Source organism: Pseudomonas sp. S3_B08, from assembly GCF_054667725.1.
The window spans coordinates 3012163-3934908 of sequence record NZ_CP162750.1; the positions used below are offsets into that span (position 1 = coordinate 3012163).

The window sequence follows — 922746 nt, forward strand, 5'->3', positions numbered from 1 at the left end:
GAGTTTCCTCCGGGGGTGGACTCGGTTCATGAGTTCAGCCTGGTAGGTACAATAACTCCGCTTTTGTTCCTCGCACTATTGCCCTTCATTATCTGGGACAAATTTTCCGTAAGACTCACCGTCGTCACAGGCTTCATGCTTGCCCTCATGAGCTTCTACATGATCATTGGCTTTCCGGTCTGGCTCTCCAAGATATCGTTGCTTTATTTGGTACCTGGCCGAAGGTTGTTGCTCGGCTTTTCTGTCTTGGTCGTGCTGTATGGCTCCGTAATGATCTCCTACCACTGGAGCCAGATCCGGGTTTCAGCCATCGTCGTCGCATCGCTGTTATTTTCCTTGATATCGTTTGCTCTGGGGCAAAGAGCCGATATTGCACACGAATTTCATCTGGTTGAATGGTATTGGCTGGCCCCGTCCGTCTTCTCGGTGGCAGGGCTGCTAATCTGGTGGGTCACCAAGGACAAGATCAAAGCAAAGAATTATTTTGTCTCTACTGTTTTGATTGGAATGGTGGCTATTCACTGTGTGATCTATGCGTCATTTAACCCAATCATGAGAGCAAAGGACATTCTGACCCCGGTTGACTCACAGTTGACGCGAGATGTACGCGCCCTTGTATCGCAAAATGATGGCCAAGGACTCTCGGTGGTCGGAAACTTCGGGCACCTCCTCCGAGGTGAGGGGCTGGCGGTCTATAACGCTATCCACTTGGTAAACGTCGATAGACATATCTATTCGAGTTTGTTCGGCATATCCGACGAGAACTCGGATAAGCTTTTCAACCAGTTCCGGGGCATTTCCTTCGATAACGTCACAGCACTCAACACCTCGGGAGCAACAGTCGTATTTCCCGCCACTACCGGAGGTAAACCCTTTGCTCATGACGTTATCAATGGCAAGAAACGCCAAGACTCTCTGATCGGCCAGGTACAAGAGAAACTGGTGAGTCAGGAAAATGGCAATTACGTATTTATGTGGAATTCGCGACTTTCCCAACCAACTTCAGTGAGTGCTCGCCTGGTGCTGACAGCATCGTGCACCATCAACAGCTCATGGCTTACCCGCTACCCTCTGCCCGTCGGAGGAGAGCCGTTGGAAGACGTAGCATTGAGAGGTTTGTCCGGCAAGGTTGAGATACTGTCCAAGAGCGCCGAGAGCGCGGAGCGCTGCCTTAAAGAAATGTCTGTTTCGATAGAAGGCTGATAAGGCGTGCCGGTTTTTGAATGAAACGAACAAAACCCGGTACATCCGTCATTACAGCATTTGGTTCATGTTGATCATGACCGCGAAGACCGATATCAGGTAATAATCTTCTTCGCCAGATCAAGCGCCAGTGCCTTTGCATGCTGGCGCAACTCTGGTACCGCCGTCGCCTCCCAAAAATCCGACTTGAGCATCGGACCGATGTAGTGCAGCCACTCGACTGCCTGCCCGCTTGCACTCATAGTTGAGAGACGCTCGCTCACCTTTATCCCCAAACCCAGAGAATCAAGGCTTATCAGGCCATCATGCGTTAGCTGAGTGATCAGCTTGTCGTCGACACACCGTAGATCTGTATTTGGACCTGTGCAGTTAATAACGCGGGCTACTGTAATTTTTCTGATTCGAGTCGTTCCACGCAATTCAACATCGATAACCAGACCTTCAGGATGCTCATCTACTTTACGTATGCGGCCGGCAATTGAGCGGATTTGCCCCGCCTCGAGAGCATCTGAAAAATACTGGTAAGCGGCCGGCGCGACTCGATGACGATGAACATCCCAGAAAGACTGAACATGTCGTAAAAAGCGCTGCCGCTCGACGCAAGACAAACGCTTCCACAAGTCGGGCGTGACGGGACGTATGGCTGCGAGCAAGTCACGCCAGTCCAAGTCTCGCGCTTGAGCAAGTTTGACCTCTCGACGGATCAAGCGTACGTATTCACGCACCGATGGCGCGGACTTCAATAGTGCTTCAGTGAGGATTGGCGGGATGTCGCGCATTGAGCGCGACTGACGATGCGGCAAGGGGCGAAGCCCACGTCGCGAGACCATATGGATGGGACCGCGGTGCCCCTGATGCAATAAGCCTATGGCAACATCCAGAGCTGTCAGCCCGGCTCCTACCAGCAAGACTGGCTTGTCTGGATCAGATGATTGCTCTTTTGAACCAGACCATGGGTCTGACTGATATCGATTTTTCCCCAAGGTAGGACTGAAGCCCGGGGGATCCAAGGGAGAAAAATTCCCGAAAGCCAGCACCACCTGATCAGCTCTGATCCGCATGCCGTTGCTCAATTCAAGAACGGCTCCTGCTCCGTCAGCACGAAGGCTGTCCACCTCAGAAATTACCCGCTTGAATATGACGTCTGCAGGAGCCTGCCGCTCTGCCTGATCGAGGATGGATACCAGATAATCGCCGTAGATTTTTCGAGGGGCAAATGTGGAAGCATTGAAGGAGGGATGCCGTTCCCGGCAATAATCCAGAAAATGATCATGCTCATCGGCATAAGCACTCATGTTGCCGGCAGGCACATTGAGCAAATGCAAGGAACTGTTGGTTCCGTAAGCAAGGCCTCTTGCCATTGCTCCCGATCGGTTGATCAATACGACTCGTACACCGGGGGGGCTATGACGTAGAAACTGCGCAGCAGTGACCGCGCCGCTGAAGCCCGCCCCAATGATCACGAGCGTTTTCATGCGGCAAACCTGTTATCCAGATAGGCGAGTAGCCGCTCAATAGATACCGCCAACGCCTCATCAACGGTGTTGATAGCAATGTCTGCTTGGGTGGGGGCTTCATATACGGAATCGATACCGGTGAAGTTTTTGATCTCTCCCGCCCGAGCCTTGCCATATAGACCCTTAGGGTCACGCCGCTCACATTCTTCCAGCGACGTATTGATGAATACCTCCACAAACTCCGAGCTTCCAATCACCTCACGTGCCAGGGCACGATCACGGTGGAAAGGCGAAATGAAAGCCGTGATCACGATCAGGCCTGCATCCACGAGCAATTTCGAAACTTCCGCCACGCGACGAATGTTCTCCACGCGGTCAACGTCCGTGAATCCTAGATCCTTGCACAACCCCATTCGCAAGTTATCTCCATCCAGTAGAAACGTGTGTTTGCCCTTCGCTACGAGCGCTTGTTCCAACGCGTTCGCAATCGTCGACTTGCCTGCCCCGCTTAATCCCGTAAGCCATATCACTGCTGGCTTTTGTCCTTTGACCTGCGCTCTCGACTGTGGGCTGACAGCCGTTGCGTGAAATACCAGATCGTTAATCATTTCGATAACCCTAATAAATCAGATGACTAATGCCTGCCGCACAATACGTCAGGCGTTTTAAGTCAAACCTTCGCCAGCAATCGATCACGCATCGCTTTGATCCGATCTTCGCAGACTCGATAAGCCTCATTACTCAATAAGTCAACGCGCTGCTGTTCATCGGTGATCGCCAATGTGTGCGAGTCACAGCCAACTCTGTGGATATAATCACCAATAAATCCGCAGGTACGCAACGATGCCCAATCCGTATCTTTCGCGGTAAATAACTGCATAGTCAGATAATAGTCTTCCATGTACTTCATGTCGTCGTAGAACTGGACTGCATCAAGATTGCATTTGTCCAGATCAAGCAGAAAACTGTGCAGCGGCGCATGGTTATGCTGGACGAAATCGATGTATGAGTCGCCATAGTCATAGATCTTTTCACGCTTGAGAACACAGTTGGTCGCGGCGTCCACCATCGTGGAATAAACGCGTCCAAAGGTCGCATTTTTGCCGCTGGCCTTCAACTGCTGCAACAGCACGCCATAGGCATCGGGGAACAACAAATCGTCGTAGTCCAGAAACGCCGCATAGCCGCTGGCAGCAGCTTTCAGCGCATCGTTAAGCATGAGCGAACGCAGGTCCGGAGTTTCTGCTGTGGAAGTATAACGTCGGATGACTGGCTCACAGTCCATACTCCATGGCAGCATGGCAAGTTCGCCTTCCAGCAACTCAGTTTCGTCGTCGCTCATATCCTGGATGGCCAGGAGCGGCTTGACCCGGCATCCTGTCTGAGCGATGAGAGAAAGAAGCGCATTGATCAGCGAAGTACGATCGGCTCGACGATGGTAACGCATGATTGTCGTCACAATATCCGGTGCATCATCTGGCTCGCCAACTTCAGCCAGCATGCGGAAGCATGACGATTCGCAACAAACCTTTTTGCCGATACGGGGGCCGGTAGGTACCAGCTCCATGCAACCGCGCTGGTCATCCGATATCGAAAAATTGGCGACCTTGTCGCTTTGCAGATAGGAAGGATCGTTGCGCAGGTTTGCCGATATTGCGAAGCCCGAGTGTCGCATAGCCATTTTCAAAAGCGACCCGACGGTTGCGACCGGGAACAGGCAGACATCATTGAACACAAGGTTGAAATCGGCATTCACCGTGCCTTTACCTGAGCATTTGACGCCTCTCGCCTGCAAGGCTCGAAGTAACTCGGCATCATCGACAGTGATCGAGCAGCCTTGCGCCAACATCGAGTGGGTAAGGCAGGCCAAAAACTTGCGACGCGGTTCAGGCTCGACTTTCAGCCGCCCGACGACATCTGGCGTAAGCATTATGTTGAGCGTGAGGTCAGCACCAGGTTCAAAATGGCTGGTAGCCGAAAACTGCTGACCGGAAAGCGCCCGCCCAATCGAGTTTAGATAGCCGTAACCAAAACGAGTGTCGGGCTCCAGATGAGCGCCTTCAGCCCACTCGTTCCAGGCATTCACTACCACATAGCGACGATCTTCCGGCAAGTTATGCTCGGAATACTCGATCAGGTACTCCATCCAACTCTGAAACTTTGCCGTAGTGAAATTATTTAGGACATATGCCCTGGTGCCGTAGCGAGCGGTGTTGTCCCAGGTTGGCACGAGGGATCGGAACAGTGTGAACTCCTTGCCCAGATCCTGCCCCATGTAGTGGTCGGCCACTTCATCGTAGTTCAGGACACTACCTTCCAATGGCCAGTAAGGACGGAGCTGGTTGCGAGTGTCTTGCACCGCATCCGCTGTCCAGTCGTGCAGTACCCGCTCCACTGCCGCATCCATCCCGTGGTGCTGGGGATGCGTCGCGCCGCGCGTCAAAGTCGCCACCATGTAAGGAGCTTTGAGACCAGCACTTTCGCACTCTTCGCGCCAGACCTCCAGATACTCCTCAATGTGCTCGATCGAAGATGGACGATACACATGCAACATTGGGCGACCGTCTACTTTGATGTAGCGCTCGTCCTTGAAAAACGGGATCAAATATCGAATGAATCCGCGAGCGTCTTCTTTCGAATACACCTGACCGAGCAAAATTTCCTGCTCATTGCCATCCCAGCGGCGAGTCCAGTTTTCATTTGCCCAGCAGAAGGCGAACGGCATGTTGATCTGTGGATTGTCCACCAGCATCTGCGCCGGCTTTTCCAGAATCATACGCCCGGTGAACCAATAGTGATAGAAAATCAGGCCATGCACACCTGACTTCTGCATCATCTCAGCCTGTTGAGCCAGCTGTGCAGGTCCCTCCAAATGGTAATAACCGATGTCGTCATGTGGGACATGCTGCTGATAGTGTCCGTAGAACAGCGGATTGGCCGAGCGAACCTTGTACCACTCGGTAAAGCCAATACCATGCCACTCATCGTTTTCACGTGTCGGATGAAACTGTGGCAGGTAGTAGGCTAGCACCTTGACGGTGTCATGCTTGATACTGGACGAATAATCAACTTGGGGCTCGCAATAATCCCGCGCCTCGAAAGAGATCTGCGGGGCTTCCAGTTGATAGTTGCGACCTTCGGTGTCAGTTGAGTCAACCAGAACCAGACGCTCCAAAGTTCGACTCAACATGTCCCGCCCTGCAAGAGCGGTGTCATTCTCGAAATGCTTATACTGCAACGGGAGTTGCAGCAAATCGCTGATCACGCCGCTGCGGGCCCAGAACGGTCCGACCCTCGGCAATTGCGCAATCGGCAGCACTACCCCGTCCGCGGTACTGCATTTATCCTTGATTTTGGCAAGGACATTGCCAGTGTCTGTCCAGCCGGTTTGATCGAAGGCAGATTCACGTCGGTTGTCGACGGGATAGACCACTTTTGCGTCGCCGCCTAGCAGATGCAGTATCTGGCCCACGTTGGCTGGCGATCCACAGATCAACTCCAGACGCTCGATCACACCCAAACCATCCAGGGTTCCGGTGACATTGGCGTCGTCATGCAAGTGAGCTACAACGTCATATTCCTTGAGACGATTGCCGAACTGGACAATGAGAGCTGCGACCGCCCCAGCATGCGCTGGCACGCCCTCGACGGTCAGCTCGCGCATTAGCGGCAAGACGGCGCGCAAGCGTTTTTCGTTGAACTTCGACTCGCTCACGCCGCTGCATGATACGTACAAATCAAATTCAACGGGAATGTTGCCGAGGTAGCCCAGCCAACTATCAGACACTTGTTCGCCAACAATATGAAGGTGAACGGCGACCATTTCGGACACTGCTTTGGGCGTCTCTGGAAGATAGGGATCAAGATAATAGGGCACGACTTTGAGCACTTCATACTCAGTCAGTATGCCATCAGTAAGCGGTTCACGGACGCGGCTCAGCTCAAATCGCTTCTGATTGCGCTTGAGCTTGCGCACAGCAATTGCCAGTGCGTGGCGCAATCCACCTCGTCGCGCCTCACGCACAAAGCGCCCAAGCAATTCCGGCTGTTGCGAAACCAGATTCAATAGCTGCACGGCAACGCGATAGCGGCTTACCTTACGGGAAAGGCGGTAGTTACGACCTTGGACGTCGAACATAGACCGTCCTTCATAATACCCGTAGCGCAAGTAATGAATCAGCGGGTTGATACGTCGTAGCCTGACATCTGGATAATGTTCCAGGTATGCCTTGGTGGAGAATCCCGCCGAAGGATCACGCCCCTCTCGCCAACCCTGCTCCAGATAATGCTGCAGCGGATTAACGCCCGCTGCCCGCACGTCCGGATAGGTCGTGAGATAGTAACGAGCGTCGAACAGCTCGCTCTCCGCAGGGTTATCACCTCGATAAAGCAATCCCAAGTGTTCGCCGATACGCGAAATCAGTGACTTGAGTAGAAACCGGCCGGAGGAATACCGATGCAGGTCCTCCTCAAGCCGTTGAACCGAGCCCTCCGATTCCGAGAGAGTCGATTTAAAGGAGTCGTATTGGGTCTCCAGCCAATGACGATACTCGCTCAGTTTTAAATAATCTTCCTGTAACCGAGCATGGCTTGTCTCCAGCTTTCCGTAATCAGCTGTAAGAGCGTTGTGATCGGCCAGAAGCGTTTCCAGGTTTTTGTCTTTCTGGCTCAGTCGCGCGCTCAGATCAGTGCTGTTTTCATCAAAACGACGCATGAGGCGATAAGCTGGCAAACGCTCGACCATTGCTAGGTAGAGTTTGTTTACTGTTGCAACAACAGTCTGGTCATCCGCACGCTCATCGCGCGAGAGGTGCAACAACAGCGAACTGAGGGTCAGAACATCGACGGGAACGCACGGATCCTTGCGGAGCTCATCCAGTGTAAAGCTGTTGTGCTGTAACGAATGCTGAAGAAACTGTTGATGATATTCCTGAAACTCTTGCCCTACGGGATCAAATGGCAGTTCCAGCGATGTGGAGATACGGCGCAACTGCCGCTCGGGCTCCTCAAGCATCAGTTCGTAGTTTACGAAAATCCGTGAAGCACCCTGGCTATACTTCAAGCTGAACAGCATGTGCTCCAGCCAAAGAAAGTAGCCTTTCTCGACTTCAAACCCGTTGCGCTTGACCAACGAATGAGCAACATTCTTTGGATTACGGAAGGCGATAACGTAGCTGACGCTCAAACCCAATTCGACAAAGATTTCCTGCCAGAATGGCAAGAGCCTTGCCATGCGCGGATCTTTCACACCAAAACATTTGATATCCGCGATCTTTCCACGCAAATGCTCAGTGGCACGAACTTTATGGGTTTGCGTGATCGGCGATTCCAGCTCTTCCGCGCTGATGGGCATCAGACTATCCCAAGCGTGGCCCAAAGCGGCCAGTAGCTCTTCGTTGTACGCAGTAATAGTCGCGTCTTCAAAGAAGCCTTTTTCATTATTACCCGACTCGGCAGGCAGCAGGTCATCGCCCAAGTCGACACCAAGGACTTTTAAACCACGCGTAATGGCACTCGTACCGCTTCGGTGCATGCCCAGAACGACGACTATTTGTTTATGATCCATAAGATTAATTATGCTCAACACTTGAAATGGTAAAAGCTGGAATACATTTGAAATCCACCGTCCCCGTCGCCGTGCTCGCAGTTTCCGGCAGAACACGGAACAGGCACGCGTCGATAAGACGATGCAGGTAGGTTTCGCCCTCTCCAATGACACCAACCACTCCCGAGTTAAGGAAATAGGTGCCTGGGTTAAGGTTGCACTCAAACTTGAATTCGACGTCGACCTGCGCATCGGCAGCGACGTAAGTTAAAGAGTCCTGCGCAGTGGCGGCACTCGCCGCGCCACCGATTTCAATGCCGGCCAGCGTTTTGATCATCATGCCAAAGCGCACAGCTACGGCGCCTGTCGCGAACGTTACGCGGTAGGTGTAGCGGTAGCTGTCGCCGCGCTTGAGACAATTGACCTGCTTGCCGGCGGCATTGAGGATGCGCGGATCGCTGATCAGAACCCCATGGGACTCGTAGGACATCACGCTTTTGGAGACAATATGAGGATCGAAGTATTCTTCGAGCCCGTTGTCCATAGCCTGAGAAGCTTCGACTGCAACAGCCGAGCGCTGCGCCTCTCGCTCCAGTTCAAGTCGCTCCAGCGAACCTGATTTGATCGATTCGCGAATTTCCAGAACCTTGTCAGCTGGTGCGTACAACAACTTCTGATATTGGCCGACAATGACCTTCGGAACTCCCTCAGCAAGCTTTTCGCCCTTATCGAGAAGAATAGCGCGAGTACACAGCTCTATGACCGCGCTACCAGAGTGGGACACGAACAGAATCGTGGCACCACTGGCCTTGATTGCCTCGATGCGCGCAAAGCACTTACGCTGAAACAGTTCATCACCGACGGACAAAGCCTCGTCGACAATCAGTATCTGCGGATCCACATTAATGGCCACTGCAAACGCCAGGCGCACCATCATGCCACTGGAGTAGGTCTTGACCGGCTGTTCGATGAATTCGCCAATTTCCGCAAACGCCTCGATTTCAGCAAACCTGGCGTCGGTTTCCTCTCGTGTCAGTCCCATCACCGCCGCATTCATATAGACGTTCTCGCGGCCGCTGAACTCCGGGTTGAACCCGGAGCCCAGCTCCAGCAAGGCTGCGACTCGACCATGGGTCAGAATGTCGCCATGCGTCTGATTGAGCGTGCCGCAGATCATCTGCAGCAGCGTTGACTTACCGCTACCGTTACGGCCCAGAATACCAACGGTTTCGCCTCTTTCGATGGTGAAGGACACATCCTGCAGAGCCCAGAATTCACGGAAATATTGTTTACGTCCACGAGCGAACATCTGCAGAAGCCTGTCTCTCGGCTTATCGTAGATATGAAAGCATTTGCTCAGGTTGTTAACGGCGATCGCTGTGTTAGAGGACATCGGCAAATCCTTTACGCGTTTTCTGGAACCACGCAAATCCCAGCCAGAAGACTAGAGCTGCCGCGATGTAGTAGAAACCAAGATGAACGAAGCTGGGTAGCTCACCACGGAAGAGCAGCGCTCGCGCATCTTCGATAGCAGGTGTCAGAGGATTCAGAAACAGCAGGTGTCGATACTGCTCCGGCAGTGCGGTGATCGGATAGAAGATTGGCGAAAGGAACATCAGGACTGAGGTGCAGACGCCGATGATCTGGCTGACGTCCCGTAGATATACGCCTATTGATGCAAGGAACCACACCAATCCGACGACGAAGATCATCAACGGCGCCAAGAACAACGGCAGGAGAAGAACCGTGTAATGCAGCGTGCCAAAGAAAATCAGATAGGCAACCAACCACACAATCAGGCTCACAAGAAAGTGAAACATCGCCGCGCCTAAAGTAACCCAAGGCAGAATTTCCAGCGGGAATACCACCTTCTTCACATAGTTGACGTTCCCGACTATCAGCGCTGGCCCTCGATTGATGCACTCGGCAAACAGGTTGAACACAATCAGACCAGCGAACAGCATTAACGCAAACTCGGTTTTCGAACTGCTGTCGACACTCCATCTCGCTTTGAACACGACACTGAACACAAACGTGTAGATGACCAGCATTACGATCGGATTGAACAACGACCACAACATACCCATGATCGAGCCGCGATACCGTCCAACGATCTCGCGCTGCACCAATGCCCGTATCAGCCCCTTATTGCGCCAGAAACTGCCCAGCATCTCCTTCGGTGACGTAGAAAAATTCAGCATTGCGTTAAAACCTCAAAAAGACTGAGGGAGGTCAGCTTGCTCAGCAAACTCTCTCGATCCATGACTACGTGAATTACCACAAGATTATTCCTGATAGGAGCCAGAGCAAGGTGTGTGTCAAATGCCATTGAAAAGCGTCGCCAGTACCAGTCCCAAGTTGCCCCATAGGGATTGCCGGTAAACCCCGGATCGTCGTAACCAGATGAATCGGGCCATTCCGCGTGAGCGACGCGCCCGCTGAAAAAGATCAAGCTTCATCCTGCTTTCTTCATTGAGCTGCAATCGGATCGTTTCCAGCGCCAACATATTCTTGTGGTTCCAGCCTCGGAAACGGCCACGGAACAACATGCGTAAACGTCCCATCTGTGCAATCAGGCCTGACGTCGAACCGATCAGGTTCGCATCATGCTGTCGGTAAAGAACAGTCGGAGAAGAATCATAAAAAACCTGTCCCCCCGCCCCGGTGACGAGAAGATAGGCCCACCAGTCGTGGGAGACGATATCCAGGCTTGATCCCGCGCACTGAAACAATTGCCGGGCGACATCGTTGAACACCATCGTATTGCCACCGCCGACGCTCTGCACGAGCGCATTGGCAAATCCCACCGGGCGCTTGAACAACGGTGAAAAACCGATGCGGCCGCCGTGCTCGTCGATCAACTCGGTTCTGCCGCAATACAATGAAGGTGTATCGGGCGCTACTTCCATCAATCGCTGCAGAGCCACCTCCAGCTTGTTTTCCTTCCAGATGTCGTCTTGATCTGCCCAAGCGAAGAAGTCAGCGTCGATTGACTCGTCGCAAGTAACGGCCAGGAAGTTGGCAGCGTACCCACGACCGGGCCCTTTGCGCAGCATTATCCGGTCGTGCCCCCAGCGCTCACCGAATTCATGCAGCAACGCCATCGTGGAGTCCGTCGAACCATCGTCCGATACCACTACAAACCAATGAGGATAAGTTTGTCGCGCAATTGATTCCAGTTGTTGAACCAGAAAACGCTCGCCATTGAAAGTACAGACAAGAACTGCAACACACCCCATATGCGCCGCGTTTTTTTGCCCACATTCATCCAGGTAGCGGCGATCCAAACCATGGTACTGGTCAACCGGGGATAGAGGGGTTACCACCGAGCACTCCGTTGCTGAAATGATAAAACTCCGACTGTATGTGCTCGTTCGTTACGTCCACACAAGGACTCGGCAGAACGAGGCGAGAAAAATCCGCGATTATAACGACGAAGGTTTGACATTTGATAGCCCAGTGACATTGTCGCTTTCATCCCTTGATGCAGCTTGCAGACAGGGGAAACTGCATGCCTTGATCGCCCTCCCGGATTCCATCCAGGCGCCACTGCGCAAGGGCCGTAGGGTACCAAGCCACGCCCTGGCAACAAAGGGTGGCAGTTTGCCAACGTCCGCCCGCTACTGCGAGCCAAGGTTTCAATCGCGACGCGTCGAAGCATGGTGCCCTGCCGTCTTTCGCAATGCCTGTTCGACAGTGATCACCGGGCGCCAGCCGAGCAGGTCACGAGTTTTGTCAATATCCACCTGTAACGATCCGCACAAACGCTGGGCCAGGTCCGCGCGCCCGATCAGCGCAGCACTCGCATTCAATATCCACGAGGGCACAGGCAGCAGCCGCGGCTTCACGCAGAGCGCGACAGCCATGCGCCGGAGCAAATGCGAGGTGGAAAGGTCTTCGCCATCGCTCACCAGAAACACTTGCCCGGCCGCAGCAGGATGACTAATACAAACCTTTATCAAGTGTACGATGTTGCAGATCGCCACTAGACTGCGGCGATTGTTTGTCGCCCCGAAGGGAAGCGGTATCCCGCGCTCAAGCCACCGCATCATCTTGGCGAAGTTAGCTTTGACGCCGGGACCATAAATCAGTGGTGGTCGAATGATGACGATTTCCATACCGGTGTCCTGGCCGATTTTTCCGAGCGCCTGCTCAGCCTCGAATTTGGATATTCCATAAGGATCGACCGGTGCGGGTGAATCGTCCGCGCAAAAGGCTGCTCCCGGCCAAGTCAGCTCACCATTGACCTTGATCGAGCTGATAAAAATGAATCGTTTGACGCCTGACTCTGCCGCATGGCGGGCGAGGCGCTCTGTGCCCTGAACGTTTATCTTTCGAAATGCTTCCAACGGGTCTGCAGACACATCATCCATGACGTGCACTCGCGCTGCACAATGAACAACCACTTCGACCCCTTCCACAACAGGCAAAGCAGATGGTCCGGCCAAATCGAGTGCGACCACAGGACAAAGTCCACCGAGTCTGGATTCACCACGGATGGCCGCGATAGGCGTAAATTGCTTATCCATGAGTAAACGCAGCACAACGGCTTCACCAAGAAATCCGGAGGCACCGGTCACTAACACGCGAGGATTGCTCATCTGGATTTCTGTCCGATTGCCGCTGTAGCCCAGCACACACAAAAGAAAAAAAGCTTGTCCCGCAACCGGCGTCGACATTGCCACGCGCTTAGCGAAAGCCTAAGCAACTGCCAACGTGCCAACGAAAACCAGCTCCTGACAAACGGATCATTCGCGACTCCGACCAAACGAGCAATTATCTTGACCTGGGAAAACCACCACCCGTCATGGATACTCTTATAGCGGGCAATCAACGAATTGACTCCAGTATTTGCGCCCACTTGGTTTCGCTCATGCTGGCGGTACCCCATTGAAGGCTGATCATCAATGAACCATTTGAATCCCCGGCTCCGGGCAAACGCATAGAAGTACCAATCGTGAAGAGTGACACATTGCAACTCTTCCCAATCAGTGAGCATGGCGGCTTTAAGCACACTCGCCAGTCGTTGACTCAACACATATGTACAACCAGGCCCCGCTGCTTCGAACAGGAAATCCCAAGCAGTCTGGGGCTGAGCCTTATCCAGTAAATGCGTTCGACCATCTGGCCAAAATGCAATGACGTTGCTCGAATAGGCGTCGACTTGTCGGGTACGAATTGTCTGAATTGCTCGCGCAAGCTTGTTTGGGTACCAGACATCGTCCTGATCAGAGAATGCGATGAAGTCGAAATCTTCGATGGTCGCATCACGTATCAATCTGAAGAAATTTCGCGAAGCTCCACCGAAAGGCCCGTCCGCCGCCAATACCATGACACCGGCGTGCCGAGCCGCATAGGCATGGCACCACGACTCGGTTTCATCGACTGAGCAGTCAATACTGATAAAAACGGTTAAGTCGATACCAACCTGATCGAGAATTGAATCCAGCTGTTCTTCGATCCATTGCATTCCATTGAATGCCGCCAGCAGAACTGCAACCTTTGGATTGTTTACTGGCATAGATCTCCTGCCGACACCGGTTGAATACCTAACTCAAAACTATTCGTCTTTTCGAATCAGTGAGAAGGAGAGTCCAGCAATTTCTGCAGGTATTGCCCGTAGCCGGTCTTCTTCAGAGCTTCAGCCTGCTCACCCAACTGAGCAGCAGTGATCCAATCATTGTGATAGGCGATCTCTTCAAGACAGGCGACTTTTAGCCCCTGACGCTGTTCAATGGTATGGACAAAGTGACTGGCCTCAAGCAGTGAGTCATGAGTACCGGTATCCAGCCAGGCAAATCCACGCCCGAGCATTTCGACATTGAGCGTCTGCTGCTCGAGGTAAGCGCGGTTCACGTCGGTAATTTCCAGTTCGCCACGCTCTGATGGCTTGATCTTCTTGGCGATCTCGACCACTTGATTGTCGTAGAAATACAAGCCTGTTACTGCGTAACTGGATTTCGGCTTCAGCGGTTTTTCCTCGATACTCAGGGCTTTGCCCGCACTATCAAACTCCACAACACCAAAACGCTCCGGGTCGGAAACATGGTATCCGAAGACTGTTGCTCCCTGCAGGCGAGTGCTGGCCGCTCGCAGATTATCGGAAAAGTGCTGACCATAGAATATGTTATCTCCCAGGATCAGGCAGACCGGATCTGTACCAATGAATTCTTCGCCAATGACAAAAGCCTGCGCCAGACCGTCAGGACTTGGCTGAACTGCGTAGGTCAACTGGATGCCGTAACGACTGCCATCACCGAGCAACTTACGGAAATTCGGTAAATCTTCCGGAGTGGAAATAATCAATATCTCACGCATTCCCGCGAGCATCAGCACTGACAACGGATAAAAAATCATCGGCTTGTCGTAGATCGGCAGCATCTGCTTGGAGACGCCCAACGTCAGCGGGTGCAGTCGGGTTCCCGAACCACCGGCGAGGATGATGCCTTTACGATTTATCGTGGTCATTTGTTCAGAACTTCCCTAAGCATTCGGGTCACACCACTTTGCCAATCCGGCAAGTGTAGAGAAAAATGGTCGCGCAGCTTCTGAGTATTCAAACGTGAGTTCAGAGGGCGGCGTGCAGGTGTCGGATATGCAGTCGTTTCGATAGGACTGACCGTTTTCACAGCCAACTCCTCACCTTGGGCTTTTGCAAAGTCGATTACAAGACTGGCATATCCATGCCAGGACACTTCGCCAGCAGCGGCCAAGTGGTAGAGACCGGCCAACTCTGGACGCTTTATAACTTGCTGGATAGCCAGTGCCGTAACGTCAGCAATCAGATCAGCCCCGGTCGGCGCTCCGATCTGATCTGCAATCACGCTCAACGTTTCGCGATCTTTGGCCAAGCGCAGCATGGTCTTCGCGAAGTTATTGCCGCGAGCGCCGTATACCCAACTGGTGCGGAAGATCAGATGGTTGCAACCCGATGCGATAATTGCCTGCTCACCGGTGAGCTTACTGGCGCCGTAATGGTTCACCGGCGCAACAGGGTCTGTCTCCTGCCATGGCATGACGCCTTGACCACTGAAAACATAATCCGTTGAGTAGTGAACCAGCCACGCGCCCAGCGATGCGGCTTCTTCCGCCATCACGCCACTCGCAAGGCCATTCACGCAATCCGCCAACTCGGTTTCCGACTCAGCTTTGTCGACCGCCGTATAAGCAGCAGCATTAACAATAACGTCAGGCTTTATCTGACGAATCGTTGCACGCAAGCATTCAAGATTCGACAGATCACCGCTGAGGCCATCAACAAGGTGACGATCAAGAGCGACCAGTTCACCTAGCGGAGCCAGGGAACGTTGCAGCTCCCAGCCCACCTGACCGTTCTTTCCTAGGAGTAGGATCTTCATGCTTTATTCGAGCGATCCGCATAGTTCTGATCAATCCACTGCTGGTAGCTGCCGCTCTTCACATGCTCAACCCACTCGGTGTTAGTCAGATACCACTCGACAGTCTTGCGAATGCCAGTCTCGAAAGTCTCTTCCGGTGTCCAGCCCAGTTCACGCTGAATCTTGCTCGCGTCGATTGCATAACGCACATCATGGCCTGGACGATCCTGAACATAAGTGATCAGGCTGGCATGCGGACGGTGGGCCGAATCAGGACGCAATTCATCCAGCAACGCACACAGGGTATGCACTACTTCGATGTTTTGTTTTTCGTTATGACCACCGATGTTATAAGTCTCGCCGATGACGCCTTCAGTGACGACTTTATAAAGCGCGCGCGCGTGATCTTCGACATACAGCCAGTCACGAACCTGGTTGCCTTTGCCGTACACCGGCAGCGGTTTGCCTTCCAGCGCGTTGAGGATGATCAGCGGGATCAGCTTCTCAGGGAAGTGGCACGGGCCGTAGTTGTTCGAGCAGTTGGTGACCAGTGTCGGCAGGCCGTAAGTGCGGGCCCAGGCACGGACCAGGTGGTCGGAGCTGGCCTTGCTGGCCGAATAAGGCGAGCTTGGCTGGTAAGGTGTGGTTTCGGTGAAGAGGTCTTCCGGACCTTCGAGGTCTCCGTAAACTTCGTCAGTCGAGATGTGGTGGAAGCGGAAATTGGCTTTGCGCGTGTCATCCAGAGCAGCCCAGTAATGGCGCGCAGCTTCTAGGAGTGTGTAAGTGCCAATAATGTTGGTCTGGATGAACTCGGACGGGCCGGAGATCGAGCGGTCAACGTGGGATTCTGCGGCCAGGTGCATGATTGCATCAGGTTGGTGATCACGCAGGACGCGGTCGATCTGGTCACGATCGCAGATATCGACGCGCTCGAAGGCGTAACGCGAATTCTGGCTGACCTCTGCCAGCGACTCCAGATTGCCGGCGTAAGTCAACTTATCGACGTTGACGACCGCATCGGCAGTGTTGGAGATGATGTAACGGATGACTGCCGAGCCAATGAAGCCGGCGCCGCCGGTAACTAGAATTTTCACGCGAAGCGATACCCTTGAGCTGCGGACAGCGCTGCCAGAGAGCGCGGTCTAATCCATGAATGCAGAGCCACTATCAGTTGGCATCCGTCAGAGTCAGTCTGAATCGACATGCATGAAGGCACGATCGAACAAGGGACGCATTTTACAGCTTAATGATGGTTTTACTAATGGATAAAGACAGGCTGAGGCGCAATTTCGACAGATGCCGTGCGCCTGTCGTTTTCACACCACTCGCTTGCGTGCAGCTCTGGACGAGCGCCCCAGAAACCAGCCCAACACAGGACCAATCAACATACCAATCAGCAACGCCAACACTGCAACAACCGACACCGGCAACTGCGGGCCGGTAAAACCCAGAAACAAAAGCGAAACCGATTGCTGGTTTTCCAGCACAAACGCCAGCACAACCAGAACCATCAGCAGAAGAAAAACGCCAAGCAGTATGCGTTTCAGGTTACGCATTCACGCCCCCTTGAATTTGAATAGCGAAGATCAAGCGCCCTCCTCCTCTTCCTCGTTCACGCGATCACGCAATTCCTTGCCCGGCTTGAAATGCGGCACGAATTTACCGTCCAGACTTACCGACTGGCCGGTTTTCGGGTTGCGGCCGACGCGCGGTGCGCGATAGTGCAGGGAGAAGCTGCCAAATCCACGGATCTCGATACGATCACCGGTGGCGAGGCACTGAGACATTTGTTCAAGCATGGTCTTGATGGCCAGCTCCACATCCTTGGATGAGAGTAGCCCTTGATGGGTGACAATTCGTTCGATCAACTCCGACTTCGTCATATTTTTCCCTTCTTTTTCAAGCAGCTAGATCAGCGCTTGAAAGGTTTTAGCATGCCCGGAAGATTTTGAACAGCCCAGGGATTGACATATCTTTCCCGGGGTCAAAACGCCCATTTTCAGGGCACTCCAGTGGCGAGTCGGATCGCTACTCACCTAACGACACATCACCAGCATGGTCCGGGTTACAAAGCCTGCGGGATTGAAGCCAAACGGGTATTCATCTTCATCTTTCGCATCATCAGAGCGGGTGATGACCTTGTAGCCCTTACCTTTGCACTCCTTCGCTGCACGCTTCTGGCACTTTTCCCAACCGGACCCCAACCCGGAGCAATCGACCTCGATACCACTGACGCCGCGCACCGCATGGGTTTTCGCGCTGGTGGTGCAACCTGCCAGCGCCAAGACCACCGCAACAACAAATAACTTGTTCATCCACTTCCTTATGCCAGGCAAGCCTGACGACTAATACTCAAGATCAAGCTTAGTCGCCAATAGGCGATTGATCCGATTAAAGAAACAGACCCGCAGACGTCGGCATTGGTTTCATGCACGGACGTACAAAGACCAAATCGCAGACACAAAAAAGGGCGACCGAAGTCGCCCTTTTTAATGATCAAGCAGAACTCAGTTCTGTTTGGCCATTGCTTGACGCAGCAGTGCCGCCATAGTGGTGTCAGCTGCTTCGCCTTCCGGAGCTGCTTTCAGGCTCTGGATGGCTTCTTTCTCTTCAGCGTCGTCTTTCGACTTGATCGAGAGCTGGATTACGCGGCTCTTGCGATCAACGCTGATGATCTTGGCTTCAACTTCCTGGCCTTCTTTCAGAACGTTGCGCGCGTCTTCAACGCGGTCACGGCTGATTTCGGAGGCTTTCAGGGTAGCTTCGATGTCGTCGGCCAGAACGATGATGGCGCCTTTGGCGTCAACTTCTTTCACGGTACCGGTCACGATAGCGCCCTTGTCGTTAACCGAGACGTACTCGGAGAACGGATCGCTTTCCAGTTGCTTGATGCCCAGGGAGATGCGCTCGCGCTCTGGGTCAACCGACAGGATGACGGTGTCCAGCTCGTCGCCCTTCTTGAAACGACGTACGGCTTCTTCGCCCACTTCGTTCCAGGAGATGTCGGACAGGTGAACCAGACCGTCGATGCCGCCGTCCAGACCAATGAAGATACCGAAATCGGTGATCGACTTGATGGTGCCGGAGATCTTGTCGCCCTTGTTGAACTGGCCAGAGAAGTCTTCCCATGGGTTCGACTTGCACTGCTTGATGCCCAGGGAGATACGACGACGCTCTTCGTCGATGTCCAGAACCATGACTTCCACTTCGTCGCCGACTTGTACGACTTTCGAAGGGTGGATGTTCTTGTTGGTCCAGTCCATTTCCGAAACGTGTACCAGACCTTCAACGCCTTCTTCCAGCTCAGCGAAGCAGCCGTAGTCGGTCAGGTTGGTAACACGAGCGGTAACGCGAGTGCCTTCTGGGTAACGGGCTTTGATAGCAACCCATGGATCTTCGCCCAGTTGCTTCAGGCCCAGGGAAACACGGTTGCGTTCGCGATCGTATTTCAGAACCTTGACGTCGATTTCGTCACCAACGTTGACGATCTCGGAAGGATGCTTGATGCGCTTCCAGGCCATGTCGGTGATGTGCAGCAGGCCGTCCACGCCACCCAGATCGACGAATGCGCCGTAATCGGTGAGGTTTTTGACGATACCTTTGACTTGCTGGCCTTCCTGCAGGGATTCCAGCAGAGCTTCACGCTCGGCGGAGTTCTCGGCTTCGAGGACGCTGCGACGGGAAACGACAACGTTGTTGCGCTTCTGGTCCAGCTTGATGACCTTGAATTCCAGCTCTTTGCCTTCCAGGTGCGTGGTGTCGCGCACTGGACGGACGTCAACCAGGGAACCTGGCAGGAACGCACGGATGCCGTTAACGTCGACAGTGAAGCCGCCTTTAACCTTACCGTTGATAACGCCCTTGACCACTTCCTCGGCTGCGAAGGCTGCTTCCAGAACGATCCAGCATTCAGCGCGCTTGGCTTTTTCACGGGACAGCTTGGTTTCGCCAAAGCCGTCTTCAACCGAATCCAGAGCAACGTGAACTTCATCACCAACGTTGATGTTCAGTTCGCCAGCATCGTTGTAGAACTGCTCAAGCGGGATGAGTGCTTCAGACTTCAGACCAGCGTGAACGGTTACCCAGCGAGCCTGGTAATCGATATCAACGATAACACCGGTGATGATGGAGCCTGCCTGAAGGTTCAGGGTTTTCAGGCTTTCTTCAAAGAGTTCCGCAAAGCTTTCGCTCATTTTAATTCCTGTAGATGAGGGCGAAGTAAACGCCCATCTCCACACCCCAGACGGTGTGGGTTAGTTTCATTTAAAAGAAGCACCGCAGGACTATGACTGGTCCCCTGCGGCCTTCTTGGTCACCCGGCGATATCGCGAATGGCGATCTCGCTCATGATGCGTTCAAGCACCTGATCGATGGAAAGCTCCGTTGAATCCAGCTGAATCGCGTCGGCCGCCGGCTTGAGCGGGGCTACTGCGCGCTGGGTGTCACGCTCATCGCGTGCACGGATCTCATCTAGCAGACTCGACAGACTAACACCCTCGACTTTGCCCTTCAACTGCAAATATCGACGGCGCGCCCGCTCCTCGGCACTGGCGGTGAGGAAAATCTTCAGCGGTGCACCCGGAAATACCACCGTGCCCATGTCGCGACCGTCCGCCACCAGACCCGGCGCTTCCTGAAACGCACGCTGGCGCTGCAGCAGCGCCTCGCGTACGGCGGGCAGCGCAGCCACTTGCGAGGCCCCGGAACCGACGCTTTCGGTGCGAATGACATCGCTGACTTCGTCGCCTTCGAGAATGATCCGCTGCAGCTGACCTTCGGTCGCGGCGATGAACTGCACATCCAGATGAGCGGCCAATGTCTTCAGCAGCTCTTCATTGGTCAGGTCGACGCCATGGTTATGCGCAGCAAACGCGAGCAAGCGATAAAGCGCACCGGAATCCAGCAGGTTCCAGCCCAGACGCTTGGCCAGAATCCCGGCGACCGTGCCTTTGCCGGAGCCGCTTGGCCCATCGATGGTGATGACCGGTGCAATGTTTTTCACGACTGAGCCTCTTGTGCCACACGAATGCCGACTTGCCCGCACAGAGCGAGGAAGTTGGGGAACGAGGTCGCGACGTTGGCGCAATCATGGATGCGGATCGGTGCGGTAGCGCGCAACGAGGCAACGCTGAAGGCCATGGCGATACGGTGGTCGCCGTGACCGTGCACTTCACCGCCGCCGATCTGGCCGCCGTCGATGATGATGCCGTCCGGGGTCGGTTCGCACTTGACGCCCAGCGCCAGCAAGCCGTCCGCCATGACCTGAATCCGGTCGGATTCCTTGACTCGCAGCTCTTCGGCGCCGGTCAGCACGGTCCGCCCTTCGGCGCATGCAGCAGCGATGAACAGGACCGGGAATTCGTCGATGGCCAGCGGCACCAGTTCCTCCGGAATCTCGATACCTTTGAGTTTAGCTGCCCGCACGCGCAAGTCAGCCACTGGCTCGCCGCCCACTTCACGCTGGTTTTCCAGAGTGATATCGGCACCCATCAGACGCAGGATATCGATCACACCAGTACGGGTCGGGTTGATGCCGACGTGCTCGAGCACCAGCTCGGAGCCCTCGGCGATCGAGGCCGCGACGAGGAAGAACGCCGACGAAGAGATATCGCCCGGCACTTCGATGTGAGTCGCGGTGAGCTTGCCGCCGGACTCGACCGAAGCCGTGGCGCCGTCGACGCTGACCGGGTAGCCGAAGCCACGCAGCATGCGTTCGGTGTGATCGCGGGTCGGTGCTGGCTCGGTCACCGTGGTCTTGCCTTCAGCATAGAGACCGGCAAGCAGCAGGCAGGATTTCACCTGGGCACTCGCCATCGGCATGGTGTAGGTCAGGCCCTTGAGCTTATGGCCACCGCGAATGGTCATCGGTGGACGACCTTCGGCAGCGGTTTCGATCACGGCGCCCATTTCTCGCAAAGGATTAGCCACGCGATTCATCGGACGCTTGGACAGCGAAGCGTCGCCGGTCAAGGTGCTGTCGAAGTTCTGCGCCGCCAGCAGGCCAGAGAGCAGACGCATCGAGGTGCCAGAGTTGCCCAGATAGATCGGGCCCGGCGCAGGTTTCAGGCCGTGCAGGCCGACACCGTGGATGGTAACGCGGCCGTGGTGCGGGCCTTCGATGACCACGCCCATGTCGCGGAATGCCTGCAAGGTCGCCAGGGCGTCTTCGCCCTCAAGGAAGCCTTCGACTTCGGTGACGCCTTCGGCCAGCGAGCCGAGCATGATCGAACGGTGGGAAATCGATTTGTCACCCGGTACGCGAATCCGACCGGACAGGCGGCCACCAGGTTGAGCCAGGAAGATCAGATCGTTGGAATTCATAGCGTCCACATAGGCCCTGCGGGCCAGGATTTTACTGAAATGCTCGCGGGCAACCCGGGCGCGCGTGAAAACGCCCAACAATTGGTGCCCATCCCCTGCATCGACCGCGTCGCGCAAGGCGTCGAGGTCGCTGCGAAATGTATCGAGTGTGCGCAGGACAGCCTCGCGGTTGGCGAGGAAGATGTCGTGCCACATCACCGGGTCGCTTCCGGCGATTCTTGTGAAATCGCGAAAACCACCGGCAGCGTAACGGAAGATCTCCAGATTTTCATTGCGCTTGGCCAACGAATCGACCAGACCGAAGGCCAGCAGGTGCGGCAGATGGCTGGTCGCGGCCAGCACTTCGTCGTGACGCTCGACCTGCATGTGCTCGACATCGGCGCCCAGTTCGCGCCAGAGCCGATCAACCAGCGCCAGTGCGGCAGGATCGGTCTGCTCGAGCGGCGTCAGGATCACCTTGTGCCGACGGAACAGCTCGGCATTCGAAGCTTCCACCCCGCTCTGCTCGGAACCGGCAATAGGGTGCCCCGGGACGAAACGCGCAGGCATGCCGCCGAACGCTTCGGTCGCCGCGCGCACCACGTTGCCTTTGGCACTGCCGACATCCGTAAGAATCGCCTGCCCCAGATCCATGACAGCCAGACGCGCGAGCAGTTTTTCCATGGCCAGAATCGGCACCGCCAGCTGAATCACATCGGCACCGACGCAAGCCGCCGCCAAGTCGTCTTCGCAGCGATCGACCACACCCAATTCGACCGCGAGCTTGCGCGATTGCGGGTCGAGATCAACACCAACCACCTCACGGCACAGGCCGCTTTCACGCAAACCCTTGGCAAACGAACCACCGATCAACCCAAGACCGACCACCACAAGGCGACCGATCATAGGTGCAGCAGGTTGCAGCGCAGTGACATCACCCACGAGCCAGAACCTTGCGCAGCGCCTCGAGGAAACGGCTGTTTTCGGCCGGCAGACCGATGGTCACCCGCAGGTGGTTCGGCATGCCGTAATTGGCCACCGGACGCACGATCACGCCTTCGCGCAGCAAGCCCTGGAAAATCGGCGCCGCGACCTGGCCGAGATCGACACAGATGAAGTTGCCTTTGGACTCGATCCAGCTCAGTCCCAGCTCACGGAAACCCGCCTGCAACTGCTGCATGCCGGCTTCGTTGAGCTGACGGCTTTGCGCCAGATATTCATCATCTTTCAATGCCGCACAGGCCGCCGCCAAGGCGAGGCTGTTGACATTGAACGGCTGGCGAACGCGGTTCAGCACGTCTGCCACCACAGGCGTCGACAAGCCATAACCGACGCGCAGCGCGGCCAGACCATAGGCCTTGGAGAAGGTGCGCGACACCAGCAGGTTCGGGTACGCCGCGAGGAAGTCGAGACCGTCCGGCAAATCGCTGCCTTCGGCGTACTCGATGTAAGCCTCGTCGAGGACTACCAGCACATGCTCGGGAACGTCCTGCAGGAATTCGTCCAGCGCTTCGGCGCCGAACCAGGTACCGGTCGGGTTGTTCGGGTTGGCGATGAACACCACGCGGGTGTTGGCATCGATGGCCGCAAGCATCGCCGGCAGGTCATGACCCCAGTCTTTGGCTGGAACGACTTTGGCCTGCGCACCGACAGCTTGGGTAGCGATCGGATACACCGCGAAGGCGTGCTCACTGAACACCGCATTCAGGCCCGGCGCCAGATAGGCACGCGCAACCAGCTCAAGAATGTCGTTGGAGCCATTGCCCAGCGTGACCTGATTCAGCTCGACGCGGCACTGTTCGGCGAGCAGCGACTTCAGGGCGAAACCATTACCGTCCGGGTAGCGGGTCAGCTCGGCCAGCTCTTCGCGGATCGCCGCCAATGCCTTCGGGCTGGCGCCCAATGGGTTTTCGTTGCTCGCCAGTTTGACGATTTTTGCCGGATCCAGATCCAGCTCGCGCGCCAGTTCGTCCACAGGCTTGCCCGGAACGTACGGCGAAAGTTGTTGCACGCCCGGCTGTGCCAGAGCGAGGAAGTTGCCACTCATTTGCTACCGCCCCTTAGAGAACTGCTTTCGGGTAGGAACCCAGCACTTTGAGTGCTACTGCTTCCTGACTGATCTTTTCCAGCACACCTTTGATCAACGGATCACGGTGGTGGCCGACAAAGTCGATGAAGAACACGTAGGTCCATTTGCCGCTGCGCGACGGACGGGTTTCGATGCGGGTCAGGTCGATGCCATTGTCGTGGAACGGCACCAGCAGCTCATGGAGCGCGCCGGGCTTGTTGCTCATCGACACAATGATCGAGGTCTTGTCGTCGCCGGTCGGCGGCACTTCCTGGTTACCGATCATCAGGAAGCGGGTCGAGTTGTCCGGGCGATCTTCGATCTTCTCGGCCAGACGCGTCAGGCCATACAGCCCTGCCGCCATGTCGCCAGCGATCGCTGCCGAATTCCACTCACCCTTGACCCGTTTGGCCGCTTCGGCGTTGCTCGACACCGCGACGCGTTCGACATTCGGGTAATGCGCGTCCAGCCACTTGCGGCACTGAGCCAGCGACTGCGCGTGGGAGTAGATGCGGCTGATACTGTCGGTCTTGGTATTTTCGCCGACCAGCAGATGATGGTGGATGCGCAACTCGACTTCGCCACAGATCACCATGTCGTGCTCGAGGAAGCTGTCCAGCGTGTGATTGACCGCGCCTTCGGTGGAGTTTTCCACCGGCACCACGCCGAAATTCACCGCACCGGCGGCGACTTCACGGAACACTTCGTCGATCGCCGCCATCGGCTTGCTGATCACCGCGTGGCCGAAGTGTTTCATCGCTGCCGCTTGGGTGAAAGTGCCCTCAGGACCGAGGTAAGCCACTTTCAGTGGCTGCTCCAGCGCCAGGCACGACGACATGATTTCGCGGAACAACCGCGCCATCTCTTCGTTGCCCAGTGGCCCCTGGTTGCGCTCCATCACGCGCTTGAGCACCTGAGCTTCGCGCTCGGGACGATAGAACACCGGCACTTCGCCTTCGGCCAGCGAGGCCATCTTCACGCGGGCGACTTCCTGGGCGCAACGCGCACGCTCACTGATCAGCTCGAGGACTTTGGTGTCCAGAGCGTCGATGCGAACGCGCAGTGCCTTGAGTTCTTGCTCGGACATCAGCCGTGTTCCTTCTCGAATTCCGCCATGTACGCCACCAGCGCGTTGACCGCGGTGATGTCGACGGCGTTGTAGATGGAGGCGCGCATGCCGCCCACCGAGCGGTGGCCCTTGAGATTGAGCAGGCCGCGCTCGTCGGCACCGGCGAGGAACGGCTTGTCCAGACGATCATCAGCCAGACGGAACGGTACGTTCATCCACGAGCGATCCGACTTGTTGATCGGGTTGCTGTAGAGGCCACTGGCGTCGATGAAGTCGTACAGGGTGCGCTGCTTGACGTCGTTGAGCCCGGCGATCGCTTCGACGCCGCCCTGCTCTTTCAGCCATTGGAACACCAGACCGGACAGGTACCAGGCCAGCGTCGGCGGGGTGTTGTACATCGAGCCGTTATCGGCCGCGACCTTGTAGTTGAGCATGGTCGGGCACAGCGAGCGGGCCTTGCCGAGCAAGTCTTCGCGGATGATGTTGACGACGATGCCGCTCGGGCCGATGTTCTTCTGCGCGCCGGCGTAGATCATGCCGAAACGCGAAATATCGACCGGGCGCGAGAGGATGTCGGAAGACATGTCGGCAACCAGTGGCACGTCACCGGTTTGCGGGATCCACTGGAATTCCAGACCACCGATGGTTTCGTTCGGCGCGTAGTGAACGTACGCGGCATCTTTCGACAGATTCCACTCGTTCTGGCCGGGGATGGCGAAATAGTCGTAAGGCTTGGCAGTGGCAGCAATGTTGACGTGGCCATAGCGCGAGGCTTCTTCGATGGCTTTCTGCGACCAGATACCGGTGTCGATGTAGTCGGCCGAGCCGCCTTCAGGCAACAGGTTCAGCGGGATCTGCGCAAACTGCTGACTGGCGCCGCCCTGCAGAAACAGCACTTTGTAGTTCGACGGGATATTCAGCAGGTCACGCAGATCCTGCTCGGCCTGGGTGGCAATGGACACGAACTCATCGCTGCGATGGCTCATTTCCATGACCGACAGACCCTTGCCGTGCCAATCAAGGAGTTCACCCTGGGCGCGCTGCAGGACAGCTTCAGGCAGCGCCGCCGGACCGGCGCAGAAGTTATAGGCTCGCTTGCTCACATCCAATCTCGCTCTGATTTGGTGGTATCACGCAATAAATCACACTACCGATCAACATGGCCCTGTGGGAGCGAGCCTGCTCGCGAATGCATCACCGCGGTGCTTCAGAGGTACCGCAGCGCCTGCTTTCGCGAGCAGGCTCGCTCCCACAGGGGATCTCCATGATGTCGAAAATTCATACCGGACAAATAACAAGGGGGCGAATTCTCATCCGCCCCCTCGTTTGTCCGCTTATTCCTGCGGTTCTTCGTCAGCTGCGGCGTCGAGTTGCTGGTCTTCACCCGCTTCGTCGATTCCGACGCTGCCTGCGATTTCCTCGCCCTCTTCACCTTCGAGCTCTTCGCCTTCGATTTCCGAAGGTTCCTGAACCCGCTCCAGCCCGACCAGGGTTTCATCCTTGGCCAGCTTGATCAGCGTCACGCCCTGAGTATTACGGCCCAGGCTCGACACTTCGCCGACACGGGTACGTACCAGGGTGCCCTGATCGGAGATCAGCATGATTTCTTCGCCGTCGAGCACCTGTACCGCGCCGACCAGACGGCCGTTACGCTCGTTGCTGACCATGGCGATCACGCCCTGACCGCCACGCTTGTACTCAGGGAACTCGGTGATCGCGGTGCGCTTGCCATAACCACGCTCGGAAGCGGTGAGGATCTGGCTGCCTTCTTCCGGGATCAGCATGGAAATCAGCTTCTGCCCTTCCGGCAGACGCATGCCGCGTACGCCGCGAGCGGTACGGCCCATGGCACGCACGTCGGACTCTTTGAAACGGGTGACCTTGCCGCCGTCGGAGAACAGCATCACTTCGCGCTCGCCATCGGTGATGGCCGCAGAGATCAGCACGTCGCCTTCGTCCAGCTCCAGCGCGATCAGACCGACGCTGCGCTGACGGCTGAAGGATTCCAGCGGGGTCTTCTTCACGGTGCCGTTGGCGGTGGCCATGAAGATGTAGTGACCTTCGGTGTATTCCTCGACCGGCAGCATGGTGGTGATGTATTCACCGTCATCCAGCGGCAACAGGTTGACCAGCGGACGACCACGGGCCGCGCGGGATGCTTCCGGAATCTCGTAGGTCTTGAGCCAGTACACCTTGCCCTTGCTGGAGAACAGCAGCAGCGTGGTGTGGCTGTTGGCGACCAGCAGGTGAGCGATGTAGTCCTCGTCCTTGACGCCGGTAGCCGATTTGCCTTTGCCGCCACGACGCTGAGCCTGATACGCAGCCAGCGGCTGGGTCTTGGCGTAGCCACCGTGGGAAATGGTCACGACGCGCTCTTCTTCCGGGATCATGTCACCCAGGGTCAGGTCGAGACGGGCATCGAGAATTTCGGTGCGGCGCACATCGCCGTATTCGGCGCGGATCACTTCCAGTTCTTCGCGGATCACTTCCATCAGGCGCACAGCGCTGTTGAGGATGCGGATCAGCTCGCCGATCTGGTTGAGGATCTCCTGGTACTCGGCCAGCAGCTTCTCGTGCTCCAGACCGGTCAGACGGTGCAGGCGCAGTTCGAGGATCGCTTGCGCCTGTTCTGGCGAGAGGAAGTACTTGCCTTCGCGCAGGCCGTATTGCGGATCAAGGTTTTCCGGACGGCACGAATCGGCACCGGCGCGTTCAACCATCGCCACCACGGCGGAAGATTCCCAAGGCGTGCTGATCAGCGCTTCCTTGGCTTCCGACGGCGTTGGCGAAGCCTTGATCAGGGCGATCACCGGGTCGATGTTCGACAGGGCAACGGCCTGGCCTTCGAGAATGTGCCCACGCTCGCGCGCCTTGCGCAGTTCGAACACGGTACGACGGGTGACCACTTCGCGACGGTGACGGACGAAGGCTTCCAGCAGATCCTTGAGGTTGAGGATGCGCGGGCGGCCGTCGATCAGCGCGACGATGTTGATGCCGAATACCGATTGCAGCTGGGTCTGGGCGTAGAGGTTGTTGAGGATCACCTCAGGCACTTCGCCGCGACGCAGTTCGATCACGACACGCATACCGTCCTTGTCGGACTCGTCGCGCAGCTCGGTGATGCCCTCGAGCTTCTTCTCTTTGACCAGCTCGGCGATCTTCTCGATCAGACGCGCCTTGTTCAGCTGGTAAGGCAGCTCGGTGATGACGATCTGCTGACGGCCACCGACCTTGTCGATGTCTTCGATGATCGAGCGGGCACGCATGTAAATGCGCCCGCGACCGGTGCGGTAGGCTTCGATGATGCCGGCACGACCGTTGATGATCGCGGCCGTCGGGAAGTCCGGACCGGGAATGTATTGCATCAGCTCATCGACGGTCAGCTCGGGATTGTCGATGAGGGCCAGGCAACCGTCGATGACTTCACCGAGGTTGTGCGGCGGAATGTTGGTCGCCATGCCCACGGCGATACCGCTGGAACCGTTGACCAGCAGGTTCGGTACGCGGGTCGGCATGACCGCCGGGATCAGTTCGGTGCCGTCGTAGTTCGGCACCCAGTCTACGGTTTCCTTGTGCAGGTCAGCCAGCAGCTCGTGCGCCAGCTTGGTCATGCGCACTTCGGTGTATCGCATGGCCGCAGCGTTGTCGCCGTCGACCGACCCGAAGTTGCCCTGGCCGTCGACCAGCAGGTAGCGCAGGGAGAAAGGCTGGGCCATACGAACGATGGTGTCGTATACGGCAGTGTCACCGTGCGGGTGATACTTACCGATCACGTCGCCGACGACACGGGCAGATTTCTTGTACGGCTTGTTGTAGTCGTTGCCCAGCTCGCTCATCGCGAACAGTACGCGACGGTGCACGGGCTTGAGGCCATCGCGCGCATCCGGCAGTGCACGGCCGACGATCACGCTCATTGCGTAGTCGAGGTAGGACTGTTTCAGCTCGTCTTCGATATTGACCGGGAGGATTTCTTTGGCCAGTTCGCCCATGAGAAGCCTGATTCCTTTTTCTGGTGAAACTTCGTCATATCCATGTGGGAGCAACGAAGCTCGTCGGGGCCGGCCGAGTGCCATGCGCCGACTTACGACAAATCAACATTGGATCGCGGATTTGCGCAGTAAAGACAGCTCCGTGGAGCCGCCTCGGAAAACGCCGGATGTTATCACAAAGGCCGCCACGCACCTATCCCCCAGATGCGCATGGAGCATAGTTAGTTGACCGATGACAGGCTTGAGGGGGACGAGAGAGGCTCAGAGCTTGGTTGAATGTGAAATCGGGGTCTGAATTAGCGATGTTTATTGACATTACCGACCTCTTCGCGAGCAGGCTCGCTCCCACACAGGTCAGTGGCGTTCACAAAACCTGCTCGCGAATGGCTCAACACAACACCAAAGCCTGTCAATGCAGGCGCTTGCGACACATCAGCAGGGCCATTTTCGCGGTGTCCGGGCGTTCGACGATGCCTTTCTCTGTGACGATCGCATCGATCAGATCCGCCGGGGTGACATCAAACACCGGGTTGAACGCTTCAACATCGGCACCGACGCGTTTACCGCCAACTTCGAGCAGTTCGGCGCCATCACGCTCTTCGATCGGGATGTCATCGCCGCTGGCGAGGTTCATGTCGATGGTCGAACTCGGCGCCACCACCATGAAGCGCACGCCGTGGTGCATGGCGTTGACCGCCAGTTGATAGGTGCCGATCTTGTTCGCCACGTCGCCATTGGCGGTGATGCGGTCAGCGCCGACGATCACCCAGGTCACGCCTTTGGTTTTCATGATGTGCGCGGCGGCGGAGTCGGCGTTCAGGGTCACTGGGATGCCTTCGTTGGCCAGTTCCCACGCGGTCAGGCGCGAGCCTTGCAGCCACGGCCGGGTTTCGTCGGCGTAAACGCGCTCGACCATGCCTTCTATATAAGCAGCGCGGATCACCCCCAGCGCAGTACCGAACCCGCCGGTGGCCAGCGCGCCGGTGTTGCAGTGGGTCAGGATGGCTTGAGCGTTGCCCTGATGCTTGCGAATCAGATCGACGCCAAGCTGCGCCATGGTCAGGTTGGCCTCGCGGTCGCTTTCATGAATGGCGATAGCTTCGGCTTCCAGCGCCGCCAGCGGATCGGCGTTGCTTTTCAGGCGATCCAGGCGATCGTGCATGCGGCCCAGCGCCCAGAACAGATTGACCGCGGTCGGACGCGAATCTGCCAACAGCGCGAAATCCTCTTCCAGTGCCGTGTACCAGTCGCCGCCCTCGGCAATCCGCGCCCGCGCCGCGAGGACGATGCCATAAGCCGCACTGATGCCGATGGCCGGTGCGCCACGCACGACCATCGAGCGAATCGCTTCGGCCACGCCGGCGGCGCTGGTGTAGGCGATCCAGTTTTCCTCGAACGGCAAAATACGCTGATCCAGCAGGTGCAGCGCGCCATCACGCCAATCGATGGCCTTCACTTTCTCCGCAGCCAACAGTCGATCGCGCATCCCACACCCCGCACTCATGAACAAAAGCCGCCGATTATAGCGATCCCCCCGCGAAGACGCTCGGGTATACTTCGCCATCCTTTACAAAAGCACTGGAACCGACCCTCGATGCCGAAACCTGCCATTGCGCTCGACCTGTTATTGCTGCCGACCTGGCTGGTCCCCGTCGAACCCGCAGGCGTGGTGCTCAAGGAGCACGGCCTGGGCATCCGTGACGGTTGCATCGTGTTTATCGGCCCGCGCGCCGAAGCGTTGAAGTGTAACGCGACAGAAATCCGTGAACTGCCGGATGTTCTGTTGGCGCCGGGACTGATCAATGCCCACGGCCACGCGGCGATGACACTGTTCCGTGGCCTGGCTGACGATCTGCCGCTGATGACCTGGCTGGAAAACCACATCTGGCCGGCCGAAGGCAAATGGGTCGATGAGGATTTCGTCCGCGACGGCACCGATCTGGCCATCGCCGAGCAGATCAAGGGCGGCATCACCTGCTTCTCTGACATGTATTTCTTCCCGAAAGTCGCCAGCGAGCGCGTACACAACAGCGGTATCCGCGCGCAGATCGCCATTCCGATCCTCGATTTCCCGATCCCCGGCGCCAGCAGTGCCGACGAAGCCATTCGTCAGGGCGTCGAATTGTTCGGGGATCTCAAGCATCACGAACGCATCAAGATTACTTTCGGCCCTCACGCACCCTACACCGTCGGTGATGAGAACCTGGAGAAAATCAGGGTGATCGCCGAGGAGCTTGACGCCTCGATCCACATGCATGTGCATGAAACCGCGTTCGAAGTCCAGCAGGCCGTCGAGCAGACCGGCGAACGGCCACTGACGCGCCTGGGCCGCCTTGGCCTGCTCGGCCCGCGCTTCCAGGCGGTGCACATGACCCAGATCAGCGATGAAGACCTCGCGCTGCTGGTAGAAAGCAACAGCAGCGTGATCCACTGCCCGGAATCCAACCTCAAACTGGCCAGCGGCTTCTGCCCGGTCGAGCGTTTGTGGCAGGCTGGGGTGAACGTCGCCGTCGGCACCGATGGCGCGGCGAGCAACAATGATCTGGATCTGCTCGGCGAAACCCGCACCGCCGCCCTGCTGGCCAAAGCCGTCGCCGGCTCTGCCACCGCGCTGGACGCCCATCGCGCCTTGCGCATGGCCACCCTCAATGGCGCCCGTGCGCTGGGGATCGAGGCGCAGGTCGGATCGCTGGAGATCGGCAAAGCCGCAGACATCGTCGCTTTCGACCTGTCCGGTCTGGCGCAGCAACCGGTGTATGACCCGGTGTCGCAGCTGATTTATGCCACCGGGCGTGATTGCGTGAAACACCTGTGGGTTGCCGGCAAGCAACTGCTCGACGACCGGCGCCTGACCCGCATGGACGAACAACAGCTGGGCGAGACCGCCCGCCACTGGGGCCAGCGCATCAGCGGCCACACCGAATCGTAAACACCGCGGCGCAATATCCGCGGCTACAGCCTTTTTCAAGTTTTAGAGGATTTAACATGAGCAACGTCGACCACGCCGAAATCGCCAAATTCGAGGCCCTTGCCCATCGCTGGTGGGACCGTGAAAGCGAATTCAAGCCGCTGCACGACATCAACCCGCTGCGGGTCAACTGGATCGACGAACGAGTCAATCTGGCCGGCAAGAAAGTCCTCGACGTCGGTTGCGGCGGCGGCATCCTCAGCGAAGCCATGGCTCAGCGCGGCGCCACCGTGATGGGCATCGACATGGGCGAAGCGCCGCTGGCGGTTGCACAACTGCATCAGCTGGAATCCGGGGTCAGCGTCGAATACCGGCAGATCACCGCCGAAGCCCTTGCCGAGGAAATGCCCGAGCAGTTTGACGTGGTCACCTGCCTGGAAATGCTCGAGCACGTGCCGGATCCATCGTCGGTGATCCGCGCCTGTTTCCGTATGGTCAAGCCGGGCGGCCAGGTGTTCTTCTCGACCATCAACCGCAACCCGAAGGCGTATCTGTTCGCGATCATCGGCGCCGAATACATCATGAAGCTGCTGCCGCGCGGCACCCACGACTTCAAGAAATTCATCCGCCCCTCCGAGCTCGGCGCGTGGAGCCGCATGGCTGGCCTGACCGTCAAGGACATCATCGGCCTGACCTACAACCCGCTGACCAAGCACTACAAGCTGGCCAACGACGTTGACGTCAACTACATGATCCAGACCCTGCGCGAGGAATAAGCCGATGGCCATCAGAGCGGTACTTTTCGACATGGACGGCACCCTGCTCGACACCGCGCCGGACTTCATCGCCATCTGCCAGGCGATGCGCGCCGATCGCGGTCTGCCGCCGATCAACGACAAGCATATCCGCGACGAGATTTCCGGCGGCGCCAAGGCCATGGTCGCGGTGACGTTCTCGATGGATCCGGAATCGCCGGGCTTTGAGGAGCTGCGTCTGGAGTTTCTCGAGCGCTATCTGGTCGGCTGCGCAGTGCACAGCAAGCTGTTCGACGGCATGGGCGAACTGCTCGCTGACATCGAAAAGGCCAACCTGATCTGGGGCGTGGTCACCAACAAACCGTTGCGTTTCGCCGAGCCGATCATGCAGCGTCTGGGGCTGGCCGAGCGTTCGGCGCTGCTGATCTGCCCGGATCATGTGAAGAACAGCAAGCCGGATCCGGAGCCGCTGATCCTCGCCTGCAAGATGCTTGATCTGGATCCGTCGACCGTGCTGTTTATCGGCGATGATCTGCGCGATATCGAATCGGGTCGCGATGCCGGGACCAAGACCGCTGCGGTGACTTACGGCTATATCCACCCGGACGACAACCCACGGCACTGGGGCGCGGACGTTGTGGTAGATCACCCGCTGGAGTTGCGCAAGGTGCTCGACAGCGCGCTGTGCAGCTGCTGACCTGACTGTTGCAAATTCCCTGTGTGGCGAGGGGATTTATCCCCGCCGGGCTGCGAAGCGGCCCCCGCTTTTATCCAGACGATGTGACACACAGGTTTTGCGACGGCTTCGCCGCCGAACGGGGATAAATCCCCTCGCCACTGGGTGAAGCAGGTCTTCATGAAATGGACTATGAGGTTTTTATGTTTGATTACACCGCTCGCCCTGAATTGCTCAAGGATCGGGTCATTCTGGTCACCGGTGCCGGGCGTGGCATCGGCGCGGCTGCGGCGAAGACCTATGCCGCACACGGCGCCACTGTGCTGCTGCTGGGCAAGACCGAAGCCAATCTGACCGAGGTCTACGACGAAATCGAGGCTGCCGGTCATCCGCAACCAGCGGTGATCCCGTTCAACCTCGAGACCGCCCTGCCCCATCAGTACGATGAGCTGGCGGCGATGATCGAAACCGAGTTCGGCCATCTCGACGGCCTGCTGCACAACGCTTCGATCATCGGCCCGCGCACGCCGATCGAGCAACTGTCCGGCGAAAACTTCATGCGTGTCATGCAGGTCAACGTCAACGCGATGTTCATGTTGACCAGCACCCTGCTGCCGTTGCTCAAGCTGTCCCAGGATGCTTCGGTGGTGTTCACCTCCAGCAGCGTCGGGCGCAAGGGTCGCGCATACTGGGGCGCCTACGGTGTGTCGAAATTTGCCACCGAGGGCCTGATGCAAACCCTGGCCGATGAAGTGGAAGGCGTTGCGCCGGTACGCTCCAACAGCATCAACCCGGGCGGCACGCGCACCAGCATGCGCGCGCAGGCGTATCCGGGGGAAAATCCGCTGAACAACCCGACACCGGAAGAGATCATGCCGGTCTATCTGTACCTGATGGGCCCCGACAGCGCAGGCGTTAATGGCCAGGCGTTCAACGCCCAATAACGCCATACGTCGCATTTGTTGCCGCGGCAGAATGCTGTCGCGGCAAGCCATTGCCGCTGATAACCGTCACAAAGCCGCCAATAACCCAGCGCGGCCGCTTGGCATTCGCCAGCAAGTCATTGATTCGAAAAGCTTTAAATAAAATCGAACCGAATGGCACGCCTTTCGCTCTAAATTCCCTCAAAACATGCCGTGTGATGGCCATGGGGCAAACGCCGATTTCGATAGCTGACTGATCGTCTTGCGGCAGACTAAACTTACGCCAAATGTCCTACGGGACTGATGGATCAGTACGACGCGCAGCCCATAGCCGCTCTCACCCAGCCTGTAAGACAGACTTACTGCTTAGGGGCTCACGCCATATGAAATCTCCTTCCCAGACCCATGCAATTGACTTTGACAGTGCCAAATTGCAGCGCCTGGGCTTCGGTCAACTACCGGCGCTGATCGAGCGCCCGACCAGCCTGGCGCAACTGCGTCAGCAAATGAGCCTGCAACTGCAAACCAGCCTTGAGCCACAGCGCATCCTTGGCCTGTTCTTTCGCGAAATTCAACGCCTGGTGCCGCTGGACGCGCTGAGCTATGTGCATCAGGCCAGTGACTTGCGCCTGGAGTTCGGCACACGCGGCCACCACTCGGTCAGCTACATCCTGAGCCACGAAGGCGAGCACATGGGCGAACTGGTCTTCCGCCGCAATCAGCGTTTCAACGACAAGGAACAGGGCGACCTCGAGTCGCTGCTGTCCTGCCTGCTGTACCCGATGCGCAACGCCCTGCTCTATCGCGCCGCGACCCAGAGCGCCTTGCGCGACCCGTTGACCGGTGCTGGCAACCGGGTAGCCATGGAGCAGACCTTGCAGCGCGAGATCGACATGTCGCGCCGCCATGCGCAACCGCTGTCGGTGCTGATGCTCGATATCGACCACTTCAAACGGGTCAATGATGACCACGGGCATGGCGCCGGTGATGACGTGCTCAGAGCCATTGCCGCGTCGATCAAGGCGCAACTGCGCAACGTCGACATGGTGTTCCGTTATGGCGGCGAAGAGTTTCTGATCCTGCTGTCCAACACCGGTCGCGAAGCGGCGGCGATGGTCGGCGAGCGTTTGCGCCAGGCGACGCAGTCAGAGGAATATTTTGCCGATGGCCAGTTGATCGAGATCACCGTGAGCCTGGGATGCTCGACGTTGTTGCCGGGCGAGTCGGCAGACAGCTTGCTGCGCCGGGCCGACAGTGCGTTATATGTCGCAAAGCGCGAGGGGCGGAACCGGCTGGCGATGGCCGGCTAAAAATCATTGTGGGAGCGAGCCTGCTCGCGAAGAGGGAGTGTCAGACAACGATTCGTTGCATGACCCACCGCTTTCGCGAGCAGGCTCGCTCCCACAGTTCGATCAGCTTTCGGTTACGGTCCGACGCTCGCGGTTGACCAGCAAGCGCTCCGAAGTCTCCAACTGCATGCACCGCTCCAGAAACAGGTACATGTAGTCATAACTCTTGCAGATTGCCTGCCGCAATTCCGCCTGCAAAGCCTTGCTCGGGTTCATGCCGGCCAGGGTGCAGATGATTTCCAGCGCTTCCCACGGATGGGCATCGTCGTACTGGGCATGCATCTTCAACCACTTCATCGCGCGCTTGCGATCTTCTTCCGGAAACGCCGCGGCGTAGACCCCGGTCGAGCAGACCACCGCTGACCACTCCCCGGTCGCCCCCTCGATCGCATAATTGGTCGCGGCAATCGCCACGATCAGCGAATCCGCCGAGCTGGTGTGCCAGCACCAGTGACTCAGAGCATGCAGCTCCGGCGGCACTTGCTGGGCCTGGAGATCTTCGAGACTGACGCCATGGGCGCGACTCCAGTGCATCCAGTAGTCGGCGTGATTGAGTTCGACGCGGATGTTGCGCATCAGCCAGCGCCGCGCCATGTCTTCGCCGGGATGGCGGGCAAAGCGGGTCTTGGTGAGGTTCTGCGCCATGTACAAGGCAAACTGCTCGACCACCGGCCAGCCGCCGATGAGGTACTGGCGCATGGTTTTCGCGCTGAGTCTGTTGTCGCGCATGCGCTGATAAAGTTCATGTTCGACAACCCGGCGCTTGCTCTCGCTGCAATCCTTGATGAGCTGTTGCGCCCAGGCAGGATAACTTGCAGCTTCCATGAGGGGTCCGGTTCGGTTGAATGTGTCGATCACTGTTCGGCTCCTTTTGAGTTGTGATGGCAAGGATCGGCGAGAGACTTCAACGGAACGTGCCAGGCGCTTTGAACAACAACGGCTGCGGTCTGGCAGGACGACTTTGCAAACTGTCACAGGTAAACAACTGCGGACGCTCGATGACATACCCCTGAGCGTAATCCACACCTATTTCAAGCAACGCCTGTTCGATCTGGTTAGTTTCAACAAACTCGGCAATTGTCTGCTTACCCATAACATGACCGATGTGATTGATCACTTCGACCATTGCCCGATTAATCGGGTCGTCCAGCATATCCTTTACGAAACTCCCGTCGATCTTCAGGAAGTCTACAGGCAAATGTTTCAAGTAAGCGAATGAAGACATTCCGGCACAAAAGTCATCCAGAGAAAAGTGACAACCTAAGCCTTTGAGTTCATTGATAAAACGAATTGCACTGCCAAGATTTGCAATTGCACTGGTTTCGGTAATTTCAAAACAAATCATTTCAGGCGGTATAGCGTAGTTAACAAACTGTTCCCGCAGGAAGTGCAAAAACGCGTCATCTCCTATAGTAATGCCTGACAGATTAATCGCACACATTGCCAAAGGAAGTTCATGTTCCTGTTCAATACACTGGGCAATAACCTTGAAAACGTTTTGAACTACCCAGCGATCTAACTGGGTCATCAAACCATAACGCTCCGCCGCCGGAATAAAGCTGTCAGGCAAAATCATTCGTCCGGATTCATCATGCAGGCGCAGGAGAATTTCGATGTGTCCGGCCTGGCCGGGTTGCGGCTTGAGCGGCGCGATCTGCTGGGCATAAAGGCAAAAGCGGTTTTCTTCCAGCGCCATGTGCAGCCGTTGCACCCAAGCCATTTCACCGAAGCGCATGGACAGTTCGGAGTCGTCCGCATGATAGACCTGCACGCGGTTGCGGCCCTTTTCCTTGGCCATGTAGCAAGCCATGTCCGCCGCACGCAGGGAGGCTTCCAGGGTGGTCGGATTCTGTGCGACATGCACCAGGCCAATACTGACGGTGGTCAGGAACGGCCGTCCTTTCCAGACAAAATGCAGATTCTGCACGGTCTGACGCAGGCTTTCGGCAATCTTCTCCGCGATGTCCGGCGGGCAGTTCTCGAGCAAAATCCCGAATTCGTCGCCGCCCAGTCGCGCCAGGGTATCGCCCTCGCGCAGGTCTGATTGCAGCAGCGTGCAGATGTGCCGCAGCAATTCATCGCCCGCCGCGTGCCCGCAGGTGTCGTTGACCAGTTTGAACTGGTCCAGATCGAGGAACATCAGTGCATGCCGGCCGGGCTGGCGTGTCAGGTTGTGCAAGGCCTGTTCGAGGCGATATTCGAATTCGCGGCGGTTGGCCAGCCCGGTCAGCGCATCGTGGGTCGCCTGCCAGGACAGGTTGGCGATGTATTGCCGCTCCTGAGTCATGTCGTGCAGCACCAGCACTGTGCCGCTGACGTTGCCGGCATTGCGGATCGGCGCTCCGACCAGGGTCACCGACAGGGTGCTGCCGTCCAGCCGCTGGATCAGCTTGGAATGTTCGCTGCCGCCGCTGAGCTGGCCACTGAGAATGTGCTCGATCAACGTCAGCCCTTCGGTCTGGGCGTTATCGTCGAGCAGGTTGAACAGCGCCGACAACGGCAGCCCCGCCGCCTGCTCGGCCTTCCAGTGCGTCATGGCCTCGGCGGCGGGGTTCATGTAATCGATCGCGCCGTTGACGTCGGTGGTGATCACGCCATCGCCAATCGATTGCAAGGTGATGTGCGCGCGATCCTTTTCCAGTTGCAGCGCCTGGGCAAATTCATGCCGTTGCCTGAGCAGTTTGTGCGTGCGCCACAGCGCCAGCGCGATCAGACCCAGCGCGGTGGCCAGGTTGGTGAACAACAGCAGGCGCATGATCACCCGCGAGCCTTCGCCCAAGGCATCGCTGAAGGCCCTGGCCGCTGGGGTGACTGCATCGTTGATGGCGAAGATCTGTAACTTCCAGCGCTGCACATCGCCCGGGCTGGCCTGGTTCTGCGCAATGCCCTGGTGCATCTCCTGCGCGACTTCGTGCAATCGGTCGAGATAGGCATCGCCAATCGTCCAGCGATCGATCGCGGTTTCCAGATAACTGTAGTGGCGAAAATTGAGGTACAGCCAGATGACGCTGGAGACATCGTCCGGATGATTACCGCCCTTGAGAATGCCTTCGCGCGCCGCTTGCAGATCAGGCGGCTGACGATCCAGTGCCAGGCGCAATTGGTGCCCGCCCTGGGGCACGGCGATCGCCGTCAGGTATTTGCGGTAGATCGCCTCGTCGCGGCTGTCGGCGTAGAGGTTGAGGTAATAGATGGCGTCTTTCTGGCCCTTGGACCACAGGCTTTCGCCAGCTACGTAGCCTCGCACGGCCGAAAGCACGTAAAGGCTCACGCCCCCCAGTAATGCCTGGAACACCACGACAGCAATAAAGGGCCAGACGATACCCAACAACCGTGGTGTTCCCAGAGTCTGCTTTTGCTTCATGAGATTCCTTGCATGAGCACTGCCCGCTCGCCTTCCGGGCGAATTCGCTATGACGAGACTAGGTGGGGTTCTCGTTCAAGGCAAGGCGCGGCGTTACACCGCGCGCAGAACCTCTGACAGGTCGGCGAGGGTTTCGATCAGTGCTGTTGCAAGTTGCCGTAGAGCTTGGCGTACAGACCGCCGTCGGCGATCAGTTGGCGATGGTCGCCGTCCTCGGCGATCTGCCCGCCGTCGAACACCAGCACGCGGTCCGCCTGTTTCACCGCCGACAGGCGATGGGCAATGATCAGCGTGGTGCGGCCATGGAGAAACTTCGACATCGCCTGGTGCAGGTTGTACTCGGTGGCGGCATCGAGGGCCGAGGTGGCTTCGTCGAGAATCACCACTTTCGGCTCGGCGAGGATCATCCGTGCGATCGCCAGACGCTGGCGCTGACCGCCGGACAAACGCACGCCGGAGCGACCAACGATGCTGTCGAGGCCAGCGGGCAGCGCGCGGATGGTCGCGGCCATCTGCGCGATTTCCAGCGCCTGCCAGCAGGCTTCGTCGCTGCGCATGCGGCCCATGGTCAGGTTGGCGCGCACACTGTCGTTGAACAGCGCCGGATGCTGCAGCACCACCGCGACGTTCTCGCGCACCGTCTCCAGACCGATCTCCTGTTGGGTCGATCCGCCGAAGCGAATGGTCCCGGCCGCTGGCGTGTACAGACCCAGCAGCAACTGCACCAAGGTACTTTTGCCGCCGCCGCTCGCCCCGACAATCGCGACTTTTTCGCCGGGCAGGATCGACAGGTTCATCTGATCCAGCACCAGCTCGTCGCCATAACCGAAACTCAGGCCTTGCACCTCGATGCCGACGGTGTCGCGCCCCTTGAACGGATCGACGCCGCCGGGATACTGCGGCTCGTCGGCGCGCGCCAGCAATTCATTGATCCGCGTCAGCGCACCGCCCGCTGCGTAGTAGGCGTATTGCAGATTGAGCAGCTGTTCAACCGGGCCGATCATGAACCACAAGTAGCTGAACACCGCGAGCATCTGCCCGATCGACAGGTCGGAAAACAGCACGGTGAGCATCGCCGCCGCGCGGAAGATGTCGATGCCGAACTGGAACAGCAAACCACTGGCGCGGTTCGAGGCGTCGGTTTTCCACTGCGAGTTGACTGCGTAGTTGCGCACTTCCTGCGCGCGCACACCGAGGCGTCCGAGGAAATAGCCCTGACGATTGCCGGCGCGCACTTCCTGAATCGCATCGAGAGTTTCGCTCAGCGCCTGAGTGAAGCGCGAGGTGCTGTCGTTCTCGAGTTTTTTCAGGTGTTTGACGCGTTTGCCGAGCTGCACCGTGGCGTAGATCACCAACGGGTTGAACAGCAGAATCAGCAGCGCCAGCTTCCAGTGCATCCACATCAGAATGCTGGCGGTGCCGACCAGGGTCAGCATCGCGACGAGGAAGCGGCTGAGGGTTTCGCCGACGAATTTGTCGAGGGTATCCAGATCGGTGACCAAATGCGTGGTTACCGTGCCGCTGCCGAGGCTTTCGTATTCGCCGAGGGAAATGCGCTTGAGCCGCTCGATCAGGCGTACGCGAATGCGGTAGACGATGTCCTTGGCCAGGCGCGCAAACAGCCGCGACTGCAACACGCCAAAACACAGGGCGCTGCAACGCAAGGTCAGGGTCACTACCAACATCAGGCCGATATAACCCGCCGCCTGCTGCCACATGCTTGGCAGAAAATGATTCATGACTTTCAGTGCGGCATCGCCGTGGCCGAGCAGCACTTCGTCGACCAGCAACGGCAGCAGCAACGGGATCGGCACGCTGCACAGCGTCGCCAGCACGGCCACGCCGTTGGCGATCCACAGGGATTTCTTGTGATGCAGTGCCAGACGCCGGACTTCAGCCCAGCTCAGCCGGTCGACACGCTCTACGGCTGGCGTGTCATCGGCGCGGTCAGACACAGGCCGCGCGCTCCAGCCAGCGGCCGAGCAACGGCGACAGCTCGCTGAGCGGTTGATAACCGTTGGTCAGCAGCGCCAGTTGCCCGTTGCGCTCGGCCAGCAGGGTCGGAAAACCGGCGATGCCCAAGTCCTGCACCCAGGTGAAATCGGCTTGGGTCGCCTTGTGCTGATCGGCATGATCGAACAACGCCGCGAATTCGATACGCGGCACACCGGCCTGCTCCGCCAACTCGACCAGCACGCTGGCCTGGGTGACATCGCGACCCTCGGCGTAAAACGCCTGCTGGATCAGCCCGACCAATGTCCACGCGCAATCCGGCGCCAGACTGCGCGCGGTGACAATGGCGCGACAGGCAGGCTCGGTGTCGTAGACAAAACCGTCAGGCAACGCGCCGTCGAACTTGAACGGCTGGCCGGTGGCCTCGGTGACCGCTTGCCAGTGCTCAAGGATGTAGCGCCGCGTGGTCGGCTCCAGCGCCGAACCGCTGCCGGTGCGCAACCCGCCGACCACCAGATGCAGCTCGACTCCGGCTGCCTGCGCCTGCTCGACCAGTGCCTTGGCCACCGGAGCAAACCCCCAGCACCATGAACACATCGGATCCATCACATAGAGCAGGCGCGCAGACATGATTAAGCCTCGGAAGATGCTTGCTTATAGTTGTAGCCGATCGGGTGCGGCTGATTGCGTGCCTTGGCCAGTTCGATCTGCTTTTGCCGATCGATGGCGCTGCGCCGGGTCTTCTCGCTGAGCTTGTCCCAGCAATGCGGGCAACTGATGCCGGCGACGTAGTGCTCGGAGGCGCGATCTTCAACGCTGACCGGCGTGCGGCAGGCATGACATTGATCGTAGTCGCCTTCCGTCAGGTCGTGACGCACGGTGACGCGGTTGTCGAAGACGAAGCAGTCGCCGCGCCATTTGGTTTCTTCCTGCGGCACCTCTTCGAGGTACTTCAGGATGCCGCCCTTGAGGTGGTAAACCTCTTCGAAACCCTCGCCGAGCATGTAGCTCGAGGCTTTCTCGCAGCGAATGCCGCCGGTGCAGAACATCGCGACCTTCTTGTGCACGGCCGGGTCGAAGTGTTCTTTGATGTAGTCGGGAAACTCGCGAAAACTGGTGGTTTTCGGATCGATGGCGCCTTCGAAGGTACCGATCGACACTTCGTAATCGTTGCGCGTGTCGATCAGCAGCACTTCCGGGTCGCTGATCAGCGCGTTCCAGTCTTGCGGCTCGACGTAGGTACCGACCTTCTTGTTAGGGTCGACGCCTTCGACGCCGAGGGTGACGATCTCTTTCTTCAGCTTGACCTTGGTGCGATAGAACGGCTGCTCGTCGCAGTACGATTCCTTGTGGTCAATGTCGACCATGCGTGGATCGTTCTTGAGCCAGGCGAGCAGACCGTCAATGCCTTCGCGGCTGCCGGAAACCGTGCCGTTGATGCCTTCTTCGGCGATCAGCAGAGTGCCTTTGATGCCGTTGTCGACCATCGCTTGCAGCAGTGGCTCGCGCAGGTCAACGTAATCTTCGAGGGTGACGAACTTGTACAGTGCCGCCACGACAATCGGTTGTGTCATGGGTATTTCTCCAGGTGGCTACCCTCGCAAAGGGTGAACCGGATTCAATAAAAAACGCGCCGACTAAGCGGCGCGTTGCGGATTCTAGCAAAAAACATCACCGCCTGCGGCTGTGCCCTGTAGGAGCTGCCGAAGGCTGCGATCTTTTGATCTTAATGTTTGCTACCGCCGGCACAGGTCGGCGACGCCGGAGCGCCGTCGATCTCTGCCCATTCCTGCGGGGTGTAGGTGTGCAGCGCCAACGCATGGAACTCGCCCATCAGCTCGCCGAGCGTGCCGTAGACTTTCTGGTGGCGCTTGACCCGGTTCAGGCCTTCGAACTGCGCGCTGACCACCACCGCCTTGTAGTGGGTCTGTGACCCGCGACTGTGCATGTGGCTTTCATCCAGCACTTGCAGGTGCTCAGGCTGTAACAGAGCCAGCGTCGATTCGATGCGTTGTTGCATGGTCATCACGAACTCCGCTTACTTCTTCTTGGCTGGCGCCGCGGCCGGGGTCAGCTCTTTGGTCATGTCGTCGAGCAGCTTGTTGACCACTGGCACCGCGCTTTCCAGTTTGCCCTGGGTCATCTGCGCCGACTGCTGGGTCAGCTGCGGCATTTTTTCCAGGACTTTCTTGCCCAGTGGCGACTGGTAGAAGGCAACCAGATCCTTGAGCTCGGATTCGCTGAAGTTGCTGGTGTAGAGCTTGACCATGTCCGGCTTGAGCTTGTTCCAGCCGATGGCCTGGTCCAGCGCGGCGTTGGCCTTGGCCTGGTAGGTTTCGAGCACGGCTTTCTTCGACTCAGGGGCTTTGGTCTGTTCAAAGCGCTGGGCGAACATTTGCTGCACTTGCATGTACACCGGGGTACCCAGCTTGTCAGCGTGAGCCAGCGTCAGGAAAGCTTCGGCACTGGCGTTGTGGCTGGCGGTATCGGCAAGCACCTGGCCGCTGGCGCAAACCAGTGCAACCGCGGTACAGATGGCGCGAAGACGAGTCATCGAGTTTCCTTTAAGCAAAGCGAGGTCGAACCCCAAGGGCGACCATTCTGCGCCTAACAATCGCTATGGCTCAACCCCCGGCCCTTGCCGCGCTTGATTGGCGGGGTTTTGCGGTCAACAATCGAGCCGATGGAACCACCCAGGCCGATGCCGGCCTAAATTGCGCCAACAGACCAACAGGAGTGTGCACGATGAGCCGTATCGAAACCGACAGCCTGGGCCAGATCGAGGTCCCGGACGACGCTTACTGGGGTGCTCAGACGCAACGCTCGCTGATCAACTTCGCCATCGGTCAGGAACGCATGCCGCTACCGGTGCTGCACGCCCTGGCGCTGATCAAGAAAGCCGCCGCACGGGTCAACGACCGCAACGGCGACCTGCCCGCCGACATCGCTCGCCTGATCGAACAGGCCGCCGATGAAGTGCTCGCCGGCGAGCATGACGAGCAGTTCCCGCTGGTGGTCTGGCAGACCGGCAGCGGCACTCAGAGCAACATGAACGTCAACGAAGTGATCGCCGGTCGCGCCAACGAACTGGCCGGCAACCCGCGCGGCGGCAAGTCGCCGGTGCATCCGAACGATCACGTCAATCGCTCGCAAAGTTCCAACGACTGCTTCCCCACCGCCATGAGCATCGCCACCGCCAAAGCGGTGCAGGAACAACTGCTGCCGGCGATCGCCGAGCTGTCCGGCGGCCTTGCCGAACTGGCGGCGCGGCACATGAAACTGGTGAAGACCGGGCGCACGCACATGATGGACGCGACGCCGATCACCTTCGGTCAGGAACTGTCCGGCTTCATCGCGCAACTGGATTATGCCGAGCGCGCCATCCGCGCCGCGCTGCCGGCGGTCTGCGAACTGGCGCAGGGCGGCACTGCGGTCGGCACCGGGCTGAATTCGCCGCACGGCTTCGGCGAGGCGATTGCCGCCGAGCTGGCCGCGCTGTCCGGCTTGCCGTTCGTCACCGCGCCGAACAAGTTCGCCGCGCTGGCCGGTCATGAACCGCTGGTAACGCTTTCAGGTGCGCTGAAAACCCTCGCTGTGGCCTTGATGAAGATCGCCAACGACCTGCGTCTGCTGGGCTCAGGTCCTCGCGCAGGTTTTGCCGAAGTGAAGCTGCCGGCCAACGAACCGGGCAGTTCGATCATGCCCGGCAAGGTCAACCCGACCCAGTGCGAAGCGCTGTCGATGCTCGCCTGCCAGGTGCTCGGCAATGACGTGGCGATCGGTTTTGCCGCCAGTCAGGGGCACTTGCAGCTGAACGTGTTCAAACCGGTGATCATTCACAATCTGCTGCAATCGATCCGTCTGCTCGGCGACGGTTGCAGCAACTTCCAGCAGCACTGCATCGCCGGGCTCGAGCCGGATGCGGAGGTCATGGCCGGGCATCTGGAACGTGGGCTGATGCTGGTGACTGCGCTGAACCCGCACATCGGTTATGACAAGTCGGCGGAGATCGCCAAGAAGGCTTACAGCGAAGGGCTGACTTTGCGTGAGGCTGCGTTGCAGCTGGGTTATCTCACTGATGAAGAGTTCGATGCCTGGGTGCGCCCGGAGAACATGATCGAGGCTGGCGCCAAGGGCTGAGTCATGTAGCGCCTGAAAGTCCGTCTTCGCGAGCAGGCTCGCTCCCACAGGAAAATTGCATTGCAAAGTGGGAGCGAGCCTGCTCGCGAATTCAGGCGCCGCCGATCGTCAGCCAGGCACAACCCTGGCCCGCCGCGCCCTGAGCCCGGCAATCAACGATGGCCCCAACGCCACCAGCGCCGAACCCAGCACCACCAGCACCGCCCCGCCATAGCCCAGCGCATTGATCTGCTCGGCATGCACATAGTCCGGCCAGATCCGCGCCGCAATCGCCACCGCAACAAACGTCACCAACGGCGTGATCGCCAGCGTCGCACTGACCCGCGAGGCTTCCCAGTGCGCCAGCGCTTCGGCGAATGCGCCGTAGGCGATCAAGGTGTTCATGCAGCACGCCAGCAACAGCCAGCCCTGCAACGGGCTCAAGTTGAGCGCTTCAAGTGGATGTACCCACGGCGTCAGCAAGAGCCCGCAGAACAGGTAGATCACCATCATCACCTGCAACGAATTCCACACAGTCAGCAATTGCTTCTGGCCCAGCGCGTAGAAGGTCCAGACCGTCGACGCCAGCAGCACCAACAGCACGCCGGCGGTGTAATCAGAGAGCGAAGTCAGCAGCTCGGCCAGGCGCTGATTGAAGAACAGGCCAAAGCCGATCAACAGCACCAGCAAGCCGAGGCCCTGGCCGATGCTGAAGCGCTCCTTGAACACGAACAGGCTGGCGATCAGCAGCATGATCGGACCCATTTGCACCACCAGTTGCGCGGTGCCGGGGCTGAGCAGGTTGAGGCCCATCAGGTACAGCACGTAATTGCCGACCAGCCCCAGTACCGCCATCAGCACCAGCCAGCCGCCCTTCGGCCCGAGCACCTTGCGACTTGGCAGGCGCTTGACCGAAGCCAGATAAATGAACAGGCAGCCGCCGGAAACCATCAGACGAAACCAGGTCACCGTGACCGGGTCCATCACCTGCAATACCTGTTTGAGCTTGATCGGCAGGATGCCCCACAGAAACGCGGTCAGCAGCGCCAGGAACAATCCGTACACCCAGCGCCCCGATGAAATGTGCATGCGAACCCCAAAAGCCTGCTGACAAGAGCCTGCATTCTAGGCGCCCTGTCCCGTGCAACACAGGGACAGTTGCCGCCAGGCCGCGAATGAAACTGTGCAGGTCGCAGCAGTAAACCGGCGCGCCGCCGTTGATCGGCCGGGCAGGCGCGCCAAGTGCTTCAGGCATAAGCTGATTGCAGACTTTTCAACGCATTGATCAGGGAGACCGACATGTACGCCATGCGCGCCGAGGACAGCGCCCCCGCCACCCGTTTTCGCAGCGACCGCGTGTGCCGGGTCAATGGCGAGCTGTATTTCAGCACCCGGGAAAATACCCTTGAGGGGCCGTTTGACGGTCAGGTGATCGAGCGGGAGATTCAGGCTTATATAGCGCGGATGCAGCGGCGGGATTCCAGCCGCTGAACCGTGGCGCTGCCTTCGCGAGCAGGCTCGCTCCCACAGGGGAATGCGATCACCTGTGGGAGCGAGCCTGCTCGCGAAGGGGCCTGAACGGGCAACCAATCCTTTAGCGCACCGCCTCAAACAACCCACTCGCCCCCATCCCGCCACCCACGCACATGGTGACGATGCCGTAGCGCAGATTGCGCCGCTGCAATTCCCGGATCAGATGCCCTACCTGGCGCGAGCCGGTCATGCCGAACGGGTGGCCGATGGAAATCGAGCCGCCATTGACGTTGTATTTGTCGTTGTCGATCTCCAGCCGGTCGCGGCTGTACAGGCACTGCGAAGCAAACGCCTCGTTCAATTCCCACAGGTCGATATCCGCTACCTGCAAGCCCTTCGCCTTGAGCAGTTTCGGCACCGAGAACACCGGGCCGATGCCCATTTCGTCCGGCTCGCAACCGGCGACGGTAAAGCCACGGAAAAACGCCTTCGGCTTGAGCCCCAGCTCCAGCGCTTTGTCCAGACTCATCACCAGTGTCATCGAGGCACCGTCGGACAGCTGCGAGGAATTGCCCGCCGTCACCGAACCGTCGTCGGCGAACACCGGTTTCAGTCCGGCAAGGCTTTCGTAGGTGGTGTCCGGGCGGTTGCAGTCGTCGCGCTCGACGACGCCGTCGACAATCTGCACTTCGCCGCTGTTCTTGTCCTCGACCCGATATTTCACCGCCATCGGCACAATTTCATCGTCGAACAGACCGGCAGCCTGGGCCTGAGCGGTACGGATCTGGCTTTGCAGAGCATAGCGATCCTGTGCCTCGCGACTGACATCGTAACGGCGCGCCACCACTTCGGCGGTCTGGCCCATGGTGTAGTAGATGCCGGGGGTCTGTTGCTTAAGCAGCGGATTGATCAGGTGATCGGTGTTGACGCTCTTCAGGGTCAGGCTGATCGACTCGACGCCGCCGGCGACGATGATGTCGCTGCAACCGGAGGCGATCTGGTTGGCGGCAATCGCGATCGCCTGCAAACCCGACGAGCAGAAACGGTTGAGGGTCATGCCGGCAGTGCCGGTGCCCAGGCGCGACAGTACCGCGACGTTGCGGCCGATGTTGTAGCCCTGCGCGCCCTCGTTGGAGCCGGCGCCGACGATGCAGTCCTCGACGCTGGCCGGGTCGATATCGTTGCGGGTCAGCAGCGCATTGACGCAGTGGGCCGCCATGTCATCGGGGCGGGTCTGGTTGAACTTGCCGCGAAAGGATTTGGCCAGGCCGGTCCGCACGCTGTCGACGATCACCACTTCACGCATGGCATACCTCATTGTTGTTGTCGGTTGAAAGTGGACTTGAGCATAAGTCCACCTTCTTGCCGACCGCGAGGATCATTCACCCGGCGTATGCGCGGCCATCGCTTCAGTCCTTGTGCTTCTTGGCCTTCTTGTCGGATTTCTCGAACGCGTCTTCCAGCGCGCGGTTGATCGTGCGCAACACTTTCACCCGTGCCCAGCGTTTATCGTTGGCTTCGACCAGCGTCCATGGCGCGATCTCGGTGCTGGTGCGATCGACCATGTCGCCGACCGCCCGGCGATAGTCGTCCCATTTTTCCCGATTGCGCCAGTCGTCCTCGGTGATCTTGAAACGCTTGAAGGAAATCTCCTCGCGCTCCTGAAAGCGCTCCATCTGCGTGTCCTTGTCGATCGCCAGCCAGAACTTGACCACGATGACGCCCGCATCGGCCAGTTGCTCTTCGAAGTCATTGATTTCGCCGTAGGCGCGCAGCCAGTCGGCCGGGGTGCAGAAGCCCTCGATCCGCTCGACCAGCACCCGTCCGTACCAGGAGCGGTCGAACACGGTGAATTTGCCCCGCGCCGGGAGGTGTCGCCAGAACCGCCACAGATACGGTTGTGCGCGCTCTTCCTCGGTCGGTGCGGCAATCGGGACGATGCTGTACTGACGCGGATCGAGCGCCGCTGCCACGCGGCGAATCGCCCCGCCCTTGCCCGCCGCGTCGTTACCCTCGAACACCGCGATCAGCGCATGGCGACGCATGCGTTTGTCGCGCATCAGCCCGGACAGGCGCGCCTGCTCGGTGATCAGTTGCTCTTCATAGTCTTTCTTGTCCAGACGCTGCGTCAGGTCGAGGCTGTCGAGCAGGTTCAACTGATCGACCGGCGTACCCAGCGGCGCGGCACTGACTTCGTGAGGATTGACGTCGGCACGCTTGAGCGCGTTTTGCAGGCCTTCGAGGAGAATCTTGCCCACCGCCAGGCTGCGGTAATTGGCATCGGCACCTTCGATGACATGCCACGGCGCGTAATCGCGGCTGGTGCGGCGCAACACCCGCTCGCCATATTTGACGAATTTGTCGTAAGTCTGTGATTGCTGCCAGTCCAGCGGACTGATGCGCCAACTGTGCAACGGGTCGTCGGCCAGCGATTTGAGCCGCGCTTTCATCTGCTTCTTGGACAGGTGAAACCAGAACTTGAAGATCAACGCGCCTTCATCGCAGAGCATCTTTTCCAGACGCTCAGCGCCGGCGATGGCCTGGTCCAGACGCGGATCCTTGAACAGCCCATGCACCCGGCCCTGGAGCATCTGGCTGTACCAGTTGCCGAAGAACACGCCCATCCGCCCCTTGGCCGGCAGCATCCGCCAGTAGCGCCAGGCCGGTGGCCGCGCCAGTTCTTCATCGGTTTGCTGGTCGAAGGTGCGCACTTCGATCAGGCGCGGATCCATCCATTCATTGAGCAGCTTGACCGTCTCGCCCTTGCCCGCCCCTTCGATGCCGTTGATCAGGATGATCACCGGAAAGCGCTTCTGCTGCTGCAACTCGAACTGCGCTTCCAGCAAGGCTTCACGCAGCGCAGGGACGGCCGCCTCGTAAGTGTCTTTGTCGATGGCGTGACCGATTTCAGCGGATTCAAACATGGGACGGCTCCTTCCAGGGTTCAGCAAGACTAGCGGATTGGGCACGGGCGCAGGGCAGAAATTCCCACGAACTCAGGACGGGATGAGAACTTTGTGGTGAGGGGATTTATCCCCGACCGGCTGCGCAGCAGTCGTAAATCCCGGAAGCACGGTTTAACTCGGGAAAACGGGGTGGTTGGTTCTGGGACTGCTTCGCAGTCCAGCGGGGATAAATCCCCTCGCCACAGGGTTCTTTTCACCGCGAGTCTTGTGCTGGATCGGTAGTATCGGCGCGATCGGCTAGAATGGCCGCCTTGTGTTTGCCGAGCCTGCCATGAAAGCCGAAATGCCCCACGCCCAACTCGACTGGGACGACCAGGGACGCCCACGTTCGCGGGTGTTCGATGACGTGTATTTTTCCGACCAGTCGGGGCTGGAGGAAACCCGTTACGTGTTTCTCGAACAGAACCGTCTGGCCGAGCGTTTCGCTGCGCTGCCGGCGGATGGACGTCTGGTGATTGGCGAAACCGGTTTCGGCACCGGGTTGAATTTTCTCTGCGCCTGGCAGTTGTTCGAACAGCACGCTGTTGCCGGCGCGCGCTTGCATTTTGTCAGCGTAGAGAAGTACCCGCTGGCGCCTGCGGATCTGCGCCGAGCCTTGGCACTGTGGCCAGAACTCATGCCGTTGGCGGATCAGTTGCTCAGGCATTACGTGGCGATTCATCAAGGCTTTCAACGCATCACTCTGGCCAACGGCCGCGTGACGCTGACCTTGCTGATCGGCGATGCGCTGGAGCAACTGCCGCAACTCGATGCACAGATCGACGCGTGGTTTCTCGACGGTTTCGCCCCGGCGAAAAATCCGGACATGTGGACTGCTGAACTGTTCGTCGAACTGGCGCGGCTGGCTGCGCCGGGCTCGACCATCAGCACTTTCACCAGCACCGGTTGGGTCCGCCGTCTGCTCAATGCTGCCGGGTTCAAGATGAAGCGCACGCCAGGCATCGGCCACAAATGGGAAATCCTGCGTGGCGAGTTTCTCGGCTGGCCCGCCGAGGTGGCGGCGCCGCTACCGGCGAAACCCTGGTTCGCCCGCCCTGCTCCGTTGTGTGGTGAACGCCGGGCGATCGTGATCGGCGCCGGCCTGGCTGGCTGCGCGACAGCGTCGAGCCTGGCGGCGCGCGGCTGGCAAGTGAGTCTGCTGGAGCGTCACGCGGCCGTCGCGCAAGAAGCCTCGGGCAACCCGCAAGGCGTGCTCTATCTCAAGCTGTCTGCCCATGGCACTGCGTTGTCGCAGTTGATCGTCAGCGGCTTCGGTTACACCCGGCGCCTGCTGGAAAGCCTGCAACGCGGCAGCGACTGGAATGACTGCGGCGTGCTGCAACTGGCGTTCAATGCCAAGGAAGCCGAGCGCCACGCGCAACTGGCGGCGGCGTTTCCTGAAGATCTTTTGCAGTGGCTGGAGCAACCTGAAGCCCAGGCCCGCGCCGGTGTCGGCGTGGCCCACGGCGGTTTGTTCTACCCCGAAGGCGGCTGGGTGCATCCGCCGGCGTTGTGTCAGGCCCAGGCAACCCACACCAACATTGAGTTGCTCAGCCATCACGAAGCTTTGGAACTGCGCAAAGTCGCAGACCTGTGGCAAGCCTTCGACGGCGAACGTTTGCTCGCCAGTGCGCCGGTGGTGATCCTGGCCGGTGCCGCCGAAATCAAACGTTTTGCCCAGAGTGCCGACCTACCGCTCAAGCGCATTCGCGGCCAAATCACGCGTCTGGCCGAGACTGCAGAAAGTCATGCGCTGGCTACGGTGGTGTGCGCCGAGGGCTACGTCGCCCCGGCGCGCCTGGGCGAGCACACGCTGGGTGCCAGTTTCGACTTCAACAATGACGATCTGACACCCACGACTGCCGAGCACCAAGGCAATCTGGCGATGCTCGAAGAAATTTCCAGCGACCTGCTGACACGCCTCAACATCAGCGAGCAGCCACTTGCGAACCTTGAGGGCCGGGCAGCTTTCCGCTGCACCAGCCCCGATTACCTGCCGATTGTCGGCCCGCTCGCTGATCTGCAAACCTTCAATCAGACCTACGCAGCGTTGAGCAAAGACGCCCGGCAAGTGCCGGACCTCGCCTGCCCGTGGCTCGATGGTCTGTACGTCAACAGCGGCCACGGTTCTCGCGGGCTGATCACCGCGCCGCTGTCCGGCGAGCTGCTTGCCGCGTGGCTGGACAACGAGCCGCTGCCATTGCCACGCAGTGTGGCCGAAGCCTGCCATCCCAATCGTTTCGCCTTACGGCAGTTGATTCGCGGCAAGTGAATTTCACGTATCGGGCATTTCGCAGATGCCCAGATCCATCAGCCGTATCGCGTCTTCGGTCAGGCTCTTGAACAGCACGTCTTCAGCCTGGTCCTTTTCAAGCTTGAGTGCCTGGTTCTGACTCAAATAATCGCCAGAGGGCAGCGTGTCCTTCTTGTCGAACAGTGCGCTCATTTGCGGGTCGTACAGGTCATCGATCAGCGCAAACTTGCGGACAAATATGCGTCGCAGATAGTCACGCCAGAACGTTCGCCCCTGCATGTATTCCAGCCATTGCGGGGAGAGTTCAGCGGTGAAGACGCGATTTTTTGCGACCTCAAGATCAGCGGCCGTCACGCCACTCTGGGCACTGAACAGCATATCTTTCGGTTGACCGCGCAGTCCCAGCGCATCGGTGAGACCGATGCGGTAAGCGAGGTTCATTTCCAGCGCATCGACCTTTGGCGCCCGGAGCGAATGCTCCCGGGCGATTTCTTCCAGCCTGTCCAGCCTGAACAGGCTGCGGCCCAGTTCCAACAACGCCTTGGCAGTACCCCTGCTCCCGCTTGCAGCCCTGCTCACCCGCTCGACTTCCACTGCGACTTCAAGGCGACTGAAAACCAGCGCCGCGTTATCGGTGCAGTGCAGCGGATCGGCCGCGATGTCGAGCAGTTGACGGCCCAGCGGCTCGTCAGCTTCCGCCGCCTTCAGTACCGCCCAGACGCGTCGCTGCATGTCAGCGCTGCCCTGTTTGCCGTCTGCGGTATCGCCCAGTTGCGCCAGCAAAGTGAACAAGCCATCGGCCGTCCGCTCGCTGCGCAATGCCGCCCAGATGCGCGACTGCTCTGCCCACTCTTCGCCACTGACCTTCGTCAACCAGAGCGAGCGCGCCGTTTGCTCGTTCAGCCGTGCGATGTCATCGGCGACATAGTCCATCCCAACGCCGAAATTATCGCGATAGTTCTCCAGATGCGTTTTGGCCGTTTCCGAAAAGGGGTTCAGCCCAAGCTTGAGTGCGCCGGTGAAACGTCGTGATTTCTCGAATAACCACTCGGGCAGCTCCGTGATGCTGTTGGCGGTCAGATCCATCAGTTCAATGTGCGCAGAATGGTCGAGGCCTTCTGGCAGTTCGGTGATGCCGGTATCGTTCAGCGACAAGCGACGCAGTTGCGACATTCGGCTGAAATCAGGGGTGGCACCCAACGGATTCTTGTCCAGATTCAGGTAGCGTAAAGTGCTCAGCCTGTTCAGCTTCGCCAGGGTCTGCTCGGTGAGCTTGAGCTGATTGTTTGCCAGGCTCAGCCGTTGCAGACGCGGCATGTGCGACAACATTTCAGGTAGCCGGGTGATCGCGTTGCTGCCCAGTTCCAGCGAGTCGAGCTGTTTGAAGGACTTGAGGAAGTACGCCACATCATCCCCCAGCGCCATGTTCCGCATCGACAATTGCTCGACATGGTCGAAGCTCACCGACGACGGTAACGTCGGCACCTTACCGATGCGCATGCCGTCAAGGTCAAGGGTACAGAGGTTTTTTCCCTCTTCGTTGGTGGCCCAATGAAAGCGTCGAAACGCTTCTTCGATCAGCTCGGCGGCCATTTTCCGACTGTGCCGCGCTTCAGCCAGATCGCCCCCCATGGCTTGCAGCGCGGCGGCATCTTCACTCCAGACAAACAGCGCGTCACGCAGGGTTTGCAGATCCTGACGCAGGGCTTTGATGCGGGTCGCACGGCTCAACGGATCATCACCCAGTTCGTTGAGCAATTGATTGAGCTGCGGCTCGCTCAGACGCGGATAAAGCCTGCGCGCTTTGCGCAGCAGTATGCGTGAATGAGCTGTCGCGGGGACCTGATCACCTTGCACACAGGCCGGCTCGACGGGAAGTGATTCCGTACTGCCGCCGCGCAATGCCCGCGCAGTGACCTCGCGTTCGTCGAGGGCAACGTTGAGCAGCTTTTTGCGTAACTGTTGCGTACTGAGCTGTCCGGCATCGGCAAACCCGAGTGCGGTCCGCTGACGTGGCGGCAATGCCTTGAGGATGGCCATGTACAAAGCGTCGGGGCCGGATGCCACCTTGCCCAAGGATTTTTTGTCGCCGCCAAACGCCTCATAGCCCTGCGTGGACTTCACCAGATAGCCGGTATTTTCCGAGGTCGCCGACCCATCGCCGATGTCTTCGAGTATCGGTCCGGTCAAGGCCTTGTCGCGGACTTGCAGACGCAGCTGCGCGTTCCAGCCGCTCAGGCGCGGCAGTAATTTCATGGCCAGCCTGTCGGTGTCGGCATTGGCCAGCCACGACCAGTGCAACCCGCTCAAAGCCCGGTCAAGCCGGACCTCGGCAGTGCCGGCCCGAGCCCGCTGTCCCAACCGCAAGGGCGCGCTCCCGGTCGAGCGCAAGTGCAGGCGCTCGACAGTCGAAGCGCGGTCGATCAGCCTTTGACCATGGCGCGCCGGAATGTCGGCGAAGACCTGGCGTAATTTGCCCAGATCCTGCGCGCCACTGTGGTCATAGCGCTTGTACATCCGCTCGAACGCCGCGCGGTAATCGGATTTGAGCGCAGCACCCAGTTTTCTTGCCAGCCCGGTGGCTTGCGTGCTTTTCGCGACTTTGCCGCCGAGCAAGGCCTCGACTTCATGCTCGTAGAGGCCATCGATGACGGTTTGCAGCAAGCGCCCGAGTGCCAACTGGCCTTGGGTGACCGGCACTCCCAGGGTTTCGTCGAGCGTGCTGTTTGCAGGATAAGTGGTTTCGACGTCTCCTTCATGACCGATGACCTCAAGGTATCGGTCAGTCGGCCAGCCCGGCAGTTGCGTCAAGGCGTGCATCTGTTCTTCAAGAGGTTGCTCGGAGTGGATCTCGCCGTTTTCCAGTTCCGTGGTCAACTCACGCAGCTGGCGCTCGATGCGCACGCGCTCGACGGTATCGCGCAGGCGTACCGGCAGGCTCAGATTGTCGTTGAAGGTCTCCAGCAAGGTCTGCTGCGAGGTGTTGCTCAGCCGGCGAAGGATGTCCAGGTCGCTGTCGGCAAATTCGCTCAACTGCGGATCGATGCGCTTGAGCGTGTAGGCGCTGCTGCCCCATTCTTCGGGCTGTTCAGCGGGGAACCGCCAGCCGCCCTCGACGTGGCGGATCAATTCCGGAGCATAGGCTTGTGCGCGTGCGGGGTGTTCCAGGCGCCAGTGCTGAGTGTCGATATCAAAGTTGCCCGCCAACAGGCGGTGCTCGAAGCGGGCGATGGTCTTGTTGCCGATCTGGTAGAACTCCTTTGAACCGGCACCGATGGTGAATCCGGCCGGCAAAGCATGCTCGTACGGGCTCAAATCGGACTTCCACAGGCGTGGCTTGCCGGCCCGATCGAGTATCGCGGTGAACTGCGCGAAGAACTCCGGATGCGCGCGCAGCAGCTTTTTGCCCACAGTTCCCAGCACCTTCTGACCGCCGGCGAAAACGCCCATCAATGCGATGTTCTCTACCACACTGAGCAGATGTGACAGTGCTTCCTGATGATCACCGCGACGCCAGTCCGCGACGCCGTCATACACCTCACCGAGCAATTGCCCGACCGCGACGCCCATCATCAATTGCCCCAGGACCGGCACGAACAGCCCCGCCACCGATGCCACAGTCACCCCGCGCTGAACGAAATCCAACAGGCGTTTCTGTCGGATCTCTTCATCGATATCAGCGGTTGGCACCGCCAGTTTGCGCGCGTCGATCTGCAACTTGCCGACATGGCTTTGCACCATGAAATCAAAAAGCGGCACATTGATCGGCCATTGTTCGACGACGCCCAGATCGGGTTTCTCAGCCAACGCCTTGAAGAAGTCCGCCTTGTCATCTTCATCGAGGCTGCCGGCGAAATACCCCTGATATTCCGTGCTCTTGAGTTGTTGCGCGAGGTAGCGCTTGAACGCATTGAAACTCGGGTACTCATACACGGCGCGCTCGGGCTCGCCGGGCATATACACCATGCATCCGTCCTCAGGGTGTTGTTCCACGGAGCGTTTGGAAAATACCACCACGCCCCAAACGCAGCTGTCGAGGATTCTGATGCCCTGCATGATCATCGGGTCTTTGCCGTAGCGCAGGTGCTGCGCCGAAGCGACGCCTTCGGCCAGCATCAGATCCTGCAGCATGCGCAAACCAGCTGCGGTGATATCGCCCTTGAGCTCCGCAAGATGAGCGTCCAGCTCCAGCAGCGATTGCTTCAATGCGGCGATATTGCGGGTCATGGCACTGGTCGCCACGACTTTGCCGCACTCCTCACGCAGACCGAACACTTGCTGCAGATGCTCCTGGTATTTCTTGCCCAGATCCAGCTTGCGGCACATCGCTGCAAACGCTGCCGGCGTCAGATCCTTCACGCCAGCGGGCACACTCTTGACGCGCACCAGGCTGCCGGCGGGGAAACCGTCGGCCTGCTCCTCGTCTGCGGTGAAGTTTTGCATGGCTGCCTGCAACAGGCTTTGCGTCGCGTGTCTGACCAAGCCGACATCGGCCTGAACCGTCGCCTTCACATCGCAGCCACAATCGACGCCGGGCAGGCTGAGCAGATCCTCGCTCACGTCATAGATCGCTGGCCATTTCTCGCTCAGCGCCGCGTTGAGTTCGCTGATGCAGAAGCTGTGCAAGGGTTTGAGCCGGGTCAGATCCTTGTCGACTTTGACTTGCAGGGTGTGCAGTTCACGATTGATTTCGTCCAGCTTGTTCAGCGTGGCCGCAGAAGCCGTGAGCAGATGCGCCGGCAGGCTTTTTTTCAGGCTTTCAGCGGTATCGAGATCACCAGTCGCGTCGTACAAGGTGCTCAGGACCGAGGCCTGAATCTGTGGATTCGTCTTGTCTTGGGTGGGCATGGCAATAGTCCTTTATTGCGATTTGAAGCCTTGACCCTAGCGCTGCCGGGCAGCCGATAACAGTTCAAAATGCTGGACAAAATCCACGCAGATCAAACGCTTTTTTGTATGGAAAAAACAGCCCTGCACCACCCCACCCGGGACGTCCGTGCACGTGTGGGCTTATGCAAAAAAAGCGTAACGGCGCAGGGGTACATCCCGAGACTCGATCCGCACCGATAGCGTTACGGCCGGAGCCAGCGTGGCCGCCTTATAACTTATCGATCTAAAACTCCACCTACCGAGACAGGTCAGTTTCTGAGTACCCGCACTTTTCGCGCGGTACGGCTTGACCTTCCCCAACGGAAAAACCGGTAAGGACTTTATGTGCGGATTAGCTGGCGAGTTACGTTTTGATCAACAACCTGCAGACCTTGCAGCGATCGAGAGAATCACCCATCACCTGGCCCCTCGCGGCCCTGACGCGTGGGGCTTCCATGCCCAAGGGCCGATTGCCCTGGGCCATCGACGCCTGAAAATCATGGACCTGTCGGACGGCTCGGCGCAGCCGATGATCGACAGCCAGTTGGGTCTGTCCCTGGCGTTCAACGGTGCGATCTACAACTTCCCGGAATTGCGCGCAGAGCTTGAAGCGCTGGGTTATGCCTTCTATTCCGGCGGCGACACCGAAGTGCTGCTCAAGGGTTATCACGCCTGGGGCGAGGCGCTGCTGCCGAAGCTCAATGGCATGTTTGCTTTCGCTATCTGGGAGCGCGATGCCCAGCGCCTGTTCATCGCTCGTGACCGTCTCGGCGTAAAGCCGTTGTACCTGTCGCGCACTGGCCAACGCTTGCGTTTTGCCTCAGCACTGCCGGCGCTGCTCAAGGGCGGCGACATCAACCCGATCCTCGATCCGGTGGCGCTCAATCACTATCTGAATTTCCACGCGGTCGTACCCGCGCCGCGCACCTTGCTGGCCGGTATCGAAAAACTGCCGCCCGCCACCTGGATGCGCGTTGAAGCCGATGGCCGCACCGAGCAGAAAACCTGGTGGACCCTGCCCTACGGCCCGAATGAAGACGAGAAAAACCTCAATCTGGAAGACTGGGTCGATCGCGTCCTCGACAGCACCCGCGAAGCGGTGGCGATTCGTCAGCGTGCGGCGGTGGATGTCGGTGTGTTGCTGTCCGGCGGTGTCGACTCGAGCATGCTAGTCGGCCTGTTGCGCGAAGTCGGTGTAGAGAATCTGTCGACCTTCTCCATCGGTTTCCAGGATGCCGGCGGCGAGCGCGGCGATGAGTTCCAGTACTCGGACCTGATCGCCAAGCACTACGGCACGCGCCACCATCAGTTGCGCATCGACGAGAAAGAAATCATCGAGCAACTGCCCGCCGCGTTCCGGGCGATGAGCGAGCCGATGGTCAGCCATGACTGCATCGCTTTCTATCTGTTGTCCCGGGAAGTGGCCAAGCACTGCAAAGTGGTGCAGAGCGGCCAAGGCGCAGACGAACTGTTTGCCGGTTACCACTGGTATCCGCAGGTCGACGGCGCGGCGGACCCATACGCGGCCTACCGCGATGCGTTCTTCGATCGCAGCTACGACGACTACGCAGCGACTGTGCAGCCGAAATGGCTGGTCGACCACGATGCGGCCGGTGATTTCGTCAAACAGCACTTTGCCCAGCCCGGCGCCGATGCTGCCGTGGACAAGGCGCTGCGCCTGGACAGCACGGTGATGCTGGTCGATGACCCGGTCAAACGCGTCGATAACATGACCATGGCCTGGGGCCTGGAAGCGCGCACGCCGTTCCTCGACTATCGACTGGTCGAGCTATCGGCTCGTGTACCAGGTCAATTCAAGCTGCCCGATGGCGGCAAGCAAGTGCTGAAAGAAGCAGCGCGTCGGGTCATTCCAAGCGAAGTGATCGATCGCAAGAAAGGCTATTTCCCGGTGCCGGGTCTCAAGCACTTGCAGGGCGACACGCTCAACTGGGTGCGCGAACTGCTGCTGGATCCAAGCCAGGATCGCGGCCTGTTCAACCCGACCATGCTCGACAAGCTTTTGACTGATCCGCAAGGCCAACTGACCCCGTTGCGCGGTTCGAAACTGTGGCAACTGGCGGCCCTGAACCTGTGGCTCAGTGAACAAGGAATCTGATTGATGAAACCCCATGCCACGTCCATCAACCAGCGCCTGTTGCGTGGTCAGGCCCCCTCGTATGAACGTTTGCAGGCGCGCCTGGCCGAAGACGGCAGCGAGCCTGCCACCGCCCCGATTGCCGTGCATTGCGGCTGGGGCCGGCTGCTGATCGGTCACACCTTTCCCGACCCGGCGTCACTGGCGCAGGAGCTGCTCAACGAGCAGCCCGGCGAACGCGATATCGCCCTGTATGTTGCCGCACCGCAGCAGATTCTCGGCCTCGAGCCGACGCAGCTGTTTCTCGATCCATCCGACACCTTGCGTTTGTGGTTCAGCGATTACCGGCAGGCCACGCGGGTGTTTCGCGGCTTCCGCATTCGTCGTGCGCAAAGCGAAACCGACTGGCAGGGCATCAACCGTTTGTACCAGGCGCGCGGCATGTTGCCGATCGATCAGGAGCTGCTCACCCCACATCATCAGGGCGGCCCGGTGTACTGGCTGGCGGAAGACGAGGACAGCGGCGCGGTGATCGGCAGTGTCATGGGTCTCAATCATGAAAAAGCCTTCAACGACCCGGAACACGGCAGCAGCCTGTGGTGCCTGGCGGTCGACCCGCATTGCTCGCGCCCGGGTGTCGGCGAAGTGCTGGTGCGACATCTGGTCGAGCATTTCATGAGTCGTGGTCTGGCTTATCTGGATCTGTCGGTGCTGCACGACAACCGTCAGGCGAAAAACCTTTACGCCAAACTGGGTTTCCGCAACCTGCCGACGTTCGCCATCAAGCGCAAGAACGGCATCAACCAGCCGCTGTTTCTCGGCCCGGGCCCGGAGGCGAATTTTAATCCTTACGCGCGGATCATCGTCGAAGAAGCGCATCGGCGCGGTATCGACGTGCAAGTGGATGACGCCGACGCCGGGCTGTTCACCCTCAGCCACGGCGGCCGTCGCGTGCGTTGCCGCGAGTCGCTGAGCGACCTGACCAGTGCGATCAGCATGACCTTGTGCCAGGACAAAAGCCTGACCCACAAGGTGCTGAAAGGCGCAGGTCTGAAACTGCCCGCGCAGCAACTGGCGGGCAACGCCGACGACAACCTGGCCTTCCTCGATGAGCACCAACGGGTGGTGGTCAAACCTCTCGATGGCGAACAGGGCCACGGCGTCGCGGTGGATCTGCGCACCATCGAAGAAGTGCAGAAAGCCATCGAAACCGCCAAGCAGTTCGACAGTCGCGTGCTGCTGGAAAGTTTCCACGAAGGCCTTGATCTGCGCATCGTGGTGATCGGTTTTGAAGTGGTAGCGGCGGCGATTCGCCGTCCGGCGGAAGTGGTTGGTGATGGTCAGCATTCGATCGGTGCGCTGATCGAAGCGCAGAGCCGCCGCCGGCAAGCCGCCACCAGTGGCGAAAGCAAGATTCCGCTGGACCACGAAACCCAACGCACGCTGCACGCTGCCGGCTATGACTACAGCAGCATCCTGCCGGCCGGCGAGCATCTGTTCGTGCGGCGCACGGCCAATCTGCACACTGGCGGTACCCTGGAAGACGTGACCGACATTCTTCATCCGACCCTGGTCGACGCGGCAGTGCGCGCGGCGCGGGCGCTGGACATTCCGATGGTCGGGCTCGATCTGATGGTGCCGGCGGCGGATCAGCCCGAGTACGTGTTCATCGAAGCCAACGAACGAGCCGGCCTGGCCAACCATGAACCGCAGCCGACGGCGGAACGCTTTGTCGATCTGTTGTTTCCGCATAGTCAGCCGGCTGTCTCTTGATTACCCGGCGGCTGCACTGACGCCATCGCTGGCAAGCCAGCTCCCACAGTTCCCGAGGTATACACAACACTGTGGGAGCTGGCTTGCCAGCGATGAGGACCGATCAGGCGCCACAAATCTTTCTCTCATCGAAACCATCGGTGTGCTCAACCCATCAGGAGTTTCCATGACCATGACCACACAAATCCCTGAACCGGATCTGGCTTACCTGCAGAAAGTCCTGCTGGAAATGCTCGCCATTCCCAGCCCTACCGGTTTCACCGACACCATCGTGCGCTATGTCGCCGAGCGTCTCGAAGAACTGGGCATTCCGTTTGAAATGACCCGGCGCGGGACCATCCGCGCGACGTTGAAGGGCAAAAAGAGCAGCCCTGACCGCGCGGTGTCTGCGCACCTGGACACCATCGGCGCTGCTGTGCGTGCGGTGAAAGACAACGGTCGCCTGACCCTCGCCCCGGTCGGCTGCTGGTCGAGCCGCTTTGCCGAGGGTAGCCGGGTCAGCCTGTTTACCGACACCGGGGTGATTCGCGGCAGCGTGTTGCCGCTGATGGCGTCCGGGCACGCCTTCAACACCCAGGTCGATGAAATGCCGATCAGTTGGGACCATGTCGAGCTGCGTCTGGACGCCTACTGCACGACCAAGGCCGATTGCGAGTCGCTGGGCATTCATGTCGGCGACGTGGTGGCCTTCGACCCGCTGCCCGAGTTCACCGAAAGCGGTCATATCAGCGCCCGCCACCTCGACGACAAGGCCGGCGTTGCCGCACTGCTCGCCGCGCTCAAGGCGATTGTCGACAGTGGCCAGGAACTGAACATCGATTGCCATCCACTGTTCACCATCACCGAGGAAACCGGCAGCGGTGCAGCGGCGGCATTGCCGTGGGACGTCAGCGAATTTGTCGGCATCGACATCGCACCCGTCGCCCCCGGCCAACACTCCAGCGAACACGCGGTGAGCGTGGCGATGCAGGACTCCGGCGGGCCGTATGACTATCACCTGTCGCGGCATCTGTTGCGTCTGGCCGATGAACACGAATTGCCGGTGCGCCGTGACATGTTCCGCTATTACTTCAGCGATGCGCACTCGGCGGTCACCGCCGGCCACGACATTCGTACTGCCCTGCTCGCTTTCGGCTGCGATGCCACCCACGGCTACGAGCGTACGCACATCGACAGCCTGGCGGCGCTCAGCCGACTGCTTGGCGCGTACATTCTGAGTCCGCCGGTCTTTGCCAGCGATGCGGCGCCGGCCAATGCCTCACTGGATCGCTTCAGCCATCAGATCGAGCATGACACGCAGATGGAAAGCGAAACCCGGGTGCCGCCGGTGGACAGTCTGGTGGGGCAGCGTTCTGACAGTTGAGCCTTCGGTGAATAGATAACCGCTTTCGCGAGCAGGCTCGCTCCCACAGGGATCGCATTTCAAAGGTGGGAGCGAGCCTGCTCGCGAATGGGTCGGCAAGACCGATACAGAACTGGCAGACAAAACCCAATCCCCGTAGCATCCCGACATTGATTTGACCGAGGTGCCCATGCTCATTCCCCACGACGCGCTTGAAGTCGACACCCTCACCCGCCTGATCGAGGATTTCGTCACCCGCGACGGTACCGACAACGGCGATGACACCCCGCTGGAAACCCGCGTCCTGCGCGTGCGTCAGGCACTGACCAAAGGCCAGGCATTGATCGTGTTCGATCCGGAAAGCGAACAGTGCCAGCTGATGCTCAAGCACGACGTACCCAAGCATCTGTTCGACTGAAGCCGTCAGCCAGCCTTCGCCGCAGCCTCCTTGCGCTTGATCCGGTCATAGACCTCGGCGCGGTGTACATGGACCTTTTTCGGCGCCTCGACGCCGAAGCGCACGCTGGAGCCGTTGACCGACAGAACACGCAGGGTGATGTCGTCTCCGATTGAAATCAACTCACCGACCACACGGCTGAGTACAAGCATGGGATTCATCCTTCAGGACTGGCAAACCCTGAAGATGCGCGGCTTACAGCGTCTTCACAATCCACGACGAGCAAATCAGTCTTGCCCTACAGGCGCCCACGCCCACGGCTGTCAGACACTTCGCACAAAAGCCTCAGGCAGCGGAAAAGCGCGGCCCGAACAGAATGATGCTGGCACCGACCACGCACAGGGCCATGCCAATCCAGTCCGAGCCCAGCGGACGCACCCGCTCGACCACCGCCAGCCAGCCAATCGAAGCAACGATGTAGATCCCGCCATACGCGGCATAGGCGCGCCCGGCGTAGGCCGCTTCAACACGGGTCAGCAATAGCGCGAACAGGGTCAGGCTGAGCAACGCGGGAATCACCCACAACGCACTCTTGCCCTGACGCAGCCACATGTAGAAGGCAAAACAGCCGGCGATTTCAAACAGCGCCGCAAGGAAGAACCACAAGTAATTGAGCATGGAGGCGTCTCGACAGGGTGACCGTGGCGGCCACCCTAACGACGCGGCGGGAATCGAACAAGATCAAGCGTTGTTTTGTTTGGCCTTGGCGCGCATTTTCTCGGCCATGGAAGTCATTTCGTTGTAGAGCAGTTGCGGATTCTTCTGTTTGAGCGCCCAGGCCATGCGCCCTTGTTCGTGGGGCAGAATCAAGAATTCGCCGGCGGCGACTTGCTGATAGATGTAGTCAGCGATGTCGGCTGCGCTGATCGGCGAACTTTCCAGCAACTTGCCGACCTGGGCTTTCATGGCCGGGGTCGGGCCACGGAAAGAATCGAGCAAGTTGGTCTGGAAGAACGACGGGCAAACCACATGCACCGCCACTTCCTGCTGCGCCAGTTCGATCAGCAGACTCTCCGACAACGCCACTACGCCGGCCTTGGCCACGTTGTAGTTACTCATTGCCGGGCCTTGCATCAACGCGGCCATGGAGGCGATGTTGATGATCTTGCCCTTGCTCTCTTCCAGCAGCGGCAGGAACGCCTTGCAGCCTTTGACCACGCCCATCAGGTTGATCGCGATCTGCCAGTCCCAGTCTTCCAGCGACAATTCGCTGAAAAACCCGCCCGAGGCGACGCCGGCATTGTTGACGATGATGTCGATGCCGCCGAGCTTCTCTTCGCAGGCCTGGGCGAAGGCCGTGAGCTGACTGTAATCGCGCACGTCACAGCGCTGGATGAAGCCGTCACCGCCCGCCTCGCGCACCAGCTTCAGGGTTTCCTGCAGGCCGGGCTCACTGACATCGGACAAGGCCAGCCGCCAGCCTTCACGGGCCCAGCGCAGCGCGATTTCGCGACCCAGGCCTGAGCCTGCACCAGTGATCATCATGCGATTTTGCATAGCGGACAGCCTTGTTGTTCCGGGAGAGATGCGCCGAGTGTAGCGAAGGAACTTCGTTCGCCCACGCTCCATCCAGTTGCTGAATGGAGGATCAAAAGATTCCAGCCGTCATTGTTTTCCGGTTGGTCTCATGCAGGAGCTGACGAGTGCAACGAGGCTGCGATCTTTTTGCTGGAAAGGAAATAACCGAGCAATCCAAATACATTAAAAAAACATTGAATTTTTTTTCATCGGCGCAAGTCGGAACATGTAAGCCGGCTGGAATTTAGTTGCTCTCCAGCTGCCCACTGAGCATCAAGACTCTTCCAGACTCTGAACAAGGAAATCACCCATGGGCACAATTCTAATCATCATCCTGATCCTGTTGCTGATCGGTGGTCTGCCGGTCTTCCCGCACTCAAGAAGTTGGGGTTATGGCCCGTCGGGCATTATCGGCGTGGTGTTGGTCGTGCTGCTGGTGCTGTTGTTACTCGGCAAGATATGACGATTTGAAGCGGTAAAAAAAGAGGCCCTTGTTCAGGGCCTCTTTTTTATTGCGTGGACTTTAAGAAGTGATCAGTCCGGCTTGCCATGAATAACACCGGCGGTGTTATCGAGCAGGCTCTTGGTCGCGGTTTGCAGGAACGCCTCAAGTTTGAGTTTGAGTTCGGCAGTGCGCGGCGCGTCCGGCACTACTTCGGCGTGCGGGTTGGCGCCGAGCTGGTATTGCCAGATTTTCGGGCCCATGTCCTTGTCACGCGGCAGCACCAGAATCTGGTCGGCGGTGACGATGGCGGTGGTCTGTTCGCTGCCCGATGGCTTGATCACACCGAAACCGGTATCGCCCTGCGGCAGGTTGAGCAGGTCACGGCCCCAGCACTGGTGACGCACTTCGCCACCGAGACGGCCCATGATGGTCGGCACGATGTCGATCTGCGTGCCCACGGTGTGGTCGCGGGTACCGAACTTCTGCTGAATGCCCGGGGCAATCATCAGCATCGGCACGTTGAAGCGGCCCAGGTCCATTTCAGTGATCTGGCGCTCGTTGCCGAAGCCATGGTCGCCGACGATGACGAACAGGGTTTCGTTGAAGTACTTCTCTTTGCGCGCCTTCTCGAAGAACTGGCCGAGCGCCCAATCGGAGTAGCGCATGGCGGTCAGGTGTTCGTTGAGGCTGCCACGGTCAGTCACGCGCTCGACCGGCAATGGCGTCGGCAAGGCGTACGGCGTGTGGTTGGACAGGGTTTGCAGCAGCGCGTAGAACGGCTTGCCGTTTTCCCGCGCCTTCAGTTCTTGCAGGCCACGATCGAACATGTCCTGGTCGGACACGCCCCAGGTCGGATCGGAGAACACCGGGTTGACGAAGTCATTGCGGCCAACGAAGTTGGTCATGCCCTGGTTGCTGAAGAAGCCCGACTGGTTATCCCAGGCGAAGTCGCCGTTGTAGACGTAGACGTCGTCATAGTCGCGGGCGCTGAGCAACTGCGGCAGACCGGACAGTTTGTGGCTGCCTTCCGGGGTCTGCATCAGGTATTCGAAACCTGGCAGGTTGGGGAAGCAGGCCATTGTCGCGAACATGCCCTGGTGGGTGTGGGTGCCGTTGGAGAAGAAACGGTCGAACAGCAGACCTTCCTTCGACAGCTGGTCCAGGTACGGGGTGATATTGCCCGGCGCGCCCAAAGCACCGACCGAGTGACCGGCCATGCTTTCCATCAGGATCACCACGACGTTCTTGATCGGCAGGGTCTTGTCGGCCGGCGGCATGTAGTCGCGGCGAACAGCGGCGATGTCGGCATCGACCAGTTTGTCGTCCGGCATCAACAGCATGTCGCGCACCACTTGCTGCGCCTGTTCCTGCGGCAGGGTGGCTTTCCAGATGTTGTCGCGGTCTTCGCCCATGCGCGCCTTGGCTGCGGCGACCAGCGACAGCGTGCCGTTGAGGCCGAGCTGGTTGGCGAAGTTGGAATCGGTGGTGTAGACGTCACCCCAGCGCATCGGCGGGCCTTGACGCAGGGTGCCGCGAGCGGCGACCACGCAGATCAGCAGGCAGACCACGAATACCGCCAGGCGGGTGTACCACGGCGCAACCTGACGGGAGCTGACGCTGCCGCCGCTGAACGGTCCGCGCGGGCGGGTGGCGCGGTCGGCACCTTTGAACGCCAGGGTCAGAATGACCGTGCCGATTACCCACGCCAGCACGTAGCGCACCACCGGGAAACCGTACCAGAGCATGCTCATTACGGTTTTCGGGTCTTCCTTCACGTACTGGAACACCAGACCATTGAGGCGCTGGTGAAACTCGCGGTAGAAGTCCATTTCCATCAGGCCGAGGAACAGCGCGATGCTCGAGGCGACGGTCAGCCACAGACGGAAGAAACCGCGCGCGGCCATGGCCCGGGCACTGAACAGCGCCAGCACCAGCGGAATGCACAGGTAGACCACCAGGCGCAGGTCGAAACGCAGACCGTTGACGAACGCTTCAAGGAAGGTCGCGGCCGGGGTGTCGAGGATCATCTCGCGGTTGTAGACCAGCAGCGCGAGGCGCAGCGCGGAAAACATCACCATCATGACCAGCGCGCACAGCAGCGTGTAGGCCAGATGCGATTTGACGGTCGGTTGCAGCAGACGAGCAGAAGATCGCTGCTGACTCAGGGCGTCCGGGTTTGCCATGTCGTTTTAGGACCCATTGGAAGTTGAAGTTGCAAAAATACAGCGGCGCCATGCCCTCTATTGGTCAATCCAGACCCCGGGGCGTGCGCGGTGCGCAAATGTTGCACGATCGTTCACACCATTGCCATTGATTACTGCCCAGCCCTTCGAGACTTTCATTCGAAGGCTGGCAACGCAATGGCAGTCAACAAGTGCGGGCGAATTGTCTTGGAGACTTTGTGAAAATTTCGTGCAACGCATATCTGGAAATACAATTTAGAGACGAAACAAAACGCCCCGAAGCGATCGGGGCGTTTTGCTTACAGCCAATTGATTATTTCTCGGCGCGTTCTTTCAGCGCTTTCAGGGTATTGAATGGCGCATCCACCACAAACTTGTTGGCGACCATGGCCGGCACGCTACCGCCCGGCTCGGTGTGCACCTGGTAAGTCACTTCAACCTGATCGCCTTTAGGCACGAACTTCCAGAAGCCTTTGACTTGCTGGACCCGCACGAAGCCTTTTTCTTCCGGCAGATAGGTCGGCACGCCCTCAAGATTACGGGTCAGGCTGCCATCGGCGCCCTCAACAGTGGTGATTTTCAACACCGAATCACGCGGGGTCACCGGCCACGGCGTATTGAATTGCGAATAGGTCCAGCTCAGATCGCCTTCGTGCTTGAGCAGTTTCTGGCTCTTGCATTCGTGAATCCACGCGCAGGCGCCGGAGACGTCTTCCTGCAAGGCGCGCAGTTTGGCAACGGTTGTTTTCATCAGCGCAACGCCTTGGTAGGACTTGTAATCCGAACCGGGTATTTCGCTCAGGGAAACCTTGATGCCGTCTTCGTTCTTGGCAACTTTCCAGTCTTCCGCGTGGACGACCGAGGTGGCAAGTACGGCAGTCAGACCACACAACACAGCGATACGGTGCAGCGAACCCATAGTTTTATTCCTTATTGTTGAAGTTCCGTTGGTGAACACATCACGCCGCCGTCATCTGCTCCCACCAGCCGATCAATCTGATCGCTTCTTCTGAACTGCTGCCGCAAACCTCGACATCCGCAGCGAAACCCGAGCACACAGCCGGACGTTCCGGACGGCCGAAAATGCTGCACAGGTTATCGACCGACAGTTGCACGCAACGTTCGCCGGCGGGTTTGCCATCGGGCATGCCGGGGATCGGCGAACTGATGGAGGGGGCAATGCAGCAAGCGCCACAGCCTTCACGGCATTTCATGACGAATAGATCCTCGCGACGGGCGATGTGTAAAGAGACGGGGAACAGAGTAACCGCTAAAACAGCTGTTTCAAATTGCTGCAAGCGGCTTTTCAACGATAAGTAAAAGTGACCGGGCAGTCTCCGACGAAGCGTCTGCTCTGCGCGTCGCAGAGGCCTGCATCTATTGCTTGAATTCGAAATCCAGCGCCGCGCCTTCCACATCGCGTCGCGCTTCGTTGCGCAATTGCAACTCCATTTCATTGCTGAGCAAGCGGCCGTTGAGCTGGAAGCCGTTATCTTTTTCGCCAAACATCTGCGGCAGGATCGCCTCGCGTTTGGGCAGTTCTACGGTGCCCTGTGGCTTCAGGTCTTCAACCATATCCTTGGGCAGGCTGAGATCGAGTTTTGCCGGCGGCAATTTGGTCTTGGCCACTTCGCTCGCGGATTTCGACTTCGAGGCAACCGGGCGGCGCTTCTTCACCGTGGCGTTTGTTTTGGCCTGGGCTTTTTTTGCCGGAGCCACGGTTTTGACGGCTTTCTTCGTCGTACTGGTCGCTGCCGGTTTTTCCTGGGCTGCGGCCGCCATGACACCCGGTGCCTGACCGATCATCAACAAACCCAGCAATACCCACGCGGCAGGAACAATGGCTTTCATGGACCCAACGAACTAACGGCAGAGGGCCACATGCTCGCTTGTTGTGCGTCACATGACAAGCCTCAGCGCCCTCCCCGTTCAGAATCCGCCAGCCATTTCCTGACACAGTTGGGTGGCCAACAGACCCAACGTCATCAGCGCGCGCTCCGCCTCGCGGTTCCACGGAATGCCGCAATTGAGCCGGATACAGTGGTTGAACTGCTCGGTGTTGCTGAAGATCAGCCCCGGCGCGATGCTGATGCCTTGTTGCAGTGCGCGGACATGTAATTCCTGGGTGTTGACCCGCCCCGGCAAGCTCACCCAAAGGATGAAACCGCCCGTTGGCCGGGACATCTGCGTGCCTTCAGGGAAATGCTGTTGAACCGCCAGCTGGAACGCGCTGAGGTTTTTCCGGTACTCCTGGCGGATGTAGCGTAAATGCCGGTCATAACCGCCGTTTTCCAGATACGCGGCAATCGCCATCTGCGTGACGCTGCACGCCGAATGGGTGCTGAAGGTTTGCAGGCGCTGGATTTCCTGTTGGTATTTGCCGGCGATCATCCAGCCGATACGCACACCTGGCGACAAGGTTTTGGAGAAGCTCGAGCAGTAGATCACCCGATCCAGCCTGTCGTAAGCCTTCAGCGCCTTGGTACGGCCCTGCTCGAACATCAGTTCGCCGTAGATATCGTCTTCGACAATCTGAATGTCGAAATCCGAGGCCAGACGCAACAACTGTTTCTGCCGCTCTTCCGGCATGGTTCCGCCGAGGGGATTGCTCAGGCGCGTGGTCAGCACCAGCGCCTTGATCGACCACTGGTTGGCGGCCAGTTGCAAGGCTTCCAGGCTCATGCCGGTGGCGGGGTCGCTGGGGATTTCGATGACCTTCAGGCCAAGCAGATCGGCCAGTTGCAGCAGGCCGTAATAGGTCGGTGATTCGGCAGCGATCAGATCCCCCGGCCGGGTCAGCACACGCAATGACATCTGCAAGGCGTCGACACAGCCGTGGGTAATCACCACTTCCGACGGATCGACCACCACGCCGGCGTCACGCATGCGGATCGCGACTTGCCGACGCAGCGGTTCGAAGCCGGGGCTGAACATGTAGCTGAACGCCCGTGGACTGTGAAACCGGGTGACCTTGGCCAGTTGCTGATGCAGCGCGCGCACCGGTAAATAATCGACACTCGGCACCGCAGCGCCCAGCGGAAACACGCCTTCGCGGCGGGATTCGACCAATACCTGCTGAATGATGCTGCTGCGCGTCACCAGCCCCGGCCGTTCGACCCGGGCAATATCCGGCGTCGGCGCGGTCAGCGCTGGGGTCTGGTGTACGTAGTAACCCGACTGCGGTCGGGCGCGGATCAGGCCCTGATCTTCAAGGTTGGCGTAAGCCTGCAACACCGTCGCATGGCTGACGTTGAGCTGCGAACTCATCTTGCGCACCGAAGGCACGCGCTCCCCCGGTTGATAGACACCACGGCGGATGTCTTCGGCCAGTTGCTGAGCAATACGTTGGTAGAGCAAGAGATTGGTCATGACGCAGCACTCGATTTCACGGGCGTTTTATTCTTGTGTGAAACAATACCGGAACAGTTTAGAAGTGTACTGGGACAGTTGCCAGATTACTCGACCGTACAGTGGGGTGTCTGCCCCATCTGTACGGTTTTGCGCAGCAATCGACAGACATAAAAAAGCCCGGCACTGCATGACAGTCCGGGCTTTCCAGAGACGCAGCCCTCAGCGGGCGGCGCCGAGCTGGCCTTTTTCGTCGGAGAACACGATTTCCACCCGGCGGTTCTGCGCCCTGCCGCGCTCGGAGGCGTTGGCGTCAACCGGGAACTGGTCGCCATAACCTTCGACCTGAATGCGTTTTTCATCGATGCCCAGATCGACCAGCACGTCAGCTACCGACTGCGCACGATCGCGGGACAGTTTGAGGTTTTCCTGTTTGCCACCGGTGCTGTCGGTGTAGCCCTCGATGCGCACCACGCGCTTGGGGTTGAGTTGCAGGAACTGGACGATCTTCAGCACGACACGGTTGGCCGAGTTTTTCAGTTCCGCCTGGCCGGTGTCGAACAACACGTCGCCGAGGGTCATGACCAGCCCCCGGTCGGTCTGTGTGGTGGCCAGCGCCTCGATCTGTTCCTCCAGCCACTTGCCCTGCTGCTGCACACTGAGCAGCTTCGACTCGCGCAGAGCCAGTTGCAGACGCTGACGCTCAAGCTCGAGCTTGGCTGCGCGTTCCTCGTTGAGCGCCTGGTTGGTGTGCTCGCGGGCGATTTCGCTGTAGCGCTGGCTCAAGTAGGCGTAATGCACCACGTCGGCACCGCTGCCCCAATAGGTCGACAGCCGATCGGCACGGGCCAGGGATTCGCCGGCGCGGATCACGTCTTTCGGCGCAATGCGCAGGACGTTGGAATCTTCCTTGACCTTCTGGAAATCAGCGCCGGCCTGTTGCAGCGCCGCCTCGCTGTGCTGACCAGCGCAGCCGTACAGGCTGGCGCAACCGGCGAGGAGCAGAATGCCGAGAGCATTGGACTTGAGGCTCATTGTGCTTCCCCCAGTTGCAGCTGCTTGCGCAGGCGGGCAATGCGGGTATTGAGCACATTCAGCTGTTCTTCACTTTTTTTCGTCAGCACCTTGGCCTCGGCCAGACGTGCATCCAGTTCCGCCTGCTCGGCACGCATGCGCGCGTTGCGATAGGACTCGTCGGCCATGCTGCCTTTGGCGCGGTTGTACTTGGTTTCGGCCAGTTGCATTTCCGGCACTTCGTCAGCGGTGGCGCCGACTGCCTTGGCCTGCACGATGGCTTGTTCGGTCAAACGCATTTGTTCACTGGGTGCCGGATCGGATGCGCACCCGGCCAGGGCCAGAACGGCTACAGCCGCGAAAAGAGGTCGAATACTCACTAAAAATCCCTACTGTTTTGGGGCACTGACAGGTTGTGGCGGCTGTTGCTGTTGCGCCTTCCAGCGCTCGATGTTGCGTTGCAGCGCGGCTTCCGTCAGTCCGGACGCGGGCAATTCTGTCATCTTTTTGGCGAGCTGTCCGCGCAACCACGGATCGTTGCAGGCCGAGTTATGCGAAACCGCGAGGAACAGACCCGGCCGGTCGATGGGTTGTTCGAACGCCAACAGATCGCTGGTCATGCCCAATGTCTGCGCGGCGGCCAGGCCTGAGTAACGTCCGGCGAGGACATATTCCACCTCGCCCAACAGCAGTTTCTGTAATGCCTCGGTAAGGTTTGCTGTGCGGGTCAGGGTCAGATTCTGTTCGGCGAAAGTGCCGAATGCCTGGGTCATCCGCGACTTTTCCGACACCGCCCCGGCATGGCCTTTAAGGTCGCTGGCCTCGGCATAGGTCAGCGTCGAGCCTTTGCGCGTCCACACCAGGTAGTCGTTTTCCAGCAGTGGCGGATGAATGAAGTCGAAGTTTTCCAGCTCATTCACGGTCAACGGCGCGTCGGCCAGCATGTCCATGCGCCCGCTGCGCACTTCATCGAGGGCCTGCGAGCGTTTGCCGGCGTAGAGCAGGTCAACTTTGATGCCCAGATCCTTGGCCACTTGCTGCAACAGATCGGCACTGGCGCCGATCAGGCGCTTGGGGTTTTGCGGGTCCTGCCACAGATAGGGCGGCGCATCCGGGCTGCCGGTGACAACCAGGCGCTCGCACTTGCCAGCGGCCGTGGCCAGACCTGGCAACAGCACCCATCCCAACAACCATCCGCAGCGCAGATCCATGGCAAAACGCTCCCCAGTCAAATCCAAGACAAAAAAAAAGCCCGACCAACAGGCCGGGCTCTTTATAAGTGAAGACGCCGGATTAGACCAGCTTCTCCAGCTCAGGTACTGCTTCGAACAGATCCGCCACGAGGCCGTAATCGGCCACCTGGAAGATCGGCGCTTCTTCGTCCTTGTTGATCGCAACGATCACTTTGGAGTCTTTCATACCGGCCAAGTGCTGGATCGCGCCGGAGATACCGACGGCGATGTACAGCTGTGGCGCAACGATCTTGCCGGTCTGACCGACCTGCATGTCGTTCGGTACGAAACCTGCGTCGACCGCAGCGCGCGAAGCGCCAACAGCAGCGCCAAGCTTGTCGGCCAGCGCGTACAGGTGTTTGAAGTTGTCACCGTTCTGCATGCCGCGGCCGCCAGAGACGACGATCTTGGCAGCGGTCAGCTCAGGACGATCGGACTTGGCCAGCTCTTCGCTGACGAAGCTCGAAGTACCGGCGTCGTGCGCAGCGCCAACAGCTTCAACGGCAGCCGAACCACCTTCAGCAGCAACCGGATCGAAACCGGTGGCACGCACGGTGATCACTTTGATCGCGGCGGTCGATTGCACGGTGGCGATGGCGTTACCGGCGTAGATCGGACGCTTGAAAGTGTCAGCACTTTCTACCGAGATGATCTCGGAGATCTGGTCAACGTCCAGCGCAGCAGCAACGCGCGGCAGGATGTTTTTGCCGTTGGAGGTCGCGGCAGCCAGGATGTGGCTGTAGCCAGCGCCCAGCTCTGCAACCAGCGGTGCAACGTTTTCCGGCAGCTGATGCGCGTAAGCGGCGTTGTCAGCATTCAGGACTTTGCTCACGCCAGCGATTTTCGCTGCGGCTTCGGCCACCGGGCCTGCGCCCTGACCTGCTACCAGAACGTGGATGTCGCCGCCGATTTTTGCCGCAGCAGCCACGGTGTTCAGTGTGGCCGGGGCCAGCACTTTGTTGTCGTGTTCAGCAATAACCAAGATAGTCATTTAGATTACCTTCGCTTCGTTCTTGAGTTTTTCAACCAGTTCAGCCACCGACTTGACCTTGATGCCCGCGCTGCGTGCAGCCGGCGCTTCGACTTTCAGTGTCTTGTTGGTGGAGGCGGTGGAAACGCCCAAAGCGTCCGGAGTCAGCACTTCGAGAGGCTTCTTCTTGGCTTTCATGATGTTTGGCAGGGACGCATAGCGCGGCTCGTTCAAACGCAGGTCGGTGGTGACGATGGCCGGCAGTTTCAGCGAAACGGTCTGCGCGCCGCCGTCGATTTCGCGAGTCACGGCAACGCTGTCGCCGGAGACTTCGACTTTCGAAGCGAAGGTGCCCTGACCGTAGCCGCTCAGTGCCGCGAGCATCTGGCCGGTCTGGTTGTTGTCGCTGTCGATCGCCTGTTTGCCAAGGATCACCAGCTGAGGCTGCTCCTTGTCGACAACGGCCTTGAGCAGCTTGGCCACGGCCAGCGAGGTCAGGTCTTCAGCGGATTCGACGAGGATGGCGCGGTCGGCACCCAGAGCCAGTGCGGTACGCAGCTGCTCCTGAGCGGTGGTCGGGCCGATCGAGACGACGACGATTTCAGTCGCAACGCCCTTCTCTTTCAGGCGTACGGCTTCTTCCACGGCGATTTCGCAGAACGGGTTCATCGACATCTTGACGTTGGCGAGGTCGACGCCGGAATTGTCCGCCTTGACGCGGACCTTGACGTTGTAATCCACAACGCGTTTGACAGCTACAAGAACCTTCATGGATTCCTCGTTACTCTCCGGTGAAAAGAAAGTCGCCTAGGCGAACCTGGCGGATGATGCTCATCGGGCGACAAGGGCACCTCTAAAAACGCCGGCTTGAATGTGAGGTGATTCACTCCGCGAAGAGCGGTGACCGTTCGTCAGGGGTGACTGTCGGGTCATTCATTCTCACGCTGTGTAAACTGCGCGCCGGACTTGCGCTGCGCATCACCGTCTACTGCCTGTGCCCTGTCTTTAGAGGTGCTCTTGAAACCGCCAGTCTGCCTACGGCGAGCGCAAAACCGCCCGTATCTTGACCGGAACGCCCATTCTGGTCAATACGCCAAAATGCCCTGTCATAAGCCGCGCTTCTTTGATTTATCAGGGCTGGAGGCGATTCAAACAAACGTTTGTATTGGACGCTAGGAGTGGTGTAGATATAATGCGCCGCCTAGAGAGAAAGGTGGATTCGCCAATATTCCCTTTGACGTTAACGTAAAGGCAATACGGATGCGAGATCAAACCTCCATATTAGAAAAAAAACTGTTGAGCCTTGAGTAGGAGATAGCCTGTGGAACGCGAATACATGGAATTCGACGTCGTCATCGTCGGTGCCGGCCCCGCTGGTCTGTCCGCCGCCTGCCGCTTGAAGCAGAAGGCCGCTGACGCCGGTAAGGAAATCAGCGTCTGCGTGGTCGAAAAAGGCTCCGAAGTCGGCGCACACATCCTCTCCGGTGCGGTGTTCGAACCCCGCGCCCTGAACGAACTGTTCCCGGACTGGAAAGAACTCGGCGCACCGCTGAACACGCCAGTCACGCGCGATGACATTTTCGTACTGAAAAACGCCGACAGCGCGCAGAAGATTCCCGACTTCTTTGTGCCCAAGACCATGCACAACGAAGGCAACTACATTATCTCCCTGGGCAACCTGTGCCGCTGGCTGGCTCAGCAGGCCGAGAATCTGGGTGTGGAAATCTACCCGGGCTTCGCCGCTCAGGAAGCGCTGATCGATGAAAACGGCGTAGTGCGCGGGATCATCACCGGTGATCTGGGCGTCGACCGTGAAGGCAACCCGAAAGAAGGCCTGTACACCCCTGGCATGGAACTGCGTGGCAAATACACGCTGTTCGCCGAAGGCTGCCGTGGCCACATCGGCAAGCAACTGATCAAGCGCTACAACCTCGACAGCGATGCCGACGTGCAGCATTACGGCATTGGTCTGAAAGAGATCTGGGAAATCGACCCGGCCAAGCATCAGCCGGGCCTCGTGGTGCACACCGCCGGTTGGCCGCTGGACATCATGGGCACCGAGAACACCGGCGGCTCGTTCCTCTATCACCTGGAAAACAATCAGGTGGTGGTCGGTCTGATCGTCGACCTGTCCTACAGCAACACTTACCTGTCGCCGTTCGATGAGTTCCAGCGCCTCAAGCATCACCCGGTGCTCAAGCAATATCTGGAAGGCGGCAAGCGCGTCAGCTACGGCGCCCGCGCCATCGCCAAGGGCGGCCTGAACTCGCTGCCGAAAATGGTCTTCAAGGGCGGCGCGCTGATCGGTTGCGACCTCGGCACCCTGAACTTCGCCAAGATCAAAGGCAGCCACACCGCGATGAAGTCCGGCATGCTCGCGGCGGAATCGGTGGCCGATGCGTTGTTCGCCGAGCAGGATTGCACCGTCGAACTGACCACTTACGTCGACGCATTCAAGAACAGCTGGCTGCATGAAGAACTGTTCGCCAGCCGTAACTTCGGCCCGGCGATCCACAAGTACGGCGCGATCATCGGCGGTGGTTTCAACTGGCTGGACCAGAACATCTTCGGCGGCAAACTGCCGTTCACCCTGCGCGACACCAAGCCGGATTACGCCTGCCTCAAGCTCGCGGCCGACTGCAAGAAGATCGACTATCCGAAACCCGACGGCAAACTGAGTTTCGACAAACTCAGCTCGGTGTTCATCTCCGGTACCAACCACGAAGAAGAGCAGCCATGCCACTTGAAGCTGACTGATCCGAGCATCCCGATCAGCAAAAACCTGCCGTTGTACGACGAACCGGCGCAGCGTTACTGCCCGGCCGGCGTATACGAAGTGATCACCAAGGAAGACGGCGAGAAGCGCTTCCAGATCAACGCCCAGAACTGCGTGCACTGCAAGACCTGTGACATCAAGGACCCTGCGCAGAACATCACATGGGTGGCACCGGAAGGTGCCGGCGGCCCGACTTACCCGAACATGTAAGTCGAAACGCTGAACAACAAGGCTCCCGAAATGGGGGCCTTTTTGTTGCCCAAAATTCCCCTGACACCACAAAACAACTGTGGGAGCGAGCCTGCTTGCGAAAGCGGTGTGTCATATGAAGATGATGTCGACTGATCCAGCGCCTTCGCGAGCAGGCTCGCTCCCACAGGGAATATCGGCGGATCAGGCAGCGCGCTCATCCCCCGGGCTGCGTTCGAAGTAACGCTTGTACTCGCGACTGAACTGCGACGTGCTCTGATACCCCACCCGATGCGCCACCTGCGCGACACCCAGCCCCTCCGCCACCAGCAGCGTCTGCGCCTTCAACAAGCGCAAACGCTTGAGATACTGCACTGGCGACAACAGTGTGCTGCGTTTGAAATGCTCATGAAACGTCGACACGCTCATGTTCGCGCAACCAGCCAGTGTCTCGACATTGAGCGGCTCGGTGTAATGCGCATGCAGATGGCTGATCGACGCCGCCACCCGGGCGAATTGCCCTTGTTGCTCGACCAACGCACGCAATACATCCGCCTGCGGCCCGCGCAACGCAACGAACAACAACTCGCGGACCCGCGCCGGGCCGAGAATCTGGCATTCCAGCGGATCGTGCAGACAGCTGAGCAGCCGTTCGACACAACCGCGCATGCCATCGTCAAGCACCACCGAGGTCATCGACTCCGGCGTCTGCGCCGGAATATGCCGACCCGGCGCCAGCCCCATGGCCAGCACCAATTCGCCGAGCAGGACGCGATCAATCGCCACCGACACACCGAGCAATGGCGCATCGGGCAAGGCAAAAGTTTCACATTCGAACGGCACCGGCAGCGCCTGGATCAGGTAATGCCCGGCGCCATATTCCATGGTCCGTGGGCCGAGGAACGCCAGTTTGCTGCCCTGGGCGATGATCATCAGGCTCGGCTCGTAAATGTGCGGGCCACGGGCGACGTCGCAACTGGCGCGCAGGATCTGCACACCGGGCAGGCCGGTCTGGCTGTAGCCATCGCGCAGCGCCAGCGGTTCGATCAGCGAAACCAGCCGGGCATTGGCATCAAGATGACGGGTCAACTGCATCGAATAGGTCTTCGTAAAATTCACGGAAAAGTGGATGAAAACATCATCGCAGATCCGCTGACCAATGCGATCGCCGAAACCCGCATGCCGGAGGATTAGGCATGAGACCCGGAGAAATCGTCATGGCCGCACCCGCGTCTGACGGCCAGAATTCACCGCCTCACTTGTCACTGTTTTTGCGAGGTCACCCATGTACACCGCCATCGGCTATGCCGCCCAATCGGCCACCACTCCCCTCGCCCCGATGAAATTCGAACGCCGCAGCCCGCGCGCCGACGACGTGGCGATCGAAATTCTCTACTGCGGCGTCTGCCATTCCGACATCCATCAGGCACGCAACGAATGGGGCATCGCCGTTTATCCGCTGATGCCTGGCCATGAGATCGTCGGAAAAGTCACCGCAGTCGGTGCGAATGTCACCCGTCACAAGGTAGGCGATCTGGTTGGCGTAGGCTGCATGGTCGACTCCTGCCGCAGCTGCGAAGCCTGTCAGGCGAACCTCGAGCAATATTGCCTCGAAGGCCCGACCATGACCTACGCCACCCCGGATCGGGTCGATGGCAGCAACACCATGGGCGGTTATTCGGACAGCATCGTGGTCAGCGAACACTTCGTTGTGCGCATCCCCGAGAAACTCGCACTGGCCAGCGCCGCACCGATTCTCTGCGCCGGCATCACCACCTACTCGCCGCTCAAGCACTACGGCGTCAAGGCCGGTGACAAGGTCGGCATTCTCGGCATGGGTGGCCTCGGCCACATGGGCATCAAGTTCGCCAAGGCCATGGGCGCGGAAGTCACGCTGTTCACCCGCTCGGCGAGCAAGGCTGAAGAAGGTCGCCGTCAGGGCGCCGATCACGTCATCGTCTCCACCGATGCCGAGCAGATGAAGGCCGCTGCCGGCTACTTCGACTTCCTGCTCGATACCATTCCGGTGCAACACGATTTGAACCCGTACCTCGATACCTTGCGTTTCGATGGTGTGCACATTCTGGTCGGCCTGATCGAGCCGGTGAACCCGCCCGTCCACGCCGGCAAACTGGTGATGAGCCGTCGCGTACTGGCCGGCTCCTTGATCGGTGGTATCGCCGAAACCCAGGAAGTGCTGGATTTCTGCGCCGAGCACAACATCACCTGCGACATCGAAATGCTCGACATCCGCAATATCAATGAAGCCTATGCGCGGATGATTGCCGGTGATGTGAAGTACCGCTTCGTCATCGACATGGCGACGCTGAAGGCCTAAACCTTAGGGCTATACCTTCAAACCAAGCTCCGCCGACAGCCGGGTTGTGACCCCTTTGAGCAGGGGGATCAACTCGGCCATTTTTTCCAGCGGCATGTACGGCACGGTGCTGGCGATACTGATCGCGGCGACTATGCCCTTGCTCGCATCACGAATCGGCGCCGCCACACAGCGGATCGACGGTTCGTTGTCTTCCAGATCGAACGCGTAGCCACCGGCAACGTATTCGGCCATGCGCTGCTCAAGCTGTTCCCACGACTGCTGTGGATGCTGCGGCCAGAACTGACTTTTGCCACCCGCCGGCAGGCTGATGTCGTACAGCCGCCGCCAATCCTGCGGCGAATCGTCGAGCATCAAGGCCTTGCCAATCCCGGTGCGTACCAGCGGCATGCGATGGCCAACCCGCGAGCGCATTTCCGGGCCGTTTCGCCCGGGGTTCTTCAATAGATACAGCACTTCGTCGCCTTCGCGGATTCCGAGGTGCACGGTATCGCCGGTCAGCGCCGAGAGCTCGTCCAGATACGGCCCGGCCAGGGTCACCAGTGGCAACTCTTCGCGGGCCTGGAAGCCCAGTTCGATCAGTTTCGGCCCGAGCAGATAACCGATTTGCGGCACCACGCGCAGATAACGCTCGTCGACCAGACAGCTGGCCAGACGGTGGGTGGTGCTGCGCGTGGTACCGATCAGCCGGGCGATCTCCTTGAGATCACGCGCGCCACTGGCCACCGCCTGCACCACACCGAGGCCGCGCAGCAGCGTCTGGGTGCCGGTGGGCGCGGCGTCCTTGGTTTTTTCCGGGGCGTCTTCCTGCATATCCAGCCTTTTTACCGTTGAGCGAAGGAACGGGCGGCATTATGGTCGCCCGACGCAGAGCACTACAACTCGATACGCTCGACCTTGCCCACCAGCAGCACGTAGGACAAGGCACCGACCAGCGCGAGCACGGCGATGTAGGTGATCGCCGGCGCGAACGAATCGCCGCTGGCAAGGAAGCCGATCACGATCGGCGTAGCGATCGCCGAAAGATTGCCGATGAAGTTGAACACGCCACCGGTCAGACCGAGCAACCGCGCCGGTGCCAGTGTTGACACCAGCGACCAGGTGATCGACGCCAGCCCGTTGCCGAAAAATGCCAGGGCGAGGAAGGCAATCACCAGCGGCGTCGACTCGACAAAGTTGGCACCGATGATTGAAGTCGAAATCAGCAGCCCGCCAATGATCGGCAACTTGCGCGCGAAGCCCACGGTGTAGCCACGACGGATCAGGAAGTCGGAAAAGAATCCCGAGCACAGAACACCGACGAACGCAGCGAGAAACGGCAGCGATGCAAGCAGGCCAGACTTGATGAAGTCCATGCCGCGATATTTCACCAGATAGGTCGGAAACCAGGTGAGGAAAAACCACAGCGTCGAGTTCAGACAGAACTGGCCGAGGTAGATACCCCACAACTTGCGTTTGCTGAGGACGATGCCGAGATCGGTCCAGCTGAATTTGGCTTTTACCTTGGCCGCCTCGGCCTGAATATCCACCAGCCCGCCGCCTTCGCGGATCAGGTCGATTTCCGCCTGATTGGTGCCTTTGAAATCGCGCGGCTCGCGATACACCGCGTACCAGATCAGCGCCCAGAGAATGCCCACCGCGCCGGTGGCGACGAACACCATGTGCCAGCCGAATTCATGTTGCAGCCACGCCAGCACCGGGGTCAGGAAAGCCAGACCGACAAACTGTCCGGAAGTGTAGAAACCGATCGCCGTGGCGCGCTCGCGCTCGGGAAACCAGGTCGTAACCACGCGACTGTTGATCGGATAGGCCGGCGCTTCCAGCGCACCGACGGCCATGCGCAGCACGAACAGGGCGATGAAGCTGCTGACGAAACCGAGCATCACCGTGGCCAGCGACCACAGCAGCAGCGCGACACTGTAAAGGATGCGCGGCGGCACGCGATCGACCAGCCAGCCGCCGGGGATCTGCATGGCAGCGTAAGTCCAGCCGAAGGCGGAGAAGATCAGACCGACGTGAACCGGATCGATGCCCAGCTCACTGGTCAGCGCCGGCGCGGCAATCGACAGGTTGCTGCGGTCGAGGTAGTTGATGACCACGGTGATGAACAGCAACACCATGATGAAAAACCGCTTGCGGCTAGGCGTGACTAAAGACGCCTGCCCGGAGAGGGTATGCGTTTGCATGAGGAGAGCCTCTTTTTATGTTTGTTGAGGTCATGACGCAGATCTCCTCTCCCTGGAGATCAAACTGTGGGAGCGAGCCTGCTCGCGAAAGCGTCGGGTCAGTCACATGGATGGCGGATGTGACATTGCATTCGCGAGCAGGCTCGCTCCCACAGGGATCAGTGCTGAATCAGGAGATCACCACTCGGCAAAGCTGCCATCGGCATGACGCCAGATCGGGTTGCGCCAGCGATGGCCGACGGCGGCGCGTTCGATCACGTATTCCTCGTTGATCTCGATGCCCAGCCCCGGGCCGTTCGGAATCTTCACGAAACCCTGGTCGTAGTCGAACACGCGCGGATCCTTCACATAGTCGAGCAAGTCGTTGCTCTCGTTGTAATGGATGCCCAGGCTCTGCTCTTGGATAAACGCGTTGTAACAAGCCGCGTCGAGTTGCAAACAGGCAGCCAGCGCGATCGGTCCCAGCGGGCAATGGAGCGCCAGCGCGACGTCGTAGGCTTCGGCCATGTTGGCGATCTTGCGGGTTTCGGTGATGCCGCCAGCGTGGGAGGCATCCGGCTGGATAATGTCGACGTAGCCTTCGCTCAACACCCGTTTAAAGTCCCAGCGCGAGAACAGCCGCTCGCCGAGGGCAATCGGCGTGCTGGTCAGCGGCGCCAGTTCTTTCAATGCTTCGTAGTTTTCGCTGAGCACCGGTTCTTCGATGAACATCAGTTTGTACGGGTCGAGCTCCTTCATCAGCACCTTGGCCATCGGCTTGTGCACGCGGCCGTGGAAGTCGACGCCGATACCGACGTTCGGCCCGACCGCATCACGCACGGCGGCAACGTTGGCCAGGGCGAGGTCGACTTTCTCGAAAGTGTCGAGGAACTGCAGTTCTTCGGTGCCGTTCATTTTCACCGCAGTGAAACCACGGCTCACTGCTTCTTTCGCCGCACGCGCGGTGTCGGCCGGACGGTCGCCGCCGATCCACGAATACACACGAATCTTGTCGCGCACCTGGCCACCGAGCAGATCGCTGACCGACACGCCGAGGGCCTTGCCCTTGATGTCCCACAGCGCTTGGTCGATACCGGCCAGCGCGCTCATGTGAATCGCGCCGCCACGGTAGAAGCCACCGCGATAGAGCACGGTCCAGATGTCTTCGATATTGCGTGGGTCTTTGCCGATCAGGTAGTCGGACAATTCTTCCACCGCAGCAGCTACGGTATGCGCGCGCCCTTCGACCACAGGCTCGCCCCAACCGGTCACGCCCTCGTCGGTTTCGACCTTGAGGAAGCACCAGCGCGGCGGAACGATGAAGGTCGTGAGTTTGGTGATTTTCATCTCTGCTCTCTTTTGTAAATGCAGCTTTTATTAGATGCAGCGCACACAGCGCCAAAATTCTTAACGCAGGGCTTTCCAGGCAGTCACGTAGGCCTTGGCATTGACCGCCACCTGCTCGGGCGTCATGCCCGGTTTGAACAGACCGGAACCGAGGCCGAAACCTTTCACACCGGCATCGATAAAGGCCTGCATGTTGTCCGGTGTGATCCCGCCGACCGGCGCCAGCACCGTGCCGGCTGGCAACACCGCCAGCCAGGCCTTGACGACCGCCGGGTTCATTTGTTCGGCCGGAAACAGCTTGAGAATGTCCGCGCCCTCAGCCAGTGCGGCGAAGGCTTCGGTCGGCGTGGCCACACCCGGCGACAGGAACAGCCCCGCCGCTTTCGCCGCGCGCAATACCTTGGCATCGCTGTGCGGCATGACGATCACTTGTCCGCCAGCAGCTTTGACCTGCTCGACCTGCTCGGGGGTGAGCACCGTGCCAGCACCGATCAGGCAATCGTCGGGCAGCGCATCACGCAGGATGCGGATACTTTCGTATGGCGATGGGGAATTGAGCGGTACTTCGATGACGCGAAATCCGGCGGAATACAGGACTTCTCCGACAGCCGCCGCTTCCTGCGGTTGCAGGCCACGCAGAATCGCGATCAGACCGTTTTGTGCTAGTGCTTGCTTGAGCATGTCAGGCCTCCAGTCAGGGTTAACGGGATGAGGAATCGATCAGTCCGGCGGCACGCGCCAGTTGCCACAGGCCACGCTCGGTCGCCTGCTCGGCCAGCGTTACCCGAGCAAAGCCGCAGGCATCGAGCGCGCGTTGATAGCGTGCGCACAGAAGCGCATTGCCGATGAGCACGATCGCTGGAAGATTCGCTTGATTGCGCCGGCGCCGCTGCACATTGGCGAGCGCGGCCAGCTCATGGCCGATCATCAGGCCGGACAGATAGTCCGCCTGAGCAGTCGGGCTCAATTCACCGGTCAGGCCGAGGGTGCGGGCGCTGAACAAGGTCGACAGCACACCGAGCTCGGCATCTGTCGACAGCGCGATTTGCACGCCGCGATCGAACGCCTGCGCATCGAAGGTCGCGCTCGGTTGTTGGGTACGGCCGAGAATGCTGTGCTCGCTGAGCACGGCAAACACTTCGCCGGTCATGAACGTGTCGAAATGGGTGATGCGGCCATCGACCACCTCCACCCACTTCGAGTGGCTGCCGGGCAGGCCGATCAGCAGATCATTACCCGCCTCGACCGGCAGACTTTGCAGCACGCCGAGGACTTGGGTTTCTTCGCCGCGCATTACATTCGGCAGACGCGAACGCTGGATCACGCCCGGGACGATATGCACCGGCGTACCGCGCAGACTGACAACGGTTTGTAGGGAATTTCCGAGATGGGCGACGTCCGCCGGCGTCTCGCAGTAAGGCGCTTCGCGCCAGCCCTGCGCACTGCCGACCATGCCGCAAGCGATCACCGGCAGATCCGGCTGCGCATCGAGCCAGTCACCGCAGGCCTCGTCGAAGGCCAGTTCAAAACCATCGGCGCATTCACGGCCGTGGATGATTCGCGGGGTCTTGGGCAACTGCATGATCCCGGACGACAGCGCACGCTGCTCCAGCACCACACCGTCGGCCGCGAGTTTGTAAGCACGTAATGAGGTCGTCCCCCAATCGAGCGCGATCAATTGCGCCTGCATCGCTTCACCTGTTTTGTTTTTGGCAGTGAGTGCGACGGACTATAAACCCGGGCGGGCTAAAATCTCAATATATAAATATCAATCCCATATTTTGGGATATAAACAAAAAAAGATCACAGCCTTCGGCAACTCCTACAGAGGTGAACAGGAGCTGCCGACGGCTGCGATCTTTCAGGCGTCAATTTCCTTCAGCAAACTCTCGCAACACCTTGCCATCCATGCGATACCGCACCCATTCCTCCTGCGGTTGTGCGCCGAGAGATTTGTAGAATTCGATGGCTGGGGTGTTCCATTCCAGCACGCTCCATTCGAAGCGGCCGCAGTCGTTGGCGCAGGCGATTTTCGCCAGGTGGCGCAGCAGGGTTTTGCCGGCGCCGCCACCACGTTGTTCGGGGGTGATGTAGAGGTCTTCGAGGTACAGGCAATTGCTGCCCAGCCACGTTGAATAACTGAAGAAGAACACCGCGAAGCCGATCGGCAAGCCGTCGCGCAGGCAGATCAGGCCGTGGGCGGTGGCGCCTTCGCCGAACAGGCTGCGTTCGATGTCAGCGACGCTGGCGATGACTTCGTGACGGGCCTTCTCGAAATCTGCCAGTTCGGTGATGAAGGTGAGGATTTGCGGCGCATCGCTGGGAGTCGCCGGGCGGATTTCGATCGTCATGAACGGGCCTTGTCTGCAAATTAAAGCGCCATACTAAGGCGCGCAGCGGCGCTCGTCACATGGCAAACATACTGACCTGCCCGATCGGGCGAACGCCGTTGCCCCTGTGGGAGCGAGCCTGCTCGCGAATGCGTCCTTCCAGTCAGCCTCGAGTCAACTGACAGAATGCCTTCGCGAGCAGGCTCGCTCCCACAGTTGATAGCGCACGTTCTGAAAGGATGCTTATGACCGTTAACTGTTTTGCACCGATGGAAACACTAAAGATCGGCATCGTCTGAACAGCAGACACGCGACCCCGGAGAAGACCGTTCGTCGATCATCAGGCACCAATCCTTCATCAGGGCTGACCAACCCAGTGTAAGGATTCCAATCACTGGAGAAGCCCTATGATCTCGTCAAGGTTGACCGCTTTAGTCTTCAGCGCCCTGCTTTGCCCTGCGGTATTCGCCGCCTCGTCCACGGCAGCGGGCACTGGCCCTACCGATCCGACCCCGCCACGCGCGCCCGCCATCAACAGTGCTCCCGGTATGAATACCGATGGTTCCGGCGTGCCGCTGATCAATCAGCCACCCGCCACCGGCACCGATCCGCGCACACAAGGCAGCGATCCGGGCCGTCAGGGTGGCATGAACACGCCTGACTCTCCTGCCACTCCGCCTGACAATGCCGGCCCCGGTGTCGGCTCGAAAACCACCACCGGTGGCTCCGGTTCCGAAGGTGCCGGTCAGTAGTTCGCCGACGCGAGCGCCCTATTCACTCCCATGAAGAGGTAACCATGAACGTCGACAAAGACCTGGAAAAAGAAGTTCTCACCCGCCTGCTGCACGCGCATCCCAACGGCTTGGGCAAGGAGGTGCTGGACAATTACCGGGGCGAGAAAGTCGTGGCCAGCGCCCTCGCCGCCCTGCAGGATCGCGGGCTGATTCACCATGGTCATGTGACCTGCAGCGAAGCCGGTGAGCACTCGCTGAACCTGCCGATCAAGCTCAGTTCAGCCGGGGTTGAAGCGGCGAAGAAACTCGATAGCTGACGCTGGTTGGGGCTGCGGATCTTCGACTTCGAACGGGTAATTCGTCTCGAGTGATTCGCAGCCTTCGGCGTAACGCAGCACATCCTGACGCAAGGAGAAATCCCATGCCTCGTGGAAGCAAAGACAAATACACCAGCGAACAGAAGCGCAAAGCCGAGCACATCGAAGACAGCTACGAGAAAAAGGGCGTGTCGAAAGATGAAGCTGAGGCGCGTGCCCGGGCGACGGTGAACAAGCACTCCGGCGGTGGCGAGAAGTCCGGCGGCTCAGGGCGCAAGAAGCCTGCAAGTGCCAAGTCGAAAGAGCGCAAAGAGTCATCCCGCCGCGCGGTGGCTAGCCGCAAGGGCCATTCACGCGATAGCGAGACTTCGAAGGATACGCAGACTGTCGATAGCTTGATGAAGGAAGCCCGAGCGAAGAATATTCCGGGACGCTCTTCGATGCGCAAGCAGGAGTTGATTGAGGCGTTGCGCAAGGCAGGTTAAGTCTGATGGCCTCATCGCTGGCAAGCCAGCTCCCACAGATTTTTCGGGTAGTTGCACTATTACACTTACACACGAAGACCCTGTGGGAGCTGGCTTGCCAGCGATTGCGGTGCATCAGTCGCCGCAGGATTCGCGGATAAACGCATCCACCTCACCCGCCCCCGGCGATGTAGCCGGCCCCCAGCGAGTCACCGCCAGTGCCGCTGCCGCATTGGCCCGCCGCGCCGCTTCCGGTGCATCCAACCCCTGCGCCAATCCAGCAACAAACACCCCGGCATGCGCATCACCGGCGCCATTGCTGTCCACCGCTTTGACAACAAACCCCGGCACTTGTCGACGCTCGCCCCGCTGCTGAATCCAGCAACCCTGCGGCCCGTCGCGCACCACCATCAGCACATTTTCCGGCAGGAGCTTCGCGAGCCGATCCATTGCCGCGCCAATTTCATCAGCCACGGTAAATCGCAGCGCCTCAACACTGTTGCTGGTCCACACATTGATGCGCGGTAGCAACGCCTGCATCATCGGCGCGTCAGGTGACTCCACCAACGGCCCCGGGTCGAACACCACATTGACCGACGCCGGCAGCGCCAGCGTCCAGTCGAGCAACGCCTGCGCCTTGCCCTCGTGCAGCAGACTGTAACCGCTGAGATAAACGTAATCGCCGGGCTCAGCAGCCACATTGTTCAAATCGTCTTCGGTCACCTCACCTTCAGCGCCGATATAGGAAATGAAACTGCGTTCAGCCGACGCATCGGTCAGCGCCACACACAGACCGGTGTCGCGCTCGGCCGGTTCGCGGATGCCGATGCAGATACCTTCCGCCTGCATCGCGTGGCGCGCCAGGTCACCAAACCGCCCCGTGCCATGGCGACCGAGGTAAACCACCGGCAGACCGTTACGCACCGCAGCGGCCATTACGTTGAAACCGCCGCCCGCTTCGAAACCGGCCGACTGCGCCAGCACATCACCGCCAATCTGCGGCAGCTTATCCACGGCCATGACCAGGTCGATGATGACCTGGCCGGTGTGCAACATCTTAGGCATGAGCATTCTCGGGTTGCGCGGCGCGGCGATCTTTCGCACCGCCAAGTATCAGGTAAATGCCACCGGCGACGACGAAGGTCACGATCCAGCCGAGGCCGTTGTGGCCCAGCCAGGAGTCGGACAGAAAGCCCTTGAACCAGACGTTCTCGGCAGTGGTGCCGATGGTGGTGAAGCTGAAACCAAGGACGATGGCGATCGCCCAGGCGCCAAACGCGCGCCACTCGATGCCGCCGCGATACCAGTAGGCGCTGCTCGGGCTGACATCGAGCAGGTCTTTGGGGCTGTAGTAGTGACGGTGAATCAGATCGACGACGAAAATCCCCACCCATGCGGTGATCGGCACTGCCAGCAGGGAAATGAAGGTAATGAACGGGCCGTAGAAACTGTCGGCGATCAGCATGAAGTAGATCGAGCCGGCGAAGATCGCGACGATGTCGACCACTACCGCGTAGACGCGTTTGACCTTGAGGCCCAGGGTCAGCGTGGTCAGGCCGGCGGAATATACCGACAGGTTGTTCGACAGCAGCAGGCCGCCGAACGCGGTGATCAAGTACGGCACGGCCATCCAGGTCGGCAACATGTCCCGGATCGCCACGATCGGGTCAGTCGCCGACGCCAGGTCATTGTTGCCCACCGACAACAAGCCGCCGAGGGTGATCAGCAGCACCAGCGGGATCCCTGCGCCGAACGCCGCCGACGCCACCAGGCGCACTGCCTTGACGCTGCGATGCTGATAGCGCGACATGTCAGCGCCAGCGTTGGCCCAGCCGATGCCGGTGCCGGCGGCCATGGTGCCGATGCCGATGATCATTGCGCTCAGCGGTGCTGGCGTGGCGTTGAACACCGCACTCCAGTCGATCGTCGCGCAGAGGAAACCACCGACGAGAATGTTCAGCGCACCGAACACATAGGTCGCCCACTTCTGGATCACCAGCAAAGTCGCGTGGCCGAGGCCGGACACCGACAAGGTCAGCAGGACGAAGATGGCGATAAAGATCAGCGTCAGTATCGGCGCACTTTTCGCCTCGACCGGCGAGCCGAACAGGATCGAGCACAGCGACAGCAGGACGAAGGCTGCGGTGGTGGTGTTGACGGTTTCCCAACCCAGACGCGACATCAGCGAAACCAGCGTCGGGCCGATGTTGCCGCGTACGCCGAAGATTGCCCGGGACAGCGTCAGGCTCGGCGCGCGGCCACGGCGCCCGGCAATCGAGATGATCCCGACCACGGCAAACGAACCGGCGGCACCGAGGATGGCGACGATGATCGCCTGCCAGATCGCCAGCCCGCGAAACGCCACCAGCGTAGCGCCCAGCGGCAGGCCGAGGATGGAAATATTGGCCGCAAACCAGACCCAGAACAGCTGCAACGGATGACCGTTGCACTCGGCTTCCGGCACCGGCTCGATGCCCCGGGTTTCCAATTGCCCGACGCTCTGCCCGGCGGTTGATGAACTCATGAAGATGCTCCTGTTTGCCTTTTTTGTGGTTGTGGCAATGATGCAAAACGACAAGACAACCGGCCTTCCGAGGCCTGTCTGTGCGATCCATTGCTGTGTGAATTCTTTAGAAATGCGCCGCCCCTTTCGCGAGCAGGCTCGCTCCCACAAGGAAATGCATTCCAATTGTGGGAGCGAGCCTGCTCGCGAAGAGGCCAGCCAGTCAACGCAAGGCCAACAGCCCCTGCACCAACGGTTCCAGCTCAAGTTGATTAACGACTTTCACCGTCTCGATCATCGGCTCCGGCCAGCACTCAAGCCCCGGGCAGGCCCCGAGCATGGCGCCGAGAATCGCCGCGATGGTATCCGTGTCGCCGCCGAGACTGGCGGCCATGCACAACGCCTCGAATGCCGTCATCTCGCCGATGGCCACTTGCTGGGCCAGTGCGAATGAGACCACCACCGACTCCTGCGACGCCACCGATGTACCGATCACGTCGTAGAGCAGATCGGCGAGCAGTGCTTTGTCACTGTCGACGCTGATACTGCGCGCCCAACTGATGCGCGAGGCCATGCGCCCGCCAGCGACCCAATGCCCGTGGGCTTCGGCTTGCTGGGCAATCTGCTGGCCAAGATTCAGCGCCTCGCCCAGATCGACGCCATTGATGCCAGCGGAAACCACCGCCGCCACCGCCGCCGCACTGGAAATCCCCAGCGTGGTGTTATGCGTCACCTGGCAAGCCTGCACGACCGCCGCAATGAAGCGCTGCGGATCGGCCACGTTCGCGGCAATGCCCACCGGGGTGATGCGCATCGCCGCGCCATTGGTGGTGCCGTAGCGCCCGGCTTCTTCCGGGGAATGCCCGGCGAGGATCATTTCAATGGCGCGTTTGGTCGAGGGGCCGAGCAAGTCCTGCGAGCCTTTGGCCTGCATCTCGGTTTCCCATTCGATCAAGCGCTGGGCGAGGACCTCCGGCTCGATACGGCCGTGACCTTCGACCAATAATTCGCCGACCAGGATCGCCTGCTCGGTGTCATCGGTGATCGAGCCTTTGGGCATGTTCGCGGCGATCGGTTGCAAGGGACCTGCGTCCTGCAAATCAGTGATCTGGCCGAAGCGCGCCTTGATCGTTTCACGATCGAGCGACTGTGTCGGCATGCCCAGCGCGTCACCCAGGGCCAGACCATAGAAAGCGCCAAGCGCACGGTTGAGCGCGGTCATTTCGATTCTCCGAATTGCAGGTGCAGACGAAAGTGCACCGGGTCGAGCAGGCTTTCGACCTGTTCCATGAAACGGTTCTGCCGGTCGTAGGTGGTGCGCAGGGCTTTGAGAAACACCGTGCCGACCGGGCGACCGAGCAACTCGGCGTCTTCGGCATTCAGCGGCTCGGCGCCGATCCACTGATCGCCGCGCTCGCCGATATAGCCGTAGGCGGCCAGGGTGATGGTCAGGGAATTGTCGATCAGGCCGACGCGGGGCAGGCTTTCCAGGCCGCCGTTGGCCGGCATCAAGGATCGTTCGAGAGACACCAGCGTACCGTCGGTGGCGCGCCGGCGACGGTCGAGGGTGATGAATTGATCGGTGCCGAAACGCACCAGCAGATCCGGGCGAGTCACGGCTTCGAGGCGCAACACTTCGGTATTGATCAGCGCCCCGCTGTCGGCCAACGCCTGCGCCCAGCCGCTGCGCTGATCCAGCGCGACACCGTCGAAAGTGACGATGGAACCGACACCGCTTTGGGTGGCGATGTAATTACGCCGCTTCAGTTCGGCCAGCGCCTCACGCAAGGTGCCACGGCTGACCTGGAATTCTTGAGCCAACTGATGTTCGCCAGGCAACAGAAAGCCGTCCTCCATGAGGCCGCTTTCGATGCGTCGGACGAGCTCGTCGACCACCCTTTGTTTCTTGTCGAATCGTACCTGTCTAATCATGTACAAATTGATAACCGAAACGGGACGTGGCGGGCAACAAAAATTTGAGGGAGGTGACCGGTGGAGAGAGCAAAATCAAGAGCCCCTCACCCTAGCCCTCTCCCGGAGGGAGAGGGAACTGATTGGGGAGTGCTCAGGAAATGCGCCGAACTGATGTTGCTTTAGCGAATCCACAATCGACCCGATATTTCAGGTCGATGTAGAACGCAAGACACCTCGGTCGGCCCCCACTCCCTTTGGGAGAGGGAACTGATTGGGGAGTGCTCAGGAAATGCGCCGAAATGATGTTGCTTTAGAGAATCCACAATCGACCCGATATTTCAGGTCGATGTAGAACGCAAGACACCTCGGTCGGCCCCCACTCCCTTTGGGAGAGGGAACTGATTGGGGAGTGCTCAGGAAATGCGCCGAAATGATGTTGCTTTAGCGAATCCACAATCGACCCGATCTTTCAGGTCGATGTACAACGCAAGACACCTCGGTCGGCCCCCTCTCCCTTTGGGAGAGGGAACTGATTGGGGAGTGCTCAGGAAATGCGCCGAAATGATGTTGCTTTAGCGAATCCACAATCGACCCGATATTTCAGGTCGATCTAGAACGCAAGACACCTCGGTCGGCCCCCTCTCCCTTTGGGAGAGGGCTGGGGTGAGGGGTAGCTTTTGACGTTACCGTTGTTTCAAGCGGTCAATGACCACGGCCAGCAACAGAATCGAACCCCGAATCACATACTGATAAAACGTGTCGATGTTCTTCAGGTTCATCGCATTCTCGATGATCGCCAGAATCAACACCCCGGCAATCACATGACGAATCATGCCGATGCCGCCACTCAACGAAACTCCGCCCAGCACGCAAGCCGAGATCACTGTCAGTTCAAAACCCTGACCAATCATTGGCTGCCCGGAAGTCATCCGCGAGGCCAGAATCACACCCGCCAGCGCGCCGATCACACCGTGCACGGCGAAGATGATGATCTTGGTGCGGTCGACGTTGACGCCCGCCAGCAGCGCCGCTTCCTGGTTGCCACCGATGGCCATGGTGTTGCGCCCATAGGTGGTGTAGTTCAGCAGCCAGCCGAAAAACAGGAAGCAGACAATAGTGATCAGGATCGGCACCGGCACACCGAACAGCTGGCCATTGCCGAAAACAAAGAACGATTCCTGCGAAACGCCGACTGCCTTGCCGTTGGCAAAGATATAGGCCAGGCCGCGCACAATCTGCATGGTCGCCAGCGTTGTAATCAAGGCATTGACGCGCAACTTGGCGATCACGATGCCGTTGATCAGCCCGACGATCAGGCCCATCGCCAACGCCGCGCTGACCCCGAGAAATACACTGTTGGTGTCACGCATTACCACTGCCGCGACCACGCCGGCACAGGCGATCACTGAGCCGACCGAGAGGTCGAAGTGTCCGGATGCCAGGCAATAAAGCATGGTGCACGCGGCGATGCCGGTGGTGGAAATCGCCAGGCCCAGGCCACGCATGTTCAGCGGCGAGAGGAAGTTGTCGATCAGCAGTGTGCAGGCGACAAAGATGCCGATCGCCGCCAGCAGCATGACCCAGTCATCGAGGAAGCGCCGCATGTCCAGCGGTTTGCGCTCGGTCGGCAGAGTTTCGTTTTGCGTAGTCATCATAGTCACCTCTCAGTTCGCCACGCCGTCAGCGCGGTGGCGTGGCAAAGCCAGTTGCAGCAGGTTGGATTCATTGGCCTGGTCGCGGCTGACTTCGCCGCGCAGGGCGCCTTCGCAGAGCACCAGGATGCGGTCGGAAATGCCCATCACTTCCATCAGATCGCTGGACACCACGATCACCGAAATACCGTCGGCGGCGAGGTTATGAATGATCTGGTAGATCTCGGCCTTGGCGCCGATGTCGATGCCACGGGTCGGTTCGTCGAGCAGCAGGACTTTCATCGGCATCGACAGCCAGCGGCCGAGAATGGCTTTCTGCTGGTTGCCGCCGGAAAGGAACTTGATCTGCTGGCCGGCGTGCGGGGTTTTCACTTTCAGGGCCTTGATCTGCTTGTCAGCATTGCCCTTTTCCCACAGGCCGCGGATCAGGCAGCCGAGCCCGGAATGCGCACCGCGGGCACTGATGTTGATGTTCTCGGCGACGCTGGCCAGGGGGATGATGCCTTCCTTCTTGCGATCTTCCGGGCAGAGCAAAATGCCGGCGGCAATCGCATCACGCGGCGAGCGCAATTTCAGCTCATGGCCGCGCAGTTCGAGACGGCCAGCGGTGTTGCGCTCCAGGCCGCTGAGCAGGCGAAACAGCTCGGTGCGCCCTGCCCCGACCAGCCCGAACAAGCCAAGGATTTCGCCCTTGTGCGCTTCGAAACTGATCGGCTCGCGCAAGCCCGGACCGAGCAAGCCGTCGACCTTCAGCGCCACGGCACCGCGCGGGCGATGGCGGTAATCGTAGATATCCTGAATGTCGCGACCGACCATGCAGGTCACCAGTTGATCGTGGGTCAACTGGCTCATGTCGTCGAATGTACGAACGTAGCGGCCGTCCTTGAACACGGTGACGGCGTCGCAGATACGGAAGACTTCTTCCATGCGATGGGACACGTAGAGCACCACTTTGCCTTCGTCGCGCAGACGACCGATGATCGCCATCAAGCGGTCGATCTCGCGCGCCGAGAGGCTGCTGGTCGGTTCGTCGAACGCGATGACGTGAGCGCCGCGCGACAGCGCTTTGGCGATTTCCACCAACTGCCGCTGACCCAGCGACAAGCGTCCGACCTTGGTTTGCGGATCGATTTCGTCGGCCAAGCCTTTCAGGCAATTCAAGGCTTTCTGACGCAGCTCACTGCGATTGATCAGGCCGAAACTGGCCGGCAGATGGCCGAGAAACAGGTTTTCGGCCACGGTCATTTCCGGGACCAGATGCAGTTCCTGGTGAATCACCGCGACGCCGCTGCCGATGCTGTCAGCGGTGGACTTGAACGCCATCGCCTGCTCGCCGATCTGCAGCTCGCCGCTGCTCGGAATGTAAGCACCACCGAGAATCTTCAGCAGGGTCGATTTGCCCGCGCCGTTCTCGCCCATCAGGGCATGAACCTGGCCGGGGTGGGCGACGAAGCTGATGCCGTCGAGCGCTTTCACGCCGGGAAAGGTCTTGCCGATCCCGTTGAAGCGCAGGCTGCCGCTGGCGCCGTGTTGTTCTTGTGTCTGTACTTGCGCGTGCATAAAGCCACCTCTTCACACCGAAAAACGGCCCGGCTGCCCGGGCCGTCGCTGCCTCAGTTCCACAAGCCGATTTTTTCCAGCTCTTGCTTGAAGTTTTCGCGGGTGATCAGGGTGACGTCATCCATGGCGGTGTACTTCGGCGGCTCTTTGCCGGCGGTGATCCACTCGTACATCATCTCGGCGGTCTTGTAGCCTTCGATGTGCGGACTTGGCAGCATCGACCCGAAGAAGCCGCTGTTAGGCTTTTTCAACTCGCCGATGGCGTCGGTGCCGTTGATGCCGATGCCGATCACGTTGCTCGCGGCAAAACCGGCCGCTTCGGTGGCGCGCACGCCGCCGAGCACGGTGTTGTCGTTCATGCCGCCGATGATCAGGTTTTTCGCCGCGCTCGGCAGTTTCACCAGCGCCGAGTTGGTGGCGTCCATGCTGCCCGGTACGTCGAGGGTTTTCAGTGCGGCGAAGAGGATGTGATCCTCGGGCATGCCGGCCTTCTTCAGGGCATCGACCGAACCGTCGGTGCGCTTCTTGCCGGTGTCGAGTTCGTTATAGGTGTTGACCACCGCGTAGGTGTCTTTCCAGTCCCAGTTACGCTTTTTCGCTTCGGCAGCCATGGCGGCGCCCTGCTTTTGACCCACTTCAAACGCGGCCATGCCCAGGTACGGCACGTCTTCCATGAACTTGCCGTTGGCGTCGACAAAACGGTCGTCGACGGCAATCACTTTCAAGTCGTTGATCTTGGCTTTGGCCATGATGGCAGGGCCGAGGGACACGTCCGGCGGGCAGATCACGAAGCCCTTGGCGCCGTTGGCGGCCAGGCTGTCGATGGCCGAAAGGGTCTTCTCGCCATCCGGTACCGCGATCTTGATCAGTTCAAAGCCTTTGTCCTTGGCGGCTTTTTCGGCAAAAGCCCATTCGGTCTGGAACCACGGTTCTTCGGCCTGCTTGACCAGAAAACCGATCTTCACCGCGTCGGCGGCGAGCAGCGCACTGCTCAGGCTGAACGCAGTGACCGCCAGGGCAGTGCTGCACAGGGTACGAATCCCGAAACGACGTTTCATCAGATGACTCCTTGTTATTTTTTTTGAGCAAGGTTTGAAAAGCGTTGAAGCGTGTTCTCAGTGAAGCTGGTTGAAAATAGTCATATCGTATGATGATTGGATTTCAAGCGTAGTTCAGCGCTGGAAATCCGTTTTATTCAGTCGTGGTACATCACCGAGCGGCCACCATCGATGGTGATGCACGAAGCATTGATAAACGGTGCCTCATCGCTGGCCAGAAACACCGCCGTCATCGCCACTTCGATCGGCTGGCCGATGCGCTTGGGCGGGTGCAGGTCAAAGGCGCGCTGCCGCTCGGCGTGCGGATCGGCAAAGCCATTCCAGTAATCGACGTTCAGCTGCGTTTCGATGTAGCCCGGTGCGATGGCGTTGACGCGAATGCCTTTGGCCGCGTATTCGATGCCGAGTGCACGGGTCAGGCCGAGCAAGCCGTGCTTGGCCACCGGGTACGGGAAGCAGCCGGGAATGATGTGGCTGGAATGGGTCGAGGCGATGTTGATGATGCTGCCCACGCCCTGCTCGAGCATCTGCGGCAGCACGGCTTTGCAACCATACCAGGCGCCATCCAGATCAATGGCGAAGCAGCGGTGCCAGTCCTCTTCGGTCATCTGCAAAGGATCGCGGAACACATTGACCCCGGCACAGTTGACCAACACATCGATGCGGCCATGCAATTCCACGGCGCGTCGGGCCAGGGCGTGCAAATCCTGCTGATTCGACACGTCGACCTTGAGCGCCTGCACGTCATGGCCCTGATCGCGCCAGAGAGCGGCGACCTGCTCGACCTTGTCAGCCTGGATGTCGCTGATGAGTAATCTGGCTTGCTGCGCGGCGAAGGCGGCGACGATGGCTTCGCCGATGCCCTGAGCGGCCCCGGTCAGCAGCACGACCTTGTTTTTCAGGCGCTCGCCTTTCGGCGGGGCCGACACTTGCGGCAATGTCAGCGCTTCAGCCATGGCTCAGGCCTCCTGCACGCAGGCGCAAAAAAACCGGCCATCGGTCGATGTCCGGTTCTGACGGCTGGGGAAAACAGACAGGCAAGCGTCGTCAACGGCATTGAGCCGTGACGAAAGGCGGATCCCGCTGGCGCGGGCAACAAGAATTCGCTGCATCACTTCACCTGTTTTGTTCTTTTTAAGTGTGAGTGCGTGTTACTGCTGGAGCCGACTATAAACCCGACCGCCAAATAATCTCAATATATAATTTTGCATCCCATATTTTGGGATCTAGCCAGCAAAACGCGTACAGAGTTTTCCTGCAACGTCGACGCGCATGCTCAGCACCGCGCCATCCAATGGATGATTCAGTGGACTCTTGGCGCTGGTGATGAATAAGGTTTGCAAGTCTTCGCCACCGAACACACAACTGGTCGGGCGACTGACCGGCAGATCGATTTTGCGATCCACCTGCCCGTCCGGCGTCAGGCGCAGCAGGCAACTGCCGTCCCAGCGTGCATTCCACACGTAGCCTTCGGCGTCCATCGCCGAGCCATCGGGACCACCGTGTTGATCGGACGAGTAGAACACCTGCGGAGCATCGAGACTGCCGTCGGTGCGGATGAAATATCGATTGAGCGTGCTGTCGAGACTTTCACCAAACAGCAGCGTGGTGCCGTCGTCACTCCACAGCAGGGTGTTGGGGATGCCCAGGCCGAGCAGCAGCGGTGTGACGCGTTGATCGGGATCGATACGGAACAGGCCGCCGGAACGGCGCGCCAGCGGCAGATCCTCGCCGTGCTCGCCGATGTTGTTCTGCATGGTGCCCAACCACAACCGGCCCAAGGCATCGCAACGGGCTTCGTTGGGGCGGTTGCCCGGTTGCGGGTCGGCGACGCAGAACAGCGTCAAGCGTGGCTCGAGGCCGGGCGAATCGAGATCGAGGCGGTAGACACCACTGCTCAATGTCACCAGCGCATCGCCGCTGGCGCAGGGAATGAAGGCGGAGATGTGCTCGGGCATCTGCCAGATCTGCACGTTCTGGCCGATCAGGCGCAACGCTTGTCTACCGGCGATATCCACCCAGTACAACGCCTGGGTCGGCGCATCCCAGAACGGGCCTTCGCCGAGTTGCGCGCGGTGTTGGGTCAGGGCGGTGCAGGTCATCTGGAATCCTTCATGTTCTTGTTGTTTCCAATGTGGGAGCGAGCCTGCTCGCGAAAGCGGCGTGTCAGTCAATGATGATGCATCTGACCTGACGCATTCGCGAGCAGGCTCGCTCCCACAGGGAATTTTCGGTCTTAGCTGGCTTTGCGGTCCGCCATGACTTTCGGGTAAAAGCGTTTTATCGCCAGATCGGCATTGTCGATCAAGGTCATGCACGCCCACACGCCACGGGTCGAATCGCGCGCGGCGATGGCATCGGCCATGTCTTTATGGATCGGCAAGGTGCGGCGCAGTTCATCGGGGTCGGCGGCGGAGACTTCGAACGACACCGCCAGCAACGCGCCGAGGGCCGGGACCATTTGTTCGATGAACTGATTATGGCTGGCGGCCAGGATGCATTCGTGGAAAGCCTGGTCGGCACGGTTGTAATCAACGCCGCTGTCGACTGCACGTTCCAGCGCATTGAAAGTCAGTTGTACCGCTTCGATCTGCTCCGGTGTCGCCCGCTCACAGGCCCAGCGCACCGCCATCGGCTCAATGGTGCGGCGCAAATCCAGCAGGTCATCGACGAAGTTTTCCGGCAACCCATTGCGCGATAGCCAACCGACCACCTGCGGATCGAACAGATTCCAGCGCCGTACTGGCAACACCCGCGTGCCGACTTTCGGACCGACTTCGAGCATGCCTTTGGCGACGAGGGTTTTGATTGCTTCGCGGATCACCGTGCGGCTGACGCCAAGCTGCTCGCCCAGATCCGCCTCGACCTTGATGGTCTGCCCCGGCTTGACCTGACCGGCCGCAATCCAGCTGCCCAGCCAGTCAACGGTTGACGCATGAAAGCTGCTGGACATGTACACCTCAAGGCGAATCGCGATGGGTGCCTACGCTAATCATCATACGAATAACAGTCAACCGGATTTTTTTTAGCTTGCACAAACCATTGTGGGAGCGAGCCTGCTCGCGAAAGCGTCGTGTCAGTCAACATTGCTGGCGACTGATACACCGCGTTCGCGAGCAGGCTCGCTCCCACATTTTGATGTTGTGTCAGGGTTCCAGGCCGATGCGAAAGAACTCGCCGCCGCTCCACACGCCCAACCAGCGCTGGCCATCAATCTCGCGGCTCACCGCCAGTTCCACCAACTGGTAAAACACATTGCGGTGAATCAGCGCTTCAAGGTTGCTGCGCACATGCACATAGGGCGCAGGCTCCTGGGTCTCAGGATCGATCTCGACACGCAGCGGATGCTCAGTCCCCGCTTCGGTGGTTTCCTCGACGTTGGTGGTAAAGCGCAAAACCTGCGCCTCGCCCTCGCCTTGCACGTCAACGGCAACCGCCACGAACGGCGCGTCATCGACCTTGATCCCGACCTTCTCGACCGGGGTGATCAGGAAATAATCATCGCCGTCGCGGCGGATGATGGTGGAGAACAGTTTGACCATCGGCTTGCGCCCGATCGGCGTACCCAGGTAGTACCAGGTGCCGTCACGGGCAATGCGCATGTCGATGTCGCCGCAGAAATCCGGGTTCCACAAATGCACCGGTGGCAGGCCTTTGGTCTTGGGGATCTGCCCCAGCAGGTCATTGGCTGTTTGCGGGTCACTCATGGCGTACTCCTTGATTACTGGTCGCCGATCCCCAGCAGGCTGCGTGCGTATTGCGCCAGCGGCGGACCGATGAGGTCTTCGGGTTTGGAATCATGGAACGTCAGTAAACCGCCACGACTCTTGATCCGTGCAGTATCAATCAAATACTGGGTGCTGGTCTCGATCAACATGATCTGAATCACGCCGCCATCGATACCGAGGCGATCCACGGCTTCCTGGTCCAGCCACTCGTCGGAGTTGCCGATGCGGTCATCAGCCTTGGCGAAACGTGTGTAGAGCAGGTAATGCGCCCCGGCATCACGGGCTTCGCCCATGGCTTGGTCGAGGCCTTCCGGCGCACGGGCGCGGCGGACCATCGGGAAGTATTCGACAAAGCCCTTGAAGGCTTCTTCGGCGACCACGTTCGGCCGTGGATAGGAACCACCCGGTGGCGCGAACGCGCCCTGGGCGATAAAGATGAACGAGTCCGGCTGAATGCGGAGATTGTTCACCCGGCGGCTGTCGCTATGGTCCAGAAGCCCCGCATCGCTCATGTGATAGCGAGTGCCTTCGGCCATATCGCTGACATTCATGCAGCCGCCAAGCGCCAAAACGGCCAGCAGCAAAACCAGGCTACGCATCCTATTCCTCCAGAAGCCGGTGTCGGAAAACCGGCGAATGGCCGTTGAATGCAGCTTTTGCGCCAGCTCGACAAATTCAGTGATAGAGGCATTCGCGAGCAGGCTCGCTCCCACAATTGAAATGCATTCCAAATGTGGGGCGAGCCTGCTCGCGAAAGCCGTTGTTCAACCGCCAATAATCTTCATGACAGTAGCGCCGCCAGAGAACGCCACCTCCTGTTTGTCACCCAACGCCTTGACCAGCAAACGTTGCAGCGCCGGCAACGCCTGGTGGCGCGGCTTGTCGAGCAGATCGCCGACATAGTGGCGGTTGCTCGACGATAAACAGCCATGCAGCCAACCGGTCGATGACAGGCGCAAGCGCGAACAAGTGCGGCAGAACGGCACACTTTCGTTGGCGATCACCCCGAAAGTGCCGCGACCGGGAATCGCATAGCGCACAGCCGTGGCGTCCACCGGTGCGTCGGTCTGGGCGTATTCATAACGTTCGCCGATCAGGCCGAGCAACTGCTCAAGGCTGACGAACTGCTGCAGGAAGGCATTGGAATCCTTGGCCAGATGGCCCATGCGCATCAGCTCGATGAAACGCAGTTCGAAGCCGCGCTCCAGACAGTAGTCGAGCAGCGGCATGACCTGATCGAGGTTCTGCCCGCGCAACGGCACCATGTTGACCTTGATCTTCATCCCGGCGGCGGCAGCCTGATCCATGCCATCGAGCACGCTGGCCAGATCGCCGCCACGAGCGATGCTGCGAAACGCAGCGGCATCAAGAGTATCGAGGGAAACGTTGATTCGACGCAGACCGGCATCGACCAGCAGCGGCAGTTTTTTCGCGAGGAGTTGACCATTGGTGGTCAGGCTGATGTCGTCGAGGCCCATCTGGCCGACGGCAGTCATGAACGATTCGAGTTTGGGGCTGACCAGTGGCTCGCCGCCAGTGATGCGCAGGCGCTCGATGCCGGCCGCTTCGATCAGGTATTCGACGCCGCGCGCCATGGCTTCGGCCGACAGTTCATCCTGCGCAGCGACCAACCGCTTGCCGTTGGGCACGCAGTAGGTACAGGCGTAATTGCAGGCAGAGGTCAGGCTGATGCGCAGATTGCGAAAACGCCTGCCTTGACGGTCAACGATCATGAAACACTCCGGCGAAAGAAAATCGAGCGAGCAAAACTTGACTGAGAAATCAGGTTTTAGCAAGCCCTATGCCTGAGTATATTCCTGTGCTATTGCGCCATGTTGCTAAAACACGGCGCAATCAGCCCGCTGAATGACTTATGTGCTCGGCGTTTCCGGGTCGCGCTTGCGCTTGTTGCCCATGCGCACGCCGATGTCCATCAGGAACTGGAAGAAGCCTTCCTGATCTTCCAGCACGTTGCTCCAGAACGGCGAGTGATACAGCGCCACCGCGCCGTGCACCAACGCCCAGGATGCGCAGTAGTGGAAGTACGGCGGCACGTCTTCGAGCTTGCCTTCGCTGATGCGACCCTTGATCAGCAGGGTCAGGCGTTCGAAGTTCGAGGCACGGATCTTGTGCAGTTCCTCGACCATCTCCGGCACCTGATTGCCCTTGACCACTTTCTCTTCGAGGCGGTCGAACAGGCGATAGCGCTGCGGGTCGCGCATGCGGAATTCGAAGTAGGCGCGGGACAGCGCTTCCTTGTCCTTGTCGACATCCGCCGAATGCAGCAGCTCGTTCAGATCGCGCTCGTAGTCGAGCATCAGGCGCAAGTAGATCTCGGCCTTGGATTTGAAGTGCTTGTAGATCGTGCCTTTGCCGATACCCACGGCATCAGCAATCATCTCGACGGTGACACTGTCTTCACCCTGGTCGAGGAACAGCTTGAGCGCGGTATCGAGAATTTCCTGCTCGCGGCGACGAAATTCACGGACCTTACGAGGTTCTTTATGCATAAGAAAAAGGTCTGAAGGGTCAAAATTCGAAGCCGCGTATTATGCCTAACTTGCGCAAAAAAGCACGGTTCATCGACCAAATCTGTGTTTCTTGTTCATTTCAAGAACGAATCGGGTGCAATGAGAACTCAACTGAAGCAAACGTATTCCAAATTTGTTTAAAAACCCCGACCCGCTCACTGGACTGCACGCCAGACTGATCAATACTTGAACTGTCGGGCGACATCTCCCCCAAGTGTCGTGCCGGTAAAGGTACCAACGGACCGCGTGCCTTTGTTTTACTCCTAATGGTCTTAACCCGGATTCACCCCCCAGAACCCGGGTTTTTTTTGCCTGCGATTTGGCCTGCCGTCATACGGCAGATTTAACACTCGCCAGCGGGAACAAGCGCTTGAAGTTTTCCGTGGTCTGCTCGGCAAAGCGCTCGTAGTTCTCACCACGCAGCATCGCCAGAAACTCCGCCACTTCGCGCACGTACTGCGGCAGGTTCGGCTTGCCGCGATACGGAATCGGCGCCAGATACGGCGAATCGGTTTCCACCAGCAGGCGATCGGCCGGCACTTTGCTCGCCACGTCACGCAAGGCGTCGGCATTGCGGAACGTGACGATGCCCGAGAGGGAAATGTAATAGCCCATGTCCAGCGCCGCTTTGGCCATGTCCCAGTCTTCGGTGAAGCAATGCAACACGCCAGCCTGGGGCAGCGCCGCTTCGCGCAGCAGTTCGAGGGTGTCGGCACGGGCGCCGCGAGTATGGATGATCACCGGTTTGCCGGTCTGCTGCGCCGCTTGCAGGTGCAGGCGAAACGACTCCTGCTGCAACTCGGCAGCTTCCGGCTCGTAGTGATAGTCGAGACCGGTTTCGCCGATCGCCACCACTTTCGGGTGATCGAGTTCGTGCAGCAGCCAGTCCAGCGCCGGTGCCGCGCCCGGCTGCACATCCAGCGGATGCACGCCGACCGAGCAATCGACGTCGTCATAACGCTCGGCGAGGGCTTTGACGTCGGCGGCGTTGTCGGCGCTGACGCCGATGCACAGAAAATGTCCGACCCCACGCTCGCGGGCCGCAACGAGTGCGGCATCCAGCGAGCCGTCATGGGCGGCGAGGTCGAGACGGTCAAGGTGACAATGGGAATCTACGAGCATAAAAAGGACTGCAACTTACATCGTATGAGTGGGACGGTCGGATTTCAGCGCTCCGGCCAGATGAGTTTCGATGCGACTGCGCGCGGTGTCGTCGCCGTCGTTGAACTGCACGCCGACACCGGCGGCGCGATTGCCTTGTGCGCCTTTGGGGGTGATCCAGGCGACTTTGCCGGCGACCGGAATTTTTTCCGCTTCATCCATCAGGTGCAACAGCATGAACACCTCGTCGCCCAACCGGTAGCTTTTGTTGGTCGGGATGAACAGTCCGCCATTCTTGATGAACGGCATGTAGGCGGCGTAGAGCACCGACTTGTCCTTGATGGTCAGGGACAAGATGCCGTTACGCGGCCCCGGGCTGACAGGTTCAATCATGTTCACCTCCACTGCTGATCTTCAGAGTCTAGGTACACATTCTTATCTTTGACCAGGCAATCCCACCCATTGCACCAACAATGCTTCCAGCAACAGGGCCGGATTGAGGTTGGCCTTGCTCAGCACTTTCTGTCGCTGGGCGAGAATCCAGTCTTGAATATCCAGCACTTTACCCTGCGGGCTTTTCTGGGCCAGGTACTGCACGACCTTGCGCATATCGGCCAGGCCGAGGCCGGCTTCGTCCTGAGTCAGTTGATAGCGCAAGATCAGGCTCGACCAGTCGCAGAACCAGTCGAACAGACGCAGCATCGGAATGCTTTTCCACTCTTCCGCCAGTTGCGTCGGCGATTGTTGTCCCTTGAGCAGCTTCTTCACGCCTTCGACCACTTGTGCACGTTGTTCACGCACACCTTGCGATTGCAGGCTGACCGCCATCAGCGGCGACCCGGCGGCGAGGGTCAGCAGTTCGACGCGCTCTTCCTCCGCGCAATCCGGCAGCGCCTGGGCCAGCCATTGCAGGCTCATCGCCTCGCCCGGCAGCGGGCAGGCCTGCTGCACGCAACGGCTCTTGATGGTTGGCAACAAACGGCTCGGCTGATGGCTGACCAATAGCAGCACGGTATCGCCGGACGGCTCTTCAAGGCTTTTGAGCAAGGCGTTGGCAGCGTTGATGTTCATCGACTCGACCGGCTCGATCAACACCACTTTGCGCCCGCCGAGCTGCGCGGTCTGCACGATGAAACTGACCAGATCACGAACCTGATCGACCTTGATCGCCTTGTCCGCCTCTTCCGGCTCCAGGATGTAATTGTCCGGATGACTGCCGGCCTTGAGCAGCAAGCAGGATTTGCACTCGCCGCACGCCTCAGGCGTAGGGCGCTGACACAGCAGGCTGGCCATCAAGCGCTCGGCCAGCGCACGCTTGCCGATCCCGGCCGGACCGTGGAGCAGGTACGCGTGAGCATGCTGACTGCGGCCGGCCAGTTGCTGCCAGAGGCTGTCCTGCCATGGATAGGCCTCAGCCACGGGCCAGCTCCAGCAAATTCGGTAGCAAGGTGTCCAGCGATTGCTGGACCTTGGCCAATGGCTGACCGGCATCGATGCGCACGTAGCGCGACGGGTCGGCTTCGGCGCGTTTCAGGAACGCATTGCGCACGTTCTCGAAAAACGCCCGGCCTTCGAGTTCGAAACGATCCAGTCGACCACGGGCACTGGCGCGGGCCAAACCGATTTCAACGGGCAGGTCGAAAATCAAGGTCAGATCGGGCCGCAAGTCGCCCTGCACGAAAGTTTCCAGGGTGGCGATGCGCTCGAGTGACAAACCACGACCGCCGCCCTGATAGGCGTATGTTGAATCGGTGAAACGATCACACAGCACCACAGCGCCACGGGCCAGCGCCGGGCGAATCACCTCTGCCAGATGCTGGGCGCGCGCGGCGAACACCAGCAACAGCTCGGCGTCCGGGTGCATCACTTCGTCGGCCGGGGTCAGCAGGACATCACGAATCCGTTCGGCCAGCGGTGTACCGCCGGGCTCACGGGTGAGCAGTACTTCGATACCGGCGGCGCGCAGGCGCTCGGCGAGGTATTCGCGGTTGGTGCTCTTGCCCGCGCCTTCCGGGCCTTCCAGGGTAATAAACAAGCCAGTCACAGGCAGTCCTTCATCAAAGTCATTGCGCGTTCTGCGGTGCAGCGGCGTCCGGTTCCGGGGCTGGCGCAGGTTCTTGCGACGGCACTTGCGGCAGCGCCTCGGGCGCGGTGTTCGGCGAGGCCGCCGGAATCGCCTCATCGGTGGCCGGCGCGGTTACTGGTGCCGGGCTGGAACGGTAATCGGCACGGCGCTTGAGCTGGTATTCGCGCACCGCGTTGTTGTGCGCATCCAGATCATCGGAGAACACATGGCTGCCATCGCCACGGGCGACGAAATACAGGCTGCTGCCCTCCACCGGGTTGAGCGCAGCATGAATCGCTTCGCGTCCGACCATCGCAATCGGCGTCGGTGGCAAACCGGGAATCACATAGGTGTTATAGGGTGTCGGTTCTTTCAGATGCGCGCGGGTCAGCTTGCCGGTGTAGCGATCGCCGAGGCCATAGATCACCGTCGGATCCGTCTGCAACTGCATGCCCAACGCCATGCGCCGCACAAACACCCCGGCAATCTGCCCACGCTCCTGCGGAACACCGGTCTCTTTCTCGACCAGCGAGGCCATGATCAGCGCTTGATAAGGTTCGCTGTAAGGCACATCGGCAGAACGCTGCGCCCACTCTTTGGCGAGCACTTCATCGAGACGATCAAAGGCCTTTTTCAGCAGCTCGGCATCGGACATGCCGCGCACGAAACGATAGGTGTCCGGGAAGAACCGGCCTTCAGGGAACAACCCTTTGTGGCCGATCTTCGCCATCACATCGCTGTCGCTCAGGCCGGTGAGGGTCTGCTCGAGCTTGTCGTCCTTGGCCAGGGCGGCGCGCACTTGATGGAAAGTCCAGCCTTCGACCAGGGTCAGGCTGTACTGAACCACGTCGCCGCGCTTCCACGAATCGATCAGACCGTTGACGGTCATGCCCGGCTGCATACGGTACTCGCCGCTGTGAATCGGTGTGCCGGCAAGATTGAAGCGCCAATAGACGCGCAGCCAGAACGCGTCCTTGATGACGCCATCGGTTTCGAGTTCAAGGAAGGTACGGGTCGGTGTAGAGCCTTTCGGCACATCCAGCAGTTGTTCCTGCGGAATGTTCAGGGGCTGTTCCAGCGCCGAATGAATTTTCCAGGCGCTGGCGCCCAACAGCAGCCCTGCCAGAACCAGTCCGGTTTCCAGCAGCAGCAAAAGTTTACGTCTCACGAATCAAGCATCCAGTAGCGCGCGGGCAATGGTTTGCAGTTTACGGGTGAGCGGGCCAACCGGCCAGCTCAGTGCAGCACAGGCGCGTACCGGCCAGACGCCATAAACGCTGTTGCAGACAAACACTTCATCAGCCCATTGCAGCTGTTCGAGGCTGATATCGGCGATTTGCGTGGGGATGGCCAGCGACTCGGCCTGAAACAATATTTCCGCGCGCATCACACCTGCGACGCCGCAGCGCTTCAAGTCGGGCGTGATCAAGCCACCGTCGCGCACCAGGAAAATATTGCTGTACACACCTTCGACGACGCGCCCGGCCTGATCGAGCATCAAGCCTTCGGCATGCTCGCTGTCCTGCCATTCGGCGCGGGCGAGTACCTGCTCCAGTCGATTCAGATGTTTGAGCCCGGCCAACAACGGCTGCGTAGATAAACGCGTGTTGCAGGGAAACAGGCGGATGCCGTGCTCGGCATGGGTAGCGGGATAAGCCGCCGGCGGATTGCCTTGCAGAATACGTCGGCCCTGCGCCGCAGGATCGGGCGCATAACCGCGCAAGCCGTCGCCACGCGTGAGGATGAGCTTGAGCACGCCCTCGCCCATCGCTGCTGCATAGCTGAGCAGTTCATGGCGAACCAGCTCGAGATCGGTCGCAATGGCCAGACGCGCACAGCCATCGGCCAGGCGCGCCAGGTGCCGATCCAGCAGGACCGGCTGACCGCTGCGCACGGCAATGGTCTCGAACAGACCATCGCCGTAAGCCAGGCCGCGATCTTTCAGCGACAGCGCGTCAGCCGGTTGACCGTCGACCCAGCTGTCCATCAACTGGCGAACCGGCGAAACGCCAGAGTGCCGTTGGTGCCGCCAAAACCGAAGGAGTTGGACAGCACGACATCGATGTCCATGTTACGCGCGGTGTGCGCAACGAAATCGAGATCGCAGCCTTCGTCCGGTTCATCAAGGTTGATGGTCGGCGGTGCCACCTGGCTGTTGATCGCCAGCACGCTGAAAATCGCTTCGACCGCGCCCGCCGCACCCAACAGGTGGCCAGTCATCGACTTGGTCGAGCTGACGGCCAGCTTGTAGGCGTGATCGCCGAACACAGACTTGATCGCATTGGCTTCGGCAAGGTCGCCGGCCGGGGTCGAGGTGCCGTGGGCGTTGATGTACTGCACTTGATCGACGTTGATTTTCGCATCACGCAGGGCATTGGTGATGCAGCGCGCGGCACCGGCGCCATCGGCGGGTGGCGAGGTCATGTGGAACGCATCGCCACTGGTGCCGAAACCGATCAGCTCGGCGTAGATCGTGGCGCCACGGGCCTTGGCGTGCTCCAGCTCTTCGAGAACCAGAGCGCCAGCACCATCGGACAGAACGAAGCCGTCGCGGCCCTTGTCCCACGGACGGCTGGCGCGGGTTGGCTCGTCGTTGCGGGTCGACAGCGCACGGGATGCGCCGAAGCCGCCCATGCCCAGACCGCAGGCAGCCATTTCCGCACCGCCGGCAATCATCACGTCGGCTTCGTCGTACATGATGTTGCGCGCGGCCATGCCAATGCAGTGCGTACCGGTGGTGCACGCGGTGGCGATGGCGTAGTTGGGTCCCTGTGCGCCCAGATGGATCGACAGGAAGCCGGAAATCATATTGATGATCGAGCCAGGCACAAAGAACGGCGAGATCCGTCGCGGACCGGTCTCGTGCAGGGTGCGGCTGGTTTCTTCGATGTTGGTCAGACCGCCGATACCCGAACCCATGGCCACGCCAATGCGTTCACGGTTGGCATCGGTGACTTCCAGACCGGCGTTGCGCACGGCTTGAAAGCCTGCGGCGAGGCCGTACTGAATGAACAGGTCGAGCTTGCGCGCTTCCTTGACCGACAGGTATTCCTCGACATTGAAGCCCTTGACCGAACCGCCGAAGCGGGTCGAATAGGCAGAAAGGTCGGTGTGTTCGATCAGACCAATGCCACTGCGGCCAGCCAGAATGCCCTGCCAACTGCTCGGCACATCCGTGCCCAGTGGCGACAACATACCCATACCGGTGACTACGACGCGTCTACGCGACACAGCACTCTCCTTTTTCAAATGACGACTTTGCATCAGGCCTAAAGAAAAAACCGCACGCCATGATGGCAGTGCGGTTTTTCCATGACAGCAAGCAACGATTACAAACTATTACGCCTGGTGGCTGGTAACGTAGTCGATTGCAGCTTGTACAGTAGTGATCTTTTCAGCTTCTTCGTCAGGGATTTCGGTCTCGAATTCCTCTTCCAGAGCCATCACCAGCTCAACGGTGTCAAGGGAGTCGGCACCCAGGTCTTCTACGAAGGAAGCGGTGTTGACCACTTCTTCTTCTTTAACACCCAGTTGCTCGGCAACGATTTTCTTGACGCGCTCTTCGATGGTGCTCATACCTTGTTTTCACTCCTAATGGACAAATTCAGGCAGCTGGCCAGTGGGTAAGTGTATAGAAAGCCTTTTCAGTTTTTCAACTGAAAGCTTCACTCCTCAAACCCTGCGGCCCTCTGCCTATAAATAGATTGCAGCTTTATAACGGATTTTAGACAGCTCGTATGACATTTTTTTGAAGCAATCCGTCACATTTTACTTACATGTACATCCCACCGTTCACCGGGATTGTAGCCCCGGTAACGTATGCCGCACCGTCGGATGCAAGAAAAGCGACCACGGACGCGATCTCTTGAGCTTGCCCCAGACGACCCAGCGGAATCTGCGTCTGCAAGGCTTCACGCTGTGCTTCAGGCAGCTCGCGGGTCATATCGGTGTCGATGAACCCTGGGGTTACCGAGTTGACCGTAATCGAACGCGAACCGACTTCACGCGCCATCGCCCGGCTGAAACCTTCCAGACCGGCCTTGGCGGCTGCATAGTTTACTTGGCCGGCGTTGCCCATGGCACCCACTACCGAGCCAATACTGATAATTCGACCCCAGCGCGCCTTGGTCATGCCACGCAAAACGCCCTTGGACAGGCGATACAGACTGTTCAAGTTGGTATCGATCACGTCGTACCACTCGTCGTCTTTCATGCGCATCATCAGGTTATCGCGGGTGATACCGGCATTATTGACCAGAATCGCCACCGGCGCACCGAACTGCTCCTGAATGCCTGCCAGCACGGCGCTGACCGATTCGTCGCTGGTGACATTGAGTTCGAAACCGGCGCCCTGAATACCGTTTTCCTTCAGGGTCGCGGCAATGCGCTCGGCGCCCGACGCGGAGGTCGCGGTGCCGACAACGATGGCGCCCTGACGACCCAGTTCCAGCGCGATGGCCTGGCCGATGCCGCGGCTTGCACCGGTAACCAGTGCAACTTTACCTTGCAGACTCATGCAAGTTTCTCCTGATTCAGGCCTGCGCTGCGCGAGCGGCAGCGAAGGCGTCTGGGATATTGAGATTGGAAGTCGAAACGCCTTCGGCGCAACGTTTGTTCAGGCCAGCGAGGACTTTGCCCGGGCCGCATTCAACCAGATTGGTCGCGCCCTTGGCGGCCAAAGTCTGCACCGATTCAACCCAGCGCACTGGCTTGTAGAGCTGTTCGAGCAGATCGCGCTTGAGGGTTTCCAGATCGGCTGGCACTTGTGCGCTGACGTTCTGCACCACCGGGATCTGCGGCGCCTGCCAGTCGATGGCGGCGATGGATTCGGCGAAACGCTCGGCAGCCGGACGCATCAGCTCGCAGTGCGACGGCACGCTCACCGGCAATGGCATGGCGCGCTTGGCACCACGGGCCTTGCAACCCTCGATGGCGCGCTCGACGGCCGCCTTGGCACCGGCGATCACCACTTGGCCCGGCGAGTTGAAATTCACTGCGCTGACGACTTCGCCTTGCGCCGCTTCGGCGCAGGCAGCCAGCACGTCGGCATCTTCCAGGCCGAGGATCGCAGCCATGCCGCCCTGCCCGGCCGGCACCGCTTCCTGCATCAACTGGCCACGGCGCTCGACGAGCTTGACCGCGTCAGCCAGGGTCAGGCTGCCGGCAGCAACCAGCGCGCTGTATTCACCCAGGCTATGGCCGGCGACGAACGCCGGACGCGCGCCGCCTTCGGCCAGCCACAGACGCCACAGGGCGATCGAAGCGGTCAGAATGGCTGGTTGGGTTTTGTCGGTTTGATTGAGCAGCTCTTCCGGGCCCTGCTGGGTCAGTGCCCACAGGTCGTAGCCCAGCGCAGCAGAGGCTTCTTGAAAGGTTTCGAGGATCAGCGGATGTTGCGCGCCCAGCTCGGCCAGCATGCCGAGGGACTGCGAACCCTGTCCTGGAAAGACGAATGCGAGGGAAGCAGACATGTAACAAGCCCCTAATGATCTTGTCGTCGGAAAATAACGCCCCGTTGGGGACGCCAGAAACTGACAGTTTGGATGGCCCTTTGAACCGGGCGGTCACATTTAAGCATTGTCCGACGAAAACGCCTAAGACAACAGTTCCTCCAGACGACCGTAGAGACGCTCGGGCAAGTTCTCTTGAATCTCGATCAGCGCCCGTTGAATCGCACTCTGAAAGCCCTGAACCCCCGCCGATCCGTGGCTTTTCACGACGATGCCCTGCAAGCCGAGAAAGCTTGCGCCATTATGTCGCGCCGGGGCCAGGTCGGCCTGCAGACGCTTCATCAACGGCAGCGCGAGAACGCCGACAGCGCGCGAAGCGAAGTTTTTCTTGAACAAAGCCTCGATCCGCGCAGCAATCATCGTCGCCAGACCTTCGCTGGACTTGAGCAGGATGTTGCCGACGAAGCCGTCACACACCACCACATCGGCCTCACCGCGATACAAGCCGTCGCCTTCGATAAAACCGATGTAGTTGATCCCGCGCGCAGCCTGCAACAGCGTGGCGGCCAGTTTGACCTGCTGATTACCCTTGATGTCTTCGGTGCCGATATTCAGCAGTGCCACACGCGGACGGGCGATACCCAGGGTCTGTGCAGCGACCGAGCCCATCACCGCAAACTGCAACAGGTGCTCGGCACTGCAATCGACGTTGGCACCCAGATCGAGCAGCTGGCAATAACCGGTCTGCGTCGGAATCGCCGCGACCATGGCCGGACGATCAATGCCGGGCAATGTCTTCAGCACGAATCGTGACAAGGCCATCAACGCACCGGTATTGCCGGCGCTGACACAGGCCTGCACCTTGCCATCGCGCAGCAGTTCAAGGGCTACACGCATCGACGAATCCGGCTTGCCACGCAGGGCTTGGGCGGGTTTTTCGTCCATGGTGATGACTTCGCTCGCCGCGACAATCGTCAGGCGCGCGCGATCGGCAGCCGACTGGCCGTGGATCAGTTCTTCAAGAAGGGAGGGTTGACCGACGAGGGTCAGGTGCAGCGAGGGTGTAGCAGACAGGCAAGCGAGACTGGCCTGAACAATGCTGCGGGGACCGAAGTCCCCGCCCATTGCGTCAATCGCGATGACTTGAGCAGACAAGTGATTACTCGTCAGCGCCCTTGTCGATCACTTTACGGCCACGGTAAACGCCTTCTGGCGATACGTGGTGACGCAGGTGAACTTCACCAGTGGTTTTTTCTACAGACAGGGTGCTAGCCTCGAGAGCGTCGTGCGAACGGCGCATGTCACGGGCAGAGCGGGATTTTTTGTTCTGCTGAACAGCCATAATTGATTAACTCCTAAACGTTTGGGTCACGCTTTAACTGCGCCAATACACTGAACGGGTTGGACCGCGTTACCTCGTCCTCGCTCGGTTCGGGCTCATCTGCTCCCGCCGGCTGCTGGCATTCTTCCGGATGATGAGCAGGCACAATGGGCAAGGCGAGCAGAAGCTCCTCCTCGATCAGTGACTGCAGATCCAATGGATCTTCGCCCAGTTCCAGCACGTCATAACCTTTCGGCAACGACTGGGTATTCGCACCCTCCTTCACCACCGCGTAACTGCATTCGCTGTGGATCGGCAGGGTGACCAGCTCAAGACAACGCTGGCAAACCATTTTGACTTCGGTGTCGATAAAGCTGTGGATGACCACAGACTTACGTTCATCTCGTTCAAAAACGAATTTGGCCTGCACCGTACCGACATCGTCGGAAAGCGGGTCGCAGAGTCTCTTCAAATCGGCCAGCAGCAGTTCACCTTGAAGGGTGGTGCCACGGTCAGCCAATTTGCGCGGGTCAACGTGAGGTGGAATCGGGTCATTCAACATAGGCGCAGCATTATAGGGATGCACCCAACCATGTCAAAGGAAATTGTGCCCTGTCCGTCACTTGCGCGCCTCCGCTAGAATCCGCACCTGCCTCAGGAGACGTCCATGCTGCCTTTATTACTCGCTTCAAGCTCGACTTATCGCCGTGAATTGCTCGCCCGCCTGCACCTGCCGTTCGTCTGCAGCTCGCCGGACATCGACGAAAGCCACCGCCCGGGCGAATCCGCGATCGATCTGGTCAAACGCCTCGCTGAGGAAAAAGCCCGCGCCCTGGCGGACAGCCACCCTGCTCATCTGATCATTGGCTCGGATCAGGTTGCCGTCCTCGGCGAAGAGATCATCGGCAAGCCGCACACCTTCGAGAAGGCTCGCGAGCAATTGATGGCGGCCAGCGGCGCGAGCGTGACCTTCCTGACCGGCCTGGCGCTGCTCAACAGCCAGACCGGGCAATGCCAGGTCGACTGCGTGCCGTTTACCGTGCACATGCGCCAGCTGGATCAGGCAAGCATCGAGCGCTATCTGCGCATCGAGCAGCCGTACGACTGCGCCGGCAGCTTCAAGGCCGAGGGACTCGGCGTAAGCCTGTTTCAATCGACCGAAGGCCCGGATGCCACCAGCCTGATTGGCCTGCCGCTGATTCGCCTTATCGATATGTTGTTGGTCGAGGGTGTGCAAATCCCTTAAAAGCAAAAGATCGCAGCCTTCGGCAGCTCCTACACCGATTGTGCAAGAGCTGCCGTTGACCTGCGATCTTCTGACCTTGAAACGATTTACCGCAACGAAGGCCCGTGAAAACCCATCCACATCGCCAACTGCTCGGCCACGCTGGCGCCGAGCTTTTTCGAAAAGCGATCGAACGGCGATTCCTGCACGGTGAAGTCCACCAGCTCCTTCTCGCCAATCACATCACGCGCCACCGAACTGGCATTGCCCAAGCCATCGATCAGGCCTAGCGGCAGCGCCTGCTCACCCGACCAGACCAGCCCGGAAAACAGCTCCGGATGCTCTTTGTCCTTCAGACGATCGCCACGGCCCTGCTTGACGCTGTTGATGAACTGCTTGTGCGTGGTGTCCAGCACGCTTTGCCAGAATGCGGTTTCTTCAGGCTTTTGCGGCTGGAACGGATCCAGGAATGCCTTGTGCTCGCCCGAGGTATAGGTGCGGCGCTCAACCCCGAGTTTTTCCATGGTGCCAACGAAACCGTAACCCGCCGCCGTCACGCCGATCGAGCCGACCAGACTGGCCTTGTCGGCATAGATCTGATCCGCCGCGCTGGCGATGTAATAGGCGCCCGAAGCACCAAGATCGGAAATCACTGCGTAGAGCTTGATCTCCGGATGCAACCCACGCAGACGCTTGATCTCGTCATAGACATAGCCAGACTGCACCGGACTGCCACCCGGGCTATTGATGCGCAGGACCACGCCCTTGACCTTCTTGTCTTCGAACGCCGCACGCAGGCTGCCAACGATATTGTCGGCGCTGGCCGGCTCCTTGTCGGCGATTACGCCGTCGATCTCGATCAACGCCGTGTAGTTCGGGCCGCGGGTGGCGGTTTTTTCCATGTCCATCAGCGGCGTGAACAGCAGCAGCGCAACAAACAGATAAACAAACGTCAGCAGCTTGAAGAAAATCCCCCAGCGCCGCGAACGGCGTTGTTCCTGCACGCCGGCCAGCAAAGTCTTTTCCAACAGCTTCCAGCTTTTCGCGTCACCGTCGTCGGCACTTGCCTTGGCCGGTGCTTTCCATTCGTCGGTCATGCCATCTACCCCAGCAAAAACGTATTAAGCCCGCTGACCCAGCCAGGCGTGCAATTCAGAAAAACGGTCGATCGACAGGCGTGGCTCGAACTGCTGCAGGGACTCGATCGATTGCGCGCCATAACTGACCGCCACCGAATCCATCCCCGCGTTGCGTGCCATCAGCAGATCGAACGACGAATCACCGACCATCAACGCCTGCTGCGGGCGTACGCCGCAGTGGCTGACAATCTGCTCAAGCATCAGAGGGTGTGGCTTGCTGGCAGTTTCATCGGCAGCACGGGTGATATCGAAATAATCTTCCCAGCCATTGGCCTTGAGCACCCGATCCAGTCCGCGACGGTTCTTGCCCGTCGCTACCGCCAGGTGATAACCCTGCTCGCGAAACGATGCCATCGACTCGACCACGCCCTCGAACAGCGGCGACGGCACGGCTTCGGCAGCGATGTAGTGATCGGCGTAATATTCGCGAAACGCGAGCATTTCTGCGTCGCTGATTTCGGGGTACAGCGTGCGAATCGCCTCCGGCAAGCCGAGACCGATGATGCCTTTGACAGCGAAGTCATCGCGCAGCTCGAAACCGGAACGCCCGGACGCCGAGTGCATGGCCTCGACGATCCGATGGATGGAATCGGCGAGGGTGCCGTCCCAGTCGAAAATCAGCAGCTTGTAATCAGATGGGCGCACTCAATCGCTCCACGGTCTTGGCCCACATTTCATCGACGGGCGCTTGCAGATTCAGCTTGCCGCCGTCGGGCAGCGGCACCGTCAGCATGTAAGCGTGCAGGAACAGACGCTTACCGCCCAAATCGCGGATTTCCTTGGTGAAATCCTCGTCGCCATACTTACTGTCACCGGCAATGCAATGGCCAGCATGCAAGGTGTGCACGCGAATCTGGTGGGTACGACCGGTAACCGGTTTAGCTTCGACCATGGTGGCAAAATCACCGAAGCGGCGCAGCACCTTGAACAGCGTCAGGGCTTCTTTGCCCTCGTCATTGACTTCGACCATGCGCTCGCCGGAACGCAGATTGCTCTTGAGCAGCGGAGCGCGAACCTGCTTGATCGAGGTTGCCCAGTTGCCACGGACCAGCGCCATGTAGCGCTTGTCGACGCCATCGCCGCGCAACTGCTCGTGCAGGTGGCGCAACATGCTGCGCTTCTTGGCGATCATCAGCAGGCCGGAGGTGTCACGGTCAAGACGGTGAACCAGCTCCAGTTCCTTGGCGTCGGGACGCAACTGACGAAAGGCTTCGATCACGCCGAAATTCAGCCCGCTGCCGCCATGAACCGCAATGCCGGCGGGCTTGTTGATCACGATCAGGGCCTTGTCTTCGAAGACAATCGAGGCTTCCAGGCGCTGCAACAGCCCCTGGGCCAGCGGTACCGGTTCGTCGCGCTCAGGCACGCGAACCGGCGGCACGCGCACGATATCGCCGGCCTGCAGCTTGTATTCGGGCTTGATCCGACCTTTGTTCACGCGCACTTCGCCTTTGCGCAAAATGCGGTAAATCAAGGTCTTGGGCACGCCTTTGAGCCGGGCGAGGAGAAAGTTGTCGATTCGTTGGCCGGCATACTCCGGCGAGACTTCAAGCAGTTGAACGCCTGGAGTCGAAGGGGCAGTAGTTGTCATGCCGCGGATGATAACAATTTTTATGGAATTGAAGCACTTAATCATTGCTGCTATAGTCGCGAACGCCGCCAAAAGCGGCCTGGACAGCGGAACCACGGTCAAAGACCGGCCCTGACCAACGCAATTCACCAGGGCGCGAGGCCGTCCTACGGGGCTTTCGCTACGTAACGGTGGAGTTTGCGGTTGTAACGAGCGCAGGTGACATGAGGCCTGAATTACACCGCCGGGCAGAGTTCTGACTCGCCAGGCAGGCGACATTCGAGGCCAGTTCACAAAGTGCAGTCGACTGCGAATGACCCCGAGCGATTGCTTCGGAAACATCGCCTGAATTAGCCATGATGCGTGACCTCCCCTTTCGGAGCTCACGGTAAATGCCAACCCGCTGCGGATTCTGCGCGCGGCAGCACCCGAATTATCAGGGATACGTGTAGGGTGGAGATGCACAACCGCCGGACTGTGTAGCAACAAGCTTTGATCAAGACGCTTCATCTCGTCCACAGCCGCTGGTTGATTCCTCCTCCTGACTGAGTGCTTAAGTAGCCACAGCAAGCAGGACGCGTACGTCGCGGTATCGGCCCAATTGGCCGCACATCGCTGGACACGGGAATGGCCAACCACTCCCGACGCACCTGACACCGACCGTGAGAAGTCGTGTGTGCCGAACGCCGTTTCCGGCAGCCCGGAAACCGACGGTACTACATGAAAAGAATGCTGATTAACGCAACTCAACCCGAAGAGTTGCGTGTTGCACTGGTAGATGGCCAACGCCTCTACGACCTGGACATCGAATCCGGTGCACGCGAGCAGAAAAAGGCCAACATCTATAAAGGCCGTATCACTCGCATCGAACCAAGCCTTGAGGCTGCCTTTGTCGATTTCGGCTCCGAGCGCCACGGCTTCCTGCCCCTCAAAGAAATCTCCCGCGAATACTTCAAGAAAGCCCCAGAAGGCCGCGTCAACATCAAGGACGTCCTGAGCGAAGGCCAGGAAGTCATCGTTCAGGTCGAGAAAGAAGAACGTGGGAACAAGGGCGCCGCCCTGACCACCTTCATCAGCCTGGCCGGTCGTTACCTCGTACTGATGCCGAACAACCCGCGTGCCGGCGGCATCTCCCGTCGCATCGAAGGCGAAGAACGCAACGAACTGCGTGAAGCGCTGAACGGTCTGGTTGCTCCGGCCGACATGGGTCTGATCGTGCGCACTGCCGGCCTGGGCCGCAGCAGCGAAGAAATGCAGTGGGACCTTGATTACCTGCTGCAACTGTGGACCGCCATCAAAGAAGCCTCGCTGGATCGCTCCGCGCCATTCCTGATCTACCAGGAAAGCAACGTGATCATCCGCGCCATCCGCGATTACCTGCGCCAGGACATCGGCGAAGTGCTGATCGACAGCGTTGAAGCCCAGGACGAAGCCCTGACCTTCATCCGCCAGGTGATGCCGCAGTACGCCAGCAAGATCAAGCTGTACGAAGACAGCGTGCCACTGTTCAACCGTTTCCAGATCGAAAGCCAGATCGAGACCGCGTTCCAGCGCGTCGTCGAACTGCCTTCCGGCGGCTCCATCGTCATCGATCCGACCGAAGCCCTGGTGTCCATCGACATCAACTCGGCGCGCGCCACCAAAGGCAGCGACATCGAAGAAACCGCGCTGCAGACCAACCTTGAAGCCGCCGAAGAAATCGCCCGTCAGTTGCGCCTGCGCGACATCGGCGGCCTGATCGTCATCGACTTCATCGACATGACCCCGGCGAAGAACCAGCGCGCCGTGGAAGAGAAAGTCCGCGAATGCCTGGAAGCTGACCGCGCCCGTGTGCAGATCGGCCGCATCTCGCGTTTCGGTCTGCTGGAAATGTCCCGTCAGCGCCTGCGTCCATCGCTGGGCGAAAGCAGCGGCATCGTCTGCCCGCGTTGCAACGGCACCGGCATCATCCGTGACGTTGAATCGCTGTCGCTGGCCATCTTGCGCCTGATCGAAGAAGAAGCCCTGAAAGACCGCACCGCCGAAGTTCGCGCGCAAGTGCCGATCCCGGTCGCTGCGTTCCTGCTCAACGAAAAACGCAACTCGATCACCAAGATCGAACTGCGCACCCGTGCCCGTATCGTCATTCTGCCGAACGATCACCTCGAGACGCCGCACTTCGAAGTTCAGCGCCTGCGTGACGACAGCCCGGAAGCCGCGACCAACCAGTCCAGCTACGAAATCGCTGCCGCCGCTGCCGAAGTCGAAGAAGTCCAGCCAGCCGCTGCGACCCGCACTCTGGTTCGCCAGGAAGCTGCGGTGAAAACTGCGCCGGCCCGTGCCAACGCACCGGTGCCGACTGAAGTTGCACCTGCCGCACCAGCTCCAGCACCAGTTGCCGCGCCTGAGCCAAGCCTGTTCAAGGGTCTGGTGAAGTCGCTGGTCAGCCTGTTCGCCACCAAGGAAGAGCCAGCCGCACCGGTCGCTGTCGCGAAACCGGCTGCCACCGAGCGTCCTGCCCGCAACGAAGAGCGTCGCAACGGTCGTCAGCAGAGCCGCAACCGCAACGGTCGCCGCGATGAAGAACGCAAGCCGCGCGAAGAACGTGCTCCACGTGAAGAGCGCGCACCACGCGAGCCGCGCGAAGAGCGCCAGCCACGCGAAGCCCGCGAGCCGCGTGAAACCCGCAGCGAAGCGCCGGTAGCCCGCGAAGAGCGCGCACCACGTGCCCCGCGTGAAGAACGTGCACCGCGTGCACCGCGTGAAGATCGCAAGCCGCGTGGCGAGCGTGAAGAACGCGTGCGTGAACTGCGCGAGCCGCTGGACGCCGCGCCAGCCGCAGCCGCAGCTGTTGCTGCCGTGACCGCTGAAGAGCGTCCGGCCCGTCAGCCACGCGAAGAACGCGCCCCGCGTCCGCCGCGTGAAGAGCGTCAACCGCGTGCCGAGCAGGCCGCTGCTGCCGTTGCTGAAGAAGAAGTGAACAGCAACAACGAAGAGCAACTGCCGGAAGACGGTCAGGACAACGCCGAAGGCGATCGTCCACGTCGTCGCTCCCGTGGCCAGCGTCGTCGCAGCAACCGTCGCGAGCGTCAACGTGATGCCAACGGCAACGTGATCGAAGGTTCGGAAGAATCCGAGTCCGCTGAAAACGCTGGCGAGCCAAGCACTGCCGATCTGGCCGCTGGCCTGGCCGTCACCGCCGCCGTAGCCAGCAGCACCATCAGCGCTCCGGCAGAAGCCGAAGCTCACGAGCAGGCTGAACGCGCCACTGCCGCCACACTGGAAACCGCTCCAGTCGAAGCGCCGGTTGTCGAAGCCACCACTCCAGTGGAAGTGACTGCTGCACCGGAAATCGAAGTCGCCCCGGTCCGCGAAGCTCAGCCTCAGGTTGAAGCGCCTGCCGAACCGGAAGCTGTCGTTGAAGCGCCAGTTGCTGAATCCGAACCAGCGACCGAAACCGTCAGCGAAAACGTGACCAGAACCGTGCGTGAAGTTCGCGAAGAGCAGACTGCGTTCAACTGGGTTGCCGAGCCAGCTGTGACCGAAGCTCCAGCGCCAGTCACTGAAGCCGAAGTACCGCAGGCCATGGTTTCCGAACCAGTAGTTGTAGCGGCCGAACCGGCTCCAGAGCCAGTGGTTGAAGCACCAGCTGTCGAAGCACCAGTTGCAAAAGCTCAGGCTGAAGAAGCACCAGCCGCAGTCGAAGCGCCAGCCCCGGTGGTTGAAGCTCCGGCTCCGGTCAGCGCCCTGACGCCAAACGGCCGTGCGCCAAACGACCCGCGTGAAGTGCGTCGTCGCAAGCGTGAAGCCGAGCGTCTGCAGAAGGAAGCCGAACTGGCTGCCGCTGCAGCGCCAGTGGCTGCCGAACCAGCCGCTGCGGCTGAAGTGGTCGAGGCAGCCCCTGCCCCGGTCGCGGAAGAAGCATCGGTTGAAGCGGTGATCGCTGAAGCACCACGCTCCGTTCAGGACGCGGTTGAACAGCGCGAAGAAGCCCAGGAAAAAGAGCACGAGCCTAAACCACTCGTGTAATTCCTGAAGCCATTAAAAAGCCCCGCCCGGTGAAAGCCTGGCGGGGCTTTTTATTGCCTGAAATACCAGCATCATCCACAACCTTTGTGGGAGCGAGCCTGCTCGCGAAAGCGCTAGGTCAGACAATATTCATGTAGCTGAACCAGCGCATTCGCGAGCAGGCTCGCTCCCACAAGGAATTTCAACACGGCTCAGGGCCGAGGAAATACCAGAGATTCAGGCACATCGATATCCCACAACACCCCCGGATCTTCCACCGCTACTTCCACCACCCTACCCTGCGCAAACAACGGCCGTGCGCCACGATCGCCGGTCAGCGCCTGCAATTGCGCGCCAAACGAACGACCAAACCCCACCGGATGGCCAAACTCGCCACCCCGCACCGGCACACTCACAGCGTCATCAGCCATCGCCGCGACCACTCGCTCAATACTCGATGGCAAGATAAACGGCATATCACCCAGCACAATCAACCAGCCATCGGCGTCAGGGCAAGCGGCAACACCTGCGGCAATGCTGTCGCCCATGCCGGTCGACTCGATTGACACCACGTCGCAGCCATATGCCTGGGCCATGCGCATCGCCTGGGGTCGCGCTTCGGTGGTGACAAGTACGCGCTTGTCGAGACTGGCCGGCAGGTTCACCAGCACCTGCTCGATGACCGAACGCGCCGCGCCGTCACGCCCGGTGCAATCAGCAAGCAACTTGTCTTTGTCGGGACCGGCGATCTGGCGAAAACGCTTGCCCTCGCCTGCTGCCAGCACGACCACTGCGATGGAATGGCTCATGCACCCTCCAGCGGTTTTTTCTGCTTCAACTCCACACCGTTCTTGATCGCAACAATTTCCGCCAACAAGGACAAAGCGATCTCTGCCGGCGAATGACTACCGATGTGCAGGCCGATCGGCCCGTGCAAGCGATCAATCGATGCTTGCGACAAGCCTAGCTGAGCGAGGTTTTCCCGGCGCTTCTGGCTGTTGACCCGCGAACCGAGCGCGCCGACGTAGAACGCCGGCGAATCGAGCGCGGTGAGCAAAGCCATGTCATCCAGACGTGGATCGTGAGTCAAGGCGACAATCGCCGTGCGCTCGTCGGTCTGGATGTTCAACACCGCCTCGTCCGGCATGCCGGGGACGAAACGGCCATGCTGCTCTTCCCAGCCGTAGACGAACTCGGTGCGCGGATCGCAGATCAGCACTTCGAAATCCAGCAGCCGCGCCATGTCGGCGACGTAGCGCGACAGCTGCCCGGCACCGATCAGCAACAAGCGCCAGCGCGGGCCGTAAATCGCTCGCAGAGTCTTGCCGTCGAACACCAGCGAATCGGACTTGCTCGCCGGAGCCAGCCGCACCTCGCCGGTTTCGATGTTCAGTTCTCGGGCGACGATTTCATGGTTTTCGCAACGCTGCAGCAGCTCGGCGACCCACGCCGGGTCACCGACGCGCTCTTCGGTCAGGCGCAGGGTGCCGCCGCAAGGCAGGCCGAAACGCGCGGCCTCTTCGCGGGTCACGCCGTAGGTAATCATCTGCACTGGCGGACCATCGGTGGCAATGCGGCCGTCGTGCAGCCGCGCGATCAGATCATCTTCGACACAGCCGCCTGACACCGAACCGATCACCACGCCGTCCTCGCGCAAGGCGAGCATGGCGCCGGGCGAGCGCGGCGCGGTGCCCCAGGTCTGCACCACGCTGAACAGCACCACCCGTTGCCCGGCGCGGCGCCACTCGAGGACGCTGCGCAGGACGTTGAGATCGACGCTGTCCATTTACGCCTCCGCCTTCTGCCAGCCTTGTAACTGATAACGCACCGGCAGATTGCGGATACGCTTGCCGGTGGCGGCGAAGATCGCGTTGCACAGCGCCGGAGCAATCGGCGGCACGCCCGGCTCACCAACGCCGCCCAACGGCACGTCACCCGGCGGCGTGACCAGATGCACCGCGACTTCCTTGGGCGCCAGCGACATGCGCGCGACCTCGTACATATGGAAGTTGTTCTGCTGGACCTTGCCGTCCTTGAAGCTGATCTCACCGAGCACAGCGTTGCCCAGGCCCATGACGCACGCGCCTTCGAACTGCGAACGGATGCGCTCAGGGTTGATCTGCGGCCCGCAGTCCACGGCGATGTCGGCCTTGTGCACGATCAGCGAACCGTCGTCCTTGACCTCGACTTCGATCACTGCCGCGACATAGGTGACGAAGCTGTAATGCACCGCCAGACCGAGGCCGCGACCCTTGGGCAGTTTGCGCCCCCAACCGGCTGCCTTGGCGGCGGTTTCCAGCACGGTGCGCATGCGCCCGGTGTCGATCGGGTAACGCTCGGGCGATTCGCCGTAGTTCCACTCTTCGCTCAAGGTGCGAGGATCGATCTGCCGGTCCGGGCCGAGCAATTTGATCTGGTACTTGAGCGGATCTTCCCCGGCCTTGTGCGCCAGTTCGTCGACGAAACTCTGAATCGCGAAGCCGTGGGGAATGTTCGACACCGAGCGATACCAGCCAACCCGCGTGTGTACCTTGGCTTCGGGGTTTTCCAGGCGCACGTTAGGAATCGCGTAGGCCATGTTGGTAAAGCCCATGCCCAGCTCGAACGCCGCCTCATGGTTCATGTCCGGCGCAAACAACGCGGTGATGCTCGGCGCCACGGTGCGATGCAGCCAGCCGGACGGCATGCCGTTCTTGTCGATGCCCGCCTTCAGATATTCCGCCGACACGGTGTGGAAATACGAGTTGTGGATGTCGTCTTCGCGCGTCCACTGCACCCGTACAGCCTTGCCCGGAAATTCCTTGGCGAGAATCGCCGCTTCGACGACGAAGTCCGGTTTCGACTTGCGACCGAAACCACCGCCCAGCAATGTCACGTTGACGGTGACCTTTTCGAACGGCACGCCAAGACGCTCGGCGATGCGCTCACGGGTGACCTGCGGTGCCTGACTCGGCGCCCAAGCCTCGCAGACGCCGTCCTTGTAACGGGCGATAGCAACCATCGGTTCCATCGGCGCCTGCGCCAGGTGCGGCAGGTAATACGACGCTTCGAGAGTGCTGGCAGCGCCGCTCAAGGCCTTGTCGATATCACCGGTGTTGCGCACCACTTTGCCGGCCTTCAGCGACGCGGCTTCAAGCTCTTTGCGATAGGCAATCGAGTCATAACTGGCATTCGGGCCGTCATCCCACTCGATCTTCAGCGCCTCGCGGCCCTTGATCGCCGCCCAGGTATTGCTGGCCACAACCGCGACGCCGCCTAGTGGCTGGAACTCCGACGGCAATGGCCGTCCTTCGATCTGCATGACTTTTAGCACGCCAGGGACTTTCAGTGCGGCGCTGTCATCGAGGCTTTTGACCTTGCCTCCATAAACCGCCGGGCGAGCGATGGTGGCGTAGAGCATGCCATCGAAATGCACATCGGCGCCGTACACTGCGCGGCCATTGACGATATCGGCACCGTCGATGGCCTTGGTGCCTTCCTTACCGATGTAGCGAAATTCCGACGGCTGCTTGAGTCGCAGGCTGTCACGCGCCGGCACAGCCAGCGCACTGGCGGCAGCGGCGAGTTCGCCGTAGCCCAGTTCGCGGCCGGACGGTTTGTGAATGACCTTGTGCAGTTGCGCATGGCATTCGCCAACCGGCACTTTCCACTGCGCAGCAGCGGCCTGTTCGAGCATGGTCCGCGCGGCGGCGCCGCAACGACGCATCGGCTCGTACCAGTGACGCATGCTGCGCGAACCATCGGTGTCCTGGTTGCCGAAGCGCACTTCGTCGCCCGGCGCCTGCTGCACTTTGACCTGCGCCCAATCGGCCTCGAGTTCATCGGCCACTACCATGCTCAGGCTGGTGCGCACGCCCTGGCCCATTTCCGAACGGTTGCAAACCACGGTGACGCTGCCATCGGCAGCAATGCTCACGTAAACCTTGGGATCGTCGATCCAGCCATTGGGCATGCCATCGGCGCCAAACTTCTTCGCAGCGTCATCGGCCAGCGCATCCTGCCAGCCCCAGCTCGCGGCGAGGACCAGCGCGCTGGTGGCGCCGACGCCTTTGAGAAAGCCACGGCGGCTGAGGTTACTCAGGGCGAAATCATTCGGGACGCGGCTCATGCCTTCACCCCCTTCAGTTGGGTGGAGGCCTGGCGGATCGCGGTTTTGATCCGGTTGTAAGTACCGCAGCGGCAGATGTTGCCCACCATGGCTTCTTCGATCTGCTCGTCGCTCGGGTTCGGATTGGTTTTCAGCAGAGCGGTGGCCGACATGATCTGCCCGCCCTGGCAATAACCACATTGGGCCACGGCACTGTCGAGCCAGGCTTGCTGCACGACCTTGCCTACCGGGTCGGCGTGGAGATTATCGATGGTGGTGACGTTCTGACCAATTACCGAGCCGATCGGCGTGATGCAACTGCGTGCCGGCAAGCCGTCGATATGGATGGTGCAGGCGCCGCACAGGCCCATGCCGCAACCAAATTTTGTGCCGTTGTAACCGGCGACATCACGAATTGCCCACAACAGCGGCATGTCTTCGGTGACATCGAGGGAGTGGTCTTGACCGTTGAGTTTCAGGGTAATCATGGGCACGCCCGCATATTTTTAGTGGTTATGGGGTCGAGCAATCTGCCGCCGGAAAATCAGCGGTGGGTTCGCGCAGATCGACTCAGGCTAATCAGGCTCTCTTGCGCCGACGGGAACGTCTGCACCGGGCCTTTGGGTGGAGCAAATGGTAGGTATCGTTAGGTCGCTAAGTTAACCCAGCATTAACAAAAAAGCCCTGCACTTTTTTCATCAGTGCAGGGCTTTGGATGGCGTCAGGCAAGCGTAGCCTCAATACCGATTGGGCTCCATTTCCAGTTCGACATGGAAGCGCTCGGCGATGTCTTTCTGGATACGTTGCGCCAGGTCGAGCAGTTGCAGGCCGGTGGCCGTGCCGTAGTTGACCAGCACCAGCGCCTGCAACTTGTGCACGCCGGCATCGCCATCGCGAAAACCCTTCCAGCCGGCGCGTTCGATCAGCCAGCCAGCGGCCAGTTTCATCTGCCCGTCCGCTTGCGGGTAAGCCACCAGATCCGGGTGCTGCGTTTTGATCTGCGTGACCACAGCGGCGGGCACCAGCGGGTTTTTGAAGAAGCTGCCGGCGTTGCCGAGCACCGCCGGGTCCGGCAGTTTTTCGCTGCGGATGCTACAGATGGCGCGGCTGACATCGGTGGGCGTCGGCTGCTCGATACCCTGCTCGCTCAGGCGCTGGCGCACCGGACCGTATTCCAGATGCAGGTGCGCGGCGCGATCAAGCGTGAAGCGTACCCGCAGGATCAGCCAACGTCCCGGCTGCTGCTTGAACAGGCTGTCGCGGTAGCCGAAGTTGCAGTCTTCCAGACTGAAATCACGCAGTTCGCCGCTCTCGCGGTCCAGCGCGGTCAGGCCGGCAAACACGTCCTTGATCTCGACACCATAGGCACCGATATTCTGCATCGGCGCGGCGCCAACGGTGCCAGGAATCAGGCTGAGGTTTTCCAGCCCGGCCAAACCCTGGGCCAGCGTGTGCTGCACGAATGGATGCCACGGTTCGCCCGCTTCCGCCTCGACCACCACGCGATTGCCATCATCGCTGAGCAGGCGGATGCCGCGCGTGACCATGCGCAGCACCAACGCCGGAATATCCGCCGTCAGCAGCAAGTTGCTGCCGCCGCCGATCACCAGCAACGGCACGTCATGGGACGCGGCATAGGCCAGCGCTTCGCGGACATCGCCATCACTGTGGGCTTCGGCAAACAGCTGCGCGCGCACATCAACGCCGAAAGTGTTGAAGGCTTTCAGCGACACTTGCGCTTGGACCTGCAAACTCATAACCGCCCCTTCACTTCGATCAGCAACTGGTCGCAGGCCGCTTCGATCAGATCCAGCACCTGCTCGAAACCCTGATCACCGTCGTAATACGGGTCCGGCACTTCATCGACCAGCCCGGCATAACGACGCAGGAACAGATCCAGCTCGGCCCTGCCGGTGGACGGCTGCAAAGCCTTGAGGTTGCGCAGATTGCTGTTGTCCATGGCGAGAATCAGGTCGTAGCTGGCGAAATCGGCCCGGCTGACCTGCTGCGCGCGTTGCGTCGACAGGTCATAACCGCGCAGTTTCGCCGCCGCCTGGCTGCGCTTGTCCGGCGGGTTGCCGACGTGCCAGTCACCGGTGCCGGCGGAGGCCACTTCGACCACATCCGCCAGCCCGGCTTCACGCAACTTGTGGCGCAACACGCCTTCGGCGGTGGGCGAACGGCATATGTTGCCCAGGCACACAAACAGAACGCGCATCAGGCCCCCCAGCAGGCGACGAACCCGCTCAAGGTCTTCGACGGTGTCGACACCGGTCGGCGGCGCGATCAGCGCGTCGGCAACATGAATGCGCACGCCGTGCCACAGGGCACGCAGTTGCTCGAGGGATTCGGTATTTTCCAGCCAGCACGGCCCCCAGCTCACGAAGTCGTGGAGGAACCCGGCGCGATAGGCATAAATACCGATGTGGCGGCGATAGGGCACGCCTTCCGGCAGTTGCTCGCGGCTCTTGGCAAATGCATCGCGAGCCCAAGGCAAGGTGGCGCGACTGAAAGTCAGCGCGAGGCCGTTGATGTCGCTGGCGACCTTGACCACGTTGGGGTTGAACAGGGTTTCCACGTCTTCGATCGGCTCAGCCAGCGTGGCCATGCGCGCTTCGGTGTGAGCGGCCAGGTTAGCGGCGACCTGATCAATCACGCTTGGCGGAATCAGCGGCTCATCGCCCTGGACGTTGACCACGATCGCATCAGGCGCAAGACCGAGTTTCGCTGCGACCTCGGCCAGACGATCGGTGCCGGAATTGTGATCTTCACGGGTCAGCACCACTTCGGCGCCGAAGCTTCTGCAGGCCTCGACGATGCGCGCATCGTCAGTCGCGACAACCACACGGCTGGCGCTGCTTTTGCTCGCCTGTTCCCAGACATGCTGGATCATCGGCTTGCCGGCAATATCCAGCAACGGCTTGCCCGGCAGACGGGTCGAGGCGAACCGCGACGGGATGACAACGGTGAAGGCTGTGGTCATTTATCCAGGCGCTCGTCGGTGGTCAGGGTGCGCGCTTCGCTTTCCAGCATCACCGGGATGCCGTCGCGGATCGGGTACGCCAGACCAGCGCCCTTGCTGATCAGCTCGGTCTTGTCGGCACTGAGCTTGAGCGGGCCTTTGCACACGGGGCAAGCGAGGATGTCGAGCAATTTGGTGTCCATGAACATTCCCAGAAATAAAAGAGTTAAGGCAGCAGACGATCCGGCAACAGGCGCATCAGCTGAGTGTCGAACCAGGCCACGAAGGCTGGCGACGGCACGGCATCGACCGCCAGATACCACCAGTCGGCAGCAGCAAAGGCACGGCACTTCACCGCGTCCTTTTCGGTCATCACCAACGGCAATGACGGGGTGAAATTCAAAGCCTGCACGCTGTACTCGGCGTGGTCGGCAAATGCATGCGGGACTGGCCGCCAGTCTAGCGCTTCGAGGGTATTGAAGAAACGTTGCGGGTTGCCGATCCCGGCCACCGCATGCAGCGCTTGCCCCGGCGGGAAATGCTCCAGTGACTGACGTTCGCCGCTGCGCAGATTGACCAGGGCCGTGGGTTGCAGGCGGAAGGCGAAACCATCGTCGCGATCATCAAGGGCACCGTTGAACAGCACGCCATCGACACTTTGCAGGCGCTCGACCGGCTCACGCAACGGCCCGGCCGGCAGACAGCGCTGATTGCCCAGTCCGCGCGCGGCATCGATCAGCACCAGTTCCAGATCCCGCGCGAGGCGATAATGCTGCATGCCGTCGTCAGACAGAATCAGGTCCAGCGGCTCACTGGCAATCAAGGCTTTGACGGCGGCGCTGCGATCAGGGTCGATCATCAGCGGCACACCAGTGCGCTGGACGATCAGCAGCGGCTCGTCACCGGCAACCTCGGCGCTGTGCTCGGCCTCGACCCGCCACGGCAGGTGCGGCGGTTTGGCGCCGTAACCGCGGCTGACCACGCCGACGCGCAGTCCACGGCGTCGGCAATGTTCGATCAGCCAGAGAATCATCGGCGTCTTGCCGGTGCCACCGACGGTGATATTGCCGACCACGATCAGCGGCACGGGCGATTGGTAGATCTCTCCGTCACCGTCGAGAAAGCGCTGACGCTTGTTGATCACCACGCGGCGATACAGCATTTCCAGCGGCCGCAGCAGCGTCAGGGCCGGGTGCCCCTGATACCACGCGGCGAGCAGGCGATCGGACAGGCTCATCAGGATTTCGGCGCCGCCTCGACCGTGGTCATGCGCAGATGGCTGAAACCGAGCTTGCCGGCCGCGTCCATGGCAGTGATCACCGATTGATGCTGGGCCTTGCCATCGGCACTGATCGACAACGGCATGTTGGTGTCGCCGTTGGATTCTTTCTGCATGGCTTCCATCAGCGTCGGCAGATCATTTTTCGGCAGAATCTTGTTGTTCACCGAGAACACGCCTTCGGCACTGATCGCGACGTCCAGCTGTTTGACCTGCTGATCTTCGGCGGGCGAACCGCTGACCGCTTCCGGCAGATTCACGCGCAGCTGGGTTTCCCGAGTGAAAGTGGTAGTGACCACGAAAAACAGCAGCAGGATAAACACCACGTCGATCAGCGACGCGAGGTTGATGTCCACGGTTTCCCGGGGCTTTCGACGGAATTTCACGCTTTGCCCTCGGCCAGATCGACATCACGGTCGCCCTGCACCACTTCCACCAGTTTGATCGCTTCCTGCTCCATACCGACCACCAGCTCGTCGATACGACGTTGCAGGAAGCGGTGGAAGAACACCGCCGGAATACCGACCATCAGGCCCGCTGCGGTCGTGATCAGCGCTTTGGAAATACCGCCGGCCAGTACCGAAGCATTGGTGGTCATGCCGGAACCGGTGAAGGCACTGAAAATGTCGATCATGCCCAGCACGGTGCCGAGCAGGCCGAGCAATGGCGCCATGGCCGCGATGGTGCCGAGGGCGTTGATGTAGCGTTCGAGTTCATGAATGACCCGCGCAGCAGCCTCTTCGATGCACTCTTTCATGATCTCGCGACCATGCTTGGAATTGGCCAGGCCTGCGGCGAGGATTTCCCCCAGCGGCGAGTTGGCGCGCAACTCCTTGAGTTTTTCCTTGTTGAGCTGCTTGTCCTTGATCCAGACCCAGACCTGACCCAGCAGATGCTCGGGGGTGACGCGACTGGCGCGTAGTGTCCACAGGCGCTCGGCGACGATCGCCATGGCCGCGATGGAACTCAGAATGATCGGCAACATCATCCAGCCGCCGGATTTGACCAATTCCCACACAGTGACAGTCCCCTCGAAAAAGTGCGCCACTTTACCATACCGATCCGCGATTAAGACCCGCCGCCCCGACGACCGTGAGGTGGCACCCATGCTGGCACCGATCAACGGCCCGGGACCGGCGGATCGCGCCAGAAACGCCGCTGTTGCCGCATCGTCCACGGCGGCTTGAAGCTGCCCAGTTGCAAATGAATGGCACCTTGTTCGGCGCTGTCGTAGATGCGCAGACCTTGCTTGCGGTAGCGCGCCAGCACGGTGGGATGCGGATGACCGAAGGAGTTGCCGTGGCCACGGGAGATCAGCACTGATTCCGGCTGCAAGGCTTTCAACAGCGCCATCGACGATGAACTGCGACTGCCGTGATGTGGCGATTGCAGCCACTGCGTCGGCACGGCCAGTGGGCTGTCGAGCAGAACGCGCTCGGCGTGAATGTCGATGTCGCCGGTGAGCAGCAGGCGTTCACCGTTGGCTTCGATCTGCAATACACAGGAGCGCTGGTTGCTGTCATCGGCCGCCGACCATTGCCAGAGCTGGAACTGCACGCCATCCCACTGCCACTGTTCGCCACTTGCGCAGGCTTCGGCGTTCAGCTCCGGCGGCAGGTTTGGCGGATCGCCGCTGACCACGCGGTGCACGTTCAATCCACGCATGACCGCCCGGGCGCCGCCAGCGTGATCGGCGTCAGCGTGGCTGAGCAGCATTAAGTCGAGCGCTTGCACATTGAGTTTACGTAACGCTGGCAATACCACTCGCTCGCCGAGATCGAACTCGCCGAAACGCGGGCCGGCGTCATAGAGCAATGCGTGATGTCGCGTGCGCACAAAAATCGCCAAGCCTTGGCCGACGTCGATTTGCCAGACATCGGCTCGCCCTTCCTCTATTCGCTCTTGAGGCGGCAGTGCCAAGAGCAACAGCAGCGGCCAGCCCATCGGACGCATTGGCACGCCACGGGGCAACAGCAATAAAATGGCGCCAAGGCTGCCCAGGACCAAAGCCCACCATGGAATGGCGGCCGGTATCCACGCCGGCCATTGCCCGGCAATCAGCGCCAGCCCGATAAACAGCCAGTCGATCAAACCACCGGCCAGCCACAACAGTCCTTCGCCAACATAAGGCACGGGCAGCAATAGCGTGCCGAGCAATGCCGGCGGCAGCACCACGAGGCTGACCCACGGAACGGCCAGCAGATTGGCTACAGGCCCGCTGACGCTGATGGGCAAGCTCAACGCCAGCAACACCGGACACAAGCCGATCGCGATCAGCCACTGCGCGCGGGTCCAGGTCTGCCACCAGCGCCAAGCCCCAAGCCGCCCGCCGAAAGTGAAGATCAACACTGCCACCGCCGCGAAAGACAGCCAGAAGCCGGGACGCAAACTGGCCAGTGGATCGAACAACAGCACGCCATTGAACGCCAGCAATAACGGCCACCACGCGCCGAGATGGCGAAAACGCAGCCGCCACAGCAGCACCAGCGTCACCATCACGCAGGCGCGCTGCACCGGCACATCGAACCCGGCGAGCAAGCCGTAACCCAACGCCGCCGCGAATGCCAGGCCACACGCCCACGGCAACCATGGCCAGCGCACCGGCCAGATTCCGAAACGCGCCAGCCCGGCAACCAGCAGATACATCACTGCGGCGAGCAAACCGATGTGCTGGCCGGAGATCACCAGCAGATGCACGGTGCCGGTGTCTTGCAGAATCTGCCAGTCCTCGCGACTCAGCCCCGAACCGTCGCCAAGCACCAGCGCCGCCAGCGCGCCCTCGCGTCCTTGCGTATCGGCCGCCAGCAGGCGCTGGCGAACGCCGTCGCGCCATGCATACCGGGCCTCAGCCAGGCGCTGGCCATCCTTGATCGTGCCGGTTGCGCCGATCCGTTGCGCGAGCAGCCAGGCCTCGTAATCGAAGGCGTGCGGGTTGAGCAGGCCACCCGGGTGCTTCAATTTCACCGCCAGTCGCCAGCGTTCGCCGCTGTTGACCGGCGGCCCGGCGTACCAGGCCAGGCGCAGCAGCGATGGCAGTTTTTCGTGGCGTGAGCGCGCATCAGCCAGCTCGAAACGCACCACGCCATCGCTGTGCTGCGGTAAGCCGACCACGCGCCCTTCAAGCCAACGGGTTTCGCCGTCCAGGCTCGGTGGCAAGCGGTCATTTAGCGCCCACTGCGCGCCAACGCAGGCCCAGGTAAAGCCAAACAGCAAAAATGCCAGTGGAAAGCTGCGAAACGGCAGCAACATCAGCGCCACCATTGGCAGCACCAGCAACCAACCGACCGGCGGCAAGGCCGGCAAAAAAACCGGGGCCAGCAGACCGACTGCCAGCGCCATCATCCCTGTGCGCATATGCCCGTCCTTGAGAGTCCCCCCACTAGGCATAGCCGGTCTGCGGCACCACCGTCGTCAACAATTGTCACAAAGTCTGAATGGGCGGTTCGTAGAATCCAGACATACTTGCCGCCTTAACCGACCGAGAAGCCCTATGCCCCGGCGCTTATTCAAACGTTACATGCCCGACCCGACGAGCATCAGGGAACACAAATCCTTACGCTTTCTCGGCACGTTGCTGCATGACCCTAACCTCTGGCATCTCAACCGCCACTCGGTCGCCCGGGCGATGGCGGTCGGCCTGTTTGCGGCATTCCTGCCGATCCCGGCACAGATGCTGGTAGCGGCGGCATTGGCGGTGATGGTGCGCGGCAATATGCCAATCGCGGTGAGCCTGGTCTGGCTGACCAATCCGATCACCATGCCGGCGGTGTTTTTCTGCACCTACCAGGCCGGGGCGTTCCTGATGGATGTGCCGGCGCGGCATCTGCCGGACGAGTTGACCTGGGAATGGATCAGCGGTGAGCTGTCGACATTGTGGCAGCCGTTTTTATTGGGCTCGGTGGTTGTTGGCCTGGTGCTGGGCGTCCTCGCCTATTTTCTGGTGATGCTGTACTGGCGCTGGTGGGTGGCGCGGCAATGGCGGCGGCGCAAGCAAAGTCGGCAGAAATGAAAGCAAAACGGCCTCCGCGATGGGAGGCCGTTTTTTGTTGTGTCTGGGCTGGCCCCTTCGCGAGCAGGCTCGCTCCCACAGAGAACATCATTCCAATGTGGGAGCGAGCCTGCTCGCGAAGAAAGCGACGCGGTCGGGATCAGGTACGCATCCCGCGCCCGCTCACCAACAACCGCGCACAGCCGAGATACAGCACCACGGTCGCCACCAGCATGAAGGTGATGGCGATGCCTATACGGATATCCGAGACACCAAGGATGCCGTAGCGGAAGGCGTTGACCATGTGCAGCACCGGGTTGGCCAGCGACACGGTCTGCCAGAACGGTGGCAGCAAAGTGATCGAGTAGAACACGCCGCCCAGGTAAGTCAGCGGGGTCAGCACAAAGGTCGGGATGATCGAAATATCATCGAAGTTGCGCGCAAACACCGCGTTGATAAAGCCCAGCAGCGAAAAGATCGTCGCGGTCAGTACCACCACAAGGATGGTCACGCCGAGGTGATGCACCTGCAGATGGGTGAAGAACAGCGACAGGATCGTCACGATCAGACCCACCGCCAGACCGCGCAATACCCCACCAATGGTGAAGCCGATCAGGATCGTGTGCGGTGACACCGGCGAGACCATCAGCTCTTCGATCGAGCGCTGGAACTTGCTGCCGAAAAAGCTCGAGACCACGTTGCCGTAGGAGTTGGTGATCACTGACATCATGATCAGACCCGGCACGATGTACTCCATGTAGGTGAAGCCACCCATGTCGCCGATCTGTCGGCCGATCAGGTTGCCGAAAATCACGAAGTACAGAACCATGGTGATCGCCGGCGGCAGCAACGTCTGCGGCCAGATCCGCATGAAGCGTTTGACCTCGCGGTAGACGATGGTTTGCAGGGCGACGAGGTTGGGACCGAACTCGGAACTCATACCGCCACCTTCGACAGATTTTTCTCCACCAGGGACACGAACAACTCCTCAAGGCGATTGGTTTTGTTGCGCAGGCTCAGCACTTCGATGTTCTGCTGCGCCAACTGGGTGAACAGCGCCGTGATGCCCATGGATTTGTCGACCTGCACTTCCAGGGTGTGGCCGTCGAGCAATCGGGCCGGGTAGCCGAGCAATTGCGGCGCAACGTGCAAGTCGTGTTTCAGGTCGAGCAAAAAGGTTTCCACGTGCAACTGGCCCAGCAACTGTTTCATGCTGGTGTTTTCGACGATGGTGCCGTGGTCGATGATGCCGATGTTGCGGCACAGCTGCTCGGCCTCTTCCAGATAATGCGTGGTCAGGATGATGGTGATGCCTTTCTGGTTCAGCTCGGTGAGGAAGGTCCACATCGAACGGCGCAGCTCGATGTCGACGCCCGCAGTCGGTTCATCAAGAATAAGCAGACGCGGTTCGTGCACCAGTGCACGAGCGATCATCAAACGACGTTTCATGCCGCCGGACAGCGAACGCGACGGCACATCGCGCTTGTCCCACAGGCCCAGCTGGGTCAGGTACTGCTCGGCGCGTTCCTTGGCGACTTTCGCCGGAATGCCGTAGTAACCGGCCTGGGTCACGACGATGTCGAAGGTCTTTTCGAACTGGTTGAAGTTGAATTCCTGCGGCACCACGCCGATCGAGCGCTTGAGCGCCGCCGGGTTCTTGTCCAGGTCATGGCCGAAAATATTCACGGTGCCGCTGGTCTTGTTGACCAGGGTCGAGAGGATGCCGATGGTTGTGGATTTGCCGGCGCCGTTGGGGCCGAGCAAGGCGAAAAAGTCACCTTCGGCGACGTCCAGATCGATACCACTCAAGGCCTGGAACCCGTTGCCGTAGGTTTTGGTTAGCTGCCGGATGGACAGAGCGGAACTCATATCGGATTTACGCACCAAGAAGGAAGGAAAGAAGTAAATAAGGGCGGACGGCGAGGGAAACAACCGCGGCGCAAGTTCGCAATGGTGCTTGCCGCCGCCGCACAAGTACAGTCAAGTGTGTCGATAGTAATTATCAAGTCAACGCGGTCATGACCGCTTTCTGATAGGCCACACGCTGCTTCAAACGTTCATACCAGGCTTGCAGATGCGGTTGCGGGGCGCGCTCGATGGGCATTTCGAACCAGGCATAGATGAAACTGCCCAACGGGATGTCGCCCATGCCGATGTCATTGCCGGAGAGATAAGGCTGGCTGATCAAGGCGTGGTCGGCCATGTTCAGCAGTTCATCGCATTCCTTGATCGCGGCGTTGATCGCCTTCCAGTCCTGCTTCTCGGCAGGCGTGCGCAGCACACCCCAGAACACCGTGCGAAACGGCCCGGCGAAACTCGACGTGGTCCAGTCCATCCATTTGTCCGCCGTGGCGCGGGCTTGCGCATCCGCCGGGTACCAAGCGCTGTCTGGGGCGTGCTTGGCCAGCAGGTAGCGAACGATGGCGTTGGATTCCCAAAGCACGAAACCGTCATCCTCGATCACGGGCACCCGGCCATTGGGGTTCATCGCGCGGTACTCGGGCGTATCGACCACACCGAACGCGCCGCCGGCATCGATGGCCTCGTAAGCCAAGCCCAACTCTTCGGCAGCCCACAAGGGCTTTCTGACGTTCGATGAATTTTTCCGTCCCCAGATCTTCAGCATGACCGCCTCTTTGCAAGTGAGTGGACGGCCAGCATACGCCGGATCAGGTGCGACTCAAATCAGTCTGCATGTCGCCCAACAGCACCGGCAGTTGCTCACTGAACAGATGCGGATAGCACTTTTGCAGGTGCTCGAAGAAGAACGTTTCCGGCACATCGGTGAACTGGCCGTGATCGAGCAGATATTCCATCAACTGCGCGCCATCACGGTTGAACGGGTGGAAAACGCTGTCGTTGACCCCGTCGAATTCCAGCGCTGCGACGTTGAACAGCTCGCACAGTTGCTGGTTGAACGCCGGCGTCGCCTTGACCCAGCGGCCGTCGAGAAACAGCTCGGTGTAGCCATGCATGGCGAACACGTCGCTTTTCAGCAACTCGAGCAGACGCGGCGTCGACAAATGATTGCGCACATCGGCCAGACCGATGCGCGCCGGGATCCCGCAATGCCGGGCACAACCGGCGAGCAGCGTAGCTTTCGGCACGCAATAACTCTCCCCCGCCGCCAGTGCGTAACTGCCACACAAAGTTTGCGGATCACGACTGAAGGTGTAGGGGTTGTAGCGCACCGCCTCGCGCACGGCGTAATACAGACTGATCGCCTGCTCACGCGGATCGTTACTGGCGCCGCGATGCTGCTCGGCGAACTCCACCACCGCCGGGTGGTCACTATCGATGAAGCGGCCGGGGCTCAGATACTCGTGCATGACGGCAATCTCCTGGGTAAGCCACGAGTCTAGCGACAGCCTGAGCACAGAGATAACGACGTTTCGGCCAAACCTGAAAGCAAAGCTGCGCAGCAACGAACGATTTCCCACACGTGTTGCCCACCGAACCTACGAAAACCATCCGGGGTTTCCCACGATTTCAATCACCATGCTCTGACCACCCTTATTTGCAGATGCCGTCTAAGCTGTGGAGGGTCGATTTGCCTTGGTTCACGGAGGACTGAATATGCTGTTGTTGTGGATACTGGTTTTGATCGTCGGCGTGGCGTATCTCGCCCATCGACGCATCGCCCCGCTGCCCGCGTTGGGCATCGTTGCGGCCTATCTCGTCGCCATGGGGATTTTCAGTCACGCGCCGGGCTGGCTGCTGTTTGTCTTCTGGGTCCTGTTGGCGGTGGTCGCCGCGCCATTGTTGCTGCCTGACCTGCGCCGCAAGCACTTCACCGCGCCGCTGTTCAACTGGTTCCAGAAAACCCTGCCGCCCATGTCGCAGACCGAACGCGACGCGATCGATGCTGGCACCGTATGGTGGGACGGCGAGCTGTTCAGCGGCCGTCCGGACTGGGACAAACTGCTGTCCTATCCAAAAGTGCAACTGAGCGAAGAAGAACAAGCCTTCATCGACGGCCCGACCGAAGAACTCTGCGCAATGGTCAGCGACTGGCAGATCGGCCAGTCCATGGACCTGCCGCCCGAGGCCTGGACGCACATCAAGGAACATGGCTTTTTCGCCCTGATCATTCCCAAGGAATACGGCGGCAAAGGCTTCTCGGCCTACGCTCACTCACAAGTGGCAATGAAACTGGCGACGCGCAGCGGTGACCTCGCCTCTACCGTGATGGTCCCGAACTCCCTCGGCCCGGCCGAATTGCTGCTGCATTACGGCACCGACGAACAACGTAATCACTACCTGCCGCGCCTGGCCCGTGGCGACGATATTCCGTGCTTCGCCCTCACCGGCCCGCTGGCCGGTTCCGATGCCGGCGCGATGCCCGACACCGGGATCATCTGCAAAGGCCAGTGGGAAGGACAGGAAGTCATCGGCCTGCGCCTGAACTGGGAAAAGCGCTACATCACCCTCGGCCCGGTCGCGACCCTGCTTGGCCTGGCATTCAAGGCTTATGACCCGGATCACCTGCTCGGTGAAGAAGAGGACCTCGGCATCAGTCTGGCGCTGATCCCGACCGATACCGCAGGTGTGGAAATCGGTCGTCGGCACCTGCCGCTGGGCGCCGCGTTCATGAACGGCCCGAACTCCGGCAAGGACGTGTTCATTCCGCTGGACTACCTCATCGGTGGTGAGGAAATGCTCGGCAAAGGCTGGATGATGCTGATGAACTGCCTGTCCGTCGGGCGTTCGATCTCGCTGCCAGCCGTGGGCACCGGCGCGGCCAAGTTCACCAGTCTGGTCACTGGTCAGTACGCGCAGATTCGCGAGCAATTCAATGTGCCGCTGTCCGCTTTCGAAGGTATCCAGGAAGCCATGGCGCGCATCGGCGGTAACGCGTGGATGATGGACGCCGCCCGCATGCTCACCGCCAACGCGGTGGACCTGGGTGAAAAACCCTCGGTGCTGTCGGCGATCCTCAAATACCACCTCACCGAACGCGGCCGCGAATGCATCAGCCACGCCATGGATGTGCATGGTGGTAAAGCGATCATCATGGGGCCGAACAACTACCTGGGCCGCAGCTGGAACGGCGCGCCGATCTTCATCACCGTCGAAGGCGCGAACATCCTGTCGCGCAACCTGATGATCTTCGGTCAGGGCGCGATCCGTTGCCATCCGTTCGTACTCAAGGAAATGGCCCTGGCCGGTCGCGAGGACAAGGATCAGGCACTCAAGGAATTCGACGGTCTGTTGCTCAAGCACATCGGTTTCGCCGTCAGCAATGCCGCCAGCACACTGGTGCTGAACCTCGGCCTTGGTCACTTTGAACATGCGCCGGGCGACAGGATCAGCCAAGGCTACTTCCGCGCGCTGAACCGTCAGGCCGCCGCATTCGCGATGCTCGCCGACTTCAGCATGATGCTCCCGGGCGGCGAACTGAAACGCCGCGAACGCCTGTCGGCGCGCCTCGGCGACGTGCTGAGCAACCTGTATCTGGCCTCTGCGGCGCTCAAGCGTTATCACGACCTGGATTCGCCGGCGTACATGGAACCGCTGTTCCGCTGGGCCATGGAAGAAAGCCTCGGCCAGTCGGAGCGTGCGCTGGATGAACTGCTGAGCAACTTCCCGAACAAAGTCTTCGGCTGCCTGCTGCGGGTCATCGTCTTCCCGTTCGGGCGCCGTCACAAAGGCCCATCGGACAAACTCGGCGCCGAAGTCGCTGCGGTCATCGGTCGCGCCAAAGGCGATCCGGCCCTCGAAGAATTGCTCGCCGGCTGCTACCGCCCGCAATCGGCGGACGATGCCGTGGGCGCGCTGCAACACGCCAGCGACCTGCTCAATGCCGCGCAACCGCTCCACAAGAAACTGCACACCGCACTGAAGAGCGGCCAGGTCAAACCGGCAGCCGGCGAACACGCCATCGATGCCGCGCTGGAAGCCGGCGTGCTGCAAGCCGTCGAAGCGCAAAGCCTGCGCGACGCCGAAGCGGCCCGCCGCAAGGTGATCGACGTCGACGATTTCGCCAAAGAAGAACTGACCCAGGCAGAGGGCAAAGTCCGCTGAACCCGGTTTATGTGAAAAAACGGCGCGAGGGCTTTATACTCCCGCGCCCGTTTTGCTCTTGAGGACTTATCTCGTGTCCAACGTCGTTGCCGATCATCTCGTGTTGCTCGACCACCTGCGCAGTATCCTGGTCGCCGTAGGTGAGGCCGAACAAGTGCCCGAAGAAAGCCATGCCCTGTTCCTCGAGCGCTTCGACGAACTGCTGGCCTCCCTGCCTATCGACCCTATCGAAAGCCAATACCTGGGCCAGGACATCCTCACCCAAGTCATCACCCGCTACCCGCAAATCGCCCACCTGATCCCACGCGACCTGCTGTGGTTCTTCGCCGGCGACTGCCTGCACTACCTCTCCGACGAAGAAATCGACCTCTACCAGGCCCTCGAAGAACGCCGCTACGAAGCCGAACAGAACGACGAACCGTTCGACTGGAACCAGGAAAAACAACTGCTGGCCATGTCGGCGCAGGACAGCAAGCACTGATATTCGAACACTACTGAAAAGGCCCGCATGGAGATTCCATGCGGGCTTTTTTTTCAAGATCAAAAGCCCCCTCACCCTAGCCCTCTCCCGGAGGGAGAGGGGACTGACCGCTTTGTTTGGACGAGGTCCCCAGTCTGAATTACCGAGTCGAATGAGATTTCGAAAAGCCAAAAAATCGGCTCCCTCTCCCTGGGGAGAGGGCTGGGGTGAGGGAAAAATTCACCACAAAAACAGCCAGACACCACCCGCCCCTCACCACTCAAAACAATGAGCGCAAGCTCGAGTACCGCTCTTGATCTTGATCCACAAGCGACCTCGGAAGGCTGAGCGGAGGGATTGATCCGGGCGTGGGAGCGCAGCGACCGTACGACGCAGTCGTACACAGCGAGTGTAGGTGCAGCGAAGCAAACCGTAGCCGCTGCGCCCGGATCGATCCCGCAGCGAAGGAACCCGAGCCTGCGAGGGCCGAACGTAGGAGCTAGCGTTTTTTGCTTACTTTTTTAGGCGCTTGTAAAAAAGTAAGTCGCCGTAAGGGCGAAACCCTAAGCAGCCGTTACCGCAGAAACGGATATTCACCCAAACCACCAGAGCATGGTCGGCCCAAAGGCCGCCAAGCCCCCCCAAAAAAAAACCTCAAAGCAACCCCTCACCCTCCGGCAGCTCATACGCCACAGCCAAATTGCCCCCGCCCACCGACTTCCCGGGCCTACCCAACGTCGGCTCCTTCTGCAAACACTCCACCAGATAATCAATAAACACCCGCAACTTCGGCGGCAGATAACGCGTCGGCGAATGCAGCAACCACAACCCACCATGATAAGAGGCAAGAAACGTCCAGTCCGGCAACACCTGCACAATCAACTTCTGCTCCAACGCATAACGCGCCGTGAAATACGGCAGACTGCCAATCCCGATGTGCTGCAACACCGCCCCCAAGCGCACACCCGTGTGATTGGCGGCATAGCGCCCACGCACGCCGACCGTCACCGCCTTGCTGCCCTTCTTGAATTTCCAGCGCGCATCGCTCGGTGTTTCGCCAAGATAAATACAACTGTGATTGAGCAAATCATGAGGATGCGTCGGCGTGCCATGTTCGGCCAGGTATTGCGGCGTGGCGCAAAGCAAATGATCGATGGTCAGCAACTGCCGCCCGACCAGACCGGCCGGTGGACGATCAGTGATGCGAATCGCCAGATCGACATGATCATCGATCAGATCGACCTGACGATCTTCCAGCAACAACTCCACATCAACCTTGGGATAGCGGCGCAGAAACTCCGGCATGTGCGGATGAATCACAAAACGCCCCACCGCCTTCGGCACGCTGACCCGCACCAAGCCTTCAGCTTCGTGGGTGAACTGACCGCTTATTTCCATCACCGACCTGGCCGCGCTGACCATTTCCTGGCAACGCTTGAACACCTCCTCACCACCATCGCTCAAGCGCAGTTTGCGCGTGGTGCGTTGCAGCAAGCGCGTGGCCAACGCCTTTTCCAATCGGGAAATACTGCGACTGACCGCCGAGGGTGAGGAACCCATCTGCCGCGCCGCTTCGGAGAAGCTGCCGGTCTCGACAACCTTGACGAAAATCGCCATTTCACCCAGCAGCGGCAGCGGAAGATTGATGCTCACGACGCACAAGTCCTTTGATGTTCGAATGGATTATCACGTTATTGCACGATTCATATAATAAAAACAGAACTTCGATCAGGGCATGGAATATGACGCTTCGCCTGTTTTTTCACAGTGACGACCTCAAGGCGAATGTCGAAGTCCTCGACTGCACACCCCACGAGAACGAATTCGCCGTAGTGCTGCGCGCCACCCTGTTTCACCCCCAGGGCGGCGGTCAGCCTTGCGATACCGGCTGGATCGGTGAAAGCCGGGTGTCGCGCGTGGTGCAGGAACCGGAGCGCATTGTGCATTTCGTCGACCGCCCGCTGCCGCTGGGCATGACCGTCATCCGTATCGATGAAGAGCGCCGCCGCTTCAATACGCGCATGCACTCGGCCGGGCACCTGATCGGTCATTTCATTCAGGCCATGGGCTGGATGCCGATCAAGGCGCACCACTGGCCGGACGAAGGCCGGGTGCAATTCAAGCCGGGCGATAGCGCTGAAGAAATCGATGCGCCAACCGTGCAAACCGGTATCGAGCAGTGGATCGAACATGATCTGCCGCGCCTGACCTCGCTGCGCGAAGGCGCGCGGGAAATCAGTTTCGGTGAGCTGCCAGCCTATGGCTGCGGTGGCACCCACGTACGCAGCCTGAAGGATCTAGGCACAGTCACGATCGCGTCCCTTTCGCAGAAGAAGGGCACGCTATCCGTCCACTACAGCGTGGATTGAGCATTTCGGACATTGCCATCGCGCAGCGTCCGACGCCGGGGAACCGCACTCGCCGGTTCCGTTGACTATCGATAGATGGACCTAAAAAAAATGATGCTAGACGTCGAGCGTCTCGATGAGACGTGCATAAAAAAACTGGCCAACGAAGAAGTCCTCGCCATCCGCGTCAAACGCTTTCTGCCCGAGCCGCTGGCGATCGAAATTGGCGACAAGATCCTCGCCCCGGGCTTTGAAGGCTACATCAACGCACCGAGCATCGGCCGCATCGGCATGGCCTTTTACGAGGCGGAAAACCAGCCGCTGCTGATCGAGGATTACTTCGAACGCGCCACCCGCAACATCGACGAACTGCGCCAGCGCTGCGCGCCCTACTCTTCGCCGATCGACACGTTGCGCTGCATGCTCGACGAATCCTGGCCCGCCGGCGCGCATCTGGAAAATCTCTACGGGCGCAAGATGTATGTCGGTTTGTCGCGGGTGGTCAAACCGGGCGTGTGCTTTCTTGCTCATCACGACATCTTCGCCAAGGACGCCCCGGACAGTTTTCAGGCGCGCAGTCTCGAGGCGCAATTTGCCTGCAACGTCTACCTGAACATGCCCGCCGAGGGTGGCGCCTTGCAGATGTGGAATGACCACATCACCCCGGATCAATTCGACGAAATGCGCGGCGACAGTTACGGCATCGAGCCGTCACTGCTGGGGCCGCCCGCCCTCGAAGTACGACCGCAGCCCGGCGATTTCATCATGTTCAATTCGCGGCGAATGCACTCGGTCACTCCGGGCGTCGCGGATCCGCGTTTGAGCCTGTCGTTCTTTGTTGGCTATCGCGGCAATGCCTCCCCTCTGACTTTCTGGAGCTGACATGCTTTCCAATTACCTGGGCGAGTTTCTCGCATTGGCCACCATCCACTTTCTCGCCGTGGTAGCACCCGGCCCGGACTTCGCCGTGACCATCCGTCAAAGCGTGCGCTTCGGCCGGCTCGTCGGTATCTGCACTGCGCTGGGCATCGGCGCGGGGATTTCCGTGCATGTGCTGTATACCCTGCTCGGCGTCGGCGCCCTGATGCACACCACGCCGTGGCTGCTGACTGTGGCCAAAGTGGTCGGTGGGGCTTACATCCTCTATCTGGGCGTCAGCCTGATCCGCAGCAAACCGAAGAGCAGCGTCGAAGGTGAAAAAAACGCCGATGAGCCGCTGGTTGAACAGTCACTGTTCAAGGCATTCAGCACCGGTTTTCTGACCAATGCGACCAACCCCAAGGCCACGCTGTTTTTCCTGGCGATCTTCACCACGATCATCAGCGCCAGCACACCGCTGCAGATCCAGGCGTTCTACGGATTGTGGATGTGCTTCGTCAACGCGCTGTGGTTTGTGATCGTCGCGCTGTTTTTCTCCAGCAATAAAGTGCGCCTGCTGTTCATGCGCCTTGGACACTGGTTCGAGCGCAGCATGGGCGTCATCCTGATTCTATTTGCCGGACGCCTGATGCTGTCGATGTAACCCACACAAAAAAGTCCCGGCATCAGCTGCCGGGACTTTTTCATTTGTGCGCCTCTTTTGCATTTCTGTGCGACAGATCAAGTTTGTGACTCCCTCTTCACCTGCTCATGGTGGTAGGTTGCAAAATGTTTCTGCCGCAAGCGTCAGACATATTTTCCCAATCTCTAGCAAAGGAATGCCTGTTACATGGTCTTTTCCCTGAAAAAACTGGCCGCTGCCACTCTGGTCATGGCCAGCCTCGCCACGTTTACCAGCGCCGCACAAGCCAACATCACTGCCGAGCAAAGTGCAGCGATTCTGAAATCCTTTGACGGCAAGAACCTGACGGACTTCCGTAGCTTTCTTGGCAGCCTGGCGAAAAGCGACCTGGCCAAGACGGATAATCTCACCCCGTCCATCAGCGCCTTCCTCGACAACAAGACCCTGAACGCCGAACAGCGGAATGAAATTCACCGTCTGCTAGGCATTTATACCCGCGTGAAATATGGCAAGGCCGCGCTGGAAACCCTGCGCCAACTCGTCGAGATCCCGACCTTCCGCAAGGACGGCGTGGAGCAACACGACAACCCGGAATTCATCAAGATTGCCGGCGAGATCCAGAAACTCGCCGAATCCTTCGGTTTGAAATTCCGCAACATCGATAACCGTGTCTACGAAATCTCTCTGGATGGCAAAGGCGACGAAGTCGTTGGCATTCATGCCCACGCCGATGTGGTGCCGGTGACGCCGGAAAACTGGGTGCTGAAAGATGGCACCAAACTCGACCCGTTCAAAGTCACGCTGATTGGCGATCGCATGTACGGTCGTGGCACAGAGGATGACAAGAATGCGATCGTCGTGGCGCTGTACGCCATGAAAGTGATCAAGGACGAGAAACTGCCACTGGCGCGTAACTTCAAGCTGCTGGTCGACACCACCGAAGAAACCAGCGGCGATGCCATTCCCTATTACTTCGAACGCAACCCGACGCCGAACTACAACATGGCGCTGGACGGCGGTTATCCGGTAGTGATCGCCGAAAAAGGTTACGGCACCGTCATGGCCAACTTTGCCAAACGCAAAGGCGAAGGCAACGGCGCGGAAATCATTTCGATGACCGGCGGCAAGGCGACCAACCAGATCCCATCGGCTTCGGTGGTCACGCTGGTAACCGACAAGCCTGCCGAGCTCGCCGCCAGTCTGCAAAAAGCCGGCGACGCCTACGCCAAAGCCAACGGCGGCGACTTCGAAGTCGCGGCAAAGGTTGATGGCAAAGACGTCAAACTGACCGTGACGGGGGTTTCTGCGCACTCCTCCGAACCAGAGTCCGGCGTCAACCCGGTCGCGCGGATGCTGAGCTTCATCAACAGCCTGGACGGCAAAGTCGCGCTAAAGCACAACCAGTTCACCGATGCCGCACGTTATGCCGATGACAACTGGGGCCTGGATTATCTGGGCAAAAAACTTGGCGTGGGCTTCTCCGATTCGTTCATGGGACCACTGACCACCTCGCTGACCTATGTCGGCGAGGACGACAAAGCCTTCAAACTGGCGGTGAACCTGCGGGTGCCGAAGGGTAAATCCCCGGAAAAGCTCAAGGCTGAGATCGCTGAGAAACTGGACGCCTGGAGCAAGAAGACTCATGTCGCTGTAGCGTTCGACTATTCCGTGGCCAAACCGATGTATCGCAACCCCGAAGGTGAATGGGTCAAGGCGCTGCTTGCCGTAGCCAGCGAAAACCTCGGCATGAAATCGGAATTCGGTACTTCCGCTGGCGCGACGTCGGTTCACGAGTTGCCGAACGGCGTGCAATTCGGCCTGGCGCGACCTGAAGCCAAATACACCGGCCACACCGATGGCGAGTTCAAGACCGTCGATCAGTTCCTGCTGGATCTGCAGATCGTCACGGAAATGATGGGGCGTGTCGGGCAATTGCCGAAGCTGTAAAGCCCTGCCTGAGCCCAGTCACCGATGACCGGGCTCAAAATGAAAAAGGACCTGTGAAAGGTCCTTTTTTATTGCCGCCACAAAACGCGCACAAACAAAAACGCCGATCATCACTGATCGGCGTTTTTGTGAAATTGGAGCGGGAAACGAGACTCGAACTCGCGACCCCGACCTTGGCAAGGTCGTGCTCTACCAACTGAGCTATTCCCGCAAATGGCGTCCCCTAGGGGACTCGAACCCCTGTTACCGCCGTGAAAGGGCGGTGTCCTAGGCCACTAGACGAAGGGGACACGCTACCCGGAACACATGGTGTGTGTTTCGGTGTCCAGATCCGCATCCGAAGATTTGGTTCTGGTTTCACTCAGCACCGCCCGAAAGCACTGCTGTTTAAAATTGGAGCGGGAAACGAGACTCGAACTCGCGACCCCGACCTTGGCAAGGTCGTGCTCTACCAACTGAGCTATTCCCGCATTGGCGTCCCCTAGGGGACTCGAACCCCTGTTACCGCCGTGAAAGGGCGGTGTCCTAGGCCACTAGACGAAGGGGACACACTACAACATTCACTCCCTGCCGCGTTTCGCTGTGTGCTTTACGCTGCAAGTGGCGCGCATTCTATGGATGGATTGAGGGGTCGTCAACCCCCTGATATAAATTTATTTAAATCAATGACTTCGACCTGGATTACGGGCCGCGTAGGGCTTTTCCGTCGTCCGAAACCTGACGCCTATATTCCGCCACCCGCCAAGACGTTATAGTCCACCGCACAGTGATGGCAATCTGCACATCAAGCGCCAGCATTCATCTATACCGCTGGCGGCCGATACAGATTGCAGCAGCCGATCAAACCCGTCGAGCGGCGCTAGGCGCCTAAATGCCCAGCCACTACACTCGCATGCGAACCCTATAAAGAGGTCTTACCGGTGACACCACTCATGATCACCCTGCTAGTCGTAGCCGGGATCGCAATTCTGATCGCCATTGGCTACATGAACCATGTGGTGGAAAACAACAAACTGGAGAAGGCCCGCACCAAAGTCGAACTCAACGACCGCCTGCGCCGCTGCGGCGAACTGACCGAAACCTTCCCCGGCCAGTTCATGACCCCGGCGCTCAAGCTGCTGCTGACCCGCCTGGAACTCAACGTCTGCCAGCGCCTGCTCAATCTGGAAAAGACCAGCGCAACCACCAAGGCCCGCATTACCGAACTGAGCGCCCTCGTTGCCCAAGGCGAATCGATCCCGGTGAACAACCCGCCCGCGCCGATCCTCACCGAAGCCAAAGCCAAAGACGTGCGCTTCCTCCTCGAAGCCCTGCACGGCCAGATCACCCGCGCCGCCCACGACGGCTTCCTGCCACCGAACGAAGCCAAACAATGGATCCGCGAAGTGCGCCACATCCTCGTGCTGCTGCACATCGAATTCTTCAACAACCTCGGCCAACAGTCCCTGCAACAAAACCAACCCGGCCAGGCCCGCCTCGCCTTCGAACGCGGCGTGCAATATCTGCGCAAACAGCAGGACCCGCAGATGTACGCGGAGCAACTGCAATACCTGGAAAAACTCCTCGCCCGAGCGAACGCCCAGGTCATGGACAAGATTGCCCCGGTGGAAGGTGAAGAAAACCAACTGACCGCCGGTTTGAAGGATGTCGAAGCCGATGCGGACTGGAAGAAAAAAGTGATTTACGACTGAGGCGGGAATGCTGGAAGAGAAGCCACCGTTATTGGTGGCTTTTTTGTGGGCGACTTGAAAGAGAATGTGAATTGAAGGCCGCTTTCGCGAGCAGGCTCGCTCCCACATTGGGAAGCAGTGTTCTCAGGTAAAAATCGGTCGGGTGTCAGGCCGCCGTCGCTGGCAAGCCAGCTCCCACAGAACAGCAAAAGCAAGACTGGGCCATCCCCACGCGGCGAAGCCGAGAGCCTGGCCGGCCCGAGGGCCGCCAAGGCTCAAAGCCGAAAATGCCCAACCATCGAGCGCAACTCGCCACCCAACTGCGCCAGCTCAACACTCGAAGCCGCATTCCCGCGCATGGCCACGGAAGAGTGATCCGCACTCGCACGAATCTGCGTAACACTGCGATTGATCTCCTCCGCCACCGAACTCTGCTCCTCCGCCGCCGCCGCGATCTGCTGATTCATCTGCTGAATCAACGACACCGCCGCGGCAATACTCCCCAGCGCACTCTCGGTCTGCAACGCATCACTGACCGCCAGCTTCACCAGTTCGCCACTGCTGCGAATCTGCTGCACCGACGACTGCGCCGCCGCGCGCAGGGCACTGACCAAGCGTTCGATCTCCTCGGTCGATTGCTGCGTACGCCGTGCCAGCGCACGCACTTCATCGGCCACCACCGCAAACCCCCTGCCCTGCTCGCCGGCGCGCGCGGCTTCGATTGCCGCGTTCAGCGCCAACAGATTGGTCTGCTCGGCCACGCTCTTGATCACCTCCAGCACCGTGCCGATATTCTGAATTTCGGCACTGAGGCTCTCGATGCTGGAACTGGCCGAGGTCGCTGAATCCGCCAACTGCTCGATCCGCACCATGCTTTGACGCACCACCTGCTGGCCGCTCTCGACCTTGTCATCCGCCGTCTGCGCCGCCAGCGCCGCCTCTTCGGCATTGCGCGCGACGTCATGTACCGTGGCGGTCATCTGGTTCATGGCGGTGGCGACCTGCTCGGTTTCCTCCTTCTGGCTGTTGACCTCCAGATTGGTCTGCTCGGTCACTGCCGACAGCGATTGCGCGGAACCGGCCAAGCGCTCGATACCGGCCTGCAAGCCGCTGACAATCGTGCCGAGGCCGGCAGCCATCTGCTGCATCGCCAACATCAGCTGACCCATTTCATCGCGGCGCGTCACCTCGACCTTCGCCGTCAGATCACCCGCAGCAATCTGCTGCGCCACGCGAATCACACTGCGCAGCGGCGCAACGATCAGGCGCGTGATCACCCACGCGGCAAGTAATCCGACCAACAAGGCCAGCGCCGAAGAGCCAATGATCAACACCGTGTTCTTTTTCAGCTCCGCCTGCATCGAAGCGTCTTCGGCGACGTAGGCCTGATTGACCCGGTCCACCACCTGCGCCGCGCGCTGATGCAGTTGCTCGTACACAGTTTTTTCTTGCGCCAGCAAACCGGTGTATTCAGCCAGTTTCTCGTTGAATCCGGCGATATGCCCCGACACTTCGTTGAGCACAGTCAGATAGCCCTCGTCCTTGACCGTGGTTTTCAGCGCCTCGGCCTGCTCCTGCGCTTGCGCGGCCTGCTCGATGTTGCCCTGGCCGGCATTGTCGGTATCGCCCTTGCGGCTTTGATCCAGCCGCACGCGCGCCTCGTTCATCGCTTGCAGCATCAGTCGCGAGACCTGACTGACCTGATTCGCCTGTTCGATGAACTGGGCGCCGTCCTTGCCCTCGGTGTCTTTCAACGTATAGGCGCCATCATCGGCCAGCCCGCTCTGCAACACGTCGAGGTTATTGGCCACGCTGGACACCGACCAACTGGCCATCTCCAGCGCGAGGTCCTTGGCCTGGCTCAGCGAGACGAATTCATCGAAGGCCTTGCGATACGCGCCCAGCGCTTGCTCGACATCGCTCATCACCGGCACATTGGCCGGGGAATGTGCCTTGAGCTCGCCGGCTAGAACAACCAGCCCATCGACGCCTTCGCGCAAGGCATCGGCGGTTTTCGGATTGCCGCGCAGGGCGTATTCCTGCTCGAGCAGGCGCACCTTGAGCAGGCCGCTGTTGAGCGCGGACATCTGCTTCAAGCCGTCGAAACGCAGACTGATGGTTTGCAGCGACCAGACGCCGATCGCCGCCACCAACGCAGTCAGCAACAAGACGAGCACAAATCCGATACCCAGTTTTTTCGCCATACCGAGGTTGGCAAAACGTCCTTGCACGGCCGAAATCATTGCGCGTAGTCCCCTGCCAAAGTCTGTTGCCGAAGATTCGCAACGGGCTCGAACCAGCACAAGACTCTGGCGTCGGAATAATGGCAAAAAGCTACGCCCGCGTCGTTTTCAGAATGCTGGAGGTCGATCCGCGCAGGTATTGCGAAAAAACTGCCGCGCCCGTGGGTCGCAGGCACAGGCCACATTGATGCGCTGCCAGTCACCGCACTCACCGCTGGGACTGAAGGCGTCCGCTGCTGACAACTCCAGCCCGCATTGCTGGGCCTGCCTGCGCACCGACGTCTGGTCGCGCAAGCGTGCCCGCGCCCAGATAAACAGCCCGCCAACCGGCTTGCCGAACACTTCCCACTCGGCGTCTTCCAGTGCCTGCAAGGCCGCCGCGCGATCGGCATTCAAGCGCTGACGCTGGCGCTGCACCAGTTTGCGATAGGCGCCGGTCGCCATCAGTCTGGCCAATACCGCCTCGGCCAGCCTCGAACAGCCCAGGCCGCTGATCATCTTGACCTCCGCCAGGCGCTTCAGCAGCTCGCTGTCCGCCAGGACAAAGCCGATCCGCAACGAACTGCTCAGTGTCTTGGAAAAGCTGCCGACATAAATGACCCGGCCGCCATGGTCCAGCGCCGCCAACCGCGTACCGTTGCCGGTGTGCAGATCAGCGTAGACGTCATCTTCGATCACGCGCAGGTCGTAGGTCTTGCTCAACTGCACGATACGCTGGGCCACCGCAGGCGTCAGGCAACTGCCGGTGGGATTGTGGTGATGACTGCCGATGAACAGGGCGCCGGGACGAAACTGACGCAGCACCGACTCGAGCATGTCGATGTCCGGCCCGCTCGGCGTACGACGAACTTCGAGCATCTGTACGCCGTGCAGACGCAACAGGTCAAACAACGGTGCATAACCGGGCGTTTCCACCACCACGCAATCGCCAGCCTTGAACAGGGTGCGCACGATCAGGTCAAGCGCATGACTGGCACCGCTGGTGCTCATAAGCCGGGTATTGCAGGCGTCGATATTCAGCAGTTTCAGACGCTTGGCAATTTGCTCGCGCAACGCTGGCAACCCCAGTGGCGAGCTGTAATTGAACAGGCTGGCCATGTCGGTGCGTGCCACCTCGCGCAGCGCGTAGCTGAGGTCGTCGGGCTCACGCCAGCTCGGCGGCAAGCCTCCTTGCCCCAAAATCAAGCGACTCGTTGCGGCGTCCACCTCATCACGCCATGCGGGGCGGCCCTCGCACGCTGCCCATTCCGAGTCCGCTTCGCGCAATGCCGGCGAGGCCGCGACGATGAATCCCGCGCCCTGGCGCGTGGTCAATACGCCTTGCGAGACCAGGCGCTCGCAGGCTTCGACAACGCACGACTGGCTGAGCAGATTCCCCCGGGCGATTTGCCGTACGGAGGGTAACCGGGTGGCCGGCGGGATGCCGCTTTGCACAATCCAGTCAGTCATTCCGTCGACGATCTGCTGCACGACCGGCACCATTGCCTGTCGGTCAATTCTCAGTTCCATGAGCTCGCAAACTCCTGTCAGTTTTGCTGGCAGCAGTAAATCACAGCCGCACCGCCGAGGCTGTGCGACAACACCGCCAAATGCGCCAGTTCTAACGGTTTGATACACATTGTTTAACGGTATTCACAGGGACCGACCGCGAGGTACAAAAAAACCCGCACGCAGGCGGGTTCTTTGTATTTCGGCAACTTTCAGAACGCTGTTACACCGCCATCCACCGCCAATGAGTGCCCAGTGGTGAACGCTGCGCCATCGCTGCACAGATACAGCACCGCGCTGGCGATTTCCTCGACCTTGCCAATGCGTCCGACCGGGTGCATGGCATTGGCGAATTCGCCCTTCTTCGGGTCAGCTTCGTAGGCGCGGCGGAACATGTCTGTGTCGATTACCGCCGGGCACACTGCGTTGACGCGGATTTTCTTCTTCGCGTATTCGATCGCCGCCGACTTGGTCAGGCCGATCACCGCATGTTTCGACGCCGCGTAGATGCTCATCTTCGGCGCGGCACCCAGCCCGGCCACCGACGCCGTGTTGACGATCGCGCCACCGCCCTGCGCCAACAGCAGCGGCAACTGATACTTCATGCACAGCCAGACGCCTTTGACGTTGACACCCATGATCGCGTCGAATTCGTCCAGCGAACCGTCGGCGAGTTTGCCTTTCTCGATTTCGATGCCGGCGTTGTTGAAGGCATAGTCGAGACGACCGTAGGTATTGATCACCTCATCCATCAGATTTTTCACATCGCTTTCCACCGTCACGTCGCAGCGCACGAAGGACGCTTCGCCACCGGCTGTACGAATCAGCGCCACCGTGCCTTCGCCGCCGGCCGCGTCCAGGTCAGCCACCACCACTTTCAGGCCCTCGGCGGCAAACGCCAGGGCTGTCGCGCGGCCGATGCCGTGGGCGGCCCCCGTGATTACAACCACCTGACCGGAAAACGTCATGCTCATGGGTATGTCCTCGAACGCAAAAACTGGAAGATGTTGGCGTCGCAGCATAGCCAAGGGCAGCGAAAGCGCGTCAGCACTATGCAATCGCTGTTTACAGGCCCATGCGCCGCAGTGATAAAACCCGCCCCGTAACCATCACTGCACTGGATCGACTCGCATTCGCCGTATCAGCCAACCTTGCGACATCGGCGTTGAAGAGCTATCAACAAGGCTTCATTCCATTCGAGTGCCTGTCATGACCAACCAGACCAATCGCCAGTTCCTGCTCGCCAAACGCCCGGTGGGCGCCGCGACCCGCGAGACTTTCACTTATCAGGAAGTTCCGGTCGGCGAGCCACAGGCGGGACAGATCCTGGTGAAAAACGAATACCTGTCCCTCGACCCGGCCATGCGTGGCTGGATGAACGAAGGCAAGTCCTACATCCCGCCGGTCGGTCTCGGTGAGGTCATGCGCGCACTGGGCGTGGGAAAAGTCATCGCCTCGAACAATCCCGGCTTTGCCGTCGGCGATTACGTCAACGGCGCTCTGGGTGTGCAGGATTATTTCCTCGGCGAGCCGCGCGGTTTCTACAAGGTCCACCCGAAACTCGCGCCATTGCCACGCTATCTGTCGGCGCTGGGCATGACCGGCATGACCGCCTACTTCGCCCTGCTCGATGTCGGCGCCCCGAAAGCCGGTGACACCGTGGTGCTGTCCGGCGCGGCCGGTGCGGTGGGCAGCGTGGCCGGGCAGATCGCCAAAATCAAAGGCTGCCGCGTCGTCGGCATCGCCGGCGGGGCCGACAAGTGCAAATTCCTCATCGACGAATTGGGTTTTGACGGCGCCATCGATTACAAGGCCGAAGACGTCGTGGCCGGTCTGAAGCGCGAATGCCCGAAAGGCGTGGACGTGTACTTCGATAACGTCGGTGGCGACATTCTCGACGCGGTGCTGAGCCGCTTGAACATGAAGGCGCGCGTGGTGATCTGCGGCGCCATCAGCCAGTACAACAATAAAGAAGCGGTCAAAGGCCCGGCCAATTACCTGTCACTGCTGGTCAATCGCGCGCGCATGGAAGGCTTTGTGGTGATGGACTACGCCGCGCAGTTCGCCAGCGCCGCCCAGGAGATGGCCGGCTGGATGGCCAACGGGCAGCTCAAGAGCAAGGAAGATGTGGTTGATGGGCTGGAGACGTTCCCCGAGACGCTGATGAAACTGTTCAACGGCGAGAACTTTGGCAAGTTGGTTCTGAAGGTTTAAGGCCAGCCTGAAACCAATGTGGGAGCGAGCCTGCTCGCGAAGCGGTGGATCAGTCGATAATGATGCCGACTGACACTCCCTCTTCGCGAGCAGGCTCGCTCCCACAGTCGGATCTTCAATAAGCTTTAGGAAATTTCGGCTACGACTGCGGCCAACGCCTGCGCCGGATCTGCCGCCTGGCTGATCGGACGGCCGATTACCAGGTAATCGGAACCGGCATCCAGCGCCTGACGCGGGGTCAGAATGCGCCGTTGATCATCCTGCGCGCTGCCCGCCGGGCGAATCCCCGGGGTCACCAGTTGCAGCGACGGGTGCGCGGCTTTCAGCGCCGACGCTTCCAGCGCCGAACACACCAGACCGTCCATCCCGGCCTTCTCGGCCAGTGCCGCCAGACGCAGCACTTGTTCCTGCGGCTCGATATTCAGACCGATACCGGCCAGATCCTCGCGCTCCATGCTGGTCAGCACGGTCACACCAATCAACAACGGTTGCGGACCACTGCGCTTGTCCAGCTCTTCACGGCAGGCGGCCATCATGCGCAGACCGCCCGAGCAGTGCACGTTGACCATCCACACACCCATCTCGGCAGCGGCTTTCACGGCCATCGCAGTGGTGTTGGGGATGTCGTGGAATTTGAGATCCAGAAACACTTCAAAACCCTTGTCACGCAGGGTGCCGACGATTTCCGCCGCGCAACTGGTGAACAGTTCCTTGCCCACTTTGACCCGGCACAGTTTCGGGTCCAACTGGTCGGCCAGCTTCAGTGCGGCGTCACGGGTGGGGAAATCCAGGGCGACGATGATAGGAGTCTGGCAGACGGACATGGATGGGCTCTCAGGCTGGTCGAAAACGGCGCGCATTGTAGCGGAACCGGCGGCGGCGCGGCACCCGATGATCGGTAAATCGTCGCGCTGGCGGTTATCAGCTTAGCCGGCGCGGCTATTGTGTCGACTCCGATACACAACCGACACGCCCGCAACACGCACCCGGGTTAGCCTCGCCCGGCGCAATACGTCCTTACAACAGCACTTCCCGCCCCCCGGCCGGACGCCTATGCTGAAACCACCCCTGGCAGTGAACAGCCCCATGCACAACACCCCGACAACCGTGACGGATGAAAGCAAAGACGACAAGCGCTGGAGCATCCGCGCGCTGATCGTCGACGATGACGTGCCGATCCGCGAGCTGATGATCGATTACCTCGCCCGTTTCAACATTCACGCCAGCGGCGTCACCGACGGCGCGGCGATGCGCCAGGCGCTGCAGGGCGAACATTTCGACGTCATCGTCCTCGACCTGATGCTGCCCGGCGAAGACGGCCTGTCGCTGTGTCGCTGGCTGCGCGCCGAATCGGACATCCCGATCCTGATGCTCACCGCCCGCTGCGAACCCACCGACCGCATCATCGGCCTGGAACTGGGCGCCGACGATTACATGGCCAAACCGTTCGAACCACGCGAACTGGTCGCCCGCATCCAGACCATCCTGCGCCGCGTGCGCGACGACCGCACTGACCAGCGCGCCAACATTCGCTTCGACAACTGGCGCCTCAACAGCGTCCTGCGCCAAGTGGTCGCCGACAACGGCCTGGTAGTGCCCTTGTCCAATGCCGAATTCCGCCTGCTCTGGGTCTTCATCGAACGCCCGCGCCGCGTGCTCAGCCGCGAACAACTGCTTGACGCCGCTCGCGGTCGCTCGATCGAAGCCTTCGACCGCAGCATCGACCTGCTGGTCTCGCGCCTGCGGCAAAAACTCGGCGACGACCCGAAAGCCCCGCAACTGATCAAGACCGTGCGCGGCGAGGGTTACCTGTTCGACGCGCGGGACATCGGCTGATGAAGGCGCGCTTCGACACCCTGTTCGGTCGCCTGTTCGGGGTGCTGTTCGCGGCAATTGTCCTGGCGCACCTGCTGGCCTTCGCCTGGTTCAGGCTCTACGGCCCTCCTCCGCCCCCACCACCGCCCGAGTTCTCAGCGAACATCGACGGCCAACCGCCCATGCGCGACGCCGCTTATCCACCGAGGCAAGCGCGCCCATGGTTCGGTGGCCCGGTGGTGCCGCTGACCTTTCAATTCATCACGCTGATGATCGCCGCCTGGTACGGTGCCAAGCTGCTCACCCGGCCGATCCAGCGCCTGAGCGACGCCGCCGAGCGCCTGAGCGAAGACCTCGACAGCGCCCCCCTCGACGAATCCGGCCCGCGCGAAGCCCGGCAAGCGGCGCACACCTTCAACCTCATGCAACGGCGCATCCGCGAACAGGTCCAGCAACGCGCGCGCATGCTCGGCGCCGTCTCCCACGACCTGCGCACACCACTGTCACGCCTGAAACTGCGTCTGGAAAACATCAGCGACGACAAACTGCAAAGCCAGATGCGCCAGGACCTGGACGACATGATCGGCATGCTCGACGCCACCCTCACCTATCTGCACGAACAACGCACCAGCGAAGCCTTGCAGTTGCTGGACGTGCAGGCGCTGGTCGAATCGCTGTGCGAGAACGCCCAGGACCAGGGCGCCGATGTACAGGCCAGCGGCCACTGCGCGCCTTTGCCAGTGCAACCGATGGCGCTGCGTTCGTGCATCAACAACCTGCTGGACAACGCCCTGCGCTACGCCGGACAGGCACGGATTGAACTGCTGGAACAGCGCGAAGAACTGCTGATTCGGGTAATTGATCACGGACCGGGTATTGCTGAAGAACAGCGGGAAGCCGTGTTTGAACCGTTCTACCGACTGGAAGGATCGCGCAACCGCAACTCCGGCGGCGTAGGGCTAGGCATGACCATCGCCCGCGAAGCCGCGCAGCGATTGGGAGGGCAATTGAATCTGGAGGAAACACCGGGGGGTGGGCTGACCGCCATTGTCCGCTTGCCACGGGGCTGAGGCTCAGCCGACTTGAAGAGGGAGCGAGGCTGCTCGCGAAAGCGTCTGATGATTCAATACATCTGTTGAATGTACCGGCCTCTTCGCGAGCAGGCTCGCTCCCACAATGAAACTGATTGTATTCGGCAGATATTGGCTGGATGTGAGGGCGCTATCGCTGGCAAGCCAGCTCCCACAGGGATCGAGTGATTTCAGAGAGAGATGGGTCGGCTGTCAGGCCGCCTTCGCGAGCAGGCTCGCTCCCACAATGAAACTGAGTGCATTAGGTAGATATTGGCTGGATGTGAGGGCGCTATCGCTGGCAAGCCAGCTCCCACAGGGATCGAGTGGTTTCAGAGAGATATGGGTGGCTGCCAGGCCGCCTTCGCGAGCAGGCTCGCTCCCACAATGAAACTGAGTGTATTCGGCAGATATTGGCTGGATGTGAGGGCGCTATCGCTGGCAAGCCAGCTCCCACAGGGATCGAGTGATTTCAGAGAGAGATGGGGCGGCTGTCAGGCCGCCTTCGCGAGCAAGCTCGCTCCCACAATGAAACTGATTGTATTCGGTAGATATTGGCTGGATGTGAGGGCGCTATCGCTGGCAAGCCAGCTCCCAGAGGGATCGAGTGATTTCAGAGAGAGATGGGTCGGCTGTCAGGCCGCCTTCGCGAGCAGGCTCGCTCCCACAAAATCAAAATCAAAAGCAAAGCAGCGCAGCTGCCCGCGGCGAAGCCGCCCCACTCAACAATGAGCGCAAGCTCGAGTACTCTTGATCTTGATCCACCGGCGACGTCGGAAGGCTGAGCGGAGGGATTGATCCGGGCGTGGGAGCGCAGCGACCGTCTGGCGCAGCCAGACACAGCGGAAGGAGGTGCAGCGAAGCAAACCGGAGCCGCTGCGCCCGGATCGATCCCGCAGCGAAGGAACCCGAGCCTGCGAGGGCCGAACGCAGGAGCAAGCCTTTTGGGTTACCTTTTTGGCGTTTGAAAAAGGTGACCCGCCGTAAGGGCGGAACCCTAAGTCGCCGTTACCGCAGAAATGGATATTCACCCAAAACCCCAAGAGCCCGGTCGGCCCAAAGGCCGCCAAGCCCCCCTAGACCCGAGCCTGACTCTTACTCCAATCCGTCAAAAGACTATAAGCCACCGCCAACAACGTAGGCCCAATAAACAACCCGATAAAGCCAAACGCAATCAACCCGCCAAACACCCCGAGCAACACAATCACCAACGGCAGATTACCGCCACGGCTGATCAGATACGGCTTGAGCACGTTGTCCACGCCACTGATGATGAACGTCCCCCAGATCCCGAGAAACACCGCCATCCCGTACTCGCCCTTCCACGCCAACCAAGCCGTGGCCGGCACCCACACCAGCGGTGGCCCCATCGGAATCAGACTCAGCAGAAACGTGACGATCCCCAGCACCAGCGCCCCGGGAACCCCGGCAATGAAAAAGCCAATCAACGCCAGCACTGCCTGCGCCGCCGCTGTACCAATCACACCGTTGACCACCCGCTGCACCGTACCGGCGACAAGTTCGATGTAATAGCCAGCACGATCACCAATCAAGCGCTGCAGCAGACTGTGCACAAACGCCGCCAGTCGCGGCCCGTCACGGTAGAAAAAGAACACGAACACCAGACTCAGCGTCAGCTCGAGAATCCCCCCGCCGATCTGCGCGCTGCGTGCCAGCAACCAGTTGCCGACCTGCCCCAGATACGGCTTGATCGAGACCATCAACGCCGCGCCCTGTTGATCGATGCTGTCCCACATCGACACCAGCCGCTCACCAATCAAAGGCACGCTGCCAAGCCAGGTCGGTGCTTCCGGCAAACCGTCGACCTGCACATCCTTGATGAATGCCGTGGCATCGCGCACATGATCGGCGAGGTTGAAACCCAGCCACACCAGTGGCGCCGCCACCAGCAACATCCAGCCCAGTGTCAGGATCAACGCGGCCAGCGATTCGCGGCCATTGAGCCAGCGCGTGAGCAAACGCATCAGCGGCCAACTGGCAAACGCCAGCACCGCGCCCCAGAACAGCGCCGACCAGAACGGCGCCATCACCCAAAGGCTGGCACCAAACAACACCAGCAGCAGAATCTGCACCAGCAGGCGATCGTTATTGAGCATGGGAAGTCCCGGCAAAGTCAGTCAGCGAAAGAGTAGGCGAACACTGTGTGCGTGCTCGCCCGGCACAGCTTATCGCAACAAGTCGATGCGCAGGCCCGAGCCTTCGAGATTGCCGGCTTCCAGACGTGCCGCCCGTACGCCCTGATTGATCAGCGCCTGGCGCCAGGCTTCGGCCTTGGGCCCGGAAACCGTGACCCGCAAGGTCGTGTCGAGATTCAGACCACGGGAAATCAGGCGCAGCCAGGTGGCATCCGGTTCATCGACCAGTTTCGGAAAATCCAGCTCGCCGGTGCTTTTCAACTGACGCAGCAGGGTCGCCGAGGTCGGCAGCAATTCGCCCAACGGCGCCGCAGCCTCGAATTGCTCGACATGCAGATAGGCTTTGCGATTGCCGCGAGTGATGCTGTAAAGCGCCACCAGCGTGTTGTCCTTTGGCGCCGCCAGCCTCAACAACAGATAAGCCTGTTGCTCGTCAGAGCCATACAGCTTGGCGTTGCCGAAGACCTCGTTGGCCCACAGGCTGCTTTCGCCGCAATCGCGGGCCTGGCACCAGAACAGCAATTCGGCATCCTGCTGTTGCAGGGCTTCGCGGGCGGCAGTAAAGGCTTCGGTGGCGGAATGTTCCGGCGGCAACTCGTAGGTCACCGAGGTAGTCTGGCCGCGGGCGGTGACCTGACCGTCGAACCGCAACTGGCCGCTGATCTTGCGGATCGAGCCCAGCGGGTAGATGCGCTCCAGCTCGGCCGCCGGGCGATAGTCGACGATCTGCGCGTCGGCCAGACGCGGCACGATTTGCAGATCCTGGCTGCCCGGCACATCGGCAGCGAAGGACAAGGAGCTGAAGCAGCACAGCGCGAAGAGACTGAGTGACCGCATAGTCAGCCTCACCGGACGGTCATGGCTGGGCGGGTCGGGGTCGCAGCGGTATAGAAATCCATCGAGTTTGTCTCCCATTTCAACCCGCCCAGCCTCGACAGTTGCCCGCTGCAAGTCAAGGCATGGCGAAGAAGCGATTGAAACAGTCTGCTACAAGACCTGCGCCAGCCTCGTCATTCAGGTGCAAATGATGCCCGCCCGGCAACTCTTCGTGGCTGAAGGGTAGACGCTCCAGCAACTCAGGATGCCTGGCCAGCATGCCATCCGCCGCGACCACCAGACGCGCCGGGCAACTGACGCGCGAGGCAAACGCCATCGCCTGTTCTTCAGTAAGGCGCAGCGGCGATGGCAGAGTCAGGCGATTGTCGGTGCGCCAGGTGTAACCGCCGGGCACCGGCATCAACCCGCGCTGGGCCAACAGTTCAGCGGCTTCGCGACTGACCGCCACCAGGCCTTTCATCCGCGCCTCGATGGCACGCTCGAGGGTGGTGTAGACCGGTTTGCGCTTTTCCCGCAGATCAAGTTGCGCCTGCAGGGCCATGCCCATGCGTTCGGCAGCGTTTTCGCCCTTGTCTGTCGGAGGAATCACGCCGTCGATCAGCGCGAGATGGCTGATGCGCTCGGGCAGCGAACCGGCCAGCACCATCGAGACAATCGCGCCCATCGAATGCCCGAGCAGGCCGAAACGCTTCCAGCCCAGCTGCTCGGCGACTTGCAGTACATCATGGGCGTAGTCCCACAGCGCATAACCGGCGCCGCTTGGTCGATGAGCGGAATGACCGTGGCCGGCCATGTCCAGCGCGACGATGCGCAAGCCATCAAGCTTGGGCGCCAGCCGGGCGAAGCTATTGGCGTTGTCGAGCCAGCCGTGCAACGCGATCACCGGCAGGCCGTCCTCGGGGCCGAACATATGCGCGGCCAATTCGATGTGCGGCAGGTTCAGGCGCACTTCTTCGCAGGTCGGGCTCATGCGCAATCCTTGTTCTGCCGCTGCTGCCAGCGCATGAACAGATTCTTGAGCAGCCGCGCCGTGTCCTGCGGGCGCTCCAGCGGGAACATGTGCCCGCCAGGCATGCTCAGCGCCTCGCCCTGGGGCAGGCGCGAGACGAAACGTGTGTGATGGCGCATGACCACCCGGCTCTTGTGCCCGCGCACGATGGCCAGCGGCACCTGCAACTGGCGGGTGCGCCCGGGACTGGTGTGCGGCACGCCGCGATAAATGCTGATTTCGGTGGCCGGGTCAAAACGCAGACGCAGCTTGTCGTCGACCTGATGCAAACCGTGTTGCAGGTAGGCATCGAAGCATTCCGGATCGAAGCCGCGAAACAGGGTTTTGCCGGAAAAGTAAATGCGTGCACTGTCGAGATCGGCGAATTCTTCACGCCGCCCGAGGGTGCGCCCGGCGGGTGTCAGCCGGTCGATGAAACCAAAGCGCTTGGCCGCGCGAATCACCCACTGATCAGTGCGGGTCAGTACTGGCGAGTCGAGCATGACCACGCCGCGATACAGCTCGGGACAACGCAACGCCGCATGCAGGTGCAGCAGACCGCCAAAGGAATGGCCGACGCCCCACACCGGCTGCTCTTGCTGCTCCAGGTGATGGATCAGTTCATCGACCAGGTTGTACCAGTTGTCGTCCGCCGGAAAACGCGGGTCATGGGCGTGCTGCTCCAGATGCACGACCCGATACTCCGGCGCCAGCGCCGCGAACAACTTGCCATAGGTCCCCGAGGGGAAACCGTTGGCGTGGGCGAAAAAGATCGGTTGCGACATGCGGGCAAATCCATGAGCGGGAAACGTGGCGTTGATTGTCCGCAAGAGCCGCGTCGACAGCAATGACCGTAACGGCCACGAATAGTGGCGATGACGTTTTATCCATACAGACGTTGAACCGGTCGTCGCAATCTACGCTCACCTGTAATTTCTGACAGTTGACCGCTGGCCGCTCTTGTCCGATAAACGAATCAGGTCCAGCACTCGGGATGCGTCATGCACACTCATACGCCGACACTCGCCGTGATGGATTCACGAGGACTGAACGTTGCTACGGTGTCCTATTGTCGTGAAGTGCCCGGTGGGCCGATCGACCTCCGTATCTATCGCCAACGCTACAACGCTTCAGGTCAATTGACTGAAGCCTGCGATCCACGCCTGGGTGCGCTGCATCAGCGCGAACCCGACGCCCGCCCCAACCTGACCGTGATTTCCAGCCTCACAGGGGTATCCCTTTCCAGCGACAGCGTCGATGGCGCGCTTCGCCTGATATTGCCGGGCGCAGCAGGACAACGCCTCATCGCCTGGGACGGGCTGATGACGCAGACGTTGACCGACTATGATTTGCTGCTGCGCCCGGTCAGTATCGTCGAACACGTACAGGGCATGAGCGCCAGAAACAGTGGCTTTTTCAGTTACGGCGACAGCTCGTCGTCGTGCGCAGCGCGTAACCAATGCGGCCGAATTGTTCGCCATGACGATAGTGCCGGCAGCGAATTTTTTCCTGAATATTCCCTCACGGGCGAACAGCTCAGGTGTGTGCGGCATTTCCTCAGCGACCTCGACGAACCAGACTGGCCGCAAGCCTTGGCAGACAGAGACCTGCTCCACGAACACGGGAGCGGTGCAGCAACCCACATCGGCTATAACGCACTGAATGAAACCATCAGCCAGCAAGACGCCACGGGCAATCAGAAGCAGCTTCATTTTGACGTAGGCGGACAACTCAACCAGATCAGTCTCAAAGTCGCGCAGGATTCGCAGCCCAGACTGTTATTGCACGATATCCAGTACAACGCGGGCAATCAGGTTTTACGTCAGGCAGCCGCTAACGGCGTTATCAGCCAGAATCTCTACGATCCACAGAGCGGCCGGCTCCTGAAGATCATTGCCGAAAAGGACGGGTGCCCCGCCCTGCAACATCTGGTCTATTGCTACGATCCGGTCGGCAACATCCTCAGTGTCGAGGACATGGCGCAGCCCACGCGCTTTTTTCGCAACCAGACCGTCAATCCTGTTTCCTCGTTTATCTATGACAGCCTCTACCAATTGATCGGTGCCACGGGTTGGCAACGAAGCGGCACGGTCAATGGCCCCCAGGAGCCGGTCTTCAGCTCTCCACCAGATTCGGCGCAGCTCGAAAACTACCGCCAGACCTACACCTATGATGCAGCCGGCAACCTCATCGCCCTGGTTCACAGCGCCGCAAGCAAGAACTGGACGCAGCGCACGGCGATTTCCAGATACAGCAATCGCGGCCTGGAACAGACTGTCAGCGGCACGCTGCCCGACGAGCTGGAGATTTCCGCCGGGTTCGATAGCAACGGCAACCGGAAAATGCTCCAGCCCGGCCAGCCTTTGCGGTGGAGTGCTGGCGGACGATTGCTCCAGGTCGATCAGGTAATGCGCAAGGACGCTACAAACGACTGCGAACGCTATGTGTATGACGGTGCGGGCCAGCGCCAGCGCAAAATACGCCTCATCCAATCGCCAGCACTCGTGCAACTGCATGAAACGCGCTATCTGCCAGGACTGGAAATACGCCATCGGGCCGATGAAACCTTGCACGTCATTTCCGTACAGGCAGGACGCTGTGCTGTTGAAATCCTGCACTGGGACACGAAGGACAAGGTTGCTGATCAATATCGCTACCAGTTCAGCAACCATCTTGGCTCGAACATGCTGGTCCTCGACGATCAGGCCAACATCATTTGCGAGGAGAACTATTTTCCCTACGGCGGCACCTCGTGGTGGGCAGGCCCGGATCAGGTACAGGCCCGCTACAAGACCCGTCGCTACGCAGGCCAGGAGCTCGATGCCACCGGCCTTTACTATTATGGCCAACGCTTCTATGCGCCTTGGTTGATGCGCTGGATCAGCCCCGATCCGGTGGGTATCACCGATGGTCTGAACCGCTATTTGATGGTGCGCGGCAATCCCGTCAGGTTTGTCGACCGCCAAGGGCTGACAGGATGGGATACCGCCGGGGCAGCGGGCGCGACGGCCACGCGCGAGTTTGTCAGCTCAGCTGTCGCCACTGCCGCACAAGCAGCTTTCGTCGGTTTCCTGCCTTCGGCCAACGTAGCGGTCGGCATCGGAGGTGCGTTGGCGGGTGCCGTAACCGGCGGCATCAGTGGCTATGCCGGTGCCAACTGGGCGCAGAGCTCCATGCATATCAGTTCGCCGGCCGATTGGGGACCTCTGGCTGCGAAAATCGGCGGTGCCGTAATAGGTGCAGCCTTGGGCGCCGCGCCTTCCCTGCTCGGCATGCTCGATCCACGGGGCAATCCCGCAGCGGCGGGCCAGATTGGCAGCGCCTTCGGTACGCTGTTTCGTGAGATATCGGCGCAGTATCTCGCCAATGCCGGTCCGAGCAACCCAGCTGTGGGCCGTGTCGATCCGCTCACGGGAGCGGCCAGCGTGGTTGGGGCAGGATTGGCAGCAGGCGCCACCGGATTCGGTGGCTCAGTGCTGTTTGGCACCGACGCAACCGGTAATGTGTTGCAGTCGGTTCTTTCCGTCTCGGCAGTCACGGCTGCCAGTGCTGCCGCTGCCTCAGCGGTAAGAGGAGCGCGGGGAACACCAGCCAGGCCTTCGAGCGACAGTGAACCGAGCTTCAACCAGGAGAACGCGGTGGTCGGCTACAGCAGCCGTCATTTCTTTTTATCTCTGGGGCAGATCGCCAATCTCGCCGTTTCACAGATCCCTGGCTACGACGCGCTGGACGTACATACCAGAACGGCAGTTAGCCGTGCAGTCGTCAGCGCAGTCGGGGACATACGCTCGACTTTTGTCACGATCGCCAAGCCCGGCCTGAGCGCAGAACTGGGCACAACCTTCTGGGATCTTGAAAAAAACGAGGTCGGCGCCGGCATCGTTCGCGAAAGCCCGCCGGCCGATGTCGACCAATACTACGTGGTTAGCGAGACCAGTCCGGGCCAGCGAAAATACTCCCGAGCACAACTCAACTTTTAAGTGAGGTGATGCCACCGTCCGACCGCTACCATCAACGCAGCGGCGGCTATTCCCCCAGCGGCACCACCGCCATGGTCAGGCGCGACACGCAACTGGCCTTGCCTTCGTCGCTGGTCAAACGGATGTCCCAGACATGCGTGGTGCGGCCGATATGGATCGGCGTGGCCACCGCCGTCACCCTTCCGCTACGCAAGCCGCGCAAGTGGTTGGCGTTGATCTCCAGGCCGACGCAATAGAACTTGCTGGCATCGATGCACAGATAACTGGCCATCGAGCCGACGGTTTCCGCCAGCACCACCGATGCGCCGCCATGCAGCAGACCGTAAGGCTGGTGGGTGCGATGGTCGATGACCATGCTCGCGGTCAGCGACTGTTCGTCGAAGGCTTCGAAGCGAATATCCAGCACTTCGCCAATGGTGTTTTTCTGGATCGCATTCAGCTGTTCGATGTCGGGAGTAGTACGCCACAAGCTCATCGCAGACTTCCTTTGTTGTTGTAGTCGACGCTTAATCCTGCCACAGCACCGCCTCGCTGCGCGCGCTCCATTCTTCGAAACGCGCGCCGTAGCGGTCTTCGATGACGTTGCGTTTGATTTTCAGGGTCGGCGTGAGGAAGCCGTTGTCCACCGCCCAACTGTCCTTGACCACTACCAGTCGGTGCAGGCGTTCGTGCTTGTCGAGGGCGGCGTTGACCTCCTCCAGCAATTTTTCCAGGCTGGCGTGCAGGCTGGCACGAGGCTCTTGCTGATTGACCGTCGACAGCACGCACAACCCCAGCGGTGCACTCAGGCCATCGCCGACCACGCACACTTGTTCGATGCGTGAATGCACGGCCAGACGGTTTTCGATCGGCGCCGGCGCGACGTATTTGCCCTTGCTGGTCTTGAAGATTTCCTTGAGCCGGCCGGTCAGGCGCAGACGCCCTTCGCTGTCCTGCTCGCCCTTGTCGCCGGTGCGCAGAAAGCCGTCGGCAGTCAGCGTCTCGGCGGTTTTCTGCGGTTCCTTGAAATAGCCGAGCATGTTGGCCTGACTGCGCACCTGCACTTCGCCGGACTCATCGATGCGCACCTCGACTTCCGGGCACGGCTGGCCGATCCAGCCCTGTTTGTATCGCCCCGGCAGACAGATATGCGAATAGCCGCAGCCCTCGGTCATGCCGTACACCTCCAGCACATCGAGGCCGAGTTTCTGATACCAGGCGAGCAAGGTCTGCGGTACCGGCGCGGCACCGGACAACGCCACGCGCAAGGCATCCAGGCCGAGCCCGGCCAGCACTTTGTGGCCGACCCGCTTGCCAATGAAGGGCAGCCCGAGAAGGAAATCCAGACGCTGCGCCGGGATCTTGCTGTACACACCCATCTGGAATTTGGTCCAGATACGCGGCACGCCAAACATTGCCGTCGGCCGCGCGCGCTGCAGATCGGTGATGAAAGTCTCGAGGCTTTCGGCGAAGAACACTGTCTGTCCGGTATAGATCGAGGCCAATTCGACAAACATGCGCTCGGCAACGTGGCACAGCGGCAGATATGACAGCAGCCGATCGTTCTCGTTGAGCCCGAACAGCTGCGTGCCACGACTGGTGGCGAAACCGAGATTGGCGAAACTGTGCATCACGCCTTTGGGCAGGCCGGTGGTGCCGGAGGTGTAAATGATCGTCGCCAATTGCTCGGCGGCGGGACGTGGATCGTCCTGGATTGGCGAACAGCTCTGCAGATCCGCCCAGCTGTAATCGAACTCGCCCGGCGGATGCAGTGGCAGGCTGATGGTCGGTAAACCCGTCGGCACGCCTTGCGCCATGCCTGCCCAGTCATCGAGCTTACCGATGAACGCCAGCGCACTTTCCGAATGAGTCAGCACCTGCGCAACGGATTCAGCGGTGAGATTGGGGTACAGCGGCACCGACACATGCCCGGCCATCCAGATCGCCAGATCGGCGATGATCCAGTGCGCGCAATTTTTTGAGATCAGGGCGATATGGCTGCCGGACGGCAGCTCCCGGGCCCGCAACCAGTGCGCGGCGCAGCGGGCCTGATGGCCGACATCGGCCCACGTCAGCGTCTCGACCTGACCGCCGCCGATGGGCTGCACAAGAAAGCGCTGGCGCGGGTGCCGGGCTTCCCGTTCGTAGAACACGTCCAGCGGCAAACGGAAGGCGGCAGACATGCGACTCGCTCCTGTTTTTTTGGTCTGGAGCAAGCGTAGTCAACCAAGCAAGTGCTTGGTTGGAATTTTCAAACAAATAATTTCATGGGTTGGCAGAAATCAATGTGGGAGCGAGCCTGCTCGCGAATGCAGTATGTCAGCCCCAAAAAGGGTGAATGACACGCCGCCTTCGCGAGCAGGCTCGCTCCCACAGGGATATGGCGTTAAGGGTGCTTGAGGCTGTTGAGCTTCATCGAGCCGATCAGCAGTTCACTGTGCTCAAGCTCCGCCAGCCCCGCCGTACTGACCCGCTCCGGCGGATGCCCGGCGCCGTGCTGCAGATAGCTGAGCAGATTACCCACCAACGGGTTGTGGCTGACCAGCAGCACATTGCTCACCGCGACCAATTGCTCGGCGACCTTGTCCGGATCGCTTTCCGGCGTCAGCCATTCGACCGTGCGAATCTCCGGCTCGAAACCCAATGCGTCGCGCACGATCTGCGCGGTTTGCTGCGCGCGCAGATAAGGGCTGGCGTAAATCGCCGTCAGCGGCTGGCCCATGAGATGCGCGGCGCTGCTCAGGACTTCTTTACGACCATGCTCGGTCAACTCGCGCTCGGAATCGATCTTCGAGTGAGGCACCGCCTCACCATGACGCAATACCCACAGTTTCATAGTTTGGGCTCCTCATCGCGCACCGGATGCGCGGCCGGGGCGACGGTGTGCGGCGCTTCACCTTCCGGGGTGCGCGGCGCCGGCCAGTCGGCGAACGGCCAGGGCTTCTGGTCACTGTGAAACGTGCCGAAGCGGCCGATCTGCGCGAGGAACTGGCTGAGGCTGTCGCCGAAATTCATCAGGCTGGCGCTCGGTGCGCCGTAGATCAGGCGGTAGATCAGTTGCACCAATACCACCGCGCCGAGGATGAACTGCGCGACTTGCCAGACCAGCAGATAAACAATCATCCACAACACCCGCAGGAGGATGGATTCGTACTGGGTTTCGCTTTTCGGATCGTTCATGGCTTGCTTCCTGTCCGTGTAACAGCTGAATCAGTTGAAACCGCTGGTGGAAATAAAGTCGACGTCGGTTTTCGGCTCGGCACGCATCAGTAGACCGATCACCTGCTCCAGCGTGCGTCCTTCGAACAGGATCGCGTGCAGCCCGGCGACCAGCGGCATGTACACGCCGACTTCCTGGGACTTGGCCTTGAGCACCTTGAGGGTGTTGACCCCTTCGGCGACCTCGCCGAGACGCGACACCGCTTCGTCAAGGCTCAAGCCCTGACCGAGGGCGAAGCCGACCTGGTAGTTGCGGCTCTTGGGCGATGAACAGGTGACGATCAGATCGCCAACCCCGGCCAGACCAAGGAAGGTCATCGGGTTGGCGCCCTGATTCACGGCGAAGCGGGTCATCTCCGCCAAGGCGCGAGTGATCAGCATGCTCTTGGTGTTCTCGCCCATCTCCAGCGCCACCGCCATGCCGGCGATGATCGCGTAAACGTTTTTCAACGCACCGCCCAGCTCGACACCGAAACGGTCGGCGCTGGCGTAAACGCGGAAGGTGCGCCCGTGCAGGGCGGCTTGCACCGCTTTGCACAGTTCTTCGTCTTCGCTGGCGACCACCGTGGCGGTCAGCGCGTGCTCGGCGATTTCCCGCGCCAGGTTCGGCCCGGACAACACGCCGATCCGCGCCTGCGGGGCGATCTCTTCGAGAATCTGGCTCATCAGCTTGAAGGTCTGCGCTTCGATGCCTTTGGTAAGGCTGACCAGCATCTTGCCGCTCAAGCGCTCGGCGTGGGCGGCGAGTACCGTGCGCAAGGCGCTGGATGGCAGCGCGACAAAGCACAGATCGCAGGCATCGAGAGTGGCCTGCAGGTCGGTGACAGCGGTCACCCCCGGGAGAATCTTGATGCCTTTGAGGTAACGCGGGTTTTCGCGGTTGACCCGGATGGCCTCGGCCTGCTCGGGGTCACGCATCCACTGAAGGACTTGATGGCCGTTCTCGGCCAGCAGATTGGCCACGGCGGTACCAAAACTTCCGCCTCCCAGGACCGCAATCGGGCGCTGTTCAGTCATATGCAATCCGTTAATCCATACCAGTGGCGATGCCGGGCATTATACGGGGCGACCCGGTGGCGGCCAGCCCCAGCAACAATTACCGACATTTGTAGGAAGAAGACCAATAAAACCTAGGAAAATGCCTGCAACGTCACTGGAAAAGTCGCAGCCCTCGGTTAACATGCGCGCCAATTCTTCTCTCTGCAGGCTGTGTCGTGTTTTCTGGCCCTCCTTCCCCGCGCTCGCCCCTGTTACTCGCGCTGATGTTCAGCCCGCTGGTGCTGGCGGACGATCTGTTCGTCGACAGCCAGACGCTGCCGCCGGTGCTTACGGCCACGCGCCTGAAGCAGACCCCGGCCGAAGTACCGGGGAGCATGACCGTTCTCGACAGCGAATTGATCAGCGCCAGCGGCGCCCGCGACATCAGCGAATTGCTGCGACTGGTACCGGGGATGATGGTTGGCAGCATCAACGGCAATCAGCCGGCGGTGAATTACCACGGCACCAACGCCAGCGAAGCACGGCGCATGCAGGTGTTGATCGATGGCCGTTCGGTGTATCGCGCCGGGCTGGCGACGGTGGACTGGAGCGATATTCCGGTCGCGATGGAAGATATCGAGCGGATCGAGGTGTTTCGCGGTCCGAACACTGTCAGCTACGGCGCCAACGCATTGATGGCGGTGATCAACATCATCACTCGCCACCCGGCCGACAGCCACGGCACGCGCCTGAAGATCACCCGTGGCCAGCGTGGCATCAACGACTTTTATGCCAGCCAGGGCACCGGTTGGGATGGCGGCGATCTGCGCTTGTCGCTGTCCGGCCAGGAAGACGACGGTTTCGACAGCGACCGCAACGGCGCCGATTATCGCGACAGTCGGCGCTTGAACCGTCTGAGCTTGGCGGTCAGCCATGATCTCAATGAAGATCAAAGCCTCGACTGGCAGCTCAACGCCAAAGACGGCAGCAATCAGCGGCCTTATACCTACCGCCCGGTGTTCTCTGGGATTACCGACGCCGGGAACAATTCCGACGTGGTGGCCAAGGATTACGCCGGTTCGGTGCGCTGGAACCTCGACATCAATCCCGAACACAGCCTCTATGTGCAAGGTTCGGCGCAGCACTGGGATCGCCAGCAGGTCTGGCGCGCCTGCGATGCCGAAGTGTCGTTCAGCCCTGAACTGACGCAGCTGTGGCAGCTCAACCCGAATTACACCGAACGGCTGGCGCGCAACATCACCCGGTTCACCGGCCCCGGCGCTGCGCCCGGCACGCCGCAGGAAATGGCGCTGGCCAATCAAGTGCTTGAGCAATGGCGCAACGGCGCCAGCCAGACCTTGTGCGGCGATATCGACCAGAGCGCCCGCGAGTCGCGTTACGACCTCGAACTGCAGGACACCCTCAGCCTGGCAGACAGCCTGCGTCTGGTCAGCGGCCTGAATTACCGCTACGACCGCGCCGACTCCGAAACCTACTTCAACGGCACCCTCGACGACACCACCTGGCGCGCCTTCGGCCAACTGGAATGGCGCGCTACCGAGCACTGGCTGGTGCAGGGCGGTGCGATGTTCGAAGACACGCAACTGATCGGCAGTTCGCTGACCCCGCGCTTCGCGGTCAACTACCTGATCAACCCGCGTCACGGCCTGCGCGCGGTGTACTCGGAGGCGATCCGTTCGCCGGACATGTTCGAAAACAACGTCAACTGGAGCTATCAGGTCAGCAACCTGCGACCCTCGGCCTATGGCCAGTCGTCGGCGCGTTATTTCGTCAAGACCCGCGGCCCCGGCGATCTCGATCAGGAACACATGCGCTCGCGGGAATTGGGCTACAACGGCTACTTCGCCGAGCTCGGACTGGCCGTCGACGTGAAGCTGTTCTACGACGAAATCACTGGGATGATCAGTGAGCCGCTGCGCAACAATCAGTACATCGCCAGCAATGCCAACAGCTCGCGCTTTCGCGGCACCGAAACGCAACTCGACTGGCGCCTCAATAGCGCCGACCGTTTGCGTTTGACCTACGCCTTCGTCGACGCCGAGGCGAGCAATCCGCTGGATCAGCAGTTGACCTCGCGCAACAGCGGTTCCGCCGGTTGGCTGCGCAACTGGGGGCATGGCTGGAACAGCGCCCTCTTCTATTACGGTGACAACGCGCTCAACGGCTATCGCTTCGAACGCGTCGACACGCGCATCGCCAAACGCATCGCCATTGGCAAAGCTCAGCTGCAATTGGCCGGCGTGCTGCAACAGCGCCTCGATCATCAGCCGAATACCTTCGTCGACAATAATTACGATGAACGCCGGGTAATGTATTTCAGTGCCGAGCTGGAGTTCTAGGATGCGCAACGGCCCGTCACGGAAGACGCCAACCCTTGGCCACTGGCTGGCGGGGCTCTGCCTGTTCTTGACCGCGTGGCTGCACGGGGTCGCGGTGCAAGCGGCGGATATTTTGTTGACCGGCGCCGAGGAAAGCCCCGGCGTGCAGGCTTTCGTACAAGCACTGAGTGAACTGCGCCCGACCGACAATGTGCGGTTCCAGCCGCTGGCCAGTTTGCCGGCACCGGGCAAATTACCGGCCAGTCTGCGCTTGATTCTGCTCGACCTGCCCAGCCTCGACTGGCGTCTGCAAGACTCACAAGGCCCATCGACGCTGGTGTTGCGCATCAGCCGCTTGCAGGCGCGCCAGCGTTTCGCCGATGCCCAACCGGCGCGCCTGAGTCTGCTCTGGAGCGACCCGCCGCTGAGCCGGCAATTGCAACTGATCCGGCGAATCTTGCCGCAGGCCCGGCGGGTCGGCGTGCTGTTCGATGAACACGGCGAGTTCCTGCTCGACGAGTTGCGCGTGGCTGCGCGGCCATTGAACCTGGAGATTGTCAGTCAGCGCTGGGACAACATTCACGACAGCCGTCCGCTGCAAGCGGTGTTGAAAAGCAGCGACGTCTTGCTCGGCCTCGACGATCCCGACCTGTACAACTCGCAGACGGCGAAAAACCTCCTGCTCAGCAGCTACTCGCGTCAGGTTGCGCTGATCGGCCCCAACATTGCATTCGTTCGCGCTGGCAGCCTCGCCAGTACCTACAGCGACCAGAGCGACTGGCTGGCGATTCTCGACCATCTGCTTGATCAGCCCACCAGCGCATGGCCGCGAACGCTTTACCCCGCTCGTTTCAAAGTCTCAAGTAATGCGCAGGTGGCTCGTTCCTTAGGCATCGAACCGTTGAATGAAGCATCTGTCGCCAGTGCCTTGGCCGAAGGAGAGCGCCGCCCATGAATTTCCGCCGCCGTTGGGACATCAACACCCGCACGCAGCTGATCAGCCTCGGCCCGGCGCTGCTGCTGACGTTGCTGTTGATCAGTTTCTTTACCTTCGTGCGCATTCAGGATTTGCGTCAGGAGCTGAACCACACTGGCCAGTTGATTGCCAACCAACTGGCGCCTGCCACGGAATACGGGGTGATCTCCGGCAACAACGAAGTGCTGGAAAGCCTGCTCAAGGCGACACTCGCCACGCCCAACGTGCGCTTTCTCGAAGTGCAGGACAGCGCCAATCGGATCCTGGTGTACGTCGAACAACCGGCCGATAGCCACAGCCGCCCGCACCAGGTCGAAGTGTTCCAGGCACCAGTGCGTTTGCAACGAATCGCCTTGCACAACGATTTCTTCCAGGACGGCAAAGTCAGCAACAGCGCCGCCGGCGAGGATTATCTCGGGCGAGTGATCGTCGGGCTGTCCAATGACGCTTTCAGTCAGCGCCAGCAGGAGATCCTGTTCAAAGCCGGGGTTCTCGCGCTGTTCGCTCTGCTCTTCACCTTCGTCGTCGCCCGTCGTCTGGCCGGCAGTCTGTCGCAGCCGATCCGCGACATAGGCGATGCGGTCAAGGCGATTCAGGAAGGCGACTACAAAACCCCGCTGCCGATTGTCGACGACACCGAACTGGGCGCACTGTCGCAGCACATCAACAACCTTGCTCAGGCGCTGGAGCAGGCCAGTCGCGAACAGCAGCAAGCGATGGCGCAACTGATCCAGACCCGCGAAGAAGCGGAGAAGGCCAACAACGCCAAATCCGACTTTCTGGCGATGATGAGCCATGAACTGCGCACGCCCATGAACGGCGTGCTGGGCATGTTGCAGTTGCTTGAAACCACCGAGATGACCGAGGAGCAGGTCGAATACGCCGCGCTTGCTTCGGAGTCGACCGAGCACTTGCTCAAGGTCATCAATGACATTCTCGACTTCTCGCGAATCGAGCGTTCGGAGCTGGAGCTGGAGCACATCCCGTTCAATCTCGCCGAGCTGATCGGCGCCTGCGCGCAATCGTTCCAGCACAGCGCGGTGCAGCGAGGCCTGGCACTGAATCTGCGCATTCCCGACGACATGCGCGGCTTGCAGGTGCAGGGCGATCCGACGCGGATCCGGCAGATTCTGGTCAACCTGGTTGGCAATGCCTTGAAGTTCACCGAGCAGGGCCGGGTCAGCATCGAGGCGCAATGGCAGTCGCTGGACCATGAACTGCTGTGGTTCACCTGCTCGGTGCGTGACAGCGGCATCGGCATTTCTTCGGAAAGTCTGGAGCTGATGTTCAATGCCTTCCAGCAGGCCGACAGTTCGATCTCCCGTCGTTACGGTGGCACCGGTCTTGGTCTGCCGATCGCACGGACTCTGGCCGAACGCATGGGCGGTACGTTGCGCGCGCAGAGTGAGGAAGGACGCGGTTCGGTATTCACTCTGGAAATTCCATTGGCGCTATATAAGCAGGCAATGCCAGCGCTGGCCGCGCCGCGAGCGCCGAACGGTAGTGGTCAGGGTGAAGGACGCCATGTGTTGCTGGTCGAAGACAACCCGGTCAACCAGACCGTGATCGAAGCGATGCTGCGCAGTCTGGGTTTTGCCGTCAGTGTGGCGACCGATGGCGCGCAGGCGGTGCGCAGTGCCGAGGGCAGCGAGTTCGAAGTGATTTTGATGGACTGCCGGCTGCCGATCATCGACGGCTACGAGGCCACACGGCAGATCCGCGACCTGCCCGGACGCCGCGATGTGCCGATCATCGCGCTGACCGCCAACGCCTTGCAGGGCGATCGCGAAACCTGTCTGGCAGCGGGGATGAACGATTACCTGGCCAAGCCGTTCAAACGCAATGACCTGCAGCAGATTTTGCAGCGCTGGGTGTCGTAGTGTGGGCCTTTCGACCATCTGCGACTGGCGTGAAAAGCGAAAGTGCGGCAGTCTTAGGCACCCGAACGAGCCCCAAAAGGGGCTTGATTAAAAATTTCAGTGCACAAGTGTACATTCATGTCCTTGGTGCTGTGACTTTCACCACAACGCAATAGTCTATGAGTAGGCTGCCGGTTCGAGGCATGAATGCCTTGAACGGTCGGGAAGATCTGCCCCACCTGCCGCATGGGATTATTGAGGAGCTCGCATGACCAAACAAAACGCCTTTACTCGGGAAGACCTGCTGCGCTGCAGTCGCGGTGAGCTGTTCGGCCCAGGTAACGCGCAACTGCCCGCCCCGAACATGCTGATGGTGGATCGCATCACCCATATCAGCGAAGAAGGCGGCAAGTACGGCAAAGGTGAATTGGTCGCCGAGCTGGATATCAACCCTGACCTGTGGTTCTTCGCCTGCCATTTCGAAGGCGATCCGGTAATGCCGGGCTGCCTAGGTCTGGATGCCATGTGGCAACTGGTCGGCTTCTTCCTGGGGTGGCAAGGCCTGCCGGGCCGCGGCCGTGCGCTGGGTTCGGGCGAGGTGAAATTCTTCGGTCAGGTGCTGCCGACCGCCAAGAAAGTCACTTACAACATTCATATCAAACGCGTCCTCAAGGGCAAGCTGAACATGGCCATCGCCGATGGTTCGGTCAGTGTCGACGGACGCGAAATCTACACCGCCGAAGGCCTGCGCGTCGGCGTGTTCACCTCCACTGACAACTTCTAAGGGTTATTCGCATGCGCCGCGTCGTTATCACTGGTCTGGGCATCGTTTCGTGCCTGGGCAATGACAAAGAGACCGTCTCCGCTAACCTGCGTGCAAGCCGCCCTGGCATCCGGTTCAACCCGGAATATGCTGAAATGGGTCTGCGTAGCCAGGTTTCCGGCTCCATCGACCTCAACCTTGAAGAGCTGATCGATCGCAAGATCTATCGCTTCGTCGGTCATGCAGCGGCTTACGCCTATCTGGCCATGAAAGACGCCATCACTGACTCCGGCCTGACCGAAGAGCAGGTGTCCAACCCGCGCACCGGCCTGATCGCTGGTTCCGGTGGTGCTTCCACGCTGAACCAGATGGAAGCGCTGGACATCCTCCGCGAGAAAGGCGTGAAGCGCGTTGGCCCATACCGTGTAACGCGGACCATGAGCAGCACCGTTTCCGCTTGCCTGGCCACGCCATTCAAGATCAAGGGCCTGAACTACTCCATCGCTTCTGCCTGCGCCACCAGTGCTCACTGCATCGGTACCGCCATGGAACAGATCCAGATGGGCAAGCAGGACATCGTCTTCGCCGGTGGCGGTGAAGAAGAGCACTGGAGCCAGTCGTTCCTGTTCGACGCGATGGGCGCCCTGTCCAGCAAGCGTAACGACACCCCGGAACAAGCTTCCCGCGCCTACGACAAGGACCGCGACGGTTTCGTCATCGCTGGCGGCGGCGGCATGGTTGTCGTCGAAGAGCTGGAACACGCTCTGGCCCGTGGCGCGAAGATCTACGCCGAGATCGTTGGCTACGGCGCAACGTCCGACGGCTACGACATGGTTGCCCCAAGCGGCGAAGGCGCGATCCGCTGCATGCAGCAGGCGCTGTCCACCGTCGACACCCCGATCGACTACCTGAACACCCACGGCACTTCGACTCCGGTCGGCGACGTCGCGGAAATGAAAGGTGTGCGTGAAGTGTTCGGCGACAAGGCTCCAGCGATCAGCTCGACCAAGAGCCTGTCCGGTCACTCCCTGGGCGCCGCCGGCGTGCACGAAGCGATCTACTGCATGCTGATGATGGAAGGCAACTTCATTGCCGGCTCCGCCAACATCGACGAGCTCGACCCGGAAGTGGCCGATCTGCCGGTGCTGACCAAGACCCGCGAGAACGCCACCATCAACACCGTGATGAGCAACAGCTTCGGCTTTGGCGGCACCAACGCCACGCTGGTGCTGAAGCGCTGGGAAGGCAAGTAATTCCCCGCTGCTGAGCCACACCTGAAAACGCCCCGACTGGTTCGGGGCGTTTTTTTTGCCTGAAAATTAGCTAGGACACCGCTGATCTCTGTGGGAGCTGGCTTGCCAGCGATAGCGGAGTGTCAGGCAACGGAGATGTTTGCTGTGCCGACGTCATCGCTGGCAAGCCAGCTCCCACAGGGTTTCAGGGTGTTCTGGAGATGAAACTTCTGTCATGAAACTTACTACCCTGCGACCGAATGTCGCGGTTTACGCGGCCTGCAGCTTTGTTGCGAAATTCGCAACAACACCTTGCGCCAATTGGCGGTTTACTTAGCTGGCTACCAAATCCTATAACAGAGTCCTGCACATGCCTTGGTGCAGTAACTTGAGATCTGGAGCTAGCAGATGACTGTAAAAGTAACTGAACGCGACGATTCACACATGTCCCACGAAGGCCTGGCCGCCGGCATCCGTATCTGGGATGTGCATCAACAAGACTTGCTGGTCGGCATGTTCCACAACGAGATCGATGCGCATAACTACAAGGCCGAGTTGGAAGTGCAGGAACAGCAAAGAGAACTGAAGTCCGCCTGAAACAACACAGCATTTGAAAACGACAAACCCCGCCATGAGCGGGGTTCGTCGTTGTTACAGCCGTGGATTTACCACATCAGATCGTCAGGGATCTGGTACGCCGCGTACGGATCGTCCTCAGCGTTGACCTCTTCGGTCTGCACGTTGAGCTGGACAATGCGCTGCGGGTCGCGCTCCTGGATCTTCAGCGCCGCTTCACGGGGAATCACTTCATAGCCGCCATTGTGGTGCACGATCGCCAGCGAACCGCTGCTGAGCTTGTTGCGCATAAGCGTGTTGACCGAGATGCGCTTGACCTTCTTGTCGTCGACGAAGTTGTAGTAGTCCTCGGTGGTCAGCTTGGGCAGACGCGAGACTTCGATCAACTGCTTGACCTGCGCAGCGCGGGCCTTGGCCTCGGCCTTCTCCTGCTGCTGACGGTTAAGCTCCTGGTCGCGCTTGACCTTCTCGGCCATGGCTTCCTGGGCGGCGCGCTGCTGCGAATCGTCCAGCTCGGCCTGGCCTTTGTGAGCCAGGCGCTGTTGCTTCTGCTTGTCTTTGCTGACCTGCTTGGCCTGCTTTTGGTTGACCAGGCCTGCTTTGAGCAACTGGTCGCGAAGGGAAAGGCTCATCAATGCTTACTCACTTGGGCAACGGCTCAGCCGCAGCTGGGCTCATTCTTTTCCTGGCGTTTGGCTTCGCCCCACAGGGCGTCCAACTCTTCGAGGGTGCAATCTTCCATGGGACGGTGGGTGTCGCGCAATGCCTGTTCGATAAAACGGAAACGTCTTTCAAACTTGCCGTTGGCGCCGCGCAAGGCGGTTTCCGGATCGACCTTCAGATGCCGGGCCAGATTGACCACGGAAAACAGCAGATCGCCGATCTCGTCGGCCACCGCCACCGGATCGTTTTCGGACATGGCTTCGAGCACTTCATCGAGCTCTTCGCGAACCTTGTCGAGCACCGGCAAAGCGTCCGGCCAGTCAAAACCGACCTGCCCGGCGCGCTTCTGCAACTTGGCTGAGCGCGACAGTGCCGGCAAGGTGGCCGGCACGTCGTCGAGCAAGGACAACTGCTCGGGCGCGGAGGCTTTCTCGGCACGCTCTTCGGCCTTGATCTCTTCCCAGCGCTGCTTGACCTGCTCTTCGCTCAAGCGCGGCACGTCGAGCGGCGCGTACAGGTCGCCCGTCGGGAACACATGCGGATGACGGCGGATCAGTTTACGCGTGATGCTGTCGATCACCCCGGCAAATTCGAACCGCCCTTCTTCCTTGGCCAACTGGCTGTAATACACCACCTGAAACAACAGATCGCCCAGCTCGCCTTGCAAATGGTCGAGATCGCCACGCTCGATGGCATCGGCCACTTCATAGGCTTCTTCGAGGGTGTGCGGGACGATGGTCGCGTAGGTTTGCTTGATGTCCCACGGACAACCGAACTGCGGATCGCGCAGACGGGACATCAGGTGGAGCAGGTCTTCAAGGCTGTACATCATTTTTCTGTCTCACCACAAAACCATTGTGGGAGCGAGCCTGCTCGCGAAAGCGCTGTGTCTGCAACAAAGATGTCGACTGACACGCCCTCTTCGCGAGCAGGCTCGCTCCCACAGGGAACAATCAATTGCATCACGGGGTACGGTTACGCCGCGTTTCGATGATGTTCGGCAATTGCGAAATCCGCCCCAGCAGCCGCCCGAGTGCATCCAGACCTGGGATCTCGATGGTCAGCGACATCAGCGCGGTGTTGTCTTCCTTGTTCGAGCGGGTGTTGACCGCCAGCACGTTGATGCGCTCGTTGAGCAGCACCTGCGAGACGTCACGCAGCAGCCCGGAACGGTCGTAGGCGCGAATGATGATGTCCACCGGATAGGTGAGCACCGGCACCGGGCCCCAGCTGACCTGGATGATCCGCTCCGGCTCGCGCCCGCCCAGTTGCAGCACCGAGGCGCAGTCCTGGCGGTGAATGCTCACGCCCCGGCCCTGGGTGATGTAACCGACAATCGCATCGCCCGGCAGTGGCTGGCAGCAACCGGCCATTTGCGTCATCAGGTTGCCGACGCCCTGGATCTGGATATCGCCGCGCTTGCCCGGCTTGTAACCGGTCGCCTTGCGCGGGATCAGCTCCAGTTGCTCGTTGCCGCGCTCCGGTTCGACCAATTGCTGCGCAAGGTTGACCAGATGCGCCTGACGCAGGTCGCCGGCACCGAGGGCGGCGAACATGTCTTCGGCGGTTTTCATGTTGGCCTTTTCGGCCAGCTTGTCGAAATCCACCGCCGGCAGGCCGAGGCGATTGAGTTCGCGCTCGATCAGGGTTTTACCGGCCGCAACGTTCTGATCGCGAGCCTGCAGCTTGAACCAGTGAACGATCTTCGCCCGCGCGCGCGAGGTGGTGACGTAACCGAGGTTCGGGTTCAGCCAGTCGCGGCTCGGCGTGCCGTGCTTGCTGGTGATGATCTCGACCTGCTCGCCGGTCTGCAGGCTGTAGTTCAACGGCACGATACGCCCGTTGATCTTCGCGCCCCGGCAGTTGTGGCCGATTTCGGTGTGCACCCGATAGGCGAAATCCAGCGGCGTCGCGCCTTTCGGCAAGTCGATGGCGTGTCCGTCGGGAGTGAAGATGTAAACGCGATCAGGCTCGATGTCGACGCGCAACTGTTCGGCCAGACCGCCGATATCACCCAGCTCTTCATGCCATTCGAGCACCTGACGCAGCCAGGAAATTTTCTCTTCGTAATGGTTCGAGCCGGATTTGACGTCGGTGCCCTTGTAGCGCCAGTGCGCGCAGACGCCAAGTTCGGCTTCTTCGTGCATGGAGTGGGTGCGGATCTGTACCTCGAGGACCTTGCCCTCCGGGCCGATCACCGCCGTGTGCAGCGAGCGGTAGCCGTTCTCTTTCGGGTTGGCGATGTAGTCGTCGAATTCTTTCGGGATGTGGCGCCACAGGGTGTGGACGATACCGAGCGCGGTGTAGCAGTCGCGCATTTCCGGCACCAGCACGCGCACGGCGCGAACGTCATAGATCTGGCTGAATTCCAGACCCTTGCGCTGCATTTTGCGCCAGATCGAGTAGATGTGTTTCGCCCGGCCGCTGATGTCGGCATCGACACCGGTGGCCTGCAGTTCGTCCTTGAGCTGGGTCATCACGTCGCTGATGAAGCGCTCGCGGTCCAGCCGCCGCTCGTGGAGCAACTTGGCGATCTGCTTGTATTGATCGGGTTCCAGATAACGGAAGGACAAGTCCTCCAGTTCCCATTTGATGTGACCGATGCCGAGGCGATGGGCCAGCGGCGCATAGATGTCGAAGACTTCGCGAGCGACGCGGTTGCGCTTTTCATCGTCGGCGGTTTTCACCGCACGGATGGCGCAGGTGCGTTCGGCCAGTTTGATCAGCGCAACGCGCACGTCATCGACCATCGCCACGAGCATCTTGCGCAGGTTCTCGACCTGCCCTTGGGTGCCCATGACCATCGATTGCCGTGGGCTGAGACTGGCGCTGATGGCCGCCATGCGCTGCACGCCGTCGATCAGCTTGGCCACCACCGGACCGAAGCGCTGGCCGATGGCCGCCAGCTCGATCTGGCCTTCGCGCACGCCGCGATACAAAACGGCGGCGACCAGCGAATCCTGGTCGAGCTTGAGGTCGGCGAGGATCTCGGCGATCTCAAGGCCAGTGCTGAAACTGCCGGAGCCTTCGGCCCACAGATTCTTCTTCGCATTGGACTGCTGTTCGGCCTCGCGAGCGAACTCGCAGGCTTCTTTCAAGGCCTCGCGATCCAGTGCCAGATCGACACTGACCGCGTGATCGAGCCAGGCCTCGAGATTGATACTGCCGTCGGTGTTGATCGGCTGGTGTGCTCTCACCTGTACCATGCTGCTTTACCTTCCCTACGACGCAGATTCAATGCGTCAAATCGCTGATCCTCAGTGTCCGTTCGCGCTCGCGGGGCTCAGGCGAGCGCTGCGCGGACAGATCAGACGGATTCAGACGAGCCGTCCTGGCTCGCTTCAAATAACGCCATGGCCTCGACATGTGCCGTCTGAGGAAACATATCGAGAATCCCGGCACGTTTTAACCGGTAGCCCTGCTTGATCAATTCCTGCGTGTCGCGCGCCAGCGTGGCCGGATTGCACGACACATATACCAACCGTTTGGCACCCAGGGTCGCGAGCTTGCGCACCACCTCGAAAGCACCGTCACGCGGTGGGTCCAAGAGTACCGCAGAAAAGCCATTTCCGATCCATTGGGCATCGCTCAAAGGCTGGGATAAATCGGCTTGAAAAAACTTTGTGTTATGCAAATTGTTACTGATGGCATTCGCAGCGGCACGCTCGACCATGGTCTGCACACCCTCCACCGCCACCACTTCACGGACGCTTTTGGCCAGCGGTAGCGCAAAATTTCCCAGACCGCAAAACAGGTCGAGCACGCGTTCTTCAGCCGTCGGTTTAAGCCAGTCCAGCGCCTGAGCGATCATCGCTTCGTTGACCCCGGCGTTGACCTGAACGAAGTCGCCCGGCCGATAAGCCAGCTCGAGATCCCACTGTTCCAGGCGATAGCCGAGGCTCTGACCGGCTTCGACCGGTTGCGGTTCACCTTCGCCATGCAGCCACAACTGCGCTTCATGGAACTGGCAGAAATCCTTGAGAATGGTCAGATCCGCTTCGGACAACGGCGCCATGTGCCGCAGCAATAGCGCCAGAGATGAGCCGCTGAACAACTCGACATGGCCCAGCGCCTGCGGTTTGCTCAAGCGCCGCAGCATCTCTGGCAAGCGGGTCATGATCGGTTGCAAGGGCTGTACCAGCACCGGGCATTCGCTGATCGCGACGATGTCCTGACTGCCGGCAGCGCGGAAACCCACTTCGAGTTTTTTTGCCTTCATGTCCCAGCGCACGGCGATGCGCGCGCGCCGACGGTAACCGAATTCCGGGCCGCTCAGCGGCGCCGCCCACTCTTCAGGTTCGACACCGGCCACCCGCGACAATTGCTCGGCGAGCATGCGCTGTTTCAGGGCGAGCTGTTCGTCGTGGGGCAAGTGCTGAACGCTGCAACCGCCACAGCGGCCGAAGTGTGGGCATGCTGCCGGGCGCCGCACTTCGCTGGCCGTGAACACGCGCTCGGTACGCGCCTCGACCACTTTGCCGTGGGCGCCGAGCACCCGTGCTTCGACCTCTTCACCGGCAAGGGCGCCGAGGACGAACCAGGTTTTGCCTTCGAAAAACGCGATACCGCGACCGTCATTGGCCAGGCGCTCGATACTCAAGCGCTGCTTTTTACCGGTCGGGATCTGTGGCGCCTTGCTCCCGCCGGTGGGCTGGAAGCGCAGGCCTCGTTCGTGCTTGGCCATCAGTTCGGCGCGTCGAAAATGCCGGTCGACAGATAACGGTCGCCACGGTCGCAGATGATCGCAACGATCACCGCGTTTTCAACTTCTCTGGACAGGCGCAGCATCGCTGCCACCGCACCGCCCGAGGACACGCCGCAGAAGATGCCTTCTTCGCGGGCCAGACGCCGGGTAACGTCTTCGGCTTCGCTTTGCGCCATATCGACGATGCGATCGACGCGGTCAGCCTGGTAAATCTTCGGCAGGTATTCCTGCGGCCAGCGGCGGATGCCGGGAATGGCCGAGCCTTCCATCGGTTGCAGGCCGACGATCTGTACGCTGTCGCTCTGTTCTTTGAGGTAGCGCGACACGCCCATGATGGTCCCGGTGGTGCCCATCGAACTGACGAAATGGGTGATGCTGCCCTGGGTCTGACGCCAGATTTCCGGACCGGTGGTGGTGTAGTGCGCTTCCGGGTTGTCGCCATTGGCGAACTGGTCGAGCACCTTGCCACGGCCTTCGGCTTCCATACGCTGGGCCAGATCGCGGGCGCCTTCCATGCCCTCTTCCTGAGTCACCAGAATCAGCTCGGCACCGTAAGCGGTCATCGCCGCTTTACGCTCGGCGCTGGAGTTGTCCGGCATAATCAGGATCATCTTGTAACCCTTGATCGCAGCGGCCATCGCCAGCGCGATGCCGGTGTTGCCGGAGGTCGCCTCGATCAGCGTATCGCCGGGATTGATCTGCCCGCGCAACTCGGCGCGAGTGATCATCGACAACGCCGGGCGGTCCTTGACCGAACCCGCCGGGTTGTTCCCTTCGAGCTTGAGCAAAAGGGTGTTGCTGGTGGCGCCGGGCAGGCGCTGCAAACGCACCAGCGGCGTGTTGCCGACGCAATCGGCGATGGTTGGGTACTGCAGGGTCATGGCGTATTCGCAATCCAGACGTGCGGGGGCGCCTATCATACCGGCAAACCCGCGCAGGCCATATCACGCAAAGTGCGGTGCTTATGGTTTATGGGAATAAGCAAATAAAAGTCGCGCCAGTGGTGCGACTTTTATTTGAGTAACACTCAGTTCTTGTGGTGATGCTTGAATTCGCGAGCAGGCTCGCTCCCACAGGGGATGAATTTTGCTTATGCGATCTGCGGTGAATGCACAGCCATTGTGGGAGCGAGCCTGCTCGCGAAGGCGTCCGCATGGGCGACGCCATCATCCGCCAACAAGCGCAAATTCAACCGCAGCCCCGCCCCGGTGTTTTCCGCCCAGAGCAACCCGCCCTGGCGCTGCACCGCATTACGCGCAATGCTCAAACCCAAGCCAAAGCCACCATCCCCGGGTCTCGATCCGTCCAATCGAATGAACGGCGAAAAGATCCGCTGCAGATCTTCGTCAGCCACGCCGCCGCCCTCATCCTCAAGCCACAAATGCCAATACTCGCCATCGCGCCGTGCATCGAGCCGCACGATGCCGCCCTCGGGCGAGTGACGAATGGCGTTGCGCAGGATGTTTTCCAGCGCTTGCGCGAGGGTATTGAGGTTGCCGCGCACCCAGCACGATGCTTCGACCGAGCATTGCAATTGCAGGCTCGGCCAGCCGCTTTCATAACAGGCGTTGTCGGTGAGCATTTCCCACAGTGCCTGAATCTGGATCGCTTCATTTGGTAACGGCGAGCGGTCGGTGTCGAGCCAGGCCAGTTGCAGGGTGTCTTCGACCAGCCGCTGCATGCCGTCGACCTCGCGGCCGATGCGCTCGCGAAGCTGCGGCAGACCTTGTTCGCTTTCGCTGGCCACACGCAGACGGCTCAGCGGCGTGCGCAGTTCGTGGGACAAGTCGCGCAATAACTGCTGCTGCAAGGCGACGGTGGTTTGCAGGCGCTCGGACATGGAATCGAAGGCCCGCGCCAGTTCACCGAGTTCATCCGGGCGCTGGGTGATGCCGCTCGACAGGCGCACATTCAACTGGTCGGCGCGCCAGGCGTTGGCCTGTTCGCGCAGGTTGTTAAGCGGCACCACCAGCAGGCGATACAGGCCGACACAGAGCAACAGGGTGAACAGCCCGGGAATCACGCCGTTGGTGATCACCCGCCAGAACACCCGGTACTTGCCCGGAACAAAGCGCTCGGGCAACTCGATGACCAGAATGCCGGCGGCCGGATCCTGCGGGAACGGCACCCGCAGCCAAGGTCGGCCCTTCTTGTGGATCGGCCAGTCGAGGCCGCGCAGGAAGGTCAGGTGCTGCACCTCCGCGGCGTTCAACGGCTGATTGCTCAGCGACTGCAAATCAGCGCCGATCACCCCGACCCAACTGGCCTCGCGCAATTCCATGCTCTGCAACCAGTCATCGACGCCATTGCGCCCGCCGCGCTGCCACGCCTGTTCGGCTTGCGCGGCATAACGGCTGAGGGTGCTGCGGGCGTCACTGGAGAGGAACTGATTGCGCTCCTCCATGTAGCGGCCCCACGACCAGCTCAGCCAGATCATCAGCAGACAGAACGCCACCAGCAGGCACGCCAGTTTCCAGAACAGCGAATGCCGCCCCGGCAGTTCAGACAGTTTCATCGGCGCCGCTCAAGACATAGCCCTTGCCCCACACCGTGCGCACTTCGCGCTCGGTGTAACCGATGGCTTTGAGTTTGCGGCGGATCTGGCTGATGTGCATGTCGAGGCTGCGGTCGTGCGCCGCAAAGCCGCGTTGCAGGACATGCTGATAAAGGAAGGCTTTGCTCAGCACCTCCTCGTTGTTGCGGTGCAGGGTTTCCAGCAGACGGAATTCGCTGCGGGTCAACCCGGCCGCTTGCTCGCCGAAGAACACGTCGCAGTGTTCGTCATCGAAACGCAGGGTGCCGCTGACCACCGCAGCGGTAACCGCAGGCGGGCGCCGATCCAATGCCACCCGGCGCAGGATCGCTTCGATGCGCACATGCAGCTCGGCCATGCTGAACGGCTTGGGCAGATAGTCATCGGCACCGAGGCGGAAACCGCTGATGCGGTCGGCCTCGGCACCCAGCGCCGACATCAGCAGCACCGGCGTCGAATGGCTCTGCCGCAATTGCGTCAACAACTGCAGACCATCGAGCCCCGGCAGCAGAATATCCATCAGCACCACGTCGAAAGGCTGACGCTGGGCGATGTTCAGACCTTCCTGGCCGTTCTGGCACCAGGTCACCTGAAAACCGCTGCGGCCCAGATGCTCGTGCACATACGCGCCGAGGACCGGGTCGTCTTCAATGGAAAGGATGCGTGGCTGGCCAACGGATACAGGAGTCATGAGTATCTGCAAGTAATTCTCAGTTGGCGGATTATTCAAGATTGTCCGACAGCGGGCAACACAAGCTTGGCCTGTCGGACGAACGAGTGCGTCGGCGGCGCTGCATTTTCCGCAAGATTGCCCGCCTGCAAATCGCTACACTGCGCCCATGTCGCGTGCCGGATGCACGCATGTGTCAACAGATCAGCGGGATGCGGGAGATAGGCGTGCTCAAGAAACTGGGAATCAAAGGTCGCGTGCTGTTGCTGACCTTGTTGCCGACCAGCCTGATGGCGCTGGTGCTGGGTGGCTATTTCACCTGGACGCAGCAGACCGACCTGCACAGCCAATTGATGCAGCGCGGCGAAATGATCGCCGAGCAACTGGCGCCGCTGGTGGCGCCGGCGATGGGTCACGGCGACGCCGATCTGCTCGAACGCATCGCCACCCAGTCCCTTGAACAACCCGACGTGCGCGCGGTGACCTTCCTCGCGGCGGACCGCTCGCCACTGGCCCACGCCGGCCCGACCATGCTCAATCAGGCCCCGAGCGGCGACAGCGCGCTGTTGCAACGACGCAGCGGCAATGACGCGACGCGCTACCTGATGCCGGTGTTCGGCAAGCACCGCAACCTCGCCGGTGAAATCATTCCCGAAGAATCCGAACGCCTGCTCGGCTGGGTCGAGCTGGAGCTGTCGCACAACGGCATGTTGCTGCGCGGCTATCGCAGCCTGTTCGCCAGCCTGCTGCTGATCGCCGCCGGACTTGCCGGCGCCGCCCTCCTCGCGTTGCGCATGGGCCGCACCATCAACCGTCCGCTGAGCCAGATCAAACAAGCAGTTGCGCAGCTCAAGGACGGTCATCTGGAAACCCGCTTGCCGCCCCTCGGCAGCCAGGAGCTGGACGAACTGGCCTCGGGCATCAACCGCATGGCCGGCACCCTGCAGAATGCTCGCGAAGAATTGCAGCACAGCGTCGATCAGGCCACCGAAGACGTGCGGCAGAATCTGGAAACCATCGAGATCCAGAACATCGAACTGGACTTGGCACGCAAAGAAGCGCTGGAAGCCAGCCGGATCAAATCCGAATTCCTCGCCAACATGAGCCACGAGATCCGCACGCCGCTCAACGGCATTCTCGGTTTCACTCACCTGTTGCAGAAAAGCGAACTGACCCCGCGCCAGCTCGACTATCTGGGCACCATCGAAAAGTCTGCCGACAGCCTGTTGGGAATCATCAACGAGATTCTCGACTTCTCGAAGATCGAGGCCGGCAAACTGGTGCTCGATCACATTCCGTTCAACCTGCGCGACCTGCTGCAAGACACCCTGACCATTCTCGCCCCGGCCGCGCACGCCAAGCAGCTCGAGCTGGTCAGCCTGGTCTATCGCGATACGCCGCTGTCGCTGGTCGGCGATCCGCTGCGCCTGAAGCAGATTCTCACCAACCTGGTGAGCAATGCGATCAAGTTCACCCGCGAAGGCACCATCGTCGCCCGGGCGATGCTCGAAGACGAACACGAAGACAGCGTGCAACTGCGCATCAGCATTCAGGACACCGGCATCGGCCTGTCGAATCAGGATGTCCGCGCGCTGTTCCAGGCTTTCAGTCAGGCCGACAATTCGCTGTCGCGCCAACCCGGCGGCACCGGGCTGGGGCTGGTGATTTCCAAGCGCCTGATCGAGCAGATGGGCGGCGAGATCGGCGTCGACAGCACGCCGGGCGAAGGTTCGGAATTCTGGATCAGCCTGAGCCTGCCCAAGACTCGCGACGACGCCGAAGACCTGCCCGCCGCGCCATTACTCGGACGCCGCGTGGCGGTGCTGGAAAATCACGAACTGGCGCGTCAGGCCTTGCAACATCAGCTGGAAGACTGCGGACTGCAAGTTACGCCGTTCAATACTTTGGAGAGCCTGAGCAATGGCGTTACCGGCGCGCATCAGACCGATCAGGCGATCGATCTGGCGGTGATCGGCATCACCAGCAACGACATGCTCCCGGAACGCTTGAACCAGCACATCTGGGACCTTGAACATCTGGGCTGCAAAGTGCTGGTGCTGTGCCCGACCACCGAACAGACGCTGTTTCATCTGTCGGTGCCCAACCCGCACAGCCAGCTGCAAGCCAAACCGGCGTGTACGCGCAAGCTGCGCCGGGCGTTGTCCGATCTGGTCAATCCGCGCCAGACCCGCAGCGAACCGGGCGAGCCGCTGTCCAGCCGTGCGCCGCGCGTGCTGTGTGTCGACGACAACCCGGCCAATCTGTTGCTGGTGCAAACCCTGCTCGAAGACATGGGCGCCCGCGTACTCGCAGTGGAAAGCGGTTACGCGGCCGTCAAAGCGGTGCAAACCGAATCTTTCGATCTGGTGCTGATGGACGTGCAGATGCCGGGCATGGACGGTCGCCAGACCACCGAAACCATTCGCCAGTGGGAAAGCGAGCGGCATTGCACGCCGCTGCCGATCGTCGCCCTCACCGCCCACGCCATGGCCAACGAAAAACGCGCGCTGCTGCAAAGCGGCATGGACGACTACCTGACCAAACCGATCAGCGAGAGGCAACTGGCGCAGGTGGTGTTGAAGTGGACCGGGCTGGCCCTGCGCAATCAGGCGCCGGAGCGCAACGGCGACAGCGCGGCGAGTCAGCAGGAACTGCCGGTGCTCGATCACGAAGAAGGCTTGCGCCTGGCGGCGGGCAAAGCGGATCTGGCGGCAGACATGCTCGCCATGCTGCTGGCCTCGCTGGAAGCCGACCGCGAAGCGATTCGCGCCGCGCGTGACAGCCACGACCAGAATGCCCTGCTTGAACGCGTGCACCGCTTGCACGGCGCGACCCGTTATTGCGGCGTGCCGCAACTGCGCGCCGCCTGCCAGCGCAGCGAAACCCTGCTCAAGCAGGACGATCCGAAAGCCGCCGCCGCGCTGGATGAACTGGAGCGCTCGATCAATCGACTCGCAGCGCAGGCGCGCATCAGCGCCTGATCCACGGCAAGGCGCTGCACGCGCAAAGCGCTACAGTTGTCGCGGGCCATTGCGGCCCGCGTCGATGTTCCAGGAGGATTCATGCGCACAATCTTTTTCAGCAGTCAGACCTACGATCGCGACAGCTTTCTCGGCGCCGACTGCCCGGCCGGGCTCGAATTGCATTTTCAAGCGGCGCGACTGAGCCTCGATACGGCGGCGTTGGCCGAGCAGCACGAGGTGGTCTGCGCGTTCATCAATGACGACCTCAGCGCCCCGGTGCTCGAACGCCTCGCTGCTGGCGGTACGCGGCTGATTGCCCTGCGTTCGGCCGGTTACAACCATGTCGACCTGCCGGCGGCGAAACGCCTCGGCCTGGCCGTGGTTCGTGTGCCGGCCTACTCGCCGCATGCCGTGGCCGAACATGCGGTGGCGCTGATCCTCGCCCTCAATCGTCGCTTGCACCGTGCCTACAACCGCACCCGCGAAGGCGATTTCAGCCTGCATGGCCTGACTGGTTTCGATCTGGTCGGCAAAACTGTCGGCATCGTCGGCACTGGGCAGATTGGTGCAACGTTCGCGAAAATCATGCACGGCTTCGGCTGTGAATTGCTGGCCTACGATCCGTATCCCAATCCCGAGGTGCTGGCCTTGGGCGCACGTTATCTGAGCCTGCCGGAATTGCTCGCGCAATCACGGATCATCAGCCTGCATTGCCCGCTCAACGAACAGAGCAAGCATCTGATCAATCGCGATTCACTGGCGCACATGCAGGCGGGGGCGATGCTGATCAACACCGGGCGTGGCGGGCTGGTGGACACGCCGGCGCTGATCGACGCGCTCAAGGACGGTCAACTCGGGTATCTGGGGCTGGATGTTTACGAGGAAGAGGCGCAGCTGTTTTTCGAGGATCGCTCCGACCTGCCGTTGCAGGACGATGTGTTGGCGCGTCTGCTGACGTTTCCCAACGTGATCATCACCGCGCATCAGGCGTTTCTGACCCGCGAAGCACTGGGCGCGATTGCCGCGACCACCCTGCACAACATCGCGACCTGGGCGGCAGGTGCGCCGCAGAACCAGGTCGAGGGTTGAACCGTTTTACTTGGACAGCGAAGACGCCAGGATCAGCAAGCCCAGCCAGCCGAACCCGAGCAGGCGCTGCTTGCTCGAATGGCCGTTGCGCAGCAGGAACCAGACGAAAAACGCCGGTAGCAGAAACACCATGATTTTCAGCCAGCCCTCCACCGGGCGGCTGCCATCGGCGTTGAGCGGTTGCTGCTCCTCGCGGGCCTGTTCTGCGGCCTGCTGACGACGGCGACGCCCTGCTGCTGCCGGCATCACTTTGGGTAAAGGCTCGGACACTGGCGGCACAACCGCCTCGGGCACTGCGTTGTTGCGTGGCAGGCTGCCGAAGGAAATCGTCGCGGCTTGCACCGGTGCCGCCGTCGATTGCGTCTGCATGGCGGCATGTTCGGCCATCGGCGCGCCGCAGTGAATGCACACCAGCGCTTCGGAACTGATGCTCCGCTTGCATTCATAACATTCGATCAGCGCCATGTTCCGTTCCTTCAGATTCGGGGGCTGGCAGTTTGCCATGACTGTCGCCGCATTTGAACCGGATCGAAGGTCGCACGCGTGCATCATTCTGCAATCGAGCCCGTGCTAGCATGTCGCGCATATTTGGAGGACCCATGGTCGAACACGATTTCCGCTACACCCTGATGAACCCGCAACACACCCTCACCGAATGCCGCGCCCTCGTTCCGGGCCGCTATCAGGTGACCGGTAACGGTGGCTCGATCCGTATCGGCGATGCCCTGTTGGTCACCCTCAAAGGCAGCAAGGATTTGTCCATGCGCCTGACCGTCGACACGGTCCGCCACTTGATCAATCCGCCAGGCCAATGGACCGCAATGACCACAGGCCCGGTGTTCGGCGAACTGGCCATTCACACCTGGCAGGTCAACTGCGACAGCTGCGCGAAAGAGCTGAGTTTCGAATTCGCCGTGGATGCCAAACTCGGCAAAACCGCCGAGAAACCCGCCGCCACTGCGCGCATCGCCGAGCTCGGCTGGAAAACCGCTGGCGACAAGCACCTGTGCCCGAAATGCCAGGAGCCTGCATGATGAAACGCCTCGCCCTGACCGCACTGATCGGTGTCGGCCTGGCTGGTTGCGCCGCAGAGCCGGTACAACTGCAGCACAACCGCAGCTACATTCTGGAATGGATCGGCGAGCGGCCACTGATGGATTACAGCCATTTGACCGTGACCCTCGGCGATGACGGCCGCGCCTACGGCAACGGCGGCTGTAATCATTGGTTCGCGCCGTACACGCAGGACGGCGACAAGCTGAGCTTCGGCAAGATCGGCAAGACCCGCAAGCTCTGCGCCCCGGCGCTGATGGAGCAGGAACAACGGTTCTTGCAGGCGCTGGAAAAAGTCGAGCGCTGGGACATTTCGCCCATCGAGCAGATACGCTTCTGGCCGGCTCAAGGCAAACCGTTGCGCTGGTGGCTCGAAGAGGGTTGATCCGCCCTGAATCGCCAAGGCCCTCACCCTAACCCTCTCCCAGAGGGAGAGGGGACTGATTGGGGGATATTGAAGAGTTATGTCGAAGTGGTAATTCTTCGCCGAATCCATAATCGACTGGATTCTGTCTGACGGGACCATAATCAACTCGGTATCTCAGGTCGATGTACGACGAAAGACACCTCGGTCGGCCCCCTCTCCCCCCGGGAGAGGGCTGGGGTGAGGGGCTTCTGGCGGTTTACTTCGTAGCCTGCAACGCCTCCAGCTTCGCCATCACCCCCGCCGCCGTCTGCTCACCCAGCAACTGCTCACGCACCTTGCCCTTGTCATCAATGATGAACGTCACCGGCAGCGCCTCACTGCGCGGCAGGTCGAACAGCTCGGCCGGATCCTGCGCCAGCACGGTGAACTTGATGCCGAGTTTTTCGCTTGCCTCTTTCAGCTCCGCGCCCTGCACGTTGTCGAAATTGACCCCGAACACCCCGACATTCTTGCTTTTGAGCTGTTCAGCCAAATGATTCAGCTCGGGAATTTCCGTGCGGCATGGGCCACACCATTCGGCCCAGTAATTGAGCACCACCCACTGCTTGTCCAGACGTTCGGACGCTACCTTCTGGCCGTTCTGGTCGATGCCGTAATCATTACCGCAGCCCCCCAGCATCAACGCCCCGAGAATCGTCAATGCCGCTGCCAATCGCCGTGTCATGTCGTGTTCCTTGTGAAAATTCGAAAGCGCCTGCGACCCATCGCCTCTGACGGTTCTGGATTGCGCGCCGCACAGTTAGAATAGCCGCCACTTTACGCCAGAAGCGACCCGCCATGACCGATCTGACGCTTTATCACAATCCGCGCTGCTCGAAATCCCGCGGCGCGCTGGAACTGCTCGAAGCCCGCGGCTTGCATCCGAATGTCGTGCGCTACCTGGAAACGCCGCTCAGCGCCGCGCAGATCAAGGCCCTGCTCGGCAAGCTCGGGATCAGCGCGCGACAGCTGCTGCGCAGCGGTGAAGAGGAATACAAAACCCTGAATCTGTCGGATGCCAGTCTCAGCGAGCAGCAGCTGATCGACGCCATCGCCACGCACCCGAAACTCATGGAGCGGCCGATTCTCGAAGTCGGCGACAAGGCCGTCATCGGTCGCCCACCGGAAAACGTGCTGGAGTTGTTGCCATGAGCACGCCGTACATTCTGGTTCTCTATTACAGCCGCAACGGTTCGACCAACGAGATGGCCCGGCAAATCGCCCGTGGCGTCGAGCAGGCTGGAATGGAAGCGCGTCTGCGTACGGTGCCGGCGATTTCCACCGAGTGCGAAGCAGTGGCGGCGGAGATTCCCGCTGAAGGCGCGCTCTACGCCAGCCTCGATGATCTGAAGAACTGCGCCGGCCTCGCCTTGGGCAGTCCGACGCGTTTCGGCAACATGGCCGCGCCGCTCAAGTACTTCCTCGACGGCACCAGCAACCTCTGGCTGACTGGCGCGCTGGTCGGCAAACCGGCCGGCGTGTTTACCTCCACCGCCAGCCTGCACGGCGGTCAGGAAACCACGCTGCTGTCGATGATGTTGCCGCTGTTGCATCACGGCATGTTGATCACCGGCCTGCCCTACAGCGAATCGGCCCTGCTCGAAACCGAAGGTGGCGGCACGCCTTACGGGGCCAGCCATCATGCCGGTGCCGACGGCAAGAACGGTCTTGATCAGCATGAAGTGGCGCTGTGTCGCGCACTTGGTCTGCGCCTGGCGAAAACCGCACAGAAGCTGGTGGGCTGATGGCGAAGAAGCCGAAAGTCCTGCCCTCGATAGAGTGGCTAGAGCCACGGGTGAAGGCGATGCGCGTGCTCAGCCTGCTGAGCTTTTTCGCCCTCGCCGGTCTGCTCGCTGTTTATTACCTGCTGTTCGCCGATCTGCATGGCGCGCGGCCTTGGGTGATTCTGCTGGTCGAACTGATCCCGTGGCTGGTCCTCGCCCCGTCGATGATCATGGGCAGCGCCCGTGGCCATTCGTGGATGTGTTTTGTGGTGAACCTGTACTTCATCAAAGGCGCTCTGGCGGCGTACGACCCCAACCGGCAGCTGTTCGGCCTGCTGGAAATGGCCGCGAGCCTGGCGGTGTTCTGCTCGGCGCTGCTGTATGTGCGCTGGCGCTATCAGTTGAATCGCAAATTGGCTGGCGAAGGCGAGATCAGCGTCGCCTGACCAACCGCTTTCGCGAGCAGGCTCGCTCCCACAGGGAATGCATTCCAGAGGTGGGAGCGAGCCTGCTCGCGAATGCAGCGACGCGGTTTTAATGGTTGACGGTATAGGCGAGCATCATCGAAATCTGGCTCATCGGCCGTCCGCCACTCTGCTCATGCCACTGGTTGAACGCGTTCTGCACCGTCGCCAGATCGCGCTGGCTGGTCGGCACTTTGTCGACGATCTTCTGCGCATTAAGCGCCGCGACCACGTCGTAGCTCGGCACGAACGTGTCCTTGCCGACCATGCGCAAAAAGCGTGGCGCCGACAGCCCGCCAAGTTGGTGGCCGTGCTTTTTCAGGTACGTCCACAGGCCGACGATATCGGTCACTGGCCAGTCGGCGATCAGCGCGCCGAAGCTGCCCTTGTCCTTTTCCACATCGAGAATGAACTGCGCATTGCGCGGCACACTTTTCAGCTTGCCCAGATGGCGGATGATCCGCGCATCCTGCATCAGCCGCTCAAGGTGCTCGGCGCTCATCAGCACAACTTTTTCCGGATCAAACTTGAAGAACACTTCTTCGAACGCCGGCCACTTGGCGTCGACCAGGCTGTGCTTGAGCCCGGCGCGAAAAACCCGCAAGGCCATGGTCGAGAGATAGCGGTCATCGCGGATCTTGCGCAGTTGTGCGGGGGTCTTGGGAACGGGCAGATGGGCTTCCAGTTCAGCCGCCGAACCGAAGCGGTTCAGACAGTATTCGTGCAGCCACTTGTAATCGCGCATGCCCTCTCCTATTGAATGAAGCGAAGAAACCAATGTGGGAGCGAGCCTGCTCGCGAAGAGGGAGTCTCAGTCAACCAATCAGTTGAATGACACACCGCTTTCGCGAGCAGGCTCGCTCCCACATTTGAAGGTGTTTACAGATTGACGACGTTAACGAAGCGCGAAGCTGCAGTCTCGTCGATCTTCAGGCTGGTGAAGTCGAACAGGTTGCGGTCGGCCAGTTGCGACGGCACCACGTTCTGCAGGCTGCGGAAAATCGATTCGGTACGGCCCGGGGTCTTGCGATCCCAGTCCTGGAGCATTTCCTTGACCACCTGGCGCTGCAGGTTTTCCTGCGAGCCGCAGAGGTTGCACGGGATGATCGGGAATTGCTTCAAGTCCGAGTAGGCCTGAATGTCCTTCTCGTTGCAGTAAGCCAGCGGGCGAATCACCACGTTGCGGCCATCGTCGGCGCGCAGCTTCGGCGGCATCGCTTTGAGGGTGCCGTTGAAGAACATGTTGAGGAAGAACGTTTCGACGATGTCGTCGCGGTGATGACCGAGGGCCATTTTCGTCGCGCCGATTTCGTCAGCGAAGGTGTACAGGGTGCCGCGACGCAGGCGCGAGCACAGCGAGCAGGTGGTCTTGCCTTCCGGCACCAGTTCCTTGACCACCGAGTAAGTGTCCTTCTCGACGATGTGATACTCGATGCCCAGTTCTTTCAGGTAGGCCGGCAGCACGTGCTCGGGAAAGCCCGGCTGTTTCTGGTCCATGTTCACCGCGACGATGTCGAACTTGATCGGTGCAACCTTCTGCAGGTGCATCAGCACGTCGAGCATGGTGTAGCTGTCCTTGCCCCCGGACAGGCAGACCATGACCTTGTCGCCGTCTTCGATCATGTTGAAATCGGCGACCGCTTCGCCGGCCAGGCGGCGCAGGCGCTTTTGCAGTTTGTTCTGGTTGACCGTAAGAGTGCCCATGACGCGAAATCCGTGAGGTGTGACGAAAGGCCGGCATTTTACGCAAAAACCCTGGTAGCGCGAAGCATCTGTGGCGAGGGGATTTATCCCCGCTGGGTTGCGAAGCAGCCCCAAAACCTGGGAACTCGTAATGCCTGACACTGCGCGCTGAATGGGCTGGCGACTGCTGCGCAGCCGAACGGGGATAAATCCCCTCGCCACAAAAAGTGTTTCAACCCCAAAAATGCCTTCCCGCGCAAGACCCCGAGGCGATTATCCATCCCGTTTACAGCGCGATTTGCTCTAAGCCCGGCATACCGGTGCGCTGGACTCCTTTCTATACTGCGACATAAGGTCGCACACATCTGAAGACCTGTATTTGCTCGGCCATCTTGGCCCGTAGGCGCTCCGTTGGGGGGCGATGGCAATGACAAGAGGAGTGAATGGCATGATCCATCACGTAGTGGGACTGTTTACCCACCCCGATCAGGAATGGAAGGAGATCCGTGGCGACCAAGAGGAAAGCATCAGCCACATGTACCTGACGCACACGCTGATTCTAGCGGCGATCCCCGCTGTTTCGGCGTTCATCGGCACGACCCAGGTCGGCTGGGTGATCGGCAACCGCGCGCCGGTGATGCTCACGTTCGAAAGCGCCTTGTGGATGACCATCATGTCGTACCTGGCGATGCTCGGCGGGGTCGCGGTGATGGGCGCCTTCGTGCACTGGATGGCGCGCACCTATGACGCCAATCCAAGCCTGGCCCGTTGCGTGGCATTCGCCACTTACACGGCGACACCGTTGTTCGTCGGCGGTCTGGCGGCGCTGTATCCGCACATGTGGCTGGGGATGATCGTCGGTACGGCGGCCATCTGCTACACGGTCTATCTTTTGTATGTCGGCTTGCCGACGTTCATGAACATCCCTTCGGATGAAGGCTTTCTGTTTTCCAGCTCGGTGCTCGCGGTTGGGCTGGTGGTGCTGGTGGCGATCATGGCGTTCACCGTGATTGTCTGGGGCCTGGGTGTCGGCCCGGTCTATACCAACTGACCTGTTTCCTCCCTGAGAAAAACAACATCTGCCAATACAGGCCGCCGCAAGGCGGCCTTCTCGTTGGGGCGACGACCATTCGGCAGGTCGACGATTCGCAAGTCGCCGGGGTTACGGCATACTCGGCGTCTCTGGAGATCCATCAAGCATGCCCGAGCAACTCAATACCCGCGTCGAAGATTGTTACCAACTCGCTGAATCCTTTTTCAAACGTTCCTTCAAACGCCCCGTGGTCAGCCTCAAGCTGCGCGGGCAGAAAGCCGGTGTCGCGCATCTGCACGAGAACCTGCTGCGCTTCAACCCGCAGCTGTACCGGGAAAACACCGAACACTTCCTCAAGCAGACCGTGGCCCACGAAGTCGCCCACCTGATCGCTCATCAACTGTTCGGCGACCGCATCCAGCCCCATGGCGAGGAGTGGCAACTGATCATGCGCGGCGTCTACGAACTGCCGCCGGATCGCTGCCACACCTATGAAATCAAGCGGCGCAGCGTGACCCGCTATATCTACAAATGCCCGTGCCCCGACAGTGATTTCCCGTTTACCGCCCAGCGTCATGGCCTGGTGCGGCAAGGGCGGCGGTATTTATGCCGGCGTTGCCGCAGTACGCTGGTGTTCAGTGGTGAAATGCGGGTGGAATGACAGTTTTGTAGAGTATCGGCGGGCCCCTTCGCGAGCAGGCTCGCTCCCACAGGGGAATGCATTTCAATGTGGGAGCGAGCCTGCTCGCGAAGGCGGCGGCATGAGCGCTACAGAATCACCCTGGCCGAACGCAACTCGGTGATCCGCTCAGCACTCAACCCTAACTCCCCCAACACCTCATCCGTATGCTGCCCCAACCCCGCACCAACATGCCTTGGCGCCGGCAACGCCTCGGAGAATTTCAACGGACAGGCCATCTGCGCCTGCGTCGTGCCATCGCCGCGCGGCACCTGGGTCACCAGCTCCCGCGCCTGTAACTGCGGATGGCGCAACGCCTCGCCCAGACTCAGTACCGGCTCGACACAGGCATCGACCCCGGCGAACAATTCACACAGTTCTGCAAAATCGTGCCGCTCGAATTCGATGCGCAACGCCTCTTTCAAGGCTTGTTGTTGCTCGGGCCTGGGCGATAACCCTTGCGCCGCCAGCTCCGGCCGGCCCAGTGCCGTGCACAATTGCTGCATGAACGCTGGCTCCAGACTGCCCACCGACATCCAGCGCCCATCCCGGGTGCGGTAATAGTCATAGAAACTGCCGCCGTTGAGCATCTGATCTTCGCGGCCCGGTTCCGCGCCGCAGGCCAGATAGCCAGCGCCGGCCATGGCGTTCAGGCTGAACGCGCAGTCGGTCATGCTCACATCCAGATGGGTGCCCTGCCCGGTTTGCTGACGGGCAATCACCGCTGCCAGCAAGCCGATCACGCCGTGTAGCGAGCCGCCCGCCACGTCTGCCACCTGCATGCCCAGCGGCAACGGCCCGCTGTCGGCGCGACCGGTGTAGCTAGCCAGCCCGGCCAGCGCCAGATAGTTGATGTCATGCCCGGCGCGCTCCTTGTACGGCCCGGTCTGGCCGTAACCGCTGATCGACACATAAATCAGCTTTGGATTGATCGCTTTCAACGCTTCATAACCTAGGCCCAGGCGCTCCATCACCCCGGGGCGAAACTGCTCGAGGACGATGTCGTACTCGCCCAGCAGTTGCTTGATGATCTGCAGCGCTTCGGGCTGTTTCAGGTCCAGCGCCAGACTGCGCTTGTTGCGGTTCAGATAAGCGTGGCTGGCCGAGACCCCGCCATCATGCGGCGGCAGCACCCGCAGCAGATCCATACGCGTCGGCGATTCGATGCGCAGCACCTCGGCGCCCATGTCCGCCAGCAGCAACGAGGCGAATGGCCCCGGCAGCAAGGTCGAGAAATCGAGAATCTTCAGTGAGGCCAGCGGTGCAGACATGGGCGAACTCCTTGGGCGATGTACTCAGCCTAGGCAGCCATCGCCGATGCGGCAATCACCGCAAATGTCAGCAGGTGTGACCGTTGCGCTCAAATTCCGGGCAAGAAAAAACCCGCCGGAGCGGGTTTTTCTGTGCAAGCGATGCTTACTTCACATTGCTCGGGGTTGGGCCTTCAGCCACACCCAGGTCGTCTTCTTCACGCTCATCGGAGATACCGCGACCGCCGGAAGCCAGCTCGGTCTGCAGTTGATCGGTGTCCAGCTCCTTGACCCACTTGGCCACGACGATGGTCGCTACAGCGTTACCGACCAGATTGGTCAGCGCGCGGGCTTCAGACATGAAACGGTCGATACCGAGGATCAGCGCCAGACCGGCAACCGGCAGGTGACCTACGGCCGACAGCGTCGCGGCCAGAACGATGAAGCCCGAACCGGTCACACCTGCCGCGCCTTTGGAGGACAGCAGCAGCACCAGCAGCAGAGTGATCTGGTGGGTGATGTCCATGTGCGTATCAGTCGCCTGAGCGATGAACACGGCGGCCATGGTCAGGTAGATCGAAGTACCGTCGAGGTTGAACGAGTAACCGGTCGGGATCACCAGACCCACGACGGATTTCTTCGCGCCCAGACGCTCCATCTTGATCAGCATGCGTGGCAGTGCCGATTCCGACGAGGACGTACCCAGTACGATCAACAGCTCTTCACGGATGTAACGCACCAGTTTGAACACGCTGAAACCGTGAGCACGGCAGATCGCACCCAGCACCAGCACGACGAACAGGACGCAGGTGATGTAGAAGCAGATCATCAACTGGCCCAGTTGCACCAGCGAGCCGACACCGTAGGCACCGATGGTGAACGCCATGGCACCGAACGCACCCAGTGGCGCCAGTTTCATGATCATGTTGATGATGTTGAACATCACGTGGGCGAAGCGATCGATCATGTCCAGCAGCGGACGGCCGTACGAGCCGAGGCGATGCAGGGCGTAGCCGAAGATCACCGAGAACATCAGCACTTGCAGGATGTCACCGGTGGCGAACGCGCCGACGATGGTGTTCGGGATCACATTGAGGAGGAAACCGACAATGCTCTGGTCTTTACTGGCCGTCACGTAGGTGGCGATTTTCGAGGCGTCCAGGGTGGTGACGTCGATGTGCATGCCGGCGCCCGGTTGCACAACGTTGACCACGATCAGACCGATCAGCAGGGCAATGGTCGAAACGATTTCGAAGTACAGCAGCGCGTAGCCGCCGGTCTTGCCTACCGATTTCATGTTCTGCATGCCGGCGATGCCGCTGACAACAGTACAGAAGATGATCGGGGCGATGACCATTTTGATCAGCTTGATGAAGCCGTCACCCAGTGGCTTGAGGGCCACACCGGTCTGCGGATAGAAGTGACCAAGCAGGATGCCGATGGCGATGGCAACGATCACCTGGAAATACAGGGATTTGTACAGTGGCTGACGAGTCGTCATTGCAGGTTTCCTCAAGCGTCCAGCGGCAACATCCATCTGTCGAGCGCCGAACCTTAATTGCGAACCCTCCTGCACTGGAGGGATTTGTTGTTGGAACGGCATTTTTCCCGGTCGGAGAATGCACGCTTCTGTGGCTTGTATCGCAAACGTCGTGCCAGATTGGTGCGAATGGCAGCAAGCCTTTTGATATCAGGGCCTGCGGGAGTTCCCTGTCACCAATCAGCGACTTGAGGCATGGCGGATTTCCGCCAACTGAGCGTTCAGCGTCCTGCAATTTGGCGGAAATCCGCCTTGTGGCGTTGCCGGCCCGCCATTACGATCGGTGCCTGAACAAGGATTGCCGCTTATGCGCGAACGCACCATCGCCAGCCATTTCGCCCGTGCCGCCCTTGGCGGTGCGCGCCGGCGCGGCCTGGATTATTCAGGCCTGTTACAGCAACTGGGGATCAGCCCGGAGTTGCTCGACGAGCCCCGCGCGCGGATTGCCCCTGAGCAGTTCACCCGGCTGATTCAAGGGCTGTGGCTGGCGCTGGACGACGAATACCTGGGTTTCGGTAACGCCCCGAGCAAGCCCGGCAGCTTCGCCATGATGTGCCACGCCTCGATTCACTGCCGCAACCTGGAGAAGGCTCTGCAACGTGGCTTGTTGTTTTACAGCCTGTTCCCCGACGCCCCACGCCTGACCCTGCGTCGCGAAGACGAATGGGTGCGTTTGAGCCTGGACGACGCGCAGTGGTGGGACCCGGATCATTTTCTCAGCGAGAGTCTGTTGGTGATCTGGCACCGCCTCGGCAGTTGGCTGATCGGCCAGCGCATTCGCCTCGAGCAGGCAACCTTCAGCTATTCGCGCCCCGAGCACGGCAGCGAATACGACCTGCTGTTCCCCTGCCCGCTGACCTTTGATGCCGAGCAGAGCAGTCTGCTGTTTCACAGTCGCTATCTGGCCATGCCGCTGTTGCAGGACGAACGCACGCTCAAGCATTTTCTCGAACGCTCCCCCGCCGACCTGCTCTCGCGCCCGGACGACGGCGACAGCCTGAGCAGCCGCCTGCGCCGCTTGCTCAGTCGCGACGCTGCGAGTTGGCCGGATCTGGAAGCCGTCGCCGCGCATCTGCATATCAGCCCGCAAACCTTGCGCCGGCATTTGCGCGAGGAAGGCACCAGTTTTCAGGAACTCAAGGATCAGCTGCGGCGGGATATCGCCATCTATCATCTGGGCCGGGCGGAGCTGTCGTTGCAACAGATTGCCGAGCAGCTCGGGTTCTCTGAGCCTTCGGCGTTTCATCGGGCGTTCAAGAAATGGACGGGGCTGACACCGGGGGCTTATCGGGCGCAGGAGCAATGAGGCGCTAAATCAAAAGCCCCTCACCCTAACCCTCTCCCGGAGGGAGAGGGGACTGATTGGGGGATGCTTGAGAAATACGCCGACCTGCAAGCTCTCTATTGAATCCATATTCGCTGCAAATCGCTCAGGTCGATAATTTTCCAAAGACACTTCGGTCAGTCCCCTCTACCTCTGGGAGAGGGTTAGGGTGAGGGCAGCTCGCAATCACACCGCAGGAAAATCAATCCTGAACGCCGCCCCGCCCATCGGTGAATCACCCAAGGCCAAACGGGCGTTGTAGCTTTCGATGATGTCCTTGACCACCGCCAGCCCGATGCCCTGCCCCGGATGCTGGGCATCCAGGCGTTCGCCGCGTTCGAGAATCCGCGCGCGCTGATCGAGTGGCACACCCGGCCCATCGTCCTCGACGCACAATTCGATCCCGGCCAAGGACTCGCGCACGCTGACCCGCACTTCGCCGAGGCACAGGCGATAGGCGTTTTCCAGCAGGTTGCCGAGCATTTCCAGCAAGGCGCCCTGCTCGATCGGCACGTAGCAGTGCTCCGGCAGATCAAAGGTGACGCGTACGTGTTTGTCGCGGTAGACCTTGTCCAGCGTGTCGCAAAGGCTTTTGAGCACCGGTTGCAGGCGCACCTGATGGCGCACCAGGCCGCTTTTGCGCAGGCTGGCCCGTTGCAGTTGGTAGCTGATCTGCTGGCTCATGCGTTCGATCTGACTTTGCAGAACCCAGGCCTGGTCGCGGTCTTCGGGGCGCTGGGCCATGTCTTCGCTGACGCCTTGCAGCACCGCCAACGGGGTTTTCAGGCTGTGGGCGAGGTCGTCGAGGGAGTCGCGGTAGCGGCTGCGTTGCTGGCGTTCGCTGAGCAGCAAGCGGTTGAGCGAGCCGGTCAGGCGCAGCAGTTCACGCGGGTGTTTTTCCGTCAGGCTTTCGCGGGTGCCGCCTTCGATTTCGTCGAGTTCCTGGCTCAAACGGCGCAAGGCCTTGAGGCCCCAGGTCAGGCCGATCCATAGCAGCGCCAGCAATACCAGCAACGCCGCACCGAAGCCCAGATAGAGATTTTCGCGCAGGCCTTCGAGGGTGGTTTCGTATTCACGCACCGGTTGCAGAGCGACGATGCTGAATGCCGCGCTTTTGCCGCCGAGCAATTTGACTTCGACGTCGTAGACGAAGAACTCCTGACCGCTGGCTTCACGAATCCGCGCGAACTCATTGCCGAGACCGTCGTAGCGCGGTTTGTAGTTGATCTGCTCTTCCTGGGTGGCTTTCGAGCGCCACACCAGTTTGCCGTCGCGGTCGTAGATATAGCCGAGCAAACGGAAGTCGGTGAGGTTGAAGCGTTCGTCCGGCAATTGCGACGGCATCACCAGCCGACCGTTTTCCACCCGGGCGGCGGAGATCAATGTGGTGACATCGGAGGCCAGACGTTGCTCGATCGAGTCCTGCAAGGCAAGGCTGAAGGCACCCTGCATCGCCGGCAGCAAGGCAAGCATGAACAACACCGCCAACGTGGTGGCGGCGAGCATCAAGCGTACGCGAAGGGAACGGATCAAGTGCAGCGCTCATTGAACAGGTAGCCGAGGCCGCGCACGGTGTCGATCGGCTTGAACCCGGCCGGGCCTTCGAGCTTGCGGCGCAGACGGCCGACCAGCACTTCGATGACATTCGGATCGCGCTCGTCATCGTCCGGATAGAGCTGCTCCATCAAGCGATCCTTGGGCACCACCTGCTGATGGTGGCGCATGAGGTATTCGAGGATGCGGTATTCGTAAGCGGTCAGCGCCAGCGGTTGTTCATCGAGGCTGGCCTGTTTGCGATTGAGGTCGAGCAGCAACGGCCCGGCGACGATGGTCGACTGGGTGAAGCCGCTGGAGCGCCGCAGCAATGCGTTCAGGCGCGCATCGAGTTCTTCGAACTGGAACGGCTTGACCACGTAATCGTCGGCACCGGCGGCGAGCCCTTCGACCTTGTCCTGCCAGTTGCCGCGCGCGGTGAGGATCAGGATCGGGAAGGTCTTGCCGCCCGAGCGCAACTGGCGGATCAGGTCGAGGCCGCCCATGCCCGGCAGGCCGAGATCAATCACCGCCAGATCGAAGTTGTACTGGCCGGTCTGGTACAGCGCCTCCTCGGCATTGGCCACGGACTCGACCACATGACCGCTCTCCGTCAGACGGGTTTGCAGGTGATGACGCAACAGCGCCTCGTCTTCGACGACCAACAGTTTCATGCCTTTCTCCCTATCACTTGAACTCTCCAGGCAACTACCTGTGGGAGCGAGCCTGCTCGCGAATACGGTGGATCAGCCAAGCAAGTGTCGGCCGATACACCCCTTTCGCGAGCAGGCTCGCTCCCACACTTCAAACTGCGACAACCGCTTAGAAATAGTAGTTGGCCGACAGGTAGGTCTGCGCGCTGCTGGTCAAGTCCAGCGAGCCCTGTTTGCTGCCGCCGCTTTCTTTCATTTCGGTGCTGGCGTTGCTGCGAAGGTAACGGTAACCGAGTTCCACCGAGGTGTTCTGCGAAACTTGCTGCAACACACCGACCTGGCCACCGATGGCGTAACCGATGTCGCTGTCACGGCTGAAGCCGGGCGAATCCTGCGTCAGTTTGGTCAGACCGGCCGTGGCGCCACCGAACAATTTGGTGCTGCCGCCTACTGGATAGAACAGGTCATAGCTGCCGAGCAGATTTTCCTGGCGCAGTTTAACGCCATTGTGCGAGCCGGAAACGTTGTCATAGGTGGCGTAGTAGCGGCCCTGGCTGTTTTGCTGACCGAGGCGCATGCCGTAGGTGTTGTTGCCGTCGATGGCCCCGGTGACGTTGGGGTTGCCGAGGTTGTTGTTGAGCGCGTGGGACTTGTCGATCTTGTCGCTGGTCTGGCCGAATGTCAGGCCGGCGAAGTTGCTGGTGTCGTCGGCATTCGCCGCGATGCTGGAGCCTAACAGGGTAAAAGCCAGCAGCAATTTGTTTAAACGAGTCATGGGTATTTCCTCTTTCACAGTGCTGTTTGGGTATGGCGCAAGGTTACTGAGCCGCCCCTGTACGGCCCCTGAACCGTCTCTGAACCTGACCTGAACCAGATCGACTAGGCTGTTCTGACCACTTTCAATAAGGACACCCGACCATGCGCCTGTTCCTCGCCCTCACTTTGCTGGCAGTCAGCAGCCTTACCCAGGCTGCGATCAAGACTGAAGAAATCCCCTACCAAAGCGCCGACGGCAGCCAACTGATCGGCTACTACGCCTATGACGACGCGATCAAAGGCCCACGCCCCGGCGTTGTCGTGGTCCACGAATGGTGGGGGCTGAACGATTACGCCAAGCGCCGCGCGCGGGATCTCGCCGAACTCGGCTACAGCGCGCTGGCCATCGACATGTATGGCGAAGGCAAGAACACCGAGCACCCGAAAGACGCCATGGCCTTCATGCAGGCAGCGACCAAGGACGCCGATGCCGCCAGTAAACGCTTCGCCGCCGGGCTCGATCTGTTGAAGAAGCAAAAGCAGACCGACCCGAACAAAATCGCCGCCATCGGCTATTGCTTCGGTGGCGCCGTGGTGCTCAATGCCGCGCGTCAGGGTGTGCCGCTGGCCGGTGTGGTGAGTTTCCACGGAGCGCTGGCGACCAAGACCCCGGCGACTCCGGGCAGCGTCAAGGCGAAAATCCTCGTCGAGCATGGGGCGCTGGACAGCATGGTCACTCAGGACAATGTCACCGCGTTCAAGGCAGAAATGGACAAGGCCGGGGCGGACTACAAGTTCGTCAGTCTGGATGGCGCCAAGCATGGTTTCAGCAATCCGGATGCCGATCGTTTGAGCCATGGCGAGCATGGCGGGCCGGACATTGGTTACAACAAGGCGGCGGATGAGAAGTCGTGGGCGGATATGCAGGCGTTCTTCAAGAAGATTTTCGGTTGAGTCAGTAACGCCGAGGCGCGGCTTTCGCGAGCAGGCTCGCTCCCACACTGGATATCTGTCGCGCAGAAGATCCCCTGTGGGAGCGAGCCTGCTCGCGAAGGCTTCACCGCCGATCTCGACCTCGCCCCGACTAACCGGCAAAATGCCCGCCATGCATACCACCCCCGCCCTGCCCGCCTGCTGCACTGCGCTCGACAGCCACTGGCCGTTGCCGACGGTCCTGGCCGATACCGTGCTGCTCAGTACTCACTTCGACCCGGCCCGACTGCTTGGCGATGACTTCCAGCGCAGCGCTGTGCTGGCGCCGCCGGGCATTCAGCGCTCGGTGGCCAAGCGTCAGGCCGAGTTTCTCGCTGGACGCATCTGCGCCCGGGCCGCGCTGCAACAACTCGAAGGTCTGTATATCGTCCCGCCGATCGGCGAAGACCGCGCCCCGGTGTGGCCGGCGCACATTTGCGGTTCGATCACCCACAGCACTGGCCGTGCGGCGGCGATTGTCGCCAACAAACAGCACTGGCGCGGCTTGGGCATGGATCTGGAAAACCTGTTGAGCCACGAGCGCGCCGAACGTCTGGCCGGGGAAATTCTCACCCCGGCGGAAATGCAGCGCATGGCGGCAGGCTCGCAGGAGCAACTGGCGCTGCGGGTGACCCTGACGTTTTCGGTGAAAGAGAGTTTGTTCAAGGCGCTGTACCCGATCGTGCAGCAGCGCTTTTATTTCGAGCATGCCGAAGTGCTGGAATGGACTGAGGCGGGACAGGTCAGGCTGCGGTTGTTGACGGATCTGTCCAGCGAATGGCGCAACGGATCGGAGCTGGAGGCGCAGTTCGGAGTGCAGGATGGGCAGTTGTTGAGCCTGGTCAGTATTCAAGCCTGAGGATTTGCATTGTCTGTTATGGCGCCTTCGCGAGCAGGCTCGCTCCCACAGGGGATTGCATTTCAAATGTGGGAGCGAGCCTGCTCGCGAAGGCGGTATACCGAATCTCAGCGGCGCTCCTGATTCCTCGGCCAACTCAGACTGAAACACGCCCCACCCAGGCTCTTGCTCTTGCCAATGATCGCGCGGCCGTCGTGCCAGTGAATGATCCGCCGCACAATCGACAACCCCAGACCATGCCCGCCCGACGCCCGCGTGCGGCTATCGTCGAGGCGCAGAAACGGCGTGAAGATCCGCTCCCACGCCACCTCCGGCACGCCCGGCCCGTCGTCCTCGACGTCGATCCGGCAGCGCAACTGGCCGACCTGATAACTCACCGTCACCTGCGAATGCGCATGGCGCATCGCGTTGCCCACCAGATTCTGCAGCGCTCGGTGCAGATAACGCGGTTCGGCCTCGACCCAGGCGCCGTCATTGTCGGCAGATGAAAGACACAAACCGCGCTGCACCGTGACCTCGGCGCGCAGCGGCGCCAATTCTGCGATTACCTGATTGACCAGCGCATCCAGATCGATGCGCTGGAAGGTCAGCGCCGGCGAACCCTGCTCCAACCGCGCATAGGTGAGCATTTCATCGACCAGTTTATCGAGGTCTTCTATGTCGTGATCCATGCCTTCGCGGTATTTCTCCAGTGCCTGCGGGGTGGTAGCCGTGCCGATCATTTCCAGCCCGAAACGCAGCCGTGCCACTGGGGTACGCAGTTCATGAGACACCGCGCGCACCAGTTCACGCTGGATCGCCAGCAACTGTTGCAAGTGCTCAGCCATGCCATTGAACGCCGACGCAAGCCGCCCGACAGAGTCAGCGCCGCGCGCCGGCACACGGGTTTCCAGGCTGCCCTTGGCAATGCGCGTGGCCGCTGCTTCGAGACCGCGCAAACGCCGCTCAAGCTGACGCACCAGCAGATAAACGATGAGACCGATCAGCGTCAGACCGAGCGCGGCAATCAATACCAGCCATTCCGGCGGGTAAGGATTCATCTGATACAGCGGGCCGATTTCCAGCACCCACGGCGTGCCGACCATGCCGGCAAACACGCGGATCGAATCGCCGCCCTTGCCCAGCGCCATCACCGTGTCGCCCTCGGCCACGCGACGACTCTGGTCTTCGTCCATGTCGGCGTCATTTACCGTGACCAGACGCAGATCGAAGCCGAAGCCCTTTTCCTGCTTTATCTGCGCCAGACGCTTGGGCTGTTCGCCGACCGGTACCCGCACCAGCTCATCGGCCAGCAAATAGATGGTCGCCCGGGCCAGTTGCTCGCTGATCTGCTGCACCTCTCCTACCAATACAAGCTGCTCTTTTTCGCTGATCAGCCGATAGACCTTGGCCGCATGTGGCCCGGTCTGCTCGACCAGCGCCTGACCGCGCAACACACGGGTGCGCTGGGCCAGATCGAGGTCGGTTTCAGAGAACTTCTTCAGCGTCAGCGGAATACCGAGCAGCCGCTCCCACACCAGCAACGCGCGATGGCGTTCGGTCTGGTTCATCGGCTGCAGGTTGTCGGCCATCAGCGAGAAGGTGCCGTGGGCCAGGCGTTCGCGATATTGCTCGCTGCGCACCTGATTGAGCAGGTTCAGCGCCAGCACGCCGAGCACCGCCACCAGAATCAGCGCGGCGCACATGCCGCCGTAGATGCGCAGGAAGATCGAATTCACAGCGCCAGGTCTGCGCAGGCCTCAGGGACGAACAGGTAGCCTTTGCTGCGAATGGTCTTGATCAGGCGCGGATGATCGGGGTCGTCGCCGATTTTCGGGCGGATGCGCGAGATGCGCACGTCGATCGAGCGATCCTGGCCGTCGTAGCCGATGCCGCGCAGGGCAGTGAAGATTTCTTCGCGCGAAAGAATCCGCCCGGCGTTGGAGACCAGCAGCCAGAGCAGGTCGAACTCGGCGCTGGTCAACTCGATGCCGTTGTCGCTCAGCCAGGCTTCGCGCAACGCGTTGTCGACCACCAGCGGACCGAATTGCAGGCGACGGGATTTTTCCGCGACCGGCTCGGGTGTGTCACTGCGTCGCAGCAACGCCTGGATGCGCGCCAGCAACAAGCGCGGGCGCACCGGTTTGCACACGTAATCGTCGGCACCGAGGTCAAGGCCGTGGATCTGATCGGCGTCGTCGGTGCGCGCGGTGAGCATCAGGATCGGCCCGTCGTACTGGCTGCGCACCTTGCGGCAGATGCTCAGGCCATCTTCGCCGGGCAGCATCAGATCGAGGATCACCAGATCCGGCTGCTCCTTGATGATCCGCGCCGCCGCCAGCGCACCGTTGCCTTCGATCTCGACGCGCAGGCCATTGGCTTGCAGGTAATCGCGGGTGAGCTCGGCCAGTCGCTGGTCATCCTCGACGATCAATACCTGCCAGGTTTGTTGCTCCACCGGTGACCTCTGCTTGCTGTTTTTATTAAAAGAAGAAAGACAATCGCCTGACACGGACAAAACCTGTGGGAGCGAGCCTGCTCGCGAAAGCGTCTGTTGCTTCAACCTGAATGCTCAGTGGTCAACCGATTCGCGAGCAGGCTCGCTCCCACAATCCTGCGTGTATCTCCCGATCATCTGTCATGTTTCAGGAGGATAAAAATGCTCATGCGCCCAGCGATTGTATAAACGCCGATCACCCGGAAAACAAGTCGGTAAATGCGTTCGGACAAGGCGGAATTCTGTGATAGGGTTCGCGCCCTTAAAAAACCGCTGAAGCGTTTTTCCAGGCAAAAAAACAGTGACAAACGGTCTGGCTCAGCAGGTTCGCGGCCTACACGCGTTTTCCCTGTTTCTTACACAAATTACGCACAGGCTTATCCACAGGTAGTACGTTGCAATCCCCCCCTGAAACGCATTATCTTGTAGCACGGCGAAAACGGAGACCCTACATATAGGGTTTTCACCTAAAACGCCCAACCACATTTCAGACCTGAAACTCAAGTGCTTTATGGCCGGTTTCCGGTAGAACAAGCGAGTTTTTTCAAGCCCAAACCGCACTGGCGGATGGCACCGTTTTATTTGGTCCGAAACGGACAAAACGGTATGGGTGTTGCAGTCATGACTGCCACCCGCGAAGGAATCCGGTGGCGAGCTTCGGCTCGTAACCAAAACTTCGGCAAGGATGCGGCGTTGCAGCCTTTTTCCTACTGTTCCGAAGTTTGTAATGCCGACGCCCGTCGGTTGCAGTGCTTCGGTACAGAACGGTGAGCACCATGACGGTGCCAAACAAACATAGAGAATGTGGAGACCACCCCCCATGCAAACCGACACAACTCGCGAGAACCCGCAGGGCACCTTGCCGCAGGCCGCCGATTCGACTTCGGATCTGGCAGCCACCGCGCCTGGCCAGCTGCGCGTGATCAAGCGTAATGGCACTGTCGTTCCTTACACCGATGACAAGATCACCGTCGCTATCACCAAAGCGTTCCTCGCAGTTGAGGGCGGCACCGCTGCCGCTTCGTCGCGAATCCACGACACCGTTGCGCGCCTGACCGAACAGGTCACTGCGACCTTCAAGCGTCGCATGCCATCGGGCGGCACCATCCACATCGAAGAAATCCAGGACCAGGTCGAACTGGCCCTGATGCGTGCCGGCGAGCAGAAAGTCGCTCGCGACTACGTGATCTACCGTGACGGCCGTTCGAAAGAACGCGCTGCCCACGCCCCGGCCGAAGCTGCGGTCAACGCTCACCCGTCGATCCGCATCACCCGCGCCGACGGCAGCCTCGCGCCACTGGACATGGGCCGCCTGAACACCATCGTTACCGAAGCCTGCGAAGGCCTGGAAGAAGTCGACGGCGACCTGATCCAGCGCGAAACCCTGAAGAACCTGTACGACGGCGTGGCCCTGACCGACGTCAACACCGCCCTGGTGATGACCGCCCGTACTCTGGTCGAGCGCGAGCCGAACTACTCGTTCGTCACCGCCCGCCTGCTGATGGACACCCTGCGTGCCGAAGGCCTGAACTTCCTCGAAGTCGCCGAAAGCGCCACCCATCACGAAATGGCCGACCTGTACGCCAAGGCACTGCCGGCCTACATCGCCAAAGGTATCGAGTTCGAACTGCTGAACCCTGTGCTGGCTACCTTCGACCTGGAAAAACTGGGCAAGGCGATCAACCACGAGCGCGATCAGCAATTCACCTACCTGGGCCTGCAGACCCTGTACGACCGCTACTTCATCCACAAGGATGGCGTGCGTTTCGAACTGCCGCAGATCTTCTTCATGCGCGTGGCCATGGGCCTTGCGATCGAAGAGAAGCAGAAAGAAGACCGTGCGATCGAGTTCTACAACCTGCTGTCCTCGTTCGACTACATGGCTTCGACCCCGACCCTGTTCAACGCCGGTACCCTGCGTCCACAGCTGTCGAGCTGCTACCTGACCACCGTGCCGGATGACCTGTCGGGCATCTATCACGCGATCCACGACAACGCCATGCTGTCGAAATTTGCCGGCGGTCTGGGCAACGACTGGACGCCGGTGCGTGCGCTGGGTTCGTACATCAAGGGCACCAACGGCAAGTCGCAAGGCGTTGTGCCGTTCCTCAAAGTGGTGAACGACACCGCTGTGGCCGTGAACCAGGGTGGCAAGCGCAAAGGCGCGGTGTGTGCCTACCTGGAAACCTGGCACATGGACATCGAAGAGTTCATCGAGCTGCGCAAGAACACCGGTGACGATCGTCGTCGTACCCACGACATGAACACCGCCAACTGGATCCCTGACCTGTTCATGAAGCGTGTCTTCGATGACGGCAAGTGGACCCTGTTCTCGCCATCCGAAGTACCGGACCTGCACGACCTGACCGGTAAAGCGTTCGAAGAGCGCTACGAGTACTACGAAGCGCTGACCGAGTACCCGGGCAAGGTCAAGCTGTTCAAGACCATCCAGGCCAAAGACCTGTGGCGCAAGATGCTGTCCATGCTGTTCGAAACCGGCCACCCATGGCTGACTTTCAAGGACCCGTGCAACCTGCGCAGCCCGCAGCAGCATGTCGGCGTGGTCCACAGCTCGAACCTGTGCACCGAGATCACCTTGAACACCAACAAGGACGAAATCGCCGTTTGCAACCTGGGCTCGATCAACCTGCCGAACCACATCGTCGACGGCAAGCTCGATACCGCCAAGCTGCAACGCACCGTGAACACCGCCGTGCGCATGCTCGATAACGTGATCGACATCAACTACTACTCGGTGCCGCAAGCGAAGAACTCCAACTTCCGCCACCGCCCGGTCGGTCTGGGCATCATGGGCTTCCAGGACGCTCTGTACCTGCAGCACATCGCCTACGGCTCCGACGCGGCCGTCGAGTTCGCCGACAAGTCGATGGAAGCGGTCAGCTACTACGCGATCCAGGCTTCCTGCGACCTGGCCGACGAGCGCGGCGCCTACGAGACGTTCAACGGTTCGCTGTGGTCCAAGGGCATCCTGCCGCTGGATTCGCAACAGATCCTGATCGAACAGCGCGGCGAGAAGTACATCGATGTCGACCTGAAGGAAACCCTTGACTGGGCACCGGTTCGCGCCCGTGTACAGAAAGGCATCCGTAACTCGAACATCATGGCCATCGCACCGACCGCGACCATCGCCAACATCACTGGCGTTTCGCAGTCGATCGAACCGACCTACCAGAACCTGTACGTGAAATCGAACCTGTCGGGCGAATTCACCGTGATCAACCCGTACCTGGTTCGCGACCTGAAGGCTCGCGGTCTGTGGGACTCGGTGATGATCAACGACCTGAAGTACTACGACGGTTCGGTGCAGCAGATCGAGCGCATTCCGCAAGAACTCAAAGAGCTCTATGCGACCGCGTTCGAAGTGGACACCAAGTGGATCGTTGACGCCGCCAGCCGTCGTCAGAAGTGGATCGACCAAGCCCAGTCGCTGAACCTGTACATCGCCGGCGCATCGGGCAAGAAGCTTGACGTGACCTACCGCATGGCCTGGTACCGTGGTCTGAAAACCACTTACTACCTCCGTGCCCTGGCCGCGACCAGCACCGAGAAGTCGACCATCAACACCGGCAAGCTGAACGCTGTTTCCAGCGGCGGCAACCACGGCGACGATTCGGTCCTGGCCGCTCCGGCAGGTCCGGCGCCAGTGCCAAAGGCTTGCGCGATCGACGAGCCGGATTGCGAAGCTTGCCAATAAGCTGAGCTGAGATCAGGCGTTGCGAGACGCCTGGGATCTCGAGACAAAAGAAAACCCCCGACAGACTTCTGGTTTGTCGGGGGTTTTGTTTTTTGGCGGCCTTGGCGGCCTCTGGGCCGACCAGGCTCTTGGGGTTTTGGGTGAATATCCGTTGCTGCGGTAACGGCTTCTTATGGTTTCGCTCTTACAGCGAGTCACCTTTTTCAGACGCCAAAAAGGTAACCCAAAAGGCTTTGCCCCGGCGTACGGCCCGCTCGCTGGGGCTCGGGGTACCTTCGTTACGGGACCGATCCGGGCGCAGCGGCTCCGGTTGGCTTCGCTGCACCTACACTCGCTGTGTACGACTGCGTCGTACGGTCGCTGCGCTCCCACCCCCGGATCGATCCCGTAACGAAGCCTGCCGAAGGGGCAAAAGATCAAAAGCCGGATCAAAAGCCAGAGCAAAAGCAAAAGCAAAAGCAAAAGCAAAAGCAAAAGCCAGATCAAAAGATCGCAGCCTTCGGCAGCTCCTACAGTTGGATTGGGTACCACTTCAAGAACAGGTCGGCTGACATGCCGCCTTCGCGAGCAAGCTCGCTCCCACAAAAAGGCAAAAGCAGCGCAGCTGCCCGCGGCGAAGCCGCCCCACTCAACAATGAGCGCAAGCTCGAGTGCTCTTGATCTTGATCCACCGGCGACGTCGGAAGGCTGAGCGGAGGGATTGATCCGGGCGTGGGAGCGCAGCGACCGTCTGGCGCAGCCAGACACAGCGGAAGGAGGTGCAGCGAAGCAAACCGGAGCCGCTGCGACCGGATCGATCCCGCAGCGAAGGAACCCGAGCCTGCGAGGGCCGAACGCAGGAGCTAGCGTTTTTTGCTTACTTTTTTAGGCGCTTGTAAAAAAGTAAGTCGCCGTCAGGCGAAACCGCCAGCAGCCGCTACCGAAGCAACGGATATTCACCCAAAACCCAACAGCCTGGTCGGCCCAAAGGCCGCCACGACCAAAAAAAAAGCCCCTCAAAACCGAGGGGCCCAAAAAACCAGTCAGAAACCCGAATCAGGTCATCTGAATAATGGTCTGCATAATCGTGCTCTGCGTCGAAATAGTCTTGGCGTTCGCCTGATAGTTGCTCTGACCCTTGATCAGATCAACCAGCTCATTGGTCAGGTTAACGTTCGACTCTTCCAGCGAGTTGGACACCACCTCACCCAACGTACCGGTCTTCGGCGCGTCGTAGCCCGGAATACCCGAAGCGAACGTCTCTTTCCAGCTAGTGCCACCGACAGCCTGCAAGCCCTGTTCGTTGGTGAAGCTGGCCAGTGCAACCTGACCAATCGCCTTGCTCTGGTTGTTGCTGAAGTTGGCGAACAGCGTACCGGTGCCGTCGATGGTCAGGTTAGTGATCTGGCCAGTGGCGTAACCATCCTGAGTCGGGATCGTACGCGAGGTATCAGCGTTGTACTGAGTGGTGTTGGCCATCGAGATGGTCACGCCATTCGGGTTCGCTGCCGCGCCGTTAGGCGTAAACACGCCATTGGTCACAGTGCCCGGCACCCAGCCGGTCATCTTCAGATCGCTGCTGATGATCGGGTTGGCTGGATCCGCCGGGTTAGGCGTGCTCACCTGAACCAGCTTGCCGGAGCTGTCGAACGACAATGTCGAGGCAACCGGCGCAGTGGTCACAGGGTTGCTGCCGGTAGCGTCCGGGTTACGGCCATCGACCAGGGTGTAAACCTTCCAGGTGTTCCCGCCAGTCTTGACCATGTACTGGTCCATGACGTGGGCGTTGCCCTGGGTGTCATAGATCGGTGTGCTGAAGGACTTGGTGTAAGTCTCAGGCTTCGACGGATCAAACTTGACGGCGCTGGCGCCGGTATCAACGATCACTGGCGAAGACGAATTGAGGTTGATGCTCGAGGTCACCGCAGAAGACGACTTCGGCGCCAGGTTCGAAGTGTCGATCTTCAGATCGGTCAACACGCCGTTGATGATCTTGCCGTTGGCATCCACACCGTAACCCTGCAGACGCGAGGTGTAGTCGGTGTTGGTGATGTAACCGGCGTTGTCGACCTTGAACGTACCGGCACGGGTGTACGAGATCGAGCCGTTGTTGCTCATGGTGAAGAAACCGGAACCGTTGATGCCCATGTCCAGCACGTTGCCAGTGTTGTTGATGTCACCCTGGGTGAACTGCTGGGAAACGTTGGCCAGGCGCACGCCGTTGCCGATCACTTTGCTGCCGCTGCCCAGACGAGTCGACGAATAGACGTCTTCGAATTCTGCGCGCGAGGATTTGAAACCGGCGGTGGCGACGTTGGCGATGTTGTTGCCGGTGACGTCGAGTTGTTTGTTGGCGGCATAGAGACCGCTAAGGCCGATGTTAAAAGACATGTTCCACTCCTTCGTGCCGGGTTAGTCGGCTCTATATACCAATGGTTTGTACTTTGGACAGGGCAACGGTGCCCTTGCCGGCCAGGTTGAGCATCAGCTCGCCACCGGTCTGGCTGATCGTCACGCTGTTGACGGTCGCTGGCAGGTAAGTCGCCAGGTCGGTCGCGGTGCCGTTGATCGGTGCGTTGGCCTTGAACGTGTAAGTGCCGACCGGAACCACGGTGCCGGCGGTGTCCTTGCCGTCCCAAGTGAAGCTGGCATCGCCGGCAGCGCGGCTGCCCAGGTCGATGGTGCGCACGGTCTTGCCGTCCTTGTCGGTGATGGTCACGGTGCCGCCAGCAATCGACGAAGGCACGGTGACCGAACCGGTCAGGCCTTTGCTCGGGTCATCGAGCTGGGCGGTGTTGGTCTGCACGATCACGTTGCGACCGACCAGCGACGACGCTTGCAGCGCCTGCGACGAGTTGTAGTTGCCGGCAAGGCCGCTGACGGTGGAGTTCAGCGTGGTGATGCCTTCAAGGCTGCTGAACTGCGCCAACTGCGCGACGAAAGCGCTGTTGTCCTGCGGGTCGAGCGGGTTCTGGTTTTTCAGCTGGGTGACCAGCAATTGCAGGAAAGCATCCTTGCCCAGCGCCTGGCCGCCGGTGGCACTGTTGGTCGCCGAAGCGATGCCGCCCGACGTCGTGCTGCTGGCCTTCTTCGACGAGTTGGCCAGGATGTCGTTCATGCTCAGGCTGCTGGTGGTATCCGTAACGCTCATGGCAGTCGCCCCTTATTACTGACCGAGGGTCAGTACCTTCTGCATCATGGTTTTGGCGGTGTTCATCATTTCCGCGTTGGTCTGGAACGAGCGGCTCGCGGAAATCATGTCAGCCATTTCTTCCACCACGTTGACGTTCGGGTAGTAGACGTAGCCCTTGGCGTCGGCAGCCGGATGGTTCGGCTCGTAGCGCGCTTCGAGGTTGCTCTGGTCTTCGACAACGCCGAGTACCTGCACGCCCTGCCCGGCCGCGTCCTGGTTCTGGAACAGCGAATTGCTGCCGCCGGCCTGGCCGCCCTGGAACATGGTGGCGAACACCGGATGACGGGCGCGGTAGGTCTGGTCGATGCTCGACGAAACGGTTTCGGCGTTGGCGATGTTCGAAGCCACGGTGTTCAGACGCGTGGTCTGCGCGCTCATGCCGCTGCCGGCAATGTTGAAAACGCTGGACAGGGACATGGATTATTCTCCGCGCAGGGCTGACACCAGCCCTTTGAATTTGCTGTTGAGCAAGGTGAAGCTGGCCTGGAAGCCGACGGCGTTTTCCGCGTAGTTCGACTGTTCCAGTTGAGCGTCAACGGTGTTCTGGTCGATCGAAGGCTGCATCGGCGTGCGATACATCAGCGACTCGTCGCCGTTGCCCAGCCCTTCAGCCTCGATGTGCCGGCTGTTGGTCATGTTCAGGGCAAAGTGGCCGCCGGTCTTGGTCTTCTCGGTCTGTGCTTCGAGCACTTTGGAGAAATCCAGATCCCGCGCTTTGTAGTTCGGGGTGTCGGCGTTGGCGATGTTGTTGGCCAGCACTTCGGCACGCTGGGCGCGGAAGCCCAATGCCTTTTCGTGAATGCCCAGCGCTTTGTCGAAGCTGATGCTCATGTCGGGAACCTTCAGGTGACCGGTTTTTCGTACTTGAGCTTTAGCAAGCGCCGTGCCAAATGAACAAAGCCCCGTATTCCGGGGCTTTGCACCGAACAGGCTAAGCGGCAATGCCAGAAAAGCGGCAACCGGTTACCGCCGGATGCCGCTTTTCTGCCGCTTGCCGTCCTTGCCAGGTCAGCGCAGATCCCTGTGGGAGCGAGCCTGCTCGCGAAGGCGGCGTGTCAGGCGCCAACTGTCTTATGGACAGACCGCTTTCGCGAGCAGGCTCGCTCCCACAGGGGGTTCGTGGTGTTCGTGGAAATAATTCGGGCATAAAAAAACGGCAGGCCTTTGCGGGCCTCCCGTTTTTTGTATCAGCGCAAACCGCTTATTTCGCCTTGTAAATAATCCCCGGGCTGCACTGAACCATCTGGTAATGATCCGGCAATCCGTTCAACGCTTCCGAAGCGCCAAGGAACAGGTACCCACCCGGCTTCAACGTGCTGTGAATGCGCAACAGGATGTCCTTCTTCACTTCGGCAGAGAAGTAGATCAGCACGTTGCGGCAGAACACGATGTCGAACTTGCCCAGCGCCGCATAGCTGTCGAGCAGGTTGAACGAGCGGAATTCCACCCGGCTCTTGATCGGCGCCTTGACCACCCAGCGCCCCGGCCCTTTCGGGTCGAAGTAGCGTTGCAGGCGTTCCGGCGACAGACCGCGACCGATCGCCAGGCTGTCGTACTCGCCGGTCTTGCAGTTGTTGAGCATCAGGCCCGACAGATCGGTGGCAACGATCTGCACACCCATCTTCAACTGACCCAGGTTGCTGCGCTCGAACTCGTCGATCGACATCGACAGCGAGTACGGTTCCTGTCCCGACGAGCAGGCCGCCGACCAGATCCGCAGACGCTGGTTGGGGCTGGCCTTGATCGCTTCCGGCAGTACCTTGTTCTTCAAGACTTCAAACGGATAGGTGTCGCGAAACCACAGGGTTTCGTTGGTCGTCATGGCATCGACCACCTGCTCGCGCAAACCGCTGCGCGGCTGGGTCTGGATGCGCTGTACCAGCTCACCCAGGGACTTGATGCCTTGCTGCTCCATCAGTTTGTTGAGACGGCTCGAGACCAGATACTGCTTGTTTTCACCGAGCAGAATGCCACAGGCTTTTTCCAGGAAGACCCGGAACTGTTCGAAATCCAAATTACCCGTAGACAATGATGCCGCCTCTTAAATCGTGTTGACCGCCAGGGGCAGAAGGCCCCTAGCTGATATCTGCTGCTTTGATCCGGTCGACTACCCGGGATGCGAGGTCATCAGGACGGAATTTGGCCAGAAAGTCATCAGCACCGACTTTCTTCACCATCGCCTGATTGAATACCCCCGACAACGAAGTATGCAGGATGATATGGAGCTTTTGCATGCGTGCGTCGCCGCGGATTTCCGCCGTCAGGGTGTACCCGTCCATCTCCGGCATCTCGATGTCGGAAATCATCATCAGGAACTCTTCTTCCGGCTTCTTGCCCTCGTCGACCAGCTTGCGCAGGTAATCCAGCGCCTGCTTGCCGTCGTTCAGCGCCACCACTTCGACACCGATGGTCTGCAGGCAACGCGTGACCTGCTTGCGCGCCACCGACGAGTCATCGACCGTCAGCACCCGCAGCGACAACGCCTTGGTCTGCGTCTCGACATCGACCACGCCCACCGAAATCGCTTCCGGCGTCGGCGCCACCTCGGCCAGCACCTTCTCGACGTCGATGATTTCGACCAACTGATTGTCGACCCGCGTCACAGCGGTCAGGTAGTGATCGCGACCGGTGCCCTTGGGTGGCGGATGGATCTCTTCCCAGTTCATGTTGACGATGCGCTCCACCGAGCGGACCAGGAAACCCTGGGTCTTGGTGTTGTACTCCGTGATGATCACGAACGGACTGTTCTTGTCTTTCAACGCACCGGAGCCCGTTGCCATTGCCAGATCCAGGATCGGAATGGTCGCTCCCCGTATATTCGCTACCCCGCACACGACAGGACTGGATTTGGGCATCAACGTCAGGGACGGGCATTGCAACACTTCCCGTACCTTGAACACGTTGATCCCATAGAGCTGCGGCCCGTCGAGACGGAACAACAGCAGCTCGAGGCGATTCTGCCCTACCAGTTGCGTGCGCTGGTTCACCGAATCCATTACACCAGCCATGCCCAGACTCCTACATCAACGCCAAGTGTTGTTGCGACGCACATTCATTGCTAAACGGCACGGCGCTTGCTTTTTAACTCGTATGAACGCTCAAACGACATTTTCCCGACGCCTGACATCCTCCCTTCGCAAAGGGCTTTGCGCGGTGTCCGCCGTTTGCTGCTTGCTTGCTGGCAGTCCTGCCCATGCAGATGCGGTTACCTTGCCTGATATGCTTATCGGCGTGACTCAGGGCTTTCTTGAATTCACCGTAGAAGACTATTTGGCTTCCAGTCAAACCGAAGGCCGCTACGAAATCGAAGTCAACCAGCTCGACCCGCGCATGCGCATGCCCATGTGCGACAAGGAATTGACAGCGACTCTGGAGAGCCCGGCACGCCCGCTGGGCCGCGTCACGGTGAAGGTTCGCTGCGAAGGCAGTTCGCCCTGGACGGTGTTCGTACCCGCTCAAGTCCGCCTGTTTCGCGAGATCGTGACGACCACTCGTCCGCTGAAACGCGCCGGCATTATCGAGCCGCAGGATGTGACCTTGCGCGAGCGCGACGTCAGCACGATCAACCAGGGTTTCCTGACCTCCGTCGACGAAGCGATCGGGCAGAAACTTACCCGACCAACGGTCGCCGATCAGGTCATAACTCTGGTGCATCTGGAACAGGCCGAAGTGGTCCGCAAGGGTGACCAGGTGGTGATCACTGCGCGCAGCGGCACCCTTGCCGTACGCATGCCGGGGGAAGCGCTCTCCAATGGCGGAATGAAAGAACAGATTCGAGTAAAAAACCTTAATTCTCAAAGAGTTATCAAGGCGCAGGTGATTGCGCCGGGACTGGTCGAAGTGGCCATGTAAAAGCCTCGTGGAGAAAACTGGCGCCGATCCCGTCGCTTCCCTAAACTGTGCCGCAGCAGGTCTCGCAACGGCGCATGCAAGCTTATGGTTGATTGGGCCTAAAGTTTTTCAGGGGATAGCCGAAAACATGGCAAGCGTCCAAATTCCCAGAGGTTTTTTATCATGGTTATCGATTTCAACCGATTGAACAGTTCCTCGTCACTAACCGGCAGCACACGTACCAGCAACGCCAAGGAAAGCGCTGAAAACAGCCCCTCCGCGCCGCTGAATACCCAGGCCGAACAGGCCAATGTCGCCAAAAGCGGGGAGTCGGTACACCTCAGCAATGAGGCTCAACAGTTGCAGAAGGTCACTGACAAGCTGCGCGATCAGCCTGCTGTCGACAAAGCCCGTGTGGCCGAGTTGAAAGCCGCGATTGCCGATGGCAGCTATAAAGTCGACAGCAACCGTGTAGCCAGCAAACTGCTCAACTTCGAAGCCCAGCGCTAGGCTTTTGCCGGCGCCAGGCTTTTGGACGCTTAAACCCCAAGGCCAGCCATGCACGACACTAACTTATTGCAACTGATCAACGACGACTTTGCTCCAGCGCAACAATTGCTGGAGTTATTGCAAACCGAATCCCTCGCTTTGCATGGTCGTGACATGCCGTTGCTGGAAGAAATTCTGGCGACCAAGCAAGCGTTGATCATTCTGCTCGAGCAGCATGGCCGCAAGCGCAGCGAAATCCTCGCCAGCCTCAACCTGCCGACCGATCGCACAGGTCTTGAGCAACTGGCCAGCCAGTCGAGCATTGGCGACCAGTTGCTGACCCAGGGCGATGCCCTGACCGCGCTGATCGCCCAGTGCCAGGCTGCCAACGTCAAGAATGGCCAGTCGATCCAGATCCAGCAGGCGACCACGGCCAATCAGCTGAAGATCCTCACCGGCGGTGAGCCGCCAGCGCTGTACGACGCCAGCGGGACCTTTGCCAAACCGGTCAAGCCGCGAACGCTCAGCCAGGCATGAGCCATTCGCTGACCCTGTACTATCCACCTGCGCAACATGCTGGCAAAATACTGGCCAGTCGTAGTCTTATTTTGTCTGGAGATTGAAGAACCGTGTCCAACACCCTAAGCGCGGATGATGCTCCGCAGCCTCCGAAGGTGCTCACCACGCCACTGGAAATCTCCAGCAACCTGCGCCAGCTGCAAGACAGCCACGATCCGCTGATCATCACCTTCCATGAACGCAGCCAGCGCTTTCAGAGTTACCTGATCAAGGTCGACCGCGAAACCGCAACGATCGCGCTGGACGAAATGATCCCACGCGATGGCGAACGCTTCCTCCAGGCTGGCGAGCCGTTCAAGGTCGAAGGCTTTCATGACGGCGTGCGCATCGCCTGGGAATGCAACGGCACGCTGAACATCGAAGAATCCGACGGTGACCGTTTCTACACCGGCGACCTGCCGAGCGAAGTGGTCTACCACCAGCGCCGCAACGCCTTCCGCGCTGCGTTGAAACTCACCGACCTGGTCAGCGTTGAACTGGGCGGCGAAAAGCTCAAGGTTCCTCTGCACGGCAAGCTGCTGGACATCTCCGCCACCGGCTGCAAATTCCGCTTCGAAGGCGACATCACTGATCGCCTGCAACTGGGCCAGGTCTACGATCGCCTGATCGCCCCGCCGCTGTTCGGCAATCAGCCAACATCGGTCGAGCTGCGCTACCTGCACTTCGAAGAAAAACTCAACATCACCTTCGCCGGTCTGCGCTTCCACAACATCAGTGGCCAGGCTGCGCGCAACGTCGAGCGTTTCGTTTACCAGTTGCAGCGTGAAGCACGGCGTTTCGACAAAGACGATCTCTGAGTCGCAGCAACAAATAAAAAGGGCAGTCCTGTGCGGGACTGCCCTTTTTTATGCGCCGGTGTTTACGTACGACTCAAGGCCGGCCACCGCTGATATCCGGCGCAGGCTTGTCGTCATCGCCACTGTCCTGTTCGGTTTCAACGACTGCTTCCGGCTGCGCTTCGGGCTCAGGCTCAGGCTCAGGATTGACCGGCGCCGGGTCCTGCACCATCTGCTCCTGCACCACCTGCTCATCGACACGCGGGTCAAGCGCCGCCACCAGCGGCGAACTCGACATGCTGTCCGGCATTGCCACGTGATGCAGCGGTGCGTCGTCGACCTGATGCAGGTTGGTCACTGCTTTCGGACGAATCCGCCAGACCAGCACCAGCGCGAAGAAACTGAAGAACGCATACAGGCTCTGACTGCCGAGAAACTTCATCAGCACACCCGCGAGCAGCGGCCCGATGCTCGCGCCGACGCCATAGGTCACCAGCAACATCGCGGTCAGCGACACCCGGCGATCGCCTTCGACGTGGTCGTTGGAAAACGCCACCGCCAGCGGATACAGGCAGAACTGCACCAGCGAACAGAAGAAGCCGACGACGAACAACACCTCCAGCGGCACCTGCGGCATGATCGCCAACGGCAACGCCGCCACCGCCAGAAACCCGGCAAAGCAGCGAATCAGCAATGCGCGGTCATAACGGTCGGACAACCAGCCCAACGGCCACTGCACCAGCAGACCGGCAAAAATGCAGCTACCCATGAACAGACCGACCTGCTCGGTCGTCAGCCCTTGTTGCGAGGCGTACAGCGGCGCCAGACCGTAGAACGAACCGATGATCAAACCGGCGCCGAGCACCGTGCTCAGCGATTGCGGCACACGTTTGATAAAGAAGCGCGGCTCCATCGGCGCGGGGTGCAGAGGCGCCGGGTGAATCCGTCGAGTCAGCGTCACGGGCACCAGGCACAGGGCAAAGCACAGCGCCACCAGCATCAGCAGTTCCAGCCCGAGGCCGGGATGCATGACCAGAATCAGCTGGCCCAGCACCAGGCCCAGATAAGAGGCGATCATGTAACCGCTGAACACCAGGCCACGCTGATTGGCATCGGCCTGCTCGTTGAGCCAGCTCTCGATGACCATGTACTGACACATCATGCCCAGACCGACGATCGTCCGCAGCACCAGCCACGCCGGCAGCCAGTCCACCAGACCATGACCGAGCACCGCCGCGCCGACGATCCCCGCACACGCCGAGTAGGCACGGATATGCCCGACCCGGGCGATCAGGCGATGGCCGATCTTGCCGCCCAGCACCAGACCGAAATAGTTGGCCGCCATCAGCGCACCGACCCACAGCCCGTCGACATTGTCGGCGGCCAGACGCAAAGCCAGATAAGTAGAAAGAAGGCCTGAGCCGATCAACATCATCAGCGAGGCGAAATACAGCGCTCGAAAGGATTTCCAGATTTGGCGCATCGGCGTTCCGAGCGGCTCCTTGCAGTAAATACCGGGCGGTCAGAACGACAGCCCGGCAGCAGCGATACGTCAGGCCTGGGCGGCCAGCACACGGCGCTCCCAGGGAGTGATTTCATCAAAGAAGCTGGTCAACTCCATGGTCTTCGAAGCGATGTAGCCTTCGATGAACTCCGACCCGAACAGTTCCCTCGCCAACTGGCTACGTTTCAGACGCTCAAGCGCGGCGTGCAAGGTACACGGCAAGGCCAGATTATCCGGCACGGCGAACTCCCCCTGGATTGCCGCGCTCGGCTCCAGCTCCTGTTCGATGCCGTGCAAACCCGCGGCCAGACTGGCGGCGATCGCCAGATACGGATTGGCGTCGGCGCCCGGCAAGCGGTTTTCGACCCGACGTGCGGCCGGCGAGCTGGCGGGAATACGCAAGCCGGCGGCGCGATTGTCATGGGACCAACAGGCATTGTTCGGCGACGCGTACGGATGACACAGGCGCTGATAGGAATTCACGTTGGGCGCAAACAGTGCGGTGAAATCGGCGAGGCCTGCCTGTTGCCCGCCGATGAAGTGGCGGAACATCGACGTCGGCTCGCCGTTCGAGTCAGTGAAGACATTCTTGCCGCTGCCGATCTCAACGATGCTCTGGTGAATATGCATCGAACTGCCCGGCGTGTGCGCCAGCGGTTTGGCCATGCACACCACGCTCAGGCCATGCTTGAGCGCGACCTCCTTGAGCAGATGCTTGAACAGGAACGTCTGATCGGCCAGCAGCAGCGGATCGCCGTGCAGCAGATTGATCTCGAACTGGCTGACGCCCATTTCATGCATGAAGGTGTCGCGCGGCAGGCCGAGGGCCGCCATGCATTTATACACTTCGCTGAAGAACGGCCGCAGGCCGTTGTTGGAACTGACGCTGAAGGCCGACTGGCCATCCTCGCGGCGGCCGTCGAGGCCCACCGGCGGACGGAACGGCTGAGTCGGATCGGTATTGGGTGCGAAGACAAAAAATTCCAGTTCGGTCGCCACCACCGGCGCCAGACCGTGCGCGGCGTAACGGGCGATGACCGCTTTGAGCTGGCCACGGGTCGAGAGACTGGAGCTCTCCCCGCTCAGTTCGTCGGCGTCGCAAATCGCCATGGCGCGCGGCTCGTCGCTCCAGGGCAAACGATGAATCTGCGCAGGATCGGCGACCAGCGCCAGATCGCCGTCATCGCTGCCGTAGAACCGCGCCGGCGGATAGCCGCCCATGATGCATTGCAGCAGCACACCCCGCGCCAACTGCAAACGCCGCCCTTCGAGGAAACCCTCGGCGGTCATCACCTTGCCCCGTGGCACACCGTTCAGATCCGGGGTGACACATTCAATCTCATCAATGCCGGTCAATCGCTGCGCGAGTGAACCCTGGCCATCGGTTGTCATGACGCAATCCTTGTTGTTGTGCGAGCCGCGAACGGCGACCCGGACAAAATAGGCTGCGGCTGTTCGGAATATCAAGCAGCGCCCACAAAAATCCCGATCTTGTGCAGGAGCCGTAGGAGCTGACGAGTGCAACGAGGCTGCGATCTTTTGATCTTGCTTTTTAAAATCAAAAGATCGCAGCCTTCGGCAGCTCCAACACCAGACCTCAGGGCAAGTAGAGGCTGAACACTCCTCCGCCCAACGGCCCGCCATTGCTGATTTCGGTGCGCCCTTCCACGCCGTTGCGCTGATGCAGCGCGGCGATGCGATTGGCGAAATACAGACCGAGGCCAGTGCTGCCGCTGCTGTGATTGATGCCCTGCACATAATCGGCCTGACGCTCGAGCATCTCTGCTGGATAGCCGTCGCCGTCGTCGTTGATGCTCAACACCAGTTGCCCGGCTTCGTCGCTGACAGTAATCAGCAACGACTCGCGGGCGTAGCGAATCGCATTGTTGATGCAGTTGCCGAGCACCGAGGCGATCAGCTCGCGATCAAAGAAACCCAGCGGGCTCAACGGGTCGACTTCATAAGTGGCGATGATGCCGCGACTGGCAAACACTTCCTGATGCGCGGCCAGTTGCGCCTCGATGAAATCGTCGAGTTCGTGATAGGCCGGCTGTAGCGGCAACTGGTTGACGCCGAGTTTGTACAGCCCCAGCAACTGCACGAGCATGCCGTTGAGGTGGGCGAACTCGAAGTCGATCACGCCCTGCTCCGAGCCGTCGCGCAGCTCTTTGGGCAGACGCGCGAGCCATTGGCTGTGCGCCTGCATCAGCATGGCCAGGGAGTTCTTCATGTCGTGGACGGTGGAGGCAATCACCGTGGAAAAATCCAGCGCCGGATCAATTGGGTTCATTCGCCAAACGCCTTGCTTTTCAGCTTCTGATAACGCGCAAACCGCGCGTCGGTGTCGGGCATCAGGCCCACCAGTTTCAGGCAGGCCCGACATTCTTCCAGCTCCGCCGACGGCACACTGGTGTCGGTGCCGTGCAGCAGCGACTGGGCCAGGTTCAGCGCAATACTGATGTTTTTCGGTTGCAGCTTGAGCGCCTTGCGGAACACTTCGCGGGCCTCGACCAGATTGCCGGTCTTGTACACCCGCACGCCCTGACGGTTGAGATCGGCCGCAGCGTTGCTCGAACTGAGAATCGTCGGATCGTCGGTGAGCTTGGCAATGTCTTTCATCACCGCCGGGTCATCACCGTAGATCTCCGCGCAGCTCTTGAGCATCGAAGTGCCCGCCTCGGCCTGACCGAGCATCTGCAACTGCTTGGCCACCAGCAACGCCGCCTCGGGACTCATGAATTGCTCCATGCCATCGAGGCGCATCAGCGCCTGTTCGGTGAGCTTGTCGGCGGTTTCGGCGTCGTTGAGCAACAGGCTGGTGGCTTTCATCAAACGCGCGCGAATCTGCAGACCGGGGTCGCTCGGGTTTTCTTTGGCCACAGCGCTGAGGGTGGTGTTGATCTCCAGTCGCGTACGCGTGTCGAGCCCGCGATCGCTACCCTTGCTGATCAGCGCGTGCGCCAGGCCGAGATTGCTTTCCGGGTCCTTGAAACGCGACTGCGCGCCCTGCGCCACGGCCTGACGATAAGCGCGCGAGGCGGTTTCGAAATCTTCGTTGGCCATCGCCAGTTTGCCGAGCAAAGCTTGACGGCGCACCGCCAATGGCGACAGTCGAATCGCTTCTTCGAGCACCCGCTGCGCGCCTTTGCTGTCGCCTTCGGCCACCAGCACATCAGCCATGCCGTCATACAGCGCCGGCATCATCGGGAACACTTTCAAGGCCTTTTCATAGACCTCTTTGGCCTGCGAGACCTGCCCGCGTTTGAACAGCAACTTGCCCAATCCAGCGAAGGCCCACGGCAACGGCCGGTCGGCAATGATGCCGTCGTAAAGCCGCTCCAGCGCTTCGTTCTGGTTCATGTCACGCAGGGCGTCGGCGCGGTAGCGCAGGCACAGCGGCGAATAGCGGATGTCCTGCTTGCACAAGGCAATACAGGCATTGAGCACCTCGACCGGCTTACCGCGATCAAGGGCCTGCAGAATCGGTTTGAGCAACGTCTTGCGTTGCTCCAGACGCTCAAGGCGCTGGGCCAGCCCGGAACGGTTGAACGGCTTGGTCAGGTACGCATCCGGCTCGTGCTCCAGCGCGCTGAGCACCATCGCCTGACTGGTCTCGGCGGTGACCATGACGAAAACGGCTTCGTGACTGATGAGCTTTTCCGACATCAGGTCTTCGAGTACCTGCTGGCCGTTCTTCTTGCCGTCGCCGAGGTGGAAGTCCTGAAGAATGAAATCGTAGGACTTCTGCGAGCACATCTTCAGCGCCTGCTCGCCAGTGTCGGCAGTATCGACATCCTTGACGCCGAGCTCACGCAACATCGAACGCACGGAACTGCGGAAATCGGAAAAATCATCGACGATCAGAAAGCTTTTTTGGTGATACGACGACATCGAAGATTTCCAGGCAATTGAAGAAAACGAACCGAGGCGATTTCAGGCGCGCAGATGATAGCTGGAGGCCATGCGCCATCAAGCGATTTCGCACGAGCCTGAACTCACCGTTCGGGTTATCGGCCAAAAGTGCCGGGGCCTGAGGGTGGAGCTTCAAGAATGTTGCCTGGAGTATTACTCTGCGCGCCTGCTCAAGGATTTGCATAAGGACTGAATCGTGTACATCAAGGGACGCTACATCCTGTCAGCGTGTTTGCTTGTCTTTGTCCAGCAAGCGACAGCGGCAGCGATGGATTGCAAAAAAGCGGCGAACGACGTGGAAAACACGATTTGCGCGAATAAATCGCTGTATGAGCTAGACGCGCAGATGGGCACGCTGTATCGCCAACTGATGACAACTGCCACAGCGACGCAACCTGAGCTCAAGCGCACCCAGCGCGCCTGGCTGAAAACCCGCAATGCCTGCGCAGTCGATGTCGCTTGCCTGGATGGCAGCTACCGCCAGCGCCTGCAAGCATTGCAGGCACAGTGGACGCAAGCCGCAATGTGGCAGCCGGACGCCGTGGATCTTCAGGCGATGAACGATCTGCAGGAAAGCATTCGTGCCGAGAGCAAAAACCACCCGGAATTAGCCCTGGAACATGCCTTGGCCGCACGGGCTTTCGAGTCTTCGCAGACATCGTTCGCGGGCGATCCAGTCGACAGCTACGGCGAGCAAACCAACTTCCCCAAGTCGCGTCCCAAAGGCGTGAGCGAGGACGAATGGAAAGCATTGAACGCCTCAAGCATCGACGGCGCCGCCGAGACCGGACGGTCTTCCTACGCACTGCTGGATCTGGACAATGATGGCCAGCGCGACCTTATCGTCGACACATACGCAGGCGGCACCGGCTTGTTCACCTACGTGGAAACCTGGCGCCGCACGGGCGAGCGGTTCGTCAAAAGATCGGTCGAGCCGGAAAGCTCGCTGTTCTACACCAACGACCGTGGCGCCAATCAGGCAATCAGCTGGATCAAGCTTCACGACAGAATCTATGCCGCCTACCGAAACGGCGCCTACGGTGTCGACAACCTGTATCTGCTCAATCCGCTGAAGGTCAACCGTCAGGTGCCGACGGTGTCCGTGCGTTACAGTTACGCCCTGCAGGTGCCCACGACTCAACATAAAGAGGATGGCACCAGCACCTACGAGCTTGACGCGGAACTGCACGGGGCACTCGAACACGCCATCACCCAGGCAATGAAAGTCGCATCGGAATCAACCGCTAACGCGCCCCTTTGCCCTATTCCTCCCACGGGTGCCGGAGACGACGATTACTACAGCTACGGTCCAGGGCACTACACCATCGAAAAGATCGCTGATTTGCCGGTAATGATCGGCGGCGAATGCTACATCGGAGCGCTGATTGACTGGTTCGGCAGTTACAGCGAAAAGACGGGGTTATTCGCTCAACTGGCCGTGCGCAAGCCGGGCGTCGAGGCGAGCGGGACTACTTACGAAGTCCACGGCCGTCGGCATGTCACCGACGTCAGCAGCACTCTCGGCAAAGTCGAACTGAACGGCGACTGATCGTCAGTCAGCACCGGCGCAAATGCCCCGATGCAACGGCAGAGGTGGGACCCCGGAGTTTGTAACAGTGCAAAACGCCTGTTCGTCGACCAAACCAAAAAGCCCCGTCGCAATGGATAAATGCGACGGGGCTTTTCGTTTTCAAGAAGTGGTGTCCCAGGCGGGGTTCGAACCTGCAACCTTCCCCTTAGGAGGGGGATGCTCTATCCAATTGAGCTACTGAGACACTGATTGAAGCGCGCTGTACGCGGGGCGATAGACGGCGTGCATGTTAACGGCCGGCCCCTGTTTTGTCATGTCGTCCGTAGGGCTTTTTAAGTGTAGGCAGGCGCCGTGCAAGATTGTGGGAACTTTTACCGGGCAATTTGCACTACGCGAAAAAGCGGTCATTGCAGTTTGCAATCAGTGCCGCCCGAAAAACCTTACCAAACCCTTGTTTTTAAAGGACTTATCAGCCGTTACACTGTTGGCACGGCGACTGCTATGGCTGTTCTATCAAAAAGAACAATTTGGAGCGTCGTGCCATGAACAGCACCCTCTTGCTTGCAAACGCAGCGGCATTGGCCTTCTTGCTCGGATCGCATTTTTTTCCCAAGGCGGACATCGAGCAGCCAGTGGCGCAGCGCATGCCGCATTACTTGCAGGTGCAGAAAGCGCCGCAGTGGGCGGTGCTGAGTGATCGCAGCGATGCCTCTACGCAAATGGTCAGCGAGCCTGAGCTAGCCTCGGCGCCGACCACCGAACGTCTGGTTTTTTGAAATATCTTCAGGAGTACAACATGTCCAAATCAGCGACGGGATTTCTGATCCTCGCTTTACTGAGTGGCGTTACCCATCTGGCGCTGTTCGAGGAGACGGAAGTCACCTTGCCTCTGGTTGGCTGTGGCGTGTTTGCGGTGCTGTTTGTGCTGGCGCTGATTGCAGGGCGCAAGATCAAGTTTGATCCGGTTCTGCGTTGAGCTGGATCAGCTCAAGTAATGCAGAGACAGCTTCAGCAAGATCAACAGAATTTTCGATCTGATGAACGGGGCTGTCGCTGGATCTGCGGTCTTTGAACAGTGCGTTGCGCGCGAGTCTTGCGTCGATTTGCTCAGGGGTTTCCCGGCCACGCTTGAGCAGGCGCTTACGCAGGACCTCATCGTTGACTGTCAGCAGAACCGGCACCAGCGTTGGATATTTCTCCATTGCTTGACGCAGGTTCGCTCTCGACCCGTTAACCAATACGTGCCGGCCCGCTTGCAACCATTCATCCATTTCCCTTGGAATGCCGTAAGAGAGGCCGTTGGCTTGCCAGGCTAAGGAAAAAGCGCCAGCGTGCTGTCGCCGGTCGAACTCTTCAGGCGTCACGCCGATTGCATCTTCGCCGACTGACTCCGCCGATCGGGTAATCACCCGGCGCATCACTTCACAGTTCAACTCACGCAGTGGCTCACGCGCTGCTTCGATCAGGCTGTCCTTGCCCGAACCGGACGGCCCCATCAGGTAAAAAAGCTTGCCATCCATCCCGAAAACGCCCTCCGACGGGTCCTGCCTCTAGTAAATCGGCAAATTGCCACTATCCTGTACACATAGGGATCAAGAATAGCGAGCCGCATAGCATGCACGTTCTAAGGTCTTCGGACATCAACAGATGTGCATGCGAAAGCGGGCAGCGATACGGAAGGATGGAAAGTTTTCCAACCAGTCCGCATTTCTGACAACTGGTGCTGGCATTACGCCTTTACCCGGCTCAATATTTGTCACAGAATTGACGCCAATGATCTGGCAATTTTGAGGCATGATGCCGGCCTCTTAACAATTCAGGTTGAACCAATTGGTCCGGATGCTTGTCCTACCACACATCCTGCGGCCAATCCCGAGAACCGCTCCCCTGAACTAACCGGTTAAATATATGCGCCCATTGAAACAGGCAATTTATTCCAGCCGTACGGCTGACAAGTTTGTCGTACGTCTGCCAGACGGAATGCGTGAACGCATTGCCGAGGTGGCTCGCAATCATCATCGCAGCATGAACTCCGAAATCATTGCGCGCCTTGAGCAGAGTCTTATTCAGGAAGGCGCACTGGGCGAAGAGCTGAGCATGCGCCTGGACAGCCCGGAGCTGTCGCTGCACGAGCGCGAGCTGTTGCAGCGCTTCCGTCAGCTGTCGCACCGTCAGCAGAACGCCCTGGTGTCGCTGATCGCCCACGACGCTGAAATGGCCGCAGACGCGTCCTGAGTTATACCGAACATATTGAAGCCAGCATGATTGCTGGCTTTTTTTTGCCCGCGATATGACAGATGGCCGCTTGGCAATGGAGTGTGGCGAGGGGATTTATCCCCACTGGCCTTCATGGCAGCCCCAAAAACAATGGGACTGCTGCGCAGTCCAGCGGGGATAAATCCCCTCGCCACCGTTACTTGTACTTGCGCCCGTATTTGTTTGGCAGGCACAAAAAAGCCCGTCGATTTGACGGGCTTTTCATTGCACAAGGTCAGAGCAGGAAGATTGTCGCCAACCCGAGGAAGATGAAGAAGCCACCGCTGTCGGTCATTGCGGTGATCATCACACTGGCACCCATCGCCGGATCGCGGCCCATCTTCGCCAGCGTCATCGGAATCAACACCCCCATCAACGCCGCCAGCAACAGGTTGAGTGTCATCGCCGCCGTCATTACCACGCCGAGTGACCAACTGCCGTAGAGCATGTACGCGACCACACCGATCACCCCGCCCCAGACCAGACCATTGATCAAACCGACCGCCAGCTCTTTGCGCATCAAGCGCGAAGTGTTGCCGGTGCTGACCTGATCCAGCGCCATGGCGCGCACGATCATGGTGATGGTCTGGTTACCGGAGTTGCCACCGATACCCGCCACGATCGGCATGAGCGCCGCCAGTGCCACCAATTTCTCGATCGAACCTTCGAACAGACCGATCACCCGCGATGCCACAAATGCAGTGATCAGGTTCACCGCCAGCCACGCCCAACGGTTACGCAGGGATTTCCACACGGAGGCGAAGATATCTTCCTCTTCGCGCAGACCGGCCATGTTGAGGACTTCGCTTTCGCTTTCCTCACGGATCAGGTCGACCATTTCATCGATGGTCAGACGCCCGATCAGCTTGCCGTTCTTGTCGACCACCGGCGCGGAGATCAAGTCGTAACGCTCGAACGCCTGAGCAGCGTCGTAGGCATCTTCGTCCGGATGGAAGCTCACCGGATCGCTGGCCATCACTTCCGCGACCTGCTTCTCCGGATCGTTGACCAGCAGACGCTTGATCGGCAGCACGCCCTTGAGCACGCCGTCGTAATCAACCACGAACAGTTTATCGGTATGACCGGGAAGCTCTTTGAGGCGACGCAGATAGCGCAGAACCACTTCAAGGCTGACGTCCTCACGGATCGTCACCATCTCGAAGTCCATCAGCGCACCGACCTGATCCTCGTCATAGGACAGCGCCGAGCGCACGCGTTCGCGCTGCTGGTTATCCAGACTCTCCATCAGCTCATGGACAACGTCTCGCGGCAGCTCGGAGGCGAGGTCAGCGAGTTCGTCGGCGTCCATGTCCTTGGCGGCAGCCAGGAGCTCGTGATCGTCCATGTCGGCGATCAGCGTTTCACGGACGGAATCGGAAACTTCAAGAAGAATGTCGCCGTCGCGGTCGGCCTTGACCAGTTGCCAGAGCGTCAGACGATCGTCCAGCGGCAAGGCTTCGAGAATGTAGGCGACGTCGGCGGAGTGCAGATCATCGAGCTTGCGTTGCAGCTCGACGAGGTTTTGCCGGTGAACCAGGTTTTCCACGCGGTCGTGGTGCGGACCTTCCTGGCGATGAGTCAGGTCTTCAACGACACGCTGGCGCTGCAGCAACTCGACGACCTGAGCCAGGCGGTCCTGCAGGCTTTCCTGTGTTTTCTTTACTTCGATTTCGGACATAGGCGAACTCCACTCCCAGCAGCGGGGCACGCCGGAAGGATCAATCAGTCAATTCATGATTGGTGAAACGGTTTACTGAACAACTACTGGGTAAGTCCATGGAGGTTTTCCATAAGCCCCGGCGGGGCTGACGGGCGCAATGATACACGCCTGACGGTTTAAAACGTTGAAAAAATCACGGCTGAAACAAGCGCTTGCGAAACAAACCTGAGCGCCTGCCTGACCCGTGCAAATGCGACGACTCATCTTGAAAAGAAAACACACCGGCAATGCAAAAAGCAGCGACTACCCTTGAGCTTAGATCGTCATGGAGGACATCGAATGCCAGCAAAACCAGCGCTTCTTCTACTGACCGCCCTGCTCCACTTCACGCCTGCCAACGCCACCACACTTCATCGTTGCCAGGCTGCTGACGGCAGCGTCACGTTTACGTCGATGAGCTGCGCAACTGGCGAGCAACTCTCAATTCAGGAGGTCCACCCGTATTCACCCGGCTGGGTCGCAATCATGCCGGAGTTCAATCACGAAGCTGTGACCGGCATGAAAGACAGCGGACGCGAACCGGGCATCGTCGGCGGCACTGAACATAAATGTGGAAACCTGATCGACAACAGACAGCGGCGCGAAGCGATCATCAATCGGCGAGTGATTGCCGGCATGAGTCAGCGGGACGTCGAAAGCGCACTGGGCAAGCCCGACAAGATCAACACCCGCACATCGACCACGAGCTATCGTTACGACCTCAAGCGAGGCCGCAGTGCTCAAATTGATTTTGATGAAAGAGGCTGTGTGAAGGGAAAAGCCAAATCCCGGACAGCAAAAAGCCCGCGTTAAACGCGGGCTTCTTGGTATATGGTGCACTCGACAGGATTCGAACCTGTGACCGCTCGGTTCGTAGCCGAGTACTCTATCCAGCTGAGCTACGAGTGCATTTTGTGTTTTTAAACCAGACCACAACTGGCTGAAGCCGAGTTACTCACCTTACAGCAAATAACTCTTAAATGGTGCACTCGACAGGATTCGAACCTGTGACCGCTCGGTTCGTAGCCGAGTACTCTATCCAGCTGAGCTACGAGTGCATTTGTTGTCGCGCATTATAGGCCGTCTAATCTCTATGTCAAACACTTTTTCTAGTAATTTCAACAACTTACAGAAGAAGCCAGATTACGACGTACTAAGCAAATAATGGCGGAGAACGGGGGATTCGAACCCCCGACACCCTTTTGAGGTGTACTCCCTTAGCAGGGGAGCGCCTTCGGCCACTCGGCCAGCTCTCCGCAACACGGGGCGTATATTAACCAGCTTCTTCCCCGTTTGCAAACATAAAAATCGATAAAAATTAATGGCTTGGTTCTTCGTCCTTCTCTTTCTTTATACGCAGGTAAATTTCCTCACGGTGCACCGCAACCTCTTTCGGAGCGTTGACGCCGATACGCACTTGGTTTCCTTTGACGCCGAGCACGGTCACGGTGATTTCGCCGTCACCGATAATCAGGCTTTCCGCGCACCGACGAGTCAGAATCAGCATACCTTTCTCCTTACGCCATTCATTTCAGGGACAACAGTCTGCAAAAAAAAGGCACCCGACCTACAACCGCAGCGATCGTAGCCCTACATGCCTGAGTATTGACTAGCGCGAGCAAAAGAACAGTTCCGGGGCTCGCGCCATTCAAAAATAAAGGGCGCGGTCAGACCGCGCCCTTCACAGAAGCGGATTACTCGCCCTGACGGGCCGGAGCATCCAGTTCGAAAGCCGTGTGCAGCGCGCGCACGGCCAGTTCCAGGTACTTCTCTTCGATCACCACAGAAACCTTGATTTCCGAAGTCGAGATCATCTGGATATTGATGCTTTCTTTCGCCAGGGATTCGAACATGCGGCTGGCCACGCCTGCGTGGGAACGCATGCCAACGCCGACGATCGAGACCTTGGCGATCTTGGTGTCGCCAACTACTTCACGGGCACCGATTTCGCGAGCGGTGTTTTCCAGCACGGTCTGTGCAGCCTGGTAGTCGTTGCGGTGCACGGTGAAGGTGAAGTCGGTGGTGTTATCGTGCGCGACGTTCTGCACGATCATGTCGACTTCGATGTTCGCGGCACTGATCGGGCCGAGAATCTTGAACGCCACGCCCGGGGTGTCTGGCACGCCACGGATGGTCAGCTTGGCTTCATCGCGGTTGAAAGCGATGCCGGAAATGATCGGCTGTTCCATGGTTTCCTCTTCATCAATAGTAATGAGGGTGCCCGGACCCTCCTTGAAGCTGTGCAATACGCGCAGCGGAACGTTGTACTTGCCGGCGAATTCCACCGCACGGATCTGCAGGACCTTGGAACCGAGGCTGGCCATTTCCAGCATCTCTTCGAAGGTGATCTTGTCCAGACGCTGAGCGACCGGCACCACACGCGGGTCGGTGGTGTAGACACCGTCGACGTCGGTGTAGATCTGGCATTCATCCGCTTTCAAGGCCGCAGCCAGTGCCACGCCGGTGGTATCGGAACCGCCGCGACCGAGGGTGGTGATGTTGCCGTGCTCGTCGACACCCTGGAAACCGGCGACAACCACCACGCGACCAGCCTTCAGATCACCGCGAATCTTCTGGTCATCAATCTGCAAGATACGCGCTTTATTGTGCGCACTGTCAGTCAGGATCCGCACCTGATTACCGGTGTACGACACCGCCGGCACACCGCGCTTGATCAGCGCCATGGCCAACAGGGCAATCGTCACCTGCTCACCGGTGGAGACGATCACGTCCAGCTCGCGCGGAACCGGTTGTGCCTCGCCACTGATTTGCTTGGCCAGATCGATCAGACGGTTGGTTTCGCCGCTCATTGCAGACAGCACAACCACCAGGTCATCGCCGGCATCGCGGAATTTCTTAACCTTGTCGGCGACCTGCTCGATTCTCTCGACAGTGCCGACCGAGGTGCCTCCAAATTTCTGTACGATCAAAGCCATTTCAAAGCCGCCTCTGCCCATGAAGGGCGCCCAATAATCTTTCGAACAGTCGCCAGGCCCGCCACTAGACTGCGGGCCTGGCGAGCCGTCTTATAAAGCCTGCTCGACGAATGGAACGGTCAGCGCCAGTGCGCCATCCAGCGCAGCGGCATCGACACCACCGCCCTGCGCCATGTCCGGACGACCACCGCCCTTCCCGCCCACTGCCGCAGCAGCCTGTTTCATCAAATCACCGGCTTTGAGTTGGCCAGTCAGGTCCTTGGTTACGCCTGCAACCAGTACGACCTTTTCCTCATGGACACCGCCGAGCAGGATCACTGCGCGGCCGAGTTTGTTTTTCAGCTGATCGACCAGCGCCAGCAGCGCCTTGCCATCCTGACCGTCCAGACGGGCAGCCAGCACCTTCACATCCTTGACGTCCACCGCCGAGGCCGACAGATCGTCGCCCGCCGCGCTGGCTGCCTTGGCCTGCAACTGCTCGAGTTGTTTCTCCAGCAGACGGTTGCGCTCCAGTACCGCCGAGAGCTTGTCGATCAGGTTGTCGCGGCTGCCCTTGACCAGGCTGGCCGCTTCCTTGAGTTGTTCTTCTGCCGCGTTCAAGTAGGCCAGCGCCGCAGCACCGGTGACTGCCTCGATACGACGCACGCCCGATGCCACACCGCCTTCGCTGATGATTTTCAGCAGGCCGATGTCGCCGGTACGGTTGGCGTGGATACCGCCGCACAGCTCGACCGAGAAGTCGCCCATGCTCAGCACGCGCACGCTGTCGCCGTACTTCTCGCCGAACAGCGCCATGGCGCCTTTGTTCTTCGCGGTTTCGATGTCGGTTTCTTCGGTTTCAACGGCGGAGTTCTTGCGAATCTCGGCGTTGACGATGTCTTCCAGCTGCTTGATCTGCTCTGGTTTGATTGCTTCAAAGTGGCTGAAGTCGAAACGCAGACGCTGACTGTCGACCAGCGAACCTTTCTGCTGTACGTGCTCACCGAGCACCTGACGCAGCGCGGCGTGGAGCAAGTGGGTGGCCGAGTGGTTCAGCGCGGTGGCGTGACGCACTTCGGCGTCGACGTGGGTTTCCACCGGCGCGCCGATGGTCAGGCTGCCCGAGGCCAGCACACCGTGGTGCAGGAATGCGCCGCCGGTCTTGGTGGTATCGCGCACGTCAAACCGGCTGTCGCCGGCCTGAATGAAACCGCAGTCGCCGATCTGGCCACCGGATTCGGCGTAGAACGGCGTCTGGTTGAGCACGATCACGCCTTCCTGACCTTCGCTCAGCACGTCGACCGACTGACCATCCTTATAGATGGCAACGATTTTCGCCGAGCCGCGGGTGGCGGCATAGCCGGTGAACTCAGTGGCCACGTCGACCTTGACCAGGGTGTTGTAGTCCAGACCGAACGAGCTGGCCGAACGCGCGCGAACACGCTGCGCTTCCATCTCGCGCTCGAAGCCGGCTTCGTCAACGGTCAAGCCGCGTTCGCGGGCGATGTCGGCGGTCAGGTCCATCGGGAAGCCGTAGGTGTCGTAGAGTTTGAACACCACGTCGCCCGGCACCACGGTGCCTTTGAGTTCGGCCAGATCCTGCTCGAGGATTTTCAGGCCGTGCTCCAGTGTCTTGGAGAACTGCTCTTCTTCAGCCTTGAGGACGCGCTCGATGTTGCTTTGCTGCTTCTTCAGTTCCGGGAAGGCTTCGCCCATTTCGGCGACCAGCGCCGCGACGATCTTGTAGAAAAAGCTGCCGGTGGCGCCGAGCTTGTTGCCGTGACGGCAGGCGCGACGGATGATCCGGCGCAGCACGTAACCGCGACCTTCGTTGGACGGCAGCACGCCGTCGGCGATCAGGAAACCGCAGGAACGGATGTGGTCGGAAACGACTTTGAGCGACGACTGATCGCCGTTTTCGCAGCCGATCGCTTCAGCCGAAGCCTTGAGCAGGTTCTTGAACAGGTCGATGTCGTAGTTGGAGTTGACGTGCTGCATCACCGCACTGATCCGCTCCAGGCCCATGCCGGTGTCCACCGACGGCGCTGGCAACGGATGCAACACGCCATCGGCGGTGCGGTTGAACTGCATGAATACGTTGTTCCAGATTTCGATGTAACGGTCGCCATCTTCTTCCGGCGAGCCCGGCGGGCCGCCCCAGATGTGCTCGCCGTGATCGTAGAAAATCTCGGTGCACGGGCCGCACGGGCCGGTATCGCCCATGGTCCAGAAGTTGTCGGAAGCGTACGGCGCGCCTTTGTTGTCGCCGATGCGGATCATGCGCTCGGCCGGCACACCGATTTTCTGTGTCCAGATGTCATACGCTTCGTCGTCGGTGGCGTAGACAGTGACCCAGAGCTTTTCCTTCGGCAGCTTCAGCACGCCAGTGAGGAAGGTCCAGGCGAAGGTGATCGCGTCGTGCTTGAAGTAGTCGCCGAAGCTGAAGTTGCCGAGCATTTCGAAGAACGTGTGGTGACGCGCGGTATAACCGACGTTTTCCAGGTCACTGTTCTTGCCGCCGGCGCGCACGCATTTCTGGCTGCTGGTGGCACGGGTGTACGCACGTTTTTCCTGGCCCAGGAAGCAGTCCTTGAACTGGTTCATCCCCGCGTTGGTGAACAGCAGGGTTGGGTCGTTGCCCGGAATCAAAGAGCTGGAGGCTACACGGGTGTGGCCTTGCTCTTCGAAGAAGCGAAGGAAGGCTTCACGGATTTCTGCGCTTTTCATTAGGTTCTTCCACGGAGGCTGCGGCCAAAGGCCTGTTCGAAACGTCATGAGACGAAGCGACGGCAAAGGGCCGCATTATATCGGCCCTGCGCGCGGGGTACAGCGTGTTTATACGATAGAAACGGTCAATTGGACGGCTGACGCTGTCACTTGCGTGAAAACTCGACGAATGTCGCGATCACTTGCTCGATTTGCGCGCGGCTGACGTCCATGTGCGTGACCATGCGCAAGCGCGCAGCGGCGCTGAGCCTGATCCCGCGTTCGCCGGCAAAGTCCTTGAGTGCTGCGGCCTTGTCGCCCATTTGCACATAAACCATGTTGGTTTGCACGGGTTCGACGACGAAACCGGCCTCACGCAGACCCTCGGCGAGCAACTGCGCGTTGGCATGGTCATCCGCCAGCCGTTCGACGTGATGATCCAGTGCGTACAAGCCAGCCGCCGCGAGCAACCCGGCCTGACGCATGCCGCCACCGACCATTTTGCGCAAACGCCGAGCCTTGCCGATCAACTCGGCCGAACCGCACAACACCGAACCCACCGGCGCGCCAAGACCTTTGGACAGGCACACCGATACCGAATCAAAGTACTGAGTGATTTCCCGCGCATCAACCCCGAGCTTGACCACCGCGTTGTACAGCCGCGCGCCGTCGAGGTGCAATTGCAGGCCATGCTCCTGCGTAAAGCGTCGGGCGCGCGCCAGATATTCCAGCGGCAGCACCTTGCCCTGCATGGTGTTTTCCAGCGCCAGCAAACGCGTGCGGGCGAAATGGAAATCGTCCGGTTTGATCGCGGCGGCAACCTGATCCAGATCCAGCGAACCGTCGGCCTGCACCTCCAGCGGCTGCGGCTGAATCGAGCCGAGCACCGCCGCCCCGCCGCCTTCGTACTTGTAGGTGTGCGCCTGCTGACCGACGATGTATTCGTCGCCACGCTCGCAGTGCGCCATCAGGCCGAGCAGGTTGCTCATGGTCCCGGTCGGCACGAATAGCGCGGCGGCAAAGCCCAGACGCTTGGCCAGTTCGGCCTCGAGGCGATTGACCGTCGGATCTTCGCCGTACACATCGTCGCCGGTGTCCGCTGCGGTCATCGCGTCGAGCATGGCGGGAGTCGGTTGGGTGACGGTGTCGCTGCGAAGATCGATAACGCTCATGAACCTGGCCTCTGGTCAGATGGGAAATCCCTTTGTGAAGTGGGATTACTGCGGTCATCGCACAGATTAATCAACCCTAGAACGAGGAAAAATCCCATTCTTCCTCGAGAAGACAAAGCCCATGTGGCAGCGAGCCTGCTCGCGAAAGCGGAGTAACAGTCAGCATCTTCGTTGAATGTGAAGCCGCTTTCGCGAGCGGGCTCGCTCCCGCAGTGTCATGTGCATGGCCGGGAAATATGTGTTACAAACTTGCCGCCGCCCGCCTATGGGCGGCGAAACGTTCTCAGGGCGGGGTGCAATTCCCCACCGGCGGTAATTGCGCGCAATGCGCATAGCCCGCGAGCGCTTGGCGCTGCACACGACTTGAGTCGGGTGCGTCGGCAAGGTCAGCAGACCCGGTGTGATTCCGGGGCCGACGGTCATAGTCCGGATGAAGAGAGAACGGGATCGACGCCAAAGGGCCGTCCGCGTGCACTTGTGCCTGCGCTCGCACCCTTGCATCCCTTTCGATTCATAACGCCCTGTTTTTCACACAAACAGGAGTCAGAACATGCAACCCACCGCTATCGACAGCAAAAGCAAACACCCACAGGGCGAGCGCGTCGCGTTCATCCAGGCCTGCTGGCACAAGGAAATCGTCGACCAGAGCCGTAAAGGCTTCGTCGCTGAAATGCTGGTGCAGGGTTATCAGGAATCGGACATCGACTTTTTTGAAGTCGGCGGCGCCTTTGAAATGCCGCTGCACGCCAAGCTGCTGGCCAAGTCAGGCCGTTACGCTGGTATTGTCGCCGCCGCTTTGGTGGTGGACGGCGGCATTTATCGCCACGAGTTCGTCGCGCAATCGGTGGTCAGCGGCCTGATGCAGGTGCAGTTGGAAACCGAAGTGCCGGTGTTCTCGGTGTCGCTCACCCCGCACCACTTCCATTCGGGCGAAGAGCATCAAAAGTTCTTCTTCGAGCACTTTGTGCACAAGGGTCAGGAAGCAGCGCGGACTTGCGCCGATACGTTGCAGAAGATTCGCGCGTTGCGTCGCACGGAGCCGCGCGCGGTAGCCGTGTAACGTCGAGTGAGTTTTTGACCTCACTCAAATCAAATGTGGGAGCGAGCCTGCTCGCGAAGAGGGACTGCCAGCCGACGACAAGTTGACTGGTAGACCGCTTTCGCGAGCAGGCTCGCTCCCACATTGGTTTTGTGCCGATTCAGATGTCGCTATCAGGCGAGGTTTTCGTCGGTGGTCGGGACGATGAGGATGCCGGCGCGCAGGCCGTTCTTGACCTTGGGGTTGGGGAAGATGATTCGTGCGCCCTGCTCTTCGATCACCCAGCGGGTATTGGCCAGATCCTCGGCCAGCACATAACCCGGCTCCAGCTCGGAAAAGTTTTCGATGTCCGCCGGCAGGTTCAGGCGGAACGCATCGCTGTGCTTGATGATTTCCCGCGCCACGCTGAACAGCTGCAAACCATCCAGCCCTTCTTCTGTCTCCGGCTCAGCGCCTTCGATGATCTGCTTCAGGCGGGTTTCCAGCAGTGAAACGTTAACGCCGTCGTTCTGCCCGAACGGCCGCGCCTTGCCCAGTTCCAGAGTGAAAGCCTCGGCGTCGAGTTTGTCGTAGGTGTACGAACTGAACACGATGGATGGTTTGTTCTGCAACAGCACTGCTTCCATGCCGGCGGCGCGCAGGCGCGCCAGTTCGCGACGGGAATGCTGGCGCCCTTCCTTCCACGGGTACAAGGCGAACTGTTCGATCTTCGACCCACGAATCGCCGTGTGCAGGTCGTAGTGCAGACGCTCGCGCTCGGGCTTGCTGAAGAAACTCGCCGCCAGCCGTTCCAGCTCACAGGCGCGCAACGCTTCCGAGCCGCTGCTTTGTTCGTGGCGACCGTTGAACAGTCGATTGACGTCCTGCTCGACGAAACGCTCACCCTTGCGGATGGCTTCCGGGTTGCCAAACAGGAACAGAATGCGTGCGCGCGGCTTCAGATCGCCGCGTGCGATGTCGTGCAGCAGCCGATCGAGCAACTCGATCGGTGCCGTTTCGTTGCCATGGATGCCTGCCGACAGCAGCAGGTCCAGGCCATTGTCGCGCGCTTCCGGGGGACGCACTTCCAGCGCCCCTTCGCTCAACCAGCGCATGCGCACGCCTTCGACAGTCAGTTGAGTCTTCTCCGCCGGTTCGCGGCCGGCGAGGGTCAGTTCAAGCAGTTTGCCGAGGGCGAGCATAGAGCGGTTTCCTTAGTGGTCGTGGTTGCAATCCGGGCCGTGTACGTGATCCTCGTCAGCGCCGAGGTCAGCCGGTTCCATTTCCAGTTGCAGACTTACCAGATTAGTCGCCAATGGGCGCAGCAGCAGGTTGGCGTACTCTTCGTCACCTTCCTCGACGTCCACGCCGATCAGCAGCTGGCCACGGCCGTCCTGCTGGATCCACAGCTCTTTGCCTTGCCACATGACCGCAACGCGGGTGCACGAGGTTTGCAATTGCGTGCCGTCGGTGTCTTCAAGGATCAGCTGCAGGGAATCGCTCATGTTTTTACTCTCTTGGGGTGACACGCCGCGCGCCGCGTTCAGGCAGCGCGCTGGCGATCAATTGATCTGGAAGGGATAAACCGCGCCCAGTTTAAGGATTTGCGTCAGTTCATCCAGTGCCGTCCGGCATTCAAGCAGCAACTGCGGGTCCGCCAGGTCGGTTTCGCTCAGGCGGTCGCGGTAGTGCTTTTCAACCCATGCGGTCAACGAACCGTACAACGGGGCCGTCATGATAACCCCTGGGTTGACCGCCGCCAGTTCGGTTTCATTCAGCGCCACACGCAGACGCAGGCACGCCGGGCCACCGCCGTTCTGCATGCTCTGCTTGAGATCGAAGACTTTAACTTCGCGGATCAGCCCACCGGAGCTGGTCAGGCTTTGCAGGTAAGCCCAGACACGTTCGTTGGCTTGGCATTCCTGCGGCACGATCAACAGCATCGAGCCGTCAGGACGCGAGAGCAATTGGCTGTTGAACAGGTAGGAACGCACCGCGTCATCCACGGTGACCGCCGAACGCGGCACGCAAACGGACTGGAAGTTACCGCCGACCTTGGCCAGTTTGCCTTGCAGTTCGGCGAGCATCTTGTCGGTCTCGAGGAACGCGTCCTCGTGATAGAACAGCACTTCACCATTGCCCACGGCGATCACGTCGTTGTGGAACACGCCCTGATCGATGACGTTGGGGTTCTGCTGCGCGTAGACCACGCCTTCGTCACGCAGACCGTGCAGACGCGCGACGGCTTGCGAGGCTTCGAGGGTCTGCCGTGCAGGGTATTTCTGCGGCGCCGGGAAGCGGTTGTCGAACGCACTGCGGCCGAACACGAAGAACTCGACGCCCGCCTCGCCGTACTCACGGCAGAAACGCGTGTGGTTGGCCGCGCCTTCGTCGCCAAACTGCGCCACTGCCGGCAAAGCGGCGTGATGGGCGAAGTGCTGTTGATTGGCGAACATCGCGCCGAGCACGCGGCTGGTGGTCGGGTGTTCGATGCTGCGGTGATATTTGCAATTGAGGTTGGCAGCGGTGAAGTGCACGCGGCCGTCAGCGGTGTCGGCACTCGGGCTGACCGTGGCAGCGTTGGCCACCCACATGCTCGACGCCGAGCAACTGGCGACCAGCAGCGGCATCGCTTCTTTGGCGGCGCGCTCGATCACCTGCGCGTCAGTGCCGCTGAAGCCCAGACGGCGCAGCGCCGCCACATCAGGACGTTCCTGCGGAGCCAGCACGCCTTGCTGAAAGCCCATGTCCATCAACGCTTTCATTTTTGCCAGACCTTGCAGCGCCGCTTCCTTCGGGTTCGAGGATTGCTGACTATTGCTCTGCGAGGCGACGTTGCCGTAGGACAGACCACCGTAGTTATGGGTCGGCCCCACTAGACCGTCAAAATTGACTTCATAGGATTTCATCAGCGAGGCTCCACGAGAATCTGTTGTTATAGGCTTCAGTAACTATTCTTTGCGACCGCAGTGCGGCCTTCGCGAGCAGGCTCGCTCCCACAGGATTTAGGTTGGACACAAAATGTGTGAACACCACTGAACCTGTGGGAGCGAGCCTGCTCGCGAATGGGCGCTACGCCATTTTCACGCCAGGCGTCAGAGCCGATGGCAACACCAGGCTCGGGGTTTCCAGCGACGCCACCGGGTATGCGCAGTAGTCCGCTGCGTAATAGGCGCTGGCGCGGTGGTTGCCCGAGGCGCCGACGCCGCCGAATGGCGCGCTGCTCGCGGCGCCGGTCAGCTGTTTGTTCCAGTTGACGATGCCGGCGCGGCTTTCCAGCCAGAACTGCTGGTAACGCGCTTCGGAATCGGAGAGCAAACCGGCGGCCAGTCCATAAGCGGTGTTGTTGGCTTCACTGATCGCCGCGCCGAAATCGGCATAGCGGATCACTTGCAGCAGCGGCCCGAACAGTTCTTCGTCCGGACGCTCGGCCACGGCCGTCACATCGACAATGCCCGGAGTCAGCAAGGCCGATTGCGCTTGCGGCTGGGTCATTTCCAGCAGCGCCACCGCGCCGTTGGCCAGCAGTTGTTCCTGCGCATCCATCAGCGCTTTCGCCGCGCCGAGGGAAATCACCGAGCCCATGAACGGTGCCGGTTGCTGATCGAAGGCACCGACTTCAATGGTCGAACTGACTTCAACCAGACGCTTGAGCAGGCTGTCGCCCCACGCGCCTTGCGGCACCAGCAGACGGCGGGCGCAAGTGCAGCGCTGGCCGGCGGAAATGAATGCCGACTGAATGATCGTGTACACCGCCGCGTCCAGATCAGCGACCTGATCGACCACCAGCGGGTTGTTGCCGCCCATCTCCAGCGCAAGGATCTTGTCCGGACGCCCGGCGAATTGCTGGTGCAGATGATTGCCGGTGCGGCTCGAACCAGTGAAGAACAGACCGTCGATACCCGGATTCGCCGCCAGAGCGATGCCGGTTTCCCGCGCGCCCTGCAGCAGGTTCAACACGCCTGCCGGCAGGCCGGCTTCGATCCAGCACTTGACCGTCAACTCGGCGACTTTCGGCGTCAGTTCGCTGGGCTTGAACAGCACGCTGTTACCGGCCAGCAGCGCCGGGACGATATGACCGTTAGGCAGGTGACCCGGGAAGTTGTAAGGACCAAACACCGCAACCACGCCGTGGGGCTTGTGGCGCAACACGGCGGTGGCGTCGCCCAATGGGCCGCTCTTTTCCCCGGTCCGCTCGCGGTAGCTCTGCACCGAAATCGCGATTTTGTTGACCATGCTGGTGACTTCGGTCGCAGCTTCCCATAGCGGTTTGCCGGTTTCTTCGCCGATGGTGCGAGCCAGTTCGTCAGCGTGGTTTTTCAACGCAGCAGCAAAAGCTTCGAGGACGCTGATGCGCTCCTCGAGGGTGCGACGTGCCCACTGAGGAAATGCCTGGCGAGCAGCCTGAACCGCCGATTCGACCTGCGCGACAGTGGCGCCCTCGCCCGCCCACAGCACTTGCTGGGTCACCGGGTTCAAAGATTGAAAGGCCTCGCCCTGACCGGCCAGCCACTCACCTGCGATGTATAGCGAATTCATTATTTCGACTCCCGTGCAGCGGACAACGCCACGGCGCGAACCTGATCGCCGGCGCTGAGTTGAAGACGTTTCGCGGTTTGCGGATCGACCACCAGGGTGCCCGCAGCCAGTCGCGCTGGTGCAGCCGTGATGCGGCAATCCTCGCGCTTGCGGTTGTGGATGATGAACGGCGTGGCGTCATCGCCCGGCGTGCCTACGGCCAGCACCAGTGCTTCGCTGTCACGCACCGCGCGGATCTTGCTGGTTTCGCATTCGATGGCCGGGCCGGCGTCGAAGATGTCGACGTAACCCTGGTAGCTGAAGCCTTCGCTCTTGAGCATGGCCAGCGCCGGCTCGGTGTCCGGGTGCACCTGGCCGATGACGTTGCGCGCGTCCGGCGAAAGGAAGCAGGTGTACAGCGGGAATTTCGGCATCAGTTCGGCGATGAACGCCTTGTTGCCGACGCCGGTCAGGTAATCGGCCTGGCTGAATTCCATCTTGAAGAAGTGCCGACCGAGGCTTTCCCAGAACGGCGAGCGCCCGGCGTCATCGGACACGCCACGCATTTCGGCGATGATCTTGTTGCCGAACAGCTCCGGGAACTCAGCGATGAACAGCATGCGCGCCTTGGACAGCATCCGGCCGTTGAGGCCGTTGCGGTAATCAGCGTGCAGGAACAGCGAGCACAGCTCGGAATTGCCGGTCAGGTCGTTGGCCAGAAACAGCGTCGGGATTTCGCGGTAGATATTCAGCTCTTGCGAAGCGCTGACCGTCAGACCGACGCGGAAGTTGTACCAGGGCTCACGCAGGCCGACCGCGCCGGCGATGGCGGAAATCCCCACCACGCGGCCGTCATCGTCTTCGAGCACGAACAGATAGTCCGCATCGCCACGCCCGGCTTCGCCGCGAAAGGTCTTCTCGGCCCAGCCGACCCGGTGGGTCAGGCGCTCTTCGTTGGCCGGCAATGTGGTCAGGCCGGTGCCGGTGCTGCGGGCCAGGTCGATCAGCGCGGATAAATCGCTGCTGCGTACGGGACGAACAATCATGCTATCTCCTCAAACGGGCCGCTCGCGCCACCCGTGAAACTCGCTAAGGCGTTAAACCGCCACCAGGCGCACGCTGGCACCTTCACCGACGCCCAGGGCTTCGGCCGCTTCCATATCCAGCGTCACCGGTTTGCCCGGCGCGTAATCCAGCTCGAGCAACACCGCGCGGTAATCCTGCAACTGCGCATTGGCCACCAGGTACTGACGCCCGGCACCTTTGACCGGCTCGCCGATCTTCACCGGCACCACGCGGCTCTGGGCGATCGAACGAATCCCGGAAACCCGCGCATGCAGGGTCGGGCCGCCGTCGAAGATGTCGATGTAGTGATCAGTCTCGAAGCCTTCGCGCATCAGGATGTCGAAGGTGATCTGCGCACGCGGGTGCACCTGGCCCATCGCCTCTTGGGCGGAGTCCGGCAGCAGCGGCACATAGATCGGGTAATGCGGCATCAGCTCGGCGAGGAAGGTGCGGCTTTTCAGCCCGCACAGGCGCTCGGCCTCGGCGTAGTTGAGGTCGAAGAAGTTACGTCCGATCGCATCCCAGAACGGCGAGTCGCCATTCTCGTCGCTGTAACCGACGATCTCGGTCACCACCGAATCGGCAAAACGCTCTGGATGGCTGGCGACGAACAGCAGACGGCCACGGGAATTGAGCTCGGCCCACGGCGATCCGACCAGCTCGCGCTGCACATAGAAACTGGTCAGCAGGCTGTTGCCGGTCAGGTCGTGGCACTGCGAGAGCACGTGGATCTTGTTGTGGATCTTCAGCTCGCGGGAGGCGTGGACGAAAGTCTCGTTGCGGAAGCTGTAGAACGGCTCCGAATAACCGGCGGAAGCGACAATGGCCGAGCAGCCGACCAGTTTGCCGGTGCTCGAGTCTTCGAGGACAAAGAAGTAACTCTCTTCACCGTTGAAGCTCACTTCGGCGGCGAACGAAGCTTCGCTCGCGGCGATCTTGTCGCTCAGACGTTCCACGTCATCCGGCAAGGAAGTGACACCAATCGGGCTGTCCGCAGCCAGACGCTGTACCTCGCCCAGATCAGCCATTTGCGCGGGGCGCATCACCAGCATGGTGTCACTCCTTTCTCTTCAATATTCACAGAAAAAACCGGGCCCACATAAAGATCGATGCAGGAATGGGACTTGTGGCGAGGGGATTTATCCCCGCTGGGGGGCGAAGCACCCCCAAAAATCTGGGGCCGCTGCGCAGCCCATCGGGGATAAATCCCCTCACCACAGGTTCAATCCAACAGGTGGATGTGCCCGGTATCAAAAATTGGTTCGGCGCCGGAAAAACTCCAGGCGCCGAAAGGTCCATCAGGCTTGCGTCAACTTCGCCGCAGCACGTTCGAAGCGGTCGAGACCGGCGTCGATATCGGCATCTTCCACCACCAGGCTCGGGGCGAAACGGATCACGTCCGGGCCAGCCTGGAGAATCATCAGGCCTTCCTGTTCGGCGGCGTTGAAGATGTCCTTGGCCTTGCCTTTCCACGCTTCGCTCAGCACGCAACCGATCAGCAGACCGAGACCACGCACCTGAGTGAACAGGCCGTATTTCTCGCCGATCTGTTGCAGGCGGGTCTTGAACTTGTCGTGCTTGGCGTTCACGCCATTCAGCACCTCAGGGGTGTTGACCACGTCGATCACCGCTTCGGCGACGGCGCAGGCCAGCGGGTTGCCGCCGTAAGTGGTGCCGTGGGTGCCGACGACCAGATGTTTGGCCAGCGCTTCGGTGGTCATCATTGCCGCGATCGGGAAACCACCGCCCAGGCTCTTGGCGCTGGTGAGGATGTCCGGGGTCACGCCGTAATGCTGGTAGGCAAACAGCTTGCCGCTGCGGCCCATGCCGGTCTGCACTTCGTCGAACACCAGCAGCGCGTTGTTCGCGTCGCACAGTTCGCGGGCACCTTGCAGGTAAGCCAGCTCGGCCGGCAGTACGCCGCCCTCGCCCTGGATCGGTTCCAGCACGACCGCGCAGGTCTTCTCGGACACCGCGGCTTTCAGCGCGGCCAGATCGTTGTAGGGAACGTGGGTGATACCGGTGATTTTCGGGCCGAAACCGTCGGAGTACTTCGACTGGCCACCGACGTTGACGGTGAACAGGGTACGGCCGTGGAAGCTGTTCAGCGCGGCGATGATTTCGTATTTCTCGGTGCCGAAACGGTCGAATGCGACGCGACGGGCCAGCTTGAACGCGGCCTCGTTGGCTTCGGCGCCGGAGTTGCAGAAAAACACGCGCTCGGCAAACGTGGCGTCGATCAGCTTGTGCGCCAGACGCAGGGCCGGTTCGTTGGTGAACACGTTGGACACGTGCCACAGCTTGTTCGCCTGTTCGGTCAACGCGCCGACCAGCGCCGGATGCGCATGGCCCAAAACGTTGACGGCAATCCCGCCGGCGAAGTCGATCAGCTCGCGGCCGGCCTGATCCCAGACCCGGGAACCGGCGCCACGCACCGGAATGAAAGCGGCAGGCGCGTAGTTGGGAACCATAACCTGGTCGAAATCGGCGCGTTGTACCGCAGCGTGCTCAACGGACATCGGAGTCTCCTGAAGAGGAACACCCGCCTGGAACTGGCGAGCGATGAGGGGATTGTAAGGACAGTTGGGTGCCCGGCCTTGTCGCCAAGCGACAACTTCTTATAGCGCAAACCCCGGATTTTCCCGGGTTTACGGCAATGCGACATATAGCGTCGCAAAGGCGCAGTTTACCGGGCGCGGCCGATTTGCGGCAGGCCGCGCAGGATACCAAGTCAGCCCCCACGGCAGAGACATAAATATCTACCGCACGGTGGTCGCTTGCCGCTGATTTGCTGAGGGTTCTTCCCAACGCCAAGGAATGGCCATGCATTTGTCTGAAGCACCCCCATCGGCAACCCCGGACGCCGTACATGACGCGCAACATGCGGACGAGCATTACCAACCACTGAAAAACGCGATTCCGGCCTGGCTGGGCGACACCTCAGCCACGCGGCGCGAAGCGCTGAAGAACAGCGTCCCGCAACAGCCGGCCGCGCTCCAAGTCGCGCCAGCCGAACAGCATGCGTTGATGAAAAGTCTTGGGGCGGCGCATATCACCGCGCAGAGCCGGGTCGACAAGAGCCTTGAGCACTTGCAGGACGCTGCGGCCTTCGCCGAGCCCCTGCTCAAGGCCGAGCTGAAAAGCTGCTTCGATCTGGAACTGGATGTCAGAAACACCTACGTGCGCCTGTACATTCCTGCCACCACCCCATGGTTTCCGATCCGCACCGGCGCCCGCGCCTGGTCCGTGTCACTGCTTGAGGCGGCACTGCATAACTTCGAAGAAAGGGAAACCGAAGACGACGCCTTCGAAGCCGAGTCGACATTCACTAGCGCACCTTCGGCTACAGGACAGTTTGAAACCCTGCCCGAGATCAAGGCGAAACTGAGCATTCCCGCATTCACAAAACTGTGCCGTCGACTGGATATCGGCGCGAAATACAAAGCCAGTCTGGAAGACAATCTGGGCTACTCCGATCCGATGGTCGCGTCGGTCTTGCGCGGCAAGATCGACGCCAGCCAGAAGGCCGCGATGAAATCGGCCCTGCAATGGGCGCGGATGAACCGCGACGTGTCGGAAAACGCGGTACGCCTGATCGAAGCCATGCTCGACGGTGTGAAAGGCCTGCATGTGCACGGCGCCCCGCTGCTGTGTCATGACATGACGATGCTTTGCGCACCGCTCACCGGCATCGTGGTATTCGCCCCGGACCTGTACATGACACGCAATGCAGCGCGCGTCGTCGCCTACGTTCCGGATGACCCCGAACATCCGTTCAAGGAGTACGCCTCGCCATTGGAAATGGTCGTGGAACTGACGCGCCGGTTGCGCTCCAGGGACTATCAGCAGTTCTTCAGCCGCTTCGTCAATCACGACCAGCGCGGCTTCTTCTTCAGCACCCTCAACAGCCGGCTGAGTGAAATCCGCTGGCACCCGCACGAACCCGGCGACCCTCGGCCGGCGTGGCGCGAAGCCGCAGTGGAGCGGCCCGATCTGCAGACTGCGCTGACGCCGTTTTACGACGATGTGTGGCAACACCTGTACCAGGCAAAACTGAACAAGATTTTCAATGACGCCCGAACCATTGCCGTACCGACTGCCCTGGTTGATCAAAGGGCGCGCTGGGCGTTCTGGGATTCGCTGGTCAACATCCTCTCTTCCATCGCCCAGACCGCCGCAATGATCGTCGCGCCGTTCGTGCCGGTGCTCGGTGAAGCGATGATGGCGTACATGGCCTATCAGATGCTCGATGAAGTATTCGAAGGCATTGTCGAGTGGGCGCAGGGGCGCACGACCGAGGCGGTCGAACACCTGATGGGAACCGTGGAATCGATGATCCAGTTGGGCATGTTCGCCGTCGGCGGTGCAATTGGCGCGGCCGAGTTTCGCAAGGTATTGCCCAAGGAAATCGTGGCGTTCATCGACCGCTTCAAACCGGTACAACTGGCCAATGGTGACACCCGCTACTGGCAACCGGATCTGGAACGCTACAAACATCCGCAGCGCCCGAGTGCCGATTCGCAACCCGATGCCCTGGGTCTGCATACCCATGAAGACAAGCGCCTGCTGCCCCTGGAGGACGCGCACTTTGCGGTCACGGAAAGTCAGGTGCCGGGGCAGTACCGCATCGAACATCCGAGTCGCCCCGACGCATACCAACCGGTGCTGCGCCACAATGGCGAAGGTGCCTGGCACACTGAACTCGAGCAACCGCTGGAATGGGATGGCGCAACCGCGCTGCGCCGTATCGGCCCTGCGGTCGAGAGCTTGTCCGCGAGCGAGCGCGAAACCGTGCTGCAGATCAGCGGAACCAGCGAAGACGCGTTGCGCAAAATGCATGTCGAGCAGGAAAGCGTTCCGCCTCTGCTGGCCGACAGCATCCAGCGCTTCAAGATTGATCAGCAGTTGCAACGCTTCATCGACCAGCTCGACAGCGCTGACGCTGAAGTTTTCTTGCGCGCCGACCCGGCCATGCAACTGGAGGTGCTCAGCGAATACGGCCGCTGGCCAGGCGACCAGTGCCTGCGTCTGCTCGATCGCCAAGGCGAGCAACTGTGGCAATCGTCTGCCGACACAAGCCTGCCGGTAATCGAACTACGCCACGACACGCTGGCCGGTGGCGACGTGCTCAAAACCCTGCTCCAAGCCCTCGACGAGACGCAGATCAAAACCTTGCTGGACGAGCCCTTCGCGGGACCGACGCCGTCCATCGAGGTCCGCAGCCACAACCTGCGCAAACAAGTGGCCGACCTCGCCAGACGCAACACCAGCGCGCTGTTCGAGTCGCACTATCAAGCCCTCCAGCACCTCGACGACCCGCTGGCTGCACGACTCAAGATTCACCCTCCGCAATTGCCGGCCAGCATTACCCGCGAACTGCTCGATACCGCGACCGGCAGCGAACTGTTGCAGATCAGCGAAGGACGATTGCCCCCGCGCCAGCAGGCACTCATGCAGATGGCCAGTGACGAGGTGCGCCTTACCCGCGCGTATGAAGGCCTTGAGCTGGCCTCGGTGAGCAATCACGACTCTGATTCTCTGGCGCTGCACAGCCTCAAATTGTTGCCGGGCTGGAGCGGCGATGTACGCATCGAAATCCGTGACGGGCGCTACGAGGGCCGGTTACTGGACACGATCGGCCGTGACGATGCGCCCGAATACAAGGTGCTGGTTCGCCGCGACGATGGCCAATACCAACCTTATGACGATCGTGGGCAGCAGCTGCATTCGTTCGCTGATTTCTATTCCAGCCTGTTGTACGCATTGCCCGACAGCGAGCGCCAGAGCCTGGACATGCGGATCGGCCAGGGTCAGGCGCTGAAGGCGGCCATTCGTGAACGCACGCTCGAGCGCAACGAGTGGCGTCAGGTGATTGCCGATACGCCGTCCCGAGCGCCGGCTGTCGACACCCTGCGCCTGCTCGGTACCGACGGTTACGCCCATGCTCCGCGTCCGCCACGCCCCGCTTACCAGCCGCACACCCTCGAAGAAGACATCCGGGTGCTCTATCCACGCATGTCGAACCATGAAGTGCGCTTCCTCGCCGAAAGCATGCGAAGCAGTCCCGCAGGCCCGCGCGCCGAAATGCTTCGTTTGCAAAATGACTACCTGCAATTGCAGAACGAACTGCATGTCTGGGCCAACAATCCGCCCGCCGTGCATCCGGAAACCGGCACGGCGCTCACCTCGCTGGAGAAGCGCGCCGAAATCCAGAATCGCAGGCTGCTACGGGAACAATTGCTCAAAGCCTGGAGACGGGAGCACGTCACGGGTATCAATCACCGGGGCTTTGCCGCCGGATACGCCTTGCGCCTTACACCTGCGGTGATGGGCGACTTGCCCGTGTTGTCAGCAGACTTCAGCCATATCACCTCGCTCGCCATTGATGGCAGCCCGATGACCACCTCCGTCGACAGCTTTCTGCAGTCCTTCAGCCAGTTGCAGAATATCGATGCGCGCAACCTCAATCTATCGAGCCTGCCGCAAGCACTGACTTCGATGCGCTCGCTGCGCGAATTGCGCTTACGTAATTGTCGGATCAGTCTGACGACGGTCACAGAGTCAGTGCTCGCGGCCATGCCGCAGCTCACCCTGCTCGATCTGCAAGGCAATGCGCTGGGCCTGCCTCCGGACCTGCACACACTGCCTTCATTGCGCTACGTGAACCTGTCGGATACCGGCATTCACACGGTGCCCGACGATCTGCTGGATCATCCGCGCCTGATTTCGGCGCAATTCGATCGCAACCGCATCACGCGGATACCGGACAGTTTTTTCAACCTGGCAAGCTCCCTCAGCGATGGTTATACCTTCGCCGATAACCCGTTGACGGCGGCTTCTCGCGAGCGGGTAAAAGTGTTCTACGAGCACACCGGAAGGCACTTCGGCGTCCGGCCCGTGCAGGAGGATCTGCAACGCACCATCGCCTTGTTTCCATCCCTCGACACGGAAGGCGCAACACAGGTGTTGTACCGATTGCCCGGGCCATTGGCGGAGTGCGGCGCACAGTTGTCCCGCTGGGAAAACGAACTCGGCGTGCTGAATCTCGAACTCAGTCAATGGATCAACCAGGCCACCGTGACCGCCTCTGAGTCGGGGGAACGTCTTCCCCTCGAGGCACAGGCCCGCGAACTGGAGGCCCGGCGATCCTTTGCGCAACAGATCGAGCAATTCTGGCGCAGCCCGCCACTGTACCCGCGCCTTGAAGAACTCAGGGCAACGGCGACGTTCAGTGGGGATATGCCGATACTCAGCGCCGGTCTCGAGCGCGCGACGCGGCTGAACCTCACCGGCACCGCCAATAGTACCGCTGCCCTGCGCTTCGTGGAGTGCTTCCCCAACCTTGCCAAGCTGAAAATGAACGGTTTCGAACTGGGACCGCTTGCGCTGGGCGAAGCAAAACTGCCTCAACTGAGCGATCTGGAGCTGAAAAATTGTGGCGTGGTCATGACCCCGGAAAACCAGGCTGCGCTGCTGTCACTTGGCAGCCTCGACTCGCTGGACCTCAGCGACAATCCGTTGGGTACGTTCCCCAACCTGAATTTGTTGCCCGAATTGATCTATCTCGATCTGTCCAACTGCGGGCTGACCGTCGTGCCTGAAGGACTGGCCAGCCATCCGGGGTTGCGAACCGCAGTGCTCGCAGGCAACCGCATCACGCACCTGCCCGAGGCGCTGTTCGACCTCCCCGCCGAGCGCAGTGACGGCATTGACCTTGCCGACAACCCGCTATCGGCCGCCACCCGCGACCAGATCAAAAACTACTACCGCCTCCATCGCAACGACTTCGACGTACTGGCGGCCGAGCCGGACGTGAGCCTCGCCCGGCAGTTGTTTCCCGGTTTGAACAAGCAAGAGGCCAGCGAGATGATTTACGACTTGCCCGGCGACCTGGCCGACGGTCGCCAACAGCTGCTTCGCTGGCAAGCAGAACAGCAACAGATGCGCGATGACCTGACCCGCTGGGCCTTGGCAACGCCGTCTGCGCACCCGGTTACCGGTCAGGCCTTGAGCGCAAGCGAGCGTTTGGCGCAACGATCCGCACGCTCGGACTTCAAGCAATTGATAAAGGATTTCTGGGGCGAAAGATCGATGGGTACCGGCAGGCGCACGACTTCTTTCGCGGCAGACCTCAAGTTCCTCGGCGAAATGCCGCGCCTGACGGTCAACTTCGATCACGTTACCAGCCTCAAGCTGGCGGGCAACGTGACGATCGCGGGACTGGAGCCGTTCGCTGCCTTGTTCCCGAATCTTCAGATGCTGGAACTGAAAGCTTTCACACTCTATGACATCCCTTCATTCGTCAGCCGTCTGCACTATCTCAAAGAGCTCAAACTCAATGACTGCGCGCTGACGCTTACCCCTGCCGGGCAGCAGGTACTTGGCGCGCTGCCCGAGTTGCGGTTGCTCGATCTGAGCCATAACCCACTGACAAACGCGCCAGACCTGACAATCCTGCCCAAGGTGACGAACTTCTCGCTCGGCCATAGCGAACTGACGAGCGTGCCGAAGGGCATCGCCGAGCATCCGCTGCTGCGAGAGCTCCATCTCAATAACAACCAGATAACCGTGCTGCCCGACGCTGTTTTCAGTTTGCATCCCGAGCGGGCCGACAGCGTCTATCTGAACGACAATCCTCTGTCCATGAATGCCCGCGAGCGCGTAAAGCGCTACTACGCCGCACAAGGGCGCAACTTCCGGATCAAGCCGGCATCGGCTGACATTGCCATGGCGCAGAGACTGTTCCCGCGACTGGGCGAAAACGCTGCGATCAACATGATTTATCGCCTGCCCGGGACATTACAGACCGGCACGGCGCAACTGATCAGATGGGAGGCGGAAATCGCCCGCATGACCAGTGATCTCAACACATGGAGCGCGCGCTTGCCGGTCAACAACCCTTCGACAGAGCTGCCCTGGACTGCGCCGGAAAGATTTGCAGAACTCGCCGCCAGACAAAGATTCAGCAGCGACCTTGAGAAACTCTGGCGCGGCCGGCAAAACGAAAACTCAGCCCTGCGGTTCAATACTTTCGAAGCCGATGCGACATTCACCGGCGAATTGCCGGAACTGACCGCTGACTTCAGCCACATCACGCATCTCAACCTTCAGGGCAATCCGGGGCTGAACATTCCAGATGGGTTTTTCCGAAGCTTCAGCGGCCTGCGCGGACTGGAACTGCAGGATTTCGCCTTGGGCCGGATACCCCAATCGTTGCCAAGCCTGCCGTTGCTTGAGAGGTTGATGCTGAGCAAGTGCCAGATCACTCTGGATCCTGCCGGACAAGCGATCCTGTCCACGATGACCCGATTGAAATCTCTGGACTTGTATAGCAACCCTCTGCAGGTGACGCCCGATCTATCGACCCTGCAGAACCTGACGTTCATCGACCTGATCAACACCGGCATCGATAGTGTTCCCGCCGGGCTGGAACAGCTGCCGCACCTGGAAGTCGCGTTGCTGAGCGACAACAACATCAGCGAATTGCCGGCGCAACTGACGCAGTATTCCGATCGCGGCATTGAACTGGGCGGCAACCCGTTGTCGGTTGCTTCCAGAGAACGGATCAAGGCCGCATTCCAGGCCAAGGCTGACAACTTCGGTGTCTGGGTCCAACAGCAAGACATCGATCTGGCGCAAAGCCTTTATCCATCGCTGTTCGGCTTCGATGCCAACGATCTGGTCTACAAGCTTGCGGGCACGCTGGCCGATGGACGTGTTGAGCTGATGCGCCGCAAAACCGAACTCACCAGCCTGCTCGAACGCCTGGATAGCTGGGCCAACGAGACTCCCAACGATACTGACACGCAGATGCCGCTTGCGACCGAAGCGGCAGCCAGGGAAAGACTCAACCGCCAGCACTTCAGGCAAAACCTCGAAGACGACCTGCGCCGTGCGCCCTCGTTCCTGACAGGGCCAAGGGTCAGCTGCGAGTTGTCGTTTACCGGTGAGCTGCCGCCGCTGACTGCGCGTTTCGACCACATCGAACAATTGAAACTGACCACCACAGCGTCCGCTGCGCCTCGGATCGTTCGTCTGCTGGAGCTGTTCCCGAAGCTCAAAGGCATCGACATCCGCAATTATCCGCTGGGCGAGATTCCCGCCCCGATTTTCGCCATGGAAAGGCTGCGCAGCCTGTATCTGCCGGGCTGTGAAATCACGCTGACTGCGCAGACCGCAGAAGCATTCGCAACGCTGAGAAACCTGAGTTCGGTGGACCTGAGCGACAATCCGCTCAACATCGCTCCGGATCTGAGTCATTTCCCGCAGATGACCGATGTGCGTCTGGGCAACTGTGCCTTGAGCAAGGTGCCTGACGGCCTGTTCGAACTGCCTCGATTGATGTACGCCGACTTGTCCGGAAACGCGATCACCGAGTTGCCGGGCGAGTTTCCTTTACAGCCCGGCGACGTGCTGACCGAATACGACTTCAGCGACAACCCGCTGACTGCCGAAAGTTTGCAGCGCCTGCAGCGGTATGAGGCGGCGTATCAATTGCGCCTGCTGGAGCAGCAGTCGAGCAACGACACCGCGTATCAGACGATTGAGGATTTCCATGATTTCTCCGGCGGCATGGAAATCGATTGAGGGTCGATCCGCGCTCAGCCACGCTCCGGCGGCACTGACGACAATTCGAACGGGCTGCTGCTGCGCCGCTGGTTGCGATCTTCGCGCGGCGTGGCACCGAAGAAATTGCGATAGGCGCTGGAGAAATGCGGCCCCGAGGAGAAGCCGCACGAGAGGCCGATCTGGATGATCGACTTGCTGGTCTGCATCAACATCTGCCGGGCCTTGTTCAGGCGCAATTCCAGGTAGTACTGGCTCGGCACGCGGTTGAGGTATTGCTTGAAGATCCGTTCCAGCTGCCGACGGGATACGCACACGTGCTGGGCGATTTCGTCGGTGGTCAGCGGCTCTTCGATGTTGGCTTCCATCAGCAACACCGCTTGGGTGAGCTTCGGATGACTGGAGCCGAGGCGATTCTGCAACGGGATGCGCTGACGCTCACCGCCCTCGCGGATGCGCTCGACCACGAGTTCTTCCGACACCGCACCGGCCAGTTCCGCGCCGTGATCGCGGGCCAGCACCGCCAGCAGCAGGTCGAGCACCGACATGCCACCGCAGGCGGTCAGACGATCGCGATCCCAGTCGAACAGATGACTGGTGGCGATGACTTTCGGGAAGCGCTCAGCGAAATCGTCCTGCCAGCGCCAGTGCACGGCGGCGCGATAACCGTCGAGCAAACCGAGCTGCGCCAGCGGATAGACACCGGCCGACAGACCACCGATCACGCAACCGGCACGCACCAGTTGCTTGAGCGCACTGCTCAGCGCCGGCGCCAGGGTGGTCGGCGGCTCGTCGGCGAGCAGGAACAGTTTCTGGAAATTCTCGAGCTTGCCGGCCCAGGGTTCGCCGGGCAATTGCCAGGCCCCTTCGGTCTGCGGCTCGGCCTGCAAGAACGACAGTTCGTAAACCACGTCCGGGTGCACCCGCTGCGCAACACGCAAGGCCTCCTCCGCCAGCGCCAGCGTCAACGCTTTAGTGCTGGGCCAAATCAGGAAACCAATTCGATGGGCAGTCATGGGCGGGCAATCCGAAACGAACAACGGTGATGAAGGCATGGGCCAATGCTAGCCCGGAAATGAACACAAATCCTGAAACCGGTGAAGATCAGAATGTGGGAGCGAGCCTGCTCGCGAAGGCGGTGTACCAGTCAACATAATTGCTGGCTGTTGTACCGCTTTCGCGAGCAGGCTCGCTCCCACAGGGATCTGAGCCAGCCAGAAGATCGCGAAGCATGACCTAATCTGGTGCACAACGGCAGCCCTGATTTATTTCAGGCTGCCCGACAGGAACTGCTGCAAGCGCTCCGACTGCGGGTTGACCAGCACTTCGCGCGGGTTGCCGCTTTCTTCGACGACGCCTTTGTGCAGGAACACCAGCTGGTTCGACACTTCACGGGCGAAGCCCATTTCGTGGGTTACCACGACCATGGTGCGGCCTTCCTGCGCCAGCGCCTGCATGACTTTCAATACGTCGCCCACCAGCTCTGGGTCGAGGGCCGAAGTCGGTTCGTCGAACAGCATCACTTCCGGTTCCATCGCCAGCGCACGGGCGATCGCCACGCGCTGCTGTTCGCCGCCGGACATGTGCCCCGGGAACGCGTCTTTGCGATGGGCCACGCCAACCTTGTTCAGGTAGTACTCGGCTTTTTCGCGCGCTTCGTACTTGGGTACGCCGAGCACGTGCACCGGTGCCTCCATGATGTTTTCAATCGCGGTCATGTGCGACCACAGATTGAAATGCTGGAACACCATCGACAGGCGCGAACGCATGCGTTGCAGCTGTTTTGGATCAGCGGCTTTCAGCGCGCCATCCTTGTTCGCCACCAGTTTCAGCTCTTCGTTGTTGAGCAGGATCTTGCCGGCGTGCGGCTGCTCGAGCAGGTTGATGCAACGCAGGAAAGTACTTTTGCCGGAGCCACTGGAGCCGATGATGCTGATCACATCGCCGGCGGCGGCTTTCAGGGACACGCCCTTGAGCACTTCGTGACTGCCATAGCGTTTATGCAGGTCTTGGACTTCAAGTTTGTACATGCGGTCGGTTCTCACAAAAACAGTCAGTCAGTCGTTGAGCAAGCGCCCGTGACGCAGCGCTTCGCGCCCCGCCACCTTGGCCAGCCAGAAACCGGGTTGGGCATAGCGCAGCCGTTCAATGGCAAACAGCACCCCGGACGTACCAGCACATACCGTGCTGACCCGATCGGACACAGGGTCGATCACTTGAAAAATCTCATCGCCCGCCTCGACCCATTCGCCAGGCCTGCGGGAAAAACTCACCACACCGGGGTGCGGTGCGAACAACAATTCGGTGCCTTCGAACGGCATGCCTTCGCACGGTTCGAAGGCCGGGTCCGGCCACTCGCCGGTGATCAGACCTTGCTCGGCAAGGAACGCCAGAATGCCTTCAGCATAAGCCTCGGCTTCGACGCGGCCGGTGTCGGCCTGCCCGCCCAGCTCGATCGTCGTCGCCAGACACGCCAGCGGAATCTGCGCCTCGGGGAACTGCCGCGACAGGCGCAGCCATGGCAACGAGCAGGCTTCATCGAAGGAGCTGCCGCCGGAATCTTCCGCGAGCAAACCTACCTTGACGTTCAGGTGTGCCGACAGCGAACGCCACTGCGGCCAGTGCTGCGGCAGCGCATACATGTGCAGCGCGGCTTCGGCATCGCAGTGCAGATCCAGCACCACATCGGCGGTGCAGGCGTGGCTGAGCAGCACACGTTGCATGCCTTGCAACTGGCTGCTTGCTTCAGGCAATCCGGCCAGGTGGTCGGCCATTGCCTGACGGATCAGGCGCACGTTGGCATGGGGATCATCACCGAGTTTTTCGCCCAGCGCCGCCGCGACCGGCGCGCTGAGCTCGACGAAATCACGATTGAAATTCTTGCCGCTGCCCGCCTCGAAACGGCCCTGGAAATTGCCTTGCAGCAATTGCCCGAGGCCGATCGGATTGGCCACCGGCACCAGCTCGATCACGCCGTTGAGCAAGCCTTGGGCTTCGAGTTCGCCGAGGCGCTTTTTCAGCTCCCAGGCGGTGCGCATGCCCGGCAGTTCATCGGCGTGCAGGCTGGCTTGAATGTAGGCCTTGCGCTCGCCCTCACCGAACCGGAAAACCGAAACCTTGCGCTCGCTGCCCAGGTGGCTCCACGGCAATACGTGGTCGATGCGTTGCATATCAGTGCTTCCGTGGCGCGAGGTAGCTCAACCAGCGACGCTCGGCCAGTTTGAACAGCTTGACCAGAATGAAGGTCAGGCACAGGTAGAACACGCCGGCAGTGATGTACGCCTCGAACGGCAGGTAGAACTGCGCATTGACGGTACGTGCCGCGCCAGTAATGTCGATCAGGGTCACGATCGACGCCAGACTGGTGGTCTGCAGCATCATGATCACTTCGTTGCTGTACTGCGGCAGCGCGCGGCGCAGGGCCGACGGCAGCAGGATGCGCTTATACAGTTTGAAGCGCGACATGCCCATGGCCTTGGCCGCTTCGATCTCACCGTTCGGCGTGGCCTTGAGGCTGCCGGCGATGATTTCCGCGGTGTAGGCGCTGGTGTTGACCGCAAAAGCCAGACAGGCACAGAACGTTGCGCTGGACAGCCACGGCCACAGGAAGCTTTCGCGCACCGCTTCGAACTGGGCCAGACCGTAGTAGATCAGGAACAGCTGCACCAGCATCGGCGTGCCGCGAATCACGTAGGTGTACAGCCACGCGGCGCCATTGACGAACGGGTTTTTCGAGACGCGCATCAGCCCCAGCGGCAACGCCGCGAGCAAGCCGAAGAACAGCGACAGCGCGAGCAGTTTGAGGGTGGTCAGCAGGCCGCTGAAGTACAGCGGCAGTGCCTCCCAGATGACGTTGTAGTCGAAGATCATAGATCAGCCGCCCTTACGCCTACCGAGTAGCGCTTCTCAAGGTGACGCAATGCCAGCAACGAAACACTGGTGATTACCAGGTACATCGCCGCCACTGCGAGGAAGAAGGTGAAAGGCTCACGCGTGGCATCCGCCGCCTGCTTGGCCTTGAACATCATGTCTTGCAGACCGACCACGGAAATCAGCGCGGTGGCCTTGGTCAGTACCAGCCAGTTGTTGGTGAAGCCGGGAATCGCCAGACGAATCATCTGCGGCACCATCACCCGGAAGAACACCTGAAAACTGCTCATGCCGTACGCCATGCCCGCTTCGGCCTGGCCCTTGGGGATCGCCATGAACGCACCACGGAAGGTTTCCGAGAGGTACGCACCGAAGATGAAACCGAGGGTGCCGATACCGGCGGCCAGCGGGTTCAGATCGATGTAGTCGTCATAGCCGAGCATCGGCGCAACGCGGTTGAGCAAGTCCTGACCGCCGTAGAAGATCAGCAGGATCAGCACCAGGTCGGGAATGCCGCGGATCACCGTCGAATACAGGTCGCCCAGCCACGCCAGCCAGCGCACCGGCGACAGGCGCAACGCGACACCGATCAGCCCGAGAACGATGGCCAGAGCCATGGACGACAAGGCGAGCTGAAGCGTCAGCCATGCGCCATCGAGGATGACAGCCCCGTAGCCTTTCAACATGATTCAGGTCCTCGAAAGTTGGGATGAAAAAATGGCGCAAACCGCAGAGATTCTGTTGCTTGCGCCATTTCGGACTTGTCGCAGAGACGTGTTACTTGCCGTAGATATCGAAGGCGAAGTACTTGTCCTGGATTGCCTTGTATTTGCCGTTTTCGCGGATGGCCGCGATGGCAGTGTTGATCTTGTCTTTCAGGGCGTCGCCCTTGCGCACCGCGATACCTACGCCGTCGCCGAAGTATTTGACGTCGGTGAAGGCCGGGCCAACGAACGCGAAGCCTTTGCCGGCGTCGGTTTTCAGGAAGCCGTCATCGAGCAGGGTAGCGTCAGCCACGGTACCGTCGAGGCGACCGGCAGCCACGTCGAGGTAGATTTCGTTCTGCGAGCCGTACGGCTTGATCTCGGCGCCCAATGGAGCGAGAACTTCGCGGGCGAAACGCTCGTGGATCGAGCCACGCTGTACGCCGATGTTCTTGCCTTTCAGCTCAGCCAGACCTTCGCTGACCTGAGTACCGGCCTTCATGACCAGACGCGCCGGGGTGTTGTAGTACTTGTTGGTGAAGTCGACCGACTTCTTGCGATCTTCGGTGATCGACATCGACGACAGGATCGCGTCGATCTTGCGCACTTTGAGAGCCGGGATCAGGCCGTCGAACTCTTGCTCGACCCACACGCACTTGACCTTCATTTCTTCGCACAGCGCGTTGCCGATGTCGTAGTCGAAACCGACGATGCTGCCGTCCGGTGCTTTCGAAGCGAATGGAGGGTAAGCCGCTTCGATGCCGATCTTCAGCGGTTTTTCGTCAGCGAAGGCATTCATCGACAGCACGGACAGTGCCAGGGCGCCAAGCAGCACAAGTTTCTTCATCTTGGGACTCCATCGGTAAAGGGCAAAAACGGCAGAGTGAGCGACAGCCCAATATGCGAATGGGTGAATCGGAAATCGGTTGCGCATCGACGGAAATTTCCCATTGGAACCGCAGGCGATTTCAACGTCAGCCACGATGAGCGAGTGATCGGCATTCTAACGACAGGCCCGAAGCCGATATTTCTTCAATGCGACAACTAATTACAGATGCACCGAGAAAGCGGTTTGAGCTCATTGACAGCCCTGCAATTTCATGCAAGAGCAAAAGACAGTGAACCGATACATATTGCAAGTTGCGGGCCTATTATTCGTAAACCCTTCTAATCCGGCAAGCGCAGCGTTATGTCTTATTTTTCAGCAGGGCTTTGGAGGCTCTAAAACGGCGCACCGCGTTTCCCTTCGCCCCGGTTTGGCGCGGGCGGTTACACATTGGGTTGTGGCGGGTAACAGCGGGAAAGGTCTGACGGTGCAGATCGATAATTATTGGTTGGGGTGTTGCGGTTTCCTACAGCTGACTACTGCGGTGTCTGACAGATCGCCTTCGCGAGCAGGCTCGCTCCCACATTTGAAATGCGCCCATTCCTTGTGGGAGCGAGCCTGCTCGCGAAGAGGCCAGCCCGATCGACACAAATCCACCAGACACAAAAAAGCCCCATCCGGCATCACCGGACAGGGCTCCTATGCTTCTAACGCTTAAGCAACATTCATGGTCTTGTGCGTATCAATCAAATGCTGCACCACACCCGGATCCGCCAGGGTCGAGATATCGCCCAGCCCGTCATATTCCGCCGTGGCGATCTTGCGCAGGATGCGGCGCATGATCTTGCCCGAACGGGTCTTCGGCAGCCCCGGCGCCCACTGGATCACGTCCGGCGAAGCAATCGGGCCGATCTCCTTGCGCACCCAATTCTTGAGCTCCAGACGCAACTGCTCGGTCGGCTCCTCGCCGTTCTTCAAGGTCACATAGACATAGATGCCCTGCCCCTTGATGTCATGCGGCACACCCACCACCGCAGCTTCGGCCACCTTCGGATGCGCGACCATCGCGCTTTCGATCTCGGCGGTGCCCATGCGGTGGCCGGAGACGTTGAGCACGTCGTCCACGCGCCCGGTGATCCAGTAGTAACCGTCGGCATCGCGACGCGCGCCGTCACCGGTGAAGTACATGCCACGGAAGGTCTTGAAGTAGGTATCGACGAAACGATCATGATCGCCGTACAGCGTACGCGCCTGGCCTGGCCACGAATCGAGAATCACCAGATTGCCTTCAGCCTCGCCCTCAATGATGTTGCCGAGGTTGTCGACCAGCGCCGGCACCACACCAAAGAACGGACGCGCCGCCGAACCCGGCTTGAGCGCGTGAGCCCCCGGCAGCGGGCTCATCATGTTGCCGCCGGTTTCGGTCTGCCACCAGGTATCGACGATCGGGCAACGCGACTTGCCGACATTCTTGTAGTACCAGTCCCAGGCTTCAGGGTTGATCGGCTCGCCCACCGACCCAAGCAGACGCAGGCTGCTGCCATCGGCGCCTTCCACGGCAGCCTGACCCGAGGCCATCATCGCGCGGATCGCGGTCGGCGCGGTGTAGAGGATGTTGACCTTGTGCTTGTCGATGATCTTCGCCACCCGGGTGATGTCCGGGTAGTTCGGCACACCTTCGAACAGCACGGTGGTCGCGCCATTGGCCAGCGGGCCGTAGACGATGTAACTGTGGCCGGTGACCCAGCCGACGTCGGCGGTGCACCAGTAGATTTCGCCCGGACGGTAGTCGAACACGCGCTCGTGGGTCATTGCCGCATACAGCAGATAACCGCCGGTGGTGTGCTGCACGCCCTTCGGCTTGCCGGTAGAGCCGGAGGTATAAAGGATGAACAGCGCCTCTTCAGCGCCCATCTCTTTCGGCGCGCAAACGGTGCCCGCGACCTTCATCAGGTCTTCGTACCAGATGTCGCGATGCTGGTTCCACTTGATGTCGCCACCGGTGCGCTTGCACACGATGACCTTCTGGATGCTGCTGGTTTCCGGGTTGGTCAGCGCGTCGTCGACGTTGGCCTTGAGGGAAATCTTCTTGCCGGCGCGAATACCCTCGTCAGCGGTGATCACCACTTTCGATTTGCAGTCAATGATGCGACCGGCCAGGGCTTCCGGCGAGAAACCGCCGAACACCACCGAGTGAATCGCACCGATCCGGGTGCAGGCCAGCATGGCGACCACGGCTTCGGGAATCATCGGCATGTAAATGGTCACCACATCGCCACGGTGCACGTCCTGACCACGCAGGGCGTTGGCCAGTTTGCACACTTGCTCATGCAGTTCGCGGTAGGTGATGTTTCGGCTCTCGGAAGGATCGTCGCCTTCCCAGATGATCGCGACTTGATCGCCGCGCTCGGCCAGATGGCGGTCGAGGCAGTTGTAGGAAACGTTCAGGGTGCCGTCGGCAAACCACTTGATGTCGACATGGTGATCGTCGAACGACGTCTGCTTCACCGTGGTGAAAGGCTTGATCCAGTCCAGACGCTTGGCTTGCTCGCGCCAGAAGCCGTCAGGGTTGACGACCGACTGCTGGTACATGGCTTTGTAGGTCGCCTCGTCAGTCAGCGTGTTAGCCAGAACCTCGGGACGAACGGGATACAGAGAAGCCGCACTCATCTTTCCTACCTCGGTGTAATAGTTGTTTTTGTATGACCCTGTTGTAGCCGGGTGGGGCCCATAGAACCATTCGACGATGGTAGTAACAAGCCTCCCCCTGCACGCGCCCCCCCTGTAGGAGCTGCCGAAGGCTGCGATCTTTTGATCTGTTTTCAAGATCAAAGTCAAAAGATCGCAGCCTTCGGCAGCTCCTACAGGGAATGGGGTGTTTGGGGGATTGTTACCAAATATGCCAAAAGTGTTTATCAAAACCCGCTCTGTTTACCCCGCCCCCACCGCCCTAAAATTCACCTCGCCAACAAGGCAACCGCGATTAACAACGTTACAGCCCCCACGAAAGGCCGTTAATCCAGCGCTCCAAGTAACGCATCAACTACTCAAGCTCCACACGCAACCCTAAAAAGGTTGCGTGACCCCACTCGACCTCAAAAAGGTGAATTAGAAATGAAAGCTTTATTGGTTCTGGCCCTCAGCAGTCTGTGCGCAACCGCCATGGCAGACGAGGTCCCGACTGATGTCGCACAGCAACAACCGGTAATCGAGGAATACACTTACTCCACACATCTGGACATCGCCAAAGTTGTATCGATGAGCGAAGTGCCAAATGTCTGCGAAGTAGTACCGGCAAAAATGGAATACGACGACTCCAAAGGCCAACGCCACATCCTGCGCTACAGCATCATGGGCAACGGCTGCACGAACTGAATCAGACTGCACCGAATCGGATCGCTCAACGCCACATTGAGGGTCGATTCCAGCCCGGCTTCGGTCGGGCTCAGTTGTGTCTGGAGCCGCGAAAAAGGCTTGCAAAACACTAGATATAGTGAAAAACCCACTTTTCTGGCTATTTTTTAAACAAAAAACCACCTGCCAAAAAATTAACGAAAAAAAATCTGCTCGGGCCGATTCCGCGCAAAGCCCTGTAATCCCTCGGTCGGACCGAAATCCACCCCCTCCTCGGCCGCGCCATGAGCCGATTCGCCGCACCACGCCGGTAAAAATTTCCCTATAATGCCGCCCCATACGGGTCAGCAATATTCCCTTACAGGGAGCAAAAGCCATTCTGAAGCCCCGCAACAGTGCCCGACGCTGATTGCGCCCATCAGAGGCTCTCGGAACCCGTCAAAATTTCTGTTTATTTGCCTGCGTGCAGCGCTGCAAAAAACGACATCCAACGCGGCTTGTTTGGCCGTGTGAAAAACCAACCCATCAGGTTTCACACGGGCACAAGCCCTCACGCAGGAGACGACACGTCATGCTGAGCTGGGACGAATTCGATAAAGAAGACAGTGAAGTCGCAACCGTGAAAGGCGCCAACGCCGGCCACGCAAGCGAAGCCAACATGGACCGCCTCGACAACGCTGGCGGCGCCGCAGCGCTGGAAGCCCGCGCCGTCACCGCCGACGACTCGGCCGCCGTGGCCCGCGCCAAGGCTGCACTGAACTCCCTCGACGTCGCCGAAGGCCTCGCCGAACTCGAAGGCGCCTCCGCTCGTGTCGCCGTTGACGAAAAGCGCATGATCAACTGCCGCGCCGACCTCAACCAACTCGTGCCATTCAAGTACGACTGGGCCTGGCAGAAGTATCTGGACGGTTGCGCAAACCACTGGATGCCGCAAGAAGTCAACATGACCGCCGACATCGCCCTCTGGAAAAACCCGGAAGGCCTGACCGACGACGAGCGCCGCATCGTCATGCGCAACCTCGGCTTCTTCTCCACCGCCGACTCCCTGGTTGCCAACAACCTGGTCCTGGCCGTGTACCGCCTGATCACCAACCCGGAATGCCGCCAGTACATCCTGCGCCAGGCTTTCGAAGAAGCGATCCACACCCACGCCTACCAGTACTGCATCGAATCGCTGGCCATGGATGAAGGCGAAATCTTCAACATGTACCACGAGATCCCATCGGTCGCGAAGAAAGCAGCCTGGGGCCTGAAGTACACCCGCTCGATCTCCGATCCGAAGTTCGAAACCGGCACCCCGGAAACCGACAAAGAGTTGCTGCGCAACCTGATCGCCTACTACTGCGTTCTGGAAGGCATCTTCTTCTACTGCGGCTTCACCCAAATCCTCTCCATGGGCCGCCGCAACAAAATGACCGGCGTCGCCGAGCAGTTCCAATACATCCTGCGCGACGAATCCATGCACCTGAACTTCGGCATCGACGTGATCAACCAGATCAAAATCGAAAACCCGCATTTGTGGGATGCTGAGATGAAAGAAGAAGCGACCCAGATGATTCTGCAGGGCACGCAGCTGGAGATCGAATACGCACGGGATACCATGCCTCGTGGGGTGTTGGGTATGAATGCGGCGATGATGGAGGATTATCTGAAATTCATCGCTAACCGTCGGTTGTCGCAGATTGGTTTGAAGGAAGAGTATCCGGGGACGACTAACCCGTTCCCTTGGATGAGCGAGATCATGGACTTGAAGAAAGAGAAGAATTTCTTTGAGACGCGGGTTATTGAGTATCAGACTGGTGGGGCGTTGAGCTGGGATTGATTTAATTTCAATCCCATCAAGCATTTAAGAACGGGCTGCCAGCGATGGGAGCCCTTTTTTTTGCGAAGAATTCTCACAAGCAAAACCAGGATTAAAGCAAAAAACGAACGAATTACTGCCCCCATCCTTGCGCAAATTCTTTAACCCTAGCAAGTCGACATCTGCCCATTTACATAGGCACGTTCCTACTCGCCAGAATCCGAGCCTAGACGCATTAATGGCCATGGGCTATCTTGAGCTGAACGGACGAGTGTTAAGGCACGATAGACCGGCACCTCGTCAGAAAAATATCAGCCGAAGCTTGGTCTTTACATGGAGTTTATCTAAATGGCACTCAGATCTAACCTTGTGAATTTAGACGCCCTGATAAAACGAGAAGACTTCGCTGCCTCTGATGCAGAATCCTCTTCGTTCGAAAACGTTTCTACTATTTCCCTAAGGGATTTTACAAGTGGTGGATTAATCGGACCAAGTTTACGTAAACCAGACTTCCAAAGGGAGACAAACCATTGGTCTCCAGAGCAAGTTGTTTCTTTACTTGAATGCTTCGTAAATGGTGACTTAATTCCATCGGTAATTTTATGGCAGTCACCAACTTACCTATTTGTTATTGATGGCGGGCATCGGCTTAGTGTTTTAAAAGCGTGGATTGATGACGATTACGGTGACGGCCCTACCTCTCAACCTTTTTTTGGTTATCAAATTTCCGCGGAACAGAAAAAAAACGCCACAAAAGTACGTTCATTGGTAAATAAAAAAATAGGAAGCTGGCAGCATTTCACCGCTAAAATTCAAGATGAAAATTTAGATCCAAACGAGCGTAAAAAAATCAGTGCACTCATTACCAGGGGACTTCCCATCCAATGGGTAAAAGGTGATGCAGACAAAGCAGAGAGTTCTTTCTTTAAAATAAATACAAAAGGCACTCCCCTTGATAGCATCGAAGAGCTACTACTAAAGAGCAGAAAAAAACCTATTTCAATCGCCTCTCGAGCAATAATTAGAGCAGGCAAGGGGCACAGATATTGGTCCTCTTTTGAGAAAATAAATGCTGAAAAAATTGAAGAGCTTTCAGGTAGACTTCACTCAATTCTTTTTGACCCAGAAATCAAAAGTCCTATAAAGACTTTGGACCTTCCTCTTGGAGGTCCAAAGGGCGTTAGAACCGCACTGCAAACTTTAATCGATATAGCACTAATCGCCACAAGAAACCAACAAGGAACGCCTAAAAACGTCTTCGATACTGATGATGACGAAGATGGCCTATCCACTATTTCAGTACTAACGAAAACATACCGCTTAGCCGAGAGAATTACAGGCAATGAGAACGGTAGTTTAGGCCTACATCCAGCCGTATATTTTTACGGACCAACAGGCCGACATTCCGGCCCAATGTTCATGGGCACTATGACTCTTGTGGGAAGAAAACTATCAAACAACGACAAAGTTTTTTTTAACAAATTCACCCAAGCACGCTCAAAACTTGAAAAAATACTCGTAAATCATAAAGACTTGATAGCCACTATTATTCAAAAACATATCAGCCCCAAGCGGGTAGACAAATACGCAGACTTCTTAGACGATCTCATCAACCATCTAAACACGAGTGATGACCTCAACGAATTAGAAATAATTAGGATATCCGGCCTTGATGGAAAGATTTTTGTTGGCACTGGATCCGACCCTACAAAAAACTTCAGCGATGACGCAAAGAGTGAAGCCTTTATAACAACAGCCCTTCGATCATCAATTAAATGCCCGATTTGTGAAGGGTATCTTGATACAGATAAATCCGTATCTTACGACCATATAATTAGAGCCCGTGACGGGGGGGCTGGTCGCTCTGAAAACTGCAACCTAACGCATCCATACTGCAACCAATCTATTAAAAGCTAACAAAATAACAAGCACAGCAACAATAAAATACGGCACAGGCCATTGAAAAGCCAAGCATAAAATATCTAGTACTTTTACACACATGCTTTAGGGTCAAGCGCATCACATGCAAAATAAATATGTAGTTCAACAGATCAACGTTGACGACGCACAGTACACACCACTGGGTTATTTTCCTGAAGAGATTGACCTCGCAAACTTGACATCCAACGAGTCACTTTTAACTAGAGAAAAACACCAACTACTGGAGGGCTTGGTTATTGAATATGTCGCAGAACAGTTTATATCCAGCCCTTTTCTAAAAGATTCAATAGTTTTACTAGATGTTGTCACACTGATAGTAAGGGGTATACCCGACGACCACAGCAACGCGCTCGGACAATACTGCAATTTTATATGGAAAAGAGATAACTCTGATATTGAGGACTTCATATCCATCCTAAAAAACCTTTCCCAAGGCTGTGCCAGCACTACATTTCTCTGCAAAGAAGAGAACATGAAGTTTCACACACAAAAACCCGGAAGTTCCAAATGGCTCCCACTACAACGATATTTATGTAAAAAAAGAAAAATAACCAACGATAAAGAAATCAAATTTCCGCAAGTAAACGCAGAATCAAAAGACAACGAGCGACAATTATCATCAATATTGGGCCGCCTTCTCCCCGCATACAACAAAAGAATCATAAGAGATGTAATACTTCCACGAGTATTTAAAAACCATATAATTCAACCCTTCTTCCGATCGGGCTGGGATTTAGATAGAATTTTTCGGTACAAAGGAAAACTTTGGGAATTCGAGCTAAAACACAAGTACCCAATTGACAACTATGAGTTCTTCGAGAAAATAAACAACACGAACAATCGCTACTGCTTATCTTTCGGCATAAACGAGGGACAGGCAAACATTATTAAACTTTTGGCCGACCAAGGCCTCAATACACTACATCTTATTTTGGTCAAACCTCGTTGGACCGACCAAGAAGACCCTGGCTACTTATTCGTAGACGAAGATGCAAGAAAAAATACTTTGGTGATTGGCGCAGTATTAACCCCTGACAAAATAAACGCCATAATGAAAGGCGACTTAAAAAAAGCGCCATCAAAAACCTCATTTAGCGGGGCTAGCAAAGCCAACTACTACCGAATACCCAGAAACTTTTTTCATGTTATTGGCCGTTATGCAGACGGCAAAGACAATCTCACCCCAAACATAATAAGGCTATTGGATGGTAATTTAAACTCGCCCCTCACTACAGATACCTTGCTAGAAAATCGCCTCAGCTAGATACCTTAGACATGGATGTCACCTTTAAAACCCTCTAGCAGCCCAAATGATCTACAATAAAAACTTGACTTTCAAACTTTAGCTTTTGGCGGTTTTTCTGGCCACTGCTGAAAAAATTTATCTAAATTGTTAACTCTCTCCAGCACTCCCCCTAGCTCAGCTACCTGATGTTTTAAGCCACACTCCCAAATAACGAGAACTCTCCATCCCTTCGATATTAATTCTGAAACCTGTCTTTGGTCTCTGAAAACATTCCCATTTAGCTTCTCCTCCCAAAAATCTGGACGATTATTGGGAGATGTTGCATATACACAATTACTATGCCGATGCCAAAAACATCCATGAACAAATATCACAAGCCTGTACTTCGACATGACCAAATCAGGTTTACCTGGGAGGTCTTTACGATGAAGTCTATATCTATATCCACAAGCATGCAGGTAACGTCGAATGGCCATTTCAGGCTTAGTATTCTTTCCGAGAATCCCAGCCATCATTCGCGATCTCGTTGTGCTATCTACGACATCTACCATTCGCCCCCCTATCAAAAATTTCCTTTGCGCTCGCTATCAAGCAGGAAAGATCCAAGCACATCAATAAATGGATTTAGTTTCCTCGATGAAATCATTCAAAGTCATAAGAGCACTACGCATCGCCTCCGGGTACTTTGCATGTAGCGGTTTAGGTACCACTAACCTCACGTTCGCGGCATTCATCTCTTCAAATTGATGGGGAGAAACGCCCTCCTGAAGTGTAAACAGATGAACTCCGACCACTCTATCAGCCTCATTAATAACCTGACGCCATCGATCCTTACACGTTGTTTTCACCGCCAACATACGCAAGCTGTCAACCGGAAACGCTGGGTTGTGATAGTCAGCGCATGAGGGGAAGATAAAATCGGGTCGCTTATTACCTTCAGTTTTGCACTGGGTACTGAAAGCCTTAAGCCCGAACTGACGAAAAAGGTGTTCAAGATGTATCTCTAGCGACCTACCAGACCTTGACTTTCGGCGATTACTCACCGAGTTTGCAACCTGCATGAATTCGTCAACAGAACCGAATCCATTCTGAACTCGATGCAGTACGTGTAACTCTTCAATTTGACGGAATAGTTTGTACTCGTTTTCACGTCTTTCTAGAATAAGTTCATCAGGTGTTATCTTATTAAAACGAAAGACTGACGCCAGGTAGGCAATGATTTCTTCACCGCTAGGAAACCTATCCTCCCATCGTGGGGGGATTACAACATTGCTAGGCTCTTTATCTGAACTAGCAGCGAAACCAGCAAATACTCTATCCCCTCTTTCAAAAAGCGAACTTCCAGGAATCACCTCACCTATCTTATTCTCGACAAACTCCTCTTCATCTATTCCTTTGCAAATCCAGATATCCAGGAACTCGGAATCCTGATCCAAATGTGGCACATGGAATGCGAAGATCGCTAATGCTCCCGTATTTTCGGGATCTTGGGCGGGGCTGTTTTTAACGTCAGTATTCCATCGCGTTAAACGATGTTCGTTGCGAGATCCTGCCCCGTCGAAATGGTAATTATTGTAGTAAATGCCTCTCAGAGTTTGTTCCGGAAAACCATGTGACGAGACCTGTGCCCTCAGACTGCAATCAGGATTCTTGAAACAAGTGCTCGAAATGGAGGGTAGCGCTGTCGCTACAACAGCTTTGGGAACATAAATACCTACCCCGTTGCCCCCCGTTAGACCTGTGTCGTTGGCTGAAAGCCGCTTGATGAATATCCACCATTCATCTTGATTTTTGTCTTCAATCCATTGGGAAAAGCTTGTCATGGGTAAGGCCGCTGAACAATTGAGGAGACGAAAGGAAAGTATCTCCGACAGATTCGCAGAATTACCTTTCTAAGAGAAGCCTCAAGCGGAGGGATAATGTGATGTCGCAAAGCCCTGCAGCTGGTGCCAGGTCTTTGCGTATCAATCATCGAGAGCGAAGGCGGTGCGACTGATTACTCAGGAAGAGCAAACTCCAACTGCGGGCGTTCCTTGTCAGCAGTTTTTTCCTTCGCCGCCAAAATGCGGTCCTTCATCAAACGAGCCACCGCCTCAAAAACAGGAACCGCCACGGAATTACCAAACTGTCGATACGCTTGGGTATCGGATACAGGAATCACAAACTTGCTTTCTCCCGGCTTGTCAAAACCCATCAGACGCGAGCACTCGTGGGGTGTCAGTCGACGAGGGCGATGGAGTTGATTCAATTCACTGTTGAAGTCCAAGGTATCGACAAAGCCGCGGTCAACCAGGATTTCCGAACCATCCTTGTGATATCTCGCCGAGAGTGTACGAGCAACATCGTTTGGACGAGTCAGGCCAAAGCCAAAACCATTGCCTTTCTCACGATGCTTCTCCGCATACCGATAGAGGTAATCCCAAAGCTTCGGTGTAAGGATGTATTTTTCGTCCACTTCCTTATCAAGCAAGTCACCAAAGCTAGGTCGCTGCTTCGGTATGAGTTTACTGATGTCGCTCAGTGTGAATCCTTGGTGAACATTCAAGTCGCGTCGGAAGCCGACCAGCACGATTCGCTCACGATGCTGCGGCACAAAGTGTCTGGCATCAATGACCTTGGGGTCTGAGCCTTTTGGCGCGTTGACATCTGCAACCTCGTAGCCCAGTTCATCCAACGCTTCGCAGATGATCCGGAACGTATTGCCCTTGTCATGGCTTTTCAGGTTTTTCACATTTTCGAGCAAGAATGCGGCCGGGCGTTTCGCGGCAATTATCCGCGCCACGTCGAAAAACAGAGTGCCTTGGGTCTCGCACTCGAAACCGTGCTTACGCCCCAAGGAATTCTTCTTGGAAACACCTGCAAGCGAAAACGGCTGGCATGGAAAGCCTGCCAACAGAACATCGTGATCCGGAATTTCACGATCAATATTCTTGTAGGCTTCCTCGTCACTGATTTCGGGCTTGTCTGAAAGCGTGACCGAGCGGATATCGAGATTGAAGCGATGACGAGCAGGATCGCAGTAGTGGTTCGCCTTGTACGTTTTAACGGCGTACTTATTCCATTCGGATGTGAACAAGCACTCGCCACCGATGGCTTCAAACCCTTTCCTGATACCGCCAATGCCGGCAAAGAGATCGATAAAGGTAAATGAAGGTCTGTGGTTCAAGCGCTTGGGCAGCAGATCCTTCAGACGAGTGAACTCAATGTGAGAGAGCTTCGGCGAGGCCTTTCCCTTGATCCATCGATTGATGGTTTCACGGCACCAATGACTCGGGCTTACGTCGTTGAGAATTTCGGCCAGTTGCCCTTGGTCGTAGATCTCCAAGAGCTTGTGCAGCAGCGCTAGGTCAGTCACGGGATGAGTATCAGGCTCGTACGAACCCGAGGTTGTTTCGCTCAAGGATTCAAAAGACGGTGTTTCAAAAAGATTCATGAGCCCGATATTCCTCTGGGTCAAAGCTGTGACGAATGGTCGCCATTCTATCCCGCAAAACTTCAAAGTAAATGAAATTTCCTGGATTCCGTGAGACGAGTCGTGGCGACACGGACATGGGTATTGGGGGATTCAATGGCGATCAAATACTGGATATATACACAGCATAATTTACTCTGCGTCTTTGTCCAGGTTCCCTTTCGCATCAGGAACGGTAGGAAAAGTCGCTGGTTGACGACCATCCTTGAAGCCCCTACCCTCAGCTCCGAGCCTAAGAAACTCTACAAACCAGAGCGGTCTTCCGCACCCGATAGTCATGCGGCTTTTTTTCGTCTGCGGTTTCTCTACGCCTGCGAAAAATCCCGTTATGTCGGGAGTGGGCGAATACAAGACCCGAAAGGGGAATATGTCCGGCCCGTCTCTGGTGGGTTTCTTAGCTCCCGACACCCTAACGAATGCCCTAAGAAAGCAGCCAGAGGTAAATGGAAATGCCTGACTATCCAACCTTCATGATGAAGGTGAATCGCTGTACCAGCCGTTCGAATCACGTGCCTCTAGGTCAGGAGGCATGCCATGTCTGAACCACTTCTTCCTACTCGTTTCATCCGCAACAAAACCCACCTGCACGCCCTTCTGGTTGAGAATCAAGCATGGTTCTGTGTCCATGAGCTGGGCCGATTAATGGGCAAACATCTTGATGAGCGCCAATTGCGCAAACTCGACGCGGATCAGCGGCAGATGATGCGCGTAGAGACCTATGGCGAAGCTGAGGACCACATGATGGTGAGTGAGTCCGGCGTGTATGCCCTGTTGATATATCACTACTGTCCTGAGTATCGGCAGCTTCGTGAGTGGCTGACGCATCAGGTTGTGCCTACGCTGCGTGACGCTCGTCCGGCGCGAGCTGTAGAGCGGCCAACGCTGAGTGTTTTGAGCTGGCCGCAGATGTCGCTGAGTACTTTGCACTGGCAGGATGAGCCGTGGATTCGATTGCGGGATATGCCTTGTTTGCTCGCAGATAATTCGCTCAATCGCCATGAGTCCTGGTGGCGCAAGGCTTCGCGATTGTTGCGTGGAGGCTGATGGTTTCAGAAATCCGCTGTTTGAGTTTTCCAGCAGCGGATTTTTTGTGGCCAATAATCCTTGGGGCAGCTTCGCTGCCCAACGGGGATAAATCCCCTCACCACAATTGAAATGTGTTGCTGCCGGCCGGGAGTCGGGATTGGGTATTGAGTCGATGCCGAGAATCGCCAGCAGGCTACCTCCCACAAATCCCGCATCATCCTGAAAACAATCAGTGCAACCTACCCCGCCTCCCGCTATTAATACCCCTCCCCCACTCAAGGATCCGAGCCCCACCATGAAATTCGATCTCGCCTACTGCCTCAGCCTCGACGACAAGTTGTCGATCTATGACGTTCGCGATCTCAATTTCGATGAGACTGTGGCGTTTGACTCGGCGAAGGAACACTTCCTGTGCCCCAACGATGCCTGTCGCCCGGCGTTCGAGGCTTCCAACGAGTTGGGTACGTTCAACGCGAAGAATGTGAATTACGTGCGCACGCCGCACTTCAAGAATCTGCCCACGACGCAGCATGTGGCGGGTTGTCCGTATGTGAGTTTGAAGGCGTCGGCGTCTGGCGTTGAGACGGCGGATGGCGAGGTGGATGACGGGCGTGAGGAGCATTTCCCGTCGGAGTTATTGCTGACCCGGCGTGAGTATGTGCGCAAGCCTGTCGCGCCCGCGGGAGTGGCGGATGTGTTGCGCGATGATCCGGTTCGGGCGGCGGCGGACAGTGGTAAAGAGTCGGCGGGTCGTGAGTCGGCGCCGGACAAGACCAGTGTGTTTGCGCATCCGGTGGAGTGTTTTGTTTCCAACTTCGCCGACAAGGATTTGCTCAAGCGCATGCCGTTGAAGATTGGTGAGCATACGGCGCCGTATAGTTCGTTCTTCAAGAAGATCGAGTATCTGACGGACAACAAGGGGCTGATCTACTGGGGGCGGATCAAGAAGATCGAGGACTTCCACGGTGCCAGTTTTCGTATCGATTTCGAGGACAAGGTCTGGTTCAAGAAACCCGAAGACAGCAAGAAGAAGCCGTATCCGGTCAGCGTTTATCTGAACAAGAAGCTGATCGACAACTACCGCAAGCGCAAGGCGTTTCTGGAAGAGATCAAGCACGCTGTGGATAGCGACAAGGCGTTGTTCTGTTTCTTCTATGGGGTGACGCCGGAGTTGAAGCAGGTGCCCGGCAAGAAGAACCCCGAAAAACCTTTCGAGGTCTTCAATGCCAATATCGAGAACCTGGATCACTTCATTATTCGTGAAGCGCCGGGGTTGGAATGACGCTCAGTTGATGCGTGCCCCTTCTTCAAACGCTCGAATCTCCCGCTCCGCCTCCCTGCGTCGCTCAACTGCAGCCTGAACGCCCAGATCTTCCACTCCGCAATACTGGCGCAGCCAATGAGCGAGCATTTCTTCATCAGGGCGAAAGTAATCTTCTCGGTCCTTGGTGTTTCGAATTTGCGAGTTCATCCGCGCATCGAAACCGATAGCTGCACGTTCGCCTTGGGGCAAACAGCCCCACTCTGCCGCGCAATCCTCGAAAAACCAGGCGACTTGTTCGATGTGCTTTTGTGCGCTGCGATGGCCACGGCGATAAAAACGATACTCGCGACTCAGCTCGAGACGATCGGTCATTGTCCCCGCATCAACCCATTGCATGAGGTCATGATTGATTGCATCGCGGATCAGACCTTCGCGCCAACGCTCGTTAAACCACGCTACAAACCCTTCGGCGTCGGCCTTTTTGGCATCAGCCAGGATCACGCAATAGCGGGTTTTGATGTGCAGGACCAACAACACATGTTTGCGCTGCACAGTGATCGCATGAACCAACCACTGTTCGTCCGCGCCGTTCAGCTCATCATCCTCAATAACTGATGACGGCGGTTTGGTGTCCACCGGCGTGATCGTTTGGCCTTTATGAACACGGCTGAAAAACTTGCTGGCGGCTTCGGTGCAATTGAAGATCAACATCCTGGTTCTCTGCTGAAGACTGGAGGGCAACGCTCTGCCGCCGATTCTGATTTCTTTCGCCTGCGCCAATCAACGATTCATTTGAGCGAAATGCTCAGCAGCACCACGATCAGCAAACCAATATAGATCCAGGCATGCACCCGATCCGGTATCAGCCCAATCCATCGCGAAGCCAATCTGATCCCCAGCAACGAGCCAACCGTCAGCAGCGCAAACGCCAGCACATCGACATACCCGATATACCAAACGCCCAAATCAGACTCAGTGAAACCGGCCTGCGCCATGTACGTCAAAGTCCCCGCCAACGCCACCGGGACGCTGAGCGGATTGGCCATGGAGGTCGCTTGCGACATGCTCAGCCCGCAGCGGCGCAGCAGCGGCACGGTCATGACGCTTCCTCCTACACCTAGGAAGGTCGCGATGGCGCCGATGCCTGCGCCGCCGGCGGATGTTTCCGTCGTGGTCAGTCGCCGTGGGATTGTCGTCTGGGACTGGGTGAGAAATCCGCGACGCAGCAGGCAATCGACGATGGTCACGCCCAGGTAGGCGATGAAGGCGTAGCGAATCACTTGGCCGCTGACCCACATCGCAGCGATGGCGCCGACGACCGCGCCCACGCCGATAAACCCGCCCAATGGCCAGAGGTAGTCCCGGAGCAGATTGCCGGCGCGTTGGTGTTTGCGTGTGGCGATCAAGGCGTTGACGATCATCACGCAGGTCGAGGTGGCCACGGCGATGTGCATGGCCGACTGGGCAATGGGGTCGTCAGCTGCGTGGCTGGCGGTGAGCATGCGATAGAGCAGCGGCACGATGACGAAGCCGCCGCCGAAACCGAAAAGCACGGCGCTGATGCCGGCGAGGCAACCGAACAATGTAAGCAGGAGGTAGAACATGGTGGGCGTCCAGGATCGGGGGAGCCCAGGACATTAGAGCGTGATGCACTGGCCGGCTTCAGTAGTTGGGCCAATAATGTTCGCGTTTACGCCAATCACTGGAACACGCCTGATGCGCAATATTTCGATCAATCAGCTTGATGACACGCCTCGCCCGGTCGTGGCCATCGGTACCGATTATTCCCACGGCCACCTACTCCCGTTTCATACGCATCGCCGTGGGCAATTGCTTTACGGCACCACCGGCGTGATGCAAGTCAGCACTCGGAACGGTAATTGGGTGGTGCCGCCGCAACGCGCGGTGTGGATTCCGCCGGGCGTGGCCCATGAGGTATTGATGCTCGGGGTAAGCACGCGCAGTGTGTATATCGAGCCGGGAAACGTGGAATTGGGGCCGGACTGCCAAGTGCTCAACGTGTCGCCGCTGCTGCGGCATTTGTTGATGGACGCGGTGGACGTGCCACTGATGTACGACCAGGGCGGACGCGACGGTGTGCTGATCAACTTGCTGTTGCATGAACTGACACGCAGCGCGCCCCTTGCCCTACACATCCCCATGCCAGCCGAAGGAAAGCTCCTCAGTCTGTGTCAGACCTTTCTGAACATGCCCAATACCCATCAATCGCCGCAGGATTGGGCCGACCAGTTACACATAAGCTTGCGTACCTTTAACAGATTGTTTCGGCAGCAGACCGGGCTCAGCTTTCGTCAGTGGCGCCAGCAGGCGTGCGTCGTGCAGGCGTTGGCACGGTTGGCGGCGGGGGAAGCGGTGACGCGGATTGCCCTGGACTTCGGCTACGAGAGCCCGGCGGCGTTTTCGACGATGTTTCGGCGAGTGCTGGGACAGGCACCGTCCGTCTGGTTGGAGCCGAAGAACTAGGCAAACTCGAAAAATGCATTTGATCCCGGCCGAAAACAACTGTACAAAAACACAGTACATTTTCAATCAGCACTTTTGAGCCCGGAGCACACCATGGCCTCTCTTGCGATGAACCACGTCCTCGAACGCATTGCCCTTTTCCAGTTCACCCCGACCCACTGCGTCCAGGCCCGCGCCATGCTGGGCTGGAGCGTTGAACAACTGTCGCGCGAGGCCGAGGTGGCGGTGGCAGATATCCAGCGGTTCGAAGCGCAGCAGGACGTGGCGGACGCCGCGAGACTGGCACTGGCTTATCGGTTTGAAGCGCAGGGGTTGGTGTTCTTTCCGGGGTTCGCACCGGGGCGCAGTGTCAGGGCGCAGGGTATGGCAGGGGAATCGGTGGGGCGTGGGGATTTTGCGATGGCTGATTAAGCTGGCGAGGGGGACGCCCCTCACCAACTGAACGGATTCATGCGTTCTGTACCACCGCATCACTCTCCTCTTCAACCGCCATCCACCACGCACTCCCCCGTTGTGGATGCGCAATGTTGAACGCCTCCCCCATTCGCGGTGTGGTAATCGCGATACTGCGTTCCCATGCAAGCGCAAGGATGCGGTCGAAGGGTTCGTGCCAGGCGTGCATGGCCAGGTCGAAGGTGCCGTTGTGGATCGGGAAGAGCCAGCGGCCCTTGAGGTCGATGTGGGCTTGCAGGGTTTCTTCCGGCTGCATGTGCACGTGCGGCCATTCGACGTTGTAGGCGCCGGTTTCCATCAGGGTCAGGTCGAACGGGCCGTATTGTTCGCCGATGCGTTTGAAGCCATCGAAGTAACCGCTGTCGCCGCTGAAGAAGATTCGTGTGTCGGCGTCGATCATCACCCAGGACGCCCACAGCGTGCTGTTACCGTCGAACAGGCCACGGCCGGAGAAGTGCTGCGATGGGGTTGCGATGAAGCGGACACCGGCGATTTCGGTGCCCTGCCACCAGTCGTACTGGCGCACCTTGCTGGCGTCGATGCCCCATTTGATCAGGGTGTCGCCCACGCCCAGCGGAGTCAGGAAGTAAGTGGTTTTGGCGGCGAGTTTGAGTACCGCTTCGTAGTCGAGATGGTCGTAATGGTTGTGCGAGAGGATCACCGCTTCGATCGGTGGCAGTTCGTCGATGCTGATCGGTGGCTGATGAAAACGTTTCGGACCCGCCCATTGCACCGGCGAGGCGCGCTCGGCGAAGACCGGGTCGGTGATCCAGAATTTGTCGCGCATCTTAAGCAACAGCGTCGAGTGCCCCAAGCGGTAAACGCTGTGATTGGGCGCTGCGAGCAGATCTTCACGGGTCAGCGGCTGCACAGGAATGGCGGCGCTCGGACGGGTGTCGCGCGGTTTGTGGAAAATCATGTTCCACATGATCCGCAGCATTTTGCGTAGCCCTTCGCGCTGTACCGGCGCATGATTGCGAAACAGCCCTTGATCCTGGCGCGAGGCTTCAGGCGTGGGAGTGTTATCCGGGAGAGAGACTGGATTGGCCATGACTGAACGACTCCGAAAAACCGTGTGCTGCACGGTATTCCATGGGAAATGAAAATGGCCAAGCTGCACGCAAGGGCCAAACGCTCTGGTTTGTAAGGTGCGAGGATTAACGCAACATTACACTGAGCGGTGTAGTTTCTAGGTTGCATCAAAGCCGACGCCAAGTAAACTGCCGAGTGTAATTTCATTCCTCTCTGCCGAAGCCCGCTCATGACCGCTCCACAACGCCTCACTGACCGCAAACGCGAAGCCATCATCCAGGCGGCCATCTCCGAATTCCGTGCCCACGGTTTCGAAATCACCAGCATGGACAAGATCGCCGCTACGGCCGGCGTGTCGAAGCGTACGGTGTACAACCACTTCCCCAGCAAGGAAGAGCTGTTCGCCGAGATCCTGAATCAGTTGTGGGCGCGGATCATTGCCGAGCCATCGGTGAGCTACAACCGCGAGCAACCACTGCATGAGCAGCTGCGCCTGATGCTGCGAGAAAAAGTGCAGATGATGGCTGACGAGAATTTTCTCACCCTCGCCCGGGTAGCGATTGCCGCAACCATTCATTCCCCTGAACGTGCGCAGAATATGATCGAGCGCATGGGCGAGCGCGAGGAAGGCCTGACCGTCTGGATACGCGCGGCGCAAGCCGACGGACGGCTCAAACCGGTGGATCCGGAATTTGCCGCGCATCAAGTACAAGGTTTGCTCAAGGCATTCGCGTTCTGGCCGCAGATCTCGCTGGGTCGCGCGGCCCTTGATCCAGACGCGCAGAATGCAGTTGCCGAGTCGGCGCTGGAGATGTTCCTGGCACTGTATCAGCGGTGAATCACCGGCTCGTCGAGCCGTGTACAACTAATTTCGTAAAAAGTTATACAACCTCGCGAAAAATTCCCTTCTTGTACAACTTTATTAAGTTTTGTATAAGTAGCCATCTGCCAGTAACGGAACGTTGGCATTGAGCAGTCACCACCGAATGCCGCCTGTGCATTTCGGTTTGCCGGCGCAGGAATAGGGACTGAATCCTTTTGATTTTCCCCACTTCCCGAGTATCGCAAGCATGTTTTTCAATCGCCAGAAAGCCGCCCTCGCTGAACTGCAACACACCGTTTTTGACCAGGCCGCGATGCTCGAAGCGATCAACCGTTCGATGGCGGTGATCGAGTTCGATCTTGATGGCGTGGTGTTGCGTGCCAATGACAATTTCCTCAAGACCATGGGTTACACGGCTGCCCAAGCGATTGGTCAGCCGCACCGGCATTTCTGCACACCTGAGTTCGGGCGCAGTGCCCAATACACCGAGTTGTGGTCGCGCCTGAAAAACGGTCAGTTCCAGTCCGGCACTTTTGAACGGGTCGACAGCAAAGGCCAGCCGATCTGGCTGGAGGCCAGTTACAACCCGATCAAGGATGCGTCGGGACGGGTGATCAAAGTGGTCAAGTACGCGATGGATGTCACCGCCAAGGTGCAGCAGGAGAACGAGGCCAACGCCAAGCTGCAGGCGATCGATCGCGCGATGGCGGTGATCGAGTTCGATCTCGACGGCAATATTCTTACCGCCAACCAGAATTTTCTCACGCGCATGGGTTACAGCCTCGCAGAGCTCAAGGGCCAGCATCACCGCCTGTTCTGCACGCCGGCGCTGGTCAACAGCGGCGCCTATCAGGATTTCTGGCGCCGCCTGAATCAGGGCGAGTTCTTCCACGGGCAGTTCGAGCGCGTGGATAAGCGCGGTCAGATCGTCTGGCTGGAGGCCAATTACAACCCGGTGTACGACGCTTCGGGGCGCTTGTACAAAGTCGTGAAGTTCGCGTCTGACGTCACCGCCCGTGTCGAGCAGCACGAGCAGGACGCGCGCAGTGCCAGCACCGCTTACCACATCTCGGTAGCAACGCGAAAAGTCGCCGAGCAAGGCACGCAAGTGATTCAGCAGGCTGCCAGCGAAATGCGCGAAATCGCCGAGGACATCAGCCAATCTTCGACGTTGATTGCACAACTGGGCGACCGTTCCGAGCAGATCACCGCCATCGTCAACACCATCCGCGCGATCGCCGATCAGACTAATCTGCTCGCCCTCAACGCGGCCATCGAGGCGGCACGCGCCGGTGAACAGGGTCGCGGGTTTGCCGTGGTCGCCGATGAAGTGCGGCAACTGGCAGCGCGCACCAGCGGCTCTACTGCCGAGATCTCGAACATGATCAGTCTGATCCAGAGTGAAACGCGGCAAGCGATCAAAAGCATGCAAGGCACCCGCGACCGCGCCGCAGAAGGTGTGGAATTGGCCAATCAGGCCGGCACGGTGATTCTGCAGATTCGCGACGGCGCCAGTGAGGCGGTGGATGCGGTGAGCATGTTTGCCAATGAGCGGGTGCCGAATTGAGGTTTGTGCAGGGTCGATAGAACGAGTCGCGACCTTCGTGGGCAGCCCGCGAAGGTCGGCAGCCACAACGCAGAGCTATAGTGACGACACGTCCCAAGCCCCGCCGAGTGCCCCATGAATAACGAAAAACCCGAAGTATCCAACGCCCCGATCGATCACCTGCGCTTTCACCGCCCCCACGCCCACCTGAATACGACCTTCGGCAACGATGCCTTCGCCCTGCGCGCCGAAGCCTTTGCGCGGTTCTTCGGCACGCCGCTGTTCCTTGGCGCGCAAACCTTGATCGTTGCGGTATGGATCGGCCTCAACGTATGGGGCGTGACTCAATTCGACGTCTACCCGTTCATCCTGCTGAACCTGGCCTTCAGCCTGCAGGCGGCCTACGCCGCGCCATTGATCCTGCTTGCACAAACCCGTCAGGCCGCGCGCGACAAAGCGCAGGCCGACGCCGATGCGCAGCACCGCGAAGCTCTGGCATTGGCCAATACCGAACGTCAGGCAGAGGCGGCGAAGAATTCCGCGCAATTGCTGGCATTGCTGGAACAAAACACCCGCCTTACCGAAATGACGAAAACCCTCACCGAGCGCATCGAAGGACTGACCAGCGAGTTGCACGCTCACGTGTGCCAGAACTAAGGTCGCCTTCGCGAGCAGGCTCGCTCCCACATTGGATCTGTGGCGTTCACGAAATCCCTGTGGGAGCGAGCCTGCTCGCGAAGAGGCCCGCAACCACACAGCAAAACTTCAACCGCGCACCAGACTCCGCACCGCAACAATCTCCGGCACTTCAACCTTGCTCATGTAAACCCGTAAGGGTTCGGTGATGTTGATGCGGTCGTCGATGTGTTGATCGAGCAGCAACTGAATCAACTCGCGCTTGAGCGTCATGGTGGTTTCCGACGCCCTCGCCCAGACGAATTCACTGGCCGGGATGATGCCGTCGTCGGCCACGTCCATGCCGAACGAATCTTCGCTGAAGCGCACGATGTATTGGCCGGTCTTGCGATTGAGGCCGACGAAGCCTTTGAGATCGTCGGCGGCCTGGCAGATGAGTTGGGAGGTGATGCGCATGGTAAACCTCACGAAAGATGATGATGGTTTACACGCAGGGCAACGCAGCGGTGCGCCCTCTGCCGGGGCGTCTGCCGTGGGCAAGCGTACTGCAAACAGCGCCACAAAAGTGCAGGAAATTTCCGTTTTGCTCGCTTTATGTCGGTCTGGCGATAGCCCTGCGGCGCGTCAATTGTTAAAAGGTACGTCTCGAAAAAAACCTGCGAAAGGAACTCGACCATGCCTGCCACTTTTACCCGAAGCGCTCTGGTGCTGAGTCTGTTGTTCGGCCTCGGTCAGGCGCATGCCGCCAGCCATCCCGAGCCCAAGGCAATCGCTGCCGCCCATGGCATTCCGCATCCTGCGGTGATCGCCCACCGTGGCGCGTCGTTCGATGCCCCGGAATCCACCGCTGCGGCCTACAAACTGGCCCGTGACCTCGGCGCCGATTACCTGGAAATGGATTTGCAGCGCAGCAAGGACGGCGTGCTCTTCGCCCTGCACGACGACAACCTGCAACGCACCACCGACGTCGCCAGCAAATTCCCCGAGCGCAAGGACAGCCCGGCCACCGCGTTCACCATGGCCGAACTGAAAACCCTCGATGCCGGCAGCTGGTTCAACACCAAATACCCTGACCGCGCACGCCCGTCCTACGCCGGGCTGAAAATTCTTACCCTCGATGAAATCATCGACATCGCCCGCGCCAACCCGCAGCACAAGCCGGGCCTGTACATCGAAACCAAAGAGCCGCAGCTGTTTCCCGGCATCGAACATGACCTGAAGGAAAAACTGCAGGATCGCGGCTGGCTGAGCCCGGCCGGTTCGAAACTGGCGAAAAGTGCGCTGGGCGTCGGTCAGGGCAAAGGCAAGGTGATCCTGCAGACCTTCGATAAGAACAGCCTGCAATTGCTGGAAAAGGAAATGCCGCAAGTGCCGAAGATCCTGCTGTTGTGGGTCGGCGAAGGCAGCATCGAGCCTAAATCTGCGGTGACGTTTGCCGCCTCCGGCGAGAAAGACAAAAACGTTTTCTACGGCAAGCAGGAGCCAAAATCCGAAGCGGAATTCAAGCAATGGGTCGATTACGCCAAGGCCCAGGGCGCGATCGGCACCGGCCCTTCCGCGAAGCTGACCCATGGTGGTGACCAGAGTTACTCCGACCTGGTGCAGCCATGGATGAATCAGTACACCCACGATCAGGGCATGCTGGTGCATGTTTATACGGTCGACGAGGCGGTGGACTACGAGAAAGTCATGGCGGCGGGTGTCGACGGCATCTTTACCAACCGCGCCAGTGAACTGTTGAAGTTTTATAAGCGTCCGGCGGCTGGCAGCATTGACGATGTTTTGAAGAAGAACGGTTTCTGATTTGTAATCGAGTCGCCTGCTTCGCGATCAGGCTCGTTCGCGCAAAGAGCAGTTTTATCGCGGAGCAGAGATTTAAGGGTGAATTAAGTTGCGCTGGTTAATCTGAACCCACTTACACAGATCAACCACTTCAACGCACTGCCAAGGAATGAACCGATGAAAACTTTGACTGCCCTGTTTACCGCCGCTGCCCTGACCCTCACCGCTGGCCTGGCTCAGGCTGATGTTCGCATCGACCAGATCCCGCAACTGGTCAAGGACGGCAAGATCAAGTCGCTGGAATCGATGAACGCCGAAGCACTGAAACTGCACCCGGGCGCAACGATTACCGACACCGACCTGGATAACCACTTCAATGGTTATGAGTATGAAGTTGAACTTAAAACTGCTGACGGCAAAGAGTTCGACGTGGACTTTGATGCCACCACCGGTAAAGTGCTGAGCGACAAGCAAGATACTTGATAGACCGCTGTTAAAGAGCCGCACGATTTAGGATCGTGCGGTTTTTTTATGATTTGCGTTTGGCTTTGTTGATGAGTTGTCAGTGAAAACTTTACCCCCTCACCCCAGCCCTCTCCCCCAAGGGGGCGAGGGGGAAAGGGAGCAGATCGGGCAAATTTCGGAGCCTGAGTACGCCTCAAAATTAAAAAGCCATCACAAACGACTACCAGCCTGAGTACGCCTCGGCATTTCAGGTCGGCGAATCTCGAACAATCAACACGGTCAGTCCCCTCTCCCTCTGGGAGAAGGTTAGGGTGAGGGGCTGACAAACCGCCAGCCAAAATCAGGCACTGAGCCGCGCCGTCACCTCATTCAACTGCCCCGACAACCCATGCAAATTCTGACTGGCACTTTCGGTGCGCTGCACGTTGTCCAGGTTGGTGCTGGCAATCGCGGTGATTTCAGTCAGGTTGCGCGAGATATCCTCGGCCACTGAAGTCTGCTCTTCTGCCGCTGTGGCGATCTGACGGTTCATGTCGCGAATCGCCTCCACCGCCAAGGTGATGCGCTCCAGCATCGCGCCGGCCTGGGTGACTTGCTCGACACTTTCATCACTGCGCGCCTGACCGCTCTCGATAGCCTGCGCGGCATCGACAGCGCCGGTCTGCACGTTCTGAATGATCTGGTTGATCTCGATGATCGACTCCGCCGTGCGCTGAGCGAGGTTGCGCACCTCATCGGCGACGACGGCAAAACCACGCCCGGCCTCACCCGCCCGCGCCGCTTCGATGGCCGCGTTGAGCGCCAGCAGATTGGTCTGTTCGGCGATGCCACGAATCACTTCCAGCACCTTGCCGATACGACCGCTGTCGGCTTCCAGTCGACGGATCACCGTGGCGGTGTTGGCGATTTCGCCGCGCATCTGCGTGATCGAGTGAATGGTGGTTTGCATGACCTTTTCACCCTGCTGCGCCGACTGATCGGCATCGTCCGCGGCACGCGCGGCATCGGCGGCGTGACGGGCGACTTCCTGCGCCGTGGCGGACATTTCATTCATCGCCGTGGCCACTTGATCCGTGCGGTTGAATTGCTCGCTGGTGCCGCCGGCCATGGTCGTGGCAATGGCGTTCAACTCGCCGCTGGCGCTGTCCAGATCACCGGCGCTGCGTTGCAAGCGAGTGAAGGTGTCCGCCAGAAAATCGCGCAGAGTGTTAGCTGCGGCGGCGAGGTTGCCCAGCTCATCGCGACGCTCGCTGACAACACGTTCAGCCAACTGGCCACGACTCAAGCGGGTGACGTAATCGATGAGGTTGCGGATCGGCTCGATCAGGTTGCGGCTGACCAGCCACAGGCTCAGCAGACCGATCAACAAGCCTGACGCGAGCATCACCAACAGCCCCAGCCACACGGTGCGGTCAGCGCTGGCGCTGATCAATGCCGACTGCGCGGTGCCCTGCTCGCGCAGTTCGGCAACCAGTGCGCTCATCTGCTCGCTGGTGGCGCGATCAACGCCTTTGACAGCTGCGTCGCCGGCGCTCGGATCACCGCCGGCAGCCACGTAGGCATCGCGGCCTTTCTGGTAGGCAGTACCCAACTGGCGATGCTCGTCGCGCAAGCGCTCGATACGTGATTTGAGACTCGCCTCAACGCCTTTTTGGCCGGCCAGTTCGCCGAGAATGTTCTGCACGTCGCGCTGACGCTCTTCGAACTGGCTCCAGTATTTCGCCAGATCCGCCGGTTGCTTGCCGCGCAGCAAGACGTTTTTCCACTCTTGCACCTGCACTTTGAATTGCAGGTTGGCTTCATCGATCAGTTGCGAGGTGTGCAGCGGGCCGGCGATCAGCTGGCTGTAGCTCTGCACGCCGTTGGAGAGGAAATGAAAGCAGGCCAGCGCGATCAACAGCATCGCCAACAGACTGCCGCTCAACAGGGCGAGAATTTGCGCTCTCAGGGATTTTTGCAGCATTGCAAGGTACTCGAAGCAGGGATGAGGCACGCCCGAGCGGACGTGAAAAATGGCCGGACTTCCCTGTCGACGTACCATGGCCATAGGCCAATGGCGCGCAACCTAACTCACCTGAGATCGGCGCGCCAGAGCCATCCTTGAGAAACTTCCGACAGCCGGTAACGCTTTGATTTGCCGTCATTTTGCTGTCACAAAACGGTCATGTGAGCTTGCGATGATGCCGCTCCGGTGAACCTGAAAATCCTGCCCCAGACACCCTCCTCGCAGCGAGCCGCCATGAACCACAGCCTCGATATCAGCCATCGCGACCCGGACCTGTTTGGCTTGCTCTACGGCTTTCGTTTTCTGCCCGGGGAGCGCGGTCGCGAGATCGATTCGGCGACGGCTTTGCGCTGTTTGCAGGACGACAGCGACAGTGGCGAATTCCTCTGGCTGCACCTGAACCTGGCCCATGCCGCGTGCGAGCGCTGGATGAAAAGTCATCTGCAATTGCCCGAGGAATTTTTCGAGGCGTTGCACGAAGGTTCGCGTTCGACACGCATCGAGCATGTCGATTCGGCGCTGCTGGCGGTGGTCAACGATGTGGTGTTCAACCTCAGCAGCATGGTCTCCTCCGACGTGTCGACGCTGTGGGTCTGCGTGCGCAGCAAACTGATCGTCAGCGCGCGCCTGCAACCGCTGCATTCGGTAGATAAATTGCGCTCGTCGGTAAAGGCCGGCGAGTGCTTTCGCTCGCCCTCGGAATTGCTCGTGCATCTGCTGCGCGATCAAGGTGAGGTGCTGACGCAGATCGTGCGCAAGACCAGCCTGAGTGTCGATCAGGTCGAAGACGAATTGTTGTCTTCACGCCTGTCGACCAACCGCGCCGAACTTGGCGCCAACCGTCGCGTGCTGGTGCGACTGCAACGGCTGCTGGCGTTGGAACCGGGGTCGTTGCTGCGCCTGCTCAACCGTCCGCCGCCATGGTTGCAGAAGGAGGACGTCAAGGAGTTGCGCAAATCCACCGAGGAGTTTGCGCTGATCATCAACGACCTCACCGCCCTCGGCGAGCGGATCAAATTGCTGCAGGAAGAGATCGCCGCCAACCTCAACGAACAAAGCAATCGCACGCTGTTCACCCTGACGGTGGTGACGGTGCTGGCCTTGCCGATCAACATCATTGCCGGTTTTTTTGGGATGAATGTCGGCGGTGTGCCGCTGTCCCAGGACCCGCACGGATTTTGGGTGCTGGTCGCGTTGGTGGCGACGTTCACCGTGATTGCCGGGCGTTGGGCGTTTCGCAAGCGCGGGGATTATTGAGCGCAAATCCCACACACAACACAGCCCTCCCTGTGGGAGCGAGCCTGCTCGCGAAGTCGGTGTGTCAGATAAATCAATGTTGAATGACATGGCGCTTTCGCGAGCAGGCTCGCTCCCACAGGTTTCTTCTTCAGCCTTCGGATCAGCGGCGGGCTTGAACGCCCAAACACTGACCTGAAGCAGCCTCTCTGTAACATTCTGCAACGATCATGGGCGACGTTCCTTCCCTCGCTCAGGATTGTCCGCCATGGCTACGCCCTCATTGACCGCCAGACCTGCATCCGCCGCCAGCGGCAGGCCGGCGCTCGACAAAAAGCCCGGTCCGTTCACCTATGTAATCTTCTTCGCCGTACTGGCCATGGGCATGCTGTTTACCGCCTACAGCCTGATGCACGACATGCAAGAACTCGGCACGGTGGTCACCACCTGGACGCCGTTTCTGCTGCTCGGCGTGGCGTTGTTGATCGCGCTGGGTTTCGAGTTCGTCAACGGTTTCCACGACACCGCCAATGCCGTCGCGACGGTGATCTACACCCATTCGTTGCCGCCGAATGTCGCGGTGGTCTGGTCGGGCTTCTTCAATTTCCTCGGCGTGCTGCTGTCCAGCGGTGCGGTGGCGTTCGGCATCATCGCGCTGTTGCCGGTGGAGCTGATTCTGCAGGTCGGTTCGTCTGCCGGCTTCTCGATGATTTTCGCTCTGCTGATCGCGGCGATCCTGTGGAACCTCGGCACCTGGTGGCTGGGCTTGCCGGCGTCGTCTTCGCACACGTTGATCGGTTCGATCATCGGCGTCGGCGTGGCCAATGCCTTGATGCACGGCCGCGATGGCACCAGCGGTGTCGACTGGGCGCAGGCAACCAAGATTGGTTATGCGCTGCTGCTGTCGCCGCTGGTGGGCTTCGGTTGTGCGGCGCTGTTGCTGTTGGCGTTGCGCGCGTTCGTCAAGAATCGTGCGCTGTACAAGGCGCCCGAAGGCAACGCCCCGCCGCCGTGGTGGATTCGCGGTTTGCTCATCGCCACCTGCACCGGTGTGTCATTCGCTCACGGCTCCAACGACGGCCAGAAAGGCATGGGCCTGATCATGCTGATTCTGGTCGGCACCTTGCCGATGGCCTACGCATTGAACCGCACCATGCCGGAAGAACAATCGCTGCAATTCGCCGCCGTGGCGCAAGTCACCCAGCAAGCGCTGGTGAAAAACGCCCCAATGCCGGCACCTGCCGATCCGCGTCCGGTTCTTTCGGATTACGTACGCAGCAAGGAACCGACGCCGCAACTGATCCCCGCCCTCGCCGCCCTGACCGGGCACATCGGTGAGGAAGTCAGAGGCTACGGCTCGCTGGCAAAAGTCCCGGCCGAAGCCATGGGCAACGTGCGCAACGACATGTACCTGGCCAGCGAAAGCATCCGCCTGATGGACAAGAACAAGGTCGGCCACTTCGATGCCGACACCAGCAGCAAACTGCAGCTGTTCAAACAGCAGATCGACAACGCCACGCGGTTCATTCCGTTATGGGTGAAAATCGCCGTGGCCATCGCTTTGGGACTCGGCACCATGGTCGGCTGGAAGCGCATTGTCGTGACCGTCGGCGAGAAGATCGGCAAGACTCACCTGACGTACGCCCAGGGTGCCTCGGCGGAAACCGTGGCGATGCTGACCATCGGCGCGGCGGACATGTTCGGTTTGCCGGTGTCGACGACCCACGTGTTGTCATCGGGCGTGGCCGGGACCATGGTTGCCAATGGCGCCGGATTGCAGATGCGCACGATCCGCAATCTGCTGATGGCCTGGGTGCTGACCCTGCCAGCGGCAATTTTGCTTTCGGGTAGCCTCTACTGGTTGTTCACCCAAATCTTCTGACCCTACGCAAATCTCTGTGGGAGCGAGCCTGCTCGCGAAAGCGCTGGGTCAGACAACTCTGCGCCAACTGACACGCCCTCTTCGCGAGCAGGCTCGCTCCCACAGTTCGATCGAAGGTGATCCGTCAGAGCGTTGAACGAACGACATCGCCGAGCCAATCCATAAACACCCGCACCCGCAGCGGCAGATGCCGTTGCCGCGCATGCAACAACGAAATCGCCATCGGCGGTGCGGTGTGTTGCGGCAGTACGGTCACCAGTTCGCCATTTTCCAGATGCGGCTGCATGCCGGTACGTGGCACCTGGGTCAGCCCGAAGCCGCCCAGGCACGCCGCTTCATAGGCATCGGTGCTGTTGACCGTGACACTGCCGGCCATCGCCACGCGCCGCACTTCGCCACCCTCCTCATAGACAAACCCTTCCGAACGCGAGCCCAGTACGCCGACGTAATGCACCAGTCGATGCCGCGCCAGATCCTCGATGGTCTGCGGCACGCCGTAACGTTGCAGATAAGCGGGACTGGCGCAGTTGACCATCGGGAAGTCGCCAAGATGCCGGGCGACCACCGACTGATCCGGCTGCGCGCCGATGCGTAACACGCAGTCGAAACCCTCGCTCAGCAGATCGACACGGCGGTCGGTGCTGCTGATTTCCATCTGCAGATTCGGGTGGCGATCCATGAATTCCGGCAGGCGCGGCATGATCAAGCGCCGCGCGAGGATGTTCGGCATATCGACGCGGATGCACCCGGTCAGCGAAGCCTCGTCCTGACGAAACAGCCCCTCGATTTCATCCATGTGCGAGAGCAGACCCTTGCTGCGCTCATACAACACCATGCCGTCCTGGGTGGCCTGCACTTTGCGCGTGGTTCGCTGCAACAGCCGCGTGCCGAGCAAGGCTTCGAGCGCCTGCACCTGTTCGGACACCGTGGAGCGCGGCAGGCCGAGGCTTTCACCGGCGAGAGTGAAACTCGACAGTTCGCTGACCCGGACGAAGGTGCGCAGCAGTTCCAGTTTGTTCATGACAAACCCCGGTGATTGTTCGGCTGAGCCGATCAGTGATTCCGCTTTTGCCGTGTTTATCACCTCAGGGCGGATAAATAAACTTCTTCCATCCACACTCAACGCAATCGAGGAAGTCCGCATGAATCGCAAAATCGCACTGATCACCGGCGCCAGCCGTGGCCTGGGCCGCAGCGCCGCCCTGCACCTCGCCGCGCAAGGCATCGACATCATTGGCACCTACAACAGCCGCGCCGACGAGGCCCAGGCGCTGGTCACTGAATTGCAGGCGCTCGGCGCGAAAGCGGCGATGCTGCAACTGGACGTCGGCCACAGCGAAAACTTCGCTGCGTTTGCCGAGCAGGTTGAACAAGCACTGGAACAGACTTTTCAGCGCCAGCGCTTTGATTTCCTGATCAACAATGCCGGGGTCGGCGTGCATGCGCTGTTCAGCGAAACCACCCCGGAGCAGTTCGATCTGCTGATGAACGTGCAGTTGAAAGGACCGTTCTTCCTGACTCAGCAACTGCTACCGCTGATCAACGACGGTGGGCGCATCGTCAATATCTCCAGCGGCCTGACCCGCTTCAGCCTGCCGGGGTACGGCGCCTATGCGGCGATGAAAGGTGCGATGGAAGTGCTGACGCGATATCAGGCGAAAGAGCTTGGGGCGCGGCAGATTGGCGTGAATATCCTGGCGCCGGGTGCGATTGAAACCGACTTCGGCGGTGGCACGGTGCGCGATAACAGCGCGGTCAACGCGATGGTTGCCAGCAACACTGCGCTGGGTCGTGTGGGGCTGCCGGATGATATTGGCGGTGCGCTGGCGCTGCTGCTGTCGGAGGGCGGACAGTGGATCAACGGTCAGCGGGTCGAGGCGTCTGGCGGCATGTTTCTCTGACTTTGTGCCCGATGACTCACCTTTGTGGTGAGGGAATTTATCCCCTCACCACAGGTTTACCTCAGCTTTCACATGCGCGGCGGGTCATGAAGCGCTCGCGCAGGACGTCATAACCCCAGTGGTAGACGTAGGTGTACGGCAGGAAGAACAGCAGCACGCCAATGTCGAGCAACAACGCCTGCCACAGGCTGACCGACAGCCACCAGGCTATCAGCGGCACGCCCATCACGATCAGTCCACCTTCGAACAACAGCGCATGCACTACACGGACCCAGGCGTTGTGCGCCAGATTCATCCGCGCCAGAGCACGGTCGAAAAAACGGTTGAACACCACGTTCCACGCCAGTGCCAATATCGCAATCAGCACGGTGACCGCGCCCATGTCGAGCAGCGGTTTTTGCATGATCCAAGCGAGCAGCGGTGTGCAGATGAGGATGGCAAGAAACTCGAAACCAACAGCCTGGAAAACACGTTCGGTGAGCGACTTGTGGGCGGTCATGGCCTGACTCCTTGTTTGACGATGGTTGCCATGATCCAACTGAATACCGATACTTCAAAACCAATAACCATCGATCAAGGCGATAGTTCATGGCTTCGCAGGAAGTGCTGTTGGCATTCGTCCAGGCAGCGACGCAAGGCTCGTTCTCAGCGGCGGCGCGCAAGTTGGGCCGCAGTCAGTCGACCATCAGCGCGGCAGTCGCCAGTCTGGAGATCGATCTGGATCTGCAGCTGTTTGACCGCAGCAGCCGCAAGCCCACGCTCACCCCCGCCGGCCACGTCATGCTGCAAAAAGCCGAGGCGATTCTGGCCGCCACCAGTCGTCTGGAAATGAGCGCGCGGCAATTAGCGCAGGGCATCGAGCCGAAGCTGACCGTGGCGATTTCCGACACTTATCAGTCGTATCGTTTCGAGGCGGCACTGGTGGGTTTCGAGCAGCGTTATCCGGAGCTTGAGCTGGAGTGCCTGATTGCCGAATGCGAAGACCTGATCGAACTGGTCCAGCGTGGCCGGGCGCATCTGGCCTTCGCGGAAATGCAGGACAGCTACCCGCCGGACCTTGTGACCTCGACGGTGGCCGAGCGCACGGAGATTGCCTTGTTCGTCAGCCGCGAGCATGCGTTGGCGAAGCTTGAGCATGTCGATCAGCAGATTCTCGAGCAACATCGCGAGCTGCGCCTGGCGACCATCGTCAATCCGTATGACAGTCGTGGCAAAGGCCGGGTGTGGTCGGCGCCGAGTTATCTGATGCTGCTGGAAATGGCGGAAAAAGGCTTTGGCTGGGCACCGTTGCCGAGGTGGCTGGTACAGCGCTATGCCAATGACTTGCTGATAGAGCTCGACGTGCGCGGCTGGCCGAAACCGGTGTTTGTCGACGCCTTGTGGTCGCGCTTGTATCCGCCGGGGCCGGCGGGGAGCTGGTTGCTCAGCAAGATGCTCGAATAAGCGGTGCTGCCATTCGCGAGCAGGCTCGCTCCCACACTTGAAATGCGCTCACCTGTGGGAGCGAGCCTGCTCGCGAAAGGGCCAGCCGCACCGACGCAGCTTCCAGATCAACCCAGGTCCCTCAGTCGCCCCTCGATAAACCGCCGCTCCGGCTCCTGCCGCGTCAGCTCCAGCGCCCGCTGATACGCCGCCCGCGCCTGCTCCACTCGGCCCAATTGCCGGCAAAACTCCGCCCGCGCCGAATGCGCCAAGTGGTAATCCTGCAACTCCCCACGCGCCAAAATCCCTTCAACCAACAACAACCCGGCCAACGCCCCATCCCGCTTGGCCACCGCCACCGCGCGGTTCAGCTCGATCACCGGCGACGGCACCGCGCGCAGCAACACGTCGTACAGACCGACAATCTGCTGCCAGTCCGTTTGCGCCGCTGACGGCGCTTCCGCATGCACCGCTGCAATCGCCGCTTGCAGACAATATGGCCCGAAACGCCGCGTGCTCAGCGCGCTTTCGACCAGCGCGCAGCCTTCGGCCATCAACCCGGCATCCCACAGCGAGCGATCCTGATCGTCGAGCAATACCAGTTCACCGCTCGGCGAGGTTCGTGCCGGCCGGCGTGATTCATGCAGCAGCATCAGCGCCAGCAGACCCATGACTTCCGGCTCAGGCAGCAACTCCATCAACAAGCGCCCGAGGCGAATCGCTTCGCGCGTCAGGTCCTCGCGGGTCAGCTCAGTGCCGACCGATGCCGAATAACCCTCGTTGAACACCAGATAAATCACCCGCAACACGCTGTCGAGGCGCTCGGGCAATTCGTTCAGCGTGGGTACTTGATAAGGGATTTTCGCGTCGCGGATCTTGGCTTTGGCGCGGACGATACGCTGGGCAATCGCCGCCGGCGCCGAGAGAAAAGCACGGGCGATTTCCTCGGTGGTGAGGTCGCAGACTTCGCGCAAGGTCAGCGGCACCTGCGCATCCGCCGCCAGTGCCGGGTGGCAGCAGGTGAAGATCAGCCGCAAGCGATCGTCTTCCACGTCTTCGCCACTCCAGTCAGCCTGTTCCAGCTCATCGAGTTGTGCCAGCAGCAACGGTTGCGACGCCTTGAACCGGGCGCGCCGGCGCAGCACATCGATGGCTTTGAAACGTCCGGTCGAGACCAGCCAGGTGCGCGGGTTGTCCGGCACGCCGTCGCGCTGCCAGCGCTCGACCGCGACGAAGAACGCCTCGTGCAAGGCTTCTTCGGCGAGGTCGAAATCACCGAGCAGGCGGATCAGCGTGGCCAGAATCCGCCGCGAATCCTCGCGGTAGACCTGCTCCACCCGCGCCCTGACGTCAGACATTCAACTGCCGCACCGGACGCACTTCAACGCTGCCGACCCGCGCTGCCGGAATATTGCCGGCGACCTGAATCGCTTCGTTGAGATCCTTGGCATCGATCAGGTAGAAACCGGCCAATTGCTCCTTGGTTTCAGCGAAAGGCCCATCAGTGATCGACAACTTGCCGTTACGCATCCGTACCGTGGTGGCGGTCTCTACCGACTCCAGCGCTTCGGCGGCGATCATCCGCCCGCTACCCTGAATCGACTCGGCGTAGGCCCAGCATTCGGCGTCCTCCGGGCTGTCGGGCGAGGTGTGCAGCAGGCGTTCATCGCTGTAGACCAGGCATAGGTATTTCATGGCGATCTCCTGATTCGAACGGATCAACTATGGCTGAAGATCAGGGGGTTACATCGAACAGCGTCGCGCCGCTCATCGGATCGAACGGTGCCGACCAGTGTTCGTGGGCAATCTTCCACGCCCCGCCGATTTGCCGGTAACAGGCGGTGACACGCATCCAGCAACTCTGGGTTTCGCCTTTGTCATTGGTGCCGCCGCAGTTGGCTACCCAATGGGCGAAAGCGATGTTGTCGGCACTTTCGATGGCGATTTCGTGGAACTCGAAGATGTGCGGGCCGGGGCACATTTCCATGCACTCGACCCAGTGCGCGCGGTACGCCGCTTTGCCTTTGAATTGCAGGGCCTTGATCGCATCGAACGAGACGATGTCGTCGGCGTACAGGGCCATGACTTTCTCGACGTCCTTGGCCATTACCGCTTCGCGATAGGTGTTGATCAGAGTCTGGATCTCGCTTTGTGCGCTCATGGTGTTCTCCGTGGTTTTTGTTGTGAAGACACCCTTAGTCGTTTGCCCAATGCGCGGATCGACAGGGCAAACAAAAAAATTTCGCCGACGACAATCTCGCTAGAATCCGAGGCTCACTCTTTGTAGGAAAAAGGAAATTCCCGTGTCAGCCCAACTCGTGCCTTACGACAGCCTCAGCCCTTTACAGCGTCAGCAAGTCGAGGCCATTGAAATCCACCCCGAGCAGATCAAATTCTCCGGCGACATCCACGGTGCCTTGCACACCCTGCTGTCGAAACCCGGCCCCGGCGTAAAGGGTTTTGCCCTGCTGGCGGACGACGTACCGGTAGCGTTTCTGCTGCTCAAGCGCCCGCCGGTGTTGCCCGACTGGGCCGACGAACACAGCGCCACGTTGCATGCCTTGCAGGTCGATCGCCGTGCACAGGGCATGGGTTATGGCAAGGCCTGCCTGCAAGCGCTGCCCGCTGTCGCCCGTGAAGCGTGGCCGGAAATCAAAGGACTGGAATTGTCGGTGGACGCTGATAACGAGGCGGCGATTGCGCTGTACGCCAAGCATGGCTATGTCGACAGCGGCGAAGCGTACAAGGGCCGGATCGGTTACGAGCGGCGGATGGGGCTGTTCTTCTGAGTATCCCCTGATCGTTCCCACGCTCCGCGTGGGAACGCCTCTTTGTGACGCTCTGCGTCACGCTTTTGGGACGCGGAGCGTCCCCGGCTGCATTACCACGCGGAGCGTGGGAACGATCAGGCAGTTTCGATAGGTGTTGGCTTCAGAGGGTCAGGATCATCTCGTGCCACGCCATGCCGCCGTGGTCGGACTCCGACGGTTTGATGTAAGCAAAGCCAAACCCGGCGTACAACGCAATGTGTTGCTCTTTGCACATCAGATGAATTGTCGCTTTGTCCATCCCACGCATGCGCTCGATGAATTCGCCGAGCAGGCGCTTGGCCAGGCCCTGCCCTTGGTAATCCGGGTGCACCACCACCGACATGATCACCACGTTCGGCCCTTTCGGGTCGTGGCCGATCAGCTCCTTGAAGGCCTCGTCGGACATCTGCACGTCGAACGCCGCGCCGGAATTGATGAAACCGGCGACCACGCCGTCCACCTCGGCGACGATGAAGCCGTCCGGCCAGGTGGCGATGCGCGTGGCGATCTTTTCGCGGGTAGCAGCTTCGTCGCCTTCATAGGCGTCGGTTTCGATGGCGTAGCAGCGGTCAAGGTCGGCGGCGCTGACGTTGCGGATCACGGTGTTCATGGCAACTCGGGAATCTGTGGAAACAAGGCCCGCCAGCATAAAGCAGAACCACCGGGGCGGACATGCTCCGCCTCGATTGTTACACCGCTCAAGCCTTGATCGGCAGCCAGATTTCCAGGGTGCCGGTATTGAGCTTCGGATTGAAATCCTCGCTATAGCGCTCGAATTCCGGGGCATCCGCCGCTTCGTAAGCGGACTGCGGCAGCCAAGTGTTCCAGATGTACTGGAAGGTGTCAGGGAGTTGCGCCAGTGACCCCTTGTGCTCGAACACCGCATATTTCTGCGGCTGGATTTCAACCCAGCGGTACTTTTCCGGCAGGTCGTCGAGCTTATCGATCTGCACTCCGGCGATGTATTCGAAACCGCCCTCGCCGTCCGCGTTGCAGCAAACGCCGTAGGTCACTTCATTGACTTGCGCCGGGATTTTTCCCAAGTGCGGAATCAGTTTTTCCCACAACGCTGGAATGTTTTCGGTGGTTTGCTGAGTGAATCGCCCACCGAAACCGGCAATCAACAGAAATTGCCCGTGTTCGAAGCGCGGCCCAGCCAATTCGACGCGTGGTTGTTCATCCATGACGCGACTCCTCAGAACGCAAAAGTGGGTTCGGCTGGGAGTATAGAAAGCCCGATCCGTTTCGCACGTTTACAGCGCATGCAACTGCTCGACGGCGCCCGAGCCGACAAACTCGTTGTACCCGGAAACGATCACGTAGACCGCGAAATAGCAGAAGATCGCCGCCGATGCCAGATAGGAGTAGCGCAGCAGCTTGTCGCCCAGCAGTTTGCCGCCGTGGCTTGCCGCGAAGCACAGACCGGCCGACCACAGCAGCCCGGCGCAGAGAAAGCCGCCCAAAAACAGCGCCGAACTCAACGGACCACCGCCACCGGATCGCGCAATCAATGTGCCGCCGACCGCAGCAAACCAGAGAATCGCACTCGGCGACGACATCGCGAGGAAGATGCCGCGAAAGAATTCCTTGCGATGGGAGTTCTGCCCCACTTCCGCCGTTTCCGCCAGCAACGCTTCGTGGTGGATCGCCGAATAAATCATCTTCGCCGCGAAGTAGATCAGCAGCGCCGAACCGCCAATCCACAGGACCCAGCGCACGGTTTCGTATTGCAGCAAAACGGTCATGCCGGCCAAGGCCAGCACCGCGTAAATCAGGTCGCCGACGCAGGTGCCCAGGCCCAGAGCGAAGCCCTGAAAGTAGCCGCGCTGCATGGCCAGGGTGATCATCGCGATGTTGGCTACGCCGATATCCAGGCACAGCGAAAGGCTCAGCAAGAAGCCGCTGGTGAATTCCATTGACCGATTTTCCTTGAAAAAAATGTTTACAACCGCGCTGGACAGTATGCCATCACTGCCCTTATCTTCCGCCACAGGTCACCGCAGTGACCAGCGTCGCTCGGACGGTTCCGGGCGCTTACGTTATCCGAGGCAACAATGGCCGAACAAGGTTCGCCGCGCCGCTTTGCGCGCATAGATCGACTCCCCCCTTACGTGTTCAACATCACCGCCGAGCTGAAGATGGCCGCTCGCCGCCGTGGTGAAGACATCATCGACCTGAGCATGGGCAATCCCGACGGCGCCACGCCGCCGCACATTGTCGAAAAACTGGTGCAGGTCGCCCAACGTGAAGACACCCACGGTTACTCGACGTCCAAGGGCATTCCGCGCCTGCGCCGGGCGATTTCCAACTGGTACAAGCAGCGCTACGAAGTCGATATCGACCCGGAAAGCGAAGCCATTGTCACCATCGGTTCCAAGGAAGGCCTGGCGCATTTGATGCTGGCGACCCTGGACCAGGGCGACACCGTGCTGGTGCCGAACCCGAGCTATCCGATCCACATTTACGGCGCAGTGATTGCCGGCGCTCAGGTGCGTTCGGTGCCGCTGGTGCCGGGCGTGGATTTCTTCGATGAACTGGAACGGGCCATTCGCGGCTCGATCCCCAAGCCGAAAATGATGATCCTCGGTTTCCCGTCCAATCCGACCGCGCAGTGCGTGGAGCTGGATTTCTTCGAACGGGTGATCGCGCTCGCCAAGCAGTACGACGTTTTGGTCATCCACGACCTGGCTTACGCCGACATTGTCTACGACGGCTGGAAAGCCCCGTCGATCATGCAGGTGCCAGGGGCCAAGGACATTGCGGTGGAGTTTTTCACCCTGTCCAAGAGCTACAACATGGCCGGCTGGCGCATCGGGTTCATGGTCGGCAACCCGGAACTGGTCAGCGCCCTGGCGCGGATCAAGAGCTACCACGACTACGGCACCTTCACCCCGCTGCAAGTGGCGGCGATTGCCGCGCTGGAAGGCGATCAACAGTGCGTGCGCGACATCGCCGAGCAGTATCGTCAGCGGCGCAACGTGCTGGTCAAAGGCCTGCATGAGCTGGGCTGGATGGTCGAGAATCCGAAAGCGTCGATGTATGTCTGGGCGAAGATTCCCGAGGCGTATGCGCATCTGGGTTCGCTGGAGTTCGCCAAGAAACTGCTGGCCGAGGCCAAGGTCTGCGTTTCGCCGGGCGTGGGTTTTGGCGAGTACGGCGATGATCACGTGCGCTTCGCCCTGATCGAAAATCAGGACCGCATTCGTCAGGCCGTGCGCGGGATTCGCGGGATGTTCCGCGCGGATGGCTTCAATCCGAAATCTCCTGCCTGACACCTGCCCCCTGTGGGAGCGAGCCTGCTCGCGAAAGCGGTGGGTCAGTCAGCATATTGGCTGGCTGACCTGGCCCCTTCGCGAGCAGGCTCGCTCCCACATTGGTTTTGGGTGAACCACGAAATCCACCCACAAAAAAACCGCATCACTGCGGTTTTTTTGTGCCTGCAAACTGCCGCTTAAACGAACAGCGACAACAGCAGGATAAAGCCCAGGCCCACTACCGACAGAATGGTTTCCATCGCGGTCCAGGTCTTGAAGGTTTCGGCCACAGTCATGTTGAAGTACTGCTTGACCAGCCAGAAACCTGCGTCGTTGACGTGGGACAGAATCAGCGAACCGGCGCCGGTGGCCAGCACCAGCAGCTCACGGTTGACGCCCGGAATCATGCCGACAACCGGCACCACAATGCCGGCGCCAGTGATGGTCGCCACAGTCGCCGAACCGGTTGCAATACGGATTACCGCCGCTACCAGCCAGGCCAGCAGGATCGGCGAGATCTGCGCGCTGACCGCCATGTGGCCGATCACGTCACCCACGCCACTGGTCACCAGCATCTGCTTGAAGCCACCGCCCGCACCAATGATCAGAATGATCGCGGCGGTTGGCGCCAGGCTTGCGTCGAGCCATTTGAGCATCTGGTTGGAACCGATGCCCTGCTTGTAGCCGAAGGTGTACAGCGACAGCAGCAGCGCCAGCAGCAATGCGGAGATCGGGTGGCCGATCATGTCCATCCAGATGCGGAAGAAGTTGCCGTCCGGCAGTGCCACGTCAGCGAAGGTTTTCAGCAGCATCAGGAACACCGGCAACAGCACGGTGACCAGGGTGATGCTGAAGCTCGGCAGGTTGGCCGAATCGTTTTCGCGGGCCAGTTGATCGACCAGCTCCTGATTCGGGTGGCCAGGAATGTGCTTGGCGATGAATGTACCGAAGATCGGACCGGCAATGATGGCGGTCGGCAGCGCGACGATCAGACCGTAGAGAATGGTCTTGCCGATGTCAGCGCCGAACACGCCGATGGCCAGCAGCGGGCCTGGGTGCGGCGGTACCAGACCGTGCACCGCAGAGAGGCCGGCGAGCAGCGGGATACCGATCTTGATGATCGACACACCGGTACGACGGGCAACGATGAACACCAGCGGAATCAGCAGCACGAAGCCGATTTCGAAGAACAGCGGGATACCCACCAGGAACGCAGCGAACATCATCGCCCACTGCACCTTGTCCTTGCCGAAGGCGCGAATCAGGGTCTGGGCGATCTGATCGGCGCCGCCGGATTCGGCCATCATTTTGCCGAGCATGGTGCCCAGGGCGAGGATGATGCCGACGAAACCGAGCACGCCACCGAAGCCGTCCTGGAACGCCTTGATGATGGTGTTGATCGGCATGCCGGAAGTCAGGCCGAGGAAGGCGGCGGCGATGGTCAGGGCGATAAAAGGGTGAATCTTGAATTTGGTGATCAGGATAATCAGGCCGATTACCGTGACCACTGCATCGAGCAGCAGGAACGTCTCGTGGGACATGCCAAACATGGGGGGTGTCTCCTGGATTGTTGTTGTTATTAAAGCGGGTTGAACAGAAGTCGGGAGGACAGCGCTGTCTTTTTCAACATGCTCATATCGCCTGTTTCAGGCCGTTGGCCTGCCACCAGACGTGAGCCTGCAGGGCCAGCTCTTCAACGCTGTGAATCGAGGCATTGAGCGGCAGAGTCAGCGGCTCGCCCTTGGGCGATTCGAGGGTGGCGAACTGGCTTTCGATCAACGTCGCCGGCATGAAGTGGCCCGGGCGGTGCGATACGCGCTCGGCGGCGACTTCCGGAGTCAATTCAAGAAACACGAAACCCAGGCCAGGCAGGGCACTGCGCAGACGTTCGCGGTAACTGTGTTTAAGGGCCGAGCAGGTCAACACCGGGCGCTGGCCTTGGGCATCGACGCGACGCAGTTCATCGCACAGGCTGTCGAGCCAGCCGGCGCGGTCTTCGTCGTTCAGGGGGATCCCCGCGCTCATCTTTTCGATGTTCGCGGCCGGATGGAAAGTATCGCCTTCAATGGCAGTGGCGCCGCTCAAATGGCACAGGGCCTGGCTGACGCACGTCTTGCCGCAACCGGCAACGCCCATGATGACCAGGGCGGTGATGGGATGACTCATATAACACCTCAGCGCGCAGACAGCGCTACCTTTGCTAGCTATGACTCTAGTGCACAGGCAGAAGTTGCCGACGCCTTCTTGTCGTTTTTTTGGGTTGCAGCAGGTTTGTTCCCGACGCCAAAGAGCACAGATCAGGCAGGACCGCGCTCACGCATTTGCAGCTGCATCAGGACAGCGCTACCTTAGTGCCTTGATTTTTGTTTGGCAAGCCGCCCGATGACCTCCCCCAAGAACGATAAAAATACCCGCACCACCGGCCGTCCGACCCTCAACGAAGTAGCCCGCCTGGCCGGCGTCAGCCCGATCACTGCCTCGCGCGCCTTGCGCGGGGTAAGCACGGTGGCCACCGAACTGGTGGAAAAAGTGCAGAAAGCTGCGCTTGAACTCAATTATGTAGTCAACCCCGCCGCCCGCGCACTGGCCTCGGCGCAGAGCCATTCGGTGGTGGTGCTGGTGCCGTCACTGTCCAACCTGCTGTTCATCGACACGCTGGAAGCCATTCATCGGGTGCTGACGCCCAAAGGCTTCGAAGTGCTGATCGGCAACTTCCACTATTCGCGCGATGAAGAAGAAAACCTGCTGCGCAATTACATGGCTTATCAGCCGCGCGGGTTTCTGCTGACCGGTTTTGATCGCACGGAAAGTTCGCGGCGGATGATCGAGGCCAGCAACATTCCCTGCGTGTACATGATGGAGCTGGACAGTGCTGCCGGAGTCAATTGCGTAGGCTTATCGCAGTTGAGCGCGGGTGAAACTGCCGCCGAACATCTCCTGTCCCGTGGGCGTAAACGTCTGGCGTACATCGGCGCGCAGCTGGACCAGCGCACCCTGCTGCGCGGTGAGGGTTTCCGCAAGGCGTTGCAGAAGGCAGGCCGTTACGACCCGGATCTGGAAGTGCTGACGCCACGTGCTTCGTCGGTGGGCTTGGGCGGCGAGCTGTTCCTGCAATTGCTGGCGGCGCATCCGGATGTTGATGCGATTTTCTTCGGCAACGACGACTTGGCCCAGGGTGCGCTCCTGGAAGCGTTGCGTAACGGCATCAAGATTCCCGAGCAAGTGGCGATTCTGGGTTTCAACGACTTGCCGATGTCCGAGCACATGGTCCCGCGCCTGAGCAGCATCAACACGCCGCGCGAGGCGATCGGCCGGCGCGCGGCGGAGCAGATGCTCACGTTAATGGCGGGCAACAAAGTGGCGCGCCCGATGGAGGATATGGGGTTTGAGCTGAAGGTGCGCGAGAGTACCTGACCCTTCACAAATGCTGAGTTGAAACACAACCCTTGTGGGAGCGAGCCTGCTCGCGAAAGCGGTGGGTCAGTCAGTATTGATACAGCTGACACGACGCCTTCGCGAGCAGGCTCGCTCCCACAGGGGATATCTACCAAATTCAATGGCTGAGCAGGTCGACCAACGCCTGCGCGCCCTTCTGCAAGGGCTGGCTCTTGAGCCACACCGCATGCACCGGCAGCACCAGGCCATTTTCGATGTTGCGAAAATTCAGCCGCTTCAAGCGTCCCGCGTCCAGCCACGGCTGCACCACCGACAGCGGAAAATTCCCCCAGCCCAATCCCGCTTCAACCATTTCCATCGCCGTCTCGAGATTGTCCGTACGCCAGTAGGATTCAGCCACCAATGGCCGCGTCTCGCTGATCGGCAAGTCGCGGCTGGCGACGATGATCTGCCGCACCTGCACCAGATCTTCGAGAAACACATCCCGCCCTTGCAACAACGGGCTGTCCGCCGCCAGCGTCGCGATCATGCGTTCGCTGCCGACGAACTGAAACCGCTCCAGCGCATTGACACTTAACCCGGCAAACGCCAGACACACGCTGACCCGGCCAGTGTGCAACATCGCCAGCACATCATCCTGTGGCGCAGTCAGCACTTCGATATCGAGCAACGGATGCCGCTCGGCAATCACCTTGATCGCTGCCAGCAAGCGGTGTCGATCCATGTCCGCAACCACGCCAATCGACAACCTGCTTTCCAGCCCCAGCGACAGCTCCACCGCGTGCACCTGCAGCTGCTTGAGCTGCTCGGCGATCAGTCGCGCGTGGGGCACCAACGACTGCGCCATCGCCGTCGGTTGCGGCTCACGATGACTGCGGTCGAACAGCGGGTAACCGAGTTCCGCTTCAAGATTGGCGATGCCCATGCTTACTGCCGACGGCACCTTGCCCAACTGCCGCGCGGCGGCGGAAAACGAGCCGCGCTCGATCACCGCGAGAAATAATTCGATGCTGTCGCTGCTGAAATTCAAATGCCTCACCTATCAATAAAACTGAAAGCTACCGACTTTTTCTGTCAGGTCTATTGAAGCTATCTTTGCTCGCCTTCGCCAGCCCCGCTGGCCAACATTCGGCAAGAAAGAGGCAAATCTGCATGCAAGGCGTGAAACGCAAACTGGTCTACGTGTCGCTCTACGAAGTGATCGGCATGACCTTCTCGGCCCTCGGTCTGGCGTTGCTCTCGGGCACATCTCCTGGCAGCACCGGGCCGCTGGCGGTGATCATCACCAGCATCGCCGTGACCTGGAATTTCATCTACACCTCGTTGTTCGAGCGCTGGGAAAGTCGCCAGATCTCGCGCACCCGTACGGTCAAACGGCGCATCGCCCACGCGGTCGGCTTTCAACTGACGCTGATCGTGTTTCTGATTCCGTTGATCGCGTGGTGGATGAACATCAGTCTGGTGCAGGCGTTCCTGCTGGATCTGGCACTGATCATTTTCATCCCGTGCTACACCTTCGTGTTCAACTGGCTGTTTGACCGGATCTTCGGCCTGCCGAATTCGGCGCTGCCGGATTCTGCCGCTGCGGCATAAATCGCTAATTCGTAAGCAGATATTGCGAGAAATCAGCGGTTTGACCGGGTAAACCGCTGATATTCACAATCCATCAATTCCGATAGCAGGCTAAGCTTTTCCATCAATAAAAAATGGATCAGCTTATGACTGCTCACGCTTCCGCCGCCGCGCACAGTGACGGCATCGACCCGGTACGCGCCGCCGAGATTTCCGCCCGCATCGACCGTCTGCCCGCCGTCGCCACCATCTGGCGTCTGGTGGCGCTGCTGTCGATCGGTGGATTTTTCGAACTCTACGATCTGTTCCAGACCGCCTACATCAGTCCCGGGCTGATTCGCGACGGCCTGTTCGCCACTGGCAGTCAGGGGGTGTTCGGCTTCTCCGATCAGGCGGCGTTCGCCTCGGCGACGTTCCTCGGCCTGTTCCTCGGCGCCAGTCTGCTCAGTCCGTTGGCGGATCGCTTCGGTCGCCGGGCAATCTTCACCTTCGCGCTGATCTGGTACACGGTGGCGACAGTCCTGATGGGGATTCAGACCTCAGCGCTGGGCATCATCGGCATGCGTTTTCTGGTCGGCATCGGCTTGGGTATCGAATTGGTGACGATCGATGCCTACCTCTCGGAACTGGTCCCTAAACGCATGCGCAGCTCGGCGTTCGCCTTTGCGTTTTTCGTGCAGTTCCTCTCGGTGCCGGCGGTGGCCTTGATGTCGTGGTGGCTGGTGCCGCAAGCGCCGTTCGGGGTGTCCGGCTGGCGTTGGGTGGTGCTGGCCAGCGCGGTGTTTGCGCTGTTTATCTGGTGGCTGCGCAAGCGTTTGCCGGAATCGCCGCGCTGGCTGGCGCAACACGGTCGGTTCGATGAGGCCAATCGGATCCTCCACCATCTCGAAGCGCGCTGCGCCAAGGATTACGGCAAAGCGCTGGATGCGCCGGAACCGGTGCCGGTCGATGTCGAAGGCAAGGGCCGTTTCGCCGATATCTGGCAGCCGCCCTACCGCCGCCGCGCGTTGATGCTGATCGTTTTTCATATCTTTCAGGCGATCGGTTTCTTCGGTTTCGGCAACTGGTTGCCGGCGCTGCTTTCCGGCCAGGGCGTGAGCGTCACCCACAGTCTGATGTATGCGTTCATCATCACCCTCGCCTACCCGCTCGGGCCGTTGCTGTTTGTGAAGTTCGCCAACCGTTTCGAGAACAAATGGCAAATCGTCGGCTCGGCGCTCGGCGCGATGACCTTCGGCACCCTGTTCGCCCTGCAGACCAGCGCCTTCGGGCTGATTTTCTGCGGTGTGATGATCACCTTCTGCAACGCCTGGCTGAGCTTCAGTTATCACTCCTATCAAAGCGAGCTGTTCCCGACCAACATCCGCGCCCGCGCGGTCGGGTTCTGCTATTCGTTCAGTCGCTTGTCGACGGTGTTCAGCAGTCTGCTGATCGGCATGTTCCTGGATAACTTCGGCACGCCGGGGGTACTGGCGTTCATCGTCAGCAGCATGCTGATCGTGATGCTGACCATCGGCTGGTTCGGCCCGCGTACGCGTAATCTGGCACTGGAAAATATTGCCCATCGTTGACGGCCAACACAGGACTCACCTGTGGGAGCGAGCCTGCTCGCGAAGGCGTCGTGTCAGTGGCTATAGGCTTGACTGACACAACGCTTTCGCGAGCAGGCTCGCTCCCACATTGGTTATTGGTGATGTTGAAACAGCTCAGTTCAATTGCAGGGTTTCATTGAACTGGCTGATCGCATCCACCACATGCCGCGAGCCTTGCTGGATTTCCAGGATCACCTCGCCCGCTTCGTTGGCCAGTTCCACGCCCAGCCCGGTGCGGCTCAGACTCGACTGCATGCTCGACACTGCGCTCAGCGACAGGTCGTGGTTCTTGCGCACCACGTCGACAATTTCCAGAGTGGCCTGACTGGTCCGCGCGGCGAGGCTGCGCACCTCATCGGCGACGACGGCAAAACCGCGTCCATGCTCACCGGCACGCGCGGCTTCGATCGCGGCGTTGAGCGCCAGCAAATTGGTCTGATCGGCAATGCCGCGAATGGTCTGGACGATGGTGCCGATGATGTCCGACTGTTTGCTGACCGCATCGATGCTCACCGCCGCTTCATTCAGATCGCGGGAAATGTCCTGAATGATCTGCACGGTCTGCTGCACCACCTGTGAGCCTTTCTGCGCGCAGGCGTCGTTTTGCACCGAGGTACTGTGGGCCGATTCCGCAGCGTTCTGCAGAGTGGTCATTTGCCGAGTGATGTCGCTGGCGAACTTGACCACTTTGTACAAGCGGCCCTTGGCGTCGAACAGCGGGTTATACGAAGCCTCCAGATAAACCATCTGCCCGGACTTGTTCTTGCGCTCGAAACGGTGCGAGTGATATTCGCCGCGATTGAGCGAAGCCCAGAACGCCTTGTACTGCGCGGATTCGGCTTCGGCGCGGTGACAGAACAGGCTGTGGTGCTGGCCGACAATTTCAGGGTGCGCGTACTGCATGGTCTGCAAAAAGTTGTCGTTGGCGCGGATGACATTGCCTTCGGGGGTGAACTCGATCACCGCCATGGAACGGCCGATCGCCGCCAGCATGGCTTCTTCTTCATGCTCTTTGTTGATGCGTGCGGTGATGTCCGCCGCAACCTTGATCACACTTCTGACCTGTTTGTCGGGACCGAATACCGGCATGTAACTGGCTTCAAGCCAGATCTCCCGGCCACTCTTGTTCAGACGCAGGAAAGTGCCGCTGAGCGGTTCACCACGGGCCAGGTCGCGCCACAACTTCGCGTAGTCCTCGCTGCGATAAAAGCTTTCTTCGCAGAAGATCCGATGGTGTTTGCCGCGCACTTCTTCGGCGCTGTAGCCCATGGTCTTGCAGAAGTTCTCGTTGGCGTCGAGAACGATGCCGTCCGGAGTGAACTCGATCATCGCCATCGAGCGGCTGATCGCTTCGATTTTCGCGTTGGCCTCAGTCAGCGCACAACTGAAACGCTCGATTTCCCGCAGGTCAGCCTTGTGATGTAGGTTGAACATGGTTGTATCACCTTCCGCGCGTTCTTTTGATTTGATGAAAGTTCAGGTCTTTCAAGATCCACCACTACGTTCCACAGAACAGGCACACGCCTTCCTCCACGGGAGGAAGTTGTCAGGTAATAAATGATGATCAATCGGAGGGTCCCTGCAGCGACGCTCTGATCAAGACATCCTTTTCTTGATAGCCCGCACTCGGGCCAGCCCTAACGTGAAGAACTTCCATGTTGGTGACGCTCCTTGTTGGTTCAGTGTCGGTGCCTTTATTTGCGCACTCTGGCAGCATGAATCACGGACCAACCTGTGCCGTCGCCTGTTGGCATGACGGTCGACATGGTTAGTTACCTGCAAGCATAGCCAGCCGAACGCCGGGCGCAAGGCCACTAGTCGGCCAGTATCTGGCATTTTTTGCACAAGAAACGGTTCAGCGCGGGAAACAGTGTGGTGAAAACGGACGTTTTCGCCAGCGAGGCGGGAGCCCGTGAACCGGGCTTCCGCATGGTTTGATCAATGGCCGAAAATATCGACCTTCTTGGCTTTCTTCTCTGCGCGTTTTTCAATCGCGGTCTTGGCCGGCTTCTTCTTCGCGGCTTTCTTTGAATCCATACCTTTGGACATGATCGGTACTCCACTCACAGGGGTGTGAGTTCAGGTATACACCTATCCCGGAGCGTGCGTTCTTTTATAATCGGCGCTTTTCCCAGCGACAGCCCGAACCATGTCCGATATCCACTACAGCCAGCTCGACGAATCGTTGTGGCCGCTGATGAACAAGTTCTACCGCAGCCACCAGTCGTCGATGAAAGCCGTGCGCGAGGCGCAGCTGTGGGTGGCAAGGCGCGGCGAGATCGTTGCGGCGCTGTGTCTGCGGCCGGTATCCGGTGGGCACTGGCTGACGGGGTTGTTTGTCGATCCGCAGTGTCGGGAACAAGGTGTCGCTGCGCAGTTGATTGCAGCGGCGGTTGCCCAGGTGGACGAGCCGGTGTGGCTGTTTTGCCATCCGGATTTGCGCGGGTTTTATGAGCGAAGCGGGTTCAGCTTCGATCCGCCGCTGCCGCAGGCGATGGCCGAGCGGTTGAGCCGGTATGCGCGGAGCAAGCCGATGATTGCGATGAGGCTCAATCCCGCAGATTTACGCTGAAACCCTGTGGGAGCGAGCCTGCTCGCGAATGCGGTGTGTCAGCGCCGAATTTGGTTCTGATACTCCGCGTTCGCGAGCAGGCTCGCTCCCACAGGGGTTGATGGTGTTCTGACAATCAGTCGTCAGCGTTGGGATCAAGATCCGGAAACAGCACTTCGGTAAAGCCGAACTTGCTGTAATCGGTAATCCGCGACGGATACAGCCGGCCGATCAGGTGATCGCATTCATGCTGCACCACCCGTGCATGAAACCCCGAGGCCACTCGCACGATCGGCTCGCCCTTGGGATCAAAGCCTTCGTAGCGAATCTGCTGATAACGCTCCACCGCGCCGCGCAGGCCGGGCACCGACAGACAACCTTCGAAGCCCTCTTCCATCAACGGATTCAACGGCGTGATCAGCGGGTTGATCAGGATCGTCTGCGGCACTGCTTCAGCATCCGGGTAACGCTCGCTGTGTTCGAAGCCGAAGATCACCAGTTGCAGGTCGACGCCAATCTGCGGCGCCGCGAGGCCAACGCCGCCGACGCTTTCCATGGTCTGGAACATGTCATCGATCAGTTGCCAGAGCTCGGCGCTGTTGAACATTTCCGGTGGTACCGGCGCGGCGATGCGCAGCAGGCGCTCGTCACCCATTTTCAGAATTTCACGAATCATGTTCGGGCTTCATCAGTGTCCGGCTTGAGCGAATGATCGCGGCCCAGGCCCGAGACGTGTTGTTTGGGGGATTCGTCAGGCTCGCCAGGGGCTTTTTCGCCCTTTTCCTTGCCTTCGGCGGACATGTGCTCGATCACTGCATTCATCTCCGCGCCGAGCAACAGGACTGCGGAGGAAATGTAGAAATACAGCAAGAGCACGATGATCGCCCCGATGCTGCCATACATCGCGTTGTAGTTGGCGAAGGTTTTCACGTAGAAGGCAAAACCCAGCGAGGCGAGGATCCACACCACCACAGCCAGCACCGAACCTGGGGTGATAAAACGGAATTCCTGTTTGACGTCGGGCATCACGTAATAGATCAGCGCCACCGCGACCATCATCAGAATCACGATCACCGGCCAGCGGGCGATCGTCCACACCGTGACGATGAAGTATTCCAGTCCCACTTGTGCGGCAATCCAGCCCATCACCTGCGGCCCGAGCACCATCAGCGCAGCGGCGATCAGCAGCATGCCGGCGATGCCGACGGTGTAGACGATCGACAACGGGAAGCGCTTCCAGATCGGCCGGCCTTCGACCACGTCGTAGGCGGCATTCATTGCGCTCATCATCAGGCGCACGCCGGCGGACGCGGTGTACAGCGCAATAACGATACCGATGGACAGCAGGCCACCCTTGGATTGCTGCAACTGGTCGATCACCGGGTTGACCTGCTCCAGTGCCTGCGGTGGCAGCACCAGTTCAGATTGCAGACGCAGCCAGGAAAAGAAGTCTGGCAGGTGCAGGAAACCGATCAGGGCAATCAGGAAAAGAATGAACGGAAACAGCGAGAACAGCATCTGGTAGGCCAGCGCCGAGGCGTAGGTCGACATTTCGTCATCGACGAACTCAGTGACCGTGCGCACCATCACCCGGTGCAGGGGCAGACCTTTCATGTCCGGAAATATCATTCGCGTCTCCTTGCGCCGCAAAAGGTTGAAGTCGTGGCGACTCAGGGGCCGTTTTTTACCTCAAGGTAGCCTACTTGGCGATCCTTCGGCGGATGACCGCAGGGTTCTGATACAAAAACGGCCATCCTTGGATGGCCGCTCGTGTGATTCGTTCAAGGCTCGCTTACGCCTTGTCGACGCCTTTTTTCACAGCGTCCTTGGCGTTGCCAACCGCTTGCTGGGCTTCGCCTTTTTTCTCTTGAACCTTGCCTTCGGCGCGCAGCTTGTCGTTGTCAGTGACCTTGCCGACGCCTTGCTTGACGTTACCGACGGCTTCGTTGGCCATGCCTTTTACTTTATCGCCTGTGCTACTCATGGTGTTTCTCCGTGATGCATATAGGGAAGAAAAGTCATTACGTAACGATTGACCGGTGCGCTTTGCGCCGAGTTTCATTTATTTTGCCGGCATTTCGTCGTGGCGCGCAGGTTGCGCTTTATGTTTGCCGGCGTTGCCCCGAGAATGCTCAGCCTACGGGCGTCGCGCCCGGCACACCGATTCGCAGGAATGTCATGAAGCTCAATAAAACCCAGGCCATCGCCCGTCGCAACCAGGAACTGGGCGGCGCCGTGCTCGGCACCAACAACTGCCACTTCGCCGAACTGAACCGCAACCGCAATATCTGGTGGTTCGACCTGCCGGTGTCGCGTCTGCCCATCGGTCAGTACGAGTGGATTCACTTGCTGCTGCACACCCCGGCCACCGATGAGTTGCTGCACCTGAAAGTGCCGACGGTGTTCCTGCGCGAAAAGCTCGAAGGCCTGGTGATTCGCAATGAAGGCAAACGCAAGGCGGCGCTGAGCCTGGAATTGAGTGCGGACAAGGATTCGTACCTGCAGGACATGCGTCCGGCGGGGACCAACGTGAATTTTGCGCCGTTTCGTCAGTAGGATTTGTGGCGTCAGCCCTTCCCCTCACCCTAGCCCTCTCCCAGAGGGAGAGGGGACCGACCGGGTTGTTCTTACGGAATACGCCGACCTGAAATATCGAGCCGAACTCAGGTTCTGAAAAGCTTGAAGATCGGCTCCCTTCCCCCTCGCCCCCTTGGGGGAGAGGGTTGGGGTGAGGGGGTAGAATTTACCAGACGCTGCAAATCACCAATCTTTCCCAACAAAAAGCCCCGCATCTGCGGGGCTTTTTATTTACGCGGCAGACTTGGCCTTGATCTTCTTCAGTTCTTCATCCCGCAATTCGCGGCGCAGGATCTTGCCGACGTTGGTGGTCGGCAGCGCATCGCGGAATTCCACCGAGCGCGGCACTTTGTAGCCGGTAACGTTGGCGCGCATGTGGTCCATGACCTGCTCTTTGGTCAGGGTCACGCCCGGTTTGGCGACGATGAAAATCTTGATCGCCTCACCCGATTTCTCGTCCGGCACACCGATCGCCGCGCACTGCAACACGCCCGGCAAAGTCGCCAGCACGTCTTCCAGTTCGTTCGGATAGACGTTGAAGCCAGACACCAGAATCATGTCTTTCTTGCGATCGACGATGCGCATGTAGCCGTCCGGCTGGATCAGCGCGATGTCACCGGTTTTCAGCCAGCCGTCGCTGTCGAGCATTTCATCGGTGGCTTCCTGACGCTGCCAGTAGCCCTTCATCACTTGCGGGCCTTTGACGCACAGCTCGCCGATCTCGCCCAGCGGCTGTTCGACACCGGCATCGTCGATGACTTTGCACAGGGTCGACGGCACCGGAATGCCGATGGTGCCGATCTGGATGTGCTGGATCGGGTTGACCGTGGCCACCGGGCTGGTTTCGGTCATGCCGTAGCCTTCGCAGATGGCGCAACCGGTCACGGCTTTCCAGCGCTCGGCCGCCGCCAGTTGCAGGGCCATGCCGCCGGACAGGGTAACTTTCAGCGCGGAGAAATCCAGTTTGCGGAAACCTTCGTTGTTGCACAGCGCCACGAACAGCGTGTTCAGACCGACGAAACCGCTGAACTTCCACTTCGACAGTTCCTTGACCATCGCCGGCAGGTCGCGCGGGTTGCTGATCAGGATGTTGTGGTTGCCGATCAGCATCATCGCCATGCAATGAAAGGTGAACGCATAGATGTGATACAGCGGCAGCGGCGTGATCAGGATCTCGCAGCCTTCGTTGAGGTTGGAGCCCATCAGCGCCTTGCATTGCAGCATGTTGGCGACCAGGTTGCGGTGCGTGAGCATCGCGCCCTTGGCCACGCCGGTGGTGCCGCCGGTGTATTGCAGCACTGCGACATCGCCGCTGTCCGGATTGGCTTCGGCCACTGGCTGGCCGTGGCCTTTGCTCAGGACGTCGTTGAACTTGATGGCTTTGGGCAAGTGATAGGCCGGGACCATTTTCTTCACGTACTTGATGACGCTGTTGATCAGCAGGCGCTTGATCGGCGGCAGCAAGTCGGCGACTTCGGTGACGATGACGTGCTTGACGCCGGTCTTCGGCACCACGGCTTCGGCCAGGTGCGCCATGTTCGCCAGGCACACCAGGGCTTTGGCGCCGGAGTCGTTGAATTGGTGTTCCATTTCCCGCGCGGTGTACAGCGGGTTGGTGTTGACCACGATCAGCCCGGCGCGAATGGCACCGAAGACCGCGACCGGGTACTGCAGGACGTTGGGCAGTTGCACGGCGATTCGATCACCGGGCTGCAAGTCGGTATGCTGTTGCAGATACGCGGCAAAGGCACCGGACAGCTCGTACAGCTCACCGTAGGTGATTGTCTTGCCGAGGTTGCTGAAAGCCGGTTTGTTGGCGAAGCGTTGGCAGGATTGCTTCAACACTGCCTGAATGTTCGGATACTCGTCTGGATTGATCTCGGCTGCGATTCCAGCCGGGTACTTATCCTTCCAAAAGTCTTCGATCATGGAAGCCCACTCCTCAGCAACGCGAATTCTTCACCGCATTTGATGCGATTATTATTGGTGTGTGTTTTGTATTGGTGAATCCGGCGTTTTACAGGCCGAGAAGTCACAAAGCGCGCCGAGAGTAGCAGCTTTGCCAAGGGTCGACCAGAGCCAAAAGAGGCCCCTACAGTCATATTGATGACTCAAGACTTGCCAGCGGTCATTTTAGAGCAAAAATCCTATTACCCTGTGAAAGCCCGTAGTCATGGGGTTTAAAAGCAAAAGATCGCAGCCTTCGGCAGCTCCTGCATTTGGAATGCGTTTCCTGTAGGAGCTGCCGAAGGCTGCGATCTTTTCGCTCGTAACCTTTATGCGATATCCCGCAACTCGCGCCGCAGAATTTTCCCTACAGGCGTCATCGGCAACGACTCACGCAGCACGATGTGCTTCGGCACCTTGTAGGCCGTGAAATTCTCTTTGCAGTACGCCTTCAGCTCTTCCAGGCTGACCCCGGTTTCCCGCGCCACCACAAACAGCTTCACCGCCTCCCCCGAACGTTCGTCCGGCACGCCGATCACCGCGCAGTTGGCGACTTTCGGGTGAGCCATGACCACGTCTTCGATTTCGTTGGGGTACACGTTGAAGCCGGAGACAATGATCATGTCCTTCTTGCGATCGACGATGCGCACGAAACCGTCCGGGTCGATCACGGCGATATCGCCGGACTTGAACCAGCCCTCGGCATCCAGCACTTCGGCGGTGGCTTCGGGTTTGTTCCAGTAGCCCTTCATGATCTGCGGGCCTTTGATGCACAGCTCGCCGCGTTCGCCCAGTGGCTGTTCGACGCCGTCATCGTTGATGATTTTCACCAGCGTGCCCGGCACCGGCAGGCCGACAGTGCCCAGGCGCGACTGATTGCCGTAGGGGTTGGTGCAGGCCACCGGCGAGGTTTCGGTCAGGCCGTAGCCTTCGGTGATACGGCAACCGGTCATCTGCTCCCAGCGCTCGGCGGTGGCCTTGACCAGCGCGGTGCCGCCGGAGTTGGTCAGCTTCAGGCTGGAGAAATCCAGGGTCTTGAAGTCAGGGTGATCCATCAGCGCGACGAACAAGGTGTTCAAACCCAGCAGCGCCGAGAAGCGCCAGTTCTTCAGTTCCTTGATGAAGCCGGCGATGTCGCGCGGATTGGAGATCAACACGTTGTGGTTGCCCGAGACCATCATGCACATGCAATTCGCAGTGAAGGCATAGATGTGGTACAGCGGCAGCGGCGCAATCATCACCTCCTGGCCTTCGCGCAACAGCGGCTGACCGTCCGGGCCGAGCTGAGCCAGACAGGCGCGCACCTGCTGCATGTTCGCCACCAGATTGCCGTGGGTGAGCATCGCGCCCTTGGCCAGGCCGGTAGTGCCGCCGGTGTATTGCAGCACGGCGATGTCATCGAGGCCGACGTTCAGCGGCTTGATGCCCAGACCACGCCCCATGCGCAGCGCGCTTTTGAACGAGGTCGCTTGCGGCAGCGAATACTCGGGAACCAGTTTCTTCACTTTGCTGACCACGGTGTTGACCAGCCAGCCTTTGGCGGTGGGCATCAGGTCGCCCATCTTCGCTTCGATCAAATATTGGATGTCGGTGTCGGGCAGCACTTCCTGGACTTTCTGTCCGAACAGATTCAGGTAGACCAGCGCGCGTGCGCCGGAATCCTTGAACTGGTGGCGCATCTCGCGCGGCGTATACAACGGGTTGGTGTTGACCACGATCAGCCCGGCGCGCAGCGCGCCGAACACGGCAATCGGATAATGCAGGACGTTGGGCATCTGCACCGCAATGCGATCCCCCGGCACCAGATCGGTATGGGCCTGCAGGTAACCGGCGAACGCCGCACTCTGGCGTTCGAGTTCGGCGTAGGTCAGGGTGATGCCCATGCTGCTGAACGCCGGGCGGTCAGCGAACTTCTTGCAGGAACGCTCAAACACTTCGATGACCGACTTGAACTCGCCCATGTCGATGTCCAGCGGTACGCCGGCCGGGCGTTTGTCATTCCAGAAATCAGGTTGCATTGTTCTTGTCCTCTTTACCTGAGCCGATCCGGGAGCCGCTTTCTGTCGTTTCTGCTTCGTCCATGGAAGGCGAAAAGCACAAAGCGGAGCTTCACGGACACTAGCAGCTATGGCCATTGAGGCAAATATGACGCAGGCCCTCATTGATCCCGTGAATCTTCCAGCCGTGGCGTGAGCTGATCAGACGCGCTATACACTGTGGCGATGCTGAGCAAAGGAATCGCCATGACCCACGACACCTTCTGGCTGGACGCGAGTGACCGCAGCCGCCTGTACGTCAACCGCTGGCTACCGGCCACGCCATTGAAAGCGGTGATTCTGCTGGCCCATGGTATGGCCGAACACAGCGCTCGCTACGCGCGGCTCGCCGACACGTTTTGCGACAAAGACTATGGCGTGTACGCCCCGGATCTGCGCGGCCATGGTCGCACCGCCGACAACGGCACCCTTGGCCATTTCGCCGATGACGACGGCTGGTGCAAGGTCGTTGGCGATCTGGCCAGCCTCAACCAGCACATCGGCCAGCAACATCCCGGCGTGCCGATCATCCTGCTCGGCCACAGCATGGGCAGCTACATCGCCCAAGGCTATTTGTTGCACCACAGCGCCAGTCTGCACGGGGCGATTCTCAGCGGCTCGAATTTCCAGCCGGTGGCCCTCTATCGCATCGCGCGGCAAATAGCCCGGCTGGAAAAACTGCGCCAGGGCGGCAAGGGCCGCAGTGTGTTGATCGAGTGGCTGTCGTTCGGCTCGTTCAACAATAAATTCAAACCGGTGCGCACCCGTTTCGACTGGCTGAGCCGCGATCCGGCCGAGGTCGACAAATACGCCGCCGACCCGTTATGCGGCTTTCGCTGCACCAATCAGCTGTGGGTCGACCTGCTCGGCGGCTTGCAGCAAATCAGCAAAGCGTCCAATCTCGCGCAGATCGATCCGGGCCTGCCGCTGCTGGTGATTGGTGGCGAATGTGATCCGGTGAGCGAGGGCAAGCGTCTGACAGATCTGGCCAATGCCTTGCGCAGGGCCGGCAGCCAGCATCTGCAACTGAAGATCTACCCGCAGGCCCGGCACGAATTGTTCAATGAAAGCAATCGCGACGAAGTGACCACCGATGTGCTCGCCTGGATCGACCAAGCCCTGAGCCACCGGCGCCCGCAGCGCAGCGAATAATTTTTTGTGGATTGACTGAAATCCGTCACAGGAATCGAAACCGATGACCCAGGTTACCAACATCCCTTACGAAGCCCTCGAAGTCGGCCAGACCGCCAGCTACAGCAAGACTGTCGAAGAGCGCGACATTCAGCTGTTCGCCGCGATGTCAGGCGACCACAACCCGGTGCATCTGGACGCCGAGTTTGCCGCCGCCAGCATGTTCAAGGAACGCATCGCCCACGGCATGTTCAGCGGTGCGCTGATCAGTGCAGCGGTGGCCTGTGAATTGCCTGGGCCGGGCACCATTTATATCGGTCAGCAGATGAGCTTTCAGAAGCCGGTGAAGATCGGTGACACGCTGACAGTGCGTCTGGAAATTCTCGAGAAGCTGCCGAAGTTTCGTGTGCGCATTGCCACTCGCGTGTTCAATCAGCGTGATGAATTGGTAGTGGATGGTGAAGCGGAGATTCTGGCGCCGCGCAAGCAGCAGACGGTGACGTTGCCGACATTGCCGGCGATCAGTATCGGTTGATCGAAAAGATCGCAGCCTGCGGCAGCTCCTACTTTGGAATTCATTCCCCTGTAGGAGCTGCCGCAGGCTGCGATCTTTGCTTTCCAGACGCGCACAAAAAAACGCCAGACAAGCTGGCGTTTTTTTCAGCCGACTAACTCTTACGAGCTCGCACGAGCCTGGTTGCGCAGGGCTTTCACCTGGTCGTGGTTGCGTTGTACGCCATGATATTGGCGTTCAACCAGATCACGAATACCTACCAGGTTGTGCTTGGTGATTTTCTCCAAGGCTTCTTTGTAGGCCTTCAGTGCGTGGTCTTCACCGCGCTCTGCTTCGTTCAGCACAGCCTCTTCGTCTTTACCGGTGAACATGGATTTGACGTCGACCCAGCGACGGTGCAGATCACCGGCAACGCTGGTCGAGGTTTCCGGATCGCCGCCCAGCGAACGTACCTGAGCCTGCAGCTCGGCTGCCGCGGTGGCGCAATCAGCGGAGCGCTGCACGAACAGGGTTTTCAGTTCTGGGTGCTTGATGTCTTCAGCGCAAGTCTTGAACCCTTCCTGACCGTCCTTGCAGGTTTCAATCAGGTCGTTGAGTACAGAAATGGCTTCTTTTTTCATGTCGGTCATTTTTCAATTCCTTGCGATGGGTTGAAGATGCAAGGGATATTGCAGTGTGCGTGCCAGCTTTTTGATCGGATAAAAATCCTTTATTTTCAACAAATTACGAAAGATTGAACCATCTGTATGCTGGTTTTTTGCATGATCTGTCATTTGGCCTGCATGCAGAATGCCTGTATTTTCCAGGCTGTGATGTGAACCGATGAAGCGTGCTGATGAATCCGGAAAAACTCGAACTGCTGATTACCCGCGAAATGCCCTTCGGCAAGTACAAAGGCCGAATCATTGCCGACCTGCCCGGCCCCTATCTGAACTGGTTTGCCCGTGAAGGCTTTCCCCACGGTGAACTCGGTGGCCTGCTGGCGCTGATGCAGGAGATCGACCATAACGGCCTGTCCGACCTGCTCGAGCCGCTGCGCGCAAAACACGGCAAACCCGCCCCGCGCCACTGACGCGCCCTTCCCTCTTGAGCCTTGCCGACCATGCCTGACAACACCCGCCGCGCCCGTGACGAAGCCTTCTGGCAAACCTTTGCCGATCGATACGATGTGCAGCCCGGTCCGGTCAATCTGGAAAACGGTTACTTCGGGCGCATGTCGCGCACAGTGATCGAGGAGTACCAGCGCAATATCGAGCTGATCAACGCCAGCAACTCGATTTATGCACGCCAGCGCTTTGAACAGCACGACAACCTTGAGATCCGCGCGCAACTGGCCGAACTGATTGGCGTGCGCGCGCAAAGCGTGGCGCTGACGCGCAATGCCACCGAAGGCCTGCAATCGCTGATCCGCAATTACAATCGCCTGCAACCGGGCGATCAGGTGCTGATCTGCGACCTTGAGTACGACACGGTCAAAGGCGCCATGCGCTGGCTGGCGCAACAGCGTGGCGTTGAGGTCATCGAGATTACCCACCACCATCCCGCCAGTTTCGACAGCCTGCTGGAAAGCTACCGGGAAGCTTTCACCCGCCACCCGAAGCTCAAACTGATGGCGCTGACCCATGTCACCCATCGCACCGGTCTGGTCATGCCCGTGCAAGCCATCGCCGCGCTGGCCAAAGAGCATGGCGTCGACATCATCCTCGACGGTGCCCACGCCCTCGGCCAGATTGAATTCGACCTGCAAGCGTTGGGCATCGCTTTCGCCGGTTACAACCTGCACAAATGGATCGGCGCACCGCTGACCCTTGGCTTCATCTATATCGCCCCGCAGCGTCTGGCTGATATCGATCCGGACATGGGCGAGATGCATTACCCGATTACCGATATCCGCGCGCGCACCTCGTACAGCACGCCGAACATCCCGGCGCTGATGACTTTGCCGCTGGTGTTCGAAGAGCACGACGCCCTCGGCGGCGCCGCAGCCAAAAGCCCTCGCCTGAGTTACCTGCGCAACCTGTGGGTCAGCGCCGTGCGACACCTGCCGGGCATCGAAGTGCTGACGCCTGACGACCCGCAACTGTATTGCGGGATCACCGCGCTGCGCTTCACCCGGCATACCGATCAGCAGGCCATGGCCGAGCGTCTGCTCAGCGAATTCAACCTGTTCACCGTGGTGCGCACCGGCGCCGCATGCGGGCCTTGTATCCGCATCACCCCGGGGTTGACCACTACGGCCGGCGAAATGGAGCAGCTGGTTCGGGCGCTGGACCAACTGCGCTAGAACGGCGCTCCGGAATTTTTTTCGTAGCCTTCCAGGCCAAGCTGCGACGACACGGCGAAGGTGTCGATGCCGAGGGTCTGGCAGGCGAAGGCGCCGTCTTCAAGATCGGCGCCGGCGATCGGCTGCAATACCAACCGCAAGGCGTCCTCGGCGGCACCTTCACAGCCGCAGCGGCCTGGGAGGTGCAAGGTGCCGGCCCAGGCCTCGTGGTGAGCTTGCGCTCCTGCTTCGTCGCCGGGAATGAATACGTTCAGCCTCAGGCAAACAGCGCCGTGCGCAGGTCGATCCGGATAGACACTGGTGAAGCGGACGATGCCATGGCTGTCAGTCGATTGACTGCCGCCCAGGCTGGTGTCGCCATCGACACGCTGTTGAATGCGCACCAGCGCGCCGATGACCGGCTCGCTGGTCATCGCATCGACCAGCGACAGACGCAGGATCAGCGGCAGGCCTTGGACACCCTGGGTGATATTGCGCACTCGGGAATCGGCTGCTGGGCGGCCGAGGGAAGTTTGCTGCGGTTGATAACGGAATTGTGGTGTAAGGGTCAGAGACTGACGGTCGTCCATGAGGCGTTCTCTCTTCCATAAGATGGACGCAGATTAACCCCGTGAAAAAGCCAGCGTGCACTAACTATGTATCGCGGCATGTACCGGCAGTTTTTTCAGCGCAAAAAAAGGTGCGCCGACCAAGCGCACCATAAAGCCGTAAAGCACACAACGAAGTGTCGGGTAACGATCAGTCCAGCAGCGCCAAGGCTTCGGCAGTGCATTCCTGAATGCGGGACCAGTCGCCGTTCTTGATCCACTCCGGATCAAGCATCCAGCTACCGCCCACGCACATGACGTTTTTCAGCGCCATGTAGCTCTTGATATTGGCCGGGCCGACGCCGCCAGTCGGGCAGAATTTCACTTCGCCGAACGGGCCGCCGAGGGCCTTGATTGCCGCCACGCCACCGCTGACTTCCGCCGGGAACAGCTTGAAGCGGCGATAGCCCAGACCGTAGCCTTCCATGATCCCCGAGGCGTTGCTGATGCCCGGCAACAGCGGAATCGGGCTGTCGACGCTGGCTTCGAGCAGGTCGCGGGTGATGCCCGGGGTGACGATGAACTGCGAGCCTGCCGCTTCCGCCGCTGCGAGCATGTTGCGGTCGAGCACGGTGCCGGCACCGGTCATCAGTTCCGGGCGCTGTTCGCGCAGGATCTGAATGGCCTTGAGGCCGAACTGCGAACGCAGGGTCACTTCCAGCGCAGTCAGGCCACCGGCGGCGAGGGCGTCGGCCAGCGGCAGCACGTCCTGTTCGCGAGCGATGGTGATCACCGGCAGGATCCGCGCCTTGGCGCAGAGACTGTCGATCAGGGCAACTTTGTCCGCCATGGAAACGGTCGGGGATGGGGTTGTCATAGCGGCTGTTCCTTGGCTCATGGGCACCAGTAAATCTCTAACGTAGGTTGCAGAAACGCGCGCACCGGCATGGCCGCAACGTCATCGGATGCCAGCGCGGCATTCAGGGTGGTCAGTTTCGATTGACCGGAAATCGACAGAATCTTGTGCCGGGCCGAGGCCAGCAGCGCGCGGCTCATGGTCAGGCGCTGACGCGGCACGCTTGGCGCCAGCATCGGCCAGCAACGGCGCGTGCCATCGGCTTGCAGGGCTTCGGCGAGGTTCGGGCTGTCGGGGAACAGCGATGCGGTGTGGCCGTCATCGCCCATGCCCAGCACCAGCACGTCGATCGGCGGCAGTTCGCCGAGCAGACGATCGGCCTGTTCAGCAGCCTGCTCGACGTTGGCCGCCGCGCTGTAGAGGCTGAGGAACTGCGCCTTGGCTGCCGGGCCTTTAAGCAGATACTGCTTGAGCAGACCGGCATTGCTGTCGGCATGTTCCACCGGTACCCAGCGTTCGTCGGCCAGGGTCACAACGACCTTCGACCAGTCCAGCTCCTGCTTGGCCAGGTGCTGGAAAAACGCTACCGGGCTGCGCCCGCCGGACACCACCAGCACCGCGTTGCCGCGCGCGGCAATGGCGTCGCTCAGTTGATTGGCAACGTTCAGCGCCAGGCCTTCAGCCAGCAGCACCGGGCTGTTGAATTCGCGGGCAGTCACACCCGTCGGCAGTTGCACATCAGATATCGCCATACCACGACCTCCCGTCCCGCGTGATCAAAGCAATGGAGCTCATCGGCCCCCACGACCCGGCCGCATAAGGCTTGGGCGCGTCGCCGGATTTCTTCCACCCGGCAATCAGCTGGTCACACCACTTCCACGCGGCTTCGATTTCATCTTTACGGACAAACAGGTTCTGATTGCCGTTCATCACTTCCAGCAACAACCGCTCGTAGGCATCGGGGATCCGCGCGCTACGCCAGGTGTCGGAGAAATTCAGTTGCAGCGGCCCGCTGCGCAGTTGCATGCCCTTGTCCAGGCCCTGCTCTTTGGTCATCACGCGCAAGGAAATGCCTTCGTCCGGTTGCAGGCGGATGATCAGTTTGTTGCTGATCTGCAGGCGTTGCTCCGGGGCGAAGATGTAGTGCGACGGTTCCTTGAAGTGGATGACGATCTGCGACAGCTTCTGCGGCATGCGCTTGCCGGTACGCAGGTAGAACGGCACGCCGGCCCAGCGCCAGTTGCGGATGTCGGCACGCAGGGCGACGAAGGTTTCGGTGTCGCTCTGGGTATTGGAATTCGGTTCTTCGAGGTAACCCGGAACGGATTTGCCTTCGCTGTGGCCGGCGATGTACTGGCCGCGCACCACTTGTGTGGTCAGGCCTTCCGGACTGATCGGCGCCAGCGCCTTGAGCACTTTTACCTTTTCGTCACGGATGCTGTCGGCGGACAGGTCGGCCGGCGGGTCCATGGCAATCAGGCAGAGCAGCTGCAACAGGTGATTCTGGATCATGTCGCGCAGCTGGCCGGCCTTGTCGAAATAGCCCCAGCGGCCTTCGATGCCGACCTTCTCGGCCACGGTGATTTCCACGTGGGAGATGTAATTCTGGTTCCACTGGGTTTCGAACAGGCTGTTGGCGAAACGCAGGGCGATCAGGTTCTGAACGGTCTCTTTGCCCAGATAGTGGTCGATGCGGTAGGTGCGGTCTTCCGGGAAGAACTGCGCTACTGCGTCGTTGACCTTGCGCGAGGACTCCAGGTCAGAGCCGATCGGTTTTTCCAGCACTACACGGGTATTTTCGGCCAGACCGACTTTCTCGAGGTTCTCGCAGATAGCGCCGTACACCGCCGCCGGGGTGGCGAAGTAGGCAATCATGCGCTGGCTGCTGCCGGCCAGTTCCGCCAGCGCCACGTAATCCTCAGCCTTGAGGAAGTCGACGTGCAGATAGGTCAGGCGCGCGAGGAAACGCTCGGCCACGGTTTCGTTCAGCTCTTTGCCGACATAACGGCGCAATTCGGCGGCGATGAACGCCATGTGCTGCTGCTCGCTGCCGGGCTCACGGGCCAGCGCGATGATGCGCGTATCCTCGTGCAGCAGGTCGGCACCGTCAAGGTGATACAGGGCAGGAAACAGCTTGCGCAGGGCCAGATCGCCAAGCGCGCCGAACAAGGCAAAGGTGCACGGTTCAACCGTAATGGAAGGCATGATGTTTGTTCTTTTATCAAGTTAAGCTACAAATACCTTTTTTCAAGGCATCACTCAAGGGAAAATGTAGTAATAACCACAACATTTTCGCAGAATACTCAATCCGAGTGGTGGTCGCCCGGACGCATCAGTAGGATAGGCCACCGTCACGGGCCATATCAAAGGCCCAATTTGCATAGCCCGACGCAACTCTGCGTCGGTGAATCAGGAATTCCATATGGACCGCGTGCGAAATTTACTGGAACAGATCCAGAGTCGCCTTGAAGAGCTGAACAAGGCCGAACGTAAGGTCGCCGAGGTGATCCTGCTCAATCCGCAGCAGGCCACCCGCTTCAGCATCGCCGCCCTCGCCCAGGCCGCCTCGGTGAGCGAACCGACGGTCAACCGTTTCTGCCGCTCGTTCGGTGTCAGCGGCTATCCCGAACTCAAGCTGCAATTGGCCCAGAGCCTGGCCAGTGGCGCGGCGTATGTCAGCCGTGCGGTCGAGGCCGATGACAATCCCGAGGCGTACACGCAGAAGATCTTCGGCAGCGCCATCGCTTCCCTGGACAGTGCTTGCCAGGCGCTCGACCCGAACCTGATTAGCCGCGCCGTCGACCTGTTGATCCAGGCCCGGCAGATCCACTTCTTCGGCCTCGGCGCTTCGGCCCCGGTGGCGCTGGATGCGCAGCACAAGTTCTTCCGCTTCAACCTCGCTGTCACTGCCCACGCCGATGTGCTGATGCAGCGGATGATTGCCTCGGTGGCGCACACCGGCGAGCTGTTCGTGATCATTTCCTACACCGGGCGTACCCGCGAACTGGTGGAAGTGGCGCGAATCGCCCGGGAGAACGGTGCTTCGGTTTTGGGCCTGACAGCGGAGAATTCACCACTGGCCAAAGCCAGTACCCTGAGCCTGAACATTCCACTGCCGGAAGACACCGACATTTATATGCCGATGACCTCGCGGATCATTCAGTTGACCGTGCTGGATGTGCTGGCAACGGGAATGACCTTGCGCCGTGGCGTGGATTTCCAGCCGCATCTGCGCAAGATCAAAGAGAGTTTGAATGCCAGCCGGTATCCGGTTGGGGATGAATTCAACTAAAGATCAAAAGCCCCCTCACCCCAGCCCTCTCCCGGAGGGGAGAGGGAGCCGACCGAGGTGTCTTGCGCAGTACATTGACCTGAAATATCCAGTCGATTATGGATTCAGAACTGCACTTTCACGTCGGCGTAATTCTTGAGCATCCCCCATTCGGTCCCCTCTCCCTCTGGGAGAGGGCTAGGGTGAGGGTATCGGTGTACTTGACGCACTAAGCCGCCGCCCACGCCTGCAAACTCAAATGCGCCTTCTCCCCCGGCGCCAGGTGCAGACTGTCCGTGCCGCCCGCCGCTGCTTCCACGCAGACGAATTCGGAAATCTCGTCCCAACTCACCCCCAGCAACGGCCGCGCGCCGGGATGCCAGACGACGGTGTCGCCGCTGTCACCGGTATCGATGCACAACTCGCGCTGCCAGGCGTGATCCTTGAGCTGCAATTCGCCGTCATGCTGGAACACCCGCTGACAGCCGCCATCGACCCGCAACTCGCCTTCCTGCTGGCAAACCCGACGATTCAACTGGTCATAACCCTGAGCGCCTTCGAGCCCAGACAGCGCTATCTCACCAACATCGCCTATACGCCAGTAAGCGTGCAAAGCCTGGCTCAACTGGCACGGCATGTCGTCCTGATGCTCGGTGCTCAGCCGTAATTCCATGCGTTCGCCCAGGTGCGCGTGCAGGTCGACCTGCCAATCGCACAACTGCAATTGCCAGTGCAGGCGCACGCCGTCTTCGGCGCTGCTGCTGTCGAGCAGTTTCCAGTCGAGCAGTCGCGCCCAACCATGGGACGGCCAGGCGTTTTCGCTCGGATGACGGCCATACCACGGCCAGCACACCGGCACGCCACCGCGAATCGCGCCGACATGCGGCCACTTCGCCGCGCACCACAACCACGGCTTCTGCCCACGCGGCTGAAAGTGCAGCAACTGCGCACCCTGCCGACTGAACACAGCCTGACACAGCGGATGATCGATCACCAACACGTCGCGCATCTGATAGCGCTCCCAGGCGAACACCGGTCGCTCGCGCAGGGATTTGAAGAAGCGTTGCAGCGGATGCTCATGCATTGGCTACGGTCCTGAAAATCATGGGGGTACAATTACCTTTGTGACCCTTGAATACTGTGGCGAGGGGATTTATCCCCGTTCGACTGCGAAGCAGTCGCAAACCTGGAAAACGGCCTCTCGCTGATACACCTCAGTGGATGGTTTTGGGGCCGCTTCGCAGCCCAGCGGGGCGGTGCGACGTTTCGCTAAATCCCCTCGCCACAAAAAGCTCTCCAGCCACAAAAAATCATCAAGCAACACATCTGACCTGTGTCACAAAAAAAAGCGGACAGCCTGGGCTGTCCGCAAAATGCGCACATAGAGAGGAGCTTATCGCAGACGCGTTAGAACGTTGACTGAATTTTCAGGCCAGCGACCAAAGCGTTATCGACTTCATCCACACCGCCCGGATGGGTGATGTATTGCAGGTTGGGACGCACGGTCAGCCAGTTGGTGACGTGGATGCCGTAGTTGAGCTCGTAGTTGTACTCGGTCTCACGAATCGGCGAGAACGCGGCGTTGTCGTAATCGGACACACCGTTGGAAGCGTTCAGCAGTTCAGCGTTGCGCTTGACGTCCTTGTTGACGTGGATACGCGCCGCGCCGATACCGATGTCATCTTTCGGACGCGCGTCGAAAGGGCCTTTGTAGACAAACATCACCGACTGGTAGTTGTCGATGAAGTTGGTGTCCTTGTCGTGGAAGGTCGCGTTGGCGGCGATGTTCAGACCGCGAGTCGCATCACCGTTGTGGCTGGTGAGTTGCTGTTGCGCAACGAACCAGTAACCGCTTTTGCTGTTGTGCGACTTGTAGTCATCACCGGTGGTTGCCGCATCAAGACCGTTGACGTCTTCGCGAACGTCGTCGGCATCGGCCGTGCTCTTGTAGTAACCGACGCGGTATTCGCCCGGCAGGCTGTTGACCTTCGGCGACCAGACCAATTCAACCGGCAGCACCGTACCCTTGGTACCGCTGCCGCTGAGCTTGAAGCCGTTGCCGTGTTCCAGTTGCGACGGGTTCTGGTTGTACGCACCGATTTGCGCGTAGAGCTCGTCGTTGATGTTGTACTTCACACGGATCGCGGCCTGGCTGACGGGCCAGTTGTACCAGATGTTGGTCGCCCAGTTACCCACTTGCGAACCGCAGAACGCCAGGTTCTGGAAGTCGCACGGGAAGGTGTTGAAGTCTTCGCCTTCGCCGAAGTAACCGGCCTTGACGTCGAGCTTGTTGTCGAAGAACTGGTGCTGAATCCACAGTTGGGTCAGACGCACCATGTGGCCACGGCCGTAGACTTCCTGCGAGGAGCTGAGGGTGCCGGCACGCGGATCGCCAACGCGGTCGTTGGAGATGTTGTAACCGTTACGATTGGTCAGCTGGATCTTCGCCTGGGTGTTGTCCCAGCCCCACAGCTTCTGCAGGTCGAGGGCCACGCCCAGACCGAACTGGTCGGCATAACGCGCAGTCTTGTCGTCGTTGTAGCCACCGTTCAGGTTGGCGCCCATCTCGCCAACGTAGTCGGCCTTGATGTCGATACCCTGCTCGATCAGCTTGGTGCGCTCGCCGCCCCAGTCGCCGGTCATCCACTTGGAGTCGGAGCTGAACGCATCCGCCGCCATTGCATTACCGGCCAGCACCAGTGCAGCTGCCGCTGAAACCTGGCAGATCAACCGGGCATTGACGTGTTTCTTTTTCATCCCTACATCCTCGTCTTTATTGTTATTAACTGTTTTTATCTAACGCGGTTTACATAAAGTGCAGTGCTCGACAGGCCGGGCACTGCTTGCCCCCTGTGGGAGCGAGCCTGCTCGCGAATGCGGTGTATCAGGCGACATCAATGCTGGATGTCAGACCGCTTTCGCGAGCAGGCTCGCTCCCACATTTTGTACTTCAGCGGCCTTTGAACTGCGCCACATTCGCCGACCGGGTCTCTGTCTGCACCTGGCCCGCAACGCCCAGACGCTCGCCGGTATTGGCGTCGAACAACAACACTTTCGATGGATCGAACTGCAGCGTCAGGCTTTCGCCCACCTGCGGTGCCACGTCCGGCGCCAGTCGGCAGCAGACCTTGGTGTCATTCAGATTGACGAACACCAACGTGTCCGGACCGGTCGGTTCGGTGACCTGCACTTCGGCGCGGATGCTCGGCAGACCATTGCCCTCGCCATTCGCCAAAACAATCTGCTCCGGGCGCAGGCCGAGGATTACTTCGCGATCTTCGAGGCCGGCGTCCTGCATGCTCATCGGCAATTCGCAGCGCGCCTGGCCGCTGTCGAGCAGCGCCAGCAGGCGCCCGTCCTTGCGCTGCAAACGCAGGGGGATGAAGTTCATCGGCGGCGAACCGATGAAGCTTGCGACGAACAGGTTGGCCGGGTCGTTGTAGATGTCTTTCGGCGTACCGAACTGCTGAATGATGCCGTCCTTCATCACCGCGACCTTGTCGCCCAGGGTCATCGCTTCGATCTGGTCGTGGGTCACGTAGACCGTGGTGGTTTTCAGACGCTGGTGCATCAGTTTCATTTCGGTACGCATCTCGACGCGCAGCTTGGCGTCGAGGTTCGACAGCGGTTCGTCGAACAGGTAGATCTTCGGCCGCCGCGCCAGTGCACGGCCCATCGCCACGCGCTGTTGCTGGCCACCGGAGAGCTGGCCCGGTTTGCGATTGAGCAGGTGTTCGATCTGCAACAGCTTGGCCACGCGGGCGACTTCTTCGTCGATCGCCGCCTGCGGCATCTTGCGGATCTTCAGGCCGAACTCGATGTTCTCGCGCACGCTCATGGTCGGGTACAGCGCGTAGGACTGAAACACCATGGCGATGTCGCGATCCTTGGGGCTCATGCCGCTGACGTCCTGATCACCGATCATGATCGCGCCGCCGGTGATGGTTTCCAGACCGGCGATGCAGTTCATCAAGGTCGATTTGCCGCAGCCCGACGGGCCGACGAGGATCAGGAATTCACCGTCCTTGATCGACAGTTCGATGTTCTTCAGGGTGTCCGGCAGGCCGGCCCCGTAGGTCTTGTTTACGTTGCGAAGTTCAAGCGTAGCCATGATTACCCCTTGACCGCGCCGGCCGTCAGCCCGCGCACGAAATACTTGCCTGCGACCACATAGACCAGCAGGGTCGGCAGGCCGGCGATCATCGCCGCTGCCATATCCACGTTGTATTCCTTGGCGCCGGTGCTGGTGTTGACCAGGTTATTGAGCGCCACGGTGATCGGTTGCGAATCACCGCTGGAGAACACCACACCGAACAGGAAGTCGTTCCAGATCTGGGTGAACTGCCAGATCAGGCAGACCATGATGATCGGCGTCGACATCGGCAGAATGATGCGGCGGAAAATCGTGAAGAAACCCGCGCCATCCAGACGCGCAGCCTTGACCAGCGCATCGGGAATGCTCACGTAGTAGTTGCGGAAGAACAGTGTGGTGAACGCCAGACCGTAGACCACGTGCACGAACACCAGGCCGGTGGTGGTGCTCGCCAGGCCCATCTTGCCGAGGGTGAACGAGGCCGGCAGCAGCACAGTCTGGAACGGCAGGAAGCAGCCGAACAGCAGCAGACCGAAGAACAACTGCGAACCACGGAAGCGCCACATCGACAGCACGTAACCGTTCAACGCACCGATGGCGGTGGAGATGATGACGGCCGGTACGGTGATCTTGATCGAGTTCCAGAAGTAGCCGTCAACCGTGGCCCAGGCCTTGACCCAGCCAATGCCGCTGACCACGGTCGGCCAGCTCAGCAGGTTGCCGGTGCTGATGTCTTCCGGGGTCTTGAAGCTGGTCAGCAACATCACCACCAGCGGCACCAGATACAGAAACACCGCAAGGATCAGCACCGCGTAGATTGCGATGCGGCTCAAGCTGATAGCGGGTTTGGCAGCAAGACTAGTCATTACGCTTGGTCCTCAGCTCGGAGTACAGGTAAGGCACGATGATCGCGAGGATCGCACCGAGCATCAGAATCGCACTGGCCGAGCCCATGCCCATCTGGCCGCGACTGAAGGTGAAGGAATACATGAACATCGCTGGCAGGTCGGAGGAATAACCCGGACCACCGGCGGTCATTGCCGCAACCAGGTCGAAGCTCTTGATCGCGATGTGCGCGAGGATCATCACCGCACTGAAGAACACCGGCCGCAGGCTTGGCAGTACGACTTTCCAGTAGATGCGCGGCATGCTCGCGCCGTCGATCTGCGCGGCACGGATGATCGATTGATCGACGCCACGCAGGCCGGCGAGGAACATCGCCATGATGAAGCCCGAGGCTTGCCACACAGCGGCGATCACCAGGCAGTAGACCACGCGATCGGGGTCGATCAGCCAGTCCAGACGGAAGCCTTCCCAGCCCCAGTCACGCAACAATTTGTCCAGGCCCATGCCCGGGTTGAGCAGCCATTTCCATGCGGTACCGGTGACGATCATCGAGAGCGCCATCGGGTACAGGTAAATGGTGCGGATAAAGCCTTCGCGACGGATGCGCTGATCGAGGAACACCGCCAGCAACACACCGATCACCAAGGTGATACCAATGAACATGCCGCCGAACACGGCGAGGTTCTTGCTCGCCACCCACCAACGATCGTTGTCGAACAACCGCGCGTATTGCGCCAGACCGGCCCACTTGTAGTTGGGCAGGAAGGTCGAGGTGGTGAACGACAGAATGAACGTCCACAGGATGTAGCCATAGAAGCCCACCAGCACGATGAACATGCTCGGCGCCAGCACCAGTTTCGGTAGCCAGCGCTGCAATGCATCGAACGGCGAGGCCTTGCTGAACACAGCAACAGAACTCATGGGGAAATCCACAATAAGGGTTTACGAAAGCATTCCCTTGCAGGAGTGAGCCCTGTGGCGAGGGGATTTATCCCCGATCGACTGCGCAGCAGTCGCGAAATCATTACATGCGGTATTTCAGACACTGCACCGCTGCAACTTTCCGGGGTCGCTTCGCAACCCATCGGGGATGAATCCCCTCACCACAAAGGCTCACTCCTACAGGGGCCAAGCATTACTTGGCCGACTGAACCGCCGCGCCGAGTTTCTTCGCCGCATCGGCCGGGTCGGCTTTCGGGTCGTTGATGTAGTTGGTCACGACATCAAAGAACGCGCCCTGCACCGCCAGCGTGGTCGCCATGTTGTGCGCCATGCTTGGTTGCAGGCCGCCGGACTTGGCGTCCGCCAGGAAGTCCTTGGCAGCGGTCTGTGCGCAGGAGTCGAAGCCGAGCTTGTCCATGTTGTTCAACATGTCGTTGCGCACCGGGATCGAGCCTTTGTTGATGCTGAAGACTTTCTGGAAGTTCTCACCCAGCACGACTTTGGCGATGTCCTGCTGACCGGCCGCAGTGCCTGCATCCTTCTGCTTGAACACGGCCAGCGAGTCGATGTTGTAGGTGAACGCCTTGTCGGTGCCCGGGAACGCTACGCACTCGTAGTCCTTGCCGGCGACTTTCTTGGCGGCGGTCCATTCGGACTTGGCCCAGTCACCCATGATCTGCATGCCGGCCTTGCCGTTGATGACCTTGGCCGCTTCGAGGTTCCAGTCCTGGCCTTTGCCGTCCGCGTCCATGTAGGTCGCGACTTTCTTCAGCTCAGTGAGCGCCTTGACCATTTCCGGGCCGGTCAGCGCTTTGTTGTCGAGATCAACCAGGGCTTTCTTGTAGCCATCCACGCCCATGACCGAGAGCACCACGGCTTCGAACACGGTGCTGTCCTGCCAAGGCTGACCGCCGTGGGCGAGCGGAATGAAGCCCGCCGCTTTCAGCTTGTCGCCGGCCGCGTAGAACTCTTCGAGGGTGGTTGGATTCTTGGTGATGCCGGCTTTCTTGAAGACTTCCGGGTTGATCCACAGCCAGTTCACGCGGTGAATGTTCACCGGCACGGCCACGTAATCACCGTCGTACTTCACGGTATCGGAGACTTTCTTGTCGAGCAGGCTGTCCCACTTTTCCGACTTGGCGACGTCTTTCAAAACGTCGGTGTCGAGCAGGCCGGTCGACGCCCATTCCTGGATGTCCGGGCCTTTGATCTGCGCTACGCCTGGCGGGTTGCCGGCAACGGCACGGCTTTTCAGCACGGTCATGGCAGTCGCGCCGCCACCACCGGCAACAGCGCCGTCCTTCCAGGTGAAACCGTCTTTTTCGACTTGGGCCTTGAGCACATCGACAGCGGCTTTTTCGCCACCGGAAGTCCACCAGTGCACGACTTCGACCGAACCTTTGGAATCGGCGGCGGAGACACTGAGCGGCAGGATTGCGAGCGGGAACAGGGAGGCGACAGAAATGACAGTAGCGAGGCGAGAAATCGCATTCATTCGAGATGTACCTTTCTTGTTGTTATGCATTGCAAGTCTGGTGCTTGCGCTGCACGGAGTTTAAACAGAGCGTTTCGCTTCGCAGGTAACGAAGGGACGCGTAAATGTCACGACATGGTTACACAGGCACAGGCCAGGACAACTGCGCCAAAGCCGTGGCCATGCTTGGCGCCAGCGGCAATCGCGGAATAAGCACAGCCTGCCAGGCGTGATACAGATCGGGCTTGCCCGGCCAGATATCGGCACTCGGGACATTCTGCGGATTGAGTTCGTGGTACCAGCTGCCGTTGCAGCGGTCGATGAAATTCGTCTCACAGAATTCCCAGAACAGTCGGTACCAGGCTTCGTATTGCGCGTCGCCGGTGCGTTTGAGCAAGGCGCTGGCGGCGGCGCTGGCTTCGGCGTGCGTCCAGTGCAGGCGATGGCGAACGACGGCCTGGTTATCCCAGTCGAGGGTGTAGACGATGCCCGGCGCGCCATCGACATTCCAGCCGTGGCGGCAATTGTTTTCGAAGAGTTTTTGCGCATCGACGGCCAGCCAGCCCGGCGTCAGCATGCCGGCCTGCACCCGCGCGGCTTCAAGGTGCAGGAGCAAGCGCGCCCATTCGAAACCGTGGCCCGGCGTGGTGCCGTAAGGACGGAAACCGTCAGCCGGATTGTCGCGGTTGTATTCGCGCAGCGGTTGCCAGTCGCGATCGAAGTGTTCGATGACCATGTAATCGTTGGCTGCAGCGTGGCCATGGATCACCCGCTCGACGATGCGCTGGGCGCGCACCAGCCAGCGCGGATCTTCGGTGACATCGGCCAGCGCGAGGAATGCTTCGGTCGCGTGCATGTTGCTGTTGGCGCCGCGATAGGCTTCTTCTTCGCTCCAGTCGCGGTTGAAGAATTCGCGCATGGCGCCCTCTTCTTCGCTCCAGAAATAAGTGTCGATGATGTCGATTGCGTCATCGAGCAAAGCTTGGGCGCCGGGCCGTTGCGCGACCGCGGCGGAGCTGGCGGCGAGTGCGACAAAGGCGTGCAGATAGGCGTTCTTGCCGGTGTTGTCGTCACGATGCTGGGCAACCGCAAACCAGCCGCCATGCAGCGCATCACGCAGCGGCCCGCGCAACGCGGCGATACCGTGGTCGACCAGCTCGGCAAACCCCGGCAGGCCCTGAATGTGCGCCATGGCGAAGCTGTGGGTCATGCGCGCGGTGTTCATGGTTTCGGCTTGTGCGTGCGCAGGCAAATGGCCGCGTTCGTCGAGGTTGCCGAAGCCTTCGGGCAGTCGTGATGCCTTGGCGAAATCCAGCAGACGCAGGCCTTCGGCGGCTAGCCATTGCTGGTGGGCAGGGGCGTTCAGCCAACTGCTGAAGTCTGGGTGAAAGGTGTCCATGGCGTGACCCTTTTTTGTTGTTAGGACTGCGGGCAGTCTAAACAACGGGCCGGGGCGGGCTTGTAACGAAGGGGGCGGGGTTTGTCACTGGCTCGTGACAAAAGAGAAGAGCAAAAGCACCCTCACCCCAACCCTCTCCCGGAGGGAGAGGGGGCCGACCGAGGTGTCTTGCGTCCTCCGTCGACCTGAAAAATATTGGCGATTATGGATTCACCACCGCATTTACAGGTCAGCGCACCTCAGCAGCATCCCCCAATCGGTCCCCTCTCCCTCTGGGAGAGGGCTAGGGTGAGGGGCTTTTCGGGGCTAATCCACAGACCGAGGCAACTGCAACGTCACCCGCAACCCACCCTCACGCAGGTTCTGCAACGTCACCTCGCCGCCATGGCTATGGGCGATGTTGCGCGCAATGCCCAGTCCCAATCCGTAGCCCTGCTGCTGCCCCGCCAGGCGAAAGTGCGGCTCGAACACTTGCTCCAGCCGCTGCTGCGGCACACCCGGCCCTTCATCGTCGACGTGCAAAACGAACGCGCTGTCATCGTCATCGATGTGCAGATGCGCGTTCTGCCCGTACTTCAAGGCGTTGTCGATCAGGTTGCCGATGCAGCGCTTGAGCGCCAGCGGTTTGCCCGGGTATGCCGACAGCGCGCGGCCGTGCTGAGTGACGCGGCCATTGCCGTTCGGCGCCAGATACGGCTCGACCAGGCAATCGAGGACATGATTGAGATCCACCGGCTCGATGTTCTCGTGGATGTCGGTGTCCTTGACACATTGCAGCGCGCCTTTGACCAGCAACTCCAGCTCATCCAGATCGCGGCCGAACTTGGCTTGCAGCTGTTCGTCCTCGAGCAGTTCGACGCGCAAGCGCAGGCGGGTGATCGGCGTGCGCAGGTCGTGGGAAATCGCGCTGAACAACTGGCTGCGTTCGGTCAGGTAACGGCTGATGCGTTCGCGCATGGTGTTGAACGCGCGGCCAACTTCGACCACTTCACTGCCACCGCCCTCCGCCACTGGCTCGACGTCCGCGCCCAGCGACAGATCCCGCGCTGCCCGCGCCAGACGCTTGAGCGGCCGGCTCTGCCAGTGCACCAGCAGGCCGATGAACAACAACAGAAAGCCGCTGGTGAGGACGATAAACCACACCTGCTGCGCCGGCAGGCCTTGTTCTTCGAGACTGGTATACGGCTCGGGCAGCAACGAGGCGATGTACAGCCATTCGCCCGGGGCCATTTGAATCTGCGTGACCAGCACCGGCGGATTCACCGGTTCAAGCGTCAACGCGTAGTGCGCCCAGGAGCGCGGCAATTCATCAAGTTTCAGCCCTGCGTTGAAAATCCGCAGGTCTTCGGGGCTGACGAAGGTCACCGAAATATCCGTGTCATGGCCCAGAGACTGGCGCAGCACTTCGTCCACCGCTTGCATCACCGCAGCCTTGCGCGGCGTCACCGGCAGCACGTCCATGCCCAGCGGCTTATCGTTCAGCGTCACGACAAACCGGGTGCCGCCCATGCTGCGCAATTGATCGAGCACCAGCGGTCGATAGGCCACTGGCAGGGAACGGAAATAGCTGACGCTGGCGGTCATCGAATGCGCCAGGCTGCGGGCACTGGTGACCAGGCCTTCGAGCTGGGTGGCGCGCAGTTGCGACACCCAGATCACGCTCGACAGCGTCTGCGCGAACAGCACCGCCAGCAGAGTCAGCAGCAGCATCCGCCCGAGCAGCGAGCGCGGCACCGGTATGCGACTGGCGAATTTGCGCAGCGACTCAGTGAGCATTGCCGGCAACCACATTGGCTGCCAACTGATAGCCGCTGCCGCGCACGGTGCGGATCAACCGTGGCGGTTTTTCGGTGTCGCGCAAGCGTTGGCGCAAACGGCTGACGGCCATGTCGACAATGCGATCGAGCGGCATCAGATCGCGGCCACGGGTGGCGTTGCCGATGGTGTCGCGGTCGAGGATTTGCTGCGGATGATCGAGGAACAGTTTCAGCAGAGCGAAATCGGCGCCGGAAAGGATCACTTCCTCGCCGTCAGTGTGGAACAGCCGATGGCTGACCGTGTCCAGGCGCCATTCGTCGAAGACCAGCACTTCGCTGCCGCTACGTTCGTGGGCGAACTGTGCGCGGCGCAGCAGGGCCTTGATCCGCGCTTGCAGTTCGCGCGGGCTGAACGGTTTGCCAAGGTAGTCGTCGGCGCCGAGTTCCAGACCGATCACCCGGTCGGCTTCGTCGGAACTGGCAGTCAGCATGATGATTGGCACCTGTGCCTGACGCGGGTGCTGGCGTACCCAACGGCACAGGCTGAAGCCGTCTTCGTCGGGCAGCATGACATCGAGGATCACCAGATCGCTCGGCGCCTCGTTGAGCGCCTGACGAAAACCGGCACCATCGGCGGTGGCCCGCACCTGGAACCCGGCGCGGGTCAGGTAGGTTTCCAGCAACTCGCGTATTTCCTGGTCGTCATCGACCAACAATATCGACTTGTTGACTGAGCTCACTTCGAAGGCATCCTTGTTGTTGGAGTTGGGGCGGATTATGCCTTAAGCATCAAACTAACAAACACTACAGAAACCCTTGTGGGAGCGAGCCTGCTCGCGAATCGGTTTTAACATTCAACAGATCTGTTGACTGACACACCGCTTTCGCGAGCAGGCTCGCTCCCACAATTGGATTGCATTTCAGGTCGGGATTGATTGGTCCAGGGCCACGCCGGCGCCGACCAGGCCGGAGTACGGCGCCGTCACCAGCCACACCGGGATGCCTTTGAAGTAGTCGCTCATGCAGCCTTTGTCGGCGAAGCAGCGGGCGAAGCCGCTGGCGAGGAAGAAATCGGCGAAGCGGGGAATCACCCCGCCAACGATAAACACCCCGCCGCGCGCGCCAGTGGTAAGCACGTTGTTGCCGGCGACGCGGCCGAGCCAGCAGCAGAACTGCTCGAGCACTTCCAAAGCGATCGGGTCACCGGCAAGGCCAGCGGCGGTGATCGCTTCCGGCGTTTCAAGCGTAGGCTCATGACCATCCACCGCGCAGATCGCCCGGTACAGTCGAGGCAGGCCGCCGCCGCTCAACGCGGTTTCCGCGCTGACATGGCCGATCTCGTTGTAGATGTGTTGCCACAGTTGCGTTTCGCGCGGGCTGCTCAGCGGCAGGTCGACGTGGCCGCCCTCGCCCGGCAACGCGGCAAAACGCCCTTCGCCGAGATCGAGCAAGGTGCCGACACCCAGGCCAGTGCCCGGGCCGATCACGACTGCCGGGCGCAAAGGCTCCGGCGTGCCTTCGCAAACCACGCGGAATTCGCCCGGCTGCAAGCGGGTCATGCCCAGCGCCATCGCCGAGAAGTCGTTGGTCAGCAACAACTGCTCGACCTGCAAGGTCTTGCAGAACGCGCTGCGACTGAGCCGCCAGTGATTGTTGGTGAATTTGAATTCATCGCCGCTCACCGGACCTGCCACCGACAGGCACACTGAGCCGATCGAACCCGGCGCCAGGCCGAGCCCGCTCAGGTACAGAGCGATTGCCTCTTCCGGGCTGGCAAAGTCGGCCGTGGCCAGCACCTGAACCGATTGCAGTTGCTGGTTTTGCCACAACGCGAACCGCGCGTTGGTGCCTCCGATGTCACCGACCAAAGCCAGTTTCAATTAAGCGTCTCCAGGGCAGAAGTGAAGGCGCTGGCGCCCTGCTCCGCCGAGCTGAAGGCCATGCGCATGAAGCCAAACAGCTCGCGGCCGCTGCCAATGTTGTTGCCCAACAGGCCCTTGGCAGGTTCGCGCGCTGCAAATTCGGCGGCGTCGACCTTCAGTTCCAAGGTGCCTTTGACGCCATCGACGCGGATGATATCGCCCTCTTGCACGCGCGCCAAAGCGCCACCGACATAAGCTTCCGGGCTGACGTGAATCGCTGCGGGGATTTTCCCCGACGCGCCGGACATGCGCCCGTCAGTCACCAGCGCGACTTTGAAGCCGCGATCCTGCAGTACGCCGAGGAACGGCGTCATCTTGTGCAGCTCCGGCATGCCGTTGGAGCGCGGCCCTTGGAAGCGCATCACGGCGACAAAATCCTTCTCCAGCAGACCGGCCTTGAATGCGTCCGCCAGATCCTGTTGATCCTGGAAGACCATCGCCGGTGCTTCGACGATCTGGTTCTCCAGCGCAACGGCGGAAACCTTCATCACGCCGCGACCGAGATTGCCTTCCATCACCCGCAAGCCGCCCTCTTGCGAGAACGCACGGGATACCGGACGCAGAATGTTTTCGTCGAGGCTGTCGGTCGGGCCTTCACGCCAGACCAGCTCACCGTTATCGAGGAACGGCTCTTTGGTGTACTGGCTCAGGCCATGGCCGAGCACGGTGTTGACGTCTTCATGCAGCAGGCCTGCGCCGAGCAGTTCGCGGATCAGGAACGACATGCCGCCCGCTGCCTGGAAGTGGTTGATGTCGGCTTTGCCGTTCGGGTAGACGTGGCTCAGGGTCGGGACGACTTCGGAAAGGTCGGCCATGTCCTGCCAGGTCAGTTGAATGCCAGCGGCCATGGCGATGGCCGGCATGTGCAGAGTGTGGTTGGTCGAGCCGCCGGTGGCGTGCAGGGCAACGATGGAGTTGACCAGCGCCTTTTCGTCGACGATTTCGCCGATCGGCATGAAGTTGCCGTTCTGCTTGGTCAGGCGCGTGACCTGATGCGCGGCTTCGCGGGTGAGCGCGTCGCGCAGCGGCGTGTTCGGGTTGACGAAAGAGGCGCCCGGCAAGTGCAGGCCCATGACTTCCATCAGCAACTGGTTGGTGTTGGCGGTGCCGTAGAAGGTGCAGGTGCCCGGGCTGTGGTAGGACTTCATCTCCGATTCCAGCAGCTCTTCGCGGGTCGCCTTGCCTTCGGCGTACTTCTGGCGGACGTCGGCTTTTTCCTTGTTGGAAATCCCCGACACCATCGGCCCGCCCGGTACGAAAATGGTCGGCAGATGACCGAAACGCAGCGAACCCATCATCAGGCCCGGAACGATCTTGTCGCAGATGCCGAGCATCAGCGCGCCGTCAAACATGTTGTGCGACAGCGCCACGGCGGTGGACATCGCGATCACTTCGCGGCTCGGCAGGCTCAGTTCCATGCCCGGCTCGCCTTGGGTCACACCGTCGCACATTGCCGGAGTGCCGCCGGCGAACTGACCGACCGAGCCGATTTCGCGCAGGGCGTTCTTGATCTGTTGCGGGAAAACTTCGTACGGCTGGTGCGCCGAGAGCATGTCGTTATACGAAGACACAATGGCGATGTTCGCCGAGTTCATCATCCGCAGGCTGTGCTTGTCTTCAGTGCCGCAACCGGCCACGCCGTGGGCGAAGTTGGCGCATTGCAGCTTGCCGCGCATCGGGCCGTCGGTGGCGGCGCCGCGAATCAATGCAAGGTAAGCCTGACGCGTGGCGCGGCTGCGGGCGATAAGCCGTTCGGTGACCTCAAGAACGCGGGGATGCATGTGTAGAACTCCAGGCTAACGGATGTGGCGACCTGATTGTCTATGCTGATCAAACGCCGTTGTTGTTGGAATGACAGACGGCTTTTTTGACCATTCGGACCAGTTGATTCAGGTCACTCGTTGTAGATAAAACAAAATATTGCCACTAAAAAGGCTTGTTTTCTATTTTTATGCGAATAATCTTGTAATTCCAACAACAAAACGACGGCGGCGCTGTTCCATGACTCTTCGAATCGCAATCAATGGTTTTGGCCGCATCGGCCGTAATGTCCTGCGCGCACTGTATACCCAAGGCTATCGTCAAGACCTGCAGATCGTCGCGATCAACGATCTGGGTGACAGTTCGATCAATGCCCATCTGCTCAAATACGACACCGTCCACGGCACTTTCGACGCCGAAGTGGCGCACGATAACGAAAGCCTGACGGTCAATGGCGACCGCATCGCGGTCAGCGCCATTCGCAACCCGGCCGACCTGCCGTGGGCCGCAGAAAAAATCGACGTAGTGTTCGAATGCACCGGTCTGTTCACCGACCGTGCCAAAGCCGCCGCGCATATCAGCGCCGGCGCCCGCAAGGTGATCATTTCTGCCCCGGCCAAAGGCGCCGACGCCACCGTCGTTTATGGCGTCAACCACGACATTCTGCGTCAGTCGCACCAGATCATTTCCAACGCTTCGTGCACCACCAACTGCCTCGCGCCAGTGGCGCAGGTGCTGCATCGCGAGCTGGGGATCGAAAGCGGCCTGATGACCACCATCCACGCCTACACCAACGACCAGAACCTCACCGACGTCTATCACAGCGACCCGTACCGCGCCCGCTCGGCCACACAGAACATGATCCCGAGCAAGACCGGCGCAGCCGAAGCGGTAGGCCTGGTGCTGCCGGAACTGGCGGGCAAACTGACCGGCATGGCTGTGCGCGTACCGGTGATCAACGTGTCGCTGGTCGACCTCACCGTGCAACTGAAGAAAGAAGCCAGTGCCGACGAAGTCAACGCCCTGCTGAAAGCGGCGAGCCAGCATTCGAAGATTCTCGGTTACAACACCTTGCCGCTGGTTTCCAGCGACTTCAACCACAACCCGCTGTCGTCGATCTTCGACGCCAACCACACCAAGGTCAGCGGCAAGTTGCTGAAAGTGCTGGCCTGGTACGACAACGAATGGGGCTTCTCCAACCGCATGCTGGATAACTGCCTGGCGTTGTGTAACGCCGAATAATCCCGGCCGGTCCCCAATCCCTGTGGGAGCGAGCCTGCTCGCGAAAGCTGTCTGTCAGTCGATATGGAATTGACTGACACGACGCCTTCGCGAGCAGGCTCGCTCCCACAGGAGATCCGATTTCAATTCGAAATCAGCACTTGACCACCTAGCTAGATGATAAGCATTATCATTCGCTCGAAATGGATCAGGTCCTCCCGTGAGTCAATCGCGCTTCAACCACGTCTTCCTCGCCCAGCGCACTTCCCTGCTGCGCACGCTGGAACGAATGGTCAACAATCACAGCACCGCTGAAGACCTGTTGCAGGAGACCTACCTGCGCGTCACCCGAGCGTTGAGCGAACGGGCCATCGACCACCTTGAACCCTTTGTCTTCCAGACAGCGCGTAATCTGGCGCTGGACCATTTGCGTGCGCGCAAGATCCATGCGCGAACCATGGTCGATGACGTACCTCAGGACGTGGTGCAGAGCATCGCCGCGCCCGCCAGCAGCGCCGAAGACGCCGCCCATGCCGAACAACTGCTGGAGCGTTTGAACGTGAGCCTCAGCCAACTCAGCCCGCGCCAGCAACAGATCTTCATCCTCAGCCGCCTGCACGGGCACAGCTATCAGGAAATCGCTGATGAACTTAATGTTTCGCTGAGCACCGTGCAGAAAGAACTGAAACTGATCATGTCGATCTGCATTGGCGTCGCCGAACGACATAACGGCAGCGGCAAGCTTTGAGCTGCAAGCTACAAGTAAAAACAAAAAGCGGTAACGCATCCGGCTTGCAGCTTGCAGCTTGAAGCTGGAAACTGCTTCGCCAGAAGCCCTGAGGAACCACCGTGACGGACACCCACCGCTCGCCTTCGCCCGATTCGGCGCGGGACGCTGCAGCTGCAATGGACCAGGCGCTGGACTGGCTCATCGTGCTCGGCAGCCCGGATGAGGAACAGACCCGGCAATTTCATGCCTGGCTGGCGGCTGATCCGTTGAATGCCGAGGCGTTCGCCAAGGCCCAGGCCATCTGGGACGGCCCGCAAGTCGCATTGTGCGCCGAGGCTCTGGCGACAAAACCGGTAAAAATCACATTTCTCAAACGCTTGCGCCCGCACTGGAAACCGCTGGCCACCGCTGCGGTGCTGATCCTTGGGCTGTTCAGTTTCAGTAACTTGCCGATGCGCATTCAAGCGGATCACCTGACCGTGGTCGGCGAGCGTCAGCGTCTGCAACTGGAGGACGGCTCGAAGGTTCTGCTCAATACCAATTCGGCGTTTTCCAGCACCATCAACGATCAACAGCGCGTGGCCCGACTGTTTCAGGGCGAGGCGTTTTTCGAGATCGCCAGCGGGCGCAATCAGCCGCTGGAGATCGACGCAGGTCCGGTAACGGCCAGCGTCCACGACACCGCATTCGCCGTGCGCTACCTCGACGGGGTCGCGCAAGTGAATGTGCAACGTGGCGATGTCGATCTGCGCGCCACCCACAACGATGCCCGGGTGCGCCTGCGTGCCGGGGAAAGCATTCGCATCGGCCCCAACGGTTTTGATCGTCCGGCCAAGCTCGACGCCAATGCCGATCTGGCCTGGGTTGAAGGCCGCCTGGTGTTCGAGAACTGCCCGCTGAATCAAGTGCTGGCCGAGCTGCGCCGCTACTACCCGGGCTGGATCATCAACAACAACGAGCAACTGGCCGACGTCGCCGTCACCGGCAATTACCGTCTCGACCAGCCGCTCGACGTGGTCCGCTCCCTCGCTCACATCACCTCGGCACGCCTGCAGGAATTCCCTGCACTGGTGATCCTGAACTGAATGAGAATTATTTTTACTCGATAGCCAACGGCAGTACGTCTCGTTATAGCCAATGCAATTGATTCGCATCTAACCATGCCGATCAGCACCTATAAAGATTCGTGCGACACGGAGCGCTATCGATGTCCTCACGCCTTACCCGCCAGACTTCCTCCCCTTCCCGCGTGCTGTCGCTGCTGACTGCGGCCATCCTCATGGCTGGCACCGCACCGCTGCTCGCCGCCGCCGCCGAGCAACCGACACGCAACATGGGCGATTACGCCTTCGCCATCGGCCAGCAACCGCTGGTTTCGGCACTGAATGCCTTTACCGCCGTGACCGGTTGGCAGGTCGGCTTGCCGGCCGAGTTGGGGCAGAACGTCTCGTCGCCGGGCGTGCGCGGTTCGCTGCCGCCGGAGAAAGCCCTCGAGCGCTTGTTGGTGGGGACCAACCTGATCTTTCGCAAACTGAGCAACAACAATGTCGTGCTGGAAAAACGCAGCGGCAGCGGCACGCTCAATCTCGATCAGGTGACCATCAGCGCCACTCGCCAGGAACAGTCGGTCAACAGCGTGCCTTCGACGGTCAGCGTGCATGATCGCCAAGCGCTTGACCGCAACAACGTCAACACCATCAAGGATCTGGTGCGCTACGAGCCGGGCGTTTCCGTTGGCGGTGCCGGCCAGCGTGGCGGCATCAGCGGCTACAACATTCGCGGTATCGACGGCGACCGCATCCTGACTCAAGTCGATGGCGTGGAAATCCCCAACGGCTTCTTCAACGGCCCCTACGCCAAGAGCCAGCGCAACTACGTCGCCCCGGAAATCGTCAAGCGTGTGGAAATTCTGCGCGGCCCGGCCTCGGTGCTGTACGGCAGCAACGCCATCGGCGGCGCGGTCAGTTACTACACGCTGGACGCCGACGACATCATCAAACCGGGCAAGGACGTCGGCGCGCGCCTGAAAAGCGGTTACAGCTCCGCTGATGACAGCTGGCTGAAATCCGCCACCGTCGCTGGCCGCAGTGGTGAGTTCGACGGTCTGCTGCATTACAGCCAACGCGACGGTCATGAAACCGAATCCTTTGGCAGCCACAACGGCACCGGTCTGGAACGCACCGCCGCCAACCCGGAAGACGTGCGCGCAACCAACGTTCTGGCCAAGCTCGGCTGGAACTACAACGACGATTCGCGCCTGGGCCTGACCTACGAAAAGTACAAGGATGATCGCGACACCGATCAGAAAAGCGCCTACGGCGGCCCGTATGCCAATGGTGCGCCGACCATCCCGAGCAGCATCCTGCCCGGCGGCATGTACCAGTGGCGCACCGGCAACGACACCATCACCCGCGAGCGTTTCGGCATCGAACACGCGTTCGCCCTCGACAGCCTGCTGGCCGATAACGCCAAGTGGAGCCTCAATCACCAGATCGCCAAGACCGACCAGAGCACCGAAGAGTTGTACTACCCGATCACCCGTAAAGTGCAGCGTACCCGCGACACGATCTACGAAGAAAAACAGTGGGTGTTCGACGCGCAACTGGACAAGGCTTTCGCCATCGGTGACACCGATCACCTGCTGACTTACGGCACCACGATCAAACAGCAGAAAGTCACCGGCTCACGCAGCGGCGACGGCACCTGTGTAGCCGTCGGTCGCGGCTGCACGGCGATTGGCGCGACGAGTCCGGCGGACGTACTGGCCAAGGCCTCTGATTTCCCCGATCCGACCATCAACACCTACAGCCTGTTTGCTCAGGATCAGATCAGCTGGAACGACTGGACCTTCCTGCCGGGCCTGCGCTACGACTACACCCAGCTCAAGCCGCACATCACCGAGGAATTCCTCAACACCGTGAATGCCGACGGCCAGGGCACGGTCAGCGACAAGAACAAGACCTGGCACAAAGTCTCGCCGAAATTCGGCCTGACCTACGCGTTGACGGAAAACTACACCTGGTACGGCCAGTACGCCGAAGGCTTCCGCACGCCCACGGCAAAATCGCTGTACGGGCGTTTCGAGAACAACACGACCGGCTACACCGTAGCGCCCAACTCCGACCTCGAGCCGGAAAAGAGCAAAGGCTTCGAAACCGGCCTGCGCGGGAATTTCGAGCAGGGTTCGTTCGACGTCGCAGTGTTCTATAACAAGTACCGCGACTTCATCAACGAGGACGCGGTCAAGCCGGGCGACGATCAGTTGACCTTCCAGAGCAACAACATCAAGCGCGCCACCATCAAGGGCGCGGAAGTCAAAGGTCGCTTGAACCTGGATGCGCTGGGCGCGCCGCAAGGCCTGTATACCCAAGGCTCGATCGCCTACGCCTACGGTCGCAACAACGACAGCGGCGAGCCGATCAACAGCGTCAATCCGCTCACCGGCGTGTTCGGCCTCGGTTACGACCAGGACACCTATGGCGGTTTGCTGAGCTGGACCGTGGTGAAGAAAAAGGACCGCGTCGACGACAACAATTTCAAGTCGCCGGACGGCGTCAGCAGTCAGTTCAAGACCCCGGGCTTCGGCATTCTCGATCTGGCCGGCTATTACAAGGTGACCGACGACGTCACCGTCAGCGGCGGCGTCTACAACCTGACCGACAAGAAATACTGGCTATGGGATGACGTGCGCGGTTACGACAGCGTCGGCGAAGCCTCGGTGACGCAACCGGCCAACCTCGATCGGCTGACCCAACCGGGACGCAACTTCGCGATCAACCTGATCTGGGACATCTGATTCCGCCGGCCCTCACTGCGCGTGTTCTCGCCGCGCAGTGAGGTTTTTTTACTGTCCGGCGCCCGCCCGTACGTCTTGTTATCAAGCGCCTCATCTATCAAGGACACCCCATGACTACCCCGGAAAAAGCCCTGCGTTCGCAACGCCTGAACCAGATCACCCATGAGCCGCACAGCAAACTCGATGCGCTGGTCAAAGCCCACGCACCATTCGAAACCCGCGCCAGCTTCGCCCGTTTCGTCGTCGCGCAATACCTGTTCCAGGCGGAACTGGTGGAGCTGTACAACGATGCCGAACTGACTGGTATCGTCCCCGATCTGCCGGCCCGTTGCCGTGCCGAAGCGGCCAAGGCTGATCTTGCCGACCTCGACACCGAAGTCCCGGTGCCGGTGGCCGGCGCGCTGAAAAACCCGAGCAAGGCGCGGGCGCTGGGCTGGATCTTTGTTTCCGAGGGTTCCAAGCTCGGCGCGGCGTTTTTGATCAAGCGTGCGGTGGCACTGGAACTGAGCGAAACCTTTGGCGCCCGGCATTTGGCTGAACCGCAAGGTGGCCGCGCCGAGGGCTGGAAAAGCTTTGTGCGCACCCTCGATGCGTTGCCGTTCACGGCAGAGGAAGAGGCGGAAGTTGAGCAAGGTGCGCTGGATGCATTCAACCGCTTCACCGTGCTGCTGGAACGGGCTTATGCCATAGAAGCCGAAGTGGCCTGAAGCAACTCTTATCACTTGTGGGAGCGAGCCTGCTCGCGAAGACGGCAGCACATTCAACATCAATGTGCCTGATCAACCGCTTTCGCGAGCAGGCTCGCTCCCACAGAGCTCACCACAAATCTGTAAGATCCCCGTTCCGCTTCAGAAGCCGCCGCTGAGCCCATGCCCGCACCCGCCCCATCAAAACTCGCCCGTCTGCTGTTCGGCCTGCTGGCCTATGTCAGCCTCGGCATTGGCCTTGTCGCCATCGTCGTGCCCGGTCTGCCGACCACCGAGTTCATCCTCCTTGCCGCGTGGGCCGCGACCCGCAGTTCGCCGCGCCTGAGTGCCTGGCTGGAAAATCACCGCCTGTTCGGGCCGATCCTCAGTAACTGGCGCAACGGCAGGATCATCGCGCGCAAGGCCAAAGTCAGTGCCACCGTCAGCATGCTGCTGTGTGCGACGTTGATGCTGGTGATGCTCGATCACGGCTGGCCGATCTATCTGGCGATTGCCGGCATGGGCCTGGGCAACCTGTGGATCTGGTCGCGCCCGGAGACGCCCGTCGCGGTAGTGAAACATCCCTGCAATTAAAGCCTTTTCAGCACTTTCCCCTGCGCAAACGTTTAGCAGCGACCGTCCGTCGGCAAGCGCCTCATGCCGTTTCGCTTAACGCCGATGAGGATTGAATGGCGCTGAATGGATTTGGCAAACCGGGCTTCAGGCCCAGCCACCTGTTTATTCCATTCGCGAGATCGCCCCATGTTCGACTCTCTGTCCATTCGCCTGAAAATCGTCCTGCTCTCCGGCCTTTGCCTGCTCGGAGTGGTGGTGCTGATTGTCAGCATGAACATCTACCAGACCAACCAGAACGACGCGCTGGTCAGTCAATCCAGCAACCAGTTACTGACCGCCAGCGTGCAGAACCTGCTGCAGGCCAAGGCCGCCGAGCAAGCGGTGCGGGTGCAGAAAACATTTGGTGAAAGCCTGCTCGTGGTCACCGCCCTCGCCGACCAGATCAAGGATCTGCGGACGATGGCGGCCAAGCGTTCGCTCGAAGCCGGCGCTGTTCGTGAAGAGTTGAACCAGAGCCTGAAAACCGCTTTCGAGCGCAACGATAAAGTCCTCGGCATCTGGCTGGCCTTCGAACCCAACGGCCTCGACGGCAAGGACAGCGAATTCGCCAACGATGCCGCGCGGCAGTCCAACGAAGCCGGGCGCTTCGCCTCGTACTGGAGCCGTGCCGCCGGCGCCGCGCTGAATACGATCATGGTCGAGGACGACCTGACCAAGACCACCCTCAGCGTCAGCGGCACGCCGTACAACAGTTGGTACACCTGCCCTCGCGATAACAAACGCACCTGCCTGCTCGACCCGTATGCCGACACGGTCGGTGGCAAGGAAATGCTCATGACGACCATTTCCGTACCGCTGCTGGTGGATGGCAAAGCGATCGGTGTGGTCGGTGTCGACATCGCGCTCGACGCCCTGCAAGCCGCCGCCGTCGACTCGCAGCGCAGCCTGTTCAACAACGCCGGGCATATGCTGATCGTCTCCGGCAGCGGTGTGCTGGCGGCCGACAGTGCTGACGCGACGCGGGTCGGCAAAAAAATCGGCGACACCCTCGGCGCCGATGGCAAGGATGTATTGCAACTGGTCGGCAGCGGTACGGCGAAAATCCTCGAACAGGGCGACCTGATTCGCGCGGTTTACCCGGTCGACCCGATCGGCAATTCGCGGGCCTGGGGCGTGGTCATCGACCTGCCCGAGCACGTGCTGCTGGCCGACTCGGTGAAACTGCAAGCGGTGCTGGATGACGCGCAACAAACCGGCGTCATCACTGCCCTGCTGGTGGCGGGCGTGGCCGGTCTGGTCGGCCTCCTGCTGATCTGGCTCACCGCCTCCGGCGTCACCCGTCCGATCAACAGCGTTGCTGAGATGCTGAAGAACATCGCCAGCGGCGAAGGCGATCTGACCCAGCGCCTGAACTACAGCAAGAAAGATGAACTGGGCGAACTGGTGAACTGGTTCAACCGCTTCCTCGACAAGCTTCAGCCGACCATCGCGCAGATCAAACAGAGCATCACCGAAGCACGTGGCACGGCCGATCAGTCGTCGGAAATTGCCCGCCAGACCAGCGAAGGCATGCAGGTGCAGTTCCGCGAAATCGATCAGGTCGCCACCGCCTCCAACGAAATGAGCGCCACTGCCCACGACGTCGCCAACAGTGCCTCGAACGCGGCAAACGCCGCCAAGGGTGCCGATCAGTCGGCGAAGGACGGTATGGCGATCATCGAGCGCAGCACCCGCGACATCAATCAACTGGCCGATGAGGTCAGCAAAGCAGTTACCGAGGTCGAAGCGCTGGCGGTCAACAGCGAGCAGATCGGTTCGGTGCTGGAAGTAATCCGCAGCATCGCCGAACAGACCAACCTGCTGGCCCTCAACGCCGCCATCGAAGCCGCCCGCGCCGGCGAAAGCGGTCGCGGTTTTGCCGTGGTCGCCGACGAGGTGCGCAACCTCGCCAAACGCACGCAGGATTCGGTGGAAGAAATCCGCATCGTCATCGAGCGCATCCAGACCGGCACCCGTGGCGTGGTCGCGACCATGCATTCGAGCCAGACCCAGGCGCACAACAACGCCGGGCAGATTCGTCAGGCCGTTGATGCGCTGGGCAAGATCAGCGACGCGGTGACGGTGATCAGCGACATGAACCTGCAGATCGCCAGTGCCGCCGAAGAGCAAAGCGCCGTGGCCGAAGAGGTCAACCGCAACGTCTCGGCGATTCGCACCGTGACCGAAACCCTGACCGAACAGGCCACCGAGTCGGCAGCGATCAGCAGCCAGCTCAACAGCCTGGCTAGCCAGCAGATGAAATTGATGGATCAGTTCCGCGTGTAACAATCCAGCATAAATCCCTGTGGGAGCGAGCCTGCTCGCGAAGCGGTCGTCATATCCAACATCCGTGTTGACTGACACGACGCCTTCGCGAGCAGGCTCGCTCCCACTGGGGAAACGGGTTCACATCCTGGTTTCATCTAAACCGCGATTCTTTTGCACTATCATCGCCCTCTCGTTCCGGAGGGCCTTCGATGACTGATCTGCTCACGTCCATCCAAACCGCACTCGGCCTGCCCCACACGCCGATCCCCTTCAACGGTGACGGCGCGTTGCCCTCGGCGTTCGCAGTCACTGAACTGGCCTGCGCCAGCATCGCCGCTGCCGGCCAAGCGCTCAGCGAATTGCTTCACCAGCAAACCGGGCACTTGCCTGCGGTTGCAGTCGACCGGCGCCTGGCCTCGTTCTGGTTCTCCACCTCGCTTCGCCCGATCGGCTGGCAGGTGCCGCCGTTATGGGACGCGATCGCCGGCGACTATGCGACCCGGGACGGCTGGATCCGTCTGCACACCAACGCTCCGCATCACCGCGCCGCCGCTGAACGCGTGCTCGGTGCCTGCGCCGACCACGCCGCAATGGCGGCGAAAGTCGCACAGTGGGCGAGCGCGGATCTTGAGCAGGCGGTGGTCGACGCCAAGGGCTGCGCCGCCGAGATGCGCAGTTGGGCGCAGTGGCAGCAGCATCCGCAGGGGCTGGCGGTGAATGCTGAAGCGCTGGTGCAATTCATCGAGCAGACGGACGAGAAACGCACCGCCTGGCAAGGCTCGATCGCACGACCGCTGGCCGGGATCAAGGTGCTCGACCTGACCCGCGTGCTCGCCGGTCCCAGCGCCAGCCGCTTTCTCGCCGGGCTCGGCGCAAACGTGCTGCGCATCGATCCACCGAGCTGGAACGAACCCGGCGTCGTTCCGGAAATGACTGTCGGCAAGCGCTGTGCGCGGCTGGATCTGCAAGTGCCAGCGGATCGCGCAGTGTTCGAAGGTTTATTGCAAGACGCCGACATCTTGCTCCACGGCTATCGCGCCGATGCGCTGAAACATCTGGGGTTTGGTATTGAACGCCGAAGGCAACTGGCACCGGGGCTGATCGACGTCTGCCTCAATGCCTACGGCTGGAGCGGCCCCTGGCAGAACCGCCGGGGCTTCGACAGCCTGGTGCAGATGAGCAGCGGCATCGCCGAGGCCGGACAGCATTGGAAGCACAGTGATAAACCGACGCCGCTGCCGGTGCAGGCGCTGGATCATGCGACCGGGTATCTGCTGGCGGCGAGTGCGATCAGATTGCTGACTGAACGACTGGCCAACGGTCGCGGGGGCTCGGCGCGGTTGTCGCTGGCGCGTACGGCGAAGCTGTTGCTTGAGCATGGGCCGGGGATGCTTGACCCGCTGCGGGCTGAAGACGCACTGGATCAGGATTCGGCGATTGAACACACCGCGTGGGGGCCGGCGCGGAGGTTGCGCGTGCCGCTGCAGATCAGCGGGACGGCGATGCGGTGGAATTGGCCGGCGACGGAGTTGGGCTCGCATCCTCCGTGTTGGCCATGAGAAGCCCCTCACCCTAGCCCTCTCCCAGAGGGAGAGGGGACTGATTGGGGGATATTGGAGAGTTACGCCGACGTGCAAGATTTTCGTCGAATCCATAATCGACTCGATCGCTCAGGTCGATGTATAGCGCCAGACACCTCGGTCGGTCCCCTCTCCCAGAGGGAGAGGGGACTGATTGGGGGATATTGGAGAGTTACGCCGACGTGAAAGATTTTCGTCGAATCCATAATCGACTCGATCGCTCAGGTCGATGTATAGCGCCAGACACCTCGGTCGGTCCCCTCTCCCAGAGGGAGAGGGGACTGATTGGGGGATATTGGAGAGTTACGCCGACGTGAAAGATTTTCGTCGAATCCATAATCAACTCGATCGCTCAGGTCGATGTATAGCGCCAGACACCTCGGTCGGTCCCCTCTCCCTCTGGGAGAGGGCTAGGGTGAGGGGCTGCTTTTCAGATCACAACGACAACACCCCGCTATACAACCCATACGCCGCCAGCCCCGCCCCGATCACCACGCAAGCAAAAATCCCCTTTTCCACCGTAGTGAAAACCGGTTGCCCCTGTTCACGCTTGGCCTTGGCAAACAGGATCACCCCCGGCGCATACAGCAGCGCCGACAGCAGCAGATACTTCACCCCACCGGCATACAACAACCACACCGCGTAAACCAGTGCGATGCCGCCAATCAGCAGATCCTTGGTACGTTCCGCCGAGGCGTGTTCGTAGGTTTCGCCGCGCCCGCTGAGCAGCACCGCGTAGGCCGCCGACCACAAATACGGCACCAGAATCATCGACGAGGCCAGGTAAATCAGACTGGTGTAAGTGCCCGCCGAGAACAATGTGATCAGCAGGAAAATCTGGATCATCACATTGGTCAGCCACAGCGCGTTGACCGGCACGTGGTTCTTGTTTTCCTTCTTCAGGAACGCCGGCATGGTTTTGTCTTTGGCCGTGGCGAAGAGGATTTCCGCGCACAGCAAGGCCCATGACAACAACGCGCCCAACAGCGAAATCGCCAGCCCGACGCTGATCAGCAACGCACCCCACGGCCCGACGATGTGCTCGAGCACCGCTGCCAGCGAAGGGTTCTGCAGATTGGCCAGTTCCGGCTGGCTCATGATCCCCAGCGACAGCACGTTGACCAGCACCAGCAGCGCCAGCACGCCGATAAAACCGATCACCGTGGCACGGCCGACGTCGCTGCGTTTTTCTGCGCGAGCCGAATAGACGCTGGCGCCTTCGATGCCGATGAACACGAACACGGTGACCAGCATCATGTTGCGCACCTGGTCCATCACCCCGCCGAAGTTCGGGTTGCTGCGGCCCCAGATGTCGCGGGTGAAGATGTCAGCCTTGAATGCCACGGCAGCGATGACGATGAACATGATCAGCGGCACGACCTTGGCCACGGTGGTCAACTGGTTGATCAGCGCCGCCTCCTTGATCCCGCGCATCACCAGAAAATGCACCGCCCACAACAGCACCGAAGCGCAGCCGATGGCGATCGGCGTGTTGCCCTGGCCGAATACCGGAAAGAAATAACCGAGGGTGCTGAACAGCAACACAAAATAGCCGACGTTGCCCAGCCAGGCGCTGATCCAGTAACCCCACGCCGACGAAAAACCCATGTAATCGCCGAACCCGGCCTTGGCGTAGGCGTAGACGCCCGAGTCCAGCTCCGGCTTGCGATTGGCCAGGGTCTGAAAGACGAAGGCCAGCGTCAGCATGCCGATTGCGGTGATGCCCCAGCCGATCAGGATCGCCCCGGCATCGGCGCGCGCCGCCATGTTTTGCGGCAACGAGAAAATCCCCCCGCCGATCATCGACCCCACCACCAGCGCGATCAACGCACCAAGGCGCAGCTTTTGCGTCGGTTGCGACATGCAGATCTCCTTGAAAGAGCCGTTGTTGTTTATTTGTAACAACTGCCGACTAAAAGCCTAAGGGTAGATGACGTTTATCAGGTAATGGCCAATTTCGCACCGTTATATATAGCCGACCACGATAACGCTTAGCACGTTAAGTCAGTTTTGTGCGCCAATCTTGATTATTCAATTCTGTACTGAAAACAGATGACGGACATTTGCCAAACGCGGAAAAGCAACTAGCGTCATAGTTCGAAAGCATTAATTGCTATTCCCAATTGCGTAAGCGAAACGGCTCTGGGACGGGCCTTCCAGAGCACAGTGTTATGCCCGCAACGGGTAGATAAGTCATTCATTAACAATGGAATGTGGCCATGCACTGATCCAAGTCAGCTATTCGAACAGACAACGGTACTAGGCTGTGAGCTCTCCTTTCCTGCAATGGAGTCATGCAAATGTCTGAAGCGCCCGGAAAACTAAGACTCGGTGCACTGGTTGCACTGGTAGTCGGTTCAATGATTGGCGGCGGGATATTTTCGTTGCCACAAAACATGGCCGCCAGCGCCGACGTCGGTGCAGTGCTGATCGGCTGGGCCATCACCGCCGTCGGCATGCTCACCCTCGCATTTGTTTTTCAGACCCTCGCCAATCGCAAGCCTGACCTGGACGGCGGTGTCTACGCCTACGCCAAGGCCGGATTCGGCGACTACATGGGTTTCTCCTCGGCCTGGGGCTACTGGATCAGCGCCTGGCTGGGCAACGTCGGTTACTTCGTTCTGCTGTTCAGCACCCTCGGCTATTTCTTTCCGATCTTCGGCGAAGGCAATACCCCGGCGGCGGTGATCGGCGCGTCCTTGCTGCTGTGGGGCGTGCATTTTCTGGTGTTGCGCGGGATCAAGGAAGCGGCGTTCATCAACCTGGTGACCACCGTCGCCAAGGTCGTGCCGCTGCTGCTGTTCGTGTTGATCGCAGTCTTCGCGTTCAGACTGGACATCTTCACCGCCGACATCTGGGGCGTGAAAAACCCCGATCTGGGCAGTGTGATGAACCAGGTGCGCAACATGATGCTGGTCACCGTCTGGGTGTTCATCGGTATCGAAGGCGCGAGCATCTTCTCCGCCCGCGCCGAGAAGCGCTCGGATGTCGGCAAGGCCACCGTGATCGGCTTCATCACCGTGCTGCTGTTTCTGGTGCTGGTGAACGTGCTGTCGCTGGGCATCATGACCCAGCCGGAACTGGCGAAACTGCAGAACCCGTCGATGGCCGCCGTGCTTGAGCATGTGGTCGGTCACTGGGGGGCGGTGCTGATCAGCGTCGGCCTGATCATCTCGCTGCTCGGCGCCCTGCTGTCGTGGGTGCTGCTGTGTGCGGAGATCATGTTCGCCGCCGCCAAAGACCACACCATGCCGGAGTTTCTGCGCAAGGAAAACGCCAACCATGTGCCGGTCAACGCCCTGTGGCTGACCAACGCGATGGTGCAGGTGTTCCTGATCATCACCCTGTTCTCGGCCAGCACTTACCTGTCGCTGATCTACCTCGCCACCTCGATGATTCTGGTGCCGTACCTGTGGTCAGCGGCCTATGCCCTGCTGCTGGCGGTGCGCGGCGAGAGCTACGAAGGCTTCGCCGCCGAGCGGCGCAAGGATCTGATCATCGGCGGTATCGCCCTGATCTACGCGGTGTGGTTGTTGTATGCCGGCGGGGTCAAGTACCTGCTGCTGTCGGCCCTGCTCTACGCGCCCGGCGCGATCCTGTTCGCCAAGGCCAAACTGGAACTCAAACAACCGGTTTTCACCAACGTCGAGAAGCTGATTTTCGCCGCAGTGGTCGTGGGCGCCGTGGTGGCGGCCTATGGTCTCTACGATGGCTTCCTGACGCTGTAACCCCTGATTGAATTGTCATCTGGAGGAACACAGAAATGACCACGGAAAAAGTGAAGTACGGCGTCCACTCCGAAGCCGGGAAACTGCGTAAAGTCATGGTTTGCTCCCCAGGTCTGGCCCATCAGCGGCTGACCCCGAACAACTGCGATGAACTGCTGTTCGATGACGTGCTGTGGGTGGCGCAGGCCAAGCGCGATCATTTCGACTTCGTCACCAAGATGCGCGAGCGCGGCATCGACGTGGTGGAAATGCATAACCTGCTGACCGACATCGTTGCCATCCCCGAAGCGCTGGACTGGATTCTTGAGCGCAAAGTCACTGCCGACTCGGTGGGCCTGGGCCTGATCAGCGAAGTGAAATCCTGGCTGAAAAGCCTCGAGCCACGCCACATCGCCGAATTCCTGATTGGCGGCGTGTCGGCCGATGATCTGCCGGACAGCTTCGGTGGCAAGACCATCCAGATGTTCCGCGACTTCCTCGGCCACTCCAGCTTCATCCTGCCGCCGCTGCCCAACACCCAGTTCACCCGCGATACCACCTGCTGGATCTACGGTGGCGTGACGCTGAACCCGATGTACTGGCCGGCGCGCCGTCAGGAAACCCTGCTGACCACCGCCATCTACAAATTCCATCCGCAATTCACCAACGCCGAATTCGAGATCTGGTACGGCGACCCGGACAAGGACCACGGCAACTCCACCCTTGAGGGCGGCGACGTCATGCCGATCGGCAACGGCGTGGTGCTGATCGGCATGGGCGAGCGCTCATCGCGGCAGGCCATCGGCCAACTGGCGCTGAACCTGTTCAACAACAAAGCGGTGGAAAAAGTCATCGTCGCCGGCCTGCCGAAATCCCGCGCGGCAATGCACCTGGACACCGTGTTCAGCTTCTGCGACCGCGATCTGGTGACGATCTTCCCGGAAGTGGTCAACCAGATCGTCGCCTTCACCCTGCGTCCTGACGAAAGCAAACAGGGCGGCATCGACATCCGCCGCGAAGAAGGCAGCTTCCTCGACACCGTCGCTGCAGCGCTCAATCTGCCGAAACTGCGCGTGGTGGAAACCGGCGGCAACAGCTTCGCCGCCGAACGCGAGCAATGGGACGACGGCAACAACGTGGTGGCAATGGAACCAGGCGTGGTCATCGGCTACGACCGCAACACCTACACCAACACTCTGCTGCGCAAGGCTGGCGTGGAGGTCATCACCATCAGCGCCGGCGAGCTCGGCCGAGGCCGTGGCGGCGGCCACTGCATGACCTGCCCGATCGTGCGTGACCCAATCGACTACTAAACCTCTGAGCCCTGGCCGGCACTTACCCAGTGTGGCCAGGGGGATAACCGACACCGAAGGAGATCCATCATGGCTTTTAACATTCACAACCGTAACCTGCTCAGCCTGGAACACCACACCCCACGTGAGCTGCGTTACCTGCTCGACCTGTCCCGTGATCTGAAACGCGCGAAATACACCGGCACCGAGCAACAACACCTGAAGGGCAATAACATCGCCCTGATCTTCGAGAAAACTTCGACCCGCACCCGTTGCGCCTTCGAAGTGGCGGCCTATGACCAGGGCGCCAACGTCACTTACATCGACCCGAACTCCTCGCAGATCGGCCACAAGGAAAGCATGAAGGACACCGCCCGCGTGCTCGGGCGCATGTACGACGCCATCGAGTACCGTGGCTTCAAACAGGAAATCGTCGAAGAGCTGGCCAAGTTCGCCGGCGTGCCGGTGTTCAACGGCCTGACCGATGAATATCACCCGACCCAGATGATCGCCGACGTGCTGACCATGCGTGAGCACGCCGACAAGCCGATCCATGAAATCAGCTACGCCTACCTGGGCGACGCGCGCAACAACATGGGTAACTCGCTGCTGCTGATCGGCGCCAAACTGGGCATGGACGTGCGCATCTGCGCGCCGAAAGCGCTGTGGCCGTTGGACGATCTGGTCGCGCGCTGCAAAAAATACGGCGAGGAAAGTGGCGCACGCATCACCCTCACCGAAGATCCGAAAGAAGCGGTCAAGGGCGTGGACTTCATTCACACCGATGTCTGGGTATCGATGGGTGAACCGGTGGAAGCCTGGGCCGAGCGCATTCAGCAACTGCTGCCGTATCAGGTCAACGCCGAGCTGATGAAGGCCACCGGCAACCCGCGTACCAAGTTCATGCACTGCCTGCCGGCGTTCCACAACAGCGACACCAAGGTCGGCAAACAGATCGCCGAACAATATCCGCACCTGAAAAACGGTATTGAAGTGACCGACGACGTGTTCGAGTCGCCGGCCTGCATTGCCTTCGAGCAAGCGGAAAACCGCATGCACACGATCAAGGCGATTCTGGTCTCGACCCTGGCTGATCTCTGACGCCACAGCGCTCCCACTGAAGGAACCGGAAACCCAATGTGGGAGCGAGCCTGCTCGCGAAAGCGGTGGGTCATTCAACAGCGATGTCGACTGATCTGACGCGTTCGCGAGCAGGCTCGCTCCCACAGGGATATCGGTTCCAGCAGGGAGATCGAATCGTTTGTCATTCCTCTGCTTAGAAGGATTGCACCATGCGTATCGTCGTAGCTCTGGGCGGTAACGCCCTGCTCCGCCGTGGTGAGCCGATGACCGCTGACAACCAGCGCGCCAACATCCGCATCGCCACCGAGCAAATCGCCAAGATCCATCCCGGCAACCAACTGGTCATCGCCCACGGCAATGGCCCGCAAGTCGGCCTGCTGTCGCTGCAAGCGGCGGCCTACACCTCTGTCACCCCATACCCGCTGGACGTGCTCGGTGCCGAAACCGAAGGCATGATCGGCTACATCATCGAACAGGAACTGGGCAACCTGCTCGACTTCGAAGTGCCGTTCGCCACCCTGCTCACCCAGGTCGAAGTCGACGCCAACGACCCGGCCTTCAAGAAGCCGAGCAAGCCGATCGGCCCGGTCTACGAGAAAGCCGAAGCGGAAAAACTCGCCGCCGAGAAAGGCTGGGCAATTGCCCCGGATGGCGACAAATTCCGCCGCGTCGTAGCCAGCCCACGGCCGAAGCGCATCTTCGAAATCCGTCCGATCAAGTGGCTGCTGGACAAGGGCAGCATCGTCATTTGCGCTGGTGGCGGCGGCATTCCGACCATGTATGACGAAAACCGTAACCTCAAGGGTATCGAGGCGGTGATCGACAAGGACCTGTGCTCGTCGTTGCTCGCCGAGCAACTGGAAGCCGATCTGCTGGTGATCGCCACTGACGTCAACGCAGCGTTCATCGATTACGGCAAGCCGACGCAGAAAGCCATCGCCGAAGCCCACCCGGACGAACTCGAACGCCTTGGTTTCGCCGCCGGTTCCATGGGACCGAAGGTGCAGGCAGCCTGCGAATTCGCGCGCCATACTGGCAAGGTCGCGGTGATCGGTTCGCTGGCCGATATCGAAGCCATCGTCCAGGGCACCGCCGGTACGCGGGTCAGCACGGCGAAGCCGGGGATCAGCTACCGATAACAATAAACGCCGGGGCAGGCTCAAGACCTGCTCCGCTTCCATGCCTTGAAAGGAGTAGCTCAATGGCCCAGTTCGAACCCGGTCATCTGCACATCGAGCGGCACGCGTTGACCGACGATGACGTCAATTACAACGTGCATCTGGACTATGAAGTGTTCACCGATCCGCAGAAAGGCAAGGGGATTCAGTTCACCCTGCACGGCAGCATGCAGGGCAAGGACATGAAGGAGGCGTTTTTCCTGCCCAAGGAAGAGGCCTACAACTTCGCCCGCGACGTGACCCGGATCGCCGAGAAGTACGGCATACCCAAGACCCACAGCCAGATCGGCTCGGTGCACAAGCATTACGATCTGATGTTTGAAGACATTCGGCAGAAGTTGAATATGCAGTCGGGGGATCCGGTGAACCTCGAGCATTTCGAATAAAAATCAAAAGCCCCTCACCCTAGCCCTCTCCCGGAGGGGAGAGGGAACCGATTGGGGGATGCTGCAGCATTGCGTCGACCTGATCCTGCATCACTGAATCCATAATCGCCCGGTACTTTCAGGTCGATGCATAACCCCAGACACCTCGGTCGGCTCCCTCTCCCTCCGGGAGAGGGCTGGGGTGAGGGGGCTTTTGATTTAAGGCATACTTGCCTCCCTCCGCTCTGCAGATCACTGAACCGCCCCCATGCGTATTCACGTCAGCTTCATCGACCGCGTCGGCATCACCCAGGAAGTCCTGGCTATCCTCGGTGGGCGCAATCTCAATCTGGATGCGGTGGAGATGATTCCGCCGAACGTCTACATCGACGCGCCGACCCTCAGCCCGCAAGTGCTCGAAGAACTGAAAGATGCGCTGTTTCGCGTGCTCGGCGTGGAAGCGGTGACCGTGGTCGATATCCTGCCCGGCCAGCGTCGGCATCTGCAGCTAGATGCCCTGCTCGCGGCGATGACTGACCCGGTGCTGGCCCTCGACAGCGCCGGCAAGGTGCTGCTGGCCAACCCGGCGCTGATTGCCCTGTACGGTCGCGAACCGGCCGGCGAAAGCGTCTCGGCGCTGTTCAACGATCCCGGTCTGCTCGACACCCTGCTGGAAAACGGCTTTCGCCTGCCGCTGCGCGAAATCACCGTCAATGGCCAGACCCTGCTGCTCGATGCCACGCCGATCACCGACGCCGGCGCCCTGCTGACCCTGTATCAACCGAACCGCATTGGCGAACAGCTCTCGGCGTTGCACCACGATCACGCCGAAGGCTTCGACGCGCTGCTCGGCGAATCCCCGGCGATCCGCACACTCAAGGCCCGCGCGCAACGCGTCGCCGCCCTTGATGCACCGTTGTTGATTCAAGGCGAAACCGGCACCGGTAAAGAATTGGTGGCCCGCGCCTGTCACGCGATCAGTGCACGGCACAGCGCTCCGTTTCTCGCCCTCAACTGCGCGGCGCTGCCGGAAAACCTCGCCGAAAGCGAACTGTTCGGCTACGCCCCCGGCGCCTTCACCGGTGCGGCGCGTGGCGGTAAACCGGGGCTGATGGAACTGGCCAACCAGGGCACGGTGTTCCTCGATGAGATCGGCGAGATGTCGCCGTACTTGCAGGCCAAACTCCTGCGTTTTCTCAACGACGGCAGCTTCCGCCGCGTCGGTGGTGATCGTGAAGTGAAGGTCAACGTGCGCATCCTCAGCGCGACCCACCGCGATCTGGAAAAAATGGTCAGTGAAGGGCTGTTCCGCGAAGACTTGTTCTATCGCCTCAATGTGCTAAACGTCGAAGTGCCGCCGCTGCGTGAACGCGGTCAGGACATCCTGCTGCTGGCGCGCTACTTCATGCAGCAGGCCTGTGCGCAGATCCAGCGCCCGGTCTGCCGCCTGGCGCCCGGCACTTATCCGGCGCTGCTCGGCAATCGCTGGCCAGGCAACGTGCGGCAACTGCAGAACGTGATTTTCCGCGCGGCAGCGATTTGCGAGAGCAGCCTGGTCGATATCGGCGACCTCGACATCGCCGGCACCTCCGTCGCGCGCCAGACCGACACTGAGGTGGAAAGTCTCGAACAAGCGGTCGAATCGTTCGAACGAGCGCTGCTGGAAAAGCTTTACGTCAGCTATCCCTCGACCCGGCAACTGGCGAGCCGCTTGCAAACCTCGCACACCGCCATCGCCCATCGCCTGCGCAAATACGGCATTCCCAATAAACCCTGACTCACCGCGCATCCCTATTGCAGGAAATTCCCCATGTGGGAGCGAGCCTGCTCGCGAAAGCGGTCTATCAGCGAAATAGCTGGCGCCTGACACACCGTCTTCGCGAGCAGGCTCGCTCCCACAGGATTTATGGCGGATTCGAAATCCGTTCAAAAACGACCTCCACCTGTACCGAAAGCGCTACAGCGGAACGATATCGCTACAGTCGCCTGTGACCAGCGCTGCGCAACGCTTTGATCCGATTAAGCTTTTCTCCCCGCCCCACGCTGTAGCGATTTCGCTACAGGCGCAACCTGCCGACACCCACCTAAAAAATCCAAGCCATTGATTTATAAGGATAAATCAACCTTGGCCGCATTCTTGCTACCTGCCTCCTCATCTATTAAGGGCTTCCCCGCCCCAAGCTTTCCACCGCGTCCACCAGACGAGTCTGGCCCCTGAGGAGTTTCCATGAGCGAGTTGCGTTTTACTGAAGATCACGAATGGCTGCGCACCGAAGCCGACGGCAGTGTCACTGTCGGCATCACCGCATTCGCGCAGAACGCCTTGGGCGACGTGGTGTTCGTGCAACTGCCTGAGCTACAGGCTTACGAAAAAGGCGCTGAAGCCGCCACCGTGGAATCGGTGAAAGCCGCCAGCGGCGTGTACATGCCGCTCGATGGCGACGTGCTGGAAGTCAACCCGGCGCTGCAAGACGCTCCTGAGCTGGTCAACGAAGATCCGCTGGGCGAAGGCTGGTTCTTCCGCTTTCAGCCAAGCGACGCCGCCGCTGTCGGCAAACTGCTCGATCAGGACGCTTACGACCGCCTGATCAAAGCCCAAGCCGAAGCCTGAGGAATTACGCCATGACCGCCATCAATCTCGGCACCGCCAACGAATTCATCGCCCGTCACATCGGCCCGCGCGCCGGTGACGAGCAAGCCATGCTCAACAGCCTCGGCTTCGATTCCCTCGAAGCGCTGAGCGCCAGCGTCATCCCGGAAAGCATCAAGGGCACCAGCGTGCTGGGCATGGACGACGGCCTCAGCGAGGCCGACGCCCTGGCGATGATCAAATCCATCGCTGGCAAGAATCAGCTGTTCAAGACCTACATCGGCCAGGGCTACTACAACTGCCACACGCCGTCGCCGATCCTGCGCAACCTGCTGGAAAATCCGGCCTGGTACACCGCTTACACCCCATACCAGCCAGAAATTTCCCAGGGCCGTCTCGAAGCGCTGCTGAACTTCCAGACCATGATCAGCGACCTCACCGGCCTGCCGATCGCCAACGCCTCGCTGCTCGACGAAGCCACCGCCGCTGCCGAAGCCATGACCTTCTGCAAACGCCTGAGCAAGAACAAGGGCAGCCACCAGTTCTTCGCCTCGATCCACAGCCATCCACAGACCCTCGACGTGCTGCGCACCCGTGCCGAGCCGCTCGGCATTGACGTGGTCGTGGGCGATGAGCGCGAACTGACTGACGTCACGCCGTTCTTCGGCGCGCTGCTGCAATACCCGGCGAGCAACGGTGATGTGTTCGACTACCGCGAGCTGACCGAGCGCTTCCACGCCGCCAACGCTTTGGTGGCGGTGGCCGCTGACCTGCTCGCCCTGACCCTGCTCACCGCACCGGGAGAATTCGGTGCCGACGTTGCCATCGGTTCGGCGCAACGCTTCGGCGTGCCGCTGGGCTTCGGAGGCCCGCACGCCGCTTACTTCTCCACCAAAGATGCGTTCAAGCGCGACATGCCCGGCCGTCTGGTCGGTGTTTCGGTTGACCGTTTCGGCAAGCCGGCCCTGCGTCTGGCGATGCAGACCCGCGAGCAACACATCCGCCGCGAAAAGGCCACCTCGAACATCTGCACCGCTCAAGTGCTGCTGGCCAACATCGCCAGCATGTACGCCGTCTATCACGGCCCGAAAGGCCTGACGCAGATCGCCAACCGCGTGCATCACCTGACCGCGATTCTGGCCAAGGGCCTGACCGCGCTGGGCGCTCAAGTCGAGCAGGCAAACTTCTTCGACACCCTGACCGTTGCCACCGGCGCGCACACCGCCGCGCTGCACGACAAGGCGCATGCTGAGCAGATCAATTTGCGCGTGATCGACGCCGAACGTCTGGGCCTGTCGGTCGACGAAACCACCACTCAGGCTGATATCGAAACCCTGTGGGGCCTGTTCGCCGACGGCAAGACCCTGCCGGACTTCGCTGCGCTGGCCGCCTCGGTGCAGAGCACCATCCCTGCTGCGCTGGTGCGCCAGTCGCCGATCCTCAGCCACCCGGTGTTCAACCGTTACCACTCGGAAACCGAGCTGATGCGCTACCTGCGCAAACTGGCGGACAAGGACCTGGCACTGGATCGCACCATGATTCCACTGGGCTCGTGCACCATGAAACTCAACGCCGCCAGTGAAATGATCCCGGTGACCTGGGCCGAATTCGGTGCGCTGCACCCGTTCGCCCCGGCCGCACAAAGCGCCGGTTACCAGCAACTGACCGATGAGCTGGAAGCGATGCTCTGCGCCGCCACCGGTTACGACTCGATCTCGCTGCAACCGAACGCCGGTTCGCAAGGTGAATACGCAGGTCTCCTGGCGATCCGCGCCTACCACCAGAGCCGTGGCGACGAGCGCCGCGACATCTGCCTGATCCCGTCGTCGGCCCACGGCACCAACCCGGCCACCGCGCAAATGGCTGGTATGCGCGTGGTCGTCACCGCGTGCGATACCCGTGGCAACGTCGACATCGAAGACCTGCGCGCCAAAGCCATCGAGCACCGCGAACATCTCGCCGCGCTGATGATCACCTACCCGTCGACCCATGGCGTGTTCGAAGAAGGCATCCGCGAAATCTGCGCGATCATTCACGACAACGGCGGCCAGGTGTATATCGACGGCGCCAACATGAACGCCATGGTCGGCCTCTGCGCACCGGGCAAGTTCGGCGGCGACGTTTCGCACCTGAACCTGCACAAAACCTTCTGCATCCCGCACGGCGGTGGCGGCCCGGGCGTTGGCCCGATCGGCGTCAAGTCGCACCTGACCCCGTTCCTGCCGGGCCACGGCCAGATGGAACGCAAGGAAGGCGCGGTCTGCGCGGCACCGTTCGGCAGCGCAAGTATTTTGCCGATTACCTGGATGTACATCCGCATGATGGGTGGTGCCGGTCTGAAGCGCGCTTCGCAACTGGCGATCCTCAATGCCAACTACATTTCCCGCCGCCTCGAAGAGCATTACCCAGTGCTGTACACCGGCAGCAACGGCCTGGTGGCGCACGAGTGCATCCTCGATCTGCGTCCACTCAAAGACAGCAGCGGCATCAGCGTCGATGACGTCGCCAAGCGCCTGATCGACTTCGGCTTCCATGCGCCGACCATGTCGTTCCCGGTCGCCGGCACATTGATGATCGAGCCGACCGAAAGCGAATCCAAGGAAGAACTGGACCGCTTCTGCGACGCCATGATCCGCATCCGCGAGGAAATCCGCGCAGTGGAAAACGGCACGCTGGACAAGGAAGACAACCCGCTGAAAAACGCCCCGCACACCGCAGCGGAACTGGTCGGCGAATGGACCCACCCGTACAGCCGTGAGCAAGCGGTGTACCCGGTCGCGTCGCTGATCGAAGGCAAATACTGGCCGCCGGTCGGCCGTGTCGACAATGTCTTCGGCGATCGCAACCTGGTCTGCGCCTGCCCGTCGATCGAAAGCTACGCTTAATGGAATGAGGGGCTGAATATCGGCCCCGATTTCAGCAATACCCTAGATCCCCCTGTGGGAGCGAGCCTGCTCGCGAAGGCGCCATTTCAGTCAACGTAAATGGTGGCTGATCCGACGCTTTCGCGAGCAGGCTCGCTCCCACAAGGGATCTGCACCGATCTCAAAAACTGCGCCAATCCCTATAACAAGAAACCGGAGAACCACTCATGTCGTTAAGCGTGTTCGACCTGTTCAAGATTGGCATCGGTCCTTCCAGTTCTCACACCGTCGGCCCGATGCGCGCGGCTGCGCGCTTTGCCGAGGGCTTACGCCGTGAAAACCTGCTGACCAGCACCGCCAGCGTGCGTGTCGAGCTGTACGGTTCGCTCGGTGCTACCGGCAAAGGTCACGGCAGCGATAAAGCCGTGCTGCTCGGCCTTGAAGGCGAGCACCCGGACACAGTCGACACCGAAACCGTCGCCGCGCGCCTGCAGGAAATTCGCGGCAACGGCCGCTTGAACCTGCTCGGCGAACACTGCATTGCGTTCAACGAGAAAGAACATCTGGCGATGATCCGCAAGCCGTTGGCCTATCACCCCAACGGCATGATCTTTCGCGCCTTCGATGCGGCGGGGATTCAGATTCGCAGTCGCGAGTACTACTCGGTTGGCGGTGGTTTTGTCGTCGATGAAGATGCGGCCGGTGCCGATCGCATCGTCGAAGACGCCACGCCACTGACCTTCCCTTTCAAAAGCGCCAAGGACTTGCTCGTTCATTGCGCTACGTACGGGCTGTCGATCAGCCAGGTGATGCTGACCAATGAAAGCGCCTGGCGCCCGGAAGCCGAAACCCGTGCCGGCCTGCTGAAAATCTGGCAGGTGATGCAGGACTGCGTCGCTGCTGGCTGTCGTAACGAAGGTATCTTGCCGGGCGGTTTGAAGGTCAAACGCCGGGCGGCGGCGCTGCATCGGCAATTGTGCAAGAACCCGGAATCGGCCCTGCGCGATCCGTTGTCGGTGCTCGACTGGGTCAATCTTTATGCACTGGCGGTCAACGAAGAAAACGCCAATGGCGGACGCGTGGTCACTGCGCCCACCAATGGCGCGGCGGGGATCATTCCGGCGGTGCTGCATTACTACATGCGTTTTATCCCCGGGGCGAATGACGACGGTGTCGTGCGTTTTCTGCTGACCGCTGCCGCAATCGGCATTCTTTACAAGGAAAACGCTTCGATCTCCGGCGCCGAAGTCGGTTGTCAGGGTGAAGTCGGTGTGGCCTGTTCAATGGCGGCCGGCGCTCTGTGCGAAGTGCTCGGCGGCAGCGTGCAGCAAGTCGAGAACGCCGCGGAAATCGGCATGGAACACAACCTCGGTTTGACCTGCGACCCGATCGGCGGCCTGGTACAAGTCCCGTGCATCGAGCGCAATGCGATGGGTTCGGTGAAAGCCATCAATGCCGTGCGCATGGCCATGCGTGGCGACGGCCAGCATTTCGTCTCCCTCGACAAAGTCATCCGCACCATGCGCCAGACCGGCGCCGACATGAAAAGCAAATACAAGGAAACCGCCCGCGGCGGCCTGGCGGTCAACATTATCGAATGCTGATTACGAACTCAGCCAAACGTAACTAGCTCCCTCTCCCTCCGGGAGAGGGCTGGGGTGAGGGGCTCTTGATCTTGCCTCTCACCCGCAACCCAAATTCAAAGGAGCCACGCATGTCCACCGAACAACTCTCGAAAACCCCGCTGCACGCACTGCACCTCGAACTCGGCGCGCGCATGGTGCCGTTCGCCGGCTACGACATGCCCGTGCAATATCCGCTCGGGGTGATGAAAGAACACCAGCACACCCGCGAACAGGCGGGGCTGTTCGACGTCTCGCACATGGGCCAGATTCGTCTGACCGGTGCCAATGCGGCCAAAGCCCTGGAAACCCTGGTGCCGGTGGACATCATCGACCTGCCGGTGGGCATGCAGCGTTATGCGATGTTCACCAACGAAAGCGGCGGCATCCTCGACGACCTGATGGTTGCCAATCTGGGCAATGACGAGTTGTTCCTGGTGGTCAACGCCGCGTGCAAGGATCAGGATCTCGCGCATCTGCAAAAACACATCGGCGATCAGTGCACCATTACGGCGCTGTTCGAAGAGCGCGCCCTGCTCGCCCTGCAAGGTCCGGCAGCCGTCACGGTGCTGGCGCGTCTTGCGCCGGACGTGACGAAGATGACCTTCATGCAGTTCAACCGTGTGTCGTTGCTGGGCGTGGACTGCTTTGTCAGCCGTTCGGGCTACACCGGTGAAGACGGTTTCGAAATCTCTGTACCGGCCGCTGAAGCGGAGAAACTCGCCCGCGCCCTGCTCGCCGAACCAGAGGTTCAGGCCATCGGTCTTGGCGCCCGCGACTCGCTGCGTCTGGAAGCCGGCCTGTGCCTGTACGGCCATGACATGAACACCGAAACCACGCCGATCGAAGCCAGCCTGCTTTGGGCGATCTCCAAGCCCCGCCGCGCCGATGGCGCGCGGGCCGGCGGTTTCCCGGGCGCCGAGCAGATATTCGCGCAGCAACAGAACGGCGTCGCACGCAAACGCGTCGGCCTGCTGCCACAGGAGCGTACCCCGGTGCGTGAAGGCGCAGAGATCGTCAACGAGGCCGGCGAGATCATCGGCAGCGTCTGCAGCGGCGGCTTTGGTCCGACCTTGGGCGGGCCATTGGCGATGGGTTACCTCGACAGCGCCTACGTCACGCTCGATACGCCCGTATGGGCCATCGTCCGTGGGAAAAAGGTGCAAATGCTTGTAAGCAAAATGCCATTTGTTCCACAACGCTACTATCGCGGTTGATCGACTGTTTCTATAAGTAACGCGATTGCGTTATGCGTGCACTAATGTGTAACGCAATCGCCATAAAACAGTGCGTTTTTTATCATCTGTTTCGAATATGAACGTTGCTTATAACGACTGCAAAAAACTGAACCAGACAATCGTCCAAGACTGCACTAGTGAACTGACTAATTGCCGCGAAGAGCAGTAAAACCGGGGCCTTCGCAGGGCTTGTTTTTTCTCCCGTAGTTGGCGTAGAGTTTGTCCACTGTGTTTGCATGGGTCAGCTTGGAATCGTGACCTGGGCAGTAGCCTACAAGTTAGCTACATCCCGCTCGACGTCTTCTTACTCCTTGCAACCAGCTCCAGTACTCTTTCATGTGAAAGGGGCTGTCATCAATTTATGCGTCAAAGGAAATAAGAAATGTCCACACGTCAGAGCGGTACCGTCAAGTGGTTTAACGACGAGAAAGGTTTTGGTTTTATCACTCCAGAAAGCGGTCCGGATCTGTTCGTACATTTCCGCGCCATTCAGGGCAACGGCTTCAAGAGCCTGAAAGAAGGCCAGAAGGTGACTTTCGTTGCCGTGCAAGGCCAGAAAGGCATGCAGGCTGACGAAGTACAAGCAGAAGCCTGATCTTCTGATACGAAAAAGCCCCTGATATTGATATCAGGGGCTTTTTTGTGCGCGCTAATCCGTAAAATGGCGCTTCCATTCGCGTCCCGAGGCTGCCATGTCGAAACACCTGCTCACGCCGCAAGGGGACTTTCCTCCCGTTGCTCTCGGTCGTCGTCTGGCGGCGATGTTCTACGACTTCCTGCTGTGCACCGCCCTGCTGATCGTCACCGGATTCATCTATAAGTTGATCCAGGCGGCGATCATTGGCGAAGAGCGTCTGCGAGTGATGACCGACGCCGGCCAGCTGGATGGTGATCCGCTCTACTCCACGGTGCTGCTGTTGGTATTGTTCGGCTTCTTCGCCAAGTTCTGGACCCACGGCGGGCAGACACTGGGCATGCAGGTGTGGGGGATCCGCGTGCAGAACGCCAACGGCACAGCGATCAGCCTGTGGCAGGCGCTGCTGCGCTTTATGGTGTCGATCGCGTCGTGGTTGTGTATCGGGCTGGGGTTCTTCTGGTCGCTGTTCGACAAGCAGAAACGCACCTGGCACGACATCTATTCGGATACGCGTGTGGTGCGGATCCCGAAGAAGAGCAAATAACCGCCTGACACCGAATACCATTGTGGGAGCGAGCCTGCTCGCGAAGGGGTCGCATCAGTCGATTTTGATGGTGACTGACACACCGCTATCGCGAGCAGGCTCGCTCCCACAGGTTTGTGTAATGCCTTTGAAGCTTAAGCGTTACCGGCCAGCTTCATCCGCGCTGCCTGGGTGAAGTCGAGCATGCGCTTCAACGGGCGGATCGCCTGGGGAATCAGCGCCGGATCGACAAAGATCTCGTTGGTGCCTTCTTTCAGGCTCTTGAGCGTGCGCTCAAGTGTGTTCATGGCCATCCACGGGCAATGCGCGCAACTGCGGCAAGCCGCGCCGTTACCGGCGGTAGGCGCTTCGATAAAGACCTTGTCCGGGCACAGCTGCTGCATCTTGTAGAAGATGCCACGGTCGGTGGCGACGATCAGGGTCTTGTTCGGCAGGCTTTGCGCGGCAGCGATCAACTGGCTGGTGGAACCGACGGCGTCCGCCAGCTCGATCACCGAAGTCGGCGACTCGGGATGCACCAGAATCGCTGCGTCCGGGTACAGCGCCTTCATGTCTTCGAGCTGCTTGGACTTGAACTCTTCGTGAACGATGCAGGCACCATCCCAAAGCAGCATGTCGGCGCCGGTCTTGCGCTGAATGTAAGTGCCAAGGTGCTTGTCCGGGCCCCAGATGATCGTCTCGCCGTTGTCCATCAGGCTTTCGACGATTTCCAGTGCGCAGCTCGAAGTCACCACCCAGTCAGCCCGAGCCTTCACGGCGGCGGAAGTATTGGCATACACCACCACGGTGCGCTCTGGATGCTGATCACAAAACTCCGAGAACTCATCGACCGGGCAACCCAGGTCCAGCGAGCACGTCGCCTCCAGGGTCGGCATCAGCACTCGCTTTTCCGGGTTGAGAATTTTTGCCGTCTCGCCCATGAACTTCACGCCGGCGACCACCACGGTCTTGGCCGGATGGGCATTGCCGAAGCGTGCCATTTCCAGGGAGTCGGAAACACAGCCGCCGGTTTCTTCGGCCAGGGCCTGAATCACCGGATCGCAATAAAAGTGGGCCACGAGCACCGCGTCCTGAGCCTTGAGCTCGGCGGCGATGGCGGAACGGTAATAAGCCTCCTCTTCTGCCGTCAGCGGTTTGGGCTGTTTGGCGTCGAGGTGGGCTTGAACCAGAAGGCGTTCGGAAATCTGCGTCATGTTCGCAAGACCTGCAGGCGCATTCGCGCGAAAGTCGAGTATACACCCGGCTCCGGACCGCTAGAGGGTACCGCCGGGAGAGTGAGTATCATCAGGCACGGGACAGCGTTGAAGCTGCGCAAGGCTACAGAATATCCCGTTGATACAAAAGATGATTCTGACCTGTGTCAGGCCGCCCGCGCTGAAACGTCGAACGCCCGAATTGCAGGCAAAAAAAAACCCGGAAATCCTCACTTTCGTGGGCCTTCCGGATTTTCTAAACCGCCAAATATGGTGGGTCGTGTGGGATTCGAACCTACGACCAATTGGTTAAAAGCCAACTGCTCTACCAACTGAGCTAACGACCCGCTGTGTGGTGGCGCGTATAATACTGATTTTTAAGGACTATTCAACACCTTTTTTGAAAAAGATCAAAAATAAGGAGTTGGATCGCTCACACCCGCCGCCGCGAAGCCTTCAGCACGCAGGCGGCAGCTGTCGCATTTGCCGCAGGCGCGGCCGTCATCGTCTGCCTGATAGCAGGAAACCGTCAGGCCATAATCCACGCCCAGCTTCACGCCAGCCTGGACGATCTGCGCCTTGCTCAGGTTTTGCAGTGGCGCCTGAATGCGGAAGCCATTGCCTTCCACGCCCGCTTTGGTGGCCAGGTTGGCCATGCGCTCGAACGACTCGATGAACTCGGGACGGCAATCCGGGTAGCCGGAATAATCCACTGCATTGACGCCGATGAAGATGTCGCGCGCGCCGAGCACTTCGGCCCAACCCAATGCCAACGACAGAAACACCGTGTTGCGCGCCGGCACGTAAGTCACCGGAATGCCTTCGCCCAGCTCTTCCGGAATATCGATGCTGGTGTCAGTCAGCGCCGAGCCGCCCATGCCATTGAGGTTCAATCCGATGACCTTGTGCTCGACCACTCCCAGATCGCGAGCAACGCGGGCGGCGGCATGCAATTCAGCATGGGAGCGCTGGCCGTAATCGAAGCTCATGGTGTAGCAGGCGTAGCCTTCGGCGCGTGCCATCGCCACCACGGTGGCCGAGTCGAGGCCGCCCGAAAGCAGGATAACGGCACGTTTTTCGGTAGTGTTCGGTTGTTCAATCATCTCAGCGCCCCGGCTCATCATTCCATAGATATTTATGCAACTGCAGTTGCAGCCGCACTGGCAGGTTATCTGCCACCACCCAATCCGCCAGATCCCTGGCATTGAGGTCATGATGACTTGGGGAGAAAAGCACTTCACCCGCACGTCTATCAAGCCCGTACTGGATCAGTTTCGATACCGCCCAGTCATAGTCTTCCCGCGAGCAGATGACAAATTTCACCTGATCGTTGCGGGTCAGCAGTTCGATGTTCTCGTAACGGTTGCGATGGGCTTCTTTCGAGCCCGGCGTTTTCAGGTCGACGACGCGACTGACACGCGGATCGACGGCGGACACGTCGAGGGCGCCGCTGGTTTCCAGCGACACCTCGTAACCGGCATCACACAACCGTTCAAGCAAAGGAATGGCGTTCGGCTGAGCCAACGGCTCACCGCCGGTGACACAGACGTAGCGCGGACGATATCCGGCCACTTGCTCAAGGATGTCGTCGAGGGTGCGGACGGTGCCGCCGCTGAACGCATAAGCGCTGTCGCAGTATTGGCAACGCAACGGGCAACCGGTCAGGCGCACGAAAACCGTGGGCAGCCCGGCAGTCCGAGTTTCCCCCTGCAACGAGTAGAAAACTTCGGTGATTCTCAATGTGTCTTGCATAGTCGCCACGGGCGTAACAGCTAAACAGGCTGTCCGCCTCCGTCAGGCACTTCAGGCAATCCCGCCAACGCGTAGACCACAAGAAGCGTGTTTCAGAAAAAGGGCGTGAATTCTAACGAAAAAACCCGCGACAAGCGCGGGTTTCTTCAAAACACGGATGAACAGGCTTACATGCGCTGCAAATCACGCTGGGCCAGCTGCGCGGCGGAAGTGCCCGGATATTGGGACACAACCTGCTGCAGAATGCCTTTGACCTTGTCGGTATGACCGAGGCGGCGCTCTACGTCAGCCAGCTTGTACAGCGAATCCGGCACTTTGTTGTGCTTGGGATACAGCTGCGAAACCTTGGCAAAGGCCTGACCTGCACCTTGCAGATCACCCTTGGCCAGGTTCACTTCGCCCAACCAGTATTGAGCGTTGCCCGCGTACTGGCTGTTGGGGTATTTGCGCAGGAAAGCGGCGAAGGCTTGGCTGGCCTTGTCGAAATCCTTGGCTTTGATCAGGTCGAAAGCGGCATCGTAATACAGCTTTTCCTTGGCCGGATCAGCCGGTTCGCTACCCGCAGCAGGGGCCTGGGCTGCCGCAGCAGCACCCGCGCCTGCGGCAGCACCGGCAGCAGCACTTGCATCGCCACCGGCAGAAGAATTCTCGGGAGTCGCGGCTGGTGCAACGCCGGATCCTATGCGCCGATCAAGATCCTGGTATCGCTCCAGGGATTCCTGCTTCATGCGCGAAACCTGATTCTGCAGTTCTTCGATCACGCCCTGTTGGCGCGAGATCTGGTCCTGCATCTGTTGCAATTGGTTGAACAGCATGCCTTGTGCCGAGGCAGGGGCCGAAGCCGCTCCCCCGGCATAGGCGCCGTTCGTACCGTAACCCGCAGGCGGATAACTGCTCCCGCTATTGTTATAACCGGAGTTGTCATCGACCACAGGAACCGCAGCCCACGCCGCAAGCGGCGCGAGGCTGAGAGCCAGAACAGTTACAGCACGACGGCACGTTCGCATATCGAATTACTTACGCAGTTCGACGCGACGGTTCTGGGCCCAGGACTGCTCGTCGTTGCCGGTAGCAACTGGACGCTCTTCGCCGTAGGAAACCAGTTCCAGCTGAGCTGGGGAAACACCTTGCAGTACCAGGTAGCGCTGAACGGCTTTCGCACGACGCTCGCCCAGTGCCATGTTGTACTCACGAGTACCACGTTCGTCGGTGTTGCCTTCCAGAACAACGCGAGCGCCGTTTGCTTTCAGGTCTTTGGCGTGAACGTCCAGAGCGCGCATGGCTTCTGGCTTCAGGTCCGAGCTGTCGTATTCGAAGTAGAAGGTGGTGATTGCGCGCAGAGCAGCTTCTTCGCTCAGGGAACCGTCAACGGCACCGGTGTTTGCGCCGTAACCAGCGTTTGGATCAACAGCGCCTTCACCGGCGTTGTCGCCGCCTTTGGACGAGCAACCTACAGCTACAGCCATGGCCAGAGCCAGCGCAGCAAATTTACCAAACTTCAGCATTTCCATCGTGAAACTCCTAATGAACCCCAGTGTGTTAAGTAAAACGTGTAGCGCCCGCTCACTTCAGGTAAGGGGACCAGGACGGTTCTCTGACTTCGCCTTGAGCGGTAGGAAGCGGGAGCCTCACGCGTCCATTAATGGACACGAGCATCAAGACTCCCCGGCCCTGTTGGCGGGTGGCGTAGATTACCATGGTGCCGTTGGGCGCAACAGTAGGTGACTCGTCCAGAGTGCTATCAGTGAGGATCTTTACACTACCCCGCTGCAGATCCTGAGCTGCCACCTTGAAATTGGTGAAGCCATCCTGACGATGAATCATCACCAAAGTCTTTTCATCAGCCGAAAGTTTCGGGTTGGCGTTGTAGTTGCCCACGAACGTCACACGCTCGGCACCACCGCCACCGACGCTGGTTTTATAGATTTGCGGCTTGCCGCCACGGTCCGAGGTGAAGTAGATGGTCGAGCCATCCTTGCCCCAGAACGGTTCGGTATTGATGCCCTGACCGTTGGTTACGCGGCTGATCTGACGCGAACCGAGGTTCATCACGTAGATATCCGGGTTACCGTCTTTCGAAAGCACGAACGCCAGGCGATTGCCATCCGGCGACCAGGCTGGCGCGCCGTTGAGGCCTTCGAAGTTGGTGATCTGCTCACGGCGACCGGTGTCGATGTTCTGCATGAAGATACGCGGACGCTTCTGCTCGAACGACACGTAGGCGATACGCTTGCCGTCCGGTGCAAAACGCGGCGACAGGATCGGCTCGCGCGATTGCAGCAGAGTCACTGCGCGGGCGCCGTCATAGTCGGAGCGCTGCAGGGTGTAGCGCGTGTTCTTCTCGGAGAAACGCTCGGCCGTCACGTACAGCAGGCGCGTCGAGAAGGCACCTTCAATGCCGGTCAGCTTCTGGAACGACTGATCGGAGATGAAGTGCGCCATGTCACGGATCTGGTCGGTCGTACCGGAAACACTGCCGTCCGCCACTTTCTGCTCGGTGGCGACATTGAACAGCGCCCACTGCACCTGCAGGCGACCGCCCGCTGGAGCGATGCTGCCGACCATCATGTACTGAGCACCCACCGCCTTCCAGTCACGGAAGATGATTTCGCTCGGCTGGCTTGGCTGGCTGATCATGTTGGCTTTCGGAATAGGCGAGTAATAGCCCGAGTTGCGCAAATCGTTGCCAATGATTTCAGCCATGTCATCAGGCAGCACGGCGCCGCCCTGCATGCCGAACGGTACGACGGCGATCGGGGTGGCCCGATCGCTGCCGCTGGTGACCAGAATGTTCTTTTCATCTGCCGTCGCGATCCCTGCCATGCAGCAGATCACGACCAGCATTCCTCGAAGAAGGTTTCTCACAAGGCTAGATCCTCAGGTGTGAATGTCATCTTGAATGAACGATACGGAGCGAAATCGCTCGGCTTCATTCCCTGCATTTCTGTCAAACGTCCAATATTCTTCACTGCCGCGACTGCCGAAGCATCGAACGGACCGTCACCACTGGACTTGGCGACGCTGACCGAAGTCACCGTGCCGTCCGGCAACATGCCGATTTGCAGCACGACCGTCATGCCTTTGCGCGCCGAAGGAGGACGAGCCCAGCCTTCCGCTGCACGAGCGCGAATCAGGTCATCGAAACTGCCGGCAACTTCGTCACCCTGCTCATCTGCCAGGGCCTGCTGACGCTGCGGCGTGTCGGAAAGCAGATCTGCCAGGGCCTGGGCCTTTTTGTCTTCGGCGGATTTGCGTGCCGCTTCCTGCGCTTTCTTCTTCGCAGCATCGGCAGCAGCTTTCTTCTTCGCGTCTTCGGCGACTTTCTTCTTCGCCTCTTCAGCTTCAGCTTTCTTCTTGGCGTCTTCGGCGGCTTTCTTCTTCGCGTCTTCGACGATCTTCTTCTTGGCTTCTTCGGCAGCGGCCTTCTTCGCCTCTTCCTCAGCAGCCTTTTTCGCTTCGTCTTCGGCCTTCTTCTTGGCTATATCAGCCAATTGTTTCTCTTCGGCCTTTTTCGCTTCGGCTTTCTTCGCGTCGTCGGCTTTCTTGGCTTCATCAGCCTTTTTCGCCTCGTCGGCTTTTTTCGCCTCGTCGGCCTTCTTGGCTTCCTCGGCCTTTTGAGCCGCTTCCTCTTTCTTTTGTTCCGCCGCCTTCACCGCTTCCTGCTCGATCTTTTTCTGCTCCATCTGTTCGACTTCGGTCTGGCGCGCGGCGGATTTCTTCGCCTCACCCGCAATCTTCTGATTGGTCTGGGTGGTCGCCTGACTTTTCGATTTCAGCTGGTACAGAGTCGCCTGGACGATCGGCTTGGCCGGCGGCAGTTCGGGCGTGAAGGCAAAACTGACGAACAGCATGCCGAACACCAGCACGTGCAGGACGATTGCCAGAACACTAGGCCAGAAGTAGCTTTCCGAGGCGGACGGCTCTCGCTGTTGCTGCATCAGGGGGCCTCGGTAATCAGACCAACGTTACCGACCCCGGCTTTCTGCAACCCGCCCATGGCACCCATGACGGCGCCGTAGTCGACAGTTTTGTCACCACGAATGAACACCTGGGTGCGTTTGCCGCCCTCGGTGCCGGCGCGGATGATCTTGGTCACCGCGTCCGTCATCTGTGGCAGGGTCATGGCCCTGTCCTGTTGCTTCTCGGTGTCGACTTCGCTGCCAAGGTTCCAGTAGTAGGTCTTGTCAGCCTTGATCGAAATGGTCAGGACCTGAGTGTTGTTGTCCTGCGGCAAGGCTTCGCTGGAAACCTTGGGCAGATCAACTTTCACGCCCTGATTGAGCATCGGCGCGGTCACCATGAAGATGACCAGCAGCACCAACATCACGTCGATGTAGGGCACCACGTTCATCTCGGCGACCGGCTTGCGCTTTTTGCGAGCTCGAGCGATTAAAGCCATCGGGAAATACCTGCTTATTCTTCGCTGGTGTGCACTTTGCGGTGCAGGATCGCCTGGAATTCATCGGCGAAGGTGTAGTAGCGGCCCAGCAAGGTTTCGCTGCGCGCAGCAAAACGGTTGTAAGCGATGACCGCCGGGATCGCAGCGAACAGGCCGATCGCGGTGGCGATGAGGGCTTCGGCGATACCCGGGGCAACGGTGGCGAGCGTCGCTTGCTGGGCGCTGGCCAGACCACGGAAGGAGTTCATGATCCCCCACACGGTGCCGAACAGACCGATGTACGGGCTGACCGAACCGACGGTGGCGAGGAACGGCAGGCTCTGCTCGAGTTTCTCTTCTTCGCGCGAGATGGCCACGCGCATGGCACGGGCGACACCTTCCATCACGGCTTCAGGATCGACACCTGGCTGCTGACGCAGACGGGAGAATTCCTTGAAGCCGGCACGGAAGATCTGCTCCACGCCCGAATCCGGATCAGGGTTGCTGCCGGCCTGACGGTACAGTTTGGACAGGTCGATACCCGACCAGAAGCGCTCTTCGAAGCTCTCCAGGGCACGTCGACCGGCACGCAGCAAATTGCTGCGCTGAAAGATCATGATCCATGAGGTCACCGATGCGGCCACCAGGGTCAACATTACCAACTGCACCACGATGCTGGCATTGCTGACCAGGCTCCACATGGAGGAATGGTCGACGACGTTAGCTTCCACGCTTTATCTCCTGCTTTGAGTGTGTACCCGGGCCGACCGCGTCGGCGAAGGCCGCACGCAGGTCTTCGGGAAGGGCCCGGGGTTTCAAACTGTCGGTGCGCACGCAGGCCACCAAAAACTGCCCTTCGCAGAGCAGCACATTATCCGTGGCCCGCCTGACCTGCTGTTTGAAGCGCAGGCTGGCACGGTTCAATTCGATTACATCAGCGCTTACCAGCAGTTCGTCATCCAGTCGCGCCGGCGCGTGGTAGCGCGCTTCGCTGGAATGCACGACGAACAACAGGTCCTCTCCGGCAAGCACAGATTGGGCAAAACCCAGTTCCCGTAGCCGCTCGGTTCGAGCCCGTTCCATAAACTTGAGGTAATTAACGTAATACACGATGCCGCCCGCATCGGTGTCCTCGTAATAAACGCGACAACGATGTGCGAACGGCTCAAGCCCGTTTTGCGCGCGCATACTCTAGTGCTTACTCCTCAGGTTGCCAATCCGGCCAGACAACTGTTTTTCGTGGTTTCAAAGCTTTAACGCAAAAGTACCGTCGTCTGACAGTACAAACCCTGAATAAATCACCAGCAAATGTGTATCAATCGTCGACGGCGTCGAGAAACTCGTCTCCCAAGGGCATCTCGCCCATGCGTGACGGAACATTCAAACCGAAATGCAGATAGGCATGCCGCGTCACTACCCTGCCCCGTGGCGTGCGCATGATGTAGCCCTGCTGGATCAGATACGGTTCGAGCACGTCTTCAATGGTGTGGCGTTCTTCACTGATCGCCGCCGCCAGACTGTCGATACCAACCGGACCGCCGTCGAACTTCTCGATCATGGTCAACAGCAGGCGCCGGTCCTGGTGATCGAAACCGTGTTCGTCGACGTCCAGCAGGTTCAGCGCCAGATCCGCCACCGCTTTGGTGATGTGTCCCTTGGCGCGTACTTCAGCGAAATCGCGCACCCGCCGCAGCAGACGGTTGGCAATTCGCGGCGTGCCACGGGCGCGACGGGCGATCTCGAACGAACCTTCCGGGTCCAGCGGCAGGCCGAGAATCGCCGCCGAACGACTGACGATCGTTGCCAGATCCGCCGTGCTGTAGAACTCCAGGCGCTGGACGATACCGAAGCGATCACGCAACGGATTGGTCAGCATGCCGGCGCGGGTGGTGGCGCCGACCAGAGTGAACGGCGGCAGATCGAGTTTGATCGAACGCGCCGCCGGCCCCTCGCCGATCATGATGTCGAGCTGGAAATCTTCCATCGCCGGGTACAGCACTTCTTCAACGATCGGCGACAGACGATGAATTTCGTCGATGAACAACACATCGTGCGGCTCAAGATTGGTCAGCAACGCGGCCAGATCACCCGGGCGTTCCAGCACTGGCCCGGAGGTGCTCTTGATCGACACGCCCATTTCCTGGGCAATGATGTTCGCCAGCGTGGTCTTGCCCAGCCCCGGCGGGCCGAAGATCAGGGTGTGATCGAGGGACTCGCTGCGGCCACGGGCAGCCTGGATAAACAGCTCCATCTGCTCGCGCACGGTCGGCTGGCCAATGTAGTCGGCCAGGCTGACCGGGCGGATGGCCCGATCCTGGACTTCTTCGCGCTCGCGCGGGCTGTGCGCGGCGGCGATCAGACGATCAGCTTCAATCACTTAAATCATTCCCTTCAGAGCGCGGCGGATCAGGTCTTCGCTGCTCAGGTTCTTGTCTTTGATCGCGGAAATCGCCTTGCTCGCTTCCTGCGGCTTGTAGCCCAGCGAGATCAACGCGCTGACCGCATCGGTCTCGGCACTGTTGACCGGCGCCGGGCCGTCCGGCTGATTCGGCACCAGCGCGAACATCGCCGGCGAAGTTTCCCAGGCCTTGAAGCGATCTTTCAATTCCACCAGCAAACGCTCGGCGGTTTTCTTGCCAACCCCCGGCACCTTGGTCAGCGCCGAAGTGTCCTGAGACTGCACGCAGCGCACCAGCTCGTCGACTTCCAGGCTCGACATCAACGCCAGCGCCAGTTTCGGTCCGACGCCATTGAGACGGATCAGCTCGCGAAAGAAGTCTCGCTCACGCTTGCCGGCAAAACCATAGAGCAATTGCGCATCTTCGCGTACGACCAAATGGGTGTGCAGGGTCAGCGGTTCGCCGACCGACGGCAGACGATAAAGGGTGGTCATGGGCACTTCCACCTCATAGCCAAGGCCGTTCACATCGAGAATCAGGTGCGGCGGCTGTTTCTCAGCCAGGGTGCCGCGCAAGCGTCCAATCACGTTTTGAATCCTTGAGCGCTGGCCAGCCGTGGGCTGGCGACGATTGAAGGTGGCTTGCGCGCCAACAACACAGGCACCGCGAAGTCACTTTCGAGAAAATTGATGCTGATGCTATCAGAGACGCAGGCGCCCGCCACGACTGCGTGCGGTTCCCAGACCGTGCGGCAGCAGGCTTGAGCGCGTGTGCGCATGGCAAATGGCAATCGCGAGAGCGTCGGAGGCGTCGATCTGCGGCTTGCTGGTCAACTTGAGCATGTGCATGACCATCATCTGCACCTGCTCCTTATTGGCCGCACCGGTGCCGACCACCGCCTGTTTGACTTGCGTGGCGGTGTACTCGGCGATTTCCAGACACTCTTCGGCGCCGGCGACAATCGCAGCCCCGCGCGCCTGCCCGAGCTTCAGCGCCGAGTCGGCGTTTTTCGCCATGAACACCTTTTCGATGCCCATGGTCACCGGGCCGTAGGTCTTGATGATTTCGCGCACGCCGCGATAGACGATCTGCAGACGCTCATGCAGCTCGCCGGAACCGGTGCGAATGCAGCCCGAGGCCACATAGATGCAGCCACCCCGCCCGGTATCGCGAACGATCCCGTAACCGGTGATGCGCGAACCGGGGTCGATACCAAGGATTAAAGTCATAACGCCTGCAGATTCATAAAACGATTTACCTGACAGCCAATAGCAAATGTGGGAGCGAGCCTGCTCGCGAAGGCGGTATGTCAGCAGATACAGGTGCTGAATGACACACCGCTTTCGCGAGCAGGCTCGCTCCCACAAGGAAGACTAGTCGCTTATCAGCCAAGCTGAGCGGCGACGTCTTCCGGGATGTCCGCGTTGGAGTAGACGTTCTGCACGTCATCCAGGTCCTCAAGCATATCGATCAGCTTGAGCACCTTCTCCGCACCTTCCAGATCCAGCTCGGCGCTGGTGGTCGGCTGCATGACGATTTCCGCGTCGTCGCCCTTGAACCCGGCCGCTTCCAGCGCGTTGCGCACCGCATAGAAACCGGTGAACGAGGTGAACACGTCGATCGAACCGTCTTCGTGGGTGACCACGTCATCGGCATCGGCTTCCAGTGCCGCTTCGGTCAGTGCGTCTTCATCGACGCCCGGAGCGAAGCTGATCTGGCCCTTGCGCTCGAACAGATACGCCACCGAACCATCGGTGCCGAGGTTGCCGCCACACTTGCTGAACGCGTGACGCACAGCCGCCGCAGTGCGGTTGCGATTGTCGGTCATGCACTCGACCATCACCGCCACACCGCCCGGGCCGTAACCTTCGTAGGTCAGTTCTTCAACGTTGTCCGCTTCAGTGGCGCCGGCACCGCGCGCAACGGCACGGTCGATGATGTCGCGGCTCATGTTGGCGCTCAACGCCTTGTCCAGAGCCAGACGCAGACGCGGGTTGGAACCCGGATCACCGCCACCCTGACGGGCCGCAACGGTCAGTTCACGGATCCACTTGGTGAAGATCTTGCCCCTCTTGGCATCCTGACGTTCTTTGCGGTGCTTGATGTTTGCCCACTTGGAATGACCTGCCATAACTTGCTCCGAATGCTCTTTGAAACCTTGCCCGCCCCGCCGAGGCAGCGGCCGGCAATTGAAAAATTCGACCTGAGAAAGAAAAAAGGCGCATCCGAAGATGCGCCTTCAGGCCCGTCTTACTCAGCCTTTGGCGTTTCGCGCAGGCGAATGTGCAGCTCGCGCAATGCCTTGGCATCCACTACGCCCGGAGCCTGCGTCATCACGTCGGCAGCACTCTGGGTTTTCGGGAAGGCGATCACTTCACGGATCGACTGGGCGCCGGTCATCAGCATCACCAGACGGTCCAGACCGAAGGCCAGACCACCGTGCGGCGGTGCGCCGTACTTCAGCGCGTCGAGCAGGAAGCCGAACTTCTCTTCCTGTTCCGCTTCGTTGATGCCCAGCAGGCGGAATACCGCTTGCTGCATTTCCTTGCGATGGATACGGATCGAACCGCCGCCCAGCTCGGTGCCGTTCAAGACCATGTCGTACGCACGGGACAGTGCGCCGGCCGGGTTGGCTTCGAGCTCCTGCGGGGTGCACTTCGGTGCAGTGAACGGGTGGTGCAGCGCCGAGAAGCTGCCGTCGTCGTTCTCTTCGAACATCGGGAAGTCGACGACCCACATTGGCGCCCACTCGCAGGTCAGCAGCTTCAGGTCGTGACCGAGTTTGATACGCAGCGCGCCCAGGGCTTCGCTGACGATCTTGGCCTTGTCGGCACCGAAGAACACGATATCGCCATCGACTGCGCCAACGCGATCGAGGATCACGTTGAGCTTGTCTTCCGGGATGTTCTTCACGATCGGCGATTGCAGACCTTCAACACCGGCGGCACGCTCGTTGACCTTGATGTACGCCAGGCCCTTGGCACCGTAGATGCCGACGAACTTGGTGTAGTCGTCGATCTGCTTGCGCGGCATGCTCGCCCCGCCTGGAACACGCAGTGCGGCGATGCGGCACTTCGGATCGTTGGCCGGGCCGCTGAACACCTTGAAGTCGACTTCTTTCAACTGGTCGGCAACGTCAACCAGTTCCAGCGGAATACGCAGGTCCGGCTTGTCCGAACCGTAGCGGCGCATGGCTTCTTCGAAGGTCATGTGCGGGAATTCGCCGAACTCCAGGTTCAGCACTTCCTTGAACAGGTTGCGGATCATCTGCTCGGTCAGGCCCATGATCTCTTTTTCATCGAGGAAGCTGGTCTCGATGTCGATCTGGGTGAATTCCGGCTGACGGTCGGCACGCAGGTCTTCGTCACGGAAGCACTTGGCGATCTGGTAGTAACGGTCGAAGCCGGCGACCATCAGCAGTTGCTTGAACAGCTGCGGCGATTGCGGCAGGGCGAAGAACGAACCGGCGTGGGTACGGCTCGGCACCAGATAGTCACGCGCACCTTCCGGAGTGGCCCGGGTCAGGATCGGCGTTTCGACGTCGAGGAAGCCGTTCTCGTCGAGGAAGCGACGGATGCTGGTGGTCATGCGCGAACGCAGGCGCAGCTTCTCGGCCATTTCCGGACGACGCAGGTCGAGGAAGCGATAGCGCAGGCGGATTTCTTCGCCGACGTCGGAGAACTCGTTGAGCGGGAACGGCGGGGTTTCCGACTCGTTCAGCACTTCCAGTTCATAACCCAGCACTTCGATCATGCCCGAGGCCATGTTGGCGTTGGTCGCGCCGGCCGGACGCAGACGCACCTTGCCGGTGATCTTCACGACGTATTCGCTGCGCACGCGGTCGGCGGCGGCGAAGCTCTCGGCGCGATCCGGATCGAACACCACCTGAGCCAGACCATCACGATCACGGATATCGAGGAAAATCACCCCGCCGTGGTCGCGGCGACGGTGAACCCATCCGCAAAGGGTAATTTCCTGGCCTTCCAGGCTTTCGTTCAGTTGGCCGCAATAGTGGCTGCGCATCATGGTGTGGTTCGCTTCTCGTAATTCGAAATTCGGTGGAGATCCCGCCGCCATCAAGCAAGGCGGAAACTCACGCGTGTCGTTCGTTCAGGGTCGGAACCCTAGTCAGCTTTGTCGCCACCGGCCAGATTCTTCTTGGCTCCGGTCTTGAAGTCGGTCTCGTACCAACCGTTGCCGCTGAGGCGAAAACCCGGCATGGACAGCTGCTTCTTCAGTTCGGGCGCCTGGCAGGCAGGGCAATCGACCAACGGTGCGTCGCTGATCTTCTGAATGGCTTCCAACTGATGACCACAGGAAGCACATTGGTAATCGTACATTGGCATGGAGGTGTCTCGGCGATCAGATTGCTGCCGCGCGCAGGGCTTTGCGGCGAAAGCGCGGGATTATATCGATTAAATGCGGGCTGTGCAGCCGTAACGCTGCACAGCCCGCAACCTCGTTGCAACCGCCGTTTCAGCGCGAAACTGCGGGTGCGAGATCTTTGATCCCGTTCATGACGCAAACCACCCGCACCAGCGCACTGAAATTTTTCACTCCGCCGTAACGCAGATGCACCTCACGATCAACGTGGGATAGCAGTGTGCTGATCGAGCAATGATTGTCCTCGGCCATGCCGCCGAGAATATTCCAGTAGACCTGCTCGAGGCGCAGGCAGGTCGCAAAACCGTTGAGGCGAATTGATCGCGACAGCGGCCGGATCAGATTCATGTCGAACTCGCTGACAAACGGATCGACCTTTATTACGTGCCGCGAAGCCGACATCCTGTCGCTTCGCCTGTCTCCTTCTACCATAGCGTTGACACTCCTTTGCCATGACTGCTGATTTATAAGGCAACATCCTGCTCCTTCATAAAAACCCAGTGACAAAGTTAGCGCCATACGACTTGTTGACCAGCCTCGTAGGATAAGCCAACGACAACGGTAAGAGTCTGGAGAGCATGCGGACGACCTCACGCCGTCCGCAGCGCCTGGATCATTCCTCGAGCAGTGCGCGCAGCATCCACGCAGTTTTCTCGTGCACTTGCATGCGCTGGGTCAGCAGGTCAGCGGTGGGCTCGTCGCTGACCTTGTCCAGCAGCGGGAAGATACCGCGCGCGGTACGAGTCACCGCTTCCTGGCCTTCGACCAGTTGCTTGATCATGTCTTTGGCACTTGGCACGCCGACCTCTTCTTTAATAGAAGAAAGACGGGCATAGGTCGCGTAGGCACCCGGCGCCGGGAAACCCAGTGCGCGAATGCGCTCGGCGATCAAATCGACGGCCAGCGACAGCTCGTTGTATTGCTCTTCGAACATCAGGTGCAACGTGCGAAACATCGGGCCGGTGACGTTCCAGTGGAAGCTATGGGTTTTCAGATACAGCACGTAGGTGTCCGACAGCAGTCGCGACAGCCCTTCGACGATGGATTTGCGGTCTTCTTCACTGATACCGATATCAATTGCCATGCTTGCCCCCTAACAGTGATTGAATTCATCCAGCAGGTTCGGTCCCACTGTAGCAAGGCAAGAGCCGGCTCGCAGCTATGAATCCGTGGTCAGACTGCGACAAATCGACCGTTTCTCTGCCGCTGGCCGGGCTGATTTGAGTAGCCGCAGGCTTTGCTGTTAAATAGGCAGTGTGTCGCCATGCCCTATTTTCCGGGGTGTTGCGCATAGGCTGATGCCGTGTACGTGTCCACCGCCTCTTATTTTGTCCTGAAGCGAACCGTGCGCCTTCAGCTCTTCCTTGTGAGCCGTCATAACGTGAGCCAATCAAAATGTTGAAAATCGTCCACCTGCTAATGGGCGCAGCAGCCTTGCTGCTGTCGTTCATACCCAGCCTGAAAGCCGAAGCCGTTCCTTACCTGCAACAGCCCGATGCACTTTACCTGGCCTTTTTCGGCCTGCTGAACCTGGTCATCGCTCCAGTGATTCCTTACTGGAACAAAGGCCCGCGCCAGCATCTGCAAAATCTGGTCAGCGCCCTTCTGGTACTGACTGTCGTCCTGCAAACTTTGACCCTGATCGCGCCGATGCCGGTCATCGCTGGCCAGCCGGCGGTGTTGTTCAGCCTGGTGATCGCCCTGGTTGCCGTGCTGCTGCATCTGGCCGTGAGCTTCTACAAATCGTCACCGGCCGCTGCGCCGACTACCTATGACATGAGCAATCGCGATACCGGCACCGTGAAGTGGTTCAACACTTCCAAGGGTTTCGGGTTTATCTCCCGGGATTCCGGCGATGATATTTTCGTGCACTTTCGCGCCATCCGTGGCGAAGGCCATCGGGTTCTGGTCGAAGGCCAGCGCGTCGAGTTCTCGGTGATGAACCGCGACAAAGGCCTGCAAGCCGAGGACGTGATCGCCGCCCTGCCGCGTCGCTGATCCAAAGTAAAAAACCGCGAACAGCCTGACTGTTCGCGGTTTTTTTATGCCTGCCGAATGGCTCAATAATGCGGCGGCGGTGCATCTTCCTCAAAAGCACCGAACTGCCCGACCATTTCTTCGTGACGCTTGATCAGCGCTTCCATCTGCAATTGCAGGCGCTCGATGACTTTCTGCTGGGCCACCAGCACATCGTTCAAAGCCTGAATGGTGTCATCCTGAAAGGCCAGACGGCTTTCCAGATCGGTTACGCGTCCCTCAAGGCTCATGACTCAGCCCTCCAAAAAAGTGAATTCATCGGTCAGCACCAGACGCAAGCGTTCGCGAATGGCCGCTACCTGTTCTGCGTTGTACGGCCTGGCCGGATGCTTGCCCCAGACCGGCGCCGGCCATGCCGCATCGTCACGCTTACGCACGATCACATGCATATGTAACTGGCTGACAACGTTACCCAGGGTTGCCACGTTCAGCTTGTCCGCGTCGAACGAATCCTTGAGCAACTCGGCGAGGGTGGTGGTTTCCTGCCACAGTTGCTGCTGATCGGCGACATCCAACTGAAACAACTCGCTTATATCCTCGCGACGAGGTACCAGGATGAACCAAGGGTAATTGCTGTCGTTGGACAGCAACAGCCGGCACAACGGAAAGTCGCCGATGACCAGGGCGTCCTGTTGAAGTCGTGAATCCAAAGCAAACACTGTGAGCACTCCCGCTGATCCTCTAACTCAGCTTAGCGGCGGCCCATTCGAAGCAGCGCGCCAAGCGACAGAACGGCAGCATACCTGCGAATGCAGCGAGCTTCACGCCGCTGCCAGCAGTAAATCGTCAGGCGCTCCGACATGAAACATTTATCCCGGCCGCGCACCAACACAGGCCCCGACATGAGCCTTGACGTGAAGAGCTGCACGAAAATCCTTGATCTGCCGTACCTCAGGTCAGTCGCCGCCAGATTGCCCAAGGCTGGATTCATGATTTTTTTGCACCAAAACTGCACAACACGTCTACGCTCAGTGGGTCGGGCATCCGCCAAATACTCAATGCGGGGTGAACCGGTAACGTTTTTGGTTGTCCTGCGCGGCTTTGGTGCGTTGCAACACCATTGGGGGATCGTCGTCAAGCCCGTAACAAAACAGCCCCGAGACCCCGTTTTCACAAGGTTTTCACATCTGCGAGCGGCCCATAGAAAAATAACCGCAGCGTTTTCGCGGTTTGTGCACGCTTGTTGCATTAGTAACCGTATGGACTATAAGCGCACCACTGGAAGTGGTCGCTTGAAGCCAATAAAAACAGTGGCAGGGTTGCCCGATGGAGATTCAAGTGTTTTGCCAGGGACTCTTTTTTAGCGATGCAAAAAAGGCCCGGAAACAGCGATAAAGTTGTCAGTCCGGCTGCATCGGTACTGTGAATTTGCGACATCCAGCGCTCCTTTTGCGACAACGCCGTAAAGAAGCTGAAAGGTTGATTTCGCAAGTATCGCCAACAATGTCGGCGTGATATAAGTTTGCGCCGACACAAAAAGAAAGAGCCGCCCAGATAATAAAACAGGTGGGACGGCAGTACTCTTCTAAAAACCAAAGGAGCAAATCACGATGCGCGTGATGAAGTGGAGCATGATCGCCCTGGCTGTTGCAGCAGGCACCTCGCAGTTCGCAATGGCGTCTTCTCAAGATGAATCGAAAGGTTTTGTTGAAGACAGCAGCTTCAGCGTCAAGACTCGCATGCTGTATATGAACCGTGATTTCAAGAACGAAAACCTGAAAAGCAGCCCGTCGGGTGAGCGCCAGGGCTATCGTGAAGAAACCGGTATTGGCATGCATGCCATTTACGAGTCCGGCTTCACCCAAGGCACCATCGGTGTAGGTGTAGACGCTTTCGGTCTTGGCTCCATCAAGCTGGACACTGGACGCGGCCGCACTGGCAACGGTCTGTTCGCTCCCGATAGCGACGGCAGAGCTGAAGACACTCAGTCGAAAAGCGGTGGAGCAGTCAAGTTCCGTCTTTCCGACACTGTCCTGAAATACGGTAACCAGTTTGTCGCCAGCCCGGTTTTTTCCACCGACGACAGCCGCTTGCTGCCTGAGACCGCTACCGGCACCATGCTCGTATCCAAAGAGATCCCGGGCCTGGAACTGAGCGCAGGTCGCTTTACCGCGCTGAGCGCGCAAAGCCAGATGGGTCGTGACTCCATCGTTGAAGGTGGCCTGAAATCCGCTGACATCGCCGGTGCTACCTATCAGTTCACCGACAGTTTTGTCGCCGGTGTTGCAGCATCCGACGTGGAAGACCACTTCAAGAAGCAATACGTCAATCTGAACTACACCCTGCCGATCAACGACGAACAGTCGCTGAACTTCGATTTCAACGGGTACAAGAGCAAGAGCCAGGGTCAAGACCTGTCCGGCGACATCGACAACCGCATCTGGTCCCTTAGCGCTGCTTACAGCATCGGCGCGCACAAATTCACCCTCGCCCACCAGCGCTCCAGCGGTGACACCGGTTACGTGTACGGCGTGGACGGCGGCGGCACGATCTTCCTCGCCAACTCCGTGCAGTACTCTGACTTCAACGGTGCAGACGAGCGTTCGTGGCAGGGCCGTTATGACCTGAACATGGCTACCTTCGGCGTACCTGGTCTGAGCTTCATGACCCGTTACATCAAAGGTGACAACATCAGCACCGGCGCTGAAGAGGGCAAAGAGCACGAACTGGACTTCGAATCCAAATACGTTATGCAAAACGGTCCAGCGAAAGACTTGTCTTTCCGCCTGCGTAGCGCCTGGTATCGCTCCAACACTTCTTATAACGGTGGTGATAACAACGACCTGCGTTTGATCGTTGAATATCCACTGAGCATCCTGTAATAAGGTTGCGAAGCTGACGTACTGTAGAGCTTTGCTCTAACAAAACCGCCCTCCTGAATCAGGAGGGCGGTTTTTTTATGGATGAATAACTGATCAAACAGAAAAAACATTAGCCAGCTACTTATTAGCCAGCATAGTTTTATCGCGCCGATAAAAAACCCGAGAGTGCACACACTGCTCGGGTTTTATATTAGTTGCTGACTGCCAAACCAACTTCAAAGACGCTTACTGCGTGGCAGATTCCTGCACTACGCGTATAACCCGCTGTGGAAACGGAATATCAATCCCGGCAGCCTTCAAACGATCTCGCGCCTGTTCATTGAACATGAACATCACATCCCAATAGTCCGCAGTTTTAACCCATACGCGCAGGGAAACAGTGATCGAACTGTCGCCCAATGTCGAAATCACTGCCTGTGGCTCCGGGTCCTGCATGACGCGGGGATCCTTGGCCAGATCCAGCAATACCTGACGGGCCTTCTGCAGATCCGCTTCGTAATCCACGCCCACATCGAACACGACTTTGCGGGTTGGCTGGCGGTTGGTGTTGGTGATGATGCCGTTCGACAGGTTGCCGTTGGGCAGGATGATGGTCTTGTTGTCGCCGGTACGCAGCACGGTGTGGAAAATCTGGATGCTGTCGACGGTACCCGCTACACCTTGGGCTTCGATCCAGTCACCGATACGGAACGGGCGGAACAACAGAATCAGCACGCCGCCAGCGAAGTTCGCCAGGCTGCCCTGCAAGGCCAAGCCAATCGCCAGACCCGCAGCACCGATAGCCGCGACGAACGAGGTGGTTTCGACGCCGATCATCGACGCGACGCTGACAATCAGCAGCACCTTGAGAATGATGTTGGCCAGGCTGCTGATAAAGCCTTGCAGCGCCAGATCGGCATTGCGCAGAGCCAGCAGACCGCCGAGTTTCTGCGTGACCTTGTTGATCAGCCACCAGCCGATGGCCAGGGTAATCACTGCCAGCAACACGCGGCTGCCGTACTCCATGATCATCGGGATCCACGCCTGGGACGCCTTGACCAGGTGGTCCACTTCCGCATTCAAATCCATGTTCTATCTCCTGATTTCCGGCTTCCCGGGGTGTATTCAAAACAACTGTGGGAGCGAGCCTGCTCGCGAAAGCGCTGTGTCATTCAGCAATAAATTGACTGACACATTGCATTCGCGAGCAGGCTCGCTCCCACACAGTCACAAAACAAGCTTAGTCGCGGAAGTTGTTGAACTGCAGCGGCATGCCGAATTCCTTGGCACGCAGGGCCGCGATCGCTTCCTGCAAGTCGTCGCGCTTCTTGCCGGTCACACGCACCTGCTCGCCCTGAATGGCGGCCTGGACCTTGAGCTTGGCTTCCTTGATGTGGCCGACGATTTTCTTTGCCAGCTCTTTGTCGATGCCTTCCTTGAGGATGGCGTCCTGCTTCATCAGTTTGCCCGAAGCGTAAGCATCCTTGACCTCAAGGCACTGCACGTCGATCTTGCGCTTGGTCAGCGCCAGCTTGAGGATTTCGATCATCGCTTCGAGCTGGAAAGCGGCTTCGGCGGTAAGGCTTACGGTCAGGTCCTTTTCCTTGAACTCGAAGCTGCCCTTGCCTTTCAGGTCATAACGACGATCGAGTTCCTTCACGGCGTTCTCGACCGCGTTGGTGAGTTCGTGTTTGTCCAGTTCGGATACCACGTCGAACGACGGCATGTAATCTCTCCAATAAAAAGGCGCGCTCGATGTGGATGGAGCGCGCTTGGCTTGCGGTTAAAATCGGGCTCATTATAACGGGTCTTTTCCTACCGATACGGCGAGCCGCACATGCCTGCAAGCAATCGAGCAAAAAACTGATGTCGACCACCTGGCACGTACTCGGCGCCGGCAGCCTCGGCACACTCTGGGCGACACGTCTGGCCCGGGCCGGCTTGCCTGTGCAACTGATCCTGCGCGATGCCGCGCGTTTGCACAGCTACGAGGCAGTGGGTGGCTTGACCCTGGTAGAAAACGGACAAGCTCACACCTATGCAGTTCCCGGCGAAACCCCGGACAGCCCCGAGCCAATTCGCCGTTTACTGGTCGCGTGCAAGGCCTATGACGCCGAAAAGGCCGTCGCCCGCCTCGCTTCACGCCTCGCGCCAGACGCCGAACTGATCCTCCTGCAAAACGGCCTTGGCAGTCAGGACGCCGTCGCCGCGCGGGTGCCACAGGCGCGCTGCATCAGTGCCTCCAGCACCGAGGGCGCGTTTCGTGATGGCGATTGGCGCGTGGTGTTTGCCGGTCACGGTTTCAACTGGCTGGGCGATGGCGCAAATCCGCTGGCGCCGGTCTGGCTGGACGAGCTGCAAGCGGCGAACATTCCCAATGAATGGAGCGCTGACATCCTCACCCGCCTGTGGCGCAAACTGGCGCTGAACTGCGCGATCAACCCGCTGACCGTGCTCCACGATTGCCGCAACGGCGGGCTGAGCGAGCATCACTGCGAAGTTGCCACACTCTGCGCCGAATTGACCGAACTGCTCGAACGCGGCGGCCAGCCGGCTGCGGCGGAAAACCTGCAAGCGGAAGTCGAACGAGTGATCCACGCCACCGCCGCCAATTACTCTTCGATGTATCAGGACGTCGCCAACCAGCGCCGCACCGAGATCAGCTATCTGTTGGGCCACGCCTGCAAAGTCGCCGAGCGCCATCAGTTGTATCTGCCGCATCTGCACCAGTTGCAGCAACGTTTGGTGGCGCATCTGCACAAGCGTGGATTGCCCAGCGACTGAGCAGCCGCTAGGCTGACGACTTGTTCCCCTGCTGCGATAAACCTGATGCCATTGCGCCAGCGCCTTGAAAACCTGCCGGTCGGCCAGAAACTGCTGGCGGCCCTGCTGGTGTTGTTGACCACGGTTCTGCTGGTCGCCAACCTGACCTTTATCAGCGCCGCCTATTACATTTCCCAGGAAAGCATGGCGCCACAGGCCTTGCAGACCATCGGCCGGCTGATCGCCAACCCGAGTCTGGTCAGCGATGCGCTGGAGTCGCCGCGCAGCGCCGAGCGCCTGCTCAAGGAACTCGACAGTTATTCACCGCTGCGCGCCGCCGCCCTGTACGACGGCAAGGGTGAACGCCTGGCGCAAGTGCAGCGCGGCGAGAAACTCAGCCTCCCCGAGCGCTACCGCCATGTCGAAGCCTGGCAACTCACCGAGTTTCGCAGCAATCAACTGATCACCCTGCCCCGCCCCGGCGCCGCACCTGGGCATCTGTTGCTGGTGGCCAGCAGCGAACTGCCGATGGCGTTCTACACCGGCACCCTGACCGCCAGCCTCGGCATCCTGATCTTCAGCGTCTTGCTGTGGCTGGTGATTGCCCGGCAGATCAAACGTCTGATTACCCGGCCGATTCATCAGCTTGAGGAATTGTCCCGGCAGGTCACCCGCGAAGAGAACTACGCCCTGCGCGCCGCACGCGGCAACCATGACGAAATCGGCAGTCTGGCCGAGGCGTTCAACACCATGCTCTCGCGCATCGAAGCCCGCGAGCAGCAGCTCAAGCGTGCCCGCGACGACTCGCAGGCCGCTTACGATCAGGCGCAGGGCCTGGCCGAGGAAACCCGCCACACCAACCGCAAGCTGGAGCTGGAAGTCCAGGTGCGCAGCAAGATCGAAAAGAAACTCACCGGCTTCCAGAATTACCTCAACAGCATCATCGACTCGATGCCCTCGGCGCTGATCGCCCTCGACGAGCAGCTTTACGTTACCCAGTGGAACCAGGAGGCCAGCGCGCTCTCCGGCACGCGCCTGGACGAGGCTTTGAACCAGCCGATCTTCCTCGCCTTCGAACCGCTCAAGCCGTTTTTGCCGCAGCTCAAGGCCACTGTCGAACAGCACACCGTGGCAAAAGTCGACCGGGTGACCTGGTTCAAGGACGATGAACCCAAGCATTATGCGCTAACGTTTTATCCGCTGATGGGCGGTGCCGGGCGCGGCGTGGTGATCCGTATCGATGACATCACTCAGCGTCTGTCGCTGGAAGAAATGATGGTGCAGTCGGAGAAGATGCTCTCGGTCGGTGGCCTCGCGGCCGGCATGGCCCACGAAATCAACAACCCGCTCGGCGCGATCCTGCACAACGTGCAGAACATTCGCCGGCGTCTGTCGGCGGATCTGCCGAAGAACATCGAAACTGCCGAACAACTGGGCATCGAACTGGACACGGTGAACCGCTACCTGCAAGGCCGCGAAGTCCCGCAACTGCTCGACGGCATTCAACAGGCCGGCGCCCGCGCGGCGAAAATCGTCACGCACATGCTCAGCTTCAGCCGCCGCAGCACCCGGCAAATGGCGCCGTGCGATCTGCCGGCGCTGATCGATCAAGCCGTGGAAATCGCCGGTAACGACTTCGATCTGGCCATCGGTTTCGACTTCAAGGGCCAGGCGATCATCCGCCAGTTCGACCCGGCCCTGGGTCCAGTGCCGGGCACCGCCAACGAACTGGAACAGGTGCTGCTCAATCTGTTGAAAAATGCCGCGCAGGCGATTCATCAGCGCGAAGACGACAGCGAGCCGGGCCGGATCATTTTGCGTACCAGACTCAATCCGCCGTGGGCCGAGATTCAGGTCGAGGACAACGGCATCGGCATGAGCGAGAACGTGCGCAAGCGCACTTTCGAGCCGTTCTTTACCACCAAGGAAATCGGCCAGGGCACCGGCCTTGGACTGTCGGTGTCGTACTTCATCATCACCAACAATCACAAAGGCCAGATGGAAGTGCAGTCGGCGCCCGGCCAAGGCACCTGTTTCACGCTGCGTCTGCCGCTGGTGCAGCCTGCGCCGTTGACCACCGAAACCAATTCACTACCGAGGTAACCCATGGGCTTTCGCTTGTCGAAGATCTACACCCGTACCGGCGACAAAGGCGAAACCGGCCTCGGTGACGGCCGTCGCGTCCCCAAGGATCACCCGCGCATCGAGGCGATCGGCGAGGTCGATACGCTGAACAGTCAGGTCGGCGTGTTGCTCGCCGGTTTGCTCGCCGAGCGCGAATTGCATCCGGCGCTGAATGAAATCATCGAAGTGTTGGCGCCTTGTCAGCATCGCCTGTTCGACCTCGGTGGCGAACTGGCGATGCCTGAATACCAGGCGTTGAACGAGGCCGAAATCGAGCGGCTGGAAGCGGCCATCGATGTGTGGAATGAAGAGCTGGGGCCGCTGGAAAACTTCATCTTGCCGGGTGGTTCGATGTTGATTGCGCAGGCACATGTCTGCCGCAGTCTGGCGCGCAGTGCCGAGCGGCGCTGTCAGCATTTGAATGCGCTGGAGCCGTTGGCCGGGGTTGGCCTGGCGTATATCAATCGGCTGTCGGATTTGCTGTTTGTTGTGGCGCGGTTGATTGCGCGGCGGCAGGGGGTGGCGGAGATTTTGTGGCAGCCGGCGGCGAAACCTGAAGGAAAGTAGCGCCTGTCAGGGCGCCTTCGCGAGCAGGCTCGCTCCCACATTTGACTGCATTCTGACTGGAGAAATGCAATCCACTGTGGGAGCGAGCCTGCTCGCGAAGAGGTCGGTAGCCCTTACACTGGATCAGGCCAGAACGCCCGAATCCCCGCGACACCCTGAGCCCCAGTACCCCAAGCCTTCTCGCGCTCCGCCGGCCCTACTCCACCGAGCAGAAACACCGGTTTACTGAAACCGTCAATCAACGCCTGTGCCTGCTCCCACCCCAACGGCTGCGCATCCGGGTGCGTCAACGTCGGCTGCACCGGCGACAGAGTGACGAAATCAACGCCCATCTGCTCGGCCAGCGCCAGTTCTTCGGCGTCATGGCAGGACGCCGCGAGCCAGCGCTCAGCCGGCAACGGACGTCCTGCCGCTGCGTATTTACGCAGTTGGGCAGCGGTGATGTGCCATCCGGCAGACGGGAAATCACCGAGCCATTCGAACGGCCCTTTGATCATCAACTGCGCCTTGCCGGCGCACAGGCCCACCGCATCCACCGCCAGATCCCGGTATTTCGGGTCGTAGCCGTTGGGTGCGCGCAGCTGGATCAGTTTGATGCCTCCGGCAATCGCTTTCTGGATGCCGCGCAACAAGGCCGGGCCTTCCAGATCCTCGGGAGTGATCAAGTATTCGGCAGGCAAGCGCGCCGCCGCGACGATCGGCTGATTGGCCGCCGGAAACTCATAGTCAATCAATTCCCTGGCAGTGACCCAGGCCAGTGGCTGGCCTTCCGCACCGTGGGGTTCGCCACTGAACGCCGAGACTTCCCAGACATCCAGCAACACCTGTTTGTCCGGGTAATCGTGGCGAACCTTGATCAGCGGCCGCGCAGCATCAACGATGATGCCCAGCTCTTCGTGCAGCTCGCGAGCCAGTGCCGACTCGACCGATTCGTCAGCCTCGACCTTGCCACCGGGAAATTCCCACAAGCCGCCCTGGTGTTGAGTGTCGGCACGGCGGGCGATCAGAATTTTGCCGGCGCCGTCACGAATGACGGCAGCGGCGACGTGGACGCGTTTCACGGGTTCAATTCCTCCAGTCCAGCCTTTTGCCACGCTTTGAAGGCGGGCCATTGGTAGACGGTTTCAACATAGGCTTCGTCGACCGCCGGCAGCTTCACCTGATAGGTGCGCAAGCGCACGGCGATCGGCGCGAAAAAGGCATCGGCAAGGCTGACACGACCGAACAGGTACGGCCCCTCTTCCGTCGCTGCCGCGCGGCATTCGGCCCACAGCGCGAGCATGCGTTCGATATCGACCTTCACTTCTGGCGGCACCGGGTTGAGCGGTGCGTCCTGGCTCAGGTTGAACGGCATGTGGTTACGCATGGCGAAGAAGCCGCTGTGCATTTGTGCGCAGGCCGAGCGGGCCTGGGCGCGGGCGAAGGTATCGCTCGGCCAGAGTTGCTCGGACGGAAACTGTTCGGCGAGGTACTCAGCAATGGCCAGCGAATCGGCGATGGTGCCACGGGTGGTTTGCAGCAGCGGCACCTTGCCGGTCGGCGAGTGCTTGAGCAGGCGCTCGCGGGTGTCGGGTTTGCCGAGCTTGATCAGCTCTTCGCTGTAGGGTGCGCCGGTCAGGTCCAGCGCCAGTGCCGCACGCAGGGACCAGGAGGAAAGCAGTTTGTCGCCGATGATCAGGTGCAGGGACATGGTGTGGCGCCTTTTCGTCAGGGAAACAATCCAGAATGTCTGGCGTCTGGTCGTCCGTCATCGCGGGCAAGCCCGCTCCCACAGGTTTTGGTGGTGTACACGGCATTTGTGAACGACCGCAATCACTGTGGGAGCGGGCTTGCCCGCGAAGAGGCCGGCAGCCCACTCCCACACCTTGAATCAAGTACGGTATTCAGCGTTGATCTTCACGTACTCATGCGACAGGTCGGTGGTCCAGATGGTTTCGCTGCAATCGCCGCGACCCAGTTCGATGCGGATGGTGATTTCTTCCTGCTGCATCACTGCCGAGCCCTGGGCTTCAGTGTAGGTCGCGGCGCGGGCGCCACGGCTGGCGATGCACACGTCGCCGAGGAACACGTCGATCTTGCTCACGTCCAGATCCGGCACGCCGGCACGACCCACGGCAGCGAGGATACGGCCCCAGTTCGGGTCAGAGGCGAACAGCGCGGTCTTGATCAGCGGCGAGTGGGCCACGGTGTAACCGACGTCCAGGCATTCCTGATGATTGCCGCCGCCATTCACTTCAACGGTAACGAATTTGGTCGCGCCTTCGCCGTCACGCACGATGGCCTGGGCGACGTCCATGCACACTTCGAACACCGCTTGTTTCAGCTTGGCGAACGGCTCGCCTTCAGCGCGAGTGATCTCGGGCAGCGCGGCCTTGCCTGTAGCGATCAGCATGCAGCAGTCGTTGGTCGAGGTGTCGCCGTCGATGGTGATGCGGTTGAACGACTTGTTGGCGCCGTCGAGCATCAGGTTGTGCAGCACCTCGCGGGAGACTTTGGCGTCGGTGGCGATGTAACCCAGCATGGTCGCCATGTTCGGGCGAATCATGCCGGCGCCTTTGCTGATGCCGGTGACAGTGATGGTCACGCCGTCATGCTCGAACTGGCGGCTGGCGCCCTTGGGCAGGGTGTCGGTGGTCATGATCCCGGTGGCCGCGGCTTCCCAGTTGTTCTCCGACAGATCATCCAGCGCGGCTTGCAGTGCGCCTTCGATCTTCTCGACCGGCAGCGGCTCGCCGATCACGCCAGTGGAGTACGGCAGAATCTGGCTGGCATCGACGCCGGTCAGCTCAGCCAATTTAGCGGTGGTGCGCTCGGCAGCCGCCAAGCCAGGCTCGCCGGTACCGGCGTTGGCATTGCCGGTATTGGTCAGCAAGTAACGCACAGCATTGTGCACGCGCTTTTTCGCCAGGATCACCGGCGCGGCGCAGAACGCGTTCAGGGTGAACACGCCAGCCACGGTCGAACCTTCAGCACAGCGCATCACTACCACATCCTTGCGCCCCGGGCGCTTGATGCCGGCCGAGGCGATACCGAGTTCAAAACCGGCAACCGGGTGCAACGTTGGCAAAGGACCAAGACCAACAGCCATGAATGCGCTCCTTACTCAATGATGTCAGCACCGCCACGGGAAAGGACGGTGGGATAAATGGCAAAACGCCGCGACGGCAGGAGCCGGTCGCGGCGCGGGGTGTTCAGCGATTGAAACGGGTTTTACTGGATCTGCCCGTGGCAATGCTTGTATTTCTTGCCCGAACCGCAGTAGCACAGTTCGTTGCGGCCCAGCTTCTGCTCGTTGCGCACCGGGGCAGCGGCGGTGGCCAGTGCCACATCGACCTCCTCACCCAGCGCTTCCGGCTGATCCAGGCCAGGCGCTTCGGCGTGCTCGAACTGCATGCGCGCCGCCAGTGCTTCGGCTTCCTGACGCAGGCGTTGCTCTTCGGCTTCCGGATCTTCGCGACGCACCTGAACATGCGAGAGCACGCGGATCGAGTCGCGCTTGATCGAATCGAGGAGCTCGGAGAACAGTGTGAAGGATTCGCGCTTGTATTCCTGCTTCGGGTTCTTCTGCGCATAGCCACGCAAGTGAATGCCGTGACGCAGGTGATCCATGGTCGACAGATGATCTTTCCACAGGTCGTCGAGTACGCGCAGGACGATCTGCTTCTCGAACGAGCGCAGCGCCTCGGCACCGGCCTGGTCTTCTTTCTCGTTGTACGCCGCCATCAGCTCGGTCATGAGCTTCTCGCGCAGGGTTTCTTCGTACAGGTGATCGTCTTCGTCGAGCCATTGCTGGATCGGCAGTTTCACGCCGAAATCGCTTTCGATCGACGCTTCCAGACCGGCCACGTCCCACTGCTCTGGCAGCGATTGCGGCGGAATGTGCGCGCTGACGGTAGCGTTGAGCACGTCCTGACGGAAGTCGGCGATGGTCTCACCGATGTTGTCAGCGGCCAGCAACGTGTTACGCATGTGATAGATCACTTTACGCTGTTCGTTGTTGACGTCGTCGAACTCGAGCAGTTGCTTACGGATGTCGAAGTTGCGGCCTTCAACCTTGCGCTGCGCCTTCTCGATCGCGTTGGTCACCATACGGTGCTCGATCGCTTCGCCCGGCTGCATGCCCAGGGCTTTCATGAAGTTCTTCACCCGGTCGGAGGCGAAGATGCGCATCAGGCTGTCTTCCAGCGACAGGTAGAAGCGGCTCGAACCGGCATCGCCCTGACGGCCGGCACGGCCACGCAGCTGGTTGTCGATACGGCGCGATTCGTGACGCTCGGAAGCAATTACCTGCAAGCCGCCGGACTCCAGCACTTGCTGGTGACGCTTCTGCCAGTCGGCCTTGATCTGCGCGATCTGCTCAGGAGTCGGGTTCTCCAGCGAAGCGACTTCCACTTCCCAGTTGCCGCCCAACAGGATGTCGGTACCACGACCGGCCATGTTGGTGGCGATGGTCAGCGCACCCGGACGACCGGCCTGAGCGATGATTTCAGCTTCTTTTTCGTGGAACTTGGCGTTCAGAACCTTGTGTTCGATGCCTTCTTTGACGAGCAATTCGGACATGTGCTCGGACGTCTCGATGGTCGCGGTACCCACCAGCACCGGACGACCGGCGGCCATGCTTTCCTTGATGTCCGCGACGATCGCCGCGTATTTCTCTTCGGCGGTGAGGAACACCAGGTCGTTGTAGTCTTTACGCGCCAACGGCTTGTTCGGCGGGATGACCATGACTTCCAGACCATAGATCTGGTGAAATTCGAACGCTTCGGTATCGGCGGTACCGGTCATGCCGGACAGCTTGGTGTACAGACGGAAGTAGTTCTGGAAGGTGGTCGAGGCCAGGGTCTGGCTCTCGGCCTGAATGTTCAGGCCTTCCTTGGCTTCGATGGCCTGGTGCAGGCCTTCGGACAGACGACGACCCGGCATGGTACGACCGGTGTGTTCGTCGACCAGTACGACCTGACCGTCCTGCACGATGTATTCAATGTTGCGATTGAACAGCTTGTGCGCACGCAGACCGGCGTAGACGTGGGTCAGCAGGCCAAGGTTGTGCGCCGAGTACAGGCTTTCGCCTTCGGCCAGCAGGCCGACGCGGGTGAGCATTTCTTCGATGAACTGGTGACCGGCTTCGTTGAGTTCGACCTGACGGGTCTTTTCGTCAACGGTGTAGTGGCCGGCCTTGGTGACCTGGCCTTCGACTTCCTCGACGTGCAGTTCCAGCTGCGGGATCAGTTTGTTGATCTCCATGTACAGCTTGGAGCTGTCCTCGGCCTGACCGGAAATGATCAGCGGAGTACGCGCTTCGTCGATGAGGATGGAGTCGACTTCGTCGATCACGGCAAAGTTGAGTTCGCGCTGGAATTTTTCATCCATGCTGAACGCCATGTTGTCGCGCAGGTAGTCGAAACCGAATTCGTTGTTGGTGCCGTAGGTGATGTCGGCAGCGTAGGCGGCACGCTTTTCTTCCGGCGGCTGGAACGGCGTCACGACGCCGACAGTCAGGCCGAGGAATTCATACAGCGGACGCATCCAGTTGGCGTCACGGCGGGCCAGGTAGTCGTTCACGGTCACAACGTGCACGCCCTTGCCGGACAGTGCGTTGAGGTAAACACCCAGGGTGGCCACGAGGGTCTTGCCCTCACCGGTGCGCATTTCGGCAATCTTGCCTTCGTGCAGAGTCATGCCGCCGACGAGTTGCACGTCGAAGTGGCGCATGCCCATCACACGCTTGCCGGCCTCGCGGGCTACGGCGAAGGCTTCAGGCAACAGCTTGTCGAGGGTTTCCCCTTTGGCGATACGGGCCTTGAACTCGGCGGTCTTGGCGCGCAATTGATCGTCCGAAAGGGCCACCATTTGCTCTTCGAAGGCATTGACGAGCTGCACCGTCTTGAGCATGCGTTTGACTTCACGCTCGTTCTTGCTTCCAAAAAGTTTCTTTAACAAAGGCGCAAACATATCGGCAGGATCTTCCACACTAAAGGGATGGAGGGCGGCCCCGTGAGTCGCCCGTGCAGCCCTCATGGCCGCATGCGAACGAGCATTCTACCCGGAAACGGTGGTGAGGAAAGTGGCGATGTTCCACGATGCTGGCACTGCGCTTTGACGGGGCTCACTTAAAATAGGGGCGTTTTGCTCAACTTCAACCCGTCGGGGGAAAGAAGTCAGGCGTTGATTTAATGAGCAAATCAGGGACAAAAGCAATGGCCCAGAGGTTCCGCAGCTTTCTGCTACCATGGCGCCTCTGTGACTTTCAGGTGTTCGATCATGGCGTTTCGCCCTCTTACGGCCAGAGCACCCGCCGTTCTGCTACGCGAAGCCAAACCGCTCAAAGCCATCCTCGGCCATGCCCAGCGCCTGGAGCATTTGCAGCGCCTGCTCGAAAGCCAGTTGCAGCCGGCCGCCCGCGAGCATTGCCGGGTGGCCAAATGGCGCGAAGGCGAGCTGTCGCTGGTGGTCACTGACGGTCACTGGGCGACGCGCCTGCGCTATCAGCAGAAACGCCTGCAACGGCAACTGCAACTGTTCGAAGAGTTCGCCAACCTGACGCGGATCAAATTCAGCGTGCGCCCGCCGATCGTGCAGCATCGGGCAGTTGGGCACTCGATGGATCTGTCCAGCAGTGCGGCAGAGACGATTCAGTCGACGGCCGACGGGATCAGCGATCCGGGATTGCGCGCGGCGCTGGAGCGGCTGGCGGCGCATGCCAAGGGGAAAGCCTGAAGCAAAATCAAAAGATCGCAGCCTTCGGCAGCTCCTACAGAATGAATGCATTTCAACTGTAGGAGCTGCCGAAGGCTGCGATCTTTGCTTTTAGCGGCGCTTGCTGCCGCCGAGCAGCGACCCCATCAACCCGCGCACCAACTGCTTGCCAAGGTTATTGGCCGCCTGGCGCATCGCCGATTTCAGCGCCTGCCCTGCCGCCGTGCCGAGGAATTCGCCAGCGCGGTCAGCCAGGCTCGGCTCTTCGGCCGCAGCTTTGCCCGCTGGTGTTTCAGCCTCGGGCGCCAGTCCTTTGCGTCCCATCAGGATTTCATAGGCCGATTCGCGATCGATCGGCTTGTCATAACGGCCCTTGAACGGCGAGCCGGCGATCAGCACGGTGCGCTCGGTTTCAGTCAGCGGGCCGATCCGCGATTGCGGCGGTGCCACCAGCACGCGCTGGACCATTTCCGGCGGGCCCTTCTCGGTCAGCGTGCCGACCAGCGCCTCACCAATACCTAACTCAGTCAGCACCGACAGACTGTCGAACGCCGGATTCGGCCGAAAGCCATCCGCAACCGCACGCAGGGATTTCTGCTCTTTGGCGGTGAACGCACGCAGGCCGTGTTGAATGCGCAAGCCCAACTGCGCCAGCACGTCATCCGGCAAGTCCGCTGGCGACTGGGTGACGAAATACACGCCAACGCCTTTGGAACGAATCAAGCGCACCACTTGCTCAAGCCGTTCCTGCAGAGCTTTGGGCGTGTCGCCGAACAGTAAGTGCGCCTCGTCGAAAAACAGCGCCAGCAGCGGTTTGTCGGCGTCGCCGCGCTCGGGCAGTTGCTCGAACAACTCGGCCAGCAGCCACAGCAGGAACGTTGCGTAAACCTTCGGCGCCTCGTGCACCAGCCGACTGGCATCGAGCAGATGGATACGTCCACGGCCATCGGCGCCCGGTTGCAGAATGTCTTCGAGTTGCAGCGCCGGCTCGCCGAACAGGGCTTCGGCGCCCTGCTGTTCCAGCGTCGCCAACCGGCGCAGCAGCGCCTGGCTGGAACCGGTGGTCATCAGCGCGGCGTCTTCGCCGAGCAACTGTGGATTGTCCTTGAGGTGATTGAGCAGCGCTTTCAGATCCTTGAGATCCAGCAGCAACAGCCCTTCGCGATCCGCCACCTTGAAGGCCGCGTACAGCGCCGACTGCTGACTGTCGGTCAGCTCGAGCAGGCTGCCGATCAGTAGCGGACCCATTTCGCTCAGCGTGGTGCGCAGCGGATGTCCGGATTCACCGTGGATGTCCCACAGCGTGACGGGATAAGCCTGCGGCGTGTGACCAAGCCAGGGCATGCCGGCGATGCGCTCGGCCACCTTGCCCTGCGGGTTGCCGGCAGCACCGAGGCCGCACAGGTCGCCCTTGATGTCGGCAGCGAACACTGCCACACCGGCGTCGCTGAACGCTTCGGCCAGGCGCTGCAACGTCACGGTTTTACCGGTGCCGGTGGCGCCGGCGATCAGGCCGTGGCGGTTGGCCAGGCGCATGGCCTGAGCGATGGGTTGCGCGGCCGGATCAGCGCCGATAACGAGTTGCGAGGAGTCAGGCATTTTCTCACCCAATGGTTAATCTTTGATGACACATGGCCGATACATAAATTGGACAGACCCGCCAGAAAACCGGGTCGGACATTTCCCTAAGGAGAGCCGGAAATATCAATTTTTCAACCTTGCCCATAGTGCGCGTCTCTATCAAAGCACGCCCAGGACATTAAGACCTTAGCGGAACCCCAAGCCATGAACAAAAACCTGCGCTTCAGCCATAAGATTTTGCTTGCCGCCGCTCTCATCGTCATTGCCGCTTTTGCCTCGTTCACGTTGTACAACGACTGGCTGCAGCGCAATGCGATCCGCGATGATCTGAACAACTACCTCAATGAAATGGGCGAGGTCACCGCCGGCAACATCCAGACCTGGCTCAGCGGGCGCATTCTGCTGATCGAGAACGCCGCGCAGAACATCGCCATCAACCCGGAACCTGCCACGGTCGCCAGCCTGCTGGAACAGAAAAGCCTGACCTCGACGTTCATGGCCACCTACCTGGGCGATGCCACTGGCCACTTCACCATCCGCCCGGACGTGAAGATGCCGGACGGTTTCGATCCGCGCGTGCGCCCTTGGTATAAAGGTGCCGAAAGCAGCAGCACGTCGACCCTGACCGAACCCTACATCGATGCGGCCACCGGCCAGTTGATCATTTCCATCGCCACCGCGTCGAAAAAGGCCGGGCAGAGCGTCGGCGTGGTCGGCGGCGACCTCAGCCTGCAATCGCTGATCGACACCCTCGCCGCGCGGGATTTCGACGGCATGGGCTATGCGTTTCTGATCAGCGCTGACGGCAAGATCCTCGTCCACCCGGACAAGGCCCTGGTAATGAAGTCGCTCAAAGAAGCCTACCCACAAGACACGCCGCGCATCAGCAGCGATTTCAGCGAAGTGAGCGTCGACGGCAAAACCCGCATCGTCACCTTCGCCCCGATCAAGGGCCTGCCGTCGGTGAACTGGTACATCGGTCTGTCGATCGATAAAGACCAGGCCTACGCGATGCTCAGCGAATTCCGCACCTCAGCGGTAATCGCAACCATCATTGCCGTGGTAATCATCATTGCCCTGCTCGGCATGCTCATCCGCCTGCTGATCCAGCCGCTGCACGTGATGACCCGCGCCATGGAAGACATCGCCGACGGCGAAGGCGACCTGACCAAACGCCTGAACATCGTCAATAACGATGAATTCGGCATCCTCGGCACCGCATTCAACCGCTTCGTCGAGCGTATTCACGGTTCGATCCGCGAAGTGTCCTCGGCCACCGGCCAGGTCAACGAGGTCGCCCTGCGCGTGGTCGCTGCGTCGAACTCGTCGATGTACAACTCCGACCAGCAAGCTTCGCGCACCAGCAGTGTTGCCGCCGCGATCAATCAGCTCGGCGCCGCCGCCCAGGAAATCGCCCGCAACGCCGCGCAAGCGTCGAATCAGGCCAGCGACGCCCGGGGTCTGGCCGAAGATGGCCAGCAAGTGGTGGAGCGCAGCATCAAAGCGATGAACCAGCTGTCGAGCATGCTCAGCGCGTCGAGCACCAACATCGAGTCGCTGAACAGCAAGACCGTCAACATCGGCCAGATTCTCGAAGTGATCACCAGCATTTCCCAGCAGACCAACCTGTTGGCGCTGAACGCGGCGATCGAAGCGGCACGCGCCGGTGAGGCCGGTCGTGGTTTTGCCGTGGTGGCCGACGAAGTGCGCAACCTCGCGCACCGCACTCAGGAATCGGCCCAACAGGTGCAGACCATGATCGAGGAGCTGCAAGTCGGCGCCCGTGAGTCGGTGAGCACCATGAGCGATAGCCAGCGTCACAGCCAGGACAGCGTCGAGATCGCCAACCTCGCCGGCGAACGCCTGAACAGCGTGACCCTGCGCATTGGCGAGATTGACGGGATGAACCAGTCGGTGGCGACAGCGACCGAAGAACAAACCGCTGTGGTCGAGTCGATCAATGTCGATATCACCGAGATCAACACGCTGAACCAGGAAGGCGTGGAGAACCTGCAAGCGACGTTGCGCGCTTGTTCGGATCTGGAGCAGCAGGCTTCGCGTCTCAAACAGTTGGTTGGCAGCTTCAGGATTTAAGCTGCGACGACTGGCCGCTTCGCGAGCAGGCTCGCTCCCACAGGGAAAATGCACTCCATTGTGGGAGCGAGCCTGCTCGCGAATATCTACGTTTCAACAAAACCCGAGTGACACCCCACCGCGCAATCCCGACCGAACATCTATTCTGGATAACGGTCAATCAAGGGAGAACAACACAGCGGAGGGTTGCTCACCGTGCATATCGCCGACATCACCATGTTCTACGCCCCGGCCAGCGGAGGCGTGCGGACTTATCTGGATGCCAAACACCGTCGCCTTGGCGAGCGCAACGCCATTCGCCACAGCCTGCTGATCCCCGGCGCGAGACTGGGTGAACATGACGGCATTTATACGGTTCCAGCGCCCGCCCTGCCCTTTGGCAAAGGCTATCGCTTCCCGCTGCGGCTGGCGCCATGGCGAAACGTCCTGCAGGATCTGCAGCCGGATCTGATCGAAGTCGGCGATCCCTACCTCACCGCATGGGCAGCGCTGGATGCGCGGCGGCAGCTGGACGTTCCGGTGATCGGCTTTTATCACTCGGATCTGCCGCTGCTGGCGGGCAATCGCATGGGCCATTGGGTCACACCGAATGTCGAGGCCTATGTCACCCGTCTCTATGGCAATTTTGATCGCGTCCTTGCCCCAAGCCAGGTCATGGCCGACAAGCTCATCGGGCTCGGGGTGCGCAATGTTCATGTGCAACCGCTGGGCGTGGATCTGCACACTTTCCATCCCGACGCCCGCGACCCTGGCCTGCGGGCTGAGCTGGGCATTGCCGAAGACACGCGCCTGCTGATCTTTGCCGGGCGCGGTTCCAAGGAGAAAAACCTGCCGGTGCTGCTCAAGTGCATGCAACGCCTCGGTCCGCGCTATCACTTGTTGTTGGTCGGCTCGTCGATGCCTGCGGCGGTGCCGGACAACGTCAGCGTCATCGACGAATTCTGCCCGGCGCCAAAAGTCGCGCGGCTGATGGCCAGCGCCGATGCGCTGCTGCATGCCGGCGACCAGGAAACCTTCGGCCTGGTCATCCTTGAGGCCATGGCCTGCGGCATTCCCGTGGTGGCGGTGGCGGCCGGGGCGTTTGAAGAGATCGTCAACGATTCCTGCGGCCTGCTCTGTGCACCGAATAATCCGCAGGCCATGGCCAATGCTGTGCGCGAGCTGTTCAGTCGCGGCTGCGCCCGCCTCGGTCAACAGGCGCGCCAGCACGTCGAACGGCATTATGCCTGGGACACCGTGGTTGACAGCCTGCTCAGCCACTATCACGCCGTGCTCGGCCATACGCTGCCACGGGTGGCCAATGGTTGAACACATGAAAGCCGTATGTCTGGTGTTGCATGATGTGGCGCCCTCGACGTGGGCGGATTACCAGCCCTTCGTCGAGGCTGTCGATGCCTTGGGTGATGTGCCGATGACGTGGCTGGTAGTGCCGGACTTCCATCGCCACGATGCCCTTGACGCGAATCCTGCGTTTCGCCGAGTGCTCGATGCCCGTGTCGCCCGAGGCGATGAACTGGCGCTGCACGGCTACTACCACGACGATCAGGAACCCATGCCAAACACCCCGCGCGACTGGTTCATGCGCCGGGTCTACACCCATGAAGGCGAGTTTTACCGCCTGTCCCGCGAAGCTGCCCTTGCCCGCCTGCACGCAGGTCTGGACATGTTTCAGCGCTACGACTGGCCGGTGCAGGGTTTCGTCGCCCCGGCCTGGCTGATGAGCGACGGCACCCGTCAGGCCTTGCGCGAATTACCGCTCAGCTACACCAGCGATCCGCAGCATCTTTATCGCTTGCCCGACTTCAGCGCCATAGATGCACCGGGGCTGGTGTGGAGTGCGCGCAGTGCCTGGCGGCGCGGCGTGTCGAAAATCGTCAGCGACCAGCGTGAACAGCGCTGGCGCGAGGCATCGGTGATTCGTCTGGGGCTGCATCCGGTGGACATGCGTCACCGCTTTTCTCGCGATTACTGGTTGCACACGCTGCAACGCCTGCTGGCGGAGGGACGCGTGCCGCTGACCAAGATCGACTGGCTGGCCCGACAGCGCGGTCAGCTGGAACGCGCAGCATGAAGCGCAGCCTGTTGTTGCTGATCGGCCTGCTGGCGGCGGTACTGATTCCGGTACTGCTCGGCGGCGGCGAGACCTGGTCGCGCCTGCGCAGTTTTCCGCTGAACTGGCTGTTGATCATGTTCGGCATGATTCTGCTCTGCTGGGGGATCAATACGCTGCGCTTGCGTTTGTTGCTCGGCGACCAGCGAGAAAAAGTCGCGCCCTTGAAAAGCCTCGGCGTGGTGATGGCGGCCGAGTTCGCGTACTGCGCCACGCCCGGCGGTAGTGGCGGACCGCTGACGATCATGGCATTGCTCGCCCGGTGCGGCGTGCGTCCGGCGCGGGGCAGCGCGGTGTTTGCCATGGATCAGCTCAGCGATCTGCTGTTCTTTCTCTGCGCACTCAGCGGGATTCTGATCTATGCGCTGTTCCAGCACCTGAGCGATCGCCTCGAGTGGCTGCTGACCGTCAGCGCCGTTTCGTTGTTTGGGGGGTTGTTCAGTTGCGTGTTGATCGCGCGTTATCACCGAGCGTTGATTCGCCTGAGCGGGCGGCTGTTGGCAGGAATGAACGTGACGGCACGCACTCGTCGACGCTGGGCGCGCAAGTTGCTGCACTTTCTCGCAGCGTTTACCGATACCTTGAAGTTGCCCTGGCAGACGCTGGTTCAGGTGTTCGCCCTGACCTGCGTGCACTGGCTGCTGCGCTACAGCGTGCTGTATCTGGCCCTGCGCGGGCTCGGCGCGGATTTGCAGTGGGCGTGGAGCTTTCTGGTGCAGATGCTCTCGCTGGGCGCCGGCCAGTTCAGTCTGTTACCCGGCGGTGCCGGTGCGGCAGAGCTGACCTCGGCTGCGCTGCTCGCGCCGATGGTGGGCAAATCCACCGCAGCGGCGGCGATCCTGATCTGGCGCGTGGTGACGTATTACTTCTATCTGCTGGTTGGCGGCCCGGTGTTCGTGTTGATGCTGGGCAAGCCGTTGCTGAAGAAGTTGATGAACGTCAGGCAGGCTTCTTAGGTTCGTCCTGCTCTTGCTGGAGCTGCTCCCAAAGCTCGGCGGCACCGGGGAATTCGGTGCCGTCGTCCGGGCTCATGTCATCCGGGTCGTAACGACTCAGGCAACCCTCGCCGAGAGTGGCGGGCGCTTTGGAAGTGGCTTTGTCCAGTGGATCGCTCATGACTTTTCCTCGGGCTCAAATGACAAGGGCCTGAGCGATTCAACGCCCAGGCCCTTGGTTTTTCAAGCGTGGCGTGCTCGATCAGAACACAACTGTCTTGTTGCCGTGCACCAGCACGCGGTCTTCCAGGTGATAACGCAGACCACGGGCCAGCACCATCTTCTCGACGTCACGGCCGAAACGCACCATGTCTTCGATGCTGTCGCTGTGGCTGACACGCACCACGTCCTGCTCGATGATCGGGCCGGCGTCCAGCTCTTCAGTGACATAGTGGCAGGTTGCGCCGATCAGCTTGACGCCGCGCAGGGACGCCTGGTGATACGGCTTGGCGCCGACGAACGATGGCAGGAAGCTGTGGTGAATGTTGATGACTTTGTGCGCGTATTCGCGGCACATGTCCGGCGGCAGGATCTGCATGTAGCGCGCCAGCACCACCACTTCGGCGTCGTGCTGTTTGACCAGCCGCGACACTTCGTCGAATGCCGGCTGCTTGTCCTGCGGATTGACCGGCACGTGGTAGTAAGGGATGCCGTGCCACTCGACCATGCTGCGCAGGTCGTCATGGTTGGAGATCACGCAGGCGATTTCGCAATCCAGTTCATCGCTGTGCCAGCGGTGCAGCAGGTCGGCCAGACAGTGGGATTCGCGGCTGGCCATCAGCACCACGCGTTTTTTCTGCTCGGTGTCGGTGATGCGCCAGTCCATCGAGAACTCTTCGGCGATCGGCGCGAACTTCTCGCGCAACTCTTCAATACCGAACGGCAGCGAATCGGCACGGATTTCGTGACGCATGAAGAACCAGCCCACTTGATTGTCAGAGTGGTGGCTCGCTTCGGTGATCCAGCCATTATGAGAGGCCAGAAAATTACTGACTTTGGCAACGATGCCAACGCGGTCCGGGCAAGAGATCACCAGCCGAAAAGTGCGCATGAGGGGGAAACTCCAGAACTTCACAAAGGCCGCCATTCTAGCGACTGCGCAGGAAAACTGCAGTACGCATACGCGCCGGGTGGGACAAAGCATGGTCAAACGGCTTTCTGGCGCAGGTCTTCCGTCAAGACAGTGACGCTTTAGCGGGGCTTTTGTCAGACAACTGTAAATATCTGTGCTGACTGCATCACATTATTTAACGGAACATTCAAAGCGCGGCTAATTCCTGTAACTCATTTAAATAAAAAGCCGATCTAAATGTTTACTTGATGAAACAGCCTGACTATTATTGCGGCACTGTCCCCTGTCATTCAGCATTCTACAAAAGGTAGTACTCATGTCCTTGATCAACGAATATCGCGCCACCGAAGAAGCCATCAAAGAGCTGCAAGCCCGTCTGAAGAACCTGTCCGAAGACGACAAACTGCAAGCCGAACTGGAATTCGAAGGCAAACTGCGCACGCTGATGGGTGAATACTCCAAGTCCCTGCGTGACATCATCGCGCTGCTGGATCCAGAAGCCAAATCCAAGGCTCCACGCGGCGGCGCAGTGAAAACTACCGGCACCAAGCGTGCACGCAAAGTTAAGCAATACAAAAACCCGCACAACGGTGAAGTCATCGAAACCAAAGGTGGCAACCACAAGACTCTGAAAGAGTGGAAAGCCAAGTGGGGCGGCGACGTGGTTGAAGGCTGGGCGACCCTGCTGGGCTAAGCCGCAACGCCTTCGCAGAGCGATCCGCGAATAAAAGAACGCCAGCTAGCGCTGGCGTTTTTTTATGCCCGTAATTTATTGTCCGGGCATGTTCGATTTCACAGATTCAAACGTTTGCGTAATGCCTGGACATAATTCTGCCAGTCATTGAGCACCTCTCGCTGCATCGGTGACGCACTAAGCGACCATTGCTCTGCCGCCTCGATAAATGACTGCACGGTATTCGGCGCACCGGCCTCAGGTTGCGTCAGGCGTTGCTGACAAAATAATTTCCAGCGCTCTTGCTCGGCCACATCCAGGGTGTCCGGAAAGTTGCGTGCTCGATATCGAAAAAGTAATTCAGGCAAACGTTCATCATCGAAAGGCCACTGCTCTTGCGCCAACTGCGCAGGATCCGCCGTTCGAACTTGTTCGCATAAACGACGATCACGATCACCGATAAATCCATCGTACAACTGCTGCTCGGGATCTTCGCTGGGAACGAAGTCTTCGCTGGCATAAATCGCCGCGACTTTATCTTTCCAGACTTGTTGTGCGTCAGTTAGTCGCACTGCCCGCTCATGATAAAGCGCCATGTCCAGCCCAAGGCGCTGCTGGTCTTGTGCGCGCAATACCGCCAGCGGCGCTACAACCGGGCAGCGATTGATATGAATCAGTTTGAGCGGCACCGGCAACTCACCTTCGGTCAACTCATCGCGACGGGTATAAAGACGCTGACGCAAGGCTTGCGCATCGAGGTCCAGCAACCCCTGCGGATCAAGATGCAGATCACAGACGATCAAGGCGTTGCGATTCTTCGGGTGCCAGGCCAGCGGCAACACCACGCCGACATAACTGCGCGCCGCCGAGAAACGCCCGGACACATGCACCAGTGGCTGCAACAGGCGGATCTGATCCATCACCTTCTGTTTGCTGCGCAACTGGAACAGCCACTCGTAGAGCTTGGGTTGTTTCTCGCGAATCAGCCGCGCCAACGCGATGGTGGCGCGCACATCCGACAGCGCCTCGTGGGCATGGCCGTGATCGATATTGTTAGCCGCTGTGAGGCGTTCGAGCTTGAGGGTCACGCGGCCTTCATCATCGGTCGGCCAGACCAGACCATCGGGGCGCAATGCGTAAGCGGCGCGCACCACATCAATCAGATCCCAGCGACTGTTGCCACCCTGCCATTCACGGGCATAGGGGTCGAAGAAATTGCGATACAGGCTGTAGCGGGTCATTTCGTCGTCGAAACGCAAGGTGTTGTAACCGGCGCCACAGGTTCCCGGGGCAGCCAGTTGCGCATGCACGCGGGTCATGAAATCGGCTTCGCTCAGGCCTTTTTCAGCGAGCTGGCCGGGGGTGATGCCGGTGATCGCGCACGCCGCCGGGTGCGGCAGGATGTCCTCGCTGGGTTGGCAATAGAGGTTGACCGGCTCGTCGATCTCGTTGAGCGCATGGTCGGTGCGAATCCCGGCCACCTGCAGCGGTCGGTCGTTGCGCGGATTGATGCCAGTGGTTTCGTAGTCGTACCAGAAGATTGAAGTCACGGGCGAATCCTGAACAGAAGATCGGCGAAGTCTAGGCGTTTCAGGGTTGCCACGGCCAGCCTGGTCGCCCTCGAACAGCAATTTCTCCAGATTCCTACAACTGGAATGCATTGCCCTTGTGGGAGCGAGCCTGCTCGCGAAGGCTTTCCGTCAGTTGCACATAGGCTGACTGATCCACCACATTCGCGAGCAGGCTCGCTCCCACACCCGAGAGGCTGCTAGCATCAGGCGCACTTGCCCCCCGAACAGGCGAACATCAGGTAGCCCATGCTCGAGCCCACAGCACCGCGAAGGAAAGCACCGCTGGATACGCGGCATCAGGTCGAAACGCCGGAAGGCATCGACCTGCCACTGCGCCCCGCTGGGCTGATGGTGCGCGCCGTGGCGTTTGCCATTGATCTGGGCATTCGCGGCTTGATCCTCGGTGTGCTGTTTGTCGCACTGGCGTTTCTCGGCAAGCTCGGCATGGGCCTCGGTTCCTTGCTGCTGTTTGCCATCAGCTGGTGGTACATGGTGCTGTTCGAGGTGCTGCGTCAGGGCCGTTCGCCGGGCAAGCAATGGCTGGGTTTGCGCGTGGTGCACGATGACGGCACGCCGATCGGCTGGTCGGCCTCGCTATTGCGCAACCTGCTGCGCTTTGTCGATCTACTGCCCTTCGGCTATTTCCTCGGTGCGCTCAGTTGCCTGCAACACCCAACCTTCAAACGCCTCGGCGACATTGCCGCCGGCACCTTGGTGGTTTACAGCGAACGCCCGCTGAGCCGCCCGCAACTGCCTGACGCTGAACCTCGCCGCTGCCCCGTTCCACTGACCTTGAGTGAACAACGCGCGGTACTCGGTTTCGCCGAGCGTCAGGCCGAGCTCTCTCCCGCACGGATCAACGAGCTGGCGGCATTGCTGGCGCAGCCGCTGCACATCTCTGCGCCCAAAGCCGTGTCTGAACTCAACGGCATCGCGCGCGGCCTGTTGGGGCCGACCCCATGAAGCAGAGCCTGTTCGAAAGTCGCCACAAGGCCGAATGGGAGCGCTTCGCCGTGGCGCTCGAACGCCTCGAACAAGGCAAGGAGACGCCGCAAGTCAGCGATTTCCCCAAGGCCTATCGGCGTCTCTGCCAACATCTGGCTCTGGCCCAGGCGCGCGGCTACAGCAGTTTTCTGATCGATTCATTGCAACAACAAGTGCTGCGCGGCCATCAACAGCTCTATCGGCATCGCAGTCGGCTCGGGGCGCAAATCATCAGCTTTATCCTCGCCGACTTCCCGCGACTGGTGCGCGAACAATGGCGCTTCGTTGCGGCCGCCAGCCTGTTGTTTTTCGGCAGCCTGATCGGTTTTGGCGTGCTGGTTTATCTGTTCCCGGAACTGATCTACAACCTGATCCCGGCCGAACAGGTGCGCGAGATGCAAGGCATGTACGACCCCGTTGCCGGCCACCTCGGCCGCTCGGCGGAACGGGCGGCCAGCGAAGACTGGGTAATGTTCGGCTATTACGTCATGCACAACACGGGCATCGCCTTTCAGACGTTCGCCAGCGGTTTGCTGATGGGCGTGGGCAGCGGTTTTTTCCTGCTTTACAACGGCATGATCATCGGCGCGGTGGCCGGGCATCTCAGCGAGATCGGTTTCAGCCAGACCTTCTGGTCGTTCGTGATCGGTCACGGTGCGTTCGAACTGAGCGCCATTGCCCTCGCCGGCGCGGCGGGCCTCAAGCTGGGCTGGGCGCTGATCGCCACCGGACGTCTGACATGGGGCGAGGCGCTGCGTCTGGCCGCACGCAAAAGCGTGTTGCTGGTGTGTGGGGCGATGTTGTTCCTGTTGATCGCAGCATTCATCGAGGCTTATTGGTCGTCGAAAACCAGTGTCACGCCGCTGACCAAATACGCAGTCGGCGCCGCGCTATGGTTGGCCGTCGCGGTTTATCTGTCGTTGGCCGGAAGGATTCGTCATGCGCCTGAGTGACGCCAGCGTAGTAATCCGCCCGCGCACCACCTGGGAAGCCATGGACCTGGGCGTGTTGATGAGCCAGCAGCATCGCCGGTTGTTGATGACCAGTTGGGCGATCGTCACCCTGCCGCTGTTCGCCCTGCTCAGCCTGTTGCTGTGGGATTGGCCATCACTGGCGGTGTTCATTTTCTGGTGGCTGAAACCGGCCTACGAACGCCTGCCGCTGTACATCCTCTCCAAAGCGCTGTTCGGTGAAACGCCAACCCTCAGACAAGCCTTGCGCGAGTGGCCGCGCCTGCTCAAGCCGCAACTGCTGGCCAGTCTGACCTGGCGACGGCTGAGTCTGAGTCGCAGCTTTGTGCTGCCGGTGACGCAACTCGAAGGCCTGAATGGCGAGGCCAGACAACAACGTCTGCAGGTGCTGCTGCAACGCAACGGTGGCGCCGCGCAATGGCTGACGATTATCGGCGTGCATCTGGAAACCGCACTGTGGATCGGCTTGATGCTGCTGTTCTACATGCTCTTGCCGCAGCAGATCGAAACCGACTGGGACTGGCAGTCGCTGCTGCTCGCCGCCGATCAGGACTGGCGCTGGCTGGAGCACCTGACCAACGTTTTTTATGCGCTGATCCTGGTGGCCTGGGGACCGGTGTATGTCGCCTGCGGCTTCAGCCTGTACCTGAACCGTCGCACGCAACTGGAAGCCTGGGACATCGAGCTGGTTTTCCGCCGTTTGCGCCAGCGTTTGAACAGCAGCGTGCTCGGTGTGTTGCTGGCGGCGTGTCTGCTGCTGCCGAACCTGCAACCGGTATGGGCCAGCGATGCGCCGGATGCTCCACGGTTGCTCAATCAGCCGCTGACCAGTCAGGCCTCGCGCGACAGCATCCAGTCGCTGCTCGAACAACCGCCGTTCAAGAACAAGGAAAGCGTCACCCGCTATCGCTTCGGAGACGACCCGGCAAGCCCGGCCAAGGACGCGCAACCGGGTGAGGCTCCGCAGTGGCTGGAAACCCTTCTCGGTTGGCTCGACGGTCGACACCTTGATGCCTTGGCGAACGTGATTGAAGTGCTGTTGTGGGGCGCGCTGATTGCCGCGCTGGGCTGGCTGGTCTGGCGTTATCGCGAATTTCTCCGGGCCTTCGTCAGTCGTCGCCCGAACCTGCCCTCGCGCAGCAAACCACCGGCGCCGCCACACGTCTTCGGGCTGGATCTGAACCGTGAAACCCTTCCCGATGACATCGCCGCCAGTGCCGAACAATTGTGGCTGAGCGAACCTCGCGCCGCGCTGGGCCTGCTCTATCGCGGCCTGCTCAGCCATCTGCTGCATGATTTCAACCTGACGCTCAAAGCCGCCGACACCGAGAGCCAGATCCTCAACCGCATCGAGCAATTGCAACGCCCGGACCTGCTCGCCTACAGCCGCAACCTCACTGTTCACTGGCAGAACATGGCCTACGGGCACCGACTTCCAGCCGCGCACCTGCAAGCAGAGCTGTGTAACGGCTGGCGTGAATTGTTCAGCAAAGGGTCCGGGCATTGAACCGGCGCATTGGCGGGTCGTTGGCTGCGCTGGCGTTTTTGCTGCTTGGCGGCTTGAGTCTGTTCCTCTACCTCAAAGCCCGCCCTTATCAGGAAGTCATCGATCACGGCCCCTCGCCTGCCGCGCAAGCCAATCCTTATCTGGCGGCGGAAATGTTCCTGCGCGAGCGCGGCCTCGCGGTCAGTCACGCCGAGACCCTGGCGGTACTGCCGCAGATCGATCCGCACAGCCACACCTTGTTGTTGTTCGGCGAGCGCGCCCGGATGACACCGCGTGAAGTCGATCAGGTGTTGAACTGGACTCGCGCCGGAGGACGTCTGGTGTTCGTCGCCGAATCGTTGTGGGATGCGCAAACCGGGCAAAGCAATGATCTGCTGCTCGACAAGGTGCAACTGCACCAATCGCTGAGCAAGGACTTGAAAGATCCTCCCGAGGACGGGGAAAAGGACCGCTTCCCGAAACTGACCAAACTGTATCTGGAAGATGAAGACGCGCCGGCCTACGCCGGTTTCGACACCGACTTCCACCTCGACGACCCGAACAATGTCGCGCAAGCCTGGGCCAACAGCGCCAAAGCCACGCACATGATGCAACGGGTGTACGGCCTCGGCACGATCACCGTGGTCACCGATGCCGAGCTGTGGAAAACCCCGGCTATCGGCAAATACGACAACGCCTGGCTGCTCTGGTATCTGAGCGCCGACACCGACGTCACGCTGGTTTACAACACGGCGCACGATGGTCTGTGGACGTTGCTCTGGCGCTACTTTGCGCAGGCCATTGTCGCCCTGCTCGCCTTGATCGGCCTGTGGTTGTGGCAGGCCGGCGTGCGTCACGGCCCGGTGCAAATGCCGGCGCCAGCGGGTCGCCGCCAACTGCTGGAGCATCTGCGTGCGAGCGCCGATTTCCTCCTGCGCCACAACGGCCAGCAGGCGCTGCTGCAAGCCTTGCAACAAGACATCCTGCGCCGCGCCCGCCGCCGCCATCCCGGTTTCGATCAATTGAATGTGGCCGAGCAATGGCTGGCGTTATCGCGCCTGACCCGGCAACCCACCCGCGCCATCAGCCAGGCCCTGAGCCCACGACCGAAGCAGCGTTTGTCCAGCGCCGAATTCAGCCGTCAGGTCGCTCATCTGCAAACTTTGAGGAACGCGTTATGACTGAACAGATCGAGCCCGGCAGCGCGACGCACGCCGCCCAGCAGCGCCAGCGTGCCAGCCAGTTGGCGCAAGCGGTGCGCAACGAATTGAACAAGGCGCTGATTGGCCAGGATGCGGTGGTCGACGCTGTCCTGACCGCGCTGATTGCCGGCGGCCACGTGCTGCTTGAAGGCGTGCCCGGCCTGGGCAAAACCTTGCTGGTGCGGGCACTGGCGCGATGCTTCGGCGGCGAGTTCGCGCGCATCCAGTTCACCCCTGATCTGATGCCCAGCGACGTCACCGGTCACGCCGTGTATGACTTGCAGACCGAGCAGTTCAAGCTGCGCAAAGGCCCGCTGTTCACCAACCTGCTGCTGGCCGACGAGATCAACCGCGCCCCGGCGAAAACCCAGGCGGCGTTGCTCGAAGCCATGCAGGAGCGCCAGGTGACACTCGAAGGTCGCGCCCTGCCCATCGCGCAACCGTTCATGGTGCTGGCGACGCAGAATCCGATCGAACAGGAAGGCACCTATCCACTGCCGGAAGCCGAGCTTGACCGCTTCATGCTCAAGGTGCGTATGGATTACCCCGACGCCGATCAGGAGCTGAACATGGTCCGTCAGGTCTGTCGTTCGACCCGCGCCGACATGCTCGATGTGCAACCGCTGCGCACGGTCTTGCAAGCCAAGGATGTTCAAGCCTTGCAGCGCATCGCCAGTGATTTGCCGCTGGACGATCAGGTCCTCGATTACGCCGTGCGCCTGGCGCGCAGCACGCGCACCTGGCCGGGGCTGACCCTCGGCGCCGGGCCACGCGCCTCGATTGCATTGGTTCGCTGTGCCCGTGCCCGGGCGTTGTTGCGCGGCGGCGAGTTTGTAATCCCGGATGACATCAAAGGCTGCGCGCTGGCGGTGTTGCGTCATCGCGTGCGCATCGCGCCGGAGCTGGATATCGAAGGCCTGCAGGTCGATCAGGTGCTCACGCAATTGCTCGATCAAGTGCCGGCGCCGCGCCTGTGAAACCGTCTCGGCTGCTGCTGATCTGGCTGGCCCTGCTGGTGGTTATCAGTATCGTGCTCGGCGCGTTGCAGGCGTTGCAGATCGACCTCCCGTCCAGCCTGATTTCGATCAACTGGGGTTTGCTCCTGGCGCTGCTGGCCTTGGCGGTGATCGACGCTGTGCGCCTCAGACGCCTGCCCTCGCCGCGCATCAAGCGACAGATGCCCGGCAGCCTGGCATTGGGGCGCTGGGCGGAGGTGAAGCTGGAGGTGGCCCATGAATTTGCCGAGCCACTGGCCATTGGACTCTTCGACCACGTTCCCGACGGTCTGGCGTTTGACCATCTGCCGATGCTTGTCGAGCTTCAACCCGGCCATGTCAGCCAGATCAGCTACCGTCTGCGCCCTCTCGAACGCGGGCATTTCAGCTTCGAACAGTGCGAAGTCAACCTGCCCAGCCCTTTGGGATTATGGTCCGGCAAACGCCTGCTCAGCGTCCGCGACGAAACCCGCGTCTTCCCGGACTTCGCCCGGCTTTACGGCGGCGAGTTGCGCGCCGTCGACAACTGGCTCAGCCAGCTCGGCGTGCGCCAGCGACAACGGCGCGGTCAGGGTCAGGAATTCCATCAGTTGCGCGAATTTCGCGAGGGCGACAGCCTGCGCCAGATCGACTGGAAAGCCACCGCCCGCCAGCGCACACCGATTGCCCGCGAGTACGAAGACGAAAGAGATCAGCAGATCATTTTCATGCTCGACTGCGGCCGGCAGATGCGCAGCCAGGACGGTGAGCTGTCGCACTTCGATCACGCGCTCAATGCCTGCCTGTTACTCAGTTATGTGGCGTTGCGCCAAGGGGATGCGGTGGGCATGAGTACCTTTGCCGGTGATAAGCCGCGCCATGTCGCGCCGGTCAAAGGCAGCGGCCAACTGAATGTCCTGCTCAACGCTGTTTATGACCTTGGGAGCACTCAGCGCTCCGCCGATTATCAGGCTGCCGCCAACCAGCTATTGGCCCGCCAAAAGCGCCGGGCGCTGGTAGTGCTGGTAACCAATTTGCGCGATGAAGACGAGCAACTGCTGGCCGCAGTCAAACGCCTGAGCGCACAACATCGGGTGCTGGTGGCGAGCCTGCGTGAACAGGCGTTGGATACATTGCGCCAGACCACGGTGCAAACGTTGCCCGAGGCACTCGCCTACTGCGGCACCATCGATTTTCTCAATGCCCGCTCGCAACTCCATGAGCGGCTGACTGCCCATGGCGTTGCAGTGATGGATGTTCGGCCCGCCGAGCTGGGGGCCGGACTGGTGACAAGTTACATGAGCTGGAAAAAGACCGCTGCGATCTGACAGATTCGATCAGTTGGTGACTGCAACATACACAGCGCCGCTGTCCGAAGTGCCGTCGCTGTTTTCTACTTTGACGACCAGCGAAATCTGCTCCGTAAGGTTCATCGGCCGCCAGTGAGCCTGGTATCGCCCGCGGTGATCGGTAAACGACTCAGTGAACGGTGCTCCATTAGTGGAAACAAGGATTTTCCGTCTGGGCATGGGCTCTCGCCCCTCCTTGGCCACAATCAGCGCGGTCATGGAGACGTAGGTCTGCAAGGGAACCGGATTAGGCGACGCAACAACGGATTCCACCGCTGCTGGACACTCAGTGACGGTCAACCAGAGCGTTTTTACCACCCAGCCAGCCAAACCACCCTTTACCGACGCCCGCAATGCAGCCTCGCCTGCTCCTCCCAAGACAATGCGCGCCGTTGCCTTGCCTTCGGCATCCGTCAGGGTTGTCGGCAGCGAGGTGCGGTCGTACTCCCACATCACTTCGACATTGGCCAAGGGTTGCGCGGTACTGGCTGAAACGACCAGGACTTGCGCGGTCATCTGTTGCCCTGGATACCCGTTCGGATCAGCGCTGACCAGTTCCTTGATGTCCCGGGGCTCGTGCAGCAAAAACGGTAAAGAAATCGACTCCGAATACAGCGCATCGCCCACCGTAGCGGTCAGTTGCGCCGCACCCGGTGTTGTCGGCACAAACCGTATCCGCGCTTCACCGTAGAAGTTGGTAGTGGTGGTCACCTCACCAAGGTCCGGACTGCACCAGACAACCTTCATCCCCACCATCGGTCTGCCACTGATGCCCGACACAATGGTGATCTGCTCAGATACAGCCTCGCCCCAAAACAGCGTCTGACTGCTGCGTGAACGATCCGCAATTTTTACCACCTGCGCGCCTTGCCCCAGCGACATTGCAATAACCGGAGAAAGCCTGGCCAACCGCGCCGAGGAAAAGCGCAGGCCGAAACGCCCGTCCTTGAGGTCGCCCGCGTTGAACCGATAGGTCATTCCAGCGCTCGAGAAAAGCCTGGGGTCACCCAGACGTGGCTCCTCGAAGCGCATGCCCAATTCCGTCGGCCCGGTGCCGGTCATGCCCAGCGTCAGGTGCTGGTCAAACAACGCGCTGCCCGCCGGGGCACTCACGCGCAATTGGTGCTGCCCCTTGCGCCGAGGGAACTCAGCGCTTTGACCCAGTGGCTGAAACGGTTGGGAGTCGAAACTGTATTCAAATCCGGCCCAGGGATCCCCTTCCAGGGCTAGAACCTTCATGGTTCGGCGCTCTTCAAAACGGTCATAAGGGCTGATAACCGCCGCTGTCACCACATGTTCACCTGCAGTGGCTGGCGCAAAGGGAAAACCACTCCAGCCGTCGGCAGCCGTCCTGTGCTCTTCGGTGCTGCCGTCGCCTGTCCATTGAACAGGCACTTGATCCAGAGCGAGGTCGGGACGATAAGGGGAGCGTACCTTCAGCCACATCCACGCAGGATCCTGCCCAATGACCGGATCCACCGCAGATGCACGGGCGTCTTCGATAGTGATTTTATTGTGGCCCAAGGTCATCGTATTGATGTCGCTGAAACCATGGGTATCGATAACGAACCGAAGTGCGAAGACACCGGGTTTGGTACTTTTTGAACAGTCCAGCGTCCAGATAAACCCGCTGTCATCCACAAAATTTTCGCTTCCGCGGGGTGGACTCAATTCGATTCCGAGCTCTGCCGCCGGGCTTCCATTCCATACCAGATCCATGGCAATACCCACTAAAGGGCTTAGCGCATTGGTGCGGAAGATATAGCGATGTACAGCGCCGATACACGGAAAGAGTGGCTGGCCCCTGAGATCGGTCATCTGATCCAGGACCACGGTCATTTCTTCATGGAGGTCAGGTGATAACAGTCGGCAAGAAAAATCCTTGTTCGTGAGAGTGTCGGTGCGCAAACTCACCTCGAAAATACTGCTGGTACTTTCGATACGATCAGAGCTGAACAACCAACTCAAATCTTCCCCTTCGCGCAATATTCTTGGTACGTCAAGGTCGCTCACCGCCAGACCGTTCTCTGGATTTTCGTTCCGCCATCCGAGCGTAATTGCCTCGCCAATCAACGGGCTGCCCGCTAATGCCCGGACCGTCAGGATATGCCTCTGGCCGCGCTTGCATGCGATTCCGTCATGGGCAATCGGAACGGCATCAAACGTGATGCTGACCTTGTCCTTCCATTCGTCTCGTGCAAACGCCGTGACCGAAAATGAGTGTTCATCTGCCGGCCCGCCTTCGTAGGCACTCACACTGGCGGTAATCGTCTCGTTGCTCAAAGCCGTCAACGGTCGGTAATACAGGCTGGCCCAGCCCCCACTGCCGGTACGAGACTCGACAATGCCCTCGGGGGTTTGCCAGTCGACGATCGCATCAATCACTGGCTCACCGGCACCTTTGTCAGTGACATGCACCACCTGCACCCGCATCAACGTCTTTTCGGAGTCCTCGACAACCGGTGAAATATTCGGGCCGCGCGTGTCAGCGATCCTGACCTTGTTGCGCGCCAGCGACATGGGTTTACGCGGCGATGGCAGTAACAGCTTCGAGCAGACCAATGACAGTTCGAAGCGACCGTCCAGCCAGTCCTCGCAGGCCAGCGTCCAGAGACTATCGTCCCCATCGAAAGCGACCGGTTGCTGGAGTGGCGGGTTGACCGTGACCTTCAGCTCTTCATGCCCGACGCCGCTCCAGTGCAGCGATAGATCAGTCGCCAGCAAAGGGCTGTCGGCGGGCAAGCGCACAATGAAGGGGTAATCAGTGCCGCGATTGGGATAACCGGTCGCGCTCCACTGGGTTACCTGCCCTTCGACAACGCAACGCAAGTCCATCCAGGGATCGGTCGCCAGCACCGTGACCGAAAACTCGAGAGTCACCTCGCCACTTGGGTAATAAGGACTGTCGACCGAAGCTGTGAGAATGAAATCGCCTGCTTGCTCAGGAACGAAATCGAAGTAGACCAAGCCTTGTTCATCGGTAGTGCCGGTGCCCAGCACACCTTGCCCGGCAGTCGTCCACCTGACTTCCCGGCCATCAATCGCCTGGCCGGTGTAGTACGAGAGAACCTGCACACCCAAACGGACGCTTTGCGCACAATCCAGGACAGGGTAATAAGCCGCGCTCTGTACTTCGCGAAGCGCTAATCGGTGATGCCCCAACGATACGTCAATCGTGTAAGGCTCGGCGTTGTACTGGTTCACCAGACTTATCGTGAAGTCATGAGCCTTTTCCTCCCCCATATCCGGGCAATCGAGCGACCACTGCGACAATAGCGGTTGATAGGCGCCCCAGTCGGGGGTCGCCTTGACTGACTCCATCGGGTTGCCGTGAATGATCAATGCGATATTCGTATCCAGCCAGGCGCTGCCGTCTGCCGGAATAAAAGACAGGCCGTGGGGAATGAACAGAGAGTCGTCCGGGTCATCGCCAAGGGAAGCGCCTAGGCAAAGGTATAACGTCTGGCCTGGTGGCAGATCTTCGCTATCCAGTCGCACCGTCTGCAGTTGCAGCGGTTCAAGCTTCAGTTGCAGGTCGATTCGAGTGATGCAGATTGCCGAACGATTGTCGCCCGTGTTGTCAGGGACACCGCTGACCTCGAAGCTCAATGCGTCATCGCTGACGAATTCCAATTGATCCAGCGACCGTTGATACGCGCGCGGCTTGAATTCAAGCGGCTGTCCCGCCAGCCGTCGGGCGTTTTCGAGCTCCGGATTCCGACCTTCTGGCGCCGTGAGCTCGATGCTCATCAACACTTCACCGCGCTTGCGGATGTGCAACCAGCCCGATTCGCCCGACCATGAAACGCCGGGCCGCAGTTCACATAAAAACGTCAGTTCGTAACCGGCTTGTGCACCGGGGGTTTTGGGAGCTTTGACTTCCTGTGTGGCCGAAGCCCCGACACCGACCTCCATGAAATTGACTAACTCGCCATCATAAAACTCGCTCGCCAGGCCAACCCTACCGCTGGTACGCCACTCTTTGAGCCGATCATTGAAGTCACCATTGAGCAGCAGGCTTTCATTTTTTTGCACGACGGGCTCATTCATGATCGCTGGCTCCGTTACGTTGGCGCGCCAGGTAGGTGTTTTCAGCCTCGGTCACCAGGTCTGTGACCTTTTGGACGTACGTCGGCTCGCCGGCCTTGATGGAGTACCGCACGCGAAGAATGATATTGGTCAAGGATTTGAGCATTGCAGCTTGCGGCTGATTAAGGGGGCGAGGAAAACTCAGCCGCCAATGGGAAACGGCACCCGTGTATTCAAACGGGTTGAGCAATCCTTCGTCGGGTTTCTGGTGGGTCTGGCCATTATCGCCAAGCCCGACCGACAAAACGATCTGCTGACCGCTGCGCAGGTTGAACAGCAGATCGCCAGGTGCGATTGCGGTGGGCTTATGCAAATACTGCACAGACTGTGTGGTCGGTCGGGTCGCGGTCACGCTACTGATCTGCAGCAACGTTGCCCGCACATCCTCGTAGGGACCGGCCAGCACAGGCAGATCGACTTCCACCGAACTGATCTGCCGGCAGAAATGGCCAGGATGATCACGGTCGAACAACAACTGGGTCAGTCTGAACTCCAACACACCTGTTGCCATCAATTGCGCGTGTGCATCTGCCCAGCTGGTTATGCCCTCTTGAGGCTCGATTCTGTCGTCGAACAACTGCCGCAAGGAAATGGTTTTGATCAGTTCCGGCCGCCGCTCGTAGCTTTGCAAGCGCCTGCGCTCCTGGTCCAGCAGGTACATATGCAGTTGTTCACCCGAGCCCAGACCATAACGGTGATCGAGCCAGGCCTGAGGCAAAGGGACGGGGGCATCATAATCCCCGGTTTCGGCAGCCAGTGAAGCCTGAGCACTAAGGCACAGGCTGACGACTGCGTCGTACGCCTGATAGTGCAGAGCCTTGAGCTGGCCAAGCATCCAGCCGAACAGCTCGGCATTGCTCGCGCGTTTTTTAAGGAAGTTGTACATGGTCAACGCTTGGCTGTTGGCCCTGAGCGTCTGTTCAAGGCTGGATCTCGCCGCGTTGATCGCATGGCTTTGCGCTTCGATCTGCGCATCGATTGCGCCCACCTCCGCCAGCGCCTGATCGCGTTGCAGCGCCCACTCACTGCGGCGACGGCGATAACCTTCAGTGGTGGCCTGTCGGTCGGCGTCGATTTGCAGCAATGACGAAGAAACCTCCAGGCCGAAAGCCACCGCATCGAAAGTGTGTTCGGGTTTGAAGCCACCGTTGGAAGTACCATAGATTTTTGGCAACGCCGCGATGACGCCCCCTGCCACCCTGACAACTTTGGCCTGCAGTGCTGATGTCTTCGACTGCTGCAGACTGGCCATGACCTGATATTCGATCGGCGAAACGTTTTCGCTGTAACGCATTGCATAGGCGTCGGCCCGGTCCTGCGCCATTGCCCGACTCTGCTTCAACGCTGTGACATTCGCCTCCAATTGAGCGATGGATTGTTCCTGCACCGTTTCGGCATAGCGACCCAGCTCGAGCAAATGGTTCTGCTGCGATTCTTCCTGCTCGGCACGGTCGCGTTGCTCAAGCAGACGCAGCACCAGACTGCCGAAATCCCGCAGGCTCTGTACCCCGCGCAACGCGACTTCGAACGTGACCCGCCAGCGATACGCATTGACCACCAGCCGCCCCCCCATCGGTCTGGGCCCGGCCGCGCTACCAGCGGCCAGATCGCGGAGCAATTGCCCGGGATCCGTCATCGGGCTGAACAGCAACACGTCCAGCGGTTTGCCATCGATCGTGAGATTGTTGCGCAGGTTATCAAGGCGTTGCTGCGGCTTTGCAAACAGGTCGAGCAGCGATTGGTTGATCGGAACTTCAAAAGGTCCGCAGGCCAACAAACCCAGGATCGGCGGGGTATCGGAAGCGATCGGGTAATCCGCCAGGTTGAAATCCAGCGTTTTTTCAAGCGCTTCAAGCAGGGGGCGCGATTCGCACTTGTCCAAGAGTTTTTCAACGGTGTCGGTCTGCCAACGAGTCGCTGTGTCGGCGGTGGGCGCCTTGCCCATCAGAAACCCGGCCTGGACATAGCAAAGCTTGGCGGCCACCAGACTGTCACGGGTCAATTGTCGGTAATACCAATCGCCCCACGCTATCAGGTTTTCTACGTAGTCGGTGAACATCAGGATCTGAAAATGTGCGGGTGCGGCATAGCCAATGGCATCCGGATCGAGGGGATTCTGGATTTCCCACCCTGGATTGCCCGGTGCTGTTGCGATATCCAGAGGCCGGCAACGCCAATACGCCGGTTTCGGGTTCGCGATCGGAACCGGGGGATTGGCCGGATCTGCGGTGGCCTGTGGATCGAATGCGTAATGCAGCCAGCTCTGCGCTTCCTGAAAGCGTTCTTCGTCGCGCAACCGGGTGGCAATCAAATGCGGCAGGTGAAAAAACAGCTCCCAGAAGTTCAGACCATTGGCACCGTCGAAGGCACCATTGGGTGGTTCAACGAACTCTGCGCCGATCGGCGACGGCTCGCGAATGAACTGGTTGGACCAGTCCAGCACGGCGTCCACGGAAATATTCGAGCATCTCACCAGTTCCGAGCCAAACAAGGAATTGAGCCGAATGAATTTCAACGCCAGTCCAGCTTGATTGAATGAAAGAAACTGTGCCCCGTCGGTACTGTTCTTGTGCAGAGCTGGCGGGACGAAATCCATGAGATCGACAATCGTCAGGTCGAACTCTTTCTGTCCTGTCGGGGAAGTGGGAGAGGCGAATGAAAACGTGACTGGCGTGGGCCAGGTGCCTTTCGTTCGCGAGGCAGTCCACGACTGAGTTACCCAGCCCCCGCCTGCATCCTGTTCTTCGAGGATCGGCGGCGGGTCACTATCAGAAGGCAGACCTGCAATTTGCAGCACCATTTTCAACCGAGCGCTGTCCAGGCCCGAGGGGCTGCAAAAACCCTGCACCGTCAGCACATCTTTGTCATCCGCGCGCGTTGCCATAACGTGCAGGTCGAGATAGGGCGTCAGGGAACCATGGGTCTGTATGCGAGTGACAACAGTCACCTGACTGTTCAGTGGATGCTGAACCGTATCGTTGCTGACGAATCGCTCCTCAAGCGCCAGATCCAGCCATGCGCCACCGTCCAGAAGGGGGCGCATCAGAACGTCGTAGACACCATGCACCCGCAGACTGCCGGATGGCGAAGATAGGTTGCCCGTCAGTAAAATCCCCAACTTGCCCTTCGGATTCAGATAATCGACCTGCACCGTCGCAATCAGTCTGGAGCTCGCCAAACCCTCGTCCTTGTGTTCTGAACTGTGCACACACAACGGCGCAGACCACTGCCCGTTCTGCTTCATGAATGCCAGATTGATCACCAGTTTGCTCGGGCTGAGCGACTCCGCTGCACTCGCGACTACCGCGTCCCGCCATTCGGCCCAGACCACACACAACCGGCCATTCCAGAACACCGGACGGATATCCAGCACCTGATCGGCGGTCGGGATTTCCAAGGCTTGCCATTCACTCCAGACCGCCGGATTGACTGAAACGCTGGTTGCGCCCAGTTCGATCTCGGCCTTACGCCAGAAATACTGAAACGGCTGCACCCGCTGCCGCCCCAGAAAGTAGTAATCAGCTTTGGCCGGTGTCACGCCGTCCATGAAACAGCTGATCACATCGAGATCGCAGACTTGTTCGAATGCCTGCAAATAATCCTGCAGTGCCGCCTGCACGGTATCTTTGTCCAGACGGGCCTGGTTCAGGTTGTTTTCCAGATTCTTGAACAGATTGGTTTTGCGCAATCGCACCGATGGAACGACGAAGTTTTCCGGATAGCATGAAATCTGGTGGATCACGGTCCAGTCGGGATAATTGGAGAAAATCTCCCATTCGCGCAGATGACGCTTGTCGAACTCGTGATCCCGGAATCCTGGTTCCAGCTTTCGATACACCGCATGGATGTACTGCTGCACACAACTTATCGCTTCAGCAACTCTGGAACTCTTGACCTGATAAGTATCCAGAGGATCCATGCGCAGCAATTCAAACAAGTCTTCAGGTGTTTTCAGAAAAGGGTATTTATCATTGGCCACTTGACCGATGCAGTACTCAAGAAGTGCCGAGCGACGTTTTTCCAGCAGCCCGCCAATATTACTCAGTGCCATGATCTTGCTCCTTGGAATATGGCCCGGGGAAAAACGTTCGCCAGGCAGTACGCAACGCCCTGCCGCTACTCCCTGGCAAAGGTAATGGCATGGGGGAATATTCTTTCGTTTTCCCCAGACTGAGAGCGAACGCTGAACACGAATGTGCCGCCCGTCTTGCTTGAGACAAAAACCCGGGTAAGCCCCTGCTGATCTGTGAACCCCTGCGCCGGCCGAATGGTGACGGCATCCATCTTCGCGGGCGGAACGTTCTTGCCGAACCACTCCACGAGCGAGTTTTGTCCGCGGTTTCCGTAGTTGTCCTCCAGCACCGCATACAGTTCTACTTCATGACCGTGTTTCACTGTTTCCAAAGGCGTAGGTGAAAGTTCTGCAATAGGGAACGACAACGTACTGAAGTCGGCGGTGACTTCTATGGGAGGGGCGTATTGCGGCTCGAACAAATCCAACCAAAGCAGTGGCGTGTCGCGGCCCATGACCTTGCCGGGGATAAACTCGGCCAAAAGTGTTCCGTCCGTTCCCGTCGCCTTGTATTCAATGGTGCCCAATGTCGCGCGCCAATAAACATTGACGCCACTCAGCGACTTTCCATTGGCGTCTTTGAGGGTCACTTTATAAATGACTTTTTCGTCTGGCTTGTTAGCCACGACGGTGCTGTCACCCACCACTTCGCACGTGATTGTGACCAGCCCGTTGACGTCGCCTGGAACATGCACGATCGGGGCACGAGTATCGGACTCGCCGAGCAGGGCATGTTCGGCGGCATCGGCATAGGATTTTTTGTCGACGGTTTCGGGCAGATTGCCAATGAGAAAAATCGTTAACGCATCCATGCCGGTCTCGGTGGACAGCGCCAGAACGCGCATCAACAAATCGAGCTGGGCAAGGTTTTTCAACACCTTCAGGTCGGGATCGATGCGGCTGACACATTCGCGCACTTCCTGAACGCTCCAGCCAAAAAAGTCGGCCAGTTTGATCGCCGCCGCCTGTTGTGCCAGCCATCTCGCATCTCCGGTGACATCCGGCAATGCGTTGACCTGACGCAGGTAGTCCAACAGCTTCTCTGGCGCTTGGCCGCTCGAGGCTGAGGCGATGGCAAAAGCGCGAGTGAGCGTGGTCAGGTAATAAAGAGTGCGCACCGTCAACGCATGTTTGTCGTCCTGAACCAGCCAGTCCTTGTAGCCGCTATCCAGATAATCCTGCAACAGCGCCGCGCTTAACCCCAGGGTCGACACCACCTCACTGCGCCGGCGAACTTCAGCCAGTAGATCGAATGATGTGTCGGCAACTCGGGGGCGAATTCGGCCGCCCCCTTCGCTCCCCGCATCCGCTTGCTCCAGCACATGCAGCAGTAACTGATGCACCGTGACGTCTGCCCAGTTCAGGACCGGCAATGCCTGATCCACGCCAACGCCGGCGTATGCCGCCAGCGTCTCCTTGACCAGCGAAGTCTGCGCATCGCGCATCTGTAAAAACGCGCTGACCATGCTGTCGATGATGCTCTGCCGCAACGCTGGCTCGATCTCACCCAAGGCGCTGTCGACCGCCCAGGTGATTTTTTTATGGACGGAGGCCAGATACATCTCAGCGCTTCCCTCCGGAGGCAGGATCAAACCATGCCCGTCGGTTATCGGCCCCAGGCTGTCGGCGGATGTCGCGAGAAATTCGATCCAGTCCGCGGCCCCGGCTGCCGGAACGCCTGCCATGAGAAACGTACTATTGGACAACTGTGCAGTCGGCAGCAAATTGCGAACCTGCTCGAAAAACTGCTCATCCTGTTCGGATGGATCCTGAGCCGCTGGCGCAGCGACCGCATGCTGCAACACCCACAACACCGGCAGATTGTTTTGCGCGCACCACTGCACGCAACTTTGCATAGCCTCGATCAGTTCCAGCGCATCCGGTGAACCGTCCGGTACATCGTGGATGACAGGAGTACCGGCCAAGCCATTGACCCAGTCATCGCCGCCCAGGATCGATAGCATCAGCACGCCTTCAACCGGAGTGATGTTCAACAGCCGGGCCAGCCTCACCAAACGGTAGAAGCTCGAGATGATCGCTGCGTTGCGCTTCAATTTGTCGGTAAAGCCATGAGCCTTGGCCACAGCGTTCGCCAGCACGTAATAAGTCTGCGGATCAATCGCCAGACCACTGCAGAGCTGGCTGATCGTCAGATCCACCACGCCCGGTATCGGCGCCACCGCAAACTCATCGTTGTCGAGCTTGAAAGGCTCGCGATAACCGGTTTGAAAATTGAACACCTGATCGAATTGCGAGAGCGCTTCACCGCGGCCATAAACCGACAGCTCACCCACAAACACAGCAAAGTCCGCGGCGGTGCATTCGTAGCGCTCGCGCAACGTCTGGAACAACCCAAGCGCATGAACCGCGCCACTGGAGATGTTCATCTCGTTGCTGTGACCTTTCGTTGAATTGCCGCGCCCTGTTGCCCGGATGACCGATGTCAACACTGCGTCCACCTGTTCGAACGGCAATCCTGTCCAGTTGGCCAGACGCACCATCTGATTCATCCGGGTATAGCGGTTGAACCCGATGAGTTCGTCGGGGATTGCCGTCATTCGAATGCGAGGCATGGTTGCAGGATCGAAACCCACCGCCGGCGCAGTACCGTCATTGATGTAAACCGAACCCGAGCGCTCGCTTTCAGGCTGCTTGGGCGTTTCATCCGGGTAGGTCACATTGGCCGAGCGCACGGGAGCAAAGTCGCCAATCGACAGAAGAGCCTCGATCTGTCGGCTGTCGAGCTTGGTGCGCTGACCGAAAAACTCCACCTGATTGAGATTCGAATACATCTCGGTATAGGTACCAAAGTTGTGCGCAAAAAAATCTTCGCGAAGGGCGAAATCCGCACGCGGTTCGGTCAGCAACTGGCGCTGATAAGGGCCAAGCCGCGAGGCATGGGCGAAACCCTGTGCAGTATTGGCACCTCGAGCATTGGCTTGCAGAAAATAGGGATAAGCCAGGTCGACCCGGTGCTCGAAGTCGCCCACCGACAAGTCATGAAACTGCGCGATACCATCAATTGTGACCCAATGCTGGTAATAAGGCAGACCATTGGGGTAGCGGGCTGCGATCAGCGCGTCTTCGATGGATTCGATATCCGTTTGCGCCGCGATGAATTTCTCCAGCACCTCAACGATGATGTCCACAGAAGAGATCGATTGATAAACCGCATTGAAGTCGACCTTCAGTGCCAAGAGATCTGTGCGCCGGTTATGCAGCGAGAAATCGTCTTCCTCTCTGATACCCTCCAGACGGTCACGAACCCAGCGCAACAAGTCGATCAGATACGCCACTGGCGACCAGATGGACTCTAGTGCATCTGGCGGGCACAACGCGGAAAAATCGGTACCGATCAGAGCGTGATAATTGGGACCGTCTACGATCGATAACAAACCGCTGGAGCTGCGCTTTGGCGCGGGCCTGGTGCCCCTCAGCGTCTGCTCGATAAATTGGCGCCGCTGAGACGTGGCTATGCTATTGGCGCCGCGCCAATATTGTTGCGCTTGCTCAACGCTGAGCTGATGCTCTTGGACCATGCATTGAACACCCCTTTCAACCAGTGGATAAATTGATCCACCGTTTTGCAGGTATGTCTCGAGGTTCTGCAGTCCGACGTTCTGTGCTCGTTGTTCCTCGCTGAACAACTCATCGAACAGTTGCAGGGCGGGACGGCGCGAATCAACCATGATCAGATTCCTTTAGGCGACAACTGGCCCGCGCAACCTGACGTCCTTCGTCAGGCTGCACATTCAGTGAGTACGATTGAGCGCTTCGAACGCCGTCAAGTCCACTGTCAGTTCTGACAGTTTTGATAGCCGTTCGTCGGAAGCCGGATTTCAGGAGTCGGCGTGGGGCAAGCGCGCAGCTTCGACTTCAAAACGCGCGCTATCGGCCCAATCGGACATCGTTGCGTCATCCGCCGCGTCAGTCAGCGTCTGCCGGAATCGGTACCAGTTGCCCGCCAGAGGCAGTGCCCTTGTCGCCGCCCCGCGCCAGTGCTCATCGACCACGGGTACTTGAGCCAGCCACTGCACATCCGGGTTGTACCAACTCACGATGGCGCCCACGCCCGGACGGCCCTTGCCGCTGAACTGCACTGGATGACTGACCCAGCGTCCGGCTGCAGGCCCGTCGAGCACAGGTCGGAAAGTACCCAGAAAGACCGAGCGCAGGGTTTCAAATGATTCGAACCCGTCCAGAGATGCGACTGCCTCCAGCCGGTAAAGCCCCCCGCCGAGCAGACTATCGAGCATCACTGACCAGGTGCGATTTTCCTGCACGACGGCGCTTGCCGGCTCGGAACGCGCGGCACCGACCAGGGTCACCGTGACCGTATCGCCCGGCACGCCAAAACCGCACACCACCACCTGCTGCCCGATGGCATCGCCTTCGATCGGGGTTTCAATGAAGGGTGCCGCTGGCACAATGTCAAAGTGCAGCGGCTCGCTGTCTTTCGACTCCTGCAATTTGCCGCTTTCATCCATGAAACTTTGCCGGGCCCAGATCGTTTTGCTGCCCACCGGCAACGTCACTTCGGCTTGCCAATTGCCCGCCCAATCCACAATGACATCACTGAGCAGAGGTTCAGCAAGCCCTTGCAGACAGACTTCGACAACCCCGCCCCTCATGCCCGTACCCTTGAGCAACGCGGTTCGTGGCAACTTGCCGTGTTGTATCGGCTGGAGAAATTCTGGCGGTAGCAGCACCACCGTCAATTCATGCTCGTCACTGTGTAGCGACGGTCGACCGTCCAGTGTCTGCTGGGCGTCAAAGGTGTAGAGCCTGAATTGCTCGAGGCTCAGGTCAATCGACCAGTCGCCATCCTGGCTCAATATTTTCGGATCGCCCAAGGGACGATCAAACTGCTTGTCGCGCAGTTGCAAAGTGGCGCCCACCATACCCATCGTGCCCTCGACCGTTACAGCACGACCGACTTCCGAGCCGTTCGGCGGCTGGGTAATCACTGGCGTAACCATCGCTCTCCTGACAATGAATGTCGTGGACGTCGGCTGCGAAGTTTGCTGCGCGGCGACCTGGGTCACCGTGACGGTATGTGTGATATCCAGGGCAAATTCTTTGTCGCGCCTGAACTGCCACGTGCCAGCACTGACGATGCCCTTGTGCACAATGCCGGTTTCGTCGCTGTACTCAATGTTCACGGTTGCACCCGGCCAGCACGTGCCGCTGAACCTGGGCGAAAGTCCGTCATCTTCAGGCTCGTTCAAGCCAGGGGCCTGCGGCGGGATGGTGACTTTGAGGACAAACCAGTTTGGCGACTGGTGCCCGTCGAGATATTGCTTGATGTGGACCTGACGCTCAAACGAGGGTCCCCAGACCGTTGAAGCCTTGGTAGACCACCGCCCGCCAGCAACCTCCACTGCTGGCGCTTCGAGATCCCCGCTATTGGGCCTGCGTGGATTCACCGTGGCGCCGTTGAAGCCTTTGCCGCTGAAGGTCGGTTGGTAGTCGTTGGTGAATTGCACATCACTGACATCGGGGAGGATATTTTTTACTTCGAAGGTCAGCGGCAGCGAGTCGATCCAGCCGCTGGCGTTGTCGGCGATTTTTTGAATGACAGAGACGTTGTAGGTACCCAAAGGCCACTGCGCTGCGGTTTCCCAGATGCCTCCCGGCATCACTTCAGCATTTGCAGGCGCGGGAACTTGCACCGCGCCCCCGCTGACGGTGAACTGGATTTCAGATTTGAGATCGCGATCGTAATAACCGTTACCGGCAAAGGTCACCGTGGTCCCGGAGATGGTGACGTTGGGCTGTTTCAGAGTGGGGGGGCGAATCCTGAAGGCTTGTGGTGCACTGCGTCCGGATGACACGTCATCCAGATCCTGTTCGACGACCAGGCTGATCGGCCCTGGCGGCACGTTGATCATCCCCTCCCACGCCCCGTCTGCATTGCTAACGACTTCCCAATCACGAACAGGATCATTCGTCAGATCAAAAAATGCTCTCAATCGCGCCCCAGCCAAGCCGTTGCTTCCTTTCAGAAGGAAGTCTTGTTCATAAACTGTTCCCGCAGGTGGCTCGGATATTAACGGCAGCCCCATGACTCTGAAAGTTATGGCATCGGTATAAAAATGATTGATATTGGGTGATTTAAGTTGGGCAACAACCGAGAACGTCCCGCTGCCAGAGACCTTTATTGCCGGAGCCTCCCAAGTCGTATCGGTCTCTCCGACAGTAATAACCTCGCTCCAGTTTTCATAATGATCCAAATGCCCAACCACTCTAATTACAGTACCCGGCGCAGCCATTCCTCTGAAACAAACCAGATCCTTTGCCAAAACCAACGCATTAGCTGTCGGGTAAGTTATTCGAGCGCGGTAGACTGTTACATAAGCCGTCCGCTCGGAAACCTTACCGGCGTACATTTGATATGCTTGAAAACTTAGAGAATTCTTGTTGTCTGCCACGGTGACGGGCACTGACCAAGGATCGTAGAAAGCCTCTTCTGCCCCAATCGTACCGCGCCCATCATCCAAGACAACAGTATAACGGTATATTGCTCCCGTGCCCTTGACAGCGAAAGTTGAAGATGTGAAGTTTCGGATTGCATTGATAGTTGGTACAGGCATCCGATAATTGGCAACCTTGTAGGTTTTCAGAACCGGATCGCTTGCGTTACCCACATCATAAATATAATCAAAACCCACTGTTACGTTTCTCTGATTGGCGATAATCATTTCTCGATAGGGTTCATCAAGATCGATCCACTCACCGGTCTGGCGAGCACTGCCCGTCAGTTCTCTTACATCACCTTCACCGCTAACCAAAGAAAGATAGAATTTTACATTCCCTTCATAACGTCGATTCTCTTTTGCTCTGTACGCTGACACGATGCAAGTAAATGTCGAACCATCGTAGGAGTAGGCATAGCTCACTCGAAGCTGCGCCCACCTACCGTCTTCTTCCGCGTGAAGCTCATGGGTTACAAATGTCACATCCGTTCCGATCTCCTCAGCGCAGACTACCTCTTGTTTCGGGGGCAAGCTGTCGGAAGGATCTTTAATACCATCATCTTGTTCCATGGCCGGATCTCAGAAAGGGCAAGGTGGCTGATTGATGCAACAGGTAAGTTCATTGAATACCGGTGCCTCACATCGCTACACCTGTAAAACCTGACAGTCCCGACCAGCGGTAACTATTCCACGCCTTAGTATCCTTGCGTCCTTCAGCCATTAAACGCGACTGCATCAGCTTGCGTCGTTGCCACACATCACTCAGAGTCCACCAGCTTGTACACCTGAATAACGCCGCCCGGCATGGCTGATAAGTCGCGCGGCTTCGACTTCAAAACGCGCACTGTCGGCCCAATCGGACATCGTTGCGTCATCCGCCGCGTCAGTCAGCGTCTGCCGGAATCGGTACCAGTTGCCCGCCAGAGGCAGTGCCCTTGTCGCCGCCCCGCGCCAGTGCTCATCGACCACGGGTACCTGAGCCAGCCACTGAACATCCGGGTTGTACCAACTCACGATAGCGCCCACGCCCGGACGGCCCTTGCCGCTGAACTGCACTGGATGACTGACCCAGCGTCCGGCTGCAGGCCCGTCGAGCACAGGTCGGAAAGTACCCAAAATGACCGAGTGCAGGGTTTCAAATGATTCGAACCCGTCCAGAGATGCGACTGCCTCCAGCCGGTAAAGCCCCCCGCCGAGCAGACTATCGAGCATCACTGACCAGGTGCGATTTTCCTGCACGACGGCGCTTGCCGGCTCGGAACGCGCGGCACCGACCAGGGTCACCGTGACCGTATCGCCCGGCACGCCAAAACCGCACACCACCACCTGCTGCCCGATGGCATCGCCTTCGATCGGGGTTTCAATGAAGGGTGCCGCTGGCACAATGTCAAAGTGCAGCGGCTCGCTGTCTTTCGACTCCTGCAATTTGCCGCTTTCATCCATGAAACTTTGCCGGGCCCAGATCGTTTTGCTGCCCACCGGCAACGTCACTTCGGCTTGCCAATTGCCCGCCCAATCCACAATGACATCACTGAGCAGAGGTTCAGCAAGCCCTTGCAGACAGACTTCGACAACCCCGCCCCTCATGCCCGTACCCTTGAGCAACGCGGTTCGTGGCAACTTGCCGTGTTGTATCGGCTGGAGAAATTCTGGCGGTAGCAGCACCACCGTCAATTCATGCTCGTCACTGTGTAGCGACGGTCGACCGTCCAGTGTCTGCTGGGCGTCAAAGGTGTAGAGCCTGAATTGCTCGAGGCTCAGGTCAATCGACCAGTCGCCATCCTGGCTCAATATTTTCGGATCGCCCAAGGGACGATCAAACTGCTTGTCGCGCAGTTGCAAAGTGGCGCCCACCATACCCATCGTGCCCTCGACCGTTACAGCACGACCGACTTCCGAGCCGTTCGGCGGCTGGGTAATCACTGGCGTAACCATCGCTCTCCTGACAATGAATGTCGTGGACGTCGGCTGCGAAGTTTGCTGCGCGGCGACCTGGGTCACCGTGACGGTATGTGTGATATCCAGGGCAAATTCTTTGTCGCGCCTGAACTGCCACGTGCCAGCACTGACGATGCCCTTGTGCACAATGCCGGTTTCGTCGCTGTACTCAATGTTCACGGTTGCACCCGGCCAGCACGTGCCGCTGAACCTGGGCGAAAGTCCGTCATCTTCAGGCTCGTTCAAGCCAGGGGCCTGCGGCGGGATGGTGACTTTGAGGACAAACCAGTTTGGCGACTGGTGCCCGTCGAGATATTGCTTGATGTGGACCTGACGCTCAAACGAGGGTCCCCAGACCGTTGAAGCCTTGGTAGACCACCGCCCGCCAGCAACCTCCACTGCTGGCGCTTCGAGATCCCCGCTATTGGGCCTGCGTGGATTCACCGTGGCGCCGTTGAAGCCTTTGCCGCTGAAGGTCGGTTGGTAGTCGTTGGTGAATTGCACATCACTGACATCGGGGAGGATATTTTTTACTTCGAAGGCCAGCGGCAGCGAGTCGATCCAGCCGCTGGCGTTGTCTCTGATCTTCTGGACGGCGTTGATTTTATAGGTGCCAAATTTCCAGCCCGTTACGGTGGTGCTCCAAGTGCCGTTGCGCTGTACTTGTGCATTTGGAGGCGCGACCGGCATTGGGTCGGCTGGACTTTCGAGGATAGTGAACTCGATTTCGGTTCTGAGCTTCTCGTCGAAATGTCCGGTGCCGGAAAATGTGATCGTTTCATTGGCTTGCGTATATGTGACCGTCGGCTTGCCCGTGCGTACCCGTATGCCGAAGGGTTCACTTGTTATTGAGGTAACCCCATAAACTGTGTGCGTGCCGAAAATCGAATGGGGACCAGGTGAAAGGGTGCCTTCTCGGCGCCATTCTCCAGTCACGGGATCAGGCCAGCCTACGGTCACGGCGTCGCTCCCCATTTGCTCTGAATACACGTCGACCCTGTTCTGATAGAAACCAGTGGCGCCGGTCCCCTCGAACATCGTTTTGGCTTCCACGATTGGCGGCGAAGCGGGGTTGGGTTTTGGCGCTGTAAATGCTGGAGGCCCGATAACATAAAACTCTTGAGGATCCCCAAGGTCGGCAAAGATTCCTTTCAGACTCTGTTGGGCAACGAGGGTGTAGCGAGCCCCTCGCGCAAAAGTATAGGTACTGGTTGCGGCCCAGTCGCCGTCGGAAACAGCAGTAAAAGAGACGGCAGGCAACGTTGAACCTTTTATGTAAACCGTGATTGTGGCGCCTTTGTACGCCCCGCGCCCCCTGATCACGGGTTGAACACTCTCGACGGGCAGACTGATATTCGGGGACGTGATTTGGATTTTGTTCAGAACGGTGAACGTCCAAGTTTCGGTATATCGACCCAGCGTTCCGTCGACGTCTTCACGGATCAGTAGCTCGTGCACGCCTTGATGAAGGCCGGTCGATAACGTGACAGTCCACGGTCCATGATTTGGAGTAGTGTGCGTCGTACTCATTACGGCTTTGTCGGCAGGACGCACAAGCTTTATCACACTGCCTGAGCGGGCAGTACCTGACACCGTCCCGCCGACTGTAACAACTGCTTTGGGATGGAACTTGGCAGGCGTCCTCACTACAAGATGCTGGGAGGTCCAGTTTGACCAGTCGCCCTTGTAATCCCACTGACCATCAAATCGAGCGGAGGCACTTTCCTCCAGTCCGCTGATACGAACCGTATGCCAGGTGTAATCCCTGTACTTACTATCGATGACCCGCATGTAATCACCCGCAGCGGTGTGGAAATCGAGGTGCACGTTGTGATCCAGGCCATCTCTTTGCGGAATATTGAACGTTATGTCCATGGTTGTACCGACGAGCAAAACCTGACCGGCGTAATAAAACTGCAGGCCGTCAATCAACACTCCAGGCTTAACGTTACAGGCGTCTCGTAACGGGACAGTCGGTTCTTCGTTGTTGAATGCGCCCCGTTCAGGACTATCAGCACCTTGTTTTGAATCCTCGGACATGATGAGCTTCCCTTGCTTGCCACAGGCAGTTGTCAAGGGCATTGAACGTGGGAACTAAGCACCCGACACCTGTCAACTCTGACAGTCCCGACCAGCGGTAACTATTCCCACGCCGCAACATGCAGACGTCCTTCAGTCATTAACACGCGGCTACATCGGCTTGCGCCGTTGCCTACACATCACTCAGAATCCGCCGGCTTGTGCGCTTTGAAGCTGCCCCGTAACTTGATCCGTGCCGCTGCCAATCAGTGGTCGGGTTTAGTCGCCCGGGTCGTGCATTGCGCATAAGCGTCATCAAGTCGGGTAATCCCTATCCCCGCACTCGATGGTGGCTGTTCGCAGGGCGCCTCAGGGCGCGCCGGTTTGTGCACTCCCGGTCGACTAACCTGCTTACAGCCGCCACCCTTTCGTTTAGTCGCGAAGAGGTGGATGCCCCAACTATGAGTGTGCAGACAATGATCAAACCAACACCAAATCCCCCTGAAACCGAAGACTCGACCTCCCCCTACGCTTCCCCCAATTCCACCAGACTCCACGAGGCCGCTGAAAAAGCCCTCGATCACTACCTGAAAAAACCCGGCGCTGCGCCGTCGTGCAATTCCGTCGATCGCGGCATGCAGATGTTCATGGTCGCGCCCGACATCAACCCCGAAGCGATGGCCATTCAAACCTACGAAACCTTTTCTTCGGTCAGCATTCTGCTGCTCGACCTGGCGGACAGCCTCGAGGACAAGCCGCGACATCTGGCGATGGCGATCTATCAGTTGAGCGAGATGGGCTTATTGCTGGCGGAAAAGGCGCTGGATCAGGAGCGGGCGATCGCGGTGGCGTGACGTAAAAATCAAAAGATCGCAGCCTTCGGCAGCTCCTACATTTGGAATGCGTTACCCCTGTAGGAGCTGCCGAAGGCTGCGATCTTTTGCTGTTCAGGCAGAAGCGGGCAACGGCTGAAAACTGAAATACTGCTTCAGCGCCAGCACCAGTTGGCCGAACTCCGGCGGAGCGCGGCGGAGGATGAACCCGGCGTCGTAATGCAGCGGCGTGGCGTCTTCATGGCACCACACGCAACAGGCGCTGAAATCGATGACTTGCTGGCTGCCATCGCGGGCGGGGACCTTGAGGCGTAACTGAAAATCCACCCCGATCATCATCGGCAACTGGCTGATCAGCATCAGCCCGTCCGTAGACACATTGCCGAGAAAGCCGACGGGTTTGTCGGTGACGCTGTTGAACACTCTGAGGTAATACGGCAGTTGATGCCGTTCGATCCGGCGGTCGGTAAACATGATGTGCTGTTCGCCATGCAGGGCTCCGTCACGGAGCCGCACCTGTGCTTCGGAACGAACCTGTGCGGCAGGCCCGCTCTCCCCGCTTCCGGTGTGACGGTCGCGACAATCGCCGTCACCTTGTAACTGCCAGTCGCAGGTGTTGCGCCGTTATCGAGAAAAGGCTCGAAACGGTTTCCTTGACTATAGCGGAGCTTGTACAGACGGCCAGATTTTGTACGAAAAGCGCGTCAGAAGCGCGTCGGCCGAACCACCGCAGCGGCGCTGCGTGTCGGGTAATGGCCCAGGCTCTGCAACGTTTCCAGACGCGCGCGGGCGCGGTAGGCGTATTCGCTGTTGGGGTAAGAAGCGATGATGAACTGGTAGGTCTGCACCGCGTCGATGTAGAGCTTCTGCCGTTCCAGGCACTGACCGCGCATCATCGACACTTCCGGCCACACGTACGGGCGGGCGCGGCTGGCGCGTTCGACCTTGGACAGTTCGAGCATGACCTGCTCGCAGTTGCCGCGTTCATAGGCGCTATAGGCGTTGTTCAAATGGTGGTTCATCGACCAACGGGTGCAGCCCGTCGCGGCGAGGACGCTGAGGGCAAGGGCGGCAATGGGCAACAATCGCATGGGGGTTCTCCTGTCTTGTGCTCTGTATCGACCCCAGGTCGGAAAACTTCAGACGCGCTGGTCGCAAAGTTGCCGCGTTCAATAAAGAAAACGATAAGTAGTGCATTCGAACAATGACTACACCCTTCGAGCATAGTAGCCTCTGCCTGCGCTTGAACTCAGGAGTCTTTGCATGTCCGTCCGTCGTACCAAAATCGTCGCTACCCTTGGCCCGGCCAGTAACTCGCCGGAAGTTCTCGAACAGCTGATTCTGGCTGGTCTGGACGTCGCCCGTCTGAACTTCTCCCACGGCACCCCCGACGAGCACAAGGCTCGCGCGAAGCTGGTGCGTGACCTCGCTGCCAAGCACGGCCGCTTTGTCGCCCTGCTCGGTGACCTGCAAGGCCCGAAAATCCGTATCGCCAAATTCGCCAACAAGAAGATCGAGCTGAAGATCGGTGACAAGTTCACCTTCTCCACCAGCCATCCGTTGACCGAAGGCAACCAGCAGGTGGTCGGCATCGACTACCCGGATCTGGTCAAGGACTGCGGCGTGGGCGACGAGCTGCTGCTCGACGACGGCCGTGTGGTGATGCGCGTTGAAACCGCCACCGCCACTGAACTGCATTGCGTGGTGACCATCGGTGGCCCGCTGTCCGACCACAAAGGTATCAACCGTCGCGGTGGCGGTCTGACCGCGCCGGCCCTGACTGAAAAAGACAAGGCCGACATCAAGCTCGCCGCCGAAATGGAAGTCGACTACCTCGCCGTATCCTTCCCGCGCGACGCCGCCGACATGGAATACGCCCGTCAACTGCGTGACGAGGCCGGCGGCACTGCCTGGCTGGTGGCGAAGATCGAACGCGCCGAAGCCGTGGCCGACGATGAAACCCTCGACGGCCTGATCAAGGCCTCCGACGCGGTGATGGTTGCCCGTGGCGACCTCGGTGTGGAAATCGGCGATGCCGAACTGGTGGGCATTCAGAAGAAAATCATTCTGCACGCACGTCGCCACAACAAGGCCGTGATCGTCGCGACGCAGATGATGGAGTCGATGATCCAGAACCCGATGCCGACCCGCGCCGAAGTGTCCGACGTGGCCAACGCCGTGCTCGATTACACCGACGCCGTGATGCTCTCGGCCGAATCCGCCGCTGGTCTCTACCCGCTGGAAGCCGTGCAGGCGATGGCGCGCATCTGCGTCGGCGCCGAGAAACACCCGACCGGCAAGACCTCCAGCCACCGCATCGGCAAGGAATTCAGCCGCTGCGACGAGAGCATCGCGCTGGCGACCATGTACACCGCCAACCACTTCCCGGGCGTCAAAGCGATCATCGCGTTGACTGAAAGCGGCTTCACCCCGCTGATCATGTCGCGTATCCGCTCCTCGGTGCCGATCTACGCGTTCACCCCGCACCGCGAAGCCCAGGCCCGCGCAGCAATGTTCCGTGGCGTCTACACCATCCCGTTCGACCCGGCCTCGCTGGAACCGCACGAAGTCAGCCAGAAAGCCATCGACGAACTGACCAAGCGCGGCGTCGTGGAAAAAGGCGACTGGGTCATCCTGACCAAGGGCGACAGCTACCACACCACTGGCGGCACCAATGGCATGAAGATCCTGCATGTCGGTGATCCGCAGGTCTGAGTGACCGGCAGCTGAAACGCAAAAGCCCCGCCATGTGAATGGCGGGGCTTTTTTGCTTATGATTCAACAGATATTTTGTCTGGTAAGGCCCTTTCGCGAGCAGGCTCGCTCTCACACTTGAAATGCAATCTCCTGTGGGAGCGAGCCTGCTCGCGAAGGCGTCTTGACACTCAGCGAAAGAACCCGCTCAACGCCGCCACCGCCTCTGGCGAACGCAGCCGCTGGGTAAACAATGCGCCCTCCTCCTCGATCACTTTGCGCAGCAGCTCGCGATCGGGCGCTCGCATCAGTTGCTTGCTGATGTGCACCGCTTCGGCCGGCAGCTCATCAAACCGCAGCGCCATTTCCCGGGCCTTGCTCAACGCAGCCGCGCCACTGTCCAGCGCGTCTGTGGCAATTCCCCATTGCGCAGCCTGTGCGCCGCTAAAGCCTTCGCCGAGCAATAACAACTCAGCCGCTTTCGCTTGCCCGAGCAAACGCGGCAGGATCAGGCTTGAACCGAATTCCGGGCACAACCCGAGGTTGACGAACGGCATGCGCAGCCGGGCGTCGCGGCTGACATAGACCAGATCGCAATGCAGCAGCAGGGTCGTGCCGATACCCACCGCGGCACCGGCCACGGCGGCGATCACCGGTTTGCGGCATTCGAGCAGATTGAGCATGAAGTGAAACACCGGGCTGTCCAGGTCGCTCGGCGGTTGTTCGAGGAAGTCGGCGATGTCGTTGCCGGCGGTAAAACATTCGGCGCTGCCGCTGATCAGCACGGCGTTGATTCCGGGGTCGCTGTCGGCCTGTTTCAGTGCTTCGGCGAGGCGGCTGTACATGGCGCGCGTCAGGGCGTTTTTCTTGTCCGGGCGGTTGAGGCGCAGGGTCAGCAAACCGCGTTCGCGTTCCAGCAGGATGGCTTCGGTCATGGCGAGTCTCGCGTCTGAAAATCAGCGCTCAACCACGGCTCACAAACACGTCGGCCAGCAGTTGATTGCGCGGCAATCCGGCCAGGTACAGACGCTTGGCGAATGCGTCGACACTGGTCGTCGAGCCGCAGACTAAGGCCAGGGTCTGCCGGGAAACAAGGCGCAGTTGTGCCAAAGCGGCGGCCGAGTCGGCCGCTGCCCACAGCTCGACACTGAGGTTCTCGCGCTGCGCGGCCAGTGCGGCAAGGGGTTTGGCCAGATAGTGCTCGCGTTCGTCATGGGCCAGGTGAATGACGCGAATGGCGCCTTGGTGATCCTCACGCAAGGCCTCACGCAGCACCCCGAACAACGGCCCCAAACCAGTGCCGGCAGCCAGCAGCCACAGCGGCCGGGCGTGCCAGTCCGGATCGTAATGCAAGGCACCGCCGCGCAGTTCGCCAAGGCGGATCGAGTCGCCGATCTGCAGCTTGCGTGCGGCATCGATGAATTCGCCGGGCTGGCGGCAATCCAGGTGGAACTCGAGAAAGCGGTCTTCTTGCGGCAGGCTCGCCAGCGAGTACGGTCGGGCGATGTGGCCGATCCACAACACCAGATGCTGGCCGGCGCTGTAGCGCAATGGCCGCTGCGGGGTCAGGTGCAGGCGCAGAACGCTGTCGCTGAGCCAGTCCAGCGCTTCGACCACGGCCGGGCGGCCGTCGCTGATCGGGTCGAAGGTGTGTACCTGCAAGTCTTCGACCACCTGACACTGACAAGCCAGGCGCCAACCGTCCTGACGTTGCTCGGCGCTCAAGGCATCCGGACGATTGTCGGTGGGCACACCTCGGATGCATTGCACCAGACAGGCATGGCAACTGCCGGCGCGGCAGCTGTAGGGCACGGCAACGCCGTTCTGATTGAGACTGTCGAGCAGGTTGCTGCCCGCTTCAACCGTCCACTGCCGATCACCGACACGCAATTCAGGCATCGACGTTCTCCCACGCGGCGGCACAACGATTGCGCCCGTCACGCTTGGCCCGATACAGCGCCTGATCGGCACGCTGCAACGCCTCATCCAGATCATCGCCAACGGACAGCAGGGTCATGCCCGCCGACAGGCTCAGGTTGCGCACTTGCAGGCCCATCAATTCCACCTCACTGAAGGCGATGCGCAAACGCTCGCAACACGCGGTCAGGCGTTCGGCATCGCAGTCGGGCACCAGCACGACGAATTCCTCGCCACCATAACGCGCCAGCACGTCACCGTCGCGCAGACAGGCTTGCGCCACCCCGGCAAACGCCTGCAATACCTGATCGCCGGCGGCGTGGCCATGCAGGTCGTTGATGCGCTTGAAGTGGTCCAGATCGATCAGCGCCAGCCCGTGCATCACGTCGCTGTCGAGCGCATTCAGCTCGCGGGAAGCGATGCGCAGGAAATGCCGGCGATTGAACAGCCCGGTCAGTTCGTCGGTGGCGACCAGATCTTCAAGCTGGCGCATCATTCCGCGCAAGGTGTCCTGATGCGCCTGCAAGGCAAACCGGCGCTGGCGCTGACGTTGCCGGGAAACCTGGACAAAACGTGCGTAAAGCACGAGCCACGCCAAGACCATCGCCAGAATGCACACCTGCAACGCTGCGAGCGCAGGCTCGGCCAAGCGGAAGTGGTAGGCATCCCACAGGGTAATCGCGGAAAAACTGAAGAACACCAACAGCGCACAGCGGATGAACACCCGCCGGGTGAGATGGAACAGGCCGAACAGCAGGATCAGCACGTAAAACACCAGAAACGCGCCGCGCGCCTCGTCGACATGGGCGATCAGCCACGTCTGCCAGCCCAGACCCATCAGCACTTGCGCTTCGGTCAGGCTGGGGTCGGCGAAGCGCTGGTTGCGCCCGCTCCAGAACATCGCGAAAAGGCTCGCCTGACTGATCACCACCAGCGCGCTGCCGATGGCCACGCCACTGAGCGATTGCTGGTAATGCCCGGTGAAAAACGCCAGCCACAGCAGCAGCAGAGCCAATCCGTAGGTGGCCGCAGCGAGGGCGAAGCGTTTGAGCAAAAGGCGTTGAATGGCGTTATGGGTCAATCGTTGACTCACCGTGCGATAGGAGGCTGACCGAGTGTCCTACTCTACAGACCGGATGCCACTTTAGAGGGCCGGTCGCTAAATGACCACCGATTTTCGGGCTCGAAAATTGACGTCAAAAGTGTGGCCCACTGACACCGCCAAAAGCCCCTCACCCTAGCCCTCTCCCAGAGGGAGAGGGGACTGACCGGGTTGTTTATCCGAGTTACACCGACTTCAAACATCGCGCCGAACTCGAGTCTGGAAACGGCACAAAACAGCTTCATTTTCCTGAGCCGGACTTAGTTTTTGAACAAGATGAAGATCGGCTCCCTTTCCCCCTCGCCCCATCTGGGGGAGAGGGCTGGGGTGAGGGGGGCGATCCTGAAGTGCAAACCCGCTGTCCGATATTCGCCCACCCATGCGACCAACGAATGACTGCCGGCGCGTGTACGCCCCACCGAGGCGCGGTATACTGCCGCGCCTTTTTAGCGTCGCGCCAGCAGCCCCGGCGTGCCAGAGGATCAGCTGTGAGCCGAAAGCCTCAAGCTGCCCCATAGAATGTTCCCGTGTTTCAGAGGAGCGCGACTCATGACCGTGATCAAGCAAGATGACCTGATTCAGAGCGTTGCCGACGCCCTGCAGTTCATTTCCTATTACCACCCCGTGGATTTCATCCAGGCGATGCACGAAGCCTACCTGCGCGAAGAATCGCCAGCGGCCCGTGATTCGATGGCGCAGATCCTGATCAACTCGCGCATGTGCGCCACCGGCCATCGCCCGATCTGCCAGGACACCGGTATCGTCACCGTGTTCGTCCGTGTCGGCATGGACGTGCGCTGGGATGGCGCCACCATGGGCCTGGACGACATGATCAACGAAGGCGTGCGTCGCGCCTACAACCTGCCGGAAAACGTCCTGCGTGCCTCGATCCTTGCCGACCCGGCAGGCGCTCGCAAGAACACCAAGGACAACACCCCGGCCGTAATTCACTACTCCATCGTCCCGGGCAACACCGTGGAAGTGGACGTGGCGGCCAAGGGCGGCGGTTCCGAGAACAAGTCGAAAATGGCCATGCTCAACCCGTCCGACTCGATCGTCGACTGGGTATTGAAAACCGTGCCGACCATGGGCGCCGGCTGGTGTCCGCCGGGCATGCTGGGTATCGGCATCGGCGGCACCGCCGAGAAAGCCGCGGTGATGGCCAAGGAAGTGTTGATGGAATCCATCGACATTCACGAGCTCAAGGCCCGTGGCCCGCAGAATCGCATCGAAGAAATGCGTCTGGAGCTGTTCGAGAAGGTCAACCAGTTGGGTATCGGCGCCCAGGGCCTCGGCGGTCTGACCACCGTGCTCGACGTGAAGATCATGGACTACCCGACCCACGCCGCATCCTTGCCGGTGTGCATGATCCCCAACTGCGCCGCCACCCGTCACGCACACTTCGTGCTCGACGGTTCCGGCCCGGCCTCGCTGGAGGCGCCACCGCTGGACGCCTACCCGGAAATCGTCTGGGAAGCCGGCCCGTCGGCGCGTCGTGTCAACCTCGACACCCTGACCCCGGAAGACGTGCAGAGCTGGAAGCCGGGCGAAACCGTGCTGCTCAACGGCAAGATGCTCACCGGTCGCGACGCCGCGCACAAGCGCATGGTCGAGATGCTCAACAAGGGTGAAACCCTGCCGGTCGACCTCAAGGGTCGCTTCATCTACTACGTCGGCCCGGTTGATCCGGTCGGTGACGAAGTGGTTGGCCCGGCGGGTCCTACCACCGCAACGCGGATGGACAAGTTCACCCGCCAGATCCTCGAGCAGACCGGGCTGCTGGGCATGATCGGCAAGTCCGAGCGCGGCCCGACCGCGATCGACGCGATCAAGGACAACAAGGCTGTGTACCTGATGGCAGTCGGCGGCGCTGCGTACCTGGTTGCGCAAGCGATCAAGAAGTCCAAGGTGCTGGCATTTGCCGAGCTGGGCATGGAAGCGATCTACGAGTTCGAGGTCAAGGACATGCCGGTCACCGTAGCGGTGGACAGCAAAGGTGAGTCGGTACACATCACTGGCCCGGCGATCTGGCAACAGAAGATCAGCGAAAGCCTGGCGGTAGAAGTGCAGTAAGCCTCTGGCGTCATGAAAACGGCCGGTGCATCCGCAAAGATGCCCCGGCCGTTTTTGCTTGTTCAAACCAATCGCGATAACAGAATTTCCCATGCACAGAAAATGATCTTGCGCACCTGTCAGATCTGACAGGTCCATCTCCGGCCCACTCCTGTTAGCGTCTATCCATACGCCCTATGTAGCGCGAATGGATTCGAACATGGCCGATCAAGACCTCAGCATCACAGCTCCTTCCATCGCCAAAAGCTCATCGATCGCCACCATCGGCAAGAGCTGGAGCGCCGTCGGGCCGACCGCCTCGGCTGGATGCGAATTGCTGATCCCGCTATCGAGCGGTCGTGGCTACGACCCGCAAATACCCTTGGCAATCAACAGCCAGAGCGGTAACGGTCCGTTTGGCCTTGGTTGCCACCTGGGCCTGAGCCAGATCAGTCGCCGCACCAACAAAGGTGTTCCACGTTATACCGAGCACGATGAAATCATCGGGCATGACGGCGAGGTGTGGATGCCGGAGCTCGATGATGCCGGAGACTTGAAGTCGCGCACGGAACACAGCTACAGAGACCGCCCCATTCCCGAACACAACGTCGTGTCTTACCGGACGCGGATCGAAAGCGATTTTTCCCTGCGCGAATGCTGGCATCCGGCTGACGGTGGAGCCCCGTTCTGGTTGGTACATGGTGCCGACGGTACGTTGCATGTCTACGGCAAAACCAGCGCCTCACGCCGTGCCGACCCCGACGACGAATCGCGCATCAGTAGCTGGCTGCTGTGTGAAAGCATGAACGCCCATGGCGAACACATCTGCTACGAGTACAAGCCCGACGATCAGCCTGACGAGCAAGATCCGATTCACGACTACCGCGCCCAGCGCTATCTGCTCCGGGTGTGTTATGGCAATGCCACGGCGAGCGACCGTCTCTATAGCTGGGACACCGACCGGCCGACGGATTTGCCTTGGCATTTTCAACTGGTGTTCGATTACGGCGAACGCAGCAGTTCGCTGACGGAGACCCCGAGCTACGAAGAAGTGAACCGCTGGCGGCTGCGACCGGATCCGTTTTCCACCTATGGCCAGGGTTTTGAACTGAGCACCCGCAGGCTGTGCCAGCAAGTGTTGATGTTTCATCACTTCCCCGAAGGGCTGGCGACAGAGGCGAAGCTTTTACGTCGCCTGCTGCTGGAATATCAACCTATCCAGAACTCTGCGCCGTGGGCCTACAGCCAGATCAGCGCGGCGCACTATCAGGCCTTCGATGCGCAAGGCAATGTCGAGCATTCACCGCCGCTAGAGTTCGAATACTCGCCCTTCGAGATCAACAAGACACCTGCACGCCTGTTGGAAAACGAGACTCAACCGGGCATCGAAGACGGCGGGTTCTACCAATGCGTCGATCTGTATGGCGAGGGCGTGCCGGGTTTTCTCTGCCGCTATGACAACGCCTGGTACTACCGCGAGCCGCTGCGCGCGGCGCCTGGTACCGAACTGATCGGTTACGGCCCATGGGCTCTGCTGGACAAGATCCCGGTGGCAGATCGTAACCGCGCCGTGGCGCAACTGCTGGATCTGACCGGCGATGGGCGCCTGGACCTGATCATCGCCCGGTTGGGTTACTGCGGGTTCCATGCGCTGAATGCGCAGCGACAATTCGAATTGTTCAGCGCGTTCGACACGTTTCCCCGGGAACACCAGGATCTGACTTTGACCATGGGGGATTTCAGCGGCGACGGCCTGATGTCAGCGGCCAGCATCAGCCACGATCGTGTGAGGCTCTATGCCAGCCTGCGCGAAAAAGGCTTCGCCGCCGCACAGGAAATCCCCCATGCATACGAAGACGACCGTCTGCCGGTATTCAGCAACTCGCGAACCGAACTGGTGCTTCTGGGCAACCTGCTCGGCAGCGACATGCCCGAGCTGTGTCGCATCCGCCATGACGAAGTCCGCTGCTGGCCGAATCTTGGTCATGGCAAATTCGGTCAAGGTCGCAAGATCAGTGCCCTGCCCTTCACCTACGACGAATTCGACGCCGCACGAGTGCGCCTGGCCGACCTCGATGGCTCCGGCGCGCCCGCGCTGATCTATCTGCGATCCGAAGGGTTCGACATTTACCTGAACCGGGGCGGCAACGGTCTGGAGCAGATTCCCGTCAGCGTGCCGTGGCCCGAAGAGGTGCGCTATGACCGTCTGTGCCAGGTCAGTTTCGCCGACCTGCAAGGCCTCGGTTGCGCTAGCCTGATTCTGACGGTGCCGCATATCCAGCCTCGGCATTGGCGCTACGATTTTGTTGCAGCCAAGCCCTATCTGCTGGTCAACAGCAACAACAACATGGGTTACTCGAGCAGCGTGACTTATCGCAGTTCGGCTCAGGAATGGCTGGATGAAAAGGAGCGACTGCTGGCACTTGCGCGTGCACCGATATGTCATCTGCCGTTTCCGCTGCCCGTGGTGAAGAAACAGGAGCAACACGACGAGATCACCGACAACCGGTTGACCCAGTCATTCACCTGGCGCGAAGGGTTCTACGACGGCAGGGAACGGGAGTTTCGCGGGTTCGGCTATTTGCAGCAACTTGACTGCGAGATTGGAGCCGATGCTTCAGAGCCTGGCTTCAACGAGCCGGTGCAAACATGCACCTGGTTTCACAACGGGCAGGAAATGAATCGTTCCCGCGAGGATTATTTCAACGCGGACGTGGACGCCTGCCCGTTGGGCGAAACCCTGTTCAGTCGTTATCACCCCAAAGGTGAAATCGATGAGCCTGTCACCCCGGAAGATGCCGACAGTCGCTACCGGATTGCGCAGGCACTGGTCGGCTCGGTCGCCCGAACGGAGACGCTTGCCTACCAGGAAGATTCGCAGGTACCTGGCGCTGCCAAGCTGCACTCGGTAGAGGAAAAGCGTTATCTGGTGCGCGAGGTGCGGCCGCAGGGGCCATATGCCGCAGCCACTCTGCTGCCCCTTCAGGTTGAAGCAATCAGTTATCAGTACGACGGCTTTATCAATGACCCGCTGTGCCGCCACGATGTCAGCCTGCGCTGGGACGCTTATGGCGCCGCGACCCATGCACTGACGGTGAGCTATGCGCGCAGGTTGACCGCCCAGAGCCCGCCACCCTTCACCGAGGACCACCTGAATCAATGGTGGTCCGACGCTCACGACGAGGCGCAGCAATACTTTTACATCAGTGAGACCCGTGCGCGTCTGATCAATCTGCCAGAGCCGCAGCAATGGCGACTGGGCTTGCCCTATCAGGAACGGGGCGATGCGCTGAAATTGGCCAAAGGTACGCTACCCGGCGAGCTGAACCCGGCACAGGTGTCTTTTGAATCCTTGAGAACGCTGCAGGATTCGCAAGAATGGGCCATCGAACGGGTACTGACTTCCCAATCCATACAGCACTATGTGGACGTAGAGGGTATTGAACTGGAAGACGGCGTCGCCGGATTCGAAGCCCTGCCGCATTCTCTGGAGCTTGCCCTGCTGGACAAGACCGCGCTGGACGCTTACAGCATTGTGCCGGATCTGAACATTCGCGAGGCCCTCAAGGCAATTGGTTACTCGCCCATGCCGATGCTGTTCGAAGCGACGCCGAGTGAGGAACAAGATCTTTGGTCGTCGCGGTTCAATCTGGCTCGGTACGGCGACTTGCAAGCGTTCTATAAAGTGCTCGATTTCAACGAAACGCCAAGCCATGGCGTGACCAAAGCCGAATACGATCAACACTGGCTGACGGTCATGCGCATGGAGTTGCCCGACGGTTGTGCCGTGCAGGTCGCGGAATTCGATTACCACGCCCTGAAACCCAAGCGAATCACCGACGCCAACGACAACACTGAAGAAGTCATCCATGAGCCTTCCGGCCAGCCGCTGGTCATCAGCTTTCACGGTACCGAGAATGGCCAACCTGCCGGATTCGACAAGCTGACCGATGACTGGACCTTGCCGGCCCCCAGTCCGGAACAGGCCATCCAGTATCCGGAGGACACTGTAAAAAACGCAGCCAGCACCCTGCACAAAAACCTGTTCAGCTGGATGGGCCTGATACCCGCCTCCACGCTTCAAACCCTGTCAATCAAGCAGGGCGATCTGTTGCCCGGCGGGCAGATCCGCGCCAGCGCAAGACGCCGGCTTGCGCAAAATCACGTCCTGACGCCTGAAGACCAGCAATTGCTCGAGGCCATTGAACTGGCGTACCGAGAGCCGGTACACACCGTGGTGCTCAGTGCCGACCGCTATCCCTATGACACCGTCAAGGCACAGATCCAGATTGTCAAAACCTGCGTCGATGGCTTTGGTCGGGTACTGCAAACCCAGCAGAAGGTCGACCCCGGGCTGGCTTATGTGGTGGGTGAGGATGGTCAATTGCTGATCGAAGAAGGTGAGCAACCGACGCAGACACGCTGGCGTATCAGCGAACGCGTCGAATACAACAACAAAGGTCTGCCGCAGCGCCAATACCGGCCGTTTTTCGCTAACACGCACCGCTACGTCAATGATCAATCGCTGCGCCAACTCGGGCTCTTCGATCAGCTGTTCTATGACGCAACGGCACGTCCGATCAAGCTGATCAACGCCAAGGGCGACTTTTCCCGCGAGACGTATCATCCCTGGTATCACACCAGCGAAGACTTCAACGACACCGCTGAAGAGGTGGTGTCTACGCGTGGGTCAGGCGCATGAGCGCCTCCACACATTGGCGCACGCCTTCGCTGACCGTCAGCGACGGACGTGGCCTGCCAGTCCGTCAGGTCGCTTATTTGCGTACCGTGGCGGGCGACACGCCTAGCGCACTCGTGACCCGCCAGCACCACGATGTCGCCGGGCGCCTGGTCGCGCAACAGGATCCGCGCCTGCCGATCGCGAACACAACTACCGTGTTTTCGCTGAACGATATCGCCGTGTTTACCAGCAGCCGGGATAGCGGCTGGCGCCTGCTGCTGCCGGGCAGGGCCGGGGAGCCCGGACACCGTTGGGACGCGCGCGGCCATGTCTGGCAATCGACCTTTGACGGGCAATTGCGCGTGGTGCAGCTCGAAGTGTCGGGAAACGGCGAAAATCAGCTCGATACTTTCACTTACGCCCCCGGCTCCGCCGGAGCAGACTCCAACCTGCGCGGCCGGTTGATCCAGCAGACAGATCCGTCAGGCTCGCTGGATATCACCAGCTATTCCCTCACCGGACAGACACTGGTGGAAAAGCGCACATTTGATGATCACCAAGCGTTCACCAGCCATCAGGTGTTCAGTCCGCTTGGCGCCGTGCTTGAACAGACCGACGCCGGCGGCCATCGCAGAACCTCGCGCTATGGTCTTGCCGGGCAGCTCAGGCAAATGCACTTGCAAGTGAAGGCAAACATCACGCAAGTCCTGGAGGATGCGCACTACAACGCTAATGGCCAGCTCATCGAGCAACAGGACGGCAACGGTGTGCTCAGCGAATGGACCTACGATCCAGCCGACGGACGCTTGCGCACGCGGATCAGTCATAAGCCCGGTCAACCCGCATTGCAGGATCTGCAATATTTCTACGATCGCGTCGGCAATATCATCCGCATCGAAGACCACGCCTTCGAGCCAACCTGGTTCGCCAATCAACGGGTCGACGGCCACCGTGAATTCGACTACGACTCCCTGTATCGCCTGATCCGTGCGACCGGTCATGACGACGCCCTGCCCCCGGACATTCCCGGCCTGCCGCGACCGCCCGACGAGCGAAACCGCCTCAATTACACCCAGACGTATAGCTACGACGATGGCGGCAATCTGACCGAGTTGCGTCATCAGCGCGACGGCAACAGTCGCACCCGCACGATGCGCATCGACGACAAAAGCAATCGCGGGGTGCGTTGGCAAACAGGTGACGAGCCGCCGGACTTCGACATCTGGTTCGACCCGCACGGCAATCAACGCAAGCTGCGCCACGGTCCGTCATTGCACTGGAACAGCCGTGACGAGCTGGAGCGCGTGGATCTGGTTATCCGTCAGGACAGCGATAACGATGCCGAGTATTACCAGTACAGCGCGGGCCAGCGGGTCCTCAAATGTCATGAATGGTTCACCGACAACGTCCGCCACTTCCACCAGGTGCGTTACCTGCCAGGGCTGGAAATCCGCAGCAAAGACAACGGCGAAGAGCTGCACATCATCAGCCTCGGTAACGCGCGCTGCCTGCATTGGGCGCAACGTTCAGCGCCGATAGACGACCAGATGCGCTACACCCTCGAAGACCACCTCGGCTCTTGCGTGATGGAGCTCAATGAAGACGCTGTGGTCACCAGCGCAGAAGGCTATTACCCGTTCGGCGAAACCGCGTGGATGGCCCCGGAATCGGAAATCGAATACCGCTTTATCCGTTATTCCGGCAAGGAAATGGATGTCAGCGGTTTGTACTACTACGGCGCCCGCTATTACGCGCCGTGGTTGCAGCGTTGGGTCAGTGCGGATCCGGCGGGGGATGTGGATGGGTTGAACCTGTATGGTTTTGTCGGTAACAACCCGATTCTGTTCATCGATAACGACGGTAACAAAAAAGACTTGCCGTCTGACGTCAGGCAGGACATCGCGACCTACGCAAAAGTCCTGGATAACCTGGGCAATGAGCTGCAAACGTACAATCGGCAATTGAACGGACTGTTCAGCGCTACGGACATTTCCAAACGCATGGCCATAAACACCGGCTTCAACATTGGCAAGGGAGTTGCCACCACGACAGCAGGGAAAGGCGGCGAAGCACTTGGGACGCTGATATTGCCCGGAGTCGGGACATTTATCGGAGGGATCGTCGCCTCAAAAATCTCCGGCGCGGCAATCGACAAACTCGGCGAAATTACAACTGTTTCCACTCCCGTCCTGCCCGATGCCAAAAAACTGAACCCCGAGAGCATTCACAGCAATGCCACAACAAGCATTTTAACCCCTCTGAGATACGCAAAAAAAATAGCCAGATCTTATGATCCTCGGACTTCCGAGGGAGCAAATAAGCTGATCGGAACAGTAGCCGAGAAAACGCTCAGCAAGTTTGCGCAGGTACCCGCTGCGAGTGACATGATGGCCATTGCTTACGCGGGGAAGGACACAGCCACAGCGCTGGCCGGTTTAAGGGATATCGAAATTGATGACCTCGAGACAGCGTTGGGTTTGATTATCGACATGCTTGAACAGGACCAAAGCGACATCAATGCGGCTTTCAGTGAAATCGGAGTCAACGAATTTTATGACCAAGGCCTGGTGGGCTCATTCGGTTTTGCGCTGGACCTTGCAAAAGGTAGCGTCGGAACCCAGAACTCCAGCTCAATCAGCCGGGATCGGATCAAGAAAGAAATTTCCGTGCGCATGGCTGAAGCAAGGCGCGGTATTGAGTTGATTGGCAGGTATCGCCAATACAGCGGTCAAAAGACGGCGTAAACAAGTTCGCCTACCTTCAGGCAGTTTTGCCGTGGTTCTGCGCCTGGATAAATCATGAGCACCTGGCCCTTGAATAGATCAACGCATATCCATACGCCAAGCGTGCAGGTCAAGGATCCTCGGGCTTTGGTTGTCAGGCATATTGCCTATCTGTGTGCAACGACGCATGGAGAAATCAAGCCCCTGATCACCTGCCAGACTCACAACCCTGCCGGGCGCCTGCTAGAAAAACGGGATCCGCGCTTATCTGCACCCAACCTCACTACTCACTACTCGCTCAACGGCACCGTGTTGAAAATCGACAGCGTCGATGCCGGCTGGCGTTTGGTACTGCCGGGACTGGCCGGTGAGCCTCGGCAACGTTGGGACGAGCGCGGCCATGTCTGGCGATCGACCTTTGACGACCAGCTGCGTGTCGTCAGACTCCAGGTCACCAGAAAGGATGAGGAGGAAGAGGAAGAGGTCGAAACTTTCCTCTACGCCGGTGGCGCCGACACCACCAACCACAACCTGCGCGGACGGTTGATCAAGCAAACCGATGCGTCTGGTGTTCTGGCGATATCCAGCTATTCCCTCGCCGGCCAGCCGATGCAGGAAACCCGAACTTTCCAGGACACACAGGCTTTCACCAGCCATCAGGTGTTCAGCCCGCTGGGCACGGTGCTGGAGCAAACCGATGCCGGCGGCCATCGCAGAGCATCGCGCTATGGTCTTGCCGGGCAACTCAGGCAAATGGAGCTGCAAGTCGAGACGAAAGTCACGCAGGTCTTGCTGGATGCGCAGTACAACGCCAACAATCAGATCACCTCGCAACTGGCCGGTAACGGTGTCCTGAGTCAGTGGACGTATGACCCGGCCGATGGACGCCTGCATACGCGCACCAGTCAGAAAACCGCTCACCCCAGATTGCAGGATCTGCAATATTTCTACGATCGCGTCGGCAATATCATCCGCATCGAAGACCACGCCTTCGAGCCAACCTGGTTCGCCAACCAACGGGTCGACGGCCACCGTGAATTCGACTACGACTCCCTGTATCGCCTGATCCGTGCGACCGGTCATGACGACGCCCTGCCCCCGGACATTCCCGGCCTGCCGCGACCGCCCGACGAGCGAAACCGCCTCAATTACACCCAGACGTATAGCTACGACGATGGCGGCAATCTGACCGAGTTGCGTCATCAGCGCGACGGCAACAGTCGCACCCGCACGATGTGCATCGACCAGAAAAGCAATCGCGGGGTGCGTTGGCAAACAGGTGACGAGCCGCCGGACTTCGACATCTGGTTCGACCCGCACGGCAATCAACGCAAGCTGCACCACGGTCCGTCATTGCACTGGAACAGCCGTAATGAGCTGGAGCGCGTGGATCTGGTTATCCGTCAGGACAGCGATAACGATGCCGAGTATTACCAGTACAGCGCGGGCCAGCGGGTCCTCAAATGTCATGAATGGTTCACCGACAAGGTCCGCCACTTCCACCAGGTGCGTTACCTGCCGGGGCTGGAAATTCGCAGCAAAGACAACGGCGAAGAGCTGCACATCATCAGCCTCGGTAACGCGCGCTGCCTGCATTGGGCGCAACGTTCAGCACCGATAGACGACCAGATGCGCTACACCCTCGAAGACCACCTCGGCTCTTGCGTGATGGAGCTCAATGAAGACGCTGTGGTCACCAGCGCAGAAGGCTATTACCCGTTCGGCGAAACCGCATGGATGGCGCCGGAATCGGAAATCGAATACCGCTTCATCCGTTATTCCGGCAAGGAAATGGATGTCAGCGGTTTGTACTACTACGGCGCCCGCTATTACGCGCCGTGGTTGCAGCGCTGGGTCAGTGCGGATCCGGCGGGGGATGTGGATGGGTTGAACATGTATGGTTTTGTCGGTAACAACCCGATCGTCCACGTCGACCAGACCGGTGCCTTCAAAGTGGTGTTTGACCTGGTCAGAAAAGCGGTGGGTATCTTTGATCAAGCGCAAACTGCGGCGGAGCAATTGCACAACCTGACTACCGAGTTCGATGGCCTGATTCCTGAAGGCCAGAACATCGAGGAGGTGCGCAAAAGCATGACGTTCGGCAAATTCATCACCTCACGGGCCGGCATCAAATCGGTCTTTTACGGTATCGGCAAAGGCATCGCCATCGGCAGTGTCATCGGCACCGTGGTACCCGGAATCGGCAACGCCATCGGTTCCGGCGCAGGGGCAATCGCGGGGGCAATAGTGTTTCCGGTATTGCGTTACCACTTTTTCAAGAAGGGTTTGAAAGCAGCGCAGACACTGCACACCCAAGAGCTCAAGGACGGGCTGAAAACGCTGGGCGACGGCGCTGCAAAAGCCGTAGACGGCGCGAGGGCTCTTCTCGATGGAGGTGCTGCGCTTATCGACAGCATCAAGACTTTCACGGATAACCTCAACAGCTACTCCGAGCACATCCAGAAGATGTTCTACGCCCAACTGGACGCACTGGATGCAGAAAAACAGCGTCAGGTCATGAAGCTGTCCAGGAATGGTGTAGACCCGTTCGAGGCCATCGACAAGGTCATGCAAACCGCCCAGGCGACTATCGAAGCGCCAAGCGAGGCGCAAGGCGTGACTGAACGCCTGCAGCAACTGGAGCGCTCGCTCGCTGCCGAACCTCAGGCAAGACCGGTGCCGAAGCCGAGGTTGAATCTTGTGCATCGACGTCAGGTACAGGAGACAGCTGTCTAGCAGACACGGCCGGCGCGAACAGCGCGCCCGGCCACCTCGGCCCATGCTATCGTGCCCGCCCGTCCTGCCGACCTTTCATCCAGCATGCTGCCGACTTCCCGTACCCTGCGTCTGTCGTTGTATTCCCTGCTGATCATCGCCGGCACGGTCATTGCCGCGACGCTCGCGATGCGCCACGCGGAACGTCAGGCGCTGGAAGAAGACGCCGCCCGCGCCAATCAGCAACTGGGGTTGTACGCCAACTCCTTGCACACCCTGATCGACCGCTATCGCGCCCTGCCCGCCGTACTGGCGCTGGATCCGCAATTGCGTTCGGCCCTCGCCGGCCCGGTCGATGCAGCGCAGCAAGCGGCATTGAATGTGAAGCTGGAAAAGATCAACGGCGCCGCGCAATCCTCGACCCTTGAACTGCTCGATCGCACCGGCCTGGCCGTGGCCGCCAGCAACTGGCGCTTGCCCAGCAGTTACGTTGGCCACAATTACGGCTTCCGCCCCTATTTCAGCCAGACCCGCACCCAAGGCACCGGGCGTTTTTACGCGGTAGGCGTGACCAGCGGCATTCCCGGGTATTTCCTTTCCAGCGCCGTACTTGGCGACAACGACGAGTTTCTCGGCGCGATGGTGGTCAAGCTGGAATTCCCGGAACTGGAGCGCGAATGGAGCCAGGGCAGCGACACGCTGCTGGTCAGCGATGCACGCGGGATCATCTTTATCGCCAATCAGCCGGGCTGGCGTTATCGCGCCTTGCGGCCGTTGAGCGCTGATGATCTGGCCGAGATCAAAACCACCCGCCAGTACGACAAGCAATCGCTGATTCCGCTGACCCATTTGCCGCTGCGGCGCTTCGATGACAACAGCGATCTGCGCCGGGTCGAAGGTCCACAAGGCACGGCGGATTATCTGTGGGAATCGCTGCCGCTGACGACCGAGGGCTGGACCCTGCATCTGCTGCGCCGTCCGCAAGTGGCCTTCGAGGATTTGCGCAACGCCGCGCTGGCCGCCGCTGGCGTGTGGCTGGCGCTGGTGTTCCTATTGTTGTTCCTCAATCAGCGCTGGCGGCTGGCCAAGGTCCGTCAGCGCAATCGTGAAGAACTCGAGCGCTTGGTCGAGGAGCGCACCCGCGACTTGCGTACCGCGCAGGAAGGTCTGGTGCAGTCGGCCAAACTCGCCGCGCTGGGGCAGATGTCTGCGGCGCTGGCTCACGAAATCAATCAACCGCTGACCGCCCAGCGCATGCAACTGGCAACCCTGCGCCTGCTGCTCGAACATGGCCGCGTCGATGACGCCTACAAGGCGCTGAAACCGGTGGACGACATGCTCACGCGCATGGCCGCCCTCACCGGCCACCTCAAGACCTTCGCCCGCAAAAGCCCGAGCGGCTTGCGCGAACGTCTGGATCTGGCGACGGTGGTCGATCAATCGCTGCAACTGCTCGATGCGCGACTGCGTGACGAACAGGTCAGTCTGGTGCTGCATCTGACCCGCCCGGCGTGGGTACGCGGTGATGCGATTCGTCTGGAACAGGTGCTGATCAACCTGCTGCGCAATGCGCTGGATGCGATGCACGGCAAAGCCTGCAAGCGTCTGGAAATCCGTCTGGAGGCTGATGAACAATTGTGGCGGCTGAGCGTCAGCGACAACGGCGGCGGCATTGCCGAGGAACATCTCGGCCAGGTGTTCGATCCGTTCTTTACCACCAAACCGGTGGGTGACGGTCTGGGCCTGGGGCTGGCAGTATCCTTCGCCATCGTGCATGAATCCGGCGGACGCCTGAGCGTCGAGAATGGCGACCACGGCGCGGTGTTCAGCCTGACCCTGCCAATCGATCTGGAGGCACATATCTGATGCTCAATTCGGTGATGGTGGTCGACGACGAAAGCAGCATTCGCGACGCCGTTGAACAGTGGCTGAGCCTGTCGGGGTTTCAGGTGCAATTGTTCAGCCGTGCCGAAGAATGCCTTGCCGCGCTCCCGGAACATTTTGCCGGGGTGATCCTCAGCGACGTGCGCATGCCCGGCATGGACGGTTTGCAACTGCTCGCCGAAGTGCAAAAGCGCGACGCCGATCTGCCGGTGATTCTGCTCACCGGCCATGGCGACGTGCCGATGGCGGTCGAAGCCATGCGCGACGGCGCCTACGACTTTCTGGAAAAACCGTTCAGCCCGGAGACCCTGCTCGGCAGTCTGCGCCGGGCGCTGGACAAACGCCGCCTGGTCCTGGAAAACCGCGCCCTGCACGAACTGGCCGACAATCGCGCGAAGCTCGATGCAACATTGCTCGGCGTGTCCCGAGGTTTGCAGACTTTGCGTCGGCAAGTGCTGGATCTGGCGACGTTGCCGGTCAACGTGCTGATTCGTGGCGAAACCGGCAGCGGCAAGGAACTGGTCGCGCGTTGCCTGCATGATTTCGGCCCGCGCGCCGGCAAACCTTTCGTGGCGCTGAACTGCGCGGCGATCCCGGAGCAACTGTTCGAGGCCGAGCTGTTCGGCCATGAGAGCGGCGCGTTTACCGGCGCCTCGGGCAAGCGCATCGGCAAGCTGGAATACGCCGATGGCGGCACGCTGTTTCTCGATGAGATCGAAAGCATGCCGCTGGCCCAGCAGGTGAAATTGTTGCGGGTCTTGCAGGAGCAAAAGCTTGAGCGGCTGGGGTCGAACCAGAGCATTCGCGTTGATTTGCGGATTGTCGCGGCGACCAAACCGGACCTGCTCGACGAAGCTCGCGCCGGGCGTTTTCGTGAGGACCTGGCTTATCGCCTCAACGTCGCCGAACTGCGCCTGCCGCCGCTGCGCGATCGCCGCGAAGACATTCCGTTGCTGTTTGAAACCTTCGCCCACAATGCGGCCCAACGGCTGGGCAGAACATTTCCGCCGCTGACAGGCGCGCAGTTGAGCCATCTGCTCAGCCATGACTGGCCAGGCAATGTGCGCGAACTGGCCAACGTCGCCGAACGTCAGGTATTGGGGCTGGATGAACCGGTCGCCGGAATCGATCCGGGGCAATCGCTGGCGGCGCAGCAGGAAGCGTTCGAAGCGCAATGCCTGCGCGCGGCGTTGACCCGGCACAAAGGTGATGTCAAAGCCGTGCTCGAAGAACTGCAACTGCCGCGCCGCACGTTCAATGAAAAGATGCAGCGGCATGGGTTGAGTCGGGAGATGTTTCTGGCGGAGTGAGGCAGAGATTTGTGGTGTAGCTGAAATCCATCCCCCTCACCCCAGCCCTCTCCCCGAGGGGGGCGAGGGGGGAGGGAGCCGATCTCCATGCTTTCCCGAATCTGTATTCGACTCGATGTTGCAGGTCGATGTAACCCACCAGAACACCTCGGTCAGTCCCCTCTCCCTCTGGGAGAGGGCTAGGGTGAGGGGCTTTTGATCTTCACGCGGTAAGCGGAAATCCGCTCACTCAGCCCAATCAGTCGGCACAAATCCGCTCACTCTTCCCCGCCACCCCCTCTAAACCGGCCCTCCTTCCCTTGGCACACCTCCTGCTATAGCCCTGGCAGGCTGCGTTCCGACGCGCTCCACAAAAACAATTAAACGAAGGATCCTTCAATGGATAACTCCAACGCCCTGCCCCTTGGGTCGGCTGCCGTGCCGGCCAAACCGAGAACCACCGCCAGCCGGATCAAATCGATCTTCAGCGGCTCTGTCGGCAACATGGTCGAGTGGTACGACTGGTATGTGTATGCCGCCTTCTCCATGTACTTCGCGAAAACCTTTTTCCCCGCCGGCTCCACCACTGCGCAACTGATGAACACCGCAGCGATCTTCGCCGTGGGTTTCCTGATGCGTCCGATCGGTGGCTGGCTGATGGGCATGTACGCCGACAAGGTCGGGCGCAAGAAAGCGCTGATGGCCTCGGTGTACCTGATGTGCTTCGGCTCGCTGCTGATCGCCCTGAGCCCGAATTATGAAACCATCGGCATCGGCGCGCCGATCCTGCTGGTGTTCGCCCGCCTGCTGCAAGGCCTGTCGGTCGGCGGCGAGTACGGCACCTCGGCGACTTATCTGTCCGAGATGGCGACCAAGGAACGTCGCGGCTTCTTCTCCAGCTTCCAGTACGTGACCCTGATCTCCGGGCAGCTCATCGCCCTCGGCGTCTTGATCGTGCTGCAAAACATGCTGACCACTGAACAGCTCTACGCGTGGGGCTGGCGTATCCCGTTCGCCATCGGTGCGCTGTGTGCGGTCGTGGCGCTGTACCTGCGTCGCGGCATGGAAGAAACCGAGTCGTTCACCAAAAAAGAGAAATCCAAGGAAAGCGCAATGCGCACCTTGATGCGCCACCCGAAAGAGCTGTTGACCGTGGTCGGCCTGACCATGGGCGGCACCCTGGCGTTCTACACCTACACCACCTACATGCAGAAATACCTGGTGAACACGGTCGGCATGAGCATCTCCGACTCGACCACCATTTCCGCCGCCACGCTGTTCCTGTTCATGTGCCTGCAACCGATCATCGGCGGCCTGTCGGACAAGATCGGTCGTCGCCCGATCCTGATCGCGTTCGGCGTGCTCGGTACGATTTTCACCGTGCCGATCCTGATGACCCTGCACACCATCCAGACCTGGTGGGGCGCGTTCTTCCTGATCATGGCGGCGTTGATCATCGTCAGCGGCTACACCTCGATCAACGCGGTGGTCAAAGCCGAATTGTTCCCGACCGAAATCCGCGCCCTGGGCGTCGGCCTGCCGTACGCACTGACCGTGTCGATCTTCGGCGGCACTGCCGAATACATCGCGCTGTGGTTCAAAAGCATCGGCATGGAAACCGGTTACTACTGGTACGTCACCGCGTGCATTGCCGTGTCGCTGCTGGTGTACATCACCATGAAAGATACCCAGAAGCACTCGCGGATCGTCACTGACTGATCGCACCGCATCGCTGGCAGGCCACAAAATCTGTGTCCTGCCACGAACCCTACGGGGTCTCGCGTCTGGCTGGAAATATGCGCTGGGTCCTTGCACTATGGCTGCATCCGAATGCAGCTCAGGAATCCGCTCCCCATGCCCGATGACATCCACTTCTACGAACCCGCCAACGGCCACGGCCTGTCTCACGATCCGTTCAACGCCATCGTCGGCCCGCGCCCCATCGGCTGGATTTCCTCGCAGGATGCCGAAGGCCGACTCAATCTCGCGCCGTACAGTTTCTTCAACGCCTTCAACTACGTGCCGCCGATCATTGGTTTTTCCAGTGTCGGGCGCAAAGACAGTCTGAACAACATCGAGCAGACCGGTGAGTTCGTCTGGAACCTCGCCACCCGCCCGTTGGCCGAGCAGATGAACCAGAGCTGCGCGATGGTCGCGCCTGAGGTCAACGAGTTTGAACTGGCGGGGCTGACGACCGTGGCGTCAAAGGTGATTTCGGTCCCCCGGGTCGCCGAGAGTCCAGTGTCCTTCGAGTGCAAGGTCACGCAGATCATCCAGCTGCAACGCGCCGATGGCGAAACCGTGCCGAGCTGGCTGATCCTCGGCGAGGTGGTCGCGGTGCACATCGCCAAATGGCTGCTGAAAGACGGCATCTACGACACCGCCGCCGCACAACCGATTCTGCGCGGCGGCGGGCCGGCGGATTATTTCCAGCTGGGGCCTGAGGCGCTGTTCAAAATGTGGCGCCCGGGGGCGCAGAAGTAATTACCAGATCAGCTCGGCGTCATCAGTGACGCCCTTGAGCTTGTCCAGTTCGTTGATGGCTGCATCATCGGCAGCAATGGCGCCGGGGAACACCTGCTCATTGAGCAATTTGTGAAAGCGTGGGGCGCCGCCATCGACCAGGGCCTTGACCGCGATCGCCGCGTAATAACCCTTGTTGCCGCCCAGCTCGACGGGGACGACTGCGGAGACTGCTTCGAAGCGTTCAAACTCTTTACGTGCCATGTCGCGGATCCTGGCTCAATCAAATAAGCCGGACATTAAACCCTCAACCGGCGAGTTTGTGTATCGGCGCAGCGCATTGACCGAGGGCCTGCGCGGCGGAAACGTCCCTGAACGTGTGGAAGTCGAGACTGTTGACCACCAGGTCCTGGACCAGCTCGGCGAAGACTTCCATCGACGGACTGTTGAAATACGCCGTCATCACTTGCTGACTGCTCCAGTAGCCGCTGACCAGCCAGAGGTCGGCGTCGCACTGCGATTGTTGCAAGGAAAAACTCAGGCAGCCGGGCGCCGCGCGCGAGACTTCGATCAATGCGCTCAGGCGCACACCGAGTTCCGCCGAACGCCCGGCCTGGGCACGAACGAAGGCCATATGACTGACAGGCATTTGCTTGGACATGATCAACCCTCCATGAAATCGCGTGGCAGCCGGGGGACGGGCTGCGACTGAAGCAAAGATTAAGGGCCGGGGCGGCTGCCCCGTTAGTCGATTCCTGCCTTCGCGTTGCACAATCCTGCGAGACTGCGCAGACGACCTGTAACAACCTGTAAACCCGCGCAACACGTCTGTCATACGCGTTTTGTGTAGGAGCTGCCGAAGGCTGCGATCTTTGGCTTTTGCCTCGAAGATCAACGGATCGCAGCCTTCGGCAGCTCCTACGGAATCGTATGGCGGGAGGCATGTGCGCACCTGCGGGCAGAATCAGGCAAGCATTTGGCAGAATGTGTCTACCGCCGCCGCTTGCACAAACATATGCTCTGCTGCATTCCCCCTCACTTGCCGAGGATGCCGTGCATGACGTCATTCGATCGTTTTCAAGCCGAACCCAGCGCCGACATGGAAAAACAGCGCGCGGAGCTGGCGGCGATCATCCGCCGCAACACCAGCGACGATGGCAGCTACCAGACCGCGATCGGTTCGCTGGTGATGTCGCGCCACACGCAGTCCCATGACTTTGCCCCGGTACTCGCGCAGCCGGCGCTGTGCATCATGGCGCAGGGGCGCAAAGAGGTCCGCCTGGCCGACGAGTTCTTCAACTACGACCCGCTGAATTATCTGGTGGTGTCGGTTTCGATGCCGCTCAGCGGGCGCGTGGTCAATGTCTCGCCGGAAGAACCGATCCTCGCCGTGCGCCTCGACATTGATCCGACCGAAATCACCGCGCTGATCGCCGACGCCGGCCCGATGGGCGTACCGACGCGGCCGACCGGACGTGGTCTGTACGTGGAAAAAATCGACAGCGCCATGCTCGACGCGGTGCTGCGTCTGGCCCGGCTGCTCGACGCACCGAAAGACATCGCCATGCTCGCGCCACTGATTCGCCGGGAGATTCTCTATCGCCTGCTGCGTAGTCCACAGGGCCATCGTCTGTATGAGATTGCGATTGCCAACAGTCAGAGCCATCGCATCAGCCAGGCCATCAAATGGCTCAACGGCAATTTCGAGCAACCACTGCGCATCGATGATCTGGCGCGGGAAGTGAACCTCAGCGTGTCGACGTTGCATCATCGCTTCAAGGCGATGACTGCGATGAGTCCGTTGCAGTATCAAAAACAGTTGCGCCTGCAAGAGGCGCGTCGGCTGATGTTGACCGAAGGGCTGGAAGCGTCGGCGGCGGGGTATCGGGTGGGCTATGAAAGTCCGTCGCAGTTCAGCCGTGAGTACAGCCGACTGTTTGGTGCGCCACCGTTGCGGGACCTGGCGCGGTTGCGGCTGTCGGTGTAACTCCATAGAAGCCCCTCACCCTAGCCCTCTCCCAGAGGGAGAGGGAACCGATTGGGGGATATTGGAGAGGTTCAGCGACTTGCGATATCGGTGCTGAATCCGGAATCAGCCAAGCCAGGCCAACCCGGCGTTGGGTTGATGACCTTCAAATCCATAATCGACTCGGTTTTTCAGGTCGACGGAGAACGCAAGACACCTCACCCCAGCCCTCTCCCCCCGGGAGAGGGCTGGGGTGAGGGCAGGCTTCTAAACCGCGCGCACGACGTGCTTGATCTCCAAAAACGCCGCCAACCCCCAAGGCCCCAGTTCGCGGCCGACGCTGCTCTGCTTGTACCCACCCCATGCCGCCTGCGGGAAGATCACCTGCGGTGCATTGATCCACACCAGCCCTGCCTGCAAGGCATTGGCCACACGATCCGCCGCTGTGGCATCGCGTGTCACTACGCTCGCGACCAGGCCGAACTGCGTGTCGTTGGCCAGCGCAATCGCCTCGTTCTCACTGGCGAAACCGCGCACACACACCACCGGGCCGAAAATCTCTTCACGCCATAACGCGCTGTCCAGCGGCACGTCGGTGAACACCGTCGGTTGCAGGAAATAACCGCGCGGCAAATGCGCCGGACGATTACCGCCGCACACCAACCTCGCCCCGGCGCTCAAACCGCGATCAATATGCCCAAGCACCCGCTGGTACTGCGCCTGATTGACCAGCGCGCCCATCTCCACGTCCGGATCGAACGGATCGGCCACTCGAATCGCCTCTGCGCGCTTTTGCAGACGCTGAAGAAACTCATCCATCAATTCCTCGGCAACCAGCACCCGACTGGTGGCCGAGCACATCTGCCCGGCGTTGAAGAACGCCCCGCCACAAGCCAGTTCCACCGCCAGCTGCAGATCAGCATCCGCCAGCACCAGCAACGACGATTTGCCACCCAGCTCCAGGCTCACACCCTTCACGGTTTCAGCAGCGCGTTGCATCACCTGCACACCAACCGCGTTGCTGCCGGTAAAGGAGATCTTGGCGATGCGAGGATCGGCCGACAACGGCGCGCCTACCGCCAGACCAGTGCCGCAGACCAGATTGAACACGCCGTCGGGCAAGCCGGATGCAGCGATGATCGCGGCCAGTTCCAGCTCCGGCAACGGCGTCACTTCAGAAGGTTTCAGCACCACGCAGCAACCGGCGGCGAGCGCTGGCGCCAGTTTCCACGCGGTGGTGACCATGGGGAAATTCCACGGCACGATCAGCCCGACCACTCCGCACGGCTCGCGCCGCAGGCGCGCACTGAAATCATCGCTGGGCAACGGCACGTTGCTGTCCTGACCGGCATCGAGGCCTTCGGCGAGTTCGGCGTAATAGTCAAAAGTGGCGATCACGTCATCGACATCGATGGCCGCTTCGAACTGCGGTTTACCGGTATTACTCGACTGCAGGTTCATCAAGTGATCGCGACCGTTGCGCACGCCGTTGGCAATGTTGCGCAGGATCGCAGCGCGTTCGGCGCCGGTGGTTGTCGACCAGTGTTTGAACGCCTCGGTCGCCGCGCTGATCGCCTGGTCGACGGCCTGTTCGTCGCCGCCATTGACGGTGGTCAGCAGCGCTTCGGTAGCGGGGTTGATCACCCGCAGATGTTCGCGGCCTGACGACCATTGGCCATTGATGTAGAGGCCGTCGAGTGTGGTTGGAAAGCTGATCATTGGGCCACCGCCTGCATCCACTGGTTCTGGTCGATTTCAATCAGCGTCGGGCCTTGCCGGTCCGTCGCCTCGCGCAGCGCTGCGCGCAATTCGTCGATGCTGCTGATGGCTTGCGCGGCGCAACCGAGGCCCTTGGCCACGGCGACGAAGTCCGGGGTGTAGATGTCCACGCCAACCGGTTCGATGGCGCGGTTGACCATGTACTTTTTGATCTCCTCGTAACCCTGGTTATTCCACAGCAGCACGATCACCGGCACCCGTGCTTCAACGGCGCTGGCCAGTTCCGGCAGGGTGAATTGCAAGCCGCCGTCACCGATCAGGCACACCACCGGCGGGCGCGCGCCGTTGTCGTGTTGTCCACCGAGCCACGCACCGATCGCCGCCGGCAACGCATAGCCGAGGGTGCCGTAACCGGTGGATGCGTTGAACCAGCGGCGTGGACGCTCGGGGTTGAACGTGAGGTTGCCGGTGTACACCGGTTGCGTGGAATCGCCGACGAACACCGCTTCGGGCAATTCGTGCAACACGGTTTCGAGGAAACGCGTTTGCGCCAGCGTCGGCGCATCCCAGCTCGCCGCCAATTCATCACGCAGACGCGCGGCGCGAACCTGGCCCCAATCATTGCGGCGCTCGGCCAGAGGTTGGTGCGACAAGGCGCTGAGCAAGGCTTGCGCGGCGTTGCGCGAATCAGCGACCAGTGCGACGTGCGGCGGGTAGTTGCGCACGGTCTGATCGGCATCGATGTCGATGCGCAGCAGCTTGCCGGGAATCTCGAAGCCGCCGGCGAAAGTGACGTCGTAATCGGTCTCGGCCAGCTCCGTGCCGATCGCCAGCACCACGTCGGCTTCAGCGACCAGTGCGCGAGTGGCGACCAGGCTTTGCGTCGAACCGATCAACAACGGATGGCTGGTCGGCAGCATGCCTTTGGCGTTGATGGTCAGCGCCACGGGAGCGTCGAGCAATTCGGCGAGTCGGGTCAGCTCCGGCGCCGCGTCGATAGCACCGCCGCCAGCAAGAATCAGTGGACGTTGCGCGCTGGCCAGCATTTCGCTCATGCGGCTCACGGCAGCCGGTGCGGCGCCGGCACGGTCGATATTCACCGGCAGGCTGGCGAGCAACTCATCGGCCTCTTCCACCAGCACGTCCAACGGAATTTCGATGTGCACCGGACGCGGTCGCCCGGCCTGGAACAGCGCGAAAGCGCGAGCAAGCACCACCGGCAGTTCGGCAGCGGACATCAGCGTGTGCGAGAACGCTGCGACGCCGCCGACCAGTGCGCTCTGGTTCGGCAGCTCATGCAACTTGCCGCGCCCACCGCCCAACTGACTGCGCGACTGCACGCTGGAGATCACCAGCATCGGAATCGAATCGGCGTAAGCCTGGCCCATGGCCGTGGTGATATTGGTCATGCCCGGGCCGGTGATGATGAAACACACACCGGGTTTGCCGCTGGTACGCGCATAGCCGTCAGCCATGAACCCGGCGCCCTGTTCGTGGCGAGGCGTGACGTGGTTGATGCTTGAACGCGCGAGGCCTCGGTACAGCTCGACGGTGTGCACACCGGGAATGCCGAACACCTGCTCGACCCCGTAATTTTCCAACAGCCTGACCAGTACTTCGCCGCACGTTGCCATATTGATTGCCCTTTCATTCACTGAACACTCCCTGTGGGAGCGAGCCTGCTCGCGAATAAGCGGTCCAGCCAACATCCGTGTCGAACCTTGAACCGTCTTCGCGAGCAGGCTCGCTCCCACAGGGTCCGTGGAGTGCCCATTGGAACGGTGCGCAACTGGCAGCAACAATCGATTAAAAGTCATACTAGCCATGTCCCCACGTCATACCTCGGATCGCCATGAAACGCCTGCCACCCCTGCCCGCTCTGCATACGTTCTGGATCACCGCGCAATGCTGCAATTTCACTCGCGCCGCCGAGCAGTTGCACATCACTCAGGGCGCGGTGAGCCGGCAGATCGCCGGGCTGGAAGAACAGCTCGGTTATCCGCTGTTCATCCGTCTGGCCCGAGGTCTGGCGCTGACGGCTGAAGGCCGCGAATGGCTGCCACAAGTGGAGAAGGTTTTCGGGCTGATCAGTGAAGCGACCGAGCAGATCGGGCTCAAACACCAGACGTTGCAACTCAAGGCCCCAAGCTGCGTGATGCGTTGGCTGCTGCCGCGTCTGCTGCAATGGCAGAAGGAACGCCCGGACGTGCCGGTGAAATTGACGGCCTCGCTGCAACACGGTGTGGATTTCCAGCGCGAGCAATTCGACGCCGCCGTGATCTACGGTCCGCCGCCGGACAATTCGCCAGGCGCACTGCATCTGTTCGACGAGCAACTGACACCGGTCTGCTCACCGCAACTGCTCAAAGGTTCGCCGGCGCTGAATTCACCGCAGGATTTGCAGGAGCATCTGTTATTGCACCCGACCCACGACATTCAGGACTGGTCGGTGTGGCTCGATGCAGCGGGATTGCGATTGGGCAACCTTGGCAGCGGGCAGCATTTCGAAACGCTGGATCAGGCGATGTCGATGGCCTCGCACGGCACGGGGGTGGCGATCGGGGACTGGTCGCTGATTGGTGATGATCTGAACGCTGGACGACTGGTGATGCCGTTTGCGTTGAAGGTGAAGACGGGGTTGGCGTATTACGTGGTGGTGCCTGCTGGAGCCGAACCCTCGCCGCAACTTGAGGAACTGATGCTCTGGCTGGTTGAGCAGGCTCATTTGCGCTGAAGCCTCTCCCCTCACCCTAGCCCTCTCCCCAGGGAGAGGGAACTGATTGGGGATACTCAAGAAATTCATCGACCTGACACAGCCACGCCGAATCCATAATCGACACGGTCGTTCAGGTCAATGCGTGACCCAAGACAACTCGGTCGGCTCCCTCTCCCCAGGGAGAGGGAACTGATTGGGGATACTCAAGAAATTCATCGACCTGACACAGCCACGCCGAATCCATAATCGACACGGTCGTTCAGGTCAATGTGTGACCCAAGACAACTCGGTCGGCTCCCTCTCCCCCGGGAGAGGGCTGGGGTGAGGGGAAAAGGCTTGACTCAATACCCGACGGTATAACGCTGCCGCGAATGCTTCGGCGTTTCCACTTCGTCAATCAGCGCAATCGCGTAATCGGCAAATGTGATCCAGCTGCGTCCTTCGGCACTGACCAACAGATGATCCTTGCCGACGCGGAATGTGCCACTGCGCTCACCCTCGACGAACTCCGCCGACGGCGACAAAAAGGTCCAGTCCAGTTCCTGCTCGTGACGCAACGCATCAAGAAACGCCGCCCCTGCGCTCGCCTCGGCTTTGTATTCGGCCGGGAAACCGGCACTGTCGATCACCCGCGTGTCATCCGGCAGCAACAGCGAACCGGCGCCGCCGACCACCAGCAAGCGCTTCACGCCCGCCTGCTTCACCGGTCCGACAATCGCCGAGGCCGGGACGGTGGCGAAATGCGCTGCGCTGATCACTGCGTCGTGACCGGCCACCGCCGCTTGCAGCGCCGCCGAATCCAGTACGTCGAGGTTCTTGCTGACGACACCGGCACGGCTGCCGATCTTCGAGGTATCGCGGGCAATGGCGGTGACGCTGTGGCCGCGACGCAGGGCTTCTTCCAGCAATTGGCTACCGGCACGGCCGGTGGCACCAATGATTGCGATCTTGCTCATGACATTCTCCAGTTGGCTTGAAAATGCTGCGTGTTCAGGTTCGGCTTACCACTGCATCTCGCCCTTGGCGACTTTCGCGCTGAGCTCCAGCGAGCTTTCCTCGCCCAGCTGCGGGTAGCGTTTTTTCATCGCCGCGATCAGTGCAGCGGAGTCTTTGGCCTTGGCGGTTTCGGCATCGAAGGCCTTGATGTAATCGGCGGTGAATTTCACGCTGGCCAGCGAGCGGCTGCTGTCACCCAGGTAATGACCGGGCACCACGGTTTGCGGTTTCAGGCTTTCGATGGTGTGCAGGGTGTGCAGCCAATCGGCGTGGGATTGCGCGGTCTGGGTGTCGGCCATCCACACATGAATGTTCTCGGCGACCACTACGCCACCGACCACTGCTTTGAGCGACGGGATCCATACGAAGCTGCGATCCGGTTGCTTGCCGTCGAGGCCGATCACCTGCAATTGCTTGCCTTCGAGGGTCAGGCTGTCGCCCTTGAGCACGTCCGGGACGATGGTTTTCGCCGGCACATCGGCGCCCATTTTCGGCCCCCAGTAGGCCAGTTTGCCGTCGACGGTGTGCTTGATGTGATCGACGGTCGGCTGCGAAGCCAATACTTTGGCTTGCGGGAATGCCTTGGTCAGGGTGTCGAGGCCAAAGTAGTAATCCGGGTCACCATGGCTGATGTAGATGGTGGTCAATTGCTTGCCGCTGGCGCGGATCTTTTCCACGACCTGCTCAGCCTGGGATTTGCCGAATTGCGCGTCGACCAGAATCGCTTCTTTCTCACCGCTGACCAGCACCGAGCTGACCGGGAAAATCGCCTGGGTGCCCGGGTTGTAGACATCGAGGCTCAGCTCGGCGGCGGATGCATGGGCGGCAAAGCCGAAAAATGCTGCGGCGAGCAGAACGCGTTTGAATGGGGTGAAGCCGATCATGTGTTGCTCCGGATTGCGAATGCCAGTCTGGCGATGCAACAGAGCTTAGTTGCCAGACTCAGTACAAAAAATGCGATGCTTGGACATAGTTTGTTTCTGAAAGCGGGCAAATCATGGATCGGCTTCAAGCAATGCGGGTATTCGTCACGGTCGTGGACCTGGGCAGCCAGTCGGCGGCGGCCGACCACCTCGACCTGTCGCGGCCGGTGGTGTCGCGCTATCTGGCGGAGCTGGAAGACTGGGTCGGCGCGCGGCTTATGCACCGCACCACGCGCAAATTGAGCCTGACCGCCGCCGGCAGCGAAATCCTCCCGCGCTGCCGGCAGATGATCGACCTGTCGCACGACATGCAGGCCGCCGTCAGCGAACCCCATGACGCGCCGCGCGGACTGCTGCGGATCAGCGTCAGCACCTCGTTTGGCCAGGCGCAACTGGCCGATGCGGTGGCGGCGTACGTCAGGCTTTACCCCGGTGTGAGCATCGATCTGCAAATGCTCGACCGCACGGTGAATCTGGTCGATGAACGCATCGATCTGGCGATTCGCACCAGCAATGATCTTGATCCGAATCTGATCGCCCGGCGCCTGACCGTGTGCCGCTCGGTGGTCTGCGCAGCACCGGCGTATCTGCTTGAGCATCCGGCGCCGTTGCGGGTGGAGGAACTGAGCCGACACAACTGCCTGACTCATTCCTATTTCGGCAAGAGCCTGTGGCATTTCGAGGAGGATGGCGAACCGGTTTCGGTGCCGGTGCAGGGCAATATCAGCGCCAACGAGGCCAGCACCCTCCTGCGCGCCACCCTGGCCGGCGCGGGCGTGGCGATGCTGCCGACCTACCAGGCTGGCGTGCATATTCACAGCGGCGAACTGCTGCGCTTGCTGCCACATGTCGAACCGCGCCAGATGAATATCTACGCGGTTTACGCCTCACGCAAACACATGCCGGCGGCATTGCGCAGCATGCTCGACTTTCTTGTGCAGCGCTTTCCCGAGGCCCCGGCCCGGGATGCCGGCCTGTAAACCCGATCCCTTGTGGGAGCGAGCCTGCTCGCGAAGAGGCCAGTACATTCAACATTGATGTCGCTTGGACCACCGCCTTCGCGAGCAGGCTCGCTCCCACATAGGCATCAATTCGCTGAATGGCCGGCTAAATCCTCAAGCGCACTCGCTGGCAAGTACGCGCCGCTGACCTATGCTCAAAGTAATACCGCAAGGTAGACGTTCAGAGGTCGAACACCATGAACATCAAAACAAAAAGATACGCCGCCATCTTCATCACCTGCGCCGCCACGCTGGCGCTGTACGGCACCGCTGCCTGGCGGGTCGAGCAGTTGCGCCAGCTGCCGCGTGAGTATGCGAGCTGCAACTATGAGCGGTGTATTCCGCACAATGCCACGCTGAACGCATTGCGCTGATAGACCTGCGCTGGAATGCAACTGCTGTGGGAGCGAGCCTGCTCGCGAATGCGCTGTGTCAGCCAGCCTAGTTGCTGAATGAAAGACCGTATTCGCGAGCAGGCTCGCTCCCACAGGGCTCATCAGCGCATCAGGATTGTTGCTCGGCCTTCAAGCGGTCGCGGAATGCCTTTGGCGAAATCCCCACCCGGCGACGGAACAGGCGCGTGAAGTTGGTCGGATCGGAAAACCCCAACAGCTCCGACATCTCGTAAATCGTCATGCTGGTGTAGGTCAGCAGGCGCTTGGCTTCCAGCAACTGACGCTCGTGCATGATCTGCAACGCCGGTTGCCCGGCCAGTTCACGGCAGGTGCCGTTGAGATGCGACACGGAGATGCCCAGGCGATGGGCGAGGTCTTCGACCTTGACGTGCTGGCGGTAAGTCTCTTCCACCAACTGAATGAAACCGTTGAGGTATTCGCGCTGGCGTTGCGGCCGTTGGCTGGCCTTGTGGCGGACGATCGCCTGGCGGCTGACCCAGACCATGATCACACTGACCAGCGAATGCATGAGCATTTCCCGCGCCGGTTGATGGCCGTTGTACTCGGCCTGCAAGGCTGAAAACAGGCTGTTGAGATAATCGCCATCCTTGCCCGCCGGGTAGTTTTCCGCCCGAGCCAAGGCGTGTACCGAATCACCCAATTGCGCCTGCAAATGATTGATCAGCGGCGTGGCCAAGGTGACGATGAAGCCTTCAACATCCTCGGAAAAACGAAACCCGTGCACCGATAACGGTGGCAGCACCTGAATCGCTGGCGTCTCGAGTTGCGTGCGCTGGCCTTCGATTTCAAGCTCTGCCTGACCTTTGAAAACGAACAGCAGCTGGCACAGATCCGCGTGGCGGTGAGGTTTGATTTCCCATTGATGTTCGCGACTGCGCGAGGAAATGGTTTCACAGTGCAGCAAGTCCGGGGTCGGCCAGTCCAGGCTTTCACCGTAGAGCTTGAACACCGGAATAGAAGGCAGGGCAGGCTTGTTCATACTTCAATCCAGGCCTCTGGTTTTTGGGCGATAATCGCACCGATTGGCAGAATGTACAGGTATCGGCTCAGTTTTCACCTTCAATTGACAGACCCGCAAGGGAAAAATGCAAGCACTCGATCCATAAAATCATTCACCGGCTGTTGCTGCGTGAAGCTTGCGAGTCATAAAAACAATGAAAACCCTGAAAACCCAAGTCGCCATTATCGGCGCCGGTCCTTCCGGACTGCTCCTCGGCCAGTTGCTGCACAACGCTGGCATCGAAACCCTGATCCTCGAACGCCAGACGCCTGATTACATTCTTGGGCGCATCCGTGCCGGTGTGCTTGAACAAGGCATGGTAGAGCTGCTGCGTGAAGCCGGCGTCGGTCAGCGAATGGATGCCGAAGGCCTGGTTCATGGCGGCTTCGATCTGGCGCTGGACGGGCGTCAGGTGCACATCGATCTGCACGCTCTGACCGGCGGTAAAACAGTAATGGTCTACGGTCAGACCGAGGTCACCCGCGACCTGATGGCCGCTCGTCGGGACGCGGGGGCGCTGACAATTTATCAGGCGAGCAATGTCGTTCCCCACGGCATGAAAAGCGACGAAGCTTTCGTCACCTTCGAAAAGGACGGTGAAAGCTGGCGCGTCGATTGCGATTACATCGCCGGTTGCGATGGTTTCCACGGCGTCGCGCGGCAGTCGATTCCGGCCGATTGCCTGAAGATCTTCGAGCGGGTCTACCCGTTCGGCTGGCTGGGCATTCTCGCCGACACGCCGCCGGTTCACGACGAATTGGTCTATGCCCGCCACGAGCGTGGCTTCGCTTTGTGCAGCATGCGTTCGGCCACGCGTACCCGCTATTACCTGCAAGTCCCGGCGGATGAAAACGTCGATGACTGGAGCGATCAGCGTTTCTGGGATGAACTGAAAAAACGCCTGCCGGTTGCTCTTGCGGAAAAACTGGTGACCGGCCCTTCGATCGAAAAAAGCATCGCGCCGTTGCGCAGCTTTGTCGTCGAACCGATGCAATACGGCCGGATGTTCCTGGTCGGCGACGCTGCCCATATCGTCCCGCCCACCGGCGCCAAGGGCTTGAACCTGGCCGCCAGTGATGTCAGCACGTTGTTCAATATTCTGCTGAAGGTGTATCGCGAAGGCCGCACTGATCTGCTGGAAAAATACTCGGAAATCTGCCTGCGCCGGGTGTGGAAAGCCGAACGGTTTTCCTGGTGGATGACGTCGATGCTGCATCGCTTCGACGAGCACGATGAATTCAGCCAGCGCATCTGCGCTTCGGAACTGGACTATTTTGTCAGCTCGCAAGCCGGGCAAAAAACCATTGCAGAAAATTACGTCGGGCTTCCGTACGAGGCTATCGAATAGCTTCCTACCGACTTACACTGCGAGCATCCACCCGCGCGCGATGGCCGCGCGGGTCCATCAATGCCCGCAGGCTCGCCCGTGACCACTCTCAATCAACCTGAAACGCCCAAACCGGCCATTCGCAGCGTGCTGGTCGCCTTGATGATGGCGATCTTCCTCGGTGCGCTGGACCAGACCATCGTCGCCGTGTCGATGCCGGCGATCTCCGCGCAATTCAAGGACGTCAGCCTGCTGGCCTGGGTGATTTCCGGTTACATGGTGGCGATGACCGTGGCGGTGCCGATCTACGGCAAACTCGGCGACCTGTACGGGCGGCGCAAACTGATGTTGTTCGGCATGGGCCTGTTCACCCTCGCCTCGCTGTTCTGCGGTATGGCGCAGAGCATGGAACAACTGGTGCTGGCGCGGATCCTTCAGGGCATCGGCGCCGGCGGCATGATCTCGGTGAGTCAGGCGATCATCGGCGACATCGTCCCGCCACGTGAACGCGGGCGCTATCAGGGTTACTTCAGCAGCATGTACGCCGTGGCCAGCGTCGCCGGCCCGGTGCTCGGCGGCTACATGACCGAATACCTGTCGTGGCGCTGGGTGTTTCTGATCAACCTGCCGCTGGGGCTTGGCGCGTGGTGGGTGGCACGGCGCAACCTGCGCGGCTTGCCGATTCCGCAGCGCAAACCGGTGATCGATTATCTAGGTACGGTGTTGATGATCATCGGCCTGACCTCGTTGTTGCTCGGTATCACCGAAGTCGGCCAGGGCCATTCATGGCGTAGCAGCGAAGTGCTCGGCCTGTTCGCTGGTGCCGTGGTGGTATTGGCGCTGTTCGTCTGGCATGAACGCCGGGCGCGGGAGCCGTTGCTGCCGATGCACCTGTTCGCCAACCGCAATGCCCTGCTGTGCTGGTGCACGATTTTCTTCACCAGTTTCCAGGCCATTTCGCTGATCGTGCTGATGCCATTGCGTTTCCAAAGCGTCACCGGGGCTGGCGCCGACAGTGCGGCGTTGCACTTGCTGCCATTGGCGATGGGCTTGCCGATCGGCGCCTATTTCGCCGGTCGCCGCACCTCGATTACCGGACGCTACAAACCGCAGATTCTCACCGGGGCGATCCTCATGCCGATCGCGATTCTCGGCATGGCCTTCAGTCCGCCACAAGCAACGCTGCTCAGCGGTCTGTTCATGCTGCTCAGCGGCATCGCCGGCGGCATGCAGTTCCCGACCTCGCTGGTCGGCACGCAAAACTCGGTGGAACAACGCGACATCGGCGTCGCCACCAGCACCACCAACCTGTTCCGATCACTGGGCGGCGCGGTGGGCGTGGCGTTGATGTCGGCGCTGCTGCTGGCGTTGCTGCACGACTCCAGTTTCGCCCACCTGGCGAACAGTTCGCTGATCAGCGAAGGGCATTCGGGCAACGTCCTGCTCGATGGCCTGAACGCCGCACCCGGCGAAGCGCAGAACGCTTTGCGCGCGGAGCTGCTGGTGACCTTCCGCCACTTGCTCTGGGTCAGCACGGCAGTGTCGTTGCTGGGGCTGGCAGCGGCGATTGCCATGCCGAACAACCTGCTGCGCGGACGGGAGCACGGCGCGAAATAATTGCCGCAACAAATACCACTGTGGGAGCGAGCCTGCTCGCGAATGCGCGGTGTCAGCCGACACATAGCTGAATGACACACCGCTTCGCGAGCAGGCTCGCTCCCACAAGGGAACGGTGTTCTCTCAAGGGCTGTAGTAACCCACCGCGACGAGGAAATGCCCGACCTTTTTCAGGTACGCATGCTTGTCCTCGATCTTGCCGGTTACCGGGTTTTTCCAGCGGTATTCATATTCGCCTTCATCCTGCTTGCCGATCAGCGCCAGAATCGGCTCGCCCACCGGTTTGCCTTCCGGGTCCTTGACCTTGCCGAAATCAGTGTTGATCAAGCGCAGATTGGTGCCATGGGCGACATAACGCTGGTTGTTCAGATCGACCACGAAGACATACAGGTCATCCTGCAGGTATCCGCCCTTGAGCGAGTTGATCGCAACCAGCGTGCCCTTCTCGTCCTTGCCCAGATCCGCCGCGGCTTTGTCCAGCAAGGCCTTGGCCTGCTCAGCCGAAGCCCGTGGCAGGTAGTAACCCACCGCGAGAATCCGCTGCCCGACGCGCTGATAAAACACATGCTTGCGCTCGACCTTGCCGTCGGCCCAGTTCTGCCAGCGGTATTCGGCCTGCTGGATGCCGTTGCCTTCCGGCACTTTCAGCGCATCCTTGAACGCCTTCTGCAGATCCGGCCCGAGGACTTCGCTGACATCACGGCCGATCAGCGCCGATGACGGCCCGCCACTGGCAAGCATGACGCCTTTGGTGTCGAGGACGAACACGTAGCGATCCTTGTCGACGAACTCACCCTGGCGGCTGAAGGCGGCGAAGGCCTTGTCGCCATTGTCGTGGTAGTAGGCCAAGGCTTTTTCCAGCAGGGCGATCGCGGCCTGACTGTCATCCTTGGTGGCGGTGGCGGCACTGGCCTGGCCGAAACCGGCCAGCAGAATCAGGCCGAGCCAGGCCACTTTATGCAAAAACCCCATAGCGCATCCCTCGTTCTTTTTGGTGTCTCAAGAGCGTAGACGGCTTGGGCTGATGTACGAGTATTCAGAATGATGCAGGGGATTACAGGCCGCTGTGGTGGGGGGACAAAGCCCTCCGGGCAACAGATCAGTCGCTACGGGCGGGAATTGATCTGCTGCTGGAGATTCTGGATCTGCGCCTGCAAGGTGTTGAGGTTGCGGGTCATCTGCGCGCGGAACGCATCGAACTCGGCGGTATTGCCGCCACCCTGCGGCGCTGCCGGGCGATTGTCCTGCTGACTTTTCAGCACCACGATGTCCTGCTCCAGACGATCGATCGCCGCGCTCGGGTTGCCCTGTTTCTTCAGCGCGGCGATATCGGCACCGAGGCTTTTGAACTGGGCGTCGAAGGCTTTCAACTGCGCATCGACCTTGCTGGTATCGGCGGGGGTGCTTTTGATGGTCGCCAGCTCGGCACTCAAGGCTTTGACCTGAGCCTGCAACTGCGTATTGGCGTTCTGTTGTTCGGTGGTCTGCGCGGTCATCTGCGCCAGCCGCTTGTCCAGCTCACTGGCCTGCCCGGCCACGCCTTGCTGTTGCTTGCTCTGGTCGAGCAGCTTGCCTTCGAGTTGCTTGATCTGGAGCTTCAGCGCTTCGCTGTCACTGTTGACGTTGCTCTGGCTGGCGACGACCTTGCCGGAAATATCCTGCAGGCGCCCCGCCGCTTCTTCGCTGATGCGGGCGAAGCTTTCCTGGGTGGCGACCAGTTGCTGTTCCATCAACGATATCTGCTGGAAGCTCCACCAGGCCAGACCGATGAAGGCAAAAAACAACGCGCCGACCAGCGCCCACAGCGGCCCGGTGCTGGCGGCCTTGACCTTGACCACTGGCGCCGTGCGCGAATGCACGGAAGTGCGGGGGCCGGGCGCGATGTCATCGTCGTCGAACGGGTCAGCGCGCAGGCTTGGCACGTTATCGAAATCGTCGTCGTGGGCATCGTTTCGCATGGACATTGAGGCAACCTTTGGCAAACGCGGTGATGGCTAAATGCTGCGAAGTATAACCGCCGCAGCCGCAGGCATTGACCCTCAACCCGCAAGGCGGTTCATTGCCGCCCGGCCGAATCGTTTCAACGGATGTCCTGGGCTTTCCACCACGCACAGAATTCATCGAGGGCAGCCCAGAGGCTGACTTTCGGATCGTAGTCGAGATAATGCCGGGCGCGGCTGATGTCGAGGGTGAAATTTTTTTTCATGACCTGCATGCCCAGGCGCGACAGGGTCGGCTCCGGGCGTCCCGGCCAGAGCATGCACGCGCCTTCGTTGAGCGCCGCGACGCTGTACGCGAGACCGTAGGAGCGATATTTGCGCACCTGATCGACGTCCATCCGGCGCATCACGTAATTGACCACGTCCCACAGCGGCACCGGCGTACCGTTGCTGATGTTGTAGGCCTTGCCCAGCGCCGAACCTTGCGCCAACAAGCTGCTGAGCATGGCTTCGTTGAGGTTTTGCACGCTGGTGAAATCGACCTTGTTCAAGCCATTGCCGATGATCGCCAGCCGGCCCTTGCGCTGCATCTTCAGCAGGCGCGGGAAGATGCTCATGTCACCGGCACCGGTGACGAAACGCGGGCGCAGGGCGATGGTTTCCAGACCGAATTCCTGGGCACCGAAGACTTTCTGCTCGGCCAGATATTTGGTCGCGGCGTAGGGATGCTTGAAGCGTTTGGGCACTTGCTCTTCGGTCAGACCGAGATGGTCGCGGCCATCGAAATAGATCGACGGCGACGACAGATGCACCAGCCGCCGCACCCGCTGCTTGAGGCAAGCTTCGACGACGTTTTCGGTGACTTCGACGTTGCCTTGATGAAAGTCCTGATAACGCCCCCACACACCGACAGCACCAGCGCAATGCACCACGGCCTCGACATCGCTGCACAGGTCGCGCACCAGATCGGCGTCGCTCAGATCGCCCGGCACGAACTCCGCGCCCCGGCGCACCAGATGTTCGACGCTCTCGGCCCGGCGACCGTTGACCCGCACTTCAAGGCCCTGCTCCAGGGCGAAACGCGCAAAGCGCCCGCCAATAAAGCCACTGGCGCCGGTAACCAAAATCTTCATCAAAAACTCCAGGGAAGCAGCTGCAAGCTTCGAGCTTTCAGCTGCAAGTTGAAACGGTACGTGTTCTTGCCGCTTGCAGCTTGACGCTTGTTGCTGCGTTCAAGCCACTAGCCATTGCTTTGAGGAGCGCAGCAGTTGCTCGGTCAGTAGATTGAGCAACTGGCCGCCATTGCGCCAATGATGCCAGTACAGCGGCACGTCGATCGGTTTATCTGGCAGCAATTCGCGCAGCACCCCGCGTTGCAATTGCTCGCGCACCTGCAGTTCCGGCACCAGGCCCCAGCCCAGACCGGCTTCGGTCAGGCGGATGAAGCCTTCGGAGGACGGGCATAAATGGTGCTCGAACGCGCCGTCGACGCCCAACAGCGCCAGATAGCGATGCTGAAGGAAATCGTCCGGGCCGAACACCAGCGCCGGGGTGCGCGGCAGCTGTTCGGCGCGCACGCCTTCGGGAAAATGCCGAGCGAGGAAGGCTGGACTGGCCAGCGCCCGATAACGCATGGCGCCGAGCAATACGCTGCGTGCGCCGGCCACCGGCCGCTCGCTGGCACACAGGCATGCGGCCACTTCACCGGCACGCATGCGCTTGAGGCCAACGGTCTGGTCTTCGACGATCAGGTCGAGCAACAAATGCTGCTCGGCGCAGAAATCGCCGACGGCCTCGGCCCACCAAGTGGCGAGGCTGTCGGCGTTGAGGGCGATGCGCAGGCGATCGGGCAGGCCTTCTTCGTCCAGCGCCGGCACCACTGATTGCAAGTCGCGCTCGAGCAGACGCACCTGCTGCACATGGTTGAGCAAGCGTCGGCCGATCTCGGTCGGCGATGGCGGTGTTTCGCGCACCAGCACTGGCTGGCCGACCCGCGCTTCAAGCAATTTGATGCGCTGGGAGATCGCCGACTGCGACAGGCCGAGCACCTGTGCGGCGCGATCGAATCCGGCCTGCTCGACCACTGCGGCGAGCGCGGAAAGCAATTTATAGTCGAACATCAGTTTTCCTAATGGGCGATCAGCACTATTGGTTTTTCTTATACAGCGTCACACCGGAGAATAGCCAGCAAGCACTCTCTTTCAAGGATCTCTCCCATGTGGCAAAGCTACGTAAACGGCCTGTTGGTGGCGTTCGGCCTGATCATGGCGATCGGCACGCAGAACGCTTTTGTCTTGGCGCAAAGCCTGCGCCGTGAACACCATTTGCCGGTGGCGGCATTGTGCGTGGTGTGTGACGCAATTCTGGTCGCGGCCGGGGTGTTCGGCCTGGCGACGATTCTGGCGCAGAACCCGACCCTGCTGGCGATCGCCCGTTGGGGCGGCGCGACGTTTCTGATCTGGTACGGCAGCCAGGCACTGCGCCGGGCCTGCTCGAAACAGAGCCTTGAGCAAGGCGAAAACCAGACCGTGCGTTCGCTGCGCGCAGTGATGCTCAGCGCGCTGGCGGTGACCTTGCTCAACCCCCACGTTTATCTCGATACGGTATTGCTGATCGGCTCGCTGGGCGCGCAGCAATCGGTGCCGGGCGCTTATGTGGTCGGTGCGGCGAGTGCATCGTTGCTGTGGTTTTTCACCCTGGCCCTCGGCGCCGCGTGGCTGGCACCATGGCTGGCCCGCCCGAGCACGTGGCGCATTCTCGATCTGGTGGTGGCGTTGATGATGTTCGCCGTCGCCGCGCAGTTGATCATCGCCGGATGATTTATTCGCAAAGGCTCTGGAACCTCTATCCCACACAGTTGTTGCGTGGTTAAGGCGCGACCCCGGTGCTATGATCCGAACCCTGCGCCGCAAAGAGTAAAAACTCGCCGGTGCATTTCCGGCCGCCCGTGATCGGCCTTGCGCTCACCGCAACAGACCTGATTAGGAGAATCATCATGGCTTTCGAATTGCCGCCGCTGCCTTACGCACACGATGCCCTGCAGCCGCACATCTCCAAGGAAACCCTGGAGTTCCACCACGACAAGCACCACAACACCTATGTCGTGAACCTGAACAACCTGGTGCCAGGCACCGAGTTTGAAGGCAAGACCCTGGAAGAAATCGTCAAGACTTCTTCGGGCGGCATCTTCAACAACGCCGCTCAGGTCTGGAACCACACCTTCTACTGGAACTGCCTGGCGCCAAACGCCGGCGGTCAACCAACCGGCGCACTGGCAGATGCCATCAACGCAGCGTTCGGTTCGTTCGACAAGTTCAAGGAAGAATTCAGCAAAACCTCGATCGGCACCTTCGGTTCCGGCTGGGGCTGGCTGGTGAAAAAGGCTGACGGTTCCCTGGCCCTGGCCAGCACCATCGGCGCCGGCAACCCGCTGACCAGCGGCGACACCCCGCTGCTGACCTGCGACGTCTGGGAACACGCTTACTACATCGACTACCGCAACCTGCGTCCGAAGTACGTTGAAGCGTTCTGGAACCTGGTCAACTGGAAGTTCGTGGCCGAGCAGTTCGAAGGCAAAACCTTCACCGCTTAAGCTGCGCGCCAGATGAAAAACCCGGCTTCTGCCGGGTTTTTTTATGCCCGGCGCATGGCGTTTCTCGCACGGTAAAAGCAGCTTCGCGCCGTTTGCCGCCAGCCCCCAGCCGTCTACCATCACAGACAGGAAAAAATCTTTGGCCCAGTGCTCAAGTTGAAGGCAATTGCAACCGACACAGTTAATTCAGAGCTATTACTCAAATGACGACATTGCGGCCAGGATCACGGCGACTTTTCCCGTGCCCGATTGTCCCTTTGACTGCCAACCCGGGATTGCCAATACTCATGGCAACTTGACGCTACCCGCACGGAACAAGGAATAACCCTTTGAAGCTGGAACTCAAGAACAGCTTGTCGGTGAAGTTGCTCCGGGTCGTGCTCCTGTCGGCATTGATCGTAGGCGTAGTCTTGAGCTGCGCGCAGATTGTCTTCGATGCCTACAAGACCCGTCAGGCGGTTGCCGGCGACGCCGAGCGCATCCTCGACATGTTCCGCGATCCATCGACCCAGGCCGTGTACAGCCTGGACCGGGAAATGGGCATGCAGGTGATCGAAGGGCTGTTCCAGGACGACGCCGTGCGTCAGGCCTCCATCGGCCACCCCAACGAAGCCATGCTGGCGCAGAAATCCCGCGAACTGCAGCATTCCAATAGCCGTTGGCTGACCGACCTGATTCTCGGCCAGGAACGCACCTTCACCACGCAACTGGTCGGCCGCGGCCCCTACAGCGAATACTACGGCGACCTGAGCATCACCCTCGACACCGCCACCTATGGCGAAGGGTTTATCGTCAGCTCAGTGATCATTTTCATTTCCGGCGTGCTGCGCGCACTGGCGTTGGGCCTGGTGCTGTATCTGGTCTATCACTGGCTGCTGACCAAACCGCTGTCGCGAATCATCGAGCACCTCACCGAAATCAACCCGGATCGTCCCAGCGAGCACAAGATTCCGCAGATCAAGGGCCACGAAAAAAACGAGCTGGGCCTGTGGATCAACACCGCCAACCAGTTGCTCGAGTCCATCGAACGCAACACCCACCTGCGCCACGAAGCGGAAAACAGCCTGCTGCGCATGGCCCAGTACGACTTCCTCACCGGCCTGCCGAACCGCCAGCAATTGCAGCAGCAACTGGACAAGATTCTCGTCGATGCCGGAAAATTGCAGCGCCGCGTCGCGGTGTTGTGCGTCGGCCTGGATGACTTCAAGGGCATCAACGAGCAATTCAGCTACCAGACCGGCGACCAATTGCTGCTGGCCCTGGCCGATCGTCTACGTGCCCACAGCGGTCGCCTGGGCGCCCTCGCTCGCTTGGGCGGCGATCAGTTCGCGCTGGTGCAGGCCGACATTGAACAGCCTTACGAAGCAGCGGAACTGGCGCAGAGCATTCTCGATGACCTCGAGGCGCCCTTCGCCCTCGACGATCAGGAAATCCGCCTGCGCGCGACCATCGGCATCACCCTGTTCCCCGAGGACGGCGACAGCACCGAGAAGCTGTTGCAGAAAGCCGAGCAGACCATGACCCTGGCCAAGACCCGCTCGCGCAATCGCTATCAGTTCTATATCGCCAGCGTCGACAGCGAGATGCGCCGTCGTCGCGAGCTGGAAAAGGATTTGCGCGATGCGCTGATCCGCGACCAGTTCTACCTCGTCTATCAGCCGCAGATCAGTTATCGCGATCACCGCGTGGTTGGCGTCGAAGCGCTGATTCGCTGGCAACATCCGGAACACGGGCTGGTGCCGCCGGACCTGTTCATTCCGCTGGCCGAACAGAACGGCACGATCATCGCCATCGGCGAGTGGGTGCTCGATCAGGCCTGCAAGCAATTGCGCGAATGGCACGATCAAGGTTTTGTCGATTTGCGCATGGCGGTCAATCTGTCCACCGTGCAACTGCACCACGCCGAGCTGCCACGGGTGGTCAACAACCTGTTGCAGATGTACCGCTTGCCGCCGCGCAGTCTGGAACTGGAAGTCACCGAAACCGGCCTGATGGAAGACATCACCACCGCCGCCCAGCATCTGCTCAGCCTGCGCCGCTCCGGCGCGCTGATCGCGATCGACGACTTCGGCACCGGCTACTCGTCCCTCAGCTATCTGAAAAGCCTGCCGCTGGACAAGATCAAGATCGACAAGAGCTTCGTGCAGGATCTGCTCGATGACGACGATGACGCGACCATCGTTCGCGCGATCATCCAGCTGGGCAAGAGCCTGGGCATGCAGGTGATTGCCGAGGGCGTGGAAACCGCCGAGCAGGAAACCTACATCATTTCCGAGGGTTGCCACGAAGGTCAGGGCTACCACTACAGCAAACCGCTGCCGGCGCGGGAGCTGGGTATTTACCTCAAGCAGGCGCAACGCAGCAACGCGGCTATTTTATAAGATCGCAGCCTTCGGCAGCTCCTACATTTGAAATGCGTTCCTCCTGTAGGAGCTGACGAGTGCAACGAGGCTGCGATCTTTTGATCTTCATGCGCAAATAAGAAATATTTCCAAGCACGCCTTTACACATAATGCGAAAGATTTGCATTATGTCGCAGTTTTGCGCGCCCCCGGCGCCAGTCCATTCAACTACCGAAGCAGGATGTTCGCCATGATTCGTATGCCTCTGGCTACCGCCAGTCTGCTGGCCATCGCTATTTCCCTCGCCGGTTGCGGCGAAGGCAAGGACAAAGAAAAAGCCTCCGAAATGACTCCGGCTTCCAGCAGCGCTGCTCCAGCCCCCGCTGCACCGGCTCCTGCTGCCGGTAAAGTTGACGATGCTGCCGCCAAGGCCGTGGTCGCGCACTATGCCGACATGGTCTTCGCCGTTTACAGCGATGCCGAATCCACTGCGAAAACCCTGCAAACTGCGGTCGACGCGTTCCTCGCCAAGCCGAATGCCGACACCCTCAAAGCAGCCAAGGCTGCCTGGGTCGCCGCGCGCGTGCCGTACCTGCAGAGCGAAGTGTTCCGCTTCGGCAACACCATCATTGACGATTGGGAAGGTCAGGTTAACGCCTGGCCGCTGGACGAAGGCCTGATCGACTACGTCGACAAATCCTACGAGCACGCACTGGGTAACCCGGGCGCCAGCGCCAATATCATTGCCAACACCGAAGTGCAGGTCGGCGAAGACAAAGTCGACGTGAAAGAAATCACCCCGGAAAAACTCGCCAGCCTCAACGAGCTGGGCGGTTCCGAAGCCAACGTCGCCACCGGCTACCACGCGATCGAATTCCTGCTCTGGGGCCAGGATCTGAACGGCACCGGCCCTGGCGCTGGCAACCGTCCGGCCTCGGACTACCTGGAAGGCGCCGGCGCCACCGGTGGTCACAACGAGCGTCGTCGCGCCTACCTGAAAGCCGTGACCCAACTGCTGGTCAGCGATCTGGAAGAAATGGTCGCCAACTGGAAGCCGAACGTGGCCGACAACTACCGCGCCACCCTGGAAGCCGAGCCAGGCGAAACCGGCCTGCGCAAAATGCTCTTCGGCATGGGCAGCCTGTCCCTGGGTGAACTGGCGGGCGAGCGCATGAAGGTTTCCCTGGAAGCCAACTCCCCTGAAGACGAGCAGGATTGCTTCAGCGACAACACCCACTACTCGCACTTCTACGACGCCAAAGGCGTGCGTAATGTTTACCTGGGCGAGTACACCCGTGTTGACGGCACCAAGATGACCGGCGCCAGCCTGTCGTCGCTGGTGGCCAAGGCCGACCCGGCTGCCGACACCGCGCTGAAAGCCGATCTGGCCGCGACCGAAGCGAAGATCCAGGTCATGGTCGATCACGCCAACAAGGGTGAGCACTACGACCAGTTGATCGCTGCCGGCAACACCGCTGGCAACCAGGTCGTTCGCGACGCCATCGCCGCGCTGGTCAAGCAGACCGGCTCGATCGAAGCCGCTGCGGGCAAACTGGGCATCAGCGACCTGAACCCGGACAGCGCCGATCACGAATTCTGATCGCAGCGTCCGCGTCAAAAAAAGGCGACCTTCGGGTCGCCTTTTTCATTATTGGCACACCACTATCCCTGTGGGAGCGAGCCTGCTCGCGAAGGCTTGATCCGGCGCAGCATTTTCAGCGCGTCGGGCATCGCTTTCGCGAGCAGGCTCGCTCCCACAGTGTTGGCATGCGCTTAAAGGCTTGCGCGATATCAAGCAAACGATAATTCCTCTTATTCAAACTCCCCCGCCCTGTTAGACTTTGCGCCTTCATTTTTGCCCGTCCGCAGGATGTCTGATGCCCTCGCTGCCTCTTCGCTTGTCCGCACTGTTGCTGGCCCTGGGCCTGAGTGCCTGCGATGACGCCCCGCGTTTCACCAAGGCCGAGCCGGGGGAAGCGCGTTCGGGCGGTGCGGCGACCGTGCGCAAGAGCGATCAGAACGCCTTCTCCCTGCCATCGGCCAACTTGCCGCCCTCGCGGCGCGTGGACTTCAGTGTCGGCAACAGTTTCTTTCGCAGCCCGTGGGTGATCGCGCCGTCGACCACCACGGCGCGCGACGGTCTCGGCCCGTTGTTCAATACCAACGCCTGCCAGAACTGCCACATCAAGGACGGTCGCGGTCATCCGCCGGCACCTGATGCAAGCAATGCAGTGTCGATGCTGGTGCGCCTGTCGATTCCCGACACGCCGCAATACGCCAAAGTCATCCAACAGCTCGGCGTAGTGCCGGAGCCGGTGTATGGCGGGCAGTTCCAGGACATGGCCGTGCCCGGCGTTGCCCCGGAAGGCAAGGTGCGGGTGGACTACACGCCGGTGCCGGTACGCTTCAAGGACGGCACTGAAGTCGAGCTGCGCAAACCGACCTTGCAGATCACTCAACTCGGTTACGGGTCGATGCACCCGGACACGCGTTTTTCCGCGCGGGTGGCGCCGCCGATGATTGGTCTGGGCCTGCTCGAAGCGATCCCCGAAGAGGCGATCCTCGCCAACGCCGCCGCCCAGGCGAAAGAGAGCAACGGCATCAATGGCCGACCCAACCAGGTCTGGGATGACCAGTTGCAGAAAACCGTCATCGGCCGGTTCGGCTGGAAAGCCGGGCAACCGAATCTCAATCAACAGAATGTTCACGCGTTCTCCGGTGACATGGGCCTGACCACTAGCCTGCGGCCGTTCGACGATTGCACCGAAGCGCAAACCGCTTGCAAACAGGCGCCGAACGGCAATGGTCCCGACGGCGAACCGGAAGTCAGCGAAAACATTCTGCGTCTGGTGCTGTTCTACAGCCGCAACCTGGCAGTGCCGGCGCGCCGTGGCGTCAACGATCCACAGGTGCTGGCCGGCAAGAATCTGTTTTTCCAGGCCGGTTGCCAGTCGTGCCACACGCCGAAATACACCACGGCCGCCGATGCCGCCGAACCGGAATTGGCCAATCAGGTGATTCGTCCATACAGCGACTTGCTGCTGCATGACATGGGCGAAGGCCTGGCGGACAACCGCACCGAATTTCAGGCCTCCGGCCGCGACTGGCGCACGCCGCCGTTGTGGGGGATCGGTCTGACGCAAGCGGTCAGCGGTCACACCCAGTTTTTGCATGACGGTCGCGCACGCAACCTGCTCGAAGCGGTGCTCTGGCATGGCGGCGAGGCGACGGCGGCGCAGCAACAGGTTTTGTCTTTCAATGCCGAGCAGCGCGCTGCGTTGCTGGCTTTTCTGAACTCACTTTAAATACTGTAAAAGCATCGGGAGCCCGACATGTTCCGTCCCAAGTTACTGTTCACCAGCCTTGCCGCGCTCGCCCTCGGCGCCTGCTCGCCGCAGGACCCGCAAGCGGTCACTTCGGCGGCGATCGCCAAATCGGTGATCCTGCCGACCTACACTCGCTGGGTCGAAGCCGACCGGCAACTGGCGGTCAGCGCCCTCGCCTACTGCCAGGGCAAAGAGACCCTGGAAACCGCCCGTGCCGACTTCCTTCACGCGCAGAAAGCCTGGGCCGAGTTGCAACCGCTGTTGATCGGGCCGCTGGCCGAGGGCAATCGCTCGTGGCAAGTGCAGTTCTGGCCGGACAAGAAAAACCTCGTCGGCCGTCAGGTCGAGCAATTGGTCGTGGCCCAGCCGCAGATCGATGCCGCAGCGCTGGCCAAATCCAGCGTCGTGGTGCAGGGCCTGTCGGCTTACGAATACATCCTCTTCGACGCCAAGCCTGACGTCGCCAACGACGCGCAAAAAGCCAAATACTGCCCGCTGCTGATCGCCATCGGCGAACGCCAGAAGCAACTGGCGGAAGAAATCCTGCAGGGCTGGAACAACACCGACGGCATGCTCGCGCAGATGAGCAAGTTCCCTAACCAGCGCTACGCCGACTCCCACGAAGCGATCGCCGATCTGCTGCGCGTACAAGTGACGGCACTGGATACCCTGAAGAAAAAACTCGGCACGCCGATGGGCCGGCAGAGCAAGGGCGTGCCGCAGCCGTTCCAGGCGGATGCGTGGCGCAGCCAGTCGTCGCTGTCGGCGTTGGAAGCCAGCCTTGCCGCAGCCAAAACCGTCTGGGAAGGCGTCGACAACAAAGGCCTGCGCGGTCTGCTGCCGGCCGAGCAGAAACCCTTGGCGGACAAGATCGATGCTGCTTACGCCGCCTCGCTGAAGCTGTTCGACAGCACCCAGCTTTCGCTCGGCGAAATGCTCGAAGACGACGCCGGGCGCCAGCAACTCAACGATATCTACGACAGCCTCAACGTCGTCCATCGCCTGCATGAAGGCGAGCTGGCCAAGGCGCTGGGCATCCAACTGGGCTTCAACGCCAACGACGGTGACTGATGAGGGCGAGTGCCATGCTGCGACGTCAGGTTCTGACTTTAGGTAGTGCACTGCTGGGAGCAGTGACGCTGGGCGGCTGGACGCTGTTCAAACGCAAGGATCAGAGCCCGCTGTTGCTGTCGGCGCGCGACGATACTGACGGCAAGCATTACGCCGTCGGCTATCGGCTCGACGGTACGCGGGTGTTCGCCACCCACGTCGGCCAGCGTTGTCACGACATCATCAATCATCCGACGCAGCCGCTGGCGCTGTTCGTCGCGCGGCGTCCGGGAACCGAGAGTTACCTGATCGACCTGCGCGACGGCAAGCTGCTGCAGACCGTGACCTCGCAGCCGGACCGGCACTTCTACGGCCACGCCGTGGTGCACAAGGACGGCGAATACCTGTACGCCACCGAGAATGACACGAGCGATCCCGGCCGTGGCCTGCTCGGTGTATACAAGTTCGAAGGCGAACGGCTGGTGCACACGGGCGAGATTTCCACTCACGGTCTCGGCCCGCATCAGGTGTCCTGGATGCCAGACGGCGAGACGCTCGTAGTGGCCAACGGCGGCATTCGCACCGAGGCGGAAAGCCGCGTCGACATGAACCTTAACGCCATGGAACCGAGCCTGGTGCTGATGCAGCGCGACGGCACGTTGCTGAGCAAGGAAACCCTCGCCCAGCAGATGAACAGCGTCCGCCACCTGGGCATCGCCAGTGACGGCACCATCGTCGCCGGTCAGCAATTCATGGGGCCGTCCCACGAGCGTTCGGAGCTGTTGGCGATCAAGCGACCGGGACAAGCGTTCGTGGCGTTCCCGGTGGCCGAGCAGCAGTTGCAGGCGATGGGGCACTACACTGCCAGCGTCGCGGTGCACAGCGATCTGCGTCTGGTCGCGTTGACGGCACCGCGCGGCAATCGCTTCTTTATCTGGGATCTGGACAGCGGCGAACTGCGCCTCGATGCGCCTTTGCCTGATTGCGCCGGCGTCGGTGCGGTAAAGGATGGCTTTGTCGTGACCTCGGGGCAGGGCCGTTGCCGTTACTACGATTGCCGCCAGGAACAACTGCTGGCCAAGCCGCTGGAATTGCCGGCGGGGCTCTGGGACAACCATCTTCATCTGATGGCCTGATACCCTCCCATTTTTGAGATGGCCCCCCATCCTGTGGCGAGGGGATTTATCCCCGTTGGGTGGCGCAGCCGCCCTTAAAACTGCAATTGCGGTATGACTGAAGGATTCAGGGGGCCGCTTCGCAGCCCAACGGGGATAAATCCCCTCGCCACAGGGTTCATATCCGGCCTTCACGTAATAACTGCCAGTTGGAATCCCCACCTGACTCGGAGTAATGTGCCCGCCTGTCTCATGATTTATCCAAGGAACTGGACATATGCTGCGTCGCCGCATGCTGATCATGTTGGGTGTTGTTTTGCTGCTCGTCCTGGTGCTGGGCGGATACAAAGCCTTTTCGATCTACACGATGATCCAGGGCTTTTCCAAGCCCAAGCCGCCGATCAGTGTCGCCGTGGCCACTGCCGGCGAACAGCCGTGGCAGATGCGTCTGCCCACCGTCGGCACGCTCAAGGCGCTGCAAGGTGTCGACTTGAGTCTGGAAGTCTCCGGCACCGTCACTGAACTCAAATTCGAATCCGGGCAGAAGGTCAAGGCCGGGCAACCGTTGCTGCAACTCGACAGCGCCGTCGAATCCGCTCTGCTGGAAACTGCCCGCGCCGACCTCGGTCTGGCGCAGCTTGATTTCGGCCGTGGCGCGCAACTGGTCGACAGCCGCGCGATCTCCAAAGGCGAGTACGACCGCCTCTCCGCCGTGCTGCAAAAGAACAAGGCCACGGTCAATCAGCTCAACGCATCGCTGGCGAAAAAGCGCATCCTCGCGCCGTTCAGCGGCACTATCGGCATCCGTCAGGTCGACGTCGGCGACTACCTCGCCAGTGGCACCAAAATCGCCACGTTGCAGGACTTGAGCAGCCTTTACGCCGACTTCTACGTGCCCGAACAAGCGGTGCCGAAACTCGCTATCGGCCAGCCCGTGCAGTTCACCGTCGCCGCTTATCCGGGACAGAACTTTGTCGGCAAGATCAGCGCGATCAACCCGATCGTCGAAAGCACCACGCGTAATATTCTGGTCCGCGCCACCCTCGCCAACCCCGACGGCAAGCTGCTGCCGGGGATGTTCGCCAGCCTTGAAGTGCTGCTGCCGAATCCGCAGAAGCACATCGTCGTGCCGGAAAGCGCGATCACCTACACCCTGTACGGCAACTCGGTTTACGTGGTCGGGCAGAAGAAGGCCGAGGACGGCAGCGTCGCCAAGGATGAAAACGGCCAACCGCTGCTGATTGCCGAGCGGCGCTTCGTCGAGACCGGCGAACGCCGCGATGGCCTGGTGATGATCAACAAGGGCGTGCAGAGCGGCGAACAAGTGGTGACGGCTGGCCAGATCAAACTGGACAACGGTGCCCCTATCGCCATCAGCGACGACAAGACCCTCGGCGAGCTGAACAGTCCGCCTCGCGCCGACTGATCAAGGAATCCCCATGGCTTTTACCGATCCGTTCATCCGCCGCCCGGTGCTCGCCACCGTGGTCAGCCTGCTGATTGTGCTGCTGGGCTTTCAGGCCTGGAGCAAGCTGCCGCTGCGCCAGTACCCGCAAATGGAAAACGCCCTGATCACGGTGACCACCGCTTATCCCGGGGCCAACGCCGAAACCATTCAGGGCTACATCACCCAGCCGATGCAACAGAGCCTGGCCAGCGCCGAAGGCATCGATTACATGACTTCGGTGAGCCGGCAGAACTTCTCGGTGATCTCGATCTACGCGCGCATCGGTGCCAACACCGACCGCTTGTTCACCGAACTGCTGGCCAAGGCCAACGAGGTAAAGAACAAGCTGCCGCAGGACGCCGAAGACCCGGTGCTGAGCAAGGAATCCGCCGACGCTTCGGCGCTGATGTACATCAGTTTCTTCAGCAAGGACCTGAGCAACCCGCAGATTACCGACTATCTGTCGCGGGTCATCCAGCCAAAACTGGCGACGCTGCCGGGCATGGCCGAAGCGGAGATTCTCGGCAATCAGGTGTTCGCCATGCGCCTGTGGCTCGACCCGGTGAAACTCGCCGGCTTCGGTCTCAGTGCCGCCGACGTGACTGCGGCGGTGCGCCAGTACAACTTTCTCTCGGCGGCGGGCGAAGTGAAAGGCGAGTACACCGTCACCAGCATCAACGCCAACACCGAACTGAAATCCGCGGAAGCCTTCGCGGCGATTCCGCTCAAGGTCGATGGCGACAGCCGCGTGTTGCTGCGTGATGTCGCGCGGGTGGAAATGGGCGCGGAAAACTACGATTCGATCAGCTCGTTCGGCGGCACGCCGTCGGTGTATATCGGCATCAAGGCCACTCCCGGCGCCAACCCGCTGGACGTGATCAAGGAAGTGCGCAAGCTGATGCCCGAGCTGGAAGCGCAGCTGCCGCCGAACCTGAAAAGCGAAATCGCCTACGACGCCACGCTGTTCATTCAGGCCTCCATCGATGAGGTGGTGAAGACCCTGTTCGAAGCGGTACTGATCGTCATCGTCGTGGTGTTCCTGTTCCTCGGCGCGTTGCGCTCGGTGGTGATCCCGGTGGTGACCATTCCGCTGTCGATGATCGGCGTGATGTTCTTCATGCAGATGATGGGTTACTCGATGAACCTGCTGACGCTGCTGGCGATGGTGCTGGCCATCGGTCTGGTGGTGGACGATGCGATTGTCGTGGTGGAAAACATCCACCGGCACATCGAGGAAGGCAAGACGCCGTTCGATGCAGCCCTGGAAGGCGCCCGGGAAATCGCCATGCCGGTGGTGTCGATGACCATCACCCTGGCGGCGGTGTATGCGCCGATCGGTTTTCTCACCGGGCTGACCGGAGCGCTGTTCAAGGAGTTCGCCCTGACCCTGGCCGGCGCGGTGGTGATCTCCGGCGTCGTCGCCCTGACGCTGTCGCCGATGATGTGCGCGTTTCTGCTGCGCCACGAAGAGAATCCCGGCGGCCTGGCCCATCGTCTCGACCGAGTCTTTGAAGGCCTCAAGCGCCGTTATCAAAGCATGCTGCATGGCACGCTGAATACTCGGCCGGTGGTGCTGGTGTTTGCGGTGATCGTGCTGTGCCTGATTCCGGTGTTTCTCAAGTTCACCAAGTCGGAACTGGCCCCGGACGAAGACCAGGGCATCATTTTCATGATGGCCAGCGCGCCGCAGCCGACCAACCTCGACTACCTGAGCACCTACACCGACGAATTCATCACCATCTTCAAGGAGTTTCCCGAGTACTACTCCTCGTTCCAGATCAACGGCTACAACGGCGTGCAGGCCGGTATCGGCGGCTTCCTGCTCAAGCCATGGAATGAGCGTAGCCGCACGCAGATGGAAATCCTTCCCGAGGTGCAGAGCAAACTGGAGAGCATTCCCGGCCTGCAGATCTTCGGTTTCAACCTGCCCTCCCTGCCCGGCACCGGTGAAGGCCTGCCCTTCGAATTCGTGGTCAACACCGCCAATGACTATGAACTGCTGCTGCAAGTCGCCGAGCGCATCGAGAAACGCGCCATGGAGTCAGGCAAGTTCGCCTTCGTCGACCTCGATCTGGCGTTCGACAAGCCGGAAGTAGTGGTCGATATCGACCGCGACAAGGCTGCGCAGATGGGCGTGTCGATGCTAGACCTCGGCAGCACGCTGGCGACCTTGCTGGGCGAGGCGGAGATCAACCGCTTCACCATCGACGGGCGCAGCTACAAGGTCATCGCCCAGGTCGAACGGGCCTACCGCGACAACCCGGACTGGCTGAACAATTACTACGTGAAAAACACCCAGGGCGAATTGCTGCCGCTGTCGACGCTGATCAAGGTCAGCGACCGCGCAAGGCCGCGCCAGCTCAATCAGTTCCAGCAGCTCAACGCGGCGAAGATTTCCGGTTTCCCGCTGGTGAGCATGGGCGAAGCCATCGATACCGTGCTGCAGATTGCCCGCGAAGAAGCACCGGCCGGGTTTGCCTTCGATTACGGTGGTGCCTCGCGCCAGTACGTGCAGGAAGGCAGCGCATTGTGGGTCACATTCGCTCTGGCGCTGGCGATCATCTTTCTGGTGCTGGCCGCACAGTTCGAAAGCTTCCGCGATCCGTTGGTGATTCTGGTCACCGTACCGCTGTCGATCTGCGGCGCGCTGATCCCGTTGTTCCTCGGCTGGTCGAGCATGAACATCTACACCCAGGTGGGGCTGGTGACGCTGATCGGCCTGATCAGCAAGCACGGCATCCTGATCGTCGAATTCGCCAACCAGTTGCGCAAGGACAAGGGCCTGAGCGCCCGTGACGCGGTGGAGGAAGCGGCAGCAATTCGCTTGCGCCCGGTACTGATGACGACGGCGGCAATGGTGTTCGGCATGGTGCCGCTGATTCTGGCAACCGGCGCGGGCGCCGTGAGCCGCTTTGATATCGGCATGGTGATTGCCACAGGGATGTCGATTGGCACGTTGTTTACGTTGTTCGTGCTGCCGTGTGTCTATACCTTCCTGGCGAAACCGGATGCCAGATAAGCACATTTCCCTGTGGGAGCGAGCCTGCTCGCGAATGCGGTAGTTCAGTTGAATTGATGTCGACTGACACACCTTCGCGAGCAGGCTCGCTCCCACAGAGGACAGTATGTATCTTGAAAATTGTGGAATAAAAAAGGCCTCGCAATTGCGAGGCCTTTTATTTGGGCTTGAATCGTTTCAACTGGCTGGCCTCATCCCTTGGGACAGTCCGAACATGAACAACAGCAGATCATGATCAGGCTGGGTCGCCACGGAAGCCTTGGCCACCCGTGGAACCGAACAATGAGCGTCGTTCCCGGACGCCCCTATGACCTGCATGCGCGGCTGCTCCCAGGCAGCCACCGCCAGTGAAGCAACTGCCAAGGCCCCGATCAGGAACAAACCTCGTGCAATTTCGAGTTTCATCGCTATAAACCTTTGATAGCGCTGCCAAACGCCGTCTCATAAAAGTAGACAAGTTTCTTCCAGTCGGCATCGCGGAACGACGAATGGCGACGCAGTTGCTTCATGTCATGCTGCGCGGCGCGATAGGGGGTCAGACGCTGGCGGCACTTCTCCAGATCGATCAACGCCACTTCAACCTGCGCTGCTTCGCCCTCGCCGGTGACGCGAACGAAAACGTGCTTGATGTAAATGCAGCTGTGCTGCCAGCGGCCCTTGTGCATGCGCGCCAGGTTCTCGGCGAGGTCCTTGAGGACTTTCTCGTAAACCACGTCGCCACACTGATCGCGACCACCGGCAGCGGCCAGCCAGTGTTCCAGTTCCTGGAAACCATCGAGCGATTTGGTGACAAGCAGCGCGCGCCATTTGTGCTGCGGATCCGGCTGGGCGCCGCAAAAGACGATCTGCGGTACGCGCACGCCGAGTTTGCTAACGCCAGTCAGGGCGTCGAGTTCACGCAATACGGTCGGGCGACCGAAGGGGTGCAACCAACTGCGATAGATGTGCCCGGTCTGGCGCTTGGCGTACAAAAGCTGCCCGTCACGGTCGACGATGCGCTGCACCCCGCTTTCGCCACCACGGCGCACATTGGGCTCTTCAACCCATTCGCCGCGCTGGTTCCAGTAATAATCGAAACGATCCTGGGGAGCGACATCCGCTTCAACCGCTGCTTGCACTGCCATCCTCTACCTCTTGCGTAATACGTAAACTCGCCACATCGCATAGAGCGGTATGAAGTCCAGTTGTTCCTGAATGCGGAAACCCGCCTGTTCAAATTCTTTCTCGATCGTCGCCGCCGGAATCAGAAACCGATTCTGGTAATCATGACTTGGCCGATCCCGCTCGGCACGCTTGCGCTTCCAGGCCTTGAAATTGCCGTCGACCCACAACGAAACAATCACGCTGTCGCGGGTCACCCGCTCGAACTCGCGCAGGATCACCCGACGGTGCTCGGCCTCGCCGATGTGGTGCAACAGACGCATGCAAAAGATGCTGTCGACCGAGTTATCCGGCAGAGCGATATCGAATGCCGAGGTGTGCAGCGGTTGTACACGCTTGACCACCTCGGCCGGTTGTCCCTGCATCGCGGTCTTGATCATCGACTCGGAATTGTCCGCGCCGATGATCACCCGGTTGGGCTTCTCCGCGAGCATTGGCCAGAAACGCCCGGCACCGCAGGGCAGATCCAGCACCAGCCCGGGATCTCCCGCCAGCGCCAAGGCCTTGCGACCGACTTGCTCATCGCGCAGGTGCGACAGGCGGCGACCGAGGCTTTGCTGGTGCTTGCGCAGATATCGTTGTGCGTGTTGGTCGTCGTACTTTTCGGAAAAATCGAGCTTGATCGGGCCGGCCATCATCTGGACTCCTGTTCTGATGACGCCACCTTAAACAGCGGCGTGTCAGCGTCAGGTCATCCAATTGTGAAAAATCTGTCAGGTAAATCCGTAAATTATTACAACGTTATACAGGATTCAGACAGGTGTACGGGAGTAGCCTCGAGCCACTATTTGCTGGCATTCACGCCAAGATCTACCTCGAATCGGCAGCCATTGGGGTCCATCGTGCTCAAGCTGACCGTCCAGCCCTGGTTTTCGCAGATACGCTGCACCAGCGACAAACCCAGGCCCAGCCCTTCGCCACGCTTCTCGCTGCCGCGCACAAAGGGCTCGAACATCGCCTCGCGTTTTTCCTCGGGAATGCCCACGCCCGAATCCTCAACGACGAAACCGTTGGCGGTGAGCGTCAGGCGAATGAAACCCTGTTCGGTGTAATGCAGTGCGTTACGCAAAAGGTTACCCATCACCGCGTTCAGCAAGGTCGCGTTGTAGCGAGTATCCGCTGGTGTGCCCGGCTCGAATATCAGTGTCAGCCCCTTGCGCTCGATCGGCTCACGCCACAGGCACAGCAGGCTCTCGGCCACTTGTGTGAGGTTCTGCTGGGGCGCCGCTGCGGCCTCTTCGTTCTGCGTGCGCGCCAGCATCAGGAAGGTCTGTACCAGTTCGCGCATCTCCTCGCTGGCCCGGGCAATGCGCTCGACCTGGGCGCGACCGCGCTGATCGATTCCGGGGTTTTCCAGCAGCAGTTCGCAGGAACTGGCCAGGACCATCAGCGGCGTGCGCAATTCATGGCTGACGTCGCTGGTGAACAGACGCTCGCGGGTCAGTGCCTGACGCAAGCGCCCCAGGGTGGCATCGAACGCCACCGCCAGTTCACCGACTTCATCCGCCGCGTAGTCCGGCGCCAAGGGTGGCGCCAGCCCGAGCAGCTGGTCGCGATGACGGACCTGCCGCGCCAGGCGCACCACCGGCGCCATCACCTTGCGCGCGAGCACCCAGCCAAGAAACACCGCCAGCGCCAGACTGAGCACGAAGCCCACCAGCACCACCGCAAACAGCACGCGCTCGCGCTCTTCGAAATCGCTCTGGTCCTGCAGCAAGACATAACGCCGACCATCCACCACTTCGACCATGGCGTGATAGGACAGCTGCTCGCGAAAGACCTCATGGAAACCGGCATCGAGGTGACGCAGATCCTTGGGCAGGTCGAAATCCCCAGGCCCGCCACTGAAATAGAACAACTGATCCGGCTCGGGCCGATGGCTCCAGTCGGAGACATTGTCCATCAGCAGCAAACGTTGCAGGTCGCCGCCCAATCCCGCCGAAATCAGTTTCTCTTCCACCAGGTGCACCGTCGCAACGATGCCCATGGCGAAAGCGCCGGCGACCAGTGCGCTCATCAGCGCAAAGGCGATGATGATCCGCTGGGAAAGACTCTGCTTAAACTCCATCTCGCCCCTCGGCCAAGCGATAACCGACACCGTGCACGGTGTGCAGCAGTGGCTTGGCGAATGGCTTGTCGATCACCTGCCGCAATTGGTGGACATGGCTGCGCAGGCTGTCGCTGTCCGGGCAGTCATCGCCCCAAAGCGCTTCTTCGAGAATCTCCCGACGCAGCACGTGCGGGCTCTTCTGCATCAACACCGCGAGCAGCTTGAGACCCACCGGGTTGAGTTTGAGCAGCTTGCCTTCGCGGGTCACTTCCAGGGTGTCGAGGTCGTAGCTCAGGTCACCGACCTGCAACGCCCGGCGACCGCCGCCCTGAGCACGGCGCATCACCGCTTCGACGCGGGCCGCTAGCTCGGACAGCGCAAACGGTTTGATCAGGTAATCGTCGGCGCCGGACTTGAAGCCTTGCAGCCGGTCGTCGAGTTGATCACGGGCGGTCAGCATGATCACCGGCGTGTCACGCCGGGCGTCTTCGCGCAGGCGTTTGCACAAGGTGTAGCCGTCGATGCCGGGCAGCATGATGTCAAGCACGATCAGATCGTAATGCTCGGTCGCCGCCAGATGCAGACCGGACAAGCCGTCTTGCGCGCAATCGACGGTATAGCCCTTGAGGCCCAGGTAATCGGCCAGATTGGCCAGGATGTCACGGTTGTCTTCGACCAGCAGAATTCGCATGGACATCTCCTCCGAACGGGGTAACGGCCGTCTTGGCCCGCGCAGCTTACGGCCAAGTGTGGCTCAGGGCTAGGGGCGTTTTTCGATAAACCTGCACTGCGCGCGCTCCGACGTTTTTTTCACTTTCGGTTAACAAATCGCCGACGCCAGCGCGCGCAGACTCCGCGCGATTACGCTCTCCTCCGTTCATCGACCAAGGAACCTGCCATGGTGTCGACCTCTGCCCTTCCCGCTTCAAGACCGCTGAACTGGTGGTTGTGTCTGGGCATTCCCGCAGCGGCGGCGATCATTCTGCTGCTGCTCGAACTGACCGATCTGGACATGGTTCTGGCGCAAATGTTCTACGACCCGGTCGCGGGGGATTTCATCGGGCGGCACAGCTATGTGCTTGAAGACATCCTGCATGACCGGGCAAAACAGCTGGTGATCGGCTTCTCGGTGTTTGCCATTCTGGGTTTCATCGGTGCGTTTTTCATCGAACGGCTGAAACCGTTCAAGCGTGAATTGGGCTGTCTGGTGCTGTCGCTGGGGCTGGCGACTTCGTTTGTCACTCCGGTCAAAGCCGTCACCGCTGTGCAGTGCCCATGGAGCCTAGAGCAATTCGGCGGCCACGAGACCTACAGCAAACTCATGGAACATCGCCCCACCACGGACAAGCCGGGACGTTGCTGGCCGGGTGGCCATGCGGCGACCGGGTTCACCCTGTTTGCACTGTTCTTCGTGCTGCGCGACCGCCGTCCACGACTGGCGCGGCAGGCGTTTGTGTTCGCCTTTGCGCTGGGTTCGGTGTTCTCGATCAGTCGCATGATGCAAGGCGCGCACTTCTTTTCGCACAACGTGTGGACGGCGATTTTCTGCTGGCTGATTTGCCTAGGGGCTTATTACTGGGTGCTGTATCGCCCGGCTGGCAAGACTTCGACGGCGATGAACACACAGCCGATCAATGCCTGAAATAAAGCACCTGTGGGAGCGAGCCTGCTCGCGAATTGTCGGCTCAACTGGCTTGCATGTCGGATGACAGACCGCTTTCGCGAGCAGGCTCGCTCCCACAGGGGGATACCAGTGAGCTTCGAAATTGGGGTAATAAAAAACCCCGCTGACTTTCGCCAGCGGGGTTTTGCGTTACAGGGCCAGGGCTGGCTTACATCATGCCGCCCATGCCACCCATGCCGCCCATGTCTGGCATACCGCCGCCAGCTGCACCTTCTTTCTTCGGTGCGTCGGCAACCGCTGCTTCGGTGGTCAGGATCAGACCGCCGATCGAGGCTGCAGCTTGCAGAGCCGAACGGGTTACCTTGGTTGGGTCCAGGATGCCCATTTCGATCATGTCGCCGTATTCGCCGGAAGCAGCGTTGTAACCGAAGTTACCTTTGCCGTTCTTCACTTCGTTGACGACGACGCTTGGCTCGTCACCGGAGTTGGCAGCGATCTGACGCAGCGGCGCTTCAACAGCGCGACGCAGCACAGCGATACCGACGTTCTGGTCAGCGTTGTCGCCGGTCAGCTCGGTCAGTGCTTCCAGAGCACGGATCAGCGCCACGCCGCCGCCAGGTACCACGCCTTCTTCAACGGCTGCGCGGGTTGCGTGCAGGGCGTCTTCAACGCGGGCTTTCTTCTCTTTCATTTCAACTTCGGAACCAGCGCCAACCTTGATCACTGCAACGCCGCCGGACAGCTTGGCCAGACGCTCTTGCAGTTTTTCACGGTCGTAGTCCGAGGAAGTTTCGGCAACCTGGGCGCGGATCTGAGCGATACGGCCTTCGATGTCTGCCTGCACGCCAGCACCGTCAACGATGATGGTGTTTTCCTTGGACAGGGTTACGCGCTTGGCGTTACCCAGGTGCTCCAGGGTGGTGCTTTCCAGGCTCAGACCGATCTCTTCGGAGATAACGGTACCGCCGGTCAGAACAGCGATGTCCTGCAGCATGGCCTTGCGACGGTCGCCGAAGCCCGGTGCCTTGACGGCAGCGACTTTGACGATACCACGCATGTTGTTCACAACCAGAGTCGCCAGGGCTTCGCCTTCAACGTCTTCGGCCACGATCAGCAGCGGACGGCCGGCTTTGGCAACGGCTTCCAGCACTGGCAGCATTTCGCGGATGTTCGAGATCTTCTTGTCGACCAGCAGGATCAGCGGGCCGTCGAGCTCGGCAACCATGGTGTCCGGCTTGTTGACGAAGTATGGCGACAGGTAGCCACGGTCGAACTGCATGCCTTCTACAACCGACAGTTCGTTTTCCAGGCCCGAGCCTTCTTCAACGGTGATCACGCCTTCTTTACCGACTTTTTCCATGGCTTCGGCAATGATGTCGCCGATGGAGTTGTCGGAGTTGGCCGAGATGGTGCCGACCTGAGCGATGGCTTTGAAGTCAGCGCATGGCTTGGACAGGGCTTTGAGCTCTTTGACAATGGCGATGGTCGCCTTGTCGATGCCGCGCTTCAGGTCCATCGGGTTCATGCCGGCAGCGACGGCTTTCAGGCCTTCGTTGACGATCGACTGAGCCAGAACGGTAGCGGTGGTAGTACCGTCACCAGCGTCATCGTTGGCACGGGAGGCAACGTCTTTGACCAGCTGCGCGCCCATGTTTTCGAAGCGGTCATCCAGTTCGATTTCTTTGGCGACGGAAACGCCGTCCTTGGTGATGGTCGGAGCGCCGAAGCTCTTCTCGATAACCACGTTACGGCCTTTCGGGCCCAGGGTCGCTTTTACCGCGTCAGCCAGAACGTTGACGCCTTTGAGCATCTTGGTGCGGGCGGCATCGCCGAACTTAACTTCTTTAGCAGCCATGATCGATATTCCTTAAATACTTTGTAGTAGCGGGAAAATGAACGGGGATATCAGCCTTCGATAACCGCGAGGATTTCGTTCTCGCTCATTACCAGCAGGTCTTCGCCATCGACTTTCACAGTGTTGCTGCCGGAGTAAGGACCGAACACAACCTTGTCGCCTTCCTTCACGGACAGTGCACGCACTTCACCGTTTTCCAGAGCTTTGCCCGGGCCTACAGCGAGAATCACACCGTGGTTGGCTTTTTCAGCAGCCGAACCTGGCAGGACGATACCGCCAGCGGTTTTCTTTTCTTCTTCGCTGCGACGGATGACGACGCGGTCATGCAGAGGACGAAGCTTCATTGTCGATCTCTCCTAATTGTGGTTTTCATCGGCCGGTGTAGTCCCGGCGGGTTTAACGAATCCGGCCTGCGCCGGTTGCGGTCCGTCGAGCGAACCGCGCAAGTCTGTCCGGTTTGAATACCGGAAACCTTTCGGTGACCGATACATAGGGGCGTACAAGCCGATTACAAGGGCTGGCGGAAAAAATTTTTCATCGCCACACCGTAAAAAAGCGCCATAAACGAGCACGGCACCCGAGGGTGCCGTGTCGATGCTGATATCACTTGTTGTCGCGGTGTTCGAACTCGCCTTCGATCACATTCGGCTCTCGACCGAGCGGCTCGCGCGGAGCCGGGCCGCCACGGGGTTGCAGGTCGTCGGCGAAGGCACGCTGGCGCATGGCCTGGTCTTCAGCACGCTGGCGCATCTTGTTCGCCAGCAGACGACGGGTGACCGGCAACAGCATCACCAGACCGACGACGTCACTGATGAAGCCGGGAATGATCAACAGGCCACCGGCCAGTGCCAGCATCAGGCCTTCGAGCATGGTCTGCGCGGGCAACTCGCCGCGATTCAGGCTTTCCCGGGCACGCAATGCGGTGGCCAGACCGGCGACGCGCAGCACGAACACACCGAACATCGAGCCGAGAATGATCAGCAGCAGGGCCGGGAAGAACCCGATAGAGCCTGCCACTTTGACGAATACGAACAGCTCCAGCACTGGAAACAGCAGAAAGAGCAACAGAAAAGGGCGCATCAAAGTTTCCTCAACGCAAGAAATGCCTTGCAGTAAGCCCTAGATGACGTCGCCCTTGCGTGAATTCAAGCTTAACTTTGCGCTTTTTTCGGCCAGGACTGGGCGTGAGCCAGAGAAACCAAGGCCTCGCGCACTTGTGTCGGCGTATTACATGGCGCCGCGAAGGGCAACCAGTAGACGGCCTGACCGATGCGCAGGTGCATGCCCTCGCTGTCGATGCCGGCCAGTTGCGCCGGCGTGCTGTTGGGCAGCCCGGCCAGCTCGACGTAATGGGCGATGGCTTTGGCATGGTCGCTGTTCATGTGCTCGACCATGCTGATTTCCGCTTTGCCGGCGAACGGGTTGGCCAGGGTCAGATCGTCGATCCAGTGGATCGCACCAAAGCCGCCGATGTAGCGATGGCGCACCGGATCGAGCACCCAGAAGTCGAAGTCGTGGGCCTGGTGATAATTCTGCGAGTCGGGGAAATAGCGGTAATAGCGTTCGGCGGCAGCGTCGATGGCTGCCGGTTCTGCGAGCTTCTGCGCTTCGGCCAGATAAGTCAGCCGCCCGACCGCCTGCACATCGTCGGCCTCGCGCTCGCCCACCAGCATCGAACACTTCGGATCTTTCTGCAGGTTATGCGTGTGCTGGGCGATGCGGCTGATCAGGATCAGCGGCCGGCCTTGCTCGTCCAGGCAATACGGCACAACCGAGCCAAAGGGAAAACCCGGCATCGATTTGGAGTGGGTCGACAGCACTCCTCGGTATTCCTTGAGAAGCAATTCTCGGGCATTCTTCGCCACTTCAGCGCTCAATTTGTGACTCCTTAAATGGGTTCCGTCTAGAAAACGGACAGGCGCGCAGCGAAAAGTAACCGGCGCGCATCGGGCAAATGTTCGTGTGCTACCAGGCCTGACCGGTGCCGATCGAGCGTTGCCGACAACAAAAACAACTCAGACCTGCCAGCGGGACATGCGAATGCAACTCAACGACAAAGTAATCATTATCACCGGCGGTTGCCAGGGTTTGGGCCGTTCCATGGCCGAGTATTTCGCCGGCAAGGGCGCGAAGCTGGCCCTGGTCGATCTGAATCAGGAAAAACTCGACGCCGCCGTGGCCGCCTGCAAAGCCAAAGGTGTCGAAGCGCGCAGCTACCTGTGCAACGTCGCCAATGAAGAACAGGTCGAGCACATGGTCGCGCAAGTGGCCGCAGACTTCGGCGCCATCCACGGCCTGATCAACAACGCCGGGATTCTGCGCGATGGTCTGCTGTTGAAGGTCAAGGACGGCGAGATGACCAAGATGAGCCTGGCGCAGTGGCAGGCGGTGATCGACGTCAACCTGACCGGCGTGTTTCTCTGCACCCGTGAAGTCGCAGCGAAGATGGTCGAGCTGAAGAACAGCGGCGCGATCATCAATATTTCGTCGATCTCCCGCGCAGGCAACGTCGGGCAGACCAACTATTCCGCAGCCAAGGCCGGCGTCGCAGCGGCGACCGTGACCTGGGCGAAGGAGCTGGCGCGTTACGGCATTCGCGTGGCGGGCATCGCACCGGGCTTCATCGAAACCGAAATGACTTTGGGCATGAAGCCGGAAGCGCTGGAGAAGATGACGTCGGGGATTCCGCTCAAGCGCATGGGCAAGCCCGAAGAGATCGCCCATTCGGCGGCGTATATCTTCGAGAACGACTACTACACCGGGCGGATTCTGGAGATGGATGGCGGGTTGCGCATCTGACTGTCACCCTGAAACAAATGTGGGAGCGAGCCTGCTCGCGAATCCGGTGTGTCATTCAACCCATTGGTTGTCTGATCTACCGCTTTCGCGAGCAGGCTCGCTCCCACAGGTTTTTCAGCGCTGCTGATGGATCAATCGTCGCTGATGGTGATGTTCGGCATCGCCGGCGTGGCGGCTTCCTGCAACACGATCCGCGCGCCGACGTGGCGGGCCAGTTCCTGATAGACCATGGCGATCTGGCTGTCCGGCTCGGCGATTACGGTTGGCTTGCCGCCATCGGCCTGTTCGCGGATCAGCATCGACAGCGGCAGCGAGGCCAGCAATTCGACGCCGTACTGGGTGGCCAGTTTCTCGCCACCACCTTCACCGAACAGATGCTCGGCATGCCCGCAGTTCGAGCAGATGTGCACCGCCATGTTTTCCACCACGCCCAGCACCGGAATGTTGACCTTGCGGAACATTTCCACGCCTTTGCGTGCGTCGAGCAGTGCCAGATCCTGCGGCGTGGTGACGATCACCGCACCCGCCACCGGGACTTTCTGCGCCAGGGTCAGCTGGATGTCGCCGGTGCCTGGTGGCATGTCGATGACCAGATAATCCAGATCGCCCCACGCGGTTTGCGTAACCAGTTGCAGCAGCGCCCCGGAAACCATCGGCCCGCGCCAGACCATCGGCGTGTTGTCGTCGGTCAGGAAGGCCATCGACATGACTTCCACGCCGTGGGCCTTGAGCGGCACAAACCACTTCTGATCCTTGACCTCAGGACGGGTGCGCTCGGGAATGCCGAACATGATGCCCTGGCTCGGGCCGTAGATATCGGCGTCGAGGATGCCGACTTTGGCGCCTTCGCGCGCCAGCGCCAGCGCGAGATTGGCAGCGGTGGTGGATTTGCCCACGCCGCCCTTGCCGGAAGCGACGGCGACGACGTTCTTGACGTTGGCCAGCCCGGGAATCTGCGCCTGGGCCTTGTGCGCGGCGATCACGCTGGTGACCTCGACGCGAGCGATGACCACGCCGTCGAGGTTTTCGATGGCCAGTTGCAGCAATTGCGCCCAACCGCTCTTGAACAGTCCGGCGGCGTAGCCGATTTCCAGCTGCACATTGACGCGGTCACCGATGATCTCGATGTTTTTCACGCAACCGGCGCTGACCGGGTCCTGGTTCAGGTAAGGGTCGGTGTATTGGCTGAGGACGGCTTCCACCGCTGCGCGAGTGACGGCGCTCATGGGCAACTCCGATAACAAGACTGGAAAGAATGGCGGCTATCGTACGCTGGACACCGATTTGAGGCGAACAGATTACTTGCGCTGAAAAGCCACCGTGGTGAGGGGATTTATCCCCGTTCGGCTGCGCAGCAGTCGTAAAGCCATTGCACTCGGACTATCTGATACATCGAAGTTTGCGGTTTTCGGGCGGCTTCGCCACCCAGCGGGGATAAATCCCCTCGCCACAAGAACACTCAAAGTACCCAGTGGCGCAGGGGTGAAAAATATGCGCCGGCGCTTTATAGTGGCCGACCTCCGTTTCATCAAGTAGCGAAGCCCCATGTCCGAGCCACGCAAGATCCTCGTCACCAGCGCCCTGCCCTACGCCAATGGTTCGATTCACCTTGGCCACATGCTGGAATACATCCAGACCGATATGTGGGTGCGCTTCCAGAAGCATCGCGGCAACCAATGCATTTATGTCTGCGCCGACGACGCCCACGGTTCGGCGATCATGCTGCGCGCGGAAAAGGAAGGCATCACCCCGGAACAACTGATCGCCAACGTGCAGGCTGAACACAGCGCCGACTTTGCCGACTTCCTTGTCGATTTCGACAATTTCCACTCCACTCACGCCGAAGAAAACCGTGAGCTGTCGAGCCAGATCTACCTCAAGCTGCGTGACGCCGGGCATATCGCCCAGCGCTCGATCACCCAGTATTTCGACCCGGAAAAGAAAATGTTCCTGGCCGACCGCTTCATCAAGGGCACCTGCCCGAAATGCGGCACTGAAGACCAGTACGGTGACAACTGCGAAAAATGCGGTGCGACCTACGCGCCGACCGATCTGAAGGATCCGAAGTCGGCCATCTCCGGCGCCACCCCGGTGCTCAAGGATTCCCAGCACTTCTTCTTCAAGCTGCCGGATTTCCAGGAAATGCTTCAGGCCTGGACCCGCAGCGGCACCCTGCAGGACGCCGTGGCCAACAAGATCGCCGAATGGCTGGACGCCGGCCTGCAGCAGTGGGACATCTCGCGCGATGCGCCGTACTTCGGCTTCGAGATCCCGGGCGAGCCGGGCAAGTATTTCTATGTGTGGCTGGATGCGCCGATCGGTTACATGGCCAGCTTCAAGAACCTCTGCAACCGTACGCCGGAGCTGGACTTCGACGCGTTCTGGGGCAAGGACTCGACCGCCGAGCTGTACCATTTCATCGGCAAGGACATCGTCAATTTCCATGCGCTGTTCTGGCCAGCCATGCTCGAAGGCGCCGGCTACCGCAAGCCGACCGGCATCAACGTGCACGGCTACTTGACCGTCAACGGCCAGAAAATGTCCAAGTCGCGCGGCACCTTCATCAAGGCCCGCACTTATCTGGATCATCTGTCGCCGGAATACCTGCGCTACTACTACGCGGCCAAGCTTGGCCGTGGCGTCGATGACCTCGACCTGAACCTCGAAGACTTCGTGCAGAAGGTAAACTCCGACCTGGTCGGCAAAGTGGTCAACATCGCCAGCCGTTGCGCCGGGTTTATCCACAAGGGCAACGGCGGCCTGCTGGTCGACAACAATGCCGCGCCGGAGCTGACCGAGGCTTTCCTCGCCGCCGCGCCGAGCATTGCCGACGCCTACGAGGCCCGCGACTTCGCCCGCGCGATGCGTGAAACCATGGCCCTGGCTGACCGTGCCAACGCCTGGATCGCCGACAAGGCGCCGTGGTCGCTGAACAAGCAGGAAGGCAAGCAGGATGAAGTCCAGGCGATCTGCGCCACCGGCATCAACCTGTTCCGCCAGTTGGTGATCTTCCTCAAACCGGTACTGCCGCTGCTGGCCGCAGATGCCGAGGCGTTCCTCAACGTCGCGCCGCTGACCTGGAATGACCACACCACCCTGCTGGCTAATCACCAGCTCAACGAATTCAAGCCGTTGATGACCCGCATCGACCCGGTAAAAGTGCAAGCCATGACCGACGCATCGAAAGAAGACCTGACCGCCAGCCAGACCGACACTGGCGAAGCCAAGCCTGCGGGCAACGGCGAACTGGCCAAGGATCCGCTGTCGCCGGAAATCGATTTCGACGCCTTTGCCGCCATCGATTTGCGCGTCGCTTTGATCGTCAAGGCCGAACACGTCGAAGGCGCCGACAAGCTGCTGCGCCTGACCCTCGACATCGGTGACGAGCAACGCAACGTGTTCTCCGGGATCAAGAGCGCCTACCCGGACCCGTCCAAGCTCGACGGTCGCCTGACCATGATGATCGCCAACCTCAAGCCACGGAAAATGAAGTTCGGTATTTCCGAAGGCATGGTGATGGCAGCCGGTCCCGGCGGCGAAGAGATCTACCTGCTGAGCCCGGACAGCGGCGCCAAGCCGGGTCAGCGCATCAAGTAAGACGTTGCCGCAAAACGATCCCACCGACGTGCTCTGCATGCCGGTGGGATTTTTCATATCTGGCCCGATAGTGCCTACCCTTAAGAGACACCCGCCCGTTTCGCTGGCAGAACCATGACCGAACTCGTGTTAACGCTGATCAGTGCTGCGCTGCTCAACAACTTCGTGTTGCACTGGCCGCTGGGCGTCGCTCCGCTGCTGGCGGGCAGCCGACGCCAGGTCCATGCGCTGGGGTTGGCGACGTTGTGCCTGATGGTGGTGGTCGGCGTTATCGGTCAGGCGATCTGGCAGTGGATATTGGTGCCGTTGCAGCTTGAAGCGCTGCGCCTGTTCGTGTTTCTGCCATTGAGTGTGTTGTTGATCGCGCCGCTGCTGAAACTGCTGGCGCGCGGCCTGCCCGATTGGCCGTTCGCTGGATTGTGGCCGCTGCTGCTGGGCAATGCCGGGGTACTCGGGCTGGCCTTGATCAATGCGCAAAACGATCATGGCCTGCTGCACGCGACAGCTTTGAGTTTGGGTGCAGGGCTGGGTTTCTGGCTGGTATTGAGTGTGTTCTGCGACCTGCGCGAGCGCACGGTCGACAACGATATTCCCCTGCCCTTTCGCGGCCTGCCGATCGATCTGATCAGCGCTGGACTGGTCGCAGTGATTTTTCTCGGATTCAGTGGATTGATCAAAACATGAGTCTGATTCAACGCATCGATGCCCTGCTGCCGCAGACCCAATGTGGCAAGTGCGGCCATCCCGGATGCAAACCCTATGCGCAAGGCATTGTTGATGGCGAGCCGATCAACAAGTGCCCGCCGGGCGGCGAGGAGACTATCGCCGCCCTGGCCGATCTGTTGAAAATACCGGTCCTGGAACTGGACATCAGCCGTGGCCCCGCACCGCCGCAAATCGCCTTCATCCGCGAGGCCGAATGCATCGGCTGCACCAAATGCATTCAGGCCTGCCCGGTCGACGCCATCGTCGGCGCGGCAAAACTCATGCACACGGTGCTGATCGACGAGTGCACCGGTTGTGATCTGTGCGTTGCGCCGTGCCCGGTCGACTGCATAGAAATGCATCCTTTGCCTGCGAACACGATCCCAGTGGTTGGCGGTCTCGCATTCGATCTCGAAGAACAGCGCGCCCGCGCTGAAAAGCGTGACCATGCGCGCCAGCGTTTCGAGCGCCGCAACCAGCGCTTGCTGCATGAAGAACAGCAAAAGCAGGCTGAACGTGAAGCGCGAGCCGCGCGTGCGGCACAACCGCAAGTATCGACCGCCGACCCGGTGCAGGCTGCGCTGGAGCGGGTGCGTGCACAAAAAGCCGCGAACGCTGATGCGGCGCTGAAGAAGGCCAAGGTCGATGTGGCGATGAGTCGAGCGCAACTGCACAAATCGCTGAAAGCCTTCGGTCACCCGCCGACGTTCGAGCAGCAGTCGCAATTGATCGTCCTGCAGCAACAATTCGAAGCCGCCGAGCAAGCGCTGGCGAACCTGGAAAGCAGCCAACCGGTGATTCTCGCCGTTCCCGCACCGACCAACGACGCCGAACTGAAGCGAGCCAAGATCCAGTTGGCCATGCGCCGCGCCGAGTTGAAAAAGGCTCAGGCAGCGGAGGCTGCGCCGGAGCAGATCGCAGCACTGGAGCAAGCCGTGAGTGACGCCGAGCGCCGGGTGCAAGACCATGCCGCCCCTTGAGCCAGTGGACGATCGCCTGCAACAGGCGATGAACACCGTGCTGCTGGCCGCTGTGCCGGGTCTGCTCGCTTTATTCTGGCTGTATGGCTGGGGCGTGTTGATCAACCTTTCCCTGGCGGTTGTCAGTGCTTTGCTCGTCGAAGCGGGCGTCGCCTGTCTGCGTCGGCAAGCGGTGCAAGCGGCAATGCGTGATGGCAGCGCGCTGGTCAGTGCGATGTTGCTGGCCGCCGCGCTGCCGGCTTATTGCCCTTGGTGGCTGACGGTCATTGCGACCGCTTCAGGTCTGTTGTTCGGCAAACATCTGTATGGCGGCGTCGGCAAAAACCCGTTCAACCCGGCGATGCTTGGCTTTGTCCTGAGCATGGTGCTGTTCCCGCAAGCGATGAACCATTGGCCCGCTCATGGCCTGGACTTTCTTGCGGCGCTGCAACAGGTTTTCAGTCCAGCGCAGGCGCCGGACGCGTGGGTGCAAGCCACGGCACTCGACAGTCTGCGCATCAATAAAAGCCTGACCATGCAGGAGCTGTTCGCCAGCAACCCGGCCTTCGGCCGCTTCGGCGGGCGCGGTGTGGAATGGGTGAATCTGGCGTTTCTGCTCGGCGGCCTGTGGCTGTTGCAGCGGCGGATCTTTTCCTGGCACGCACCGGTGGGCATGCTCGCCAGTCTGTTCGTCATCAGCCTGTTGTGCTGGAACGGCTCTGGGTCGGATTCCCATGGTTCGCCGCTGTTTCACCTGCTCAGCGGCGCGACCATGCTCGGTGCATTTTTTATTGTGACCGAGCCGGTGTCCGGCGCGAAAAGCGCCCTTGCCCGCCTGCTGTTCGGTGTTGGCGTCGGCCTGCTGACTTATCTGATTCGCACGTGGGGTGGTTACCCGGACGGCGTCGCGTTTGCGGTATTGCTGATGAATCTTCTGGTGCCGGCACTCGAACGCTTCGCCCTCAGCCGCCAGTCGAAGGTGAACGCGTGAACCGCTCAGCGAGTGTCGCGACGGTGGTGCTGCTGGCACTCGTTGGCATGAGTGCGACATACGTGTTGCAGCGCAGCAGTGCACCGCAGATTGCCAGCGAGCAGCGCTTGCTCGACAGCCGCAAATTGCTTGATGTCATGCCTGCCGCGCTCTACGACAATCAGCCGCTGGAGCTACCGCTGACGCTCGCCGAGCCTGCTTTGCGCCATAGCACGCTGTCGGGCGGCTATCGAGCGACCCGCTCCGGTCAGACAGTCGCGGTGCTGTTGCGCAGTCGCAGAGAAGGTTACGCAGGTACTCTGGAACTGCTGATTGCCATTGATGCTAATGGCAAACTTTTAGGCGTGAAAACCCTTGAGCAGCGCGAAACGCCAGGATTGGGTGGTTACATCGGTGAATGGCCGAATGCCTGGCTTCAGGCCTTCATCGGCAAATCCCGTACTGAGCCGACAGACGCCGGCTGGGCGCTGAAAAAGGATCAGGGGCAGTTCGATCAGATCGCTGGCGCGACCATTACCTCCCGTGCCGCCATTGACGCAATTCATGACGCACTGCGTTATTTCGATGAGCATCGGGCGCTGCTGTTGGGGACTGGCCCATGAAGCGCACGGTGAATTTATTGATGCTGGTGCCGCTACTGGGCGCCACACCAACATTCAGCGCTGCACTGGGGATAACCTTGATGCTCAGCGCGGTACTCGGTGTATTTGCCGTCTGCATGTCGCCGCTACGCGAGCGCCTCACGGGCACCCGTGCATTGCTCGCCAGCCTGATAATCGCCGCGACGTTGACCAGTTGCGCGGATATTGTGGCGCAACGCTGGTTTTTGCCATGGCAGCAGACGTCTGAGCTCTACATAGGGCTGATCGCCTTGCACTGCGTCGTGTTTGAATACCACGGTGCCTTCCGCGAGCCCGTCGCTGTCAGCTTCAAACGCTGCGCAATGTTCGGCGCGCTCATGCTGGTAGTCGGCGGGCTCCGCGAGATCATCGGTTATGGCAGCCTTGGCCGAGGCCTTTCGGAGCATTGGCCAGGTCTGGTTTTGTTCCCCGAAGGGCTGCGTCTGATTACGCTGGTTCCCGGCGCTTTGGTTTTACTGGGCCTGCTTCTCGCCGCCCGTCAGGCGTGGACACGCCGCAATTCTGTCATCAAGGAAACGCATCGCCCATGAATGCTGCAAAACGTCTTGAGATATTTCGCCGACTGCACGAAGACAATCCCGAGCCGAAAACCGAACTGGCCTACTCTTCGCCGTTCGAGCTGCTGATTGCGGTGATTCTTTCGGCGCAGTCCACCGATGTCGGCGTCAACAAGGCGACCGCCAAACTCTTTCCCGTCGCCAATACACCCGCCGCGATTCATGCGCTGGGTGTCGAGGGGCTGTCCGAGTACATCAAGACCATCGGCCTCTACAACAGCAAGGCGAAAAACGTCATTGAAACCTGCCGTTTGCTGGTTGAGCATCATGGCGGTGAAGTCCCGCAAACCCGGGAAGAACTGGAAGCCCTGCCGGGCGTCGGACGCAAGACCGCCAACGTGGTGCTCAACACCGCTTTCCGCCAATTGACCATGGCGGTCGACACGCACATTTTCCGCGTCAGCAATCGCACCGGCATCGCGCCGGGGAAAAATGTGGTGGAAGTAGAAATGAAGTTGATGAAGTTTGTACCGAAAGAATTCCTGCTCGACTCTCATCACTGGCTGATTTTGCACGGCCGTTATGTTTGCCTGGCGCGTAAACCGCGCTGCGGCAGCTGCCGCATCGAAGATCTATGCGAATACAAACATAAAACTTCTGACGATTGAGCGGTCATCGGTTTTTCGCATCCATCGATTGAAAAAATCTTTTTTACCCGCCGCAGTAATGTCGATATAAGGAGCGCCAAAGGCAGTCTTAGCCGGGAGTTGACTTCATGAGTACCGACACAGAGCAACTGGATGTAGAAGAGGATCTTATTACCACCGACGCCGATGAGGTCGAACCGGTGGTTGAAGTGGCCAAGACCAACCTTAGCAAGCGTCGCACAATCGACAACCTGCTTGAGGAGCGCCGACTGCAAAGGCAACTGGCCGACTACGATTATGATCTGTGATATCTGAAGGCCTCCCTAGACGGAGGCTTTTCATTTTCTGCGACAACCGAGCTTGATCGGCCCATGACGTTCTCAGCTGTCGAATCGTTCAAACCAGGCCGTTGCGCTGCGCCAGCTCGATCAGATCAACCAGAGAACGCGCATTGAGTTTCAGCAACAGGCGAGTCTTGTAAGTACTCACGGTCTTGTTGCTCAAAAACATGCCATCGGCGATTTCCTTGTTGGTCTTGCCGCGCGCCAACTGCTGCAACACCATCATTTCCCGCCCGGACAGACGATCAACCATGTCCGCTTCACTCGCATTGCCCAGACTGGTGCGCACAGTGTGCAGCGCCTGATTGGGGAAATAGCTGTAGCCGGACAGTACTGCCTTGATCGCACTGAGCAATTCGGTCAGATCCTGCTGTTTGCACACGTAGCCCGCTGCGCCCGATTGCATGCAACGCATTGAAAAATGCCCGGGAGCCTGGGAAGTCAGCACCAGCACTTTCACCGGCATGGCAGTGGAGGTCAGGCGCGCAATAACTTCCAGCCCGTCGAGTTTGGGTATTCCAATATCCAGGATGACAAGATCGGGTATTTGTTCACGAGCAATTTGTAGTGCATCAACGCCATTATCCGTTTCTGCAATGACTTCGTAGCCATGCCGTTCCATCAGCATACGTACCGCAAGTCGAATGACGGGGTGGTCATCCACGATCAGCACTTTATTCATGGGCAAGTCCAGTTTTCGCTGTTCGAATTTTTAGAACACGCACGATATCCCAGTCACTTGCTTCAAGGCATGGCAACTTTTACACGCATTTGCATCCAGAGACATTCCCTACAGGCATTGAGGATAATTCCCACAAATTCGCTGCCCTTGCCCCATTGCAACCGCCTTCCGATCTTTCATACACCGGCGGAGTTTGATCTTCATGCAGTCGAGTCCTACGCCATGCTGGGTCGTTGGAAAACTTCAACAGGCGCAATTACGAACCTTCATACACGATGATTTACCTGTCAAATTGGCCTTGGGCAAGCACTGGGACATACGACGTAACGAACCGACACAACCACCTGTTCGACACAACATCGTTGATTCTATAAAACTTTAGTTAACAGCCGCGCACTTACACAAGCGCCTTTACTATCGCTGAAACAACCAACTTAAACTAGACAAACCATGTAGAAGCAAAACAATGCTAAAGATAAAAAACAAAATCACCAACCCCATGACAGTCATCGCCATATTTGCAATTCTTTCGGAAACCTCGGCGGCGGTATCGTTACCATTTCTCGATAACAAGGACCGGGAAATTTACGTCTGGTTTCTGATCAGTTTCCCCTTTTACTTGTTATTCCTGTTCTTTATCACTCTCAACTTCAATCATCGCTCGCTTTACTCGCCTTCAGACTTCGGCAAAGACAAAAGCTTTTTGAAAACCACTCAAAATAACCAGAGGGACGAATCCTTTCGCGAAGCAGGCGAGCGTTGTGCTTTTGAGCTGACCAGTTGCATCGTGTCGGGTAAAACCGGGCCAGGCCGAGTGCCGATTCCCTGCAGAGTTCACAACGCGCCGGACCCACCGCTCGGTCCACGCGACCCATCCCATCCGGTTATGCAGAATATCAAGCTGTCACCCTGGGTAAGTGAACTGAACATCATTGACGCAAGAGAAGTTGATGCAGCGAAGGAATTCGATGCCATCTTCGAAACGCTAAAAGGCGTCGATAAAAAGCACGCGCGGGTTCTCGTATTTCTTTGTAATCATGCGTCGGACGCGCTTGCCCACTCCGCATTGCAGCAGATCAGGCAGGCCAAGAAAGGCTCAGGAGCCACACTGTGCATCGTATATAACCTGTGTTCGCAGACGGTGACATTACTGGGACGAACCAGCTGAACCGGGTCAAGACTGCGCGCAGATACACGAGGGAGCCTGATGAACCAGAAAAAAAGATGAAAAAAAGGCGGCCCTGAACAGGCCGCCTTTTTTATTGCGCGTCGGTCTGAGCCACTCAGAACAACTTGCGGCCCTTGTTGGCAGCAATGCGCATGCGCAGCGCGTTGAGCTTGATGAAGCCCGCCGCATCGGCTTGGTTGTAAGCGCCGCCATCTTCTTCGAAGGTGGCGATGTTGGCGTCGAACAGCGAATCGTCGGACTTGCGGCCGGTGACGATGACGTTGCCCTTGTACAGCTTCAGGCGCACTACGCCGTTCACGTTGACCTGCGAAGCGTCGATCATCTGTTGCAGCATCAGACGCTCAGGGCTCCACCAGTAGCCGGTGTAGATCAGGCTGGCGTACTTGGGCATCAGCTCGTCTTTGAGGTGAGCGACTTCGCGGTCCAGAGTGATCGATTCGATGGCGCGGTGAGCGCGCAGCATGATGGTGCCACCCGGGGTCTCGTAGCAGCCACGGGACTTCATGCCGACGTAACGGTTTTCGACGATGTCGAGACGACCGATGCCGTGCTCGCCGCCGATCTTGTTCAGCGTCGCCAGTACGGTGGCCGGGGTCATTTCAACGCCGTCCAGCGCGACGATGTCGCCGTTGCGGTAAGTCAGTTCCAGGTATTGCGGGGTGTCGGGAGCCTTCTCCGGGGAGACGGTCCAGCGCCACATGTCTTCTTCGTGCTCGGTCCAGGTGTCTTCCAGCACGCCGCCTTCATAGGAGATGTGCAGCAGGTTGGCGTCCATCGAGTACGGGGATTTTTTCTTGCCGTGGCGTTCGATCGGGATCGCGTGCTTCTCGGCGTAGTCCATCAGCTTCTCACGGGACAACAGGTCCCACTCGCGCCAAGGGGCAATCACTTTCACGCCTGGTTTGAGCGCGTAGGCGCCCAGTTCGAAGCGCACCTGGTCGTTGCCCTTGCCGGTGGCGCCATGGGAAATGGCGTCGGCGCCGGTTTCGTTGGCGATTTCGATCAGGCGCTTGGCGATCAGCGGACGGGCGATGGAAGTACCCAGCAGGTACTCGCCTTCGTAAACGGTGTTGGCGCGGAACATCGGGAACACGAAATCACGCACGAACTCTTCGCGCAGATCGTCGATGTAGATTTCTTTGACGCCCATGGCCTGAGCCTTGGCGCGGGCCGGCTCGACCTCTTCGCCTTGACCGAGATCGGCGGTGAAAGTCACCACTTCACAGTTATAAGTATCCTGCAGCCACTTGAGGATCACCGAAGTGTCCAGGCCGCCGGAATACGCCAGAACGACCTTGTTTACGTCCGCCATGCCATCACTCCACGGGGTTCTACGGAAAGCCGGGGAGTCTACCGCTCAAACGCGATAATTTACAGAGGCGCGACAGCTTAAGACGACAAAGCGACAGAATCTGTCGAGAGCGCGACGATGACCGGCGAGTCAGGAAGTCGCTGCGGCGGTGGCTGGCGTACTCGCTTGCGGCGCTGGCGCAGGGGCTGTGGTCGGTGCCACACGTGACAGTTTCACATTGACCCGGCGATTCTTCGCACGATTGGCTTTGCTGGTGTTCGGCACGATCGGATACTGCTCGCCGTGGAAACGCACGGTGATCTGCGATTCCTGAATGCCGTTGGCCTTGAAGAAATCGACTACCGCCAGCGCGCGGCGGCGCGACAATTCGCGGTTGGTCAGACGATTGCCGCTGTTGTCGGAATGGCCGTCGAGGTCAATGTGGTTCACCGTCGGGTCGGCCTTCATGTATTCGAGCATCACTTGCAGCTTGGCCTTGGCAGCCGGGTCCAGCTCAACGCCTTCGCCGGGAAAGCCTATCTGCGATTGCTTGATCTGGTCGAAATTCTGCGGCAGCAATTTCGCCACGCAGCCTTGGTAGTCGTTGAACGCCTTGCTGAATTTCACCGGCAACAAACGCACTTCCGACACCCGGCCATCGCCAGACGCACGGCGAACTACCGGGCTACGGCCGTCCAGCAGACCGCTGATCAGCCCACCGGCCTGGGATTGCGAGCTGTTGAACAACACATTGCCGCTGCCCAGCCGTACCGAGCCCAGATTGATGTCGCCGCGCCCCGGCTGCCACGGTGCAGCGGCAGCGAGCAACGTCGCCGAGCCGCCACCAAGCATGGCGTTGTAGGCATTCAGGCGAAAGATCGCCTGCTCACCGGCCTTGCGCACGAATTCGCCCGAGCCGAAATCAGTGATCGGTTGCGTCAGGCGGCATTCGAACTGGTCGCCGGCGACCGTCCACTCAATGTTCTCCAGACGGGTCTGGTAAGTCAGCGCCATCGCGGGAAGGCTGGCAAACACACTGAGCAGGGCTAAATAACGCTGGCGCACGGGAGGCTCCATTGGCTTGTGAAACACAAACACCGATTCACACAATGTTTACGGCATACCTTCGGGATATCGGACGCTTGTGGCAAAACTTGATAGCGGGTGCCTGCAAGAGTCTTTTCCGGTAGCATTCGCCTCAGTTTGACCCGCCTGGAATCCCCTCATGTCCGACCGCCTGACCCTGCTGCGTCCCGACGACTGGCACATTCATCTTCGCGATGGTGCCGTGTTGACCAATACCGTTGCCGATGTGGCCCGCACCTTCGGGCGCGCGATCATCATGCCGAACCTGGTACCGCCGGTGCGCAACGCCGCTGAAGCCGACGGCTATCGTCAGCGCATTCTCGCTGCCCGCCCGGCCGGCAGTCAGTTCGAGCCGTTGATGGTGCTGTACCTCACCGACCGCACCCAACCGGAAGAAATTCGTCAGGCCAAGGCCAGCGGTTTCGTCTACGCCGCCAAGCTTTACCCGGCCGGCGCGACCACCAATTCCGATTCCGGCGTGACCAGCATCGACAAGATCTTCCCGGCGCTGGAAGCCATGGCCGAAGTCGGCATGCCGCTGTTGATCCACGGTGAAGTCACCCGTGGCGACGTCGATGTATTCGACCGCGAAAAGATTTTCATCGACGAGCACATGCGCCGCGTGGTCGAGCGTTTCCCGACGCTGAAAGTGGTGTTCGAGCACATCACCACCGGTGACGCCGTGCAATTCGTCAACGAGGCTTCGGCCAACGTCGGCGCGACCATCACCGCGCACCACCTGTTGTACAACCGTAACCACATGCTGGTGGGCGGGATTCGGCCACACTTCTATTGCTTGCCGATCCTCAAGCGCAACACCCATCAGGAAGCCTTGCTCGATGCCGCCACCAGCGGCAGCGCCAAGTTCTTCCTCGGCACCGACTCGGCGCCCCACGCCCAGCACGCCAAGGAAGCCGCCTGCGGTTGCGCCGGTTGCTACACCGCCTACGCCGCCATCGAGATGTATGCCGAATCGTTTGAACAGCGTAATGCGCTGGACAAGCTCGAAGCCTTCGCCAGCCTCAACGGCCCGCGTTTCTACGGCCTGCCGGCAAACACCGATCGCATCACCCTGGTTCGCGAAGAATGGACCGCCCCGACCAGCCTGCCATTTGGCGAGCTGACCGTTATCCCGCTGCGCGCCGGTGAAAAACTGCGCTGGCGCCTGCTGGAGGAACACGCGTGAGTGAAGAGCATTTCGACGATGAGCTGGACGGTCAAGGTGGTGGCGGCGGTTCCCGTCACCCGATGGCAGCGCGTTTTCGCGGCTACCTGCCGGTTGTCGTCGACGTAGAAACCGGTGGCTTCAACGCAGCCACCGATGCCCTGCTGGAGATTGCCGCGACCACCATCGCCATGGATGAAAAGGGTTTCGTCTACCCGGATCACACCTACTTCTTCCGCGTCGAGCCATTCGAAGGTGCGAACGTTGAAGCGGCAGCGCTGGAGTTCACCGGGATCAAGCTTGATCATCCGCTGCGCATGGCCGTCAGTGAAGAAACCGCGCTGACCGATATTTTCCGTGGCATCCGCAAGGCCCTCAAAGCCAACGGTTGCAAACGGGCGATTCTGGTCGGGCACAACAGCAGCTTCGATCTGGGCTTTCTCAACGCCGCAGTCGCGCGGCTGGACATGAAGCGCAACCCGTTCCACCCGTTCTCCAGTTTCGACACCGCGACCCTGGCGGGTCTGGCGTACGGTCAGACCGTGCTGGCGAAAGCCTGTCAGGCCGCTGGCATCGATTTCGACGGTCGTGAGGCGCACTCGGCGCGCTACGACACCGAAAAGACCGCTGAGCTGTTCTGCGGCATCGTCAATCGCTGGAAACAGATGGGCGGCTGGGAAGACTTCGACGACTGATCCTCGGCGAACAAATCCCGCGCATAAAAAAACCGGCCACATGGGCCGGTTTTTTTCTACCTCGACGTTGCGCCTTACAGGGCAGCAGCGTTTTCGGTCAGGTAAGCCGCAACGCCTTCTGGCGAAGCGTTCATGCCTTTGTCGCCTTTCTTCCAGTTGGCCGGGCAGACTTCGCCGTGCTCTTCGTGGAATTGCAGCGCGTCGACCAGACGGATCAGCTCTTCCATGTTACGGCCCAGCGGCAGGTCGTTGATGATCTGCGAGCGAACCACGCCTTTGTCGTCGATCAGGAACGCGCCGCGGAAAGCCACGCCGCCTTCGGATTCAACGTCGTAAGCCTTGGCGATGTCGTGCTTCATGTCGGCAGCCATGGTGTATTTCACCTGGCCGATGCCGCCATTGTTCACTGGAGTGTTGCGCCAGGCGTTGTGGGTGAAGTGCGAGTCGATCGACACAGCGATCACTTCAACGTTGCGCGCCTTGAAGTCAGCCATGCGGTTGTCCAGAGCGATCAGCTCGGACGGGCAGACGAAGGTGAAGTCCAGCGGGTAGAAGAACACCAGGCCGTATTTGCCTTTGATGGCCGAGGACAGGGTGAAGCTGTCAACGATCTCGCCATTGCCGAGTACGGCCGGGACGGTGAAGTCTGGGGCTTGTTTGCCTACGAGTACGCTCATTGATATCTCCTGGTGTAGAAACTTGAAGTTCAGGGTCCGGGCCAGCCTGTCACCCTCAGGCGACAGCCCTGTGACACGAACCCTCTTCGCAAGGGACGACCATCATACACTGCGTGTTTGGCCTGTCCGTAACGGATTTTCCCTGTTCGGTTATCCACTGCGTATTCATTGGGTCAAGGGAGCGCCTGGCAAATACCGTTCGTCAGTCGCCGGCAAATTGGCTGGGAAGCGTTCCGAAAGCACTTTGACAATCATTCTCGTTAACATTAAGATCCATCGCAATTGAGTCACAACCAGCGACGGTTCTTACTTATGTATGTTTGCCTCTGCACTGGCGTCACCGACGGACAGATCCGCGAAGCGATCTATGAAGGTTGCTGCAGCTACAAAGAAGTTCGCCAGGCCACCGGCGTCGCCAGCCAGTGCGGCAAATGCGCCTGCCTTGCCAAGGAAGTGGTCCGCGAAACCCTGACCAAGCTGCAAACCGCCCAGGCCGCGATCCCTTACCCTGTAGAATTTACTGCTGCGTAAATGCCCCCATTTCAAAGAACCGGACTTCGCGTCCGGTTTTTTTATGCCTGAAAATCAATTGCTTAGCGTCCAGACGCGGAACACAAACATTCTTATTCCGATTAATTTTCATTTATTATTCAATAACTTAGGTTTGACACTTATAAACACCAAGCTCAAACTCCGCCTTATATACAGTTAATACAGGGCAGGACTCCGATCATGAAAGGCGACATTACAGTCATCCAGCATCTCAACAAGATCCTTGCCAATGAGCTGGTCGCGATCAATCAGTACTTCCTGCATGCGCGCATGTATGAAGATTGGGGTCTGAACAAGCTCGGCAAGCACGAATATCACGAATCCATCGACGAGATGAAACACGCGGACAAGCTGATCAAGCGCATCCTGTTCCTTGAAGGCCTGCCGAACGTTCAGGACCTGGGCAAGCTGCACATCGGCGAACACACCCGCGAAATGCTCGAATGCGACCTGCGCATCGAAAAGACCGGCCACGCTGACCTGAAAGCCGCCATCGCCCATTGCGAAACCGTTGGCGACTTCGGCAGCCGTGAACTGCTCGAAGACATTCTCGAGTCGGAAGAAGAACACATCGACTGGCTGGAAACCCAGCTCGGCCTGATCGACAAGATCGGTCTGGAAAACTATCTGCAGTCGCAGATGGGCGAAGAGTAGGCGCTGTCGAGTGAAACGAGGCTGCGATCTTTATCGATTTCAGCCTTGATACTCAGTCAACTCATATAACCAACAAAAAAGCCCCGCCCTCTTTCGAGGTGCGGGGCTTTTTGCTGGCCGAAGATCAAAAGATCGCAGCCTCGTTTCACTCGACAGCTCCTACGGGAGACGCGTCGTCGAGCGAAACTCTATGAACGTAGAATCAGGCTTCGGACTTGTTCGCCGCTGCCGCTTCGACAGCCGCCTTGATGGTGCTTTGCAGCGAACCGTCTGCAGCCATCTCGGTCATGATGTCGCTGCCGCCGACCAGCTCACCGCCGACCCACAGTTGCGGGAAAGTCGGCCAGTTGGCGTACTTTGGCAGGTTGGCGCGGATTTCCGGGTTCTGCAGGATGTCCACGTACGCGAACTTTTCACCACAGGCCATCACGGCTTGCGCAGCTTTTGCGGAAAAGCCGCACTGCGGGGCATTCGGCGAGCCTTTCATGTAAAGCAGAATGGTGTTGTTGGCAATCTGCTCTTTAATCGTTTCGATGATATCCATGGAGCACCTCGGCTGAACTTTCCGACTCAGAGGTCGGCACGGTGGCGCATTGTAACGGAATCCCGAGCGCCATGCTCGGTCTCCCCGACAGACCCGCTCAAGCCGCCGCCACTGTCACCGGCACACCGTTCAACGCCGCGTTGCCCGACAGTTCGTCAAGCTGGCACTCGTCGGTCAGGTCGTTGGCGCTCGACCCCGGCTGGCCGCTGGCGATCGCCATCTGCACGCCCGGGCGCGCGTGGCCCCAACCGTGGGGCAGGCTGACCACGCCTTTCATCATGTCGAGACTGGCGAGCACTTCCACCTCGATCTGCCCGACCCGCGAACTCACCCGAACCCGTTGCCCGTCGGCCAGGCCACGGCTGGCCAGATCATCCGGGTGCATCAGCAACTGATGCCGCGGCTTGCCCTTCACCAGTCGATGGAAGTTGTGCATCCACGAATTGTTACTGCGCACATGGCGGCGGCCGATCATCAACAATTCATCGGCAGCCGGCGCCTGCAACGCGGCAAAGCGAGCGAGGTCAGCGAGAATTTCCGGCGGTGCGGCCTGGATACGCTGATTCGGCGTTTTCAGACGTGATGCCAGATTCGGTTTCAGCGCACCCAGATCCACGCCATGCGGATGATCGAACAGCGTCGCCAACGACAACTTGTGCTCGGACGCATCGCCGTAGCGGCCCATGCGCAGGCCCATGTCGATCATCTTCGCCGGCGGCATCGTTGGTTTCAGCTCCTTGCCGGTTTTCTCGGCGAAGGCCTTGGCCAAGCCGACGAAGATCTCCCAGTCGTGCAGCGCACCCTCGGGCTTGGCGAGGATGGCGCGATTGAAGCGGGTCACGTTACGCACCGCAAACAGGTTGAACGTAGTGTCGTAGTGATCGTTTTCCAGCGCCGAGGTCGACGGCAGGATCAGATCGGCATAGCGCGTGGTTTCGTTGATGTACAGGTCGATGCTGAGCATGAAGTCGAGGCCGTCCAGCGCCTGTTCCAGTTGCCGGCCGTTGGGTGTCGACAACACCGGGTTGCCGGCGACGGTGATCAGCGCGCGGATCTGCCCCTCCCCGTCGGTGAGCATTTCTTCGGCCAGCGCCGAGACCGGCAACTCGCCGCCGTATTCAGGACGACCGGAAACGCGGCTCTGCCATTTGTTGAAATGCCCGCCCGAGGTCGACGCCACCAGATCCACAGCGGGTTCGGTGCACAGTGCACCACCAACGCGGTCGAGGTTGCCGGTGACCAGGTTGATCAACTGCACCACCCAATGACAGAGAGTGCCGAAGGCCTGGGTCGAGACGCCCATGCGCCCATAGCAGACGGCACTCGGTGCGGCAGCGAAGTCGCGCGCCAGTTGGCGAATCTGTTCGGCAGGCACCGCGCAGAGCGGGCTCATCGCTTCGGCGCTGAATTCAGCCACGGCGTTTCGCACTTCGTCGAGGCCATCGACCGGCAAATGGCTGTCGCGGGTCAGGCCTTCGCTGAACAGCGTATTGAGCATGCCGAACAGCAACGCCGCATCGCCGCCCGGGCGGACGAACACGTGCTGATCGGCCATCGCTGCGGTTTCGCTGCGGCGCGGATCGACTACCACCACTTTGCCACCGCGCGCCTGAATCGCCTTCAGGCGCTTCTCGACGTCCGGCACGGTCATGATGCTGCCGTTGGACGCCAGCGGATTACCGCCGAGGATCAGCATGAAATCGGTGTGATCGATGTCCGGAATCGGCAACAGCAAGCCGTGGCCGTACATCAGATAGCTGCTGAGGTGGTGCGGCAGTTGATCGACCGACGTTGCCGAATAGCGATTGCGGGTTTTCAGCAACCCCAGGAAGTAATTGCTGTGGGTCATCAGGCCGTAGTTGTGCACGCTCGGATTGCCCTGATACACCGCAACGGCGTTCTGGCCGTGACGTTCCTGAATCGCCGCGAGTTTCTCGGCCACCAAGGCAAACGCCTCGTCCCACTTGATCGGCAGCCATTCGCTGCCGACGCGGCGCATCGGCTGACGCAGGCGATCGGGATCGTTCTGAATATCTTGCAGGGCCACGGCTTTCGGGCAGATATGGCCGCGGCTGAAGGTGTCGAGGGCATCACCCTTGATCGAGGTGATCGCGACATCGCCATCGGTTTCCGTAGTTTCGATGGTCAGCCCGCAAATGGCTTCGCACAGGTGGCACGCACGGTGGTGAAGAGTCTTGGTCATGGCCAGTCTCTGTCTTGTTCGGGGGCAGGCAATCACGCCCGCGGGAACAAAACTATGGCCCGTGCGCGGAGCAGGCGCCAGCGACGTTCGTCTCGTGAATCGACGGTTATCAGGGCAGCCGATAAACCGTCGCGATCAGTTCGAAGGCAACTGCGGCGGCGCGGCCAGCTGGATTTCCTGGATGGTTTCGATCTGCTCGTGGGCGACGTGCACGCCGGTGAGCTCGCCGATCAACCGCCAGTGCTCATCAAGCCCGGCGCTGATGGTGGCCATGCGATCGATCATGTGTCGGCCGGCGGATTTGACCACTTCGTCGTCACTGCGCAGCAACTCGAAAGACATCGAGGTGACTGACGCGGTGAGATGGGTCAGAGAGCGAGCCGTGTGGCCCAGCAGCTCCATTAACAGTTGTTCTTTCGATTCCATGCGGAGGCTTCCTGCGTCGCTCGAAACTTATTTATAACCCAGCACTTTGCTTTAGCAAATGTTTCAGTCTGAACATCCGACCAAGCGAATCGGTGGCGCAGCGTTCGCAAACCGACCAGGACCGCTGCGTTGCCGTCGCGGCGCATTGCCAAGCGCGGCGGCGCCAGTGTACAAAGAGGCTCACCGCTGTACTGAATCCGGCTTCAATATGCGTGATCGAAATGCTCGGTCCGCGCTCCGAATCCCGCTGACAAAAGTACCCTATTGGAAAAACGCGACATTTAGTGTCAATATCGCGCCTTCCCCTATTTCGTCGCCCCGTGCGGCTTACGCCGCAGGTCTCGCCCGTTGTTCCGTTAAACAAGGCTTTGAGCATCTGCGGTCTGTAGCAAAAAGGTAGTCAATGATGAGCGCAAGGCACTTTCTCTCCCTGATGGATTGCACGCCCGAAGAGCTGGTCAGCGTGATCCGTCGAGGCGTTGAGCTCAAAGACCTGCGTAACCGCGGCGTACTGTTCGAGCCTCTGAAAAACCGCGTGCTGGGGATGATCTTCGAAAAATCCTCGACCCGTACCCGGATCTCCTTCGAGGCCGGCATGATCCAGCTCGGCGGCCAGGCAATCTTCCTGTCCCCGCGCGACACCCAACTGGGCCGTGGCGAGCCGATCAGCGATTGCGCCATCGTCATGTCGAGCATGCTCGATGCGGTGATGATCCGCACCTTCGCCCACAGCACCCTCACCGAATTCGCCGCCAACTCGCGCGTGCCGGTGATCAACGGCCTGTCCGATGATCTGCACCCGTGCCAGTTGCTCGCCGACATGCAGACCTTCCTCGAACACCGTGGCTCGATCCAGGGCAAGACCGTGGCCTGGATCGGTGACGGCAACAACATGTGCAACAGCTATATAGAAGCGGCGATCCAGTTCGACTTCCAGTTGCGCGTTGCCTGCCCGGAAGGCTACGAGCCGAACCCGGAATTCGTCGCCCAGGCTGGTGATCGCGTGACCATCGTCCGCGATCCGCAGGACGCCGTGCGTGGCGCGCATCTGGTCAGCACCGATGTCTGGACTTCGATGGGTCAGGAAGAGGAAACTGCCAAGCGCCTCAAGCTGTTCGCGCCGTTTCAGGTCAACCGTGCCTTGCTCGACCTCGCTGCCGAGGACGTGCTGTTCATGCACTGCCTGCCGGCGCACCGTGGCGAAGAAATCAGTCTCGACCTGCTCGATGACCCGCGCTCCGTCGCCTGGGATCAGGCAGAAAACCGTCTCCACGCACAGAAGGCCCTGCTCGAGTTCCTCGTCGAACCGGCATATCACCACGCATGAGCCATGAATTACTGCTGAACCTGCGCAACCTCGCTTGCGGCTACCAAGATCAACGCGTGGTGCAGAACCTCAATCTGCACCTCAACGCCGGCGACATCGGCTGCCTGCTCGGCTCGTCCGGCTGCGGCAAGACCACCACCCTGCGCGCAATCGCCGGTTTCGAACCGGTGCATGAAGGCGAAATCACCCTCGGTGGCGAAACCCTGTCCAGTGCCGGTTTCACCCTGGCGCCGGAGAAACGCCGGATCGGCATGGTGTTTCAGGACTACGCGCTGTTCCCGCACCTGAGCGTGGCCGACAACATCGCTTTCGGCATTCGTAAGCACCCGAACAAGGCGCGCGTGGTCGAAGAGCTGCTGGAACTGGTCAACCTGAAAAACCTCGGCAAGCGCTTCCCCCACGAATTGTCCGGCGGTCAGCAACAGCGCGTCGCCCTCGCCCGCGCCCTGGCGCCGGAGCCGCAGTTGCTGCTGCTCGACGAGCCGTTCTCCAATCTCGATGGCGAACTGCGCCGCAAGCTCAGCCATGAGGTGCGCGACATCCTCAAGGCCCGTGGTACCAGCGCGATTCTGGTCACCCACGATCAGGAAGAAGCCTTTGCCGTCAGCGATCATGTTGGCGTGTTCAAGGAAGGTCGGCTGGAACAGTGGGATACGCCCTACAACCTCTATCACGAACCGGCGACGCCGTATGTCGCCAGTTTCATCGGTCAGGGCTATTTCATTCGCGGCCAGCTCGTCACCCCGGAATCGGTGCAGACCGAGCTGGGTGAACTGCGCGGCAACCGCGCTTACACCTGGCCGATTGGCGGTGCAGTGGATGTGCTGTTGCGTCCGGATGACATTGTTTATGCACCGGACAGCCCATTGAAGGCGCAGATTGTCGGCAAGACATTCCTCGGCGCGGCGACCTTGTATCGCCTGCAACTGCCGACCGGCGCGCAGCTGGAATCGATCTTCCCCAGCCACGCCGATCATCTGGTTGGCGCGCAGGTCGGGATTCGCGTAGCGGCGGATCACCTGGTGCTGTTCCAGGCATCCGGCAGCACGGCGGCGCAGATTCCGGCGGTGGAAAACGGCGTCCGTCGGTTCAGCACCAGCCTTTGATCCGCACTGGATAAAAATTGTGGGAGCGAGCCTGCTCGCGAATGCGGTGTTTCAGTCGCCGAAGATGTTGACTGAAAGAGCGCTTTCGCGAGCAGGCTCGCTCCCACAGTTGGTATTGCCTCAGCCTAAAAACAGGGTACCGCTGGCCACAAGCGTCGCATTGCCGCCAATCTTCACCCGCTCACCTTCCAGCCGACAGAACAACTCCCCGCCCCGCGCCGAGCGCTGGCACGCGGTCAGGTTCGATTTGCCCAGACGTTTGGCCCAGTACGGAATCAGGCTGCAATGGGTCGAGCCGGTCACCGGGTCTTCATTGATACCGATGGCCGGGGCGAAATAGCGCGAGACGAAGTCGTGCTGATTGCCACGCGCGGTGACGATTGCACCCAGCCATGGCAGTTTCGCCAGTGCCGCCATGTCCGGTCTGCAGTCGAGCACGGCCTGCTCCGATTCCAGCACCACGAACAGTTCGTTGGAGCCGAGCACATCAACAGCCTCGACACCCAGCGCCCGCTCGACATCCAGCGTCACGCCGATTTCCGAAGGCACGATGGTCGGGAAATCCAGCCACAAGCGGTCGCCTTCGCGGCTGACACTCAGCGGCCCGGACTTGCAGATGAAGTCGATGCGCTCGGCACTTTCCTTATGGATTTCGAACAGTACAAACGCGCTGGCCAGGGTCGCATGCCCGCACAGCGGCACTTCAGTAGTCGGAGTGAACCAGCGGATATGCCAGGCCTGACCTTCGCGCACCAGAAACGCAGTCTCCGCCAAGTTGTGTTCGGCGGCGATCTTCTGCATCAAGTCATCGGCCAGCCAGCTGTCGAGCCGATAGACCATCGCAGGGTTGCCACTGAACGGCCGATCACTGAACGCGTCGACCTGATGAAACGCAAGCTGCATGATTTTCTCCCTGAATTGGTCGACCGAGCATGCAACGGCGGCCCGGATCAGTGCCAGTGACAGAAGCGCAATTTTTTCTTCATACAGCTGGCGCGCATTTTAAGCCCGGCCGATATCGGCGAACTGCGCCTGGGTGTGCTCAGCCAATACTGCCGGCGCCAATTCCACTTCCAGTCCTCGCCGCCCGGCACTCACATAAATAGTCGCGAACCTCTGAGCGGAACTGTCGATGAAGGTGCGCAGGCGTTTCTTCTGCCCGAGCGGGCTGATGCCGCCCAACAGGTAGCCGGTGGAGCGTTGCGCGGCAGCGGGATCAGCCATTTCGGCTTTCTTCACTCCAGCGGCATGGGCCAGCCCTTTGAGATCAAGCGTTCCGACGACCGGCACCACAGCCACCAGCAGTTCGCCTTTTTCACTGGCGGCCAGCAAGGTTTTGAACACTTGCGCCGGTGCGAGCCCGAGCTTCTCCGCCGCCTCCAGCCCATAGGACGCGGCCTTCGGATCATGTTCGTAACTGTGCACGCGATGTTCGGCACGAACTTTTTTCAACAAGTCCAACGCTGGGGTCATGGCAGCTCCGGGTTCGGCAATCTTTGAAAAAACCTGCGGCGGATTCTAGGTCATCGTTGGGCAAAAGGCTCTATTCCAAGCCGCGAATCCCGTAGCTTCGCGCTGCATTCAAGCTGATCGCCGCGCTGATCATTCACATGGCGAATAGTTTTATTGTGACCGACAGTTCACTTTCGACCTTTGACAGGTTTGTTTCTTGTCTATATTTTTTCGAATCTGAATAATGTAAGAATCATGCTCAACGCAGTACCCAGCAGTAACCCGGGAACCGAATGGGGATTCCGACCCGGTGAAGATCGCGCCCTGCTCCGTTGGCAAGGCGCCACACAAGAAAAAGAACCGAGGTTTTCAATGACAGCTGCTTTACCGCAACCATCGCTTTCCGGCCAATGCATGGCCGAGTTTCTGGGCACCGCCCTTCTGATCTTCTTCGGCACCGGTTGTGTCGCCGCGCTCAAAGTCGCAGGTGCCAGCTTCGGCCTGTGGGAGATCAGCATCATCTGGGGCGTCGGCGTGAGCATGGCGATCTACCTCACCGCCGGGGTTTCCGGCGCGCACCTGAACCCGGCAGTGAGCATTGCTCTGGCAATCTTCGCTGACTTCGAAAAGCGCAAACTGCCGTTCTACATCCTTTCGCAGATTGCCGGCGCCTTCTGCGGCGCATTGCTGGTCTACACGCTCTACAGCAATCTGTTCTTCGATTACGAACAAACCCACCAGATGATTCGTGGCTCGGCCGCCAGCCTTGAATTGGCGTCGGTGTTCTCCACCTACCCGAACCCGGTGCTGTCGACGGCCCAGGCCTTTCTGGTCGAGATGATCATCACCGCGATCCTGATGGGCGTAATCATGGCCCTGACCGATGACAACAACGGCCTGCCACGCGGCCCCATGGCGCCACTGCTGATCGGTCTGCTGATTGCCGTGATCGGCAGTGCGATGGGTCCGTTGACCGGTTTCGCGATGAACCCTGCGCGTGACTTCGGTCCGAAACTGATGACTTTCTTTACCGGTTGGGGTGAAATTTCCTTCACCGGTGGTCGTGATATTCCGTATTTCCTGATTCCGATTTTTGCACCGATTGTCGGTGCCTGCCTCGGCGCTGCCGGGTATCGCGGGCTCATCGCCCGTCACCTGACCGGCGCCACACCTGCTACAAAGGATGCAGAACCGGCCATTGACGGCAAACCAAGAACTTCTTGAAACAGTCGGCGCCGGCTCCTGCCCATCCGAGCCGGCGCCACGGCCCACTCTCGTTTTTTTCGTCCAAGGCAATCGACATGACCGACATTCAGAACAAGAACTACATCATTGCCCTTGATCAGGGTACGACCAGTTCGCGCGCGATCATCTTCGACCGCGACGCGAACGTAGTCTGCACCGCGCAGCGCGAATTCGTTCAGCATTACCCGCAGGCCGGTTGGGTCGAGCACGACCCGATGGAAATCTTCGCCACCCAGAGCGCGGTGATGGTTGAAGCGCTGGCCCAGGCCGGCCTGCACCATGACCAGGTTGCCGCGATCGGTATCACCAACCAGCGTGAAACCACCGTGGTCTGGGACAAGACCACCGGCCGCCCCGTGTATAACGCGATCGTCTGGCAGTGCCGCCGCAGCACCGAGATCTGCCAGCAGCTCAAGCGCGATGGCCACGAAGACTACATCCGCGACACCACCGGCCTGGTCACCGACCCGTACTTCTCCGGCACCAAACTGAAGTGGATCCTCGACAACGTCGAAGGCAGCCGCGAGCGTGCGCGCAACGGCGAGCTGCTGTTCGGCACCGTCGATAGCTGGCTGATCTGGAAATTCACCGGCGGCAAGGTGCACGTCACCGACTACACCAACGCCTCGCGCACCATGCTCTTCAATATCCATTCGCTGGAGTGGGACTCGAAGATGCTGGAGATCCTCGACATCCCCCGCGAGATGCTCCCGGAAGTCAAAGCGTCCTCGGAAATCTACGGTCGCACCAAGAGCGGCATCGCCATCGGCGGTATCGCCGGCGACCAGCAAGCGGCACTGTTCGGGCAGATGTGCGTCGAGCCGGGCCAGGCGAAAAACACCTACGGCACCGGTTGTTTCCTGCTGATGAACACCGGCGACAAAGCGGTGAAATCCCAGCACGGCATGCTCACCACCATCGCCTGCGGCCCGCGCGGCGAAGTGGCTTATGCGCTGGAAGGCGCCGTGTTCAACGGCGGTTCGACCGTGCAATGGCTGCGTGATGAACTGAAAATCGTCAACGACGCCCACGACACCGAATACTTTGCCAACAAGGTCAAGGACAGCAACGGCGTGTATCTGGTGCCGGCGTTTACCGGTCTCGGCGCGCCTTACTGGGACCCGTATGCCCGTGGCGCACTGTTCGGCCTGACGCGCGGCGTACGTGTGGATCACATCATCCGCGCCGCGCTGGAGTCGATCGCCTACCAGACTCGCGACGTACTCGACGCCATGCAACAGGATTCCGGCGAACGCCTCAAAGCTCTGCGCGTGGACGGCGGTGCGGTGGCGAACAACTTCCTCATGCAGTTCCAGGCCGACATCCTCGGCACCCAGGTCGAACGCCCGCAAATGCGCGAAACCACCGCACTCGGCGCGGCTTATCTGGCCGGTCTGGCCTGCGGTTTCTGGGGCAGCCTGGAAGAACTGCGCGGCAAGGCAGTGATCGAGCGCGAGTTCGAACCGAGCCTTGACGAAACCGAGAAAGAGAAACTCTACAAAGGCTGGAAAAAAGCCGTCAGCCGCACCCGTGACTGGGCGCGTGAGGACGCCGAATAAGCCAACGTGCAGTTCCAGAAGGGTATCTAACTGGTAGGGAGCAGATTCCTGCGGCATCATGGGCAAATTTTGCTTGGCAGCCCAAAGGAAGCCCCATGAATCTGCCTCCCCGTCAGCAGCAAATCCTCGAGCTGGTCCGCGAACGCGGCTATGTGAGCATCGAGGAAATGGCCACGCTGTTCGTTGTCACCCCGCAAACCATCCGCCGCGACATCAACCAGCTCGCGGAAGCCAACCTGCTGCGTCGCTACCACGGTGGCGCCGCGTACGATTCCAGTGTCGAAAACACCGCGTATGCCATGCGTGCCGATCAGATGCGCGATGAAAAGCAACGCATCGGTGAAGCCATTGCCGCGCAGATCCCCGATCACGCCTCGCTGTTCATCAATATCGGTACCACCACCGAATCGATCGCTCGCGCCCTGCTCAATCACAGTCACCTGAAGATCATCACCAACAACCTGCACGTCGCCTCGATGCTCAGCGCCAAGGATGATTTCGATGTGCTGCTGACCGGCGGCAACGTGCGCCGCGACGGCGGTGTGGTCGGTCAGGCGAGCGTGGACTTCATCAATCAGTTCAAGGTCGATTTCGCCTTGGTCGGCATCAGCGGGATCGATGAGGACGGCAGCCTGCTCGACTTCGATTATCAGGAGGTCCGGGTCAGCCAGGCGATCATCGCCAACGCGCGACAGGTGATTCTGGCAGCGGATTCGAGCAAGTTCGGGCGTAATGCGATGATTCGACTGGGGCCGATCAGCCTGATCGATTGCCTGGTCACCGATCAGCAACCGGTGCCGGCGCTGGCGCAGTTGTTGAGTCAGCACAAGATTCGGCTGGAAGTCGTCTGAACCCTCTCCCTCGCTGACCGAACCGACGCCTTCGCGAGCTGGCTCGCTCCCACTCTTGGAATGCATTGCAAAATGTGGGAGCGAGCCTGCTCGCGAAAACGATCGATCACACCACACATCTTCTGCGCCTTGCGCGCGTTCATGTTCGAAAATTTTCTTTTAATCGCCCTTCGATGAGTTTTTTCAATCGAACGCGACTGGCTGCGCGCGTGTTTATGGGCTACCATTTTCGCAAATGAACATTTATGTTCGATTTCCAATACAAAATCAAAAGAACCGAGGCCAGCCGATGTCCACCTCTACCTTGCGTACGCCCCCTCTCTCCGAGATCTATGACGTTGCCGTGATTGGCGGCGGGATCAACGGCGTCGGGATCGCAGCGGATGCCGCCGGTCGCGGTCTTTCGGTGTTCCTTTGCGAAAAAGACGACCTGGCCAGCCACACCTCGTCGGCCAGCAGCAAGCTGATCCACGGTGGCCTGCGCTATCTGGAACATTACGAATTCCGTCTGGTGCGTGAAGCGCTCGCCGAGCGCGAAGTGCTGCTGGCCAAGGCGCCGCACATCGTCAAACCGATGCGTTTCGTTCTGCCACACCGCCCGCACCTGCGTCCGGCGTGGATGATTCGTGCCGGCCTGTTCCTCTACGACAACCTTGGCAAACGCGAAAAGCTGCCAGGTTCGAAAAGCCTGAAGTTCGGCGCCGACAGCGCGCTGAAAAGCGAAATCAAGAAAGGCTTCGAATACTCCGATTGCTGGGTCGATGACGCCCGCCTCGTGGTCCTGAACGCCATGGCCGCCCGTGAAAAAGGCGCGCATGTGCATACCCAGACCCGCTGTGTCAGTGCCCGCCGCACCAAAGGTCTGTGGCACCTGCATCTGGAGCGCGCCGACGGCAGTTTGTTTTCGATCACCGCCAAAGCACTGGTCAACGCCGCCGGCCCATGGGTGGCCAAGTTCATCCGTGACGACCTGAAGATGGAATCGCCGTATGGCATCCGTCTGATCCAGGGCAGCCACATCATCGTGCCGAAACTGTACGAAGGCGAACATGCGCATATTCTGCAAAACGAAGATCAGCGCATCGTTTTCACTATTCCGTACCTGAACCACTTCACTCTGATCGGCACTACCGACCGCGAATACACCGGCGACCCGGCGAAAGTAGCGATCACCGAAGGCGAAACCGATTACGTGCTGAAAGTGGTCAACGCCCACTTCAAGAAGCAGCTCAGCCGCGAAGACATCCTGCACAGCTACTCGGGCGTTCGGCCGCTGTGCAACGACGAATCCGACAACCCGTCTGCGGTCACTCGCGATTACACCCTGGCGCTGTCGGGCAACGCCGAGGAAGCGCCGCTGCTGTCGGTGTTCGGCGGCAAGCTGACCACTTACCGCAAGCTCGCCGAGTCGGCGATGGCGCAGTTGATGCCGTTCTTCACCCAGATGCGCCCGAGCTGGACCGCGACCGCCACCCTGCCCGGCGGCGAAGACATGACCACGCCAGAGGCCCTGAGCGCGCGGATTCGCGACAAGTTCGATTTCGTCCCGACCGAAATCGCCCGGCGCTGGGCCGTCACCTACGGCAGCCGCACCTGGCGCATGCTTGAAGGCGTGGAAAGCCTGGCCGACATGGGTGAGCACATCGGCGGCGGGCTCTACACCCGCGAAGTCGATTACTTGTGCAGCGAAGAGTGGGCCACTACGGCGCACGACATCCTGTGGCGCCGCACCAAGCTAGGCTTGTTCACGACAGCGGAGGAACAGCAGAAGCTGTCGACGTATCTGGGCAAGGTTGAGCAGAACCGGAAGATCGAGGCGGCTTGATCTTCGCCCCATCGCTTGAACGAAAGCCCCTGAATTGTGAGATTCAGGGGCTTTTTGTTATGTGGACTTTGTTGAACCTGATTGGGGCAGTTGGATCTTTTCCCCCTCACCCCAGCCCTCTCCCCCAGGGGGTAGAGGGGAAAGGGAGCCGATCTCCGTGGGTTCCAAAGTCCGAGGTCGACTCGGTATCTCACGTCGCCGTAACTCGACCATCCACCGCAGTCAGTCCCCTCTCCCTCCGGGAGAGGGTTAGGGTGAGGGGCTTTTGATCGTTCGGTTTTCCGAACGCGACTCCACAGTCGATTCGGTTAACCGGATCATGCCTTCATAAAATTACCGCCATAAAACTTTAATAACGTTATAAAACAATCGCTTAACGGACTTCGACTGCTCTGGCACGAGTCATGCTCTACACTCTCTCGACGAATGCCTGCTGTGCCAACACTTCAGGAGCCGTCAGGCATTCGAAGCACAAAAAGGGCCGACAAACTGGCTCCATAAAAAAAACAATGTCGAGGAAAATTTGATGCGCATCGTTCCCCATATCCTGGGCGCAGCCATTGCTGCCGCTCTGATCAGCACGCCAGTTTTCGCCGCCGAACTCACCGGCACCCTGAAGAAAATCAAAGAGTCCGGTGTCATCACCCTGGGCCACCGTGACGCCTCCATTCCGTTCTCCTACATCGCTGATGCGTCCGGCAAGCCAGTCGGCTACTCGCACGATATCCAGCTGAAGATCGTCGAAGCGATCAAGAAAGACCTCGACCTGCCGAACCTGCAAGTCAAATACAACCTCGTCACCTCGCAGACCCGTATCCCGCTGGTGCAGAACGGCACCGTGGACGTCGAGTGCGGTTCGACCACCAACAACGTCGAGCGTCAGCAGCAGGTCGACTTCTCCGTCGGCATCTTCGAAATCGGTACCCGTCTGCTGTCCAAGAAAGACTCCAAGTACAAGGATTTCGACGATCTGAAAGGCAAGAACGTCGTAACCACCGCCGGCACCACCTCCGAGCGCATCCTCAAGGCGATGAACGCCGACAAGCAGATGGGCATGAACGTCATCTCCGCCAAAGACCACGGCGAGTCCTTCCAGATGCTGGAATCGGGCCGTGCCGTTGCCTTCATGATGGATGACGCACTGCTGGCCGGCGAAGCCGCCAAGGCCAAGAAAGCCGCCGATTGGGAAGTGACCGGCACGCCACAGTCGTACGAAATCTACGGCTGCATGATGCGCAAAGGCGACGAGCCGTTCAAAAAGGCTGTGGATGACGCGATCAAGGCCACCTACGCTTCGGGCGAAATCAACAAGATCTACGAGAAGTGGTTCATGCAGCCGATTCCGCCAAAAGGCCTGAACCTGAACTTCCCGATGAGCGACGAGCTCAAGGCGCTGATCGCCAATCCGACCGACAAAGCGGCTGACGACAAGAAGTCCTGATTTTCTGACTAACCTTATCCCCTGAGGAGGCGCCTGCCTTTTCAGGGGATGGTCACTCCCTGCTGGCATTTTTCTGGAAACACTCGAACCGGTGGCTGTCGAGCCGATCGCGTGTGCCCGGTCTTTGAAAAAAGACTGGGGAGGGAACGGAGTTCCCCAGGCGGGCACTTGTACATCGATCGAATCGAGGGGAGACCCTAATGAATTACAACTGGGACTGGGGCGTGTTCTTCAAGTCCACCGGCGTGGGCAGCGAGACCTATCTCGACTGGTTCATCTCCGGTCTGGGCTGGACCATCGCCATCGCCATCGTGGCGTGGATCATCGCCCTGCTGCTCGGCTCGCTGCTGGGCATCATGCGCACCGTGCCGAACCGCATCGTATCGGGCATTGCGACCTGCTACGTCGAGCTGTTCCGTAACGTGCCGCTGCTGGTGCAGCTGTTCATCTGGTACTTCCTGGTGCCCGATCTGCTGCCGCCGGATCTGCAGGAGTGGTACAAGCAGGACCTCAACCCGACCACTTCGGCCTACCTGAGCGTTGTCGTCTGCCTCGGTCTGTTCACCGCCGCCCGTGTCTGCGAGCAAGTGCGCACCGGTATCCAGGCGTTGCCCCGTGGCCAGGAATCCGCCGCCCGCGCGATGGGTTTCAAGCTGCCGCAGATCTACTGGAACGTGCTGCTGCCCCAGGCCTACCGGATCATCATTCCGCCGCTCACCTCGGAATTCCTCAACGTGTTCAAGAACTCCTCCGTGGCGTCCCTGATCGGTTTGATGGAATTGCTGGCGCAGACCAAACAGACCGCCGAGTTCTCGGCCAACCTGTTCGAAGCGTTCACCCTGGCAACCCTGATCTATTTCACCCTCAACATGAGCCTGATGCTGCTGATGCGCCTGGTCGAGAAGAAAGTCGCGGTGCCCGGCCTGATCTCCGTGGGGGGTAAATAATGGAATTCGATTTCAGTGGCATTGTCCCGGCCATTCCCGGTTTGTGGAACGGCATGGTGATGACCCTCAAGCTGATGGCCATGGGCGTGATCGGCGGGATGATTCTCGGCACGATCCTCGCGCTGTGCCGTCTGTCGCACAACAAGCTGCTGTCGAGCATCGCTGGCGCCTACGTCAACTATTTCCGCTCGATTCCGCTGCTGCTGGTGATCACCTGGTTCTACCTGGCGGTGCCGTTCGTGCTGCGCTGGATCACCGGCGAAGACACGCCGATCGGTGCATTCACCTCCTGCGTCGTGGCGTTCATGATGTTCGAAGCGGCGTACTTCTGCGAAATCGTCCGGGCTGGTGTGCAGTCGATTTCCAAGGGCCAGATGGGTGCTGCTCAGGCACTGGGCATGAACTACGGGCAGATGATGCGCCTGATCATCCTGCCGCAGGCGTTCCGCAAGATGACCCCGCTGTTGCTGCAGCAGAGCATCATCCTGTTCCAGGACACCTCGCTGGTCTACACCGTGGGCCTGGTGGACTTCCTCAACGCCTCGCGCGCCAGCGGCGACATCATCGGCCGCTCCAATGAGTTCCTGATTTTCGCCGGTCTCGTGTACTTCATCATCAGCTTCGCCGCCTCGCGGTTGGTCAAGCGTCTGCAAAAAGGTTCGCCGTATGATCTCTATCAAAAACATCAACAAGTGGTATGGGGACTTCCAGGTGCTGACTGATTGCAGCACCGAGGTCAAGAAAGGCGAAGTGATCGTGGTCTGCGGCCCGTCGGGTTCCGGCAAGTCGACGCTGATCAAATGCGTCAACGCCCTGGAACCGTTCCAGAAAGGTGACGTGGTGGTTGACGGCACGTCGATCGCCGACCCGAAAACCAACCTGCCGAAACTGCGTTCGCGCGTGGGCATGGTGTTCCAGCATTTCGAGCTGTTCCCGCACCTGACCATCACCGAAAACCTGACCATCGCGCAGATCAAGGTGCTCGGCCGCAGCAAGGAAGAGGCGACCAAAAAGGGTCTGCAGCTGCTTGAGCGCGTCGGCCTGTCGGCGCACGCCCACAAGCACCCGGGGCAACTGTCCGGCGGGCAGCAACAGCGTGTGGCGATTGCCCGTGCGCTGGCGATGGACCCGATCGTCATGCTGTTCGACGAACCGACCTCGGCGCTCGACCCGGAAATGGTCAACGAAGTGCTCGACGTGATGGTGCAACTGGCTCACGAAGGCATGACCATGATGTGCGTGACCCACGAAATGGGCTTCGCCCGTAAAGTCGCCGACCGGGTGATCTTCATGGATCAGGGCAAGATCATCGAAGACTGCCCGAAAGAGGAATTCTTCGGCGACATCAGCGCCCGCTCCGAACGCGCGCAGCACTTCCTCGAGAAAATCCTGCAGCACTAAAAGCAACACACCCGCACCCTGTCTGTGGGGTGCGGGCAGCCTGACAATGAGATCCCTTGTGGCGAGGGGATTTATCCCCGTCCGGCTGCGCAGCAGTCGTAAACCCTGTGCATGCGGTCTTTCAGTTAAACCGCAGTGATGGTTTTGGGGCCGCTTCGCGGCCCAACGGGGATAAATCCCCTCGCCACAGGCACAAACAAGTGTTGTGGTTGACCCAAGGCATCTGTGATGAAATGCGACCCCACTCTTTATCGCGCTGCAGAGCCATCACTTGCCGTGAAGCCCCGTCTGATCCGTCATCTGTTCCTGCCGCCGCTGATCATCGCCCTGATGGTCGGACTGGGTTTTATCGGCTTCTGGACCAGTGAACACTTCGGCATCCGCAGCCTCGGCGAAAACGGCCAGCGTCAGCTGGAACTGCACGCCCGCGCGGTCGAAAGCGAGATCAGCAAATACACCTACCTGCCCAGCCTGCTGGAACTCGAAACGAGTGTGCCGCAGTTGCTGGCCGATCCGACCCCGGAGCACCGGCAGACGGTCAACGACTACCTCGAAGGCCTGAACCGCCGCAGCCGCAGCCGGGCCATCTACGTCATGGACACCACCGGCCGGGTCATGGCCACCAGCAACTGGCGCGATGTCGACAGTTACCTGGGTGAGGACCTGTCCTTCCGCGCCTATTTCAAAGATGCCGTACGCGGCCAGCCCGGGCGCTTCTATGGCATCGGCAGCACCAACGGTGAACCCGGTTACTACCTCGCCCACGGCCTCGAAGAACACGGCAAAATCATCGGTGTCGCGGTGGTCAAGGTGCGTCTGGAAGCCATGGAAGAGCGCTGGCAACGGGCGCGTCTGGAAGCGTTCGTCAGCGATGAGAACGGCATCATCATTCTGTCCAGCGATCCTGCCAGGCGGCTGAAATCGGTGATCCCGCTCAGCGATGAGATCAAGGAAAAACTCGCCCGCAGCCTGCAGTATTACTGGTTCCCGCTCAACGAACTGCAACCACTGGCCCGCGAGACGCTGGCCGAAGGCGTGGAGAAACTGACCTTCCCGGCCAACAGCGAATTGCAGCCCGACGAAGACGACATCAGTTATCTGGCGCAAACCCGACTGCTGAGCGACACGCCGTGGAATTTCACCCTGCTCACGCCATTGCAGGACCTGCGCCGCGAAGCCATCAACCAAGGCATTCTGGTGGCGGTGGCGTTTGCCCTGTTCGCCTTCCTGCTGATTGCCTGGAACGAGCGGCGCAAAGTCCTCGCCACCCGCCTCGCCGCCCGCGAAGCGTTGCAGGAAGCCAACAGCCAACTCGAACGTCGGATTACCGAACGCACTGCCGATCTGCGCGCCAGCAACGAACGCCTGAAGAGTCAGATCCGCGAGCGCCGTCAGGCCGAGGAGACGTTGCGCCGCGCCCAGGATGAACTGGTGCAGGCCGGCAAACTCGCGGCCATCGGCCAGATGTCGACCAGCATTGCCCATGAACTGAACCAGCCGCTGGCGGCGATGCGCACGCTGTCGGGCAACACCGTGCGCTTTCTCGAGCGCGGCCAGCTCGACGTCGCCAGCACCAACCTCAAGACCATCAACGACCTGATCGACCGCATGGGCCGGATCACCGCCAGCCTGCGTTCGTTCGCCCGGCGCGGCGACAACAAGGGTCAGGCCAGTCTCGGCAAAGCCGTCGACGCCGCGTTGCAAGTGCTCGGCGCGCGCGTGGAAAACACCGCGCTGCAGATTCACCGGCAGTTTGCCGATGTGCAATTGCTGATCGATCAGACCCGTCTCGAACAGATCCTCGTCAACCTGATCGGCAACGCCCTCGACGCCATGCACGCGCAACCGCAGCCGCAGCTGTGGCTGGAGGGTGAAGAATTCAACGGCAAGTACCGCTTGCGGGTGCGTGACAATGGCCACGGCATCGACGCCGAAGCGCGCAAGCATCTGTTCGAACCGTTCTTCACCACCAAACCCGGCGAGCAAGGCCTGGGACTGGGCCTGACCCTGTCCGCCAGCCTCGCCGCCGCCACCGGCGGGCACCTGGGTGTCGAACACCCGGCCGGCGGTGGCACCACTTTCGTCCTCAGTTTACCGTTGGTAAGCCCTCTTTCTGCCGAGCCAATATGAACCCTGAACTCAGTGTGCTGATTGTCGAAGACGACCCCCATGTGCTGCTCGGCTGCCAACAGGCGCTGACCCTCGAGGACATTCCGTGCATCGGCGTCGGCAGTGCCGAAGAAGCACTGGCGCAGGTCGGCGACAACTTTGCCGGCATCGTCATCAGCGATATCCGCCTGCCGGGCATCGATGGGCTGGAATTGCTCACCCGCCTCAAGCAGCGTGATCGCAGCCTGCCGGTGGTGCTGATCACCGGCCACGGCGACATTTCCATGGCTGTCGGCGCGATGCAGAAAGGCGCCTACGATTTCATGGAAAAACCGTTCTCGCCGGAACGCCTGGTCGATGTCGCGCGGCGGGCGCTGGAGCAACGCAGCCTCGCCCGTGAAGTGTCATCGCTACGTCGGCAACTGGCCGAACGCGATTCGCTGGAAGGGCGGATTATCGGCCGCTCACCGGCGATGCAGAACCTGCGCGAGCTGATCGCCAACGTCGCCGACACCTCGGCCAACGTCTTGATCGAAGGCGAGACCGGCACCGGCAAGGAACTGGTCGCTCGTTGCCTGCACGATTTCAGTCGGCGCCACAGCAAACAGTTCGTCGCGCTGAACTGCGGCGGCCTGCCGGAAAACCTTTTTGAAAGCGAGATCTTCGGCCACGAAGCCAATGCCTTCACCGGCGCCGGCAAACGCCGCATCGGCAAGATCGAGCACGCCGACGGCGGCACGCTGTTCCTCGATGAAGTGGAAAGCATGCCGCTGCCATTGCAGATCAAGTTGCTGCGCGTACTGCAGGAACGCACCCTCGAACGTCTCGGCTCGAACCAGAGCGTGGCAGTGGATTGCCGGGTGATTGCGGCGACCAAATCCGACCTTGATGAGTCGAGCAAGGCCGGCGAGTTTCGCAGCGACTTGTACTACCGCCTCAACGTTGTGACCCTGGAATTGCCGCCGCTGCGCGAACGCCGTGAAGACATCCTGCAACTGTTCGAACACTTCACCCAGCAGTCGGCGCTGCGCTTCGACCGCGCGCTGCCGGAGCTGGACAACCAGACCCTGTCGAACCTGATGAGCCATGATTGGCCGGGCAATGTGCGCGAACTGCGCAACGTCGCCGAACGCTTCGCCCTCGGCCTGCCGGCCTTCAAGAAATCCGGGGCCAGCGCCGGCCAGGGTCTGGCGTTTGCCGAAGCGGTGGAAGCGTTCGAGCGCAATCTGCTGGTCGACGCCTTGCAACGCAGCGGCGGCAACCTGACCCAGGCCAGCCAGGAACTGGGCATGGCCAAGACCACGCTGTTCGATAAAGTCAAAAAGTACGGGCTGAGCCACTGATGGATCTGATTCTCAAAGCCGCTATCGGCGCCGCAGTCGTGCTGATCCTCGCTGCGCTGTCGAAGACCAGAAACTACTACATCGCCGGTCTGGTGCCGCTGTTCCCGACCTTTGCCCTGATTGCGCACTACATCGTTGGCAAGGGCCGTTCGGTCGACGATCTGAAGACCACAATCGTGTTCGGCATGTGGTCGATCATTCCCTACTTCGTGTATCTGGCGACGCTGTATGTGATGGTCGACCGCATGCGCCTGGAAGCATCGCTGGCCGTGGCGGCGGTGGCGTGGCTGATGGCGGCAACGGTATTGGTGAGCGTGTGGGTCCGGCTGCATGCCTGAACCCACGTGCATCAGCCTCTAGCGACCGTAGACTCTGGCCAGTTGCGCGGACGACAGAGCATCCTCGAACGGCACTGGCACTGACTTCACCGCACCATAGAGATTGCGGTAGCGCCAGTAGTTGCCGTTCTGCGCCAGTTGATAACCGCGCTCGACCACGCGCTGGCCGTCGAGCACGTAACGCAGGGTTTCCTGCGCGGCCGGCGGTGGCGTCGGTTGCATCAGATCGGCGCTCAACACGCGCATGGATTCATCAATACATTCATCCAGCACGGCGGTGACCTTGGCCAGGTCAAGGGCGCCGTCATCGATGCATTGCTTGCCGCAACGACGGATCGGCTGACTGGCCACTTCGATGCGCATGCGGTACAGCGGCGAGCCGGCGATATCCTGTAATTGCACCTGATTGACCAGCACGAAACTGCCGCGATCGGGCGTCAGCATCAGCTTCGGTTCGATCAGCAACCGTGCCGTGACCGCACCTGCCCCCTGCTTGAATCCGGAGACTTGCGACGCCGCCTGAAAACGCTGTTGCAAGCGCTCCTGCAACGGCACGCCGGCGAGCAGGTCGGCCAGCGGCCGCGATTCGTTCAGCGCGGCTTTTTCGGCATCGCGCTGTAACGTACCGGAACCCATTTGCGTGTTGATCAGACTGGCCACCAGAATGCCCGCCAGCCCGGCGCCCGCACCGGAGCTCGACACCAGCGTGTAACTGGAATTCGCCGCGTTCACTGCCGCCTTGCTGTCGATCACCGTGCTGGCGCCGACAAACTCCGCCGGCAGTTGCACGTCGACCTTCAGTCCGTGTGCCTGCACATAGCTCATGGCCGCCTGATCCTTGAAACCGGCCTCAGGTGCCGGTTTCTGCGCACAGCCAGGCAACGCCAGCAGCGAGATCGCCGCGAGGGTCAGCGCCAGACGTTTCATTGCGCGAACGGGGCGATCATTTGCTGACGGCTGTTATCCATCGCCTGATAAAACGCGTTGGACAGGTTGGTGTAGGACGGCTCGTCCCACTCGCCTTGCGCGGCTTGCACAGCGGCGAATGGCTGGTACCACAAGAGTTTGTTGTCCGACAGATCGATCACCATGCCCTGGCCGCCGACCTGGGCCATCGGCACGCTGGTGGGCACGATGCTGTAGTAGCTGCGGGTGGCACCGGTGGCATAAATCGACACCAGCAACAGACGGTCGATGCCGTGGGCAGCTTTCATCGGCGACAGGTCCTTGGTCATGTAGCCCTCGCGGAAATCGACTTCCTTGAAGGTCTTCAGATCGACCTTTTCATCAATGCGCTTGGCCTTGTAGCCCTTGGCTTGCAGCTTGGCGACGATGGCGTCGGGCAGGGTTTCCAGATCGCGCACCTGCCAGGTCTCGACATTGGCGCTGAGCTTGCTGTTGACGCCGGCATTGATGGCGTAATCGAGGATGCCCTGATTGCCGGTCAGCGCCAGCACCGGCGACGGTACGACGGTAATGGCCACACCGATGGTCGGCTCTTTGGCATCCCAGAACTGTTTGTCCAGGGCCACGGGCGGTTGCACATGGGCGCAGCCGGTGAGAGTCAGTACGGCGAGCAGAGCCAGCGCGGCCCATTGACGTGTAGCGCGAAAAATCATGGATCAAGTCCCTATGTCTGAAAACGTTCCTGCGCCTTATCGGCAACAACGCGGCAAACAATAGTGGCACATTGATATTTTTTTGGCGACAGGATGCTGGCGCAGTCTTACAGCAGATTGTTCGGCGCCGCCGGATCGACCCGAGCCCAATGCGAAGTGTCCTCTCGATGCGCCTGCAAATACGGCAGCACCGCCGCCAGCAACGGCTCCTTGAACGCCTCCTGAAAGCGATGCGCCAGTCCCGGAATCAGTTTCAACTGACTGCCCTGAATGTGCGCCGCCAGATGCACGCCGTGCATCACCGGCAGCAGCGGATCTGCCGTGCCGTGCACCACCAGGGTCGGCACGCGCAGCTGATTGAGCAATGCCACCCGGCTCGGTTCGGCAAGGATTGCCATGATCTGGCGCTTGACGCCTTCGGGGTTGAACGCGCGGTCGTAGGATGCCGCCGCCTGTTGCAGCAAGGCCTGTCGATCATCCGTCACCGCCGGGCTACCGAGTGCCGCGAGCAGATCGGCCTGTTGCTCCAGCGCTACCTCGCGGTTCGGCGCACCTCGGCGCGAGAGCAACTGCACGAGCGCCGCACTCGGTGCCGGCAGGCCTTCAGCGCCGGAAGTGGTCATGATCAGGGTCAGGCTTTCCACCCGCTGCGGCGCCATTGCCGCCATGTGCTGGGCGATCATCCCGCCCATGCTCGCGCCGAGCACGTGGAATTGCTCAACCTTCAGCGCCGTCATCAAACCCAACGCATCGTCGGCCATGTCGGTCAGGCTGTACGGTGCCGACACCGGTAAACCGAGCTTGTAACGCAGCACTTCGAAGGTCAGATTGGCCTCGATCGGCGCCTGCCGCCAGGTCGACAATCCGACGTCGCGGTTGTCATAGCGGATCACCCGGAAACCCTGCTGGCACAAAGCGACAACCACTTCATCCGGCCAGTGGATCAACTGCCCACCCAGGCCCATGACCAGCAACAGCGCCGGGTCCGATGCGCGGCCGATACTTTGATAGGCAAGACTGACCTGCGCCAGCTCGGCGTGCTCGGTCGGCACGTTGACATCACAGCGTCCGGCTGCAAACGAGCCGGCCCCGAACAAAAGCGCGGCCAACGCGGCCGCGACTGAAAAAACTCTCTTGAACATGAAAAACACCAAAACGCAGCACCCCAGTAGAGCGCGAGTCTGATGAAGTTCGTTCAAGCGCGCTGCCACAGTTGCATGACAGTTTGATGAAGAGTGCCGAGCGGTCGTCTGTCGAATGCATCGCCGGATCCTGGCCGGCAGATCGACAAAGCGTGCTTCATGAGACAAACTCACCTTCCACGCATTCGTCACAAGTTTTCTTCATGGAGCCCGCCGGTGCTTGAAATCCGACATCTGAAAACCCTGCATGCCCTGCGCGAGGCCGACAGCCTGGTCGACGCCGCCGACCGTTTGCATCTGACACAGTCAGCACTGTCGCACCAATTCAAAGAGCTGGAAGAGCGCATGGGCATGCAGTTGTTCGTGCGCAAGACCAAACCGGTGCGCTTCACCAGCGCCGGTCTGCGCTTGCTGCAACTGGCCGACGCCACTCTGCCGCTGTTGCGTGCTGCGGAACGGGACATTGGTCGGCTGGCCGGTGGCACCGCCGGGCGTCTGCACATGGCGATCGAATGCCACAGCTGCTTTCAGTGGCTGATGCCGACCATCGACCAGTTCCGCGATGCCTGGCCGGAGGTCGAGCTGGACCTGGCTTCGGGTTTCGCTTTCGCCCCACTGCCGGCACTGGCGCGCGGCGATCTGGATCTGGTGGTGACCTCCGATCCGCTGGAAATTGCCGGCATCACTTACGTGCCGCTGTTCACTTACGAAGCCATGCTTGCCGTGGCCAATCAGCATGCACTGGCGAGCAAGCCGTACATCGTTCCCGAAGATTTGTTGACGGAAACGCTGATCACCTACCCGGTCGAGCGTGATCGCCTGGACATCTTCACCCGCTTCCTCGAACCGGCCGACATCGAACCTGCGCAGGTGCGCACTTCGGAACTGACGGTGATGATGATGCAACTGGTCGCCAGCGGCCGTGGCGTCTGCGGCATGCCGCACTGGGCGCTGCATGAATACAGCTCGCGCGGCTATGTGAAGGGCAAACGGTTGGGTGAGAAGGGCTTGTTCGCGACGCTGTACGCGGCGATTCGCACGGACATGCTCGACGCGCCGTACATGCGCGATTTCCTCCTGACCGCCAAGGACACCTCGTTTTCGACCCTCGATGGGGTCAGTGCCGTACGCTGATTCTCCAGAGCAAGAGATCTCACTGTGGGAGCGAGCCTGCTCGCGAAAGCGGTGGATGATTCAGCGATGATGTCGGCTGGACGGACGCCTTCGCGAGCAGGCTCGCTCCCACAAGGATTGTCGTGGTGGGTCAGAGCTGGCGCCACATGTGGATCTTGTCGAAGTAGTCTTCGCCCACACGCACGGCGAGTGGTTCGAGGCCGTACTGAATGAAGCCGCAACGCTGGTACAACTGAAAAGCCGCTTCATTGCCGGCGGTGACAGTGAGCTGCAGCAGTTTCAGCGCCGGATGCTTTTGCGCCTCGAGCAAAGCCGCTTGGACCAGATCAAACCCTAGACCCTTGCGACGAAAATCCGCCGAAACATACAGGCCGAACAGCGTGGCCTTGTGTCGTGCCTTCTCGCGCGGTTCAAAGGCCAGGCCGACAATCCCGGCCAACGTCCCGGCATCGAATGCCCCCAGCACCACATCGAGCTTGCTGGTCAGGCGCCCTTCCCACCAACTCAATGGCATCACCGCGCGTTCGCGCACGCTGGAGGTGAACGCCTGCGGATGCCGGTCGTAGGCTTGCAGCATCAGTTCGCGGTAAGCCAGGGCATGGCTGGCGTCCAGCCGTTCGATCCACATGTCAGGCGGTCCGACGTTGTTCGAGCATCAGCCGTACGGCGAGGCCACCGAGGACCATGCCCATGAAATAACGCTGCATCACCAGCCACGTCGGGTTGCGCACAAACCATGAGGCGATGCCTGCGGCGAACAGTGCGATCAACAGATTGACGCTGAAGCTGACGCTGATCTGCGTCAGGCCGAGGACGATGCTTTGGGTGAACACCGAGCCGTGCTCAGGGCTGATAAATTGCGGGAACACCGACAGATAGAACACGGCGATTTTCGGGTTCAGGGCGCTGGTGAGAAAGCCCATGGTGATCAGCTTGCGCGACGAGTCCGGCGGCAATTGCTGCGCTTCGAACGGCGAACGCGCGCCGGGTTTCAGCGCTTGCCAGGCCAGCCACAGCAGGTACAGCGCACCGGCCCATTTCAACACTTCATAAGCCATCGGCACGGCGAGAAACACCGCCGTCAAACCCGCCGCCGCGGCGAACATATGCACGAAGAACCCGCCGACCACGCCAAGCAACGAAGTCACCCCCGCGCGGCGTCCCTGACAGATCGAACGCGAGATCAGGTAGATCATGTTCGGCCCCGGCGTCAGCACCATCAGCAATGCGGCGGCGGCGAAGATCAGCAGGTCTTGCAACGGGATCATGGCAAAGTCCTTTGCGGGAATGATCAGGCGAATGCAGTCAGTGAACGGCGATAGAACGGCAGGATGTGCTCGCGTGTCAATGGCGCCAGCTCGAGCGCCGGATCAGTGGCCGGATCGACCCAGATCACCTCTTCGATTTCCGCCGCCGGACACACGTCAGTATCGATGGTCAATTGGAAAATCTCCGCGTGCACGATGAAGCCCGGCTCGTTGGCGGCGGGGGCGGAAAAACTGTTGAGGAAAATCGCCTGCGCCGGGTCGATCTGCAGCCCGAGTTCTTCTTCCAACTCACGGGCCAATGCGTGCACTGGCAACTCGTGGGCTTCGATCTTGCCACCCGGTTGCATGAACGCCGTGGTGCCGCGCTTGCGCACCAGCAGGCTCTGGCCTTGAGCGTTGAGCAACAGCGCGGCGGCGATATGGATGATGCAGGGCGAAACGGCGGATGTCGGCGTCATGAGTCGAAAAATGCCTTGTGCGAAAAGATCGCAGGATCCCACGCCCGACGCGCCTGCGTCATCAGAAGATCCCTACAAGAAGCATCCGTGATCAGCCTGACTCTGACGACAAGTCCGCCAAAAGGCTCGGAAATTTCCCACTCGCGAATTTGGTAGCGTTATTCATCGCTGCCCGGCAGCCATTCGCTACATCGCCTAAGAGGGAAAACGCTGCATGTCTGACATTTCGACGCTCAAGGAAAAGAACAATCTCAAGACGCTCCATTTCATTCTCCTGACCGTAGTCACCATGGGTCTCTACTCGGTTGTATGGCTGCACAAAACAACAACCGTGGTTGAGGAGGTCACTCAAATCAAGACACTGAGCCAGACCGGTCTGGTCGTTTATCTGGCGCTCTGTGGTATCGGAGGGATCTTTTTCACCGTATCTGATCCGCGGTTCATAGCCACGGGGTATGCGATGACGGTCATTGCCCAGCTCATCGCCATTGCTTGGTGCTTTCGAGTTCGCAGAGCCTTGCGCGCCTACACGCTGACCAAACACAACTTCGAACCGCGAATGAACCGCTTGTATTCAGTCCTGTTCACCTTCTATCACATCAATTACTGCATCAACGATATGGCCAGGGCCAAGCACAAACATGACCAGAAACGGCAAACGCCTCAGGAATCGGTCGCGGCATAAACAAAAAGGTAATCGTCGATTTCGCGTGCAAGTTCGCTTCTACCTTTCACTGCAATTCCTTGTGCGAGCTTGCTCGCGAAGGCGTTCGTCAATGCCACAAGTTTGCCCACCAGTATTGCTGCATGGCTGCTTCTCGCGGTCAACAGCCAAGTCAACTGGCATCGTAAGCGAGACGGCTCCGATGTAAGCGAGGAGAGGGACGTCTGCCTGTTCACGGTTCCGTCGTTGGCGCAATATGCCTGCCAGCCACAAACAATCCGAACCAAGGAAACCGTATGAGCCTGTCGCTGCTGAGCCGCTACGCCTTCTTTGCCGTCTGTGTGATGTTCACCCTCGCCAGCCTGCCCTTTCTCGAACATGACTGGCTGTGGCCGATCACCGCCGCCACCGCTGTGCTGAGCCTGCTCGGCGTGTTCGACCTGTTGCAGACGCGCCATGCAGTGCGCCGCAATTATCCGATTCTGGGCAACATCCGTTATCTGGTCGAAGGCATCCGCCCGGAGATTCGCCAGTATCTGCTCGAGTCCGACAGCGATGCCCTGCCCTTCTCCCGCGCGCAGCGTTCGCTGGTGTACTCGCGAGCGAAAAACGAAACTGCCGACAAACCGTTCGGCACGCTGATCGACGTCTACCAGTCCGGCTTCGAATTCATCGGCCATTCGATGCGCCCGGCGCCGTTGAGTGACCCGAACGGTTTCCGCGTCATTGTCGGCGGTCCGCAGTGCACGCAGCCGTACTCGGCGTCGATCTTCAATATCTCGGCAATGAGCTTCGGCTCGCTCAGCGCCAACGCCATCCGCGCCTTGAACCAGGGCGCGAAACTCGGCAACTTCGCCCACGACACAGGCGAAGGCAGCATCAGCCCGTATCACCGCGAACATGGTGGTGATCTGACCTGGGAGCTGGGCAGCGGCTATTTCGGCTGCCGCACCAGCGACGGCCGTTTCGACCCTGAGCGCTTCGCCGTGCAGGCGCAGAATCCGCAAGTGCGCATGATCGAAATCAAGATGAGCCAGGGCGCCAAACCCGGCCATGGCGGGATCTTGCCCAAGCACAAGGTCACCAGGGAGATTGCGAAAACACGCGGCATCCTGATGGGCGAGGACTGCGTCTCGCCGTCGCGCCACAGTGCGTTTTCAACGCCGATCGAGATGATGCAGTTCATCCAGCAACTGCGCGAATTGTCCGGTGGCAAACCGGTGGGCTTCAAATTCTGCCTCGGCCATCCGTGGGAATTCATGGGCATTGCCAAGGCCATGCTGGAAACCGGCATTCTTCCGGACTTCATCGTCGTCGATGGCAAGGAAGGCGGCACTGGCGCAGCCCCTGTCGAATTCACCGACCACATCGGCGTGCCGATGCGCGAAGGCCTGCTGTTCGTGCACAACACGCTGGTCGGCCTGAACCTGCGCGACAAGATCAAACTCGGCGCCAGCGGCAAGATCGTCAGCGCCTTCGACATCGCCAGCGTGCTGGCCATCGGCGCTGACTGGGCCAACTCCGCGCGCGGCTTCATGTTCGCCATCGGCTGCATCCAGTCGCAGTCGTGCCACACCAACAAATGCCCGACCGGCGTTGCCACCCAGGACGCCTTGCGCCAACGCGCTCTGGTGGTACCGGACAAAGCCCAGCGCGTCTACAACTTCCATCGCAGCACGCTCAAAGCACTGGCGGAAATGCTCGCTGCAGCAGGCCTTGAGCATCCCTCGCAACTGTCGGCCAAGCATCTGGTACGACGCATGTCGGCGACCGAGATCAAACTGTTCTCGCAGTTGCACGTGTTTTTGAAACCGGGGGAATTGCTCACCGGTGAAGTGAATGGCGAGTTCTATTCGCGGATGTGGCAGATGGCGCGGGCGGATAGTTTTGAGCCGAGCGAGGTCGTCGCTGCGTAACTGCTCAAAGGTGTGCATTTCCATTCGGAATGCCCACCGCTACCGATCATGGTTCAAATGTACGGATCTTGAATAATCGCACATGACCTATTTCTTCCTTATCGATAATTTTTGCTTCGTACCTTTCTAGATTTTTGATTCCCTGAGCAAAACCAGGACCATAGTTCGTCTCCAGAACATAAAATTCTTTCGGGTGACTGGGCAACGACAAATCAGTTTTCAGCTTCTCTAAATTACTAACAAGCAGCGGAGATCCCAGCAACTTGAAATAGACACCAAACTGAATCGCATCAAGCGAATAGATTGGCAACACGTTTGACTTATTCATTACAGAGATGACGATATCTCTCATGTGCGTCTCGCGTGAGTACGGATTTTCAGGATCCCTCAGATAACTGATATCCCTGAATAAAGGCGTAGCAGAAAATGTCATCAATACCACCAGCATTAACACTTTTACTGGCACATCTCTTATATTGCCAACTGCGTACGCAGCCACCAGCAATACGGCGGGCAGAAGAAAAATAAAATTGCGTTGAGTTGTCACCGGGCGTAAGTAAACAGAACAGACATAGGGCACCACAATTCCTACTACCCCCCAGAACACAATCAGCCTGCAAGCAATTGCGCTTTCAGGATTTTGAGCCATCGACGCCAGCCCTGAAATTAAAATTACAGCGAGCAAAGCGGCCAGAAACGTATCTCCGAAATACAACAGGAAAACCTTGAAGAAAAAAACAGTTTCGGGTGGTTGAATCCAGAAATCCCGTAAAAAGCTACTCTCAGCGTACGATAAACCAGGAATTACGGTTAATGCGGCAAAAAATCCGGCGCAAATGAACCTGTATATAACTTGGCTGTGGACCTCGCTGCGCAAGATCATGTGAAGCAACACAAGCACTTGAGCAAAGACCGGCAGATAACCGAAGTAATGAGTATTTATCAGCGCGGCGGAAGTCAGCCAATAGCAAAAAAATCCTGCCCTCTGCCTCGACTTAAGCAGCGCAAGAAGATCACAAAAGACAAAACGGTAAGCAACGACAGAAGCGCATAAGAGCGAGTCTCTTGCGAATACTGAACCAAGAAACTATTGACCGCTGCCAACCACGCAACGATGAGCCCTACTTGTTCATCAAACAATTTGCGCCCGAGGAGGAATACAGAGGGAATCAACAGCACGCCGATTACCGCAGAGAGATACCGCCCTGTGTGTTCGCCAAACCCGACAGCCTGATAATAAGTCCACAGTAAAATCTGATAAAAGGGAGGATGAACGTCACTCAATGTAGTTCGATACACGTCAAAGAATCCATTTTGCGGATCGCTTACCGATACACTGAAGGCCTCATCCAGCCACAGGCCAGTAGCATCGATGTTGCGCAACCTTACATACAGGCCAAATCCAATTGCGCCAATCAGACACAGGTACATTGCCAATTTGTACTTTCGCGACGCAGTGTCCATTGTCATCTCCTCAGTAGTTACTCAGCCATGATCAAAACCGGCTACCGACCTCTTCCATAAAAGTGCAAGCATTCCCACCCCGACCGCCAACCACAACGTTACCAGCCGTAACAAAACCGTCGCCGCGATCGCATCTGCCAACCCGACTCCGCCTGAAACCAGCAGCGCTAGCATCGCTGCTTCGGCACTGCCCAAACCGCCCGGCATGAAACTCAGAGCCCCCGCCAACATGGCCACCGCATAAATAAAGATCGCTAACGTCAGGCTCACGTCCGCGCCCATCGCCTGCAAAATCCAGTAAAACGCCAATGCTTCAAGCCCCCAGGCCAGCAGGCTCAATAGCGTTGCGCCCATGACGCGACGAGGGGAGTGACAGCGGCGCGACTGACGCAATACCTGAACGGCATGCCCCAGCAACCGCGAGAATCTGTCGTGCCGTTGCTCAGTGCGACGATCAATCGCGCTGACAAGGCTTGGCGAAAACATCATCGATGTACCGCATACCAAGAGGACGAAACTGGCAATGATCATCGACAACCATTCCGGATGCGCGCTCAAGCCGAACAATGCCAGGCCCACCATCGCCAGCAGGTCCGCAAGCCGCTCACTGAACAGCGCGGCAAAGCTCTGTGCGTAAGGCACCTCCAAACGTTTGAGCAAAACACCGCGCAACGCCTCCCCGGCCTTGCCGGGAGTCGTCGTCAGGGCGAATCCGGCCAGGTAGATGTTCAAGCTCGGCCGCCAAGGCAACCGGTGACCCAAGGCAGACAGATAACCCTGCCAACGCAAAAAACGCAGACCGTATCCAAGCAAAACCACGCAGACGATTTGCCCGCACTGCCACCAACCCACTCGACTGACCGCCGCGCTCACCGCCGACCACCCACCCCACAGGGAAACAGCGAGATAAGCGAGGGCGGAGCAAATCACCGAGCCAATCAAAACGCGGTAACGCCACCCGGATAACCTCAGTGTCTGATTCACAGGTTCAGCCTCTTGAACAGCGGCTGCGGCATCACCCGAATCAGCCACATGATCACCGCCCAAAAGCCGGGCACATACAGCACCGCCACCTGTCGATTGATCCCTCTGACTATTCGCCGGGCAACCGTATCCGGTTGCGCTACAAGCACGGAGGGCAGCGCCAACCCTCGCGTCATGGGCGTGTCGACTAACCCAGGCTTTATCGTGATCACATGCACACCCGCTTTGAACAAGCGTACCCGCAAGCCTTCGCAGAACGTGGAAACGGCCGCCTTTGCCGCGCCGTACAGGTAATTGGAAGGTCGTCCTCGATCCCCGGCAACCGAGGAAATGACCGCCAGCGTGCCGTGCTGCTGGACAACCATGCGATTTGCCAACAGCGTCAACAGCGCGATCATTGAACTGCCGTTATTGGCGAACTGCTCCATGGCCTGTTCAACGTGTTGTTCGCACGCGTACTGATCTGGCAGCGAGCCATAGGCAATCAGACAGATATCCACCGTCTGCAACGTCGCCAGGCATTTCTCGTACATGACCGGATGTGCCGCGATATCACTGGCGTCCATGACGTACGTGGTCACGGCTCTGGCACCTCGAACCTGAAGATCGACGCTGGTTTGCTGGAGTTTTTGCGCATCCCTGCCGACCAGGAACAATTCGCTGCGATCAGCCGCCCACAATCGTGCGCAAGCGCAGGCAATCGCCGAGGTGGCGCCCACAATCAGTATTTTTTTCATCGAGTGACTCGCTGCCAGAAACGGGACATCAGGGTCGGATCGCGCATCGCTTCCAACTGCTCCCAAGCGGGATAGGCCTGGCGAAAATCGCTGCCGCTCATGTGAGCGTCCTTGGCCGGATACAAGCGCCCCCCGGCTTCACGGACGATGGCATCGAGACGCGACAGAAGTTTTCTCGTCAGTTCATTGTTCTGTGGAAAGTCCAGCGCCAATGAAGTACCGGGCATAGGAAAGGAAAGCCATCCCGGCGAAGGAATGTCGCCACAACGCTTGAGCACCGCGAGGAAGGAGCCACTGCCGCTACGCGCAATCGACTTGAGTAATTCGGCCAGTGCCACGGCTGCAACCGAGGCCGGCAATACGCACTGAAATTGCTGGAAACCTCTGCGTCCGTAGATGCGATTCCAGTTTTCGATACGGTCCAACGGATAGAAGAACGAGCTGTAGGCAACCTTTTTATGTTGTCCGTTCGTTGGCTGCCGTTTCCAGTAGTGATAGTTGAACAGTTTCAAGGTGAGCGAATTGATTAGCGATACCGGAGGGCGGATCGGGACAGACAGAGAACGTGGTGCAGCGACCTCAAGGGGCCCCGCCTCGCAATGATCCCCAGCCGTGTAGCATCCGCGCCCTAGCGCATTGCCCTTGGCCAGGCAATCGATCCACGCGACGCTGTATTCATGCCGCGCATCCATGTCGGCCGACAGGGCAAAAAAGTCATCCAGACAGTCAAAACGCACCCGTGTGCTGTCGATCAGGCTGGACTGGATCTTGCGCAGACGAATGCGCACCCAGGTAATCACGCCCGTCAGGCCGAGCCCGCCGATGGTGGCGGCAAACCACTGTGGGTTTAGCGTCGCCGAGCACACCATCGGCGATTGCATGGAACGGTGCAGCCCGAAACACACCAGCGAATGGGCAAACGTGCCGCAGCGATGGTGATTTTTCCCGTGGACGTCATTGGCCACCGCCCCACCCAGCGTTACATGCCGCGTACCGGGTGTGACGGGCAAAAACCAGCCACGGGGAATGGCGAGTTGTAAAATCTCGCCCAGTGTCACGCCGGCCTCAGCGCAGATCTCACCCTTTTCCCAGTCGGCTTCGATGAAGCGGTTCAGGGGACGTAATTGCAGCACATGATCGCTTGCGGCCATGCAGCTATCGCCATAGCTGCGCCCATTGCCAAACGGCAAAGTTGTCCCGTGTGATTCGATCAACTGCTGCCACTGCGGTCCGATATCCGCTTGCCAGTGGCAGGGACGACCACTCTGCGGGGCATAGGGATAGTTTCCCCAGGAAGCCAGCGAGGCCATCATGCCGCCACCCAGAAAATCAGACAGAACACTGTTCCCATCACCAGACTCAAGCGATCACGCAGTGCGAAAACCACCGGATCCTCATTCATGCGGCCGCGATGCGTCAGCAGCCAGATACGAGTGATCCAGAACAGCATCAATGGGCAGGCAAACCAGAGCCATCGGGGATATGCATACAACTCGGTAGTTGCGCTGTCATGGATGTAAAGCGCCAGCACCAGGACAGCGAGATAACCGGATGCGGCCCCCAAAGAGGAGAGCATTGCCAGGTCCGCAGGAAAGTAGTCGCGGCCGCCGGTCTTACCGGTGATGCCGCCGTGCAGCGCCAGCAACAGCTCGGCATAGCGCTTGACCAGCGCGAGGCTCAAAAACATGAACATGGAAAAAGCCAGCATCCACCCCGTCAGGTCGAGCCCGAAAGCGGCGCCACCGGCAATGATGCGCAAGGTGTAAAGCAGCGCCAAAGCGATGACATCCAGCGCCATCAACCTCTTGAGCACCAGCGAATACACCAGCGTCAGGCCGTAATAGCAGGCCAGCACGGCAATGAATGGGTGAGGCAGCCACAACCACGCGCCGATGAACGACACTGACAACAGCAGGGGGAAAATCAGCAGACCGGACTGGATGGATAACGAACCATTGGCGAAGGGTCGATTGCGTTTGCTCGGGTGCCTGCGATCATCGTTCAGGTCGAGCAAGTCGTTCAGAAGATAGACGCTGGATGCACACAAGCCGAAAAGCATGAAGGCCAGCAAGCCGCGCCCCAATAGCAGCGGGTTGGCCACTTGATGCGCTGCAAGCAGGGGAACGAAAATCAGCACATTCTTCATCCATTGATGAATGCGCAAGGCTTTGTACAAACTTCTGAAATACGTAACGCGAGAGTGAACCACCTGGACTACGTTATCCAGATGCCGGGCGGCACGTTGGACTCCCGCTAGCGGATTGACGATATAAGCTTGCCTGGCCGACCGCCAGATCGGCAGATCGTCCAGCGAATTGCCGATGTAATCGAAACTTTTCTCCCCATATAACGCCACCAGCGCATCACGTTTGTTCGTTCCCGAAAGGTTCTGCTCGAGGGTTGAACCCAGAACGTCATCAAACACCTGCAGATGCTCGGCGATCCGCACTGCCAATGTGTAATGACTGGCTGTGGCGAGAACAATTTTCCGACCGGCGTTGCGCTGTTCCTCGATCATCCGGAGTACGTCGGGATCATAGGGCAAAGTCGCGAGATCGACGTCCGATGTCATTGCCAGTCGATCTTTCAGATACGCCTTGCCGTGCCAGAGCCAGGGAAAGAGTTTCAGGCAGTGCAATGGTTTGCTGCGGACAAAGGACATCACGCATTCGAACAGCAGATCAGATTTGACGAGGGTACCGTCCAGATCAACTACGAAGGGCATTGAAGCAGCGCAGGACGCTGACATCGGCAGTACGTCAGGCGGAGAGACGTTCATGCCCGTCGCCCTGGAAAAAGGACAAAGCGGAAAACGCAGTACCCTAAAACAATATTCACCAGCGAAAACGAAGCGACCGTCACAAGCCCCGACAAGCGCCAGACATCCCCAATGACACCCACGCCAAAACTCACGCCGCCCATCAGGCCGATGAACATCAGATAGGGAAATACCGGCGTTTCCCTTTCAAAGATATAAAGCATGTTCAGATAGAAAGAGAGCGCAGCAGCTACGCAGAACGCCGCAAAGTTGCTGGCCGCCTGACTCAGGGCGGCCGCCTGACAGAGCACGAAAAATATCTGCCAATGGATGAGCGCATCGGCCACTCCGATGGCGGTGGTTGCAGAGAATCCTTTCATGGTGAGGGCCAGCCGCTGCCAGAGGACGGACCTCCAAACTAGGCCAGAGCTTGAAGACGGTCTACTGTCAGAAATTACAGGTCGAGGGCTTTATCCGACCAGCGGTCATCTTGTCGTACTCACGTGTCAATAGCTCTTCCCGTGCGATTTTAAGGCGTTGACCGTTAATCGCCTTGCCCATAAAACCCAAAAGCCCCGATCTCTCGATCAGGGCTTCGTTGTTTACGCACTTAAGGTTCAAGAAACCGAACGCACCGAACCTTGCGTCACTTGCGTCGGCTGCAACTTGAACACGTAAAACAACACCGTCAGCAGCACAAGAAACGCCGGTCCCACATACAGCGCCACGCGGGTATCCGGGAAGTACGCCATCAGGCCGACCACCAGTACCAGGAACGCCAGCGCGAAGTACGAGCTGACCGGGTACAGCCACATCTTGTACTTGAGCCCGGCACGTTCGCTGGCGCTCAGGCCTTTGCGGAATTTCAGCTGGGCGAGGAGGATCATCACCCAGGTCCAGATCGCACCGAAGGTGGCGATCGAGGTGACCCAGACGAAGACTTTTTCCGGTACCAGATAGTTGAGCATTACGCCCAGCAGCAACACCGCGATCGACAGCAGCAGTGCCCGGCGTGGCACACCGTTGTTCGAGGTCTTGGCGAAGCCCGCCGGGGCCTGACCGTTCTGCGCCAGGCTGTAGAGCATGCGCCCGGTGCTGAAGATGCCGCCGTTGCATGACGACAGCGCCGCAGTAATCACCACGAAATTGATGATGCCGGCGGCGGTCTTGATGCCCAGACGCTCGAAGGTCATCACGAACGGGCTGCCCTGGGTGCCGATTTCATTCCACGGGTAGATCGACAGGATGACGAACAGCGCGCCGACGTAGAACAGCAGGATCCGCCAGAACACCGAGCCGATTGCGTCAGGAATGGTCTTCTGTGGGTTCTTCGCCTCACCGGCAGTCAGGCCGATCATCTCGACACCGAGGTAGGCGAACATGACCATTTGCAGTGACATCAGCACACCGGTCACGCCGTTGGGCATGAAACCGCCGTGCGCCCATAGATTGGAAATGCCCAGCGCCACGCCATCGTTACCGAAACCGAAAGCGATGATGCCGACGCCGCCAATGACCATGGCGATGATGGTGACGATCTTGATCAGGGCGAACCAGAATTCGAATTCGCCGAAGGCTTTGACTGCGATCAGGTTGATCGAGCCCATGCTGATCAGCGCTGCCAAGGCCCAGATCCAGCGCGGCACATCGGGGAACCAGATGCCCATGTACACGGCCACGGCGGTGATTTCCGCGACGCAGGTCACCAGCCACAGAAACCAGTAGTTCCAGCCGGTGAGAAAGCCGGCCAGCGGACCGAGATAATCCTGCGCGTAGCGGCTGAACGAACCGGCCACCGGGTTATGCACGGCCATTTCACCGAGGGCGCGCATGATCACCAGGATCGCCAGACCGCCAAGGATGTAAGAGAGCATGATCGCCGGCCCGGCCATCTGGATGGCTTTGGCCGAACCGAGAAACAGACCGACGCCGATACAGGCACCGAGCGCCATCAGGCGGATATGCCGTTCGCCGAGTTCACGTTTGAGCGGACCGCCCGAAGCGGTGTCGCCGTGCGGCAGAGGATTGCCAACTGGCATAGGGGTACAACCTCGTCTTGTTATTGGATATGACCACCGGGTTTCGAAGCATCGGCCGATAGGCCTTGGCTGGGCAGGAAACCGCGTCGGCTTCGTGGGCAGACGCGTCTTGCAGGGCAGGCCTGAAAGATCAGCGGGGCGTGCAGTATAAAAAGCTCAGGGCAGGATTTTTCACTCTAAAAGTCACAACATTCAGCGACAACTCTCGGCAATAGTGGGTTCTGCGGAGAGGCATTACCTGCATTACGTAGGAAAAGTCGCCACTGAAAAAGCCGCGAAGTATTGCACAGCAATGGTGCAGCGTCATGTTTCAGCCCTGGGGTATTTGATTCACTGTGCGATGTCTCTCCTCGCGTTACATCACGGATAAATCGCCCGGCGGATTCAGAAATTTCGCTCAACAGTTGCAGCGCCGACCGAGGCGGCCAACCACTAACCTTTGAAAAAGTCAGGAGCATATGCAAGGAAGCTCACATGCCAGTCCGCCCCAATTCCCACCGTCTGCGCCAAGGTCGTTTCTCGGAAAACGGTCGTGCCTACTTCATCACTTCTGTCATCCACGAACGCCAGCCTGTATTTGCAGATTGGCAGACAGGCCGATTACTGGTTGCAGAACTGCGCCGGGCTCATGAGCAAGGAGTCGCGCAATCCATCGCCTGGGTTGTCATGCCTGACCACTTTCATTGGCTGATGCAATTGCAACGCGGCTCACTTGGTGAAGTCATTGACGGTGTAAAGGCTCGCTGTACGCATGCGGTTAACAGAAAAACCGGACGTCACGGACCGCTGTGGCAAACCGGCTACCATGACCGAGCGATCCGTGACGGCGAGGACCTGGAGCCCATCGCCCGCTATATCATCAATAATCCCTTGCGAGCCGGGCTGGTCGATAACCTCGGTGATTACCCGCTTTGGGATACCTGCTGGCTCTGAGCGCAACAGCTCTCTGGAGTAAGTGAATTCATTCCTCACACAGACAACCTCCCGGGATGTGACAGCATCGCTGTGGCCAAGGAATCCACTGCTCGCACAGACACATCATGAGGATGTGAACAGCATCCTTGTGGCGAGGGGATTTATCCCCGCTCGGCTGCGCAGCAGTCGCAACTTCCTCAGACTCGGTGTGCCTGTAGAAACCGTGCTGGCAGGTTTTGGGGCTGCTTCGCGGCCCAGCGGGGATAAATCCCCTCGCCACAGGGAGTCCCCGCATGACTGATGAATCGGCTAGCCACAGGGAGTCCATCGCTCGCACAGACACATCATGAGGATGTGAACAGCATCCTTGTGGCGAGGGGATTTATCCCCGCTCGGCTGCGTAGCAGGCGCAATTTGCTCACATGCGGTGGGCCTGTAGAAACTGTGGTGGCAGGTTTTGGGGCTGCTTTGCAGCCCAGCGGGGATAAATCCCCTCGCCACAGGGAGTCCCTGCAAGACTGATAAATCGGCTAGCCGCCTGAATTCCTCACACTGACAACATCCCGGCATGGGAACAGCCTCTTTGTGGCGAGGGGATTTATCCCCGCTCGGCTGCGTAGCAGGCGCAATTTGCTCACATGCGGTGTGCCTGTAGAAACCGTGCTGGCAAGTTTTGGGGCTGCTTTGCAGCCCGACGGGGATAAATCCCCTCGCCACAGGGAGTCCCCGCATGACTGATAAATCGGCTAGCCGCCTGAATCCCTCACACTGACAACATCCCGGCATGTGAACAGCCTCTTTGTGGCGAGGGGATTTATCCCCGCTCGGCTGCGTAGCAGGCGCAACTTGCTCACATGCGGTGTGCCTGTAGAAACCGTGCTGGCAGGTTTTGGGGCTGCTTTGCAGCCCAACGGGGATGAATCCCCTCGCCACAGGGAGTCCCCGTATGACTGATAAATCGGCTAGCCAACTGAATCCATGCCCACACAGACACATCATGGGGATGTGAGCAGCATCCTTGTGGCGAGGGGATTTATCCCCGCTCGGCTGCGTAGCAGGCGCAACTTGCTGACATGCGGTGTGCCTGCGTAAACCGTGCTGGCAGGTTTTGGGGCTGCTTTGCAGCCCAGCGGGGATAAATCCCCTCGCCACAGGGAGTCCCCGCATGACTGATAAATCGGCTAGCCAACTGAATCCATGCCCACGCAGACACATCATGAGGATGTGAGCAGCATCCTTGTGGCGAGGGGATTTATCCCCGCTCGGCTGCGCAGCAGGCGCAACTTGCTCAGACTCGGTGTGCCTTTAGAAACTGTGGTGGCAGGTTTTGGGGCTGCTTTGCAGCCCAGCGGGGATGAATCCCCTCGCCACAGGGAGTTCCTGCATGGCTGATAAATCGGCTAGCCGCCTGAATTCGTCACACTGACAACATCCCGGCATGGGAACAGCCTCTTTGTGGCGAGGGGATTTATCCCCGCTCGGCTGCGTAGCAGGCGTAATTTGCTCACATGCGGTGGGCCTGTAGAAACTGTGGTGGCAGGTTTTGGGGCTGCTTTGCAGCCCAGCGGGGATGAATCCCCTCGCCACAGGGAGTCCCTGCAAGACTGATAAATCTGTCCATCGCTCGCACAGACACATCATGGGGATGTGAACAGCATCCTTGTGGCGAGGGGATTTATCCCCGCTCGGCTGCGCAGCAGTCGCAACTTCCTCAGACTCGGTGTGCCTGTAGAAACCGTGCTGGCAGGTTTTGGGGCTGCTTCGCGGCCCAACGGGGATGAATCCCCTCGCCACAGGGAGTCCCTGCATGACTGATAAATCGGCTAGCCACAGGGAGTCCATCGCTCGCACAGACACATCATGGGGATGTGAACAGCATCCTTGTGGCGAGGGGATTTATCCCCGCCCGGCTGCGTAGCAGTCGCAACTTCCTCAGACTCGGTGTGCCTGTAGGAACCGTACTGGCAGGTTTTGGGGCTGCTTTGCAGCCCAACGGGGATAAATCCCCTCGCCACATGGAGTCCCTGCAAGACTGATAAATCGGCTAGCCACAGGGAGTCCATCGCTCGCACAGACACATCATGAGGATGTGAACAGCCTCTTTGTGGCGAGGGGATTTATCCCCGCTCGGCTGCGTAGCAGGCGCAACTTGCTCACATGCGGTGTGCCTGTAGAAACCGTGCTGGCAGGTTTTGGGGCTGCTTTGCAGCCCAGCGGGGATGAATCCCCTCGCCACAGGGAGTTCCTGCATGGCTGATAAATCGGCTAGCCGCCTGAATTCCTCACACTGACAACATCCCGGCATGTGAACAGCCTCTTTGTGGCGAGGGGATTTATCCCCGCTCGGCTGCGCAGCAGGCGCAACTTGCTCAGACTCGGTGTGCCTGTAGAAACTGTGGTGGCAGGTTTTGGGGCTGCTTTGCAGCCCAGCGGGGATGAATCCCCTCGCCACAGGGAGTTCCTGCATGGCTGATAAATCGGCTAGCCGCCTGAATTCCTCACACTGACAACATCCCGGCATGTGAACAGCCTCTTTGTGGCGAGGGGATTTATCCCCGCTCGGCTGCGCAGCAGTCGCAACTTGCTCACATGCGGTGCGCCTGTAGAAACCGTGCTGGCAGGTTTTGGGGCTGCTTCGCAGCCCAACGGGGATGAATCCCCTCGCCACAGGGAGTCCCTGCATGACTGATAAATCGGCTAGCCACAGGGAGTCCATCGCTCGCACAGACACATCATGGGGATGTGAACAGCATCCTTGTGGCGAGGGGATTTATCCCCGCCCGGCTGCGTAGCAGGCGCAACTTGCTCACATGCCGTGTGCCTGTAGATACCGTGGTGGCAGGTTTTGGGGCTGCTTTGCAGCCCAGCGGGGATGAATCCCCTCGCCACAGGGAGTCCCCGCATGACTGATAAATCGGCTAGCCGCCTGAATCCCTCACACTGACAACATCCCGGCATGTGAACAGCCTTTTTGTGGCGAGGGGATTTATCCCCGCTCGGCTGCGTAGCAGGCGCAACTTGCTCACATGCGGTGTGCCTGTAGAAACCGTGCTGGCAGGTTTTGGGGCTGTTTTGCAGCCCAGCGGGGATAAATCCCCTCGCCACAGGGAGTCCCCGCATGACTGATGAATCTGTTAGCCAACTGAATCCATGCCCACACAGACACATCATGGGGATGTGAACAGCCTCTTTGTGGCGAGGGGATTTATCCCCGCTCGGCTGCGCAGCAGTCGCAACTTGCTCACATGCGGTGGGCCTGTAGAAACTGTGGTGGCAGGTTTTGGGGCTGCTTTGCAGCCCAGCGGGGATAAATCCCCTCGCCACAGTGTGTGTTCCAGTTATTCAGACAAGCCGTCTCCTCCGCTCTGCACATTTTCTTCACCGGCTCCAACCACCGTCTAAGCTTCAGACAAGTCCGATCAATCTGCGTGAATGGATCAGTCGACTATGGGCGCTTTGTGGCAAACCGATTCGAGTAAAACCGTGGTTCAGACTGAACGTGTGAATGAAGCGCCTGTCCCTGAAAAACCCCGTCGTCAGCGGCACGGGTGGAAGGCTTTCTGGTTGCTGTTTTTGATCATTGCGGTGGTGGTGGGGCTCGCCGCGTCCAAGGAAATGCGCACTTCGCGCTTTCAGGCGCGGGAGCTGAGCCAGTACGCCGCTTCGCTGACCTACAAACTGGAACCCGGTCCCAGCGAAGCGATTCGTTATCCGGGCAACGGCCCTTTCGATCTGCGCCTGGGTTACAGCTCTCTGGACGAATTCCTGCCACGCCTGCTCAAGCGCAATTACGTGATCACCGAGCAAACGCGCTTCTCCCCCGCCCTGCTCGGTTACACCGACAAAGGCCTGTTCGTGCCGTACTCGGAAAAGATCCAGGCCGGGTTGTCGATCACCGACTGCCGAGGCGCGCCGCTGTATCGATACAACTATCCGCAGCAACTGTATGCCGACTTCGCGGCGATTCCGCCGGTGGTGGTCAGCAGCCTGCTGTTCATCGAAAACCGCTTTCTCCTCGACCCGAAACAGCCGCTGGCCAACCCGGCGGTGGACTGGCCGCGCTTCGGCATGGCCGCGTGGTCGCAAGTGGCGAAGTTGCTGCACCTGCCCGGGCAATCGGCCGGCGGCAGCACCCTGGCAACGCAACTGGAGAAGTATCGCCACTCACCCGATGGCCTGACCGTGTCGGGCGCGGAGAAGATCCGCCAGATGATTTCCGCCAGCGTGCGCGCCTATCAGGATGGCCCAGAGACCCTCGGTTCGCGGCAGAACATCGTGCGCGACTACCTCAACAGCGTGCCGCTCTCGGCAGTACCCGGCCACGGTGAAGTGCACGGCATGGCCGAAGGTTTGCGGGTCTGGTACGGCAGTGATTTCAACAAGGCCAACGAGCAACTGAACAGCCCGAAGACCGACCCACAAACCATGGCCGCCAAAGGCCTGGCCTTGCGTGAAATGCTCTCGCTGATGATCGCCCAGCGCCGCCCTTCGCATTACCTGACCAAGGGTCGCGACGAATTGGCCAGCCTCACCGACAGCCACCTGCGCCTGCTCAAGCAGAACGGCGTGATCGACAGCGCCCTCGCTGACGCTGCGCTGGCGAGCACCGTGTCGTATCGCGACTGGCAGACCCAGCCAACGATGCAGCCGATTGAAACCAACAAGGGCATCAGTGTTGCCCGCAGCCGCTTGGCGAGCATGCTCAATCGCCCGCTGTACGACCTCGATCGCCTCGACCTGTCGGCCACCAGCACCCTGCAGGGCGATCTGCAAACGCAGGCCACGGCTTATCTGAAAAAACTTGCCGACCCGGCCTACGCAGCAGAAATCGGTCTGCTCGGCGAACGCTTGCTGACACCCACCAGCACCACGCAAGTGCGTTACAGCTTCACCCTGTTCGAACTGACCCCGGACGGCTCGCGGGTGCGCGTGCAGACCGACAGCACCGATCAGCCGTTCGACATCAACGAAGGCAGCAAGCTTGAACTCGGCTCGACGGCGAAAATGCGTGTGCTGACCACGTACCTGCAAATCGTCGCCGAGCTGCACGACAAATACGGCGCGATGGGCGTGGCAGAATTGAAAAAAGTCGAAGTGCCCGATCAGGACCGCCTCAGCCGCTGGGTCATCGACTACCTGATCCAGAACAAGGATCACGACCTGTCGAAGCTGCTCGGCGCCGCGCTGGATCGCAAATACTCGGCCAGCCCCGGCGAGGCGTTTTTTACCGGCGGTGGGCTGCACAGATTCAACAACTTCCGCAAAGAGGACAACGGTCGCCTGCCGACCCTGCGCGATTCGCTGCGCGAGTCGATCAACCTGCCATTCATTCGCCTGATGCGCGACATCGTCCGCTACACCACCTACTCAGGCCCCAACGGCGAATTGCTCAAGGATGATCGCGATCCGCGCCGTCAGGAATACCTGGCCAGTTTCGCCGACCGCGAAGGCACCTCGTTCCTGCTCAAATTCTGGAAAAAGTACAAGAACAAGGACACCCAGGCGCGCCTGGAAACCTTCCTCGACAGCATCCGCCCGACGCCGATCCGCATGGCGGCGGTGCATCGCTATCTGCTGCCGGAGGCCAGTCAGGAAGACTTCAACCGTTTCGTGCGCTCGCACCTCAAAGGCGCCAAGCTCAACGAAAAACTCACCGACGACCGTCTGATCCGCCTCTACGACTCCTATGGCCCCGGCAGTTACGATTTGCCTGACCAAGGCTTCATCGCCAAGGTGCATCCGCTGGACCTGTGGATGATGGGTTATCTGTTGCATCACCCGGAAGCGACCTTCAGCGAGATCGTCAAGGCCAGCCATTTCGAGCGCCAGGAAGTCTACAGCTGGCTGTTCAAGAGCCGGCACAAGGGTGCGCGAGACAGTCGTATTCGCACCATGCTCGAGATCGAAGCGTTCCTCGACATTCATCAGCGCTGGCAGAAACTCGGCTACCCGTTCGATCACCTGGTGCCGTCACTGGCCACCGCCATCGGCAGTTCCGGCGACCGTCCCGCCGCGCTCGCCGAGCTGATCGGCACCATCCTCAATGACGGCGTGCGCATGCCGACGCTGCGCATCGACAGCCTGCACTTTGCTGCCGATACGCCGTATGAAACCGGGCTGATCAACGACCCGCACGTGGGCAAACGGGTGATGCCAGTGGAAGTGGCCCGAGCCATGCGCGAGGCGCTGTCGCAAGTGGTCGACGCCGGTACCGCCAAAAGGCTGTCCGGCAGTTTCAAACTGCCCGACGGCACACCGCTGGCCATGGGCGGCAAGACCGGCACCGGCGACAACCGCATTGCGGCGATCGGGTCTGGCGGGCGGATCATCAGTTCGAAGTCGATCAACCGCACGGCGACCTTTGTGTTCTACATCGGCGACCACCATTTCGGCACCCTCACCGCGTTCGTCCCGGGGCGCTCGGCGGAGAACTTCAAGTTCACCTCGGCTCTGCCCACGCAGGTACTCAAAGGCATGGCGCCGATTCTCACGCCGTATCTGCAACCGGGCAGCGACTCACAGTGCCAACCGCCACAGGCGCCCGTGGTGGCATCGGCGCTGCACTGACCGAACATGGCCTGCACGTCGCGCCGAAGGCCATCGGCGCAAATGGTGGTATTCGTGCATTGTTCCGATTCGAATTCTTGTCGCATCGCTGAGCCGATCACACGTTTGGCTCCCGATCTTTGAACTTTTGTTTTGCCCTGCCGCCGGTACGCTGATCATTCCTCAAACAATCAAGGATGATTGGCCATGTCTGACTCCCCTCAGCCTGCCGAAGCCGCCGACAAAGGCCGGCATTACGCGTTCATCGAATCGGCTGTCAGCGCGCCGTTCAAAACTGCAACGCTCAGCCGCAGCCTGGCACTCGCCGCCACGCCACTGAAGCGCGAACCCTGGTACAGCGCACCCGGTACGTATGCGAGCCGACTCGCCGCCGCCAATCTCAAGGCCTGGGACTCGCAGAACAAGGTCGATCATCTGCTGGCCAGGACCGACCTGTACGCCTTCGCCGAGCCGCTGCTCAAAGCAAGGATCAAGCAATGCCATGGCATCGAGCCGGACGTCAGGAAGACCTGGCTGCGCCTGTATATCCCCGCCAGCAGTCCCTGGTATGCAATCGACGTGGTCGACGGTTCGACGACCCGTACGGTCTCACTGCTCGATGCCGCTCTGCACAACTTTGCCGCCAAAGAGACGGTCGGTGCAGGCTCGGACTACATCAGCCAGCCTGATGCGCGCGGCCACTTCGACGTCTTGCCGCTCAAAAACCAAATGCCCATCAGCCAGTTCCAGACACTGTGTCGCGACCTCGACCTGGGCGGGCAATATGCCAGGCACTTGCAGGGCTACTTGCTGCCCGGCGAAGCGCTGGCCGAGAGCCTTCTGCAATACAAGATCGGCACCAGCCTCAAAGACGCCCTCGCCGTCGCGGCGCACATCGCCTTGCTCAAGGCAGAGATCCAGTACGACACCTTCAGGATGGTGCTCAGCTTCAGCACAGAGGAAAACCCGCGCTTGCGTCTCAACAACCGTTCGATTCGCTGCAATGACCTGTCCATGCTCGGTACCCGCCTGACCGGCATTCTGTTGCTGATGCATGGCCACCCCGACAGTCGTGGGGTTCGACGCCTGATCGTCTACGTGCCGCACGATCCGGATCATCCACTCAAGGAGTACGAGTCGCTGGCGGCGTTTCGTGACGAACTGACCCGCCAGTTGCGCGAGGACCGCCTGAGCGCCTCGACCGGGCATACGTACCGGCAATTCTTCAGCCAGTTTGTCGATCAGCAGCAACGTGGGCATTTTTTTGCCGAACTCGAACAGCGGTTGTTCGTCGTCCGCCATCACGAACGCGAGCAGAGCACCGACCAGCGCCCGGTGTGGCGCAAGGACCCGGTGGAAAAGCCCAGGCTGCAATTCACCCGCTTGCCGTTGCAGGGCGATTACTGGCGGCACGTCTATCAGCAGAAACTCAACAAGGTCATCAATGATGCGCGGCAAATCGCTGTCTCGACCGCCGATGCCGATAGCAACGCACGCTGGGCATGGTGGGACAACTTCAAGCGGATCGTCTCGGACATCTTCAACGTCGCCCTGCTGATTGCCACGCCCTTTGTGCCTGGTCTGGGCGAGGTGATGATGGCCTATACCGCCTATCAACTGACCAGCGATGTGATTGAAGGCATCGTCGATCTGGCCGAAGGCGTCTGGGAGGAAGCTGCCGGACATGTCATCAGTGTGGTGACCGATGTCATTCAACTGGCGGCGTTCGGCGCCGGCGCGCAGATTGGCGAAACGTTGCGGATAAAACTCTCACCGCAGGTCGATGCCATGCAACAGGTCAAATTGCCCGACGGCAAACCAAGCCTGTGGCATCGCGACCTCAGCCCTTATGCACGTGACGAGCTGAGCCTCGCAGCGCAATCGAAGCCCGATCGTCACGGCCTGCATCAACATGCCAGCGCCAGCGTCCTGCCGCTGGAAGGCAAGCTCTACGTGGTGGAAAAAGCCTCCGCCGATGCCACCAGCAAAACTCACCGGATCAAACATCCGAATCGAGAAAATGCCTACCAGCCAAGGATCGAACACAACGGTCACGGCGCCTGGCTGCATGAAGCAGAATCGCCAGGCGACTGGCCCGACGCCCGGCTGATGCCTCGCCTGGGCCACAGCGTCGAGCGCTTTACGCCTGCGCAACTGGAGGACATCCGGCGCAGCAGCGGCACCAGCCACGATGAACTGCGTCGCATGCACAGCGACAACAGCCCGCCACCGCCGCTGCTGGCCGACACGGTCAGGCGCGTCAGTGCATACGAGGATGTCATCGAGGCTGTGCAGAACCTGCGTAACGGCAAACCGATCGATGCCGATGCGGTATGGCTGGAGCCGATGCTGACCAGCCTGCCGGGCTGGCCGCCGCGACGCGCGCTGGAGGTTTTCGCGCGTCAGGACCTGACCGGCTACTCGCATAAATACGGCAACCCGCTGGCGTCCGAAGCCGACACGTTGCGCATCAGCCAGGCTGATCTCAACGCCGGACACTTGCCCGAGCGGGTCGCCGGGTTCCTGCGCGACGACGAGTTCAATCATCTGCTCGGCCCGATGGTCACTGCCGAGCAACGGGTCGAGGTCCTGCGCAGTCAACTGGCCGACGCACTCAATCAGCAGCGCAGCGCCGTCGCCCGCCATCTGTACCAGGCCGGGCAGCGCAACGGCCACGCCGACATTGCCGTGATCAGACAGTCGTTTCCGGATCTGCCATTGCCCTTGGCCGAGACGGTTCTGAGCCAGGCTCGCGTCGCCGAACGCCAACGCATCAGCGACGAACAGCACTTGCCGCTACGCCTGAAGAATCAGGCCCGAGAGCTGGATTTCGAGGCGTCGGCCAGTCGCGCGTACGACGGTTTTTATCGGGACGATCTGATGACCGAACAGACCGAACGCCTGGCGCTCAATACGCTGAAAATCCACACCGACACCTTTGTCGACCTGCGCATCGAAGTGTTCGACGGCAGCCCGCACGGTCCGTTGCGCTGCAGTGTCGGGCCGCAGGACGCCAGCACTGTAAGGCAGCTGCTGAGGCGTGGCGAAGGCCGTTATGAAGTGCGCGACGCCAAGGGTCAGCTGCTGCATGACAGTACCGATTTCCACGAAGCCATCCTGCGCGCCGTACCGCTCGAAACGCTGGCGAGTACCGGTTATCAGCGCGGTCAGGGCCGCGCCTTGAAACTGTGGATCATGGAACAGTGCGCCCCGCCAGCCGAACGCCGTATTGCTCTGGCGCAACCGCCGATTCGAACGGTCGCCCCCCGCGAGACGGAGATTCTTCTACGCGGCTGGCCCTGGGCGGCAAAAACCCCGGAACAGCGGCTCAGACAGTTGTACCCGAAACTCAACGACAGAGAGGTCGCGGGTTTCCTGGCGGCGCTGGAAAAAAAGGGCAACAGCGAACGCGCCATCGCCGACCTTGAGCGCGAACGCGAAGTGCTCGACAACGCCCTCGACAGCTGGCGCAGCAGTTACACCCCCGTCATTGAAGACAACGGGGAACTGATCGCGCTGCCAACGGATTTCGTCCGCGAGGGCGGCTTGTACATCGAGCAGCAGTTGAGGAAGTGCTTCAAACGCGAGAACGAACGGCCCGGCGCACGCAATCCCCATCCGGAACACGGCTATACGCTGGACCTTTCAGCCGAACTGCCGCTACCGAACCTTGAGTCATGGTGGCGCGACTTGCGACGGCGTCCCGGGATGCAGCAATACTTCGAGCGGATTACCGGACTGAACATCACCAACATTGCGCTTTCAACCACACCGGACAGCCTGCTGGCGAGTTTCCCGAATCTGCGGCAATTGAGCGCCCAACGCTGCGGTTTCAAGGAGGTGCCGGCTGCCCTCGGGAAAATGCATCAGTTGCAGACGCTGGATCTGTCGCACAACAGCATTGAACTGACCTATGACTCAAGCACGCGCCTGAGCAATCTCACCCGCCTGCACAGCCTGAATCTCAATGGCAACAACCTGCGTGTGCCGCCGGATATCGGGCGCATGGAGCAACTGGTCGAACTGAACCTGGTCAATACGCGCATTCGCGATTGGCCGGCAGGATGGCTTGAAGTCGATGGACAGATACGGCAGCGCCCGAAAGGCTTCTACCTGGACATGCGAGACAATCCGCTGGACACCCTGCCCCGGGTCGAACCCGGTAGCGATCAGGCGCGCCTGCTGGCTCGCGCACGGATCAGTGTTGCCAAATTCGACAGTGACCAGTTGCGGCGTCTTGGCGAGTATCGCCAGTCGGTAGGGTTGAGCGTCGTGCCCGGTTATTCATCCGCCGCCGCCGATGAGCTTGATTACTGGAAGTTGATGCCCGCCAATGCGGATCCGTCCCACCCTTCGGCAGCCTTCAGCCGATACCGCGAGCAGTCCTGGCATGACCTGATGGCCGAGCCTGATTCCGCCGGCTTTTTCAGCGTGATCCGCAAGCAACGCGAATCCGCCGATTACGGGACTGACGCGGGGCGGCGGAATTTGACCGCACGGGTCTGGGACATGGTCGATGCGGCGGCGCTCGACGAACATCTGCGCAAAAAGCTCTTCGAGCAGAACGTGTCTGCACAGGACTGCGCTGATCTGGGCCAGCAGCTGTTCAATTCACTGGGGCTCAAAGTCCTGGTATCCAAGGCCTACAACGAAACGGCATCGGCCTCGCAGCTGGAAGACAGACTCGTGCGTCTGGCGCGCAGCGCGGCTCGCCTTGATCGGGTCAGCGATGAGGCCGCCATGGAGGTCAATCGTCAGCAGCAGCAACACCTGATCGATCCGCGCCTGCCGGCGCCGGACGAAATCCAGATTCATCGGGCGTTCGAAGCGGGCCTGGGCGAGCGTCTGGATTTGCCCTGGCAAGCGGAGGGCATGCCTGTGCAGCCTCGGGCCGGGGTAAGCGAGGAAAAGCTCAACGCGGCTTACCAGAGAATCATCCAGCGCGAACAGGGGGATGGCCTGGTCAACGGCATGATCGATCTCTATACCGATCCTTTCTGGGAGGATTACCTGCGCAATACCTATCCTGACCGTTATCAGGAGAACCTGCGCCTGTACGAAGAAAAATTCCGTCAGCTCGACAGCCAGGTGTTCAGCAGCGACCGGGAGTACAGGAAGCTGGCCGACAAAATCAGCTACGAGCGCAACGAGCTATCCCGCGCCTTGAGTCGCGAAGCCCTCGACAGGGCCGGACTCTGAAACCATCACACGGCATTCGGCGAGCGTTTCAGGCTGGCCGAATCTGCCGACGGACCCTGGTCGTGCTTGCGATACCCACCGCGTAAGACATTCAGGCATCAGCGTCATTGCCGTTTGGCGCGCTGGCGCTGAACAACAGCACGACGTTGCCGCTGTAATGACCGGGGCGGTAGCCACCCGGCGGTTTGATGGGTTCGATTTTCAGCAGCACACGTTTACCGACAGCCGCCTCTTCTTCCGAAAGCACTTGTTGCGGAATGATCGAACTCAGCACGACGTCATTGAACGTCACCCGCAGCTCAATCACTTCACCCGTTGTGCCGGTATCAAGGAATGGCTCGGTGGCCAGACGCGCCTCGATGGCGCTGCTGTCATGCCGCATGTCGAAAGATTTTTCCAGATTGCCCAGGCTGTCCGTGGCGTGTTGCCAGGCCAGCACCTGCGGACGGTGAATCCAGTCCGGTTGTGCCGGAATGATGTAGAAGGGCCGACTGGGAATGGTCAGCGACACTTCGAAGGTGTGCTCCTCCCGGGCGGCCCACGTCACTGCCGCGGTCAACGCGGCGGCGACCGCCAGCAGGGCGGCGGTGCATTGCTTGATCATGTTGGCTACCTGATGCGTGAATGGAAAACCGGCCTAGCGGCTGGCGACTTTCATGGTTTTCTTGTCGCTGCCTTCGATCAGAAAGAAGCGGTACTCACGGCCCTTTTCCTTGTTGAAGGCAAAGGACTTGCCCGCCAGCACATGGTGTTTGGTGGTCGCCCCGCAATCGCTTTCCTTGCTCAGCGAACAGCTCTTGAACTCATCGACGATCACCACGGTATTGCCGTTGTTGCGCAGTTCGTAGCGACTCTCGGTTTCGTTGATCGCCGTGGCGTAACGCGCTTCCCTGGGGCGGACAAAGAAGATCGTGCCAAACCCGGTCATGACGTTGACGCCGGCCGACAACGACTTTTTGTAATCCTCCCGCTCTTCACCGGTGACGACAAAATCGTCTTCCTTTTCCGGCACCACGGGCACGAAGCGCACGCGGAAATAGCGTTCTCGATCCCGTTCGCCCATGTACAGCAAGCGTGTGCCCTGCATGCCTTGCGCCGGGACGATCAGCCGCGCCGGGCTGGCCATCAGGCCGTTGCGCGAGGCGCCATCGGCGGCGTTCTCGACAGCAATTTCCTTGGGCGTGCCGGCGGCGTCGTAAACGATTTCGAGCACATTGATCTTGACGAATGCGGTGGCGTCGCCGCTGTTGAAAACCCGTTTGAGATAGGTGCTCTTGTCGGCTTCCAGATAGTCGTAAACGGTGCCGACATTGATCTGCGGCCCGGCCTGCGCCGTCAGGCAAAAAACGCTGAGCAGGCCCAGCAAAAGACCACGGTTCATCGTGTTGAACTCCATGAACGTTGAGTGAAAGCGGACCAGGACGCTCATACTTCCGAATCCCAGATAATGGTGACGTTGCCGCGCAAACGGTCGTTCTTGCCCGGCCTGAGCAGGAAGTCGATGTCTTTCGATGCCATATCAAAATGCAGATAGCCAGGCTTGCGCTCGACATACACTCCAGGCTGAAACGGCGCTGACCAGCGATTGAAATTCAGGGAAATCCGGTTAACCGGACCGCCGCCGGGGCCGCTGATGCCCGACGGCAAACTCATCGAGACCTGAACCGGGGCCGTATCGCCCTTCGGGCTACCCAGGTTGCAGACGTTTCCGCCGTAGGAATTGCACAACATCATGACCTTGAAACGCGACGAGGCCGAAATGTAGAAGACCTGGTCGGCAAATATCCGCGTGGGTTTGCGGCCGCTGTTGATCCATGGCTCCCAGCCACCTACGGGCTCAAGCGTGACCCGAGTGCCGCCGGGGGGCAGGTCGACCTTGAGGGTGTGTTGCACGTCGAGGACGAAATCCAGGGTCAGCGTGGGGTCGTCGGGCTGCAGCAAGAGGCCGCCCAGAACAAAATCGCGGCCGCCTCCCAAGGTGTAAGTAACCGAGCCGGTATATTGCCCGGTAGACATGCCCAACGGATTGGGAGTCCTTAATTCATAAGCAAAATCCATCTTGTCGAAAGCTATTGACGGGAGACGGTAAGCGACATTTTTGGAGCAGCCAGCTTGCACCGGGGTCTTCCAGAAGAAGCGATAACTGTGCGTACCGTAGGACGCCACACCGCTGTAACGGCAGGGTTCCGGCACATAAACCCAACCGCTGGAGTCCCATAATTTGTCATGCGCTTCAGCCACGTCTGACACGCCGGTGATGCTGGTCGCGGAATCGCCCAGAATGTACGTGGAGCCGATACCGATGACGCGCACTTCGACGGTTTCGGTTTCCTGCGTTTGCATATTGGTAACTGTCAATTGTCGCCAGTCGGCCGGGGCTTTCACCAGCATCGGTTCACCACGTGAGATGAAGCGTGTGGAGTCGAACCGTACAGGCATCTCGATGCTGAAAATGTTGTGGTCGGCGCATTGCGCCGGGTAGCTTGCGCAGTAGCCGGTGTTGGGGGTTTTGTTCACGAACAGATTCTTGCCTGGCTGCGTCGGGTCAGGCTGAAACGTCGCACGGATTTCCTGATTGAATCCATGGGCGGTGGACATGGCCAACGCCAGCGTCAGCGCGCAGCCTGCCTGGAAGATTTTCATATGCTCAGCCTGCCTTCATTTCGGTGGTAGTGACGTCGGCGAGGGTGTCTGGGGTGCAACGCAGATCGCCGATCATCAACACGTCGTTTTCGCTGCGGTGGTCGGCCTCGTTCAAGCGGAACTGACACAGCAACTGGTTGCCCTGGCGCACTTCCAGGGTGGGTGAACCGGCGTTCATTTCCATCGAGAAGAAACCGTCGACTTCGGTCACGCCACGACTGGCGTGGTTGATCACGTGGTGGCCCTTGAGCGGCCGCCCGCTTGCATCGACCAGGCGACCGAGCACGGTGAGGGTTTTCATCACGCGAACCTTGCGATACTCGATGCCGCCCTTGTTCAGGTGATAGCGGGTTCGCGCCGGTTCGATGGTGGCGGCCGGTACGGTGTTGCCTTCGAAGTCGAAGCTCACCGAGCTGTTCTGATAAGCGGTGATCGGAATGAAATTGCGCCCCGGCTTCAGCGCGGCACCGCCGCCGCTGTAGTCGTCAGCCCGCAGGACGATGTCGTCGATATCCGACTCGACGTCGACGATCATTCCGGCACCGCGCACGTCGCTCTGGCTGGTCAGGAGCATCTTTTCACCGCCGACCACCAGTGTGCTGTCGAGGTTGAGCCCGCCGGTGAAGTTGCCGTTGTAGGAAGAGCGCTGGACGAAGGCGTCGCCGTTTACCGCGTCGGTGCGGAAATTGGTCAGGCTCGACATGCCCAGGCCGTAGGTGTCGGTAAGCGCCGTGACCGAGACGCTTTGCAGCACGTGATCCTTGAAATCCTTGCGCCAGCCGAGCGAAGCATTGTTATCGCGTTTGCCGTCGCGGGCCGTGCGTGAACCGATGCTGCCGGTGAGCTGCTGACCGGGAGCGCCCAACGCCAGGTTGATGCTCAGATCGACGCCGCGATTGCGCGCATCGCCACTGCTGAAACTGCCCGGCCGATCAAAGACCGACAGGCGCCAACTGGCATCACTGCCCAGCAATACGGCGCGCTGGGTCCAGCCCAGATCCACGCCCACGCCTTCGACATTGCCTTCGCTATGCGAGACCCGGGCATTGACCGAACTCTTGCTGCTCAGCCGATGGTTGAGCGCCAGTGACGAATTGCTGGTCTGGCCGACAAACACGTTACGTGGACGAACGCGCGTGCCGTCCGGCAGCGTGTCGTAGGTGTTGGTGGTGTCGAGCCAGCTGCGGTTGTGGCTGATCACCAGACTGCCCGCGCCATAGTTGTAGAGGCTTTGCAGGTCCAGACCGGTGCCGTAATCCTCGGTCTTGTAGACATTGGCATACAGGCTGACGTGGTTGGCCAGGGTCCAGTCGATGGAAGTACCGTATTGCAGTTTTTCGCGGATCTGCCGCGCCGACGCGCCGACAATCACCCGCGGGTGCAGCAGGTAATTGACCGCCGCACCGGCGGTGGGACTGCCGCTCGATTGCGTGTCCCAGTTGCTCAGCAGTTTGCTTTCTTCACCGGCAAACACGTTGTAGCGCCAGCGTTCGTCAAGGTTGCGCCAGTTGCTGGGCTTGTACACCAACTCCTGGGTGGTGGAGGTGATCTGGCCGTCTTCGATCAGACGCACTTCCACTTCATAAATACCGCCGGGCAGCGGCCGGGTGTCGAGGGTCTGCAAACCGGCCGGCACCGATTGGGTATTGATCAACAGACCGTCGCGCCAGATCTCCACCGAACCCTGCCGGTTGGCTGTCACGTAGATCGGGTAAACGCTGGGCATCGGGCTGTTGATCGCGAGGCTGTCGGAGCTGCCGTACATGAGGCCGACCGCCGTATCGGGGCTGGTGCCAAACGTGCGCGGCTGGCGCGTCAGCCCTTCGGAATTGGGGGTGAAATAACCCAGGCGCAAGAAACTGCCTTGCAGTTCGCGCTGGGTGTGCAGCTCGTGCACGGCGTGGTAGAGCTTGTCGTCGGGGCCACCAAGCCGGGCCAATTGCAGATTCAGCGTCTGGCTCCAGTTGCCCAGGCTTGAACTGGCTTCCAGGCCGAAGCGTCCGCCGAGGTCCTGATCCTGGCCACCGTTCAGGTTGAGCTGGTTGCGCACCATCAGGCCGCTGCTACCGCCGCTCGGTTGCTCGTAATAACGCTTGGCTTGAAGGTCGCGTTCGGCGTTTTCGGTGACGATCGATACCAGCGAACTTTCCAGGTTGTAGTGCACCGCGAGAAACTGGTCGGGGCAGGAACCGCTGCACGCACCTAATGGCACGCCGGGTTTGAGGTAGCTTGCCCATTTTTCCCTTTCAGCGGGGCCGAAGCGGTTTTCGCTGGTGTCGGTGAATTCGAGAAGGGTGATGCGATCATCGCGGGACAACACCACCATGGCCTCACCCAACGGTTGTTGGTCGACTTCGACCCGCACCGCCAGAGGCACATCAAAGAAATGCTCCTCGAAATCCGCTGGCAAGCCTTTGGCCTGCGCCAGCAAACTGCGTGGCGTCGTACCGGCGGTGTTGGATGCGACGGCTGCGCTGGCACAAAACAACAGCGCAAGCGCAGCCGCGATGGGTGTCATCGGGAACATGAACTCGTACTCTGATTGACTGACAATGAAAGTCCGTCGGGGCAAACATCACTGCCTGCCCCGTCGGTTGACGCCACTGCTGAAAAGCGAGCGTTTTGGACCTGATCAGTCGATCAGTTGCCGCCAACCGGTGGCACGGCGTCGAAGATCATCGCCACGGAACCGGTGTAGTCACCCGGCTGGAAGTTGCTGCCTTTGGCGGAGATTTTCAGCGGGGCGCGGTAGTTCACATCCGACTCGGATTCACCGACGACCATTTGCGGGGTCAGGGTCAGTTCCTTGTTGTTGAGCATGACCTGCAGGTCGATCGAGGTATTGCCGGCAACCAGTTTCGGCAGGCTTTCCAGGCTGGCGTGAACCGAACCGTTGTTATTGCGCACATCGAAGAAACCGTTGACGTCGGCCATCTTGCCGGTGGTCGGCTGATAGCTCATGTCCTGGTCTTTGTTGACCAGATCCGGATCAGTCGGCACCACATAGAAACCGTTGGTTGGCACATGAGCGATCAGGCTGATGGAGTGCGACGCTTCGCCCGCAGCGAAGGCAGTGGAGGACATTGCCAGAAGAGCCAGTGGAGCAGCGATTGCGATTTTCTTGAACATCGTTCAGTACCTGTTTGCTTTATATAGGGGGTGTCATTGAAAGTTCACAAACCATTTGCTCATCGACCGCCAGAGCAACTTGAACTTTCAATGGCGGGCATCATCGGCTGTTGCCTCTGGAATGTAAGCAGGCAACTTCCGACAAACTCGTAGTTAAACAACCTCACACCCCGCCAGAAAAAAGAACAAAAAACAGATACTTGCAACATTCGCTGTAAGTTGCGCCCTACACACAGTTACAGGCAAAAAACCATACAGCAACTTAGCCGCTTTAACGCGGCAACTTGCGAGGAATTAGAACATATACTCAAGTACAACTAGAGCGATAACTTTAACTTTACGGTCACCGCTTTGATTTATTGATCAAAAAACTTTTTCCGGCTCTTTTTCGCTTTGACCGCTCGTCCGTCAAGCTCAGGACAAGGCCAAAAACGTCTTGCGTAACGCTTAAGATATATCTTAAGTTGTATCTAAATACGACGAGAGAGAAGCGAAATGAGAGACCATCATTCCCCCCATCGCGAGCACGGCGATGGCCGCGACGGCTTCGAGAAACGCCCCGGTCGCGAACGCGGCGGTCGCGGCCCGCGAGTTTTTGCCCCCGGCGACTTGAAATTGCTGTTGCTGGCGCTGATCGCCGAGCAGCCCTGCCACGGCTACGACCTGATCCGCCAGATCGAAGGCATGTTCGATGGCGCTTACAGCCCGAGCCCCGGGGTGATCTACCCGACCCTTACTTTTCTGGAAGAGAGCGATTTGATTGCCGGTGATGCCGAGGCCGGCAAAAAGCGTTACAGCGTCACCGACGCCGGTCGTTTGTCTTTAAGTGAACAAGCGGTGGCGCTCGACGGCGTACGCATGCGCATTGACGTCAGCAAGCGCTCGCTGCGCGGCCATGATCGTCCGCCGGAAATCCACGAAGCGGTGCACAACCTGCGCCATGCCTTGCAGCTGCACCACGGGCGCTGGAGCGCCGAGGAAATCCTGCGCGTGCGCGACCTGCTCAACGACACCGCCAAAGCCATCGTCGACGGCCCTGCCGTTCAACCTGCCACGGAGAAAGCCGAATGACTGCAGTCGATACTCAAACCATTCACCGCGTGATGCACGAAATCAAACGGCGCAAGCTTGAAGTGCTGCGCGTCACCGACCTGACCCCACGCATGCGCCGCATCACCCTCGGCGGGCCGGAACTGGCCGGGTTCATCAGCCTGGGCACGGACGATCACGTCAAACTGCTGTTCCCGCAGAACGCCGAACAAGCGGCGGCGCTGGAGACGATGCAACTGGGCGCCGGCAAGGACAACGGGCCGATGCCCGAGATGCGCGACTACACGCCGCGTCGTTACGACCTGGAAAAAATGGAGCTGGACATCGATTTCGTCCTGCACGGCGACGGCCCTGCCTCGACCTGGGCCGAGCAGGCACAACCGGGGCAGTTCCTGCACATCGGCGGGCCACGCGGGTCGATGATCGTGCCGGACATCTTCGACAGCTATCTGCTGATCGGCGACGAAACCGCCCTCCCCGCCATCGCCCGCCGCCTCGAACACCTCGCGGCGAATCGCAAGGCGCTGGTGGTGATCGAAGTGGAAAACGGCGCTGAGCAGCAAGTGCTGGAAAGCGCAGCGCCGTTCAATGTGATCTGGGTCCTGCGCGAAGGCGGCAAGGACAACCTGCTGGCTACCGTCAAGCAATTGCAGGTGCCCAAGGGCAATCTGTACGCATGGGTGGCGACCGAAACCAAGGTCTCACGGCAGATCCGCCGGGTACTGATCGATGAGCATGGGCTCGATGAACAGTTCATCAAGGCGGTCGGCTACTGGCGCGCCGAGGGCTCTGAGGAAGAGTGATCTCTTCCTGACCCATATCACCCTTGTGGGAGCGAGCCTGCTCGCGAAGGCATCGGCACAGTCGAAAGATTTGCTGGCTGACGCACCGCATTCGCGAGCAGGCTCGCTCCCACACTGGATCTCAACTTCGTGCGGACAATTTGCGGTCGAGGCCGATAATCAGCACCCCCACCAACACAAACCCCACCAATATCCCCCCGGCATTCGCCAGCACCTGTGGATAACCCAACACCGCCACATCAATGAACGGGTACGCATAAGCGCCGAGCAGATGCCCGCGCAGCAAGGCATAGATGAAGTACACCAGCGGATAGATCAGCCACAGCGGCAGATGCCACAGGCGCAACGTGCCTTTGGGGACGCAGCGCCACCAATAGCCGAGAAACAGCAATGGCATGACGTCGTGGAGCAACTCATCGGCAACAAACTGCCAGCCTTCGGGGTGCCACAAATGCCGTAACAGAATGCTGTAGGCCAGACCGACGACGGCGATACTCACCGCGATTCCACTGCTGACCCACGGTTGCAGAAACCAGCGCCGTGCGGCGGATTCGCGCTCGGTGACCGCGCAGGTCAACACCGTCGCCACCAGTGTGTTGGTCAATATGGTGAAGTAGCTGAAGAAACTCACCAGCCCGCCCAGCAGGCTGGCGCCGATGCTCAATCGTGCGAAGAAGATCAGGTACAGCTGAATCGTCAATCCGGCCCAGCCCAACACGGCCAGGCCGGTGATCAGGCGTCGCCGCCTCGCGCTGTCCATCTCAGAGCGGTCGCTTGGTGCGCATCAGTTTCACGTACAGGCGTTCGACCTTCTCCCGCGCCCACGGGGTTTTACGCAGGAAGGTCAGGCTCGACTTGATGCTCGGATCGCTCTTGAAGCAACGGATGTCGATACGCTCGGCCAGCCCCGACCACTCGTAGTGAGTCACCAGTGCATTGAGGATCTGTTCAAGGGTCACGCCGTGCAGCGGATCGGGGGATTGTTCGTTCATGCCGGGCCTTTGGGCGAAGTGATATGCAGAAGCCGCGCACCTTAGCCGAGGGGCAGAGCAGGTGGAAGGCCTTCCTGCAAATGTAGGCCAACCCGGGAAGATCGCAGGCTGTGGCCCGACTCACAATGCGCCCGTTTGCCGCACTGTTACCGAATCCGAAACGCTGCATGTCTGCAAAAGCGCTTTCTCAATTTGTTACAGATCATTATCCTGCCGCCCTTCCGCTGAAACGCTTCACTGCCTGCGACAATCTGAAGCGCTCGGCCTGCACCTGAAAACATCAAAAAAAGACTTCTTCATGCCTGACTTTTCCTTCTCCCGAGACAGCGCTATCTCTGCCCTGCGCACCCTTGGCGGCTGCACCGCCCTCGGCCTTGCCACTTGCGCCCACGCGGCGCCGGCCTTCGACAGTGAATCACCGTACATGCTCGGTGACTGGAACGGCACGCGCACGGAACTTGCGGAAAAAGGCTACGACTTCAAACTCGATTACACCGGCGAAATGGGCAGCAACCTGCACGGCGGCTATGACCACGACCGCACTGCACGGTACAGCGACCAGTTCGGCCTCGGCACCCATCTGGATCTGCAGAAGATCCTCGGTTGGAACGACGCTGAATTTCAGCTGACCATCACCAAGCGCAGTGGCAACAACATCAGCAACGACCGCATCAACGATCCACGCGTTGGCGGCTTCACTTCCGCCCAGGAAGTCTGGGGTCGTGGCCAGACCACTCGCCTGACGCAGATGTGGTATCAGCAGAAATTCTTCGATCAGAAGCTCGATATCAAGGTCGGCCGTTTCGGCGAAGGCGAAGACTTCAACAGCTTCCCTTGCGACTTCCAGAACCTGGCCTTCTGCGGCTCGCAGGTCGGCAACTGGGTCGGCGGCATCTGGTACAACTGGCCGGTCAGCCAATGGGCGCTGCGGGTCAAATATCACCTGACGCCCGAGCTGTATGCGCAGGTCGGCGCCTACGAGCAGAACCCGTCGAACCTCGATCGCGGCAACGGCTTCAAACTCAGCGGCAGCGGCACGCAAGGCGCGATCCTGCCGGTCGAACTGGTGTGGACGCCGAAGCTCAACGGTCTGCCGGGCGAATACCGCGCCGGTTATTACTACAGCAATGCCAAGGCCTCTGACGTCTATAAAGACCGCAATGACCAACCGGCAGCGCTGAGCGGCGAAGCCTATCGCAGTGCCTCGAGCAAGCACGGCGTATGGCTGGGCATTCAGCAGCAGGTCACCAGTATCGCCAGCGACCACTCCCGTGGTTTGAGTCTGTTCGCCAACGCGACGATGCATGACAAGAAAACCAATGCCATCGACAACTACGTGCAGGCCGGCCTGACCTACAAAGGCCCGTTCGATGCCCGCGCCAAGGACGACATCGGTTTTGCCCTCGCTCGTGTGCACGTCAACCCGGCCTATCGCAAGAACGCCGAAATGACTAACCGCGCCAACGCCGTCTACGACTACGACAATCCGGCGTTCCTGCCACCGCAGGACACCGAATACAGCGCCGAGCTGTATTACGGCGTGCACGTGACCAACTGGCTGACCGTGCGCCCCAACCTGCAATACATCCGCCACCCCGGTGGCGTGAACGACGTCGACGACGCCCTGATCGGCGGGATCAAGATCCAGTCGTCGTTCTAAAGATCACAGTTAGCCCCTGTGGGAGCGAGCCTGCTCGCGAATGCGGCCTGTCAGTCGCTGCAGTGTTGCCTGATACACCGCTTTCGCGAGCAGGCTCGCTCCCACAGGAATGCATTTCGTTAGCCGAACAAGTTTTTATCTGAACCATGCCTGCGCCAAATCGTCATCTAAAGTGACTACAGCGCGGGACTACATAAACGTCACGGAGAATCACACTATGAGCACCGAAAGTGCTTCGAGTCGGGGCCGTCTGCTACCGGGCCTGCTCGGCATCCTGCTTCTACTGATGGGCCTGGCCATGCTGGCCGGGGGAGTCAAGCTGAGCATGCTCGGCGGCTCGCTTTACTATCTGCTGGCCGGTATCGGCATCGCGCTGAGCGGCATTCTGCTGCTGATGCGCCGCCGCGCGGCACTGGGCCTGTACGCCATCGTGCTGTTTGCCAGCACCGTGTGGGCATTGTGGGAAGTCGGTCTGGACTGGTGGCAACTGGTGCCGCGTCTGGCGCTGTGGTTTGTCCTCGGCTTCGTGATGCTGCTGCCATGGTTCCGTCGTCCGCTGCTGCTCAACGGCCCGGCGAAAATCGGCACTGGCGGTCTGACCGTGGCGGTGATCCTGGCCGGCGTTACCGCTCTGGCCAGCCTCTTCACCCACCCGGGCGAAACCTTCGGTGAACTGGGCCGCGACACCGCCGACATGACCAGCACCGCACCGGCCATGCCGGATGGCGACTGGCAAGCGTACGGTCGCACCGAGTTCGGTGACCGCTACTCGCCGCTCAAGCAGATCACCCCGGAAAATGTCGGCAAGCTGCAAGAAGCCTGGCGCATCCAGACCGGCGACCTGCCAACTGCGGATGACCCGGTCGAGCTGACCAACGAAAACACCCCGCTCAAAGCCAACGGCATGGTCTACGCCTGCACCGCGCACAGCAAAGTGCTGGCACTGGACCCGGACACCGGCAAGGAAATCTGGCGCTTCGATCCACAGATCAAGAGCCCGGTCGGCTTCAAGGGCTTCGCCCACATGACCTGCCGTGGCGTGTCGTACTACGACGAAGCCGCCTATGCCAAGTCTGAAAACGCTGGCTCGGCTGTCATCTCCGAAGCCGGCCAAGCCGTCGCTCAAGCCTGCCCGCGTCGCCTGTACCTACCAACCGCCGATGCCCGCCTGATCGCACTGAACGCCGACACCGGCAAGATCTGCGAAGGCTTCGGCACCAACGGCGTGGTCGACCTGACCCAAGGCATCGGCCCGTTCACCGCCGGCGGCTACTACTCCACCTCGCCAGCAGCGATTACCCGTGATCTGGTGATCATGGGCGGTCACGTTACCGACAACGAATCGACCAACGAGCCATCGGGCGTGATCCGCGCCTTCGACGTGCGCGACGGTCACCTGGTGTGGAACTGGGACAGCGACAAGCCGGACGCCACCGAGCCATTGGCCCCGGGCGAAACCTACAGCCGCAACTCGGCGAACATGTGGTCGCTGGCCAGCGTCGATGAAAAACTCGGCATGGTCTACCTGCCACTGGGCAACCAGACCCCTGACCAATGGGGCGGCAATCGCACCCCCGGCGCCGAGAAATTCAGCGCCGGCCTCGTCGCGCTGGACCTGGCCACCGGTAAAGTGCGCTGGAACTACCAGTTCACCCACCACGACCTGTGGGACATGGACGTGGGCAGCCAGCCAACCCTGCTCGACATGAAAACCGCCGACGGCGTGAAACCTGCGCTGATCGCTCCGACCAAACAGGGCAGCCTGTACGTCCTCGACCGTCGTGACGGCACGCCGATCATTCCGATCAAGGAAATCCCGGTTCCGCAGGGCGCCGTGAAAGGCGACCACACCGCACCGACCCAGGCCCGTTCGGACCTCAACCTGCTGGCCCCGGAACTGACCGAAAAAGCCATGTGGGGCGCGAGCCCGTTCGATCAGATGCTGTGCCGCATCCAGTTCAAGGAACTGCGTTACGAAGGCCAGTACACCCCGCCATCGGAACAGGGCAGCCTGATCTATCCGGGTAACGTCGGCGTGTTCAACTGGGGCGGCGTCTCGGTCGACCCGGTTCGCCAACTGCTGTTCACCAGCCCGAACTACATGGCCTTCGTCTCGAAAATGGTCCCACGCGAGCAAGTCGAAGCCGGCAGCAAGCGCGAGAGCGAAACCTCGGGCGTGCAGCCAAACACTGGCGCGCCATACGCGGTGATCATGCACCCGTTCATGTCGCCACTGGGCGTACCGTGCCAGGCCCCGGCCTGGGGCTACGTCGCCGGTATCGACCTGACCACCGGCAAAGTCGTGTGGAAACGCAAGAACGGCACCAGCCGCGACAGCTCGCCAATCCCGATCGGCTTCACCCTCGGCGTACCGAGCATGGGCGGTTCGATGGTCACTGCCGGCGGCGTCGGCTTCCTCAGCGGCACCCTCGACCAGTACCTGCGCGCCTATGACGTGAATACCGGTAAAGAACTGTGGAAATCGCGCCTGCCAGCAGGCGGCCAAGCGACTCCGATGACCTACACCGGCAAGGACGGCAAGCAATACGTGCTGCTCGTTGTTGGCGGTCACGGCTCGCTGGGCACCAAGATGGGTGACTACATCATTGCGTACAAACTGCCGGAATAAGCGGTAGCGGCGGTAAAAAAAGAAGGCGCCACCCTGTGAGGGGTGGCGCCTTTTTGCATGGAGGCGTGCCCAACATGCTCCATTCGCACCAAGGTGTATGGCATCAATGAAGTCTGTCCACTTCGCCTTGGGCAATTCGGTGCTTTCAAGAAAAAATCAAAAGATCGCAACCTTCGAACGCTTGTCGTCAGCGTGACCCGACAGAATCAAAAGGCTTTTCCTCCATTTGCCATCCGTTGCAATCGATCGATGATCAGTTGCTCGGCATGCTTGCGGGTTTCCAGCAACAAACTCTTATCCGTTTCGCTGTAGATCACCTGGAAACGCAAACCCGGCGTGTCGGAAGAATATTCGCGAATGATGAAATCCCTGTATTTCGTATCGGTATGACTCATGGTTCGATTCCTTGACGTTGGTAAATTCTCGAACACCTCTCTGTCGTTCGAGATTGAACCGCAATCTTCGGCCGATTGAGTCAGTTGTCTACTGTCAGAAATTACAGGGACTCAAGGCCAGTTCGAAATAAGCCGAACGGAATCCATCAAAACTCCATTTAATAGTTAAAGCTAACCAACACTCGCGTTTTTCGCTAGTTATGCACAGACATTGTTAGATTCCACTAGGCATCCGTGCCGACCTGAAGGATCTTGCCACCGGCCCAACGGCCGCCAAGGTTAACAAGGTCAAAAACTTTGCAAACCTGAACACACACGCAGAAACACACCCGCCCCATTGAAACCACCCCACCCCTGCCCCATCTAAGACCCCATACCCCATTGCGCAGGTGCCCCATGACCGACCAGCAAGATCGCCCGGACAACCACGACGATTACGAAACCGACCACATCGAACACACCTCTTCCGGCACCGGCCTGGCGCTGCCCGGGCAAAACCTGCCGGACAAGGTCTACATCATTCCGATCCACAACCGTCCGTTCTTCCCGGCCCAGGTCCTGCCGGTCATCGTCAACGAAGAACCGTGGGCCGAAACCCTCGAACTGGTCAGCAAATCCGAACACCACTCCCTGGCCCTGTTCTTCATGGACACGCCCCAGGAAGACCCGCGCCACTTCGACACCGGCGCCCTCCCCGAATACGGCACGCTGGTCAAGGTGCACCACGCCAGCCGCGAAAACGGCAAACTGCAATTCGTCGCCCAGGGCCTGAGCCGCGTGCGCATCAAGACCTGGCTCAAGCACCATCGCCCGCCGTACCTGGTCGAAGTCGAATACCCGCACCAGCCCACCGAGCCGACCGACGAGGTCAAGGCCTATGGCATGGCGCTGATCAATGCGATCAAGGAATTGTTGCCGCTCAACCCGCTGTACAGCGAAGAGCTGAAGAACTACCTCAACCGCTTCAGCCCCAACGACCCGTCGCCGCTGACCGACTTCGCCGCCGCCCTGACCTCCGCCACCGGCCCCGAACTGCAAGAAGTGCTCGACTGCGTGCCGATGCTCAAGCGCATGGAAAAAGTCCTGCCGATGCTGCGCAAGGAAGTCGAAGTCGCGCGCCTGCAGAAAGAGATTTCCGCCGAAGTCAACCGCAAGATCGGCGAGCATCAGCGTGAGTTTTTCCTCAAGGAACAGCTCAAGGTCATCCAGCAGGAACTCGGCCTGACCAAGGACGACCGCAGCGCCGACCTCGAACAGTTCCAGCAGCGCCTCGAAGGCAAAACCCTGCCGGCGCAAGTGCAGAAACGCCTCGAGGAAGAAACCCACAAACTGTCGATCCTCGAAACCGGCTCGCCGGAATACGCCGTCACGCGCAATTATCTGGACTGGGCAACATCGGTGCCGTGGGGCGTGTACGGCGAGGACAAACTCGACCTCAAGCACGCACGCAAAATCCTCGACAAGCACCATGCGGGTCTGGACGACATCAAGGATCGCATCCTCGAATTCCTCGCCGTCGGTGCGTACAAAGGCGAGATCAGCGGCTCGATCGTGTTGCTGGTCGGCCCACCGGGCGTGGGTAAAACCAGCGTCGGCAAATCCATCGCCGAATCCCTCGGCCGGCCGTTCTACCGCTTCAGCGTCGGCGGCATGCGCGATGAAGCCGAAATCAAGGGCCACCGCCGCACCTACATCGGCGCCCAACCGGGCAAACTGGTGCAGGCGTTGAAAGACGTCGAAGTGATGAACCCGGTGATCATGCTCGACGAAATCGACAAGATGGGCCAGAGCTACCAGGGCGACCCGGCCTCGGCGCTGCTGGAAACTCTCGATCCTGAGCAGAACGTTGAATTCCTCGACCACTACCTCGACCTGCGTATGGATCTGTCGAAGGTGCTGTTCGTCTGCACCGCCAATACCCTGGATTCAATTCCCGGCCCACTGCTGGACCGGATGGAAGTGATTCGCCTGTCCGGCTACATCACCGAAGAAAAAGTCGCCATCGCCAAGCGTCACCTGTGGCCGAAACTGCTGGAAAAGGCCGGAGTATCGAAAGGCAGCCTGAGCATCAGCGACAGCGCGCTCAAAGCACTGATCGATGGCTATGCCCGCGAAGCCGGCGTGCGACAGTTGGAAAAGCAGATGGGCAAACTGGTGCGCAAAGCGGTGATGAAGCTGATCGACGATCCGAAAGCGGTGATCAAACTCGGGCCGAAAGACCTCGAAGCCTCGCTGGGCCATCCGGTGTTCCGCAACGAACAAGTGCTGTCTGGCACCGGCGTGATTACCGGTCTGGCCTGGACCAGCATGGGCGGCGCGACATTGCCGATCGAAGCCACGCGGATTCATACGCTTAACCGGGGCTTCAAGCTCACCGGGCAACTGGGCGATGTGATGAAAGAGTCGGCGGAGATCGCCTACAGCTACGTCAGTTCGCACCTCAAGCAATTTGGTGGTGACGCGAAGTTCTTCGACGAAGCCTTCGTCCACCTGCACGTACCGGAAGGCGCAACACCGAAGGACGGCCCGAGCGCTGGCGTGACCATGGCCAGCGCCCTGCTCTCGCTTGCACGTAATCAGCCGCCGAAAAAAGGCGTGGCGATGACTGGCGAACTGACCCTGACCGGGCATGTATTGCCGATCGGCGGCGTGCGCGAAAAGGTCATCGCAGCGCGCCGGCAGAAGATTTTCGAATTGATTCTGCCGGAGCCGAACCGGGGTAACTTTGAGGAATTGCCGGATTATCTGAAGGAAGGGATTACCGTGCACTTTGCCAAGCGGTTTGCGGACGTGGCGAAGGTGCTCTTCTGACAATCATGTAGTGCCTGCGGTACCGTTTTCGCGAGCAGGCTCGCTCCCACAGGGTGATGCAGTGAACACAAAAACTGTCGACACCGCTTATCACTGTGGGAGCGAGCCTGCTCGCGAAGGCGGCAACTCTGGCGATGCCAGTTCCCCGAACGTCACACTTTGTCCCATCTTCAGTTATGCTCGCCGTTCGTCGTAACCGCCGGAGCTGCTGACCTCATGTCCCCCATTCGCCTGTTTCTCCCCCTCGCCCTTTCCTTGCTGGCGGCCTGCGCCACGCAACCGAAACACAACGTGACCGTGGAAAAACAAAGCGAATGTCCCGTGCGGCTCAACGTCGGGCAAAACCTGATCATCAGCCTGCCAAGCAACCCGACCACCGGCTACCGCTGGGCGATTCAGGATTCAGCTGGCGGCGTGTTGCGCGCCCTCAGCCCCGAGGTTTACAGCAATCCGGAAGATGCCGGCGTGGTTGGCGCAGCGGGGGTTTCGACCTGGCGCTTCCAGGCCTTCGCAGCAGGCACCGGGCGTTTGCGCCTGACCTCGCAACAACCGTGGGCACCGGAAGTGCTGCCTGTTGAGACCTTCGACTGCGCCATTTCGGTGAACTGACTGCGGGAAACGGCGCTGGCTTCTTCGCGAGCAGGCTCGCTCCCACAGGACACCGCGATCCCCCTGTGGGAGCGAGCCTGCTCGCGAAAGCCATATCCCGGACGGCGAAAATTACACCCGGTTCGGTGCTTTATCAGACAACCCAAGCATCCCCGCGCCAGTTTGGCTAAAATGCCGGCCTTTTCCACCGACACCGCCGGACGCCGCCGTGAGCAAAGAACCCGATCGCCTATTCGCCCAGCCTTTGGCCCAGGTGCCTGACTTCGCCTTCAATGAAGACGTGGTGCGGGTGTTCCCGGACATGATCAAGCGCTCGGTGCCGGGTTACCCGACCATCGTCGAAAACCTCGGCGTGCTCGCGGCGCAGTTCGCCCAGCCGAACAGCGTGCTCTACGACCTCGGCTCGTCGCTCGGCGCAGTGACTCAAGCCCTGCGCCGCCATGTGCGCACCGACGGTTGCCGGGTTATTGCTGTGGATAACTCGGCGGCGATGGTCGAGCGTTGCCGCGAGTATCTCAATGGTCAGGATTCGATGTTTCAGGAACTGCTGCCGGTCGAGGTAATTGAGGGCGATATCCTCGCGCTGCAATTTGAGCCCGCCTCCGTAGTCGCGCTGAACTTCACCCTGCAATTCATCGCCCCGGATCAGCGCACTGAATTGCTCTCGCGCATCCATCAGTCACTGTTGCCCGGCGGCGCGCTGATTCTCTCGGAAAAGCTGCGCTTCAACGATGCCGAAGAACACGCCCTGCTCACCGAACTGCACGTAGCGTTCAAACGCGCCAACGGCTACAGCGAACTGGAAATCGCCCAGAAGCGCAGCGCCATCGAAAACGTCATGAAGCCCGACAGCCTCGAAGAACACCGCGAACGCCTGCTGGCCGCCGGGTTCTCGAAAGTCGTGCCGTGGTTCCAGTGTCTTAACTTTGCCTCGTTGATTGCCTTGCCATGATTGATCTGTCCCCCCTCGCCCGGCGTCTGGCCGGTACTCCGCTGGCCGAATGGGCCAACACCCTGCAAGCGCAACTCGACAAGAAAATGGACAAAGGCCACGGCGATCTGGAGCGCTGGCAAAGTGCGCTGGACGCCTTGCCGAAGATCCAGCCAAGCGAAGTCGACCTGCTCAACGGCCTGAAACTCGACACCGATTGCGACGACGACACCCGCGCGCAGATGCGCACCGCGCTGATGGGCCTGTCGCCGTGGCGCAAAGGGCCGTTCGATCTGTTCGGTGTGCATGTGGACACCGAATGGCGCTCGGACTGGAAGTGGTCGCGGGTCTCCCCGCACCTCGACCTGAAGGGCAAACGCATCCTCGATGTCGGTTGCGGCAACGGCTACTACATGTGGCGCATGCTCGGCGCCGGCGCCGACAGCGTGATCGGGGTCGACCCGAACTGGCTGTTCTTCTGCCAGTTCCAGGCTGTGCAGCGTTACTTGTCCGAGCCGAATGCCTGGCACCTGCCGTTCCCGTTCGAAGACCTGCCGCCGAATCTGGAAGGCTTCGACACGGTGTTTTCCATGGGCGTGTTCTACCACCGTCGCTCGCCGATCGAGCATTTGCTGGCGCTGAAGGATTGCCTGGTCAAGGGCGGCGAACTGGTGCTGGAAACCCTCGTGGTCGAAGGCGACAAGCATCAGGTGCTGGTGCCGGAAGATCGCTACGCGCAGATGCGCAACGTGTGGTTTTTGCCGTCGGTTCCGGCGCTGGAATTGTGGCTGCGGCGGGCGGGTTTCAGCGATATTCGTTGCGTGGATGTCAGCACGACCACGGTTGAGGAACAGCGCGGGACCGAGTGGATGAAGTATCAGTCGCTGAGCGATTTTCTGGATCCCGAGGACCACAGCAAAACCATTGAAGGGCTGCCGGCGCCGATGCGGGCAGTTATCGTCGCCAGGAAGTAAGCGTATTTTCCCATGACCGCGGTGGGCCTCCCCCTCACCCCAGCCCTCTCCCCAGGGAGAGGGAGCTGATTGTTGAGCTTTTCAAAACTTGAGTCCGACTCGGTATTTCAGGTCGGCGGACTTGGTCCATTCAACTCGGTCGGTCCCCTCTCCCTCTGGGAGAGGGTTAGGGTGAGGGGTTTTTAGTGCGTCTGGCGCGGAAAAACTCGGTCAGCACCGCACCACATTCTTCAGCCAACACCCCGCCCTCATACAACACCCGGTGATTCAAAAATCCCTGGGTAAAAAACTGCCCCTGACTCTGCACAATCCCGGCCTTGGGTTCCAGCGCGCCGTACACCACCCGCGCCACCCGCGAATGCACGATCAGCCCGGCGCACATGCTGCAAGGCTCCAGCGTCACATACAGCGTACTGCCCGGCAGGCGATAGTTATCCACTGCCTGCGCAGCGGCGCGGATCGCGACCATTTCGGCGTGGGCACTCGGGTCGCTGGTGCTGATCGGGCAATTGAAGCCGCGACCGATGATCACGCCATCGTGCACCAGCACCGCGCCCACCGGCACCTCACCGAGGGCGGCGCCCTGTGCGGCGAGGGTCAGGGCTTCGCGCATGAAGTCGCGGTCGCGGCTGCGGTCGATGATCGCCGCCGGGCGGATCTGGCGCATCACTTCACCTCGATCGCGGCCATCAGGCCGGTTTCCATGTGGTCGATGACATGGCAGTGGAACATCCACACCCCCGGGTTATCCGCCACCAGCGCCACTTGCGCACGCTCGTTCTTGCCCAGCAGATAGGTGTCGGTGAAATACGGCACGACTTTGTGCCGGTTCGACGCGATCACCTTGAAGCTCATGCCGTGCAGGTGGATCGGGTGCTGGTACTGGGTCATGTTCTTCAATTCGAAAATATAGCTCTGGCCCAGTTTCAGGCTGGCAATCGGTCGGTCAGCACAGGTCTTGTCGGTGATGTCCCAGGCCTTGCCGTTGATCTGCCACAGGCTCGGCGGCTTGCCGTTTTCGGTGTTCACCGAGACCGAGCCGACCCATTCGAAATTGAAGTTGAGTTTCTCGGCATTGGCCAGGTCCGGCTCGGCCACCGGGTTGGCCGGCAGGGCCTTCGGCCAGTCCGTCGGCGCATCGGTGTTGGCGACTGAACGCAGCGTACCCAGACGCACCGGGCCGTTGCGCAGCGACAACTCTTCACCGGCCGCCGGCGCCTTGATCGCCAGGCAAATGCGCATGCCGGGGCCGAGCCAGTATTCCTTGCCCAACGGGCGCGGCTCGACCGGGTTGCCATCCAGCGCGTAGATCTTCGCTTCGACACCGGGGATGTTGATGCGATAGGTCAGGGTGTTGTCGAGATTAAGCAGACGCACCCGAGTGACCTGCCCGGCCGGCAGATCAATCACCGGCAGCGGCACACCATTGATCGTCGACAAGCGCCCGGCGGTACCGCCACGGGCCGCTTCGCGGGGGATGCTGAACTCGACGAACTGGCCTTGCTCGTCGACATGCCAGTTCTTCAGGCTCAGGGTTTTCTCGTACTTGAAACCGGTCGGCTCGCGTTCCTCGATGATCAGCGGCCCGACCAGACCACGTCCGAGTTCTTCGCTGCTGCTGACATGCGGGTGATACCAATAGCTGCCGGCGTCCGGCACGCGGAATTTATAGTCGAAGTATTCGCCCGGCAGCACCGGCAACTGCGATACGTAGGGCACGCCGTCCATTTCCAGCGGCAGACGGATGCCGTGCCAGTGAATGGTAGTCGCCACCGGCAGGTGATTGATGAAGCGCACCCGCAACCATTCACCCTGGCGCACGCGCAACTCGGTGCCCGGCGCCGACGGGCCGAACGCCCAGGCCTCGGTCTTGTGGCCCGGCACCAGTTCGACATCCAGCGGCGCGGCGATCAGTTCATAGTCGTGGCCGGCCTCGGCGTCGGCCATCTTGCCCAACCAGTAACGCGACGCGCCTCCCGCGCCCACGCCAACGACAACAAGACCGGCCAGGCCACCGAGGATTTGGCGACGGGTAAAGGACATGAACTCAACTACCTCACGTATCAGCGACAGACCCCGAGGGATCCGCAAAAGGCGAATACGATACACCCGCAGTTGAGAAACAGTAAGGGCGACCTGCGGCCGCACGTCTTGTCGGCCTTATGCGCGCAGCCCGGTAATCAGGTGCAGCACGCCGCCCTCAAGGCACATGACGCCCGACACACCGGCCATACTCAACGCCTGACGGTCGACCCGTGCCGCGTCGTGCAGCGCCACGCGCACCCGAGTCAGCGCCACCGGTTGCTGCGACTTGAGGTTATCCACACCACCCAGCGCCGCTACGATCTCGGCGCTCAGGCCGGCAACCGGTTCAGCGATGGCTTTCACCTCATCCGGGACCAGATCCGGCGTCAGTGCTTTCCAGAATGCCTGCTGCAATTTGTCGAACATGTTCAATTCTCCATAACCGGCGAGGCATCGACTTTCGCCCCATGAAACTGCTGCAAGGCTGCGCGCACGTCGGCGGCGCTTTCCAGGTTCGAAACCTGTTCGGCGATGATTCGACAGTCGGCCAGATCCACTTCGCGGACCGCCGACTTGATCGCCGGAATCAACGGCACGCTCACCGACAGCTCATCCACACCCAGCCCCAGCAGCAACGGCACCGCAAGGCGTTCAGACGCCATGGCGCCGCAGACGCCGACCCATTTGCCGTGGGCATGCGCAGCCTTCACCGTCATGGCAATCAGGCGCAGTACCGAGGGATGAAAGCTGTCCGCCTGACTGGCCAGACGCGGATGGTCACGATCCATGGCCAGGGTGTATTGGGTGAGGTCGTTGGTACCGATGGAGAAAAAATCCACGTGCGGCGCCAGCACATCGGCCATCAGCGCAGCGGCAGGCACTTCGATCATGATTCCCAGCTTTGGCAGGTGCGCCAGGCCCAGCACCCGCGCTTCTTGCTCGAGAATCTGCCGCGCCAGACGCAGTTCGGCCAAATTCGTGACCATCGGCAACATGATGTGCAGACGCGTCAGTTCACAGCAGGCGAGGATTGCACGGAACTGCTCGCGCAACAGTTGCGGTCGCTCAAGGCACAGACGAATACCACGCAAACCGAGGAAAGGATTGGTTTCGCTGTCCATCGGCACATAAGCCAGCGGCTTGTCACCACCGACATCGAGGGTGCGCACCACCAGATTGTGTGCCGGCCCGATGGTGCGGGCGATGGCGCTGTAAGTGGCCACCTGTTCGTCATGGCTCGGCGCCTGTTGACGGCCCAGGTAGAGAAATTCCGAACGCAGCAGCCCCACGCCACTCGCGCCCAGCTCCATGGCCTGGGCGGTTTCGCCCTGCGAGGCAACGTTGGCGGTGACTTCGATGTGCTGACCGTCACGGGTGCAGGCCGCCTCGCTGGCCTGCGCCAGCTCCTGCTGATGACGCTGCCGCTGGCGCTCATGCCGCGTGCGCAATTGGTCAATGGACTCGGCGTCCGGGTGCAACTGCAATTCGCCTTTGTCGGCATCGAGCAGCACCCGCGTGCCGTTGCCGAGCCCGAGCATTTGCGCCGGCATGCCGCAGATCGCCGGTAAACCGCAGGCTCGCGCGAGGATCGCGACATGGCTGGTGGCGCCACCGCCGACGGTGGCAAACCCGAGCACCTTGCGCGTATCGAGCCCGGCGGTCTGGGACGGGGTCAGCTGATCGGCGATCAGAATGGTGTCGTCCGGCAACTCCAGCGCTTGCTCGTGAACACCGAGGATCAGCTTCAGCACGCGCTGGCCGACATCATCCAGATCCGCCGCGCGCTCGGCCAGCAAGGCATTGCCCAGCGAGCGAAACATCGCCGCCGTTGCGTCGGTGCTGGTCTTCCAGGCAAACGCCGCGCTGTTGCCCGCGTCGATCAGCGCCCGGGCCTGATCCAGCAGGCTCGGGTCGGCCAGCAGTTCCTGATGCGCCTTGAAGATCTCCGCCTGCGCTAGGCCGCTGGCGGTGTCGCGCAGATGTTGCAGGGCCATGTCGGCTTCGATCAGGGCTTGGCTCAACGCCTCCAGTTCAACTGGCGGCTCGGCGCCGAACTCGTTGACCATGAGCGACGCTTCGACAATCTGCATGACTTGCCCCAACGCCGAACCGGGCGAGGCGCAGACACCGCGCAGGATGTTCGGCATTTCCGCTGCATCGGCTTCGACCGGCGCGGGCGCTGTGACCGCTTCACCGCAGCCTTCGCCCAGCAAGCGTGTCAGCGCCGCGACCGCTGCCTCGGCATCTCCACCTTCGGCGCTGACCTGCACGCTGTCGCCATGGGCCGTCTGCAACGCCATGATCGCCACCAGGGATTTGCCGTTGGCTTGCGCGTGCAGCTTGTGCAGATGGATGGTCGCTGAAAATGCTTTGGCCGCTTGGGCAAATACTGCCGCCGGCCGCGCGTGCAGGCCATTGGGATTGGGCAGATGGATCGGCTGCGAGAACACCGCGTCGCCCGGCACCGGCGCTGGATGTTCGCCGACGGCTGCGCCGACCACGACGTCCAGCACTGGCTGGCCCACCTCGACCAACCCGGTTGAGCCAACGAGTGAATCGAACGGCTCGCCGCTGACCACCAGCATCAAGGTCAACAAACTGCGCGCGTGCAGGGCAATGTAGTCAGCGTCGAAGTCGATCAGCGCCTGCCCTGCTTCGACCCGCTGCCCCGCTTCAACGCGGCGGGTGAATCCTTCGCCGGCAAGATTCACCGTGTCCAGGCCGATGTGCATCAACACTTGAACACCCGCATCACTGGTGATGGTGAGCGCGTGCCCGCTGGCTTGCACATCGCTGACCACACCGGCCAACGGTGCGCAGAACGTTGACGAAGTCGGATCGATGCACAAACCGTCGCCGATGATCCGCCCGGCAAACACCGGGTCGGGCACCTGGTCCAGCGCCATCAGCACGCCGGATAAAGGAGCCAGCAGCTGCAATTGTTGGGGTGTGGCCATGACATCACCTGAGCTTGTATTGATTGAATGAGCGGTCGCAGCCGCTTTGCTTATTTCCACCAGTATTCAACCTGCAGCCCGACATTGGCCCCGTGCCGTGCGTTGCCGAACGCGCCGGTGTCGGACAGCGCCGAACCTTTGGCCAACAGGTTGGCGGCACGCTTGGCTGCCTGGTTCCAGCTGGCATAGGTGTAATACAGACGCACCTCGGGCCGCGCCCAGAATTCCGGGCCTTTCGGTGACCAGGTCGGTGCAAAGGTGAACTTGCTCAGCTTGCGCGTGCCGTCCGCCGCCTCGACCTGATCGTGCCCCAGTTCGGTCACCAGTTTGAACTGCTCGCTCAGCGCATAGGCCGGGCGCACACCGAGTGACAGCCAGTTCTGATCGGCGCCGCCCTGACGAATATCTTTCTGATACACCGCCTGGAATTGTCCGCCAAAACGTGGCGTCAGTTGCCAGTCGAAGAACTCGACGATCCGATAACTCTTGTTGCGGTCATCGAGCCTGACGTTACCGGTATAGCCCAATCCGGTGCCCGGCCCTTCACCGTATTGCAGCGCCAGTTTGTTCTTGCCGCCGAGGAAGTCCTGCTGCACGTGCTGAGTGGTAATCGCCCAGCCACGGTGGGCGTCGCGACTGTCGGGCTTGTCGATGTAACTCAGGCCGAACTCAAGTTCACCGCCCGGGTTACTGTTGAAACCGCCGACGTTGAAGTCGTGGCGGTTGATGTAATCCTTTTGGTAAAGGTTGTCCTTGCGTGAAAAGGCGTAGCTGTATTTCAGGCCACCGAGCAACACGTCTTCAATGCCTGCACCGGTGGCGCTCTGGTTCCAGTAATAGAAATCGGAAATATGGATGTCGTTACGTTTGTAGTAGCGCCGACCGGCCCACAGCGAGCCGCCATTGAGCGCAGGCATCGCCGACCATTGCGCGTAAGCCTGGGGCAGGCGAATCGAGCCGTTGTCTTCCTTGAACGTCAGGCTGCGGTCGTAGCGGTTGTACAGCGATGCCATGCCGTCGACGCTCAGCACCGAGCCGTCTTCGAGGGTGTACAGATCCTGGCGCAGCTCGAGCTCGCCGTACTGCTCGCACTCGTTACCGAGGCGATATTTGGTCTGCGCGCCGGGCAACTGGAAACACGACTGGCTGCTGCTGTTGACCGAAGTACCGACACCGCTGCGCAGATAGCCGCCGAACTCCAGCGCCTGTGAGGACGTGGGCACTGCCAGAAAAATCCCCGCGACTGCCAGACTGTAATTTATGGTTGCTCTCATATATGCCACCCGTTGTTTTTATTGTGTGGTTGCAGGAATTCAGCGCGCACAAATCCCCCGCGCAGCGTTCTGCGTGTTTTTTCAAAGGTTGTTATTCAGTTAAAAAATCAGGGGTCGGTCAGGTGCAGCACGAAGGATTCGTAAGGTCGCAACTGCAGCAAACTCGTGCGTTGCGGGCAGTCCGGGTAGTTGCTGATCAGCAGGCGCTGCTCCTGGGCTTCGTCGATCAGCGCCGGTAGCTCGACCTCACAGGCAGTGCCATAGAAGTTGTTCACCACTAACAAGCGTTCTCCCGTCCCCTCGCGCAGGTACGCCCAGACCTGTGGATGCTCCGGCAACAACTGCCGATAGATGCCATCGGAGATCAACGCTTCAGTGCGGCGCAAAGCGATCAGGCGCCGATAGTGATGCAGCACCGATTCCGCGTCGTGCAGTTGATGCGCGACGTTGATCTGTGCGGCATTGGCCGGCACACCGATCCATGGTTCGCTGCGAGTGAAGCCGGCGTTGTGCCCGGCGTGCCAGTGCATCGGCGTGCGCCCGTTGTCGCGGGACTTCTGCATGATCGCCGCCATGTTGTCGAGGTCGCTTGCCCCGGCTTCACGCTTGAGGCGAAAGATATTCAGGGTCTCGACGTCACGGTATTGCTCGATGCTCTCGAACCCCGGATTGGTCATTCCCAATTCTTCGCCCTGATAAACGAAGGGCGTGCCCTGCAGAAAGTGCAGCGCAGTGCCGAGCATCTTCGCCGACAGCTCGCGGTACTCGCCGTCATTGCCAAACCGCGAGACCACGCGTGGCTGATCGTGGTTACACCAGAACAGCGCATTCCAGCCGCCACCCGCCTGCATGCCGGTCTGCCAGTCGGAGAGAATCTGCTTGAGCTGGAGGAAATCGAAATCGGCGCGCACCCACTTCTGCAGATTCGGGTAATCGACCTTCAGGTGATGAAAGTTGAAGGTCATCGACAGTTCTTTCGACTGCGGGTTGGAGTAACGAATGCAATGTTCGAGGCGGGTCGAAGACATTTCCCCGACATTGATCAGCTCATGCCCTTCGAAGACTTCGCGGTGCATCTGCTGCAAGTAGGTGTGCACGTTCGGCCCGTCGGTGTAGAAGCGCCGACCATCGCTGTCGTCCTCGGGGAAGTCCGCCGGTTTCGAGATCAGGTTGATCACGTCCAGACGAAAACCACCCACACCCTTGTCGCGCCAGAAGCGCATCATCTTGAACACTTCGTCGCGGACCTTGGGGTTGTCCCAATTGAGGTCGGCCTGGGTGTGGTCGAACAGGTGCAGATAATACTGGCCGGTCTGCGCTTCGTACTCCCAGGCCGAACCGCCGAACTTGGATTCCCAGTTGTTCGGCTGGTCGCGCCAGATATAGAAGTCGCGGTAAGGGTTGTCGAGGCTGCTGCGCGCCTGCTGGAACCAGACGTGCTCGATCGAGGTGTGGTTGACCACGATGTCGAGCATCAGCTTGATCCCGCGTTTGCCCGCTTCGGCGATCAGCAGTTCACAGTCGGCCATGCTGCCGTAGCTCGGATCGACCGCGTAGTAGTCGCTGATGTCGTAGCCGTTGTCGCGCTGCGGCGAACGCAGGAACGGCGTGATCCACAGGTAATCGACCCCCAGCCATTGCAGGTAATCGAGCTTGGCGACGATGCCGAGCAGATCGCCGGTGGCGTTGCCGGCATGGCTGTGAAAGCTCTTCGGGTAGATCTGGTAGATCACCGAACGTTGCCAGTCTTGCATGGCGGATTTCCCTCTTGAATTTTACGATCTCTGTAGGAGCTGCCGGAGGCTGCGATCTTTCGATTTTGAAAGGCAAGATCAAAAGATCGCAGCCTCCGGCAGCTCCTACAGTTCAATTTCAGGCAACCCGGTAACCCGGGCGGACGATCTTCATGCTCAGCACGCAGGTCAGGGCAAACGGCACGAGCATGGCAATCAGCATCCCGATGACGAACATCGGGATGAACTGCGGAATGATCGAGATGAAACCGGGCAGGCCACCGACGCCGATGGCCGAGGCCTGGATCTTGTTCAGCGAGAGGAACATGCAACCCAGCGCCGAACCGGCCAGCGCGGCGTAGAACGGAAACTTGTAGCGCAGATTGACGCCGAACATCGCCGGCTCGGTGATGCCGAAATACGCAGAAATCGCCGAGGTCGAGGCCATGCTCTTGTCCCGCGCATTGCGCGTCATCCAGAACACCGCCAGGGCCGCACTGCCCTGCGCCAGATTGGACATGACGATCATCGGCCAGATGAAGGTGCCGCCCTGGCTCGAGATCAATTGCAGATCCACGGCGAGGAACATGTGGTGCATGCCGGTGATTACCAGCGGCGCATACAGCAAACCGAAAATCAGACCTCCCACCAACGGCGCCAGATCGAACAGCATCACCAGCCCTTCGGTGATGTAGATGCCGATATGCCGGGTCACCGGGCCGATGATCGCCAGCGCCAGCACGCCAGTGACAACGATGGTGGTGATCGGCACCACAAGTAATTGCACGGCGTTGGGCACTCGCGCGCGCAGCCATTTTTCGATGACGCTCATCACGTACGCCGCCAGCAGGATCGGCAGGATCTGCCCCTGGTAGCCGACCTTTTCCACCTGGAACAGGCCGAGGATGTCGAAGTACGGCAGTTGCTGCCCATCCAGCCCGGCCACGGCCTTGCCGTAATTCCAGGCGTTGAGCAGGTCCGGGTGTACCAGCATCAGACCGAGGACAATGCCGAGAATTTCGCTGCCGCCGAAACGCTTGGCCGCCGACCAGCCGACCAGCGCCGGCAGGAACACGAACGAGGTGTTGGCCATCAGATTGATCAGGCTCCACAACCCGTCGAGGTTGGGATAGGCATCCAGCAGGGTCTGGCCCTCGATGAACATGCCCTTGGCACCGAGCAGGTTGTTGATGCCCATCAACAGGCCGGCAATGATCAGCGCCGGCAGGATCGGCATGAACACATCGGAAAACACCCGCACCAGCCGCTGCATGGCGTTTATCTTCTCGGCGCTTTTCTGTTTAACGTCGGCGATGGTCGATGCCGCAAGACCTGTCTGCTGGCGCAGTTCGGCATAAACCTTTTCCACATCACCCGGGCCGATGACCACTTGATACAACCCGCCGGTGAAGAACGAACCCTTGACCAGATCGACGCCATTGAGCGCGGCCACATTCACCAGCGCGGGGTTCTTCAGCGCCAGGCGCAAACGCGTGACGCAATGCGCCGCCTGCTCGATGTTGTCGCGGCCACCGAGGCTTTCCAGCAGCTCCTTGGCGATGTTCGGGTAGTCATGGCTCATGCTTGTTCTTCCGTCGTGGATTGTTGTTATTGGCAGCACGCCGAGAGGAAAAATACTCGTCTGTACGAGTTAATGCAACAACTCGTCTGTACGAGTTTGCGTCCGTGGATGAACATCAGAAAAATGCGGATTCTTCCTACTCTGACCTAAGATGTTTTCCTTCGTCCGCATGGACAAACCCCTACCCTGCCCTTAAGGTTCGGGGTTTTGAGCACCGTCGGCACAGAGTCCAGCCATGAGCAAATACAACCAGATCTACAGCGATTTGCTTGCCAGCATCACCACGCAGCGCCTGGAGCGCGGCGCCCGGCTGCCTTCCGAAACCGAGCTGATGGACACCTATCAGGCCAGCCGTGGCACGGTACGCAAGGCCATCGACCAGTTGCAGGAACGCGGTTTCGCTCAGAAGATTCACGGCAAAGGCGCGTTCGTGCTGGCGACCAACCCGATCGAATTCCAGCTCGGCGGCATCGTCAGTTTCCAGGAGACCCACCCGCGACTGGGCAACGACGTCAGCACCGAAGTGGTCGAGATGTGTCAGGTGCCGCTGGAAGGTGCGCTGCTCGAACACATCAATGCCGAGCCCGGCAGCCCGATCACCCGGATCAAACGGGTGCGGCGCATCGACGGCAAACGCGTCATCCTCGACATCAACCACTTCGTCAGCGAGGTGATTCCCGACCTGTCTGCAGACATCGCCGAACATTCGATCTACGCCCACATCGAACAGACCCTGCAACTGCAGATCGCCTACGCCCAGCGCACCATCGAAGCCATGCCGTGCAGCAAGGACGACCACCACCATCTGGACCTCGACGGCCAGAGCCATGTCATCGTGGTCAGCAACCAGACCTTCCTGCAGGACGGCCGCCAGTTCGAGTACACCGAATCGCGGCATACGCTGGACAAGTTCTATTTTTCCGATGTGGCGCGGCGCTGACGTTCGCCAACAGGCGAGCCCATTTCAAAATATGTGATTGGCTGACAAGCCGCGATGACCTCCGATAGTATGCCGCCGTGGCTATGGAACACCTTCCTTCTATCCTCCATGAACTAGGGGTTCCGCTCTCCACACCGCGCCTGCTTATTGCAGGCGTTTTCGTATCGATTGCACAGGTGAGCATCAGCTCACTGGAAACGGCGACCAAGGAAGAAATCATGATCAATCAGGAGCTGTTCCTGCGGCGCCGTACAAAACTTCACGTCCCTGCCGGCTCTGGCGGAGCCACGCGCGCGCAGGTCGCATCAGCGGTCAAAGAAGTCGCGGCGTTTCGATATGTACTCTCTGAACCGCTGATCGAGCGAATCGGCATGCTCTCTGCGGTAGAACTCAAGAACTGGCTGCGTGAAGTCATTCGAGTCCTGCGCCGTCTCAGCGGTGCTCATGTACATCACCGACCGTTTTATCCTGACTTCCCCAATCAAGTCCTCGAAGCGACAGAGGCGGAGTTGTATCTCAACGCCGTCATTCACTACCACACACTTCGGCGCCTGCCACCCAGCGAACAGGTTCGGCCAGCCATGCTTGAAGGCAACTTCATCCATTGGGTCATCGAACCGGGAAGTGTCAGCGAGTTCGAGGCATTGCTCGAGCCGCTGGTCTCATCGCGCACCTCGCTGTCCGAAGAGGAAGCTGCGGATGTCAGCTGGTTTATCCGAACGTACAAAAGCGGTGTGTTCCGTCTACTGCCCGAGACCGTTCCGTTTCGCGAGATTCGCGCGCTCGTTGGCGGCGCGCTAATCCTGCATATCGGCGACGATGCACAGGTTGAGGCTTTCCTTGAGCAAAATGTCGAAACGGCGACGGACGTGCTGCGCGTGGCGATCGCACTGCATGGTGGAGACGTGTCGCTGGCGACAGCGTTGACGCGCTTTAGCAAAATGAAACGTTCGATGCGTCGCAAGCTGTTGCGCCTGCTCGACCGCATGCCCAACGCTACCGAGGATGTGATGCGCCAGGCCGAACGCTGGAAACGTCTGGCCGAAGTCCTGCATCCAGGCGATTACGCTGAGAAGTATCCGCGAGCATTTGCGGCCATCACCGCAGCGCGACGCAATGATCCGCCGGCCTCGTTCGGGTCGCGTGTCGAAACCATGCTTGCCCAACGCCAGATCGCCGCGCTTACGTCGGTGCTGCAGGATCGTCCCGGAGAATTCGCGCGCCGTCTGGACGTGATGTTACGGCGTGCCACAGAACCGGACGCGGTGCTCGACGCCTTTGCGGCTGTCGCGGCGCAAGTGTCCTCACCTGTGCTGCTGCAATTACTGGCCCAGGTAAATGCCCCGCGCCCCCTGCCCTTGCGAGCGTTCACACCTAAAGGAGCGCTGGCGAAAGTCTTCGGCACTGCTGATCGTCGAGAGTCGATCGCACCGCAGGTATTGGCACGTGCCGCACAGATTTGCGAGAACGCCCTGATCGCACGTTTCGCGTCGCTGCCACCGCTGGGCCGCTGCTTTGTCGATCCGGCATTGCGCGAATACCGGGTGCCATTGGCACAGCGCGCCGCAGCGAAGTCACTGCGAACACTTGTACGCGGCAGTCGCTTGCCAATGCCCGATACGCGATTCATTCGCCTATTCCTGTGGTGGAAGAACGGTCGTGACCGCACGGACATCGACTTGTCCGCCGCCTTCTTCGACAGCGACTTCGTCTTCAAGGAAGCGGTCGCCTATTACAACCTCAAAGGTTATGGCGGTTACCACAGCGGCGACATCGTCGACGCGCCTAATGGCGCTTCCGAGTTCATCGACCTCGACCTTGATGCTCTCGTCAAAAAGGGCGTCCGCTATGTCGTCACGTCCCTCAACTCATTTACCTGGCAGCCATATTGTGACCTTCCTGAATGCTTCGCGGGCTGGATGGCCCGCGCCGATACGGCATCTGGCGAAGTGTTCGAGCCGCGCACCGTAGTCGACCGCATCGATATCGCCTCCGACACGAGTATCTGCCTGCCATTCGTGATGGACCTGGTGGAACGTCGCATGATCTGGGCCGATCTGGGGCTGACTTCATCGCCCCGCTGGAACAACGTCGACAACAACCTCAGCGGAGTTTCGTTGATGCTGCGCGCCCTGGTGCATACACCAAGGCCGGACCTGCACACGCTTTTCGATTTACACGTGCGAGCACGAGGCGAACGAGTGGCCTCTGCAGAGCAGGCGCAGAGGGTGTTCGCACCTGAACAAGGGCTGACTCCGTTCGATACGGATCTTATTCGGTCTGAATATCTTTGATATCTGCGAAGGCATTGGCTCACTTTCAAAAGGACAACACGCGATAACCGAGTAACACCCTCCCCTTGAGCGCATGGGCCATCTTCTGCCTTTGTGTCTCAAGGATGAACACCCGAATGACCACTGCCGAACGTCGTCTGCTGCCAAACGCAGCGGACAAAACCGCCCTCAAAGCCATCGCCACTACCATTGTGCAGAACTGCCCAAGCCTGCTGGATGAGGCCCGGCTAGTCGCGATCGAACTGCTGACCGCCAAGGGCCTATCTGGCCTTGATCCCGACCAGGTTTATTTCCATCGTTTCAAAACGGCGCAAAGCAGCACGCTGACCTTTACCGGTTGGGAGCACTTGCTGGAAAAGCCTTATGAAACGCTCACCCTCACGCAACTGGTCGTCCATCGATTTCGCGCCACCGACCAAGACAACGCAGATTTGCTGGGCCTTTACTGCGGCTTCTACTCGGATGGCCCGGGCGCGGAGAATTTCAATCAGAGCAACGAAGTGCGACTGCTTGGCAGCGATGTGCTGAAGGCATTCTGGGCCGTTGATTTCAGCACGCGTTACAGCGGTCAATTGACCAAATTCTGGCAAACCTCGTCGGACGATTTCCGCGCCATGGCCAAGTGCAATTTTCTCAGTCAGGCGGTGCAGGCACTGCAACAGGGGGACGTTGACGGCAATGATTTTCAACGCATCGTCACCTCGCTGATCGGCCCCGTAAGCTGGCCGGTAACCCTGCAAATGCTCCGATCGACGTACCCGGTCGGCGCGCAAGTGCGCACGCTGGATCTGGACGGTCACGTCGCCACCAACGTGCTGCGTCTGGTCGAAGACAGTGGCCGGCAGACCCTTTACCTGCCGGGACAGGCCCAGGCCTTTCGGCTGATGGACACTGCCGCGGATCTGCACTGGTGGTTGCTTGAGCAGATGAATTCAGAGCAGAAACGCTCTTTGTTTCTCAAGCACTTCTCGCTGGCTGACAGCAATCACATCACCGAGAACCTCACTGATCTGATGAACCGTTTGGTGAGCACCTGGGGCCACAGCGATCATCGAATGATCAACCGCAGCAACGTTGCGATCAGCGGTGACGCCTTCACGTGGTTAAGCGAGTCGACCCGCACGGGCATGGTTGCCGAGGCGCATCTGGTGCTCACGTCCAACAGTGACCTGCGCAAGAAACTCTGGACCGGCTATCTGAGCGCCGGGCTGAAAGTGTTCGGCCCGATGGCGGCCGTGGGCTGGCCTGCAGCTTTGCCGTTGATTGGGGCGGGCGTCGTCAACACGGGGCTGAACATCGATCAGGCGATCAACGGCATTACGGCGACCGAGCGTAGAGCCGGGGTTATCGGTGCGGTGCTCAGCGCGATCGAAACCGTATTCAATATTCCGTTCCTGATTGGCACTGGCGCGCAGTTGGAAGTTGGGCCACAGGTCGAGTATGCCGAGGCTGAAGAGATGCGCGGGCTGATCGAACTTACTTCGGCTGACTCACGGTTATTGCCGCCTCTGGATCCCCCGCCCGTCAGGTCGTCCAACGAAACTGCCAGCGAATTGGCAAACGAAATCCCCGGCGAATCGACATTCGTCGACGTCACTGAGCCATTGATTACGCCTGCTCCGCGGCAAGGTTCGACTTTTGCGCAAGTACCGGCCAGCTATCGATGCAACGAGTTACTTGCGCAACACGCTGTAGAGGCGACGCCGGGGAAATACGAAGGCATCTACCGCCTCGACAAAGAACCCGGTCATGCCATCGAAATGGATGGCGCCGCCTATTACGTGCGCTACTTCGCCGACTCGCAGGACAGTGGCAACTGGGCAATCATCAATCCCGAGCGTCCCAATCAGTTCGCTTACTCGTTGCCGGTCCGCCTGGGAAGCGCCGGCAAGTGGGAGCGCATGCCAGCGCTGCGGCTGCGCGGAGGCGGTCAATGCGTGGGCAAGGCATGTTTGCCGGAGACTGATGTGAGCTCAACCGAGGCAACACCGTCGGTCGACCTGCCACGCGTCGAACCGCTTCCAGGCGTTCCGTGTCCGCTACGCCCGGTTACGAAGCTCAAGGGTATCTCAGAGACGGAAATACCCGGGATGAGAAGATGGGCAATGAACTTGCCCAACGCCTCCGCCGAGACCACAAGCGCCGGGCGCCGCTATCTGCTGGCGACCGACCGCTACGTGGCCCATTTCGGCGAACAACGCACGGCTCTGCTGAACGACGCCGAAGCATTCTACCGGGAGTTGAAATGGATCAACCTGCCCCAGCGCCCGGTCATTCCGCCCGTCAGTCCGCAGATGGAGATCAATGAGTTGATTGATCTCATCTTTGCCAGTACCGATGGACTGGCCGTCGGTGAAACCCTCGATCGCATCGCCAGCACGCGCTTCGTGATCGAGAACATGCCAACGTTCGCGCGGCATATCAAAACGCTCTACGTGCGTGGGTTGCTGAGTGATTTCGCCCAGGATGACCTCAACCATTTCTACCTGTCGGGTGACATGTCAGAAGACCTCAGTACCTATTTGTCCAGCCTGGGCACTGACCCTGAGAACCGGTTCAACATGCTCGAATTGATCCGGGCTGCCCAAGCCAATGGCGTCCGGGTTCATGGACTGGATGCAGTAGAAACCTGCACGCTGAAAGTCCCGCTCACGTCGATCGAAGAGCAGATGATCAAGGCGCGCCTCGCAACGCAGATCATGGAGCGTGACAAGCTGCTCAACAGACCCGGCAAGTGGGTGGCTCTGGTCGATGCCACGAATACCAATACCTTCAGAGATCTGGCAGGCATAAGCGAACTCCGGGGCGGCATCGGTTTGCGCATCGAAGAAGTCTGGCCCGACGAGGTGGCCGACCTCAGGATCGACCCGGGAGTGGAAGTCGCTCGCGGCCCGTTTTACAACGGGGCGACGACAAACAGCGCCTTCGACCCTCTGTTCGCTGACCTGCGATTGCAGGTCAATGCCCCCGTGCCGCCATGGAATGATGCAACGCTGGAAAAGCTTCTGCCTCGCAATGGCATGTTCGTGATACGGAAAACAGAACCAAGCACATACACACTCGTGCGGCGCAACAGCGCCAGCAACATCGTGCAAACAAGAGTGCATTGCACCGCAGATGGCCGGTTTTATATCTGGGACCAGTCGATGCGCCGCATCACCGGCATGGTCTTCCGCGACATCGCCGCAGTGGCCGAGCGCCTGATCGAGCTCGGCATGACCCTGCAAAGTCGTTTACCCGCCTGATCTGTTATCAGGGCTCTGAAACGAAAAAACCCTTGGCTTCACGCCAAGGGTTTTTCGTTATTCGAACCGCAGCAGGATCATTCCCACTCAATCGTCGCCGGCGGCTTGCTCGACACGTCGTAAGTGACGCGGGAGATGCCTTCGATTTCGTTGATGATGCGGCCGGAAACGGTTTCCAGCAGTTCGTAAGGCAGGTGTGCCCAACGCGCGGTCATGAAGTCGATGGTTTCCACGGCACGCAGGGCCACGACCCAGGCGTAACGACGGCCGTCCCCGACCACGCCGACCGATTTGACTGGCTGGAATACTACGAACGCCTGGCTGACCTTGTGGTACCAATCGGCCTTGCGCAGTTCTTCGATGAAGATGTGGTCGGCGCGACGCAGCAGGTCGGCGTATTCCTTTTTCACTTCACCGAGGATGCGCACACCCAGGCCCGGGCCTGGGAACGGGTGACGGTAGACCATGTCGTACGGCAGGCCCAGTTCCAGGCCCAGACGACGCACTTCATCCTTGAACAGTTCGCGCAGTGGCTCGACCAGTTTCAGGTTCATCTCTTCCGGCAGGCCGCCCACGTTGTGGTGCGACTTGATCACGTGGGCCTTGCCGCTTTTCGCGCCAGCCGACTCGATCACGTCCGGGTAGATGGTGCCCTGAGCCAGGTACTTGATGTTGTCCAGCTTGCAGGATTCGGCATCGAACACGTCGATGAAGGTACGGCCGATGATCTTGCGCTTCTTTTCCGGGTCGGCTTCGCCGGCCAGGTTGTTGAGGAACTGCTCCTCAGCGTTGGCGCGGATCACCTTGACGCCCATGTTCTCGGCGAACATGGCCATCACTTGCTCGCCTTCGTGCAGACGCAGCAAGCCGTTGTCGACGAAAACGCAGGTCAGCTGATCGCCGATGGCCTTGTGCAACAGCGCGGCAACCACCGAGGAGTCAACGCCGCCGGACAGACCCAGCAGCACGTTGTCGGTGCCGACCTGGGCGCGGATGTTGGCGATGGCGTCTTCAGCGATCTTCGACGGCGTCCACAGGGCTTCACAGCCGCAGATGTCGAGGACGAAGCGCGACAGGATGCGCCCGCCCTGCTTGGTGTGGGTCACTTCCGGGTGGAACTGCACGCCATAGTAAGCGCGGTCGTCGTTGAACATACCGGCGATCGGGCAGCTCGGGGTGCTGGCGAGGATGTGGAAGTCTTCCGGCATCTTCGTGACTTTGTCACCGTGGCTCATCCACACGTCGAGGCCGAACAGGCCGTCGGCATCGATGTGGTCTTCGATGCCGTCGAGCAGGCGGCTCTTGCCGACCACGTCGACGCGGGCGTAACCGAACTCACGCAGTTCGGAACCTTCAACCTTGCCGCCCAGTTGCTCGGCCATGGTCTGCATGCCGTAGCAGATGCCGAACACCGGAACGCCGAGGTCGAACACCGCCTGCGGGCAGCGCGGGCTGTTGGCTTCGTGCACGGACTCGGGGCCGCCGGCGAGGATGACGCCTTTAGGGGCGAATTCGCGGATCGCATCTTCGTCCATGTCGAACGGGTGCAGTTCGCAGTACACGCCGATCTCGCGCACGCGGCGGGCAATCAGCTGGGTGTATTGCGAACCGAAGTCGAGGATCAGGATGCGGTGAGCGTGAATGTCGAGGGCCATGACTCATTCTCATGTAGTGAATCAGAAACAACTCGGGGCTGAATGAACAGCCCCGGTGATTTAACGTTTTGCTGGAAGCCTCAACCTACGCGGTAGTTTGGCGCTTCCTTGGTGATCTGCACGTCGTGAACGTGGGACTCGGCCATGCCGGCACCGGTGATCCGCACGAACTCGGGTTTGGTACGCATTTCTTCGATGTTGGCGCTGCCGGTGTAACCCATCGAGGAACGCAGACCGCCCATCAACTGGTGAATGATCGCGCTCAGGGTGCCTTTGTACGGCACACGGCCTTCGATGCCTTCCGGAACCAGTTTCTCGGCGCCTGCCGAGGAGTCCTGGAAGTAACGGTCGGACGAACCTTGAGCCTGGGACATGGCGCCCAGCGAACCCATGCCGCGATAAGCCTTGTACGAACGGCCCTGGAACAGTTCGATCTCGCCCGGGGCCTCTTCGGTACCGGCGAACATCGAGCCCATCATCACGCAGGACGCACCGGCCACGATGGCCTTGGACAGGTCACCGGAGAAACGGATACCGCCGTCGGCGATCAACGGTACGCCAGTGCCTTCAAGGGCAGCGGCGACGTTGGCGATGGCACTGATTTGCGGTACGCCGACACCGGCGACGATACGGGTGGTGCAGATCGAGCCGGGGCCGATACCGACCTTGACTGCGTCGGCGCCCGCTTCGGCCAGGGCCTTGGCAGCAGCGCCGGTGGCGATGTTGCCGCCGATCACCTGCACTTCAGGGAAGTTCTCTTTGACCCAGCGTACGCGGTCGATCACGCCTTTGGAGTGACCGTGTGCGGTGTCGACCACCACCACGTCCACGCCGGCATTGACCAGTGCAGTCACGCGATCACCGGTGTCTTTACCGGTGCCGACCGCAGCGCCAACGCGCAGACGACCTTGATCGTCCTTGCTGGCCAGCGGGTAGGCTTTGGCTTTTTCGATGTCGTTGACGGTCATCATGCCTTTGAGGGCGAATTTGTCGTCGACGATCAGCACGCGCTCGATGCGGTGCTTGTGCAGCAGTTCACGGACGTCGTTCTTGTCGGCGCCTTCCTTGACCGTGACCAGACGCTCTTTAGGCGTCATCACTTCGCGGACAGTGGCTTCCAGACGGTTTTCGAAACGTACGTCGCGGGAGGTGACGATGCCGACCAGGTCGCCATCGTGCAGGACCGGAACGCCGGAGATATTGTGCAGACGGGTCAGTTCGAACAGATCACGCACCGTGGCATCGGCCTCGATGGTGATGGGATCCTTGACCACACCGGCTTCGAACTTCTTGACCTTGCGCACTTCGGCAGCTTGCTGCTCGATGGTCATGTTCTTGTGGATAATGCCGATGCCACCTTCCTGAGCCATGGCGATTGCCAGACGGGCTTCAGTAACGGTGTCCATGGCGGCAGAAACCAGAGGAATATTCAGTTCGATGCCACGGGTAAGACGGGTCTTGAGACTGACTTCGTTGGGAAGTACCTCGGAATAACCGGGCACTAGGAGAATGTCGTCGAATGTCAGAGCTTCTTGGCTGATACGCAGCATCGCGGGGGCTCCCGAGCGGGAAAATGGAAGCGCGCCATTATAGTCAGACACCCCCTGCTGTTCAATGTAAAACTCAGCCTAATTGATAGATGGAAAAGCCCGGCCCTACAGCTCCACCTTGACCCAAGAGACAGGTTGATCGAGCCAATCGGCGAACTCGTCGATAAAGCTCTGCTTGAACCCCGCCTCCAGCCAATTGTTGAAAATGAAGCCGAGGTTGGAAAACGCGCATTCCTGCAGAAACAGGAAGCCGTTGATGTCGTCCTCATGCCCGCATTCGGGGCAGGTGAAATTGTCGGTGCGGCCTGGAAACCAGTCTTCAAGACTCTCGAACAGCGCCTCGCCCACTTCGCGGCGACATTCGGCGCAACCGGCCTCTTCGAGAAAGCCTTTGGCCGGGGTGTAGATGCAGCGTTTGGTGACGATCTCCAGGCCATTGACCGGCTCGCCGAACGGCAGCGCTTGCGGGTGCAGCACCACGGCGCGAGCACCATCAGCGATGGCGTGGGCCATACGGTTGCCGGTGCGGCCGCAGGTAGTCAGCTGTTCTTCGATGATGTTCTTGCGCACCAGCCAGCGCACGATCGCCCGCGCCCGGGGCTCGTGCACCGGCAGGGTGGAGATTTTCGGGACGATAATGCTTTGCGAGTTCATGGTGGAGCCTGCTGCCAGTATTTAAGATTTCCAATGTGGGAGCGAGCCTGCTCGCGAAAGCGCAGTGTCAGGCTGCATTTTTGTTGCTGACCCACCGCATTCGCGAGCAGGCTCGCTCCCACAAGGAACTGCGGCCGGCAGCTTAATCCCTGAAGAAATCCGGTCAAGTGCTGAAATAGCGCACCATCAACGCGATCCCGCTGGCCAGCACCAGCCAAGTCACCAGTCGCACAAACGCCTCGCGCGACAACCTCATGGTCAGCCGCCGGCCGATCCACAAGCCCAGCGCCATGGCCGGCAACAGACACAGCGCCAGCATCAACAAGGGTAGCTCGGCATACACACCGGCGATGACAAACAGACTCAAGCGCACCACGGTGCTGCAACTGATCAAGGCACTTTGCGTGGCCCGCGCCGCTTCCTTGGGCAGGCGGCTGTTCAGATAAATCGCGTAAAGAAAGCCGCCACTGCCAAACAACGCGCCGAACAACCCACCCACCGTGCCCATCGGCACCGCCCACGCCGCTGACAACTGCGCGGGCCGCGCTTTGACCCACAGGCTGTAAACCGCATAGGCACTGATAAACAGCCCCATCAACAGCAGCAACAGATCGGATTTCAGATTCAGCAGGAAGATCACCCCCAGCGTGCAGCCGATTGCCATGCACGGCAGCAGCCTGAGCAATTCCGGCTTGGCGACGTCGCGCCGCGAGGGCAGCAGATTGCCGAACGCCGCGACGAAATCCAGCAGCACCAGCAGCGGCACGATTTTCGATAGCGGCATGAACAGAATCAGCATCGGCCCCGCGACCAGCGCAGTGCCGAAACCGGCGATGCCGAAGACGATGTAGGCCAAGGCAATGGCCAACCCGATGACCGCCCAACCGCCAGCGCCCCACGACCACGCCCCCAACAGCTCCATCATGCTCATCGTCCGCATCCTTTATAAGACCGCGCTGACTGTAGCCAGTAGCGGGCAGCACGACCAGATATCAAATTGATCCCATGTGGGAGCGAGCCTGCTCGCGAAGGCGGAGTGTCATTCCCGTTGTTGTCCGCTGACACAATGCTTTCGCGAGCAGGCTCGCTCCCACAGGGTTTTGTGCGGCGTCATGGTGATTGGCGGGCAAATGCCTTTAAACTGCGCCCCATGATTAAAGATCCCTTTGCAAGACTTGGCCTGGACCGTGAAGTCCTGACCGTCAGCCAGCTCAACGGCCGTGCGCGGGTGTTGCTTGAAGACGTGTTCAGCAACATCTGGGTCGAAGGCGAAATCTCCAACCTCGCGCGCCCGGCGTCCGGCCACGTCTATTTCACCCTCAAGGACAGCGGCGCGCAGGTGCGTTGCGCGCTGTTCCGGCAGAACGCCGCGCGGGTGCGTCAGGCGTTGAAGGATGGTCTGGCGGTCAAGGTGCGCGGCAAGGTTTCGCTGTTCGAAGGCCGTGGCGACTATCAGCTGATCCTCGACACCGTGGAGCCGGCCGGTGACGGCGCGCTGCGTCTGGCCTTCGATGCGCTGAAGGAAAAGCTCAGCGCCGAAGGCCTGTTCAGTGCCGAACGCAAAGTTCCGCTGCCCGCGCATCCGCAGCGCATCGGCATCATCAGTTCGCCGACCGGCGCGGTGATTCGCGACATCATCAGCGTATTCCGCCGCCGTGCGCCGCAGGTGCAACTGACCCTGATTCCAACCGCTGTGCAGGGCCGCGAGGCCACCGCGCAAATCGTTCGCGCGCTGAAAATGGCCGATGCCCGTGGCTTCGACGCGCTGATCCTCGCCCGTGGCGGCGGCTCGCTGGAAGACCTCTGGTGCTTCAACGAGGAAGCCGTGGCGCGCGCGGTCGATGCCTGTGTCACACCGATTGTCAGCGCCGTCGGCCATGAAACCGATGTTTCGATCAGCGATTTTGTCGCCGACGTCCGCGCACCGACGCCCTCGGCCGCCGCCGAACTGCTCGCTCCGGATTCCAGCCATCTGATCCGTCAGGTCGAGAGCCTGCACCGGCGTCTGGTGATGCGCATGCGTGACCGCTTGATGCGTGATCGCCTGCGTCTGGAAGGCATGGCCCGACGGTTGCGGCATCCCGGCGAACGTCTGCGCCAGCAGGCTCAGCGTCTGGATGATCTGGACATGCGCATGCGCCGGGCCTTCGAACGCCATCTCAATACCCGCCGCGAACGCCTGATCCGTCTGGAAACCCGCCTCGCCGGGCAACATCCGGGGCGCCAACTGGCGATGCTTCGCCAGCGCCTCGACAGCCTCGCCGAACGTCTGCCCCGGGCCATGCGCGATGCTCTGAAACAGCGTCGTCAGCTATTGCACAGTCAGATGCAGACCCTGCATGTGGTCAGTCCATTGGCGACCCTCGGTCGCGGTTACAGCATCCTGCTCGACGAGCGTGGCCACGCGATCCGCAACGCCGCGCAGACCCACACCGGCCAGCGCCTGAAAGCCAAGCTCGGCGAAGGCGAACTGCAAGTGCGCGTCGAGGACAATCACCTGACGCCCGTCACCCTCTCTTTACTGGACTGATCCATGCCGCGTTTTCTCGCTCCGCTGCTGTTGCTCTGCCTGACCTTCAACGCCCACGCCGACAGTTACATCACTCGGCTGCTGAACAAACCGGTGCCGGGCGGCGTCGCCGTGGTGGATCTGGGCACCGCCGCGCAGGCGCCGAAAGCCACCTATCAAGGCAAACCGGTGCTGGTGGTCAAAGAGCAGAACAACTGGCTGGCGATCGTCGGCGTGCCGCTGACGGTCAAACCTGGCGCGCAGCAGATCAGCAGTGGCGGGCGCAACTTGCCGTTTACCGTGGGCAGCAAGAAATACCCGGAACAGCACATCACCCTGAAGAACAAACAGCAGGTCAATCCGAACGCCGACAACCTCAAGCGCATTGAAGGCGAACTGGCGGAACAGATCGCGGCTTACCGCAGTTTCAGCCCGAACACGCCGAGCAATCTGCTGCTGGACAAGCCTGTAAACGGGCCGCTGTCGAGCAAGTTCGGTGTGCGCCGTTTCTTCAATGGCGAAGAGCGCAATCCTCACGCCGGCCTCGATTTCGCAGTGCCGGCGGGCACGCCCATCAAGACCCCGGCGGCGGGCAAGGTGATTCTGATCGGCAATTACTTCTTCAACGGCAACACGGTGTTCGTTGACCACGGCCAAGGCTTTATCAGCATGTTCTGCCACATGTCGAAGATCGACGTGAAGAACGGCCAGCAACTGGCCCGTGGCGCGGTGGTGGGCAAGGTCGGCGCGACCGGCCGCGCGACCGGGCCGCATATGCACTGGAACGCCAGCCTGAATGACGCGCGGGTGGATCCGGCGATTTTCATTGGTGCCTTCCAACCTTGAATATGTGTTGAGGCGACCGGCCTTTTCGCGAGCAGGCTCGCTCCCACACTGGATCTTGTTCACAACAAAGATCCCCTGCGGGAGCGAGCCTGCTCGCGAAGGCGGCCTATAAAACACCGCAATACTCAATGAATCTCCAAAAACTCAATTGCGCCCCAATCTAGCCTTACGCAAACATCAACAACTTCCACCGCCTTAAGCGCAATAAATTCCTGCAAAATCCCGCTTTCCGGGTATTCCTCTCAATTTTTTCCGACTGCTTGCCATCCTTTCCCCTCGCGGTTAGGGTTGAAGCCATGAAAACCTCTCACACCCTCATTCAGCTTCGCCAGCACCGCAGCCTGTGCCTCGTCAGCGCACGACTGCCAGGCTGAATCGCTGCGCCTCGTCCCACGCTTTTCCAAGAACATTCGTTCAACCGGCAGGCCGCCTCTTTTCGGCCCAGACAACAAGGAATTTCCCGATGAGCATGCTCAAAGACCCGTCTTCGAAATACCGCGCGTTTCCCGTCATCAACCTGCCGGATCGCACATGGCCGTCGAAGACCATCGACGCCGCGCCAATCTGGTGCAGCTCCGACCTGCGTGACGGCAACCAGTCGCTGATCGAGCCAATGGACGCGGCGAAGAAGCTGCGGTTCTGGAAAACCCTGGTGCAGGTCGGCGTGAAGGAGATCGAAGCGTCGTTCCCGGCCGCGTCGCAAACCGACTTCGACTTCGTGCGCACGCTGATCGAAGAAGGCCACATCCCGGACGACACCACCATTCAGGTACTGACCCAGGGCCGTGAAGACCTGATTGAGCGCACCTTCGAATCCCTGCGCGGGGCGAAGAAAGCCATCGTTCACCTGTACAACGCCACTTCGCCTTCTTTCCGTCGCATCGTCTTCAACCAGGACAAGGACGGTATCAAGGCCATCGCCGTCAACGCTGCCAAGCTGTTCGTCAAATACGCAGCCATGCAGCCGGAAACCGAGTGGACCTTCGAATACTCGCCGGAAACCTTCAGCGCAACCGAGCTGGAATTCGCCAAGGAAGTCTGCGACGCCGTGATCGAGGTGTGGAACCCGACGCCTGAGCACAAGATGATCCTCAACCTGCCGGCCACGGTTGAATGCGCGACGCCGAACGTCTACGCCGACCAGATCGAATGGTTTGGTCGCAACATCAACCGTCGTGACAGCGTGATCATCAGCCTGCACACCCACAACGACCGGGGCACCGGCGTCGCGGCCACCGAGCTGGGCCTGATGGCCGGCGCCGATCGCGTCGAAGGCTGCCTGTTCGGCAACGGCGAGCGCACCGGCAACGTCGACCTCGTCACCGTCGCGCTGAACATGTACACCCAGGGCGTCGACCCTGAGCTGGACTTCTCCGACATCGACGGCGTGCGCAAGGTCGTCGAAGAGTGCAACCAGATCCAAGTGCACCCGCGCCACCCGTATGTTGGCGACCTGGTGCACACCGCATTCTCCGGCTCGCACCAGGACGCAATCCGCAAGGGCTTCGCCCAGCAGAAACCGGACACCCTGTGGGAAGTGCCGTACCTGCCGATCGACCCGGCCGACATCGGTCGCAGCTACGAGGCGGTGATCCGCGTCAACAGCCAGTCGGGCAAGGGCGGCATCGCTTACTTGCTGGAGCAGGAATACGGCATCAGCCTGCCACGGCGCATGCAGATCGAATTCAGCCAAGTGGTGCAGCGTGAGACCGATCGCCTGGGCCTGGAGATGACGGCCAAGCAGATTCACTCGCTGTTGATCAGCGAATACCTGCAGGCCAACACTCCGTATGCGCTCGTCAGCCATCGTTTGCAGGAAGAGAACGGCAACAGCGCCGTCGAAGTCGAAGTAGCCAGCAAAGGTCAGGGCGAAACCAACCTGCACTGGCGCGGCAAGGGCAACGGCGCGCTGGAAGCGCTGGTCGCCGGCCTGCCGATTCCGGTGGAAATCATGGACTACAACGAACACGCGATCGGCGCAGGCACCAATGCCAAAGCGGCGGCCTATATCGAATTGCGGGTGAACGGTGAACGTGCGGTGCACGGCGTGGGTATCGATGAAAACATCACCACGGCGAGTTTCAAGGCACTGTTCAGCGCGCTGAACCGCTCGCTGAGCCAGCCAGAGGCGAAAGCGGCGTAATCCGACCACTGAAATGCGAAGGCCCCGGAGTGTGAGCTCCGGGGCCTTTTTTTGCCTACAGGTTTCTGGCTGACTTTTATGGCCCCTTCGCGAGCAGGCTCGCTCCCACATTTGGAATGCATTTCCCTGTGGGAGCGAGCCTGCTCGCGAAGGCGTCCTGACAGGCGCTGGGAGTATCAGGTGAACTCGAAAGTGTCGGCATCCAGGTTCGCCGGAAAGCGCTCGCGATATGCAGCCAACGGCGCCGCTTCCACAATCACCTTGAACACGCCATCCGCCTCCCCCGCCGCCAGCAACGTCTCGCCCTGGAAATCCAGCACCTGACTGTCGCCGGTATACGCGAAGCCTTTGCCATCGCTGCCCACCCGATTTACCGCTGCCACGTAGCAGAGATTTTCAATCGCTCGTGCCGGCAGCAGGCGGTTCCAGTGCAGACGCCGTGCGCCCGGCCAGTTGGCGGTGTACAGCAGCAGATCGGTGTCCTGCGCGTCGCGGCTCCACACCGGGAAACGCAGGTCGTAGCAGATCAGCGGACGAATCCGCCAACCCTTGAGCTCGAACTGCACCTGACGCTCGCCCGGCGTGTAATGGTTGTGCTCGCCGGCCATACGAAACAGGTGACGCTTGTCGTAATGCAGCACTTCGCCGTCCGGCCGCGCCCAGAGCAAGCGGTTGCGATGGCTGCCGTCAGCCGCCTGAATGATCACGCTGCCAGTGATGACCGCATCGAACTTCGCTGCCTGCGTCCGCAGCCATTTGCTGGTCGGGCCGTTTTCGGCTTCGGCGAGGGTTTCCGATTCCATCGAGAATCCGGTAGTGAACATCTCCGGCAGGATGATCAGATCGGCGCCCCGGGCCTGCTCCAGCAGCAGCTCGAAATGTTCGAGGTTGGCCTGGCGGTCGTGCCAGGCCAGGCTGGTCTGGATCAGCGCCAGAGTCAGGTCTGGCAATGCACTCAGATCACGCATAGTTTTGCCGCCGCTTCACGCAGCGTCTCCTCGCGTTTGGCAAAGCACAGGCGTATCAGGCGCTGGCCTTGCGGTGGATTCTGGTAGAACACCGACACCGGAATGCTCGCGACACCGTGCTCGCGAGTCATCCACATGGCCATGTCGACATCATTCAGATCCGGACGGATCTGCGAATAATCGACCAATTGGAAATAGGTGCCGGTGACTCGGGTAAAACTGAAGCGCGACGGCGCGAGCAGATCGCAGAACAGATCGCGCTTGGCCTGATAGAAACCCGGCAGCTCTTCAACGTGCTCCGGGTGCTCGGCCATGTAATCGGCCAGCGCGTATTGCAGCGGCGTGACGCCACAGAAACTGACGTACTGATGCACCTTGCGCAGCTCGGCCGTCAGCGCTGGAGGGGCGACGACGTAGCCGGTTTTCCAGCCGGTGACGTGGTACGTCTTGCCGAACGAACTGACCACGAACGCGCGCTGATACAGCTCTTCATGGGCCAGCACGCTGACATGCGGCACGCCGTCGAAGACCAGGTGTTCGTAGACTTCGTCGCTGATCAGATAGATGTCGCGATCACGGATCAACGCCGCCAGTTGATCGAGCTCGGCGCGGCTGATCAATGCGCCGCTGGGGTTGTGCGGGGTGTTGATGACGATCATTTTCGTCCGCGGACTGAGGGCCGCTGCGAGTTGATCGAAATCGATGGAGAAATCGTCCGGATTCAGCTGCACATGCACGCAACGACCACCCGCCAATTCTGTCGCCGGTGCGTAGCTGTCGTAGCACGGATCGAACACGATGACTTCATCGCCGCTGTGAATCACTGCCTGAATCGCGCAGAAGATTGCCTGAGTCGCACCGGGCGTTACCGTCACTTCATGATCGGCATCGACTGTCACGCCATAGCTGCGCGCGATCTTGGCCGCGATCTGCTGACGCAACGCCGGCAAACCGGTCATCGGCGAATACTGGTTATGGCCACTGGCGATATGCCGCCCGACCGCATCACGCAACGACTGCGGGCCGTCGAAATCCGGGAAACCCTGGGACAGGTTGATCGCGCCGGTCTGCGCCGCGAGCTGAGACATCTGCGTGAAAATAGTGATGCCGACATTCGGCAGCTTGCTGGTGATCATCGGGGGTTCTCTGCTCAACACCCGGCTCTGACGACGGCGCGGGAGAGCCCGAGGATAGCCCATCCGGCGCCCATAAAAAAAGGGCGCCAAACGGCGCCCTTCTCTCATTGAACAAACCCAATCCTGTGGCGAGGGGATTTATCCCCGTTCCGGCTGCGAAGCAGTCGCAAACCCGTTGAATGCGGTTTGACTGATACACCGCGGACACAGGTTTTGGGGCTGCTGCGCAGCCCATCGGGGATAAATCCCCTCGCCACAAAAGCCCCACACAAAATTGTGCAGGGCCTCGGATCACTTCTTGTCGCGGCGCTTCTTGCTGGCTTTCTTGTTGTGCGACATCAAGCGACGCTTCTTGTTGACCTGGCGGTCGGTCAGCGTGTTCTTGTTGCCTTCGTACGGGTTCTCGCCGCCCTTGAACTCGATGCGGATCGGCGTACCGACCAGCTTGAGTACACGACGGTAAGTGTTCTCCAGATAGCGCACGTACGACTTCGGCACTTTCTCGATCTGGTTACCGTGGATCACGATGATCGGCGGGTTCGCACCACCCAAGTGAGCGTAACGCAGCTTGATCCGGCGGTTGTTGACCATTGGCGGCGCGTGCTCGCCCACCGCATCTTCCAGAATCTGGGTCAGACGGTTGGTCGGCCAGCGGGTAACAGCGGACTTGAACGAGTTCTGCACCGAAGCGTAGAGGTTGCCCACGCCCGTGCCGTGCAACGCCGAGATGAAGTGAATGTCGGCGTAGTCGACGAAGAACAGACGACGTTGCAGCTCGACTTTCACAAAGTCGCGCTCGCTCGGCGTCATGCCATCCCACTTGTTGATCGCGATGACCAGCGCACGACCGGATTCGATCGCGAAGCCCAGCAGGTTCAGGTCGTGATCGACCACACCCTCGCGGGCGTCCATCACGAAGATCACCACGTTGGCGTCTTTGATCGCCTGCAGGGTTTTGACCACGGAGAACTTTTCGACTTCTTCGTGGATCTTGCCGCGCTTGCGCACACCGGCGGTGTCGATCAGCGTGTACTTCTCTTCATTGCGCTCGAACGGAATGTAGATGCTGTCGCGGGTGGTGCCCGGCTGGTCGTACACAATGACCCGGTCTTCACCAAGCATGCGGTTGACCAGGGTCGACTTGCCGACGTTCGGACGACCGATGATGGCGATCTTGATCCCGTCTTTTTCGCTCGGACCAGGAATGCGCTTGGCTTCCTCGCCTTCGGCAACGACTTCTTCCTCTTCACCTTCAGCCGGCTCGTCATCATCGCGCGGGAATTCGCTCAGGGCGGCTTCCAGCAGTTGCGTGATGCCACGGCCGTGGGCGCCGGCGATCGGGATCGCGTGGCCCATGCCCAGCGGGGCGAATTCGGCGCGGGCCATTTCCGGGTCGATGTTGTCGACCTTGTTGGCCACCACGTGGGAACGCTTGTTACGTTTGCGCAAATGCTCGGCGATCATCTGGTCGGCAGCGGTAAAACCGGCCTTGGCATCTACCAGAAACAGCACCACATCGGCTTCTTCGATGGCCAGCAGCGACTGCTCGGCCATTTTTTCGTCCATACCATGTTCGTCACCGGAGATACCGCCGGTGTCGATCAGAATGTAGGAACGCCCTTGCCACTTGGCCTCACCGTACTGGCGATCACGGGTCAGACCGGACAGGTCGCCGACGATGGCGTCACGAGTCCTGGTCAGGCGGTTGAACAAGGTGGACTTGCCGACGTTCGGTCGGCCCACCAGGGCGATTACGGGAACCATGCGGCTCTCCACTTCGTTATTTCAGAAAATACAAAAGCCGCTGCGAGGCAGCGGCTGGTGCTCGGGGCAACACCCGGGGGCGCTGCAAACCCTGCTGATGCAGGGCCGCTTGGGGATGAACCCCAAGCATAGTTGTTACTTGATGGTCAGGGCTTCCAGTTTGCCGCTATTGCCATACACATAAATCGTGTCGCCCACCACCAGCGGACGGGCACGCAGGCCGTCGCTGTCGATGCGCTCACGGCCGACGAAACGACCGTCGACCTGACTCAGCAGATGCAGATAACCTTCCAGGTCACCCACAGCTACGTAGCTGGAGAACACTTCCGGTGCCGACAGTTGACGGCGAGCCAGCGAGTCGTTGCTCCACAGTGCGGTGGTCGAACGCTCGTCGACGCCTTCAACGGTGCCCGAGGACAGGCTCACGTAGACGCTGCCGAAACCCTGAGCGATACCGGCGTAGCTCGACGCATCGCGCTGCCACAGTTGACGACCGCTTTCCAGGTCCAGTGCCGCAACGCGACCCTGATAGCTGGCCACGTACAGCGTGCCGCCCGACAGCAGCAGACCGCCGTCGATGTCGACGACGCGCTCCAGCTCCGAACGACCTTGTGGAATGGCGATGCGTTGTTCCCACACCGGCACGCCGTTGGAGATGTCCAGCGCGACCACTTTACCGGTCGACAGGCCAGCTACGGCCAGACGGTTGGTCACCAGCGGAGCACTGGTGCCACGCAGGGTCAGGACCGCCGGGGTGCTGTCATACACCCAGCGCTGGTTGCCGGTGGCAGCGTCCAGACCGATCAAACGATCGTCCTGGGTCTGCACGACGACCACGTCGCCATTGTTGGCCGGCGGCGCGAGCACTTCACTGTTGACGCGGGCACGCCACTTCTCTTCACCGTTGCTGGTGTCCAGAGCGACGACTTCGCCACGCAGCGTACCGATCAGTACCAGACCGTAACCCACGCCAACGGCGCCGGAGACAGGCAGTTCCAGATCCTGGTCCCACTTCACATCGCCGTTGCTGCGATCCAGCGCCATCACCACACCAGTCACATCGGCGGCGTAGATGGTGTCACCGTCGATCGCCGGCACCAGCATGTTGTAGGTTTCGCCCTGACCGTCACCGATCGAGCGGCTCCACTGCTTCTGCAGAACCACTTCTTCTTTGAAGTCGGTCAGCTCGGCCGGTGGCAATTCTTTCTTGCTGTTGCTGCTGCAACCCGCGGCCAGAAGGGCCAGAGCCAGCAATGCTGCATGCTTCCAACGGATCACGTCACGCATCCCCTTTGGCCAGGTCGTCGAGCTTGATTTGAAGGCCACCGACCGCCGCTTCATCCGACAGTGCCGCCTTGGCTTTTTGATACGCCTTGTTCGCGTCATCGGTACGGCCCAAGCGCACCAGCAGGTCGCCCTTGAGTTCTTCGCGAGTGGCCAGGAACGCTTTGTCGGCATCGCCGTCGAGCAGTTTCAGGGCGTCTTCGGCCTTGTCCTGCGCGCCCAGCACCTGCGCCAGACGCTGACGGGCGATTTCGCCCAGCGCCGGGTTGGCCGGTTTGTCGACGATGGCCTTGAGTTCGGTTGCCGCGTCGTCCAGCTTGCCGCTGTCGACCGCCACTTTGGCGACGAACAGGCTGCCGTATTGCGCATAGGCAGAACCGCCGTACTCGCTGTTGAGCTTGCCGGCCAGATCCGCAACGCGGGCGGCATCAGGCTTGCCGTCAGGCGTCAGCGTGGTTTCCAGCAATTGCTGATAGAGCACCGAGGCGCCTTGCGACTGGTTGCTCTGGTACTTGTGATAGGCCTGCCAGCCGAACACGATGACCAGCGCCAACAGGCCGCCGGTGACCAGAGGTTTGCCGTTGCGTGTCCACCAGTCCTTCAAATCCGCCAACTGTTCGTCTTCGGTACTCGACACCCCAATACTCCTTAATCGCTAAATCGGCTGTTAAGACAGCTTCAACCCTGCACGACGCAGGTGGCCAGGTGAGCGGCAAGCGCATCCCAGGCAATGCTTTGTTGTTCGCCCTGGCCACGCAGGGGTTTGAAACCTACCACTTGCTGGGCCATTTCGTCGTCACCGAGGATCAATGCGTACAGCGCACCGCTCTTGTCGGCCTTCTTGAACTGGCTTTTGAAACTGCCGGCGCCGGCATTGACTTGCAGGCGCAGGTTTGGAAGTTCATCGCGAACACGTTCGGCCAGGGCCAGACCGGCCAGCTCGGCCTCTTCACCGAAGGCGCAGAGGTAGACGTCGACCTGACGGGAAATTTCCTGCGGAATCTGCTCAAGGGTTTCGAGCATCAATACCAGACGCTCGATGCCCATGGCGAAACCGACGCCCGGGGTTGGCTTGCCGCCCATCTGCTCGACCAGACCGTCGTAACGGCCGCCCGCGCACACGGTGCCCTGGGCGCCGAGCTTGTCGGTGACCCATTCGAAAACGGTTTTGCTGTAGTAATCGAGGCCACGCACCAGTTTCGGGTTGAGCACGTAAGGAATGCCGACGGCATCCAGACGCGCCTTCAGGCCTTCAAAGTGAGCGCGGGACTCGTCGTCGAGGTAATCGGCCATTTTCGGCGCATCGACCAGCACGGCCTGGGTGTCGGCATTTTTCGTGTCGAGCACGCGCAGCGGGTTGGTTTTCAGGCGACGCTGGCTGTCTTCGTCGAGCTTGTCGTGGTGCGCCGAGAGGTACTCGACCAGGGCTTCACGATAGCGACCACGGGATTCGCTGGTGCCGAGGCTGTTGAGTTCGAGCTTGACCGCATCACGGATTCCCAGCTCGCCCCACAGGCGCCAGGTCATGATGATCAGCTCGGCGTCGATGTCCGGACCGTCGAGGTTGAACACTTCCAGACCGATCTGGTGGAACTGGCGATAACGGCCTTTTTGCGGACGCTCGTGGCGGAACATCGGGCCGATGTACCAGAGTTTCTGCACCTGACCACCGCCGGTGATGCCGTGCTCAAGCACGGCACGCACGCACGCCGCAGTACCTTCCGGACGCAGGGTCAGGGAATCACCGTTGCGGTCTTCGAAGGTGTACATCTCTTTTTCGACGATATCGGTGACTTCGCCGATCGAGCGCTTGAACAGCTCGGTGAACTCGACGATCGGCATGCGGATCTGCTTGTAACCGTAGTTATCCAGCAGACGCGCCACAGTGCCTTCGAAATAACGCCACAGCGGGGTCTGTTCGGGCAGGATGTCGTTCATGCCACGAATGGCTTGCAGAGACTTGCTCACAAAATTTCCTTAATTCGTTCGATCAGCCGCGCGCGATAACGGCAGCGTCAGCTTCGACCTTTTCGGCCGCTTTCTGGCGGATCAGCTTTTCCAGCTCGTCCACCAGATTGTCATTCGTCAGCTTCTGCGACGGCTTGCCGTCGATGTAAATCAGGTTTGGCGTGCCGCCGGTCAAGCCGATATGGGCTTCCTTGGCTTCGCCGGGGCCGTTGACCACGCAACCGATGACCGCGACATCCAGCGGCACCAGCAGGTCTTCAAGGCGCCCTTCCAGCTCGTTCATGGTCTTGACCACATCGAAGTTCTGCCGCGAGCAGCTCGGGCAGGCGATGAAGTTGATGCCACGGGAACGCAGATGCAAAGACTTGAGAATGTCGTAACCGACCTTCACTTCCTCGACCGGGTCGGCCGCCAGCGAGATGCGGATAGTATCGCCAATCCCTTCGGCGAGCAGCATACCTAGGCCCACGGCGGATTTCACTGTGCCCGAACGCAAACCACCAGCTTCGGTGATGCCGAGGTGCAGCGGCTGGACGATTTCTTTCGCCAGCAAACGGTAGGCTTCGACGGCCATGAACACGTCGGAGGCCTTAACGCTGACCTTGAAGTCCTGGAAATTCAGGCGTTCGAGGTGTTCAACGTGGCGCAGCGCGGATTCGACCAATGCGGCCGGGGTCGGCTCGCCGTATTTCTTTTGCAGGTCTTTTTCCAGGGAACCGGCGTTGACGCCGATGCGGATCGGAATGCCGCGATCACGGGCCGCATCGACCACGGCACGCACGCGGTCTTCGCGACCGATGTTGCCCGGGTTGATGCGCAGGCAGTCCACACCCAGTTCGGCCACGCGCAAGGCGATTTTGTAGTCGAAGTGGATATCGGCCACCAACGGCACTTTGACCAGTTGCTTGATCTTGCCGAACGCCTCGGCGGCGTCCATGTCCGGCACCGAGACGCGAACGATGTCGACGCCGGCGGCTTCCAGACGATTGATCTGCGCCACGGTCGCGGCGACGTCATTGGTGTCGCTGTTGGTCATGCTCTGCACAGCGATCGGCGCGTCGCCGCCCACCGGTACGTTGCCGACCCAGATCTTGCGCGATTCGCGACGTTTGATTGGAGATTCGCCGTGCATGACTTATTGACCCAACTTCAGGCGAGCAGTCTCGCCACTGGTGAACGGAGCGATATCGACCGGTTGGCCGTTGTAGCTGACCTGTGCCGCGCGGGCAACGCCCAGACGTACGGCGAGCGGCGGTTTGCCGGAAACGCTCACGCTGTCGCCTTTATGCTTCAGACCACTGAAAATCACTTTGCCACGGCCATCGGTCACCTGTGCCCAGCAATCGCCGGTGAACTGCAATTGCACCTGGCCTTCGCCGGCAACCGGCGCAGCTGCTTCAGCGCTTGGCGCTTGAGCAACCGGCGCGGTCGGGACAGGTGTCGCTGGGACACTCGGCGCTGGAGTGGCCGGAGCCGCCACCACTGGTGCAGGCGTCTGTGCCGGAGCGCTTGGCGCAACTGCCGGGGCAGCCGGCTCGGTTGCTGGCGCTGCGGACTCGGCACCGGTGGATTCAGCACTGGTTTCCGACTGCGGCAAGGCCAGCGATGTCGAATTGTCAGCCTGATTTTCGGCGACAGCCTGGTCTTCCGGCTCGTCAATCGGGTGGATCTGCGTGGTGCCGTCCGCGCCTTCGACTTCGACGTGTTCCGGCGCCAGGCTGGTCAGATCGCGGGTGCGCTGCGAGGTCTGATCCTGCCACCAGACGAAACCGCCGCCGATGACCGCGATCAGCAGCAACAGGCTGACGATACGCAAAATGGTGTGGGAAACCCGCACCGGCTCTTCGATACGACCGAGGGCGTGAACGTTGCTGCCCTGGGAATCGGTGCCGGTGGACTGGTCGAACTGCTGAACCAGAACGGTCTGGTCCATGCCGAGCAATTTGGCATAGGCGCGAATGTAACCGCGAGCGAAGGTATGCCCCGGCAGCTTGTCGAAAGCGCCGGCTTCAAGATTGCTCAGGGACGTCACGGTGAGGTTGAGCTTGAGGGCCACTTCGGCCAGCGACCAGCCATTGCTTTCGCGGGCCTGGCGCAGGGTCTCACCGGGATTTACGCGATTCGCTGCTACAACTTCGGGATGCGCCGCTTTCATCATTGCTCCGACAGGTATTGCTGATATTCCGGCGTACCGGGATAGAGTCGTTTTAATTGCAGACCGTAACTGGCTGCCTTGTCGCGATCTTCAAACACTTTTGCCAGCCGAACGCCGAGCAATAGACTACGTGCATTTTGTTCGGTGAGCTGGCTGAAACGGTCGTAATAGTCACGCGCGGGCACATAATGCCTGTCTTCGAAGGACAACTCAGCCATTTCCAGCAATGCGCGTGGTTGTTGGCGATTCAGGCGCAGGGCTTTTTCCAGCTGTTGCTGGGCCAGATCACGCTGGCCAAGCTTGGCGGCGGTCATGCCGAGATTTTCGAAGACCCGCGAGCGCTCAGGATACAGGGTATCGGCGGCCGCTTGTTCAAAACGCTCGTAGGCTTCCTTGTAGCGCTGTTCTTCGTAGAGAAAACTGCCGTAGTTGTTGAGGATGCGCGCATCGGCGGGACGTGAGGACAAGGCCTTGCGAAAGTGCTCGTCGGCAAGTGCCGGCTCCATCTCGGCCTGAAACACCAGACCGAGGGCCGCATTGGCGTCAGGGTCGGAACCGTCCAGCTCCAGCGCTTTCTTCAACGGCACCTTGGCGCGCTCGGTCATGCCCTGCTGCAGGTAGCCCAGCCCCAGCTGCACGTAGGCAGCCCGCGCTTCATCGCGGCCCTTGCTGGTCTTCATCGGGTTGTAGTCACCCGACAGGACACAGCCAGCGCACAGGCTGGCCAACAGCAACAGCAGCGCAAAGCGCAGGGACATAGAGATCCTCTCTTAGTTAGTGTTCGCGGCGTTCTGTGCCAGATCGCTGTCGGCGCTCAACTCGCGCACGGCGATGTAACGTTCGCTGCGACGGGTGCGATCCAGCACCTGCCCTACCAATTGACCACATGCGGCGTCGATGTCTTCACCACGGGTGGTGCGCACGGTGACGTTGAAACCGGCCTGATGCAACTGATTCTGGAAGCGGCGGATGGCATTGTTGCTCGGCCGCTCGTACCCGGAGTGCGGGAACGGGTTGAATGGGATCAGGTTGATCTTGCACGGGATGTCTTTAAGCAGCTCGATCATTTCCACTGCGTGCTCAAGCTTGTCGTTGACGTCCTTGAGCAAGGTGTACTCGATGGTCAGCACACGTTTCTCGCCAAGGGCGGACATGTAGCGCTGGCACGACTCGAGCAGCATCTTAAGCGGATATTTCTTGTTGATCGGCACCAATTGGTTACGCAATGCGTCATTCGGTGCATGCAGGGACAACGCCAGGGATACGTCGATGTGCTTGGCCAGCTCATCGATCATCGGCACCACACCCGAGGTGGACAGGGTCACGCGGCGCTTGGAGATCCCGTAGCCGAGGTCATCCATCATCAGATGCATGGCGGCGACGACGTTGTCGAAGTTCAGCAACGGCTCGCCCATGCCCATCATCACCACGTTGGTGATGGCGCGGTCGACGGTGGCCGGGACGCTGCCGAAAGATTTGTTGGCAATCCACACCTGACCGATGACTTCGGCGGCGGTGAGGTTGCTGTTGAAGCCTTGCTTGCCGGTGGAGCAGAAACTGCAATCCAGGGCACAGCCTGCTTGGGACGAAACGCACAGAGTGCCGCGCTTGCCCTGGGGAATGTACACGGTCTCGACGCAGCTGCCGGACGCCACGCGCACCACCCATTTACGGGTGCCGTCGCTGGAGATGTCCTCGCTGACCACTTCCGGACCACGCACTTCAGCAATGGCCTTGAGCTTGTCGCGCAAGGCTTTGCTGACGTTCGTCATGGCGTCGAAATCATCGACGCCAAAGTGGTGAATCCATTTCATTACCTGACCGGCACGGAAACGCTTCTCCCCGATTGAGTCGAAGAATTTTTCCATTTCCGGCTGGGTCAGACCCAGCAGGTTTGTTTTAACAGTCGATGTAGTCATGGATTCACCTTCACTCTGCAAGCAATGCTTAGCGAGTGGTTACTTCAGTAGCTGCGAAGAAGTAAGCGATTTCGCGAGCGGCAGCAGCTTCGGAGTCCGAACCGTGAACGGCGTTGGCGTCGATCGATTCAGCGAAGTCAGCACGGATGGTGCCGGCAGCAGCTTCTTTAGGGTTGGTAGCGCCCATCAGCTCACGGTTGCGAGCGATAGCGTTTTCACCTTCCAGAACCTGAACGACAACCGGACCGGAAGTCATGAAAGCAACCAGGTCACCGAAGAAACCGCGCTCGCTGTGCTCAGCGTAGAAGCCTTCGGCTTCGGCTTTGGACAGTTGCTTCAGTTTCGAAGCTACAACGCGCAGGCCAGCGTCTTCGAAGCGAGTGGTGATCTTGCCGATCACGTTTTTAGCAACGGCGTCAGGCTTGATGATGGAGAAAGTACGTTGAACAGCCATGGTGTAACTCCAGAAACGGTAATTTGCGAAAAATTAAACCCGCGAATTATACGCGGGTTCTTTGGTATTGCCTAACCTGCGAGGACGATCAGTCGACTTCTTCGATCCAGAGCGCCTGAACCGCTTCCAACACCTTCTCGCCGACACGGCCGGAGGTGTTGTCGAAGTCAGGCAGTTCCATGATCCATCGCTGCAAGTCGACGAAATTGACATAAACCGGATCTACATCCGGCTTGGCTTCCGCCAATTCTTCTGCAATGCGTTGAACATCATTCCAACCGTAGCTCATGACAGTCTTACCAGTCAGTGCGGCGCTTCGGCCGCATGGTTAAGCGAATATTTCGGAATCTCGACGGTGAGGTCTTCCTCACCGACGATGGCCTGACATGCCAGACGCGATTGCGCTTCCAGGCCCCAGGCACGGTCGAGGAAGTCTTCTTCCAGCTCGTCGGCCTCTTCCAGCGAGTCGAAACCCTCGCGGATGATGCAATGGCACGTGGTGCAGGCGCAGACGCCGCCGCACGCGCTTTCCATCTCGATATGGTGTTCGTGGGCCAGTTCGAGAATCGATGTGCCGGGCGCAGCCTCGACCACCATGCCTTCAGGGCAGAACTTCTCGTGGGGCAGAAAAATGACCTGCGGCATCAGATATCCTCGATTTCATTCAGGTTGCGCCCCGACAGAGCGGCTTTCACCGTCAGATCCATGCGGCGGGCAGCAAAAGCATCGGTCACTTGCGACAGACGCTTGGTCTGCTGCTCGATGGCGTAGCCATCGGTACCTTTCATCAGTTCGGCCAGTTCCTGCATTTGCAGTTCGATGACCATGCGCTCTTCGGCGTCGAGCAGACGCTCGCCATCGGCCTCCAGCGCGCCCTGCACCGCTTCGAGCAGGCGCTGGGCATCGACTTGCTGCTCACGCAGAACACGGGCGACCTTGTCGTCATTGGCGTGCTGGAACGAATCCTTGAGCATCTTGGCGATTTCGCCATCGGTCAGACCATAGGAAGGTTTGACCTGAATGCTCGCCTCAACGCCCGAGCCCAATTCACGGGCAGACACGCTGAGCAGACCGTCGGCGTCGACCTGGAAGGTCACGCGAATTTTCGCCGCACCGGCCACCATCGCCGGAATGCCGCGCAATTCGAACCGTGCCAGAGAGCGGCAATCGCTGATCAGCTCGCGCTCGCCCTGCAAGACGTGGATCGCCATGGCCGACTGGCCGTCTTTATACGTGGTGAAATCCTGAGCGCGCGCGACGGGGATGGTGGTGTTGCGCGGAATCACCTTCTCCATCAGACCGCCCATGGTTTCCAGCCCCAGGGACAGCGGAATCACGTCGAGCAGCAGCAGTTCGCCGCCATCGCGTTTGTTGCCAGCCAGGGTGTCGGCCTGGATCGCGGCCCCGATGGCCACCACTTGATCCGGGTCGATTTCCGTCAATGGCTGACGACCGAAGGCTTCGGCAACGGCTTCACGAACACGTGGCACGCGGGTCGAACCGCCGACCATGACCACGGCGTGGACGTCTTCCAGCTCGATACCGGAATCGCGAACCGCGCGGCGGCAGGCTTTCAGACTGCGCGCGACCATTGGCTCGATCAGCGCATCGAAGGCTTCGCGGGTCAGTTGCGCTTTCCAGTCGCCGTAAGCCACTTCCACACTGGCCGCATCGGTCAAAGCCTCTTTGGCCGCGCAAGCGGTTTGCAGCAGATTGCGTTGTGCGCCCGGGTCGAGATCGGCGGACAGGCCAGCACTCTCGATGATCCAGCCGGCAATCGCATGATCGAAGTCATCGCCGCCCAGCGCGCTGTCGCCGCCAGTGGCCAGAACTTCAAAGACGCCGCCAGTCAGACGCAGAATGGAAATATCGAAGGTACCGCCACCAAGGTCATAAATTGCAACCAGGCCTTCAGCATGTTGATCCAGACCATACGCCACAGCAGCAGCGGTCGGCTCATTGAGCAGACGCAACACGTTCAGACCGGCGAGTTTGGCCGCATCTTTGGTGGCCTGACGCTGCGCATCGTCGAAGTAGGCAGGAACGGTGATTACCGCGCCAACCAGTTCGCCACCCAAGGTCGCTTCAGCGCGCTGACGCAGGACCTTGAGGATATCGGCGGAGACTTCAACCGGGCTTTTCGGTCCTTGCACGGTGTCGATGAACGGCATGTGCGATTCGCCGCCGACAAAGCGGTACGGCAGTTGCTCGCCCAATTGCTTGACGTCGGACAGACCACGACCCATCAAGCGCTTGACCGAAAGCACGGTGTTAAGAGGATCGGAGGATGCCGCCAGCTTGGCGGACTCACCGACTTCGACGCGGTCGGCGTGATAACGCACGGCGGACGGCAGGATGACCTGCCCGTTGGCGTCGGCCAGCGGTTCGGAAAGACCACTGCGCAGCGCAGCGACCAGCGAATTGGTAGTACCCAAGTCGATGCCCACAGCCAGACGGCGCTGGTGCGGTTGAGGACTTTGGCCGGGTTCGGCGATCTGCAGTAGAGCCATGGTGATCAGGTCTTGTCTGTCTGTCAGCGTGCAATCAGGGCAGCACTGGGTTAATCGTCGAGGCGCTCTTCCAGCTGGCGCACTTCGTAGGTGAGCTTGTCGAGGAACTGCATTCGCCGCATCAGGCGTTCGGCCTGTTCACGTTGCGTTGCATCATCCCAACAGGCTGCGAAGCTTTCGTTGAGCTGTTCCTGAGCCGCCTTCAAACGACGCTTGAATACCGCGACACCGTCGAGGTCGGCACTGTCCTGCAGATCTTCGAGCTCTTCGCGCCATTGCATCTGCTGCAGAAGAAACTCGGGATCGTGGACGGTGACTTCCATCGGCACTTCATGCCCGCTGATTTTCAGCAGGTAGCGTGCGCGCTGGGCCGGGCTCTTGAGCGTCTGATAGGCGTCGTTGAGCCGCGCCGATTGCTCGAGTGCCGAGCGCTGCTCGCGCTCGGAAGCGTCGGCAAAGCGGTCAGGATGGACGCCGCGCGCCAACTCACGGTAGCGCGTGGCCAACTGCTCGAGATCCAGGCGGAAGCTCGGTTGCAGCTCGAATAAAGCGAAATGACAAGGAATACCCACGACCAGCCTCAGATGTTGAAGCTTTCGCCGCAGCCACATTCACCGCGCACGTTGGGGTTGTTGAACTTGAAGCCTTCGTTCAACCCTTCCTTGACGAAGTCGAGCTCGGTGCCGTCCAGGTAGGCCAGGCTTTTCGGGTCGATGATCACTTTTTCGCCGTGACTCTCGAACACCTGATCCTCCGCCACTACCTCGTCGACAAACTCCAGCACGTAGGCAAGGCCGGAACAGCCTGTGGTGCGAACACCCAGACGAATCCCTTCACCTTTGCCGCGCCCGTCGAGGGAGCGCCGCACGTGTCGAGCAGCCGCTTCTGTCATGCTGATAGCCATCGTTGACTCCTTACTCGTCGCCGAATCTTGAAATTCAGATCAAGCCTTTCTTCTGCTTGTAGTCGCGAACAGCCGCTTTGATAGCGTCTTCAGCGAGCACGGAGCAGTGGATTTTCACTGGCGGCAAAGCCAGTTCTTCGGCCAGCTGAGTGTTCTTGATGGTTTCGGCTTCGTCCAGGGTCTTGCCCTTCATCCACTCGGTGGCGAGGGAGCTGGAGGCGATTGCCGAACCGCAACCGTAGGTCTTGAACTTGGCGTCTTCGATAACGCCCTGATCGTTGACCTTGATCTGCAGACGCATCACGTCGCCGCACGCCGGAGCGCCGACCATGCCGGTGCCGACATCAGGATCTTCCGCGTTCATCTTGCCGACGTTGCGCGGGTTTTCGTAGTGGTCGATGACCTTTTCGCTGTAAGCCATGATTCTCAATCCTCACTCATCAGGGCCGCTCTTGAGACCCTGCAACTGCGCTGCGTTAACGCCGCGTCGCTACAGGATCTGTATCCGGCGGCTTCTATAGTTAGTGTGCCGCCCACTCGATTTTCGAGATATCGACGCCGTCTTTGTACATGTCCCACAGCGGCGACAGAGCGCGCAGCTTGGTAACGGCCTCGCAGACTTTCTGCGCGGCGTAGTCGATTTCTTCTTCGGTGGTGAAACGGCCGAAGGTAAAGCGGATCGAGCTGTGTGCCAGTTCGTCGTTGCGGCCCAGGGCGCGCAGTACGTACGAAGGCTCCAGCGACGCCGAGGTGCAGGCCGAACCGGACGATACCGCCAGATCCTTGAGCGCCATGATCAGCGACTCGCCTTCAACGTAGTTGAAGCTCAGGTTCAGGTTGTGCGGAACGCGGGCGGTCAGGCTGCCGTTGACGTACAGCTCTTCCAGGTGCTCGACCTGCTTGTAGAAGCGATCGCTCAAGGCTTTGATGCGCACGTTTTCAGCGGCCATGTCTTCCTTGGCTACGCGGAACGCTTCGCCCATGCCGACGATCTGGTGGGTCGCCAGGGTGCCGGAACGCATGCCGCGCTCGTGACCGCCGCCGTGCATGGTCGCTTCGATGCGCACACGCGGCTTGCGGCTGACGTACAGTGCGCCGATGCCTTTAGGGCCATAAGTCTTGTGGGCGGAGAACGACATCATGTCGACTTTCAGCTTCTGCAGATCGATTTCGACCTTGCCGGTGGACTGAGCCGCGTCGACATGGAACAGCACGCCTTTGGCGCGCAGCATCTCGCCGATGGCAGCGATGTCGTTGATGGTGCCGATTTCGTTGTTGACGTGCATCACCGACACCAGAATGGTGTCTTCGCGCAGTGCCGCATCAATCATTGCCGGGGTGATCAGACCGTCTTCGGTCGGCTCGAGGTAGGTCACTTCGAAGCCTTCACGCTCCAGCTGGCGCATGGTGTCGAGGACTGCCTTGTGCTCGATCTTGCTGGTGATCAGGTGCTTGCCCTTGGAGGCGTAGAAATGTGCCGCGCCCTTGATCGCCAGGTTGTCGGATTCGGTGGCACCGGAGGTCCAGACGATTTCGCGCGGGTCGGCATTGACCAGATCGGCCACCTGACGACGAGCGTTTTCGACGGACTCTTCAGCCTTCCAGCCGAACACGTGGGAACGGGACGCCGGGTTACCGAAGTTTCCGTCGACCAGCAGGCATTCACTCATTTTCTGCGCAACGCGCGGATCAACCGGGGTGGTTGCAGAGTAATCAAGGTAAATCGGCAATTTCATGGACTATCTCCTAAATCAGGGCTGGCGTGCCGCGGGTAGCTCTTCGGCTGTCATTCGACGGCGGACGCTTCAATCTTGTCCAGGCGTGGCGCCTTGCTGCTGCAACGGCGCTGGTCCTGACGCTGGGCCACTTCTTGTACCTCACGGCGAGTCACAAGGTCGGCCAAGCTGATACCGCTCAGAAATTCGTGAATCTGCAGGCTCAAATCGCACCACAGATGATGGGTCAGGCAGGTATCGCCGGAATGGCAATCGCCCTGGCCCTGGCACTTGGTGGCATCGACCGATTCGTTCACCGCATCGATCACCTGGGCGACCTGGATGCCCTGCATGTCGCGGGACAACTGGTAGCCACCACCCGGACCGCGAACGCTGGAAACCAGGTTGCTGCGGCGCAGCTTGGCAAACAGCTGCTCGAGGTAGGACAGGGAGATGCCTTGGCGCTCGGAGATATCGGCCAGAGACACCGGCCCGTGCTGCGCGTGCAACGCCAGGTCAAGCATGGCGGTCACGGCGTATCGGCCTTTTGTAGTCAGTCGCATGGACAGTTACCACGGAGTTCGGAATGGGCGGGAGTATGCAATTCCCGAGCATTTAAGTCAACTATAAGACCTAGTGCTTTAGTCGGGTTTACCCGCAAAAGAGCGCGCGCACTATAGCAAAGACGGGCTGCGGACAGCCAGCGGAACCGCGTGATCGTTCTTCGCGAGCAGGCTCGCTCCCACATTGGAATGCATTGCTCTTGTGGGAGCGAGCCTGCTCGCGAAAAGCAGCGCCGCGGTTCAGCCGGCTTTCGATTCGTCCTTGCCCTTGACGCAAGCGAAGTCTTCTTCGCGCAGTTCAGGCAGATCTTTCGCACAGTAATTGCTGCCCAGATCCTTCAGTGCGCCGCACATGCCTTCCAGGCGCCCGTCCACTGCTTGCAGATGATCGAGCAACTGGCCGATGGCGCGGGCCACCGGGTCGGGCATGTCTTCGCTGACACCGTAGGCGTCGAAACCGATCTTTTCCGCCATGGCTTTGCGCTTGGCGTCCTGCTCTTCGTCGGTCTTGACGACGATCCGCCCCGGAATCCCCACCACCGTGGCGCCCGGCGGCACTTCTTTGGTGACCACAGCATTGGAACCGACTTTGGCGCCGGCACCCACAGTGAACGGGCCAAGCACCTTGGCGCCAGCGCCGACCACCACGCCATCACCCAGCGTCGGGTGGCGCTTGCCTTTGTTCCAGCTGGTGCCGCCGAGGGTCACACCCTGATAGATAGTCACGTCGTCGCCGATCTCGGCGGTTTCACCAATGACGATGCCCATGCCGTGGTCGATGAAGAAACGCCGACCGACCTTGGCGCCCGGATGAATCTCGATCCCGGTCAGCCAGCGACCGAAGTTCGACACCAGTCGCGCCAGCCACTTCAACTCATTGCGCCAGAGCATGCCGGCCAGACGATGAATCCAGATCGCATGCATGCCGGGGTAGCAGGTCAGGACTTCAAAAGCGTTACGCGCCGCCGGGTCTCGATGGAATACGCTCTGGATATCTTCACGCAAACGCTCAAACATCATTCAATCCTTCCGCTTTAGAAGCTCGCCACGGGCCGCTTTCTGGGTTTCCGTGAGGATGCCACGCAAAATATTCATTTCCGCCCGGCTGACCGAGCTGCGTCCGTACAACCGGCGCAGGCGCGCCATCAAGTGCCGTGGCTTTTCCGGATCGAGGAATTCGATGGCGACCAGCGTCTGCTCCAGGTGCTCATAGAATCGCTCCAGCTCATCCATGGTCGCCAGCTCGGCGCTTTTCACCGAGGCCACTTCTTCTTTCTCGACCTTGCTTGGCTGACCCTGTGCGGCCAGCCAGGCCATGCGCACTTCATAACTCAACACCTGCACCGCCGCCCCGAGATTCAGCGAACTGAACGTCGGGTCGGAAGGGATGTGCACGTGAAAATGACATCGCTGCAGCTCTTCATTGGTCAGGCCGGAATCTTCACGACCGAACACAAAAGCAATCTCGGCGCCCTGCCCGGCTTCCTCGACCACCTTGTTGCCGCATTCGCGCGGATCCAGCAGCGGCCAGGGAATACGCCGGTCGCGGGCGCTGGTGCCGAGCACCAGATTGCAGCCGACCAGAGCATCTTCCAAGGTGGCGACGACTTGCGCGTTTTCAAGGATGTCACCGGCACCAGAGGCGCGGGCATCGGCCTCGTGGTGCGGGAAGACCCGCGGATCGACCAGCACCAGTCGCGACAGACCCATGTTTTTCATGGCGCGCGCGGCCCCGCCGATGTTGCCGGGGTGGCTGGTGTTGACCAGGACGACACGAATGTTCTGCAGCAAGGGAGGCGCTCTCGGACACGGGAAAGGGGGGCAAATCTTACAGAACAGCCTACCGTTAAGCTATGAAAGCGAACAGCGTCCTTCACCTGAAGAAAAGTTCTGATAGAATGCGCGGCTTTCTTTAACAACCTTAGGTGACACATCCATGCAGCCCATGCTGAATATCGCGCTGCGCGCCGCCCGCAGCGCCAGTGAACTGATCTTCCGCTCCATCGAGCGCCTGGATACCATCAAGGTCGACGAAAAAGACGCCAAGGATTACGTATCCGAGGTCGATCGCGCCGCTGAACAGAAAATCATCGATGCCCTGCGCAAGGCTTACCCGAATCACTCGATTCAGGGTGAAGAAACCGGCCTGCACGCTGGCACCGGCATCGAAGGCGAAGAGTACCTGTGGATCATCGATCCGCTGGACGGCACCACCAACTTTCTCCGTGGCATTCCGCACTTTGCAGTGAGCATTGCCTGCAAATATCGTGGCCGCCTTGAGCACGCAGTGGTTCTGGACCCGGTTCGCCAGGAAGAATTCACCGCCAGCCGTGGTCGCGGCGCTCAACTGAACGGTCGTCGTCTGCGCGTCAGCGGTCGTACCAGCCTCGACGGCGCCCTGCTCGGCACTGGCTTCCCGTTCCGTGACGACCAGATGGACAACCTCGACAACTACCTGGGCATGTTCCGCGCTCTGGTTGGCCAGACTGCCGGCATCCGCCGCGCCGGTTCGGCGAGCCTGGACCTGGCTTACGTAGCTGCCGGTCGTTTCGATGCGTTCTGGGAATCGGGCCTGTCCGAGTGGGACATGGCTGCAGGCGCCCTGCTGATTCAAGAAGCCGGCGGCCTGGTGAGCGACTTCACCGGTGGTCACGACTTCCTTGAGAAAGGCCACATCGTTGCCGGCAACACCAAATGCTTCAAGGCAGTGCTGACGGCGATCCAGCCGCACCTGCCGGCCTCGCTGAAGCGCTAAGCTTTCCGCGAAACCAAAAAAGCACCCTACGGGGTGCTTTTTTTATGTCTGCAATTCCAAACAGCACAATTCCCTGTGGGAGCGAGCCTGCTCGCGAATGGGGCGTGTCAGCAAAGAAAATATCCACTGTTAGACCGTATTCGCGAGCACGCTCGCTCCCACAGGTGAGAATCGCGCGCTGCCCTGAATCGCGAGCACAAAAAAAGCACCCCGCAGGGTGCTTCTTTTCACAACTGTGGAGCCTTACTGTCCCGGCTCATTCTGCGACAGGATCAGCTTGCCTTCCTTGTCGACCGGAATCTGGTTACCCGGATCACGATCCATCCGTACCTTGCCTTCCTTGCCATCGAGCGAGTAACGCACGTCGTAGCCGACGACCTTGTCGCTGATGTCATTGACCGTGTTGCAACGGGTTTGCGTGGTGGTGTAGGTGTCGCGGTTCTGCATACCTTCCTGCACCTTGTTACCGGCATAACCGCCGCCAACTGCACCGGCCACGGTGGCAATCTTCTTGCCGGTACCGCCGCCCACCTGATTACCCAACAAACCACCGGCTACGGCACCGATCGCCGTGCCGAGAATCTGGTGTTGATCCTTGACCGGCGCCTGCCGGGTCACGGTTACATCCTTGCATACTTCACGTGGAGTCTTGATCTGTGTCTTGACCGGCTCAACGGCTAATACTTGCGCATACTCAGGGCCGCTTTTAACCAGGCTGTAGGTGGCAACAGCACCCCCGGCTGTGACACCGACAGCACCCAATACCGCACCAACCAGCAACGACTTGTTCACATGAACCTCCTGACCATCACATGCGGGACGCGCCCGCGCTTCTCCCAGCCTTGGAGCACAAAAAAAGGCGCGAGTTCAACTCGCGCCTTTTGTTGGCTGACAGCCGGAAAATCGCTGGCCGTTATGGACGGTCGTCGACTTCCTTATCGGTGTTGGCCGGAGGAATCAGATCCTCGGTGGTCAGGTTCAGCCAGATCAGCACCACGTTGGCGATGTAGATCGACGAGTAGGTACCCGCCAGTACACCGATGAACAGCGCGATGGAGAAGCCGAACAGGTTGTCGCCGCCGAAGAACAACAGTGCCGCGATGGCCAGCAGCGTGGAGATCGACGTCGCCATGGTGCGCAGCAGGGTCTGGGTGGTCGAGATGTTGATGTTCTCGATCAGCGTCGCCTTGCGCAGCACACGGAAGTTCTCACGTACCCGGTCGAAAACCACGATGGTGTCGTTCAGCGAATAACCGATGATCGCCAGCACCGCCGCCAGCACCGTCAGATCGAAGGTGATCTGGAAGTACGAGAGGATACCCACGGTCACGATCACGTCGTGGATCAGCGACACAATGGCGCCGACCGCAAACTTCCACTGAAAGCGGAACGCCAGGTAGATCAGGATGCCGCCGAGCGCCAGCAGCATGCCGAGGCCGCCCTGGTCGCGCAGTTCTTCACCAACCTGCGGGCCGACGAACTCGACTCGCTTGACCGTCGCCGGGTTGTCGCCGCCGACTTTCTGCAATGCGTCTGCGACCTGATGGCCCAGCTGCGGGTCTTCACCCGGCATGCGCACCAGCAAGTCAGTAGTGGCGCCGAAGTTCTGCACCACGGCTTCGTGATAACCGGAGGTCGCCAGTTGCTCGCGCACCTTGGTGACATCGGCCGGACGCTCGTAGGTCAGCTCGATGAGCGTACCGCCGGTGAAGTCCAGACCCCAGTTCATGCCCTTGGTGGCGACGCTGAACAAGGCAATGACGGTAAGCAACACGGTGACGCCGAACGCGAAGTTGCGAACGCCCATGAAGTTGATTGTACGTAACATGGCAGCCCCTTAAATCCACAACTTCTTGAAGTCACGTCCGCCAAAGATCAGGTTGACCATTGCGCGGGTCACCATGATGGCCGTGAACATCGAGGTAAAGATCCCGAGGGACATGGTCACTGCGAAACCCTTCACCGGGCCGGTGCCCATGGCGAAGAGAATGCCGCCGACCAGCAAGGTGGTCAGGTTGGCGTCGAGAATCGCGGTGAATGCCCGGCCGAAGCCTTCGTTGATTGCCCGCTGCACAGTCATGCCGGCGGCGATCTCTTCACGAATCCGCGAGAAGATCAGTACGTTGGCGTCGACCGCCATGCCCATGGTCAGGACGATACCGGCGATACCCGGCAGGGTCAGCGTGGCGCCCAGCAACGACATCAATGCCAGCAGCAGCACCATGTTCACCGCCAGCGCGACGGTGGCGATGACGCCGAAGAAGCGGTAGATGGCGATGATGAACAGCGACACGAACAGCATGCCCCACAGGGAAGCATCGATACCTTTGGTGATGTTGTCAGCACCCAGGCTCGGACCGATTGTGCGCTCTTCAGCGAAGTACATCGGTGCAGCCAGACCACCGGCACGCAGCAGCAGCGCCAGTTCGGACGACTCGCCCTGACCGTTCAGGCCAGTGATGCGGAATTGCGCACCCAGCGGCGACTGAATGGTCGCCAGGCTGATGATCTTCTTCTCTTCCTTGAACGTCTGCACCGCGACGTCTTTCTCGACGCCATCGACCACTTGCTTGGTGTAAGTGGTGACCGGACGCTGTTCGATGAAGATCACCGCCATGCTGCGACCGACGTTGGAACGGGTCGCGCGGCTCATCAGCTCGCCACCGTGGCCATCCAGACGGATGTTCACTTCAGGCGTGCCGTGCTCGCCGAAACCGGCCTTGGCGTCGGTGACCTGGTCACCAGTGATGATCAGACCACGCTCGATCTGCGCTGGCGGACGGTTGCCTTCGCGGAATTCGAACGACTCGGAAGTGGCTTTCGAAGCGCCCGGCTCGGCGGCCAGACGGAACTCGAGGTTGGCCGTCTTGCCGAGGATACGCTTGGCTTCGGCAGTGTCCTGCACGCCCGGCAGCTCAACCACGATGCGGTTGGCGCCCTGACGCTGCACGATCGGTTCGGCAACACCCAGCTCGTTGACGCGGTTACGTACCGTGGTCAGGTTCTGCTTGATGGAGTATTCACGGATTTCCGCCAGCTTGGCCGGGGTCATCGCCAGACGCAGCACCGGTTGACCGTTGAGGTCGGCCGGAACAATGTCGAAATCGTTGAAGTTCTTGCGGATCAGCGCACGGGCCTGTTCGCGGGAATCTTCATCGCTGAAGCCCAACTGAATGGCACCGCCCAATTGCGGCAGGCTGCGATAGCGCAGCTTCTCTTTGCGCAGCAGGCTCTTGACGTCGCCTTCGTAGACTTTCAGGCGTGCATCGAGGGCTTTGTCCATGTCCACTTCGAGCAGGAAGTGCACACCACCGGACAAGTCCAGACCCAGCTTCATCGGGTGCGCACCGAGGTTGCGCAGCCATTGCGGAGTGGTCTGTGCCAGGTTCAGCGCGACGACGTAGTCATCACCCAATGCCTTGCGTACTACGTCCTTGGCCGGCAGCTGGTCTTCAGCCTTGCTCAGACGGATCAGACCGCCCTTGCCGCCAGCCGTCAGCGTGGCCGCCTTGACGTTGATGCCGGACTCTTTCAGCGCTGTGCTGACGCGAGCCAGATCGGCGTCATTGACCTGCAGAGCCGTGCTGGCGCCGCTGATCTGAATCGCCGGGTCATCAGGGTAAAGATTGGGAGCGGAATAAATCAGACCGATCGCCAGCACCGCCAGGATCAGAATGTATTTCCACAGAGGGTATTTGTTCAGCATCACGCCGCCCGTTATGAACGCGGGGCGCCTTGCGCGCCCCGTCGATTGAGTAGAAGTTGTTGCTCTTAGATCGCTTTCAGCGTGCCTTTTGGCAGCGTGGCGGCGATGGCGCCTTTCTGGAACTTCATTTCCACGGTGTCGGAAACTTCCAGAACCACGAAGTCATCGGCAACCTTGGTGATCTTGCCGGCGATGCCCCCAGTGGTCACGACTTCGTCGCCCTTCTGCAGGCTGCTCAGCAGGTTCTTCTGCTCTTTGGCGCGCTTGGCCTGTGGACGCCAGATCATCAGGTAGAAGATGACCAGGAAGCCGACCAGGAAAATCCACTCGAAGCCGCCGCCCATTGGGCTTGCAGCAGCCGGTGCAGCTGCGTCAGCCATGGCGTTAGAGATAAAAAAGCTCATTTAGCACTCCAGTTGCAAATGTTGAATCTTGGGGTCAGAAAACTCAGTCCAAAGGCGGAACGGGAAGTCCGCGTTTGGCGTAGAAGGCATCGACAAAGGCGGCCAATGTACCCTGTTGAATAGCCTCGCGCAAACCAACCATGAGCACCTGATAATGGCGCAAGTTATGGATGGTATTGAGCATGCTGCCGAGCATTTCGCCGCACTTGTCCAGGTGATGCAGATAAGCGCGCGAGAAGTTCTGGCAGGTGTAGCAATCGCAGGTCGGATCCAGCGGCGATTCATCATGGCGATGGAACGCGTTACGGATCTTCAGCACACCGGTATCGATGAACAGATGCCCATTGCGGGCATTACGGGTTGGCATCACGCAATCGAACATGTCCACCCCGCGGCGCACACCCTCAACCAGATCTTCCGGTTTGCCAACGCCCATAAGGTAACGAGGTTTGTCAGCGGGCATCTGGCCCGGCAGATAATCCAGCACCTTGATCATTTCGTGCTTCGGTTCGCCCACCGACAGACCGCCGATGGCGAGGCCGTCGAAGCCGATCTTGTCGAGGCCTTCGAGCGAGCGCATGCGCAGGTTTTCATGCATGCCGCCCTGGACGATGCCGAACAGCGCTGCGGTGTTGTCACCGTGGGCATTCTTCGAACGCTGGGCCCAACGCAACGACAGCTCCATCGATACCCGCGCGACGTCTTCGTCAGCCGGATACGGCGTGCATTCGTCGAAGATCATCACAATGTCGGAACCGAGATCGCGCTGCACCTGCATCGACTCTTCCGGTCCCATGAACACTTTGGCGCCGTCGACCGGAGAAGCGAAGGTCACGCCCTCCTCCTTGATCTTGCGCATCGCGCCGAGGCTGAACACCTGGAAGCCGCCGGAGTCGGTGAGGATCGGGCCTTTCCACTGCATGAAATCGTGCAGGTCGCCGTGCTCCTTGATCACTTGAGTGCCGGGACGCAGCCACAGGTGAAAAGTGTTGCCCAGAATGATTTCCGCGCCAGTGCCGACGATGTCGCGCGGCAGCATGCCCTTGACCGTGCCGTAGGTGCCGACCGGCATGAACGCCGGGGTCTCGACGGTGCCACGGGGAAAGGTCAGGCGACCACGACGAGCCTTGCCATCGGTGGCCAGCAGCTCAAAGGACATTCGACATTCGCGACTCATTCTGTTTCCTCTGGGCCTGTCTGTTCAGGGGCAGTTGGAGCGGGATTGCGGGTGATGAACATCGCATCCCCGTAACTGAAAAAGCGGTAACCGTTTTCGACGGCGGCCTTATAGGCGGCCATGGTTTCGGGATAACCGGCAAACGCCGAAACCAGCATCAACAGCGTGGATTCCGGCAAATGGAAATTGGTCACCAGGGCATCGACTACATGAAACGGCCGGCCCGGATAGATAAAGATGTCGGTGTCGCCACTGAACGGCTTGAGCACACCATCGCGCGCCGCGCTTTCCAGCGAACGCACGCTGGTGGTGCCGACCGCAATCACCCGACCGCCACGCGCCCGGCACGCAGCGACCGCATCGACCACATCCTGGCCGACTTCCAGCCACTCGCTGTGCATGTGGTGATCTTCGATCTTCTCGACACGCACCGGCTGAAACGTCCCCGCGCCGACGTGCAATGTCACGAATGCAGTCTCGACGCCCTTGGCAGCAATCGCCTGCATCAGCGGCTCATCGAAATGCAGCCCCGCCGTCGGCGCCGCCACCGCGCCCAGGCGCTGAGCGTACACGGTCTGATAACGCTCGCGATCCGAGCCTTCATCCGGGCGATCTATATAAGGAGGCAACGGCATGTGCCCGACGCGGTCGAGCAGCGGCAAGACTTCCTCGGTAAAACCCAGCTCGAACAGCGCATCATGACGCGCGAGCATCTCGGCTTCGCCACCGCCGTCGATAAGGATCTTCGAACCCGGTTTCGGCGACTTGCTGGAGCGCACATGGGCCAGCACGCGGTGCGCATCGAGCACGCGCTCGATGAGAATTTCCAGCTTGCCGCCAGACGCTTTCTGCCCGAACAGCCGCGCCGGAATCACCCGGGTATTGTTGAACACCATCAAATCGCCCGGGCGCAAATGCTCAAGCAAATCAGTGAATTGACGGTGTGCCAGGGCGCCGCTCGGCCCATCAAGGGTCAGCAGGCGACTACCGCGACGCTCGGCCAACGGATGGCGGGCGATCAGCGAATCAGGAAGCTCGAAAGTAAAGTCAGCAACGCGCATGATGGGGTTCGTCTAGCAGGGCCGGAAAGTCTAGCGGAAATATCGAAAATTGACCATGAAACGTGATTGACCAACGGTAATCACCTCTCTATACTTCGCCGCCATTGAGCCCTGATGGCGGAATTGGTAGACGCGGCGGATTCAAAATCCGTTTTCGAAAGGAGTGGGAGTTCGAGTCTCCCTCGGGGCACCACATAGCAGTATCTGAGAGTCTCTACCAGCCTCTCAGACCCAGAGAAACCGGCCACTTGGCCGGTTTTTTTGTGCCTATCTGTCTGCCCCTGTCTCCCCTTATCCGTTGTATCCCTGTATCCCTGCTTGTATCCTGAGAAAAATACCGAACTTTGGGATACAAGGATGAAGCGCGCAGACATCAAGCGCCGCCCTCTCGCTGACACGACACTTGCGGGATTGGAGCCGGAGTCAAAGGAATACCGGGAGCTAGACGGAAACGGCCTCTATTTCAGGGTTAAACCTGATGGTGGTAAATCCTGGCAGCTCCGCTACAAACGTCCGGCGGGCAATTGGGCTTGGATGGGGCTCGGGGGTTACCCGGAAGTAAGTGGCGCGCTGGCCAGGGACAAAGCTGCCGATCTACGCAAAGTAGTGAGTAGCGGTGCCGATCCCCTTGAACAAAAGCGATCCGCGAAAGCTGCTATCGATGCAGCAAAGACCCGAACCTTTCGAGCTGCCGCTGATGCCTGGCTGAAGGCAAAAGAGGAAAAGGGTCTCGCACCTTCCACTCTCAACAAAATCCGCACCTACCTCGACAAAGACATACTCCCGGCACTGGGAGATAAGCCTCTAGACGAAATCACCCGTACCGACTGCGCGGAACTCCAAGCATCCATCGAAGCCCGGGACGCACACAACGTGGCGGAAAAGTGTCGAACCTGGATCAATCAGATATTCGGGCGAGCCATCGGTTTGGGCCTCACGGAAAACGATCCGGGTAGTCGACTACGAGATATTGCAGCTCAAGCCCCGAAAACACAGCAGCATCCTCATTTACTTGAGCCTGAGCTGGCAGAGTTCCTCCAAGCGCTCAAAAACACTCCCAGCAGGCTGACGGCCCGGACTGCAGCATGGCTCTGTATCTGGACCGCATCTAGACCGGGCATGGTTCGGTTAGCTGAATGGAAAGAGTTCGACCTTAATAAAGCGTTATGGACGACGCCTGCCGCCAAGATGAAGATGCGTAGGGACTTTGTATGCCCACTCCCTGAGCAAGCGCTTTCCGCGCTCAAAGAACTTCACTGCCTCACTGGTCGCAGTCGCTGGCTGTTCCCCGGAGTGGGCGCGAAGAATCCAACGATTAGTGAAAACACAATCAATAAAGTCTTTGCGACGGTTGGTTACAAAGGCCGCTTGGTTGGGCATGGGACTCGTCACACCGCCAGTACTTTGCTCAGGGAGCACGGCTGGCCGAAAGAGCATGTCGAAGCGCAGCTTGCTCACAAAGAAGAGGGAATATCCGGGGTATATAACAAGGCTCAATACCTAGAGCACAGGGTGAAGATGATGCAGTGGTATGCAGATCACCTTGACGCGTTGGCATGCGAAAAGGTGATCAAGGGGCAATTTGGAAAAGCGGTATGAATGCACCTATCCATACCACCTCAAAAATCCATGTTACGAGTGTTACTCGTGTAACAGTGCCGGCCAAACACCCGGATTCATTGGCTTTGAACCCCGTTACATTCCAGCGCGCCATTCCGTACACTGGATGTAACGCACGCCGATTGTGTAACGCTACAACAGGCCCCTTGCCCGCTGCAGGCCGACACTCCTATCGCGCTCATTTGGCACTAGCGCAAAGCTCGCAGGCTACGCTTCCAACTCGCAGGGCGCGGGACAGCGCGTTGCACGCCGAGAGCCATTTGCATGATTGATACCCACCCGATCTTGCACTCGGCGCTAACCGTTGGCCTGATCCAATATCTCTCAGAGCAGCCACTCTACGAGTTCTGCAATGAACAGATCACTGACGTGTGCGAACTGATAAATCAGTGTTGCATTCGCATCCAGACCGGCGACATCAGCAGCGACCTGAACAGCATGTGCATCCAGACAACGATGCATGAGGAGGCTATTTTTCAGTACGCCTCAACCGACAAAAAAAACCGTCTCGCGCATTGGGTTCGCCGATACAGCAAGTGTCATTCAGCATCGGAACGCGAGGCATATGCCGCCTACGTCATGGCCTGCGCAGTAAAAGCGCTAAGCGCCCTAGCTGACTGGATGCGCTCCACCGAAAAAGAGGCTTGGTCGCATATTGACGAGCCTCCAACGGATTGGCCGTGGGACCTTTATTGTCAGGTCGTGGAAAGGCAAGTCGATCCTAACGAACGTATTGAGGCACTGGACCAGTACGTGCTGTTTTTGGAGCCCATAACATCCCTACCCTGCTTGGTCAGTGACGAGCTGACCCCAATCGCTTACAGAGCCATCGAGAACGCCATCCGCACCAAGGGCGGCATCATCAGCGGAATGGAACGTAACGAAGAAATCGGCGCAAGGGATACAGCAATCATTAGGCAAGGCCGACACTACGTGGCTAGCGGAATGTCACGGCGAAATGTGACCACGGCGGTTCATGCCTGGCTGAAACGGGAGGTGTCCAAACCACTCAAGCAGCGCGCTGAGTGGGTGACACTGGAAACCGAAAAAGCGCTAACCCGCAAAAGCGTGGAGGGAATCCTCAAGCGCAATTTTGTGGTGTGACCGATATTTCAATGTCATTTCAAATGGAAGTGAACTGCTCACCGCCGAGCAATCTCTAGACCATTGCTCTCGTTGTCCAAATCAATCGAGAGCAATACCTATGAACACCTCTGTCACCGATTTTCCCCGCAAGACTCCCGCCAACGCCGCCTCACTTTTTGATGCCGCTTCCACGTTAATCCGCATGCGGGAGGTGGAAGGCATCGTGGGGATGAAGCGTTCGACCATCTACAAACTGATGCAGCGCACCGACTGCGGCTTTCCGCAGCCCGTCAAACTGAGCAACAGCAACGCACGCGGCGCCCCTGTCGCCTGGGTCCTTTCCGAAGTTCAAGCGTGGGCGCGCAGCCGCATCGAGGCACGTGATCAGGTGGCCGCATGAGCCACAAGACTGCAAACAACGCTTTGATGCACCCCTTTTCGGTGTTGCGTCGGATCGGTTTCTCGTCTCGCGTCATGCAGCGTCTTGAACGCTACCGCAGCCAGCAGGATAGGCAAGGTCGCGTGGTCAGCGTACTGAGCTGGGCCGATGGCACCTGGTGCGCCCTCTCCCTTCACTGCGAAAAGACCGGTGCAGTGGTCGTCGACGAAGGCCAGCAGGCCGACGCTTACGAAGACGCCCGCTCCATGCTCACCGGCGGATTTCTGCCCCTTCTTTCCCTGCGCTGGGAAGCCCATGCCTGAAACAAAAACGCCTCCGGGGGCGATCCGGAGGCGTTGAGGTCAATCTACATGCTCGAACAATTTATGCCGCACCTGAAAAATCCGCAAGCCTTCAGCGCAGTTGCACTTTCGAAAAACGGACGTTACTCTCTGGCCGTCGCTGCAAAATCAGCGACCGGGTTTGGCGACCCGAGTTTAAGAAGGCGCACAGGCGCCCCCATCTCGATTGCAGGCGCTTTTTTTGTGCCCGCATTCCTGCTTTATGGCGGCTGTGCGTGGGAGACCTTCGGGTCTGCCGGGTTCCTTCTTACCCGGTTCGCCAACCTGCGCACAGCTGCCACCCCAATTCGTTTGGCGACGAATCGTGGCAGTTCCCACTTAAGAAGGAGCTCCACCCATGCACGCCCTCAATCCGTCCAAAATTCGCGCCGCTGCACATCGTGCAATGGCTCTCGCCGCTTTACACGCCAATTCCAGCCTCGCTACACGCCTCTCCCGATACAACGCTCACATGGCCAAAGCCCGTGCACTCGAAACCGCAGGCGGTGCCCAATGAATAACGCCCTGAGTTTCGCCCTGCCCGAAGATCTGCTCTGCGTGAATCCAACCGTAGAAGCCGGCGTACCCATCGACGCCATCACCTGCGCCATTGACCGCGCTGACTCGGTACTCACGCTGCTGGAGGATCACTTCGAAAACGAATCCTCACGCCTCGCGAATCACGTGATTGCTGCCGTCCTCTGGGACGTGCGTGGCACCCTCGGGTTGATCAAAACGCTGGCCATGCACGGTGACAACACTTCGGCCCCTGCGGTGCAGAAAGGCGGTGCGCTATGAGCATTTCCACCACACCGGGCCACGCTACCTTTTCTCGCGTTAATGCCACCGACCTGAAGCTATTTCGGGTGAATGCCGGAGTACCCGTCGAAGACGCGCTGGAGATGGTGTCGTTGCTGCAGCATCACGCGAACCAGCTCAGTTTCGACGCGGCCATGAGTGACCACGGCGAGCGTTTCAGTTGGCCCGCTCTGTACCTGGGAGAGATGGCAAAAGCGCTGATCGACGACATCAACGACGCGCTGTTTTTGCCGAGGACTGACACATGAGCCAACGCCCGAACAGCACCGCGAAACGTCCAAGCTTTGCCGACGTGAAAGCCGCCGCGCTGAAAGATATTGATCGTGTCTTGTCGCACTGGCTGCCCAACGGCAAGCGCGTGGATGGCGGCAAGGAATACACCGCTCCGAATCCGACCCGTAGCGACAAGCGCGCCGGATCGCTCAAGGTCAATTTGAGCAAGGGCACCTGGGCGGATTTCGCCACTGGCGACAAAGGCGGCGACCTGATCGATCTGGTGCGCTATCTGGACGGCGGCACGGACGTTGAAGCCTGCCACAAATTGGCGGATTGGCTGAACGTTGTACCCGGCACCGCCAAGATCAAGGCAGCCCCGAGTAAGCCCAAGGCACCGACGTGGAACGCCATCCAGCCGATCCCGACCGAGGCCATGAACAAGTGCCCGGCCAAGCATCGCGATCACGGCGTACCGTCCAAGGTCTGGATCTACCGTGACGCGCAGGGTCAGCCGCTCATGGCGTTGTATCGCTTCGACCTCGACCCGGATGAAGACGGCAAGCCGAAGAAGGTCTTTGCGCCCCTGACATGGTGTCAGCGCGCCGATAGCCAAACCAAACAATGGCGCTGGCAGGGTCTGCCGGATCCGCGTCCGCTGCTGCGCCTTGATGAACTGGCGCAGCGCGCTGACGCACCAGTGGCTCTGTGCGAAGGCGAGAAAGCGGCTGATGCCGCCGCCGAGCTGCTGCCTAACTACGTGGCCACCTGCTGGCCGAACGGCTCCAACTCCTGGCACAAAGCTGACCTGACGCCGCTCAAGGGACGCGACGTTTTGTTGTGGCCGGACAACGACGACAGCGGTAAAGCCTGCATGGCCACCGTTGCCGAAAAGCTGCGTGAAATCGGCGCCGCCTCGGTCCGGGTGATCGCGTTGGAGGTGTTCAAACGCAAGCCGACGCTGAAGAACGACCACGTCGCGTTCGCCAAAGGTGGTCAATGGAACGACGGCGACGATGCGGCCGATGCACTCGAAAAAGGCTGGACCGCCGGCCACTTCACCACGCTGGAAAGCAGCAGTGAGCTGTTCGGTGTGATCGAAGAAAAGCCGATAGTTGCCCAGGTGGAACCCAAGCCGGAACCAGAGCCGGAAGCGAAACCCAAAGCAGCGGCCAAGCGGCCGGCAAAATCGAAAAACGACCTGATGCCGGGAGGCTTTCGCCTGACGCCCGAAGGTGTGTTTTATGCCGGCGACGACGGGGAAGCGCGCCCGGTGTGTTCACCGCTGGCAATCCTTGCGCGAACCCGTGACGAGAAGGGCCACAACTGGGGCTTGCTGGTCGAGTTCGACGACCCCGACGGCACCAAGAAACGCTGGAACATCCCGGCGCGCACCATGACCGGCGATTTCGGTAAGGACGTACTCGGCCCGTTGGTGGACATGGGGTTGCGTTTGGCCGGCAGCCGCTCGGGACGCAACGCACGCAACGATTTGCAAAGCTACCTGGGCGGTTTCGACAGTGCTCAACGTGCGCGACTGGTCACCCGTTTGGGCTGGCATGACAACGCCTTTCTGTTGCCCGAGCAGCAGGTCGGCATGCACGCGGAACACCTGCACTTCTACGAAGCCGGCGCGCAGCTTCCGCCGATCAGCGAAGCGGGCACGCTCGAACAATGGCAACAGCAGATCGGCGCGCTGTGCATCGGCAATCATCGTTTGGCATTTGTCGTCGGCGTGGCCTTCGCCGGTCCCCTGCTGCACATGCTCGGCCACGAATCGGGCGGCTTCCACCTGTACGGCGACAGCTCCGGCGGCAAGACCACGCACCTGCAGGTTGCCGCCTCGATCTACGGAGGGCCGCGCCTGGTGCGCTCATGGCGCTCGACCGACAACGCTCTGGAGTCGATCGCTGCTGCGCATTCCGACGGGCTTCTGGTGCTCGATGAAATCGGCATGTGTGATGCCCGCATTATCGGCGAAACGGTGTACATGCTCGGCAACGGCACCGGCAAGGCCCGCGCCAATGATAGAGGCCAAGCAGGCCGGCAGGTGCAGGAATGGCGCCTGCTATTTCTCTCCACCGGCGAGAAGACCTTGGCGCAGCACATGGCAGAGGCGAACAAAGAGCTGAAAGCAGGTATGGAGGTGCGGATGCTCGCCGTCCCGGCCGATGCCAGCAAAGGCCTCGGCATGTTTGACACCCTCAACGGTTTCGAGGACGCCGCTGCTCTATCCGACGCACTCAAGGCGCGGGTAGCGAACTACTACGGGACCCCGCTTACCGCGTTCCTGACTGCGCTGTGCGAACCCGGCAAGCGCCACGGCTGGGCGGCAATCCTGCGGCGCACGCTGGAAGGCTTTATTGCCCAAGCGCTTCCCGCCTCTGCCAGTGGACAGGCACACCGCGCTGCGGCGCGCTTCGGCCTTGCGGCTGCTGCGGGCGAGCTTGCCACCGCGATGGGCATCACTGGATGGCCGGACGGCACGGCCACCACCGCCGCTCGCGTGTGCTTGAACGCCTGGCTCCACGAGCGCGGCGGCGCCGGAAATTTCGAGGGCGATGCGATTTTGGCGCGGCTGCGCCAGGTCATCGAGCGCTTCGGCGAAAGTCGCTTCACTCGCTGGGAATCGGCGGCGGCCAAGATCGATGAACACGGTCCGCGCACCATCGACCGCCTCGGTTTTCGCAAGACGCTTGAGCACGGCATGGGCGACACCATGCATACCACCAACACCTATTACGTGCTGCCCGAGGCGTGGCGCTCCGAGATTTTCCGGGGCATGAACATCAACGCCGTGAACAAGGAGCTGTTGCAGCGCGGCGTGCTGGAGCCGGCCAGTGATGGCAAGGCATCGAGTCTGGTCCGCCTGCCCGGCCTTGGGCCCCAGCGCTGCTACATCGTGAGGAGGATTCCAGGAACGGATGAGAGCGAGGCTCGGGCTGCCTGAAGGCATGTCCGCTGATCGAGGTAGCGCCGGCTTATTCCCGGCCTCGCCAGCCGCTCATTCAACCCAAACCCATTTCTGAAGGAACAAGACAAATGAACGAATTCCAAGCGTCTACCGAACAACACGAACTGCTCGGCCGCGAGACCACCGGGCTGGCACGGCCGGTTTCGGACAACGCTGCCGCGACCGGTCATTGTGACAAGAAACAACGGTTGATCGACGAGATCAACCAGCTGACCGCCCAACGCGATAAACACTTGAGCGACGCTGAACAGCACCACACCAAGATGGCGCCGTTGGAGGCGCTATTGGAAGGCGACGAAGTCATCGAGGAGGAACGGCTGACCGAAATCCGCAAGGAGCACAGCAGCCTGAAAGTTCCTTACGACGCCAGTAAGCACCGTGCCTGGCTGCTCGATGCGAAGATCACTCGCCGCGAGAAACTGCTCAATCATGAAACCCTGATGGCGGGTTACACCGAGTCGATGGCGAACTGGAAAGCCGACGAACAAGAACTCAACGAAAAACGCGACAGCCTCAGCACCCGCTTGGCGCAGATCCAGCAGCAAGCGGAGGACGACATGACCAAGGCCCGGCAAGCCGAAACCGATGCCGCCACCGCCTACGCGCAGGCCGTGGCCTGGGGCGATACCGAGGGCGAAAAGAACGCCAATGCCGACGCGCAGAAGGCCGCGAAAAACCTCGCCACGGCGACCGAACACAATCGTCGTCAACACCTGATCATCACTGCACTGGAACAGGAGCTGGCCGTCGTCGACCAGCACATTGCCGAGGCGCAAAGGGAATACGGTTCGATCCAAAAAACAGCGATGTTCCTAGCCCGCACAGTGCTGGAGGATCAATGGAACGAACAAGCGCAAGCACTGATGGAGTTGGGCGGCAAGCTGTGGAATGTACAAGGCATGTTGGGAGGGGAACACCTCAGCCTGATGAAGCTGGTACTTCCTCAAGAAGGCGAAGACTTCCACAGCTGGACCTGGCGCGAGCTGTCGGATCGATCCGGCAAGTACAGCGTGCAAGACATCCTTTCGCTGTAGGCCATTGATCCACCGAAACAGCCTACGCAGGTAGGCTGTTTAACCTCAAAAGGCTAAAAAATGATCATTCAATTTGACCTTAGAAACACCCCCAACTGGAAAGAACTCCTGAAGGCACGAATAGTCTCCTTAAAGGAAATGTTGGAATTCGTGGATAAACCCCGCATAAAAACGAAAGTCGAGATTCTCACCGTAAAATTGATCAAGAACGAAATCATCAGCATCCGAGAGTATCTGAAACTGTCAGAATAGCGGTGAACTTGTGAGCCACACGTACATTCAAACCTTTATCATCAACACGCCAGGAAATAAGCATGTCCAAACTTGCCGAATACCGTCAGCTGGAAAAACACCTCGCCGAGCAGCTCCAGGCATTGGAGACGATGAAGAGCGACGGCGCGCTGAAAAAAGAGATCGAGTTCGAGACCAAGTTGCGCGAGCTGCTGAATCAGTACGGTTTTAGCCTAAAGCACATCATCAACCTGCTTGATCCACAGAGCACGAAGCGCGCCTCAACGCCGGCCGCGGCCCCCGGCAAGCGCAAACCTCGCGAGCTGAAAGTATATAAGAACCCTAACACCGGTGAAGTGGTTGAAACCAAAGGAGGCAATCACAAGACGCTGAAAGAGTGGAAAACAAAGTATGGATCCGACGAAGTCGAGAGCTGGATGAGAAAATAAAATACTTTAGCCTAAAAAGGACCCTATACGGGTCCTTTTTATTGATTACTTTAAGCCGAAAACCTAAAAACCTCACCACACGCCACGAATATAGGAACGAAGTTGAAAACCTAGGTGTTTTTCGGCTTAGAATTTTCCACGTTTTCAATAAGAACATTAAGATCATTGTACATTGTATCGTGTATATCAATCGCTTGTATTACAAGGGGATCAACAGAATACTTTAACAAGTGAGTGCTAGCAGCCTTTATAATTTTTATAGCTTCAGCCCTGCTATAGAGCTTTGCTCGCTTTCGTGCAACTCTCTTTAAAAATGTATCAACTGAAACTCTGTTTCTATAACTTGGTCTTGCTCGAACCAAAATCGAAGAAATGGAAAGTGCGGCTTCAATCGCCGTATCAAAAATAGCATCTCCTAACTGACGAAAAAGCCCCGCATAGCACGTAGACAGTCCACTAAGCATAATAATTGCCTCATCTATTACTAGTTGAGTAGACTCAACATCGTCTGATAGCGCATAAGAGGCAAGAAGCGCATTTTCCAAATAGTTCTTTTCTGTACCCTCACATACCGCCCACTCAAAATAAAAAGCACGATGCTTAGGCCCATGCCCAAATTCACGAAATAGCTTTATAGCGCCTATCGCGTCATTTTCACGACGATAATATGAAGCCAGCTTTGTAACTAAAAATGGATCATATTTATCAGATGCAACCAAACTCTCAACCAACGCAATAGCAAGGCGCGTTTTGCCAGACGTGAAAAGCGCATCTGCAAGCTCAAATTTCCAAAAATTAAAATTAAGAACTTTCTCATACTTTGAGCGATCCGATTCAGAGCGAGCCAAATCGATGAAAAAATTAGACACGTCTACATCGAATTTATCTTCAAGTATTTTAACTATAGCAGTAGCAATGTACTTATGCCGTGTATAGATCGCAGTTGCAGTTGTTGTTGCGGCGGCTTCCTGACCAAGCTTCTTTATCACATTTGATTGTAACTTTGGCACGGTCAGACCTAAAACTGCAGCAAGCGTCTCAAAACTCAGCTTATCGAACCCTTCTGCGTGCATTGCTGCGATGTAGCCTAGAGCATCCCGGAGTGTTTTTGACTCACTGATAAATATTTGATCCAGACGATCTAACATCGACTCAGCGTGATCATACAAATCGCCACTGTGTCGTGAAAGCAGTAGAGCACCAAAGAAAGCCCCTGAGCCACCCTTTGACTCAGTTTTGGCATAATACTTTAACTTTTCCACCCTAGTTTCGTGTTCCAGTGAAGTTAGCTCTGTACCAAGCCCTTTCTCTCCAAATGAACTCCACGCAGTCACAATCATTTCAGCGTCAGCCTGGCTCAAATCTTTTAACGTTATCTCTTTGTATGCTGTTGTAAAACTCCAAGACAATGTATTAGCGCCTGATGTTTTCCAGTCCGAGTCCCTACTAGCCAGTAGAAAATCAATCTTCGCATCCAGGTCTAGAAAACCACTTTCAATGAAGGTCAATATATTCTTTGCAACTTGATCCGCCTCATCTATAACTATCAACCAGTCATCATGAAGACTCAATATTGGCAACAGAGCCTCAGCATCAAACGGACGAATATTGTTTCTCCTAAACAATATTTTCTTAGATTTTCTCTCACTAACGATTTCAAAACACGCTTGAAGTAATGCAGTACTTTTCCCCTCACAACCAGCCGCCAGCAATGTGCAAACCGTAGTTTCAGACGACGAACTGAGAGAAAAATATGTATTTCTTAATTGAGTTACAATCTCACGACGCGGAATGGATTTCGATAATGCCACGCGCCACTCAGGAGTTGCACCATCAAAATAACTTACAGCCTCTGCCTCATTTAACTCGACAAGATTTTGCGCTAAATTCTCAAAGTCAGTAACCTCCCATCCGCCTGGGAGTTTCACTTTAGCCTGGCCTTGCCGCAAACTTTTTTTATGTTTTTTTGGCAAATCGAAATGCCACCAATCTGCTTCTCGATTCACCTCCTGAAAGCCGCCAGTTGTTAACTCCCAGCATTGATCATTTCGACTCCACTGATATGGCTGTAATGCAACATAGTCTCCAGCGACATTCAAATGCCCCCATAGCAATCCATTTTTCCACTTACTGCCCTCTGGCGCCTGATAGCCTGCTCCCGTTTGTATAGTCAAGAACTCGTTACCAGCGCCATAATTTGGCTCAGCCCAAGATTCATGCATATGCCCATGAAGATATAGCACATTGTGAGAGCCAAAAAGCGCTTTTAATGGCTTAATATGGTTCGCATGCAACCACTCAAGAGGGTGGTGACCCAAGACTATTTTCACACCACAGTCTGAAATAGCATCCAAAGCTGTTCGAACTAAAGCAACACCCGGAGTTAGATTATACTTATCCTTTTCATCATGACATAACCAAGCAGTATTCAAACCAACTATACCAATATTAACTCCATTAACATCTAGAGTGCAGTTATAGCTACCAGCCTCCGAAAAAATGTCCATCGCCAATGGCAACTCAGTTTGATACATAAAATGAGCAAACCGATCCACCAGCATATTCCGATCTTCTAAGGACTCTGAAGTCGGATCGAAAAAACCACCTTCAACACTTAGAAAACTTTCGCGACTAAAACCTTTATTAATCTTCCGATTTAGATCGTGATTTCCTGGAACGACAAAAATCCGATCTCTAAACTCTCGCCCCATCACCTCCAAGACCGGGTCAAGTATAATCCTTACGAAAAGTTCGTACTCTTCCTTCTTTCCTGCGTTAGCAATATCGCCGGTAATAAACACAAAATCTGGTCTATTACCTTCGGATATTTGCTCCTTGATATGATCAATAATTTTACCAGACACTAACTCTTGCTGGAAAACCTCTTTTCCAAAATGAAAATCTGATAGATGAAGCCACCTTAAAGAACTCATGATCTTTGCACCTTTTTTTGGAGGCGTACTTAGCAAAACCTAGAAATATTCAGCACGCGCACAGTCGATTGTATTAACTTTTAGATAGAACTGACACATTATAAAAAATACAATTATTCAGGTTTTAAATTCATCCTTGCTTCAAATATGAGCAGGTCGCTTTCTCCGTTCTGCACCATTATATTGACGAGACGGGGGCTTACTTCAACCTCGCCGCCCGATAACACTTTTATTATTCCCGGGTATTTCTCCAGCATCAAATCTGCTAACCCGCGACTGTAGCCATCTCGGATAAGCTTTATCTTGGTATCATCAGAGGTTCCGTACTTGATCATCTTATAGAACCCTGGATCTAAAGCACCTACTCCATTTAAAACTTCAACAAATTTGAAAATTTTGTTATCAAAAAAATCGTCTTCATCTTTTAATCTAACAATTGCGAGATTGATCCGCTCAGTGTCGTCCTTTTGGGAAATCCTAACCCACCTTTCATATTTACTCTCACCATAAGTCGTATCCCCCCAACGGCCCACGAAGACGTGATCACTACGGCTATCTTCTACCAGTTTTTTCCAGTAAGAAAGCGTCAATCTAATAGTCTGCTTTACACTGTAACTTTTCAATTTCCAGTCTAGGATCATCGCGTAAAAATTGCGCGCAGCCTCTTGCTTTAACCGCAGCAGATCGCTGTACTCTCGGCTCTCATCGAAGTGTTCAATGAAAGATCTGGAGATGGCAAGCATCAACCTATCGACGGTTTTAATTACACCGTTAGCCTCAATGCTTCGCCTGATTTTCCTATCGATGACCTCCTCCTGCGAGAATACGTCAATTTCACTTACACTGTTCGCGATAAGAAGTTTGCCTAGCTCAGTGGTGACATATTTGCACTTCCGATCCTGGACCAACCCAGGATGCAAATTTTCAAGGCGAGCAACAGCGTCTTCGTAAAGAACGGAGACCTTACCTTCAATAATTTTAGTCGCCTCAAGAAGAACATTACTTACCGTGTCTTTATCTACCTTAGAGACGTTGACCGCACTCTTATAAAAAGTTTCAAGGTCTGCTTTCTTACGAGTGTAACCGTCCACACCCAACAAATAGATGCTGGACTCAAGCTTCTTCAAAGCAGCTTCCGCGCCAGGTGCGAATACTTCACTGAACCGATTTACACGGCCGACCAAATTCTTAAACTGCGACGAGGTCAGGTAACGATCGCCCTTGGTAAAATCAAAAACGAACAGCCTTTCAATCGGCAAATTTACGCCTTCCAGGAGCGTCGAATTACATACCAAAAACTTCATTTGCCTAGAACTACTGAATAGGTTTTCTAGATATAGCCTTATAGTGTCGGGAATTGAGCCATGGTGGTACATGACACCTTTACGGAGACAACTGATAAGTTTGTAGCGACGATCAAAATTTTCTTCGAGTTCATCGCATGCCGTTTGTATCAACGGACAGCTAACCGGAGGCAGCACTGCGGCTAGCTCGACAGCAAAAGACTCGATGCTTTTTTTCTTGTTTCCATAGATAATATTTTTTGACAGAGCCTCACTCTTAATGAGTTCAAAGCAACTGCCATACCCTCTATCGAACCCCATTGATTCGTTCAGAAAATGGTCGTAGAGAATAAGTTTTGTTTCACTTTTGCCGCGCCTAAAGTCCCTTATATAGTAACGCTCAGATTTGATGTATTCATCTATTTTAAAACCGGTGGGAATCATATTCAGAAATCGCACCCGAACATTTAACTCGTCGCACAAAAACGGTGTCAGAAACTTGAAGGACGTCCCCGGATTTCGGGCCCCGAGGATGCATAGCATCGAAGCCAGTAACTCACTTCTCCGGTCGCTATGTAAAAGGTTATGAGCCTCGTCAACGAAAACCATCTCGAAGGTCAAATCGGCGTTCTCGTTCAAGAGTCTATTGAGCCGCTCCTGAGTCAAGACAAAAACCCTGTTTTTACGCTCCTTTGAGAACATTTCGGGATGAGTAACAACCTTACCCATCCCCTCGATGCCCGCATAAATCAAACGTTTTTTTGTCTGAGCTAAAAGGGCTTTGGAGGGAACAAGAATTGCCACTCGGTTGTCGGGATTTTCCCGTACTGACTGGATAATTAGTTCAGATTTTCCATAGGAAGTGGGAGCTATAACAACTGAAGAATTTCGGTATTCTGACTGAACGAAAGTCCGCAATGCATCCTGTTGCTCAGTCAGCACGATGCCCTGATCTCGGAAAGTATCGACATAGCTGCCCACGATGTTTCGGATAAACGATTCGCTACGGTGATCATCCTCGGCAAAATAACTACTGATTACTGCGGAGATAGGATGTAGACCGCTGTTTAGCGCCACGTCGTAAAGTGCCTGATATTGGCCAGATGAATTCCCGTAGAAAAGTATAATGCGGTAGCCTAGGCGACGGATAACAGGAGTTTTATGATTAAGAAGAAGCACCGCGATTGCCAAGAGCTTGACGACCTCAGAGTCTTCTAACGTTTCTCCTTTTAGAAGTTTAAAATACAACTCCTTGAACTTGGTATTTCCCAACTTTCTGATGGTTAGCTCATCCATGCTAATTCCCCGCCTCTATCTTTAGAAACTCTTCCAGCTTTTCTATCGTTCCTTTATGAAGAGACAGAACCCATACACTCTTAAACACAGAGTCCGCTACTAACCTAGTTGTAAACTTGGAAACCGTTTGCTCAGCAATAGCTTGTGAAATATCGCTAAAAAGAGCGGAAATAAGGAAAACATTATTGTCCGAAGCAGTGGCGCTATTTACCTCGGCCAAGCCTCCCTCTAGCTCCAGAATTTCAAGGACAGAATCCCTATAATTGGCCTTGTTGTGAATCGCATTTCGAGCAGCATTAATTGCGTTTAACCAGTGATTAAGCTCTGGCTCGGCCAAGCGCTTCTTCAGGTCATCTCTCGCAAGCCCCAATAAAGCGCGCGTAGCGGCGCACGAGCTAACACTCTCTTTTTTACCACCGGATTTGACCTCAGTGATCCAGACATGATTCGTAGACGACTCATACAGCAAAAGGTCAAATCCTTTCCGAATGCTTTTTTCCTCCATGTTGAAAAACGGTGAAACGACATCAAAGCTAGGAAAAAGCTTCAGAATGATCACATGTGAAAGGAGCTCTCCTAACATACCGACCCTGGTTTCCCATGGTTTTTTGGAGTATCGCTGCTCCCAAAAATGCTTGATCGTCGCGGGATACTTGAAGATCACCCTGTCCCTGCTGGCTTGGTCAGCTCCGTGACAGATGCGAGTTAGATTCTCCCTTAGCGCCTGCTTGAGCTCATCAGAAAAGACCTCGACGCAACACAAGGCATACTGATCGATTCGCTTGAAACTGATGCCGTCCATAACATTTCCTACAAGTACCCAGCCCGCAGAGTCCACTCGCGGCGATGAAAAAGCACACTCAGTGATTCCCGCACGCGACAGGGGATACCAAAATGGCCAGATATGGGCATATGCCAAGGTGAATCGGGGGACGCACGATAGCGGCACGATGCCAGCTTTCATGCAAATTAACGTGACCTATAGGTTTAGGTAAACAAAAATTGGATACAGAGCGGGTTGAATATCCGCTCTCAGGAACAGCGTGACTGGAGAATCTCTTGGCGCCACCTGCAAATGATAACGATTATTAATCATGCTAAAGCGTTACACCAAACAACTTGGTTACACGATTGAATACCGACCAAAAAATTGGTGTAACCAGAAAAATACTCAACAATTACATGAAGTTATGTAGATCCGTCACACAAGTAACATGAGTAACACAGCTTCAGAGGGAAATATCCCCCCAATCCCCGTAAGCTTCAGAACCTTCAGCGAACGTCAGAGACCTAATCCGAAATATGACGGTGCCCCCTAGAAAAATTTATATGACGCGGGGCGAAAGCCCACCGGACTTTGCTAGTGGAAAGGTGCCCAGCTTAGTGAGCAGGTGAAAACACATTTCACCAGACCAACTGCACATGCAACTGAGAGCCGCCAGGGACCTTGAGCATTTCTGAATGACACGGGGGTAGGCCCCCCATGATTTTGAGACTGGCTGACATTTTTGAATTGGTTGACAGGTTGACGACCGAAGAAATGCGGAATCATCTACACGGCAGGCCATCGTTACCGATGCGGTAACGATGGCTCTTTTTCAACGAAATCCTTTCGATTTCAATGATTGAATTTCAATAAGCTCAAGGTCGTGCCGCTAACACTATCCCACGGGTTTCCGACCCCGTATCCCTTGAAAGTCCTCAGGGTCCCCGGCAGTTATTTCAGCTGAACCGAGTCATCACCTACCATTCCAGTGTCCTTGGAAAATTTCATACTAAGATCAACTACGAGCTCTCGCTTTTTCGTAGTGGCGCATCGCCCTTGCTTTCTGTATAGCCAGTTTGGAGGGAGCACAGATGCTTGCCTCTCCACCAATAAAAATAAAGCCAAGGAAAGGAAACATGCCCTATTCGGCTAGCGTCTTCAACGTATTGATCGCGTCACCATCCGACGTACCCTGTGAGAGGCAGGCGATTGCTGAGAGCCTTCACGAATGGAATGCGCTGCACTCCCAAAGCACAGGGAAAGTTCTTTTGCCTGTCATGTGGGAGTCCCATAGCGCACCTAGCATGGCAGACCGTCCGCAGGGTGTAATCAACGATCTAGTCGTCAAATCCTGCGACATGCTGATTGGTGCTTTCTGGACCAGGCTTGGCTCACCTACTGGCGTAGAAGATAGCGGTACAGTGGAAGAGATAAAGTGGTTTCTGAAGCAAGACAAGCCGGTGATGCTGTACTACTCAGATGCTCCGGTTCAACCGAGCAAGATCGACAAAGATCAGCTCGATCGACTTGAACAATTCAAAAAAACCATCCGAAACAAAGGAATCCAAGAGCAGTACTCTTCTGTCGAACAGCTCAAGGTGCACCTATCGCGACACCTTACAATCATCACCAGAGGCCTCTCGGTTGGAACCATCGTGGACGCGTCAGTCGTAAAGGCGGCTAAGGAAGCCACAAAAGAGTCAGTCGTGAAGAGAGCTTCCTCCTCAAAGGTGCAAGCGGAAGTAGTTGCCATTGAGTTACGTGAATATTCAGATAGGTCATTTATCGTTACTGGTGACACCAAGACCAAAAAGGATGAGCTGAAGGAGCTGGGCGGGAAATGGATTAAAACTCGTGACGGAAGCTGTGCATGGAATTTTTCAAAGAAGAAAATCGACGCCGTAGCGGAACTGCTTGATATCCCACCCTTTTTGGTTGAACAATCTGACTTATAGACCAAGCTCCTGTCGATTGATCGCTGAGTAGCAGCCTTCAGCTTGTATCCCTACCTGTATCCCAGATCAAGAAATCGATCTACAGACCACGGAATATATAGATCAATCGAGTCTCCCTCGGGCACCAACACAGAGAAAAAGGTCTTGCGAAAGCAGGGCCTTTTTTTTCGTCTGGTGGAAAGTGGTTGGTGCAATGCCGACCACTAAAGCCCCGCCCGACGATTGAGCTTGAAGCGACCTGAATCACCGCATAGGTGAAACAAAAGGTGGCTTTTACCATCGAGGAATACCAAACCGCATGCAACCGTCCTCATAGCCTAGAAGCTATCTCCTTCCACATGTAGTCATAGTTGTACTCCAACCAACGCACCAATAATCTGTCGTACTGCCTGCGAAACCAATTGCGCCGTCGCGCCGCGAGCCTCTCCTCTATCTCGGATCTGAGCCAATCAGGGTCGAACCCAGTCCATACAGTGGGCAGAACTGCAGCAATGTTTGTGAAACACACTGGTGCTACTTCTGAATAAAAAATCTTGTAGAGCACCGCTGGATCAACGCCCTTGAGCTGACGAACGACGTAGTCGTAATCAGTGGGGAAATGATTGAAAGGCTCCGATAAGGCATCTCTGACCCTAGTCAGTTGTGGTTCATTCAGATGATGTCCCAATGCAAAAATCCTCCGATTCCTTATCCAGTAACTCGCTACCGTTTCGTCTGCAGATCTGCGTGTAACCGCACCGACGACAATCGTATGCATATCGCTATGGCGAGCCATGGCCAAAACTGACGTCATTTTGCCGAGCAACAGCTCAAGTCCATAATCGGGCGCTGCCCAACCTATTCCTTAGCCCCAAACATCCGCTCAGCAATCTCCCGCCCCCGCTCCATCCCTTCCTTCGTCAACCATATCGATTTGTTCCGGTTCACCGGATTACTGATCAAACCCTGCTCGTGCAAGCGGTTCATAATCTCGAAGTCATAGCCCTTCCACGCATTGCCGGCGTCGGAGCTATAGGCTGCCAGGAGAGCAAGGACGGCGTCGTCGATCAGTTTCATGTCGTATTCCATGATGGTCACTCCGCTGATGTTCAGTGTTTGTAATCAAAGCGTCGTATCAAAGTGGATGTCAATGCTGCGCGAGCTTGTAGGTTTTAGATGCCCGATTGCTGGTTGCCTCGACTGCGATCCCCGCCCGTATAATCACGCCCGCACGTCAAACCTCCTCTGGCATTTCGCGCATTGGTTTCAAGCCATCCACTTCACTGACAGACATCCCCATGGAAACCTCACTGGAAACCGTCGCCCTCTTCTCCCTCAAACTTGCCTACGAAGAAGAGGGCCTGAGCCCGATCCTGCGCGATGACATGGTCATGGGCGATTATCAGAAAGACGTTTTCGAGTTACTGGTGAAACGCGGCGATGTCGAGGCCATTCAGTTCAAGATGAACGAATGCCTGAACCTGGCGCTGGATGCCTTGGGTGGGGTCGAGAAGCCGTTGGGGCGGGAGTTGCGCAAGTTGTCGGCGGAGTTGGCTCAGGCGCGGTCGGTGGAGCAGCTGGGTCAGCCGCTGCTCGCGCTGAAAGGGTATCTGCGCGACATTCTTTGAGTGCCGCGCTACAACCATGCCGGTATCTCTCCTGTCAGCGACGTGCTTTCAGCACTCGAATATCCGTTGGGAAGCCGTCAGCGCCCACCAGTTTTTTCCAGCCCATGTACTGAAATTCGCCGCTGGGATCAATGTAGTCGCCCTTCTCTGGTTGCCCCCCGCCAACTATCGCAACACGCTTCACTTCGCCACAGCCGCCATCCGACGGTCGCACCGTGTAGATCACATAGGGCTTCACGTATTGCGTGGCGCGGAAGTATTGGCCGCAGATTTCGTCGACGGTAATCAGCATGGTTTTCAGGCGGGCTTCGCCGTCGGTGTCTTCGTGCAGTTTCAGAAAGGAGATGTCGCCGACGTCGCTGTAGCCGAGGGAACGGGCGCGTTGGTAGGCGGGGGAGTTCTGGTGTGCAATTCTGCCCTCCTCCACACCGCGTTGCATTTGCGCGGCGAACTCGGCTTTGCCTTGGGCCAGGGTTGCCTCGGCGTGGGCGGCGACGTTTTCGCAGTGGGCGTACTCGCTGGAGTCGAGGTGTTGCGGTAGCAGGTTGAGGCGGCGCTCGTTCATGGAGGCGAGGCTGTCTTGCAGGCCGGACGTTAGTGCATAGGCAGCGGAGACGCGACCGCTCTGGACGTCGGCGATTGTCTCCTGCATCCGCTGGCAATTGGCGAGGTAGTAATCCCAGCTGGCTTGCGGGTGTTCTTTTGCGAAGCAGAAGGCTGGGGTAATGGAGACGGCAAGGGTGAGAGCGCCGAGCAGTTGCAGCAAACGGGTTGTGGAAAACATGGGTAGTCCATTACAGAGAAGGCATGGCGCGACGCTACTATTTTGCTATCGTGCCGTCCACTCTCAACAGGCGACCAAGTTGTCGCCTCTGTCTCGTGGCAAGGAAAGAAATCCGATGGATGCTGTGTTGTGTTTGGTAGTCATGGCTGCAATCTGGTTCTGGGTGGTGCGTCAGCGCGGGCACTGGAATCTGTTGTTGGCGAACCTCGCCGGAGCGGGCAGCGCTGTGGTGGCGGGCATTGTCTTCACACTGCTTTATGACGGTCTGTTCGGCACCACCATGGCAGCGCCGGGACTGCATAACAGCCTGGTGGTGTTCATGACCAGCGCGGGCGTTCTGGCGGGTGTGTGGTTGTGGATCGCCAAGCGTCGACAGCCGGCGCATCCGGTTGCACGTCAACTGCTCGCGGGCGTCTGTGGCGTTGCCGCCGGCATGGTCACGTTGATTTTTCTGGCGGCGAATTATTTTCCGCAACCGTAGCCGGACGGCGCGTCTATTTTGCTATCTTGCCGCGCATCGTTGGGGCTCGCTGATCGTCTCGCGCCGCGCTTGGATTGTTGAAAGGTAAGGAAAGGATCAAATGGAGTTTTTGCGTTTTCTGGCGTTCGTCGCTGTCTGGGGTTTCATGTGGCGCTGGGTGGTGAAGAACCGCGGCAGCTGGAACATTTTCTACGGCAACATCGTTGGCGCGGCGGGTGGGTTCATTGTCGGGCTGGTGATGTTGTCGATCACCTTTTCGCTGTTTCCTTCGTCGTTCGATCACGAGGCGCAGGCGCAAAACACGCCAGTCGTCGAGTCGACCTCTGTACTGCCTGAAGCCGAGGCAGTCACGCCCGCCACCGAACTGAAAGATGCGCCGGTTTTTGCTGCCATCGAAGCGGACGACAAGCCTTCCCCCCCGGACTCCGCACTGTTGCCGAATAACGTCAGCCGGGCACCGAAATCAATGGCGGTACAGACGGTGCTGAATCAAAGCGACTACGAGGGTCGCATGGCCCTGGCCGCGCTGAACAAGAAGTTGCGCGGCGACGCACAGGCCGACAAGTCGATGATCGCGTATGTCATGTGCAGCCCGTTTGTCACCAGCACCCTGCGTTATCCCGCTTCGGCGCGTTTTGCTGACAGCAAAGCGCTGGTCAGTCATCGCTACAAGGATCAGGTCTACAGCTTCAGCAACAGCGTCACTGCGCGCAACATGAATGGCGACGATGTCACCTACCGTTTCGATTGCTCCGTGCAGGAATTGCCACGGGTTGATGCGACGGCTGGGGAGTGGCGTTTGCTGGCGCTGAAAGTGCAAAAAGCCGACTCTTAAGACTCATTTAAGGGATCAAGGCGCCGGCTGCGCTATCATCGCCAGCCTGTGCGCCTTGAACTTTGCCCTCGATGTTTTCAACACCTGATGACCTGATCTCGCTGCCTCCTGTACTGGCCGGTCCGTTGCTGCGGCGGCTGGAGCCGACGCGCGTGGTGCTGTGGCTGGTGGGCTCGCGTGAACTGTCGCTGACCTTGCGCCTGCAAGGTGTAGGAGATATTCCGCTCGACTCGCAGAAATGCACGGTCATTGCCGTAGGCCGTCATGCGTTCGTGCATCTGATAGACGTTCAGCTTGAAAGCGCCCTGCCCTGCGACACGTTTATCGCTTACGACCTGCTGATCGATGACGCCATCGGTATGGCTGAGTGGGCGCCTCATCTGCTTTACCCTGGTGCCAGCTGCGCGAACCTCGTCGTGCGTTCGCGGATCGACCAATTGCTCCACGGTTCCTGCCGCAAGCCGCATCATCCGGCAACCGATGGTTTGCTCTGCGTCGATCAATTGTTGGCCGACGAAGCCGATGCGCAACTCCGTCCGGCGCTGCTGATGATGAGCGGTGATCAGGTTTATGCCGACGACGTCGCCGGGCCGATGCTGCGGGCGATTCATGCCCTGATCGAGCGTCTCGGTCTGTTCGATGAGCACCTTGACGGTGCCGTGGTCAGCGACAGCGCCAAGCTCTATCAACACCCGGCCAGCTACTACCACCGTGCGGATTTATTACCGGCGCTAGAGAGCAACGAGACCTTGCGCGAGCGATTTTTCGGTGGCGCGCGTAAGCCGATTTTCACCAGCAGCAGTGCCGACAATCACCTGGTGACGTTCGCCGAAGTCATGGCCATGTACATGCTGGTGTGGTCGCCGACGCCGTGGTCGCTGATCAATCCGAGCGCGCCGACGCTGACGCCGGAACGCCGCAAGCGCTACCACCTCGAGCAGACGCGCATCGATGCCTTCAAGACGGGCCTGGGCAACGTCGCGCGGGTGCTGGCGCATCTGCCGAGCCTGATGATTTTCGATGACCACGACATCACCGATGACTGGAATCTTTCTGCGCAGTGGGAGGAAACCGCCTACGGCCATCCGTTCTCCAAACGCATCATCGGCAACGCGCTGATTGCTTATCTGTTGTGTCAGGGCTGGGGCAACAATCCTGATGCCTTCAAGGACGTGCTGGAGCAGACCGCACGACTGAGCGCCAGCGGTGACGACGGCTATCTGGACATGCCGGTGCAGGACGATCTGATTGATCAGTTGCTGCGTTTTCAGCAGTGGCATTTTGTGTTGCCGAGCAGTCCGGCACTGGTGGTGATAGATACGCGCACCCGGCGCTGGCGCAGCGAGATGGCCCTCAAGCAACCGTCGGGCCTGCTCGACTGGGAAGCCTTGAGCGAACTGCAACAGGAACTGCTCGATCACCCTTCGGCAATCATCGTGTCGCCGGCGCCGATCTTTGGCGTGAAGCTGATTGAAACCGTGCAGAAAGTGTTCAGCTGGTGCGGTTATCCGCTGCTGGTCGACGCGGAAAACTGGATGGCCCATCGCGGCGCGGCGCAGGTGATACTGAACATTTTCCGACACTCGCGCACACCGGGGAACTACGTGGTGCTGTCCGGCGATGTGCATTATTCCTTCGTCTACGAAGTCCTGATCCGCCACCGCAAGGCCGGCCCACGGATCTGGCAGATCACCAGCAGCGGCATCAAGAACGAATTCCCACCAACGCTGCTGGAATGGTTCGACCGCCTCAACCGCTGGCTCTACTCACCGCGCTCGCCATTGAACTGGTTCACCAAACGCCGCCTGATGCGCATCGTCCCGTATACGCCGGACCATGCCGAGGCCGGGGAGCGGCTGTGGAATTCAGCGGGGATCGGACAGGTGTTTTTCAATGAACAGGGGCAGCCGAGCGAGATTGTTCAGCACAACTCGAATGGGGCGGAGAAGACGAGGATGCTGGCGCCGGAGTTTGCAAATGCGCCGGACTAAAGCCATGCGCTGATCTGTGGGAGCGAGCCTGCTCGCGAAGGCGCAATTTCAGTCGACACCTACTGTGAATAGTCGACCGCTTTCGCGAGCAGGCTCGCTCCCACAGGGTTTTGCGCAGACCAATCAATGTGCGGCCAGAGCCCGCCCAACCCCTCTGACAATCATCCCCACCTCGCGCTCATCAATCGTCAGCGGCGGGAGCAACCTGATGGTCTTGCCACGAGTCACGTTGATCAACAAGCCGTGATCCCGCGCAGCGATCAGCGTCAGGTCGCGCACCGGTTGTTTCAGTTCGATACCGATCATGAGGCCCTGCCCCCGGATTGCCAGCACGTTCGGGTTGTCTGCCAATTCGGCGCGCAAGCGTTCCAGCAGCCGTGCGCCCTGCACCCGCGCATTCGCCAGCAGGCCTTGTTCTTCGATGATGTCCAGCACCGTGCAGCCGACCCGGCAGGCCAGCGGATTGCCACCGAAAGTGCTGCCATGGCTGCCCGGGGTGAACAGGTCGGCCGCGCGGCCGCGGGCCAGGCAGGCGCCGATCGGCACGCCATTGCCCAAGCCTTTGGCGAGGGTCATGACGTCGGGCACGATGCCTTCGTGCTGAAAGGCGAACCACTGCCCGGTGCGGCCGATGCCGGTCTGGATTTCATCGAGCATCAGCAGCCACGCGTGGCGATTGCACAGGTCGCGCAGGGCCTTGAGATAACCCGGCGGTGCGACTTGTACGCCGCTTTCGCCCTGAATCGGCTCGACCAGAATCGCCACGATGCGCGCGCCGTGTTTGCGCTGTATTTGCTCCAGCGCGGCGAGATCGCCGAACGGCACTTTGACGAAGTCCCCCGGCAGTTCGTTGAAGCCAAGCCGCACCGCCGGGCCATCGCTGGCGGACAGCGTGCCGAGGGTGCGGCCATGAAACGCGTTGGCCATGACCACCACCAGCGGCTGCTCGATGCCTTTGCGCCAGCCGTAAAGGCGCGCCAGTTTCAGTGCCGTCTCGTTCGCTTCGGCGCCGGAGTTGTTGAAAAACGCGCGCTCCATCCCCGACAACACAGTCAGCCGCTTGGCCAGTTGTTGTTGCCAATCGATGCTGTACAGGTTGGAGGTGTGCAGCAGCAATCCCGCCTGCTCGCTGATCGCCGAGACAATGCGCGGATGCGAGTGGCCGACATTGGTCACTGCCACACCGGCAACAGCGTCCAGATATTCGCGCCCCGCCTGATCCCACAGGCGCGTGCCCAAGCCCTTGGTGAAACTCAGGGCCAGTGGTTGGTAGGTGTTCATCAGGGCGGCGGTCATGACGTGAAACTCCATTGCAGGTCGGTGTTTTTGCAGTATGGTTAGCCACCTGAGCTGGATAAACCCGGAAAAACTTCAATCATTTAAAAGCCGAGCTTGATAATGGATTTGTTTCAGTCGATGGGCGTGTACGTCAAAGTGGTGGAAACCGGGAGCATGACGGCCGCCGCTGCGAAGTGCGAAATGTCGACGACGATGGTGGGCAATCATCTGCGCGCGCTGGAGCAACGGCTCGGCGTGCAACTGCTGCAACGCACCACGCGCCGCCAGCGCCTGACCGAATTCGGCAGTGTCTATTATCAGCGCTGCCTGGAAGTGCTCGGCCTGGTGGCCGACTCCGAACGCCTGGCCGAACAAGCGTCGGACGAGCCGCGCGGTTTGCTGCGTATCACCGCGCCACTGACCTTCGGCGTCGAACGACTGACCCCGGCGCTCAGCGAATATTCCTTGCTGTATCCGCAAGTGAAACTCGACGTGGTGCTGACTAACAGCCGCCCGGATCTGCTGGAGAACGGCCTCGATGTCGCCTTCCGCCTGGGCAATTTCGACCAATCCAACCTGATCGCTCGCCCCCTGATCGACTACACCCTGACGGTCTGCGCCTCCCCTGATTACATCGCGCGGCGCGGCATGCCGCACACGCCCCAGGATTTGCAGCAACACGATTGCCTGTCCTTCGCCTACCCGGCTGGGGATGACTGGCAATCGGTGGAAAAACGCTGGCGTCTGAGCGGCCCGGAAGGTGAAGTCCTCGTCGACGTCAGCGGACCGATGCTGATCAACAGTTCCGCCGGTTTGCACCAGGCAGCGCGCAACGGCATGGGCATCATGATGCTGCCCGACGCGCTGGTGGAGCAGGATCTGCGCGACGGCAAACTGGTCAGGGTAATGACGGATTACCAACCGCCAAGCAGGCCGATGCACCTGTTGTATGCGCAGGATCGCTATCGATTGCCGAAGCTGAGACGCTTTGTCGAGTTTGCGATGCGTACGTGGGGGAAACCCACTGACGCCATGCTCGGAATATAACGCACGCCGGGAAAAATCCCGACCACCAGACCGTTGCTCCGTGACAACGCCGCCCCGCTCCCCTAAATTAGTCGGCCTGAAAAAGACCTCGTGCTTTCTCGCCTCAACTCAAGTTAAAAAGTAGTGAAATTTCAATGTCCGATTTCAACACCGCTGAATCCGTAGTCACCCAGTCGTCCAAAGCGGAATACGAAAACTCCATCAATCTTTCACAACACCTGCCACAAGCCAAAATCATCAGCGAGATGGTCCTCGACGCGTTCCAGTCGACCCGCGAGAGCGACCAGATCCGCGAATTGCGTGCGGCGATCCGTCAGGCGCATGACAGTTTTGATGACGACAAGGCGTACGAGCTGATGGGCGAACTCAAGCGCCTGAAAGACGCCGAGGCAGCCGACATTGCCGCGCTGGAAGACCTGAGCAGCAAGTTCTCGATCGGACGCATTCTGTCCAGCTTCAAGGACGATCCGGCATTCCAGGAAATCGTTTATGGCCTGGCGCTGAAGGTGTTGAATCAGACCCATCAGGCGATCAGCAATCCGAGCGGCGGCAAGAGCAAAGCTGCGAAGAAGAAAGAAGTGGAAATTTTCACCATCAGCAAGGACGGCGCCAGCGTGACCCTGCCAATGCGCACCCCGCGTTCGCGTCTGAACGTAGATCGTGAGGCACTGGAATTCCTCGGTTTCACTTTCGTGGGTGAAGGCGATGAAGCCGAGCTGGAAAGCGAAACCTTCGTCGATAACGCCGGTACCGAACAGGCGGTGAACCGCAAGAACATCATCACCGCGCTGCAGCAGCAGACGGCGTTTGACGGGTACAGCATCGCGGCGCAGTAATAGCGCAGCCGCTGTACGAAAAAGCCCCGCACTGAGATTCAGGCGGGGCTTTTTGTTGTCCGGCTTGTGATTCGTGAGGAGGCGAAAATCGTCGCCCCTCACCCCAGCCCTCTCCCGAGGGAGAGGGAGCCGAATTGTGTGATTTTCAAACCTGAGTTCGGCTCGGTATTTCAGGTCGGCGTATATCTTGAAAGCCTCTCAGTCAGTCCCCTCTCCCTCCGGGAGAGGGTTAGGGTGAGGGCAAACCGCTCCCCCACCTCCCCCCCCCTCAAGCCGAAGGATGCAACGCCGCAATCATGTCCACTTCAATCGCCGCATTCTTCGGCAACTGATACACGCCGATGGTCGTGCGCGTATGCCGTCCGGCATCGCCCAGCACATGGCTGAACACATCCGAAGCGCCGTTGGCCACTTCGCTCAGGTCCACAAAGTCAGCAGTCGACTTCACATACACCGTGACACGCAACAACGCACGAATCTTGTCCAGCGAACCCACCGCATCGACAATCAGCGCCAGGCAACGCATGGCGCTGATGCTCGCCGCGGCTTGCGCATCCTTGAGGTTCAATTCCAGCCCCACGCGACCGGGATACAGAATCTTGCCATTGACCCGCGGCACCATGCCGCTGATGTAGAGCTCGTCGTGATGACGGATCAGCGGCGCGTAATTGCCACCGGCGGTGTTCTCGCCATAGATGTCATAGTTGAGTTCTTCGGCCAAGGCGATAAAACGCTCATCGCAGGTCATCCGTTCGGTCATTGCGCCCAGCCTTTTGATCAATGCACGGGTTGAGACAGTCGAGCACCGGGGGATGGCTTGGAGCTACTACTGTCGGGGTTGGATCCAAATCTATGGCGTTTGCCTAAGTTGTGCAACCAGCGTAGATGGAACAAAAGGCCCTAAACCTTTCGGATGCCCCGGACCACAAGCTGGTCTTCAGCGGCGCTCAAACAGTGTTCAAGCGCTCAACCATATCTGGAAATTTTTCAACCAGTCGTATCAATAAGGCTGCTTGAGCATTGGGCTTCGACTTTTCCTGCTCCCAATTTCGAAGGGTGTTTGGACTTGTCCTGATTCGACTGGCAAAAACAGCTTGAGACATATGCAGTTTTTCTCGAAGAGCAACAATTTCCTGTGCGCCCACTTCAGGTACAGGCTTGTCCTCAAGCACTGTATTGCGCAGTGTGATCTTGCCCTCGCGTTGAGCCGCCATCTCATCAACGCCCTGCATTAACTCTGCAAACAGGTCGCGTTTTTTCATGGGGTACCTCGTTTTTTCAACTCTTTATCAATGGCTGTCCTGAGTGCCCTCTCTTGCTCGGCAGTCAGCTTCTCAAGCTCATCTTTGTCGTAAATGGCGAACATCCAGAACTGACCATCATTCATAAGCCAATAGTAGAGAACCCGCAAGCCGCCCCGTCTTCCCTTGCTACGGCGAGAATCAGCCCAGCGCAGCTTACGGAAGCCACCCGTTCGAGGCATTACATCGCCCGCAAGCGGATTGCTCTGAAGGTAGTTCTGCAATGTTCGATATTCGTCGTCCGTCAGATAGCGGCCAACGCTTTTGGTAAATATCGTTGTTTCAAAAAAGATTGTTCGCATAGCCAAACTATAAGCAGCTTGACTATAGACAGCCTATCAACAAATCGCTGCTCGAATAAACAAAAAACCCCGCACATCTCTCAACGTGCGGGGTTTTTCCTGAAGCTTGCAAACCTTACGGCGCGTACGTCAGCAACAGCTCTGTCGGCACCTTGAAGTCCAGGGACATCATGACGCTCAACGCAGTGATGGTGAAGATCGAGAACACGAACAGCTTGCGTGCCCAGACGGTGTCATCGACTGCCTTGTAGCCGGTCCAGGCCATGTACAGCCAGTACATGCCCATGGCGGCGGCGACGGCTAGGTAGCTCATGCCGGCGTAGCCGCTGAAGGTCAGCATCAAGGTCGCCACGAGGAACGCCAGGATGTAGAGCAGGATGTGCTTCTTCGCCACTTGAATGCCGCGTTTCACTGGCAGCACCGGAATCGATGCGGCCAGGTAATCATTGAAACGGAAAATCGCGATGGCGTAGGAATGCGGCATCTGCCACAGGCTGAACATCACCAGCAGGGTAAGTGCGGCCATGTCGAAGCTGTTGGTCACGGCAACGTAACCGATCACTGGCGGCATGGCGCCCGACAGACTGCCCACCAGCGTGCCGTGAACCGACTTGCGCTTGAGGTATAGGCTGTAGAAGCCGACGTAGATGATGAAGCCGATTACTGCGAACAAGGCAGCCAACGGGTTGGCCACCTTGTACAACAAGGCAACGCCGAGAACACCCAGAATGGTCGCGTAAACCAGGGCCAGTTTCAGGGAGATGAGGCCCTGGACCAGCACACGGTTCTTGGTGCGTTCCATCTTCAGGTCGATGTCGCGGTCGATGCAGTTGTTGAACACGCAACCGGAGGCCACGACCAGGGAAGTACCGATCATGGCGGCCAGAAACACCGCCAGATCGACATGCCCTTTCGAGGCCAGGAAGAACCCGCCTGCCACAGAAAGCACGTTACCGAAAATGATCCCCGGTTTGGTGATTTGGATAAAGTGCTTGAGCGACATCGGGTCTACCTCACTTCGCCATCATGTACGTGTGGATGCTGAACATGATCCACAGCGACAGGCCAACCAGCAGCACGATCACAATCGCCGTGAAGACGAACGCGATCACGTTGTTACGCTGTGCAATGGAACGGTCCAGGTGCAGGAAGTAATACAGGTGAACGATCACCTGGATCACTGCGAACAGTAGAACGATTGCCAGCGTCGTCGACTTCGGCAGGGTCGGGTACATCACCAGACCGAACGGAATGACGGTCAGGATTACCGACAGGATGAAGCCGATGGCGTACGACTTGACGCTGCCGTGGCCAGCATCGTGGCTGTCATGGGAGTGTGCATTAGCCATTACAGAGTCCCCATCAGGTAAACAACGGTGAAGACGCAAATCCAGACCACGTCCAGGAAGTGCCAGAACAGGCTCAGGCAGCTCAGACGGGTCTTGTTGGTCGACGTCAGGCCATGCTTGTTGACCTGATACATCATGATGCCCATCCAGATCAGACCGGCCGAAACGTGCAGACCGTGGGTACCGACCAGGGTGAAGAACGCCGACAGGAAGCCCGAACGGCTAGGACCGAAGCCCTCGGAGATCAGCAGGTGGAACTCGTTGATCTCCATGGCGATGAAGCCCGCGCCGAGCAGGAAGGTCATGAACAACCAGCCCAGGACCGCCTGCTTCTTGCCCTTGTACAACGCCAGCATGGCGAAGCCGTAGGTGATCGAACTGAACAGCAGCAGAGCGGTTTCGCCCAGCACGTAAGGCAGTTCGAAGATCTCGTGGCCCGACGGGCCACCGGCAACGTTGTTTACCAGTACTGCGTACACCGCGAAGATCGACGCAAACAGAATGCAGTCGGTCATCAGGTAGAGCCAGAAACCGTATACGGTCATCTCGCCCGAGTCGTGGTGATGGTCATCGTGCCCATGGTCACCATGGGCGTGTCCAACATTGGTCACTAAGTTCGACATGGTTTAAGCCTGTTCCAACGAGGTTTCAACACGGGTGGCATTGGCCGGGATTTTCCCTGCCGCGACCAGACGCTTGTGCTGCTCGGCTTCGATACGCTCGATCGTTTCAACCGGAACCATATAGCCCTGGTCGTCACGTGCAGCGTGGATCACGAAGTAAACGACGGTGCCCACCAGACTCGCGATCGCCAGCCACCAGATGTGCCAGATCATCGCGAAACCGAAGACGGTCAACAGCGCGCCCATCACCACGCCAGTGGCGGTGTTGTTCGGCATGTGGATCGGCTCGTACTTGGCCGGACGCTGGTACGCAGTACCGTTTTCCTTGGCTTCGGTGAACGGGTCGATGCAGTCAGCCTTAGGCAGCACAGCGAAGTTGTAGAACGGTGGTGGCGACGAGGTCGACCATTCCAGGGTGTGTGCATTCCACGGGTCACCGTGATCGCAAACGTTCTCTGGCTTGTTGCGGTCGCGCACACTGACGTACAGCTGGATCAGTTGGCAGGCGATACCCACAGCAATCATCACCGCACCGAACATGGCAACGTACAGGTACGGTACCCACTCAGGGTTGGTGGTGGCGTTCAGACGACGGGTCATGCCCATGAAGCCCAGTGCATAGAGCGGCATGAACGCGACGAAGAAGCCCGAGATCCAGAACCAGAACGCTGCTTTACCCCAGCCTTCGTGCAGCTTGAAGCCGAACGCTTTCGGGAAGTAGAACGCGAAGCCAGCGATGTAACCGAATACCGCACCGCCGATGATCACGTTGTGGAAGTGCGCGATCACGAACAGGCTGTTGTGCAGCACGAAGTCAGCACCCGGGATGGCCAGCAGTACGCCGGTCATGCCGCCGATGGCGAAGGTCACCATGAAGCCCAGTGTCCACATTACCTGGCTGGTGAAGCGCAGACGGCCCTGGTAGATGGTGAACAGCCAGTTGAACAGCTTCACACCCGTCGGGATGGAAATCAGCATCGTCGCCAGACCGAAGAAGGCGTTGACGCTCGCACCCGAACCCATGGTGAAGAAGTGGTGCAGCCAGACCATGAAGCCCAGTACCGAGATCGCGCCCGAGGCGTAGATCATCGAGTGGTGGCCGAACAGTTTCTTGCCGGTGAACGCCGAGATCACTTCCGAGAAGATGCCGAATGCCGGCAGGATCAGGATGTAAACCTCAGGGTGGCCCCAGGCCCAGAACAGGTTGACGTACATCATTGGATTGCCACCAAGTTCATTGGTGAAAATGTGGAAATCCATGTAACGGTCAAGGGTCAGCAGTGCCAGGGTAGCGGTCAGGATCGGGAACGAAGCCACGATCAGAACGTTTGCCCAGGTGCAGGTCCAGGTGAAGATCGGCATGTCCATCAGTTTCATGCCAGGGGTACGCATTTTCAGTACGGTCGCGAGGAAGTTGACCCCGGTTAACGTCGTACCCAATCCGGATAGCTGTAGCGCCCAGATGTAGTAATCCATACCCACGCCAGGACTGTATTGCAGACCCGACAGTGGCGGATACGCAACCCAACCGGTCTTGGCGAACTCGCCGACGCCCAGGGACAGGTTGATCAGCACAACGCCGGACACCAGCAGCCAGAAGCTCAGGGAGTTCAGGAACGGGAACGCAACGTCACGCGCGCCGATCTGCAGCGGCACTGCAAGGTTCATCAGGCCGGTGAAGAATGGCATCGCCATGAAGATGATCATGATCACACCGTGAGCGGTGAAGATCTGGTCATAGTGTTCAGGTGGCAGGTAGCCAGGCGAACCCTCGGTGGCCATGGCCAGCTGGGTACGCATCATGATCGCGTCGGCAAAGCCGCGCAGCAGCATGACCATGGCGACGATGATGTACATCACGCCGATTTTCTTGTGGTCGACCGAAGTCAGCCACTCGGTCCACAGGTACGTCCACTTCTTGAAGTAAGTGATCGCAGCGAACAGCGCCAGACCACCGAGGGCGATCATGGCGATGGTCACCATCACGATCGGCTCGTGGAATGGGACTGCTTCCCAACTTAATTTACCAAACATCGTTTACTCCTCTGCCCCGGCAGCTGAATGCGAACCCGCGTCAATATCCGTGGCCGCCACTTCTTTCTCTTTCTTCTCGTGCTTCAGCGGCTTGCCCGGCTTCATACCTTCGTACTTGTCGACGATGATCTGGAACTGGTTCGGCGTGACCGACGAGTAGAGTTCGACTGGGTTGTTCTGGCTCGGTTTGGCCAGGGCCGCGTATTCAGCCTGATCAAGCTGTTTAGGCGACTTCTTGACTTCACTTACCCAGGCGTCGAAATCTTCCTGAGTGGTGGAGATGGCCTTGAATTTCATACCGGTGAAACCGGCACCGCTGTAGTTGGCGGAGATACCGTCCATTTCAGCGTTGCGGTCAGCGATCAGGTGCAGCTTGGTCTGCATGCCCGCCATCGCGTAGATCTGGCCGCCCAGGCCCGGGATGAAGAACGAGTTCATCACGGCGTCGGAGGTGATCTTGAAGTTGATTGGCGTGTGCGCCGGGAACACGATCTTGTTGACCGTGGCAATGCCTTGTTCCGGGTAGATGAACAGCCACTTCCAGTCCAGCGCGACGACTTCGATGGTCACCGGCTTGACGTCAGACTCGATCGGACGATACGGGTCCAGCTCGTGAGTCGAGATGTAAGTGATGTAGCCCAGGGCGATGATGATCAGCACCGGGATGGTCCAGACGGCCACTTCGATCTTGGTCGAGTGCGACCACTTCGGCGTGTAGACGGCGTTCTTGTTCGAAGCGCGGTACTTCCAGGCAAACAGGAAGGTCATGACGATGACCGGCACGACGACCAACAGCATCAGCAGCGTGGCGGTGATGATCAGGTTGCGCTGTTCCAGGCCGACCTGGCCCGTTGGATTGAGCAAGGTCATGTTGCAGCCTCCCAGCAGCAACGTGCCGAGCAGCGGCACTAGGCCTAGTAATCTGGGGTACCTGTTTTTACTCATCTCACGACCTCTAAAGCAGCTTGCGCAATGCAGTTGGGTTTTGATCGCCAACACTTCACCCTGCCAAGGGTTGGCATTTTCTTTGGATTGAATAAGGGCCGCCCGTCGCGCGTCTCACGCTCGACAAAACCTTGGGACAGCGTTCAGTTCTTATTCGAATTCGTGGTCAAAGGCCTTGTTACAGACCAATTCCATTTGGTGCGGAAAATTGGAAAGGCACCGACACCAGGGTGTCTCGAAAGCCTCGCGGCTCGCTCGACACCCGACCTCCTGATCAGTTCCTTGATAAAGGCTGAACAGCGTCGGGAATTCAGTGCGGGCGATTGTAGATAGGTAGCGCCCTATACACCATGTCTTATCCCGAAATAATTTTTATCACTCAGAGCAACAATCCATCGCCATTTTTGCAAAAGTTGCGCAAGTTATCGAAAGCGTTTCTCAATAAAAGCGGCAAAATCTGCCAGCGTAACCGCCTCAAATCAGACAGCTCTGCACCCGATCTACAAACGCTGGAGCGGCGCAAAGCCCGATGTTCCAAGGGCTTCGTCCATCTGCCGGCGCCTGTTAAAACTGCCTGCTCTGGTACGTCCGTGCTCAAGCCCGAAAACACTAAAACTGGCCAATGTTTTTATGTAACAGGCGGCCAATCCGCCGCATCCCGAGTCCCTGCGACAGCCCCTGTGTGACAACATGTCGCACATTTGCCGCACGCTTCATTGCCGTTCGTCACGGTGTTTTCACAAACGCTCTGAAATGCAAAACGCCCCGATTTTCATCAACGAAAATCGGGGCGTTTTGTTTATCGGCAGCTCTGCCGAGAAGTTGACTCAGCGCAGCGCTTTTCGATTACGCGAGGTCAGCAACGGCACCAGAATCACCACCAGCACGAACGCCACCAGCGCCCACTGTGCCAGCGACAGGCCGAGGATCGGCGGATACGGCGTCGAGCAGAAACCGTCGACCTGGAAGCCCAGCGGGAAAATTTTCGCCAACGGCAGATCATCGACAATCGGTTGCAGCACATCGACGCCACAACTCACCGCCGGATAGAACTGCGTATAGACGTGATGCCCGGCCACACCGGCCCCGGCAATCGCACAGATCACTACCAGTGTCTCGAACACGGTGATGCTGCGACGGCTACGCATGCCCGCACCGATGAAGGCGAACACTGCAATCAGCAACAGTGCATAGCGCTGCAGAATGCACAGCGGGCAAGGTGCTTCGCCGAGCACGACCTGCATGTAAAGTGCGCCGCCGATCAACGCCAGGCAGATGATCCCCAGCAACACCAGATAGCGCCGCTCACGCCCCAACCGCATCGTTTCCTCGCTCATTGCCTTTCCTTTGTAAGTCCATGGTCCAGCCGGCCGGCGGCTGAAATTGTCGCAAGTCTACACCGGGGCAATAAACGATAGAGCGGTTAAGGAATGATTAACCAACATGGCTTTGCGGCGCGCAGAAGATTCGCGAGCAGGCTCGCTCCCACAATGGATCTGCGTCGCACGCAATTCCTGTGGGAGCGAGCCTGCTCGCGAACGAGACAACTCGGTCTCGGATCACTCCAGAGCAGCAGCCGGGCCGAAGAACTCGTAACGGCTCTGCTTCTCCGGCACGCCCAACGCTTTCAGGTGCCGTTTGATCGCGCCCATGAACCCTTTCGGCCCCAGGAAGTAAGCATCGACATCACGCTGCGCCGGCAGCCACTCGCCGAGCAGCTCCTGGTTGAGCATCCCAACCTTGTCCGCCGCCGGGCTGACGCCATCTTCTTCGGCGTAGCAATAGAAGCGTTTGAGCTGCGGATGACGCGCCGCCAGCCCATCGACCCAGTCACGGAATGCGTGGACGCTGCCATTGCGCGCGCAGTGGATAAAGTGCACCGGACGTTCGGTGGCCAGCGCTGCTTCCAGCATCGCCAGCGTCGGGGTGATGCCGACGCCGCCGCTGATCAGCACCAGCGGCTTGTCGCTGGCCGCCAGGGTGAATTCGCCCGACGGCGGGAACAGCTGAATGCTTGAGCCGACGTGCAGTTGATCATGCAGGTAGTTTGACGCGCGACCGTTCGGTTCACGCTTGACGCTGATGCGGTACTGACCATTGTTGGCCAGTGCCGACAGCGAATAGTTGCGACGGATTTCTTCGCCGTCGAGCATCAGCTTCATGCCGATGTACTGACCCGGTTCGGCCGCAAGAATCGGCCCTTTGTCCGCCGGTTCGAAGTAGAACGAGGTGATTTCCGCGCTCTCTTGCACCTTCGCCGCGACGATGAATTCACGCGCACCGCGCCAGCCGCCGACCGCTTGTTCCTTCTGGTCATAGATCGCGGTTTCCGCGCCGATCAGGATGTCGGCCAGTTGCCCGTACGCAGCGCCCCAGGCACTCATCACCTCAGGCGTGGCGATCTCTTCGCCGAGCACTTCGGAAATGGCGCGCAGCAGGCAGGTGCCGACGATCGGGTAATGCTCCGGCAGGATCTGCAGGGCGACGTGTTTGTTGATGATCTTGGCTACCAAATCGCCCAACTGGTCGAGCTGATCGATGTGCCGGGCGTACATCAGCACGCCGTTGGCCAAGGCACGCGGCTGATCGCCACTGGCCTGATGCGCCTGGTTGAACAGCGGGCGCACCTGCGGGTATTCGGAGAGCATCATGCGGTAGAAATGCGTGATCAACGCCTCGCCGCCGCTTTCCAGCAGAGGCACGGTGGATTTGATGATGGCACGATCCTGGACGCTAAGCATAAGGTGACTCCTGGGCTTTCTGGAAAGATTGCCTTAGGGATATCAGCTTTCATGCCAACTAATTAATCTTTTAAATTCAATAGCTTGAAACCTTCATAGTCATTTCGACACAAATGAACGTATAGTCATCGCGACTACACCTTGTCTCTTTGACTACAAAAATCATGACCGCCAAATCCTTGCTTACCGCCCTGCTGCCTCTGGTCGCCGACCTCTCCCGCGAACTGCCCGAGGGTGAGCGCTACCGGCGTTTGCTCGAGGCCATGCGCGCCTTGTTGCCCTGCGATGCCGCCGCGTTGTTGCGTCTGGATGGCGAATCATTGGTGCCGCTGGCGGTGGATGGTTTGAGTACGGACACCCTCGGCCGCCGCTTCAAGGTCAGCGAGCATCCGCGTTTTGAAATCCTGCTGGCCGGCGCCGGGCCGACGCGCTTCGCTGCCGACAGCGACCTGCCCGATCCTTATGACGGATTGGTCGATGGCCTCGACGATCATCTTGAAGTTCACGACTGCCTCGGCTGTCCTTTATTCGTCGATGAAAAACTCTGGGGCCTGATCACCCTCGACGCGCTGGACCCGGAGCGTTTCGAGCCGATCGAACTCGACGCCCTGCAAGCCTTCGCCAGCCTCGCCTCGGCCACGGTCAACGCGGCCGAACGCATCGAACGTCTGGCCAACCGCGCCGAAGACGAGCATCAGCGCGCCGAGGTCTACCGCCAGGCCAGCGGCCAGCAGCACCGCGAAATGATCGGCCAGAGCAAAGCGCATAAACGTCTGGTGGAAGAAATCAATCTGGTCGGCGGCAGTGATCTGACTGTTCTGATCACCGGCGAAACCGGGGTCGGCAAAGAGCTCGTGGCCCAAGCCATCCACGCCGCCTCCGCGCGCGCCGACAAACCGATCATCAGTCTCAACTGCGCCGCCCTGCCCGACACGCTGGTGGAAAGCGAACTGTTCGGCCACGTGCGCGGCGCTTTCACCGGCGCCACCAGCGATCGGCGTGGCAAGTTCGAACTGGCCAATGGCGGCACGCTGTTTCTTGATGAAGTCGGCGAGCTGTCGCTGACGGTCCAGGCCAAGTTGCTGCGCGTATTGCAGAGCGGTCAATTGCAGCGCTTGGGCTCGGACAAGGAGCACCAGGTCGACGTGCGTCTGATTGCCGCGACCAATCGCGATCTGGCCGAAGAAGTGCGCAGCGGTCGCTACCGCGCCGACTTCTATCACCGTTTGAGCGTGTATCCGCTGCGAGTGCCGGCGCTGCGTGATCGTGGGCGTGATGTGTTGTTGCTTAGTGGCTTCTTTCTCGAGCAGAACCGCTCGCGCATGGGCCTCAATAGCCTGCGCTTGAGCAGTGATGCTCAGGAAGCACTGCTCGCCTATACCTGGCCGGGGAATGTCCGGGAGCTGGAGCATTTGATCGGACGCAGTGCGCTGAAGGCGCTGGGTAACTGCAAAGTGCGGCCGAAGATTTTGAGTCTGAGCGCGGCGGATCTGGATTTGCCCCGTGAGGTTGTGGATAACGTGGTTGCGCCTGCCAATGCAGACTTGGCCAGTGTGATGCCGATGATCACCGGGGATTTGCGCAGTGCCACCGATGAGTTTCAGCGGCGGTTGATCGGTGCAGCGCTGGAGCGTCATCAGGATAACTGGGCAAGTGCGGCGCGGGAGTTGGGGGTGGATCGGGCGAATCTGGGGCGCATGGCCAAACGACTAGGCATGAAGAGCTAAAAGCACACCCTCACCCTAGCCCTCTCCCAGAGGGAGAGGGGACTGATTGGGGGATATTGAAGAACTCCACTGACGTGAAAGATTTCTTCCGAATCCATAATCGACTCGGTCGTTCAGGTCGGTGTAAAACGCCAGACACCTCCGTCGGCCCCCTCTACCTCTGGGAGAGGGGACTGATTGGGGGATACTGAAGAACTCCACTGACGTGAAAGATTTCTTCCGAATCCATAATCGACTCGGTCGTTCAGGTCGGTGTAAAACGCCAGACACCTCCGTCGGCCCCCTCTACCTCTGGGAGAGGGGACTGATCGGGGGATATTGAAGAATTCCACTGACGTGAAAGATTTCTTCCGAATCCATAATCGACTCGGTCGTTCAGGTCGGTGTAAAACGCCAGACACCTGCGTCGGCCCCCTCTGCCTCTGGGAGAGGGCTGGGGTGAGGGGCAGTGATAGAGAGAACAGCGATCAACTCAAGCCGACTACCCGACAACTAACCTAAAGCCCACCCCTTTAACGCCGATAACACGGCATCAAAGGTTTCTGGCGATTTCCACTCTCGCCCCACAGAAGGTTCTTATGTCCTCCACCAAAGCCCGCGCAGATTCACTTTCGCTTCTGCTGTTTACCTTGCGCAGCGGCAAGCTGATGGCGATCAACCTGCTGAAAGTCAGTGAAATCATCCCCTGCCCGCCGCTGACCAAACTGCCGGAGTCGCACCCGCACGTCAAAGGCATCGCCTCCCTGCGCGGCGCCTCGCTGTCGGTGATCGACCTCAGCCGCGCGATCGGCGAACGGCCGCTGGAAGATCCCAACGGTGGCTGCCTGATCGTCACCGATGTCAGCCGTTCCAAGCAGGGTCTGCATGTGCAGGCGGTGAGCAAGATCGTCCATTGCCTGACCACCGACATCAAGCCACCACCTTTCGGCTCCGGCGGCTCGCGCGCCTACATCACCGGCGTGACCTCGGTGGACGGCACGCTGGTGCAGGTGCTGGATATCGAAAAAGTCATCCACAGCATCGCCCCGGCGCAGATCGAAATGGCGCCGACCGACCTGACCATGGAAGACGCTGAAGTGCTCGGCAACGCGCGCATTCTGGTGGTCGACGACAGCCAGGTGGCCCTGCAGCAATCGGTGCACACCCTGCGCAACCTCGGCCTGCAATGCCACACCGCGCGCAGTGCCAAGGAAGCAATCGACTGCCTGCTCGACCTGCAAGGCACCGCGCAGCAGATCAATCTGATCGTCTCTGACATCGAAATGTCGGAAATGGACGGCTATGCCTTTACCCGCACCCTGCGTGAAACCCCGGACTTCGCTCACTTGTACGTCTTGCTGCACACCTCGCTCGACAGCGCGATGAACAGTGAAAAAGCTCGCCTGGCCGGTGCCAACGCGGTGCTGACCAAGTTCTCCTCGCCGGAGCTGACCCAACGCCTGATCGAAGCCGCCAAGCACGTCGCGGCCAACGGGCACTGAGTCTTGGCCGAAACGTTTTGCTTTCTGCTGCGCCGCGACTTAAGTGGACCTCTGCCGGATGCTCAGTGGCCGGACGGGATTGAGCTGTCCGTCTACCGCGAGGAACTGGCGCCGGCAGTGCATCAGCTGATGCAGCTCGGACAGCTGGAAGGTGGCGGTCGAGTGCCGTCACTGGACGATTGGCAGCGGCGCTTTGCCAGCGACCCTGAATACGACCCTGCGTTGTGTTTCATTGCCTGCGATGCCGAGGGCGTGGTGGGCGTGGCGCAGTGCTGGACCAGCACATATATCAAGAATCTGGTGGTGCACCCGCGAATGCAGGGCCGGGGGCTTGGACGCGCGTTGTTGCTGCATGCCTTCAGCGTCTTTCAACAGCGGCGCGAGGGGTTTGTCGATTTGCGGGTTCTGGAGGACAACCTGCGGGCGCGGCGGTTGTATGAGAGTGTCGGGATGGTTGTGGTTCGGCGCGAGCCTGTGCCCGACTGATCTACCGCTTTCGCGAGCAGGCTCGCTCCCACAGGTGGATTGCATTTCAAACTGTGGGAGCGAGCCTGCTCGCGAAGGGCAGCACTGGCAACTTCCGCTATCCGACAGACTCCAACCTTGGCCATAACCAAGGATGCCCCAACCATGAAAGCCATCACCCTGGCGCTGCTCAGCCTCATCGCCCTCGCCTCCCAGGCCCATGCCTCCAGCCCCGACGCCTGGGCTGCCTATGACAAGACTGTCCTCGCCAGCTGCACCAAGGCCAGCGGCCTGAAAAACGCCAAACCGGTCGGCACACCGGCGCAATTCGACGACCGCGTCGGTTACACCGCCGTTCTGCTGCAAGGCCAATACCCGCAAAAACACATGAAAGGCCAGCAAGGCAGCGAGCTGTGCCTGTACAACAAACAGTCGAAAACCGCGTACGTCACCGAGTGGGATTCGATTCGCCCGACCGCCAAACCTCAGTGAATGGCGCACAACTTGCTTCGACCCGGCCCTGTGCGGTGGTTTTCCGCCACCGTTTCACACCCTGATTGAAGACAGATCGCTCAATGAATACGACGTTTTCCTGCGTAGGTTGCGGCAAATGCTGCACCGATCACCATGTCCCGCTGACGCTCGCCGAAGCCCGCATGTGGGCGGCGGATGGCGGTCAGGTGATCGTGCTGGCCGAGGCTTTTCTCGGCAATGGCCTGGGGCTGCCAGCGCAACAGCGCGAACATGCCGAGCGCCGTTCGGCGGTGGTCCGCAGTGGCACTACTGATGCTCACGTGGCGATCACCTTTGCCGCCTACAACGTCGGCCCCTGCCGGAATCTTGACGACGAAAAGCGCTGCCGGATCTACGAGCGGCGTCCGCTGGTGTGCCGGATTTATCCGGCGGAAATCAATCCGCACATCCCGCTCAATCCTGCTGCCAAGGATTGCCCACCGCAGTCCTGGGAACAGGGACCGGAGCTGATCGTGGGGGGCGAGTTGGTTGATCGGCAACTGCTGGAGTTGATTCAGCGTTCGCGTCAGGCGGATCGGGATGAGATCAAACTCAAGGATGCGATCTGCGCAACCCTGGGAATTCGCACCACGGCGCTCAAGGGCGACGGGTTCACCGCGTACTTGCCGAACATGGATGCCTTTGCGGCAGTGATCGACCAAGTGAGCGCGCAACCGCTAGCGGCGCAAACCAGTGAATGGCTGTTTCATTTGTCCGGCGATGACGTGGCCGGACAGGTGCTGGCTGCGGGTGGGCTGGTGGTGACTGAACCGGCGCAGACTTATGCGTTTATTTCATTGCGCGCGGCTTGATCTGATATTTGTGCTGTAGCGTATGTCGCTTTCGCGAGCAGGCTCGCTCCCACAGGTTTGGGTTCTACACAAATCCAATGTGGGAGCGAGCCTGCTCGCGAAGAGGCCAGCACAAGCACCATCACTTTCCGATGTCAGCGCTTACCCATCGACCGACGCGTCCCCGGCGGCGCCATGCCCGGGGTTTTGGTGTGGCCATTCTTCGCGCCATTCTTGTACCACGGCTGATTCGAGCCTTTCGCCGAAGCCAGCTCGCCCGGCTTGAACGGGAACTTGAACGCCGGGATCTCGGCCTTGGTTTCGCTGGCGTCAGCCACTTCAGCCGGGACGTCGCTCACAGCGTCGTCAACCGGCGGTTGGGTCGGGGAAGTCATAAAAGCTCCGGGAACAAAAAGTCGGCCCGATCAGTGAGCCGCAAAGGCGCGCAGTATACCTGTGCGCTCTGGCTCGGCATCTGAAGATTTGCACCGTGCGCTGAACGGTTTTCCCCTCACCCTAACCCTCGCCCTGGGGAGGGGACAGACCGAGGTGTTTACTCGAGGTTCGCCGACATGGGATACCGAGTCGAACTCAGGTTCGTAAAGCCCACAAATCGGCTCCCTCTCCTTGGGGAGAGGGCTGGGGTGAGGGGCGAATCCAACACAAGACCATCGCCGCACACTGCTACTCCCCATCTATACAAACGAAACTGACAATCCTGACAGCCAGCCGTCACCCTGCCGACCGCCTGAGCGGTTTATAACTGGTCAATCTGCCCAAATTCCAGACTTCGGCGCCGCGCATGTCCATCCAGAAAAACAAAATCCTGCTGGCCACTCTCCTGATTCTGCTGGCAGCCGCCGGCCTGTGGTTCGCGCTGAAACCGGCGCCGGCCAAACTGGCTACACCGACTGCCATCCCGGTGCGGGTGGTGACGGTCAGCGCCAAAGACGTGCCGCGCTACACCAGCGGCATCGGCTCGGTGCTCTCGCTGCACAGCGTGGTGGTGCGCCCGCAGCTCGACGGCATTCTGACGAAAATTCTGGTCAAGGAAGGCCAACGGGTCAAAGCAGGCGACCTGCTCGCGACCATTGACGACCGCTCGATCCGCGCCAGCCTCGACCAGGCCCGGGCGCAGTTGGGCGAGAGTCAGGCGCAGTTGCAGGTCGCGCTGGTCAATCTCAAGCGCTACAAACTGCTCAGCGTCGACGACGGCGTATCGAAACAGACCTTCGACCAGCAACAGGCCTTGGTCAATCAGCTCAAAGCCACTGCGCAAGGCAATCAGGCCTCGATCGATGCGGCGCAGGTGCAACTGTCCTACACGCAGATTCGCTCTCCGGTTACTGGGCGCGTCGGTATTCGTACGGTCGATGAAGGCAACTTCCTGCGCATGACCGACACCCAGGGTCTGTTCACCGTCACGCAGATCGACCCGATCGCCGTCGAGTTCTCGCTGCCGCAGCAGATGCTGCCGACCCTGCAGAGCCTGATCAGCGACCCGCAAAGCGCCCCGGTCAAGGCGTACATCGGAGCCGATACTGATGGCGAAACCGGCAATCTGCTCGGCGAAGGTCAGCTGACCCTGATCGACAATCAGATCAACGCTAACACCGGCACCATCCGCGCCAAGGCCGAATTCGCCAATGCCAGCCAGAAGCTCTGGCCGGGTTTGCTGGTGACGGTGAAAATTCAGACCGCTGTGGATAAAGACGCGCTGGTGGTTCCGCCCACCGTCGTACAGCGAGGCCTCGAACAACACTTCGTTTACCGCGTGAAGGACGACAAGGTCGAGGCAGTGCCGGTACAGATGATTTATCAGGGCAGCGGTCAGGACATCATCAAAGGCGTCAACGCTGGTGACGTACTGGTGACCGACGGCCAGTCGCGGCTCAAGCCCGGGGCGAGCGTGCAAATCATGAGTGAGCCGCCGCAAGTGGTGCAGGCGGAGCCCAAGCCATGAACTCGCACAAGGGCATCTCGACCTGGTGCATCGATCACCCGGTAGCGACGATTTTGCTGACGTTCGCTTTGGTACTGGTCGGCGTAATTGCCTTCCCGCGTTTGCCGATTGCGCCACTGCCGGAAGCGGAATTTCCTACTATTCAAGTGTCGGCGCAGTTGCCCGGCGCCAGCCCCGACACCATGGCTTCCTCGGTGGCGACGCCGCTGGAGGTGCAATTCAGCGCCATCCCCGGCATGACCCAGATGACCTCGAGCAGCGCGCTGGGCTCAACCCTGCTGACCTTGCAGTTCACTCTCGACAAAAGCATCGACACCGCCGCCCAGGAAGTGCAGGCGGCGATCAATACCGCCGCCGGCAAGTTGCCCAAAGACATGCCGACGCTGCCCACATGGAAAAAGGTCAACCCGGCCGATAGCCCGGTGCTGATCCTCAGCGTCAGCTCGACGCAAATGCCCGGCACCGAACTCAGCGACCTGGTGGAAACCCTGCTCTCGCGTCAGATCAGCCAGATCGACGGCGTCGGCCAGATCAACATCACCGGTCAGCAACGCCCGGCGATCCGAGTGCAAGCCTCGGCGGACAAACTCGCGGCGATTGGCCTGACGCTGGCCGACATTCGGCTGGCGATTCAGCAGACCAGCCTCAACCTGGCCAAAGGTGCGCTGTACGGCGAGTCGAGCATTTCCACGTTGTCGACCAACGACCAGTTGTTCCACCCTGAGGACTACAGCCAGCTCATCGTTTCCTACAAGGATGGCGCCCCGGTTCACCTGCGCGATGTCGCCAAAGTCGTCAACGGTGCGGAAGATGCCTACGTGCAGGCCTGGGCCGGAGATCGACCCGGCGTAAATCTGGTGATTTTCCGCCAGCCCGGCGCCAACATTGTCGAGACCGTTGACCGCATTCAGGCCGCCCTGCCCGGCCTCGAAGCGATGCTGCCGGCCTCGGTGCAGGTGAAAACCCTGATCGACCGTACGCAGACCATTCGCGCCTCGCTGCATGAGGTGGAAATCACTTTGCTGATCGCGATCCTGCTGGTGGTCGCGGTCATGGCGCTGTTCCTGCGGCAGTTATCGGCGACGCTGATTGTCTCGGCGGTACTCGGTGTCTCGCTGATCGCCAGTTTCGCCCTGATGTACGTCCTCGGCTTCAGCCTGAACAACCTGACGCTGGTGGCGATCGTCGTCGCGGTCGGCTTCGTTGTGGACGATGCGATCGTGGTGGTGGAAAACATTCATCGCCATCTCGAGGCCGGTGACGATATGCGCGAGGCGGCGATCAAGGGAGCCGGCGAGATTGGCTTCACCGTCGTTTCGATCAGTTTCTCGCTGGTGGCGGCGTTTATTCCGCTGTTGTTCATGGGCGGTGTGGTCGGAAGATTGTTCAAGGAATTCGCCTTGACTGCGACATCGACCATCATGATTTCCGTGGTGGTGTCGCTGACGCTGGCGCCAACCCTTGCTGCACTGTACATGCGCAAACCGGTGCATCACGCCAGCGCCAAACCGGGTTTCAGCGAGCGCTTGCTCGGCTGGTACGAAAAAGGCCTGCGCCGCGCCCTCGATCATCAGAAATTGATGATTGGTGTGTTCGGCTTATCTTTGGCGCTGGCTGTTGCCGGTTACATCTTTATTCCCAAGGGTTTCTTTCCGGTGCAGGACACCGGATTTGTCCTCGGCACCACCGAAGCCGCTGCGGATATCTCCTACGGCGACATGGTGAAAAAACACTTGGCGATGGCCGAAATCGTTGCAGCCGATCCAGCGGTGCAGGCGTTTTCGCACTCGGTCGGGGTTTCCGGCAGCAACCAGACCATCGCCAACGGGCGCTTCTGGATCGCCCTGAAAAAACGTGGCGATCGCGATGTCAGCGCCAGCCAGTTCATTGATCGCATCCGCCCGCAACTGATGAAAGTCCCCGGCATCGTTCTGTATTTGCGCGCAGGGCAAGACATCAACCTCAGCTCCGGCCCTAGCCGTGCCCAGTATCAATATGTGCTGAAGAGCAATGACGGCGCGACCCTCGCCACCTGGACCCAGCGCCTGACCGAGAAACTGCGCAGCAACCCGGCATTCCGCGACATATCCAACGATCTGCAACTGGGCGGCAGCATCACCCATATCAGCATCGACCGCAGCGCCGCCGCGCGTTTCGGCCTGACCGCCAGCGATGTCGACGAGGCGCTGTACGATGCATTCGGCCAACGGCAGATCAATGAATTCCAGACCCAGGTCAATCAGTACAACGTGATTCTGGAACTGGATACCAAACAACGCGGCAAGGCCGAAAGCCTCAACTATTTCTACCTGCGCTCGCCACTGAGCGGCGAGATGGTGCCGCTGTCGGCGCTGGCAAGGTTTGACGCGCCAACCATCGGCCCGCTGTCGATTGCCCATGACGGCATGTTCCCCGCCGCCAATATGTCATTCAACCTCGCCCCCGGCGTGGCATTGGGCGATGCGGTGATTCAGCTCAATCAGGCCAAGGCCGAGATCGGCATGCCCGCTGCGATCAGCGGCAATTTCCAGGGTGCGGCGCAGGCCTTCCAGAGTTCGCTGGCCAGCCAGCCGTGGCTGATTCTGGCGGCGCTGGTGGCGGTGTACATCATTCTCGGCGTGCTTTATGAAAGCTTCGTGCATCCACTGACGATCATTTCGACCCTGCCGGCGGCAGGCCTCGGCGCGGTGATCATGCTGTGGATCTGCGGCCAGGACTTTTCGATCATGGCGTTGATCGGGCTGGTGCTGCTGATCGGTATCGTCAAGAAGAACGGCATCCTGATGATCGACTTCGCGCTTGAAGCGCAGCGCCAGCGCGGCCTGGCGCCGCAGGAAGCGATTTTCGAGGCGTGCATCACGCGATTCCGGCCGATCATCATGACCACCCTCGCCGCCCTGCTCGGTGCGTTGCCGCTGATGCTCGGTTACGGCACCGGCGCCGAACTGCGCCAGCCGTTGGGCATTGCCGTGGTCGGTGGTTTGCTGGTCAGCCAGATGCTGACGCTGTTCACCACGCCGGTCATATACTTATGGCTCGAGCGGCTGTTTCACCGGCACTCACACCCACCAGCCCCAACGCCCGCAACGGCACTGGCGACCACAGACTGAGGCGGTCATGCGCGTCCTGATTATCGAAGACGAAGAAAAAACCGCGGACTATCTGCACCGTGGCCTGAGCGAACAGGGCTACACCGTCGACCTTGCCCGCGACGGCGTCGAAGGCCTGCATCTGGCGCTGGAATGCGACTACGCCGTGATCGTCCTCGACGTCATGTTGCCGGGGCTCGATGGCTTTGGCGTACTGCGCGCATTGCGTGCGCGCAAGCAGACCCCGGTGATCATGCTCACCGCCCGCGAGCGCGTCGAAGATCGGATAAAGGGCCTGCGCGACGGCGCCGACGATTACCTCGGCAAACCGTTTTCCTTTCTCGAACTGGTCGCCCGCCTGCAAGCATTGACTCGCCGCAGCGGCGGCCATGAGCCGGTGCAAGTGACCATCGCCGACCTGTGGATCGACCTGATCAGCCGCAAGGCCACCCGCGCCGGCACACGCTTGGATCTGACCGCTAAAGAATTCTCGCTGTTGAGCGTGTTGGCCCGCCGGCAAGGTGAAATCCTTTCGAAAACCGCGATTGCCGAGATGGTCTGGGACATCAATTTCGACAGCGATGCCAACGTCGTCGAAGTCGCGATCAAACGCCTGCGCGCCAAGCTCGACGGCCCGTTCAACGAAAAGCTGCTGCACACCATTCGCGGCATGGGTTATGTGCTGGAGAGCCGTGGTGTCCAGTAACTCGATTGCCTTGCGCCTGAGCGGCATGTTCACGCTGGTGGCGCTGGTGGTGTTTCTGTTGATTGGCGGCGCGCTGTATCAACAGGTCGACAAGGGCTTGGGATTGTTGCCCGAAGCCGAGCTGGATGCGCGGTACAGCGTGCTCGAATCCACCGTTGGCCGTTACGGCACGCCGGAGCATTGGGTAAAGATCAACAACAAGCTCAAACTGCTCGGCGAGGAAGACAAGCGCATCAGTTTCTGGATCAGCAGCGGTGATCCGCGCTACGAATACGGCAATCTCACCCCGCAGATTCGTGCCGCCATCAATGGCCCGTTGGGCATGCACGATCTGCAACTGCCCGATCAACCCTACCCACTGAAAGTGCTGGTCAGTCAGTTCCCGGCCAAGGACCAGCGCCCGCCGCTGCGCTTCATGATTGGCATCGACACCGAGACGCTGCATCAGACCCAGCATCACTTGCTCATCGCCCTGATCAGTCTGGCGATTGTCGGGGTGCTGCTGGCCTCGGCATTGGGCTATTGGGTCGCAAGAATCGGTCTGAAGCCGCTGATCAAACTGTCGCAGGAAGCCCAGCGTCTGGCCCCACCACTGCGCGCCGGACGCTTGCGCCTGTCGCCGCTGCCGCCGGAACTGGAGCAGTTTGTCGAATCGTTCAACTCAACTCTGGAACGGGTTGAACTGGCCTATTCGCGGCTGGAATCGTTCAACGCCGACGTCGCCCATGAACTGCGTTCGCCGCTGACCAACCTGATCGGCCAGACCCAGGTCGCGCTGACTCGCGGGCGCTCCGCCGAACACTATTTCGAAGTGCTGCAATCCAATCTCGAAGAGCTGGAGCGACTGCGCTCGATCATCAACGACATGCTGTTTCTGGCCAGCGCCGATCAGGGCAACAAGGCGACCAAACTGACCTCGACGTCATTGGCTGATGAGGTGGCGACGACGCTGGACTATCTGGATTTCATTCTTGAGGACGCGCAGGTTGAAGTGCAGGTCAGCGGCGATGCGCAAGTGCAGATCGAGGTCGCGCATCTGCGCCGGGCGCTGATCAATTTGCTGAGCAACGCTGTGCAGCATACCGAACCGGGCCAGGTGATCGAGGTGCGCATCGAGGTTGAAGAACACCAGGTGAGCATTGGCGTGGCCAATCCCGGGACTCCGATTGCCAGCGAGCATCTGCCGAGGTTGTTCGAACGGTTTTATCGGGTCGATGCTTCGCGCAGCAACAGCGGCAATAACCACGGGCTGGGGCTGGCCATCGTCAAGGCGATTGCGCTGATGCATGGCGGGGATGTGTTTGTGCGCAGTGATCGGGGCATGAACACCTTTGGCATTCACCTTCCGGTCTGAATGCTCAGCCAAGCCCTGTGGCGAGGGGATTTATCCCCGCTCGGCTGCGCAGCAGTCGCAAATCCTGTGCACAAGCTCTAAGAATCTTTGAGGCTGGAATTCTTGGGGCCGCTTCGCAGCCCAACGGGGATAAATCCCCTCGCCACAGGCCACCATCACGCACAGACCGGGTTGTTACCCGTGCCGATCTTTGCTTTTGCTGTAACAGTCATTTATGAAAATCGCGCTGTTTCCCAACCCTCGGCAACCTTATCTTTGCCCGCACCAAACAGCACTCGCCAAGCGAGAAGGTTTTCAAGATGTCCAACAGTATGGGTATTGCCAGCGCATTCGTTTTGTCCTCATTGATCCTGTCGCCGATGGCGATGGCTGAAGAATCGCAAGCGTTCGTGGCGCACAACGTCGCGCGCGCACAGGCATTCGATCAGCATCAGGCCGAAGTGATGGCCAAGGCTCAAGACGCGACGCAATCCCCGCAAGCCGCTACTTCCCAGGCTCAAGCGCTCGAGAAAGACAGCTGAGTCTCACCGCGAAAGGTTTCCCTCGACGCGGTTGTTTGGCTCTTCCCGTTCAACCGTCGTCACTCCAGGCCGCTGCCATTCAGCGGCCTTTTTTCGTTGTGGTCTGAAAGCCGTCTGGCGCGTCTGAAAAAACAAGAAACATCAAGCCGCTCATGAACCAGAGCGGCCCGCTGACCCAAGGAGCTCCACCGCACGTGTTTTACCCTGCCTGCCTCACCCCGCTGTTCATTGCAATTGCCGCAACGATTGCTTCCGCCGCCCACGCCGACGAGCTCGCTGAACAAAGTTTCGTCGAAGGCTCAAGCCTCAGCCTCAATGCCCGCAACTACTACATGAATCGCAACCGCTTGCAGAAAGCGGACGACAACATTGAATGGGGGCAAGGTTTTCTCGGGGTTTTCGAATCGGGTTATACCGAAGGCACGGTCGGCTTCGGCGTCGATGCTCATGCCATGCTCGGCTTGAAACTCGATGGCGGAGGCGGTACCGACGGTTCGAGCATCCTGCCGATCAGCGACGGCAACGGCAAAGCGCCGGGCTCGTTTTCAACCGCCGGCGGGACCCTGAAGCTGCGAGCATTCGATACCGAACTGAAGGCCGGTGACCTGTTCCTCACCAACCCGGTGATTGCCGGCGGCGACACGCGGATGCTGCCGCAGACCTTTCGTGGCATCAGCCTGAGTAACCGCAGCTTCGACGGCTGGCTGATCGAAGGTGGCCAGGCCAGTTTCACCAAGCCGTATAACCAGAGCGGTCATACCCGAATCGGCACGTCCTACGGCACGCTCGCCGATGGCGATGACAGCCAACACTTGAACTGGGCCGGAGTGGCCTGGAGCGGCGTTGAAGGCCTGACGAGCAGCCTTTACGCGTCCGAGCTCAAGGACATCTGGAACCAGTACTACTACGACCTCGACTACACCTGGCACTTGAACGATGTGATAAGCCTCAACCCGGGCGTGCACTTCTACCACACGCAAGACACCGGTGATGCGCTGCTCGGCGATATCGACAACAACACCTGGAGCGCGCATCTCACCGTCGGCATCGGCAGCCACAGCGTCACTGCCGCCTATCAGCGGGTCAACGGCAACACGCCGTTCGACTACATCAGCCAGGGCGACAGCGTTTACCTCGACAACTCGCAGCAGTATTCGGACTTCAACGGCCCGAACGAACGCTCCTGGAAGCTCAAGTACGCTTACGACTTCACTGGCCTCGGCATGCCCGGATTGACCTCGGCGCTGTCCTATTCACGCGGCACGGTGGATCTGACCAAAGCCGACCCGAACAGCGCAGGCTATTCCAGCTGGTACAGCGCCGACGGCCATAACGCCAAGCATTGGGAACGCGACATCGATTTGCAGTACGTCGTGCAAAGCGGCCAGGCCAAGGATCTCGCGGTGCGCCTGCAATGGGCCACCAACCGTGGCGGCAACGGCTACGGCGCGATTGATTCGGATACAGATGAATACCGCGTGATCATCGACTACCCGGTCAACGTCTTCTAAGATCGGCGCTGCGTTTTTCAGATCCTGTGATCTACCCTGTGGGAGCGAGCCTGCTCGCGAACGCGGTTGATCCATCAACATTGATGTTGAATGGCACACCGCTTTCGCGAGCAGGCTCGCTCCCACAAGTTTGTCCGGCGTCAGCCCTACTAAGCTTACGAAACCACTCCTACCGACAGCCCATCATGATCGCCAGCCGCACGCCTTCCATCACAGGCCTTACCGGTCGCCCCGAGCGCCTGCTGATCCTCGGCAGCCTGCTGACCGTGATTGCGATGGTGTGCATCGTCACCTTCCTGTTGATCCGCGAGTACGCCAGTGCGCAGGAAGTCGCCACGCGCCGCGCCACGACCATTGCGCAATTGATCGACGCCGATGTGCTGCGCACCGTCGAGCTGTACGACCTGACGCTGCAAGGCCTGATCGCCGCCGCTCAGCGTGACGACCTGCAGAACGTCTCGCCGCAGATCCGTCATCTGGCACTGTTCGATCGCTCTGCCACCGCGCGTTTCAAGGGCGACATCCTCCTGCTCGACAAGCATGGCGAGGTTATCGCCGACTCCTCGCGCATCGAACCGAAACCGGGCAATTTCGCCGACCGCGATTATTTCCTCGCCCATGCGTTCAACCGTGACATGGGCATGTTCATCAGCCGCCCGTTCAAGACCCGTTGCGATTGCGAAGAGGCCGATCAGTGGCGGATCAGCTTCAGCCGGCGCATCTCCTCGCAGACCGGTGAATTCCTCGGCGTAGCGGTGGCGTCGCTGAAACTCGACTACTTCGACGACCTGTTCAAAAGCCTCGACATCGGCACCGACAGCACACTGAACATCATCAACAGCGATGGCGTGCTGCTCGCGCAGAAGCCCTATTTGCAAAGCGATTCGGTCGGCAAGAGTTTCGGCAACCGGCCCAACGTCGTGCGGATTCTCAACGATCGCGATGGCAGCGGCAGTTTCACCAGTACCTCGAGCATGGATAAACAACGCCGGCTCTATACCTACTCGCGGGTGGGCAATCTGCCGTTGACGGTGATGGTCGCGCTGTCCAGCGAGGAGGTGTTCGGCACTTGGCGGCGCACGGCGATCCTGATCAGCGGCGCCACCGGCGTGTTGTGCCTGGGGCTGTTGTGGCTGACCTGGCTGCTCGCTCGGGAACTGCGTTTGCGCCATCGCGCCGAACGCGAACTGGCGCAACTGGCTGCCACCGATGATCTGACCGGCGTTGCCAACCGACGCATGCTCGACCAGACCCTGCGCCACGAATGGTTCCGCGCGCAGCGCTCCGGCCAGCCGCTGTCGGTGATGATGATCGATGCTGACCACTTCAAGGCCTTCAATGACCGCCATGGCCATCAGGCTGGGGATCAGGTGTTGCGCGAACTGGCCAAGGTAATCACCGCGAACGTGCGGCGCCCGGCGGATCTGGTCGCGAGGTATGGCGGTGAAGAGTTTTCGGTGATTCTCGCCGAAACCGACAGCGCCGGGGCGCAGCAGATCGCCGAGCAGATTCGCCAGGCTGTGGAAAACTTGCCCTGGGTTGAAGGCGCTGAGCGGGCGATGACCGTGAGTATCGGCATCGCCACATGGACGACGGCGAGCGAGATGACCCTGGAGCAGTTGCTGTTTGCGGCGGACAAGGCGCTGTATCAGGCCAAGGAAGGCGGGCGCAATCGCGTTGTAGTGTCAATTTAAAGTCAAAAGATCGCAGCCTTCGGCAGCTCCTACATCTGAAATGCGGTATCCCTGTAGGAGCTGCCGAAGGCTGCGATCTTTTGCTTTTGAAAGGGCATAAAAAAAGGCCATCCGAGGATGGCCTTCAAAAAACTAGAGAGGTTTTTTACTTACACCGCCGCAACCGGGCGCATGTAAGAGATTGGTGCGGTGCTGGCGTCTTCGAACGTCACCACTTCCCAAGCATCTGTCTGCTCAATCAATTTGCGCAGCAGCTGGTTGTTCAGTGCATGACCGGACTTGAAGCCTTTGAACTCACCAATCAGGCTGTTGCCCAGCAGGTACAGGTCGCCAATCGCATCGAGGATCTTGTGCTTCACGAATTCGTCTTCATAACGAAGACCGTCTTCGTTCAACACGCCATCAGCGTCGACCACGATCGCGTTTTCCACGCTGCCGCCGAGTGCGAGGTTGTGCTTGCGCAGGTACTCGATGTCACTCATGAAACCAAAGGTACGGGCGCGGCTGACTTCTTTTACGAACGAAGTGCTGGAAAAATCCACGCTTGCACTCTGGGTGCGGTCCCGGAATACCGGGTGATCGAAATCGATCTCGAAGCTCACCTTGAAGCCTTCGAAAGGGACGAAAGTGGCGCGCTTGTCGCCGTCTTCCACTGTCACTTCACGCAGGATGCGGATGAATTTCTTGGCGGCGTCCTGTTCTTCCAGGCCTGCCGATTGAATCAGGAATACGAAGGGTCCAGCGCTGCCATCCATGATCGGGACTTCGGACGCGGAGAGCTCGACGTAGGCGTTATCGATGCCCAGGCCAGCCATGGCCGAGAGCAAGTGCTCTACCGTGTCCACTTTGACGTCGCCATTGATCAGCGTCGTCGACATAGTGGTTTCACCGACGTTTTCCGCGCGGGCAGGAATCTGCACCACAGGGTCGAGGTCAGCGCGACAAAACACAATGCCAGTGTCGACAGGCGCAGGCTTGAGGGTCAGATAGACCTTCTCGCCGGAATGCAGGCCTACACCTGTGGCACGGATAATATTTTTCAGTGTGCGTTGTTTAATCATGGCTTGGGCCGCTTCAGCGCAAATTGCGAACTGGTATCAACAAAGGCTGGCGATGATAGCAGACCATGCCTTTGCTGAACACCAATCACCTTCATAGCCCTGATACATTCCATCAATCGGCCTGACGACGCAGGAATGCCGGAATGTCCAGATAGTCCAGGTCATCCTGCGGATTCATCTTCGCGGCAGCCGCAGCACCGGCCTGAGCCTGGTTGCGCATGACGGTCGGACGGTCCAGATCACGGTAGTTAACCGCTGGCTGCTCCTGACGGGCCGGAGCCGGTTGTTGCACCTGCGCCGAAGCCATCGAGGTGTGAACGGTGTTGTCGATGACCTTTACAGGCTTCTCGATTTTCGCGCCCAGACCGGTGGCAACTACGGTTACGTGCAGCTCGTCGCGCATGTCCGGATCGATAACGGTACCGACCTTGACCATCGCGTGCTCGGAAGCGAAGGCTTCGATGATCGAACCCACGTCGGAGTACTCACCCAGGGACAGGTCAGGACCGGCGGTGATGTTCACCAGAATGCCGCGCGCGCCTTGCAGGTTGACGTCTTCCAGCAGCGGGTTGCGGATTGCCGCTTCGGTGGCTTCACGTGCACGGTTCGGACCGCTGGCGCAGCCAGTGCCCATCATCGCCATGCCCATTTCGCTCATCACGGTGCGTACGTCGGCGAAGTCGACGTTGATCATGCCCGGACGCTTGATGATGTCGGAGATACCGCGAACGGCACCGGCCAGAACATCGTCAGCCTTGGCGAAAGCCGACAGCAGGCTTGCGTCTTTGCCGAGGATGGTCAGCAGTTTTTCGTTCGGAATGGTGATCAGCGAGTCGACGCTTTCGGAAAGCATGCGAATGCCTTCGTCGGCGATCTGCATACGCTTGCGGCCTTCGAACGGGAACGGACGGGTCACGACCGCAACGGTGAGGATGCCCATTTCCTTGGCCACTTCGGCGATGATCGGCGCTGCACCGGTACCGGTACCGCCGCCCATGCCGGTGGTGATGAACACCATGTTGGTGCCGGCCAGGACTTCAGCGATGCGCTCACGGTCTTCCAGAGCGGCTTGACGGCCGACTTCAGGATTGGCGCCGGCACCCAGGCCCTTGGTCACGCCGGTGCCCAGTTGCAGGATGGTCCGCGCGCCGATGTTTTTCAGCGCTTGAGCATCGGTGTTGGCGCAGATGAACTCAACGCCTTCGATGTTGCTCTTGACCATGTGATTGACAGCGTTGCCGCCGCCACCGCCGACACCGATAACTTTGATTACCGGGCTTGCGGGGATGTTGTCTACGAGTTCGAACATTTTCCCTCTCCTTACATTCTCTAGTTTTTTCGCCTACTGCTGTTTGTTGCGGTGTTGCGGTAAAGCTTTTAAAAATTGCCCTGAACCCACTTTTTCAGTCGGTCCAGCAGCGGCGCCTGAGGCTCTTCGCTGCTGTAGCTGTCGCGGCTGCCGATGCCGGAGAACGAAACTCCGTCGGACTGCTTCTGCAGGCCGTACATCAACAAACCGACGCCAGTGGAATAAATCGGGTTGCGCACCACGTCATCCAGACCTTTCACGCCATGCGGCACACCGAGGCGCACCGGCATGTGGAAGATTTCTTCGGCCAGTTCAGTGGCGCCTTCCATTTTCGACGTACCGCCGGTGAGCACGATGCCCGCCGGGATCAGGTCTTCGTAGCCGCTGCGACGCAGCTCGGCCTGGATCAGGGTGAACAGTTCGTCGTAACGCGGCTCGACCACTTCGGCCAAGGCCTGACGCGACAGCTCACGCGGTGGACGGTCGCCAACGCTCGGCACCTTGATGGTTTCACCGGCACCGGCCAGTTTGGCCAGGGCGCAGGCATAACGGATCTTGATCTCTTCGGCGTACTGGGTCGGGGTGCGCAACGCCATGGCGATGTCGTTGGTCACTTGATCACCGGCAATCGGGATCACCGCGGTGTGACGGATCGCGCCTTCGGTGAAGATCGCGATGTCGGTGGTGCCGCCGCCGATGTCGACCAGGCACACGCCCAGTTCTTTCTCGTCGTCGGTCAGCACCGAGTAGGCCGAGGCCAGTTGCTCGAGAATGATGTCGTCGATTTCCAGACCGCAGCGACGCACGCATTTTTCAATGTTCTGAGCAGCGTTGACGGCGCAGGTGACCACGTGAACCTTGGCTTCCAGACGCACGCCGGACATGCCCAGCGGCTCGCGCACGCCTTCCTGGTTATCGATCACGTAATCCTGCGGCAGGGTGTGCAGCACGCGCTGGTCAGCCGGGATCGCCACGGCCTGAGCGGCGTCGAGCACACGCTCAAGGTCGGCCGAGCTGACTTCGCGATCACGGATCGCGACGATGCCGTGGGAGTTCAGGCTGCGGATATGATTGCCGGCCACGCCGACGAACGCCGAGTGAATGCGGCAGCCGGCCATCAGCTGGGCTTCTTCGATCGCGCGCTGGATCGACTGCACGGTGGATTCGATGTTGACCACCACGCCCTTCTTCAGGCCGCGGGACGGATGCGTGCCGATCCCGACGATTTCCAGCTGGCCGTCGTCCGCGACCTCGCCTACCAGCGCCACCACTTTGGAGGTGCCGATATCCAGACCGACGATCATTTTGCCGCTTTGCACGTTTGCCATGGGTCCTGCCTCTTCTTAATTCTTTGCGACAGCGGGTTGGGCTGTCGTCGGCGCTACGGGTTCCCGCCAGCCAACAGCGAGGCCGTTGGCGTAGCGCAGATCGATGCGCGCAATGTTCGTAATCTGCTCTTTCAGCGTCTTGTCATAGATGGCGATAAAGCGGCGCATCTTTTCCACCAGGTTGCCGCGTCCCAGCAGCAACTCGATGCCGGGGCCGGAACTGCCGGCACCGGTGGTCAGGAACCAGCTGCCGCGTTCACGCAATTCCAGGCGTGCAATCGAAAAACCCAACGGGCGCAACATCTGGCTCAGCACCTGATACTGCTGCATCACCTGCTGCTGAGCCCGTTGTGGGCCGAACAGCTGCGGCAGGTGTTCGTAGTTCGCCAGTTCCTTGGGCGTGAACGCCTGGCCCTGGTTGTTGAGCAATGACTCGTCGCCCCAACGCGCCACCGGCAATTGCTCTTCGAGGCGGATCACTACCTGATCCGGCCACACCCGACGCACTTCGGCGTGGGCGATCCAGGGCATCTGCTCGAGCTCGGTACGCATACCGGCGAGGTCGATGGTGAAGAAGCTCGACGCCACGAACGGCGCGATCCGCTGCTGCACCGCCTGCTGGCTGATGTAGCTGAGGTCGCCCTGCACCGCGATCTTGCTGATCGGCCGGTCGGCGTACGGCAGCAGACGCTGCGCGCCTTCGTAGGTACCAAAGCCCAGCGCCACCAGCAGCACCGGCCAGAACAGGCTTTTCAGAAAGCCGAAATTGGCTTTCGGCAGGCGCGCGGACATCGGCTCTTTCGCCACCATTCGGCTGGCACCCCGCGGCACCGGCTTGCGGCCGGGTGCGGGTGGCTGATGTCTGAGATGAGCGCCTTGCATGGTCTTAACCTCGCGCCTCTGTTGCGCCTGCGTCTTCAACGCTGGCGGCCAGAATGGCCAGAACCAGTTGCTGGAAATCCAGACCGGCAGCCCGCGCCGCCATCGGCACCAGGCTGTGATCGGTCATGCCCGGTGCGGTATTGACTTCGAGGAACCAGAACTGCCCGTCGGCGTCCTGCATCACGTCCGCCCGGCCCCAACCGGCGATACCCAGCGCCTCACAGGCCTTGGCCGTGAGTTCCATGAGTTCCTGTTCCTTGGCCGCGTCCAGCCCGCACGGAATGCGGTACTGGGTATCGTTGGCGATGTACTTGGCGTCGTAGTCGTAAAATGTGTGCGGTGTACCCAGGGCGATTGGAGGCAACACCTGGTCACGCAGGGTGGCGATGGTGAACTCCGGACCTTGAATCCATTGCTCGACCAACACTTGCGAATCGTAGGTACTGGCCGCTTTCCATGCGTCGATCAACTCGGACGCAGAATTCACTTTGGCCATCCCGATACTTGAACCTTCATGCGCCGGTTTGACGATCAAAGGCAGGCCCAGTTCCGTCGCTGCGGAAATACAATCGGCTTCGCTGCACAGCACGGCGTGACGCGGCGTCGGAATCCCGAGGCTGTGCCAGACCTGCTTGGTACGCAGCTTGTCCATCGCCAGTGCCGAGGCGAGGATGCCGCTGCCGGTGTACGGGATGCCCGCGCACTCGAGCAGGCCCTGCATGCTGCCGTCTTCACCGCCGCGACCGTGGAGAATGATGAACGCGCGGTCGATCTTTTCGCTGAGCAGACGCTGCAGGAAGTCTTCACCGACATCGATGCCGAACGCATCGACGCCAGCGCTTTGCAGCGCCTCGAGCACGGCGTTGCCGGATTTCAGCGAAACCTCACGCTCGGCACTCAGGCCGCCGAAGAGCACGGCGACGCGGCCGAAGTCTTTCGGCGCGATGGTGGAGAACAGCTTGGCGTAGGCAGCAGTCATTTCAACTTCCCCTCGACCGGCGCCGCCACGGCGCCGGCGAACAATTCACTTTTCAACAGCTTCGGCGCGAGACCGCCGATGTCACCAGCGCCCTGGCACAACAGAATGTCGCCGGCGCGCAGCAGCGGCTTGACCAACGGCGCCAAGTCAACGCCACGCTCGATGTAGATCGGGTCGAGCTGACCGCGCTGACGGATGCTGTTGCACAGCTTGCGGCTGTCGGCGCCGGGGATCGGCTCTTCGCCGGCCGGATAGACTTCCATCAGCAGCAGCACGTTGGCGTCGGCCAGTACATTGACGAAGTCGTCGTACAGATCACGGGTGCGGCTGTAGCGGTGCGGCTGGTAGACCATCACCAGACGACGCTCCGGCCAGCCACCGCGCACGGCTTTGATCACGGCAGCAACTTCGGTCGGGTGGTGACCGTAGTCGTCGACCAGCATCACGTTGCCGCCGTCCACCGGCAGCTCGCCGTAGACCTGAAAGCGTCGACCGACGCCCTGGAAGCCTGACAGGCCCTGAACGATGGCTTCATCGCTGACGCCTTCGTCGGTGGCGATGCAGATGGTCGCCAGCGAGTTGAGCACGTTATGGTTGCCGGGCATGTTCACCGACACGTCCAGCGGCTCGCGATCCGGGCGCAGGACGGTGAAGAAGGTCTGCATGCCCTGCTGACGGACATTGATCGCGCGCACATCGGCGTCTTCGCTGAAGCCGTAGGTAACGGTCGGACGCTTGACCAGCGGCAGGATTTCGCGCACCACCGGATCGTCCAGGCACATCACCGCCAAACCGTAGAACGGCAGGTTGTGCAGGAATTCGACGAAGGTTTTCTTCAGTTTGTTGAAGTCACCGTCGTAGGTCGCCATGTGGTCGGCGTCTATGTTGGTGACCACGGCCACCAGCGGCTGCAGATGCAGGAAGCTCGCATCGCTTTCGTCCGCTTCGGCGATCAGGTAACGGCTGGTGCCGAGCTGGGCGTTGGTGCCCGCCGCGTTCAGACGACCACCGATCACGAATGTCGGGTCCAGACCACCGGCCGCGAACACCGAAGCGATCAGGCTGGTGGTGGTGGTTTTGCCATGGGTACCGGCGACGGCGATGCCGTGGCGATAGCGCATCAGCTCGGCGAGCATTTCTGCACGCGGCACCACTGGAATGCGGCGCTCAAGGGCAGTCGCCACTTCCGGGTTGGACGTGTTCACTGCGCTCGACACCACCAGCACGTCGGCGGTAGCGGCGTTCTCGGCACGGTGACCGATGAAGATCTGCGCGCCGAAGGTTTCCAGGCGCTCGGTGACCGGCGAGGCTTTCAGGTCGGAACCGGAGACTTGATAGCCCAGGTTCAACAACACTTCAGCGATGCCGCACATGCCCACGCCGCCGATGCCGACGAAGTGGATGCGACGGATGCGGCGCATTTCCGGTTGTGGCATGGCTTTCTGATTCTCAACCATGGGCCACCTCCAGACAGGTATCGACCACGCTACGGGTGGCATCGGGTTTGGCCAGTCGGCGGGCCGCTTGGGCCATTGCTTCGAGTCGTTGCGGTTGCATCAAGACCTCTGTCAGGCGCGCGGCAAGATCCGCGGCACCAGTCGTTCTTTGCGGCATCAGGAAGGCAGCGCCTTCGCGGGCCAAATAATCGGCGTTGCGGGTCTGGTGATCGTCGATCGCGTGGGGCAAAGGCACCAGCATCGAGGGCAGACCGGCGGCCGCCAGCTCACTGATGGTCAACGCGCCAGCGCGGCACACCACCAGGTCAGCCCAGCCATAGGCCTGGGCCATGTCTTTGATGAACGGCTGCACCTGCGCTTCCACACCCACGGCGCGGTAACGCTCGGCAGTCACTTCATCGTGGTTTTTGCCGGCCTGATGAAACACTTCCGGGCGCAGGTCGGCAGCGACTTGGGCCAGGGCTTCAGGCAGCAATTTGTTCAACGGTTCTGCGCCCAGGCTGCCGCCAAGGATCAGCAAACGCGCTTTGCGCCCGGCCAGCGCCGGTCGCGATGTGTCGAGGAACAGCTCGCTGCGCACCGGATTACCGGTGGTACGGCGGCTGTCCGACAGAGTAAAGGTGTCGGGGAACGCTTCACACACTCGGGCGGCGAACGGCACCAGCAACCGATTGGCGGTGCCGGCGACAGCGTTCTGCTCGTGAACGATCACCGGCACGCCAGCCAGTTTCGCGGCAAGACCACCAGGGCCGGTCACATAACCGCCGAAGCCAACCACGCACACCGGCTTCAGACGGCGCATGATCGCCCGCGCCTGCCACACCGATTTCAGCAGCATCAGCGGCGCCTTGAGCAGCGACAGCTTGCCCTTGCCACGCAGACCGCTGGCGTTGATCCGGTGCAGTTCAAGCCCTGCCGCCGGGACCAGTTCGTTTTCGATCCCCCGTGGCGTGCCGAGCCAGTGCACGGTGTAGCCGCGCGCCTGAAACTCGCGGGCACAGGCCAGCGCCGGGAACACGTGGCCGCCGGTACCGCCGGCCATGATCAATACGTTAGCGCCCATGAGTCGGCTCCTCGGCGAAGTCGCTCTCCTGGAATTCCATCTCTTCGCTGCCCAGGTGGGTTCGACTCTCCCACTCGATGCGCAGCAACAGGCCCAGACAGGCGCAGCAGATCACCAGCGAGCTGCCGCCGTAACTGAGGAACGGCAAGGTCAGACCCTTGGTTGGCAGCAGGCCGACGTTCACACCGATGTTGATCAGGAACTGACCAATCCACAGGAACGACAAGCCGTAAGCCACGTAAGCGGCAAAGAACTGCTTGGCCTTCTCCGCCCACAGGCCGATGTACATGCCGCGAATACACACGAACACGAACAGCGCGACGGTGCACAACGAACCCACGGCGCCCAGTTCTTCGGCAAGTACCGAGAACACGAAGTCGGTGTGCGCTTCCGGCAGATAAAACTGTTTCTGCACGCTGTTGCCCAGGCCGACGCCCAGCCACTCGCCGCGACCGAAAGCGATCAAGGCCTGCGACAACTGATAGCCGGCACCGAACTGGTCGGCCCACGGGTCGGCGAAGTTGGTCAGACGCGCCATTCGATACGGCTGCATCTGAATCAGCAGAACCACCGCGCCAACCGCCAGCACCACCATCAGCGAGAAGCGGAACAGCCCGACCCCGCCAAGGAACAGCATCGCCGCCGCCGCGCCCATCATGACTACGGTGGCACCGAAGTCCGGTTCCATCAGCAACAGACCCGCCATCGGCAGCAGGACGATGAACGGCTTGAAGAAGCCCATCCAGCTCTCGCGCACTTCTTTCTGCCGGCGCACCAGATAACCGGCGAGGTAGATCACCACGAACACCTTGGCGATTTCCGACGGCTGCACGTTGAAGAAGCTGAAACCGATCCAGCGCATCGAACCGTTCACTTCGCGGCCGATGCCGGGGATGATCACCATCACCAACAGGCCGAACGCACCGATCAGCATCATCCAGCCGAGGCGCTGCCAAGTGGCGATCGGGATCATCATGGTGACAATGCACGCGCCCAGACCCAGCACCACATAGATAAGGTGGCGAATCATGTAATACAGCGGACTGCCCGACTGCGCCGCCGCCACTTCGGTGGACGCCGAAGCGATCATGATCAGGCCCAGGCCGAGCAGCGCCAGGCAACCGGCGAGCATCGGGAAGTCGAGGTCGATGCCACGCCCGGTGATCAGCGGCGACGGGTACGGCTTGATGATGTTTCTCAAGTTCATGCCAGTTCCTCCACAGCGCGGACGAACTGGTGACCACGGTCTTCGTAATTCTTGAACATGTCGAAACTGGCGCAGGCCGGAGACAGCAGCACCACGTCACCCGGCTGGGCAGCTGCGCGGCATTGCGCGACGGCGTCGACCAGCGAGGTCGCGCGGATCAGCGGCACGGCATCGCCAATGGCCTCGCCGATCTTGTCGGAGTCACGCCCCATCAGCACCACGGCGCGGCAGTTGGCCGCCACCGGATCGCGCAGATCGTTGAATTCGGCGCCTTTGCCGTCACCGCCGGCGATCAGAATGACCTTGCCGTCGATGTCCGCACCGAGGCCTTCGATGGCCGCCAGAGCGGCGCCAACGTTGGTGGCTTTGGAATCGTTGTAATAGGCCACGCCATCGAGATCGCGCACCCACTGGCAGCGGTGTTCGAGCCCGGCAAACGTGCGCAGCGCCGCGAGCATGGCGTCGAACGGCAGACCCACAGCGTGACCCAGTGCCAATGCGGCGAGCGCGTTGGACTGGTTATGCGCACCGCGAATCTTCAGTTCACGCACGGGCATCAGGTTCTGGAATTCGAAGGAGAGGTACTTCTCGCCGTCTTCTTCGCGAATGCCGAACGCTTTGAAATCCGGTTTGCTCAGGCCAAAGGTCCAGCATGGCTGACCTTCACCGATCAATGGACGGCTCAGGGCATCCTGACGGTTGACCACAAACTGCTTCGCGCCCCGGAAGATCCGGTGCTTGGCCAGGTGATAGGCCGGCAGACCGCTGTAGCGATCCATGTGGTCTTCGCTGATGTTCAGTACGGTGGCGACTTCGGCGTTGAGCTGGTCGGTGGTTTCCAGCTGGAAACTCGACAACTCCATGACGTACAGCTCGACGTCATCGCTGAGCAGGTCCAGCGCTGGCGTGCCGAGGTTGCCGCCAACGGCGACGCGCTTGCCGGCCGCAGCCGCCATCTCACCGACCAGCGTGGTCACGGTGCTTTTCGCGTTGGAGCCGGTGATCGCGACGATCGGCGCCCGCGCGTAACGCGCGAACAACTCGATGTCGCCAGACATTTTCACGCCACGGGCAGCGGCGGCTTGCAGGGCCGGAGTCGCCAGCGCCAAGCCGGGGCTTACGTAGAGCTCGTCGGCACGGCAGAGGAATTCGACGTCCAGCTCGCCACAACGCACTTCCACGTGCGGATAGTCACGCTTGAGCGTGGCCAGTTCCGGTGGATTTTCCCGCGTGTCGGCCACAGCAAACGACGTGCCCCGGTTCGCCAGGAAGCGAACCAGGGACATGCCGCTCTTGCCGAGGCCGACAACGATGCGGAAGTGGTCAGAAGCGATCAGAGACACTCGTTCTACCTCAGCTTCAGGGTGGCAAGGCCGACCAGGACGAGAATCACGGTGATGATCCAGAAACGGACGATCACGCGCGGCTCGGGCCAGCCCTTGAGTTCAAAGTGGTGGTGAATCGGCGCCATGCGGAACACGCGGCGACCGGTCAGCTTAAAGGAGGCAACCTGAATGACCACTGACAGGGTTTCCATCACGAACACGCCGCCCATGATGAACAGGACGATTTCCTGACGGACGATCACCGCGATGGTGCCCAGTGCCGCGCCGAGTGCCAGGGCACCGACGTCGCCCATGAACACCTGCGCTGGATAGGTGTTGAACCAGAGGAAACCGAGGCCGGCACCGATCAGTGCACCGCAGAACACGATCAATTCGCCTGCGCCCGGCACGTAAGGAATCAGCAGGTATTCGGCGAACTTCACGTTGCCCGACAGGTAGCAGAAAATCCCCAGGCCGCCGCCGACCATCACCGTCGGCATGATCGCCAGGCCGTCGAGGCCGTCAGTCAGGTTGACCGCGTTGCTCGAACCGACAATGACGAAGTAGGTCAGCACGATGAAACCGGCGCCCAGCGGGATGCTGTAGTCCTTGAGCATCGGCAGAATCAGCGTGGTTTCCACCGGCGTCGCGGCAGTCATATAAAGGAAGATCGCAGCGCCGAGGCCGAACACCGACTGCCAGAAATACTTCCAGCGGCTCGGCAGGCCACGGGAGTTCTTCTCGATGACTTTGCGGTAATCGTCGACCCAGCCGATGGCGCCGAACAGCAGGGTCACCAGCAGCACCACCCAGACGTAGCGGTTGCTCAGGTCAGCCCAGAGCAAGGTGCTGACGCCGATCGAAGACAGAATCAGCGCGCCACCCATGGTCGGCGTACCGGATTTGGACAGGTGCGATTGCGGACCGTCGTTGCGCACCGATTGGCCGATCTGACGGTTCTGCAGAGTACGGATCATCCACGGGCCATAGCACAGCGACAAGACCAGCGCGGTCAGCACACCGAGAATCCCGCGCAGGGTCAGGTACTGGAAGACCGCGAAGCCTTTGTAGAACTGTTGCAGATACTCCGCTAGCAGCAGCAGCATTAATGTTTCTCCAGACTGGACCCGCACAGAGCCGCAACGATGTTTTCCATCGCTGCGCTGCGCGAACCCTTGATCAAAATGGTGGTGTTTGTGTCCTGCTCGGCGGCGAGGGCCTGGATCAGCTCGGCCTGGGTGCCGAAGTGCTGCGCCTGCTCACCGAAAGCGTTTACCGCGTGGACCATGTTCGGCCCGACCGCGTAAAGCGCGGAAACCTTGCCTCGGGCGTACTCGCCCACGTCGCGGTGCCCCTGCTCCGCCCAGTCGCCCAACTCGCCGATATCCCCGAGCACCAGGACGGTGCGGCCGGAAAAGCCGGCGAGTATATCAACGGCCGCGCACATCGAGGTGGGGTTTGCGTTGTAGGTGTCATCGATGACGCGCATGCCGTTTTTCGCCAGTTGCGCGACGGTGCGCCCCTTGACCGGTTGCACCGCGCCCAGCCCGGTGGCGATGCCGAACAGCGACACGCCCAAGGCGTGGGCAGCAGCGGCGGCAGCCAGGGCATTGGCGACGTTATGGGTACCGAGCAGGTTCAGTTGCACGCGCTCGCTACCTTCAGGGGTGTGCAGGTTGAACGCCGGGCAACCGCGGGCATCAGTGGCCAGATCGCTGGCGTGGAAATTCGCCTCGCTGTTGCTCAGGGCGAAGGTCAGCACCTGACGACCGGCAGCGCGGGTCTTCCAGATACCGAAAGCCTTGTCATCGAGGTTGAGCACGGCGATGCCATCGGCGGCCAGGCCTTCGATGATTTCACCTTTGGCTTCGACGATTTTTTCCGGACCGCCGAACTCACCGACGTGAGCGGTGCCGGCGTTGTTCAGGATCGCTACGTGCGGCTTGGTCAGGCCGACGGTGTAAGCGATCTCGCCCAGACGTGAAGCGCCCAGTTCGATGACAGCCGAGGTGTGTTCCGGCGCCAGTTCGATCAGGGTCAGCGGCACGCCGAGGTCGTTGTTCAGATTGCCACGGGTCGCCAGCACCGGACCGCGCGTGCGCAGGATGCTCGCGAGCATTTCCTTGACCGTGGTCTTGCCACTGGAACCGGTCACCGCCGCCACTGGCTGGGTGAACGCAGCACGGTTCAACGCGCCGAGTTGGCCGAGGGCCTGACGGGTGTCCTTGACCAGCAATTGCGGCAACGCGCTGTCGGCGACTTCACGCTCGACCAATGCAGCGACGGCGCCTTTGCCAGCGACATCGTTAAGGTAGTCATGACCGTCGAAACGCGGGCCGGTCAGGGCGATGAACAACTGGCCGGGCTGAATGGCGCGGCTGTCGATACTGACGCCGTCGAAACTCGCGTCAGCGCCGATCAAACGGGCTTCGAGGGCGTTGGTCAGTTCACTAAGTGTCAGAGCCTTAAGCATGGGCCACCTCCCACGCGGTCAGAGCATGATCAGCCTCGACCAGATCGGAGAAGGCATGGCGCACGCCGTTGATTTCCTGATAGTCCTCGTGACCTTTGCCGGCGAGAACAATCACGTCGTCAGCGGTCGCGCCGGCGATAAGTTGTGCGATGGCCTGGCCGCGACCGGCGACGAAAGTGACTTTATCCACAGCGGTGAAACCGGCGCGGATGTCGTCGAAAATCACAGCAGGATCTTCGGTGCGCGGGTTGTCATCGGTGACCAGCACCTGGTCGGCGAGACGCTCGACCACTTCGGCCATCAACGGACGTTTGCCGCGATCGCGATCACCGCCGCAGCCGAACAGGCACAGCAGTTGGCCTTTGACGTGCGGGCGCAGCGCAGTGAGAACCTTTTCCAGCGCATCGGGCGTGTGGGCGTAATCGACCACCACCAACGGCTGCGTGCCACCACCCAGACGCTGCATGCGACCGGCCGGGCCTTCGAGCTTCGGCAGCACTTTGAGAATTTCGTCGAGGGCGTAATCCAGACCGAGCAAGGCGCCGACTGCGGCCAGCACGTTACTCAGGTTGAAACGACCAAGCAGCGTACTGCGCAGGTGATGCTCGCCCTGCGGCGTGACCAGCGTGGCGCGTACACCATGGTCGTCGAACTGCGCTTCGCGGCAGAACAGGTAGGCACTGCTGTCGAGCAGGCTGTAGGTGATCAAACGCGACTCGCGTTTTTCCGCCGCCAGTTGCCGGCCGAAATCGTCGTCGAGGTTGACCACGCGGCACTTCAGGTCATTCCAGGCGAACAGCCGGGCCTTGGCCTCGGCGTACGCCTGCATGGTGCCGTGATAATCCAGATGATCGCGGGACAGGTTGGTCATCACCGCCACGTCGAACGCCAGCGCGGTGACCCGGCCCTGATCCAGACCGTGGGACGAGACTTCCATGGCCACGGCTTTGGCACCGGCCTTTTTCAGGTCACCCAGGGTCGCTTGCACGGCAATCGGGTTCGGCGTGGTGTGCAGGCCGCTTTCCAGCGCGCCGTAGAAACCGGAACCCAGCGTACCGACGATGCCGCAATGCTGGCCGAGCAGATCCAGCGCCTGCGCGACCAGTTGGGTCACGCTGGTCTTGCCATTGGTGCCGGTGACACCGATCAGGTTCAGGTGATGACTCGGCTCACCGTAAAAACGCCCGGCGATGTCCGACAGCTGCGCCGCCAGACCCTTGACCGGAATCAGCGGCACGTCAGTGATCGGCAGCACGGTGGCGCCTTCGACTTCATAAGCCACGGCAGCCGCGCCGCGTTGCAAGGCATCCGCGATATGCGCACGGCCATCGAAACGGCCGCCGGGCACGGCGAGAAACAGATCGCCGGCGCGCACGTTGCGGCTGTCCAGCGCCAGTTCACGGATCAACAGATCGTGGCCGGCGTGGGGAAATATCTTGTTCAGACTTAATGACATCAGCCGCGCCCTCCATTGGCTTTCAGCGGAACGACCGGGGTGGCGTTGGCCTGTTGGGTGGTCGGCAGGTTGTCCGGGGTCACGTTCATCAGACGCAGGGTGCCGGACATCACACGGCTGAATACCGGCGCCGACACCAGACCACCGAAGTAACCGGCCTTGGTTGGCTCATCAATCACCACAACAATGGCGTAACGCGGATCGCTCATCGGGCCGAAGCCGGCGAACAGCGAACGGTAGGAGTTTTCCGCGTAGCCCTTGGTGCCGACCGAGGTCTTGCGCGCGGTACCCGACTTGCCGCCGACGTGATAAGCCGGCACCTGCGCACGGAACACGCCGCGCGGCGCTTCGATTACCTGCTGCAACATGCCCTGCATGGTTTTCGCCACGGCTTCCGGCAGCACTTGGGTGGTCTGCGGCATCTTGTCGGTTTTGATCAGCGTCAGCGGCGCGAGACGACCGTTGTTGGCCAGTGCCGAGAACGCGTGCACCAACTGGATCGCGGTCACCGAAATACCGTAGCCGTAAGACAAGGTTGCAGTTTCAGCCTTGCGCCATTCGCGGTAGTTCGGCAGATTGCCGACACGTTCGCCGGGGAAGCCCAGGCCGGTGTCCTGACCGAGGCCGACTTTCTGCGCGAGACGGAAAATGGTTTCGCCGCCGATATCGAAGGCGACCTTACTCATGCCGACGTTACTGGAATTGATCAGGATGCCGGTCAGATCGAGCACTGGCCCTTCGGTCTTCGACACGTCTTTGATGGTGTATTTGCCGATCTGCAACGAGCCCGGATACACCTCGACGGTGTCGCTCGGTTTCCAGCGGCCGGTTTCGATTGCCGCGCTCATGGAAATGGCTTTCATGGTCGAACCCGGCTCGAACACGTCGATCATGGCGCGGTTGCGCATCATCGCCGGTTGCAGGTTGCGACGGTTGTTCGGGTTGTAGGTCGGCTGGTTGACCATGGCCAGGATCTCGCCGGTCTTCACATCCATGATCACCAGACTGCCGGCCTTGGCACCGTTCTCGATGATCGCGTTGCGCAGCTCGCGGTTGGCCAGGTATTGCAGACGCAGGTCAATCGACAACGCCAAGGGCTTGCCGGCCTTGGCGTTCTTGGTGACTTGAACATCCTTGATCAACCGGCCACGGCGATCCTTGATGACTTGTCGTTTGCCCGGCACCCCGGCCAGCCATTCGTCATAGGCCAGCTCGACGCCTTCGCGACCGTGATCGTCGATGTCGGTAAAGCCGACCATGTGCGCGGTGACTTCACCGGCCGGGTAGAAGCGGCGGAATTCTTCGATGCCGTAGACGCCCGGCACTTTCAGATCGAGCACAGCCTGACCCTGCTCGGGGGTCAGCCCGCGCACCAGATAAATGAATTCTTTGTTGGCCTGGGCTTCGAGGCGTTCGCTCAGGGCTTTCGGGTTCTGGCCCAGCGCAGCGGCGAGCGCCGGCCACTTCTCTTTGGCCGACTGCATTTCCTTGGCATTGGCCCACAGCGTAGTCACCGGCGTACTGACCGCCAGAGGCTCGCCATTACGGTCGGTGATCAGGCCACGGTGCGCCGGAATCGGAATATGCCGCAGGCTGCGCGCATCGCCCTGCCCTTTGAGGAAGTCACGGTCGACCACTTGCAGGTCGATGATGCGCCAGCAGATCGCCGCGACCATCAGACCGAGCAGCGCCACCATCAGGCGGAAGCGCCATGGGAACAGTGCGCCTTCGAGTTTCATCATGGCGCCACCATCTTCACGTCAGCCGCGCCAGGGATGTGCATTTTCAGTTGTTCGGTGGCTAGCACTTCGATGCGGCTGTGCGCGGTCCAGGTGCTCTGCTCGAGAATCAAGCGTCCCCACTCGGCCTGCGCCTTGTCGCGCACGCTGAGTTCGTTATAAAGGGTGTTGAGCAACTGCCGGTTCCAGTGCGCGCTGTACGACACGGCAATGGCCGAAAACAGCACGCCGATAAACAGCAGCAGCATCAGAAAGCTGCCGCCGGGCAGTGGTTTGGCGAAAAGCTTGCTCACCGCAACTTCTCCGCGACACGCATGACGGCGCTACGGGAACGTGGGTTGGCTTTGAGTTCGGCGTCGGAGGCCGTCTGCGCTTTGCCGTGGATTTTGATTTTCGGTTCGAAGGCGACGTGGCGAACCGGCAGGTTGCGCGGCAAATTGTCGGCCTCACCTTTCACCAGCTTGCGCATGAACAGTTTGACGATGCGGTCTTCCAGCGAGTGGAAGCTGATCACCACCAGGCGGCCGCCAACTTCCAGCGCTTCCAGCGCGGCGTCGAGGCCGGCTTCCAGATCGCCGAGTTCGTTGTTGACGTGAATGCGCAACCCCTGGAATGCGCGGGTGGCCGGGTTCTTGCCCTTTTCCCACGCCGGGTTGGCGACTTTCAGCACTTCGGCCAGATCGGCGGTGCGCTCGAACGGCTTGATGTCACGACGCTCGGCGACCGCACGGGCCATACGCCCGGAGAAACGTTCTTCGCCGTATTCCTTGAACACCCGGGCGATTTCTTCCACGGGCGCGGTGTTGACGAATTCGGCAGCGCTGATGCCACGGGACGGGTCCATGCGCATGTCCAGCGGCCCGTCATTGAGGAAACTGAAGCCGCGCTCGGCGTCATCAAGCTGCGGCGAAGACACACCGAGGTCAAGCAGAATGCCGCTGACCTTGCCGGTCAGGCCTTGCTCGGCAACCACCGAACCGAGCTCGGCAAAGCTGCGCTGCACAACGACAAAGCGGCCGTCTTCGGCCGCTAGCGTTTGCCCGGTGGCAATCGCTTGAGGATCCTTGTCGAATCCGATGAGTCGACCGTCCGGCCCGAGCTGGCTGAGGATCAACCGACTGTGCCCGCCGCGCCCGAACGTGCCGTCCAGATAGCAGCCATCAGGACGTACGGCGAGAGCCTCGACGGCTTCGTCAAGCAGTACGGTGATGTGGTTAAAGCCGCTATCAATAGTCACAGGATCAAATCACGCAGTTCATCAGGCATCGCGCCCGGTTGTTGAATAGCAGCAAGGTCAGCGGCAGATACCGCATTCCATGCATCCTCGTCCCACAATTGGAACTTGTTCAGTTGGCCGACCAGCATCGCGCGCTTATCGAGCTTGGCGTATTCGCGCAAACGCGGCGGAACCAGGAAACGACCACTGCCATCGAGTTCGAGGTCGACGGCATTACCAATCAATAAACGTTGCAGGCGACGGTTCTCTTCGCGAAGCGAAGGGAGTGCGCGCAACTTGGTTTCAATAATTTCCCACTCGTCGAGCGGATAGACACAGAGGCATGGATCAACGGCATCAATGGTCACGATCAATTGGCCGGAACTGCGCGAATCGAGCTCGTCACGGTACCGGCTCGGCATGGCGAGACGGCCCTTTGCATCGAGACTGATAGCGTTAGCTCCGCGAAACACGTCAGCGTTTCTCCAATTTTTATCGTTTTGAGCTCAAAAAACCCACTTCATGCCACTTTCCGCCACTTGCGCACACTATAGGAATGCGCCCACCACACCGTCAAGGCGCGGATTAAAGGAAAAGCCTTACAGAACGGAGATTTAGCGACGTAAAAGGAGGCTCAACGAGAATCTGACGTGAAGTTTTGGTCAATAACTTGATGCAGCACTGAAAGCTGCGCTCGAAAGTTAAAGTAGTTTGTTAAGAGTAAGATTTTTTCGGTATTACAAAGGCGCTTCGGCTGTTGATTGAAGCAGGGTGGGAAAAGGCTATTACCACGTTTGCCGCTGCCGGAGTTTCAGACCAGGCCGGCTGATATTACACAGCCGCGTCTTCTTTGTTTCAAGCAGGGAAAGAAAAAGGTGGAGAGTCGATCTGTAAGCCGGGTTCTGTCTTGAACAGTCATTCGTCTACGATGGCCATCACTGGACATCTTTAGCAACCTACCCGGTCCCAGCGCGGGCCACGCCTTGGGACCCTATTTGGTCTTGCTCCAAGTGGGGTTTACCTAGCCACGAACTGTTGCCAGACGTGCGGTGCGCTCTTACCGCACCTTTTCACCCTTACCGGCGCTTGCGCGCTTAGGCGGTTATTTTCTGTGGCACTTTCCGTAGGCTCACGCCTCCCAGGCATTACCTGGCACTTCGCCCTATGGAGCCCGGACTTTCCTCCCCCCCTAATTTTCATAGAGGGCAGCGACTGTCCGATCGACTCTCCGCCGCGAAGGTTAACGGCAGAGCGCCGGAAGAACAAGCGCTAAAACCCTCAAGAACGCCATGGGCGACGGCTTACACGCCTTTCTGTTTATCCAGCGCCACCTGATACAACACGTTTTTGCGCTCGCCAGTGATTTGCGCTGCCAGTGCGGCGGCGCGCTTGAGCGGCATTTCCTCCAGAAGCAGATCGAGGATGCGCATGGCTTCGCTGCTGACCGCGTCCTCCGACTCCGGCGCGGTCCAGCCGGCCACCAGCACTACGCACTCGCCGCGCTGCTGATTGCTGTCGGACTCGACGAACGCACGCAGTTCGCTGAGCGGCAGGCCTTTAAGGGTTTCGAAGGTTTTGGTGATTTCCCGCGCCAGCAAAGCCTGACGCTCGCCACCAAACACCGCTTCCATATCCTGCAGGCATTCGAGAATGCGATGCGGCGCTTCATAGAAAATCAATGTGCGCGGCTCTTCTTTAACCGCTTCCAGACGCGACTTGCGTCCGACCGACTTGGCCGGCAGAAAGCCTTCGAAGATAAAACGGTCGGACGGCAAGCCCGCCGCCGACAGCGCTGCGATCAACGCACAGGCACCCGGCACCGGCACCACGTTGATCCCCGCCGCACGGGCCTGACGCACCAGGTGATAACCCGGATCGGAAATCAGCGGCGTGCCGGCATCGGAGATCAGCGCGATGTTGTCGCCCGCCAACAACCGCGTAATAAAGCGGCTACCCTCATCCCGTTCGTTGTGTTCGTGACATGCGGCCAAGGGCGTGCCGATGCCGAAGTGCTGCATCAGGCGCGCCGAATGCCGGGTGTCTTCCGCTGCAATCAGGGCCACTTCACGGAGGATTTTCAAGGCCCGGGCGCTGATGTCGTCCAGGTTGCCGATGGGCGTCGCCACCACATAAAGCGAGCCAGCAGCGGAATTCAAAGGACCTGGAGCAGTCAAAGCGCACACCTCGTGATCGGTAAAAGCGGCCATTGTAGCGCGTCATGAGGCTTGCGATGCGCTCCGGCCGAGTGCGGTTTTTCGCCCGGTTGTGCGCTGCCGCAACATTTACTCCAGCTAAATTGACCGATTCACGCCAGTAACATCGCGCCCCGGCCAGTGCTTGGGTACAATTCCACGCTAATTTGATCGAGTATCAGGAACACTTACATGATCGCTTGCCTGCGGCTGTTCACTGCCCTCTGCCTCGCTGCCTTGTTGGCCGCGTGTGCCAGCTCCCCTTCCTCCAGCCTTGGCGAACTTCCACGGACTCCGGACGCCAGCATCGAGCAACTGCTCGAACAGGCTGCCCAGGCTAAAACCCCGGAACAAGCCGCCCTGCTGCGCCTGAGCGCGGCGGACCAGGCTTACCGCCAAGGCAATGCCGGCCAGTCCGCGCAAATCCTGCAACAAGTGCCGGTGGAGCAACTCAAGCCAGGCCAGCAGATTTTCGCCAATACGCTGTCCGCCGAACTGGCCATGACGCGCAATCAGCCGAAAGCTGCGCTGACCGCCCTGAGCCATCCGAGCTTCCAGAAGCTCGGGGAAATGCCGGAAGAGCAGCAAGTGCGCACTGGCACTGTTCACGCCCGCGCCCTTGAAGCCGACGGCCAGACACTGGCCGCTGCCCGCGAACGTGTGTTCATCGCACCGATGCTGGAAGGCGAAGCGGCGAGCAAGAACCACGAAGCGATCTGGACCCTGATCGCTTCGCTGCCAACCGATCAATTGCAACCGAACAACACCGACGATCTCGGCGGTTGGATGGCTCTGGCGCAAGCGGTGAAAACCGCAGGCACGCTGGAACAGCAACAAGCCGCGATCGACAACTGGCGTGGGCAAAATCCAAAGCACCCGGCGGCTGTCAACCTGCCGCTGCCATTGACCAAACTCAAGGAACTGGCCAGCCAGCCACTGAGCAAAATCGCCCTGCTGCTGCCACAGGACGGCCAGTTGGCGTCGGTCGGCAAAGCGCTGCGTGAAGGCTTCATGGCCGCGCATTATCAGGCGCAACAGGCCGGCCAGAACCCACCTGCCATCGAGTTCTACGACAGCTCGAAGCTGACCTCGATGGACGAGTTCTATCGCAAGGCTCAGGCTGACGGCGTGCAACTGGTAGTCGGCCCACTGGAAAAACCACTGGTCAAGCAACTGAGCACTCGCCCGCAACTGCCGATCACCACCCTGGCGCTGAACTACAGCGAAGGCGAGCAAGGCCCGGCGCAGTTGTTCCAGTTCGGTCTGGCGGCTGAAGACGAAGCTCGCGAAGTTTCCCGTCGCGCCCGTGCCGACGGCCTGCATCGCGCCGCGATCATGGTGCCGAAGGGCGAATGGGGCGATCGCGTCCTACGCGCCTTCAGCCAGGACTGGCAAGCCAATGGCGGCAGCATCGTTGCCACCGAGCGTGTCGATCAGCCGGTGCAACTGGCCCAGCAGATTGCCGACATGTTCCAGCTGCGTCAGAGCGAAGCTCGCGCCAAGAGCCTGCAGAATGTTGCCGGCACCAATGTCGCCGCGCAGCCTTCGCGTCGTCAGGACATCGAATTCATCTTCTTGGCCGCCACGCCGCAACAGGCCCAGCAGATCAAGCCGACCCTGAATTTCCAGTACGCCGGTGACGTGCCGGTCTACGCGACCTCCCACGTCTACAGCGCCAGCGGCGACGTCAATCAGTACAACGACATGAACGGCATTCGCTTCTGCGAAACCCCATGGCTGCTGGAAACCAGCGATCCGCTGCGCCAGCAAGTAGCTGCGCAATGGCCGCAAGCCAATGGCAGCCTCGGTCGCCTGTACGCCATGGGCGCCGATGCCTATCGCCTGGCACCGCGCCTGGGTCAACTCAAGGCCCTGCCGGACAGCCGCATCGAAGGTCAGTCGGGCAGCCTCGGCATGACCCAGACCCAGCGCGTTGTGCGCCAGTTGCCGTGGGCACAGTTCGTCAGCGGTCAGGTGCAGCGCCTGCCGGACACCCCGCGCTGATGCCCGACAGGTCACGCTCGCAAAGCGGCAAGGATGCCGAGCGCCAGGCGCTCGAACATCTGCAACAACAAGGGCTGCGCCTGCTGGCGCAGAACTGGTTATGCAAACGCGGCGAGCTTGATCTGGTCATGCTTGATGGCGATACAGTAGTATTCGTTGAAGTTCGCTACAGAAAAAACACTCAATGGGGTGGCGCGCTCGCCAGTATCGACGAGCGCAAGCAGCAGAAACTGATCTTTGCAGCACAGTATTTTCTTCAGCGCGAGTCGCGTTGGGCCAATTCCCCCTGCCGCTTCGATGTGGTGGCAATCGACAGCCACCCGAATCAGCTGAACTGGTTGCAGAATGCTTTCGACAGTTGATCGCCTGCATCCTGCCCCGTTTTCGTCCGACACATTTTGCTCTTTGCTTTGCCGGCTGCACATTCACGTGCCGAACAGCCGCGCCACTTAAGGTCACACAGATGGACATGCAATCCCGAATTCGCCAGCTATTTCAGGCCAGTATCGACACCAAGCAACAGGCGATGGACGTACTTGCACCGCACATCGAGCAAGCCAGCCAGATCATGGTCAACGCCCTGCTCAACGAAGGCAAAATGCTCTCGTGCGGCAACGGTGGTTCGGCCGGCGATGCCCAGCATTTTTCTTCGGAGCTGCTCAACCGCTTCGAGCGCGAGCGTCCGAGCCTGCCGGCGATTGCGCTGACCACCGACACTTCGACGATCACCTCGATCGCCAACGATTACAGCTACAACGAAGTGTTCTCCAAGCAGATCCGCGCGCTCGGCCAGCCGGGCGATGTGTTGCTGGCGATTTCGACCAGCGGCAACTCGGCGAACATTATTCAAGCGATCCAGGCCGCACATGATCGCGAAATGATTGTCGTAGCTTTGACCGGACGCGATGGCGGCGGCATGGCGTCGCTGCTGTTGCCCGAGGACGTCGAGATTCGCGTACCGGCCAACGTCACTGCACGTATTCAGGAAGTCCACTTGCTGGCGATCCATTGCCTTTGCGATCTGATCGACAGCCAACTGTTCGGGAGTGAAGAATGACCCCTAATCGCCTTGGCCTTCTGGCCTTGACCCTGTGCCTCGGCATCAGCGGCTGCACCTCGGTGGTAAATGCCAGCCGTGAAGCGCCGATCGAAGACGACCGTGGCACGCGCACATTCGGCAGCAAGATCGACGACTCGCTGATCGAGACCAAAGCAGGCGTGAACATCGCCAAGGCCGACCCGGCCCTGGACAACGACTCGCACATCGTCATCACCAGTTTCAACGGCGTGGTCCTGCTCGCCGGCCAGACGCCACGCGAAGACCTCAAGGCCAAAGCCGAACAGGCCGCCGCCAATGTCCAGCGCGTGAAGAAGGTGCATAACGAACTGCAAGTGCTGCAACCGTCCTCCCTGCTCGCGCGCCAGAACGACGCGTGGCTGACCACCAAGATCAAGACCCAGATGCTCACCGACGCCAGCATTCCTGGCTCGCGCATCAAAGTCGTGACCGAGAACGGCATCGTCTATCTGCTGGGCCTGCTGACCAAACAGGAAGCCACTCAGGCAACCAATCTGGTTCAGGGTGTGTCCGGTGTGCAGAAGATCGTGAAGCTGTTCGAATACATCGACTGACCTGATTACGCAGGAGCTGTGTAGGAGCTGACGAGTGCAACGAGGCTGCGATCTTTTGATCTTGCTTTTAAAAATCAAAAGATCGCAGCCTCCGGCAGCTCCTACACGACCAATGCAGGCACAAAAAAGGCGATCCACCCGGATCGCCTTTTTTTATTTCACAACCTTCAAGCTTGGCCGGCCACTCGGACGTGGCGGCTCGCTGCCCGGTGGCGGCGAGTCGTCATCCGGATCGATGTCTTCCTCGTCGTCCATTGGCAACTCGAGGTCAAACACCATGCCCTGGCCGTTCTCCCGCGCATAAATGCCCAAGATCGCGCTGATCGGCACGTAGAGACTGTGCGGAACACCGCCGAAGCGGCCTTCGAACGTCACCACGTCGTTGTCCATGTGCAGATGACGCACGGCACTGGGCGAGATGTTCAGGACGATCTGGCCGTCACTGGCAAAACCCTGTGGCACCTGCACCGCCGGGTACTCGGAGTTGACCAGCATGTGCGGGGTGCAATCGTTATCCACAATCCACTCGTAGAGCGCGCGGACCAGATAAGGTCGACTGGAGTTCATAGCGGCTCCTTAAGCCTTAGCGCATATCGCGTTCGACACCAGACAGACTCGCCTGGAAAGCCTCACGCGCAAACTGACGCTCCATATAATCAAGCAGCGGCTTGGCCGGCCGCGGCAGTTCAATACCCAGAATCGGCAAACGCCAGAGTATGGGTAATAGGCAGCAATCCACCAGACTTTGTTCCTCACTGAGGAAGAACGGTTTGTCGGCAAACAGCGGCGAAACGCCGGTCAGGCTTTCGCGCAATTCCTTGCGCGCCACGACCCGTGCGGCCTCTTTGCTCTTGGGATCCAGAATCAGATCCACCAGCCCGCACCAGTCACGCTGAATCCTGTGGATCAGCAGACGGCTGTTGGCCCGCGCTACCGGATAAACCGGCATCAGCGGCGGGTGCGGGTAACGCTCATCCAGATACTCCATCACCACGGTCGACTCCCACAACGCCAGGTCACGATCGACCAGCGTCGGCAGACTGCCGTAAGGGTTCACCTCAATCAGTTTAGGCGGCTGGCGGCCCGCTTCCACGTAGATGATTTCGGCGCTGACACCCTTCTCTGCAAGCACGATGCGCACTCGGTGGGAATAGTGGTCGGCGGGGTCGGAGTAACAGGCCAACCGATTGGTCACGCCCATGGCGATCCTCCTCGCTTGTTGAATTTGTCGGAACCGGAAAAACGCGCGCGCCCAGAGGGCACCTCCCGCAGGGTCTGACTGAGCAGACCCTGCTTTAGCGGAGGCGCCCTTGGGCGCGCGCGATTAACAGCAATGCTTGAAGCGTATCAGTGCACGTCTTTCCAGTATTCACGCTTGAGCAGGTAGGCGAACACAAAGAAGAACGCCAGGTACAGCAAGACATAAGTACCGATGCGCTGATGTTGCAGCTTAACCGGGTTAGCCGAGTAAGCCAGGAAGGTTACCAGATTCTTGACCTTCTCATCGAACTGCTCTTCGTTCAGAGCACCGGACTTCGGCACGATGGTCAACTGATCACACGCTTCATGAGTCAGCGGCGTGCCGGTCAGCGGATCGTATTGCTTCTTGCCGTCCTCGACGATCTGCACCTGCTTGCAGCCGACGACCTGCCGACCTTGCAGGCCGACCAGCACGTTAGGCATGCCGACGTTCGGGAAGACCTTGTTGTTCACGCCCCATGGACGCGCCGGGTCTTCGTAAAACGACTTCAAGTAACCGTAGAGCCAGTCGGTGCCGCGTACCCGCGCTACCAGAGTCAGGTCCGGCGGCGCTGCGCCGAACCAGGTCTTGGCGTCGGCCGGCTGCATGCCGATGTTCATGTGGTCGCCAATCTTGGCACCGGTGAATACCAGCTTCTCCAGCATCAACTCGTGCGGAATGCCGAGGTCATCGGCAACGCGCTCGTAACGCTGGAACTTGGCGCTGTGACAACCCATGCAATAGTTGGCAAAGGTCCGCGCACCATCCTGCAGGGCGGCTTTGTCGGAGACGTCGATATCGACACTTTCCAGTTCCGGACCATGGCCCCCGGCAGCAAAAGCCAGGGAAGGCAGCGCAGTAAAAATCAGAGCAAGAAATAACTTTTTCATCAGCCAGTCACCCTTTCCGGAACCGGTTTGGTCTTCTCGAGCCGGGTGTAGAACGGCATCAGAATGAAGTAGGCGAAATACAGGAAGGTGCAGACCTGCGACAGCAACGTGCGCCCCGGCGTCGGCGCAAGAACGCCGAGGATGCCGAGAATCACGAAAGAAATGCAGAACACCACCAGCCAGATTTTGCTCATCCAGCCCTTGTAGCGCATCGATCTCACCGGACTGCGGTCCAGCCATGGCAGCACGAACAGCACCGCAATCGCCGCGCCCATGGCGATAACACCCATGAGCTTGTCCGGCACCGCACGCAGGATTGCGTAGAACGGAGTGAAGTACCAGACCGGGGCAATGTGCTCAGGCGTCTTGAACGGGTTAGCCGGCTCGAAGTTTGGTTTTTCGAGGAAGTAGCCGCCCATTTCCGGGAAGAAGAACACAATGAAGCAGAAGATGAACAGGAACACCACGACGCCGACAATGTCCTTCACCGTGTAGTACGGGTGGAACGCGATGCCGTCCAGCGGGATGCCGTTTTCGTCTTTGTGCTTCTTGATATCGACGCCGTCAGGGTTGTTCGAGCCCACTTCGTGCAGCGCCAGAATGTGCAACACCACCAGACCGAGAATCACGATCGGCAGCGCGACAACGTGCAAGGCGAAGAAGCGGTTCAGGGTGATTCCGGAGATCAGGTAGTCACCACGAATCCACTGGGTCAGGTCATCGCCGATCAGCGGAATCGCGCCGAACAGCGAGATGATCACCTGGGCGCCCCAGTACGACATCTGGCCCCAAGGCAGCAGGTAACCCATGAACGCTTCGGCCATCAGTGCCAGGTAGATCAGCATGCCGAACACCCAGACCAGCTCGCGCGGTTTCTGGTACGAACCGTAGAGCAGGCCGCGGAACATGTGCAGATAGACGACGATAAAAAACGCCGAGGCGCCGGTCGAGTGCAGCAGACGCAGGATCGAGCCGTACTCGACGTCGCGCATGATGTATTCGACGGAAGCAAACGCCTCTTCTGCGGACGGCGTGTAGCTCATCGTCAGCCAGACACCGGTGACGATCTGATTGACCAGCACCAGCAGCGCCAGCGAGCCGAAGAAATAGAAGAAGTTGAAGTTTTTTGGTGCGTAATATTTGCTGAGATGGTCTTCCCACATTTTGGTCGCGGGAAAGCGCGCATCAACCCAATCCATGAACTTGCTCATCACGCTTTCTCCGTATCGACGCCAATGACAATCAGGTCATCGGTCTCATAGGAATGCGGGGGAACTGGCAGGTTCAAAGGCGCAGGTTGCGACTTGTAGACGCGGCCAGCCAGATCGTAGTGGGAACCGTGGCACGGGCAGAAATAGCCGCCTACCCAGTCTTTGCCCAGATCCGCAGGTGCCACTTCGGGACGGAAGGTCGGTGAGCAACCCAGGTGCGTACAGATCCCGATCAGCAGGAGAATTTCCGGCTTGATCGAGCGCACTTCCGGGTCGACATAAGTGGGTTGCGTGGAGTTTTTGGAGGTCGGATCGGAGAGTTGACCCTCGATCTTCTTGAGATTCCCCAGGATTTCCTCGGTACGGCGGACAATGAACACCGGCTGGCCGCGCCATTCAGCAATCATCTGCTGGCCTGGCTCGATTTTGCTGACATTCACTTTCACCGGTGCACCGGCAGCTTTCGCCTTGGCACTGGGAAACCATGACCCCACGAACGGGACCGCAGCCCCCACCGCTCCTGCAGCACCGACCACGGATGTGGCTGCCACCAGGAAGCGACGCCGGCCTGCATTCACGCCGTCATTGCTCATTCAGTCCTCTCCCATCAGCTTTTTTGGCCTGTTAAATCAGGCGTCTACTAAATAAATCAAATGTTACTTATAAAAATTTTGCCCGAATGGTAATGAAAACCCCCAATTCTGACAAGGTTAATTCCCCGGGGATCAACCCCTCAAGCCTTGGAGTATAGGGGGTCTACGGCTGTGGCAAGTTGTCACAACGCAATTCTTTGATAAATCGCACGCATAAAAAAACGCCCGCTTCCGTGAGGAGGCGGGCGTTCTTTTTTGAACGTGGAAGCGAAATTAACGCTTCGAGTACTGCGGACGCTTACGCGCTTTACGCAGACCAACTTTCTTACGTTCAACTTCACGGGCGTCGCGGGTAACGAAGCCAGCTTTGCGCAGAGCGCTACGCAGGGTTTCGTCGTAGTCCATCAGAGCGCGGGTGATGCCGTGGCGGATTGCGCCAGCCTGACCACTTACACCACCGCCGATCACGGTGACGTAGATGTCGAACTTCTCGACAGTCTCGGTCAGCTCCAGCGGCTGACGAACTACCATGCGGGCAGTTTCGCGGCCGAAGAAGTTATCCAGCGAACGGTTGTTGATGGAGATGTTACCAGTACCCGGACGCAGGAAAACGCGTGCGGTTGCGGTCTTGCGACGGCCAGTGCCGTAATTTTGAGTCGCCGACATAATGAACTATTCCGTTAAATCTTCAGTTCTTGGGGCTGCTGAGCAGTATGAGGGTGTGCAGCGCCCGCATAGACTTTCAGCTTACGGTACATGTCGCGACCCAGTGGGTTTTTAGGCAGCATGCCTTTAACCGCGGTCTCGATCACGCGCTCAGGGGCTTTGGCGATCAGCTTTTCAAAGTTGATCGACTTGATGCCGCCCGGGAAACCGGAGTGGGAGTAGTACATTTTGTCAGTGGTTTTAGCGCCGGTAACACGGATCTGCTCGGCGTTGATGACGACGATGTAGTCGCCGGTGTCAACGTGAGGAGTGTACTCAGGCTTGTGCTTGCCACGCAGACGGCTCGCGATTTCGGTGGCCAGACGACCCAGGGTCTGACCAGCAGCGTCGACGACAAACCAGTCGCGCTTTACTGTTTCCGGTTTAGCAGTAAAAGTTTTCATTCTTTATAGCCTCAGGGGCCGCCTGTAAATAAGACGGCGGATCTTACTGAATAGTGCGTACTTTGACAAGTCAAAGGCAGCCGGATACAGACGCTTTCGGGGGCTCGGGTCGGCGCGTCCGTTCAACGGCAAGATTCTTCGGCGGCGGCGCATCACTTCCACTGCAGAAAGAGGTCGGCAATTATGCAGATTGCGAAAAATTTTTCAACCTGCTTTTATGATTGTTTTGCCCAAGGAGCACCCGATGGACTATCGCCAGCTAGGCCGTACCGACCTGAACGTGAGTGCAATCTGCCTCGGCACCATGACCTGGGGCGAGCAAAACACTGAAGCTGAAGCCTTCGCCCAGATTGAACGGGCCAAAGAGGCGGGGATCAATTTCCTCGACACCGCTGAAATGTATCCGGTGCCGCCCAAAGCCGAAACCTACGCCACCACCGAGCGCTACATCGGCAATTACTTCAAGAGTCGCGGTGACCGTGCCGACTGGATCCTCGCCAGCAAGATCGCCGGCCCCGGCAACACCATCGACTACATCCGCGACAAGAACCTGCGCCACAACCGCCAGCACATCACCGAAGCACTGGACGGCAGCCTCAAGCGTCTGCAGACCGATTACATCGATCTGTATCAATTGCACTGGCCGGAACGCAGCACCAACTTTTTCGGACAGCTGGGCTACAAGCACAAGATCGAAGCGAACCTGACGCCACTGGAAGACACCCTCGAAGCCCTCGACGAGCAGGTGAAGGCCGGCAAGATCCGCCACATCGGCCTGTCCAACGAGACGCCGTGGGGCACCATGCGCTTTCTGGCTCTGGCCGAAGCCCGTGGCTGGCCGCGTGCAGTGTCGATACAGAACCCGTACAACCTGCTCAACCGCAGCTTCGAAGTCGGCTTGGCCGAGATCGCCATCCGCGAACAGTGCGGCCTGCTCGCCTATTCGCCGCTGGCGTTCGGTTTCCTCTCCGGCAAGTACGAGGGTGGCGCCCGTCCAGCGAAAGGACGCCTGAGCCTCTACAGCCGCTTCAGCCGCTATTTCAACCCGCAATCCGAAGCGGCGTGCAGCCGTTACGTTGCATTGGCCCGTGAACACGGTCTGGACCCGGCGCAAATGGCACTGGCCTTCGTGACCCAGCAACCGTTCGTCACCAGCAACATCATTGGCGCAACGACGCTTGAACAACTGGACAGCAACATTGCCAGTTTTGATCTGAAACTGTCCGATGAAGTGCTGGCCGGGATCGAGGCGATTCACAAGGATCATCCGAATCCGGCGCCATAACTGACCGCCAAAAGCTTCGCGAGCAGGCTCGCTCCCACAGGTACGGTGATCCCCTGTGGGAGCGAGCCTGCTCGCGAAGAGGCCAGTCGGATTACCTCAACAGCGGAACGCGGAGCGTCCCCGGCGGCATTCCCACGCAGAGCGTAGGAACGATCATCAAAGCGACCGCGCAATAATCTCTTTCATGATTTCATTGGTGCCGGCATAAATCCGCTGCACCCGCGCATCCGCCCACGCCCGGGCCACCGGGTATTCCCACATGAAGCCGTAGCCGCCATGCAGTTGCACGCATTCGTCGAGCACTTTGCATTGCAGGTCGGTGCCCCAATATTTGGCCATCGCCGCCGTCGGCACATCGAGTTTGCCTTGCAGATGCAGCTCCAGGCAGCGGTCGACAAAAACCCGGCCGATCTGGATCTCTGTAGCCATTTCGGCCAGTTTGAAGCGGGTGTTCTGGAAATCGGCAATCGACTTGCCGAACGCCTTGCGATCACGGGTGTAATCCAGCGTCCATTGCAACGCCGCTTCAGCCGAGGCCAGGCCGCCAATCGCCACGGTCAGGCGCTCTTGCGGTAACTCCTGCATCAGATAGGCAAACCCGGCCCCCGCCTGGCCGAGAAGGTTCTCCTTCGGCACGCGCACGTCTTGGAAGAACAGTTCCGAGGTGTCCTGCGCCTTCATGCCGACCTTCTCCAGGCGCTTGCCTTTCTCGAAGCCCGGCGTATTCGCCTCCACCAGGAACAGGCTGGTGCCCTTGGCCCCGGCCTTCGGGTCGGTCTTGGCCACCACGATGACCAGATCAGCCAGAAAGCCGTTGGTGATAAAGGTCTTCGAACCGTTGATCACATATTCGTCACCGTCGAGCACCGCCGTGGTTTTCAACCCTTGCAGGTCGGAACCGGCGCCAGGCTCGGTCATGGCGATCGCCGTGACCATTTCCCCTGAGACCAGTTTCGGCAGGTATTTGTGTTTCAGCGCCTCGCTGCCGTAATGCAGGATGTACGGTGCGACGATGTCCGAGTGCAGCGAAAAGCCGATGCCGGTCAGTCCCAGACGCCCGACTTCTTCAATCACCACGGTGCTGTAGAGGAAATCCGCGCCGAGCCCGCCGTACTCTTCCGGCAGATGCGAACAGAGCATCCCCGCCTCCCCCGCCTTGTTCCACAGCGCGCGATCAATGTGTCCCTGCTTCTCCCACTGCGCGTGATACGGCACGGCCTCTTTTTCGAGGAAAGTTCGCACGCTGTCGCGGAACAATTCGTGCTCGGGGCTGAACAGGGTTCTAGGGATCATGCGGCACCTTTCTTTGTTGTTGGAGGGATTCGGCTCTCAGAGACTAAGCCCCGCTTCCGCTACGGGACACTGGACACATCCGACAAAAAATAAGACGATCCAGCCGTCTGGTGACCACTTTCCCTTATAAAAACAAAACAAAAGTTGAATTATGTCTAAGCACGTCTCCCCGCCCTTGCGGCGCGTCAGCATCCTGGCCATCGATCGGGTTTTCGCTTACACCCTCATGCAAGCCAAGGATTTTTTCCATGTGGCCAGCCTGCGTTACGGCAAACAACTGGGCCACGGCCTGACACCGGCGTTTGAAACGCGCCTGGTCAGCCCGGATGGCAAACCGGTAAAAAGCTTCAGCGACGTGGTCATGCCGGTCGACGGTGGCCTGGAAAACGCCGATGTGATCATCCTCCCGGCGTTCTGGGACGACTTCGATACGCTGTGCGGCCGTTATCCGCAAATCCTGCCGTGGCTGCGCGAACAGCATGCGCGCGGCGCGGTGTTGTGTGGCGAAGCCACCGGGGTGTTCTGGCTCGCCGAAGCCGGACTGCTCAACGGCAAGGAAGCGACCACCTACTGGCGCTTCTTCAATGCCTTCGCCGAGCGTTTCCCCAAGGTCTATCTGAATCAGGACAAGCACCTGACCGATGCCGACAATCTCTACTGCGCCGGCGGTACTACCTCGGCATGCGATCTCTATATCTATCTGATCGAACGCTTCTGCGGCGCGAACGTGGCGCAAGCCGTGGCCCGCGACATCCTCTACGAAGTGCAGCGCAGCTATTCGCCGGGACGTATCGGTTTCGGTGGGCAGAAGCTGCATCAGGACGTGATCATCCTGCAGATCCAGCAGTGGCTCGAAGAGCATTTCGCCGACAAGTTCCGCTTCGAAGACGTCGCCCGCGAGCACGGCATGAGCATCCGCAACTTCATGCGCCGCTTCCAGACCGCCACCGGCGACAAGCCGCTGCATTACTTGCAACGCCTGCGCATCGAGACGGCCAAGGGCTTGCTTTCGGGCACGCGCAAGAGCATCAAGACCATCAGTTATGAGGTCGGTTACGACGATGCGAGCTTCTTCGCGCGACTGTTCCGCCAGCACACCGAACTGTCGCCTAACCAGTATCGTCAACAGTTTCAGCAGGCTGCGTAACTCAACTGCGCGATCCAATGTGGGAGCGAGCCTGCTCGCGAATACGTACTTACCTGCAACATTGACGTTGCTGACACTGCGCTTTCGCGAGCAGGCTCGCTCCCACAGGGAAAAACTTCAGCGCATAAAAAAGGCCTGCAATCGCAGGCCCTTTTTTGTCGCCGAGACTCCGCTTAAGGCTTGTGCGCCCGCGACAGAAACTCGTGGGATTGCATCTCCAGCAGTCGGCTCAGCGTGCGCTGAAACTCGAAGGTCAGGCGTCCGCCGGTGTACAGATCCTTCAACTCGACTTCAGCAGAAATGATCAGCTTGACGTTGCGATCGTAGAACTCGTCGACCATGTTGATGAAGCGCCGGGCGATGTCGTCGGTGGTGACGCTCATCTGCTCGACGCCGCTGAGCAGCACGGCGTGGAAAATCTTGCCCAGTTCGATGTAGTCGTTCTGGCTGCGCGGGCCGTCGCACAGTTCGCGGAAGTCGAACCAGGCCACGTCGTCGCAGGTGCGCAGAGCGCGGATTTCGCGGTTCTCGATGATCAGCACATCGTTTTCAACCGCCGCCGTGCACTCCGGCGTCAGCGCCTTGAAGCTCTTGCGCAGGCTTTCGTGCGCGGCTTCGTCGAGCGGATAGTGGAACAGCTCGGCTTGCTCGAGGTGACGCAGACGATAGTCAACACCGCTGTCGACGTTGACGATCTCAGTGTTCTGTTTGATCAGCGCAATGGCGGGGAGGAAGCGCGCGCGTTGCAGGCCATCCTTGTACAGGCCGTCCGGCACGATGTTCGACGTCGCGACCAGGGTCACGCCGTTCTTGAACAATTCTTCCATCAGCGTGCCGAGGATCATCGCGTCGGTGATGTCGGAGACGAAGAATTCATCGAAGCAGATCACCCGCGACTCGGCCGCGAAGCGCTTGGCGATGATGGTCAGCGGGTTTTTCTCGCCGCCCAGGGTTTTCATTTCTTCGTGCACACGCTTCATGAAGCGGTGGAAGTGCGTGCGGGTCTTTTCCTTGAACGGCAACGCTTCGAAGAAGGTGTCGACCAGGTAAGTCTTGCCGCGACCGACGCCGCCCCAGAAATACAGGCCCTTGACCGGTGCCTGATCCTTTTTGCCAAACAGCTTGCCGAGCAAACCCGGCTTGTTCTGGTCAGCGGCGATCAAGTCGTCGTACAGACGCTGCAAGTGACGCACAGCAGTTTCCTGCGCGGCGTCATGGAAGAAGTCCGGGCGTTTCAGATCAGCTTGATATCGTTCTAGGGGCGTCATAATTCGTTAGCAAGGCAACAAAAACGGGCCGTCACTGTAGCGACGGCCTGTGGGAATGGCAATCGGCCCTTGGTCGGGTCGTGCCGCCGATCAGTCTTGAGCTGGAGTCAGTGCGACGCGCAACGCCTCGATGGCGGCGTCCCGCGCGGCAGCGTCGGCGAAGGCCGGGCTGTCACCCACGCACTCACCGGCCAGCCAGACGCTGAAGCTCAGGTCATCAGTACGCACATCCAGCGACTCGCCGGACTGCAACTGTTTGGTCACCTGGCCGGCAGTCTTGCCGTCGGCGAAGTTGCGCGACAACAACAATTGCTCGCCATCGGCCGCCAGCAGACGGAAACGGAAGCTGCCGTCGTCCTCGCGGAAGCTGACGAAACGTGCGGCTTTCGCGGCTTTCTTCTTGGTAGTCGCGGCCACCTGAACCTGATTGACGAAAGAACGCAGGCCAACGGCTTCACGCAATTCGTTGAGGAACGGAGTGGCCACCGCCCGGGCCTTCTTCGCACCAATCTGCAGGATGTCTTCCAGGTCCGCCGGACGCTCGATCAACTGGTGATACTTCTCGCGCGCCTCGCCCAGCTCGTTGTCGAGCAACTGGAACAGGCGATTCTTCGCCTCGCCCCAGCCCAAACCACCGAGCAGTTCGCTGCGGAACTCGTCAGCCTGCGCCGGAGTGGCGAAGGCCTGGAACAGAGTGAACAGGTGCGAGTTGTCCGGATCTTTCGCTTCGCCCGGGGCCTTGGAGTCGGTGACGATCCGCGAGATCGCGTCCTTCATTTCTTTCGCGCTGCTGAACAACGGAATGGTGTTGTCGTAGCTCTTCGACATCTTGCGACCGTCGAGGCCCGGCAACGTCGCCACGCTTTCTTCGATCAGCGCTTCGGGCATGGTGAAGAACTCTTTGCCCTGGCCGAACAGATGGTTGAAACGCTGACCGATATCGCGGGCCATTTCCACGTGCTGAATCTGATCGCGACCGACCGGCACCTTGTGCGCGTTGAACATCAGGATGTCCGCCGCCATCAGCACCGGATAGCTGTAGAGGCCCATGGTGATGCCGGCATCCGGGTCTTCACCCGTCTCAACGTTTTTGTCCACCGACGCCTTGTAAGCGTGCGCACGGTTGAGCAGGCCCTTGGCGGCGACGCAAGTCAGCAGCCAGGTCAGCTCGGGGATTTCCGGGATGTCGGACTGGCGGTAGAACGTCACGCGGTCGACATCGAGGCCACCGGCCAGCCAGGTCGCGGCGATTTCCAGACGCGAGCGCTGGATGCGCAGCGGGTCATCGCATTTGATCAGGGCGTGGTAGTCGGCCAGGAAATAGAACGAATCGGCCTGGCTGTCGCGGCTGGCGAGGATTGCCGGGCGAATGGCCCCAGCGTAGTTGCCCAAGTGCGGCGTGCCAGTGGTGGTGATGCCGGTGAGAATGCGGGTACGGTTGGTCATGGGTAATCGCTTGTCAGACTGCAATCAATTCGAGAGACGCGGCAGCAGCAGATCCTTGAGATCGGTCAGCTTGCCGTGAAAAAAGTGTCCGCATTCTGCCACTTTCAGCAGCTCATGGGGGCGCTGGAGTTGTTCCGACCACTGGTAGACCAGTTGCGGATCGATGACTTCATCGGTTTCCGGCTGGATCACGGTCAACCCGCCGTGCTGCGGCAGTTGATCCTGCTCGCCCAGACGCATCACCGCCGGGGCAACCATGAACAGGTGCTCAAGCTGCACGCCTTGGGCTTCGAGACGGCCGCCGAGACTTGCTGCAACAAATCCGCCGAAGGAGAAACCGAACAGGGTCAGCGGCAGATCCGGGTGTTTTTCCCGCAGCCATGTGGCGGCGGCCTGGGCGTCGTCGACTTCACCGGAGCCCATGTCGTGCGTGCCCTGGCTGGCGCCGACGCCGCGATAGTTGAAACGCAAGGTGATCAGGCCTGCATCGCGCGCGGTGCGCTGCAGGGTCGAGACAACCTTGTTGAGCATGGTGCCGCCCTGCACCGGGTTCGGATGGCAGATCAGCGCGATGCCGCGCGGCTGCTCGTTATCCAGGTAAAGGCTTTCCAATTGACCCACCGGGCCGTCAATCAATACAGGGGTTTCACGCATCAGCAAGGGAGGAACTCCGTGACCTCGAATCGGGTCGACTCGTCTAGCAAATTGTCTGTGCCAATCTATTGCGAGTGAATCGCGGTATACAGCGCAGGTTCGAGCCGTTAACGTAAAGCAAAGCCGTTTATAGAGGAAGGACTCGTGGAACACTCGCTCTTAGTTTGGTTGTTACCGACTCTTGCCCTGGTTGTGGGTGTCGCCATTGGATTCCTGATCGCGCGCGTTGCGCCGAACGCCGCACCGAGCCGCACGCAGCGTCAACTGGATGATATCCAGGAGCGTTTCGACAGTTATCAGAACGAAGTGGTCACCCACTTCAACAGCACCGCGATGCTGGTCAAGAAACTGACCCAGAGCTATCAGGATGTGCAGGACCACCTCGCCGAGGGCGCCAATCGTCTGGCCCTGGACGAGCAGACCCGCCAGCGCCTGATCGCCGCCCTGCACGCCGACGCAGCGCAAGCACCTCGCGAACGCCTGACGCCACCGCGCGATCAGGAGCCACCGCGTGACTATGCACCGAAGAATCCAAACTCGCCGGGCATGCTCGATGAGCATTATGGTCTGAAGAAGTAATCGGGTTTCGCGCCCAACAAAAAGCCTCCGGACAATGCTGTTGTCCGGGGGCTTTTTGTATCGGCTGATTTTGCGGTGACAACACTGGCCTTTTCGCGGGCAAGCCCGCTCCCACAGGGGTCAGGTGTGGAACACAGATTTTGTGGCCACCGCCAATACCTGTGGGAGCGGGCTTGCCCGCGAAGAGGCCGGCACTGCCCAGACAAAAAAATGCCCGATCACAGGATCGGGCATTTCTTCATTCAGGCAATCGCTTATGGATACTGCTGCACCGTACCCGGCTGTTGCTGCTGACCACCATACTGCTGGCCCGGAATCGCCTTCAGGTTGACTTCGACCCGGCGGTTCTGCGCGCGGCCATTCACGTCGCCGTTGCTGGCAATCGGGTTATCCGGGCCGGCGCCACGGGCCGACAGGTTGGCACCGCTGACACCTTGCGAGGTCAGGTAGGTCGCCACGCTCTGCGCACGACGCTGTGACAGGTCCATGTTGTGCTGGCGGCTGCCGGTGCTGTCGGTGTAACCGACGATTTCGATCTGGTTCTGGTTGAACTCCTTCAGCGAGTTGGCCAGGTTGTTCAACGGCTGGTAGAAACTCGGGGCAATGTTCGCCGAATCGGTGGCGAAGGTGATGTTGCCCGGCATGATCAGTTTGATCTGATCGCCCTGCCGCTGCACTTCAACGCCAGTGTTGGCCATGCTCGCGCGCAGTTTCTTTTCCTGCTGGTCGGCGTAGTAGCCGTAGCCTGCTGCGGAGGCACCGACGACAGCAGCGCCGATCAAGGCGCCCTTGCCACGGTTGTCGTGACCGATGGCGGCACCGGCGAGTGCGCCGGCCAGTGCACCAAGGCCACCGTATTTGGCGGTTTTGCTCATGCCTTGCGAGCCACCGTCGGCCTGACCCTGATTGTCATACGGATTAGGCGAGGCGCAGCCGGACAGCACGGCCACGGCAGTAGCGACAATAATCAAACGACGCGTGGTGAACATGGAGAGCTCCTGGTTTTCTGCATTCTGTGGTGCAGCGGCCACTGATCAATCAATGGACCTGCGCGGGCGTTGGATCATGACAATGCCTAAAAATTCCGCCCGCTGCCCGTGACAAAAAATTCAGGCACGCACAAACGGGTTCTCGCGCATCTCATCACCCAGACGCGTGTCCGGGCCGTGCCCGGTGACAACCGTTGCGTCCTCGTCCAGCGTATACAGCCGCTGCTTGATCGAACGCACGATGGTCGCCTGATCGCCACCCCACAAATCCGTACGCCCTACCCCGCGACGAAACAGCGTGTCGCCGGCTATCAACAGCTTAGCCTCGGAAAACCAAAAGCTCATGGACCCGGGTGTATGTCCCGGCGTGTGCAGTGCCACACCGCAACCGCAGGCTAGTTCTTCGTCATCGCTCAACCAGCGATCCGGCGATGGAACCGGGGTGTAAGGCACGCCGAACATCTGGCATTGCATCTCCAGATTGTCCCAAAGGAACTGGTCTTCCTTGTGCAGATGCAGGGTCGCACCGGTTTTCTCCTTCATCTGCCCTGAAGCGAGAAAGTGGTCGAGATGCGCGTGAGTGTGGATGATGCTGACGACTTTCAAGCCATGGGCATCGAGACGCGCCATGATCAGGTCGGGGTTGCCACCCGGGTCGACGACGATGGCTTTTTTTGTGAGTGGGTCGCCGATGATCGTGCAGTTGCACTGGAGCGGGCCGACGGGGAAGGTTTCGCGGATAAGCGCAGGGCTGGGCGTGGTCATGGAAAAATCCTGGACAGGGTCAACGCCGTTGGCAACGGCCGATGGCGAATTTTACCGTCGCTAGAGCAATAACCCCAACGCCTTCGCCCGCGCCACTGCCTGCGTACGCCGCTCGACCCCCAGCTTGCTGTTGATATGGCTGGCGTGGGTTTTCACCGTGTGCAGGGAAATGAACAACTGCTCGCTGATTTCCTGATTGGAACAGCCTTGGGCGATCAGGCGCAGCACCGCCAGTTCGCGGCTGCTGAGTTGTTCGGTAGCGGAGCTTTCCACAGCCGGGCGTGGCGCGGCTGTTGGAAAATGCGTGAGCAATTGCTGGCCGACCGCGTTGCAAGTGAGCGCCTGCAATTGCCCGCGCAACCAGTCGGAATGGTTTTTCAGCAGCGCATCAAAGGGTTGGTAGACGCCGCCGGCCGCTGCTTCCAGTGCCTGACTCAACACCTTGCGCGCCTCGGGCTCGCGTCCACTCGACAGCAACAGCGCCACCTTCTGCGTCAACGCCATCACACTGAGCAACTGCCGCCCGGTCCGCTGGCCGTTTTCATGCAACACGTTCAACCGCCCTTCGGCGAGCATCGGTTGCCCCTGAATCACATCGAGCAGCGCCTGTTGCAGCTCCACATGCAGTGGCAGTTGCGGATGGAATTCAGGTGGTGCCGCAGCGTGTTCGCCGGTGTAGGTCTGGCCCAATCGTGCAAGCCACGCCTCGGCAAGATCAATGCGGCCCTGGGCCAGCCACAGCTCGCATTTGACCAGGGTGATCATCGCCAGGTAGTAGATCGGCGGCACGTCCCAGATGTGCATCAGGCGTTCGGCCTCGGCGAGTTCGGCGAAGGCCTTGGCGAACTCGCCGCTGGCGCCGTCGAGGCGGGCAATCACGCAGTGGCCGATCAGCACGCTGATGTCGCGACAGGCCCGCGCTTCGCCGATGCCGGCGAGTAGGCGTACGCGTGCAGCCTGCGGCTGCAAACGCATCGCCAGCAGGAAACCTTCATACAACGTCAGCCGCGCGCGCACGGCGTACAGGCGTTGCGGCGACAGACCGCGCAGCCGCTCCAGGCCCTGATGCACTTCATCCAGCGCACGCAGAATCTCGCCCCGCGATTGCAGAACCCGCGCCCTGTCGTAATGCGCCAGTGCTTCGAATAATGGATTGCCGACCCGTTGCGCCAGCTCGAGGGATTCACGGTTCAGCCCACGGGCGCGCCACAGATCGCCGTCGGCGATCGCCAGATTGGACAAGGTCGACAGGCACATCAGCCGCTGGCCATAACGCTTGGCCGGCAGGCTCTCCAGCGCTTCACTGCAATAGCGCAGAGTCAGTTCGCGATGGCCGCGTCCGCGAGCGATGATCCCGCTCAGCGCCAGCCATTGCGCCAGCATGGATTTCTGCGCAGTGGCCGAAGGCGCCGGCAGGAAACGGCTCAAATGGCTGGCCAGCTCTTCAGCGGCGTCGAGCTGACAGGCCAGCCCCAGCGCCCAGCTGTAGAGCACGATCAGCCGTGGCGTGCTGATCAGCAGGCTGTCGGGCAAGTCCATTTTCCAGCGCAGCAGCATGCCGACGTTCTGCTCGGCGAGCAGTTGTTCTTCGGACAGGTTCTGTACCAGATTCGCCGCAACATCGAGATGCCCGGCACGCAACGCCTGCTCCACCGCTTCGTCGAGCAGGCCTTGCGCATTGAACCAGCGGCAGGCGCGCAAATGCAGGGTAGCGTTGGGCACCATCGCCTGGGCGATCGGCCGGCTGCGCAACAAGTCAGAAAACAAATGGTGATAGCGATACCAGTGACCGTGCTCGTCCAGCGGCACCAGAAACACTTGGTGAGCGAGGAGAAAGCGCAGGATCTCGGCGCTGTCGTGGGCTTCGCGGACGGCGTCGCACAGCTCGCTGCAAAAGCGTTCCTGCGGAGCGGTTTCGTAGAGGAAGGATTGCACTTCGGCGGGCAGGCAATCGATGACTTCTTCGAGCAGATAGTCGCGAATCAGCCCTTCCCCGCCGTTCAATGCTTGCGGCAGCGCGGCATCGTTGCCCGCCTCGGCCACCGCCAGCAGCCAGAAGCGCAGGCCGGCGACCCAGCCTTCGCTGCGCTGGATCAGGCTTTCCAGTGCTTCGCCGCGCAGTGAGCTGCTGTGGCGGTCGAGCAAGGTCAGGGCTTCGTCGTGGGTCAGGCGCAAGTCCTGTTCGTGCAGCTCGAGCAACTGCCGCGACAGGCGCAGACGCGCCAGATGCCAGTCCGGGCGCTGACGGCTGGTGACCATCACCAGCAAGCCATCGGGCAGATGATTGAGGAAAAATTGCAGGCAACGATCCAGCACCGGCCCTTGGGCGAGGTGGTAGTCGTCGAGCACCAGCAGCAGCGGTGCAGCAGGATCGAGATGCAGCGCCAGCTCATCGAGCAGACCGTCGAGCCACTCTTCGAAAGCAAATGGCTGATGACGCTGACGCATTTTCAGCAGACCAAGAGCGCCAGCGCCCAAGGCCGGAAAGTAGTCCTGCAGACCTTCGAGCAAGCGCTCAAGAAAACGTCCGGGATCGCTGTCACGCGGACTCAAACCCAACCATAGACTTTGCCAGTGGGCCGGCAGGCTCTGACAGAACTCCACCGCCAGCGAGCTCTTGCCGAATCCGGCCGGGGCGCTGACCAGCAGCAACCGACCTCCGAGCCCGGCCTGCAGACGCTGGCAAAGGCGCGGCCGCAAGACATAGCCATCAGGCAGCGGCGGGCGAAAAAAACGCCCGTCCAGTGCTGCGACGGTGATGCTTGCGGGACCCGGAAGTGGGGACAGATCAGTCATGGCCGGCTCTTGTTCGAAGGCGATTGGCGGCGTTGCAGATGTCCGCAGCCTAGCCTTAAACGAAGAGGTAATGAAGGTCACTGCTACAAATGGCTACAAAAAGGCTACACAGCGCCGCCAAAATCCGGCATCACCGACCAATCGCGACCACGATGAATCCGTGTAGCAGCTGCCGAAGGCTGCGATCTCTTGACTTTGCTTTTTCCAGAATCAAAAACAGGATCAAAAGATCGCAGCCTTCGGCAGCTCCCACATGAGCGCTGCGGCGTGAAACCGCACGCAAAAAAACGCCCCGAACCGGTCGGGGCGTTTTCACGAGGATGCGGCCTCGGGTTTACGCAGGTTTAGCGAACACCATCCTGACGCAGAGCGGCCGGGGTGAAGTCGCTGGTGGTAGCGGTGAAGCCGAAGTCATACGCCTGCTTCTCTTCGTTCTTCATGCCCAGGGCCAGATAGCGGCCGGACTGCAGGTCGTAGAGGGTTTCGAGGGCGTACCACGGCACTTGCTTGTCGTAGTAGTTCTCGGCATGCGCCTCGGCTACACGCCACAGTTGGCCGCGACCGTCATAGTGGTCGATGACCGCTGCCTGCCAGGTGTCCTCGTCGATGTAGAAGTCACGCTTGGCGTAGATGTGGCGCTGGCCTTCCTTCAGGGTCGCGACCACGTGCCAGACGCGGCGCAGCTCGTAGCGTGCCAGGTCCTGGTTGATGTGACCGGCCTTGATGATGTCCGAGTACTTCAGTTTCGGATCGTCGAGCTTGTAGCTGTCGGAGGCGATGTACATCTCTTTCTTGCCTTCGAGCTTCCAGTCGTAACGATCCGGCGCGCCGTTGTACATGTCGAGGTTGTCCGAGGTACGCAGGCCGTCGGCGGCAGTACCCGGGCCGTCATACGACACTTGCGGTGCACGGCGCACACGACGCTGCCCGGCGTTGTAGACCCACGCCGAACGCGGCTCCTTGACCTGATCGAGCGTCTCGTGCACCAGCAGTACGCCACCGGCCAGACGCGCCGGCGCGGTCACTTTCTGCTTGAAGTAGAACAGGATGTTGCCCGGGTTCGCCGGATCGTAGTCCTTCATCTTGTCGCGGAACACGAACTGATCCTGGAAGTACACCAGGCTGTACGAGCCGTTCGGTTGCGGCGTGGCCTGGGTCACCAGACGGGTCACGCTCCCGCCGCGATAGCGGGTGATGTGGTTCCAGATCACTTCCACACCGGTTTTCGGGATCGGGAATGGTACGGCGGTATCGAAGTTTTCCAGACCGTTGCCGCCGGACACCAGGTTGGTGCTGGTGGCGTTCTTCTTGATCGCGGCGAACACGTCATCCGGCACGGTGGCGCCGCGATGGGACGGATAGACCGGCATCTTGAAGGTTTCCGGGTAGCGCTTGAACATCGCGTACTGGCCCGGGGCAAGCTTGTCCTTGTACTTGTCGACATCCTTGGCGGTGATGGTGAACAGCGGCTGCTCACTGGCGTAAGGGTTGGACAGGAAGCCCTTGCTGTCGACGCTGCCGGCATTTTTTGGCAGCGGTTTCCAGGCCGGGATCGAACCGTCGGCATTACCGGCCATTTCCGCGCCCATCGGCGTCAGGCTCTTGCCCAGTTTATCCGCTTCGGCAGCAGGCACCGCCGCCATGACACTGGTCGCCAGCAGCGACAGGCCCAGCACACCGGCGTGGAACAGACTCTTTGTTATTTTCATAAATTCGTTCGTCCTGAAATGCAGTGCTTAGAAGTTCACGCCGAAGCTGAGCGCCACGAAGTCGCGGTCATCCACGGTGGTGTACTTGCCGTCGAAGAAATTGGTGTAAGCCAGGCTCGCGGTGTAGGTGTTCTGGTATTCGGCGTCGACGCCCAGGCTGACCGCTTTGCGACCTTCCTCGAAGTTGCCGCCAGGGCCTGGCGAATAACCGCTCACGTCGTGGGACCAGGCCACGTTCGGCTTGAGGTTCACACCGGCAAACACGTCGTTGTATTCCCAGATCGCCCGACCACGGTAGCCCCACGACATCGACGTGGTGAAACCGTCGTTTTCGCAATTGCGGCTGCGGTTGTTCTGCGGCGAACCCGGGCCTGCGCCGTTGATGGTGCTGTTGTTGAGGATGTTGGCGCAGGTATCGACTGTGCCAGTGGCCGGCAACTCACCCGGACCGTAGACCGGATCACGGCCGTAACGCTTGTCGGAACGGCTTTCCAGGCCACCTACGTAGGTCGCGCCGACTTCACCAACGAGGGTCAGACGGCTGGCGCCCATGACCTGATCGAAGAAGTGCGTGAAGGTCGTCTGGATCTGGGTGATTTCCTTGCGCTCATAGCCGTGCAGGTCCTGACCCGGCACGCCAGTGAGCAACGAAGCGTTGGTCAGCGCGCCGCCCAGTGGACGCACGCCGGCAAACAGGATGTCGGTGGAGTTCAGTTGCACCGGCGCGTTCGGACGGTAGCTGATCTCACCGCTCCACGCCGTACCGGTAGGCAGGGTGGTGGAGAAACTCAGGCCGTAGAGACGAATGTCTTCCGGGTATTCGATGAAGTAATTCGAATTGCCCGCGACCAGCAGCGGTGCGAGTGCGGCGAACGGCCCCGGCAGCGCGGCGGCAGTGTTGTAGACCGACTGCGGTGCGCCGGTTGCACTGAAGATCGGCGCACGGCTGTGGTAGTTCATGAAGTAGGCGCCGAACTCGGTGTCGAGTGGCTCGAACATGTATTTGAGGGACGCGCCCCACTGCCCGCTGTCGCGCGCGTCACGGTCCGGCCCACGGCGCACCAGCACGCCTTCTTGGTCGACGTTCACACCGTTGGCGGCCAACGGCCCCAAAGCGATCGCCGGAATCTGCGAACGCTTGTTCAGTACGCGCAGATTGCTGTCGCAACCGTCAGCAACGATGTCCGGCTGGGAGAAGAAGGTGCCGCAGTTGTCGACGACGGTCTGGTCCCATTCCAGTTGGTAGAACGCTTCGGCCGAGAGGTTATCGGTGAGGCTCTGCGACACGTAGAACATGTTGACCGGAATCAGGCCTTCCTTGATCTCGGCGCCCGGACGACGGAACGCGGAGACGTCGATCGGGTTGATCGAGTTGATGCCGCCGCCGATGAAGGTACTTTCACCCCAGCTCACTACCTGCTTGCCCAGACGCACGGAGCCCGGCTGATCGGCAATCGCGTAGTTGTGGTAGACGAAGGCGTCGAGGATCTGCCCGCCGGAGGACTTGGCGCCCTCTTTGCGGTTGCTGTCGCTGATGTCCTTGAATTCGCGGCTCTCGTCCTTCAGTTCGAAGTCGTACCAGTATTTGCCACGGACGAACACGCCGGTGTCGCCGTATTTCAATTCAAGGTCATGGATGCCCTTGAAGATCTTCGAAAAGGTTTCGCCGCTCTTGAAGTTGGCGTGCCCGTCATCGGAAGTCTGCGACAGGCCACGGCCGCCGTTGTTGACGCCGATAAGGTTCTTGTTCGGGCTCTGAGTAGACCAACTGGCACCGATCGACAGGGACGAGTCGAACTGGCCTTCGATTTCACCGACGTTGAAACTGACGCCGAATGCAGGCCCGGCGAGCGAGGAGGCAAGACTGACCGCCAGAGGCAGTTTCGCCCGGCGCCAGAACTGGTTTACTGAGGTCATCGACGCTACTCCATGTGCATTATTGTTATGGCAGTGAGTACTTTTAAAAACGCTGTGGAGGACCGGGCGCCAAGGCTGCCCGAAATCGCTCCAGAGTTGCTCGCCCCGATCAGTGCGTGTGCTCCGTTTCTAAAAAGTCCTTGAGCGGACTATATCCAGCGGGTGGTAGTGCTTGATCCCTCTAAAGTGTGATTTGCAGCCGCCAACCACTCTGGAACAGTCCTTTCGCCAGTCCGACACACGTCGGCAGGGCAAGGATGGCTGATTTTTTCGATTTCACAAGCCAAGCGCTTGCTTGGTGGGTCTGGCGCGCCGGTTTCGGCGCGCCATCAGGCACTCAAAGTGTGGAAAGGAAGGTGCTGTTGTTGGCTTGCCACTCGGTGATGTCGAGGCGAATGCGCTTCTTGTCGAGCTTGCCGACGCTGGTCTTGGGAATTTCGGTAACAAGGGCGATCTGACTGGGGATCGCCCACTTGCTCAAGTGTCCCAGCTCGACGAACGGCTTGAGGTGTTCCTTCAGTTCCCGTGCACCGATCACCTGCCCTTCGCGGACCACCAGCAAGGCAAACGGACGCTCGCCCCACTGCGGATCGGCGATGCCCACCACTGCTACTTCGCGTACCGCCGCATGCCGGCTGATGAGGTCTTCGAGGTCAAGGGAGGAGATCCACTCGCCGCCGGTCTTGATCACGTCCTTGATGCGATCACGAATATCGATCACGCCCATGCTGTCGAGCGTGGCGACGTCGCCGGTGTGCAGCCAGCCGCCGGCCCAGAGCTCGGCGCCCTTCTGCGGTTCGTTGAAATAACCTTCGGTCAGCCATGGCGCGCGCAGCACCAGTTCGCCCTGGGTTTCGCCGTCGGCCGGAAGGAAGTTGCCGTCGCCGTCGACAATCGCCGCTTCGACCAACGGCCCCGGTACACCGGCCTTGATCCGGTAAGTGGTGCGCTCGTCTTCGCTGCCGGCCATCAGTTCGTCGTTGAGGTGCGCGCAAGACACCAGCGGCCCGGTTTCCGACATGCCGTATGCGGCCGTCAGCTGAATGCCACGGGCCTTGGCGTTTTCATAAAGACTGCGATTGAGTGCGCTGCCGCCGATGACGATCTTCCAGCCACCGAAGTCGGCACCCTGCGCGGCTTTGGCGTTGAGCAGCATCTGCAGGATGGTCGGCACGCAATGGGAAAAGGTGACCTTCTCCTTGCGCCACAACTCCACCAGATACTCCGGATCGTAGCGCCCCGGATAAACCTGCTTGAGCCCGAGCATGGTCGCCACGTACGGCAAACCCCAGGCGTGGACGTGGAACATCGGCGTAATCGGCATGTACACATCGTTGGTGCCGAGCAGGCGTACGCTGTCGATCGAACCCATGATCGTCGCCACGCCGATGGTGTGCAGCACCAGTTGCCGATGGGTGAAATACACGCCTTTCGGATTGCCCGTGGTGCCGGTGGTGTAGAACGTGGTGGCGACCGAGTTTTCGTCGAAGTCCTGGAAATCGTATTGCGCACTCGCAGCGGCCAGCAGTTGCTCGTATTCGCCGACGAGGTTCGGCAGCTCTGCGGTTTTCTCCGGCAGATCGGTCAGCAGCAGGGTTTTCTCCACCGTGGTCAGCTGCGGCGCGATGGCCTGATACAGCCCGACGAACTCGCTGTTGACCAGCACGAAGCGGTCTTCGGCGTGGTTCATGGTGTAGAGGATCTGCTCCGGCGACAGGCGCACGTTGATGGTGTGGATCACCGCGCCGATCATCGGAATGGCGAACATGCATTCCAGGTAACGGTGGCTGTCCCAGTCCATCACCGCCACGGTGTCACCGGCCTTGACGCCGGCAGCCGTCAGCACATTGGCCAGCCGCGCAACCCGCTCGATCAGGGTCGGATAGCTATAGCGCAACTGGTCGCGGTAGATGATTTCGCGGGTTTTCTCGTAACGGGCGCCGGACATCAGCAACCGTTTGATCAGCAATGGATACTGGTAGGCCCCATCGGCCGGCGGAATGACCCGAGTCTGCAACATAAGAATCCCTTTTCTGACTGCACGGTGTTGGCGGAGAGATTCGTACTCTAGTGCGCCTGCATGACAGTCAAATCAGCCAAAGGAATGATTTGCAGAGCCGTACAAATGCTAGCTTTGCGCCAGCACCCCAGGTATCGGGAAATTGGATATGGCCCCTGTAGGAGCTGCCGAAGGCTGCGATCTTTTGATTTGCTTATGAAAAGACAAGATCAAAAGATCGCAGCCTCGTTGCACTCGTCAGCTCCTACAAGAGAACAATGCGGCCCGGTCAGTGCATCTCGGTGAACGCGATTTTCACGCCGAGAGCGATCAGCACCGCGCCCATGGTGCGGTCGAACCAATGGCCCATGCGCGCGAAGCCGGCGCGCACGCGGTGTTGGCTGAACAGCATCGCCACCAGACAGAACCAGATCGCCGTCGCCACCGCCAGGTAAACGCCGTAACCGGCCTGCACGGCCAGCGGCGTGTGCGGATTGATCACCACGGTGAACAGCGAGAGGAAAAACAGCGTGGCTTTCGGGTTCAGACCGTTGGTGACGAAGCCCGAGGTAAACGCGCCCCGCGCGGTGCGTACGCCGGTTTCCCGGTGCAAGTCATCGGTGACGGTTTTCGCCGGTTGCGCGCGCAAGGCCTTGAAGCCGATGTAAAGCAGATACGCGGCGGCGGCCCACTTCAGCGCGTTGAACAGCACGATCGATTGCGACACGATCAGACCGATGCCGAGCAACGAATAGCCGACATGCAGGAAAATCGCCGAGCCCACGCCCAGCGCGGTCCAGGTGCCGGCGCGGCGCCCGTGGGTCACGCTCTCGCCCACGACGACTGCAAAGTCCGGGCCAGGGCTGGCGACGGCGAGCAAGTGGATCAGGGCAACGGTCAAGAACTCGGTCCAGTACATGGGGGCTCCTTTGGGGCAGCTTGGTCAATAAAAAATCTGAAAAGAACGCAGTCCTGTGGCGAGGGGATTTATCCCCGATGGGTTGCGAAGCAGCGCCAAAAACTTCTGCCTGGCCGCAGGCAGTGATTTTGCGACTGCTGCGCAGCCGATCGGGGCGGTGCGACGTTTCGCTAAATCCCCTCGCCACAAGGTTATGTGTCCGCTGCGGGGTCAGCGTAACGATTTGTTTCATCTGGTAGGCTCGGCAGAGTACGCCCTCCGCTCACAGCACAAAAGGTACAGTTGATGACGAACACGCGCCGCGCGGTATTCCTTGATCACCCTTCGCTGGATCTCGGCGATCTGGACCTCGGTCCGTTGCGCGAATGCTTCAGCGACTTGCAGCTGTTCGCCCAGACTCTGCCGGAACAGGTCAGCGAACGCCTGCACGGCGCCAGTGTGGCGATCACCAACAAAGTCGTGATCGACGCTGCTGCCATAGCCGCCAACCCGCAACTGAAACTGATCCTGATCAGCGCCACCGGCACCAACAACGTCGACCTCACTGCCGCCCGCACCCACGGCATCACCGTGTGCAATTGCCAGGCTTACGGCACGCCGTCGGTGGCGCAACACACGATCATGCTGCTGCTCAACCTCGCCACGCGCCTGGCCGACTATCAGAAAGCTGTGAGCGCAGGCCGCTGGCAGCAGGCGAAACAGTTCTGCCTGCTCGACTACCCGATCGTCGAACTGCAAGGCAAAACCCTCGGCCTGCTCGGGCATGGCGAGCTCGGTGGCGCCGTGGCGCGATTGGCCGAAGCGTTCGGCATGCGTGTGTTGCTCGGACAGATTCCGGGGCGCCCTGCTCGACCGGATCGCCTGCCGCTGGAAGAACTGCTGCCGCAGATCGACGCCCTGACCCTGCACTGCCCGCTCAACGAGCACACCCGGCATTTCATCGGCGCCCGCGAACTGGCCTCGATGAAGCCTGGCGCATTTGTGGTCAATACCGCCCGGGGCGGCCTGATCGATGAGCAGGCGCTGGCCGACGCTTTGCGCAGCGGTCATCTCGGCGGTGCGGCCACCGATGTGTTGAGTGTCGAGCCACCGACCCAGGGCAATCCGCTGCTCGCCGCCGATATCCCGCGCCTGATCGTCACCCCGCACAACGCCTGGGGCAGCCGCGAGGCACGCCAGCGTATCGTCGGGCAACTGAGCGAAAACGCCCAGGCGTTCTTCAGCGGTGAGGCGCTGCGGGTCGTCAGTTGATAAACTGCGGCACTTTTTTCAAGGAGCAGTTATGGATCCGCGCAGTGAAGTACTGCTTCGTCAGGCCGAGTTATTCCAGGGTTCGCTGCTGTTGGCCGGCCTGCCCGCCGATGATTTGCTCGGGCGTCTGCCGAATGCGTTCGGCTGGTGCTGGCACGCTGGCGATCAAGCCGCGCTGGATGCACGTTTCGAGGGCCGCAGCCAGTTCGGCGTAAACGTGCCCGAGCGTGAGTTCGACAGCGCTGTGGTGTTCCTGCCCAAATCCAAGGACCTCACCGATTACATCCTCAACGCCGTGGCGTCGCGTCTGGCCGGGCGTGAGGTGTTTCTGGTCGGGGAAAAACGCAGCGGCATCGAAGGCGCATCCAAACAGCTCAATCCGTTTGGCAAGCCACGTAAACTCGACAGCGCCCGGCACTGCCAGCTCTGGCAAGTCACCGTGGCCAATGCGCCTGAAGCGAAATCCCTGGAAAGTCTTGCGCAGACCTACGAACTGCCCCTGGCCGAAGGGCCGTTGAAAGTCATCAGTTTGCCGGGCGTGTTCAGCCACGGTCGACTGGATCGCGGCAGCGCCCTGCTGCTGGAGCATCTGGACAAACTGCCGAGCGGCCATCTGCTCGATTTCGGTTGCGGCGCCGGCGTGCTCGGGGCTGCGGTGAAACGTCGCTATCCGCACAATCAGGTGACGTTGCTGGATGTCGACGCGTTCGCCGCCGCCAGCAGCCGTCTGACCCTGGCCGCCAACGGCCTGGAGGCGGAAGTGCTGACCGGCGACGGCATCGATGCCGCGCCGATGGGTTTGAGCGCGATTCTGAGCAATCCGCCGTTCCATGTCGGCGTGCACACCGATTATTTCGCTACGGAGAACCTGCTGCGAAAAGCGGCCAAACATCTGAAAAACGGTGGCGAACTGCGCCTTGTGGCGAACAGCTTTCTCAAGTATCAGCCGTTGATCGAGGAGCACCTGGGCGTGTGTGCGATCAAGGCTGAAGGCAACGGTTTCCGGATTTACCGGGCCAAGCGCGGTTGAAAATTTGTTCTTGCCCAATCGGATTTGCCTAGGCAGAATCCGCTCCGTCCTAGGGGAGTAGTCTCCCACGAGCGCCAAGCTCGTCCGGCATACGTCAACATACTTGATCCTCAGATCATGGCGTATGCGACCCAAGCGTCCGCACCAGACGGATCGCAGGGTTTGACAAGACCTATGACACGCACACCTTACCCGGGGCGGGAAGGCTGTACGTGTCATAGCCGTGTCGACCCGCCCCTTAGGAAATCCCTGATGCTGGACTCGCTACTCGTTCCCACCGCTATCGTTGCCTTGGCCGAAATCGGCGACAAGACGCAACTGCTCGCGCTGATTCTCGCCGCTCGCTTTCGCAAACCCTGGCCGATCATTGCCGGGATTGTCGCCGCGACTTTGGCCAACCACGCAGCAGCCGGTGCGGTAGGCGCCTGGTTCGGCAGTTTCTTCTCCGACGCCGTTCTGCACTGGATCCTCGCCGCCAGCTTCGCCGCCACGGCACTGTGGACACTGGTCCCGGACAAGATGGATGACGACGAGGCCAGCACGGCGCGCAAGTTCGGGCCGTTCCTGACCACACTGATCGCATTCTTCCTAGCGGAAATCGGCGACAAGACCCAGATCGCCACGGTGATGCTCGCCGCGCAATATCCGGAACTCTGGCTGGTGATCATCGGCACCACAGTGGGCATGCTGATTGCCAACGTGCCGGTGGTATTGGCGGGTAATTTTGCCGCAGAGAAACTGCCGCTGACCCTGATCCGCCGCCTCGCGGCTTCGGCGTTCATGATTCTGGCGATTGTTGCGGTTTATAAAGCGATGCAGAGCAGCGGCTGGGTTTAACCCCGTCTACTGAACTACCCAAAACCTGTGGTGAGGGGATTTGAAGGATCGTTCCCACGCTCTGCGTGGGAATGCCTCAAGGGACGCTCCGCGTTCCAATGGGACGCAGAGCGTCCCGGGCTGCATTCCCACGCAGAGCGTGGGAACGATCATTGGCTCAGGACTTCGGGGCTTTTTCGTACAACGGCATCACCTTCGGAATCGCTGCCTGCAACGCAGCAATGCGGCTGCTCGATGCCGGGTGAGTACTCATGAATTCCGGTGGCGCGCCTTCGGAAGCCTTGCTCATCTTGTCCCACAGGGTGATCGCCGCGTTCGGGTTGTAACCGGCGCGGGCGGCCAGTTCCAGGCCGATCAGGTCGGCTTCGTTTTCGTTGGCGCGGCTGTTGGGCAAGGTCATGCCGTAGTTGGCCACGGTGTCGGCCAGCGCCAGGCTGTCCTGGCCCAGACCGAACAAAGCGCCGGCGCCCTGCTTGGCCATTTCCATGCCATAGGCTTTGGACATCGCCTCACGGCCGTGCTCGCGCAGGGCGTGGGCGATTTCATGGCCCATGACCGCAGCGATTTCATCGTCGGTGAGTTTCAGGCTGTCGATCAGCCCGGTGTAGAAAATGATCTTGCCGCCGGGACCGCAGTTGGCGTTGAGCTCATCGCTCTTGATCAGATTGACTTCCCATTGCCACTGCGCCGCGTCCGGGCGGAAGGTTGGCGCCTGGGCGATCAAGCGGTTGGCGATGGTCTGCACGCGTTTGGCTTCCGGGCTGGTCTTGTCCAGCACACCTTTGCTCGACGCCTCGCCGACAGTCTTCTGATACGACTGTGCGTACATCTGGTCGACCTCTTGCGAGGACAGCATGCTGAACATGTACTGCTTGCGCTCCACGCCCACGGCGCCGCCGCTGGTGGTGTTGACCGACTGACAACCGGCCAGCAACAGCGCTGCGCTCAAAGCACTTACCACTAATGTCTTGTTCATTCAAAAGCTCCCTGAAAACCTGAGGCGTATCCTAGGCGGCTAATTGTATTGGCGCCAGATACAACGGACGCATTGCGCGTACATCCACCTAAGGCCGCAAGACTGGCTGGAAATTCCTCAACGCGCATTGAATCCGCCGTGCACCGATCCATCAGCGACATCGCGCGGCGATTCCGACCAGCGTCTCTCATGGCCGCGCCCACCCCGCCGATAAATCCCTCGCAGATTGTCCTCTTGCGTGCGGAGCTCCCATGAAGTTCAAGTCGATCCAGTTTTCCGTCGCCGCTCTGGCCGGCGCCATCGTTCTCAGCGTGGTCGCGGCGCTGGTGCTGTACGCGCTGTTTTCCGGCGCCCGCACTCAAGAAATGGTGCAACAGCGCACCCAGGCGCAGTTCGAGCAAGTCATCGAACAGCGCCTGACTTCGCTGGCGCAGACCCAGGTCAGCCAGATCCAGCGCGAACTCGAAGCGCCGCTGCTGATTGCCGGCGGCCTGGTGCGCGTCAACGCCCTGCTCGGTACAACCGGCGCCGACGGCCAGCCGCGCCTGAGCGTCAGCCGCGAGCAACTGATCAGCCTGATCAAGGAAAACGTCGAAAAGAACCCGAAGATTCTCGGCACCTACATCGGCTGGGAAAAAAACGCACTGGACCACAATGACGCGGCCTACATCGGCAGTGCCGTGGTCGGTATCGATCCAGCCAATGGACGTTTCCTGCCGTGGTGGTTCCGCAATACCGACGGCAGTCTGGGCGTGGACAAACTGGCCGATGTCGACGATCAGAAAACCTTGTCCACCGGGGTGCGCGCCAGCGAGTACTACCTGTGCTCGAAAGAGACGAAGAAACCCTGCGTGATCGACCCGGCACCGTACAAGGTCGGCGACAAGATCGTCATGCTCGCCTCGTTCATTGAACCGATCATGGTCAACGGCGCGTTCCAGGGCATCGTCGGCGCCGACCTCTCGGTGAACTTCATTCAGGACATGCTCCTCGCCGCCAACCATAAGCTTTACAGCGGCGCCGGTGAAATGGCCCTGGTCGGCGGCAATGGGCGGATCGTTGCCTATACCAAGGATTCGAGCAAATTCGGCGAAAAAGTCAGCGACATTCTCGACGCCGAACAGGCCAGCAATCTCGCCAACCTCAAGCGCGACGAGGTCACCTATTCGGTGAATCAGGCCAAGGGCCGCATCGAACTGTACCTGCCGTTCGGCATCGGCCAGACCGACGCACGCTGGACACTGATGCTGCAATTGCCGCTCAACGCGGTCATGGCCGATCTGCAAACCCTGCAGGCCGACCTTGATGCCCAGCGCAAGTCCGACACCTTCGGCATGGCCATGGTCGGCCTGATCATCGCCGGTATCGGCCTGCTGGTGATCTGGCTGGTGGGCCACGGCATTGCGCGGCCACTCAAACAAATGGTCGCCATGCTCGATGACATCGCTCAGGGCGAAGGCGATCTGACCCGGCGCTTGAGCAGCGACCGCAGCGATGAACTGGGCTCGATTGCCAAAGGCTTCAACACCTTCCTCGGCAAGTTGCAGGCGATGATCACCCAGGTGGTGACCTCGGTGCAGAGCGTCAGCGATTCCTCGGAACACACCGCCGACATCGCCATCCGCACCAACATCGGCGTGCAGAAACAAATGGCCGAAATCGATCAAGTGGCGACAGCGGTGCAGGAAATGACCGCCACCGCCCAGGACGTCGCGCGCAACGCCACCCAGGCCGCACAGGCGGCAAGCCACGCCGACCAGGCCGCCAGCCAGGGCATGCAGATCGTCCGCGACACCTCGAATTCGATTGGGGTACTGGCGGTGGAAATCGGCAAGGCTGTCGAGGTGGTGCAGACGCTGGCCAAGGACAGCGAAAACATCAACGCCATCCTCACCGCCATTCGCGGCATCGCCGAACAGACCAACCTGCTGGCACTGAACGCGGCAATCGAAGCCGCGCGCGCCGGCGAGCAGGGTCGCGGTTTTGCCGTGGTCGCCGACGAGGTGCGCAATCTGGCGCAGAAAACCCAGAAGGCCACCGAAGAAATCCAGAGCATGATCCAGCAGTTGCAACAGGGCACCCGCGATGTGGTGCGCGTCATGGAAGACAGCCAGAACCGCACCGACGAAAGCGTGCAGCACGCGGCGAAAGCGGCCGAAGCGCTGGAAACGATCACTCAAGCGGTGTCGGTGATCAACGACATGAACACGCAGATCGCCAGTGCGGCAGAAGAGCAAAGCGCAGTGGCCGACGACATCAACCGCAATGTGATCAACATCGGTCAGGTGGCGAATGAAGTGGCGGGCGGTGCGGATGAATCGAGTTCGGCGAGCGCCGGGTTGACCAAACTGGCGGAGCAGCAGCGGCGGTTGATCAATCAGTTCAAGGTCTGAAAGATCAAGAGCCCCTCACCCTAGCCCTCTCCCGGAGGGAGAGGGGACCGACCGCGATGTCTTGCGCTATACATCGACCTGAAAAAAACAGTCGATTATGGATTCACAACAGATCGTTCAGGTCGGTGTACCTCTGAAGCATCCCCCATTCGGCGCCCTCTCCCTCCGGGAGAGGGCTGGGGTGAGGGGATTTTGATCCACGCAAATCAAGCCGGGGTCAAACACTCCGGCCCATTCAACTTCGGATCATTCACCAGATTCGCCAACACCCGCTCACGCAGCGCCGCCGGCTCACTGGCGAGCAACCCCTGCAGCACATGCAGCGGCGTTTCGGGATCAAGCCAGGCAGCCTGCCCCGCTTCATCGAGAATCAACGGTCGCCGCTGACTCGCCGCCGATTGAGTGATCACTGCCGTGCTCAGCCAGACCTGTTCCTGCACCGGATACGCTTCCCAGATCGCGGCGAAAAACAACGATGAGCCCTCCCCCGGCGTCAACCAGTACGGTCGCTTGCGCTGGGTGCCGCGCCATTCGTAGAAACCGTTGGCCGGCAGCAGGCAACGCCGCAGACGCAGCGCCTCACGAAACATCGGCTGCTCGGCCACGGTTTCGGCGCGAGCATGGGCCGGGGTCTTCGACAGATCGGTCAGCCACGGCGGTGTCAGGCCCCAGCGCGCACGGGCCAACGTGCGCTGGCCGTCTTCGTCGGCACGCAGCATCAACACCGAATCATTGGGGGAAATGTTCCACTGCGCCTGTTGATCGGCGGGAAAACCTGGCAGGGCCGCAAAGTCGCGGTTCCAGCGAAACAGGGCATAACGTCCACACATGGGGCAACATAACTCTGAATAAAACCAGCGCCAGCCTAACAGACCAGCGTCCCGGGGAAGCTCTCCGGTTCGTCGCCGTGCAGCGGCAGCGCGGCATTGTACAAGTTGATCAGCTCGCGGGCGTATTCGGCCTGATCGTTACCCACCGACAGCCCGAGCAGGCCGAAGATCGGCAGTTCACCCGTACCGCCCACCAGATCACAGCCGATCAGGTGCGCCTCGATTCCTTCGTTGGCGAGCATGCCCTTGAGCATCTCCCCTTCCATCAGGTTCGCCGGTTCGTAGATGCGCTGCATACGCGGCCCTCACTCGTTTTCGCTGAAGACTTCCAGATGCCACTCGTCTTCATGGACTTGCAGGACAAAGGTGATCGGACGACAGCACACCTGGCAGTCTTCGATATACGTTTGATCGCCGCCGGACAAATCCAGCGTGGTCTCGACTTCCTCACCGCAATACGGACATTCATACCGTGCATCTTCCAGCATCGCGGTCTCCCAAGTGACTTGTGCGTATAATCGCCGGTCTATTTGCAGGGCTATTTTTGTCTGGCTACTTTTCAGACCGTGCCCCGCGGGTTTTCGATCAAACCCTTTACTTACCCTAGCCGTTTCCAACAAGAGAGCATGATGGGCGAATTCGATGCCATCCGACCTTACGACGACAGCGAAGTACCTGCGGTACTGGCAAGGCTGCTCGGCGACAAGGCGTTTCTAGATATCCTCACCCACTTCCGCTTCCCGCGTTTTGCCGGTGCCTTCGGCTGGATGCTCAAACCTCTTATAGCCCATCGGCTGCGTCGTGAGTTTGCCGACGTGAATTCCGTGGCTACCTTACAGGACAAAGTCGAGTTCTACGTCGACCACACCATCGAGCGCGCCACCGACGGCGTGACCTATACCGGTGTCGAGCAGTTCAAGTCCGGCAGCGCCTACCTGTTCATCGCCAACCACCGGGATATCGTCATGGACCCGGCCTTCGTCAACTACGCCGTGTACCACGCCGGCCTGCCGACGCCGCGCATCGCGATTGGCGACAACCTGCTGCAAAAGCCGTTTGTCAGTGACCTGATGCGCTTGAACAAGAGCTTTATCGTCCACCGCTCGATCACCGGCCGCCGCGAGAAGATGGCTGCTTATCAGTTGCTGTCGGCGTACATCAACCACTCGATCCGCAACGACTGCGCGTCGATCTGGATTGCTCAGGCTGAAGGTCGGGCGAAGGACGGCGACGACCGCACCGAGTCGGCGATCCTCAAGATGTTCCACATGAGCCGCAAGGACGAGCCGTTCGGCGAAGTGATCCGCTCGCTCAACGTTACGCCGGTGTCGATCAGCTATGAGTACGACCCCTGCGACCAGGCCAAGGCCCGCGAACTCTACATCCGCGCCACCACCGGCACCTACGCCAAGGCGCCGGGCGAGGATGACGTGAGCATCGCGAAGGGCATCACCGGTTACAAGGGCCGGGTGCACGTGAACTTTGCCGCGCCGATCACTGAGGTGTTCGAGGACACCAAGCAATTGGCGATCGAGATGGACAAGCAGATTCTCGGCGGCTACCGGTTGTTCCCGGTGCATTATCTGGCGTACGCGCAGTGGGCGGATGCCGATCCGCAACTGAATGTGCCGACGGCGGCCGAGGTGTTCCCGGCTGACGAACTGGCCAAGGCGCAGGATGAGTGGCAAAGCCGTCTGGACGCCTGCCCCGCTGAGCATCGTCCGTACCTGGTGCTGCAATATGCGACGCCGGTGCGCAATCAGTATCGGGTCAAGGCTGGATTGCCGCTGTAGGCAACGGCTGTGGCGAGGGGATTTATCCCCGCTAGACTGCGTAGCAGGCCCTGTTTTTCTCAGGTAAAAACTTGGGAGCGCTGCGCACTCCAACGGGGATAAATCCCCTCACCACAGGTTTGCTATTGCTTCAGAAGCGCGTGCTGATCCACGAGACGATCAGGGCCAGGCCCAGGCAAGCAAATCCGAAGCGATAGAAAAACCGGTTCATGCGCAACGTCGCCCAATCGAGCATCGGCTCGGCATTGGGCTGCGCCTGGCGCTGTGCCGCCAGACTGGCCTGGGCGCGTTGCTCACGGCGGCGGGTCGCGTGCAGCAGCCAGCTGCCCGGAAAGGCCAGCAGCAAGGCCAGCAGGTTGATCAACTTGGCGGGATGGGCGGTAAACAGCGTCATCAAGTGCAGCGACATCACAGACCTCGAACTTAACCGGTGTGGCAGACGCCAGACCGACGACCGCGGCGCGGATTCTACCCAAACCCTGACGCCCTGCCCCAGCCTTTGCGACAAATAACCTGACAATCGACCGATGGCTGTCCTGTGTCATGGCATCGTCACGTGGATGCTTCACCCTGCGCGCCTCGAAACCCGAATGGAATGCGACATGCTGCACGCGGAAAACCAGGATCGCCTGTACCTCATCACTCCTTACGACGACCAGCAAAGCCTGATCGGCAGCCTTGCCTTCAACGTGCAGGATCGGCACTGGCTGGTGTATTGCGCGCTGGGCGGGCATCAGCATGCGGACCTGCCCGAGACGGATTTGCTGACCGGAGTGAGCGTGCTTGATTTCTATTCTCAGGCTGCCTGAACGTCAAAAGACCCTCACCCTAGCCCTCTCCCAGAGGGAGAGGGGACTGACCGAGGTGTTTGCGGTAGATACGCCGACTTGAGATACCGCGCCGAATTCAGGTTTTGAAGCACACGCGATCGGCTCCCTCTCCTTGGGGAGAGGGGACTGACTGAGGTGTTTGCGGTAGATACGCCGACATGAGATACCGCGCCGAATTCAGGTTTTGAAGCACACGCGATCGGCTCCCTCTCCCTCGGGAGAGGGCTGGGGTGAGGGGAATCGATTTCCCATACGACACAAATCTCAGATCCACAAAAAAGCCCGGAACCATCACTGGCCCCGGGCTTTTTCACATCTACGGAAAACTTACTCAGCCAGAACCTGACCCACGGTCGGGTCCTTGAACAGACGCGTCAGTGCGTCACTCAATACATCGCTGACCAGTTTGGTATTGGTCTCCTGATTCGGCGCCATGCCGAAGCGCTGGTCCAGCGACGCACCGTAACGGCCGCTGTAACGGCGGTTGGCGTTCTGCACGTCGGAGCGGAAGGTCGCGCCGATGGTGGCTTCGGTCACGTACATGCCTTCTTTCGGCGACTGGTATTTCAGCTCGGCCAGGGTCACGGTCAGCTGCGGCGCGTTAGGTGCGCTGGTGGTCGGGGTGAAGCCGAGCAGACGTACGGCAGCTTCGGCCTGGGCCTGCAGCTTCGGCAGGATCTGCTCGCGCTGCACGGTGATGGCGCTGGTTTCCGGATACAGACCGCCACGGGTACCGAGGGTCGGCGACGGACGACCGTCGACCACACGCACGATGACAGGCTGGCCGCGACCGACCGCTGGCAGTTGCGTGGTCAGCTTCGGCTCCGGATTCAGTTGTTGCGGGCTGTGGGCGCAGCCGGCGAGGGTCAAACCGGCGACAGTGATCAAACCGAACAACAGGCGTTGCAACATGCTCTTCTCTCCAGAATCAGGCACAAACAGGCCGGCAGTATAGCGGTGGGCCACTGCGCGTAACCAGCGTCGCACAGTGAATACTGAAATGTCTGACAAACCCCGCTGAAAGCGGTTCCTGTCACACATTCTTCACCGTCCATACACCGCGACGTCACGGCCCACCGGCAAGCTTCACAGCAGTCCTCCTTCAAGGAACTCTGCCATGCGTTATCTGATCTCGCTGTTCGCCCCACGCCCGCTGCATCGCAGCTTTGCCCTGCTCGACCGCAACGGTCATTGCCAGGCCTTCAAGCAGTGCAGCCTGCAACCGATGGGCGACGGCTGGGTGGAAATCGAAGAAATCCGCCTGACCTGGCTGAACCAGCCGCTGCCCGCCAGCGCCCGGGTCGTACCGCGACAAATGCGCGCACGGGGTCAGGTGCAGTTGAGCATCTGACCGGATGCCTAATAAAAGTCATTAAACACGAGCAACTGCGCGCATTTCTTCGCTACAATCTCCCCCCGATTATAAGGACGTCTCCTGATCGGGCCCCGCAACAGCGTCAATGCGCATGCATCGACATCAAAATCGCCCACAGAGAGCCGCCCACACAGATCGAGTGAAGTTGGCGCGCTTGCCTGTTCTTCCGGCAAAAACCCGCTTTTCGCGAATCTGCAGAGCTGTCATTCGCTCGGCCACCGCGTTGTTTTGCCCTAGCGGGCAGGTGCCAGGCCAAGGCAGCCCTTTTTTGAGGTTCACGTCTTCAAAAGAGCGTGAAAAAAACGGGTTTTCACAACTTCACAAGAGTGTGGCGAGCAAATGAATAGTTTTGCGTCTGAACATGCACCATTAGCGTCTGAAACAGCCCAACGACACAGGACCGGGTATACCTCGAACATCGGAGCCTGAAGCCTGTCCGCTACGGATTTGGTTGCACGAAAACGGATGACTCGACCATAAGTCGAATTGCCAGCCCTGCGCGAAAATGCGTTCATGGAACGCTTGAAACCAGGCCGCACGCATCCGTCGAAGTTGCGAAAAATTGCGAAGATTCGGACATGGCCCACCTGACCACGGATAGCCCGGGCCCACTGACCTGCCCTGGAACGCCTGGCAGCCATGCCGACAATTTGGTGCTGCAGATTTGGGAGACGCGTTAAATGGCGCATAACGAAGCAGTCGACGTAGTTCTGGTAGGGGCCGGCATCATGAGTGCCACCCTGGCCGTACTGCTCAAAGAGCTCGACCCCGCGATCAAGCTGGAAGTCGTCGAGTTGATGGATTCCGGCGCCGCCGAGAGTTCCAATCCGTGGAACAACGCCGGTACCGGTCACGCCGGCCTGTGCGAGCTGAACTACACCCCGCAGGCTGCCGATGGCAGCGTCGACATCAAGAAAGCCGTGCACATCAACACCCAGTTCGAGGTGTCGAAGCAGTTCTGGTCGTACCTGACCAAAAAGGGCACGTTCGGCTCGTGCAAATCCTTCATCAGTCCGGTACCGCACCTTAGTTTCGTTCAGGGCGAGAGCGGTGTGTCGTTCCTCAAGGAACGCTTCAATGTCCTGAGCAAGCACCACGCGTTTGCCGACATGGAGTACACCGAAGACAAAGGCAAGATGGCCGAGTGGATGCCGCTGATGATGCCGGGCCGCTCGCCGGACGAAGTCCTCGCCGCCACCCGTGTGATGAACGGCACCGACGTCAACTTCGGCGCCCTGACCAATCAGTTGCTCAAGCACCTGAGCAGCGCCCCGGACACTCAAGTCAAATACTGCAAGCGCGTGACCGGCCTCAAGCGTAACGGCGCCGGTTGGACCGTCAGCATCAAGGACGTCAACAACGGCAACACCCGCGAAGTCGACGCAAAGTTTGTCTTCCTCGGTGCCGGTGGCGCGGCCCTGCCGTTGCTGCAGGCTTCGGGCATCGAAGAAAGCAAAGGCTTCGGTGGCTTCCCGATCAGTGGCCAGTGGCTGCGCTGCGATAACCCGGAAGTGGTCAAGCACCACCAGGCCAAGGTTTACAGCCAGGCGGCCGTGGGTTCGCCACCGATGTCGGTGCCGCACCTCGACACTCGCGTCGTCGACGGCAAGAAATCCCTGCTGTTCGGGCCATACGCCGGTTTCACCACCAAGTTCCTCAAGCATGGCTCCTTCATGGACCTGCCGATGTCGGTGCGCGCCGGCAACATCGGGCCGATGCTGGCGGTGGCGAAAAACAACATGGACCTGACCAAGTACCTGGTCAGCGAAGTGATGCAATCGATGGAACAGCGCCTGGAATCGCTGCGGCGTTTCTACCCGCAGGCGAAAGCCGAAGACTGGCGCCTGGAAGTGGCCGGGCAACGGGTGCAGATCATCAAGAAGGACCCGAAAAAGGGCGGCATCCTGCAGTTCGGTACCGAACTGGTCGCGGCGAAGGACGGCTCCCTCGCCGCCCTGCTCGGCGCTTCGCCAGGCGCGTCGGTGACCGTTTCGATCATGCTCGAACTGATCGAGAAGTGCTTCCCGGCCAAGGCGTCAGGCGAGTGGGCAAGCAAACTCGCGGAAATCTTCCCGGCCCGTGAAAAGGTTCTGGAAACCGATGCTGCGCTGTATCGCAAGATCAACACGCAGAACAACATCGCCCTGGAACTGGTTGAAGAAAGCAGCGAGACGCCAAGCTTCGCTTGATCTTGCGGCATGAAAAAACGCCCCGATCGGGGCGTTTTTTATGGCCTTGAAAAGCAAAAGATCGCAGCCTTCGGCAGCTCCTACACAGGTTTTGTGTTCAACCTGTAGGAGCTGCCGCAGGCTGCGATCTTTTGATCTCAGGAGCGGGACTTTTCGATCAGCTCGATGTAGTCCGGGGCGTTGCGCTGATCGGCGATCAGGTCAACAAAGGTCTTGCCCTGCTCATCCTTGCCATCAACGTCATAACCCGCCGCAACGAAGAAGCCCAGAAAGCGCTCGAAATCATCGATGCGCAAACCGCGATAGGCCTTGATCAGTTTGTGCAGCGACGGCGAAGTGGCGTCGACCGGCTCAAAATCGAGGAACAGCTTGATCTGCTCATCGCCGATCTCGTCACCAATCACTTGTTTCTTATCTTTACGCATTGCCGACTCCAGCTCGCAGACATGACACGGGGCGGGCAGTTTACCCCTGCCCGACCGCCCGGCTCAACGCGGACGAATCGCCCCGGTGTGCAAATCGGCCCAGATATGGCCGTTGGCATAACTGAGGAACTGCACATACACCGTGTCGTTGCGCAGCAGATCCATCACCACGCGGTATTGAGCGAGCGGATAGAACAGCGTCAGGGTTTTGCTTTTATCGTCATATGCCGGTTTTTTCAGGCTTTTGCTTTCGCCGTCGAAACTCACCAGCACCTGGTTGATGTTCGCACCTTTATTCAGAGACTTGCCCTTGAGGCGGATCAACAAGGACGAGGTGACCGGAATCGGCTGCTGATTGGACTGGCGCTGCGCACCGACCACCACCGAATACTCGCTGACCTGCAGCAGTTGCTGCTGCTCGGGTTCAGCGTCGCGCAGGGTCAGATCGTCCGGCGGCAGGAACTGGCTGTGCATCGGCGCGGCGGACAGCGGCAGGCTGAGAGACAGCAACAGGGCGGCGAGACTGCGGATCAAGAGGCGCATGACAGGCTCCGGAAGGCGGGGCCGAGCACTCTAGCATGGCTGTCGCGCAAGGATCAGCACACACAAAAACAACTGTGGGAGCGAGCCTGCTCGCGAAAGCGGTGTGTCAGTTTTCAATGATGCTGACTGACACGACGCCTTCGCAAGCAGGCTCGCTCCCACAGGGGGCAATGCAGGTTCTTACATGCCTTTAACGGCGTAAATCCCGTTGGCATTGCGCCAGTAGCCTTTGTAGTCCATGCCATAACCGAAGATGTAGCGGTCGATGCACGGCAGGCCGACGAAATCGGCTTTCAGGTCAGGACGTGCCTTGCGGTCGTGGTCCTTGTCGATCAGCACGGCGGTGTGCACTTTGCGTGCGCCGGCGTGTTTGCAGAAGTCGATGATCGCGCCCAGGGTGTGACCTTCATCGAGGATGTCGTCGATGATCAGCACGTCGCGGTCGATGAACGAGACTTCCGGCTTGGCTTTCCAGAACAGGTCGCCGCCGCTGGTTTCGTTGCGATAACGGGTCGCGTGCAGGTAGGACGCTTCCAGCGGGAATTGCAGATGCGTCAGCAGTTTGCCGGAGAAGATCAGGCCGCCGTTCATCACGCAGAACACCACCGGATTGCTGTCAGCCAGTTGTTCGTTGATTTGTGCACCGACGCGAGCGATGGCCGCCTCGACTTCAGACTCGGTGTACAGGCAGTCAGCCTCTCGCATGATTTGACGGATATGCTCGAGATCAGCGGACATGGCGCTCTCCAGGGGTTGGCGGAATTGGAAAAGCGGGCAAAGGTACGCATCCCGCGAGGTCGAATCAAGCTCTTATGGACTAACGTACAGAATGTCCTATAGGACATCACCCTCGGATAGATTAATCTAGGCCGGTTTTTTTGCCCGCCGCCGGAGCCTTTCCCATGCCCATCCTCGAGATCCGCCATCCGCTGATCCGTCATAAACTCGGCCTGATGCGCCGCGCAGACATCAGCACCAAGAATTTCCGCGAGCTCGCTCAGGAAGTCGGCGCCCTGTTGACCTATGAAGCTACAAAAGATCTGCCGCTCGAATCCTACGACATTGCCGGTTGGTGCGGCACCGTGTCGGTGGAGAAAATCGCCGGCAAGAAGATAACCGTCGTGCCGATCCTGCGTGCCGGTATCGGCATGCTCGAAGGCGTGCTCAGCCTGATCCCGGGCGCCAAGGTCTCCGCTGTGGGCGTTGCCCGCAACGAAGAGACCCTGCAAGCGCACACCTATCTGGAAAAACTGGTACCGGAAATCGACGAGCGCCTGGCGATGATCATCGACCCGATGCTCGCCACCGGCAGCTCCATGGTTGCCACCATCGACCTGCTGAAAAAGGCCGGTTGCCGCGACATCCGCGCCATGGTCCTGGTGGCCGCGCCGGAAGGCATTGCTGCGGTCGAACAGGCGCACCCGGACGTGACCATCTACACCGCGTCCATCGATGAACGCTTGAACGAGCACGGCTACATCATTCCCGGGCTTGGCGACGCCGGTGACAAGATCTTCGGCACCAAGCAGAAGGACGCGTGACCATGCAGCAAGAGTTCAACGATCCGCTCTGGCGCACGGTGCTGTCCGGCGCGCAGATGCTGTTCGTGGCCTTCGGCGCCTTGGTGCTGATGCCGCTGATCACCGGCCTGGACCCGAACGTGGCACTGTTCACCGCGGGTCTGGGGACGATCCTGTTCCAGATCGTCACCGGGCGACAGGTGCCGGTGTTCCTCGCGTCGAGCTTCGCCTTCATCACGCCGATCATTCTCGCCAAGGGCCAGTTCGGCCTCGCCGCGACCATGGGCGGGGTGATGGCAGCCGGTTTCGTCTACACCTTCCTCGGCCTCGCCGTGAAGATCAAAGGCACCGGCTTCATTGACCGTCTGCTGCCACCGGTGGTGATTGGTCCGGTAATCATTTCCATCGGCCTGGCCATGGCGCCGATTGCCGCGAACATGGCGATGGGCAAGGCCGGCGACGGCACCGAGCTGATTCACTATCAGACGGCGATGATGATTTCCATGCCGGCGCTGCTGACCACGTTGATCGTGGCGGTGTTCGGCAAAGGCATCTTCCGTCTGGTGCCGATCATTTCCGGCGTGCTGGTGGGTTTTGCCATGTCGTTCTATTTCGGCGTGGTCGATACGGCGAAAATTGCTGCAGCGCCATGGTTCGCTCTGCCGCACTTCACCGCGCCCGAGTTCAATTGGCAGGCGATTCTGTTCATTGTTCCGGTAGCGCTGGCCCCGGCGATCGAACACATCGGCGGCGTGATTGCCGTCGGTAGCGTGACCGGCCGCGATTACCTGAAGAAGCCAGGCCTGCATCGCACCCTGCTCGGTGACGGCATCGCCACCACGGCCGCCGGCCTGTTCGGTGGCCCGCCCAACACCACTTACGCCGAAGTGACCGGCGCGGTGATGCTGACCAAGAACTACAACCCGAAAATCATGACCTGGGCGGCGATCTTCGCCATCACCCTGGCGTTCATCGGCAAGTTCGGCGCGCTGCTGCAAAGCATTCCGGTGCCGGTAATGGGCGGGATTCTGTGCTTGCTGTTCGGTTCGATCGCGGCAGTGGGCATGAACACCCTGATCCGCCACAAGATCGACCTGGGCGAAGCGCGCAACCTGGTGATTGTTTCGGTGACGCTGGTGTTCGGTATCGGCGGCGTGCTGGTTGGCACCGGCACCGGTCCTGATGACTTCGGCCTCAAAGGCATCGCGCTGTGCGCGGTGGTGGCGATTGCGCTGAACCTGATCCTGCCGGGCAATGATGGCTGGAAGCAGAAGAAGGCGGATGAGCCGCTGATCTAAGGCTTTCAGATCTTCATCGCCTGACAGATAGCATTCGCGAGCAGGCTCGCTTCCACAGGTTGGAATGTATTTCCCCTGTGGGAGCGAGCCTGCTCGCGAAGTTTTTAAGGGCCAGCGGCGCTCGTTCGCAGAGGGTCGCCAACGCCTTGGCCCATTGCGGGTCGTCGTTCAGGCACGGCACCAGCACCAACTCCTCGCCCCCCGCTTCGCGGAACTGTTCCCTACCGCGATCGCCGATCTCTTCCAGTGTCTCGATGCAATCGGCGACGAACGCCGGGCACATCACCAGAATCTTTTTCACCCCGCTTTTGGCCAGTTCATCCAGCCGCACTTCGGTGTACGGCTCGATCCATTTCGCCCGGCCCAGGCGCGACTGAAACGACACCGACCATTTGCCGTCCGCCAGGCCCATACTTTTGGCGAAGGCGGCGGCGGTACGGAAACACTGCGCGCGATAACAGGTCGCCAATACCTCCGGCGAGGCGGTCTGGCAGCAATCGGCGCCCTTGAGGCAGTGATTGCCCGTCGGGTCGAGTTTGCTCAGATGGCGCTCAGGCAAGCCGTGAAAGCTCAGCAGCAGATGATCGTAGTCCTGCTGCAGATGCGGACGCGCGCTGGCGGCCAGTGCCTCGATGTATTCCGGCTGATCGTAGAACGGTTGCAGGATCGACAACTGCACGTCGAGTTTCTTCTCGCGCAGCACGCGCCGGGCTTCTTCGATCACGGTGGTCGTGGTGCTGTCGGCGAACTGTGGGTACAGCGGCGCCAAAGTGATCTTCTTATGTCCCGCTTTGACCAGACGCAGCAGACAGGTTTCGATCGACGGCTCGCCATAACGCATCGCCAGATCTACCGGGCCGTGTTTCCACGTGCGGGTCATCTGCTCTTGCAAACGGCGGCTGAGCACCACCAGCGGCGAGCCCTCTTCCCACCAGATCGAGGCATAGGCATGGGCCGATTGCTCGGGACGCTTGATCAGGATCAGCGACACCAGCAGCCGCCGCAGCGGCCATGGCAGGTCGATCACGTAGGGGTCCATCAGAAATTGATTGAGGTAGCTGCGCACATCGGCCACCGAGGTGGAGGCCGGAGAGCCCAGGTTGACCAGAAGCAAAGCGTGATCGGTCATGCAACGTCCTATTTCAGAGGCGGCTGGAGAGGTCATCCAAGGCCGCGCGTAAATCCGTAAAGCGGAAGCTGAACCCCGCTTCCACCAGGCGTGCCGGCGTCGCACGCTGGCCGCCGAGCAATAACAGTGACAGCTCGCCGAGCATGACTTTCAGCGCCAGGGTCGGCATGGGCATGAACGCCGGGCGGTGCAACACACTGCCCAGGGTCTTGGCAAATTCGCGGTTGCGCACAGGTTTGGGCGCGCAGGCATTATAAGGACCGCTCGCCTGATTCCGGTGCAGAAGAAAATCAATCAGGGCGATTTGATCGTCGATGTGAATCCACGGCATCCACTGTCGACCATTGCCCAAAGGCCCGCCCAGCCCGAGTTTGAACGGCAGCAACAGCCGCGACAAAAAGCCGCCCTCAGCCGACAGCACCAGACCGGTTCGCACCAGCACCACGCGGATGCCGAGGTTCTCGGCACGCAGCGCGGTTTCTTCCCAGGCGATACACAACTGACTGGCGAAGTCGTCGATGCCGGGCGGCGATTGCTCTGTCAGCTCACGTTCGCCAGCGTCGCCGTACCAGCCGATCGCCGAGCCGGAAATCAGCAGCGACGGTTTCTGCGCGCGAGTTTCCAGCCACGCCAGTAGCGTTTCCGTCAGGGTGATGCGGCTGCTCCACAGCAACGCCTTGCGACGATGGGTCCAGGGGCGGTCGGCAATCGGCGCGCCGGCGAGATTGACGATCGCATCCAGCGGCTCTTCGCCGAGGTCCTCCAGACGCGAAATTCCGCGCACCTGCGCGCCGCAGATCTGCGCGACTTTTTCCGCGCGGCGACTCCACACCGTCAGCCGATGGCCCTGCTCCAGCCAGTGCCGGCAGAGCTGACGTCCGATCAAACCAGTACCGCCGGTCAGCAATATGTGCATGACATCTTCCTCGCGTGGCGTTTAACCCGGATCACTAGTCTATTTTTATAGGCAGGGATCTTTTCGATCGGGCAGGCTCTATGGTTTAACAATAGGCCAAGCTGTCAGAACGAGAACGCTAGAAGTTATACCAAAAAACAGAATTGTACAGGTTTCATCGACGGCGTAGTCTGTACAGAAAGGTAAACGAGGCCCCTATGACTGTACCTATCGCAATCATCGGCACCGGCATCGCCGGGCTCTCCGCCGCTCAGGCTCTGACAGAGACCGGGCATACCGTTCAACTGTTCGATAAAAGCCGCGGCAGCGGCGGGCGCATGTCGAGCAAGCGCAGCGACGCCGGCTCGCTGGACTTGGGCGCTCAATACTTCACCGCGCGCGACCGGCGCTTCGTCACCGAAGTGCAGCGCTGGCAGAGCCGGGGCTGGGCCGCCGAGTGGACGCCGCAGCTGTACACCTTCCAGGGCGGCCAACTGAACATGTCGCCCGACGAGCAGACCCGCTGGGTCGGCACGCCGCGCATGAGCGCCATCACCCGTGGCCTGCTCGATGGCCTGGACGTGCAGTTTGCCTGCCGCATCACCGAGGTCTATCGCGGCGAAGAGCACTGGCATCTGCAGGACGCCGACGGCTGCACCCACGGCCCCTTCAGCCATGTGGTGATCGCCACGCCGGCACCGCAAGCCACCGCGCTGCTGGCCGCCGCACCGAAACTCGCCGGCGTCGCTGCCGGGGTGAAAATGGAGCCGACCTGGGCCGTCGCTCTCGCCTTCGAAACCCCGCTGGATACGCCAATCGAAGGCTGCTTCGTACAGGACAGCCCGCTCGACTGGCTGGCGCGCAACCGCAGCAAACCCGGGCGCGACAGCACTCTCGACACGTGGGTGCTGCATGCAACCAGCGCCTGGAGCCGGCAACACATCGACCTCTCCAAGGAAGCAGTAATCGAACATCTGCACGGTGCGTTCGCCGAATTGCTGCACAGCGCCATGCCTGCGCCGACCTTCAGCCTCGCCCACCGCTGGCTCTACGCCCGCCCCGCTACCGGCCACGAGTGGACCACGCTGGCCGACGCCGACCTGGGCTTGTACGCCTGCGGCGACTGGTGTCTGTCGGGCCGCGTTGAAGGCGCTTGGCTGAGCGGTCAGGAGGCTGCACGTCGCTTGCACGAACACCTGCAATGAATCGCATCAATCCGCGCAAATTGCTGCTGTCGAAGTGGACAGCAGCCCACCCGCAAAATCGCGAAAAACATTTTCTGGTCTCCGAACTGATCCGCGACGAGGAAGGTACGGTGCTGGAAGTTGAATTGCAGGCGGTGCTGACCCAGCGTAGCGAGCGACTGGATTGGCAGGTGCTGAAAGACAGCGAGCACTGGTTACTGGGCTGGAAATAGATTTCCCTTGTGGGAGCGAGCCTGCTCGCGAAAGCGCTGTATCAAATGCAATTTCATTCACTGACCCACCGCTTTCGCGAGCAGGCTCGCTCCCACATATTCAGCGCTGTAGAAAAATCTTATACAAATCATTTGACTTGTACATCCATCGATCTATGCTGAGGAAAAGTTGTACAGAGATAACTCTCTGTACAGGTATAGATTCGAGGTGCTCATGTCTACTGCTTCCCTGTCCAAGCCGAAGATCGCCATCAGCGCCTGCCTGTTGGGCGAAGAAGTGCGCTACAACGGTGGGCACAAGGAATCGCGGCTGTGCAGCCGTACCCTTACCGAATATTTCGATTTCGTCCCGCTGTGCCCGGAAGTTGCTATCGGCATGGGCATTCCCCGTGAGCCGATTCGGCTGGTCGGCGACCCTGAACAACCCGAGGCAGTCGGCACCGTTGATCGCACTATTAACGTGACCAGGCCGCTGGCCGAGTACGGCGAGAAAATGGCCGCCGAGTTGCAGGACCTGTCTGGCTACATCTTCATGCAGCAGTCGCCCTCCTGCGGGCTGGAACGGGTCAAGGTCTATCACGACAACGGCGCACCAGTGAATGGTGGCGGACGCGGGATCTATGCGCAGGCATTCTGTGCACAGCATCCGGATCTGCCGGTGGAAGAAGCCGGACGCCTCAACGATCCGGTGCTGCGGGAAAACTTCATCACCCGCGTCCTGGCCTACAGCGCCTGGCAGCAAGTGCTCGCCGAGGGCCTGAGCCGCCGCGCCCTCACCGAATTCCATTCGCGCTACAAGTACCTGCTGATGGCGCACAACCCGCTGCAATACAAAAACCTCGGCAAGATGCTCGGCAACATGGCCGACAGCGATCCCGCCGAGCTCGGCCCGCGCTATTTCAGCGAGCTGATGGCCGCGCTGAAGAAATGCGCCACTCGCGGCACCCATTGCAACGTGCTGCTGCACCTCAGTGGTTATTTGAAACAATCGCTGAGCGCCGAAGACAAACAGGAAATGCAGCAGATCATCGGCCAGTACCGCCAGGGCATCGTACCGCTGGTGGTGCCGTTGACGCTGCTCAAACACCACTTTCGACTCCATCCGGACCCGTACATCGCGCAGCAGGTTTACCTGCAGCCGCATCCGGAAAACCTCAGTCTGCGAAACGCGATCTAATGAACGATAAAACCGACAGCAGCGCCCAGGAAGACCTCGGCGCCGACTTCAAGAAAGCCCTCGACGAGGGCTGGTTGCCGATTCGCGAAGTCGCGCGGCAGACAGGCGTCAACGCCATCACCCTGCGCGCGTGGGAACGTCGCTATGGGTTGGTGGTGCCTCAGCGCACGCCCAAGGGCCATCGACTGTATAGCGCTGAACATGTGCAGCGGATCATGGCCATCCTCACCTGGCTCAACCGTGGCGTTGCGGTTAGCCAGGTCAAGCCACTGCTCGATGCGCCGCAGGCCTTCACGGAAAGTGTGGAAAACGATTGGCAGCGTCTGCATCAGACGTTGCTGTCGGCGGTCACCTCGCTCAACGAGCGCGCGCTGGATGACAGCGTCAATCAGGCCATCGCCTTGTATCCGCCACGGACGTTGTGCGAGCAATTGCTGATGCCGCTGCTGGCCGAGCTCGAACAGCGCTGGCAGGGCCAGTTCGGCGCACAGATGGAACGGACGTTTTTCTTTTCCTGGTTGCGCAGCAAATTCGGCGCACGCATCTACCATAACAACCGTCAGCTGCATTCGGCGCCGCTGTTGTTGATCAATCATTCCGACCTGCCGCTGGAGCCGCATCTGTGGCTGTGCGCATGGCTGATCAGCAGTGCCGATTGCCCGGTGCAAGTGTTCGACTGGCCACTGCCGGCCGGTGAACTGGCGCTGACCGTCGAGCATCTGCAAGCCCGTGGCGTGCTGCTGTATTCGAGCAAAGCCATGCAACTGGCGCAGTTGCCCAAGCTGTTGGCAAACGTCAATTGCCCGACCTTGATTGCTGGCCCCACGGTGCACATCCACCACACCGAGTTGTCCGCACGCACCGCCCAGACTGCCGATCTGTTCCTGGCTGAAGATCCGCTTGCCGCACTCCAGGCGCTGCTCGAGCGCGGATTGATTTGATGATGGGTTTAATCACATGCAACTGATCTGGCTGCGCAGCGACTTGCGCCTACATGACAACACAGCCCTCGCGGCCGCCGCAGCGCGCGGCCCGACCGTGGCGGTGTATCTGTTGAGTCCGCAGCAATGGCTGGAGCACGACGATGCGCCGTGCAAAGTGGATTTCTGGCTGCGCAACCTGCGCGAACTGAGTCAGAGCCTCGGCGCGCTGAACATCCCGTTGTTGATTCGCAGCGCACCGCACTGGGATCAGGCACCGGCGGAGCTGCTCAAACTCTGCCGGCATTTGAAGGTCGAGGCGGTGCACGCCAACGAGGAATACGGCGTTCACGAAAGCCGCCGTGATGAAACCGTGGCCGAAACGTTGCGAGCCGAAGGCATCGAATTCCACAGTTACCTGGATCAGTTGCTGTTCAAACCCGGCACAGTGCTGACCAAGACCGGCACCTACTTCCAGGTGTTCAGTCAGTTTCGCAAAGTCTGCTACGAACGCCTGCATCGCTCGATGCCGGCACTGGTCAAGGCACCCGGCAAGCAGGCCGCGCTGGATATCGCCAGCGATGCAATTCCGGAGGCGGTAAAAGGTTTCGCCACACCGAGCGAATCCCTGCGCGCCCTGTGGCCGGCCGGCGAGCAAGAGGCGCGACGCCGCCTCGATACCTTCACCGACGCGCAGATCGACTACTACCGCAGTGAACGCGATTTCCCGGCCAAACCTGGCACCAGCCAATTGTCGGCGTATCTTGCCGCCGGCGTGATCTCGCCACGCCAGTGCCTGCACGCTGCACTGCAAAGCAATCAGGGCGAGTTCGAAAGCGGCAAGGTCGGCGCGGTGACCTGGATCAACGAGCTGCTGTGGCGCGAGTTCTATAAACACATTCTGGTCGGCTACCCACGCGTCTCCCGGCATCGCGCCTTCCGCCCGGAAACCGAGGCGCTGGCCTGGCGCGATGCGCCGGAAGAACTCAAGGCCTGGCAGGAGGCACGCACCGGGCTGCCGATCATCGACGCGGCGATGCGTCAACTGCTGGAAACCGGCTGGATGCACAATCGCCTGCGCATGGTCGTAGCGATGTTCCTGACCAAAAACCTGCTGATCGACTGGCGCGAGGGCGAACGCTTTTTCATGCGCCACCTGATCGACGGCGACCTGGCGGCCAACAACGGTGGCTGGCAGTGGAGCTCATCGACCGGCACCGACTCAGCGCCGTACTTCCGTATTTTCAACCCGCTGAGCCAGTCGGAAAAATTCGATGCCGAAGGCGTGTTCATCAAGCACTGGTTGCCGGAACTGGCCGGGCTCAACAAGAAGGAAGTGCACAATCCGGCGGCAGCCGGAGGACTGTTCGGCGTGGCCGATTATCCGGCCCCGATCGTCAACCTCAGCACTTCACGCGAGCGTGCGCTGACGGCGTTCAAGAACCTGCCGTCGCGCCAGCCTGTGGGCGGCAGCGATGAGTGAATTCCTGCGCAGCTTCGCCCGCGAGTTTTGCGGGTTGAACAAAGACAACCTGTATCGCCTCGGCGAGCTGTACAGCGACGACATTCATTTCACCGATCCGCTGCACGAAGTTCAGGGCCTGGCACAACTGCAGGATTACTTCAGCGAGCTGTACGCCAACGTCAGCGATCTGCGTTTCGATTTTCATGGTTTCGACCAGATCCGCGAAGGTGAGGGTTACCTGCGCTGGGTCATGAGTTATCGCCATCCGCGCCTGGCCAACGGTCGGGAAATCAGGGTCGGTGGCTGTTCGCACCTGCTCTGGCGCGACAAGGTTTATCGCCATCGGGATTATTTCGATGCCGGGGCGCTGCTGTATGAACACTTGCCAATATTGGGCCGGGTGATTGCCTGGCTGAAAAGGAGAATGGGATGAGTCGTACACCTCCACGGCGGTATTGGTTGACCGGGGCCAGCAGTGGCATCGGTGCAGCCTTGTGTGAGGACATTCTGAAAAGCGGTGCGCACCTGGCGGTCAGCTCGCGCTCGGCCGCGCCGCTCAAGGTCTTGTCCCAGCGTTATCCGGGCCAGGTGCTGGTGGTGCCCGGCGATCTGACCAACAGTCAGACCGTGCGCGAAATCGGTGAGCAGATCACCGAGGCCTGGGGTTCGCTGGACAGCGTGATTCTCAACGCCGGCACCTGTGAATATGTCGACGCGCGCCAGTTCGATTCGTCGATCATCGAGCACGTGGTGCGCACCAATCTGCTCGCCAGCAGCTATTGCATCGAAGCCGCCCTGCCGCTGTTGCGCAAAGGCACCGCGCCGCATCTGGTCGGCATGGCCAGCTCGGTGACTTACCTGCCGCTGCCACGGGCCGAAGCCTATGGCGCATCGAAGGCCGGGCTGCGTTACCTGTTCGAATCGCTGCGCATCGATCTGGCGGATGAAGGTATTGAAGTCACCATCATCAGCCCGGGTTTTGTCGAAACGCCGCTGACCGAGAGGAACGATTTCCCGATGCCGCTGAGCTGGCCCGCAGATAAAGCGGCGCGGCACATCTTCGCCAAACTCAAGGACCGTCCGCTGGAAATTGCCTTCCCGGGGCTGTTCATGGCCGCGCTGTGGCCGCTGTCCAAGCTGCCCGCCCGCGCGCAACTGGCGATCGGCAAACGCATGGTGCGCAAGAACCCTCCGCAGCGGGACCCGATATGAAAATCGCCGTAATTGGCAGCGGTATCGCCGGGCTCACCTGCGCCTACCTGCTGAACCGCCGCCACGACATCACCGTGTTCGAAGCGAGTGACTGGGTCGGCGGGCATACCCACACCGTACCGGTCAGCGTGGCCGGGGAATCGTTCGCCATCGACACCGGTTTCATCGTGTTCAACGACTGGACCTACCCGAACTTCATTCGCTTGCTCAACCAGCTCGGCGTGGCGTTCAAGCCGACCGAAATGAGCTTTTCGGTAACCGACCCGGACACTGGCGTGGAGTACAACGGCAACAACCTCAACAGCCTGTTCGCCCAGCGCAGCAATCTGTTGTCGCCGGGGTTCTGGGGCATGCTGCGCGACATTCTGCGCTTCAACAAAGAAGCCCAGCGCGACCTGGTGGAACTGCGCATCGCCGCCGATACCACGCTCGATGATTACCTCAAGGCCGGCGGCTACGGCGAGCGCTTCATCCTGCACTACATCGTGCCGATGGGCGCGGCGATCTGGTCGATGCCGATGGCGGAAATGCTCAATTTCCCGCTGCAGTTTTTCCTGCGTTTTTTCAAGAATCATGGCCTGTTGTCGGTCAGTGATAGGCCGCAGTGGCAGGTCATCGAAGGCGGTTCCAGTGCCTACGTCGCGCCGCTGACCGCTTCGTTCAGCGACAGGATTCGCCTGAACTGCCCGGTCAGCCGCGTCGAGCGCAATCAGCATGGTGTGGTTATCCACAGCCCGGCCGGCCTCGAACATTTCGACAAGGTGGTGTTCGCCTGTCACAGCGATCAGGCACTGAGGCTGTTGGCCAACCCGAGCGACGCCGAGCGTTCGATTCTCGGTGCCCTGCTCTACGCCGACAACGACGTCGTGCTGCACACCGACACGCGCCTGCTGCCGACGCGCAAACTGGCCTGGGCCAGCTGGAACTATCGCCTCGGCGGCGCCGGCCATACCCGCGCGGCGGTCACCTACAACATGAACATCCTCCAGGGCATCGAAAGCGACACCACGTTCTGCGTCAGCCTCAACCAGACCGCCGGCATCAGCCCGGACAAAGTGCTGGCCCGCTATACCTACGCCCACCCGCAATACACCTTGGCCGCCGCAGCCGCGCAAAACCGTTGGGGCGAACTCGATGGTGAGCAGCACACCCATTATTGCGGCGCCTACTGGGCCAACGGCTTTCATGAAGATGGCGTGGTCAGCGGTTTGCGCGTGGCCGCCGCGTTCGGTGAAACCCTGTGAACAGCGCACTGTATAGCGGCGTGATTGGCCACCGACGTTTTGCGCCGCGCCGCCACGAATTCCGCTACCGCATTGGCCTGCTCTATCTCGACCTGAGCGAACAGGACGCCGTGCTGGCCTTGTCGCCGCTGGCGGGGCGCAGCCGCTTTGCGCCGTTCTCGTTTCGCGAAACCGATTACCTGAAAACCTTCACCGGCAAGGGCATGCGCCTGATCGACGCCGTGCGTCAGCAGGTCGGTGCAGCCATCGGTCATGAACCACAAGGCGCGGTATGCCTGCTGACCCAGCCGCGCAGTTGGGGGCTGTCGTTCAATCCGGTGAGCTTCTTCTACTGCCATGAAGCCGACGGACAACTGGCGGCGATCGTTTGTGAAGTCACCAATACGCCATGGCGCGAGCGTTTTCATTACGTGTTGCCGGCGCAGACGCCGACCAGTCTGGTGGATTTCCACCAACATTTTGCTGTAGCCAAGGCGTTTCACGTTTCACCGTTTCTGCCCCGCGACCTCGAATACCGCATGAGCTTCAGCCCGGCCGCGCAAAGCCTGGGTGTGCACATGGCCGATTGGCAGGGCAGCGAGAAACTGTTCGACGCCACACTGAATCTGCGCCGCGAACCGCTCGATCGTCGCAGCCTGCATCGCTATCTGCGGCGCTTCCCGTGGATGACCGCAAAAACCGCCTTGGCGATTTATTGGCAAGCACTGCGACTGCTGCTCAAGCGCGCGCCGATCTTCCCTCACCAGGCTGCCGACGGCAGCTTTAAAACCGCCACTGTGCCTCCGAAGGAGCCGCACCATGAAATCCTCTAGCCTGCCGCTCGGTCGCTTCAGCACCAACGGTTTGACCGGCTCGCTGCTGCGCCGTGGCGTGTTGCGCCAATTGGCCCAGCTCAAACACGGACAATTGATGGTCGTCGAGGATGGCGAACAAATGCTTTTCGGCACCCCGGGCAGCGCCCTGCTCGGCGAAGTCCATGTACTCGACCCGGCCCTGTGGGGCATGGTCGCCAGTAGCGGCTCGATCGGCGCCGGCGAAGCATTCATCCACGGCTATTGGAGTTCGCCGGACCTGACTGCTGTGGTGCGCGTGTTCGTCAGCAATCTCGATGTACTCGACGCCATGGAAGGTGGCCTGGCGCGCCTGGGCCGGCCCTTCGTGCAAGGCCTGCACTGGCTCAATCGCAACACGCGCAAGGGTTCGCAGAAAAACATCGCCGCGCACTACGACCTCGGCAATGAACTGTTCGAACAGTTTCTCGACCCGACCATGATGTATTCCGCCGCCCAGTTCCTTTCGCCGAGCGACACCCTGGAACAGGCGCAATTGAACAAACTTGAACGCATCTGCCAGAAACTCGCGCTCAAACCCAGCGACCACCTGCTGGAAATCGGCACCGGTTGGGGCAGCATGGCCCTTTACGCAGCGCAGCATTACGGTTGCCGCGTGACCACTACGACGCTGTCGAAAGAGCAGTTCGCGTTCACTGCCAAGCGCATCGAACAACTGGGCTTGCAGGATCGCGTCACCCTGCTGCTCAAGGACTACCGCGACCTCAGCGGCGAGTACGACAAACTGGTGTCGATCGAGATGATCGAAGCGGTCGGCCATCGGTTCCTGCCGACCTACTTCAAACAATGCGCGCAGTTGCTCAAAAGCAACGGCCTGATGCTGCTCCAGGCGATCACCATTCGCGAACAACGCTACGAACAGGCCAAGCGCAGCGTCGACTTCATCCAGCGCTACATCTTCCCCGGCGGCGCCCTGCCCTCGGTGCACAAGATGCTCGATGTGGTCGGCCGCGAAACCGACATGAACCTGCTGCACATGGAAGATTTCGGCCTGCATTACGCCAAGACACTGCGCCTGTGGCACGAGAACTTTCGCCTCGCCCATGGTCGCCTGAGCGAACTGGGTTACGACGATTATTTCCTGCGTTTGTGGGAGTTCTATCTGTGCTACTGCGAGGGCGGATTCCTCGAACGCACCATCGGCACCGCGCAATTGCTGCTGGCCAAACCGGCGGCGATGACCGCTCCCCTGCTCGGACGCTTCGATGCGTGAGCGAATCGCCAATGCCGTGCTGTTTCAGCTCGGCTGGCTGGCCTGCGTACTTGGCGGCAACAGTTTATGGCTGCTGCTGGCACTGGCGGCGCTGGTGATTCATCTGCGCTGGATCAGCAGTTGGGCGGCAGAAGGTCGTTTGATTCTGTGCGTGGTGATTGTCGGCACGGCGGTGGACAGCGTCTTGCGTTACCTCGACGTGTTCCGCTTTGCAGACGCCTCGCCGCTGATTCCGCTGTGGCTGATGCTGCTATGGGCACTGCTCGCCACCACGTTGCGCCACTGCCTGGCCTGGAGCGCGCGGCCATGGTGGCTGGCCAGCGGACTTGGCGCGGTGGGCGGGGCGTTGTCGTACTACGGTGGCGGACGCTTGGCCGGCGTGCATTTCCCTTACGGCGAAGTGTCGACGCTGATCGTCATCGGACTGCTCTGGGCAGGGCTGTTCCCGCTGTTGCACTTGATGGCGCGGCGTCTGGCGCCGTGAGCGTCCGTCAGCGCTTTCACACCCACGGCGATCACTGCCTTACACTGCCACGATGAAAACCATCCCACACACCCAAATCGCCGAACCGGCGGTCACCTGCTCGACCTGTGCGGCGTGCTGCTGCCAGCTCGAAGTGATGCTGATCACCGACACCGGCGTGCCTGATCGCTTTATCGATACCGATGAATGGGGCGGCGAAGTGATGCTGCGTCTGGACGACGGCTGGTGCGCGGCACTGGATCGCGACAGCATGATGTGCACGATCTATGAACGACGCCCGCTGATTTGCCGCGAGTTTGAAATGGGCGCGCCGGAGTGCATCGAAGAGCGCCGGGGTATCGCTACAGCCTACCGCTGATTTCTTTGACGGCGCAGAAACAACTGTGGGAGCGAGCCTGCTCGCGAAGGCGGTGTGTCAGCCACCATTTGAATTGACTGACACTCTGCTTTCGCGAGCAGGCTCGCTCCCACGTTGGTTCCGCGTAGGCGGATTACAGCGGCATTGTGTAATGCAGCGCGTAGCTTTCTACACCATCGTTGTCGCTGGACAGGCCGGCGTTGGAGTAGTGCGTGGCGCGGATGCCGACTTCGTGACCGCCGTTGAAGCGCAGGCCGACACCGATGCGGTCTTCAAACTGGAAGGAGCCGCCCAGGTTGTTGCTTTCGTATTCGGTGTTGGAGAAGAACGCCACGCCGATACCCGCTTCCACGTATGGCTTGACCGACTGGCCGGCAAACTCGTAAACGAATACAGGTGAGAACGACAGGCTGTTGTTGCTGGAAGTCTTGTCACCTTCCCAGTACGTGTAGGCACCGCTCCAGTAGCCGGTCAGGCGACCCACGTCGCTCTGCAGCCAGCTCTTGTCCCAGTCGAAATTCATGCCTAAGCGATACGTCATTGTCGAATCGCTGGTACCGCCGACGGCGAATTCAACGCCAGCGGCTTGTGCAGTAATGCTTTGCCCCATCAGTGCGGCCGCAATCGCGGCCAAGCAGAATAGTCGCTTCACTTTGAAACTTCCTTTTCCGGAACGATCGTTTGGTTTTTAGTTGCTGCTGTCGCTATAGAAATCCGCGCTTGGTCAGAAGTTCAGCGTTTTTTTAGTTATTTCACATTTTTTTTACAAGTCGAAGTTTTGCACATTCGACGCAGTTTGGCCCAGCAACGGTAGGATTTTTCTGAGAGATTGCGGATCGCCGCTGGTCCAGAACTTCACCGCCTGGCTCGGACGTTGCGCCAGCAGATCACGCTCGGCGAGCAAGCGTTGCAACTGCCGGGCCACGGCATCTCCGGTATCGATCAGGCTGACATCGTCGGCGATCATCGACCTGAGTAGCGGCTTGAGGAAGGGATAATGGGTACAGCCAAGAATGATCGTGTCGCAGTTTTGCGCCAGCAATGGAGCGACGTAACCTTGCAATAAAGTGCGTAATTCGGCGCTGTGCAGATCACCCGTTTCGATCAGTTCGACCAGTCCCGGACAGGGCTGGGTGATGACTTTTATGTCGGCCGCGAAACGATCAAGCAACGCGGCAAACTTCGCGCTCTGCAACGTGCCGGTCGTGGCCAGGACGCCAACCACGCCGCTTCGTGTGGCCGCTGCGGCCGGTTTGACCGCCGGTTCCATGCCGACAATCGGCCAGTCGGGGAAATCGCGACGCAGATCGGCAACCCCCGCCACGGTCGCGGTATTGCACGCCAGCACCAAAGCTTTGGCCCCCTGCTCGCGAAAGAACCCGGCCATCACGCTGCAACGCTCGCGGATGAATTCCGGGGTTTTCTCGCCGTAAGGAATGTTCCCGCAATCGGCGACATAAAGCAGCGATTCGTTGGGCAGCAAGCGCTGGATTTCGCCGAGGACCGACAAGCCGCCGACCCCGGAATCGAACACGCCGATCGGCGCTTCACGCATGGCGCGGGCCACAGACGCTGCAACCCGGATCACGCTTGACCCGTAATTCACGGAAGCGTGAGCCCAAGGCATCGATCAACAACAGTCGCCCCACCAAGGGTTCACCAAAGCCGACCAGCACCTTCAACGCTTCCAGCGCCTGCAAGCTGCCAACCAGACCGACCAATGGCCCGACCACGCCGGCCTCGCTGCAGGTCAGTTCGGCTTCACTGCCGTGACCGTACAGGCAGTGGTAGCAAGGGCTCTCGGCACGCCGAGGATCGAACACCGACAATTGCCCTTCCAGACGAATTGCCGCGCCACTGACCAGTGGCTTGCACGCGGCAACACAAGCGGCGTTAACCGACTCGCGGGTAGAGAAGTTGTCCGAGCAATCGAGCACCAGATCCACCGCCGCCACCGCTGCGGCGAGAGAATCGGCGTCCAGCGCCTGACGATGGGCGACCAGTTGAATCTCGGGATTGATCGCGCCCAGGCGCTTGAGCGCCGAGTCGACCTTGGACATGCCGACACTGTCGGTGTCGTGAATGATCTGCCGTTGCAGATTGGTCAGATCGACCGTGTCGAAATCCGCCAGATGCAACTCGCCGACGCCCGCTGCCGCCAGATACAACGCCACCGGCGCGCCGAGGCCGCCAAGGCCGACGATCAGCACGCGGCTGGCCTTGAGCTTCAGCTGCCCGTCGATGTCGATGTGTTGCAGCAGAATCTGCCGGCTGTAGCGCAGCAATTCCTGATCATTCAGCACGGCAGGCGCCCCAGACTGATGCGTTGATGGCCGCCCAGATCGGTGCGGCTGTGGACTTCTTCAAAGCCACGAGTGAGCAGCAGATCACGCACGGCTTCGGCCTGATCATAGCCGTGTTCGAGCATCAGCCAGCCGCCGGTTTCAAGATGATCCGGCGCCTGCGCAACAATCAGGCGCAGATCATCGAGGCCATCTTCACCGGCGACCAGCGCACTGGCCGGTTCGAAACGCACATCACCCTCGACCAGATGCGGATCGGCGGCGGCAATGTACGGCGGGTTGCTGATGATCAATTGGAAACGCTGGCCCTCGAGGGCGCTGAACCAATGGCTGTTCAGCACCGTAGCGTTGTTCAGGTGCAGACGCTGGCGATTGCGTTCGGCCAGGGCCACGGCTTCAAGCACACGATCCACGGCAGTGACTTTCCACGCCGGCCGTTCGCTGGCCAAGGCCAAAGCAATCGCGCCACTGCCGGTGCCCAAGTCGAGGACCTTGGCCGGGGTTGCCGGCAGCAGTTCAAGGGCTGCCTCCACCAGCAATTCGGTGTCAGGACGCGGAATCAGCGTGTGCGGCGCGACTTCCAGATCCAGCTTCCAGAAGCCCTGCTGGCCGAGAATGTAGGCCACCGGTTCACCGCTACGCCGCCGTTGCAAATACTCGGCAAAGGTCAGCGCAGCCTCGCTTGGCACGATGCGCTCGGGCCAGGTGTGCAGGAAGCTGCGCGACTTGCCCAGTGCGGCGGCGAGCAGCAGTTCTGCGTCCAGACGCGCTGTGGGCGAGTCCGGCAGCTCGGCGGCGCGCAACAGGCTGGCGATGATGGTCATTTATTCACCTATCGCTGCGAGTTGGTCAGCCTGATATTCAGCCAGCAATGGCTCGATCACGGCTTCAACGCCACCGGCGAGAATTTCATCCAGTGAATACAGGGTCAGGTTGACGCGATGGTCGGTGACCCGGCCCTGGGCATAGTTGTAGGTGCGGATACGCTCGGATCGATCGCCGGAACCGACCAGCAACTTGCGCTCACTGGCAATCGCGTTGGCCGCCGCAGCGTTTTGCTGATCGTTGAGCTTGGCCGACAGCCACGCCATCGCCCGGGCACGGTTCTTGTGCTGGGAGCGTTCTTCCTGACACTCGACGACGGTGCCAGTCGGAATGTGGGTAATGCGGATCGCGGAATCGGTGGTGTTGACGTGCTGACCACCAGCGCCGGAGGAACGGTAAGTATCGACACGCAGATCCGCCGGGTTGATCTCGATCGCTTCGCGCTCGTCCGGCTCCGGCAACACCGCCACGGTGCAGGCCGACGTGTGGATCCGGCCCTGGGATTCGGTAGCCGGTACGCGCTGGACGCGGTGCGCGCCGGACTCGAATTTCAGCTTGCCGTAAACGTTGTCGCCTTCAATGCGCGCGATGACTTCTTTATAGCCGCCGTGTTCGCCTTCGTTTTCCGAGAGGATTTCGACGCGCCAGCCACGCCGCTCGGCATAACGCGAGTACATGCGGAACAGGTCACCGGAGAAGATCGCCGCCTCGTCGCCACCGGTGCCGGCGCGAATTTCGAGGAAGACGTTGCGCCCGTCATTCGGATCTTTAGGCAGCAACATGCGCTGCAGATCGGATTCCAGCGTGACCAGCAACTCCTTGGCTTCGCGAACTTCTTCCACGGCCATTTCGCGCATGTCCGGGTCGTTGTCCTTGAGCAGCGCCTGCGCGCCTTCAAGATCGCTTTGTACGCCGAGCAGCTTTTTATAGGCGGCCACTACCGGCTCGAGTTCGGCGTACTCCTTGGAATAGGCGCGGAATTTGGCCTGATCGGCAATGACTTCACCGTCGCCGAGCAGCGCGGTCAGTTCCTCGAAACGGTCCTGGAGAATGTCCAGCTTGTTGAGCAGTGACGCTTTCATTGCGGTTTTTTATCCGAAAAACTATCCGGTGAGCCCTCAAGGGCAAAGAGTTCCTGGGCCATGGCCAGCGCATCGAGGCGGCCTTCGGCAGACAGCTTTTTCAATTGCACGCTGGGCGCATGCAAGAGTTTGTTGGTCAGGCCACGGGCCAGTTGCCCGAGAACGTCTTCGGCGTTGCCGCCGTTGGCCAGCAGACGCAGGGCTTTTTGCAATTCCTCGTCACGCAAGCGCTCGCTCTGTTGACGATAGGCCTTGAGCACATCGACTGCCGCCAGTTCGCGCAAGCGCACCATGAAATCGTCGGCGCCGACCGAGACCATCTCCTCCGCCGCTTGCGCAGCGCCCTGGCGGCTCTTGAGGTTCTCGGCGACCACTTCGTGGAGATCGTCGACGCTGTACAGATAAACGTCGTCGAGCTCGCCGACTTCCGGTTCGATATCCCGCGGTACGGCAATGTCGACCATGAAGATCGGCTTGTGCTTGCGCAGCTTCAGCGCACTTTCCACCGCGCCCTTGCCGAGGATCGGCAGCTGACTGGCGGTCGAACTGATGACGATGTCGCTGCGCACCAGTTCCGCCGGAATGTCCGAGAGCAGCACCGCATGAGCGCCGAACTGCTCGGCCAACTGACTGGCGCGCTCGAGCGTGCGGTTGGCGACGACGATGCGCTTGACCCCCAGCTCATGCAAATGGCGCGCGACCAGCGTAATCGTCTCGCCGGCACCGATCAGCAGCGCCTGGCTGCGTTGCAGATCGCTGAAAATCTGTTTGGCCAGACTCACCGCAGCAAACGCCACCGACACCGGGTTCTCGCCGATCGCGGTATCGGTACGCACTTGCTTGGCGGCATTGAACGTCGCCTGAAAGAGCCGCCCCAGCAGCGGACCGATGGTGCCGGCCTCGCGGGCCACGGCGTAGGCCGATTTCATCTGACCGAGAATCTGCGGTTCGCCCAGCACCAGCGAGTCGAGCCCGGAGGCGACGCGCATCATGTGACGAACAGCCGCATCGTCTTCATGCACATAGGCACTGGCGCGCAGTTCGTCGAGGCTCAGATGGTGATAATCGGCCAGCCAGCGCAGCACGACATCGGCCGAGAGCTGATCCTGTTCTATATAAAGCTCACTGCGATTGCAGGTGGAGAGGATCGCGGCTTCGCGGCTGTCGGTCAGTCGGCAGAGCTGCTGCAAGGCCTCCACCAGCTGCTCAGGGGTAAAGGCCACGCGCTCGCGGACGTCTACTGAAGCAGTCTTGTGGTTAATACCGAGTGCAAGGAAGGCCATTCAAGGTCGCTGGTGGTGACGTGAAGCCGGCAATTGTCCTACTTCGAAAGATTCAGAACAACTACCGCTGACTATTGTCCCAATCGTCAGCCCCTATAATGGCCACGATTGAGTCTCGGTTATGTTTGGCCGAAGGCTTGTGTCATGATGATCCGACCGCAGGTTAGTCGTCCTCTTCCTATATGAATAGATCTTCCGCGTTGCTCCTCGCTTTTGTCTTCCTCAGCGGCTGCCAGGCCATGGCGCCCGTTGCGCCGGATGGCACCCCGCCGGTCGAAGACACCACGCCCGCACCTGAAAAGCCCAAGGTTTACGGCTCGTTCAGTGAGGAAACCGTGTTCAGCCTGCTGAGCGCCGAACTCGCTGGCCAGCGCAATCGTTTCGACATTGCCCTGGACAATTACGTGACCCAGGCCATCAACACCCAGGATCCGGGCGTTTCCGAGCGTGCGTTCCGCATCGCCGAATATCTGGGCGCCGATCAACCGGCCCTCGACACCGCGCTGATCTGGGCGCGCAACGCTCCGGATGATCTCGAAGCGCAACGCGCCGCTGCCGTGCAACTGGCCCGCGCCGGGCGTTACGACGACTCCATGGTCTACATGGAGAAAGTCCTGCAGGGCAAGGGCGACACCCATTTCGATTTCCTCGCGCTGTCGGCCGCCGACACCGATCAGGAAACCCGCAACGGCCTGATGAAAAGCTTCGACCGTTTGCTTGAGCGCCACCCGAACAACAATCAGCTGATTTTCGGCAAGGCTCTGCTGCTCCAGCAAGACGGCGACAATCAAGGCGCGCTGACTCTGCTCGAAGACAACCCACCGGAAGACGGCGAAATCGCACCTATCCTGCTGCGTGCGCGCCTGCTTCAATTGCTCAACCGTGGCGACGAAGCGCTGCCGCTGTTGCAGAAAAGCATCAGGAAATACCCGGAAGACAAACGCCTGCGCCTGACTTACGCGCGCATGCTGGTCGAACAGGACCGCATGGACGACGCCAAGGCCGAATTCTCCACGCTCGTTCAGCAATACCCGGAAGACGATGAACTGCGTTACTCGCTGGCACTGGTGTGCCTGGAAGCCAAGGCGTGGGATGAAGCCAAGGGCTATCTGGAAGACCTGATCGCTCGCGAAAGCCACGTCGATTCAGCGCATCTGAATCTCGGCCGGATTGCCGAAGAACGCAATGACCCGCAAGGCGCGCTCATCGAATACGCCCAGGTCGGCCCGGGCAATGACTATCTGCCGGCACAGCTGCGTCAGGCCGATATCCTGATGAGCAACGGCAAAACCGTCGAAGCGCAGAGCAAGCTGGCGGCCGAGCGTGACGAGCAACCGGATTACGCGATCCAGCTGTATCTGATCGAGTCGGAAACCCTGTCGGCCAATAAACAGGACGACAAGGCCTGGAAAGTTCTGCAACAAGCGCTGCAGAAATACCCGGACGATCTCAATCTGCTCTACACCCGCGCCATGCTCGCGGAAAAACGCAATGATCTGGCGCAAATGGAGAAAGACCTGCGCCTGATCATCAAGCGCGACCCGGACAACGCCATGGCGCTCAATGCACTGGGCTACACCTTGTCCGATCGCACCACCCGCTACGCTGAAGCGAAAACGCTGATCGAGCAGGCGCACCAGATCAATCCGGAAGATCCGGCGGTACTCGACAGCCTCGGCTGGGTGAACTATCGCCTGGGCAATCTGGACGACGCGGAGAAATACCTGCGCCAGGCGCTCGAGCGTTTCCCTGACCACGAAGTCGCCGCGCACCTTGGCGAGGTCCTGTGGGCCAAGGGCAATCAGCGCGAAGCCAAACAAGTGTGGGGCAAGTTCCTCAAGGATCAGCCCGACAGCACCATTCTGCGCAGCACCATCAAGCGCCTGACCGGATCCGAGAATCTTTAAACCATGCTTTTGCGCCACGTTATTGTTTTCAGCTTCATCGCCCTGCTCGCCGGCTGCTCGGGTTTCGGCACTCGCGAATCGGTCGAGGGCCACGGCAGCCCGGCCCAGTGGGCGGCAAACAAACAGCAACTGACCGGCCTCGATGGCTGGCAGATCGACGGCAAGATCGGCATCCGCGCGCCGAAAGATTCCGGCAGCGGCACGCTGTTCTGGCTGCAGCGTCAGGACTACTACGACATTCGCCTGTCCGGCCCGCTGGGTCGTGGTGCGGCACGTCTGACCGGGCGTCCGGGCAAGGTGTCGCTGGAAGTCGCCAACCAGGGCCGCTACGAATCGCAATCTCCTGAAGCCTTGCTCGAAGAGCAACTGGGCTGGAAATTGCCGGTGTCGAATCTGGCCTGGTGGGTTCGCGGCCTGCCCGCTCCGGAAAGCAAGAGTCGCTTGAACCTGGACGCCGACAGTCGCTTGGCCAGCCTTGAGCAGGACGGCTGGAAAGTCGAATACACCGCCTACACCGAACAGAATGGTTATTGGCTGCCCGAGCGCATCAAGCTGCACGGCACCGACCTTGACGTGACGCTGGTGATCAAAACCTGGCAACCGCGCAAGTTGGGGCAATAAAGCATGACCGCTGCACGCCTGACCCTGCCCTCGCCGGCCAAACTCAACTTGATGCTGCACATTCTCGGTCGCCGTGAAGACGGTTATCACGAATTGCAGACGCTGTTTCAGTTCCTCGATTATGGCGATGAAATCACTTTCGCCGTGCGCGATGACGGCGTGATTCAGCTGCACACCCAGTTCGCCGGCGTGCCCCACGACAGCAACCTGATCGTGCGCGCGGCGAAGATGTTGCAACAACAATCCGGCTGCGCGCTCGGTATCGACATCTGGATCGACAAAGTCCTGCCCATGGGCGGCGGCATCGGTGGCGGCAGTTCAAATGCGGCGACAACGTTGCTCGGACTCAACCATTTGTGGCAACTGGGCTGGGATGAAGATCGCCTGGCGGAACTGGGCCTGTCACTCGGTGCCGACGTACCAGTGTTCGTCCGTGGCCATGCGGCATTTGCCGAGGGCGTCGGCGAGAAACTGACCCCGGTCGACCCCGAAGAACCGTGGTATCTGGTGCTCGTGCCGCAAGTCGCTGTTAGTACGGCAGAAATTTTTTCCGATCCTTTGTTGACACGTAACACACCGCCCATTAAAGTGCGCCCCGTTCCCGAGGGAAACAGTCGAAATGACTGCTTGCCGGTGGTAGCAAGGCGTTATCCAGAGGTACGTAACGCATTGGATTTGTTAGGTAAATTTACCGAAGCAAAGCTCACCGGAACTGGAAGTTGTGTGTTTGGGGGCTTCCCAAGCAAAGCTGAAGCTGATAAAGTCTCGGCCCTTCTGACAGAGACCCTTACAGGGTTTGTAGCGAAAGGAAGCAACGTTTCGATGTTGCATCGCAAGCTGCAAAGTCTGCTCTAAAGGAATCAAGTGCCCGGCACTTGAAAGCAACAGATACAGGGGCGTCGCCAAGCGGTAAGGCAGCAGGTTTTGATCCTGCCATGCGTTGGTTCGAATCCAGCCGCCCCTGCCATTTTCTCTACTCATCCAGGTTACCCTCAGCCTCTAGGTACTGCGCGTGTCCAAGATGATGGTCTTTACGGGGAATGCCAACCCCGATCTGGCTCGGCGTGTCGTACGTCAGCTGCATATCCCTCTCGGTGACATCTCTGTCGGCAAGTTTTCCGACGGCGAAATCACAGCCGAGATCAATGAAAACGTTCGCGGTAAAGACGTCTTCATTATTCAGCCGACCTGCGCTCCGACCAACGATAACCTGATGGAACTGGTAGTGATGGCTGATGCCTTCCGCCGCTCCTCAGCTACTCGTATCACTGCTGTTATTCCTTATTTTGGTTATGCCCGTCAGGATCGCCGTCCGCGTTCCGCACGTGTGGCTATCAGCGCGAAAGTCGTTGCTGACATGCTTACCGTAGTCGGCATCGACCGTGTTCTCACGGTTGATCTGCATGCTGACCAGATTCAGGGCTTCTTCGATATTCCGGTAGATAACATCTACGGCTCCCCGGTTCTGGTGGATGACATCGAAGATCAGCGCTTCGAAAACCTGATGATCGTGTCCCCGGACATTGGTGGCGTCGTGCGTGCACGGGCTGTTGCCAAGTCGCTGGGCGTCGATCTCGGGATCATCGACAAACGCCGTGAGAAAGCCAATCACTCTGAAGTGATGCATATCATCGGTGATGTCGAAGGGCGTACCTGTATTCTGGTCGATGACATGGTCGATACCGCCGGCACCCTGTGCCACGCGGCCAAGGCCCTGAAAGAGCATGGCGCAGCCAAGGTCTTTGCCTACTGCACACACCCTGTGCTGTCGGGCCGGGCCATCGAGAATATCGAAAATTCCGTGCTGGACGAGCTGGTGGTCACTAACACCATCCCGCTGTCCGCTGCAGCACAAGCCTGTGCACGTATCCGTCAACTGGATATCGCACCGGTTGTTGCCGAAGCGGTTCGCCGCATCAGCAATGAAGAATCGATCAGCGCGATGTTCCGTTAAGGGCCCTGCCCTTCGCGAAATGTCTCGTTGACGAAAAGCGCCCCGCCCCGGCATTCCTGTCGGGGCGGGGCTTTTTTGCCCATACCGTGTTCGGCGCTGGTCGCAAACGCCACTCGGTCATGGCTATTTTGGAGATACAAAATGAACGATTTTACTCTGAATGCTGAAGTGCGTTCCGACCTGGGGAAAGGTGCGAGCCGCCGCCTGCGTCGTCTCGCCGCTCTGGTTCCAGCTGTTGTTTACGGTGGCGACAAAGCCCCTGAATCCATCAGCATGCTGGCCAAAGAAGTTGCCAAACTGCTCGAAAACGAAGCGGCTTACAGCCACATCATCGAGCTGAACGTTGGTGGCACCAAGCAGAACGTCATCATCAAGGCGCTGCAGCGTCACCCGGCCAAAGGCCACGTGATGCACGCTGACTTCGTACGCGTTGTTGCCGGCCAGAAACTGACCGCCATCGTGCCTGTACACTTTGTTGGCGAAGAAGCTCCAGTGAAGAAAGGCGGCGAAGTTTCGCACGTTGTTGCTGAAATCGAAGTGACCTGCCTGCCAAAAGATCTGCCTGAGTTCATCGAAGTCGATCTGTCGAAAGCAGAAATCGGCACCATCATTCACCTGTCGGACCTCAAAGCTCCTAAAGGTGTTGAGTTCGTTGCTCTGGCACACGGCGATGACAAGGCTGTTGCCAACGTCCACGCTCCACGTGTTGCTGCAGAACCTGCCGAAGAAGGCGAAGCAGAGTAATTCACTCTGTCATGCCGGAGTGAGCAAGTAACATCGCGGACTGGAACGTAGCGAGAAAGCGGGCGAGAACGCGGAGTTTACATCCATGGTAAATGAGCATTTTTCGTCCACTTTCGCCGCTTTCCCCGATCGCGGCGATGTTATCCACCACTCCAAGGAAGGGCCCCTATCGTGACTGCCATCAAACTGATCGTTGGCCTGGGAAATCCAGGCGCTGAATACGAACAGACCCGGCATAACGCAGGGGCCCTTTTTGTTGAGCGCATCGCCCACGCACAGAATGTGAATCTTGTGGCCGATCGCAAATATTTCGGCCTGACCGGGCGCTACTCGCATCAGGGTCAGGATGTTCGTCTGCTGATTCCCACCACCTACATGAACCGCAGCGGCCAGGCCGTGGCGGCACTCGCCGGTTTCTTCCGCATCAAGCCTGAAGAAATTCTCGTGGCGCATGACGAACTCGACTTGCCTCCGGGCGTTGCCAAGCTCAAGCAGGGCGGCGGCCATGGCGGTCACAACGGGTTGCGCGACATCATTGCGCAACTGGGCAATCAGAATACGTTCTACCGCCTGCGGCTTGGCATCGGCCACCCGGGCGTTGCCAGTATGGTTTCAAATTTCGTCCTGGGTCGTGCGCCACGCGCCGAACAGGAAAAACTCGATGCCAGCATCGACTTTGCCCTCGGCGTGCTGCCGGATATCCTCGCCGGGGAATGGAACCGCGCGATGAAAAACCTGCACAGCCAGAAGGCCTGACTTTTACCCGAGGGGAAACACCATGGGATTCAATTGCGGCATCGTCGGCCTGCCTAACGTCGGCAAGTCCACCCTGTTCAACGCCCTGACCAAATCCGGTATCGCGGCGGAGAACTTCCCCTTCTGCACCATCGAGCCGAACAGCGGCATCGTGCCGATGCCGGATCCGCGCCTGGAAGCGCTGGCGGCCATCGTCAATCCCAAGCGCATCCTGCCGACCACCATGGAATTCGTCGACATCGCCGGCCTCGTCGCCGGCGCCTCGAAAGGTGAAGGCCTGGGCAACAAGTTCCTGGCCAACATCCGCGAAACCGACGCTATCGCTCACGTGGTGCGCTGCTTCGAAGACGACAACGTGATCCACGTATCCAACAGCGTCGACCCGAAACGCGACATCGAAATCATCGACCTTGAACTGATCTTCGCCGACCTCGACAGCTGCGAGAAACAACTGCAGAAAGTCGCGCGCAACGCCAAGGGCGGTGACAAGGACGCCGTGGTTCAGAAGGCTCTGCTCGAGCAACTGATCGCGCACTTCACCGAAGCCAAACCGGCGCGCAGCCTGATGAAGAACATGAGCGCGGATGAGAAAGCCGTGATCAAGGGCTTCCACCTGCTGACCACCAAACCGGTCATGTACATCGCCAACGTTGCCGAAGACGGTTTCGAGAACAACCCGCACCTGGACGTGGTCAAGGCCATCGCCGAAGAAGAAGGCGCCATGGTCGTTCCGGTGTGCAACAAGATCGAAGCGGAAATCGCCGAGCTCGATGATGGCGAAGAGAAGGACATGTTCCTCGAGGCCCTGGGCCTGGAAGAGCCTGGCCTGAACCGCGTGATCCGCGCCGGTTACGAAATGCTGCACCTGCAGACCTACTTCACCGCCGGTGTCGAAGAAGTCCGCGCCTGGACCGTCAAGGTCGGTGCCACCGCACCACAGGCCGCCGGCGTGATCCACACCGACTTCGAAAAAGGCTTCATCCGTGCCGAAGTCATCGCCTACAACGACTTCATCCAGTACAAGGGCGAAGCCGGCGCCAAAGAAGCCGGCAAGTGGCGCCTGGAAGGCAAGGATTACATCGTCAAGGACGGCGACGTGATGCACTTCCGCTTCAACGTCTAAGCAACAGCCGCACAAGAAAAAGCCGCGTTTGATACGCGGCTTTTTTGTGCCTGAAATTCAGTGACTGAGTACATTTCCCTGTGGGAGAGAGCCTGCTCGCGAATGCGGCGTGTAAGCTAAGCATTCGTCAACTGACCCACCCATTCGCGAGCAGGCTCGCTCCCACAGTTCGATTCGTCTGTTCAGGCCTTTCTGGTACGCGGTAAAAAGACCGCCAACACACCAAACAACGGCAGGAATGAGCAAAGGAAATACACGTACTCAATCCCGTGCACATCCGCCAGATGCCCGAGCAGCGCTGCGCCAATCCCGCCGAAACCGAACATCAGTCCGAAGAAGATCCCGGCAATCATCCCGACATTGCCTGGCACCAGTTCCTGCGCGTACACCACGATCGCCGAGAATGCCGACGCCAGAATGAAGCCGATCACCACGCTGAGAATGCTGGTCCAGAACAGATCGACATGCGGCAGGATCAGGGTGAATGGCGCCACCCCCAGGATGGAAAACCAGATCACTGCCTTGCGCCCGATCTTGTCGCCGATAGGCCCGCCGAAGAACGTCCCAGCCGCCACTGCGCCCAAAAACAGGAACAAGTGCAATTGCGAACTCGCCACTGACAGGTCGAACTTCTCGATCAGGTAGAAGGTGAAATAACTGGTGAAACTGGCCATGTAAAAATACTTGGAGAACACCAGCAGCCCGAGCACCACCAGCGCACTGGTCACCCTGCCCTTCGACAAGCCGTGCGTCGCCGCCTGGCCGGCCTTGAGCTTGAACAGGTTCAGGTGATTGGCGTACCAGCGGCTGATGCGGTACAGCACGAACAGCGCAAACACCGCGAACAGACCGAACCACGCCACATTGCCCTGGCCGAAGGGAATGATGATCGCCGCCGCCAGCAATGGGCCGAACGCGGAGCCGGCATTGCCGCCGACCTGAAAGGTCGATTGCGCCAGACCAAACCGGCCGCCCGAGGCCAGCCGCGCAACACGCGAGGCTTCCGGGTGAAAGGTCGACGAGCCGATACCAATCAGCGCCGCCGCCAGCAGAATCAATGGGAAGCTGCCGACCACCGACATCATCAGAATGCCGATCAAGGTACACACCGTGCCCGCCGGTAACAGCCACGGTTTGGGGTGGCGATCAGTGTGATACCCGACCCACGGCTGCAACAGCGACGCGGTCAACTGAAAGGTCAAGGTGATCAGGCCGACCTGGGTAAACGTCAGGCCATAGCTGGCCTTGAGCATCGGGTAGATCGACGGCAGCACCGACTGGATCAGGTCATTGATCAGATGCGCCAGCGCCACCGCGCCGATGATGCGCATCACCAAGGGGCTGCTTTGCGGAGCAGCGGTCGCCGAGGCAGCGGGGGTCTGGACGTTGCTGATAGCCATGGAAAATTCCGGACAGCAGATGGGTGCCCGCAGGCAGGTGCGTCAATGTGCCATTTTTCGGTGCGCCAGCGCTATCCCCTTAGCCAGCTAACTAACCAACATTCCTATCTCGCGTAGGAGCTGCCGAAGGCTGCGATCTTTTGATCTTGCTTCTAAGCATCAAAGTCAAAAGATCGCAGCCTTCGGCAGCTCCTACAGGGGATCGCTGGTGGCGAAGGTGATAGCTCAACGCCATGGTCTGAATCTTGCCTTGCTTCTGCCCTTGAACACGATCGCCTTACAAAGGCGCTCGACAATGGGAAGTTTCGCTACAGAGCCGGCCTACAGAGCGGGCGAGGGTGAACTTTCGAGGCCTTTTAGAGGGCACGGGTCGTGAGCCAACAGCTCGCGATGCACGCCAATGGTGCGTGGTGTCCAGAGGAGTCATGAGGCATGCAGGCTTTCCTTTCACCGGGGATCAAATTGCTGGGGCGGTTTGGCTTCGCAGGTAAATTCCAATTGTTGTTTCTGCTGTTCATTCTGCCGCTGGCCGGCAGCCTGTTGATGATCGGCCATGACTATCGCGAGAAGCTCAATCTGATCTCGGGCGAACGTGCCGGCGTGCGTCAGCTGCTCGCGCTGGATGCGCTGGACAACCTGCTCGCCGCTCAACGCGACCGCGCCGCCCGCTGGCGCGCCACCGAGACCAATCGTCAGCCTACACCGGCCACCCTCGCCGCCATGGCCGCCTTCGACGGCGTGCAACCGGCAGTGCTGCAAGCCACCACAGAGCTGGGCAATGCCCTGAACCAGCAAGGCGCCGACGGCGCAATCCTCGAACGCTTTCAGGCGCTGCAAACCGCACTCAATGGCCTTGATTCGAAAAGCCTGAGCAGTGTCGGCTGGTGGCCGGACGGTTATGACCGCTTCACCAATGCCCTGGGCGCGCTGCAAGCCTTGCGCGAGCAGATCGTCATGGACAATCGCCTGACCCTCGCGCCGTGGCTGGAAACCTACCTGCTGACGCAGATTTCCACGCAGCACGCGCCGGACCTGATCGAGCGTGTCGGCCGTCTCGCCGCGGTCGGCCAGGCTTCGGTGGTCTCCGGGCAGTTCACCCTGCAGAGCCGCCTGCAGTTGCGCGACCTGCGCAGCCGCATTGGTGACGCCCGAGAGCAACTGGTGAAAACCGCCGGCCTGCTGGAGGCGCGTCTGCCAGCCGAGCTGCAAGCCTGGGCCGGCCAGTATCACGACAGCCTGAAACACCTCGACAGCGGCCTGAAAGTCCTCGACGACGGTGTGTTTGGCGGCAGCATCAACCTCAAGCCAGAGGACTTCGAACGCAGCCTCGACGCGCTGCTCACCGACCTCGCTTCCCTGCGCCAGCAATCCCTGGTCGCGCTGGATCAGCGGCTCGATGCGTATTACAGCTCGGCGATCCGCCAGTTCATTCTTGTCGCTGCTATCTTCGGTTGCTTGCTGTTGGCCGCGTTGTATCTGTTTGTCTGCCTGCAAGCCTCGATTCGCCGTAGCGCCAGCGGCATCACCTTGCTCGCCGAAGCCTTGCGCGACGGTAACCTGAGCCTGCAAGTGCCGGTGGTGGGGCGCGATGAGCTGGCAGCGATCAGCACCGCGCTCAACGTCGCTGTGGTGCAATTGCGCAGCAGCATGCTTGGCGTCGACCACGAGACCTCGCAGTTGAGCAACGCGGTACGCAGCCTCAACCAACACTCCAGCGGCGCCCTGAGCGAAGTCGAAGCGCAGCAATTGCAGATCAGCCAGATCGCCGCTGCCGCCACGCAATTGGCCGCCACCTCGCAAGGCGTCGCGCAGAGTTGCGAACAGGCCTCCGGCAGCGCCCAGCAAACCCGGCGCATCGCCGCCGACAGCAGCCGCGACAGCCAACGCACCACGGCGAGCATTCAGCAGCTCAATCAGCGCCTGAACGACACCGCCGCCGCGCTCGGCCGGGTCAGCGAGCAAGGCCAGCAGATTCAACTGGTCGTGGACACCATTCGCGGCGTCGCCGAGCAGACCAACCTGCTCGCGCTCAACGCCGCCATCGAGGCCGCCCGCGCCGGCGAACAGGGTCGCGGCTTTGCCGTGGTCGCCGACGAGGTGCGCAGCCTCTCGCAACGCACGCAATCGTCCACCGCGCAGATCGCCGGCACCGTCGACAGCCTGCGCGCCACGGTCAACGAAGCGGTGAGCCTGATGGAAGCCGCCTGTGGTCAGGCGCAATCGGATGCCGAAGCGGTCACCGGACTCGGCGAACGCCTGGGAGAAATCGCCAGCGCCGTACAGAGTGTCACCGACACCCTGGCGCAAATCGCCACAGCGGTTGAAGAACAGGCCAGCACTGCCGACGAAGTCAGCGGCAATATCCAGCAGGTCGATCAAGCGGCGGTGCGTTTGCTCGAAGGCGCACGCGCCGTAAACCTAGCGGCGGACACCTTGAGCCAGGGTAGCGAGGCCCTGAGCGCCAATACCGCCAGATTCCAACTGCGCTGACGCCCTCCCCGGCCCCGATTTTCGGGGCTGGAGGATAAGCAGTTGAAAACAGGAAGAAATATTTTCGATTTACGCTTGACGCTTTGCCATTTCAGGGGAATAATGCGCGCCACTTGGCTACATAGCTCAGTTGGTTAGAGCATAGCATTCATAATGCTGGGGTCCGGGGTTCAAGTCCCTGTGTAGCCACCAAGTACTAAAAACGGCTTACCGAAAGGTAGGCCGTTTTTTTATGCCTCGAGAAAAGTCCTTTTCCTCCCGCTCCCTGCATGCAATTCAGATGCCTCCGTAAGAAAAAAGTAGATCTCTGGTACGAAACGGATCTTTCGTAGCATCAGCCACCTGTCGCTCTCTCCCCGAATCGCTCCTATACCGACAAGCTCCCCTGGCTCGACTCAGCGCCATACAGGGAGTTGGCATGCCTCAATACAAATACCTTCTCGACGATGACTGGTTATTAAATCCGTATAGCGGTGGCAGGGCCTGGTTTACTTTGCTTCCACCGAAAGCACCGGAGCCGGTGTACATCGAGAAGGATGAGTGGCCTGCGCCCAAGCCACGCGAAGACAGGGTCTTTGCCAAGTCCTGCACGCCGGACAACTGGTGTCGCACGGACGCTGGCACTGCCAAGGAGCCAGCCAGCAACTTCGGCAAGATCATGGTCGCCGGCGCCATGCTCATGCCCTCCGCCAGTACCGCTGTAGCGACGGCGATAGGTGCCGACCTGGCTTTGGGGCGTCTGGCCGGCGGCGGGATTTTGCAACAGCGCCTGAACTGGGCCATCCGTGGCGCCGGCGGGCCGGCCAGCGTGTTCGTGCTGGGAATGCTGCCGAGCAAAATGGCCGACGGCACGCTTCACACCGACGAAGAACTACGCCGCATGAGCCGCGCCACCACGCGCGTGCGCTTCCAGTTTCGTCGTGATGCCGAAGGTGTTCTGCGGGTTTACGGCATCCATTCCGGCGCCTCTGGCGACGACGCCGTACGCACGGTGAACGTCAAGTGGAACGCCGACAAGACCGCCATGGAGGCCAAGCTCAACGGCATCACCATTCTCTGGACGCCGCAACGCGGGCCGTTGGGATCGATGCCTCCGCTGGTTTATCCCGACCACGGTGAGGCACTCGACCCGATCCTCGTCCACCCGATCCCGGACAACACCGATAGCCAGATTGAGGGTCTGCCGGGCGAGGATGTAACGGCCGAGGATTGTATTCTGGTGTTCCCGGCGGACACCGGGCTGAAGTCGTTGTATGTGGTTTATTCAAGGCCGGCGAGGCAGACGCCTGGGATCGTTACGGGGGTGGGAGAGGATGTGGGCGGTATTTGGCTTGACCATGCTCAAGCTCAGGGTGGCGCCCCTATTCCGACCAGCATCGCGGATAAACTCAGAGGGAGCGAATATTCTAGTTTTGATTCGTTTAGGCGGGCTTTTTGGGCCGTTGCCTCAAAAGACAGCGCAGTGGCACAACAGGTCAGCGAAGATAATCTACGACGTATGCGCAACGGAAATGCGCCCCGCGCCCGCTTAGGTGATGCAGCAGGGAAAAGGATCTCTCATGAGATTCATCATGTGGAACCGATATCCGAAGGTGGTGATATCTACAACGTAGATAACCTAAGGGTCTACACACCCAAAAACCATGTCGACGTACACCGTAAATAAGGGCATAGCATGAGCGACCCATTCATCAAAAGCAGCTTTTCCGACTATACCGAGCAGGATTTCATTGATCTCATAGATGAAATAAGAAAGGAGGATATAGCGCCGACAGATCTCCGTGCAGATGCATTGATTATGCACTTCAACAAGATAGTAGGACATCCGAGCGGGATGGATCTGATCTACTACCCCGAGCCCGGAGCAGATACAACATCTGCCGGAATAGCTCGTACAGTCATGGCATGGCGCGAAGCGAATCGACTACCTGGGTTCAAGACATGAATCCTGCCGCCCGTTTCATTTGAACTGTGGAACTTCAACTTGAGAACGTTATGACTAACATATCCGACTACACCGAAGCAGAATTCTTGAAATTTGTGCAATCTGTTCTTGCAGCCAACACAAGCCCAGACGAGATTCTCGATCCGCTGTTGTTTGAATTTGTACGTCTGTGTGAGCACCCAGCGGGCACTGACCTTATCTATTGGCCCGAGGATATGAAACAACAAACAGCCGAGAGCATTACCGAAATCGTGAAAAAGTGGCGCTCTACCCATGGTCTGCCGGGCTTCAAGCAATGAGTTTCTGACTCACTAACCCTGCATCACTCTCAAGAAGATCGCACCACCCGAGCTACCGCTTTCGCGAGCAGGCTCGCTCCCACAAGGGCATCGTTTTCGGCCAATCGATTGGCGCGGCAGCTGATCGGAAGGGCTGTAATTCCCACGCGGTTTGCACCCCGCCGGCCCGCTCGATAAAGTCCCCGAAGACTTTTACCCCACGGACGGAGAGCCCGCGTGTTTCCAGCCCAGCCCTTGAAGCGCTTTCGCCTGCCAGCCCTGACACTGTTTGTCAGCGCTCTGACCCTCACCGCATGCAACGCCCCGCCCTCTTCTTCGTTGCCGCTGGCACCGGAAGCCGCTTCCGGTTACCGCACTGATCTGCAAACCCGTCACGCCAATAAACACATGGCCGCTGCTGCCAATCCACTCGCGGCCGAAGCCGGGCGGGAGATGTTGCGTCAGGGTGGTTCGGCGATTGATGCGGCGATTGCGATGCAGGCGGTGTTGACGCTGGTTGAGCCGCAGTCTTCCGGGATCGGTGGCGGGGCGATGATTGTGTTGTGGGATGGCAAGCAGGTGCGCACCTATGACGGCCGCGAAACGGCGCCGGCCGGGGCCACCGAGAAGCTGTTCCTGAAGGCTGACGGTAAACCGATGGCCTTTACGCAAGCGCAGATCGGCGGGCGCTCGGTCGGTACGCCCGGGGTATTGCGGGCGCTGGAGCTGGCGCATCGACAACACGGTCGCTTGCCTTGGGCGAAGCTGTTTGAGCCAGCGATCAAACTGGCCGAGCAAGGCTTTGCGATTTCCCCGCGCCTGCATTCGCTGCTGACTGCCGATCCACTGATACGCCAGTCGCCAGACATGGCCGCGTACTTCCTCAATGACGATGGCAGCGTCAAAGCTGTCGGCACACGCCTGCAAAACCCGAAATTGGCTGCCGTGTTCAAACGTATCGCCAGCGAAGGTGCCGATGCGCTGTACAAAGGTCCGATCGCCGAAGAGATCGTCGCCAGGGTTCAACAGCACGCCAACCCCGGCAGCCTGTCGCTGAACGATTTGCAGCGTTATCAGGCCAAGGAGCGCGCGCCGCTGTGTACCGACTACAAGCGTTGGCAGGTCTGCGGCATGCCGCCACCGTCGTCGGGCGGGATCGCCGTGGCGCAGATTCTCGGCACGTTGCAGGCGCTGGAGACTCGCGACCCACGCCTGTCGCTGACCCCGCTCAAACCAACGAAAACCGATAAGCCGGCCGGCATCGAACCGGTGCCGCAAGCAGTGCACCTGATCGCCGAGGCTGAACGTCTGGCCTATGCCGATCGTGCGCAATACGTGGCCGACACCGACTTCGTCCCGGTACCGGTCAAAGGTCTGCTCGATCCGGCCTACCTGGCCAGCCGCGCCAGCCTGATCGGCGAGCGCAGCATGGGCAGCGCCAAACCGGGCACACCGCCGGGCGTGCAGGTTGCCTACGCACCGGACCGCTCGCCGTTGCGCATCTCGACCTCGCAAGTGGTGGCGGTGGATGATCTCGGCGGCGCAGTATCGATGACCACCACCATCGAAGCCGCGTTCGGCTCGCACCTGATGGTTCAGGGTTTTCTGCTGAACAACCAGATGACCGACTTCTCGTTCATCCCCGAAGAGAACGGGCAGAAAGTCGCCAACCGCGTCGAACCCGGAAAACGCCCACGTTCGTCGATGGCGCCGACGCTGATCTTTGATCGCAACACTGGTGAATTCGTCGCCACGGTCGGCTCGCCCGGCGGTTCGCAAATCATCGAATACGTGGCGAAAACCACCATCGGCCTGCTCGACTGGAACCTCGATGCACAAAGTGCGATCAACCTGCCCAATTTCGGCAGCCGCAACGGCCCCACCGAACTGGAACAGGGACAGTTCAGCCCGGCGCTGATCCAAGCACTCAAGGACAAGGGCCACACGCTCAGCGAAATCGACATGACCAGCGGCACCCAAGCGATCGTGCGGGTGAAGGATGCGCAGGGCAAAGCGACCTTGACGGGGGGTGCCGATCCTCGGCGTGAGGGAGAAGCGTTGGGGGACTGAAACACCGCATTGAAAAAGGCCTGCCGAGCAGCAGGCCTTCTCCCGGTAGTAAATCAGACCGCCAACGTCTTGCCATCCACCCCGTCCCCAATCTTCAGGAAATGCCCCCCCGCCACGTGGTGCAAGGTACGCAATCCATCCTGCCCTTCGAAATGCCAGCGCCCATCGCTGAACACACGCTCATCGGCCTGGGCGGCGATGACTTCGGCGAGGAACAGGTCGTATTGCTCGTGATTGCGCGGCTCTGGCAGCAGGCGGCATTCGAGCCAGGCAACACAACCCTCGAGCAGCGGCGCTTCAACCTGTTCGCCGGCAAAGGTGTGCAGGCCGTACGCCTGAAATTTGTCGTGCCCCTGGTTACGGGTGATTTCCAGGCCGGACGTATTGCCGACGGTTTGCACGATATCGGCCTGATTGACGCAAGGCACGTTCAGCACAAAGGTCCCGGAGGCTTCAAGCAACTGGCGGGTCCAGGTGGATTTGTCGAGGACGACGGCGACTTTCGGCGGTTCGAAATCCAGCGGCATGGCCCAGGCGGCGGCCATGATGTTGCGCTGGCCGTCGTGAGCGGCGCTGACCAGCACGGTCGGCCCGTGGTTGAGCAGGCGGTAGGCTTTGTTCAGAGGCACCGGACGGCGGTGGGAAACGCTCATGGGATTTGCTCCGGAGGAAAAGGAGCCGATTGTAGCGCTGTCACTGGCGAAACACAGAACCTGTGGGAGCGAGCAGATGCGGCGCTGCCCCTCGGTGATCGTTCCCACGCTCCGCGCGGGAATGCATCCTGTGACGCTCTGCGTCACGCCAGCGAAGGAACGCGGAGCGTCCCGGGCGGCATTCCCACGCAGAGCGTGGGAACGATCAGTGCGGTATCAGTGAGAGAGCTGATTGGCAAACTGCCCCACCGCATCCACCACTTTCTGCGCACCGTCCTGAATCTCGACGATCACCGTGCCCGCCTCCGCCGCCAGCGCCAGACCCTGTTCGGCCTGAAGCTTGCCGTCGGTCATCAGCGCCACGGCATTGCGGGCCATTTCCTGGTTCTGCCGTACCACGCCGACGATTTCGTCCGTCGCCTGGCTGGTGCGCGAGGCCAGTTGCCGGACCTCGTCCGCGACCACGGCAAAACCACGGCCCTGCTCGCCGGCCCGGGCGGCTTCGATGGCAGCGTTGAGCGCCAGCAGGTTGGTCTGTTCGGCAATGCCGCTGATGGTTTTGACGATCGTGCCGATCACCAGCGACTGCTCGTTCAGCGCCTCGATACCTTCGCCGGCGGCTTGCATGTGACGCGACAAATCACGCATCACGTTCACCGCTTCGGTGACGACCGTGGTGCCCCGTTGCGCGGTGCTGTCGGTTTGTTGCGAGGTGCTGTAAGCGATGCTGGCCGCGTCGGCAACCGCCTGCTCGCGGTTGACCTGATCAGTAATCACCGTGGCGAACTTCACCACTTTGTACAGTCTGTCGTTGGCATCGACCACCGGGTTGTAGGACGCTTCCAGCCACACCGTACGACCATGGCTGTCGATACGCTTGAAGCGGCCTGCGACGAATTCGCCACTGTTCAAGCGCCGCCAGAAGTTCTGGTACTCGGCGCTGTTGTACTCTTCCGGGGCGCAAAACGTGCGGTGATGTTTACCCTTGATCTGCGCCAGGCTGTAACCCATGCCGTTGAGGAAGCGATCATTGGCGCTGAGCACATTGCCGTTGAGGTCGAATTCAATCACGGCGGTGGAACGCACCAGCGCACCGATCAGGTTCTCATGCTCGCGGGAGGCCTCGATGGTGCGGGTCAGGTCGCTGGCGTAGAAGGAAATGTGTCTGATCCGGCCATCGGACGAGCGTACCGGTTGCACGATGGAACGCAGCCACGCCTCGTCGCCATTGCCGCGCAACAGGCGCACGGCGCCGGCAAAATGCTCGCCACGGCTCATCGAGTTCTTGAAGCGCTGATGGAATTCGTCGGTTTTGACGTGGGCCGGGACGATGTCTTCGATTGCCCGGCCGATCAGGTCCTGGCTCTTGTAGAACATTTCATCGAGAAAATTCTGGTTGACCGAACGAATCCGCCCGTCGGGCTCAAGGGTCAGCGCGAGCATTTCGCTTTCCAGGCTTTCCTTCACTTGTACAAGGCTGGAGAGTTCTTCGCGGAGAGCGGCCAGCTCTTGCTTCAAGCGTTTATTGAACATGGGAAAGCACCGATGGCAGGGTAGTTAGCGGATACAACCTAGCCATCGGCCTTGCGCAGCTTTTCTTAAGCCAGCTCCAGACCCGTCAGTCGAAAATAATCCGGCGCTTGCGGATCAGGCAGCGCCGGCCGCCTGACACGGTCCGGTACGTGGCATGCGCGCACCGAAATACGCCGCCGTCACAATCCCCACAGCGCCCATCACGGCACAAAAGATCACGCAGATCCATGGACTCCACGGCATCAGACCAATCAGCAACAGCGGTGTGATACTTGCCCAGGCGGCGTAGGCAATGTTGTAGGTGAAGGAAATGCCCGACACGCGAATCCGCGCCGGGAACAACCCGACCATCACCGAAGGCACCGCACCTACTACCCCACAAGCCAGGCCGGCGACCGCATAGGCCATGCCGATCCAATGCCCGCCCATGATCAGACAGCCATACAACACGCCAATGCCCAGCGGCAGCAACAAGCTGTAGAGCATGACCGTGCGCCAGGCGCCGATGCGGTCGACCAGCAGCCCAGCGATCACGCAGCCGATATTCAGAAAAACGATGCCCAAGGCACTGAGGCCGAAGGTGTGGCTGGCGGTCATGCCGAAGGTTTTCTGCATCATCGTCGGGGTGATGACCACGAACACCACCACCGCCGAGGTCAGCACACACGTGAGCAACATGGCCGGCAGCATGGCCAGACGATGTTCACGCAGCACCGTGCGCAACGGCAGTTCGACCCGCGCCTCGCGCTGCGCTTCCATGGCCATGAACACCGGGGTTTCGCTGAGCCAGCGGCGCAGGTAAACGCCCACCACGCCAAACACACCGCCGAGCAGGAATGGATAGCGCCAGGCGTAATCGAGAATTTCGGCAGGCGTGAAAACCTGTGCCAGGAAGGTCGCAGTGAGTGCGCCGATCAAGTAACCGAACGTCAGGCCGGCCTGCAGAAAGCCCAAGGCGTAACCACGATGGCCGACAGGCGCATGCTCGGCGACGAACACCCAGGCACTCGGCACTTCGCCGCCCACCGCAGCGCCTTGCAGGATGCGCAGCGCCAGCAACAGCAAGGGTGCGAAATATCCGATCTGCGCGTAGGTCGGCATGATCCCGATCAGCAGGCACGGCAGCGCCATCATCAGGATGCTCAGGCTGAACACCTTTTTGCGGCCCAGACGGTCGGCGAAATGCGCCATCAAAATCCCGCCCAACGGCCGCGCCAGATAACCGGTGACGAAGATGCCGAAGCTTTGCAGCAAACGCAGCCACTCGGGCATTTCCGGGGGGAAGAACAGCTGGCTGAGGGTCAGCGCAAAGAATACGAAGATGATGAAATCGTAGATTTCCAGCGCCCCGCCAAGCGCCGCAAGGCCGAGGGTCTTGTAGTCGGAGCGGCTGAACGGCGCCGGTCGGGCTGGAGAATTGGCAGTCATGACAAAGAACTCAGGCATCGGCAAAAACCAAGGCGCCCATGGTCTACGCAAAAGCACGGATCGACAACCCGTCAGACCATAGTCTCGGTTTGCGAAAACCTGCTCAACAAAAGGGCGGCGCTTGATTTACTGTTAGCGCCTGTCCAAGGGACCACGCCAACACCGACCAGCCGCCCATGTGGGAGCGAGCCTGCTCGCGAAAGCGTCAGTTCAGACAACCTGATGCTGAATGTGCCGACGTCTTCGCGAGCAGGCTCGCTCCCACAGGGTTCTCTGTGGCTGTCGAGCCGGGCGACTGCTCCCACGGATCAAAATAACCATAAAAAATCCGAGGTACTTCCTGTGGCCGTTGATATCGAAGATAGCCGCTCCGCGCGCTTTGCCCTGCGCTGTTCCAGTTTTGCCGAACGCTGGTTTCCCGATTCCTGGGTATTCGCCGCGTTGGCCGTGATCATCGTTGCGCTGGCCACTCTGGCCATGGGCGCCAAACCCACCGCTGCAGCGATGGCCTTCGGCGACGGCTTCTGGAGCCTGATCCCGTTCACCATGCAGATGGCCTTCGTGGTGATCGGCGGCTACGTCGTCGCCAGCTCTCCGCCCGCAGTCAAACTGATCGACAAACTGGCACGCATCCCGAAAAACGGCCGCTCCGCCGTGGCCTGGGTGGCATTGATCTCGATGGTCGCCTCCCTGCTCAATTGGGGTCTGTCGCTGGTATTTGGCGGGCTGCTGGTACGCGCCCTCGCCCGCCGCACCGATCTGAAGATGGATTACCGCGCCGCCGGTGCCGCTGCTTACCTGGGCCTCGGCGCGGTGTGGGCGCTGGGCTTGTCATCGTCGGCCGCACAGTTGCAGGCCAACCCGGGCAGCCTGCCGCCGTCGATCCTGTCGATCACTGGCGTAATCCCGTTCACCGAAACCATTTTTCTCTGGCAATCCGGGGTCATGCTGCTGGCGCTGATCGTGATCTCGATCATCATCGCCTACGCCACCGCGCCCGGGCCGAATTCGGCACGCGACGCCAAGGCCTGCGGCATCGATCCGGCGTTCAACCTGCCGCCGCTGCAACCGCGCACTCGCCCCGGCGAATGGCTGGAACACAGCCCGTTGCTGATCATCGTATTGGTGCTGCTCGCAGCAGGATGGCTGTTTCACGAGTTCTCGACCAAACCAGCGATTACCGCGATTTCCGGCCTGAACACCTATAACTTCCTGTTCATCATGCTCGGCGCGCTGCTGCACTGGCGCCCGCGCAGCTTCCTCGATGCCGTGGCCCGTGCGGTGCCGACCACCACTGGCGTGTTGATCCAGTTTCCGCTGTACGGCTCGATCGCCGCGCTGATGACCACGGTCAAAGGCGCCGACGCGCAAACCCTCGCGCATCACATCTCGACTTTCTTTGTCAGCATCGCTTCCCACGACACCTATGCGCTGCTGATGGGCGTGTATTCGGCGATTCTCGGTTTCTTCATCCCGTCCGGCGGCGGTAAATGGATCATCGAAGCGCCCTACGTGATGCAAGTCGCCAATGACCTGCAGTACCACCTCGGCTGGGCGGTGCAGATCTACAACGCCGCCGAAGCCCTGCCGAACCTGATCAATCCGTTCTATATGCTGCCGCTGCTGGGCGTGCTCGGGTTGAAGGCGCGGGACTTGATAGGCTTTTCGTTCGTGCAACTGCTGGTGCACACGCCGCTGGTGCTGCTGTTGTTGTGGGCGCTGGGGACGACATTGGCGTATACGCCGCCGGTGATGCCGTAAGTCGATAAAAACGCACCTGCTCAAGGGCAGGTGCTCTCAAAACTTGGTTTGATCGCTGCTTTAGACGGGTCGCGCCTGATCAAGCACCTGCTGACGAAATTTCACTGGCAGGTCGCCGGGGGTCAGCACCTCGACCGCAACACCCAGCAGGTCTTCAAGCTCAACCTGAAGTCCGCCCAGATCAAAAAGCGTCGTGCCGGGCAGCGGGTCAACCAGCAGATCGAGATCGCTACCGTCCAGATCCGTCCCCAGCAATGCTGAACCAAATACACGCGGGTTGGCCACGCGAAAGCGCCCGATCACTTCGCGGACGGCGGACCTTTGCATGTCGAGAGCAGTAGAAGGCTTCATGACTCACCCTTGGAAAATTCGATGTCGCTGCAGTCTAGCAGTGCGGACGCGCACCAGGCAGCGTGCTTGTTGGCACAGCCGTAACAATATGTGCGCTGCTTGGGTAATACCGCATTCAGGCAAGAATCCACACTCAACCGCTTTTCTGTCAAACACCACTGATCCACTATGAAGCCCCCCCAAATCGAGGGGAACCCACGCTGAAAAGGATCTGAGCATGTTCAAACTCGCAGGACTTACCCTCGTTGCACTGACGCTAAGCGCCGCCGTCCACGCCGATGTCGACGTAAAACTGGGCAGCACCGAGCGCGTCACCCGCCTCTTCGCCTACCCCAACAATTGCAGCGTGATCTGCTTTCGCAATTGGACGCTGGAGCAGACCGTCGCTCATTACTTGAGCCAGAGCGTACAGCGCGATGGTTACGCCGATGCCAAGGTGCTGGTGAAAACCGACAACGATCAGCTTTACGCCGAGATCACCGGAGTGCCGGACGGCTATGACAAGCCGCTGTCGGCGTTGCTCGACGCCGGCGACCTGGCTTATGCCGGCGCCAGCAAGCTCAATGCCGATGGCAAGTGGGCCTACAGCTGGTATCTGTTCCTGCCGCTGGGCATGGCCCTGGAAAATCGCAAAAGCGTCGAGTTGCTGCACTTCCCGCCTGACTACTCGCTGACCCAGGCGCAGGACTATCTGCGCTCGAACACCACCGATCGCTGGGCGACGTTGCTGACCGATAACGGCATCCCCGCCGGGCAGACGCCGGCTTACCAGACCATCATCGACATCGCGCCGATCGCCGCGCCGTCCAATGCCGGCGGGGATCTGGAGGACGTCTACGACTACTTCAAGGATTACCAGACCACGCTGGTCAAGCAGTTCAGCCAGACCGCCAGCGGCACGACGCTGCCGATGGTTGCGTTCGGGGCGCCGGTGCGCAACTGGATCAAGGAACAATACGGGCCGACCGTGGGGGTGCTGGGGCTGGCGAGCATCAGTCCGGCCGAAGGAGTGAATGTGCCGGTGCTCGGCTCGAATCATCCGAGCTATATCTGGTACGCCGCCGATCCGAAAAGCTATACCGGCGACGATGCCCAGGCGAAGGCTGACGCGGCGGGCCTGAAAGTCATGGGCCAGGATTTGAGCGCGGCTTGCTGGCAGGCCGGGATGGGCAGCAAACCGGGCAGCGATGCACAGGCCACGCTGAACAGTTGCACACAAACATGGCAGGTGACGCAAAAGGTCAAAACCTGCGAGTTGTTCTATACCTCGATCCGCAACCTCAGCGCTGAACAAGCGGCTGCCAAGTGCGCCACGCCACGCATCAAGACACAGCTGCAACAGCTGAAAGCGCCACTGCCTGCGGCCGCCGTGCCCGCACCAACTCTGTAATCGCTACTGGAGTCCCCCGTGTCAGCCAATGCTGACGCGGGCCAGCGGTGATCGCGCCTGTCAGGTTTGACAGTAGACCGCTACCTTCAATTGCGCGACGCTTGGATCCAATCATGCCTCGCCTGGCGGGGCATGGGCACAACCCGGAGGCAACACTCAACAACAAGGATCGTTATGAACAATCAAGCCATGGGCCGGCACCTTCCACGCGATACAGAAGGCATCTATCCGTTCGCCGGACTTCCGGTGCGACTGGGCTTTCCATCCTGCCAGGACTTTCAGATTATCCACGACGAACGTGGCATGGCCACGGCGGTGGTCGCGCGCCGCGAGTTTCTGCGCATTAGCCGAATGTGCCGGGTTTCCGGGCAATTGCTGCCCTATCGCTGTCGACAGACCCGTCAGTTGCAAACCGGCATCCACGTTTACGATCCGCGCTTTTGCGGTGTGCTCGAGCACGCCTGCGATCCGAATGTATTTCTCGACATGAGCGAGTTGTGGCTGTGGGCCTTGAAAGATATCCATAGCGGCGAACATCTGAGCATCGATTACGCATCGACCGAAGACAAACTGCTACGCCAGTTCGCCTGCGATTGCGGTTCGTCGCGCTGCCGTGGCTGGATCACCGGTTACGACGAACCACCCACGCCTGAAGGCCAGCGCTTTTTACAGCGCTGGCGGCATCCAGGCCGAAGCTGAAAGCTGCGGTTACGGCGCGCCGACCGGACGCAAACGGTATTGCGGCGGCAACTGTTCGAAACCACTGATGGTGGTATTGAGACTTTTCCAGCGGCCGTCCTTGATGCCGTAGATGCAGCCGTGGATCGACAGCGCCTGCCCGCGATGCCAAGCGTTCTGGATGATGCTGGTGTGCGCGACGTTGGCCACTTGCTGGATCACGTTGAGTTCGCACATGCGATCGACCTGCTCTTCTTCGGTCGCCAGCTTGGCCAGCTCTTCGCGCTTTTCGTAATAAAGATCGCGAATCGACCGCAGCCAGCCGTCGATCAGGCCGAACTGGCGATCCTGCATCGACGCGCGCACGCCGCCGCAGCCGTAGTGGCCGGTGACGAGGATGTGTTTGACCTTGAGCACATCCACCGCGTACTGGATCACCGAGAGGCAGTTGAGGTCGGTGTGCAGCACGACGTTGGCGACGTTGCGGTGTACGAACAGATCGCCCGGCAGCATGCCGACGATTTCGTTGGCCGGCACGCGCGCGTCGGAGCAGCCGATCCATAGATATTCCGGGGTCTGCTGGCGCGCCAGTTTGGCGAAGAAGTCCGGGTCTTCCTTGGTGATCGCGTCAGCCCAACGCTCGTTGTTATCAATCAGGTCTTGTAGATCGTGCATGGATAAGGCCTCAAGAAAGATGCGCAGGTTTGATAGACGACCACCCGTCGAAGTCACGCCGCCAGCGCAAAGTGTTTTCGTTGGAATTCTCGCGCGCCCGGTGAGTCCACTCAGTAAGGCCCACAGTATGAGGAATTGCCATGACTGATTCACGACGCCCTTATGATGCGGTGCAACCGGAACCCATCGACGATAACGAAGACCGCATGGGCTCGGTGCACGAGCTGGATTTCGACGACGAAGAGCCCAGCGCAAAAATCGGAGATGAACTGCCCGAGCGTGAACGTGAACAATTGATGCCGGCTGAGCGAGTGCGTGAGGCTGGCATGACCGGTGCCTCGGTGGATGATCATCAGCCGACTGACGATGACCTGAGCCCGGAAACGTTGATTCGCGAGGACGGCGCGCGCGATGCCGATGAACTCGGCGAGGGCAATCCGGCGGATTGGGATTTGAGCGAGGTCAGTGAAAACGACATCGGCGGCGGTGACGGGCTGGATGAAGCGGAACTGGCGAATCTGGATCCGCTGGATGGCAAGCGCTGATCCGCTGACTTGAAATTTGCCCCCTGTAGGAGCTGCCGAAGGCTGCGATCTTTTGATTTTGCTTTGGATCTTACAAAAACAGGATCAAAAGATCGCAGCCTTCGGCAGCTCCTACAGGTCTAATCCACCAAGGTACAGGCCATCACCACCGCATCCTCACGCCCACCCACCGCCGGGTAATAATCGCGACGCCGGCCGATCTCGTTGAAGCCATACCGCTCATACAACTTGAAAGCAGCAGTATTGCTGTCGCGCACTTCGAGAAAGCACTCCCGCGCTTCAGCCGCATACGCCCGCGACATCAGATGCTCGAGCAACGTCAGGCCCAACCCGCGCCCCTGATTTTCCGGCTTGACGGTGATATTGAGCAGGTGCGCCTCATCAAGAATGATCTGCACCACGCCATGGCCCACTTGCTGCTGCCCTTCGAACATCAGCCAGATCTGGTATTTGCCCAGGCCATCGAGAAAAATCCCCCGGGTCCACGGATGGCTGTACGCGGCGTATTCGATCTTCAACACAGCGTCCAGATCCGCCTCGGTCATCGGGCGAAAGGTTACAGCCTCACTCATCGGATTGTTTCCAGCGCGCCATCAGCCGACGCATGGCTTGCCACACAGCGGCCTTGCGCTGTGGCTCTTCCATTAACAGTTCCAGACCGGGAATCGCCCAGGCCAGGCCCAGACCTTCGATCTGCAATTCACTATTGAACGCTTCGGCGTCCGCTTCCCCGGCAAACTTCAGCGCTGGCAGGCCGATCAGCCACAGACAGGCGCAGGGTGCTGCTTCCATCTGCACCGAGAGGAAACCCTGCACGAAGTCGCGCGCCGCCTCCGGCCCCTGATCCAGCGTGCCGCGATTGAGCCAAGGCCAGCGCACCGGTTCGCCGACGATCTGCGGCGCATCCGGCAGGCCGGCGGCGCGCAGCATGTCCTTGAGCAGCAGGTAGGCCGGATCGCGACTCTGAAACGCTTCGCCTGTGGGTAACTCGACCAGCAGCAGGCAGCGCCCGGCGCGCAGCAGTTGCAGGGCGAACCGCGGCGGCGGCACTGGCGCAGGCTTGACCACCACCGGCGTGTCGTCGACTTCCTCCACCGGTTTCGCGCCGTTGCGGGTGCTGGCCAGCGACGGACGCGGCACTTCGATTTTCGGCCGCTCGACCTGACGCGCGGCAGGCTGCGCCGGTGCTTCGGCCAGAGGCGCCGGAGCAACCGGCACCTCAAGCTCAGGCTCGGGCATCTCCAGCAGCTCGGGCCGCGAAGGCGCGGCGAAAGGCAGTTCGGTGCGCGGCAGCCAGTTGACCACCTGCATGGCGTTCAAATAGGCGCGGCGGCGGGACTCGATAAGCAAAGGTCGGCCACTTGTGGATAACGGAAAGTGCGCTGATTCTACCGCCCTTCGCACAAGATCGCTCGCTGTTGATCGATACCCCGCGCTGCGCTGCGCCGCTGCCCTTTGGGCAAAGAATGCGACAGCCCGTCCCGAGAGTGAATCGCCGCGCCTGTGATGCAGTACAATCGCCGCTTTTAATCGCCAACCAGCCGGCCATTCCGATGATCGAACCCAAGCGCGTCTTGCGCGCCCTCGCTGAACACTGGGCACTTCTGGAGCCACTGTGCGAGCACTTCGACCAAGGCACCCTGAGCCTCAACGAACTGCGCACGCAACTGGCCGCCCAACAACTCGACAGCACGCCACAGGACATCACCAGCCTGCTCGACGTGTGGATTCGCCTCGATATTCTGGTTCCGGTGGCGAAAAGCCCGAACCGTTTCGAGCTCAACGCGCAGATCCACGACTTCCTCGCCTACCTGCGCCGCGAACACCGCCTCGGTCTGTGCCTGGAAATCGAAGCCTACCTGCGTCACCTTGAGCGTCTGGCCGGTTATATACAGGACGCTTTCGACGTCCGTGACGGCAACGATCTGGCGCGCCAGTTGCGTTTGCTCGACATGCGTGTGCGCGACGTACTGAAGAAACTCGACAACGATGAACAGGCCCTGGTGGCCGTGGCCGAACGCGCGAAAACCAGCGACCGGCAGATTCCACTGCGTCAGCGTTACGCCGAAGTCCTGGCGACGTGGGACGAATACGTCGAGCCGATGATCGATCTGGTCAACGCCGACGGCGCCTTCGAGCAAGGCGTGCGCAAGGTCGAAACCGTGCTGCTGAAGATGCTCAGCGAACAGCAGCGCCTCGGCCATCTGGTCGATGACGACATGCTCCTGCGCACCCACGCACGCATCCTCGAAATGCAGACCAGCGCGCAACTGACCCTGCGTCATGCCCGCGAACTGCTGCTGCCGTTGCGTGAAGAAGCGCGTCGGCACAACGCCGTGACCCGTGGCGCCGCACTGGCGCTGGCGGCGATCCGGCGTAAGGGCATCGACGCCGTGCCGCAAGCGGCGATGCCACTGTTCACCCGTCCGCAAAGCACCTTCCTGGGCAGCGCCAGTCAGGTCGAAGCCTACGTCTACGCGCTGGCGCGTTTCGAGCCGAAACCGGCGCGCTTCCCCAAGGCGCACAAAACCCAGAAGGCTGGCGACGCTCCACGAGCGCCGCGCACCGTGCGCGAGATGGTCGATCGTTGCGAAGAATCGCTGCCGATGCCGGATCTGATGACCTGGCTGCTGGAGCAGGAACCGGACGGCGCCACCGACGAATTGCTTTACTGGTTCTCGCGCCTGTCGCGGGAAAAACGCTTCAAGCGCGAGCGTCTGGAACGCCGCGAATACCACACTCACGAGCACCAGGTCAGCCTGCGCTCCTTCGCCCTGCTCTCGGCCAGCGATACCGCCGCCGAGGATTCTGCGAGCATCCCAAATGCATCTTGATCTTTCCGAACTGTCGCAACTGGCGCCGATCTTCCGCGAGTTGTTCAAGGGTTACCACGTCAGCCGCCGTGATCCTGAGCTGTACGCACAACTGTCAAACTTCCAGGATCAGTACCGCACGCTGTTCAAGGCGCTGGGCTTTGAACTGGTCTGCGACACCCGTGGCTTCTACTATTTCGTGCCGGACATGGCCGCCGCAGCGGTGAACAAGACCGCCCAGCGTCTGGCGCTGTTCACCTTCATCCTCGTTGAGCACCTGGCCGATCAGGGCCGCGACCCGATTGCCGTGCTCGACGGCGGCAGTCTCGGCCGCGAAGAATTGCCGTCGCTGCTGGACAAGTACCGCGACCTGTTCATTCAGGCCGAAGTGCAGACCGTCGAAGAACTCGAAGAAAAAATCATGCGCCGCATGACTCAGCTCGGTTTCGCCGGCGAAGAAAACGGTGTCTACCGCTTCCTGCCGCCGATGCACCGTTTCCTCGACGTGTGCCTGTCGGTACAACAGGACCGCGACCTGGCAGCCAGCGTGCACAGCGTATTGCCGTTGCCGGCACCGGTGCTGATCGACGAAGAAGCCGAAGCGAAATTTCTCGAAACCGACGATCCGCTCGACCTTTCCGAATTTGAAGAAGAAAGCGAAGAAGACGCACTGGCCCGCGCCATTGCCGAAGAACAGGAGTCCGATGCATGAGCCAGGAACGCTACGGCATCCGCCGCTTTGCCCTTTTGAACACCGCCGGTTACAGCCTCGGTCTGTTCCCGCTGGAAGAACCGTTGTCGGTTTACGGCGCGAACAACCTCGGCAAGTCGGCGTCGATCAACGCTTTGCAGTTCCCGATTCTGGCGCGCATGTCGGACATGAGCTTCGGCAAGTACAGCCTCGAACAATCGCGGCGCTTCTACTTCGCCTCCGACACCAGTTACATCCTCGTCGAAGTCAACCTGCCCCACGGCCCCCACGTGATCGGCGTGGTCGGTCGCGGCCCGGGCGGCGGTTTCGGGCACCAGTTCTTCGCCTACGCCGGCAAGCTCGACCTGGCGCATTACCAGAAAAACGACACCTGCCTGCGCCAGAAAGAACTGTTCAGCAATCTCGAAAAAGAAGGCCTGAAAGCCTACGAACTCAAGCCGGATGAACTGCGCCGCTTGCTGGTTGGCGGCCACACGTCAATCCCGCTCGACCTGACCCTGATCCCGCTGCGCTCCACCAGCGAGCAAAGCCTGAAGACCTTCCGCGCGTTGTTCATCAACCTGCTGCACATGCGCGAAATCACCGCGGCCAAGCTCAAGCAACTGTTCCTCGATGCCTTCGAACACAGCCTGCGTTCGGGCAGCGTCGATTACATCGCCGCGTGCGAAGAAGCCTTCCGCGATGTGCGGCGCATGGAGCAGGACTACAACTCGCTGGTCGCTGCCGGCCCGTTGGTTGAAGCGCTGGCCAACGGCGTGAAACAGCGCGATGTGCTGCGCGGCAAACTGCATCGCCTGTCGCCGCTGCTCGATTCCTTGCTCGGCACCTGGTCGGACTACGCCACGGCGCGCAAGGAAGAGCTGACCATCCAGGCCGAGCACTACCGTCGCGAGCAGGACGATCTGCAGAACGATCAACGCGGTGGTACTCAGGAACTGATGCGTCTGGAGCGGGAAATTTCCGGCATCCAGCGCTGGCTCGGCGAGCTGTCGGTGCTGAAGAACCGCTTTGCCCTGGTCGATGACGTCAAAGTGCTCGAGCAACAATTGCTCGCCGCCAAGGATGCACACGACGAACTGGCCGGTGCCTTGGCGCAGTCGCGTCAGTTCAGCGCCGAAGATCTCGAAGAGCGTCTGCGCGATCTGGAAAAACGCCTGAAGTCGGTGAAGCAACAACTCGATCACGCTGATAACAACAGCTATGCCCGCCTGCGCGAAGAGTTCTCGCAACAGGACGTCGAGCGCCTGATGCGTCTGTTCAACAGCGCGCTGTTCAGCCTGCCGCTGGGCGAACACGGCATCACCCTCGACGAGAACGGTGAGTGGGTGAAATCCGTGGAGCTGATTCTTGATGGCTTCAAGGGCGAGCGCTTCGAAGTGCCGGGCCTGTCGATCGACATCTCGCACATTGAGCCGCCGGCCTTGCAGGCTCTGGCTGACCGCGCCGCGTTGCGCGATCAGAAAGAGCGTCTGGAAAAAGAGCTCAAGCAACTGAAAACCCAGCAGGCCGTGGCCGCCGACCGCGCCGCGAGCAAGACCCAGACCGAAGCGCTGTACCAGCAGGTGCTGGACGCGCAGAAGGCGCTGGAAGATTTCCGTCGCACCCAGACCCTGAGCGCCGAAGAAAGTGACAAGCTCGAGCAACTGGCGCAGATGGAAGCCGCGCAGGACGAACTCAAGCGCTCCAGCGATGCGTTCACCGAGCGCGTCCAGCAACTGTCGGCCAAGCTGCAACTGGTCGGCCGGCAGATCGCCGATATGGAGGCCAAGCAACGCACCCTCGACGACGCGCTGCGTCGTCGTCAGTTGCTGCCAGCGGATCTGCCGTTCGGCACGCCGTTCATGGATCCGGTCGATGATTCGATGGACAACCTGCTGCCGCTGCTCAACGATTATCAGGACAGCTGGCAGGGCCTCCTGCGTGCCGATGGCCAGATCGAAGCGCTGTACGCGCAGGTGCGTCTGAAAGGTGTGGCCAAGTTCGACAGCGAAGATGATATGGAGCGGCGTCTGTCGTTGCTGATCAACGCTTACGCGCACCGCACCGATGAAGCCCTGACCCTCGGCAAGGCGCGGCGCGCGGCGGTCACCGACATCGCCCGTACTCTGCGCAACATCCGCAGCGATTACGACAGCCTCGAGCATCAACTGGCGCTGTTCAACCGCGAGATCAACAAGCGGCAGGTTTCCAACCTGCAGAGCTTCCGCATCGTCCTCGCGCCAAACAAGGAAGCACTCAAGCACATCGACCAGATCATCCACAGCGCCGGGCAATATGAGGAAGGCGAAACCCTGTCGGTGTTCGATCTCAGCCAGAGCGCCGAGCAGGACAACAAGAACGAAGAGGCCAAGGAATATCTGGCGCGGCTGGTGGCAGCGAACCACAACCAGCTCGGCCTCAAGGACTTGTTCGAACTGGCCTTCGAGATCACCAAGGTCAACGGTCAACCAGTCATCCACACCGACATCGACGGCGCGGCCTCCAACGGTACGACCATGACCATCAAGGCACTGACCAACATGTACTTGTTGCTGCACTTGATGGATCGCGATCTGGCCGGCCGCGTGCGTCTGCCGTACTACCTCGACGAGGCGGCGGACATCGACGAGAAGAACCAGGCGGCGTTGCTGGAGACCAGTCTGCAACTGGGCTTCGTGCCGATTCTGGCGAGTGTTAAGCCGCAAGTCTGCGCCAGTGTCGCGATCGACCTGGAAGGCGGCAGCGGCCCGGCCGGGATCTACATCGATGAAGCGGACTGGAAGTACATCCGCCGCCATGATGTGGTCAAGGCCACGCTGAATGTGCAGGCGGATGAGCCGGAGCTGGATGCGGTTTGATCAGCTTTAGCTGAAGGCATAAAAAGGGCCGCGATCTGCTGGGATCGCGGCCCTTTTTTATGGAGTGGATTTTGTGTTGATTTGGCTGGCCCCTTCGCGAGCAGGCTCGCTCCCACAATTGGAATGCGTTCCCCTTGTAGGAGTGAGCCTGCTCGCGATAGCGTCGTCCCAGACGCTGAAGAATTACTTACCGAGCTGAATCTTCGGCGCCCAGGTCAGCCATTCATCCTCGAACTTGTCGAACAACGGGAACGTCTGCTCGGCCCGCGCCGGATTGCCCATGCGCTCGCCATCCGGTGTGGCGAAGGCAATGCCACCTTGAATCAGCGTCTCCAGCGATTCGGTGCGCACCGTCACGCCTTTGAACAAGCCGTAATCGAAGCCCACGCCGCTGGTGTTCCAGAAACGGCTGCCGCTGCGCACCAGTGGCGCATACTTCGGCTCGATCAGGATGTGCACCAACACACGGTCAGCCGTTTGGCCCAACTCATAACCAGTGACCTTGCCGACGGTGATTTCACGGTAGGTCACTGGTACACCGGTCTTCAAGGAACCGCGACGTGCGGCGCTCAACACCAGACTCAGACCCGCTTCCTGCCTGGTGACTTCCAGCGCTTCGGCCAAGGCAACGAAGTTCTTCTGCGGGCCGAGATTCTTCGCCGCCGGCTGGACTTCGATGTATTTGCCGGTGACCAGCGTTTCCAGATTCTGCGTCTTGATCAGACCCAGTTCCGGCTTGACCACCCAGAATTGACTGCCGACTCGCGCAATCTTCTCCGGCACTTCGGTGATGCGAGCGGTGAGGATCACTGACTGCATGTCATCGGTAAGATCGACGCTTTCAATCTTGCCTACGTCCAACCCCTTGAAACGCACTGGTGTACCGCTGCTCAAACCGTCGGCGCGATCGACTTTGATGGTAACGACGGCACCTTTCTTGTTCGCCTCATCGTGATCGGCGAACAGACGGAAGCGCGGGATACGTTTCTTCAACGGCGCATTGGCTTGTGGGGTTTCGAAGGCAATACCACCGGCCATCAGGGTTTGCAGGGATTCACTCTTGACCTGAATGCCGCCGGTCAAGCCACCCGTGAGGGTAATGCCGCTGACGTTCCAGAAGCGCGTCGAGGCGTTGACCAGGTTTTCGTATTCCTTCTCGATGTGCACGCCGATGACCAGCTGCTTCTTGGTTCGGGAGAACTGGTAGCTCTGCACCGAACCGACCTTGACCTGCTTGTACAGAATCGGACTGCCGACATCGATCGAGCCCAGCGAATCGGTAAACAACACCAGATGCAGGCCTGGCGAACGCAGGTCCAGCGGTGGTGCTTTCGGTCGCGCCTCGAATTCGCGTTTCGGCGCAGCGCCTTTGTCGCCCGGACGCACGGCGATGTAGTTACCTTTCACCAGCGCTTCCAGGCCGGTAATACCGGCAAGGGATATCGACGGTTTGACCACCCAGAACTGCGTGCCCTCAACCAGATAGTCTTCGGCCAACGGATCGAGGGTCAGCTCGGCTGTTGCACTGTTCAGGTCCGGATCGACTTTGAGCGCTTTCAGGTTGCCGACCTGAATGCCTTTGTACATCACCGGCGTGCGACCGGCTTGCAGGCCCTCGAAATCGCTGAGTTTGACCTTCACGCGAATGCCGGCAGCGGCAGCGTCGAAGTCTTCATAGAGACGGAATGGCAGGCTCGGGTCGGTCGCCGGACTGTCCTTGCGATTCTCCGGCGTCGCGAACGCGATACCACCGGCGACGATGCTGGCCAGGGATTCACTGCGCACTTTCACGCCGGACAGGTTAGCGTCGATGCTGATGCCGCTGGCGTTCCAGAAACGAGTATGTTTGCGCACCAGTTTGGCGTAGGTAGGCTCAATGAACACCTTAAGTTCAACGGTGCTCTGATCCTCGGACAGCACGTAGCTTTTGACCTGACCGACCTTGATCTGTTTGTAGAACACCGGGCTGCCGCGATTCAACGAGCCGAGGCGATCGGCCTTGATGGTCAGGTGCAGACCGGGCTTGGCGTCGGACAGCGGCGGCTCTTCGGCCAAAGCCTTAAACTTGCGAACCGGCTCGCCTTCACCGGGACTGATGGCGACATAGTTACCCGAGACCAATGTTTCCAGACCGGTGATACCGGCCAGGGTCACGCTCGGTTTGACCAGCCAGAACCGCGTGCTGGTCTTCAGGTACTGCTCAACATCCTTGTTCATTTCGATGGTGGCGATCACCCCTTTCGAGTTGCCTTCATCATCGAGCTTGAGCGTCTTGACCTTGCCGACCGGCATGCCTTTGTAGACCACTTCAGTCTTGTTGGCCTGGATGCCTTCGCCGCTTTCAAAGCGCACCTGAATCTCGATACCGGTCTCGGAATAAGCACGCCAGCCGAGCCAGCCGCCGATGATCAGCGCGATCAGAGGCAGCACCCAAATGGCCGACCAGTTCGAAGCCGGTCGGGTTTTCGCTACAGGCAAATCAGTCATGGTCGTCGTCCGACTCCGTGTTATCCCAAATCAGTCGGGGATCGAAAGTAACTGCGGCGAGCATCGTCAGAATCACCACAGAGGCGAAGGCGACGGCGCCCAGATTGGCTTCGACACTGGCTATCCGGCCGAAGTTGACGACCGCCACGAGAATGGCGATCACGAAAATATCGAGCATCGACCAGCGGCCAATGAACTCGATGAAACGGTACATCCAGATACGCTGACGGGCCGACAATGGCTGCCGACGCTGCACGGAAAACAGCAGCAGCGCGATGCCGACCAGCTTGAACGTGGGCACCAGAATGCTGGCGATGAACACCACGGTGGCGATCGGGATCATGCCGTGCTGAACCAGTTCAATCACGCCGGACATGATGGTGCTCGGTTCACCCTGGCCCAGAGAACTGACCGTCATGATCGGCAAGACATTCGCCGGAACATAGATAATGGCTGCCGTGATCAACAGCGCCCAGGTGCGGGTCAAGCTGTTGGGGCGGCGAGCGTGAACCTGCGCGCCGCAGCGGGTACAGCTCTGCTCGTCGACGTCAGCTTCCTGCTTGTTCAGTTCGTGGCATTCGGTGCACACCAGAATGCCCGCATCAATCGCCCGCATGGGCATCCTCTCCTGATAATGCCTGCCAGATCTGATGCGGTGACATCACCACCTCCAGCCAGACTTGCACCAATAACAAGCCAATGAAACATGCCAGTCCGAGGCCGACGGTGATTGCTGCCATATCCGCCAGCTTCACGATCGCGACGAGGACGCCCATGAGGTAGACCTCGAGCATGCCCCAGTCCCTAAGGTGGTGGTAAATACGATAGAGCAGCAAACCGTAGCTTCGGCCGACATCGAAACGAATCGTCAGTAACACAAACAGCTGGCACAACAACTTGAGTAACGGTATGGCCATGCTGCAAAGGAAGACGACGATCGACACACCTTGCATGTCGGTGCTGAACAGGCCGACTACGCCACTCCAGACCGTATCCTGCGAGGATTGCCCGAGGATATTGAGTTGCATGATGGGTAAAAAGTTTGCCGGCACGTAAAGTAATAACGCGGCAATCACCAGGGCGAGGCTGCGCTGCACCACGTTATGGCGATGGGCGTACAACTCATAACCACAACGCGGGCAGAGTGCTTTCTCACCATGGGCAAGTGTCGGCTTGCGCATCAGCAGGTCGCACTCGTGGCAGGCTATCAAGTCTTCCAGCGGTAAATCTGACAGCCCGGGGGCGTCAACCGATTCTGACATACAGGCTCTGGCTCCGATAAAGATGGGGCTATTCTAGTGTTCTGCTTCGAAAATAACTGTGCAATTTTGTTCGCCATAGCGCTGAAACTTTCTCGCAGGCAAAACAAAACCCCAACTGCTTTCGCAATTGGGGTTTCGGAATTTAATCTTGACGATGACCTACTCTCACATGGGGAAACCCCACACTACCATCGGCGATGCATCGTTTCACTGCTGAGTTCGGGATGGGATCAGGTGGTTCCAACGCTCTATGGTCGTCAAGAAATTCGGGTACTGACTCGTGACCAGATGGCCTCGCTTCAGCAAATTGGGTATGTGACAGCTTTCGGTGTTTGTGCGTTTCGAACTTTCGGTTCGTTTCGTCTTCACACACCGCAATCTGGTGCCTTTTCAGGTCAGCAAATTGCTTGGGTGTTATATGGTCAAGCCTCACGGGCAATTAGTATTGGTTAGCTCAACGCCTCACAGCGCTTACACACCCAACCTATCAACGTCGTAGTCTTCGACGGCCCTTCAGGGAACTCAAGGTTCCAGTGAGATCTCATCTTGAGGCAAGTTTCCCGCTTAGATGCTTTCAGCGGTTATCTTTCCCGAACATAGCTACCCGGCAATGCCACTGGCGTGACAACCGGAACACCAGAGGTTCGTCCACTCCGGTCCTCTCGTACTAGGAGCAGCCCCTCTCAAATCTCAAACGTCCACGGCAGATAGGGACCGAACTGTCTCACGACGTTCTAAACCCAGCTCGCGTACCACTTTAAATGGCGAACAGCCATACCCTTGGGACCGGCTTCAGCCCCAGGATGTGATGAGCCGACATCGAGGTGCCAAACACCGCCGTCGATATGAACTCTTGGGCGGTATCAGCCTGTTATCCCCGGAGTACCTTTTATCCGTTGAGCGATGGCCCTTCCATACAGAACCACCGGATCACTAAGACCTACTTTCGTACCTGCTCGACGTGTCTGTCTCGCAGTCAAGCGCGCTTTTGCCTTTATACTCTACGACCGATTTCCGACCGGTCTGAGCGCACCTTCGTACTCCTCCGTTACTCTTTAGGAGGAGACCGCCCCAGTCAAACTACCCACCATACACTGTCCTCGATCCGGATAACGGACCTGAGTTAGAACCTCAAAGTTGCCAGGGTGGTATTTCAAGGATGGCTCCACGCGAACTGGCGTCCACGCTTCAAAGCCTCCCACCTATCCTACACAAGCAAATTCAAAGTCCAGTGCAAAGCTATAGTAAAGGTTCACGGGGTCTTTCCGTCTAGCCGCGGATACACTGCATCTTCACAGCGATTTCAATTTCACTGAGTCTCGGGTGGAGACAGCGCCGCCATCGTTACGCCATTCGTGCAGGTCGGAACTTACCCGACAAGGAATTTCGCTACCTTAGGACCGTTATAGTTACGGCCGCCGTTTACCGGGGCTTCGATCAAGAGCTTCGCGTTAGCTAACCCCATCAATTAACCTTCCGGCACCGGGCAGGCGTCACACCCTATACGTCCACTTTCGTGTTTGCAGAGTGCTGTGTTTTTAATAAACAGTCGCAGCGGCCTGGTATCTTCGACCGGCATGAGCTTACGGAGCAAGTCCTTCACCCTCACCGGCGCACCTTCTCCCGAAGTTACGGTGCCATTTTGCCTAGTTCCTTCACCCGAGTTCTCTCAAGCGCCTTGGTATTCTCTACCCAACCACCTGTGTCGGTTTGGGGTACGGTTCCTGGTTACCTGAAGCTTAGAAGCTTTTCTTGGAAGCATGGCATCAACCACTTCGTGTTCTAAAAGAACACTCGTCATCAGCTCTCGGCCTTAAGATCCCGGATTTACCTAAGATCTCAGCCTACCACCTTAAACTTGGACAACCAACGCCAAGCTGGCCTAGCCTTCTCCGTCCCTCCATCGCAATAACCAGAAGTACAGGAATATTAACCTGTTTTCCATCGACTACGCTTTTCAGCCTCGCCTTAGGGACCGACTAACCCTGCGTCGATTAACGTTGCGCAGGAAACCTTGGTCTTTCGGCGTGGGTGTTTTTCACACCCATTGTCGTTACTCATGTCAGCATTCGCACTTCTGATACCTCCAGCAAGCTTCTCAACTCACCTTCACAGGCTTACAGAACGCTCCTCTACCGCATCACCCGAAGGTGATACCCGTAGCTTCGGTGTATGGTTTGAGCCCCGTTACATCTTCCGCGCAGGCCGACTCGACTAGTGAGCTATTACGCTTTCTTTAAAGGGTGGCTGCTTCTAAGCCAACCTCCTAGCTGTCTAAGCCTTCCCACATCGTTTCCCACTTAACCATAACTTTGGGACCTTAGCTGACGGTCTGGGTTGTTTCCCTTTTCACGACGGACGTTAGCACCCGCCGTGTGTCTCCCATGCTCGGCACTTGTAGGTATTCGGAGTTTGCATCGGTTTGGTAAGTCGGGATGACCCCCTAGCCGAAACAGTGCTCTACCCCCTACAGTGATACATGAGGCGCTACCTAAATAGCTTTCGAGGAGAACCAGCTATCTCCGAGCTTGATTAGCCTTTCACTCCGATCCACAGGTCATCCGCTAACTTTTCAACGGTAGTCGGTTCGGTCCTCCAGTCAGTGTTACCTAACCTTCAACCTGCCCATGGATAGATCGCCCGGTTTCGGGTCTATTCCCAGCGACTAGACGCCCTATTAAGACTCGCTTTCGCTACGCCTCCCCTATTCGGTTAAGCTCGCCACTGAAAATAAGTCGCTGACCCATTATACAAAAGGTACGCAGTCACAGAACAAAGTCTGCTCCCACTGCTTGTACGCATACGGTTTCAGGATCTATTTCACTCCCCTCTCCGGGGTTCTTTTCGCCTTTCCCTCACGGTACTAGTTCACTATCGGTCAGTCAGTAGTATTTAGCCTTGGAGGATGGTCCCCCCATATTCAGACAAAGTTTCTCGTGCTCCGTCCTACTCGATTTCATGACTAAGAGATTTTCGCGTACAGGGCTATCACCCACTATGGCCGCACTTTCCAGAGCGTTCCGCTAATCTCAAAGCCACTTAAGGGCTAGTCCCCGTTCGCTCGCCACTACTAAGGGAATCTCGGTTGATTTCTTTTCCTCAGGGTACTTAGATGTTTCAGTTCCCCTGGTTCGCCTCTTGCACCTATGTATTCAGTACAAGATAACCATCTTATGATGGCTGGGTTCCCCCATTCAGACATCTCCGGATCAAAGTCTGTTTGCCGACTCCCCGAAGCTTTTCGCAGGCTACCACGTCTTTCATCGCCTCTGACTGCCAAGGCATCCACCGTATGCGCTTCTTCACTTGACCATATAACCCCAAGCAATCTGGTTATACTGTGAAGACGACATTCGCCGAAAATTCGAATTTCTCAACTAAGAGAACTCACAAATTTTACCTTAGCCTGATCCGTTACCAGTGAAAGTAACGTTCAGTCTATCTTTCTATCACATACCCAAATTTTTAAAGAACGATCTAATCAAAAGACTAGAAATCAATATTCAGTACGAATATTCATTTCTAAACTCTCAAACTTCGAAGCAGTTTATGGTGGAGCCAAGCGGGATCGAACCGCTGACCTCCTGCGTGCAAGGCAGGCGCTCTCCCAGCTGAGCTATGGCCCCATAACAAAATTGGTGGGTCTGGGCAGATTCGAACTGCCGACCTCACCCTTATCAGGGGTGCGCTCTAACCAACTGAGCTACAGACCCAATTTCGAGCTTGTAACTGTTAGCTCAGAGCTATCAGCTTGGAGCTTAAAGCTGCTTCTATCGTCTTCTTCAATGAATCAAGCAATTCGTGTGGGAGCTCATGCAGCAGCTGATGTCGTCGATTAAGGAGGTGATCCAGCCGCAGGTTCCCCTACGGCTACCTTGTTACGACTTCACCCCAGTCATGAATCACACCGTGGTAACCGTCCCCCCGAAGGTTAGACTAGCTACTTCTGGTGCAACCCACTCCCATGGTGTGACGGGCGGTGTGTACAAGGCCCGGGAACGTATTCACCGCGACATTCTGATTCGCGATTACTAGCGATTCCGACTTCACGCAGTCGAGTTGCAGACTGCGATCCGGACTACGATCGGTTTTATGGGATTAGCTCCACCTCGCGGCTTGGCAACCCTTTGTACCGACCATTGTAGCACGTGTGTAGCCCAGGCCGTAAGGGCCATGATGACTTGACGTCATCCCCACCTTCCTCCGGTTTGTCACCGGCAGTCTCCTTAGAGTGCCCACCATTACGTGCTGGTAACTAAGGACAAGGGTTGCGCTCGTTACGGGACTTAACCCAACATCTCACGACACGAGCTGACGACAGCCATGCAGCACCTGTCTCAATGTTCCCGAAGGCACCAATCCATCTCTGGAAAGTTCATTGGATGTCAAGGCCTGGTAAGGTTCTTCGCGTTGCTTCGAATTAAACCACATGCTCCACCGCTTGTGCGGGCCCCCGTCAATTCATTTGAGTTTTAACCTTGCGGCCGTACTCCCCAGGCGGTCAACTTAATGCGTTAGCTGCGCCACTAAGAGCTCAAGGCTCCCAACGGCTAGTTGACATCGTTTACGGCGTGGACTACCAGGGTATCTAATCCTGTTTGCTCCCCACGCTTTCGCACCTCAGTGTCAGTATCAGTCCAGGTGGTCGCCTTCGCCACTGGTGTTCCTTCCTATATCTACGCATTTCACCGCTACACAGGAAATTCCACCACCCTCTACCATACTCTAGCTTGCCAGTTTTGGATGCAGTTCCCAGGTTGAGCCCGGGGATTTCACATCCAACTTAACAAACCACCTACGCGCGCTTTACGCCCAGTAATTCCGATTAACGCTTGCACCCTCTGTATTACCGCGGCTGCTGGCACAGAGTTAGCCGGTGCTTATTCTGTCGGTAACGTCAAAACAGCAAAGTATTAATTTACTGCCCTTCCTCCCAACTTAAAGTGCTTTACAATCCGAAGACCTTCTTCACACACGCGGCATGGCTGGATCAGGCTTTCGCCCATTGTCCAATATTCCCCACTGCTGCCTCCCGTAGGAGTCTGGACCGTGTCTCAGTTCCAGTGTGACTGATCATCCTCTCAGACCAGTTACGGATCGTCGCCTTGGTGAGCCATTACCTCACCAACTAGCTAATCCGACCTAGGCTCATCTGATAGCGCAAGGCCCGAAGGTCCCCTGCTTTCTCCCGTAGGACGTATGCGGTATTAGCGTTCCTTTCGAAACGTTGTCCCCCACTACCAGGCAGATTCCTAGGCATTACTCACCCGTCCGCCGCTGAATCCAGGAGCAAGCTCCTCTCATCCGCTCGACTTGCATGTGTTAGGCCTGCCGCCAGCGTTCAATCTGAGCCATGATCAAACTCTTCAGTTCAAACATCTTTGGGTTTTTAAGAAACCCTAAACTTGGCTCAGCAATCGTTGGTTACATCTTTGATTTCTCGCGGAGTAACTTGTGATGCTGATAATCTTGTTGACTATCAGTCTGACTACACAAGCACCCACACGAATTGCTTGATTCAGTTGTTAAAGAGCGGTTGGTTAAGATCTTTCGTCTCAACCGAGGCGCGCATTCTACAGCAGCCTCATTTGCTGTCAAGTGATTATTTTCAGAAGTTTTCGAAGAATTCTTCAACAACTTCAACCACTTGCGCTTCCGATCTCTCGTTAGCGGGAGGCGAATTCTACAGCGTTAATCGCTGCTGTCAACACCTCTTTTTTTCCGCTTTCGACCGAGAAGATCGAACCGTTAAAAGAACTACACATCACTGCCCTTTCAACTCCTTCCAGGCTTCGATGACCTGAAGCAAGCCGCTGTCGAAAACCGCATAACTCTTTGAATCTCAAGGAGTTTTCCGTTTCGACTGCGCCGGAAGTGGGGCGAATTATAGACCTCTGGAATCTGCCGTCAACCGTTAATTTCGCTTTTCTTGCAGATTCTGCTTTTTAGCCATTAAACGCGGGATTCGCCTCATCACCGGCGGCACACGAAGCAGCAAGAGCACAGCGCCTATAAAGGCATAAATCGCCCACTCCTCTAGATCGGCCCGCACGATCCAGAGCATATGCAGCAAACCCAGCCCAAGTATCACGTAAACCAAGCGATGCAGCTTCTTCCAGCGAGCACCCAAACGACGCTGACTATAACGATTCGACGTCACTGCCAGTATCAGCAATCCGAGAAAGCCGAGTGCACCGACAATGATGTAAGGCCGCTTGCGTAGCTCGACGCCCAACTGTGACCAGTCAAACCCGAGGATAAACGCCATATAGCTGAACAGATGTAGCGCTACATAAGCAAAACACCAAAGCCCCAACTGCCTGCGCACCGCGATCCACCCCGCCCAGCCGCTCAGCTTTTGCAACGGCGTCATGCTCAGCGTAATCAACAGAAACACCAGCGTGCCAAGCCCGAGACGATCAACCAGCACCTTGCCCGGATCAGGCCCGAGCAGATCGGCGAAAGCCTGATAGATCCACAGCAATGGCCAGACCGCCGCAGCAATGAAAACGCCCACTCGCCAGAACGGATAACGCATCAGTAGTTCTTCCGCAGATCGAGCCCTGTATATAGAGAAGCGACTTCATCCGAGTAGCCGTTGAACATCTCCGTATCGCGCACATTCGGTTTGAACAGGCTGTTCGGCAAGCGCCGCTCGCGCGCCTGGGTCCAGCGCGGATGGTCGACCGTAGGATTCACATTCGCGTAGAAGCCATACTCATCGGCAGCAATGCTTTGCCAAGTGGTCTTCGGCTGCTCGCTGACCAGACTGATGCGCACAATGGATTTCACGCTTTTGAAGCCGTACTTCCACGGCACCACCAGACGCAAAGGCGCGCCGTTCTGGTTCGGCAGTTCGCGTCCATACATGCCCACCGCGAGGATCGCCAAAGGATTCATCGCTTCATCGAGACGCAAACCTTCGACGTACGGCCAGTCGATCAAGGCAAAACCGGAACGCTGGCCGGGCATGCTCTTGGGATCCTGCAGGGTTTCAAAGCGGATGTACTTGGCCTTGGAAGTCGGCTCGACCTGCTTGAGCAAGGCCGAGATGGGAAAGCCGATCCAGGGAATGACCATCGACCACGCCTCGACGCAGCGCAGACGATAAATACGTTCCTCCAGTTGATACGGCTTCATGAAGTCTTCCAGCGCATAACGCCCCGGCTTACCCACCTCCCCGTCAATCACCACGCTCCAGGGTTCGGTTTTCAGGTCGCCAGCGTTCCTCGCCGGATCGCCCTTGCCGGTACCGAATTCATAAAAGTTGTTGTAGTTCGTAGCGTCTTTATAAGGCGTGATCGCCTCGTCCTTGACGTTGACCGCACCCCATTGAGTAGAAGGAAGCTTTTCGGCAAACCAGGCCGGAGCCTTGCCGGGTTCAACATCAGAGTAGCGAGGGGCATCAGCGGCACTGGCCCAGCGTGGCAGGCTGCCCATGGCAATACCGGCAGCAGTGGCGCCGAGCAATTGGCGACGGGAGAGATAAATGGCTTCAGGCGTGACATCCGACTCATGGCAGTCGGATGCTTTGGGGATCTTGATCAACATGACAACTCCGCAGCTTTGGAGGACAGGTGCACCCATAGACTGCGGAGTATGCGGGAAATTACATCACTCGGCGTTTTTGTGACGACGAAGACGCAACAGATATTGCACCGGACCGGACGCCGCATAGGCGAGGAACACCAGCAGCAGAATGCGCGGCGGATCACTGAACACGACAGCGAATACCAGCACCACCGCCAGGATCGCCACGAACGGCACGCGACCTTTGAGATCCAGCTCCTTGAAGCTGTTGTACTTGATGTTGCTGACCATCAGCATGCCGGCCGCCGCCACCATCAACGCCACCAGGAACGACATCTTCGAACCCTGAATGCCGTAATCGCTGAACGCCCAGACAATGCCGGCCACAACACCTGCCGCCGCCGGGCTGGCCAGACCGATGAAGTAACGTTTGTCCGCCGTGCCGACCTGGGTGTTGAAACGCGCCAGACGCAACGCCGCACCCGCTACATATATGAAGGCGACCATCCAGCCGACCTTGCCCATGTCTCCCAGCGCCCAGCCGAAGGCCAGCAATGCCGGCGCGACGCCGAAGGCGACCATGTCCGACAGCGAGTCGTACTCGGCGCCGAAGGCACTTTGCGTATTGGTCATGCGCGCCACGCGACCATCAAGACCGTCGAGCACCATCGCGACGAAAATCGCGATCGCAGCGAAGGCGAAGTACTTGCTCGCATTCACCGAGTCGCCGGCGCTCAACGCGGCCTGCGCGCTCATCGAGTTGATGATGGAATAGAAGCCTGCGAACAGGTTGGCGGTGGTGAACAGGTTCGGCAGCAGATAGATACCACGATGCCGGACTTTACGACCTTCGGCGTCGTGCCCTTCTTCGATGTGTTCATCGATGGGCAGCAGGCTTTCGGCGTCGGAAGCCTTGTTCGGCTCTTCGGGACGTTCGCTCATGGACATTACCTTGCAACGGTTTGGAAAAAATTCGACAGAGGCTTGAGGACGTCAGTTCGGCCACAAACGATGCAGCTTTATACCAGAAGCACCGGCCCAAACGAAAAAACGCGGCCTAGGCCGCGTTTTTCGTACAAGGGACGACGACTTAGTTTTTGGCTTTGTCGACGATCTTGTTGGCACCGATCCACGGCATCATGGAGCGCAGTTGCTCGCCGATGATTTCGATACCGTGAGCGGCGTTGTTACGACGCTTGGCGGTCATCGAAGGGTAGCCGGTTGCGCCTTCGCTGATGAACATTTTGGCGTATTCGCCGTCCTGAATACGTTTCAGGGCGTTGCGCATGGCCTGACGGGATTCGGCGTTGATCACTTCCGGGCCAGTCACGTACTCGCCGTACTCGGCGTTGTTGGAGATCGAGTAGTTCATGTTGGCGATACCGCCTTCGTACATGAGGTCAACGATCAGCTTCAGTTCGTGCAGGCACTCGAAGTAGGCCATTTCCGGCGCGTAGCCAGCTTCAACCAGGGTTTCGAAACCGGCTTTTACCAGTTCAACGGTACCGCCGCACAGAACGGCTTGTTCGCCGAACAGGTCAGTTTCGGTCTCGTCCTTGAAGGTGGTTTCGATGATGCCGGTACGACCGCCACCGACGCCCGCGGCGTAGGACAGTGCAACGTTTTTGGCGTTGCCCGAGGCGTCCTGGTAGATCGCGATCAGGTCAGGGATACCGCCGCCTTTGACGAACTCGGAACGCACAGTGTGGCCCGGGGCTTTCGGCGCGATCATGATCACGTCGAGGTCGGCACGCGGAACAACCTGGTTGTAGTGAATCGCGAAGCCGTGGGAGAAGGCCAGAGTGGCGCCTTTCTTGATGTTCGGCTCGATTTCGTTCTTGTACAGCGAGGACTGGAACTCGTCCGGGGTCAGGATCATGACCAGGTCGGCAGCGGCAACAGCGGAAGCCACGTCGGTCACTTTCAGGCCGTGAGCTTCGGCTTTGGCAACGGTGGCCGAACCTTTACGCAGACCGACGGTAACGTCGACACCGGAGTCTTTCAGGTTGCACGCCTGAGCGTGGCCCTGGGAGCCGTAACCGATGATGGCAACTTTCTTGCCCTGGATGATCGACAGGTCGCAGTCTTTATCGTAGAAAACTTTCATGAATTTCCCCTTATATCCGGCCGTTCAGGCCATGCGCTAATTTGGTTTAGATGCTGAGAACTTTGTCGCCGCGAGCAATGCCGGTCACGCCGCTACGGACGGTTTCCAGAATCGATGCGGTGCCGATGGACTGAATGAAGCTGTCGAGCTTGTCGCTGGTACCGGTCAACTGAACGGTATACACGCTGGCGCTGACATCGACGATCTGCCCACGGTAGATATCGGTAGTGCGTTTGATCTCGGCGCGCTGGGCGCCAGTGGCCTTGACCTTGACCAGCATCAGTTCACGCTCGATGTGAGCGCTTTCCGACAGGTCCACCAGCTTGACCACTTCGATCAGCTTGTTCAGGTTTTTGGTGATCTGCTCGATCACTTCATCGTGGCCCACGGTGGTCAGCGTCAGACGCGACAGGGTCGGGTCTTCGGTCGGCGCCACGGTCAGGCTTTCGATGTTGTAGTTGCGCTGCGAGAACAGGCCGACTACACGAGACAGAGCGCCGGGTTCGTTTTCCAGAAGCAGGGAAATAATGTGCCGCATGATTAAGTACGCTCCGTCTTGCTCAGCCACATATCGCGCATGGAGCCGTCTTTGATCTGCATCGGGTAGACGTGCTCGCTGGTGTCGACCGCAACATCGATGATCACCAGGCGATCCTTCATGGCGAACGCTTCGGCCATCTTCGACTTCAAATCTTTCGATTCGGTGATGCGTACGCCCACATGGCCGTAGGCTTCAGCCAGCTTGATGAAGTCAGGCAGCGATTCCATGTAGGAGTGCGAGTGACGGCTGCCGTAGCTCATGTCCTGCCACTGGCGAACCATGCCCAGCACACCGTTGTTGAGGATGACGATCTTTACCGGCAAGCCGTATTGCAGGCAGGTCGACAGCTCCTGGATGTTCATCTGGATACTGCCTTCGCCGGTGACGCAGGCAACGTCGTCGTCCGGAAAGCTCAGCTTGATGCCCATCGCTGCTGGCAGACCGAAGCCCATCGTGCCCAGACCACCGGAGTTGATCCAGCGGTTAGGCTTGTTGAACGTGTAGTACTGCGCAGCGAACATCTGGTGCTGACCCACGTCGGAGGTCACAAAGGCGTCGCCCTTGGTCACTTCGCAGAGGGTTTCGATCACGGTCTGCGGTTTGATCTTGCTGCCGTCGCCCTTTTCATAAGGGAACAGGCCGCGATCGCCACGCCATTCATCGACCTGCTTCCACCAACTGGCCACGGACTCCTTGTTCGGGGTCTCGCCGATTTCCTTGAGGATCGCGACCATTTCGGTCAGGACGCTCTCGACCGGACCCACGATTGGCACGTCAGCCTTGATGGTCTTGGAGATCGACGCCGGGTCGATGTCGATGTGGATGATCTTGGCGTTCGGGCAGAATTTCGCCGGGCCGTTGATCACCCGATCGTCGAAGCGTGCGCCGACGGCGAGGATCACATCGGCATGGTGCATCGCCAGGTTCGCGGTGTAGCTGCCGTGCATGCCGAGCATGCCGATGAACTGACGGTCAGTGCCGGGGAAAGCGCCCAGACCCATCAAGGTGTTGGTCACCGGCAGGTTGAGCATTTTCGCCAGCTCGGTCAGTTGCGCGGAGCCATTGCCGAGAATCACGCCGCCGCCGGAGTACAGCACCGGGCGCTTGGCCGCCAACAACATTTCTGCCGCCTTGCGGATCTGCCCGGAGTGACCGCGAACGGCCGGGCTGTAGGAACGCAGCTTGGCTTTCTTCGGGAAAACGTATTCGAATTTCTCGGCCGGATTGGTCATGTCTTTCGGGATGTCGACCACGACCGGGCCCGGACGACCGGACTGCGCCAGGTAGAAGGCCTTCTTCATGACTTCCGGGATTTCCGAAGCGTGCTTGATCATGAAGCTGTGCTTCACGATCGGCCGGGAGATACCGATCATGTCGGTTTCCTGGAACGCGTCGGTGCCGACCATGGTGCTTGGCACCTGACCGGAAATGATCACCATCGGAATCGAGTCCATATAGGCGGTGGCGATACCGGTGATGGCGTTTGTGGCGCCTGGACCGGATGTCACCAATACCACGCCGGCTTTACCGGTGGCACGGGCGTAGCCGTCAGCCATATGGGTCGCCGCTTGTTCGTGACGAACCAGGATGTGGGTCACTTCCGGTTCTTTGAACAGGGCATCGTAAACATGCAGGAGAGCACCACCCGGGTACCCGTAGATATATTTGACGCCTTCGTCACGCAAAAAGCGGACGAGCATCTCACCGCCAGATAAAAGCTCCACGTTGTTCACCTCTAAAACGCCAGAATACCGTCCACAAAAAAGGGGCGGGTCTTAATAGGTTTACTTCTCGGCAGAGCATGAGCGACGGTGGTCGCCGACTACGTCAGCACTGACTGAGCAAGTATTGGGATCGTCCCAAGTGTTGCGGGCCTTTCCCACCCAGCGCGAGGTAACGCGTTGCGGGTGTAACAGGTCGGCGCGGATGTGCGCCTCATGATCTACCGAGTGGGTCTGCTTCTGGCAGTCCCTCTACAGCGGACTTTGGATTCTTCTGTTTCGCCCTCTGCAAGTCAAGTCGTCTGTGGGGTTAATTGTGGGTAAGCACATGAGAACGCAAGAAAAAACCTGAAAAGCGCTACTCTGTTAGCGTCAATTGCGCATTTTTGCCAAGGAATCAGCATGCGAACGCTCCTCCTCACTTTGCTGATCGGTCTCAGCCCATGGTGCTCAGCCGCTCAAATCTACAAATGGGTCGATGCCCAAGGCGTCACGCATTTCGATGCACAACCGCCGCAGGGCCAACCGGCGACGACCGTGCAAACGCCCTCCTCACCCGCGCCGAAAGCCGCGCCGCTGCCGGGCGGCGGCGTACTCGGCGATCAGAAAGCCATTGATGCCAAGGTGAAGAAACAGGTCGCCGAGCAGCAGGCGCAGCTCAAGGCCTTTTGCGAACAGGCACGCACGAACCTGGCGCAACTGCAGAACAATCCGCGCTTGCGTGAGGAGGTCGAGGGGGATTTGCGCAGGCTCGACGATACACAGCGTCAGGAACGCATCGTCGAAGCGAAGAAGCAGATTGCCGAGAATTGCTCGTAATCGCGACGTCGGAACTTGTAGGAGCTGACGAGTGCAACGAGGCTGCGATCTTTTGATCCTGCTCGTCTAAAGTCAAAAGATCGCAGCCTTCGGCAGCTCCTACAAAGCTCCTACACAACCGCGCTCAGCGGGAGGCAGTGATCAGCCGGTCAAACTCTTTGAGCAGCACCTGCAACTGCCGATCCTTGCCGCCAAGGTTGCGCTGGGCGAAGACCATTTCCGCCATTTCCTGAATGCCCGAGGCGTTCGGCAAGGGCAGATCCTGTTCGAGGATCATCTTCATGCGCGGCAGGAAGATCCATTGCAGCCATTGCTCGAAGTCCAGCGTGTCGACCGAAAACGGCTCGACACTGCTCAGCGCTTCGGCCGATGGCTCAACCTCATCCCACCAGCCCTGGGTGCGCAGCTCGCGTTCAATCAACAACAGCTGATCGGCGATTTTCGGGAAACGCACGTCCATCACAGGGAAACCTTGGCCTTCTGACGGGCCAGCGCGGCGCCGGCGGAATCGCCTTGTTTCTCACGAGATTGAGCGATGATTTCCCACAGGCTGGCTTGCAGATCCGGACGACCGTTGGCCATGGTCAACGCGCGACGGGCAAATTGCTCGGCTTGCGGCGCATCGCCCTGGGCCATGCGCACCTGCGCCAGACGGTAAAGCACTTGTGGCTCCCGGGGGGCGACACGTTGCGCCCGCTCCAGGCTGGAAGAGGCACCGTTGAGGTCGCCGCCAGCCTGCTGCTGTTGCGCGGTGGTCAGCAAGGCGAGTACCGGACCGTCCAGTTGCTCATCCGCCGACAGACCACCGCCACTGCTGGCCGAAGGAATGCCACTTGGCGTCGACGGCATGCTGTAGCTGCCGGAGTTGATCGGCGCCGACTCAACCGCCGATGGGTTATACGGCCCCGACGTGATACCGCCAGATGCAGGCCCCGGGACGATCGGCGAAGAACTGATCGGTGTTGACACCGCAGCACCGCCGCCCGGCACCATCACCACCACGCCGGTATCGCCCTGCGGAATCGCCTGAGTCTGGCCCTGCGCCGGGCGCTTGACCGTGGTCTGGCGGAAACCGCCATTGGCGCCGATGCGTTCGCTGTTGGACACGGCCGTACCCGAATCCACTACCGGAATCGAACCACGCTGTACGGTGGAGCAGCCGCTGAGCAAAGCCACGGCGGTCACCGCTGGAATCAACCACTTGTTCACTTGAAACCCTCTTTGCTTAATTCATCCAGCCCTTGACCCAGTCCATCACCGACTCCGGCGAGGCAGGTGTTTCGCTTGCACACGCGGCGCCGGGTGGCGGCTCGCTGCCGCGAATATACGGCATCTGTACCGCGCCGGGGCAGTTGGCATCGGAACCCTGGCCGGTGCGCGAATCGACCCAGGCCTGCACGACGTTGTCCGGCTGCGGCATGTCCAGCGGCAGCGGATCGGCCTTGCGCATGAAACTGGTCCAGACCTGCAGCGCACCGGTCGCCCCGGTGAACGGCGTCTTGCCGTTGTCGTCGCGGCCGAGCCAGACCACTGCCAGCAGATCCTGACTGAAACCGGCAAACCAGCTGTCGCGCGAATCGTTACTGGTACCGGTCTTGCCCGCCAGTGTCAGGGTCTTGGGCAGCACGTTATAAACCGAACTGCCGGTACCTTCACGCATCACCCGCTGCATGGCGTTCTGGATCAGGTAAATCGAGGCAGGGTCGAAGCGCTGTTCGATCTGGAACGGATAACGCTTGAGCGGCTCGCCCTCGGCGGTCAGCACGCTGCGAATGCCGCGCATCGGCGTATTGAAACCACCGTTGGCCAGCGTCTGGTACATGGTCGCCACTTCGATCGGCGTCATACCGCCAGCACCGAGCAGCATCGACGGGAACGCCGGGAATTCACGGGTAACTCCCAGACGACCTACGGTCTTGAGCACGTTCGGCACGCCGACTTCCAGGCCCAGACGCGAGGTCGACAGGTTGTAGGAATGCGCCAGGCCCTGATAGAGGAACACTGTACCGTGGGAGCGGCGATCGTAGTTCTGCGGTTTCCACACCTGACCGTTGGCGCCCTTGACCGACAGTGGATCGTCCGACAGCCAACTGGTCAACGTGTACTGGCTCGGTTTCTCCAGCGCGGTCAGATACACCGCCGGTTTGATCAGCGAGCCGATCGGGCGTACCGCATCGAGTGCGCGGTTGAAACCGGCGTAACTGGCCTGACGGCTGCCGATCATCGCCTGGACTTCACCGGTTTCCGGGTTGGTCACGACCATCGCCGCTTCGACGTCATCCGAGCCCTTGCGCCCGGCCAGACGCTTGAACGTGTCGTTGACCGAGGCTTCGGCTTTCATCTGCAGAATCGGGTCGAAACTGGTGAAGATGCGCAGGCCTTCTTCGGTCAAGTCTTCGTCGCGGTAGTCTTCGCGCAACTGGCGTTTGACCAGGTCGATAAAGCCCGGGAACGAGCTGTCGGCGAGCTTGCCGCGAGTCGTCACACCGAGCGGCATTTTCTTCGCCGCTTCGACTTGTTCGGGGGTTGCCACACCTTGCTGCGCCAGCACGTCGAGGACCAGATTGCGCCGCTCCAGCGCGCGTTCCGGGTTGCGGCGCGGGTTGTAGTAGGACGGTCCCTTGACCATGCCGACCAGCATCGCAACCTGATGCAGTTTCAGCTCGGACAATGGCTGGCCGAAGAAGAACTGACTGGCCAGACCAAAACCGTGCACCGCACGCTGGCCGTCCTGACCGACGAAGACTTCGTTGAGGTAGGCCTCAAGAATTTCCTTCTTGTCGTAATGCAGTTCCAGCAGCAACGCCATCATCGCTTCGGTGAGCTTGCGGGTCAGGCTGCGTTCGCTTGTCAGGTAAAAGTTCTTCACCAACTGCTGGGTCAGCGTACTGCCGCCCTGGGTCATCTTGCCGCCGGAGGTGTTGATCCACACGGCGCGGGCGATCGATTTCGGCGACACGCCCCAGTGGCTGTAGAAGTCGCGGTCTTCGACGGCGATCAGGGTTTCGAGCAAGTACGGCGGCACCTGATCGAGTTTGATCAGGATGCGGTCTTCGAGATTTTTCGGGTAAATGCCGCCGATCATCAGCGGCTCGAGGCGCACCACCGACAGTTTCGAACCGTTGGTCGAGGACAGTTCGGCGACGTAGTCGCCGGAGAAGCGCACACGCACTGGCTGCGGCTTTTCCAGACCTTCATAGAACTGGAAGCCACGAGTGTTCAGGTCAACCGTATTGCCGCTGACGGCGGCGGCGCCGGGGCCATTGCTCACGGCTTCGCGGCGATAGCCGAGGGCATCGAGTTCGGTGAGGAAATCGTCCTTGCTGAGCTTCTGTCCGACGAACAGCTCAAGCGGGCGCGCGTACACCTTGGCCGGGATGGTCCAGCGCTTGCCGGAGAACTTCTCCTGCACCACGGCATCGAGGTAAACGGCAAAGCCGGCCAGCACTACAAGGCCGACCAGGCTGAGTTTAATGGCCCAGCTCAACCATGGGCTGAGGCCCTTGGCTGGTGGTTTTTTCTTGGTACGGGGGGATCGGGATCGAGTCATGGCGGCGGATTATACGCACTTTATCGATCCTCAACAGGCACGCGCGGAGGTTTGCGTCAGGCGGGCAAGCAGCCATAATGGCCGCCTCGAATTCCCCCGCCTCTGAAGGATCGCCCGTGAGCCAGTCCCTGATCGCTGCCCTGCAAAACCCGGCCCTCTACCCGCATCCCGTCGAAGGGTTTCAGGTCATCGAAACCCACATCTCGTGGGTGATTCTCACCGGGCCCTTTGCCTATAAAGTGAAGAAGCCGGTGAATTTCGGCTTCCTCGACTTCACCAGCCTCGACGCACGTGCGCATTTCTGCGCTGAAGAGCTGCGGCTGAACCAGCGTCTGACCGATGATTTGTATCTGGACGTGTTGCCGGTCACCGGCAGCGTCGAGGCACCGCAACTGGGCGGCGACGGCCCGGCTATCGAATACGTGCTGAAAATGCGCCAGTTCCCGCAGAGCGGCTTGCTCAGCACCCTGCAAGCCAATGGCGAACTGACCACTCAGCACATCGACGCGTTGGCCGAGCAGATCGCCCATTTCCATCTCAACGCCCCGAAAGTCCCGGCCGAACACGACGCCGGTACACCGGACAGCGTGATGGCGCCGGTCGCGCAAAATTTCGAGCAGATCCTGCCGTTCCTCAGCGACAAGAACGATTTGCTGCAACTTGAGGCATTGAAAGCCTGGGCCGAAAGCAGCTTCGAGCGCCTCAAGCCCCTGTTCGCCCAGCGCAAGACACAAGGTTTCACCCGTGAATGCCACGGCGACATTCACCTGGGCAACGCCACGGTCATCGACGGCAATGTGGTGATCTTCGACTGCATCGAGTTCAACGAGCCATTCCGTTTCACTGATGTCTGGGCCGACACCGGCTTCCTCGCCATGGACCTGGAAGACCGTGGCCTGAAATCGTTGGCGCGTCGCCTCATCAGCCAGTATCTGGAACTGACCGGCGACTATGAGGGCCTGGAAGTGCTGAACTTCTATAAAGCCTACCGCGCGCTGGTGCGGGCCAAGGTGGCACTGTTCAGCATGCCGGCGGACGCGACTGCGGTGCAGCGCGCCACCACCCTGCGCCAGTACCGCAACTACGCCAACCTGGCGGAAAGCTACAGCACCATTCCTTCGCGCTTCATGGCCATTACCCACGGTGTTTCCGCAGTCGGCAAGAGCCATGTGGCCATGCGCCTGGTCGAAGCGCTGGGCGCAATTCGCCTGCGTTCCGATGTCGAGCGCAAGCGCCTGTTCGGTGAGCAGACCGTTGCCAACGACGTGCAGGCCGGCATTTACAGTGCCGACGCCAGCACCGCGACCTACGCACGTCTGCATGAAATCGCCGAGGTGATCCTGCACGCCGGCTTCCCGGTGGTGATCGACGCGACTTACCTCAAGCGTGAACAGCGCGACAACGCGGCGAAGATTGCCGAAGCCACCGGCACGCCGTTCCTGATCCTCGACTGCAACGCCCCGCAAGCCGTGATCGAGAGCTGGCTGGCGATGCGCCAGGCCGATCAGAAGGATCCGTCCGACGCCACCCTGGCAGTGATCGAAGCGCAGCAGGTCAACCGCGAAGCGCTGACCCCGGAGGAGATTCTGCGCAGCAAACGCGTGCAGACCAATGAATCCGGCACGCTGGACACCGTGGTCGCGCAGATCCGTCAGCGCCTGCCTGGCCTGTAAAAAACTATTTCGGCCGTGAAGCCCTCGCTCGCTTCACGGCCGGCAAATAGTGGCACTATACTGGCGTCATAAAACCAACAGGTGATCTGACATGAGCCAGCCTAAACTGCTCGACACTCCGCTTTACGCCCTGCTGCACAAAGACGACGTTGCAGGCTTCAACAAGGAACGCCCACAGGATGGCCCCATCGACATGGTCGGCGGCGATTTCCGGGGCCTCGACCTGCGCGAACTGAACGCCGATAACGTGGATTTCCGCGATGCGTATTTCCGCTCCGCCGATTTGCGCGGCATCGATTTCCGCAAGGCTTCGCTCGAAGGCGCCAGCCTGGCCCATGCACAGATTTCCGGTGCGTACTTTCCGCCGGAGCTGAGTGCCGACGAGATCCTGATGTCGATGAATTTCGGTACACGGTTGCGCTATCGCACTCGCTGATATCCGGAAATCTTCCTGACACCACGCCTTGCCCCTATGGGAGCGAGCCTGCTCGCGACGGCGTAGTGTCAGTCGATATTGATTGTGTCTGATACGCCCTCTTCGCGAGCAGGCTCGCTCCCACATTGATAATCGTTTACCTCCCTTCCCTCTGCGTTCGCAGGTCCTTTATCCCCCTTTCTTAGAAGCTTTTGCGTCGAATCCGACCAAACAACCACGCTTTTCCTACTGATGGCTACACTGCTGAGAAGCTCGCCCACGCACCATTCGGCCGTCGCAAGGAGGCTTGATGAATGATGAACTGCAACACCTGAAAAATCTTGGCAAGACATCGGCGCAATGGCTGCATGCCGTGGGCATCCACAGCGCCTCGGACTTGCGTCGCCTCGGTGCAGTGGATGCCTACCGGGCCGTGCGTACTCGAGGCTTTCGCGCTTCAAAGGTGTTGTTGTATGCGATCGAAGGGGCATTGATGGACGTGCACTGGAACGACATCCCTGCCGAGCGCAAGGACGCCTTGAACAAGCAGCTCGAAGCCATTTCCGCGCGCCATAAAAACTGAACAGGCGCTGACGCCATGTATTTACTGGGGGAACAATCGGCCCACGCCGACGCATTGATCAATCGCTTGCAGAGTCTTCCCGGGCAGTGGCTGCAGGATTTGTCGCCGTGCGCGCCTGTTGTCGAACTGGAGGCCACGGATGATTTGTATACGCAGTTGCCGGACGATCAGCTGTTTTTGCTGAGCGAGGGCGTGGTACATGGCTGCATCGCGGGCCGTGCGCTGTTCTACTGGCAGGAAGGTGATCTGCTCGGCCTGCAACGTGGCGAGCAATGGAGCGACTGTCGCGTATGCAGCGACAGCACTGTGCGCCTGCTGCCCTACGGTCGCGCAGAGGTTTTGCAGCATTTGTATGCCGACCCTGATCGAGCCGAGCAGCTTCTGAGCTATCTGCTCGGGCAAATGGCGCTGCTCGCCCACGCTGTGGCCGAGTTGAAACCCCGGGAGTTCCGCAGCACCAACGGCTTCAAACGGGTCGAGGCCGGCGCCGTGCTGATCCAACAGGGCGATGCAGCGGACCATGTTTTCGTGATTATCGATGGGCATGCTGAGGCGTTCGTCGACGGGCACAAGGTCGGTGACGTGCCGAAGGACGAGATTTTCGGCGCCATGGCGTTGTTTACCGGCGAGCCGCGCAACGCTTCGGTGGTGACGTCCGAGCCGAGCACGGTGATGTTGATTCCCGGTGATCAATTTTTGAGCATGACCCGCAGCAACCCGAAGATCGCCCATGGCCTGATTGAGGGTATGGCTCGACGCATCGGACAGTTGAATCGCCAGATCACGCAGTTGACGACGCAGCGCACCTAGCGCATAGCCCTTTATTCACAGGGCCTCACCACCACTCGCAAAACTAAATTACAGATTGGCAAAAACAGCGGTTGACTCGGTAATGAGAATCGCTATGATTATCACAACTGGTCGCGAGATCAGTCGATATTCTGAAAAGCCCTTGGTTCGGACTCTCAGATTATCTCCTCATCAGGCTAATCACGGTTATTTGACCCGGTTTTTACCGGGTCTTTTTTTGCCTGCCGAAAAGTCATTTGGCGAATTGCTGACGCATCTGCTCGCAGTAATCCGGCTTCGGCGTGGCCGGCGTGTACCAGACGTAATCGGCCATCGCCGCCATTACCGCAGCGCCCTGCTCGGCGAGTATCAATACGATCGGTGGTTTGTCAGCGCCAAGATCCAGCAAATGCAGCGGCACGCCGACATCCTTGCGCGCATGCCAGGCACCGGCCAGCAGGATCGAAGGCATTGGCGCCGCCAGCATGCGTTCGGCCATGCGTCGATCACGCTGTTGCTGAATTGCCAGCATCGCCGGCATCCGTGATTCGGGCAGCAGGCCGCAGTGGGATTCACTGACTTGTCCAAGCAACGTGTTCTGCACGGACAACGCATTACTGCGAGGACCGTTCAGCGCAGGTGGATTTCGGTAAAACGCACGGATTTCCGTGTCATCGAGATTGGCCGCCAGCAGCGGATATGGCTGTGTCAGAGCGAAGCGCACGATCGGCCCGTAAAGATTCCAGTCCCAGCCCTCCTGCCAGGTCAATGCCGCAGGCAAATCAGCCGCAACGGAATTCGACTGGCGCAGCGCATCGACTTTCGCTTGTTGATCCGGCGTGAGCATTTCCAGCAGCAGACTGCCTTGCGCCCGGCGCTTGCCCAGCGACTGCAACAGCCATAATTGCGCAGCATGATGATCGGCATTGTCGTGCTGCTCACCGATGATCAAACGCTCAGGTTCAGCGAGACGCACCAGCAGTTGCTGCGCGGTGAGCATTTCGCCGCTGCGCAGATCGCGGATATCGCCGCCCACCGGTGGAGCCACCACGTGCTGACACCCCGCGAGCAACACCAGTGCCAACAACCACAATCCACGCATGCGACACCTCGATGATTGATCAGCGGGCGATGATCAGCGGATGCCCACGCTCCGGGTGCGGTTGCACCAAAACCTCCAGGCCGAACACCGCTCTGAGCGTATCCGGACGCAGCACCTGCTGCGGGGTATCCAGCGCAACCGGGCACCCCTCCTCCAGCAACAGCACGCGATCACAATAGCGCGCCGCAAGATTCAGATCATGCAGGATCACCAGTACCGCCGCGCCGCGATCGGCGAACTCGCGCACCGCTTGCAAGGTGGTGTGCTGATGCAGCGGATCGAGCATCGATGTCGGTTCGTCGAGCAACAAGGTTTGCCCGGCCTGACCCGGCCAGAGTTGCGCCAGCACCCGCGCCAGATGCACGCGCTGACGCTCGCCACCTGACAACGCCAGATAGCTGCGCCCACTCAGGTGCCCGGCATCGGCGGCGGCCAGCGCTGCCGCGACGATTTCGTCATCACGTACGCGCCCGGTCTGGTACGGCAAACGGCCCATGCCGACGACCTCTTCGACGGCGAAGGCAAAATCCAGCGTCGACACCTGCGGCAACACCGCCAGTCGTTGTGCCCGCTGTGTTCCGCTCCAATAGCTCAATGCCTGACCATCGAGCGAAACGTTGCCGTCACTGGCGAGCAACTCCCCGCACAAGGCGCCAAGTAACGTGCTTTTCCCGGCGCCGTTCGGCCCCAGCACCCCAAGCACCTCGCCGGGTTCGAGCCCGAGCGTAACCCCACTGAGCACCGCTTTGCGGCCACGGCGGACATGCAGATCGTGCGCGGACAACATCAGGCACGCCCTCGCAGCAGCAGATAAAGGAAGAACGGCGCGCCGATAAACGCGGTGACAATGCCGATCGGCAACTCCGCCGGCGCCAGCGACAAGCGCGCCACCAAATCGGCGAGCAATAACAGGCTTGCACCGGCCAGCACCGAGGCTGGCAATAGCACTTTGTGATCCGGGCCGGCCAGCAGGCGCACCAGATGCGGCACCACCAGCCCGACAAAACCGATCATGCCCGCAGCGGCCACCGCCGCGCCGACACCCAGCGCGGTGCAGAACACCAGTTCGCGCTTGAGCCGTTCGACATCGATGCCCAGATGACCGGCCTCGGATTCACCGAGCAACAAGGCATTCAATGCCTTGGCCCGACGCGGCAACCACAGCGCCACGCCGATGGTGATGATCAGCAGTGGCCACAGCCGCGCGTAACTGGCGCCGTTGAGGCTGCCCAGGTTCCAGAATGTCAGGGTGCGCAGCGTGGCGTCATCGGCCAGGTAAGTGAACAGACCGACCGCCGAACTGGCCAGCGCCGTCAGCGCGATACCGGCCAGCAACATGGTCGCCACGTGGGTCTGACCGTTGCGCCTGCCCAGCCGATAGACCAGCGCCGTCACCCCGAGCCCGCCAAGAAACGCGCACACCGACAACAGATACGGCCCGAACCACTCCGGCAGGCCGCCAAAGAACGAGCCGCCGACAATCGCAATCGCCGCGCCAAGTGCCGCGCCACTGGACACCCCGACCAGTCCCGGGTCCGCCAGCGGATTACGAAACAGACCCTGCATCGCCACGCCGGACAGCGCCAGCACGCCACCGACCGCCAAGCCGAGCAAGGTTCGCGGCAGGCGGATCTGGCCGAGAATCAGCTCGGCCTGCTCCAGACCTTCCGGCGCCAGCGGCACGCCGATCAGACGCAGCGCCGCGCGCAGGGTATCGAACAACGGCAGGCTCACCGGCCCCAATGCCAGCGACAGCCAGATCGCCAGCAGACACAGCAAGGTCAGGCCGATGAACAAGCCACGGGGTTTGACCAGTGTGGTCATTGGCCGCCCTTGGCCGGGTAGAAACCGTCCGTCAGGGTTTGCAAAGCAGCCGGCAACCGTGGCCCGAGACCGCCCACCAGCAGCGTCGGGTCCAGCTCCATCACCCGCCCGCTCTTGGCCGCGCGGCTGGAATTGAGGATGGGGTTTTCCTTGAACAACGCGGCTTTTGCCGCCTCGCCGGTCAATGCTCGGTCAGCGAACACCAGCACTTCGGGATCGAGGCTGGCGAGGGATTCGACAGAAAACGGTTTGTAGCCGGTATGAGTAGCAAGGTTGTGCCCGCCGGCCTGTTGCAGCAGCCAATCGGCTGCGGTGTCCTTGCCGGCGATCAACGGCTTGCCGCCGGCGTGCCCGAGCAGCAGCAACACACCGGGGGCTTTCTGTGTGGTTTGCACTTGGGCAACTCGCACTGTCTGCGCCTGGAGCTGCTGTTGATAATTCTCCAGCAACTGCGCAGCCTTCTCTTGCGCACCGAGCAACTGGCCCAGATGAGTGACATTCTTTTCCAGCGTCGGCAGATCAGGCTGGGCTGAAAACAACTCGACCTTTACCTTGGCTGCTTTGACTTGCGCCAGAACCGGCGGCGGCCCCATTTCTTCGGTACCGATCAGAATGTCCGGACGCAGGCTCAAGATGCCTTCGGCCGACAGGCTGCGCTGATAACCAATACTCGGCAGCGCCTGCAACGATTCGGGATGCTGGCTGGTGGTATCGACCCCCACCAGCTTCGACTCGCCGCCCAGTGCGCTGACCCATTCCGACAGCGCGCCACCGGCGCTGACCCAGCGTTGCGGTAAATCCGCCGCAGCCGCCTGATGGCAGAGCAAAAGGCCGACACACAGCACGGCAACGCGGGTTTTCAGGCGCATACACAGCTTCCTTGAACAAGGTTTCCCGGGCATCGGCGCAGCGAGCCAAGTATCCTCGGCAACGGCCAGACTCCCTGTGGGAGAAGGTCGCCATTTGATAATTGTTTGCATTTGAACGTCAAGCTCGGACATATCCCGATACGAGCGGACATTAGAGGATAGCCATGAAGTTTCTCTGCGCCGGCAGTGATCTGGCCGAAGCCGGCAGTCGCGGTTTCGAAATTGAAGGCAAAAAGCTTTTCGCCGTGCGTCGTGGCGGGCAGGTCTATGTCTACTTCAATCGCTGCCCGCATCGCGGCGTCGGGCTGGAATGGCAGCCCGACCAGTTTCTCGACCCCAGCAACAGTCTGATCCAGTGCGCCACCCATGGCGCACTGTTTCTGATCGAGAACGGCGAATGCGTCGCCGGCCCCTGCGCCGGGCAGTCACTCACGGCAATTGAATGCCGGGAAGATACACGAGGCGTGTGGGTCGACGTTTAACCGTTGAGCCGCACATCGAGTCGGCGGTCGATGACCATCTCTTCATGGTCCAGGCGCACGCCGTACGCCAACACCTCGACACCGCACGCGACCGCTTCACGCAGCGCCTCGGCGTAAGCCCAATCGATTTCCTCGGCCGGGCGCACGGCATCGATGCCGGAGAGGTTCACGCAGTACAACTGCACCGCCCGAATGCCGTCGCGCGCCAGATGCGCCAGCTCGCGCAGATGTTTGGCGCCGCGCTGGGTCACCGCATCGGGAAACGCCGCCACCGCCGTGCCGTCGAAGCCGAGGGTGACGCTTTTCACTTCGACATACGCCGGGCCGCTGGGGTATTCGAGGCGGAAGTCGATGCGGCTTTTTTCCTGTCCGTAGGCAACCTCACGCTTTAACGCGGTAAAGCCGTTCAACTCGGTAATCACGCCAGCCTGCAAGGCTTCTTCAACCAGCCCATTCGCCCGCCCGGTGTTGACACAAAACAGCCGGCCCTGCGGGGTTTCGCCAATTTCCCAAGTGCCGGGCAACTTGCGTTTAGGGTCGTTGGAGCGGCTGAACCAGACCTGCCCGCCCTCGACCTGGCAATTGAGCATCGAGCCGGTATTGGGGCAGTGAATGGTCAGCAACTCGCCGCTAACGGTCTCGATATCAGCGAGAAAACGCTTGTAACGTCGAATCAGCCGCGCTTCTTCCAGAGCAGGATAAAAGCGCATCAGCCTTGCCAGCTCTTCAAGCCGCGCGCGATGCGCTCCACCGCTTCCTGCAAACGTGCGAGGTTTTGTGTGTAAGCGAAGCGCACGTGATGACCGGCCTGATAACGACCGAAATCCAGTCCCGGCGTAAAGGCAACGTGCTCGGTTTCGAGGAAATGTCGGCAGAATGCGAATGCATCGCCGCCGAAACGGCTGATATCGGCGTACAGATAAAACGCACCTTCAGGCTCAACGGCAATGTTGAAACCAAGTTCACGCAGCGCCGGCAGGAGAAAATCGCGACGGCGCGCAAACTCGGCGCGGCGCTCTTCGAGAATCGCAATGGTGGCGGGCTCGAAACAGGCCAGCGCAGCGTATTGCGCCATGCTTGGCGCGCTGATGTAGAGGTTCTGCGCAAGCTTTTCCAATTCGCTGACCGCCGCGTCTGGCGCCACAAGCCAGCCCAGGCGCCAACCGGTCATGCCGAAATACTTGGAGAAACTGTTGAGGACAAAAGCGCCGTCATCGACTTCCAGCACACTGGCAGCATCAGTGCCGTAGGTCAGGCCGTGGTAGATCTCATCCACCACCAAGTGCCCGTGCCGGGCCTTGATGGCTGTGGATAATCCGCCCAGTTCATCGCGGGTCAGCAGGGTTCCGGTCGGGTTGGCCGGCGAAGCGACGAGGGCGCCGACACTGTCGTGGTCCCAATGCCGCGCCACCAGATCCGGGGTCAATTGGTAACGCACCTCCGGCCCGACCGGCACCAATTGCGCCGCGCCTTCGACCAGCCGCAAGAAATGCCGATTGCACGGGTAGCCCGGGTCGGCGAGCAGCCAGTGTTTACCCGGATCGACCAACAGGGCACTGGCCAGCAACAACGCGCCGGAGCCGCCCGGCGTGATCAGAATCCGCCGTGGGTCGATATTCAGGCCGTAACGCGATTGGTAGAAACCGGCGATCGCCTCGCGCAGTTCGGGAATGCCACGGGCGGCGGTGTAGCGGGTCTTGCCCGCCGTCAACGCAGCTTGTCCGGCGCGAATGATCGGCTCGGCGGTGGTGAAGTCCGGCTCACCGATTTCCAGATGGATCACGTCGTGGCCTTCAGCCTGCAATTCATTGGCCCGCGCCAGCAGCGCCATCACATGGAACGGTTCGATCGCACGACTGCGCGCACTGTAGGGGGCCATTGGACTGCCTTCGACGGAAAAAAGAGACGATTCTACCTGTCTGCCGGAACGAGCGAGAACCCGTGAAGGTCACAGCCTCAAGAACGCTGGACTGTAACGATCTGAACGTACGCTCCAGGATTGACTAAAATCAGTGATTGAACAGGTCTCCCTTCCCACAGACACGGCTTGTCAGACATCTGCAAGCGCCACCCGCCGGGGGCTCGACATCCGGGAGTAGCGCAGGCTGATTTGATCTGGTAAGTTCGCCCGCTTGCAGCCGCAGGGCCGGCAGGTGTCGGTGATGGAGCAATCCTGCGCAATGGATTACAAGAGTAGAGGCGGTCCATTTCATGCCCACCCAAGCAAAGCAACAGCAGCAAACGTCGATCAGCGGCTTCGAACCTTACGTTCAGAAGGCGGGTGAAGAGTACATGGGCGCTCCGATGCGCGCGCACTTCACCAAGATCCTGAACAAGTGGAAACTGGACTTGATGCAGGAAGTCGACCGTACGGTTGATCACATGAAAGACGAAGCGGCCAACTTCCCTGACCCGGCCGACCGTGCCAGCCAGGAAGAAGAGTTCTCCCTCGAACTGCGCGCCCGCGACCGCGAGCGCAAGCTGATCAAGAAAATCGACAAGACCCTGCAGTTGATCGAAGACGAAGAGTACGGCTGGTGCGAGTCCTGCGGCATCGAGATTGGCGTCAAGCGCCTCGAAGCCCGTCCGACCGCGGATCTGTGCATCGACTGCAAGACCCTGGCGGAAATCAAGGAAAAGCAGGTCGGCAAGTAATCTCGGCCTGAACGAAAAACGGAGCGTGTAAACGCTCCGTTTTTGTTTCTGTGTTTTGCCCGCGGAACCTGCGTCTGCCTCTGTGGGAGCGAGCCTGCTCGCGAAAGCGTCCCTTCAGACAGCTCATTATTGCCTGACACAGCGCTTTCGCGAGCAGACTCGCTCCCACAGAGGTAACCTGCTCAAATTCTGAATAGCCTTTATCGCCTCCATGACTGCCAAATCCCCCGCCTACATCGGCCGCTTCGCCCCTACCCCCAGTGGCCACCTGCACTTCGGTTCGCTGGTCGCTGCGTTGGCGTCTTACCTCGACGCCCGCTCCGTCGGTGGGCGCTGGCTGGTGCGCATGGAAGATCTCGATCCGCCGCGCGAAGAGCCCGGTGCGCAAGCGGCGATTCTCAAGGCGCTGGAAAGCTACGGTTTCGAATGGGACGGCGAAATGGTCCGCCAGAGCGATCGGCACGCTGCCTACGCCGAAGTGCTCGACAGCCTGTTCAACCATGGCCTTGCCTACGCCTGCACCTGCTCGCGAAAACAACTGGAGCCCTATCACGGGATTTATCCGGGGTTTTGCCGCAATGCCGGCCATGATCAGCACGACGCCGCGATCCGCCTGCGCGTGCCTGAGCTGGAATACCACTTCATCGATCGCGTGCAGGGCGAATACCGTCAGCACCTGGGCCGCGACGTCGGCGACTTCGTCATCCGTCGGCGCGATGGTCTCTACGCTTATCAATTGGCGGTGGTGCTTGATGACGCCTGGCAAGGCATTACCGACATCGTGCGCGGCGCTGACCTGCTCGATTCGACGCCGCGCCAACTGTACCTGCAAGAACTGCTCGGCCTGAAACAGCCGCGCTATCTGCACCTGCCACTGATCACCCAGCCGGACGGCAACAAACTCGGCAAGTCCTATCGTTCACCGCCGCTTGAAGCCGATCAGGCCACGCCGTTGCTGCTGCGGGCCTTGCGCGCGGTGGGGCAGCATCCCGGCACCGAACTGGCTCACGCTTCGCCGCGCGAACTGCTGGCCTGGGGCAGCGCACATTGGGATGCTGCCAAGATCCCGCGCACACTGACCCTGCCCGAAGCGCAACTGCAATGACGACACTTGCAGTCGCGCGCCCATCCGTTACCATCGCCGCACGTTTTCGGGCACGCGCATAAAAAAGAGAGGCCGGGATGTACATCTATCGCTTGGTCCTGCTTTTGGTCGTCGGGATCTACCTGTTCTCCCCCGCCATCATGGATTGGTGGATCGACGCGACGGGCGCCTGGTATCGCCCTTATCTGCTCTGGCTGATCCTGATTGTCGTGACCTTCATCCTGCAGAGCCAAAAAGATGCCGATGAGCTTTAGCCTGACCCAGATGATCCTGATCAGCGCCGCGTACCTGGCGGCGCTGTTCGGCGTTGCCTGGGTCAGCGAACGGGGCATGATCCCGCGCGCGATCATTCGCCACCCGTTGACCTACACCCTGTCGCTGGGGGTTTACGCCAGTGCCTGGGCGTTCTACGGCACGGTGGGCCTGGCCTATCAATACGGTTACGGCTTTCTGTCCAGCTATCTCGGCGTGTCCGGTGCGTTTCTGCTGGCGCCGGTGCTGCTCTATCCGATCCTGAAGATCACCCGCACCTATCAACTGTCGTCGCTGGCCGATCTGTTTGCCTTCCGCTTTCGCAGCACCTGGGCCGGCGCGCTGACCACGATTTTCATGCTGATTGGCGTGTTGCCATTGCTTGCCCTGCAGATTCAGGCAGTGGCCGACTCGATCGGCATCCTCACCGGCGAACGTGTGCAGAGCCGCGTGGCGCTGGCGTTCTGTGCGCTGATCATTCTGTTCACGATTTTCTTCGGTTCCCGGCACATCGCCACGCGCGAGAAACATGAAGGGCTGGTGTTCGCGATTGCCTTCGAATCGATCATCAAACTGATCGCCCTCGGCGGCGTTGGCCTGTATGCGCTGTATGGCGTATTCGACGGCCCGCAACAGCTCGAACTGTGGCTGCTGCAAAACCAGACCGCCCTCGCCGCCCTGCACACGCCGTTGCAGGAAGGCCCGTGGCGCACACTGTTGCTGGTGTTCTTCGCCTCGGCGATCGTGATGCCGCACATGTATCACATGACCTTTACGGAAAACCTCAACCCGCGCTCGCTGGTCAGCGCCAGTTGGGGCCTGCCGTTGTTTCTGCTGTTGATGAGCCTCGCGGTGCCGCTGATTCTCTGGGCAGGGCTCAAACTCGGCGCCACCACCGACCCGGAATATTTCACCCTCGGCATCGGCATTGCCGCCAACAGCAAACCGCTGGCCTTGCTGGCCTACGTCGGTGGCCTGTCCGCCGCCAGTGGCCTGATCATCGTCACCACCCTGGCCTTGTCGGGCATGGCGCTGAACCATCTGGTGCTGCCGCTTTATCAACCGCCGGCCGAAGGCAACATCTACCGCTGGCTGAAATGGACCCGTCGGGCGCTGATCGTGGCGATCATCATGGCCGGTTTCGGTTTCTACCTGATGCTGGGCGTCGAACAGGATCTGGCCAACCTCGGCATCGTCGCGTTCGTTGCGACTTTGCAATTTCTGCCCGGGGTGTTGTCGGTGCTGTACTGGCCGACCGCCAACCGCCGTGGCTTCATTGCCGGTCTGCTGGCGGGGATCACGGTCTGGGTGGTGACCATGCTGCTGCCGCTGGTCGGCAATCTGCAGGGTTTCTATATCCCGCTGCTGAACATGATCTACGTGCTCGACGACACCAGTTGGCACATGGCGGCCATCGCCTCGCTGGCCGCCAACGTGTTGATGTTCACCCTGATCTCGCTGTTCACCAACGCCAGCCCGGAAGAAGCCAGCGCCGCCGAAGCCTGTGCGGTGGATAACGTGCGCCGCCCGCAACGCCGCGAACTGCACGCCGCCTCGCCGCAGGAGTTCGCCACGCAACTGGCCAAGCCGCTGGGTGCCAAGGCTGCGCAGAAAGAAGTCGAGCAAGCGCTGCGCGACTTGTATCTGCCCTTCGATGAACGCCGGCCGTATGCCTTGCGCCGGTTGCGCGACCGCATCGAGGCCAACCTGTCCGGCCTGATGGGCCCGAGCGTTGCGCAGGATATGGTGGAAACCTTCCTGCCCTATAAGGCTGGCGGCGAAAACTACGTCACCGAAGACATTCACTTCATTGAAAGCCGTCTCGAGGATTACCACTCGCGCCTCACCGGCCTGGCCGCCGAACTCGACGCCCTGCGCCGCTACCACCGCCAGACCTTGCAGGAACTGCCGATGGGCGTCTGCTCGCTGGCCAAGGATCAGGAGATCCTGATGTGGAACAAGGCCATGGAAGAGCTGACCGGCATCGCCGCGCAGCGAGTGGTCGGTTCGCGTCTGAGTACCATCGCCAACCCGTGGAAAGAACTGCTGCAAGGCTTCATCAACCTGCCCGACGAGCATTTGCACAAACAGCATCTGGCCCTCGATGGTCAGACCCGCTGGCTGAATCTGCACAAAGCGGCAATCGACGAGCCGTTGGCCCCGGGTAACAGTGGCCTGGTGTTACTGGTCGAGGATTTGACCGAAACGCAGATGCTCGAAGACAAACTGGTGCATTCCGAACGGCTGGCCAGCATCGGCCGACTCGCAGCGGGTGTGGCCCACGAAATCGGCAACCCGATCACCGGCATCGCCTGCCTGGCGCAGAACCTGCGCGAAGAGCGCGAAGACGACGGCGAGCTGACGGAAATCAGCGGGCAGATTCTCGAGCAGACCAAACGCGTCTCGCGCATCGTCCAGTCGCTGATGAGCTTCGCCCATGCCGGCAGTCATCAGCACAACGACGAACCGGTGTGTCTGGCCGAAGTCGCGCAGGATGCCATCGGCCTGCTGGCGCTGAACCGGCGCAATTTCGAAGTGCAGTTCTACAACCTGTGCGATCCCGATCATTGGGTCGAAGGCGACCCGCAACGGCTCGCCCAGGTGCTGATCAATCTGCTCTCCAACGCCCGCGACGCCTCGCCGCCGCACAGTGCGGTACGGGTCAAGAGCGAAGCCGGCGAACACACGGTCGATCTGATCGTCGAAGACGAAGGCAGCGGTATTCCGTCGAGCATCATGGACCGATTGTTCGAACCTTTCTTCACCACCAAGGATCCGGGTGAAGGCACCGGTCTGGGCCTTGCACTGGTCTATTCCATCGTTGAAGAGCATTATGGACAAATCACCATCGACAGCCCGGCTGATGTACAAAGCCAACGCGGCACCCGTATCCGGGTGACCTTACCGCGTCATGTCGAAGCGACGTCCGCTGTGAACTGAGACCGTCGAGAGTATCGAATCAATGCCGCACATTTTGATCGTCGAAGACGAAACCATTATCCGCTCCGCCTTGCGCCGCCTGCTGGAACGCAACCAGTACCAGGTCAGCGAAGCCGGATCAGTGCAGGAAGCACAAGAACGCTTCACCATTCCTACGTTCGATCTGATCGTCAGCGACCTGCGCCTGCCGGGCGCTCCGGGCACCGAGCTGATCAAGCTCGGGCAAGGCACACCGGTGCTGATCATGACCAGTTACGCCAGCCTGCGCTCGGCGGTCGACTCGATGAAAATGGGCGCGGTAGATTACATCGCCAAGCCGTTCGACCACGATGAAATGCTCCAGGCGGTTGCGCGGATCCTGCGTGATCGTCAGTCGGCGCCAGCTGCCGGCGAAACCACGGCGAGCAAGCCTGCCGCCGGCAATGGCAAAGCCGCTGTGGATAACAGCAATGGCGAAATCGGCATTATCGGCTCCTGCCCGCCGATGCAGGACCTGTACAGCAAGATCCGCAAAGTCGCGCCAACCGATTCCAACGTATTGATTCAGGGTGAGTCCGGCACCGGTAAAGAACTGGTGGCCCGCGCCCTGCACAATCTGTCGAAACGCGCCAAGGCGCCGATGATTTCGGTGAACTGCGCGGCGATTCCGGAAAGCCTCATCGAGTCCGAACTGTTCGGCCACGAGAAAGGCGCGTTCACCGGCGCCAGCGCCGGTCGCGCCGGTCTGGTCGAAGCGGCGGACGGCGGCACCCTGTTCCTCGATGAGATCGGCGAACTGCCCCTCGAAGCCCAGGCTCGCCTGCTGCGGGTTCTGCAGGAGGGCGAGATCCGCCGCGTAGGTTCGGTGCAGTCGCAGAAAGTCGATGTGCGCCTGATCGCTGCAACGCACCGCGATCTGAAGAGCCTGGCGAAAATCGGCCAGTTCCGTGAAGACCTTTATTACCGTCTGCACGTGATTGCCCTGAAGCTGCCGCCGCTGCGCGAGCGTGGCGCCGACGTCAACGAAATCGCCAATGCCTTCCTCGCTCGCCAGAGCGCGCGGATCAATCGCACCGACCTGAAATTCGCTGCCGACGCTGAACAGGCGATCCGGCACTATTCCTGGCCCGGTAACGTGCGTGAGCTGGAAAACGCGGTTGAGCGCGCGGTGATTCTCAGCGAAAGCCCGGAGATTTCGGCCGACCTGCTGGGCATCGACATCGAGCTGAGCGATCTGGAAGACGACGAGTTCATCGGTCTGCCGCCGCAAACCGGCGGTAACGCCAGCAACAGCAGCCATGAGCCGACCGAGGATCTGTCGCTGGAAGACTATTTCCAGCACTTCGTCCTCGAGCATCAGGACCACATGACCGAGACCGAACTGGCACGCAAACTGGGCGTCAGCCGCAAATGCCTGTGGGAACGCCGCCAGCGTCTGGGCATTCCACGACGCAAGACCGGGGTTGCCAGCGAAAGCTGAGCGTTACCCACCGCGTGCGCGGGTAACGCATGACAATGTGAAAAAACTGTTACCGCAGTCGATTCACGTAACAGAAGCCGGGGTTATCGGTAACGCAACCCCGGCTTTTTTTCGCCCCTGCAAAACGGTTATATCGACCTAACCCCTTGTTTTACTGGGCTTGGCAAAAGTTGGCACGCACCCTGCTATATGTTTGGTACAAGAACAATAACAAGCAATGCACAAGACAATAAAAATAAGACGAATCGACTCACGCACAATAAAAACAAGACGGCGAGAGGCGCAGCTAACTGATTCTTTTGGAGAGGCGTTGTATTTGGGGCTTGCCCCACGACCAGGCCGAGAACAACAAAAACTGTCCTAAGACAGAGCCTGTACTGGTTGGATCGACAGATCACTGCAATTCAGCGACCAAAGCAATCCGTTTGCTCTTGGCTCCCGATTGGGAGGGTCACGAAGGAAACGCTTCGTGGCGAGGGCACTCAACAAAAACAAGAAGCCCGAATCAATAATAAAAAGAGCACGCAACTACTTCTTGGGGAGCTTCGGCTCCCCTTGTAGTTTCTCCCCTCCGTGAAATCCCCCCGTTTCCCGCGTTCGACCCTTGCAGCTTGCGGCTTGCAGCTCATATCTGCTGCGTCCTACACCATCCCCCGACTAAATGCTAGAATCTGCGCCCATCATGCGGTCATTCTTTTGGTATGGCCGAACATTCCTTCAAACAGTGCATCCCATGCTGAAGAAGCTGTTCCAGTCATTCCGAACTCCCGTGCGTCGTACGCAACACATCCGCAGCACCCCTGAAGTGCTCAACAGCGGCCAACATTCGCTGCAGAAAACGCAGTTCAGCCGCTATGCGGTGAATATCGTCGAACGCCTGCAAGGTGCCGGTTACCAGGCTTATCTGGTCGGTGGTTGCGTGCGTGACATGCTGTTGGGCATCACGCCCAAGGATTTCGACGTCGCCACCAGCGCCACCCCCGAGCAGGTCCGTGCCGAATTCCGCAATGCGCGGATCATCGGTCGCCGGTTCAAACTGGTGCACATCCATTTCGGTCGCGAAATCATTGAAGTCGCGACCTTCCGCGCCAATCACCCGGTCAACGAAGACGAGGAAGACAGCAACCAGTCTTCGCGCAACGAGAGCGGGCGGATTCTGCGCGACAACGTCTACGGCACCCTGGAAGAAGACGCGCAACGCCGCGACTTCACCATCAATGCTCTGTATTACGATCCGGTCAGCGAGCGCATTCTCGATTATGCCAATGGCGTGCACGACATTCGCAATCACCTGATCCGCCTGATCGGCGACCCGAAGCAGCGTTACCAGGAAGACCCGGTGCGCATGCTGCGGGCCGTGCGTTTCGCCGCCAAGCTCAACTTCGGCATCGAGAAGCACACCGTGCAGCCGATCCGTGAGCTGGCGCCGATGCTGCGCGAGATTCCTTCGGCGCGGCTGTTCGAAGAAGTGCTCAAGCTGTTCCTCTCCGGGCACGGCGCGATCACCTTTGAAATGTTGGTTGATCTGCAACTGTTCGCCCCGCTGTTCCCGGCCAGTGCCGAGGCGCTGGAATACAACCCGGAATACACCCACACGCTGATCAGCGAAGCGCTGACCAACACCGATCTGCGCATCAAGCAGAACAAACCGGTGACCCCGGCGTTCCTGTTTGCCGCCCTGCTCTGGCCGGCACTGCCGGCCCGCGTGTTGCGTCTGCAGGAACGTGGCATGCCGCCGATTCCGGCGATGCAGGAAGCCGCTCACGAGCTGATTGCCGAACAGTGCCAGCGCATCGCGATTCCGAAGCGCTTCACCATGCCGATCCGCGAAATCTGGGACATGCAGGAACGCCTGCCACGGCGCAGTGGCAAACGCGCCGATCTGTTGCTGGACAACCCGCGCTTCCGTGCCGGTTACGATTTCCTCCTGCTGCGTGAAAGCGCCGGTGAGGAGACCGATGGCCTCGGCGAATGGTGGACCGATTATCAGGACGCCAACGACAGCGAGCGTCGCGACATGATCCGCGACCTCAGCGGCAAGGGTGACGATACCAGCGGCGCGCCACGCAAACGTCGCCGCAGCGGCGGTTCCAAGCGCAAGCGCGCCGGCGCCTCGAGCGCGACGGGCGAGTAAGCGATGGAACGCATCTACATTGGTCTGGGCAGCAACCTCGCTGACCCGGCCGACCAGCTGCGCAGCGCCATCGCGGCGCTGGGGCAATTGCCGCAGACGAGTCTTGCCGGCGTTTCAGCCTTTTATCAAAGCGATTCACTGTTGCCGGGCCAGCCGCGCTACACCAACGCTGTCGCCGCCCTCGACAGCTCGCTCGCACCGATCGAGTTGCTCGACGCCTTGCAGGCGATCGAAAACGCTCAGGGCCGCGAACGTCTGGAACGCTGGGGACCACGCACGCTGGATCTGGATATTCTGCTGTTCGGCGATCGCCTGATCGACGAGCCACGGCTGAAAGTCCCGCATTACCAGATTCAGGAGCGGGCGTTCGTTCTCTATCCCTTGGCTGAGCTGGCGCCGCAGGATCTGCGTCTCGCCGATGGCCGCACCCTTCCCGCCCTGCTGGCCGCCTGCCCATTCGTCGGCCTCGAACGCCTCTCCCAGCCCTGACAAAAATCTTCTGTGAAATGTGGTTATGTGGCGAGGGGATTTATCCCCGCTGGACTGCGAAGCAGGCCCAAATCTGACCAAGCCGTATACAAACATGGGGCCGCTCCGCGACCCAACGGGGATAAATCCCCTCGCCACAGGTCACCTGCCAATCTCCAGTTTTTGTCAGACAAAAATCCCCCCAATCAGGCCCGCCGCGCCGCTGAATCGCATCAGTAACGCCGGTAACACCGCCCGCGTAACAAGGCGGTAACACACGCAATTGACTTCCTGTTGGCTCATCACGACTATAGGCGTCCCGCTGCCGCCAACCCGGCATGAACGGGCGCAATCCAGGCCTTTCAAAGCACGACACAAGACCGTGCGCCTGAGTAGATGAAGAATCACGCGCGTGACTCGCAGCAGTTTCCAGAGCGCCTGAACGAGGATTTTTTACATGCCAGCCATCACCCTGACCACGCTCCAGAGCCTCAAGCAGAAAGGTGAAAAAATCACCATGCTGACCTGCTATGACGCGACCTTCGCCCATGCCTGCAATGAGGCCGGTGTCGAAGTGCTGCTGGTCGGCGACTCCCTGGGTATGGTCCTGCAGGGGCACGACAGCACCCTGCCAGTGACCACGGCGGAAATGGCCTATCACGTCGCCAGCGTCAAGCGTGGCAATGGCGATGCCCTGATCCTCGCCGACCTGCCGTTCATGGCCAACGCCACCCTCGAACAGACCATGAACAACAGCGCCGTGCTGATGCAGGCTGGCGCGCACATGGTAAAGGTAGAAGGTCAGCTGTGGCTGGCGGAGTCGATCCGTCTGCTCGCCGAACGTGGAGTGCCGGTGTGCGCGCACATGGGCCTGACCCCGCAAGCGGTGAACATCCTCGGTGGCTATAAGGTGCAGGGCCGCAATGAGAACCAGGCGCGGCAGATGCGTGCCGATGCGATCGCGCTGGAGCAGGCCGGTGCGGCCATGCTGTTGCTCGAGTGCGTGCCGAGCGAACTGGCAGCAGAAATCAGCCAGGCCGTGGGCATTCCGGTGATCGGTATCGGTGCCGGCAACGCCACCGACGGCCAGGTACTGGTATTGCACGACATGCTCGGCCTGTCGATCACCGGCCGCGTACCCAAATTCGTCAAGAACTTCATGCAAGGTCAGGACAGCATCCAGGCCGCGCTGAAGGCTTACGTCAGTGAAGTCAAAGCCACCACGTTTCCCGGCATCGAACACGGATTCTCTGCATGAACACCGTCAAAACCGTACGCGAACTGCGTGCCGCCGTCGCGCGCGCGCGCAGTGAAGGCAAGCGCATCGGCTTCGTGCCGACCATGGGCAACCTGCACAGCGGCCACGTCGCACTGATCACCAAAGCTACCCAGCGAGTCGATTTCGTCGTCGCGAGTATTTTCGTCAACCCGCTGCAGTTCGGCGCCGGCGAAGACCTCGACAAATACCCGCGCACCCTCGCCGCCGATCAGGAAAAGCTCCTCGAAGCCGGTTGCGACCTGCTGTTCGCGCCGACGGTTGAAGAGATGTACCCGGACGGCATGGCCGGCCAAACCCGGGTCAGCGTGCCGCAATTGTCCGAAGGCCTGTGTGGTGCCAGCCGTCCGGGGCACTTCGAAGGTGTGGCGACCGTAGTCAGCAAGCTGTTCAACATGGTCCAACCGGACCTGGCGATCTTCGGCCAGAAGGATTACCAGCAACTGGCGGTGATCCGCGCACTGGTGCATGACCTGAACATGCCGATCCAGATCATCGGCGAGCCAACCGTACGTGCTGCGGACGGTCTGGCGCTGTCGTCGCGCAACGGCTTCCTCAGTGAAGACCAGCGCGCCGTGGCACCGGTGGTGTATCGCGTGCTGAGCAGCATCGCCGAATCGATCAAACAAGGTGAGCGTGATTACCCAGCGCTGATCGCTGCGCAGTTGCAGGTGCTGGAAGCGGCGGGGCTGCGTCCGGACTATCTGGAGATCCGTCATAGCCTGACCTTGCGTCCGGCGACGGCGGAAGACCGCGATCTGGTGATTCTGGTAGCGGCGTTCCTCGGCACCACGCGGTTGATCGACAACCTGCACCTGAATCTCGATAGCCCGATTTAAGCAAGCAACGAATTTCCCTGTGGGAGCGAGCCTGCTCGCGAAGGCGGCGTATCAGCGACTTATAAGTTGCCTGACACCACGCCTTCGCGAGCAGGCTCGCTCCCACATGTGTTTCCGGTGCATGCCGGTTGGGCGAAAGTCTTCCGGGCACCTCCGTTTGTCGGCCAGATTCCTCTGCGGATGTTAAAAAAGTACAGGGATCTGGTCAGACAAAGTCAAGACAGAACGCAGCGCGAGGTTTACTGTATTCGCCCTGTGTCCAGATCTCGTGTCGACGCAGTTGATCCCATGCGCTAAAACCCGTGGTTGATCTGTACCGTGTTCAAAAGGCCGTTCAAGTAAAAAGGAAAACCGCAGCGATGGCGTACTACCGCACTCCTCACGACGTTACCGCTCTGCCCGCCTGGCAAGCGTTGAAAGATCACCGCCAAGCCATGCAGGATTTCAGCATGCGCGAAGCCTTCAACGCCGATCCGCAGCGTTTCAATCAGTTCACCCTCAGTAGCTGCGGTCTGTTTCTCGATTATTCGAAGAATTTGATCAACGCCGAGACCCGCAACCTGCTCGTGGGCCTGGCCAATGAAGTCGATCTGAAGGGCGCGATCAAAGCGCTGTTCGACGGCGAAATCGTCAATGCCTCCGAAGGCCGCCCGGCACTGCACACCGCCCTGCGCCGCCCGGTCGGCGACAAATTGTCGGTCAACGGCGTCAACGTGATGCCGGAAGTGCACAAGGTGCTGAACCAGATCACCGATCTGGTTGGCCGAATTCATGATGGCTTGTGGCGCGGTTACACCGAGAAGCCGATCACCGACGTGGTCAACATCGGTATCGGTGGTTCGTTCCTCGGTCCTGAGCTGGTGTCCGAAGCACTGCTGTCCTACGCGCAGAAAGGCGTACGTTGCCACTATCTGGCAAACATCGACGGCAGCGAATTCCATGAGCTGACGCAGAAACTGCGCGCCGAGACCACGCTGTTCATCGTTTCGTCGAAGTCGTTCAACACCCTCGAAACCCTGAAGAACGCGCAGGCCGCACGCGCCTGGTACCTGGCGCAGGGCGGTTCCGAAGCCGAGCTGTATCGCCACTTCATCGCTGTGTCGAGCAACAACGCCGCCGCTGTGGCTTTCGGGATTCGCGAAGAAAACATCTTCCCGATGTGGGACTGGGTCGGCGGGCGTTACTCGCTGTGGTCGGCCATCGGTTTGCCGATCGCACTGGCCATCGGCATGTCCAACTTCAAGGAACTGCTGTCCGGTGCCTACACCATGGACCAGCATTTCCAGACCGCGCCGTTCGAACAGAACATGCCGGTGCTGCTGGCCCTGCTCGGCGTCTGGTACGGCAACTTCTGGGGTGCGCAAAGCCACGCGATCCTGCCGTACGACCACTACCTGCGCAACATCACCAAGCACTTGCAACAGCTGGACATGGAGTCCAACGGCAAGAGCGTGCGTCAGGACGGCACCTCGGTGTCGACCGATACCGGCCCGGTGATCTGGGGCGGCGTCGGCTGCAACGGTCAGCACGCTTATCACCAGTTGCTGCACCAGGGCACCCAACTGATCCCGGCCGACTTCATCGTGCCGATCGTCAGCTTCAACCCGGTTTCCGACCATCACCAGTGGCTGTACGCCAACTGCCTGTCGCAGAGCCAGGCGCTGATGCTCGGCAAGACCCTGCCGGAAGCCGAAGCCGAGCTGCGCGACAAAGGCATGGGCGAAGACGACGTGCGCAAACTGGCGCCGCACAAGGTGATCCCGGGCAATCGTCCGAGCAACACCTTGGTGGTGGAACGCATCAGCCCGCGTCGCCTTGGCGCCCTGGTGGCGATGTATGAGCACAAAGTGTTCGTGCAAAGCGTGGTCTGGGGCATCAACGCCTTCGACCAGTGGGGTGTGGAACTGGGCAAGGAATTGGGCAAAGGCGTCTACAACCGTCTGGTCGGCAGCGACGAGACCGTGGCTGACGATGCCTCGACTCAAGGCCTGATCAACTACTTCCGTGGGCGTCATCGCGGCTGATAAAAGCCTTCGGGCACAACGCTGTTCCCCTGTGGGAGCGAGCCTTCTCGCGAAAGCGGTTCTTCATTCAACACCTTCGTTGACTGACATTCCGCCTTCGCGAGCAGGCTCGCTCCCACAGTTGTTTTGGCACATGACTTGAACCTGTGCAGCGCTCGGCGCATCTTTATTCGTGTCGCACCACAAGAATAAGGAACCGTCATGTTCGATATCAGCACGTTCCCCAAAGCCGATGCCGTGCGCCAGGCCGCTCAGTTGAGCCAGGACGAGTATCGGCGCCTGTACCGCGAATCGATTGAACACCCCAGCGCCTTCTGGGCCGAGCAGGCCACGCGCTTCCTCGATTGGAGCACGCCGTGGCAGACCGTTCAGCGCTATGACCTGAAGACCGGTGAAGCGGCCTGGTTTGCCGGCGGCAAGCTCAACGTCAGCTACAACTGCATCGACCGTCACCTCAAGCAACGCGGCGAACAGACCGCCCTGCTCTGGGAAGGCGACGATCCTGCCGAATCGGCGCAGATCACTTACAACAAACTCCATCACCACGTCTGCCGTCTGGCCAACGTACTGAAAAGCCGTGGCGTGAAGAAAGGCGATCGGGTGTGCATCTACATGCCGATGATCCCCGAAGCCGCCTACGCCATGCTCGCCTGCGCGCGAATCGGCGCGATTCATTCGGTGGTGTTCGGCGGATTTTCCCCGGATTCCCTGCGTGATCGAATTCTCGACGCCGACTGCCGTACCGTGATCACCGCCGATGAGGGCGTACGTGGCGGCCGCTTCGTGCCACTGAAAAACAACGTCGACAAAGCCCTGCAAAGCTGCCCGAACGTCAGCACCGTGGTGGTCGTCGAGCGCACTCAGGGCCAAGTCGATTGGGTCGAAGGCCGTGACCTTTGGTATCACCAGGCTGTGCGCGAGGTCAGCGATGACTGCCCGCCGGAACCGATGGACGCCGAAGATCCGCTGTTCATCCTCTACACCTCCGGCAGCACCGGCAAACCCAAAGGCGTGTTGCACACCACCGGCGGCTATCTGCTGCAAGCAGCAATGACCTTCAAGTATGTGCTGGACTACCGCGACGGCGAAGTGTTCTGGTGCACCGCCGACGTCGGCTGGGTCACCGGCCACAGTTACATCGTCTACGGGCCGCTGGCCAACGGTGCGACCACACTGATGTTCGAAGGCGTGCCGAGCTACCCGAGCAGTTCGCGCTTCTGGCAGGTCATCGACAAGCACAAGGTCAACATTTTCTACACCGCACCCACCGCCCTGCGCGCGCTGATGCGCGAAGGCGCCGGACCATTGAAGGAAACTTCGCGCGCCAGCCTCAGATTGCTCGGCAGCGTCGGTGAGCCGATCAACCCGGAAGCGTGGGAATGGTATTTCAATGCTGTCGGTGAACAGCGCTGCCCGATCGTCGACACCTGGTGGCAGACCGAAACCGGCGGCATCATGCTCAGCCCGCTGGTCAGCGCCCAACGGATCAAACCCGGCTGCGCGACGCAACCGATGTTCGGCGTGCAACCGGTATTGCTTGACGAAGCCGGCAAGGAAATCAAAGGCGCCGGCAGCGGCGTGCTGGCGATCAAATCCAGCTGGCCGGCGCAGATTCGCAGCGTCTACGGCGATCCGCAGCGGATGATCGACACCTACTTCAAACCCTACCCCGGCTATTACTTCACTGGCGACGGCGCCCGCCGCGACGAGGACGGCGATTACTGGATCACCGGACGCATCGACGACGTGATCAACGTTTCCGGCCACCGCATCGGCACCGCCGAAGTGGAAAGCGCCCTGGTGCTGCACGACAGCATCGCCGAAGCCGCCGTGGTCGGTTATCCCCACGACGTCAAAGGCCAGGGCATCTACGCATTCGTGACGCCAATGAACGGCACCGAGGCCAACGAAGAGCTGAAGAAAGACCTGCTGGCGCATGTCAGCAAGGAAATCGGCAGCTTCGCCAAACCGGACCTGATCCAGTGGGCGCCGGCATTGCCCAAGACCCGTTCGGGCAAGATCATGCGGCGGATTTTGCGCAAGATTGCCTGCAATGAGCTCGACAGCCTTGGCGATACTTCGACCCTGGCAGATCCGAGTGTGGTGCAGGACCTCGTTGATAAACGTTTGAATCAATAGCTTCGCGAGCAGGCTCGCTGCCACAGGTGATCGCATTGCACATGTGGCAGCGAGCTCGCTCGCGAAGGGCCATCACGCGATCCCCCGGCAAACTGTTAAACTCCCGCGCCCCAATTCCCCTCAGCAAGGCGCCCGCATGTCTTCCTTGAATCAGGCGCTGCGCGCCGCCCTCGATCAACGCCAGGACCTGCTCGCTGCGCTGCACAGCCAGGGCACCGATTGCTATCGGCTGTTCCACGGCAGCCAGGAAGGCGCCGGCGGCCTGACCATCGACCGCTACGGCCCGCAATTGCTGGTGCAGAGTTTTCACCAGACGCTCGAACGTGATGAACTGTTGCAACTGCACGCCATGGTCAACCAGACCCTGGGCTTCGACAGCCTGCTGGTCTACAACGACCGTTCCCATGGCAACTCGCGGATCGATCGCGAAGACAGCGTCTATAAAGCCGATGACGCTGCACTGGCCGATCTGGTCGGGCATGAATGGGGTCTGAACTATCGAGTGCGCGGGCGTCATGCCGGGCAGGATCCGCTGCTGTTCCTCGACCTGCGCAACACCCGTGGCTGGGTCAAGGACCACGCGCAAGGCAAAAGCGTGCTCAACCTCTTCGCCTACACCTGTGGCGTTGGCCTCAGTGCAGCGGCGGGCGGTGCGCGCGAGGTGTGCAACCTGGACTTTGCCGAGGGCAATCTGGCGGTCGGTCGGGAGAATGGTTTGCTCAACCCGCAACTGCCGGAGATGCAATTCATTCAGTCCGATTACTTCCCGGCGATCCGCCAGCTCGCTGGCCTGCCGATCAGCGTGCGGCGCGGGCAGAAGCTGCCGAGCTATCAGCGCCTCGAACAGCGCCAATACGATCTGGTCCTGCTCGACCCGCCGGCGTGGGCCAAAAGTGCGTTCGGCACCGTCGATCTGCTGCGCGATTATCAGAGCCTGCTCAAACCCGCGCTGCTGACCACCGCTGACAACGGCGTACTGATCTGCTGCAACAACCTGGCGAAAGTCAGCATGGACGACTGGCGCGAACAAGTGCTGCGCTGCGCCGAAAAGGCCGGCCGCCCGGTGCGCGAATGGAGCGTGATGACCCCGGGTGCGGACTTCCCCTCGCGGGACCAGCAGCCACCGTTGAAGACACTGATTTTGCAGCTCTAATCCCTCAAGCATGAGCGATTACATTCCCCTGTGGGAGCGAGCCTGCTCGCGAAAGCGCAGTGTCAGTCGACTTGTTTTTCACTGAACCAGCGCATTCGCGAGCAGGCTCACTCCTACAATGGGTATCTGTTCCTACAGAAATTTCTGAACAATCCTGTCCCACATCAAGCACTTCGGAACCAGAATCGCGTGCCATACTCCAAGGCACTCCGATTCAGACAGATGAAGCCGCACATGCCCAAAGGATTGATTCGCGCGATTGGCGCACTGCTGACAGCCCTGGCCCTCTACAGCCTGCTGGGGTTTCTGATCCTGCCGGGCATTGCCTTGCGCGTGGCCAACCAGCAACTGGCGAACTACGCGACGGTGCCGGCGCATCTGCAGCGCATCGAACTCAACCCCTTCAGCCTTGAGGTCACCCTCTGGGGCCTGGTCATCGGCGAGCCGGGCAAGGAGCAGGTCGGCTTCGATCGCCTCTATGCCAACCTGCAAATCGACAGCCTGTGGACCAAAGCGCTGCATCTGTCCGACATCGAACTGGACAAACCCAAAAGCGAAATCCTCTTCGCCAAGGACGGCAAGCTCAACCTGCTCGGCCTGTTCAACGTGCCGCCGAGCGAGCCGACACCCGCCGATCCCGACGCCAAGCCATTCCCGCTGCGTATCGACAACATCAAACTGGCCGGCGGTGTGGTGCATTTCGAGGATATGCGGCCCAGCGAGCCGATCGAATTTCTTTACGACGACCTCAGTTTCGAGCTGAAAAACCTCAGCACTTTGCCCGAGGACAGCGCCGACATGACCCTCGTCGCCATCGGCCCCGCTGGCGGGAGGATCGACTGGACCGGCAATTTCAGCCTGATCCCGTTCACCTCCGAAGGCACCCTGAAAGTCACCGATGGCCAGATGAAATCCTTCTGGCCTTACGTGCGTGACGCCGTGCCGCTGGTGCTGGAAAACGGCGTGGTCAGCCTCAGCACTGAGTACAAACTCAACCTGTCGAAACAGACCGAACTGCTGCTGAACAACGTCGCGGTGAGCATTGCGCCGTTCGCCATCAAGGCTCCGGACGGACGTCCGCTGGCCAGGCTCGAACGCCTCGACGTCAGCGAAACCTCGCTGGACCTGGCCAAGCAGCAAGTGGTGGTCGGCAAGATCCGCAGCAACAAACTGGAAACCTGGGCAGCGCTGGAAGCCGACGGCCAGTTGGATTGGCAGAAGCTGTTCGCCAGCCAACCGTCGAAACCGGCTGCCAAAGCCGCTGCCGAACCGGCGGATACACCGGCCGCCGCCGACTCGCCGAAACCTGAGCCAAGCGCCCCGAGCAAGCCATGGCAGGTGCTGGTCAAAGATGTGCAACTGCGCAACTACACGGTTCATCTGGCCGACCGCTCGGCGCAACCGGCGGTGGCGCTGGACATCACTCCGCTGAACGTCGACCTGCAGGATTTCGACAGCCTCAACGGCTCGCCTTTCAAGCTCAAACTCGACAGCGGCCTGGGCAAGCAAGGCAAGATCAGCGCCGACGGCACGGTCAATCTGGCCCCGGTCAACGCGCAGCTGAACGTGAAAACCCAGGACGTCGACTTGCGTGTCGCGCAGTCCTATATCAACCCGTTCATTCGTCTGGAACTGCGCAGCGGCATGCTCGGCAGTGACCTCAAGGTCAACCTGAAAAGCACCGAACCACTGGCCCTCAGCGTCACCGGCCGCGCGCAGATCGATCAACTGCACACCCTCGATACGCTGAAGACCCGCGACTTCCTCAAATGGCAGCAAGTCGTGGTCGACGGCATCAATTATCAGCACGGCGACAGCCTGTCGATTGACAAGGTCAACCTGTTGCAGCCGTATGTGCGCTTCATGATCAACGACGATCGCACCACCAACGTCGACGACCTGCTGATCCCGCAACCGGCCGACAGCGGTGCCAAACCTGCCGGAGCCAAACCGCCCGGCAAGGACAAACCACTGGGCATTCACATCGGTGCGATTGCGATCAACGACGGCTCGGCCAACTTCGCCGACTTCAGCCTGACGCCGAATTTCGCCACCGCCGTGCAGCAGCTCAACGGCCAGATCGGCACCATCGACAGTCGTCAGGCGAAACCGGCCAGCGTCGACATCAAAGGCAAGGTCGACCGTTATGCGCCGGTGACCATCAAGGGTGCGGTCAATCCGTTCGACCCGATGGCCAGCCTCGACATCGCCACCAGCTTCAAGCGCGTCGAATTGACGACCCTGACGCCCTACTCCGGCAAATTCGCCGGCTACCGCATCCGCAAGGGCCGGCTCAACCTCGATCTACACTACCTGATCACCAAGGGTCAGTTGAAAGCCGAGAACAAGGTCGTCGTCGAGCAGCTGCAACTGGGCGAGAAGGTCGACAGCCCTGATGCAGTGAGTCTGCCGCTGAAACTGGCGATCGCCCTGCTCAAGGACGTCGACGGCAAGATCTCCATCGAATTGCCAGTGACCGGCGACCTGAATAATCCGCAGTTCAGCGTGATGCCGATCGTCTGGCAGACCCTGCGCAATCTGATCGTCAAAGCGGCCGCCGCACCGTTCAAGATGATCGGCGGGCTGGTCAGTGGCGGCGGCTCCGAAGACCTTGGCACGGTGTCCTTCGCGCCGGGCTCCAGCGATCTGAGCAAAGACGCCGAAGCGGCGCTGGTGAAACTGTCGCAGGCACTCAAGGAACGTCCGGCGCTGCGCCTGGAGATCGAAGGCACTGCTGCGAAGAGCAGCGACGGGCCACTGCTCGCCGAACAACGTCTGGAACGCGAATATCAGTACAACTACTACAAGATGCTCCAGCGCCGTGGCGACAAAGTCCCGGCCCAGGCCTCGCTGTTGCAAGTGCCCGAAAGCGAGAAAGGCGCGTTGCTCGAAGGCATCTACCGCACCCGCTTGAAAACCCAGCCACCGGCAGAATGGAAAGACCTCGGCAAAGAAGAACGCACGGCGAAAATGCGCCAGGGCGTGATCGCATTCTGGAGTGGCAGCGACGTGCTGTTGCGACAGTTGGGCCAGGACCGCGCCAGCACCATCAAGGATTACCTGGTCGACAAGGGCAAGCTCGAGGATGACCGCGTGTACTTCATCGACGCCAACCTCGGCGAGGCCGAAAGCGACGGCCGCGTGGTGACGCAAATGCACCTGGATGCCGAATGACCGTGCGTAACTGGCTGGCTGTGCTTGCTCTGACGTGCGCCGCCGGCCATGCGTCGGCGTCGGATACATTGCGCTGCGGCAGCCAATTGATCAGCCTCGGCGACCGCGCCAGCGAAGTGCTGCAAAAATGCGGCGAGCCGGTCAGCCGCGATGTGCTCGGCTACAAGCGCAGTGCCAATCGCCGCGAAGAGTTTCAGGTCGAGGAATGGACCTACGGCCCGAACAACGGCATGTATCAATACCTGCGCTTCGAAGGCAACCGCTTGCGGCAGATCAACAGCAAACGCGGTAATTAAGCCGTACGAAATTCACCCTGTGGGAGCGAGCCTGCTCGCGAATACGGTCTGTCTACTGACGAACTTGTCGGCTGACGATACGCATTCGCGAGCAGGCTCGCTCCCACATTGGTATTGCCCAAAATAGAACAGGCCCCGACACAAGTGCCGGGGCCTGTAATGGTCACATCCGTGTGACCGTTCGCATGAACTCTAAAGTTGCGGCAGACGTATTGCTCGGCCCGTCTGTCGCGTCTTCTCCCGGTTCAGGCGAGAAGTCTTGCCTTACTCGGCTTTCAGGCCAGCAGCAGATACGTCTTTAACGCCTTTGATTTTCTTGGCAATGTTCACTGCGGTGGTTTTTTGAGCCGCAGTCACAGGTTGGGTCGACGACAGCGATACAACACCTTGGTTGGTTTCAACTTTGATGTCGGTGCCTGGAATGCCTTTTTCGGTAACCAGGTCAGCTTTGACCTTGGTGGTGATCCAGGTGTCGCTGGTATCTTGTTTAATTTCGGTAGCTTCACCGGCAGCCAGAACCATTGGCGACTGGGTAGCCTGAGCGGACTGGGCGAAAGCGCCACCAGCCATGGTCAGGGTCAGAGCGGTAGCAGCGGCAGTGATAGCGAACTTCTTCATACGAGTAACTCCTGTTTTTACTGGAAGTCTGCTGTAACGCTTGTCAGCAGGGTTACCGGAGATATTGCGAACGCTGTGCCAACTTTTTCGACCGCATAAAATCCTTTTAAAACAACAAGTTATGAGAAACGCTGATTTTCATTTTCATGCAAAATGCATGACTCGTTGAATCTTCGCATGCAAGTTGCGGTTTTTCGGAAAGTTCATAAGCTGCTGAAATTATTGGTGCTTTTGTTAAGTGGTCGGGACATGAAAATGCCCCGCGATGCGGGGCATTCTGGGTGCAACAGATGGATCAAGTCCCGCTGGCAGCGCAGCCTTTTGGCGAGTAGTCAGGAGCGACCGTAGTGCCACAACTCCAGCCGCCGGCCGCCGTACGAGTCAGCGTGATGGTTTTGCCCAATACAGGCGCTGGCGCGTTGGCCAACGTACATACAATCGTTCCAGCTCCGTCTGCAGCGGTACCTGAGGCAGTCAGAGCGCAATTGGAGGTAGTGGTGACGTTATCGCCTTTCACCGCCGCCAAGCTTGGATTTGTCCCCTGATTGATCAGGTCTTCAAACGGCACCTTCATCGCGCTGATCTCCGCCAGCCCCGCCGTCACCTTCGACCGCGCCTGATACTTCGAATACTGCGGCAGGGCGATAGTCGCCAGAATGCCGATGATCGCCACGACGATCAGCAGCTCGATCAATGTAAAGCCTTGTTGTTTTTTCATAGACACGCTCCATGCATGAGTCGAAATCTCATGATCTGAACAAGGCTCAGCACAGCCCATGCCAACGCCCTTTTGCCCCCGTCTGCTGGGCGCGCCCATTCCCCTGCGCCGTTTTCTACAACCCGCAACCGCACTATCTGACACTTTTTGTCACCTGCACCGGCCGTGTTTGGCGCTGTCACTTGACTAGGCTATAAGTCATGAACGGCAAGCGTGCGGAATCCCCATGAATGACATCGCTCTGAGCGGTCTGGCCAAGCAATTGGTCCAGGCCGAATTGCTCACGGAAACAAGCGCCCGGCAATCCTGGGCGCAGGCCCAGCGCAATCGCGTGTCGCTGGTCAATTACCTGGTGCACAACAAACTGGTCAACAGCCGGCAGATCGCCGAAATAGCTTCCGAACATTTCGGCATGGCGCTGCTCGATCTGCATTGCCTCGACAAAGAGACTCAGCCCAAGGGCCTGGTCAGTGAGAAACTGGTTCGCCAGCACTGCGCCCTGCCCCTCTGGCGGCGCGGCAACAAATTGTTCGTGGGCCTTTCCGACCCAAGCAATCAGCAGGCGATCAGCGACATCCAGTTCAGCACCGGCCTGAGCACCGAAGCGATTCTGGTGGAGGACGACAAGCTCAGCGACGCCATCGACAAGTTCTTCGACAGCCATGCCTCGGGCCTGGAGGAAATGGCCGATGTCGATCTCGACGGCCTCGACGTCGAGTCCATTGATGACAACAAACAGGACGTGATCGGCGGCCTCGATGCCGACGACGCCCCGGTCGTACGTTTTGTGCACAAGATGCTGCTCGATGCGATCAAAAGCGGCTCTTCCGACCTGCATTTCGAACCCTACGAAAAAAACTATCGGGTGCGCATGCGCACCGACGGCATGCTGCGCGAGGTGGCCAAGCCGCCGATCCAGTTGGCCGGGCGCATTGCCGCGCGCTTGAAGGTAATGGCCAGTCTGGATATCTCGGAACGGCGCAAACCTCAGGACGGCCGCATCAAAATGCGCCTGTCGAAAAGCAAATCCATCGATTTTCGCGTCAACACCCTGCCGACTCTGTGGGGCGAAAAAGTGGTGATCCGGATTCTCGACCCGTCCAGTGCACAAATGGGCATCGATGCGCTGGGCTACGAGGCCGAACAAAAAGCCTTGTACCTGGCCGCGCTGAAACAGCCGCAAGGGATGATTCTGGTCACCGGCCCCACCGGCTCCGGTAAAACCGTGTCGCTGTACACCGGGCTGAACATCCTCAACACCGTCGACATCAATATTTCCACCGCCGAAGATCCGGTGGAAATCAACATGGAAGGTATCAATCAGGTCAACGTCAATCCCCGCCAAGGGCTGGACTTTGCCCAAGCGCTGCGCTCGTTTCTGCGTCAGGACCCGGACGTGATCATGGTCGGCGAGATCCGCGACCTGGAAACCGCCGAGATCGCAATCAAGGCTGCGCAGACCGGCCACCTGGTGCTGTCGACCCTGCACACCAATAGCGCAGCGGAAACCCTGACACGCCTGCACAACATGGGCATTCCCGGTTTCAACATCGCCACCTCGGTCAGCCTGATCATCGCCCAGCGTCTGGCGCGCAAGTTGTGCGCACACTGCAAGCGGCCGCTGGAGATCCCGCACGAAACCTTGCTCAAGGAAGGCTTCCCCGAGGAACGCATCGGTCATTTCACGATCTACGAGCCGGTCGGTTGCGATCACTGCAATGGCGGTTACAAAGGACGCGTGGGGATTTATGAAGTGGTAAAGAACACACCGGACCTGCAACGGTTGATCATGGCCGAGGGCAATTCGCTGGAAATCGATATTCAGATGCGCCACGACGGTTTCGCCGATCTGCGCACTTCCGGGCTGCACAAGGCCATGCAAGGCATCACCAGCCTTGAGGAAATCAACCGGGTCACCAAGGATTGAACATGGCGGTCAAGGCAGCGAAAGTCAGCATTTACGCCTGGGAAGGCACGGACCGCAAAGGCAGTAAAGTCAGCGGCGAGTTGAGCGGACAGAACCCCGCACTGATCAAGGCGCAACTGCGCAAACAGGGGATCAACCCGGGCAAGGTGCGCAAGAAATCCGCGTCCCTGCTGACCTTCGGCAAACGCATCAAACCGCAGGACATCGCCCTGTTCACCCGGCAGATGGCAACGATGATGAAGGCCGGTGTACCGCTGTTGCAGTCCTTCGACATCATCGGCGAAGGCTTCGAAAATCCGGCCATGCGCAAACTGGTCGACGAGGTCAAACAGGAGGTCGCGGCCGGTAACAGCTTCGCTACGGCCCTGCGCAAGAAACCGCAATACTTCGACGAGTTGTACTGCAACCTGGTCGACGCCGGCGAACAGTCCGGTGCCCTCGACACCTTGCTTGAACGTGTGGCGACCTATAAGGAAAAAAGCGAAGCGCTCAAGGCCAAGATCAAGAAGGCCATGACTTACCCTACTGCGGTGGTGCTGGTGGCGGCGGTGGTGACCGGCATTCTGCTGGTCAAAGTGGTGCCGCAGTTCCAGTCGGTATTCTCCGGGTTCGGCGCCGAACTGCCGGGCTTCACCCTGATGATCATCAGCCTGTCGGAATTCATGCAGCAGTGGTGGTGGGCGATTCTTTTTGCGCTGGTGGCAGCGTTTTTCGGCACTCGCCACGCGTTGAAGACTTCGCAGGCCCTGCGCGACCGCCGCGATGCCTGGCTGCTGAAGCTGCCGCTGGTAGGCACTTTGATGTACAAGTCCGCCGTCGCACGTTTTGCCCGCACCCTGTCGACCACATTCGCAGCCGGTGTGCCGCTGGTGGAAGCACTGGATTCGGTCGCCGGTGCCACCGGCAATGTGGTGTTCAAGCGCGCGGTGTTGCGGGTGCGGCAGGACGTCTCGACCGGCATGCAACTGAATTTCTCCATGCGCAGCACCGGTGTGTTTCCCAACATGGCGGTGCAGATGACCGCCATCGGCGAGGAATCGGGCGCGCTGGATGACATGCTCGACAAGGTCGCCGGTTTTTATGAAGCGGAAGTCGATAACATGGTCGACAACCTCACCAGCCTGATGGAGCCGTTCATCATGGTGGTGCTGGGGGTCATCGTCGGTGGACTGGTGGTGGCCATGTACCTGCCGATCTTCCAGCTCGGCTCAGCGATCTGACATGCCTATCGACGAACTGTTTGCCGTGTATCCGCTGGCCTTTGTGGTCAGCGCGCTGCTGCTCGGGCTGGTGGTCGGCAGCTTCCTCAACGTAGTGGTCTGGCGCCTGCCGAAGATGCTCGAGCGCGACTGGCGCCAGCAGGCCCATGATGTGCTCGGCCTGCCCACTGAAACGCCTGTGCCGACTTACAACCTGATGCTGCCGCACTCCGCGTGCCCGCATTGCGGACACCGGATCCGCCCTTGGGAAAACATTCCGCTGCTCAGTTATCTGCTGCTGCGCGGTCGCTGCTCGGCCTGCTCGGCGCCGATCAGCAAACGTTACCCGCTGACCGAACTGGCCTGCGGCGTCCTCTCGGCATTCATTGCCTGGCATTTCGGCTTCGGTTGGCCGGCAGGTCTGCTGATCTTGCTGACATGGGGCTTGCTGGCGATGAGTCTGATCGACTGCGAACATCAGCTGCTGCCCGATGTGCTGGTGCTGCCGCTGCTGTGGCTGGGGCTGATCGTCAACAGCTTCGGCGTGTTCGTGGCGTTGCCCGATGCGTTGTGGGGCGCGGTCGCGGGTTATCTGGCGCTGTGGTCGGTGTTCTGGCTGTTCAAACTGCTCACCGGCAAGGACGGTATCGGCCATGGCGATTTCAAGCTGTTGGCCTTGCTCGGCGCATGGGGTGGCTGGCAGATTCTGCCGCTGACGATTCTTCTATCTTCCCTGGTGGGGGCGATATTGGGCGTTGTCATGCTGCGTCTGCGCGCCCAGGAAACCTCGACGCCGATCCCCTTCGGACCCTTTCTGGCAATTGCCGGCTGGATTGCCTTGCTCTGGGGTGGTCAAATAACCGACTTCTATTGGCAGTCTGTCGGTTTGAAATGAATACCCCTGTGGAAAAACCCTGGATCCTCGGCCTGACCGGCGGCATCGGCAGCGGCAAAAGCGCGGCGGCGCAGCACTTCATCGACCTCGGCGTGCACGTGGTGGATGCCGATCACGCGGCGCGCTGGGTAGTCGAGCCGGGGCGTCCGGCGCTGGCGAAAATCGCCGAGCACTTCGGTTCCGGCGTGTTGCAGTCCGATGGCACGCTGGACCGTGCCGCCCTGCGCAAACTGATTTTTGAAGAGCCCGAACAGCGACGTTGGCTCGAAGCGCTGCTGCATCCGTTGATCGGCGAAGAAATCGCTGATCATCTGGCGCAGGCAAAATCGCCTTACGCGATTCTGGTTTCACCGTTGCTGATCGAGTCCGGGCAATACGCGATGACCCAGCGCATTCTGGTCATCGATGCGCCGCAACCACTGCAGATCGAACGCACCTTGCAGCGTGACCAGACCAGCGAAGCGCAGGTGCAGGCGATCCTCAAGGCGCAATCGAGCCGTGAAGACCGCGTGAGCCGTGCCGACGACGTGATCGTCAACGACCGCGACCTCGCCTGGCTGCACAGCGAGGTCGAGCGTCTGCATCACTTTTATCTGACTTTATCCGGAGGCCAAGCATGAGCCAGATTCCAACCGTTGAATGCCCAACCTGCGGCGCCCCCGTCGAATTCACCCCGGCGAACAAATTCCGTCCGTTCTGCTCCGACCGCTGCAAACTGATCGACCTCGGCGCCTGGGCCTCGGAAGAGCACAAGATTCCGGTCGCCCCGGATGCCGAAGACGAGCTGTTTTCCGGCGATTTCGATCCGCGTCACTGATCGCTGATCAGGGCCGCATAAAGCCGTAGTCCTGACTGTCGTCGAGGTTCTCCGCGAGAAAGCGCAACTCGTCGGCCAGGTCTTCGGCATTGCGCACTGCCTTGCTCTGCTGCACCACGGCGCTGAGCAGGGCGCGCAAACTCAGGCCCGGGTCAAAGCCCACTTCCTGCGCCAGCTCCAGACTCTGCCGGGTTTCCTGCCGCGCCCATTCATAAACGCCCATGCCACTGCTCCTGAAGGGATTTGCGCGAGCATGAAATCTCTGCGGCATGGCCGGTTTGATGTGGATCAAGACTTCGGATCGTCGTCCTTCCACGGCGCCGAAAGGTAGCGGGTGCGGTTGAAGGTCTCCAGCCATTCCGGGCAGAACACCACCAATGCACTGACGACCATGCCGTTGATAAAAGCCTCGGGGAACAACAGCAACCACAGGTAGCCGACGAAATCTTCCAGCCATTCCGGCATGGCGAAGAGGCCGTCGTACCACAGCAGCGTCAGGCTGAGGATCAGGCACAACAGGCCTGACAACGCAGCGGCGAAGAAACCGGAACAGAAGATGTAAACGAATGGATTGCGTGGCTGCGCACGCTCCACGAGGATTGCCACGCATTCGGTGATCAGCACTGGCAGCAGAATCAGCAACGCGCCATTGACGCCCACCGCAGCCAGGTCCTGACGCCCCAAAAGCACCAGGCCAATCTGCGCAACCAGCCCGCCGACGATCGCCAGCGGCCAATCGAGCAGCAGCGTCACCGCGGTCATGCCGATAAAGTGGTAAGACACACCGGTGTCGAAATCCCTGCGCACCAGCCACAGCAGAAACAGCGCGAACACCGTGCCGAACAGCAAGTGCTGCCGACGACTGTCGCTGAACAGCTCGACCCATGGCGCACGCATGATCGCCCAGAGCAGCGCCGGCAGATAAATCAGCCAGCCGAGTGTCAGGCTTGCCGTTGAAAGCAGTTCGGCACCGATCATGATTCCCTCACCTGCTACTCGACACGCTTTTTTGTAGGAGCTGCCGAAGGCTGCGATCTTTTGATCTTGTTTATAAAAGCAAAAGATCGCAGCCTTCGGCAGCTCCTTGTATGTTCCCCACACACCAGCATGAATGAGATCTAAGCTCGCTGGTGCGACATACGAAGATGTGTTTCTGGGGGAGACCGATCGCTCCTTAAGGCAGGACTTGCTCCTGACCTTGTATGTAGAGAGGTCCCCCCGCCTCATTGCCCACCACGAAGAGTATCGAGAAGCCGACGAGTCGGACTTCGCATTACAAGGTTGCAGTGGCATGAAGTTCGAGGTCAGGGGAACCAGGAAGCATTTTTAACTCAGTTCTCTTGGAGTTGAAAGCATGAACATGCACGTCGGTTTGGATGTGGGATCTCGCACTACAGCGATGGGCTGGCGCAATGGCGGCCGTTTTGCAGGTCAGTGCAATATCGACCAGACACCGGCGGGGCGCAAAGCTGCTGTCGGCAAGTTACTTGAGCTCAAGCCTATATCTGTGGTGATGGAAGCCACCGGAATCTACTACCTGGACTTGGCCATGGAGCTCGCTGCGGCGGGTTTGCCAGTCTCGGTTATCAATCCGAAGAGTTTTCACAACTTTGCAAAGCTGATGCTGAAAAACAGCAAAACGGACGCAATCGATGCCCAGTTATTAGCTGAGTACGGCGAACGCATGAGCCCAAGGTTGTGGACGCCGCCCACTTCAATACAGCTTGAGCTACGCGCTATCGGTCGCCACATCAATCGTTTGACGGGTCATCGCACCCGCGCCAAAAACGAGCTGCATGCACTAAAAGCCACTCAAACAACTCTTCTGATGCTGATTGAAGACGAAGAAGAAGCCATCAACGCCTTTGACAAACGAATCGAGCGTTTCCGACTCGCTGGTCGGGCACTGATCGACAACTGCCCAACGTTGAGCGCCCAGTTCGCCCACATGATCGCCGCCCCTGGCATGGGTGAGATCTCAGTATTTGCGGCGCTGGCTGAACTGACGACCTTACCGGTAACGCTCAAGTCAGCGCAGGTCAGCCGCCATGCCGGACTCGATGTCCGACTCACGCAATCAGGCACCAGCATTGATAAACCCGGCCGGATAAGTAAGGGCGGCAATGCCTATTTGCGATCAGCGATGTACATGCCTGCGCTGACCGCCATACGTTGCGACCCAAATGTGAAAGCGTTTTACGAAGCCTTGGTGGCTCGAGGAAAGAGGAAGATGCAGGCTATTGTCGCAGTCATGCGCAAATACCTGACCGGACTATGGGCCTGCATGCGGGCAGGCGAAGACTTCAGTACAGCCAAGCTTTTTAGCGATAAACACACCCAAAAAGCTTGACCGTGAACAGAGTATCTACAAGGGCGCAATCGCGCGACGTTTATGTCTGAGCCGATGCAAAGCTATCTGCTTGTCGCATTTGGACGCTAAGCTTGGGCTTATGGATGATTCAGATTATTTACGCCTGCTGACCATCGCGGCCGAGCAAGCCAACGCGTTCCTGTCCAATGCCCGCAAATGGGAGCGTGAGCGTTGGGTCTGCCAGCGCCTGCTGCAAGGTCTGAACATCCCCTACCGCGCCGACGAATTCGCCCCGGCCGGTGAGCCGCCGGACGTGTTGTTCCGCGATGCCAATTTCGAAGTTTTTTTCGTCCTCGACGAAGGCCGCCGTCTCAATGATGAATGGCGCGACGAATTGCAGCGTCGGCGCAGTGCGTTCTCCCTGAGCCAACTGGTGCGCCGCGAAGCCAAGCCCAAACGCATCCCGGCCAACGAATTTCTCCTGCGTCTGGCGCCGACCCTGCGCAAGAAGGCGCACAACTACAAGGAACGCGGCATGGATCTGGGTGAACTGGACATCATCGCCTTCGCCAGCCTCAAGCGCGAAGTGCTCGACCTCAACAGTCATTTCCCGCCACCGACCGAATATCTGCGTCAGGGCTGGCGCTCGCTGTCGCTGGTCGGCCCGACATTCGCCCGCGTGTTGTTCGCCCACCCCGACGCACCGGACTTTCTGCGCAGCAACCTCGGCCGCAGCATTGTGTTCGACGTGGGTATCAGCCTGTGACGCCGCTGCAGCAGTTGATCGCTGAGGTTCCGCAAACCGGTCGTGTGCGCTGGATCGGCGTGCGTCCAGAGTCCCGTGGGCCGATGCTTGAGCTCGAGGCGGTCGAGGCGCGGCTGGAAGCCGGGCTCACCGGCGACCACGCCCGCCCGGGCGTTCGCAATGCGCGACAGGTGACGCTGATTCAGTGGGAGCACTTGGCGGTGATCAATGCATTGATGGGCCGTCCCGATGACGAGCCGGTCCGGCCTGAAGATCTGCGGCGCAATCTCGTTATAAGCGGAATCAATTTGTTTAGCCTGAAGGGGCGGCGCTTTCGCATCGGGCAAGCGATACTCGAAACCACTGGCTGGTGTCAGCCCTGCGCACGCTTGCAGAACAATCTCGGCCCGGGCACGTTTCAAGCCGTGCGCGGGCATGGCGGGATCACTGCCCGGGTGTTACAAAGCGGCATCATTCGCCTCGACGATAGCGTGTGCGTCGAACCGGTCCCGGACAGCGGCTACGCTGCGTTCAACCCGGGCTGAAAACCGCTGTAGCCTGTGCTCATTCAGTAACGTCTACCTGACGAGGCAAATATGACCAGCCGCCTGAACCCCGAAGACCAAAAGCATGTCGAAGAGTACCTGCAATTGTCCCAACACCGTGTCGAGCGCCGGCCTTTCCGGCCGTGGATGCTCCTGGTGCTGGTGCTGGCAGTGACCATTGGTCTGGGCCTGTTGAGCCGATTTATCAGTTATCTGACGCTATGAGCTGCCTGGCGCTCGCTTGGGTAACTGCGAAAAAGATTTCCTTTAAAAACCTTGCGAGTTATCCCTATGTCCCATCGTATTGTCATTGTCGGCGGCGGCGCCGGCGGTCTGGAGTTGGCTACCCGTCTGGGTAAGACTCTGGGCAAGCGCGGTACGGCCAGCGTGATGCTGGTCGACGCGAACCTGACCCACATCTGGAAACCACTGCTGCACGAAGTGGCCGCCGGTTCCCTGAACTCCTCCGAAGACGAACTCAACTATGTCGCCCAGGCGAAATGGAACCACTTCGAGTTCCAGCTCGGGCGCATGAGCGGGCTTGATCGCGCGCAGAAGAAAATCCAGCTGGCGGCAACCTATGACGAAAACGGCGTCGAGCTGGTACCGGCGCGTGAAGTGGCTTATGACTCGCTGGTGATCAGCGTCGGCAGCACCACCAACGACTTCGGCACCCAGGGCGCGGCGCAGCATTGTCTGTTCCTCGATACGCGCAAACAGGCCGAGCGCTTCCATCAGCAATTGCTCAATCATTATCTGCGCGCCCACGCCGGGCAGACCGACGTGGTCGAGCAGATCAGCGTAGCGATCGTCGGCGCTGGCGCCACTGGCGTCGAACTGGCGGCCGAGTTGCACAACGCCGCCCATGAACTGGCGGCTTATGGTCTGGACCGGATCAAGCCGGAAAACATGCACATCACTCTGATCGAAGCCGGCCCACGGGTGCTGCCTGCCCTGCCGGAGCGCATCAGCGGGCCGGTGCACAAGACGCTGGAAAAGCTCGGGGTCAATGTGATGACCAACGCAGCAGTCAGCGAAGTGACTGCCGACAGCCTGATCACCGCCGATGGCAACGAGATCAAGGCCAGCCTGAAAGTCTGGGCTGCCGGCATCCGCGCACCGGGTTTCCTCAAGGACATCGACGGTCTGGAAACCAACCGCATCAATCAGCTGCAAGTGCTGCCGACTCTGCAAACCACTCGCGACGAAAACATCTTTGCCTTCGGCGACTGCGCGGCCTGTCCGCAACCGGGCACCGATCGCAACGTGCCGCCACGGGCACAAGCGGCGCATCAACAGGCGTCGCTGCTGGCCAAGTCGCTGAAACTGCGCATCGAAGGCAAGACCCTGCCGGAGTACAAATACACCGACTACGGCTCGCTGATTTCACTGTCGCGTTTTTCTGCTGTGGGTAACTTGATGGGTAACCTGACCGGCAGCGTGATGCTCGAAGGCTGGCTGGCGCGGATGTTCTATGTGTCGCTGTACCGTATGCACCAGATGGCGCTGTACGGGCCGTTCCGCACGGCGATGTTGATGCTGGGCAGCAAGATTGGTCGTGGCACCGAACCGCGTCTGAAACTGCACTAAAGCGCCAACCTGTGGGAGCGAGCCTGCTCGCGAAAGCGGTGGGTCTGTCAACACTGTCGTTGAATGATCCGGCCCCTTCGCGAGCAGGCTCGCTCCCACATTGTTTCGTGTTGTGCGCAAATCAGCAGGCGAAGGCCTGCAATTGATCTCTGTTCATCAGAGCTGGAAGCGTCGCACCATGCCCTGTAGCGCATTGGCCAGTTGCGACAGCTCATGGCTCGATGCGCTTGTCTGATCAGCACCCGCAGCCGAACGCACCGACAGGTCGCGAATGTTCACAAGATTGCGATCCACTTCCCGCGCCACTTGCGCCTGCTCCTCGGCGGCGCTGGCGATCACGAGGTTGCGCTCGTGAATCTCGTGCACCGACGCCGTGATCGTCACCAACGCCTCACCTGCCCGCTCTGCGAGAACCAGCGTACTCGCCGCACGAGATGCGCTGGCCTGCATTGACTCCAGCGCCTGGCTCGAACCGCTGCGCATGCCTTGCACCATCTGTTCGATTTCCTGCGTCGATTGCTGGGTGCGATACGCCAGCGCGCGCACCTCATCGGCTACCACCGCAAAGCCGCGACCGCTTTCGCCCGCGCGTGCTGCCTCGATGGCAGCGTTGAGCGCCAGCAGATTGGTCTGCTCAGCGATTGCGCGAATCACGTCCAGAACCTTGCCGATGTCTTGCGATTGATTGGCCAGCGACTGCACCAGCTCGCCGGTGTTTTGCACATCACTGGCCAGGGCATTGATCGCGCTGGCGGTTTCGCTGACGCGCTCCTGGCCCAATTGCGCTGATTGACTGGACTGGCGCGTGGCATCGGACGTCGATACCGCGTTGCGCGCGACCTCCTCCACCGCAGCGGTCATCTCGTTGACCGCAGTGGCAGCTTGTTCAATTTCGTTGTTCTGCTCTTGCAGGCCTTGGGTGCTGTCGACAGTGACGGCGCTCAGTTCGTCAGCGGCGGTGGCCAGTTGTGTGGCTGAGCCGCTGATACCTTGCAGGGTCTCGCGCAGGTTCTGTTGCATCGTCGCCAAGGCTTTGAGCAAGCGGCTGACTTCGTCGTTGCCATGGGTTTCGATCGGCCGCGTGAGATCGCCCTTGGCGACACTTTCAGCGGCATCCACAGCGCTGCTCAGCGGGCGCACGATACTGCGCGTGAGCAACATCGCCAGCGCCACTGTGGCCAGCGCTGCCAATCCAATGAACAGGCTGACGATGGTCCGCGAGGTTTCATAATGCGCGGCGGACTTCTCGCTTTCGGCGGCGACCTGGCGGGCGAACAGATCGGCGAGATCGTTGAGTTGCTTGCCGGAGCCGTCGACCACGGTCTTCATGTCAACCAGCAACAATTTGGTCAACTCGTCACGCTTGCCTTGCTCGGCAAGGGTGAATGACTGGGCGATGCCGGTGCGATAGGCGGCGAAGGTTTTCTTGAACTGGTCATACAGCTGCTGACCTTCGGCAGTGTCGACCAGTTTGTCGTAGGCGGCGATTTTCTCGCTCAGTTCCTTGTCGCGGGTGTCCATCTGGCCGCGATAGGTGGCGATATTGGCCGGATCCTGATCGAGCGCCATGCGCAGGGAGATGGTGCGGATGCGCAGCATCAGTTCGCGGATCTCGTCGCCGCCACGGATGCTCGGCAACCAGCGGTTCTCCACCGCCACCTCGCTGTCGCGAATGCTCGACATCTGCCCCAGCGCAAACACGCCGAGCAAGGCCACCAACACCGCGATCAGGGCAAATCCCAGGGCAGCCCGGGGAGCAATATTCAACTGACGAAGCAACATGACGAACGCCCTTATTCTTGTAATGGCCAGATCAAGGGGCGAAGCGTTGGCAGTCCCCTCGTGTTAGCGGGCTATCGGCAGGTTGTATGACGACTTGAAGGGATTCGCCTTTCAGCAGGCAAAAAAAATCCCCGCATCTTTCGATACGAGGATTTTCAATATGGTCGGGGTAAGGGGATTCGAACTCCTGACATCCTGCTCCCAAAGCAGGCGCGCTACCGGACTGCGCTATACCCCGGTAAAAAAAAGGCGACCTTTCAAAGATCGCCTTCTTCGATCAGCGCTTTTGGCCTCTGATCTTAAGATTCGATCCCAGCGCAAACTGGTTTCAAAAATGGTGGGTCGTGTGGGATTCGAACCTACGACCAATTGGTTAAAAGCCAACTGCTCTACCAACTGAGCTAACGACCCAAATATGGTCGGGGTAAGGGGATTCGAACTCCTGACATCCTGCTCCCAAAGCAGGCGCGCTACCGGACTGCGCTATACCCCGGTTTGAAATTGGCTCCGTGACCAGGACTCGAACCTGGGACCCAATGATTAACAGTCATTTGCTCTACCGACTGAGCTATCACGGAACTACATATTTCAATTTACAACGGTGAAGCTTTGTTGCATCTCGCCACCCGTTCGCATCGCTGCGTTCGTGTGCCTGAGGCGCGCTATTCTACAACCTAGAACACCTCTGTCAACCCCCTAAATTGCTTTCAAGTTAATGATTTGCAACTTATTTCAGATTCCAACCCGGTGGGTTGAAACGCTGCCGGTGACTGACTGCGGGGCGCACTTTACAAGCCTTTTCCTTTGAGTTCAACAGCCTGGCGAAAAAAAGGCCTCGCAATGCGAGGCCTTCCCGGTTTCATTGCCGCTGAGGCTTAGCCGAAAACGATTTCGTCGTTCTCGACCTTGCCGGTGGCGGTGTCGCCCGGCATGAAATGACCCGACAGGATCAACTGCGCCAGCGGGTTTTCGATCCAGCGCTGGATCGCCCGTTTCAAAGGACGTGCGCCATACACCGGGTCGTAACCGACGGCGATCAGCTTGTCCATCGCCTCCGGGCTCAGCTCCAGCTTCAGCTCGCGCTCGGCCAGGCGGCTGCGCAGGCGGCCCAACTGGATCTCGGTAATGCCGGCGATCTGATCCCGCGCCAGCGGCTCGAAGATCACCACTTCGTCAACGCGGTTGATGAACTCAGGACGGAAGTGCGAGGTCAGCGCGTCCATCACAGCAGCACGCTGCGCCTCACGATCACCGACCAGTTCCTGGATCTGCATCGACCCGAGGTTGGACGTCATCACGATCACCGTGTTGCGGAAGTCCACCGTACGCCCGTGACTGTCGGTCAGACGGCCATCCTCAAGCACTTGCAGGAGGATGTTGAACACATCCGGGTGCGCCTTCTCGACTTCGTCCATGAGGATCACCGAGTACGGCTTGCGACGCACCGCTTCGGTCAGGTAACCGCCCTCTTCATAGCCGACGTAGCCTGGTGGCGCACCGATCAGACGAGCCACGGAATGTTTCTCCATGAACTCGGACATGTCGATCCGCACCATCGCCTCTTCAGTATCGAAAAGGAATTCGGCCAGCGCCTTGCACAGCTCGGTTTTACCGACACCGGTCGGGCCGAGGAACATGAACGAGCCGCTCGGACGATTCGGGTCGGACAGTCCGGCGCGGGAACGCCGCACGGCATTGGCCACAGCCACGACCGCTTCTTCCTGACCGATTACCCGTTTGTGCAACAGGCTCTCCATTTTCATCAGCTTGTCGCGCTCGCCTTCGAGCATTTTCGACACCGGGATGCCAGTCCACTTCGACACGACTTCGGCAATCTCTTCTTCAGTCACCTTGCTGCGCAGCAACTGGTTCTCGCTCTTGCCGTGCTGGTCGACCATTTGCAGGCTGCGTTCCAGATCGGGGATCACCCCGTATTGCAACTCGGCCATCCGATTCAGGTCGCCTTTACGGCGCGCGGCTTCCAGTTCCTGGCGCGACTGTTCGATCTTCTGCTGAATCTGCGCAGAACCCTGCACCTCGGCTTTCTCCGAGTTCCAGATTTCCTCCAGATCGGAATACTCACGCTCGTGACGCTCGATTTCTTCCTGGAGTTTTTCCAGGCGTTTCTTCGCCGCGTCGTCGCTTTCTTTCTTCAGCGCCTGGGATTCCACCTTCAGCTGAATCAGGCGTCGCTCCAGACGATCGAGTACTTCCGGTTTGGAGTCGATCTCCATGCGGATACGGCTGGCCGCCTCGTCGATCAGGTCGATGGCCTTGTCCGGCAGCTGTCGATCCGTGATGTAGCGATGGCTGAGCTTGGCCGCAGCGATGATCGCGCCGTCGGTGATCGCCACCTTGTGGTGAACCTCGTAACGTTCCTTGAGGCCACGCAGAATGGCGATGGTGTCTTCTTCGCTCGGCTCGTCCACCAGGACTTTCTGGAAACGCCGCTCGAGCGCCGCATCCTTCTCTATATATTGGCGATACTCGTTGAGCGTGGTCGCGCCGACGCAGTGCAACTCGCCGCGAGCCAGCGCAGGCTTGAGCATGTTGCCAGCGTCCATCGAGCCTTCGCCTTTACCGGCGCCGACCATGGTGTGCAGTTCGTCGATGAACAGAATGATCTGCCCTTCCTGCTTCGACAGTTCGTTGAGCAACGATTTCAGGCGCTCTTCGAACTCACCGCGATACTTGGCGCCGGCAATCAGCGCGCCCATGTCCAGCGACAGCAGGCGCTTGCCCTTAAGGCCGTCCGGCACTTCGCCGTTGATGATGCGCTGCGCAAGCCCCTCGGCGATTGCGGTTTTACCCACGCCAGGTTCACCGATCAGCACCGGGTTGTTCTTGGTGCGGCGTTGCAGAACCTGAATGGTGCGACGGATTTCGTCGTCGCGGCCGATCACCGGATCAAGCTTGCCGTCTTCGGCGCGTTTGGTCAGATCGACGGTGTACTTGTCCAGCGCCTGCCGCGACTCTTCGTGGTTGGCGTCATTTACCGCTTCGCCACCACGCAGGTTGTTGATCGCGTTTTCCAGGGCTTTCTTGCTCACGCCTTGGCCGAGCAGCAACTTGCCGAGCTTGCTGTTCTCGTCCATCGCGGCGAGCAGCACCAGTTCGCTGGAAATGAACTGGTCGCCCTTCTGCTGAGCCAGACGGTCAGCCTGATTGAGCAGGCGCGCCAGATCCTGCGACATGTTGACGTCGCCGGTCGGGTTCTGGATTTTCGGTAGTTGATCGAGCTCTTTGGTCAGCTCTTTACGCAAGCTGTTGACGTCGAAGCCGACTTGCATCAGCAGCGGCTTGATCGAACCGCCCTGCTGTTCAAGCATGGCCTGCATCAAGTGCGCCGGCTCGATGGCCGGATGATCGTGGCCAACCGCCAACGACTGGGCGTCGGACAGGGCCAACTGTAATTTGCTGGTTAAACGGTCAATACGCATGGGTCACCTTCCTTTTGAGCAGGCCGGACCTAAGAAACCATCCTGAATAAAGAAACCTGCCAGATACCACTGTAGATGCGGTCGATTCTGGGAGATTCAAGCGTCGGAGAGTTGATGCAGATCAGAGAGTTTAGCGGGTGAGCCAAACAAGGGAGGCGAAACGACCGGTCCGCGACGCACGGCGATAGGAGAAGAAGCGCGGATCGGTCACGGTGCAGAAACCGCCACCATAAACAGCCGTGACACCCCGTTCAGCCAGACGCAGGCGCGCCAGCAGATAGATATCAGCCATGAACTTGCCGGCATTGTTGCTCGGTACGAACGCTTCTGCTGCTTCAGGCAGTTGATTGATGAAGACTTCCCGTACTTCCGGACCGACTTCAAAGGCTTTGGGGCCAATGGCCGGGCCGAGCCAGACCAGTACCTCGTCAGCAGGAACATCGAGGCTGTCGAGAGTTGCCTCAAGCACGCCCGCCGCCAGACCCCGCCAACCGGCATGAGCGGCCGCGACACGCGTGCCGGCACGATCGCAGAACAATGCCGGCAAACAGTCTGCCGTCATCGCCGCACAGGCAATACCCGGCGTTGCCGTCCAACTGGCATCTGCAGTCGCAACGATGCCCGGATCAGCATGGGCAACGGTGATCCCGTGCACTTGCTGCAACCAGGCAGGCTGTATGGAGAAGTGTTCGGTCAAGCGGCGACGATTTTCGGCCACCGCTTGCGGGCGATCATCGACGTGATCACCCAGATTGAGGCTGTCGAACGGCGCCTCGCTGACACCACCCTCGCGGGTGGTGACACAGGCCCTGACGCTGGCCGGCGCAGGCCAGTCCGGCGTCAGCCAGTTCATCCGACGAAGGCCTCGCGATCCTGCTTGAGCAGGGTCAGCAGCCAGACGAAATCTTCCGGCAGCGGCGATTCCCAGCTCATGCGCTCACCGCTCGTCGGGTGATCGAGTTCAAGGAAGCGCGCGTGCAGCGCCTGACGCGGGAAGTGCTTGAGCGATTCCACCATGGTCGGGTTGGCCGCAGGCGGAATGCGGAAACGCCCGCCATACGCCGGATCGCCGACCAATGGGAAGTTGATGTGCGCCATGTGCACGCGGATCTGGTGGGTCCGACCGGTTTCCAGTTTCACCCGCACGTGGGTGTGCGAACGGAAACGCTCGAGCACGCGGTAATGGCTGACGGCAGGCTTGCCGCCTTCCATCACTGCCATGCGCTGGCGTTGCTGGCCGTGACGACCGATCGGCGCGTTGATCTTGCCACCGGCGGTGACCACGCCAATGACGATGCACTCATAGATGCGGCTGACACTGCGGCTCTGCAATTGCGCAACCAGTTTGGTCTGCGCCTGAATGGTCTTGGCCACCACCATCAGACCGGTGGTGTCCTTGTCCAGACGATGCACGATACCGGCGCGCGGGACATTGATGATGTCCGGCACATGGTGCAACAAAGCGTTGAGCAGGGTGCCATCGGCGTGACCGGCGGCCGGGTGCACCACCAGGCCCGCAGGCTTGTTGATCACCAGGATGTCGTCGTCTTCATAGACGATATCAAGCTCGATGTCCTGGGCGATCCACTCGCCCTGGGCTTCCTGCTCGGCAGTCAGCTCAAGGACGGCACCGCCATGCACAATGTCGCGCGGGCGGATCACCGCCCCGTCCACAGTCAGGCGACCTTCTTTGATCCAGGCGGAAAGGCGCGAGCGTGAGTGCTCAGCGAAGAGTTGGGCGGCGACTTGATCGAGGCGTTGGCCGCCCAATTCGGACGGCACCTCTGCGCGAAGTTCAATTTTATCGGACATGCTCGGACTGGGCGTCGGCACAGCCTTTGGTTTCGGCTGCGCGCTTGTGGTTAAATACGGCGTCTTTTGCCCCGAGGCTTTTCAACGGGGCGCTCATCATAACAGGACGGCCCCGCCCAAGACAGCGGCCGTCATAGGGACGCAAGCCGCCATGCAAGTGAAACACCTGCTGCTGATCGCCATCCTCGCATTGACCGCTGCTTGCTCATCGAAGGAAGTCGTAGACGAAAACCTCAGCGAAGCCGAGCTGTATCAGCAGGCTCAGACTGACTTGGACAACAACAGCTACACCAGCGCCACAGCCAAGCTGAAGGCTCTGGAGTCGCGTTATCCGTTCGGTCGCTACGCCGATCAGGCTCAGCTGGAGTTGATCTACGCCAACTACAAGAACGCCGAGCCGGAAGCTGCAAAGTCTGCCGCCGAGCGTTTCATTCGTTTGCATCCGCAGCATCCGAACGTGGATTACGCGTACTACCTCAAGGGTCTGACTTCGTTCGACCAGGACGTCGGCCTGCTGGCGCGCTTCCTGCCGCTGGACATGACCAAGCGTGACCCGGGCGCCGCCCGCGACTCGTACAACGAGTTCGCGCAACTGACCAGCCGCTACCCGAACAGCCGCTACGCGCCGGACGCCAAGCAGCGCATGATCTATCTGCGCAACCTGCTGGCCGCCTACGAAATCCACGTCGCTGACTACTACCTGACCCGTCAGGCTTATGTAGCCGCTGCCAACCGTGGCAAGTACGTCGTGGAGAACTTCCAGGAAACCCCATCGGTCGGCGACGGCCTGGCGGTGATGACTGAAGCCTACCAGCGTCTGCACCTCGACGATCTGGCGGCCACCAGCCTGGAAACCCTGAAGCTCAACTACCCGGACCACCCGAGCCTGGAAGATGGCCAGTTCGTGCCACGCGTAGCCGAAGCTGACAACCGTTCGTTCCTGAGCAAAGCGACTTTGGGCCTGATCGAATCGCGTCCACCGCTGCCGCCGGGCGAAACCCGCGCCAACCAGGACGTGCAGAAGCAGTTCCAGGACGCGAAAGATGCGATCCCGAACGAGCTCAAGCCTAAAGACGAGAACGGCGACGTGATCGAAGAGCCAGAACCGGAATCCAGCGACACCGACCGCTCGTGGTTCAGCTACATGACCTTCGGCGTGTTCGACTGATCACACCGGCTGTACGAAAAAAGGGAGATCTGCGGATCTCCCTTTTTTATTGCCGCGCTTTAATAGGCTGTGCGCTGATCGGGTCCTTGGCTAAACTGCCGGATCATCAGTCGAAAAGCCGCTCATCATGCTTCGTTTATTGTTCTGGATTGCCCTGATCTTCGCCGCCATCTGGCTCTGGCGCAAATTCAAGGCCCCCGCCTCGTCCGCCCGATCGCCGCGCGAACAGGACGCGCCGCCGATGGTGCGTTGCGCCCACTGCGGCGTGCACCTGCCGCGCGACCGCGCGCTGGGCAACCAGCAACTGTGGTATTGCAGCCAGGCTCATCTCGAGCAAGGCCCGGGCGCCAGTGGTCGCTGAGGCCGTCAACGCCGACCAGAAACAGGCGCAGCGTCTGCTGCGCCTTTATCACCTGTACCGTTTAAGTGTCGGCATCACTCTGGTGTTGCTGATCTCCAGCAACATGGACAACCGCCTGCTGACGTCGGCCAACGACGATCTGCTGCGCGGTGGCAGCTGGCTGTACCTGATCATCAATATGCTGCTGGTGGTGTTTCTCGAAAACACCCGGCGCCCGGCGCAGTTGTTCACCCTGGCCCTCGTCGACGTGCTGCTGTTGTGCGGCCTGTTCTATGCGGCCGGCGGCGTGGCCAGTGCGCTGGGCAATCTGCTGGTGGTCTCGGTGGCAATCAGCAACACCCTGCTGCGCCGACGCATCGGCCTGCTGATTGCCGCCATCGCGGCGATCGGCATTGTCGGCCTGAGTTTTCTGCTGGGGCTCAGCCGCCCCTTGAGCGCCAACGCGTACCTGCAAGCCGGCACCCTCGGCGCGCTGTGCTTCGCCGCCTCATTGCTGGTGCAAGGGCTGATTCGTCGCCTCGAAGTCAGCGAGACCCTGGCCGAACAACGCGCCAGCGAGGTGGTCAGCCTGGAGGCGTTGAATGCGTTGATCTTGCAACGCATGCGCACCGGCATTCTGGTACTCGACGAACAACGCCGGGTGCAACTGGCCAATTACAGTGCGCAGAGTCTGCTCGGCCATAGTCACCTGCAAGGTCATTTGATCGACGAATATTCGCCAGCACTCGTCGAGCGCCTGCAACTGTGGCGCAACAACCCGACCTTGCGCCCGCAGAGCCTGAAAATCCCCGGCAATGGCCTTGAGCTGCAACCCAGCTTCATCGCTCTCGAGCAGAGTCCGAACCAGCAGACACTGGTGTTTCTCGAAGACCTGGCGCAAATCACCCAACAAGCCCAGCAACTCAAGCTCGCTGCGCTCGGGCGTTTGACCGCCGGCATCTCCCATGAAATTCGCAATCCACTGGGCGCGATCAGTCATGCCGCGCAGCTGTTGGCCGAGTCCGAGGAACTCGATAGCGCAGATCGACGTCTGACGCAGATTATTCAAGACCACTCCCAGCGCATGAACCGAGTCATCGAAAACGTCCTGCAACTGTCCCGCCGCCAGCAAAGCGCGCCGCAACGGCTGGACCTCAAGCCGTGGCTGGAAGACTTCGTCGGCGAAACCCGCGAGCAGGCCACCGAACGCCAGCACATTCATCTGCGAATCAATTCCGGCGATTTCACCACACTGATGGACCCCAACCAGCTGCGGCAGATTCTCGACAATCTGATCCGCAACGCCTGGCGTCACAGTGCCCAACTGCACGAGCAGGCCGACGTCTGGCTGGCACTGTTCGTCGACCCCGACAGCCAATTGGCAGTGCTCGAAGTGCAGGACAACGGCCCCGGCGTGTCGGCCGATGAACAGGCGCATCTGTTTGAGCCGTTCTTCACTACGAGCAGTCAGGGCACCGGTCTTGGCCTTTATCTGTCCCGTGAGCTGTGCGAAAGCAACCAGGCACGCCTAGACTTCAAATCACGCCAAGGCGGCGGCTGCTTTTGCATCACTTTTGCTCACGGACGGAAACAAAGTTGAATACAAGCCCACGGCAAAAAATTCTAATCGTCGACGACGAACCGGATATCCGCGAGCTCCTGGAAATCACCCTGGGACGGATGAAACTCGAGACCTTCAGCGCACGCAATCTGGGCGAGGCTCAGGCGCTGTTGCAGCGCGAGCACTTTGACCTGTGCCTGACCGACATGCGCCTGCCCGACGGCACCGGGCTGGAGCTGGTGCAACACATTCAGCAACGCGATCCAAACCTGCCGGTGGCGATGATCACTGCGTACGGAAGCCTGGAAACGGCCATCAATGCATTGAAGGCCGGGGCGTTCGATTTCCTCACCAAACCGGTGGAGCTGCCGCGCCTGCGCGAACTGGTCAGCTCGGCGCTGCGCCTGCCGACAGCGGGCGGCTTGAGCACGGCAATCGAGCGACGCTTGCTGGGCGATTCGCCGCCGATGGCCAATCTGCGCAAGCAGATCGACAAGCTCGCACGCAGTCAGGCGCCGGTGTACATCAGTGGTGAATCCGGCAGCGGCAAAGAACTGGTCGCGCGTCTGATTCACGAACAAGGCCCGCGCGCCAGCCAGCCGTTTGTGCCGGTGAACTGCGGGGCAATTCCGTCGGAACTGATGGAAAGCGAATTTTTCGGCCACCGCAAAGGCAGCTTCACCGGTGCCGTCGAAGACAAGCCGGGGCTATTCCAGGCGGCCCATGGCGGCACTCTGTTTCTCGATGAAGTCGCCGATCTGCCACTGTCGATGCAAGTGAAACTGCTGCGGGCAATTCAGGAAAAAGCCGTGCGCAGCGTCGGCGGCCAGCAGGAAACGGTGGTCGACGTGCGTATCCTTTGCGCCACGCACAAAGACCTTGAAGCCGAAGTTTCAGCCGAGCGTTTCCGCCAGGATCTGTATTACCGGCTCAACGTCATCGAACTGCGCGTGCCGTCCCTGCGCGAACGCCGCGACGACATCGAGGCGCTTGCCATGCACGTGCTCAAGCGCCTGGCCAAAGACACCGGACAACCCGAAGCGCGCCTGCACCCCCAAGCGCTGGAGGCGCTGAAGAACTATCGCTTTCCCGGCAACGTGCGCGAACTGGAGAATGTTCTGGAACGCGCGCACACCTTGTGTGAAAACCGCACGATCGAAGCGCAGGATCTGCGTTTGAGCGAAGGCAATTGCTCGGCGGACGGGGCGACGGCTGATCTGACGCAGATCGACAATCTTGAGGATTATCTGGAGAGCGTCGAACGCAAACTGATTTTGCAGGCGCTGGAGGAAACCCGCTGGAACCGCACGGCGGCGGCGCAGCGGTTGAGTCTGTCGTTCAGGTCGATGCGTTATCGGCTGAAGAAATTGGGACTGGATTGAAGGCCCCTTCGCGAGCAGGCTCGCTCCCACATTTGGAATGAGTATTCCTGTGGGAGCGAGCCTGCTCGCGAAGGCGGTCTACCAGCCTCTGACTAAATCCGGCCCTCAGGCGCATACGGCGCCGGATCAATAATCGGCGCCCGCCCCAGCATCACGTCAGCAAACAACTGACACGACGCCGGCGCCAACACCAGCCCGTTGCGGTAATGCCCGCAGTTCAGCCACAACCCCTCGAACCCCGGCACCCGGCCAATAAACGGAATGCCTTCCGGCGACCCCGGCCGCAGCCCGGCCCAGTGCCCGACCACCTCGGCATCCGCCAACGCCGGCAGCAATTCGATTGCCGAGGCCTTGAGGCTTTGCAGCGCTATGTCGGTCGGGGTCTTGTCGTAACCTTCGTGCTCCAGCGTGCTGCCAATCAGAATGTGACCGTCGCGACGCGGGATCGCATATCGCCCCTTGGCCAGCACCATGCTCGGCAGGAAATCAGCCGCGCACTTATAGAGAATCATCTGGCCTTTGACCGGCTCGACCGGCAACGTCAGGCTCAGCGTCTTGAGCAGATCGCCGCTCCACGCCCCCGCCGTCAGCACAAACTCGTCGCCGCTCATCACCCCAGTGGAGGTTTGCACGCCAACCACGCGCTCGCCCTCGCGGACGAAACCACTGACTTCGCATTGCTCGTGAATCGTCACGTTCGGCAGCGCCAGCAGCGCGGCTTTCAGCGATTTGACCAGCCGTGGATTGCGCACGTTGGCGACTTCGGCCATGTAGATCGCTCGGCTGAAACCGCTGCCGAGCACCGGCACCGCGTCATGTGCCGCCGAGATATCCACAGCCCGCAGCGGCCGATTTTCCCGCGCGGCCCAGGCCAGGGCTGCGGCTTCATCGTCCAGATCCAGCCAATACAGACCAGTGGTGTGCACCTCAGGATCAACCCCAGTGTCGGCAAACAAGCGTTCGCCGAGCTGTGGATAAAAATCCTGCGACCAATGCGCCAGCGCGGTGACTGCCGGACTGTAGCGCCACGGGTATAACGGCGAGACGATGCCGCCGCCAGCCCAGGACGATTCCTGGCCGACATTCGAGCGATCCAGCAGCACCACGCTGCGCACTTCGGAGGCGAGATTGTAGGCAGTGAGCAGGCCAATCACCCCGCCGCCGACAATCACCACTTGCTGTTGCCTGGTCATGTTTGATCCAACCGTAAAAAAGACAGTGGGCGCAAAAGGCGCCCGAAAAAGAATGCGTCAGCGGCCCCAGCAATCCTTGGCGGTCACTCCGGTGGTCGCGTTGTTCATGCTTCGCACGCCGGTGTTGGTCAGGGTGAAATCCCCGCATTTGTCGGTGGCCATGGCCGAGCCGGTTTTACGATTCGCGGTGAGCACAAAGGTCTGGTCGGTCAGCGTCGGGGTGATGGTATAGAAATCATTGCCCGTGCTCAGTCCGGTGACGCCGGTGTAGACATTGTTGCGGGTGTAGAAGCGTTCGAGGGTCTGCGCCTGCTCCGAGAGCAGCGAGACCACTTCGGCGCGACGGCCCTTCTTCACGTATTCGTTGTAGCTGGGAATGCTGATGGTGAGGATGATCCCGATAATCGCGATGACGATCATGATCTCGATCAGGGTAAAACCTCGGCTGGATCTGCGCATGCCTCAAATTCTCGCTTACTGGATTTGTCGCCACATGATACGACGGCTGCCGCCGCCACCTTTTTCCACAATGACCGTGACCGCGCCGCTGGTGTCAGTCGTGCCCTTGCGCTCGCCGTTAGCCGAGATGAAGTTCAGGGTCGGAATGCCGCCGGTAAAAATCACGCCACTGGATATCGTATCGTTGCTGTCGACCAAACGGTCACCGGTGGTGTCGATCACGGCGTAGTTGAGCATCTTACCGTTGAACGCATCGAGTTCGACCAGTCGGCCCGTACCAAAACTCGAACAAGGGTCGGTGGTATCGACGCTGGCAGTGGTGAAAACAACTCGTCCCAACACAATACTGGCCTGATTGATCACGCGCTCGCCGGTCAGCACGTTGTTGTACACCAGCGGCAGATACCAGCCTTTCTCTGCCGGATACGTCGTTTCATTCTGGCTGGTGGTCAGAAACTGCCCGGAACTGCCGGAGAACGAGCCGGTAATCGCCTGCGCTTGCAAACTGCTAACGGTGATTTGGCCGGCCCCACCCTCTGCATCCCAGATTGAATAGAACGCCTGCAGATCCTTGTTGGTCTTGTCGGCAGTCTCGTTGAACTTGCCGGTGCCAAAGAACACCTGCTTGCCGCCCTGCGGATTATCCGCCAGCAGCGGTTGCGCGGTGATCGGCTGCGTTGCCCCGCCCGGGGCGGTGAACAATGGCTTGCCGGCAAACGCCACGCCCCAGCTTTCTGCCCCGGGTGCGCTCAAGTCGAATTTCCACATACGCCCCTTCAGGTCACCAGCGTAGGCAGCCTGCACTACGTTCGAGGAATTGACCCTGAGTTTTACCGAAGACAGACCGTTAGTGGTTTCCGTGCTGTCGATGACGATTTTCCTGATCAGCGAACCATCCAGCGCATCCAGCACATACAACGCTGCAACCCCCGAATTGCTGCCGTAACCATTGGCGATGAATGTCGCCCAGCGACCATTGGCCAAGCGTGCGACTTCCGGACGGGCGTAGGCGTAACCCAGATCATTGAAAGCATTCGACGCATTGGCCGTAGCCGGCGCACTGACTTCCCACAGTGCCCTGATCACGTTACCTGCCGAGGCATCGAACAGTTGCAGCCCATAGAAGGTTTTGCCGCCGGCGCCCGTTCCGCCAATGGCCAGGGTTTTCCAGGTGGTACCGGCCTGCGCATCGAACACGCCGACCTGACCATCCACCAGAAATTTGTGGCTGACGCCGTTGACGTAATTGGTATCCGCGATCAGTCGCAGGTAAGGCAGCACGCTGGAGGGCATATAGGCATAACGGCGGGTGCCGTTCGCCGAATTGATCACGTTGACGAAACCGTCGTTGGCGTTCACTACCAGACTGGTATTCATGTTCGCAGCCTTGGTGGTCAGGTAGTTGGTGTAACTGCTGTCACCCGTCAAGTCGGATGCGGTCTTGTCCGAAGGCGATGCGAGCACCAGCGGCGAATTGATGATGTCGCCCAACAGCGCACTGCGAACTTTGAGCCCGGCCCTGTTGGTCCCTTTGCTCCACTCCACCAGATCATTACCGTTGATTCCGGCGGGCAACCCCTGATTCAGCGTAGTCTGCTGCGCCGGGGAAAAGTTGAGGAGTGCCAAGGCAATGGGCGTGTTGCTCAAGGTGTTCCATGACTGGAAATTCGGCGCTGTGGCAGAGGGCACGATGGTGGTGTCGGTCGACCATTGCGCCGCCGAGGTATTTACCGTGCCGGTCGAGGTAAAGCCGAACGACCTGATCGTGCCGCGCCAATCCTTGGGATCGTAGGTTGTCTGGTAAAAACTGCTGCCACTGGTCAACGTACTGCTGCTGGCAACACCGGCACCACCGGAGCCGGCCTTGGAAGTGATATCGCTCAATGCCGACGATAACGCCGCATTGAGCCCGGAGCTGTCGGTCGCCTGGTAATACCTGCCCTGCCCGTAACTGGCGGCGTCGGACAACATATCGTTATCCGCAGCGAAACCCACGGTGTAGGTGTTCATGTTCTGCCGGGGAAAATCCACCGCGTTCCAGCTCTTGCCGGCGGCGTCGGTGCCGGTCGAACGCATGTCGATGTCGAAGGCGAATTTGGCGATGTCATCCAGATAAAGCGTGTCGCCTTCACCGTCACCGTTGAGGTTGTCGCCATCGTTATTCACGCCATCCCAGTTCGGTAGCCGGCTGCCTCCCAGCGGATCGTTGGTCGGGAAGGTACGGTCATAGGTTGGCAAGCCATCGGTAATCACCACGCCGTAGTTTTTCTGGCAGCGGTATTGAATCGGACTGGTATAGCTCGCCGGCGTGCCGTTGTAGTAAGGCGCCAAGCCACGCATGTAGCGCGTGACTTCGTAATAGCTCTCGGCCAATGGCGTGTTGGCCACGGCGTTCAAGCCGTTGATCGATGAGATCAGCGCGTTGTAGTTGGTGTCTGCCTGGGCCTGGGTGACGCTGCCCGCGACGGGTGACAAATCGGTGATCGAGCGGGCGATGAAACCGCCGTTGCCCGGGTTGCTGCTCGTCGCCGGATTGAATGTCGACAGGCCCATGCGCAAGGTGCGGTTGCTGCTCACCAGTGCGGTGGAAACGTTGCGCGCCACGTTCATCCGGTAATCGTTGGGAATCGCCCCCGTGGTGAAGTCGCGGGTGCCGTTGCTGTTGGCGAGGCTGACTATGTAGGAAATGTAATCGGCGGAATACCGAGTGTTCTCATTGCCTACGGGGTCGGGCAGTTTCAGGCACAAGGGCGCCACGCTGTTGTTGTAGAACGCGTAGGCGCCTCCCGAGCAGCCGGAGGTTGGCAGGCTCGATAGAAACACTGTGTCGCCAGTAATCTGCGGCGCATTGAGTGCAGAGCACAAGCCGAGGAAGGCATTGCACTGCCGGGCTGGAGTGCGGTTGACGTTCGGGTCGAATCCGGCGGCGTAAATGATGCTGTTCATACTCCCCGAATCATCGATCAGCAGCATCACGTTCGGCGCCACCGCTGCCGCGCTCAGCAGCGGCGAATCGGAAGGTGTGAAAGCCCAGGCCGGTGCCGCCAGGTAGCTACTCAGCAGCATGCCGATCAGCAGCGACAGGCCGCGCTCAATACTTCGCATAGACACTCTCCACCACGCTACGCGAATTGCCGGCGATGCCGACCGCAGTGACTCGATACAACGTCGCCGAAGTGTTACTCGGCACGTTCACCGCCGTCAGAGTCGTGCCGATGTTCTGCACGCCATAAAAGCCATTACCGGCGGCGATCCAGGTCACCCCGGAGGTCGAATTGAAGCCGGCCGAGCTGACCACTGACGACTCCGCCGGCGGCAGACATTGGTTCGTGCCGCTGCACACCGCCAACGAGTAACTGTCCAGCTGCACCGCACTTTCGCCGATACGCAACGCCGCTTCCGCAGCCTGAAACGATTGATTGCGCAGGCTTACGCTGCCGGCCATTTTCTCTTGCAGGTTGGCGCTCTGCATCGAGGACAAACCGATCAATGTGAGCAACAGCAGAAACACCAGACTGACCAACAAGACCATGCCGCGCTGGGCCTGACGTTGCTGCAAGGAAATCCTCATCGCCGCCCCCTCATGGCAAGCGATTGCGCAATGCCGCAACCACGTTGAAGGTTTGATTGCGCACCCGATTGTTCGGGTCGGTGAGGGTCAGGCTCAGGCGCACGCTGCGGATGCGCGCCGGATCGCCAGGGTTGCTGCTGTAGGTCGAGGCTGCGACGTCGGTCGCCGAACTGGCCAGACCGAATGTGACGTTGAAGGCGCTGACATTGTTGACCAGCACTTGCTGCACCGGATTGCCGCTGCCAGTGCCCATGAGGATCTGGTTATTGCTGAAGCTGTAGATCAGGCGCCGGATCGGGAACGCGATCTGCCCCGTGGTCGGGCTGCGTAATCCGCTGTAGGCGACCGCGCTGTTGCGACAGTCTGAAATCACCGTCCAGGTCGGTGTGCCCCCGCCGCTGCCGACATCGGCGGTGACCATGGTCAGCTTGAGACTGGCGTTATCCCAGTTGATCGGGATGAGTTGCGCAGTGTTGAAATCCCCTGCTGAGCTGGAGTCGACGATGGTGCCGAGGCAGCCGAACATGCCGACCATACGAATTTCCTGAATCATTTTGCTGAGAACGAAGCGCGCGTCTTCCTGCATCGCTGCGGCGCTGTTCTGACTGACGTAGGTGTTTTTTGCGGCGATGAAAATCTGTACCACGCCGAGCACTACGATCAGCCCCAAAGCCAGGGCAATCAGCAGCTCAATCAGGCCGAAACCACGGCTGGCGTACTTCATGGTGTGGCCACCGGATCGACCGCCGCCCGGCTGCTCAGCACGAAACTGCGCTGGGCACTGGCAGCGTTCGCCGCGCGCGCATCGCTCCAGGTAATGGTGATGGTGTAGACCCGCTGGTTGAGGGTGATACTGCCCGTCGCGGTCGGGCCGCCGAAGTTGGCGATATTGGTGGTGAAGTCGTAGAGGTCCTGGTCCCGCGCATTACTGAGATTGCCCGAGGTCGGTGGCGTGACGGTGTAGTTGGCGCCGGAATTGGCGCGGATGCGATCCATCATGTCATAGGCGATGAAACTGGCCTGACTGGTCATCCGCGAACTGTCGGTGTACTTCAGCGCATTGAGCTGCACCGCCGCTGCGCCCAACAGCCCGACCGTAAGAATCAGCAGCGCGACCAGCACTTCGATCAGCGTCATGCCCTCCTGTGCGTTTGTGCTCCCTGCCCTCATCCGCAATTCCCACCCAGTTGAATGCGTCCGTTTAAACACACGTTCAGCGTCCTGCTTTGCGTGCCCAGCGTGTAACCGATGACCACCGCCGTCGACGGTGCCGCCAGACCGCCGAGGTTGTTGAAATCCAGTGCGGTCACTCCTGAGGGTAGCGTCAGAGTCGCGCCGCTGCTCATCGCTGGAACAACCCGCAACACATTGGCCGGATTGCCAGTACTGTCGTAGACCGCCAGCTCACCGGTCCAGACGCTGCCGCCAGCGGTCGGACGCAGACGCGTGGTCACGCCGCGATTGATCGCTTCGAGCCGGGCGAAATTGATCGCGCGCTGCAAGTCGCCGACTTCGGTATCCGCCTTGCTGCTCTGGATCGTACGGGTAAAGGCCGGCACCGCCAGCGTGATCAGTATCAGGAACACCGCAATGGCGACCAGCAACTCGACCAGCGTGAAACCTTTTGTACGAAGATCCATCGGTGCCCTCCGTTGCCGTCGGCTATACCTGCTTTTACACGCTAGAACATTCGCTCGGCACGCGCCGACTGATTTGCCCTGCGCGGCGCACGGATTGCGCTGCTCATACCATTCCACGGAGGGATTTTTCATGCCGCAACACGGTTTCAGCCTGATTGAACTGCTTATGGGACTGGCGATTGGCGCAATTGTTCTGCTGCTGGTCAGCCCGGCGTTCGCCGCGCTCAAGCAAGCGACTCAACGCGACCACGCGGCGCAGTCGCTGCTCGAAGGCATCCGCCACGCTCGCACCCTGGCTATGACCCACAATCAAAGTGTGGTGATCCATGGCATTGACGGCGACTGGAGTCAGGGTTGGCGAATCATTCTGGATCTTAGCGGCAAGGGGCCGGAGGACAGCAGCAATCCGCTGCTGGTTGAACGCGCCAGTGAGGCGAAGGTGGCGATTGTCGGCAACTGGTGGGTGAGCCGCTACGTGCGGTTCAGTCATCTGGGACAGCCGCTGATGCCGGGACGGCGATTTCAGGCGGGGACAATACACGTCTGCTCGCCGCGCGAGCCGGTCAGCCAGCGGCAGATCGTGCTGGCGGCGACCGGTCGCGTGCGCCTGGGCAGTCAGGAGACCGAACAGGCGCTGTGCGACAAAGGCAGAAGCGTCAGATCGAACGGACGCGCAGCTCTTTCGGCATCGAGAACGTGATGTTCTCCTCACGGCCAGCCAGCTCGTCGGCACCGGTCGCGCCCCAGGCCTGCAATTGCTGGATCACGCCCCGGACCAGCACTTCCGGTGCGGACGCGCCAGCGGTAATGCCAATACGCTCGACGCCGTCGAACCAGCTCTGTTGCAGGTCCTCGGCACCGTCGATCAGGTACGCCGGAGTCGCCATGCGCTCAGCCAATTCGCGCAGGCGATTGGAGTTGGAGCTGTTCGGGCTGCCGACCACCAGTACCACGTCGCACTCGTCGGCCAGTTGCTTGACGGCGTCCTGGCGGTTTTGTGTGGCGTAGCAGATGTCGTCCTTGCGCGGACCACCGATGGCCGGGAAGCGCGTGCGCAGGGCATCAATCACGCGACTGGTATCGTCCATCGACAAGGTTGTCTGGGTGACGAAAGCGAGTCTTTCCGGATCGCGCACCTGCAATGCGGCCACGTCCTTTTCGTCTTCAACGAGGTAGATCGCGCCGCCATTGCTGGCGTCGTACTGGCCCATGGTGCCTTCGACTTCCGGGTGACCGGCGTGGCCGATCAGGATGCATTCACGACCGTCGCGGCTGTATTTGGCGACTTCGATGTGCACCTTCGTCACCAGCGGGCAGGTTGCATCGAAGACTTTCAGGCCACGACCTGCAGCTTCATTGCGCACGGCTTGGGAAACACCGTGGGCGCTGAAGATGACGATCACGTCATCGGGCACCTGATCGAGCTCTTCGACGAAAATCGCGCCACGGCTGCGCAGGTCTTCGACGACGAACTTGTTGTGCACCACTTCATGACGCACATAGATCGGCGGCCCGAAGACTTCCAGGGCGCGGTTGACGATTTCGATCGCCCGGTCCACACCGGCGCAGAAGCCACGGGGGTTGGCGAGTTTGATTTGCATGCTGTGCCTCGTGTCTTGCGCGCGAAAACAATGGAAAACAGACTGTGGAGACCTGCTTGTTGTGGCGAGGGGAATCATCCCCGCTCGGCTGCGTAGCAGTCGCAGACCTTCAACGGACTTATCTCAGAATCCGTTGACTGGTCTGGGGGCGCTTCGCACCCCAGCGGGGATGAATCCCCTCGCCACAGAAGCTCACTCCTGCATTTTTAGATCGCTTTGACGGAAATGATTTCCACGTCAAAGGTCAGCGTCTTGCCCGCCAGCGGGTGGTTGAAGTCGACGGTCACTTGCGTGTCATCGAATTCCTTCACCACTCCTGGCAATTCAGTATTGGCCGCATCGTTGAAGATCACCAGCAGACCCGGCGACAACTCCATGTCGTTGAACTGCGAACGCGGGATGGTCTGCACGTTCTGCGGGTTTGGCTGTCCGAAAGCGTTTTCCGGCTCAACGGTCACTGTGCGCCTGTCGCCGGCCTTGAAGCCAAACAGTGCGGCTTCGAAACCCGGCAGCAGGTTGCCATCGCCGACCTTGAAGGTCGCCGGGGCCTTGTCGAAGGTACTGTCGACGGTGTCACCGTTTTCCAGGCGCAAGGCAAAGTGCAGGGTGACTTCGGTGTTCTGGCCGATGCGTTGCTCAGTCGATTGCGGTTCAGTCATGAGCAGCCTCTTCGGTTTTCTTCGATTTGAACATGTCCAGTGCCAGCATGATCGCGCCAACGGTGATCGCGCTGTCGGCAATGTTGAACGCCGGGAAATACCAGCGGTTCTGCCAGTGCACCAGAATGAAGTCGATCACATGGCCCAGGGCAATGCGGTCATACAGGTTGCCCAGCGCGCCACCCAGCACCAGTGCCAGGGCGACGGCCAGCCAGGTGTCGTTGCGACCCAAACGCTTGAGCCAGACCACCAGCACCGCACTGACGACAATGGCGATCAGCGCAAACAGCCAGCGCTGCCAGCCGGAGCTGTCGGCGAGGAAGCTGAAGGCAGCGCCAGTGTTGTAGGCCAGGGTCCAGCTGAACAGATCGGGAATGATCACGATCTGCTGGAACATTTCGAGCTTGCTTTCGAAGTAGAACTTGCTGGCCTGGTCAATGACCAGGACCAGCAGGCTCAACCACAGCCAGCTCAGCCGTCCGAAACGGCCAATGGCATCAGGCATAGTGACGAACCTCGCCAGCACCGCTGATGTTGTCGACGCAACGCCCGCAGATTTCCGGATGTTCCGGGTTCACGCCGACGTCTTCGCGGCAATGCCAGCACCGCGCGCATTTCGGGAACGCCGATTTGACGATCTTCAGTTTCAGACCGCTGACTTCGGTGGCCACTGCATCGGCCGGAGCCTGAACGAATGGCGCGACGCTGGCAGTCGAGGTGATCAGGACAAAGCGCAGCTCGTTGCTCAGCTTGGCCAGATCGGCGCTCAGCGCCTCTTCGGCAAACAGCGTCACTTCGGCCTGCAGGTTGCCACCGACGGCTTTCGCCGCACGCTGGATTTCCATCTCTTTGTTGACCGCGACTTTCACTTCCATGATGCGATCCCAGTAGGCGCGACCCAGCTCGAAGCCTTCCGGCAGCTCGGTCAGGCCTTCGTACCAGGTGTTGAGCATGACCGACTCGTTACGCTCGCCCGGCAGGTATTGCCACAGCTCGTCGGCAGTGAAGGCGAGGATCGGCGCGATCCAGCGCACCAGCGCTTCAGAGATGTGGAACAGCGCGGTCTGGCACGAGCGACGGGCCTTGCTGTCGGCGCCGGTGGTGTACTGGCGGTCCTTGATGATGTCGAGGTAGAAACCGCCCAGCTCCTGCACGCAGAAGTTGTGGATCTTCGAGTACACGTTCCAGAAACGATATTCGCCGTAATGCTCTTGCAACTCGCGTTGCAGCAACAGCGTGCGATCCACCGCCCAGCGATCCAGCGCCAGCATGTCTTCTGCCGGCAGCAGATCGGTGGCCGGATTGAAACCGGTCAGGTTGGAAAGCAGGAAGCGCGCGGTGTTACGGATACGACGATAGGCATCGGCGCTGCGGGTCAGGATCTGATCCGACACAGCGATTTCGCCAGAGTAGTCGGTCGACGCGACCCAAAGACGCATGATGTCGGCGCCCAGCGTATCGTTGATCTTCTTCGGCTCAATCACGTTTTTCAGCGACTTGGACATCTTGCGGCCGGACTCGTCGACGGTGAAGCCGTGCGTCAGCAGTTCGCGGTACGGTGCGTGGTTGTCGATGGCGCAACCGGTCAGCAACGAGGAGTGGAACCAGCCACGGTGCTGGTCGGAACCTTCCAGGTACAGGTCGGCACGCGGGCCGCTCTCGTGGCCCATCGGGTGCGATCCGCGCAGGACGTGCCAGTGCGTGGTGCCGGAGTCGAACCAGACGTCGAGGGTGTCGCTGATCTTGTCGTATTGCGGCGCTTCATCGCCCAGCAGTTCGGCGGCGTCGAGTTTGAACCAGGCTTCGATGCCTTCGACTTCAACGCGTTTGGCGACTTCTTCCATCAGCTCGACGGTACGTGGGTGCAGCTCGCCGCTTTCCTTGTTGAGGAAGAACGGGATCGGCACGCCCCAGTTGCGCTGACGCGAGATGCACCAGTCCGGACGATTGGCGATCATCGAGTGCAGGCGCGCCTGGCCCCAGGCCGGAACGAACTTGGTGTCTTCGATGGCTTTGAGCGAGCGCACGCGCAGGGTGTCGCCGCTGGTTGGCTCCTTGTCCATGCCGATGAACCACTGCGCGGTGGCGCGGTAGATCAGCGGAGTCTTGTGGCGCCAGCAGTGCATGTAGCTGTGTTCGATGACGGTGGTGTGCATCAGCGCACCGACTTCGGTCAGTTTTTCGACGATGGCCGGGTTGGCCTTCCAGATGAACTGGCCGCCGAAGAATTCCAGCGACGGCACGTACACGCCGTTGCTCTGTACCGGGTTGAGGATGTCGTCGTTGACCATGCCGTATTTCTTGCAGGTCACGAAGTCGTCCACGCCATAGGCCGGGGCGGAGTGAACCACGCCGGTGCCTGCGCCCAGTTCAACGTAGTCAGCCAGGTACACCGGCGACAGACGATCGTAGAACGGGTGACGGAAGTTGATCAGCTCCAGCTCTTTACCGGTGGTGGTGGCGACGACCGAACCTTCCACGCCATAGCGTGCCAGGCAGGCTTCGACCAGCTCTTCCGCCAGCACCAGCAGCTTGTCGCCGATATCGACCAGGGCGTAGTTGAATTCCGGGTGCACGTTCAGCGCCTGGTTGGCCGGGATGGTCCACGGGGTGGTGGTCCAGATCACGATCGCAGCAGGTTTGCTCAGCGAGGCCAGACCGAAGGCCGCAGCCAGTTTGGCCTCGTCAGCGATCGGGAACGCAACGTCGATGGTCGAGGACTTCTTGTTCTCGTACTCGACTTCCGCTTCAGCCAGAGCCGAACCGCAATCGAAGCACCAGTTCACTGGCTTGAGGCCCTTGAAGACAAAACCACCCTTGACGATTTCGGCGAGGGCGCGGATCTCACCGGCTTCGTTCTTGAAGTCCATGGTCTTGTACGGGTTGGCGAAGTCGCCCAGCACGCCGAGACGGATGAACTCGGACTTCTGCCCTTCGATCTGCTCGGTGGCGTAGGCACGGCACAGCTCGCGGGTCTTATCCGCGCCGAGGTTCTTGCCGTGGGTCACTTCCACCTTGTGCTCGATCGGCAGGCCGTGGCAGTCCCAGCCCGGGACGTACGGCGCGTCGAAACCCGACAGGGTTTTCGAGCGGATGATCATGTCCTTGAGAATCTTGTTCAGTGCGTGACCGATGTGGATCGTGCCGTTGGCGTACGGAGGGCCGTCGTGCAGGACGAACTTCGGACGATCCTTGCCAATCTCGCGCAACTTTCCGTACAGGCCAATACTGTCCCAGCGCTGCAGGATCTGCGGTTCGCGCTGTGGCAGGCCGGCCTTCATTGGGAAGGCGGTGTCCGGAAGGTTTAGCGTGGCTTTATAGTCGGTCATTTAAGGCTCTTCATTAGCGATGGGCGCTAGGTGCGGCTAGTGCACGGGCGGTGGCGACATCCGCATTGATCGCCGTTTTCAATGCCTCCAGAGAGGCGAAGCGCTGCTCTTCACGCAGCTTTTGGTGGAAAACCACCGTCAAACGCCGGTCATACAGATCGCCGGCAAAATCTAACAGATGGACCTCGAGGTGGGCTTTGCCATCTCCTTGCACCGTGGGGCGCACGCCGATATTGGCGACGCCGGGCCAGGTCTTGCCGTCGATGTCGACATTCACCAGATACACCCCGGTAAACGGCACGCGACGACGCTTGAGTTGAATGTTGGCAGTGGGCGTGCCCAGTTGCCGGGCCAGTTTCTGCCCATGCAGCACGCGACCGGCGATGCGGTACGGACGGCCGAGCAAGCGTTCGGCCAAGGCAAAATCGGCCGCAGCCAAGGCGTTGCGCACCTGCGTGCTGCTGACGCGAATGCCGTCCAGCTCGACGGTTTGCGCCGCTTCGACGGTGAAACCGTGAACCTGCCCGGCCTGCATCAGAAAATCGAAATCGCCGAGGCGGTCGCAACCGAAACGGAAATCGTCACCGACCTCCAGATGCTGCACGCCAAGGCCATCGACCAGAATGGTATCGACGAATTCACTGGCGCTGAGCTTGCTCAGCCGCTGGTTGAAAGCCAGGCACAACACCCGGTCGACGCCTTCAGCGGCCAGCAATTGCAGCTTGTCGCGCAACCGCGCCAGACGTGCCGGTGCGGTATCGGGCGCAAAGAACTCCCGTGGCTGCGGCTCGAAAATCACCACGCAGCTGGGTACGCCCAACTCGAGCGCACGCTCACGCAGCCGGGCCAGGATAGCCTGGTGACCACGGTGAACACCGTCAAAGTTGCCAATAGTGGCGACGCAGCCCCGATGCTGGGGGCGCAAGTTGTGGAGGCCTCGAACCAGCTGCATAACGCGCTTCTTGCTCATAAAGTGGTCGATTATAACCACACCCGACGGCCGACGACAGGCAACACCGTAACGCAAAGTGAACGAGCCGACAAAACCGCCGGCCCATGCCTGCTCATGAAGGCTGAAACCTCAGCTCAAGGCCTTGCGATTGAAGTCTCGCAGACGGAAACCCAGCAGCAGCAACATACCGAAATACGCCACCACACCGGCCACCACCAACGCGCCCAGGCGCAAGAAGCGCTCAAGCATATGGCCCTCATCCCAGGCGGGCATGAAATGCATGCCGGCCAGCAAGACCGCCGACATCACGGTCACCGCAACGACCAGCTTGAAGCCGAATTTGCCCCAGCCCGGTTGCGGTTGATACATCTTTTGCTTGCGCAGTTGGTAGAACAGCAGCCCGGCGTTCAGGCAAGCACCGGCACTGATCGCCAAGGCAAGGCCGGCGTGGGCCAGCGGCCCGATCAGTGCCAGGTTGAACAACTGCGTGCAGACCAGCGTGAAAATTGCGATTTTCACCGGGGTGCGAATGTTCTGTTGCGCATAAAAGCCCGGCGCCAGCACTTTGATTACGATAATCCCGAGCAGGCCGACCGAATAGGCAATCAGCGCGCGCTGGGTCATCTCGGCATCAAAGCCACTGAACTGACCGTACTGGAACAACGAAACAGTCAGCGGCTCGGCAAGAATCCCCAGTGCCAGCGCGCACGGCAACACCAGCACAAAGCACAGGCGCAGCCCCCAATCGAGGATCCGCGAGTATTCGTGGCGATCCTTGCTGGCGTAGGTCTTGGCCAGCGTTGGCAGAAGAATCGTGCCGAGCGCCACGCCCAATACGCCCGACGGCAATTCCATCAAACGGTCAGCGTAATACATCCACGACACCGAACCTGCGACCAGAAACGAGGCGAAAATGGTGTTGATGATCAATGAAATCTGACTCACCGACACGCCGAGAATCGCCGGCAGCATCTGCTTCATCACCCGCCACACGCCGCTGTCGCGCAGGTTCAGGCGTGGTAGCACGAGCATGCCGATCTTTTTCAGGTGCGGCAGCTGATACAGCAACTGCGCCAGACCACCTACCAGCACCGCCCAGCCAAGAGCCATGACCGGCGGATCGAAATACGGCGTGAGGAACAGCGAAAACACGATCATGCTGACGTTGAGCAGAGTCGGTACGAAGGCCGGCACCGAGAAGCGGTTCCAGGTATTCAGAATCGCGCCGGCCAGCGACGACAGCGAGATCAGCAATATATAAGGAAAGGTCACCCGCAACAGATCGGAGGTGAGCTGGAATTTTTCCGGGGTATCGGTAAAACCGGGCGCCGTGGCCCAGATCACCCAGGGGGCGGCGATCATGCCCAGTGCAGTCACAACCGCCAACACCAGCGTCAACAGGCCCGATACATAGGCAATGAAGGTGCGCGTCGCCTCTTCGCCCTGCTGGCTTTTATATTCGGCCAGGATCGGCACGAACGCCTGGGAGAAAGCCCCTTCGGCAAAGATGCGCCGCAGCAGGTTGGGCAGTTTGAAAGCAATAAAGAAGGCATCCGTGGCCATCCCGGCGCCGAATGTTCGCGCGATCAGCGTGTCACGAACAAAACCCAGAATCCGGGAAAGCATCGTGATAGAGCTGACGGCGGCCAACGATTTGAGCAGATTCATTGAGAGAGTTTGTGCCTGTCGATAAACAGCAGGCGAACAATGCGCCTACTTGTGCGATACTCCGCGCCGCAACAGCACAGAGCCAAAGCTCGCGAGTTTACAGGTCAAGCGCCGGAAATAAATATCCCGCCTCTTTATACCTACCACTTAGCGGAACGATTCAAGTGCCCTTGACAAGACAAGTCTTCATCGGCATGATTCGCGGCCTATTTTGTTTGCTATTTCCTAAAAAGTCTTTCGAGGAGCTCGACGGTGGCCAACTCACCTTCCGCCAAAAAACGTGCAAAACAGGCTGAGAAGCGTCGCAGCCACAACGCCAGCCTGCGTTCCATGGTTCGTACCTACATCAAGAATGTAGTTAAGGCCATCGACGCAAAAGACGCTGAAAAAGCTCAAGCTGCATACGTTCTGGCTGTGCCAGTTATCGACCGTATGGCCGATAAAGGCATCATCCACAAGAACAAGGCTGCTCGTCATAAGAGCCGTCTGAATGGCCACGTCAAAGCGCTGAAAGAAGCCGCTTAATCGACGTAGTCATTAAAAAACCGACCTCAGGGTCGGTTTTTTATTGCCTGTGATTTAACAAGCTACAGGCAAAAAAACTGTGGGAGCGAGCCCGCTTGCGAATGCGATCTGCCAGTTGATATTTCTATCGACCGACATGACCTCTTCGCGAGCAGGCTCGCCCCCACAGTTCGGATTGGTGGCGCTTATTGCTGGACCGGCACCCACGGCAGGATCGGGATGGCCGTGACCGCATTCTGCGGACTACCCTCGATCAAGCGATCGCTGTAGACCAGATACACCAGCGTGTTGCGCTTCTTGTCGAGGAAACGCACCACCTGCATGGTCTTGAACACCAGCGAGGTGCGCTCCTTGAACACCTCGTCGCCGTCCTTCAACTCACCCTTGAACTTGATCGGCCCGACCTGACGACAGGCAATCGAGGCTTCGGCGCGATCCTCCGCCAGACCCAGACCACCCTTCACTCCGCCGGTCTTGGCGCGAGACAGGTAGCAGGTCACGCCCTCGACTTTCGGATCGTCGAAGGCCTCGACCACGATCCGGTCATTCGGCCCGACAAACTTGAACACCGTCGACACCTGACCGATTTCCTCGGCCGAGACCAGCAATGGCATGGCCATCAGCAGGCCCAACAATCCTTTCGCTACACGCATCGAATTTTCCTTAGACCAGAATCAGGTTGTCACGGTGAACCAGTTCCGGCTCCGCCATGTAACCGAGCAAACCGACAATCGCATCCGACGACTGACCGATGATTTTTTGCGCTTCCAGAGCGCTGTAATTGGCCAGACCCCGAGCGATCTCCCGACCGTCCGGCGCCACACAGACGACCATCTCACCGCGACGGAAACTGCCCTGAACCAGTTTCACCCCCACCGGCAGCAGACTTTTGTTGCCCTTGGACAACGCCGACACCGCCCCCTCATCCAGCACCAGAGTGCCACGGGTTTGCAGATGACCGGCCAGCCACTGCTTGCGCGCCGCGAGCATGCCACGCTCCGGCGATAGCAGCGTGCCAATGCGCTCGCCCGCCTTCAGGCGATCGAGCACACGCTCAAGCCGCCCGCCGACGATGATGGTGTGCGCACCGGAACGCGCTGCCAGGCGTGCCGCACGCAACTTGGTCTGCATGCCGCCGCGCCCCAGCGCACCACCGGTACCGCCTGCAACCGCATCGAGCGTCGGATCATCGGCGCGCGCTTCATAAATCAGCTGCGCATCGGGATTGTTGCGCGGATCAGCGTCGAACATGCCGTCGCGATCAGTGAGGATCACCAGCAGATCGGCCTCGACCAGATTGGCCACCAGCGCCGCCAGCGTGTCGTTGTCGCCGAAACGGATTTCATCGGTGACCACAGTGTCGTTTTCGTTGATCACCGGAATGACTTTCAGCTCGACCAGTGCACGCAAGGTGCTTCGGGCATTGAGGTAGCGCTTGCGGTCGGACAGGTCGTCGTGGGTCAGGAGAATCTGTGCAGTGTGCCGGCCATGCTCGGCGAAGCTCGACTCCCACGCCTGCACCAACCCCATCTGACCGATTGCAGCGGCCGCCTGGAGCTCGTGCATGGCACTGGGTCGTGCGGTCCAGCCCAAGCGACTCATGCCGGCCGCTACCGCCCCGGAGGACACCAGCACCAGCTCGACGCCCGCCTCATGCAGCGCCACCATCTGCTCGACCCAGACACTCATTGCCGCGCGATCCAGCCCTTTGCCGTCAGCTGTCAGCAAAGCGCTGCCGATCTTCACGACCCAACGCTGCGCACCTGTCACCTTGCTCCGCATCATCTTCAACCTTAGCTTGAGGGCAGCGCGACCTGGCACTGCCCGTGACGTTAATCGTGGCGATTGCTGACCAACGATCGATTTCCGGATACTAAAACGCCGCTCGATTGAGCGGCGTTCAAGTTTATCGCAACGGATCAGTCACGCACGTAAATGATTTCCGGACCGTCTTCGTCATCCACATCTTCTTCGTCCCAGTCATCGTCGCCGATGTCATGGACCGACTTCACGCCACTGCGACGCAGGGCACGCTTGTCGTCCAGCGCCTGCAACTGCGCACGGGCTTCGTCTTCGATGCGCTGATCGAGATCGGCCAGCTCTTCCTTGTACGCAGGGTCTGCGGCGAGGCGATCGGCACGGTCTTCCATGTAACGCATGATGTCGTGGCACAGACGCTCGGTACCGATCTTGGCGATGGCCGAGATCACGTACACCGGACCAGTCCATTCCAGGCGATCGACGATTTCCTTGACGCGAGCATCGTGCTCTTCTTCAAGGATCTGATCGCACTTGTTCAGCACCAGCCAGCGATCACGCTCGGCCAGCGACGGGCTGAACTTGATCAGCTCGTTGACGATCACTTCAGCTGCGTCCGGAGCACTGGAATCATCCAGCGGCGCCATGTCGACGAGGTGCAGCAGCAGACGCGTACGCGCCAGGTGCTTGAGGAAGCGAATACCCAGGCCGGCACCATCGGAAGCGCCTTCGATCAAGCCCGGAATGTCGGCAATGACGAAGCTTTTCCAGCGATCGACGCTGACCACACCCAGGTTCGGCACCAGTGTGGTGAACGGGTAGTCGGCGACTTTCGGCTTGGCGGCCGAGACCGAACGGATAAAGGTACTTTTACCGGCGTTCGGCAAGCCCAGCAGACCGACGTCGGCCAGCACTTTCATTTCCAGTTTCAGGTCACGCTGCTCGCCCGGCTTGCCTGGCGTAGTCTGACGCGGCGCACGGTTGGTACTGGATTTGAAACGGGTGTTACCCAGACCGTGCCAGCCGCCCTGCACTACCATCAGTTTCTGACCAGCCTTGGTCAGGTCGCCGATGACTTCCTGGGTGGCGGAGTCGATCACGGTAGTGCCGACCGGCACGCGCAGGATCAGGTCTTCGCCCTTCTTGCCGGTGCAGTCGGTGCTGCCACCGTTGGAGCCACGCTCGGCATCGAAGTGACGGGTGTAACGGTAGTCGACCAGGGTATTGAGGTTTTCGTCGGCCATCATGTAGATGGAACCGCCGTCACCGCCATCACCGCCGTTCGGGCCGCCGTTTTCAATGAATTTTTCCCGGCGGAAACTCATGGCACCGTTGCCACCGTCACCGGCCTTTACGCGAATCGATACTTCATCAACAAACTTCATAACCAACGCCTCTCGCCGTACGGACGAGCCGAAAAACAATCAAGACATAAGACTCTTGCAAAAATGAGCGCAGCGACCCCAAGACACGACCTGCATCGCACGCCGACAGCCCATACAAACAGCTTTGCAAGAGACTCACCCCACAAACGAAAAAGCCCCGTCGCAAGACAGGGCTTCTCCAGCGATCTCGCGATTAAGCCGCGATTACGCTCACGTAACGACGACCGAAGGCGCCCTTTACTTCGAACTTGATCACGCCTTCGATTTTAGCGAAGAGAGTGTGATCCTTGCCCATGCCAACGCCGTAGCCAGCGTGGAATTGGGTGCCGCGCTGACGCACGATGATGTTGCCGGCCTTGATGACCTGGCCGCCATACATCTTCACGCCAAGGCGTTTGGCTTCTGAGTCGCGACCGTTACGGGTACTACCACCAGCTTTTTTGTGTGCCATGAGTTCAATTCTCCTAGTGAGGAATTAGGCTGTAATTAAGCCTGAATACCGGTGATTTTGATCTCGGTGAACCACTGGCGGTGGCCCATACGCTTCATGTGGTGCTTACGGCGACGGAACTTGATGATGCGGACTTTATCGTGACGACCTTGGGAGATCACTTCAGCCTTGACGGTTGCGCCAGCAACAACTGGTGCGCCGATGTTCACGTCGTCGCCGTTGGCGACCAGCAGAACGCGATCAAAAGTCACGGATTCGCCAGTAGCGATTTCCAGTTTTTCGATCTTCAGGTATTCACCTTCAGCGACCTTGTATTGCTTACCGCCGGTAACGATTACTGCGTACATGGTATTTCTCCGATAATCCTGCTCACCCAGCTCTTTATAAGAAGAGGTATTGGCTGGCATGGCTGCATGGGGCTGGAACGGCCCAAGTGCAATTGCGTAAGGCAGGTGCTGCCCAGGAAGTTCAGGGTGCGCGATTGTACGCAAGCAATCTGCCTCGCGCAAGTGGCCGTCCATCGCGCCTTGACAGGTCTGGACGGGGGTCCTAGCATGCCGCGCAACCCTTCTGGAGCGACTCTCGCTGATGCAACCCCAAGCTTTCTACCGCGCGGTGGCGGACGATTTTAGCGCCGTCGACGGCATCATCAAGAAGCAGCTGACGTCTCGAGTGCCGCTGGTATCGAAAATCGGCGATTACATCACGTCGGCCGGCGGCAAACGCCTGCGTCCTTTATTAGTGTTGCTGTGTGGCAAGGCCCTGGGTCGCGAAGGCGACGACATGCGCCTGCTGGCCGCCACCATCGAATTCCTGCACACCGCGACCTTGCTGCATGACGACGTCGTCGACATGTCCGGCATGCGCCGTGGCCGCTCGACCGCCAACGCCATGTGGGGCAATGCCCCGAGCGTGCTGGTCGGCGACTTCCTGTATTCGCGCTCGTTCGAAATGATGGTCGAACTGGGCTCGATGCCGGTGATGAAGATTCTCTCCCAGGCCACGCGGATCATCGCTGAAGGCGAAGTGTTGCAGCTGTCCAAGGTGCGTGACGCCAGCACCAGCGAAGAAACCTACATGGAAGTCATCCGCGGCAAGACCGCGATGCTCTTCGAAGCCTCGACCCACAGCGCCGCCGCCCTGGCTGGCGCGACCGCCGAGCAGAGTGAAGCCCTGCGCACGTTCGGCGATCACCTGGGTGTGGCGTTCCAGCTGGTTGATGACTTGCTCGACTATAAAGGCGACGCGGAAACCCTGGGCAAGAACGTCGGCGACGATCTGGCCGAAGGCAAGCCAACCCTGCCGCTGATCTACACCATGCGCGAAGGTACAGCCGAGCAGGCGGCACTGGTGCGTCAGGCGATCCAGAAAGGCGGGATCGAAGACCTGGAAAGCATCCGCATCGCCGTCGAAGCGTCCGGCTCGCTGGAGTACACCGCGCAACTGGCCCGCGATTACGTGGCCCGCGCGATCAAGTGCCTGGAGGCGCTGCCGGCCAGCGAATACCGCGATGCGCTGGTGGAACTGAGCGAGTTCGCGGTCGCCCGCACGCACTGATTCATCCCCTGTGGGAGCGAGCCTGCTCGCGAAAGCAATCTGCCAATCGACTCAATGTTGACTGACACAGCGCTTTCGCGAGCAGGCTCGCTCCCACAGTTGTTTCTGCGCTATGCCCTCCTCCGCGTAAAACCCTATACAATGTGCGCCCTTTAGTCCTCCTGATACCCAAGGAACCTTAGTGAGCACGTTGCCACCCTGCCCGAAATGCAATTCCGAATACACCTACGAAGACGGCACCCAACTGGTCTGCCCCGAGTGCGCCCACGAGTGGTCTGCCAGCGGCGAAGCCGAAGTGGCGGCCGATGATGCCGTGAAGAAAGATTCGGTCGGCAACGTCCTGCAGGACGGCGACACCATCACCGTGATCAAGGATCTCAAGGTCAAAGGCACGTCGCTGGTGGTCAAGGTCGGCACCAAGGTCAAGAACATCCGCCTGTGCGATGGCGATCACGACATCGACTGCAAGATCGACGGCATCGGCCCGATGAAGCTCAAATCCGAGTTCGTCAGAAAAGTCTGAGCCTTGCGTCATCCATCCTGCGCCAGCCGTGGGATGGAGCTTTGCCCTCCCCGCTCCAGCTCAATGAATCCGCGCATGGCCATCAGCCAGCCATTTTGACCTGACACAACCTTTACCCGGAAAAATCCACGATCCGCCAATAGGCACTTGCTATTTAATGAATAAGAATTATTCTCATTGAAACCTTTCAAGGAGATGAGACCCATGACTTATTTGATCGACGCCTGGCTGGATCGCCCACACCCGTACCTCAGAATCCTCCATCGGGAAACCGGCGAAGTCTGTGCGGTGCTTGAAGAAGAAGCCTTGCATGAGCTGCAGGATCAAGGTGATCTGGACGTCAGCAGCCTCAACTCCAGCGAGCCGCTGGTGCTCAAGGAGCTGGTGCGCAATCTGTTCCTGTTCTGCTATGCCCGGGCGTTGCGCCCGACCAATGAGCTGCACAACAAGATCGAAATATGAGCGGTAATACAAAATCTGTGGGAGCGAGCCTGCTCGCGAAGATGGATTTGCAGTCGACAATTGAGTTGACTGACACACCGCCTTCGCGAACAGACTCGCTCCCACAGGGTTAGCCCGCCATCTAGGCAGGCTCGGTATTACAGAACGTCCAGCAGCTCCACGTCGAATACCAGAACGCTGTGCGGCGGGATGCTGCCCACGCCTTGTGCGCCGTAAGCCAGTTCGCTCGGCACGTACAGGCGCCATTTGCTGCCGGCATTCATCAGTTGCAGGGCTTCGGTCCAGCCAGCGATCACGCCGCCAACCGGGAATTCTGCAGGCTGGCCGCGCTCGTAGGAGCTGTCGAACACAGTGCCGTCGATCAGGGTGCCGTGGTAATGCGTACGTACCTGGTCTTCACGGGTCGGCTTGGCGCCTTCACCCTGAGTCAGCACTTCGAATTGCAGGCCGGAAGCCAGGGTGGTGATGCCGTCACGCTTGGCGTTTTCGGCGAGGAAGGCCAGGCCTTCGCCAGCCGCGGCTTCAGCCTTGGCCGCTGCTTCGGCTTGCATGATCTCGCGGATCACCTTGAAGCTGGCGGACATTTCTTCCTGGCCAACACGGCTTGGCTTGCCGGCGAAAGCGTCGGTCAGACCGGCCAGGATCGCGTCCAGGCTGACACCCGGTGGCGGGTTGTCGCGCAGCTGGTCGCCGAGTTGACGGCCGATACCGTAGCTGACGCGGGTTTCGTCGGTGGACAGATTTACTTCGGACATGACACTGCTCCGCTGTGCGGACGGCCACAGGACTTGCCGTGCGTGCACAGCGCGTCCCGGCGCGCCCGGAACCAAAAGGGCGAGCAGACTAGCACAGATACCCCGGACTTGGGGCCGGGGCTACAGGGCCGAACGCCAGGCGAGCGGCACTTTCAGGCTTTCATCGAGGTCACCGACCAGGCCACACATTTCGTCGTGGACCGAGGTGTGCACAAGATTGAAGGGCAGTACCGGAAAGGCATGCAGCAGATCCCGCGCGTGCTCCACTGAGCGCAGCGTCAGCATGTTGCCCTTGAGATCGCTCAACGGATACGCCGCTCCATGCATCCTCGCTTCCAACAGGTAAATGCCACCCTCCATCGAGATCAGGTTCAACTCGTCGACCTTCCTGGCAACAGCAAACGCGTTCAACTCTTGCAGGTTCATGGAAGCACCTCACACATGGCGAATCGCACCGTTACAGGCATAGGCCGCTGCGCTTGAAAGCACAAGCCACAAACGAAACCGCCCGTCTGTTTCGCAACAGACGGGCGGTTTTTTTGCCTTGATCGGCTGATCAGTGCTTGGTGACCTTGTCCAGGTAACCCATGGCAAATGCGGATACCACAAAAGTCATGTGAATGATCACGTACCACATCAAATGCTCGGGATCGACGTTCTTGGCGTCCATGAAGATACGCAGCAAATGGATCGAGGAAATCGCCACGATCGACGCCGCGACTTTCATCTTCAGCGACGACGAGTCCATGGTGCCCAGCCAGCTGAGCTTCTCTTTGCCTTCGTCGATGTCCAGTTGCGAGACAAAGTTCTCGTAGCCGGAAATCATCACCATTACCAGCAGACCGCCCACCAGCGCCATGTCGATCAGCGACAGCAGCACCAGAATCAGATCCGATTCAGCCATGGCGAAGACGTTGGGCAGGATATGGATGATTTCCTGGAAGAACTTCAATGCCAGCGCCAGCAGACCGAGGGACAGGCCGATGTAGATCGGCGCCAGCAGCCAGCGGGTGGCGTACATTGCATTTTCGATAAAGCGTTCCATTGACTCTCACACAAGGGGCTGGAAATGGCGGCGAGTATAACAGCCCGCTGTGACAGCCAGAAACCGCCGGAAAATCCGCCACCTGCGTGTGTGTGACAAAGTTTTTCTGCTAGTGTCCAAAGCATTGACAGCCCAATGACAGTGGACAGGATGCGTGGAAATGGATGTGCGATCAGCCTTGACGACTGCCGGAATCTGCCTCGCCTTGCTCATCGGCGGTTGCTCGCCCGGCGATGAAAAACAAGTCGCCAACCTTGACGAAAAGACCGCCACCTTCGAACAGTCACTGGACACGATCAGCGATCCGAAGCTCAAGGACGCCATCACCGAACTCGGCGGTTCGCTGCTGTTGCTCGAACGGGCCAGGCTCAAGCTTGACGACATCACCCCGCATACCGAATACGGTGCCGACGCCCTCGCCGTGCTCAAGCACTATCCTACCCCGCAGGCGCTGGTCGATACGTTCATCAACGGCCTGTTCGTGCTGCACAAGGACGCCAGCTCGGATTACCTGACCGATCTGCAACCGGTATTCCCGTTCAACCTGAACATTCCCGGCGGTTTTCTGTTCCCGCACGGCATCGAATGGCATTCGGTCACGTTGAGCAACAAACGGGTGATCGCCTGGCAGCCGGAATGGTCGGAAACCGATCCGGGCATTCAGCTCAGCCCGTCCAGCTCCAACGTGACCAACCCCGATGACCTGACGGTGACCTATCCGTTCATCGATGGCCTCAACGTCGACAAAAAAAGCCTGCCACAACCGGTCAGCCTGCAAGGCCAGGTCGAGGTCATTGCGCCCCGTCGCTTGTACAGCTTCGACCTGACGCACAAAGACGTCGGCCAGACCCGCAGCAACGACAATCTCAGCGTCAAACTGCTCAAGCTGGAAAAAAACTACGCCGAGGTCGAAGTCAGCAACAGCCTGCCGCTCGCGGCAGAAGTCGCCGAAACCCGGATCAATCCGCTGATCGTCCAGGCCCGCGACGCCAGTGGCCAATACCTGGTGCGCGCCGGTTCGATCAACGAAAGCCCGGAGCAGGTCGAGTTTTACCAGAAGCAACTGACGCAGTTACAGAAGCAGAAGAGCTGGAGCGACACCCTGGAAAAACAGCTCAGCGACGAACAGCAAGCCTTCGAGAAAGAACACCCGCGCCGCTACAACAAGGTGTATTTCCACGGCCCGATCGACACACTGGAAGTCAGTGTGCTCGACTTCTCCTCGGCAACAGTGACGCGCAAATCCCTGGACCTGCCGGTGCGCACCTTCAATCCGCACACCACGGCCAAAGCCGTGCAGCCGCTGGACCTGCCAGTTGTGGTGTATGACGATCTCGCCGCCAACTGGCTCAAAGGCGCGGACCTGACCGAGGAACAATTGAAGGCCGGCGTGCGCATTCATCAATCGGTGGAAGAGCCGAGCGCGGCGCGTATCGAGTTTTCCCACCGCCGCACCTTCAATGACGAATTGCTTGGCGACCAACTCAATCCCGGCGTCAGCCCGGTGACTTTCTTCACGGAAAAGCGCGGCGGCAAACTCGACGAGCCGATCGAACTGCCGCCCGAGGCGTATCAGGTCGATCCGCTGCAAGCGACGATTACATATGATCTGAACCTGTTTCCGGAAACCCCGGCGATTGCCGTGGGCTCGATGCCGTTATTTCTGGCCACGGTGGCCAAGCAATCCTACGACGCGCAGTCATTGCCCAAAGGCCTGGCGATCAAGGACAACACGCTGGTGGTCGACCTGAAAACCTTCCCGGCCAACGAATGGCGTTTCTTCGTCAAGGACGACAGTGGCCACTACCTCAAGCAGATTCTTTCGGTCAGCCACGACGCCAGTGCAGAAGGCCCGGCGCTACTCGGCGTGCACTATTTTTACGGTCGCCCGACTCGCGTGGAAACCTATCAGCGCACCGACCTCGCCACCGTGCAATACGGTTTTGAGGTCAAGCTCGACAAGGCGCAGGTCGACCAGTCAGCACCTTAACCGTTGAGGCTGCGCCCACGGCCGCCGTTGATCTGCCGCAACTGGGCTTGCAGGTGCAGGCTCCAGATCTGCGGATCATCGGCCAGTTCGTAACCATGCAAGGTCAGGCTTTCAACGATGGTGTCGAGAATCGACTCGGCCGCGACCGGGCCGTGAAAAGGGCCTTGGGCTTTGATCGCGGAAGGTTGTTCGCCGGCCATGCCGGCCGCGAAGAGCAGCGTCCACATGCCGTTGTCGCCGGCCAGCGGCTTGACGGCGCATTCGATCCGGGTCACCAGACCCAGGCATTGACGGGTGAGACAGAGGTTGCGCGACATGGCGGCGACCCTCGGTAAAGCCGGTATTCAGCCCCCATGGGAGGACTGGCTCGATCCAGTGATACTGTCGATATCCTTGACCTGAGAATAGAAGAAAAGTGTCCCGCGCAAGCCAAATGGAACCAGAAGGCGCCGAATGGTCATTGTGTGAATATTGGCGCCAGAGTAGTGGCACATTCCCCGAAGATCCCCGCAGAGACCAATCTGGAAAAGCACTGTGGGAGCGAGCATGCTCGCGAAGACGATGGATCAGCCAACTCATTCGTCAACTGAAACAGCGCTTTCGCGAGCAGGCTCGCTCCCACAGGGTTTATTGCAAGCCTGTCAGGCCGGTTTGGCTTCGGCGAGAGCCTCCTGCGCCAGTTCCTTCTCGGCCTCCTTCAGGTCTTCTTCGCTGATCATCTCGGCGATATCGCGCAGGCGCTCGACCACTCGCGCATTGATGCTGCCTTCGGGGAATTCGCCATCGGCGTTCGGCTCTCCGGCCGGCTCGCCCACCAGCAGGCTCAGCGCCTCATCGGCCTGACGCACCGCATACACGTGGAACTGGCCGGCGCGCACGGCGGCGAGGACTTTCTCATCGAGCATCAGCGTGGCGACGTTGGCCTGGGGAATGATCGCGCCCTGCTCGCCGGTCAGACCGCGTGCTTCGCAGAGGCGGAAGAAGCCTTCGATCTTCTCGTTGACCCCGCCGACCGCCTGCACTTCGCCAAACTGGTTGATCGAACCGGTGATGGCAAAACATTGCTTGAGCGGGGTTTTCGACAGTGCCGAAATCAGCGTGCACGCCTCGCCCAGCGATGCACTGTCGCCGTCGACGTAACCGTACGACTGCTCGAGCGCAATGCTTGCCGAAATCGCCAGCGGGAATTCCTGGGCGTAACGGCTGCCCAGATAACCGGTGAGGATCATCACGCCTTTGGAGTGAATCGGCTGGCCGAGGTTGACCTCACGTTCGATGTCGACGATACCGCTGCCGCCCGGATAGACCGTGGCGGAAATCCGCGCCGGCACGCCGAACGCCGAATCACCGACCTCCAGCACCGTCAGCCCGTTGCACTTGCCGACTGCTGCACCGTCAGTGTCGATGAGGATGATTCCGGCGAGCATGTCGTCGAGAATCCGCGCCGAGACCCGCCCGGTGCGGGTGGCCTTGGCTTTCAGGGCGCGTTCGATATGGCCGGCGTCGGTCATTTCATCGCCGGCCAGATGGCGAATGAAATCCGCCTCGCTGACCAGTTGGAACAGATCGCCAATGCGCGCCGACAAGCGCCCCTGATGCTCGGCCAGCCGTGCGCTGTAGGTCGCCAATCGTGCCACCGCATCGGCGGTCAACGGCGCCATGCCTTCTTCCGAAGTGCGGGTTTTCAGGAGCTGGGCGAACTGCTCGAGGCTTTCGTCGACCATCGGGATGTCTTCGTCGAAGTCGACCAGAACGCGAAACATCTCCTGAAAGTCCGGATCGAGATCCTGCAGCGTGTAATACAGCTGCCGCGCACCAATGATGATGACTTTGACCTGCAGCGGGATGTGCTGCGGATTCAGGGTCATGGTGGCGAAGCGGCCCATCTCGCCCAGCGGCGATTCCATTTTCAGTTTGCGCGATTGCAGGGCGCGTTTGAGCGCATCCCACACGAACGGCTCGCTGAGCATTTTTTCCGCTTCAAGAATCAGGAAACCGCCGTTGGCGCGGTGCAGCGCCCCCGGACGCAACTGCCGGTAAGTGGTGTAGAGCGCACCCTGATCGGTGGTGTACTCGATGCGGCCGAACAGGTTTTCGTAGGTCGGATGTGGCTCGAATACCACCGGTGCACCGCCGCTGGCCGGATGCCCGACCACCAGGCTTGGTGCGTATTGTTCTTCCAGCAACTTGCGCGCGACGGCGTCGGTCTTGCTGTCGTCGACCAGTTGCTCGACCACGGTTTTCAGCAGGTAGACCTGCATCGCTTGCAGGTAACCGCAGACCCCGGCGTTCTCCGCGTACTTCTCCGACAGCGGCGCCAGCAACGGCTGCAAGGCCAGGGTGATGGTTTCTTCGTTGAGGTGGCGCAGTTGATTGTTCGACTCGCGCTTCCACTGCGGCAGGCTGGCGAGTTCTTCGTTCAGGCGCTCTTCGAGGCCGGAAATGTCATCGTGAAAACGCTCGCGCTCGGCTTCCGGCAACTGCGCGAATTCGGCTTCGTCCAGGGCCTTGCCGTCGAGCATCGGCGTGAAGGCGATATTGCTGCTGTCGCGGTACAGGGCGACGTCTTTTTCCAGGGCCAGCCGCTCGATGATGTCCAGCGCCTTGTCGTAGCGCTGGTTGAAGGCGCGGTCGATGGCGCTTTTTTTCTGCTGGTAGGACGGGTGTTCGAAAACCGCCGGAAAAGTCGCAAGCAGGTTGTCGATCAGGCCGTTGATGTCGCCGATGAACGAGGCCGCCGTGCCCGATGGCAGCTCCAGTGCACGCGGTTCGCGCGGCTCATCGAAGTTGTTGACGTAGACCCAGTCCGCCGGGGTCTGCAGGCGCTTGCCTTCGGCTTTCAGGTAGCGTTTGACGAACGAGAAACGGCCGGTGCCGGGCTCGCCCATGACGAATACGTTGTAACCGGGGCGTGGCATCGCCACACCGAACTGCAAGGCTTCGACCGCGCGTTCCTGGCCGAGCACACCGCGAAAGGGCTCCAGATCATTGGTGCTAGTGAAGCTGAACTGTTCAGCGGAAAACGGACGAGTCAGCGCTTCGGGCGCAAGACGCAGGCTGGCAGCAACAGGATCAGGCATCGGGCTTCCTTAACAATCAGGCGGGGCAGGTAGCGGCATTCTGGCGCTGCCCGTGCCCCACTGGCAAGGCGCGCCACATGACAAAGCATAGACAAGCGCGCGGCCGGCCGACGCATCCCGATAAATCAGAGGTTTATTCCAAATATTTTGCAAAAAGTCACGGAACCGCTGGAACGTGCCTAAACTCCAAACTGCGCGGCTGGAACTAATACCGGCCCACTGACACTTTCGGTTCTGTCCTCGGGCAGAGCGCGAAGGGCCAGAACCCTGTCCATTGGTATGCACATAAAGAGAACAAAGCTATGAAACGGATTCTTCTCGGTACTCTCTTCACCGCTGTATCCATCAACGCAATGGCGCAAGCCCCGGGCGGCCCGGATTGCGGTTGGGGCAACATGCTGTTCGAAGGTCAGCGTGGCACCCCGGCGCACTTCCTTGCTTCCACCACCAACGGCACTTCCGGTAACGCCACGTTCGGTATGACTTCCGGCACCAACGGTTGCTCGACCAACGCATCGCTGACCTACGGCGGCAAATCCTGGTTCGCCATGAATGGCATGATGAACGAGCTGTCCGAAGACATGGCCAAAGGCAATGGCGAAGCGCTGACCACTTATGCCGTGGTCCTGGGCGTAGCACCGGAAGATCGCGCGCACTTCGCGCAAGTGACCCACGAGCACTTCCAGCAGATCTTCAGCAAAGCTGACGTGACCGCTGAAGACGTGCATACCAACACCCTGGCAGTACTGAAATCGGACCCACGTCTGGCCAAGTACGCAACTCAGGCTTAAGCTCGACCTCGCCCGCTTCCTTCGGGAAGCGGGTTTTGTTTTTTTTGGCCCGCCCCTCTTTGGGTCTTTTATTTCTTTCCTGTTCAAGTTGCCGACTATGCTCAAACGCCTTGCCTGGCTGGCGCTCTGTGTCTGCGCCCCGCTGTCCGCCGCGCCTCACATCGATCCTCAACGTTTGCAGCAACTGGCCAACGACCGCTTCTGGATTTCCCTCGGTCATTACGAAACCGCCAAACTCGGCGGCTGGCGCAGCTATGTCAGCGACAAGAAGTTCTTTCTCGCGCCCGACGGCAACGAGCATCCGGACCGCGAACTGGCCGCCACCGTGCAGGCGCTGTACGCCCCGGCCAGCCTCGGCGAGCAACACGCACAATGCGTATACCCCGCGCGCGCACGCTGGCTGAAAGCGCAGCTCAATCTCACCGACCTGCCAGCGCCCGAATGCGCCGAATACAAGCAATGGTTCAAGGACGTCTCGCCGCACAGCGCGGTGATGATCTTCCCGGCGGCGTATCTCAACAGCCCTTCGTCGATGTTCGGCCACACCCTGCTGCGCATCGATCAGGCGGATGTGCAGGCCGACAAGACTTCACTGCTCAGCTACGCGATCAACTTCGGTGCCTACATCGAAGGCTCGGACAACAGCATTCTGTATGCCTGGAAAGGCTTGATGGGCGGCTACCCGGGGCTGTTTGCGCTGGTGCCGTATCAGGAAAAACTCTCGGAATACCGCAGCCTGGAAAACCGCGACCTGTGGGAATACCGCCTCAACCTGACTCAGGAAGAAACCGCACGCATGGTCGAACATGTGTGGGAGCTCAAGCAGATCCAGTTCGACTACTTCTTCTTCGACGAAAACTGCTCGTATCGTTTGCTGGAACTGCTGCAAGTGGCGCGACCGAGCCTGCGCCTGACCGAACAATTCCCGCTGACCGCGATCCCGACCGACACTGTCAAAGCGGTGAAAGAGGCCGGGCTGGTCGAACACATCGAATATCGCCCGTCCCGCGAACGTGAACTGCTCAGCCGCGCCGAACCGTTGAGCGATGAAGAACAGCAATGGGTGCTGAAAGTCAGCGCCGATCAAAAAGTCCTGCAAGAGCCAACGTTCAAAGCCCTGCCGCGCGCACGTCAGGCGTTGATCGTCGACGCCGCCTATCGTCTGGAGCGCTACCGCGCCAACGGTCAGGAGCGCGACCCGCAACGAGCGCAGCGCAGTTTTGAACTGCTGCGGGCGATCAACAAGAACCCGGCGCCGGAGTTGGAAATTCCGCAACCCGGTCTGCCCGAAGATGGCCACGAGTCCCGCACCTGGCAGGCCGGCCTAGGTACGCGAGGCGATCGCGCCTTTGGCGAATATGGCCTGCGCATGGCTTATCACGACCTCAATGACAACGCCGAAAGCTTCCCCCTCGGCGCGCAGATCGAAATTCTGCAACTGAAGCTGCGCCAGTACGAAGGCAATGACTGGCAGTTGCAGCAACTGGATCTGGCCACCATTCGTTCGCTGACGCCGCGCAACGAGCTACTGCAACCGCTGTCGTGGCAAGTCACCGGTGGCCTTGAGCGCGTGCCGGGCAAGCATGATGACGAGACGCTGGTCAGCCATGTCAACGGTGGCGGCGGCGGCACGTGGCAGTTGGGCGAAGACGTGCTCGGCTTCGCGCTGGGCACGGTACGCGTGGAACACAACAATGACTTCGCCGAGTTTGTTTCCCCGGCTGGTGGCTTCAATACCGGCGTGCTGTGGAAAAACCCGCTGGGCAATCTGAGCCTGGAGGCCAAGGGCGACTACTTCTTCAATGGAGAAGTGCGCCGCAGCCTGAGCCTGAATCAGCAGTGGGAGCTGTCGCGCAACCTCGGTTTGCGCCTGAGCGCGCAACGCGAATTCAGCCAGCTCGCCAGCCCGGAAACAGAAGTCATGCTTGAAGTGAAGTGGTATCACTACTGATCCCGAGCCTGTGTAAATCTCCCTGTGGGAGCGAGCCTGCTCGCGAAAGCGGTGGGTCAGTCAATAGCAGTGTTGCCTGACAAGACGCCTTCGCGAGCAGGCTCGCTCCCACAGGGGCCTTGTGGTGTGCAATGGATTTTTCACAGGCCTTCGACAGCCGCCTCATGAATCCCCTTCTAGACTTTCCTTATGAGCCGAGTATCGGCGCGGGAGAGTGCGATGTGGCGGTACGTGGGATTGTTGGGCGTTGTATTGGCGCTGGGCGGTTGCCAGACCACCCATGAAGACTTGATCGCCAAGGGTTATCCACCGGCCTTCGCCGACGGTTTCGATGACGGTTGCGTCAGCGGCCGGCAAGCGGCGGGCTCGATCAGCGGTGAGTTTCGCAAGAATGTGCCGCGCTATCTCAAGGACCAGCAATACGCCGACGGCTGGGTCGACGGCTTCCGCCAATGTCAGGCGATGCTGGAAAACAGGGATCGCGAGCAATATCGCAACGAACATTGGGATGAGCGCGAACGTGCCTGGCAGCAGCAGAAGGACCAGGACGTCGGGCGGGCTTATCGCTCGCAATAGGTCGCTTGCAGACATCCGTTGAAACCAAATGCCGGCAACCATGGCCCAAATCCTTTAACAGGAGGACTTCATGAGTCGCGCATTCGTCAACGAAGACAACGCCGCCGCGCAGGCCGATCAGCCGGTCGAACGTCAGGTCAGCACGCAGCCCAACTACGTCACCCCGCAAGGTCTGGCGCAGTTGCAGGCGAAGGTCACCGAGCTGCAAAGCCTGCACGCCGAGCAAACGGCCAAGGGCGAGCAGGCCGACAAGCAACGTCTGGCCGATCTGCAACGGGATCTGCGCTATTTCACTCAACGCCTGAGCAGCGCCCAAGTCGCAGTCGCTGCGACCTCCACCGACAAGGTCCAAATCGGTAGCTGGGTGACTTTTGCCGATGAACACGACACTGAACACCGCGTGCAACTGGTCGGCGAGGATCAGGCCGACGCCAGTCAGGGCCTGATCAACTGGGACTCACCGCTGGGCCGGGCTTTGCTTGGCGCCCGGCTCAACGATGAAGTGCTATGGCAGCGGCCTGCCGGCGACCAACTGATCGAAGTGATCCGCATCGAACCGGCTTAAACCACGCCTTGCGCCAACATCGCATCGGCGACTTTGACGAAGCCGGCAATGTTCGCGCCTTTGACGTAATTGATCTGACCGTTGTCTTCGCCGTAATGCACGCAGGCGTGGTGGATCGATTGCATGATCGCGTGCAGCTTGCTGTCCACCTCGCCCGCCGTCCACAGCAGGCGCATGGCGTTCTGCGACATTTCCAGACCGCTGACGGCAACACCGCCCGCATTCGACGCCTTGCCCGGTGCGAACAGAATACCGGCCTCGATAAAGATATCCACAGCCTCCAGCGTGGTCGGCATGTTCGCGCCTTCAGCCACACAGACGCAGCCATTGCGCAGCAGCGTGCGCGCGGCCTCGGCATCAAGTTCGTTCTGTGTCGCGCAGGGCAGCGCGATATCGCACGGCAGCGACCACGGATGTTGGCCGGCGCGGAATTCCAGACCATGGGCGTTCGCCAGTTCGCTGATGCGCCCGCGTTTGATGTTCTTCAGCTCCAGCAGCGCCAGCCACTGTGCTTCGCTCAAGCCTGCCTCGCAGTACAGCGTGCCTTCGGAGTCGGACAGGGAAATCACTTTGCCGCCCAGGTCCATCACTTTGCGCGCCGCGTACTGAGCAACGTTGCCGGAACCGGAAATCGCCACGCGCTTGCCTTCCACGCCCTGCCCGCGGCGCTTGAGCATCTCCTCGGCGAAGTACACGCAGCCGAAACCGGTGGCTTCCGGGCGAATCAGGCTGCCGCCGTAGGTCATGCCCTTGCCGGTGAGGACGCTGGTGAACTGGTTGCTCAGGCGCTTGTACTGGCCAAAGAGGAAACCGATCTCCCGCGCACCGACACCGATATCACCGGCCGGCACGTCAACGTCGGCGCCGATGTGGCGATACAACTCGCTCATGAACGCTTGGCAGAAACGCATGACCTCGGCGTCGCTCTTGCCCTTCGGATCGAAGTCGGAACCGCCCTTGCCGCCGCCCATGGGCAGGGAGGTCAGCGAGTTCTTGAAGGTCTGCTCGAAGGCGAGGAATTTCAGCACGCCGAGGTTCACCGATGGATGGAAGCGCAGGCCGCCCTTGTAAGGGCCGATGGCGCTGTTCATCTGGATACGGAAGCCGCGATTGACCTGGACCTTGCCCTGATCGTCGACCCACGACACGCGAAACACCACCGCGCGCTCGGGCTCGCAGATGCGCTCGAGAATGCCTGAAGTCAGGTAATGCGGATTGGCTTCAAGGAACGGCCACAGACTGCGCAGGACTTCTTCGACAGCCTGGTGGAATTCAGGTTGATCCGGGTCGCGTTTTTTCAGGCGCGCAAGGAAGGATTCGACGGATTCGATCATGGGCAAAGTCTCGGCAAATTTATTGTCGTTGGAGGAGATTGGGCCGGACTGTAACAAACGAATTGCGCACAGGAACAGAGCAAAATGTCGCAGTTATGAAATTAAATGGTGCACAGGATATAAATCCGAGGGGTATTTGATCCGTTTTTGCACCTGAGTGGGGAGCACAGATCCAAGACTTGCACCAACAGTTACACCGTATTCGCGAGCAGGCTCGCTCCCACATTTGGAATGCGTTACCCCTGTGGGAGCGAGCCTGCTCGCGAAAGCCGCAACTCGGTTTATCAGGAAAAACCCAGGGCAAAAAAAACGGAGCCCGAAGGCTCCGCTCTTGTGCAACCAACCCGAATCAGGCCAGTTTCTTGTGACGTACCCGGTGAGGCTGGGCCGCTGCTTCGCCGAGGCGTTTTTTGCGGTCGGCTTCGTACTCGGTGTAGTTGCCTTCGAAGAACACCGCTTGCGAGTCGTCTTCATACGCCAGGATGTGCGTGGCGACACGGTCAAGGAACCACCGATCGTGGGAGATCACAATGGCGGCGCCCGGGAAGTCCAGCAGGGCTTCTTCCAGCGAACGCAGGGTTTCCACGTCGAGGTCGTTGGACGGTTCGTCGAGCAGCAGGACGTTGCCGCCCTCCTTCAGGGTCAGCGCCAGGTGCAGACGACCGCGCTCACCGCCGGAGAGGTCCTTGACGAACTTCTGCTGATCGCCGCCCTTGAAGTTGAAGCGACCGACGTAGGTACGCGACGGGATCTCGTAGTTGCCGATGCGGATCTGGTCGGAACCGTCGGAAATCTGCTGGAACACGGTCTTGCTGCCGTCGAGGTCTTCGCGGCTCTGGTCGACGCAGGCCAACTGCACGGTTTCGCCGATTTCGATGCTGCCCGAATCCGGGGTTTCCTTGCCCATGAGCATGCGGAACAGCGTCGACTTACCGGCACCGTTACCACCGATCACGCCGACAATGGCGCCTTTCGGCATGGAGAACGACAGGTTGTCGATCAGCACGCGATCGCCGTAGCCTTTGGTGACGTTCTTGAATTCGATGACCTTGTCACCCAGGCGCGGACCGGCCGGGATGTAGATCTCGTTGGTCTCGCTGCGCTTCTGGAATTCCTGCGATTGCATTTCTTCGAAGCGTTGCAGACGTGCCTTGGATTTCGACTGGCGGGCCTTGGCGCCTTTGCGCACCCACTCCAGTTCTTCTTTCATGGCTTTTTCGTGAGCCGACTGCTGCTTGGATTCCTGGGCGAGACGATCGGACTTGGCTTCGAGCCAGCCCGAATAGTTGCCCTCGTAAGGAATGCCCGCGCCGCGGTCGAGTTCCAGAATCCAGCCGGCGACGTTGTCGAGGAAGTAACGGTCGTGCGTGATCGCGACCACGGTGCCCGGGAAGTCGTGGAGGAAATGCTCCAGCCACGCCACCGAATCGGCGTCCAAGTGGTTGGTCGGTTCGTCGAGCAGCAGCATGTCCGGAGCGGACAGCAGCAGACGGCACAGGGCGACACGACGCTTTTCACCACCGGACAGGTGTTCGACTTTCGCGTCCCAGGCCGGCAGACGCAGCGCATCGGCGGCGACTTCCAGTTGGCGCTCGAGGTTGTGGCCGTCGCTGGCCTGCAGAATCGCTTCGAGCTTGGCCTGTTCAGCGGCGAGCTTGTCGAAGTCGGCGTCCGGGTCGGCGTAGGCCGCGTAGACTTCGTCCAGACGCGCTTGCGCATCCTTGATCACGCTGACCGCTTCCTCGACCACTTCACGTACGGTCTTGGCAGGGTCGAGCTGCGGCTCTTGCGGCAGGTAACCGATGTTCAGGTCCGGCATCGGACGGGCTTCGCCTTCGAACTCAGTGTCGACGCCAGCCATGATTTTCAGCAGCGTGGATTTACCCGAACCGTTGAGGCCGAGTACGCCGATCTTGGCGCCGGGGAAGAAGGACAGCGAAATGTTCTTGAGGATTTCCCGCTTCGGCGGAACAACTTTGCCCAGCCGATGCATGGTGAAGACGTATTGAGCCATGGAGAACCTTGGGTCAGTGACAGATGAATGATTGGAGCGCAGGCGATGCCTGGCCAGACCGGTGCGCGTCGTTCACTTGAGGATCATCAATGCGTGCGCGCGGAAAAAGTCTGATTCTAGGAGCTGGAACGCCCCCGCGTAACCGGCAAAGCTACCTTAATGACCGATGGCAGTCCAGCCGAGAGGGGCTGGCACTTCGCCACAACTCAAGGCATGCTAGCCGCCCTTCGGGCGTCCGGCTTATAGTGCACGTCGCGCCAGTCCAGCCAAATCGCAGGATCACAGCTTGACCAATGTCACTCCGCCAGCCTCTGTGAGCAGCACCCCACCGGCGCCCGGCTCGCCCCTGCGCGGGACATTGAAGGGTGCGCTGGCCACCCTCGTGCTGTTATTGCTCGCGTTGCTGTTCTGGCAACTGCTCGATCAATTGCGTGAAACCCAGAAGAATCAGCGCCAGTACACCATCGACTACACCGCCGATCTCGCCGCTCAGGTCAGCCTGAACATGGCGCTGAATGCGCAAATCGCCCTCAATCTGCTACCGATCGTCGAACAACCGCAAACCGCCGACGAACAGCAGATGCTCATGCGCAAGTTGCAACGTTCGCTGCCCGATCTGCGCAGCATGGCCCTGCTCTCGCCCTCCGGCCGCATCATCAGCGACAGCGCCACCGACAGTTCCGACGCCGATTACCTGACCGAACTGGTGCGCCGCAGCCGCGCCCAAGCGCATTACTTCAGCAATGCCGATGACGGCTCGGTGGTACACCTGCTGTTGCATCAGGCCAGCGGCAGCAGTCGCGGTTACTGGGCCTTGCGCCTGACGCCAACCTTCTTCGACTCGCTCACCAAACAGGACGCCACCGCCCTGCGCCCGCTGTGGCTGGTGGAAAACCGCCTCAATCACCAGATCATCAGCCGCGAAGCGGGGCTGCCCTCGACCAAGGCTGGCGGGCTGACGCCTGACGATGTCGCCAACACCGTGCTGACCGTGCCGCTGAGCAGCAGCGACTGGCAACTGCGCGGGCTGTTCGACCGCCAGCGCGTACTGGAAGAATTGTTGCCGGCGTTCATCGGCAAATGCCTGCTCGGCCTGGCGTTTTCGATGTTGCCGGTGATTGCACTGTTGAACATGCGTCGGCGCCAGCGCCAGGTGCATGAAGGCCGGCGGCGTTACCAGGATATTTTCGAAGGCACCGGCGTGGCCTTGTGCGTGCTTGACCTGTCCGGCCTCAAGCAGATGTTCGACAAGGCGCAGATCCAGACCAGCGACCAGCTCAAGGCCTGGCTCGACCAACCGCAGCAGCGCCAGCAGTTGCTCGCGGAAATGCGCGTCACCGAGGTCAATCAGGTCGCCCTGCAACTGCTCGATGTGCATTCCTGCGACGATGCCTGGCAACTGCTGATCGATGGCCAGCGCCATCCGCAGTGCGCGATCGGTCAGCAGATCCTCGACGCCGTCCTGCAGCAGCAGAAACAGCTGGAACTGGAAATCAAACTGCCCAACAGCAATGGTCGCGACCAGCACCTGTGGATGGTCCTGCGCCTGCCGAGCGAGCAGCACGACTATAAAGCGGTGATCCTCAGCATCAACGACATCACCAGCCGCAAGCTGATCGAGCTGTCGTTGCTGGAGCGCGAAGGCTTCTGGTCGGACGTGGTGCGCACCGTGCCGGATCATCTGTATGTGCAGGACGTGATCAGCCAGCGGATGATTTTCAGCAACCACCACCTCGGCCAGACCCTGGGCTACAACCGCACTGAACTGCATCAGATGGGCGAATACTTCTGGGAAATCCTTCTGCATCCGGAAGACGCCGACTATTACCATCGCTCGCGGCAGTTGCAGCGCCACGCCGGTTACAGCCAGCTGTTGCAATGCCAATTGCGCTTCCGCCATCGCGACGGCAAGTGGCGGCGCTTCGACATCCGTGAACAGGCGCTGGCGCGGGACAAGCATGATCAGGTCACGCGGATCATCGGCGTCGCCAAGGACATCACCGAACAGATTGAGGCGAGCGAATCGCTGCGTGACAGCGAGCAGCGCTACCGCATGCTCGCCGAAAGCATCAGCGACGTGATTTTCTCCACCGACAGCAAGCTCTCGTTGAACTACGTCAGCCCGTCGGTGCAGGCGGTGCTCGGTTACAACGCCGAATGGATTTTCCAGAACGGCTGGCAATCGATCATCGCCAATCCCGGGCAACTGAACGGCATTCATGTGCTGATGGACCGCGTCAGCAAGGCGCTGGACAAGCCCGAGCAACTGGCATTGCTGCGCAGTCAGGTGCAAACGCAGCTGTTCCTCTTCGATTGCCTGCGCGCCGACGGCCGCAAGATTCCGATCGAACTGCGCTTGGTGCTGGTGTGGGACGAACACGGCGCGTTCGAAGGCGTGCTCGGCGTCGGCCGCGATATCAGCCAGCAGCGCCGTGCCGAAAAAGATTTGCGCATGGCCGCCACGGTATTCGAGCACTCTACCTCGGCGATCCTGATCACCGACCCGGCCGGTTATATCGTTCAGGCCAACGAAGCCTTCAGTCGGGTCAGCGGCTACAGCGTCGGCGAAGTGCTCGACCAGTTGCCGAACATGCTCACCGTCGACGAGCAGCAGGATGCGCACCTGCGCTACGTGCTCAAGCAGTTGCACGAGCACAGCACCTGGGAAGGCGAAGTGTGGATGAAGCGCCGTAACGGCGAGCATTACCCGGCGTGGGTCGGCATTACTGCCGTGCTAGACGACGAGGGCGATCTGGCCAGTTACGTGTGTTTCTTCAGCGACATCAGTGAGCGCAAGGCCAGCGAGCAGCGCATCCACCGCCTCGCCTATTACGATGCCCTCACCCATTTGCCGAACCGCACGCTGTTCCAGGATCGTCTGCACACCGCGCTGCAAGCGGCCGAACGGCAGAAGTCGTGGGTGGTGCTGATGTTCCTCGACCTCGACCGTTTCAAACCGATCAACGACTCCCTCGGCCACGCCGCCGGCGACCGCATGCTCAAGGACATGGCCACGCGCCTGCTGGCCTGCGTCGATGACGACGACACCGTGGCGCGCATGGGCGGCGACGAATTCACCTTGCTGCTGCAGCATCGCTCCAATCGCGAACTGGCGCTGAACCGGGCGATTCATGTCGCCGAGCAGATTCTCGCCAGCCTGGTGCGGCCGTTCGTGCTCGAGGGCCGCGAGTTCTTCGTCACCGCCAGTATCGGCATCGCCCTGAGTCCGCAGGACGGCAACGAACTCAGCCAGTTGATGAAGAACGCCGACACGGCGATGTACCACGCCAAGGAACGCGGCAAGAACAACTTCCAGTTCTATCAGGCCGACATGAACGCCAGTGCGCTGGAGCGTCTGGAACTGGAAAGCGATCTGCGCCATGCGCTGGAGCAGAACGAATTCGTCCTGTATTACCAGCCGCAGTTCAGTGGCGACGGCAAGCGCCTGACCGGCGCCGAAGCGCTGCTGCGCTGGCGCCATCCACGTCGCGGGCTCGTGCCGCCGGGGGATTTCATTCCGGTGCTGGAAGAGCTCGGCCTGGTGGTGGACGTTGGCGACTGGGTCATCAGCGAGGCCTGTCGACAGCTGAAAACCTGGCACCAGCAACGGGTGCGGGTGCCGAAGGTGTCGGTGAACATTTCCGCACGGCAGTTCTCCGACGGCCAGTTGGGCACGCGAATCGCGACGATCCTGCGCGAAACCGGCCTGCCGCCGGCGTGTCTGGAGCTGGAACTGACCGAAAGCATCCTGATGCGCGAAGTCAGCGAGGCGATGCAGATTCTTGCCGGGCTGAAGAACCTCGGCCTGAGCATCGCAGTCGATGACTTCGGCACCGGTTATTCATCGCTCAACTACCTCAAGCAATTCCCGATCGACGTGCTGAAGATCGACCGTACTTTCGTCGACGGCCTGCCGTCCGGCGAACAGGACGCGCAGATCGCCCGGGCGATCATTGCCATGGCCCACAGCCTGAATCTCGCGGTGATTGCCGAGGGTGTGGAAACCCACGAGCAACTGGACTTCCTGCGTGAGCATGGTTGCGATGAGGTGCAGGGCTATCTGTTCGGCCGGCCGATGCCGGCGGGACGGTTTGAAGCGCAGTTCTGTAACGACGCATTGTTCATGTTCGACTGAACATCTGCGGTGCTGGCATCGCTGGCAAGCCAGCTCCCACAGGGAACGATCAATGCCCCTCTGCTCGCGAAAGGGCCGGCAAAAGCACCGCACATCTGTCATGAACGCCACTTGTCTGCGACATGACGTCGTTTCATATGTCATCCAAAAGCGGTTGGGTTAGAATGCCTCCCTTTTCTGCCCCCGATCCTTGAGGACCGCCATGTTCAGCCGTGATTTGACTATTGCCAAGTACGACGCCGACCTTTTTGCCGCCATGGAGCAAGAAGCTCAGCGTCAGGAAGAACACATTGAGCTGATCGCTTCGGAAAACTACACCAGCCCAGCGGTGATGGAAGCTCAAGGCTCGGTCCTGACCAACAAGTACGCCGAAGGCTATCCGGGCAAGCGTTACTACGGTGGTTGCGAATACGTGGACGTGGTTGAGCAACTGGCCATCGACCGTGCCAAGGAACTGTTCGGCGCCGATTACGCCAACGTTCAGCCGCACGCCGGTTCCCAAGCCAACGCCGCTGTTTACCTGGCTCTGCTGCAAGGTGGCGACACCATTCTGGGCATGAGCCTGGCCCATGGCGGTCACCTGACCCACGGCGCCAGCGTTTCCTCCTCGGGCAAGCTGTACAACGCCGTTCAATACGGTATCGATGCCAACGGCCTGATCGACTACGACGAAGTCGAGCGTCTGGCGGTCGAGCACAAGCCGAAAATGATCGTTGCCGGTTTCTCTGCCTACTCGCAGATCCTCGACTTCCCGCGCTTCCGCGAAATCGCTGACAAGGTTGGCGCTTACCTGTTCGTCGACATGGCTCACGTCGCCGGTCTGGTTGCCGCTGGTGTCTACCCGAACCCGGTGCCGTTCGCCGACGTCGTGACCACCACCACCCACAAGACTCTGCGCGGTCCACGTGGCGGTCTGATCCTGGCCAAAGCGAACGCCGAGATCGAGAAGAAGCTCAACTCCGCAGTATTCCCGGGCGCCCGGGGTGGCCCGCTGGAGCACGTGATCGCGGCCAAGGCGATCTGCTTCAAGGAAGCGCTGCAGCCTGAGTTCAAGGCTTACCAGCAACAAGTGGTGAAGAACGCCAAGGCCATGGCCGAAGTGTTCATCGCGCGCGGTTTCGACGTGGTATCGGGCGGTACTGAAAACCACCTGTTCCTGCTGTCGCTGATCAAGCAGGACATCTCCGGCAAAGACGCCGACGCCGCTCTGGGCAAAGCGTTCATCACCGTGAACAAGAACTCCGTGCCTAACGATCCACGCTCGCCGTTCGTCACCTCCGGCCTGCGCTTCGGTACTCCGGCTGTGACCACTCGCGGTTTCAAAGAGGCTGAGTGCAAAGAGCTGGCCGGCTGGATCTGCGACATCCTGGCTGACCTGAACAACGAAGCGGTGATCGACGCCGTTCGCGAGAAAGTCAAAGCCATCTGCAAGAAACTGCCGGTGTACGGCGCTTAATCGCGACGTTAAACCAGCAGCATGAAAAACCGGCCAAGTGATTGGCCGGTTTTTTTTCGCCTGCAATTCACCTGTAGGAGCTGCCGAAGGCTGCGATCTTTTGATCTGGATTTTAAAAGCAAGATGAAAAGATCGCAGCCTTCGGCAGCTCCTATACGCGTTTGGGGCCACTGGTCAGACCGGTCATGCCAATTTCATGTTTCCCCCTTGTAATCAGGAAAAAACCAAGCCTAGACTGCGCCTGCACTGGACATACCGGTAAGACCACAATAATTAAGTCCTGCATCCGATGCGCAACGCGTGCGGCAGCCAGGACACCGACCCAGGATTCCTCCCATGCTCAGATGGTGCTCGCGTTCAATCTTCCTTCAAGTGGTTCTCGGACTGATGCTCGGCATCGTCTGCGGGCTGACCCTTCCTGAATACTCCGCTCAGCTCAAACCGCTCGGCGATGGCTTCATCAAACTGATCAAGATGCTGATTGGCCTGATCGTGTTCTGCGTGGTGGTCAGCGGCATCAGCGGCGCGGGCGATCTGAAGAAGGTCGGGCGCATCGGCCTCAAATCGGTGATCTACTTTGAAGTGCTGACCACCATCGCTCTGGTGATCGGCCTGGTGTTCGCCTTCAGCACCGGCATTGGCAGCGGCGCGAACATTCATCTGGAGCAGCTCTCCAGCGCCGACATGGGCGACCTCGCCGAGCGCAGCCAGCACATGCACACCACCACGCAATTTCTGATGGACCTGATCCCGACCTCGGTGATCGGTGCCTTCGCTGACAACAATATCTTGCAAGTGCTGCTGTTCTCGGTGCTGTTCGGCAGTGCGCTGAATCTGGTTGGCGAAGCGGCTTCCGGGATTTCGCGACTGATCAACGAACTCAGCCACGTGATTTTCCGCATCATGGGCATGATCGTCCGGCTGGCGCCGATCGGCGTGTTCGGCGCCATCGCCTTCACCACCAGCAAATACGGTCTCGATTCGCTGCAGCACCTGGGCAGTCTGGTCGGTCTGTTCTACCTGACCTGCATCGCCTTCGTCGCGCTGATCCTCGGTCTGGTGATGCGCGTCTCCGGCCTGCGCATGTGGCCGCTGCTCAAGTACCTGCGGGAAGAACTGCTGATCGTCATGGGCACCGCCTCTTCCGACGCCGTGCTGCCGCAGATCATGCGCAAGCTCGAACACCTCGGTATCGGCAGCTCGACGGTCGGTCTGGTGATCCCGACCGGGTACTCGTTCAACCTCGACGGCTTCTCGATCTACCTGACCCTGGCCATCGTGTTCATCGCCAATGCCACCGGCACACCGCTGGCGATGACCGATTTGCTGACGATTCTGCTGGTTTCGCTGATCACCTCCAAAGGCGCCCACGGCATTCCCGGTTCGGCGCTGGTGATTCTCGCGGCAACGCTGACGGCGATTCCGGCGATTCCCGTGGTCGGCCTGGTGCTGGTGTTGGCCGTGGACTGGTTCATGGGCATCGGCCGCGCGCTGACCAATCTGATCGGCAACTGCGTCGCCACCGTGGCCATCGCCCGCTGGGAAAAGGACATCGATGTACAGCGAGCGAACAAGGTGCTCAACGGCGAACAGGGCTATAACTTTCAACCGCGAAAAACCGTCGCTCCGGCGGCGGCGAAAGATTTTTGAATGAGTGCCGTGCCTGCCAATGCGCAGGCACGGCGCAGGGAGCCAATACGTGATTACAACTTCAACCGTCGTCAATTCAGTGGTGGAGAAACTCCGCGCCGCGTTGGCCCGAGGCCAGTGGCGCTCCGGCGACATGCTGCCGGGCCAGCGTGAACTGGCCGAACAACTGGGCATCAGCCGGCCGAGCCTGCGCGAAGCGGTGATCGTGCTGGAAACACTCGGCCTGGTGCGCTCGATGCCGGGCAAAGGCGTGGTCGTCCTCGATGCGCAACTCAGCGACAGCCAGAGCCACGACAGCGCGGTGGCCGGCGCCAGCCTCGAAGATGTGCTGCAACTGCGCTACACCCTTGAGCCGTTCATCGTCGGGCTGGTCGCGCAATCGATCAGCAGCAAGGAAGTCGGCCAATTGCGCCTGACCCTGATGGACATGCGCGAAGCCCTCGAGGCCGGTGACAGTGAAGCCGGGGTCAGCGCCTACATCGCCTTCCACGAAGAACTGTTCACGCTGACCTCGAACCCGATTTTCCAGAGCGTGGTGCAGCAGACCAGCAACGCGCTCAAGCAAAGTGCCGAAGTGTTGCGCAATTCACCGGAACATCTGGCCGAACGCCTGGAAGAAAACGAAGCCGTAGTCCGCGCGATCCGCAGCAAGAACAGCGCTCAGGCCAGCGCCGAAATGCGTCGGCACATTCTGCGCGAAGGCCAGCGCATGGGCGTTGAGCTGAACATCCCGGACGACAACCTGCCCACCTGATTTGCCAGGAGAACGGCCATGAACAGTTTTGCTTCAGCCTCGCATGCGCAATCGACCGCCCTGCCCGTTTCTCGCCTGGGCACGCCGACGGAAGATCTGTATCCGCGAGTGTTCGACGCGATTCTCGAGCAGCGTATCGATGAAGACAGCCGGTTCACCGAGGACAGTCTGCAAGCGATGTTCGGCGCCGGCCGCGCCGATGTACGACGGGTGCTGACGCAGTTGTCCCATGAGCAGATCGTAGTATTGCGCGCCAATCATCGACCACGAGTGGCTGCGCCTGATCGGGAGCTGATCCGGCAGACCTTGCATGCGCGACGGTTGGCTGAGAACACCTTGGTGCGATTGGCGTGTCAGCGTCCGCAGCCAGACGATTTGAAATGCTTGCGCACGTTGATAGAGCGCGAGAAGCGCGCCATCGAGCAGGATCGGCGCGGGGCGGCGATTCGGTTGTCGGGGGAGTTTCATTTGCAGTTGGCGCGGACGGCGGGTAATGTGCCGTTGGCGCATTTTCTGCGCAGTCTGGTGCCGTTGACGTCGTTGGCGATTGCGCGGAGTCAGTGTTCGACGCAAAGCTGTTGCGCATGGCAGGAGCATTTGGCGTTGGTTGAAGAAGTGGGGCGAGGTGATGTTTCCAAGGCCGGCATGTTGATGAATCGGCAACTGGATCATCTTGAGCAGACACTGCTGGGTTCAGACCATGGGCATTGTGCTGTCGGCTAGATCGCCTTCGCGAGCAGGCTCGCTCCCACAAAAGACCGCATTCTGTCAGGAGGAATGCAATCCTCTGTGGGAGCGAGCCTGCTCGCGAAGAGGCCCTCTGAGCTGTTGAAATATCAGGCTTGTTGCGCCGCTACCCGCGCAAAACCCGCACGAATCTTCTCTTCCGGCAAGTCATCGGCGATAAACACGATCACACTCTCGCGCGTCTCGCCCTCGGCCCATTCGGTGTCCCAGTCGAAACCATAGAGTTTCAGCACACCCTGAAAAACCAGGCGCCGATCTTCCCCGGCAATATTCAACACGCCTTTGTAGCGCAGCAATTGCTTGCCGTGCTCTTCCAGCAACTCGTTCATGAACTCGCTGAGCTGATCGATATCCAGCGCCTGATCGGTGCGCAGCACCAGGCTGGAGATGCGATCGATCGACGGCGCCTTGCTCACCGGACGCAAGCTCAAACCGCCGCCCAGGTCAGCATTGAGGTTGAAACCACGCACATCCAGCAGTTCAGCCAGATCGATGTTGCCATGCTCGACCACGCGGATCGGCGCGCGGCGGTTGATTCGCGTAAGGCGCTCGCTCAGCGCGGTGAACGTCGCCTCATCGACCAGATCGGTCTTGCTTACCAGCAGACGATCGGCGAAACCGATCTGCGCCTGGGCGATGGTCTGGGTCAGGTGCACGTCGGCGTGAGCGGCGTCGACCAGGGTGATGATGCCGTCGAGCAGGTAACGCTCGCGCAGCTCTTCGTCGATGAAGAACGTCTGCGCCACCGGTGCCGGATCGGCGAGACCGGTGCACTCGATCACCAGACGATCGAAGGCAATTTCGCCGCTGTCCAGGCGCTCGAGCAGCAAGTACAGCGCCTTGGTCAGATCGGTGTGAATGGTGCAGCAGACGCAGCCGTTGGCCAGGGTCATGACCTGCACCGGCTCGTCACCCAGCAGTTGGGTGTCGATGCCGGCGTCGCTGAATTCGTTTTCAATCACGGCGATTTTCAGGCCGTGCTCGGCTTTCAATAAATGACGCAGCAAAGTGGTCTTGCCGGCGCCGAGGAAACCGCTGAGGACCGTTACCGGAATGGGAGAAGACAAAACCCGATCTCCTGAAAAGAATACAAAAACAAATGTGGGAGCGAGCCTGCTCGCGAAAGCGGTGTGTCAGTCAAATCCTTCATCAACTGACACTCCGTATTCGCGAGCAGGCTCGCTCCCACAGGGGATTACCTCAACCGCAGGCTGTCAGCTCAACAGCACTTCGGCCCACCCTTGCCACCGTAACGGGCTTCCTGACGTTCGCGGAAGAACATCTCGTAGCTCATCACCGGTTTGTCCGGGTGTTTGGTTTGCATATGCTCGACGTAGGTGTCGTAGTCGGGCATGCCGACCATCAGGCGCGCGGCCTGACCGAGGTATTTACCGAGGCGACTCAGGTCATTGAACATGCTGCAATCCTCTGGTTACGCATCCGGCAGGGCCTGGAATGGCGATTCTTTATCCGTACGCTCTTTCTTGCCCCAGGCGGCGATGCCGACCTTGAGCGCATAGAACAGGATGCTGAACACCACGAACAGGAACAGCGCGGTGAGTGTGGCGTTGGTGTAGGCGTTGAAGATCACGTGCTGCATCTGCTCGACGCTTTTCGCCGGCGCCAGCACCTGACCGTTGGCCAGCGCATCGCTGTACTTCTTGGCCAGGGACAGGAAGCCGATCGCCGGGTTGGCGTCGAACAGCTTGATGAAGCCAGCAGTGGTGGTGCAGATCAACAGCCAGGTGGCCGGCAACAGGGTGACCCAGATGTAGCGCTGGCGCTTCATCTTGATCAGGACCACGGTGCCGAGCATCAGCGCGATACCGGCGAGCATCTGGTTGGAGATGCCGAACAATGGCCACAGGGTGTTGATGCCGCCCAGTGGATCGATCACGCCCTGATACAGCAACCAGCCCCACATCGCCACACAACCGGCGGTGGCGATCAGGTTGGCGGTCCACGATTCGGTGCGCTTCAGCGCCGGTACGAAGGAGCCGAGCAGATCCTGCAGCATGAAACGCCCGGCACGGGTACCGGCGTCCACAGCGGTGAGGATGAACAGCGCTTCGAACAGGATCGCGAAGTGGTACCAGAACGCCATGGTGTTTTCACCCGGCAGGACACTGTGCAGGATCTGCGCGATACCGACCGCCAGGGTCGGCGCACCGCCAGCACGGGCCAGAATGGTGGTTTCACCGATGTCGTGGGCCACGGCTTGCAGCGCTTCCGGCGTGATCGCGAAGCCCCAGCTGGTGACCATTTGCGCCACTGACGCGGCATCACTGCCGACCACGGCGGCCGGGCTGTTCATGGCGAAGTACACGCCTGGCTCGATCACCGAAGCGGCAACCATGGCCATGATCGCCACGAACGATTCCATCAGCATGCCGCCGTAACCGATGTAGCGGGCGTTGGTTTCGTTATCCAAAAGCTTCGGCGTGGTGCCCGACGAGATCAGCGCGTGGAAACCCGATACCGCGCCGCAAGCGATGGTGATGAACAGGAACGGGAACAGACCGCCCTTCCATACCGGCCCGGTGCCGTCGACGAACTGGGTCAGCGCCGGCATTTTCAGCTCGGGCATGGTCACCAGAATACCGATCGCCAGGGCGACGATGGTGCCGATCTTGAGGAAGGTCGACAGATAGTCACGCGGCGCCAGAATCAGCCAGACCGGCAGCGACGCGGCGACAAAACCGTAACCGACCAGCATCCAGGTAATCTGCACACCGGTGAAGGTGAAGGCTTTGGCCCATACCGGATCGGCAGCAATCTGCCCGCCCAGCCAGATCGAGCCGAGCAGCAGCAACACACCGACCACGGAGATCTCGCCGATGCGGCCCGGGCGGATGTAGCGCATGTAGATGCCCATGAACATCGCGATCGGGATGGTCGCCATCACGGTGAAGATGCCCCACGGGCTCTCGGCGAGGGCCTTGACCACGATCAGCGCCAGCACCGCGAGGATGATGATCATGATCAGGAAGCAGCCGAACAGTGCGATGGTCCCGGGAATCCGGCCCATCTCTTCACGCACCATGTCGCCCAGGGAACGGCCGTTGCGTCGGGTCGACATGAACAGGACCATGAAGTCCTGCACCGCGCCCGCCAGCACCACACCGGCAATCAGCCAGAGTGTGCCGGGCAGATACCCCATCTGCGCCGCCAGCACCGGACCGACCAGCGGCCCCGCGCCAGCGATGGCCGCGAAGTGGTGACCGAAAAGAATGTGTTTGTTGGTCGGCACGTAGTCCAGACCATCGTTGTTGAGCACGGCGGGGGTGGCCCGACGCGGATCCAGTTGCATCACGTTGTTGGCGATGAACAGACTGTAGTAACGGTACGCAACCAGATAAATGGCCACGGCAGCGACCACAATCCACAAGGCGTTGATCGCCTCGCCGCGGCGCAATGCCACTACGCCCAGGGCGCACGCTCCTACGATTGCCAGCACGAGCCAGGGTAAGTGGCGCAGCAGGCTATTATTATTTTTCATTTTATTATTCCAGCCAGGGTGGACAAGAAAGACAGCCACCCCGAGTTTAGCGCTTACGGCGCCAAAGGCCATACCCCGACATAGGTCTAGACGCTTGAGCGATTGGCTGGCGCCCGCATTCGCGGTCTATAGTCAGCGAACCTTCATGAGGATTGCGCCATGAGCGAGCACCCCGCCAATCGACGTCGTTTCAAACGTATTGCGTTCGATGCCCGAACCGAGCTGAAACAGGGCGAGTACATCTGGCCGGTCAAACTGATCGACCTGTCGCTCAAGGGCCTGCTGATCGAGCGACCGGAGCCGTGGCTTGGGGATAAAGAGCAAGACTTCCTAGTCGACATTCATTTGAGCGAAGACGTCGATATCGAAATGGACGTGCATCTGGCCCACGAGGAAAACGGCCACTTGGGGTTCATCTGCCGGCATATCAGCCTGGAATCGATCCAGCGCCTGCGCCGGTTGATCGAACTGAATCTGGCGGATGAGGCCGAGCTGGAGCGCGAACTGGGTGCGCTGATCGAAATCTGACTTGCGCCCTGTAGAAGTTGCCGAAGGCTGCGATCTTTTGATTTTGTTTCAAGATCAAAAGATCGCAGCCTTCGGCAGCTCTTACACAGGGGATTGTGGTTACTCGAAGAGTGCGTCGAGGGCCTGTTCGAGACGCGTCACGGCGATGATCTGCAAGCCGGGAGGCGATTCCTTCGGAGCATTACCCTTCGGCACGATGGCGCGTTTGAAACCGTGCTTGGCCGCTTCTTTCAGCCGCTCCTGCCCGCTTGGCACCGGGCGCACCTCGCCGGACAGGCCGACTTCGCCGAACACCAGCAGATCATGCGGTAACGGCCGATTGCGCAAACTCGACATCACCGCCGCCATCAACGCCAGATCCGACGCTGTCTCCAGCACCTTCACGCCACCGACCACGTTGAGGAACACGTCCTGATCGTGGGTCGGAATCCCGCCGTGGCGGTGCAGCACCGCGAGCAACATCGCCAGACGGTTCTGATCCAGGCCCAGCGTCACCCGACGCGGGTTGGCCAGATGGCTGTCATCGACCAGTGCCTGCACTTCCACCAGCATCGGTCGGGTGCCTTCCCACGTCGCCATGACCACACTGCCCGGGACTTCTTCCTGGGCGCGGGTGAGAAAAATCGCCGATGGGTTGGAGACTTCTTTCAGGCCCTTGTCGGTCATGCCGAACACGCCCAATTCGTTGACCGCCCCGAAACGGTTCTTCACCGCGCGCAGCAGACGTAGACGACCATCGGATTCACCTTCGAAATACAGCACGGTATCGACCATGTGTTCCAGAACACGCGGACCGGCCAAGGCGCCCTCTTTGGTGACGTGGCCGACGAGGAAGATCGCCGTGCCGCTCTGTTTGGCGTAACGCACCAGCAGCGCCGCACTTTCACGCACCTGCGACACGCCGCCCGGCGCCGATTGCAGCTGTTCGGTGAAGATGGTCTGGATCGAGTCGATCACCATCACCTTGGGCTTTTCCTGGCGGGCGGTGGCAATGATGGTTTCGATGCAGGTTTCGGTCATCACCCGCAGTTGATCCTGCGGCAGGCCGAGACGGCGGGCGCGCATCGCCACCTGCTGCTGGGATTCCTCACCAGTGACGTACAGCGCCGGCATGCTTTTGGCCAGATTGCACAGGGTTTGCAACAGAATGGTCGATTTGCCGATCCCCGGATCACCGCCGATCAGCACAACCGAGCCATCGACCAGACCACCGCCGAGCACGCGGTCGAGCTCACCGGAGGCGGTGGAAAAACGTGGAATCTCTTCGATGCTGACTTCGGCGAGCGTCTTGATCTGTGCCTGCTGCCCTGCCCAACCGGTGCGCCCGGCAGGGGCCGTGGCCCCGCCGCTTTCGATCATGGTTTCGGTCAGGGTGTTCCAGGCACCGCACTCACCGCACTGCCCGGCCCACTTGGGAAAGGTTGCGCCGCACTCGGTGCAGCCGTACATGCGCTTGGCCTTGGCCATCAGAACCCCCGGAACAAAAGACGCGATGATAACGCAGCCACCGCCGATCAGCGCGGCGCAGCAGTACGGATTTCGCCGCTGGCCAGACGTGCGGCGCTGTTGCCCAGCGGATCCTCGGCATTGAGGTCGGCGCCCTTGGCTTTCAGCGCATCAAGCAATTCCAGACGCTTGAACAGCCCGGCGTACATCGCCGCTGTCTGTCCGGCGCCGTTACGTTGGTCGGGGCTGCAATCGGTGGCCATCAGGCGCCGGGCGATCTGCAACTCGCCTTTGAAAATCGCGCCCATCAGCGCCGTGTTACCGCGTTGATCCTGAGCACAGGCATCTGCGCCAGCGGCGAGCAGGCGTTCAACCGCCGGCGCCTGACCGTGGTAGGCGGCCAGAATCAGCGCGGTGTAACCCTTGCTGTCGCGGGTATCGAGGGAATAGCCGGACTCGATAAAGGTCTCGAGCATCGGCACGTCGCCACGCCGTGCGGCGTCGAAATAGTAATCCTGCAACTGCGCCTTGATTGCCTCGGGGCTTTGCTCGACCGGTGCCGCCCACGCGCTGAACGACAGGCACCCGGCCAGGCATAAAAGAAAAATACGCATCGGGCTCTCCTTGAGCGCACGCGAGGCCGGACAGCCCTCGCGTACGCCGCATCGCTATCAGTCGGTCAGTTTGGCCGCCAGTGCTTTCACACGGCTGAGGTCGCCCTTGGCCACTTCGGTCACACCGCTGCCGTACTCGGGGTCGGCCTTGTACAGGAAGGACAGGATGATGTGCTTGCTCTCGTCATCGGTGGTGGCCAGCGAGCCGCCAAAGCTGTCAATCAGGTCGCGACGCTCCTGCTTGCTATACGAGCGATACAGATCACCGGCCTGCTTGAAGTTCTGCTCACGCTGGATCTTTGCCTGCTGCGTGCTGCCCGACAGCGCCGACTGGCTGTAACGCGCCGCTGGCGTCTCTTCACGCGGTTGCAGACGACTCGGCTGGTAGTTGACGCCGGACTGGCTGGCGCCAAAATTCATCGCACCATCCTGATTGCCATTGTTCACTGCGGTTTTCGGTGCATTGACCGGCAATTGCAAAGCGTTGGCGCCGAGGCGATACATCTGCGTATCGGCATAAGAGAACACTCGGCCCTGCAACAAGCGGTCTTCCGAAGGCTCGATACCCGGAACTACGTTGGCCGGTGCCATGGCAACTTGTTCGGTTTCCTGGAAGACATTGGCCGGATTACGGTTCAGGACCATTTGTCCAACTTTGCGCTCGGCAATACCCGGCCAGATCTTGGTTGCATCCAATGGATCGAAATCAAACTTGGACAAATCCTGTGGCTTGAGAACTTGCACGTACAAGTCCCACTTCGGAAAGTTACCTTTATTGATATTACTCACCAAGTCATTGGTCATATGACTGTAATCCTGACCCTGAACTTCGCTGACTTGTTTTGGCGTGAGGTTCTTGATGCCTTGAAGACTCTTCCAGTGAAACTTCACGTAGTGAACTTCATTCTTGGCATTGATCAGCTTATAGGCATGAACACCATTGCCATCCATCTCCCGGTAACTGGCCGGAGTACCGTAGTTGGAATACAACTCGGTCAGTGTGCGGGTGGCTTCCGGTACATGGGAGAAGAAATCGAACCGGCGCGAATCGTCATCGAGGTTGGTGCGCGGATCGGGCTTGAAGGCGTGCACCATGTCCGGGAATTTGATCGCATCACGGATGAAGAAGGTCGGGAAGTTGTTGCCGACCAGATCCCAATTGCCGTCCGCGGTGTAGAACTTGGTGGCGAAGCCGCGCGGATCACGCAGGGTTTCCGGGGAGTGGTTGCCATGCACCACCGCCGAGAAACGCACGAATACCGGCGTGCTCTGGCCTGCGGCGAACACCTTGGCCTTGCTCAGGTCGCTGAGGTCATCGGTCACGGTGAAGGTGCCGTGAGCGCCAGTGCCGCGTGCATGTACGACGCGCTCGGGGATGCGTTCACGATCGAAACGCTGCAGCTTCTGGATCAGTTGCACATCCTGCAGCAGCACCGGGCCGTTGGCGCCGGCAGTTTGCGAGTTCTGATTGTCACCGACTGCCGCGCCGTTATCGCGGGTCAGCGGAGCGGCGTTGACCGAGAAGGTCAGCAGCCCGGCAGTCAGTACGCCGAAGGTGCGGCGGAAGGGAAAAGCCCCCAGTCCAGGAGTGGATGTCATATCAGGTTCCTCTGGTTTTATTGGGCGCATCCAGGTGCGCCATACCAAGGCTAGAGGCCTGTGCCGCAGAACATAAATAGAAAGAACGTAACACCATGATTGAAGAAATTGGCTTTCCCGTCAGCGGGTTAGCGCGTATTCCGCGCGCGATTGCTGGCATTTTGCAAACTAATCGTCAATTGATGTGTCGATAAAAACGGGCATTGTAAGAAGGTGTTTCGCGCAGGAGGCGTTTCGCTGATTTACACTGCCAACACCAAACTCATCTGTAACAAGGAAATAACTATGGGCGTGCTTAGCGAGTTCAAGGCCTTCGCGGTCAAAGGCAATGTGGTCGACATGGCCGTCGGTATCATCATCGGCGCGGCGTTTGGCAAAATCGTTTCGTCGTTTGTCGGCGACGTGATCATGCCGCCGATTGGCCTGTTGATCGGTGGAGTGGACTTCAGTGATCTGGCTGTCACGCTCAAAGCCGCCCAGGGCGATGCGCCCGCAGTGGTGCTGGCTTACGGCAAATTCCTGCAGACGGTGCTGGATTTCGTGATTGTCGCTTTCGCGATTTTCATGGGTGTCAAAGCCATCAACCGCCTCAAGCGCGAAGAAGCCGTAGCACCGACCGCGCCGCCGATCCCGAGCAAGGAAGAGCAACTGCTGGGCGAAATTCGCGACCTGCTCAAGGCGCAGAACGAGCGGCCCTGAGGCATTCGGTAGTCATCAAAACGGCACCCGTGGGTGCCGTTTTCGTTACCAGTAATTTTCCACCGCAACCTGCCCCGGCTTGCGCGTCAGGCTCAGGCGCATGTCGCGCTGTTTCAGCAAGGCGCGGGTGTCGTCGATCATCTGCGGGTTGCCGCACAACATCACACGCGAATGCTCTGGCGAGAGCTCAACGCCCGCCGCACGTTCCAGCTCGCCGTTTTCAATCAGCGTAGTAATCCGGCCCCGCAGCGCGCCTGGATGCGCTTCGCGGGTCACAGTGGGGATGAATTGCAGCTTGTGGGCGTATTCGCTCAGATAGTCCCGTTGCGCCAACCCGGCGATCAACTCCTGATAAGCCAGCTCCCGCGCCTCCCGCACGCTGTAAACCAGAATGATTCGCTCGAATTTCTCCCAGACCTCGAAGTCCTGCAGGATCGACAGAAACGGTGCCACCCCGGTGCCGGTGGACAGTAACCACAGGTCTCGGCCATCGACAAAGCGATCCAGCGTCAGGTAGCCGAACGCCTGGCGTTCTACCATCAAGCTGTCGCCGACCTGGAGCCGGCTCAGCTCACTGGTGAATTCGCCGCCCGGCACGACGATGGAAAAGAACTCGAGAAACTCGTCGAACGGCGACGACACCATCGAATAGGCGCGCCAGACCGTGCTCCCATCGGCCTTGGTGACGCCCAGTCGGGCGAACTGGCCGGCACGAAAGCGAAAGCCTGGGTCGCGGCTGGTGCGCAGCGTGAACAGGTTCGCCGTCAACGGTTGCACATCGAGCAAGGTCTGGGTGGTGTACTTCTCGGCACTGGCAGTCATGAGGCACTCCTTGAAACGATTGCCTATAGTGTCCCGCAAAACCGCGCTGCCAAACACCTGCCAACGGTAATGATATTGACAGAATCAGCGCTGCACATTCGATGTGATGTCAATTTTAGATCTAGAGTAATAACTTTAAGATGGCAGTTAAAATATAACAGCGCGTATTGCTAAGAACACTTTATAAAAAACATCAAAGTTTCAATCTCGAAAAAATGTAAGGCGTTTCGCAGGAAAGATCCTACACTTCGATTCGTGCCGGATCTTTTGGATCCATTCCGCACCCCGATATCAAGATACAGAGGCAAAGTTCATGGAAACGTGGAAGGAATCACAATTGAAACAACTGACATTTGCCAAAGGCATTGAAGCGGCATACCCGATACTGCTGAGATTTGCCGAGAATCTGGGCTTTAACTACTGTGCAATAGCAGTGACGTCCCCTCATCGTGATGTCCACCTGAATGCCTTGCAGATCAATAACTACCCTAAAGAATGGAACATTCAGTACAACAAAGAGAACTTCCGCAATATTGATCCGGTAATAGCGCATTGCAATCACTCAATATTACCCATCGTCTGGGAAGAAAGAGTCTTCAACGATGCACCCGAGTTGTGGCAGGCGTTGAAACAGAATGGGCTGCAGCATGGCTGGTCGCAGGCCTTTCATGACGAAACCAGCGGTTTGTGCAGCATCATCAGTCTGGCTCGAACCCACTGCCCGATCAGCCCGCTCGAACTGTATGAGCATTACGGTTATCTGTTTTTTGCCAACCGACACTTCAGTGACCTGTATGCCCGCACCGTGCCCACACCGGCCAAACCCAGCAAACCGAGGCTATCGTCCCGGGAACTGGAGATCATGAAATTGTCCGCCATGGGCAAGACCGCTCACGATATTTCGAGAATCCTCAGCCTGAGCGAACGCACCGTTAACTATCATGTGCAAAACGTCATCGAAAAATTCAACGTCTGCAACAAGATTTCCGCAGTGATTGCCGCCGCTCGTGCCGGGATTATCTGACTGACGAGCAATATCGCACGGTAATCCTGCGAGTATTTACGCGCAAAAAAACGTACCATTCAGGCCTTTCCGAGTGATGACGCAACCTGCTTGCATCGCAGTCCACTCGGTCGGATCCCGTCGCACCATCTGCCGGCAACGGGATATCTGCCGAATATCCTGAGTCCCCGCCCCATGCCCTTGCTCGAAACGCCTTTCGCCCAGCTCGACCTGATCCGCCAGCCTGAACAGCAGAATGAACCGCTGCAAGCGTTCGATGCGGCGGACGAATACCTGCTCAATCATCTCGCCAGCGAACAACCTCAGAGCAGCACCCGCGTGCTGGTGCTCAATGACAGCTTCGGCGCCTTGGCGATCAGCCTGCTGGGCAAGGTCGAGGTGAGCAGCAGCGGCGATTCGTTCCTGGGTTTCGTCGGGCTGGAAAAGAATCTGCTACGCAATGGCCAGGCGTTCGATGCGATTCGTCCGATTCCGGCCAGTGAGCCCTTGGTCGGGCCGTTTGACCGGGTGCTGATCCGCGTTCCCAAGACGCTGGCGCTATTGGAAGAGCAGTTGATCCGCCTGCAAGGGCAACTCGCGCCGGGCGCGCAAGTGATCGCCGCCGCCATGGTCAAGCATCTGCCGCGCGCTGCCGGCGATCTGCTCGAGCGCTACATTGGCCCGGTGCAGGCGTCGCTGGCCGTGAAGAAAGCCCGACTGCTGATCGCCACGCCTGAAAGCAAAGCGCCCGCCACATCGCCCTATCCGACTCGTTATCGTCTCGACGAACCAGCGATCGAATTGCTCAACCACGCCAATGTGTTCTGCCGCGAAGGCCTCGACATCGGCACTCGCGCGTTTCTGCCGCATCTGCCGAAAAACCTTGGCCACGCGCGGGTCGCCGACCTGGGTTGCGGCAACGGCGTCCTGGCAATTGCCAGCGCCTTGCAGAACCCGGATGCGCATTACACGCTGGCCGACGAATCGTTCATGGCGGTGCAATCGGCTGCCGAGAACTGGCGCGCGGCATTGGGCGATCGCGAAGTCATCGTGCGCGCTGGCGACGGCCTGGCCGGGCAGGCGCCGCAGTCGCTGGACGTGGTGCTGTGCAACCCACCCTTCCATCAGCAACAGGTGGTCGGCGATTTCCTCGCCTGGCGCATGTTCCAGCAGGCGCGCGAGGCACTGGTGGTCGGCGGTGCGCTGTACATTGTCGGCAATCGGCATCTGGGCTATCACAGCAAACTGGCGCGCTTGTTTCGTGGCGTCGAGCAAGTGGCGGCCACGCCGAAATTCGTCATCCTCAAAGCGCGCAAATAAATCTGCGGCATAAAAAAACCCTCCGTGAGGAGGGTCGCAAGTCCATACCCGAAGGCGCCGGGACGGGATATTTCAGTGGGTGGTCAAACCTGCGGCATTCATGAACATGCGCATCAGGCTGGCGGCGATGAACAACACGCCGACACTGCCAACCCAGATCAGGGCCAACCAGCCGAGCCGCTGCCACAGCGGCTTTTTTTCGGCTTCTTCAATGTCGTGCAGGGAATGTTTGCCGGTCATTGCATCGATCTCCGTTAAGCCAAGGCGTCACTGCGGACGCCTTCGCGAGCAGGCTCGCTCCCACAGGGCAAGCCCAGCATTGGATTAGTGATAACCATCTTCGTGGGTGACCTTGCCGCGGAACACGTAGTAGCTCCAGAAGGTATACCCCAGGAT

General features: G+C 59.7%; 802 protein-coding genes, 18 tRNA genes, 3 rRNA genes, 1 other RNA gene, 9 pseudogenes and 2 riboswitches (2 of these 835 cut by a window edge). Of the genes and pseudogenes, 338 read left to right on the top strand and 495 right to left on the bottom strand.

What is annotated here, in order from left to right; genetic code table 11:
• On the top strand, window positions 1–1203 hold the 3' portion of the coding sequence (locus AB4N73_RS13625; RefSeq protein ID WP_460142193.1) for a DUF7657 domain-containing protein. The gene continues 882 nt to the left of window position 1, outside the view; 1203 of the gene's 2085 nt are visible here — the last part of the coding sequence; the start codon falls outside the window, past its left edge; it ends in the stop codon at window positions 1201–1203.
• Between the two features lie 95 nt (window positions 1204–1298).
• Here the strand turns inward: AB4N73_RS13625 and AB4N73_RS13630 are convergent, their stop codons facing one another.
• The 22 genes from AB4N73_RS13630 to mtnA all read right to left on the bottom strand — a co-directional run bounded on the left by AB4N73_RS13630 (window position 1299) and on the right by mtnA (window position 30454).
• Entirely contained in the window at window positions 1299–2678 is a 1380-nt protein-coding gene (locus AB4N73_RS13630) for an FAD/NAD(P)-binding protein (RefSeq protein ID WP_375122497.1), read from the bottom strand.
• Entirely contained in the window at window positions 2675–3268 is a 594-nt protein-coding gene (gene cysC / locus AB4N73_RS13635; RefSeq protein ID WP_375122498.1) for an adenylyl-sulfate kinase, read from the bottom strand. Before cysC ends, AB4N73_RS13630 begins: the two co-directional genes overlap by 4 nt.
• A 62-nt stretch (window positions 3269–3330) precedes the next feature.
• Window positions 3331–8226, bottom strand: coding sequence for a glycoside hydrolase family 99-like domain-containing protein (locus AB4N73_RS13640; protein ID WP_375122499.1), 4896 nt, complete (start codon window positions 8224–8226; stop codon window positions 3331–3333).
• A gap of 4 nt (window positions 8227–8230) precedes the next feature.
• Window positions 8231–9598, bottom strand: coding sequence for an ABC transporter ATP-binding protein (locus AB4N73_RS13645; protein ID WP_375122500.1), 1368 nt, complete (start codon window positions 9596–9598; stop codon window positions 8231–8233).
• Entirely contained in the window at window positions 9588–10406 is an 819-nt protein-coding gene (locus tag AB4N73_RS13650) for an ABC transporter permease (protein WP_460142194.1), read from the bottom strand. The genes AB4N73_RS13645 and AB4N73_RS13650 overlap by 11 nt, the downstream gene beginning before the upstream one ends.
• A 117-nt stretch (window positions 10407–10523) precedes the next feature.
• Window positions 10524–11531 (bottom strand): glycosyltransferase family 2 protein, encoded by a 1008-nt coding sequence (locus AB4N73_RS13655; RefSeq protein WP_375122502.1) that lies wholly within the window; start codon window positions 11529–11531, stop codon window positions 10524–10526.
• Between the two features lie 312 nt (window positions 11532–11843).
• A complete protein-coding gene (locus AB4N73_RS13660) occupies window positions 11844–12806 on the bottom strand; it encodes a UDP-glucose 4-epimerase family protein (protein WP_375123777.1) in 963 nt (320 codons plus the stop codon).
• Complete coding sequence (locus tag AB4N73_RS13665) at window positions 12803–13726, bottom strand: glycosyltransferase (protein WP_375122503.1); 924 nt, start codon at window positions 13724–13726, stop codon at window positions 12803–12805. The genes AB4N73_RS13660 and AB4N73_RS13665 overlap by 4 nt, the downstream gene beginning before the upstream one ends.
• A 56-nt stretch (window positions 13727–13782) precedes the next feature.
• Window positions 13783–14673 carry a glucose-1-phosphate thymidylyltransferase RfbA gene (rfbA, locus tag AB4N73_RS13670; RefSeq protein WP_375122504.1) on the bottom strand — a complete coding sequence of 297 codons (891 nt, stop codon included), beginning with the start codon at window positions 14671–14673 and terminating at the stop codon, window positions 13783–13785.
• Window positions 14670–15563 (bottom strand): dTDP-4-dehydrorhamnose reductase, encoded by an 894-nt coding sequence (gene rfbD / locus AB4N73_RS13675; protein ID WP_375122505.1) that lies wholly within the window; start codon window positions 15561–15563, stop codon window positions 14670–14672. Before rfbD ends, rfbA begins: the two co-directional genes overlap by 4 nt.
• Entirely contained in the window at window positions 15560–16636 is a 1077-nt protein-coding gene (gene rfbB / locus AB4N73_RS13680) for a dTDP-glucose 4,6-dehydratase (protein WP_375122506.1), read from the bottom strand. Before rfbB ends, rfbD begins: the two co-directional genes overlap by 4 nt.
• A 222-nt stretch (window positions 16637–16858) precedes the next feature.
• Complete coding sequence (locus tag AB4N73_RS13685; RefSeq protein WP_041478280.1) at window positions 16859–17098, bottom strand: LapA family protein; 240 nt, start codon at window positions 17096–17098, stop codon at window positions 16859–16861.
• A 30-nt stretch (window positions 17099–17128) separates the two neighbouring features.
• A complete protein-coding gene (gene ihfB, locus AB4N73_RS13690; protein ID WP_007950920.1) occupies window positions 17129–17425 on the bottom strand; it encodes an integration host factor subunit beta in 297 nt (98 codons plus the stop codon).
• Window positions 17426–17578: 153 nt separating this feature from the next.
• A complete protein-coding gene (locus tag AB4N73_RS13695) occupies window positions 17579–17857 on the bottom strand; it encodes a hypothetical protein (protein ID WP_073472356.1) in 279 nt (92 codons plus the stop codon).
• A gap of 192 nt (window positions 17858–18049) precedes the next feature.
• Window positions 18050–19735 (bottom strand): 30S ribosomal protein S1, encoded by a 1686-nt coding sequence (gene rpsA / locus AB4N73_RS13700; RefSeq protein WP_016770920.1) that lies wholly within the window; start codon window positions 19733–19735, stop codon window positions 18050–18052.
• Window positions 19736–19854: 119 nt separating this feature from the next.
• The gene (gene cmk / locus AB4N73_RS13705) at window positions 19855–20544 is read right to left on the bottom strand and encodes a (d)CMP kinase (RefSeq protein WP_056788351.1); all 690 of its coding nucleotides are present in this window, start codon (window positions 20542–20544) and stop codon (window positions 19855–19857) included.
• Window positions 20541–22748, bottom strand: a complete 2208-nt coding sequence (locus AB4N73_RS13710) for a bifunctional prephenate dehydrogenase/3-phosphoshikimate 1-carboxyvinyltransferase (protein ID WP_423664164.1) — start codon at window positions 22746–22748, stop codon at window positions 20541–20543. Before AB4N73_RS13710 ends, cmk begins: the two co-directional genes overlap by 4 nt.
• 28 nt (window positions 22749–22776) lie before the next feature.
• Window positions 22777–23889: a histidinol-phosphate transaminase gene (gene hisC / locus AB4N73_RS13715; protein WP_252878672.1), complete on the bottom strand. Its 1113-nt coding sequence runs from the start codon at window positions 23887–23889 to the stop codon at window positions 22777–22779.
• Window positions 23890–23902: 13 nt separating this feature from the next.
• Window positions 23903–24997: a prephenate dehydratase gene (gene pheA, locus AB4N73_RS13720; RefSeq protein ID WP_016770924.1), complete on the bottom strand. Its 1095-nt coding sequence runs from the start codon at window positions 24995–24997 to the stop codon at window positions 23903–23905.
• Window positions 24997–26082 carry a 3-phosphoserine/phosphohydroxythreonine transaminase gene (gene serC, locus AB4N73_RS13725; protein ID WP_460142195.1) on the bottom strand — a complete coding sequence of 362 codons (1086 nt, stop codon included), beginning with the start codon at window positions 26080–26082 and terminating at the stop codon, window positions 24997–24999. Before serC ends, pheA begins: the two co-directional genes overlap by 1 nt.
• Before the next feature lie 231 nt (window positions 26083–26313).
• A complete protein-coding gene (gene gyrA / locus AB4N73_RS13730; RefSeq protein ID WP_122611473.1) occupies window positions 26314–28968 on the bottom strand; it encodes a DNA gyrase subunit A in 2655 nt (884 codons plus the stop codon).
• 409 nt (window positions 28969–29377) lie between these two features.
• Window positions 29378–30454: an S-methyl-5-thioribose-1-phosphate isomerase gene (gene mtnA, locus AB4N73_RS13735; protein WP_258707045.1), complete on the bottom strand. Its 1077-nt coding sequence runs from the start codon at window positions 30452–30454 to the stop codon at window positions 29378–29380.
• Between the two features lie 108 nt (window positions 30455–30562).
• Between mtnA and AB4N73_RS13740 the strand changes: the two genes are divergently transcribed.
• The 4 genes from AB4N73_RS13740 to AB4N73_RS13755 all read left to right on the top strand — a co-directional run bounded on the left by AB4N73_RS13740 (window position 30563) and on the right by AB4N73_RS13755 (window position 34251).
• Entirely contained in the window at window positions 30563–31897 is a 1335-nt protein-coding gene (locus tag AB4N73_RS13740; RefSeq protein ID WP_460142196.1) for a TRZ/ATZ family hydrolase, read from the top strand.
• Window positions 31898–31953: 56 nt separating this feature from the next.
• Window positions 31954–32652, top strand: a complete 699-nt coding sequence (gene ubiG / locus AB4N73_RS13745; protein ID WP_007908399.1) for a bifunctional 2-polyprenyl-6-hydroxyphenol methylase/3-demethylubiquinol 3-O-methyltransferase UbiG — start codon at window positions 31954–31956, stop codon at window positions 32650–32652.
• 4 nt (window positions 32653–32656) lie between these two features.
• A complete protein-coding gene (gene mupP, locus AB4N73_RS13750) occupies window positions 32657–33328 on the top strand; it encodes an N-acetylmuramic acid 6-phosphate phosphatase MupP (protein WP_041478269.1) in 672 nt (223 codons plus the stop codon).
• 182 nt (window positions 33329–33510) lie between these two features.
• Window positions 33511–34251 carry a YciK family oxidoreductase gene (locus AB4N73_RS13755; RefSeq protein WP_024013876.1) on the top strand — a complete coding sequence of 247 codons (741 nt, stop codon included), beginning with the start codon at window positions 33511–33513 and terminating at the stop codon, window positions 34249–34251.
• Here the strand turns inward: AB4N73_RS13755 and AB4N73_RS13760 are convergent.
• Window positions 34238–34456 (bottom strand): hypothetical protein, encoded by a 219-nt coding sequence (locus AB4N73_RS13760; protein WP_460142197.1) that lies wholly within the window; start codon window positions 34454–34456, stop codon window positions 34238–34240. The genes AB4N73_RS13755 and AB4N73_RS13760 overlap by 14 nt on opposite strands.
• Before the next feature lie 157 nt (window positions 34457–34613).
• Between AB4N73_RS13760 and AB4N73_RS13765 the strand changes: the two genes are divergently transcribed.
• Window positions 34614–35540, top strand: a complete 927-nt coding sequence (locus tag AB4N73_RS13765) for a GGDEF domain-containing protein (protein WP_151552915.1) — start codon at window positions 34614–34616, stop codon at window positions 35538–35540.
• A 102-nt stretch (window positions 35541–35642) separates the two neighbouring features.
• Here AB4N73_RS13765 and AB4N73_RS13770 read toward each other — a convergent pair whose 3' ends face one another.
• The 7 genes from AB4N73_RS13770 to AB4N73_RS13800 all read right to left on the bottom strand — a co-directional run bounded on the left by AB4N73_RS13770 (window position 35643) and on the right by AB4N73_RS13800 (window position 43450).
• Window positions 35643–36404 carry a TenA family transcriptional regulator gene (locus tag AB4N73_RS13770; protein WP_166554491.1) on the bottom strand — a complete coding sequence of 254 codons (762 nt, stop codon included), beginning with the start codon at window positions 36402–36404 and terminating at the stop codon, window positions 35643–35645.
• A 79-nt stretch (window positions 36405–36483) separates the two neighbouring features.
• The gene (locus tag AB4N73_RS13775) at window positions 36484–38943 is read right to left on the bottom strand and encodes an EAL domain-containing protein (RefSeq protein ID WP_041478266.1); all 2460 of its coding nucleotides are present in this window, start codon (window positions 38941–38943) and stop codon (window positions 36484–36486) included.
• 137 nt (window positions 38944–39080) lie between these two features.
• Entirely contained in the window at window positions 39081–40898 is a 1818-nt protein-coding gene (locus AB4N73_RS13780) for an ABC transporter ATP-binding protein (RefSeq protein WP_252886623.1), read from the bottom strand.
• Window positions 40891–41493, bottom strand: a complete 603-nt coding sequence (locus AB4N73_RS13785; RefSeq protein ID WP_177180902.1) for a DsbA family protein — start codon at window positions 41491–41493, stop codon at window positions 40891–40893. The genes AB4N73_RS13780 and AB4N73_RS13785 overlap by 8 nt, the downstream gene beginning before the upstream one ends.
• Window positions 41494–41528: 35 nt before the next feature.
• Window positions 41529–42470: an oxygen-dependent tRNA uridine(34) hydroxylase TrhO gene (gene trhO / locus AB4N73_RS13790; protein ID WP_041478261.1), complete on the bottom strand. Its 942-nt coding sequence runs from the start codon at window positions 42468–42470 to the stop codon at window positions 41529–41531.
• A gap of 152 nt (window positions 42471–42622) precedes the next feature.
• Window positions 42623–42922: a BolA family protein gene (locus tag AB4N73_RS13795; RefSeq protein ID WP_016770935.1), complete on the bottom strand. Its 300-nt coding sequence runs from the start codon at window positions 42920–42922 to the stop codon at window positions 42623–42625.
• A gap of 12 nt (window positions 42923–42934) precedes the next feature.
• Window positions 42935–43450 (bottom strand): DUF2059 domain-containing protein, encoded by a 516-nt coding sequence (locus AB4N73_RS13800; protein WP_016770936.1) that lies wholly within the window; start codon window positions 43448–43450, stop codon window positions 42935–42937.
• Between the two features lie 191 nt (window positions 43451–43641).
• Between AB4N73_RS13800 and AB4N73_RS13805 the strand changes: the two genes are divergently transcribed.
• Window positions 43642–45036 (top strand): class II fumarate hydratase, encoded by a 1395-nt coding sequence (locus AB4N73_RS13805; RefSeq protein WP_460142198.1) that lies wholly within the window; start codon window positions 43642–43644, stop codon window positions 45034–45036.
• Between the two features lie 108 nt (window positions 45037–45144).
• On the opposite strand, the gene AB4N73_RS13810 is transcribed toward AB4N73_RS13805, so the two are convergent.
• Window positions 45145–46104, bottom strand: coding sequence for a DMT family transporter (locus AB4N73_RS13810; protein ID WP_460058744.1), 960 nt, complete (start codon window positions 46102–46104; stop codon window positions 45145–45147).
• Between the two features lie 210 nt (window positions 46105–46314).
• Between AB4N73_RS13810 and AB4N73_RS13815 the strand changes: the two genes are divergently transcribed.
• On the top strand, window positions 46315–46506 hold the full coding sequence (locus AB4N73_RS13815) for a DUF6316 family protein (RefSeq protein WP_130902159.1): 192 nt from the start codon (window positions 46315–46317) through the stop codon (window positions 46504–46506).
• A 103-nt stretch (window positions 46507–46609) separates the two neighbouring features.
• Here the strand turns inward: AB4N73_RS13815 and AB4N73_RS13820 are convergent, their stop codons facing one another.
• Both AB4N73_RS13820 and pap read right to left on the bottom strand, forming a co-directional pair.
• A complete protein-coding gene (locus tag AB4N73_RS13820) occupies window positions 46610–47794 on the bottom strand; it encodes a thiolase family protein (RefSeq protein ID WP_310217616.1) in 1185 nt (394 codons plus the stop codon).
• 103 nt (window positions 47795–47897) lie between these two features.
• On the bottom strand, window positions 47898–49412 hold the full coding sequence (gene pap, locus AB4N73_RS13825) for a polyphosphate:AMP phosphotransferase (protein ID WP_252868071.1): 1515 nt from the start codon (window positions 49410–49412) through the stop codon (window positions 47898–47900).
• A 313-nt stretch (window positions 49413–49725) separates the two neighbouring features.
• On the opposite strand from pap, the gene mnmC reads away from it, so the two are divergent.
• On the top strand, window positions 49726–51705 hold the full coding sequence (gene mnmC / locus AB4N73_RS13830; protein ID WP_460142199.1) for a bifunctional tRNA (5-methylaminomethyl-2-thiouridine)(34)-methyltransferase MnmD/FAD-dependent 5-carboxymethylaminomethyl-2-thiouridine(34) oxidoreductase MnmC: 1980 nt from the start codon (window positions 49726–49728) through the stop codon (window positions 51703–51705).
• A gap of 3 nt (window positions 51706–51708) precedes the next feature.
• Here mnmC and AB4N73_RS13835 read toward each other — a convergent pair whose 3' ends face one another.
• Window positions 51709–56535, bottom strand: a complete 4827-nt coding sequence (locus AB4N73_RS13835; protein ID WP_460142200.1) for an NEL-type E3 ubiquitin ligase domain-containing protein — start codon at window positions 56533–56535, stop codon at window positions 51709–51711.
• Between the two features lie 364 nt (window positions 56536–56899).
• Here AB4N73_RS13835 and AB4N73_RS13840 point away from each other — a divergent pair, with 364 nt between their 5' ends.
• The 4 genes from AB4N73_RS13840 (at window position 56900) to AB4N73_RS13855 (ending at window position 62184) form a co-directional block, all read left to right on the top strand.
• Window positions 56900–58672 carry an N-acetylglutaminylglutamine amidotransferase gene (locus tag AB4N73_RS13840; RefSeq protein WP_076563778.1) on the top strand — a complete coding sequence of 591 codons (1773 nt, stop codon included), beginning with the start codon at window positions 56900–56902 and terminating at the stop codon, window positions 58670–58672.
• A 3-nt stretch (window positions 58673–58675) separates the two neighbouring features.
• A complete protein-coding gene (gene ngg, locus AB4N73_RS13845; protein ID WP_252868075.1) occupies window positions 58676–60424 on the top strand; it encodes an N-acetylglutaminylglutamine synthetase in 1749 nt (582 codons plus the stop codon).
• A gap of 172 nt (window positions 60425–60596) precedes the next feature.
• A complete protein-coding gene (locus AB4N73_RS13850) occupies window positions 60597–61787 on the top strand; it encodes an osmoprotectant NAGGN system M42 family peptidase (RefSeq protein WP_024013890.1) in 1191 nt (396 codons plus the stop codon).
• 169 nt (window positions 61788–61956) lie between these two features.
• Window positions 61957–62184, top strand: coding sequence for a YheU family protein (locus AB4N73_RS13855; RefSeq protein WP_003172962.1), 228 nt, complete (start codon window positions 61957–61959; stop codon window positions 62182–62184).
• 5 nt (window positions 62185–62189) lie between these two features.
• On the opposite strand, the gene csrA (AB4N73_RS13860) is transcribed toward AB4N73_RS13855, so the two are convergent.
• The 3 genes from csrA (AB4N73_RS13860) to AB4N73_RS13870 all read right to left on the bottom strand — a co-directional run bounded on the left by csrA (AB4N73_RS13860) (window position 62190) and on the right by AB4N73_RS13870 (window position 63720).
• Complete coding sequence (csrA, locus tag AB4N73_RS13860; RefSeq protein WP_024013891.1) at window positions 62190–62375, bottom strand: carbon storage regulator CsrA; 186 nt, start codon at window positions 62373–62375, stop codon at window positions 62190–62192.
• A gap of 133 nt (window positions 62376–62508) precedes the next feature.
• Window positions 62509–62841 carry a YnfA family protein gene (locus AB4N73_RS13865; RefSeq protein ID WP_016770946.1) on the bottom strand — a complete coding sequence of 111 codons (333 nt, stop codon included), beginning with the start codon at window positions 62839–62841 and terminating at the stop codon, window positions 62509–62511.
• 63 nt (window positions 62842–62904) lie between these two features.
• The gene (locus AB4N73_RS13870) at window positions 62905–63720 is read right to left on the bottom strand and encodes an SDR family oxidoreductase (protein ID WP_041478247.1); all 816 of its coding nucleotides are present in this window, start codon (window positions 63718–63720) and stop codon (window positions 62905–62907) included.
• Between the two features lie 331 nt (window positions 63721–64051).
• On the opposite strand from AB4N73_RS13870, the gene AB4N73_RS13875 reads away from it, so the two are divergent.
• Window positions 64052–64204, top strand: a complete 153-nt coding sequence (locus AB4N73_RS13875; RefSeq protein WP_003183939.1) for a DUF3309 family protein — start codon at window positions 64052–64054, stop codon at window positions 64202–64204.
• A gap of 71 nt (window positions 64205–64275) precedes the next feature.
• On the opposite strand, the gene AB4N73_RS13880 is transcribed toward AB4N73_RS13875, so the two are convergent.
• From AB4N73_RS13880 to AB4N73_RS13925, 10 genes are all read right to left on the bottom strand, one after another.
• Window positions 64276–66369 carry an LTA synthase family protein gene (locus tag AB4N73_RS13880; protein ID WP_460142201.1) on the bottom strand — a complete coding sequence of 698 codons (2094 nt, stop codon included), beginning with the start codon at window positions 66367–66369 and terminating at the stop codon, window positions 64276–64278.
• 313 nt (window positions 66370–66682) lie between these two features.
• Window positions 66683–67288, bottom strand: coding sequence for an START domain-containing protein (locus AB4N73_RS13885; protein ID WP_071173184.1), 606 nt, complete (start codon window positions 67286–67288; stop codon window positions 66683–66685).
• A gap of 40 nt (window positions 67289–67328) precedes the next feature.
• Window positions 67329–67583, bottom strand: a complete 255-nt coding sequence (locus AB4N73_RS13890; protein ID WP_016770949.1) for a YkgJ family cysteine cluster protein — start codon at window positions 67581–67583, stop codon at window positions 67329–67331.
• 163 nt (window positions 67584–67746) lie between these two features.
• Window positions 67747–68220: a translation initiation factor 2 gene (locus AB4N73_RS13895; RefSeq protein WP_076563781.1), complete on the bottom strand. Its 474-nt coding sequence runs from the start codon at window positions 68218–68220 to the stop codon at window positions 67747–67749.
• A gap of 78 nt (window positions 68221–68298) precedes the next feature.
• Window positions 68299–69738, bottom strand: a complete 1440-nt coding sequence (locus AB4N73_RS13900) for an aminotransferase-like domain-containing protein (RefSeq protein WP_041478242.1) — start codon at window positions 69736–69738, stop codon at window positions 68299–68301.
• Window positions 69739–69939: 201 nt separating this feature from the next.
• On the bottom strand, window positions 69940–70752 hold the full coding sequence (locus AB4N73_RS13905; protein ID WP_056788304.1) for an OmpA family protein: 813 nt from the start codon (window positions 70750–70752) through the stop codon (window positions 69940–69942).
• On the bottom strand, window positions 70749–71111 hold the full coding sequence (locus AB4N73_RS13910; protein WP_460142202.1) for a DUF4398 domain-containing protein: 363 nt from the start codon (window positions 71109–71111) through the stop codon (window positions 70749–70751). The genes AB4N73_RS13905 and AB4N73_RS13910 overlap by 4 nt, the downstream gene beginning before the upstream one ends.
• Before the next feature lie 9 nt (window positions 71112–71120).
• Window positions 71121–71942, bottom strand: coding sequence for a substrate-binding periplasmic protein (locus AB4N73_RS13915; RefSeq protein ID WP_460142203.1), 822 nt, complete (start codon window positions 71940–71942; stop codon window positions 71121–71123).
• 82 nt (window positions 71943–72024) lie between these two features.
• Window positions 72025–72954, bottom strand: a complete 930-nt coding sequence (locus AB4N73_RS13920) for an electron transfer flavoprotein subunit alpha/FixB family protein (RefSeq protein ID WP_016770954.1) — start codon at window positions 72952–72954, stop codon at window positions 72025–72027.
• Window positions 72955–73704 carry an electron transfer flavoprotein subunit beta/FixA family protein gene (locus AB4N73_RS13925; protein WP_007908338.1) on the bottom strand — a complete coding sequence of 250 codons (750 nt, stop codon included), beginning with the start codon at window positions 73702–73704 and terminating at the stop codon, window positions 72955–72957.
• Window positions 73705–74254: 550 nt separating this feature from the next.
• On the opposite strand from AB4N73_RS13925, the gene AB4N73_RS13930 reads away from it, so the two are divergent.
• Window positions 74255–75919, top strand: a complete 1665-nt coding sequence (locus tag AB4N73_RS13930) for an electron transfer flavoprotein-ubiquinone oxidoreductase (RefSeq protein WP_016770955.1) — start codon at window positions 74255–74257, stop codon at window positions 75917–75919.
• Between the two features lie 183 nt (window positions 75920–76102).
• On the opposite strand, the gene AB4N73_RS13935 is transcribed toward AB4N73_RS13930, so the two are convergent.
• The gene (locus AB4N73_RS13935) at window positions 76103–76993 is read right to left on the bottom strand and encodes an AraC family transcriptional regulator (protein ID WP_016770956.1); all 891 of its coding nucleotides are present in this window, start codon (window positions 76991–76993) and stop codon (window positions 76103–76105) included.
• 190 nt (window positions 76994–77183) lie between these two features.
• On the opposite strand from AB4N73_RS13935, the gene AB4N73_RS13940 reads away from it, so the two are divergent.
• A complete protein-coding gene (locus tag AB4N73_RS13940) occupies window positions 77184–78236 on the top strand; it encodes an NAD(P)-dependent alcohol dehydrogenase (RefSeq protein ID WP_071173192.1) in 1053 nt (350 codons plus the stop codon).
• A gap of 9 nt (window positions 78237–78245) precedes the next feature.
• Here the strand turns inward: AB4N73_RS13940 and AB4N73_RS13945 are convergent, their stop codons facing one another.
• The 6 genes from AB4N73_RS13945 to AB4N73_RS13970 all read right to left on the bottom strand — a co-directional run bounded on the left by AB4N73_RS13945 (window position 78246) and on the right by AB4N73_RS13970 (window position 84099).
• Window positions 78246–79049 (bottom strand): IclR family transcriptional regulator, encoded by an 804-nt coding sequence (locus AB4N73_RS13945; RefSeq protein ID WP_256809741.1) that lies wholly within the window; start codon window positions 79047–79049, stop codon window positions 78246–78248.
• Window positions 79050–79111: 62 nt separating this feature from the next.
• Window positions 79112–80422 carry an MFS transporter gene (locus AB4N73_RS13950; RefSeq protein WP_056788291.1) on the bottom strand — a complete coding sequence of 437 codons (1311 nt, stop codon included), beginning with the start codon at window positions 80420–80422 and terminating at the stop codon, window positions 79112–79114.
• Between the two features lie 177 nt (window positions 80423–80599).
• Window positions 80600–81748, bottom strand: coding sequence for a galactonate dehydratase (gene dgoD, locus AB4N73_RS13955; RefSeq protein ID WP_016770960.1), 1149 nt, complete (start codon window positions 81746–81748; stop codon window positions 80600–80602).
• Between the two features lie 60 nt (window positions 81749–81808).
• Entirely contained in the window at window positions 81809–82429 is a 621-nt protein-coding gene (locus AB4N73_RS13960) for a 2-dehydro-3-deoxy-6-phosphogalactonate aldolase (protein ID WP_460142204.1), read from the bottom strand.
• Between the two features lie 19 nt (window positions 82430–82448).
• Window positions 82449–83438, bottom strand: a complete 990-nt coding sequence (locus AB4N73_RS13965) for a 2-dehydro-3-deoxygalactonokinase (protein WP_041479409.1) — start codon at window positions 83436–83438, stop codon at window positions 82449–82451.
• Between the two features lie 178 nt (window positions 83439–83616).
• On the bottom strand, window positions 83617–84099 hold the full coding sequence (locus AB4N73_RS13970; RefSeq protein WP_423522588.1) for a GNAT family N-acetyltransferase: 483 nt from the start codon (window positions 84097–84099) through the stop codon (window positions 83617–83619).
• A 386-nt stretch (window positions 84100–84485) separates the two neighbouring features.
• On the opposite strand from AB4N73_RS13970, the gene AB4N73_RS13975 reads away from it, so the two are divergent.
• From AB4N73_RS13975 to AB4N73_RS13985, 3 genes are all read left to right on the top strand, one after another.
• Window positions 84486–84830: a hypothetical protein gene (locus tag AB4N73_RS13975; protein ID WP_041479419.1), complete on the top strand. Its 345-nt coding sequence runs from the start codon at window positions 84486–84488 to the stop codon at window positions 84828–84830.
• Window positions 84831–84874: 44 nt separating this feature from the next.
• Complete coding sequence (locus tag AB4N73_RS13980) at window positions 84875–85129, top strand: hypothetical protein (RefSeq protein ID WP_041479421.1); 255 nt, start codon at window positions 84875–84877, stop codon at window positions 85127–85129.
• Window positions 85130–85233: 104 nt separating this feature from the next.
• On the top strand, window positions 85234–85614 hold the full coding sequence (locus AB4N73_RS13985; RefSeq protein ID WP_460142205.1) for a Rho termination factor N-terminal domain-containing protein: 381 nt from the start codon (window positions 85234–85236) through the stop codon (window positions 85612–85614).
• A gap of 114 nt (window positions 85615–85728) precedes the next feature.
• On the opposite strand, the gene AB4N73_RS13990 is transcribed toward AB4N73_RS13985, so the two are convergent.
• The 27 genes from AB4N73_RS13990 to AB4N73_RS14120 all read right to left on the bottom strand — a co-directional run bounded on the left by AB4N73_RS13990 (window position 85729) and on the right by AB4N73_RS14120 (window position 111038).
• Complete coding sequence (locus AB4N73_RS13990) at window positions 85729–86658, bottom strand: PfkB family carbohydrate kinase (protein ID WP_236168409.1); 930 nt, start codon at window positions 86656–86658, stop codon at window positions 85729–85731.
• Window positions 86651–88117, bottom strand: coding sequence for a purine-cytosine permease family protein (locus AB4N73_RS13995; RefSeq protein ID WP_150742570.1), 1467 nt, complete (start codon window positions 88115–88117; stop codon window positions 86651–86653). Before AB4N73_RS13995 ends, AB4N73_RS13990 begins: the two co-directional genes overlap by 8 nt.
• Before the next feature lie 202 nt (window positions 88118–88319).
• A complete protein-coding gene (locus AB4N73_RS14000; protein ID WP_460142206.1) occupies window positions 88320–89318 on the bottom strand; it encodes an ADP-ribosylglycohydrolase family protein in 999 nt (332 codons plus the stop codon).
• The gene (locus AB4N73_RS14005) at window positions 89315–90028 is read right to left on the bottom strand and encodes a GntR family transcriptional regulator (protein ID WP_016770970.1); all 714 of its coding nucleotides are present in this window, start codon (window positions 90026–90028) and stop codon (window positions 89315–89317) included. Before AB4N73_RS14005 ends, AB4N73_RS14000 begins: the two co-directional genes overlap by 4 nt.
• Window positions 90029–90693: 665 nt before the next feature.
• On the bottom strand, window positions 90694–91662 hold the full coding sequence (gene araH, locus AB4N73_RS14010) for an L-arabinose ABC transporter permease AraH (RefSeq protein WP_056788625.1): 969 nt from the start codon (window positions 91660–91662) through the stop codon (window positions 90694–90696).
• Window positions 91663–91674: 12 nt separating this feature from the next.
• Window positions 91675–93222 (bottom strand): L-arabinose ABC transporter ATP-binding protein AraG, encoded by a 1548-nt coding sequence (araG, locus tag AB4N73_RS14015; protein ID WP_041479431.1) that lies wholly within the window; start codon window positions 93220–93222, stop codon window positions 91675–91677.
• Between the two features lie 53 nt (window positions 93223–93275).
• The gene (locus AB4N73_RS14020; protein ID WP_016770973.1) at window positions 93276–94280 is read right to left on the bottom strand and encodes a substrate-binding domain-containing protein; all 1005 of its coding nucleotides are present in this window, start codon (window positions 94278–94280) and stop codon (window positions 93276–93278) included.
• 137 nt (window positions 94281–94417) lie between these two features.
• The gene (locus AB4N73_RS14025) at window positions 94418–95236 is read right to left on the bottom strand and encodes an SDR family oxidoreductase (protein WP_460142207.1); all 819 of its coding nucleotides are present in this window, start codon (window positions 95234–95236) and stop codon (window positions 94418–94420) included.
• Between the two features lie 270 nt (window positions 95237–95506).
• On the bottom strand, window positions 95507–96382 hold the full coding sequence (locus AB4N73_RS14030) for an SMP-30/gluconolactonase/LRE family protein (protein WP_460142208.1): 876 nt from the start codon (window positions 96380–96382) through the stop codon (window positions 95507–95509).
• A 134-nt stretch (window positions 96383–96516) separates the two neighbouring features.
• Window positions 96517–97233 (bottom strand): FadR/GntR family transcriptional regulator, encoded by a 717-nt coding sequence (locus AB4N73_RS14035; RefSeq protein ID WP_460142209.1) that lies wholly within the window; start codon window positions 97231–97233, stop codon window positions 96517–96519.
• Between the two features lie 193 nt (window positions 97234–97426).
• Window positions 97427–97987: a DUF1285 domain-containing protein gene (locus tag AB4N73_RS14040; protein ID WP_041479438.1), complete on the bottom strand. Its 561-nt coding sequence runs from the start codon at window positions 97985–97987 to the stop codon at window positions 97427–97429.
• Between the two features lie 14 nt (window positions 97988–98001).
• Window positions 98002–98607: a DUF4823 domain-containing protein gene (locus AB4N73_RS14045; RefSeq protein ID WP_016770979.1), complete on the bottom strand. Its 606-nt coding sequence runs from the start codon at window positions 98605–98607 to the stop codon at window positions 98002–98004.
• Between the two features lie 165 nt (window positions 98608–98772).
• Window positions 98773–99741 carry a GTP 3',8-cyclase MoaA gene (locus AB4N73_RS14050; RefSeq protein WP_041479439.1) on the bottom strand — a complete coding sequence of 323 codons (969 nt, stop codon included), beginning with the start codon at window positions 99739–99741 and terminating at the stop codon, window positions 98773–98775.
• A gap of 138 nt (window positions 99742–99879) precedes the next feature.
• Window positions 99880–100518, bottom strand: a complete 639-nt coding sequence (locus AB4N73_RS14055; RefSeq protein ID WP_016770981.1) for a TetR/AcrR family transcriptional regulator — start codon at window positions 100516–100518, stop codon at window positions 99880–99882.
• A gap of 351 nt (window positions 100519–100869) precedes the next feature.
• Complete coding sequence (locus tag AB4N73_RS14060; RefSeq protein ID WP_460142210.1) at window positions 100870–101661, bottom strand: TatD family hydrolase; 792 nt, start codon at window positions 101659–101661, stop codon at window positions 100870–100872.
• A gap of 15 nt (window positions 101662–101676) precedes the next feature.
• Window positions 101677–102033 carry a PilZ domain-containing protein gene (locus tag AB4N73_RS14065; RefSeq protein WP_016770983.1) on the bottom strand — a complete coding sequence of 119 codons (357 nt, stop codon included), beginning with the start codon at window positions 102031–102033 and terminating at the stop codon, window positions 101677–101679.
• Window positions 102034–102075: 42 nt separating this feature from the next.
• Window positions 102076–103059: a DNA polymerase III subunit delta' gene (locus AB4N73_RS14070; RefSeq protein ID WP_236168403.1), complete on the bottom strand. Its 984-nt coding sequence runs from the start codon at window positions 103057–103059 to the stop codon at window positions 102076–102078.
• A complete protein-coding gene (tmk, locus tag AB4N73_RS14075) occupies window positions 103052–103684 on the bottom strand; it encodes a dTMP kinase (RefSeq protein ID WP_016770985.1) in 633 nt (210 codons plus the stop codon). The genes AB4N73_RS14070 and tmk overlap by 8 nt, the downstream gene beginning before the upstream one ends.
• 19 nt (window positions 103685–103703) lie before the next feature.
• Window positions 103704–104873 (bottom strand): endolytic transglycosylase MltG, encoded by a 1170-nt coding sequence (gene mltG / locus AB4N73_RS14080; protein WP_110645996.1) that lies wholly within the window; start codon window positions 104871–104873, stop codon window positions 103704–103706.
• Window positions 104874–104876: 3 nt separating this feature from the next.
• The gene (gene pabC, locus AB4N73_RS14085; protein WP_252876725.1) at window positions 104877–105692 is read right to left on the bottom strand and encodes an aminodeoxychorismate lyase; all 816 of its coding nucleotides are present in this window, start codon (window positions 105690–105692) and stop codon (window positions 104877–104879) included.
• Entirely contained in the window at window positions 105692–106936 is a 1245-nt protein-coding gene (gene fabF / locus AB4N73_RS14090) for a beta-ketoacyl-ACP synthase II (RefSeq protein ID WP_252868088.1), read from the bottom strand. Before fabF ends, pabC begins: the two co-directional genes overlap by 1 nt.
• A gap of 108 nt (window positions 106937–107044) precedes the next feature.
• On the bottom strand, window positions 107045–107281 hold the full coding sequence (acpP, locus tag AB4N73_RS14095; protein WP_003175607.1) for an acyl carrier protein: 237 nt from the start codon (window positions 107279–107281) through the stop codon (window positions 107045–107047).
• 196 nt (window positions 107282–107477) lie between these two features.
• On the bottom strand, window positions 107478–108221 hold the full coding sequence (gene fabG / locus AB4N73_RS14100) for a 3-oxoacyl-ACP reductase FabG (RefSeq protein ID WP_016770989.1): 744 nt from the start codon (window positions 108219–108221) through the stop codon (window positions 107478–107480).
• A gap of 16 nt (window positions 108222–108237) precedes the next feature.
• Window positions 108238–109176 carry an ACP S-malonyltransferase gene (fabD, locus tag AB4N73_RS14105; protein WP_460142211.1) on the bottom strand — a complete coding sequence of 313 codons (939 nt, stop codon included), beginning with the start codon at window positions 109174–109176 and terminating at the stop codon, window positions 108238–108240.
• A 123-nt stretch (window positions 109177–109299) separates the two neighbouring features.
• Window positions 109300–110310: a phosphate acyltransferase PlsX gene (plsX, locus tag AB4N73_RS14110; protein WP_460142212.1), complete on the bottom strand. Its 1011-nt coding sequence runs from the start codon at window positions 110308–110310 to the stop codon at window positions 109300–109302.
• Window positions 110311–110314: 4 nt separating this feature from the next.
• Window positions 110315–110497, bottom strand: a complete 183-nt coding sequence (rpmF, locus tag AB4N73_RS14115) for a 50S ribosomal protein L32 (protein WP_003179396.1) — start codon at window positions 110495–110497, stop codon at window positions 110315–110317.
• Window positions 110498–110510: 13 nt separating this feature from the next.
• Window positions 110511–111038 carry a YceD family protein gene (locus tag AB4N73_RS14120; protein ID WP_003204262.1) on the bottom strand — a complete coding sequence of 176 codons (528 nt, stop codon included), beginning with the start codon at window positions 111036–111038 and terminating at the stop codon, window positions 110511–110513.
• Between the two features lie 105 nt (window positions 111039–111143).
• Here AB4N73_RS14120 and AB4N73_RS14125 point away from each other — a divergent pair, with 105 nt between their 5' ends.
• On the top strand, window positions 111144–111722 hold the full coding sequence (locus tag AB4N73_RS14125; RefSeq protein WP_460142213.1) for a Maf family protein: 579 nt from the start codon (window positions 111144–111146) through the stop codon (window positions 111720–111722).
• 86 nt (window positions 111723–111808) lie between these two features.
• Here AB4N73_RS14125 and sppA read toward each other — a convergent pair whose 3' ends face one another.
• The 3 genes from sppA to rluC are packed head-to-tail and all read right to left on the bottom strand — an operon-like array spanning window position 111809 to window position 114431.
• The gene (gene sppA / locus AB4N73_RS14130) at window positions 111809–112798 is read right to left on the bottom strand and encodes a signal peptide peptidase SppA (RefSeq protein ID WP_056788236.1); all 990 of its coding nucleotides are present in this window, start codon (window positions 112796–112798) and stop codon (window positions 111809–111811) included.
• Window positions 112799–112822: 24 nt separating this feature from the next.
• Window positions 112823–113485, bottom strand: a complete 663-nt coding sequence (locus AB4N73_RS14135; protein WP_217862820.1) for an HAD-IA family hydrolase — start codon at window positions 113483–113485, stop codon at window positions 112823–112825.
• Entirely contained in the window at window positions 113472–114431 is a 960-nt protein-coding gene (gene rluC, locus AB4N73_RS14140) for a 23S rRNA pseudouridine(955/2504/2580) synthase RluC (RefSeq protein ID WP_016770994.1), read from the bottom strand. Before rluC ends, AB4N73_RS14135 begins: the two co-directional genes overlap by 14 nt.
• Window positions 114432–115130: 699 nt before the next feature.
• Between rluC and rne the strand changes: the two genes are divergently transcribed.
• On the top strand, window positions 115131–118418 hold the full coding sequence (gene rne / locus AB4N73_RS14145; RefSeq protein ID WP_406227147.1) for a ribonuclease E: 3288 nt from the start codon (window positions 115131–115133) through the stop codon (window positions 118416–118418).
• Between the two features lie 191 nt (window positions 118419–118609).
• Here the strand turns inward: rne and AB4N73_RS14150 are convergent, their stop codons facing one another.
• The 12 genes and pseudogenes from AB4N73_RS14150 to AB4N73_RS14205 form a co-directional block, all read right to left on the bottom strand.
• A complete protein-coding gene (locus AB4N73_RS14150; RefSeq protein WP_460142214.1) occupies window positions 118610–119206 on the bottom strand; it encodes a nucleotidyltransferase family protein in 597 nt (198 codons plus the stop codon).
• Window positions 119203–120183 carry an XdhC family protein gene (locus AB4N73_RS14155; RefSeq protein WP_016770998.1) on the bottom strand — a complete coding sequence of 327 codons (981 nt, stop codon included), beginning with the start codon at window positions 120181–120183 and terminating at the stop codon, window positions 119203–119205. The genes AB4N73_RS14150 and AB4N73_RS14155 overlap by 4 nt, the downstream gene beginning before the upstream one ends.
• The gene (locus tag AB4N73_RS14160) at window positions 120184–122505 is read right to left on the bottom strand and encodes a xanthine dehydrogenase family protein molybdopterin-binding subunit (protein ID WP_460142215.1); all 2322 of its coding nucleotides are present in this window, start codon (window positions 122503–122505) and stop codon (window positions 120184–120186) included.
• Window positions 122502–122972 carry a (2Fe-2S)-binding protein gene (locus tag AB4N73_RS14165; protein ID WP_039760186.1) on the bottom strand — a complete coding sequence of 157 codons (471 nt, stop codon included), beginning with the start codon at window positions 122970–122972 and terminating at the stop codon, window positions 122502–122504. The genes AB4N73_RS14160 and AB4N73_RS14165 overlap by 4 nt, the downstream gene beginning before the upstream one ends.
• Before the next feature lie 249 nt (window positions 122973–123221).
• On the bottom strand, window positions 123222–124241 hold the full coding sequence (gene murB, locus AB4N73_RS14170) for a UDP-N-acetylmuramate dehydrogenase (protein WP_460142216.1): 1020 nt from the start codon (window positions 124239–124241) through the stop codon (window positions 123222–123224).
• Window positions 124238–124702: a low molecular weight protein-tyrosine-phosphatase gene (locus tag AB4N73_RS14175; RefSeq protein ID WP_076563814.1), complete on the bottom strand. Its 465-nt coding sequence runs from the start codon at window positions 124700–124702 to the stop codon at window positions 124238–124240. The genes murB and AB4N73_RS14175 overlap by 4 nt, the downstream gene beginning before the upstream one ends.
• Window positions 124703–124705: 3 nt before the next feature.
• A pseudogene (kdsB, locus tag AB4N73_RS14180) lies at window positions 124706–125467 on the bottom strand (3-deoxy-manno-octulosonate cytidylyltransferase); the annotation flags it as partial.
• Entirely contained in the window at window positions 125464–125649 is a 186-nt protein-coding gene (locus tag AB4N73_RS14185) for a Trm112 family protein (protein WP_003179363.1), read from the bottom strand. The gene AB4N73_RS14185 and the pseudogene kdsB, both read right to left, overlap by 4 nt.
• Before the next feature lie 23 nt (window positions 125650–125672).
• Window positions 125673–126683, bottom strand: coding sequence for a tetraacyldisaccharide 4'-kinase (lpxK, locus tag AB4N73_RS14190; RefSeq protein ID WP_252886646.1), 1011 nt, complete (start codon window positions 126681–126683; stop codon window positions 125673–125675).
• Window positions 126683–127111: an ExbD/TolR family protein gene (locus tag AB4N73_RS14195; RefSeq protein WP_460142217.1), complete on the bottom strand. Its 429-nt coding sequence runs from the start codon at window positions 127109–127111 to the stop codon at window positions 126683–126685. The genes lpxK and AB4N73_RS14195 overlap by 1 nt, the downstream gene beginning before the upstream one ends.
• Window positions 127108–127743, bottom strand: coding sequence for a MotA/TolQ/ExbB proton channel family protein (locus AB4N73_RS14200; protein ID WP_016771007.1), 636 nt, complete (start codon window positions 127741–127743; stop codon window positions 127108–127110). Before AB4N73_RS14200 ends, AB4N73_RS14195 begins: the two co-directional genes overlap by 4 nt.
• 101 nt (window positions 127744–127844) lie before the next feature.
• Window positions 127845–130079 carry a DNA internalization-related competence protein ComEC/Rec2 gene (locus AB4N73_RS14205; RefSeq protein ID WP_460142218.1) on the bottom strand — a complete coding sequence of 745 codons (2235 nt, stop codon included), beginning with the start codon at window positions 130077–130079 and terminating at the stop codon, window positions 127845–127847.
• 136 nt (window positions 130080–130215) lie between these two features.
• On the opposite strand from AB4N73_RS14205, the gene AB4N73_RS14210 reads away from it, so the two are divergent.
• The gene (locus tag AB4N73_RS14210; RefSeq protein WP_039760200.1) at window positions 130216–130734 is read left to right on the top strand and encodes a DUF2062 domain-containing protein; all 519 of its coding nucleotides are present in this window, start codon (window positions 130216–130218) and stop codon (window positions 130732–130734) included.
• Between the two features lie 139 nt (window positions 130735–130873).
• Here AB4N73_RS14210 and AB4N73_RS14215 read toward each other — a convergent pair whose 3' ends face one another.
• The 4 genes from AB4N73_RS14215 to AB4N73_RS14230 form a co-directional block, all read right to left on the bottom strand.
• Entirely contained in the window at window positions 130874–131653 is a 780-nt protein-coding gene (locus AB4N73_RS14215; RefSeq protein WP_056788203.1) for an ABC transporter permease, read from the bottom strand.
• Window positions 131650–132582: an ABC transporter ATP-binding protein gene (locus AB4N73_RS14220; RefSeq protein WP_076563818.1), complete on the bottom strand. Its 933-nt coding sequence runs from the start codon at window positions 132580–132582 to the stop codon at window positions 131650–131652. The genes AB4N73_RS14215 and AB4N73_RS14220 overlap by 4 nt, the downstream gene beginning before the upstream one ends.
• 133 nt (window positions 132583–132715) lie before the next feature.
• Window positions 132716–133339, bottom strand: a complete 624-nt coding sequence (locus AB4N73_RS14225) for a glutathione S-transferase family protein (protein WP_305381319.1) — start codon at window positions 133337–133339, stop codon at window positions 132716–132718.
• 43 nt (window positions 133340–133382) lie between these two features.
• The gene (locus AB4N73_RS14230; RefSeq protein WP_122507604.1) at window positions 133383–134042 is read right to left on the bottom strand and encodes a transglutaminase-like domain-containing protein; all 660 of its coding nucleotides are present in this window, start codon (window positions 134040–134042) and stop codon (window positions 133383–133385) included.
• A gap of 247 nt (window positions 134043–134289) precedes the next feature.
• On the opposite strand from AB4N73_RS14230, the gene AB4N73_RS14235 reads away from it, so the two are divergent.
• The gene (locus AB4N73_RS14235) at window positions 134290–136737 is read left to right on the top strand and encodes an acyl-CoA dehydrogenase (RefSeq protein ID WP_460142219.1); all 2448 of its coding nucleotides are present in this window, start codon (window positions 134290–134292) and stop codon (window positions 136735–136737) included.
• A 73-nt stretch (window positions 136738–136810) separates the two neighbouring features.
• On the top strand, window positions 136811–137218 hold the full coding sequence (locus tag AB4N73_RS14240) for a PA2817 family protein (RefSeq protein ID WP_007967565.1): 408 nt from the start codon (window positions 136811–136813) through the stop codon (window positions 137216–137218).
• Window positions 137219–137851: 633 nt separating this feature from the next.
• Here the strand turns inward: AB4N73_RS14240 and AB4N73_RS14245 are convergent.
• Window positions 137852–138850, bottom strand: coding sequence for a LysR family transcriptional regulator (locus AB4N73_RS14245; RefSeq protein ID WP_095181607.1), 999 nt, complete (start codon window positions 138848–138850; stop codon window positions 137852–137854).
• An 89-nt stretch (window positions 138851–138939) separates the two neighbouring features.
• Between AB4N73_RS14245 and AB4N73_RS14250 the strand changes: the two genes are divergently transcribed.
• The 4 genes from AB4N73_RS14250 to AB4N73_RS14265 all read left to right on the top strand — a co-directional run bounded on the left by AB4N73_RS14250 (window position 138940) and on the right by AB4N73_RS14265 (window position 142993).
• On the top strand, window positions 138940–139566 hold the full coding sequence (locus AB4N73_RS14250; protein WP_056788187.1) for an alanyl-tRNA editing protein: 627 nt from the start codon (window positions 138940–138942) through the stop codon (window positions 139564–139566).
• Between the two features lie 90 nt (window positions 139567–139656).
• On the top strand, window positions 139657–140427 hold the full coding sequence (locus AB4N73_RS14255; RefSeq protein WP_095181606.1) for a 2OG-Fe(II) oxygenase: 771 nt from the start codon (window positions 139657–139659) through the stop codon (window positions 140425–140427).
• Between the two features lies 1 nt (window position 140428).
• Window positions 140429–141067: a LysE family translocator gene (locus AB4N73_RS14260; protein WP_042610677.1), complete on the top strand. Its 639-nt coding sequence runs from the start codon at window positions 140429–140431 to the stop codon at window positions 141065–141067.
• Between the two features lie 186 nt (window positions 141068–141253).
• Window positions 141254–142993, top strand: coding sequence for a dipeptidase (locus AB4N73_RS14265; protein ID WP_460142220.1), 1740 nt, complete (start codon window positions 141254–141256; stop codon window positions 142991–142993).
• A gap of 135 nt (window positions 142994–143128) precedes the next feature.
• Here the strand turns inward: AB4N73_RS14265 and AB4N73_RS14270 are convergent.
• The 4 genes from AB4N73_RS14270 to AB4N73_RS14285 all read right to left on the bottom strand — a co-directional run bounded on the left by AB4N73_RS14270 (window position 143129) and on the right by AB4N73_RS14285 (window position 143541).
• Window positions 143129–143204 (bottom strand) — tRNA-Gly (locus AB4N73_RS14270).
• Window positions 143205–143207: 3 nt separating this feature from the next.
• Window positions 143208–143283 (bottom strand) — tRNA-Glu (locus tag AB4N73_RS14275).
• 104 nt (window positions 143284–143387) lie between these two features.
• Window positions 143388–143463 (bottom strand) — tRNA-Gly (locus AB4N73_RS14280).
• A gap of 2 nt (window positions 143464–143465) precedes the next feature.
• Window positions 143466–143541, bottom strand: a tRNA-Glu gene (locus AB4N73_RS14285).
• Window positions 143542–143925: 384 nt separating this feature from the next.
• On the opposite strand from AB4N73_RS14285, the gene AB4N73_RS14290 reads away from it, so the two are divergent.
• A complete protein-coding gene (locus AB4N73_RS14290) occupies window positions 143926–144684 on the top strand; it encodes a hypothetical protein (protein WP_039764159.1) in 759 nt (252 codons plus the stop codon).
• Window positions 144685–144938: 254 nt separating this feature from the next.
• Here the strand turns inward: AB4N73_RS14290 and AB4N73_RS14295 are convergent, their stop codons facing one another.
• The 4 genes and pseudogenes from AB4N73_RS14295 to AB4N73_RS14310 all read right to left on the bottom strand — a co-directional run bounded on the left by AB4N73_RS14295 (window position 144939) and on the right by AB4N73_RS14310 (window position 149368).
• A complete protein-coding gene (locus AB4N73_RS14295) occupies window positions 144939–145820 on the bottom strand; it encodes a methyl-accepting chemotaxis protein (protein WP_460143592.1) in 882 nt (293 codons plus the stop codon).
• A pseudogene (locus tag AB4N73_RS14300) lies at window positions 145800–146906 on the bottom strand (HAMP domain-containing protein); the annotation flags it as partial. The pseudogene AB4N73_RS14300 and the gene AB4N73_RS14295, both read right to left, overlap by 21 nt.
• A 108-nt stretch (window positions 146907–147014) precedes the next feature.
• A complete protein-coding gene (locus AB4N73_RS14305; RefSeq protein WP_423664917.1) occupies window positions 147015–148415 on the bottom strand; it encodes an aminotransferase-like domain-containing protein in 1401 nt (466 codons plus the stop codon).
• 191 nt (window positions 148416–148606) lie between these two features.
• A complete protein-coding gene (locus tag AB4N73_RS14310) occupies window positions 148607–149368 on the bottom strand; it encodes an SDR family oxidoreductase (RefSeq protein ID WP_315436179.1) in 762 nt (253 codons plus the stop codon).
• Between the two features lie 235 nt (window positions 149369–149603).
• Between AB4N73_RS14310 and AB4N73_RS14315 the strand changes: the two genes are divergently transcribed.
• Entirely contained in the window at window positions 149604–150608 is a 1005-nt protein-coding gene (locus AB4N73_RS14315) for an NADP-dependent oxidoreductase (protein ID WP_460142221.1), read from the top strand.
• 125 nt (window positions 150609–150733) lie between these two features.
• Here AB4N73_RS14315 and pyrF read toward each other — a convergent pair whose 3' ends face one another.
• The gene (pyrF, locus tag AB4N73_RS14320) at window positions 150734–151432 is read right to left on the bottom strand and encodes an orotidine-5'-phosphate decarboxylase (RefSeq protein ID WP_460142222.1); all 699 of its coding nucleotides are present in this window, start codon (window positions 151430–151432) and stop codon (window positions 150734–150736) included.
• Window positions 151433–151694: 262 nt separating this feature from the next.
• On the opposite strand from pyrF, the gene AB4N73_RS14325 reads away from it, so the two are divergent.
• Both AB4N73_RS14325 and AB4N73_RS14330 read left to right on the top strand, forming a co-directional pair.
• Window positions 151695–152444 (top strand): response regulator, encoded by a 750-nt coding sequence (locus AB4N73_RS14325; protein WP_122746847.1) that lies wholly within the window; start codon window positions 151695–151697, stop codon window positions 152442–152444.
• Entirely contained in the window at window positions 152444–153493 is a 1050-nt protein-coding gene (locus AB4N73_RS14330; protein WP_460142223.1) for an ATP-binding protein, read from the top strand. The genes AB4N73_RS14325 and AB4N73_RS14330 overlap by 1 nt, the downstream gene beginning before the upstream one ends.
• 1076 nt (window positions 153494–154569) lie before the next feature.
• Here AB4N73_RS14330 and AB4N73_RS14335 read toward each other — a convergent pair.
• The 4 genes from AB4N73_RS14335 to AB4N73_RS14350 form a co-directional block, all read right to left on the bottom strand.
• Window positions 154570–155610, bottom strand: a complete 1041-nt coding sequence (locus AB4N73_RS14335) for an AI-2E family transporter (RefSeq protein ID WP_056788161.1) — start codon at window positions 155608–155610, stop codon at window positions 154570–154572.
• Window positions 155611–155679: 69 nt separating this feature from the next.
• Window positions 155680–156486 (bottom strand): DUF4892 domain-containing protein, encoded by an 807-nt coding sequence (locus AB4N73_RS14340; RefSeq protein WP_056788158.1) that lies wholly within the window; start codon window positions 156484–156486, stop codon window positions 155680–155682.
• 115 nt (window positions 156487–156601) lie between these two features.
• Window positions 156602–157456 carry an alpha/beta hydrolase gene (locus tag AB4N73_RS14345; protein WP_460138321.1) on the bottom strand — a complete coding sequence of 285 codons (855 nt, stop codon included), beginning with the start codon at window positions 157454–157456 and terminating at the stop codon, window positions 156602–156604.
• The gene (locus AB4N73_RS14350; RefSeq protein ID WP_460142224.1) at window positions 157453–158259 is read right to left on the bottom strand and encodes an alpha/beta fold hydrolase; all 807 of its coding nucleotides are present in this window, start codon (window positions 158257–158259) and stop codon (window positions 157453–157455) included. Before AB4N73_RS14350 ends, AB4N73_RS14345 begins: the two co-directional genes overlap by 4 nt.
• Before the next feature lie 216 nt (window positions 158260–158475).
• On the opposite strand from AB4N73_RS14350, the gene AB4N73_RS14355 reads away from it, so the two are divergent.
• A complete protein-coding gene (locus tag AB4N73_RS14355; protein WP_460142225.1) occupies window positions 158476–161454 on the top strand; it encodes an RHS repeat domain-containing protein in 2979 nt (992 codons plus the stop codon).
• Window positions 161455–161500: 46 nt separating this feature from the next.
• Here AB4N73_RS14355 and AB4N73_RS14360 read toward each other — a convergent pair whose 3' ends face one another.
• From AB4N73_RS14360 to AB4N73_RS14380, 5 genes are all read right to left on the bottom strand, one after another.
• Window positions 161501–161929 (bottom strand): hotdog fold thioesterase, encoded by a 429-nt coding sequence (locus AB4N73_RS14360; protein ID WP_460142226.1) that lies wholly within the window; start codon window positions 161927–161929, stop codon window positions 161501–161503.
• Between the two features lie 31 nt (window positions 161930–161960).
• A complete protein-coding gene (locus AB4N73_RS14365) occupies window positions 161961–163616 on the bottom strand; it encodes an AMP-binding protein (RefSeq protein WP_460142227.1) in 1656 nt (551 codons plus the stop codon).
• A gap of 203 nt (window positions 163617–163819) precedes the next feature.
• Window positions 163820–164269 (bottom strand): phosphohistidine phosphatase SixA, encoded by a 450-nt coding sequence (gene sixA / locus AB4N73_RS14370; RefSeq protein ID WP_460142228.1) that lies wholly within the window; start codon window positions 164267–164269, stop codon window positions 163820–163822.
• Window positions 164266–164613, bottom strand: a complete 348-nt coding sequence (locus AB4N73_RS14375; protein WP_016773653.1) for a DUF4389 domain-containing protein — start codon at window positions 164611–164613, stop codon at window positions 164266–164268. Before AB4N73_RS14375 ends, sixA begins: the two co-directional genes overlap by 4 nt.
• Before the next feature lie 30 nt (window positions 164614–164643).
• Window positions 164644–165669 (bottom strand): NAD(P)H-dependent glycerol-3-phosphate dehydrogenase, encoded by a 1026-nt coding sequence (locus AB4N73_RS14380; protein ID WP_024013958.1) that lies wholly within the window; start codon window positions 165667–165669, stop codon window positions 164644–164646.
• Between the two features lie 245 nt (window positions 165670–165914).
• Here AB4N73_RS14380 and AB4N73_RS14385 point away from each other — a divergent pair, with 245 nt between their 5' ends.
• The 6 genes from AB4N73_RS14385 (at window position 165915) to AB4N73_RS14410 (ending at window position 173396) form a co-directional block, all read left to right on the top strand.
• Window positions 165915–167990, top strand: a complete 2076-nt coding sequence (locus tag AB4N73_RS14385; RefSeq protein WP_150743513.1) for a TonB-dependent receptor plug domain-containing protein — start codon at window positions 165915–165917, stop codon at window positions 167988–167990.
• A 1-nt stretch (window position 167991) separates the two neighbouring features.
• On the top strand, window positions 167992–168924 hold the full coding sequence (locus tag AB4N73_RS14390) for a hypothetical protein (RefSeq protein WP_056788143.1): 933 nt from the start codon (window positions 167992–167994) through the stop codon (window positions 168922–168924).
• On the top strand, window positions 168921–170825 hold the full coding sequence (locus AB4N73_RS14395; protein WP_252886658.1) for an ATP-binding protein: 1905 nt from the start codon (window positions 168921–168923) through the stop codon (window positions 170823–170825). Before AB4N73_RS14390 ends, AB4N73_RS14395 begins: the two co-directional genes overlap by 4 nt.
• Before the next feature lie 247 nt (window positions 170826–171072).
• Complete coding sequence (fabA, locus tag AB4N73_RS14400) at window positions 171073–171588, top strand: 3-hydroxyacyl-[acyl-carrier-protein] dehydratase FabA (RefSeq protein WP_024013962.1); 516 nt, start codon at window positions 171073–171075, stop codon at window positions 171586–171588.
• 11 nt (window positions 171589–171599) lie between these two features.
• A complete protein-coding gene (gene fabB, locus AB4N73_RS14405) occupies window positions 171600–172820 on the top strand; it encodes a beta-ketoacyl-ACP synthase I (RefSeq protein WP_016773647.1) in 1221 nt (406 codons plus the stop codon).
• 387 nt (window positions 172821–173207) lie between these two features.
• Window positions 173208–173396, top strand: coding sequence for a hypothetical protein (locus AB4N73_RS14410; RefSeq protein ID WP_016773646.1), 189 nt, complete (start codon window positions 173208–173210; stop codon window positions 173394–173396).
• 68 nt (window positions 173397–173464) lie between these two features.
• Here AB4N73_RS14410 and AB4N73_RS14415 read toward each other — a convergent pair whose 3' ends face one another.
• The 7 genes from AB4N73_RS14415 to AB4N73_RS14445 all read right to left on the bottom strand — a co-directional run bounded on the left by AB4N73_RS14415 (window position 173465) and on the right by AB4N73_RS14445 (window position 181967).
• Window positions 173465–174007 (bottom strand): DUF2058 domain-containing protein, encoded by a 543-nt coding sequence (locus AB4N73_RS14415; RefSeq protein WP_016773645.1) that lies wholly within the window; start codon window positions 174005–174007, stop codon window positions 173465–173467.
• Window positions 174008–174033: 26 nt separating this feature from the next.
• On the bottom strand, window positions 174034–174867 hold the full coding sequence (gene mazG, locus AB4N73_RS14420; protein ID WP_024013963.1) for a nucleoside triphosphate pyrophosphohydrolase: 834 nt from the start codon (window positions 174865–174867) through the stop codon (window positions 174034–174036).
• Between the two features lie 133 nt (window positions 174868–175000).
• Complete coding sequence (gene relA, locus AB4N73_RS14425) at window positions 175001–177244, bottom strand: GTP diphosphokinase (RefSeq protein ID WP_041479585.1); 2244 nt, start codon at window positions 177242–177244, stop codon at window positions 175001–175003.
• A gap of 101 nt (window positions 177245–177345) precedes the next feature.
• Entirely contained in the window at window positions 177346–178722 is a 1377-nt protein-coding gene (gene rlmD / locus AB4N73_RS14430; protein WP_310217766.1) for a 23S rRNA (uracil(1939)-C(5))-methyltransferase RlmD, read from the bottom strand.
• Window positions 178722–179624: a cysteine synthase CysM gene (cysM, locus tag AB4N73_RS14435; RefSeq protein ID WP_041479583.1), complete on the bottom strand. Its 903-nt coding sequence runs from the start codon at window positions 179622–179624 to the stop codon at window positions 178722–178724. The genes rlmD and cysM overlap by 1 nt, the downstream gene beginning before the upstream one ends.
• Before the next feature lie 209 nt (window positions 179625–179833).
• The gene (locus tag AB4N73_RS14440; protein ID WP_460142229.1) at window positions 179834–181258 is read right to left on the bottom strand and encodes a histidine kinase sensor domain-containing protein; all 1425 of its coding nucleotides are present in this window, start codon (window positions 181256–181258) and stop codon (window positions 179834–179836) included.
• A complete protein-coding gene (locus AB4N73_RS14445; RefSeq protein WP_056788132.1) occupies window positions 181245–181967 on the bottom strand; it encodes a response regulator transcription factor in 723 nt (240 codons plus the stop codon). The genes AB4N73_RS14440 and AB4N73_RS14445 overlap by 14 nt, the downstream gene beginning before the upstream one ends.
• A 206-nt stretch (window positions 181968–182173) precedes the next feature.
• Here AB4N73_RS14445 and AB4N73_RS14450 point away from each other — a divergent pair, with 206 nt between their 5' ends.
• Window positions 182174–184927 (top strand): response regulator, encoded by a 2754-nt coding sequence (locus tag AB4N73_RS14450; protein ID WP_460143593.1) that lies wholly within the window; start codon window positions 182174–182176, stop codon window positions 184925–184927.
• Between the two features lie 81 nt (window positions 184928–185008).
• Window positions 185009–185998, top strand: a complete 990-nt coding sequence (locus AB4N73_RS14455; RefSeq protein ID WP_150637580.1) for a 2-hydroxyacid dehydrogenase — start codon at window positions 185009–185011, stop codon at window positions 185996–185998.
• Between the two features lie 6 nt (window positions 185999–186004).
• On the opposite strand, the gene AB4N73_RS14460 is transcribed toward AB4N73_RS14455, so the two are convergent.
• The gene (locus tag AB4N73_RS14460; protein WP_150743508.1) at window positions 186005–186463 is read right to left on the bottom strand and encodes a hypothetical protein; all 459 of its coding nucleotides are present in this window, start codon (window positions 186461–186463) and stop codon (window positions 186005–186007) included.
• Between the two features lie 134 nt (window positions 186464–186597).
• Between AB4N73_RS14460 and AB4N73_RS14465 the strand changes: the two genes are divergently transcribed.
• Both AB4N73_RS14465 and AB4N73_RS14470 read left to right on the top strand, forming a co-directional pair.
• Window positions 186598–187032, top strand: a complete 435-nt coding sequence (locus tag AB4N73_RS14465; protein ID WP_095181583.1) for a hypothetical protein — start codon at window positions 186598–186600, stop codon at window positions 187030–187032.
• A complete protein-coding gene (locus AB4N73_RS14470; protein ID WP_073472192.1) occupies window positions 187032–187436 on the top strand; it encodes an META domain-containing protein in 405 nt (134 codons plus the stop codon). The genes AB4N73_RS14465 and AB4N73_RS14470 overlap by 1 nt, the downstream gene beginning before the upstream one ends.
• Before the next feature lie 238 nt (window positions 187437–187674).
• Here the strand turns inward: AB4N73_RS14470 and AB4N73_RS14475 are convergent, their stop codons facing one another.
• A complete protein-coding gene (locus AB4N73_RS14475; RefSeq protein ID WP_460142231.1) occupies window positions 187675–188142 on the bottom strand; it encodes a TlpA disulfide reductase family protein in 468 nt (155 codons plus the stop codon).
• A gap of 113 nt (window positions 188143–188255) precedes the next feature.
• On the opposite strand from AB4N73_RS14475, the gene arsC reads away from it, so the two are divergent.
• From arsC to AB4N73_RS14490, 3 genes are read left to right on the top strand one after another with little or no spacing between them, the layout of a single operon-like run.
• Entirely contained in the window at window positions 188256–188609 is a 354-nt protein-coding gene (arsC, locus tag AB4N73_RS14480; RefSeq protein ID WP_460094892.1) for an arsenate reductase (glutaredoxin), read from the top strand.
• Window positions 188606–189202 (top strand): NAD(P)H:quinone oxidoreductase, encoded by a 597-nt coding sequence (gene wrbA, locus AB4N73_RS14485; protein ID WP_016773634.1) that lies wholly within the window; start codon window positions 188606–188608, stop codon window positions 189200–189202. The genes arsC and wrbA overlap by 4 nt, the downstream gene beginning before the upstream one ends.
• Complete coding sequence (locus AB4N73_RS14490) at window positions 189202–189627, top strand: DUF2069 domain-containing protein (protein WP_056788119.1); 426 nt, start codon at window positions 189202–189204, stop codon at window positions 189625–189627. The genes wrbA and AB4N73_RS14490 overlap by 1 nt, the downstream gene beginning before the upstream one ends.
• 88 nt (window positions 189628–189715) lie before the next feature.
• Here the strand turns inward: AB4N73_RS14490 and AB4N73_RS14495 are convergent, their stop codons facing one another.
• Both AB4N73_RS14495 and ttcA read right to left on the bottom strand, forming a co-directional pair.
• Window positions 189716–190390 (bottom strand): DNA-3-methyladenine glycosylase I, encoded by a 675-nt coding sequence (locus AB4N73_RS14495; protein WP_016773632.1) that lies wholly within the window; start codon window positions 190388–190390, stop codon window positions 189716–189718.
• A gap of 134 nt (window positions 190391–190524) precedes the next feature.
• The gene (gene ttcA / locus AB4N73_RS14500; protein ID WP_024013975.1) at window positions 190525–191349 is read right to left on the bottom strand and encodes a tRNA 2-thiocytidine(32) synthetase TtcA; all 825 of its coding nucleotides are present in this window, start codon (window positions 191347–191349) and stop codon (window positions 190525–190527) included.
• Window positions 191350–191776: 427 nt separating this feature from the next.
• Between ttcA and AB4N73_RS14505 the strand changes: the two genes are divergently transcribed.
• Both AB4N73_RS14505 and AB4N73_RS14510 read left to right on the top strand, forming a co-directional pair.
• Complete coding sequence (locus tag AB4N73_RS14505) at window positions 191777–192379, top strand: Yip1 family protein (RefSeq protein WP_016773629.1); 603 nt, start codon at window positions 191777–191779, stop codon at window positions 192377–192379.
• A 148-nt stretch (window positions 192380–192527) separates the two neighbouring features.
• Window positions 192528–193022, top strand: coding sequence for a SprT family zinc-dependent metalloprotease (locus tag AB4N73_RS14510; protein ID WP_024013976.1), 495 nt, complete (start codon window positions 192528–192530; stop codon window positions 193020–193022).
• A gap of 107 nt (window positions 193023–193129) precedes the next feature.
• Here AB4N73_RS14510 and AB4N73_RS14515 read toward each other — a convergent pair whose 3' ends face one another.
• Together AB4N73_RS14515 and AB4N73_RS14520 are read right to left on the bottom strand one after the other, a co-directional pair.
• Entirely contained in the window at window positions 193130–194311 is a 1182-nt protein-coding gene (locus AB4N73_RS14515) for a CaiB/BaiF CoA transferase family protein (protein WP_460142232.1), read from the bottom strand.
• A gap of 145 nt (window positions 194312–194456) precedes the next feature.
• The gene (locus AB4N73_RS14520; RefSeq protein ID WP_122707473.1) at window positions 194457–195791 is read right to left on the bottom strand and encodes a dicarboxylate/amino acid:cation symporter; all 1335 of its coding nucleotides are present in this window, start codon (window positions 195789–195791) and stop codon (window positions 194457–194459) included.
• Window positions 195792–196137: 346 nt separating this feature from the next.
• On the opposite strand from AB4N73_RS14520, the gene AB4N73_RS14525 reads away from it, so the two are divergent.
• Complete coding sequence (locus AB4N73_RS14525; protein ID WP_150637573.1) at window positions 196138–197136, top strand: AraC family transcriptional regulator; 999 nt, start codon at window positions 196138–196140, stop codon at window positions 197134–197136.
• 204 nt (window positions 197137–197340) lie between these two features.
• Here AB4N73_RS14525 and AB4N73_RS14530 read toward each other — a convergent pair whose 3' ends face one another.
• The 3 genes from AB4N73_RS14530 to AB4N73_RS14540 form a co-directional block, all read right to left on the bottom strand.
• A complete protein-coding gene (locus AB4N73_RS14530) occupies window positions 197341–198687 on the bottom strand; it encodes an ATP-binding protein (protein ID WP_150743501.1) in 1347 nt (448 codons plus the stop codon).
• The gene (locus tag AB4N73_RS14535; protein WP_016773623.1) at window positions 198684–199361 is read right to left on the bottom strand and encodes a response regulator transcription factor; all 678 of its coding nucleotides are present in this window, start codon (window positions 199359–199361) and stop codon (window positions 198684–198686) included. Before AB4N73_RS14535 ends, AB4N73_RS14530 begins: the two co-directional genes overlap by 4 nt.
• A gap of 148 nt (window positions 199362–199509) precedes the next feature.
• Entirely contained in the window at window positions 199510–200115 is a 606-nt protein-coding gene (locus AB4N73_RS14540; RefSeq protein WP_041479569.1) for a membrane protein, read from the bottom strand.
• Window positions 200116–200258: 143 nt separating this feature from the next.
• Here AB4N73_RS14540 and AB4N73_RS14545 point away from each other — a divergent pair, with 143 nt between their 5' ends.
• Together AB4N73_RS14545 and AB4N73_RS14550 are read left to right on the top strand one after the other, a co-directional pair.
• Window positions 200259–201050, top strand: a complete 792-nt coding sequence (locus tag AB4N73_RS14545; protein ID WP_460142234.1) for a dienelactone hydrolase family protein — start codon at window positions 200259–200261, stop codon at window positions 201048–201050.
• Between the two features lie 151 nt (window positions 201051–201201).
• Complete coding sequence (locus tag AB4N73_RS14550; protein WP_460142235.1) at window positions 201202–201927, top strand: 4'-phosphopantetheinyl transferase family protein; 726 nt, start codon at window positions 201202–201204, stop codon at window positions 201925–201927.
• A gap of 107 nt (window positions 201928–202034) precedes the next feature.
• On the opposite strand, the gene AB4N73_RS14555 is transcribed toward AB4N73_RS14550, so the two are convergent.
• Both AB4N73_RS14555 and AB4N73_RS14560 read right to left on the bottom strand, forming a co-directional pair.
• Window positions 202035–203645, bottom strand: a complete 1611-nt coding sequence (locus AB4N73_RS14555; protein ID WP_041479566.1) for an ATP-binding protein — start codon at window positions 203643–203645, stop codon at window positions 202035–202037.
• Entirely contained in the window at window positions 203642–204364 is a 723-nt protein-coding gene (locus AB4N73_RS14560; protein ID WP_056788095.1) for a response regulator, read from the bottom strand. The genes AB4N73_RS14555 and AB4N73_RS14560 overlap by 4 nt, the downstream gene beginning before the upstream one ends.
• Before the next feature lie 859 nt (window positions 204365–205223).
• Here AB4N73_RS14560 and AB4N73_RS14565 point away from each other — a divergent pair.
• On the top strand, window positions 205224–208118 hold the full coding sequence (locus AB4N73_RS14565; protein WP_024013986.1) for a ribonucleoside-diphosphate reductase subunit alpha: 2895 nt from the start codon (window positions 205224–205226) through the stop codon (window positions 208116–208118).
• A 1035-nt stretch (window positions 208119–209153) separates the two neighbouring features.
• Here the strand turns inward: AB4N73_RS14565 and flgE are convergent.
• The 6 genes from flgE to AB4N73_RS14595 form a co-directional block, all read right to left on the bottom strand.
• Entirely contained in the window at window positions 209154–210488 is a 1335-nt protein-coding gene (gene flgE / locus AB4N73_RS14570; protein WP_041479563.1) for a flagellar hook protein FlgE, read from the bottom strand.
• 31 nt (window positions 210489–210519) lie between these two features.
• Window positions 210520–211248: a flagellar hook assembly protein FlgD gene (gene flgD / locus AB4N73_RS14575; RefSeq protein ID WP_016773615.1), complete on the bottom strand. Its 729-nt coding sequence runs from the start codon at window positions 211246–211248 to the stop codon at window positions 210520–210522.
• Between the two features lie 15 nt (window positions 211249–211263).
• Window positions 211264–211707, bottom strand: coding sequence for a flagellar basal body rod protein FlgC (flgC, locus tag AB4N73_RS14580; protein ID WP_016773614.1), 444 nt, complete (start codon window positions 211705–211707; stop codon window positions 211264–211266).
• A gap of 3 nt (window positions 211708–211710) precedes the next feature.
• Window positions 211711–212121 carry a flagellar basal body rod protein FlgB gene (flgB, locus tag AB4N73_RS14585; RefSeq protein WP_016773613.1) on the bottom strand — a complete coding sequence of 137 codons (411 nt, stop codon included), beginning with the start codon at window positions 212119–212121 and terminating at the stop codon, window positions 211711–211713.
• A 370-nt stretch (window positions 212122–212491) separates the two neighbouring features.
• The gene (cheR, locus tag AB4N73_RS14590) at window positions 212492–213319 is read right to left on the bottom strand and encodes a protein-glutamate O-methyltransferase CheR (protein ID WP_016773612.1); all 828 of its coding nucleotides are present in this window, start codon (window positions 213317–213319) and stop codon (window positions 212492–212494) included.
• A gap of 46 nt (window positions 213320–213365) precedes the next feature.
• Window positions 213366–214298 (bottom strand): chemotaxis protein CheV, encoded by a 933-nt coding sequence (locus AB4N73_RS14595; protein WP_016773611.1) that lies wholly within the window; start codon window positions 214296–214298, stop codon window positions 213366–213368.
• An 82-nt stretch (window positions 214299–214380) separates the two neighbouring features.
• On the opposite strand from AB4N73_RS14595, the gene flgA reads away from it, so the two are divergent.
• From flgA to AB4N73_RS14615, 4 genes are all read left to right on the top strand, one after another.
• Window positions 214381–215142, top strand: a complete 762-nt coding sequence (flgA, locus tag AB4N73_RS14600) for a flagellar basal body P-ring formation chaperone FlgA (RefSeq protein ID WP_460142236.1) — start codon at window positions 214381–214383, stop codon at window positions 215140–215142.
• Window positions 215143–215304: 162 nt separating this feature from the next.
• Window positions 215305–215631: a flagellar biosynthesis anti-sigma factor FlgM gene (gene flgM / locus AB4N73_RS14605; protein ID WP_016773609.1), complete on the top strand. Its 327-nt coding sequence runs from the start codon at window positions 215305–215307 to the stop codon at window positions 215629–215631.
• Between the two features lie 48 nt (window positions 215632–215679).
• Window positions 215680–216147 carry a flagella synthesis protein FlgN gene (locus AB4N73_RS14610; RefSeq protein WP_041479278.1) on the top strand — a complete coding sequence of 156 codons (468 nt, stop codon included), beginning with the start codon at window positions 215680–215682 and terminating at the stop codon, window positions 216145–216147.
• A 92-nt stretch (window positions 216148–216239) separates the two neighbouring features.
• Window positions 216240–216986, top strand: coding sequence for a flagellar brake protein (locus AB4N73_RS14615; protein WP_041479276.1), 747 nt, complete (start codon window positions 216240–216242; stop codon window positions 216984–216986).
• Between the two features lie 73 nt (window positions 216987–217059).
• On the opposite strand, the gene AB4N73_RS14620 is transcribed toward AB4N73_RS14615, so the two are convergent.
• From AB4N73_RS14620 to AB4N73_RS14635, 4 genes are all read right to left on the bottom strand, one after another.
• The gene (locus AB4N73_RS14620; protein ID WP_460142237.1) at window positions 217060–218448 is read right to left on the bottom strand and encodes an MFS transporter; all 1389 of its coding nucleotides are present in this window, start codon (window positions 218446–218448) and stop codon (window positions 217060–217062) included.
• A gap of 69 nt (window positions 218449–218517) precedes the next feature.
• Complete coding sequence (locus tag AB4N73_RS14625; protein ID WP_191622427.1) at window positions 218518–219759, bottom strand: glutamine synthetase family protein; 1242 nt, start codon at window positions 219757–219759, stop codon at window positions 218518–218520.
• Between the two features lie 307 nt (window positions 219760–220066).
• Window positions 220067–220759, bottom strand: a complete 693-nt coding sequence (locus AB4N73_RS14630) for a sensor histidine kinase (protein ID WP_016773604.1) — start codon at window positions 220757–220759, stop codon at window positions 220067–220069.
• Complete coding sequence (locus AB4N73_RS14635) at window positions 220756–222360, bottom strand: tetratricopeptide repeat-containing response regulator (protein ID WP_016773603.1); 1605 nt, start codon at window positions 222358–222360, stop codon at window positions 220756–220758. The genes AB4N73_RS14630 and AB4N73_RS14635 overlap by 4 nt, the downstream gene beginning before the upstream one ends.
• 217 nt (window positions 222361–222577) lie before the next feature.
• Here AB4N73_RS14635 and AB4N73_RS14640 point away from each other — a divergent pair, with 217 nt between their 5' ends.
• Window positions 222578–223930 (top strand): lysozyme inhibitor LprI family protein, encoded by a 1353-nt coding sequence (locus AB4N73_RS14640; protein ID WP_460142238.1) that lies wholly within the window; start codon window positions 222578–222580, stop codon window positions 223928–223930.
• A 149-nt stretch (window positions 223931–224079) separates the two neighbouring features.
• On the opposite strand, the gene AB4N73_RS14645 is transcribed toward AB4N73_RS14640, so the two are convergent.
• Window positions 224080–224156 (bottom strand) — tRNA-Arg (locus AB4N73_RS14645).
• Between the two features lie 298 nt (window positions 224157–224454).
• Between AB4N73_RS14645 and AB4N73_RS14650 the strand changes: the two genes are divergently transcribed.
• Both AB4N73_RS14650 and AB4N73_RS14655 read left to right on the top strand, forming a co-directional pair.
• Window positions 224455–224688 (top strand): hypothetical protein, encoded by a 234-nt coding sequence (locus AB4N73_RS14650; protein ID WP_056788077.1) that lies wholly within the window; start codon window positions 224455–224457, stop codon window positions 224686–224688.
• A 20-nt stretch (window positions 224689–224708) separates the two neighbouring features.
• Window positions 224709–224888: a PA3371 family protein gene (locus AB4N73_RS14655; RefSeq protein ID WP_016773599.1), complete on the top strand. Its 180-nt coding sequence runs from the start codon at window positions 224709–224711 to the stop codon at window positions 224886–224888.
• On the opposite strand, the gene phnN is transcribed toward AB4N73_RS14655, so the two are convergent.
• Window positions 224863–225432 carry a phosphonate metabolism protein/1,5-bisphosphokinase (PRPP-forming) PhnN gene (phnN, locus tag AB4N73_RS14660; protein WP_375122558.1) on the bottom strand — a complete coding sequence of 190 codons (570 nt, stop codon included), beginning with the start codon at window positions 225430–225432 and terminating at the stop codon, window positions 224863–224865. The two genes, AB4N73_RS14655 and phnN, sit on opposite strands and share 26 nt — an antisense overlap.
• A 388-nt stretch (window positions 225433–225820) precedes the next feature.
• Here phnN and AB4N73_RS14665 point away from each other — a divergent pair, with 388 nt between their 5' ends.
• On the top strand, window positions 225821–226147 hold the full coding sequence (locus AB4N73_RS14665) for an Arc family DNA-binding protein (protein WP_003178899.1): 327 nt from the start codon (window positions 225821–225823) through the stop codon (window positions 226145–226147).
• A gap of 256 nt (window positions 226148–226403) precedes the next feature.
• Here the strand turns inward: AB4N73_RS14665 and mgtE are convergent, their stop codons facing one another.
• On the bottom strand, window positions 226404–227846 hold the full coding sequence (mgtE, locus tag AB4N73_RS14670; RefSeq protein ID WP_016773597.1) for a magnesium transporter: 1443 nt from the start codon (window positions 227844–227846) through the stop codon (window positions 226404–226406).
• Between the two features lie 321 nt (window positions 227847–228167).
• Between mgtE and AB4N73_RS14675 the strand changes: the two genes are divergently transcribed.
• Window positions 228168–228680, top strand: coding sequence for a hypothetical protein (locus AB4N73_RS14675; RefSeq protein WP_056788070.1), 513 nt, complete (start codon window positions 228168–228170; stop codon window positions 228678–228680).
• A gap of 19 nt (window positions 228681–228699) precedes the next feature.
• Here AB4N73_RS14675 and AB4N73_RS14680 read toward each other — a convergent pair.
• From AB4N73_RS14680 to ltaE, 7 genes are all read right to left on the bottom strand, one after another.
• Window positions 228700–228776, bottom strand: a tRNA-Arg gene (locus AB4N73_RS14680).
• Between the two features lie 72 nt (window positions 228777–228848).
• A tRNA-Arg gene (locus AB4N73_RS14685) sits at window positions 228849–228925 on the bottom strand.
• A gap of 107 nt (window positions 228926–229032) precedes the next feature.
• A tRNA-Ser gene (locus tag AB4N73_RS14690) sits at window positions 229033–229123 on the bottom strand.
• Window positions 229124–229185: 62 nt separating this feature from the next.
• A complete protein-coding gene (gene csrA / locus AB4N73_RS14695; protein ID WP_002554426.1) occupies window positions 229186–229374 on the bottom strand; it encodes a carbon storage regulator CsrA in 189 nt (62 codons plus the stop codon).
• Between the two features lie 187 nt (window positions 229375–229561).
• Entirely contained in the window at window positions 229562–230803 is a 1242-nt protein-coding gene (locus AB4N73_RS14700; RefSeq protein ID WP_016773595.1) for an aspartate kinase, read from the bottom strand.
• 90 nt (window positions 230804–230893) lie between these two features.
• Window positions 230894–233509 (bottom strand): alanine--tRNA ligase, encoded by a 2616-nt coding sequence (gene alaS, locus AB4N73_RS14705; RefSeq protein WP_236168361.1) that lies wholly within the window; start codon window positions 233507–233509, stop codon window positions 230894–230896.
• Between the two features lie 146 nt (window positions 233510–233655).
• Window positions 233656–234660, bottom strand: coding sequence for a low-specificity L-threonine aldolase (gene ltaE / locus AB4N73_RS14710; protein WP_310217814.1), 1005 nt, complete (start codon window positions 234658–234660; stop codon window positions 233656–233658).
• A gap of 275 nt (window positions 234661–234935) precedes the next feature.
• A riboswitch (FMN riboswitch) is annotated at window positions 234936–235107 on the top strand.
• Between the two features lie 103 nt (window positions 235108–235210).
• Here ltaE and AB4N73_RS14715 point away from each other — a divergent pair.
• Entirely contained in the window at window positions 235211–235720 is a 510-nt protein-coding gene (locus AB4N73_RS14715; RefSeq protein ID WP_016773593.1) for a 6,7-dimethyl-8-ribityllumazine synthase, read from the top strand.
• A 152-nt stretch (window positions 235721–235872) separates the two neighbouring features.
• On the opposite strand, the gene astE is transcribed toward AB4N73_RS14715, so the two are convergent.
• The 7 genes from astE to AB4N73_RS14750 all read right to left on the bottom strand — a co-directional run bounded on the left by astE (window position 235873) and on the right by AB4N73_RS14750 (window position 243780).
• A complete protein-coding gene (astE, locus tag AB4N73_RS14720; RefSeq protein WP_460142239.1) occupies window positions 235873–236880 on the bottom strand; it encodes a succinylglutamate desuccinylase in 1008 nt (335 codons plus the stop codon).
• 12 nt (window positions 236881–236892) lie between these two features.
• Complete coding sequence (locus AB4N73_RS14725) at window positions 236893–237183, bottom strand: hypothetical protein (RefSeq protein ID WP_016773591.1); 291 nt, start codon at window positions 237181–237183, stop codon at window positions 236893–236895.
• A gap of 57 nt (window positions 237184–237240) precedes the next feature.
• Window positions 237241–238587 carry an N-succinylarginine dihydrolase gene (astB, locus tag AB4N73_RS14730; protein WP_073472123.1) on the bottom strand — a complete coding sequence of 449 codons (1347 nt, stop codon included), beginning with the start codon at window positions 238585–238587 and terminating at the stop codon, window positions 237241–237243.
• 163 nt (window positions 238588–238750) lie between these two features.
• Complete coding sequence (gene astD / locus AB4N73_RS14735) at window positions 238751–240220, bottom strand: succinylglutamate-semialdehyde dehydrogenase (protein WP_460143594.1); 1470 nt, start codon at window positions 240218–240220, stop codon at window positions 238751–238753.
• Window positions 240217–241242, bottom strand: coding sequence for an arginine N-succinyltransferase (gene astA / locus AB4N73_RS14740; RefSeq protein ID WP_024014014.1), 1026 nt, complete (start codon window positions 241240–241242; stop codon window positions 240217–240219). Before astA ends, astD begins: the two co-directional genes overlap by 4 nt.
• A gap of 51 nt (window positions 241243–241293) precedes the next feature.
• On the bottom strand, window positions 241294–242313 hold the full coding sequence (gene aruF / locus AB4N73_RS14745) for an arginine/ornithine succinyltransferase subunit alpha (RefSeq protein ID WP_024014015.1): 1020 nt from the start codon (window positions 242311–242313) through the stop codon (window positions 241294–241296).
• Between the two features lie 246 nt (window positions 242314–242559).
• Window positions 242560–243780, bottom strand: a complete 1221-nt coding sequence (locus AB4N73_RS14750; protein ID WP_016773586.1) for an aspartate aminotransferase family protein — start codon at window positions 243778–243780, stop codon at window positions 242560–242562.
• Window positions 243781–244084: 304 nt separating this feature from the next.
• Between AB4N73_RS14750 and AB4N73_RS14755 the strand changes: the two genes are divergently transcribed.
• Entirely contained in the window at window positions 244085–251848 is a 7764-nt protein-coding gene (locus tag AB4N73_RS14755) for a dermonecrotic toxin domain-containing protein (protein ID WP_460142240.1), read from the top strand.
• 14 nt (window positions 251849–251862) lie between these two features.
• Here AB4N73_RS14755 and argR read toward each other — a convergent pair whose 3' ends face one another.
• From argR to acs (AB4N73_RS14790), 7 genes are all read right to left on the bottom strand, one after another.
• Complete coding sequence (argR, locus tag AB4N73_RS14760) at window positions 251863–252843, bottom strand: transcriptional regulator ArgR (protein WP_041479242.1); 981 nt, start codon at window positions 252841–252843, stop codon at window positions 251863–251865.
• Window positions 252844–253092: 249 nt separating this feature from the next.
• The gene (locus AB4N73_RS14765; RefSeq protein WP_007912705.1) at window positions 253093–253857 is read right to left on the bottom strand and encodes an ABC transporter ATP-binding protein; all 765 of its coding nucleotides are present in this window, start codon (window positions 253855–253857) and stop codon (window positions 253093–253095) included.
• A 27-nt stretch (window positions 253858–253884) separates the two neighbouring features.
• Window positions 253885–254997 (bottom strand): succinylglutamate desuccinylase/aspartoacylase family protein, encoded by a 1113-nt coding sequence (locus AB4N73_RS14770; protein ID WP_056788052.1) that lies wholly within the window; start codon window positions 254995–254997, stop codon window positions 253885–253887.
• A gap of 1 nt (window position 254998) precedes the next feature.
• On the bottom strand, window positions 254999–255697 hold the full coding sequence (locus AB4N73_RS14775; protein WP_024014019.1) for an ABC transporter permease: 699 nt from the start codon (window positions 255695–255697) through the stop codon (window positions 254999–255001).
• Window positions 255694–256383: an ABC transporter permease gene (locus AB4N73_RS14780; RefSeq protein WP_016773583.1), complete on the bottom strand. Its 690-nt coding sequence runs from the start codon at window positions 256381–256383 to the stop codon at window positions 255694–255696. The genes AB4N73_RS14775 and AB4N73_RS14780 overlap by 4 nt, the downstream gene beginning before the upstream one ends.
• 91 nt (window positions 256384–256474) lie before the next feature.
• Window positions 256475–257248: an ABC transporter substrate-binding protein gene (locus AB4N73_RS14785; RefSeq protein WP_041479236.1), complete on the bottom strand. Its 774-nt coding sequence runs from the start codon at window positions 257246–257248 to the stop codon at window positions 256475–256477.
• A 693-nt stretch (window positions 257249–257941) separates the two neighbouring features.
• Complete coding sequence (acs, locus tag AB4N73_RS14790; protein WP_056788049.1) at window positions 257942–259897, bottom strand: acetate--CoA ligase; 1956 nt, start codon at window positions 259895–259897, stop codon at window positions 257942–257944.
• Between the two features lie 444 nt (window positions 259898–260341).
• Here acs (AB4N73_RS14790) and AB4N73_RS14795 point away from each other — a divergent pair, with 444 nt between their 5' ends.
• The 4 genes from AB4N73_RS14795 to AB4N73_RS14810 all read left to right on the top strand — a co-directional run bounded on the left by AB4N73_RS14795 (window position 260342) and on the right by AB4N73_RS14810 (window position 265587).
• Entirely contained in the window at window positions 260342–260602 is a 261-nt protein-coding gene (locus AB4N73_RS14795; protein WP_007912695.1) for a DUF2790 domain-containing protein, read from the top strand.
• Window positions 260603–261152: 550 nt separating this feature from the next.
• Window positions 261153–262403, top strand: coding sequence for a ribonucleotide-diphosphate reductase subunit beta (locus AB4N73_RS14800; RefSeq protein ID WP_016773579.1), 1251 nt, complete (start codon window positions 261153–261155; stop codon window positions 262401–262403).
• Window positions 262404–262730: 327 nt separating this feature from the next.
• Window positions 262731–264299 (top strand): GmrSD restriction endonuclease domain-containing protein, encoded by a 1569-nt coding sequence (locus AB4N73_RS14805; RefSeq protein WP_460058870.1) that lies wholly within the window; start codon window positions 262731–262733, stop codon window positions 264297–264299.
• Between the two features lie 106 nt (window positions 264300–264405).
• Window positions 264406–265587 carry a hypothetical protein gene (locus AB4N73_RS14810; RefSeq protein ID WP_460142241.1) on the top strand — a complete coding sequence of 394 codons (1182 nt, stop codon included), beginning with the start codon at window positions 264406–264408 and terminating at the stop codon, window positions 265585–265587.
• Window positions 265588–265658: 71 nt separating this feature from the next.
• On the opposite strand, the gene AB4N73_RS14815 is transcribed toward AB4N73_RS14810, so the two are convergent.
• The 3 genes from AB4N73_RS14815 to dcm all read right to left on the bottom strand — a co-directional run bounded on the left by AB4N73_RS14815 (window position 265659) and on the right by dcm (window position 269002).
• Complete coding sequence (locus AB4N73_RS14815; RefSeq protein WP_252878739.1) at window positions 265659–266120, bottom strand: very short patch repair endonuclease; 462 nt, start codon at window positions 266118–266120, stop codon at window positions 265659–265661.
• A gap of 60 nt (window positions 266121–266180) precedes the next feature.
• Window positions 266181–267392: a type II restriction endonuclease gene (locus AB4N73_RS14820; RefSeq protein ID WP_252878740.1), complete on the bottom strand. Its 1212-nt coding sequence runs from the start codon at window positions 267390–267392 to the stop codon at window positions 266181–266183.
• A 173-nt stretch (window positions 267393–267565) separates the two neighbouring features.
• On the bottom strand, window positions 267566–269002 hold the full coding sequence (gene dcm / locus AB4N73_RS14825) for a DNA (cytosine-5-)-methyltransferase (RefSeq protein WP_460058877.1): 1437 nt from the start codon (window positions 269000–269002) through the stop codon (window positions 267566–267568).
• A 573-nt stretch (window positions 269003–269575) separates the two neighbouring features.
• Between dcm and AB4N73_RS14830 the strand changes: the two genes are divergently transcribed.
• Window positions 269576–270085 carry a BRO-N domain-containing protein gene (locus AB4N73_RS14830; protein WP_252878742.1) on the top strand — a complete coding sequence of 170 codons (510 nt, stop codon included), beginning with the start codon at window positions 269576–269578 and terminating at the stop codon, window positions 270083–270085.
• 277 nt (window positions 270086–270362) lie between these two features.
• Window positions 270363–271349, top strand: coding sequence for a hypothetical protein (locus AB4N73_RS14835; RefSeq protein ID WP_460142242.1), 987 nt, complete (start codon window positions 270363–270365; stop codon window positions 271347–271349).
• Between the two features lie 3 nt (window positions 271350–271352).
• Here the strand turns inward: AB4N73_RS14835 and AB4N73_RS14840 are convergent, their stop codons facing one another.
• Window positions 271353–272042, bottom strand: a complete 690-nt coding sequence (locus tag AB4N73_RS14840; RefSeq protein ID WP_252878743.1) for a DUF6933 domain-containing protein — start codon at window positions 272040–272042, stop codon at window positions 271353–271355.
• A gap of 77 nt (window positions 272043–272119) precedes the next feature.
• Window positions 272120–272935, bottom strand: coding sequence for a sulfite exporter TauE/SafE family protein (locus AB4N73_RS14845; RefSeq protein ID WP_460142243.1), 816 nt, complete (start codon window positions 272933–272935; stop codon window positions 272120–272122).
• Between the two features lie 112 nt (window positions 272936–273047).
• Between AB4N73_RS14845 and AB4N73_RS14850 the strand changes: the two genes are divergently transcribed.
• Window positions 273048–273815, top strand: a complete 768-nt coding sequence (locus AB4N73_RS14850; protein ID WP_460142244.1) for an AraC family transcriptional regulator — start codon at window positions 273048–273050, stop codon at window positions 273813–273815.
• Window positions 273816–273908: 93 nt separating this feature from the next.
• Window positions 273909–274226, top strand: coding sequence for a helix-turn-helix domain-containing protein (locus AB4N73_RS14855; RefSeq protein ID WP_056788034.1), 318 nt, complete (start codon window positions 273909–273911; stop codon window positions 274224–274226).
• A gap of 37 nt (window positions 274227–274263) precedes the next feature.
• On the opposite strand, the gene AB4N73_RS14860 is transcribed toward AB4N73_RS14855, so the two are convergent.
• On the bottom strand, window positions 274264–275319 hold the full coding sequence (locus tag AB4N73_RS14860) for an MBL fold metallo-hydrolase (protein ID WP_460142245.1): 1056 nt from the start codon (window positions 275317–275319) through the stop codon (window positions 274264–274266).
• A gap of 210 nt (window positions 275320–275529) precedes the next feature.
• Between AB4N73_RS14860 and AB4N73_RS14865 the strand changes: the two genes are divergently transcribed.
• The 3 genes from AB4N73_RS14865 (at window position 275530) to AB4N73_RS14875 (ending at window position 278326) form a co-directional block, all read left to right on the top strand.
• Window positions 275530–276138 (top strand): TetR/AcrR family transcriptional regulator, encoded by a 609-nt coding sequence (locus AB4N73_RS14865; protein ID WP_460142246.1) that lies wholly within the window; start codon window positions 275530–275532, stop codon window positions 276136–276138.
• Between the two features lie 232 nt (window positions 276139–276370).
• Complete coding sequence (locus tag AB4N73_RS14870; RefSeq protein WP_056788027.1) at window positions 276371–277690, top strand: methyl-accepting chemotaxis protein; 1320 nt, start codon at window positions 276371–276373, stop codon at window positions 277688–277690.
• Window positions 277691–277804: 114 nt separating this feature from the next.
• Window positions 277805–278326 carry a DUF1003 domain-containing protein gene (locus AB4N73_RS14875; protein ID WP_041479221.1) on the top strand — a complete coding sequence of 174 codons (522 nt, stop codon included), beginning with the start codon at window positions 277805–277807 and terminating at the stop codon, window positions 278324–278326.
• A 108-nt stretch (window positions 278327–278434) separates the two neighbouring features.
• On the opposite strand, the gene AB4N73_RS14880 is transcribed toward AB4N73_RS14875, so the two are convergent.
• Window positions 278435–278761, bottom strand: coding sequence for a DUF2025 family protein (locus AB4N73_RS14880; RefSeq protein WP_056788026.1), 327 nt, complete (start codon window positions 278759–278761; stop codon window positions 278435–278437).
• 219 nt (window positions 278762–278980) lie between these two features.
• Here AB4N73_RS14880 and AB4N73_RS14885 point away from each other — a divergent pair, with 219 nt between their 5' ends.
• Both AB4N73_RS14885 and AB4N73_RS14890 read left to right on the top strand, forming a co-directional pair.
• On the top strand, window positions 278981–280108 hold the full coding sequence (locus tag AB4N73_RS14885; protein ID WP_353188040.1) for a glycerophosphodiester phosphodiesterase: 1128 nt from the start codon (window positions 278981–278983) through the stop codon (window positions 280106–280108).
• A gap of 156 nt (window positions 280109–280264) precedes the next feature.
• Complete coding sequence (locus AB4N73_RS14890) at window positions 280265–280570, top strand: PepSY domain-containing protein (protein WP_016773566.1); 306 nt, start codon at window positions 280265–280267, stop codon at window positions 280568–280570.
• Between the two features lie 322 nt (window positions 280571–280892).
• Here the strand turns inward: AB4N73_RS14890 and AB4N73_RS14895 are convergent, their stop codons facing one another.
• Window positions 280893–281660 (bottom strand): methyl-accepting chemotaxis protein, encoded by a 768-nt coding sequence (locus AB4N73_RS14895; RefSeq protein WP_409258734.1) that lies wholly within the window; start codon window positions 281658–281660, stop codon window positions 280893–280895.
• Between the two features lie 117 nt (window positions 281661–281777).
• Window positions 281778–282599, bottom strand: a pseudogene (locus AB4N73_RS14900) (methyl-accepting chemotaxis protein); the annotation flags it as partial.
• Window positions 282600–282791: 192 nt separating this feature from the next.
• On the opposite strand from AB4N73_RS14900, the gene AB4N73_RS14905 reads away from it, so the two are divergent.
• Both AB4N73_RS14905 and AB4N73_RS14910 read left to right on the top strand, forming a co-directional pair.
• Complete coding sequence (locus AB4N73_RS14905; RefSeq protein WP_039758494.1) at window positions 282792–283814, top strand: transporter; 1023 nt, start codon at window positions 282792–282794, stop codon at window positions 283812–283814.
• A gap of 247 nt (window positions 283815–284061) precedes the next feature.
• Window positions 284062–285675, top strand: coding sequence for an inorganic phosphate transporter (locus AB4N73_RS14910; protein WP_150741973.1), 1614 nt, complete (start codon window positions 284062–284064; stop codon window positions 285673–285675).
• 124 nt (window positions 285676–285799) lie between these two features.
• Here the strand turns inward: AB4N73_RS14910 and AB4N73_RS14915 are convergent, their stop codons facing one another.
• Window positions 285800–286696 (bottom strand): LysR family transcriptional regulator, encoded by an 897-nt coding sequence (locus tag AB4N73_RS14915; protein ID WP_460142247.1) that lies wholly within the window; start codon window positions 286694–286696, stop codon window positions 285800–285802.
• A gap of 121 nt (window positions 286697–286817) precedes the next feature.
• Between AB4N73_RS14915 and AB4N73_RS14920 the strand changes: the two genes are divergently transcribed.
• Window positions 286818–287576, top strand: coding sequence for an SDR family NAD(P)-dependent oxidoreductase (locus AB4N73_RS14920; protein ID WP_460064882.1), 759 nt, complete (start codon window positions 286818–286820; stop codon window positions 287574–287576).
• 61 nt (window positions 287577–287637) lie between these two features.
• Here AB4N73_RS14920 and AB4N73_RS14925 read toward each other — a convergent pair whose 3' ends face one another.
• On the bottom strand, window positions 287638–288075 hold the full coding sequence (locus AB4N73_RS14925; protein WP_460142248.1) for a multidrug/biocide efflux PACE transporter: 438 nt from the start codon (window positions 288073–288075) through the stop codon (window positions 287638–287640).
• An 89-nt stretch (window positions 288076–288164) separates the two neighbouring features.
• On the opposite strand from AB4N73_RS14925, the gene AB4N73_RS14930 reads away from it, so the two are divergent.
• Window positions 288165–289019 carry a LysR family transcriptional regulator gene (locus AB4N73_RS14930; protein ID WP_236168346.1) on the top strand — a complete coding sequence of 285 codons (855 nt, stop codon included), beginning with the start codon at window positions 288165–288167 and terminating at the stop codon, window positions 289017–289019.
• A 107-nt stretch (window positions 289020–289126) separates the two neighbouring features.
• On the opposite strand, the gene AB4N73_RS14935 is transcribed toward AB4N73_RS14930, so the two are convergent.
• From AB4N73_RS14935 to AB4N73_RS14945, 3 genes are read right to left on the bottom strand one after another with little or no spacing between them, the layout of a single operon-like run.
• Window positions 289127–290356 carry an RNA polymerase sigma factor gene (locus AB4N73_RS14935; protein ID WP_256808967.1) on the bottom strand — a complete coding sequence of 410 codons (1230 nt, stop codon included), beginning with the start codon at window positions 290354–290356 and terminating at the stop codon, window positions 289127–289129.
• On the bottom strand, window positions 290349–290693 hold the full coding sequence (locus tag AB4N73_RS14940) for a YciI family protein (protein WP_024014039.1): 345 nt from the start codon (window positions 290691–290693) through the stop codon (window positions 290349–290351). Before AB4N73_RS14940 ends, AB4N73_RS14935 begins: the two co-directional genes overlap by 8 nt.
• A 40-nt stretch (window positions 290694–290733) precedes the next feature.
• A complete protein-coding gene (locus tag AB4N73_RS14945) occupies window positions 290734–291159 on the bottom strand; it encodes a YybH family protein (protein WP_236168344.1) in 426 nt (141 codons plus the stop codon).
• 142 nt (window positions 291160–291301) lie between these two features.
• On the opposite strand from AB4N73_RS14945, the gene AB4N73_RS14950 reads away from it, so the two are divergent.
• On the top strand, window positions 291302–291787 hold the full coding sequence (locus AB4N73_RS14950; protein ID WP_056788001.1) for a GNAT family N-acetyltransferase: 486 nt from the start codon (window positions 291302–291304) through the stop codon (window positions 291785–291787).
• A gap of 142 nt (window positions 291788–291929) precedes the next feature.
• Here the strand turns inward: AB4N73_RS14950 and AB4N73_RS14955 are convergent, their stop codons facing one another.
• From AB4N73_RS14955 to AB4N73_RS14965, 3 genes are all read right to left on the bottom strand, one after another.
• On the bottom strand, window positions 291930–292418 hold the full coding sequence (locus AB4N73_RS14955) for a GNAT family N-acetyltransferase (protein WP_041479202.1): 489 nt from the start codon (window positions 292416–292418) through the stop codon (window positions 291930–291932).
• 88 nt (window positions 292419–292506) lie between these two features.
• Window positions 292507–292992 carry a GyrI-like domain-containing protein gene (locus tag AB4N73_RS14960; RefSeq protein WP_150741965.1) on the bottom strand — a complete coding sequence of 162 codons (486 nt, stop codon included), beginning with the start codon at window positions 292990–292992 and terminating at the stop codon, window positions 292507–292509.
• A gap of 69 nt (window positions 292993–293061) precedes the next feature.
• A complete protein-coding gene (locus AB4N73_RS14965; protein ID WP_041479200.1) occupies window positions 293062–293724 on the bottom strand; it encodes a LysE family translocator in 663 nt (220 codons plus the stop codon).
• Between the two features lie 138 nt (window positions 293725–293862).
• Between AB4N73_RS14965 and alaC the strand changes: the two genes are divergently transcribed.
• Window positions 293863–295080 (top strand): alanine transaminase, encoded by a 1218-nt coding sequence (gene alaC / locus AB4N73_RS14970; RefSeq protein WP_056787993.1) that lies wholly within the window; start codon window positions 293863–293865, stop codon window positions 295078–295080.
• A gap of 179 nt (window positions 295081–295259) precedes the next feature.
• Here alaC and AB4N73_RS14975 read toward each other — a convergent pair whose 3' ends face one another.
• Together AB4N73_RS14975 and AB4N73_RS14980 are read right to left on the bottom strand one after the other, a co-directional pair.
• Window positions 295260–296612, bottom strand: a complete 1353-nt coding sequence (locus AB4N73_RS14975; RefSeq protein ID WP_016773551.1) for a GntP family permease — start codon at window positions 296610–296612, stop codon at window positions 295260–295262.
• Window positions 296613–296694: 82 nt separating this feature from the next.
• Complete coding sequence (locus tag AB4N73_RS14980) at window positions 296695–297228, bottom strand: gluconokinase (protein WP_041479197.1); 534 nt, start codon at window positions 297226–297228, stop codon at window positions 296695–296697.
• Window positions 297229–297444: 216 nt separating this feature from the next.
• Between AB4N73_RS14980 and gntR the strand changes: the two genes are divergently transcribed.
• Entirely contained in the window at window positions 297445–298476 is a 1032-nt protein-coding gene (gntR, locus tag AB4N73_RS14985; RefSeq protein ID WP_460142249.1) for an HTH-type transcriptional regulator GntR, read from the top strand.
• A 139-nt stretch (window positions 298477–298615) separates the two neighbouring features.
• On the opposite strand, the gene AB4N73_RS14990 is transcribed toward gntR, so the two are convergent.
• Window positions 298616–299488 carry a LysR family transcriptional regulator gene (locus AB4N73_RS14990; RefSeq protein WP_056787986.1) on the bottom strand — a complete coding sequence of 291 codons (873 nt, stop codon included), beginning with the start codon at window positions 299486–299488 and terminating at the stop codon, window positions 298616–298618.
• A 122-nt stretch (window positions 299489–299610) separates the two neighbouring features.
• Here AB4N73_RS14990 and AB4N73_RS14995 point away from each other — a divergent pair, with 122 nt between their 5' ends.
• Both AB4N73_RS14995 and AB4N73_RS15000 read left to right on the top strand, forming a co-directional pair.
• On the top strand, window positions 299611–300051 hold the full coding sequence (locus AB4N73_RS14995) for a PACE efflux transporter (protein WP_041479195.1): 441 nt from the start codon (window positions 299611–299613) through the stop codon (window positions 300049–300051).
• A 125-nt stretch (window positions 300052–300176) separates the two neighbouring features.
• On the top strand, window positions 300177–301601 hold the full coding sequence (locus AB4N73_RS15000; protein ID WP_460142250.1) for an MFS transporter: 1425 nt from the start codon (window positions 300177–300179) through the stop codon (window positions 301599–301601).
• 135 nt (window positions 301602–301736) lie between these two features.
• Here AB4N73_RS15000 and AB4N73_RS15005 read toward each other — a convergent pair whose 3' ends face one another.
• The gene (locus AB4N73_RS15005; RefSeq protein WP_223259141.1) at window positions 301737–302276 is read right to left on the bottom strand and encodes a methyl-accepting chemotaxis protein; all 540 of its coding nucleotides are present in this window, start codon (window positions 302274–302276) and stop codon (window positions 301737–301739) included.
• A gap of 6 nt (window positions 302277–302282) precedes the next feature.
• A pseudogene (locus tag AB4N73_RS15010) lies at window positions 302283–303056 on the bottom strand (PAS domain-containing protein); the annotation flags it as partial.
• Window positions 303057–303771: 715 nt separating this feature from the next.
• Here AB4N73_RS15010 and AB4N73_RS15015 point away from each other — a divergent pair.
• A complete protein-coding gene (locus AB4N73_RS15015; protein WP_460142251.1) occupies window positions 303772–304194 on the top strand; it encodes a GNAT family N-acetyltransferase in 423 nt (140 codons plus the stop codon).
• A gap of 115 nt (window positions 304195–304309) precedes the next feature.
• Here AB4N73_RS15015 and def read toward each other — a convergent pair whose 3' ends face one another.
• The 3 genes from def to AB4N73_RS15030 form a co-directional block, all read right to left on the bottom strand.
• On the bottom strand, window positions 304310–304849 hold the full coding sequence (def, locus tag AB4N73_RS15020; RefSeq protein ID WP_423523029.1) for a peptide deformylase: 540 nt from the start codon (window positions 304847–304849) through the stop codon (window positions 304310–304312).
• Entirely contained in the window at window positions 304846–305802 is a 957-nt protein-coding gene (locus tag AB4N73_RS15025) for a YihY/virulence factor BrkB family protein (protein ID WP_150637508.1), read from the bottom strand. The genes def and AB4N73_RS15025 overlap by 4 nt, the downstream gene beginning before the upstream one ends.
• Before the next feature lie 163 nt (window positions 305803–305965).
• Entirely contained in the window at window positions 305966–306157 is a 192-nt protein-coding gene (locus AB4N73_RS15030) for a CsbD family protein (RefSeq protein ID WP_041479186.1), read from the bottom strand.
• Window positions 306158–306351: 194 nt separating this feature from the next.
• Here AB4N73_RS15030 and AB4N73_RS15035 point away from each other — a divergent pair, with 194 nt between their 5' ends.
• Window positions 306352–306729 (top strand): hypothetical protein, encoded by a 378-nt coding sequence (locus AB4N73_RS15035; protein WP_460142252.1) that lies wholly within the window; start codon window positions 306352–306354, stop codon window positions 306727–306729.
• A 252-nt stretch (window positions 306730–306981) separates the two neighbouring features.
• On the opposite strand, the gene fadD1 is transcribed toward AB4N73_RS15035, so the two are convergent.
• Window positions 306982–308679: a long-chain-fatty-acid--CoA ligase FadD1 gene (gene fadD1 / locus AB4N73_RS15040; RefSeq protein WP_024014053.1), complete on the bottom strand. Its 1698-nt coding sequence runs from the start codon at window positions 308677–308679 to the stop codon at window positions 306982–306984.
• Window positions 308680–309026: 347 nt separating this feature from the next.
• A complete protein-coding gene (gene fadD2 / locus AB4N73_RS15045; protein WP_150741962.1) occupies window positions 309027–310715 on the bottom strand; it encodes a long-chain-fatty-acid--CoA ligase FadD2 in 1689 nt (562 codons plus the stop codon).
• A gap of 225 nt (window positions 310716–310940) precedes the next feature.
• Here fadD2 and AB4N73_RS15050 point away from each other — a divergent pair, with 225 nt between their 5' ends.
• The gene (locus tag AB4N73_RS15050) at window positions 310941–311885 is read left to right on the top strand and encodes an alpha/beta hydrolase (protein ID WP_460142253.1); all 945 of its coding nucleotides are present in this window, start codon (window positions 310941–310943) and stop codon (window positions 311883–311885) included.
• Between the two features lie 43 nt (window positions 311886–311928).
• Window positions 311929–312399, top strand: a complete 471-nt coding sequence (locus AB4N73_RS15055) for a MaoC family dehydratase (protein ID WP_003227420.1) — start codon at window positions 311929–311931, stop codon at window positions 312397–312399.
• Window positions 312400–312539: 140 nt separating this feature from the next.
• On the opposite strand, the gene AB4N73_RS15060 is transcribed toward AB4N73_RS15055, so the two are convergent.
• Entirely contained in the window at window positions 312540–313007 is a 468-nt protein-coding gene (locus tag AB4N73_RS15060; RefSeq protein ID WP_406227226.1) for a ferritin-like domain-containing protein, read from the bottom strand.
• 206 nt (window positions 313008–313213) lie between these two features.
• Between AB4N73_RS15060 and AB4N73_RS15065 the strand changes: the two genes are divergently transcribed.
• Complete coding sequence (locus AB4N73_RS15065; RefSeq protein WP_003227425.1) at window positions 313214–313450, top strand: DUF3820 family protein; 237 nt, start codon at window positions 313214–313216, stop codon at window positions 313448–313450.
• 30 nt (window positions 313451–313480) lie between these two features.
• Window positions 313481–314662 (top strand): aminotransferase class V-fold PLP-dependent enzyme, encoded by a 1182-nt coding sequence (locus AB4N73_RS15070; RefSeq protein ID WP_460142254.1) that lies wholly within the window; start codon window positions 313481–313483, stop codon window positions 314660–314662.
• Here AB4N73_RS15070 and AB4N73_RS15075 read toward each other — a convergent pair.
• The 4 genes from AB4N73_RS15075 to zwf form a co-directional block, all read right to left on the bottom strand.
• The gene (locus AB4N73_RS15075) at window positions 314659–315231 is read right to left on the bottom strand and encodes a hypothetical protein (RefSeq protein WP_460142255.1); all 573 of its coding nucleotides are present in this window, start codon (window positions 315229–315231) and stop codon (window positions 314659–314661) included. The two genes, AB4N73_RS15070 and AB4N73_RS15075, sit on opposite strands and share 4 nt — an antisense overlap.
• Window positions 315232–315400: 169 nt before the next feature.
• The gene (locus tag AB4N73_RS15080) at window positions 315401–316066 is read right to left on the bottom strand and encodes a bifunctional 4-hydroxy-2-oxoglutarate aldolase/2-dehydro-3-deoxy-phosphogluconate aldolase (RefSeq protein ID WP_056787965.1); all 666 of its coding nucleotides are present in this window, start codon (window positions 316064–316066) and stop codon (window positions 315401–315403) included.
• A gap of 17 nt (window positions 316067–316083) precedes the next feature.
• Window positions 316084–316797 (bottom strand): 6-phosphogluconolactonase, encoded by a 714-nt coding sequence (pgl, locus tag AB4N73_RS15085; RefSeq protein WP_150637499.1) that lies wholly within the window; start codon window positions 316795–316797, stop codon window positions 316084–316086.
• Window positions 316784–318250 carry a glucose-6-phosphate dehydrogenase gene (gene zwf / locus AB4N73_RS15090; RefSeq protein ID WP_016773537.1) on the bottom strand — a complete coding sequence of 489 codons (1467 nt, stop codon included), beginning with the start codon at window positions 318248–318250 and terminating at the stop codon, window positions 316784–316786. Before zwf ends, pgl begins: the two co-directional genes overlap by 14 nt.
• Before the next feature lie 226 nt (window positions 318251–318476).
• On the opposite strand from zwf, the gene AB4N73_RS15095 reads away from it, so the two are divergent.
• Entirely contained in the window at window positions 318477–319337 is an 861-nt protein-coding gene (locus tag AB4N73_RS15095) for a MurR/RpiR family transcriptional regulator (RefSeq protein ID WP_169842436.1), read from the top strand.
• Window positions 319338–319545: 208 nt separating this feature from the next.
• On the opposite strand, the gene AB4N73_RS15100 is transcribed toward AB4N73_RS15095, so the two are convergent.
• The 11 genes from AB4N73_RS15100 to edd form a co-directional block, all read right to left on the bottom strand.
• Entirely contained in the window at window positions 319546–320400 is an 855-nt protein-coding gene (locus AB4N73_RS15100) for a D-hexose-6-phosphate mutarotase (RefSeq protein WP_252876779.1), read from the bottom strand.
• 323 nt (window positions 320401–320723) lie between these two features.
• Window positions 320724–322073: a carbohydrate porin gene (locus AB4N73_RS15105; RefSeq protein WP_252886693.1), complete on the bottom strand. Its 1350-nt coding sequence runs from the start codon at window positions 322071–322073 to the stop codon at window positions 320724–320726.
• 193 nt (window positions 322074–322266) lie between these two features.
• Entirely contained in the window at window positions 322267–323427 is a 1161-nt protein-coding gene (locus tag AB4N73_RS15110; protein WP_041479770.1) for an ABC transporter ATP-binding protein, read from the bottom strand.
• A 2-nt stretch (window positions 323428–323429) separates the two neighbouring features.
• Entirely contained in the window at window positions 323430–324275 is an 846-nt protein-coding gene (locus AB4N73_RS15115) for a carbohydrate ABC transporter permease (RefSeq protein ID WP_039758116.1), read from the bottom strand.
• Window positions 324268–325176 carry a carbohydrate ABC transporter permease gene (locus AB4N73_RS15120; RefSeq protein ID WP_042607263.1) on the bottom strand — a complete coding sequence of 303 codons (909 nt, stop codon included), beginning with the start codon at window positions 325174–325176 and terminating at the stop codon, window positions 324268–324270. The genes AB4N73_RS15115 and AB4N73_RS15120 overlap by 8 nt, the downstream gene beginning before the upstream one ends.
• A gap of 214 nt (window positions 325177–325390) precedes the next feature.
• Window positions 325391–326692 (bottom strand): ABC transporter substrate-binding protein, encoded by a 1302-nt coding sequence (locus tag AB4N73_RS15125; protein WP_024014061.1) that lies wholly within the window; start codon window positions 326690–326692, stop codon window positions 325391–325393.
• A gap of 118 nt (window positions 326693–326810) precedes the next feature.
• Entirely contained in the window at window positions 326811–328070 is a 1260-nt protein-coding gene (locus AB4N73_RS15130; RefSeq protein WP_460142256.1) for a D-mannose isomerase, read from the bottom strand.
• A 306-nt stretch (window positions 328071–328376) separates the two neighbouring features.
• The gene (locus AB4N73_RS15135) at window positions 328377–329846 is read right to left on the bottom strand and encodes an ATP-binding protein (protein WP_056787959.1); all 1470 of its coding nucleotides are present in this window, start codon (window positions 329844–329846) and stop codon (window positions 328377–328379) included.
• On the bottom strand, window positions 329836–330567 hold the full coding sequence (locus AB4N73_RS15140; protein ID WP_236168331.1) for a response regulator: 732 nt from the start codon (window positions 330565–330567) through the stop codon (window positions 329836–329838). The genes AB4N73_RS15135 and AB4N73_RS15140 overlap by 11 nt, the downstream gene beginning before the upstream one ends.
• Window positions 330568–330747: 180 nt before the next feature.
• Window positions 330748–331707, bottom strand: coding sequence for a glucokinase (locus AB4N73_RS15145; RefSeq protein WP_056787957.1), 960 nt, complete (start codon window positions 331705–331707; stop codon window positions 330748–330750).
• The gene (gene edd / locus AB4N73_RS15150) at window positions 331704–333530 is read right to left on the bottom strand and encodes a phosphogluconate dehydratase (RefSeq protein ID WP_016773527.1); all 1827 of its coding nucleotides are present in this window, start codon (window positions 333528–333530) and stop codon (window positions 331704–331706) included. The genes AB4N73_RS15145 and edd overlap by 4 nt, the downstream gene beginning before the upstream one ends.
• 220 nt (window positions 333531–333750) lie before the next feature.
• Between edd and gap the strand changes: the two genes are divergently transcribed.
• From gap to AB4N73_RS15195, 9 genes and pseudogenes are all read left to right on the top strand, one after another.
• Window positions 333751–334752, top strand: a complete 1002-nt coding sequence (gap, locus tag AB4N73_RS15155; protein WP_016773526.1) for a type I glyceraldehyde-3-phosphate dehydrogenase — start codon at window positions 333751–333753, stop codon at window positions 334750–334752.
• Between the two features lie 199 nt (window positions 334753–334951).
• Window positions 334952–335479: an RNA polymerase sigma factor gene (locus AB4N73_RS15160; protein WP_095181483.1), complete on the top strand. Its 528-nt coding sequence runs from the start codon at window positions 334952–334954 to the stop codon at window positions 335477–335479.
• Between the two features lie 101 nt (window positions 335480–335580).
• Entirely contained in the window at window positions 335581–336546 is a 966-nt protein-coding gene (locus AB4N73_RS15165; protein ID WP_150637495.1) for a FecR family protein, read from the top strand.
• 122 nt (window positions 336547–336668) lie between these two features.
• A complete protein-coding gene (locus AB4N73_RS15170) occupies window positions 336669–339257 on the top strand; it encodes a TonB-dependent receptor (RefSeq protein WP_460142257.1) in 2589 nt (862 codons plus the stop codon).
• 110 nt (window positions 339258–339367) lie between these two features.
• Window positions 339368–339964 (top strand): biliverdin-producing heme oxygenase, encoded by a 597-nt coding sequence (locus AB4N73_RS15175; RefSeq protein WP_460142258.1) that lies wholly within the window; start codon window positions 339368–339370, stop codon window positions 339962–339964.
• Window positions 339965–340126: 162 nt separating this feature from the next.
• On the top strand, window positions 340127–340537 hold the full coding sequence (locus AB4N73_RS15180) for a YbaN family protein (protein WP_110602508.1): 411 nt from the start codon (window positions 340127–340129) through the stop codon (window positions 340535–340537).
• Between the two features lie 441 nt (window positions 340538–340978).
• Window positions 340979–341986: pseudogene (locus tag AB4N73_RS15185) on the top strand (methyl-accepting chemotaxis protein); the annotation flags it as partial.
• A 102-nt stretch (window positions 341987–342088) separates the two neighbouring features.
• Window positions 342089–342844, top strand: coding sequence for a methyl-accepting chemotaxis protein (locus tag AB4N73_RS15190; RefSeq protein ID WP_371699605.1), 756 nt, complete (start codon window positions 342089–342091; stop codon window positions 342842–342844).
• A 191-nt stretch (window positions 342845–343035) separates the two neighbouring features.
• Complete coding sequence (locus AB4N73_RS15195) at window positions 343036–344385, top strand: CoA transferase (RefSeq protein WP_460142259.1); 1350 nt, start codon at window positions 343036–343038, stop codon at window positions 344383–344385.
• Window positions 344386–344841: 456 nt separating this feature from the next.
• Here AB4N73_RS15195 and arcD (AB4N73_RS15200) read toward each other — a convergent pair whose 3' ends face one another.
• Entirely contained in the window at window positions 344842–346269 is a 1428-nt protein-coding gene (gene arcD, locus AB4N73_RS15200; RefSeq protein ID WP_056787938.1) for an arginine-ornithine antiporter, read from the bottom strand.
• A gap of 437 nt (window positions 346270–346706) precedes the next feature.
• Here arcD (AB4N73_RS15200) and arcD (AB4N73_RS15205) point away from each other — a divergent pair, with 437 nt between their 5' ends.
• The 12 genes from arcD (AB4N73_RS15205) (at window position 346707) to AB4N73_RS15260 (ending at window position 361526) form a co-directional block, all read left to right on the top strand.
• Window positions 346707–348134, top strand: a complete 1428-nt coding sequence (arcD, locus tag AB4N73_RS15205; RefSeq protein ID WP_016773517.1) for an arginine-ornithine antiporter — start codon at window positions 346707–346709, stop codon at window positions 348132–348134.
• Window positions 348135–348169: 35 nt separating this feature from the next.
• Window positions 348170–349426, top strand: coding sequence for an arginine deiminase (gene arcA, locus AB4N73_RS15210; RefSeq protein WP_460142260.1), 1257 nt, complete (start codon window positions 348170–348172; stop codon window positions 349424–349426).
• Between the two features lie 69 nt (window positions 349427–349495).
• On the top strand, window positions 349496–350506 hold the full coding sequence (locus AB4N73_RS15215; protein ID WP_041479782.1) for an ornithine carbamoyltransferase: 1011 nt from the start codon (window positions 349496–349498) through the stop codon (window positions 350504–350506).
• Between the two features lie 191 nt (window positions 350507–350697).
• Window positions 350698–351627 (top strand): carbamate kinase, encoded by a 930-nt coding sequence (gene arcC / locus AB4N73_RS15220; RefSeq protein WP_056787936.1) that lies wholly within the window; start codon window positions 350698–350700, stop codon window positions 351625–351627.
• A 62-nt stretch (window positions 351628–351689) separates the two neighbouring features.
• A complete protein-coding gene (locus AB4N73_RS15225) occupies window positions 351690–352052 on the top strand; it encodes a DUF5064 family protein (protein ID WP_041479784.1) in 363 nt (120 codons plus the stop codon).
• A gap of 247 nt (window positions 352053–352299) precedes the next feature.
• Entirely contained in the window at window positions 352300–353808 is a 1509-nt protein-coding gene (locus AB4N73_RS15230; RefSeq protein WP_095181474.1) for a sigma-54-dependent transcriptional regulator, read from the top strand.
• 450 nt (window positions 353809–354258) lie between these two features.
• Window positions 354259–354642, top strand: a complete 384-nt coding sequence (gene gcvH / locus AB4N73_RS15235) for a glycine cleavage system protein GcvH (protein WP_039758162.1) — start codon at window positions 354259–354261, stop codon at window positions 354640–354642.
• A gap of 11 nt (window positions 354643–354653) precedes the next feature.
• Complete coding sequence (gcvP, locus tag AB4N73_RS15240; RefSeq protein ID WP_460142261.1) at window positions 354654–357506, top strand: aminomethyl-transferring glycine dehydrogenase; 2853 nt, start codon at window positions 354654–354656, stop codon at window positions 357504–357506.
• A 206-nt stretch (window positions 357507–357712) separates the two neighbouring features.
• Window positions 357713–359089, top strand: coding sequence for an L-serine ammonia-lyase (locus tag AB4N73_RS15245; protein ID WP_056787927.1), 1377 nt, complete (start codon window positions 357713–357715; stop codon window positions 359087–359089).
• Between the two features lie 110 nt (window positions 359090–359199).
• Entirely contained in the window at window positions 359200–360324 is a 1125-nt protein-coding gene (gcvT, locus tag AB4N73_RS15250; protein ID WP_150741945.1) for a glycine cleavage system aminomethyltransferase GcvT, read from the top strand.
• A 403-nt stretch (window positions 360325–360727) separates the two neighbouring features.
• The gene (locus tag AB4N73_RS15255) at window positions 360728–360940 is read left to right on the top strand and encodes a cold-shock protein (RefSeq protein ID WP_003227496.1); all 213 of its coding nucleotides are present in this window, start codon (window positions 360728–360730) and stop codon (window positions 360938–360940) included.
• Window positions 360941–361037: 97 nt separating this feature from the next.
• On the top strand, window positions 361038–361526 hold the full coding sequence (locus tag AB4N73_RS15260; protein ID WP_016773510.1) for an RDD family protein: 489 nt from the start codon (window positions 361038–361040) through the stop codon (window positions 361524–361526).
• A gap of 134 nt (window positions 361527–361660) precedes the next feature.
• Here AB4N73_RS15260 and nadA read toward each other — a convergent pair whose 3' ends face one another.
• The 19 genes from nadA to AB4N73_RS15355 form a co-directional block, all read right to left on the bottom strand.
• Window positions 361661–362719, bottom strand: a complete 1059-nt coding sequence (nadA, locus tag AB4N73_RS15265) for a quinolinate synthase NadA (RefSeq protein WP_460142262.1) — start codon at window positions 362717–362719, stop codon at window positions 361661–361663.
• A gap of 271 nt (window positions 362720–362990) precedes the next feature.
• Window positions 362991–363066 (bottom strand) — tRNA-Lys (locus AB4N73_RS15270).
• Between the two features lie 63 nt (window positions 363067–363129).
• Entirely contained in the window at window positions 363130–363822 is a 693-nt protein-coding gene (queC, locus tag AB4N73_RS15275) for a 7-cyano-7-deazaguanine synthase QueC (protein ID WP_056787919.1), read from the bottom strand.
• A gap of 1 nt (window position 363823) precedes the next feature.
• Window positions 363824–364471 carry a 7-carboxy-7-deazaguanine synthase QueE gene (gene queE / locus AB4N73_RS15280; protein ID WP_041479789.1) on the bottom strand — a complete coding sequence of 216 codons (648 nt, stop codon included), beginning with the start codon at window positions 364469–364471 and terminating at the stop codon, window positions 363824–363826.
• 167 nt (window positions 364472–364638) lie between these two features.
• Window positions 364639–365478: a tol-pal system protein YbgF gene (gene ybgF / locus AB4N73_RS15285; protein ID WP_024014085.1), complete on the bottom strand. Its 840-nt coding sequence runs from the start codon at window positions 365476–365478 to the stop codon at window positions 364639–364641.
• Between the two features lie 6 nt (window positions 365479–365484).
• A complete protein-coding gene (pal, locus tag AB4N73_RS15290) occupies window positions 365485–365982 on the bottom strand; it encodes a peptidoglycan-associated lipoprotein Pal (RefSeq protein ID WP_003178634.1) in 498 nt (165 codons plus the stop codon).
• A 52-nt stretch (window positions 365983–366034) separates the two neighbouring features.
• The gene (tolB, locus tag AB4N73_RS15295; protein WP_164488347.1) at window positions 366035–367315 is read right to left on the bottom strand and encodes a Tol-Pal system beta propeller repeat protein TolB; all 1281 of its coding nucleotides are present in this window, start codon (window positions 367313–367315) and stop codon (window positions 366035–366037) included.
• A 17-nt stretch (window positions 367316–367332) separates the two neighbouring features.
• On the bottom strand, window positions 367333–368409 hold the full coding sequence (gene tolA, locus AB4N73_RS15300; protein WP_016773505.1) for a cell envelope integrity protein TolA: 1077 nt from the start codon (window positions 368407–368409) through the stop codon (window positions 367333–367335).
• Window positions 368409–368861: a protein TolR gene (tolR, locus tag AB4N73_RS15305; protein ID WP_160767866.1), complete on the bottom strand. Its 453-nt coding sequence runs from the start codon at window positions 368859–368861 to the stop codon at window positions 368409–368411. Before tolR ends, tolA begins: the two co-directional genes overlap by 1 nt.
• Before the next feature lie 23 nt (window positions 368862–368884).
• Window positions 368885–369580 carry a protein TolQ gene (tolQ, locus tag AB4N73_RS15310; RefSeq protein WP_008080223.1) on the bottom strand — a complete coding sequence of 232 codons (696 nt, stop codon included), beginning with the start codon at window positions 369578–369580 and terminating at the stop codon, window positions 368885–368887.
• A complete protein-coding gene (ybgC, locus tag AB4N73_RS15315; RefSeq protein ID WP_041479792.1) occupies window positions 369570–370037 on the bottom strand; it encodes a tol-pal system-associated acyl-CoA thioesterase in 468 nt (155 codons plus the stop codon). The genes tolQ and ybgC overlap by 11 nt, the downstream gene beginning before the upstream one ends.
• Before the next feature lie 127 nt (window positions 370038–370164).
• Window positions 370165–371226 carry a Holliday junction branch migration DNA helicase RuvB gene (gene ruvB / locus AB4N73_RS15320; protein WP_460142263.1) on the bottom strand — a complete coding sequence of 354 codons (1062 nt, stop codon included), beginning with the start codon at window positions 371224–371226 and terminating at the stop codon, window positions 370165–370167.
• A complete protein-coding gene (gene ruvA, locus AB4N73_RS15325; RefSeq protein WP_024014088.1) occupies window positions 371227–371835 on the bottom strand; it encodes a Holliday junction branch migration protein RuvA in 609 nt (202 codons plus the stop codon). It abuts the gene before it with no gap.
• Window positions 371836–371949: 114 nt separating this feature from the next.
• A complete protein-coding gene (gene ruvC / locus AB4N73_RS15330; protein WP_016773501.1) occupies window positions 371950–372477 on the bottom strand; it encodes a crossover junction endodeoxyribonuclease RuvC in 528 nt (175 codons plus the stop codon).
• A 155-nt stretch (window positions 372478–372632) separates the two neighbouring features.
• Window positions 372633–373379, bottom strand: a complete 747-nt coding sequence (locus AB4N73_RS15335) for a YebC/PmpR family DNA-binding transcriptional regulator (RefSeq protein ID WP_024014089.1) — start codon at window positions 373377–373379, stop codon at window positions 372633–372635.
• A 119-nt stretch (window positions 373380–373498) separates the two neighbouring features.
• The gene (aspS, locus tag AB4N73_RS15340; protein ID WP_460142264.1) at window positions 373499–375274 is read right to left on the bottom strand and encodes an aspartate--tRNA ligase; all 1776 of its coding nucleotides are present in this window, start codon (window positions 375272–375274) and stop codon (window positions 373499–373501) included.
• Between the two features lie 98 nt (window positions 375275–375372).
• Window positions 375373–375594, bottom strand: a complete 222-nt coding sequence (locus AB4N73_RS15345; protein ID WP_016773499.1) for an FmdB family zinc ribbon protein — start codon at window positions 375592–375594, stop codon at window positions 375373–375375.
• Between the two features lie 130 nt (window positions 375595–375724).
• Entirely contained in the window at window positions 375725–376063 is a 339-nt protein-coding gene (locus AB4N73_RS15350; protein ID WP_024014091.1) for a ribbon-helix-helix domain-containing protein, read from the bottom strand.
• Between the two features lie 181 nt (window positions 376064–376244).
• The gene (locus AB4N73_RS15355; protein WP_460142265.1) at window positions 376245–376715 is read right to left on the bottom strand and encodes a Dps family protein; all 471 of its coding nucleotides are present in this window, start codon (window positions 376713–376715) and stop codon (window positions 376245–376247) included.
• A 311-nt stretch (window positions 376716–377026) separates the two neighbouring features.
• Between AB4N73_RS15355 and AB4N73_RS15360 the strand changes: the two genes are divergently transcribed.
• Complete coding sequence (locus tag AB4N73_RS15360; RefSeq protein WP_016773496.1) at window positions 377027–377629, top strand: cold-shock protein; 603 nt, start codon at window positions 377027–377029, stop codon at window positions 377627–377629.
• Window positions 377630–377691: 62 nt separating this feature from the next.
• Here AB4N73_RS15360 and AB4N73_RS15365 read toward each other — a convergent pair whose 3' ends face one another.
• Window positions 377692–377898 carry a SlyX family protein gene (locus AB4N73_RS15365; protein WP_041479795.1) on the bottom strand — a complete coding sequence of 69 codons (207 nt, stop codon included), beginning with the start codon at window positions 377896–377898 and terminating at the stop codon, window positions 377692–377694.
• Window positions 377899–377901: 3 nt separating this feature from the next.
• On the bottom strand, window positions 377902–378327 hold the full coding sequence (locus AB4N73_RS15370; RefSeq protein ID WP_236168320.1) for an HIT family protein: 426 nt from the start codon (window positions 378325–378327) through the stop codon (window positions 377902–377904).
• Window positions 378328–379218: 891 nt separating this feature from the next.
• Here AB4N73_RS15370 and AB4N73_RS15375 point away from each other — a divergent pair.
• Entirely contained in the window at window positions 379219–380490 is a 1272-nt protein-coding gene (locus tag AB4N73_RS15375) for an OprD family porin (protein ID WP_071173364.1), read from the top strand.
• A gap of 225 nt (window positions 380491–380715) precedes the next feature.
• On the opposite strand, the gene AB4N73_RS15380 is transcribed toward AB4N73_RS15375, so the two are convergent.
• Both AB4N73_RS15380 and AB4N73_RS15385 read right to left on the bottom strand, forming a co-directional pair.
• Complete coding sequence (locus AB4N73_RS15380) at window positions 380716–381558, bottom strand: mechanosensitive ion channel family protein (protein ID WP_016773492.1); 843 nt, start codon at window positions 381556–381558, stop codon at window positions 380716–380718.
• A gap of 151 nt (window positions 381559–381709) precedes the next feature.
• Complete coding sequence (locus AB4N73_RS15385; RefSeq protein ID WP_016773491.1) at window positions 381710–382195, bottom strand: YajQ family cyclic di-GMP-binding protein; 486 nt, start codon at window positions 382193–382195, stop codon at window positions 381710–381712.
• 140 nt (window positions 382196–382335) lie between these two features.
• On the opposite strand from AB4N73_RS15385, the gene AB4N73_RS15390 reads away from it, so the two are divergent.
• The 3 genes from AB4N73_RS15390 to AB4N73_RS15400 are packed head-to-tail and all read left to right on the top strand — an operon-like array spanning window position 382336 to window position 385923.
• Window positions 382336–383253 carry a putative 2-dehydropantoate 2-reductase gene (locus tag AB4N73_RS15390; RefSeq protein ID WP_460142266.1) on the top strand — a complete coding sequence of 306 codons (918 nt, stop codon included), beginning with the start codon at window positions 382336–382338 and terminating at the stop codon, window positions 383251–383253.
• 45 nt (window positions 383254–383298) lie between these two features.
• Window positions 383299–385335: a sensor histidine kinase gene (locus tag AB4N73_RS15395; RefSeq protein ID WP_076563949.1), complete on the top strand. Its 2037-nt coding sequence runs from the start codon at window positions 383299–383301 to the stop codon at window positions 385333–385335.
• 3 nt (window positions 385336–385338) lie between these two features.
• Entirely contained in the window at window positions 385339–385923 is a 585-nt protein-coding gene (locus tag AB4N73_RS15400; RefSeq protein ID WP_460142267.1) for a cob(I)yrinic acid a,c-diamide adenosyltransferase, read from the top strand.
• 113 nt (window positions 385924–386036) lie between these two features.
• On the opposite strand, the gene AB4N73_RS15405 is transcribed toward AB4N73_RS15400, so the two are convergent.
• The 4 genes from AB4N73_RS15405 to secA all read right to left on the bottom strand — a co-directional run bounded on the left by AB4N73_RS15405 (window position 386037) and on the right by secA (window position 391875).
• On the bottom strand, window positions 386037–386984 hold the full coding sequence (locus AB4N73_RS15405) for a Nudix family hydrolase (RefSeq protein WP_460058953.1): 948 nt from the start codon (window positions 386982–386984) through the stop codon (window positions 386037–386039).
• Entirely contained in the window at window positions 386981–387613 is a 633-nt protein-coding gene (locus AB4N73_RS15410; RefSeq protein ID WP_016773486.1) for a glutathione S-transferase family protein, read from the bottom strand. The genes AB4N73_RS15405 and AB4N73_RS15410 overlap by 4 nt, the downstream gene beginning before the upstream one ends.
• A gap of 180 nt (window positions 387614–387793) precedes the next feature.
• Complete coding sequence (gene argJ / locus AB4N73_RS15415; protein ID WP_460142268.1) at window positions 387794–389011, bottom strand: bifunctional glutamate N-acetyltransferase/amino-acid acetyltransferase ArgJ; 1218 nt, start codon at window positions 389009–389011, stop codon at window positions 387794–387796.
• 122 nt (window positions 389012–389133) lie between these two features.
• The gene (gene secA, locus AB4N73_RS15420; protein ID WP_038861039.1) at window positions 389134–391875 is read right to left on the bottom strand and encodes a preprotein translocase subunit SecA; all 2742 of its coding nucleotides are present in this window, start codon (window positions 391873–391875) and stop codon (window positions 389134–389136) included.
• 309 nt (window positions 391876–392184) lie between these two features.
• Here secA and AB4N73_RS15425 point away from each other — a divergent pair, with 309 nt between their 5' ends.
• Window positions 392185–392640: a DUF721 domain-containing protein gene (locus AB4N73_RS15425; protein ID WP_095181464.1), complete on the top strand. Its 456-nt coding sequence runs from the start codon at window positions 392185–392187 to the stop codon at window positions 392638–392640.
• Between the two features lie 90 nt (window positions 392641–392730).
• Here AB4N73_RS15425 and AB4N73_RS15430 read toward each other — a convergent pair whose 3' ends face one another.
• The gene (locus tag AB4N73_RS15430) at window positions 392731–394218 is read right to left on the bottom strand and encodes a helicase HerA-like domain-containing protein (RefSeq protein WP_460142269.1); all 1488 of its coding nucleotides are present in this window, start codon (window positions 394216–394218) and stop codon (window positions 392731–392733) included.
• A 186-nt stretch (window positions 394219–394404) separates the two neighbouring features.
• Here AB4N73_RS15430 and AB4N73_RS15435 point away from each other — a divergent pair.
• The 5 genes and pseudogenes from AB4N73_RS15435 to AB4N73_RS15455 form a co-directional block, all read left to right on the top strand.
• A pseudogene (locus AB4N73_RS15435) lies at window positions 394405–395436 on the top strand (HAMP domain-containing protein); the annotation flags it as partial.
• Window positions 395437–395529: 93 nt separating this feature from the next.
• On the top strand, window positions 395530–396294 hold the full coding sequence (locus tag AB4N73_RS15440) for a methyl-accepting chemotaxis protein (RefSeq protein ID WP_425375757.1): 765 nt from the start codon (window positions 395530–395532) through the stop codon (window positions 396292–396294).
• A gap of 216 nt (window positions 396295–396510) precedes the next feature.
• Window positions 396511–397602: a glycosyltransferase family 4 protein gene (locus AB4N73_RS15445; protein WP_172834033.1), complete on the top strand. Its 1092-nt coding sequence runs from the start codon at window positions 396511–396513 to the stop codon at window positions 397600–397602.
• A complete protein-coding gene (locus tag AB4N73_RS15450) occupies window positions 397595–398365 on the top strand; it encodes a DUF2334 domain-containing protein (protein WP_406227245.1) in 771 nt (256 codons plus the stop codon). The genes AB4N73_RS15445 and AB4N73_RS15450 overlap by 8 nt, the downstream gene beginning before the upstream one ends.
• Entirely contained in the window at window positions 398362–399360 is a 999-nt protein-coding gene (locus AB4N73_RS15455) for a lysylphosphatidylglycerol synthase transmembrane domain-containing protein (RefSeq protein ID WP_137214015.1), read from the top strand. The genes AB4N73_RS15450 and AB4N73_RS15455 overlap by 4 nt, the downstream gene beginning before the upstream one ends.
• Here the strand turns inward: AB4N73_RS15455 and AB4N73_RS15460 are convergent.
• Window positions 399344–399520 carry a hypothetical protein gene (locus AB4N73_RS15460; RefSeq protein WP_016773478.1) on the bottom strand — a complete coding sequence of 59 codons (177 nt, stop codon included), beginning with the start codon at window positions 399518–399520 and terminating at the stop codon, window positions 399344–399346. The two genes, AB4N73_RS15455 and AB4N73_RS15460, sit on opposite strands and share 17 nt — an antisense overlap.
• 81 nt (window positions 399521–399601) lie before the next feature.
• Window positions 399602–400450, bottom strand: coding sequence for a formyltetrahydrofolate deformylase (purU, locus tag AB4N73_RS15465; RefSeq protein WP_041479808.1), 849 nt, complete (start codon window positions 400448–400450; stop codon window positions 399602–399604).
• Between the two features lie 337 nt (window positions 400451–400787).
• Between purU and mvaT the strand changes: the two genes are divergently transcribed.
• Window positions 400788–401165, top strand: a complete 378-nt coding sequence (gene mvaT / locus AB4N73_RS15470) for a histone-like nucleoid-structuring protein MvaT (protein ID WP_016773476.1) — start codon at window positions 400788–400790, stop codon at window positions 401163–401165.
• 98 nt (window positions 401166–401263) lie between these two features.
• On the opposite strand, the gene sbcB is transcribed toward mvaT, so the two are convergent.
• The gene (sbcB, locus tag AB4N73_RS15475; RefSeq protein WP_315434895.1) at window positions 401264–402694 is read right to left on the bottom strand and encodes an exodeoxyribonuclease I; all 1431 of its coding nucleotides are present in this window, start codon (window positions 402692–402694) and stop codon (window positions 401264–401266) included.
• Window positions 402695–402961: 267 nt separating this feature from the next.
• Here sbcB and AB4N73_RS15480 point away from each other — a divergent pair, with 267 nt between their 5' ends.
• The 6 genes from AB4N73_RS15480 to AB4N73_RS15505 are packed head-to-tail and all read left to right on the top strand — an operon-like array spanning window position 402962 to window position 409660.
• Window positions 402962–403678 carry an RDD family protein gene (locus AB4N73_RS15480; RefSeq protein ID WP_315434894.1) on the top strand — a complete coding sequence of 239 codons (717 nt, stop codon included), beginning with the start codon at window positions 402962–402964 and terminating at the stop codon, window positions 403676–403678.
• Complete coding sequence (locus AB4N73_RS15485; RefSeq protein ID WP_256809021.1) at window positions 403675–404652, top strand: stage II sporulation protein M; 978 nt, start codon at window positions 403675–403677, stop codon at window positions 404650–404652. The genes AB4N73_RS15480 and AB4N73_RS15485 overlap by 4 nt, the downstream gene beginning before the upstream one ends.
• Window positions 404639–406177: a DUF4129 domain-containing protein gene (locus tag AB4N73_RS15490; RefSeq protein WP_460142270.1), complete on the top strand. Its 1539-nt coding sequence runs from the start codon at window positions 404639–404641 to the stop codon at window positions 406175–406177. The genes AB4N73_RS15485 and AB4N73_RS15490 overlap by 14 nt, the downstream gene beginning before the upstream one ends.
• On the top strand, window positions 406174–407337 hold the full coding sequence (locus tag AB4N73_RS15495; protein WP_056787859.1) for a DUF4350 domain-containing protein: 1164 nt from the start codon (window positions 406174–406176) through the stop codon (window positions 407335–407337). The genes AB4N73_RS15490 and AB4N73_RS15495 overlap by 4 nt, the downstream gene beginning before the upstream one ends.
• The gene (locus AB4N73_RS15500) at window positions 407334–408335 is read left to right on the top strand and encodes an AAA family ATPase (protein WP_041479813.1); all 1002 of its coding nucleotides are present in this window, start codon (window positions 407334–407336) and stop codon (window positions 408333–408335) included. Before AB4N73_RS15495 ends, AB4N73_RS15500 begins: the two co-directional genes overlap by 4 nt.
• On the top strand, window positions 408332–409660 hold the full coding sequence (locus tag AB4N73_RS15505; protein ID WP_315434890.1) for a DUF58 domain-containing protein: 1329 nt from the start codon (window positions 408332–408334) through the stop codon (window positions 409658–409660). The genes AB4N73_RS15500 and AB4N73_RS15505 overlap by 4 nt, the downstream gene beginning before the upstream one ends.
• 9 nt (window positions 409661–409669) lie before the next feature.
• Here the strand turns inward: AB4N73_RS15505 and AB4N73_RS15510 are convergent, their stop codons facing one another.
• The 5 genes from AB4N73_RS15510 to AB4N73_RS15530 form a co-directional block, all read right to left on the bottom strand.
• Entirely contained in the window at window positions 409670–413731 is a 4062-nt protein-coding gene (locus tag AB4N73_RS15510; protein WP_460142271.1) for an Ig-like domain-containing protein, read from the bottom strand.
• The gene (locus AB4N73_RS15515; RefSeq protein WP_460142272.1) at window positions 413724–417821 is read right to left on the bottom strand and encodes a Tc toxin subunit A-related protein; all 4098 of its coding nucleotides are present in this window, start codon (window positions 417819–417821) and stop codon (window positions 413724–413726) included. Before AB4N73_RS15515 ends, AB4N73_RS15510 begins: the two co-directional genes overlap by 8 nt.
• A 65-nt stretch (window positions 417822–417886) precedes the next feature.
• Window positions 417887–421531 carry a Tc toxin subunit A gene (locus AB4N73_RS15520; RefSeq protein ID WP_460142273.1) on the bottom strand — a complete coding sequence of 1215 codons (3645 nt, stop codon included), beginning with the start codon at window positions 421529–421531 and terminating at the stop codon, window positions 417887–417889.
• 150 nt (window positions 421532–421681) lie between these two features.
• Window positions 421682–424888 carry a hypothetical protein gene (locus tag AB4N73_RS15525; protein WP_460142274.1) on the bottom strand — a complete coding sequence of 1069 codons (3207 nt, stop codon included), beginning with the start codon at window positions 424886–424888 and terminating at the stop codon, window positions 421682–421684.
• Window positions 424889–425080: 192 nt separating this feature from the next.
• The gene (locus AB4N73_RS15530) at window positions 425081–428296 is read right to left on the bottom strand and encodes a hypothetical protein (RefSeq protein ID WP_460142275.1); all 3216 of its coding nucleotides are present in this window, start codon (window positions 428294–428296) and stop codon (window positions 425081–425083) included.
• A 455-nt stretch (window positions 428297–428751) separates the two neighbouring features.
• Between AB4N73_RS15530 and AB4N73_RS15535 the strand changes: the two genes are divergently transcribed.
• A complete protein-coding gene (locus tag AB4N73_RS15535) occupies window positions 428752–429129 on the top strand; it encodes a DUF6124 family protein (protein ID WP_460143595.1) in 378 nt (125 codons plus the stop codon).
• 93 nt (window positions 429130–429222) lie between these two features.
• Here AB4N73_RS15535 and AB4N73_RS15540 read toward each other — a convergent pair whose 3' ends face one another.
• Together AB4N73_RS15540 and AB4N73_RS15545 are read right to left on the bottom strand one after the other, a co-directional pair.
• Window positions 429223–429582 (bottom strand): PilZ domain-containing protein, encoded by a 360-nt coding sequence (locus AB4N73_RS15540; RefSeq protein WP_041479819.1) that lies wholly within the window; start codon window positions 429580–429582, stop codon window positions 429223–429225.
• 230 nt (window positions 429583–429812) lie between these two features.
• Complete coding sequence (locus AB4N73_RS15545) at window positions 429813–430199, bottom strand: tetratricopeptide repeat protein (protein WP_016773461.1); 387 nt, start codon at window positions 430197–430199, stop codon at window positions 429813–429815.
• Window positions 430200–430371: 172 nt separating this feature from the next.
• Between AB4N73_RS15545 and pyk the strand changes: the two genes are divergently transcribed.
• Complete coding sequence (gene pyk, locus AB4N73_RS15550) at window positions 430372–431823, top strand: pyruvate kinase (RefSeq protein ID WP_024014116.1); 1452 nt, start codon at window positions 430372–430374, stop codon at window positions 431821–431823.
• A gap of 170 nt (window positions 431824–431993) precedes the next feature.
• Here pyk and AB4N73_RS15555 read toward each other — a convergent pair whose 3' ends face one another.
• Genes AB4N73_RS15555 through AB4N73_RS15565 form a run of 3 tightly spaced genes read right to left on the bottom strand, consistent with a single transcriptional unit; the run spans window position 431994 to window position 434800 of the window.
• Window positions 431994–432737, bottom strand: a complete 744-nt coding sequence (locus AB4N73_RS15555) for an enoyl-CoA hydratase-related protein (protein ID WP_252868178.1) — start codon at window positions 432735–432737, stop codon at window positions 431994–431996.
• Window positions 432738–432765: 28 nt separating this feature from the next.
• Window positions 432766–433701, bottom strand: a complete 936-nt coding sequence (locus tag AB4N73_RS15560; protein ID WP_460142276.1) for an iron-sulfur-binding ferredoxin reductase — start codon at window positions 433699–433701, stop codon at window positions 432766–432768.
• Entirely contained in the window at window positions 433694–434800 is a 1107-nt protein-coding gene (locus AB4N73_RS15565) for a GGDEF domain-containing protein (protein WP_073471934.1), read from the bottom strand. Before AB4N73_RS15565 ends, AB4N73_RS15560 begins: the two co-directional genes overlap by 8 nt.
• A 570-nt stretch (window positions 434801–435370) precedes the next feature.
• Between AB4N73_RS15565 and AB4N73_RS15570 the strand changes: the two genes are divergently transcribed.
• From AB4N73_RS15570 to AB4N73_RS15605, 8 genes are all read left to right on the top strand, one after another.
• Window positions 435371–436894, top strand: coding sequence for a fumarate hydratase (locus AB4N73_RS15570; RefSeq protein WP_016773454.1), 1524 nt, complete (start codon window positions 435371–435373; stop codon window positions 436892–436894).
• Between the two features lie 199 nt (window positions 436895–437093).
• Window positions 437094–441575: a SpvB/TcaC N-terminal domain-containing protein gene (locus AB4N73_RS15575; RefSeq protein WP_460142277.1), complete on the top strand. Its 4482-nt coding sequence runs from the start codon at window positions 437094–437096 to the stop codon at window positions 441573–441575.
• Entirely contained in the window at window positions 441572–444298 is a 2727-nt protein-coding gene (locus tag AB4N73_RS15580) for an RHS repeat domain-containing protein (RefSeq protein WP_460142278.1), read from the top strand. Before AB4N73_RS15575 ends, AB4N73_RS15580 begins: the two co-directional genes overlap by 4 nt.
• A gap of 54 nt (window positions 444299–444352) precedes the next feature.
• Complete coding sequence (locus tag AB4N73_RS15585; protein WP_460142279.1) at window positions 444353–447013, top strand: RHS repeat domain-containing protein; 2661 nt, start codon at window positions 444353–444355, stop codon at window positions 447011–447013.
• Between the two features lie 84 nt (window positions 447014–447097).
• Entirely contained in the window at window positions 447098–448858 is a 1761-nt protein-coding gene (locus AB4N73_RS15590; RefSeq protein WP_252886721.1) for an ATP-binding protein, read from the top strand.
• Entirely contained in the window at window positions 448858–450186 is a 1329-nt protein-coding gene (locus AB4N73_RS15595; protein ID WP_150741921.1) for a sigma-54-dependent transcriptional regulator, read from the top strand. The genes AB4N73_RS15590 and AB4N73_RS15595 overlap by 1 nt, the downstream gene beginning before the upstream one ends.
• A gap of 378 nt (window positions 450187–450564) precedes the next feature.
• Window positions 450565–451884, top strand: a complete 1320-nt coding sequence (locus AB4N73_RS15600) for an MFS transporter (RefSeq protein WP_460142280.1) — start codon at window positions 450565–450567, stop codon at window positions 451882–451884.
• Between the two features lie 135 nt (window positions 451885–452019).
• A complete protein-coding gene (locus tag AB4N73_RS15605) occupies window positions 452020–452649 on the top strand; it encodes a flavin reductase family protein (protein ID WP_252876813.1) in 630 nt (209 codons plus the stop codon).
• Here AB4N73_RS15605 and AB4N73_RS15610 read toward each other — a convergent pair whose 3' ends face one another.
• Window positions 452650–452892: a hypothetical protein gene (locus AB4N73_RS15610; RefSeq protein WP_041479831.1), complete on the bottom strand. Its 243-nt coding sequence runs from the start codon at window positions 452890–452892 to the stop codon at window positions 452650–452652.
• A 43-nt stretch (window positions 452893–452935) separates the two neighbouring features.
• On the bottom strand, window positions 452936–453289 hold the full coding sequence (locus AB4N73_RS15615) for a putative quinol monooxygenase (protein ID WP_150637421.1): 354 nt from the start codon (window positions 453287–453289) through the stop codon (window positions 452936–452938).
• A gap of 396 nt (window positions 453290–453685) precedes the next feature.
• On the opposite strand from AB4N73_RS15615, the gene AB4N73_RS15620 reads away from it, so the two are divergent.
• Window positions 453686–454615, top strand: a complete 930-nt coding sequence (locus AB4N73_RS15620) for an AraC family transcriptional regulator (protein WP_016773445.1) — start codon at window positions 453686–453688, stop codon at window positions 454613–454615.
• 246 nt (window positions 454616–454861) lie between these two features.
• Here the strand turns inward: AB4N73_RS15620 and AB4N73_RS15625 are convergent, their stop codons facing one another.
• Both AB4N73_RS15625 and AB4N73_RS15630 read right to left on the bottom strand, forming a co-directional pair.
• Window positions 454862–456313: an aldehyde dehydrogenase family protein gene (locus AB4N73_RS15625; protein ID WP_460142281.1), complete on the bottom strand. Its 1452-nt coding sequence runs from the start codon at window positions 456311–456313 to the stop codon at window positions 454862–454864.
• The gene (locus tag AB4N73_RS15630) at window positions 456310–457947 is read right to left on the bottom strand and encodes a 5-guanidino-2-oxopentanoate decarboxylase (protein WP_460142282.1); all 1638 of its coding nucleotides are present in this window, start codon (window positions 457945–457947) and stop codon (window positions 456310–456312) included. The genes AB4N73_RS15625 and AB4N73_RS15630 overlap by 4 nt, the downstream gene beginning before the upstream one ends.
• A gap of 218 nt (window positions 457948–458165) precedes the next feature.
• Here AB4N73_RS15630 and AB4N73_RS15635 point away from each other — a divergent pair, with 218 nt between their 5' ends.
• On the top strand, window positions 458166–459047 hold the full coding sequence (locus AB4N73_RS15635) for a LysR substrate-binding domain-containing protein (protein ID WP_252868188.1): 882 nt from the start codon (window positions 458166–458168) through the stop codon (window positions 459045–459047).
• Window positions 459048–459370: 323 nt separating this feature from the next.
• Here the strand turns inward: AB4N73_RS15635 and AB4N73_RS15640 are convergent, their stop codons facing one another.
• On the bottom strand, window positions 459371–459985 hold the full coding sequence (locus AB4N73_RS15640) for an NAD(P)-dependent oxidoreductase (RefSeq protein WP_460142283.1): 615 nt from the start codon (window positions 459983–459985) through the stop codon (window positions 459371–459373).
• 45 nt (window positions 459986–460030) lie between these two features.
• Complete coding sequence (locus AB4N73_RS15645) at window positions 460031–460909, bottom strand: MBL fold metallo-hydrolase (protein ID WP_056789950.1); 879 nt, start codon at window positions 460907–460909, stop codon at window positions 460031–460033.
• A gap of 113 nt (window positions 460910–461022) precedes the next feature.
• Here AB4N73_RS15645 and AB4N73_RS15650 point away from each other — a divergent pair, with 113 nt between their 5' ends.
• Together AB4N73_RS15650 and AB4N73_RS15655 are read left to right on the top strand one after the other, a co-directional pair.
• Complete coding sequence (locus AB4N73_RS15650) at window positions 461023–461928, top strand: LysR family transcriptional regulator (RefSeq protein WP_460142284.1); 906 nt, start codon at window positions 461023–461025, stop codon at window positions 461926–461928.
• Window positions 461929–462146: 218 nt separating this feature from the next.
• On the top strand, window positions 462147–462323 hold the full coding sequence (locus tag AB4N73_RS15655; RefSeq protein ID WP_016773438.1) for a hypothetical protein: 177 nt from the start codon (window positions 462147–462149) through the stop codon (window positions 462321–462323).
• Between the two features lie 130 nt (window positions 462324–462453).
• Here the strand turns inward: AB4N73_RS15655 and AB4N73_RS15660 are convergent, their stop codons facing one another.
• A complete protein-coding gene (locus AB4N73_RS15660) occupies window positions 462454–463344 on the bottom strand; it encodes a helix-turn-helix domain-containing protein (protein ID WP_024014136.1) in 891 nt (296 codons plus the stop codon).
• 175 nt (window positions 463345–463519) lie between these two features.
• On the opposite strand from AB4N73_RS15660, the gene pobA reads away from it, so the two are divergent.
• Both pobA and AB4N73_RS15670 read left to right on the top strand, forming a co-directional pair.
• Window positions 463520–464713 (top strand): 4-hydroxybenzoate 3-monooxygenase, encoded by a 1194-nt coding sequence (gene pobA, locus AB4N73_RS15665; RefSeq protein ID WP_460142285.1) that lies wholly within the window; start codon window positions 463520–463522, stop codon window positions 464711–464713.
• Window positions 464714–464791: 78 nt separating this feature from the next.
• Entirely contained in the window at window positions 464792–466309 is a 1518-nt protein-coding gene (locus tag AB4N73_RS15670) for an MDR family MFS transporter (RefSeq protein WP_252868192.1), read from the top strand.
• Window positions 466310–466432: 123 nt separating this feature from the next.
• On the opposite strand, the gene AB4N73_RS15675 is transcribed toward AB4N73_RS15670, so the two are convergent.
• From AB4N73_RS15675 to AB4N73_RS15690, 4 genes are all read right to left on the bottom strand, one after another.
• Window positions 466433–467281: a cache domain-containing protein gene (locus AB4N73_RS15675; RefSeq protein WP_460142286.1), complete on the bottom strand. Its 849-nt coding sequence runs from the start codon at window positions 467279–467281 to the stop codon at window positions 466433–466435.
• A 134-nt stretch (window positions 467282–467415) separates the two neighbouring features.
• On the bottom strand, window positions 467416–468273 hold the full coding sequence (locus AB4N73_RS15680; protein ID WP_056789961.1) for a hypothetical protein: 858 nt from the start codon (window positions 468271–468273) through the stop codon (window positions 467416–467418).
• Window positions 468274–468389: 116 nt separating this feature from the next.
• Window positions 468390–469382 (bottom strand): NAD-dependent epimerase/dehydratase family protein, encoded by a 993-nt coding sequence (locus AB4N73_RS15685; RefSeq protein WP_236168290.1) that lies wholly within the window; start codon window positions 469380–469382, stop codon window positions 468390–468392.
• Between the two features lie 99 nt (window positions 469383–469481).
• On the bottom strand, window positions 469482–470369 hold the full coding sequence (locus tag AB4N73_RS15690) for a LysR family transcriptional regulator ArgP (RefSeq protein ID WP_041479845.1): 888 nt from the start codon (window positions 470367–470369) through the stop codon (window positions 469482–469484).
• A 96-nt stretch (window positions 470370–470465) separates the two neighbouring features.
• Between AB4N73_RS15690 and AB4N73_RS15695 the strand changes: the two genes are divergently transcribed.
• The 9 genes from AB4N73_RS15695 to AB4N73_RS15735 all read left to right on the top strand — a co-directional run bounded on the left by AB4N73_RS15695 (window position 470466) and on the right by AB4N73_RS15735 (window position 484140).
• Window positions 470466–471068, top strand: a complete 603-nt coding sequence (locus AB4N73_RS15695; RefSeq protein WP_016773432.1) for a LysE/ArgO family amino acid transporter — start codon at window positions 470466–470468, stop codon at window positions 471066–471068.
• A gap of 176 nt (window positions 471069–471244) precedes the next feature.
• Window positions 471245–471841, top strand: coding sequence for a superoxide dismutase (locus AB4N73_RS15700; RefSeq protein ID WP_016773431.1), 597 nt, complete (start codon window positions 471245–471247; stop codon window positions 471839–471841).
• A 329-nt stretch (window positions 471842–472170) separates the two neighbouring features.
• Window positions 472171–474222, top strand: coding sequence for a putative bifunctional diguanylate cyclase/phosphodiesterase (locus tag AB4N73_RS15705; protein ID WP_016773430.1), 2052 nt, complete (start codon window positions 472171–472173; stop codon window positions 474220–474222).
• 211 nt (window positions 474223–474433) lie between these two features.
• Window positions 474434–475783: an imelysin family protein gene (locus AB4N73_RS15710; protein ID WP_460142287.1), complete on the top strand. Its 1350-nt coding sequence runs from the start codon at window positions 474434–474436 to the stop codon at window positions 475781–475783.
• Window positions 475784–476060: 277 nt separating this feature from the next.
• Window positions 476061–477488 carry a di-heme oxidoreductase family protein gene (locus AB4N73_RS15715; RefSeq protein WP_460142288.1) on the top strand — a complete coding sequence of 476 codons (1428 nt, stop codon included), beginning with the start codon at window positions 476061–476063 and terminating at the stop codon, window positions 477486–477488.
• 27 nt (window positions 477489–477515) lie between these two features.
• The gene (locus AB4N73_RS15720; protein WP_252878808.1) at window positions 477516–478580 is read left to right on the top strand and encodes an imelysin family protein; all 1065 of its coding nucleotides are present in this window, start codon (window positions 477516–477518) and stop codon (window positions 478578–478580) included.
• Window positions 478581–478594: 14 nt separating this feature from the next.
• The gene (locus tag AB4N73_RS15725) at window positions 478595–479695 is read left to right on the top strand and encodes a DUF1513 domain-containing protein (protein WP_056789981.1); all 1101 of its coding nucleotides are present in this window, start codon (window positions 478595–478597) and stop codon (window positions 479693–479695) included.
• A 256-nt stretch (window positions 479696–479951) separates the two neighbouring features.
• Entirely contained in the window at window positions 479952–481100 is a 1149-nt protein-coding gene (locus AB4N73_RS15730) for an efflux RND transporter periplasmic adaptor subunit (protein ID WP_460142289.1), read from the top strand.
• Between the two features lie 13 nt (window positions 481101–481113).
• Complete coding sequence (locus AB4N73_RS15735) at window positions 481114–484140, top strand: multidrug efflux RND transporter permease subunit (protein WP_460142290.1); 3027 nt, start codon at window positions 481114–481116, stop codon at window positions 484138–484140.
• A gap of 177 nt (window positions 484141–484317) precedes the next feature.
• Here AB4N73_RS15735 and AB4N73_RS15740 read toward each other — a convergent pair whose 3' ends face one another.
• The 5 genes from AB4N73_RS15740 to colR form a co-directional block, all read right to left on the bottom strand.
• Window positions 484318–484545 carry a hypothetical protein gene (locus tag AB4N73_RS15740; protein ID WP_041479852.1) on the bottom strand — a complete coding sequence of 76 codons (228 nt, stop codon included), beginning with the start codon at window positions 484543–484545 and terminating at the stop codon, window positions 484318–484320.
• Window positions 484546–484547: 2 nt separating this feature from the next.
• On the bottom strand, window positions 484548–485264 hold the full coding sequence (locus AB4N73_RS15745; RefSeq protein ID WP_024014147.1) for a lipopolysaccharide kinase InaA family protein: 717 nt from the start codon (window positions 485262–485264) through the stop codon (window positions 484548–484550).
• 3 nt (window positions 485265–485267) lie between these two features.
• Entirely contained in the window at window positions 485268–485936 is a 669-nt protein-coding gene (locus tag AB4N73_RS15750) for a class I SAM-dependent methyltransferase (protein WP_041480029.1), read from the bottom strand.
• Window positions 485937–486085: 149 nt separating this feature from the next.
• Window positions 486086–487369 carry a sensor histidine kinase gene (locus AB4N73_RS15755; protein ID WP_041479854.1) on the bottom strand — a complete coding sequence of 428 codons (1284 nt, stop codon included), beginning with the start codon at window positions 487367–487369 and terminating at the stop codon, window positions 486086–486088.
• Entirely contained in the window at window positions 487359–488042 is a 684-nt protein-coding gene (colR, locus tag AB4N73_RS15760; RefSeq protein ID WP_041479855.1) for a two-component system response regulator ColR, read from the bottom strand. Before colR ends, AB4N73_RS15755 begins: the two co-directional genes overlap by 11 nt.
• 207 nt (window positions 488043–488249) lie before the next feature.
• On the opposite strand from colR, the gene AB4N73_RS15765 reads away from it, so the two are divergent.
• On the top strand, window positions 488250–488993 hold the full coding sequence (locus AB4N73_RS15765) for a phosphatase PAP2 family protein (RefSeq protein WP_460142291.1): 744 nt from the start codon (window positions 488250–488252) through the stop codon (window positions 488991–488993).
• Window positions 488994–489183: 190 nt separating this feature from the next.
• Here AB4N73_RS15765 and groL read toward each other — a convergent pair whose 3' ends face one another.
• The 4 genes from groL to AB4N73_RS15785 all read right to left on the bottom strand — a co-directional run bounded on the left by groL (window position 489184) and on the right by AB4N73_RS15785 (window position 492707).
• The gene (gene groL, locus AB4N73_RS15770) at window positions 489184–490830 is read right to left on the bottom strand and encodes a chaperonin GroEL (RefSeq protein ID WP_016773419.1); all 1647 of its coding nucleotides are present in this window, start codon (window positions 490828–490830) and stop codon (window positions 489184–489186) included.
• 50 nt (window positions 490831–490880) lie between these two features.
• Window positions 490881–491174, bottom strand: coding sequence for a co-chaperone GroES (locus AB4N73_RS15775; RefSeq protein WP_007916610.1), 294 nt, complete (start codon window positions 491172–491174; stop codon window positions 490881–490883).
• A 259-nt stretch (window positions 491175–491433) separates the two neighbouring features.
• Window positions 491434–491910 (bottom strand): FxsA family protein, encoded by a 477-nt coding sequence (locus AB4N73_RS15780; protein WP_016773418.1) that lies wholly within the window; start codon window positions 491908–491910, stop codon window positions 491434–491436.
• A gap of 71 nt (window positions 491911–491981) precedes the next feature.
• A complete protein-coding gene (locus AB4N73_RS15785) occupies window positions 491982–492707 on the bottom strand; it encodes a HugZ family pyridoxamine 5'-phosphate oxidase (protein ID WP_041479857.1) in 726 nt (241 codons plus the stop codon).
• Window positions 492708–492870: 163 nt separating this feature from the next.
• Between AB4N73_RS15785 and AB4N73_RS15790 the strand changes: the two genes are divergently transcribed.
• Window positions 492871–493629: an SDR family oxidoreductase gene (locus AB4N73_RS15790; protein ID WP_095181795.1), complete on the top strand. Its 759-nt coding sequence runs from the start codon at window positions 492871–492873 to the stop codon at window positions 493627–493629.
• Window positions 493630–493760: 131 nt separating this feature from the next.
• Here the strand turns inward: AB4N73_RS15790 and apbC are convergent, their stop codons facing one another.
• On the bottom strand, window positions 493761–494855 hold the full coding sequence (gene apbC / locus AB4N73_RS15795; RefSeq protein ID WP_024014150.1) for an iron-sulfur cluster carrier protein ApbC: 1095 nt from the start codon (window positions 494853–494855) through the stop codon (window positions 493761–493763).
• Between the two features lie 319 nt (window positions 494856–495174).
• Between apbC and metG the strand changes: the two genes are divergently transcribed.
• From metG to AB4N73_RS15835, 8 genes are all read left to right on the top strand, one after another.
• A complete protein-coding gene (metG, locus tag AB4N73_RS15800; protein WP_095181794.1) occupies window positions 495175–497226 on the top strand; it encodes a methionine--tRNA ligase in 2052 nt (683 codons plus the stop codon).
• Between the two features lie 114 nt (window positions 497227–497340).
• Complete coding sequence (locus AB4N73_RS15805; protein WP_150637387.1) at window positions 497341–497910, top strand: Rnf-Nqr domain containing protein; 570 nt, start codon at window positions 497341–497343, stop codon at window positions 497908–497910.
• Entirely contained in the window at window positions 497907–498911 is a 1005-nt protein-coding gene (gene rsxB / locus AB4N73_RS15810) for an electron transport complex subunit RsxB (RefSeq protein WP_460142292.1), read from the top strand. The genes AB4N73_RS15805 and rsxB overlap by 4 nt, the downstream gene beginning before the upstream one ends.
• Window positions 498898–499881: an RnfABCDGE type electron transport complex subunit D gene (locus AB4N73_RS15815; protein ID WP_460142293.1), complete on the top strand. Its 984-nt coding sequence runs from the start codon at window positions 498898–498900 to the stop codon at window positions 499879–499881. Before rsxB ends, AB4N73_RS15815 begins: the two co-directional genes overlap by 14 nt.
• Window positions 499878–500483 (top strand): RnfABCDGE type electron transport complex subunit G, encoded by a 606-nt coding sequence (locus tag AB4N73_RS15820; protein ID WP_150741900.1) that lies wholly within the window; start codon window positions 499878–499880, stop codon window positions 500481–500483. Before AB4N73_RS15815 ends, AB4N73_RS15820 begins: the two co-directional genes overlap by 4 nt.
• Window positions 500480–501052, top strand: coding sequence for an Rnf-Nqr domain containing protein (locus AB4N73_RS15825; protein ID WP_150741899.1), 573 nt, complete (start codon window positions 500480–500482; stop codon window positions 501050–501052). The genes AB4N73_RS15820 and AB4N73_RS15825 overlap by 4 nt, the downstream gene beginning before the upstream one ends.
• Window positions 501049–501687 (top strand): endonuclease III, encoded by a 639-nt coding sequence (gene nth, locus AB4N73_RS15830; protein WP_150741898.1) that lies wholly within the window; start codon window positions 501049–501051, stop codon window positions 501685–501687. The genes AB4N73_RS15825 and nth overlap by 4 nt, the downstream gene beginning before the upstream one ends.
• 107 nt (window positions 501688–501794) lie before the next feature.
• The gene (locus AB4N73_RS15835; protein WP_252878819.1) at window positions 501795–501974 is read left to right on the top strand and encodes a PA3496 family putative envelope integrity protein; all 180 of its coding nucleotides are present in this window, start codon (window positions 501795–501797) and stop codon (window positions 501972–501974) included.
• A gap of 88 nt (window positions 501975–502062) precedes the next feature.
• Here the strand turns inward: AB4N73_RS15835 and AB4N73_RS15840 are convergent, their stop codons facing one another.
• Window positions 502063–502689: a response regulator transcription factor gene (locus AB4N73_RS15840; protein WP_016773408.1), complete on the bottom strand. Its 627-nt coding sequence runs from the start codon at window positions 502687–502689 to the stop codon at window positions 502063–502065.
• Window positions 502690–503155: 466 nt separating this feature from the next.
• Between AB4N73_RS15840 and AB4N73_RS15845 the strand changes: the two genes are divergently transcribed.
• Window positions 503156–503857: a hypothetical protein gene (locus tag AB4N73_RS15845; protein WP_095181788.1), complete on the top strand. Its 702-nt coding sequence runs from the start codon at window positions 503156–503158 to the stop codon at window positions 503855–503857.
• Window positions 503858–503972: 115 nt separating this feature from the next.
• On the opposite strand, the gene AB4N73_RS15850 is transcribed toward AB4N73_RS15845, so the two are convergent.
• Together AB4N73_RS15850 and AB4N73_RS15855 are read right to left on the bottom strand one after the other, a co-directional pair.
• On the bottom strand, window positions 503973–505190 hold the full coding sequence (locus tag AB4N73_RS15850; protein ID WP_007953201.1) for an argininosuccinate synthase: 1218 nt from the start codon (window positions 505188–505190) through the stop codon (window positions 503973–503975).
• Between the two features lie 129 nt (window positions 505191–505319).
• Entirely contained in the window at window positions 505320–506234 is a 915-nt protein-coding gene (locus AB4N73_RS15855; protein ID WP_041479867.1) for a flagellar protein MotY, read from the bottom strand.
• 160 nt (window positions 506235–506394) lie between these two features.
• On the opposite strand from AB4N73_RS15855, the gene pyrC reads away from it, so the two are divergent.
• Window positions 506395–507441: a dihydroorotase gene (gene pyrC / locus AB4N73_RS15860; protein WP_252868209.1), complete on the top strand. Its 1047-nt coding sequence runs from the start codon at window positions 506395–506397 to the stop codon at window positions 507439–507441.
• Window positions 507438–508115, top strand: a complete 678-nt coding sequence (gene rnt, locus AB4N73_RS15865) for a ribonuclease T (RefSeq protein ID WP_252868210.1) — start codon at window positions 507438–507440, stop codon at window positions 508113–508115. Before pyrC ends, rnt begins: the two co-directional genes overlap by 4 nt.
• Window positions 508116–508189: 74 nt before the next feature.
• Here rnt and AB4N73_RS15870 read toward each other — a convergent pair whose 3' ends face one another.
• Window positions 508190–508792 (bottom strand): peroxiredoxin, encoded by a 603-nt coding sequence (locus AB4N73_RS15870; RefSeq protein ID WP_003227723.1) that lies wholly within the window; start codon window positions 508790–508792, stop codon window positions 508190–508192.
• A gap of 312 nt (window positions 508793–509104) precedes the next feature.
• Here AB4N73_RS15870 and AB4N73_RS15875 point away from each other — a divergent pair, with 312 nt between their 5' ends.
• Together AB4N73_RS15875 and bfr are read left to right on the top strand one after the other, a co-directional pair.
• A complete protein-coding gene (locus AB4N73_RS15875) occupies window positions 509105–509323 on the top strand; it encodes a bacterioferritin-associated ferredoxin (RefSeq protein WP_003227725.1) in 219 nt (72 codons plus the stop codon).
• Window positions 509324–509524: 201 nt separating this feature from the next.
• Entirely contained in the window at window positions 509525–509998 is a 474-nt protein-coding gene (gene bfr, locus AB4N73_RS15880) for a bacterioferritin (protein WP_016773403.1), read from the top strand.
• A 202-nt stretch (window positions 509999–510200) separates the two neighbouring features.
• Here bfr and grxD read toward each other — a convergent pair whose 3' ends face one another.
• From grxD to AB4N73_RS15895, 3 genes are all read right to left on the bottom strand, one after another.
• Entirely contained in the window at window positions 510201–510542 is a 342-nt protein-coding gene (gene grxD, locus AB4N73_RS15885) for a Grx4 family monothiol glutaredoxin (RefSeq protein WP_016773402.1), read from the bottom strand.
• A gap of 97 nt (window positions 510543–510639) precedes the next feature.
• A complete protein-coding gene (locus tag AB4N73_RS15890; RefSeq protein ID WP_460142294.1) occupies window positions 510640–512745 on the bottom strand; it encodes a molybdopterin oxidoreductase family protein in 2106 nt (701 codons plus the stop codon).
• Between the two features lie 135 nt (window positions 512746–512880).
• Window positions 512881–513171 (bottom strand): hypothetical protein, encoded by a 291-nt coding sequence (locus tag AB4N73_RS15895; protein WP_041479870.1) that lies wholly within the window; start codon window positions 513169–513171, stop codon window positions 512881–512883.
• Between the two features lie 406 nt (window positions 513172–513577).
• Between AB4N73_RS15895 and argF the strand changes: the two genes are divergently transcribed.
• Window positions 513578–514498, top strand: coding sequence for an ornithine carbamoyltransferase (gene argF / locus AB4N73_RS15900; protein ID WP_024014160.1), 921 nt, complete (start codon window positions 513578–513580; stop codon window positions 514496–514498).
• Window positions 514495–515604: an ABC transporter ATP-binding protein gene (locus AB4N73_RS15905; protein WP_095181785.1), complete on the top strand. Its 1110-nt coding sequence runs from the start codon at window positions 514495–514497 to the stop codon at window positions 515602–515604. Before argF ends, AB4N73_RS15905 begins: the two co-directional genes overlap by 4 nt.
• A gap of 120 nt (window positions 515605–515724) precedes the next feature.
• Here AB4N73_RS15905 and AB4N73_RS15910 read toward each other — a convergent pair whose 3' ends face one another.
• Together AB4N73_RS15910 and ybaK are read right to left on the bottom strand one after the other, a co-directional pair.
• Window positions 515725–516507: a PhzF family phenazine biosynthesis protein gene (locus AB4N73_RS15910; protein WP_310218135.1), complete on the bottom strand. Its 783-nt coding sequence runs from the start codon at window positions 516505–516507 to the stop codon at window positions 515725–515727.
• A gap of 99 nt (window positions 516508–516606) precedes the next feature.
• A complete protein-coding gene (ybaK, locus tag AB4N73_RS15915; protein ID WP_310218138.1) occupies window positions 516607–517077 on the bottom strand; it encodes a Cys-tRNA(Pro) deacylase in 471 nt (156 codons plus the stop codon).
• A 351-nt stretch (window positions 517078–517428) separates the two neighbouring features.
• Here ybaK and AB4N73_RS15920 point away from each other — a divergent pair, with 351 nt between their 5' ends.
• From AB4N73_RS15920 to AB4N73_RS15970, 11 genes are all read left to right on the top strand, one after another.
• The gene (locus AB4N73_RS15920; protein ID WP_041479875.1) at window positions 517429–518280 is read left to right on the top strand and encodes an MIP/aquaporin family protein; all 852 of its coding nucleotides are present in this window, start codon (window positions 517429–517431) and stop codon (window positions 518278–518280) included.
• A gap of 77 nt (window positions 518281–518357) precedes the next feature.
• Complete coding sequence (gene glpK, locus AB4N73_RS15925; RefSeq protein ID WP_024014162.1) at window positions 518358–519860, top strand: glycerol kinase GlpK; 1503 nt, start codon at window positions 518358–518360, stop codon at window positions 519858–519860.
• Window positions 519861–519955: 95 nt separating this feature from the next.
• On the top strand, window positions 519956–520711 hold the full coding sequence (locus AB4N73_RS15930; protein ID WP_007953179.1) for a DeoR/GlpR family transcriptional regulator: 756 nt from the start codon (window positions 519956–519958) through the stop codon (window positions 520709–520711).
• 289 nt (window positions 520712–521000) lie between these two features.
• Window positions 521001–522536, top strand: coding sequence for a glycerol-3-phosphate dehydrogenase (gene glpD, locus AB4N73_RS15935; RefSeq protein ID WP_076564008.1), 1536 nt, complete (start codon window positions 521001–521003; stop codon window positions 522534–522536).
• A gap of 526 nt (window positions 522537–523062) precedes the next feature.
• Window positions 523063–523977, top strand: coding sequence for a glutamate/aspartate ABC transporter substrate-binding protein (locus AB4N73_RS15940; protein WP_056790042.1), 915 nt, complete (start codon window positions 523063–523065; stop codon window positions 523975–523977).
• Between the two features lie 200 nt (window positions 523978–524177).
• Complete coding sequence (locus AB4N73_RS15945) at window positions 524178–524924, top strand: amino acid ABC transporter permease (RefSeq protein ID WP_016773392.1); 747 nt, start codon at window positions 524178–524180, stop codon at window positions 524922–524924.
• The gene (locus AB4N73_RS15950) at window positions 524924–525646 is read left to right on the top strand and encodes an amino acid ABC transporter permease (protein WP_460059047.1); all 723 of its coding nucleotides are present in this window, start codon (window positions 524924–524926) and stop codon (window positions 525644–525646) included. The genes AB4N73_RS15945 and AB4N73_RS15950 overlap by 1 nt, the downstream gene beginning before the upstream one ends.
• A complete protein-coding gene (locus tag AB4N73_RS15955; RefSeq protein WP_016773390.1) occupies window positions 525591–526325 on the top strand; it encodes an amino acid ABC transporter ATP-binding protein in 735 nt (244 codons plus the stop codon). Before AB4N73_RS15950 ends, AB4N73_RS15955 begins: the two co-directional genes overlap by 56 nt.
• A gap of 228 nt (window positions 526326–526553) precedes the next feature.
• On the top strand, window positions 526554–528455 hold the full coding sequence (gene aauS / locus AB4N73_RS15960; protein WP_041479880.1) for a two-component sensor histidine kinase AauS: 1902 nt from the start codon (window positions 526554–526556) through the stop codon (window positions 528453–528455).
• Window positions 528452–529777 carry a two-component response regulator AauR gene (aauR, locus tag AB4N73_RS15965; RefSeq protein WP_024014166.1) on the top strand — a complete coding sequence of 442 codons (1326 nt, stop codon included), beginning with the start codon at window positions 528452–528454 and terminating at the stop codon, window positions 529775–529777. Before aauS ends, aauR begins: the two co-directional genes overlap by 4 nt.
• 8 nt (window positions 529778–529785) lie before the next feature.
• On the top strand, window positions 529786–530115 hold the full coding sequence (locus AB4N73_RS15970) for a GlpM family protein (RefSeq protein ID WP_177342732.1): 330 nt from the start codon (window positions 529786–529788) through the stop codon (window positions 530113–530115).
• An 18-nt stretch (window positions 530116–530133) separates the two neighbouring features.
• Here the strand turns inward: AB4N73_RS15970 and AB4N73_RS15975 are convergent, their stop codons facing one another.
• From AB4N73_RS15975 to AB4N73_RS15985, 3 genes are all read right to left on the bottom strand, one after another.
• Window positions 530134–531042 (bottom strand): hypothetical protein, encoded by a 909-nt coding sequence (locus tag AB4N73_RS15975; RefSeq protein WP_122507766.1) that lies wholly within the window; start codon window positions 531040–531042, stop codon window positions 530134–530136.
• A complete protein-coding gene (locus tag AB4N73_RS15980) occupies window positions 531039–531734 on the bottom strand; it encodes a hypothetical protein (protein WP_024014168.1) in 696 nt (231 codons plus the stop codon). The genes AB4N73_RS15975 and AB4N73_RS15980 overlap by 4 nt, the downstream gene beginning before the upstream one ends.
• A gap of 107 nt (window positions 531735–531841) precedes the next feature.
• Window positions 531842–532876, bottom strand: coding sequence for an alpha/beta fold hydrolase (locus AB4N73_RS15985; protein WP_217851391.1), 1035 nt, complete (start codon window positions 532874–532876; stop codon window positions 531842–531844).
• A gap of 216 nt (window positions 532877–533092) precedes the next feature.
• Between AB4N73_RS15985 and metR the strand changes: the two genes are divergently transcribed.
• On the top strand, window positions 533093–534010 hold the full coding sequence (gene metR / locus AB4N73_RS15990) for a transcriptional regulator MetR (RefSeq protein ID WP_016773382.1): 918 nt from the start codon (window positions 533093–533095) through the stop codon (window positions 534008–534010).
• Between the two features lie 130 nt (window positions 534011–534140).
• On the opposite strand, the gene AB4N73_RS15995 is transcribed toward metR, so the two are convergent.
• From AB4N73_RS15995 to AB4N73_RS16005, 3 genes are read right to left on the bottom strand one after another with little or no spacing between them, the layout of a single operon-like run.
• Window positions 534141–534638 (bottom strand): N-acetyltransferase family protein, encoded by a 498-nt coding sequence (locus AB4N73_RS15995; RefSeq protein ID WP_460142295.1) that lies wholly within the window; start codon window positions 534636–534638, stop codon window positions 534141–534143.
• 1 nt (window position 534639) lies between these two features.
• The gene (locus AB4N73_RS16000) at window positions 534640–535278 is read right to left on the bottom strand and encodes a LysE family translocator (protein WP_056790063.1); all 639 of its coding nucleotides are present in this window, start codon (window positions 535276–535278) and stop codon (window positions 534640–534642) included.
• Window positions 535279–535301: 23 nt separating this feature from the next.
• Window positions 535302–535736 carry an NUDIX hydrolase gene (locus AB4N73_RS16005; RefSeq protein WP_460142296.1) on the bottom strand — a complete coding sequence of 145 codons (435 nt, stop codon included), beginning with the start codon at window positions 535734–535736 and terminating at the stop codon, window positions 535302–535304.
• A 214-nt stretch (window positions 535737–535950) separates the two neighbouring features.
• Here AB4N73_RS16005 and AB4N73_RS16010 point away from each other — a divergent pair, with 214 nt between their 5' ends.
• Both AB4N73_RS16010 and AB4N73_RS16015 read left to right on the top strand, forming a co-directional pair.
• The gene (locus AB4N73_RS16010) at window positions 535951–536421 is read left to right on the top strand and encodes a DUF4234 domain-containing protein (protein WP_056790069.1); all 471 of its coding nucleotides are present in this window, start codon (window positions 535951–535953) and stop codon (window positions 536419–536421) included.
• A 275-nt stretch (window positions 536422–536696) separates the two neighbouring features.
• The gene (locus AB4N73_RS16015) at window positions 536697–538316 is read left to right on the top strand and encodes an FMN-binding glutamate synthase family protein (RefSeq protein ID WP_460065028.1); all 1620 of its coding nucleotides are present in this window, start codon (window positions 536697–536699) and stop codon (window positions 538314–538316) included.
• Window positions 538317–538362: 46 nt separating this feature from the next.
• On the opposite strand, the gene AB4N73_RS16020 is transcribed toward AB4N73_RS16015, so the two are convergent.
• The 8 genes from AB4N73_RS16020 to AB4N73_RS16055 all read right to left on the bottom strand — a co-directional run bounded on the left by AB4N73_RS16020 (window position 538363) and on the right by AB4N73_RS16055 (window position 546298).
• Window positions 538363–539199, bottom strand: coding sequence for a hypothetical protein (locus tag AB4N73_RS16020; RefSeq protein WP_460142297.1), 837 nt, complete (start codon window positions 539197–539199; stop codon window positions 538363–538365).
• A 74-nt stretch (window positions 539200–539273) separates the two neighbouring features.
• On the bottom strand, window positions 539274–539780 hold the full coding sequence (locus AB4N73_RS16025) for a glycosyltransferase family 39 protein (RefSeq protein WP_460142298.1): 507 nt from the start codon (window positions 539778–539780) through the stop codon (window positions 539274–539276).
• 21 nt (window positions 539781–539801) lie between these two features.
• Complete coding sequence (locus AB4N73_RS16030) at window positions 539802–540764, bottom strand: lysylphosphatidylglycerol synthase transmembrane domain-containing protein (RefSeq protein ID WP_457265405.1); 963 nt, start codon at window positions 540762–540764, stop codon at window positions 539802–539804.
• The gene (locus AB4N73_RS16035) at window positions 540761–541501 is read right to left on the bottom strand and encodes an SDR family oxidoreductase (protein ID WP_041479891.1); all 741 of its coding nucleotides are present in this window, start codon (window positions 541499–541501) and stop codon (window positions 540761–540763) included. The genes AB4N73_RS16030 and AB4N73_RS16035 overlap by 4 nt, the downstream gene beginning before the upstream one ends.
• Window positions 541498–542814 (bottom strand): FAD-binding oxidoreductase, encoded by a 1317-nt coding sequence (locus tag AB4N73_RS16040; protein ID WP_460142299.1) that lies wholly within the window; start codon window positions 542812–542814, stop codon window positions 541498–541500. Before AB4N73_RS16040 ends, AB4N73_RS16035 begins: the two co-directional genes overlap by 4 nt.
• Complete coding sequence (locus tag AB4N73_RS16045) at window positions 542811–544250, bottom strand: UbiA family prenyltransferase (RefSeq protein ID WP_252878191.1); 1440 nt, start codon at window positions 544248–544250, stop codon at window positions 542811–542813. Before AB4N73_RS16045 ends, AB4N73_RS16040 begins: the two co-directional genes overlap by 4 nt.
• Window positions 544251–544276: 26 nt before the next feature.
• Entirely contained in the window at window positions 544277–544639 is a 363-nt protein-coding gene (locus AB4N73_RS16050) for a GtrA family protein (RefSeq protein WP_095181734.1), read from the bottom strand.
• A 237-nt stretch (window positions 544640–544876) separates the two neighbouring features.
• Window positions 544877–546298 carry an amino acid permease gene (locus AB4N73_RS16055; RefSeq protein WP_095181733.1) on the bottom strand — a complete coding sequence of 474 codons (1422 nt, stop codon included), beginning with the start codon at window positions 546296–546298 and terminating at the stop codon, window positions 544877–544879.
• A gap of 474 nt (window positions 546299–546772) precedes the next feature.
• On the opposite strand from AB4N73_RS16055, the gene AB4N73_RS16060 reads away from it, so the two are divergent.
• The 3 genes from AB4N73_RS16060 to AB4N73_RS16070 all read left to right on the top strand — a co-directional run bounded on the left by AB4N73_RS16060 (window position 546773) and on the right by AB4N73_RS16070 (window position 558958).
• A complete protein-coding gene (locus AB4N73_RS16060; RefSeq protein WP_460142300.1) occupies window positions 546773–547231 on the top strand; it encodes an REP-associated tyrosine transposase in 459 nt (152 codons plus the stop codon).
• A 3429-nt stretch (window positions 547232–550660) separates the two neighbouring features.
• Window positions 550661–553780, top strand: a complete 3120-nt coding sequence (locus AB4N73_RS16065) for a biosynthetic peptidoglycan transglycosylase (protein ID WP_460142301.1) — start codon at window positions 550661–550663, stop codon at window positions 553778–553780.
• A gap of 186 nt (window positions 553781–553966) precedes the next feature.
• The gene (locus AB4N73_RS16070; RefSeq protein WP_460142302.1) at window positions 553967–558958 is read left to right on the top strand and encodes a dermonecrotic toxin domain-containing protein; all 4992 of its coding nucleotides are present in this window, start codon (window positions 553967–553969) and stop codon (window positions 558956–558958) included.
• A 91-nt stretch (window positions 558959–559049) separates the two neighbouring features.
• Here the strand turns inward: AB4N73_RS16070 and AB4N73_RS16075 are convergent, their stop codons facing one another.
• The 5 genes from AB4N73_RS16075 to AB4N73_RS16095 all read right to left on the bottom strand — a co-directional run bounded on the left by AB4N73_RS16075 (window position 559050) and on the right by AB4N73_RS16095 (window position 564730).
• Window positions 559050–559562 carry a CS1 type fimbrial major subunit gene (locus tag AB4N73_RS16075; RefSeq protein ID WP_310218174.1) on the bottom strand — a complete coding sequence of 171 codons (513 nt, stop codon included), beginning with the start codon at window positions 559560–559562 and terminating at the stop codon, window positions 559050–559052.
• Between the two features lie 33 nt (window positions 559563–559595).
• Window positions 559596–560339: a molecular chaperone gene (locus tag AB4N73_RS16080; protein WP_460142303.1), complete on the bottom strand. Its 744-nt coding sequence runs from the start codon at window positions 560337–560339 to the stop codon at window positions 559596–559598.
• Window positions 560340–560383: 44 nt separating this feature from the next.
• On the bottom strand, window positions 560384–561601 hold the full coding sequence (locus tag AB4N73_RS16085; RefSeq protein WP_460142304.1) for a hypothetical protein: 1218 nt from the start codon (window positions 561599–561601) through the stop codon (window positions 560384–560386).
• A 4-nt stretch (window positions 561602–561605) separates the two neighbouring features.
• Window positions 561606–564128: a TcfC E-set like domain-containing protein gene (locus tag AB4N73_RS16090; protein WP_056790099.1), complete on the bottom strand. Its 2523-nt coding sequence runs from the start codon at window positions 564126–564128 to the stop codon at window positions 561606–561608.
• Between the two features lie 113 nt (window positions 564129–564241).
• Window positions 564242–564730 carry a CS1 type fimbrial major subunit gene (locus tag AB4N73_RS16095; protein WP_041479903.1) on the bottom strand — a complete coding sequence of 163 codons (489 nt, stop codon included), beginning with the start codon at window positions 564728–564730 and terminating at the stop codon, window positions 564242–564244.
• A 495-nt stretch (window positions 564731–565225) separates the two neighbouring features.
• Between AB4N73_RS16095 and AB4N73_RS16100 the strand changes: the two genes are divergently transcribed.
• Window positions 565226–565801 carry a PadR family transcriptional regulator gene (locus AB4N73_RS16100; protein WP_016773362.1) on the top strand — a complete coding sequence of 192 codons (576 nt, stop codon included), beginning with the start codon at window positions 565226–565228 and terminating at the stop codon, window positions 565799–565801.
• The gene (locus AB4N73_RS16105) at window positions 565798–566583 is read left to right on the top strand and encodes a siderophore-interacting protein (RefSeq protein WP_056790103.1); all 786 of its coding nucleotides are present in this window, start codon (window positions 565798–565800) and stop codon (window positions 566581–566583) included. Before AB4N73_RS16100 ends, AB4N73_RS16105 begins: the two co-directional genes overlap by 4 nt.
• A gap of 121 nt (window positions 566584–566704) precedes the next feature.
• On the opposite strand, the gene AB4N73_RS16110 is transcribed toward AB4N73_RS16105, so the two are convergent.
• Both AB4N73_RS16110 and AB4N73_RS16115 read right to left on the bottom strand, forming a co-directional pair.
• On the bottom strand, window positions 566705–567343 hold the full coding sequence (locus AB4N73_RS16110; protein WP_095181724.1) for a Pr6Pr family membrane protein: 639 nt from the start codon (window positions 567341–567343) through the stop codon (window positions 566705–566707).
• A gap of 1 nt (window position 567344) precedes the next feature.
• Complete coding sequence (locus AB4N73_RS16115) at window positions 567345–567575, bottom strand: VF530 family protein (protein ID WP_016773359.1); 231 nt, start codon at window positions 567573–567575, stop codon at window positions 567345–567347.
• A 298-nt stretch (window positions 567576–567873) separates the two neighbouring features.
• Here AB4N73_RS16115 and AB4N73_RS16120 point away from each other — a divergent pair, with 298 nt between their 5' ends.
• Window positions 567874–569235, top strand: coding sequence for a carbohydrate porin (locus tag AB4N73_RS16120; RefSeq protein ID WP_217851414.1), 1362 nt, complete (start codon window positions 567874–567876; stop codon window positions 569233–569235).
• Window positions 569236–569452: 217 nt separating this feature from the next.
• The gene (locus AB4N73_RS16125) at window positions 569453–571864 is read left to right on the top strand and encodes a glucose/quinate/shikimate family membrane-bound PQQ-dependent dehydrogenase (protein ID WP_095181723.1); all 2412 of its coding nucleotides are present in this window, start codon (window positions 569453–569455) and stop codon (window positions 571862–571864) included.
• A 206-nt stretch (window positions 571865–572070) separates the two neighbouring features.
• On the opposite strand, the gene AB4N73_RS16130 is transcribed toward AB4N73_RS16125, so the two are convergent.
• On the bottom strand, window positions 572071–572259 hold the full coding sequence (locus tag AB4N73_RS16130) for a hypothetical protein (RefSeq protein WP_041479908.1): 189 nt from the start codon (window positions 572257–572259) through the stop codon (window positions 572071–572073).
• A gap of 396 nt (window positions 572260–572655) precedes the next feature.
• On the opposite strand from AB4N73_RS16130, the gene lon reads away from it, so the two are divergent.
• The 4 genes from lon to cmoB all read left to right on the top strand — a co-directional run bounded on the left by lon (window position 572656) and on the right by cmoB (window position 577584).
• Window positions 572656–575070, top strand: a complete 2415-nt coding sequence (gene lon / locus AB4N73_RS16135) for an endopeptidase La (protein ID WP_122602379.1) — start codon at window positions 572656–572658, stop codon at window positions 575068–575070.
• A 216-nt stretch (window positions 575071–575286) separates the two neighbouring features.
• Window positions 575287–575679, top strand: a complete 393-nt coding sequence (locus AB4N73_RS16140) for a protease inhibitor I42 family protein (RefSeq protein ID WP_056790115.1) — start codon at window positions 575287–575289, stop codon at window positions 575677–575679.
• A gap of 208 nt (window positions 575680–575887) precedes the next feature.
• Window positions 575888–576631 (top strand): carboxy-S-adenosyl-L-methionine synthase CmoA, encoded by a 744-nt coding sequence (cmoA, locus tag AB4N73_RS16145; protein WP_460142305.1) that lies wholly within the window; start codon window positions 575888–575890, stop codon window positions 576629–576631.
• On the top strand, window positions 576628–577584 hold the full coding sequence (gene cmoB / locus AB4N73_RS16150; protein WP_095181720.1) for a tRNA 5-methoxyuridine(34)/uridine 5-oxyacetic acid(34) synthase CmoB: 957 nt from the start codon (window positions 576628–576630) through the stop codon (window positions 577582–577584). Before cmoA ends, cmoB begins: the two co-directional genes overlap by 4 nt.
• A gap of 166 nt (window positions 577585–577750) precedes the next feature.
• On the opposite strand, the gene tadA is transcribed toward cmoB, so the two are convergent.
• From tadA to treP, 7 genes are all read right to left on the bottom strand, one after another.
• Window positions 577751–578251 (bottom strand): tRNA adenosine(34) deaminase TadA, encoded by a 501-nt coding sequence (gene tadA / locus AB4N73_RS16155; RefSeq protein ID WP_460142306.1) that lies wholly within the window; start codon window positions 578249–578251, stop codon window positions 577751–577753.
• A complete protein-coding gene (locus AB4N73_RS16160; protein WP_041479914.1) occupies window positions 578251–579627 on the bottom strand; it encodes a multicopper oxidase family protein in 1377 nt (458 codons plus the stop codon). The genes tadA and AB4N73_RS16160 overlap by 1 nt, the downstream gene beginning before the upstream one ends.
• A gap of 117 nt (window positions 579628–579744) precedes the next feature.
• Window positions 579745–580035 carry a PTS transporter subunit EIIB gene (locus tag AB4N73_RS16165; protein ID WP_252886754.1) on the bottom strand — a complete coding sequence of 97 codons (291 nt, stop codon included), beginning with the start codon at window positions 580033–580035 and terminating at the stop codon, window positions 579745–579747.
• A gap of 2 nt (window positions 580036–580037) precedes the next feature.
• A complete protein-coding gene (gene ptsP / locus AB4N73_RS16170; RefSeq protein WP_460142307.1) occupies window positions 580038–582566 on the bottom strand; it encodes a phosphoenolpyruvate--protein phosphotransferase in 2529 nt (842 codons plus the stop codon).
• Between the two features lie 50 nt (window positions 582567–582616).
• Window positions 582617–583840, bottom strand: coding sequence for a carbohydrate porin (locus tag AB4N73_RS16175; RefSeq protein WP_460142308.1), 1224 nt, complete (start codon window positions 583838–583840; stop codon window positions 582617–582619).
• A 107-nt stretch (window positions 583841–583947) separates the two neighbouring features.
• Window positions 583948–585594 (bottom strand): alpha,alpha-phosphotrehalase, encoded by a 1647-nt coding sequence (treC, locus tag AB4N73_RS16180; protein WP_252868230.1) that lies wholly within the window; start codon window positions 585592–585594, stop codon window positions 583948–583950.
• A gap of 118 nt (window positions 585595–585712) precedes the next feature.
• The gene (treP, locus tag AB4N73_RS16185; RefSeq protein ID WP_041479919.1) at window positions 585713–587155 is read right to left on the bottom strand and encodes a PTS system trehalose-specific EIIBC component; all 1443 of its coding nucleotides are present in this window, start codon (window positions 587153–587155) and stop codon (window positions 585713–585715) included.
• A 235-nt stretch (window positions 587156–587390) separates the two neighbouring features.
• Between treP and treR the strand changes: the two genes are divergently transcribed.
• The 3 genes from treR (at window position 587391) to AB4N73_RS16200 (ending at window position 593634) form a co-directional block, all read left to right on the top strand.
• Window positions 587391–588095 carry a trehalose operon repressor gene (treR, locus tag AB4N73_RS16190; protein WP_310218213.1) on the top strand — a complete coding sequence of 235 codons (705 nt, stop codon included), beginning with the start codon at window positions 587391–587393 and terminating at the stop codon, window positions 588093–588095.
• An 83-nt stretch (window positions 588096–588178) separates the two neighbouring features.
• The gene (locus AB4N73_RS16195) at window positions 588179–590389 is read left to right on the top strand and encodes a TerD family protein (RefSeq protein WP_310218427.1); all 2211 of its coding nucleotides are present in this window, start codon (window positions 588179–588181) and stop codon (window positions 590387–590389) included.
• A 116-nt stretch (window positions 590390–590505) separates the two neighbouring features.
• Window positions 590506–593634, top strand: coding sequence for a membrane-targeted effector domain-containing toxin (locus AB4N73_RS16200; protein ID WP_460142309.1), 3129 nt, complete (start codon window positions 590506–590508; stop codon window positions 593632–593634).
• Window positions 593635–593711: 77 nt separating this feature from the next.
• Here the strand turns inward: AB4N73_RS16200 and guaA are convergent, their stop codons facing one another.
• From guaA to AB4N73_RS16220, 4 genes are all read right to left on the bottom strand, one after another.
• The gene (gene guaA / locus AB4N73_RS16205; protein WP_016773344.1) at window positions 593712–595289 is read right to left on the bottom strand and encodes a glutamine-hydrolyzing GMP synthase; all 1578 of its coding nucleotides are present in this window, start codon (window positions 595287–595289) and stop codon (window positions 593712–593714) included.
• A gap of 80 nt (window positions 595290–595369) precedes the next feature.
• Window positions 595370–596839, bottom strand: coding sequence for an IMP dehydrogenase (gene guaB / locus AB4N73_RS16210; protein ID WP_016773343.1), 1470 nt, complete (start codon window positions 596837–596839; stop codon window positions 595370–595372).
• 105 nt (window positions 596840–596944) lie between these two features.
• On the bottom strand, window positions 596945–597493 hold the full coding sequence (locus tag AB4N73_RS16215; protein ID WP_041479923.1) for a sugar ABC transporter ATPase: 549 nt from the start codon (window positions 597491–597493) through the stop codon (window positions 596945–596947).
• A gap of 163 nt (window positions 597494–597656) precedes the next feature.
• Window positions 597657–598424: a sulfite exporter TauE/SafE family protein gene (locus AB4N73_RS16220; RefSeq protein ID WP_056790143.1), complete on the bottom strand. Its 768-nt coding sequence runs from the start codon at window positions 598422–598424 to the stop codon at window positions 597657–597659.
• Window positions 598425–598643: 219 nt separating this feature from the next.
• On the opposite strand from AB4N73_RS16220, the gene xseA reads away from it, so the two are divergent.
• The 3 genes from xseA to leuA all read left to right on the top strand — a co-directional run bounded on the left by xseA (window position 598644) and on the right by leuA (window position 602991).
• Window positions 598644–600023: an exodeoxyribonuclease VII large subunit gene (xseA, locus tag AB4N73_RS16225; protein ID WP_252882629.1), complete on the top strand. Its 1380-nt coding sequence runs from the start codon at window positions 598644–598646 to the stop codon at window positions 600021–600023.
• Between the two features lie 3 nt (window positions 600024–600026).
• Complete coding sequence (locus AB4N73_RS16230; RefSeq protein WP_460142310.1) at window positions 600027–600848, top strand: peptidoglycan DD-metalloendopeptidase family protein; 822 nt, start codon at window positions 600027–600029, stop codon at window positions 600846–600848.
• A 463-nt stretch (window positions 600849–601311) separates the two neighbouring features.
• A complete protein-coding gene (leuA, locus tag AB4N73_RS16235) occupies window positions 601312–602991 on the top strand; it encodes a 2-isopropylmalate synthase (RefSeq protein ID WP_016773339.1) in 1680 nt (559 codons plus the stop codon).
• Between the two features lie 176 nt (window positions 602992–603167).
• Here leuA and AB4N73_RS16240 read toward each other — a convergent pair whose 3' ends face one another.
• The 21 genes from AB4N73_RS16240 to trmJ form a co-directional block, all read right to left on the bottom strand.
• The gene (locus tag AB4N73_RS16240; protein WP_095181711.1) at window positions 603168–603959 is read right to left on the bottom strand and encodes an amidohydrolase; all 792 of its coding nucleotides are present in this window, start codon (window positions 603957–603959) and stop codon (window positions 603168–603170) included.
• A complete protein-coding gene (locus tag AB4N73_RS16245; RefSeq protein ID WP_460142311.1) occupies window positions 603947–605095 on the bottom strand; it encodes a pyridoxal phosphate-dependent aminotransferase in 1149 nt (382 codons plus the stop codon). Before AB4N73_RS16245 ends, AB4N73_RS16240 begins: the two co-directional genes overlap by 13 nt.
• 291 nt (window positions 605096–605386) lie before the next feature.
• Window positions 605387–606859 carry a ribosome biogenesis GTPase Der gene (gene der / locus AB4N73_RS16250; protein ID WP_024014210.1) on the bottom strand — a complete coding sequence of 491 codons (1473 nt, stop codon included), beginning with the start codon at window positions 606857–606859 and terminating at the stop codon, window positions 605387–605389.
• A gap of 135 nt (window positions 606860–606994) precedes the next feature.
• A complete protein-coding gene (gene bamB / locus AB4N73_RS16255) occupies window positions 606995–608146 on the bottom strand; it encodes an outer membrane protein assembly factor BamB (protein ID WP_016773335.1) in 1152 nt (383 codons plus the stop codon).
• Window positions 608139–608780 (bottom strand): tetratricopeptide repeat protein, encoded by a 642-nt coding sequence (locus tag AB4N73_RS16260; RefSeq protein ID WP_016773334.1) that lies wholly within the window; start codon window positions 608778–608780, stop codon window positions 608139–608141. Before AB4N73_RS16260 ends, bamB begins: the two co-directional genes overlap by 8 nt.
• Window positions 608781–608821: 41 nt before the next feature.
• Window positions 608822–610111 carry a histidine--tRNA ligase gene (gene hisS / locus AB4N73_RS16265; RefSeq protein ID WP_024014212.1) on the bottom strand — a complete coding sequence of 430 codons (1290 nt, stop codon included), beginning with the start codon at window positions 610109–610111 and terminating at the stop codon, window positions 608822–608824.
• 22 nt (window positions 610112–610133) lie between these two features.
• Entirely contained in the window at window positions 610134–611243 is a 1110-nt protein-coding gene (ispG, locus tag AB4N73_RS16270) for a flavodoxin-dependent (E)-4-hydroxy-3-methylbut-2-enyl-diphosphate synthase (RefSeq protein ID WP_016773332.1), read from the bottom strand.
• A gap of 3 nt (window positions 611244–611246) precedes the next feature.
• The gene (locus tag AB4N73_RS16275; protein ID WP_256809633.1) at window positions 611247–612266 is read right to left on the bottom strand and encodes a RodZ domain-containing protein; all 1020 of its coding nucleotides are present in this window, start codon (window positions 612264–612266) and stop codon (window positions 611247–611249) included.
• The gene (gene pilW / locus AB4N73_RS16280; protein ID WP_016773330.1) at window positions 612266–613024 is read right to left on the bottom strand and encodes a type IV pilus biogenesis/stability protein PilW; all 759 of its coding nucleotides are present in this window, start codon (window positions 613022–613024) and stop codon (window positions 612266–612268) included. Before pilW ends, AB4N73_RS16275 begins: the two co-directional genes overlap by 1 nt.
• 12 nt (window positions 613025–613036) lie before the next feature.
• Window positions 613037–614185, bottom strand: coding sequence for a dual-specificity RNA methyltransferase RlmN (gene rlmN / locus AB4N73_RS16285; RefSeq protein WP_460142312.1), 1149 nt, complete (start codon window positions 614183–614185; stop codon window positions 613037–613039).
• A 28-nt stretch (window positions 614186–614213) separates the two neighbouring features.
• Complete coding sequence (gene ndk / locus AB4N73_RS16290; protein WP_024014216.1) at window positions 614214–614639, bottom strand: nucleoside-diphosphate kinase; 426 nt, start codon at window positions 614637–614639, stop codon at window positions 614214–614216.
• An 88-nt stretch (window positions 614640–614727) separates the two neighbouring features.
• A complete protein-coding gene (iscX, locus tag AB4N73_RS16295; protein ID WP_252868237.1) occupies window positions 614728–614928 on the bottom strand; it encodes a Fe-S cluster assembly protein IscX in 201 nt (66 codons plus the stop codon).
• A 14-nt stretch (window positions 614929–614942) separates the two neighbouring features.
• On the bottom strand, window positions 614943–615284 hold the full coding sequence (gene fdx, locus AB4N73_RS16300; RefSeq protein ID WP_016773327.1) for an ISC system 2Fe-2S type ferredoxin: 342 nt from the start codon (window positions 615282–615284) through the stop codon (window positions 614943–614945).
• A complete protein-coding gene (hscA, locus tag AB4N73_RS16305) occupies window positions 615284–617149 on the bottom strand; it encodes a Fe-S protein assembly chaperone HscA (protein ID WP_039761433.1) in 1866 nt (621 codons plus the stop codon). Before hscA ends, fdx begins: the two co-directional genes overlap by 1 nt.
• A gap of 50 nt (window positions 617150–617199) precedes the next feature.
• Entirely contained in the window at window positions 617200–617721 is a 522-nt protein-coding gene (gene hscB / locus AB4N73_RS16310) for a co-chaperone HscB (RefSeq protein WP_460142313.1), read from the bottom strand.
• Window positions 617722–617729: 8 nt separating this feature from the next.
• Window positions 617730–618053 (bottom strand): iron-sulfur cluster assembly protein IscA, encoded by a 324-nt coding sequence (iscA, locus tag AB4N73_RS16315; RefSeq protein WP_003227904.1) that lies wholly within the window; start codon window positions 618051–618053, stop codon window positions 617730–617732.
• Between the two features lie 34 nt (window positions 618054–618087).
• Window positions 618088–618474, bottom strand: coding sequence for a Fe-S cluster assembly scaffold IscU (gene iscU / locus AB4N73_RS16320; RefSeq protein ID WP_003227907.1), 387 nt, complete (start codon window positions 618472–618474; stop codon window positions 618088–618090).
• Window positions 618475–618574: 100 nt separating this feature from the next.
• On the bottom strand, window positions 618575–619789 hold the full coding sequence (locus AB4N73_RS16325) for an IscS subfamily cysteine desulfurase (protein ID WP_016773324.1): 1215 nt from the start codon (window positions 619787–619789) through the stop codon (window positions 618575–618577).
• 50 nt (window positions 619790–619839) lie between these two features.
• Window positions 619840–620331, bottom strand: a complete 492-nt coding sequence (gene iscR / locus AB4N73_RS16330) for a Fe-S cluster assembly transcriptional regulator IscR (RefSeq protein ID WP_016773323.1) — start codon at window positions 620329–620331, stop codon at window positions 619840–619842.
• A 240-nt stretch (window positions 620332–620571) separates the two neighbouring features.
• Complete coding sequence (gene cysE / locus AB4N73_RS16335; protein ID WP_460142314.1) at window positions 620572–621348, bottom strand: serine O-acetyltransferase; 777 nt, start codon at window positions 621346–621348, stop codon at window positions 620572–620574.
• 3 nt (window positions 621349–621351) lie between these two features.
• The gene (trmJ, locus tag AB4N73_RS16340) at window positions 621352–622122 is read right to left on the bottom strand and encodes a tRNA (cytosine(32)/uridine(32)-2'-O)-methyltransferase TrmJ (RefSeq protein ID WP_460142315.1); all 771 of its coding nucleotides are present in this window, start codon (window positions 622120–622122) and stop codon (window positions 621352–621354) included.
• Window positions 622123–622267: 145 nt separating this feature from the next.
• Here trmJ and suhB point away from each other — a divergent pair, with 145 nt between their 5' ends.
• Window positions 622268–623086, top strand: a complete 819-nt coding sequence (gene suhB, locus AB4N73_RS16345) for a type III secretion system regulator SuhB (protein WP_016773320.1) — start codon at window positions 622268–622270, stop codon at window positions 623084–623086.
• A 243-nt stretch (window positions 623087–623329) separates the two neighbouring features.
• Here suhB and AB4N73_RS16350 read toward each other — a convergent pair whose 3' ends face one another.
• From AB4N73_RS16350 to queA, 6 genes are all read right to left on the bottom strand, one after another.
• On the bottom strand, window positions 623330–623878 hold the full coding sequence (locus AB4N73_RS16350) for a glycine zipper 2TM domain-containing protein (RefSeq protein ID WP_039761427.1): 549 nt from the start codon (window positions 623876–623878) through the stop codon (window positions 623330–623332).
• Window positions 623879–623999: 121 nt separating this feature from the next.
• The gene (gene secF / locus AB4N73_RS16355; protein WP_041479932.1) at window positions 624000–624914 is read right to left on the bottom strand and encodes a protein translocase subunit SecF; all 915 of its coding nucleotides are present in this window, start codon (window positions 624912–624914) and stop codon (window positions 624000–624002) included.
• Between the two features lie 9 nt (window positions 624915–624923).
• Window positions 624924–626792 carry a protein translocase subunit SecD gene (gene secD / locus AB4N73_RS16360; protein WP_016773318.1) on the bottom strand — a complete coding sequence of 623 codons (1869 nt, stop codon included), beginning with the start codon at window positions 626790–626792 and terminating at the stop codon, window positions 624924–624926.
• A gap of 65 nt (window positions 626793–626857) precedes the next feature.
• Window positions 626858–627196, bottom strand: a complete 339-nt coding sequence (gene yajC, locus AB4N73_RS16365) for a preprotein translocase subunit YajC (RefSeq protein ID WP_016773317.1) — start codon at window positions 627194–627196, stop codon at window positions 626858–626860.
• 43 nt (window positions 627197–627239) lie between these two features.
• On the bottom strand, window positions 627240–628355 hold the full coding sequence (tgt, locus tag AB4N73_RS16370) for a tRNA guanosine(34) transglycosylase Tgt (RefSeq protein WP_460142316.1): 1116 nt from the start codon (window positions 628353–628355) through the stop codon (window positions 627240–627242).
• 14 nt (window positions 628356–628369) lie between these two features.
• Window positions 628370–629434 (bottom strand): tRNA preQ1(34) S-adenosylmethionine ribosyltransferase-isomerase QueA, encoded by a 1065-nt coding sequence (gene queA / locus AB4N73_RS16375; protein WP_252882635.1) that lies wholly within the window; start codon window positions 629432–629434, stop codon window positions 628370–628372.
• A gap of 108 nt (window positions 629435–629542) precedes the next feature.
• Here queA and AB4N73_RS16380 point away from each other — a divergent pair.
• The 10 genes from AB4N73_RS16380 to AB4N73_RS16425 all read left to right on the top strand — a co-directional run bounded on the left by AB4N73_RS16380 (window position 629543) and on the right by AB4N73_RS16425 (window position 638580).
• A tRNA-Leu gene (locus tag AB4N73_RS16380) sits at window positions 629543–629627 on the top strand.
• Between the two features lie 164 nt (window positions 629628–629791).
• Complete coding sequence (locus tag AB4N73_RS16385) at window positions 629792–631033, top strand: tyrosine-type recombinase/integrase (protein ID WP_315435901.1); 1242 nt, start codon at window positions 629792–629794, stop codon at window positions 631031–631033.
• 285 nt (window positions 631034–631318) lie between these two features.
• Window positions 631319–632158: a hypothetical protein gene (locus AB4N73_RS16390; RefSeq protein ID WP_315435900.1), complete on the top strand. Its 840-nt coding sequence runs from the start codon at window positions 631319–631321 to the stop codon at window positions 632156–632158.
• Between the two features lie 100 nt (window positions 632159–632258).
• Complete coding sequence (locus tag AB4N73_RS16395) at window positions 632259–632540, top strand: helix-turn-helix transcriptional regulator (RefSeq protein ID WP_085641060.1); 282 nt, start codon at window positions 632259–632261, stop codon at window positions 632538–632540.
• Window positions 632537–632842, top strand: coding sequence for a hypothetical protein (locus AB4N73_RS16400; protein ID WP_315435899.1), 306 nt, complete (start codon window positions 632537–632539; stop codon window positions 632840–632842). Before AB4N73_RS16395 ends, AB4N73_RS16400 begins: the two co-directional genes overlap by 4 nt.
• Before the next feature lie 531 nt (window positions 632843–633373).
• Window positions 633374–633658, top strand: coding sequence for a hypothetical protein (locus AB4N73_RS16405; RefSeq protein ID WP_460142317.1), 285 nt, complete (start codon window positions 633374–633376; stop codon window positions 633656–633658).
• Window positions 633655–633927, top strand: coding sequence for a DUF3077 domain-containing protein (locus AB4N73_RS16410; protein WP_460142318.1), 273 nt, complete (start codon window positions 633655–633657; stop codon window positions 633925–633927). The genes AB4N73_RS16405 and AB4N73_RS16410 overlap by 4 nt, the downstream gene beginning before the upstream one ends.
• On the top strand, window positions 633924–636842 hold the full coding sequence (locus AB4N73_RS16415; protein ID WP_460142319.1) for a DUF927 domain-containing protein: 2919 nt from the start codon (window positions 633924–633926) through the stop codon (window positions 636840–636842). The genes AB4N73_RS16410 and AB4N73_RS16415 overlap by 4 nt, the downstream gene beginning before the upstream one ends.
• A gap of 215 nt (window positions 636843–637057) precedes the next feature.
• Window positions 637058–637900, top strand: coding sequence for a chromosome segregation protein SMC (locus AB4N73_RS16420; protein WP_460143596.1), 843 nt, complete (start codon window positions 637058–637060; stop codon window positions 637898–637900).
• A gap of 314 nt (window positions 637901–638214) precedes the next feature.
• A complete protein-coding gene (locus tag AB4N73_RS16425) occupies window positions 638215–638580 on the top strand; it encodes a histone-like nucleoid-structuring protein, MvaT/MvaU family (RefSeq protein WP_460142320.1) in 366 nt (121 codons plus the stop codon).
• 110 nt (window positions 638581–638690) lie between these two features.
• Here AB4N73_RS16425 and AB4N73_RS16430 read toward each other — a convergent pair whose 3' ends face one another.
• The 3 genes from AB4N73_RS16430 to AB4N73_RS16440 form a co-directional block, all read right to left on the bottom strand.
• Complete coding sequence (locus AB4N73_RS16430; RefSeq protein ID WP_460142321.1) at window positions 638691–641513, bottom strand: P-loop NTPase; 2823 nt, start codon at window positions 641511–641513, stop codon at window positions 638691–638693.
• A 113-nt stretch (window positions 641514–641626) separates the two neighbouring features.
• The gene (locus tag AB4N73_RS16435) at window positions 641627–644092 is read right to left on the bottom strand and encodes a DEAD/DEAH box helicase (protein ID WP_460142322.1); all 2466 of its coding nucleotides are present in this window, start codon (window positions 644090–644092) and stop codon (window positions 641627–641629) included.
• Between the two features lies 1 nt (window position 644093).
• On the bottom strand, window positions 644094–644894 hold the full coding sequence (locus AB4N73_RS16440; RefSeq protein WP_460142323.1) for a hypothetical protein: 801 nt from the start codon (window positions 644892–644894) through the stop codon (window positions 644094–644096).
• Window positions 644895–645994: 1100 nt separating this feature from the next.
• On the opposite strand from AB4N73_RS16440, the gene AB4N73_RS16445 reads away from it, so the two are divergent.
• Window positions 645995–646813: a hypothetical protein gene (locus AB4N73_RS16445; protein WP_322844719.1), complete on the top strand. Its 819-nt coding sequence runs from the start codon at window positions 645995–645997 to the stop codon at window positions 646811–646813.
• Window positions 646814–647123: 310 nt separating this feature from the next.
• Here AB4N73_RS16445 and AB4N73_RS16450 read toward each other — a convergent pair whose 3' ends face one another.
• Both AB4N73_RS16450 and AB4N73_RS16455 read right to left on the bottom strand, forming a co-directional pair.
• A complete protein-coding gene (locus AB4N73_RS16450) occupies window positions 647124–647480 on the bottom strand; it encodes a DUF7079 family protein (protein ID WP_095181806.1) in 357 nt (118 codons plus the stop codon).
• A gap of 170 nt (window positions 647481–647650) precedes the next feature.
• Window positions 647651–647869, bottom strand: a complete 219-nt coding sequence (locus tag AB4N73_RS16455) for a DUF6429 family protein (protein ID WP_460142324.1) — start codon at window positions 647867–647869, stop codon at window positions 647651–647653.
• A 221-nt stretch (window positions 647870–648090) separates the two neighbouring features.
• On the opposite strand from AB4N73_RS16455, the gene AB4N73_RS16460 reads away from it, so the two are divergent.
• Entirely contained in the window at window positions 648091–648420 is a 330-nt protein-coding gene (locus AB4N73_RS16460; RefSeq protein WP_016773313.1) for a hypothetical protein, read from the top strand.
• Window positions 648421–648454: 34 nt separating this feature from the next.
• Here the strand turns inward: AB4N73_RS16460 and AB4N73_RS16465 are convergent, their stop codons facing one another.
• The gene (locus tag AB4N73_RS16465) at window positions 648455–649204 is read right to left on the bottom strand and encodes a hypothetical protein (RefSeq protein WP_252878857.1); all 750 of its coding nucleotides are present in this window, start codon (window positions 649202–649204) and stop codon (window positions 648455–648457) included.
• A gap of 115 nt (window positions 649205–649319) precedes the next feature.
• Between AB4N73_RS16465 and AB4N73_RS16470 the strand changes: the two genes are divergently transcribed.
• From AB4N73_RS16470 to AB4N73_RS16480, 3 genes are all read left to right on the top strand, one after another.
• Window positions 649320–649685, top strand: coding sequence for a hypothetical protein (locus tag AB4N73_RS16470; RefSeq protein WP_460142325.1), 366 nt, complete (start codon window positions 649320–649322; stop codon window positions 649683–649685).
• Window positions 649686–649785: 100 nt separating this feature from the next.
• Complete coding sequence (locus AB4N73_RS16475; RefSeq protein ID WP_353188749.1) at window positions 649786–650520, top strand: hypothetical protein; 735 nt, start codon at window positions 649786–649788, stop codon at window positions 650518–650520.
• Window positions 650521–650591: 71 nt separating this feature from the next.
• Complete coding sequence (locus AB4N73_RS16480) at window positions 650592–652511, top strand: alkaline phosphatase D family protein (protein ID WP_460142326.1); 1920 nt, start codon at window positions 650592–650594, stop codon at window positions 652509–652511.
• A gap of 123 nt (window positions 652512–652634) precedes the next feature.
• Here AB4N73_RS16480 and AB4N73_RS16485 read toward each other — a convergent pair whose 3' ends face one another.
• Window positions 652635–653807, bottom strand: coding sequence for an acetylornithine/succinylornithine family transaminase (locus AB4N73_RS16485; RefSeq protein ID WP_460142327.1), 1173 nt, complete (start codon window positions 653805–653807; stop codon window positions 652635–652637).
• 102 nt (window positions 653808–653909) lie between these two features.
• Between AB4N73_RS16485 and AB4N73_RS16490 the strand changes: the two genes are divergently transcribed.
• Together AB4N73_RS16490 and AB4N73_RS16495 are read left to right on the top strand one after the other, a co-directional pair.
• On the top strand, window positions 653910–654836 hold the full coding sequence (locus AB4N73_RS16490; protein ID WP_252876870.1) for a LysR family transcriptional regulator: 927 nt from the start codon (window positions 653910–653912) through the stop codon (window positions 654834–654836).
• Window positions 654837–654970: 134 nt separating this feature from the next.
• Window positions 654971–655672 (top strand): hypothetical protein, encoded by a 702-nt coding sequence (locus AB4N73_RS16495; RefSeq protein ID WP_016773307.1) that lies wholly within the window; start codon window positions 654971–654973, stop codon window positions 655670–655672.
• A 268-nt stretch (window positions 655673–655940) separates the two neighbouring features.
• On the opposite strand, the gene AB4N73_RS16500 is transcribed toward AB4N73_RS16495, so the two are convergent.
• From AB4N73_RS16500 to hmpA, 10 genes are all read right to left on the bottom strand, one after another.
• Entirely contained in the window at window positions 655941–656432 is a 492-nt protein-coding gene (locus AB4N73_RS16500; protein WP_016773306.1) for a RidA family protein, read from the bottom strand.
• Between the two features lie 187 nt (window positions 656433–656619).
• Window positions 656620–656934 carry a helix-turn-helix domain-containing protein gene (locus tag AB4N73_RS16505; protein WP_041479944.1) on the bottom strand — a complete coding sequence of 105 codons (315 nt, stop codon included), beginning with the start codon at window positions 656932–656934 and terminating at the stop codon, window positions 656620–656622.
• Window positions 656931–657275, bottom strand: coding sequence for a toxin (locus AB4N73_RS16510; RefSeq protein ID WP_252876871.1), 345 nt, complete (start codon window positions 657273–657275; stop codon window positions 656931–656933). Before AB4N73_RS16510 ends, AB4N73_RS16505 begins: the two co-directional genes overlap by 4 nt.
• 115 nt (window positions 657276–657390) lie before the next feature.
• Window positions 657391–658278 (bottom strand): heme o synthase, encoded by an 888-nt coding sequence (cyoE, locus tag AB4N73_RS16515; protein WP_016773305.1) that lies wholly within the window; start codon window positions 658276–658278, stop codon window positions 657391–657393.
• A gap of 10 nt (window positions 658279–658288) precedes the next feature.
• Window positions 658289–658624 carry a cytochrome o ubiquinol oxidase subunit IV gene (gene cyoD, locus AB4N73_RS16520; protein ID WP_011335842.1) on the bottom strand — a complete coding sequence of 112 codons (336 nt, stop codon included), beginning with the start codon at window positions 658622–658624 and terminating at the stop codon, window positions 658289–658291.
• On the bottom strand, window positions 658624–659247 hold the full coding sequence (gene cyoC, locus AB4N73_RS16525; RefSeq protein ID WP_024014230.1) for a cytochrome o ubiquinol oxidase subunit III: 624 nt from the start codon (window positions 659245–659247) through the stop codon (window positions 658624–658626). Before cyoC ends, cyoD begins: the two co-directional genes overlap by 1 nt.
• Before the next feature lie 3 nt (window positions 659248–659250).
• Window positions 659251–661281 carry a cytochrome o ubiquinol oxidase subunit I gene (gene cyoB, locus AB4N73_RS16530; RefSeq protein ID WP_041479948.1) on the bottom strand — a complete coding sequence of 677 codons (2031 nt, stop codon included), beginning with the start codon at window positions 661279–661281 and terminating at the stop codon, window positions 659251–659253.
• A 3-nt stretch (window positions 661282–661284) separates the two neighbouring features.
• The gene (gene cyoA, locus AB4N73_RS16535; protein WP_024014231.1) at window positions 661285–662226 is read right to left on the bottom strand and encodes a ubiquinol oxidase subunit II; all 942 of its coding nucleotides are present in this window, start codon (window positions 662224–662226) and stop codon (window positions 661285–661287) included.
• Window positions 662227–663053: 827 nt separating this feature from the next.
• The gene (locus AB4N73_RS16540; protein WP_041479949.1) at window positions 663054–663563 is read right to left on the bottom strand and encodes a disulfide bond formation protein B; all 510 of its coding nucleotides are present in this window, start codon (window positions 663561–663563) and stop codon (window positions 663054–663056) included.
• 222 nt (window positions 663564–663785) lie between these two features.
• On the bottom strand, window positions 663786–664967 hold the full coding sequence (gene hmpA / locus AB4N73_RS16545; protein WP_460142328.1) for an NO-inducible flavohemoprotein: 1182 nt from the start codon (window positions 664965–664967) through the stop codon (window positions 663786–663788).
• A 164-nt stretch (window positions 664968–665131) separates the two neighbouring features.
• Between hmpA and norR the strand changes: the two genes are divergently transcribed.
• The 5 genes from norR to AB4N73_RS16570 all read left to right on the top strand — a co-directional run bounded on the left by norR (window position 665132) and on the right by AB4N73_RS16570 (window position 669965).
• Complete coding sequence (gene norR / locus AB4N73_RS16550; RefSeq protein ID WP_460142329.1) at window positions 665132–666694, top strand: nitric oxide reductase transcriptional regulator NorR; 1563 nt, start codon at window positions 665132–665134, stop codon at window positions 666692–666694.
• Window positions 666695–667272: 578 nt separating this feature from the next.
• The gene (locus AB4N73_RS16555) at window positions 667273–668175 is read left to right on the top strand and encodes a chemotaxis protein CheV (protein ID WP_016773296.1); all 903 of its coding nucleotides are present in this window, start codon (window positions 667273–667275) and stop codon (window positions 668173–668175) included.
• A gap of 3 nt (window positions 668176–668178) precedes the next feature.
• Window positions 668179–668661: a GNAT family N-acetyltransferase gene (locus AB4N73_RS16560; RefSeq protein ID WP_460142330.1), complete on the top strand. Its 483-nt coding sequence runs from the start codon at window positions 668179–668181 to the stop codon at window positions 668659–668661.
• Between the two features lie 144 nt (window positions 668662–668805).
• Complete coding sequence (locus tag AB4N73_RS16565; RefSeq protein WP_252884808.1) at window positions 668806–669132, top strand: hypothetical protein; 327 nt, start codon at window positions 668806–668808, stop codon at window positions 669130–669132.
• Between the two features lie 83 nt (window positions 669133–669215).
• Window positions 669216–669965, top strand: coding sequence for a YkgJ family cysteine cluster protein (locus AB4N73_RS16570; RefSeq protein ID WP_460142331.1), 750 nt, complete (start codon window positions 669216–669218; stop codon window positions 669963–669965).
• Window positions 669966–670099: 134 nt separating this feature from the next.
• Here the strand turns inward: AB4N73_RS16570 and AB4N73_RS16575 are convergent, their stop codons facing one another.
• Window positions 670100–670339 (bottom strand): hypothetical protein, encoded by a 240-nt coding sequence (locus AB4N73_RS16575; protein ID WP_016773292.1) that lies wholly within the window; start codon window positions 670337–670339, stop codon window positions 670100–670102.
• 407 nt (window positions 670340–670746) lie between these two features.
• Between AB4N73_RS16575 and AB4N73_RS16580 the strand changes: the two genes are divergently transcribed.
• The 7 genes from AB4N73_RS16580 (at window position 670747) to AB4N73_RS16610 (ending at window position 680782) form a co-directional block, all read left to right on the top strand.
• Window positions 670747–671907: an efflux RND transporter periplasmic adaptor subunit gene (locus AB4N73_RS16580; RefSeq protein ID WP_460142332.1), complete on the top strand. Its 1161-nt coding sequence runs from the start codon at window positions 670747–670749 to the stop codon at window positions 671905–671907.
• Window positions 671904–675017, top strand: a complete 3114-nt coding sequence (locus AB4N73_RS16585; RefSeq protein WP_460142333.1) for a multidrug efflux RND transporter permease subunit — start codon at window positions 671904–671906, stop codon at window positions 675015–675017. Before AB4N73_RS16580 ends, AB4N73_RS16585 begins: the two co-directional genes overlap by 4 nt.
• A 7-nt stretch (window positions 675018–675024) precedes the next feature.
• Window positions 675025–675702, top strand: a complete 678-nt coding sequence (locus tag AB4N73_RS16590) for a heavy metal response regulator transcription factor (protein WP_110603080.1) — start codon at window positions 675025–675027, stop codon at window positions 675700–675702.
• Window positions 675692–677056 (top strand): heavy metal sensor histidine kinase, encoded by a 1365-nt coding sequence (locus tag AB4N73_RS16595; RefSeq protein WP_110603077.1) that lies wholly within the window; start codon window positions 675692–675694, stop codon window positions 677054–677056. The genes AB4N73_RS16590 and AB4N73_RS16595 overlap by 11 nt, the downstream gene beginning before the upstream one ends.
• Before the next feature lie 299 nt (window positions 677057–677355).
• Complete coding sequence (locus tag AB4N73_RS16600; protein WP_016773285.1) at window positions 677356–677577, top strand: hypothetical protein; 222 nt, start codon at window positions 677356–677358, stop codon at window positions 677575–677577.
• Between the two features lie 194 nt (window positions 677578–677771).
• Window positions 677772–679088 carry an OprD family porin gene (locus AB4N73_RS16605; RefSeq protein WP_460142334.1) on the top strand — a complete coding sequence of 439 codons (1317 nt, stop codon included), beginning with the start codon at window positions 677772–677774 and terminating at the stop codon, window positions 679086–679088.
• A 185-nt stretch (window positions 679089–679273) separates the two neighbouring features.
• Window positions 679274–680782, top strand: a complete 1509-nt coding sequence (locus AB4N73_RS16610; RefSeq protein WP_460142335.1) for a sensor domain-containing diguanylate cyclase — start codon at window positions 679274–679276, stop codon at window positions 680780–680782.
• Between the two features lie 149 nt (window positions 680783–680931).
• On the opposite strand, the gene lpxC is transcribed toward AB4N73_RS16610, so the two are convergent.
• The 18 genes from lpxC to rsmI all read right to left on the bottom strand — a co-directional run bounded on the left by lpxC (window position 680932) and on the right by rsmI (window position 700484).
• Complete coding sequence (gene lpxC / locus AB4N73_RS16615) at window positions 680932–681843, bottom strand: UDP-3-O-acyl-N-acetylglucosamine deacetylase (protein ID WP_007916984.1); 912 nt, start codon at window positions 681841–681843, stop codon at window positions 680932–680934.
• A 112-nt stretch (window positions 681844–681955) separates the two neighbouring features.
• Entirely contained in the window at window positions 681956–683152 is a 1197-nt protein-coding gene (ftsZ, locus tag AB4N73_RS16620) for a cell division protein FtsZ (RefSeq protein ID WP_016773283.1), read from the bottom strand.
• 68 nt (window positions 683153–683220) lie between these two features.
• Window positions 683221–684480 (bottom strand): cell division protein FtsA, encoded by a 1260-nt coding sequence (ftsA, locus tag AB4N73_RS16625; protein ID WP_016773282.1) that lies wholly within the window; start codon window positions 684478–684480, stop codon window positions 683221–683223.
• A gap of 15 nt (window positions 684481–684495) precedes the next feature.
• On the bottom strand, window positions 684496–685362 hold the full coding sequence (locus AB4N73_RS16630; protein ID WP_073473459.1) for a cell division protein FtsQ/DivIB: 867 nt from the start codon (window positions 685360–685362) through the stop codon (window positions 684496–684498).
• Between the two features lie 4 nt (window positions 685363–685366).
• The gene (locus AB4N73_RS16635; protein WP_016773280.1) at window positions 685367–686341 is read right to left on the bottom strand and encodes a D-alanine--D-alanine ligase; all 975 of its coding nucleotides are present in this window, start codon (window positions 686339–686341) and stop codon (window positions 685367–685369) included.
• A complete protein-coding gene (gene murC, locus AB4N73_RS16640) occupies window positions 686338–687798 on the bottom strand; it encodes a UDP-N-acetylmuramate--L-alanine ligase (protein WP_024014243.1) in 1461 nt (486 codons plus the stop codon). The genes AB4N73_RS16635 and murC overlap by 4 nt, the downstream gene beginning before the upstream one ends.
• A complete protein-coding gene (gene murG / locus AB4N73_RS16645; protein ID WP_016773277.1) occupies window positions 687791–688861 on the bottom strand; it encodes an undecaprenyldiphospho-muramoylpentapeptide beta-N-acetylglucosaminyltransferase in 1071 nt (356 codons plus the stop codon). Before murG ends, murC begins: the two co-directional genes overlap by 8 nt.
• A complete protein-coding gene (ftsW, locus tag AB4N73_RS16650) occupies window positions 688851–690068 on the bottom strand; it encodes a putative lipid II flippase FtsW (RefSeq protein WP_016773276.1) in 1218 nt (405 codons plus the stop codon). Before ftsW ends, murG begins: the two co-directional genes overlap by 11 nt.
• Window positions 690065–691411, bottom strand: coding sequence for a UDP-N-acetylmuramoyl-L-alanine--D-glutamate ligase (gene murD, locus AB4N73_RS16655; RefSeq protein WP_236168913.1), 1347 nt, complete (start codon window positions 691409–691411; stop codon window positions 690065–690067). The genes ftsW and murD overlap by 4 nt, the downstream gene beginning before the upstream one ends.
• A gap of 5 nt (window positions 691412–691416) precedes the next feature.
• The gene (gene mraY / locus AB4N73_RS16660) at window positions 691417–692499 is read right to left on the bottom strand and encodes a phospho-N-acetylmuramoyl-pentapeptide-transferase (protein WP_016773275.1); all 1083 of its coding nucleotides are present in this window, start codon (window positions 692497–692499) and stop codon (window positions 691417–691419) included.
• Window positions 692499–693866 carry a UDP-N-acetylmuramoyl-tripeptide--D-alanyl-D-alanine ligase gene (locus tag AB4N73_RS16665; RefSeq protein ID WP_024014246.1) on the bottom strand — a complete coding sequence of 456 codons (1368 nt, stop codon included), beginning with the start codon at window positions 693864–693866 and terminating at the stop codon, window positions 692499–692501. The genes mraY and AB4N73_RS16665 overlap by 1 nt, the downstream gene beginning before the upstream one ends.
• Window positions 693859–695322 (bottom strand): UDP-N-acetylmuramoyl-L-alanyl-D-glutamate--2,6-diaminopimelate ligase, encoded by a 1464-nt coding sequence (locus AB4N73_RS16670; protein WP_016773271.1) that lies wholly within the window; start codon window positions 695320–695322, stop codon window positions 693859–693861. The genes AB4N73_RS16665 and AB4N73_RS16670 overlap by 8 nt, the downstream gene beginning before the upstream one ends.
• A complete protein-coding gene (locus AB4N73_RS16675) occupies window positions 695322–697061 on the bottom strand; it encodes a peptidoglycan D,D-transpeptidase FtsI family protein (protein ID WP_174823877.1) in 1740 nt (579 codons plus the stop codon). The genes AB4N73_RS16670 and AB4N73_RS16675 overlap by 1 nt, the downstream gene beginning before the upstream one ends.
• Window positions 697061–697354 (bottom strand): cell division protein FtsL, encoded by a 294-nt coding sequence (ftsL, locus tag AB4N73_RS16680; protein WP_016773269.1) that lies wholly within the window; start codon window positions 697352–697354, stop codon window positions 697061–697063. The genes AB4N73_RS16675 and ftsL overlap by 1 nt, the downstream gene beginning before the upstream one ends.
• Window positions 697351–698298, bottom strand: a complete 948-nt coding sequence (rsmH, locus tag AB4N73_RS16685) for a 16S rRNA (cytosine(1402)-N(4))-methyltransferase RsmH (RefSeq protein ID WP_024014247.1) — start codon at window positions 698296–698298, stop codon at window positions 697351–697353. Before rsmH ends, ftsL begins: the two co-directional genes overlap by 4 nt.
• Window positions 698295–698750: a division/cell wall cluster transcriptional repressor MraZ gene (gene mraZ / locus AB4N73_RS16690; protein ID WP_007917012.1), complete on the bottom strand. Its 456-nt coding sequence runs from the start codon at window positions 698748–698750 to the stop codon at window positions 698295–698297. Before mraZ ends, rsmH begins: the two co-directional genes overlap by 4 nt.
• Before the next feature lie 402 nt (window positions 698751–699152).
• Window positions 699153–699505, bottom strand: an RNA gene (gene rnpB, locus AB4N73_RS16695) — RNase P RNA component class A.
• 73 nt (window positions 699506–699578) lie between these two features.
• Window positions 699579–700484 (bottom strand): 16S rRNA (cytidine(1402)-2'-O)-methyltransferase, encoded by a 906-nt coding sequence (gene rsmI, locus AB4N73_RS16700; RefSeq protein WP_460142336.1) that lies wholly within the window; start codon window positions 700482–700484, stop codon window positions 699579–699581.
• Window positions 700485–700661: 177 nt separating this feature from the next.
• Here rsmI and AB4N73_RS16705 point away from each other — a divergent pair, with 177 nt between their 5' ends.
• The 4 genes from AB4N73_RS16705 to AB4N73_RS16720 all read left to right on the top strand — a co-directional run bounded on the left by AB4N73_RS16705 (window position 700662) and on the right by AB4N73_RS16720 (window position 704105).
• Window positions 700662–702473 carry a penicillin-binding protein activator gene (locus tag AB4N73_RS16705; RefSeq protein WP_252886786.1) on the top strand — a complete coding sequence of 604 codons (1812 nt, stop codon included), beginning with the start codon at window positions 700662–700664 and terminating at the stop codon, window positions 702471–702473.
• Complete coding sequence (locus AB4N73_RS16710) at window positions 702473–702835, top strand: YraN family protein (RefSeq protein WP_016773265.1); 363 nt, start codon at window positions 702473–702475, stop codon at window positions 702833–702835. The genes AB4N73_RS16705 and AB4N73_RS16710 overlap by 1 nt, the downstream gene beginning before the upstream one ends.
• A 101-nt stretch (window positions 702836–702936) precedes the next feature.
• On the top strand, window positions 702937–703530 hold the full coding sequence (locus AB4N73_RS16715; protein ID WP_008082788.1) for a phosphoheptose isomerase: 594 nt from the start codon (window positions 702937–702939) through the stop codon (window positions 703528–703530).
• The gene (locus tag AB4N73_RS16720; protein ID WP_024014250.1) at window positions 703527–704105 is read left to right on the top strand and encodes a BON domain-containing protein; all 579 of its coding nucleotides are present in this window, start codon (window positions 703527–703529) and stop codon (window positions 704103–704105) included. The genes AB4N73_RS16715 and AB4N73_RS16720 overlap by 4 nt, the downstream gene beginning before the upstream one ends.
• Before the next feature lie 153 nt (window positions 704106–704258).
• On the opposite strand, the gene AB4N73_RS16725 is transcribed toward AB4N73_RS16720, so the two are convergent.
• The 7 genes from AB4N73_RS16725 to rplM form a co-directional block, all read right to left on the bottom strand.
• Window positions 704259–704672 (bottom strand): ClpXP protease specificity-enhancing factor, encoded by a 414-nt coding sequence (locus AB4N73_RS16725; protein WP_016773263.1) that lies wholly within the window; start codon window positions 704670–704672, stop codon window positions 704259–704261.
• 16 nt (window positions 704673–704688) lie between these two features.
• Window positions 704689–705306 (bottom strand): glutathione S-transferase N-terminal domain-containing protein, encoded by a 618-nt coding sequence (locus AB4N73_RS16730; RefSeq protein ID WP_007961620.1) that lies wholly within the window; start codon window positions 705304–705306, stop codon window positions 704689–704691.
• 146 nt (window positions 705307–705452) lie between these two features.
• On the bottom strand, window positions 705453–706235 hold the full coding sequence (locus AB4N73_RS16735) for a cytochrome c1 (RefSeq protein WP_016773262.1): 783 nt from the start codon (window positions 706233–706235) through the stop codon (window positions 705453–705455).
• A complete protein-coding gene (locus AB4N73_RS16740) occupies window positions 706235–707446 on the bottom strand; it encodes a cytochrome b (RefSeq protein WP_016773261.1) in 1212 nt (403 codons plus the stop codon). Before AB4N73_RS16740 ends, AB4N73_RS16735 begins: the two co-directional genes overlap by 1 nt.
• The gene (petA, locus tag AB4N73_RS16745) at window positions 707446–708039 is read right to left on the bottom strand and encodes a ubiquinol-cytochrome c reductase iron-sulfur subunit (RefSeq protein WP_007917031.1); all 594 of its coding nucleotides are present in this window, start codon (window positions 708037–708039) and stop codon (window positions 707446–707448) included. The genes AB4N73_RS16740 and petA overlap by 1 nt, the downstream gene beginning before the upstream one ends.
• A gap of 273 nt (window positions 708040–708312) precedes the next feature.
• Complete coding sequence (gene rpsI, locus AB4N73_RS16750) at window positions 708313–708705, bottom strand: 30S ribosomal protein S9 (protein ID WP_003228056.1); 393 nt, start codon at window positions 708703–708705, stop codon at window positions 708313–708315.
• Between the two features lie 14 nt (window positions 708706–708719).
• Entirely contained in the window at window positions 708720–709148 is a 429-nt protein-coding gene (gene rplM, locus AB4N73_RS16755) for a 50S ribosomal protein L13 (RefSeq protein ID WP_003228062.1), read from the bottom strand.
• 244 nt (window positions 709149–709392) lie between these two features.
• Between rplM and AB4N73_RS16760 the strand changes: the two genes are divergently transcribed.
• On the top strand, window positions 709393–710433 hold the full coding sequence (locus AB4N73_RS16760) for an NADP(H)-dependent aldo-keto reductase (protein WP_056790225.1): 1041 nt from the start codon (window positions 709393–709395) through the stop codon (window positions 710431–710433).
• 156 nt (window positions 710434–710589) lie between these two features.
• Here AB4N73_RS16760 and AB4N73_RS16765 read toward each other — a convergent pair whose 3' ends face one another.
• On the bottom strand, window positions 710590–711726 hold the full coding sequence (locus AB4N73_RS16765; protein ID WP_460142337.1) for an acyl-CoA dehydrogenase family protein: 1137 nt from the start codon (window positions 711724–711726) through the stop codon (window positions 710590–710592).
• A 250-nt stretch (window positions 711727–711976) separates the two neighbouring features.
• Here AB4N73_RS16765 and AB4N73_RS16770 point away from each other — a divergent pair, with 250 nt between their 5' ends.
• On the top strand, window positions 711977–712873 hold the full coding sequence (locus tag AB4N73_RS16770) for a GlxA family transcriptional regulator (RefSeq protein ID WP_163012735.1): 897 nt from the start codon (window positions 711977–711979) through the stop codon (window positions 712871–712873).
• Between the two features lie 173 nt (window positions 712874–713046).
• Here AB4N73_RS16770 and zapE read toward each other — a convergent pair whose 3' ends face one another.
• The 3 genes from zapE to AB4N73_RS16785 all read right to left on the bottom strand — a co-directional run bounded on the left by zapE (window position 713047) and on the right by AB4N73_RS16785 (window position 716241).
• Complete coding sequence (zapE, locus tag AB4N73_RS16775) at window positions 713047–714141, bottom strand: cell division protein ZapE (protein ID WP_016773254.1); 1095 nt, start codon at window positions 714139–714141, stop codon at window positions 713047–713049.
• A 90-nt stretch (window positions 714142–714231) separates the two neighbouring features.
• The gene (locus tag AB4N73_RS16780; RefSeq protein WP_252882668.1) at window positions 714232–715587 is read right to left on the bottom strand and encodes a tryptophan--tRNA ligase; all 1356 of its coding nucleotides are present in this window, start codon (window positions 715585–715587) and stop codon (window positions 714232–714234) included.
• A 24-nt stretch (window positions 715588–715611) separates the two neighbouring features.
• On the bottom strand, window positions 715612–716241 hold the full coding sequence (locus AB4N73_RS16785) for an alpha/beta hydrolase (RefSeq protein ID WP_460143597.1): 630 nt from the start codon (window positions 716239–716241) through the stop codon (window positions 715612–715614).
• A 144-nt stretch (window positions 716242–716385) separates the two neighbouring features.
• Here AB4N73_RS16785 and AB4N73_RS16790 point away from each other — a divergent pair, with 144 nt between their 5' ends.
• Window positions 716386–716820: a Z-ring associated ZapG family protein gene (locus tag AB4N73_RS16790; RefSeq protein ID WP_460142338.1), complete on the top strand. Its 435-nt coding sequence runs from the start codon at window positions 716386–716388 to the stop codon at window positions 716818–716820.
• A 254-nt stretch (window positions 716821–717074) separates the two neighbouring features.
• Here AB4N73_RS16790 and AB4N73_RS16795 read toward each other — a convergent pair whose 3' ends face one another.
• The 7 genes from AB4N73_RS16795 to AB4N73_RS16825 all read right to left on the bottom strand — a co-directional run bounded on the left by AB4N73_RS16795 (window position 717075) and on the right by AB4N73_RS16825 (window position 727914).
• Window positions 717075–717809: an OmpA family protein gene (locus AB4N73_RS16795; protein WP_041479972.1), complete on the bottom strand. Its 735-nt coding sequence runs from the start codon at window positions 717807–717809 to the stop codon at window positions 717075–717077.
• Window positions 717810–717929: 120 nt separating this feature from the next.
• Window positions 717930–718574, bottom strand: coding sequence for an MBL fold metallo-hydrolase (locus AB4N73_RS16800; protein ID WP_041479973.1), 645 nt, complete (start codon window positions 718572–718574; stop codon window positions 717930–717932).
• Between the two features lie 60 nt (window positions 718575–718634).
• The gene (locus AB4N73_RS16805) at window positions 718635–721370 is read right to left on the bottom strand and encodes a LuxR C-terminal-related transcriptional regulator (RefSeq protein WP_375122673.1); all 2736 of its coding nucleotides are present in this window, start codon (window positions 721368–721370) and stop codon (window positions 718635–718637) included.
• A 344-nt stretch (window positions 721371–721714) separates the two neighbouring features.
• A complete protein-coding gene (locus AB4N73_RS16810; protein ID WP_024014265.1) occupies window positions 721715–723079 on the bottom strand; it encodes a DUF1329 domain-containing protein in 1365 nt (454 codons plus the stop codon).
• A 27-nt stretch (window positions 723080–723106) separates the two neighbouring features.
• On the bottom strand, window positions 723107–724996 hold the full coding sequence (locus tag AB4N73_RS16815; protein WP_056790239.1) for a DUF1302 domain-containing protein: 1890 nt from the start codon (window positions 724994–724996) through the stop codon (window positions 723107–723109).
• Window positions 724997–725333: 337 nt separating this feature from the next.
• Entirely contained in the window at window positions 725334–727016 is a 1683-nt protein-coding gene (locus tag AB4N73_RS16820) for a fatty acid--CoA ligase (protein ID WP_039761335.1), read from the bottom strand.
• A 268-nt stretch (window positions 727017–727284) separates the two neighbouring features.
• Window positions 727285–727914, bottom strand: a complete 630-nt coding sequence (locus AB4N73_RS16825; protein ID WP_460142339.1) for a LysE family translocator — start codon at window positions 727912–727914, stop codon at window positions 727285–727287.
• Window positions 727915–728199: 285 nt separating this feature from the next.
• Between AB4N73_RS16825 and AB4N73_RS16830 the strand changes: the two genes are divergently transcribed.
• From AB4N73_RS16830 to AB4N73_RS16840, 3 genes are all read left to right on the top strand, one after another.
• A complete protein-coding gene (locus AB4N73_RS16830) occupies window positions 728200–729165 on the top strand; it encodes a 2-hydroxyacid dehydrogenase (RefSeq protein WP_095181668.1) in 966 nt (321 codons plus the stop codon).
• A gap of 31 nt (window positions 729166–729196) precedes the next feature.
• Window positions 729197–730195 (top strand): class I SAM-dependent methyltransferase, encoded by a 999-nt coding sequence (locus tag AB4N73_RS16835; protein WP_056790248.1) that lies wholly within the window; start codon window positions 729197–729199, stop codon window positions 730193–730195.
• Window positions 730196–730234: 39 nt separating this feature from the next.
• Window positions 730235–730359, top strand: a riboswitch (yybP-ykoY riboswitch).
• Window positions 730360–730447: 88 nt separating this feature from the next.
• On the top strand, window positions 730448–731032 hold the full coding sequence (locus AB4N73_RS16840) for a TMEM165/GDT1 family protein (RefSeq protein ID WP_016773243.1): 585 nt from the start codon (window positions 730448–730450) through the stop codon (window positions 731030–731032).
• 157 nt (window positions 731033–731189) lie between these two features.
• Here AB4N73_RS16840 and AB4N73_RS16845 read toward each other — a convergent pair whose 3' ends face one another.
• Window positions 731190–732008 (bottom strand): M48 family metallopeptidase, encoded by an 819-nt coding sequence (locus AB4N73_RS16845; protein WP_016773242.1) that lies wholly within the window; start codon window positions 732006–732008, stop codon window positions 731190–731192.
• Window positions 732009–733348: 1340 nt separating this feature from the next.
• Here AB4N73_RS16845 and AB4N73_RS16850 point away from each other — a divergent pair.
• Together AB4N73_RS16850 and AB4N73_RS16855 are read left to right on the top strand one after the other, a co-directional pair.
• Window positions 733349–733546 (top strand): annotated as a pseudogene (locus AB4N73_RS16850) (HAMP domain-containing protein); the annotation flags it as partial.
• A 111-nt stretch (window positions 733547–733657) separates the two neighbouring features.
• Window positions 733658–734401, top strand: coding sequence for a methyl-accepting chemotaxis protein (locus AB4N73_RS16855; RefSeq protein WP_371915155.1), 744 nt, complete (start codon window positions 733658–733660; stop codon window positions 734399–734401).
• A gap of 206 nt (window positions 734402–734607) precedes the next feature.
• Here AB4N73_RS16855 and AB4N73_RS16860 read toward each other — a convergent pair whose 3' ends face one another.
• The 3 genes from AB4N73_RS16860 to AB4N73_RS16870 are packed head-to-tail and all read right to left on the bottom strand — an operon-like array spanning window position 734608 to window position 735719.
• Window positions 734608–735231, bottom strand: coding sequence for an SOS response-associated peptidase (locus AB4N73_RS16860; protein WP_039761324.1), 624 nt, complete (start codon window positions 735229–735231; stop codon window positions 734608–734610).
• A 35-nt stretch (window positions 735232–735266) separates the two neighbouring features.
• On the bottom strand, window positions 735267–735527 hold the full coding sequence (locus tag AB4N73_RS16865; protein WP_460142340.1) for a putative signal transducing protein: 261 nt from the start codon (window positions 735525–735527) through the stop codon (window positions 735267–735269).
• Between the two features lie 9 nt (window positions 735528–735536).
• The gene (locus AB4N73_RS16870; protein WP_041479983.1) at window positions 735537–735719 is read right to left on the bottom strand and encodes a CPXCG motif-containing cysteine-rich protein; all 183 of its coding nucleotides are present in this window, start codon (window positions 735717–735719) and stop codon (window positions 735537–735539) included.
• 138 nt (window positions 735720–735857) lie between these two features.
• On the opposite strand from AB4N73_RS16870, the gene AB4N73_RS16875 reads away from it, so the two are divergent.
• On the top strand, window positions 735858–737024 hold the full coding sequence (locus AB4N73_RS16875) for a 1-acyl-sn-glycerol-3-phosphate acyltransferase (RefSeq protein ID WP_041479984.1): 1167 nt from the start codon (window positions 735858–735860) through the stop codon (window positions 737022–737024).
• Window positions 737025–737154: 130 nt separating this feature from the next.
• Here AB4N73_RS16875 and AB4N73_RS16880 read toward each other — a convergent pair whose 3' ends face one another.
• Window positions 737155–737433 carry a hypothetical protein gene (locus AB4N73_RS16880; RefSeq protein ID WP_016770663.1) on the bottom strand — a complete coding sequence of 93 codons (279 nt, stop codon included), beginning with the start codon at window positions 737431–737433 and terminating at the stop codon, window positions 737155–737157.
• Between the two features lie 193 nt (window positions 737434–737626).
• Here AB4N73_RS16880 and AB4N73_RS16885 point away from each other — a divergent pair, with 193 nt between their 5' ends.
• Window positions 737627–737833 carry a hypothetical protein gene (locus AB4N73_RS16885; protein WP_095181665.1) on the top strand — a complete coding sequence of 69 codons (207 nt, stop codon included), beginning with the start codon at window positions 737627–737629 and terminating at the stop codon, window positions 737831–737833.
• Between the two features lie 348 nt (window positions 737834–738181).
• On the opposite strand, the gene AB4N73_RS16890 is transcribed toward AB4N73_RS16885, so the two are convergent.
• Window positions 738182–738766 (bottom strand): YajG family lipoprotein, encoded by a 585-nt coding sequence (locus AB4N73_RS16890; protein WP_039761315.1) that lies wholly within the window; start codon window positions 738764–738766, stop codon window positions 738182–738184.
• A gap of 205 nt (window positions 738767–738971) precedes the next feature.
• Between AB4N73_RS16890 and AB4N73_RS16895 the strand changes: the two genes are divergently transcribed.
• Window positions 738972–739205: a hypothetical protein gene (locus AB4N73_RS16895; protein WP_039761314.1), complete on the top strand. Its 234-nt coding sequence runs from the start codon at window positions 738972–738974 to the stop codon at window positions 739203–739205.
• Window positions 739206–739909: 704 nt separating this feature from the next.
• Complete coding sequence (mqo, locus tag AB4N73_RS16900) at window positions 739910–741418, top strand: malate dehydrogenase (quinone) (protein WP_024014277.1); 1509 nt, start codon at window positions 739910–739912, stop codon at window positions 741416–741418.
• Window positions 741419–741555: 137 nt separating this feature from the next.
• Here mqo and AB4N73_RS16905 read toward each other — a convergent pair whose 3' ends face one another.
• From AB4N73_RS16905 to AB4N73_RS16915, 3 genes are all read right to left on the bottom strand, one after another.
• Window positions 741556–741843, bottom strand: a complete 288-nt coding sequence (locus AB4N73_RS16905) for a PA4642 family protein (RefSeq protein ID WP_041479985.1) — start codon at window positions 741841–741843, stop codon at window positions 741556–741558.
• Window positions 741844–741906: 63 nt separating this feature from the next.
• The gene (locus AB4N73_RS16910) at window positions 741907–742386 is read right to left on the bottom strand and encodes a hypothetical protein (RefSeq protein WP_056790257.1); all 480 of its coding nucleotides are present in this window, start codon (window positions 742384–742386) and stop codon (window positions 741907–741909) included.
• 180 nt (window positions 742387–742566) lie between these two features.
• On the bottom strand, window positions 742567–743124 hold the full coding sequence (locus tag AB4N73_RS16915) for a hypoxanthine-guanine phosphoribosyltransferase (protein ID WP_016773231.1): 558 nt from the start codon (window positions 743122–743124) through the stop codon (window positions 742567–742569).
• A 164-nt stretch (window positions 743125–743288) separates the two neighbouring features.
• Between AB4N73_RS16915 and upp the strand changes: the two genes are divergently transcribed.
• Together upp and AB4N73_RS16925 are read left to right on the top strand one after the other, a co-directional pair.
• A complete protein-coding gene (upp, locus tag AB4N73_RS16920) occupies window positions 743289–743927 on the top strand; it encodes a uracil phosphoribosyltransferase (RefSeq protein WP_024014279.1) in 639 nt (212 codons plus the stop codon).
• A gap of 2 nt (window positions 743928–743929) precedes the next feature.
• Window positions 743930–745204, top strand: a complete 1275-nt coding sequence (locus tag AB4N73_RS16925) for a uracil-xanthine permease family protein (RefSeq protein WP_016773229.1) — start codon at window positions 743930–743932, stop codon at window positions 745202–745204.
• Window positions 745205–745310: 106 nt separating this feature from the next.
• On the opposite strand, the pseudogene hemH reads toward AB4N73_RS16925, so the two are convergent.
• Window positions 745311–746333: pseudogene (gene hemH, locus AB4N73_RS16930) on the bottom strand (ferrochelatase); the annotation flags it as partial.
• Between the two features lie 13 nt (window positions 746334–746346).
• A complete protein-coding gene (locus AB4N73_RS16935; RefSeq protein ID WP_460142341.1) occupies window positions 746347–747249 on the bottom strand; it encodes a TIGR01777 family oxidoreductase in 903 nt (300 codons plus the stop codon).
• A gap of 197 nt (window positions 747250–747446) precedes the next feature.
• Between AB4N73_RS16935 and AB4N73_RS16940 the strand changes: the two genes are divergently transcribed.
• The 12 genes from AB4N73_RS16940 to AB4N73_RS16995 all read left to right on the top strand — a co-directional run bounded on the left by AB4N73_RS16940 (window position 747447) and on the right by AB4N73_RS16995 (window position 757569).
• Entirely contained in the window at window positions 747447–748433 is a 987-nt protein-coding gene (locus tag AB4N73_RS16940; protein ID WP_041479990.1) for an NAD(P)/FAD-dependent oxidoreductase, read from the top strand.
• Window positions 748430–748645 (top strand): TIGR02450 family Trp-rich protein, encoded by a 216-nt coding sequence (locus tag AB4N73_RS16945; protein ID WP_460142342.1) that lies wholly within the window; start codon window positions 748430–748432, stop codon window positions 748643–748645. The genes AB4N73_RS16940 and AB4N73_RS16945 overlap by 4 nt, the downstream gene beginning before the upstream one ends.
• Before the next feature lie 214 nt (window positions 748646–748859).
• The gene (locus AB4N73_RS16950) at window positions 748860–749822 is read left to right on the top strand and encodes a YbgA family protein (RefSeq protein WP_041479992.1); all 963 of its coding nucleotides are present in this window, start codon (window positions 748860–748862) and stop codon (window positions 749820–749822) included.
• On the top strand, window positions 749822–750763 hold the full coding sequence (locus tag AB4N73_RS16955; RefSeq protein WP_460142343.1) for a MerR family transcriptional regulator: 942 nt from the start codon (window positions 749822–749824) through the stop codon (window positions 750761–750763). The genes AB4N73_RS16950 and AB4N73_RS16955 overlap by 1 nt, the downstream gene beginning before the upstream one ends.
• A gap of 16 nt (window positions 750764–750779) precedes the next feature.
• The gene (gene phrB, locus AB4N73_RS16960; protein ID WP_460142344.1) at window positions 750780–752225 is read left to right on the top strand and encodes a deoxyribodipyrimidine photo-lyase; all 1446 of its coding nucleotides are present in this window, start codon (window positions 750780–750782) and stop codon (window positions 752223–752225) included.
• Window positions 752218–752640: a nuclear transport factor 2 family protein gene (locus AB4N73_RS16965; RefSeq protein WP_041479995.1), complete on the top strand. Its 423-nt coding sequence runs from the start codon at window positions 752218–752220 to the stop codon at window positions 752638–752640. The genes phrB and AB4N73_RS16965 overlap by 8 nt, the downstream gene beginning before the upstream one ends.
• Window positions 752637–753419, top strand: a complete 783-nt coding sequence (locus AB4N73_RS16970) for an SDR family NAD(P)-dependent oxidoreductase (RefSeq protein ID WP_041479996.1) — start codon at window positions 752637–752639, stop codon at window positions 753417–753419. Before AB4N73_RS16965 ends, AB4N73_RS16970 begins: the two co-directional genes overlap by 4 nt.
• A complete protein-coding gene (locus tag AB4N73_RS16975; RefSeq protein ID WP_150741824.1) occupies window positions 753416–754663 on the top strand; it encodes an NAD(P)/FAD-dependent oxidoreductase in 1248 nt (415 codons plus the stop codon). The genes AB4N73_RS16970 and AB4N73_RS16975 overlap by 4 nt, the downstream gene beginning before the upstream one ends.
• Window positions 754660–755475, top strand: coding sequence for a DUF1365 domain-containing protein (locus tag AB4N73_RS16980; RefSeq protein WP_041479998.1), 816 nt, complete (start codon window positions 754660–754662; stop codon window positions 755473–755475). Before AB4N73_RS16975 ends, AB4N73_RS16980 begins: the two co-directional genes overlap by 4 nt.
• Window positions 755462–756727: an SAM-dependent methyltransferase gene (locus AB4N73_RS16985; protein WP_236168897.1), complete on the top strand. Its 1266-nt coding sequence runs from the start codon at window positions 755462–755464 to the stop codon at window positions 756725–756727. Before AB4N73_RS16980 ends, AB4N73_RS16985 begins: the two co-directional genes overlap by 14 nt.
• Entirely contained in the window at window positions 756720–757211 is a 492-nt protein-coding gene (locus tag AB4N73_RS16990) for a DUF2878 domain-containing protein (RefSeq protein ID WP_150741822.1), read from the top strand. The genes AB4N73_RS16985 and AB4N73_RS16990 overlap by 8 nt, the downstream gene beginning before the upstream one ends.
• 52 nt (window positions 757212–757263) lie before the next feature.
• Window positions 757264–757569, top strand: a complete 306-nt coding sequence (locus AB4N73_RS16995) for a YkgJ family cysteine cluster protein (protein ID WP_024014290.1) — start codon at window positions 757264–757266, stop codon at window positions 757567–757569.
• 133 nt (window positions 757570–757702) lie between these two features.
• Here AB4N73_RS16995 and AB4N73_RS17000 read toward each other — a convergent pair whose 3' ends face one another.
• From AB4N73_RS17000 to hemA, 6 genes are all read right to left on the bottom strand, one after another.
• Complete coding sequence (locus AB4N73_RS17000) at window positions 757703–758221, bottom strand: acyloxyacyl hydrolase (RefSeq protein WP_041480001.1); 519 nt, start codon at window positions 758219–758221, stop codon at window positions 757703–757705.
• A gap of 111 nt (window positions 758222–758332) precedes the next feature.
• Window positions 758333–759124, bottom strand: a complete 792-nt coding sequence (gene murI, locus AB4N73_RS17005) for a glutamate racemase (RefSeq protein ID WP_252884830.1) — start codon at window positions 759122–759124, stop codon at window positions 758333–758335.
• Window positions 759117–759872, bottom strand: a complete 756-nt coding sequence (locus tag AB4N73_RS17010) for a molybdopterin-synthase adenylyltransferase MoeB (protein ID WP_460142345.1) — start codon at window positions 759870–759872, stop codon at window positions 759117–759119. The genes murI and AB4N73_RS17010 overlap by 8 nt, the downstream gene beginning before the upstream one ends.
• Entirely contained in the window at window positions 759866–760696 is an 831-nt protein-coding gene (gene prmC / locus AB4N73_RS17015) for a peptide chain release factor N(5)-glutamine methyltransferase (RefSeq protein WP_252876891.1), read from the bottom strand. The genes AB4N73_RS17010 and prmC overlap by 7 nt, the downstream gene beginning before the upstream one ends.
• Entirely contained in the window at window positions 760697–761779 is a 1083-nt protein-coding gene (gene prfA / locus AB4N73_RS17020) for a peptide chain release factor 1 (RefSeq protein WP_016773210.1), read from the bottom strand.
• Entirely contained in the window at window positions 761776–763062 is a 1287-nt protein-coding gene (gene hemA, locus AB4N73_RS17025) for a glutamyl-tRNA reductase (protein WP_016773209.1), read from the bottom strand. The genes prfA and hemA overlap by 4 nt, the downstream gene beginning before the upstream one ends.
• Window positions 763063–763244: 182 nt before the next feature.
• On the opposite strand from hemA, the gene AB4N73_RS17030 reads away from it, so the two are divergent.
• The 8 genes from AB4N73_RS17030 to ychF all read left to right on the top strand — a co-directional run bounded on the left by AB4N73_RS17030 (window position 763245) and on the right by ychF (window position 770167).
• Entirely contained in the window at window positions 763245–764969 is a 1725-nt protein-coding gene (locus AB4N73_RS17030) for a tetratricopeptide repeat protein (RefSeq protein ID WP_310218367.1), read from the top strand.
• Between the two features lie 3 nt (window positions 764970–764972).
• Window positions 764973–765590 (top strand): lipoprotein insertase outer membrane protein LolB, encoded by a 618-nt coding sequence (lolB, locus tag AB4N73_RS17035; protein WP_016773207.1) that lies wholly within the window; start codon window positions 764973–764975, stop codon window positions 765588–765590.
• A gap of 3 nt (window positions 765591–765593) precedes the next feature.
• Complete coding sequence (gene ispE, locus AB4N73_RS17040) at window positions 765594–766445, top strand: 4-(cytidine 5'-diphospho)-2-C-methyl-D-erythritol kinase (RefSeq protein ID WP_460142346.1); 852 nt, start codon at window positions 765594–765596, stop codon at window positions 766443–766445.
• A 37-nt stretch (window positions 766446–766482) separates the two neighbouring features.
• Window positions 766483–766557 (top strand) — tRNA-Gln (locus AB4N73_RS17045).
• Window positions 766558–766602: 45 nt separating this feature from the next.
• Window positions 766603–767544 carry a ribose-phosphate pyrophosphokinase gene (locus AB4N73_RS17050; RefSeq protein ID WP_003171603.1) on the top strand — a complete coding sequence of 314 codons (942 nt, stop codon included), beginning with the start codon at window positions 766603–766605 and terminating at the stop codon, window positions 767542–767544.
• Window positions 767545–767685: 141 nt separating this feature from the next.
• Entirely contained in the window at window positions 767686–768288 is a 603-nt protein-coding gene (locus AB4N73_RS17055; RefSeq protein WP_056790308.1) for a 50S ribosomal protein L25/general stress protein Ctc, read from the top strand.
• Window positions 768289–768459: 171 nt separating this feature from the next.
• Window positions 768460–769044: an aminoacyl-tRNA hydrolase gene (pth, locus tag AB4N73_RS17060; RefSeq protein ID WP_016773203.1), complete on the top strand. Its 585-nt coding sequence runs from the start codon at window positions 768460–768462 to the stop codon at window positions 769042–769044.
• 22 nt (window positions 769045–769066) lie between these two features.
• Window positions 769067–770167, top strand: a complete 1101-nt coding sequence (gene ychF / locus AB4N73_RS17065) for a redox-regulated ATPase YchF (RefSeq protein WP_016773202.1) — start codon at window positions 769067–769069, stop codon at window positions 770165–770167.
• A 182-nt stretch (window positions 770168–770349) separates the two neighbouring features.
• On the opposite strand, the gene AB4N73_RS17070 is transcribed toward ychF, so the two are convergent.
• On the bottom strand, window positions 770350–771567 hold the full coding sequence (locus AB4N73_RS17070) for an MFS transporter (RefSeq protein WP_460142347.1): 1218 nt from the start codon (window positions 771565–771567) through the stop codon (window positions 770350–770352).
• Between the two features lie 432 nt (window positions 771568–771999).
• Here AB4N73_RS17070 and AB4N73_RS17075 point away from each other — a divergent pair, with 432 nt between their 5' ends.
• The 6 genes from AB4N73_RS17075 to ggt all read left to right on the top strand — a co-directional run bounded on the left by AB4N73_RS17075 (window position 772000) and on the right by ggt (window position 778350).
• Window positions 772000–774057 (top strand): methyl-accepting chemotaxis protein, encoded by a 2058-nt coding sequence (locus AB4N73_RS17075; protein ID WP_130929608.1) that lies wholly within the window; start codon window positions 772000–772002, stop codon window positions 774055–774057.
• A 115-nt stretch (window positions 774058–774172) separates the two neighbouring features.
• Window positions 774173–774249: transfer RNA gene (locus AB4N73_RS17080), tRNA-Met, on the top strand.
• A 226-nt stretch (window positions 774250–774475) separates the two neighbouring features.
• Complete coding sequence (locus AB4N73_RS17085) at window positions 774476–775723, top strand: S-type pyocin domain-containing protein (protein WP_095181650.1); 1248 nt, start codon at window positions 774476–774478, stop codon at window positions 775721–775723.
• Between the two features lie 9 nt (window positions 775724–775732).
• The gene (locus AB4N73_RS17090) at window positions 775733–776002 is read left to right on the top strand and encodes a bacteriocin immunity protein (RefSeq protein WP_095181649.1); all 270 of its coding nucleotides are present in this window, start codon (window positions 775733–775735) and stop codon (window positions 776000–776002) included.
• Window positions 776003–776052: 50 nt separating this feature from the next.
• Window positions 776053–776301, top strand: coding sequence for a bacteriocin immunity protein (locus AB4N73_RS17095; RefSeq protein ID WP_150638764.1), 249 nt, complete (start codon window positions 776053–776055; stop codon window positions 776299–776301).
• Between the two features lie 216 nt (window positions 776302–776517).
• On the top strand, window positions 776518–778350 hold the full coding sequence (ggt, locus tag AB4N73_RS17100; protein WP_460142348.1) for a gamma-glutamyltransferase: 1833 nt from the start codon (window positions 776518–776520) through the stop codon (window positions 778348–778350).
• 53 nt (window positions 778351–778403) lie between these two features.
• On the opposite strand, the gene AB4N73_RS17105 is transcribed toward ggt, so the two are convergent.
• The 4 genes and pseudogenes from AB4N73_RS17105 to AB4N73_RS17120 form a co-directional block, all read right to left on the bottom strand.
• On the bottom strand, window positions 778404–779003 hold the full coding sequence (locus tag AB4N73_RS17105) for a flavin reductase family protein (protein WP_041480012.1): 600 nt from the start codon (window positions 779001–779003) through the stop codon (window positions 778404–778406).
• 216 nt (window positions 779004–779219) lie between these two features.
• The gene (locus AB4N73_RS17110; RefSeq protein ID WP_241663599.1) at window positions 779220–779780 is read right to left on the bottom strand and encodes a methyl-accepting chemotaxis protein; all 561 of its coding nucleotides are present in this window, start codon (window positions 779778–779780) and stop codon (window positions 779220–779222) included.
• A pseudogene (locus AB4N73_RS17115) lies at window positions 779760–780536 on the bottom strand (PAS domain-containing protein); the annotation flags it as partial. The gene AB4N73_RS17110 and the pseudogene AB4N73_RS17115, both read right to left, overlap by 21 nt.
• Window positions 780537–780650: 114 nt before the next feature.
• The gene (locus tag AB4N73_RS17120; RefSeq protein WP_323620614.1) at window positions 780651–781964 is read right to left on the bottom strand and encodes an MFS transporter; all 1314 of its coding nucleotides are present in this window, start codon (window positions 781962–781964) and stop codon (window positions 780651–780653) included.
• A 342-nt stretch (window positions 781965–782306) separates the two neighbouring features.
• On the opposite strand from AB4N73_RS17120, the gene AB4N73_RS17125 reads away from it, so the two are divergent.
• Window positions 782307–783725 carry a short-chain fatty acid transporter gene (locus tag AB4N73_RS17125; protein WP_016773194.1) on the top strand — a complete coding sequence of 473 codons (1419 nt, stop codon included), beginning with the start codon at window positions 782307–782309 and terminating at the stop codon, window positions 783723–783725.
• A 60-nt stretch (window positions 783726–783785) separates the two neighbouring features.
• On the opposite strand, the gene AB4N73_RS17130 is transcribed toward AB4N73_RS17125, so the two are convergent.
• Window positions 783786–784076, bottom strand: coding sequence for a nucleotidyltransferase family protein (locus tag AB4N73_RS17130; protein WP_042609686.1), 291 nt, complete (start codon window positions 784074–784076; stop codon window positions 783786–783788).
• A 217-nt stretch (window positions 784077–784293) separates the two neighbouring features.
• Here AB4N73_RS17130 and AB4N73_RS17135 point away from each other — a divergent pair, with 217 nt between their 5' ends.
• Window positions 784294–785466: a hypothetical protein gene (locus AB4N73_RS17135; protein WP_041480016.1), complete on the top strand. Its 1173-nt coding sequence runs from the start codon at window positions 784294–784296 to the stop codon at window positions 785464–785466.
• 174 nt (window positions 785467–785640) lie between these two features.
• Window positions 785641–786165, top strand: coding sequence for an SET domain-containing protein (locus AB4N73_RS17140; protein ID WP_056790338.1), 525 nt, complete (start codon window positions 785641–785643; stop codon window positions 786163–786165).
• 9 nt (window positions 786166–786174) lie between these two features.
• Here the strand turns inward: AB4N73_RS17140 and can are convergent, their stop codons facing one another.
• Window positions 786175–786819 (bottom strand): carbonate dehydratase, encoded by a 645-nt coding sequence (can, locus tag AB4N73_RS17145; RefSeq protein ID WP_460142349.1) that lies wholly within the window; start codon window positions 786817–786819, stop codon window positions 786175–786177.
• A gap of 140 nt (window positions 786820–786959) precedes the next feature.
• Between can and AB4N73_RS17150 the strand changes: the two genes are divergently transcribed.
• Window positions 786960–787364, top strand: a complete 405-nt coding sequence (locus AB4N73_RS17150; protein WP_252886803.1) for a serine kinase/phosphatase — start codon at window positions 786960–786962, stop codon at window positions 787362–787364.
• A gap of 119 nt (window positions 787365–787483) precedes the next feature.
• On the opposite strand, the gene rimI is transcribed toward AB4N73_RS17150, so the two are convergent.
• Together rimI and AB4N73_RS17160 are read right to left on the bottom strand one after the other, a co-directional pair.
• A complete protein-coding gene (gene rimI, locus AB4N73_RS17155; protein ID WP_039761243.1) occupies window positions 787484–787936 on the bottom strand; it encodes a ribosomal protein S18-alanine N-acetyltransferase in 453 nt (150 codons plus the stop codon).
• Window positions 787929–788675, bottom strand: coding sequence for an energy transducer TonB (locus AB4N73_RS17160; protein WP_217851583.1), 747 nt, complete (start codon window positions 788673–788675; stop codon window positions 787929–787931). Before AB4N73_RS17160 ends, rimI begins: the two co-directional genes overlap by 8 nt.
• Window positions 788676–788917: 242 nt before the next feature.
• On the opposite strand from AB4N73_RS17160, the gene mksB reads away from it, so the two are divergent.
• From mksB to mksF, 3 genes are read left to right on the top strand one after another with little or no spacing between them, the layout of a single operon-like run.
• A complete protein-coding gene (gene mksB / locus AB4N73_RS17165; protein ID WP_160768349.1) occupies window positions 788918–790198 on the top strand; it encodes an Mks condensin complex protein MksB in 1281 nt (426 codons plus the stop codon).
• On the top strand, window positions 790188–790889 hold the full coding sequence (mksE, locus tag AB4N73_RS17170; RefSeq protein WP_016773189.1) for an Mks condensin complex protein MksE: 702 nt from the start codon (window positions 790188–790190) through the stop codon (window positions 790887–790889). Before mksB ends, mksE begins: the two co-directional genes overlap by 11 nt.
• Window positions 790886–793726 (top strand): Mks condensin complex protein MksF, encoded by a 2841-nt coding sequence (mksF, locus tag AB4N73_RS17175; protein WP_041480021.1) that lies wholly within the window; start codon window positions 790886–790888, stop codon window positions 793724–793726. The genes mksE and mksF overlap by 4 nt, the downstream gene beginning before the upstream one ends.
• Before the next feature lie 183 nt (window positions 793727–793909).
• On the opposite strand, the gene AB4N73_RS17180 is transcribed toward mksF, so the two are convergent.
• From AB4N73_RS17180 to AB4N73_RS17245, 14 genes are all read right to left on the bottom strand, one after another.
• Entirely contained in the window at window positions 793910–796213 is a 2304-nt protein-coding gene (locus AB4N73_RS17180; protein WP_460142350.1) for a PqiB family protein, read from the bottom strand.
• Window positions 796206–796829 (bottom strand): paraquat-inducible protein A, encoded by a 624-nt coding sequence (locus AB4N73_RS17185; RefSeq protein WP_056790346.1) that lies wholly within the window; start codon window positions 796827–796829, stop codon window positions 796206–796208. Before AB4N73_RS17185 ends, AB4N73_RS17180 begins: the two co-directional genes overlap by 8 nt.
• Window positions 796816–797475, bottom strand: coding sequence for a paraquat-inducible protein A (locus AB4N73_RS17190; protein WP_056790348.1), 660 nt, complete (start codon window positions 797473–797475; stop codon window positions 796816–796818). The genes AB4N73_RS17185 and AB4N73_RS17190 overlap by 14 nt, the downstream gene beginning before the upstream one ends.
• 146 nt (window positions 797476–797621) lie before the next feature.
• Window positions 797622–797737, bottom strand: a 5S ribosomal RNA gene (rrf, locus tag AB4N73_RS17195).
• 156 nt (window positions 797738–797893) lie between these two features.
• Window positions 797894–800787, bottom strand: a 23S ribosomal RNA gene (locus AB4N73_RS17200).
• 238 nt (window positions 800788–801025) lie between these two features.
• Window positions 801026–801101 (bottom strand) — tRNA-Ala (locus tag AB4N73_RS17205).
• Window positions 801102–801111: 10 nt separating this feature from the next.
• Window positions 801112–801188, bottom strand: a tRNA-Ile gene (locus tag AB4N73_RS17210).
• Window positions 801189–801311: 123 nt separating this feature from the next.
• A 16S ribosomal RNA gene (locus tag AB4N73_RS17215) occupies window positions 801312–802848 on the bottom strand.
• The 16S, 23S and 5S rRNA genes sit together here with 2 tRNA genes alongside, the layout of an rRNA operon.
• Before the next feature lie 541 nt (window positions 802849–803389).
• Complete coding sequence (gene msrQ / locus AB4N73_RS17220) at window positions 803390–804013, bottom strand: protein-methionine-sulfoxide reductase heme-binding subunit MsrQ (RefSeq protein WP_252886804.1); 624 nt, start codon at window positions 804011–804013, stop codon at window positions 803390–803392.
• The gene (gene msrP / locus AB4N73_RS17225; RefSeq protein ID WP_460142351.1) at window positions 804013–805026 is read right to left on the bottom strand and encodes a protein-methionine-sulfoxide reductase catalytic subunit MsrP; all 1014 of its coding nucleotides are present in this window, start codon (window positions 805024–805026) and stop codon (window positions 804013–804015) included. The genes msrQ and msrP overlap by 1 nt, the downstream gene beginning before the upstream one ends.
• A gap of 63 nt (window positions 805027–805089) precedes the next feature.
• Window positions 805090–805947: a CDP-diacylglycerol--serine O-phosphatidyltransferase gene (gene pssA / locus AB4N73_RS17230; protein WP_016773182.1), complete on the bottom strand. Its 858-nt coding sequence runs from the start codon at window positions 805945–805947 to the stop codon at window positions 805090–805092.
• A 148-nt stretch (window positions 805948–806095) separates the two neighbouring features.
• Entirely contained in the window at window positions 806096–807112 is a 1017-nt protein-coding gene (gene ilvC, locus AB4N73_RS17235; RefSeq protein WP_003228216.1) for a ketol-acid reductoisomerase, read from the bottom strand.
• Between the two features lie 46 nt (window positions 807113–807158).
• Window positions 807159–807650 (bottom strand): acetolactate synthase small subunit, encoded by a 492-nt coding sequence (gene ilvN, locus AB4N73_RS17240; RefSeq protein WP_003176102.1) that lies wholly within the window; start codon window positions 807648–807650, stop codon window positions 807159–807161.
• A gap of 2 nt (window positions 807651–807652) precedes the next feature.
• On the bottom strand, window positions 807653–809377 hold the full coding sequence (locus AB4N73_RS17245) for an acetolactate synthase 3 large subunit (RefSeq protein WP_039761986.1): 1725 nt from the start codon (window positions 809375–809377) through the stop codon (window positions 807653–807655).
• A gap of 399 nt (window positions 809378–809776) precedes the next feature.
• On the opposite strand from AB4N73_RS17245, the gene AB4N73_RS17250 reads away from it, so the two are divergent.
• Window positions 809777–810193, top strand: a complete 417-nt coding sequence (locus tag AB4N73_RS17250; RefSeq protein ID WP_150638534.1) for a DUF4124 domain-containing protein — start codon at window positions 809777–809779, stop codon at window positions 810191–810193.
• A 124-nt stretch (window positions 810194–810317) separates the two neighbouring features.
• On the opposite strand, the gene AB4N73_RS17255 is transcribed toward AB4N73_RS17250, so the two are convergent.
• From AB4N73_RS17255 to mrcB, 3 genes are read right to left on the bottom strand one after another with little or no spacing between them, the layout of a single operon-like run.
• Window positions 810318–810653, bottom strand: a complete 336-nt coding sequence (locus AB4N73_RS17255; protein WP_460142352.1) for a YqcC family protein — start codon at window positions 810651–810653, stop codon at window positions 810318–810320.
• Window positions 810653–811402 carry a tetratricopeptide repeat protein gene (locus tag AB4N73_RS17260; RefSeq protein WP_041477844.1) on the bottom strand — a complete coding sequence of 250 codons (750 nt, stop codon included), beginning with the start codon at window positions 811400–811402 and terminating at the stop codon, window positions 810653–810655. Before AB4N73_RS17260 ends, AB4N73_RS17255 begins: the two co-directional genes overlap by 1 nt.
• A gap of 16 nt (window positions 811403–811418) precedes the next feature.
• On the bottom strand, window positions 811419–813743 hold the full coding sequence (gene mrcB, locus AB4N73_RS17265) for a penicillin-binding protein 1B (RefSeq protein ID WP_095181816.1): 2325 nt from the start codon (window positions 813741–813743) through the stop codon (window positions 811419–811421).
• Window positions 813744–813859: 116 nt separating this feature from the next.
• On the opposite strand from mrcB, the gene AB4N73_RS17270 reads away from it, so the two are divergent.
• The 4 genes from AB4N73_RS17270 to AB4N73_RS17285 all read left to right on the top strand — a co-directional run bounded on the left by AB4N73_RS17270 (window position 813860) and on the right by AB4N73_RS17285 (window position 817224).
• Window positions 813860–815416: a bifunctional aminoglycoside phosphotransferase/ATP-binding protein gene (locus tag AB4N73_RS17270; protein WP_460142353.1), complete on the top strand. Its 1557-nt coding sequence runs from the start codon at window positions 813860–813862 to the stop codon at window positions 815414–815416.
• Window positions 815417–815507: 91 nt separating this feature from the next.
• A complete protein-coding gene (locus AB4N73_RS17275; protein WP_305381534.1) occupies window positions 815508–815852 on the top strand; it encodes a pentapeptide repeat-containing protein in 345 nt (114 codons plus the stop codon).
• A 289-nt stretch (window positions 815853–816141) separates the two neighbouring features.
• Complete coding sequence (locus tag AB4N73_RS17280) at window positions 816142–816414, top strand: TfoX/Sxy family protein (protein ID WP_016773175.1); 273 nt, start codon at window positions 816142–816144, stop codon at window positions 816412–816414.
• A gap of 15 nt (window positions 816415–816429) precedes the next feature.
• Window positions 816430–817224 (top strand): Crp/Fnr family transcriptional regulator, encoded by a 795-nt coding sequence (locus AB4N73_RS17285; RefSeq protein ID WP_150742228.1) that lies wholly within the window; start codon window positions 816430–816432, stop codon window positions 817222–817224.
• 232 nt (window positions 817225–817456) lie between these two features.
• Here AB4N73_RS17285 and AB4N73_RS17290 read toward each other — a convergent pair whose 3' ends face one another.
• From AB4N73_RS17290 to AB4N73_RS17305, 4 genes are read right to left on the bottom strand one after another with little or no spacing between them, the layout of a single operon-like run.
• Window positions 817457–818305 carry a ChaN family lipoprotein gene (locus AB4N73_RS17290; RefSeq protein WP_460142354.1) on the bottom strand — a complete coding sequence of 283 codons (849 nt, stop codon included), beginning with the start codon at window positions 818303–818305 and terminating at the stop codon, window positions 817457–817459.
• A gap of 19 nt (window positions 818306–818324) precedes the next feature.
• Window positions 818325–819092, bottom strand: a complete 768-nt coding sequence (locus AB4N73_RS17295; protein ID WP_460142355.1) for a heme ABC transporter ATP-binding protein — start codon at window positions 819090–819092, stop codon at window positions 818325–818327.
• A complete protein-coding gene (locus AB4N73_RS17300; protein WP_305383146.1) occupies window positions 819092–820075 on the bottom strand; it encodes a FecCD family ABC transporter permease in 984 nt (327 codons plus the stop codon). The genes AB4N73_RS17295 and AB4N73_RS17300 overlap by 1 nt, the downstream gene beginning before the upstream one ends.
• A 50-nt stretch (window positions 820076–820125) precedes the next feature.
• On the bottom strand, window positions 820126–820998 hold the full coding sequence (locus AB4N73_RS17305) for a heme/hemin ABC transporter substrate-binding protein (protein WP_423519984.1): 873 nt from the start codon (window positions 820996–820998) through the stop codon (window positions 820126–820128).
• A gap of 164 nt (window positions 820999–821162) precedes the next feature.
• Between AB4N73_RS17305 and AB4N73_RS17310 the strand changes: the two genes are divergently transcribed.
• Window positions 821163–821480 (top strand): Rieske (2Fe-2S) protein, encoded by a 318-nt coding sequence (locus tag AB4N73_RS17310; RefSeq protein WP_056790410.1) that lies wholly within the window; start codon window positions 821163–821165, stop codon window positions 821478–821480.
• Here the strand turns inward: AB4N73_RS17310 and sfsA are convergent.
• Window positions 821477–822190 carry a DNA/RNA nuclease SfsA gene (sfsA, locus tag AB4N73_RS17315; protein ID WP_460142356.1) on the bottom strand — a complete coding sequence of 238 codons (714 nt, stop codon included), beginning with the start codon at window positions 822188–822190 and terminating at the stop codon, window positions 821477–821479. The genes AB4N73_RS17310 and sfsA overlap by 4 nt on opposite strands.
• Window positions 822190–823359 carry a pyridoxal phosphate-dependent aminotransferase gene (locus tag AB4N73_RS17320; RefSeq protein WP_056790414.1) on the bottom strand — a complete coding sequence of 390 codons (1170 nt, stop codon included), beginning with the start codon at window positions 823357–823359 and terminating at the stop codon, window positions 822190–822192. Before AB4N73_RS17320 ends, sfsA begins: the two co-directional genes overlap by 1 nt.
• A gap of 332 nt (window positions 823360–823691) precedes the next feature.
• On the opposite strand from AB4N73_RS17320, the gene dksA reads away from it, so the two are divergent.
• The 14 genes from dksA to AB4N73_RS17390 all read left to right on the top strand — a co-directional run bounded on the left by dksA (window position 823692) and on the right by AB4N73_RS17390 (window position 843394).
• Window positions 823692–824135: an RNA polymerase-binding protein DksA gene (gene dksA / locus AB4N73_RS17325; protein WP_041477831.1), complete on the top strand. Its 444-nt coding sequence runs from the start codon at window positions 823692–823694 to the stop codon at window positions 824133–824135.
• Between the two features lie 211 nt (window positions 824136–824346).
• On the top strand, window positions 824347–825240 hold the full coding sequence (gene gluQRS / locus AB4N73_RS17330; RefSeq protein ID WP_457265267.1) for a tRNA glutamyl-Q(34) synthetase GluQRS: 894 nt from the start codon (window positions 824347–824349) through the stop codon (window positions 825238–825240).
• 77 nt (window positions 825241–825317) lie between these two features.
• On the top strand, window positions 825318–825494 hold the full coding sequence (locus tag AB4N73_RS17335; RefSeq protein ID WP_003176118.1) for a hypothetical protein: 177 nt from the start codon (window positions 825318–825320) through the stop codon (window positions 825492–825494).
• Window positions 825478–828432, top strand: a complete 2955-nt coding sequence (locus AB4N73_RS17340) for a sensor histidine kinase (protein WP_024014332.1) — start codon at window positions 825478–825480, stop codon at window positions 828430–828432. Before AB4N73_RS17335 ends, AB4N73_RS17340 begins: the two co-directional genes overlap by 17 nt.
• A gap of 22 nt (window positions 828433–828454) precedes the next feature.
• Window positions 828455–829891 carry a sigma-54-dependent transcriptional regulator gene (locus tag AB4N73_RS17345; RefSeq protein WP_041477828.1) on the top strand — a complete coding sequence of 479 codons (1437 nt, stop codon included), beginning with the start codon at window positions 828455–828457 and terminating at the stop codon, window positions 829889–829891.
• A 733-nt stretch (window positions 829892–830624) separates the two neighbouring features.
• Window positions 830625–832025 carry a polynucleotide adenylyltransferase PcnB gene (locus AB4N73_RS17350; protein ID WP_177434229.1) on the top strand — a complete coding sequence of 467 codons (1401 nt, stop codon included), beginning with the start codon at window positions 830625–830627 and terminating at the stop codon, window positions 832023–832025.
• A 3-nt stretch (window positions 832026–832028) separates the two neighbouring features.
• Complete coding sequence (gene folK / locus AB4N73_RS17355) at window positions 832029–832514, top strand: 2-amino-4-hydroxy-6-hydroxymethyldihydropteridine diphosphokinase (RefSeq protein ID WP_256810984.1); 486 nt, start codon at window positions 832029–832031, stop codon at window positions 832512–832514.
• Window positions 832515–832950: 436 nt separating this feature from the next.
• Entirely contained in the window at window positions 832951–833751 is an 801-nt protein-coding gene (gene panB / locus AB4N73_RS17360; RefSeq protein ID WP_460142357.1) for a 3-methyl-2-oxobutanoate hydroxymethyltransferase, read from the top strand.
• On the top strand, window positions 833748–834608 hold the full coding sequence (panC, locus tag AB4N73_RS17365) for a pantoate--beta-alanine ligase (protein WP_460142358.1): 861 nt from the start codon (window positions 833748–833750) through the stop codon (window positions 834606–834608). The genes panB and panC overlap by 4 nt, the downstream gene beginning before the upstream one ends.
• 359 nt (window positions 834609–834967) lie before the next feature.
• A complete protein-coding gene (gene pgi / locus AB4N73_RS17370) occupies window positions 834968–836632 on the top strand; it encodes a glucose-6-phosphate isomerase (RefSeq protein ID WP_016773160.1) in 1665 nt (554 codons plus the stop codon).
• Between the two features lie 201 nt (window positions 836633–836833).
• Window positions 836834–838771: an acetate--CoA ligase gene (gene acs / locus AB4N73_RS17375; RefSeq protein WP_150638513.1), complete on the top strand. Its 1938-nt coding sequence runs from the start codon at window positions 836834–836836 to the stop codon at window positions 838769–838771.
• Between the two features lie 136 nt (window positions 838772–838907).
• Window positions 838908–839924 (top strand): class I SAM-dependent rRNA methyltransferase, encoded by a 1017-nt coding sequence (locus AB4N73_RS17380; RefSeq protein WP_460142359.1) that lies wholly within the window; start codon window positions 838908–838910, stop codon window positions 839922–839924.
• A 222-nt stretch (window positions 839925–840146) separates the two neighbouring features.
• A complete protein-coding gene (locus AB4N73_RS17385; protein ID WP_460142360.1) occupies window positions 840147–843098 on the top strand; it encodes a DUF748 domain-containing protein in 2952 nt (983 codons plus the stop codon).
• Window positions 843095–843394 carry a DUF2845 domain-containing protein gene (locus AB4N73_RS17390; RefSeq protein WP_039761633.1) on the top strand — a complete coding sequence of 100 codons (300 nt, stop codon included), beginning with the start codon at window positions 843095–843097 and terminating at the stop codon, window positions 843392–843394. Before AB4N73_RS17385 ends, AB4N73_RS17390 begins: the two co-directional genes overlap by 4 nt.
• Before the next feature lie 264 nt (window positions 843395–843658).
• Here AB4N73_RS17390 and AB4N73_RS17395 read toward each other — a convergent pair whose 3' ends face one another.
• Together AB4N73_RS17395 and AB4N73_RS17400 are read right to left on the bottom strand one after the other, a co-directional pair.
• The gene (locus tag AB4N73_RS17395; protein ID WP_323621400.1) at window positions 843659–844012 is read right to left on the bottom strand and encodes a BON domain-containing protein; all 354 of its coding nucleotides are present in this window, start codon (window positions 844010–844012) and stop codon (window positions 843659–843661) included.
• A gap of 295 nt (window positions 844013–844307) precedes the next feature.
• On the bottom strand, window positions 844308–844730 hold the full coding sequence (locus AB4N73_RS17400; protein WP_252876912.1) for a pilin: 423 nt from the start codon (window positions 844728–844730) through the stop codon (window positions 844308–844310).
• Window positions 844731–844956: 226 nt separating this feature from the next.
• Here AB4N73_RS17400 and pilB point away from each other — a divergent pair, with 226 nt between their 5' ends.
• Genes pilB through yacG form a run of 5 tightly spaced genes read left to right on the top strand, consistent with a single transcriptional unit; the run spans window position 844957 to window position 849568 of the window.
• Window positions 844957–846657 (top strand): type IV-A pilus assembly ATPase PilB, encoded by a 1701-nt coding sequence (pilB, locus tag AB4N73_RS17405; RefSeq protein WP_217878831.1) that lies wholly within the window; start codon window positions 844957–844959, stop codon window positions 846655–846657.
• Between the two features lie 2 nt (window positions 846658–846659).
• Window positions 846660–847877: a type II secretion system F family protein gene (locus tag AB4N73_RS17410; RefSeq protein ID WP_150638505.1), complete on the top strand. Its 1218-nt coding sequence runs from the start codon at window positions 846660–846662 to the stop codon at window positions 847875–847877.
• 1 nt (window position 847878) lies between these two features.
• The gene (locus tag AB4N73_RS17415) at window positions 847879–848751 is read left to right on the top strand and encodes a prepilin peptidase (RefSeq protein WP_460142361.1); all 873 of its coding nucleotides are present in this window, start codon (window positions 847879–847881) and stop codon (window positions 848749–848751) included.
• Complete coding sequence (gene coaE, locus AB4N73_RS17420) at window positions 848748–849371, top strand: dephospho-CoA kinase (RefSeq protein ID WP_460142362.1); 624 nt, start codon at window positions 848748–848750, stop codon at window positions 849369–849371. Before AB4N73_RS17415 ends, coaE begins: the two co-directional genes overlap by 4 nt.
• Window positions 849368–849568, top strand: coding sequence for a DNA gyrase inhibitor YacG (gene yacG, locus AB4N73_RS17425; protein ID WP_016773149.1), 201 nt, complete (start codon window positions 849368–849370; stop codon window positions 849566–849568). The genes coaE and yacG overlap by 4 nt, the downstream gene beginning before the upstream one ends.
• 7 nt (window positions 849569–849575) lie before the next feature.
• Here yacG and AB4N73_RS17430 read toward each other — a convergent pair whose 3' ends face one another.
• Complete coding sequence (locus tag AB4N73_RS17430; protein ID WP_016773148.1) at window positions 849576–849791, bottom strand: hypothetical protein; 216 nt, start codon at window positions 849789–849791, stop codon at window positions 849576–849578.
• Between the two features lie 65 nt (window positions 849792–849856).
• Window positions 849857–850546 carry an energy-coupling factor ABC transporter permease gene (locus tag AB4N73_RS17435; protein WP_041477814.1) on the bottom strand — a complete coding sequence of 230 codons (690 nt, stop codon included), beginning with the start codon at window positions 850544–850546 and terminating at the stop codon, window positions 849857–849859.
• A 376-nt stretch (window positions 850547–850922) separates the two neighbouring features.
• Here AB4N73_RS17435 and AB4N73_RS17440 point away from each other — a divergent pair, with 376 nt between their 5' ends.
• The 5 genes from AB4N73_RS17440 to AB4N73_RS17460 all read left to right on the top strand — a co-directional run bounded on the left by AB4N73_RS17440 (window position 850923) and on the right by AB4N73_RS17460 (window position 854759).
• Window positions 850923–851918 (top strand): IS110 family RNA-guided transposase, encoded by a 996-nt coding sequence (locus tag AB4N73_RS17440; RefSeq protein ID WP_150638880.1) that lies wholly within the window; start codon window positions 850923–850925, stop codon window positions 851916–851918.
• 100 nt (window positions 851919–852018) lie between these two features.
• Window positions 852019–852645: a DUF1780 domain-containing protein gene (locus AB4N73_RS17445; protein WP_007909887.1), complete on the top strand. Its 627-nt coding sequence runs from the start codon at window positions 852019–852021 to the stop codon at window positions 852643–852645.
• Window positions 852642–853169, top strand: a complete 528-nt coding sequence (locus tag AB4N73_RS17450) for an MOSC domain-containing protein (RefSeq protein ID WP_056790453.1) — start codon at window positions 852642–852644, stop codon at window positions 853167–853169. Before AB4N73_RS17445 ends, AB4N73_RS17450 begins: the two co-directional genes overlap by 4 nt.
• 51 nt (window positions 853170–853220) lie before the next feature.
• Entirely contained in the window at window positions 853221–853394 is a 174-nt protein-coding gene (locus AB4N73_RS17455; RefSeq protein ID WP_007909875.1) for a DUF3094 domain-containing protein, read from the top strand.
• 66 nt (window positions 853395–853460) lie between these two features.
• Window positions 853461–854759 carry an NAD(P)/FAD-dependent oxidoreductase gene (locus tag AB4N73_RS17460; RefSeq protein ID WP_016773144.1) on the top strand — a complete coding sequence of 433 codons (1299 nt, stop codon included), beginning with the start codon at window positions 853461–853463 and terminating at the stop codon, window positions 854757–854759.
• A 156-nt stretch (window positions 854760–854915) separates the two neighbouring features.
• On the opposite strand, the gene AB4N73_RS17465 is transcribed toward AB4N73_RS17460, so the two are convergent.
• The 8 genes from AB4N73_RS17465 to rluD form a co-directional block, all read right to left on the bottom strand.
• The gene (locus AB4N73_RS17465; RefSeq protein WP_041477812.1) at window positions 854916–856541 is read right to left on the bottom strand and encodes a methyl-accepting chemotaxis protein; all 1626 of its coding nucleotides are present in this window, start codon (window positions 856539–856541) and stop codon (window positions 854916–854918) included.
• Window positions 856542–856702: 161 nt separating this feature from the next.
• A tRNA-Pro gene (locus AB4N73_RS17470) sits at window positions 856703–856779 on the bottom strand.
• 97 nt (window positions 856780–856876) lie between these two features.
• Window positions 856877–856952, bottom strand: a tRNA-Lys gene (locus AB4N73_RS17475).
• Window positions 856953–856957: 5 nt separating this feature from the next.
• Window positions 856958–857034 (bottom strand) — tRNA-Pro (locus AB4N73_RS17480).
• Window positions 857035–857043: 9 nt separating this feature from the next.
• Window positions 857044–857119, bottom strand: a tRNA-Asn gene (locus AB4N73_RS17485).
• Between the two features lie 297 nt (window positions 857120–857416).
• The gene (gene clpB / locus AB4N73_RS17490; protein WP_073475480.1) at window positions 857417–859981 is read right to left on the bottom strand and encodes an ATP-dependent chaperone ClpB; all 2565 of its coding nucleotides are present in this window, start codon (window positions 859979–859981) and stop codon (window positions 857417–857419) included.
• A gap of 130 nt (window positions 859982–860111) precedes the next feature.
• Window positions 860112–860834, bottom strand: coding sequence for a peptidoglycan editing factor PgeF (gene pgeF / locus AB4N73_RS17495; RefSeq protein ID WP_095181838.1), 723 nt, complete (start codon window positions 860832–860834; stop codon window positions 860112–860114).
• Window positions 860831–861793 (bottom strand): 23S rRNA pseudouridine(1911/1915/1917) synthase RluD, encoded by a 963-nt coding sequence (rluD, locus tag AB4N73_RS17500; RefSeq protein WP_016773140.1) that lies wholly within the window; start codon window positions 861791–861793, stop codon window positions 860831–860833. The genes pgeF and rluD overlap by 4 nt, the downstream gene beginning before the upstream one ends.
• A 151-nt stretch (window positions 861794–861944) precedes the next feature.
• Between rluD and AB4N73_RS17505 the strand changes: the two genes are divergently transcribed.
• The 4 genes from AB4N73_RS17505 (at window position 861945) to AB4N73_RS17520 (ending at window position 866244) form a co-directional block, all read left to right on the top strand.
• Window positions 861945–862961 carry an outer membrane protein assembly factor BamD gene (locus tag AB4N73_RS17505; protein WP_056790462.1) on the top strand — a complete coding sequence of 339 codons (1017 nt, stop codon included), beginning with the start codon at window positions 861945–861947 and terminating at the stop codon, window positions 862959–862961.
• 127 nt (window positions 862962–863088) lie between these two features.
• Window positions 863089–863322, top strand: a complete 234-nt coding sequence (locus AB4N73_RS17510; protein WP_056790465.1) for a PP0621 family protein — start codon at window positions 863089–863091, stop codon at window positions 863320–863322.
• Window positions 863312–864901 (top strand): sensor histidine kinase, encoded by a 1590-nt coding sequence (locus tag AB4N73_RS17515; RefSeq protein WP_460142363.1) that lies wholly within the window; start codon window positions 863312–863314, stop codon window positions 864899–864901. Before AB4N73_RS17510 ends, AB4N73_RS17515 begins: the two co-directional genes overlap by 11 nt.
• Window positions 864898–866244 (top strand): sigma-54-dependent transcriptional regulator, encoded by a 1347-nt coding sequence (locus tag AB4N73_RS17520; protein ID WP_460142364.1) that lies wholly within the window; start codon window positions 864898–864900, stop codon window positions 866242–866244. The genes AB4N73_RS17515 and AB4N73_RS17520 overlap by 4 nt, the downstream gene beginning before the upstream one ends.
• A gap of 92 nt (window positions 866245–866336) precedes the next feature.
• On the opposite strand, the gene thiO is transcribed toward AB4N73_RS17520, so the two are convergent.
• The 7 genes from thiO to AB4N73_RS17555 are packed head-to-tail and all read right to left on the bottom strand — an operon-like array spanning window position 866337 to window position 873107.
• Complete coding sequence (gene thiO, locus AB4N73_RS17525) at window positions 866337–867437, bottom strand: glycine oxidase ThiO (protein ID WP_460142365.1); 1101 nt, start codon at window positions 867435–867437, stop codon at window positions 866337–866339.
• 57 nt (window positions 867438–867494) lie between these two features.
• Window positions 867495–867896 carry a type IV pilin protein gene (locus tag AB4N73_RS17530; RefSeq protein WP_150638498.1) on the bottom strand — a complete coding sequence of 134 codons (402 nt, stop codon included), beginning with the start codon at window positions 867894–867896 and terminating at the stop codon, window positions 867495–867497.
• 15 nt (window positions 867897–867911) lie between these two features.
• Complete coding sequence (locus AB4N73_RS17535; protein ID WP_460142366.1) at window positions 867912–871001, bottom strand: pilus assembly protein; 3090 nt, start codon at window positions 870999–871001, stop codon at window positions 867912–867914.
• Window positions 870988–871467, bottom strand: a complete 480-nt coding sequence (locus AB4N73_RS17540; RefSeq protein ID WP_041477802.1) for a pilus assembly PilX family protein — start codon at window positions 871465–871467, stop codon at window positions 870988–870990. The genes AB4N73_RS17535 and AB4N73_RS17540 overlap by 14 nt, the downstream gene beginning before the upstream one ends.
• 10 nt (window positions 871468–871477) lie before the next feature.
• On the bottom strand, window positions 871478–872191 hold the full coding sequence (locus AB4N73_RS17545; RefSeq protein ID WP_460142367.1) for a PilW family protein: 714 nt from the start codon (window positions 872189–872191) through the stop codon (window positions 871478–871480).
• On the bottom strand, window positions 872188–872637 hold the full coding sequence (gene pilV, locus AB4N73_RS17550) for a type IV pilus modification protein PilV (RefSeq protein ID WP_056790487.1): 450 nt from the start codon (window positions 872635–872637) through the stop codon (window positions 872188–872190). The genes AB4N73_RS17545 and pilV overlap by 4 nt, the downstream gene beginning before the upstream one ends.
• Window positions 872634–873107: a GspH/FimT family pseudopilin gene (locus tag AB4N73_RS17555; protein WP_041477800.1), complete on the bottom strand. Its 474-nt coding sequence runs from the start codon at window positions 873105–873107 to the stop codon at window positions 872634–872636. The genes pilV and AB4N73_RS17555 overlap by 4 nt, the downstream gene beginning before the upstream one ends.
• A gap of 130 nt (window positions 873108–873237) precedes the next feature.
• Between AB4N73_RS17555 and AB4N73_RS17560 the strand changes: the two genes are divergently transcribed.
• Window positions 873238–873807 (top strand): GspH/FimT family pseudopilin, encoded by a 570-nt coding sequence (locus tag AB4N73_RS17560; RefSeq protein WP_095181845.1) that lies wholly within the window; start codon window positions 873238–873240, stop codon window positions 873805–873807.
• Here AB4N73_RS17560 and ispH read toward each other — a convergent pair.
• The 6 genes from ispH to murJ form a co-directional block, all read right to left on the bottom strand.
• A complete protein-coding gene (ispH, locus tag AB4N73_RS17565; RefSeq protein ID WP_016773129.1) occupies window positions 873764–874708 on the bottom strand; it encodes a 4-hydroxy-3-methylbut-2-enyl diphosphate reductase in 945 nt (314 codons plus the stop codon). The two genes, AB4N73_RS17560 and ispH, sit on opposite strands and share 44 nt — an antisense overlap.
• Before the next feature lie 206 nt (window positions 874709–874914).
• A complete protein-coding gene (gene fkpB / locus AB4N73_RS17570; protein ID WP_056790492.1) occupies window positions 874915–875367 on the bottom strand; it encodes an FKBP-type peptidyl-prolyl cis-trans isomerase in 453 nt (150 codons plus the stop codon).
• Entirely contained in the window at window positions 875360–875872 is a 513-nt protein-coding gene (gene lspA / locus AB4N73_RS17575; RefSeq protein ID WP_151551936.1) for a signal peptidase II, read from the bottom strand. The genes fkpB and lspA overlap by 8 nt, the downstream gene beginning before the upstream one ends.
• Complete coding sequence (gene ileS / locus AB4N73_RS17580; protein WP_095181847.1) at window positions 875865–878696, bottom strand: isoleucine--tRNA ligase; 2832 nt, start codon at window positions 878694–878696, stop codon at window positions 875865–875867. Before ileS ends, lspA begins: the two co-directional genes overlap by 8 nt.
• 13 nt (window positions 878697–878709) lie before the next feature.
• Window positions 878710–879648 (bottom strand): bifunctional riboflavin kinase/FAD synthetase, encoded by a 939-nt coding sequence (ribF, locus tag AB4N73_RS17585; RefSeq protein WP_016773125.1) that lies wholly within the window; start codon window positions 879646–879648, stop codon window positions 878710–878712.
• A gap of 129 nt (window positions 879649–879777) precedes the next feature.
• Complete coding sequence (gene murJ, locus AB4N73_RS17590; RefSeq protein ID WP_016773124.1) at window positions 879778–881316, bottom strand: murein biosynthesis integral membrane protein MurJ; 1539 nt, start codon at window positions 881314–881316, stop codon at window positions 879778–879780.
• 252 nt (window positions 881317–881568) lie between these two features.
• Between murJ and rpsT the strand changes: the two genes are divergently transcribed.
• The gene (gene rpsT / locus AB4N73_RS17595) at window positions 881569–881841 is read left to right on the top strand and encodes a 30S ribosomal protein S20 (protein ID WP_003228351.1); all 273 of its coding nucleotides are present in this window, start codon (window positions 881569–881571) and stop codon (window positions 881839–881841) included.
• 185 nt (window positions 881842–882026) lie between these two features.
• Here the strand turns inward: rpsT and AB4N73_RS17600 are convergent, their stop codons facing one another.
• The 5 genes from AB4N73_RS17600 to rplU all read right to left on the bottom strand — a co-directional run bounded on the left by AB4N73_RS17600 (window position 882027) and on the right by rplU (window position 885782).
• Window positions 882027–882494, bottom strand: coding sequence for a CreA family protein (locus AB4N73_RS17600; protein ID WP_041477794.1), 468 nt, complete (start codon window positions 882492–882494; stop codon window positions 882027–882029).
• A 10-nt stretch (window positions 882495–882504) separates the two neighbouring features.
• A complete protein-coding gene (proB, locus tag AB4N73_RS17605) occupies window positions 882505–883623 on the bottom strand; it encodes a glutamate 5-kinase (RefSeq protein WP_039761700.1) in 1119 nt (372 codons plus the stop codon).
• 137 nt (window positions 883624–883760) lie between these two features.
• On the bottom strand, window positions 883761–884984 hold the full coding sequence (gene cgtA, locus AB4N73_RS17610) for an Obg family GTPase CgtA (RefSeq protein WP_016773122.1): 1224 nt from the start codon (window positions 884982–884984) through the stop codon (window positions 883761–883763).
• 193 nt (window positions 884985–885177) lie between these two features.
• Window positions 885178–885435, bottom strand: coding sequence for a 50S ribosomal protein L27 (rpmA, locus tag AB4N73_RS17615; protein WP_016773121.1), 258 nt, complete (start codon window positions 885433–885435; stop codon window positions 885178–885180).
• Between the two features lie 35 nt (window positions 885436–885470).
• The gene (rplU, locus tag AB4N73_RS17620; protein WP_007924746.1) at window positions 885471–885782 is read right to left on the bottom strand and encodes a 50S ribosomal protein L21; all 312 of its coding nucleotides are present in this window, start codon (window positions 885780–885782) and stop codon (window positions 885471–885473) included.
• Window positions 885783–886023: 241 nt separating this feature from the next.
• On the opposite strand from rplU, the gene AB4N73_RS17625 reads away from it, so the two are divergent.
• The 3 genes from AB4N73_RS17625 (at window position 886024) to AB4N73_RS17635 (ending at window position 887977) form a co-directional block, all read left to right on the top strand.
• Window positions 886024–886992, top strand: a complete 969-nt coding sequence (locus AB4N73_RS17625) for a polyprenyl synthetase family protein (RefSeq protein WP_016773120.1) — start codon at window positions 886024–886026, stop codon at window positions 886990–886992.
• 181 nt (window positions 886993–887173) lie between these two features.
• Entirely contained in the window at window positions 887174–887515 is a 342-nt protein-coding gene (locus AB4N73_RS17630) for a zinc ribbon domain-containing protein YjdM (RefSeq protein WP_016773119.1), read from the top strand.
• Between the two features lie 204 nt (window positions 887516–887719).
• Window positions 887720–887977 (top strand): PA4570 family protein, encoded by a 258-nt coding sequence (locus tag AB4N73_RS17635; protein ID WP_016773118.1) that lies wholly within the window; start codon window positions 887720–887722, stop codon window positions 887975–887977.
• A gap of 137 nt (window positions 887978–888114) precedes the next feature.
• Here AB4N73_RS17635 and AB4N73_RS17640 read toward each other — a convergent pair whose 3' ends face one another.
• From AB4N73_RS17640 to AB4N73_RS17650, 3 genes are all read right to left on the bottom strand, one after another.
• Window positions 888115–888732 (bottom strand): FKBP-type peptidyl-prolyl cis-trans isomerase, encoded by a 618-nt coding sequence (locus AB4N73_RS17640; RefSeq protein ID WP_039761705.1) that lies wholly within the window; start codon window positions 888730–888732, stop codon window positions 888115–888117.
• A 120-nt stretch (window positions 888733–888852) separates the two neighbouring features.
• The gene (locus AB4N73_RS17645) at window positions 888853–889158 is read right to left on the bottom strand and encodes a DUF6482 family protein (protein ID WP_150638478.1); all 306 of its coding nucleotides are present in this window, start codon (window positions 889156–889158) and stop codon (window positions 888853–888855) included.
• A 130-nt stretch (window positions 889159–889288) separates the two neighbouring features.
• A complete protein-coding gene (locus AB4N73_RS17650) occupies window positions 889289–889777 on the bottom strand; it encodes a TIGR00645 family protein (RefSeq protein WP_016773116.1) in 489 nt (162 codons plus the stop codon).
• Window positions 889778–889937: 160 nt separating this feature from the next.
• Between AB4N73_RS17650 and AB4N73_RS17655 the strand changes: the two genes are divergently transcribed.
• A complete protein-coding gene (locus AB4N73_RS17655; protein WP_460142368.1) occupies window positions 889938–891767 on the top strand; it encodes a hypothetical protein in 1830 nt (609 codons plus the stop codon).
• Here the strand turns inward: AB4N73_RS17655 and AB4N73_RS17660 are convergent.
• Window positions 891764–892084 (bottom strand): PA4575 family protein, encoded by a 321-nt coding sequence (locus AB4N73_RS17660; RefSeq protein WP_016773114.1) that lies wholly within the window; start codon window positions 892082–892084, stop codon window positions 891764–891766. The genes AB4N73_RS17655 and AB4N73_RS17660 overlap by 4 nt on opposite strands.
• 324 nt (window positions 892085–892408) lie before the next feature.
• Window positions 892409–894847 (bottom strand): Lon protease family protein, encoded by a 2439-nt coding sequence (locus AB4N73_RS17665; protein WP_016773113.1) that lies wholly within the window; start codon window positions 894845–894847, stop codon window positions 892409–892411.
• A 302-nt stretch (window positions 894848–895149) separates the two neighbouring features.
• On the opposite strand from AB4N73_RS17665, the gene AB4N73_RS17670 reads away from it, so the two are divergent.
• From AB4N73_RS17670 to AB4N73_RS17685, 4 genes are all read left to right on the top strand, one after another.
• Entirely contained in the window at window positions 895150–895638 is a 489-nt protein-coding gene (locus AB4N73_RS17670) for a DUF3015 domain-containing protein (protein ID WP_016773112.1), read from the top strand.
• 97 nt (window positions 895639–895735) lie between these two features.
• A complete protein-coding gene (locus tag AB4N73_RS17675; RefSeq protein ID WP_252884858.1) occupies window positions 895736–897589 on the top strand; it encodes an Lnb N-terminal periplasmic domain-containing protein in 1854 nt (617 codons plus the stop codon).
• Between the two features lie 219 nt (window positions 897590–897808).
• A complete protein-coding gene (locus tag AB4N73_RS17680) occupies window positions 897809–898165 on the top strand; it encodes a hypothetical protein (RefSeq protein WP_056790510.1) in 357 nt (118 codons plus the stop codon).
• Window positions 898166–898235: 70 nt separating this feature from the next.
• On the top strand, window positions 898236–898730 hold the full coding sequence (locus AB4N73_RS17685; RefSeq protein WP_056790514.1) for a GreA/GreB family elongation factor: 495 nt from the start codon (window positions 898236–898238) through the stop codon (window positions 898728–898730).
• Here AB4N73_RS17685 and gdhA read toward each other — a convergent pair.
• Together gdhA and ettA are read right to left on the bottom strand one after the other, a co-directional pair.
• Complete coding sequence (gene gdhA / locus AB4N73_RS17690) at window positions 898727–900064, bottom strand: NADP-specific glutamate dehydrogenase (RefSeq protein WP_236168705.1); 1338 nt, start codon at window positions 900062–900064, stop codon at window positions 898727–898729. The two genes, AB4N73_RS17685 and gdhA, sit on opposite strands and share 4 nt — an antisense overlap.
• Before the next feature lie 349 nt (window positions 900065–900413).
• Window positions 900414–902078, bottom strand: coding sequence for an energy-dependent translational throttle protein EttA (ettA, locus tag AB4N73_RS17695; RefSeq protein WP_016773108.1), 1665 nt, complete (start codon window positions 902076–902078; stop codon window positions 900414–900416).
• Window positions 902079–902364: 286 nt separating this feature from the next.
• Here ettA and morA point away from each other — a divergent pair, with 286 nt between their 5' ends.
• From morA to AB4N73_RS17720, 5 genes are all read left to right on the top strand, one after another.
• Complete coding sequence (gene morA / locus AB4N73_RS17700; protein WP_460142369.1) at window positions 902365–906213, top strand: cyclic di-GMP receptor MorA; 3849 nt, start codon at window positions 902365–902367, stop codon at window positions 906211–906213.
• A gap of 202 nt (window positions 906214–906415) precedes the next feature.
• On the top strand, window positions 906416–907669 hold the full coding sequence (gene glyA, locus AB4N73_RS17705; protein ID WP_460059242.1) for a serine hydroxymethyltransferase: 1254 nt from the start codon (window positions 906416–906418) through the stop codon (window positions 907667–907669).
• Window positions 907670–908005: 336 nt separating this feature from the next.
• Window positions 908006–909319: a C4-dicarboxylate transporter DctA gene (locus AB4N73_RS17710; RefSeq protein ID WP_460142370.1), complete on the top strand. Its 1314-nt coding sequence runs from the start codon at window positions 908006–908008 to the stop codon at window positions 909317–909319.
• Between the two features lie 49 nt (window positions 909320–909368).
• Window positions 909369–910073, top strand: a complete 705-nt coding sequence (locus AB4N73_RS17715) for a FadR/GntR family transcriptional regulator (protein ID WP_016773102.1) — start codon at window positions 909369–909371, stop codon at window positions 910071–910073.
• A gap of 18 nt (window positions 910074–910091) precedes the next feature.
• A complete protein-coding gene (locus AB4N73_RS17720) occupies window positions 910092–910796 on the top strand; it encodes a GntR family transcriptional regulator (protein WP_460142371.1) in 705 nt (234 codons plus the stop codon).
• A gap of 113 nt (window positions 910797–910909) precedes the next feature.
• Here AB4N73_RS17720 and yjiA read toward each other — a convergent pair whose 3' ends face one another.
• From yjiA to AB4N73_RS17735, 3 genes are all read right to left on the bottom strand, one after another.
• Window positions 910910–911887 carry a GTPase gene (yjiA, locus tag AB4N73_RS17725; protein ID WP_041477783.1) on the bottom strand — a complete coding sequence of 326 codons (978 nt, stop codon included), beginning with the start codon at window positions 911885–911887 and terminating at the stop codon, window positions 910910–910912.
• A 152-nt stretch (window positions 911888–912039) separates the two neighbouring features.
• On the bottom strand, window positions 912040–912237 hold the full coding sequence (locus AB4N73_RS17730) for a YbdD/YjiX family protein (protein WP_003228401.1): 198 nt from the start codon (window positions 912235–912237) through the stop codon (window positions 912040–912042).
• A gap of 15 nt (window positions 912238–912252) precedes the next feature.
• A complete protein-coding gene (locus tag AB4N73_RS17735) occupies window positions 912253–914319 on the bottom strand; it encodes a carbon starvation CstA family protein (protein WP_041477781.1) in 2067 nt (688 codons plus the stop codon).
• A 159-nt stretch (window positions 914320–914478) separates the two neighbouring features.
• On the opposite strand from AB4N73_RS17735, the gene AB4N73_RS17740 reads away from it, so the two are divergent.
• Window positions 914479–914847: a PilZ domain-containing protein gene (locus tag AB4N73_RS17740; protein WP_041477779.1), complete on the top strand. Its 369-nt coding sequence runs from the start codon at window positions 914479–914481 to the stop codon at window positions 914845–914847.
• Window positions 914848–914946: 99 nt separating this feature from the next.
• Here AB4N73_RS17740 and radA read toward each other — a convergent pair whose 3' ends face one another.
• Genes radA through katB form a run of 3 tightly spaced genes read right to left on the bottom strand, consistent with a single transcriptional unit; the run spans window position 914947 to window position 918506 of the window.
• Window positions 914947–916314, bottom strand: a complete 1368-nt coding sequence (gene radA, locus AB4N73_RS17745) for a DNA repair protein RadA (RefSeq protein WP_041477778.1) — start codon at window positions 916312–916314, stop codon at window positions 914947–914949.
• Between the two features lie 47 nt (window positions 916315–916361).
• The gene (locus AB4N73_RS17750) at window positions 916362–916907 is read right to left on the bottom strand and encodes an ankyrin repeat domain-containing protein (protein WP_076564177.1); all 546 of its coding nucleotides are present in this window, start codon (window positions 916905–916907) and stop codon (window positions 916362–916364) included.
• 57 nt (window positions 916908–916964) lie between these two features.
• Window positions 916965–918506, bottom strand: coding sequence for a catalase KatB (gene katB, locus AB4N73_RS17755; RefSeq protein WP_460142372.1), 1542 nt, complete (start codon window positions 918504–918506; stop codon window positions 916965–916967).
• Between the two features lie 285 nt (window positions 918507–918791).
• On the opposite strand from katB, the gene mscL reads away from it, so the two are divergent.
• Entirely contained in the window at window positions 918792–919205 is a 414-nt protein-coding gene (mscL, locus tag AB4N73_RS17760; protein ID WP_024014404.1) for a large-conductance mechanosensitive channel protein MscL, read from the top strand.
• A gap of 45 nt (window positions 919206–919250) precedes the next feature.
• Here the strand turns inward: mscL and AB4N73_RS17765 are convergent, their stop codons facing one another.
• Window positions 919251–920027: a ferredoxin--NADP reductase gene (locus AB4N73_RS17765; RefSeq protein ID WP_041477773.1), complete on the bottom strand. Its 777-nt coding sequence runs from the start codon at window positions 920025–920027 to the stop codon at window positions 919251–919253.
• A 313-nt stretch (window positions 920028–920340) separates the two neighbouring features.
• Between AB4N73_RS17765 and AB4N73_RS17770 the strand changes: the two genes are divergently transcribed.
• Both AB4N73_RS17770 and AB4N73_RS17775 read left to right on the top strand, forming a co-directional pair.
• A complete protein-coding gene (locus AB4N73_RS17770; RefSeq protein WP_041477771.1) occupies window positions 920341–921051 on the top strand; it encodes an autoinducer binding domain-containing protein in 711 nt (236 codons plus the stop codon).
• Between the two features lie 174 nt (window positions 921052–921225).
• Window positions 921226–922350, top strand: coding sequence for a methyltransferase (locus AB4N73_RS17775; protein WP_150742271.1), 1125 nt, complete (start codon window positions 921226–921228; stop codon window positions 922348–922350).
• A 72-nt stretch (window positions 922351–922422) separates the two neighbouring features.
• Here AB4N73_RS17775 and AB4N73_RS17780 read toward each other — a convergent pair whose 3' ends face one another.
• Window positions 922423–922590, bottom strand: a complete 168-nt coding sequence (locus tag AB4N73_RS17780) for a DUF2474 domain-containing protein (RefSeq protein WP_016773090.1) — start codon at window positions 922588–922590, stop codon at window positions 922423–922425.
• A gap of 84 nt (window positions 922591–922674) precedes the next feature.
• Window positions 922675–922746, bottom strand: the end of a protein-coding gene (cydB, locus tag AB4N73_RS17785; RefSeq protein ID WP_024014408.1) for a cytochrome d ubiquinol oxidase subunit II. Its footprint extends 936 nt past the window's final position; the window shows 72 of its 1008 coding nt (coding positions 937–1008); the start codon falls outside the window, past its right edge; its stop codon occupies window positions 922675–922677.

What these genes read in the sequence shown, in the direction of transcription:
- AB4N73_RS13630 (WP_375122497.1), bottom strand. Translation starts at nt 2,678, where the DNA reads ATGAAAACGCTCGTGATCATTGGGGCGGGCTTCAGCGGCGCGGTCACT.
- cysC (WP_375122498.1), bottom strand. Translation starts at nt 3,268, where the DNA reads ATGATTAACGATCTGGTATTTCACGCAACGGCTGTCAGCCCACAGTCG.
- AB4N73_RS13640 (WP_375122499.1), bottom strand. Translation starts at nt 8,226, where the DNA reads ATGGATCATAAACAAATAGTCGTCGTTCTGGGCATGCACCGAAGCGGT.
- AB4N73_RS13645 (WP_375122500.1), bottom strand. Translation starts at nt 9,598, where the DNA reads ATGTCCTCTAACACAGCGATCGCCGTTAACAACCTGAGCAAATGCTTT.
- AB4N73_RS13650 (WP_460142194.1), bottom strand. Translation starts at nt 10,406, where the DNA reads ATGCTGAATTTTTCTACGTCACCGAAGGAGATGCTGGGCAGTTTCTGG.
- AB4N73_RS13660 (WP_375123777.1), bottom strand. Translation starts at nt 12,806, where the DNA reads ATGAGCAATCCTCGCGTGTTAGTGACCGGTGCCTCCGGATTTCTTGGT.
- AB4N73_RS13665 (WP_375122503.1), bottom strand. Translation starts at nt 13,726, where the DNA reads ATGCCAGTAAACAATCCAAAGGTTGCAGTTCTGCTGGCGGCATTCAAT.
- rfbA (WP_375122504.1), bottom strand. Translation starts at nt 14,673, where the DNA reads ATGACCACGATAAATCGTAAAGGCATCATCCTCGCCGGTGGTTCGGGA.
- rfbD (WP_375122505.1), bottom strand. Translation starts at nt 15,563, where the DNA reads ATGAAGATCCTACTCCTAGGAAAGAACGGTCAGGTGGGCTGGGAGCTG.
- AB4N73_RS13685 (WP_041478280.1), bottom strand. Translation starts at nt 17,098, where the DNA reads ATGCGTAACCTGAAACGCATACTGCTTGGCGTTTTTCTTCTGCTGATG.
- ihfB (WP_007950920.1), bottom strand. Translation starts at nt 17,425, where the DNA reads ATGACGAAGTCGGAGTTGATCGAACGAATTGTCACCCATCAAGGGCTA.
- AB4N73_RS13695 (WP_073472356.1), bottom strand. Translation starts at nt 17,857, where the DNA reads ATGAACAAGTTATTTGTTGTTGCGGTGGTCTTGGCGCTGGCAGGTTGC.
- rpsA (WP_016770920.1), bottom strand. Translation starts at nt 19,735, where the DNA reads ATGAGCGAAAGCTTTGCGGAACTCTTTGAAGAAAGCCTGAAAACCCTG.
- AB4N73_RS13710 (WP_423664164.1), bottom strand. Translation starts at nt 22,748, where the DNA reads ATGATCGGTCGCCTTGTGGTGGTCGGTCTTGGGTTGATCGGTGGTTCG.
- hisC (WP_252878672.1), bottom strand. Translation starts at nt 23,889, where the DNA reads ATGAGTGGCAACTTCCTCGCTCTGGCACAGCCGGGCGTGCAACAACTT.
- pheA (WP_016770924.1), bottom strand. Translation starts at nt 24,997, where the DNA reads ATGTCCGAGCAAGAACTCAAGGCACTGCGCGTTCGCATCGACGCTCTG.
- gyrA (WP_122611473.1), bottom strand. Translation starts at nt 28,968, where the DNA reads ATGGGCGAACTGGCCAAAGAAATCCTCCCGGTCAATATCGAAGACGAG.
- mtnA (WP_258707045.1), bottom strand. Translation starts at nt 30,454, where the DNA reads ATGCGCGATCGACTGTTGGCTGCGGAGAAAGTGAAGGCCATCGATTGG.
- AB4N73_RS13740 (WP_460142196.1), top strand. Translation starts at nt 30,563, where the DNA reads ATGCCGAAACCTGCCATTGCGCTCGACCTGTTATTGCTGCCGACCTGG.
- ubiG (WP_007908399.1), top strand. Translation starts at nt 31,954, where the DNA reads ATGAGCAACGTCGACCACGCCGAAATCGCCAAATTCGAGGCCCTTGCC.
- mupP (WP_041478269.1), top strand. Translation starts at nt 32,657, where the DNA reads ATGGCCATCAGAGCGGTACTTTTCGACATGGACGGCACCCTGCTCGAC.
- AB4N73_RS13755 (WP_024013876.1), top strand. Translation starts at nt 33,511, where the DNA reads ATGTTTGATTACACCGCTCGCCCTGAATTGCTCAAGGATCGGGTCATT.
- AB4N73_RS13760 (WP_460142197.1), bottom strand. Translation starts at nt 34,456, where the DNA reads ATGGCCATCACACGGCATGTTTTGAGGGAATTTAGAGCGAAAGGCGTG.
- AB4N73_RS13765 (WP_151552915.1), top strand. Translation starts at nt 34,614, where the DNA reads ATGAAATCTCCTTCCCAGACCCATGCAATTGACTTTGACAGTGCCAAA.
- AB4N73_RS13770 (WP_166554491.1), bottom strand. Translation starts at nt 36,404, where the DNA reads ATGGAAGCTGCAAGTTATCCTGCCTGGGCGCAACAGCTCATCAAGGAT.
- AB4N73_RS13775 (WP_041478266.1), bottom strand. Translation starts at nt 38,943, where the DNA reads ATGAAGCAAAAGCAGACTCTGGGAACACCACGGTTGTTGGGTATCGTC.
- AB4N73_RS13785 (WP_177180902.1), bottom strand. Translation starts at nt 41,493, where the DNA reads ATGTGTTCATGGTGCTGGGGGTTTGCTCCGGTGGCCAAGGCACTGGTC.
- trhO (WP_041478261.1), bottom strand. Translation starts at nt 42,470, where the DNA reads ATGACACAACCGATTGTCGTGGCGGCACTGTACAAGTTCGTCACCCTC.
- AB4N73_RS13795 (WP_016770935.1), bottom strand. Translation starts at nt 42,922, where the DNA reads ATGACCATGCAACAACGCATCGAATCGACGCTGGCTCTGTTACAGCCT.
- AB4N73_RS13800 (WP_016770936.1), bottom strand. Translation starts at nt 43,450, where the DNA reads ATGACTCGTCTTCGCGCCATCTGTACCGCGGTTGCACTGGTTTGCGCC.
- AB4N73_RS13805 (WP_460142198.1), top strand. Translation starts at nt 43,642, where the DNA reads ATGAGCCGTATCGAAACCGACAGCCTGGGCCAGATCGAGGTCCCGGAC.
- AB4N73_RS13810 (WP_460058744.1), bottom strand. Translation starts at nt 46,104, where the DNA reads ATGCACATTTCATCGGGGCGCTGGGTGTACGGATTGTTCCTGGCGCTG.
- AB4N73_RS13815 (WP_130902159.1), top strand. Translation starts at nt 46,315, where the DNA reads ATGTACGCCATGCGCGCCGAGGACAGCGCCCCCGCCACCCGTTTTCGC.
- AB4N73_RS13820 (WP_310217616.1), bottom strand. Translation starts at nt 47,794, where the DNA reads ATGCGTGAAGTGGTGATCGTCGACAGCGTGCGGACCGGCCTGGCCAAA.
- pap (WP_252868071.1), bottom strand. Translation starts at nt 49,412, where the DNA reads ATGTTTGAATCCGCTGAAATCGGTCACGCCATCGACAAAGACACTTAC.
- mnmC (WP_460142199.1), top strand. Translation starts at nt 49,726, where the DNA reads ATGAAAGCCGAAATGCCCCACGCCCAACTCGACTGGGACGACCAGGGA.
- AB4N73_RS13835 (WP_460142200.1), bottom strand. Translation starts at nt 56,535, where the DNA reads ATGCCCACCCAAGACAAGACGAATCCACAGATTCAGGCCTCGGTCCTG.
- AB4N73_RS13840 (WP_076563778.1), top strand. Translation starts at nt 56,900, where the DNA reads ATGTGCGGATTAGCTGGCGAGTTACGTTTTGATCAACAACCTGCAGAC.
- ngg (WP_252868075.1), top strand. Translation starts at nt 58,676, where the DNA reads ATGAAACCCCATGCCACGTCCATCAACCAGCGCCTGTTGCGTGGTCAG.
- AB4N73_RS13850 (WP_024013890.1), top strand. Translation starts at nt 60,597, where the DNA reads ATGACCACACAAATCCCTGAACCGGATCTGGCTTACCTGCAGAAAGTC.
- AB4N73_RS13855 (WP_003172962.1), top strand. Translation starts at nt 61,957, where the DNA reads ATGCTCATTCCCCACGACGCGCTTGAAGTCGACACCCTCACCCGCCTG.
- csrA (WP_024013891.1), bottom strand. Translation starts at nt 62,375, where the DNA reads ATGCTTGTACTCAGCCGTGTGGTCGGTGAGTTGATTTCAATCGGAGAC.
- AB4N73_RS13865 (WP_016770946.1), bottom strand. Translation starts at nt 62,841, where the DNA reads ATGCTCAATTACTTGTGGTTCTTCCTTGCGGCGCTGTTTGAAATCGCC.
- AB4N73_RS13870 (WP_041478247.1), bottom strand. Translation starts at nt 63,720, where the DNA reads ATGCAAAATCGCATGATGATCACTGGTGCAGGCTCAGGCCTGGGTCGC.
- AB4N73_RS13875 (WP_003183939.1), top strand. Translation starts at nt 64,052, where the DNA reads ATGGGCACAATTCTAATCATCATCCTGATCCTGTTGCTGATCGGTGGT.
- AB4N73_RS13880 (WP_460142201.1), bottom strand. Translation starts at nt 66,369, where the DNA reads ATGGCAAACCCGGACGCCCTGAGTCAGCAGCGATCTTCTGCTCGTCTG.
- AB4N73_RS13885 (WP_071173184.1), bottom strand. Translation starts at nt 67,288, where the DNA reads ATGGGTTCGCTGCACCGTATCGCTGTGTTGTGTGGTCTGACTGCCGTA.
- AB4N73_RS13890 (WP_016770949.1), bottom strand. Translation starts at nt 67,583, where the DNA reads ATGAAATGCCGTGAAGGCTGTGGCGCTTGCTGCATTGCCCCCTCCATC.
- AB4N73_RS13895 (WP_076563781.1), bottom strand. Translation starts at nt 68,220, where the DNA reads ATGAAAGCCATTGTTCCTGCCGCGTGGGTATTGCTGGGTTTGTTGATG.
- AB4N73_RS13900 (WP_041478242.1), bottom strand. Translation starts at nt 69,738, where the DNA reads ATGACCAATCTCTTGCTCTACCAACGTATTGCTCAGCAACTGGCCGAA.
- AB4N73_RS13905 (WP_056788304.1), bottom strand. Translation starts at nt 70,752, where the DNA reads ATGAGCCTCAAGTCCAATGCTCTCGGCATTCTGCTCCTCGCCGGTTGC.
- AB4N73_RS13915 (WP_460142203.1), bottom strand. Translation starts at nt 71,942, where the DNA reads ATGGATCTGCGCTGCGGATGGTTGTTGGGATGGGTGCTGTTGCCAGGT.
- AB4N73_RS13920 (WP_016770954.1), bottom strand. Translation starts at nt 72,954, where the DNA reads ATGACTATCTTGGTTATTGCTGAACACGACAACAAAGTGCTGGCCCCG.
- AB4N73_RS13925 (WP_007908338.1), bottom strand. Translation starts at nt 73,704, where the DNA reads ATGAAGGTTCTTGTAGCTGTCAAACGCGTTGTGGATTACAACGTCAAG.
- AB4N73_RS13935 (WP_016770956.1), bottom strand. Translation starts at nt 76,993, where the DNA reads ATGCAGTTGACCCGTCATCTTGATGCCAATGCCCGGCTGGTTTCGCTG.
- AB4N73_RS13940 (WP_071173192.1), top strand. Translation starts at nt 77,184, where the DNA reads ATGTACACCGCCATCGGCTATGCCGCCCAATCGGCCACCACTCCCCTC.
- AB4N73_RS13945 (WP_256809741.1), bottom strand. Translation starts at nt 79,049, where the DNA reads ATGCAGGAAGACGCCCCGGAAAAAACCAAGGACGCCGCGCCCACCGGC.
- AB4N73_RS13950 (WP_056788291.1), bottom strand. Translation starts at nt 80,422, where the DNA reads ATGCAAACGCATACCCTCTCCGGGCAGGCGTCTTTAGTCACGCCTAGC.
- dgoD (WP_016770960.1), bottom strand. Translation starts at nt 81,748, where the DNA reads ATGAAAATCACCAAACTCACGACCTTCATCGTTCCGCCGCGCTGGTGC.
- AB4N73_RS13960 (WP_460142204.1), bottom strand. Translation starts at nt 82,429, where the DNA reads ATGCTCAAGCAAGCACTAGCACAAAACGGTCTGATCGCGATTCTGCGT.
- AB4N73_RS13965 (WP_041479409.1), bottom strand. Translation starts at nt 83,438, where the DNA reads ATGCAGGCGCAATTGATCGCGCTCGATTGGGGGACGACCTCATTACGT.
- AB4N73_RS13970 (WP_423522588.1), bottom strand. Translation starts at nt 84,099, where the DNA reads ATGACGATCGAAATCCGCCCGGCGACTCCCAGCGATGCGCCGCAAATC.
- AB4N73_RS13975 (WP_041479419.1), top strand. Translation starts at nt 84,486, where the DNA reads ATGATCTCGTCAAGGTTGACCGCTTTAGTCTTCAGCGCCCTGCTTTGC.
- AB4N73_RS13980 (WP_041479421.1), top strand. Translation starts at nt 84,875, where the DNA reads ATGAACGTCGACAAAGACCTGGAAAAAGAAGTTCTCACCCGCCTGCTG.
- AB4N73_RS13985 (WP_460142205.1), top strand. Translation starts at nt 85,234, where the DNA reads ATGCCTCGTGGAAGCAAAGACAAATACACCAGCGAACAGAAGCGCAAA.
- AB4N73_RS13990 (WP_236168409.1), bottom strand. Translation starts at nt 86,658, where the DNA reads ATGCCTAAGATGTTGCACACCGGCCAGGTCATCATCGACCTGGTCATG.
- AB4N73_RS13995 (WP_150742570.1), bottom strand. Translation starts at nt 88,117, where the DNA reads ATGAGTTCATCAACCGCCGGGCAGAGCGTCGGGCAATTGGAAACCCGG.
- AB4N73_RS14000 (WP_460142206.1), bottom strand. Translation starts at nt 89,318, where the DNA reads ATGACCGCGCTCAACCGTGCGCTTGGCGCTTTCTATGGTCTGGCCCTG.
- AB4N73_RS14005 (WP_016770970.1), bottom strand. Translation starts at nt 90,028, where the DNA reads ATGATTAGACAGGTACGATTCGACAAGAAACAAAGGGTGGTCGACGAG.
- araH (WP_056788625.1), bottom strand. Translation starts at nt 91,662, where the DNA reads ATGACTACGCAAAACGAAACTCTGCCGACCGAGCGCAAACCGCTGGAC.
- araG (WP_041479431.1), bottom strand. Translation starts at nt 93,222, where the DNA reads ATGCACGCGCAAGTACAGACACAAGAACAACACGGCGCCAGCGGCAGC.
- AB4N73_RS14020 (WP_016770973.1), bottom strand. Translation starts at nt 94,280, where the DNA reads ATGAAACGTCGTTTCGGGATTCGTACCCTGTGCAGCACTGCCCTGGCG.
- AB4N73_RS14025 (WP_460142207.1), bottom strand. Translation starts at nt 95,236, where the DNA reads ATGGCTGAAGCGCTGACATTGCCGCAAGTGTCGGCCCCGCCGAAAGGC.
- AB4N73_RS14030 (WP_460142208.1), bottom strand. Translation starts at nt 96,382, where the DNA reads ATGACCTGCACCGCCCTGACCCAACACCGCGCGCAACTCGGCGAAGGC.
- AB4N73_RS14035 (WP_460142209.1), bottom strand. Translation starts at nt 97,233, where the DNA reads ATGTCCAGCAGCTTTCATGCGTCAACCGTTGACTGGCTGGGCAGCTGG.
- AB4N73_RS14040 (WP_041479438.1), bottom strand. Translation starts at nt 97,987, where the DNA reads ATGAGTGACCCGCAAACAGCCAATGACCTGCTGGGGCAGATCCCCAAG.
- AB4N73_RS14045 (WP_016770979.1), bottom strand. Translation starts at nt 98,607, where the DNA reads ATGCGTAGCCTGGTTTTGCTGCTGGCCGTTTTGGCGCTTGGCGGCTGC.
- AB4N73_RS14050 (WP_041479439.1), bottom strand. Translation starts at nt 99,741, where the DNA reads ATGATCGTTGACCGTCAAGGCAGGCGTTTTCGCAATCTGCGCATCAGC.
- AB4N73_RS14055 (WP_016770981.1), bottom strand. Translation starts at nt 100,518, where the DNA reads ATGCATAAAGAACCTCGTAAGGTCCGTGAATTTCGTCGCCGCGAGCAG.
- AB4N73_RS14060 (WP_460142210.1), bottom strand. Translation starts at nt 101,661, where the DNA reads ATGCTCGTAGATTCCCATTGTCACCTTGACCGTCTCGACCTCGCCGCC.
- AB4N73_RS14065 (WP_016770983.1), bottom strand. Translation starts at nt 102,033, where the DNA reads ATGATTGAACCTGTCAGCCCGGGGCCGCGTAACGGCATCTTGTCCCTG.
- pabC (WP_252876725.1), bottom strand. Translation starts at nt 105,692, where the DNA reads ATGGACAGCTGGGTCGACGGTCAACCGGCTGACGCGCTGTCGCTGAAA.
- acpP (WP_003175607.1), bottom strand. Translation starts at nt 107,281, where the DNA reads ATGAGCACCATCGAAGAGCGCGTCAAGAAAATCGTTGCCGAGCAACTG.
- fabG (WP_016770989.1), bottom strand. Translation starts at nt 108,221, where the DNA reads ATGAGTCTGCAAGGTAAAGTTGCACTGGTTACCGGTGCAAGCCGCGGC.
- fabD (WP_460142211.1), bottom strand. Translation starts at nt 109,176, where the DNA reads ATGTCTGCTTCCCTCGCATTCGTCTTTCCAGGACAGGGTTCGCAGTCC.
- rpmF (WP_003179396.1), bottom strand. Translation starts at nt 110,497, where the DNA reads ATGGCTGTTCAGCAGAACAAAAAATCCCGCTCTGCCCGTGACATGCGC.
- AB4N73_RS14120 (WP_003204262.1), bottom strand. Translation starts at nt 111,038, where the DNA reads ATGTTGAATGACCCGATTCCACCTCACGTTGACCCGCGCAAATTGGCT.
- AB4N73_RS14125 (WP_460142213.1), top strand. Translation starts at nt 111,144, where the DNA reads ATGCTGCCTTTATTACTCGCTTCAAGCTCGACTTATCGCCGTGAATTG.
- sppA (WP_056788236.1), bottom strand. Translation starts at nt 112,798, where the DNA reads ATGACCGACGAATGGAAAGCACCGGCCAAGGCAAGTGCCGACGACGGT.
- rluC (WP_016770994.1), bottom strand. Translation starts at nt 114,431, where the DNA reads ATGACAACTACTGCCCCTTCGACTCCAGGCGTTCAACTGCTTGAAGTC.
- rne (WP_406227147.1), top strand. Translation starts at nt 115,131, where the DNA reads ATGAAAAGAATGCTGATTAACGCAACTCAACCCGAAGAGTTGCGTGTT.
- AB4N73_RS14150 (WP_460142214.1), bottom strand. Translation starts at nt 119,206, where the DNA reads ATGAGCCATTCCATCGCAGTGGTCGTGCTGGCAGCAGGCGAGGGCAAG.
- AB4N73_RS14155 (WP_016770998.1), bottom strand. Translation starts at nt 120,183, where the DNA reads ATGGACAGCGTCGATCTCAACGTCCTGCGCAGCGTCCTCGAGTGGCGC.
- AB4N73_RS14160 (WP_460142215.1), bottom strand. Translation starts at nt 122,505, where the DNA reads ATGAGCCGCGTCCCGAATGATTTCGCCCTGAGTAACCTCAGCCGCCGT.
- AB4N73_RS14165 (WP_039760186.1), bottom strand. Translation starts at nt 122,972, where the DNA reads ATGATTACCCTGAAACTCAACGGTCAAGACCACTCCCTCGATGTCACC.
- murB (WP_460142216.1), bottom strand. Translation starts at nt 124,241, where the DNA reads ATGAGTTTGCAGGTCCAAGCGCAAGTGTCGCTGAAAGCCTTCAACACT.
- AB4N73_RS14175 (WP_076563814.1), bottom strand. Translation starts at nt 124,702, where the DNA reads ATGCGCGTTCTGTTTGTGTGCCTGGGCAACATATGCCGTTCGCCCACC.
- AB4N73_RS14185 (WP_003179363.1), bottom strand. Translation starts at nt 125,649, where the DNA reads ATGGACACCAAATTGCTCGACATCCTCGCTTGCCCCGTGTGCAAAGGC.
- lpxK (WP_252886646.1), bottom strand. Translation starts at nt 126,683, where the DNA reads ATGAGCCTGTCCGATCGCCTGCTCGCCGCGTGGTATCAGGGGCACCCG.
- AB4N73_RS14205 (WP_460142218.1), bottom strand. Translation starts at nt 130,079, where the DNA reads ATGCGCACAGGGATGATGGCGCTGGCAGTCGGTCTGCTGGCCCCGGTT.
- AB4N73_RS14210 (WP_039760200.1), top strand. Translation starts at nt 130,216, where the DNA reads ATGCCCCGGCGCTTATTCAAACGTTACATGCCCGACCCGACGAGCATC.
- AB4N73_RS14215 (WP_056788203.1), bottom strand. Translation starts at nt 131,653, where the DNA reads ATGAGTTCCGAGTTCGGTCCCAACCTCGTCGCCCTGCAAACCATCGTC.
- AB4N73_RS14220 (WP_076563818.1), bottom strand. Translation starts at nt 132,582, where the DNA reads ATGAGTTCCGCTCTGTCCATCCGGCAGCTAACCAAAACCTACGGCAAC.
- AB4N73_RS14225 (WP_305381319.1), bottom strand. Translation starts at nt 133,339, where the DNA reads ATGCTGAAGATCTGGGGACGGAAAAATTCATCGAACGTCAGAAAGCCC.
- AB4N73_RS14230 (WP_122507604.1), bottom strand. Translation starts at nt 134,042, where the DNA reads ATGCACGAGTATCTGAGCCCCGGCCGCTTCATCGATAGTGACCACCCG.
- AB4N73_RS14235 (WP_460142219.1), top strand. Translation starts at nt 134,290, where the DNA reads ATGCTGTTGTTGTGGATACTGGTTTTGATCGTCGGCGTGGCGTATCTC.
- AB4N73_RS14250 (WP_056788187.1), top strand. Translation starts at nt 138,940, where the DNA reads ATGACGCTTCGCCTGTTTTTTCACAGTGACGACCTCAAGGCGAATGTC.
- AB4N73_RS14255 (WP_095181606.1), top strand. Translation starts at nt 139,657, where the DNA reads ATGATGCTAGACGTCGAGCGTCTCGATGAGACGTGCATAAAAAAACTG.
- AB4N73_RS14260 (WP_042610677.1), top strand. Translation starts at nt 140,429, where the DNA reads ATGCTTTCCAATTACCTGGGCGAGTTTCTCGCATTGGCCACCATCCAC.
- AB4N73_RS14265 (WP_460142220.1), top strand. Translation starts at nt 141,254, where the DNA reads ATGGTCTTTTCCCTGAAAAAACTGGCCGCTGCCACTCTGGTCATGGCC.
- AB4N73_RS14290 (WP_039764159.1), top strand. Translation starts at nt 143,926, where the DNA reads ATGATCACCCTGCTAGTCGTAGCCGGGATCGCAATTCTGATCGCCATT.
- AB4N73_RS14295 (WP_460143592.1), bottom strand. Translation starts at nt 145,820, where the DNA reads ATGTTGGCGATGCAGCAGATGGCTGCCGGCCTCGGCACGATTGTCAGC.
- AB4N73_RS14305 (WP_423664917.1), bottom strand. Translation starts at nt 148,415, where the DNA reads ATGGAACTGAGAATTGACCGACAGGCAATGGTGCCGGTCGTGCAGCAG.
- AB4N73_RS14310 (WP_315436179.1), bottom strand. Translation starts at nt 149,368, where the DNA reads ATGAGCATGACGTTTTCCGGTCAGGTGGTTGTAATCACGGGGGCCGCC.
- AB4N73_RS14315 (WP_460142221.1), top strand. Translation starts at nt 149,604, where the DNA reads ATGACCAACCAGACCAATCGCCAGTTCCTGCTCGCCAAACGCCCGGTG.
- pyrF (WP_460142222.1), bottom strand. Translation starts at nt 151,432, where the DNA reads ATGTCCGTCTGCCAGACTCCTATCATCGTCGCCCTGGATTTCCCCACC.
- AB4N73_RS14325 (WP_122746847.1), top strand. Translation starts at nt 151,695, where the DNA reads ATGCACAACACCCCGACAACCGTGACGGATGAAAGCAAAGACGACAAG.
- AB4N73_RS14330 (WP_460142223.1), top strand. Translation starts at nt 152,444, where the DNA reads ATGAAGGCGCGCTTCGACACCCTGTTCGGTCGCCTGTTCGGGGTGCTG.
- AB4N73_RS14335 (WP_056788161.1), bottom strand. Translation starts at nt 155,610, where the DNA reads ATGCTCAATAACGATCGCCTGCTGGTGCAGATTCTGCTGCTGGTGTTG.
- AB4N73_RS14340 (WP_056788158.1), bottom strand. Translation starts at nt 156,486, where the DNA reads ATGCGGTCACTCAGTCTCTTCGCGCTGTGCTGCTTCAGCTCCTTGTCC.
- AB4N73_RS14345 (WP_460138321.1), bottom strand. Translation starts at nt 157,456, where the DNA reads ATGAGCCCGACCTGCGAAGAAGTGCGCCTGAACCTGCCGCACATCGAA.
- AB4N73_RS14350 (WP_460142224.1), bottom strand. Translation starts at nt 158,259, where the DNA reads ATGTCGCAACCGATCTTTTTCGCCCACGCCAACGGTTTCCCCTCGGGG.
- AB4N73_RS14355 (WP_460142225.1), top strand. Translation starts at nt 158,476, where the DNA reads ATGCACACTCATACGCCGACACTCGCCGTGATGGATTCACGAGGACTG.
- AB4N73_RS14360 (WP_460142226.1), bottom strand. Translation starts at nt 161,929, where the DNA reads ATGAGCTTGTGGCGTACTACTCCCGACATCGAACAGCTGAATGCGATC.
- AB4N73_RS14365 (WP_460142227.1), bottom strand. Translation starts at nt 163,616, where the DNA reads ATGTCTGCCGCCTTCCGTTTGCCGCTGGACGTGTTCTACGAACGGGAA.
- sixA (WP_460142228.1), bottom strand. Translation starts at nt 164,269, where the DNA reads ATGAAACTGTGGGTATTGCGTCATGGTGAGGCGGTGCCTCACTCGAAG.
- AB4N73_RS14375 (WP_016773653.1), bottom strand. Translation starts at nt 164,613, where the DNA reads ATGAACGATCCGAAAAGCGAAACCCAGTACGAATCCATCCTCCTGCGG.
- AB4N73_RS14380 (WP_024013958.1), bottom strand. Translation starts at nt 165,669, where the DNA reads ATGACTGAACAGCGCCCGATTGCGGTCCTGGGAGGCGGAAGTTTTGGT.
- AB4N73_RS14385 (WP_150743513.1), top strand. Translation starts at nt 165,915, where the DNA reads ATGTTCAGCCCGCTGGTGCTGGCGGACGATCTGTTCGTCGACAGCCAG.
- AB4N73_RS14390 (WP_056788143.1), top strand. Translation starts at nt 167,992, where the DNA reads ATGCGCAACGGCCCGTCACGGAAGACGCCAACCCTTGGCCACTGGCTG.
- AB4N73_RS14395 (WP_252886658.1), top strand. Translation starts at nt 168,921, where the DNA reads ATGAATTTCCGCCGCCGTTGGGACATCAACACCCGCACGCAGCTGATC.
- fabA (WP_024013962.1), top strand. Translation starts at nt 171,073, where the DNA reads ATGACCAAACAAAACGCCTTTACTCGGGAAGACCTGCTGCGCTGCAGT.
- fabB (WP_016773647.1), top strand. Translation starts at nt 171,600, where the DNA reads ATGCGCCGCGTCGTTATCACTGGTCTGGGCATCGTTTCGTGCCTGGGC.
- AB4N73_RS14410 (WP_016773646.1), top strand. Translation starts at nt 173,208, where the DNA reads ATGACTGTAAAAGTAACTGAACGCGACGATTCACACATGTCCCACGAA.
- AB4N73_RS14415 (WP_016773645.1), bottom strand. Translation starts at nt 174,007, where the DNA reads ATGAGCCTTTCCCTTCGCGACCAGTTGCTCAAAGCAGGCCTGGTCAAC.
- mazG (WP_024013963.1), bottom strand. Translation starts at nt 174,867, where the DNA reads ATGTACAGCCTTGAAGACCTGCTCCACCTGATGTCCCGTCTGCGCGAT.
- relA (WP_041479585.1), bottom strand. Translation starts at nt 177,244, where the DNA reads ATGGTACAGGTGAGAGCACACCAGCCGATCAACACCGACGGCAGTATC.
- rlmD (WP_310217766.1), bottom strand. Translation starts at nt 178,722, where the DNA reads ATGGCCAAGCACGAACGAGGCCTGCGCTTCCAGCCCACCGGCGGGAGC.
- cysM (WP_041479583.1), bottom strand. Translation starts at nt 179,624, where the DNA reads ATGACCCTGCAGTACCCAACCATCGCCGATTGCGTCGGCAACACGCCG.
- AB4N73_RS14440 (WP_460142229.1), bottom strand. Translation starts at nt 181,258, where the DNA reads ATGAAACTGTCTGAACTGCCGGGGCGGCATTCGCTGTTCTGGAAACTG.
- AB4N73_RS14445 (WP_056788132.1), bottom strand. Translation starts at nt 181,967, where the DNA reads ATGACTCCTGTATCCGTTGGCCAGCCACGCATCCTTTCCATTGAAGAC.
- AB4N73_RS14455 (WP_150637580.1), top strand. Translation starts at nt 185,009, where the DNA reads ATGCGCACAATCTTTTTCAGCAGTCAGACCTACGATCGCGACAGCTTT.
- AB4N73_RS14460 (WP_150743508.1), bottom strand. Translation starts at nt 186,463, where the DNA reads ATGGCGCTGATCGAATGTTATGAATGCAAGCGGAGCATCAGTTCCGAA.
- AB4N73_RS14465 (WP_095181583.1), top strand. Translation starts at nt 186,598, where the DNA reads ATGGTCGAACACGATTTCCGCTACACCCTGATGAACCCGCAACACACC.
- AB4N73_RS14470 (WP_073472192.1), top strand. Translation starts at nt 187,032, where the DNA reads ATGAAACGCCTCGCCCTGACCGCACTGATCGGTGTCGGCCTGGCTGGT.
- AB4N73_RS14475 (WP_460142231.1), bottom strand. Translation starts at nt 188,142, where the DNA reads ATGACACGGCGATTGGCAGCGGCATTGACGATTCTCGGGGCGTTGATG.
- arsC (WP_460094892.1), top strand. Translation starts at nt 188,256, where the DNA reads ATGACCGATCTGACGCTTTATCACAATCCGCGCTGCTCGAAATCCCGC.
- wrbA (WP_016773634.1), top strand. Translation starts at nt 188,606, where the DNA reads ATGAGCACGCCGTACATTCTGGTTCTCTATTACAGCCGCAACGGTTCG.
- AB4N73_RS14490 (WP_056788119.1), top strand. Translation starts at nt 189,202, where the DNA reads ATGGCGAAGAAGCCGAAAGTCCTGCCCTCGATAGAGTGGCTAGAGCCA.
- AB4N73_RS14495 (WP_016773632.1), bottom strand. Translation starts at nt 190,390, where the DNA reads ATGCGCGATTACAAGTGGCTGCACGAATACTGTCTGAACCGCTTCGGT.
- ttcA (WP_024013975.1), bottom strand. Translation starts at nt 191,349, where the DNA reads ATGGGCACTCTTACGGTCAACCAGAACAAACTGCAAAAGCGCCTGCGC.
- AB4N73_RS14505 (WP_016773629.1), top strand. Translation starts at nt 191,777, where the DNA reads ATGATCCATCACGTAGTGGGACTGTTTACCCACCCCGATCAGGAATGG.
- AB4N73_RS14510 (WP_024013976.1), top strand. Translation starts at nt 192,528, where the DNA reads ATGCCCGAGCAACTCAATACCCGCGTCGAAGATTGTTACCAACTCGCT.
- AB4N73_RS14515 (WP_460142232.1), bottom strand. Translation starts at nt 194,311, where the DNA reads ATGTCTGCACCGCTGGCCTCACTGAAGATTCTCGATTTCTCGACCTTG.
- AB4N73_RS14520 (WP_122707473.1), bottom strand. Translation starts at nt 195,791, where the DNA reads ATGACGACTCGTCAGCCACTGTACAAATCCCTGTATTTCCAGGTGATC.
- AB4N73_RS14525 (WP_150637573.1), top strand. Translation starts at nt 196,138, where the DNA reads ATGCGCGAACGCACCATCGCCAGCCATTTCGCCCGTGCCGCCCTTGGC.
- AB4N73_RS14535 (WP_016773623.1), bottom strand. Translation starts at nt 199,361, where the DNA reads ATGAAACTGTTGGTCGTCGAAGACGAGGCGCTGTTGCGTCATCACCTG.
- AB4N73_RS14540 (WP_041479569.1), bottom strand. Translation starts at nt 200,115, where the DNA reads ATGACTCGTTTAAACAAATTGCTGCTGGCTTTTACCCTGTTAGGCTCC.
- AB4N73_RS14545 (WP_460142234.1), top strand. Translation starts at nt 200,259, where the DNA reads ATGCGCCTGTTCCTCGCCCTCACTTTGCTGGCAGTCAGCAGCCTTACC.
- AB4N73_RS14550 (WP_460142235.1), top strand. Translation starts at nt 201,202, where the DNA reads ATGCATACCACCCCCGCCCTGCCCGCCTGCTGCACTGCGCTCGACAGC.
- AB4N73_RS14565 (WP_024013986.1), top strand. Translation starts at nt 205,224, where the DNA reads ATGCAAACCGACACAACTCGCGAGAACCCGCAGGGCACCTTGCCGCAG.
- flgE (WP_041479563.1), bottom strand. Translation starts at nt 210,488, where the DNA reads ATGTCTTTTAACATCGGCCTTAGCGGTCTCTATGCCGCCAACAAACAA.
- flgD (WP_016773615.1), bottom strand. Translation starts at nt 211,248, where the DNA reads ATGAGCGTTACGGATACCACCAGCAGCCTGAGCATGAACGACATCCTG.
- flgC (WP_016773614.1), bottom strand. Translation starts at nt 211,707, where the DNA reads ATGTCCCTGTCCAGCGTTTTCAACATTGCCGGCAGCGGCATGAGCGCG.
- flgB (WP_016773613.1), bottom strand. Translation starts at nt 212,121, where the DNA reads ATGAGCATCAGCTTCGACAAAGCGCTGGGCATTCACGAAAAGGCATTG.
- AB4N73_RS14595 (WP_016773611.1), bottom strand. Translation starts at nt 214,298, where the DNA reads ATGGCTGGTGTAATGGATTCGGTGAACCAGCGCACGCAACTGGTAGGG.
- flgA (WP_460142236.1), top strand. Translation starts at nt 214,381, where the DNA reads ATGAACGCTCAAACGACATTTTCCCGACGCCTGACATCCTCCCTTCGC.
- flgM (WP_016773609.1), top strand. Translation starts at nt 215,305, where the DNA reads ATGGTTATCGATTTCAACCGATTGAACAGTTCCTCGTCACTAACCGGC.
- AB4N73_RS14610 (WP_041479278.1), top strand. Translation starts at nt 215,680, where the DNA reads ATGCACGACACTAACTTATTGCAACTGATCAACGACGACTTTGCTCCA.
- AB4N73_RS14620 (WP_460142237.1), bottom strand. Translation starts at nt 218,448, where the DNA reads ATGCGCCAAATCTGGAAATCCTTTCGAGCGCTGTATTTCGCCTCGCTG.
- AB4N73_RS14625 (WP_191622427.1), bottom strand. Translation starts at nt 219,759, where the DNA reads ATGACCGCCGAGGGTTTCCTCGAAGGGCGGCGTTTGCAGTTGGCGCGG.
- AB4N73_RS14630 (WP_016773604.1), bottom strand. Translation starts at nt 220,759, where the DNA reads ATGAACCCAATTGATCCGGCGCTGGATTTTTCCACGGTGATTGCCTCC.
- AB4N73_RS14635 (WP_016773603.1), bottom strand. Translation starts at nt 222,360, where the DNA reads ATGTCGTCGTATCACCAAAAAAGCTTTCTGATCGTCGATGATTTTTCC.
- AB4N73_RS14650 (WP_056788077.1), top strand. Translation starts at nt 224,455, where the DNA reads ATGAACAGCACCCTCTTGCTTGCAAACGCAGCGGCATTGGCCTTCTTG.
- AB4N73_RS14655 (WP_016773599.1), top strand. Translation starts at nt 224,709, where the DNA reads ATGTCCAAATCAGCGACGGGATTTCTGATCCTCGCTTTACTGAGTGGC.
- phnN (WP_375122558.1), bottom strand. Translation starts at nt 225,432, where the DNA reads ATGGATGGCAAGCTTTTTTACCTGATGGGGCCGTCCGGTTCGGGCAAG.
- AB4N73_RS14665 (WP_003178899.1), top strand. Translation starts at nt 225,821, where the DNA reads ATGCGCCCATTGAAACAGGCAATTTATTCCAGCCGTACGGCTGACAAG.
- mgtE (WP_016773597.1), bottom strand. Translation starts at nt 227,846, where the DNA reads ATGTCCGAAATCGAAGTAAAGAAAACACAGGAAAGCCTGCAGGACCGC.
- AB4N73_RS14675 (WP_056788070.1), top strand. Translation starts at nt 228,168, where the DNA reads ATGCCAGCAAAACCAGCGCTTCTTCTACTGACCGCCCTGCTCCACTTC.
- csrA (WP_002554426.1), bottom strand. Translation starts at nt 229,374, where the DNA reads ATGCTGATTCTGACTCGTCGGTGCGCGGAAAGCCTGATTATCGGTGAC.
- AB4N73_RS14700 (WP_016773595.1), bottom strand. Translation starts at nt 230,803, where the DNA reads ATGGCTTTGATCGTACAGAAATTTGGAGGCACCTCGGTCGGCACTGTC.
- alaS (WP_236168361.1), bottom strand. Translation starts at nt 233,509, where the DNA reads ATGAAAAGCGCAGAAATCCGTGAAGCCTTCCTTCGCTTCTTCGAAGAG.
- ltaE (WP_310217814.1), bottom strand. Translation starts at nt 234,660, where the DNA reads ATGAGCGTTATCGATCTTCGCAGCGACACCGTCACCCAACCGACTCCC.
- AB4N73_RS14715 (WP_016773593.1), top strand. Translation starts at nt 235,211, where the DNA reads ATGCAACCCACCGCTATCGACAGCAAAAGCAAACACCCACAGGGCGAG.
- astE (WP_460142239.1), bottom strand. Translation starts at nt 236,880, where the DNA reads ATGCTCGCCCTCGGCAAACTGCTTGAACTGACCCTCGCCGGCCGCGAA.
- AB4N73_RS14725 (WP_016773591.1), bottom strand. Translation starts at nt 237,183, where the DNA reads ATGAGCGATTCCCTGCAGCTGATCCTTGAAGACACCGACGGCACGCAA.
- astB (WP_073472123.1), bottom strand. Translation starts at nt 238,587, where the DNA reads ATGAAATCCTATGAAGTCAATTTTGACGGTCTAGTGGGGCCGACCCAT.
- astA (WP_024014014.1), bottom strand. Translation starts at nt 241,242, where the DNA reads ATGATTGTTCGTCCCGTACGCAGCAGCGATTTATCCGCGCTGATCGAC.
- aruF (WP_024014015.1), bottom strand. Translation starts at nt 242,313, where the DNA reads ATGCTGGTGATGCGCCCCGCGCAAATGGCTGATCTGGGCGAGGTACAG.
- AB4N73_RS14750 (WP_016773586.1), bottom strand. Translation starts at nt 243,780, where the DNA reads ATGTCCGTTGAGCACGCTGCGGTACAACGCGCCGATTTCGACCAGGTT.
- AB4N73_RS14755 (WP_460142240.1), top strand. Translation starts at nt 244,085, where the DNA reads ATGCATTTGTCTGAAGCACCCCCATCGGCAACCCCGGACGCCGTACAT.
- argR (WP_041479242.1), bottom strand. Translation starts at nt 252,843, where the DNA reads ATGACTGCCCATCGAATTGGTTTCCTGATTTGGCCCAGCACTAAAGCG.
- AB4N73_RS14765 (WP_007912705.1), bottom strand. Translation starts at nt 253,857, where the DNA reads ATGTACAAACTTGAAGTCCAAGACCTGCATAAACGCTATGGCAGTCAC.
- AB4N73_RS14770 (WP_056788052.1), bottom strand. Translation starts at nt 254,997, where the DNA reads ATGCAACGCATCGACCACGTATTGCCGTGGAGCCACCTGGGCAGCGAG.
- AB4N73_RS14775 (WP_024014019.1), bottom strand. Translation starts at nt 255,697, where the DNA reads ATGATCTTCGACTACAACGTCATCTGGGAGGCACTGCCGCTGTACTTC.
- AB4N73_RS14780 (WP_016773583.1), bottom strand. Translation starts at nt 256,383, where the DNA reads ATGTTGAAAGGCTACGGGGCTGTCATCCTCGATGGCGCATGGCTGACG.
- AB4N73_RS14785 (WP_041479236.1), bottom strand. Translation starts at nt 257,248, where the DNA reads ATGAAGAAACTTGTGCTGCTTGGCGCCCTGGCACTGTCCGTGCTGTCG.
- acs (WP_056788049.1), bottom strand. Translation starts at nt 259,897, where the DNA reads ATGAGTGCGGCTTCTCTGTATCCCGTTCGTCCCGAGGTTCTGGCTAAC.
- AB4N73_RS14795 (WP_007912695.1), top strand. Translation starts at nt 260,342, where the DNA reads ATGAAAGCTTTATTGGTTCTGGCCCTCAGCAGTCTGTGCGCAACCGCC.
- AB4N73_RS14800 (WP_016773579.1), top strand. Translation starts at nt 261,153, where the DNA reads ATGCTGAGCTGGGACGAATTCGATAAAGAAGACAGTGAAGTCGCAACC.
- AB4N73_RS14805 (WP_460058870.1), top strand. Translation starts at nt 262,731, where the DNA reads ATGGCACTCAGATCTAACCTTGTGAATTTAGACGCCCTGATAAAACGA.
- AB4N73_RS14810 (WP_460142241.1), top strand. Translation starts at nt 264,406, where the DNA reads ATGCAAAATAAATATGTAGTTCAACAGATCAACGTTGACGACGCACAG.
- AB4N73_RS14815 (WP_252878739.1), bottom strand. Translation starts at nt 266,120, where the DNA reads ATGGTAGATGTCGTAGATAGCACAACGAGATCGCGAATGATGGCTGGG.
- AB4N73_RS14820 (WP_252878740.1), bottom strand. Translation starts at nt 267,392, where the DNA reads ATGACAAGCTTTTCCCAATGGATTGAAGACAAAAATCAAGATGAATGG.
- dcm (WP_460058877.1), bottom strand. Translation starts at nt 269,002, where the DNA reads ATGAATCTTTTTGAAACACCGTCTTTTGAATCCTTGAGCGAAACAACC.
- AB4N73_RS14830 (WP_252878742.1), top strand. Translation starts at nt 269,576, where the DNA reads ATGTCTGAACCACTTCTTCCTACTCGTTTCATCCGCAACAAAACCCAC.
- AB4N73_RS14835 (WP_460142242.1), top strand. Translation starts at nt 270,363, where the DNA reads ATGAAATTCGATCTCGCCTACTGCCTCAGCCTCGACGACAAGTTGTCG.
- AB4N73_RS14840 (WP_252878743.1), bottom strand. Translation starts at nt 272,042, where the DNA reads ATGTTGATCTTCAATTGCACCGAAGCCGCCAGCAAGTTTTTCAGCCGT.
- AB4N73_RS14845 (WP_460142243.1), bottom strand. Translation starts at nt 272,935, where the DNA reads ATGTTCTACCTCCTGCTTACATTGTTCGGTTGCCTCGCCGGCATCAGC.
- AB4N73_RS14850 (WP_460142244.1), top strand. Translation starts at nt 273,048, where the DNA reads ATGCGCAATATTTCGATCAATCAGCTTGATGACACGCCTCGCCCGGTC.
- AB4N73_RS14855 (WP_056788034.1), top strand. Translation starts at nt 273,909, where the DNA reads ATGGCCTCTCTTGCGATGAACCACGTCCTCGAACGCATTGCCCTTTTC.
- AB4N73_RS14860 (WP_460142245.1), bottom strand. Translation starts at nt 275,319, where the DNA reads ATGGCCAATCCAGTCTCTCTCCCGGATAACACTCCCACGCCTGAAGCC.
- AB4N73_RS14865 (WP_460142246.1), top strand. Translation starts at nt 275,530, where the DNA reads ATGACCGCTCCACAACGCCTCACTGACCGCAAACGCGAAGCCATCATC.
- AB4N73_RS14870 (WP_056788027.1), top strand. Translation starts at nt 276,371, where the DNA reads ATGTTTTTCAATCGCCAGAAAGCCGCCCTCGCTGAACTGCAACACACC.
- AB4N73_RS14875 (WP_041479221.1), top strand. Translation starts at nt 277,805, where the DNA reads ATGAATAACGAAAAACCCGAAGTATCCAACGCCCCGATCGATCACCTG.
- AB4N73_RS14880 (WP_056788026.1), bottom strand. Translation starts at nt 278,761, where the DNA reads ATGCGCATCACCTCCCAACTCATCTGCCAGGCCGCCGACGATCTCAAA.
- AB4N73_RS14885 (WP_353188040.1), top strand. Translation starts at nt 278,981, where the DNA reads ATGCCTGCCACTTTTACCCGAAGCGCTCTGGTGCTGAGTCTGTTGTTC.
- AB4N73_RS14890 (WP_016773566.1), top strand. Translation starts at nt 280,265, where the DNA reads ATGAAAACTTTGACTGCCCTGTTTACCGCCGCTGCCCTGACCCTCACC.
- AB4N73_RS14895 (WP_409258734.1), bottom strand. Translation starts at nt 281,660, where the DNA reads ATGGCCGGCGGCACCAGCGAGCAATTCAACCGCACGGATCAAGTGGCC.
- AB4N73_RS14905 (WP_039758494.1), top strand. Translation starts at nt 282,792, where the DNA reads ATGAACCACAGCCTCGATATCAGCCATCGCGACCCGGACCTGTTTGGC.
- AB4N73_RS14910 (WP_150741973.1), top strand. Translation starts at nt 284,062, where the DNA reads ATGGCTACGCCCTCATTGACCGCCAGACCTGCATCCGCCGCCAGCGGC.
- AB4N73_RS14915 (WP_460142247.1), bottom strand. Translation starts at nt 286,696, where the DNA reads ATGAACAAACTGGAACTGCTGCGCACCTTCGTCCGGGTCAGCGAACTG.
- AB4N73_RS14920 (WP_460064882.1), top strand. Translation starts at nt 286,818, where the DNA reads ATGAATCGCAAAATCGCACTGATCACCGGCGCCAGCCGTGGCCTGGGC.
- AB4N73_RS14925 (WP_460142248.1), bottom strand. Translation starts at nt 288,075, where the DNA reads ATGACCGCCCACAAGTCGCTCACCGAACGTGTTTTCCAGGCTGTTGGT.
- AB4N73_RS14930 (WP_236168346.1), top strand. Translation starts at nt 288,165, where the DNA reads ATGGCTTCGCAGGAAGTGCTGTTGGCATTCGTCCAGGCAGCGACGCAA.
- AB4N73_RS14935 (WP_256808967.1), bottom strand. Translation starts at nt 290,356, where the DNA reads ATGTCTGACGTCAGGGCGCGGGTGGAGCAGGTCTACCGCGAGGATTCG.
- AB4N73_RS14940 (WP_024014039.1), bottom strand. Translation starts at nt 290,693, where the DNA reads ATGAAATACCTATGCCTGGTCTACAGCGATGAACGCCTGCTGCACACC.
- AB4N73_RS14945 (WP_236168344.1), bottom strand. Translation starts at nt 291,159, where the DNA reads ATGAGCGCACAAAGCGAGATCCAGACTCTGATCAACACCTATCGCGAA.
- AB4N73_RS14955 (WP_041479202.1), bottom strand. Translation starts at nt 292,418, where the DNA reads ATGAACACCGTGATCCGCAACGTCAGCGCCGCCGACCTTGACCGCTGC.
- AB4N73_RS14960 (WP_150741965.1), bottom strand. Translation starts at nt 292,992, where the DNA reads ATGGATGAACAACCACGCGTCGAATTGGCTGGGCCGCGCTTCGAACAC.
- AB4N73_RS14965 (WP_041479200.1), bottom strand. Translation starts at nt 293,724, where the DNA reads ATGGAATTCACCAGCGGCTTCTTGCTGAGCCTTTCGCTGTGCCTGGAT.
- alaC (WP_056787993.1), top strand. Translation starts at nt 293,863, where the DNA reads ATGGCCGAACAAGGTTCGCCGCGCCGCTTTGCGCGCATAGATCGACTC.
- AB4N73_RS14975 (WP_016773551.1), bottom strand. Translation starts at nt 296,612, where the DNA reads ATGTTTGGCATGTCCCACGAGACGTTCCTGCTGCTCGATGCAGTGGTC.
- AB4N73_RS14980 (WP_041479197.1), bottom strand. Translation starts at nt 297,228, where the DNA reads ATGAGTCATCCCATCACCGCCCTGGTCATCATGGGCGTTGCCGGTTGC.
- gntR (WP_460142249.1), top strand. Translation starts at nt 297,445, where the DNA reads ATGACCTCCCCCAAGAACGATAAAAATACCCGCACCACCGGCCGTCCG.
- AB4N73_RS14995 (WP_041479195.1), top strand. Translation starts at nt 299,611, where the DNA reads ATGCAAGGCGTGAAACGCAAACTGGTCTACGTGTCGCTCTACGAAGTG.
- AB4N73_RS15000 (WP_460142250.1), top strand. Translation starts at nt 300,177, where the DNA reads ATGACTGCTCACGCTTCCGCCGCCGCGCACAGTGACGGCATCGACCCG.
- AB4N73_RS15005 (WP_223259141.1), bottom strand. Translation starts at nt 302,276, where the DNA reads ATGACCACTCTGCAGAACGCTGCGGAATCGGCCCACAGTACCTCGGTG.
- AB4N73_RS15015 (WP_460142251.1), top strand. Translation starts at nt 303,772, where the DNA reads ATGTCCGATATCCACTACAGCCAGCTCGACGAATCGTTGTGGCCGCTG.
- def (WP_423523029.1), bottom strand. Translation starts at nt 304,849, where the DNA reads ATGATTCGTGAAATTCTGAAAATGGGTGACGAGCGCCTGCTGCGCATC.
- AB4N73_RS15025 (WP_150637508.1), bottom strand. Translation starts at nt 305,802, where the DNA reads ATGATATTTCCGGACATGAAAGGTCTGCCCCTGCACCGGGTGATGGTG.
- AB4N73_RS15030 (WP_041479186.1), bottom strand. Translation starts at nt 306,157, where the DNA reads ATGAGTAGCACAGGCGATAAAGTAAAAGGCATGGCCAACGAAGCCGTC.
- AB4N73_RS15035 (WP_460142252.1), top strand. Translation starts at nt 306,352, where the DNA reads ATGAAGCTCAATAAAACCCAGGCCATCGCCCGTCGCAACCAGGAACTG.
- fadD1 (WP_024014053.1), bottom strand. Translation starts at nt 308,679, where the DNA reads ATGATCGAAGACTTTTGGAAGGATAAGTACCCGGCTGGAATCGCAGCC.
- fadD2 (WP_150741962.1), bottom strand. Translation starts at nt 310,715, where the DNA reads ATGCAACCTGATTTCTGGAATGACAAACGCCCGGCCGGCGTACCGCTG.
- AB4N73_RS15050 (WP_460142253.1), top strand. Translation starts at nt 310,941, where the DNA reads ATGACCCACGACACCTTCTGGCTGGACGCGAGTGACCGCAGCCGCCTG.
- AB4N73_RS15055 (WP_003227420.1), top strand. Translation starts at nt 311,929, where the DNA reads ATGACCCAGGTTACCAACATCCCTTACGAAGCCCTCGAAGTCGGCCAG.
- AB4N73_RS15060 (WP_406227226.1), bottom strand. Translation starts at nt 313,007, where the DNA reads ATGACCGACATGAAAAAAGAAGCCATTTCTGTACTCAACGACCTGATT.
- AB4N73_RS15065 (WP_003227425.1), top strand. Translation starts at nt 313,214, where the DNA reads ATGAATCCGGAAAAACTCGAACTGCTGATTACCCGCGAAATGCCCTTC.
- AB4N73_RS15070 (WP_460142254.1), top strand. Translation starts at nt 313,481, where the DNA reads ATGCCTGACAACACCCGCCGCGCCCGTGACGAAGCCTTCTGGCAAACC.
- AB4N73_RS15075 (WP_460142255.1), bottom strand. Translation starts at nt 315,231, where the DNA reads ATGGACGACCGTCAGTCTCTGACCCTTACACCACAATTCCGTTATCAA.
- AB4N73_RS15080 (WP_056787965.1), bottom strand. Translation starts at nt 316,066, where the DNA reads ATGACAACCCCATCCCCGACCGTTTCCATGGCGGACAAAGTTGCCCTG.
- pgl (WP_150637499.1), bottom strand. Translation starts at nt 316,797, where the DNA reads ATGGCGATATCTGATGTGCAACTGCCGACGGGTGTGACTGCCCGCGAA.
- zwf (WP_016773537.1), bottom strand. Translation starts at nt 318,250, where the DNA reads ATGCCTTCCATTACGGTTGAACCGTGCACCTTTGCCTTGTTCGGCGCG.
- AB4N73_RS15100 (WP_252876779.1), bottom strand. Translation starts at nt 320,400, where the DNA reads ATGCATGAGCATCCGCTGCAACGCTTCTTCAAATCCCTGCGCGAGCGA.
- AB4N73_RS15105 (WP_252886693.1), bottom strand. Translation starts at nt 322,073, where the DNA reads ATGAAAAAGAAACACGTCAATGCCCGGTTGATCTGCCAGGTTTCAGCG.
- AB4N73_RS15110 (WP_041479770.1), bottom strand. Translation starts at nt 323,427, where the DNA reads ATGGCTACGCTTGAACTTCGCAACGTAAACAAGACCTACGGGGCCGGC.
- AB4N73_RS15115 (WP_039758116.1), bottom strand. Translation starts at nt 324,275, where the DNA reads ATGACTAGTCTTGCTGCCAAACCCGCTATCAGCTTGAGCCGCATCGCA.
- AB4N73_RS15120 (WP_042607263.1), bottom strand. Translation starts at nt 325,176, where the DNA reads ATGAGTTCTGTTGCTGTGTTCAGCAAGGCCTCGCCGTTCGATGCATTG.
- AB4N73_RS15125 (WP_024014061.1), bottom strand. Translation starts at nt 326,692, where the DNA reads ATGAATGCGATTTCTCGCCTCGCTACTGTCATTTCTGTCGCCTCCCTG.
- AB4N73_RS15130 (WP_460142256.1), bottom strand. Translation starts at nt 328,070, where the DNA reads ATGGACACCTTTCACCCAGACTTCAGCAGTTGGCTGAACGCCCCTGCC.
- AB4N73_RS15135 (WP_056787959.1), bottom strand. Translation starts at nt 329,846, where the DNA reads ATGCTCACTGAGTCGCTGCGCAAATTCGCCAGTCGCATACCGGTGCCG.
- edd (WP_016773527.1), bottom strand. Translation starts at nt 333,530, where the DNA reads ATGCATCCCCGCGTTCTTGAGGTCACCGAACGGCTTATCGCCCGCAGC.
- gap (WP_016773526.1), top strand. Translation starts at nt 333,751, where the DNA reads ATGACTCTTCGAATCGCAATCAATGGTTTTGGCCGCATCGGCCGTAAT.
- AB4N73_RS15170 (WP_460142257.1), top strand. Translation starts at nt 336,669, where the DNA reads ATGTCCTCACGCCTTACCCGCCAGACTTCCTCCCCTTCCCGCGTGCTG.
- AB4N73_RS15175 (WP_460142258.1), top strand. Translation starts at nt 339,368, where the DNA reads ATGACTACCCCGGAAAAAGCCCTGCGTTCGCAACGCCTGAACCAGATC.
- AB4N73_RS15180 (WP_110602508.1), top strand. Translation starts at nt 340,127, where the DNA reads ATGCCCGCACCCGCCCCATCAAAACTCGCCCGTCTGCTGTTCGGCCTG.
- AB4N73_RS15190 (WP_371699605.1), top strand. Translation starts at nt 342,089, where the DNA reads ATGCAGGTGCAGTTCCGCGAAATCGATCAGGTCGCCACCGCCTCCAAC.
- AB4N73_RS15195 (WP_460142259.1), top strand. Translation starts at nt 343,036, where the DNA reads ATGACTGATCTGCTCACGTCCATCCAAACCGCACTCGGCCTGCCCCAC.
- arcD (WP_056787938.1), bottom strand. Translation starts at nt 346,269, where the DNA reads ATGTCGCAACCGACGCAAAAGCTGCGCCTTGGTGCGTTGATCGCGCTG.
- arcD (WP_016773517.1), top strand. Translation starts at nt 346,707, where the DNA reads ATGTCTGAAGCGCCCGGAAAACTAAGACTCGGTGCACTGGTTGCACTG.
- arcA (WP_460142260.1), top strand. Translation starts at nt 348,170, where the DNA reads ATGACCACGGAAAAAGTGAAGTACGGCGTCCACTCCGAAGCCGGGAAA.
- AB4N73_RS15215 (WP_041479782.1), top strand. Translation starts at nt 349,496, where the DNA reads ATGGCTTTTAACATTCACAACCGTAACCTGCTCAGCCTGGAACACCAC.
- arcC (WP_056787936.1), top strand. Translation starts at nt 350,698, where the DNA reads ATGCGTATCGTCGTAGCTCTGGGCGGTAACGCCCTGCTCCGCCGTGGT.
- AB4N73_RS15225 (WP_041479784.1), top strand. Translation starts at nt 351,690, where the DNA reads ATGGCCCAGTTCGAACCCGGTCATCTGCACATCGAGCGGCACGCGTTG.
- AB4N73_RS15230 (WP_095181474.1), top strand. Translation starts at nt 352,300, where the DNA reads ATGCGTATTCACGTCAGCTTCATCGACCGCGTCGGCATCACCCAGGAA.
- gcvH (WP_039758162.1), top strand. Translation starts at nt 354,259, where the DNA reads ATGAGCGAGTTGCGTTTTACTGAAGATCACGAATGGCTGCGCACCGAA.
- gcvP (WP_460142261.1), top strand. Translation starts at nt 354,654, where the DNA reads ATGACCGCCATCAATCTCGGCACCGCCAACGAATTCATCGCCCGTCAC.
- AB4N73_RS15245 (WP_056787927.1), top strand. Translation starts at nt 357,713, where the DNA reads ATGTCGTTAAGCGTGTTCGACCTGTTCAAGATTGGCATCGGTCCTTCC.
- gcvT (WP_150741945.1), top strand. Translation starts at nt 359,200, where the DNA reads ATGTCCACCGAACAACTCTCGAAAACCCCGCTGCACGCACTGCACCTC.
- AB4N73_RS15255 (WP_003227496.1), top strand. Translation starts at nt 360,728, where the DNA reads ATGTCCACACGTCAGAGCGGTACCGTCAAGTGGTTTAACGACGAGAAA.
- AB4N73_RS15260 (WP_016773510.1), top strand. Translation starts at nt 361,038, where the DNA reads ATGTCGAAACACCTGCTCACGCCGCAAGGGGACTTTCCTCCCGTTGCT.
- nadA (WP_460142262.1), bottom strand. Translation starts at nt 362,719, where the DNA reads ATGACGCAGATTTCCGAACGCCTTCTGGTTCAAGCCCACCTCGACGCC.
- queC (WP_056787919.1), bottom strand. Translation starts at nt 363,822, where the DNA reads ATGATTGAACAACCGAACACTACCGAAAAACGTGCCGTTATCCTGCTT.
- queE (WP_041479789.1), bottom strand. Translation starts at nt 364,471, where the DNA reads ATGCAAGACACATTGAGAATCACCGAAGTTTTCTACTCGTTGCAGGGG.
- ybgF (WP_024014085.1), bottom strand. Translation starts at nt 365,478, where the DNA reads ATGCGAACGTGCCGTCGTGCTGTAACTGTTCTGGCTCTCAGCCTCGCG.
- pal (WP_003178634.1), bottom strand. Translation starts at nt 365,982, where the DNA reads ATGGAAATGCTGAAGTTTGGTAAATTTGCTGCGCTGGCTCTGGCCATG.
- tolB (WP_164488347.1), bottom strand. Translation starts at nt 367,315, where the DNA reads ATGCTGGTCGTGATCTGCTGCATGGCAGGGATCGCGACGGCAGATGAA.
- tolA (WP_016773505.1), bottom strand. Translation starts at nt 368,409, where the DNA reads ATGCAGCAACAGCGAGAGCCGTCCGCCTCGGAAAGCTACTTCTGGCCT.
- ybgC (WP_041479792.1), bottom strand. Translation starts at nt 370,037, where the DNA reads ATGCGCGCGCAAAACGGGCTTGAGCCGTTCGCACATCGTTGTCGCGTT.
- ruvC (WP_016773501.1), bottom strand. Translation starts at nt 372,477, where the DNA reads ATGACTTTAATCCTTGGTATCGACCCCGGTTCGCGCATCACCGGTTAC.
- AB4N73_RS15335 (WP_024014089.1), bottom strand. Translation starts at nt 373,379, where the DNA reads ATGGCAGGTCATTCCAAGTGGGCAAACATCAAGCACCGCAAAGAACGT.
- aspS (WP_460142264.1), bottom strand. Translation starts at nt 375,274, where the DNA reads ATGATGCGCAGCCACTATTGCGGCCAACTGAACGAAAGCCTGGAAGGC.
- AB4N73_RS15345 (WP_016773499.1), bottom strand. Translation starts at nt 375,594, where the DNA reads ATGCCAATGTACGATTACCAATGTGCTTCCTGTGGTCATCAGTTGGAA.
- AB4N73_RS15350 (WP_024014091.1), bottom strand. Translation starts at nt 376,063, where the DNA reads ATGGTAGAAGGAGACAGGCGAAGCGACAGGATGTCGGCTTCGCGGCAC.
- AB4N73_RS15355 (WP_460142265.1), bottom strand. Translation starts at nt 376,715, where the DNA reads ATGGCAATTGATATCGGTATCAGTGAAGAAGACCGCAAATCCATCGTC.
- AB4N73_RS15360 (WP_016773496.1), top strand. Translation starts at nt 377,027, where the DNA reads ATGTTGAAAATCGTCCACCTGCTAATGGGCGCAGCAGCCTTGCTGCTG.
- AB4N73_RS15365 (WP_041479795.1), bottom strand. Translation starts at nt 377,898, where the DNA reads ATGAGCCTTGAGGGACGCGTAACCGATCTGGAAAGCCGTCTGGCCTTT.
- AB4N73_RS15375 (WP_071173364.1), top strand. Translation starts at nt 379,219, where the DNA reads ATGCGCGTGATGAAGTGGAGCATGATCGCCCTGGCTGTTGCAGCAGGC.
- AB4N73_RS15380 (WP_016773492.1), bottom strand. Translation starts at nt 381,558, where the DNA reads ATGGATTTGAATGCGGAAGTGGACCACCTGGTCAAGGCGTCCCAGGCG.
- AB4N73_RS15385 (WP_016773491.1), bottom strand. Translation starts at nt 382,195, where the DNA reads ATGCCGTCGTTCGACGTGGTATCCGAACTGGACAAACACGAACTCACC.
- AB4N73_RS15390 (WP_460142266.1), top strand. Translation starts at nt 382,336, where the DNA reads ATGTCGACCACCTGGCACGTACTCGGCGCCGGCAGCCTCGGCACACTC.
- AB4N73_RS15395 (WP_076563949.1), top strand. Translation starts at nt 383,299, where the DNA reads ATGCCATTGCGCCAGCGCCTTGAAAACCTGCCGGTCGGCCAGAAACTG.
- AB4N73_RS15400 (WP_460142267.1), top strand. Translation starts at nt 385,339, where the DNA reads ATGGGCTTTCGCTTGTCGAAGATCTACACCCGTACCGGCGACAAAGGC.
- AB4N73_RS15410 (WP_016773486.1), bottom strand. Translation starts at nt 387,613, where the DNA reads ATGTCCCTGCACCTGATCATCGGCGACAAACTGCTTTCCTCCTGGTCC.
- argJ (WP_460142268.1), bottom strand. Translation starts at nt 389,011, where the DNA reads ATGGCTGTTGGTCTTGGTCCTTTGCCAACGTTGCACCCGGTTGCCGGT.
- secA (WP_038861039.1), bottom strand. Translation starts at nt 391,875, where the DNA reads ATGTTTGCGCCTTTGTTAAAGAAACTTTTTGGAAGCAAGAACGAGCGT.
- AB4N73_RS15425 (WP_095181464.1), top strand. Translation starts at nt 392,185, where the DNA reads ATGGCGTTTCGCCCTCTTACGGCCAGAGCACCCGCCGTTCTGCTACGC.
- AB4N73_RS15430 (WP_460142269.1), bottom strand. Translation starts at nt 394,218, where the DNA reads ATGCCTGACTCCTCGCAACTCGTTATCGGCGCTGATCCGGCCGCGCAA.
- AB4N73_RS15440 (WP_425375757.1), top strand. Translation starts at nt 395,530, where the DNA reads ATGTACAACTCCGACCAGCAAGCTTCGCGCACCAGCAGTGTTGCCGCC.
- AB4N73_RS15445 (WP_172834033.1), top strand. Translation starts at nt 396,511, where the DNA reads ATGTTCTACGCCCCGGCCAGCGGAGGCGTGCGGACTTATCTGGATGCC.
- AB4N73_RS15450 (WP_406227245.1), top strand. Translation starts at nt 397,595, where the DNA reads ATGGTTGAACACATGAAAGCCGTATGTCTGGTGTTGCATGATGTGGCG.
- AB4N73_RS15455 (WP_137214015.1), top strand. Translation starts at nt 398,362, where the DNA reads ATGAAGCGCAGCCTGTTGTTGCTGATCGGCCTGCTGGCGGCGGTACTG.
- AB4N73_RS15460 (WP_016773478.1), bottom strand. Translation starts at nt 399,520, where the DNA reads ATGAGCGATCCACTGGACAAAGCCACTTCCAAAGCGCCCGCCACTCTC.
- purU (WP_041479808.1), bottom strand. Translation starts at nt 400,450, where the DNA reads ATGCGCACTTTTCGGCTGGTGATCTCTTGCCCGGACCGCGTTGGCATC.
- mvaT (WP_016773476.1), top strand. Translation starts at nt 400,788, where the DNA reads ATGTCCTTGATCAACGAATATCGCGCCACCGAAGAAGCCATCAAAGAG.
- AB4N73_RS15480 (WP_315434894.1), top strand. Translation starts at nt 402,962, where the DNA reads ATGCTCGAGCCCACAGCACCGCGAAGGAAAGCACCGCTGGATACGCGG.
- AB4N73_RS15485 (WP_256809021.1), top strand. Translation starts at nt 403,675, where the DNA reads ATGAAGCAGAGCCTGTTCGAAAGTCGCCACAAGGCCGAATGGGAGCGC.
- AB4N73_RS15490 (WP_460142270.1), top strand. Translation starts at nt 404,639, where the DNA reads ATGCGCCTGAGTGACGCCAGCGTAGTAATCCGCCCGCGCACCACCTGG.
- AB4N73_RS15500 (WP_041479813.1), top strand. Translation starts at nt 407,334, where the DNA reads ATGACTGAACAGATCGAGCCCGGCAGCGCGACGCACGCCGCCCAGCAG.
- AB4N73_RS15510 (WP_460142271.1), bottom strand. Translation starts at nt 413,731, where the DNA reads ATGAATGAGCCCGTCGTGCAAAAAAATGAAAGCCTGCTGCTCAATGGT.
- AB4N73_RS15515 (WP_460142272.1), bottom strand. Translation starts at nt 417,821, where the DNA reads ATGGCACTGAGTAATATTGGCGGGCTGCTGGAAAAACGTCGCTCGGCA.
- AB4N73_RS15520 (WP_460142273.1), bottom strand. Translation starts at nt 421,531, where the DNA reads ATGGTTGATTCGCGCCGTCCCGCCCTGCAACTGTTCGATGAGTTGTTC.
- AB4N73_RS15525 (WP_460142274.1), bottom strand. Translation starts at nt 424,888, where the DNA reads ATGGAACAAGATGATGGTATTAAAGATCCTTCCGACAGCTTGCCCCCG.
- AB4N73_RS15530 (WP_460142275.1), bottom strand. Translation starts at nt 428,296, where the DNA reads ATGTCCGAGGATTCAAAACAAGGTGCTGATAGTCCTGAACGGGGCGCA.
- AB4N73_RS15535 (WP_460143595.1), top strand. Translation starts at nt 428,752, where the DNA reads ATGATCAAACCAACACCAAATCCCCCTGAAACCGAAGACTCGACCTCC.
- AB4N73_RS15540 (WP_041479819.1), bottom strand. Translation starts at nt 429,582, where the DNA reads ATGTTTACCGACCGCCGGATCGAACGGCATCAACTGCCGTATTACCTC.
- AB4N73_RS15545 (WP_016773461.1), bottom strand. Translation starts at nt 430,199, where the DNA reads ATGCGATTGTTGCCCATTGCCGCCCTTGCCCTCAGCGTCCTCGCCGCG.
- pyk (WP_024014116.1), top strand. Translation starts at nt 430,372, where the DNA reads ATGTCCGTCCGTCGTACCAAAATCGTCGCTACCCTTGGCCCGGCCAGT.
- AB4N73_RS15555 (WP_252868178.1), bottom strand. Translation starts at nt 432,737, where the DNA reads ATGACCGAAGCCATCCTGCTGGAACGCGAACGCGGTTTGCTGACCCTG.
- AB4N73_RS15560 (WP_460142276.1), bottom strand. Translation starts at nt 433,701, where the DNA reads ATGCCTGAATTGCGTGTCGGTGATCGGCAGTGGACGGTTGAAGCGGGC.
- AB4N73_RS15570 (WP_016773454.1), top strand. Translation starts at nt 435,371, where the DNA reads ATGACCGTGATCAAGCAAGATGACCTGATTCAGAGCGTTGCCGACGCC.
- AB4N73_RS15575 (WP_460142277.1), top strand. Translation starts at nt 437,094, where the DNA reads ATGGCCGATCAAGACCTCAGCATCACAGCTCCTTCCATCGCCAAAAGC.
- AB4N73_RS15580 (WP_460142278.1), top strand. Translation starts at nt 441,572, where the DNA reads ATGAGCGCCTCCACACATTGGCGCACGCCTTCGCTGACCGTCAGCGAC.
- AB4N73_RS15585 (WP_460142279.1), top strand. Translation starts at nt 444,353, where the DNA reads ATGAGCACCTGGCCCTTGAATAGATCAACGCATATCCATACGCCAAGC.
- AB4N73_RS15590 (WP_252886721.1), top strand. Translation starts at nt 447,098, where the DNA reads ATGCTGCCGACTTCCCGTACCCTGCGTCTGTCGTTGTATTCCCTGCTG.
- AB4N73_RS15595 (WP_150741921.1), top strand. Translation starts at nt 448,858, where the DNA reads ATGCTCAATTCGGTGATGGTGGTCGACGACGAAAGCAGCATTCGCGAC.
- AB4N73_RS15600 (WP_460142280.1), top strand. Translation starts at nt 450,565, where the DNA reads ATGGATAACTCCAACGCCCTGCCCCTTGGGTCGGCTGCCGTGCCGGCC.
- AB4N73_RS15605 (WP_252876813.1), top strand. Translation starts at nt 452,020, where the DNA reads ATGCCCGATGACATCCACTTCTACGAACCCGCCAACGGCCACGGCCTG.
- AB4N73_RS15610 (WP_041479831.1), bottom strand. Translation starts at nt 452,892, where the DNA reads ATGGCACGTAAAGAGTTTGAACGCTTCGAAGCAGTCTCCGCAGTCGTC.
- AB4N73_RS15615 (WP_150637421.1), bottom strand. Translation starts at nt 453,289, where the DNA reads ATGTCCAAGCAAATGCCTGTCAGTCATATGGCCTTCGTTCGTGCCCAG.
- AB4N73_RS15620 (WP_016773445.1), top strand. Translation starts at nt 453,686, where the DNA reads ATGACGTCATTCGATCGTTTTCAAGCCGAACCCAGCGCCGACATGGAA.
- AB4N73_RS15625 (WP_460142281.1), bottom strand. Translation starts at nt 456,313, where the DNA reads ATGATCAGCTTTCCAACCACACTCGACGGCCTCTACATCAATGGCCAA.
- AB4N73_RS15630 (WP_460142282.1), bottom strand. Translation starts at nt 457,947, where the DNA reads ATGGCAACGTGCGGCGAAGTACTGGTCAGGCTGTTGGAAAATTACGGG.
- AB4N73_RS15635 (WP_252868188.1), top strand. Translation starts at nt 458,166, where the DNA reads ATGAAACGCCTGCCACCCCTGCCCGCTCTGCATACGTTCTGGATCACC.
- AB4N73_RS15640 (WP_460142283.1), bottom strand. Translation starts at nt 459,985, where the DNA reads ATGAGCAAGATCGCAATCATTGGTGCCACCGGCCGTGCCGGTAGCCAA.
- AB4N73_RS15645 (WP_056789950.1), bottom strand. Translation starts at nt 460,909, where the DNA reads ATGATCGGCTTCACCCCATTCAAACGCGTTCTGCTCGCCGCAGCATTT.
- AB4N73_RS15650 (WP_460142284.1), top strand. Translation starts at nt 461,023, where the DNA reads ATGGATCGGCTTCAAGCAATGCGGGTATTCGTCACGGTCGTGGACCTG.
- AB4N73_RS15655 (WP_016773438.1), top strand. Translation starts at nt 462,147, where the DNA reads ATGAACATCAAAACAAAAAGATACGCCGCCATCTTCATCACCTGCGCC.
- AB4N73_RS15660 (WP_024014136.1), bottom strand. Translation starts at nt 463,344, where the DNA reads ATGAACAAGCCTGCCCTGCCTTCTATTCCGGTGTTCAAGCTCTACGGT.
- pobA (WP_460142285.1), top strand. Translation starts at nt 463,520, where the DNA reads ATGAAAACCCTGAAAACCCAAGTCGCCATTATCGGCGCCGGTCCTTCC.
- AB4N73_RS15675 (WP_460142286.1), bottom strand. Translation starts at nt 467,281, where the DNA reads ATGGGGTTTTTGCATAAAGTGGCCTGGCTCGGCCTGATTCTGCTGGCC.
- AB4N73_RS15680 (WP_056789961.1), bottom strand. Translation starts at nt 468,273, where the DNA reads ATGTCCATGCGAAACGATGCCCACGACGACGATTTCGATAACGTGCCA.
- AB4N73_RS15685 (WP_236168290.1), bottom strand. Translation starts at nt 469,382, where the DNA reads ATGAAGATTTTGGTTACCGGCGCCAGTGGCTTTATTGGCGGGCGCTTT.
- AB4N73_RS15690 (WP_041479845.1), bottom strand. Translation starts at nt 470,369, where the DNA reads ATGTTCGACTATAAATTGCTTTCCGCGCTCGCCGCAGTGGTCGAGCAG.
- AB4N73_RS15695 (WP_016773432.1), top strand. Translation starts at nt 470,466, where the DNA reads ATGTGGCAAAGCTACGTAAACGGCCTGTTGGTGGCGTTCGGCCTGATC.
- AB4N73_RS15700 (WP_016773431.1), top strand. Translation starts at nt 471,245, where the DNA reads ATGGCTTTCGAATTGCCGCCGCTGCCTTACGCACACGATGCCCTGCAG.
- AB4N73_RS15710 (WP_460142287.1), top strand. Translation starts at nt 474,434, where the DNA reads ATGATTCGTATGCCTCTGGCTACCGCCAGTCTGCTGGCCATCGCTATT.
- AB4N73_RS15715 (WP_460142288.1), top strand. Translation starts at nt 476,061, where the DNA reads ATGCCCTCGCTGCCTCTTCGCTTGTCCGCACTGTTGCTGGCCCTGGGC.
- AB4N73_RS15720 (WP_252878808.1), top strand. Translation starts at nt 477,516, where the DNA reads ATGTTCCGTCCCAAGTTACTGTTCACCAGCCTTGCCGCGCTCGCCCTC.
- AB4N73_RS15725 (WP_056789981.1), top strand. Translation starts at nt 478,595, where the DNA reads ATGCTGCGACGTCAGGTTCTGACTTTAGGTAGTGCACTGCTGGGAGCA.
- AB4N73_RS15730 (WP_460142289.1), top strand. Translation starts at nt 479,952, where the DNA reads ATGCTGCGTCGCCGCATGCTGATCATGTTGGGTGTTGTTTTGCTGCTC.
- AB4N73_RS15735 (WP_460142290.1), top strand. Translation starts at nt 481,114, where the DNA reads ATGGCTTTTACCGATCCGTTCATCCGCCGCCCGGTGCTCGCCACCGTG.
- AB4N73_RS15740 (WP_041479852.1), bottom strand. Translation starts at nt 484,545, where the DNA reads ATGAAACTCGAAATTGCACGAGGTTTGTTCCTGATCGGGGCCTTGGCA.
- AB4N73_RS15745 (WP_024014147.1), bottom strand. Translation starts at nt 485,264, where the DNA reads ATGGCAGTGCAAGCAGCGGTTGAAGCGGATGTCGCTCCCCAGGATCGT.
- AB4N73_RS15750 (WP_041480029.1), bottom strand. Translation starts at nt 485,936, where the DNA reads ATGGCCGGCCCGATCAAGCTCGATTTTTCCGAAAAGTACGACGACCAA.
- AB4N73_RS15755 (WP_041479854.1), bottom strand. Translation starts at nt 487,369, where the DNA reads ATGGAGTTTAAGCAGAGTCTTTCCCAGCGGATCATCATCGCCTTTGCG.
- colR (WP_041479855.1), bottom strand. Translation starts at nt 488,042, where the DNA reads ATGCGAATTCTGCTGGTCGAAGACAACCGTGACATCCTGGCCAATCTG.
- AB4N73_RS15765 (WP_460142291.1), top strand. Translation starts at nt 488,250, where the DNA reads ATGGTGTCGACCTCTGCCCTTCCCGCTTCAAGACCGCTGAACTGGTGG.
- groL (WP_016773419.1), bottom strand. Translation starts at nt 490,830, where the DNA reads ATGGCTGCTAAAGAAGTTAAGTTCGGCGATGCCGCCCGCACCAAGATG.
- AB4N73_RS15775 (WP_007916610.1), bottom strand. Translation starts at nt 491,174, where the DNA reads ATGAAGCTTCGTCCTCTGCATGACCGCGTCGTCATCCGTCGCAGCGAA.
- AB4N73_RS15780 (WP_016773418.1), bottom strand. Translation starts at nt 491,910, where the DNA reads ATGCGCCCTTTTCTGTTGCTCTTTCTGCTGTTTCCAGTGCTGGAGCTG.
- AB4N73_RS15790 (WP_095181795.1), top strand. Translation starts at nt 492,871, where the DNA reads ATGCAACTCAACGACAAAGTAATCATTATCACCGGCGGTTGCCAGGGT.
- apbC (WP_024014150.1), bottom strand. Translation starts at nt 494,855, where the DNA reads ATGAGCGCCGTCACTCGCGCAGCGGTGGAAGCCGTCCTCAGCCAATAC.
- metG (WP_095181794.1), top strand. Translation starts at nt 495,175, where the DNA reads ATGTCCGAGCCACGCAAGATCCTCGTCACCAGCGCCCTGCCCTACGCC.
- AB4N73_RS15805 (WP_150637387.1), top strand. Translation starts at nt 497,341, where the DNA reads ATGACCGAACTCGTGTTAACGCTGATCAGTGCTGCGCTGCTCAACAAC.
- rsxB (WP_460142292.1), top strand. Translation starts at nt 497,907, where the DNA reads ATGAGTCTGATTCAACGCATCGATGCCCTGCTGCCGCAGACCCAATGT.
- AB4N73_RS15815 (WP_460142293.1), top strand. Translation starts at nt 498,898, where the DNA reads ATGCCGCCCCTTGAGCCAGTGGACGATCGCCTGCAACAGGCGATGAAC.
- AB4N73_RS15825 (WP_150741899.1), top strand. Translation starts at nt 500,480, where the DNA reads ATGAAGCGCACGGTGAATTTATTGATGCTGGTGCCGCTACTGGGCGCC.
- nth (WP_150741898.1), top strand. Translation starts at nt 501,049, where the DNA reads ATGAATGCTGCAAAACGTCTTGAGATATTTCGCCGACTGCACGAAGAC.
- AB4N73_RS15835 (WP_252878819.1), top strand. Translation starts at nt 501,795, where the DNA reads ATGAGTACCGACACAGAGCAACTGGATGTAGAAGAGGATCTTATTACC.
- AB4N73_RS15840 (WP_016773408.1), bottom strand. Translation starts at nt 502,689, where the DNA reads ATGAATAAAGTGCTGATCGTGGATGACCACCCCGTCATTCGACTTGCG.
- AB4N73_RS15845 (WP_095181788.1), top strand. Translation starts at nt 503,156, where the DNA reads ATGCTAAAGATAAAAAACAAAATCACCAACCCCATGACAGTCATCGCC.
- AB4N73_RS15850 (WP_007953201.1), bottom strand. Translation starts at nt 505,190, where the DNA reads ATGGCGGACGTAAACAAGGTCGTTCTGGCGTATTCCGGCGGCCTGGAC.
- pyrC (WP_252868209.1), top strand. Translation starts at nt 506,395, where the DNA reads ATGTCCGACCGCCTGACCCTGCTGCGTCCCGACGACTGGCACATTCAT.
- AB4N73_RS15870 (WP_003227723.1), bottom strand. Translation starts at nt 508,792, where the DNA reads ATGAGCGTACTCGTAGGCAAACAAGCCCCAGACTTCACCGTCCCGGCC.
- AB4N73_RS15875 (WP_003227725.1), top strand. Translation starts at nt 509,105, where the DNA reads ATGTATGTTTGCCTCTGCACTGGCGTCACCGACGGACAGATCCGCGAA.
- bfr (WP_016773403.1), top strand. Translation starts at nt 509,525, where the DNA reads ATGAAAGGCGACATTACAGTCATCCAGCATCTCAACAAGATCCTTGCC.
- grxD (WP_016773402.1), bottom strand. Translation starts at nt 510,542, where the DNA reads ATGGATATCATCGAAACGATTAAAGAGCAGATTGCCAACAACACCATT.
- AB4N73_RS15890 (WP_460142294.1), bottom strand. Translation starts at nt 512,745, where the DNA reads ATGACCAAGACTCTTCACCACCGTGCGTGCCACCTGTGCGAAGCCATT.
- AB4N73_RS15895 (WP_041479870.1), bottom strand. Translation starts at nt 513,171, where the DNA reads ATGGAATCGAAAGAACAACTGTTAATGGAGCTGCTGGGCCACACGGCT.
- argF (WP_024014160.1), top strand. Translation starts at nt 513,578, where the DNA reads ATGAGCGCAAGGCACTTTCTCTCCCTGATGGATTGCACGCCCGAAGAG.
- AB4N73_RS15905 (WP_095181785.1), top strand. Translation starts at nt 514,495, where the DNA reads ATGAGCCATGAATTACTGCTGAACCTGCGCAACCTCGCTTGCGGCTAC.
- AB4N73_RS15910 (WP_310218135.1), bottom strand. Translation starts at nt 516,507, where the DNA reads ATGCAGCTTGCGTTTCATCAGGTCGACGCGTTCAGTGATCGGCCGTTC.
- ybaK (WP_310218138.1), bottom strand. Translation starts at nt 517,077, where the DNA reads ATGACCCCAGCGTTGGACTTGTTGAAAAAAGTTCGTGCCGAACATCGC.
- AB4N73_RS15920 (WP_041479875.1), top strand. Translation starts at nt 517,429, where the DNA reads ATGACAGCTGCTTTACCGCAACCATCGCTTTCCGGCCAATGCATGGCC.
- glpK (WP_024014162.1), top strand. Translation starts at nt 518,358, where the DNA reads ATGACCGACATTCAGAACAAGAACTACATCATTGCCCTTGATCAGGGT.
- AB4N73_RS15930 (WP_007953179.1), top strand. Translation starts at nt 519,956, where the DNA reads ATGAATCTGCCTCCCCGTCAGCAGCAAATCCTCGAGCTGGTCCGCGAA.
- glpD (WP_076564008.1), top strand. Translation starts at nt 521,001, where the DNA reads ATGTCCACCTCTACCTTGCGTACGCCCCCTCTCTCCGAGATCTATGAC.
- AB4N73_RS15940 (WP_056790042.1), top strand. Translation starts at nt 523,063, where the DNA reads ATGCGCATCGTTCCCCATATCCTGGGCGCAGCCATTGCTGCCGCTCTG.
- AB4N73_RS15945 (WP_016773392.1), top strand. Translation starts at nt 524,178, where the DNA reads ATGAATTACAACTGGGACTGGGGCGTGTTCTTCAAGTCCACCGGCGTG.
- AB4N73_RS15950 (WP_460059047.1), top strand. Translation starts at nt 524,924, where the DNA reads ATGGAATTCGATTTCAGTGGCATTGTCCCGGCCATTCCCGGTTTGTGG.
- AB4N73_RS15955 (WP_016773390.1), top strand. Translation starts at nt 525,591, where the DNA reads ATGATCTCTATCAAAAACATCAACAAGTGGTATGGGGACTTCCAGGTG.
- aauS (WP_041479880.1), top strand. Translation starts at nt 526,554, where the DNA reads ATGAAATGCGACCCCACTCTTTATCGCGCTGCAGAGCCATCACTTGCC.
- aauR (WP_024014166.1), top strand. Translation starts at nt 528,452, where the DNA reads ATGAACCCTGAACTCAGTGTGCTGATTGTCGAAGACGACCCCCATGTG.
- AB4N73_RS15975 (WP_122507766.1), bottom strand. Translation starts at nt 531,042, where the DNA reads ATGAAACGTCTGGCGCTGACCCTCGCGGCGATCTCGCTGCTGGCGTTG.
- AB4N73_RS15980 (WP_024014168.1), bottom strand. Translation starts at nt 531,734, where the DNA reads ATGATTTTTCGCGCTACACGTCAATGGGCCGCGCTGGCTCTGCTCGCC.
- AB4N73_RS15985 (WP_217851391.1), bottom strand. Translation starts at nt 532,876, where the DNA reads ATGTTCAAGAGAGTTTTTTCAGTCGCGGCCGCGTTGGCCGCGCTTTTG.
- AB4N73_RS15995 (WP_460142295.1), bottom strand. Translation starts at nt 534,638, where the DNA reads ATGTGGATCGAACGGCTGGACGCCAGCCATGCCCTGGCTTACCGCGAA.
- AB4N73_RS16000 (WP_056790063.1), bottom strand. Translation starts at nt 535,278, where the DNA reads ATGATCCCGTTGCAAGACCTGCTGATCTTCGCCGCCGCCGCATTGCTG.
- AB4N73_RS16005 (WP_460142296.1), bottom strand. Translation starts at nt 535,736, where the DNA reads ATGACGCCGACATCCGCCGTTTCGCCCTGCATCATCCATATCGCCGCC.
- AB4N73_RS16010 (WP_056790069.1), top strand. Translation starts at nt 535,951, where the DNA reads ATGTCTGACATTTCGACGCTCAAGGAAAAGAACAATCTCAAGACGCTC.
- AB4N73_RS16015 (WP_460065028.1), top strand. Translation starts at nt 536,697, where the DNA reads ATGAGCCTGTCGCTGCTGAGCCGCTACGCCTTCTTTGCCGTCTGTGTG.
- AB4N73_RS16020 (WP_460142297.1), bottom strand. Translation starts at nt 539,199, where the DNA reads ATGATCTTGCGCAGCGAGGTCCACAGCCAAGTTATATACAGGTTCATT.
- AB4N73_RS16025 (WP_460142298.1), bottom strand. Translation starts at nt 539,780, where the DNA reads ATGGACACTGCGTCGCGAAAGTACAAATTGGCAATGTACCTGTGTCTG.
- AB4N73_RS16035 (WP_041479891.1), bottom strand. Translation starts at nt 541,501, where the DNA reads ATGAAAAAAATACTGATTGTGGGCGCCACCTCGGCGATTGCCTGCGCT.
- AB4N73_RS16040 (WP_460142299.1), bottom strand. Translation starts at nt 542,814, where the DNA reads ATGATGGCCTCGCTGGCTTCCTGGGGAAACTATCCCTATGCCCCGCAG.
- AB4N73_RS16045 (WP_252878191.1), bottom strand. Translation starts at nt 544,250, where the DNA reads ATGTCAGCGTCCTGCGCTGCTTCAATGCCCTTCGTAGTTGATCTGGAC.
- AB4N73_RS16050 (WP_095181734.1), bottom strand. Translation starts at nt 544,639, where the DNA reads ATGAAAGGATTCTCTGCAACCACCGCCATCGGAGTGGCCGATGCGCTC.
- AB4N73_RS16055 (WP_095181733.1), bottom strand. Translation starts at nt 546,298, where the DNA reads ATGCCAGTTGGCAATCCTCTGCCGCACGGCGACACCGCTTCGGGCGGT.
- AB4N73_RS16060 (WP_460142300.1), top strand. Translation starts at nt 546,773, where the DNA reads ATGCCAGTCCGCCCCAATTCCCACCGTCTGCGCCAAGGTCGTTTCTCG.
- AB4N73_RS16065 (WP_460142301.1), top strand. Translation starts at nt 550,661, where the DNA reads ATGGGCGCTTTGTGGCAAACCGATTCGAGTAAAACCGTGGTTCAGACT.
- AB4N73_RS16070 (WP_460142302.1), top strand. Translation starts at nt 553,967, where the DNA reads ATGTCTGACTCCCCTCAGCCTGCCGAAGCCGCCGACAAAGGCCGGCAT.
- AB4N73_RS16075 (WP_310218174.1), bottom strand. Translation starts at nt 559,562, where the DNA reads ATGATCAAGCAATGCACCGCCGCCCTGCTGGCGGTCGCCGCCGCGTTG.
- AB4N73_RS16080 (WP_460142303.1), bottom strand. Translation starts at nt 560,339, where the DNA reads ATGAACCGTGGTCTTTTGCTGGGCCTGCTCAGCGTTTTTTGCCTGACG.
- AB4N73_RS16085 (WP_460142304.1), bottom strand. Translation starts at nt 561,601, where the DNA reads ATGAAAATCTTCCAGGCAGGCTGCGCGCTGACGCTGGCGTTGGCCATG.
- AB4N73_RS16090 (WP_056790099.1), bottom strand. Translation starts at nt 564,128, where the DNA reads ATGTTCCCGATGACACCCATCGCGGCTGCGCTTGCGCTGTTGTTTTGT.
- AB4N73_RS16095 (WP_041479903.1), bottom strand. Translation starts at nt 564,730, where the DNA reads ATGTTCAAGAAAATCGCAATCGCTGCTCCACTGGCTCTTCTGGCAATG.
- AB4N73_RS16100 (WP_016773362.1), top strand. Translation starts at nt 565,226, where the DNA reads ATGAGAGACCATCATTCCCCCCATCGCGAGCACGGCGATGGCCGCGAC.
- AB4N73_RS16105 (WP_056790103.1), top strand. Translation starts at nt 565,798, where the DNA reads ATGACTGCAGTCGATACTCAAACCATTCACCGCGTGATGCACGAAATC.
- AB4N73_RS16110 (WP_095181724.1), bottom strand. Translation starts at nt 567,343, where the DNA reads ATGGACAGCGCGAGGCGGCGACGCCTGATCACCGGCCTGGCCGTGTTG.
- AB4N73_RS16115 (WP_016773359.1), bottom strand. Translation starts at nt 567,575, where the DNA reads ATGAACGAACAATCCCCCGATCCGCTGCACGGCGTGACCCTTGAACAG.
- AB4N73_RS16120 (WP_217851414.1), top strand. Translation starts at nt 567,874, where the DNA reads ATGCCTGACTTTTCCTTCTCCCGAGACAGCGCTATCTCTGCCCTGCGC.
- AB4N73_RS16125 (WP_095181723.1), top strand. Translation starts at nt 569,453, where the DNA reads ATGAGCACCGAAAGTGCTTCGAGTCGGGGCCGTCTGCTACCGGGCCTG.
- AB4N73_RS16130 (WP_041479908.1), bottom strand. Translation starts at nt 572,259, where the DNA reads ATGAGTCATACCGATACGAAATACAGGGATTTCATCATTCGCGAATAT.
- lon (WP_122602379.1), top strand. Translation starts at nt 572,656, where the DNA reads ATGACCGACCAGCAAGATCGCCCGGACAACCACGACGATTACGAAACC.
- AB4N73_RS16140 (WP_056790115.1), top strand. Translation starts at nt 575,287, where the DNA reads ATGTCCCCCATTCGCCTGTTTCTCCCCCTCGCCCTTTCCTTGCTGGCG.
- cmoB (WP_095181720.1), top strand. Translation starts at nt 576,628, where the DNA reads ATGATTGATCTGTCCCCCCTCGCCCGGCGTCTGGCCGGTACTCCGCTG.
- tadA (WP_460142306.1), bottom strand. Translation starts at nt 578,251, where the DNA reads ATGCGCCAGATCCGCCCGGCGGCGATCATCGACCGCAGCCGCGACCGC.
- AB4N73_RS16160 (WP_041479914.1), bottom strand. Translation starts at nt 579,627, where the DNA reads ATGTCCTTTACCCGTCGCCAAATCCTCGGTGGCCTGGCCGGTCTTGTT.
- AB4N73_RS16165 (WP_252886754.1), bottom strand. Translation starts at nt 580,035, where the DNA reads ATGTTCGACAAATTGCAGCAGGCATTCTGGAAAGCACTGACGCCGGAT.
- ptsP (WP_460142307.1), bottom strand. Translation starts at nt 582,566, where the DNA reads ATGGCCACACCCCAACAATTGCAGCTGCTGGCTCCTTTATCCGGCGTG.
- AB4N73_RS16175 (WP_460142308.1), bottom strand. Translation starts at nt 583,840, where the DNA reads ATGAGAGCAACCATAAATTACAGTCTGGCAGTCGCGGGGATTTTTCTG.
- treC (WP_252868230.1), bottom strand. Translation starts at nt 585,594, where the DNA reads ATGCAAGACTGGCAACGTTCGGTGATCTACCAGATCTACCCGAAGAGC.
- treP (WP_041479919.1), bottom strand. Translation starts at nt 587,155, where the DNA reads ATGAGCCATGACTACCCGAACATCGCCAAGGAGCTGCTGGAAAGCCTC.
- treR (WP_310218213.1), top strand. Translation starts at nt 587,391, where the DNA reads ATGAGCAAATACAACCAGATCTACAGCGATTTGCTTGCCAGCATCACC.
- AB4N73_RS16195 (WP_310218427.1), top strand. Translation starts at nt 588,179, where the DNA reads ATGGAACACCTTCCTTCTATCCTCCATGAACTAGGGGTTCCGCTCTCC.
- AB4N73_RS16200 (WP_460142309.1), top strand. Translation starts at nt 590,506, where the DNA reads ATGACCACTGCCGAACGTCGTCTGCTGCCAAACGCAGCGGACAAAACC.
- guaA (WP_016773344.1), bottom strand. Translation starts at nt 595,289, where the DNA reads ATGGCCCTCGACATTCACGCTCACCGCATCCTGATCCTCGACTTCGGT.
- guaB (WP_016773343.1), bottom strand. Translation starts at nt 596,839, where the DNA reads ATGCTGCGTATCAGCCAAGAAGCTCTGACATTCGACGACATTCTCCTA.
- AB4N73_RS16215 (WP_041479923.1), bottom strand. Translation starts at nt 597,493, where the DNA reads ATGAACTCGCAAAGCATTATCGTCCCGAAAATCTCCACCCTGCCGGTG.
- AB4N73_RS16220 (WP_056790143.1), bottom strand. Translation starts at nt 598,424, where the DNA reads ATGAGCATGATGGAGCTGTTGGGGGCGTGGTCGTGGGGCGCTGGCGGT.
- xseA (WP_252882629.1), top strand. Translation starts at nt 598,644, where the DNA reads ATGATTAAAGATCCCTTTGCAAGACTTGGCCTGGACCGTGAAGTCCTG.
- AB4N73_RS16230 (WP_460142310.1), top strand. Translation starts at nt 600,027, where the DNA reads ATGCCGCGTTTTCTCGCTCCGCTGCTGTTGCTCTGCCTGACCTTCAAC.
- leuA (WP_016773339.1), top strand. Translation starts at nt 601,312, where the DNA reads ATGAGCATGCTCAAAGACCCGTCTTCGAAATACCGCGCGTTTCCCGTC.
- AB4N73_RS16240 (WP_095181711.1), bottom strand. Translation starts at nt 603,959, where the DNA reads ATGCGTGATCTGAGTGCATTGCCAGACCTGACTCTGGCGCTGATCCAG.
- AB4N73_RS16245 (WP_460142311.1), bottom strand. Translation starts at nt 605,095, where the DNA reads ATGATCACCAGCAAGCTGCCGAATGTCGGCATCACTATTTTCACGCAG.
- der (WP_024014210.1), bottom strand. Translation starts at nt 606,859, where the DNA reads ATGGTTCCCGTAATCGCCCTGGTGGGCCGACCGAACGTCGGCAAGTCC.
- bamB (WP_016773335.1), bottom strand. Translation starts at nt 608,146, where the DNA reads ATGCGTGACGTGATCCGTTGGAAGCATGCAGCATTGCTGGCTCTGGCC.
- ispG (WP_016773332.1), bottom strand. Translation starts at nt 611,243, where the DNA reads ATGCACGGCGAATCTCCAATCAAACGTCGCGAATCGCGCAAGATCTGG.
- AB4N73_RS16275 (WP_256809633.1), bottom strand. Translation starts at nt 612,266, where the DNA reads ATGAAAGCGGCGCATCCCGAAGTTGTAGCAGCGAATCGCGTAAATCCC.
- pilW (WP_016773330.1), bottom strand. Translation starts at nt 613,024, where the DNA reads ATGTCCCTGCGCTTTGCGCTGCTGTTGCTGTTGGCCAGCCTGTGCGCT.
- rlmN (WP_460142312.1), bottom strand. Translation starts at nt 614,185, where the DNA reads ATGACTACATCGACTGTTAAAACAAACCTGCTGGGTCTGACCCAGCCG.
- ndk (WP_024014216.1), bottom strand. Translation starts at nt 614,639, where the DNA reads ATGGCTGTTCAACGTACTTTCTCCATCATCAAGCCTGACGCCGTTGCT.
- iscX (WP_252868237.1), bottom strand. Translation starts at nt 614,928, where the DNA reads ATGAGCTACGGTTGGAATGATGTTCAACGCATTGCAGAAGAATTGGCG.
- fdx (WP_016773327.1), bottom strand. Translation starts at nt 615,284, where the DNA reads ATGCCGCAGGTCATTTTTCTGCCCCACGAGAAGTTCTGCCCTGAAGGC.
- hscA (WP_039761433.1), bottom strand. Translation starts at nt 617,149, where the DNA reads ATGGCTCTACTGCAGATCGCCGAACCCGGCCAAAGTCCTCAACCGCAC.
- iscA (WP_003227904.1), bottom strand. Translation starts at nt 618,053, where the DNA reads ATGGCTATCAGCATGACAGAAGCGGCTGCTCGACACGTGCGGCGCTCC.
- iscU (WP_003227907.1), bottom strand. Translation starts at nt 618,474, where the DNA reads ATGGCTTACAGCGAAAAGGTCATCGACCACTACGAAAACCCGCGCAAC.
- AB4N73_RS16325 (WP_016773324.1), bottom strand. Translation starts at nt 619,789, where the DNA reads ATGAAATTGCCGATTTACCTTGATTACTCTGCAACCACCCCGGTTGAT.
- iscR (WP_016773323.1), bottom strand. Translation starts at nt 620,331, where the DNA reads ATGCGACTGACTACAAAAGGCCGATACGCCGTGACCGCCATGCTTGAC.
- cysE (WP_460142314.1), bottom strand. Translation starts at nt 621,348, where the DNA reads ATGTTTGAGCGTTTGCGTGAAGATATCCAGAGCGTATTCCATCGAGAC.
- suhB (WP_016773320.1), top strand. Translation starts at nt 622,268, where the DNA reads ATGCAGCCCATGCTGAATATCGCGCTGCGCGCCGCCCGCAGCGCCAGT.
- secF (WP_041479932.1), bottom strand. Translation starts at nt 624,914, where the DNA reads ATGTTACGTACAATCAACTTCATGGGCGTTCGCAACTTCGCGTTCGGC.
- secD (WP_016773318.1), bottom strand. Translation starts at nt 626,792, where the DNA reads ATGCTGAACAAATACCCTCTGTGGAAATACATTCTGATCCTGGCGGTG.
- yajC (WP_016773317.1), bottom strand. Translation starts at nt 627,196, where the DNA reads ATGAGCTTTTTTATCTCTAACGCCATGGCTGACGCAGCTGCACCGGCT.
- tgt (WP_460142316.1), bottom strand. Translation starts at nt 628,355, where the DNA reads ATGTCCTTTGAGCTGCTGGCCACCGATGGCAAGGCTCGTCGTGGTCGC.
- queA (WP_252882635.1), bottom strand. Translation starts at nt 629,434, where the DNA reads ATGCGCGTTGCTGACTTTACTTTCGAGCTTCCTGATTCGCTGATCGCC.
- AB4N73_RS16385 (WP_315435901.1), top strand. Translation starts at nt 629,792, where the DNA reads ATGAAGCGCGCAGACATCAAGCGCCGCCCTCTCGCTGACACGACACTT.
- AB4N73_RS16390 (WP_315435900.1), top strand. Translation starts at nt 631,319, where the DNA reads ATGATTGATACCCACCCGATCTTGCACTCGGCGCTAACCGTTGGCCTG.
- AB4N73_RS16395 (WP_085641060.1), top strand. Translation starts at nt 632,259, where the DNA reads ATGAACACCTCTGTCACCGATTTTCCCCGCAAGACTCCCGCCAACGCC.
- AB4N73_RS16400 (WP_315435899.1), top strand. Translation starts at nt 632,537, where the DNA reads ATGAGCCACAAGACTGCAAACAACGCTTTGATGCACCCCTTTTCGGTG.
- AB4N73_RS16405 (WP_460142317.1), top strand. Translation starts at nt 633,374, where the DNA reads ATGAATAACGCCCTGAGTTTCGCCCTGCCCGAAGATCTGCTCTGCGTG.
- AB4N73_RS16410 (WP_460142318.1), top strand. Translation starts at nt 633,655, where the DNA reads ATGAGCATTTCCACCACACCGGGCCACGCTACCTTTTCTCGCGTTAAT.
- AB4N73_RS16415 (WP_460142319.1), top strand. Translation starts at nt 633,924, where the DNA reads ATGAGCCAACGCCCGAACAGCACCGCGAAACGTCCAAGCTTTGCCGAC.
- AB4N73_RS16425 (WP_460142320.1), top strand. Translation starts at nt 638,215, where the DNA reads ATGTCCAAACTTGCCGAATACCGTCAGCTGGAAAAACACCTCGCCGAG.
- AB4N73_RS16430 (WP_460142321.1), bottom strand. Translation starts at nt 641,513, where the DNA reads ATGAGTTCTTTAAGGTGGCTTCATCTATCAGATTTTCATTTTGGAAAA.
- AB4N73_RS16435 (WP_460142322.1), bottom strand. Translation starts at nt 644,092, where the DNA reads ATGGATGAGCTAACCATCAGAAAGTTGGGAAATACCAAGTTCAAGGAG.
- AB4N73_RS16440 (WP_460142323.1), bottom strand. Translation starts at nt 644,894, where the DNA reads ATGGACGGCATCAGTTTCAAGCGAATCGATCAGTATGCCTTGTGTTGC.
- AB4N73_RS16445 (WP_322844719.1), top strand. Translation starts at nt 645,995, where the DNA reads ATGCCCTATTCGGCTAGCGTCTTCAACGTATTGATCGCGTCACCATCC.
- AB4N73_RS16455 (WP_460142324.1), bottom strand. Translation starts at nt 647,869, where the DNA reads ATGAAACTGATCGACGACGCCGTCCTTGCTCTCCTGGCAGCCTATAGC.
- AB4N73_RS16460 (WP_016773313.1), top strand. Translation starts at nt 648,091, where the DNA reads ATGGAAACCTCACTGGAAACCGTCGCCCTCTTCTCCCTCAAACTTGCC.
- AB4N73_RS16465 (WP_252878857.1), bottom strand. Translation starts at nt 649,204, where the DNA reads ATGTTTTCCACAACCCGTTTGCTGCAACTGCTCGGCGCTCTCACCCTT.
- AB4N73_RS16470 (WP_460142325.1), top strand. Translation starts at nt 649,320, where the DNA reads ATGGATGCTGTGTTGTGTTTGGTAGTCATGGCTGCAATCTGGTTCTGG.
- AB4N73_RS16475 (WP_353188749.1), top strand. Translation starts at nt 649,786, where the DNA reads ATGGAGTTTTTGCGTTTTCTGGCGTTCGTCGCTGTCTGGGGTTTCATG.
- AB4N73_RS16480 (WP_460142326.1), top strand. Translation starts at nt 650,592, where the DNA reads ATGTTTTCAACACCTGATGACCTGATCTCGCTGCCTCCTGTACTGGCC.
- AB4N73_RS16485 (WP_460142327.1), bottom strand. Translation starts at nt 653,807, where the DNA reads ATGACCGCCGCCCTGATGAACACCTACCAACCACTGGCCCTGAGTTTC.
- AB4N73_RS16490 (WP_252876870.1), top strand. Translation starts at nt 653,910, where the DNA reads ATGGATTTGTTTCAGTCGATGGGCGTGTACGTCAAAGTGGTGGAAACC.
- AB4N73_RS16495 (WP_016773307.1), top strand. Translation starts at nt 654,971, where the DNA reads ATGTCCGATTTCAACACCGCTGAATCCGTAGTCACCCAGTCGTCCAAA.
- AB4N73_RS16500 (WP_016773306.1), bottom strand. Translation starts at nt 656,432, where the DNA reads ATGACCGAACGGATGACCTGCGATGAGCGTTTTATCGCCTTGGCCGAA.
- AB4N73_RS16505 (WP_041479944.1), bottom strand. Translation starts at nt 656,934, where the DNA reads ATGAAAAAACGCGACCTGTTTGCAGAGTTAATGCAGGGCGTTGATGAG.
- AB4N73_RS16510 (WP_252876871.1), bottom strand. Translation starts at nt 657,275, where the DNA reads ATGCGAACAATCTTTTTTGAAACAACGATATTTACCAAAAGCGTTGGC.
- cyoE (WP_016773305.1), bottom strand. Translation starts at nt 658,278, where the DNA reads ATGTCGCTCAAGCACTTTATCCAAATCACCAAACCGGGGATCATTTTC.
- cyoD (WP_011335842.1), bottom strand. Translation starts at nt 658,624, where the DNA reads ATGGCTAATGCACACTCCCATGACAGCCACGATGCTGGCCACGGCAGC.
- cyoC (WP_024014230.1), bottom strand. Translation starts at nt 659,247, where the DNA reads ATGTCGAACTTAGTGACCAATGTTGGACACGCCCATGGTGACCATGGG.
- cyoB (WP_041479948.1), bottom strand. Translation starts at nt 661,281, where the DNA reads ATGTTTGGTAAATTAAGTTGGGAAGCAGTCCCATTCCACGAGCCGATC.
- cyoA (WP_024014231.1), bottom strand. Translation starts at nt 662,226, where the DNA reads ATGAGTAAAAACAGGTACCCCAGATTACTAGGCCTAGTGCCGCTGCTC.
- AB4N73_RS16540 (WP_041479949.1), bottom strand. Translation starts at nt 663,563, where the DNA reads ATGAGCGAGGAAACGATGCGGTTGGGGCGTGAGCGGCGCTATCTGGTG.
- hmpA (WP_460142328.1), bottom strand. Translation starts at nt 664,967, where the DNA reads ATGCTTAGCGTCCAGGATCGTGCCATCATCAAATCCACCGTGCCTCTG.
- norR (WP_460142329.1), top strand. Translation starts at nt 665,132, where the DNA reads ATGACCGCCAAATCCTTGCTTACCGCCCTGCTGCCTCTGGTCGCCGAC.
- AB4N73_RS16555 (WP_016773296.1), top strand. Translation starts at nt 667,273, where the DNA reads ATGTCCTCCACCAAAGCCCGCGCAGATTCACTTTCGCTTCTGCTGTTT.
- AB4N73_RS16565 (WP_252884808.1), top strand. Translation starts at nt 668,806, where the DNA reads ATGAAAGCCATCACCCTGGCGCTGCTCAGCCTCATCGCCCTCGCCTCC.
- AB4N73_RS16570 (WP_460142331.1), top strand. Translation starts at nt 669,216, where the DNA reads ATGAATACGACGTTTTCCTGCGTAGGTTGCGGCAAATGCTGCACCGAT.
- AB4N73_RS16575 (WP_016773292.1), bottom strand. Translation starts at nt 670,339, where the DNA reads ATGACTTCCCCGACCCAACCGCCGGTTGACGACGCTGTGAGCGACGTC.
- AB4N73_RS16580 (WP_460142332.1), top strand. Translation starts at nt 670,747, where the DNA reads ATGTCCATCCAGAAAAACAAAATCCTGCTGGCCACTCTCCTGATTCTG.
- AB4N73_RS16585 (WP_460142333.1), top strand. Translation starts at nt 671,904, where the DNA reads ATGAACTCGCACAAGGGCATCTCGACCTGGTGCATCGATCACCCGGTA.
- AB4N73_RS16590 (WP_110603080.1), top strand. Translation starts at nt 675,025, where the DNA reads ATGCGCGTCCTGATTATCGAAGACGAAGAAAAAACCGCGGACTATCTG.
- AB4N73_RS16600 (WP_016773285.1), top strand. Translation starts at nt 677,356, where the DNA reads ATGTCCAACAGTATGGGTATTGCCAGCGCATTCGTTTTGTCCTCATTG.
- AB4N73_RS16610 (WP_460142335.1), top strand. Translation starts at nt 679,274, where the DNA reads ATGATCGCCAGCCGCACGCCTTCCATCACAGGCCTTACCGGTCGCCCC.
- lpxC (WP_007916984.1), bottom strand. Translation starts at nt 681,843, where the DNA reads ATGATTAAACAACGCACACTGAAAAATATTATCCGTGCCACAGGTGTA.
- ftsZ (WP_016773283.1), bottom strand. Translation starts at nt 683,152, where the DNA reads ATGTTCGAACTCGTAGACAACATCCCCGCAAGCCCGGTAATCAAAGTT.
- ftsA (WP_016773282.1), bottom strand. Translation starts at nt 684,480, where the DNA reads ATGGCAAACGTGCAAAGCGGCAAAATGATCGTCGGTCTGGATATCGGC.
- AB4N73_RS16630 (WP_073473459.1), bottom strand. Translation starts at nt 685,362, where the DNA reads ATGCAAGGCGCTCATCTCAGACATCAGCCACCCGCACCCGGCCGCAAG.
- AB4N73_RS16635 (WP_016773280.1), bottom strand. Translation starts at nt 686,341, where the DNA reads ATGACTGCTGCCTACGCCAAGCTGTTCTCCACCATCGCGCCGAAAGAC.
- murC (WP_024014243.1), bottom strand. Translation starts at nt 687,798, where the DNA reads ATGGTTGAGAATCAGAAAGCCATGCCACAACCGGAAATGCGCCGCATC.
- murG (WP_016773277.1), bottom strand. Translation starts at nt 688,861, where the DNA reads ATGGGCGCTAACGTATTGATCATGGCCGGCGGTACCGGCGGCCACGTG.
- ftsW (WP_016773276.1), bottom strand. Translation starts at nt 690,068, where the DNA reads ATGAACTTGAGAAACATCATCAAGCCGTACCCGTCGCCGCTGATCACC.
- mraY (WP_016773275.1), bottom strand. Translation starts at nt 692,499, where the DNA reads ATGCTGCTGCTGCTAGCGGAGTATCTGCAACAGTTCTACAAAGGCTTC.
- AB4N73_RS16665 (WP_024014246.1), bottom strand. Translation starts at nt 693,866, where the DNA reads ATGCTTAAGGCTCTGACACTTAGTGAACTGACCAACGCCCTCGAAGCC.
- AB4N73_RS16670 (WP_016773271.1), bottom strand. Translation starts at nt 695,322, where the DNA reads ATGTCATTAAGTCTGAACAAGATATTTCCCCACGCCGGCCACGATCTG.
- AB4N73_RS16675 (WP_174823877.1), bottom strand. Translation starts at nt 697,061, where the DNA reads ATGAAACTCGAAGGCGCACTGTTCCCATGGCGCTTCCGCCTGATGGTG.
- rsmI (WP_460142336.1), bottom strand. Translation starts at nt 700,484, where the DNA reads ATGGCCGCTTTTACCGATCACGAGGTGTGCGCTTTGACTGCTCCAGGT.
- AB4N73_RS16705 (WP_252886786.1), top strand. Translation starts at nt 700,662, where the DNA reads ATGATCGCTTGCCTGCGGCTGTTCACTGCCCTCTGCCTCGCTGCCTTG.
- AB4N73_RS16710 (WP_016773265.1), top strand. Translation starts at nt 702,473, where the DNA reads ATGCCCGACAGGTCACGCTCGCAAAGCGGCAAGGATGCCGAGCGCCAG.
- AB4N73_RS16715 (WP_008082788.1), top strand. Translation starts at nt 702,937, where the DNA reads ATGGACATGCAATCCCGAATTCGCCAGCTATTTCAGGCCAGTATCGAC.
- AB4N73_RS16720 (WP_024014250.1), top strand. Translation starts at nt 703,527, where the DNA reads ATGACCCCTAATCGCCTTGGCCTTCTGGCCTTGACCCTGTGCCTCGGC.
- AB4N73_RS16725 (WP_016773263.1), bottom strand. Translation starts at nt 704,672, where the DNA reads ATGAACTCCAGTCGACCTTATCTGGTCCGCGCGCTCTACGAGTGGATT.
- AB4N73_RS16730 (WP_007961620.1), bottom strand. Translation starts at nt 705,306, where the DNA reads ATGGGCGTGACCAATCGGTTGGCCTGTTACTCCGACCCCGCCGACCAC.
- AB4N73_RS16735 (WP_016773262.1), bottom strand. Translation starts at nt 706,235, where the DNA reads ATGAAAAAGTTATTTCTTGCTCTGATTTTTACTGCGCTGCCTTCCCTG.
- AB4N73_RS16740 (WP_016773261.1), bottom strand. Translation starts at nt 707,446, where the DNA reads ATGAGCAAGTTCATGGATTGGGTTGATGCGCGCTTTCCCGCGACCAAA.
- petA (WP_007917031.1), bottom strand. Translation starts at nt 708,039, where the DNA reads ATGAGCAATGACGGCGTGAATGCAGGCCGGCGTCGCTTCCTGGTGGCA.
- rpsI (WP_003228056.1), bottom strand. Translation starts at nt 708,705, where the DNA reads ATGTCGGCGACTCAAAATTACGGCACTGGCCGTCGCAAGACCGCAACC.
- rplM (WP_003228062.1), bottom strand. Translation starts at nt 709,148, where the DNA reads ATGAAAACTTTTACTGCTAAACCGGAAACAGTAAAGCGCGACTGGTTT.
- AB4N73_RS16760 (WP_056790225.1), top strand. Translation starts at nt 709,393, where the DNA reads ATGGACTATCGCCAGCTAGGCCGTACCGACCTGAACGTGAGTGCAATC.
- AB4N73_RS16765 (WP_460142337.1), bottom strand. Translation starts at nt 711,726, where the DNA reads ATGATCCCTAGAACCCTGTTCAGCCCCGAGCACGAATTGTTCCGCGAC.
- zapE (WP_016773254.1), bottom strand. Translation starts at nt 714,141, where the DNA reads ATGACGCCCCTAGAACGATATCAAGCTGATCTGAAACGCCCGGACTTC.
- AB4N73_RS16780 (WP_252882668.1), bottom strand. Translation starts at nt 715,587, where the DNA reads ATGACCAACCGTACCCGCATTCTCACCGGCATCACCACCACTGGCACG.
- AB4N73_RS16785 (WP_460143597.1), bottom strand. Translation starts at nt 716,241, where the DNA reads ATGCGTGAAACCCCTGTATTGATTGACGGCCCGGTGGGTCAATTGGAA.
- AB4N73_RS16795 (WP_041479972.1), bottom strand. Translation starts at nt 717,809, where the DNA reads ATGTTCACCACGCGTCGTTTGATTATTGTCGCTACTGCCGTGGCCGTG.
- AB4N73_RS16800 (WP_041479973.1), bottom strand. Translation starts at nt 718,574, where the DNA reads ATGACCACGCCCAGCCCTGCGCTTATCCGCGAAACCTTCCCCGTCGGC.
- AB4N73_RS16805 (WP_375122673.1), bottom strand. Translation starts at nt 721,370, where the DNA reads ATGACTGATCTGTCCCCACTTCCGGGTCCCGCAAGCATCACCGTCGCA.
- AB4N73_RS16810 (WP_024014265.1), bottom strand. Translation starts at nt 723,079, where the DNA reads ATGAAAATAACAAAGAGTCTGTTCCACGCCGGTGTGCTGGGCCTGTCG.
- AB4N73_RS16815 (WP_056790239.1), bottom strand. Translation starts at nt 724,996, where the DNA reads ATGACCTCAGTAAACCAGTTCTGGCGCCGGGCGAAACTGCCTCTGGCG.
- AB4N73_RS16820 (WP_039761335.1), bottom strand. Translation starts at nt 727,016, where the DNA reads ATGTTGCAGACTCGGGTCATTCCGCCGGCCGATGGGGCCTACCAGTAT.
- AB4N73_RS16825 (WP_460142339.1), bottom strand. Translation starts at nt 727,914, where the DNA reads ATGTACTGGACCGAGTTCTTGACCGTTGCCCTGATCCACTTGCTCGCC.
- AB4N73_RS16830 (WP_095181668.1), top strand. Translation starts at nt 728,200, where the DNA reads ATGACGAACACGCGCCGCGCGGTATTCCTTGATCACCCTTCGCTGGAT.
- AB4N73_RS16835 (WP_056790248.1), top strand. Translation starts at nt 729,197, where the DNA reads ATGGATCCGCGCAGTGAAGTACTGCTTCGTCAGGCCGAGTTATTCCAG.
- AB4N73_RS16840 (WP_016773243.1), top strand. Translation starts at nt 730,448, where the DNA reads ATGCTGGACTCGCTACTCGTTCCCACCGCTATCGTTGCCTTGGCCGAA.
- AB4N73_RS16845 (WP_016773242.1), bottom strand. Translation starts at nt 732,008, where the DNA reads ATGAACAAGACATTAGTGGTAAGTGCTTTGAGCGCAGCGCTGTTGCTG.
- AB4N73_RS16855 (WP_371915155.1), top strand. Translation starts at nt 733,658, where the DNA reads ATGGCCGAAATCGATCAAGTGGCGACAGCGGTGCAGGAAATGACCGCC.
- AB4N73_RS16860 (WP_039761324.1), bottom strand. Translation starts at nt 735,231, where the DNA reads ATGTGTGGACGTTATGCCCTGTTTCGCTGGAACCGCGACTTTGCGGCC.
- AB4N73_RS16865 (WP_460142340.1), bottom strand. Translation starts at nt 735,527, where the DNA reads ATGCAGCGCATCTACGAACCGGCGAACCTGATGGAAGGGGAGATGCTC.
- AB4N73_RS16870 (WP_041479983.1), bottom strand. Translation starts at nt 735,719, where the DNA reads ATGCTGGAAGATGCACGGTATGAATGTCCGTATTGCGGTGAGGAAGTC.
- AB4N73_RS16875 (WP_041479984.1), top strand. Translation starts at nt 735,858, where the DNA reads ATGATGGGCGAATTCGATGCCATCCGACCTTACGACGACAGCGAAGTA.
- AB4N73_RS16880 (WP_016770663.1), bottom strand. Translation starts at nt 737,433, where the DNA reads ATGTCGCTGCACTTGATGACGCTGTTTACCGCCCATCCCGCCAAGTTG.
- AB4N73_RS16885 (WP_095181665.1), top strand. Translation starts at nt 737,627, where the DNA reads ATGCTGCACGCGGAAAACCAGGATCGCCTGTACCTCATCACTCCTTAC.
- AB4N73_RS16890 (WP_039761315.1), bottom strand. Translation starts at nt 738,766, where the DNA reads ATGTTGCAACGCCTGTTGTTCGGTTTGATCACTGTCGCCGGTTTGACC.
- AB4N73_RS16895 (WP_039761314.1), top strand. Translation starts at nt 738,972, where the DNA reads ATGCGTTATCTGATCTCGCTGTTCGCCCCACGCCCGCTGCATCGCAGC.
- mqo (WP_024014277.1), top strand. Translation starts at nt 739,910, where the DNA reads ATGGCGCATAACGAAGCAGTCGACGTAGTTCTGGTAGGGGCCGGCATC.
- AB4N73_RS16905 (WP_041479985.1), bottom strand. Translation starts at nt 741,843, where the DNA reads ATGCGTAAAGATAAGAAACAAGTGATTGGTGACGAGATCGGCGATGAG.
- AB4N73_RS16910 (WP_056790257.1), bottom strand. Translation starts at nt 742,386, where the DNA reads ATGCGCCTCTTGATCCGCAGTCTCGCCGCCCTGTTGCTGTCTCTCAGC.
- AB4N73_RS16915 (WP_016773231.1), bottom strand. Translation starts at nt 743,124, where the DNA reads ATGTCCGCTGATCTCGAGCATATCCGTCAAATCATGCGAGAGGCTGAC.
- upp (WP_024014279.1), top strand. Translation starts at nt 743,289, where the DNA reads ATGCCCATCCTCGAGATCCGCCATCCGCTGATCCGTCATAAACTCGGC.
- AB4N73_RS16925 (WP_016773229.1), top strand. Translation starts at nt 743,930, where the DNA reads ATGCAGCAAGAGTTCAACGATCCGCTCTGGCGCACGGTGCTGTCCGGC.
- AB4N73_RS16935 (WP_460142341.1), bottom strand. Translation starts at nt 747,249, where the DNA reads ATGCACATATTGCTGACCGGCGGTACTGGTTTGATCGGACGTCAGCTC.
- AB4N73_RS16940 (WP_041479990.1), top strand. Translation starts at nt 747,447, where the DNA reads ATGACTGTACCTATCGCAATCATCGGCACCGGCATCGCCGGGCTCTCC.
- AB4N73_RS16945 (WP_460142342.1), top strand. Translation starts at nt 748,430, where the DNA reads ATGAATCGCATCAATCCGCGCAAATTGCTGCTGTCGAAGTGGACAGCA.
- AB4N73_RS16950 (WP_041479992.1), top strand. Translation starts at nt 748,860, where the DNA reads ATGTCTACTGCTTCCCTGTCCAAGCCGAAGATCGCCATCAGCGCCTGC.
- AB4N73_RS16955 (WP_460142343.1), top strand. Translation starts at nt 749,822, where the DNA reads ATGAACGATAAAACCGACAGCAGCGCCCAGGAAGACCTCGGCGCCGAC.
- phrB (WP_460142344.1), top strand. Translation starts at nt 750,780, where the DNA reads ATGCAACTGATCTGGCTGCGCAGCGACTTGCGCCTACATGACAACACA.
- AB4N73_RS16965 (WP_041479995.1), top strand. Translation starts at nt 752,218, where the DNA reads ATGAGTGAATTCCTGCGCAGCTTCGCCCGCGAGTTTTGCGGGTTGAAC.
- AB4N73_RS16970 (WP_041479996.1), top strand. Translation starts at nt 752,637, where the DNA reads ATGAGTCGTACACCTCCACGGCGGTATTGGTTGACCGGGGCCAGCAGT.
- AB4N73_RS16975 (WP_150741824.1), top strand. Translation starts at nt 753,416, where the DNA reads ATGAAAATCGCCGTAATTGGCAGCGGTATCGCCGGGCTCACCTGCGCC.
- AB4N73_RS16985 (WP_236168897.1), top strand. Translation starts at nt 755,462, where the DNA reads ATGAAATCCTCTAGCCTGCCGCTCGGTCGCTTCAGCACCAACGGTTTG.
- AB4N73_RS16990 (WP_150741822.1), top strand. Translation starts at nt 756,720, where the DNA reads ATGCGTGAGCGAATCGCCAATGCCGTGCTGTTTCAGCTCGGCTGGCTG.
- AB4N73_RS16995 (WP_024014290.1), top strand. Translation starts at nt 757,264, where the DNA reads ATGAAAACCATCCCACACACCCAAATCGCCGAACCGGCGGTCACCTGC.
- murI (WP_252884830.1), bottom strand. Translation starts at nt 759,124, where the DNA reads ATGCGTGAAGCGCCGATCGGCGTGTTCGATTCCGGGGTCGGCGGCTTG.
- prmC (WP_252876891.1), bottom strand. Translation starts at nt 760,696, where the DNA reads ATGACCATCATCGCCAGCCTGTTGCGCGCCGCCGAGCTGCCGGACTCG.
- prfA (WP_016773210.1), bottom strand. Translation starts at nt 761,779, where the DNA reads ATGAAAGCGTCACTGCTCAACAAGCTGGACATTCTCCAGGACCGTTTC.
- hemA (WP_016773209.1), bottom strand. Translation starts at nt 763,062, where the DNA reads ATGGCCTTCCTTGCACTCGGTATTAACCACAAGACTGCTTCAGTAGAC.
- AB4N73_RS17030 (WP_310218367.1), top strand. Translation starts at nt 763,245, where the DNA reads ATGAATAGATCTTCCGCGTTGCTCCTCGCTTTTGTCTTCCTCAGCGGC.
- lolB (WP_016773207.1), top strand. Translation starts at nt 764,973, where the DNA reads ATGCTTTTGCGCCACGTTATTGTTTTCAGCTTCATCGCCCTGCTCGCC.
- ispE (WP_460142346.1), top strand. Translation starts at nt 765,594, where the DNA reads ATGACCGCTGCACGCCTGACCCTGCCCTCGCCGGCCAAACTCAACTTG.
- AB4N73_RS17055 (WP_056790308.1), top strand. Translation starts at nt 767,686, where the DNA reads ATGAACGATTTTACTCTGAATGCTGAAGTGCGTTCCGACCTGGGGAAA.
- ychF (WP_016773202.1), top strand. Translation starts at nt 769,067, where the DNA reads ATGGGATTCAATTGCGGCATCGTCGGCCTGCCTAACGTCGGCAAGTCC.
- AB4N73_RS17070 (WP_460142347.1), bottom strand. Translation starts at nt 771,567, where the DNA reads ATGGCTATCAGCAACGTCCAGACCCCCGCTGCCTCGGCGACCGCTGCT.
- AB4N73_RS17075 (WP_130929608.1), top strand. Translation starts at nt 772,000, where the DNA reads ATGCAGGCTTTCCTTTCACCGGGGATCAAATTGCTGGGGCGGTTTGGC.
- AB4N73_RS17085 (WP_095181650.1), top strand. Translation starts at nt 774,476, where the DNA reads ATGCCTCAATACAAATACCTTCTCGACGATGACTGGTTATTAAATCCG.
- AB4N73_RS17090 (WP_095181649.1), top strand. Translation starts at nt 775,733, where the DNA reads ATGAGCGACCCATTCATCAAAAGCAGCTTTTCCGACTATACCGAGCAG.
- AB4N73_RS17095 (WP_150638764.1), top strand. Translation starts at nt 776,053, where the DNA reads ATGACTAACATATCCGACTACACCGAAGCAGAATTCTTGAAATTTGTG.
- AB4N73_RS17105 (WP_041480012.1), bottom strand. Translation starts at nt 779,003, where the DNA reads ATGAGCGTTTCCCACCGCCGTCCGGTGCCTCTGAACAAAGCCTACCGC.
- AB4N73_RS17120 (WP_323620614.1), bottom strand. Translation starts at nt 781,964, where the DNA reads ATGACTGCCAATTCTCCAGCCCGACCGGCGCCGTTCAGCCGCTCCGAC.
- AB4N73_RS17130 (WP_042609686.1), bottom strand. Translation starts at nt 784,076, where the DNA reads ATGAAGCCTTCTACTGCTCTCGACATGCAAAGGTCCGCCGTCCGCGAA.
- AB4N73_RS17135 (WP_041480016.1), top strand. Translation starts at nt 784,294, where the DNA reads ATGTTCAAACTCGCAGGACTTACCCTCGTTGCACTGACGCTAAGCGCC.
- AB4N73_RS17140 (WP_056790338.1), top strand. Translation starts at nt 785,641, where the DNA reads ATGAACAATCAAGCCATGGGCCGGCACCTTCCACGCGATACAGAAGGC.
- can (WP_460142349.1), bottom strand. Translation starts at nt 786,819, where the DNA reads ATGCACGATCTACAAGACCTGATTGATAACAACGAGCGTTGGGCTGAC.
- AB4N73_RS17150 (WP_252886803.1), top strand. Translation starts at nt 786,960, where the DNA reads ATGACTGATTCACGACGCCCTTATGATGCGGTGCAACCGGAACCCATC.
- rimI (WP_039761243.1), bottom strand. Translation starts at nt 787,936, where the DNA reads ATGAGTGAGGCTGTAACCTTTCGCCCGATGACCGAGGCGGATCTGGAC.
- AB4N73_RS17160 (WP_217851583.1), bottom strand. Translation starts at nt 788,675, where the DNA reads ATGCAGGTGGTCAACTGGCTGCCGCGCACCGAACTGCCTTTCGCCGCG.
- mksB (WP_160768349.1), top strand. Translation starts at nt 788,918, where the DNA reads ATGATCGAACCCAAGCGCGTCTTGCGCGCCCTCGCTGAACACTGGGCA.
- mksE (WP_016773189.1), top strand. Translation starts at nt 790,188, where the DNA reads ATGCATCTTGATCTTTCCGAACTGTCGCAACTGGCGCCGATCTTCCGC.
- mksF (WP_041480021.1), top strand. Translation starts at nt 790,886, where the DNA reads ATGAGCCAGGAACGCTACGGCATCCGCCGCTTTGCCCTTTTGAACACC.
- AB4N73_RS17180 (WP_460142350.1), bottom strand. Translation starts at nt 796,213, where the DNA reads ATGACTGATTTGCCTGTAGCGAAAACCCGACCGGCTTCGAACTGGTCG.
- AB4N73_RS17185 (WP_056790346.1), bottom strand. Translation starts at nt 796,829, where the DNA reads ATGCGGGCGATTGATGCGGGCATTCTGGTGTGCACCGAATGCCACGAA.
- AB4N73_RS17190 (WP_056790348.1), bottom strand. Translation starts at nt 797,475, where the DNA reads ATGTCAGAATCGGTTGACGCCCCCGGGCTGTCAGATTTACCGCTGGAA.
- msrQ (WP_252886804.1), bottom strand. Translation starts at nt 804,013, where the DNA reads ATGCGTTATCCGTTCTGGCGAGTGGGCGTTTTCATTGCTGCGGCGGTC.
- msrP (WP_460142351.1), bottom strand. Translation starts at nt 805,026, where the DNA reads ATGTTGATCAAGATCCCCAAAGCATCCGACTGCCATGAGTCGGATGTC.
- pssA (WP_016773182.1), bottom strand. Translation starts at nt 805,947, where the DNA reads ATGAGCGAACGTCCCGAAGAGCCGAACAAGGCTTCCGACGCCGAAAGC.
- ilvC (WP_003228216.1), bottom strand. Translation starts at nt 807,112, where the DNA reads ATGAAAGTTTTCTACGATAAAGACTGCGACCTGTCGATCATCCAGGGC.
- ilvN (WP_003176102.1), bottom strand. Translation starts at nt 807,650, where the DNA reads ATGCGGCACATTATTTCCCTGCTTCTGGAAAACGAACCCGGCGCTCTG.
- AB4N73_RS17250 (WP_150638534.1), top strand. Translation starts at nt 809,777, where the DNA reads ATGCGAACGCTCCTCCTCACTTTGCTGATCGGTCTCAGCCCATGGTGC.
- AB4N73_RS17255 (WP_460142352.1), bottom strand. Translation starts at nt 810,653, where the DNA reads ATGGACGTGCGTTTCCCGAAAATCGCCGATCAGCTGTTGTTGATTGAA.
- mrcB (WP_095181816.1), bottom strand. Translation starts at nt 813,743, where the DNA reads ATGACTCGATCCCGATCCCCCCGTACCAAGAAAAAACCACCAGCCAAG.
- AB4N73_RS17275 (WP_305381534.1), top strand. Translation starts at nt 815,508, where the DNA reads ATGAGCCAGCCTAAACTGCTCGACACTCCGCTTTACGCCCTGCTGCAC.
- AB4N73_RS17280 (WP_016773175.1), top strand. Translation starts at nt 816,142, where the DNA reads ATGAATGATGAACTGCAACACCTGAAAAATCTTGGCAAGACATCGGCG.
- AB4N73_RS17285 (WP_150742228.1), top strand. Translation starts at nt 816,430, where the DNA reads ATGTATTTACTGGGGGAACAATCGGCCCACGCCGACGCATTGATCAAT.
- AB4N73_RS17290 (WP_460142354.1), bottom strand. Translation starts at nt 818,305, where the DNA reads ATGCGTGGATTGTGGTTGTTGGCACTGGTGTTGCTCGCGGGGTGTCAG.
- AB4N73_RS17295 (WP_460142355.1), bottom strand. Translation starts at nt 819,092, where the DNA reads ATGTTGTCCGCGCACGATCTGCATGTCCGCCGTGGCCGCAAAGCGGTG.
- AB4N73_RS17305 (WP_423519984.1), bottom strand. Translation starts at nt 820,998, where the DNA reads ATGCGCCTGAAAACCCGCGTTGCCGTGCTGTGTGTCGGCCTTTTGCTC.
- AB4N73_RS17310 (WP_056790410.1), top strand. Translation starts at nt 821,163, where the DNA reads ATGAAGTTTCTCTGCGCCGGCAGTGATCTGGCCGAAGCCGGCAGTCGC.
- sfsA (WP_460142356.1), bottom strand. Translation starts at nt 822,190, where the DNA reads ATGCGCTTTTATCCTGCTCTGGAAGAAGCGCGGCTGATTCGACGTTAC.
- AB4N73_RS17320 (WP_056790414.1), bottom strand. Translation starts at nt 823,359, where the DNA reads ATGGCCCCCTACAGTGCGCGCAGTCGTGCGATCGAACCGTTCCATGTG.
- dksA (WP_041477831.1), top strand. Translation starts at nt 823,692, where the DNA reads ATGCCCACCCAAGCAAAGCAACAGCAGCAAACGTCGATCAGCGGCTTC.
- gluQRS (WP_457265267.1), top strand. Translation starts at nt 824,347, where the DNA reads ATGACTGCCAAATCCCCCGCCTACATCGGCCGCTTCGCCCCTACCCCC.
- AB4N73_RS17335 (WP_003176118.1), top strand. Translation starts at nt 825,318, where the DNA reads ATGTACATCTATCGCTTGGTCCTGCTTTTGGTCGTCGGGATCTACCTG.
- AB4N73_RS17340 (WP_024014332.1), top strand. Translation starts at nt 825,478, where the DNA reads ATGCCGATGAGCTTTAGCCTGACCCAGATGATCCTGATCAGCGCCGCG.
- AB4N73_RS17345 (WP_041477828.1), top strand. Translation starts at nt 828,455, where the DNA reads ATGCCGCACATTTTGATCGTCGAAGACGAAACCATTATCCGCTCCGCC.
- AB4N73_RS17350 (WP_177434229.1), top strand. Translation starts at nt 830,625, where the DNA reads ATGCTGAAGAAGCTGTTCCAGTCATTCCGAACTCCCGTGCGTCGTACG.
- folK (WP_256810984.1), top strand. Translation starts at nt 832,029, where the DNA reads ATGGAACGCATCTACATTGGTCTGGGCAGCAACCTCGCTGACCCGGCC.
- panB (WP_460142357.1), top strand. Translation starts at nt 832,951, where the DNA reads ATGCCAGCCATCACCCTGACCACGCTCCAGAGCCTCAAGCAGAAAGGT.
- panC (WP_460142358.1), top strand. Translation starts at nt 833,748, where the DNA reads ATGAACACCGTCAAAACCGTACGCGAACTGCGTGCCGCCGTCGCGCGC.
- pgi (WP_016773160.1), top strand. Translation starts at nt 834,968, where the DNA reads ATGGCGTACTACCGCACTCCTCACGACGTTACCGCTCTGCCCGCCTGG.
- acs (WP_150638513.1), top strand. Translation starts at nt 836,834, where the DNA reads ATGTTCGATATCAGCACGTTCCCCAAAGCCGATGCCGTGCGCCAGGCC.
- AB4N73_RS17380 (WP_460142359.1), top strand. Translation starts at nt 838,908, where the DNA reads ATGTCTTCCTTGAATCAGGCGCTGCGCGCCGCCCTCGATCAACGCCAG.
- AB4N73_RS17385 (WP_460142360.1), top strand. Translation starts at nt 840,147, where the DNA reads ATGAAGCCGCACATGCCCAAAGGATTGATTCGCGCGATTGGCGCACTG.
- AB4N73_RS17390 (WP_039761633.1), top strand. Translation starts at nt 843,095, where the DNA reads ATGACCGTGCGTAACTGGCTGGCTGTGCTTGCTCTGACGTGCGCCGCC.
- AB4N73_RS17395 (WP_323621400.1), bottom strand. Translation starts at nt 844,012, where the DNA reads ATGAAGAAGTTCGCTATCACTGCCGCTGCTACCGCTCTGACCCTGACC.
- AB4N73_RS17400 (WP_252876912.1), bottom strand. Translation starts at nt 844,730, where the DNA reads ATGAAAAAACAACAAGGCTTTACATTGATCGAGCTGCTGATCGTCGTG.
- pilB (WP_217878831.1), top strand. Translation starts at nt 844,957, where the DNA reads ATGAATGACATCGCTCTGAGCGGTCTGGCCAAGCAATTGGTCCAGGCC.
- AB4N73_RS17410 (WP_150638505.1), top strand. Translation starts at nt 846,660, where the DNA reads ATGGCGGTCAAGGCAGCGAAAGTCAGCATTTACGCCTGGGAAGGCACG.
- AB4N73_RS17415 (WP_460142361.1), top strand. Translation starts at nt 847,879, where the DNA reads ATGCCTATCGACGAACTGTTTGCCGTGTATCCGCTGGCCTTTGTGGTC.
- coaE (WP_460142362.1), top strand. Translation starts at nt 848,748, where the DNA reads ATGAATACCCCTGTGGAAAAACCCTGGATCCTCGGCCTGACCGGCGGC.
- yacG (WP_016773149.1), top strand. Translation starts at nt 849,368, where the DNA reads ATGAGCCAGATTCCAACCGTTGAATGCCCAACCTGCGGCGCCCCCGTC.
- AB4N73_RS17430 (WP_016773148.1), bottom strand. Translation starts at nt 849,791, where the DNA reads ATGGGCGTTTATGAATGGGCGCGGCAGGAAACCCGGCAGAGTCTGGAG.
- AB4N73_RS17435 (WP_041477814.1), bottom strand. Translation starts at nt 850,546, where the DNA reads ATGATCGGTGCCGAACTGCTTTCAACGGCAAGCCTGACACTCGGCTGG.
- AB4N73_RS17440 (WP_150638880.1), top strand. Translation starts at nt 850,923, where the DNA reads ATGAACATGCACGTCGGTTTGGATGTGGGATCTCGCACTACAGCGATG.
- AB4N73_RS17445 (WP_007909887.1), top strand. Translation starts at nt 852,019, where the DNA reads ATGGATGATTCAGATTATTTACGCCTGCTGACCATCGCGGCCGAGCAA.
- AB4N73_RS17455 (WP_007909875.1), top strand. Translation starts at nt 853,221, where the DNA reads ATGACCAGCCGCCTGAACCCCGAAGACCAAAAGCATGTCGAAGAGTAC.
- AB4N73_RS17460 (WP_016773144.1), top strand. Translation starts at nt 853,461, where the DNA reads ATGTCCCATCGTATTGTCATTGTCGGCGGCGGCGCCGGCGGTCTGGAG.
- AB4N73_RS17465 (WP_041477812.1), bottom strand. Translation starts at nt 856,541, where the DNA reads ATGTTGCTTCGTCAGTTGAATATTGCTCCCCGGGCTGCCCTGGGATTT.
- clpB (WP_073475480.1), bottom strand. Translation starts at nt 859,981, where the DNA reads ATGCGTATTGACCGTTTAACCAGCAAATTACAGTTGGCCCTGTCCGAC.
- pgeF (WP_095181838.1), bottom strand. Translation starts at nt 860,834, where the DNA reads ATGAACTGGCTGACGCCGGACTGGCCTGCGCCGGCCAGCGTCAGGGCC.
- rluD (WP_016773140.1), bottom strand. Translation starts at nt 861,793, where the DNA reads ATGTCCGATAAAATTGAACTTCGCGCAGAGGTGCCGTCCGAATTGGGC.
- AB4N73_RS17505 (WP_056790462.1), top strand. Translation starts at nt 861,945, where the DNA reads ATGCAAGTGAAACACCTGCTGCTGATCGCCATCCTCGCATTGACCGCT.
- AB4N73_RS17510 (WP_056790465.1), top strand. Translation starts at nt 863,089, where the DNA reads ATGCTTCGTTTATTGTTCTGGATTGCCCTGATCTTCGCCGCCATCTGG.
- thiO (WP_460142365.1), bottom strand. Translation starts at nt 867,437, where the DNA reads ATGACCAGGCAACAGCAAGTGGTGATTGTCGGCGGCGGGGTGATTGGC.
- AB4N73_RS17530 (WP_150638498.1), bottom strand. Translation starts at nt 867,896, where the DNA reads ATGCGCAGATCCAGCCGAGGTTTTACCCTGATCGAGATCATGATCGTC.
- AB4N73_RS17535 (WP_460142366.1), bottom strand. Translation starts at nt 871,001, where the DNA reads ATGCGAAGTATTGAGCGCGGCCTGTCGCTGCTGATCGGCATGCTGCTG.
- AB4N73_RS17540 (WP_041477802.1), bottom strand. Translation starts at nt 871,467, where the DNA reads ATGAGGATTTCCTTGCAGCAACGTCAGGCCCAGCGCGGCATGGTCTTG.
- AB4N73_RS17545 (WP_460142367.1), bottom strand. Translation starts at nt 872,191, where the DNA reads ATGAAGTACGCCAGCCGTGGTTTCGGCCTGATTGAGCTGCTGATTGCC.
- pilV (WP_056790487.1), bottom strand. Translation starts at nt 872,637, where the DNA reads ATGAGGGCAGGGAGCACAAACGCACAGGAGGGCATGACGCTGATCGAA.
- AB4N73_RS17555 (WP_041477800.1), bottom strand. Translation starts at nt 873,107, where the DNA reads ATGGATCTTCGTACAAAAGGTTTCACGCTGGTCGAGTTGCTGGTCGCC.
- AB4N73_RS17560 (WP_095181845.1), top strand. Translation starts at nt 873,238, where the DNA reads ATGCCGCAACACGGTTTCAGCCTGATTGAACTGCTTATGGGACTGGCG.
- ispH (WP_016773129.1), bottom strand. Translation starts at nt 874,708, where the DNA reads ATGCAAATCAAACTCGCCAACCCCCGTGGCTTCTGCGCCGGTGTGGAC.
- fkpB (WP_056790492.1), bottom strand. Translation starts at nt 875,367, where the DNA reads ATGACTGAACCGCAATCGACTGAGCAACGCATCGGCCAGAACACCGAA.
- lspA (WP_151551936.1), bottom strand. Translation starts at nt 875,872, where the DNA reads ATGCCTGATGCCATTGGCCGTTTCGGACGGCTGAGCTGGCTGTGGTTG.
- ileS (WP_095181847.1), bottom strand. Translation starts at nt 878,696, where the DNA reads ATGACCGACTATAAAGCCACGCTAAACCTTCCGGACACCGCCTTCCCA.
- ribF (WP_016773125.1), bottom strand. Translation starts at nt 879,648, where the DNA reads ATGCAGCTGGTTCGAGGCCTCCACAACTTGCGCCCCCAGCATCGGGGC.
- murJ (WP_016773124.1), bottom strand. Translation starts at nt 881,316, where the DNA reads ATGAATCTGCTCAAATCGTTGGCCGCCGTCAGCTCTATCACGATGCTT.
- AB4N73_RS17600 (WP_041477794.1), bottom strand. Translation starts at nt 882,494, where the DNA reads ATGCGTGTAGCGAAAGGATTGTTGGGCCTGCTGATGGCCATGCCATTG.
- proB (WP_039761700.1), bottom strand. Translation starts at nt 883,623, where the DNA reads ATGCGGAGCAAGGTGACAGGTGCGCAGCGTTGGGTCGTGAAGATCGGC.
- cgtA (WP_016773122.1), bottom strand. Translation starts at nt 884,984, where the DNA reads ATGAAGTTTGTTGATGAAGTATCGATTCGCGTAAAGGCCGGTGACGGT.
- rpmA (WP_016773121.1), bottom strand. Translation starts at nt 885,435, where the DNA reads ATGGCACACAAAAAAGCTGGTGGTAGTACCCGTAACGGTCGCGACTCA.
- rplU (WP_007924746.1), bottom strand. Translation starts at nt 885,782, where the DNA reads ATGTACGCAGTAATCGTTACCGGCGGTAAGCAATACAAGGTCGCTGAA.
- AB4N73_RS17625 (WP_016773120.1), top strand. Translation starts at nt 886,024, where the DNA reads ATGCAACCCCAAGCTTTCTACCGCGCGGTGGCGGACGATTTTAGCGCC.
- AB4N73_RS17635 (WP_016773118.1), top strand. Translation starts at nt 887,720, where the DNA reads ATGACTTATTTGATCGACGCCTGGCTGGATCGCCCACACCCGTACCTC.
- AB4N73_RS17640 (WP_039761705.1), bottom strand. Translation starts at nt 888,732, where the DNA reads ATGTCCGAAGTAAATCTGTCCACCGACGAAACCCGCGTCAGCTACGGT.
- AB4N73_RS17645 (WP_150638478.1), bottom strand. Translation starts at nt 889,158, where the DNA reads ATGAACCTGCAAGAGTTGAACGCGTTTGCTGTTGCCAGGAAGGTCGAC.
- AB4N73_RS17650 (WP_016773116.1), bottom strand. Translation starts at nt 889,777, where the DNA reads ATGGAACGCTTTATCGAAAATGCAATGTACGCCACCCGCTGGCTGCTG.
- AB4N73_RS17655 (WP_460142368.1), top strand. Translation starts at nt 889,938, where the DNA reads ATGGATGTGCGATCAGCCTTGACGACTGCCGGAATCTGCCTCGCCTTG.
- AB4N73_RS17660 (WP_016773114.1), bottom strand. Translation starts at nt 892,084, where the DNA reads ATGTCGCGCAACCTCTGTCTCACCCGTCAATGCCTGGGTCTGGTGACC.
- AB4N73_RS17665 (WP_016773113.1), bottom strand. Translation starts at nt 894,847, where the DNA reads ATGCCTGATCCTGTTGCTGCCAGCCTGCGTCTTGCGCCCGAAGCGCTG.
- AB4N73_RS17670 (WP_016773112.1), top strand. Translation starts at nt 895,150, where the DNA reads ATGAAACGGATTCTTCTCGGTACTCTCTTCACCGCTGTATCCATCAAC.
- AB4N73_RS17675 (WP_252884858.1), top strand. Translation starts at nt 895,736, where the DNA reads ATGCTCAAACGCCTTGCCTGGCTGGCGCTCTGTGTCTGCGCCCCGCTG.
- AB4N73_RS17680 (WP_056790510.1), top strand. Translation starts at nt 897,809, where the DNA reads ATGTGGCGGTACGTGGGATTGTTGGGCGTTGTATTGGCGCTGGGCGGT.
- AB4N73_RS17685 (WP_056790514.1), top strand. Translation starts at nt 898,236, where the DNA reads ATGAGTCGCGCATTCGTCAACGAAGACAACGCCGCCGCGCAGGCCGAT.
- gdhA (WP_236168705.1), bottom strand. Translation starts at nt 900,064, where the DNA reads ATGATCGAATCCGTCGAATCCTTCCTTGCGCGCCTGAAAAAACGCGAC.
- ettA (WP_016773108.1), bottom strand. Translation starts at nt 902,078, where the DNA reads ATGGCTCAATACGTCTTCACCATGCATCGGCTGGGCAAAGTTGTTCCG.
- glyA (WP_460059242.1), top strand. Translation starts at nt 906,416, where the DNA reads ATGTTCAGCCGTGATTTGACTATTGCCAAGTACGACGCCGACCTTTTT.
- AB4N73_RS17710 (WP_460142370.1), top strand. Translation starts at nt 908,006, where the DNA reads ATGCTCAGATGGTGCTCGCGTTCAATCTTCCTTCAAGTGGTTCTCGGA.
- AB4N73_RS17720 (WP_460142371.1), top strand. Translation starts at nt 910,092, where the DNA reads ATGAACAGTTTTGCTTCAGCCTCGCATGCGCAATCGACCGCCCTGCCC.
- AB4N73_RS17730 (WP_003228401.1), bottom strand. Translation starts at nt 912,237, where the DNA reads ATGTTCAATGACCTGAGTCGCCTCGGTAAATACCTCGGTCAGGCCGCG.
- AB4N73_RS17735 (WP_041477781.1), bottom strand. Translation starts at nt 914,319, where the DNA reads ATGAAAAATAATAATAGCCTGCTGCGCCACTTACCCTGGCTCGTGCTG.
- AB4N73_RS17740 (WP_041477779.1), top strand. Translation starts at nt 914,479, where the DNA reads ATGAGCGAGCACCCCGCCAATCGACGTCGTTTCAAACGTATTGCGTTC.
- radA (WP_041477778.1), bottom strand. Translation starts at nt 916,314, where the DNA reads ATGGCCAAGGCCAAGCGCATGTACGGCTGCACCGAGTGCGGCGCAACC.
- AB4N73_RS17750 (WP_076564177.1), bottom strand. Translation starts at nt 916,907, where the DNA reads ATGCGTATTTTTCTTTTATGCCTGGCCGGGTGCCTGTCGTTCAGCGCG.
- katB (WP_460142372.1), bottom strand. Translation starts at nt 918,506, where the DNA reads ATGACATCCACTCCTGGACTGGGGGCTTTTCCCTTCCGCCGCACCTTC.
- mscL (WP_024014404.1), top strand. Translation starts at nt 918,792, where the DNA reads ATGGGCGTGCTTAGCGAGTTCAAGGCCTTCGCGGTCAAAGGCAATGTG.
- AB4N73_RS17765 (WP_041477773.1), bottom strand. Translation starts at nt 920,027, where the DNA reads ATGACTGCCAGTGCCGAGAAGTACACCACCCAGACCTTGCTCGATGTG.
- AB4N73_RS17770 (WP_041477771.1), top strand. Translation starts at nt 920,341, where the DNA reads ATGGAAACGTGGAAGGAATCACAATTGAAACAACTGACATTTGCCAAA.
- AB4N73_RS17775 (WP_150742271.1), top strand. Translation starts at nt 921,226, where the DNA reads ATGCCCTTGCTCGAAACGCCTTTCGCCCAGCTCGACCTGATCCGCCAG.
- AB4N73_RS17780 (WP_016773090.1), bottom strand. Translation starts at nt 922,590, where the DNA reads ATGACCGGCAAACATTCCCTGCACGACATTGAAGAAGCCGAAAAAAAG.